Origin of the sequence: Hahella sp. HNIBRBA332 (assembly GCF_030719035.1) — a bacterium.
Taxonomy (GTDB): domain Bacteria; phylum Pseudomonadota; class Gammaproteobacteria; order Pseudomonadales; family Oleiphilaceae; genus Hahella.
On record NZ_CP132203.1, the window covers coordinates 1,957,142 to 2,879,887 of the forward strand.

Below are 922,746 nucleotides of genomic sequence, written 5' to 3' on the forward strand. Positions count from 1 at the left end.
CCTGAAAGCATCAATTTGTGCGCAGGCTCACTCCTTGCTGTGATCCAGGTTGTGAAAAGCGCGTAAATGAGATTGAATTGCATTCCGTGCGGGCTAAAATTTAAACAGTACTGACGCCCGCACGTGCATTCACGTGCTTCATACTCTGTCTTCATGAAATAAGGAATGTTTTATGAATGCTTATACAGCACCCACCCGGCGCCGACACTTGACGTTATGCGTCGCTCTACCAGGCCGCCTGCGTTGTTGCGGCTCACTCTTTAACCTCATTCATTGTTACTGCTCATTATTCTTCAAGAGAGATATCACCGGCGGGCCGTCGCCCTCATAGCGCGTCATCCGATGGGCGTCTCAAGCCATGTCATGCGCTTGCAACAGGAGACCACTAGGCTACTGCCGTTCCGCAATGCAGGCTGACCTGCTGATTCCACTCAATTGGACTATGCAGGAAAGGCAATTGTCGCGGCGCCGTTCGGGTTTTAGGATGAAAAGTCCTTATTCGACAATAAATTATATTGAAGTAACGCTATTGATGGTCACATTTAATTACGCATCTCCATAAGTCCATTCCTGGTAGCGGGCGGAGTGCATTAAACCGATAACAACAGAAACCACAATGATCTTTCCCGCTTCTCACTGGTTACGCGTTTTACTTCACCTCAGTGCGATGTCTCTGTTTACTGTCAGTCTGGCCAGCGGCATGCGTCTGGCGGCGGACGGCGACTGGCCATTGCAACAGTATTGGACGGCTATTGCGCCGCAAGGCGACATGATCTCCTGGCATCTTGGCTCCGCGCTTGGGTGGCTGGCCGTCAGTCTCACCGTTTTATTCGCCTGGATTAAAAAGCGCGCTGAGGTTGCTCAAACTCGTCCTAAAGAGTGGCTGATACGAGCGCTGTATCTCACTTTGCCGGTACAACTTCTCAGTGGCGCGGTGTTCTATTTGGGCATTGGCGTGGGCGTGCTGGACTGGGTTCTGGCGATCCATTACTGGGGCGCGCTGGCCCTGCTGATTCTGGTTGTCGCTCATTTGACCGAGCAACTGGCGTTGCGAGGCGGGCGGTTTTTGCCTGCGGTTTTTATCCCTCGCAAATTCACTCAGGGACTGGGGCTGTTGGCCCTTTCCTGCGCCGCGGGCGCTGCGCTTTGGTGGGGCGGCGGCGCGGACAGTCAGGAACTGGTGGTCGCGCCCTTGGCGGAAAAGGTGCGCATTCAGATTGACGGAGCGCCGGACGAGGCCGCCTGGGCGGATGCTGAGCCGGTGACGGTCACGACCTATCAAGGCAACGACTACCATACCGCCATCCCGGTTGAAGTCCGCGCCTTGGCGAACCCTTACACCGTGTATTTCTCTATCAGCTGGCCGGACGCCCATGCCGATTACAGTCATCTTCCCCTGCAAAAGACGGAGTCCGGTTGGAAGGCGCTGCATGCGGGCTTTGAGAAAGATGACGAGCGTGTCTATTACGAAGACAAACTGGCGGTGATGCTATCCCAAGGCGGCGGTTTTGGCGGCGATAACAGCATTCATTTAGGCGGACGTCCTTTGCAAGGCTATCCGGCCAGTCGTTCCGGGCGCGGTTATCACTACACGACGGACGGCTCCATTCGCGACGTCTGGCATTGGAAAGCGGTGCGTGGGGGCGACATGGCGGTGCTGGATGATGATCACTTCGGTAAACCGGAGGCGGCCTGCGCGTTTTGTCCCCGTTACAAGGCGGGTTATCAGCCTGATCCGGTAGAAGACGGCGGCGTGCGTCAGAACTGGGACTGGTTTCGCACCGGTGGCGTGACGCCTCTGCGCATCCCGCGAGAAGGGCCGGGCGTGACGGTGGCGGAGAACGCCATGACTTGGTATGGCTCGCGCACCTATCGGGCGGAGCGCGACGAGACGCCGGTGGGCGGCAGTCTGCCCTCGGTGCTGTGGATGAGCCATTACGAAGGCGATCGGGGAGATGTGCGCGGTCGCGCGCAATGGAAGGACGGACGCTGGTATCTGGAGCTGGCTCGCGCTCGCGAGACGGGGTCACCCTTTGATATTCCCATAGAGGACGGTGTGTTTATGTGGGTGGCGCCCTTTGACCACGCACAAACCCGCCATGCCTATCACCATCGCCCCATTCGTTTGAGGGTGCGGCCATGAGTCAACGACAGCGCACCCAGATCATTTCCGCCATTGGCGTCAGCATCCTGGCGCCAGTGGCGATGATTGCGGCCATGACTGTTAACGGCGGACAGGACGCCGGCGCTTCCAGCGAACATGCGCAACGCCGCATACAGGCCGAACTCGCGCGTTGGCGCAAGCTGGATGTAAACGGCGCGGAGGTTGCGCCCAAAGTGGGGCCTTGGGCATGTGTGGCGGACGCCCGCAATAACGTGATTTGGGAAGTGAAGAGCTGGCAGGAAAACATCCATCATTACAAGTCCAGCTTTTCCTGGCGATGGAACGACCGCGGCGAAGCGGGGCGGGGCAGTTGTATTCTCGGCGACCATATTCAGCCCTGTGACACCGATGATCTGATTGAGGCGCTGAATCGGGTTCGGTACTGCGGCGTCTCTTCCTGGCGTTTGCCCACCATTGAGGAATTGCGTTCTCTGATGGACCGCGAAACCTATCCTGGTCAACCCATGATCAACGCTTACCTGTTTCCCCGAACCGCCGTTGGGCCTTATTGGTCCTCCACGGTGCGGGAAGGAGACGGTGGCGATTTCAGCGTCATGACATTCAATTTTTATCAGGGAAGTGAACAGGCGGCGCCCCCGCGTACGGTTGCGTGGGCGAGGCTGGTGTCTTCCATGGAGCAGTAGCGGAGATGAGCAAGGGAGCGACGTGGGGATTATCCGGCTGCGGCAGGCCGGACGTCGCGATGTCTTAAACTACCTGGAGAAATCTACAACTGATGAATAACGATAAACCCATAATCGCCGTGATCGCCGGTTTAACCCTGGCGGCGACCGGGTCCACTGCGTTGGCCGCGCCGACGCAGATTCGCGTGGTCTGGGACCACGATCCCGCCCATGAAGCCATTGTCGCCTTTTCCGAAGGCTCCGGCGGTTCACCCTATCTTCTATGGGGAGACAGCACGGATGAGAACAGCTGGGAGAATACCGCTTACCAGAAGAACTATACCTTCGACGGGAGTCTGCGCAGTTATTTCGTGCGTCTGACGAACCTGCAACCCGGCTCTAATTACTATTTTCGCGCCTGCGACAGCAAAGGGTGCGGTGAGCGCTTCTGGTTTACCACGGCGTCGGATAACGCTACCGACCTGACGTTCATCGCCGGCGGCGACTCCCGCAGCAACCCGACGGCGCGCCGTCAGGGCAACCGGCTGGTCAGTAAAGTGCGTCCTCAGTTCGTGCTCTTTGGCGGCGATCTTACCGACGACAATCGCGCCAGCGAAGTGGATGAATGGCTGGATAACTGGGCCGAAACCTACTCTAACGATGTCATCGACGGGGTGGATTACAAACGGGTGTATCCGCTGGTCCCAACGGTGGGCAATCACGAGGATAACGACCAGACCTTTATCTGTAAGGTGTTCGGCGTGGACGCCAACAAAGACGGTTCCTGCTCCCTCGACGACACCTATTTCGCTTTCACTATCGGCGGCGGACAAGCTCGTTTCTACACGCTTAACACGGAGTTCCGGAACTCTGGATACGAAGCGGAATGGCGCGAGCAGATGGACTGGTTGAAGGCGGATCTGGCCTCTGACGGCTCCAGTGTGACCTGGCGCATGACCCAGTACCACAAGCCGATGTTTCCACGCACGACTTCGAAGCCGTCCAAATACGACAAAATGTACGAGTGGGCGCAACCCTTTTACGCCTACAAGATGAACCTGTCCTTCGAATCGGACAGCCACCTGGTGAAATACACCTGGCCGGTCGTGCCGGACAACGGCGGTTATGCGCAGGCGTCCGCCGGCACGTTGTATGTGGGCGAGGGCAGTTGGGGCGCGCCCACAAGGTCTGCGGATCGCTATGCGAACTGGATCATCGATCAGGACAGCTTCGCTCAGTTGAAAATCGTGCAGTTCTCCGGCGACGAGGTGCTGGTGCGCACTGCGCGTTTTTCCGGAGAAGGCGATGTGACGGCGCTTTCCAAGGCGCAACGAGACGCTGATCCTCTGGCGCTGCCTTCCGGCCTTAACCTCTGGAAGCCGCAAAGCGTGGGCGAGGTCATGACGTTGACGCGGTCCGGCGACGGCCTCACCCAGGTCAAGGGCGGTGGGGACGATCCTGGTCCGGGCGATCCAGGCGATGGCGACGCTGCAACCCTGGCGGCCACGCAGGATGTCACTGTAGGCAGTAACGGTTTCCACAACAATGGCGATGAAGTCTATGCAGACGGCTCCGATGGCGGTCAGGAACTGCGCGCGCTGCTGTCCTGGGATGTGAGCGCCATTCCTGCTGATTCCCGCGTAGATTCTGTGGAGCTGGCCTTGCAGGTCGTCAATAGCTCCGGCGGTGAATACGGCGTTTACGCCGGCTCTGCGTCCTGGTCGGAAAATGGCGCGGACTGGAATGACGCCTCTACCGGCGTCAAGGTAGGAAGCGTTACACCTTCCAGCAAAGGCGGCGTGAGCATTAGGCTGAACGAGGAAGGTCGTCGCTTGGTGGAAGGCTGGATCAACGGTCAGGAAACAAATAATGGCCTGATCATCGCCAGCATGGGAACGTCCGACGGCGTTGATTTTGTCTCCAGAGAAGGCGGTCAGGCCGCTAAACTTATCGTCGCCCATCAAGCTGGCGATGATTCGTCGGGACGGGGCGCCAAGTCGCTTTCCTCCGATCAGGACGTCTCGGTCGGATCGCAAGGACGTCGACGCAATACCAGTCGTTTGGAAGCAGACGGCAGCGATGGCGGCCAGGAATTACGCGTCCTGATGCATTGGAATCTGGTCGACATGCCGGCGCAGGCGAAAATCACCAGCGTGAAAGCCGAGCTTTCCATCATCGATCCCTCCAGCGGCTCATACTCTCTGTACACCGCCAAAGGTGACTGGAGTGAAAGCGCCGCTCAGTGGAGCGATGCGGAAACCTCCGGCGGCAAAGTCGCCACTTTCACCCCGTCAAACAACGGCTCATTGTCCGTTAATCTGGGCGCAGCCGGCATAGAACTGGTGCAAAGCTGGTTATCCGGCGCGCCGAACAACGGACTGGTATTGTCATCCGACGGCACCAGCAACGGCGTGGACATTGAAAGTAGAGAAAGCAGCCGCGCGCCCAAACTGATCGTGGAGTATGAGTTGTAAGGGGCGATACGGTTTGCGTTAACCGTTGAACCTTCTGTGAACGCAAAGGACGGCGCGGGCTGGGTCGCCGCGCCGTCCTTCGTTATAATTTCGTCCTTTACCTTACTTGAATAACCAAACGGGTATTCAACTTCTGGCATGGCGACTCAGTCTGAGTTGTTCGCCAGCTAGCGCACCGGGACGGAATGATGACAAACGCACTGAGTAAAATACTGAGCATACTGCTGCTGATTTTGGCGTTAAGTGGATGCGACATGGTAGAGGGGCTCCAAGAAGAGTCAGACCAGAAATTCGGCGACCAGCATTTTAAAACCGCCATCGCGTTGATCGAACTACACAAGGTTCGCACCGGCGCTTACCCTGAGAAGTTCTCTGATATTCAGTACACCGGCGACTGGGATATGATCGTGGCTCATAGCGTCAGCTACAAAAAGCTGGAGGAAGGCTATGAGCTGAATATTGTCCGGGGCTGGGTAGGAACCCCGGAGTTAAGTTATCCCGAAGATTTTTGGTCTGGACTGGGCGTCCGCAAGACCAATGTCAGTGGTCTCACGAATAATACGCCCTGATCCTGCCGCTGGCGGAGCCCACATGCTTCACCAAACGATCCCCTGTCTTCTTAGCTGTCGCCGTGGACCATAGCGTCAGCAACTGGTCGACGCTGCTCATATTGACGGAAATAGCGCGGTGGTGTTTGGCGACGCCGAAACGGGCCGTCATGTCGCTGAGGCAGCGTTTCAAATCCATCAAATCGCCCACGAACACTTCCGGCTGATAATTGGGCGGGACATCAAAAAACTGACTGATGGTGGGGTCGACAATCAGCTTGCTGGGTAAGCGCAAGTGATAATGCATGGCGTTCAATGCATACAGATCGCAACGCTGATCCGTATCCACAAAAATCTTTCCGGCCAGCGTCTCGCATTGCGCAAGGCAACTACCGTGCTTCGCCGAAGCGGTGTTTTGAAAACCTTTAACTTTCAATGATAAATCGTACATCTTAGCTACCTGTATTACGCCCCGTAGTGACTAAAACTGGTGTAAATAACGTATAAAAACGGGGCGGGGGATTATTGCGTGGATTGCGGCTGGGCTCAAGCCTTCTAGAAAGAGACTAAATATACTTAAACTTGTTCAAATTAAATGACACAATGTGGTGTTCTTATTGGCGATATAAAATAGGAAGGTGCAAACTGAGGTTGTGAATAATAAATAAACAAGTGGCTATGATTTTATTAATTTTAATGGAATGATTCGGTGAAAATTTTATCACGCTCTTTGATTTTGTTTACTTGGCTAATTGGTTCAGTATGTAGTCTGTCGGCATCAGCTAATGTTAGTGGTGATGTAAGAGGCGTCACGTTTTTCTATTTGGATGGCGTACATCAAGACTTTCCCTGGGTGTTAGATAATCAGCGCGATCCGGAAGTCAGGAAGAAAATCGACAGTCTCTTGAATGAATATCGTAATGCTGGAGTTAATTGGATACGAATTTTAGTTGACGCTGACCACTATGGTAAGGCAAATGAAAATCCAGTTCCAAGCCTGTCATTGATACAAAAAGTCAATGACTTTATGAGGATAACCCGGACTGGCGACCAAGCTGATTGGTTTACCATAGAGTTGGTTTTAGATCCTTATACGATCAAGAAGGAAGATGGTAATAAGGATAATGGCAAGATGCAGGATATACATCCTTATGACAGAGATAAGCTTTGGTATAAGACTTGGCTGGATAATTTAGACTATACAAACTTGGGAATGGTCGTGATTGGAGGCGACTTATCCCCATGCTCTATCCAGGGGTGTGATCAAACGGGAGAGATATCTGAAAGTCATGCCAGCTGGATTAAGGAAATGTGGTCATGGAAAGAGCAGTACTATCCAGAATTGAATGCAACTTATGAAGTCATCGGTAATGAAGAAGGGATTAATGACCCAAGGCTGATTAGTATATTGGCGACCTGGATTGAAAAAAATACCCCAACTGTTCCAGTTATTGCTGCTTCAATATACATAGACTTGCCAAGTGGCTCACACTGGGTCGATTATGCTGAGGCTACGAATAATACTCTTGAAGCATATCACTCCGTGACTAGCAAGCCTTTATGGATTGATGAGTTTGGTAAGAACATTCGTATGGGCTCAACGGTTGCTGATCAAAAAGCGGCTTATGAAGGTTTTCTGGGCGCTTCCATCTGCTGGCGTAAAAATAAGTATGCAAAGTTTGCCTGGGTCGGTGGGAATGATTATCCGTATAAAGATAAATACTGGTATGGGCTTGTTTCCGGGTTCAATAGTAACGACGAACCTGTAATGAGGCCGGCCTGGAGTGTGCTTTCTCAGTATTATAATCTTCAACAATGCCCGTAAATGAATGACTAATAGAAGCTATAGACTTTAATAGTCAGAGAAAATAAGGGCGTAGTGCTGAGAAACAATAACTTCCGCTATCCAAGGAGAGAAACGGAATGCTCGATAAGTTGGAGTTTATTCTCAACCGTATCAGGGAGCGGCTTTGGATCAAGCCGTTGATTGTCTGTTTGCTCTCGGTGGCGGCGGCGTTGGCGTCCAGGGGAGCGGATTCGTTTGGCGCCGAGATGGGGTGGGAGCAGTGGACGCCGGAGGTGTCGAAAGAGTCCTTGATCGAACTGCTGAAAATCTGCGCGGCCAGCATGTTAGTCATCGCCACTCTGGCGGTGGCCTCTATGGTGTCCGCCTATGCCTCCGCTGCGAGCACCGCGACCCCGCGCACATTCGCGCTGGTGATCGCCGACGATGTCTCTCAATACGCGCTGTCTACCTTTATCGGCGCATTTATTTTCAGCATTGTGGCGTTGGTCGCCCTGATGAACGGCTATTACGGCAACAACGGGCGATTCGTGCTGTGCTCCATCACGCTTGCGATACTGTCGGTGGTGATTGTCACATTCGTGCGCTGGGTGGATCGCATCGCCCGCTTGGGGCGTTTGGGTTCGGTGATCGAAAAAGTAGAGACCGCTACATCACAGTCGCTGAAGCGTCGGCGCGCGCAACCTACAATGCGCTGCGCGGGAATAGACGGCTCCTCCCGTGACGGGCGCCCGGTATTCACCCGGCAGGTCGGTTACGTACAGCATATCGAGTGCGACAAGCTGCAGGCCTGCGCCAAGAAATATGACGCGCATATCCGGGTGGCGGCGTTGCCGGGGGCTTTCGTCTCTCCCGGCGTTCCAATCGCTTTTGTCGTCGATGGCGGCGAGGAATTGGAGGCGGCGACGGTAGAAAACGCATTCGTGATCGGGCGCAACCGTATCTTTGAAGAAGATCCTTGCTTTGGTCTGACGGTATTGTCAGAGATAGCTATTCGCGGCTTGTCGCCAGCGGTGAATGACCCGGGCACGGCGCGGGACATTGTGGGCGCGATGGGGCGGCTATTCGTGCAGTGGATGGCTCCCGAGGATAAAACGGACGCCGCTGAGACCTGTGAGTTTGATCGTGTGCAGGTTCCCGAATTGTCTTTATGGGACATGTTCGATGACGCCTTCACCGCTATCGCCAGAGAAGGGGCAGGAGCTCCGGAAGTACATCGAAGGCTGCAGGAGACACTGTATGCGTTGGCGCATTTCGGCGACGGCGCTATGCGCGACATGGCGGTCAAGCATTCCCAACTGGCTTTGGCGAGGGCGGAGCAAACCTTGACGCTGAGAGAAGACCTGGAGGCTGTGCGTAATACCGGATTATGTTGTGAACTGTCGGCCGAGGACGGTCAAATGCGGTAGCCGCAAGAGGCGATTTGAATTGTCATAAAAAAGCGCTAAGTTCTTCAACGCAATGGAAATTCATTGTGCGCCACGGATAAGAGAACACAAGGAAATTGAAGGAATGAAACTCGCTAAATTACTGCCTTTTACGCTCGCCGCACTCTCTGCTCAGGTTCTTGCCGCTCCTCCCGAAATTGTCGCTCGTTTTGAGTCGGAAGCATTCTATGACGATGACGCCGGTAAGAACTCAGACGCGGATGATCCCGCCATTTGGGCGCACTCTGAAGATTCCGCAAAAAGCCTGGTCATCGCTACCTTGAAAGAGGGCGGCCTTGTTGTATTGAACATGCAGGGACAGACGCTGCAGCACATTGACGCACCGTTGCCTCCCAGCGCCGCCGATGCGCCTGGACGCTTCAATAATGTTGACCTGGTATACGGTTTAAAAAGCCGTAAATATGAAAACGATTTCGCTGTGGTCATTGATCGCGGCGCCGACAAGCTACGCTTCTTTCGCATCAACCCCGACTATAACGGCGCGGATATCGCTCCATTAACGGACGTGACTTCGCCAGACGCTCCCTGGATTTTCTCCGATGATCAGGACGAGGTGAACGAGCAGCGCACTGGCTATGGCTTAGCTGTATCCAAGCGGAAAAAGCACAAAGACGGCTATGCGGTGATCAGTCAGCGTAAAGATACGGATTTGGCGATTGCTGAGTTCAAGGTGACCAAAGAGGGCCTGATGACTTATGAGGTAGATGATTTGACGGACCTGCCCGATGAGTTTGAGTTATCTGATGATGTGGAATGGACTCCCTGCCAGGACGAGGACGGTCAGGACCCGCAAGTTGAAGGCATGGTGATCGATGAGCGCAACCAAGTGCTCTACGCGGCTCAGGAGCAAGTGGGTATCTGGCGTATCCCGATGGATGACCCGGACGAAGCCGATTTAGTGGATGTCGTGGCGTCCTTTGGCGTCCCCTACACGCGGGAGTGGGATGAACAGGAAGAGGAATACGTCTGCACGCTGTTGTGGGATCAAGATCCAGGGCATGGCGGTCAGCATCTGAAGGCGGACGTCGAAGGGCTGACGATCTATTACGGGCCAGGAAAATCCGGCTATCTGCTGGCCTCCAGTCAGGGAGACAATCGTTATGTCGTCTACGATCGGCAGGGGAGCAATGCCTATGTGGGAGAGTTCGCCATTGTCGATGGTCCTTATACGGATGGAACCCAGGAAACCGATGGCGGCGCTGTCATCAACGTCAATATGGGGCCAGACTTCCCCTATGGCCTGTTGGTTGTGCAGGATGGCGACAACACCCCGGATGAGCTGGATGACGAGGGCGAAAAAAGGGATAACACCAACTTTAAGTTCGTGCCCTGGCAAGACGTCGCCAACAGTCAGTTCCCGCCTTTGATGATTGAGACGGATAGCTGGCATCCTCGCCGGAAACACCGCTTCCCCCATTGATGAACTGAGCAAAGTCGTCGCGGCGGCCGCGCATGGCTTTGGCTGGCGTGGCGCAACTGGCGGTGGCCTATCGAAATAACCTTCGCAGTCGGGGAGAGTGGTGGAAAGCCACTGTCTCCGGCATGTCAGTCTTCCTGAAACAACCCTCACGACGCCACTTCAAAGGCGTCATTAGCAGCCTGCTGGCGCACAGAGAAGTGCGTTTGCAGTAAAACGATATGCTGGATTGGTAGTAAAACAACCAAGACCCCGCTCGCCCAGAGCCTGTCGAAGGGCTGGTAGTCTCCCGCGATACTAAACAGCGTTACTAATCCGGCGGGAAATAGTTTTCACTGGGGATTCTATTTGGGCTAACGCTCTGGAAGGCCCTTCGACAAGCTCAGGGCGAACGGAGGGTTAGCGTTGGCTCAGTATTTTCACTCCCTCATGCGGAAGGAATCGGAGTGGCTTCCAGATTATTATCGTAACAACCAATATCCCGTTCGCCCTGAGCCTGCCGAAGGGCTGGTAGTCTCCCGCGATACTAAACAGCGTTACTAATCCGGCGGGAAATAGTTTTCACTGGGGGATTCTATTTGGGCTAACGCTCTGGAAGGCCCTTCGACAAGCTCAGGGCGAACGGAGGGCTTAGGGTTGGTTCAGTATTTTCACTTCTTCATGCGGAAGGAATCGGAGTGGCTTCCAGATTAATATCGCAACAACCAATATCCCGTTCGCCCTGAGCCTGTCGAAGGGCTGGCAAGTGCCCCGCGATACCAAAAGTGTTACTTATCCAGCGGGAAAATAGATTCCACTGAGGGGAGTTCTATTTAGGCTAACGCTCTGGAAGGCCCTTCGACAAGCTCAGGGCGAACGGAGGGTTAGCGTTGGCTCAGTATTTTCACTCCCTCATGCGGAAGGAATCGGAGTGGCTTCCAGATTATTATCGTAACAACCAATATCCCGTTCGCCCTGAGCCAGTCGAAGGGCTGGTAGTCTCCCGCGATACTAAACAGCGTTACTAATCCGGCGGGAAATAGTTTTCACTGGGGATTCTATTTGGGCTATCGCTCTGGAAGGCCCTTCGACAGACTCAGGGCGAACGGAGGGTTAGCGTTGGCTCAGTATTTTCACTCCCTCATGCGGAAGGAATCGGAGTGGCTTCCAGATTATTATCGTAACAACCAATATCCCGTTCGCCCTGAGCCAGTCGAAGGGCTGGCAGTCTCCCGCGATACTAAACAGCGTTACTAATCTGGCGGGAAATAGTTTTCACTGGGGATTCTATTTGGGGTATCGCTCTGGAAGGCCCTTCGACAAGCTCAGTGCGAACGGGGGCTTAGCGTTAGTTCAGCGCGATTAACAGCATGCGGTTATCTATGACTTTCTCTAAAATTTTGCTCATCGTTGTCAGTGCCTCCCCAAGAAAAATAGTCCAGCAAAGGCTAATGGCCGAGGCCAGGAGGGCGCATTCTATAATTTGTATTTTGCAAACCGGGGTTAAGTTGAACTTGTGGCTGGTGCGTCATGGCCAAAGCTTTTCGTTGCAATAGCGCTGCGTCGTCCACAACTCGTCGCTCCAAAATTCCTCGACTTTGCGTCTGTCGTTAATCGCCCAGTGGTAATGTCGGGCGGGATAAACGCTGTCGTCATAGCCAATGCGAACACAGCGACCGGTAATATCCGCATCCTGCGCGGCGTCATAGAAATATTCAGCGTTATCCGGCGTTGCAGGAAGGATGCCGCTTTGCGTCAGTGAGTTGAACTCGTTGATGAATCGGTTGCAGGCGTCTTCAATTTCTTTGTCCACTTTCCATATGTAGTGGTATTGCTCCTGAGATTCGTCTGGAGCGCACAGAGCCGCAACCGCCCCATACAAGACGCAGCTTTCACGTAATGCGGCAATCAGTAAGGGCTCCTTGGATAAAGAGGCGATGCCGACTAATGAATAATCGTCTTTCTCCTGGGCGATGTTCGCCGCCAATTCCGTCAATGTCGCCAACGCCCACTCATCAGGGGGCAGCGCATTTAGTGCGTAGTAGAGGGGATCATGTCGTGAAGGCAAGAGTCCGCTATGGTTGGCTCCAGCGCCATAAATCGCCGCGTTACAGACTTTCAGCAACTGACGGAATTCAGGCATCACTTCCACCTTGTCTGCGGAACGCGCACCCTGTTGCTGTAAAGAGCGCATGAACTGAAAGTACTCTGTCAGTGCTTCTGTCTCTGCATAGTAACCCTCTACCGGCCCACTACATGGCTCTACATCCAATACCTTCGCCACCGCTTTGGCCGCTGGCAGGAGCGTATTCACTTCAAAAGACTGCATGCGCCGACGATACAACTCGTCCAGGGCCAGAATCAGGGTGCGGTTGTCTACGATGCATTCGATAGTGCGTATTTCGGACATAAATACCTTCGCTTGGCGGATGAATATACTTTGACCGGAGAAAGCAGTTTAAGTTAGCTTCGAACTTCGTTGGGGAGTTTGCCAGAGAGGAACAAAGGAGAGAACTCTAAATTGAGCAGGTGGCCTAAACGTTTATTCATGACTTGTATGAAAAACAATCTGAAGGCAACATCCAATGGCGCTATGAATGAGTGAAGCGCAAGAATGATGATTATGAAGAGAAGGACTTTATATGCCCAATCAAGTCAATGAAGCGATAGAGAGCCACTATACCCGCCCGGACGTGGGTAGCCTTATATTGGCGGCTTTGGCGCGCGCGGGGAAAGATTTGGATCAGCTCACTCCGGAAGACTTGACGCCGATTGATGCGTTCCATATTCGCGGTCGGGCGGCGACGCTTGAGTTGGCCCGGGTAGTTGAGCTGGACGAAAACAAGCATGTGCTTGATGTAGGCAGCGGTATTGGCGGGACCTCGCGTTGTCTCGCGCAGAAGTTTGGCTGTCGCGTCACTGGGGTCGATCTGACTGATGAATACTGCCGCGCCGCCGCCATGTTGTCCGCCAGAGTCGGCCTGCAAGCACTGACGGACTATCGCCAGGGCGACGCTGTTAATCTGCCGTTTGAGGATGAGATGTTTGATGTCGTGTGGAGTGAGCATGTCGCCATGAATATTCCAGACAAAGCCCGGCTTTATCAAGAGATGTATCGGGTGCTGAAGCCGGGGGGCGTGGCGGCGATCTATGACGTTCTGGCTGGTCCCTCTGGACCCGCGTTGTTTCCTGTTCCCTGGGCGCGCTCGCCGGCAACGAGCTTTCTTGTTGAGCCTGATGAGCTACGCAAATTATTGGAGGATGCAGGCTTTGTTATTTCAGATTGGACGGATTCAACAGAGGCGGCGCGAACATGGTTCGCCTCATTGGTTGAAAAGATCCAGAAAAAAGGCCTTCCGCCCTTGGGATTCCATGTGTTGATGGGGAATGACTTCCAGGTTATGGCGCAAAATCAGGGGCGAAACCTGCAGGAAGGTCGCATTGTGCTCGGGCAAATCGTCGTAAGGAAATAGTAACGCTGGATTGTTGAGAAGGCGCATCCTTGCGCCTGGTTATTAGCAGGCCAATCTCATGACTGCATCAATGATGGTTATTGCGTCGGCAACGATTTAGCTGCTCCCCTGGGTACCGTAATCACCCATAACTCTGTTGCATCGATAGAACCCGTGGAGCAGGCTTTGTGATAAACAGTTGAGTTGGAACTACCTGAATCCACATAAAGGCAGTTGGAATTGCTGCGACTCTTTAATTGTACTGCGCCAGTGGAAGTATAAATCGGCGTGAAACGTTGATGATCGGAGTTATCGCAGGCTTGCGTATAAACACCGGAATAATCACTGTCCACATGCAGACATACATCTGTGTAATAGGCATTTCTAAAACGCAACGAGCCGTCTGCAAGATATTCAGCCCGCCAGTTGATGCGTTCGAAATCGCTCCCCGTGTATTCATAGGCGGGATAAGTAAAAACATAGCCTGCGCCATTATGATAATTAACCAATAGCTGTCCGGTATAAACATTTTCCAGGGCGGCATTGACATAATCTTGGGCGTGGCTGGTTTGCGCGATTGCTGCGCTGAGAATAAGTGCAGGTAAAACTCGAGATAACATATTTAATAGTCCTGATTATTTAATTAATAACGTTGAAATCTGACAGGGGTATGGTCTGAAGAAAGTTGTCCGACCAGAGAGGCAATACCCAGTAACGCGCGCATTAAATTGGCGCCGCCCGTGATGGAGCCGGTGACGGCGTAATCGAGGTTGCCCCCGCTGCGCTGGGTGGCGGAGCCTTGATTGACGAGATTGATGTTGGCGTGAACCGCCGGGTGGTTGGACGCCAGTTGCGTATTAAGCGCCTGGGGACTGCGGTTCCAGTCGCCCATGATCATGAAAGGCGCGTTGTTGTTCGTGGTAGCGAAGTAGTGATGCACCGCGTTTACGATCAACGCGGCGTCCGTTCCCCCATTGGCGGAAGCGTGAATGGAGAAGTAAGTGTCTCCGGCGGCGCCCACTTCCACCCCCAGAATGGGGCGGGCGCTGGCGTAACTGGCCGGTGGAGGAAGGATAATCACCCGGTTGGCGCGTTCTTCCGTGACAATAGCGACGTTAACCCGATTAGCGCCGGCGTCGTTGCGCGAGAAATAGATCCAACGGTATTCAGGGCGGGAGCGCGTACCAATATTCCAACGGTACTCTTCAACGGGAACCTGAACAGAGTGCGGGTTATCCAGTCGCGGCGGGGTGAGTTGCGGCATCAGTTCAGCGGAATCAGGAACCGAGCCAGCTTCTTGAATGGCCAATACCTGCGCGCGATCTGAACCACGCAACAACTGGCGGATGCTTACATTCCATTTACTTTCCGATGCATGGCTGGAGCCTTGTAAGTTCCAGGTGACGGCGACACGGTCGAATAACGCGGCATGAGAAAGCGGAACAACCAGTAACGTTAATGTCCAAAAGGACAGTTGCTTAAATATCCATCGATAGACCTGAATAGGCATTAAAACATCCTCTATTGTGATATATCTTCTCGTTTTGAATACGAATGCCATCGCATTCGAATTAATTAAACAACGCCCGCTGATTTTTGTTCCCTGTTTTTAGTTAAAAGATTCTCATAAAAGGGATATTTGACCTGATTTAAATGAATGGTCAGGTAAGTGTTTTTATAGGGCCAATCCGGAGAGCGTCTGGTGAAATGTATATTTTTGTGATGGTATGTTGTGTATTGCCCCGGGGAGTATTCGAAAATTTTAAGTTGGCGGACTTTATGAACTTCATTTAACGACATTAATGTCTGGCGAAATTGGGGCGCATGAATTAAAGATGAACTCACAAATAGCTGGGCGTATCTCTGGCTGCTTTTTTGAGAATAAACTCAAAATATATGAAGGGTGCAGAACTAAATGCTCGCTAGTTTAAGTCTGGGAGAAGGTCTTTTCCCAAATATTGGAATGTTAATAGAGCGAGCTTGAAAAGCCTGCCGAGTTAATAAACAGGGAGAACTATTATGCCAGTAAGATCAAGAGAAGAAGCGGATAGCGGCGACGAGTTAAGACCCAGGTCACGTAGACGCGTGGGAGGGCACGGCATGGAGCTGGTAACCGTTACGCAGATGGCTTGCCATACATGGGCGTTGTCCGGTAATCCAGAGCGTGCTCGAGAAGTGCACCTGCAATACGAGGGGTTATCTAATAGACTGGGTATGCATTATGGGTACGGCTCAAACCTGCGTGGTCAAACGCTTATGCAGGTTCGCCAGTCAATTATGGAGAGTATTAGTGAATTATGCGACGAAAGAACGGAGCGTACGGGCAACCGGGTTTTCTTATGTGGGGGATTTAGAAACGGTCAAGTTTGTCCCGAGCATGTATGGTTGGAAGATCACACTGCTAGTAGAACCTATGACACCTTCATTGATCAGCCTGTGAGATATCGCCGTTCTGTTGGCGTTGAAAACCAGCCTTTTCGGCCTGGATGCGAGAGGGAAGCCTTTGCCGCGAATGAAATTGCCCGAGTGCTGATGCAGGGTTATACAAGTGGACAGGTACGGAGCCTTCCACGGGGTTAAAGACGTATTAATCAACGAGCGGCCAATCCATAGTAAGGGTTTGGCCGTTTTCTGAGTTTTTGCCTCTGCGCTTATAGGGGCAGGCTGCTGCAATTATTTCTATGAATAGCTGAGAGGCTCGCTCATTGCGGCTGAAATAAATCGTCGCCAAGTTGGTCGATGGCGGTTTTTACCTTCATCAAGGTAATTTCATTGCACTGTTCTTTGCTGGGGATCTGGTCGGCGCGGATGAACTGGTGTTCGCGAACTTCGCCGTCGATCTCCTTGCGGATAATCGCGCCGACGCCGTAATTTCCCCCCAGATTGCGTGGCTTCAGAATTATCTGGAAACCTTTGTGTTCGATAATGTCTTCCGGCTCAGGGGCCTTTTCGCCGCCGCCGAACATGGATTTAAAAAATGAGCCCAAGCCCATGCCTTTCTCCTGTTTATAACAAGGTAATGAGGACGCATGACGTCCCACTCAGTCGCTTATTGTGGCGTAAGCGCGGGATTTTTCAAATGGATGAGGTTCTTGTCCAACATCCGGCGCTTAAAAATATTCATCCGGCGGATCTATTTGTCCGACAAGTCTGGGGCTGCGGTTGGCCGAGTGGAAGAGGCCAATTGAGTGGGTAAAATCACAAAAGGATGATGACTTTTTGACCGATTGATACATTTATTAATAATCTTAAAGTAATCAATTAAGATCTCCGTGGTATTATAAACAAATGAATGTTTGTTCTGGACGACAAACAGGGTAATATAAATCGGCCTCAAATTGTCTTGATGCGCCGCCTCCACTATATTGAACGAAACCTGTCCTCCGTCGGATTTCGACCTCCCGGACAGTTTTTCAATTAACTCGATAGCTAAAAACGATTACTTATACATGCAGTTAAAGATTTTAAAAGATCTGAAAAAGCTCAGCCCACGGGAAGTCTCGCAACGCTTGTCAGAAGCGCTGCAGGAAATGGACTCAAGCATGAAAGATCGCAAACAGGAAGACTTCAAGCGGAAACTGGATCGGTTAATGGAGGAATACCACAAGGATATATCCGACGTGATCGATATTCTGTCTCTTAACGAAATTCATAAACCAGATTAAATAAAGTTCCCGCGCGTAACCGTCTCTTTCACGAGCAGTCTTTATAGTGAGCAGTAGAATGATGGCTGACGCCGAGTCGTCCGCCGTACGGTGTTACTTCGTCTTTAAGTTATTGCTATCATATGCGCCGGCTGAGCCGCCGCACTGCGTCTGCACGCCCGAATTATCCGCCGCCCGGGCCAACAAGTTTATTTGTCTGTTGCTGCCGTATCACAAGCCCGGCGCGTATTTGCGCTTCGAATGACGCGCACATGCATATTAATCGATCAGCAACGGAATCCAGCATCAACATAGCTAAGGATTAAGAGAGAAAATAATGAATCTGAATTTAACCGCAATGCCCACAACAATTGATCTGTTGCATTTGGGACTGGCTGTATTCGCAATTATATTTCTGGCGGCGTGGCTGAGCGCCAGAAAAAATGCGCAATCACAGAACGTCGCGGCGCAGCCAGCGCCGCAACCGGTTGAAAAGCCCGCCGAACCGGCGCCGGAAGTCAAACCGGAACCCGTTAACCCCTTCAAAGATTCAACTCCGGATTCAGCCCTGCAGTTATTGGCCCTGTTACAACAGAATGCTCGCTTTATCGATTTCCTGAAAGAAGATCTGGCTGGTTTCAGCGATGCGGACATTGGCGCGGCGGCGCGCGTCGTGCACGAAGGCGGTCAAAAGACCCTGAACGAATACTTCACGCTGGCGCCGCTGCGTCAGGAGGAAGAAGAAACCCGCGTCACCCTGCCGGAAGGATTCAATGCATCCGAAGTGCGCTTGACCGGCAATGTCGCAGGCAAAGCGCCGTTCACCGGCGTATTGGTGCATCGTGGTTGGAAGGCGGTGGACGTGAAGCTGCCGAAACTCGCTAAAGAACATGACGCCGCCATTATCGCGCCGGCGGAGGTCGAACTATGAGCGATATGAACGCCGATAGATCGCCCCGTTATAGTGTGGGGATCGACCTGGGCACCACCAACTGCGTGCTGTCCTACATTGAACTGACCGATGAAAGCGGCCAGGCGCCGGATGAAGACCAACTGCTGCAGGACGTGATGCCTGTGCCGCAATTGACCCGTCCAGGCAGTGTGGAGGAAAAGAAGCAACTGCCGTCTTTCTTATATCAGCCCCATGAATCCGAACTGGGAGAAGGGGAGTTGGCCCTGCCTTGGGCGGCCAGGGCGGACGCCCTGGTGGGCGGCGTCGCCCGCGAATTGGGATCGAAAACGCCAATTCGTCTGGTGGCGAGCGCCAAAAGCTGGCTGTGTCACGGTGGCGTTGATTGCCGTTCCGACTTTCTTCCACTGAACAGTCCGGAGGAAGTGGCGCGCATTTCTCCTTTGGCGGCGACGATTCGTTATCTGGAACACCTGCGCAACGCCTGGAATCATAAGCACCCGCACTATCCGCTGAATGAGCAGGACGTGGTGGTGACGGTGCCCGCTTCGTTCGACCCGGCTGCGCGCGATCTCACTGTAGAAGCGGTGAAAGCCGCCGGTCTTGGCAACCTGACGCTGTTGGAAGAGCCTCAAGCTGCGGTTTATAACTGGATCAAGGCCAGCGGCGGCGCCTGGCGCGATCAGGTGGGCGTTGGCGACATCCTGCTGGTGGTGGACATCGGCGGCGGCACTACGGATTTGTCCCTGATTGCGGTCACCGAACAGGACGGTGGGCTGGAACTGAATCGCGTCGCAGTGGGCGAACATATTCTGCTGGGCGGCGACAACATGGACCTGGCCCTGGCTTATCGGGTGAAGAGCAAACTGGCGCAAGAAGGCAAAGAGCTGCAGCCCTGGCAGATTCAGGCGATTGTACATGGTTGCCGCGACGCTAAAGAGGCATTGCTGTCGGATCAGGACGTCAACGCTGTGCCGATAGTCGTACCCAGCCGAGGCTCGAAATTGCTGGGCGGCTCCTTGCGCACGGAATTGACTCGGGACGAAGTGCAGCAGACTCTAGTGGAAGGCTTTTTCCCACAAGTCGGCGTCCATGAACATCCGAAGCAGCAAATGCGTCGCGCGTTGACCCAAATCAGCCTGCCTTACGCCCAGGATGCTGCAGTCACACGCCATCTGGCGGCGTTTTTGAGTCGTCAGCACGCCGCCGCCAACGAACTGTTGGCGCAAAACGAAAGCGAATTTATTAAACCCACGGCGGTATTGTTCAATGGCGGCGTGCTTAAAGCGCCCGCTCTGGCGGAACGTCTGATGAATATCATTAATGGCTGGCTGCGTGACGCCAATGCGCCTTCCGCCCGGTTGTTGCAGGACAGTGACCTCGACCTGGCGGTAGCCTGCGGGGCGGCTTATTACGGCTACGTGCGCCGTGGACGCGGAGTGCGCATTCGCGGCGGCATCGCCAGCGCCTACTATGTGGGAATCGAGAGCGCCATGCCGGCGGTGCCGGGTATGGAAGCGCCGATGGAAGCCTTGTGCGTGGCGCCTTTCGGTATGGAAGAAGGTTCGGAAGTGAAGGTGGAGAGCCAGGAACTGGGCTTGATTGTTGGCGAGCCGGTCCGTTTCAAATTTTTCGGCTCCACCCTGCGTCGCGATGACGAGCCGGGCATGGTGCTGGACGCCTGGGGCCCGGATGAACTGGAAGAGTTGCCGGAAATCCAGGCCTCGCTGCCAGCGGAAGGGCGTCGTCCGGGAGAAATCGTGCCGGTGCGTCTGTCGGCGCGGGTCACCGAAGTCGGCACCCTATGTCTGGAAGCCATTCCCAGAAACGGCGATGCGAGATGGCAGGTTGAGTTCGACGTGCGCGAGGGCTGAGAGTGAAATATCTGGTAGGGATAGATTTGGGCACCACTCACACGGTGGTGGCCTATACGGACATCTCGACAGGAGCGGAAAACGCCGTTCCCAAGTTGTTTGAAATCGAACAGTTGGTGGCGCCGGGCGAGCTGGCCAAGAAGCCTATGCTGCCGTCTTTCCGCTACCATCCGGCCCCCGGCGAGATTGCGGAGCATCATCTGCAACTGCCATGGCGTCCTCAGGCGCTGCCCGGCGAGATCGGTCAGGTCGTGATCGGCGAATGGGCGCGTGAGCTGGGCTCCAAGGTCGACGGCCGGCTGGTGGCCAGCGCCAAAAGCTGGCTGTCCCATCCCCAGGTGGAGCGCACGGCGGATATTCTGCCCTGGGCGGCGGCTGAGGATGTCGTCAAAGTTTCTCCGCTGCTCGCCAGCGCCAGCTATCTGCACCACGTCAGACAGGCCTGGAACCGGGAGCATCCGCAGGATCTGCTGGAGCAGCAGGAAGTGGTCATCACGGTGCCGGCGTCTTTTGATGAAGGCGCCCGCTCCCTCACTCTGGAGGCCGCACGCCTGGCGGGCTTGCCGGACGTGTTGTTATTGGAGGAGCCGCAGGCGGTTGTATACGACTGGTGCGCGCGCAACAAAGAGCAGGCGCAATCACTGCTGCAGGACGCCAGACTCTTGCTGGTGTGCGATGTTGGCGGCGGCACCACGGATTTAAGCTTGATCAGCGTGGCGGCCGGATCCGGCGATCAAGGCGAGCTATCCCTGAATCGCGTCGGGGTGGGCGATCACCTTATGCTGGGCGGAGACAATATCGATCTGGCGCTGGCGCACATAGCGGAGCAGCGCATCGCCAGCGCGCGTAAACTCAGCGCAGCGGCGCTCTCCCAGCTGATTCAGCAAACCCGAAAAGCCAAAGAATTGTTATTGTCGCCGGAGGCGCCTGAAACCGCTTCCGTGACGGTGCTGGGCGGCGGCGCCAAGTTGATTGGCGGCGCCAAGAGTTGCGAGCTGACCCGTGAAGAAGCGCACCAGATCGCTGTAGACGGCTTTTTTCCTCTCTGTGAATTCAGTGAGCGTCCCGCCAAGCGACGCAGCGCAGTCGTGGAGTTTGGCTTGCCCTATGCGCCGGACCCCGCCGTCAGCAAATACATTGCGGAATTCCTGGCCCGCCATGAGCAGGCCTGCCGACAGGCGTTGAAGACCAGCGAGACGGCGGCGGCAGTACCTGACGTGCTGTTGCTGAACGGCGGCGTATTCAACAGTCCGTTACTCAGTGAGCGGGCGCGCGCGTTGTTGAGTCAATGGAACGGCGCGCCGGTCAGGCTCCTGGATAATGTTCATCCCAATCTGGCGGTGGCTTTCGGCGGAGTGGCCTACGGGCTGGCGCGTAAGGGCGCGCAAATCAAAATTGGCGGCGGTTCGGCCCGCTCTTATTTTCTGCTTGTGGAGGCGTCCACTGACGTCGCTGCAGATAAGAAATTTGGCGTTTGCTTATTACCCAAGGCGACGGAAGAAGGCGAAGAAATTCGTCTGCATGGTCGTAAATTCGCGTTGCGCATCGGACGCCCGGTGCGTTTCCACTTGGCGTCATCGACGAGCGACAAGGCATTCAATGCGGGCGATCTGCAGGAAATGAACGATGATGACTTCATCTTCCTGCCGCCCATGGTGTCGGCGTTGAGCGCCGATGCGGAGGATAGCGGCGCAGAAGTTGAAGTGGAATTGAGCGCCGTGCTGACGGAGGCGGGCGCGTTACAAGTCGAGTGCGTGGAGATTGCTGGCGGCGACGCCAACCCGCAACGCTGGCGCCTGGATTTTCAGTTACGCAAACAGACTCCGATGGAAGACAGCGGCGCGCAACTGCCCGCCAGATTCGCCGAAGCGGCGAGCAAGATCGAAGCGGCCTACAGCCCCAACAAAAAAGGCGGCGACTCCATCAAAACGCTGCGCAATGATCTGGAAAAACTGCTCGGCAAGCGCGACCAGTGGGATATGCCCACGCTGCGCGCCATTTTTGACAAGTTTTTGGAAGGCGCCAAAAACCGCCGTCGTTCCGCGGCTCATGAACGTATCTGGCTCAATTTCGCCGGATACTGCCTGCGTCCCGGTTTCGGCGATCCCCTGGATGACTGGCGGGTGCAGCAAGTCTGGAAAATGTATCAGCAAGGCCTGCAATTCGATAAGGAAGGGCAGTTGTGGAGCGAATGGTGGACCTTCTGGCGTCGCGTCGCTGGTGGACTCAACAGCGAGCAGCAACAGCGTGTGTACAAAGATGCGGCGGTCTACATTAATCCGGCCGCATTGCGTAGCCGCAAGCTGGTGGCTACGCCGGCGTTCAAGTCCTACGAGGACATGGTGCGATTGGCGGCGGCGCTGGAGCGCTTGCCGGTGGAAACCAAAGTAGAAGTCGCCAAATGGCTGCTGCAGCGTCTGCAGAAACCCAGCGAACCTGTTGCAAGCTGGTGGGCGCTTGGACGGATCGCTTCGCGGCAGCCTTTCCATGGCAGCGCCCACAATGTCGTTCCTGCGGAAACGGTGTCCGGCTGGCTGCCGCAGTTGCTCAAACAAGACTGGAAAAAGAACCAGGAAGCGGCCTTCTCTACAGTGATGTTGTCGCGCATGAGCGGTGATCGCGTACGGGATTTGTCGGAAGCGGACCGTAGCGCGGTGGTCGCGGCGCTGAAAGCCGCCAAGGCTCCGGCGGTCTGGGTCGATATGGTGTCGCAGGTGGTGGAGCTGGATGAGGCGGAAACCAAGCGCGTATTCGGCGAGGCGTTGCCCTCCGGGCTTAAGTTGTTGGCTGAATAATCGGCGGCGCAACTCAGATAGCGTCGCCTGCATACGAAGGAGTAGAAAAAAACCGAGGCGCCCACCCTGGCTCATTAACGCCTCGGTCGCTGGGAGGCTCTCCTGCGATCGCAGACGCCAGGAGCAGCCGCCGTAAGCGGAAAGGGGGAGTCAGAAACGGGGTAATCGTTTCTGAAACCGCTGTCGGACAGGAATAGTATCCCCGGAGCGCCAGAATACTTCTGTGTAAAATTGCGCTTTTATTCCGCTGAATATCCCCATTACGTCTTTATCAGCTTTTGCTAACCCCGCATTTTTCCCAAATCCCGGTTTTTCTGCTTTAATTCATAGAAATACTCCTTCCAGAATCCATCGCAGTTCGTGTTTTACGACGGGTCCTCCGTGCGGAATACGATCGGGATACTGACCGAAGCTCCGTTTGACGGCGTAAGTCGTCTCCACTCACCAAAAGGAAGAGCTATGGCGCAGTACAGCACAGAAAACATCCGCAATATCGCGCTTTTGGGACACGTCGGTTGCGGCAAGACGACTTTATTGGAAGCGCTCCTGGTTAAGTCGGGAGAAATCCCCAGCGCCGGCAGTGTTGAGAAGGGCGCAACCCTCAGCGATTTCGACCCCCAGGAAAAAGAACTGGGGCATTCCCTCTACACCTCTGTATGCAGCCTGGATTACGACGCGGCGCATATTAACTTCATCGATACTCCCGGCTATCCCGATTTTCTCGGACGGGCATTGAGCATATTGCCCGCGGTGGACTCCGCCGCGCTGGTGATCAATGCGCAGGCGGGCGTGGAAATGGTGACGGAGCGCCTGATGGCGGCGGTAAAAAAGCGCGAGCTTTGCCGCATGATTATCATCAATAAGATAGACACGAACGACATCGACTTCGCCCAACTCATGGAAAGCATTTGCGAGGCGTTTGGTCCTGAATGTTTGCCGATCAACCTGCCGGCGGAATCCGGTCATGCGGTGGTGGATTGCTATTTCACGCCGGACGAAAGTCGCGCCACGGACTTTTCATCCGTGGAGAAAGCGCACAGCGCGCTGGTGGATCAAGTCGTGGAGGTGGATGAGAAGTTGATGGAAGTGTATCTGGAACAGGGGCAGGAACTCAGTCCGGAGCAGTTGCACGACCCCTTCGAACAAGCTTTACGGGAAGGGCATCTGATTCCCGTCTGTTTCGTATCGGCGCAAACCGGCGCGGGCGTGGAGGAGCTATTGAAGGTCATTTCCCATCTGATGCCGACGCCTCTGGAAGGCAATCCGCCGCAATTTTTGAAAGGCGAGGGCGCGGAGGCCAGGAAAGTGACAGTGGAGCCGGACCCGGGAAAGCACGCCATCGCACACGTGTTTAAAGTCGCCGTGGACCCTTACGTGGGCAAGTTGGGCGTGTTTCGGATTCACCAGGGACGCATCTCCCCGAACTCGCAAATGTATGTGGGCGACGCCCGTAAGCCTTTCAAAGTGGCCCATCTATTGAAGCTGCAGGGCAAGAAAACCCGGGAGACCGCCTATGGCGTGCCGGGAGATATTTGCGCCGTTGCGAAGGTGGATGATATTGAGTTCGACTCCGTGCTGCATGATTCGACGGATGAAGAGCAATACCACCTGAAGTCCATCGACTTTCCGCCACCGATCTGCGGCATCGCCATTGAACCGGTGCGCAGAGGGGATGAGCAAAAATTGTCTGATGCATTACAGAAGGTTTGCGCGGAAGATCCCAGCCTGAAACTGGAACACCGCGCCTCGCTGAATGAAACCGTGATGTATGGGGTCAGCGATCTCCATCTGCGCGTGGTGCTGCAGCGCATGAAACAGCAATTCAACGTGGAGGTGGTCACCCATCCGCCCTCCATTGCTTACAAAGAAACTATCTCCAAGCCTGCGGAAGGGCACTATCGGCACAAAAAACAAACCGGCGGGGCGGGGCAGTTTGGCGAGGTCTATCTGCGGGTGGAGCCTTTGGAGCGCGGGCAGGGCTTTGAATTCGAAAACAAAGTGGTGGGTGGCTCCATCCCGTCCCAATACATTCCCGGCGTGGAAAAAGGCGTGCGACAGGTGCTGGAAAGCGGCGCCATCGCCGGTTTTCCCTTGCAGGACCTGCGAGTGACGGTGTACGACGGCAAGCATCACTCGGTGGACTCCAAGGAGATCGCCTTCGTCACCGCCGGCAAGAAAGCCTTTCTGGATGCGGTGACCAAAGCACAACCCGTGGTGTTGGAGCCTATGGTGAGGCTCAAAGTGACCGCGCCGGCGGCCAGCGTTGGGGATATTACCGGAGATATTTCCGGCTCCCGGGGCATGGTGACGGGCAGCAATGCTCTTAGTCGTAATCGGGCCGCAGTGTCGGCGTTGATTCCGTTGGCGGAGCTGGATAACTATCAGTCGAAACTGAAATCCATGACCGGGGGCGAGGGCGCCTATACGCTGGAGTTCAGCCATTACGACTATGCGCCGCCTAAACTACAGCATGAGTTAATGGATCGCTACAAACAAAAACAAAGCGGCGGATGAGCCGCCTCACAGGCGTTTCGCCTGAGTTGGATGTGTCATTCCGGCGGCGACGCTGCAAGCGGCCTTGAAATCCATGGCCGCAGGGCTATCTTTTGGATAAGGGCTAACGGGAATCAGAGTCTCTTTCATGACGACTATCTTGCAAGCTGATGGATTCGAGGATTGCGCCACGATCGAGGATCTCTCTGAGTTCACGGTCTTAATTGTCGACGACTCACCTCTCAATCTGGATGTAGCGGTGGCTTGCCTGGAAAGCCGGGGCTACCGCACGCTGTCCGCCGAAAATGGCATGCAGGCGCTGCAAATCGCTGCGCAAAACCAGCCCTCCCTCATTCTTCTGGACGTAATGATGCCGGAAATGAATGGGTTCGAAACCTGCCGCAAGCTGAAGAAGCTGGCTGGGTGTGACGATATTCCAGTGATTTTCATGACTGCGCTCAGTGACGTTAAAAGCAAAAAGGCGGGCTTTGACGCCGGCGGCGTGGATTATGTCACCAAGCCGTTTCAAGTGGAGGAGCTGGCGGCGCGGGTGCACACTCATATCGCACTGAAAGTCGCCTATCAGCATTTGAAAGACAGTGAGCAACGCTACCGCAAGTTAGTGGAGACCACGCCCGACGCCATCCTTGTGGAGAGCGAAGAGGGGATCGTGTTTCTCAACTCCGCGGCGGTGAACATGCTCCGAGCGGATAACCCGGACAAACTGCTGGGCGGCGCGTTATTGGACTTCGTCACGGACGATCAGAAAGAATACGCGGCGATGCAGCTAAAACAGGCTTGTTCGGTGGACAGAAGCGCCGGCCCGCCGGAAGTCATGCTGCTACGGCAGCTTACCGGGGGGCGTGTGGAGGTGGAGGTTAACTGCATTCCCATTACCTATCATCGCTCGCCTTCCCATATGTATGTGCTGCGTGACATCACTGAACGTCGGCGTCAGGAGGCGGCGATTGAGTTTCAGGCTACTCACGACGCGTTAACCGGTCTGCCGAACCGTAGCCTGTTTCTGGATAGAGTGACGCAGTCGATCAATCACGCGCAACGTAATGAGTCCCGCTTGGCGCTGATTTTTATCGACCTGGATAAATTCAAACTGATTAATGACACACTGGGGCATAACGCCGGGGACGAGCTGCTAAGGATCATGTCGAAGCGCTTGCAGGAATGCACCCGCAACTGCGACACCCTGGCCAGGTTCGGCGGCGACGAGTTCGTTTTACTGGTGGATAACCTGGAAAGCGAAGGGGATTTGACCCACCTGGCCGCGCGTCTGATCAGCTCCGTCAGCGCGCCGGTATTACTGCTGGGGCAAAGCCATTCCATTACCTGCAGTCTGGGCATCAGCAGCTTTCCGGAAGACGGCGACAACGTGGAAGTACTATTGCGTCATGCGGATATCGCCATGTATCGGGCCAAGGAGTCCGGACGCAATGCCTATCAGTTCTTCACCCATCAGATGCAGGACCGCCTCAACGAGCGCCTGAAGCTGGAAAGCAGCTTGAAACAGGCCCTGGAAAATGACGAATTCGTATTACATTACCAGCCTCAGGTGGACCTGAGTACAGGCAAGATCATTGGACTCGAGGCCCTGATCCGCTGGCAGTCGCCCACCTTAGGTCTGGTGCCGCCGGGAGACTTTATCCCCGCTGCGGAAGAGGGGCGTTTGATCTCCGCCATTGGCGAGTGGGTCATCTTCGCCGTCTGTAAACGTCTGCAAAGCTGGCGACGGCAAGGGCTGAAGATCGTGCCGGTGGCGATCAATATCTCGGCTTTACAGTTTATGGAGCAAAAAACCGAGGAATTGGTGAAGCAGGCTTTGAATAAATACATGGTGGAGCCGAAGTATCTGGAGCTGGAGCTGACGGAGTCTCTCTCCATGCTGGATCCGGTTACCTCCATCTCCCTTATGCAGCGGCTCAAGGATATCGGCGTGTCCTTGTCCATTGACGACTTTGGCACCGGCTATTCCAATCTCAGTTATCTGAAGCGCTTTCCCGTCAACAAGCTGAAAATAGATAAGTCCTTTGTGTCAGGTCTGACTAATAACCCTGACGATTACTCCATCGTCAAAGCCATTATCCGCATGTCCCAGAGCCTGGGGTTGAAAACCATTGCGGAAGGCGCGGAGACGGCGGGCCAGATAGCGCTGTTGGCGGCGGAAAGCTGCGATGCGATTCAGGGCTTTTACTTCAGCCGTCCGCTGCCGGAGGCGGAGATTTACGCCATGCTGAAAGAGCGCCCGCGGCTGGACATCAGCGAATTCGGTCGCAACAGGGACAGGGGCGCGGTGCTGGTGGTGGACGATGACGCCAACATCTTGCGCAGCATCAAGCGCATTCTGCGTGATGAGGCCTACGAAGTGCTGGTGGCTAGCAATACGGAAGATGCCTATGAAGTGCTCGCACGGCGCGAAGTGGCGGTAATCGTTTCAGATTTGCAGATGCCAGGAGAAAGCGGCGTGCAGTTTTTCTCCAAAATCAAAACCATGCATCCGCGTTCACTGCGAATTCTGCTTACAGGACACGGCTCGTCGGAAAGTCTGGAGCGAGCGATCAACCAGGGGGAAATATACCGCTATATCTCCAAGCCCTGGGACAATACGCATTTGCTGGAAACTCTTGCCGCGGCGTTCAAACAATACGAAAAAGGCGCCGGATGACGCCTTGATCTTGTCCGTTTCCCTGCCTGACTCTGATCTTCGATCTACTTCCTGTTTTAACTTTTTCCGGCGCGATGTCTTTGCTGAGGCGCGTCTATTTCGCGCTGCGGTCGGCGATGCGTGCTTTGGCGGGGGGGAGCCAGCGCGCCAGCGAAGTATACAACTGCTGAATATTGAAGGGCTTGGCGAGGAAGTCATCCATCCCCGCATCCATGCAGCGTTGCTGGTCCGCAGGCAGCGCGTTAGCGGTCAACGCCACTATCGGCAAACGCTGGCTGCCCGGGTGGGACTGCTCTGCGGCGCGAATGGCCATGGTGGTTTCATAGCCATCCATGACCGGCATCTGACAATCCATCAGCACCATGTCGTAATGGTTCTTGGCCAAGCGCGTGAGGGCTTCGCGACCATTCTCCGCGATGTCTGCGGTGATGCCGATCATATTCAACAGCTCAACCGCATACTCTTGGTTGATGGGATGATCCTCCACCAGTAAAACGCGTCCGCTGAGCGGCGGATTCTGACTACGACCCGTGGCGCTGCCGCCAGATTTGGCGGTCAGGGTGGATACGCCACTGGCGGAAGGATCTTTTTCCAGCCACACGGAGAACCAGAAAGTGGAGCCTTCGCCGGGGCGGCTTTCCACGCCCAGCTCGCCGCCCATCAGTTCCACCAGACTCTTGGAGATGCTCAAGCCAAGCCCGGTGCCGCCATAGGTGCGGGTAGTGGAGCCGTCCGCTTGAGAGAAGGATTCGAAAATCTTTTCCTGTTTCTCCAGGGGGATGCCAATGCCGGTGTCGATGACCGATATTTTCAGCTTCATATTACGGGCGTCTTCATCGCTGATTTCCACAATGATCTGAATACTGCCCTGCTGGGTGAATTTGAGAGCGTTGCCCACCAGATTGGTCAGGATCTGCCGCAAGCGTCCGCTGTCGCCGATCAGGGTTTCCGGGATGCCGTCGCTGACCGCGCAGATCAGCTCAATGTCTTTACTGTGCGCCCGGGGCGAGAAGATATCTGTGAGGTAGGAGAGCAACTCCGGCAATTTGAAGGGGTGATTATCCAGATCCAGTTTACCGGCTTCGATCTTGGAGAAATCCAGGATGTCGTTGATGATATTCAGCAGGGACTCGCCGGAACTGACGATAGTGTCGAGATACTTGCGCTGTTTTTCCGACAGGGGCGTATCGGCGAGAATGCTCGCCATGCCCAGCACGCCATTCATCGGCGTACGGATTTCGTGGCTCATTCTCGCCAGGAATTCGCTTTTGGCCTGATTGGCCTGCTCCGCCGCTTCTTTCTCGCGGCAGGCTTCCTTGATGTTCTTTTTCAGCTCCACTTCCATGAAAATGAAGGACTCCGCCAGACGCCCCACCTCATCGCGGGAGCGCGCCGCCAGTGACTGAATCTTGCTGTTCGGCTGATCGTCCTTGAGGAAATCCTGAGAAGGTAATTGCTTGGCGTAGTTGGTGAGGAAGTCCAGCGGTCGGGAAATGCGCGATACCCAGATAAAGGCGACAAGAATGCTGCCAATGAAGAAAAAGCCGATGACCAGACTCTGGCTTTTCACCAGATTTTCCGCCGGCGCGGAAATTTCCTCCACTGGCACTACCACGGAAAGATACCAGTCGAATGGTTTGAAATAGCTGACATAAGCCACCGCCTGCCGCTCGTCATCGGTTCTGGCCCCGGCGACAAAGGGGTCGCTGTAGTGATAGACCACCTGGCCGATTTGCTCTTGCGCTGCAACCTGACCGATCAGCTCGGTCAGCAAGTCCTGCTGCTCGCCGTTCAGCGGCTTGGGCGCTTCGCCATCTTCGCCATTGCCGGGAGGCGGCACCAGCACTTCGCTCTGGCCGTCAAACAGGTAGGCGTAGCCGGTGTTGGCGACTTTGATGTCAGGGAAGGTCTTACGCAGACTGTCGATAATGGCGCTCATTTTCTTGCGGCTTTCTGCTTCCACGTACTCGAAGTCCACCATGGCGACAAGCGTCAACTTCCAGTCGGGCAGGGGAAGGAAGTAGCCGATATGACGGCTGTCGCGGTCGCTGCCGGGTTTGCGCCAGTTGAAGATGGCCTTGTCGCCGGCGGCGTCCAGATTGTCGTCCGCCATGGTCTGATAGATGACGCGACCTTTAAAATCCCGCAGCGAAGTAATGTAAGTCGCTTCCACGCTGGGGTCCGGGTGCGCCATGACGCCGCCCTGGCGGTTAAACACAAAGACTTCCACTTCGCCGAAACGTACGTCCCGCAGCCACTCGAAAGCCATGGACTCGGCCTCTTCCTGCGAGACCTTGCCCGACTTGTACAGATCCCCGTATACCTTGAAGGAGGACTGCGCGATTTCCGACACGCTCTGTAAATCGCTTTGCAGGTTGGAGAGAATTTCTATTTTGTCGCCGGTCAACTGATCGTAACCGGCTTTGATATTCAGCTCGACCAACTTCAATACGTTTTGCGCAGAGGATTCTTCAGCATGAAGCATCGCACGTCCCACATCGCGATGAGTGAAATAAAGAATCGCCAGCGCCGCTATGGTCATAATCAACAGGATGAGGGAAATTATCCTGGTTCTTAGCGAGTAAAAACGGTAGCGGCTGAAAAAACGGCTGTTAGCTCGAACCATGTTTAATCGGGAACCTGTATTTCTCGATAGATTTCGTCTGCAGCGGCAAGCCAGTCTGCACGCAGATAAATGCCAATGACTTCCGCCGTCTTAAGGTTAAGGGATATATTGGTCTTCTCCTCAAACAGTTGTTTCAGGGCTCTGGGGCTCGCCCCGTTTATAACCTGACCCAGGCAGGAAGCCAGGTAATCACCGACGGATTCAAAGTCCGGTCGCGACATACTCATTAAAACGCCATATTTTACTTCTTCCGAGCCCAGTTGGGAAAAAGTGGGCAGTTTATGCTTGTTGGCGATTTTAACTATCTTCGGAATGCTGTGCTCATTTACGCCGCCCTGCATCGTAATGTACAGCGCGTCCACTTCCGGCGCCAGTTTGTCGATGCATGAAAGTACGCTTTCCACCGCTTTGCTGTTGTCCGGAATATCGCTTAGGGTATAACAACTTACCACTTTGAAGCGATTCTCCTCGGCGACTTTTTCAATATTCTCCAGCGCCGCATAGGCGCGCCCGTCCACAGAGTTCTCGTAGGCCACGCCGAGGCGCTTGAAGCCTACCGCTTCGTGGAACACCCGTAGTTGCTTCTCATAGCGCTGGGGCGACACTCGGGCGAACACGTGATCATAGCCGGAATCCTCGGCGCTTTTGATGATGCCTGACTGAATCGGATCGCTGGCGGACAACACGAAGACGGGGGTGTGATGACGGTTGTTGGCCAGGTCCTGACCCGCCCAGGTGCCCATGGCGAAGACCAGGTCGATATCTTTTCGCCGGTTCATCCGCTCGATAATATCCGTGCGGATTTTCTCTCTGGACTGCTGTTCCCAGTCTGCGGAATAGTAGGCGTCGCTCAGAAACGTCAGGTATTGGCTTTTGGCGTTCTGCGCCAGCCAGTCCCAAAGGGTGCGGGCGTCGGCCTCGCTGGAAGGCAGTTCCGCCTGTTCGATCCAGCCCAACGCCATCAGCCCCTGGATGGTCGCTTCAAGATAGTCGTGATAGTTGCCATGAGGGCCGCCTTCGTAATAGGCCAGCCGCCATGGGGTATGAGCGGGCGGATTTTGCGCCTGTGGCGTATCGGACGGGTGCGAAGCGGCGGCAGGTGGCGTCAAGGCGAGCAGGAGGGTGGTTCCCAGCACGCCTGTGAAGAGGAAGACAATCCTGGTGATCGAATTGCGCATGAGATGCTCCATCTTGCTGGCGCCCGCTCTGAGAGCGGGCGGTTACGCTTATTGGGGCGTTTCGACCTCTCTGTAAATCTCGTCGCTGGCGCCGAGTAACAACAGGGAGGGATTAAACCCGATGATCTCTGCGGTCTTCAGGTTCAGCGCCATTCTCGCCGGTTCCTCGAACAATTGGGGCAACTCGTTGGGCTTGGCGCCATTAAATATTCTGGCCATGGTTTGGGCGTGAAACTCGCCAAAATACTTGAAGTTGAACTGCGACAGGCTGGCCAGCACGCCATAGCGGACTTCTTCGGAACCGGATTGGGAGAACGTAGGCACGTTGTACTTTTGAGCTGTCTTCACGATCACCGGCAAGGTCTTGCGGGTGACGCCGCCCTGTTCGGTAATGTAGATAGCGTCCACTTTCGGCGCCAGTTTCTGGAAGCAGTCGATGACGCTGTGTTCCGCCATACTGACGTCGGCGATATCGCTCTTGGTGTAGCAGGGCGTGATGGTGAATTTAAGCTCTTTGCTCAGCGCCTCGATGGTGTCCACTGCTGCGTAACTGCGGCCGTTCTGAGAGTTCTCATAAGCGATGCCGAGGCGTTTGAAGCCGGTAATGTCATGAAATACCCGGATATGGCGATCATAACGGAAGGGATCCATCGTCGCGTGCAAATGATCATAACCGGAGTCGTCGATACTTTTGATGATGCCGGCGGAGAGAGGGTCGCTCGCTGAAAACACCAGAGTCGGCGTACTGTGTTCGTTATTGGCCAGGTCCAGTCCCGCCCAGGTGCCCATGGCGATCATCAGGTCGATGTCTTTCTTCTCACTGAGCCGCTTGATGATGTCCTTTTTCATCTGGGCGCGCAGGTTGTCGTCCCAATTGGCGTTGTAGTGGGCGTCTTTGACGAATTCGATATAGTCGCTTTGGGCCGATTCAGAAAGCCAGCGCCATAGATCACTGGTCTGATCGCCCTTCTGAGGAGGGATATCCGCCTTTTTAATCCAGCCCATATCCATCAACGAACGCACTGTGACGATCAGCTCCCGTTGGTAATCCGCATACTCGCCGCCTTCGTAGTAGCCGATGCGCCAACGCTGACCTTGATTGGTCGTCGGCTCCATGTTGAACTTAGAGGCGGCTTCAGCCTTGGCGGATGTGGCCGCAGTGGCGACGCTGGTGAACAGCGCCAATGTCAGTGTTGTCAGAGCGACCAGATAAAGTTTTATCCTCATTCGCTGTTCTCCTTAATCTCCCCAGACTGGTTTCCGCAATTATAGTTCCCTAACACCTCACTCGCTTTGACTGCTTTACTGCGCTACTGCAACGTTGTCCATATAACCCTTTGTTTCTATTGCGCTCTTATGGCGCACTATCAGATCCTCCTAGGCCTCGATGGTTACGGGCGCGCCCGCCAGTCGACATCTGCATTCTCCCGCCAGGGTAGCGGCCCAGCCTGCCGGCATCGCCCCCTGGCCCGCCATCACGTCCGCCGTCGTCTCCAGCAATGAGGCGATATGCGCCTGTTCCACCGTCATGGCGCGAATACGCGCCACGGCGCTGGCGTCCAGTCCGCCGGCGGCGATGATTTCAATTGGACCCGCTGGCACATAGCCATCATCGCGTGTGCGGGTGACCACGGTTTGCATGCCTGACAGATAGAATCCTGTGAAGGCCTCTGCGATGGCTTGAAAGCGGGCGTCTTCGCCAAAATGGCGTTGTAGCGCGTTCAATACGCCGCGTTGCATCCGGGGCAAATAGGAAGCCTGATAGTAACCGCCGGCGCAGGTTACGCCGCGGGCCAGGGCGATGACAAGAAAATTCGTTAATAATGAAGGCAATAGACGCCCTGCTCGAAGTTCCTGCAATAACGGGCCGGCCGTCAAGGGAACTGCATAGTCGCTTTGTTGTCCGTCCACTGCACGCAATGTCGCCGCGCCTCCGTCTTCAGCCGTCAGGCCGAGTGATACTCTGCGCCCGGCGTCGTCAACGCCCCAGAACAGAAAGGTGCCGGAGCCGTTGACTCCCTTAAGTTCAGCGTCCAGAGCCTGCAACAAAGGCTGCTCGAAAAATAGAATGGAAGCGAGACTATCCGGGTTAGCCAAGTCATATTCCAGAAGCATAGTCGCTATTTTTTCCATTTCCAGATAGACCAGCGTCGGCGCGGATACGTCGGCGGCGAACAGACGGCTCCAGAGACGCTGGTTCAGCATGACCGCCTGGTCGGAATAGTGCGCAGCGGACATCACCGCTTCCGCCCCGTATTCACCCTGCAGCAGGCTGAGAGCGGCCTCGGCCAGGCGAGAATCGTCGCTACAGGCGGCGCGAACGCGCTTTTGGGCGTTCTGCAGCATATTGGCGTCGAGGGCGGGAGTGCGGGCGACGATGGTGCGCTTCAGACGGTCGGGAAACAAGGGTATTTTTAGCGGAAAAGCGCCGCTGGCGGCGCATTCGGCGAATTTCGCCTCGGGATACAGCAACATCCCACGAGGATAGGTGAGATTATTGAGGGGAATGTTGGCGCAGGCGAACACGGGCAGGGTGGCGGCGCCGGTGGAGAGCCCAAACAACAGCGTGCCCTGCACGGACTGGGCGAAATAGTCCACGCCGTGATGATTGGCGGTCAGAGCGACGGGATGACTGAGAATATCCGCGCTGACCGCGGCGGCTACTGCTTCGCCGAGCAGAGGCGAGACATAGCTTCGTAATACGTCCGCCAGATCATGGCGTGGTTGAAAACTGCTCTGGGAAAAGCGAAATCCGCTGCGGGTGTAGTCGCAGACCGGGATTCCAGCATGCGTTTGTAGTGCGCCATCGACGACGGGAAGGCGCGCGCGAATCTGGGTCAGCAGCGTATCGGTCAGGCTGCTTTCCGACAGGAGTGATGCCATGATAAAGAGATCCTTATGCGGTTTTGCTGCGGCTGGATAGAGCGCTCTGGCTTTGTCGAGGCGCGGTGCGCTGAGAATCAGGCTTCGCCTGCGCAACGCTTTCCTCGCTCTTGTCGCTGTCGCCGGCGGGCGTTTCCCGCGCGGCCAGTAATTGGAACAGAATGACTGTGATCAGATAAGCGCCCCCCAGCACCGCCACGCCGTGGCGGATGTCGGACAGCCCCACCAGTCCGGCGAACAACATGGGGCCAAGCATCTGGCCGATGCGGCTGGAGGCTCGGAACAGGCCGAGCGCTTTGCCTTCTCCCAGCTTTTTGCTGACATCCAGATGCAGGACGTAAGCGCTTTGCGAGGACAGCACGAAACAATTGGATAATCCCAACAGAATGACGGCGCAGGAGGTCGCTGCGACGCCCTGCAGGCCGATAAAAGACAGAAACGCCGCGCTGCCAAGCAATCCTCCGATGAAAATCGGGATCTTTTTACTCGGCATGCGGTCCGCCAGTCGTCCGGCGACGGGGCCGAGAAAGGTCATGCAAAGCCCGAACAGCATTAATATCTGTCCGATTTTGGCCTCAGGCGCGCCTATGCGGCTCAGGTAAACCGGGGTGAAATAGTGCATGAAACCTATGGCGGCGATGGCGGCGGGCAGACTGCTAAGCAGACTGACGGCGATCACATTGCGATCCCCCAGAAAACGCCAGATGCTGATCTCTCCGCCATGAGCGCCGGAGCTTGTTGCGGCGGCTTTGGGCGCGGCGGGGCCGGATGCGCCCCGACGCAAGTATATGACCGCATAGGCGACGACCGTGAACACCAGCAGAGCGCCGGTCAGGAACACGGCTTCGTAGCCAAAGCGCTCAGCGATCAGGGCGCCGGTGGCGGCGCCGCAGATACTGCCTGAATAAAGACCTGCGAACAGATGCGCCAGCCCTTGGGTCTTGGTGCGGGTGTCGGTGTGACGCACGACGAAGCCCTGCGCCGCCAGCAATGTCAGGCCGTAACCGAAGCCCAGAATGGCGCGGGACAACACAAACTGCAAAGCGTCAGGCGCCAGCCAGGAGTACAGACCTCCCGCCAGAGTCAGCAGCAGGCCCACAGCGAATGGTGGAACCCAGCCTTTGCGGTCGAGCCAGGCGCCGGAGACAAAGATGGCGACGCCAACACATAAAAACTCCACCGCAACAGGCAGCCCCAGCGCAAACTCTCTGGATACGCCAGGAATGATTTCATACAGCCTTTCCATATGCAGAGGCAGTATCGACATGGACAGATCCACACCGAACAGAAACAGGAAAATCGCCGGGCGCATAGCTTTGTACAGCTCAGACGCCGCCAGTGTGGAGGCGGAGGGCGCGTTTTCGGCAGTCTGTGACGGCTCAGTCGGCGTGCGCCCGGCGAACAAAACCACGGACATCTCGACCGCAATCAGCAGGGCGATCAGCATGATTGTGGCGTTATCCGCCACTAACGCAACGAACTCCGCACCGTTGTAGACTGCGCCGTCCTGCGCAGAGGACAGGTCAGCCTGTATGGCGAGCCAGGCGGTGACAAACAGCGCCCCGTGGGCGCTGGCGGCGGTGAGAATGCCGGCGCCGGCGCGCACGAGTCGGGCGAAGCGATGGGCTCCCTTGCTATCGCCTTCCTCGATTGAGGCGTTGGCCACCCGATTAAGCACAATCAGCAGTAGCGTCATACCCGCCAACACTGCGAATCCGGCTGTGAATCCCCACGCCAGACTTTCCCACATCTGGCGTACGCGTTGTTCGCCGTTGGCGGCGGTAACGGTTTTGTCCAGGGTAACCATGGCGGTGACACGGGACTCAGGCAGCGCCGGTGGAACAATGATTTGGAAGTGCTCCTGGATGGACGCGTACTTCAGCACGTCGTCAGGAAGCTTCTTTAAGCGGTAAGCATTGGGAAGCTCCGCGCCGATCTGAGTGGCGTCGGTGCTCAGGGTGACGACGCCGTCCCGGGCCAGAGCAAGCTCCAGCCCGAAAACAGAGGACGCGTCGCCGGGCTGTTGGCCCATACTTTGAGTGGCGACCTTGAACACAGCGGAGGCGCGCAGTTTTTCCGACAGCTCGGTTTGACGTTGGCTCAGATCCTCAAGATCTGTCACGTTCTGGATAGGGATCTCTTTGATTCCCGCGTCAAACAGCGACGCGGACAGAAAGTGCTGCTCGTGCAAACGCTCGAATACAACATAAGAAAGGAAAGCGCTGAGGGGCAGTGTGAGAATCAGCAATAACGTCATTCTTGCGGAAAACCGCATCGGGTTTAGCGCGTCCATTTAGTGACGGTCCTCATAGCTAAGTGTGGCGATCGTAACTCATTGAAATACCTCCAGACTAGTACAGAAAACTGATTACTGCTTGGTCATCAGACGTTTGCGGATGGAGGACGAATTCGCCGCCTCCAGGGTGAGTTGCTGCTTGTATAAACGCGCTTCGCTTTCCGCCATCAGGTATTCGTTGGCGGTTGGCGCCACTACATTGATCGGCTGCATACGGTATTGGCCTTCAAACAACAGGTAAGGTTTGGTGGTCAGCACCCAGCCGTTTTCGGTCTGCTGAATATTGATCACCGCATCGGGATCTTCTTCCCGGCAGCGGATGGGCAGCAAGTTGATATTGGTGATGGGCATGGAGAACAACTGTTGCACCACATAAGCCACCGCCAGAGCGCCGGTGCTGCAGGCCAGGGTCTCACGGTTGATGCCTCGTTCGAAGCAGCGGTTGGAGACGGAGTCCAGGTTGTGGATGCGGGCGAAGTTGACGCTGACGCCTTCAGGGAAAATGTGCCGGCAACGGCTATTGATAAAGGAGCCAATGCGATGCACCAACCAGGCGCCCAGGCCGCGGCGTCTGTCTTCCGGCGCATGGCCCTCGGGAGTGGCGCCGAAAATGAAGTTGGCCAGCTCAGGCACGGAGAAATCATAATCCGGGAAAATCACCAGATGGGGCTCTCCAGTGAATACCAGATAGCCTTTAATGCTCAGCGTGGAGTCATCCGTATAGGGCTTGAGATCGTCCCGGCGGAACTGAATGGTGAGTTCCTCAATGATGTCGATCGTCTCGTCCAGCGGATGCAGGCTGTCGCGGTTGACCAATTGCGTTGGCGTATGGCGGGGCATGCCCAGGTTGACCCAGCTGCCGTCATAACCGAGGCTGCCGATGGAAATAATGTTGGGAGAGGACAACGGGATTTCAGTGGCGATATTGGACACCGTTACGCCGTGCTTGCGGCGTAAAAAGTCAGCGATGCATATCAAGCCATTGCCGCAGCAGGCGGCTTCTTCGCCGTTGGGCTCAAACATTCTGAAAACATAGTCCGCAGCGGATAAATCCGGCTTTGCGTCCCAGTAGTTTCTGTCCTTAGCGATCGCGTCCAGCGTCCGTGCATTCGAGCGTTGCACTACCAGCAGATTGTCGCAACCAATGCCAAAAGTCGTGCTTGTGGCTTTGGGAGCGAAAGCCGACCATTCCATTTCCGCCAATACGCTATCCTCGGTGGCGTCAACAATAACGAAGTTATTGCCACAGGAAGTGTATTTGACGAAGGGAACAGTTTTCGCGGCTACGTCTGCTGTTTCGTTCTTATCTATGAACATCTGGAGTGACCTCACTTGGTGACAAACAGTACAAATCCGCCATAGAAAATAGCATGGACTAAATTCTTCGCCATTGCATAACGGCGATAATTGGAAATGATTAGTAAACTTAGATTATTAACTGTGATCGCGAAGGGCGCGAGGAAGTGATGGAAGTTTTGTGAGACATGTATTGTCAAATTCTGATACATAAGCCGCTCGGACTCTCTATCTGTGTATCCGGAAGAGGGCTGGCGATTGCAAATATCCACACAGGCTTACAGTCATTTCCCGCCGTTCTGCTATACCTAAGCGGCCTTGCTGACATTCTGCAGTTGTGAGCGGTATGCTTTAATTTCTCAATGATTATCGGCGACGCCCGCATAGCCGAAGGAGTCTGACATGCTGAGCTTGTACGCTAAAGATTCAATGGTGGATTTTTTAGTACAGAAATTGGACTACAAGATTCGTTGCGCGCTTTCCCCCTTTCCGGTGGCGAAGGAGTACAAAGCGCATCTGGACACATTGAACAGGGACGGTTGTGTAGTATTCGAGGAATACTTTTCACCGGAGCAGGTGGACGAATTCCTGGAAGATATAGAGGCCGCCAAGAAGCGTCAGGATCTTACCCGGGTCGCCAATGGCCACATCGACACGGGCATTTCGCGTGTTTACGATGTCGCCAATGTTGCGCCGATGACCCGCAGAATTTTTGAGGACCCGATGATCCTCAGTCTGATCAAAGGCTATTGTTCCAGTAAGTGTGAGCTGCTGAAAACTTTCTATGAAGAGAAAAGGGAAGTAGGGACATCCTCCCAGTCCAACCATCATCATTTTGACGACTGGCGTCATCGTATAAAGGTATGGGTGTATCTTACCGATGTAACAGAAAATCAGGCTCCGACTACGATTACCCTGGGCAGCCACAAAAACCATTTGTGGCGCTATTGGCCGGAATACAATTACTTTTTGCACTTCCGCACTGACGAAAACAACCGCTACACGGAAATGACCGATTATTCCGGCATGTTCTGGCCCCACGAAGCAGCGACGATTCGCAAGCTATGGAAGTATAAAGAGAAGACCATCACTGGTAAGAAAGGAACGATGTTTATCTTCGACTCCCGCGCCTTGCACCGCTCAACGGTACTGCAAGAAGGCGAACGCAAGATTGTTACCGGTTATTACACCTATAAAGGATTGGGCCTGTAGGCGAGGGGCTTCGCTTAAAAGATAAATACGGGATAAACAAAGCGACGCAATGTAATACAGGAATACGAAGCGGATAAATAAGATCAAGCGCTGAAAAAAAGCCGCTCCCGACAATGAGAAGTAGCAAACCGTAATGCGTCGGGAGCGGTCGATCGAAATCGATTAAGGGGGTGTTATTGCGCGGAGATAATTTCTCCTTTGCGGCGCTGAACTTTAAATTCGCCTCTAATATCGCCTCGCGCGTATCTGACCCAGCCGGTGTCGATGGCGTCGACAGTCGGCAGCTCCCGCACGAAAAGGTCCGCAAAGTCTTGTGCGCCAGCCAGTACGGCGAAATCGCCTTTTCCCACCACGTTCAGCCAGATCCCGCCATCGGGATTAACTTTCATCAGGTTGGGCGAGTTCTTTTGCGGCCTGATGTAATCATGAGAAGCGTCGCCATTGAGGTGGTAGGCCGTTCCGTCCACGGTCATCGCCATGCCTGGCAGCAGGTCGATACGCAAATCCAGCGGATACTGGTCCTGCGTCAGTTTGCTGACGGTCATGCGCAGCTTGCCCGAGAAGTTGAACGCCTTGCCGTCGATGCTGAGCGCCACATTGTCATAGGACGCGCTCACCTCATCGGTATTGGGCGCCAACAGGGTTTCCGACCACATTTCCAGGTCGCGGGCGCCGCTGACGAACTCAACCAGGCCATTCACTCCAACGTTCAACACACAGCCGTGAAAGCGTTGGCTGTAGCGCTTTCGCACTCTGCGACCGTCGTTGAGCTCGCCCTTGTAGGCGATGTTGTAATAGCCGCCGTTGGGACAGTTGGTGGTGACCTCGGTCTGAATTGCGTCAGGTAGATCCCCGTAGGCGTTCTGCATGGCTGAGAAGCTATACAGTCGGCTTTCGGCGATGGTCACATAGGATACGTGATACGCTTTGCGCGCCAGGGACGCCAGTTCGTTGCGTTGGTTGGCTTCAGAAGAGGCGGAGCCTCCTCCGCCGCCACAACCTGAGAGCATAACCATTCCCGCAACGAGACACAGTGTGCGAGGGATTATTCTCATGGCTCATTGCCTCAGTTTTGATTAGAAATCATTGAAGTGATCATTGAGACGGGAGACGGCAGTACTCCCGCCCAAGTCTTTATTAGTGATAAAGATCACTCTTCCTCTATCCATCTCGAACAGAGAGTCGCGCTCTACGCCAAAGGCGCCGCTCTCTCCCTCTTTAACGCCTGAGTAGACCACGGCTTGTTTCATCGAAAGGCTTTCCAGAATGATGCTGCCGCTGGTTTTGACTTTCATAAGCTTCGGCACAATAGCGTTTGGCTTGATGGTGAATTGAACGGGAGCAATGCTCTTATGCACTTCGTCCAATGTGAAAAACGCTTCAGCAAGGAGCGTGACGTTACCGCCAAGAGTAACTTCCATCTTGAATGGGTAGTCGCCTGCTTCATTGGTGCGAGACACTTTGGTCGTAATAGTGCCCGAGTACTCCAGCGGCAAACCATCGATAGTGACGTTGACGTCGTTGTTGACGGACTCTGTCGTCAGTTCAAGGGCGTCGCCCTCAGGCAGTATGAACGAAATGTCGCGGGAGCCGCTGACGTAAGTGATGGTGTCCATGAGGCCATAGTCCATCGAGCAGTTGTAAAACTTCTGTGTGAATGTGCTCGTTCTATCCTTAAGCGATTTGAATTCGGCCGTGTAATAACCGCCTTTGGGGCAGGTGATGGTTTTCACGCCATCTGTCAGACCAGGCAGGCTGTTATCCCTTAGCTCAACTGAGTGGAAGCTGTAGAGTCGCGCTTCCGCCAGCGGCACATAAGTGATGGCGTACGCCTGTCTGGCGAGTGAGAATTCATACGCGCTGATTGTGTTATTTTTTGTTGATCCATTCCCCGTTGAGGAGCCGCCGCCCCCACCGCCACATCCTGTGAGCAGAGCCAAAACCGATACCAAAGCAATGCTACGTGTTTTCATTCGTTATTAATTTCCAGAGAACCAAAATATATAGAGATGTATATCGCGCACTAACCGCGCGGCCCTTGTTAACAGGGAGTTGAACTTTAATTACGTTCCTGTAACACACCCATACGTAAAATTACTAAAACGTTTAAGTTCATTTGCGCTATGCTTATTGGAAGAAACGAGAGGTGGAAAGGCTGTCGTGATATGAAAGCGTTTCCTTTTTTATAAATTTACACTGTTAAGTTTTCCGCTAAAAATGTGATGCGCGTCACAAAAAGTGATGGACGGGATTCAACCAAAGGATTAATAATCTAATCATATGGAGTAACGCCGTTCGAAGATCTTGGAACAACCAGGAAGCGCTTTTGCGGTTTACAAGGAAAGGACACCATGAAAACAATATCGCTATGGCTCTTATTGTTATTGGCGTGGGACGCGCAAGCGGCTTATGTCACCTCTACGGACTCTGCGGAGTACGATCTGAAACGCCCCCTCGAAAGCATGAATATCAAGTATGGCTATGAAGAGCCACAGCTTGATCGCTTGCCTGCCGGCAAGTGCGGAATAGGCGGCGGACTCTACGTGAACACGGATTTCTGCAGGACCTCCGACCTTTCGTCCACAGGCTCCGCGATCACTGCGACGGAATCAGTGACAGGCGGCTCGGCGTCCGCCAACCCGACTGTGGCGGCGGTGTTCGGACTCAGCTTGATCGGCTTGGGATTATTGGGTTTGGGAGCGTTGCAAATACGGTCATAAGAGATAACAAACCGTTTCCCTAATTTACCAAATCCACGCTTACTATCGGGGGACTGGGGCCTAGACTTGAATCACATTCAGGCGAAAGAGGGTGATTCTATGAACGGCGCAGTCCTTTTGGTTGATGATGAACCCGGGGTGACTCAATCCCTGACCCGTCTACTTCATCGACGAGGTTACCGCACTCATTCCGCTCATGATGGCGTGGCTGCGCTGCGGCTGATGCAGCAGCACGATTTCGACGTGGTGATCACCGATTTCAACATGCCTTATATGAACGGCGTGGAGTTTCTGCAGAAAGTCGGTCACAAATATCCACGCATCGAGAGAGTGTTGATGAGCGGGTTAAGTGAGTTCTCCATGTTGCGGGACGCCGTCAACAGCGCCCGCGTCAGCACCTTTATAACCAAACCCTGGGACGATGAAGACCTGGTGCGGGTAGTGACCCAGTCTTTGCGTTCGGCGTCGGGACGTGAGGATGCGCAGGCGTTTCGCGACATCCTCGACAACGCCAGGGAGGGGGTGGTGGTGATCGATCGCACCGGTGTGGTGACCGATATCAATGAGAAGCTGTGCTTCTGGCTGGGGTATGAAGCCCACGAGTTGATAGGCGTAGCCTCCTCCGCCATGCGGTCGGACCAGCAGCCTCGCGAGGCCTATCAGGCGCTATATGCCGATGTCGTGGACCGGGGATGTTGGGAGGGTGAGCTGCATTTACGTCGCAAAGACGGCGGTTCCCTGAAAACCGAGACTCTGATTAAGCCTTTTCGCGACGGAGACGGCTGCATCGAGCGCATTGTCTTCTACGTCTTCCCGTCGGAATTTCAGTAAAAGCCACCTAGGACAATAACCAAAACCGGGACAGTAAGTCCCGGTTTTGTCCATAGCAGCCGGTAGGAGCGTCATTTTAGTATCTAGGCTCAGTTGCAAATAACGCCTGGTAACTTCTATGACGATACAAGCTCCGCGTAAGAAATTCATTTGGGTTTGGCTGTTATGGCTGGTTGGTTTTTATAGCGTATGGGCGTTCCTGGTGTTCGGCCTTGATCAATGGGGGGCGGTGACGGAACACTGGCCTATCGCTCTGGCGATGGCGCTGGGCAGCTACGCCGCCGGTTCTACGCCCATGGGGGGCGGCACGGTTGGGTTTCCTGTGCTGGTGCTATTGTTTGATATGCCGGCGACTTTGGGGCGGGACTTCAGTTTCGCCGTACAGGCGATCGGGATGACCAGCGCCAGCATTTTCATAATGGCTCGTCGCCAGCCTCTGGCCTGGTCCATGCTGTTTGGCGCGATGTTTGGCGCACTGATCGGCACGCCTTTGGGGATTTTCTTTGTCGCCCCTTACGTTCCGGGCTTGTTGATAAAGGTCGTGTTCGCAGTGATCTGGGCCAGTTTCGGCATTTTGCACCTGTACCGTATTCGTGAGATCGCCGGTCACAGCGGCATGACTGAGTTTGATGAGAACTGGGATTTCCGCGTCGGCGCCATGCTTGGCTTGTGCGCCGGCGCGTCGGTCGCTTCCGTCACTGGCGTCGGCATCGACATGGTGGTTTATAGCGCGTTGGTGTTGCTGTGTCGCGCGGATCTCAAGATTGCGATTCCGACCTCTGTCGTCATCATGGCGTTCACTTCCGTGCTGGGCGTCGCTGTCAAAAGCCTGTCCACCGGCATGCAGCCCGGCGTATATGAAAACTGGCTGGCGGCGGCGCCTATTGTCGCACTGGGAGCGCCGTTGGGGGCCTATATCGTTGATCTGATTGGGCGTAAGCCAACCCTGTTATTCGTGGCGGTGCTGTGCGTGGGGCAGTTTATCTGGACCTGCACTGTCGAGAGCGACACCCTGGGCGTGGCTGGCGTTTTGATGGCGGTAGGCGCGGTGGGCGTCTGTCTGTATGGCTTTGAACGTCTGCGCGCCTGGGGAGCGGTGCTGGTGGGTGAAGCTAAGGAAAAACAGGCGGCGAAGACTCGGCTGGCGTATTTGGCGAACATGTCCGGGCAATCCTTGTCTCAGAATCCCTATCCAACCCAGGGCCGCCCTGTGAAACAGGTGGAAGCGGCGGACGTCAGCTGAAGATGCTTTCCGTAGGCTGACAATATACGATCCAGAGCCATGTACTGGCGAAGCGGCCGGAATGCCTCCAGCCGCTTCGCCATCTTGCCATTTATGAAATAGCCGGCTTGTTGAGGCCCCTCATTTTTGACTTGGCGCTATTGCGCTCCTACCTTTAGTTTATCAGCTGCCATTGATTATGACTGTCATAGATTGATCTCTGGCTCCGTCTCAATTGTAAAAATCAGAATCGCCCGGGATTGGCGCATTACCCTGGTTAGGGGAACCTACGATGCGTTACAGGCTGTTGTTGTTGGTTTTTATGCTCGCTTCGATGACCTTTCCGTTACAGGCTGAGCCGCGTCTGATCGCCGGCGAAGCGCCATTATTTTGCTATATGCAAAGAGATAAAGTACGCGGCGTCGCCTGTGATCTGCTGCGTGAAATGGCGCAGCGAGTGGGGTATTCGGGTGAACTTGAATTGATGCCTTTTAAGCGGGCGTTGTATGAGACCAGACATACTCAGGATGCGCTGATGGTCCCCGTGACTCGGACAAGCGAACGAGATCCGGATTACCAATGGCTGGCGGAAATACTGCAGGAAGAGTTTCTGCTGGCGGCTCTGCGCGGAAGTCAGGTGGATATTTCCAATTTTGGCGCCGCCAGGAAGCTGAATATTGGCGTATTGATTGGCGGCGCTTCCGCTCAGATCATCAAAGATCAACGCTTGCTTCATGTGCAGGGAGTCTACACCGAAGAACTGAATGTGCGGAAACTGGCGGCGGGACGCATAGACGCCTGGCTGGGATCCTGGAATGTCATGCGTCAGGCGCAGCGGGATATTGGGTATCCTGACGATGCATTACGCCGCGGCGCCGTGGCTGCTCGGGTGCGCATTTATCTGGCTGGCTCGCCAGGGCTGGGGCCGTTGGAAGCGGCGAAATGGCTCACGGCCTTCAAATCCATGCAGGATGACGGCGTGTACGCCCGTATTCTGGAGCGCTATCGCTACCAACAGCCCCCGGAGCAGTAAGCTCGCGGCGGTCTCACATGTGAGACTGCAGGTAATTTTGCTCGCCTACTTTGTCCATCAAATCCAGCTGAGTTTCCAGCCAGTCGATGTGCTCTTCCTCATCCTCAAGAATGTCCTGGAACAGATCCCGACTCACATAATCCGCATGCTTTTCGCAGTATGCGATCGCGGCGCGCAGGTCTTTGGCGGCGTCCATTTCCAGGCTGAGGTCGCAGGACAGCATTTCGCGCACGTTTTCGCCGATGCGCAGCTTGCCGAGTTTTTGTAGATTGGGTAGTCCTTCCAGAAACAGAATGCGGTTGATCAGATTGTCCGCATGTTTCATCTCATCAATGGATTCTTTGTATTCATGCTCATTGAGTTCTTCCAGACCCCAATTCTTGTACATGCGGGCGTGTAGGAAATACTGATTGATGGCGATTAATTCGTTGCCCAAGACAGTGTTCAGATGAGTGATGACTTTCGGATCGCTTTTCATCGTCGTAACCTCCCTCCCAGTGACCCTCAGGAGAAAAGCCGACGCCCCTGAGGGATAAGTCTCTTTGATCACGGTTTGATCATTATAGGCTACTTGTTGTTATGCATAAAATGTAACCAATTGATATATAAACAAAAAAGATGGCATATTCGATTCTCATTCGTGTTAGGTTTCTCTTTTGGCCTGATGCGTCTTTGAGTAAACAGCGCGCCAAAAGAGAAACAAGGCAGCCTCGACGAATTCACCCGCGTGCTGAAGATGAAGGAATTACAATATGTTGGGGAGGGTGGGGCTTCTAAGGAATAGAGGGCTTATCCGTAGTTTAAAAATCAAAAAGACTATTATTACGAGATGAAATTAACAATGAGCGCCAGACACCACGGTTCCTGCCTATGCGGCGAAGTACGTTTTGAGATAGAGGGCGATTTTGAAAGCTTCTATCTCTGCCACTGTGAGCATTGCCGCAAAGACACCGGGTCGGCGCATGCCTCAAACTTATTCTCTACCTCGGCGCAATTGGTGTGGCTGAGCGGTGAAGTGCAGGTCAAAACGTTCATGCTGCCAGGAACCCAGCACTGCAAAAGCTTTTGTTCACACTGCGGCTCAGCGTTGCCGACTATTCAAATGAACGGCCAACTCCTGGCCGTCCCTGCCGGCAGCTTGGATAGCAAAGTCACGATAAAACCCAATGCGCATATTTTCGTTTCCAGCAGGGCGGAGTGGGATGCAGAGTTGGAGAAGGCGCCGATGGTGGAGAGGATGCCGAAGTGACGACATAAGCTTTAAAAATAGTTTGCGATTGCATTGTATATTTTGATTATTCAAAAACAGAAAAGTCTTCTGGTTGAACGCTTGTTGGCGCGACAACTGCGTCGCTTAAAGTAACTTTATTGTTTAGCAGAGTGTTAAGCTGTATGTCGAATGAACTTAAGTTTGGGTGAAGCGCCATAGGCAGGTAAACATAGACGTTCTTTTTTTGGCCAATTCTATATACGCGATCTGTTGCCTGGGCTTCCTTGGCGGGGTTCCAGTGACGCTCAAGATGGATTACATTGTTGGCGCCTACCACAGTCAGCCCAACGCCTGCTGCGATTGGTGACATAATTAAAACGCGGAATCCTTTCTCTGCTTGAAAGCGGTCAATGATAGCCTTTCTGGTCAGGTCATCTTTGGGCGTTGCTACGGCTTTGGTATCACCGTTGACGATTGGCGCTTGAATCTTGAATAGAGTTGTAATTAATGCACTGGTATAAGCCTGTACGGCTTTCGAAGTGGCGAAAACTAGCACCTTCTCTTGCCGCTTCTCTATGTCTTTTAGGATATCTAGCATTGCTCGTATTTTTATAGAGTTATCTGCATGTTTCAGAAACTCTTTAGGCGAATTTGATGGAGTGTAGCCTGAGCCAATATCATGATGAATACATGCTATTTTAAGTTTCAGTAAGCTAGGTAGAACTATCCTTCTTTTATCTTCAATTTTGCGGTCGTGTACGCTGGCTATTACCTCGTCGTAATACTTAAGTTGGGCGCCGCTCATCATGCCGCTTAATGTAGGGAGGTAGCTATCCGCGAGGTCGTTTGGATCTCCAGAGTAGATGGTTTTCTCTGGCATTCCAGGCAGCTTTTCTTCTTTTGTTCTACGCAACATAAAGTCGCCAACTCTATCTCGGAGCTCTTTGCCAATTCTCAATTTCTCAGTGTTGATGCTATCCGAATCTGCGGAAGTGATTGGACTTATATATTCTTCCCGAAAGGTCTGCCATGCCCCCAATAACCCGGGGACAGCGGTGTCCATCAGGCACCAAAAGTCCTTCAATGTATTTTCCACCGGAGTGCCAGTAGCTAATAGTTTAAAATCCGCCTTTAGTCCTTTTGCGGCCCTTGTCGCCAGAGCATTTGGGTTTTTTATATTTTGAGCTTCGTCAAAAACAATTGCGCTCCAGTCTACTCTGCTCAATGAAAACTGATAGTCACGCAGTGTTTGGTAAGTTGTAAGAACAAGGCGACGAGGCATGTCCAGACGGTCTGGTCCGTATAGTCCTCCAACTTTTAAGGAATAACGAATCTGTTCATAGTCTTCAATAATGTCTTTGTCTTCGAATACCTGCTGCGTCTCGCGACTAGATCCTTTTATCTTAAAACGCGATAACTCGCTTCCAGATTGAAGTATAACGATGTCGTTAAATGGTGATTTTATGAAGGTTTCATTTACCTCCGCCTGCCAGTTCTCCAGGAGGCTCAATGTCGCCACGATCAACACAGGCTTATCGTATTTCCCTTCTGGTTTTTTGCGTCGATGCCATTCTGAAATGGCAACTAGAGCCATATAAGTTTTTCCGAGGCCCATGTCATCAGCCAACAACGCCCCTTTAGGCGCATCATGCTCTATGGCAATATCCATATGAGCGAGCAGCCACTTAATACCCTCACTCTGATGTGGATAAGGAGAGCGCTTCAAGTTGTCGGTTGCAAAGCTTTGGATCGCTGAGTTTATGCCCTCAATAGGAATATTACTTACAAACTCTTCTTTCTCATCGTTGCTGTCAATTGATACAACGGCTTGCTCTTTTATCGCTGTATCTGGTGCGTTCTCATCTAGCAGTGTAGGAGGAACTTTATCCGAACCGCCGGTGGCTAGGGTTTCTTGTATGCGCTCAATTGTTTGACTGACATTTTCTGTATCCGATATATCAAATTTTTTATCGGCGTACTCAATGAGTTCTGCGCCACTATTTTTTGCGTTTAAGATGAGTTCATTAAGCTCCGCTAAACTCTCCTCAGAGACCACCAAGTCTTTTATCCTTTCAAATGGCTCTGGTATTGATTTATCTACGGCAAACCAGTCAATGCCTGATTTCTCAATATCACCGAAGTAACGATGAGAGAACTTCTCTGCACCATGCACGCGTAATGAAAAGCCAGTATCCAGGTCGATAAGGGCTGCATTAAGGTAAGCTGTAGGGGATTTGAGAAATGTGGCGACTTGCTCCTTTGGAATATGCCTGCTTGTTAGAATTTCGTGGGCGGCCTCTAGTCTTTCGTTATCCAATAACACAAATCTATTTTTGATTCGTAATAGGCAGTGATCGTCGTTCGTTGGTAATTGCCCCAGTCGCGCTTTGATATCATCTATGGCAATGTTTGCCCCAAAACTTGGCGTTAGGAATAGGTCGCCATTAGGAAGCACCTCGGCTGCAACACCGATGGATTCTGGATACGAGATCTCTAACTTATTGAAGTGCGCTAAATTAATCGGAACGCCAGCTTTTTTTGCCAGCTGAAGCTGAAATATGAGCCAGTTATTTTCGTATTCGTTTCTACTATCCGCAGGAAGTTCAGCATGTTTTTCTAGAGCGTTTAAGGCTTGCCATTCTGGCGGGGATAGCCGGTAGAGTTCATCATCAGTAAACTTCAAAAATGGGCCAAACAGTGCGATGTCGCTTATAACACCGCCATCAGGAAGCTCGGCATCCAGCGATACATGAAACGCGGCTTGTCCCGTATTTCCTTCTATTCTGCATCGATACAAGCCCGGGTAAGGTCGCGGCAATTGAAAGAGCTCACAGAAGTCATCATCAAGCTCGGCAACAAACTGTGTTGGGATCGTATAGCCGCTAGCATTTTTCTGAGCCACCCCTTCTTCATGCAATCCTTTTAGATAAGCGTACTGAATACCAAACATAGGGTTATTGACGGCTTGGTTTTCGATATCTGTGAGGGCTTGGTGACTTATTATGAAGTCCAGTCCTTCATCAAGATCCACTTTCCAGGTGATGTCGGCATTTTTACTAGAAGTTATAAGCTTGCTGATGAATTCCCGAATACTCATTTAATCGCTACCAAACTTTTCTTTATAAGCACGATAAGACTCTTGTCGTATTACTTTGGCTGCTCTAATTAAGACACCATTACTCTTCATAAATTGAAGTACACTGTTTTGCCAAATTAAGTCTCGATGTGTCTGACTTAGGCAACCGTTGAGTCCGTAAGCTCTGTGAAAGCGTTCCATTTCGCCATTTCGTAACTGTTCGTCAGTGACCTCATCAATATTATAGTTAGGCAAACGGCTTTCAGGAGCTAATTTGTTGAAAATCTTAATAGGAAAGCTGTGGCTACCTTCAACTAAATAGACTTTGTTTTTTATATTTAGGTAAATCATTGAAGTTCTAGAGGAACGAACTCTCGCATATGCTGGAAGGTCTTCCTTCTTATACCGCTGCTTTAAATATCGTGTAGCGTAAGTACTCAAAAATAAACGAGACTCGACTATAACGCCTTCTTCCAACAAGCCTTCCATGAACTTCTTGCGGGGCGCGAACATACGCTCCATATCCCTTTCTCCACTGTCTTTTGCGCTTTGTTCCAGGATGCTAAGAAACAGCTTGAGGTCGAAACGGCTCAGCCACCCCCGCATTAATGCAACTCTTTCTTCCCCCAGTAACGACCACCATCGTTGATAGTTTTCTGCGCTTTTCGGTACGCGTGGATCTCCGGCAATCGCTAATATGGCATTGCGCCAATCGGTATGAATTACACTTCCTTTGGAGCGGTCAATGATGATCTCCAAAACGCCATGTCCAACTAGCCGATTTTCGTCCAAGGGAGTCGTGAAGACTTCCTTTTTACAGATTTCAGACAGGATTGAATGGCTTTGGTTGATTGGTATGGTTTCCAGGGTTCGAAGATAGTATTGGCAGCGAGCCAGGGTGAGGTATCGACTTTCACCAAGTCCTGAGAGGGAGAGGCGCTTAAAAAGAACATCAAGGTCGATAGCTTCCCTTTGTGCTTTTTCCGCTAACATAGCCGGCCCTGTTTCGGAGAATAAAAGAGAGGAAGAGCATGCATAAGTGGATAGTCCTCCCTGTGCGCCTCTATCGAGAGTTCCGAGTTGGCCTTGTATTAGCGCAATCAGTGCTTGCAAATCGGGAGGGGAAGCCAGGTTATCGAAACGAAAAAAGAAAGCTCGGATTAATTGCATTAGGGAAAGCCGGCTCAGAGACTGTAATTTAATTTGTGTATCTGCCTATCACTAGTACCCTATAGCGGGGTTAAGGATAGGTAGACAATGAACCAGAAAGAATTAGAAGCATTTGCCCGTGAGGCAGCCAAATCTCTGAAAACAGAAAAGGATCTCAACGAGTTCCGTCAGATGCTCACCAAGGCGACCGTGGAAGCCGCGCTCAATGCAGAGCTGGATGTGCATCTGGGATACGAGAAACATCAATCTTCAAATTCAGACAATAGCCGTAACGGCTATTCCAGCAAGACCCTCCGTACCGAGGACGGTCAGTTTGAAGTTAATACTCCCAGAGATCGTCAGGGCAGCTTTGAGCCTCTACTGGTCAAGAAGCAGCAGACCCGCTTCACCACCATGGACGACAAGATTCTCAGCCTCTACGCCAAAGGCATGAGCACCCGAGAGATCGTGGCCACCTTTAAGGAAATGTATGGCGCGGATGTCTCTCCCACCTTAATCTCCAAAGTCACGGATGCCGTGATTGAGCGGGTGGTGGAATGGCAGTCTCGTCCTCTGGATGCGGTTTATCCCATCGTATACCTGGACTGTATTGTGGTGAAGATCCGCCAGGATAAGCAGGTGATCAACAAGGCGATCTATCTTGCCTTGGGAGTGAATCTGGAAGGTCACAAAGAACTGTTAGGGATGTGGATCTCTGAAACCGAAGGGGCGAAGTTCTGGCTTAATGTGCTGACCGAGTTACAGAACCGGGGCGTGAAGGACATTCTGATCGCCTGTGTGGATGGTCTGAAGGGTTTCCCCGAAGCGATCAATACCGTGTATCCCCAAACCCGGATACAGCTCTGTATCGTGCACATGGTGCGCAATGCGGTGAAGTATGTGCCATGGAAAGACTATAAGCCGGTCACAACAGATCTGAAGCGGATCTACCAATCGGCCACCGAAGAGGAAGCCCTCTCAGAGCTGGACAAATTTGCCGAACGATGGGATGAGAAATATCCCCAGATCAGCCGATCCTGGCGGCTTCACTGGGAGAATCTCAACACTCTGTTCCGCTACCCGGAAGACATTCGCAGGGCCATCTACACGACCAATGCCATTGAGTCCCTTAACAGCGTCATTAGGAAAGTGATCAAGAAACGGAAGCTGTTCCCCACGGATGATTCCGCGAGAAAGGTGGTGTATCTGGCGATCATGGATGCGTCGAAGAAATGGACGATGCCGATCAGGAATTGGAAGTCAGCGCTGAACCGATTTATGATCGAGTTCGAAGATCGCTTAACGGAGTATCTTTAATAACCAGGCAGATACACAGAATTATTTACAGGGTCCCGGCTCATTGGACTTTTTATTTCTCCCATGCGCTTAATTATTTTCTCTGTTAGCATAATTGCCGTATGTTTTTCAGCTGGGACCGAGAGAATATATGTCAGTGCTCGGATTTCGATGGGCTCATTTATATTGGCTAAGAGAGCTGACTCACCCTGGTTGGCGGCCCGTCCTAATCTGCTGCAAGTATCTTGGAATCTCGTCGAGCCTTTCCCCGCGCTGCCCGCTATATCCGTCAGCTTTTTCTCTGCTTCACGGATGCCATTAAAAGCCTTGTCTGACCAGTCGGGTAAAGTAAATTCAATAAATCTTAGTTTAAGCGTCACTTTAGAGCCTGCTTAACTGCTTGATAATCCTCAAGCGCAGGACGGCGGACAGTAAAACGAATGTCTATACGCCTGTTTTTCTGTTGGGACTCAGACTCTTCAAGTAATCCAGCAGGGCATAACTCTTTATTCATTACATTTGGGTCAACGTTAGTGCAAGGGACTGGTCGAGTATCTGCATAGCCGCTGACGGAGAAGAGTGTTTTTCCCATATGGTTTCTCAGTAGCTCAAGTCGTTCGTTTTCTTCCAGCATGGTATTCCAGTAGTTCCAGACAGATATGGCTCTGAAAGAGGACAACCCCCAGTTGCCTTTTATCGATGAGTTTCGGTAGGGAACTCTATCGGTGTGCCCTTCAACAAAAATAGTATCTAAATACAGCCAACGACTTTTTTTGTTGATTGTATGGAACAGGACTTTGCCAATTTCCAACGCAATATCTTGATGTAGTTGGTCCTTGGGGATATCGAAGCGGCCTTGGCGAAATGTCAGAACATCCTCAGGGATTCTTAGGACAGTATCGTTGTCGCTGATTTTGACGGGGATATTCTTTTCGTTTAGTTCTTGCTCAATCTCTTTGAGAATATCTTTTCTGACTTGCTCAGCCATAGCGATTTCTTTTATCGCATCGTCCCATTGTTCGCTCTTTTGTGTTAGCTCGAGAATCAAAGCAACCGCCGCCAGTACAAAGATCACTAATAAGCCAGCCATGATGTCAGAGAAGGAAATCCAGTAAGGGTTCTCTTCATCTACTTGTGTGCTGGGATAGCGCTTGCTAATTGTTCTCATCCGTGACTACCTGTGCGAATACTGACTTTACTATCTACCTCATCTACTACCTCACTGAGAGTGCGAACAGCATCTGTCATGACTCCCAGATAGCTGTTAGTTTGCTCATTCCAGACGCTTAAGCGCTCTGTGGTTTGAGCTTGTACACGGTCGGAATAATCAGCTAGCAATTCAGCAATCTGCTTTTCTAGATCTTCAATATGCGCTTTTAGTGAGGTCGCCAAGCGATCAAAGTGTGATCCAACAATGGACATGCCCTGGCTCGCTGTTTGCGCGGCCTTATCCAAGTTGGTTGCAGTGTCTTCCATCTGCATATTTGTAAGCTGAAGCTTGTCGGACAGTTCTTTATAAGCTTGAAGGAGAGCTTGCGACTGCTCAGAAATGGATGAGGTAAGTGATACTGCATTTTGTATTTTGTCGGTCATAGCGTCAGTAGCGCTTTTGATATTTACGGAAAGTAGCCCTAGTTGATTTGACGAGGCTTTCATATCGGCCCCGGCTTGGAGCATCCCCTGTGTGGATTCTCTATGACTTTTTGAGAGATCTTTGAAGTCCTCAAGTAAGGTCGATAATGCGCTTTGCAAAGACGAGTGTTGTTGCTCTTGGTGCGCCAATAGTTTCTCTACAGATTCAGTTAAAGCAGCTTGGCTGCTATTAAAGCTGCTGAGCTGGTCATGTAAGACTCTCTGTCTGGCGATTTCTCTCTTCTGTTGCCCTTCAACTTGTTGGCCTAAGGTTGTTTGAACGCCTTCGAGCATTTGCGCACTTTGATGTGAGAGATTTCGCATCTGTTCTTCCATTGAAATAAGAAAGCCACCGAACTCTTGTTGCAGTTGCTGTTGGCGAGAAGCATCAAGTTCTCTCTGTTGGGATAGTTGGTGTGTCAACTGCGCTTCTATATCAGCTGTTACTGTTGCGCTTTGAGTGATAAGGCTTTTGACTTGCTGCTCAAGATTATTAGTGAACTGGCTCAGACCTTGAGTCATGCCGCCAGAAGCGTTGGATATTTCTTGCGCAGCCTGCTCCATCATCGCTCTTTGGCTTTCTCCAGCGGAACCAATACCAGTAAGAAACCGCTCTAGCAGGGACTCAAGCGCCTTCTCCGACCCAGAGTGAGCGCTATCAACCAATTTAGAAATTGCTGGGGCAAGAATGCTGTTTAAGCTTTGTGCAACGCTTGCACTGATAGCCCCTGATGCTTCCCGCATCGCTTCTTGCATTTTATGGCCAATTTTTTCGTCTAGCTCAGCAAGCTTTTCTAGGCTTTGGCGAGAAGAGTCTTCGATATTAGAAAGACTCTGTTCTGCTGTAATGCGAGGGTATAAGTAATCAACCTCATTTTGAAATTGACTTATTCTTCCTCGAATGTTCCGCTCAAGGAGTTTTTCGTAAATGTTAAAAATCACGCTGGTCAATACGCCCCAGACAGATGTCATAAAGGCAATAGACGCCCCTCCAATAAGTCCGGCTATCCCTACTTTTAGCTCGTTGAAGTCTTCTGACGTAACATTAAGCTCAGCCAACCCCATTTGAAGACCGGCAAAGGTTCCAATTACACCAATGGCCGTTAGAAAACCTGGTACCGCTGCAATTAGCCGGTTTTCCGTTAAACCACTTGCCAGCGTATGAGTATTGAAAAAGTGAGCGGCGTCTAATGTATTACATAGACGCCTCTTCTGAGGTATGTGGACAAGAGACTCGTCAAACTCGCGCCAAAGCTTTCCGTACTTAGTACTTTTCAAAGCATGATTGAGAATATCGCGCTGCTTCTCAAGCAGCTCTTCGGGCGCTATGCCCGAAAGTAATCTCTTATAAAACCGGAGGCGCCGAATAGCTCTATCGTAATTTATTAGAGACCAAGCTCCGAGAGATAGGGCAATGATAATTAACGCTAAGACAACCAGTGCGCTTAAGCCTTCTGGTGAAGTTATATCCCATTGGAGAACACGGCCAAACTCTGGCCATAAGTTTCCCAAATTGTACTCAGCATTTTTCATACAGTCCCTCGCACGCGAGATACCTACACTGAGATAAAGTAAAGTCTGTGAATTGCTCTACGCCCACTGAATTTCACAGGATAAGTGTAAAACTTTGTGATAACCGAGAGCGGGGAAGGGAGGGACGCTGTGAGCAGGATAAAGGGGAAATCAATCAAAAGTTGGATCATTAAACCTACTAAACAGCTCCTTTAATTTCCCACTCTTCATCAAACGGTCCATCTCTCTATCCCATATCTCCGCAAACCTCCGTCCTTCGTCGTCGTATCTGAATCCGAGGTAGAATTTGGCGCCTGGGATGACGTCTTTCTGGATGACGACGCGTTGCGCCAGGCGGGTGTCGATGACGGCGTCGACGAGGCGTTCTTCGTAGTCGAGGATGAAGTCGATGCGTCTGAGGTCGAGCATTTTCAGGGCGGCGTCTATGTCGACGAATTCGTGGACCTGGACGGGAACAGTGAGGATGCCGTTATTGTCGAAACCGGAGTTGGGCTCCCAGGAGACGCGTTGTCCTTTTAGTTGTTCCTGGCTGATCCAGTGGTCTATTTTGCCCTTGAGGTGAGCGACGGAGAGGCTGCCCACATAGATGTGCCAGCGGGGCAGGTAAATATCCCGCATGCCTTTGTAGGCGCCAGGAAAGGCGTCGAAGTTCAACTTGGCGGTTTGCACGTTGGCCTGGCATCGTTTGGGAGGCATGTAGCTCACTTCTACTGAGACGCCGTTGTCCTCGTAAATAAGCTCCCATAATTCATGATATAGCCCTGTGCCATCCGGGTTGGTGTAGCCTTGCCAGATTGGGGTGCAGATGCGAATGATGGAGTCGGCCTTTAGAGGAAGGCTGACGCCAAGCATCAGTAGTAAGGCGATCCAAGAAAGACTCTGTGGGGATGACAACCGTCTATTTGGCATTGGGCTTCCAATTTGCTGCTACCAATACTTGTTGATGAAAAAGGTATTGGCTTGAAGTATAGCAGTGGCAAATTGACGGAACGTGGGAAAGACCGACAAGGGGGTAATTCCTAGTCAATTAAGAGCTATTGAGAATGTAGAAAAATAGCAGGCTTTTAAAATCTGTTTACAGGTACTGAGGGTGTTCAAAACTCTGTGTCAACCAATCCTAACTCCTCTAGCCTTATAGCCATCGCCGTCACTGATACGTTGAACTGGTCAGCTAATGAAATAAACTGAACTCTGTTATAACGCATAACTTTGGCTAAGTATTGGCTCAAGTCTCTACGGGTTTGCAGCTTCTGGGATATCTCCTCAAGACTTTGAGAAAGCGCGAATGCGCTTGTGTCATTCAACTTGAATTCTTGGGTTAAGAATCTATCCTCAAATGCTTTTCGAATTTGCTTCTCTGGCATTAAAAAGAATGTTGCAAAGGTATCTGCTTCATATTCCATTGGGACTCTGGACGCTCCGCCGCCGCTACCATCTAATGCTCGGTCGCGATGAAATCCGACACCCTCGTGAAGGATTGCGTGCCCCAGCTCATGCGCGGCAGTGAAGTTTCTAATATTTGGAAGAGGCTTCCGAGAGATAGCGACCTCTAATCTAATGGTATCGATTGAGCCGGCAACTTCGTATAACTCTGCGCCATCTGGCTTATATTGGCCGAGTGAATCTTGCATGTTCACCGAATAACCAAGATATTTGAATGCCACTATTGGATCTAAAATATCGATGGGGGAAGTAAGCGCTTGGTCTGGGAAGAGTTGAGACCTGTTGCGCCACATCTTGGCTTGCAGATTACGGGCAAACTTCTCTATATCAGCTCTGGAAAATCTTTGGCCTTTTCGTTTTCCATTTAAAATTATGTCGGATGACATAGAAAGATTAGGCTTCTTAACGGAGGAAATTGCGCTGAATCTCCCTTCATCATCAAGGTATGCGTAGGGATTTTTTAGAAGAAGGCGGCTCTCGCGTATCTGATCGGTAAGGGATTGATCCATATTCACTCCGAAAAGCTATCTGCTCAAAAAACGCTCAGGCCAATATATGGTAGATAGGAGTGTGAATCAACAATACATGTGGAATTAACCGTCATCTATACGGCGGCGCGCAAAAAAACGCCCCCGACAGGCGAGTGCGGAAGGGCCCGGTCGGGGACGAAGGGTTTAATCGGTCAGTGGCGTCGTCTCTCGGTCAAGCCGGCGAGGTAGTTCATGACGAAGTGGGCGGCGACTTCTGCGGTGTTGGAGGCGTCGTCCAGGGGCGGGCTGACTTCTACAATATCCAGGCCGATGGTTTTGGTTTTGCGGGCGATTTCATAGACCGCGTCGGCCACTTCGTACGCCATCAGGCCACAGCCGTTAGGGACGCTGGTGCCCTGGGCGAAGGCGCGGTCGAGACAGTCGATATCCACCGATACGTAAACGCCGTCGGTATCGCGAGAAGCGTGAGCGATGGCTTCCTCCAAAGTGTGGTGCCAGCCGTCGCGGCGGATCTCGTATGGGGTGCGCACCATGACGCCAGCCTGTTCCGCCCGTTCCATGTACTCTCGCGAATAGATCGGCGCATTGACGCCCAGCTGTACGCTATTGGCGTGGCTGTACACGTCTTGCACCGTATACATCCAATGCCCCGAATGCTCCTGACCTTTCACCGGCGGACGGGAGTCGAAATGGGCGTCAAACACGATCAGACCGAAACGCTGGCCGCCGGAACGTTTAAGGAGTCCGCGCAGTATCGGATCAGTGACCGAATGATCGCCTCCCAGAAAAACCGGCATCGTTGCAGGCGGCAGCGCCGTGACAGCTTCTTCGATGCGGGAATAGGTCTGATGAATGTCATTGCTGACAGGCACCGGCGCGCCGCGGCGAAAACGCAGAGAAGAAAGGTCTGCGCGTTTGTCCGTGCAATAAAGACTGAAACCGTTCAGCGCCTCCAGAATGGCGGCGGGCCCAAACCGGGTTCCGGGTCGATGACTCACGGCGAAATCGAAGGGAATCTCCACAAAGGTGATCAAGTCTGAACCGAAGTCTGCGCCGGCGGCGTCTTCCACATCCTTGACCCAGGCTTCGGACACCCATTTCAGGGACTGATCATTGACAACTCTCTCATACATGGCGGCTTCCTCATCACACCGGTTGCGTTGTTTGCGTTTTCACCATGGCGCCTTTGCGGGTCAACTCCACATGGTCAATGCCGACGGCCTGTTTGGCCCTTTCCACCACCGCGTCGTCGCCATGCTTGGCGCGCCAGCGTTCATATTCTTCGACCTTGCGGTTCATGGCGGACAGGTCGCGGCCTTGCCATTGGCGCTCCCGCACCAGACAGAAACCGTTCTGATCCGGCGTACGGATTTTCGCCGCATAGGCGGAGTTCCATACGTTCTCCAGCGTATCCTGGCGCAAATGGCCAATCAGGCGGGACAGGCCGTTGCAGTCGTACACTTCGCCAAACAGATTCACGAACAGGCCGCAGTTAACCTGCCGACAGCGATAGCCGCCGCCCATGGGACGGCTGGGGGAATAGATCAGCCCGTATTCCTCCTCGTCGATTTTGCGCATCATCTCTATCAGGCCATTGGCGCGCTCTTTCTCCAGTAGCAGGGACTTATGATCCGCCATGCCTTCCGGGATCAACGTCATGATGTAGCTGTGTACGTTGTTGTCTCGACACCAGCGGAATAGATCCGCGACATCGTCCAGATCGTGAAACTTGGGCGTCACCACGACATCGATAGCGAGTCGGGTGGGAATCGACTGGTTGAAGCCCCGATCCAGCAGCAGGCCCATGGCGCTGCGCGCTTTGTCTCCATAGCCGCGCACGCCCACCATGCGGTCCTGCACGGCGGTGTCGATATTGTTGTATTTGAGGAAAACGGACGCGCCCAGCTCATACAGGCGATCCGCTCCGGCGGCGTCCAGATGATAGCCGCTGGTGAACAGGACAGTGGTCATGCCCAGACTATGAATGTATTCGACGATCTCCCAGAAGCCGGGATCAATCATCGGTTCGCCGGCGCCGGGAAACTCCACCGTTGTGGCTCCGAGGCGGCGCGCCTGCAGAATGATGTCTTTACGCTCCTGCGTGCTCAGCTCTATCCGGTCCGGCACATCGCTGTAGCGGTCTGGCGTGCGGTCGCAATAGAAGCACTTCAGTTTGCATTCGCCGGTCATATCGATGTCCAGGTGCAACAGACGATTTTCCGCCTGAGCCCGGCGAATTGTCTCCTGGCAGTAATCCGTGCCCGCCGCCCACAGGTTCTCCAGCCGGCTCTGCGCAGCCTGGATATGGGGGAGGGATTTGCGGTCCACATCAGGGGAGAGACGCAGTCTCGGAAGATTGTCGGTCCGCTCTTCGGCGGCGTCGATCAGATGTACGTTCAACAGCGTTGCGTGATTCTTATCCATGACTAAATTCCTTTTTTGATCCATTTTGCGTGACAGCTATTCCATGAAGCGTATCCTTTTCGTCTTCACCGCCATGAGGCCAACGCGGGCTTGGCGGTTGTGGATTTAGTAGGCGTTCTGAGTAGGTTCTTGCAGTGTCCCAGTGGTCTCGTCCAACGCCTTTTTCGCCTTGTTTTTCTGAGACGAGGACTGGGCGTTTTTTTCTTTTATTGTGATGAGGCAGACGGCGACGATGATCACGCCGATACCGATCATGTTGACCAGGGTCAGGCGTTCGCCCACCAGCGCGTAAGCGACCAGTCCCGCCACAAGAGGATCGAACATGCCGATAATAGTGGCGGGTAGGGCGTCTACGTGACGCAATCCGTACATCAGCAGCCAGTAGGGAATAATGGTGGCGATAATCGCGATAAACGCGATGTAGAGAACGACTTCCCCGGAGTAATCAATGGTATGAACGGTGAGCGCCGGCAGCGCAGCCAGCCAGAGCAGGGAGCTGACCAGAAACGCATAGAGCGTCACTGTACTGGCGCCGACGCCGCGTTGCTTGCAGGCGTTGCCGAGCATATTGAAGATGGCGAACGCCAGGCCGCAGGCCAACCCCACCAGTACTCCCGCGTTGAGGGAAAACAGTTCCGCCTCGCCGCCGGTGAGCAGGAAGCAGCCCGCTACGCTCAAGGCGACGATGCCTGCGTCACGGAGGTCAACGCGGCGTGAGGCGAAGGCGACGCTGATCAACAGCACGAAAAATGGCGCGGTGTATTCCAGGGTGATGGCCGCCGCCACGCTGATCATGCTGATGGCGTAGTAAAAAGTAATGTTCACAGCGGTGAAAGCCAGACCGGTGGCGATCAACAGGGGAATCGCCGACTTGCTGACCCGAAAGGTGGCGGGCTGCGTCAGCAGCATGGCCAGCGAGAATACTGCGCAGGCGACCAGCGAACGCACCGCCGTTAGATCCAGGGGCGAGATATCCGCATGGAACAGCACTTTGGCGAGGGCGCCGGCGACGCCGAACAAAATCGCCGCGATGGCGATCGCGGTAATGCCGAGAGCAAAAGGATGATTTCGCCACATATCGAGTTCCTTCCGTTGCAATCCATGTTTATGGCAGCGATATACGGGCTCCGTATGCCGTCCCGCCTGTAACATAACGCGCGCCGACGCCTGACGACGAAGTGGCGTCGAATCTGTCAGGCGACGATATCGTTGCGAGACAGGACGAATGAAAAGGGGGACGAATTCATACTACGCCTGTTTCCGGCTCGCTGGCAACAGGCAAAGTTATCATTAAAAACAAACGCTTAGGCTCATAGTTAGAGCGTTTCTCAGAGCGCCATGGCTTCCTGCAGACACGCCTCTATCAGCGTCATCAGCCAGCGCAGAGCCGGGTCTTTATCGCGGGTGGCGCGCCACACCAGATCCACGCTGGTGTCCGCCAACGCCAGTGGCGGCGCCGTGGCGCGAAGTCCCGACGCAGCGCACATGCAACTGGCGACGACGCTGGGAACGGTGGCCAGAGCGGGAATCCGCTTGAGGATCGGGGGCAGGGTGGAGAAGCGAGGTAGTGCGAACTGCACGGTGCGTCGCAGGCCCATTTCCGCCAGAGCGACATCCACATTGCTTTCAAACGCGCCTTTGTAAGTCACCATCAGATGCGGATGACTGACATATTGCTCCAGCGTGAGGGGCTCTGTGATGGCGACCTGGGCGGGATCGTAAACACTGAGAAAGCCCATGGAGCACAGGCGTTTGCGCAGCATCCAGGCAGGCCCGCCGTCCATGAAGCAGGAAACGCCCAAGTCCATGCCATTCTGCTCCAGCATGGCGGGCCCCTGAAAAGGATCGACGGATTTAATGGCGAGTCGGATCGACGGCGCCAGCTGATGCAGCTTGGCGATCAGGCGGGGCCCCAGCCAGACCTCCACCCAGTCCGACATGCCTACGGTGAAGACGCCTTCGCTGGTGGCGGGATCGAACGTCGACGGCTCGAACAGGGCGGAATGGATTTTCCCCAACGCCGGCAGCAACTCCGCTTCCAGCTGTAAGGCTTTCACCGTAGGAGACATACCCTGCGCAGTGCGCACCAGGATCGGATCATCGAACAGCTCCCGCAACCGAGACAGCGCCCCGCTTACCGCAGGTTGTCCCAGGTGCAGTTTTTCCGCTGCGCGGGTGACGCTGCGCTCGCGCAATAGAACCAGCAGGGTGACCAGTAAATTAAGGTCGACGCCCCTAAAATCTCTTTCGGTGATATTCATTATCGTGATAATCGATTTGAGTGATGGTGGCGGATATTGAATCATTGCTCCCGGTCAAAGGCAATGGCGATGACGCTGAGCCGCAGTAAAAATCTTTTAAGGAATTACTATGTCTACCTCTTTTTTTCGCACCGCTTTCCATACTTCCCATAGCACTCAGAAAACACCCCTGGCGCGTAGTTTGTTTCTGGGCGCAGCGATACTGACCGCCGGAGTATCTATGATGGCGCCATCCGCTTACGCTGAATCCGCCGCGAACGCAAAATCCACCCACGTCGCTGTAGCGGCGCAAAGCAATCCTGGTTATTACGGCATGAAGCTGGGCGACTTCAAAATTACCGCGGTTTCCGACGGTTCTGTAATGGTCGACTTCACCAAACTGATGAACAACACCACGCCGGAAGAAGTGACGCGGCTGCTGGCGCGCCATTATCTGGGGCCACAGGTGGAAACCTCCATTAACACTTTCGTGATCGACACCGGCGACCATGTAGCCATCGTGGACACCGGCGCGGGGGATATCTTCGGCGACAAGGGCGGCCACCTGCTGGACAACCTGAAAGCGGCGGGATACCAGCCGGAGCAAATTGACGCCGTACTGCTGACCCACATTCACGGCGATCACTCTTCCGGGCTGATACGCAATGGCAAGATGGCGTTCCCCAATGCGACGGTCTATGTGGATCAGCATGATGTCGACTTCTGGCTGAATCCGGCCAACAAAACCAAGGTAAATGATACGTTGAAACGCGGCTTCGACTGGGCGGAACAATCCGTCAGGCCCTATCTGAACGCCAACAAAGTGAAAACCTTCAACAGCGATGGCGAGTTGTTCCCTGGCGTGAAAACGGTCGCCACTCATGGGCACACGCCAGGGCACACGGTGTACGAAGTGGAAAGCCAGGGACAGCGTATTCGTTTCCTGGGGGATCTGCTGCATATTAGGGACATCCAGTTCGCCAGACCGGAAATCACTATCGATTTCGACGTCGACTCGCCAGAAGCCGCCCGTCAACGACTCGCCGCCTTCAACGATGCGGTGGAAGACGGTTATCTGGTGGGCGCCGCGCACATTCCTTTCCCTGGCGTCGGTCATGTGCAACGGGACGGCGGCGCGTTTGAATGGATTCCGGTGAACTATAGCGCGCAAGTGAAGTAACGCCCGTCTTTGTCTGATAGCAACAGGGTCTGAGTGTTTCAGGCCCTGTCTTGCGCGCACTGTTTCCCGGTATGAGGGAATCACCCCTCACAGAACGACTTCTTCATCTATACTCAAACTAACGCCTTTTCTGGGCGCTGGTTGTATTGACGGCTGTAGGCGATGGACGCGAAGGGAATTTCAGCAGCCGATGCGGGATGAACCTTCGCCGATACGGAAGGCGGCTTCTGAGAACATGTCATGGCAGGGTCAGCTTGAAGGAGGTGCGCATGTTCATTTCCAAAGATCACATCATTCACTTGGCGGACGGGCGATTACAGCCCGCATCCTCTACCTCTGCGGCGGACGTGCGCCATATTGTGCGTCAGGCGCTGCAAAAGAACCCACCGGCGGGAATCGTCATTCACTTCCACGGTGGACTGGTCAGCGAAAGCAGCGCCCGGGAAACAGCCGAGCAGCGACTGTATCCCTTGTATGCCGATAAAGCCGGCGCTTATCCCATATTCTTTGTGTGGGAGTCCGGCTTTTTCGAGGCCCCCATGAATAACCTGAGGGAAATCGCCAACGAAAAAATCTTCAGGGAATTCGTGAAAAAAGCCTCCGAATGGGTGCTGAAAAAGCTTCCCGCAGGCGCCGGTATAAAAGGCGCGGGGGGAGTGGGGGTTAATGAAATCAAGTTGCGGCAGGAGTTCGACGACTGGTTCGCCGGGCGCAGAGATGCGCCCCCTGAGGCGCTGCATAAGTCCGCTCATCTGTCCAACGCCGTGATCGCCGCCAATACCCGCAGCGCTGCGCTGGATGTGGATGAACTGCTCGTTGATATTACCGATAGCATAGAGGGAGATCCGAATTTTCAGGAGGCGGTGACGGAAGTCTATAACGGCCTTCACCCGCGCAATGGGCTGCAATCGGCCTCCAAATCAGAAGGCGCAAGGGTTGCCTCCAATTCGCAGATCAGCAAGGAAGCGGCGGATCGGCTGTTCGAGCCTCAGCCTGCTGAAACCACCAAAGGGTTCGGCGCGATCGCCTGGGTGAAAGTCGCCAAAGTGGTCGCCGCCATTGTGGTGCGCGTTATTCGGCGTTTTCGCGCCGGGCGGGCGCACGGCGCATACGTCACCTTGGTGGAGGAGGCGTTGCGTGAACTGTATATCGACAAAATCGGGCGCTCGCTATGGTGGGACAGAATGAAGAAGGACACCGCCGACGCCTTTACTGAAGGGAATGAATTTGGCGGCCATGTTTTCCTGTCAGCGCTGAAGGAGGAACTGGAAGGCGTGCAGACGCCGCCCAGAATCACTCTGGTGGGGCACAGCACCGGCGCGATCTATATCTGTCATCTGCTGAGAAGCGCCGCCCGCCTGCTGCCCAATCAGCAGTTTGACGTCCTGTTCGAAGCGCCGGCCGCCACCCATGCGCTGATGGCCGCCACGGTCGCTGAGCTCGGCGGCAGGATCAGTCACTTCCGCCAGTTCGCCATGTCTGATGAGCGTGAGGCGGGAGATATTCTGGTTCCCATTCTGTATCGCAGCTCGTTGCTGTATTTCGTCTCAGGCATGCTGGAGAACGAACCGGACGAGCCCCTGGTCGGCATGCAGCGCTATCTGAGTGAGAGCGACGTCTACAACGCCGACGCTTTCCCCAATATCCAGGCCTGTCGCGAGTTTTACGGCAAATATCCCAACAGCCTGGTGTGGTCGCCCAGCGCCGCCGGGGATGGCCGCAATAGCGACGGTCGTAAACATGGGGACTTCGATGACGCCGACGATAGCACCATGGCGAGTGTGGCGTACATCCTTCAACATGGGTATTAAGCGTCATGGCCAGCAATGACTACGCTATTCTGGTGGGCATCAGCCGATACGCGGACCCTGACCGCCTGCCTGACCTGCAGGGCCCGGTTCGTGACGTTGAACTGATGCGTAGCTGGCTGACGTCGCCTTCCGGCGGCGATGTGCCAGCGACTCAGGTCATAGAAATCGTATCCGATGAAACCGGCATGACGCTGGCTGATCTGACAACGAGGAATGAGGGTGACGATAGCGCCATGCCGCCCCTGTTCCAGGATTTTTTCAAGAAGTTCCTCAAACTGGTCAGCAAGCCGGATCGCAGCGGCTATGTGTATCGCGACAGCCGGCTTTATCTGTATTTCTCCGGGCACGGATTTTGTGAGAAATACCGCCGCGAAGCCCACGCTGCGTTATTCGTAGGCAATAGCAGTCCGATAGAAAGCTGGAATATTTACGGCACCTATTTTGCGCAATGGACCAAGGATCAGGGGCTGTTTTCTGAAATTGTGCTCATCATGGACTGCTGCCGTGACGCCAAGTTGACGCAACGTCCTATGCCGCCCCCCCTGCCGCAACCCACCAATATTGGCGCCAGCGTCGCGCCAAGGCTGTTTGAACTGTACGGGGCTCCGCGAGGAGGCAAGGCCCAGGAGCGGGCCATCGCCGCCCGCAATGGCGAAGTGCACGGACTGCTGACTCACGCCTTTCTGGATGCGTTGGAGCATGCGGAGTGGGGAAAAACAGAGGTGCCTTCCCAGGCGGTGAAGAATTATCTGGAAAGTCAGTGGCGCATACTTTGCGAAGGGAGTCCGGCGGACCCGCCGGAGGTGGTGATTCCGTCCAATGGCGAAATCTACTTTCAGCGTAAGGCCGGTAAATTGAAGTCGCAACGCTTCAAGGTAAAGAACTGGACTCAAGGAGAGAGAGTCAGAATCGTTAACGGCCAGTTTGAAGTGATTGCCGAACTTACTCTGATGGGAGATCAGGTAAAAGTTAAGCGAGAGGCGCAGTCAGGAGGCGACGACAGCGAGGAATTAGTCATTCCTGTCGTCGATGGCGAGTTTGAGCTGCCGCTGCCGGTTTCTTTGTTGATGGCGACCGGCGGGGCGGGGATTCAACAGAAATTTGAAACCGGAGGTGACGATGTCGAACTCTAAAGCATCCGTTACCGTCAATATCGCCGACCGCCAGGGCGAGATCGAAGTGGTGAACAGCGCGTTTCAGGTGGTCGCCAACGGGTTTGGCGCATTGACAGTGGACCTGGCGCCGGGACTGTACAAGGCGCGCGCGCAGGCTGGCGGAGGACGCACGGAATCGCTGTTCCTGGTAGAGCCGGAGGCGGAGACGCTGACCGTGCCTCTGGACACCATCGACTTCGCCAACCCCGCGCCGGTGCAGGAGGGCGAAGATTGGATCAAGCGTCAACAGTTGGCGCTGTTTGATCTGGTTGAGAGTGAACCGGAGGAAGTAGGACTGGGGTGGGACGGCGGGCTATTGCTGAGCCTGCGTCAGGACGCGATTCACGATGGCGACGAAGGGCGGAGTGCGGACCGTTTGCGCGCCGCCATGGATCGACTGCAGCTACGGGACGCCATGGGCAATCAGCTCGCTGACTTTCGCCGCAAAGAAATCTATCTGCCGGAACTGGGACTGACCGCCGTTAACCTGAAGCTGAAAGCCGGCTACTACCTGCTGGGCTATCAGGATGAGAAAGACGAGACGGTTTTGACTCCTTTTTATGTTGTAACGGGCTGGCGCAGTCAGGCCTATTTTCACCTTCCTGACCAGGGCGCTTTTGGCTATCAGGACTTCAGCGAACGGGCCATGTTGATGACGCCTTCGGGAATGGGCTTGCCTCATTACGAGCTGCGACGGTATTTAAGGCTCACTGAGATTGCGCGCTATGCATTGCTGCAGGGACGGCAGGCCATCACCCGGGAGGAAATGAATGCGCTGTTGCAGGACAAGTTCTTTAATCCGCTCTTTGGTCTGTTCGCCGCCCACTTGTTGCTTTTGAGCCCGAGTCCCAATCAGGACTTGCTGGAGACGGTGATACACAACACCGCCGGGATGATTGGCGTTGATAATCCGGACATTCAGGCGTTGAGGCTGACACTGGCTGCGCTCAAAGGGGAATCGCCATCCGCTTCACTGCAAGGAGTGAGCTTTCCGCCTATGCTCAGCGCCAGCTGGAGAGCGTTGCTGGATTGCCCTGCCATGCTGGCCGGTAATCCCGTTCTGCGTGAAGTGGCGGCCAGACAGGTCGCCCAGGGCCCTTGGCTGGCCTGGAAGCTGGAAGAGGACGTTGGCGGCCGTATTGTGACGCGCCCTGGTGGCTCTGTGCTGTCGCCACGAATATTAGAGCTGACCTTAAATATATCTTCTAATGCATTGGAAAAATTGAATATTTTTACTAAAAGTTATAATTCTTCCACTCTGACCCACTCGTCCTGGGAGCCGCCAGAGACGACTCCAGCGTCAGAGGAAGACGCGTTGCAAGCCATCAAGGACCTCGCCTGCAATACCCCCTGGACCGAGATTATTCGGGAACACAAGAGAGCGATTCGCGAAGGGCGAGGAGGGCTCCATCTGACCAGTCTGCAAATCTCACTGCTGCCTATGTTGCAACTGATCAAGGAGCAGCTGGAAGAAGGGGACGACTTCACGTTGGAGGAATTCAGGCTAATGATGTCGGGGCTGCATGCGCCGCTTATTATCGCGGCGGAGGCGTTGCAGGATTTGACCAAAAAACTGGCGACGACCACTGCGCCGTCCGGCGGCTAGTTTTAAAAAGAAAGCTATCTACGGCTTGAAAAAAGGGGGCGGGAAGCCCCCGACTGAGTGGACATCTCAGGTGGAACCGTTGTGTGATGTCTAATCGCTCTTGATGCTAAGGATGTTAAAAAGAGTATTAAGACTGCGTGTCTTGGCTGGGGGCGTCGTCAAATAACCAGCGCTTGTGCTGCACCGCCGTGTGGCCCATTTGGCTGGCGGTGGAGTAGCCTGATTTGGCGGCGGCTTGCTCTTTCTGCTCTGCTTTCTTTTCCCACAGGTAACCGCCGCCTTCATTCTCGGCTGCATTCGCAGTCAGGGTGAAGCTGGACGCCATCAGGGTCGCTAAAATCATTGCTTTGGCTTTCATCGTTTCAATTCTCCAGTTACAGGGTGTGTATTTCGTTAAACCTTTACGGACAGTATTTTTCGCTACGGGCTTGGCCCGGCTTAATCCGAATCCTTTTGGTTTCCGCTGCCAGCAACTCCCTCGCAACAGGCCGGCTGCGCCGGTAATTCGAAAAGGATGGCGACACTATGTCGCGTCGGCGCTGACGGAGGCATGACGCATGGGTTACAGGGTCGTAATGCGGCCGTCATCTTTACGCACGGCGCCACGGGTTATCTTTGCGCCGCCGCGCCCGCACGCGCGGCTTGATTCCTCTCACATGTCCCTATGCGACAACCCTATGCAGCCCGGAGGCGCAACATGAAACTGCTGGTCGTGGAAGACGAAGCGAAAACCAGGGAATACCTGCGGAAAGGCCTGACGGAAGCGGGCTTTGTCGTCGATACCGCCGCCAATGGCCTGGATGGCCGGCATTTGGCCATGACTGAACAGTTTGATTTGATCGTGATGGATATCATGTTGCCGGATCTGGATGGCTGGCGTCTGCTCGCCTCCTTGCGGGAAGGGGGCAACGCCACCCCGGTGCTGTTTCTGACCGCCCGCGACAGCGTGTCGGACCGGGTGCAGGGACTTGAATCCGGCGCCGATGATTATCTGGTGAAGCCGTTCGCCTTCTCTGAACTGCTTGCGCGCGTGCGCAATATTCTGCGGCGAGGGCTCGCGCCTTTAAGCGGCAATCAACTGAGCGTGGGCGATCTGACCTTGGATATTTCCCGCCGCAGCGCCCGTCGCGGGGATGCGGATATTCAGCTGACCACGAAAGAATTCACCTTGCTGGAGCTGTTCGTGCGGCGTCAGGGGGAAGTGCTGCCACGTTCACTGATCGCCTCTCAGGTGTGGGATATGAATTTCGACAGCGACACCAATGTCATTGACGTGGCGGTGCGGCGCCTGCGTATGAAAGTGGACGACGGCCATGAAATTAAATTGATCCAGACCGTGCGGGGCATGGGCTATCGGCTGGATGTGCGCAATGAGCTCCACTAAACGGCCATTGCCTCTCGCGGTGCGCATCACTGCGCTGGTGGGGATAGCCATCCTGGCGGTGTTTCTGGTGTTCGGTTGGCTGATCGAACGCACCATCGACCAGCATTTCATGGAGCAGGACAGCGCCGTGCTGAAGGAAGCGGCGGCCGTGGTGGAGGATATCCTGTTTCAGCATTGGCCCGCCGAAGATATCGACATGTTGCAGCGCAAGCTGGATCGCGCCCTGCCTGACCGTCTTGGCGTAATCTGCAAACTCAGCAAGTCCTCCAGTGAAGTTTTATACGCGTCCCCTGAATTTCGGGGCAGAGGGTCGCCGGGGGATCTGGAAGTGTTCACGGTGATTACTGCGGACAACTTGCGCATGTGGCGGGACGGGCAGAATCTGTACCGTGGCGTCCGCTTGAAGTTGAGCGCGCCGGAAGCCGCGCCGTCCTCTTACTATCTGGTGACGTTGGCGCTTGAAATCAGCGCTCACCGGAAATTCATGAAAAGCTATCGCCATACCTTATGGGCGTCCACTTTATTGGCGGCGCTGGTGGGAATATGTGGCGTGTGGGTGGGGGTAGGCAGGGGGCTGGCGCCGCTGCGGCGAGTCAGCAACCGTATTCGCGGGGTCTCCTCGGACCGGCTGCACGTCCGATTGGAACTGGATGCCGCGCCGATCGAACTGGTGGAACTGGCCGCCTCTTTCAATGACATGATGCAACGCGTGGAAACGTCCTATCAGCGCCTGTCCAATTTCGCGGCGGATATCGCTCATGAATTGCGCACCCCCGTCACCAACCTGATGACGCAAACTCAGGTGGCTCTGAGCAAAGGGCGGGGCGTGGAGGAATATCGTGAGGTGCTTTATTCCGGTCTGGAGGAGTTCGAGCGCATCTCCAAAATGATCGACGACATGCTGTTGCTGGCGCGCACGGAGAGCGGTTTAGGTCGTTTGTCGCCGGAAAAAGTAAGCCTACGCCAGGAAGTGCAGGACCTGTTTGACTACTTCGAAGCCTGGGCGGAAGCCCAGGGCGTATCGCTGACTCTCAAGGGACGTTGCCGCAAAGTGCGGGGAGACCGCATGATGCTGCGTCGCGCCGTCAGCAATCTGCTATCCAACGCCATCCGCCACACTCCCGAAGGCGGGACCGTGTCCGTATCCCTGTGCGACACTCCCGGCTTCGCCGTGGTCAGCGTCGCCAACCCCGGCCCCGGCATACCGCCGGAACACTTGTCCCGTGTGTTCGACCGCTTCTACCGCGTCGACGACTCCCGCTGCCGCACCGACGAAGGCGCCGGTCTGGGACTGGCCATCGTCAAATCCATCGTAGAAGCCCACGGCGGCTGCATCGCCGCCAACTCAGAACAAAACCACACGCAATTTGTGATGAAAATGCCGGGTAAGTAGGACGCGCCGCCGGGGCGCAAGAGTCTTATCCTCCGTGCGCCGAGGCGAACTCCGGGTAGAGAATAAAGTTATGGATGAGTAATGGAATCAGCCCGCCAAACATAATGACAGTGCTGACAACCAAAACATAACAGAGACAGATTTGAAATCTTGAAGCGTGAGCGCGAAAGTTAATGGTCTTCCTGTAAACGCTTTTTTGGTAATTGAACCGTCCATCCACAAACCTTTTGGCAAGCCCTTTAAGAGGCCTGCCTTTGTAAGGCTGCAGCAAAATGCCTGATACATAGTTGAATAGTCGAATCAGGAAACTGACATAGAAGATGCCTTTCTCTAGCGTGAACTCCTGAATCTCAAACTTCTTATCGAAAGGCCTGACGATGGAGAAATAAGCCACAGGCAACTGAATAAGCAAAATTGAGAACATGACCAGCGCCCAGATAAGCAGCCCGTAATGCCAATAGACGTTGGGGCTTAACAAGAACTCTGGGGGCGACGTGGGCAATTTCTGTGACTCAATACGGTAAAAAGGTTAGCTATTTCGTGCTGCGGCGAAGTCAGGGTAGAGAATAAAGTCATGTATGAGCAAGGGGATTGTTCCTACAAACAATATGACTGTGCTGACCAGCATGAGATAGCACAGCGCGATTTGAAACCCGGAGGCATGGGCGCGAAAGTTAACGGTCTTCTTGTAGACACGTTCCTGATAGCTGAGACGTCCATTGACAAATCGTTGCGCGAGACCTTTCAAAGGCCTGTCTTTATAGGGCTGCACTAATATCCCCGCCACGTAATTGAAAAGCCGCATCAAAAAGCTGACATAGAAAATTCCTTTTTCCAGCGTGTAATGTTTAATCTCAAACTTTTTATCGAAGGGCCTGACGAGCGTGAAATAGGCGACAGGAAGCTGGACTAATAATATTGAAAATAAAACCAGCCCCCAAAATACCCAATAGTAGTGCCATATTGGGTTTGGGCTGAGAAGCAGCTCGGTCGGGGCGTCAGCCAATATGTGTACTCCTGTCAAAATGTGCGGCAGCTTTTGGCGTCTCACAACCAGCGTGGATTTATATTAATCAGGTAGACAAATAGTTCCCGTCTATTTGTCTGCAACGACAGGGCCTGCACAGGTCAGGCTCTGTCTCCCGAAGCCTGCCGCCGCATTCACGCGTCTGGATATTAAAATATCATTGCCATGTTAATTACTCATGCGAGACCTGTTAAACATAGAGTAACGAAGGAAGTCTTGAGGGTTGTGGAGCTTTATCCACCCCGCGCGGCCGCAAACTCCGGGTAGAGTATGAAATTATGGATGATCAGGGGAATCACGCCGACGATCATCACGATGGTGCTGGCGATCAGAATATAGCTCAGAGCTATTTGAAGGGAATTGGCGGAGGATCGCATATTAATTCTCTTTTCGTACAGCCTGTCCTGATATTCAAACTTGCCATCAATGAGCCTCTTGGCGATCGGGTTGGAAAGCTTGCCGCGATAAGGCTCAAATACAATCCCGTGAACGTAATTGGTCAGGCGGACAACAAAGCTGCCATAGAAAATGCCCCTCTCAAGAATGATGTTTTTCATTTCAAACTTCTTGTCGAAAGGCCTGACCACAGCGACGTAGGCCAGTGGCAGCTGAATGAGCAGCACGGAAAATAGCACCAACATCCAAAATACCCAATAGTAATGCCATAGTGGGTTTGGGCTGAGGAGCAGCTCATGTGAGGCGTCAGACAATATGTGTCCTCCTGTCATGCGCGGGTTGTCGCCGAATAGGCGAATATATCCGCCTTGTTATTAAACTACAAAAAGTTCTATATTGATATTAAAAGCCAGGTGCAATGTGCTGTAGCCTTGGTACGTTTCGGTAATTCTGAAACTGCATATCAACAAAGTCGTATGTGTTACCAGCTGCATATTTTGCCATATAGTCCAACGATACAGCAGCTGCCCCAATCACAATAATAGCTATAATCCAGCCTAGTGGGCCGAGGGCGAGGCTGAGGGCATATAAGCCGCCTATGTAACCAACATAAAATGAAGCGCCAAAACCGGCCGCCTCCATCATCGTTTGTCGATATCGGTTGTCTGCAAGATATATGTTTCTGGCTCGGAGTCCAAGGTCGAGAAAAACTAAACCTTTTCCAACATAGTTTAATGCTTTCAGGCCGGAGGTTATTTGTCTGCCTTGAGTTGAACCTGTAAGGGTCATATATCGGCCGCGGCTTGCCAATTTCATGGCGCGTCTCGAACTATACGCAGGATGGCGGGCATGGTTTGCAGAAGCTTTTCCAATGTACCGCTGCATGATATTGCCAAAACGTTGGTTAAGTTCCTTATACGCATTGTTGATCTGCGTCTTAAGCTTGGCTTTTTGTAAGTTGGGCGCTTTTCCGTATTGTTCTAATAACACTTCAATTTCGTTAAGTGCTTTGACGAAACCTTCTGTTCTGGTGGCTGTGGCGCCTAATCCGGCTCCGCCAAATGTATTAAGATCTCCTGCGTGGCTATACCAGTCTTGATCTTTCAAAAACTCCATAATGGCTTGGATTAGGATTATTGACTCATTACCACCTAACTCTGCTATGCCATTAAACGCAGCATCAGGCATGCACTGTAGTTGAGTTCTTAGAGACTGGTATTCGTTTCTTAGAATAGGGTTGCAGTGAACGTCCTGATTCAGAATCACTAAGTCGTTTCTAGGAAAGGTGGGCGTTTTAATTAAATCTTTGTTGAACTCCATAACATAGTCCATACGCTGCTGCATGGTCATAGAGTTGTTTGCGGGGAAATCATTTGCCATTGCCCTGATCGGGTCGCCTTGTTTAGCGATATAAACGTCTGCCATTTTCCTTATTCCCTAAAGATGAACCTAATTGGAGAAGATTGAGGGGCAAGATTTTTTCTTCCGGAAGGGGTTGTCGTCAATCAAGCAAAGAGGATAGGGGAAAACCCTTGGAGGACAAAAAAACCGTTAAATAACTTACGACTGAACACTAAAAGTCAAAAAAGGTAATGTAACAGGTTGTCAAATATGCAGGCTTGGCTCGCCTCTCTACGGCTACCGCATCGCCGCCAACTTCGAGCAAAATCACACGCAATTTGTGATAAAAATGCCGGGTCAGTGAGGGGCTCATTAAGGCCCCAATCGCCTAACTGTCTTTTCTATCAAGCCGCCCGCACGCCCGTGCATTTCGGAGAGGCGCTGCAGCTGAAGAATTCGCGGCCGGCGCTGGGGCCTTTTTTGATTCGGCGGCTGACCATCTGTGCGCCGCATTGGGGGCATATTCTGATTCTGTTTGCGGGCTTACGTTCGTTGGCGTCGGCGATGCGCATGACGGGTAGCGGAGTTGAGGCAGGCGTTTCCTCTTGCTGGGTTACGCGTTGTATGAGGTTACTGAACCAAGAAGTTTGCACCAGGGAGATAATGGCCGCCAACGGGGCTAAAAACCAGAATTCGAGCGCAAGGTCAAACGTGAATGAAGTGTTCATGATGCTTCCTGCTTTTATCTTTCCGGATTGTTCTTGTTTTGGGGAAGTATAGTCCATCGGCGCGGGGCCGGGCGGCGTTGGCCAGGCGAATCGTAGTTATTACGGTATGGATAGTGGGCTTGTACAAAATATGATCTTTTTATAAAGGTTTCGCCTGTTCATTCACGCCTATATTGATAATCGGCTCATGCTGTTTCGTTGACGCCGGTGGAGCAACCCATTTGACTGCAAGGAGTGTGTCCCATGGCTAAAACCCACAAGCAAATCATCGAAGCGATCACCCAGCGTATGTATAAGCGTCGTCTGCGGGAGGCGAACACCACTAAAAGCGGTTTCACTATGTGCTACGCGGTATCTGTGGTCACTGGCCGCTGCTATGTCGGCTACAACATGGATGAATTGAATAAAACAGACTGGGGAACTGGCGGTTGCGCGGAAAACCGCGCGGCCTATCTGGCGATGGCCTATGGTGAGGCGTTGGAAAATATGGTGTTTTTCGCCATGAACAACAACAGCGAGTATTTTAACGCCTGCAGCGATTGCCAGCGCTGGCTTTGCGGCGCCCATCAAGGGCGGGGATTTCTGAAGAACCAGAGTCAGGAGTGGATGATCTGTACGACTCGATTTCATTCCGCATCAAGCGCTTATGTAGAGGCGCCGTTGACGGAGCCAGAACAGGAAACGCTGTTTGCGGCGGGTGACGAAATTGATGAGGATTCCCGCGAGTTCTACAGGGATATCCGCTACAGACAGGGCTGATCCGCTAGGGAGCCACTGAAAAACTACCTGCGGCGTCAAAAGTCGGCTCAAAATGCTCATTTATTCACGATAAACTGCGCTTTTTCGCCGACTTTTTCCTTGCACTGGCGGCCTCGCCAACGTTTTTCAGAGGTTCCCTATTTTTTCGGATCATACTTCCCAGCCAGCAGATCCGCCATATAGCGGTCATAGAGTCCCTCTGCGCGGACCTGCTTGAGTCCCTCATTGAACATCAACATCAGGCGCATCGAATCCTTATGAATTCGGGGGAACAGCAAGCTCAGACGGGTGGTGACGAGCGGTTTGGGGTTGTATGTGATGGACTCTCTGATCGCTTTGGGAAACTTCAGGCGCAGCAATGTCATGCCTGCGACCGGACCCATCAAGCATAAGTCGATGCGGCCCAACGCCAGCATGTTGAAGTTCTGCTCATCTTCTGGAACGGTGCTTACCCGCAGCAGGCCTGAGTCCGCCGCAGCCCAAAACTCTTTCGTATAGGTATAACCTATTGTGGCGCCAATGCTGTACAAGCGGAGGTCGTCCAGGGAGTTCCAGTCGTCCAGCGGTGTGGTTTTCAAGTGAAAAAAGACGATGTCTTCCTGGGCCAGAGGGTCGCTGCAATAGAAGTCCTTCTGTCGTTCCTCGCTGCATACCCAATAGGAAGCGGCGTTGTGCAGACCCTGACGCGCCTGTTCGTAACTGCGCGCCCATAGATAATACTCAAACCTGACGTCAATGCCCTGGCGTTTAAAGGCCTCAGTAATGATATGCCCGATAAAGCCGTTATGGGGACCTTTCTGAGACACCCAGGGAACATATTCGCCAGTGGCGATGGAGATAGTTTCCTGAGCATGGATAACAGGGGGGAGAGCGCCTAGCGACATCGCGATGAAAAAGGCGCATAAAATACGTCGAGCACGCGGACTTGACGTCTGCTTTGGAAATACAAGGATGTCCATATGGCGCTTGCTGGCTTGGCGTGCGTGAGCGGGTCCAAATGATAGTTAGAACAAGTCTAGTTAATTTTAGTGCTGTCGTGGTCGCGCATAGGGTGTTTATCTCCTGAATCGCTGACTTGCACGAGATGTTGTAGGTAGTAGGCGCCCAATTCCGGGCTGAAGTGATTAGCGTCCTGCCATAACTTGGGTTCATTCAGAAACTCGCGGTCGTATATCTCCGAATAGGACACCAGGCTATTTTGCTCTCCTAGTTCACGTTCAATATCTGCAATCAACTGGTTGACCTCATCTGGGTTTAGAAGATCAGGATGCACCGGTGGAATAAAAAGAATCACATTAGTTTGGGCGGTGGCCTTGCTTTGTATGCGCTTGACCGCCAGCGCAATGTTGGTTGTATGTCGTGAAATGTTACGATATTGCCGGTATACCCTTTTGTCAAACGTGCTTACTTCCGTGAAGTAGGGGCCAGCGGCGCCAGGGTGGCTACAGTCAAACTTGGCCTGAGATTTCGGCTTGAACTGGCCCAACAAGGCCTCAGAAGAAATGAAAAATGTCCTCAGGCTGATCAGCTTGGCGATAAGGTCTTTCTGTGCAGATAGAATCTTTTCTGGTGGCGTGTATGGCAAGGCTTCCACAAAAATGGCGTCAAACTTGTTCAGGTTTACCGCATAATCGACAAGGTACTCAGTTTGGGTTGAGGTAATGCTGCTGACGCCGATATTAAGCACAGCGTTAAGAGCGCAGGTGTCGAAGCCTCTCATTACGCGGGACGATCCTATCAGCACTTTGGTGGCGGAGGTTTCCGCAAGCGCTGTTTTTATTTCTTCAAAAACAAGTCGCGTATTAATCTCATCGTAGACCGCGGGTTCATTCGCGACCTCGGTCACCCAGCCCAGACCCAGTGGGTCCATAAAAATATTTACTGGAAGAACCACGGCGTAACAGAGGACAAGGACACCGACGATACACTTGATATAACGGGTCACTGGTTATCCGCCATAGCTGAAGCTGGAGCCGTTATTGGCGAAGGATAGGGATACGCACAGCAATACGCCCGCGGCGATGGCGGTGCGCATACGATTGTTCCAACGCGTTTTTATAGCTTCCTCTTCGTTTTCCTCTAACAGGCCAAATATCTGCATGGAGTTTGGAAAATAAAACGTAATGAACGTGACGACCAGTATATGCAGCATGCTGAGGTCCGGCGATAGCATCGGTTGTGTTATTTCATAGCGATTGACCGTTGTGAGAGTTGGAAAAAAACTGTAGTACTCGATCCACGCGCCGTGGAGATAACCTGATAAGAAATCGAGTCTGTCTGACACGAAAAGGGTTGGGTTATGAGTAAGCATATTGGTGAAGGACTGCACGATCTCAAAGTCAGGATGGGTGAACTTCATGGCGCAGAGGCAGATAAAGATCAGCAAAATGGCTCTGGAGAGGAGGCTTGGCGTGCGAACTGAGGCGGGCTTGCGTCTTCTAAATAGAAGCGATGAGGACTCAACGCCCACAATAGTAATGGCGACGCACAGGCTGATGGCCACGGTTACGATATCCGGCGCATGCCAAACGCCCACCACGCCAAAAGAGCAAAATACGGCGCCGGCCCAGGCCGCCAGGTAGCGTGTATTGAGGTCCTTAATCGGCGCCCTTTTTAACAGTAGATAAACCGGCTGAAATACATACTGCCTGACAAACGCCATGAAACTCATGTGCCAGGACATGACATATTGCTGAGGCGTTTTGGCTTTGAGAGGCGAATTGAAATTGACGGGCAGGCGAACGCCGAATAGCAGAGCGATGCCAATGGCCATATCTGAATACGCCGAGAACACAAAATAAAAACTCAGCATGCCGCCCCAGAAAATGTATAAAAGTTCTGAGATGGAATAATAGGTTTCCGGGTTGATATTGCTAACCTGCAATAGCGCGCTGGTCATGCTCTCGATGGGGTCTGCGATCAGCGTTTTCTTCGCGAAGCCAAGAATGAACAGGCTGACGCCCAAATCAATGTTATAGGAAGAAATAGACGACGAACTGGTTTGCTGCAGCTGCCCCATCATGTCTTTGTAGGTGATGATAGGGCCAGAGGTAAGCGTGGCGAAGAAAAAAGAGAAGAACAGGTAATCGACAGTCTGGATTGGCTTTACCTGCCCGTTGGCGGAGTCGACAATTGCGGTGACCTGTTGCAGCGAATAGAACGCAAGGCCTAGTGGAAGCAGGAGAGACTGGGCCAGCTCTCCATCAAAGTAGACTGTTCCGCCAAGCAGTTTATAAAAGATGAGGGGGGTCAGGCTCAGCGCGACTCCGATCAGCTTGTACAGGCGTTTGCGATGAGGGGAGATTTCCATGCCTCGAATCAAGTGGTAGTTGATCAAAACCACAGCTAACAAAATGCCAAATGAAACCAGGTCTGCAATGGCGAGAAACAGCATTGAAGCAAAGGCGACGGATAGCCTGGCGTAGCCGGGCGCGACTCTTCTACACAGAGAGAAGAGGCAAAGGATCGCCGGAAACACCAGAAGGTAAAAGGTAAGGTAGGAGATTTTCATCTCTCCGCGTTACCTCTTTTTCTGAATGTAATGAGCGTCTAGAAGAATCGCATCCAGGCCTGTGGACATCAACACCGAAACGGCGTCGTGAGCCGAATGGATAATGGGTTTTCCCATCACGTTGAAACTGGTGTTCAAGAGGACCGGCGCGTTGGTTATTCCGCCAAAGGCGTGCAGCAGACTATGAAACCAGGGCGACACGCTGGCGGAGACGCTTTGCAGTCGCCCTGTCCCATCATTATGCACCACAGCGGGAACCTGTGAACGTTTATCTTCCTTCCACGGAAGCGCGAAAGACATATAGGGGGAGGGCTGGGCGTCATCAAACCAATCCTGAACCAGTTCTTCAGGTAAAGCGGGAGCGAAAGGACGATATGACTCTCTACCTTTAATGATTCCGTTAATTCTGTCTTTCATTTCCGGGTCCCTGGGGTCAGCCAATATAGACCGGTTTCCCAGCGCCCGTGGACCAAACTCCGCGCGACCCCGGGCTACGCCGATGACTTTTCCTGCGGCGAGTTCCTTGGCGATCAAATCCACGCTCCCCTCAGGAAGCGGCGTGACTGCAAGTCCTGAATGGCGCGCAATTGCGTCAATATCTGCGGCGGCGATTGATGAACCGAGATAAGGCGATAAATGGCCATGGGACAATCGCGTCGCTTTGTTATCCTCCGCCCAGGCAAGGATGGCGGCGCCTAGAGAATTGCCATCATCCGCTGGCGCTGACGGCGCATGGACCTGCTCGAAGCCATGCTGTCGCTTGATGCCGCCGTTGTAGAGGGAGTTCAGCGCACAGCCGCCGGAGAGCAGCAGGTTGGAGGTATCGGGGTATTGATCCTTTATATCGTATAGGATTTGGTCGACGAGCTCCTTATAGGCCTGTTGGGCGGACATCGCGAGACGGGTCTGGCTTAATATTGGGTCTTCAGGTTTTCTGGCGAGTCGCTGCAAAGAACATACGACAGTCTTGATCCGGTCTGTGTCGGATAGCAGCAGCCGGCCTGCCTCGACTTGCATGATTGACTTGATTTCGGCGACTAGCCTCTCATCCGCCTGACCGTAGGCCGCCAATCCCATTACCTTCCATTCTTCTCCGTGACGGGTGCTGAATCCGCACAGCTCCGTCAGCCAGCCATAAAGAGCGCCTAAACTGCCAGGCCCCCATGAGCGCCAAGCCCTTTTCAACGCGCCATCGTTCAATTCGAATAAGCTGGCGGCGCCGACTTCGCCTTCGCCATCCAATACCAGGCAAAGACCGTCTATGAATGGCGAGGAGTACAGCGCGTTGGCGGCGTGGCACATATGATGATCATAGTGACGCACCTCGCCCAACATACGTTCACCCAGCATCATTCGACAATGATTGCCCGCTTTGGCTTGCACGTAGCCCTGCTGACGCCTAATCCATTCACCGAGAGAGGCGGGCAACAGCGCATCGGATATTTCCACCGGTAACTCTTCCTTGATGGATTTCCAGCTGGTGGCGACCAGAAACTCTGCGTGGCGGTCTTTAGCTATTAAGGGTTTCAGGGCGCTCTCTATATGTCCGATATGATCCGGCATGACGCCCCAGGCTCTCTTGTCCTGTAGAAAGCGTTCGGTCGCCTCGGCGAAAATCACTTGCCCGTCGCTGTTTACAATGCTGAAGGAGGGGTCATGACCGGAGGTGGACAGCCCAATGTAGTAACGATTCATACAGGTTGCGCCATCTTCAACAGCGCGTCGGCGACCTCATTGGCAGTGCGGTATTCGAACATGACGATAGGCTCAATCTCGATTCCGAAATGATCTTCAAGGCGTCCGCAAATCAACACCGCATATAATGAATCCACACCGATCGAAGCCAGCGGCGTATCGCCAAAGAGCTGTTCCCGGGACGTTTTGGTCAGTTCTGATGCGCGATCAAGGATAAAACTCACGATGTATTCTTTTTCTAGTTTCATTGATCAGGGCTCACAGTTAATGAAGTTAATGCTCTGGCGATGTGATTACTCTCGTCGTACTGCTTGTTGAGCACTTGCAAGCGAGGGAACTGCTTTAAAAATCTTGGAATAAATTCATTGATGATGCGTTTGGACAGCGGTGCGCCAATGCAGAAGTGCGCGCCATGACCAAAGCTGTAGTGTCTCAAGCGCCCGCCTGGGACATCAATTTCTGTCAGGGCCGCTTTGGTGATATCAATCATGACGGTATCGCCTTGGCGGATAGTGATGCTTCCTAACTTGCGCGGTTGCGCCGCCACCCGATGAATAAATCGCGGCGCGGCGCACTGGTGAATAATGTACGGTAGACTTTCTAACATTTGCAGTGGTTCAGAAGAGGGAGGAGGGCCATCTCTGTACAGGACTTCAATTATATTACAAAGGGTTTGCGCCAGAGGCGCCACCGCTGCATAGAGAGTAATGACGAGAGCGACTTTCTCCTCATCGGATAGCGGCGTATCCTTATCCGCCATTAACTCCGCCAACATGCCGCCTGCAGGCGGCCCCATCTCAAGTTGCCGCTGGATCTGTTGGGTCAGCCATTCCAGTTCGTTATTTATACGCGCCAGATTATTCAAGGACAGCATTGGTTCTATCAGACGTTGCAGAACCATGGCCAAGCGATCGAATTTTTCGCTTTCAAGCGGCGCCAATCCCAGCAGCGGCTTGATAATCCGGGTGAATATGGGTTTCCCAACAAGGGCGATAACATCAAAGGACGTATTGGGCAGATTATCCAGAATAAGGCCGGTTTGAGTGACGATGACGTCATCCATCTCTTTCAACGCTTGCCCGCTGAGGTGGCGAAGACAAACATCCCGTAGCTGCTTATGCTTTGGCCCTTCCAGGAAAAACGGCGAGTTATCGACGTACAGTTTCAGAAAGCGCAAGTCTACAGGGGCGTGGGCTTCCAACTTGCGAAGAAAGCCGGGGAGATCAGGGACTCGGAAGGCTTTATCTGATAAGACGGTCGCGGCCTCGTGATAGTCATCGAGAATGAGGATGCCGTTCTTATCTTCAAATTTACTTCTGCGCGTTTGCGTCTCTTCTTCAGCAAACATAGGCCGGGATACTCGCTGGTCGTTTGGCGAAGGTGGACTGTTTGTACCGCACAGTCTCGGGATTTATTGCGATCCGTGTCAAAGTCGAATATATGACAGGGATCACTGCGCTAAGGTAAACCTTGGCCAGATTGGCTCCGGGGCAACGATGGCTACCGCCGCCAAAGGCGATGTGGCGACATTGACGACTACGTTCCAGCCCTGAAAAACAGCTGTCGGGATAATAGTTTGGGTCACGGTTTGCGGAAGGGACATGAATGAGAATCTGCTCCTCCGCTGCGATGGATAGCTCATCCATCTGGACCGGCTCTTTGGCGACGCGGGTCAAGTACTCTGTAGAAGCGCAAAGCCTCACCATTCCCTCAATATGTTCCTCAACCCACTGAGGATCGCTCAGCAACGCATGATGAAAGCCTGGCTCCTTGCTGTTTTCGAACAGAATCCCCGCCAGTGTTTCCGTTGTGGTGCGAGACGCTATCACTAACGTCGCCATTAATATCAGCAACTCCTCCTGATCCAGGTGATCGCCCTGCTGTTGCATCGCCAGAAGGATTCCGGGGCGGAGCGCCCGCCATTGACCGTTGATCATGTCCCGCAGGGATAAAAAGGCGTTTTGCAGCACTTTCAAGCGCCTTATTGGCAATAGTGGCTCAGTAATGGCCGCGGTTGCGTCGATCAGCGCCAGGAATTTTTCTCGATCAGGGATATCAAGACCAAACAGCTTGCTGATCATTGCAATAAAGAGCGGGTCACACAGGTCGCAGACCAAATCCACCTGCGACCTTTGCTTGAGTTGCAACAACAGCTCCCGCACGGCGACCAGCAGACTTTGCTTATCCATCGTCACAAGCCCTTGCTGCAGCGAGGACAGCGCGACTTTTTTCAACGCGAGATGCGCTGGGCCCTCCATGAATGACAGCATGGCGCGAACGACGCGGAGAAGATAAGAGAAGTCCTCTTCGCTTTCATGATTCAGCTTTTCCACATAGTCTGCGATGGAAAATGCGGCCATTTTCTTATGGTTTAAAAGCTTGAGGGCTAACTCCTGGTTTTGTATCGCCTCTGGCCTCATACAACCTGTTCCGCGTAGCTGCGACGAACCAGATCCGCCTGCACCTTGCCGCTTGACGTTCGGGGCATGGATCCTCTTGGAAGTATGGATACGTCAATAAGGCTGACTCCGAATTCGTCAAATACCTGACGCTTAATCAAGGCGACCTTCTCTTCATCGAACTCGGCTGTTTTGTTTTTGGTTTCAATCAACATGGTCAGACGATGGTCGGGCTCGCGCTTGTAAAGCACGCAGGCGTTGGGGTTCAGCGTGTGGATGATGTTGGCCGCATTCAGCGCCAGATCATTGGTGAATACGTTTTTGCCATGGACAACCACCATGTCTTTTTCGCGTCCGGTGATGAACAAGTAGTTGTCTTTGATGAAGCCAATATCGCCCGTGTCCAGCCAAGCTCTACCGCCTTCCTCAAAGACAGGTAATGGCGCGTTGACGTAACCGTCCGTCACGCTGTCGCTGCTGATAAAAATCTTGCCGGTTTCCCCCGGCTCCTTATCTTTACCACCCTCCGTCGATAGAATTCTTATGTGATCAAAGGTCTGTCCAAGATAGCACCCCTCGCAAGTGGTGAGTTCATTGCTGCGGTGGGCGAAAACCTCAGGTAAGTCCTCCCAGACCTTTTCTCCCCCCACATAGAGCGTGCTCTCGGCGAGGCCGTAACAGGCAAGCACGGAGCGAGGATGTAAGCCCGCTACGCTGAGCCGTTTTCTCACATTTTCAAGTAGCTGGTGGGGTACATAATCCGCGCCGCAGTAGGCGGCCTGCCAGCAGGACAGGTCTATCCCTTTGATAAAATCATCTGGCGCTATATCCAGACATAATTGATAGGCGAAGGCGGGTCCGCCGCTGATGGCTGCGCGGTATTTGCTGACGGCGAATAACCAGCGTAATGGTTGCTTAATAAAATCGACCGGGCTCATCAGGACGCATTGCATGCCTGACATAAGTGGATAAATGATGCTCCCGAACAATCCCATATCATGGTAATGAGGCAGCCAGGACAACATGTTCTTCTCGGCGGCGAAGCGCCACTTTTCCGCGGAAATACGCTGGTTTGCGAGAATGTTTTTCTCTGAAACTTTGACGCCTCTTGGCGCTTTGGTCGAGCCGGAGGTGTATTGAATGATAACGGGCTCATGCGGTGATGCGAACGGCGTAATCTTCGGTTCCGAAAGGAGGGAGGGGGGCTGGCTGTCGACTTCGTTCGCGCCCGTTGCAATATGGATTAACTGAAGCCCATCGGCGCCTGCGGCTTCCTGTTGGAAATACGCCAGCGTGTTTGAGTCGCAGATAACATGGCGAGTATGGCTGTCTCCCATAATCGCCTGCAACCGGCTCATCTCCTTGGTCGACCTGGGCGCCGGCACAGGAATGGCCGTTGTGCCGGAAAATAGGCATCCCAGCAATGCCACCACAAAATGGCAGCCCGGCTCCATAGAGAGCAACGCTGTCTGAGCGCCGTTCATGGCGCAGCGCAAGCGTTCTGCGTATTCGGCGCTTTCCGCGAGTAATTGAGCAGGAGTATACCGGGTTTCCCCAAGCTCTCCGCCTTTATTCAGATAGGTCAGGATGTATTGTTGCGGGCTGCTCTTCAGCGCCTCAACAAGTAACGTTGCAACGGATTTTTCTTGGTTGTTATGAAGCGTATTGTCGTCCATGAAGTTCCCTTGAAAAAGTTTATTGTTATACCTGACTGCGCTTTTATGACTTCTGTAAATAAATCCTAGCGCCCCTTCTTTGGTTCTTCCACTTGGAACGTGTAAAAAAAATGAGGCGAATTAGATACTAGGCGCAACTTATTGTTGTATGAAATTAGTTCAGATTGGCATTGGCGGAGGGGCAATCAGGCGCAGGCGGCGGGCTGAAACGACCTGCAGCGATGGGAGGGGGGGTGTCTTCGGAGTTAGCGTGACTTCTTTAACTTCGCGTAGTCTTTTTTCAGCTTCATTTCAATCAATTCGCTAATGGTCACGCCCTCGGCTTTGGCGAGGGCGCTGACGATTTGGTGGGCCATGACGTTCAAGTCCACGCCTCGGGTGGGGATGGCGGTTCCTCTTTGCTTTTCCCGGCGCAGGCGGGCGGCGCGGATGGCGTTTTTCATGGCGTTCCATTCTTTTGACGTCATCCACTTTTCGCACCAGGCGTTCAGGGAGCTGTGGCTGCCGGCGCGGGTCAACGCCCTGGCGGCGCGTTTGCGGCGTTCGGGGGCGGCGTCGGCTCCGCCGGGGAAGGCGGCGTCGCGGAATTTATTGTCGATCCAGCGTTTGGCGTATTCATAATCCAGCGCTTGAATGTCGTACTTCTTTCGCATCGTGGCAACCTGCATGAATTTTGCTCATTTTCTAATATGTTACCTGGTAACGCAATTGATTTATCTTAATACTTTAAACTACAACAATAATCCCCATTTATATCTCTGATATGCTTAGGGTATATTGCCGTTTCGATAGCAGCGGCGACGCCGAGACATTAATCAAGCTTAAGGACGCATCTCTTTAAACGATCCAGGTGGTAATCGCTCCCATGACAGAAGAACAATTCCGGATCGCCATCTCCGGCATGGAACTGGCCGAATCCAATCGTATTATCGCGCATGACTTATTGGTCAAACGCGTTCGCAGGAAGCTGATCGTGCGACGCACAGGGCTGTCCAACACCCGCATTGGCCAGATTGAAAAGAATGTGCTGGCCAATTACGCCAAGCGCCTGGAAGCGCTGGGGCTGGTGCGCGTAGAAGTATTGGTGAGTCCCGAAAACGTCGCGCAGGTGAGGGCGATGGAGGAGCTGGATCGGTTTCCGGCCTACTCGGATCAGGGCGCCGAGGATGAGGCGCTGGAAGCGGCGACCAGTTAACGCATCGCGGCGCTCAATTTTCTTGTCGACACGCAACTATTGACACACAGCCGGGTTGTGATGAAATGTGTTACGCCTGACGCCGCTTTCTGTGGCGCGGGCTAAGCCGTTTCGGCTTGTCTTTCTCGTTATCATCCATCTTCTTTATATCGCTGGTTGTCTATGTGGCCGACTATTTCTCCTGTCGTCGCGAGCGTGTTTCTGCTGCTCGCCAGTAATATCTTTATGACCTTCGCCTGGTATGCGCATCTGAAAGAGCTGAACAACAAGCCCTGGATTATCGCCGCGCTGGTGAGCTGGGGTATCGCCTTGTTCGAGTACCTGCTTCAGGTGCCCGCCAACCGTATTGGTTACGGCGAACTCAGTTTGGGGCAACTTAAGATATTGCAGGAAGTTATTACGCTAAGTGTGTTCATTCCATTCGCTTTTTTCTATATGAAGGAGCCGCTTAGACTGGATTTTTTGTGGGCGGGATTGTGTATTCTGGGCGCTGTATTTTTTATCTTCAGGCCCACCATTATGCAGGCGCTGCAAAGCTAAAAAGTTATACTGGATCAGCGCGCCGGCGTTCAGGGCGCGCTTGGAATCTTCGCTGACTCATCAATTGAAGGTCGCAGGGAGCCACGCCTTTTATGAAATTATTCACCTGTCCGACATGCGGTAATCTCGTCTATTTTGAAAACGTCGCCTGCATCCGTTGCGGCGCCACCCTGGGGTTTGTATCCGATGAGATGGTCATGGCGGCGTTTACCCCTGATGGAGAAGGGGGTTGGCGGCGCGAAGGGGGGACGTATGGGCGCTACAAGCAGTGCTCCAATTACGCCGTTCACGCCGCTTGCAACTGGATGCTGAACGCGGATGAGCCCGTGGACCTGTGCGCCGCCTGTCAGCTCAACCGGACCATACCGGACCTGAGCATTGCGGAAAATCTCCCGTTGTGGCGTACGTTGGAGACGGAGAAGCGTCGTCTGGCGTTCACCTTGCTGCGCCTGGGCCTTCCATTGACGCCCCGCAGTCAGGATGACGCCGGGCTGGCGTTTGATTTTCTGGCGGACCCCGATCCCAGTTTCAACGAGCGCGGCAGGGTGATGACCGGCCATGCCCTGGGTGTCATCACCCTGAATATTGCTGAAGCGGACCCGGCGGTGCGGGTGAGCATGCGGGAGCAGATGGGCGAACCGTATCGTACGATCCTGGGCCACTTTCGCCATGAGTCAGGACACTATTATTGGGACCGACTGATACGGAATAGCGACCGGTTACCGGCTTTTCGCCGCCAGTTCGGTGATGAAACCCAGAATTACAGCGAGGCGCTGGAGCGTCATTATCAGTCCGCGCCGCCGTCAAACTGGACGCAACGCTTCGTCAGCGCCTACGCCAGCAGTCACCCTTGGGAAGATTGGGCGGAAACCTGGGCGCATTACCTGCATATGATCGACACCCTGGAGACGGCGTATCAGTTCGGTCTGATGATTCAACCCCGCGCTGGCGATGGCGCTAATCTGGACGTGCGCCATGACTTCGACCCCTACAATCAGCCTGCGTTCTCCGTGCTGGTGGACCACTGGCTGCCCCTTACTTTCGCGCTCAACAGCCTGAACCGCAGTATGGGCCACGCCCATGCGTATCCCTTTGTGCTGGGACCGCAGGTGTTGCAGAAACTGGAGTTTGTGCACCTGACCGTGCGAGAGGCCAGCTTGACGAATCCGCAAGGGATAAGCTGACAGTTTGTTAACGGCGTCCCGCCAGTATGAGTGATAGACTGCTCGAAAGTATAATCTATTACTTTAAAAATATGGTTTAACTATATGTTATTGAATATAAATAGACTGCTTTTTCTGCTCGCACTTGGTCTGCCGTCAGCCGTCGTCGCAGCGCTGGAAGAGTGCTCCTCTGAGGTTACGCCTACCTCCCAATTCGTTCTGAAGGGCGAAGAAGCCTATGATACGAAAACCGGGCTGATCTGGAGCCGCTGCAGTATGGGGCTGATCTGGCGGGAAGGCGCGGGCTGCGTGGGGAAGGTGAAAATCTCCACTTTGGCGGGAGCGCGCCATTTTGCGGAACAGCAGGGGCAGGGCTGGCGCATTCCGACAATCGAAGAGCTATACAGCCTGGTGCGGCGAGGCTGTTCGGAACCGGCGATCAACGCCGAAGTTTTTCCGGATGTGCGGGACTTGGGAGAGGGCAGCCCATACTGGAGCCAGACTCAGGTCGAAGAGGTTCCTATCCTGTATTACTTCGTCGACTTTATGACCGGAGATATTGACGGGCACACGGAGCGGTTTCCGTTGGCGTTGCGACTGGTGCGAGACAAAGAGACGCTAGGAAATTAGTCTTTATATAGCATAAACAATAACTTAATCTTGTTTCTTCATGCATGGATAAGGAGCGTAAGATGAAAGCGCAAACGCTTATCGCCGTTCGCGATGTGGCCGCCAGCAGTCGTTGGTATCAGACATTGCTCGACTGCCGGAGCGGGCATGGCGGCCCGGAATATGAACAGCTGGTGCAGGGCGAGGAAATGTTTATGCAGCTGCACGCCTGGCATGCCCACGATCATCCTAACCTGGGCGACCCGGACGCCGCGCCACATGGTTACGGCGTGCTGTTATGGTTTCAGGTGGATAAGTTCGATGCGGCGGTGGCGCGGGCCAAAACGCTGCAGGCGGACATCCTGGAAGGGCCGAAACTGAACCCCCGCGCCCAGCATCGGGAAATCTGGCTACGCGATCCGGATGGCTACGTGGTGGTGCTGGCCAGCGCCTATGGCGATGTTGAATAGGGCGACGTTGAATGAGCGCAGACCAATAATCTGCGCGCTGGTATGAATGGGTAACCGTAACGGGAGAACTTTGTGAACACAACGCCTACAGAGGGATTGAATACGATCGACACGCCGTTTCTGGCGGTGGACAAGTCCCGCTTCAACGCCAACATTGCGCGCATGCGCGCCTATCTGCAGCCGTTTAACGTAAGACTGCGCCCTCACTTGAAGACAATTAAGTCTGTTCCCGCTGCGGCGCTGGTGATGGCGAGCAAGCAGGACCCAGCGACGGTGTCCACCCTGAAAGAGGCGGAAGCCTTTGCGGAGGCGGGGTATACGGATTTACTCTACGCCGTCGGCATTTCCCCGCAAAAGGCGCCCCGGGTGCTGGCGCTACAGCGTAAAGGCGTCAATATTTCCATTCTGTTGGACAGTCGCCAGCAGGCCGAAATGGTCGTCGCTTTTTGTCGGGAAAAGGAGGTCAATATTCCTGTTTATATCGAGGTGGACTGCGACGGGCATCGCGCCGGTTTGCCTGCGGATGATCCCGAACTGGTCACTATTGGACGCCTGATGCATGAAGCAGGAGTGGAGGTGCGCGGCGTAATGAGTCATTCCGGCGGAACCTACGGTTGCGATACGCCGGAACAGTTGGCCGCCGCCGCGGAACAGGAACGCAAGGCGGCGGTGGCCGCAGCGCAGGCGTTGCGCGATGCGGGCGTGGCCTGTCCTGAGGTGAGCGTCGGCTCGACGCCGGCGGCGTTGTCTTTCACTAATCTGGAAGGCGTGACGGAAGTACGGGCCGGAGTGTATACCTTCTTTGACCTGGTGATGGCGGGCGTCGGCGTATGCAAGCTGGATGACATCGCGTTGTCGGTGGTGACCACCGTCACTGGACACAATCAGGCCAAAGGCTGGATCTTTGTGGATGCGGGCTGGTCGGCCTTGTCCCGGGACCGCGGCACGGCGGGGCAGAAGGTGGACCAACTGTATGGCGTGGTGTGCGATGAACAGGGGCGGGTCATTGACGACCTGTTGGTGAGCGCCGTCAATCAGGAACACGGCATCCTGAGCATGCGTGAGGGCAGCGGCAAGGCGCTTCCGGATCTGCCCATTGGCGCGCGCCTGCGCATCCTTCCCAATCACGCCTGCGCCACGGCGGGACAGTTCCTGCAATATCACGTGCTGGACGACGCCAACCATCTGCTGGAAATCTGGCCCCGTATTCAGGGCTGGTGATTCTTCTTTCTTCGGCGCCGCTCACAAGCCACTCACAGGCGCTTCTCTAGGTACAACTCACTAAGTCGATCAGGACCGCAATTAATGGCGGTTCCTGACTTTCTTGACTACTCTGTGCTGTGACCCTCCAAGGATGTTCAGGAGAATCGAACAAAAATAAATCTATGTTGTATCTACTTACCGTATAACTGGTTTCAAGCCGTAAAAATCAGTCAACACGATGTAAGTATCCAACCATCGTAAGGAGACTTCAGAATGAAAGGAGTAGACGCCTATCTCGCCGCAGTAATCACCGCCGTTACGCTCACTGGCTGCGCTTCGCAGACCGCGCTCACTGAGCAGGCCGCCTACCAGCAATATCCCGCCCTGGAAGAACTGAGGGATCAGGTTGAGCAGGGGAAATCACAGAATCTCAACGTATTGTCGCCGCAGCGCTACAGCCAGGCCAGAAAGTCCTATCAGGACGCTCTGCAATGGGCTCAGGCCGATAACGCCAAAGCCACCGGCATCGCCAGACAGGGACTGGCCTCCATCAGCGAAGCCCGCACCAATGCGGATGTCGCCGCCTATAATCTTGAAGATGTGCTGAACGCCCGTCAGAAAGCCCTGTCGGCCAATGCCGACAAAATGATCCCCGCAGAGTTTATGAAAGCGGAGGATAACCTCATCAAACTTACCGGTATGATTGAAAAAGGCAATATTGAAGACGCCAAAGCCGGTCGTGCGGAAGTCGCGCGCCTGTATTCCCAGGCGGAATTAAACGCGCTCAAGGGCAATATCGTGGATCTGGCCCGGGACGCGCTGGAATCAGCCAGAAGTCGCGACATTGATGATCTGGCGCCGAAAACCATGGAAATGGCGCAGGAAGAGTATCAGTTGGCGCTGAAAATCCTGGATGCGGACAGAACCGATACTGAGCGGGCGCAGAGTCATGCGCAGAAAGCTTTGTGGAACGTCATGCGCGCTGAGTATATCGCCGACACCGTTAAATACTTCGATGAATCCGACTTCAACGAGGAAGACAAGGTGCTGTGGTATCAACAGCAACTGGCGACAGCCGCGAAACCCATCAATCAACAGTTGCCCTTTGATCAGCCCAACAAAGAAGTGATTCGTCAGTTGAGTTCGAATATCCAGGGCGTGATGACGGATCGCGATTCCGCGCTGCTGGCGCTGGAAAACGCCAAAACCCGCGAAATGCGGGCGGCGTCAGAGAAGGATGAGCTGATGGCGCAGCAGGAGCGGGAAGAGAGACGCAAGCAGGCGATCACCGCCAAGTTCGCCGTAGTGCAATCTCTGTTCACGGACAAAGAAGCGGATGTATACAGACAGAAAGACAACGTACTGATTCGCGCTCACGGGTTTAATTTCCCCTCTGGAAAAAGCGAGATTCAGGGAGAAAACTTTGCCCTGGTGAATAAAATCATCGAAGCGGTGAAAGAGTTCCCCAATGCGCAGGTTGTAGTGTCCGGCCATACCGATAATCGCGGCTCTACCGAGCTGAACCAGGGGCTGTCGCAAAAACGGGCGGAGGAAGTGGCCAGAATGTTGAAAGAAATCGGTCGCATACCTTCCGACAAAATTACTGCGATGGGCTACGGCGAGCAGCGCCCGGTGTCCAACAATGACACCACGGAAGGCCGCGCTGACAACCGTCGGGTGGAAGTACTGATCGTCAATGAAGGCGGCGTAGAACAGGTCTATTGATCTTGCCGCCAACGATGCGCGTCCTGTCAGGGCGCGCGTCGCCGAGACTCTGCATGAATGCGCCTGCGCGGCGGCGGGCCGCGGAAAGCGGGGCCTGACATGTGCAGGCCCTGTCGTTGTAGACAAACAGAAGGAAGCTATTTGTCTGCCTGATTAATAAACAGCGAATAGCACGCTTCGACGCCGTCGCAAGATAACGGGATATGTGCCGGGCGATGGGCGGAAAGAACGCGTCCGTTGATCTGGGTCAAGGCTGACCCGGGCTGCGCCTTAACACCCCTAATCACTTGATCCAAATCATAATTATTCGCCGGTAAAGGCATAGACTCCCGCCCCGTCATCAATTCTTAATTTTGCAGTTGAATGTGAAGAGTAGGGGTATGTTATGCATAAGCTAAGTAAATCTATGTTGGCTCTGGGACTGCTGGCCTGCGCGGGCTCCGCGATGGCGCACCAGCCGGGAGATATGGTGCTGCGCGTCGGCGCCGCGATGGTGGACCCCCAGGATGACAGCTCAACCCTGCGTTTAAATGGCGCTTCCTTGGACGGCTCCAGCGTATCAGTGGACAGCAATACCCAGTTGGGTTTGACCTTCACCTATATGTTGCGTGAGCATATCGGTCTGGAAGTACTGGCGGCGACGCCGTTTTCCCATGAAGTCAGCGCTCATGGCTCAGTCGCAGGCGACAATCTGAAAACGGCGGAGGTTAAACACCTTCCACCCACCGTCAGCGTACAGTACTACCCGATGGAAGCCGGCGACGCCTTCCAGCCCTACGTGGGCGTTGGCGTGAACTACACCCTGTTCTTTGATGAAGAGCTGACATCGGATTTCAAAGGCGCCATGGGCGACGGCAAGATCAAACTGGACAACTCCTTTGGCGCGGCGTTCCAGTTGGGCTTCGACTATCAATTGACCGATAACCTGGTGGTTAACGCGGCGGTCTGGAAGATCGGCATCGACACTACCGCCACGATCGACCTGGATTCCGGCGCGCAGATCAAAACCGACGTGGACATCGACCCGTTGGTGTACATGGTCGGCGTTGGTTACAAATTTTAATTCCATCAACTTGTAAACGGCTTCGTGGATAGATCTGCGGAGCCAACCGCCAATGAATTTTGCGGCCTGCGCTCAGGGATGAGAGCGGGCCAGTTTCACCTCGCTTCATCCCCGCATGCGGCCCGTCTTTGCCCATGCGGTTTTTTTGTTTATGCGCTGCTGCTTGCCGCTTAACTGAGGCGGGTAGATGCAGGTGGAAACCTGTAGAACCAGATAGCCGCCATGCCAGTTTGCCGCCCTGATCTATACTTATTGTTCAAATTTCACCATTCGTTGACTGGGTTTAACTGACATGGGGGACTGGCATGCAACGTTCTTTGATTTTCGCTGGTTTTGGGCTGTTTTGTGTGGTGTTCAGCGCGCTGACTCAAGCCGCCACCACGGTTCAGGTGTGGACCTACTATGATTCGCCGCCTTTTGCAGTGGATCCCAAAGGGGATGATCTCACCTCCACCTTGTGCCGGGTGCTGACAGAGAAAAGCGGCGGTGAATGGGTTTTCAAACCCCAGTATCTGCCCCGCAAACGCATTAATCACTATCTGGAGAGCGGCGCCGAGCAGGGGCTGGTGCTATGGGCGAATCCCTTGTGGTTTCAGGATAAGGAAGAGACCAAGTACGCCTGGACTCATCGTGTCATCTGGGGCGCTAATGAGATCGTCTCCTTGCGGCAAAGTCCGGTGGAGTATACCGGTCCGGAATCTTTGGAGGGCAAACGCTTCGGCGGCGTGGCGGGACATCATTATGTCGGTATCGACGATCTCGTGCAGGCTGGACGCATTAAGCGGGAAGACACTACCTCATTTTCCAAGAACCTCGACAAACTGCTGAGCAACCGTCTCGACGCCATGCTGATACCTCGTGGGGAACTGTTTCATATGGTTTCGCAAGGTAATCTTGGCGACAGATTGTTTATTTCCTCAAAACCCCATCAGCAATACGAACGTAAAATTCTGGCGACGCAAAAGCTGGCGGCGGTCCGGGACTTTATTAACGCTCAGCTTCCTGCGTTGAATGAGGATGCGCAATGGCGCGCGTTATTGGAAAAATACGGCTTGCAGCCGTAACCCTGATTAACACAGTGACCACCTGACCTCATCAAGGACTGATATTTGGGGGGATGAATCGCCAATGCCGAGACGTTTCGGGCTGACATTGATGATCTGGCTGTTGCTTGGCGCTTACAGCCGTGCGGAAACAGTTGTGCCGGTGTGGACCTACTACACCTCTCCGCCCTATGGTCTGCATAGCGATGGCTACGATCTGACCAGCATATTGTGTGTTGAGCTCACCAGGAACAGCCAGGGAAAATGGCGTTTTGAGCCGCAAAGTTTGCCCAGAAAGCGCATCGACAACTATCTGGAGCGGGGCGATCAGGCGGTGGTGGCCTGGGTGAGTCCATCCTGGTTCGGCGACCCTGACGAAGTCGGCTACGATTGGACCCGAGGCGTGGTGTGGGGGCGCAATGAAATCGTTTCTCTCAAACTGCAGCCGGTGGAATACGACGGGCCGGAATCGCTGATAGGCAAGAGTTTCGGCGGCGTCTTGGGGCATCGCTATGTCGGTATCGACGAACTGGTGGCGGAGGGGCGCATCAGGCGCGAAGACGCCTCTTCCTTCTCCAGCAACTTCGGCAAATTACTGTTGCGTCGCATTGAAGTGACCATGATTCCCCGGGAAGAGTTGTTCTATTTAATGGCGAATGAACAGGTGGGGGCGCAACTTTACGTGTCTAAAAAGCCGCACCAGAGCTATCAGCGCAAGATGTTGGTGACCAAAAATCTAAAGGGGGTGAGGGACTTCATGGAGGCGCAATGGGAGAAACTCAACGATCACCCTGATTGGCGTCATCTGCTGCAGCGCTATGGGCTCGACCAGTGAGGCGGGAATGAGAGCGACCATCGACCTCCGAATCGGAATCGTCCGCCTGATCCTGAAAATTCAACAGATTGCGCACAGTCATGCGTAGCCTGGCGTTGTCCGCCACGGCTTTGATTAGCGTGGCCTGGACCTTGGCCGTTAGTTGCGGCGGGGAAGGATAGGAGGAAAAAATCACCACAGGGGTTTCATCTGGGTTGATCTCATCCACCAGTTCGGCGCCGGGGCCATCCGGCAACTCCAGGTCCAGAATCACCAGATCGTACTTTTGCTCCTGCAGCATGCGTCGCGCCTGCTCCAAGGCGCCCGCCTGATGAATGTCGGCGATCTCTTCCAGTACTGAACGGGCGACTTGCACAAGGTCGTGGTCATCCTCCACGTGCAGGATGCAGGGTCGCTTTTGCTTTAACAGCACCTGATGAATGATGGCCCGGAACTGACTGAGTCCTGGGACGCTGCGACTCAACCAGGCCAGGGGAGTGACTGCGTCGCTTTCCAGCCTGGAGTCCGCTTCTGAAGCGTAATTGTCCTCCGCAATCGCCACCAAAGGCAGTTGAGCGGCGCTGGGCGCATGCTGCAGAGACCTTAAAAAGGTGAAACCGCCATCGTCGACCATCGTGCTGTCGACGACCAGCAGGCAATATTGCTTTTCCTCCAGGCAGCGCAAGGCGCTCGCTGCATCCGGCGCGACGTCGCAGCATAGGCCTTCAGCGCGCACGGCTTTCGCCAGTAGCTCGGACAAGTCTTTATCCTTCTCACAAACCAACGCGCAAGGATGCCGCGACGCTTTTGGCTGCATCGGCGTCAAGCGAACGGGAAGGTCAAAGTAGAATTCAGTGCCCTTGTCGACGTTGGAAACGAAGCCAATTTCTCCGCCGTGATGCTCTACGATAGCTTTGGCGATGCTAAGCCCCAGTCCGGTTCCCCCTTGCTCGCGGGTGTCGGAACTGTCCGCTTGCGAGAAGCGCTCGAACACGCGGGATTGAAAAGCCTCGGGAATGCCTTTGCCGTGATCTTTCACATGGACGCGCAGTTTGCTTTTAAGACAGGAAACGCCAACGTCGACATATCCGCCCCGTGGCGAGTATTTCACTGCATTCGAGATCAGGTTGGACATGACCTGATGAATGCGTCGTTCATCGACATGCACGCAGGATCTGGGCAAGGCGTTGGCAAAGCGAAGCTCAACCTGATACTTGCCGGCGAATTCCCTGTGATCTTCCAGGCTGCGCTGAACCAGCGTCGCCAGATCCAGGTCCTCCAGCTCAAACTTGAGCGCGCCGGACTCCAGTTTTTCAATTTCCAGGATGTCGTTGATCAGCATCGTCAGCCGGTCGCAGTTGCGATAGGCGACTTTAAGCATGTGATGAACGACCTCCGGCAGCTCGCCGCCGTGCTTGCCCAGCACCAGCCCCAATGCGCCGCCAATCGCGGTCAGGGGCGTGCGCAGCTCATGGCTGACGGTGGCGACGAACTCATCTTTTTGCCGCTCCATGCGCTTGCGTTCAGTGATGTCGCGCACCACGCCGGTGAACATGCGGCGGCCCTCTACAGTCATCTCGCTTACCGCCAACTCCATGGGAAACGTCGAGCCGTCGCGGCGACGACCGGTGACTTCCCGGCCAATGCCAATGACCTTCGCCTCACCGGTGTGCATGAACTTGGTGATATAGCCATCGTGTTCGCTGTGATACGGCTCCGGCATCAGGATCTTGACGTTGACGCCGATCACGTCGCGGGCGGCGTATCCAAAGATGCGTTCCGCGGCCGGGTTGAAGGTGTCGATCAATCCCGCTCCGTCGATAGTGATAATGCCGTCGACGACGGTGTCGACGATGGCGCGGACGCGGGCTTCCCGGTCCTGCAACGCCAATTCGGAGGCTTTGCGTTCGCTGATGTCGCGCACCACGCCGGTGAACATGCGGCGGCCATCCACCTGCATTTCCGTCACCGCCAGATCGAGAGGGAACAGACTGCCGTCCTTGCGCTGGCCGAGCACTTCACGGCCAATGCCGATGATTTGCGCCTTACCTGTTTGCAGATAATTGCTGAGATAGTCGTCGTGGTGTTCGCGAAAGGGGGAGGGCATCAGCATGTGCACGTTGCAGCCGATGACTTCTTCCGCGTCATAGCCGAAGATGCGCTCGGCGGCGGGATTGAAGGTTTCTATAACGCCCAGGCTGTCGATGGTGATGATGCCGTCCACCACCGCTTCGACAATGGCGCGCACCCGACTGTCCGACTCCGATGTAAAGCCGCTTCCCCCGGCCTTTTGATAGAGTTTCCTGCTCACATAAACTCCCTTACCTGAACGCCAAAACGCTCGTTTTATAAATATAGGCGGGGTCCGGGCTATTACAAATTCAAGGGACTATTAATCAGGCGGACAAATAGCTTCCTTTTATTTGTCTGCAACGACAGGTCCTGCACATGTCAGGCCCTGTCTCCCACGGCTGGCCGCCGCACAGACGCATTCATGCGCCTGATGATTAACATGCCAATATCACACCAACGCCATCACCTCTTCCACAGGGCGACGCACCTTCTGCGGCCAATTGCCTTCAGTCGGATAACCCGCCGTCACCAACATCACCGGCACCTCCCGCTCCGACAACCCAAACTCCTGCGCCAGCGCCTGTGGATCGAAACCACTCATGGCGCCAGTAGACAGCCCCATGCCTTGCGCCGCGAACATCAGCGTCATTGCGGCGAGGGAAGCGGAACGGAAAGCTTCGTCCCGTTGCAGCGTGGGGTTGTTCTCATGAGAAGAACTGGCCTGCGCAACCCAGCCGTCACTGAACGCCTGCGGCAGAAAACCCGCAGCGACGGAAGGCTGCAACGCACTGGCCAGACCTTCATGCGCCGCCAGCGTTCCGCAGATGATAAAGGTCACCGCGGCGTCCACCACCTGCTTCTGCCCATAAGAAACCGCCTGTAAACGGGCCTTCGCTTCGGGCGAGCGCACGGCGATGAACTTCCAGTTCTGAAAGTTGTAAGCGGAGGGGGCGCGGGTGGCCAGTCTCACCAACTCGGTGATCTGTTCTTCAGACAGGGATTTCTCTGCGTCGTAACGGCCAGTGGATACGCGGTTTTCGATAAGATCTTTTACAGTCTCGTACATATCAGGTTCCTTGATTTACGGCTAAGCAATGCATTTATCTTCAATTCAAGATAAAATCAGTTTTGCACAGATAAATCTTGATATCAAGATAAAATAAACGGAGCCAAACATGACTGAAAAACGCCCTCCCGACGCCGTAGACAAGATTCTGGAACAATGGAACGCCGAACGGCCCGACCTGGACGTCACCCCCATGGGCGCCATCGGGCGCCTGAAACGCTGCGCCGCCCTCATGCAACGTCGACTGGACGCTACCTTCAACCAGTTCGACATGACCGGCTGGGAATTCGACGTCCTCGCCACCCTGAGACGCTCAGGCAAACCCTACTGCCTGGCCCCCACAACCCTGTTCTCAACCCTCATGATCACCTCCGGCACCATGACCCACCGCCTGCAACGGCTGGAAGCCAGCGGCCTCATCGAACGCACCGCCAACAAAGACGACGCCCGCAGCAAACTCGTCCAACTCACCCCCAAAGGCCTCGAACTCATTGACCGCGCCGTCGACGCCCACGTACAAAACGAACACAACATCCTGCAACCCCTGAACCCAGAAGAACGCCAACAACTGGATGAGTGCATGAGGAGGCTACTAAGATTATTGGAGGGGGAAGGGTAGTCGAGCGTTTACCTGTCATTTGTATGACAATGGAATACATGGGCCCACAGAATCACTCATTGAAACGCTAGCAAAGACGTATGACTAAAAAACTACTATTCCCTGACCTTGAACGCTCTCCAGCTATTACCGGCACGGATAATTGCACCTGTTATGGGATGATTTGGGAGACTGGCAAACCCCTCAATCCCAATAATCATGATCTTTCTCGCCTGGAATTTATCTGTGAAAGGCGACACAAGGGAAAACTCACGGACTTCGCCGTTTCCGACGCCGGATGCCCGATTGTGTCTAAAACATTGAAAGACTTTCTGGACAACCTGGGCGTGGACAATATCGATTACTACCCCGCCACAGTACTGAAAAAAGCCGGCGCTGAACCCAATCACGATTACTTCGCCTGCAATATCAAGGGAATGGCCAACTGTATCGACTTTGAGAAAAGCGAACTTGAAATCGAAATGGAAGATGAAGAAGTCATGTTCATTCACGAGGTCGACACCCTTGTACTGAACTCGAAGAGCTACGGGACCATTTACAGGCTTTACTATTACGAACGAGTGATTGTCCTGGAAGACCCGTTAGCCGCCGCACTGGCGTCCAGTGGGTTTACCGGAATGAAAATAATAACCCCTGAAAACTGGGACGGCTTTGCGGGGGAAAAGTGATTTACGATCATCAAAGCCAGTGTTCTTCACTGGCGCAGACAACATCACATAATCCCGCACCAACACCAACACCAACACCAACACCAACACCAACACCAACACCTAACAACACCCGACACCCTCTCTACCATGTCCACCGTTCGCCCTGAGCCTGTCGAAGGGCCTTCCAGAGCGCATGAGCGAGAAGCGCTTGATTCGCACTGTCGTTGAATGAAGCAGACATTGGAGGGTGTGCTATCTTTTGCTCATAGCTAGGCATGTTATCGAAATTGATGGCGATTGAGCGCTGACGAGGGGCAGAAGCATGTTCAAACTATTTGATTTATTACAATTGCTTAGTCCCACATTGTCGCCTGCCGATTGCAAATTACATATGGCCGTCTGGAATGGAGTAGAGCATCCCCTTGATGTCTTTCTTGCAGGAGATTTTGAGGATTGGCAGCGATGGCAAACAAAACGTAATTTTGAACGCCGGTTTGTAGTCTCTCTTATTAACATTCACGGCACGGACAACTGGCTTTTTAGCGGTCTATACGAACAAACAGGGGTTGAGTTCAAGAACGAAGAAAACTGTTTCTATTATGACTTAGGGCAAGTGCGAGACTGTGCTGAGCTCTCCGGCCGCTTGGTTATTAAATTTAGCCGAAATTTTCGGGCGACATATTTGTTGGCTGAACGGTGGAGTGAAGATCTATTGGTATCGGAACTCAAATCAGAGCGACTCACCTTATCGGAGTTTCCAGGTTTTAAATCAGTGAATTTGTCTAAGCGGGAATTAGATTGTGTTATTCGTCAGAGCATCCCATCTTGGAAAGGCGCGCTCTCCTCAGTCTCAGGAGTTTATGTAATATCAGATACGATGTCGGGGAAACTCTATGTTGGTAGTGCATATGGAGAAGGGGGCATATGGAGCCGCTGGTCGCAGTACTCGTCTTCGGGGCATGGTAACAACGTAGAACTCCGAGCGCTCTTGAACGACCTTGGCGCTAAAAGTGCTGAAGCCTTTCGTTTTTCAATTCTTGAAGTGGCGGATGTGCACGCCAATAAAAATGAAGTTATTACGCGCGAAACTCATTGGAAGGAAGTCTTGTTGTCCCGCACACATGGCTACAACTCGAATTAGCCAGAGAGTTAGGAACGTTAGAGTCAACTGAGAGCGAGAAAGTAGAGTGGCTTAACGACGTTTCCTAGAAATAGGGATTTCTTCTCCACCCGTTCGCCCTGAGCCTGTCGAAGGGCCTTCCAGAGCTATGAGCATCGCTTTAGTCGCAAAGTTGCTATCGACAGATTCTGAACCAAACACTGCTCATAAAATGCTTGATATCGTCCGATACAGATATTTAAGGGTGTGCTATCTTTATGAAGTGATAAAGGCCACTTTTATCTACACTAGGAGCTTATTGAGCCTATCTAACTATTTGCCATCTTATTCTTGCTATCGCCGCTATAGAGGTTAGGACGTTGTATTGAGGAGGCTACGTTGAAGGTACTAGGAATTCGAGTTGATCCCCAAAGGACAAGGTATGCTCTGGTTGAGTATGACGGAAATAACTTCACTCTTCTTAATTCAAATTCTGAGTCACGACTAGTATACCCTGCAGATATATCTGAGCCTGAGGATAAAGTGGAATGGCTTTATCATGAGTTAGGTCGCGTTTTTCATAGTCACCAGGGTGTTGAGACAGTCTGTGTTAAGACAAATGAATATACGCAGAATGATAGTAAATCAAAACGCGAATCAGCTTATCTTGAAGGAGCGGTTCTTTTGTTTTGTAAAAGTAAAAATGTTCCAGTAACTGTTAAAATATATGGTTCTCTTGCAACACGTAGTGCAGATGTGAGAAAACATGCAGAGGAACGTGTTGGTCGCACGACTAAGTATTGGGATAATAAAATGGCGGACGCTGTGATTGCGGCATGGCAGGGAGCCCGAAACTTGTGACGGAACCGGCTACTGTTGTGCAGTTGCAAGCTGGAATGCAATTATATAAGTATCGGCTATGTCATCGTATTGGCGGTGGAAGCTTCGGTGAAGTGTGGTTAGCTGAAGATCGTGCTGTTGACCATGAATACGCTATTAAAATATTGAAACCAGGAACACCTGTCCACCACCGACTGCGTGAAGCTCAGATTGGACATGTTCTCGACCATAATAATGTAGTCCGTGTTCACCAGGCAGATGTAACTAGAATTGGACAACATGATTATGTCATTATTGCCATGGACTATATGCCTAATGGTCCAATTACCATGCTTGCTAACCCTTCTCACTATCTTAGGCTACCTGATGTAATCCGTCTCGGAAAAGATATTTTACGGGGCCTTGAGTATTTACATGGGCACGACTTCTTTCACAATGATGTAAAACCAGAAAATGTACTTATTGGTCTGCACGAACAGGGTATGTTAACTGACTATGGAATTGTCGGGGTTACACAGGATGGAGCACCAGTCCAGCCCCCCACTTTTTATAAAATTCATGCTGCCCCTGAAGTATTGAACGCAAATGAGATTACAGCGCAGACTGATGTTTTTCAGGCTGGACTAACACTTTTTAGAATGCTAGTGGGTCTCGACACGCTTAGACAAAAGTTTAATGAGCTAGGTGAACAAGCATATTACAGAGCATTATCAGATGCCGATCTGATTTCAGTCTCAGATTTCCCTGCATATATTCCCCCGCGCTTGAAGCGAATAATTCTAAAGGCCATTAACCCAAATCTTGCTGAAAGGTTTCAGTCTGCCCTAGAAATGCGTAGAGAGCTTGAAAAATTGAATTTTCCTGGTTTTTGGACAGTAGAAGAAACGGGAGAGTTCGTTGGTTATAATGCCGCTTATAGTTATAGGTATGAACAAACTAAAAAGGTAGGTAATAGATATGATATTCTTGCATTAAAGCGTAGCCTCTCAACAGGTAGAGAGACCCGTTTCGCAAAATTTTGCCATACCAATGTAACGAGTGGAGTTGCAAAGAGAGAAATTGCCAAGTTTGTAAAAGCTGTAGTGGAGGGGGTGTAGCTGCTTAAAGCATATAAATACGGGAGAAGTTTTGGAAAGCATGAATTGTCTATCTCTTAGTCACCTGAGATAGATTGGGAAAAACACTTTCTTAAACGACTACGGACTACTATTCGGCCTCTTTATCGTCATATATTGCATCACTGGCTAACTCATCAAGTGCTGTGAAGACTGCTTCCAAATCTTCGCTATAGCGTGCAATGTAATTGGGTGTGACTACGCGGCGATCCAATGCATACGGAACTTGCTCATAGATGAGTTGCTTATGTTGACTCCAATATAGCCCCATCTCTTTCGGATTGAGACCGCTAGGAAGCCCGTCTTTGGTTGCAGTGTAATTAATTGTGCCTCCACTTGGAAGTATAGTTCTACTCAAGTGTAATAGGCAGTAATCTAGAAAGTGAAAGGTGTTATTCTTGTTTAGATAAGGGTTAAAACAAATATTAAATATGTAGTTGTTCATCGCCTTTGCTATTCCCAACTTGTTTTCAGCTCCAGATTCATTGTAATATCCGCAGCCAACGCCACTCCCCTCTGGAGGAACTGAATTGCTAAGTTGATAAATTACAAACGATTTAACAACAGAGCGTGAGGAGGCAATTCGATTTTCAATAGAATTATTATCTTGTTCATTACGAAATTTATTTGAAATGTGTTGGCTAAGCTCAAATGAGGCTATGCCGAGAAATTCCTGAATAGGAGCCTCATTAACTTCTGTAAAAAAGTTCCGCCGCGGTTTAATATACGTTTTCTTGAATCGCGAGAAGATATTTTGAGAAATTTTTCTCATGCCTACTAATGCAAGATCGCTGACTAATCCCGTTGTTGTACCGTTTTTATCTTGATGAAATATCAGAGCAGAGTACAGGTTGAATAACTGTCCTTGACGGTCAGCAGAACAATGCAACCTGAACATCATAAGGTCGTTCCAGCCAAGAACTCCGCGGTTGCTGGCCACAAGTTGCTGAAGAAGGCCCTTCCCAGCATAAGAGCCTTCACCAAAAATTCGCCATGCGATTTCTATCACACCTGATTCAGTTGTTTTGTGACGATGTTGGTGTCGATGTTCTGATGTATCTCCCCAGCCAGCTCTATCTAAAAGTTGAAGCAAAGTATAGATCGATCTATTCCGCAAACCTCTATCGTGGTACTCAATAGATGGGTAGCGCGGCAGATATTTAATGAGGGTATTAATGGCGTCATCGGCGACATTACGAGTGAAGCTATAAGACTGATTGGCGAGGACTCTCCAGAATTGATCGTAAGCATGATCACTTTGCCCTAATCGAAAGTCGTCTGATGATAAAACTGACTCAATTTTAACTCCTTTCAGAACTTGATCTACGGCATTCTTGTAAAGTACAAAGGTTTTCTGTGGCTCCGGTGTGACGAACCGTACTATGAGCTTTAGGTAATCTTCTAAGTTTCTAAAGTCGGGCTGATTAAAGCAGGCGCGTGAAGATAATTCTGCTTCATCCAGACTGTTCCAGTTAAACTTCAAAGTGTTTAAGTCGAATAGCTCTTTCAATAAAAATGCTGCAATTTCTTGCTGTTTAGCCACAAAATCTGAGAAGCTAGAATCATTTTTATACTCTTGTTTTATGAGGTCTCGTTGCACTGAGAATATTCCGCAACGCCCTTGCGTCTCGTCGGCATAAATACGTCTGAACAGCCCAGGATAGTTTAGGTGTATGAGTATCAGGTTTATAAGATCATGCTTATTAAAGTCTGTTCTACCTAAGTCGCTTTTCTCAAGCTGCATGAGCAGCATAGCGTTGACAAAACGCTTCACTTTGCGCAAGTCTCCAACAAGGGGTAGGTACCAAGTGGCTTTGTCTCCGTCGAGAATATTGGCTAATTCATCCAGCACGGAGCCCAGTTTCAACATCGTATCAGACGGAATTGTGCTGAGTTGGTTAGCTTGAGATTTCCAGTCCCTGCGTAAAAAATCCCGAATATGTGAGCTATCAACAAAGAGGCTTAGCTTCACCGTTATAAATTTCTCTAGAAACTCTCTCGCCCTCGAACTCTCCTCTTGGCTCCCTGCAAGGACTTCTGTGTCGTAACAGAGAATATAGGTCGCCTGTGAAAGCTTGAATGTCCGGCGTATCGCAAACAGTACGTTGTTTGTGGTTCTAGTGTCTAAACGATCAAGATCATCAATGACGACTATTACTCGACGGTTGATGCGTTTCAGGACCTCGTCAATATCATTAAGCAACTCATCAGCGGTCTCTTGTGATGGTTCTAATGTGAGCTTGAAGCCAAAGAATGAAATGTCGGCTTTCCCCTTTATCAACCGGGAGTATCGTGACACAGCAGGGCGAAACTCAGGAACGAATACTTTTTGTTGAATTGCTGAGGAGAGGTCGCGAATCAAACGATCGGCAAGATCAGGCTCGGAGGCGTAACGAAGCGGCTCAAATCGGCAAACAATGACTCTATCGTCTGCTTCTTCCCAATAATGTTGAGCAAGGTTGATAAAGCTAGTTTTACCGACTCCCCATGGCCCATCAACCCCAAAGGTAAGCCCTGAAAGGGCTTCGCTTTCAAGGACAGTATCCGCGAATGATTTGACCTGCTCATCGCCAGCAAGCAGATCTTCCTTGTCGTTATCGACTTCCTCGTCTGAAAGGAAGCGAAGTTGTGGAGGGGAAGTATTGGGTCTCTGTCGGCGATGCTGAACGAGAGGTGTCAAGAGTATCGTGCAGAGCAAAAGCAATACCGTTGGACCTGAATAAGGATCTACATCTTTTAGTGCTTCGTGGACCTTGGATAGCAGGGGAGAGATCAAATAGTTTGTCCAGATGCCTACAATGATCATGATCAGCAAGTCGACGCGAAGACTTGAGCAAATCCGTGATGTAGCAATATGCGCTCCTCGTTCGATGGCGTAGATTAGACAGAGCAGAAATATGGCCAGTGATATAACTACTATCCCCGTGGCTCTGATACCGATGGAAACGCCTGACAACATCGTAGCGAAGCTGTTTCCGAGGTAGTACGCGGACCAGCCCACTTCAGCTCCCACAAAACCAATGACAAACAGCCTCGCGAACACCAGTAACTCTGGCATATTCATTGTTTGATCGTGTTTGGTGGCAGCCATTAATTTCTCTCCAAGAAACGGGCTAGATCACAAAATATCCCATCAGTTTCGGTCTTGCTCCATAGGAAAAACTAGTACAGGAGAGTTGTACGACCAAACATAGAGAATATAGACCAGTGGCCAGCACGAAGCGCCACCACCGCCGGCTAGGGCGTGTTGACGTTTCGTCATAGGTGATAGATAGGCGCAAACTCGTCATATTGCGGTTCCCACACCAACAACAAGACGAGTTTGCGATGCCCCGATTGATGCTCAGTGACGAGCTTTGGTCGAAGCTGAAAGAGATCATGCTGCAAGAGCGAATCTATAACAAGCCCACACTACGAATGATGGTGGAAGGCATGTTGTACCGAATGCGGACGGGGTGTCCCTGGCGAGACTTGCCAGGGCAGTTTGGCGACTGGAATTCGGTGTTCAAAAAATTCAATTCCTGGTCTGCCCAAGGCAAGTGGTTGAGGATCTTCCGGGGCTTGATCCGCGAGCCGGATTTGGAATGGGAGTTTATTGATGGCAGCTATGTGAAGGCCCATCAGCACAGCGCAGGAGCCTGCACGGAAGAGTCTCAGGCGATTGGTAAGAGTCGGGCGGGCAATACCACGAAAGTGCATCTGGCCGTGGATGCCTATGGTCTTCCTGTGGAATTTGAGATCACAGGAGGCGAAGTCAATGACTGTACGGCAGCGGCGGAGTTGATTGAAAAGCTTCCCTTGTCAGAAGCGGTTGTCGGAGACAAAGGCTACGACAGTGAACGAGTGCGGGCACAGATCGAAAGGAAGGGAGCCAGGGCCGTGATACCGAGAAAGCGAAACTCTGTCAAAGGCAATGACGATATGGATTGGGGTTTATACAAGTGTCGCCATTTGGTGGAGAACGCCTTCGCCCGACTCAAGCAGTACCGGGCCATCGCGACGAGGTATGACAAGTTGAAGAGGAACTATGAAAGTATGGTAGCCATGGCTTGTGGGTATTTATGGCTGCCGATGTGAAACGTCAACAGACCCTAGCATTCAGAGAGAAATCCCTATATGGTGATTAATCTGTTGCTACTTCACTGATTTATCTCGTTATTCGAAAACGAACCAGAAATCAGGCGAATACGGATTGGAGGAGGAATGATGGCGGTCGTATTGATGACGCTGATTGGCTTAACGGTGGCCGCATGGCTGTGGCTCGCGTTAATAGCCATCATGGCGGTGAAAAACGATGACACCCTGGAACGGGGTCAAAAAGCGCTACAGTTTTTTATCATACTCGTGGCGCCACTTTTCGGCTCCTTAATGGCGCTCTACTTGGTAAACCAGTACTCGCCTGAAGCCATACCGCACCGGCTGATTCCATGGCCCTTCAAAAGCTTCTTGAACAGCGCCCGTAATGCGCGTAACCCCAATCGCGATGATAATAACGACCAGGGATTCGACTTGGCCATTAGTTCGCGTCAGGATGGCGGTATGTTCGATGTGGGGTCTGATGGCGGCGGTGGAGGAGGGGGCGACTAGGTCCCGATAACCGCCGGCGCTCCCTCCCCATCAACCCCACGCTACGCCAATACGCACTCAGTTTCCTCCTGTAGCAAAAGCCAACCAAACATAACAACTTTCCGGGCCTGAAGCCCTTGCCAATTCCTCTTTCTAGCCTAGTTTTTAAACACGGTGGTAATACTGGCTGAGGGAGGTTTTATGCGTTTGTATAGCTACAAAATGACCCACGATTCAGGCTTTGCGCCCAATCCTTTTGGCGAGTGGTTAACGTTGGCGACTTGCAAACCCTATATACGAAGGAATGGTAACGTTAAGGTAGATGAAGAGGGCGGAACGTGGATTGCAGGCTTTTCGTCCGCTACCTTGAACGGCGATGCAGTTGGCAGTGAGCGACTTGTGTATTTGATGAAAGTGGAGAAGAAGCTATCAATCAGCGCCTATTTTAAAGACTCTAGTTTCAAGAATAAGATTCCAGATATGTCGTCTAAGAGCGCGATAGAGCGAGCCGGAGATAACATTTACGACTTATTGCCGTCAGGCGACCCAAAAGATTACACACACTATCGGCAGGTCAAGAATCCTAGCCACTGGGATATAAAACAGGATAAGCCTCATATGGGGTGTCAGAAGGAAGATATCTCTGGTGAGAATGTGTTGATTGCGAAAACGTTTTATTACTTCGGCCGCGAGCCGCTGGTGATTCCAGACCACCTTCGGCCTTCTGTCCCCAAAGGTTCATCAGTCTATGGCAACCTAACGGAAGGTCAAAAAGCAGGCGACTTTATTGCCTTTATTGAAAAACACAAAAAAGGCCTCATTCATCTTCCCCACACATTCGACGCCGACGAAGAAATATGCAGCAGCTGCGCTCCCAAACCTGCGCAAAAAGCGCCGAAAACGACGTGCGCACCCCCTAATCAAAATCCCTCTCGCCGGGCAGCCACGCAATCACATTAAAACGCGCCGCGATCTCCCGGTATGCCGGTTGCTGGCGGAATTGTTTGTAGGCGATAGCGAAGTCGTAAGCCAGTTTGGCGCCGCTTTGGCGGCTGAAGGCGATGTACATGGGTTCGGAGGGGAACAGGGCGCCTTGCAGCGGTTGTACGACGTCTTCCAGATTTTCGATGGCGGTTTTACTGCGCAGCATGGCGTTGGAGCCGCCCAGTATGGCGTCGTAGCGGTCGTTGACCAGCATGAGGAAGAGTTGCGCCATGGTGACGGTGCGTTGTTGCAGCGGATAGTTGTTGCGGATCAACGCCATCGCCTCGTCATTGATGTGATAGCCGGTGGGAACGGCGACGCGCCAGCGGCTGACGAAATGCTCCAGCGGCGGATCGTAGAGAATTTCCTTGGCGCGGGACTTTTTGATGTAGATGGTGCTCTGTGAAATGTGCAGAAGATTGTCAGGCAGATATAGGGCGAACTTTTCACGCTCAACGGACTTCGCCATATAGGTCACGGCGTTCACTTCGCCGCTTTCCAGCATCTTGATGACGCGGGTCCAGGGCAGGCGCACGAACTCCACTTTCCATTCCAAACTGGCCGTCACCTGCTTGACGACCTCCGTATGAAATCCGCTCAGCTCCCCGGATTCCGCCACATATTCAAAGGGTTTGTTGTTGGCGTCCTCCATGCCGATGATCAAGGTTTGCGCAAGCGCCCCCTGCGAAAACAGCGCAAACCAGAGCCACAGAGCATAACGCATGACTTTCCCTCCCAGGCAATAGTGACAGTATAGTTACGATCTCCCGGGCGCTCGATAAATCTGCATGAATCCGCTCGGACGGCCCCTCCGTTGTGACAAAGCGATGGCTTGATAGGGGCGGCTCTGATTAAGCTATTCCTGTTCACCCAACTGGCCTAGCTCAAAAATCCCTGCGACATTTTGCCGCATCCATCTCCCGTAAAGGCTTCATTAATATGCCCTTTTTCTAACATAAAGAGTAAGGGGACGTTATGCGCCTGAACCGCGCGATCGGGGCTGTAGCAAGCCTTGCGCTGCCATTGGGGGCGGCGGCGGAAGAGGTCACTGTGTTACAAGCGGTGGAAGTGGTGGGAGAACGGCCCGCGTTGGTGACGGAGCCGACGGCTTTACAAACGGAAGTCATGGCGGAGAAACTGGAGCACATCAACAGCCCAGAGGTATCCGATGCGCTTAAATACGAGCCCAACCTGATCGTGCGCAAACGCTATATCGGCGACCGTAACGCCACCTTATCCTTCCGTGAGACGCACACCACCCAGACCGCGCGCGCCGTGGTGATGGGAGATGGCCTTATGCTCAGCAACTTCCTGGGTTCCAGCTTCAACTTCGCGCCCCGATGGAGCCTGATGCAGCCGGAGGAAATCGAGTGGATCGAAGTGCTGTATGGACCTTACGCGGCGGAATACAGCGGCAACGCCATGGGCGGCGCGGTGATCATGCACGGCCGCATGCCGGAACAGCGCGAGGCGCAGGTAAGCGCCGGGGTGTTTCTACAGGATTTCAGCGCCTACGGAACTGACGACACTTATTTCGGCTACAAAACCCACGCCTCCTTTGGCGACAGAAAGGGCCCCTGGAGCTACTTCCTGGCGACGGACTGGCTGCAGAACGAAGGACATCCACAAAGTTTCGGCGTCGCCTCAGGCTCTGGCGGCGCGCCAGCAGGAAATCCTGTCGAGGGCGCCCATGACTATCCGGCGGGAGGCTATCTGTATAACTCCGCCGGTCGCAGCGACATCGGCGAAAGCGTCAGCAAAATCAAGCTGGGCTATGACATCAACGAGCGCCTGCAAGCCAGAGTGACGCTGGCCTATCTCGACCGTAACGAAGACAGCCTCAACCCGGAAACCTATCTGCGCGACGCCGCTGGCCAGCCCGTGTATAACGGCGACGTGGATATCGACGGCGCCAGCTACAACGTCAGCAGCCAGCGCCTGGGCGAGTCCGAAGCGAAAGACCTGATCTATGGCGCCGAACTGGAAGGCGCGCTGGGAGATGGATGGGAGATCAAATCCGCCGTGTCCCTGTATGACGTGCTGGAGCAAAAGCAACGCCGCTCTGGAACCAACTATGAAGAGGCGCAAGCCAACGGCGCGGGAACCCTGACGGAAGATCAGGGCACGGGCTGGGAGACCGCCGACGTCAAGTTCGGTCATCGTCACGACGGCGGCTGGTTGGGCGAGCGCGTTTTGTTTGGCTATCACTTTGATCGCTATCGACTGGATCAGGCCAACTACAACACCACTCACTGGCGCAGCGACGACATCGCCAGCTTGAGCGGCGACACGGAAGGAACCACTCGCACCCATGCGCTGTTCGTGGAAAACGAATGGACGCCGGCCCCGGCCTGGAGCATGACCCTGGGCGCCCGTCAGGAGTGGTGGCGCGCCTATAACGGCAGGCTGGCGCGGGACTTCGGCGCCGAGCGCGTGAGCGCGGCCTATCCGGAAAGAAGCGAATCCGACCTGTCCCCCAAAGCCAGTTTCAGCTATCGCCCCAATGCGGACTGGAGCGCCACTTTGTCTCTGGCGCTGGCCTATCGTTATCCCACCGTGGGCGAGTTATATCAGGGCTCTATCGACAATACCGGCGCTTTCAACGCCAGTTTTGATCCTGATTTGAAGAAAGAGAAAAGCTTCGCCAAGAACCTGACCGTCAAACGCAACTTCGACAGCGCCTCGGTGACCGTCAGCCTGTGGGAAAACGACGTGGACGACGCCATCTACCGGCAGACCAACGTGCTCACCGGCGTCACCAACTATCAGAATATCGACCGCGTGCGCTCCCGGGGCGTGGAGCTGGTGACCGGCTTGCAGAACGTGCTGACCCCAGGCCTGGACTTGGATTTCAATCTGTCCTTCACCGATGCGGAAATCCTCAAGAACAACGGCGCGCCGGAGTCGGAAGGCAAACAGTTTCCCCGCGTTCCCAAATGGCGCGCCAACGCGCTGGCGGGCTATCAGGCGACGGAGCAGTTACGCCTGGGCGGCGGCGTCCGTTACGCCAGCGATCCCTATGACAGCCTGGACAACAGCGACGGCGACCGCAGCGGCTTCGGCTACACCGACAGCTTTCTGGTGTTCGACGCCCGCGCCGTTTACGCACTGAATGAGCATTTCTCTGTCGCCGGCGGAGTGGATAACTTCACCGACGAACGTTACTACGTCTATCACCCATATCCGGGTCGAACCTACTATGCGGAGGTCAAATGGAAGTATTGAATCTGCGCCTGTTGCGCGTCGCTGTGATGGCGGCCGCGGCGGGCCTTGCAAGCGGCGGCGTCTACGCCCACGGCGACAAGCATGGCGCGCACAATGACAAGAGCGGCGGCCATCATGGCGCGGCGGCGCCCGCAGGCCCCTGCGCCGACCCTATGGCGCTGCCGTCCTTGAACTGCGCCAAGTCGCCCACGCCGGCGTTCGGCCGCGATGGGCGACTGTGGATCACCTGGTATTCCCGCGGCCATATCTACATCCAGCATTCCGACGATAACGGCGCCACGTTCAGCGCCCCCCAGGCGGTGAACCCGATCCCGGAGGCGGTGGACGACCAGGGCGAGGATCGGCCGCAAGTGGCGCTGGGGCCGCGTAATGAAATCTATCTGCTGTGGACCCGCAAACTGGATAAACCCTATACCGGGCATATTCGCTTCAGCCGCTCCCTGGATGGCGGCCGCACGTTCAGCGCGCCGATCAACGTAAATGACGACAAAGACGTCATCGCCCATCGCTTCCCCACCTTCCGCGTGAATGACCGCGGCGAGATCTTTGTGGTGTGGGTGGATAAGCGGGATCTGGAAGCGGCCAAGGCCGCCAACAAGGAATACGCCGGCGCTGCGCTCTATTACGGCGTCTCCACGGATAACGGCGCATCGTTTCAAACCAGCCGCAAACTGTCGGACAACTCCTGCGAATGCTGCCGCATCGCCATGGAGCTGGACGCGCAGGGGCTGCCGGTGATTCTGTATCGACAGGTGTTTGACGGCGGCGTGCGCGACCATGCACTGATCACATTCAGCGATCTGACCACGCATTCCGCGCCGCAACGGGTGAGCGACGATCAGTGGAAACTGGATGGCTGTCCTCATCACGGACCGGCGATAGCGGCGAGCGGCGACAGACAGCATCTGGCCTGGTTCACCGCGGGAGAAAACCGTCAGGGTCTGTTCTACGCCCATTCCACTAAAGACGGCTTCAGCAAGCCCGTGGCCTTTGGCGGTCCTGGTGCGGAGCGTCCCATGATCGAGGCGTTGGGCGAGCACGTCGTCCTCACCTGGAAAGCCTTCGCTGACGACCGCACCCGCACTTTCATGCAGGTGTCCGAGGACGGCGGCGATTCCTGGAGCGCCGCCACGGAAGTGGTTAATACCGAAGGCGCATCGGATCATCCGTTGCTGGTCAACAATGGCGATAAGATTTATCTGTCCTGGCAGACGGCGCAGGAGGGCTATCGTTTGACGCCGTTGCCGGGCTCCAGCGCGGAAGTGGCGGCTAACGCCGCAATCGAGAACGCCGAGGATCACCATCAACATAAGGAGTCGTTGTGATGGGACGGGTAATGCTGACGCTGGCGGCATGGCTGTTGGCCTCCGCCGCCAACGCGGAGGTCAAGCCATTCACCGCGGATAGCGTCAACGCGGTGCAGCAACAGTGGGACGGCGAACCTTACCTGGTGGTGCTGTGGTCCATTGACTGTCCGCCTTGTCACAAAGAGCTGGAGACGTTGGGCGGTCTGTTGCAGGACAACCCCAATCTGGCGGTGACCCTGGTGTCCACGGACCAGGACCTGCCTGAAGCGCAGGTCATGGAAACCCTGGCCCGTTACAAGATTGAGTCCGCCGATAACTGGCGTTTCGCCGATCCGGTTCCGGCGCGCCTGCGGCAGGCGATTGATCCCTCCTGGTATGGCGAGTTGCCGCGCAGCTACTTTGTTTCCGCCAACGGCGAGCGCAAAGGCCGCAGCGGCCTGTTATCCGAGGAAGCTATTCGCGGCTGGCTGCAGATCGATTAAGGCCTTCTGGGCGGGCGCCTGTCGCCGTTCCCGCGCCTCACCGCAACTTCTCCCTCCATCCGGTTACTGAATCTGGGTGGAGGGCGCTCCAAGATTCCGATCGCCTGAACGCCTCAAACTGATTGATTTCCGTCGGTCGGAATTGTCGCCCATCCCGCTTTTTGCAACCGCTAATCAAAATCAGTCAAAGAGGAAAGGCGATGGATATAAAAGAGTTTAATTCCTACCTGGATGACGTGAGCCAACGCAGTCCCGATTCGCAGGTGTCCGCGCTGGCGGAAATTTATCGCGATGAGTTCAACCGTCAGTACGACCAGCTGAAAAGCAACGGCGGCAACCTGGGAGCAATGCAGGATTTGCTGGATATGATCATGCAGCAACTGCGGATGATCCTGAAGATGGACGGCTCCCAGGATACTAACCCGTCCAAGCAAGATAAAACCGGCGGCATTGACGGCGTCTGTGGCGTCAGCGATCCGCCGGCGCTGAACCTGGGCGTGCATAAGTCCAATAAAATCGCTGATGTTGATCTGCAGGATACGCCGGTCAGCTTTGATTCCACCCTGAGCAAAGCCATGCCGAAAGGGCGACTGTCTGAGTCAGAAGGCAAGGATGTGGCGATGCAGGTCATGGATAACCTTATCAAGGACTTCGGCCTCACTCCGGAGCAGGCGGCGGGTGTGGTCGGCAACCTGTATATGGAAAGCGACGGCATGAACCCGCACATCAACCAATACTCCCAGTTCAGCCAGGGCGCTTCCGATCCTCGGGCGTTCGGAACGCCCACCAATGACCGGGTGCAGGACAGCACGGGGTATGGCTGGGCGCAGTGGGGCGAATCCCGCAAGGATGGGCTTATCTCCTTCGCGGAGAATAACGGCATGGATCCTGGCAGCGCCGCCGCCAACTACGGCTTTCTGAAGCACGAGTTGTCTTCCACTTCAGAAAGTGCGGTGATCGGCAAACTGAAGCAAACGGACTCGGTGGCTGACGCCATGGTGGTGTTCAGACAGGACTTTGAACGGGCGGCGGTAGGGTCGTCGGCGGATCAGGAGCGCCTCAACAAAGCTAACGAAATATACGAGCTGTACAAGAGCAGAACCGCTTAAACCTTAACGAAGACGGACGGGCGCCTGCTCGCCGTCTTTTTGCTTTAGTCGTGCGTTTACAATGTGTTACATTTCTGTCGCTTCCCGTTGGCCATCCTGGGGGCGCGACAGTTCTTCGTTGTCGCCTTCCCAAGTCAATGGCCATTTCACGCCGTCGGAACCGGGATTCCGATCATTTCCATAGTCATTGATGAGCAGAGAAGGGGCGACGATGCCGTTCATAGAAGGAATAAAACAAAGCCTGATTTATCCATTTGAAGACCGGGACTGGGTCAGCAAACTCTGGCCGTTGCCGCTGATCGCCGCCATTCCCGTGCTGGGCCTGATCAGTGTCATTCTGCTGAAAGGCTGGCGCTTCGAAATGGTGAAACGCATTGCGCAGGGCTCCCATGAACTTCCTCCGTTTCGCCCCATTCCCATGCTGAAAACCGGCGCTTTGCTGTGGGTGGTCATGATGGGACACATGTTCATTCCCGGCGTGCTGTGCTCAATTTTAGGGATCGGCGGTCCTTTAGGGAGCCTCTGAAAAACGTTGGTGAGGCCGTAAGTGCAAGGAAAAAGTCGGCGAAAAAGCGCAGTTTATCGTGAATAAATGAGCATTTTGAGCCGACTTTTGACGCTGCAATGGCGGCCGCAGGTAGTTTTTCAGAGGTTCCTTAGGTTTCGCGGCGGATATTTACGACATCGTTACCGACGGATTCGGCGCCTGGGCCAAATCGCAGCCGTCGGACTGGCTGTTGACCATACTGGTTTATCTCACCTGGGGCGTTATTTCCTTTCTGGTGTTTCAATCCGGCATGATCCGTTACGCTCTGAGCGGAGACTGGAAAACCTTGCTTAACGCGCCGGTGAATTTTCTGCTGTTCGTCCGGCATGCTCACTATTTTCTGAAGTTCTATATTTACTGGGTGCTGCTGTCATTGGGCATCTTTCTGGCGGATTCCGTTCTGGCCTTCACCGGGATTGGTCTGCTGCTGGTTCCTGCCTTCACCGTATGCGCCTATTACATCACTACCGCTCATGAACTGGGCTTGCTGGCGAGAAAGGTGAATAACGCCAAGGCGGCAAGCGAGATTGCGTCAACGGCGGCATGAAGGTCCCACCAGTAGTGGTTTCACACAAACGGAGCAAGGAATAATCCCACTCTGCGCCAGCGTATTAGTGCCTTTGCGGCGCTGGCGGCCACTGCTAGGGTCAATTGACGCCTGCTGAAAAAGCGTGGATGCCAGCCTGTTTGGCGACGCGATAAGCAGGCGCTGGCCGCCAGTCTGGCGATAACGGGGCAGGGGTTGCGTCCCGGAGGTTAATCGACCGGCTTGCGGCGTTCACCCTCTCAACACACTCAGAAGGAGTCTGCGTCATGTTGAAGAAACTCATCGCCTTCATGTCCCTGATCGCCATGTTCAGTATCGTGGCCCCGGTCAACGCCCAGTCCACCGCTGCGACGAATGCAGTCAGCGCCACCACGACTGCTGATGAAATTGGCGTCAGTCAAAGCCACTATTACATCATCTGCATCGCGTATACCTGCTATAAGATACCGATTCCTCATTGAAGGGATCAGCGCAAGGCGCGTGAAAGGTGTTTACATATGTAAGCGTAAGCTAATACACATTCGTGTTGATCGTTAAGGATGGGAAACCATCCTTAACTTTTGTATGGTGAGGACGCCTGATCCAACCTGCTGCGGAGAGCAAATGTCCAAGGTGATTCTCAAGGGATATATCATTGTCCCCCATGAAGATTTAAGCGCCGTAGAGCAGGCGTTACCCACTCATACGCAACTGACGGTTGAAGAGGAAGGCTGTCTGACATTTCAAGTAACGAAAAATGATGGCGACCCAAACCGGTTCGATGTCTATGAAGAATTCGTGGATAGAGCCGCCTTTAATGCGCACCAAATCAGAGCTAAAAACTCCCATTGGGGAAAAGTGACTCACAACGTTGAAAGGCATTACGAAATCTGCGAGTAACGAATCCATGCTGAAATGACGAGCATAAATCTTTTCTTTTTCCCCAAGACATTTAATCTTAGTGACGGTATAAGCGTAGTAGACAAGCAAACAAGGTAATCAATGGATATCGAAGATAAAGTAAAAAGAAAAGACGCCATCCGTAAATATATTGGCGTATTGGGCCCCGAACTGAGAAAGCGGCATGATAAGAAAAAATACTACAGCGGCTCTGAGGTAAAGCAGGCTTTGGCCGCCTTAAACCTGCCCGACAAATTCATGCTTTTCGCCTTGGCGCTTTACTGCAGCAAGGACGAATACGAAAAAGCCACCCCACAACCCGGCGGTAAAGTCATGAACTACGCCGAAGCCAAGACCATCGCGCTGAATATCGCCCTGGCGGGGAGTGCGTTGGGGGCGGGGGAAGGAGAGTAGTCGTTTGAAGCAATGCATCTTGTTTATTCTTATGACTTTGTGGGGAACAGCGATGGCGGCGGATATTGTCTACAAATCAGCGGACGGCAGAGTGCTGACCTTGCAGGAGTTGGAGAACTCAGAGGGTAAGGTGGCGTGGGAGGTTCAGAGCGGTCAAGGTATACCGGAGGCCGCCGTCGCCTTGCACAATCAGGGTAGAGAGTTTGGTCAGCAAGGGGAGAACGACAAGGCGATTGACGCCTTCACCCATGCCATCAAGCTGGCGCCGGATTGGCCGTATCCCTATTACGATCTGGCGTATACCTACCTGCTGGCGGGCGACCCAGAACAGGCCTTAGCTCAGTACAAGACAGTAAACCAGCTGTCCCCACGAGGATTCTTCACTGCGCAAACCGCTTATCATTATCTGCAACTCGAAAAAGAAGGCGCCTATCCGGCGGGATTGTATTTGTATTACCTCAGCCATGAATGGGGAAAGAGCCCAGAGCAACAGACGGAGATCTTCACGAACATCCTCAATCGCTTTCCCGATTACGCACCGGCCCTGCAAAAACTCGCGGGTCTATATGACGACGGGGAAAAGAAACTCGCGCTGATTGATAAAGGCCTGGCCGCCAACCCGGATAAGGAAACACGAGGCTTTCTCCTGCTGAATAAAGCCGTGACCTTGTATAACTCCGGCGACGGTCAAACGGCGATCACCATCTTGGGAGAGCTGGCTTTGGACCCTGAATCGCCTATGGATGTTGAGCTCATCGCCCAGCGTACCTTGGCGATGTTGGTGAAACAGCAGGGGCAGTGAAGTGATGGGTTCAGCAGATAAAGATGCGCCGTCGCAGCCTTGACGTCTCATTGTTTACCGCTTGGTTACCCGGAAGCCGATATATTCTCAAGTTAGATTCGCGACCAACTGATAGTTATGTGGAGGCGATATGATTTCATGGGTTGTAAACATAGGCGGATTATTTCTGTCTTTCTATTTCACAGAGCTGACGTCTCAGTCAGTGTTCGCAAGCGTTATTTGTCCCATCCTGGCCACGTTGTTTTTGATCACCACTGCGGTAAAAATCGCCTTATCCACCTCGGGTTATTCCGACGGCCGCTACTCCGGTGATGGCGGAGGCGGCTTCTATGGCGGCGATGGAGGATGCGGAGGCGACGGAGGCGGTGGCGGGGACTGCTAGGCTCTCTAGAAAACGCCTCTGGCTTATTTTTGTTTCGGCGAATAACCGAAATACTTGCGAAAGGCGGCGCTGAAGTTTTCCGGGTGTCGATAGCCCACTGTATAGGCGGTCCAGGCAACTTGCTTGCCGGCTTGCAACAGGGCTTTAGCGCGTTGCATTTTCAGCTCCAGAAACTTCCTCCCCGGTGAGACGCCGAAGTAGCGTCGAAAGCCGGTCTTAAACCGATACTCGCTCATTCCCACCTGTGCGCTCAGAAAGGCGATAGACAACGGCTGTTCCATTGCGCTTTGCATGAGGTCCAATGCGCGCTCCAGTTTGCGGATATCGTCGGCCTGCATGTCGCATGCATCATCGATCGGCGCTGTCTGATGCAGTGTTTCGGCTAACAGCGTCAGCGCCTGAATGCGCTGGCTGAGTGGATCGGCATGAGGCGCGCGTAAGGCCTGCAGGCCGGTATACTCCGCCTCGCTTATTCGACGATGCAGCAGGAGAGAGGTGTCGGTATTTCTGCACAGCGAATGAGCGATGCGCTGCATTCGCGGCGCTCCCAGATACTGCGTCAGACGATCCGCGGTGAAGGCGAGTCTGACTTGCTCCAGGTTTGCCGTCGCATTGAACTGACGACGCCCTTGGACATCCTGATAAGAAGCAAAAGTAACGCAGCCTGACTTGAATGGCGCCGATACCGATCCACAGCGACTGTGATAGGCGGACTCGCCGCTAAGGCCAAAGGTGATGACATACAGCCGGGCGCCGCCTTCCCGTCGCTGCGGTTCTGCATAAGGGGCAGGGAAGCGTTGTCGCAGATGAATCAGACTAAAGCCCTCGTCCAGGCAGACGATGCGCGCCTTCAGGTTGGGACCGACACGATCGCGCCAGTCAGGGCCTGGATGGGCCTCACCCTTTATCACAGTCATTGCTCCTAATAGCACAGGCATTTAAATGATAATAATTATCATTGGCTGGTAGGGTATGTCTACCTCTACGAACTATCTACCAGCTATCAGGAGACATGAGAATCATGACTTTCAATCCTCCCCATCCCATGCAGGCGTACTGGAATATTGCGGCGACGCCGGTACAGGGACAGTCGCTGAAACTGGCTATCGAAATGGATTTGTTCCGATTGCTGCAGCAACCCGCTACGGCGCCTGAACTGGCTCGGAAAACGTCCGTACGCCCGGAAAAACTGGCGCTATTGTTGGAAATGCTGTGGAGCATGGGATTGCTGCATCGTTGCGGCGGGGCGCTTGGAGGCCACTTCGAGTACAGCCCGACGAAGGTGGCGCATCAGTACTTTGCACCGGATAAAGACAGTCTCGCCTCTGCCTGGCGTTTTCGTTTTGACATGTTGCAAACCGCCGCCGATGCGATGACGCGTGACTTGATGAGCGTAGACGAGACGCTGGAAAATGCTTCCCACGCCACTGACGCCGGGTGGGCCGCAGCGGCGCAAGCGCAGATCGCCCATGAACAAGCCCGCGTCAGCGCGCCGGACTTGGCGGAACTGCTTAAGCAAATTCCGGCGCTTCCAGATAAGGGACGTCTCATCGATTTGGGAGGAGGCCCGGGGATTATGACGCAAACGCTCGCACGGGCTTTTCCTGATATGAAGGCTTACCTGTTTGAAGGTCCCATGACGGCGGCGGTCGCCAGAGATTCTATCGGCGCTGCAGGGATGGCGGACAGAATTGACGTGCTGGAAGGCGACTTGGAGACAGACGCGTTCGGTGACGGCTACGCTCTGATTTGGTGCTCATCCGTCCTACATTTCATTCATGATCGAGTCGCCTTTCTAAAGAGAGTGAAAGACGCTCTGGCGCCAGGAGGCGTGTTTATCTGCGCTCACGGTGAGCGCGCCAACGACCCTGAGCACAACGCCGTGGTGCTGCCTTTCTACCTGCCTATGCTGCTGCGCGGCTGTTTTGTCCCTCGGCAGGGTGAGATAGGGGACTTGTTGGTGGAAGCAGGCTTTTCAGCCCCTCAATCCGCTGGGCGTCGTCATTTCGCCCTGGCGCCGGTTCAGGTCATGGTGGCGCGCAAGGAGCCGAGGGCCTGACGGATTTTCCGGCCGCTACGAAGGCGGCCTCTTTCTTTTTTCTTTTTTCTATTTTCCTTTTCCTTTTCCTTATTCTTTTTCTTCATTTTTTTTCCTTGCCTTCGTTTTCCTGCTTTTACTCCCTGAACTCATCTCCGAATTTCTTTCCCGCTAAAGTGAAATTTAGTCATTTCATCATCGCCGCTTTCCTCTCTTTTCATTATCTGGATCAATTAATGACCGGATATTGATTGGGTTACATAATGAAACAAGTTATATATTGTTATGAAATGCTTTTCATAGAGAGGCAAACCGCTCAGTGTGATTGATAATATAAATTTTAATGTTTGCTTAATGGGGGCGTCTGATGAACAGAATCTGTCTATTTAGACAGGTTTTATTGAACGCCGGTTAATTAATTCTTATGAATATTCAATAAGTTAAATAATTTGAATTGTAATAGTTATCCCGATGGTAAATTAGATATGACTTAATTAGGTTTTATGAATGTCAATAGGCATTAGACTAAAGGCTAATTTTCTGATTATTTTTTGATTGATTAACTGAATTTGCGTTTATTTGTTTGGATGCAATGATTGCTGAAATAAACCATATGTATTAACCAACTAATCCGCAGGATAGGCCTAATGATAGATATGTAAAACTATTTTGGTTAATCGTTCTCTGAATGAGTAAAAGGACGATAAATAAATATAAGGACCTAATTATGCATTACCTGTCGAAATCTTTTGTTCCCTCAGCGCTCGCAGCCAGCATCATTTCTCTGCTAGCGCCCGTCTCGACCGCTCAGGCGAATGACGATATACCCAAGTATCAAGATAAAGTATACGCTGCCCAGGATATCGCCTCCCTGAAGGATACTATCGTTCGCGACCCGGACTTTTATGTTCCCCTGACTTATCTGGCGCACTACCTGGGCTACGGCTGGTGCGGTGGAACCGCTTCTCAGAATGTGGGTGAAGATTTCAGTATTACCCGCAATGGCGATCAACAATATACGTTACAGGCTAATTATAATAGCAGTGATCCTTACTCTGGAGGATACTGGGCGGATAAACGCTTAAAAATGTCGTTATCCGGACTTAAGTTTTATACCAACCCCGGCTCACTTAAATTGGGCGATCCCCAGGTCTATGACCGCGAGCCGTTAAAGACCATTACTGCGGTGGTATATAACCGTGGCAATACGGAAGATACCGCCGTCGCCACTTTACAATATGACGAAACGAAAAGTTGGTCGAAACAGGAAGATTATTCTTTCTCTGAAACAATAAGCATTAAAAATACATATGAATTTGATCTTAAGATATTCGGAGGAAGTACAGAAATTACAGCTGGCTTTACCGCCAATCAGGGATGGAGCGAATCCAACGGCAACAGTGAAACCGTCACCCAGTCCGCGCAGTATCGCGCACTGATGCCAGCGAATTCCAAGCGCATCATCACCCTTACGGTCTTCAAACAGAAAGCCGATATTCCTTATGAGTCGGAAATGGTGCTGGGGTACAATGTGGCGCTGGAGAACTTCCTGCGCTGGGGCGGCAACGCCAGAAACGACCACCCCACAGATCGCCCCTGGGAGAACTATACCTTTGGCGGTCGCAACAATCTGAACGGCGCGGAGGATATTCTGGATCAGTACGCGCATCGCAGTATCCAGAACTACGGACAATGGGATTGGAACTGGATGCTGAATCAGTACGGCGCCGACAGCGTGAAGTGGGCGGTGGGCAATATCAGTAAGCGTCGTTTCATCGCGCCGCTGACGGGCAAGTTCACCACAGTCGACGGCAGTCAGTTCAATATCGACGCCAGCGCGCCGATTGCTCTGGATGGCTCCGAAATGCAGATGGCGCAGCAGTCGGCTCGCAGCAAACGCAGCCTGGGCGGCAATCTGGAAATGGAAATCGTACGAGTGGATGACTACAGCTACGACGACACCGTCACCAACCTGACCTTCACTTTGGATGACGGCTTGAAGTCGATGTAATTCAATCGAGTTCGCACGCTGACTCTGATCAGCTCCCCTTCGGCGCGTCCCTGCTCGGTGACGCGCCGTTTTTGTTATACGGCTTATTTCTTCCGCTATTGAAATGATTCGCCCGATCCAAGTGAAAGCGTGCTATTTTGGAGGGATCAGGGCTTCCTAAGAGTCCATAAACTTAATGGACGCAAATTATGAAGTACTTTTCGATCTGGCGTAGCGCGGCATGCAGCCTTCTGTCGTTGCTCTGCCTAGTTGGCGGCGCCTATGCTAAAGACCCACATCCCGCCAACTCTCATCCTCTCCCGTATGGCGACAACTGGGAATGCGATCGCGGCTATCGTCAGAAGAATAAATCCTGCATCGCCGTTGAGGTTCCTGCGCATGCCTATCTGAGCGCTTACGGCCGTTCCTGGGATTGCGACAGAGGGTTTCGCAAGGAGAGCGAAAGCTGTGTGGCGATTACTGTTCCAGCCAATGGCTATCTGGACAGAAGCGCTTTCCAGGGCTGGCGTTGCGAGATCGGTTTTCGCAAGCAGGATGATCAATGCGCTGCGGTGTCAGTGCCGGCGAACGCTTATCCTACCTACGAGACCCATGGTAGAGGCTGGAAATGTGAGCGCGGCTTCAGGGAAATGGATAACGCCTGCCTGTCGGTGAAGACGCCGGCCAATGGCTATCCTGTCTATGAGCTTTATGGAAAGGGCTGGTCTTGTATGCGCGGTTTTAAGGAAGTCGGCGATCAATGCGTGGCGGTCAACATGCCTGCAAACGCCTTTCTGACGGAAAAAGGCGACGACTGGGAATGCGCTCGCGGCTTTCAAGCGGACAGAGACGCCTGTATACCGCTTAAACTGCCGCCACACTCGCACATCGACAATTCCGGCAACGGCTGGGAGTGCAACAGCGGCTATCGTGAGAAAAGCGGTCGTTGTGATCAGAGCTGGTAATTAGCGTTTTTTTATGACCGGAGACATTGAGATTTCTCTATTGAGTATTAGATTAGTAATTTAAGAGAAATAGTCTGATAGGAGCTCTGAATGCATGCCGAGACATTAAGAAACGTTCTGCACTGGACCAAGGAATACCATCAACGACTTTCAAAGTCCCTTTCTCAGTCCGCAGGGCTCCATGAGAATGAAGGATCCCGTTTGCTGCTGGACTACCTGGCTCGGCACGAAACCCTGCTCTCCGACGTGATCGATGGCTTTGAACAAACCGGCGAATTGAAAGCGCTTAATACCTGGTGTTACGAATACCTTGAGATGCAACCGACTCATGCTTTGGCGGATGGGAATATTCACTATGAGTCGCTGAACTCCCAACAGATCATTGAAACCGTTATGGAGAAACATCAGCACATTATCGAGCTGTATCGCTATCTGCACGCCAAGGCGGCGACGCCTTCGACTCAGGAGCTTCTGGAGAACCTGATGAAGCTGGAAGAGCACGAAGCGATGTTGATGTCGCAGAACGGTAATCGACTGGATGAAATGTGATTGAAGCAAAGAGCGGCTTAACCTGCGCCGCTCGTTTGTTGAATTAGCCCACCGCCAAACGCGTCCCCGAAGATTCCCCTCATTTGCTTGCGATAGGCGCAAGCTGCAACTAAAAAAACCGATCTAAGCGTTAGTTTAGCCATAATGTCCCGGGTGACAGGTCGGTTTTATGCGTCATAAACTGGCCACAACGAAAATAAACAACAAAGTTGTACATAGAACCCCCTGAGCTTTCGCCGCTTGCTTGAAACATCGGACAAGGAGTGAAGGAACTATGCGACATACAGGCTTGCTATTGGCGCTGATTGTCTCAACCGTCGCGTGGTCGACGGAGCCCTCCAAAGTGGAAGCCAATCGCGCTTATTCATTATCCGCGCCCGCCAATCTTCGTGATTCACCGCCCAGCACCTTTCTCTACATTCTCGGAGACAAAAAAGGCTCCGTGGCGGAAGACGACAGCGTCGTCGTGAAAGAAATCAAAAAGGTCAACACCCTGACGGGGACTCAGTATTGGATCAATGTCCAGCAGGCCGAACCGGGCTCAGCGAATGGTCAAAGCGGCTGGGTGTATATCGGCAAAGAGGGCGGCGAATCCATCTTGAAGGAGGAACGACAATGAATGAGTTGGCGCCATTTGTTTCTCAAATCTTTCTGATGGGAGTTGTGCCTTTCGCCGCTTATTTTCTGGGCGTCTATATCCGGAAAACGGTTTTTCCCTCTCCGCAAAGCCTGGTAATGAAGCATCAGTTCCTGGTGGCGATTCCTCTGAGCGTCATGGTGATTGCGCCATTGATCGTTACATTGGGGCAGGCCATCACCGACGCGGAGAATATGTCCGCCTACCTGATCACCATCGGCGTGATCATCGAGCACGGTCTGTTTATGAATGAAGCCGTCTGTGAACGCTTCAAGGCCAAACTGCAACCGGCATAAGACGACACGCAAAACCTGTAAGAAGACCCGGCGAAAAGGAGACAACAATGAACAAGGCATTGGCGACCCTCGTTTTGGCGCTGTTCTTAAGCGCATGCTCAGGACTTACCCTGGTCAGTGATTATGACGAGGTTATCGATAAGGGCAGTATGGAGTTTTCCGAACAATTAAATACCCACGTGAAGAACATGGCGGATCTGGCGGGCACGCCGGAAGGAACTTATGAGAAGAACAGGTTCGCCTATAACGCACTGGAGTCCAAGCTGGATGCGATGATCGCCCGCGCCTCCGCCGCATCGGAAGGCAAAGCCTGCAAACTGGAGAAAAAGCTCTACAAGCGGGTGACCACCATGATGCACGAGAAGATCCCCACGGAAATCGCCCAAAGCGGCATGGAAGCAGACGGCAACGCGGCTGGCTGTAATGAAAAGCTGTTGTCGCTAGTGAAAGACCAGTTGCAGTTTATTGAAGAAATTCATCGCGACGGCGATAGGTGCGGCCCCAAAAACCTTTCCTGCCTGAGACCCGCCACCTCCAAATCAGCGTTGGCTATCGCCAATCAGTCGATTAACGCTGTATCCGTCGTCGAAAACGCAAAGAAGAACTAAGCCTCTGAAGAAGTAAGCCTCGGAGCAGTTAACCTTGAAAGAAAAGGAGACAGCCATGGAGATCAATGCGAACGATATCTACGAAAAAATCATCCAGGCGGCGGAAGCCTCTTTCAAAGAGGGCTGGCTGGCGGTGAAGTCATACGCCCCCGCTGAGTTTAAGAAAATGTCCGTGCAACTGGCGGACGTGGCGCAAAACGTGGCGCTGTATCAGATCGATAAAAACCAGGGCTACTCGCCGAAGACCGGCAAGATACTGGTTAAAATGCAAAGAACTTCCTGTGAATCAGTGCTGGTCGCCATTACCCAACTCACCCTGATCACCGTCCAAAAAGCGCTGAACGCCATCATGAAAGTGCTGAAAGACGCTTTTGGCGGTGTGCTGGCGGCGGTGGTTTAACTCAAGCTGTTTCACGACTCTCTCTGTGCGCGTCAATATTAGCGGTAATATGACGCGCAAAACTTTCCTCTCAAAAACAGATAATAAGTCACAAAATCGCCTCCCAGTATTTAACTGCCCGCCAAACCGCCCATCCGTACACTCGTAATACATCCTGAATGAGACCACCGCCACGCAGGTATAGATTCACATTAGCAGGCGCGGCGTCGGCTCTGTGAGATGGAACTCGGCGGGACGGCTGACGACACTTTTCAGCGCGCTCGCCGAATAATATCGACCTCCATGGATATAGGGGTTCTTTATGAAAACAACACTCATTTCTCTCGCCATGGGCGCGGCGATTACCGTTGCATCGTCCGCCAGTTACGCAGACGTGGAAGGCTCCGCCTCCTACCTGAATCATGTGATCACCGCCAACGGGGCGGCGCACTACTTGCCGATTAACCTGTCGTTCTATGCGAGCACGACCGGTACGAGAGCGATCTTCTTCAATGGTGAATGTGCGGTGCAGTCCAACGACAACTTCACCTGGTATAACATCAACATCGAAGTCACCAGCCCCAGCGGCGTAGTGACCGTTATCGCGCCTTCCAACAGCGACAACGCCTTCTGCACCGGCAAAGGCAATGGCGTACTCGGCAACTGGTCCAGCAACGAAACCCACGGAACCTACTACGCCTCCACCGTGGGCTGGTATCGCGTGCGCGTGCAGGGACAACTGATCGGGTACGGCGCAGGGGAGAGCGTCGATATGGACGACATGTCTTTGATCGTGATGGATTGATCAGGGCGGTTGTACAGATAAATCTAAGCCCGCCGCCCACGCTCATAGCAGTGTGTGGGCGGTTTCCTGTTTATGAGCCGAAATAGTTTTACCGCCAGTTACCTGCAAGCAATCGCCTTCCAAAGACCCCAAATAACTTGTGCTGACATTCAAAGCCGTCGACAGTAGGCTGTCGCCGAGGATCTCATGCCGCAGAAGGGGAAATTAAGACGTTATGAACGTTAATAATGTGTTGAGCAACTTTGATAACTATTCTGGTCGAACATTAACGGTATCCGGTGTTTTCTTCGCGAACAAAACGTTAATGTTGCTGTGTGGTGCGGAGGAGAGTGCGGTAGATGACTGCATTACATTGGAGTCAGCTAAGGTATATGACGTTCTGTCTGAATACATTGAGCCCAGAACTGGCGGCGAATGGGAGTATGTCGATCATTGTGAAGTCAGCGGAACCCTTCTGATATGTGATGGGAAAGCGACGTTATCTGACATAAGACACATGACGCTGAAAACAAAGTGGATTAGCTATGATCTCTACTTTGATGGTCGCGAGAAAAATCCTGAAACTGATGTGTCTGATACGTTACGTAGCTTAGTCGTTGAAAAAGACGAAGGAAGGTGGATAAGCGGCTATCTTATTGACGTAAAGGAGGGTGTTTATCTGTCAGATAGAATTGACGCCAATATTAGTGATACTGACGTTATTAAAATCGTTCAACCTGATATTCACGAGGTGGTTGAGAATAACTTTAACCCGACGGTTGACTGGCCCGAAATTCGTGAGAAGGTGATGGTTCTGGCGGAGCTTGCTGAAAAAGATGGATCTGTTGAAGTCACTAATATTGAACGCTTTAAGGTTGATTACGGGGCGTTGGTCATATCCTTTGACGGGAAGGGCGAGTACACGTGGGGGGAGTAATTATTGTCATCTTTTGAAGACGCATACCAGGAAATGCTCACTGAAGGCATTATCTCTGGGGCGAACATTGGTTGCTCAAGCACTGAAATCGCTGCAATTGAACACAAGTACGGCATAACCTTGCCTCAGTCCTATAAAGAATTTCTGAGACGGTGTGGTCGCTCCTGTGAAGCGCTTGACGATAATGAGTTCAATTATCAGTATGAGCATGTCAAAGACATGACTGAACTCCTGATAAAAGGTCGCCAGAGATTACTTGTTGAAGAAGATGAACTGACGGACCCTTTTCCTGACAGCATCTTTTTCATAATGGAACGGTATGGGGATGAGTTTAATTACATTATCGCCAATAGCGAGGCTGACTCTCCTGTGTACTATTACAATTACCCATTGGATACTTTCAAAAAAGTCTTTGACTCCGTAGGCAACTGGTTTAAGGCCCACGCAGCAGATATGAATAGCTTTAAAGAGCAAGGTTTGTAGCCTCTGCGTTGATGGCTGGCCGAATGCTGTAGTGAATTAGGGGGAGACGTGAATGAGTGTTCAGACGAAAGATAAGACGAGGATTCAGGGCGTGTTGGCGGTTCTGGGCGCCAGGACTCTTCGGCCCTTTTTGATTGAGGGCGGCGATGATGTTATTGAGTATTCGGAATCTATATCTAGGGATTGTTAGCATGGCTAACATTGATGAAGTTGTTATCAAACTGAAGGAAAAAGAAAAATTCTGCGTCGAGTATTATCAGCCAGAATGGATGTTGGCTGATGCGGTAGTCGTTGAATTGAGTCAGTTTGATGTCACGGAATACAATATTTTTGATATTTTCTCCAGAGACGTGATTGAGAATTACATCCTTGCCCCAGCTGAACCATTTTTGAGTGTTAAAGAGGGTAGTGTTAAAGTTGAGAGCTTTATTAAAGTCAGTGGGGCGGAGCTTAAAAAAGTCGATCATTCAAGCTTGGCTCCCTTGTATCAAAAATTGATTCACGAGTGGGAGAAGGCTGGTTGGATAACGATCATTAAAGATGCGGATAGCAATAATTCTCTAACCATACGCATTAATGAAAAATAAGACGAATACACCTTTTATTTGAACTCTATGAACTGGTCAATCCAAAAATGGACAGATGGAAGTGGGTGAAGCGTTTGAAGTCGAGCCATACGAGGGATTTATGGCTTTTATAGGAGGTGATGAGCATGGTCATGACGATATAATCGGATAAAGCAGAATGTCAGTCTTAGCCTCAGAAATTGAAATTAATAAACTCCGTTACATTGACACGTTTCAAACCGTCAAAGGGTGCTTTTCAGGGCCGCCATTTAGTCTGGATAACACTGTAAAACTTAATGTCGAGAGTTTTGAAGACTCTTTTTTCGAGTTCTTGTCTGTTTTGGTCGGTGGAAGATCTCTCCTTAACTATGATGTTAAGCTGCACGGTAAGGTTGCAGAGGATAGGGATGGATTATATATAGACGAAGTTAGCTATATTAAATTCTGCGTGAGAATTGGAACTGCAGTTTTTATATATTCACCAGATAATATTCGCTCGCTTGAATCAGTTTTAACTGACTTTGAAAGTGATAGTGTGATTTGCGGTGATATAAGTCTGGATGGGGAAGATCTGTGCTTTCGTGCAGTAGATGGGGGTAACGTGAGCTTTGATGAAAACCCTCGTCGTTTTCTGGAAAAATTCCTTAAGCGTAGAGACTTTTTTGATAAGACAGTGACAGTCGTTGCGGAAGTAGAGTCAGAAGAACATGATGGCGTGCGCAACGTCACGGATATCCACAAAGCCAAAGCTGTTGTGGGAAATGCAGTGTTTGAATGGAATGAAGAAGCCATTCACGCCTGATTCAGGGCAGGCAGGCTCCTCGGTCTATTTCTATAAGTAGCATGTTTTATTGGGATTTTTTGATTGAGCCTCAAATTATAAAGGACTATCAATGATACATATTCGACTCGCTTCAATGGATGATTTCGACGCTATGTGGAATATCTTCCAGTCTGTCATCGAAACCGGTGATGCGCTTCCATTTGGCGAAAGCTTTGATCGGGAAGCATTTCATCAGAACTGGTTTGCTTCACAACCGGCATATGTCGCAACAAATGAGTCCGACGTTATCGGTATGTATAGTATGGGAGCGAACTATCCTGACCTGGGAGCTCATATTTCAAGCGCTACCTATCTGGTGCGCCCAGATGCTCAAGGAAAGGGTGTGGGGCGGGCGTTAGTTCGCCATAGCCTCGAAAGAGCGCGTTCAGAAGGCTTTTCCGCCATGCAGTTTAACTATGTGGTCAGCACCAATGTCGCCGCGGTTGAGCTGTATAAGTCGTTAGGTTTTTTCATTGCAGGCACTTTGCCAAAAGCGTTCAAGCACAAGCGACTTGGGCTTGTCGATGCTTATGTCATGTATTGCTTCTTGTAAGTCGAGTGGAATGGACAAGCCCGTATCCTGTCTGGGGTTGTGACGCTCAGTTTAGTGAGGGGCTTTCTTCTGATGAGTGAAACAGTTTGGCAGAGGGGAGCGAACTCCCCACTGAATTACAATTAGAACTCAACTCAAAACGACGCCGCGTCGTTCACTTGTATTTCCACTGACGCCAATACGTCGCGGAAGTGTTTGCAGCGTTCCAGTCGAAGGTTGTACACCACGCCTTCATCTGGGTAGTAGACTTTCCATTCGCCTTTTTCGATGGGAGTGAATGATACTTTGCTTCCTGACCTTCCCATGCTGACCGAGGTAGTAGACGCCAACACAGGCAGGCCGATGGCGTTGCCAACGTCGATGTAAAGTCCTTCTCGATTAGTATGCGCGCCGCGACACCCGGCCAGGAAGACAAAACCGAATTTTGAAGGGGTTAACTTGCGTGTGGTCACTAAATGGTTGACGACGTCAGCGCCGGTTTTGCGTTCGTTGGCGCTGGTTTTGAATCTTAGTTCGTTGGCGTGGCCGAGTAACACCAGAGGGAGTTTGCCGTCGCCGTTGCGTTCATTCAGGAGGGTGGAGCTTCGCCATGTCGTTCGGTCCAGAGCGCCTTCGAGCGCTGAGAAGATATCGCCGATCTGACTGTCTCCGCTAGTTACCAAAACACCTAATCCGCTCGCCATCTTTCTTCTCCTTTTGACAGATGCATAGAGGGCTCGCTCTCTGAGCCAGAGCGCTGCGGGAGCGAGGCTGTATAAGCAGAATAAAAGGCGTTTTTAGAGAGAGATTGCCGTCAACGCCGAAGAATATTTGTGGTGTATTCGCATCTTGCAGGCTCCTGCCATTTAGGGGCGGTTAACCCCCCTCAAATCGTCCCCCCGGGAGAAATCACGTAGCCCAAATCCATCACTGGTTCGAAGTCGGTTTGTCCCTCCAGACGGGCGAGGAGGGCTTCGGCGGCGAGGGCGCCCATTTCGTGACGAGGGGTGAGCACGCTGGCCAGTTGTGGAGTCATTACCTGGCCGACGTCGTGGCCATGGAAGCCGGCGATGGCCATTTCCTGGGGTACTTTGATGCCGCGTCGCAGGCATTCGAAGTAAGCGCCGATGGCCACGTCGTCATTGGTGCAGAAGATGGCGTCGGTTTCCGGCATTTCATCCAGAATACGGGTCATCAAATGCGCCCCCACGCTGAAAGAAGAGCGTGCGGCGTATTGCATGGTGCGCGGTTCCAGGCCGGCGTCGCGCATGGCTTGTTGATAACCCTCCTGACGCTGAAGCGTGCGCGTGTCCAGTCGTACGGAGAGATACGCCGTGCGACGATATCCCCTTTGAATCAACGTGCGGGTCATATCGTAGGCGGCCTGCACGTTATCGAAGCCAATAGCCTGATCCAGCGCGGGGCTGCGGGTGTCCATGATTTCCACCGTTGGCGCGCCGGCGGTTCTGATCATTTGCAGTGCGCGCTCAGTATGGCGACTCTCTGACATGATCAATCCGTCTACGTTATAGGCGAGCAGATTGGCGAGATTCTGCTCTTCCAGTTCCGGGCTATAGCCGTAATGAGTGAACATCAAATGATAACCGCGACTTTCCGTGACCTGCTCAATGCCCCGAATCACGTCGGAAAACACTTGGTTGGTCAGGGATGGAATCAACACGCCGATGGCGTGGCTGCGTGACTTGGACAGTATGTCCGGCGCCCGGTTGGGGATGTAACCCAATTCCCGCACCGCAGTCTGGATCTTGTGCCGCAGGGGCTCGGAAACCAGCTCCGGTTGACGCAGGCAACGACTTACCGTCATTTTGGTGGCGCCGACCTGATCGGCGATGTCCTGTAGCGTTGGTCTTCTTTTTTTCACTGCGGTCCCTTCCAATCTGATGCGGGGCGACTGCGCGATGCGTCACAACAATCCAGCGCCTGTAAACAAGCCATTAAAACCTCTTCCGCTGACTGACGAATATCAATAACGATGGCTTCGTCGGAATGAGGCTCCTCCAATGCGGCGAACTGACTCAGCAGCATGTCCGGCCCCTTGAAATAGTGGCCGCGGCGTTGCGCCAGGCGCTGCAGGATCGTATCAAAATCCCCCTGTAAATAAACATACTGCAAACCGGGAGCGCCTGCGCGAAGAAGGACGCGGTACTCCGCCTTCAAAGCGGAACAGGCCAACACCAGGCAGGGCTCATGCTGAATAAGGGTGGACAGGTCCGCCAACCATTGCGCCCGGTCAGTGTCAGTGAGCGGTTCGCCGCGGGACATTTTGTCCACATTGGCGCCGCTGTGAAAGTCGTCTGCGTCGTAGAACGGCAAACTCAGGCGCTGCGCCAGGGCGGCGCCGATGCGACTTTTGCCGCAACCGGATACGCCCATCACGATAATTTTCAATCCGTTTTCTCTGTTATTCGGGTTGTCTTTAGCTGTTTTTTCGTGGGTCGCCATCGTGTCGGGTTTCCTTTCCATCAGGCCCACCATAACGCCAGTTGCGGGAAGGCGATGAGCAGCGCCAGAGCGATCAACTGCAATCCGATAAAGGGCAGCAGGGAGATAAATATTTCGCCAAGAGAAATGTCTTTCGGCGCAACGGACTTTAGATAAAACGCGGCGGGTCCAAAAGGCGGCGACAGAAATGATACCTGCATGTTCATGCAGAACACCACGCCGAACCAGATAGGGTTGTAGCCCAGCTCCACCACGATGGGTACGAATATGGGCATGGTCAGCAACGCCACGCCCACCCAGTCCAGGAACATGCCCAGCACCAGCAGGATAGCCATCATCAGCAGAATCGTGGTGAGGCCGTCGCTACCGCTGAAGGACAGAATGGTCTCGCGCACAAAATCAATGCCGCCCATCAGGTTATAGACCCCCACCAGGGCGGTGGCGCCAATGCCAATCCAGATGATCATGCCGCAACTACGCAAGGTGGTGACACAGCTTTGTTTCAGCATGGTTTTGTTCAGCTCGCCGCGAATCAAGGCGCTGATGGCGATGCCGACCACGCCCAACGCGGACGCTTCGGTAATCGACGCAACACCCGTGTAGATACTGCCCAGCACCACGGCGACGGTGAGGATAGGAAACAGCAACGCTTTCGCCAGATTAGGCGTGGCCACCTGTGGCTCAAGATCCGGCGCGCCGTTGTCGTTATCCGAAGGCAATGGCGCCCAGTGAGGGTGTATTTTCGCGACGAAGAGCACATATGCAATGTACAGCGCCGCCAGGATCAACGCCGGCGCAAAGGCTCCTTTGAACAGGTCGCCGATGGACACATTTGCGGTCAATCCATAAATGATCAGGACGATACTGGGCGGCAACATGGTGCCCAACGCGCCGCCGGCGCAGGTGACGCCGATGGCCAGACGACGGTGGTAGCGCAGACGCAACATTTGCGGCAGCGCCAGCAGGCCCAGCAAGACGGTTTCGCCGCCGATAACGCCGGACATGGAGGCGAGAATGACCGCCACCAACAGCGTCTGCACCGCCACGCCGCCGCGCACCTTGCGGCCAAGTCGATTCATGGCGTCGAACAGGTCCCGGGCGATGCCCGAGTGATCGAGCAGGGCGGCCATTAACACGAACATGGGCACCGCCAGAAACACATAGCTGCCGACAAAGCTATACATACGGCTGCTGACCAAAGGCAGCGCCTGGGGGCCGAACCAGCCCAGGGCGAAGGTTAGCGCCACCAGCCCGGTGGCGAAGGCCAGTTGCATGCCGGTGAGCAGCAGAACAATCAACATAAACAGCATCAACAGACTGCCATAGGCGATGCCGATGGAAGATAAATCAAACATCCTCGGACGACTCCCTGGCGGACGAATTGTGAGTGGCGAACAGGCGTCTGATATCGCGAATCAGGTGCAGGACCATTTGCAGCGCCAGTATGCAGAATGCGACGAATATCAGACCTTTCAGGTAAGCGGGAAAATGCGGATTCCAGGCGGAGCCGGAGGACTCCAGACGCAGATCGCCCCAGGGTGCGAACCAGGCTTTTTGCGCCATGAACCAGGAGCCGTAAATCATCATGCCGCAGAAACTCAGTCCCAGCAGATGATGCAGCAGCTTCAGCCAGGCGCGAACCTTGGGACCGACGGCGTCATAGATCACCACCACCCGCACATGCTGGTCATTGGCGAAGGCGTATAGACCGCCGATGACGAACAAGGCGGCGCCGATAAAGGTGGCGGTTTCATGCACCCAGATGGTGGGGGAGTCGAACACATAGCGCATCGCCACTTCGTAAAAGGAAATCGCGACGACCAGAATGAACAGCAAGCTGAGTTGGCGGCCCACCCAGTTGATGCAGCGGTCGAGCAGGTTGGCGGGAGCGGGAGTTTTCGCATCCTCCAGCTCTTGCATCAGATCGGACATGACAGAGGCTCCTGAGTCAGGGCGAAGCGATACGACGTTCGCCCGGGCGTGGTTTAGGACAAATCAGAGCGGTTACAGCAGCCCTTGTTGCTGTAGGTAGGCGGTCACGGACTCGTAAACCTTCTTGGCGTTGGGAGATTGTTTGGCGAACTCCTCCCATTGGCTGCGGGCAATCTCGCGGAATTTCTTACGCTCTTCCGCCGGCCAGTCGTGAATGGTGATTTTGGGGTTGGCGCGGGCGGTTTTGACCGCTTCGATATCCGCCATTCTGAGCTGCGTGCTGATGTCGTGGGCGAAATCCCGCGCGGAAGTGGTGAGAATCTCCTGAATGTCCGCCGGCAGCTTGTTCCACTGTTTCATACCCATGGCGATCTCCAACAAGGGCAGGGAGTGGAAGCCGGGGTACACCGGGTGCGGCGCCACGTCATTCATACCGGCTTCCTGATTGGTGGAGAACACGGTGTAATCCGCCGCGTCGATGACCCCTTTGCTCAAGGCGGTGAACACCTCAGAGCCGGGCAGGTTAACCGGAGCCGCCCCCGCAGCGGCGAATACCGACTGCACCAAGCCCTCCGGCGCTCGCAACTTCAGACCCTTCAGGTCCGCCACGCCGTTCAATGGCTTCTTGGAAACGAAGGCCTCCAGCCCGGTGGCGCCGCCTCCGACGAATTTGACGCCGTAGGGTTTATACAGCTCATTCATGAGCTGATAGCCGCCGCCGTAGTTGATGTAGGTAATCAGTTGATCCGGCGACGACCAGGCGCCCACGGTGTTGCCGATAAGGCCGAATGCGGGATCTTTGCCGGAGAAGTAACCGGTGACGGAAATATGCCCGTCAAGAATGCCCATGCCCATGGCGTCCAGGGTTTCCGTGTGGCTCACCACGCTGCCGACAGGCAGCAATTCGATGTGCAATCGGCCGCCGCTCATACGCTCAACGCGCTCGGCCCATTCCTGTTGCACTTTGAAATTCTTCACCCCGGACGGGTCAGAGGACTGAAACTTGAAATTGAAATCCGCTGCGCCAGCGGTTCCGAAGGACAGAGCGGTCGCCAAAGCGCCCGCTGCGAGAGAGGTCGATAACTTCATATGATCGCTCCAATTCTTATTTTTAACGGAGTATCGCCGCCGCTGTTTGAGGGCGGCTTCAGGGTTAACGCAATTCATGCTAGGCGTGTTACCGGTAACATTCTAATAAATTTGTTACCGGTAACTTTTTTAAATCAATAAGTATTAACTATCGATATCGCCAGAGTGAAAACTCCCGCTTTTTTAGCCAAAAACAGGGTGAATAGTGATCAATATGCTAAAGTTAGGGTACTTATGGAACCAGTTTTTATGCGCTAATTCAGAGTTATAGCAGGAGCAGGGAATATAGGAATAATGATTAGGGAATGTCGACGATGGAAAGTTATTACAAGACGATACTGAACTTAATAGCGCAATCTCCTAACTCAGACTCTTTATTCCAGCCTTTCTTGAAGCTGCTTACTGAAATCGCCAGCTGCGACAGCGCGGTATTTCTGATCACCGATCTGAATAATCTGGGCGATTCCCACAGCGACTACATCTATAACGTTCCCTTGGAACATCAAAATGTCTATGAAAGCTATTACAACCAGATAGACACGACGAACGAGACCATCTCGAAAAGCCGGCAGGACCTGGTGTTTGTGCAGGATCTTCCTGAGGAACTGATCAGCAGGGAAGTGGAGTCGGACTTCATGACGCCCAATGGATACAAAGGACGCGCCGTCTTTGCATTCCCGCGCAACAATAATTACGTGACGAATCTCTATCTGTGCCGGGATGGCGTCTTTTCGGAAAACGACAAAGCGATGCTGGCCCGCTCTATGCCATCCATTCGCTTAACGGTGCAGGAAATACTGAATAATGAGCGTCGCCGGAATTTTGCACGCTCGCTCCTCAATGCGACGGGGAGCCTGGGCGGTCTGCTTGGCTATGTCATCGTGGATGACAAAATGAATCTGGTGGATATGGATTCCGACTTGGTTTTCCTGTTCGTCAAAAAGCAGATAAAAATCGAGAATCAAAAGGTTCATATCTATGAGCCGGGGCTGGCGAATATCCTCGATATGTCCATTCGCTTCGGCGCCGCGCTGACTTACCCTGCGATAGACTCAGACTTCACCTATGACATCGCCGTGGCGCCCACATCGCTGCTGCGTGGACTGCTTCCCTGGGAGATGCCGCCCCAAGGCGTGGTGATCGCCGTGTATGACTGCCACCGCAGCGTGATTCATTTAAAGAAGCTGATGGACTGCTATGGGCTCACCAGAACGGAAGCGGAAACCACGCTGCACTTCTCCCAAAAGCCCCATAACAAACTACTGGCCTCCGAGTTGTCGAAGGCGCCGGAAACTGTCAGAACTCATGTCAAAAGAGCCATGCATAAGATGGGCGTGCACTCGCAGTCGGAACTGGTGCGTCTGGTGCTGACCATCACCTTGCCATGATTTTGCGAAAGCCGTCTCCTGATCAGAAAGCGCCCCCAATTGGGGTATTTCCAGTTATTCGCATTCCTTTTAATCTTGCTATGACGACATCAGATGGCGGTATTGAAAACACAGCAAGAGGGATCTATTAGTGACCAATTGGGAAGTGAGGCCGTATTGGGCGGACGAGAGTTCAGTCCGCCCGGTTGCAAGGCATGAAGACGTGATGTCTTCACGAGCAGGTGGTGCAGACTCCACGCCAGCGCCCAAAAATAATTCGCAGACGTTGGAGCATTCGATAGAAAAATATAAGAAATTCCTGAGATCCGAAGCCGATAAACTGAACACGCATAAAAACGAAATGGGCAAAAAAGGAAAAGGCGAGCAAGCCTGAAGATGAGTAGGCAGTGACGTGACAACAGAATTCGGATGACTCATAGCGATACGCCGCGCTAACCGCCAATACCACTTATCAGCGCGGCTAATTTCACAAACTTCCCGGTCAAAATTCAGCGTAGCTTCGATGTGACTTTTAAGAGCCGTTGACGCATGGGCTGAAAAGGGTGAAACGTCAACGGAGCAGGATCAAATTGCGTCTGTGAAACTCAGATGCGTCGCGACAAATCTCAAAAACTCCGGCAGGGAGACATAGCGGTCATACCCTGTGACATGTTCTTCGCGGGTGGGGAAGGTCCATTCACCGCCGCCAACGTCTTCCATCCAACTCAGTATGTTGTAGTGAGAGGGCAGGGAGACGATGTAGCCGACCGTCTTGTCTTCCGGCTCGCCGCTGCGCCATTGCAGCCTATCTGGCGCGGCGGTGCGGATATCCTGCTGGCATTCGACGCCAGTGGCCCACTCAATCGCGCGCGTCAGATCCATGTAGCCCACCACCTTCGCCGCCACGCTCTCCAGACCGCGCCAGAAATAGTAATCCGGCGGATCAAAGATCCAGGGTAAAACGTCATACACTAAACCAGCAGGGTATTGGATGGCGACGAGGTAGTGGACGCTGTGGGCTTTTCCTGGGGAAGCGCCTTTGTTCCATAGGGGTAACGAGAGGGGTAACGAGGTCGTCATTGCAAATAATCACCGGATTAATAACAGGCCAATATTATTGCCATATTAATAATGGCTGGGCGCTTACAGGTATTCCGGTTGCGCTGACGGTTCTTTGTCTGCGTACTCGGTTGCTTCTGCCTGAGCAGGCATCAGGTCCCGCCACCAGTAGGTCTGTTGCGCGGGCTCTGAAAGCACCAGCGGCGCGCCGATCATAGGCGTGCGCAACGTTACCTGACGCTCCCGCGCCAGCGCTGCAATGCGTTCAAGGGGGTCATACCAGGCATGCATCGCCAGATCGAAAGTGCTGTTGTGAATCGGCATCATCTGCTTGCCTTGCAGGTCGATATGAGCCTGTATGCTTTCTTCCGGGTGCATATGCACGCCGGGCCAGTTCTGGTTGTAAGCGCCGGTTTCGATCATGGTTAGATCGAAGGGGCCGTACTTGTCGCCAATCTCTTTGAAGCCTGGGAAATAACCGCTGTCACCGCTGAAAAACAGCCGTTCTTTGCTTCCCAGCATCACCCAGGACGCCCACAGGGTCGTATTGCCGTCGAACAAGCCGCGACCGGAAAAGTGTTGCGCAGGCGTCGCCGCCAGGGTCACAGGCCCCACCTTTACTGACGACCACCAGTCCAGTTCAGTGATTTTCTCCGCAGGAACGCCCCAGGCCTTCAACTGTCGCCCCACGCCAAGCGGGGTATAGAAATGCTCGACGCGGGAATGCAGCGCCTTGATGGAGCCTTCGTCCAAATGATCGTAGTGATTGTGTGAGATCAGCACGCCCTTGATCGGCGGTAGTTGCTCCATCTCGATGGGGGCTGGGTGGAAACGCTTGGGACCGGCCCACTGCACTGGGGACGCCCGTTCTGAAAACACCGGATCGGTCAGCCAGAAGTCGCCTTCAAAGCGAATGAGCACGGTGGAATGGCCCAGGCGATAAACGGCGTTGCGGTCATCGCTAAGCAGTTGTTCAGATTGCATTGGCTGCAGTGGAATCGCTTTATCAGGACGTGCGGCGGCGTTTTTATCAAACAGGAAGCTTTTCAGTATCTTGCCCATGCCCGCGCTTGCCAGAGTCGGAATGGAATTATGGAATTTGCCTTCGTGGAAGTTGTCGCTGTAAGCGTCGGAGGAAGCGGCCGGCGATGTCAGCGCGTCTAAGCCGGTGAGGGTGGCGAGAGTATCGTTGTTGTGCATGGCTAAAGCTCCCAATGTGATAACAACCAAGCCGAATAGCAGGCGTTTTTTCATGATGTGTATCGAACCGCTCCATTCAACTATTTGTAAACTACACAGACATTTGTAAACTACACCGAGCAGTTTACCCATAAATTTTTAAAAGTAAACTGGGGAGTGTAAACTTGTTTGCATTGTTCACATCAACACGACCTGGATAAGGCAATGGAAAAGAAAAAAAGTCTGAGCGAGCGTAAACGTGAAGCGATTCTGAACGCTGCAGTCAGTGTGTTTCAGGAGTTCGGCTTTCAAGGCGCCAGCATGGACCGCATCGCCGAGCGGGCGGAGGTGTCCAAACGCACGGTGTACAACCATTTCACCAGCAAAGAAGCCTTATTTATTGAAATCACCGACCAGATGTGGCGCAAGGCGATGGACGCCACAAAGTTTCCTTATCAAAGCGACGCTCCCCTGGCTCCGCAACTCACCGCCATTGCGGAACAGGAACTGGAATTGTTGGGGTCGGAGGGGTATATCGGCATGGCGCGCATGGTGCTGGCGGAATATATGCTGTCTCCCGACCTGGCGCGGCAGGCGATGCGGAAAATGCAGGAAAACGAAGGCGGAACCAAACGCTGGTTAAAGGCCGCTATGGCGGATAAAAGAATAATCAAGGTCGACCCGGAATTCGCTGCCACGCAATTCATGAGTCTGATAAAAGCGTTCTCCTTCTGGCCGCAAGTCGTCGGCCACGCGCCCAACCCCACGCAGGCGGAGCGACGTGAGATCGTCGCCGCTGCGGTGGAGATGTTTTTGGGGCGTTATGTCATCAAGAAAGAATCATGAAGGGTTTCTTTAAGATTCGGGTTCGGGGTCGAGCTCTCTGAATGCGTCGTAATCGCCATATTCATCATCACACCAGCCTGTGCGCTCCCAGCGAATATCCGGCTCAAGAAAACACTTATAGGTGATATATGCGCCTGAGTCATAGGTGCGATCCAGGCGCGCAGTTTGTGAATAAATCATAATGTCCGCTGCAATGTCTGGCTTTTCCCTGCGGCAATCTATATAGGCGTTGCAATATATCGATATCGCCAGACTTCCTAGCATTGGAGTTGATGACTGCGCAGTAAAACGAACGACCTGCCCATCAACAGGCTTGTCGATATCGAAGTCCAGATTAACGCCAATATCGCGGCTGAGTGAGTTGACCAATGCAAGCGCCACCTCATCCACTGTATCATTGGCGCTGCTATCGCCTGCCGACAGCGATTGAAGAAAAGACTTAATAAGCAATGATTTGTTCTGCATACAGGTTAATCCCAATCAAATGGTTTTCCTCGCGCGTGCTCTCGGATATGTCGTTCTTCTTGATTGATTTCAGCGTAATACTCGCCTTCTTTCCAGCCAACCACTTGCTTTTTATCATCTACAATCCTCTCGTAGAGAGGGTCAGCCCATTGGTCGTCTTTGACTGGTTTCTTTTGCCTGGGGTCAATTTTTCCATATACAGTTATTATGCTTCTTTTGTTGCCTGCATCGGTGAATACCGCATTGCCATCCTTGAAATAGATATCGATATAATTTCCGTTCTTATTCTTTCCCGTGAAAATTCTTTCTGGGTCATTGAGTATATCAAGAACTTTGCGGTCCTTGATGTTTACACCATGTTTCGACTGACCGTGTCCAGATCTTCTGCCAGGCATGTCGAAATCATACACATCGTCCTTAGTTAATCTTTCAAAGAAGTGGTTGTTTGATTGTGGGAGCACCCCCCTGTATACCCCATTCTCATCAAAGCCGATTCTATTTTGACGTCGGTATTCATCCAGTTCTTTGCCTTTCTCGCAGGATAACCCGAATGGATCAATCCAGGTCAACGGGTCTGGCGTATAGGCGTAGAGATTTAGACCCCCTCGGAGTTTGATAGGGTCCTGCCGAATATACTGGCCCGAGTCCGGATCGTAATACCGGAACCGGTTGTAATATAAGCCGGTCTCTTCATCCTCGTATTGGCCTGGCCAGCGGAAAGGGCAGGCGCGCCTATCGCCTTTGAGATTACGCAGTTCGCCCCAAACGCTGATGTCCGCCGACCATACCTGCCGTCCCTCGCTGTCGTACATGGCGTTGGGCGTTCCCAGATAATCCGCGAGGATAGAGAAATAAGCGTCTCCCACCTGTTTAGCCATGGGGGTGAAGCTTTCCGGCTCAAACAGCCAGGTGATGAGTTTACTTTCTCCGCCGGCGGCAACGGGACGCGCTTGTGGTGAAATAGCAGCAGGAGGCGCCTGCGGCTGAATGGGGCTGCGGGCGATGGCTGGGCGTCCTGAGACGGTTTCGGTTGGAACGGAAGATAGATCGAATGCTGTGCGCGCTTCCTGAGCGTCTTGCATTTCCACCCATTCATGCAACGGATTATTGCCGTCCCAGACCCAACGTGTGATGCGACCGTTGAAAGTTTTTCTGAGGCGTCGGCCAAGCGCGTCATATTCGAATGTGACGATGCGGCCATCCGGTCGAATAACTTTTTTCAGTGTGCCGGAAACATTCCATTCATAGCGCCAGATTTTGCCCCCGGGTTCCGACTTGGTGATCAGATTTCCTTCCGCATCGTATTCAAAACGCACAAGACCATTAGGCCTGCGCATCGACAGCAGCTGACCCGCAGGGCCGTATTCGCGATCTTTACGGTTATAGGACTGGAATAGGGCGCCGATGGCGTCTGGCATACGCAAGTCCATGACGCCGTCGCCATAACGGGCGGAAACCAGATTGCCTAATTCGTCATGCTCGAAGACGGAAACGCCGTTAAGGGAGTCGTGCATTTTTTCCAGACGGCCGTTCACACCCCAGAAATAGGTCTTTGCGGACTGTGAGGCGTCGGCTTTGAGTACTTCATGCTGCGAGGGACGTCCCAGGCGATCCCGGCGCCACCGGCTTCGGACGCCTCCTGGCAAACTTCGTTCTAGTTCACGCCCTAACTCGTCTCGTTTGAACTGTGCGGAGAATAGGGCGTCGCCTGTTGTCACGCCCATAACGTCGCCAGCAGCATTGCGCTGAATTTGCTGGTCTGCGCCCAGAGAAGAGCGCATGCGTGAGCGTAAGCCCAGTGCGTCATACTCTGACGAAACCCAAAGATCGCCGCAGATTTCCTTTGTCACCTGGCCTAATGCATTGCGTTCGAAAGACAGCGTTGCGCTGCTATTGACGGCCAGCATCAGTTCGCCGTCGGGGCGGTATTGGAAACGTTCCTCTTCGCCATCACTGTGCAAGATTCGCATCACGCGGCCAAGCGTATCGTAGGCGTAGTCAGTATGGCGCCCGCCGGGCTTGAGGATGCGGCGCACTTGGCCGGCGGCATTGCGCTCATATCGACGCAATAGCCCATCGAATCCGGATTCAGACAGTGTTTCCCCTGTTGGACCCAGCTCAAAGCGATAGACATCGCCGTGTTCGTTAGTAATCGCCGTCAGCTGCTCTTCGGTATCGTATTCAAACTGAATCGTGGTTCCCGCTTGGGTGCGAGAGGCGATCCGTCCCATGCCCTGATAAGTGAAATGCACGTCAAACTGAGCGTCTGTGGCGCGAACAAGGTTGCCTTCAGGGTCATAGGAGAACGTTCTGAGATTGCCGTCAGGTTCGTTGACCTGGGTGACGCGTCCCAGCAGGTCATACTGTAAACGGCGTTGTACGCCTTGTGCGTCGATGGCGAGAGTAATGCGGCCATGGTTGTCATAGCGCCATTCAGGCGAGCCGCCATCCGGCGTAGCGAAGCCGATGGGGTTGTTGTACCCATCGTATTCGATATGGGTTTCTTGTCCGGCAGAACCTGCGACAGACGTCAGCATGGCTCCTTCGTAGCTGTAGCGGGTCCGGCGATCCAGTGGGTCCACCTTGGCGGTGAGGCGACAGTGCTCGTCATATTCCCATAACCAGGCGCCGCCATTGGCGTCCTGTGCTTTAACCGCGTTGTCCCGCTCATCATATTCCATCTGCAGCGTGGAGCCGTCCGCCTGTGTGATTTGGGTGAGGTTGCCGCGAGAATCGTATTCGTAGCGCGTCGACAGGCCCAGTTCGTTGGTTTCGCAGGTGACTTGGTAATACTCGTTGTATTCGTTGACGATCACGCCGCCGGAAGCGGTTTCGATTCTATGGGGCAGGGCTCCGTCGTGGTGGTAAACGGTCTGATAGCCGAGGGAGTTCTGTACGATAGTGAGGCTTTTCTCATCGTCGTAGACGAGCTGGTGGTTATAAATGCCGCCGTCGCCCCAGGTGTGAATACAGCGGGCGTTGTGGTCAGCGCCGTCATATTTGAAGTAGAAGCTCAGTCCGTTGTAGCCGGTTTCCTGACACAGCAGGTGATTCTGGTATTGATAGCTGAACTCGCTGCCTAAGGCGTCGCGGGTCGCCACCAGATCGCCGCCGTAGTAATCGTATTCTATGGCGCAGTAAAACTCGCCGGCGTTATCCGGGTGCGGCAGCAGGATGCGCCGGATGCGGTTGTCCGCATCGCTTTCAAACTGAATACGCCGTCCGCCGCTGTCGATGATCCGGCTCAGACAGCCGCCTGCGGTGTAGTGAAACTGAATGCAGGCGTTTTCCGTGGCGTCGGTGATAGCGCTCAGATAGTGCGTCACCGTCGCTTGCGGATACCCCGAGGCTGCCGCCGGGGTGAATCGCAACCAGTTACCGTCAACATGTTTGAGGCGATAGCCCTGATCGTCACGGTGCAGGGTCATGCGTTCCTGGCGGTTAAAGCTTTCTTCTCCCTCTTTCAGCGCAGGAAACGCCATATGCCGGCCGTCCTGCATCATCACCGCGACCGCGCCGTCTTCTTCGATCAGTTTCCAGTCATAGTTGTGATGCCAGCCGTGACCGAGGGAGCCCTGATAAGTCGACGAGCTGAACCAGGTGCGCTCCCAGGACAGAGGAATCGGACCGGGCAACTGGAAGTCGATCCAATCCGTAAAAACCTTGCCGGAGGCGACATCCACTGGATGCCCGGTAACCGCGCAGACACCCTTGTGAACGCGGTTGCGAACGCTGGGCGGCGCGCCCAGTTTATCCATGAGCTTGTCCGCTTTCTTGTGGATGGCGTCGGAGATCTTTTTAACGCGCTTACTGCTTTTCTGCATCTTGCGCATCTTTTTGAACGCCGCGCCCAAACCGGCCAGCCCGGCGGTGGTGGCCACGCCCATGGCGTCAATGGTGGGCGGCCCGCCGATCATGACCGGCGCTCCAATGGGAATGGGCAATACGGTGGTGGTGGGCAGCACCATGCCATAGGACTTTTTGGGTTTCTTGGCGCGAATGGGCGCCAGCATGCCCACGCTCTGACAGCTCAGCACTGGCAGCGCGGTGAAACTGAAGGGGGCTCCGTCCGCCACCACTGTGGCGCCGCCCATGAAAATTTCGTCTTCGTTCCCCGGCGGCATGACGAACGGGCCGCCCATGGGTATGTGAGGAATCGGTTTGCCTGCCGTGCCTGCCGTCGCGCGGGGCACGCCGTTGACTTTCACCGTGCCGCCAAAGATCGGCAGGTAATCCAGGACATCGAAAATAATGCCGATGTGCGGGTGAGGAATGGGAATAGGCGTTCCCGGCGGCAGCGCCAGCAAGTGAATATCAATCCCCAATATTGGGTCAAAATGTTTGGCGGCCAGCATCAGACTGTCTCCGTCCTGGCGGCGGGAGCTTCCCGCCAGCCTTCGCCCAGTAAGGCCGACATGGCTTCATGGACGTAGTCTTTATCTTCCCGGGACGGCGCCACGCGCAGCAGCGTTTCTCCCAGATAAGGCAGGGTCGTGTATTGGCGTTGCTCCGGTTCGATCAGCCCCGCCGCCTTGAGTCCCCGCAGGGCGCTTTCCCAGGCGTAACCTTTGAGTTTGAGGCGCTCCAGACAGTAACTCTGCAAGCGCCAGCTCTCCATACACATCATGGTGTCTTCATGCGCTTCGGCGATATCCGCACTGCGGCGAAAACTTTTGGCGGCCTCTTCATAGCGCTTTTCGCTCAAATAGGCGCTGGCTTCGCTCATGTGGGCCTGAAACAGTAATTTGTCGCAGCCGGGACGCTCTGCTTCCATGCCTTGCAATGCGCACTGCTGGGCCTGTTGATAATCCTGTAACGCTTGTTCCGGTTGCTTGGCGTTCAGATAACCGGAGGCGCGCAGCAGCAGCACGGAACACTGCATGTCGAACCATGCCTGCTCGCCGGCGATGACCAATGCGCGTTCAGAGCGGCGCTGTAAAGCGGGAATATCGTTGTTCTGTACGGCGTAGTTCATGTCCACGAAACACTGGCGAAACTCCGCGCCGGGCGAGCCGTCGTCGGCATCCTCCATGATCTTGTTCATGGCCTCCCGCAGATTCAGAGGCGGGGTCTGGCTGAAAATTTGCGCCGGATAATCCTGGGCCAGTTTGGCGAAAACAGGATGCTTGGCGTTGTCGACGATGATCCACTTCAGATTGCCGCCCCATAGCTTGTAATCGCGATGAATTTCGCAAGCCAGTTGCAGCCAGCGTCGCCACGCCTTGAGGTCTTTGACCTCGTGGGGCCAGATGGCGATCACCAGCGTGGAGAAGTAATCGGCGAACGCATCCAGAATCTGGTGACAGCTTTTGTACAGCGCGTCGTGGCCGCTCAGCGCTTTTTTCGGGTCGGGCGCGCGCCAGGTGAAAGTTTCCTCCTCGCTATCGTCGTCCTCGTCTTCCGCACTGGCGGCGACGCCCGCTGCGATTTCCCGGTTCAGCTCATCCGACAGGTCATAGCCGAAACGTTCCAGGGAGGAAAACTCCGAGTGCAGGGCGACAAAGAATTCACCTGAGGTTTCGTCGAATTGCTCCCGCATTTTCATAAACCCCGCCACCAGCTGGCTGGCGTCCGGGTCGATAGTCCAGCGCAGGATAGGGCGTCCGCTTTCCACGAATGTCTCCCACTGCGCGTCGAGCTTTTCCAGCTCTCTTTCGATTGGGTTTTTCTCTGTCATGACGCTCAGTTCAATTTGATCATCGGACCGGACACGGACACCCCGGCGCCATCGACTTTAATGGAGCTGCCGCCAATGGTGATAGTGACGCCGCCGTCATTGATCTGGATGCTGGTTCCACCTACCCGCAGGGAGATATTGCCTCCCGCCGCCAGATCGATTTCCGTGGCGGTAGTGGCGGTTTTGCCAGTGACAGTGACGGTCTGTGCATCCGCCTGCACGCTCTGTAGACCGCTTATGGTGAACTTCTGGCTGGAGGCATTGACCTCCTGCGCCGCGCCCAGATTGATTTTCTGGTTGGTGGCGCTGATGCTGTGGTCCGCTGACAGGTTCAACGTCTGGTTAGTGGCGCTTTGCGTGATATTGCCGGAAACGCTTTCGGTCTGATCCGCGCCCACGTTCAAGGTTTGCGCGCCAGTGACGGAGTGTGTCTGCGCGCCAGTGATCGACACATTCTGTTTGCCGGTCACACTAACGGAGTGATCGCCGCCGACGCTAAGGGAGCTGTTTCCTCCCACCGAATCCGACGCATTGCCGCCGACGCTGCTGGTGGAATGGCCTTTGGCGTTGGCGCCGATGTTGTTTTTCACCTCCATGTTGAAGTCTTTTTCAGCATGGATATTGAGAGACTCTTCGCCTTTTTTATCGTCGAAAGAGATCTCGTTGTAGTTGGAGGTTTGTCCGCCTTTGGTGGATTGCGATTTCACCCCGAAGCGGGCTTTGTTATCCGGTAGAGAGTAGGGAGGCATGTTGCCTTTGTTGTAGACGCCGCCAATCACCAGCGGGCGGTCCGGATCGCCTTCCAGAAAGGTGGTCACCACTTCCTGGCCAACCCGCGGCACGCCCATGCTGCCCCATTTTTTACCCGCCCAGGGCGTGGCCACCCGCACCCAGCAGGAACTGTTTTCATTCCTCTCGCCGTAGCGGTCCCAATGAAACTGGACTTTGATGCGGCCGTATTCGTCAGTGTAGATCTCGTCGCCGCTCTTACCGCAAACGATGGCGGTTTGCACGCCGTCTATGCGCGGTTTGGGCGTGCTCAGCGCGGGACGGAAGCTGACGTTATCCGGCAGGCATTCGAAGCGGTTGAAGTACACGCTGTTTTCTTTGTCCGCGCTGTCGGGATTGTCGGCGCTGGTGTAGCCGCCTTCATAGGCGTAATGACGCACCGCCGTGACGACGAAGTTTTTGCGATTGTCAGTGACGCACTCTTCCGATTCCAGCATGAATTTTCTGCCCACCAGCAGATGGGGCAGATTGCTTCTGCCGTTCACCCGGGTGAAACGGCTTTCCTCTTCCTCCATACGCAGTTTGGTCAGACGCCGGCCGCGATCCTGGTCGCCGAAAGCGCCGGGATAATCAAAGCGTTCGTAAGACGCGGCGCCGCGCAGCTCGGTTAGCGCGGAGCACTCCGCCAGCAGGGACTGATCGGACTTTTCAAAGTTGAAGTCGCTCAGGCTCCATTTGCCGGAGAAATACTGATAGCTGCGCCGCCATTCCTGGATATAGTCGCCACTGCGCGGCCGGGAGCTGTGTTCAAGCTTGCGCGGCTCCATAAAGGCGTTGGTGGATTTATCGTCCGCCAGAATCAGCATGTGCCGCTTCTGCGCCTGTTCGAAGTAGAAATAAATGCCTTCCTGCTCCATCAGACGCAGGGCGAAATTCAGGTCGGACTCCCGGTACTGTACGCAATACTCCAGTTCTGGATATTCGTTATACAAACCGGAAAAACGGAAGTCGGAAAAGCCCGCTTCCGTGAACACGGTTTCCAGGATTTTAGGGGCGGTCATGTTTTGAAATACCCGGCAGTCTGTGTTCTTGCCCAGAAACCATAGCCAGGGAACGAGAACGGCTTTGTAACCGTACAGCCCGCGTTTTTCCAGGCCGGTGGACTCGAAATAACTCACATGCCCGCTGAATACGCGAGGCGCGCCGCCATCGGCGCCAATGGTGACCTGCACCGCTTCGCCGATAATGTCTTCCGCGCGAATGTCCCGCTTGTGGGACAGCAAGTCCACGTCATATTGGAACAGCTGCGAATACCCTTCCTGACCCCGAAAGTGGCGCAACAGGAACACGTCTTTACCTAAAGGCGTGTCAATGCGGATGGGGCGGGTGTCTTGGGTGTAGCGTCCCTCTTCGATAAATAAAGCGTCCATAAGGAACTCCATGTTGGCGAGAGTGGCGTGAGAATTCCCCGCCATTCCTGCCGAAAATAGTGTTATCGCCAACGTCGCGAGCAGGAGGTCTGAGCGGTTTGCAAGGCGCCCGCGCGCGATTGCGCGACGGTAAAGCGAGACGCTCTCCTGACCTGACTGCAGCGGATACGCTGTGGTTTTCTTGCATTAATTAGATCATAAACCCCCATAACGACGCTACGGGGCAAAACGCTACAAGTTGTTGTTATTTAACGATAAAGTGAGTGGCGGGAAGGGCGCTTTCCTGGCGTGGCGGCGCTTGAGGGGCAGGTTTACAATACAGAGACGACGCCGCGAAGAGGGAATTACAAGGGCGTTGTGAGTCGCTGGTCGCCTCCCGGGCCGAACTTGCGTTTTACACCCTAAAATACAATACTGCGCCCGTAGCCCTTGAGATAAGCGGCTTACGCCAGATTTCACTGATGACGAAGGTTAACACTGTGCCCACATCCACCCGTTTCGCCGTAGCGATCCATATTCTCGCCGACCTGGCTTTGCACAAAGGCAAGGCGGTGCGTTCAGAGGATATCGCCTGTAGCGTGAACACCAATGCGGCGGTGGTGAGACGCCTTTTGGGAGTGCTGGCCGAGGCGGGCATGACCCGCTCGCAATTGGGCGTGGGCGGCGGCGCTTTGCTCGCCAAACCCGCTGATGAAATCACGCTGCTGGATGTGTATCAGGCGGTGGAAGAGCCCAATTACTTCGTCTTACATCGCTCCAAGCCCAACCCCAAATGCTATATCGGTTGCAACATCACCTCGGTGCTGGAAGAAGAGTTCCAACGTATTTCCGCCACCATGGACGCCTCTCTGGCGCAGACCACGATTGCGGATGTGGCGCGACAGGTCGCCGACAACGCGGGCGTGCATTATCAATGCGCCAAGCAGGAAATATCTGAAGACGTCGATTAGACGACAAAAAATTTCTTGTCATGTGTAACAGTGTTGGTTACATTGTTTCCCATTGTCGGGGCGGCGACCTGTTTCAGTCGGATGCCTCTCATTATTTTCATCGCTATCCAGGGAGACTGAATGATGGCTTCATTGTTTGACCCAATTCGTATTGGCGATTTTGAGCTTTCCAACCGTATCGTCATGGCTCCGCTTACTCGCAGTCGCGCAGGTGGAGAAGGGCGCGTTCCCAACGAACTCATGGCGCAGTATTACGCACAGCGCGCCTCTGCGGGGCTGATCGTCAGCGAGGCGACCGCAGTGATTCCACAAGGCGTGGGCTACGCCAATACCCCAGGCATCTGGTCTGCGGAGCAGGTGCAGGGCTGGAGGAAAGTCACCGACGCCGTGCATGCCGCCGGCGGCAAAATTATTCTGCAACTCTGGCACGTGGGCAGAATCTCCGATCCGATTTTCCTGAATGGGGAATTGCCTGTCGCTCCCAGCGCCATCGCGGCGGAAGGGCATGTCAGTCTGCTGCGTCCCATGCGCCCCTTTGTGACTCCCAGAGCGCTGGAGCGCGATGAGATTCCCGGCATCGTGGAAGGCTTCCGCAAAGGCGCCGAAAACGCCAAAGAGGCTGGATTTGACGGCGTTGAAATCCACGCGGCCAATGGTTACTTGCTGGACCAGTTTCTACAGGACGGCGTGAATAAACGGACGGACGACTACGGCGGTTCGGTGGAAAACCGCGCGCGTCTGCTGCTGGAAGTCGCCGACGCCTGTATCTCTGTCTGGGGCGCCGGGCGCGTCGGGGTGCATCTGGCGCCGCGCAGTCCTTCGCACTCCATGTCCGACTCCAATCCGGTCGCCACTTTCGGCTATGTCGCGCAGCAACTGGGTGAGCGCGGAATTGCTTTTATCTTCTCCCGCGACCCCATCGTCGATGACGAACTGGGTGGAACCCTGCGCAAAAACTTTGGCGGCGCGATTATCGCCAATGAAGAGATGACCAGGGAGCGCGCGGAGCAGTTGCTTGCGGACAACAAGGCGGAGGCGGTGGCGTTTGGGCGTCTGTTTATCGCCAATCCGGACTTGCCGGAGCGCTTTAAAGCCGGCGCTGATTTTAACGACCCGCATCCAGAGACGTTTATGCAGCTCGGCGCTGAAGGCTATGTGGATTATCCCAGCCTGAGCGAGGCGATGGCTTAACGCGATGCGCCCACAGGCATTCTCAGGATGTACTGTGGGCCGGCCTTGCCGCCCAGATACTGTTCGCCGGTGTCGATGAAGCCGCCGCCGATGTAGCAGCGATAGGCGGCCGGGTTCCGGCAGTTCACGGTGAGGGCGATAGAAGGTCTGTCGCCATACGCTTCTTCCAGATAGGGTTGCAACGCGCGAGCGGCGTTCTTGCCAATGCCTTGTCCCTGTCTGCCTGCGTCGATCAAAAAGGCGCGCAACCCCAACTCGTCTTGCAGTGTGAAGCTGTAGCTTTGGTGATAGGCGACGTCGATAATGAAAAAGCCGACGATTTCTTCGCTTAATGTCAGCACATGGCAGTGATGCTGAGGCCCCACCATTTGCAGAATCTCCCGCGTACGCCCGACATAGGGCAATTGTTCCTCGTGGACTTGCAGGGCCAGGACAGCAGGTCTGTCTTCGTCCCGCATTTTGCGGATCTGTAAATTCTTCATTGTAACGTCCATACAACGTCCATTTTTACGACTGAGCGATGAATCCAGCAGGCGCATTAGCGGACCCTGTCGTGAGTATGTCAGTTACTGGATTACGCGATAAAAGCTCAAATATAACAATAAAGTAGCTTATCATGTTAAATGCCTTCACCATTCTGTCTCGAACCGATTTTATTAAATAGGCGCTCACATGGATCAACCTGCCGCTACCTCCTATACCTCCTATTGTCACGCCAGATGTTACCTGTTTATTCCCGCCAATCGTCCCGAGTTTGTCGTTAAGGCGGGAGGACTGGATGCGGAGGTGATCATCATTGATCTGGAAGACAGCGTGCCTCGCAACGATAAAGATCAGGCCCGAAAGGCGCTGCCGCAGATCGTGACGGCGCTGCGAGAGAAAGACAAACGCGTGGCGGTGCGCATTAATGCTGATCTTGAGCACATGGCTGCGGACCTGCAGGCGCTGCCGCTGGCGGATCTGCATTCAGTGTTCCTGCCCAAAACCCAGGAAGCCGGCGTGATCCGTTTGATCTGTCAGTATCTGAGCGTCCTGGAAGCTCGCCAGTCACTGGAGCCGGGCGTCACGGCGCTGACGCCGCAGATCGAAAGCTGCAAAGGCGTGCTGGACTTACGTGATATTGCCGCGGCGTCGCCGCGGGTGAAAGCCCTGGCCATGGGCTCAGAAGACCTGGCGGCGGAGCTGGGAGCGCTGGCCTCGCCCGATAGCCTGCTGGCGGCTTGCCAACACATGGCGCTGGTGGCGGGAGAGCGGCGTATCGACGCTCTGGGACTGCCTGGCTCCATCGGCGAGTTCAAGGATCTGGACAGCTATTCCGCCAATCTCGCCAAGGCCAAAGCCTTAGGCTTCAGCGGCGCTTTGTGCGTCCATCCCAATCAGATTCCCTGCGTCAATCGCGCTTTCGCCTACACCGAGGAGCAAAAACAATGGGCGCAGCGGGTTATCGCCACCATGGCGCAGGCGGAGCAGCAAGGCCTGGGGGCGGCGAATCTGGATGGCCGTATGCTGGATGCGCCGGTGGTCGCCCTCGCCAAGCGAATTCTGGCGCGGGATTAGCGCAGGTTTAACTGACACTGAACACATCAAGGTTGCCGCAAGATGAAACGTTACGAGCAGTTGGCGAATGAAATCGCGGACCTGATCCGCTCTGGCGTACTGCCGGCGGGAAGCCGGGTTCCGTCGGTGCGTAACGCCAGTAAAACTTATGGCGTCAGCGCTTCCACTGTATTCGAAGCCTATTACCTGTTGGAAAACCGCGGCTTGATCCGCTCCAGGCCGCGCTCGGGGTATTTTGTCTGCAACCAGGCCAAGCAAGCGGCGCCGGCAACGCAAAAACGCCCGCGACAGACGTTGTCCTCCACCTCCGTGGACGTCAGCGAACTGGTGTTTTCCGTGCTGGGATCCGTGCGCGACCCCGCCATTACGCCACTGGGCTCCGCGTTCCCCAGTCCGACGTTGTTTCCCATGCAAAGACTGGCGCGTTCTATGGCCAAGGCCACGCGCCTGATGGACTTGCGCTCAGTGGTCGCCGATCTGCCGCCGGGAAACCGGGATCTGCGTCGTCAGATTGCATTGCGATATGTCATGGAGGGCGTCTCCACGCCGATGGAGGAGCTGGTTATCACCAGCGGGGCCATGGAGGCGCTGAATCTGTGTCTGCAGGCGGTGACGCAACCGGGCGATCTGGTGGCGATTGAATCGCCCGCTTTCTACGCCAGCCTGCAAGTGCTGGAGCGCCTGCAGCTCAAAGCGGTGGAGATTCCCGTGGACGCCGGAGCCGGCATGGATCTGGATGTATTGGAGCAGGCGCTGGGCAAGCATCCGATCAAGGCCTGCTGGCTGATGTCCAACTTCCAGAACCCGGTGGGCGTCACCCTGGCGGAGGAGAAGAAGCGTCGGCTGGTTGAGCTGTTGCGACGGCGCCAGGTTCCGCTGATCGAGGATGACGTCTATGGTGAGCTGTATTTCAGCGCTCATGCGCCCAAACCCGCTAAAGCCTTTGATGAGGATGGTTGGGTCATGCACTGCGGTTCGTTCTCGAAAAGTCTCGCTCCCGGTTATCGCGTCGGTTGGACCGCCGCCGGCCGTTTTGCGCAACAGGTGGAGCGTCTGCGTCTGATGACGACGATTTCCGCGTCCATTCCCGCCCAGGCGGCGATTGCGGATTACCTGCAATTCGGCGGCTATGACCGTCATTTGCGCAAGCTGCGCCATAATCTGGAAGTGCAGCAGAACCAGATGCTGGCGGCGATAGATCGCTACTTCCCGCCGCAAACCCGGGTGACGCGGCCTGACGGCGGCTACTTTTTGTGGCTGGAATTACCCGCCGCTGTGGATTCGCTGGCCCTGTTTAAACTGGCGTTGGAGCAGGGCGTCAGCATCGCTCCGGGACCGATATTCTCCGCCACGCGTCGTTTCCGCAATTTTATCCGCCTTAATTATGGTCATCCCTGGGGGCCGGAGTTTGAGCAGGCCATGGATGTGCTGGGACGCCTCGTCCGTTCCTTTTGAAAAACCAGTCATGCCTGTCAGCGATGGATCGCCATCTGATATGGTTTTTTAAATCTTTTCTGAAACTGTTTGTTTGCTGCGTAGGCCTGAATAATCCCGCCTGACTTTTGGATGTAAAAAGGAAGGTGGCGGCGAATGAGCGAGCATATCCCGGTTCACAATATTGAGGCGGTGACGGTTGATCTGTATGAGTCCCGCACCAAGGTTCATACCCGCAGTTTCAGTGGTCGCTTCAGGCGTTTGCGTCTGTTGGGCGGCTTTCTTCTGTTCGCCCTGTACTTCGGGGTGGCCTGGCTGAACTGGGAAGGTCGCCAGGCGGTGTTGTGGGATATTTCCTCCCGCAAGTTTCATATCTTTGGCGACACCTTTTGGCCGCAGGATTTTATCCTGCTTTCCGGCATTCTCATCATCGCCGCCTTTGGCCTGTTCTTCCTGACCGTGTTCGCTGGCCGCGCCTGGTGCGGTTACGCCTGTCCTCAGAGCATGTGGACCTGGGTATTCATGTGGGCGGAAAAGGTCACGGAAGGCGATCGCAATCAACGCATCAAACTGGATAAGGCGCCGGTGAGTCTTGAGAAGGCTGCGCGACGCGGACTCAAGCATGGGCTGTGGGTCTTGATCAGTCTGGCGACGGCGGTGACTTTCGTCGGTTATTTCACGCCCATCCGCGCTCTGGTCACGGATCTCGCCACCCTGGAGGTTGGCGGCTGGAGTTTGTTCTGGATCGGATTTTTCACCGTCGCCACCTATCTGAACGCCGGCTGGCTGCGCGAGCAGGTGTGTTTTCATATGTGTCCCTACGGACGGTTCCAGTCTTCCATGCTTGATGAGGACTCTTTGGTGGTTACCTATGACGCCGCCAGAGGCGAATCTCGCGGCCCGCGCAAGAAGAACGCCCCTTATCGCACACAAGGCCTGGGGGATTGCGTGGACTGCAGCCTGTGCGTGCAGGTGTGTCCCACCGGCATTGATATTCGCGACGGGCTGCAAATGGAGTGCATCGGATGCGCCGCCTGTATCGACGCCTGTGACGCGGTCATGGCGAAGATGAACTATGACGCGGGCCTGATTCGCTACACCGGCGAACGCGCATTGAAAGGCGGCGAGGCGCGCATACTCCGGCCGCGACTGTTGGGATACGGCGCGGTGTTGCTGTTGATGATCAGCGTGTTCGCCTGGGTGATGGCGTCTCGTCCGCTGCTATCCCTGGATGTGGCCAAAGACCGTGGACTGTTTCGATATAACTCGGAAAACCGTATAGAAAACGGCTACATACTGGATATTCTTAATAAAGAAAATGAACCGAAAACGTTTCTGATCAGCGCCTCTGGCCTGGAAGGGCTGGTGATGGGCGGCGAGCGCAGGATACAGGTTGGGCCGGAGAGCGCCGTCAGCGTTCCTGTGACCCTGTCAATGCGGCCAAGCCAGTTACTGCAACGCTCCAGCGATGTGTTCTTTGAGGTGAAAGACGCCTACCGGCCCGAGCGGCGAGTGGTCAAACCCAGCCGCTTCACTGGGCCATCCGTACATTTCACTGGGTCCTCCGTACAGTAAGAGGACTCGATGGAGAGGTCCAAGTGCGGTTGAAGGTCTATACTGGCAAGTAAGCACGGACGTTCATCACGGCGACGTTGCGCCCCCTCTGTCGCCGTTCTGGATGAAACCTGCTTGGGGTATATCGTCGTTGACACGCGGGGGATGCCTGTGCAGCTTTTAATTTTTCTTTTGGCCGTTTTGCTCTTTGGCGCGTCTGCTTCCTGGGCGAAAGGTCACTTTCATGAGCCCAACACCGATAAGCTGGTGCGGGTCGCCACGCTGACCAATAATCCGCCATTCACGTTCGACAGGCGCTTTGCTGAAAAGGTGCAACTGGAAACCATTCCGCCGGGCCTGGATTCAGAACGTCTGCAAGGTTATAGCTGGGATATCCTGAGGGAGAGTTACCATGAAATGGGCTACACCATTCAACTCTATATCTACCCCTGGATTCGCGCCTTTGATCAGGTAAAGGCCGGCAAGCTGGATATCCTGTTTCCCACCGGCTTCAATCAGGAGCGGGCCGGCTACTTCAATTACTCCAGGGAACCCATTAATCATGTGGATTTTCTGGTCTACGTAAAGCCGGACGCTAAACTGCGCTGGAATGGACTGGCGTCTTTGGAGGGCAAAACCATTGGCGTGCTGCGGGGCTGGAATTACGGTTTGGAATGGGAGCGACAGTCCCGCATCATCAAGTATGACGTAGGTGAGATTCTGCAGGGCTTCGCCATGCTGGACAAAGGCCATCTGGACGGCCTCGCCGGTTACGAGCTGAACTTTGACTACGCCTTGCAGCAGGCGAACTGGCGCAATCACTACAAAAAACTTCCGGTGTTCGACTCCACTGACGAATTCGCCGTCAGCGCCAAGAAAAATCCTGACGGACAGAAGCTGTTGGACCTATTCGACGAGGGCAGGCGACGTATCGTAGAGAAGGGGATTTTCTATAAAATCAATGCAAAGTGGCAGGGCGCCGGGGTGCAGGAAGCTGACGCAGAGCGCGAATAAGACTTGGAGCATTCAGAAGGAATTCGTTACGAACATGATGTAGCCATCTTTACTGCCGTCGCCGAGATTCGAAACGCCTCATTCAAGGTAATCCAGCGCATTATGCAAAACGACAGGCTGCAGTCGTGTATAGGCGGTCGATCAATGTATAAACATAATAAAAAGTATAGCTTTGTTCAGATACAGCTGGAGGGGACCATATATATGGTTCGGGCTGAGCTTGTGGATCGACGTTGGCTGATTAGACAGTACACGACAGTTAGCGGGCTATAGCGAGCCATCAAAGCTCCCTGTCTTCCCCGTGCTTTTTCAGAATCCGGGCCTCGGTTCCATCCTTGCGGATGATATCCAGGCCCAGATTGAAGTCCTGGATGATTTTCTGGTAATCGGGATTAACTTTCGACACGCAGTTGTGAAAGTAATTAGTGTGCAGGGGAGGATTCACAAACGACAGTTTATGGGCTTCGGAGGCGAAGTCGGTATCCAGCAGTTGTATGATCCGTTGCTTTTTTTCCACCACCAGATCAAGCCTTCCCGCCAGCAGTTTGCGGATATTGGTCTCGGCGTCGAAGGCGTACTCCATGTCCAGATATTCCGCTTCCGCCCTGTCGAATTCTGGGCTGACCTTGGAGTTGCTGATGTGGCCGATTCGGTACGGTTTCAGGTCCTCAATCGTTTGATAGGAGATGACGCTGTCTTTACGTTTCAGCAACATGACCTGCGCGACGCCGATGGGGTTGGAATACGCCAGTTTCTCCGCCCGCTCCTTTGTATAGTAAGCGGCCAGTAATACATCGTACTCGCCAGCAATGCTTCTTTTGAGCGCCCTGGACCAGGGAACGAATAAAAACTCAGTTTCATACCCGACCCTTTGGAACGCTTCCCTGGTGATCTCCACCAAATAGCCGCCCTGCTTTTCTTCATCGCCAGCGACAACAAGTGTTTTAGGGGCGGCGAAAGCCGACCCCGAAATGAAGATCATTCCGAGGATAAAGACGGTAGCGACTTTAATTCGCCAGGACTTGGGGGTCATAAATATTCACCATCTCAGGTAAGAACAGTAGGGTAAGCAAACGCCGTACTAACCCTGGCGAGATAAGTCCTAGTTTATTATTCGTTTTCATAAAAAGTATAGCGTACCCTGTTTACGACGTTATTATTTACTGGGTTATCAGGTCCCGTGACAGGGGGAATCCTATGGCGCATCGAGTTGTTAAATCAGGAGAGAAATGATGGAAATAGTGTCTGCCTGGCTAATCCACCACCGGGCTTCCATGGAGCCGACTTCGCCAATGAATTGTGATGGATCCGAATACGTTGTCGGCGTTGGCGTGGTTCCCGCTACGTCAATGAGAGAAGCACTGGATCTATTTGACCAATACCTGGCGAAAAACAAAATGGCGCTGATGGATCTCTGGAAGTGTGAACAGTATAGCGGCCCGATCAGGCTGTTCACTACGCCAACTCTGACGGAAAAGGAGGCTCAAGAGAGCTCGCAAAGGGCCCTGGAAAGAGACTGTATATACTACGCTGGCGGTATTTCTTCTGAAGTTATAAAGCATATGGAAGAGTGTGGCCATGAAGAGACATAGAGGCGCGCTGACCCTCGCCGAGGGGCGCTATGACTACAAAACGCGCGTCTCACTTGCATTGGATAATGACATACAGGAAAAAGACGCTGTGGTCAGAACCTGTTTGCACTCATTTGAGGAGTGGCGGGCGACGCATCATGACTATTGCTATGTGTTTCCGTTTATCGCCTGGATACGCGGAGAAAGGGTGCAGGCAGGTATCGTAGACAGCAGAGAAGTCTGGGTTTTCCAAGTAGATGCAATGCGAGCACAGGACATCGTTCAGGCGGTTCGTGTGGGGATGTTTTTTTTCAACCTGACGGCGGATGATCTGCTGTGCGATGTCTATGTCAAGAATCTGGATGTGGGAGATGAGCAGGGCGCCTCGTTGCAGGATCTGGTCAACGCCAATAAAACGTTATACGAAAAGACGGGCGTTGCTCTCCGAGAAGCTGCGGTCGCTTTGGCGTACGGCGGCGAACTCAATTTCTGGATATACAGCCATAACAATAATCCGAGAATTCCCCAAAAAGCCCTGCACGAAGCTGTTTCCAACGCAGGAGCGACCTCCGTCATGACCGATAGCGTCAAGACCCATTGGACGCGGGTCGGCAATAATCAGGGCGACCCCGGACAACTCTGCAAATCGGATTTACATCGGGCGATTTTTTAACGGCGCCAGCGAAGGTCGCATCCACGGACGATGCATCAATGGAGCCAGTCAGGCCGCGGCGGAATATCATAAAGACGAGAGAAACAATGCAGGATAAATGGAATGTCTACCCCCGGTTCACTGACGAGGGGCAAGCGTGGGTGTCGGTAAATCTGGGATATGAAGAGATTGCGCAAACGGACGCTCGTAACTCTCTATTGGCTGTCAGACTGAAATTGAAGCGCCCCAACGCGCAAGGGCTGCCAACTTCTGAGGAGTTTGCGGCGCTGGAGGAAATTGATGAGGCGCTCTTTGCAGGCTTGGAGGCGCATAACGCTGTTTATGCGGGACGCATAACCGTAAATCGCGAGCGCTTTTTCTTTTATTACATGAATTGCGATGAAAAGGCCGCCGCCGCAATTGTCCGCCATGTTGGTCGCCAATTCGGTTATATCCTGGAATTCGGCGTGAGCGCAGATCCGGAAAAGCAGTCTTATTGGCTGAATCTCTATCCGTCAGAAGATGACTGGCAGGTCATTCAGGACCTGGATGTGCTGCAAGCGCTGGCGAAAAGCGGCGATCAACCGGATCTTCAAAGGGAGGTTACACACTGGGCGTATTTCCCGACGCAGGCTCTCGCGCAGCAGTTTGCGGATTGGGCGGCCGCTGAACATTATGTGGTGACCCGCTGCGCCAGGGAAGAGGATGGAGACCGATTCCAGGTGATATTCAGCCATACCGGAAGCATGCGGTTGGACGACATTTCGTTTCGTACGCTGTACTCCAATCGTAAAGCGAAAGAGTTCGGCGGCGACTATGACGGTTGGGAAACCAGTGTGGAAAAGGGTGCGCCTTCCGCATCAGGTAATACACCGCTGTTTACCGGGCGACCCACCCATATTATCGGCAGCGTGGCCATCGCCAGTCTGACGGTGGGCGCTGTTGGCGGTGCGGCGTTGTTCGGCGTAGCGGGAATCGCTTCTCCTGTTACGTTTTCCCTGGGCGATTGGTTTCCCCAATTGGCGGAAGGCGCACTGATGGGCATATTTATCCTGTTTGGAATGGGGATATTCGTACTGACGCCCTTGCTGTTGATATTGCGATTTTTCGGCTATGCAGGGCCATTCTCTGTATATGCGATCAGCCTGCTTTTCAGCATTCTGTTTATGCTGGACGAGCCTGTGCTTGGCGTCGTCGGACTGACCTTATCCATACCCGCCGCCTATATATTCTGCCGCTACGCTTATGTTCGCGGTTAATACTACAGGTGACGCAATAGTTGGCCGCAAAAGTTACAGCCGGATTGCACAAGCTACAAACCCTCGTCGTCTATGCGCCCGTTGTGAATCAGCGGGACAGGCTGGTATTGCGGCCATGCTGCGCTTGGTTGGACTGCTGGCATAGACTTTGACTGGTGTCTCCTGAAGTGAATGAAGCCTGCGGTGAAGGCGGGCTTCTTCCGTTGCATTCGAACAGGAGGATACACAATGCATAAGCTGGCTATTACTATCGCTGCTGCGACTCTTGCACTGGGCAGTGCTTTGAGCGCCCAGGCGCAAAACGCCACACGGGTTTCCGTTAACAAAATCAGCGAAGAAGGCGTTGGCGACAAAATTGGCTCTATCATTCTGGAGCCGACCCCGCATGGCGTTTTAATCCGGCCTATTCTAGAGGGCTTGGAACCGGGAATGCATGGCTTTCACCTGCATGAAAAAGGCAGTTGCGACACCGGAGAGAAGAGCGGTGAAATGACTGCGGGCGCAGCGGCCGGCGGTCATTACGACCCAGACAAAGAAGGCGGACATACCGGGCCGTTTCGTCCCGGACACCAAGGCGATCTGCCGGCGCTATTTGTCGATGAAGATGGAAACGCCAACCAACAGGTGCTGGCGCCCAAACTCAACGTCGAGGACATGCGCGGACACGCCCTGATCATCCATGAAGGGGGCGACAACTACACCGACAAACCTGACCTCGGAGGCGGCGGCGCGCGCATCGCCTGTGGCGTTGTGATCGACGAGGACTTGCAATCGCAATCCGCCGTACAGCAGAAAAAGCAGCAGAAACTGCAACAGAAGGATGACAGCGCCAGTTAACGCGGAAGCGTTGATCACGTAAACCTCGAAACCGCCAGCCGTTTACCAGGAAGAAAAAGTACGTAAAAGGAAAGAAAGAGGAAAAGAAAAGGCCTGCATTACGCAGGCCCTGTTGTAGAAGAGTGACAGCTGGTTTGATTAGCCGGCTGCCGGCTGAGCGTGGCCGGATTCGATTTCGTCGCCGACGGGTTCATCCTTATGCTGCCGCGCCAGCAACACATACAGCGCTGGCGTCACAAACAGCGTGAACAGGGTGCCGATGGCCATGCCGCCCACCAGCACCAGGCCGATGGAGTTACGGGCTGCAGCGCCGGGGCCTTCCACTAAAGTCAGCGGGAAGTGGCCCGCCACGGTGGCGACGGAGGTCATGAGCACCGGTCGCAGCCGGGTCATGGCGGCCTGATGCACAGCGTTGAGCTTATCCATGCCCTGCATTTGCAGCTTGTTGGCGAATTCCACGATCAGGATGCCGTTTTTGGATATCAATCCCACCAGGGTCACCAGTCCCACTTGCGCGTAAATGTTCATCGTGGTGGTCCAGCCGTTGGTCCAATAGGGCATATTCGGGTCCGGCATCTTCAAAGTGGTGAAGATCAGGGCGCCGAACATGGCCAATGGCGCGGAGCCCAACAGAATCACGAACGGATCGCGGAAGGAGTTGAACTGCACTGAGAGCACCAGGAAGATCATCAGAATCGCCAGTCCCAACGCAGGCAGGAACTTGCCTCCCTCCGTGCGCAATTGGCGGGACTCGCCCGTGTAGTTGATGGTGTAGCCCGGCGGCAGGATTTCTTCCGCCGCTTTTTCCAGCACCTTCAAGCCTTCGTCTAACTGGGCGGTCATGCCGGACAGTTTCACTGCATTAAGCTGTTGAAAGCGGTTCAGTGAACGCGGCACGGTGCTGTCGCTGATCGTGGCCACAGCGCTGAGCGGCATCAACTGTCCCTCGGGGCCGGAAACGTAGATGTCCTTGAGCTGGTCCGGATTCAGGCGCTCCACTCGCGACACTTGGGGAATGACCTTGTAGGCGCGTCCGTCCATGTTGAGACGATTAACGTAGTTGCCGCCCAACGCCGCGCTCAGATCCGCGCCAATTTGCGCGTTATTGAGCCCCAGCGCCGCCACTTTACGGTGGTCGATCACCACTTCAGACTGTGGTTGGTCGTACTTCAGGTCGATATCCGGCGGAAAGTAGAACAGACCGCTTTCCATCGCTTTCATTTGCAGTTGTTGCGCAAATTGCAGCATCTGTTCCGGCTCTGCGGTGGAGGCGATCACGAACTCCACCGGAAAGTTGCTGCCGCCGGGCAGGGCGGGCGGTTGCGCCGCGAACACCTGCAGACCGGGAATCTGGTTCAGCTGATTCTGCATATCCATAACGATCTCGGCGATAGAGCGATCCCGCTGATCCCAGGGCTTGACCACCATACCACTGAAACCGCCGACGCCCAGCGCCGCTGCAAACGGGTCAGACGGCGACAGCAGGATCTGGAAAGTCAGATCGCGCTCTGGCGCATTCAGAAATATCTGCTCCGCGGCGTGACCGAAATGCACCTTCTGATCCGCAGAGGCGTTGGCGGCGTTGTTGATGATGCCGAACATAAAGCCCTGGTCTTCCAGCGGCGCCAGCTCTTTGGGAGAGAACATGTACATGGGGATCACCATCAAACTGAGCCCGGCCCAGATGGTGTACACCGCCGGACGCGCATGCAGCACCTTTTCCAGTACATTGCCGTACATATCGCGCAGACGGTCGAAGCGGTGGTTCACCCAACCGGTGAAGCCTTTTTCTTCACTTTCGGCGCTGCGTAACAGCTTGGCGCTCATCATCGGCGACAGCGTGAGAGCGACGATGCCTGAAATGGTGACCGCCCCCGCCAGAGTTAATGCGAACTCGCGGAACAAGGCGCCAGTCAAGCCGCCCTGCAGGCCAATGGGAGTGTATACCGCCGCCAGAGTGATGGTCATGGCGATGACGGGGCCGATCAATTCGCGCGCGCCGATTCGGGCGGCTTCAAACGGACTGCGGCCTTCCCGCAAATGCCGTTCGACGTTCTCCACCACGACGATGGCGTCGTCCACCACCAGTCCAACGGAAAGCACTATCGCCAGCAGCGTGAGCAGATTCAGAGTGAACCCGAACATCTGCATCAAAAAGATAGCGCCGATCAGGGACACGGGAATCGCCACAATCGGCACCAGCACGGAACGGAAGGAACCCAGGAACAGGAAGATCACCACCACCACGATTAACAGGGTGTCGGTGAGGGTTCCCACCACTTCGTGAATGGCGTTGTTAATGTACTCCGACGCGTCATAACCGATACCGCCCTGTAGACCGGGAGGCAAGTCTTCCGTAATTGCTTCCAGGTCCTTGCGCACCCGTTCCACCACCTCAATGGTGTTGGCGCTGGGGAGAGGGAAAATCCCCATGAACACGGCGGTCTGACCATTGAAGCTGACTTCGGTGTCGTACTCCTCCGCGCCCAGCTCCACGTCAGCGATGTCCTGCAGACGGATAATGGTGTCGTTCTCCTGGCGGATCACCAGTTCCTGAAACTGCTCAACGGTGTGCAGGTCAGTGTTGGCGGTCAGGTAGGTCTGCACGAAGCTGCCCTTGGTGCTGCCCACCGGCGCAAGATAATTATTGGCGGCGAGGGCGTCATTGACTTGCGCGGGACTGATGTTCAGCGCGGCCATGTGGTCCGGCTTTAGCCAGATGCGCATGGCGAAGGTGCGGGCGCCGAAAATGTCCGCCCGCTGCACGCCTGACAAAGCCGCCAGGCGCGGTTGCACCACTCGCACCAGATAGTCGGTGATCTCGCTTTGAGACAAGGAGTCTGACCAGAAACTGAGGTAGGCGGCGGCGAACTCCGAATCGGCGGACTGCACGCTGATGGCGGGCAGCTCCGAGCCAGCGGGCAATTCGTTGCGTACCTGATTCACCTTGGCGGTGATGTCCGCCAGCGCTTTGGTGGGGTCGTAGTTGAGCTTGAGCCGGGCGGTCACCAGAGACAGCCCCAGCATACTCTTGGACTCGATGTAGTCCACGCCGTCGGCGGAGGCGATAGCGCGTTCAATCGCCGTGGTGACAAAACCTCGCACCACGTCCGCACTGGCCCCCACGTATGTCGTGGCCACCGTGACGGAGGCGTTCTCGCTCTGCGGATACTGGCGCACGCTAAGTGAGTTCCAGGCCTGCACGCCGGCGATGATGATCACGATGTTGACCACCAGGGCCAGCACCGGACGCCGCACGAATATATCAGTAAAAGCTTTCATAATCGGCGGCCCTGTCAGGTGTTTTTGGGTTGCGGATCAAGTTTGAAATCCGGAGCCAGCTTGTTGTCGATGACCACGGACATGCCCGGCATCAGCTTGAATGAGCCGGTGGACACCACACGGTCACCGGGTTTCACACCTTCGACCACGATGACGAAGTCGCCCTGGGTTTCTCCCAGACGCACCAACTGTTGCCGTAATACCAGCGGCGCATCGCCGCCGTCTTTGGCTTCGCCTTCATCGACGATATAGACAGAAGAACCGTAAGGGCCGTGCAACACTGCCGTGGAAGGAATGAACAGCACGTCGCGCGCCTGCGCCAGAATCATCTCCAGCGCTACGAACATGCCCGGACGCAACTTGCCCTCGGGATTGTCCAGCGTCGCCTGCACCCGCACGTTACGGGTGTTGGGATCGACGTCCGGATTGAACGCGGTGATTTTGCCGACAAACGTCTGCTCTGGGTATGCATCGGTGACGACCTCCACTTTCAGACCTTCCGCCAGTTCGCCCAAACGACGTTGCGACAGCGAAAATTCCACATACACCGGATTCAGCGATTGCAGGGACACCACGGGCGTGCCTCTGTTCAGGAACTGACCGACACTGATCTGGCGAATACCCAACTTACCGTCGAAGGGCGCCCGCAATGTCTTCTTGGCGATCACTGCGCGGTTGTAATTCAGCCGCGCCTGCGCCTGCTTCACGTCGTTTTCCGCGTTGTCGAATTCAAGTTGGGAGATGTTGCGGGTCTTGCTCAGTTCTTTGGCGCGGGTCAGGCTTAGCTGTGCGCGGTCAGCGGCCACTTCCGCCTCCCGTAACTCGGCTTGTTCGATCTGATCGTCGAACAACACTAAAACGTCGCCGGCTTTCACGTCGGCGCCGGCGGAGAACTTGATCTCCTTCACCGTCCCATCGATTTCAGTGTTGATCACCGTTCCCTGCACCGGTTTGACGGAACCCACCAGGGAGACGCGCGGTCGCCATTGCGACTGTTCGACGGTATAGGTGTTGACCGGCGTCGGCGGCATGGTCATCTGCGCCGCAGCGGCCCCCATGGTGTCGAACTGCTGCATCTTGACCTGGATGATCCCCCCAACAATGAGCGCCACAACGACAAGGCCAGCGAACACCCATAGGAGCTTTTTAAGCATATGCACTTCCTCTGCAAAGTGAGTTAAAGCGTTGGATCACATTCGCCAAAATAGCAATTCAAGCGGCGCAAATATGATCATAAACCTGTCAAATCCCTGTGTCCCGGTCGCCATTGATGGACTCCGGCAGGCAAGTGGAAGCCTGGAATAGAGGGGGATTTACACCTTGTCGAACGGCGAACGCGATTTTCGACAAGGCGAAATGAAAAAATTTTAACTGAGAATAAGCTAAGGAAATCAAGTTATTGTGATAATTGCAAGAGAATGCTTCGTAGAATTTCATCCTGTTAAGTAACGGCTGCAGGGGAAAAGTTACTAGGTAGGGAGCGCCTAATGCGCTTTTACGTTTTCAACCGCCATGTGGCGCACAGGCGGCGGCTTATTCGGAACAGGTTTCAAAGGATTGAATCATGATTTTAATTCGCAAAAACGTGCGAGACGGGAACGGTCTCAAATCGTAGATCCCCCATAAGAAAGGCGTTACTCTGTGCGCTTTCAATATTAAACCTGCCGGAGTTATTAATATCGACACTAAATCATCACGCGCAATTGCGATCATCGAGACAGTTCTGATAGCCGTCCCGGTGTTATTTATCGCGTGGTCCTCCGGCGCTGCTATTTTAATCGGCGTCTTTGCATCGTTGCGGAAAGAGAGTCTCGGTTTGGAACATATCCTGGTCACCTTCATCACCCTGATATGTTTGCTGGCCATATCCAGCCTCTTTGTTTTGCTGTCACGTTATTTAATTCATGGCGCCAGCGGCTTGGTTTCCACCCATAAGTTCTGGTGGCTATCCGCTAGTACCGGAGGCTTGGTCGCTCTGGTCTCAGTCATCTGGGCGCTGATGGCCACAAAGCCCATATTTCCCCCATTCTGGATCGGCGCGCCAGCGCTTGTTCCGTTATTGCATTTGTGGGGTATACGTTTGTATTGCAAAACGTAGGCGCGATTTATATTGTTCAGTGGGTTGCGAAGTGTCGACTGCAACTGATTTTGAATAAGCGAGCAGACACACAAAAGAGACTTACACACTTAGTGTGCTGTAATACCAAACCTTGATGCCGCAACTGCGGTACTTTGATGTGGTGAATAGTGAAAAAATACTTAATTGGCGCACTGATTGGCTTTTTTTGTGAGCAGCATGGTTATTTTTCCGCTCGCAATGTACGAGCTGAAGAGAAAGGAACAGGTGGCAAGACATAATGGGTTTCTGGATGGGATGCAGCATACTGTGAAAGTATTGTCTAAGAAGTTTGGCAAGCCGCCAAAAGATGCTGACATAGAAGTTCTATATTCTCTCAAAACCACTGATATAGTAGTTTTTAAGATTGATGGAGTAAATACTGTCGGCATTGCACCTTGATTGATGTGAAGTATTATCATATATAAACTGTCAGTAGAATATATTTTCGACCATAATGCGAGGATGTGGTAATGGAGCCGTTGGATATGGCGCTATCGTTCACTTCTGAAATGAATGATTGGGAGAACAAAATGTATTTGGTCTCTAGGAATTATAGCGGTCAGGTTATAAATCACCAGTGTGACAGGGATATCCTCCCCGATTGCTCTTACGAAGAGTTTAAAGAAAAGTATTATGGTGTTTTCAATAAGTATTGCACAAAAAGAAAACGGTCTTATGGCGATATTCCTCGAAAAGCTTTATAAAGCGGTCCTGCCATATTGTTAGGGATGAAGAATGAAAGATGTCCATAAATCCGCCCTGTGGGCCTTAATCAGTATTCCAATCACTCTTTTCGCAGGCTATTTCAGCTATGCGATGGCGCATGGTTCTTTTGCCTTTCTTGTTATCTTCTTGGCGCCAGGAGGAGTGATTGTTTCGCTATTGGAAGACGTTATTCACTCTAGCTCGTCACTGATAGTTGTGGGACTACTCGCTCAGTATCTGGGATATTTTGCAATCATCCACGGAGTCAGAAAGCTGGCGAGCTGGCTTCGATTCCGGTCGCGCAGGGACGCGTCAGCCTGATAGACGCTCAGGATTTTTTATTGAATAGAAAGGGCCCACCATGGAACTGGACCATATTTTTATCTGCGTAACGAAAGACGCCCCGGAAGGGGATCTGTTAACGGCATTTGGTTTGACAGAAGGTTCCGCTAATACTCACCCTGGCCAGGGTACCGCCAACCGTCGCTTTTTCTTTCATAACGTATTTATCGAGTTGTTGTATTTAAACGACCCGAAAGAAGCCGACAGTGCTCTGACTCGGCCGACGATGCTGCTGGAAAGACTGACCCAACATGGCGCTGCCATTTTGCCATTTGGCGTTTGCTTTCGACCTGAGACAGGCAAAGAGCGAGGCCCTGCGCCGTTCAAAAGCTGGGACTACCGACCCAAATACCTGCCGGCAACCCTGCGCGTGGAAGTCGCGGAATCGCCATTAAGCGAACCCATGTGGTTTTACCTGGGGTTTGCCGGCAGACCAGACCAAGCCGCCCCAGAACGCGCACAGCCACTAATGCATGCCATCGGTTTCAGAGACGTCACGCGTGTTTGCGTAACATCCCCCAATAGAGAAACGCCCTCCGAAGCCGCCATTCAGGCGACCACTGTGAGCGGATTTGAGATGGCGGCGGGAGATGAGAGCCTATTGGAAATCGGTTTTGATCATGAAAAAGAGGGAAAGCATCATGACTTTCGGCCTCATTTGCCGTTGGTCTTCCGGTGGTGATGGAAGTGACGGCCGGGCTTAATCAAACAATATGATCCCCAGCTCGGCGTCTAGCTGATCGCACAGCTTTCGTTGTTCTTCTTCAGGGATGTTGTTGCTGTAAAGGTTTATTTCTTTCAGCTGTTTCAGGTTCAGAATTTCTGATGGCGCCTCAGTGAGTTGGTTGTCATTCAGGTGCAGGCGCTTTAGCTGAGTAACCTCGCCAATTTCTGGAGGTACTTTCTTGAGTTTGTTGAAGCTTAGGTCTAGTTCCTCAAGATTAGGAATATTCTTCAGTAGCCCAATCGCCGGCGGTAGTGTCTCCATATTATGGGTTTTCAGCGATAGAGATCTAACGCCAGCGAATTTTTCCAGGCATTTTAGCTGCTGGTCCATGTTATCCGTATCAAGACTGAGGCATAAATGAGAAACGTTGCGAGGTAAGTTTGTTGAGGTGGTGATACAACTAATATCAATAGACAAATAGGTCAGTTTATCAAGTTGCGAAAGCACTTCAGGAACAGATCCGAATTGGTTGCCAATCAGAGATAGAGAACTTAATGAGGATAGGTTTTCAATACTCTGAGGAAGATGCTCCAGTTTGTTGTTGTCCAGCTCCAGCGTGCTGAGTGAGTGCATGTTCCCTATAGTTTCGGGCAGCGCCACCAGACGGTTGTTATGTAAGTACAGCAGGCTCAATTTGGACAGCCCGCCTATTTCGTAGGGGAGCGCACTAAGGGCGTTCTGACTCAGGGAGAGAAGCTCAAGCTCCGCCAGATCACCCATCTCTCCTGGTAGGCTCTCCAGGCTATTATCCAAGAGCGTCAGGCTTTTTAGCCGAGATAGGTTTCCGATAGAAGATGGCAGGCTTGTTAGTTTGTTGTTCTCCAAATACAGATGATTGAGTCTGGATAACTTACCTATCGTTTCTGGCAGTTGTCGCAGTTGATTACCTGACAGGCTGAGTCGCTCTAACTTCTGGAAAACGCTGATAGCAGGGGACAACTCCTCTAACGAACGATCCGCCAGATAAAGCTCGGAAAGCTGTTTAAGCTCTCTAAGTGCATAGGGAAGGCGTGGCGGCTGATTATCTGGAACATAATCTCTTAAAAACTCGAATGCTCTCTGGTAATTCTCACTGCTATTGATCACGTCTAACCCCTGCGGCCGGCCTGCTAGTATAGAATGCGGGAAAAGCCTTTATCATTTCAAAACTAGCGTATTTGTGGCGGACTATATAGGAAAAAACGTCCAATTTGTTTATCTTTTCAATGACTTTTGATATGAGTGCGAGAGAAACCACGCACCAGAGGAACTGGTTGATGACCATAGAAACAGAGCAAGATTTACTTCACCTGAAACATATCGGCGGTATTGTCGCGACGATTTTGCAGGAGATGATAACCCGCACCGAACCGGGGATGACCACCGCCGAACTGGACGCCATCGGCAAGGCGTTGTTTGAAAAATACGAAGCTCAGTCGGCTCCGTTGGTGTCCTATAACTTCCCCGGTTATACCTGTATCAGCGTGAATGAAGAGGCGGCTCACGGCATTCCTGGCGATCGCGTTATTCATCCTGGAGATATCGTTAATATTGATGTTTCCGGTGAAAAGAACGGTTATTTCGCTGACACCGGCGGCACCTTTATTGTGCCGCCATCTACGCCTCAAAAAGACCGGTTGTTACACGCGACGAAGCTGGCGTTGCGCAACGCCGCGGCGAAAGCGCGGGCGGGGGAGAACCTGAATGTCATTGGCAAGGAAATCCAGAAAGTCGCCAAGGACAAAGGCTTCAAAATTATCAGAAATCTGTGTAGCCATGGCGTAGGGCGCAGCTTGCACGAAGAGCCGAAGGAGATTCTGGGCTATTACGATCCTCGTGAAGAACGGCGTTTGCACAAGGGATTGGTCATCACCATCGAACCTTTCCTGTCCACCAAAAGCAAACACGTAACGGAAGCACACGACGGTTGGACCCTGATTGGCGCCGCAGGGAATTTATCCGCTCAGTTTGAACATACGATGGTGATCACCAACGGACAGCCCATATTAGTGACCGTGCCTCAGAGCGCCTAGCAGCTTCATCGTCTCCTGCTATGATCTTCTGAAATTAACCGCATTAACCGTAGGTTGGATAAGCGAAGCGCCATCCAACTTTTTGCGTCACGATTAGCTCAGGGGAAGCGTGGCGAGTATTGGGGCCGCCCAATAGTTGCATACAGAAAGCGACGCCTGGGTTGCTAATTGGGCTTGTCGGAAGGCGCTGCGCATTTCCGACCTACCGAAGAACTTACGACAAGGGGAGTTTCAGATACTGTGAATTGGCCAGTTCATGACTGGCGCTTCCACCATTTCTGGCTAATTCTTATACATAGTCAGTCACAGGGATGAGCGGACAGGGATTCAGGACTTCCACCACCTAATTGAGAAGTTGAGCCCGTGTCGCTGGCGGCCGGAAGGAGGGTCCTTTGTATAAATCCTTGGATTTGAGTCGCCTGCCGGTGCTGGAGTCTCACGCTGACCTTGCGTTGTTTGACCTGCACCCTGACGCTATTTTCATTCTGGACCTGGATGTGCACGCTTTCTGGTGGGCCAATGCGGCGGGAGTGGCGTTTTGGGGTCTGGATAACGTCCAGCAGGTGATTGACAAAGACATGTCGGGGGATACCGCCAGCGCGCGTCGCCGCATGCAACAGACCTTCGAAAAAGCGGCGCTGGAAGGCATATCCGTCGATCCCTGGACCGCCTATCCCAATGAGCAACCCACACGCCTGCATATTCGTCACAAAGCGGTTCTGCTGGGGCCTGAGCGTCATCGCGGCACGATTGCTTTTATTTCCGATGGCGGGCCGCCAGGCGACAATCCAGAACAATGCCTGTTCGCGGAAGCGATACATTACACCTCGGTTGCGGTGACCAGTTTTTCTCTGGATGGACAGCCGTTGTTTGAAAATCCTGCCGCCACCGAACTCTACGGGTATGCGGTGAGAGATGACGCGCCAGCGGGCGTGTCCGTGTTCGAAAGCCGCTTCCATGACCTTGAGGAAGGGCGGGAAAGACTGCGGCAGGGGCAGGCGCTGCTGGACAGCTCGCAGGATCATTTGATGATCACCCGACGAGGCATTCGCAAACATACACTGGATATGCGCATCAGCCGTCATCCCATGACCGGCGAATATGTGATGCTGGTGTCCGAATACGATATCAGCGCCTTGCAGCATGCGCTGGATGAGTCGGAAAGAGCCCAGTCGGAGTTGAAAAAACTGGCTCATTACGATGCGCTGACTGGCGCGCCCACCGTGCGTTTGTGCAAGGACCGACTGGGACGCATGATCGCCGTCGCCAAACGCAATGAAGCGATAGCCGCGCTGCTGTTCATCGATCTGGATGGATTCAAGGCGGTGAATGACCAGCACGGCCATGACGCCGGCGATGGTCTGTTGAAGGAAGTCGCGTTGCGACTGCAATCTTGCGTGCGCGCTTCTGACACCGTGGGCAGAATCGGTGGCGATGAATTTATTGTGCTGATCCCGGATCTACAGCAGCGGGAACATGCCGGCGTGGTCGCGCATCAGATTATCAAGACGCTCTCCATGCCAGTGACGGTGACCTCAAACGACGGCAGTGAAGTGGAAGTGTATATCGGGGCGAGCATTGGCGTGGCGTCGTTTCCCCACAACGGCGACGATCCGGAAGCGCTGCTCCGCAATGCGGATGCGGCGATGTACCAGATCAAACGGCAGGGCAAGAATAATTACGGTTACGCTTAAAGCTTGTTGCAACCCAGGAGAGGATGGCGGCGCAGTCAAAAAAACGCGGCCGGTAAGGCGCGGCCGCGTGAAAAAGGCAGTCATTACACTTGCTTACGACTTAGCATCTGTCTCGAACACTCTATTCGTCTAGCGTCACAGCCTCTGTTGCGTCGACAGGTGTTATTGGCCGCACAAGAGGTTCACTTCTTTTCTCAGTTTCGGCAAAAAGATATCCGTAAAGAAGTTGTATAGCCCCATCTGATCGTGCTCATGGGTATAGATCGCCCAGGGATCCAGGATGACGGAGCGTATGCAGGGAATCGCATTTACTTGCTGGGGATTTTCGAACAGGCGCTCGCCCAGGGCGTTCATGAAGTCGTCGCCGTAATCATCCCGGTTAAAGGTGGTCATGGATACGAACACCTGATCCGGAGATACCGGCTGCCCCGGCGGCACGCTGAGTTTGTCGAACAAGTCATTGTTAAGCTGCAGCGTCCGCTCTAAAGAGCGATCGTTCTTGTCGACGAACACATAGTCCACAATATTCTGGTCGCCTGAGATCTTGCGCAGGAACGAACTGATTTCCCTGTGTTGCAACAGATCACGCTTGGAGACCTGGCGTTTCCACAACATTTCAGCGATGGCTTTGCGCTGCATCTCCTGGTCTTTGGGCATCGGATTCAGCAGCACCAGATCGAACTTGTCGTCAGGGAAGGCGATGTCCATGGTCGCCAGATACAGGTAGAACAACTTCGAGTTCAACATGCTCTGGTTGATGATATGGCCATAGCCGCGCTTGTCTGGACGGATAGTCTGATGGCTGAGGTAAACCGCCGTCGCCGCCGCGCCGGGCTTGGAGCCTTCCAGACCGGACTCGCCGATATTGCGGGTGTTGATGCTGTCGCTGTCGCCTTCGGAACTGATGTAAGGCGCGCTGAAGCTCAGCAGGTTGATGATTTTTTCGTTGCGGTAAGTCAGGCTGCCCGCCGGATAGGGGATATATCCCATTTTGTGCGGATCAATGGTGGCGCTGTCGCAACGATGGACATGAGCCATGCTGTCGTAGACGGACTGGCGGAACCAAGCGTCGCTGTTGTCGAACTGATCCGTTGGCAAATTGCCTTGTTGCGGCTCGGAACCCATCTCAAAGGGCTTGCGGATACAGGCCATGAAGTAGCCGCCCCAGGCGCCGTCAGTATGCACCGCATACTCGAATGGCTCCGCGTCGCGCCGGAAGTCTTCGCGGATCTGCAGAATTTTTTCCACCGGGTCCACGGCGCCTTCTTCGGTGGAGCCGAATACAGCGACGTTCAGCAGGATGGGCTTTTTGTTCTGCTTACAGGTGTTCAATACGGTCTGCAGCAGATCGGTTTTCACTCTGCCTTCTTCGTCTACATAAACATTCAACACGGCGTCGTCGCCAATCACGTTGATGTCCGCCATCTGCGCTTCGGTCAAGCCTTTCTGACCGCCGCCCAGGCCCAGCACGGCGGCTGACTTCACCCAGGAGTAATGCTTGGTGGAGGGCGCAATGATCGCCGGGGCCCTGATGTTTTCCGCCGCCAGATATTTGTTTTGGAAGAAAGTCATGCCTCTGGAATTGAGCGAGTAGCCTTCTCCCAGGGTTTTCCAGACGTCCGCTTCGTCCACGTTGAGCAAACCGGCCATTTTGCCTGGCAGATTCAATGCGTCGTCCTGCATCAGGTTGAGCAGACGCCAGGCGCTGGCGTCGGCGACCCGCTGGCCGTCAGGCAGGGTGAGGCTGTCGCGGATGGAGGCGTAGGGTTGCCCGTCCTCCAAAGAGTATTTAATGCCCAGCGGCATGTACTTGAGTTCACGGGCGGCCCACACGCTTTCGATGTTGGCGACCGTGCCGCCGCTGGTGATATGCGACCAGGAACGCGGCTCGGCGGACTCGCTGTCATTCTCCAGCGGACGCACGTTGAAGCCGGCCATTTGCGCGACGTCATTAGCGGCGACGATTTCCAGCAATGTCGTCGCCGGCGCGGCTTGCGGCGTGACGTTATTCTGGTTCTGCAGCATGCCGGACAGATAACCGATAATCGCCGGCAAAGTGATATCCCAGGTCATATGCCCCTGATAGCGCAGACTGGAGAAGGGGACGGAATACTGCGTCAACAGACTGAGAAGATCGTCACTGCGCTGCTCGATGTTCTGCAGCGCCTGAATGTACGCATCGGAAGATTTCACTTTATCCGTGATGTATCCGGGATCTTCCGGAAACAGATTGGTGCGCCCTTCTAGGGTTTTGTCGACAACGGCGCTCAACAACTTCTTCACTACTTCAAGATTTTCGCCTTTCGTGCCCATAAACCAGCCGGCGATGGAGGTGTCGTCCAATAAGGGCGCGCCAACCAGGCCTTGTTTTAAATGGGATTTAACTTGTTTTAGAACATCGCGTGAGACAAATTTCCTTCTTGGGGAAGTCATTTCCATTACGGGTCTCCGTTTTATTGTGCTTGACATGCAATGTTGGGGTAATCGCGATATTTAAGGCGGGTGTTTCCTAATCAGAAACAAGCTTGATCAGTACGGCGTGAAATCGTCCACTCAGAGACAGCGGTCGCGAGATGGCTATCTTAGTACAGTCAGGGGAATTAGCAACCGGATAAAACAGGGTGAATAACTGCGCTTAAGCGGCCCACTCGCCCGATTTTTGGAAGTGTCGAAATGGCGTGAGGGGAATGGCGCGAGATAGACGGCGGATCGATTAACGGATGACGATAGAAACCACATACCAGTTTATTTTCGGCAGCGCCTTGTTAGCGTTGCTGTGCGTGTTCACCAGCGTGCTGTCGCGTCGGCTTGGGGCGCCGTTGTTATTGGTGTTCCTGGTCCTGGGCATGCTGGCGGGTGAGGACGGTCCCGGAGGCATCAAGTTCGACGATTTCGGCCTGGCGTTTCTGGTGGGCAACCTGGCCTTGGCGGTGATTATTTTTGATGGTGGCCTGGGCGCGCGGCGGGATACCTTCCGCGTCAGTCTGCGTCCGGCGTTGTCGCTGGCCACGGTAGGCGTCCTGGTGACCGCGGGTTTGACTGGACTGGCCGCCCACTGGATTCTCGACCTGAGCTGGCGGGAAGGTCTGTTGATTGGCGCTATCGTCGGCTCCACGGACGCGGCGGCGGTGTTCGGCTTATTACGCAGCGCGGGGCTGGAGTTGAAAGAGCGCACCGGCGCCACCCTGGAAATCGAATCCGGCTCCAATGATCCGATGGCGATATTTCTGACCATCACCCTGGTGCAGTTAATCAGCGCCCCTACGGGCAATCCCGGCTGGTCCTTGTTGAGTGAGTTAGCGATTCAAATGGGCCTTGGGCTCGCGGCGGGAGGCGCTGGCGGTTATCTGTTGTCGTGGCTGCTCAGCCGTTTGCACCTGTCCGCTTCGCTGTACCCGTTGTTGGCGTTGACTGGCGCGCTGAGTCTGTTCGGCGTGACCAACTTAATGGGCGGCAGCGGTTTTCTTGCGATCTATATCGTGGGCGTGATGATCGGCTCCAAATCGCTGCCTTATGGCGGCGACATTCATCGCTTCCATGACGGGCTGGCCTGGCTGAGCCAGATCATCATGTTCTTGATGTTGGGACTGTTGATTACGCCCAGTCAAATGACGCCGATTATCGCGCCGGCGGTCGCCATCGCCTTCGTGCTGATCTTCTTCGCCCGCCCCCTGGCGGTGCTGCTGTCTCTGGCGCCTTTCCACTTTCCATGGCGGGAGCAGGCTTTTATCAGTTGGTGCGGCCTGCGCGGGGCGGTGCCGATCATACTCGCGCTGTTTCCTTCTCTGGCGGGACTGGAGCATACCCGCATCTACTTTGACCTGGTGTTCTTCGTCGTGCTGATTTCGCTGATTCTGCAAGGTTGGACCATAGCGCCCGTCGCCAAATGGCTGCGAGTGGAGCTGCCGCCGCCGGTGAGGGAACCGGAGCATCTGACGCTGAAAATTCCCGACTCTCAGGAGAAAGAAGTGTTGCTGTATCAAGTGACGCCGAGCTGTCGCGCATTGGGAATGCAAGGCAAGCAGTTGCCATTGTCTGAAGGCGCACAGTTGATCGGCCTGATTCGCCTGGGTGTCCTGCTGGAGGCGCCGGGGGAGCAAAAACTAGCAGTGGATGATTATGTGATGGCGCTGGCCACGGAGGGAAGCAGCGGCGCTCTGGGGCGGCTTTTCGCTCCTGAACAACCGCTCAACTTGGAGACCAGTCTGTTCTTCGGCGAGTTCGCCATCAATCCCGGAGCCAAACTGGCGGATCTGGCGCAACTGTATTGTTTTGACGTGCGGGATAAAGATAGCGCGCTAAGCGTCGCCGACTTTGTGCTCACGCAATTTCACGGCAAGCCGGTGGTGGGGGACCGGGTGCAACTCGGACCCGTGCAGTTCGTAGTGAAAGAGGTTAAAGACGGTGTTATCACTGCGATTGGGTTGAAACTGGGGCGGACTTGATCCGCCCGTATGAAGACAGCGTTCGTCTCAATTGTTTTAAGGCAGAGGGATTAGCCTGCTGCGATCCGCAGGGGGGAGGTCGTTTATGGAGACGATCTTGAGTCGCCTTTGTTCTCTATTGGCGATCAGTTCATCCAGGGTGACTTCTGATTTCTCCGGCAATTTCCACATGGCGCCAGTGATCGGGTCCACCACCAGCAAGCCGATCAGACCACCCAATAAAATATTGCCGAAATACCATCCATCCAGAGTCGTATTCACTTCGACCTCTTTCTCGTGAAAACCGGCTTTGCTGAAGCGAATTTTGTATTTCTCGCTGGAGAAATAGCCGCTGCCACTTTGCAACGTCACGGTTTCCGGCGTTGTGCCTGAGTGAATAGCGTCGCCGTTTTTGTTGGTGATGACAAACTGAGCCTGGGAAGGGTGGCTTTCAATAGCTAGAGGATAGGAGTTGTCACTCACAATGCTGGCGCATCCGGAGACCAGAATAATGGATGCAGCGCAAAGCATCAGGGATAATGCGGTTTTCATAATCGCCTCCGATGTCTCGACGAAGACTGTAATTGGAAGCGACGCTCCATGTCGGTTATGAGGTCCCATTCGCTATCCCGAAACGCAGGAACCGCGCCACTTCGTCGGCTCCCTTATACACCCATGATTTACTAGGGTTATTACTCTCCCAGGTAAGACGCGCTGCCAAAGAAAGGGCCGCCATTATCGTATGTAGCGGCGTCAGGCGCCGGCGTAGCCGACATTGAGTGTCGAAACAGGGCATGGGATGTCGTTGGGTTCCGTGGATTTGGTCTAACCTTTGATATAAGGGGAACCTGTTTCTGCAAGAAGGGATGTCGTGCTCATCATTGAGGTGGCCTGAATGACGCCATTGACGCTTCCTTCTCACGAACGGCGGCTGCTTGAAGGGCTGGCGCGCGCGATTCCGTTAAACCCTTTTGGCGCAGAACGCATACCGCAGTTGGCGGCGTTGGTCGGAGTTTCGCCTCCGGCCTCGGAAGATGCGCTCGTCGCCTGGCTGGATAAGCGCATCAATGCGTTAAGCGCTATAGGTGGAAATCGTATTAACGACTTTTCCCTGGCGGACCAGACGCTGGTGACCATGCTGTATCTCTATCGTCAGTATCATCGGGCGTTTCCAGCGCTGGACCGATTAATCTCCGATGAGTTGCATGGCGGAAAGTACGATGCCGCTTCCCTGGCGGAGATCCGGGATAACCTCGAAAAGCATGGGTTCACTGCCGCGCAGGCGGACCATTATTTGGCGCTGTTCTATCAGTTTCGGCGCACCTTTCACTTCATCCTTGACGCGTTGGTGGGCGAAGCTCCCTGCATTAATGAGCTGCGTGCGTCCTTGTGGAACAACATCTTCACCAGCGATCTGATTCTTTATGAACGCCACCTGTGCCAGCGTATGCGTGACTTCTCAACGCTGTTATTGGGCGAAACCGGAGTCGGGAAAGGGACTGCCGCGGCGGCGATCGGACGATCTGGATACATTCCCTACGACCGCTTTACCGGTAGATTCGTTGAACCCTTACAAGAGACCTTTGTGACGGTGAATCTCTCCCAATTTCCTGAAAGTCTGATTGAGTCCGCCTTGTTTGGGCATCGCAAAGGAGCCTTTACTGGCGCGATCGCCAACCATGATGGCGTATTCGGACGCTGTAGCGCATACGGCGTTTTGTTTCTAGATGAGATAGGCGAGCTGGGCGTATCCATTCAGATCAAGCTGCTGCAGGTGTTGCAGGAGCGGTGTTACACGCCGCTGGGCAGTCAGCAGGCGCAGCAATTCAGCGGCAGAGTCATCGCCGCCGCTAATCGACCGTTGCAGGAATTGCGAGCAGGAGGGTTGCGGGATGATTTCTATCATCGTCTGTGTTCGGATGTCATTATCCTTCCACCCTTGCGACAGCGTCTTCAGGAGCATCCTGGAGAAATGGCGCTGCTGGTTGACCTGACATTGCAACGGCTGCTTGGTGAACAGGATAGTAAGCTGAGCGCTTATGTACAGGATGCTCTCCATCGGGATGTTCCTGAGACGTACGGCTGGCCCGGTAATGTCCGCGAGTTGGAGCAGGCGGTCAGGCGAATTCTGTTGACGGGGCGCTATGTTAGCGTCAGCGGTAAAGCCGAGACAGAGTCCGCGGCGGCGACAGTCTCAAGCAGCATTCCCCGTCTACAAGAGGCATTCCGGCAGGGCTCCCTCACGGCCTCCGAGTTGCAGGCGGAGTATTGCGCGCATTTGTATCGACAGCTGGGAGGCTATCAAGAGGTGGCGCGCAGAACGGGTCTGGATTGGCGCACCGTAAAGCGCTACGTGCAGGAGGCAGAAGGTGGATGCTAGCCAGCGACGCTGATTGGTTTAATCTCTGCACTGGACGTCTGCCTTGCCGACACTGAATGTCTTTTCCCCTCATTCGTTTTGATCGTATTTCTAAACTCCACCGCTTTAAATTTTAAATAATTCAATAAAAACAATAAGCTAAACCTCAGTATCAAGACTGGCCCGACGCCTGCAACAGGCACCAGTGCGAACGGCGGAGCGATCCGCAGTATTCAATCTGGACGGGAGAAGGCCATGACATCCCTTATCGTGTTTAAAATTCTTTGCTGGTTAATCCTCAGCGTTTTTTTCTACTACGGCTACGACATGAGGCGACGCCCCAACTGGCGCGAGCTGGCTCCAAGTATCAGCACCCGAGTCATGAAAAGCGCAGCTTTGGCTTTGGGCGTCATACTTGTGACGGCAATCGCTTGTCTCAGTCAATTGAAGGCGACGGACTATGCCGCATTTCTGTGTTTTCTGATTGGCGCCTTGTTGGTTTGTCAGGCGAAAACAGAACTGGAGAAGAACCATGCTTTCACCTGGACCGGCTATGTCTTGTGCAAGCCGCACCTGGTTACCTCGGGCATCTACGCATGGTTGCGTCATCCTCTGTATGCAGGCGTATATCTGGTGGAGATCGGTGGGGCCCTGGTTGTTCTTCCTCACGCCTCAGAATGGTTTCCACACGCCCATTTCGCAGTAAGTCTTGGTCTGTCGCTGGCGCTGCTATACGCCATGTTTTTCAATTTGCTGCAGGCCACTCGTGAATCCCGGTTTTTGTCGCAGGTCTTTGGCGAGGAGTACCTGCGGTACGCCTCTCGGGTAAGAGCGTTTCTTCCCATTTCCAAAGGTCGTTAGAGGAGGGCTGGTTATGTTTGCATTATCGCTACGCCTTAATAACTTTCGTTTTAGAAAAGCAGCGACGGGCATTCCCAATAGCGCGGTTTATAAACAGGCCATGGCTCAATATTACTTGAGTAAACGAAGCCAAAACTCAGACCTCGGCGAGGCCTGTCAGGCCTTCGAACGGGCCTATCGGGATAGGTGTTGCGACGGGGATATGGTTAATGATCTGACTATTGTCGAGCAGGACGGCGTGCGCATTAAAGTTCGTAAACAGGATGGCGCCGAATTCGCGACGTTGAACCTGGCTACCAATTCATACCAGGATCTCGATCTGGAAGCGGCTCCCCGCCGACTGTTAGCGGAATATGCGCTGACCCATGCGCTTTCAAGCTGCCTGTCGAGAAAAATAGCAGGACAATTGCCCGTGCATGCTTTATTGGAAGCGGAAATTCGAGACTTTCTGGGCTATGAGTCCTGCCTGTTGGCCACGTGTGGCTACATTGCGCAACAGGCGGTTATGTTCGCCTTATTTCAGAAAGGCGACGTGATTTTCTCCGATGAGCACAACCACTCGTCATTGATCGACGGCATGCGCCTGACGGGTTCTGATGTCGTGGTATATCCTCACCTGGACTACGACAGGCTGCGCGTCCTCGTGAGAAAGCATCGGGCTCGCTATAACTGCGCGGGCATTGTGTCCGACGGTGTGTTCAGCGCCCACGGAACCATGGCGAATCTGGACGCCATCGCCGCCATTAAGCGCGATCATAATCTGCTTTCCATTATCGACGATACCCACGGCTTCGCCACCATTGGGCGGCAGGCTCGCGGCGTACTTGATTACTATGAGTCCCGCCCTGATGTGTTAACCGCCAGTCTGGCGAAGGGGTTGGCCGGATTTGGCGGGGTGGTGGCGGCGAGTCGGCCTGTGTTGAGAGTGATTGACTGCTTCGGTCGGCAGAACATCAATACTTCGCATCTGTCTCCTCTGGTGACGGCGCAATCCTATTTCAATCTCAAGCATCTACGCGCCAATCTGACCGCATTCACTGCCGATCTTAATCAGGCAGTGAGGTTCTTTAATCAGGAGCTGGAAAGGAAGGGGCTCAAGCAGTACCAGGACGCCAACAAGTATGCGCACCCCATATTTTCCTTTTATGGCGATTCAGAGGCGCAAGTTGTAGAGGCGTACCAGTTGTTACTGAAGAATGGCTTCACGGGGGCTTTTTTTCCTCCTCCAGTCGCGCCGGTTCCAACCATCCGTTTTTCGCTGCATCGCAAGGTGGACCTGGAGTCTTTGGCGCGTCTGGCTGTGTTGATTGAGCTTAGCGGTCTGCGGCCGCTAAGCCGCGAGTACTGGCCGCGTATGCAAACCGTTCGGCAAGCGCAGCCAGAATGCGCGACGCCAGCAGATCTGCTCGGTGATTCCAGTTTGGCGTCTCTGAAATAAGGAGCTTAATCATGAAAAAACGAAAGCTCCCGACGCAAATAGCAACGTCGATCAACTATGACCGGATTCAGAGAGAGTCGTTCTTGTCCTGTTGGTTTCTGAGCTACTGTCTGCTGGTGAGTTCCGCCGAGCGCTTTATTATTCGCAGCGCTGGCGACGCTGTACGGGACATTGGCGATCAGGAATTGAAGAGCAACCTAAAACTCTGCTTCTTTCAGGAAGCGCAACATGCCAGGAGTCATCACATATTTAGTGAACGTTTTTTCGAGTTCAGGCCAATGTTGCGCATGTTCGTAAAGATGAACGACTATCTGAACTACCGCATCGTTGAACCGCTGGCCCCAGGGAGATTAAAACTGTCCGTCGCTGCTGCGATGGAGCAACTAAACGCGGAAATCGCCTATTTTGGCTTGCAAAGGCTGAGGGAAATCAGCAACGAAGAGTCGTTCAAGCAGATTCTGAGCTGGCATTTTGTGGAGGAAATAGAACATCGCGAACATATCTATGACCTGATGCGGGAAAAAGACGTTAGACAGGGTGCGAAGGTGTTTGGAATGATGCTCGTCTGGTGGTCTTTTTCATTCTGGATCACGATGGGCGCTGTGCTGATTAGCTGGCCGCAATTTGGGGTATGGCGACTGTGCGGACGGGACTTGCGCAAACGAGGCATTCTCTCGCGGCTGTGGCGGTCGGCATGGCGATACTGCCGTAAGGAATATCATCCTTCCGTGGAGACGCTTCCGCCGGAGTTCTTTATTTATCAGCGGCGAGTAAAGGCATTTGAGTGATGATGGCTATTTCTGCTGACTGGATAAGGCGACCGGAAATAACAATGGCCTCCCGGGGTCCTATACAGGCTTGGGGAGGCCATTCATGCAAAGAGTCTATCTCTCTGCGAGACTCGCGGCTTATTGCCCCTGCGTCTCAACCTTGAGATAAGGTCCGGGCAGCAGGCCGTTGCCGGGTGAGTTGATGGTTCTGTAGTTGGCGTTGGCGGAGAGTTCCGGCGTTTTGTCGCTCACGGAGTTCACTACCTGCTCAACCACCGCGGCCACCAACATGCCCGCCAGGCCATTGCCGCCGCCGTCGCCGGAGGATTGCTGCGCGTAGGCGCGGCCTTGCCACAGGGTTTCGCCGGATCTGGCGTCAACCAGACGCCAGGACGAAGACACCACTGCTACGGAGGAGATGATCTGGTATTGCTGTCCCCAGTCGTCGATGGTGACGTACAACACCGCATCAGGACCGATGTGCTCGCGCAGTTTGTCCAGAGGGACGCTGTTCATTTCCGCAGGGGTGGGCAGGCCATTGTCTTTCATGAACTGATCAATCACCGCGACAGGGAAGACGTAGTAGCCTTTTTCCGCCAGCGGCGCGGAGATCGTGGACAGGAAGATGTAGGGCGCATTCACTTCCACCGTATTGTTTTGCGGAGGAATGACCAGAATCGAACGCGGTTTGCTCGCCAGTAATGCGGAGTAGTCATAGGGCTGCTGTGTAGCGCACCCTGTACTCAACAGCACAGTTAGCGACAACAGGCCGAGAAGCTTCCAAAGTTGCAAAGATCTCATTTAGCCGCCCCCTTTTTGGCTCTCTCCAGAATCCCGTCGATAAACTGTGCGGATTCAGGGTAGAGCGCTTTTTCCTGGTTGAACGCCTCCACCGCCATGCCCGGTTCTCCGGCGCTGGCGTAGATCATGCCCAGGTGGGCGTATAACCCGGGAGGAACTTGCTGGCCGTGGTTATTGGCCTGCTCAATGGTGACCGTCAACTTCTCGATCTGCGTATTGTTGTCCGCTTCGCCGGGCTTGGTGTACATGTCCAGCAAAACGTCCTGATAAGACCCCCAATAATAGAGGCCTCGCGGTTGGTTGGCGCACCCGGCCAATAAGGCGAGGGCCAGAGCCGGTGCAATAAGGCGCAAAGTATTCTTCATTCCAGCATTACCTGACAGCGAATGTAAGCGGTTATTTCAGTCTCAGCGAGCCTGAATCCAGGTCACGAACCAGGTTGTTGACCACCTCGGTAATGGCGAAGTTCAGCACTTTGCCGTTCAATGTGGCGTCATAGCCGGCAGTGCCGCCGAAGCCGACGATTTCGCGATTGCTCAGTTCATACTCGCCTGCGCCCTGGGTGGAATAAATGATAGCGGAGGTTTCTACGTCGACCACAGACAAGGCGACTTTCGCATAAGCTATTTGTTGCTTGCCGCGGCCCAGGATGCCGAATAACTGTCTGTCGCCCACTTCTTTGCGGCCGAATTCGGTAACGCTGCCCGAGATAACGTAGCGCGCCCCGGCGAGTTTTTGTTTAACGCCAGCGATCTGCGCTTCTTGTTGCAGCTCCTGCATGTTGTCGCGGTCCACCAGATTGAAACGCTGAGTCTGCTGCATGTGGGTTTTCAGAATAGATTTGGCCTGGCTGCCCAGACGGTCGGTATCCGATGAAAACAGCCCTTGCATATAGTTGGAGCGGTTCTGGAAATTGCCGACCACCATGGTGGTGCGCTCGCCGTTGTAGGACGTGCCATATGAGGCGACTTTCTGGGGTTCGATAGCGCGGTGACTTTCAGTGGCGCAAGCGGAAACCATAATGGTCAGCGCAACCAGCGCTGCATTTTTCAAGGCCTTCATGGAAAAGTTACTCCTTAAGGGGGGATAGACTCGAAGTGTAGTTGAGCGCGCTCAGACGCTCAAAAGGTGACTTATACTTTTTACAAATACCTTATGCAACCCCTATTCATGGCGCTAAGGGTTCTCCCTTATTCCGCGGTCGCCATGGACGTATTCGCACTGCCTGATAAATCGCCACGATCCGTCCGCCGCTTGGCCCAAAATGAGAACGGCGCGAACCTTTCCGGTCCAGCGTACGTCTGCGCCAGATACTTTAGATAACGCTCCGCCACACGCAGCATTTCCCCACGATAAGCCTCCCAGGCGCCAGCTTGAAAGGGAAATCCCTCTTTAATTGCATTGGCGGCGCTGACGGCGCTCGCCAAACAATGAAACAGTCCCTGGGACGAGATCGGATCGAATGAAATCAGGGCGTCGCCGATAGCCAGAAACCCCTGCTGCGCGAGCGCCTGGGTCTTGGAAGCAGTCAGATCTAATATAGCGGCGCCGGCGGGGTGATAACGCAGGGGCTCCGGTTCTGAATTTGCAATGATCTCCCGCAGAATGGCGTGGCGGCGAGCGAACGTCAGAAAAGCCCGTGGTTCCCGCCACTGATGTCGCAATGGATCATGGGCGTCAAAATGATAGGCGAGCACCCTTTTCCCGTGAGGAATGCGTGCGCTGTACCACCAGCCGTTTTTATCCGCACAGGTGCGCAGCGTCGCCTCCTGATCGTCAGGAAGACAAGGCAAAAAGGTGAAGGCGCAAAGCAGATCGTCGTCAGCCTGACGAGGCAGTCCCAAACGACGGGTAATGGTCCCAGAGCGGCCGGTGGCGTCCACCAACACTGGCGCAGTATGGATGAGGTTGTCTTGGGGCAGTTGTATGGACCAGGCGTCACTGTTTCGATCAATTTCGTACTGTCGACGGTCCTCCAGAATACAGGCGCCGGACTCGAGCGCGCCCTCATATAACATCCTGTCGAATCCGCGTCGATCCAACAGCCAACCGGGCCCGCAAGGGTCAAATAACGCCTCCCGCCACACCGGGAACTCCGCGTCCCACACCGATAATGCGGAACCCCGCTGTAAATGGGCGCTTTCCAGGAAACACTCCCACAGACCCAGCTTACGCAACAGTACGCTGGCGGCGCCGGGGAGCGACTCGCCAATGCGTGGACCCGTCTCTCCGGTTGCGCGCCGTTCAATCACCAGCACATCATGAGACGGGCGCAGCAGCCTGGCCAGCGCTGAACCGGCGGGGCCAGCGCCCAGAATGATGACGTCCCAGCGGCGCCTGTCCTGCGCGCTGGCTGTCGTTGTCGCCATGAGAGACTATCGCCGCGGCGCTTTCTGCCGCATGAGTTCGCGGCGCATGGCGTGGTCGGTGAGACGGCGCTCTTCTTTCGTCATGTCCGGACCGCCACGATCCTCGACCTGCATGACGGGCGGAAAGTCCGGGTCATTAGGCACGCCGGGACGGACTTCTACGATGCCCATTTCCGGGAAGCGGTCAATCATGTTGGCCAACTGGTTGTCGTAACCCACGCCAAGGGTGCGATCCCAGTCGGAGCGCGCTTGATAGGCGGCGATGCGCTCCTGCCGGGACAGGCCGCTATCCATCACCTTGCTGTAATTCTCCTCGCTCAACACCTGGTTCGGTACTCGCGCAGGCCAGAAAGTGGGCAAGTAAGGATCGTATTGAGAATCATAGCCGGAGCGGCAGCTTGCGGTGTCGGTTTGCCACGGAATCGCCATCCAGCGGGTGATGGAGCCGGGGAACTGAGCGTAGAGCGGTCCGTTATAGGACAAGGCTTCCACCGAGGTAAGCGTGCTGCCGTAGTTCGGCTCTGGATTGTTGGGCGTGCGATGACGCCAGCGATAGGGTTCGCTATACATGGTGGCGTGACGCACTGGCCAGGTCATTTCACAGCCGGGGTGAAAGGCGTCCGCCAGGCAGAATTCCAGCGCGGCTTGGTCCAGACATGCCGGTTGGTCGCTTACCGATACATCATCTATGGAGTGCGGCGGGCTGGCGTCCGGGTCATAATCCGACTCAAACTGTCCCTGCGCCCAGTAATCCAGCATGGCTAATTGGGTCTCCGTCAACGCATTCATGGCGTTGCTGACCGGCGGCATGGGGATATTCATGGCGTCGCCATACACCCAAGGCCAGAGATTCATTGATATGTCATTGCGGCCGGGATGACGAAATGCGTTAGCGACGGTGCGCCGCAGCTCGGCATAGTCGTCGCCGGGCATGGAAAGTTTGCGTAGATAGTCAGGATCGAGAAAGTGTTGCGGCATGCCGAACCCGAAACCTGCTGCAAATCCAGCGTTCATCCACTGCAAATCGCACATGGCTTTTAAGACGGGCAGGATGTCGTTCTGAAATGAAGGGCAGGTGGGGGCGGGCGCCATGCCGGCGTTGATCGCCAGATCCGTCATCAATGCGTACATGGTGCGCACGGACTTTTGCTGCGGCCCATAATTGGGAGGCGCGACCACCACCCAGGCCGGCGCCACATCCAGTTTTCTACCGTTGAAAACGACCGTGGCGGTGACTGGGCCGTCGCTGGTGTCGTCATACCAGCCGTCGTTATTGGCGAAGGTGGTGGGCGGCTTGCCATCGTATGAGGCGGACTTGCCATGACCGCCGAACACCAGCAGGCGACCGGTCGCGTCAGTGCGCAGTTCTCCCAGCGGCACATCTATCCCCATAAACTTGCCGCCTCGAAATTGATACTCCGGGCCGTAGCTGGAGGGGGTGTTGATAGAACGTGGGCCAGGAGTAATGGATAGCTCGCTACGGTCTTTGACGCTGGCGTTACGCAGGGTGCTGGGCGTAGCCGCAGCGGCCTCCGGGATATCCAGCGCCAGTTCAAAGTTGTACCAGGCCGCCTTGTGATTGGCCAGCTCCACCGTCCATTCGATCTGGGTGACATCGTCAATCGACAACTCCCGCACAACCTGACCGTTACCGTCATAACCGTAGATTCGGAACTCCGCTACTTCACGCTTCAAGGCGCCGGTAGCGTCACGATACTCGCCAGGTTCCTTGGGAGGCGGGTTCGACACCTGCGGCCCAATATAAAAACCGTCTTCTACGAGGGAATTACCAACACGAGCGATGCCGATGGAGGGATGAATCTTGGCGTAAACAATCTGGTCGTCGGATTTGCTGCTGTTCGTCATAACACACTCCCTTTGGTTAATCAGATACCCGCCATGCCATATCAGATGGCTGTTAAAGGAGTGTAGATGGTGGATGGGGATTAACAAGCAAGGGAAATAACCTTATTGGCGTCTGGCGAAATACGGATAGAATGCGAGACCACCCGAGTAATGTTTCTTCCTGTATCTAGGGCAATCCCTATCAGCCAAATAGCCCCCGCCGGTTTGCCGATTGAGACAAGTGCTTATCTATCGTTAGGATAAAAATACTTTTGTCTCATTCTTTCGGAACACAACATGCAAGAAGGCATTCAAACAATATCCCTCCCAGATTCATGCCTTTTATGTGCTTTAGATTCCAGAAGCAAACTCAACTTGGTAAGCCGGCTTGTTTATACGAATAGGTTATAGGCCGTTGTTCTATGAAGGATTATGCTGAAGCAATCATGAGTGATAACATCCATCACCTTTGGCGCTCGCGGAGAGAAGAACTCCGCCGATTATCTTCTCAATTTATATAAACACTGTTAAACAAGGCCTTTCTATGCTTCAGCGCACTCTAGCTCTAATGATATTCACTCTGCTTGCCGGATGCGGACAATCCGAACCTCAAAAAGCTGAACCTGAGGCTAATAATGCTCCTCAGTATTCTGAGGCTGAGATCCAACGATATGTGGACCAGTGTGACAAGCACGATGGGAAGTCCCCACTGGAGATTGTAAGGGCATGTGTAAAATTAATTAAAGCAACGCATTACCATACTCTTGATCTGAAGGGACTAAATATGGAGAGTCTTCCCGATGATGTTTTTAAGGGCTTGGAGCATGTCAAAATTCTATATCTTAGCGAAAATGCATTGTCTAGCTTGCCAAAGTCCATATCCGAAATGAAAAGCCTTAAGCGTGTCCACTTAGGTTGGAATGAGTTTGAGGAGTTTCCAGTTGAACTGTTTGATATAAGTGGATTGAAGGATGTATATATTTCCAAAAATAAAATAGCTCGCATTGGTGAAGGGTTAAAGAATATTAAATCTTTAAGAAGAGTGATTATTTCACACAATAATCTGAAGGAATTCCCGCATGTTTTTACTGAAATGTCGGGGTTAAAACTTCTTGATCTGGGAACGAACTCCATTAGTGAGGTGCCGAAATCCATAAATAAGATGTCTGCACTTATAGGGCTGTCTTTGTCTGATAATGATATTAAAGAGATTCCTGGGGAAATCGGCGATTTAAAAAATCTGACTATGTTAGATCTCAGCTCTAATAAGCTACATTCACTTCCTGTAGAGATTGCGCACCTTCCGAAGTTAATTGAACCAGTTAAAAATCATAGCGGATTTGTGAATAATTTGTTGGGTTTGGGGTTTGAAGAGGATGGCGAGGAAATTTATGGCGTTTCAATATTAAAAGGATATAAGACAACACCTCCGGTAAGCGAATACTCAGGTATAAATCTTCTATTCAATGACAAGCTGGTCCTTGACAAGGATTTTTGTAACGTATTTTTTATGAAATTAGATAGTGATGCTGTAATTGATTGTAAATGAAGGGGGTGCTGTGTGGCTTTAGATCCTGACTTAAGTGAAGGGTTAGTGAAAAACCAGTTTTTAAGGATTACTCAAGATATACTTTTAGCCTCCGAGAGATGGGAGGCATCGGTATGGGAGTTTATGTCAAGCTATGAAGTGGCATTGCTAAGGTTTAAAGCAACGATACAGTCACAGGAAGAGCTTGAGAAAAAAGCGGTCGACTACGCCTTTACTGCACTAGCTTTAGCTGGCGGTGGTATTATGGCCGCGTCTGTTGCGCGATCAATTGAAAAATATATTTATGACAAATCACTTTCTTTCGTTTGTAAGAATAACCTTGAAACGATTTTTAATCGCGTTTATGCAAATGAAAAAGTAAAAAGTATTGTCGGTGGTATTGTAAAGAAAGGAGAGGAAGCACTCGCTCAAAAAATTGTTGGAGCTATCAAGGAGGGAGTTGGAAAATACAGGTATTCTAAGTCTCCGACTAATAATAGCGAAATGACTGTTCTATCGGGTATGATGCATTATATTAAATATAATTCAACTCTTTTGAGCGATACTTTAAGGAATGCTGCGGAGTCATATCTTTCCTCTATTGGTACAAATTATGAGAGGCCTAGATTAGATAATTATAACAATACAGTTAGTGAGGTTATCGGTTGTAAGTATATGTTTCCGCCTTTTACTAACAAAACTGGAAATAAGGCTTCCTTCTCTCAACAAATGAAAGATGGGGTGCAAGAAAAAATAGAACTGTCAATGTATCTTGCTAGATTGCTGGACTGTGATGTTTTGGTTCAAAGATATGAAAGTAGTCCGCATGTTAAATCTACTAATGTGCGTACGCCCATCTACTATTCACCGTCCCAGGTTGGATATCCAAATACACTGCCAGAGCGTGCTCAAAGCTATAATAGTACCGGACTTATCGAGCAACGAGTTGTATACTCACCTTATGGCTCTAAGGTGGCTGAGCAACTTAATAAATTGGCGAGTAAGATATATAACAATGGAACGATTGTCGAGTTTTCTAACTGGAGAGGGTCAAGGCCAACGGCTGAGTCTTTAGTTAAAGCAGAGAACTTGGCGAATATACTTGGTCAACCCTATAATCAGCATCTGGTTGAGTCGGATAGACCTATATTACCGAGAGACGCAAAGTTATTGGGGCTCACTGAGCGTCAGAAAAAGGTAATAAAGCAAAATAGTCGATATTAACTACATGAATTATAAAGCCGCCTTAATCGCCGGCGGCTTTAGCTTTTAGCGTCATTCAATTAACTCTTTGTAAGTGATTTCAATAACAGTTTTTCAACTGGATTTTCCATTTTTTGTATCTCGATGTTAAAAGCCTCATAAAGCTAGTGTTGAAACTCAAGTGGCGCCAAAGTATACCGCGACAAGGTCGAAGAAAGTGTCAGCTCCTTTGGCGCCTATCCTCCATTGGAGCCAAGTGTTAGTGCATAACTATTGTTAGAGAGTTTAATATGTAAAAGACGTATTGGGCTGGATTGTAATGAGTTCGAAGCTTTTTTTGTCACATTGGTTAACAATTGCGAGATCTGGTCGATTATTCACCGCATGGCGCAATTAGCCTGGGTATCACCTATACCTATAAACACTGTTATCATGGCCTTTTTATGCTTAAGCGCACTATTGCTCTAATAATACTCATCTTGCTTGCCGGATGTGGGCAATCCGAACCTCAAAAATCTGAGCCCGAGACTAACAATGCCCCTCAGTATTCTGAGGCTGAGATTCAGAAACTTATCGATGTTTGTAAGAATCGGGGTGGAGAATTCCCGATGGATGAACTGAATGCTTGTATTAAACTAAATAAATATAGTCATTTTCATACGTTGGACTTGAGTAGAATAAAGATTGGGAAACTGCCAGAAAATACTTTTGAAGGAATGAGTCATATTCGGCAGTTGTTTCTTAATGAGAACTCAATTTCAGCACTTCCTGAATCAATAAAAGAGCTAGTTAATCTAAAAGTTGTTATGTTGGATTGGAATAAGTTTGACTCGGTTCCGGAGGAGTTGTTTGAAATAGATGGGATTAGAGATATATATATTTCTCATAATTCGATAACTAAAGTTGATCAAGGTTTGAAGAATTCTAAAAAACTTAGAAGAATTATTCTTTCATTTAACAAATTGGAAGAGTTTCCGGCTGTGTTTTCTGAAATGCCTAATCTTAAAATTCTCGATTTGGCGTCAAACTCTATTTCGCGTGTGCCTAAAGAAATAGGGGGCATGTCTAGCCTTATAGGATTATCTCTGGCTGATAACAAGGTAGAAGAGGTTCCCGAGGAGATTGGAGCGCTTTCTAACTTAACCATGCTGGATTTAAGCGCAAATAAACTAAAAACATTGCCTGTAACAATAGCCAGGCTTCCAAATTTGACTCAACATATAAAAGAGCATAGTGGCTTTGTAAATAATCTTACGGCGCTTGGTTTTGAGGAAGATGGAGAAGAGATATATGGGGTGTCTCTGCTAAAGGGATATCAAACAACACTGCCTGTCAGTAGATACTCAGGTATAAATCTTCTCTTTAATGAAGTTATAGTCCTTGATAAAGAATTCTGTAATGTCTTTTTTATGAAATTGGACAGTAAAGTATCTGTTAATTGCAGACAGACATTTTGGATGATACTTTAGCGGGAAAAATGGAATTAGAGTGGTTTATGGATGATGGTTTTATGAATTTATTAGTGCTAAGTATTGCTCGGAAATCACTGTCAATCCTACCTTGATTTTTTTAAATAATAAAAATTAAATCATATGGAACTGAGTTGTAATGAGTTAGAAGCTTTTCCTAATACATTGGTTAACAATTACGAGGTTAGGTCAATTATTCATTGCCCATCAGGATTTCCTGGATATCACCTATAGCTATATAAATACTGGTAGCATGGCTTTTCTATGCTTCAGCGTGCTCTAACTCTGACTATACTCATCTTGCTTGCAGGATGCGGGCAATCCGATCCCCAAAAAATAGGACCTTCGACAGCTCCTCAGTATTCTGAGGTTCAACTGGGGGAACTTTCTAAACTATGTGATGAGGATGAGCCTTCAGAAGCTAGTGTCGTTTCCTGCATCACGCTAAATAGAGTAAAGAAGAGTATAGTTCTAGACTTGGAAGGGATGAATATAAGAAGTCTCCCGGAAGACGCCTTTGAGGGGATGGGGCATATTCGAATATTACGACTGGGAAATAACTCTCTATCTGAATTGCCAAAGTCAACAACTAAGCTGAAGGAGTTGAGGCAGATATATATTGATGACAATAATTTTTCTGAATTTCCTACCGTTTTGCTCTCATTGACCAGTCTAAAAGGTATATTTGCGTCTAATAATCATATAGGTTCCATACCTAAAGAGATAGAAAGGTTGAAGTCTCTGCGGCGAATAATTATTTCCTTGAATGATTTTAGGGAGTTCCCTGTTCAGCTAAAAAATAATGAGGAGCTCAAGATATTGGATCTATCAATGAATAAAATTTCTGTTATTCCAAACGAGATTGGGAGTTTTGATGCTCTTGTAGGCCTTTCTTTGTCTGGTAATAAGGTGCGAGTGGTTCCTAGAGAAACTGGAAAGATGAAAAAATTAACCATGTTGGATCTGAGCGCGAATGAATTGAAAGAGTTGCCGGTGGAGATAGCTGCTTTACCTGAACTGAGAAGGTCTGTGGAAGGCCATCACGGCTTTGTTAGAGCCTTTGTGAGTATTAGCTTTAATGAGGATGTTGAAGATATATATGGAAGTGATGCCGCGAAAGCCCACGATATCTATGATAAACCTGAGAAATTTTCAGGGATTAATATTCTTTTTAACAAGATTGAAAGCCTTGAGCCGGAATTTTGTAATGTGTTTTTTGTTAAAAATGACTCAAACGTATATCTAAATTGTAATTGATGCTAGGCGTTAGTGTGTCTGAGTTTGGTATTTCGTAAACTAAGACAACTCCCCCACCAAAAAGTCAAAAACTGTTCTGACTCTTAGATTCATTTTCAGTTCGCGGTGAGATACGAGCCAGCTTTCGCCTTTGAATGCTTCATAATGAGGAAGGGCTCTTTCAACTGAGGGTTCCATATCGCCGATTTCAATTGGCATGGCGCCGATGCCCAGGCCTTGTTTGGTCATTTCCCAGTGGGCTAAGTGACCGTCAGTCTTTACTGGAAAGTTCTTGTCGTGTAGTTCAAATCCATGCTCTTTCAGCGCCTTGATGTAGCCGTCATTGTTGGTGCTGAAACCAAGAAAGTGGGCCTTGTTGAACTCCTTTGGAGTTTTAGGCCGGCCTATTCTGTCCAGGTAGCTTGGCGCAGCGTAAAGCGTCGCTTTTATATCGCTGAGCTTTCTTGCTATCAAATCCGGTTGAGTAGGGCGGAACGCGCGGATAGCGATATCCGCTTCTCGACGTTTTAAATCGCTGGCTATGTTGGATGCGATGATGTCGATATGGAGACCTGGATATGACTCTCTCAATTTCATGATGATTGACGGCAGAACAAAAGCGGCGGTCACTTCTGTGGCTGAGATAACTATCGTTCCCTCCACTGAGCGGGCATGACCCGAAGCGGCCATGGATAGACCGCCTGCCGCTTCTCCCATTGCGCGAACATAGCCTAATAACGCCAACCCATTTGGCGTAAGTTCAAGTCCCTTTGAGCCTCGCTCGAACAGTGCAACGCTCAGTTCTTTTTCGAGCGCGGCCACCTGCCTGCTTAGGGTTGGCTGGGAAATGCCTAATGCGCGTGCGGCGGCCGAGAGAGATCCTTCTTCAGCCGTAACCAGAAATGCCCGCGCTCGGTTCCAATCAAAATTTATTGGGCGCCATTCCATACAAATATGCATAACCTAAATTCATAATCAGGAATGTTAGCAATAACTGCGTATAGGTAAAATCTTAATCTTTAATCGCCAACTACCAAGAGGACTCAGATGGACTTCTCAATCAGATTTTGGGACAAAGCCGCCGAGCGTTACGCCAGAAGGCCGGTGGCCGATGTTGGCGCCTACGAGAAGAAGCTTGCTGTTACGCAACAATTTCTTGGAGCGGATATGCGAGTGCTGGAATTCGGCTGCGGGACTGGCTCGACCGCGATAGTTCTAGCGCCCCAAGTTGCTGAATACTTGGCGACAGATGCATCCTCGAAGATGATAGATATCGCCAGAGCGAAGCTAAGTGATAAACCCATCCCGGGATTGAAATTTGATGTGGCGACATTGGACGACTATCGCGGGCAGTCAGAAATCTATGATGCGATTCTTGGACTGAATATTCTGCACTTATTGCGCGACCCGGATCACGCGATACAACAGGTGTACGGGCTGTTGAAACCGGGGGGCGTTTTCATTAGCAACACGGCTTGTTTATCGGATACGCGGCCCTATCTGCGGCTTATTACACCCGTGGGCAAGCTGTTGCGACTCATGCCTTATGTGAAATTTCTGTCCCGTAAAGGCCTTGAAACGAGCATGGAAAGGGCGGGATTTGAGATTGATTACAAGTGGATTCCCGAGACGACGAAAGATGTATATTTCATGGTCGCGAGGAAAAGTCGGTAAGGGCGGATTAACCGTTCGCCAAAACCCGAAAAACCTGTTCTGCGCTCTGTTATTAATTCGACAGACAAATAGAAGGAAGCTATTTGTCTGCCTGATTAATAAACACCGAGCAAACAGAATAGATCGACCGACTGATACCTGCCTCATCCTGGCCTGACTACTTTGCCTCTATGGCTCCGCAGTTTTCTCCATCTGCGGAGCCATATCAGTCATTTTTAATGTTGAAAAGGCGAGGTATCTATTATGGCTAGAGTTGACGGCGGTGGCGCAGCGCCAATCACCCCGCAGAATCATGTTCAAGCTGGAGGCGGCGTTGCAAATCAGCCTGGAGTGGGCGCTCCTGCGTTGGCGCGTAACCAGAATCCTGTCGCGCGGCAGGATGAGGGCGGCCGCTCTATGTTTAATGCGTTTACGGAAAGGGCGGCCAATTTCAGGTCGGCGGTTTACAACAGCCTGCCCAATAATCCGCTCCGGGATATGTCTGTCAGAGAACAGACATACAGGGTTCCGCTTTCTCGTATGGAAGGCAACGCGACGACGCTTTTTAACGATATGGACCGGGCCAATCACCATGAACAGCTCAGAGAGCAAGCTTTGGCTTCTTTCAGGGGGACGCATCACGCTACTGGCGACGCGACCCAGGTGGTGGGTCAGTTTCAGGACTTTCTGGCGTTTGATGTTGATAATTTAAGCGCGAATGAAGTCCAGCAAGCTGAAGATAATGCACGGCAACGGACTGACAATTGGTCTGATGGCGTCCCTGTGAGCGCTCATGATTTCAATGTCAGATTGCAGCAGGAAAAAGAAATCATCGCACTGGAAAAACTGGCGCAGTTAGATCATCTTCCACCCCCGGATGAGTCCCAGGAGCACCATCGAATGTGGGGAGAGCTGAGCATTGGCGCGTCTCTGCAAAGAAACGTCACCATGCAGGAAACCCGTGATCAGCTCTCTTTCTTCGGGCGCCAGATTTCGGTCTTTATGAAGAAAGAAGGGTTGGGCTTTGATGGTTTGATAGACAGGAAGACAGCGCAGTTAGTGAGGGATGAGGGGCTGGACCCGGAGACAGGCTTCAACGACCTAAACAATGATCAACAGATCGACGTTTACAAGGCGGTATTGAAATCCGCGTCCACCGCCAATCCGAACCTTATGGATAAATTCCAGAAAACCATCAGCACCAACCTGCAAGCGGGTGCGGCGAACTTTATGTCGTTTTTAAACCGCATTAATATTTTCTCCAGTTAAGGGGCGGTGATTTGAGCGTCATCCTGGTTCGCCGGTGGTGAGACTTGATGGCGCTTGCTTCTTGCTTTCCTGCTTTGTTTCTATTCTTTATTCCCTCTCTTTCCTTTCTTTCTCTCGCCAATTAATACCGGCCGCTTTGCACAAATACATCGGTAGGCTGATATGGCCAAACCGGTCGTCCTTCTAATCTGGTTCCAGTTTGAATCCGCAAGGCTGCCAGCCTTCACTGACCAGAGGAATAGAGGATGAGGCCGCTACTGTCATTAATCGTATTGTTATTTTGCCTGTCGAGTGTGGCGGTGCGCGCCGAGGGATGGCCGTGGGCCAAACTTAGCTACGCCCATTATGCGGAAAACGAGCCCATTCAGGAGTTGTTGCAGCAATTCGCCGCCGCCATCAATACGCCGGTGGTGGTCAGCGATAAAGTACAGGGCATGGTCAATGGTCGCTTCGAAAAGGCGCCGGCCCGGGACTTTATCGATAGGCTGACCAAGCTGCACAGCCTGCTGTGGTACTACGACGGTCAGGTGCTATACGTTTATGGCGCCAGTGAAGTGGAGACAGGTCTGATTCATCTGCAGGACGTGTCCTCGCAACGCCTGATCAAAACCCTGACGAACCTTGGCGTGCTGGATCGCCGCTATACCCTGAAAGCCATCTTGGGCGAGGGCATTGTGATGGTGTCCGGGCCGCCCCGTTACACCCAACTGGTCAAGGAAGTGGCGGATATCCTGATGTCGGGCCAGCAGGGCAAGCCCAAAACCGGCGACGCCTTTGTCGTGCAGGTGTTCGAGCTCAAGCACGCCTGGGCGGATGACCGCAGTATGGTGATCAACGGCCAACGCTTACAGGTTCCCGGCGTCGCCTCCTCACTGCAGGCAGTGCTTGGACGTCGCATTGGGGAAACCACCGCCAACATCGAAGCGCCGCGGACCGTTCCCAAACTGAAAGGGCAGGGATTGGCGCAGGAGCGCTACGGAGCCAAAGAAATCCCTCCCTCTCAAGGCGCGAACCAGGATGATGCATCAATAAGAAGCGAGGAGAGCGGCCTCAACTCGGAAACGGCCGGATACATCATCGCCAACGAGCGCCTGAATGCAGTCATCGTACATGATCGTCAGTCGAAAATGCCCCTTTACCAGGAACTCATCGAGTCCCTGGATCAGCCTAGAAGCCAGGTGGAGATTGAAGTCTCGATTATCGACGTGAGTACGGATCGTCTGAATGAAATGGGATTTGAGTGGCAGGTCAACGGCCGCAACGGCAGCTTCACCAACGCGGATTTCTCTCAGGGCGCTTTGCCGCGCAGCCCTAACGAACTGTCATTCGTGGTGGGCGACGGCGCCAGTTTCTCCACCTTGCTGACCAATCCGCAGGATCTCTTTCTGTCGCGCATTCGGGCTTTATCGGAAGATGGCGACGCCAACGTGTTGTCCCAGCCGACTATTCTGACTCTGGACAATATTGAAGCGGTGCTGGATCACAGCACTACCTTCTTCGTGCGGCTGGTGGGCGACCGGGAAGTGGACCTGTTCCCGGTGTCCGTCGGCTCGGTGGTCAGAGTGACGCCGCACATCGTGAAGGGCGATCTCAGCGATAGAATTCATCTGAATATCAATATCGAAGATGGTCAGCAGACCGGACAGGCGGTGGACGACATACCCGCTGTCAGCAAAAGCATCATTACCACTGAAGCCCTGGTGAACGACAACGGCAGCCTGCTTGTCGGCGGTTATTACTTCAATCAGGACTCCACCACTAGCAGCAAGATTCCCGTGCTGGGCGATATCCCGCTATTGGGACGCCTGTTCCGCACCGACAGCAGTCAGCTGCAGAAACGAGCGAGACTGTTTCTGATCTCGCCCCGCATCGTCGGCTCCAACACGGCTGAAATTAAGTACAACCGCCGACTGGAATCCTTGATCAACCAGTATCTGAGCACGGCGCCGGAACTCAATACGCCGTAGGCGCCAATTAGGCCTGTGGATATATGGTTGCTGGCGCCTTTCTAAGGCACTGTTAATACAAGCTATGACACTGTTAACACAAGCGCGGCGATTTCTATTCAGTTTCGCCGCAACCCAAACGCTTCACTCACTTACCGGACACAAGTACAGCAATGACTAGCGCACAGTGGATGATCAAGTTGCTCTCCGGGCCTCACGCAGGCGCGGAAATGCGTCTCGAGAACCGCACCTACCGGGTCGGCTCCGCAGACGACTGCGATATCGTGTTGCACGACAAATTGCTGCCTGACCTGGCGTTTACGCTGTGCGTGGGAATGGACGGCGTGCGTCTGCAACGGGAAGGAGAAAATGAGACAAGCGTGACGCTGCTGTGCGAAGGGCGAGAGTCGGACGATCCGGACCTGCTGACCGACGCTTACTCGGTCTATTCGCTGGGGATGCTGCACTTTTGCTTCGGCCCGGCCCATCAGCGCTGGCCGGATATCTCGTTGCCGACGCCTTATCACGCGGGCGAAACAAACCCGTCGAATCTTCCTGCCGCAGCGGAATCGGAGCATTCGCAAGATGCCATGGGCAAACGCCAAGAAAGCGGCCGCAGCGGTCTGTCGCGACGCTCCAGACTCATGCTCAATCTGCCGGTGTTTATGTGTTTCATCATCGGTGGGGTGATCTTCAACAGCCGCTTTCTCGACGCAGGCGTTATCCCGCCGGAAGCGTCCCTGGATCTCGCTGGCATTGTCGCCCATGACTGGCGTTTTGAAGGACTCGCCGTCAATCCACAGACCCAGACCAACGGCGCGAACAAGTGGTTGATCAGTGGCTATGTCGACACCGCAGCGCAAGCGGCGGATCTGAAGCGACGTCTGCAAGCGCTGAATGCGCTATTTGAGCTGGATATCCGTGTCATGGAGAGCGTCAAACGCTCAACGGAAACGCTCCTCCAACAGTTTCAGTTATCACATCTCACGGTCAGTCTCGGAGATCAGCCCGGCGAGCTGGTGATCAGCGGGGTCGAAGCGAATCTGGACAACTGGTTACGGCAAAAAGAGTTACTGCTCGCCGACATTCCCGGCCTGACCCACATTCAAGACCGCGTAGAGAGGCCGGAAAGCCGACTGAATCAGCTTAAGCAGTGGCTGCAGGAGGAAGGGCTCGATAAGCAAGTGCTGGTCAATGCACAAGACGGACGTCTGTCTATCACCTCGGACATTCGCCTGGAAGAGTCTGAGGCCTGGCGGCGGGTGCAGCGTAAGTTTCAGGAACGCTTTGGCGGCGCCTTGGAAGCGGCGGTGATCGCCAACGCCAGGCCCGCGTTGGCCATCCGTAGCGTCAGCCTGGGCGCGGTTCCCCATCTTGTGCTGGCGAACGGACGCCGTTATGGCCTGGGAGCCCATGTCAGCGACGGCTACTTTCTGGAGCAGGTCGCCAAAGACGCTGTCGTGCTGCGACGGGGCGAGGAATTGATCAAATATCGCGTCGGTTCCGGCGCGGATGCATCCGGCGAATAACAACGGAACCACAGGAGAAGCAAATGGGAGACAACTTTAGCGAACGTACGCCTCAGGAGTGGCTGCAACTGCTGGTGGATTATCAGCGGCAGTTGCAAGCGCGCCTTAAGGTGGGATGTCAGCCATCAGAGTATTACCTGCTGGCGGATCTGGATGCAGCGGTGAATCTGGTGATCCGCCGGTTTAGCCGCCCTCAACTTAACAACGCGTTATTTAACGACGCTCTAATAAACAACCCTGACGATGGAGGAAGCCGATATGGCGTTCAATTTTGATGCAATCAACGATGCGATGGGTCGCCAGGCGACATTGAAGGAAGAGGAGTTACGCTCCTTCGCCAACAGCATGGACCCCAATAACTCCTCGGACCTGATCAAATTTCAGCAGAAGGTCCAGGAATGGGGACTGATCACCAACCTGCAAAGCACGACGATCAAGTCTCTCAAGGACACCATCGCCAGCATCGTGCAGAAAATGCAGTGAGCGTAAACATGGACGCCGGCATTGACGACCTGGTTCTGCGCAAACTGGCTGTAGAGGCCTTCGGGATGCTGCTCGAAGGTTCCGTTGACGACGCCCGCAAAGTGCTCGCGACAGTGAACAGGTTCAAACCGGACAACCCTGCGTCGACATTAGGGCTGGCGTTGGCCGAGCGACTGCAGGCGCCATGGCGCGACAACGGATATGGCGGCGGCCAGAACAGCGACCCGGTGTTGTGCTGTTTCCAAGGTTTGATCTGGTTGCAACAGGGGCGCGAAGAGGAAGCCAGGGCGCTATTGGCGAAGACGTCGCAGTCGCAGGATGTCATCGCCGCCGGATTAGCCCAAGACATCATCCAGTTTGAAATAGAAGGTAGGTAACAATGGACCCCATCAATATTCAATACAGCCTGAATTTTCTCAATTCAGAACAGCTCGCAGCCCTTGACCTGACGGCGGACCCGGCGGCGCTGGAGCGCTTTCAGCAAAGTCTTCAGCCGCAACCAGACACGTCTGCGCACGCAACGTCAGACAGCTCGCTTGTCACGTTGGGCGTTGAGCCGTCGGAAAACACGCTGGGAGATAAAGTGCTGCAGGGCATGCAGAACGTGAAGTCCGGCTATGACCAGCAAATGGAAGCGATGCAGCTCACCTTGAACAACGCCGACCCGCTCAATATGAGCGATATGCTCAAACTGCAAATGAACCTCGCTCAACTGACGCTACAGGGGGAGCTAATCAGCAAGACCGTCAGCAAGAGCACGCAGAACCTGGATACGTTGCTCAAGAGTCAGTAGCCATGAAAAAACCATTCATACCATACCGGTTCTCTTGTCGAGCGCGACTCCTGTTGGGATTTCTGCTTGTCTTCGCCTTGAGCGGCTGTAAAGAGACGCTGTACAGCGGTCTGACCGAGAAAGAAGGCGCGGAAATGCTGTCGATTCTGCTGGAGGAGGGCCTGGAGGCGGAAAAAGTCCCGGGCCAGAAGGGGCAGACCGTCGCTCTCAGCGTTGAGCGCACGCAGTTGTCTCAGGCGATCCGTCTGCTCAAAAGCCGGGGTTATCCCCGTGATGACTTCACCAGCGTTGGCGAGCTGTTCAAGAAAGACGGCCTGATCTCATCGCCCCTGGAAGAGCGGGCGCGCTACATATACGGCCTGTCTCAGGAGATCGCCGCGACCCTGTCGCAGCTGGACGGGGTGATTACCGCCCGCGTGCATGTGGTGATGCCGGAGGTGGAGAACAAAAAAGCGCCGTTGCAAGTGTCCTCCGCCTCGGTGTTTATCAAATATGAAAGCACCGTCAATCTGGACGATTTTGTGCCGCAGATTAAGTTGTTGGTGAACAACAGCATTGAAGGGCTCAGCTATGACAACATCGCCGTCGCGCTGTTTCCGACTCAGTCCGCGCCGGTCACTGGCGCCACCGCGATGGAGAGCGTGCTTTCCGTAAATGTCGCCGCCGGGTCGATCGATCGCCTGTATGGACTGCTCGCCATTGGCGCGCTGCTGTTGATCTGCGCTGTGGGAGGCAATCTGTTGCTTTACCGGCGCATGAAAAAACGCAGCTCTCACACGCTGGCCATAGAGCAGTAATGTCCACAGTGCCCCCAAGGTGAGATCGTCAATGCGTACAAAACTTCTCATTCAGGCGATCCGATTTAACGGCGCGCCCGCTATCTACGCTGACGCCAGCTGGTTCGCGCCCTGGCTGACTCCAGCGCGTTTAGCCGTTATGCGACGTCAGACTGACGCGGCAAGAACCCTGAACCGCTTTTTACTGGAGCAGCTCGAGCCTATAGAGCCCGTCGACCCGGAGGCGTTTTCCGATCCGCTGCTACAGTTGCTGACGCAAACCACTAATACATCTCAACTCACCATGTGGGCGGGGTTGGCGCTCCACCATCTGAGTTTGAAGCGGATCATCTGCGGGCGTCGCCAGCGTGAATTAAAAGTCGCGTTTGGGGAGAATGGCTATTGTTTCGCGCTGGAGCGGGCGCAATTTATGATGGGCGCCGCCTGTGACCCTATCCCTGCGCTGACCGATGAAGATACGCTGGCTGTCTACGAAAGGGTTCAAAGTGCGGGAGTAACTTTGCTGGCGACGGCGTCAGTGAATCTGCCGGAATCTGTGCAAAAACGCCTGCCGTTTTTCTTCCCCAAACAATACGCTCATTGCTTCACGGGTCTTCATACGAACGATGAAATACCCGGCATGACGTTGGACGTAAATCACCCTGACGCCGTGGAAAAGGCGAGGGGATTACTCTTTAAAATTGCCCAGGAGATAATACCGTCATGGAAGCCAGTTTCATTTTAATCAAAGATATACAAGATAAAGTTAAAGTTGGAAATAGTATCGTTAAGGCGTCTGATTATCAGTCCTGGCATGACGCGGACTCGCTTCTCTCCGCCGCCCGCGCCGAAGCGGACGCAATCCTGACTGACGCGAAAAGACAGGCGCAGGCGGCGCTGGAAAGCGGCTATCAGGACGGCTTGGCCAAGGCCAAAGAGGAAAGCGCCGAGCGCCTGATTACCGCCAGTATACGAGCCCATCAGATGTTGCAGATGGCGGAGTCGGATTTGATTGAGCTGGTGAAACTCAGCGTGGAGAAACTGTTTGGCGATATCGGCGATGAAGTGAAAATAGCAAGCCTGATTCAAACCGGTCTGGCGTCCCTGCGCGACGACTATCGCGTCACAGTCCATGTCGCCCCTGAAATGGAAGTTCAAGTAAAAGCGTCGCTACCGGATGTCCTGTCTCATTTTCCGGGCATCGAATACTTCGACATCACAGCGGACCCGCGACTGCCCCGCGACGCCTACGTACTGCAAGGAGACGCCGGCATTATCAAAGGGTCCATCTCCGACCGCTTCGCCAGGCTGAATGCGTTGGTGGAGCAAGCCCTGTCCGCTCCCCAGGACTAAACCCTTCCTTGAAGGGCATTTATCTACAGGACTGCCTCTACGGCATATGCCGAATGGTGGATTGGGGCGGCCGTAGGGCGAACGTACAATGTAGCGCGCCCGGTCGCCAATGCGGCCAGATTTTGTCGCTTTTCCAATTATCATTTGTCCGTCTCCGCCCCAGTGGCCTTTAACAAGGGATGTTTCCTGCATGCATTACCCCCGTCGCTTCCAAGTCAAACATCACTTGGATATCGTCGTCGATGAGTTGACGCGCATTGAGTCGCCCACCACCGCCATCGGTTATATCGAAAAATGTCTGAACGACGGGGACGGACGCGGTAAAGATTTCGACGCCTTTATCGCCTCGCTGCAGGGAAGTCATTTCCAGTCCACCTCAAACAAGTTTCCCGGCCGCAGCGCGGCGGCGTTCAATAGCTGGCGCAACACCCTGATTCGCGAAGCCCGCCATGGCAATGTGTTGCTGGTGGTGGATAGCGCGGAAAAACCTTTCCATCCGCTGATTATTGAGAAGGACAAGAAGCTGACGCCGGGGCAGTCCAACACCCACGCCGCCACCCAGTTGTTGAACCGTCTGAAGCCGGTGAAAACGCCCTCGCCAAAACGTCCGGCGGGGACCGCCGCAGGGGGCGCGGCCGCCTCTAATCCGCTGGCGGAAAGTCATCCGTCGTTCAACGGCAATGTGGGCTGGGCCAGCGTCCAGGGCGAAAAAACCAGCTACGGCGCGCCGCCGCCTCCGGCCCCATCAGCGTCCAATCCCGAAGAGACGTCCGTCAGCGACGCCAGCGGCCACAACGACAACGGCGAGACTCAAACCGCCAACGACGAAGCCTGCGTCAGCGGCGATCCTGTGAGCATGATCACCGGAGAAGAACTGCTGGATCTGGTGGACTTCACCTTGCCCGGTCCCATGCCTTTGGTGTGGAAGCGCACCTATAAAAGCTCCAACAATCATCAGCGCGGCCTGGGCGTCGGCTGGACGCACCTGTTGTGTCAAACCCTGGAAGAGGACAACGGGCGCATCACCTTCACCACCGACGAAGGCCGTTATATCGACTTCCCGCGTCCCCTGATCGAACAGTCCAGCCGCAACGCCGCGGAGCGCATGACTCTGCATCGGGTGGACGAGAACACCTACGCGCTGCAGCAGCTGGGACAGCCGGACAAAGTCTTCGTCGGCGGCAACGGCGCCTATCGTCTGGAAGCTCTGGTGGACGCCTTGGGCAATCGCATCGACATTGCTTACTGGCAGGACGTGGACGGCTATGCGCGTCCCATCACACTCCTGCAAGCCAACTGGGGACCACGTTTGCATATCCTGCACAACGCCCAGGGACTGATGTGCGAGATTCAGTCAATCCAGAGCAATGGCGCCGTCGTTACCTTGGCGACCTACGACTATGACGAACAGCAGGATCTGATCCGCGCCGCAGACCGGGCCGGCGCCAGCGAAACCTACGCCTACCGCCATCACGTCATCACCCGTCGCACCCTGAAAACCGGCTTCAGCTTCTATTTCGAGTGGAGTCAGTACAGCCCCAGCGGCAAGTGTCTGCGCCAGTGGGGCGATCGCGGCATTTACGATTACCGTTTTGAATGGGATACCGCCAATAAAGTCTCCCACGCTTTCGACAGCAATGGCGGCAAAACTACTTATTACTACGACCACCGCGGCAAGATCATCAAGGAAATCGATCCCGAAGGCGGGGTCACGCGCATGGCCTACAACAAAAACGGCCAGCTGATCCAGCATATCGACCCGGAAGGCGGCGTCACCCGCTACGTCTACGACGAGCAGGGGTTACTGACGCAACTGACAGACGCCGCCGGCGCGTCCTACAAAATCCGTTACAACCACCGCGGCCAGCCGGTGGAGATGATCAATCCTCTGGGTCATAGCTGGCGTCGCGAGTACGACGGCAAAGGGCTGCTGACCTGCGTCACCGATCCGCTGGGCAACCAGACCCGCTACGCCTACAACGAACGCGGCCTGCCGCAGAGCATCACCGACGCCGCCGGCAATGAAAAAACCTTCGTCTGGAACGCCCTCGCGCAGTTAGTCAGCGAGAGCGTCAACGGCCGCCGCACCGAGTACCTGCTGAACGAAGACGGCGATATCGGCGCGGTTGTGGATGCGGACCAGCGCACCACCGAGTACGAATATGACCTGCTCGGCAACGTCACCCGCGTACAGCATCCCGACGGCTCCGCCGTGCAGTTGCGCTACAACGCCAACAGCCAGCTGACCCACTTTATCGACGCCGCCGGCCGCTGCACGGAATACGTGTACGACGGCCTGTCCCAGGTGCGTAAAAAGATCGATCCCAACGGACAGGTGTTTGAATACCTGTACGACAAAGAACGCAACCTGATTGGCCTGATCAACGAGAAGGGCGAGCGCTATAAGCTGGGCTACGACCGCAATGAACGCCTGATCCGGGAGATCGGCTTCGATGGGCGCATTCAGGAGTACCAGTACAACCGCGCCGGGCATTTGATCTCTCATCTGGAAGGCGTCCATATCGACCTGCCGTCGGAACAGGCCAACACCACCCGCTTCAGCCGCGACCCACTGGGCCGCCTGCGAGAAAAACACAGCCCGGACGGCGAAGTGAGCCAGTTCCACTACGACGCAGCGGGACGGCTCACTGAGGCGAGCAATCCTCACCGACAGCTGCGCTTCGCCTACAACGCCCTGGGACAGCTAACCGAAGAACGTCAGGACCAGCATGTGCTGCGTCATGACTACAATCCCCTGGGCCTGCGCACGCAAACCCAGTTAGCGGACGGAACCCGGTTGAACTTCGCTTACGATCAGCACGGCCTGTTCAGCGAAGCCCGCTACAACGACAACCTGCTGACGCAGATCACCCGCGATGCGCAGGGACGGGAAGTCGCCCGCCAGCAGGGCGCGCTGCAATCCCAGTACGAATACGACCTGATGGGCCGCCTGAGCCGCCATCGCGTCGGCCATGAGGCCAACAAAACGCAACTGATCGACCGTCGCTACCAGTACGACCACCACGGCAATCTGGCGCTGATCGACGATCTGCAGAAAGGGACGACCCGCTACCATTACGACGCCCTGGACCGCCTCAAGCAGGTGGAAAGTTACTGCAACGAGCAGTTCGACTTCGACCCGGCGGGCAATATCCTGAGCGGAGAAAGCGTCAGCGCGGTGAGAAAAGGCAACCGCCTGCAGTTCCATGGCGACCGCCACTTTGACTATGACGACGCCGGCAACCTGATCCGCGAACGTCGCGGCAAAGGCGGCAAACTGGAAACCCGCTACCTCTACAACAAGCAGAACCAGCTGATTGCGGTGGAGAAAGACGGGCAGCGCACCGAGTACCGTTATGACGCGTTGGGCCGCCGCATCTCAAAACAGGACGCCTTCGGCCAGACCGAATTCCTGTGGAACGGCGACGTGCTGCTGTCCGAACAACGCCAGCACCTGCGCAAGCTCTACGTCTTCGAACCGGACTCCTTCCGGCCGCTGGCGTTCATTCAGGACGAAAAAGTCTACCACTACCACCTGGATCACCTGGGCACGCCCCAGGAAATGACCGACGCAGAAGGAACCCTGGTCTGGTCCGCCCGCTACAAAGCCTACGGCGCCCTGGCCCTGCAAGACGTGGAAAGCGTCCACAACCCGCTACGCTTCCAAGGTCAGTATTACGACGAAGAAACCGGCTTCCATTACAACCGCCACCGGTACTATGATCCCCAAAGCGGCCGCTTCATCAACCAAGACCCCATCGGCCTCCTGGGCGGCGCCAATGCCTACCAATATGCGCCAAATCCGGTGGGATGGGTCGACCCGTTTGGGTTGACTTGTAAAGAGGGAGTCGCAACCATTTATAAAATGGGGACCGGACGTGAGATGCACTTTGCGATTCAGATTGAAACCCAAGCTGGAACAAAACGGGCGACTCACCAACTAGGTACGGTTGGCTCTAAAACATTGATAGATACTTTTGATCCAGCGAAGAAGGAAGACTTGGAAGTAATAAAAATAAAGGTTCCAAACCCAAAGGCCGCCATTGATTACCAAGACCACTTAATAAGTCAGGCCGACCGTCAATTAAGTGAGGCCAACTATCAAGTAGAGAACTTGAAAACGCCAGATTATGACATTGTAAATCAAAGCTGTCTCACACATGTTTTTGATGTTTTAAGGGCTGCTGGTATTGATGGCGCACCTATGCACTCTGACCCGAAAGACAAGGGAACTAAGAGATTTATGATCGGCTTGAAACGACAATCTAAACAGGATTTTCCCGAGGAGAGTTAAAGTTGTGAACCGCGAAGACTTATTTCGTCGAGCATTTGAAAGAAAAGAGCTGGTTTGTTCTCACATATATAGCGCAAAGGAAATGTGCTCTTTGGATGGAAAAGAGGCTTTCCCCCTGTGTGTGCAAATCTATGAAGATGGTTTTAACTTGTTTTGGTATTGTGAAAAGTGTGTCGAAATGTATGGCTTATCCAGGCAGGGAACATACGTCTACGATGCCGAAGACGAGTTCTTTGAAAGGCTAGAGGATTTAGACGACTTCAAAGCAGGAGAAAATTTGGATTTAAATCCATTCTCCGACTATCTGGAGGAACAAAAAGGCTTTATGTTAAGTAAGGATGACTTCTCCAAGCTCAGCGTAACATTTGATGCAGAAAAGCCGATATCCGAGGCTAACATAATGCGAGTCCCTTTTGGCGCGCAGTTGAAGAGGTAATAGATATCTGGTCATTAAACCAAAACAGCTGATGCAGGCTTTCGGAATACGTCTCTTACCTGCAACCTCCTAACTCTCCAATCCAGCCACCCATTTCAACACATCCGCCACCGGCTCTATCAACTCTGAAGGGATGTAATTCTCCAGCTCGGCCTGAGCGTATAGGGCGCGGGCCAGGGGGATGTTTTCCATGATGGGGATGCCTTCTTTGGCGGCGATTTTCTTTACTCTTTGGGCGGTGGTGTTTTTTGCTTTGATGATGACGGTTGGCAGGCTGCGTTTATCGCCGTCGTAGTAGATGCCGATGGCGATGTGGGTGGGGTTGGTGACGATGACGGAGGCTTTTTTGATTTGGCTGATCATGCCGCCTTCCAGCATTTCACGGTGAATCTGTTTGCGTTGGCCGATGACTTCCGGGTTGCCTTCTGCGTCTTTGTACTCCCGTTTCACTTCATCTTTGGTCATGCGCAGTTGCTTTTGGTGTTCATGCTTCTGATAAAGAAAATCCAGCACCGCTACGATCACAAACGCGAACATGGACACCATCGCCAGCTGCAGCATCAGGTGGCCGATAAAGGGCATGACGCAGTCTGAGCCGCAGTGGGGGAGTTTGCTGATGTCGTTGAGATTGGCGGTGATCACCCAGTAGATCAGGATGGACAGGAACAGGATTTTTACGATGGACTTGAGCAACTCCACCAGGCTTCGTACTGAAAACAGCTTCTTGACGCCTTCCACCGGGTCAATTTTCTTCAGATCGAACTTGATCGACTCCATGGCGAACAACGGGCCGACATGCCCGACATTAGAGACCACCGCAGTGACGATCACCAACAGGATAAAAGGGAGCAGGATGTCCAGACTCTTCTCGAACACGCCATTCAGCACCGCCTGCAATGCTTCCCCAAAAGGCTGACCGTAGAAGCGCGGGGGCAGATCAATCAGGCTTTGCAGCGCTTCCACCAACCCATAACCGGAGGCGAACAGGAGTCCGTACATGGCGATCATCATGGCGGTGGACACCAGCTCCTTACTGTGCGCTACCTGACCCTTTTTACGGGCGTCGCGGAGCTTTTTCGGGGTGGGCTTTTCGGTCTTTTCACTCATCGCTTTGGCTTTCTTGCATTTGTCTGTATGGGGGGTTGTGAAGACTTACGCTAACTGACGGTTGTTCAAGACAAGAGGTTAAACAGCGGTTGCAGCAGACCGTCGATATTCTCCAGCAGCTCGCTGAAATAACGGATCACGAAGCCTGCGTAGACGCACAGCAGCGCCAGTCCCACCGCGCTTTTCAGCGGCATCGCCAGGATGAACACGTTCAGTTGCGGCGCGAAACGACTGATCAACGCCAGGCCAAACTCGGTCAGGAACATCACGATCACCACTGGCGCCCCCAGCAAAACAGTAAGGTGCATCAAGGTGTCCAGTTGAGCCAGGAAAAAGCCAGGCCCGCTTAAGGTAAGAGACGGGAAAAATTCAAACACAGGCCAGACCACGTAGCTCTTGTACAGCGCATAGAGCATCAGCAGAAAAGAACCGCTGATAAAAAACAGGGTGACCAAAGACTGCGTTAGCAGAATGCCCAAAGGAGACGTTTGCGATCCGGACAGCGGATTCAACGCGCTCGCCATGGTGGCGCCGCGCTGGTTATCAATAAAAAAGCCCACTGACTCAATCGCCCAGAACGGCATCACCAATACAAATCCCATCGCCAGACCAATGCCGACTTCTTTGACGATGATCAGCAGCAGATGCAGCCCGTCCAAAGTCTGGGCGTCCAGACCATGCTCGACAAGCGGATAGGTAATGAGGGAAAAACTGGCGACTACGCCGTTGCGGATCATCGCGTTGCCCAAAGACTGTTTAGACAGAAACGGCAGCATCATAAACATCGCCAGCATGCGTGCGGACGACATAAAGAACACAAACAACGTGTGGGAGATCAGTTCAATATTCATCAGTCGTTCTTCGCTTGCAACCGTTCTTCGTTTCCATCAACCGGCCACATCAGGAATGGCGTCGAACACCAGCACCGTGTACTGGTACATCTCGATGCCGAGCCAGCGCGCGGTCAGGTAAAGGGTGGCGACGATGGCCACCAGTTTCACGGCGAACCCCAGGGTTTGCTCCTGGATTTGGGTCACCGCCTGCAACAGGCTGACCAGCACGCCAGTAAAAGTCGCCACCAGAATCGGCGGCATGGAAAGGATCAGCACCAGCATCAGCGCTTCCGTGGTGTATTGAATAACGTCGGCTTCGGTCATAGCTTCACTCTCCGTCATCCGGTTTTATCGGTCTCTACTCAAATGCTTGTTCGTACTTGCGCCGGTTCTGCGCCGGTTCTGTGTATGGGATGAATGGCTGCCGGCTATTGATAGGCGAGCACCAGTCCATGGATTAGGCGCGTCCATCCGTCCATCAGCACGAATAACAACAGCTTGAAGGGCAGGGAGATGGTCATGGGGGAGACCATCATCATGCCCATGGCCAACAGGATGTTGGAGATGATCAGGTCAATCGCCAGGAAGGGCAGATAAATCAGAAACCCGATTTCAAAGGCGCTGGTGAGTTCGCTGGCGGTGAAGGCGGGAATCAGCACGCAAAAGCTGTCTTTTTCCAGGCCCTTCGCGACGTCTTCCGGCCAGATTTCCGCCGCCGTCTCATGAAAGAACGTCTGCTCATCCTCCGAGCCGTGCCGTTGCAGAAACGCCTTGTAAGGCTGCGAGGCGGTGTCCACGAGCGCTTTCAACTCCTGCGTATTCTCCAGGGAGATCGGCTGGCTGCTGAGTTCGTTGTAGGCGCTGATGCCCACCGGCGCCATGATGTAGGCGGTCAGGATGATGGACAGCCCGTAGAGCGCCATGTTCGGCGGGATCTGCTGAATGCCTAAAGCGTTACGCAGTAACCCTAAGACTACGGCGATCTTCACGAAGGACGTGGCCATCACCGCAAAGAAGGGAATCAGAGCGATGCCCGCCAAGCCGAGGGTCAGGTAAAAAGGATCAGGCAACGTCATGCTCGTTCTCCTGTTCTTTCTGCTGTTCGCTTTCCTGTATGACGCCAGTCTCAGCGGAGACGGCCGGCGTGAGCGACAAACGCGTGATGCGGGCGCCAATCTGATCGCCTACCCGCACCAGTTCGGCTTCCGCGATCGCCTGACCCTGAACCAGCAGTGTGACGGCGCCGGATAAAGGCTTGTCGAGGGCGAGCGTTTGTCCTGGCGCCAGAGACTGAATCTGGCTAAGGGTGGCGGTGCGTCGGGCGACCTCAAAGACCACCTCAACGGGAAGGTCATGCAACGGCTGCAACGGCGCGTCGTTGTTGGGAGTCGTTGTGTGTGTCATAGGTTGATCCGTGTTGATATGGGTGAGAGTGATGTCCTGACGCTGCAATGTCCCGTAGCCCAAACGCCTGCCGCAGACGCTGAGAGAGATTGAAAAAAAGCAAGCGGAGGGCGAATCGCCGGTCGGATTGATCGAAGCCGACGGCAGCAGAACGATGTCGTTCAACTGCAATTGACGGACTTCGTCATAGCTGAGTTTGGGACCGTCAATGCCTGCGCTGAGAGCCAGAGGCAGATGAGTGATGGCCAGCGTCGAATAAGGTTGCGACCAGTGGCGCGGCGCCTTGTCCTGCACCAGATCGAAAGCGCCCTGAACCAGATCAAGAGCCTCATGAGAAAGGGCGATCGTCGCCCAACCCGTTTGGCGACCATAAACGCACCGACAATACAGTTTGATGGAATCCTGCTCCTGAACAGGCGCGGGTAGCATCGCCTCGACCTCTATGTGCAAACCGCCGGCCGCGGATATCTGATCGATCAATGGCGCCAGCGCAGCCTGCAGCAACGCCAGTTGTAGCATTTCTGGGATTTTCTCAAACGGCAGCGACGCTAGCGCCCCGTCATCGGGCTGACCAGCACTCTCGTCTAACGTTGAGAGCAGGGCGTCCAGAAGGCGTTGGTCGAAGCGTAACGACGCCGAGGTTTGATCAAGTCGAATTCGCGCGCCGAAGGCGAAAGAATGAGCTTCTTTTGCGGCGGCAAACTGGACATCAAGAGGCGTCGCGCCCAGTTCAAATCGGGTTCCTGCGCCAATAGGAAATAGCGACTGCAGTCGCAGCGCTAACGGGTTTACCTGGGGAAGCGCCAACCGCTGCATAGCGACGGAGGCGGCATGTATACGCAAGGCGGTCACAGCAGCCTCCCGATAGATTCAGCAGACTGGGCGGAGGCGTTGGCCATCGAATCTGTATCGCGCCCATGCACAATGTCCACTTTGACCTTGACGCCGTCTTGTCCGTAACGACGTTGCAATGATTGCAGCAGGCTCGCCCGGCTCTGATGCAGTTGCTGATAACTGGCTGCCGCGGCGGTGGCGAACTGCACCGTCAAAACGCCATCCACTTTGGCGATGCTGAGCGTGGTATCCGGCAGTTGCGGGCTTTTCAGGTCCATCCTGACTTCTTGCAGCCCAGGCGTTTCGGAGCGCTTCACGTACATCTGATCAACCAGCTTCGCCACCAGATCCGCGAGCTCCTCCGTCGGCGAAGTCGGCATCGCCGCGTTCGTCATGCCGGGTTGATAGCGGGGTTCATGCAGTGGGGAGAGATAACCGCCTTGCAGTAAGTGAGCGGCTTCGTTTCCCTGATCGGAACTTTCCTGTTCCCCTTGTTCAAATTGTTCAAACTGCCGCTGAAAACGCGCTAACGCTTCTTCATCCACCGTTGGTTTTCTGTGCTCATTGCTGCGGAATTTGGCCGCATCATGTTGTTCTTTTGCGGCGGTCCTGATTTCTCCTTGCAGGCGCTGCGCATTCATATCGACGCCTCCATCTCCAAGCCGAAACCAGTCGTAGCCCGGGCGGGAAATCGAAGGTTGTCCGCCGCCATTTCCTCCGCCTGCTGTTCTTCAAGGCGAATGCGCTCCTGATGCAGCGCTCCCTGGAATTCGTCGGCCAGAATGGCGAACTTTTCCTGCGCTTTTTGCGCTACTTTCAGTTGGTCCAGTGCGGCTTGCAGTTTTTGTTCGGCGGCGGCTTCTTCCGTTTGAATCTGTTTGAGCTGGTTCGCCAGGTCGTTAGTTTGGACTTTGAAATACGCCACCCGACTGTTGTAGTCGTCCATCTCTTGCAGGCTGGCGGGTTTGCCGGCCAGTTCCGCGAACAGGCGGTCGCTTTCGCGGCGACGCCATTGCTGAAAATCGGTGAATGCGTGGGCGGACTGACTTCTGCGCTCGCGCAGGTCTGATAGTGCGATTTCGAGGTGTTTGACTTGTCTGGCCTGACGGTTGGTTCGGTGCTGTTTGATTTCGGCGATGCTGGCGATCATGGCTGAGTCTCCGTTAGTGTTGGGCCAGGGATTGCAGTTGAGCCAAGGTGTCCCCCATGGAGCAGGGGGCGTCGTCATGCTGTCTCAGGAACTGGTTAATGGGCTCGATGGCCTTGATCGCGGCGTCGGCGAGCGGGTCTGTCCCCGGCTGGTATTCCCCGATCCTGACCAGCAACTCGATTTCCCTGTAGCGGGCCAATAGCTGCCGCAGCCGCCGCGCATGTTGCCGTTGCTCCGGCGTGGCGATTTCGTTCATCAGGCGACTGCTGCTGGCGAGAATATCCACCGCGGGAAAGTGGCCGGATTCCGCCAAAGCGCGGGATAGCACAATGTGGCCATCCAGAATGGAGCGCACTTCGTCCGCCACTGGCTCGGTCATGTCGTCGCCTTCCACCAGCACGGTGTAGAGCGCGCTGATCGCGCCTTTGGCCCCAGGGCCGGCGCGTTCCAGCAATTTGGGCAAGGTGGCGAATACAGTGGGCGGAAAGCCTCTGCGCGCCGGCGGTTCTCCCGCCGCCAGGCCGATTTCCCGCAGCGCACGGGCGAAGCGGGTGACGGAGTCCATGAGCAGCAGCACCCGTTTGCCTTGATCGCGGAAATATTCGGCGATAGCAGTGGCCACGTAACCCGCCTTCACCCGCTCCATGGCGGGGCGGTCGGACGTGGCGGCCACCACCACGGCGCGCCGCATGCCTTCCGCGCCCAGATCCCGTTCGATAAATCCTCTGACTTCGCGGCCGCGTTCACCGATCAAGCCGATGACGACGATGTCGGCGTCTGTATGGCGGGTGATCATGGAGAGCAGGGTGCTTTTGCCGACCCCCGCCGCCGCGAACACGCCCATACGTTGCCCCTCGCCGCAGGTGAGCATGCCGTCAATCGCACGCACCCCGGTGGTTATGGGCGTTTCCACCAGCCTGCGGGTCAATGGGTTAGGGGAGGCGCTGATAATGGGGTAAGGGACGCCGCCCGTCAGAGGCTCGCCGTCATCAATGGGCGCGCCCAGGCCGTCCAGCACCCGCCCCAAAATACCCTCGCTGATCTGGATCTCATGACTGCGGCCCGTGGGAATCACTTCGGTATGAGCGGACAGACCTTCCATCTCACTCAACGGCGTCAACAACGCCTCCTGCCTGGAAAAACCGATCACCTCCGCAAGAATGGAACGCTGCGACTCCGGGTCCACCAACTCACAAATCTCACCAATCCGCACCCCATTCACAGACGCCTTAACAATCGTCCCCACCGCCTGCGTCACCCGCCCCCGCACCTGCGCAAAATCCGCCTGCTCCACCAACGACCGCAACAACTTGGTCCTGGACGCGGAAAACGCGCTATCACTGAAGACTGTCTGATCCATAGCATCCACACCCTGAAAAAACACCGCGAAAGCGGATTGATATTTGGTTTAGGGGCAGATTAAAGGGGGAGTGGGAGGGGCTGTATCAGCCGGGGGATCTAATTTTTGGGGGGAAGTAGAATAACTTGGAAGGGGAACGCATGGGACCATGCAAAGCTTTTAAAGGGAAACAAATGCAAACATTTAGGGCTATCCCTAAACTGATGAGAGTCCCGTTTACCCTAAGGGCTCATTTCTCCTATTTTCCATTCACGAAATTCGCCTATTTGTATCTTTTAAGGTAACGGAGGCAAATCACCCTTTTCCAAATACTCCATTACATCGGCATTGGCCAGAACCGCAGCATAAAAGACATGTCCCCAAGAATTTTTGGTTAGATCTTGCTCCGTAGCACAGAACGTTTCCAATGTATTGGTAACATTTTGTCCTGTCTCCCTCATGCGTGCAGCCAAGCGTATTAAACGCCTATGTTGATCACGAAAGAAATGAGCATAACGCTGCTCTATTCCTAGCTCCCTTACATGGCTCTCCACTAAAGCTGATTGTTCAGCTGTAAGTTGAGCACAAGCTGTTAAGTCAAACGTCGGCGTATCGAACGGTGGGCTGATGGAAAGCTCAATTACCTGTTCGGCAACAAAAACGTCAAAATATGGGTGAATAAAAAATCTAGGACTTATGTCATCACCTGTTTTGGCCCCCTTTTGGGCTTGGCAAGCATCACACATAGGAAACAGGTTTAGGGGGGTAATACAAAAATGGGGGAACGCAGCTTTGGGGAGATAGTGATCCAGAGTGTTAGGTCTCCCTGGCTCACCACATGCAGGACAAAGAGTTAGCCCATGATCCCTTAAACTATCAATTGCTAATTTTTGAACCGCACCTTCTTGTGGCGAGCTATATAAATTGAGAAAGACATTTTTTTGAGGAGTGATTTTAGGCCATAGCTGAATGTTCTTTGGAGATCCGCTCGCATCGATGTACTCCTGTACCTTGCTTTTCCACTCCGCAGCTATTTTATTGAAGAATTGAGCATTTTTGCCGTTCTGCCGCTCGGCAACTACATCATCGATGAGTTGCAAGCTACAAATATCCGGCAATGGTAAATGCATCACCATTGATCACGTCCCATAGCTTTGATTTGTACGATCAGCTCCTCATTGAGTTCATTGCCCATCGCCTCAATAAGTTCATCAGCAGAACCATAATCTTCGAGCTTATCACGTATCCAGGCTTCAAAGGGTTTTGAAATCGACTTGTCGCCGAATACATAAGAAGAAATACGCTGAACATCTCCTCCAAAAGTTTGAAATGGCGGATGTTTAATGAATAACCCTTCATCTGTTCTTTCAAATACGTGAACGCAATCAGAAGGCACCTCTCTAACCGTTACAGCGGAGTGCGTCGCTAAAAGAGCTTTGGAGTTAAAACGTGACAGAATCATTTTCAGCATATTTACGAACTGAATTTCCAGGGTCGGATGTAAAAAAAGCTCTGGTTCGTCAATTAGAATAAGGCTATTTTTTTGGATTGCACCTAAAATATTAATGACGATGTATGCAAATAATCGTTGCCCTGAACTCAACTCGATCGGATGGCCACTCATAAAAAAAGTCACCCCCTGATCTACTACAATATTCTTTTTTAGCTTGGGAATATTTAGGGAGTAGGCCGTTTCTGAAACGATAGGGATATATGCTTTTTTTCTGCCGTTATCTTCGTCAAAATGCACATGATCTTGTTTATGAAAAATAGTGTCACGGCTATTGTCTTTGTAATAATCTTTTACTCCGCTATATCCTTTTACCTCTATAGCAGCACAGTCAAAATTGAACGCTGTTCTCAGGACGCGTTCGACAGTCTTAACTTTATTTGCCCAACCTCGTACTGAATTGAAGCGCTCATCGTCGGTGAGACACTCAATAAGTGCTTCTGCGGCATTTCTCTTAGGAAATTGGTGAGAAAGCCTAATTTGTCCACTCGGTCGACTTTCAGTAGGAGCCGTTCTTCCGCGAAACCCAAAATACCTATACGCCTCAGTATCTTGTTGTTGATTTTTTGGAGGGGCGACAGGGAAACGCTCGAATGGGCTATAAGATATAACAACTATCTGACTAAGGTTGGGGGCTTCTGCAAATCCAGTTTCGGGTTCTTCATCAGGAGATATCCAGTCTGATACCATTTGATGTAGCACTTGAGATTTACCTGACCCGTTGGGCCCAATCAAAACATTAATGTCGTGAGGTAACAAGCTTTCAGAGTGATATTTAAGATTAAGGTTAGAAATGTCTCCGCATACATTTTTAAATTTGAATCCAAGGTCGAGTACGGCGATAGCTTGACGGGCCAAAATTTTCCAGCCATCCAAATATGCCTTTTTACTCCCACGCTCCCGCTGAAGAGAGCTTTCAAACCCTTCCGTTTCAACTAGTGTTTTTGCGTCATCATCTTCTGAAACATGTATGAGATAGCTTGCATCACGTAATTTATTTGCGACCTCGATGGATTTTTTAGAATCTATTAAACCATCTATTTGCTCATAAAAAATAATATTTGAAGGGGTTGATATGTAGTTGGTGTTAGGGATCGGAAACTCTCCACTCCAGCCTTCTTTAAGGAGCTTGTTGAGATAGTCGCTGGAATTTTTAGTGTCTGCAATAAGAATACGTATTAGCCCAAGAGTAATTCTTTCATCACTTATTCGACAAGTGACGGAAAAGCTTGTTTTGTATCCATAATCGTCCCAGTTATCTGAAAAAAGCTCAATAGCATCCCCTTCCAACGACGGAAGAGGGTTGTTGCGACAACTCACTTTTCCAAGATATACAATTCTCATCAGTTTTCCGGAATGTTTAAAATGTATATAAAATTAAATTCTTTTTTATACTTTTAATGTCTTGATCTGGAATTGCTAAAATTGATAGTAGCCATTCTCGTGAAAAAGTGTGTGTGTGATTTCTGGTGCCATAATTATAGTGTTTTAAATTATTAGTGTAATATGTTGTATCTTTTTATGGAGGTGCCTCGTTGTAGCAAAAGTAGTTTGTGATCGTTTTATATTCGACTAAAAGATAGCACATCTCTCAGAGTTTGCTTTGAGTGTCTGTGCGAGGGTAAGGCTGATTGGTGAACTGAGTAATAAAGCTGATAACCTTCAACGATCACTTTAAAACACCTTCAAAGAAGAGGTATCGGTGGCGAACTAAGGCGACCTGATGTCATAAACACGTGAAAACGTGACGACGGTGCGGGCGAGCCGCCCGCGCTCCCGGGGTGGGGATGTGTTGTGTCTTTGGGCGCGGATCGTGTTGGGAGGATTACGGGTTTTTGGTGTACTTTTATCGGATAGCTGAGTTTTATTTTTGAACAGCGTTTTGTTTATCCGACCTGTTTGATCATCAGGTCGTCGGTGGGATTCAACACAACAATACAAGTGAGAGCACATATGAATCTGGATAAAGATATTGTGACGGTGAGGCCGGAGGGGACGATTGATACGATTCAGAAGTTGCCTAATTATTTGGGAATTTCCGGGAAAACGGCGGGTTCTACCGGGATTTCGATGAATATTGTGGTGATTCCGCCTTCGGCGCGGGCGGAGCCTCACTTTCATGATGGGTTTGAGACGGCGATTTATTTGTTGAAGGGAAATGTTAAGACCCTGTATGGCGAGAATTTGTCGAAGTCGGTGGTGAACAAGGAAGGGGATTTTATTTTTATACCTGACGGGGTGCCGCATCAGCCGATCAATTTGAGTGATACGGAGGAGGCCATTGCGCTGGTGTCCCGTAATGATCCCAATGAGCAGGAGAGTGTTCAGGTGTATCGGCCGGATCAATCGGCGTGATGGGTAATGATTGATATGGCGACTGGGGATAAGAAACAGGGCCTGAGATAAGCAAACCCTGTCGTCGTCAGACCAAGTCAGACCAGCAGAAAGAAATTGCCTGTCCGTTGCCTTAATAGCTCAGCGCGATTCTTCCTAATGGTTGAATGGTGATTTCCGGCGTCAGGTCCTGGTAGGAGAGGATGGGCAGTTGGCGCATGTCTCTTTCCAGTAGTTTGCGCAGGTAGCGGCGCACGTCCATGGAGGTGATCACCACTACTTTTTGCGCGCCGGGATCGAGGTCGCCCACGGTGCGTTTGGCGATGTCCACGATTTTACGGGTGGTGTCCGGCTCCAGGGCCAGGTAGGCGCCGGAGGAGGTTTGGCGCACGCCGCTGCGGATGGCGTCTTCCAGGGATTGGTCCAGCATATACGCCGGCAGGATATTCTGGCCGTTGCTGTATTTGTAGCTGATATAACGACGCAGGCTGTTGCGCACGTACTCCGTCAGCAGCACGGTTTCCTTCTCTTTCTGCCCCCATTCCGCCAAGGCTTCCAGAATGCTGCGCAGGTTGCGGATGGAAATGTCTTCTGACACCAGACGCTGCAGTATTTCGGTGATTTTCTGTATCGGCAGCAGGCGCTGCACCTCCTTCACCAGCTCCCCGTAGCGCCCTTCCATTTTCTCCAGCAGAAAGCGAGTCTCCTGAATGCCGATGAACTCCTGCGCGTATTTTTTCAGGATGATGGACAAGTGATAGCTCAACACCTTGGGTGGGGTCAGATAGGCGACTTCCATCTTGTCCAGAGAAGTCTGATGACGTTGCTCCACCCAATAGGCGGGTGCGTCGGGCAGCAGCTCCACTTCGCAGTTATGCTTGATGGCCAGCAGATCCAATTGCTCTTTCTGATCGCGCACCAATAACTGCCTGGGCTTGATAAAGCCCTCCGCAATCGGCGTTTCCTGCAGATGAATCTTATAGCGGCCATCGCTCAAGCCATGATTGATGCGCAAATGAATCCCCGGAAACGGCACGCCTAGATCAAGGTACAGGGAGCGGCGGATTTTGAGAATTTCCTCGTTCAACGCATTCGGGTCCAGCGCGTCTTCCGCGTCGGCGGCGATGTCCACCAGCAGCGGCACGGTGAAGGTAAACTCCTCTGTCTCGTTGAGCTGGGCTTTGCTGGGAGGCTGTCCGGCGGCGGCCATCGCTGATAGCGGCGGATGCTTGTCGGCGGCGTGGGCTTTGTCCTGCCTTATGATATAGACGCCCGTGCCGGTCACCGCCAACGCCAGCATGATAAAAGTGAGGGTGGGGAAGCCGGGAATCAGCGCGAAAGTGAACAGCAGGCCGCCGCCGATCAGGATCGCCTGGGGTTTGCCGACGACCTGGTTGGCGATGTCCGCGCCCAGGTTTTCCGACTCGTCCGTCGTCACTCGGGTGACGATGACCCCAGCGGTGATGGCGATAAATAACGCGGGAATCTGCGCCACCAGCCCATCGCCGATGGTGAGAATAGCGTACAGTTCCAGGGCTTCGCCGGAGGTCATGCCGTTCTGTAGCGTGCCGATGGCGATGCCGCCGAGAATGTTCACCGCAATGATGATCAAACCGGCGATGGCGTCGCCTTTGACGAACTTCATGGCGCCGTCCATCGAGCCGTATAACTGGCTTTCCTTCTGCACCTGATTACGACGATGTCGCGCTTCGTCCACGTCAATCACCCCTGCGCGCATATCGCCATCGATGCTCATTTGTTTGCCGGGCATGGCGTCCAGAGAAAAACGGGCGCTGACTTCCGCCACCCGTTCCGAGCCTTTGGTGATCACCAGAAACTGCACCACGGTGATGATCAGAAAAATGACCAACCCCACCACCAGATTGCCGCCCACCACAAAACCGCCGAACGCTTCGATGATGGAGCCCGCGTCCGCCTGCAACAGAATCAAGCGGGTGGTGGTGATGGACAGGGACAATCGAAACAGGGTGGTGATCAGCAGTACGGAAGGAAAAGCGACGAACTCCAGCGGCGAGCGCAGATACACCGCCACCATCAGCAACACCACCGCCAGCCCCATATTGACGCCGATCAGGATATCCACCAGCGCGGTGGGCAGCGGCAAAATCATCATGAAGATAATCGCCACCAGCATGGCGGCGAAGAAAATGTCTTTACGCCCGGCGATCATGAGCAGGGTCTGGTTCAGGCGTGCGAGGGTCATGGCGCGCTCCTTGTTGATAGAAATTGCAGGTAGTGAGTCAGCGCGGGCTCTCTCTGTCCCAGCTTGAGATGGCAATGGCTGCGCAGCAGCGGTAAACGCGCTTCCGACGCGCCCGGTAACCGCTTCTCGCAGGCGCGGCAGTACTTTAGCGCCAGCTCATAGCGACCGAGCTGATAGCACAGATAGGCCATCTGCCGCAGCGGCGCAGGGTCGTCAGGAAGCAGCCGAATCAGCAGACGCAGTAGCGGTTGCGCCTTGGCGTACTGACGGCATTGCAGAAACACGGTGGTCACTTCCTGCAGCCAGGCCGCCTGCTGCGGTTGCAGCCTGTTCATGGCGCTGGCATGGGGAAGCGGGGCGACGGATTGAGTTGGTCTCATGGCTTTTCCAGGGCGCTTAGGTTGCTGCGCAGCCATTGCCGGTCTTCATACAGCGCGTTGAGAATGGCGACGGCGCTTTGCAGGGTTTGCCGGAACTCGGGATCGCTGCTGGCCTCCGCCTCTTGCTCCAGCGCCGCCAGCGTGGATTGGGTAGAGGCGGCCAGATCGTCAAAGTCCTGGGGATCAACCCCGGCGGCGCCGGATGATCCAATCAAAGCGCGCAGCATTTCCTGACTGGTCGCATGACGCAGAAACAGTTTTTCCGTGTGTTGGACGACGGATTCCCCTCGCGGCACAAACGACCGGGAAGGGGCGTTGGCGCCGGCGTCCTGTGCGGGGTTGTCGTGGGTGTCGTGGACGCGCACGCTTTGCACGCCTTCGGTGAAAGTCACCAGATCCATGGATCACCTGCCTATTGATTCAGTTGTTGATGAAGGTAATCGAGCAGGCCCAGCGCCTCATTGAGACCGGCGATGGACAACTGCGGGCGGGACAGCGCGACGATGAAGGCCAGTTGACTGGCGCCTTTCATTCCGGTGTGCGCCCGCAACGGTAAGGACTGGTCGTAATGCACCGCGCGCAACGCCTTGGGGATCAAATCCGCGCAGTCGTACTCGCTGATTTCCTGCAGTCGGACCAGCAACAAGCCCTGTTCGTGAGGCTCGATCATCAGCGTTCCCGAGCGCTCGAACGCCAGCGTCAGCGGCTCGCCGCGCCAGATAAAATCGGCAAACCCCAATTGTTGCAGGAACTCGGTAATCGTTAGGTGAACGGCGGAGTCCTGCATCATGAGCGCGACGCCTTGGCGAATGGGGAAATATCTCTCATTGGGGGCCTCGTTAAGGTTGTTCGGCTTCTTGCTCAATGCTGAGGTCCAGACGCTCCTGGATGACGGTCAGCAGCTTGTCCCGTTCAAACGGGTCGCGATACGCTTTCAGCGGAATGGCTCGCATCAGCTCCTTGAAACCGCGCCAGAAGTAGATAGTCATGGCGGACGGAATGTGTAACGCCTTCAGTACGCCGCCCAGTTGTTCCGCTCCGATCCATTTTTTTTCCAGCAGGGCGAGCAATTGCTCCATCAATGCGTATTTATTAAGCGGGGTCTGAGAGCGGTAGATTCTCTCCAGTTGCGCGAGAAAATCGCGACACTCCGCGTCCAGTCCTTCCAATGCCTGGAGCGCGTAGATATCCTCGATAATCATGCGCAGGCGCTCTTTGGGCAGTGAAGGACCTTCCGATCCCAGGTCAGCGCCCAAGGCGGAAATCAGGTAGGCGACGGATTCGGAAAAACGCGCTTCACCATACTGGGCCAGAATCTTGCGAAAAGTGTCGGTGAGGCTGCCGTAGTCCAGCACTGCATCACGGTAGAGCTTGCGCAGTTCATTCACTGCGCCAAGCTGACGGTCGCTGAACTGCGCGGCGACTTCCGCCACATTGACACCTGCGAGAATGGCGGCGCCGTTTTCCTCCAGCATGTCATCCACTGCGGCTTCAACTGACGCCAGCAACTCATCCACACTGGCGTCGCCCGCCTTACGTTTACGTCGTAACTGATCGCGGACGAACACCAGCGCCAGATACTGTTGGGTAATGTCCCCAAACTGTTGCGCAGCGCGCTGACGCATCTCCGCTTTAGCGGGATCGCTCTGGGTTAACAACTGATGCAGAAAGGGCTTGAGCTGCTTTTCCTTATCCAGCTCCCTGGCTTTCTCCACGTAGGCCAACGCCTTTTCCAGCGCCTGGGTTTTATACAGCGGCCGTTCGCCAATCTTGCGTTTGCTCAGGTCCTTGCTCTTTTTCTCCGAGCGCAGAAAAGACATCTCCTCCGCCGCAGACGCGAACAGCGACTTGTCGTGACTCGCCAGACGCACTCCCTCGCCACGCCAGCTTCCCGACGCAACTGAGGTACTCAACGCGTCCGTGCGATAGCTCCTGTCCGTCTGCAATGAAACGCCGCCTGTGAGGTTAGACATAGACAAAACCTGCTGTGTGATAGAGAAAACCCGTGTGCCAGAAAAACGAGTGCGATAGCGAAAAACCGGCTGGAAGCAGGGTCGCCGCCCAGCCTGTTTAAGTTGTTGCTAGTGTTGCGTTCAGAGGCAGGAAGAGAAATAGATCGGTGGATATAAACGGCTGGTGTATGTCTGGCGAATGACTGGCGATTAAAAAGAAAAAAGAAAAAAGAAAAAAGCCGGCGCAACAGGCCGCCGGCTAAGTCATGGCTAATCAACGTGGATCAACAAAAGGCGTGCGCGGTATCAGGCCATGATCTTGCTGTTGACCTGGGCGCGGGAGGCAATGAATTGATCCAGAAAGTCCTGGATGGCTTTGGCGCCTTCGCTGGCGGCGCGTACGAACTCCACTTCGCTTTCCACGTCCGCCTGCGCTTTGGTGGCTTGCGCGTCCTGCTGCTCTTTTTCCGCCCGGTCCAGTTCCGCGGAGTAGCTCAACGGCGCGGCGATGAGGCCGCCAAAGCCGGTGAAGAACTGGCCGACGACCATGCCGATGCTGCTGTAGTTTTGCGCGTCGGACATAAGCTCTTTGTGCCTCACTTCCGTGGATTTAGCTGACCCATCCGGTCCGTCGTTTTTGCCTTTTGACGCGTCCGCCTGGTCTTTAGCCTTGTTGGCGCTACTGGTGTCCGGCGCTTTTTCTGCATCGGCGTTCACGGGCTTAATCGGCGCTTCCGTTTCCACAGCAGGTTTGCTCTGGCCGTTTTGAGCGGACCCGTTGGCCGGCGTTTTGTTCACCGGAGCGGCGTTGGCGGCAGGAGGCGTTTGTCCAGCATTGCCTTTGCTGGCGGTTGTCGCGGTGGGGCCTGTATTGCCCGGAGTGGGAGGTTTAACCGCAGGCGTCGGCATCTCCAGTTCCAGCGTTTTGGGTGGCGCCGGGGCGTCAATCTTGGGCTTGGCGATGTCCAGTTTCATGGCCTTGTTGGTCTGGCTGATCGCTCTGGCGCCGCCATACATGCCAAGGGCGCCGCCGGCCATGGACATGGCTCCGTTCACTACCGACGCGGCGAGGTCTTTCCTGGCGGCGCTTTTGATTTCTTCCGCTTTCGCTTCCAGGGCGGTCCACTGGGACAGATAGGCGTCCTGTCTGGACTCGGCGGCCTGACGGCGCATTTCGATAAAAATCTTATGAATCGCCTCCATGATCTTGAAGGTGTCGGCGCCGTGGTTGGTCCCGTTCAACTTGAAGCTGAGGGCGCCGGCGTCAAACTCTGATTCGACGATGGACGGTTCGTCCAGCAGTCTTGCTGCGGGGGGGAAGGGCGTCTCCGCGCTTTGCTGTCTTGACGCCGTCAGGGCGGGCGTTTGCGCTGTGCGCGTAGCGGAAGTGGGCGCGCCATGCGCCGAATACAGGGGCGCCTGGGCGCTTGGCTCTATGCCGATATTTTGAATACTCATGGTTTTACCTTAAGGGTTGCTTGTAAGAAAACGTTGTCGGTCATAGGTAAATCAGGCTCAGGCCATATCCCTGATCAACGTCTGATTGGTCTGCTGTTCCTGATTGATGTAATTGACCATCTGACTCAGGGTGCTTTCGCTGTTTGAAGTCAGGCTCTTGATATGCTCGATGGCCTGCTCGATGCCGGCCTGATTCTGCATGATCACTTTGCGCACCAGGGCTTCCTCCGCTTTGGCGTCATTCGCCTCTTTAGTGTGTACGGCCGCATCGACGCCCGCCGCGCCGCCGCCCACCTGCGCGCCGCTGGAAACAAACAGGGACATATTGCGGGCCTGATGCAGCAGCGGCCATTCGCTGAGGGACTGCGCCAGCTTGCTGAGGCTGTTCGTCGCCGCCTGACTGGAAGACGAAGCAGTCGTACCCGCCTGGGTCGCCGTGCTTGCGGTCTTACCCGCGGTCGCCGCTGATGAGGCCGTCTTGCTGGAGTTGGAGGCGACCGAGGCGGCTTTCCCCGCAGAAGTGGTGGCGGAGGCGTACATACCCGCTCCCGCCGTGCCGATGATCAACACGGCGGCCACAATCACTGAAGCGACGATGGCGTTGGCCGGTTCGCCCATGACGTTGGCCAGCCCCTTGGCGATGGCGTTGGTCAGTTCCGACACCGCGCTTTTGCCGGTGGCCATGCCGACCATCTGGTCCACCGCCAACGCCATCATGACGCCGCCGGCGATGGCTCCGGCGCCGGTAGCGATAATCGCTGCGCCGGCGATCAGGGTGGCGGCCGCGGCGATCCAGCCGAACACTTTGGCGAACATGCCGGACTTCTTGGCCTTTTCCATCTCGTTGATGGATTTCTGCAGGGCTTCCATCACTTCTTTGTGGCGGGCCTCGTTTTCCTGGGCGAGGTACTTGGCGTCTTCCTTACCGCTTTTAATACCTTCTTCGTCCAGCTTCACTTGCAGGCTTTGCAGCGCCAGCAACAGATCGACGGTGGCTTTAGGCGGCGTCAGCGCCACCTGTGATGTCGCGCCGCTACGGTTATCTGCGTCAACTGGCGGCAACTGGGTGAACGAATCAGCCGCACGAGAGGTCCGCGTGGCGTTATGGGTTTCCTGACTGGCCAGAAACAGCTCCGCCAGATCGCCGTTCAGGACGTCTGTCGGTAAGGCTCCTATTGTATTCATAGCGTGTCTCCCTGGTTGGGTAGCGGGTTTGATAAAGGCTTGGATAAAGGGCCGGAAATAGGGTTGGTTTGAGAGCTGGGAAGAGAATGAGCTTTATTGTCAATCGCCCCCAGCAGTTCCTGCGCTTTGTTGTAAGTCGCCTGATGCTGGGGGCGACCCCGGGACCAATGCAACGCTGCGGTGAGGCCGTTGCGGGCCTGCTGCAGATCATTGAGGGCGAGGTAGCACTTGGCGGCCTGTAGCGGCGGCACGGGATTGTCGTGCTGGAGCAGGGCGGAGTAGGAGTAGGCTTCAATCGCCTGCGCATACTTGCCCAGAGACTCGCGGCAGGCGCCCAGTCCGGTCCAGAAGCGCACGTCCAGGTGACTGTAGAGACAGAGAAAGGCGAAGGTCTTTTCCGCCTGCTCGAACTTGCGTTGCTGATAGAGGTTGTAGCTGATGGTGTAGATCGCCTCGATCTCTGTCTGGGTGATACCGCGGGCGATCGCCAGAGCCCCGCCGCCTTGCAGAATCTGCTCTAGCAAGGCGGGAATCTCGGCGTGGGTGAGTGAGTCGGGTTGCGTCACAATGATTCTCCTTGTGATGTCAGATGCGGTTGATTAACCCCAGCTGGATGCGCGCCCGGTTCGGGCTGGATGGCTGTGGGTCGGGGGCGAGGGAGTGCTCGAAGCGATGACGCCAATCCTGCTCTTGGCGCGCCAGCTCCACGCGTTCGGCTTCGGATAATTGGCGCTTGCTGCGTTCGATCAGGGGCGCCAGGGTGTCCCGGTTCACGCCCCATTTCGCCATCAGCGCGTCGGTGTCGGCGAATGAGGCGGTCACCGACGCGTGCAGCCGCTCCATCTCATAGATAAGTTGATAAGAGAGATTTTCCGTCGCGTCAGACATAGTTCCTCCTGTCTTTAGACCTGAAATCCTCAATGGCCAGGCAAGCCCGATCCGGGATCGGGCCTGACGGGAACGCTGTCCCTAGATCTTGCCGAGGATGCCCTGATTGGTCTGGTGGATGTTGCTGTTGGTGTTGGAAGGCAGCGTCAGCGATTCGTCCCGCTTCTTCATTAATGAGCTGATGCGGATCATCTCCAGCTGGCTGCGGCTGTTCAGGCCATCGATAAAGGCTTTCAGATTCTCGATGGAGGTCTCCCACTCATCGCTGTTCTGACAGAAATCGTAACCGTCGCTGTCCAGATACAGGCCGCTGTGAGGTACGCCTTTGTGCTCCTTGTCGTACTTGCTGAGGCCTTGCTGGATATCGTGCTCTTCGAAGAAGTCGATCATTTCCGGCGGCATGGTGCTGTTGCCTTTGCCTTCCAGCTTGCCTTTCTCGGTGCGGGCGATGGACAGCATCGCATTCGCCTGCTTAAGCAGGTTGTTCAACGCGGCCATGCTTTGCAGCTCGTCCGCCAACTGTTGCTCCAGGTTATTGGCGCGCTCGATCTCCAGAAACATGATGAGTTCCGCCAGACTCATCACCTGATTGTTGATTTGAAATTTATCTCCGCCAAGGGAAGCAATTCCGCCGATGTTTTCCATTCTGTTTTCCTCTTTCAAAGTGAGTGACGGGGCGCGTCAACCATGGACGCGTCGTCGGTTCAGTTAGCTGTAAGGCAGACGGGGTTAGTCCGGGGCGCACATGACGACGCCATTGCAGCCTGACCCGCTGACAGGGCCAGTATTTGGAAACAGGGGGAAGGGAGACATATATCGACCGGCTGATTTTGGCGGCGAAATTTTTTCGCGATGTCCTGTAACTTTTTCGAGAGCGGCGGCGTAAATGGAGAAACAGGCGCTGATAAGCGGCTTGTTGCTCGCAAACAACAATGACTGAAAATAAAACGACATCGATAACGACACAGGTAAACGACATGGACACAGGGCAGTTTTTGAAGGGAAAGTTTTCCTTCCCTTTGGCATCACAGATCGTTATTTCCCGCCGCCGTTTGACGCGGAAGCTGGATGCGGCCAGACAGGCGCAGATTCATTGTGTGACCGCGCCCGCCGGGTTTGGTAAAACCACGCTGATGCAGGATTGGGCTGCGCCTCAGAAGAGCCGCGTTATCTGGTTTGCTATTGAGCGCAGCGACAATCGTCTTTTGCGCTTGGGCGGCGGACTGTTGGCCGCTTTCGCCAGCGCCGGTTATGGTTTTCCGGGCTGCAAAGACGAGCTGGGTCTGTTGAATGAGCGGAGTGGCGTCGCACGTTGGAGCAGCTTGTTTGTCGCCGAGCTGGAGGCCGCCGCCCGCCGAAATGATGCGTCTTTGACGCTGGTGCTGGACAATCTGCATTTACTGGATGCGCCGGAGGCCATCGGTTTGCTGGCTTGTCTGGTACGCGACCTGCCAGCCCCGCACCGTTTATGTCTGTTGTCCAGAAATCCGCTTCCCCCGGCGCTGTTCGCGTCCACATCCTGGAATCGGATTCATCACCTTAACGCCGACGAACTGGCGTTTACGCTGGAAGAAGGCAAACAGTATCTGCGTGCCTTGCAGGCGGAAGGGCTCCTGGGGCGTTATGCCACTCCTGGCTCTCCCGGCATGCAGACGCAGCTTAGCGAACTGTGGCGACAGACCGATGGCTGGCCGATCTTCTTTTGCGCCTTGGCGAACCGTATGGCCAACAGAAACGCGCCGTTCGCCGCCAGAGATGAACTCAACACGCTGCCTGATTTTCATCGCTATATGGAAGAGCAGGTGATGCAGCCGTTGCAGCTAGTGCAAAAAGACATGCAGTCGCGGTTGCGGGAGCTGGCGCCGATTAGCGAATTCAATCGGGATCTGCTGAGTCAGTGTCTGCTGCCTGGCGAATCGCCCGCTTTGATTCAGGCGATGATTCATCACACTGGCCTTATCGTCAAAGCGGGGCAATCAAACGGCGAGTATCGCCTGCGTCGCCCCTTGCGGGAGCATCTGCGCCAGGACGCCACGTCAAAAACGGTAGAAGCGCCTTCTCTTTTCGATAAAGCGTTTAGATGGCGTTTGGCCAACCATCAGGGCATGGCGGCGATCACTCTGTGTATTGATAATGGTTATTGGCGGGCCGCCGTGCATATGCTGGAAAAGTTGTATCCCTCTCTCATCAGCGCAGGATGTTGGACGCAGGTTGCTCATTGGCTGGCGGCTGTTCCGGCGCATATCGTCGAGCAACGTCCGCTTTTGCAGATGTTGTTGGGGCGGAAGGCGTTGTTCGAGTCGGCGCCTGCGTCAGCGCTCATGCACTGCAAACAGGCGCAGACGCTGTTGTCGTCTGCGCGGGAATTGGATCATCCCGAAGCGGTGTACGAGGCGTCATCCAGGGCCCGGTGGTTGCGGGAGGCGTCCGCACTGATTGCCTCCACTCAGGCGCTGTACGCCACTGGTCAGGCCCAGCCCGTTGCTGAGTCTGCTCCGTCCTGTCTGCTGACGCGCTATCACCAGGGGCTGCACGCCCTGCATCAGGGACGTTTGTATGAGGCCAGGCAGCGCCTTACTCAGGTGATGGAGGCGGCTTTGGCGGATGATCCGGGAACGTTGATCCAGGTGATCCAGGTGTTGGGCTGGCTGCATTATCTGATCGGAGAAACGGACCTGTGGCGCAGTGGACTGGCCTCGCTGCGAGAGCGCCTCGCGCCAAGTTGCGATCTGTCGCATTGGTTCGCCTGGACCAGCGCATCGACCTTGTTCGGTCTGCTGGAAAACGCCGACACGGACGAAGTAACGCAAGGATTGCAAGACGCTTCTGTGTTGCATGGCTTGTGCGCGCCGGCGGAGCTGCGCTTCAATCTGGCGGCGGCGCAGGCGTTGCTGGCGATTCGTGAGGCCCGTTGGGATGAGGCGGGAGAAGCGCTGATGGAAGCTGAAGTGCTGCATCACTCAATCCCCCATCCTGTGCGACAGACGCTGTTTTCAATGCCCGCGCTCAAGGCGCAAAGACTGCAGGCGCAAGGCGGCGAACGCGAGGCGCTGCACCTGTTGCAAGCCTGGGGCGGCCACTCTGACCAAGCCTGTTTCGCCAGTCAGCACGAGCAATTAATACTGAGCGAGATTCTGTTCGCGCTGAACCGTCCCGAAGCAAGCCTGGAACCGGCGCGTCAGGTGAAAGCCTGGGCGGAGCAACGCCGTTGTGGTTTGTTGTTGACGAGAGCACTGGCGGTCGAAGCGTTGGCGCTGCAAAAGCTGGGACGGGAGGAGAAAGCGCAGCAGGTGTTTCACGACGCCTTGCATGTGGGTCGCATGACCAGCAGCCTGCATTCGCTGGTGAGAAAAGACGCCCCTGAGATGAAATCCTTGTTGGCGGCGGCGAAACAACAGGGGCGTTATCCAGCCTATGTCGGCAAATTGATCCAGCATTACGGCCAAGATATCGAGCAGAATGACGCCGACAGCGCCAGTCTCGCCGCCTTGAGCAAACGCGAGAAACAAGTGCTGGATCTGCTGGTGACCGGCATGTCCAACCCTGAAATCGCCGACGCCCTGTGCCGCTCTCTGGGCACGGTCAAGATTCACGTCCACAACATTTACCGGAAGCTGGGCGCCGCCAATCGGGTGTCGGCGATCAACAAATACAACGTCGCCACCGCCTGACGCCTTCCGGGAAAACACAGAACCAAATCTGAACAACCTCCGACGCCTCAAGGCGTCTGGAGCAGGATACTTACGCCTATTTTCGGTGTTTTACAGGGTTAGCGGTTGATAACTGGTCACCGCCAATCGATAAACACAAGCAACACTTAAGGAAAGCCCATGCACACCTACAATCAGTTCGAAAGCCTGTTATTTCGTTTCTGCCAGCGCCACCAAATCCCCATGATCCGGCCGGACGCCAATCTGCACTACGTGATTTATATCGACAACCTGGCTGTGCGCTGCTTTTCCCAAAGCGGGCGCATCTATCTGCAAATTGATCTGGAAGAACTACCGGGAACAGGACCGGACCACACCCAAACCGGCAAACACCTGATGCAGCAGTCACTACTGGACAGCCTGCAAACCTCCAGCGTAATCGCACTTAACGAACAAAACCGCATCATCCTGTTCCAAACACTCCCCCTGGACGACTGCCAGCTACACGACCTCGAAACCGCCATAGAAACCCTCGCCAATCAGGCGGAAGCCTATGGGGGGATATTGGAGAGTTGAGAAGTTTGGGGGCGATGGAAGGGCGTAGTGGTCAATTACGGCTCCTTGACAGCCAAACAGCCTTCCAAACCATGTTCGGCGAGCCAGTGCGAAGAGACGCTCGATAACCTTGGTTTCAAACTAACAAAAAGTAGGTCGGAAAAGCGAAGCGCCTTCCGACGCCATGTCGAAATACGAATAAATATCAATAAATACAATTTATTATGGTTTATACTTAAACCAATTTATTGGATGCGCTGTGCTTATCCAACCTACGTTTTATCACTGTTGTTCGCTGACTTAGGGGTATGAAGATGGATAACTTCGATGCTTCCAAGGACATGCTGTATATCGGCTGGGATGTTGGCGGTTGGAATTGCGATAGCAACAGCAAAAGCCGTGATGCCTTGGTGGTGCTGGACGGTCGCCGGAGGCTGCTGGGCAAGCCCTGGCGGGGTAACTTGCGGAAGGTTATCAATCAGGCCGCCACCACAGCGGAGTGGATTCAGGCGCTGCTTGAATGCTGTGAGGTGACATCGCCGTCCTCAAAGCTTCCTGTTGTGACCTTGGCCATCGATACGCCTTTGGGCTTCTCCCTGGCGTTGCAGCAACTGATCACCGGCGGCGCCCCTGTCGACAGGCTGGATGAATCCGCCGCTAATCCTTATCTGTTCCGCTTCACTGAGCGCTTTTTATTCCAACAGGGTTTGGCGCCCTTATCTGCGGTCAAAGATATGATCGGTAGTCAGGCCACTAAAGGCATGCACGCGCTCGCCAAATTCGCGCCCCAACGAAAATCAGTGGGAGTTTGGGAAGGGGATGGTCAGCTCCAGGCAATCGAAGCCTATCCGTCGTCCTGCAGACACTCCGATCTTATGGCGACGCTGTTGGAGCCATTTTGTTCAGATCGGCGCAATGATGCGCAACCCTTGCGCCTTCACTGGCGTGACGCGGCCTTTGTGGAGAATATCGACCACGACGACAAACGGGACGCGCTGATCTGCGCCCTGATCGCCTGGCTGTTCGTGAACCAACCCGAACAACTACAACCGCCGGAACCGGATACCCCGTTATCGGAAGGCTGGATCTTCGTCCCCCAAGACGGCTTGGATACAGAGAAGAAAAGCGCTAATACCAAGTAGGTCGGAAAAGCGAAGCGCCTTCTGACGTCATGTGTTCATGTTAATAAATGCATTTAATTCAAAGGATTAAAATGGTTTATTAAACCTATTTGTTGGATGGCGCTGCGCTTATCCAACCTACTTTGATGTGTGAAAGATGTCGGGGAAGTGCGGGCGGGCCGCCCGCGCTTCCGGGTAGGGTTAGTTTTGCAGTTGTTTTTCTGCGTCGGTTTTCCAGGGTGAGGCCAAGCCTAGCCTCAGGGAGGATTTGAACAGGCTTTGGGCTTCCGCTACCTGGCCGCTTTTCTGTTTCACTTTGGCGTAGTGGTAGATGATCGTCGGGTTGCTGGCGGCCAGTTGGTAGGCTTTGCCGATGTTGGTTTCCGCTTCGGCGACTTTGCCCTGGCGGAATTGTATCCAGCCTAGCGTGTCCAGTACCGTGGGGTTGATGGGAGCGAGCTTAGCGGCTTGCAGCGCCAGTTTCTCCGCTTCGTTGAGTTTGTCCGTTTCACCCAGCAGATACGCCAGATTGTTCAGCGCGCCCAGGTGGGTATCGTTCAGACGCAGGACACGGCGATAGGCGTCTATCGCCTGGTCGGTTTTCTTGTCCTCTTCATACAGAGAGCCTAACAGGAACAAGCCTTCGTGGGACTCTGGATTATTTTTGACCAGAATCTCCATTTCCTGCTGCGCCTTGTCCAGTGTGCCCAGTTGTTTCAGCGCCACGGCTTTGGCCATACGCAGGGAGCTGGAGTCTGGGGACAGTTCCAGCCCTTTATCGAACAGATCCGAGGCGGCGGCGTAATCCCGGGTGAATGCGTGAAACGAGCCCGCGTACAGATAACTCTGTGGATTGTCCGGGTAGGTCTTTAACAGGTCTCTGTATACCGCCTTCGCCTTAGTCGGGTCATTCTGTAGCTGGTAGAGGCTGCCCAGACGCTGATAGTAGGGGAAAGGCGTATCGGAATGTTTCATCAGGTCTTTGTAGACTTGTTCCGCCAACGCATGTTTTCCGGATTGCGCGAAGTAATCGCCTGCCTGGACCGCCAGATTCTCCGGCAGCTCTTTGTCTTTCAATGCCTTTTGATAGTCGCCGACGGCTTTATCGTGTTCGTCTTTTTTCACGTAGGTCAGCGCGCGCTGAAAATACGCCAGCCCCCAGTCCGACTTTAATTTGAGCAATTGGTTGAAGCTGTCGAGGGAGTTATCCAGCTGGCCGGCGTCGCGCTGGGCGATGCCCAGGGCCAACAGGGGCGCAGGTTGCTTGGGTGAGAGTTTTAGCGCTTTCTGGAACAGGGGAATGGCCGCTTCCGGACTTTGATTGGCGACGTATGCGTTGGCGAGCAGCACCAGAGCAACGGCGTTGTCGCTGGTGGCGTCAATGATCGGGGAGAGCAGTTTGATGGCTTTCCCTGATTCGCCATTCCTGACGTATTGCTCCGCCAGATTGAGTTTGACCCCCACATAGTCCTCTGGCGTGTTGGCCAGGCCTTTCTCCAGATGCTCGATGGATTTGGCGACCTCGCCTTGCTCCTGGTAGATCAAGCCCAGCCGTTGATGCGCGCGGGAGTCGTTGTCGTTGTAACCGACGGCGGTTTTATAGGCGTTAAAGGCCTTCTTGGGTTCTTTTAAGGCGGTATGGACATCGCCTTGTTTGGTCCAGGCGGAACTTTGCGTGGGCGCTAATTGTGTGGCTTTTTGCAGTAGCTTGAGCCCATCCTTGAGTTTTCCCTGTAACGCCAGCACCGTTCCTTTCAACTCCAGCGCCAGTGAATTGTTAGGCTCTTTGGCGAGAATCTGATCCAGCAGTTTCTGGCTCTGCATAAACTTTTGGCGCCGGATCAGGTCCAGCGCGGTGGCGAGATCCTGGTTGGCGGGTTGTAACTCGCCGCCGGCGGGTGGCGCGTCAAGAAAGAAAAGGCTGGTGTCGGACTGGGCGGAGCTGGGTTGCGTTATCGCGGCTTGACTGCCGCCAACGGCGAAAAAGAGGGCCAGCGCTAAAGAGAGGCGTTTGTTCATCGATCGGGACCTTATAGTTCTCAGACATTGGAAGCATCATGCTGTCGTCAGAGTGTAATCCAATATGAGGGATAAAAAAAAAGGGCGTTAAACAACGCCCTTTTTGGTAGTGGACTACTTAGCTTTTTCTGCGACGAACCATCAGGCCAACCAGACCCAGACCCATCAACGCCAGGCTGGCGGGTTCTGGAACCGTTGCGCCGACAACGATGTGATCGCGCTCGGTAGCGACTCTGCCGCCGTCAACAGTAGCGTAGATGTCGAAGTCGTAGGTGCCGGGTGTAGTGCCGGTGAAGGTGACTTCGAAATCATAGGTCGCAGTGCTGTCGCGGGTGAAAGAGCCGTTATAGGACGCAGGAGAGACGGATACCATGCCGGGAGGCGCGCCAGAGATATCGAGCGCCACTTCAGTATAGGAAGAAATAGCGGTCGAAATGGCGTCATTGATAGTGTCTACCAATGTGCTGGTGTCGATGCCTGCGTGATAGGTGCCGCCAGTCGCATTGGTGATGCGGGTAGCTTGGCCGGTTCCATCAAGACAGAAGCCGAATGCGCAGTTGCCGACGTCAATCGCTTCCACCTGGATGCTGGCCGCCTGCAAAGCGGCGGTAGCACTGGCTTCAGTTGAGCCCAAAGAGGGATCATGGCCCGTTGCGTCGCCGAACCACAGTAGGATGCGCTCAGCGTCCGGACGCCAGGAAACGGTGCTGGCGACCTGTTCCAAAGCATAGATATTCGCTTCGGGGAAGTCGCCGCCGCCAGCGGCGGTCCAGCTGTTGATCGCTGCTTGAGTGACAGCAGTATCGCTGGTGATATCGGTCAGCGTGCGATAAGCGAACAAATCGCGGGCGTCACGATAACCGCCTACGCCGAAGTTAATGTCGCCAAAGCCCGCTGCAGTGCTCAATATGGAGCTGGCGGCGGCCTTAACGGCTGCGATCTCGCCACCCATACTTCCTGTTTCATCCATCAAGAAGAACACGTCGACTTTGGATGTAGTCGCTTCAGCGTCAACGGTGACTGTCTTGGTGATGGTCACGCTTTCGCCGACATCAAGCGTCGCAGAGAAAGTAGTGGGAGAGATGGAGTCCGCCATCGCCGTAAACGGCAGGAAAGCGGTAAGAGCGAGTGAGCACGCTAGTCTTTTCATTGTTACCTCCTGGTGTGGGTTGTAGTTAGTTTTAGTACTGCAATGAAAAATTCGTGAGATTGCTCAGGGAACCTATAAGGCACAAAACAGGCCAATCTCGTTAGAACCCCACCTATCGGGGTGTTTCTTAACTCTTTTAGAAAGTGGCTCTCCGAGAACTGTAAATTCGTTATATAAGTATTTCCACTAAAGGCCAAAAGGCTTATTCCATTAAGGATAATTTGGCAAAAATAGAGGGGTTTGTATACAAAGCTAAGCGTCTGTTTTGTATCGTTTTTGTGCGATCTAACGATAGGCCTAAACGCCCCTGGCGCAAGGGATAGACTGAAATTCAAACAACCTGGAATTTAAGAAGGTGTAAATTCTTTGAACGCTGTCAGGGCGCTTATTAAGAAACGCAGGTGAAGCGTTAGCTTGTTGTGTAAGGCGGGAAAACAGCGCTGATGGCGAGTTAGCCGTCAGCGCTCAAAAAAGGCTATTTAACCAGCAAAGGAAGAGGCATTGACCCTGTTATGGCTGAGCTGCGTACCACACGTTGCCTACGCCATGGCCAGTGGCGTCGCCTTGCTGACGGTCGCCCACCCACAGATACAGAGGCTGGTTCTTGTACGCCCACTGATAAGTCCCGTCTTTACGGCCGACGATGGTGAAGTCGCCCCATGTTTTGGCGTCTTTCTTGGCGAAAAACGGAGGCCAGCTGTCTGCGCAGGAGTCGTAGCAGACTGACGCGCCATTGCTGTCTTTGGTGAAGGTGTACAGCGTCATGCCTTGCGCGTTGGCGAAGACTTCACCGACGGAGGTAGTGACTTTAGTGACGACCTTAGAGGAGCTGGCGCTGGCTGAAGAAGTTTTCAGCAGGCCGCCGGCGTTGTCATAGGAGTTGTTATAGGAATTGCTATAGCCGTCAGCGCTGGCGTAGCTGTTGGCGCTGTAGCTCTTGCTGGAGCTGGAATACTTTTCATCGCAGTAACGATCCGCTTTGCCTTCAGCGAATACGGCGGAGGTGAAACCAGCGGTGGCGATCATCAGAGTGGTCAGTGCGGCGAACTTTTTCATCTTTCTATCCTTTATCTATCTAAGTGTGGCTAGCGGGTCTCGGACCCTGAATTTGAAACTCGTAGATAAAGACGACAGGGATGCGGCGTTTGGATGCAAAGAAATTAAAAAAATTTCTGATTTCTGAATTTCACTTAAAAAACAAATCTTAAGGTTCCGTTAAGAATGCGCCGTTAATCTGCGTACATGAAACAAGGAAATGGCGTTAACCCGCCGCGGAAGTACGGCGGCTCTCTCTAAAAATCATAAAACTACGAAACACCCTCAATAATGCATAAAAGGAATCTTAATCATGGCTAGTTACATCTATCTTCCCGTTGTCGGCCCGGAAATGATCGCGCTGTCCGCGCAACTCGCTGGTGTCTTGAACGCCACCGTGATTCAAAAACCGCGACTCAGATTACCCACATCGCCTGGCTGTCTGTCGCGTTTACACGCCACTGACACGCTGTACATTTTCACCCATGGCGCGGGCAGAGGCGATACGGCCACCATCGCCGCCAAGGAGAACGGCTGGTTGCCGAGAAACCGTCAGCACTACGATAGAGAAACGGAGCATTGGGTAGGCGGGGTGTTCAAAGCGTTCACCACGGAACAGATGGCGGACGATTTGCGTGCGGAAGGCCTGCCATTGAACTTCATCGATATGCACGTACTGGCCTGCGGCGGCGGATACGCCGGCGCGTTATCGCCCTGGGTGGGGCGCTTCTGCACCAAACTTTCCAGAACTCATGTCTTTGTCGAAGTCACCGGATATCAAGGGTTTGTGCATGTCTCCTCCGGCTCTATCCGCGTCGAAGACCGCAACGAACGCGGCGCCCGCAGCTTCTACAGCCTGGAGGAAAAAGCGGTGGTTTATCGCTCAGGCTATGCGGAAATGACCGCCGGCCGCGGCAGATCCTCGTTCGCTCGCCCCATCAATACGCGGGATCGGTCGCATCATAATACCTAAGGGCGGTTGCACCAAATACGTAAGGGAAGTTGCAAAGGGGAGAGCGTTTCCTCTCCCCAGGCGCAATAAACGGATAACCTGATCCTTGGACGCCTGTTTCCTCACAACACCCCAATAAGATGCGAAGCCTTACCCCAAAAAGACACGGTCCACTCATTGTTCGAATAGGTGATTTCGGAATAGGCGCAATTGAAGTGGGTGTACCGACTAGCGCTGGCTTGATCTTGCGCATGTATCCGCCAGATCAGCGCTTTTAAGAAGTTGCCATGGGTGACAGCCAGGATAGTGTCATCTTGATGATGCATGTTCGCAAGCAGATTCAGGAACCGACTTGCTCTTTGCGCGACTTCCGCCAGACTCTCGGAATTTTCGCCGGCTTTTTGGTGGGGGTGTTCTCCCCGGATAACGGCTCTGGCAGTAGGATCTATTCTGTCTATGTCATGCAGGGACAGACCTTCATAGGAACCAAAGTTCTGTTCCTGGAGCAGGTCGCATATTGCAAAGTCAGGCGCAATGACCTTGCATGTCTGCATACAGCGTAAAGCTGGCGATGAGTAGACCTTGGCGAAGCGATATGGCTTCATTTCCGTCGCCAGTCTGTCCGCTTGCGCTTTGCCCTGGTCCGTCAGGTCAGAGTTCAGGCTACCTTGCAGGAGGCCTTGTTGGTTCCAGATAGTCTGACCGTGTCGCGCCAGGATGATTCTCATGCTACCCATTCCATTACTTCACTGATTCTCTATTCTGAACAACTGAAAGAATGGCACTGTATGGCTAACCTGGATTATTGTCGAGGGTAGCGATTTCCTGTTTCTTTTTTGGGGGGGGGAGAAAGAAAATGAACTTCGACAAGTTTAAAGAAGAGACGTTAAAAGGCCTGCGCGCCTCGGCGGAATCTTATGCGGAGATGATTCTGTCCGAACCGGAAACTATGGCGGAATTAACCGACGCCAGCGATGAGGCCACACGGGAGGAACTCATTGACGAAATCGTCGACACCGCCTGGGAGCGCAACGGCGAAGCCTGGTTCGAGCGCTTTGTCATCGAACCGGGACTACCCGACGACATTGAGCCGGGCGATTTAATGAAGATGCTGAGGCCCAGCGCCAAATACCGGGAATGGGTGCAGGCGGTGATTGAGGAACGGGTCTCGGAGAGTTGAAAGACGGCGATTCGACTCGGTGGTGATATGTGTTAGAGTCCCGTCCCCAAATTTAGTAAGGCAATGTCAATCAGACAACACATGCTGGTAGCAATATTAAAAGGTGCTCTCTTTTAGGTATTTTCCTAAAGGAGAGAAGAGTGAAAAAACGAGAAGTTCGTCTTATCAAGGCGTTTGGGAGCAATGAAGCAGGGCTGGCGGATTTACCTAAGAAGGTGTCCGGCACAACGGTTTCGAGAGTAGTTCTGGGGGAAGAGTCCGGCTGCTCGCGCTGCTTTCCCCACGGTTTTGAAACCGTCAATGCCACAAGGCCTCAACGTAGTTGGAAGACAAATCGTAAAACCAGATGGAAGTAAACGGTGATAAGGGCGTCGAAGTGCATTTAACATCGCCGCTGCCAAAAGAGAACGGGGCTTTACGCCCCGTTTTTTAATTCAACGCCGCCTTCAGCACTTTGTGCTCATCTTCGCTGACGCCGAGTTTCCAGTAGCTGGAGATATACAGATCGCTTTTTTGCAGTCCTTCCTGGGCGCGGAAGTGGTCCCGCAATTGGCGCATGCTGTTGAGTTCGCAGGCGCACCAGACGGAGGGACGTCCTTGCAGCCAGGGCAGGTCGCGCACTTTGTTCAGCAGCAAATTGCTGTCGACGCCGGGATGGGGATTAATCAGCCAGTGCACGTCGAGGTTTGCGGGCGTCTTGAGGGGCTGGATATCCGCCTCGCTGATCACTTCAATCACCACATAGCCTCTTGCATTGGAAGGAAGCTGCTCCAGGTTGACGCTGATGGCGGGCAGGGCGGTCATGTCGCCGATCACCAGAAACCAGTCTGCATCCGCATCCACCAGCTTTTTCGGGCCTGGGCCGCCGATCAAAATCTGCGAGCCGATTTCCGCCTGGATCGCCCAGGTGGACGCCGGGCCGCCGTCTTCATGAATAACGAAATCAATGTCGATCTCATCTTCTCTTTGCGCGCGTACCGTGTAGGTGCGCATCAGCGGGCGCTGCTCGCCGTCGCGGGGAAACATCAGTTTGACGTAAGCGCTTTCCTGGTCGGCGGGAAAGTTGGCGATGCCGTCGCCGCCCAGGGTCACGCGCAGCATGTTGGGAGTTATCGATTGTCTGCGAACCAGTGTCAGTTCGCGGGGCGCAGGTCTGCTCATTTCATCCTCGTGAATTCAGTAAAAATAGGGCTCCCGTTGGCAGGAGCGGCTGTATTCAGTGTTTGAGGTTTTCCGCCATCGCATTCGCGAGTTTGACGAACTCCCGGATCTCATCAGCATTGAGGCCTTGCGCCATGCGGCTTCCCGCCAGCGCTTCCACCTCTTTTATTGTCTTGTACGCGTCCAGGCCTTTCTGGGTTAAATCCAGTAGTTGGCTGCGTCGATCTTCAGGGTTGTCTCGTTTTTCGATCAACCCTTCCTCCAGCAGATCTTTCACCACCCGCGTGATCTGCGCCTTATCCCGCTGCAGGCGTTCTGCAATCACCTGGGCGGTGCATATGACGTTCTTTTCACGGGCGTGGTTGATCACTTTCAGTGAGCGTATATGGGAAACCGCCAAGGTCAGGTTGACCTCCTGATAGGCCTGACGCATCGCGCGTTTATATGCATGAAGCAAGCGGTGCAGAGACTCGCCGACGCTGGTTTCCGGGACAGTGTTTTCTGGCATGATTCACAGTTCATGTTAGTTGACAGTGTCAACCATAATGATATTGGTTGATACTGTCAACTAAAAGTAAGCAATTGAGAAAGGAGTTCATGGGTGTTGATTTACAGGACGTGCTTTCAGGCGCCTGTATCGCGGCGTCGGCGCAGGAAATAACCGTATCATCGTTAGACGCTCGATTTTATGTCTATACTTCACTTCAAAGCGGCGCGAAAGTCAGTAGCCATCAGCGAGGCATGAAGTAATGGTTTGGCTGCGCGGGATGTTCTTGTCCTGCATCCTGATAAGCATCATGGCGGCGCCACATGTGCGCGCTGAGGGCAAAGTCTGGCTATCTATAGGCGAGTTTCCGCCGTTTTTCTCTTCGAAACTGAGCCACTATGGCGTTTTTCCTCATATCGTCGAAGAAGCTTTCGCCGCCGAAAATATCCAGGTCGAGTATGTCTTTCTGCCCTGGAACCGAGCGTTACGGATGGCCGCGGAAGGGGACTACGACGGCACTCCGGGCTGGGTTTACTCGAAGGAGCGGGCGCAGCAATTTTCCTATAGCGACCCTGTTCTGATCGAAACCAAAGTGTTCTTCCATCTGAAAACTCTGGACTTTGACTGGAGCAATATTGAGGACGTCAAACCCTACAAAATTGGACTGACGCTGGGGTATTTCTACGGCCCAACGCTCGCCAGGGCGGAGCTGAGCGATGGTTTCAAGTTTGAGAGAGTCACAACCGACCTGTTGAATATGAGAAAGCTGGCGGCAGGCAGAATCCAGCTGTTTGTCGTGAATCGGGAGGTCGGAATGCAGATCGCTAAAAGCGAATTTTCACAACAGGACGCCGCCAGTTTCACCTACCATCCCACTCCGGTGGCGGTGGATACGCAACACCTGCTGATTTCCAAAAATATTGACCCCATCCGAGCCGAATTTCTTGTGGATTCATTCAACCGGGGTTTGAGGAAGTTGAGGGAAAGCGGCAGGTACGAGCAACTATGGAAAGAAGATGTCGGCGTACCTGTCGCTTCGCCTCCGAGTCCATGAGACGTCCCGCCAAGCCGCGGCCAGTCATCCAGCCAATTATGGTTGGGTAAACTTGATAGATATCGCTATCTATCAATCCTTTCTGGCGCTCAGAGGGCAATGATGAAAAACCTGCTGATAAGCGTTATGTATTGCGCGTTACTCTGCCCATTACTGGCGTCAGCGGAAGATCTGAGTCTGACTAATGGCGAGTGGCCTCCTTTCACTTCTGAAAACTACCGGGATTACGGGTTTATTTCCCGTGTCGTCGCAGAGGCGTACAAGTTGGAGGGAATCAACGTCAAATACACCTTTCTGCCCTGGAAAAGAGCGCTTCAGGAAGCGCGGGAGGGGGACATCTGGGTGGGCTCTGTGGCCTGGTCCAAGGCTGACGGCAGACCTGATCACTTTCTGTTCTCCGAGCCGATCATTGTGCTGACGGATGTCTTCTTTCACCGCAAAGATCTCCCTTTCGACTGGAACTCCTTTGAGGACCTGAAGCCGTATCGAATTGGCGCGACCATCGGGTACTCCTATGGAAAAGATTTCAGCGAGGCGGAAGCAAAGGGTCTGATCACCGTCGAGCGAATCTCCACCGATGAAAGCAACTTCAAGAAGCTGGCGCAGGGGCGCATCAATCTGTTTCCCTGCGTGCTTGAGGTAGGCTACGAAATTCTCGCTCATAATCTGCCGTCGGGCGTCGCCAACAGCATTACCAATCATCCGAAAGCGCTGAGAAGCGTTGGCTATCACGTCATCATCACCAGGAAATATCCCCAGGCCGAGCGCTATATCGCCGCCTTCAATCGCGGTCTGCAAAAGTTAAAAGACTCAGGACGCTACGAGCAGTATCTGGAAGGCATCGTGGAAGGCCATTACCGCAGGGAATCAGATGAGGCGACGAAATAATACGACTGAATAAAACGATGAGAAGCTATAACGTCATTGCGCCGGGCTTTCGGCGGGGATGAGGCTGGGATCTACTTGCAGGCGATTCAGTCTGCCAGAATCAACTAATTGCTGCATGCCTTTATCAAACTGCGCTTTCAGCCATGCATGTCGCGGCGATTTCTTCGAAAACATCAGATACAGCTTCGCGGTGTACAATTGTTCCGGCAGGTACCTGATTTGCTGACGCTCCGCTGCGTTAAAATGTTTTCTTAAGACTTCCAGCCCTACCACCAGATCACTGGGAAACAGGTCAATATGGCCTTTGATCAGTTGTCTGAAGTTGGTCATTTCCGAGTCGCTGCGACGCACTGTAAATAATCCTGTCCGCACCGCCTCATCTATCTTATTCCCGTAGTTGTAGCCCAGTATGGCGCCGACACGCAGCTTGGTTGCGTCTTCTGGTGGCGTCCAGATTTCCTCCCATGACACAGCGCGATGCTTTGAGTAAAAGAACACCGTGCGCTCAATGATGATCGGCATCTCGCTGAATACGAAATCCTGCTCCCGCTCCGCTGTTTTTTCCCACGCAATGGTAGCGTCCAGTTCTCCCCGCTGACAGAGCAAGAAGCTGCGATTCCAGGGGTGGAAGCGGTACTCCACATCAATATTCACCAGTGCAAACGCTTCGGTGACAATCTGCGAGGAGGGACCAAAGTGGGGCGAATCCTCGGAAATATACGGCGGCCACTCGCCGCTGCCGATAAGGATCACCTCCTGCGCCGCCGTTGGAGCGCAGCAGAAAAGCGCCAGACTCAGCTGCAATAAGATCGAAAGATTTTGCAAACGCCAGCGCATCATTGTCACCCGAATAGTCGTGCATGACATCTAAAAGCGTAGCAGACCCCGTCAACAACGCAGGCCGGATAAGCAAAGCGCCATCCGACATATCGTCCAGAATCCTGCTATTGCATCGGGTTACTTGCAAAGACGCAGGTAAATCAGCAGGTTAAGCAGTGCGGAGGGGGTGGTTGCGGCGTTGTCCTCGCGCCAGTCAATCGCGCGGGACATGATTTGACTCAGCCGGTGCAGTCCTATGGTTTCGCACTGTTGCGTTATTTCCCGCCACCGGCATTGAGCATTGGGCGCCGCTTGTCTAATTCCCGTGATCAGCAGGTCGCAGAGTAATTGATCTAAATCCTCTAATAGCTGAGACAGGGCGGATCGCTCCAGAGCAAGGCGGTTTGCCGCAGGTAATGCGTGAGTGGCGGGTATCCCGGGCAGACTGGCGTCGATATAGGGTTGCAGCATCATGGCTTGTTGATTCACGGAATACACAATACTGATCGGCTCGATCATCAGCGCATGCGTGTGCTCTGTAACGGCGCCGGCGACATAGCTGATTTGGGCGCTTTGCATACGCAGCAGTTGCAATAACGCTTCCGCGCCCTCCGCCCCTCGCGTCGAGTAGGGGAAAGCAAGCGCCATGCTGGCGCCTTTGGCGTCCAGGAGGTCCGCTCTGACGCACTGGGACGCGCTATCGAAACGGGGATTGGCGACGCCAGCGACTTTGAGTACGTAAAAATTTTCATTGGCCTTGAGAGACCGAAACGGCCCCGCCAGCCGACTGGCCAGGCGCCGGAGGAGTTCATCGAAGTCCTCCATCAACAGGTTCTGGCGCAGCGTCGACCATTGATAGGACTGTGGATTAACCGCGGTCTGGCGACCAAAGGTCATACGGTTATCCAGGGATAGCTTGGCGCCTGAGGTGAGTACCTGGCCTTTGCCGTAATCATGGATAGGGTGTTGCAGCATATACATACGCTGGGCGATCTGGTGATTCGAGTGGGGCGCGGCTTCCTCCTTCGAGGTTTTCTGGCGTTTCTCCAGAATCACGAGCGCGCCGGTATCCACACTCTGTAAAAACACCTCCGCCAGGACGCCGTCACTGTCTTCTCGCATGCGACATCCCAGACCTATATACCGGGATTTACCGGTTCGTTCCTTCACCCTTTGGGGTCCACCGCCTCTAATCACGACTTCCGGCGCAGAGAGCGCCGGAGAGGCGAGGGCGCGGCGCCGGCAGAGCAGCTCGCCCATGTGGCGAATCGCCTGCGAAGGTGAAAAAGAACCGTCACGGCGATGATAGCGGTCTATCTGCTCTACCAGGCGCTCACAATGGCTGGCGGGCCAGAGCCAGTCATGCTCGTGCAGCGTTTTGGCGGCGCGCCTGAGTTTATCCCGCAGCCCTGGCTCCAACTGAGACAGTCCGCACTGCAGTAAATGCACAAACAGATCGCCGATAGACGGCAACCTGTCCGGCTCCACTGGCGGCCGCGGGCAAGTGCTGACATAGCCGGCGGTTTGACCTGGCGGTAGCCGCCTGAACGCGAGGATGGCGATAACCGCCGCCACCGCGGTCAGGTTGTCGTCGCCATCGGACTGCACATAACGCGGATCGCCCGGCGCCAGGAAGCGGACCGCCACGCCAATCGTCTCAATAATCGCCAGCGGCTTTTCACTGAGCGCCAACTCCACCAGTACGCCGTCCTGAAACCACTTCTTCGCTTTGCGAATTTGAGCGGGAGAGTATGTCTTCTCCATCTGCTCGTCGCTGATCTCTCCCGGATTCCAGATGACGGGTACAGCGCTTTCGGCATGCTCCTCCGCGCACATTTCCTGATAGGCCAGCACCAGCGTAATCAGGTGGCGACAGGTGGTGGTCGAGGGACATGTGCACCGACCATGCGGGAACGCCTGATCCGCCTCCAGCTGCGTGACCACGCCATCCGGCCAGTGCGCCGCCAGGTTGCCGGCGTCATCTTCTGACAATAGCGTCTGGTTCGCGCCCAGCTGTGCGCCCAGCTTCTCCAGTTCTTTCTGCGCTCTTTTAACGGTTCCCCGATTGGCGTAACCCTCCAGGTCCTGCAGCGTCATGCTGAGCAAATCATCCCGGCGCTTGGTCATTCGGCGTTACTCTCACTCACTAGCATTACTCAACATCACCGGTTGTCACTCGATTACTTCCGACACCCAGTTGGCGAGCTCGCCTGGCGTCATGCATCCCACTTTTGCGCCAATATTCGCCATCTGTTGCGCCAGGCGCTGGTCATAAACCGGGTTGGCTCGCTCATCCAGCGCTGCAAGGCCCAGCACCTGAACGCCGCTTTCAACCAGATCCTGGGTGACGCTCAGCAAACGACGAGGATCGCCGCCCTCATAAAAATCGGAAATCACCACGAGAATGGTCTTGGTCGGCTGAGACACCAGAGACGCGCCATACTGCATCGCGTGGGCGATGTCGGTGCCTCCGCCCATCTGCACTTTCATCAACGTCTCCACCGGGTCCTGACAATGATCGGTAAGGTCCACTATATTCGTGTCGAAAACCACCAAATGGGTGTCCAGAGCCTGGATGCCCCAGAAAATGGACGCGGTTACCGCGGAGTAAATAACACTGTCCATCATGCTGCCGGACTGATCCACCAGGATGATGAGTCGCCATTTATCACTTTGCCGTCGAATGCGCGAGTGGAAATAGGGCGTTTCAATGACCAGTCTTCCGCGTTTGCGGTCATAGTGCTTCAGGTTGCGACGAATGGTCTCCCTGGCGTCAAAGTTCTTCGCAATCTTGAGGTGACTGCGCTTTAAGCGATGAACTCGTCCCAGAAACGGATGACGCATCGGGCGGGCCAGTTTTTCCAGCAGCTCGGAGATCACCCGCTTAGCCATGGCTCTCGCCAGGGCGAGAACCTCCTGATTCATAAGATGTTTGGTGTGCAGGATGGCTTTGAGCAAAGTCAGGCTGGGTTGCGCCCTTTTCAATAGCTCAGGGTTGGTCACCATCTCCTGAATCTGATAGCGCTCCAGCGCGTCTTTCTCCAGACGTTCAATCGTTTCCCTGGGGAAAAGTTCATGAATGCCGTTAATCCACTCCGGAATGGTGAGCGACGAGGCGTCCAGCGTCCCGCCGCGAATATTGCGGTTGTCCCGTTGGTATTCCTTACCATAGAGATAATCCAGTAACTGATCCTGACGGCATTGCTGGGGCGTCATGGAGGGGGTCAGATGTTCGCTGTCCGTTTCGCCGAGAATCAGGCGCCACCTCAATAGCTGTTCAGCCTTCATCGGTGATCTCCAGCTCGATGCCATATTCGCGGGCCGTGGCGAGCAGGGCGCTTTCAAACTTCATGGCCGCTTCAATATCCTTCAGTTCAGGAGTAAATGCCTCGGCTTCTGTCCCGGCGTGCGCAGGCGCTGCGATTCCCGGCAGATGATCCGCCAGATACAGTTTTTCCCGCGGCGTGAAGTAAGTGAACGCCAGGCGCAGACTGGGCAGCGCCTGCAAAAACTCGTGCGCGTCATAACCCTGCACCACTTGGTGTATCACATTGATTAAATCAGGATGGCGCTGCACCGTCTCTCTGGCGATGCGAAACAGGCCGACAAGAAAATCCCCCAATTCCGATGTGGCGATCTGCCGGACAAAGGGGGTAATGCTTTCTCCAGGGGTAACGCCCAGCATAAAGCAGGCGCCCAAAGCCGCTCCCCGGATTTCCGGCGCCTGCTCTGGCTCCTTGCACTGGTTCTGCAAGCTGTCCGCGAAGGGCGCTTTGGACCAGCCCAACGCCTGCGACAGGGCAAAATGACAATGCAATAGCGTTCGAATCGCTTCGACAAACTCGAAGCCTTTGTCAGGACGCCCCAGAGAGTCGAGCAAGAACAGCCCGCGTTCATACAAGGCGTTCGTCAGTGGGGCAGTGGCGTCGATATTGTCCCACTCAAGAATATCGTCATACCTTTGCAGGTAAGTCATGTGGTTCAGGGCCGACGCCACTTCCACAAAATCGCTGCAAAGGCCTGCCTGTTGGGTCAGCTCCGTCATCAGGTTGCGGGCGTGGCGACCCAGTCCGCACAGTGCGGCGAGAATGAGCAGCTCCGCCGTGTCGCCCAGGCGACCTTTGCGCCGCATCTTCTCCAGTAACCGCTGATTGGCGGCTTCCTCCAACGAGGCTCCATACTTGGAGGCTTCGATTTTTCCGGCGTCGAATTCAGGCGTCCACTGCAGCTTCCATTGCGCCTGCGCCTCCATAAGATCATCTCGGGCGACGAAGTCCGGCGTGGACAATAGTTCAAATCCCGCCATGTTCAGAAGCTGCAGTTGTCGCAATACTCGGTTGCGCTGCAGATCGCCCGCTTCCAGCAGATTCAGGGAGACGATGCGAGGCGTCGTGGACGGCCATAAATCCAGTGATCGCAAGAGCGCGTCGATGTCCTTCGCCAAAGGCGGCAGGCTTGTCTCATCGTGCAAACGCCCCTGACGATCGCCTCGAAATACCTCATGAATCACTTCGTGCATGGGGTGATAGCCCCCATGAGCCAGTTCGTCTTTGATGATGGCGCTGCTCAGCCCGTCGAAAATGTCTTCGCGCCATGGCGTGGGATGACCGCGCAAGGACGCCAGCGCCCCGATGCTGCATTCCGCCGCAATACGGTCGGCGGTGCTGAACGTCAGTTTGCGATGACGCAAATTCAGGGCGATGGCGTCGATCAGCGGCTGCGTCTGAAATTCGCCGTCGCTTGAGCGCGCTGACCAGACCTGATGATAGAACTCCGGACCGGGCATGCCGGATTGATACCCGGTCAGCGCATCCAGACGGGCGTAGCTGTATGGGGTGAGGGCGGCGCCTTGTTCCCGCCAGGGCGTTTCTGATTGCGGTGGCGGAGTCGAATTGTCCGCGCACGTCAGCAGCTCAGACAACGCGCTGGTGTGGAAGCCCCCCGTCACCACCAGAATCGCGCCAGACACGCGCTTGCCGACTTCACGAATTCTGTCCGCCATGTGGCGCTCCCGCGCCTGATTGACCAGATCCGGCGGCAAGCCCTGGCGCTCTCGATCTTCGTCTTCAAAGGTGCGAATCGCCAGGCAAAAGGCGGCGACTTTCTGCTTCAGTGCGTCGGGGGACGCCGGATCGATTTCAAACAGCTCGTCCCAGGCGGCGTCAAAATCTTCCACTTTCAGCTTCTGACATAGCGCCTGGATATACCGGCTTCGCCTTAATTCGCCATCGGCGTAGCGATGCTCCTGATCCTGGATTTCCTGCTCGGCGTTGTGAAGCCGCAATGCGCAGATCTCGGGCCAGGGCAGGTCGATGAACGCCGCCTCGCACTTGAGCTGCTGCGCCGCCTGTAACGCGCGCCACTCAGGACTGTACTCACAGAAAGGGTGGTACGCCCCCGCCCGGTGGTCGTCGTTCGCAACGTAGGTATAAATCGCCAGCGGCAATTGATGGGAGAGGAACAGCTCTTCCAGTTGCGCATTATATTCACTGGGCCCTTCGATCAGGATAGCCTGCGGCTGCAGCGCCATCGCATAGTCATACACCGCAAGGGCGCAGGCGGGACTGTGATGCCGAACCGGGAAAAAATGAATACGGTCAGAGAGCATCAGTGGTCACTTAACGCCTGTTTCGCGCTGGCGAATTCGCTCCAGGCGGCCCCTTTGCGCTTGCCCGCCACATGATGAAAGTAGTGTCTGATTTTCTTGAGGTCTTCGCTGGAGTCCTTGGCGGCGGTGGAGCCCAGGGCCGAAACGAGATGTTCGGCGGTGATGGCGCCCGCGTTGTAGTAATATCCCTGCACGCAGGCGGCGAAGGCCACAGCGACGGACTCCGCCGTACTCATGACGGAATTGAGCGGCTCCAGAGCGCCGCCGCCGATAACCTTGCCGTTGCGCAACTCATGAAAAATCGTCACCAGCACTTCGGCCTTGTCGACCGGCAGCGTCATGGGGATTCCTGCTTGTTGCAGTAGGGCGTTAGTCTCTCTCGCGACTAATTCCATTTCTTCTTCGATGCTGGCGATAGGGTGCACCGTTTCAAAATTGAGGCGGCGCTTCAACGCCGCGCTCATTTCATTGACGCCTTTATCCAGGGTGTTGGCGGTCGCTATCAGGTTGAAGCCCTGGCGCGCGTAGACCGCGCTTGCGCTCTGCTCCAGCTCGGGAATATGCAGCACCCGGTCGCTCAGAATGGACAACAGGGTATCCTGAATCTCCAGAGGGCAACGGGTAATTTCTTCAAAGCGAACCAGTTTGCCCTGTTGCATGCCCTGATACACCGGCGCTGGAACCAGGGACTCGGGACCGGGCCCTTTTTCCAGCAGCAAGGCGTAGTTCCAGGTGTATTTGATCTGGTCCTCAGTCGTCCCCGCCGACCCCTGGATGGTTAATCCCGAGTCCCCTGAGATCGCGGCGGCGAGCAATTCGCTCAGATAACTTTTGGCGGAACCCGGCGGTCCGATCAACATCAGGCCGCGGTTGGTCGCCAGGGTGGCCACGCAGCGCTCTATGAAGCGCCGTTTCCCCACGAATTTGGGGCTGATGTTCTGGCGGGCGTCGCCCAAAATAAAGTCGATGACCGCCAAAGGGGAGAGATTCCAGCCTGGAGGCTTGACGCTTTCACGGTCCTTGGCGACCAACTGCGCAAGCTCTTCGGCGTAGCGCTGTTCCGCTGGCGGACGCTGCAGGGCTAAATCACTCATTGTTCGGCCTTCGCTGCAAGCTGGTTCAAATCTTTGATGACTTCACTGATCACCAATGGATCCACCTGTTTGAGGGGCAGGATCTTATCTTTTATATCCCAGCCATAGCCTGAGGGCTGTCGCATGCCTTCCACGAAAACAATCTCGGTGGTCTCCAGCGTCTCATCCGCTTCGATATACCCCATGCCGACCACGCCTTCGTAGTTGACGACAGCCGTGACATTGGCGGCGGCGAACTGTTTGGAGTGTTCGTCAAAACCGCCGGCGTCCATCGCTTCGCCTCGGGCCCAACCCTGTTTCTCAAGACCGAAAACCAGCGTGGGGGCGGGCAGCTTCAGCTTCTCAAAGCGGGACATGGATTGCTGCTCCAACTCCTGCTCACTCAGGGCGAACACCGGTCGGCTGAGCTGTTGAAATGGAGGCAGGAGTTCGTAGTCGCTGAACATCTCGCCCCAGGCGTTTTTATCTTCTTCCGACAGATGCAGGGGGTGGACGAGTCCGACTTCATCAAATGCGTCCAACGCCATCGGGTCGTCATTGACGTCAGCAAAATCCTGTTCGTCCGTTAAACGGAACGTCCCCGCTAACTGACCCTTTTGATAACCGCCCCAAAGCAGCAATCTCGCCAGGTGCGTCATTAATGGGTGACGGGCGATCAGACTGTTGAAGTCCTCAACCTGCCAGCGACGTCCTACAACCATGGCCAGCTCCAGCCGCTCCGCCTGAATCTTCGCCATATCGCGAATTTGCTTCTTGACCAGCTTCCATTCCTGCAGGGACGCGTTGGCCAGTTCCGCGTCATCCTTAGCGGAAGGTTTGGGCGGATTGTCGCGAAGCTTGCCACTGTCGTCTTTGAGTTTCGGCTTTAAGTCGGAGCCCAGCACGAAATGGAACTGTCGGGGACCATAATCAAACACCCGCCGACCGGTTGCGTCCAGTCCGCAGTCCGGGATCACCATGTCTTCAAGTTCCGCCTTGGTCAGCCCTTTTTCCTTGGCGATTTGCTCCATGTACTCCTGCGCCTTGGACTTAACGCCTTTGAACTTCACCTTCTGGGAAATGCCGCTGAGCTGCATCAAGGCGGTTTTGGAGCCGATCAACCGCAACACCTCCAGGCCGGACACCGCTCGCTGGTGCTGGGATTCCCCTGGCCATTTTCTGATCAGCGGGGTCAGTTTCATCACTGATTCGTCGCCCCCCAGGTATCCCATCGCCATCATCGCCCATTTCTCTTTCGAGGGCGCGCCCTCCGACAGCCAGGTTTCAAATAGGGTCCAGGCGAAGGCGTCAAGGCAATTACCGTCTGTTTCCTGTTTAAGCTGCTGGAAAAAGGGCGCCTGCTGGCTATCCGCCGATTTCAGAGCCAACAGTAGCGCCGTCACTTGCTGGGCGCTGAATGCTCTGCCTTGCATTATGATAGGGGGGAGGTCGTTAGCGTTGACCCAGTCGATGGGCTTCGTTTTCGACTTTGAGGTTAATCCCGCTCGCAGCCAGTCTGGCGTTTCCGCGTCCGTGAGTGGGTTATCAGCGGGGTCCTGGTAATTAAGCACCTCATCTATGGTGTCCGCGATGGCCGGTTGATGCGCCGCCGTCTGTCGCATCAGTTCTCCGTAGCCTTTGCGTTTCATCAGACGCAATGCCGCCAGGGCGTCCTGACGCAGCGCTCCCGAACGATGATTGGCGACGCAATCCGCCAGCCCTGTCACCGCAGCCTGGGGGTGTTCATCCAGCCAGTTTTTAGCCATTTTCGGCGCCTTTGACGACTTCGTCAGGGCCAGCATGACCGGAGCGACTTCCGGGGCATTGACTGCAATCAGCGCGGACAACTGGTTTTCCGCCTCATCCCGGTTGGACTCCTGTTTCAGGGACTCCTCAATGTAGTCCAGATGCTCAAGCCCGGTATGAGCCAGCCAGGCGCGGATGTAGTCGGGATTGGACAGGTGTAACTTCAAGCGCCGGAAATGGTGACTGACCCGCTCCGGGTCCTGAAGACCGAAAATGATTTCCTGGGGCTTATGGTAATGGTCGTGCCAGGCGTCTCCGCCATAACGTTTATCGTCCCAGGACTCTACTACACCCGTTAGCAGATCGGATAATCCCAATACAGCGGCCAGAACGAAGTAGTTGGTGGTCTGGTAAAAATCCGACGCCGGCCAGTTCGCTACACTGACATGCGCCTTCGCGGCCTCTTGCAGCCGCTGAATTGCAGGTGCGGACAATAAAGGAAGCACATATTGCAAACCACGAACACGCTCCCATTGAAGGTCGGAGCCGTGATAACGGGCGTCTTTTTCCGTAAGAACCAGGTCCAGAAACTCTTGCTCCGATAACAGATTGAACGCCGGGATCATTAACCAGGGCGTGCTGGGCGCTTCACTGTAAAGCATCTGCTTATAATCCACTGGCTTGGAGAAGTCCCATTCCTTTAGGTGTTTCTTACGCTCAGCAACCGTCCGGCGGTTGTTTGACATGGCGACGAGCCAGAACGCAGCTTCTTCTTTACTCATGCGCAATGGCATCTCCGCCGTCCGCCAATCAAAGTCGCCCCAGTAGCTGGACTTATCGATGCGAATATTGGAGAAGGTTTTCATCAACCGCGCTACGTCAAAGGGGCGCGGCGGAGGGATATCGGCGTTTTCCTGAGGTCGCCAGGTCGCCCAGCGCCAGTCAACAGGAAGGAGTCCCAGAGAGACAGGCTCATCTGAATAGGCGGCGAGAGGCTTGCTTTCCGAGGGGGGAGGCGATTCAGATGACTCTGAAAGCGCCGCGGCTTTCCTGGGCGCAGCTGTTGTTTTGGGGGAAGCCGTCACTGTCTGAGCGGGAAGGGAGCCCGCTGACGCGCCGTCCTCGACGTAGCCTTTTTTCAGTTTCGCGGCAATCTGCTTGTCATGCTCTGACTTGGCTTTTGCCTCAGAATCAAACTCTTTGGTTTTTATTTGTCCATCTGTCCCGGCTCTGCCGTAACGGACGGTGTACTGATTTCCCTGTAAGTCTATTTCCCAGAACTTATCCGAAGCGCCGTCCTTTAATGTCAACCTGCGCACGCGTCCCCCTGATACTTATAAGTGAACTATGAAATCAATAGATGAAAGCCGCACTCTAGCCGACTCAACGTCGAGATAAAACTAAAAATGCAACATTAGTTTCCGAAAGGCCAGACGCTAAATTGATCGGCCCATACTCACGGAAACTAATGGCCTGTGTGAGGCGGTTATAAGCGTAATACAAAACAAAAATAGACCGGTCGATAGATAACTTAACCGGCGATCACTCCATATCCTGACGTCTGAAACGACATGTTTTATACCCTTAAAATCAGTTTATGGAGCATCCTCATGAACGGAAGAGAAAAATTAACGCTTATCCTGGCGGATCTAGGCAGTTCCATTGGTCTGCCAGACTTTCATCTGAAAGATGAGCAGCCTGCCCAGCTTGTCTTTGACGACAACATCGTTGTCAATTTTGAACTCTGCCCGAGTGAGATGTTTTTGATTGTCTACAGCAGTCTCGGTGAGATTGTCGACGCTTCCAACCACACCCTTGAATTTATTAACGCCAGGTACAAGCTGCTATTGGCGGCCAATCTGTTCTGGCGGAACACGGGGGGCGCCACGGTGGGGCTGAGCGACGACGGCCTCGCCATCATGAGCTATCAGCATCCCATCGATACGTTGGATGCGCGTGCGCTGGAGTCGCTACTGGTCACTTTTGTGGACTGCGCAGAGTCGTTGAAGCGTTCTTTGCAGGACTCTGACGACCAGCCAGAGGCGCTGTCCATCAGTCACCCAATACCGTCCATCAACTCAACTGACCACTTGGTTAAAGTTTAAAACTCAGGAACCCATTTCATGGCCAATCCAATTACTCTATCAAGTTTTGTGACCGCCGCCCGCCAGAACGAAGGAAGACTGGTGGTCAATAACAATAACTCTGTGTCCGCCTCAGGAAATATGGGCGAACGCCATGTCATGTCCGCCAGTGCGGAGAAGAAAGTAAACAGTGATAACCAAAAAGCAAATAACGAATTTGCCAAAGTAATGCGGCAAGCCTTTGGAGAAAAAATCGCGGGTCAGGCGATAGGGACCGCTCTCCAAGACAGAACGCAAGCCTTAACAGGCAGAACGGTTTTAGACGTCTTTCAACACGCCAAAGAGTTGCAGGACGACAAGGGGCTCTTGGGGAATATGTACGCGTCTCTGATGGACAAGATCGGTCTGGCTCCCAGCAAAAGTCATATCAGAGAAACCTGGCATAACTTAAAACCCCATGTGAACGTTGAACAAAGGGGCCGCGGCGAGAGCGACGCCACGGTCGAAACGCTCGATTCTCTTGACCTGCATGACATACATTCTTTTGCGACCTTTGTCCCTAAAGGCGTATCGGAAGCGGAAGCCATGGAGTTTCTGATGACCCATGACGACGGCAAATTGCTGATGGAAAACATCGCACGCAATACCGCCGATTGGGATGATTCAACCGCCGAGAAGAAAGCAAGCAATACCCAGACCCGGCTTAACATCGCCCTGCAACAGGTCATGTCCGGGGAAAGGCTGCCCACGCGATTACAACTCAATGTGGGCGACGAGTTGGTCAAAATTACTAAACGCGGGGAGACGCCCAGCGCCTATTCGCCATACTTCACTACGCGGGCTGCGCTTGAACAGGCTATCCGTACTGTGGACAAGGCGGATCCGAACCGCTCCATCGCCGCCGTCTTCGGATTGCCGCTTGGAAGCATCGATTCTAAAGATGTGTATGACGTTCATGTGATAAGCGTGACTCAAGCGACGTCAGTTCTTACTTCCACCGTTGCGCCAACAGAGGAGCTGGGCGGTCATGTAAAAACCCCCGGTGGCGCCATGCAGATATTGATGAGCCGGGCGGATGCGGAGAGCGTCACCGGCGTGCTTAAAGAAAGGGCGGACACCAGTGGCGTAGGGGCGAGCGTCAAACGTACAGTTAACGACAACATGAGTGATTTGGCGAGCTTCGTCCGTAGCTGGACGACTGGCTAGAGCGCGGGTCCCTATCAGTATTGAAACCTGACCAATCACTCATACTATGGCTATTAACCCGGCAGGCAAATCGCGTTCTTCTATTCGTCTGCAACGGCAGGGCCTGCACATGTCAGGCCCTGTCTCCCGCAGCTAGCCGCCGCACAGGCGCATCCATGCGCCTGAGTATTAACATGCCAATATCATTGCCATGTTAATAATAATCGGATCATTGATGGTTAGGATCCTCGCGAAGAAAAGCCGTCAAAACTTCGCGTATTGTCCTGGCGGGCCGACCCAGAAGATTCTCCAGTGCAGGATGAGTGGCGGCGAAGTCGCCTCGACGGGAGGCTTGGAAACTGCCGAGAAGCAGTTCTGCGTAGATCTTTGGCATGCCTGCAGCCATTTTTGCGTCGAGCCACTCCTGATCCGACACTACCACATGACGTACCCGACGCCCGCTGATGTCGGAGGCAATCTCCGCAATTTCGGCCATTGTCCAGGCTTGCGGCGCCGTGAGGGGCAGGGTAACGCCATTCCAGTTTTCCGAGTCAATCAGAATCTCGGCGTCAGCCTGCGCCAGGTCTGAACGAGCAGTCCAGCTAACAGGACCATCTTCAGGCGTGCGCAATTCACCTCTTTTCAGACCGTCGCCGATCATGGCGAGGCAGCTCTCGGCGTAAAACCCGTGTCGCAACGATGTGTAGGCGGCGCCGCTTTTCGCAAGGTACGCTTCAGTACCGGCATGCTGATCAGCGGGCGCAAATAGAGATCCCACCCTGGCGCCCATGTGACTGGTGTACAAAATCCGGTTAACGCCGGCCAGCTTGGCGGCGTCTATTGCATTACGGTGAAGCCGCAGCGCCTCTTCACCCAGTGTGTTGGCTGAAACAATCAGCACTTGGCTGGCGCCTTCGAACGCTGTTTTCAGGTCGTCAATGCAATCGAAACTCCCCTTACGGACGCTAACGCCTTTTTCCTGATAGAAACTTGCCTTTTGTAAATCTCGAACACTTGCTATGAGGTGGTTAGGGCCACATTTTTTAATGAGGTTGTCTATAACGCCTTTTCCAAGGTTTCCTGTTGCGCCAGTAATTACAATCATCCTATTGTCCTCACAGTTTAATTTGATGCTTGCCATACAAGCTATCATTGATATCATATTATTGTTAACACTGATACCGGTAAAATTCTAGAGATGCAGAATCAAGATACTTCGGAGGACACGCTGTCCACGCAGGAACGAATAATCGCGGTCGCCACTGAGCTTGTCGCCAGTGGCGGGATTTCCGCTTTGACCACACGGGCAGTGGCGTCGGCGGCCTCAGTACAGGCTCCGACCATTTACAGGCTATTCGGTGATAAGAGGGGGTTGCTTGATGCTGTAGCTGAATTTGGCCTTACGCAATTCATCGCGCAAAAATTAGCGGCGGAGCCAAACCCTGATCCTGTTCAAGACCTCAGAGACGCTTGGGACGCCTACGTGGCCTTTGGCGTGAGCAATCCTGCTGTTTTTGCGATTATGAATGACATTGGCTCCACCCATTCACAATCAATGTCAGCAAAGACGGGGATTGGGGTATTGAAAACGCGCATTCAGCGTATCGCCCATGCCGGTCTGCTTTTAAAACCTGTTGAAAGCGCGGTGGCTCTGGTGCATGCGGCTGGTGTCGGAACCGTGACGACGCTACTTTCGACGCCTGAATGCGAGCGTAGAACAACCTTGTCGGATGACGCTCGTGAAGCTGTTTTTTCCTCTCTCATTGCAGGAACCAAACCACAGCGGAATGACAACCTGGCGACACTGGCGAATGGGCTGCGCGAACAGCTTGAGCAAGTGGACACGTTATCGCCTGGAGAGTTGCTGTTGCTTGGTGAACTGTTGGAAAAAATTGCAAGGTAACGACCGCCTTTTATTTTCAAGTTATTCTCCACTGGCGCATTACTGACGATGGTGATGACGCCGGTTTAGTATTTTAGGGTTCCTTAAACTCACATACTCTAATTCGGCAGATTTCAGAGGAGAAAACACATGGAACAATTCACCGGCGGTTGCCTTTGCGGCGCTGTGCGTTTGGTGGCGACAGGGCGTCCTTATCGAGTGGGGATTTGTCATTGTCTTGACTGCCGTAAGCATCATGGCGCGTTGTTTCATGCGTCCGCGGTTTTTCCTCAGAATGCGGTGACGATTGAGGGCAAGGTGGGCGACTACGCCGGGCGTTGTTTCTGTCCTCGTTGCGGCTCTTCTGTTTTTTCACGCACCGGCGACGAAATCGAGGTGAATCTGGGAGCTTTGGACGCCCCGGATCAACTCACGCCTACCTACGAACTCTGGATGCGCCGTCGCGAGTCCTGGTTGCCGCCGTTTCCAACCTCTCGACATTATGAGCGTGATCGCGACGACGCCAGTCGTGCTGAAGAATAGGGTTTGCACCGCTCCCTAACTTCGCTATAAGTGAAGTTAAATTTCAACTTATCTGTCATCTGATGCGCATAGAACACTCTGTTATTTCCTCCGTGACCATGAGAGCCCTGACGCGTTTTCTCATTTCGCTCATGGCGATTCTGGCTTTAGCCTCCTGCCACAAGCTGAAAGAAAGTCCGGAGTTCACGGCTTCCAGTCATCTTCCTCAGTATGACTACCAGTCAGACTTTGACGAGTACGTCGCTGAAACCAAGGCTTGGCTGCTGGAGAACAGGGCGTTTAAAACCAAAAACCGGCAACGAGAGCTGGAGGCTAATCTGCCTTTTGAGCTGACGCCGACGCATCCGAACAATAAAAGCGTTCTGCTGGTTCATGGCCTGGGGGATTCGCCGTTTTCGTTCACAGATGTCGCCAGCCACCTCGCCAGTAAAGGCTATTTTGTGAGGGCGATACTGTTACCGGGTCACGGCAGCAAAGTCGCTGACCTCAATCTGGCTACGTTGGACAGCTGGAAGGCCAACCTTCAGCATCACATTGAACTGTTGAAAGCCACATCGGAGGAAGTCTGGCTCGGCGGCTTCTCAACGGGCGCCAACCTGGTTACGGCGGCGGCCTACAATGATCAGGACATCGCCGGATTAATGCTGTTTTCACCTGCGTTTGAAGCCCGCTCGCGACTGCTGCTTTTCTCAAAATACGCCAAGTATTTCATTACCTGGGCGGACAGAGATGAGGAGTCCAACTATCTCCGCTATAACTCGCTTCCCATGCATGCGGCGGCGATGTTTTATGAAACGGTGCTGGAAGTGCGGGAAAAAATGAACGACGCCCGGTTTGCAAGACCGGTATTTATTCTGGCCAGTGCAACCGACAGCATCATCGACACCCAGTATTTACGCGACCGCTTCAGCCAGTCCTTTACTCATCCAGACAGCCGGCTGATCTGGCAAGGCGAAGATATCGGCAACCGTGACCCTCGCATCCTGGCGTATAGCATGAATCTGCCCGAACTCAGAATCGCCAACGGGTCACACATGGGCGTTCTATTTGCGCCGGATAACCCGGAGTACGGCGTCAATGGCAAGTTGAGAATCTGCGACAACGGACAATCGGAGGAAAATCAAAGCCTCTGTGAAAGCGGCGCGGAGACCTGGCGTACCGCCTATGGCGGCGACGGTTCTGACAACGCCACCTCCCGGCTCACCTTCAACCCATATTTTGCTGAGCATATGGAAGTGCTGGACAGGGTAATGACGTCGGTTTCGGATAGCGCAAGCGTGGTTGACGCAGACTAGCTGTCGCAGATCACAACCTGAGAACCCTCCTGCCTGCCGACATCAGCCTTTGCCGGATCTTATTATTCGCCAGCGCAGGAGCTTCAATTCAACACATTATTGAAAAAGCGTTTGATAGGATTACTCAGTTTTTCATATTGAGATTTCAGTGACTGTAATTCCTGATTATCCGGCTCAACATTGAGACCCGAGTCCACATATCTCAGCCCCTTCCCGTATTCTTTTCTGTTAAATGCGTCATTGGCCATGGCGATATACTCCGACACAACACGCTTCAGCCCGTCTTGTGCAAGCTGATTATCGCTATCCATGCCCAGCACTTTCCGATAATAGAAAACAGCATTATCTCCAGCCGGGATAGTCAAACGACGTTGCTCGAACCTTTCCGCCGCCAATGTCAGATAACGATCAACCAATCGCTCATCGATTTCCTTCAACCCGTTCAGCGCATCATCATTTCCCGGGTCTATGCTCAGTACTTGATTGTAAAAATACTGAGCGTTATCAAACTCCGGCTCGATCAGGCTATTTGCCGCAATCCGGCTTTCCGCCTGTTGCAGCAGGGCATTAATCTTTTTGTCGGTTTCACTTTCGTACAGACCAAAAAACAAAACGACCGCCAGCATTGCGCCCATCAGTCCGCCAGCTATCAATTTATTCTTTGTCAGATAATCAATAGGCCGTAGTGAACCTGCGGCCAACCCTGACGTCTGGGGCGCTGCGTTCCGCACCAATGTCGCGTCGTCATCCGTGAGCGCGCGACGCAAGTCAGCCAGCAGCGCGTCGGCGTTTGCATAACGATCTTCAGGATTTTTTGCCAACATCCTGGCAATGATTTCCCGACAGCTCTCTGGAACGTCTGACAGGTCCGGAGTCGGTTTCTCTGTGTGATTAACGATGGTTTCCGTGTAATTCGAGCCCTTAAAAGGGTTGCGTCCGACCAGTAGTTCCAGAAATACGACTCCCAGACTGTATATATCTGATCGCGCATCGAGGGGCTTACCATAAGCCTGCTCGGGGCTGCTATAAGAAGGGCTGCCCACCGAATACCCGGCTATCGTCATGTCTGTGTTGATGGCGGTATCTTTAGCGATACCAAAATCAGTCAGAACAATGGAGTCATCGGAGTGGAACAGGATGTTCGCAGGCTTGATATCACGGTGAATAACGCCTTTATCATGCACGATTTTCAGGGCCTCAGCGACCTGCCTGACAATATCCAGAACATACTCTGGCTTCTGTGGCCGCCCTTTCAGGAGGGTCAGATCGCCTCCACTCACATATTCCATGGTTATGTACGGCTTGCCGTCTTCCAGGCGCGCCACATCGTGAACAACAATGATATGTGGGTGGCGCAGGCCCGCCACGGTCCTGGCCTCTGAGAAAAAGCGCCGCTCGGCTGACTCGTCGCCAAATTCCGTTAATATTTTGATGGCCACCTTGCGATTCAGGGACTCCTGTGTCGCCAAATAAACCGCAGCCATACCTCCTTTGCCCAACAACTTGTGAATGGTATAGCCAGGGATGTCCGGAAACTCCATTACTTATTCATCTCCATCTCCATCAACTCCACCAACGCTATCGTTTCCTCCCACGGAAGAGCCTTGCTCGCCAGATAAGCGAGGCCGTTGTTGGCAGGCCGCCAACCGGTCAAATAGTCTGGTTCTATATGATTTGATGCAGTTTTCATGTTTGTTCTCATTGGACGATGGTTACTCAATACAAACTTTAATCCGGGCCTGTCCCTTCATGTTTATCACCAATATAGTGAAATAGTACAGCGTCTGAACCGTTTAGGGATCGAAGCATCGCATTCACCGAACTCACTGCAGAAAAAGAAACGGATTCTCCCGCAGCGTTTGCGTGGCCAGGTCGATGAAACAGCGGGTTTTGGCGTTGGCGCGGCGGCCTTCCATGTGAATGATGCTGACCGGCAATGGCTCTTCCTCAAACTCTGTCAGCACTCGTTGCAGGCGTTTGCTTTTCAGATCTTCCGCCGCCTGATAGGACATCAGAGTCGTAATTCCGTGACCCAGTAACGCCGCCTTCAGCGCGGCGCCATTGTGATTGCAGCGTAGCCTGGGATTCAACCGAATCAGCTCTTTCTTGCCTTCAATCTGGAAATGCCAGCCATTGGTGTACTCAAAGGGCGCTGGAAAAATAATGCTGTGATTGGCCAGATCCTGAGGGGTTGCAGGATAGCCGCGCTGCTTGAAGTACGCTGGCGCGCCGCACACGATCTTCTTAACGTGTCCCACTGTGGTGGCGTACAGACTGGAGTCCTTGAGGTGGCCGATGCGTATCGCCACATCAAAGTCTTCCTCCAAAAGATTGGTGACGCGATCCAGCAGAATGATCTTTACTGCCACGTTTGGGTGTTTCGCCAGATAGTCCGTCACAATCGGCATGACGTACTTCTCGCCAAACAATACCGGCGCAGTGATGGCGAGCGTCCCGGCAGGCGTCGCGTAGGTGCCCGCCGCCGCGGCTTCCGCCTCTTCCAGGTCCTCCAGGATGCGTTTTGCATCCTGCAAAAAGCGGGCGCCGGGTTCGGTTAGTCTCACCAATCGGGTAGTGCGATGAAACAACTTCACTCCCAGCCTTTCCTCCAACGCGGCGATGGCGCGACTGGCCGCCGGCGCGGAAAGCCCCAGGACCTCACTGGCGACACTGAAGCTCTGCTGTTTCGCCACCTCAATAAATACCTGCATGGTTTGTAGTTTATCCACGCCGCCACCTTGATATGCGCCACTTGATTATTGCGCTGAGTGTAAGAGTGAATTGTAAATTGCGTCAATTACTTCGGTATTTGCATGAATAATAATGCTTAACGACGACTCATTCGGCCCAACCCCGCGTCAGTACCAAGGCAGCGAGGGAACGGCCTGAGGAGCGAGTAAGACCAGGAAACATCGAAGCAGGGGATACCCCGATAACAGGAGAACACCGTGAACGCCCATTTTTCCAATACACAAGCGCCGATCAAACTCTATCGCAACCCGATGTCAGGACACTGCCACCGCGTTGAGCTCATGCTTTCTTTTCTGAACTTGCCTTACGAAACGATTGACCTGGATATGGCGAACGGCGCGCACAAAGCGCCTGACTATCTGAAAATCAACCCGCTTGGACAGGTTCCCACCATTGACGACAATGGTTTCGTGATGGCGGATTCTAACGCCATCATTACTTACCTGACGCAGAAATATAGCGATGGCTATGTATGGTGGCCCAAAGAACCGGAGCAGGCGGCGGAAGTGCAGCGCTGGCTCTCTGTCGCCGCGGGTGAAATAGCACAGGGTCCCTGCGCCGTGCGCCTGGTTAAGGTTTTTGGTATGAAGCTGGATTATGACAGAGCCAAAAGCATTACTGAGTCACTATTTGCCATATTGGAGCCCTTGCTGGAAAGCCGCCAATATCTTGCTGGCGATCACATCACCCTGGCGGATGTGGCGGGTTATAGTTACATCTCTCATGCACCGGAGGGCGGCGTCAGTTTGCAGCCGTATCCCGCCATTCGCGCCTGGCTGGAGAGAATTGAAGCCCACCCCGGATTTGTTGGAATGAAGCGCTCTCCCTTACCGACAGCGTAAATCCCTCGGGCTTAATTCCATAAAGGAGCTGGTTATGACTCAGCAAGAAAACTCTCCGTTTCACGCGGCGGAAATCGCGGTGCAAAAGCGGCTTGGCGTTGCGGATCAAGTGGCGCAATACTCAGGAGGAATCCGCAAGGCGATGCCGCTGCAGCATCGGGAGTTTTTCTGCGAGGCGCCTTTTGTCATCCTGGGCCTTCTCGATCAGCAAGGCTTTCCCTGGTGCATGCCATTGTTCCCGGGGGAGGCGCCGCCCTCCGGGGATTCCGGTTTTATCACCTCTCCCACCGATACACGTCTGGAGGTGCAGGCGTTGCCTGTCCTAAGGCGCCTCTTGGACCTGGATTTCGCCCCAGGCCGGAAAGTAGGGATGCTGGGCATTCAGCTGCATACCCGTCGACGCAACCGTATGAACGGGGTGATTGGCGAGGTGACTGCGACGGGGTTCAGCATTGATGTGGAGCTTAGCTTCGGCAATTGCCCTAAGTACATACAAACCCGTGAATTGCAGTGGGTAAAGGGCGAGCCTGCCGCCATGAGCGTTGATAACGCAGCGGTTGTCGCCGGTATTGCTGAGCATGCAAAGTCGCTGATAGCACAGTCAGATACCTTTTTTATCGCTTCCCGCACCAAGGTGCTGGACAGCGACCCTCGTCATGGCGTCGATGCATCCCATCGTGGCGGCAAGCCAGGCTTCGTGAAAGTGGAGGGCGATACCCTGTACTTTCCTGATTTCAGCGGTAACCGCTTTTTCAATACTCTGGGCAACATTGAATCCGACGGCAGAGTAGGTCTGTTTTTCCCCGACTTCTCGACAGGAAATGCTCTCTTGGCGGCGGGGCGCGCCGAAGTGCTGTGGGACCATCCCGCGGTGAATGAATTCGAGGGGGCGCAACGTATTGTTGCGGTCAAAGTGGAAAGATCCACCTTCCTCGAAAAGTTCATGCCGATGACGGGGGAACTGCAAGAGATTTCCCCGGTTCTCGATAGGACTGGCGTATGGAAAGATAGCAAGCCGCTCGCATGATTTTTATTAATACGGCGCAGAAGGTTTTATGGGACGTATCTATAGGGAAGTGTGGCCTATCAGAAAGCCACAAGCATTCTGGCGGAAACAGCTTTACCGCTTCGTTCCACCATTTCTAGCCTAAACTCAATAAGATATCCCATCCGTTTGTCTTACTCAAAGAGCCTGTCTTTATTGGTGTAAGCAAAAAAGGCGTGGATGTGGCAAGCTTGATCAAACTTTTCGAAGCCTATGAGTCCTTGTTGCTGGACGGAACTTTGACGAAAATCCGCAGCCAGTGGTTGCAGGAGGGATAAACCGCCCCATGTTAACGACAGCAGAAATATTAAACCTGATTCGCCTTACCGAACTGGAAATCAGACGGCTCCAAGAGCAAATTGACGGCGATGACGAGAACAAAAGCAATGAGGCCGGCGAAGTGATCCTGCAGTTTGACGCGATGGCGCTCAAGCTTGAGCAGATGTATCTTGAGTCGCAGCCGGACTACGACATTTTCCCGCGATATGATGACTATATAAAGCTTATAAACGAATAGAGCGGCGGGTGGGGGATTTGTCGGATGGCGCTTTGCTTATCCGTCCTACGTTCTTTGCTGTTTAGACATTGTTACTGCTGGGTGTCTTAATCATCAGGCAAAAAGTAGAGTTGATAAAGCTTTTCATACTCGCCAGAATCCTTTAGGCGATCAAGGGCTTCTTGCCACTTAGCAACGGTTTCGTCAGGAATGTTGTTGGAAAAAGCAATATATCCTTCTGACACTAACAATACCACTGGCGTTTGCTGGATTTGATCGGGTGAAATTTCTGCCTCTTTTAACTTGCTTAATACTGTACTTGAGGCTGAAACAGTTAAATCAACCCTTCCTTTCTTCAGCATACCGAAACAACCAACATAGCTTACGTTGGTATGAATATTATTAAAATTATAGCTGCTAAGGATTTTATGGTGTATTGCGCCATTAAGAACGCATATTGAAGAAACTTTTCTGGCGTCTTCTAATTTTGATATTCCTGTTGGAGCCGATTTCATTTCATAAAAGTAGTCTTCTTCTTTCTGAATAGGGCCAACCCATTTAACAATATTTTCCCTGTCTGGAGTCCGGCTGACATTAAACATGGCCAGGTCATTATTATTCGTGACCATCTGCATGCCTCTGGCAAAGGGTACCTCTAGAAATTCAGTGGGATGCTTCATTATAAGCATCAATTCTCTAACGACCTCGATATTGAAAGCCCTTTTGCCTGAGTGCTTTATTCCTCTTAGTTCACCATTCTGGTCAGTATAAACCTGTCCTTCCAAGTTATGTGTCAGAAAAGTAAGTTCATCCGCTGTGACATTAATGGTTATTAGAAGTGCGCCTAACAACGCTAGTCTTATTCGCTTCATGGGAGTCTCCAATGGGCGAGAAACACTTGGTCAGAGGTGTTTTGTTTCGCCCAACGGCCGAGCTTTGAGGTAGACCTCGCCTGATGCAGCCATGGTCGGCGACATACAGCACAGTGTTAAAGACGTGCAGGTTGGATATCTTCACCTTACCGTGAGGATTTGGCGGCAGATCCTTGATAATCTTGAATTGTTGCGCTGTAACGTCCATACGGAGATTATAAATGGTTACTGTGAACAGGCCCTGATGTGAATGAGCAGTCAATAAAAATGATTATAGCAGTGATTGATTTTATAGCCTCTCCCATGCGGCGTTCAGCAACATGCGCAATTATGAAAGTAACTCCAGCGTCTGTTGATAGGGGAGGCGCAGGGCGGAGATGGCGTCTTCTTTGGATTTGATATTGGTGTAGCCCATCACCAGTCCGTACTTCCTGTCTTGCTTCCAGGCGTACCACATTGAAAGCGGCAGCACCTGCAGATTATGCGACTGCCAGATGTTGCAAAGCTCTCTGTCTTTGGCGCCTTGCTTCAGGAAGGCGACAATATGCATCCCGCCGTTTTGAAGCGGCATATCGAAGTAGTCGCCATACATCTCTGTGAACGCTTCATGCACGATTCTTCTTCTGGATTCATACAGAGAACGCATACGCTTAAGATGCTTGTAGAAAGCGCCTGACGATATAAATGACTCCAGAATTTTTTGCGGAAGCAGAGGCAACCCTGTCTCAACCATCTCCGCCGTTTCGTAGAATTGCGGCAGCAATGCTTTGGGGATCACCACGTACGCTGTGCGCAGCGAGGGCATGATGGTTTTACTGAAGGTTCCAACGTAGATCACCCGGTCAAAGACATCCAGGCTTTTTAATGACGGGATATTCTTGCGGGAAAAGTGGAACTCCCCGTCGTAGTCATCTTCGATGATCCACGCCTGATTCTCTTGCGCCCAATTCAGTAACTGATGTCTTCTAGGTAGAGACAGGCTGACAGTAAGGGGGCTTTGATGGGAGGGAGTGGTGATGACAAACTTCGCATCGCTATGATGAGCCCCCAGAAAGTCGACGTTGACGCCATCCGAATCCACGGGCGCATAGCAGAGATTTGGCGTTCGTCTCTCTAACAGCTTTTGGCCAAAGAAGTATCCAGGCTCCTCAAATACGACTTTATCGCTGTTCGAAGCCATCGCCTCAAAGATGAGCCTAAGACTGGAATTATAACCATTGGTGATGAATATCTGGTCTGCTGAGCAGTCTATGCCGCGGGAAATATTCAGGTAATTTGCTATCGCTTGCCGAAGAGGAAGGTGTCCCATCACCGGCGGATGGTTCATGTCTTCATAGGTCATGGAACGGGCGACTTTCCCAGAAAGAAGCAGCCACTTTTTGTATGGAAATTCATCCAGAGACGGAATGCCGAGCTGAAAGAACCCTCGCGAATCGCGAAAATCCACGATCTTTCTTAAATCCGGGTCATCAAGTTGGTTGGGCGAGTGATTCCAGTAGGCGGCGTCAATGACCAAGTCCGGGTTAACGAGGGTTCCCTTGGGCCCTCGACTGACAAGGTAACCCTCGCCAATCAAAATATCATAAGCCGACTCGACGGTTTTTTTGGCGACGCCGAGTTCCTGCGCCAGATTGCGTATGGATGGCGCCCGCTCGCCGGGCTTAAGATCGCCTCTGCGTATGGCGTTTATAAAGCGATCATAGATATCTTTGTAACCCACTCTATGTCCTACCTAAAATTACCGTTTTTGTACCCTTAAACTACGTCATTTTTCACCATAATTCATCACCAGTCCGCCAGGTTGTTTGCGTCTGGGACGACCCGCCAACTGGCGTTCGCCCCGATGAGAGACGCCGTGTCGTTGTCTGGCCGCTAACTGGCATAGGTATTCTGATCCCGAAGGTGAGTAGTATGAATCTCTTGCACATCAAAGTGAGCCCAAACCTATATGGTTCAGCGTCGAGGGAAGTGTCCGACTATCTTGTCGACCGGCTGAAAAAGAAACACCCGGATATCAATGAAGTGGTGCTCGACCTGTCGCAAGACCCCTTGCCCCACCTGGATGGCTTTACGATCGAAGCGTTCTTTACGAAGCCGGAAGAACGGACCGAGCAGCAAAAAAACGCCGTCAAACTCTCGGACAAAATGATCGATATGTTGTTGGCCAGCGAACTGATCGTCCTGTCGTCACCGATGTGGAACCTGGGATTGCCCTCTGTACTAAAAGCCTGGTTTGACCATGTCACCAGAGCCGGTCGGACCTTCAAGTTTAAAGAGGCTGGGGGCAAGGAGGGGTTGGTTCCTGATCGAAAAGTGTATGTCGTCATGGCGAGCGGAAGCGTCTTTTCCAACGGCCCCTTTGTCAGTCATGACCAGTTTACGCCCTATGTAAAAGTCGCGTTTGAATATATTGGAATCACCGATGTGAATGTCATCCGGATTGATGGTACGCACGATCCGTTGACCCGCAAATTCGCCGTGCCCGACGCGATTTCCAGTGTTGATGAAATGAATATCTAGTTACCAAGATTCCGACCTCCAAACTTTTAATCATCAGGCGCATGGATGCGCCTGCGCGGCTAGCCGCGGGAGAAAGGGCCTGACATGTGCAGGCACTGTCGTTGCAGACAAGTAGAAGGAAGCTATTTGCCTGCCTGATTAATAAATATCAGGAAAATTGCCATGACAAGACAACTTAAGAGCTTGATAAAAATACCAGTGATTGCGTTATATCTGAGTGTATTTTCTCAAGCTGGCTATGCGGAAGACGCGGATTACGCCGCCGAAGGAGAGCGACGGGCTAAGATTGCAGGAAAATCTCTGCTGGGCGCGCCGGCGCCTAAAATCAAGATGATGGACATTGATGGTCGAACGATCGACCTTGCTCAAATTTACGGCGAAAAGCCCGTTTACCTTAAGTTCTGGGCGACCTGGTGCGGGCCCTGTCGTGAGCAGATGCAGGGGTTTGAAGAGATTTATAAAAAGTATGGCGATCAAGTTCAGGTAGTTGCGATCAATGTGGGGATCAGCGATGACTTGGAATCCGTTACTGAGTTTCGTAAAAAAATGGGACTGACCATGCCAATCACCATCGACAATGGGGAGTTGGCTCGCGCGTTTCGATTACGCGTTACGCCTCAGCACGTGTTAATTGATAAAAAAGGGGAGCTGGCCTATTTCGGCCATAAAGATGACCTGGCGTTACATCAGGCGCTGGAGAGCGTCGTAGCGGAAAAGCCTGCTGGAAAACCACTCAACAACCCTGACCTGGCGCTCAACGATGAAGGTTATAAAGTGGGAGATAGTGCGCAGGATGTGACTTTCTCAACCATCGATGAGCAATCGCTTAGTTTCAAGTTTAACGCGCCTGACAGCAAAAAAGTGGCTGTCGTGTTCTTCGCGCCGTGGTGCGAATGGTATTTAGAGGAAACGGAACCCAAGACCTCGAAAGCCTGCGCCCAGGTTCGTGAATTGCTGGAAAGCAAACCCAAATCGACCGATGTGCAGTGGGTGACCGTTTCAAGCAACTTATGGACGTCGCTTGCCGACCTGAAAGATTATCGCAAGAGTTACGCAAACACGCCGCCGATCGTATTCGATGACGACGGAGAACTGTTTAAGCAATTTGGCGTCAATCAAATACCCACCATCACGGTCATTGAGCCCAACGGGGTTATTAGCCTGAAATCCTCGATTCAAGACGAGGATTTCGATACCGCCTTACACACTATCTCATCCTTCAAATAAGCTGAATTAACCAGAAATAGCAGAATTAACGGGAAATAACTGAACTAACAGGAAATATTGCAAGCAGGCGCTGAATGAAACTTTTCATGCAAGTAGTGATGACGTGGTTGGTTGTCTTGCTATGTTCACAACAAGCCATGGCCAATAAACCAACAGAAAATCAGCGCCTGCTATCTATCGCTATTGCGCCGGAATCAGACTACCCCGCCGCTGGCGGTGCGCTAGAGCTGGCGTTAATAATGACGCCTAAACAAGGCTGGCATGGCTATTGGCTTAACCCTGGCGATGCAGGCTTTCCAACCCGGTTTAGCTGGGAGCTTCCTGCAGGCGTCACAGTAGGGGAGGTGCAATACCCGGCCCCGAGCCAGCTCGTAACCGCTGACATCATGAATTACATCTACCCTGGCGAATTTACTCTGCTGACAGAGATAACGATTGATAAAAGTGTCCCGGTGGGAAGTTCACTCCCCATCAAACTCGATGTCAGTTATCTGGTATGCAGCCCCTCTGTGTGCCTGCCTGAACAGCAACGGATTGAAACCACACTGATTGTCGGTGATGGTCGCGTTTCTAAAGATCGCACGGATAAATTCAATCAATGGAGACAAAAGTTAGCCAAACCATTGGACGCAAGGGGACAGTTTTCCGTTGAAAAAGGAAAGTTTGTTATCACCTTGCCGCTACCAAGCTCCATCAAGAGTGATAACGCGCATATCTATCCCGTCATTAATCATACGATTGTAAATAACGCCAAGCAGTCACTCATCCATGACGGTGATGTCCTTAGAATGCAAACCAAAGCGGGCGACGAGCTTGGCGACCGATTTCAGGGTGTCTTAGTGCTGGAAAACGGCATCGCTCTGAGTTTTGAGGCGAATAAATCTGACCATGTCGCATTGATAGCTGAAGCGAAAAATAACAGCAGCGGTTCCTCCATTAAAGATGCGTGGCTGCTGGGAGTAACGGCCTTTTTCGGCTCCATTCTGGGAGGTTTACTGCTCAACATCATGCCCTGCGTATTTCCTATATTAAGTTTAAAGATATTAAGTCTTACGCATCAGAAATCTGAAAAAGACGCCAGGCTAGGCGCGGTCGCTTACACGTTTGGCGCCGTCCTGGTATGTGTTTTATTGGGTGGCGTGATCCTGGGCCTGCGAGCGCTGGGGCATCAAATCGGCTGGGCGTTTCAACTTCAGAGCCCTGCGGTGATCGCGGTGTTGATTGTCTTAATGAGCGCCATTGGTTTCAATTTAGCCGGGCTCTTTGAATTCGGCACAATGACTTCAGGGTCTCGACTGCAAGATAAGAAGGGTCCGATTGGCGACTTCTGGACAGGGATTTTAGCAGCCTTTATCGCCACACCTTGCACAGGCCCTTTCATGGCGACCGCTTTGGGAGCCGCCTTGGTGTTGCCCGCCGGCATCGCATTTACGATTTTTGCGGGCCTGGGTTTTGGCATGGCTTTACCACTACTGTTGGTGAGTTTTATCCCTGCATTACGCGCTTACTTACCGAAGCCTGGCGCCTGGATGACGACAGCCAGACGCGTTCTTTCTCTGCCAATATTTGTGACTGTCATTGGCTTAATCTGGGTTTTGATGCGCCAATCAAACAACGATTATGTTTTATCTGTACTTGCAGCCGCGATGTTGTCGGCTTTTGGTTTATGGATGACCGGATTATGGCAACAGTCGCAACGCCGAGGCGAATGGTGGCCCGCTACCTCGTTAACCATATTGCCTTTATTGGCGGTAATCATCTGGATCCCCTCCACACATGCCTCCGCACAACTTGAGCAAAAAGATGTTTCAGAAGCGGTTGCGTTTAATCAGGACCAGCTGAGTACATTGCGGGAAAAACAAGACGTATTTTTGTATTTTACCGCCGATTGGTGCCTGACCTGCAAGGTCAATGAAAAGACGTCCATTGATCAGAAAGACGTAAAAGAAGCGTTTAAACAAAGCAATGTCGTCACAATGGTCGGCGACTGGACCAGCGGCGATAACAAGATAACCGAGTTCTTATCCCAGCATGGCCGATCAGGCGTGCCTCTCTATTTATGGTATGAAAAAGGGGCAAGCAGACCTTTGATCTTACCTCAGGTTTTGACGCCATCGGAGTTGATTAATCATGCTCTCAATTAGATCTCCAATGAATCCGCCACTGCAGCATTAGAGTAAAAAAATCGTGTAAGTACTGGCTACAGGGTGGGTGTTTCGCCCTCTACCACCTTAGGGATAGACGCCGGTCTAATCCCGATCACCTTGATATGTATCAATAAGCGACTAAGTAGACCCTTTTACCCTTGGGGCGGCATTGCTGTTACGCCGCTCGCCCAAGGAGTTATAACGTGGAATATTCGTTGGATAAAGGTTGCTTACGGTTGCTCTTGGTTGCCGTGCTTCTGCTGTTCACCTCAGCCTGGTGTAATGCCGGGGAGGGGATGACGGCGATTGAGAAGCAACGCATCAACGAGATATTCCCTCAAGCCGACGTCATCTCAGATCCCCTGGGCGAACCTCCGGTTCGCACGATTAGTCAGGGGGAGCACACGCTCGGTTACGCCTACCAAACCCGTGACGTTTTTCAGATTCCCGCCTACTCTGGCAAACCAATCAATCTTCATATCATTCTCGACGCTAAAGGAACCATTAAAGACGCCGTCGTTCTGGAACATCATGAGCCTATTCTGTTAGTCGGCATTCCTGAGCAAAAGCTGTTTGACTTTGTGGCGGGCTATCAAGAGGTTGGCGCCAACGACCGCGTAGTGGTGGGACATTCAGTCACCGCCGCCAAAAGCGTGGATGCAATTACTGGCGCCACGGTTACCGTTATGGTGGTGAATGAGTCAATCATGCGGTCGGTTCGTAAAGTGGCGACGTCTCTGGGCCTGATCAACGTCAACGCCGCGGCGCCGACCCGAGCGGAAGTGTTGGATGATCTGTTCAATGCCGCCGATTGGACTCAACTGACCGGAGTCGGAGCGATACGCCGGTTACATCTGAGTCGCGGGCAGGTGGATGACTCGTTTCGGGATACTGCAGCGGAAGGCGTCGACGACGCTCCGCCCGATTCAAGGGATGAAACCTTTATCAACCTGTACTACGCCTATCTGAATGCGCCCACGATAGGCCGCAACCTGCTTGGCGAAAGCCAGTACCGCTGGTTGATGGATGAGCTAAAGCCTGGCGAACACGCCATTGCCGTGATGGCGGAAGGACTTTATTCCTTCAAAGGATCGGGTTATGTGCGCGGCGGGATATTCGACAGAGTGCAGTTGCGCCAGCGCAGCGACATTATCAGTTTCCGCGATCTCGATTATTACCGCTTAAGCGATGTCTACGCTCAGGGCATGCCGGAGTTTCGGGAGATGGCGATTTTTGTGATTCGCTCTCACTATGACTTCGATCCTGGCGGCTCCTGGGACCTTGAGCTGTTGGTGCGGCGACAGACTGGTCCGGTGGAGGGCGTATTCTCAAGCTTCTCCGCGACATATCAGATACCCGACGCCTATGTGAGCAGACCTGCGCCGTTAGTGGTGGATGAACCTGACCCTGAGCCCATTTGGGTCAGCATTTGGCGTAATAAAAGCATGCAGATTGGCGTAGTGATCGTCAGTCTGGCGCTGCTGCTGATCATTCTGTTTCTGCAGGATTACTTCGTACGCTTTCCCCGTTTACTCCATAACCTGCGACGCATTTATCTTCTCTATACGGTGATATTTCTTGGCTGGTACGCGCTGGGGCAACTGTCTATCGTCAACGTTCTGACCTTTACCCACGCGGTCATGCAGGATTTTCACTGGGAATTATTCCTGATTGATCCTGTGATTTTTATTCTGTGGACATTTACTGCGGCGACCATTCTGTTATGGGGGCGCGGCGTATTCTGTGGCTGGCTGTGTCCTTTCGGCGCCTTGCAGGAGCTTATCAACGAAGCCGCGCGCAAGATAAAGATCCCCCAATTTGATCTGCCGTTCGGGCTCCATGAGCGATTGTGGGCGGTGAAATACATCATCTTGCTGGCCTTGTTTGGCGTGTCGCTGGAATCCATGGCGACCGCGGAGAAGTATGCGGAGGTGGAGCCGTTTAAAACTTCGATAACGCTGTTTTTCAACCGGGAGTGGTGGTTTGTCGCATACGCTGGCGTACTGCTCCTGATCAACGTTTTTACCCGCAAGTTTTACTGCCGCTACATCTGCCCATTAGGGGCGGCGTTGGCGATCCCCACTAAATTCCGCCTGTTCGATTGGCTAAAGCGTCGAAAAGAGTGCGGGAACCCCTGTCAACTTTGCGCCGTAGAGTGCGAAATTCAGGCGATACACCCCGATGGCCGCATCAACGCCAACGAATGCCATCACTGTCTTGACTGTCAGATGACCTATCACAACGAGCGTAAATGTCCGCCGCTGGTGCTGAAAAACAAACGTCAGCGCAAGAACGCCGCTGCGCCAAAGCCGGAGCAAATCCCGGCAACGCAACTGGACGGCTGATTCCATTGATGAACAGGAGCTTAACTATGAAAGATGCAGACAAATCGTCACCAACTACACCGGATACTCGGGATTCAGGAATCAGTCGTCGCGGTTTCCTGGGCGGGGCTGCGGTGACAGGCGTATCCGCTGTTACCGGAATGGCGGCGATGACAGGTTTGGGTTCTTCCATCATGAGCCCGGAGTCCTGGGCGGCGGCAGTAAAGACCGCACATCAGAAAGCCTCCGTGGAGCCTGGGGAGCTGGACGAATACTATGGTTTTTGGAGCGGGGGGCATTCAGGGGAAGTGAGGGTATTGGGCGTTCCGTCCATGCGCGAATTAATGCGCATCCCAGTATTCAATGTGGATTCCGCCACAGGATGGGGCCTGACCAATGAGAGCAAACAAGTGCTGGGAGAATCGGCGCGGTTTTCCAATGGCGACACTCACCATCCTCACGTGTCCATGACGGATGGGCGGTATGACGGCAAATACCTGTTTATCAACGACAAAGCCAATACCCGGGTGGCGCGTATCCGCCTGGACATCATGAAGTGCGATAAAATTACAACCATTCCTAATGTGCAGGCGATTCACGGCTTGCGGCTACAGAAAGTTCCCCGCACCAAGTACGTCTTCTGTAATGCTGAGTTTGTGATTCCACAGCCCAATGACGGCACGGACATGGAGAGCCTGGATAATCACTACACTATGTTCAACGCCATTGACGCAGACACGATGGAAGTCGCCTGGCAGGTGATTGTCGACGGTAATCTGGACAACACCGATGCAGACTACACCGGTAAGTATGTCGCCTCTACATGCTATAACTCTGAAAAAGGGCTGTTGTTGACGGATACCATGCGCAATGAGCGCGACTGGGTCGTCGTGTTCAACGTGCCGAGAATTGAGGCTGCAATTAAGGCGGGTAACTTCAAAACGATTGGCGACGCCAAAACGCCAGTGGTGGATGGTCGTCATGGTTCAGAGCTGACCCGCTATATCCCCGTTCCTAAAAACCCACACGGGCTGAATACGTCCCCCGACGGCAAATACTTCATGGCTAACGGCAAGCTGTCGCCCACGGTCTCCATCATCGCCATCGATAAACTGGATGCCTTGTTTGACGGGAAATTTAAAGACGAGCGCGATGTGATCGTAGCCGAACCGGAGCTGGGCTTGGGGCCGCTGCACACGACCTTCGACGGCCGCGGATTTGCTTACACGACGTTGTTTATAGACAGTCAGGTGGCGAAGTGGAATATCGCCGAAGCTATACGGGCCTATAACGGAGAGAAGGTTAACTATATTAAGCAGAAGCTGGACGTACAGTACCAGCCGGGTCACAACCACGCCAGTTTGACTGAGTCCCGGGATGCTGATGGGAAATGGCTGGTGGTGCTCTGCAAGTTCTCGAAAGACCGTTTCCTTCCAGTGGGGCCGCTACACCCTGAGAACGATCAGTTAATCGATATCTCAGGGGAGGAGATGGCCCTGGTCCACGATGGTCCAACCTACGCCGAACCTCATGACTGTATATTGCTGCGCCGGGATCAGATTCGTCCGTTGAAAATATGGCGCCGGGATGACCCATTCTTCGCCTCCGCCGTGGCGCAAGCCAAAAAGGACGGTATTACTTTAGAGACGGATAACAAGGTTATTCGCGACGGTAAAAAAGTGCGCGTGTACATGACCTCCGTGGCGCCGGCATACGGCCTCACTGAGTTTCGGGTGAAACAGGGAGATGAGGTCACCGTTTACATTACCAATATGGATATGGTGGAGGATGTCTCCCATGGTTTCTGTATGGTGAATCATGGGGTCAGTATGGAAATCAGTCCCCAGCAGACAGCGTCTGTCACTTTTGTGGCGTCTGAGCCGGGCGTGCATTGGTATTACTGTAATTGGTTCTGCCATGCCCTGCACATGGAAATGCGCGGCCGCATGATTGTGGAAAAGGCTTGATGCCCGGACACCGCATGCGCACATTCCTGGCTCGGCGACTTTCCGGCTTTCGCATAGTGCAGGCGTCACTCCTGTGCCTTGCGACGGGATATGCATCGGCAACGCTACAAGAGTTGCCGGTGATCCAGGCAGGCGATGGAGAGTGGGTGCTGTCGGAAGGAGTTTATGAAGGCAATTTCTCCGTTTCCCGCAGCCTCCATGTTCGTTGCCTGCCAGGCGCCGTCATCGACGCTGGCGGCCAGGGGCACGGGCTCCGTCTCATGGCGCCGGACATAACCGTCCGCGACTGTGAGGTTCGAAACTGGGGACGTAACCTGACAAACCTGGACGCCGGTATTTTTATTGAGCGTCAAGCCTCTGGCGCTGTGGTGGAGAATGTCCGTCTAAGCGGGCCGGGATTTGGCGTCTGGGTAGACGCCACTCCCAACGTCATCCTGCGCGGCGCCAAAATTCGAGGCGACGTCAGCGTGCGTTCACAAGATCGCGGTAATGGCATTCACCTGTTCGCGGTCACCGGCGCTCTCGTTGAAAATAATGAGGTGTCGCAAACGCGGGATGGCATCTACATCGACACCTCCAACAATAACACTCTGACCAACAACTTCCTGCACGATCTGCGTTACGGGGTGCATTACATGTACTCTCACCATAATGCCGTGCTGAATAACTGCACCTTGCGCACACGCACAGGCTATGCGCTCATGCAGAGTCGTAACCTGACCGTAGAGGGAAACTATTCCGAACAAGATCAGAACTACGGCATCTTGATGAATTACATCACCTATTCCACTTTGCGCAACAACCAAGTCGTTGGCGTGAAGCAAGGAGAAATGGCGGGCGTAGGGGTTGACGGCGCCGAAGGGAAGGCCTTATTCGTTTATAACTCGCCGTTTAACGTTTTTGAGCGCAACCGTTTTGAACAGAGCGATATTGGCATCCATCTGACGGCAGGTTCAGAAGATAACCAAGTGAGCGGCAATGCGTTTATTCATAATCGGCGACAAGTGAAGTATGTAGCGACCCGCCTGCAAGAGTGGTCAACGAATAGAGCAGGGAATTTCTGGAGCGACTATTTGGGATGGGATCGTAACGCCGATGGGATTGGCGATGTCCCCTATGAACCCAATGATAACGTGGACCGACTTTTGTGGACCTATCCACAAGCCCGATTGCTGCTGCACAGCCCATCTATCGACCTCTTGCGCTGGGCGCAACAGGCCTTTCCCGTAGTGAAATCCCCCGGCGTGAGGGACAGCGCGCCATTGATGCGGGATACCACGCAACACAGAACCCAGGCGGCGTGTCGTCAACAGAGCAGGGGGAAATAGCATGATTCACCTGGAGGGGGTTAGCCAGTATTACAGTCGTCATCAGGTTTTGCATGATCTCAGTCTGACATTGGGAGAAGGCGAGGTACTGGGGTTATTCGGACATAACGGCGCCGGCAAAACCACTACGATCAAACTGATTCTTGGGCTGCTGCGTCCGGATCACGGCAATGTGCTCACCTTGGGGCGCAGCCCGAATCAAGTAGATATGCGCCGCCACATCGGCTATCTACCGGAAAATGTCATGTTCTATCCGCAACTGAGCGGCTTGGAGACGTTGCGTTATTTCGCGCAGCTTAAACAGGCGCCGTTGACTCAGGTGAAGAGCCTGCTGGAGCAGGTGGGGCTGGCGGAAGCCGCGAGCCAGAAAGTTAAAACCTACTCAAAAGGCATGCGACAACGTCTCGGGCTTGCTCAGGCGCTATTGGGCGAGCCCAGGCTACTTCTGTTGGATGAGCCGACAGTGGGGCTCGACCCAATCGCTACCGCTGATTTGTATGAACTGGTGGATGGGCTGCGACGTCAGGGGGCAGGAGTCATTTTATGCTCTCATGTCTTACCTGGAGTGGAGCCTCATATTGATCGGGCGGCGATCCTCGCTCACGGGCGTCTGCGGGCGCAAGGCTCTCTGGGTGAATTGCGTCGCCTGGCGCAAGCCCCGATTCGGGTAAGGCTGTCGGGAGTCAAGCATCGGGACCAATGCCTGGAGCGTTGGAAAGATCAGATTCCCGATATGCGTCCGGTTAACGCCCATGGTTTGGAAATCGCCACCGACGCTCAACATAAACTGGAACTGCTGAAAGTATTGCTGACCAGCATCCAGGTAGAGGATGTAGACATCCACCAGCCCGGCCTGGAGGACTTATATCGGTATTTCATCGCCGATGACCCTGCGCAAATAAAGGAGACGCAGCAATGAGTCAGATCTGGCGCATCGCCCAAAAAGAAGTCAGCGACGGCTTACGCAACCGCTGGCTGCTCGCTATCACGATGACGTTTGCGATACTGGCGATTGGCATTGCCTGGTTTGGTTCAGCGGCGTCAGGTGAAATCGGGTTCTCCAATGTGGAGACTACTATCGCCAGTCTCACTAGTCTGGCCAGCTTTCTGATTCCCCTCATTGCACTGCTGGTAGCCTATGACGCGATTGTCGGAGAGGATGAAGGCGGAACCTTGTTGTTGCTGCTGACTTACCCGCTGAGTCGAATGCATTTGTTAATAGGGAAGTTTTGCGGTCATAGCATAATTCTTGGTTTGGCGGCGGTAGCGGGCTTCGGCTCCGCCGCTCTGGCGATTGTGGTCTTCGCCGAGGGGGTCGTTGTTAGCGAGGTTTTAGCGGCTTTTGGCCGCTTTATCCTGTCATCCACACTATTGGGATGGTCGTTTCTGGCGCTTGCCTATCTTGTCAGCGCGCTGGTGACGGAGAAAAAGCGCGCCGCCGGGCTGGCGTTGTCGATATGGTTTCTGTTTGTGCTGGTGTTTGATCTGGCTTTATTAGCGATTCTGACCTCCACCGAAGGCGGGATGAGTCCTGAGACGCTTCCCTGGCTACTGATGCTTAATCCGACGGATATTTATCGTCTCATTAATTTGGCGGCGATGAATGGGTTTGGCGGAGTCAGCGGCGCACTGGCGATCGGGGCGGATTTGCCTCTGACCCATGGGTTATGGCTCGGTTTGGCGGTATGGGTGGCCGCGCCTCTTCTGCTGGCGCATGTCGCCTTTATGCGGAGAGCCATTTAGTAGCCGGCCCGCCGGAAGACAAAGCGGGATGTAATCTTTAATGCTTGCTTTAAATGAGACAGGTGACGTTGTGTACGGAATACATGAATGGACATTGAAATACTCCTTGTGCGTATTGCTGATTATCGCTTTGCTTGGCCTGGCGGGTTGCCGCGAACCTGACAGGAAAGCAAACGCCCAGCTGGCGGCAGTAGACTTTGAGCCAAGCGACGAATGTCATATCTGCGGAATGGTCATCGCCAACTTGCCAGGCCCCAAAGGAGAGGCATTGCTTGCCGATGGTCGTGTATTTAAGTTTTGCTCAACCTATGAACTTTTTACTTGGTTGCTGCAACCAGAGAATCGGCATCTAGGCTCCGTCGTATTTGTGCATGACATGTCGCGCACAGATTGGAATACGCCAGGCAATGAATACCTTATAGACGCCAGAACGGCTTCATATGTGTTGGGTGCAAAGATTAAATCAGGTATGGGACCCTCCCTGGCGTCATTTAAAAGCGAAGAAGACGCGAAAGCATTCATGGCGGTCCACGGTGGTCATTTATTGGGGTATGAGCAGATTAATCTGGAGGTTCTCAATCGTGGCATGGAGCCAATGATGACCTCAGAAAATAGTCACGCTAATCAACAGTAAGCTAAATTGGCTGACGGTTGCCGCGTCTGCGAACATTCCGTCAGCCATGCCTCATATTGATCAATAGCGGTTACTATTTTGGCCGCGAGGCTTCGCAAATCACTGAGGTTCCTGGCACTGGTCGTTCACCCAGATTGTACAGCCTTGTCCTGGGCCCGGCGTGCCGGTTCCTCCGCCTACGGAACACCCCAAGGCGCCGTTTTGTGTGATGCTGCCGCCATCGCTCAAGGTCGCCATGAAGTAATAACGACCGTCTGAGGTATTAGAAGTGCAGCGCGCCACCATATAGCCGACGCCCTGATCTTCAATGACTGCGCCGTATTCCGCGCGCCACGTTTGAGACGTTAAATAGGCGCTGTTATCGGAAACAAAGGTATCGCAGGCAACGCGGCCCGAACCGAGGAACTCGCAGATGGTGTTGGTTCCTGCCGCCAGAGCGGCGTTTGTTCCCAGCAACAAAGCGGTAGCGGTCAGAAGTGTGTAGTTCATGATGTTTCGCTCCTATCCAGGTTGTTTTTCCTGCCGCTTTCTGCGGCGGAATCAGTATCCCGGTTCGCGTTCATAGGGACCATGACCGCTTGTTTTGTTGAATTGATCTTCTGTTTTGATTGTTGAGGAACTCCATATCAATAAGAGAGTCTGAATAACATTGGCAATTACCCATGACCCAAAGCAGGAGCAACAATTATATGGATAGAGTGGGGCGCACAGGGCTTGATGTACATGTATCTCCCCCAGAGCAGTTGTTACGTCAGGTGTTTTTCAATCTCAGGGTCGATGGGAGCTTATACTTTGATAGCCACTTACACGGCGATTGGGGGATGGCGATTGGAGCTTCTGCATACATACAGTTTCATTGTGTCGCTTCCGGGGTTTGCTGGTTAACGTCCGCAACGGAACAAGTTCGTTTGTCGCCTGGCGATATCGCCTTGTGCATGCGGGGGCAAGTTCACACACTTTCGCATGCTCCTGGTGTGGCGTTGGCGACGGATCAGGAGTATTTACAAAGTCTGCGGCAGGGCGCCCCACTGTTTCGCGAGGGCGCGTTGAATAATCGTCTGCTGTGCGGACACTTCGCCATCGCGGATCGAGATACGGTTCCTTTTCTTGCAGGATTGCCCGATTTGGTTGTTGTCCGTCAGCAACGTAAATCTGTGGAATGGGCAAGCGCGTTGCGCGGTCTCATGGAGAGCAAAAAACTTGAAAACGATGAGAATCCGGTCAGCAATCGTCTGGCGGAAGCACTAATGATCCGCTTCCTGGATGGATACTTTCAGCAGCAGTCAGAACAAGGAGAGCTGACGGGGGTGATTCAGGATAAGCGAATTGCCCGGGCGCTGAGTATTTTCCATCGTCGATACCACGAACCTCTTACTGTGGAGCAAGTCGCCGGCTCTGTGGGAATGTCTCGTTCTGCGTTTAGCATTCTTTTTAAGCGGAATTTGCAGCAGGGTCCGATGGCTTATCTCAATAGCTGGCGTTTTTATCAGGCGCGCCAGATTCTTCGGCAGAGTCAGCGTACTTTATTACAGGTTTCTCTTGAGGTGGGATACGCTTCCGAAGCGGCATTTAGCCGAGCCTTCAAGCGGCGCTACGATATCACTCCCGGCGAATATCGGCTTGCGGCGATTGAGGCGTAGTGTCTTGGAGATGGGTAAGGAAACACGAGCTACTTACATTTATTATCAAAAATATATGCCGGCTACCCTGAATGGCTCGGTTGTATCGGTGTTAAAACGGATGTTTCGTAAAGTTGTGTCGGCGTGATTGAGCGATTACAAAACAAAGTTGAGCGTTACCAATCCATTACCAGAAAACCTGACCAAGCGCCTTGCTGCTCTATCGTTCCGTGCTATACCTAAAGTGATCGCTTCCGTAGGGTATCAATCCAGGGAAGGGCGTGTGACGAGTTATGGATATTCATGTTGACTGAATAACATTCGGTAATCGCCATGGCTCAGAGTTCCGCCGTATTATTTGCCGATATTGCTGGCAGTTCCTGTCTATACAAGCAGATTGGAGATAACAGAGCGAAGGAGGCGGTCTTCTCCTGCTTTCATCTTATGCAGCAGCTTGCGGAGGAACACGGCGGGACGGTGGTTAAAACCATTGGCGACGAACTGATGGTGCGATTCCACTCTGCGGATGAGGCTTTCAAAGCTGCTTGCGCTATCCAGTGGGAACTGGAGTCAAACCTTAACAACGGACCCAGCCTGTCAGTAAAGATAGGTATTCATTTTGGGCCGGTTATTTTTGAGAAAAACGATATTTTCGGCGATACCGTCAATACCGCCGCCCGCATGGTTTCCATCGCCAACGCCAAACAGATCGTCGTGAGCGAGGACGCAGCAGCCGTCCTGTCCGCCGAATTCCAGGCCCAGATAACAACGTTTGACTGCGTAAAGATAAAGTCATTTCAGAAAGACTCAATTCTGTATCTCGTCGACTGGCGCCAAAGTGCAGGGGATTGCGGCAACTCAACCACGATCAGCTTTGACGACCAGGACCTGAAAATGCATAAGACCGCCAGGGGGATGCATCTGGTCTACCAGAGCAGGGATATTATGCTATCGCCACAGCTGGATAGCTTTAACGTAGGCCGAGACCAGGACGTATGTGATTTGGTGGTGCAGATGCAATACGCTTCCAGGAAACATTTCTGGATTGAATATCGCCGAGGAAAATTTGTCTTGGTAGATCACAGCACCAATGGCACCTGGGTCAAAATGGACGATGAGAAGGAAATTTACCTGAAACGCGAAGAGCTGCCTTTGTGGGGGCGCGGCCTTATCAGCGCCGGCCAGCCCCTTAAATGCAATCTGTCACATCGTATCGAGTTCTTTCACTGAAGAGGCCAATTAATCCTTCTGATAAAGGAGACGACTGACTGCTGAGGAGGTTCTATTACGGCAGAGGCGCCCGCTCTAATAATTCATTGGGACGCTGGGGATTTCTATAGCCTCCAAGGGACGGATCGTAAAGCTCATAAGGCATGTCATAGTGTCGCCCTGTTTGAGGATCATAGCTTCGTTCATATCCCATGGTCGCCTCATGTTGGTTTCGATAGATTCGGTCAAGACTCTTTTGACGAGCATCCCAGGAATTGTTGTAGTCTCCGTAGATATAGTCATGAGGAATCGGTCCAGGTAAGACAACCTGATCTTGACCCGCCACTTGCCTGGCATTCGTAATAACAACAGTTTCAGCCACCGCGGGCAGCCAGTAGCGAAACTTATCCCAGTGCTGCTCTGCGCTCTGGTAAGCCCGGATAAACGCGGAATATTGCCCCCAACCCTGCATGACCCCTACCGTGTAGTGCGCATGTACTGGCGTCCCCTTGAATTTATAGCGCAACTCGATTTCAGCAATATCCCACCGTAACCCCATCGGTCCCGGTTGAGAAGGAAGCGGACGATTGGCTATTACTTGGCTTGATTGGAAGTCTTGAGAGGAACTTAGCACCATATTGAGAAAATCAGCGGGAGAGGGGTGACCGAATCCCCCAAGCAATAGCGCAAAAGAAGCGATGGTTACGCCATCAGGCGACTGCATATCGACGCCATTGGTTGTCTCGGTGGCCTTCCAGTCGCTTGGCATGGAGTATCGGAAATACTGCCCTTGATGTACACGCAGTGGGGGACGCGCGTCCAGCTGGGCGCGTTCAGATGCATCCACGCTTACTTTTCCACCCAAGCAAAGCGCCAGACCAATTGCACAGCCTTGAATGAGTCGCTTCATACCTAACTCCAACGACTTCGCAAATAACCAAGGTATTAAGTAAGCGTACCTGGAAAAACAGCCCTGAACCTAGAGCGATAAAAAACGGGAACAGCACAAAGCTCCCGCCAGAATAGGTATCTTGCATTGGTATTCAACACACAAATAAGCATAGTTCATGACAGCTACGATGATCTTACGCTTTGTGTTTTTTTTATTTGCCGCGAGTACGAAAGGGGCTTCTTCGCTGCAGCATGGCCGGCAAAGGCAACGGTCATGACAACGCCTGTATGGAAAGTTTCTTTGTCGGACGCCCAACTAACTTCCTGGTTCGCTGGAGAAATAGCGCTCTTATGTCCACTAATGTCAATTAGTGGACATTGGGCGTGAAGCGATTATTGCAGTCTTTTATCGCTTTATAACTACGATCTGTCCGTTTTCATTTGCTATGCAGCAGCCTGATCTGTTTACTTACACCTACGTGATAGACAAATTACCGTTTACGATCAAAAGATATTAGGATCCTCCGACTTACTTATTATTTGCGCCCATGTCGTTTGTGGCAGATCTGCGCAATCAAAAGGAGAAATCTTTCATGTTTGATCATGTCGTATTTGGAGTCAGCGACTATACCGTCAGCAAGGCATTCTACCTCAAGGTCCTGAAACCACTCGGCGTCACCATCGTGCAGGAAGGTCCGCTTGGCATTGAACTCAGTACAGATGGCAAGTCGTCACTGTGTTTATTCGAAACCAAGGAAAAACCCGCGCATCTGCATCTGGCTTTCATCGCTAAGAATCGCCAGCAAGTCGCGGATTTCTATCAGGCGGCTATGGAAGCTGGCGGCAGAGACAATGGAGTCCCCGGACTGCGTCCTAAGTACCACGCGAATTACTACGCGGCTTTCATCATCGACCCAGACGGGCACAACATTGAAGCCGTTTGTCATCAGTCTGAGGAATAGTCTTTACAGCGTCGAAAAAGGAACGATAAAACGCGCTTTCTCCACAGGCCCTTCATCCCGACGGTTTATCCATGAGTGCGCATAATATATATTATGTTAAATTGAGTATTCAGATTAGAAAGCGCATGCCAAGGTCAAAGACGAATTGGCGGGTTACCGAGCTTCTCTTGGAAGGATTTTCAGGTTGGACGGTTTTGGCGGCAGACCCTCGATAATTTCGAGTTGTTGCGCTGTGATTTCGATGCGGCGATCATAAACGTTAACGTTGAGTATGAACTGCCCCTGGGAAGCAAACACAAATGAGCGAACCGGTCTTTATGTCCGTTGAACAACTCGGTGAAACTCTTGTTGAGTTGTGGTTTAAGTCTTTAAGTGATGAGTTATCCCCTGGAAAGACGTTGTCCCGACTTTTGGCTACCGGAGATGATGTTGAAATGTGCCTAAGTCATTTGGAGTGGACCTGCGAGGGCGACAGTCAGTAGGTATCTCAGCGAATCATGATGAGTTAACAGAATCTCCGTTAACTGATGATCTTATCTATATGCTCAAGCGCGCCATCGACTTTGAAATGCTGTTTGCGATCAATAAAGTAAAGAAGAAGCTGGAATTATCTGGCGTCACCTTTACTAGTGATGCAGATATCGGAATATACCGGCATGGCGATTACGGCTCGACCAAACTCGATGCTTTTATCGCAGATCCTGGCAGGCTGGAATTCAGTACAAAGAAAATTCCTGAACCCGATGTGTTAGATATGACAGCCAATGCCTTTTATCGAACAGACGCACGAAAACAATGGTTCAAGAAAGCACGCCTGCGAATTGTCGAGTGCGATTTGTGACCTGGCTAATCAATACAAAATCTGAGCGCCCTCCCCCAGACTGCGATACCAAAACAAGGCGGTTTCACCCTCGTTTTCGCTGTTCGCATAAAGCATCCGATCGAACCCTTCGAGGCTGTATCCTGCACGAGCATACAGCTTACACGCCGCCGGATTGGTCGATTGTGTTTCGAGGCGTATGAAACGGAAGCCCTGCTGGCGCGCCCAATCTTCTGCTGCGCTAAGAAGAGACATTCCCACACCTTGGCCGCGTGCGTTACGGTCGACGGCTATCTCCGCAATTTCCGCCATGCCATTCCAACTCTCAATGATCAATGCGAATCCCACTAGCCGTTTCTCTACGCGAGCGGCGAATAATGCGGTTCTTCCTGAGGATTCCTCGACAGCGCTGGCAGGATCAAAACCATACTCTTTGCGCCGCCTGCAAATAGGACGAGTGCTCTCTGCGTCATGGTATGGGAAAACAATTTCATGCGTTATTTCGAAGGAAAAATCACATGACTCCAACTCACTGGCTGGAATAGCGGTTACAAGCAATATATGGGGTTGAGGGTCTGATTTCATGGCTGCAACCCTATTCGGCGTCGCCAATGTTGTCCACCTTTAGATTCGGTCTGGTGATGAAAGAGCCAAAAGAAACGTTTTTCTCCGTTTATTCATGAGGGGCACTGGCTGTATCGAGTAAAAGGTAGTCAGTCAGATCACTTAGATCCTGATCAGACATCCGCCATCGCGGCATTAAATCATTCAGCGTGCTTCCGTCAGGAGCTTCTCCATGGGTAATAGCGTGACTAAGAGAATCTAGATCATAGGCTACGTGATCATGTTCATCTTCCATCCAGCCATCCTCATGAGTTTCTCCTTTTAGCGAGTCAACAGTCAGGGGTGGGGCGATCACCCAAAACCAAGGCCACATACGGATGCCCCCCTCCCTGTTTTCCCCGTGGCAAGTCGCGCAGCCGCCGCCATGCATGCCCATGTGATGATGGCCTCCAATAATAGGTATTGGGGAACCATCACTGCCCTTCCCGGTAAAATATATTCTCTCTCCGTTGCTTGAATAGGGGCGATTTTGCGGAGTCGCATCCCAGTGCATGGAATCGGAGCAGCCCTGTAGGAGCGTTGCAATGATTAAAGTAATTATTAACTCGCCCTTCATATCCAGTTACCTCTTTTCCTTTTTGTTTTGTTCCCCCTATAACCCTACTCTGATCATCCAGGAACGCCAAGTAATGTAAAAAATCTTGGATTTCGTTGCACTTAACGAGCGTTGTTAAGAACGCGACTCAATTTGCAAACTATCACATTTTCGTGTCTGCAAAAGACGATTTATCTACGATAATGAAATGCACCATGAAGTCATTGTCAAACGTGAAATCAAGATTACTCGCAATAGCAATATTGAATGTAAGGCAGATCAAAATATTAGATGAAATGGGATACTAATGACGGGCTGATCAGCGTATATGGAAAGTCGCCCCTTGATACAAAGAGCCCACCTGAACTGGGTGACATGGTGACCTTAACATCCCATGGAGGGATATGTTGGATTACCGTTAAAGTCGTCAAGATTGATTGTGATGAAACCACTGGACTAATCGTTGATACTTCTGGTCCACTTAGTTCTTATTGTGATGCTTCAATTACCCCAGGTTCCTATATTGGTTTCCAAGCGGAAAATGTCAAAATCCTTGTCAGGAAAAGTTAGACGCAATAACCTCAGAGAAACGGAACAAGGGTAATGATGTAAGCATATGATAAGACAGTAAATCCGTATTTTATTAAAACGCTCCTCTCCAAGATTCAGTCAGTTTACGGCTGTAGATTTGATCCAGGTCAGCATCCTTGCCGCCCAATAAGGTTAAAAAATATACAGCCCAATTCTCAAGGATTTCTATAGTCTTTGTGTGATTGGCGTCACCAAACTGGAGGCCTATCGCAGCATTCTAGGGTTTTGGCGCTGTGGACAATAGGCAGGGAAGTGATAGTGGCTGATACGAATCTAATCGATGAAGCCTTGGCAAAAGATCGGCGATCAGTGTGGTGCTCGTGAGGCGGTTATATGCATCACGACTGCAGAGTTATTAAAACTCGCAGAGATGCTAACCCCGCCCAACCATTGACCTTGTAACCCTTACGCATTACCAAGGGGGTCTTAATGTTGAGCTACTTGCGCCAAATTACTATTCGGCATCGCTTCTATCTAATTCTGTTCCTTTTCGTTATTGGCCTCCTCGCCGTCGTCGCAATGGCGTACTTTAACGCCAGCAAGAACCTCATGGATGGCAAAAAAGAAAGCGCTAGAAATGCGGTCGACGCAGCGATCAGTATTATCGCCACGTATCAGAAGAAAGCGACAGATGGAACGCTGGAAGACGCTAAAGCACGCGAGCAGGCGCTGCGCACAATTGAGAGCATACGTTATGCCGGCGCGGAGTACATTTGGATTAACGACCTGAATCATACCGTGCTCATGCACCCCATAAAGCCTGAGCTAAATGGAAAAAGGTTATATGACTTAAAAGACCCGAATGGAGTTTATCTATTTCGAGAGTTTGTTTCCGTGGTGAAACAAAATAAGGCTGGATTTGTGCCTTATTATTGGCCAAAACCCGGACATAAAGATCCTGTGGCCAAGGTCAGCTATGTGAAAGGTTTTGAGCCCTGGGGATGGGTAGTAGGATCAGGGGTTTACGTTGATGATGTCGAAGCTGTTTTATCCCAGCAAATGATTGAAATGCTTGTGACGGTGAGCATTATCATTGTCCTTTTACTTCTTATCCTCATGATAGTCGCCAATAGCGTTACAAGCCCACTGAATAGAACTTTAGAACGGATGGGCGATATCGCCTCTGGCGACGGAGACTTAACGGTCTATTTGCAAACTGACGGTCGGGATGAGCTTGCCGCTCTTTCCGTACAATTCAATACGTTCGTTGATAAAATTCGAAATCTAGTCAGCAATGTAACGTCATCTATAGATTTACTAACCCTCTCTGTCGATGAGTTATCCAACGCAGCAATGAAGAGCGTTGACAACGCCCAGAATCAACAGAAGGAAACGGATCAGGTCGCCAGCGCCATGAACCAAATGTCGGCTTCCGCGCAGGAAATTGCTCAAAATGCAAATAGGGCTGCGCAATGCGCTGCTGATGCGGACAATGACTCTGATCAAGGCCGGCTTATCATGAAAAACACATTGGTGACGGTGGATGAACTTGCCGCTGAAATGAACCAGACAACATTATCGATAGAGTCGCTTAGAGCCGAGACGGTCAACATCGGCAGTGTTTTGACGGTCATAGAAAGTATTGCCGAACAGACCAACCTGCTGGCGTTGAACGCGGCAATAGAAGCAGCGCGGGCGGGAGAGCTTGGAAGGGGCTTCGCGGTTGTTGCGGATGAAGTGAGAGCCTTGGCCAGTAAGACCCAACATTCCACTCAGGAAATTAATGAGATGATAGGAAAACTGCAAACTGGCGCTTCCTCAGCCGTGTCTGCAATGGAAAAAAGTCTCCATAAGGCGCGTGGCGCACAAGAACAGACTCAAAGTGTGGAGCATGCGCTGGACAAGGTCATAACGTCCATTACAGAAATCAACGATGTTAATAACCAAATCGCCACGGCTTCAGAACAACAAAGTCTGGTTTCAGAAGAAATAAACAAAAACGTTAGCAACATCGCAGTGATTGCAGAGGAAAACTCAGAGTCTATAAATCAGGTTAGATCGTCTTGCGAAAGCATTCGCCAAGTAAGTGAAATCCTTATCCAACAGGCCAAACAGTTTAAGGTGAGTTGAAGCAACCTTCGCCAGCTCAACAACTTGAATCATACAGGTAGCTGAATCGCCCCGGGTCTGTTGGAGGCTACCTTCTCTTTTTCAAGAAGATGCGGCAGATCAAATTGAAGCTATTCCAGCTAATGTCTCATGACGACATCGGGATCAAAAGTCAGGTCTTTCGTCTCTAGTTTTTTTACTCCGCGCACGGCTTTGGCGGCGCTCACAGCCGCTATTTGTTCGTCGGCGGTGTGCAGATGGCCGGTTAACGTCACTACGCTGTCTTTAGTGCACACTCCGATGCTGAGCCCTGGCGCCTTCTTGGCGCAAAACAACGAGGACTTAACCTTCATGGTTATCCAACTGTCTCTAAGGAAGGTGTTGGTTTCTTTTTTCGAGCTTTCTGAGTTCACGGCCGCCATTGGCGAAGCGTCTTCGGTCTCAACATTATTTTTGTCCATGATTGCACCTCCTGTTACCTGTTTCACATTGGAGTGATGAGCATACAATCGAGACTGACGGTAGTCGGTGCGCTACCGCACTGACCCGTAGCGTAAGAGACTGCAAGAGACGGGGCCTGACAAGTGCATGTCCTGTCGGCGCAGGCAAATGGATGGATGCTATTTGTCAGCCAGATTAATATACTGCGATTTCACCGCCCTTCGTCCGCAACGACGACCGGCGCCTGATTCTGACGGTCCCACCTCACCCCACAGGATGGCGCATTTCGGTATGAAGCGATACAAGATCGGGCATGAGACAACCTATTCCTTCTTCGGCTTGGTACAGCTTTACCCGCATACGCTGCGGCTGCGCCCCAGGGAAGGCCATGAATTGCGGATCGAGTCCTCAAGGTTGGATATCTCCCCTCCGGCGACTCTGCGCTGGCATCGTGATGTGGAAGGAAATTCCGTTTCCATCGCCAGTTTTATCGACAAAGCGAGACAGCTGAGGATATTCAGCGAAGTCTTCATACAGAAATACGATCTCGCTCCCCTTGATTTTCTGGTGGCGGACTACGCCGTCGACTATCCATTCAACTATTTGGATGAAGACAGAGCCGTGCTCGCGCCCTACATCAATGACATGTGCGGCGCTGATAACAACGGTTTATCTGACTGGATCAGCAAGCTGTGGCGGTATGGCGAAAAAGTTCAGACCATCAGTCTTCTACTTCGATTAAACCACCACATCTTCCAGACTATCGCCTACCGCAAACGCGAGGAGGAAGGCGTTCAGAGCGCGGAACGCACTCTATTTCTTGGCTCAGGATCCTGTCGGGACTCCGCCAACCTTTTTATGGCTTGCGCCCGACGGCTGGGCTTCGCCGCCAGATTCGTCAGCGGATATATCTATGTCAACGGTATGCCGATGCACGCGGGCTCCACGCATGCCTGGGCGGAGGTGTTCATTCCCGGAGCTGGTTGGAAAGGCTTTGACCCCACTAGAGGAACCATTGTCGGAGCTGAGCACATCGCAGTCGCTGTCGCCAGATTGCCAGAATCGATTCCCCCCATCGCGGGCGATTTTTTTGGCGTTCCCGGCTCCTCCATGGACGTAAATGTCTGGGTAACGGACATCACCTAAACCTCCTTCCAGGAGACCTCGCCAATGTGGTTAATAACAAGCTGTGAATTCCTATTCGCCATCGAAGTCCCCACGCCGTTTATCTTGATGTTGCGACCACGAAGCGGCGCGCAACAGTGGATCGCCTTCGAAGAGTATTTACTCTTCCCAAGCGTTCCGGTTTTCGAATTTACGGACGACTACGGCAATCTTTGCCAGAGACTGGTGGCGCCGCCCGGGACGTTTAAAATTCAAACTTCCGCCAGAATCATGACTTCCGATCATGTTGACGAGGAGCCTGGCGGCGCCTTTATAGACGTCCAGCACCTGCCTGACAGCGTCCTGAAATACCTGTTGCCCAGCCGCTACTGCGAGTCCGACTGTTTTAATGACATGGCGCGGGAAATCACCTTGAATCAGCCGCCCGGCTACGATCAGGTGGCGGAAATTGAAAACTGGCTACGTAAAACCATTAAATTCCAACCGGGAAGCAGCTTAACGCCGCTGTCAGCGATCGAAGTGAATCAAAAGCAGGTAGGCGTATGCAGGGATCTTGCTCACCTGGGCGTCGCCCTTTGTCGCAGCCTGAGCATTCCCGCCCGTATGGTGGTGGGATATTTGCACGCACTGCGCCCTATGGAGTTGCACGCCTGGTTTGAAGCCTTCGTCGCCGGGCGCTGGTATACCTTCGACGCAACCCAGATGTCTAAACGAGGCGGCTACGTCGCGATTGGCTATGGCAGGGACGCAGCCGATGTGGCGATCTACAACCAGTTTGGCCCAGCCGTATTCCCTATTGAGCAGAAGGTATGCGTCGCACTGGCGTAAAACAAAACCAGACTCTGTTCCGCACCGTACAGACAACTCGCGCCGCTTATCTTCAGACTGATGACAAGGCTGCCGGAGCCTATCCATTACCCTCTATGGCCCTTGCTCGTAAACTGAGGATCCTCCCATGTCCACAGCAACAGCCAACGCTCACAATCACTTGCTACAGCATCTGCCTGGCAGAGAGCGCAATAAGATAATCGAGCAAGGCGAACTTACCAAGTTCAACTTAGGCGCCGAACTTTGCGACCCAGGCCTGAATTACCGTTACGTATACTTTCCCTTTACCGGTTTGGTTTCCCTGATGGCCAGAGTAAAAGAGCAAAAGTCTCTGATCATAGGGTTGATAGGTAACGAAGGCATGTTTGGCGCGACGCTGGCGTTAGGGATCGCCACTGCGCCAACGCAGGCTATTGTCTGTAGCGCTGGCGTCGGATTGCGCTTGCGCGCCAGCAAGTTTCGCAGAATATTGCAGGACAGCCCCTGCCTGAGACGCACGCTGAACCATTATCTGTACATGCTGATCATACAGTTGTCTCAGGAGGCCGCCTGCGTTCACTTCCATAAAGTGGAAGCCCGTTTGGCGCGCTGGCTTCTGATCGCGCTTGACCATACCCAGGAAAACCATTTTCACCTCACTCATGAGTTTCTGGCGCTGATGCTGGGCGTGCGTCGAAGCAGCATCAGCATCGCCGCCAAAGCGTTGCAATGTAGTGAGTTGATTCGTTATACACGCGGTGAAATATACATACTGGACCGTCACAAACTGGAAGCCGCCGCCTGTAGTTGCTACCAGACTCTGGCGGCGGAGAACTCCGCGTACTGGAATAAAGGCCTTTGGTGCGCTAACGCACCGACTCCGGGTTGGAGCAATCTCTATTATGGCTGTCACACCGGCAATTCGCCGGAATAAATGGAGATTCATATGAACAAGGCAAGCGATCAAAATACCAATAAAGGCGCCGCCAGGGATGATGCCAGGAAAACACCTCCGCAAGGGGGTCAATCATCGCCCCAGGCACAATCTCAAAAACATGAGCCTGGAACACAACAACAACCCCAGCACGCGAGACCGATGACGCCGCAACAACAGACGCAATCCGCCAGTATTGACGTCATAAAAGGAAAGTGGAACCAACACGTCGGAGCCGCAAAAGTCGCCTGGGGCAAGTTGACTGAAGACGAGATATTGAAGTCGGAAGGGAACGAGCAGAAATTGGCGGGACTGGTGCAGGAACGCTATGCAATTACCCGCGACGAAGCTAACGAGCAGGTTAAAGGCTTTTTAGAGAAGTGCAAGTCTTAATCAACGCTTGATTTAACGTTTTGATATCACGTCAGCAAGGAGGGGTCTAAAGCTCCCCTCCTCTAACGCCGCCTTAAGCCAGCATCGAAATAAATATTGGAGACGTTCCAGCTCTGACGCAAAGAAAACAGGGCCTGTCTCTATGGGGCCGCGCCCGATAGGACTTTCAGAGTTCGCCTGATTATCCATGGAGCATTAATGGCTTAGCATTAAGGCTCACTTTTAATGAAAAGGCATTCGCCACGACCCAGACCATAACCTCAAAGGCTTTCGCATAATAATAAGCAACGAAGCGTATAATATAAGAATCGGTATTCACCGCCACTTATTCCGGTCAACGCCAATGGATGAAAATGGATGAGTATATGTCTCCCAGACTACAACAGAACCACCTCTTAGCCGCCCTGCCCTCACACGTTCTTAACCGACTTCGCCCCCATCTTGAATTGATTGATCTGCCGCTCGGCGCGGTGCTCTATGAATCCGGCGCCGCCATGCGTCACATCTATTTCCCAACCGACTCCATTGTCTCGCTGCTCTACGTCATGGAGAACGGCGCGTCAGCGGAGATCTCAGTGGTAGGCAATGAAGGGCTTATCGGCATCGCCGTCTTCATGGGCGGCGAAAGCACGCCCAGCCGCGCAATCGTACAAAGCGCCGGCTCCGCCTATCGCATGCCGGGCCCAAGGATAATGGAAGAATTCAATCGTCACAGCGAACTATTGCAACTGATGCTGCGCTATACGCAAGCGCTTATTACGCAAATGGCGCAGACCGCCGTCTGTAACCGCCATCATTCGATAGATCAGCAGCTGTGCCGCTGGTTGCTGCTGTCTCTGGACCGTTTATCAGACAACAAACTGACCATGACTCAGGAGCTTATCGCCAATATGCTTGGCGTGCGTCGCGAAGGTGTGACGGAGGCCGCCGGTAAGCTGCAAAAGCAGGGCATTATTGAATATCACCGCGGCCATATCACCGTTCTCAATCGGACGGAGCTTGAGAAACAATGCTGTGAATGTTACGCCGTGGTAAAAAAGGAAACTGATCGTCTACTCACCCATGCCCCTCTTGATAATGCAGTTGATTTAGGCGTCGCCTGAATTGCTAGCCTGCTGATATGTATCCAAACGCCAGATCTGTTTCAGCATAATATGCTTATGGCTATTCCAGCGGTATCTGGGGTCTGATAGCGCAAGGCGAAATTGATCTCAGTGAGTCGACCATGGTGATTATTTGAGTATAATTTTAGCCATCTGCATAGCGTTGAACGACAGTGTTCGACTTTCATACCGCCTCGCTCTGAAGCGCGCCTGGAGCAAGCCAATTCAACGCGCAGTCATAGGGTTAGCCAAACCTGGAGCACACAGGAGAGCGACATGTCTTTTCAAGTGCAGTCAGATTTACGCCAAGATGACTCAGCGCTACCGGAGCACAGCGCAGACATAAGGATAGGAAAGGAGCTGCTGATCGCCACGCAGCCCTTCGCTCGGGAAATCCGCTCGACAAGTTGGAAGCATGTCAGTACGACCTTTATCTTGTTGTTCGTGGTGTTGACCTGCGCAGGTCTGGCGCCCTGGTGGCCGTTGCAAGGGATCTTGTCGCTGCTGGGAGCATTGCTGATGGTCAGGACCTTCATCACGTACCACGATTATATGCACGGCGCCATACTACAGAATTCCCGTCTTGCCTGGCTCATCTTCCATGTCTACGGCATTCTCGCTCTTACCCCCACCCGCTCCTGGAAAAAAAGTCACAACTACCATCACGGTCATGTGGGCATGATAAATGCCTCAAGCGTAGGGGCATTTCCGCTTATGACGACGGAAATGTGGCGAAACGCATCAAAACTGGAGCGTCTGAAATACCGCATCGAACGACATCCATTGTCAATAATGGCGGGTTACCTCACTGTATTCGCTTTCAGTATCTGTTTGCTGCCGTTTCTTCGGCGCCCAATGCAGCACTGGGATTCATTGCTTTCGATATCAGTCCATACCGCTCTGATTGCCGCTCTGTGTTGGTTCGCCAGCTTCAACGTCGCTTTTTTCGTGGTCATACTCCCAATGGCGGTGGCCTGCGCGCTAGGCTCCTATCTTTTCTTCGCCCAGCACAGCTTCAAACGCATGCATATCATTTCACCCGAGGCATGGTCTTTTTATCGGGCCGCCATTGAGTCTTCCAGCTATATGAAACTCAATAAAGCGATGCAGTGGTTCACCGGCAACATTGGTTATCATCACATTCATCATCTTAACGTTAGAATTCCTTTCTACCGCCTGCCTGAGGCCATGGCAGCCATTCCAGAACTCCAATCGCCGGTGACGACTTCACTTGCTCCGAAAGACATCGCGGAGTGTTTCAAAGCGAGTCTTTGGGATGAAAACTTGCAGCGCATGGTGTCCTTTCAGGCGGCGAAGTCTACCTGACATTCGCCAGCCTGTTTCCGCCTCGCCCTCACTGCGCCCCCCCTCTTCTTTTTTAATAACGCCCAAATGTTCGCTAGCAAACCGATACGCAGACTGGTATCTGCCAGCATGGAGCAAGAGCCTGTAGTTATTGCGCTCAAGGTCGCCGCCCAAACCCAAGGATTTGGCGTGGCTCCATACAAGCCCACAGGACTATGTCCGTATAGGTAACAATATGAATCCCCAATCACAACAGCCGAAAAAGGATCAACCCCATCAACCCGAAGTGCAGCCGCAACAACCTCAGCAACCGGCGCACCCGCAGGAAAAGAAACCCGCCAAAGATGCGGACAAGCAACGCTGACTCATCACGGCTCAGAAGACGCAAGATCCAGTATGGTTGCTGGATCGAGGCCAGTTGATGGAGAGAAGGACGGTTAATCAGTTAGGCTGGTTACAGTCTCGCTATAAAGTCCGCATCATTGAGGGCGATATGAGCATCTGATGGCTGTCGCCAAAGGCTTCTTAAACGCCTTTTTTAAGCACACTGGGACACAACATATTTTCCTGGTGTGCTGCCCCCGCATTTATTTCGCCTCTCACCCAACAAGTCTGAATGGCTATGTACGGTAACGCACTGACCCCAGCGTCACTTTTTATTTAGTCTTGCGTTAACAGCCTTGCCAACCTGAAGAAGGCGCATTCTCATGACCAAGCCATACGCGAACGATGAGCCGGACCCGTGGGCTCAACCCAAGGGACTCAGCAGAGACGTGGAAAAACAATTCCTTCAAACCAAACGCCTCATCGGCGACATGATGCCGAAAGGCGGACTGGGCGGTTATCTCATCCCCATATTGCTGCTTCTAGCGATAGTTGGCGTCTGGACAGCTTACTACACCGTTCCCAGCGACTCCGTCGCCATTGTCCAGCGTTTTGGAAAATACCTCAAAGAAGTCCCTCCCGGGCTGCATTTTAAACTTCCATTTCAAGCGGATATCGCCACCATTGTGCCCGTGAAACGACAGTTAAAGCAGGAATTCGGATTTACCACGCCGGGCGCCACCGATCCGAACCAAAGCCCCCGCCTGCGAGACACAAAACGAGAGACTCAAATGGTCACTGGCGACCTCAACGCCGCCCTGGTCGAATGGGTGATTCAGTATAGGATTTCCGATCCTGTAAAGTTTTTGTTTGAGGTTCGCGAACCCAGTGAAACCCTGCGTTATGTTTCCGAGTCCGTCATGCGTGAAGTGGTGGGAGATCGCACCGTGGATGAGGTCATTACTATTGGGCGCCAGGAAATTGAAAGCCAGGCCCTTATCAAGATGCAGGAGCTGGCGACTCAATACGTCATGGGCCTTAGTATCGACCAAGTCCAACTGAAAAATATCAACCCGCCGCAACCTGTTCAGCAATCCTTCAATGAAGTTAATCAGGCGCAACAGGAAAAAGAAAAACTGATCAACGAAGCCCGTCGGGAATACAACAGAGTCATCCCTCTGGCGCAGGGTCAAAAAGACCAGCGCATTCGTGAAGCCGACGGCTACAGGCTTAAACGCATTAATGAGGCTGAAGGCGATGTCGCCCGCTTCAACGCCTTATTCAAGGAGTACAGCAAAGCGCCCGAAGTCACCCGACGACGTATTTATTTGGAAACTCTGCAGGAGGTGATGCCCGGCGTTCACAGCAAGATCATTATCGATGGGGAGAGCGGAGGCGTCCTTCCCTTCCTGAATCTCAACAATCCGTTACCGGTATCCAGCCATGAAAGGTAAATCCTATCTCGCCACCCTGACGCTATTGGCGATTGGGGGAAGCGCTCTGCTCAACTCGCTATACACTGTGAGTGAAATCGAGCAAGTGATCATCACACAATTCGGCAAACCGGTGGGAGCGCCGATTACTGAAGCAGGACTGAAAATCAAAGCGCCTTTTATTCAGGAGGTCAATCCTATCGATAAGCGGGTGCTGGAATGGAACGGAAGCCCCTCAGACATGCCCACCAAAGATAAGCTCTATATCTCTGTAGACCTTTACGCCCGCTGGCGGATTACCGATCCCCTGCAGTACTTCTTGCGACTGAGGGATGAGCGCAGCGCCCAATCCCGTCTCGACGACATACTGGGAAGTGAGACTCGTAACGCCGTCGCCAAGCATGAACTTATCGAAATTATCCGCACCACAAAGGACCGTACGCCACTGCGCGATACACTGCTCACAGGATCGAGCCAGGAGCTGAATATGGGAGCCTTGGCGCCGATCCAGAAAGGGCGAAAGCTGGTGGAGGCGGAAATCTTCCGGGCAGGCGCGGAAAAGGTCCGTGTGTTCGGTATTGAGCTGCTGGACATTCGCTTTAAACGCATCAATTACAACGAAAGTGTCCGCCCCAAAATCTATGATCGCATGATCAGCGAACGACGACAGATCGCAGAGCGCTTTCTCTCCGAAGGCAATGGCGAGGCGGCCCGCATCCGCGGCAACCGGGAGCGCGACCTTAATAAAATTCAATCGGAAGCCTATCGACAGGTTGAAGAAATTCGGGGCCTCGCCGACGCCAAGGCCACCGACATCTACTCCAGTGCTTACAACCAAAGTAAAGATGCGGTGGATTTTTATGAGTTTACCCGCACCATGCAGGCTTACCGTTCGATAATAGCGGAAAACTCTACGCTGGTGCTTTCCACTGACAGCGACCTTTTAAAATACCTGAAAGGTATGACCCCCAACGCCAGCGTTGATACCGATTACTTCGCAGATCGAACCAGGACCGATAAGACCGACGGAGCGACGCACTGAAACGTCTGCGTCACCCGCCGGCATGAAGACAAAACATGAAGACAAAAGCGGATGAAACATCCGCTTTTTCTTTGGTCAGTGAGCTTTAGGGGGATTGGTTTGGTCTGAGCTATGGGTGATCGCGTAGTAAACACCATGGCAGACCAGTAGCAAAATAACCGCTCCAGTCGCCGCCGCCAGAAGGCTATAAGTGGTGTACAAGGCTGCGCCGGTAATCGTAAAGGTGGAATAGGCTCCGCCTCCGATAGCCGCGCCGATTGCGCCGACTCCCATATCCGTCAAAATACCCTGATTAGCGCTGTGCGCTAACTTGCCTGCGCCGAAGCCCAGGACGATTCCAATTAGTATGCAAGATAGAATTAACATAGCGACTCTCCTGTGTACGCATAGTGAATAGTAAAGGTTTGGACTTTCTCAGCACCGGTATTGCTTACTGGGTGCTGACCAGCTACGTCATAGCGCAAAGAGTCCGCTTAGCGCCCACCTCCATTGTTGTTTCTACATCACCCTTCGGTCTGTACGGAGGCATACAGAAGGCTGCGAAAACACCCGACTTGCTACGTGGGCTGCCGTACCGACTGAATGTGCCTGCTACTTTTATAGTCCCATCTTACGCACCGCATCATTCATTGCAGTGCTGTATGCTCAGGAGGCTATATGAACAAATTAGTTGAGCAACGCGCTCCAGAGGTAAAATCCAAAAGCGTGAGCGCAATCTCTGACCGGATCAGTGAAACACGCCAGGAAACTCAAATCTGGACAACGTTCGCCTTAAGTCCCTATCTGCGCGCACTTGACCTGAAGGTTTCAGTTCACGAAGGGTGCGCACTGTTGAGCGGCAAGGTGGATCAAGGTGTCAGCAAAGAGTTAGCGAAGCAAATTGCTCTGGGGGTAAAGGGTATCCGCTCAGTAGAGGACCAGATTGTTGTCGTCGAGGACGCGGTTCCCTCCTCTCCCATGGAAGACCGCAGCTATGGGGATATTATTGATGATGTCACGATCAGCGCGGCGGTAAAGACAAAGTTGTTGTCCTGTCGCTACGCTGACAGTATTGCCGCAGAGGTAAATACTACCGCTGGCAAAGTGACGCTGACAGGAACCGCAGAGGACAAAGCCGCCAAAAAATTCGCCAGATCCGTGGCCATTCACACTCATGGCGTTATCAGCGTTGAAAACGCGCTGGTAATTACACCCGGAAAAGCCGGGCTATCCAAGCATTCGGATGAAGTCGTGAATATCAAAAGATACACGGATGAACTTGGCCATTATCTTTCCGACATCTGGATCACCGCCAAGGTAAAAGTGGTGCTACTGTATTCCAGTAGTGTGTCGGGCTCGAAAATCAGCGTGTTGACCCATAATGGCGTCGTGACGCTGAATGGCGACCTTGGCGGCGGCGCGGAGAAAGCACTGGCCATTGAAGTCGCGAAAAATGTGTATGGCGTTAAAAGAGTCAACGCTAAAGGCCTGACGTTTACCGCCAATCATCTTTTGGATAGCTAGGCTGCTCACTGAGAGACGCAGACGCGCGCCACAACGGCAATGGGCTTTCCTGGTAGGCGGCCTGTAACGGCCGCCGTCTGGCTCAACCATTTTGTCGTTGATAACGGTCTGCGTAGTAGCGGAACTGACCCGGCCCATTCTTTTTCGCCTCATACATGGCTTCATCCGCACAACAAATTAAGTCGTTCGCCTCAGTGGCGTTATCTGGATACACCGCTATTCCGATGCTGGGCGATGTTTTCACTAGCACATTTTCGAGAGCGTAAGGTTTGGACAAAGTGACGATAATGGTCTTGGCCAGGCGCGCGGAATCATTGCGGTTGTTATGGTCGAGCGCGATCACGGCGAATTCATCACCGCCTATACGGGCTACCAGATCAGACTCGCGCACGACGCCTTTTAGCCGGAGGGCGACTTCCTTCAGCAGCGCGTCGCCTACCCTGTGTCCGTGGGTGTCATTGACGTTTTTGAATTGGTCCAGATCCAGATATAACAGCGCCACCTTTTTACTGTTGCGATGCGCCAACGCAAACTCCTGGAACAGGAACGCCGTCAAAAAGCGCCTGTTCGCCAGGCCGGTCAGCATGTCATGAGTGGCGAGATATTCCGCTTCTCTTTGCGCCGTCATTTCGGAAATAAGCAGCGCTGCGCCAGCTGAGGCGTGATCACCTCTGCTGCGTAAGGGCAAACAGGTTGCGACAAAACTTCGCATGGCGCTCTTGTCATAGGCTTTGCAGAGTGACGCTTCGACATTATAAGCCGGCGCACCGCTGGCGATGGTCTGTTTTAATGTATCTTCATAGCCCGCCACCAGACCAGACTTAAGCTCACTGAGCTTTCGCCCGATAATTTCCTTCTTTGCAAGACCGCACCATTGCGCCAGCTTGCTGTTCATTCGCACGCAACTCAGATCTTGGTTGACCATGGCGATGCCAATTGGCGAACCTTCATAAAGCAAGTCAATTTCACTGAACTGTCTTTCAAGCGCCACTTCCCTGATTCTTATTCGCTCCACCAGATCCTCTATTGCGGCGGCCACCAGTTGAACTTCCCTGGGACCGGTGATTGTCACGCCATAGGCCGACTCAGCGCTCCCCAGCCTGAGGGCATTGGCGAAAATCGCCAGCTTCTTCAATGGCCTTGAAATTAACTCTGAGATAAACCAACCAAAAACAGCAAAGAAAACAGACACCACAATTCCCCAGCGCCAAATTGCTCCGCTGAGAATATGTAGCGGCCTCAACGCCGCGACGGATTCCTGTCTGGCGATCACCACCCAGCCGTTACCGGGATAATCAAGAAATCCTTTGGTTTCACTGTAGCCCACCAGGTATTGCTTCCCGTCCGGTAAAACTATCAATGCATTTTTGTGCTCTTTCAGTGAGTCAGGTATCGTCAGCCTCGTGCTCATAAGCGCAGCAGGCCCCATCAGCACTGCGCCGTCTCTGGCAAGCACCAGCAGCTCCAGCTGTTGGCTGTGGTGCTGTAACACGCTCTCGGCGAGTGAATTAACCCAGCTCCAACTTATGAAGGCGCCCATCACACCAATGGAAGCGCCTTCCGCATCCCGAATTGGAGCCGCCAGACTGATGTAGCGATGCATTGGGGAATTACTCTGACTTGAACCGTTGAACTCGGCGCTTTCTGTATTGTTTATATCACTCGCATAAGGGCCTTGTAAGCCCTGCTTCCACCAGGCTTGCTCTGAAACGTCCGCACCTTTCAACAGCGTCCCTGTGGCGCGCAACACTCTACCGTTTCTATCTGTCAGCCCTATCCAAATATAATACTCGTGCGTCCTCTTTAACGTTTCCAGAATATTGATTTGTTCGGCGTATCCTGATCCGTATAGATTACGCACTGTTGGCAATGCTGAGATATTAATCATATCCCGCAGATGCTCATACATGCCTCTATCCAGCCTGTCCGCCATTTGGAATGAGGCTCTGGAAATTTTACCGTATAGCTCCCGCCTGAGGCTTTGTGAAGATTCATAGTCAACAATACAATTCACCACTCCTATCGTAGCGATAACCACACCGGCCAGCGTTATAGATAAAAGAGTACTCAGCCGGAAATTCATTGCGTCCCCGCCTCATTAACATCCTGTACAATTAATACTCTTAGGCAACAAAATCGCAATTTGCAAATAATATAAATGCATTACCTATTTTCAATAGTTTATGGGGGAATACCCCATGCCATCACGTCCAATATCCTGATACCGCTTTTATTGATTTGGTAATAATATGCGTCAAAAAAGAGGGGGCTTTTCGCCTGCATCCAGAATAAAAACTTAACAAGGAGACTGGATATGCGTATTTATAATCCAGAAAAAATCATGAATGATTCAGATACAACGAGAGCTCATCCTAAAAGAAATAATCACTGGGCGATTGTTTTAGCGGGCGGCGATGGCAAATTCATGAAGCAAAACACCCTTCACTGGTTTGGACATGAGCGGCCAGAACAATTTTGCTGTTTCAACGGAAATAAAACATTATTGGATCAGACATGGGAAAGAGCGGAACGGCTTGTTTTCAGGAAAAATATTATCACCACCGCATTGGTCAGCCATAAAAAATACTTTGATGAATATCTTGAAGGGGACTCCCCGGGAAGCACTTTATATCAGCCGGTAAACTGCGGCACCGCCCCTTCTGTCATGATGTCATTAGCGCATATTCTGGCGCAGGATGAAAATGCATCCATTATCATCCTTCCTTCTGATCATTACATCCACCAGGAAAACACCTTCTCTTTGCTTGCCAGACGCACACTGGATTTAACTGAGAAATATGAGGACAAGGTGATTTTATTTGGCGCAGAAGCCACTTGGGGCAACCCGGATTATGGCTGGCTTGAAACATCCGGTCCATCTGATTATAACTCGCTTATGGATGGCGATATGCATGAACTGTCTCAGGTGCTCGCCATTCACACTCGTCCAACGTCTTCGCTGGTGCATCGGCTATACCGGCGCAATGCGCTCTGGAATACATCCATCATTGCCTGCAAAGCCAAGACATTGTGGCGATTATGTTCGAAATACCTGCCCGGTCTGTTTGAACGTTCTGAACATGTTCACAAAGTCGTTAGTCACTTCAGTAGATATAAAGAAGGCAGCGATTATATAACAACCGCCATTTCCCATGCTTATTATCATCTCACCAAAAGCGACATGTATCGAAGCTTTTTAAGATGCGCCGTCTCCGATTGTTTATCCGTACGCATGGCCAATCTTGATTGGGTTGACTGGGGGCGCCCTGAGCGCATCATAGAAACGATAAAAAAATACAGTCTGGCGCCAAGTTTTGATCTAAATATTGGGCTTTCTCAAGCATCCAAATCCTAACTCCAAAACGTGTTATTTAAATCATCAATAAAAACCAAATATTTTATTACTTTATATCCCGGCCAACTTCTAAACGCCCTGGACAATATAGGTTACTAAAGCTTCTATACGGCGCCTGCCTGGGCCTAAATAGTGCGGGCGTTCGCCATTATTCGTCCCGCCACACCAATCAACCGCTCATAGACTCCATATAATCATGATTTACTTATCTTATTACGCCAACTCTCGGTCAATAGACACGTCCTTCAGCCGCCCTAAAGCAGGTTGCGTTCTTACGCAGGATGCAAGAAAACAAACGCCGATGACAACCAGCGCCATCGTCGAATATCTGCTCGACCATGCTGAAACGCAGAGCTTTCCAACGCTGAAGAAAAGTCTAACGGACATCGCAATGTGGCACCAAAGAAACGGCTTTGCGGACCCAACACAAGCGTCTTCGGTGAAAACAGTCCTGGAGGGAATAAAAAAGAAGCTGCATTCCCAACGCAGCAGACAGGGGAACCTGATACAGATCGAACAATTGTCGCAGCTTGCAAAATGGTTGGATAAAACCATCATGGAAGCTAAAGAGCATGGCGACAACCGTCGTATATTACGACAAACCCGTGATAAAGCGCTTGTTCTACTGGGCTTCTGGTTTGGACTGCAGGATGAAGAGCTTAGCAAGCTGCATGTCGAAGATGTTGACTTAAATTCCCATGAACGCATCTCCGTGTTCATGGCCTACGATAAAGGAAACAGACGCAAGCGTCTGAAGTACTATGAGATCATAGAGCCGCGCCATTTATGCCCATTTCAAGCCTATAAAGACTGGCTGAACATCGCTGCGCTATCGTCGGGAGCGGTATTCAGAAGCGTCAATCGATGGGGGAGCATTGGAGAAGCTCCGCTGCATGCCGGCAGCATCAGACCTATTTTCCGACAGTTATTTCAAAATGTTGGCTTACCAAGGTACGGAGATATCGTCCTGGCGTAAATGCGCCGCGGGAGATATGTCACGCTATGTTAGCTGCCGTACCGATATCGATCGCCCCAGTAGTTAGAGTGAACATAACGCTCATCTTTTAAGCATAACGTAAGCCTTGTTGGATGATGGATGATGCGCCAACAGGGCCGTTGAAAGAGTCGCATTATGTATAAGACAAGCCAAGCCTGTAAAACAACCGCCTTACCAAAGGACTCTCTAATCATTCTTGGATCTCATGCCAAACCTCGCTTTATACAGACCGCGCAGACGAATATAGCGACGATGGCCTCTGCGCCCCAAAAACCCGCCGGCGTCAACTCAAAACGCAACGCCGGCGCGCGGACCAGCGCTTTGTTAAGGGCTGACGAAAATGAATCCTCCTACCCCCCCAGCAAACCTGTCACCGTGCTCCTAATAGAAAAATGCGCCACCGATGCACGTAGAATTCTGGATATTTTACACGCCAACACCAAATATCCTTTCTACATCATCTGGACACAAACTCCTCCCGCTTCACTTAAACGCGAATATGCAAATACGGATGTCATATTGCTGGACGCGTCTTTTTTAATTCATCACAGCGTTAAAGTGCTGGCGCAATTGCAGCGGATAGCGCCCCGCGTTCCTATCTTGATCATGTGCGCAACGGTACAAGAGGAACAGGAGGCGGAAACCTTGGTGAAGTCTGAAGTGCGCCAAAGGGTCGACTTTTTCGCCAAGAATCACGTCGACGCCTACTGGTTGCCGCGAGCGTTAATGCTATTGATTGCTCGCCAGGCCGCTGAAAACTTATTGGCGAAAGGGGAAAAACGCGCGCAACAGATCCTGAACTCCATAGGCGACGCGGTGTTGGCGACCGATCTGCAAGGTAAGGTGATTTATCTGAATAAGATGGCGGAAAATCTGACAGGCTGGTCTTACAAAGACGCTCTGGGTCAACCCTCTTCTGTGGTGCTCACATTAATCAACAATCAGCCTCAATCGAAGGGCGCCGACCCCATACAGCAGGCTATTGAGGAGAATCGCATATTAAGGATGACGGATGATTGCATCCTGGTTCGACGGGATGGCGTGGAGCTCTTTATTGATGACTCTATTGCGCCGATTCACGATGGCGAGGACAAAGTATCCGGGGCGGTTATCGTATTTCATGACGTTTCGGCGGAGCGGACAATGGCCAAGGAAATATCGCATATGGCCCAACACGACTCCCTGACCGGACTGCCCAACCGCGCGTTGCTGGAGGAACGATTTTCCTCCGCCGTCAATCTGGCCAAACGCAACGCCAAGCAAATAGCCTTACTGTTTATTGACCTCGACTTCTTCAAGCTGGTCAATGATTCCCTCGGCCATGGCGTGGGCGACCTGCTGCTTCGCTCTGTCGCGGAGAGACTGGAAGCCTGCGTACGTGCGACGGACACTGTCAGTCGTCATGGCGGAGACGAGTTTGTCATATTGCTAAGCGAGCTGGACAAACCGGAAGACGCCGCCCATGTAGCCGAGAAGCTGACGGCGGCTTTCTGCGTCCCTCATATCATCAACGACTATAAACTTCATGTCAGCTTGAGCATCGGCATCAGTGTTTATCCAGATGATGGAAGCGAGATGGCGTTCATTATGCAAAATGCGGACATCGCCATGTATCACGCCAAGAGCAGCGGCCGCAATAACTATCAGTTCTTCAGAGCCGACATGAATGCTCGCACCAGCAAGCGACTGCTTTTGGAGAGCAAACTCCGCCAGGCCTTGATAGAGCATGAGTTTATCTTGCACTACCAGCCCCAGATAGAGCTGGTTTCCGGGGAGATCACCGGCGCAGAAGCGCTGATCCGCTGGCGCGACCCTGCCGCAGGGATTATTCCACCGAGTCGATTTATACCCGTTGCAGAGGAATGCGGGCTCATTATTTCAATCGGACGCTGGGTGCTGCACGAGGCATGCCGTCAGATGAAAGCTTGGCGCGATCTGGGATATCGGCCGGCGCCGGTTTCGGTGAATATATCGGCGCTGGAGTTCAGAAATAAAGACTTTCTGGACAGCATCAATGACATATTGGAGCAGTACCAAGTGCCCCCGGGATTGCTGAAGCTGGAATTGACCGAAAGCATTCTTATGCATGACATCAACTCGTCCACAAGCGTGCTGGACAAGCTTAAATCCATTGGCGTGCTTCTGGCCATCGACGACTTCGGAACCGGCTATTCAAGCCTGAGCTATCTGAAACGATTGCCAATAGACACCCTAAAAATAGACCAGTCTTTCGTACGCGATCTGACAATGGAAAAAGACGACGCCACCATTGTCAGCGCGGTCATTGGCATGGGGAAAAACCTTGGCCAGAAGGTCATTGCTGAGGGTGTGGAAACACTTGAACAACTTAACATTCTGCGCAGCTACCACTGTGATGAAGGACAGGGTTTCCAATTCAGCCGGCCCCTGTCGGCGGATGACTTCGCCCTGTTCCTCGCAACCAATAACGGCGTTTTAACGCTGGATTAGAGGCTTATGCAGGAATGAAGCAAAGTATGATCACTCGCCCCTTGGTACACGCATGGGGGTTACCCCGATACCATTCCCGCCAGCGCCCTGATCTGATCCGGCGGAACGCCATACTATAATGTTCTCATTGCACTTAGCGCGCAATGGATGGACGAACAGGAAGGAAGCAATGAATAAATTAGCGACAAATGTCTTTGGAGCCCCTTCGGATACCTCGGTTGCAATGCGCCTGATTCGCAAACTTGCGGGCGAGGATGTCATTTCTCGGGAAGAATGGCGTCACCTTTACAGTCACACAGTTGGATCCGAATACTCGGCGCATCAGTATCTCATGAGGCATCTCACGGGGCGTCAGTACTCGGAAACAGACTCGATTAAGCTCTGGAATGGCATTCTGCATCATAAAGTCGAGCTGACCTGCGCGCTCGATCGAGATCCCGGCTTTTTTGTCGCGGCGCTCGATTACCTTTCCAATAAATCCCCCAAAAATGGCGCAGATTATATTCTGGTGGCTGAAGATGTCCTGATTCGATGCATGGAAATGTCTCTTGTTGATGGCTTAACCGGACTGTTCAATCGTAATGCGGCGATGAAGGTAATGGAGAAGACAATCGAAGGCGTCAGACGTAAAAACGGCTGTTTCGCGCTGCTGATGATGGATGTGGATGACTTCAGCGAGGTCAATAGCGAATTCGGGCATATCGGCGGCGACGAGGTCTTGGTTCAAATCGCCCAGATTATCAATCAAAGCGTGCGGGGTATGGATATTGTCGGCCGATACGGCGGCGATGAATTTGTAGCGCTCTTACCTGAGGCGGACTCCAATGTCGCCATTGAAGTGGCGGAACGGATAAGACGGGCCGTGGAGTCCAATATTTTCAAGGAAAAGCAAGTGACGATCAGCATTGGCGTCGCGGTGTTCGAAGCCAATGGAGCCTCCATGAAAGAATATATTCAGGCTGCTGACGAAATGCTTTACAAAGTGAAGCACAACGCAAAAAACAGCGTACTGATTTCATCCATATATAGAAATACACATCCTCTCGTTAAATAAGTATTTGCAGTTGATCTGCGTATATTCCTTTCTTGCGATATATGCCATGTCAAACACAAAGCGTCGCCGCACCGACCTCTTGTGCGGCGCGCTATCCAATTGAACTATAAGGCATAAAAAAATCATTCTTTCGTCAGTCTTTGCACTATAAAAGCGCATTCTCAGCACGTTTTACGCCGTTTAACGAGCGCCCTTGCAGGAATAAGAAATCTATTATAAACCTGGCTAATTTTATCGACTTATGGGCCATATCGGCACACAATGCCACTATATGCCGCACCTTGGCGCGCGTTATGAAACGTATTTGAGAAGAAATGAGCAATTAACAAGCGATTATGGCCTTTAATAAAGACTTATCATCCCCCGCAGGCGCGGAAATTAGTTCAAAACCGACCTTTTATGCAGCTGCGGTGGGCGCCTCCGCCGGAGGATTGGAAGCGCTTAAGCGTATGTTCAACGTCATGCCGGCAAAGACCGGAATCGTATTTATCATCATTACGCATCAAAAGGCCGGTCATGTCAGCATTTTACCGGAACTCCTGGGCAACCATACAGACCTGCCCATAGAAGTCGCCCAAAGCGGACAGGCGCTAGAACCGGACCATATCTACATCAACCCTTCCAATGGCATGCTGGGCGTGGAAAATGGCGTTTTTGTGGTGACGCCTTTCGATGAAGAAAAAAATGTCGAAAAGCATCACCCTATCGATTATTTCTTTCACTCAATCGCCAGAGAATTCGGCGACAACGCCATCGGCATCATTCTGTCGGGCACTGGAAGCGATGGGACGGTCGGACTGCAAAGCATCAAGGAAAAAGGGGGACTGGTTATCGCTGAAGATCCGGGCTCCGCTGAATTCGCTGGTATGCCGGCCAGCGCAATCGCAACCGGGTTGACGGACTATGTATTGTCTCCAGAAGACATGACCAGCGTGTTGGAAGAATACATGACCGCCATCGGCAAATCGTTGGTGTCCAACAGAGAGCTGAAGACGCAATTCCCTGACGAAGTCATGGCGCAAATATTCGCGATGCTGCTCGCGCGCACAGGACACGACTTTTCCCTTTACAAAACCAATACCCTGTACCGGCGCATTGAACGCCGTATGAATCGACATAGGCTGCATACTCCCCAAGGGTATGTAAACTATCTGAGAACAGAGCCTCAGGAGCTGGATCAGCTCTTTAAGGAATTCCTCATCCGGGTGACCAGCTTTTTCCGCGACGCCGACGTCTGGAGCAGTCTCTCCAAAGGCGCATTGGAAGAGTTGGTGATGAAAAGATCGGCGGAAGGCTTATTCCGCGTCTGGGTGCCGGGCTGCTCTACCGGCGAAGAGGCCTACACGGTGGCCTTTATTATCACGGAGTTATTGGAGAAACTGCAGTTCCCTCCCCGTATCCAGATCTTCGCTACAGATCTCGACGCCAGCGCTATCAATATCGCACGCAAAGGGGTATATGACAAAAGCATTCAAAGCGAGATTTCCAACGAAAGACTGCACAAATATTTCACTCAGGAAGGCGATTGCTACAAGGTGAATAAGGCCATCCGCGACATGATGGTATTCGCAGTCCACAATATTATTAAAGACCCTCCCTTTACCAAAATAGACCTGATTTCCTGCCGTAATCTCCTTATTTACATGCGGTCGGAAATGCAAAGAAAGTTATTTTCCCTGATGCACTACGCCTTGCGCCCGGAAGGACTGCTAGTACTGGGGCCATCCGAATCCATTGGCGACTCCTCCCTATTGTTTGAGGCGGTGGATAAGAAGCATAAGATATATAAGCACAAACTTTCTTCGGATATCGATTACCTGCCGAATATGGGGTCAAGATTGGAGCCAAATGGCAATATTGCTATAGACAGGCTGGGCATCGGCCAGCGCTATTCCCAGGAGACGCCGTCGTTTTCCAGTGCGGTTATGAAAATGCTGGTTAATCGGTTCGCTCCGGTTTGCGTCCTCATTAACTATCTCGGGGACATTTGCTACATACACGGAAAAACCGGCGCGTATCTCGAACCGAATGAGGGACGCCCCCGCAACAACATATTGGAAATGGCGCGTCCGGGACTGCGTATGGAACTGGTTTCCGCCATGCATCAGGCGGCGACAGAAGAATGTCCCGTTGTGCATCGCATCGCCAACATCACTCAGCCGCCTTCGTCAGTAAAACTGTCCGTTGAGCGCATTCAAGAGCCAGCGGCATTACACGGGCTTCTGCTGATTATGCTCGCCCCTCTCAGTGAGGCGATACCGGCTATCAGCGATATCGTTACAGACAGCAACGCCTGGGGCATTCCAGAAAAAAAGGAAGATGCCGAGAACGCTGAGACGGGCAATGAGGTCGTCTGGCTCCGAAAAGAGTTGGGCATGATGCAGTTGTTTTACCAAAATCTGGTTGAGCAACTGGAAACCTCCAACGAAGAGCTGCAAAGCGTAAACGAAGAGTTGCAAAGCGCCAATGAGGAACTGGAAACTTCGAAAGAAGAAATGCAGTCGCTGAATGAAGAGCTTTCTACCGTCAACAACGAGTTTCAGTCCAAACTGGAGTCCTTGTCACAAGCCAATGACGATATGCAAAATTTATTGAACAGCACTGATATCGCCACCATTTTCCTGGACGATAACCTTTGTATTAATCGCTTCACTGAGCAGGCGAATAAAATAGTCACGTTGCGAGAGGGAGATGTCGGACGTCCTATCAGTGAGCTGGCGCTGAATAATCTCGATTATCGGCTCCTTCTTAAAAACGGCAAGGAAGTATTGAAAACGCTGGTTCCAGTAGAGATAGAGTTCGCCACCGGTTCCGGTGAGTGGTATTCCATGAGAATCGCGCCGTATCGCACTACAGGCAACGCCATCAACGGTTTGGTCTGCACCTTTTTAGGCATCAACAGCCTAAAACGAACTGAAACGCAATTAAGCTGCCTCACCGCGGCGCTTAATGCGCTACCGGACCCAATTCTGACGCTTGAACCGAACCTGACAATTCGCTTCGCGAATAGCGCCTTTTATGAACTTTTTAAACTGGATAGGACAGATGTTGAACATATGTCTATTTATGACATCGTCCAGGCATTCCAGGAGCACACCGAGCTTAGATCCGCCCTGGAACAATTGAGAGAGACTGGCGTCCCTTTCAACAATCTGAAGGTGTCGCTTAACTCGGGGGATGCCGGCTCAATCAACTTGGGCCTGGCCGGCCGCCGGGTAACCCCTGAAGCGGGAGACATCTTAATTACCATCAGACCTAACTGATGGCGTAGCAAAAAATTTATTGAGGAATGGGAATGATGTCAGGGAGACAAACCAGCTATGAAACTCAAATCACCGCTCAGGTCAATTAATAAGAGCCTGAAAAACTACGCAGTGCACTTATTTCATCCAGAGACGCCCAAGTCTCTCACACCCGATGACGAGCCGAGCGGAGAGTCAACATTACAGCGCCTGGTGCATGAACTTCAGGTACATCAAATTGAGCTGGAAACTCAGAACGAAGAGCTGCGGCATACGCAACTGCAGCTCTCCGATGCGCGAGATCAGTACCTCCAGCTGTATGATATGGCTCCGGTCGCGTATGTGACGATTGATCAGAAGGGAAAGATTCTGGACGCCAACCTTAAAGCATCGGAATTGCTCAGCGCCGGTCGCAAAGCGTTACATGGCTCCGCCCTCGCCGATTTTATCTCACCCACCTCACAGGATGCTTACTATCTGCATCGACAAGCGGTTTTCTCCACTGGATTCAAGCAAGTAACTGAGCTGACGCTGAAAGGACCTCCCACTCGCATCGTGACCCGGGTAGAAAGCGTCACGAGCGTGGATAAAGACCGCTGCCTTATGGTCCTGGTCGATATTACCAGTCAAAAGCAGGCCGAAGCGGCGTTGCAAAAGCTCAATGAGGAACTGGAAACATTGGTGGAGGAAAGAATGCGCCAGATCCAGATGAGCTTTAACCGCCTGAACACCATTCTGAATACCGCCACCGACGCCATTATCACCATTAACAATCAGGGCAAGATTGAAAGCGTCAACCCCGCCTCAGCGGAAATGTTCGGTTATTCCGCCGAGGAGCTCATTGGCGGCAATATTTCTCTGGTTATCCCCACGCAGCAAGCGGAGGCGCTGCTCAAAAACATCAATCAATTGTTACAGCAGCAAGATAACCGCCCCATTGGATGTGTCATGGATATGTCGGCAAGACGCAAAGGGGGTTATCTATTTCCGATCAGCCTGAGCAGCAACAGAATTGATAAAGAAAATGCGTTTACCTGCATCATTCGGGATATGAGCGAGCGGGTCGAGCTTGAAAAAGTCCTGTTGCAGCGAACGGAAGAGGAACGCAATAGAATCGGTCGAGAGCTTCACGACACTATAGGACAAACCGTGGTGGGCATCGCTTTAAAAGCCATTTCTCTGTCGACTGAACTGGAGAAAATCGCCCCTCCCCTCGCGCAAGCGCTGGGTGACATGAGCGCGAAACTGGAAGCGACAGGACGCGAAATCCACACTATTGTGAGCGACTTGTCCCCACTGCGGATGGATGACAATGACTTCAAAGAAGCGTTTCAGTGGTTGGTGGACTCCTGTCAGATTTACAGTCAGGCAAAGATCACGCTTGAATGTCCGAATAACGTCGCTATCAAGGACTCCCGCGTGGCGACCCAACTGTATCGCATTGCGCAGGAAGCGCTGCATAACGCGATAAAGCACGCCAAAGCGACGCTGATCCGAGTAAAAATCGAACAAACTTCTGAATTTATCAGGCTTTCCGTCATCGACAACGGTTCCGGCATTGCGTCCGCCCCCCAAGCCTCCCGGCCTCCCTTCAGTTTGTCCGGCAAAGGCCTTGAAAATATGAAATATCGCGCTCATGTCATTGGCGCCGACGTGGTCGTGCTGAGCAACAGGGGCAAAGGCTCGCATGTTGAATGCACCTTACTGACGTAATTCGGTTAGTGTCGGTCAATACGCCCTTAAACGTTGTTACGGAAAACCAATAGAACGCCATTAAATAACCTGAGCAAGAAATACGTAATGATTCATAAAGTGCTGATTGTCGATGACCACCCCATATTTCGCGACGGGTTGACCAGCCTGATCAATAAAGAAGGAGATATGAGCGTATGCGCTGAAGCCAGTGATATTTACAGCGCATTGGAGCTATTTAATGCATATGAACCGGATGTCGTCATCGTAGACCTGAATTTAGTCGACAGTAACGGCCTGGAGTTAATCAAAAGACTCAGGCTGACCTCTCACTCCGTTAAGATCCTGGTTGCGTCGATGCACAGCGAAAGTTTCTTTGGCGAAAGAAGTTTAAGGGCTGGCGCCAACGGTTATATCTGCAAAGAGGAAACGCCAAGGAGTCTGATCAACGCTCTTCGGGAGCTTTTAAACAACGGGTTTTATATGAGTCCCAAGCTTTCCAATATCATCGCCAAGCGACACTTGGCGAACGCAGAAAACGGAGACTCAAGACCCGAATGCATTCTTTCTGAGCGAGAGCTGGAAGTTTTCACGATGGTTGGCAAAGGCTCTTCAACCAAAGAAATCGCTCACAAGCTAAATCTCAGCGTCAAAACCATCGACACCTATAAAGAACACATCAAGCGTAAACTTGGCATCAAAGATAATACGGCGCTGATTCAACAAGCCGTCGTGTGGATGGTGCGGGAGTCAATGCTATAAAAATGGCGTAACGCTGCTGGAAAGCCCTGAGTCGCACTGGGCCTGTCTCCAAATTGCCCTTCTTGGTCTATTGTTGGGCGTCCATCTATGGACGCCCAACTAAAATACTTAATACTGCGCCCTGACAAGCCAAATACTGGAATGTCACATGATCGTTTTTGCTGCGACTAGGCAAGCACTCTGGAGCTTATATCTCGTAAAGAAAGGTATTCAATGAATTCCCCTTCCGCTGAGACCGGAATTATCTTTACAGCGCAGGTTTTGTTGCCTTTTTCACTTGTCCCTCTTTCAAACTCCAGCTGACACCCGCTTTTTGCAATAGTTGTCATCTCAGAGTTCGTCGGGCGAGTCCCCCCAGAAAATCGGACATGTGATACATGGAAAAAGAGATCGCTCGTTTTTCCTGATTCATCCTTAACAGTTAAGAAACCAAAACCCTTGTCTTCTCTCCAGGAACCCGCCTTGATGGTGGCGATCTCACGAACAGGCTTTGTGGTCTTCTCTTTCTTTTCCGCCTTGGTTGGCTGTTTGAGGGCGGTTTGATTTTTTTTCAGAAAACCGTGGATCTTATGGCCATGTTCGCCATCTGGACGGTAAAAGGTATCCACGCCTTGACTCAGTTCAGTGGAAATATTGTCGAAAGCAAAGGCCTCCACCTTTTTGCCCTTGTGCTGTAATGCAGATACAACACGGCAAAAATCACCATCTCCACTGCCTAGTAGAACATAGTCAAGATTGTCGGTTTGCAGCAAGGCGTCTACGGCCAGTTCCAAGTCTACATTGCCTTTTGCATACACGGTTCCGTCTTCTTGCTGGTACTTTTTCAAGGGTTTCTCGAACACCCTGAATCCAGCATTACGGATATCACTGCGATGTTTTCGTTGCTCCTGCCGGTATTTGGCGTCTTTTTGTTCCCTGTCTTCATCAACCGCCATGTACGTATTGGCTCGAATGACAAGCATCCCCAGGTCTTCCACAAACTTTATGATGGCGCTGTAGTCCAGCCCCTCACGATCCTGTCCATAGATCAAATTGTCATTGTCGATGAATATTCCGGCTTTTAGCCCATCGTATTTCATGTGTCACTTCCGCTCAGAGTCGCTTATAACCTTTTTACTCATTATATCCGGCGGAATCTCGTCCGCCTCCCTAATTCGTAACATTTAGGTTGGTGGCCTTGGACTCTGTGAAAGTGACAGTCTGTTGCGCCCTCACCCGTTCTGGCGCTCATCCCCCCCTTTCTCTACTTCACTTCAACAAGTCCAGCAACGCTTTGGCTGCGCCTTCGGAGCTGGCGGGGTTTTGTCCGGTGACCAGGAGGCCGTCGGTGACAACGTGGGGCTGCCAGTCCGCGCCCTTCTCATAATGGCCTCCCAGACGTTGGAACTCGTCTTCAATTAAGAACGGTACGACAGAAGTTAATCCTACGGCGTCCTCTTCACTGTTAGAGAAACCTGTGACTTTAAGGCCGGCGATAAAAGGATTTCCTTTCTCGTCGCGTACTTTGATCAGCGCGCCAGGGGCATGACAAACCAGCCCGACAGGCTTGCCAGATTGAGCAAATGTTTCGATGAGAGAAATGGAGTTTGCATCATTAGCCAGATCCCACAGCGGGCCATGTCCGCCCGGATAGAAGACGGCGTCAAAGTCTGCGCTGTCGACAGACACTAGAGGAACGGTCGCCGCCAGCAGTTGTTGGGCTTCCTGGTCTTGATGAAAGCGTTCCGTTGCTGCGGTTTGGGCGCCTGGCTCATCGCTTTTGGGATCGATGGGCGGTTGACCGCCAGCCGGAGACGCCAGAGTTATCGTAGCGCCTGCATCCTTAAACGCATAATAAGGAGCCGCGAACTCCTCCAACCAGAATCCCGTCTTGTGACCTGTCTCTCCAAGCCGCTCGTGTGAGGTCAACACCAATAAGATTTTCATAATTATCTCTCTGTTTGGGTTCATGATGATTTCCAACCATCCTAGGTCAAACCCATCTGCTGCAGAATAGGTTGAATGCTGAAATGACTTTTGTCTTAATGACAATAATCACAGTATGAGAGCACGCGATGGACAAGCTAAGAGCCATGCAGTACCTGCTCAAAGTAGCGGATACCCTGAGTTTTTCACGGGCGGCGAAGTCATTCGGCGTACCGGCTTCTTCCATCTCCCGCCGCATCGCTGATCTGGAAGCGGACCTGGGCGTGGAATTGCTTCACCGCACAACCCGTACTGTGCGGCTCACTGAAATTGGCGTGATTTACGTTGAGCACGTGCGCAGCGGAGTGGCCCAGCTTGATGACGCCGAGGAAATGGTCAGTCTGCACAGCAGGACGCCAAGCGGCACATTACGCATTAGCGCCATGCCAAGTTTCAGCCAATTGCTGTTGCCAGCCGTCATCGCTTTCAATGAACGCTATCCAGATATCCTCCTGGACCTGCATTTTAGTGACGCTGTGGTGGAGATGGGGCGCGAGCGGATTGATATCGCCATTCGTAGCAGCCTTTTAACTCAGGAGCGGGTGGTGGCTCGCAAAATCCACAGCCACAATTACCTTCTCGCCGCTTCTCCTGAGTATTTAAAAAGAAATGGAACGCCTCGCACACTGGAGGATCTGCAGGATCATCCGGCCCTGCTCTATCGCGGACCGAGTTCAGTTCTGAAATGGTACGGCCAGGACGCTGACGGCTGGTATGAACTACCGATTTCGCCACTCATGATCAGTAATGATGGCGCCACGTTGGTGGCGATGGCCTGTCAGCATCGAGGTCTTGTATTGTTGCCTCAATGGGGACTTGAGGGCTACGTTAAACGAGGCGAACTCACTCCTATCGTTCTAAATCGCCCCATATCAGTACGTCGTGGAACCGAAGCAAGTCTCTACCTGATGTACTTGCATGCCAGATATCAGATACCCAAAGTTAAACTGGCGGCGGACTTTCTGTTTGAACATCTGACCCTGAATTCGACAGATCTGTGATTTCCTATTTATGTGGAACGCCATCCTGCAAAACTAACCATTATCCCGATCATACTCCCGCCGAGCGCTACGTATTTCTTCATGGTGTGTGTTGGCCCATGAAACCAGTTTCCAGAGTGACTTGGCCAGGCCTTCTCCCAGCGGAGTCAGTTCATACTCCACTTTTACCGGGACTTCTGGATAAACCGTGCGGTTAACGTATCCATCCCGCTCCAGATCTCTTAAGGTTTGCGTCAGCATGCGTTGAGAAATGCCTTCGATTCTGGTTTTCAGCGAATTGAAGCGATCAGGCCCTTCAACGAGGCTGAATAAGATCAGCATCGACCATTTATCCCCTACCTGACTGACCACATTTCGAATCGGACAGTCTTCATTTTGCAGAAAAACTCGCTTGCCGTTTTTGGTCTTGGTGCTCATTGATCTTCCCTCACAGGTTATCAAAAGGTAACTAGGGCAGATTTCAGTGCCTAATTGTTGCCCAAAATTCTTTTATGTATGTTAGTACACATTAGTAACCTACATGAAGACAATTTTATGACTCAATCTCTACTTAACCTGGCGCTAAATGAATATGCAACACGCCGCGCAGAATCTGGAATCGATTTTTTTACCCCCAAATACGTAGATGTCGGCAAGTTTAACGTTCGCTATGTTCGTCACGTTAAAGAGAATGCGCCCACTTTGGTGCTGCTTAACGGCTTGCCTCAAAGCATCCGCATCTGGGAGAGTTTTTGGGAAAGGCTCTCTCAGGACTTTGATCTGCTTGCCTTCGACATCCCTGGATTCGGGCTTACCAAAGCGGAAGAGAGCGATATGTCGCCGAGAAAACTGGGGCAAGCCGTCATCGACATAATGGACCACTTTGGCATTCAGAAAGCGCACCTGATTGGCCCCGATGTGGGCGTGCCGACAACGCTTGCGGCCGTTATTGGTCATCCTGAGCGCTTCGAGAGTATTAATATTTTTGACGGCCCTGGCAGTTATCCGCCAAAGATGTCACCCATTTTGACGGCGGTCATCAAATCAGGTTTCGTCAGATGGCTTGCGAAGGGGCTAAATAGAAAGGCGGTTATGAAGACTAACTTTATGGTCGCAGTGAAAGAGGGCTACACGCGTTATCGACCCACAAAAAATGCAATTCGAGAGTATTACCAGGTAACCCATGACCTGCAGAGTCATCGTTGCGCCATGAGTTTCTTTGGCGCCTACGCCCAGGATCTTCCCTGGATTCAGGAACGCCTGCGGAGCATTTCGGTTCCTACCTTAGTTACCTGGGGGAAACTCGACCCGTTCGTTGACGTTAGCAACGCCGACTATCTTGCATCGCACATCCCTTTGAGCAAACTCGTCATCTTTGAAAACGCCTCCCACTTTTCATCTGAAGATGCGGGAGAAGAGTATCTAAAGACGTTAACGAACTGGTGTCTGGGTGAATACAAGGGGATACGGGGGAAAGCTTGATCCCCCTACTCCTTTATTTCCCATTCCTTCTCTTTTATTTGTGTCGACTATTTGTGTCTGCATTGCCGAGACTCCGCCCTGCCTTTCCATCAGTTTGGCGGAGCCTTTGCGGGCGCTCAGGAGATATCCGCCACTGCCGCGTCGAGTGCGGCGATATCGATTTTCTTCATGGTCATCATCGCGTCGAAAGCGCGTTTCGCCTCGACCGGATTGGAGCTTGTCGTCAAATCAAGCAATCGTCTCGGCGTGATTTGCCATGAATACCCCCAACGGTCTTTGCACCAGCCGCAGGCGCTTTCCGCGCCGCCATTTTCGAGAATGGCATTCCAATAGCGATCCGTTTCTTCCTGGTTCTCCGTCACTATCATGAAGCTGACGGATTCATTGGGAGTGAACACCGGACCGCCGTTGAGACCGACAAACTGTCGCCCAAGCACTGTGAACTCGACGGTTAACTCTGTCCCTTCCTGACCGCCGGGAAAATCACCAGGGGCCATGTTGACTCGGCCGACATGGCTGTCGGGAAAAGTGGCGGCGTAGAACTCAGCCGCCTTGCTGGCTTCACCGTGGTCAAACCACAGACAGGTAACGAGGTTGGACATATCTGTTCTCCTTATTTGTTGGACGCAAACCCTTTGTTGCAATCACAGAGTAGTCGTTCAGCGACATCCCATTTCGACCGTCGTGCGTAAAAATTTATGCGGGTAACAATGCCGCCAAGTCACAACGCAAGTGGCGTCAGTATTATGTCTGTTGAGGATAATCAATCTACCCTCTCCCAACTCAACTTATTTTCTACAGCAAAATCACTAAATGTTTTTGGGGGGCGATCAGTCATGTCTTCGACTTCGCAAGTAAGGCGCTCTTCGGAGCCTCCCGCTATCGCAGTATCCAATGAGGATAGAAGGCTGGCGTATTCAGGCGCCATCCCCATGCGTTCAAATCTTTCCTTCAACTGCCGCTCCGTCAGCATCACATGTTTGACAGGACGACCAATCGTTGTGGAAATTATTCTCGCTACATCAGTGTAGGTAATGAGCTGGGGCCCCGTCAGGATTAAGTCTCTATTCAAGGGCTCCCGTTGAGTTAGCGCGGTAGCGGCTACTGCTGCGATATCTCCCGCATCGATAAAAGGGATAAGGCCATCTCCGGTTGCTGAATATATCGCCCCCTCGTCCATGATCGTCAGCAAATGTTGTTGCTCGGAAAAGTTCTGCATAAACCAGGAAGGACGTAATACGGTCCATTCCGGCGCGTTTTCCGCCAGATATTGATGAACAGCGCCAAGCAGTGGGCCGCCCTTAGGCAATGACGATGCGCTAAGTAACACGAAACGACGCACGCCGTTCTTAATAGCAAGGTCGATAAAGGGGCGCATCGCTTCCAAAGGCTCACTGACATTGGAGGGGGCGAGCAGGTAGACGGCGTCGACTTGGGAAAGCGCCGCCTCAAAAGTGCTGGCGTCGCTCCAATCAAACAAAACGCTATCGCAAGACTCAACAACGGTTAAAGAGCGCGCCACCAATCTCACTCTGATATCGGCGGAGGCCAGTCTGGAAGCGATGCGTCTACCGGTCTTTCCCGTACCGCCAGTCAAAAGCACTGTCCTCATAGCTTGTTCTCCGCTTCGCCTTGCAGAGGCGCGAGATTATCCAACGCTTCGAGCGCCACAAGAGGATTCCAGTAGTCAACATAGCGTTCAATCATTCCATCACGAACTGTAATCACGGATATATAGCGTTGATGGTAAGGACGCTGGGTCTTGAGTGCGCGTCCAGCGCATTCGAACTCCAGAATCACCACATTTGGGGTCAATGTGTGATGTATTTGGGGCTCGCTGAGTCTGTCGACGGCAAGAATGTCACCCAGCCTGGATAAGTATGAGGAAAGCGCTACACGCCCCTTTATTTCTCGCACGCTGCCAGGTGGCGCATAGGGGAACTCCATAACACCGTCAGGGGTCATCATCGCCACGAAATCCTCTGCGGTCTGATCCACAAGCGCACCGAGGGAATGTTTGAGCATATCTGAGAAACCAGCGAATCCTGAGGTGTGATCAACCATTATCTGTAACTCCTTGCTCATCGTTGGAACGGTATCGTATCATCGATAAAACCTTACTAGAGATGATCAATGGAACGCAACCGTATCGACGAAAATAAAAAACGCCGTCGCCCTTCCGGGGCGGCAGTGAAGCAGGAGGCGGTCACTCAGGCGATTGAGCGGGCTTTATTCCAAGTGTGGGCTAAAACAGGTTATGCGGCGCTAACCATGGAAGCGGTGGCGAAGCAAGCGGGAGTGGGCAAGGCTGCAATCTATCGGCGCTGGCCATCGAAACTGGCGATGGTGAATGATGTTCTTACCCGTGTAGGAACCAGCCTGGCGGTAGCGCCAGACACGGGTAACTTGCGCAGTGATATCCTGGCGCTTTTAAAGAGTTTACGGCGGCTCCTGAGACACCCTCTTGTCTCTCGCATACTTCCGGACCTTCACGCAGAGATGCCGCGAACGCCGGAACTCGCCGCCGCCATCCGATCGGAGTTGCAGGTGCAACGAAGAGCGCGAGCCAAAGAAATACTGAACCGCGCCAACGCTCGTAATGAGCTATCTGCGGATACTGATTTTGATATCGCGGCGGACATGTTTGGCGCACTTATTTACTGGCGCATGATCATTACTCGACAGAAGGCCGATAACGCCTATTTAGATCGTCTAACGGATGTAATTGTAAAAGCGTTGACCAGATCGAATTGAAAATGGCGGGCTCGCTTGAAAAAACCTTCTGAACAAGAGCACGCTCATGGCGTACAAAAAAACACACAAACCCATCTTGTAACCGAAATTATATTCGCTTATATTGCCGATCATGAAACCAAAAGATGAAAAAAAACTGAATGCCGTGATAGCCGCCACCTGCCGATTGGCGACGGAGCGCGGTTTGTTTGGCTTGACTCTGGCGCAAATCGCCAAAGAAGCCGGTATTGGAACCAGCACTTTGTACATTTACTTCAGCGACAAAGAGAGCTTGTTCAATGAGGTATATCGCCGAGCCAAGCGGGAAGCCCTGGACTTCTACAGTACGGGTATCGATCATAACCTTCCATTGAAAGGACGAGTGCGCAGCATATGGAATAAGATGCTTGATCATCGCCTGCGCCGCTTTGACCAGGTTACTTTCATGGAACAATTTGTCGGTTCGATTTTTATGACTGATGAAAGTCGCGCCTTTGTCGATAGACACAGCGAAGGGCTGTTGCAGATCGTTATTGAAGGACAGACAGAGGAGATTATTAAGATGGCGCCTATTCCGTTCATAAGCTCCTTTTTCTTTGGTTCGATCCGCGAGACTGCTCGCCTTATTCGGGCTGGCGTGGTCGCCGACTCGGAAGAAAATCGCGAGATTGCATTCCAACTTTGTTGGGACGGCATACGAATCTGATATTTTTTTGCCATTTAACCGAATATATATTCACTTATAAGAGAGATGCATTATGACCACTGAAACCTCCCCCGTCGTCCTTATCACTGGCGCTTCAAGCGGAATCGGCCAGGCAACGGCCGTTAAGTTCGCTGAACAAGGCTGGAATGTCGTGGCGACTATGCGCAACCCGACTGATGGCAAGGCGTTGCAAAATAGGCATCACAGCATAAAGGTGCAACCGCTTGACGTGACAGACCCCGTCACCGTTGAGGCGGCCGTCGCGGAAACTCTCCGTCAATTCGGGCGTATCGATGCTCTCATTAATAATGCAGGTTATGGCTTGTTTGGCCCTTTTGAAACAGCCGGCGATGACCAAATCCGCCGTCAGTTCGCAACCAATGTTGATGGGGTCTTCGCGCTAACTCGCGCAGTTTTGCCGACGATGAGAAATCAACGGAGTGGTTCGATTATCAATGTCGCCTCTTTAGGCGGAATCATTCCTCTGCCATTTTTCTCACTTTATAACGCCACCAAGTTTGCAGTGGTTGGCTTTACTGAGGCTTTGTCCTATGAACTGGCGCCCTTTGGCATTCGAGCAAAGACGATTGCGCCTGGTGGCGTGGCTACTGATTTTGCCGGTAGATCCATGGAGCGGACCTTTGAAAGCGGAGAGAGCCCTTATAGCGAGACACTTACCAAGGCGCTAACGGCTATGAGTCAACGTCGTGGAAATTACTCCACGCCTGAGTCAGTAGCAGAGGTAATTTACACAGCGGCTACTGATGGGACAGGCAAAGTCATGTATCTCGCGGGACCGGACGCGGAACAGGGATTTGAAATGAACCGGAGCCTCTCTGAGGCAAAGAGACTGGAGATGGTTCGGCAGCATGCCGGTCTATGATAAGACATACGGAGGAAGGAGCGCCTTTATATTTCAAGCGGTAAGAGAGGCTCCCACCAACAGCTCCTCCACCAGCGCGCTCCGAAACGATTCGCCGTCTTCATCGAGTTCCGAGTTGATCAGAACGAGCACGCCGTGGCTCAGGTCTTCGGTCAGAACCAGGATATTGGCGGCGCCCAGATCTCTGCCGCTGTGTCCTACGAATTGGCGTTCATTAACGCCTTCCGTGGTCCAGCCCAGGCCTTGATAGGGGTATACGGTGGATTTGACTTGTCGCCGCAGCATTTCCCTGGGGGCTGTTGGCGACAGGATTTCTCTACTGTTTTCGCCGCCGATCATGGCGCGGACGGCGTGACCAAGATCTTCCACCGAACAGCGAAGCATGCCGGCGGGAACATCCGGATAGCCTTGTTGCGGGAGTTCTACGAAGTCGCCGTTTTCATAGTCATAAGGTTTAGCGAGCACGTCAGGACCGAACTGTCGCAGGTACCAGTGGGCGTTCCAGATTCCGAGAGGTTCAAGCACATTTCTTTCCACATAAGAAGCAAAGGGCTGGCCGCTGACGCACTCGATCACATATCCCGCCAGCGCCATCGCCACATTGCAGTAATCCCACTTTTGTCCCGGCCGCGCCCGGCTATAAGATCCCTCAGGCGTGTAGGCGTCCCCTCCTTTCACCAGATAATTTTTTAGAAAACTGTCCAGACTCTGTCTAGGATCGCCCTCGTAGGAAGGGCTGCCATGCCCTTCATCGGAAATGCTGGAAGTGTGCGTGAGGAGTTGACGGGGCGTTATCACGTCTTGCGGACGATGTGGGTTTCTAACTGCAAAGTCGATGTGCTCGTTGACATCACCGTCCAGATCGAGCCTTTCACGCTCAAATAACTGCACCAGCGCGGTGGCGGTGAATAATTTGCTGATTGAGGCCAGATGCATGGGCGTGTCGACAGTGAGCTTGCGCCCCTTGCCGATATCGGCGAAACCAAAGGACGCGGAATAAACCGCGCCGCGGTCTTTGGACATGATCGCCACGGAAGCGCCCGCCACATGAGCGGCATGCATGCGCGGTTGAATGGTGGATTCAAATTGCTCCCGCCACGTATCGAAAGAACGCAAGGGGCCATGGGTGGAGTTCGCGAAGGTGAATTGAGGAGCGATCAGACCCGCTATTCCCATTTTGAGCAAAGAACGTCTAATTAAAATCATGGATAGTCCCCTTATATATGTTGTTGTGCGGAGGCCTCATTAGAAAGTTCATGCCCGCTAAAAACAAATATAATATCTCTCTTTATCTATACTTTTTTGCACTTATACAGACTGATACATTTTCTAATGAAGATGTCGAGTTTGGCTGTCGTCACAAAGTATTTCTCCATCTCTCGCACCGCCGGTGTAGAGACTTAAGCAACGCATAACTTTGTATATGTTAATCAATTAATTGCAACATGTTCTTTATAAATTAAGTGAAGTTTTAGAAATAGCTGGCGTTGATTGTTTCGCGAATTTATTAACAATATTCACCTACAAACAGATACAAAGATTGCCTATTAATCCTCATTAAGAAAAAAGGCCAGTATATTACTGACCTTTGCTGCATTTTATTTATTTAGAAATAAACAAAATAAGAACCAGTAAACACGCCTCAAGGGCCCTTAAAGCGAATTATCCAACTTCACCATTTTGGCTTCAGAAGGCACGCCGTTCTCGTTGAGCGCGAACAGCATGTAGTAGCCTGGAGGCGCGATATTGGAGTTCAATGGCGTGGTCAATCGGTAATAATTACCGCCCAGGGCGTTCAGGTCCAATTCGATGCGTCGTTGATCGGTATTGGATGAATGGGTGACCGCGGACAAACGGATCAGCGCAACAGAGCTAATGGCCTGTTCAGAGCTAATGTCGAAATCCTTGTTATAGCCGATTTTTCCGTTGTACCCGGTCGGTCCATTGGTGACAAGGCTGACTTCAGGGCGATCGCCCTTAAACAGGTATGGAGGGCTGTAGATTTCCGCCGTGGTGTAGTTGAATTCGCAACCTACGCCACAGGCGCCGCCGCCGGCGACCCAGATTCGTCCATCAGGAAGCAGCACTGCGGTCGAATGGTAGTTCCTGGGGTCTTTATGCGGAGCGACTTCCGTCCATGCGTCATTGACCGGATCGTATATTTCCGGCGTATACACCGCTTCGCTGGTATCGAACAGGTGGCTGTCCCGGGAACCGCCTACCGTAAAGACGCCGCCATCCGGCATCACTACGGAGTTGGCGTAATACCTGGGATGATGCATGTTTTCCTTGCGAATGGACTCACCGGTTTTCAGGTCAATTTCATAGACGGAATACAGTGACTCACTGACATTAATTTCCGCCTGATCATCTTTATAGTCTTCAACCCCGAACCTGGCGTTTCCACCCATTAGCAGCAGCTTATCCCCGCTGTACTGCACATTGGCAGCGCCCTGAATGTACTTCGGTCCATCCTCACGTCCCAGGCCGGTCAGCGTGGAGCTACCCTCGCCTTCGACAGTGTGACGAGTGAAGTTTTTATAAGGCGCATACTCCAGAATGCTACCGTCATGCATGACGGCGAGTTTACGGTAATACTGCCCACGGGCCAGGCCGTAATCACTGTTTTGTCTGCCGTCGATATCAATCACAGTGGATATCTTCTCGTAACCAATATCCCTGGTATTGCTCAAATACCTGAAACTGCGGGTGTCTGGATTCCAGATTTCTCCCTTCATATTTTCAAAGAAAGAATTTGGGTTGATAGAACCGTCCCCGTCGCCGCCGGTTGTAAAGACGGAGCCGTCGCCCAGAATAACGGCGCTGTTGTACCAACGCGCTTTCACCAGATCGTTTTCCCGGTTCCACTTGTTGGTGTCTGAGTTATAGGTCACCACATATTTGCGTTTGGACTGGTCGCCTCCGCCGCCCATAATCAGCAAGGAACCATCCCGGTCCATGACCGTGGCCGGACAGAACATCTCATAGGTATCTTTCACTACATATTGAGAAAGCGCGCCATCTTTGGGATTGAACGTGCCGGTATAGGTGACGTCATCGCCATGAAAACTGATCGGCGTGGACCCCGACCAGAACACCAACTGCCCGTTGGGTAGAATCGCCGACGCAATCGCCACCAGACCAAGATCGAAAGTATCGCTCCATTCGCCGACTACTGTTTTGGCGGCCGGTTTGAGGTCGAATTTTTCATTATCTCCTGTGCTACAGCCGAACTGCATCAGCTTCGCCCCAACCGTGAATCGGTTGCCTGCAATATTCAGGCAAAGATTCGTTCCCGCCTCGGTTATCCGATAACCGTCCCTTAAAGGCGCTATATTCAGCGGCCTGGAGGCTTGGCAATCGCCCAGTTTGACGTCGGTTCCGGCAGTACCGGGGACATTCAGGCAGTATTCCCGGTCCTCAACCGTGGTGGTCAGTCGATAGCTCCCGTCAGGGTTCTGGTGAGCATTCCACAACAGGGAATCCGCAGAGCAGGCCAACTGAACCAGTCCCATCGTTGCGTTGCTTTGAAAGCACAGCCCACTGTCCTTGCCGGCAAGGTTAAACAAGCCGGCCGGTATGTCAGCAAACGCCATCTGGGAGGTCACAGCTATGCCCGTACCTACAATAATTTCACGTATTCTCACGTGTACTTCTCCAAATAATTAACTTCTTAGGTTTCTCATGCAGCTTGTTGTTTTTATTGACTAACATGAGCTCCTGTTAGAAGAGCGTCTGGAGAATTGGTTCAATTATTTCGATTAAAATAATCGATTAACTTGAAAAGTTGGGTAAGCGAGTCGGCCCTGACTGCCCATGTTACGCCAAAGCGTAGAACGCCACTCACAGCCAGTGCGCGGGCCAACCTGCAGAATTGCGTTCTGAACCTAAGGCATGCTTAAGGCTTCCCGCAGACGCTCTGGAAGCGGGACGGGCCTTTTGCTTTCTGGCGATACGGCGACCTGGGTTAAGGTTGAGCGGAAGGTTACTTCGTTGGCATGGTTACGGGCTTCAACCAGAAAGCTGAATGAGGTGGTGGTTAACTCTTTGCAGCTGACGGCAATGTCTATGACGTCATCCCAGGCCATGGGCGCCAGAAACTCAATGGAAAGCGCTCGCGCTGGCGGCAGAATATCCATCGCCAATATCTCGCGGACTCCCGGCGCGCCGAGCTTATAGGTCAGGAAGTCGTGCACGGCTTCTATCACGAAGTACGAGATACGGGGCGTATAGACAATGCCGGCCGGGTCGCAGTCGCCAAACAGTATCCTGCGTTGGGTGGTAAAACTCATGGGGTTCACTCGCTCGTTATTTTTTCCGTTATCTTTTCGTCGCGCAGACGCCCTGCTCGCAATCTCCGCTTTCGCCCTCATATTATGCGCGAACAGCCACTTTTAAAGTACGAACAGCCACTTTTAAAGTACGAACGACCATTTTATTAACGTGGCAATGATATTGGCATGTTAACAAAGAGGCGCAAGGATGCGCCTGCGCGGCGGCCAGCCGCGGGAGGCAGGGCCTGACATGCGCAGGACCTGTCGTTGCAGACAAATAGAAGGAAGCTATTTGTCCGCCTGATGAATAAGTACGAATAACCCATAGTACGCGCTATCAATTAGATTTCAGGAGACGGCTCTGCATGTATATTGGCAAATTAGCGAAACTGACAGGAACCACGCCGAAGGCCATTCGCCACTATGAATCTCTGGGGCTGTTGCCGGAGCCGCAACGCAAAGAGAAATACCGCATTTACTCTGACGATGACGTGGAGGCGGTTACGCTGATCAAGCAGGCCCAGTCTCTCGGATTTAAGTTGTCCGAACTGAAAAAGCTGGTTGAAGGCATTAATGTGTCCGACGGTTTTCCCTTCGACGCGGCGATCGCCATGGTCAAATTGAAACGGGATGTTCTACACAAGGAAATGAAGGCGATTCAAAGTCTGGACAAGCGCCTCAGGCAACTTCAGGAAGACCTGCAAAACTCCTCTTGTCGTTGTTGACTCTGCCCCTAGGGACAGGGTTTAGCATCTGCGCCGTCAAACGGGTTTCTGATTAAGTGTTTGGAGGTTGTAGATGAAAAAAATACTGGTGCTCAACGGCAGTCCTAAAAACGACGGCTTCGCTTGCGCCTTGTCTCAGCACTACGCGACGGCGGCAAACGAGGCGGGTTTCCCCGTCACGCACGTGAATCTGCGGGATTTGGAGTTTGACCCCAATCTGGCGACGGGGTATGACGCCATCATGCCGCTGGAGCCGGATTTATTGCGACTGCAGGAGCAGGTTCTGGATGCCGATCATCTGGTATTCGCCTACCCGGTCTGGTGGGGATCGGTTCCGGCTTTAATGAAAGGCGTGTTGGACCGCATTCTATTGCCGGGCTTCGCATTCCGCTTTGAAGAAGGCGCGTCCTTTCCCCAACAACTACTGGCGGGCAAAACCGCGCGCCTGCTGGTCACCATGGATACGCCCCCCTGGTACTACAAGCTGGTTTATGGCGCGCCCAGCCATAAGATGATGAAGAAAACGGTGTTGGAATTCTGCGGCGTCAAACCGGTGAAAATCAGCGAATTCGGACCGATCGTCAAGTCCACTCATGACCTCCGCCGTCGCTGGTTGGAGCAGACATGGCAGTTGGCGACGGCGGGGAGATGAAACTTATGTCATCGCCTTATGTCAGCCTCATTGCTCAAAAAAAAGAATAACGGCTGGAGAGGAACGGGATCAGGCAATACCACCAATAGCATAATAACCAGGACGGCACTCGCCATTGCGACGACGCATGCCAGACTGATTCGGGACAGTTGGCGGGCGTCGCGGGGAATCAGCAGGGCTCCCAGAATCAGACCGGTAATGAGCCCTCCCCCATGGGCGGCGTTGTCGATGCCGTCCACCAGGAAACCGAAGACGATAGTGAACAGAGAAAAAATGACGGCGCCGAAGAAAACCCAGCGGAACTCAATCAAGGGCACGCGGGTTCTATTCAGCCAGAGATAACTGAGTAACGCGCCATACACACCGAATATGCCTCCCGAAGCGCCTGCGGAGACGACGCTGATAACATGGAAAGTGAGTGAAAACAGATTGCCGACGACCCCTGACGTTATAAAGATGAGTAAAAAACGCATCGGGCCATACATGCGCTCCACCCATTGTCCTCCATCCCACAACGCCCAGACGTTCAACGTCAGGTGGATGATGCCGAAGTGGAGGAAAACCGCCGTAGCGAGCCGCCACCATTGCCCGTTCTGAGTCGCCGGGCTGAAGTTGGCGCCCCACTGCAACATGACATGACTCGGGACATGCCAAAATTCACCGTTTTTTAACCATATAGAGACAAAAACGAGTATAATCCCGAGAATGATTATCATTGAAGTGTAAGTAACGGCGACTCTTTCTTTTAGCTGTTCATAGAAAGAAGGCATGGACGCGCTGGATTCCCTGCGAAAGTTTTTAACTTATTGAAATTAAAAGGACATATTGGCTCGGTATATATGGAAACTAACATACCCCGGGCGCAGACGCACGTTAACACGATGAATAGAAACAGGCATTCACTGCGGCGCCTGACGCCGCCTTTTTGGGGCCCGCGAACATTTGTTCCAAGCCCTCCCACCACCGGACCCTAGAGGAGACTGACGCTCTTTCAGTAAGACAAAGAACCAAGGAAGTAAAGGATTAGATGTACACAAGGATTAGAGGTACACATGGACAACCTGCAACGATCAATGAAGATCGGCTTTGGCCGGAAAAATCTGCATCAATTTTGCGAGGCGCTGTTGGATCCCCTCGCCCTGTTCATCAGCATATTACTGGTGAGTTATTTATTCGAAGACGCGATTGAAGCGCCGTCGATGATCTCCGCCTTATTTGCATTCTGCGTCGCCTTCCCTGGGCAATCGCGACTACACCAACCCTTGAGTCGTTGTCTCGTCGACATATTACTGGGCTGGTTCGTCATCGCCTTTCTGATTTTATCTTTAGGCTACGCCACGCGGTCAATAGACTTATTCTCCCTGTCCACCATCCTCCACTGGCTGTGGATCGGTCCCGCCATGCAAGTCAGCGCGCATTTGGCGTTCCGCTATTTCACAGTGTTGCTGCAACTGCGCGGCGATCGACAGAAAGTGGTCATCGTGGGCATGAACGAACAGGGACTGGAACTGGCCAAGCGCCTTTCCCGCAGCCCCTATTACAACGTCGAAATACTGGGCTTTTTCGACGACCGAACGGTGGATCGTCTGCCCAAAGGCGCCGACTGGCCGGTGCTGGGGGATTTTTCTGAGTTATACGGATACTGCAAGGCGCAGCGCGTGAACAGTATCTACCTGTCGCTGCCCATGACGACGCAGCCTCGCATTCTCGCGATTCTCGACAGCCTCGGCGACACTACCGCATCGGTTCTGTTTATTCCCGATATGTTCGTGACCAAGCTGATCCAGGGCAATGTCTACCAGGTCACTGGCATGCCGGTCGTGTCCGTCTGCGATACGCCGTTCCGCGGCGTCAACGGATTAATCAAGCGCTGGAGCGATATTGTTCTCTCCTCGCTGATCCTGGTGATGATCGCGCCGCTGTTGGCGGTAATCGCGGTGATGGTGAAAGTCAGTTCGCCCGGTCCCATCATATTCAGGCAGCGCCGTTACGGTTTGGATGGAGAGGAAATCATCGTCTACAAATTCCGCTCCATGACCGTCTGTGAAGACGGCGATGTCATAAAGCAAGCGCAAAACGGCGACAAAAGACTCACCCCGATCGGTGGTTTTCTGCGCAAAACCTCATTGGATGAACTTCCTCAATTCATCAATGTGCTGCAAGGCAGGATGAGTATTGTCGGCCCCCGTCCTCACGCGGTGGCGCACAACGAGCAATATCGCAAGCTCATCAAAGGCTATATGGTCCGCCACAAAGTTCGACCGGGCATCACCGGTTGGGCTCAGGTCAACGGTTTGCGGGGCGAAACACAAACCCTGGAGCGCATGCAGGCGCGGATCGAGTATGACCTCGACTACCTGCGCAACTGGTCGCTGGCGTTGGATCTGAAAATCATCCTGATGACTGTTGGCATGGTCTACAAGGATGAGTACGCATACTGAAACCGGAACCTGGAACATCACCCGGGCGCCGCGCAATGGATATTACCTCCCACTTAATTGAGAGATATTTGCAATGAAAGGCCTGTACATTAACGTTACCAACGCCAGAGCCGAGGTAGAGTTATTTTCTTCTTCGATTGGCGCACCAGCGGACATACATGAATTCGACTCCCCGCTTGGCGCCCGTATTTTAGTGGATGTGCATCGCGCCAATTGGCCGGAGGGCGTCGCTTACGCCGATGAGGCTTCACGCTCGCTGGCGGTGGGTTGCGGGCATTTCGTCTTCAACGGACGTTTGGGCAATATCGGTGAGTTCGCCCGCGCTTTTTTCCGGGCGGAGACGGAAGAGGAACGCACGGCGGTGTGTTCGCTGATCGAAGCCGGCAGTTACCTGTTCTATATCGAAACCGGCGGCGTGTACTATCTGGTGACGGACCCCTTCGCGCTGGTTCCGCACTTTCAGGATGTTCAGTCCGAGACACTGCGTGTCGCGCCGGCGCCTTGCTATATTGCTGACGGCAAGGACGTGGACCCTGTGCTGCAAAACATTCTGAATATCAAACGGCACCTGTTTGGCGGTTATACCTTGTTCAAAGGCATCGAGCGGCTGGAAGTGGGCGCGATTGTATCCCGGAGCCAGACGTCATTCTATTTCGACTACCTGAACGGTTCCGGCGACTTGCACAACGTCAATCAAAAGATGCGCAAAGGCATGGGGATCTTTGGCGACCGCAAAAAGATTCTGCCTTTGAGCGGCGGACTGGATTCCCGGTATTTGCTGTCTCTCGGCAAGACTCATTACGGTTACACCTACGGGCCGGCGAACACCGGCGATCGCCCTGTCGCTCGCAAGTTCGCCGGCTTCTTCGACGAGTACCGTGAGTTTTCCCTGCTGGATCTCAGTTATCCAAAGCTTTCACAACAGCTGGGCGAAAAGATGTTCAAAGGACTGGTGTCGCGCCCGCTTTCCGAGCTGCTGGTGGTGTATCGTCATTTTTACGAGAAATGGGGCGATGGCAATCTGTTCGTGGACGGCTACCTGGGCGGCACCTTGCAAAGGGGTTATTACTTTAACATTGAGTCCACCTGGGGGACCTTGTTCCGAATATTCCCTTCCCTGATGTTCCGCTTCATCACGCCGGAAGATCTGATTCGCTACCGTTACCGTCAGCTGGACTCCGCCGGCAAAGCCCTATTGCTGGAAAACTTCCATACCGCCACGGCCCGTTTCAACTGCGACGGCTGGAAGAAAATATTCCTGTATGAAGCGCTGTACGGGCGCAGCGGGCGCTGGATTACCCACGGCGGCTGCGTGATGGCCAGCCAGTTCTTCACGCCGGTGCAGCCCTTCGTCTTCTTCGACGTCTTCCGCACCTTCATGTCTCTGGACGTACGCAAGTTCAACAGCTTTTCCTTGCTCTCGCCCCTGTGGCGAACGCTGCCAAAAGGATTGAGCGACGTCGCCACCCTTGATCTATATCGGCCGCTCTGGCCCGCCATGCTGAATCGCTGCCTGCACGTAGCGTCAAGGACGACCGACAAACTTTCCCTCAGCAATCGCTTTGATAACTACAAGGAAGAATTGCCCAAGGTGCAGTGGGAGTGAGTTTAGTCGCGGCGGAAGTCAGGACCTAAGTGAAGCAGGCGAAATAAGTGAAGTAAGAAAAGTGAAGCAATATAGACGATACTGAATCGGTTCGCCGAGTCTGCCGAGGCCGGCTCGGCGAACCGTTAATGAATCCTTCCGTTAGTCCAACTCCAAACTGGGTCTTTTGGGAATCGCCATCCGGACTTTTTCCGGAATGGACGTATCGGGCTCGCAATCCGCAAGCGTATTGCAGCCAATCATTTTCATATCATCCCACTGAATCGTCAGCAGCCCACCGTTGGCGGTGACGTAATCAATCAACTCCGCAGAGGTATAGAGTTTCATGGGGCTGATAATGCTGATGCCATCCGGAGAGGGATCGAGAGGATGGCGGGTGTAGTTGTGAATGTCGAAAATGGTCTGGGGCGCTTGATTATCCAGCGCGGCGGTCATCTTGAAACGTCCGGTCTCCGCATCCCCCTCAATAAAGGTGTATTCAAGAGAAATCCACTGTCCCACGGGAACTTCAAAAGTCTGGTTTACTTCACGCCATAGCGCGTCGTCCCACTTCTGTGTGGTTTGATTATAGCTGCGCGCCCGCACAGCGAAGCGCAATTGGTTTTCGCCCTCCTTCACGCTAGGTTTATTGATATTCACGCTGACCACGAACGGATAAGGATCCCCGTCCCAGTGAGGATTATTCCACCAGGAAGACAGCGACAGCCAGTCAATGGTCTTCGGGTAGGTCCGCAGCATGCTGAAACTGTTGCTCAGATACATACGCACCAGCAGCTTTAATTCTTTAAAGCCGGTCTTGCCTGTGACATCCAGCTGCACTCTGCCTTTCTCGTTATTGACGTTGGGCTTTTTCAGTGCGAATGCGAGCACCTTATTGCTGGGGTTATCCAGCGCCGGCTGCACTTGCGCCCAACGTTCGGTGAGGTCGCCCCCTTCATAGTTGATGAACGCGCCGCCAAACCCCATGGTCGTTGTCTGTTCGCTGGTCCAGTTGCGCACGCAGGAAAACTGATTGGAGCTCAGTTTCGGTTCTGCGGTTTTACCTGGCTGGATTTCCTGAAAATACACACCTTCGTTAAAATCCGAGCTGAAAACGACTCTGTCTCCATCGTTACATGACCAGAACCAGTCCAGTTGCGGCGTTTCCGCTTGGACCGAATCAAGGGGCGGAAGCAAACACCCCAGAGTAGTAAGTAGAAGCGCCCGTCGTTTGAGAACGGTGGGCGGCATGATCAAAATGGCTGTCGGCCTGTCCATAGCGCTGTGACTCCTATTGGTTAGACTGACTATAAAGGGGGGCGCTGCTGTGCAGCGACCGAATACAACTTGGCAGTTAATTAACCAAAGGTTCATCCGCGACCACGGATATAAAAGGGCCCGATTGCAATGACGGGGACCTCCACAAATGCTGGGATAAGTCGAAGTCGTTCAGGCCCGATAATGCTTTTCCGGTTGGCCAGCCACTTCGCGGCGGACAACTGATGCTCTATACGGCGCTCGCCGGAAGACGCTTGCGCGGCTGCTCGATGAGCGGCGCTGCATCACGCCGGCGGGCGGATCTTGTTGAGGTGGCTGTAGGTTTCTCCTAGCGGAATGACTCCTGTTAGTTAGTCTGACCTTATTAATAGTAGTCGTCATTGCAAGGACTGAATGTAACGTGACAGCTTTTTAACCAAAGCGCCATCCGCCACTTCAGAGATCGCAGGGCCGGATTCCAGTTGCGCGCGTCGGTCCAGAATGCGCGGCAAATCCGCGGCCTCCCAGGCCACAATAATGCCTTTGCGGTTGGCCAGCCATTTCGCAGTAGCCAACTGATGCTCATTGCGATGCTCGCCCAGAGACGCTTTGCGCGGCATGATGATCACCGGCTTCCGCAAGTACATGGCGGTGATGATGGAGCCCATGCCCGCGTGAGAGACGATCAGCTCCGCCTCGCGCATGTAGTCGGTCACCTTTCCCGGAGCGAGAAAATCCGCGAACCCCATGTGTTGGGGCATGTATTCAGCCGGTCCAGTCTGCGCATAGACCACAACGTCCTGGTTGCGTCCCGCCCAGTCGTCCAGCGCGCTGATCATGCGATCAAACGCAAGTTGAGTGCCTACAGTTGCGAAAATCACAGCACGGCCCCCCAGTAGTGTGGCCCGCTGGGCTTGCTCAGATGCTCCCATTGGGTCAGCCAGACATGGGCCCACCTGCCGACTTTGGCGCCGGACTGGGACAAGGCTTCGCCATTGGCGATGCTGTCTATCCAGATGGTGCGCGCCCCTAAAAGCCGGCCATACAGGATAGCGGCGAATCCCGGCGCCGCGCCGGTGGTGACGACGATGTCCGGTCGGGTCTTGAGCATCACCAGCGCCACCTGCAGGAACATTTTCAGCAGCGCCAGTTTGTTCCACATGTTGGCGTCCTGCACGATAAAACAGGGCTCGTTCTGAGGCGAACTGTAGTCCTTTACGGTGGTCATCCATAACAGTTTGTGGTCCTCAAACGCGCCGCGCAGTCTTTGTAGTTGCACCCAGTGTCCCCCACCTGAGGCGACCAAAAGTATTTTTTTCATTTTTATTCTCCTGTCATTCCCTGAAAGTTCCTTTTTTGAGACAGATTTCCGGCCCTGGGCCGGTTGACGATGCTCAACCAAAGCTTCGCCAGTTTGGGGTACACCACATTTGCGGAAAAGGTATCCGCAAAGCTGGCGTGTCCCCTTGCCGCCAGGTCCGCGCGCGCGTCACCATCGCTGATCGCGTAACGCAAAGCCCGGCGCAATTCCTGAATATCCCCCGCAGGCGTCAACAGACCCCGGCCATCGCTTAATACATTGGCGATGCCTCCGACCGGCGTCGAAATCACACAACAATGGCGCGCCAGCGCCTCCAGAATAAACATCGGCATCGCCTCATCTCTGGAAGGCAGAACCGCTACGGCGGCGCGGTCCAGCAGATCCATCAGCGCCTGATGGGACAGCCCCCCTACGAATTCAGCGTTGCGCAACGCCTCTGGAACCACTCCCGCATCAATGACCGGGCCGGCGATGATCAGCTTCCAGGCGCCGACATTAAGCGTCGGATCGACCTCGCCCTCAGCCTGCAGTTCCTCCCAGGCCTGCACCAGCACATCCACGCCTTTGCGGTAGGTGACGCCGCCGCCAAATACCGCCAGATTCTCCTTATTCCCCGGCTTGCCGGTCGCCACCGCGTTGGGGATATACACGATGCGTTCCGGCTCCAGAGTCTGGGCCACGATAGCGCGGGTCTCTTCACTCAATACGTGAACATAGGTCGCCCGCGAAAGGACAAAACGCACCAGTTTCGGATAACGCCGACTGAACTCGGCGAAACGACTGCCGTGCAATTGCGCGACCACCCCAAATCCCAACCATTGCGCCAGGGTAAGCAAAGCGCCCTCACGCACGAAAGAACCGTCCTGGGACAGGTGCACGACCATGGCGTCTTTGTTTCTGCGTCCGCGCAAGCGCAGAATTTTCCAAACGGCGCTGAAAAACAGCCTCAGCGCCTTCACGCCTCTGGAGCCGTCCCGAGACGGGATCACTGCCACTTCGAGGTTCTCAAACGGCCAACTCAGATAGGCGTTGATCACCTGAGTCATTCCCCCCGCCACCTCGCCATGCCGCCCTACGTGCCACACCACAGGCGTCGCCCTGTTTACGCTCATGCTTCACGCCCCCGCACCGCCTCCACGAAAGACACCAGCTCTTTTCTGACCCCATCCAGGGACGCCCTGGCCTGCCCCAGCGTATTCAAATAGCTCTCCCGCTGTCGCAGCGTATCCTCCAGAAACTGACCGATGCGCTCCGGGGACCAGGTCGCGGCGCTTTGTCCCACGCCTTTCAGCCCGATAGCTTCGAAATGCCGGTCCACTTTACTGGAATTATCGGTGGTCAGGCCCGCCGGCGCGGCGCCTTCCGTATAGGCGGCGATGAGCACATGGAGACGGTCGCTCACCACCAGCGCTGCGCGTCGATAGACGTCCCGCAAACGCTGCTCCTGTTGCATATGGTCATGGCCGTCCCAGTCCAGCACCTGCCCGCCCAGGCTGCCGGCCAGTTCGCGGGAGCGCGCGGAGTCCATCAACACCTGGGTCACCGCCATGATTTCCAAGCGATGTTTCTCGGCGAAATCACGGACGGCCTTACGCCAGGCGTCGTTGGGCGCCGGTCGGTCGCCGCGCATGGAGACAATCAGATAGCGGCGGTTTTCCATGGAGGATATACGGCTGAGTTCGCCTCCCTCCGCGAACGCCAGATCCGGCATTACGCCGCCGTGTCCCAGGTATTGAAAGGAGCCTTGATCGCGCCAGTAAGTGAGATCGGAGACTTTCAACGAAGGCGTTATCAGACGGCGATAGAAACTGGAGAAATTACGCACTCCTGAGCCCAGACGAGCAACGCTGCCGCCTCGCGCCTTGAAGCGTTTCGCCATGGGCAGGACGCCGAGGTGCTCTTTCATGCCTTTCAAACTCAGTTGAATTTCCCCGGGCTTGAACAAATAGATGCTTTTCTGGCGCCGACTGGTTTCCATGCCGGCGCGATACCAGGACAGAAACGACGTATAGACGTGATCGTCCGGGCGCAACTGCAACGCCTCGGTATAGCCGGCGGGAGCGTCTCCGGTGAACACATGCAATCGCGAATCGCCCTGCAGCCATTTGGCCAACGGACGTCTCAGGATGATGTCGCCGATGTTCTGGTATTGACCGATGAGAGGTAAAAAAATCGGGGTCATGATTTCAACTTCCTTGCTTCAGAGCCTCGTGACAGGCTTTCTCATGGATGGCGAAGTAGGTCCCAGCCAATTTCCTTGCAATGACTGGATAGTCCCTGTGGGTTCTTAAATAGCGAATGGCGTTTTCCATTCGGCGGCGCCGCATTTCCGGCGTTTCTTTAAGCAACGTTTTCGCCGCTTCCGCAAACGCTTCGGCGGTGTACGGCGCGCATAGTCCTGCGCCGGATTGTTCAATCACCATTTGCTGGTCCGGGTTGTCGTTACAGACCACGGGCACGCCCAGCGCCATATATTCGATCAGTTTGGTCGGTGAAGAGCAGTCAAGCAGCTCGCCTCGGGGAATGGGCGACAAGCCCACTTCCGCCAGATGAATATAGCGCCAGGCTTCCTGAATCGGCAGCCAGCCGGTCCAGATCAGGATATCGTCGACGCCCAACTGGCGCGCCCGCTCCTGCAACCACGCCTTGTGCTGCTTATCGTTGGTGTCGCCGACGATAGCGACCACAATGTTGGGCAGGCGCCAGCGCAGCAGCGACGCCATTTCGAACAGGGTTTCGATGTTGCGAACGTAGTCCAGGCTGCCCAGATAGATCAGCGCGCGTCGCCCCTGCATGCGTTTATCGACAGAGACGTCGCCGACGGTGTCCGCATCGAATGCCGCGACAGAAGCCAGCATGCGCTCCAGATCCACGCCCATGGGAACCGCTGTCATGCGGTCCGTCGGCGCGCCCCGGCCCGTCATGTCCTGTTTCATTCGTTCCGACTGCACAAAGATATGGTCCGCCCGAGGCAGCACGAGGCGGTACAGAACAAAGCGTCCCAGCAGTCCGCGCAACAGCAAAGGCAGCGAAGCGAGCTTTTTCCAACCGCTGGCCCTGCGGGCCCGGTCTATCTGGCCTTCGGGATAGGGATAGGAGCACCAGTACAGGAACGGCATGCCTTTGAGCCGGGCGAAAATCAGCGCCATGAGCGCGATAAAGGGCATGTCCCGCACCTGTACGCCGTCATACCTGTCGCGCCCGGATTGCGCGAGAGCCTTGAACATATGCATGAACACAGCAAGATGTTTGAGTCGGCGCGGCGGGTCCGCCAGAATCGCCTCGCCGCCGCCCCAGACCTCCTCCTGCGCGCCCGGTTTGCGAAACGCGACAATGTCGGAATACACGCCGTAACGGGGTAAGCAGTCGCCAAACAGCAAGCCCACGTCCACCCGTCTGGCGGGAAACATTCCTGGCGTCAGATAAAGCAGTCTCATCGTTCTCATGCCGTGCGCGCGCCTCTCTTCACTAGCGATTTCAACAATCCTGTTTCCTCCGCCGTAAAAGGTCGGAGCAGCCACACCGACGCCACGAAGGCGCCGACGATCAACAATGAATAGCCCAGCATTGGAATAAGGCTGGAGCCGAGCACCGCGACGGAGACCGCCGGGCTGATCGCGCCGGGAATGATCGCCACCGCCATGGCCAGAATAAGTTTGGTCTGATTGAGCCAGTCGAAGACGTAATCGCAGCGCCGCCTGAGGCCCGCAATGATGAAGCTGTTGAACAGCACATGTCCGAGTCCGATAGCGATCACCGCCGCCCATACGCCAAAGCCCAGATGCAGTAGTCCCCAGAGACTGGGCAGCGTAATCAGTCCCAGCGCCGCGCCCCATTTACACAGGTTGGCCTGATCCAGCGTCACGGCGGCGGTTTCCAGTAAAAGCCGCTGACTGTAGGGAATCAGACACAACAGAAATCCGAAAAACAGGTAGCCGGAGTCGCTGAATTTGCCGCCGGAGATTAACTGAATGAGTTCGTCGCCGAATACCGCCGCCACGGACACCAAAGGCAACAGAATCACCAGACTGACTTTGCCGGCGGAATTGGTCAGGCGACTGAGTTCGGACGTGCCGCCGCCGTTGACGTAAACCGCCACCAGTTTGGGTCTGATCAAACTGAACAACAACGACGCCGGCAGATAGCGCGCAATCTGGTCATTCAAGGTGCGCAGGAATCCGAATATGGCGGAGGCTTCCGGTCCCAGGTATTTCTGCAACAGATTGACCAGCGCCTGGGGGCTGTACAGCAGAGTTAACAAGTGCGCGAAATACATGTGCAGGGAAAGCCACCATTGTTGGCGAATGGACGGCTCCGTCCACCCCGCCTCTCCCTGTAAACCGCGCATCGAACGGCAGAATCTGACCAGGCACGCCAGAGCGACGAGGGTTCCAAACGCGGACGCCGTCAGTTCAATCAGAACTACTGCGAAAAGCCCTGCTCCGGGTTGCGTCAACGCAGAGGAAGCCTCAGTTAAAAAACCTGGCATAAAACCGGATAAGAACGCTGCCGTCGACTGTGACGCATCGGAGGGGGCAAACCGCCATAGCGCCAGCAAGGCGATGAGATAGAGCATCTGTCGTCCCACCATGCTGGCGCGGATACCGCCCTGCAGCACCAATGGCCCGAGTACCGCCTCCCGCAGGAAACGGCCGACGCCTTCCACCAGAAAAACGCCCAGAAACACCAACGCGGCGGGACGGAACGCCTGTAGTCCCGCCCAGTTGAGATAAGCATCCATCAGCACCGCGAATAACAAGGCGCAGGCAATGAGCGCTGCGCTTTGCCATGCCACCACGCGGCGGCAGAACCGGATCAAACGTGGCCCGTCCGCCTTGAGACGATACTCGGGAAGCTGCCGCGCAGTGAGCCAGGCCAGCCCCAGTTGCGCCAGGGAGCGGCCGATTTCCGTCATGGCCAACAGGGTGACATAGGCGCCGTACTCCGTCACCGGCAGCAAACGCACCGTCACCAACAGAATGCCCAGGGTCAACAGGGCGGAGATGACTTTGCCGGACAAGAATTTTTTAGTGCCGGAAATCAGCGCCTGACGTGAATAAGGATGACTCATACCGCCTCCTCTGTACGTCGGGATTCGCGGTAAAGCCACGCCAGATACCCCAGCATGCCCCAGAACAGAATCTGAAAGGGCAAGCCCTCCAGCAAGGTGCTGCGATAGACCGGATAGATCATGAAAATACTTAGCGCCGCCTGAATGCCGGCGGCGTCCGCCATGATCCGGCGACCGAACCGCGCAGCGCGCAACCTGCCGGCGGTCAGCCAGGCCGACACTAATACGCCGTAGAACAGCAGGGAGCCTAGCAGTCCCTGTTCCCACAGCAAGGAAGACAATGCAGTGAGGCTGACGCCGAACCCTGGATAACGCAGCGCGATGGTCCCGCCGGTAGCGTCATGGGCGGAGCCGATGCCGCAGCCAAAAAAGAAAGAGATGGGATCATGCAGGCCTTGCTGATGAAACCAGAACAGCAGTCCGGTAAGGCGATTCAAATAGTAGCCGCCATAGCCCTTGTCGCCCATGTTGTAGGCCATGGTGTCGGACAGCATTTCCGACAGGCTCTGCGCCTTCACCAGTTGCAGATAGGCGTAGGCGGCGCCCAGTGTCAGCAGCGCGCCGACGATCAACGCCAACACCGCCAGATGGGGCTTTCTCAACAGCTCACGGCCATACAGAGTGACGAACATCAACGGCAGGAAAATCACCACGACCTTGGTTTCACCAAGGAACAGCGGCGTCAGCGCGAACAGTCCCAGGACGGCGAAGTGGCGCGGCGATATCAGTTTTTCACTGCGTCTGGCCAACAGGAAACCCAGGGCGATCACCAGAAAACTCGCCATTTCGGCGTTAGCGCCGCCGGCGTAGCGGGTTGCGCCGAAAGTGCCGGCCACCACGTCGATGGGGATCATGCCGGGATAGGCGTATTGCAGGCTTTCTCTGACAGGCACGAGCTTGAGCAGCTCATAGAGCGCGAACGGCAATTGCACGATCACCAGCGCGGCGAAAAGCCGCACCCAGCGATCCATGTCCTCACGGGAAAAACTCAACCAGGCCAGCGCGAAGCAGACGCCCATCACTTGAAAGTAGCGTTTGAATCCGCTGGCGAGTTCGAAGAGCGTCGATTGCGCCGCCCCGTTCAATAAGGCATAGCCAACAAACACCAGCGCCAGCCAGATGAACAGCGGCTGCTTCTCAGCGCTGGCGGGATTGAGCAGGCGTCGGGAGACGGCGCTGAGGAACAGGATCAGCCCCAGCACGGAAATGCCCCACACCGCTTTCTTGCTCAGGCCTTCCGCCCAGATGGGCGCCAATCCGGCTACGAACAACCCCAAAAACAGAATCAGCCACAGGGTGATGGCGGCGTTGGCGAACGCCAGCAGGCCGACAATCATGCCCGCCGCCAGCCCCGCCAGCAACAGGTTGCCGGTGGCGGCCACCATACCGAATACAACGGCGGCGGCCAGCGCTCCCAGAATGATCAGCGCCTCCACCCCATATCGCTCAAAAAATACAAACGCGCTGGCTGCGCCTGCTTGCAACTGCTGACTGAAAATCATCGAACATCCTTTCGATTAAATGTAAGAGTCCTTCCGGTTATTTACTGCGTCAACCTGTTATGTGAATCCTTACTGAGTCAAACCCGCCAGGCGTTGCCGCGACGCCGGCGATATTTCCGTTAAAAGCGCGTCCACCAGCTCCCGCTGTTTCTTGAACGCACGCATGGGATCTTTATCCACGGAGGACACGCGAAACAGCAGTCCGTCCGGAATGAAGCCACGAAAGCCGTAGCTGATTTCCTTTAATTTCTTGTCGACTTTGTTGGCGATGACCTTCTCGCCCACCGTCGCCCAATAGGTGACCGGTTCATGCCGTTGTCCCTGGGAAGTCAGCAGCCGGGTGATGCGAATCTGCCCGTAGTCGGTCTGCAACAGCCCGGAGGTCTTGTCCGCCAAAGTGAAGCCCTGGGCCGGATAGCAGACTTCCGGATAGTGCATTTGGATGGCGTCGCGCTGATCTTTCCCATAAGCAATGGAAACCATTACTCGGTAACCCGATTCGTCCACATAGGTGCGGGACAGCGTCTGGTTATAAATCCGATTGATAGCCTGTCGGGTTTGCGGATCGACAATCTGGTTGGTGGATTGCACGACTTCGCGCCACCCGCCGAACACTTCAGGAATCATGGCGTCCAGCTTCACCTTGGCGATGTGATCAGACAGCATTTCACTTGGCGTCAGAGCGTATGCCGACAACGCCGATATCACCATGGCCGCGCAGGCGATCAGACTGGTCTTGTGATTACGCATTGGCCTGTCTCCTCCTTGTCGCTGGTTTCAGCGCCAGCTGCAGAATCGAGTCGACGCCGATAATGAGCAACAACGCGCTGACAAACAGCACGATGCCGGCGAATCCGTGCAGAAACCCCTGCCCCGCTTCATCGCCGTAATGATAGGTGATCAAGGTCAGCGCCAGCACTCTGATGAAATTGGCGACGAATGAAATCGGAACAATAGCGATAGCAAGGGCGACGTTACGCAAAATCGACTCATGCCGCACGATATGCAGATAAAACAGCCCCATCGCCTCCAGGGTAAACAAAGTATGCAACCCCGCGCAGGCGTCGGCGATCAGCAGACGGTATTGGCCGACCTGTAAAATCACTCCTGATCGGGATACCGGATATCCCGCCCAATAAAGCACCTGATCCACGGACCAGGACACCGCCGTTTTCATGGGCAGCGTGAGCGCGCTCACCAGCGGTCCCGGCAAGGGCGCCATAAAGATCATGAACAGCAGCGGAAACCACATCATTTTCACTGCATCGCGGCCTCGCAACAGCAAAAGCAGTCCCGCGACCACCGGAATCTGCGAGCCCACTTCGAACAGCAGGATGTCCTGGGACCGCCCCAACACGTAGAGAATCAGGCCGCCGCCAAGAGCGACGCAGCCCTCCAGGGAAGCGGGCGCGCACTCAAGCTGGTGGATGTCCTGGCGTTTTTTCCAGAAAAACCACAGCACCAGAGTGAGGATAATCGGCTCATGCCCCTGCTCGCCCGACCTCCATATAGCACCGGCCAGATCGTAGTAGGTGGGCAGATAAAGCACGACAACGCCTAATAGTACGGGCGACCATTCGCTAATCGCCGGAATATGGGGTCGGGTGATTGTCTGCTGCATGATGTTTCAGTGCTTCGCGCGCGTGAGTGTCAGGTTTTGTTCAAAAGACTCCCGGCGATGGCGACGCCGTTTTGCTCCAGATTCGCCACCAGGGATTTGAGGCCTCTGACGGCGGTTTTGTGCTGGTTCGCCACCACCAGCGCCCCGCCCGCCTGTGCGGAAATCGGCTGCGCGTCGGAGACCGACGATGCCGGCGGAGTGTCGAAGATGACAATGTCGTAGTGCTCTTTCAGTTCCTCCACCAGGCTGGCGAAACGCGGCCGGCTGAGCAACTCCTGGGGATTGGGCGGAATCGCCCCGGCGGTCATCAAAAAGAGCCCCTGCAGGCCTTCTATCCGCCTCACCGCCTCCCGCCAGGGAATGCGGTCGGCCAGAACCGTGGAGAAACCAAACTTATTTGCGCGCTTGAACAGCTCATGCTGCCGCGGCGCGCGCAGGTCGGCGTCCACAATCAGCGTGCGTTCGCCCAGTTGCGAGAACACCACCGCCAGATTGGCGGCGACAAAGCTGCGCCCCTCGCCATGGTTGGCGCTGACCACCGACAAGGCTTTACGCCCGTTCTGCGCGTCGAACCAGCGCAGCAGTAATTGGCTGCGCAGCGCCCGCAGTTGTTCAACGATATGACTGAACGGATTGAACGCAGCGACTACTTCCTGACTGATGCGGTCATCGGACGCGTGCAAATAGGAGTAGACAAACTGCCGCGACAGAGCGAACTGAATGTCCTGCTCTTCCAGCAAACCCAGTTGCATGGCGGCGTCGCCGAAGCGCAGACCGGGTTTGCTTTGCTGCAAGCGCAGAATCTGTTCGGCGTCGGCGGGCTCCAGTCGCCCACTGTCGATCAATATGGCGCCAATGGATGGCGAATGGCTGCTGAGGCTTTGAGCTTCCATAGTCATCAGGCTTCTCCCGCCAAGGGATAAGAGCCGCCCGCCATCGCCCCGGTTTTCAGTCCTGACGGTCTGGCGGTATCGGTCTTCCCTTCTTTTTGCTTCATCATGGATACCGGCGCTTTACTCAATTGCGCCAATACAGGGACGCCAAGTGCGGATTGCAAGTCCTCAATGGAACGCACTACAGGGTTGCGTAATTCCAGAATCAGCGCCGCGCCGACAGACAACAGTCCCCCCAGCATCACCGCGATGACAAGATTGAGGAACAACATCGGCTTGCTGTGCTTGAGGGGCGGCGACGCCGGCGTCAGTATGGAAACATTGGTCTGCACGGTTTGCGCCTCCAGCTGACTTTGCGTGAGGCGCTGACTGATGGCGTCGAAATCCCGCTGCGCGGTTTCCACCTGATGGGACAGAATCTGAATCTGATCATGCTGGCTTTTCAGCTCAAGCATTTTCTTTTTCTGCGCTTCGATGGCTGCTTTCAATTCCGCCTGCTTGGCTTTGCTGACGCGTCCCACGGTGGAAATGGATTCCGCGATCTTGGCGGTTTCCATGCGCAGCCGCGACTTCATGCTGGCCAGCTCGGAAGCAGCGCTTTTGTATTGAGGATGGTTGACGCCATAGTCCTCGGACAACTCCTGCAGCCGCGAATCCATGCGCGCAATGTCGGTCTTGAGCTGAATTATCAGCGGGTTGCGCATGATTTCCGGCAGCGTATCACTGCCTTGATTGAAGCCCTGCTTGCTGGAGGAATCCGTGCCTTCCGCCAGGGCCAGACTCAGCTGCGCAGTCAACTCGCCCAACTTCTGGTTTTCGAAATCCAGGCGATCATTGGTCACCACGATACCGGTTTTCTGCTGAAAGTCGGACAAGGCTCTCTGCGCTTTTTGCAGCCGTTCGCGCTGGATGTCGTATTGTTGCTCAAACCAGGCGGCGTACTTTCTCGCCGGCTCCGCCCGCAGATCGATAGTGGTGTCGATATAGGCTTGTGCGAATGCGTTGGCGGCGGTGGCGGCGAAACGGGGATCCGTGGCGCTGAACTCCACACTGATGACATTGCTTTCCCGGGCGGGACTGACTTCCAGGCTCTTCTTCAGGCCCGGAGCCAGCCATACGGCGATGGTCCCCTGCCCGCCGGTTTCCTCCAGCCACTTTTCACGGGTCTCCGGGTTCTCGTCGAGCTTGAGCAGCCGCACCACGCCCTGGGCGACGCGGTCGCTGGTGATGATATCCATCTGCGTCGCCATATAACCTGGCGACATCATGCCTGGCAGCACCATGCCGACAATACGGTCGGGCGTCTGCACGTCCAGCACCACAGTGGTGGAGGCCGTATATTCTTTAGGGATGAGCAGGCTGACTACGGCGGTGGTCGTTATCGTGGCCAGCAAGACGCTCAGCACCACCCAGCGCCGCGCCCACAGAACCAGTAATACATGTTTCAAGGTCATTACTTATCTTTCCTGGAACAGATCTTTCCTAGAACAAACTTTCGCGAATGTAGATAACGTCATCGGCGCGCACGAGGTCGTACAGCTCCGACTCTTTCAACTCCACGTCGCCTTTGGCGTCCTTGCGATACACCTTGATGCCGCTATCAGTGCCCCGCAGGCTGATTCCCCCGCCCTGGGCCAGGGCCTGTTGTACGGTCATGTTGCGCTCGACCCGGTAGACGCCGGGACGTTGCACCTCGCCGTAGATGTAATACACCGGGGCCTTATCCACAAAGATCACGTCGCCGCCGGCCACCAGGATGTTATCGTTGCGCTCTCCCTGGGCGAAAATGGCGGGGAAATCCACTTCTCTGTGGAACGGCCTGCCCTCGCGAATCCCCGACACCACGACAATGTCGGAGCCTGACGGGGTGACGCCGCCAGCCATCGCCAGCACGTCGGAAAGCCGGGTCTTTTGCGTTTCCAAAGGAAAACGGCCGGGCCGGCTCACCTGCCCCAGCACCGAAACCTGGTTGCCGCGAATTTCCAGTAACGTAATGGTGACCTGGGGGTCTTTCACGTACTTGCCCTGACGCAAGCCGGCGGCGATTTGCTGCTCCGCCGCCGCCAGGGTTTCTCCGCCCAATTGCAGACTGCCGATCAGCGGGTAAGTAATACTTCCGTTTTCCGAAATACGGGTGTCCAGAGTCAGGTCCGGTTGTTGAAATACGTTGATGCGAATCGCGTCCCCGGGGGCCAGGCGGTAATTCAGGCCAGCGACCTCCGCCCCAGCCGGCGTGAACACAATCAGCGTCAACAGACACAGCACTATCTTTGTTCGCATTTGCGTCAATTGCATGACGTAAGAAAATAAAGCTTCCATTTTTTTCAGGCGCCGTTACGCATCATTTCCCAGTTGCATAGAAACGGCGTCGGCATTGCGGATATCCTCTCCGCCTTCGACGCCGCTGTTTTCAATTCCTTTCTCCCCGTCTGCCCCAGGGATGGCGAGCCGCTTGAAGTCGCCGACATACTCAATGGCGGCGCTGTTTTTTAAGCGCTCCACTTCTTCGGTAACGGTTTTTTGTACCTTCAGATTATGAAGAAACTGGGTAATACGGGATTTGGCGTCCTCTTCCGACACTGGCCTTTTCTGCGAAGCGGCCACCCTGACGACAAGGTAGTTGTTGGGCCCCTGGAACAGCGTCATCGCGCCGTCTTCAAGCTTGGCCACCTGGGTCAACAGATCCAGACCGATCTGCTCTGCGGAGCGGTTCGCCGCGTTGACGCGATATTGGACGCCCTCGGATTTTAACCAGGACACGATGTCTTCCAGCTGCCCGGCGCTACTAACTTTATCTTTAAGCGGCTCAAACAGATCATCCCGAGGCTCAATGGCGACTTCCTGCAGGCTGTAAAGCTTGCGCTCGGCGAATAACGCGGGATGGTCTTCGTAATACTGATGAATTTCTTCTGCGGACGGTTGTGAAAGCGCGCCGATCACCTGCTGCAGATACGCCCGGGCGATGATGCTTTTCTTCATGGATTCTATCGCCATGACCACGTCAGGGTTGCGGTCCAGCTTGAGTTCCAGCGCCTTGTCGTAGGCGACTTGCTGCTCCACCAGCTCATCCAATGCCTGCGCCCGCGCCGAGTCGGAGCTGTCGCCCTGGGAGGGCTGCTTGGCGAGTATGGCGTTAAGCTGATGAATAGAGATTTCCGAGCCGTTGACTTTGGCGACCACCTGGGTTGCGTCCGTCGCCTCGCCTGCGCCGCCGCACCCGGCCAAAGAACCCGTCAGGGCGGCCAGAAAGACTACCTTCGGAAAGGAAGTTCTATGGAGAAACATTGCTAAATCCTTTAGTTAATATGTGCGGCGCGATTGACCACACAGTTACACATTCCTACATGTGGGCTACATACTAAACCTAAAAATTTTTCAGTGATAGTGATTCTCACTAAAAAGTAAAGGTTAACGATAACGTCGCCATATCGCTGATGAAATCAGCATTCGGTTGACTCGAATTGCGCTTCTCCCGTTGCAGCGCGGCGCCTATCAGGACGCAGTTGGCGGGGGTCCAATCACCCCCTACAACCAGCGTTTGCAAGCGGTCTTTTCGCCCATCCAGGTCAGCCAGCAAACCTCCCTCATAGTCCCTTTCTTCATAGCGCCAGCGGGCATGCAGACTCACTTTGGCGGAGTAGCGCCACAACGGTCCGATGGAGATCAGGCGCCGCCGATAATAGCTGCTGTTATAGTAAGCTTGACTCGCTGTCACCTTACCGACGTCAGTAACCGGCGAACTTTGATAGGACACGAGACTTTGTTCAACCGCGGCGGTCACACTGGTTGATCCTGTCCATTGATAATCCAGGCTCAGCGCGCCAATGCCGCCCTGATAGTCTCTTTCACCGTAGTGGTCATGCTCGCGATCGACATATCCCAGGCTGCCGCGGATTTTTGATTTGCCGCTGAAGATCCACAGGAAGCGCATTTCCACCAGGCTCTGTTCGAAACCGGAATCCACACGATCCGCTGTGCTGATCACGCGATTGGCGTAATCGCCGTCCGTCTTGCGTAGAAACAAAGAAATAGTGCTGCCGGAAGGCGTCTCATAGCCCACGCCCAGTTCCAGAGAATCAGACTGATAGTCCCCTTCAACGCGGTACAACGAGCTGTTTTCCTGCTCGTAATGAGCGCCGCCGGCCAGCAGTCGCCAACGCCCGACGACACGCCAGTCAGCGTCCAGGTAATAGCGGCGCCGGGTGCGGATATTCTGTTCGGTTCCGGAGAAGTCGGCGAAGCTGTTGATGGATTCGTTGTAGTCGGCGCCGAGCACGCCCTGCAAGCGGCTGGTCGCCAGCCAGTCCCAGGCCGCTTCGGCTTCCCAGGCGGAGTAATCCAAGTAGTCGTAATGATGGTAGCGGTTGTCGGAAAACCGGGCGTCCAGTTTCAGGTTTTGACGCGAAAGCGACTGCTCGCCGCTGATCGCCGCGAAGGTGGACACAATCTGTTCATTTCTTGCGTTGTCGGAGGTTGACCGAAACAGGTTGTCTTCATGACGCAGATAGCTGCCTGTGCTGAATTCCCAGGCGTCTCCGACTTTACCCTGCGCCGCTGTGCAGTATAACAATGACAGGCCCGCAGTAATCCATGCGGTAAGTTTGATCGGACAGAACATTGCAATTCGTCACTCACATTAAGAACGCGATCCTGCGCTCTAAAGAATATTAAGGCGGACGCCGAACACAGTGCGCTGAAGTCGTGAATGACCTGAATGAAAAGAATCGAAGCCATGACGCACGCTTCAAGCGACGGAAAATCCAAGATCCATGGATGGCGTCTGTGTAGCACCAAGCGAGGGCCATTCTAGAGGAGATTCCGTTTCCTTACTATTACGAAATAGGATACTTACTATTACGAAATAGGATGCTCTTATTACATAAAGAGGATAACTCGGCGAAGCGGGTTGCAAGCCCGCAGCCTCTTCCCGGTGGGCCGCGTTGAAAATAGAGGTTTGCGCAACGACTCCACATCGAACCGAGATGAGCTAGACTGGTTAGGTTAAGCGGTTGAACAACAAAACAGGCCATAAGGGACCACAAAAAGCTGTGATTAGGGAGAACGAAAAGGATGACTCAATCTTTGATTGACGGCGACTGGCGCAAGCTGCTGATTGACGACAACGTGAGCGAAGAGCCCAAGCAACAGGTTATCGACGCCAAGCGCAGGCAACTGCAGGACCTCAAAGCAAGACCGGACGCTCCTGTCCAGGTCCGGCGTTTGATTATCTCCGCCTGCGATGCGCTGGAACGTTTGAAGGGACATCTCGGCGCGGAGGAGTTTTATGTCTACTACGGGCGTCTGACCGATTTGCTCAGAGTCATTGGCAAAGAGCTGGAGGTGTGCGGCATCGCCGTCGATTAGCTGGCGCCGCGCAGGCGCATATGAGAGCGGGAGTATTGGTCGCCCATGTCTCCCGCTTAGGTTTCAGACTATCTATTCATCAGACAAATAACATCCGTCTATTTGTCTGCCAATGACCATAGCAGAGCTTACGCTTTCTGGCTGCGCCGACGGGCCACGTATCCAACGATACCCAGACCAGCCATCCACATGGCGTAAGCGTCAGCTTCAGGAACCATGGTTACAGCGGCTGTGCCGAACTGATTGGATGCAAAGTAGACGTCGCCGATCAATATAGAGTCAGTGGCGCCATTCAAGTTGAGATCGATTTCACCAAGCTTGGTTTTCCATCCATCGAAAACACTGCTGTTGTAAGCGCCGATAATGCCTTCGTTCGTCGGGCCCGCATACCATTGAAAGCTGGTAATATTGCCGTCCACGATGGTCAATACGCCGCTGTCGCCGTCCTGCGTATCGTCTGGGGTCCAGGTGACGCCGTCCGGCGCCTCCTGACGGGTCCCTTCAATACCGCCAAGCATGCCGCTCACAATCGCCAGATTCAGGCCATTGGAGTTGAGGCTCACCTGGTGCGTACCTGTCAGGTAGTTATCGAAGTTGGGAAGAATAATCTGACCCAGGAAAGTCGCGTAGGATGCATCCTCCATGAATAGGTCAGTGTATTCGTCAATCGTTTGCTGGCTGTGATAGTTCGGGTCAAAAGTCAGGTCGACGCTTCCTGAAAAATCAAAAACCAGTGTACTGGCGCTAACGCCCATACTCACTGCTGAAAGCATTGTCGCCAGGACTGCCCCTCTAAAAGGATTCATGTTTAACTCCTTGTTTTATTGGGTTGAGGTCCATTTCCATAGGCGATACTAAGTTTCTAACTAATACGACTCATAATAGAAATACGACGTCGCCGACATGAATAATACTCATTCGTATAAAAAGAAAACAACTGTTGACACAATAAAAGTCAAATAACCGTTACATGGTTTTTCATTGGGTGGTCAAGATGTCGAGCGATGTGATAAAGCGTTCTGAATCAGGCCGGCATCCATTGAATCGCCTGTCTGAACAGGGTCTACCAATGGTTGAACGACGTCATCAGTACTTAATACCATATCCCCCCCCGAAGCCCTCTAATAATCCGTGCTGTATTTGGCTTTGAACGGGTCTACGCCCCCCTGCTCGCAGGGCTTCATTCCATTTTTTATCAGGACGCCGCCATCGCTTATATATATCGGGTTTTCTTTTTATCTTTTGAAAAAGATAAATCAGATATGTATCAATCAGGTTACGGTTACATAATTATTTTTTAACTTATTGCAGGTCTCTCTATATGCATGGCCATCATAATAACTGGTTATAAATTCGCCTTGTAAACGCACTCTTTATATAAATTATTAATAAAAATAACCTGTTGCAAATTACCTCGTCACATGGGCAATAACGACTCCCCTACCGGGTCCGTGGATTTGGACTAAGCTGATGGAGTCGGGTTGTTTTGTTCTATCACTGGAATAAGGAAATGGCTATGAGCAACTATGTGATTGGCGGCTGGACGCAAAACCCTGCAGACTCTTCCCCTCAAAGCTTCTCTTACACCATGTACGGCATGGTGACCAACCTTTCCGGACTCACCACCGGGACGCCTCAGTCCCCGGGGTGGAGTCCGGATACCACCCCAGCGCCCGGCAGGTCGGGCAAAGTGCTGTGGACCTACGGCGGCGGTGGCTGCACGCCGAACAACATGCCGCAGAACGCGGCGGAAGTGAGCGCCATCGTCAATGCGACCCAAACCAAGAACTGGGCCGGCGTGGATTTTGATGACGAGTGCTACATGAACGTGGACATGCTGGTTGAGACGATGAGCAAGCTGAAATCGCTCAATAAGGAGTGCAGCTACACCTTTCTCGCTGGCTGGGATTACAACAACCCCGGCGCCTCCAGCGAGGGAACCAAAATTAATCAGGCCGTGCAAACCATGGCGCAGTCAGGGGCGGTGAACCGCTTTTGCCTGATGTGCTACGCCGCGGCCATGTGGAGCATGAGCGATATTGAAGCCAATGTCGGACCGGCCATTAAACGCACCATGGCTAATGGCGTTCCCGCCAAACAGGTGATCTTGGCGCTGACGCCCGCCGGCCTGAATCAGCAGAATCTGAGCTACTTTCTCAATCAGGTGACGCAAAACGGCATTGGCGGTCTCTTCATCTGGGACTACCCTGCCATGCCCAGCAGCTACCTGCAGCAGATTGAGCAGACCCTGTTGTCTGCTTAGTTATCTGCTTAAAAGTCAGGTTAAACGACAGGACCAATACAGGGCCTGACATGTGCAGGCCCTGTCGTTGCAGCCAAATAGAAGGAAGCTATTTGTCTGCCTGATTAATCGCGTGAAAGTCAGTAAGAATAGAACCCTTTACCGGTCTTGCGACCAAGGTGACCTGCGTCAACCATGCTGCGCATCAAAGGACAGACCCGGTATTTCGAATCCTGAAATGTCTGATAAAGCACATCCAGTGAGTTCACTACTGTATCGACGCCAATTAGATCCGCGGTTTCCAGCGGTCCCATTTTATGACCGAAACACTCCTTGAAAATCGCATCCACATCCGCTGGTTTGGCTATTCCGTCCTGAATGGCGAACGCCGCTTCATTCATGAACAGGTGGGAAATACGGTTGGAGACGAAACCTGGGCCATCTTTCACCACCACCGCTTTTTTGCCCAGCATCGCCAGCATTTCCAGGCAACGGTCTTTGGTTTGCTCTGAGGTATTCAGGCCCAGTATCACTTCCACGGTATGTTTCAGGTAAACCGGGTTCATGAAGTGAACGCCGATGACCTGCGCCGACGTTTTATGAAAAGACCCCAGCTTGGTAATGGGAATACAGGAGGTGTTGGCCGCCAGAACGGCGTTGGGCGCAATAAACTCGGCCATGCGGGTATACAGCGCCTGTTTAAGCTCGATGTTTTCCGGGATATTCTCCACCACGAACGCGCAATCAGAAATCGCATTCAGCTCATTCGTCCAGCGAATGTTGTCCAGAATATCCTGTGGTTTCTTCCCTTTCGCCAGTGGGCTGAACAACGGCGCGTAACCCGCCGTCTCCAGCACGCGCGCCCGACTTTGCTCACAGGACGGCTCGTCTTTTTCAACGACGACGACGTTATGGCCGCGCAAAGCGCAATCAAACGCCAGACTGGACCCAATATTACCGCCGCCGATCACGGCAATGTTTAGTTTTGACATACAAACTTCTTCCTTGTTGTGCTTTAAAAATCTGTTTTCCGTTGTCTAATCAGGCAGCGGAATCCGGCGAGATCACTTCCCACCTGCCGAACCAGGTCAGCCCGACCGCCTTGGCCAGAGACGCCGACGCCTGATTATCGAACTGACAACGGTACTGGGGTTCGTACCCCTTCTCACTGGCGCGTCTGCAAATAGCGCGCACCACTTTACGGGCGTATCCCTGGCCTCTGAAGGGAGGCAACGTCAGCACGCCCAGATCCGCGATGCGCGCCTGATCGCCGGGATAACTGTCCCAGGGATACATGCTGGCGGCGCAAACCAGACGGTCGTCAACAACAGCGCCGACGACTTCCCAATGATCCAGCTCGACATAGGCGTCATCCAGGTCCTGCTCTGTCGCAGCCCCCTGAAACTGGTTGAAGATCGCTTCATCCTGAATGCTCAGAGGACGGATGCAATTCTCCGAAGCTTCCTGCATCAATGTGTTTTTATCCTCCGCAGAGAAATAGAAAATCTCATCGGCGCCATGCAGCGCCACTCCCGCTTCCTGCAGCTTTTGACGCAGGTCAGCCGCCGACAGGCCGTCAAGCTGGTAGAAACCCAGCTTATCCGCCATCGCCGGCGTCATGACCGTCATGACGCGCCCGTCCGCGGTTTCCAGCACCATCAGCCGTCTTTCCTCCGGTAACGCCGCATTGGCGACCACAGTCAAACTCCCGGACTGGAGCAGAACCTCTCCCCTTGCAAAAGGGGTCATCCAAAAGTCCATTATCGTTGATGAAAATACAGACATACTTCTCTCTCGACTTCGTTGTCATTAATTCGACGGACATATAACGTCCTTCTATTTGTCGGCAAACCACAGGATCTGCGTAGGTCAGATCCTGTCTCCCCAGTTCATCGCCGCGCTTTCCGGCAGCTCTCCCAGAGAAAGAGGTTGAGCCTGTAACTGCGCCAACTCCCCGACCTGGGCTTCAATCCATGGAACCACGTTTGTATCAGCGAACAGGTAAAAGTGGCCGCCGGTAAACACCCGCTGGGTCAGCGGCGCGGCGAACGCCCGCCCCCATCCCGCCAGACGGGGAACCGGCACGCGACTGTCGCAATCCCCTCCCGCAATATAGGCCTGAACGTCCAGCGGCGGCTTCGGCATGCCGGCCAACGCCGCCAGCAACGTCAGATCATTGCGCATCACCCCGATCACATAGGCGCGCAACTCCGGGTCCGCCAGCACTTCCGGCGGCGTGCCTTCGTACTGCTCCAGCAGACGCAGGATATCGTCATCAGACAGCGATTCCCGGGGTCTTCCGCGCAGGTCAATGGGATCGATATAGCCGCGCGCGGAGAGCATCACTCCCAGACGCATCTCCGGCGCTTCGCGCCTGAGTCGATGGGCAGTCTGGTAGGCAAGCTCAGCGCCCAGGCTGTGGCCGCATATCATCAAAGGCTTGTGACGCCCCAGCCCCAGTCGTTCGATGGCATTCATTATCTCGCCAAGAGTGACCTCGGCGTCCGCCGTCAGGGGATCCAGAAAGCGTGAGCCTCTCCCCGCCAATTCCAGGCAAAAGACTTCTATCGAATCGGACATTTTCTGCGCCAGTTGCATGTAGCTGTAACTGGAGCCTCCCGCATGATGCATAAACAGCAACTGCGCGGCGGCGTCCGGCCTGTTGTGCGCCGCAAACAAGACTGAATCAGACAAGGCTAACCTCCTCCTTGGCGTCAATCATGGAAGCGGAGGGTTTCTGATATACCCGTTGAAACGCCGGCGCCGCCGCAATAGGAGCGCCAGCGATCCACCCCGGACCGCGCGCGCTTTTGAATTTGAAATAGTCGTCATACTCCTGGCTGGTGACGAAGTTATAGGTCAGGGAAATGCTGGGCGACAGGGTGTGCACCTCATGGGTCAGGCCCTTGGGAATCAGCATGATTTCTCCCGGCTCCAGATCGAAGCGCCAAACCCTGTCCGCCTGCCCGCCAGGATCATTGCCGGCGGCGGGCGAATGGGGGAACGATCGTCCTTCCGCAAGGGTTCTGGCGGCGCCCTCCAGAGACGAAGAAAAGATCCAACCCGCCTTTTTGCCCACTACCTGACACAACACGGCGTTGGTGCGCATGCCGTCCACATGCAAACGGGTGCAGGCTCCCGGGGCGGAGAAATACAGCCCCCAGTCCTGACACATCCGCCTGTTCGGCTGCAACGAGCCCATCTGCACCCAGGGAATCCTGTAGCCGCTCCGGGGCAGAAAATAAGGTCGGCTCCAGTGCCGCTGAATGCGCTGAAACGCGAGAAAGCTGAACGACTGCGTCTTGACGCGATGCCCAAATCCCCAAGTGAACAGCAGGTGCTTGAGAAAAGAGTCATAGGTATAGCGCAGATAGTCCAGGTCATGGCGCATGCATCCCAGCTCAACCTCCGGCAGCGAAGCGATTTGCCGCAGGTAGGCGCGCAACTCGACATTGTCTTTCGGTTTGAACCCCGCATCCTGCAAGCGTACGGACAGGTCGCCGAATTCTTCGCAGAAGAAGTCGAAGCTCCAAAGCTGGTGCGCCGGCCAGTCCTGCAATCCATCTGCGACAATGACGGGTTCACTACGCATCAGGTAACGCTCACTGAACTCCGCCGAGTCAATATCCGACACTTTTTCCACCTGCCGGTAATCCGCCGCCTGCAGCCGCGACGCCGCATCGCTCTCACTGATCAACGGCTGCGCTTCCCGTTTGCGCCGATAAATGCTGGCTTCTTCATAAGCCCATAACGCCACATCGCCCAGCGCATTGCATACATCGCCAATAAAACTCATGACCGCCCTTCCCTAAAAATCAAACTCTAAGTCCACATCCCTTTCCGCCGATTGCGCGGCGTCAGATCGAACGGGTTGGTAATCGAGATTTTGCAGTAAGTCCTGCACTTGCGTTTCCGGATCCGCGAGAATGGACGCCACCAGTTCGAAGTAGTATTTGAACAGCGCCAGTATCGTCGCCTGTTCGAACATGCGCTCGCGATACTGAATAGTGCAGTCGAAGCCGTCCCGGGTTTCGGACACCTCCAGCACCAGATCAAACTTCGCGGTGTCCGAACTCACATCAAGTCGCGACAACCCGGCGCCCTGCCCCTCCTCAGCCGCGCCGTTCAGGCTTTGCGGCAAATAGCCGAAAACCACGTCGAACAGAGGATGCTTACCCTGACGATGCTGACAATAGGACTCTGCGCTCAAGTCCTGCAAAAGAGCGCTCATCGGATAAGTTTGATAGGGCGCGCATTCAGACCACTGTTCATTGAGGTCCAGCAGGTAGTCCGTCGCCGGGAAATCCGCTTCCGGCTCCAGCTTGAGCGCCAGCATGTTGACCAGATACCCGACCAGTTGCATTTCTTCCGGCTGGGTGCGTCCGGTGACCGGTACGCCAAGCAGGAAGGAATCCGCGCGCGCCATCTTGCTCATCAGCACGCCGAATGCGCCCAGGAAGAATGTAAAGGTCGGCAGCCCCAGTTCATCGCACAACTGTTTGACGTTGTCACTGACCTGCGGTGAAAGCGACCGGACCAGCGTCGCGCCCTGATTGCTGACGGACTCATCGCCATCGTCGCAATCCTCCATCCGGGGCAACGCCAGAGGCGCCGGCAACGGCAATAAGTTGGCGAGCCAGAACGCTTTGTCCTTGCGGATCTTTTCCTCATCTTCAGCCGCCTGTCGCACCTGACGGAACGCCGCGTAGCTGTATTCCAGAGGAGGCATGGGCCGACCGGCGAGCATGTTTTGCAGATCTTCAGCGAGAATGCCGAGAGACACGGCGTCGCAGACAATATGGTGGACGACGATCAACACTTGATGAGGCCTTGCGTCAGTGCTGGTTATCAGCATGGCGCGAATGGGCAGCGTGGCGTGCAGATCGAACGGCATGGCGGCGAACTGCTCCAATCGAGCGCGATTTTCCGCCTCAGTCGAAGCGGTTTCGAATACCGCCAGGCTGGCCTTGGCATGGATCTGGGGCAACATCATCAGATCCGCCCCCTGTCGCTTGAACAAGCACTTCAGCACCAGATGTCTGTCCGCCACCTGCTCGATCGCCGCCGCAATGGCGGTTGGGCTGTATGACGCGGGACACTCAAAGGCCACCGGCATGTTATAGCTGGCGTCCTGATAAGTGGTCTGATGTATGTACAGCAGCTCCTGATCCGCGCTCGCCAGTATAGGCGCGGCGGGATCGATCTCCAATGCGGTCACTGGCGCGCCCTCCTGCTCCAGCAGACATTGACGCTCAATTTCCCGAATGGTCGGTTGTGCGAAAAAGTCCTGAATAGCGATCCGCTTGCCCAGTTTTTTATATACTTTCTCCGCCATCACGATGGTTTTGAGACTGTCGCCGCCCAGCTCCATAAAGCGATCGTCGACGCCCACGCCTTCCACGCCAAGAATACCGCTCCAGATGGCCGCAATGTCCTGCTGCAATGCACTGTCTGGCGCGACGAACGCCGCCCCCACCGTGGCGGGCCTTGGCTTCAGCTTGATGTTGCTGATCGCGGAAACTGGATGGGCGCCACTCGCCGGGCGCCTGCCGCCCCAGGCATACAGGCGATCGGTGAACTGTCCGGCGGAGAAGATCTTTTGGTTCTCGCGGTCGAACTCGCGCAAACTGCGTTCGAACAAGGCGGGAAATTCCGCTCCCAGCAGGGCCGTTTCGTTGGCTCCCCAGGCGTTTGCATCTTTGCGGGACGCCTCCTCAAAGTGAACGGTCTCCCAGTTCACCGCCACCCAGCGGGGCGCATCGGGTTTGCTGTTTTGCCGTTGACACCAGCCGTCCAGAAACAGGTTCGCGGTCGCATAAGGCGCATGGGCGATTCCGCCAAAGAACGCGGACATGGAGGATGTGACAAAGCACATCTCGACAGGAACGTTTGCAAACACGCGCGCCAGCACCTGCGCGACCCGCGCTTTCGGCCCCAGTTGCGCCTGATAATGGTCTGCATTGAGCTGCGCAAGTGGCGCAAAGGAGTCGCCATCCGTCACCCCGGCGGCGTGAATCACCACACTGATTTCGCCCAGACGTTGGCGAATGGACTCAAACAACGCCAGAGCGTCGTCTTCCGCTTCCAGCGCATAGGGAAACATCTCTACTGCGCCTGCGCCGGCCGCTGTGAGTTGTTGCCGCAGGCTTTGCATGGCGGGCGAATCCGCCTGTTGACGGGTGATTAAAGCCAGGCGTCCCTGAAAACGCTCCGCGATGGTTTTCGCCATCGCTCTGGCCATTCTGCCCCCTGCGCCGGTGATCACGAAGGTCGCGCCCATGAAGCGCGATTCTTCCAGCACCTCATTTTCGTCTTCGTCAGGACAGCGAAAATCCTCCACGTAAAGTCCGTCTTCACTGAGTTTGAGGGGGCCATGCATGGGCGCCGCCAGCACCCTGGCGAGCGCCGCCGGCGTCCATTTCTCACTGGGATTACAAATCCCCAGACAGGCGCACGTAATACCGGGTATTTCCTGAGGCGCCACTAACGCCAGCGCTTTCAACGCAGCGGTCGTCAGCACTTGATCGGCCTCCTGCCGCAGATCAGCGTCTCCCGTCGAAAAGACAGGCGCCAGCAGATAGATGTGTACGGACGCGTAGCCTGAAAAGTCAGTATCCGCCAGGCCCCTTCCCAGTTCAGACAGGGCGCGCAGGGACTCCGCGGCCATTGCGACGCCATCCGCAGGGAAAGCCAGCGCCAACGTCAGAGATTGCCCGCTGCGCGCTCTAGCGGAAAGCTCCGTCAATGCGCTGCGCAGTTGGACAGGACACAAGGGGTTGCAGTCGAGAACTTCGATATTATGACGTGAAAGCCCCCCCGTCAGCGCGTCTGACGATGGCGGGGCGAGCGCCACCCGCCGGCCCTCCTGTTGTTCTTGCGCTCTGGGGAAGCGTATGGGTTTCCAGAAGGGCGTCAGCATACCCGCCGCGTTTTTGGAGAGGCTCCTGCCTTCCGGCGCGGACAGTACTTCTGCGATGCGTCCCCAGGTTTTATCCGAGACATGCCCCGCGCCATGATCGTCACGGGCGAAAGCATATCCCGGAACCTCTTTCAGAGGCTGCCCGGACAGGCCGCCGAATAAAGACGGCGGCAATTCCTTACTGGCGCCGGAGAGCCATTTTTCGATGCCGTCGTTATCAAGGGGAGCCTGCTCCCCATTCAGCGCTTCCGTCATCTGCGAGGCCAGAGTCGAATAAATCAACGCATGCCCATCATCTTCCTCCGCGAGCGCCAAATAACGTTCGATTTCCCGCATCAGGGCGAATTTGGAGTCCGCCGCCAGCAGAACTCGACAGGAGAAACTATGACGCTTGCCCAGGGTATGGGAAAGCGCGCGCAGATCAATGCCGTCCTGCGTCACCAGCCACTGGGATACGGACTCCAGGTGCTGCGTCAACGAGGCTTTATTGACGGCGGAAAAAGGAAAAAACAACCGCTCGGCGCCCGCTGCCTCAATAGGCGTCTTCGCCATCAGCGGCGCATACTCCTGCAGGACGATATGGGCGTTGGTTCCGCCTATGCCGAAGCTGCTGACGCCCCCGGTGCGCAGTTTACCTTCCTGCGCCAGCCAGGGTTCGGCGCACGTGTTGATATAGAAGGACGACTTTTCAAAATCCAGTTGCGGATTGGGACGTTGGAAATGCAATGTTGGCGGGATGAGACCGTGTCTGAGCGCCAACACCATTTTGATGAAACCGGCCACCCCGGCGGCGGAATCCAGATGTCCGATATTGCTTTTAACCGCGCCCAATGCGCACTGATTAGGTTCGCCTCTGTTGGCGTGCGCCTCGCCAAATACTTCCCGCAACGCCATGAACTCAATGCTGTCGCCCAGGCCGGTGGCGGTGCCATGGCACTCGATGTAATCCATATCGGAGGCGTCCACTTCCGCCAATTGCAGCGCGGCGCGAATCACCTCCGCCTGCCCTTTCACGCTGGGCGCGGTATAGCCGACTTTGCGGGCGCCGTCGTTGTTGATGGCGGAGCCCTTGAGAATCGCCCAAATAGGGTCGTTGTCGGCGATGGCGTCTCCCGCCCGCCGCAACACGACAGCGCCCACACCGCTGCCGAACACGCTGCCGCTGGCGTCGGCGTCGAATGCGCGGGTTTTGCCGTCCTTGGAAAACAGCATGCCATCCTGATAGAGGTGTCCATTCTGTTGCGGCAGCAGCAGGCTGACGCCGCCCGCCACCGCGAAGTCGCACTCGCCGTTCAACAGACTCTGCACCGCCTGATGGATGCTGACCAGACTCGTAGAGCAGGCGGTCTGCATGGTGAAACTCGGGCCTTCCAGTCCCAGTTTCCACGAAATCAGCGTGCTCATGGCGTCTTTATTGGACAACTGCGACGCCAGAAAACCGCCAACGTTATCCACCTGCTCGGACAACATCGCCTGCATGGTCCACTGCACCGTGCTGCGGGCGCCCAGGAATAAACCAATATTACGACCGCGCTTATCCGGGTCCACGCCGGCGTTCTCCAGGGCGTGCCAAACGCATTGCAGCATCAGGCGGGTTTGCGGGTCCATCAGCGCGGCTTCCGCCTGACTGTATCCGAAGAATTCCGCATCGAAATACTGTGCGCCGGCCAACACGCCATTGGCTGGCACAAAGTCCTTATTACGGATTTTATTTAGGTCGTGACCGGCTTCGAGCAACTCGTCTTCACTGAAATGAGAAATGCCGGCCACGCCCATGAGCAGATTTCGCCAAAACGTCTGACAGTCGTCAGAGCCGGGAAAACGGCCGGACAAACCAATGACGGCGATATCCAGATCTTCTCTAATTTCTACAACACTCATAATTCCATACCTTGTTAAGTTCTCAGACGCCGCGGGCGCCTGATGCAATCCCTGTGGTCCTCGCCATGTTCTGCGCCAGCGTTTCAGACTGGCTCGGACAGCGCCTCTAACCGGGCGTCCGCCTGGGATGAAGTCGCATCCAGAAAGTCAGCGACGCCAAGCGCTTTCATAAAGTCAAAATGTCCGCCCCTTACGCGGCGGATCGAGACATGCTTCGGCGCCGCCTGGATCAACGCCGCTGCGCTGTCTCCATCGGCGTCTTCGGACAAAAAGACGGATACGGGCGCGTAATTCAGCGGAGACGCCGACAAGCGCTCCGGGAACGTCGCGCCCCGGATTAACTGGTGCTGCAATTGGTAGTAACGCCAGTCCATAAACAACGCCGGGAAGGTGGCGCGCAATGACGCTTCATCCAACGCGTCGCTCACCGTCGCACCGGCTGCGTCGCCCGTCAGCGCAGCGACATCCCGGAAGAACGCCAGAAACTCCGCGTACAGTTCCGGGCCCTCAAACACCGTCGTCTGCAGATTGGGATCCAGAAACACCCACTTCGCCACCTGCCGGGTGAAGTCAGCAGACTGCGCCCGCAACGCCGCCAGCATCTCCGCTCCCAGGGAATACCCGCCCAGCCAGAGAGGACGTGCGGATTGCTCTGCGTGTGTCGTCGCCAGGGACGCCAATGTTCCCGTCAGCGCCGTTTCCAGATCGGCCGGCGTCATATCGATAACGACATCCGGCTCCAGGGTCAGCACGGAGACGGTCACTTTCCCCGCCAGCGCATCCGCCAGCGCCTGTAGCTCAACCAGGCCGCCCAGCGCGGGAGGCAGCAACAGCAGTCTGGGGGCGCTGGGGACGTCCTGATTCAACAGGCGTTCGGATATAACGCCGCTACCCTCAGGGCGCCGGCCGCGGCGATTCGCAATCAACGCCCACTGCGCCCCCAGAGTGGCGTTGCGGAACACGTCAACCGGACTGAACGGAACGTCAAAGCGCATCTCAACCTGACTGGCCAGTCGCACTGCGCTCAAGGAAGAGCCGGATACCTGGAAAAAGTCGGAATTCGCGGTCAAGGTTCCCTGATACCCCAGACACTCACGCCAGCAGTCAACCAAACGGGCCAGCGCTTTATCCTCCTGCGGGCTGATTTCATCCAACGCCGTCTGCGCGCAATCACGCCAAATCAGATACATGCTGACGATTTGCGCTCTATCCAGCTTGCCTGTCTCCGTCCTGGGTAAGCATGGGACCGGGAAAATCGCGGAAGGCAGGTGCGACCGGGGATAATGGCGCGCCAGATGCTCCTGCAGCCCTGACCAGCCTTTCTCCTCGCCTTCTATCGCCAGCACCAGACAGGCCTCCGGCGTACCCGCCTGCGCCACCGCCGCTCCCGCCGCGATGACCCCGGGATGCCGCCCCGCCCGGCCTTCCAGCTCTCCCAGGCCAATGAAGTTGCCGCGTACTTTGCAACTGTCGTCCATGCGTCCTTTGAGGAAAAACTGGCCACTGGCGTCCACCATGGCTATATCCCCGGTGCGGAAATACAGGCCCTGATCATCCTTTCCGAACTTCTGCGCGGTCTGCTCCGCTTCGTCCAGATAGCCATGCTGCGCAAAGTCACCGTAGATCAGCAGCTCGCCCCACTGCCCCGGGCGCAGACGACGGCCCTGCGCATCCACCACGGCGAAGGCGACGTGATCAAGGGGCGCGCCAATGGGCAGCATCGCTCCCGGCTCCATGTCCGCGCAGTTCGCCATGGATACCGCGATACAGGTTTCCGTCGGGCCATAGCTGTTCCAGATCTGCGTGCGCGCCAGCAGACGATTGATATCGCCAAAGGCGAGAAAGTCTCCTCCGCTGATGCACACGCTGGGAAGAGGCAGGTTGTCCATGCGGTTCCAGGCGGAGAACAGCGCGGGCGCGGCGGAAATGACATCAGGCTGGCGCAAAGTCAAAAAGGCCCGCGCCTTGCGTTCGTCCAACAGGCTGTAGCGATCGACCACCAGACTGGTTCCCTGCAGCGCCCAGGCCAGCAGGACTTCTTCCAGGTATCCGTCAAAGCTGGGGGAAAACTGCTGAACCACTTGCGCGCCTGGCCGCAACGCCAGGGTGCGGACCAGCGAGTCCACATACTGCGCGACTGACTGCGTCGCGACGCAAATGCCTTTGGGCCGGCCAGTGGTGCCGGAGCTGTACAGTATCCATGCGACAGGATTGGCGGCGAGAGGCTTCACGCTCTCAAAGGCGCGCCAGTCGAAGCCAGCGGCGGTGATCGCATCGTCCGCATTCACCCCGTCCTCCCCATTGATCACTATGTCCGGCTGCGCATGCCGTATCACTTCCTCTACACGCGCCTCCGGCGTCCCCTGTTCCAGGGCCAGATAGGTGGTTCGCGTCAGAAAACACGCCGCCAGGAACGCCTGCAGCCGGCGCCCGGGACGACCCAGGATCAGCCCGCGGCGAATCCCTGGGTGGTTCAGGCGCTCCGCGTAAGTCGCGGTCAGCGACGCGAATTCCTCCCAACTGAGCTCGCCTTCGTCGTCAATGACAGCGGGGCGATCAGCCAGGGTCAGAAAACCCTGCCGCAATATGGCTTCTATCGACGGATACTCTTCACGTCGTCGCACTGGACGGAACGCCCGGGCGGCGATGTCATCGGAAATGAGCAGCGCCTGCAATTGCGGCGTTGAATCGTCGCTCAGCGTTCGTCCCAGGATATCGCGATAGCTTGCGGCAAGTGCTGCGATCCGCCCCTCCGTCAATGCGGCGGGCTGATATTCCAACGTCAGTCGACACTGATCTCCGCTGTGGCTTACCGTGAGATTCAAGGGACCATGGGCTTCTCTCTCCGGGTTGTCGCCGGCTAGCGCGTCGCTTGCCTCTTCGGCTTCAGAACTCGCCTCTAACGAGTCAAAATAGGAATAGGCGACATTAAGCAACGGATTGGCGCCAAACACCCTCGGATCATGGCGCAATAACGCAAACACCTCCTCCACAGGGAAGAACAGCCGTTCCGTCGTTCGCCACTGCGCTTCCGTCAGAGACTTGAGATAAGCGGCGAAATTTTCGCCGTCGCGATCAAAGCGAAACGCGCAGGGAGACAGAGAAACGAACATGCCCACGGTGGTTTGCGCCGGAGACGGACGGAATGCATTCGCCACGGAAATGGAGAACGCATCGCTGCGACCTTCGCGCGCTACGGCCAGCCCCCATATCCCCAGAAAGAACACCGCCGGTGTCACACCGTGGTGGGCGCACTGGCGGTTCACCGCCTCCATCTCCGTCGCGGACAAGGTCCAGGAGGTATATTTCACGCCGTCTTCGTCGTCCACGGCCCCATGACCGAAAGGATCAAAGTCGAGTCCCTCCAGGTAATCTTTCCAGAACGCCTGCGCCTCCCGCCAGACTGGTTGCTCACGGGCTTCCGCCAACGCCTGCGCGTAACTGCGGTAATTCAGGCCGGACAATGGCGGCTGTTCGCCCCGCAGTAACTGCTCGAACTCAAGCTTGAGGATTTCCATGGACGGCTTGTCCACCAGAATGTGATGAATCTGCAGTTGTAGCCGCGCCCGCTCCGTTTGCAGATCCAGCAGACGCCCCCGCAGTAATGGCCCTTGCTCAAGGGCGAATCCCTGCGCCCAGGTCTCGTCCGTCGCCCTCAGTATCTGCTCGGCGCTGAGCGTGGCCAGCGCCTCGGCGAAGGGCCTTCCTCGCCCATCGAGAGGATAACGCGTGCGCAAAATAGCATGACGGTCAAGCAAGGCCTGAAGCGCTTGCGTCACGGCGTCGCCCGCAATTTCCTGCGGTATGGGCATGTCCAGTTCCAACACATAGGCCATGGATTCCGGATGCAGACGATACTGTGCGTACAGCCGGGCCTCCTGAGGGGATAGCTCGCCCCTGACCACATCGCCGGCCTCGGCAGCCTTTTCCAGCAGGCTGGAAAAAGCGTCCGCCGCGTCTGGCCGCCGTCCGGCGCAACGGGCGTCTATCAACGCCGCCAGGCTGGCGATGGCGTCGTGCTTAAAGAACTCCAGCAGGGACACCGCCTGGCCGAATTCCTGCTGTATTTCCGCCAGCACCCTGCCCGCCCGCAAGGAATGCCCGCCCAATGCGAAAAAGCTCTTATCCGCGCCAATAGCCGTGGCATCCAACTCAAGATGGCGGGCCCAGCACGCCGCCAGCCATTCCTGAGTCGGCCCGTGCGGACGAGGCCCCGCATCGACAGCGGCGTCATTGAGCGCTTGTTTCAGCTTCTGACGATCGAGCTTGCCGTTGCGGTTCATGGGCAGCGCCGGCGTCAGAATAATCTGGCTGGGAATCATGTAAGCGGGCATCCGCAGGAGCAGCGCCTCACGCAGATGTCGCTCAGATAGCGTCTTGTCCGCCGCCACGATGAACGCGCCCAGGCGCGCATGACCACGGCTGTCGGCCATGCCGATCACCGCCGCCTGAGATACTCCCGGCAGACCCAGCACGACTTTTTCTATGGCGTCCAGCTCCACGCGGAAGCCATTTACCTTCAGCTGACGGTCTTTGCGTCCCAGAATTTCCAGTTCGCCGTCCGTATTCCAGCAGCACAGATCGCCGCTGCGATAGTAGCGCCCTTGCAGGCGTCCGGTATTCAGCTGTAAGAACGCTTTTTCGCTCAGATCAGGCCGTTTCAGATAACCGAGCCCCACCCCCGCGCCGCCGATCAACAGCTCTCCCGGCGCGCCTATGGGACAGGGCTGCATCGTATCGGGAAACACCACCACGCATTGGTAACCATTGAATGGCTTGCCGATGGTTATCTTCTGGTCATTGTCCAGAATTGGCTGACAGGTGGTGAGTACGCCGGTCTCGCTCGGCCCATAGACATTAAACAGCGCATAGTTGTTTTTCTGAAAAGCGCGAAGACTCTCTCCGCCGAAATACAACTGTCGCAGGCCGGGAATATCGCCCAGCGCCATGATGTCTTCCGCCAGCACGGTTGTCGTAAACATCAGGTCGATGTGTTTTTCACGCAGGAATTCAGCGCACTTCGTCGCGTCGGCGCGCGCCTCCTCCGGAGCGATGACGATCACCACGTCTTCGGTCAACGCCAGCACGCACTCAAGGACAAAATAATCAAACGTATGATTGGCCAGAGAGGCGACCCGGGCGTTTTGGGTTGGGTAAAGCGCCCGCTTCTCCTGGCAGATATTGAGCAACGCCCTGTGCGTATTGACGCAGCCTTTGGGTTTGCCCTCGCTGCCGGAGGTAAACACCACGCACAGCGCATCGTCCAGCTGCGCTGCGAGCCCCTTGTCGAAGTACTCTTTTGAACCGGGGGATAAGTCTGAACCAGGGGATGAGCCTGAACCAGGGGATGAGTCTGGACCAAGGATTGAGGTGGACGTTATCGCATCGCCTTCGTAAGCAGGCAATATCACTGTCCGACACCCCAGTGCGCGGAGACCCGCCTGCAGATGTTCACAGCCAGCCTCCAGCAGTAGGGTCTGTATCTGGTGCGTCCTGGCGATATCGAGCAGCTGTTCGACAGGAGTGACATGGGACTGCAGACAAAACGGCTTGCCGACCTGCATGCACAGCATCGCCGCCAGCGTCGTTTCCACGTTTTTCGCGCCGATGATCAGCACGCAGTCTCCCAACGCCTCCCACTGAGGCCACTCGGGCCTTTGGAGCAATGTATCCGTATAGGCCCGCAGCTGGTGAAAGTTCACCGTCCGTTCGCCGCATTCCAGAAACACCTGCTCACCTCTATCGCGGGTCGCCGCCGCAATGGCCTCGGCGACATTGCGATAGCGCAGCGGCCTGGCCGGCGCGGGCGTAGACAACTCATCAATGCGCGCCTGCTCCGCAACGGGAATCCAGGGCATGGACGAGAGCAAGGCGCCGGGTTCGAAAGCCATGGCTTCCATCAGCGTCAACAGGCGCTGCTGCAGCAGGGAAATCAATGCTGAATCCACCCGCCCCGGATGAAAGCGCAGATGCAATTGCGTCAATTCAGGGCGCGCCTCGATCCAGAGGCAGAGCGTATAGGCGGAGGCGTCAATATCCGCAAAGGGCTCCAGGGTTTCCGAGTAGCCCGCCAACACCTGCGGTCGCGCCGGCGTTGCGTCCGCCACCGCCTGGGGAGACAGACCTGCGGTCAGCGCCGCGACGTGCTTCCACTGTTTCAGTTCAGCGCCGATCAGATGTTTGACTGGCTGCTGCAACTCCGCCTGCGCCACGCGCCACACAGAGGGAAGGAGATAGACGCCGGCGGTGTCCGCCGCCATGTCCTGCGCTCCTATGGCCCAGGCCAGAGCGCCTTGCGGTTCCCGGCCGTGCAGAAACGCCAGATATTTGAGGCAGGCGGAGAACAAGGATAGACGATGCAACGGTGACGCCGACGCCATTCCATAGATCCGCGTGTTGAGCGATTGCGGGAGTGCGCAAGAGAGCGTAGTCGTGGCGTCTGAAGCCTGCGCGGAGGATTTCGCCACAAAAAAAGGACACCCCTGATACGCCACGTCCAGTTGTTGACGGACATAATCTTTGAGGGCTTGTTTCCGTGCATTCAATGCAATGGGATCATTAGAGAGCATATTCACGACTTCCTGCTTCCGTTTTCCTTACGCTCAACGTTCAAAATGCGCTGAACTGTCGAATAAAACAACGCGCCCCAATCCTCTTCCCCGGCTTCAGCTGGATGCGACAGGGCTTCAAGCCTCACCTCAAAGCCACAGGCATGTTCAGCCACCTCACAGGTCAGGCTCCAGTGCCCCTGCCCGTCGGCGATAAAGGGAAGCTCCAGCTGCCGGCAGGCGACGCCGAGTATCTCGCCTGCAAAACCTTCTTTTTTGAAGTAACCGAAGAAGGCGGATGGGCGTAGCGCCTGTCGGGAGAGCGCTGGATTGCGCGTCTCCAGTTCTTCGGGGTCAAACAGGTAGTGTCGACAAGCGTCTCGCACCGCCACGGACACCTGCCGCAACAGGTTTTGCGACGCCTCCGTGGCGGTGACGGCCACCGGCAACACCGTCATCAAAGGCGCCACGACGGTTTGCTGCGCCAGGTTGTCGCGCCCGTGGAATATCATCGACGTGAGCTGCTTCGGCATCTGCTCAACGCGGCTCTTGAACAACGTGAAGGCCGCTATGAAGAATTCCGGGGCGCTGATTTTCAGTCCGGCGGTGAGCGCGTCGATCTGCGCTTTTTCGTCGGCGTCCAGGGCGATACGCCAGACGCCGGTCATGGCGTGAGAGCGCTCCTGCTCCGGCCCGGGCGGCCTGTCCCGCAACTGGGACAGCCAGTAATCCGCATGTTCACGCCGCAACGCGGAGAAGCCCTCGCCGTAATACATCCCGGAATACTGCGCCAAGCCGTCCCCGGCGGGGACCCTGTCGGCGCCCGCCGCCAGCTCGTCAAGAATCTGCGCCAGTGCCGATCCGTCGATACAGGCATGGGAGAAGTCCAGCAGGAGCAGAGGGCGTTGCGCGCCGGTCACCCAGCGGCCTCGGACATTCATGCCGTCCTCCAGGGTAAATGGACGGATAAAGTCGCGAACGTCCGCCTCCAGCGCTCCCAGACTCTGGCGTTTTTCCAGACGGAACAGGAAGCGTTTGCCCGGGCGCAGGAACAGCTCATCATTTTCCAGAACGAATTGCGCGCCAAGGGCTTCATGCCGCGAGAACACGGTTTGCAGCAGGTTGCGCAACTGTTTCAGGTCCGGCTCCGCCTCAAATTCCAGCGCCACAAAGCTGTTGGAGCCCAAATCGGCCGGATTCAGCTTCACAGCCTTGTAGATGGCTTTTTGCGCCGGCAGCGCGCGAATTGTCATCGGCGCGTTCGGTCGCGCTGAATCGGGCGCTGGCGCAGCCCCGTTCTGCGCTTGCGCCAATTCAGCTTCAAGCAGACGCGCCTGACTTTGCAGATCCAGATGCGCCACAAGGGCGCTCAGGGAAATGGACAGATTGAACTCTTGTTGAATGGCCGCCATTAACGCCACCGCCAACAGAGAGTGTCCGCCGGCTTCGAAAAAGTGAGTCTGGCGGCTGATGGCGTCGGTATTGAGCAGCCGCCGCCACAGGTGCGCGAGTCTGGCCTCCACGCCATCCCGGGGCGCCTCCTGCGCCGAAGTTAGCGCCGCCGGCGCGACAGAGGGCGCCGGCAGCGCCTTGCGGTCCAGTTTGCCATTGCTGGTGACAGGCAAGGTTTGCAGCCAAACGAAGTTGGAAGGAACCATGAACGCCGGCAGGCGCCCTTGCAGATGTTTTCGCAGCGCAAGATTCAATGCTTCCGCATGGGCATCCGCCCCGGCCTCCGCCAGCTCAGGCGCACGGATGACGTAGGCGACCAGCCGGGCGTCTCCCGGCGTATCTTCACGCACCAGCGCGACACATTCCTTGACGCTGGCGTGGGAGGATATCGCCGCTTCCACCTCCCCCAGTTCAATACGAAAGCCGCGCAGCTTGACCTGGAAATCATTACGTCCCAAATACTCGATGTCGCCATTGGGCAGGTAACGGGCCAGATCGCCAGTGCGATACATGGCGTTACCGGCTTCGGAATCGAAGGGATCGTTGACGAACTTTTCAGCGGTCAGCGCCGCCTGGTTCAGATATCCCCGCGCCACGCCCACTCCGGCGATATGAAGTTCTCCTGCGACGCCGACAGGACAGGGTTGCCCGTGAACATCGAGAATATACAGGCGGATGTTATCGATCGGCCGTCCAATAGGAATGACGGCAGTCGCCTCATTCTGACGGCAATCCCAAACCGATACGTCAATCGCCGCCTCAGTCGGCCCATACAGGTTATACAGACCGACGCCGTCAAAGCGCTCCCGAAACCGGCGCACGCTGTGAGCCGGCAACGCCTCGCCGCTGCACAGAACCCGGCGCAGGCAGTCGCTTACGCCGGCTGACGCCTGATCCAGAAACGGCGTCAGCATGGACGGCACGAAATGCAAAGTGGTGATGCGGCGGGCGCAGATCAGTTCACTCAAGTAAACCGGGTCTTTATGTCCCTCAGGTTTCGCCACCACCAGCCTGGCGCCGTACATCAACGGCCAGAAGAACTCCCACACCGAGACGTCAAAGCTGAAAGGCGTTTTTTGCAGCACTGCGTCCTGAGCGGTCAGCCCATAGAATCTCTGCATCCACACCAAACGGTTCACGACCCCGCGGTGTTCGTTCATGACGCCTTTCGGACGCCCGGTAGACCCGGATGTGTAGATCACATAAGCCAGATGAGAGGCGTTCACCGCCGTCTCTTCCCGGCTCAGATCGCCGCCCTCTTTGTCCCGCCAGGCGGACGCCTGATTGAGATCAAGTAACCGGGCGCCGCTCTCTTCCGCGTAGGCGTCCAATAACGCCTTCACATGCGCAGGGACGTCATCGTGGGACAGCACGGCTTTAGGCGCCGCGTCGTGCAACATGTATTCAAGGCGCTCCCGGGGATAATGGGGGTCCAGTGGCGTATAGGCGGCGCCGGCTTTCAGCACCGCCAACAGCGACACCACCATGTCCAGGCTGCGCTCCAAACAAACGCCAACGAGAGCATCCGGTCCAGCGCCCGCATCCTCGCGCAGATAGCGGGCCAGCTGGTTGGCGCGACGGTTCAGTTGCGCATAGGTCAACGCCTCGTCGGCGAACTCTACTGCAATTGCATCCGGCGTGCTGGCAGCCTGCGCTTCGATCATTTCATGCACACAGGTTTGCCTGGGGAAGTCCGCTGCGGTCTGGTTCCAGCGACGCACGATCAGGTCCATTTCCTGTTCAGGTAACGGGTTCAGGCGGCTGATGCGGGTTTCAGGCGCGGTTTCCAGCGCATGGGCGATGCGCTGCAACGCCGCTTCGATGAAGTCGCAAATCCGTTCAGGGTCATGGGCTTGCTCCACCTGAACATTGACGACGAAGTCGTCAGCGAAGTCATCCACGTTGACGGACAGCGGATAAGTCGTACGCTCCATGATCCCTGAGTAACTGACGCCTTCTACCTGCGAAGGGTTGGCGGCCTGAAACGGATCCGCGGAAGGAACGTTGCGCACTTCACTGTGGCGATAGTTAAGCAACGTCGTGAACAGCGGCGCCTCTCCCAGGTTCAACGCCGATTTCTGGGCTTGCGCCAGGGACGCCTGCTCATGCTTGACCAACTGCATCAGCATGTCCTGAACGTTCCAGAGGCGCTCCCGCAGCGGCGCGGCGCCCAGGCGCAGGCGAACAGGCAGGGTGTTGATAAACTGCCCCATCGCATTCTCCGTGTCTTCGCCTGAAAACATGCGTCCCAGCAATACGGTTCCGAACACCACATCGTCGCTTCCGCTCAGGCAGCCGATCACCTTGGCCCAGGCCAGATGAAAGATCGCCGCCACGCTGACGCCATGCGCTTTGGCCTGCTGACGTATTTGCTGCGATAACGCCGGCGGCAAGGAACGCCACGCCTCAGTCACCCTGTCCTCGCCGGTGAGATACGCCTCCGCGTCCAGGGGCGCCGGACCCGGTTCGAAGTCCTGCAACATGGCGTCAAAAAACGCTTTGCGCTCGACGGGGTCGGCGTTGGCGTCCAGGTTGCGTCTGACCTGCCGGAACGACACGGGGGACACAGGCGCCAGGGGTTGCGACAGCAACTGCGCTTCTATTTCCTGCTGCATTTTCTCCACCGTCGCATGGTCCACTGCGAGATGATGCAGCAGGTGCAGCAATACCCATTGATCATGGGCGCGGTCATACGCGTAATAGCAACGCTGCAACGGCGCTTTGGCGATATCGAACCGTTGCGCCCCTGTATCGCAGCGACGCTTCAGCGCAGCCATGATGTCTTCGCTTTCCGTCTCCTCGGTCAGCGCCTCCACAGTCAGTTCCGCGGTTTTGCACACCACCTGCAGGGGCTGCGTCAGGCCTTCGTAGACAATGCCGACGCGAAAGGCGGCGTGGCGCGTCAGGGTATTGCGCAGGGCGTCCAGGTACGCGTGCAGCAAAGCGGCGTCGCGGAAACGGGTCACCTGCCAGAGCACGTAGGGATCTCCCGCCGGGTTCGTGAGAGCGTGATAAAGCATGCCTTGCTGCAAGGGCCCCAGGGGACAGATGTCCTGGACGTTGTCGAGTCCCCCCGGTACGGCGGCGGCGACAATGGCGCGCTCCGACTCGCTCAGTCCCTCCCAGGGCGTCGTGGCCTGCTCCGCCAATGACGCCGGCGAATACCCTGCCGCGGACGGATCGAACTTCCGCAATTGCAGCGCCAGATCCGACAAAACCGGGTACTGATACAGGGTGTGCGCATCCACGATGAACCCGCGACGGCGCAAGGCCAGCATCATTTTTACGATCAGCAAAGAGTGCCCGCCGAGGTTGAAAAAGTGGGCGCTTCGGCCAACGTCCCCGACGTTCAGCAGTTCGCTCCAGACTTCCGCCAACAGTTGCTCCAGCTCCGTTTGCGGAGGCGTTGCGTCGCCTGCTTCACCCCATTCGGGAGAGATGTCGGGAAATCCTTTGCGATCAATCTTGCCGCTGGCGGATAAGGGAAAGCGCTCCATAATGGCCATGGCCGCAGGCCGCATATAATCCGGCGCCTTGTCCGTCATGTAGCGGCGAATGCTCTCCAGCACGCCGTCGCGGGTCTGCCGTTGCAACGCCGGCTCGGACACGATGACGAAAGCCGCCAGATATTTACTGTCAGGCGCGTCTCCGCGTGCGACCACGACTGCGTCACGGACTGCCGGATGCCCCATCAATAGAGCCTCCACTTCTCCCAGCTCTACTCTATAGCCGCGGATTTTGACCTGAAAGTCGATTCGTCCCAGGATGTCCAATAGCCCGTCCGATCGCCTCCGCGCCAGGTCTCCCGTGCGATAAAGGCGTTTGGGGCCACCGCCGTCCACATCAATGTCAACGAATCGGGCGACGGTTTCCTGCAGGCGCTGATGATACCCATAGGCGAGTTGAGGTCCGCCTATGCAAAGCTCTCCAGGCGTCTCATCGCTCACTACGCGATTGTTTTCGTCCAGCAGATAGATGTCGACATGATCGATCGCTCTCCCCACGGAAGGCAGCGCGGGCCACGCCTGCGCGCTCCCTTCCAGGGTATAGGCCGTCACCACATGGCTTTCCGATGGACCGTAGTGGTTATGCAGACGGCAGGTCGGCAGCGCAGTGAAAAACTGCCGGATAGCGCCGGTCACCACCAGTTGTTCGCCGGCGGTGACCACATCGATCAGACTGTGCGGGTAGCGGTCTTCCGCCACAGCGGCCAGCGCCAGACTGTTCAACGCCACGTAGGGCAAAAATATCCGCTGCACCTGTTGTGAGGCGATCAGCGACAGCAGCGCCACAGGGTCCAGACGCAGCTCGCTGGCCATCAGCACCAGCTCGCCGCCGCTGGCCAGGGTGGCGAATATTTCCTGGAAGGAAACATCGAAACTCAGCGGCGAAAACTGCAGGGTTTTCTTGCCTGCATAGTCGCCCTGCTCGCGAATTTGCCAGACCAGCAGGTTCACCAGCGCTTTATGCGGCATGCAGACGCCCTTGGGCGCGCCCGTGGAGCCCGAGGTGTAGATGAGATAGGCCAGATCATCCGGGGTACAGGTCCGGGACGGATTTTCCGCCTCGCTATCCGCAACGTCGTCGCCGGAAAAGTCTTCCGCGTCCATATCGATAAACGCAAAGGCGCCGGGAAGCGAACGAAGGATTTCCCCGCGGGATATCACCACTGAGACATTGGAGTCGTTCAGAATATAGGCCTGGCGCGCAACAGGATAACCCGTATCCACTGGCGCATAGGCGGCGCCGGCTTTCAACGCGGCGATAACGGCGACGATGGCGTCCACGCCGCGATCCAGACACACGCCCACCACCGCCAGCTCCTCGCCATAGCGGCGGCGCAGGGTGTGGGCCAGTCGGTTGGCTCTGCGATTTAGCGCCGCGTAGGTCAGGGTTTGCGCGCCAAAGCTGAGAGCAATAGCGTTCGGCGTCAGCGCCGCCTGACGCTCAAACAGGTCGTGAACGCAACAGTCCGGCATTGCGCCCGAGGACTGTGCGGTTGGGTCGAGATGGCCAGCATTACTTTCTAACAACGATTTAGTAAACATAACTATCTTCTTTAAACTCGATAAGTTGACCGTTTTTCATGGTGATCAGGGCGTCCGCTTCGGAAAAATATTCATCATCATGGGTCACCACAAAAACGATGCGTCCCTGGGCTTTCAACATTGGCAGCCATTCCTTGTAAAACCGCGCCTTGGAGCGCGGGTCCTGATCCGCCGCCCACTCATCCAGCACCACCACCGGGCTCGGGTCCGCCAGCAGCATGGCCAGCGACAGCCGTTTGCGTTGTCCGGTCGACAGCTTGATATTGTCGAAGGCGCCGTCGCTCAACAGAGTGGATTTATCCGCGAGACCGAGCAGCGCGATATTGCGATTGATCGCCTCCCGCACCGCAATCAGAGCGGGGTCATATACTCGCTTGAACAGCCAGTTGTCGCTGAAAATGGCGCGCGTCCGCTCCAGCAGCTGGCTTTGCGACACCTCCTCGCCATCGATCACGAGAGTTCCTTCCGCCGGTGCGTAAAGTCCCGCCAGGATCATCGCCAGGGTGCTCTTGCCGGAGCCATTGCCCCCAGTCAGAAAATAGGCTTTACCGCTTTCCGCTTTCAGGGATACCGGGCCCACCCCGAAGCATTCGCTCTCGCCGCCCACACTGGGGTAGTTAAAGCGAATGGCGTTCAGTTCCAGGGACTTGACCGGCTGCGAAGGCGCGGTGACCGCATCCCGCCCGCCGCTCTGAATAGACTGGCTGAACGTCACCATGTTGCGCATCAGGCTACGCAGACGCACCAGCTCGGGCATGGCCGCCATCACCGCATTCAGCGGGCCGATGAGGTACAACAGGATGATCAGGTATTCTTTCGACGCGTTTCCGTCGAAACGGGGAATGAGCAACGGAAACAACAAGGCCACCGCCACCAACAGCACCGTGAGCAATGACTCGCCAATGAAGAACGCGCTCAAAAATCCGCGGTCATATTGAATCCGCAAGGCCTTGAAACGGTCCGACACCGCCTGGGCGTGACGGTAGAAGCTGCGTTTCACTGCTTCACGACGCAGACCTTTGTAGCCCTTTTGCAGATCCTCAACGGCGTCCATGAACTCGCTGCGGGTCTCCAGCGCCTGCGGCATGATGCGATTGGCGCGCTCGGACACGTAGTAATACAGACCAATCATCGGGACCGCGCAGGCCAACAGAATGGAGGTCGCCAGCGCAGACTTGAACGCCATCAGGTACGCGAACAGGAATACGATCGTCAGCAGATTGGCGAAGAAAGGTACGAAGGCGAGAACGCTCTTGGCCAGTTCCTGGGAGTCTTCCCCGACTACGGACTGGATTTTGCCGGGCGACAGACGCTCGACGCTTTTATAATCCGACGCCAGTAATTTGCGGATGATCTCCATCCGCCATCCCTGCACGAAGGCGTGGCCGAAGCGCATGATCTGTTGTTCGGCGGCCTTGCGGGCGGAAATATAGAAGTAAATGCAATTGAACAGCAGCACCGCGCTGTAGGCCAGGTTCGCCGCAGGGCTGTCTATCGCCTGAATGATGCAAAGCACCAGCGCCGAATTAAGCAGGCCTGACACCACCGTCAGACCGACCACTTTGGCGATCATCAAGGACGAAAAGGTTTTGCTGTCGAACCGTTCGCTATGCCGCGCCGCCTGAAAGAAAAACAGGCTCAGCGCGTTAACGCAGACGATCAACCCCAGCGCCGCCACCGGCAGACTCACCGGGCCCCATACCAGCAAATTCGCCCAGCCCAGACCCAGCACCAGAGGCGGCGCAATCATCAGTACGGAGAGCAACGCCGCATTCTGCACCACCAGTCGTCCCAGCAACGCGCGCCAGCTCACCGCTTCGGCGGACTGCACAAAGCTCTCCTGCACAATCGCCGCATCGATCTGAGATTGGGATGCGGCGTCCCTGGCGTCGGTCGGCGGCTGAACGCCGCCTGCGGCGCGCAAGCGTTTCAGCAAGGGAAACAACAACAGGCTGCACAACCAGAATAGCGCTGCGGCGACTGTAGACACCCAATCGCCGGAGTCGGCGGCGAAGCTGTCCGGCAGAGGTTGCGGCGTCGCGCCGCGCAGATGCTCAAAGATCGCCCGTCCCAGTTGGATCACTTGAGGGCTGTTGCTGTTGCCCAGCAGAGACACGCCAACCCCCGCCTCCGGATCAAACGCTACATAGGCGCCGGCGTTGGGATTCTGGCCCGGGTGGCTCCAACTGGTGGCGGTCTTTTTTTCCACATCCCAGCCGTAGGCGTACCCGGTCTCGCCCTCTCCGCCATAAGGCCGTTTCGCCTGCTGCAACGCAAACAGTAAAACGTTCAGGCGCGCATCGGTCAGCTTCGGCGCAGGCTGCAGCAGAAACTGCAACCACCGCGCCATGTCCTCCGGCGTGCTGAGAATATAGCCCGCCGGGGTGTTTTGCAGGTAGCGCGGCGCCGCATAGGGTTGCGCGGCCGTGAAGCTGATTTTATAGCCCGGAATCCGCGATTGCGTCCCGGAGAACTCTGGATCTCCCTCTACATAGGTGTCCTTCATGCCCAGCGGCAGAAAGATTTTTTCTCTCAACAAGCTCGCATAGGATTTACCCGTCGCCCTGGCCGCCGCCAGCCCCAGCAAACTGTAGTTCAGCGTGGCGTATTCCTCTTGCGCGCCAACCGGATGAGCCAGAGGGATATCCTTCAGCAGCGACGGCAATTGCTCCAAGGCATTGGGATCGGCGTTGGGACGCAGCAGATCCAGGGTGTCGCCGGAAAGACCGCTGGTATGGAACAACAGATTGCTGAGCCGGATGGCGGAGTAGCCTAATTCCGGTCGCTCGTTGAGTTCGGGAATCCACTGGGTGACGGCGTCCTGTCGGCTAAGCACGCCCTCTTGCTCCAACAGGGCGATCAATAACCCGGTAAAGGCCTTGGAGCAGGAAGCCAGCTCAAAAGCGCCCGCCTCACCCTCGCCCAGGCGCAATGAGCGCACCTGGTCGCCGACGACGATGCTCAATCCCGCAGTGGGCGTCTGAGAGGCGTCCCAACGCTGACTCAGTTCGCTGACCACTTGCTCCAGATTGGGGCTGGACCTGACAGTGGGGGCGGCGTCTGCGAAGGCGCCCTCGGTCAGGACAAGCAGCAAAGACAGCAGAAAAACGCCTATACGGATAAAACCGACGTTACTCATTGACTTCACTCTCCTGACGGGACGCAGCGCCGCGTAATTTACGACGCGCCTGTAAAGCCCTTCGCTTGTCTCCCAGGTCCGCCTGCGCAGGAACGGACGCCTGCGTCGCATCGGACGGCTCAGGGGCCAGCTCCCTGCTCAACTCACGCAGCGACGCCGCTTTGAACAACAGGGCCACCGGGATTTCACGCTCCAGTCGTTGCTCCAGACGCTTGGCGAACTGAATCAAATCCAGCGACGTCGCCCCCAGGTTGAAGAAGCTGGCGTCCACATCCAGCCTGTCAACGCCCAAGAAACTTTCCAGCATGGCGCGCATCGCCTGCAACAACGTCTCTGCGTTCGCCCCTTTGAGAGACTCGGCGTCACTGCCGGGGTTGTCCTCCGGGCCTCCCTGAGCGCTATTGGCGCTGAACAGCATTTGCTGGGTGCTCAATTGCTTCTCCAGCACGACGCCGATAGGAAGTTTGGAAACGGCGACAAAAGACGACGAGGTCTGACGCGCCAGGGTCGCCATCGCCAGGGCGATTTGCGTTCCTTCCAGATTCGACAGCCCCTCTTCCCGCAACTTGGCGGTGAAGCCGCGCGCTTCAGCGCGCTCCGCCATGGCGATCACGATTTTGCCGGTATGCCGTCCCTGCGCCATAAACTGAAACGCGTCGGCAATGTCTTTGGCGGCGTACACCTTGGTCGGCAGCGGCTTCAGCGCCTCCCGCGCCATTAAATCCACCACTTCCGACCAGGCTTCCTGGTAAACAGGGTGCTCCGCCCCGGCCTGCACGGCATGGAAGCTGCCGCCCTCCGCAAAAATCGACAATCCCAGCTTCCAGTCCTGCAGAATGTCCCGCAGGCCAAGCTCCAGGAAGCGACCTTGCGGCGCCAGTAAAGACACGCTTTCTTCCAATAGTTCTCCCGCCAGCGCGTTGAGAATCACCTGGAACGGTCTGTCGCCAAGCTGATGCCGGAACGCTTCTCCGAACTCCCGCGTACGGGAATTGGCGGCGCCTTTGGCGCCCATGCTCATCAGCAGGTTGCGCTTTTCCTCGCTGCCGGCGGTCACCCATACTTCCGCGCCCAAATGCAGCGCTATCTGCATGGCGGCCATACCCACGCCCCCGGCGGCGGAGTGGATCAGTATGCGTTCGCCCCGTTTTAGATTGGCGGCATGGCGCAGCGCGATCCAGGCCGTCGTGAACGCCACGGGGACGCCGGCGGCCAGCTGATAACCGAGCACAGGGGGGATCGGAGCCACTACCCGCTCCGGCATGATGACGTGCTCCGCCAGACAGCTATGGCCTGCGCACATCACACGATCGCCGACGCGAACCCGGGTCACTTCCGCGCCCACGCGGGTGACGACGCCCGCCGCCTCCTGCCCAAAGGTCATGCTTGGATCCGTGGGCGCCGGCAACACGCCTAATGCGATCAATACATCCTTGAAGTTAAGCCCGGCGGCCTTCACCTGAATCTCCACATCCCGGGGACCTGGCTCCTTGCGAGGCTCCAACTGGGTGCTGAAGGCGAAGTTGCCGTCGCTGGCGTCGCCCTGCCGCAATCGCATGACCCCATGACGGGGCGTATCATTATCCTGCAAAGCATTACTCTGTAACGCTCTGGAGACATCCATCAACAACAGATCATCGATGGACACCAGTAATTGACGCGTCTCGGAATAGATCTTCACTTGCAGTAATTTACCGGTCCCCAGATCGCTCACCTGGACAAGGCTGCGGACTTTGTCGCACATGGGCGCGTGCTGCCTGAAGCCGCCGATGGAAACCGGGGCGAACTGAGTATCCTCATTCTCTGGAGAGGCTATCAGCGTGGCGGTGTCCAGCAGCGCCACATGCAAACCGGAAGCCGCCGCTTCACCTTGATACGCGGCCGGCAACGCAAGCTGCACTTCTACGCTATCCGGAGCGACCCGATGCACGGCGACGACATTTCGCCAACGGGGACCGAACGCCAGGGCGGCTTTGGGACTGACGCCGACGCCATCTCTGGCGACAAACAGACTTTCTGCGTATCGCGGAGGCGTCGCCATTAACGGCTCCGCATCGCCTTCCCGCACAGTGATTTTTCCGGAAGCATGCTTCAGCCAGGTCTCGGGAGAGAAATCGCCATGGCCGGAATAAACAGCAAAAGCGGTCTGGTCCTCTGCAAGGGTTATGACGATATCTGACGGCGTGGCGTCCTGCACGATCAGCGGTCTTTCAATGGCCACGCCATCCAGCGAAAACGCCTGCGCCCGGCCTTGCTCGGACACGGCGCGATGAGCCAGCGCCAGCATGCCCATGGCCGGCATGACAGCGGTCGATGCGTCCATACGATGTTCGTCAAGCCACCAGTCCTGCCTGGCGTTCAGGGGACGTCGCCACACTAAAGCGGGAGACGCCGCGGTCTGAGCAGGGTGCTTGAGCGCCTCATCCAGTTGTTGCGCAGAGCGCGTCGCCATGCCGGATTCCGCCCAGTCGTCCCAGGCGATGGCCAGCGCCCGTCCGCCACGGCGGCGCACTTGCTCGGCATAGGCTTCCAGACAGGCGTTGGCGGCCACGTAGGCGACCTGCCCGACTTTTTCCTTCGGCAACAGGTTGCCCAGGCTGGAGAACAGCAACAGGGTTGGGTTACCCAGCTTGGCGAGGTTATCGCACAGGAAGCGGGTCCCCGTTACTTTAGGCGCCAGGGTGGCCAGTGACTCCCCTTCCGAACGCATTTGCATCATGGCGCCTTCGCCGCGACCGGCGGTATGGAACACATAGTCTATGCCGACGCCCGTCGCCGCGAGCTGAAATACCGGCGCGAACGCGCGGTTCAACGCGGCCTCGTCGCCCAGATCCGTGTGCAGCGTCACCACTCGGGCGCCCTTGGCTTCGAGCCCAAGCACCCACTGCAAAAAGTCAGCATGAGCGCTCTGTCTGGCGATCTCCACAGGCCAGTCCCGTCTTGGCGGCAAGGACTTACGCACCAGCAACAGCAGGTTGCAGTGATAGACCTGCGCCAAATGCTCGGCAATCGCCGCCCCCATGCCGCCATTGGCGCCGGTAATCAGCACCCAGCTATTGCGACTGATATCCGCAAGCGAGCGTTTAAGGGGCTGCGCCTGAATACGGGCGCTTACCCGTCGCCGCCAGAACGCATCACGCCGGAAACAATAGAACTGCCCCCCGCGCCAACCTTGCTCAATCCAGGGCTTGAGCCCGCGGACGATTGTGTCTGCGTCATCCTTGTCCAGATCCACGCATAGCGTCGCCATCTCAGCGTATTCCTCAGGAGCGATCAGCAGCGGCCCCAGAAGCTGGCTTTTCTCCGCGCTTAACTTCTCCGTCCCATCCCAGGCGGCCATGCCAGTGGCGGGAAACACCAGCCTCAACCTCGGCGTAGACGGTTGCGCCGCGCTCCATTTCGCCAGCGTCAACGGCAACCAGAACGCCCAGAATTGCGCCTGCCTGTCATCCAGATCCTCCAGTAATCCCGTGACGATGACATCCATCGCCGCAGACGGGCGCAGCCCCTGTTGCGTCAGCCAGTCCTGCAACGCCTCAGTGATCGTGTTGACGTCGCCTTGCCACTCGCCGCACTCAATCAATCCGCAGCGTTCGCTGTTTCTCGCCAGCGCCTGCGCCAGATCCCGTTCTCGCTGGGTCTGGCGACGGCAGATAATCCATGTCTCCACGTCCGCCGCCGCGTCGGTTGCGGTGTCTACGGGCGGCCGCCCGCCGATGCTTTCCCATTCCTGTCCATAAAAGTGCGAACCAAAAAACAACGACGAAACCATTGCCGTGTCCTGCGTGGAGACGGGAGACGGGGCGCGCGCATTCGCCAGACGCGCGCAGACGCGACGTTCAAAGGCATGTCCGGGCAAATGCGTCCGCAGGTTGTCCTGTTCTGACGCCTCAAGCGTCCGCTCCCGCCGCCGTAGTCGCGGCCAGTCGATGCCGGCGCCATGCGTCCAGGCGTTGGCGATGAACTGCAGGACCGCCCCCACCTCTTGTTCAGCGCCGCCGGCGCCCAGGCTTGACGCCAGCCTCGCGGCATCCAGACGCAACCATTTGCGCGTATGCTGCAGCAAGTCCACGCCGGTTCCCAACTGTATATAGAGAGACTCGGGATGCGCCTTTTCCAGGCGCTTTAACGCTTCTCCCCATTGCACGGGCGACAGCATCTGGTTAACCCAGTATTGGGGGTCGCACATCTCGCTCTCGGCGATATTGCGTCCCAGCGCCGTGGAGTAAATCACACACTGCGCCGGGCGCAGCGTATAAGACTGCAGCAATTCGCCAAAGGCCCGCGCCACCGGTTCGATCAACGGCGTATGGAAGGCATGCGACACCGCCACGCGTTTATAGGTGACTCCCTGTTCCGACAGCCACTGTTCCACTGCGCTGGCGCGCTCTTCCGCAGTAGCCAGCGTCCAGACGCCGGGACTCAGTTCCGCCACGCGCCATAGGTCAGCGGGAAGTTCACCCTCAAAGCCGTTCTTGAAGTTAACGGCGAAGACCGCGCCCCTGGGTGTGGCGTCCATCAGCCTGGCGCGCGCGATAATCAGCTCCATGCCGTCTTCCGGGGTGAAAACGCCGGCGACCGCCGCCGCGGCGAATTCTCCCAGACTGAAGCCGCACAGCGCCGCCGGCTGGCAACCCAGTTGTCGCAGCCACACGCCCAAGGCCGTTTGCAACGCATAGATCAGTGGCTGCAGATAGAGCGTCGACAGGGACTCCGGCTGTTTGAGACGTTCGATCAGGTCTTCCCGCAACATCGACAGCCGCTGCGCCGCCTTGTCCAGTAACCGGTAATACATTTCGCCGAATTCGGGAAACTCCGCCGCCAGACGCAACCCCATCTGGGGCGATTGCGATCCCTGACCAGGAAACAGCCAGACATGCTCCGTCAGCGGCGAGACCGCGCCGTCCATCAGCTCCCAACTATCCAACTGGCGCTTCCAGTCATCGCTGCTGGCGGCGACCAAGGCGGCGCGGCAGGAATAGTCATTACGGTTATCCTGCAATTGCCGGGCGATCGCCTGCACATCAATCGGTTCCTCGCCGACAGCCCCCGCCAAATAGGCGGAATAGGTTTCCGTCAACCGCGCCAATGCCGCCGGCGACGCCGCGGAGAGAGGCAGAATTTGCGCAGGGCGGGCACTCGCATCCGCGCCCATTTCGGTTTGTGCGCCAGATATTGTGGCGTCGTCTGTAGTGATCTGCGGCGGCTGCTCCAGCAGTACATGTACGTTGGTGCCGCCAATGCCGAATGAACTGACGCCCGCACGCCGAATGGGCTGATCAACCGGCCACGCCTGCGCCTGGGTGGGCGCCCAGAACGGGGTTTTATCCAGCTCCAGATGGGGATTAGGCCTGTCGAAATGCAATGTAGGCGGAATTTTGCCATAGCGAACGCTGAGGGCGGCCTTGATCAGACCCGCCACGCCCGCGGCGGCGTCCAGATGCCCCATGTTGGATTTGACGCTGCCAATGGCGCAGCGAAACTGAGCCAGCCGCTCCGGCGGGGTCAACGCCGTCGCCACTTTGTTCAGCGCCTGGATTTCTATAGGGTCGCCAAGCACTGTGGCGGTGCCGTGCGCTTCGATCATGCCCAGGCTGGAGAAAGGAATATCCGCCAGTTGATACACCTGGGAAATAACATCCGCCTGCCCTTGAACGCTGGGCGCCTCGAAACTCACTTTGCGATCGCCGTCGTTATTCATCGCGGATTCAACGATCACCGCATGGATGGGATCGCCATCCGCCACGGCGTCCTCCAGCAGCTTCAGTAAGACGACGCCCACGCCATTGCCGTTCACCGTGCCCTGCCCCTGGTCAGAGAAGGTTTTACAGTGTCCGTCCGGCGACAGGATCATACCGTTCTGATACAGATAGCCCCCGGCCACCGGGTCCGTAATGCACGCGCCGCCGGCCAGCGCCATATCGCACTCTCCCGCCAGCAGCGCCTTGCAGGCCAGATGCACGGCGGATAACGAAGTGGAACAGGCGGTCTGCACATGCACCGCCGGCCCCTGTAACTTCATACGGTAGGCGATCTGCGTGGCGAAGGCGGCCGGGTCGTTGTAGTTGCCGACGTCGAACATTTCCGCGATGTCCTGACTGGCGCCGGCGAACTGCTCCAAGCGCTCCAGGTTCAGCGTCGAACCGATAAACACGCCGGCGTTCAGCGTCGACGCGCCGGGCGTGATCCCTGCATCGACAAAGGCGTTATAGCTGACTTCATGCAGAATCCGCAGTTGCGGGTCCATTTTCTGGGCTTCCCGCTGCGAATAGCCGAAAAAGCCGTAATCAAAGCACTCGGCGTCTTCCAGCGCGGCTTTCGCCGGGACATAGTTGGGTTGATCGATAAGATCGGATGGCGTCCCGGCGGCCAGGAGCTCGTCCCGGGAGAAAAACGACACCAGCTCCCGCCCCGCCAGAAGATTGCGCCAGAAGGCGCGCCAGTCGGGGCTTTGGGGGAATCGGCAGGAAATACCAATTATGGCGACTTCGTTACCGCTATATTCTCGCTTCATGATACTGAACTTCCTTTTACTTTACGCCGTCTGTCAGCCAGCCGGCTCTTGCCTGAACGGGCGGACGACAGGATGTGTTCTTGATGGGACGAAACGCCCTGCGGCGAGCCGGGATTGGAGGCGGTTGCGTCGGCGCCTGAATGCGCCGTTGTCGCGTCGCCGCGTTTGATCCAGGCTGCGAATGAGGCGATGGTCGGGTGCTCGAAAATGACCGCGACGCCAATCTCTCGATCAAACGCCTGCTGCAACTGGGATTGCAACGAAATAACTTTGATAGAATCGCCGCCGGCGTCGAAGAAATTGAGGTGGGTCGCCACCGCCGGGACCTCCAGGACGCGGCTCCAGACCGCTTGCACCTGAGCTTCCACCGGGTCGGTCAACGGCCCCTGCGCAGCGACGATTTGCGCTTCCTCCTGGGCTTTGCGGGCGGCGATATCCAGAAGCCCCCTGCGATCTATTTTTCCGGTCAGCGTGCGGGGAAAACCGTTGAGCGCGACTATTCGCGCCGGAATCCAGTTTTCCGGCAGATGACGGCGAATATGCTCCCGCATGCGCGGCTCCAACTGCGCCTGAGCGAGCTCGCTATCGATGAAGAGTCGCCATTGACGCTTGCCGCCAGGCTCCAGGGCGGGCAGCAGACAGCCGGCTCTGACCTCCGGCAGGGCTTCCGCCACCCGCTCCAGCTCACGAGGCTCTATACGAACGCCGTTTATCTTGACCTGATCGTCGATGCGCCCCAGGTATTTAAACCCTGTCGCCGGTGACAAAGTGACTGCGTCTCCGGTGCGGTAAAACGTCTGCCGCCTGTAGTTGACGAAACATCTGGCGGATTCAGCCGGGTTGCCGTCGTAGCCCTGCGCCACTGCCCGTCCCGCCACCCAGAGCTCGCCTCGCACGCCCGCCGGCAGCGGTTTACCAAAAATATCCGCGCAGTAGGCCGCCACGTTTTGAATCGGCCAGCCAATGGCGACCTCCTGCCCCAGGGATTGTTTCGCGCTGAGGCAGTCCACCGTCGTCTCACTGGGGCCATAGTGGTTGCTGACCGCGTATCCCTGCCGCAATAGCTGGTCGCGCAGGGGCTGCGGCAGCTCTTCCCCGCCGAAGATCCATCGCCGCATGGCGGGCAGCGGCGGCGCGTCCTCGATTAACCGGGCGATGGCGCCGGGAATGAAGTTAACCAGGGTCACCCCCTCCTCCTGCATCAGGCGAATAAACGCCTGACGTTCCTGCAGGACATGGGAAGGGGGGTAAATCAACACAGCGCCGACAAGGAGGCAACCGAACAGATCTTCGACGCTCGGATCAAAGTTCAGATCGGTCAGCCCCAGCACCCGGTCGGCCGCCGACAGGCCGGTTTCCTTGATGAACCAGTCCAGTAAGTTCGCGACGGATTCATTACGGATAGAAATGCCCTTGGGCGCGCCGGTGGTGCCGGAGGTGAAAATGAAATAGAACTCATCCTCGGGACGACGCGGTCTCCATAGTTCAGGCGCACAGGCGTCATCAGCGGACGCCTGCGCAAGCGCTGGCGCATCCAGCAACAGGCGACCGGCATCGCCGAACTCGGAAAACAACGCGGCGTCGCCCAGGACAATGTCGCACTTCGCCATGTCCAATAATGTCCGTCGACGCGGCAGCGGGTCTTTCGGGTTAATGTAGCAATAGCTCCCGCCGCTGAACAGCACCGCCAGAATCGCCAGCGTCGAAGCCTCTCCCTTGGCGAGATGCACCGCGACTCTGTCGCCGGGCACAAAGCCGGACCGGCGCAAGTGTTCCTGCAGCGCGCCGATCCGTTGCGCCAGCGCATGGTTGTGAATCCGCCTGTCGCCCTCTACAAGAACGACGCCTTGAGGCTGTTCGATCAGTCGTTGATACATTTGCAGCAACTGCGCATTGATATCCGCAGCCTCCGCCCGTTCTCCCGTCACCAGATAATGGTCTTCAGTCTGTTCCGGGCTGAACTTCAGCACGCAATCCGCCACCGGCGCCTGTGCAGGCAGGTCGATAAGATCGGCCGCCAGCGAGTCGAACGCCTGAAACGCCACCGTCACCGCCGCGGGATCGCCCGTATAGGTTTCTCCTGCGCTCAGCTCCACCCGCCAGTCCCGCTCTCCTGATACAGTGAGGGTCAGGCCGAAGTGGGTGGTTTCTTCACTGTGCAGGTCCGTGAGACAGGCATCGTAGGACCTATCCTGCAACGTGGCGTCGATGGGGTAATTGTCAAAGACCACCAGTGAGTCATACAGCTCCTCGCGCCGCCCTGCGATTTCCCGGATCAACAGAGGCGGCGTTTTTTCATGGGCCTGAGTCTGCTGCAAGGTCTGGAATACGGCGCGCAGCGCCTCCTGCAGGCTCCAGTCGCCGTCCAGAGTCAGCAACAGCGGCGCGGTGTTGGTGAACAATCCCAGCGGCTGCCGTTCCGCATTTTGCGCCAAGGCGGCTTCACGTCCGGAGAACGCGCAACCGAAAGCCACGCTTTTCTGGAAAGTGAACTTGCTCAGGGTTAACGCCCAGCACAGATAGACAAAACTGGCCGGCGTCACCCCTGCGCGCCGGCAAACGGCTTCAATCTGCGCTTTACGGGCTTGCGGCCACAGACCGCCCGCCCTGGCCTCCGCGTCGCCGGATGGCGCAGCGCGGCGGAACAGCGGCTCCGCCAGCAGTCTGGTTCCTGCGGAGGCGTCCGCGTCAGGCAGGCGTTGCAACGCCTCGCGCCAGAACTCGCGGCTGCTTTGCAGTGCGTCAGGCGTCAGTCCTTTCCAAAGCTGCTGCGAATACAGTCGCGAGTCCAGCGGCGGTATTGGCTCGCCTCGCAATCCCTGCACCCAAAGCGAGACCAGCAACGAACTGCTCCACCCATCCATCAAAATATGATGGAACGAGAAAGCGATGCTCAGGCGGCCTTCTTTTGCGTCATGAAAACAGGCGATGCGAAAGACCTCCGCGTCCAATTCAAACGGACGCGCCCTGGACCCGGCCAGCCAGTCAAGACAGCGCTGTTCGCAATCAGGGGCCGGGGCGGCGACGGACTCATAGGCCAGAGGGATGCGTGGACGCGCATAGACAACCTGATGCGGAACCCGTAATCCACGCCACACAAACACCGACCTCAACGCCGGTTGGGCGGCCTCAATAAGGCGCCAGACCTCATGAATCCGCGCCTCGTCAGCCGGGGTGCGCAGCGTGAAGGACACGCCGATGTGATACGCGCTGTTGCCGTCCTTTAACGCATGAAACAATAGACCGTTGGCTTGCGGCGTCGCCTGCAGCACTTCTTCGATATAGTTGGACGGGGTCGTCATACGCGCTGCTCCGCCGCCTCAAACAGGTTTTGCAGTCGGCGTCTGTCGATGGCGAGAGAGCGCGCGCCGGCGTCTTCAACAATGCTCAGCCATTGCTGCGTGCGCGCATGGATAACCGCGGTCTCCTTGCGCTCCGTTGACAGCGCCTCTTTTACCTCAGTACGGATGCGACGCAGTTGTTCCAGCGCCGCCGCGTCTTCAATGGGGGGAAGCTTCGCGCTATACAGGTGATAGCAGCAGCGTTGCAGAAACCGCTCATGTCTGCGCTCCGGCGCGCTCATCTCCTGCGCAAAGGAAAACAGATCATGAGGTTCGCACACCGGTTCGATGGGCAGATTCGCACGCTGGTTCAGATAGCTCAGGACGGCTTTGGGCGATATCTCCAGGTAGCGGGTGACGCCATTTTGCGCCACATACTGCAAGCTGCGCAGCCACTGCACCGGCGCAATCAGGTGATGCAATATCGATGTACGCAAATCCGCCGCCGGCGCTTCCGCCGCGCTGACGTTGCAAACCAGTCTGGAAATCGGCTGCGAAGAGGTCGCGCAATCGGGTAAAAAGTCCAGTTTGCTCTCCAGTTGCGCTCGCGCGTCCGCCATCAACGGCGAATGAAAAGGGCCGCCGATGCGCAACGGGTAAAGCAGGCCGCCCAATGCCTCCATACGCGGAGCAAAACGCCGGATCTGCGCCATTTCACCGGACACCGTCGCCTGATCGAAAGCATCGACGGCGGACAGGTATATCTCCACGCCCTCATCCCGTCGCGCCTTTTCGACTTCCTGGGCGACGACCTCCGCCGGCACATGCAGCACCCAGCACATTTCGCCCTGATCGAACTGACGGGCGCAGGCTTCCACTATCTCCGAACGCAGGCTGACCACTTTGGTGACAGTGGCCAGATCCAGATATCCGGCGGCGCATAATGCGGGATACTGGCCCAGGCTATGCCCCATCACGAAATCGGGAACCAGGCCGCAGTGCTTGCGTAAAATGTCGGCGATGGCGACCGTTGTCGCCGTCAACGCCAACTGGGCGATGCGCACCTGCTTCAGATCACTGCGACGCTCGCCATGAATCACCTCATGCAAATTGACCTGAGAAATCTCCGAGACTTCCTCCAGACACTCCCGGTATTCGGGATAAATCAGGAACTCGGCGAACATATTCGGTTGCTGAGCGCCGACGCCCGGAAAAAGAAACACGGTTTTGGCTGAATCCATAGCGGTTCTCATACTGCGGCTCCATTAATGATGAGATCCAGCTCTGCCTGAGAGAGCTGACAAAGAGGAAAATCCGAAGGTATCAGGACGGCGGGCGGCGCCCCCGTCTCATCGTCTCCACGCTGCAGCGCCTCGTTCCAGGCGGACAGTCTGGCGTTCAATTGCCCCAGGCGGTCGCGGGCGAGCGTTTCATCTGCGTTGGCCGCGCCCAGGCGCAGTTCGACATACACCGCGCCGGACTCCCGGTCGTCATGAATAAGCAGATCGAAATCGGCCACGCTGCGTTCGCCGGGATGACGAAAGCCGCCGGACAAATCATGCGCCAGGGTAAAATGACGCCACTGTTTCTGGCTCTCCAGGCCGAAACCTATGTCGTTGACGCACAGCAGCGGCCTGTGTCCCTGCGCCGGCAGCCCCAATTGACGGGTCCAGGTCTGGCCGCTTTCATGGCGCTGGGACTTGATGGCCCGCAGATAGGCGTGCTCGCCCGCCATGGGGATATCAATGCTGATCTGGTCGAAACCAGTGAACCATCCCACGGCGTTGGCCAGATGAGCGCCCCAGGCGCTGGGAGTCTCCGCCTCGGAAAAGAGGCGGCCATGATGCTCGAACAATAGGAAGGACTGCGCCGGCGTTGCATCGCTCTCATGCAAAACCGCCAGTAACGCGGCGGCGATCAGCTGCATGCGATCCGTTTTATGACGCTGCGCCATCTCCCGCAACGCCGCGCCGGACAGGCTCAGCGCTTCACGGACCGGCGCCGCGGCGGGACCTGGTTCCAGGTTTTCACCCACCTGAAGGTCCGCATCTTCACCGACCTGATCCCGCAGCCATTTCCCCCACAAAAACACGCCCTGCTCAGTTGGCGCGCCAATGGAGTCGGGGTCTTCCAGCGCACGCTCCAGCTCATCCAGCAAGTAAATCCAGGAGTGCACATCGCAGATGAGGTGATGGCATACCCAGATCAGGTGGTTCCGCTGCGAGTCCGGGTCGCAGACGATTTCATGAGCGCTGGGTTGACGCTGCATGTCGACCTCGCACTGCAAGCGCTGCAAGCGATCCGCCAGCGCTTCACCCGGTTGCAGAACATGGGACGACAGCGGTTCAACGGCGGGGCTTTCAAAGCGGCAGGCGCTGAAATCGGCGTTCGCTCTCAGCGCGAAGATTTTGTGTCGCGCTTTGACCGCCGTCACCGCCGCGTGAATGCGCACAGGCGTCAGGGCGGCCGGAAACGTCAATGTCACGCCCTGCTGCAAGCGTTCGCCATACTTGAAGTTTTGGCGCTGGAACCAGCGCACGCTGGGAAGATAGCGAATCCAGTTCGCATCGACGTCTTCAGTCGCCGCCGCATCCGCGGACGCCAGAATTTGCGCGCTATGCAGACAGGCCTTTTCCAGCACGGCGCCAAGCGCGGTCATGGACAACAGTTCACCGGCGCCGACGCGAACGCCCTCCTTCGCCAGCAGCGCCGCCAGCCGAATCGCCTTGATCGAATCGCCGCCCTGCTCCAGAAATGAGCCGTTTAAGTCCACGCCTTGCGGCCAGATGGGTTGTAGAAAGTCCTGATTCAGCCAGGATGGCAGCTGGAATGTCCGCGCAGACTGAGTGGACGACGCGCCGATCGGATGCGGCTGCGCCACAGCGTCTGCAAGCTGCGCCTGAGCCGCCGCGGTCAGCGCCGCCATATCCACTTTGCCGTTGGCGTTCACCGGCCAGGGCTTGACCGTACAGTACAAACCGGGCAGCCAGGCGTCGGGCAGCAGGGCCCGCAACTGTTGTTGAAATGCCGGGTTGGCGCAGGGCAAGGGTTCGCTGCTGCACAGCGCTACCATTTCGCGTTTTTCAAACCCCTCGCGCTCTTCGCCAGTGGGCTCAGCGGCGTGATCCTGAGTGGAAATCTTGAGCGCTTTCAGCTCCCAGCTGCGTTCGTCGCGCCCCAACTGCGCAAGCGCGCGCTCTACGGCGCTCTCGATTTCAGTAGGATGAATGCGATGCCCGCGTATTTTGAATTCCTCATCAATGCGTCCGAGGCAATGCAGTGCCCCCTGCTCGTCCTGAACGCCCAGATCGCCGGAGCGATACCAGAGGCCGCCGTCATCGCGGCTGCGCACGAACTTGGCCTCTGTTTGCAGCGGGTTGTTGAGGTAACCGTCGGCCAGCACCGGACCGCCAATCCATAGCTCGCCCTTGAAGCCTTGCGGCGCGCACTCGCCCCAGGCGTCTCTTACCGTCATTCGCGCAACGCCAAGGGCGGCGCCGATCGGCGTGACGGCGCTCGGCGCCAGGTCTCCCGCCATCGGCTCGCTCACGACATGAATGCAGCATCCGACTGTCGCTTCAGTGGGTCCGTACTCGTTCACCACCCTGCCGCCCTGCGGGAAAAACGCCAACGCCTGATTCACCAGTGCGGTGGATAGATGCTCTCCGCCGACGACAAAGGTAAGCGGGGTCCGCCGGGGCGGGCTGTGCTCCGTCAACAGAGACAGATGAGACGGCGTACATTTAACGCCAGTGAGCGCTTCATCCGCGAGCAACCTGCGCAGCAACTCAGGATTGTCGCGAATATCAGATTCATGGGGCTGGATGAAACCGCCGGACAGCACCGGAACCAGAATACTGGTTTGCGTCAGATCGAATCCAAACGAGGTGAACAATGGCGCGTTGAAAGGCCGTTCATCCGCATAGGCGCGGGTCGCCGCCAGGGCGTAATGAGCCAGGGCGAGCGGAGAAATCGCCACCCCCTTGGGCTCTCCCGTGGAGCCGGACGTATACAGGATGTACGCCGGCCGATCGTGGGGCGCTGCTTCCCCAGTCGTAGTTGGCTCCCCGGCCTCCTCTCCCGCCGCCAGCGTCACGTCAGTGGCCGGCAGGCCTAAACTCTCCGCCAGCGCTTTGTCCGCCCCTGCGTGTAGACATCGAGCCACGCCGGAACTGCGGACAATAGTGAGCAACCTGGCCGCCGGCGTGGTTGGGCATACGGGAACCACCGTCAGGTTTTCCATCAGACAGGCCAGGTAGGCCAGCACGATGTCAGGCGTGCGTCGTCCGAGCATCATCACAGGTCGCCCGGCGCCGTCTTGCCCGCGCCATTTACGCAGCCGCTCGCGCAACGCAGAAAGCCGCCCCCAGCCTTCGCGATAACTCATCGACGCGCCCGTCTCGCACTTGAACAGGCAGTGGTCGGCGTAGCGCGCAAAAGCCTCCGTCAGGTAATAGCCGATGGGCGATACAGACTTCCTCGCGTCTATGGCGGCGACAGGCGGATTCACCCCCGTCACATCCGCCGCCGCTTCCATGGCGTAGTCAATAACCTTGTTCAGAAACGCCTTACATTGAGAGGATGACCACTGCTGGCGAAAATCCGCTTCGATCTGGATACTCCCGTCTTCGAAACGGTCATGGATGTGAACCGTAGCGAACAGCGCTTCCACCGCCTGCAAATGGTCAATTTCCACCTGGGCGCCGGAGACGTTTTTCTGGAAGGCGCCCGTCTGGTATGACACGCCAAACGCGGGAACAATGCGTTTCCATTGCGCTGAAGCGAACTCGCCCCAACGGGCGCCCGGCGCGTAACGGGAATGCGCCAGGGCTTTTTGCAGAGGCTTTCTGAGCCCGCGGTAACAATCCGCCACGGTTTCCCCGGCGGCGCGGGAGACAGGAACCATCACGGGCGCCACCGCCATGGCGATGGTGCGCTTCTCATCGTCACTCCAACGGTTCAGCATGGGCGCCTGTAATAGAACCGCGTCAGCGTCCTCCACCACCATTTGCGCATAAGCCACTGCGGCGAAAAACAGCCTGAACACAGACCCACCCTGAGCTTTGAAGGCGCGCAGCCGATCATTGTGTTCCCTGGGCAACGGAACGCGGATGCGCATGGAGCGGGCTTCCCCACCCCGATAATCGCCGATGGGCCAGCGGCTGTTGATTGGCGCCGCCGGTTCCTGACCGAAAACCTCAGCCCAATAGTCAGAATCCCTGCGCCAGCGTTGCGAATTTTCATAGTCCTGTTCGCGCTCCGCAATGACAGAGAAAACCGGAGACTCGCCCTGCGCCGACTCCGCGCCGTCCAGCGCGTTCGCCAGTTGTTCCATCAACAGCGCCAGGGCGGCGCCGTCCGCAGCGGCGTGATGGGCTTTGACAAACCAGCCGGAAAGATTCTCGCGGTACTGAACGGCGAACACGCTGATCGCCGCTCGCGCCAGATCTTCGTCCAGCAGCAGACGCCGCTCGGCCCAGCTTGCGAAGGCCTGCTCAGGATCGGGGCGATGACTGAAGTCCACCGTCTCCACCACCGTCAGCGGTTTGTCATGGCGCACGCCGCGCCATTCCGCGCCGGAGGGGGCAGGGATGAAGCCAATACGGAATACATCCTGCGCCGCCATGACCCTCTCGGCCGCCAGCGTCAACCTCTCCAGAGACACCTCGCCATGCAGGCGCGCCACGCCGCCCAAATAGAAGCGGCGTCCGGACAAATGAAACGCTTCCATCTTGAAAACGGCCTGCTGCGACCGGGACAGCTCAAATGTCAGCTTATTCATAAGTTACGCCACCGCCTCGGCGAAGAAGTGGTCACGCAGGGTGTCCGCAATGGATTTACGGTTGAGTTTGCCGGAGCTGGATCTGGGCAATTTACCGGCTTGCCAGAATCGGGTCGGCAACATGTAAGCAGGCATCTGCGCTGCGAGGAATTGGCGCAGCGCCTGGGCTTCCAAGGTTTCTCCCATTGTGACGATGGCGGCGACCAGCCATTGCTCGCCTTCGTCATCGTCCACCACACAGGCGACCGCTTCCGTAATCGCCGGATGATTAAGCAGGTGATGCTCTATCTCGCCTAATTCGATGCGCAGCCCGCGTAACTTCACCTGGGTGTCCTTGCGTCCCTGACAGAAAAAGACGTCTCCCTCTTCCCGCCATCCCAGGTCGCCGGTCAGATAGATGCGCTTTTGCAGCTCGGGATGAAAAACAAAGGCTTTGTCCGTCAAGTCCTGGCGGTTGTAATAACCGTCAGCAAGACAAACGCCGCCAATGGCGATTTCTCCCTGCTCCAGATCGCCTTTCAAGGCCAATGTTTCCGGGTCGACAATGTATAACTCGCAACCGGTGAGCGCCTCCCCGATGGGCACGTTTTTGGGCGCGGGAGCGACGCAGTCGTAGTAACTGACGTCGATAGCCGCTTCCGTCGGGCCATACAGGTTGGTCAGCAGACAGCGAGAGCCGAACAGGGTCTGAAACTGGCTGACCAGACTGGGCTGTAACGACTCACCGCTGACATAAACCTGGCGCAGCGTCGTCGCGGCATGCTGCAACTCCTGCAGCACCGGTTTGAGCAGGCTGGGCACAAAGTGCGCCACGCTGATATTTTCACTTTGCAGCGCCGCCACGATGCCTCTGGGAAATGACTCCAGCCCGGCACGCAGCAGATAGTGCGCGCCGCCATTCAACGCCGGCAGAAACAGCTCCCATAGAGACACATCAAACGTCAGAGCGGTGCGCTGCAGAATGACGTCCGCCGCGGTCATCGCACTGTGGTTTTGGTGCCATTGCAGTCGATTGATGAACGCGCCATGGTTGACCAGCACGCCTTTCGGGGCGCCCGTGGTGCCGGACGTAAAGATCAGATAAGCAGGGTCCGACGCCTGCAGACGGGGCGCATTCTGCATGGTCTTTATTGCTGGTTGGGAAACGCAAATATCCTCCAGACGCTCCGCCAGAATCAGCGCGAGCTCCGGTCCCGCCTGGGAAAGCTGGCCGGCCTGGGCGGCGCTGCAAAAAGCAACGCGACACTGCGCCGTCTGCAGCATGGAAGCCATGCGCGCGACCGGCGTTTTCGCATCCAGAGGGAAATAAACGCCGCCTGCGAGCAGCACGGCGTAGGCCGCCACCACAAACGCCGGACTTCGCTCCAGGCCAATGGCGACGCACTCGCCCTGGCGCAGGTCGCGCTCATCAATCAGATATTGAGCCAGTAGCAGCGCGCGTTGATGCAGTTCGCGCCAGGATAGCGCCTCCCCATTGCCCCAGCGGATGGCCGGATTGGGGTTGTCTCGCGCCGTGTCCTCGAAAAAATCAGTAATAAGTCGACCAGTGTCCATAGAGCCGGAGTCCTTTGATTGCTGGCTGTATCGCCCCCAAAACCACGGGACGCCGGGGCTCACAGGCGAACCCCAGGCAATAGCGCCCCATTAGACGAGGCCTGCGCCTCGCGCTTTCAAGATGACGATGGTGAGAAGCGGATTATGAAATAGTCTGTACAGCGCTATAGCTGTAGCGATTACATACTTCCTTGCCGATCAGCATTTTTTGCAGTTCGTTGCTGCCTTCGACAACCTGAAGTATTTTCGCATCCCGATAGAGACGGCTGACGCCGTTGCTCTCATCGCAACCATGACCGCCATGAATCTGGACGGCCTTGGCCGCCGCGGAACCGGCTTCATGTGACGCAAAAAGCTTGGCCTGAAGAATCTGCTCCAGGGCGTCTTCATCCCTGGCTTCCTTCGCTTTTGTCGCTGACAGGCAAATGAGTTGAGAAGCAAGCAAGCTACTGGACATTTCCGCCAGATAGCCGCGAATGATGCCTTGGTCCGCAAGCAACGAACCAAAGGTGGAGCGCGTGTTGGCTCTGTGCGCGGAGGCCGCCAACGCCGCTTGTTGAACGCCAAGAGCCGCCCAGGCCACGCTGATTCTGCCGTAGTCCAGAGCGCTGTTGGAGATGAGGTTCTGGCCAAAGCCCGGTTTGCCGATAATGTGGTTTTTGGGAATCCGCACGTCGGCGAAGTCGAGCACCGCCAGATAGGCGCTCTTGAAGCCAAGCATGTTTTTCTTGGCGGTGACAGTGAAGCCTGGGGCGTCTCTGGGTATCAGCACAGCAGTATCCAGCCCCTGGTATTTGCCGAACACCAGAAACAGGTCCGCGATCTGAGCGAAAGTGATCCAGGTTTTCTGCCCGTTTACGATCAGAGCGTCGCCATCGTCAACAAACTGGGTCGACAGATTTTTGGAGTCGCCTCCGGCCGCCACTTCAGTTTGCGCGAAAGCGCCAATGATTTCGCCTTTCACCAGCGGCGCCAGATACCGTTGCTTCTGTTCCTGCGACCCCCAATCTTCAATGGTTTTCAAAACCATGGAATGAACGTTCAACAGGCCCGTCAACGAACCGCTACCCGCACCGATAGCCATATTCAAAAGACCGAAAGTGGTGGCGTCGAATCCAAGACCGCCACTTTCCTCTTTCGCTAAGCCGCCAAGCCAGCCGTTAAGAGCCAGCTTTGTTACTACGGATGAAGGCGTGGCTTCTTGCAGGTCCCATTCGTCCGCATAAGGCGCCACTTCCGCGGCGGAAAATGCTTCAAAGGCCTGCAGCCACTGGTTTTGAGAAGGTGATAGAAAACGGTTAAGCATTTACCACCGCCTTTCTCTCCAAGAAATTACAGACGGCCTGAATACTACAAAAATTGGCGTTATCAAGGTCGTCAATCTCAACCTTGATTCTGAAGTTTTTTTCGAGAAAGGAGATTAATTGGATAGCGGCCAGGGAGTTAACCAGACCTGTTTCGAAGATGTCGATTGACTCGTCCAAATCCTGTTTTCCAGCGAGTTTGCTCAGGTATTCAGACACTAATTTTTTACGCGCAGATACGTCCATTACTACTTTCCTTTGCGAGCTAAAATTCCATTAGTCTTTCCATTGAACAATCGGCTTGGCTTTTTATGAAAGGGCTTTCTTTTTCAGGCCCCATCTTGGGGCGCCAAACCGATCTCCAGTCATCATATATCAACCTCAGCGACAGGCGCAATCTTCCAATCAGCTGTTTTTATTGACAAATATTAATCATGCATGGCATCGCTGATATCAAGGAAAAATACGCCTGAATGCAGACTCTTAAAGATTGAGCGACACGACAGCAAACGACTGTATTGATCTTTTTCCGCCATAACACGCTCCGGGTGCAAACGCTTGCAGAACAAAATTGGGACGAGATTGGGAATGGGTTGATCCGGCTTTTGTAGCGAATGTCGCAGCGACGACCGACGCAGAAGGATACGCGGGACTCTCCCCGAGTAAGCACTGGGCAATCAGCACAAACGTTAATGAGAATGCTTCTTATTGATATTATATTTTCCCCCGGCTAGACTGCGCGTTTCCTTTCGTACGATAGAAACGCATACCGATGTTACCCAAATTCCGGCTCAGCCTATGGCCTTTCAAGGCCTCCCAATCGCGCCGCGGCCTCATCGCGCTCACTGCATGTCTGATCAGCCTTGGCGACCTTCTGGCTGGATTTAGCGCCAGCTACGCCCATGCGGAATCCCCGCGTCGCATTGAGCACTCGATGGGGGTGACGGAGGTATCCGGTACGCCAATCAGAGTCGTCACCCTGTTTCAGGGCGCGACGGACACCGCCATCGCCTTGGGCGTTATTCCGGTGGGCGTGGTGGACTCCTGGGCGCAGAAGCCCACCTACAAATACCTGCGTTCTCATCTTCAGGGCGTTCCTCATGTGGGGCTGGAGACGCAGCCCAACCTGGAAATGGTCGCCGGGCTCAGGCCGGATCTGATCATCGCCTCGAAAAGAAGGCATGAGAAAATCTACGGCCACCTCACCCAGATCGCCCCGACCATTGCACTGGAAACCGTGTTTGATTTCAAAGACACCCTGGCCATGATGGGATCGGCGATGAACCGACAGGAACAGGCGGAGACGTTGCTGCGACACTGGAGCGACCGCGTGGCGGATTTTCAGCGGCGTATTCAGCTCAAGCTCGGCGACACGTGGCCGCAGGAAGTGTCCGCCATTAACTTCCGCGCCGATCACGCCCGTCTGTATCTTCAAGGCAGCTATACCGGTTCTATTCTGAATGAGCTGGGCTTTGTCAGCCCTCCCGGTCATCCGCAGGACCACTGGATGCAGAAGCTGGCCACCAAGGAAAGCATTCCCGCGATGAACGCCGATGTCTTTTTTGTGTTTATGAACACCGAAGACCCTGCTGTGCTGCAGGGGTATGCGGACTGGACCCGGCACCCGCTGTGGAAGAACCTGGACGCCGTGCGTAAGAATCAGGTTTATCAGGTCGACCAGATAGCCTGGCATTTATCCGGCAGCATCCTTGGGGCCAATCTGATGCTGGATCAGATCTACGACCATTTTGACCTCACCGGTCCGACGCAGTAGATGTTCCTCAGGTATTTACGGGCCGGGCGGAATTCCGGTCGCGCCCTGCATCTCTTCCTCGCGCTGCTGGTATTGGCGGCGGCCTTCAGCGCCAGCGTCGCCCTGGGCCAGATATCCATGCCGCTGAGCATCGTGCTGGACGCTTTCACTGCTTTCGATCCGGCCTCCACGGAGCACATCATCGTCACCACTACCCGCCTGTCCCGGGCGTTGACGGCGTTGTGCGTCGGCTCCGCGCTGGCGGTGGCGGGCGCGCTGATGCAGGCGCTGACCCGTAATCCCCTGGCCTCGCCGGGAATCTTCGGCGTCAACGCCGGCGCCTTGTTCGCCATTGCGCTGTCGACCACGCTTTTCTCCGTCCCGTCGCTGCAACACTATATCTGGATCGCTTTCGCCGGCGCCGCCGTCGCTGGAACGCTGGTCTACTGCCTGAGCGCCCTCGGTCGCGATGGCCTGACGCCGGTCAGAACCGTGTTGGCGGGCGCCGCCATCACTGCTTTGTTCGTTTCTTTCACCCAGGGGCTGCTGGTGATCAATCAGGAAGGGCTGGACAGTATTCTGTTCTGGCTGGCGGGATCGGTGGCGGGGCGCAGTCTGGAACTGGTGGCGCCGGTAGCGCCTTTCATTCTGTTCGCCATTGTCGCCAGCATGGCTCTGGGCCGTCATATCAATGTCCTGATGTCCGGCGATGAGGTCGCAAAAGGCTTGGGACAACGCACGGCTATGCTGCGACTGCTGATGGGGGTTTTGATCATCGGTCTGGCCGGCGCCGCAGTGGCGATCGCCGGCAATATCGTCTTTGTCGGGCTGATCGTTCCTCACATGGTGCGCGCCTGGCTCGGCGCGGATTACCGTTGGGTGCTGCCGGGTTGCGCGGTGCTGGGCGCCGTTCTGCTGCTGAGCGCCGACGTGGCCGCGCGGTTTTTGATACCGCCCCAGGAAGTCCCCATCGGGGTGATGACCGCATTGCTGGGAACGCCCTTTTTCATCTATCTGGCCAGGCGGAGCGCGCAGCATGGATAGACTCATCACCCTGCGCTTTAACAGGTGGTCGGTGCAGATCAATGCCCGCTCAGCGACCCTCACTCTGCTGGTGCTGGCGGCGTCCTTGACGCTGGCGCTCCTCTCGATAGCGACGGGTAGTCTCTGGATTTCCCCGCTGGAAGTGATCAAGGAGCTGATGGCCAGTGAGCCGGGCGACCACGCCTTTATTATCGAAACCCTGCGGCTGCCCAGAGTGCTGATGGCGTTTCTGGCGGGCGCCGCCCTCGCGCTGTCCGGCCTGATCCTACAGAGTATTATCAGGAATCCCCTGGCCTCTCCCGACATAATCGGCATCACCAGCGGCGCCTCTGCGGCGGCGGTGTTCTTTCTGTCGTTTCTGGCGGGCGCCGTCAGCATTCGCTGGCTGCCGGTAGCGGCCATACTGGGCGCGGCCTGCACTTCCCTGTTGATCTATACGCTGGCGTGGCGACAGGGAGTTTCCCCCATTCGTCTGGTGTTGATCGGCATCGGACTGTCCGCCGGGCTCAGCGCGCTGACGACGCTGATGATCGTCATCAGCCCTATCGCCACCAGCATGACCGCCTATGTGTGGCTGACCGGCAGCGTTTACGGCTCGGAGTGGAGCGACGTCCAGGCTTTGGCGCCCTGGCTGCTGACCCTGGGCCCGCTGTCGCTGCTACTGGCGCGAACCATTGATATTCAGGAGATGGGCGACGCTATCGCCATCAACCTTGGCGTTCCGGTGCAGCGTAACCGTTTCATCCTGCTATTGATCAGCGTCGCCCTAGCCGGCTCCGCCGTCGCCTATACCGGCGCTATTGGTTTTGTCGGCCTGATTGCGCCGCATATGGCGCGGCGTCTGGTGGATCGTTCTTTCGCCAGTCTGGCGCCGGTGGCGGCCATGATCGGCGGCGGCATGGTGGCGCTGGCCGACACCATTGGCCGCACCGCCTTTCTGCCGCTGGATATTCCCGCCGGGGTGTTTGTCTCCGGCGTGGGAGCGCCGTTTTTTATCTACCTGCTGTATCGGCAGCGTCATTATTAGCATGTCAATCACATGGCGATGATATTGGCATGTTAATAATCAGGCGCATGAATGCGCCTGTGCGGCGGCTAGCCGCGGGAGACAGGGCCTGACATGCGCAGGCCCTGTCGTTGCAGACAAATAATTGGAAGCTATTTGTCTGCCTGATTAATAGTGAGATCGTCATGAGCATTACGACAACGACTGAACATCCGCTTGAAAGCCGCGCTCTGACTCTGGGGTATGAGCAGAAGGTCATTATTGAAGCGCTGAGCCTGAAGATTCCCCGGGCCAAGGTGACCGTGTTCGTCGGCAGCAACGGCTGCGGCAAGTCCACACTGCTGAAGTCCTTCGCCAGAGTGCTTAAACCGCAGCAGGGGTGCGTGTTGCTGGACGGTCAGGAAATACAGCGAAGCCCTACCCGGCAGGTGGCGCAGAAACTGTCCATGCTGCCCCAGGGGCCCTTGGCGCCGGAGGGGCTGACCGTACATCAGCTGGTCAGACAGGGGCGCTATCCGCATCAGGGCTTGCTGCGGCAATGGTCGCAGGAAGACGAACGGCTGGTTGAAAAAGCGCTGCACGATACCGGCCTCTCTGCGCTGCAACACCAGCCTGTGGACTCGCTCTCCGGAGGCCAGCGTCAGCGCGCCTGGATCGCCATGACGCTGGCCCAGAACACGAAGATTCTGCTGCTGGACGAGCCTACCACCTACCTGGATCTCACCCATCAGATTGAAATCCTCGACTTGTTGCGCGACTTGAACGACCGCGAGCAAAAGACCATTGTCATGGTCCTGCACGATCTCAATCTGGCCTGTCGTTACGCGGACCACATCGTGGCGATACAGCATCGCAACGTCTACGCCCAGGGCAGTCCGGAGGAAATCATCACCGAGGCAACCGTCAGCGCGGTGTTCGACCTGGGCTGCCGCATTATCCGCGATCCCCTGTTCGGCTCGCCGTTATGCATCCCTTTCGGCAAAACGACCCGGATGCCCAGGCAAAATCAAGATCAAGCGTGCGCCATACGAGGCGAAGCATGCGTCTAGTCGCGGCCACGCCAAAATTCTGCGCCCAGTACAGTCAAAGCGCTGGCGAGCCTTTGCCGGGAACGGGCTTTCACCCGCAAAGCAATCTATTGCTGAGCTGGCCTATCGCCGGTTGGACGCGCACTTACCATCAGGCCAAGGACATGAGCGAGACCGAATCCATGCTTATCGCGGGATTAGTCGAGCAAGGCCGCCGGGTGAACCTGATGCATCGGGCGGACCAGTCCAAGTCCCTGCGTCGCGCCTATTTGATGCCCGAACGGGAGGCGTACGACATTCCCCGCGAAGAGCTGGCGGCGTTTCTGCTGGCGTTGCAGCAGGGGCGCTCGTTGGCGGCCTGGCATAGCGGCCCGGCGCCCACCAAGGTCGTGCTCTGTTGCACCCATGGCGTCAAGGACAAGTGTTGCGCCAAGTTCGGCGTCGCGGGCTTCAAGGCGCTGGAGCGAGCCGCGCAGAGCTTCCCGGGAGTTGAAGTCTGGCAAAGCTCTCACTTGGGAGGCTGTCGTTTCGCGGCGACCGCCCTGGTGTTTCCCGACCTGCGCAAATACGGGCGTATCGAACCTGAGCGCGCCCGCCCCCTGCTGGAAAGCGAGATGAGCGACCTGCCTTATCTACCCTGCTTCCGCGGGAACAGCGCTCTGACGCCAATCCAGCAGATTGCCGAGGTCGAGGCGCGCAAGCGCCTTGGCGCGGAGGGACATCAGCCGACCCAATTAGAAATAGTCACTGAACAGAGCCACGGAGAGGAGCGGGCGGAAATCGCGTTTTCCTGGCGATCCGATACGGCGCACGGACGTCTGGTTATCCATCTGGAGACCGCGTCTTTCCTGCGCTACGACATGTGCTCGGATATTGATGCGGGCGCTGGCCCCACAGAGCGCCGCACATGGCGAGGCAGCGCAGCGCTTGAGTCTTAACTGAAGCAAAAGTTAATTTGTTATCCGCCGCTTAATACGATTGATAATAATTATCATTTTTATTACATTGCAATCTTGGCTATTACTCCTGGCTATTTTTCTCCTTCATTCATGTCCCACGACAATCATTAAGGAATTGTCCATGCTGTCAAAACCTTCCCTTCACGCTCTGGCGCTAACGCCGCTGGCGGCGTTTTTCCTCTCCGCACAGGCTCAGGCCGCGCAGCCGACTACGGTGCTGGATGAGGTCGTGATTACGTCCACTCGGTCCGCCACGGGGGAGAAGGACTCCCCTCAAGTCGTCACTATAATCACCAGGGAAGAGATTGAAGAGCAGTTGGCGTTGACGTCCGATTCGTCGCAAATTCTGAGTAACCTGCTGCCGGCCTACTCGCCTAATCGACAAAAGTTGACCAGCAGCGGCGAAACTTTCCGCGGCCGCGCGGTGTTGTTCATGATCGACGGCGTGCCTCAGTCCAATCCCCTCAGAAACGCATCCCGTTCGGGTCATACCATTGATCTGTCCATGGTGGAGCGTATCGAGGTGATTCACGGCGCCAACGCCATTCACGGCCTGGGCGCCACCGGCGGCATCATTAACTTCATCACGCGCCGTCCCAGCGGGGTGGAACTCAAGCAGCATGCAGGGGTTCAGGTCGCCACTCCCGCCCGCAAGCTGGACTCCGACACACTGGGCTATAAGTTGGACTACCGGGTGGAAGGCGCGCAACAGGATTTTGAGTATCTGGCCGGCCTCAGCTACGAAACGCAAGGGTTGTATCTGGACGCCGACGGCTCCCCGGTAGGGGTCGACAACACTCAGGGCGACCTGATGGACTCACAAGCCTATGACCTGTTCCTCAAACTTGGCTACTGGCTGGACGACGACCAGAATATCGAGCTTGAAGTCAACCACTACCAAGCCAAAGGCGACATGAATTACGTGAGCGTCACCGGCGACCGCAGCGAGGGCGTCCCCACCACTTCTGAGAAAGGCGAGCCTGAAGGCGAAGCGCCCCGCAACAGAGTGCTCACCGCCAGCCTGAAGTACGAGCATCACGATCTCAACGGCATGGTCTTTACCGCGCAGGGGTACAGCCAGCAGTTTGAAGGCCGCTTCGGCGCCACCCTCACCTCCACATTCCAGGACGAGGACATTGCGCCGGTCGGCACGCTGTATGACCAGTCGCAGAATGAGTCCGACAAACTCGGCGCCAAGTTTACCCTGAGCAAACAGGATCTGTTCGACAAAAAGCTGAAACTGACCGGCGGACTGGACCTGTTGCGGGACACCACCCAGCAAAGACTGGTGCTGACCAACCGCAGTTGGGTGCCGGAGACGTCCTACAACAACTACGCCCCGTTCCTGCAAGCGCAAGTGCAGCCCATGGACAGTTTAGTGTTGCACGCGGGAGTGCGTTACGAGTACGCGGAACTGGATGTGGACTCTTTCCAGACCCTGGCGTCCGCCAATGGCGTTACCGTGGAAGGCGGCAATCCCGACTTCAGCGAAACCTTGTATAACGCCGGCGTCGTGGTCACGCCCCTCACCTGGCTGAGCGTCTTCGCCAATTATTCGGAAGGCTTCGGCATGCCTGACGTGGGCCGCGTGCTGCGGGGCATCAACAAGCCGGATCAGGACGTGGACGACTTCCTCAATCTGCAACCGATCTTGACCGACAACCGTGAAATCGGAGTGCGGGTCAATCTCAAACCGGTGGACTTCGAGCTGAGTTATTACCAGTCCGATTCTGACCTGGGCTCGCGACTGGAGAATATCGACGGCGTTTATTTTGTGAAACGGGAAAGAACGGAAATTGATGGATGGGAAGCGACACTGGGCCTTCAGGTTCACGAAAGGCACCGGGTGAGGCTGGCCTACTCGCGCATCAACGGCGAATACGACAGCGACGCTGACGGCGTGCTGGACAGCAAACTGGACGGGCTCAACATCCCGCCGAACAGACTGACGGCGGGCTGGAATGCGCACTGGACGGATGAGCTCAGCACCGCCCTGCAAGCCAGCCACGCCTTTGATCGCAGTTTCGATGATCCGGCCAAGGAGTTTGACGGCTACACCCTGGTGGACGCCACCCTCGACTACCGGCTCTCCGCCGGTAAGGTCTCTCTGGCCGTCGCCAACCTGTTCAATGAAGACTACTTCACCTACTACTCACAAAGCGCCCAAGTAAACGACGACCGCTACTTCAAAGGCCGCGGCCGCACCTACACCCTGGGCTATAGCGTCGACTTCTAATTTGCCTCGCTAACTGCACGCCTCAAGAAGACCAGCGTTTGACTGGTCTTCTTGTTTAGCTGCATACCGTCGCGCTGTCAGAATCCAGCTTTTAATATACCGGCTCACTTAATCTGTATGACCTTAACGTAATTATCATAATCCTTAATCTCGCCGGAGAAGCCCGGCAGCAGCAGGATTGCAGGCCTGTGGGTCTGGTTCGTATTCTAGATGATTTCAACAGTATGGTTCCCCTGACTTTCAGGATTCCATCCAGCTTGAATGCTGGCGCGAATAATCTCTGAAACGAGTTTGGGCTTAATGCTCACCAACTGGTCTATACCCAGAAAACCATCTACCACCAAACCAAAATAATTGACTGAAATAACCGAGGCCGGGTTGTTTCTGAGCTCGACCGTTATTTTAAACACCACATCAGCAACCTGGCCCAATCCATACCTCTCCGCCGCCTTTAAATATCTTTCATCCAATACCTCCGTCTCTTTCCGCCAGTCAGAAATAATTCTGTACCTGGAAACCCTCCATCTGTAATCGATACCGTCGACAGATATTTCTCTTGAGCCTTTTTTAGGCATCGCCATGGTATAAACCTGTTTGTAAGTGAGAGTGTTGGATGGCGCTGCGCTTATCCAACCTACCGGGTTATAGAGTGTTCGTTATTTGTAGGTTGGAAAAGCGCAGCGCCTTCCAACAACTGAGGTTATTTCAGGCTACAGATGAAAGTCTCCGTGATGCAGCTTGATCGACAATGGCCTGTAAGCGGCGCCCTCACACCAGCCTGCCTTGAGGCAGCTAGCGAAGGCGCGCGTTTCCAAGACTCTCACGCCCCAAACCGGGCCGTCAGCGCGCTCAACTCGTCCGCGAGCGCAGAGAGGTTTTCCGCTCTCTTGGCGACTTGCACCGCCCTTTCGGAAGACTGCCCCGTCACTTCGTTGATGGAAACGATATTTCTGTTGATTTCCTCCGCCACGGAATGTTGCTCTCGGGCGGCGGCGGCGATCTGCGCGCTCATTTCGCTGGCGACTTTTATCGCCTCCGACACCTGATTGATGGTTTCGGAGGTTCGTTGCGCATACTCCACCGACTGCGCGGTTTTACCGGACGCCTGCTCAATCACCGACACCATAGCCTGAGCGCCGGAATGTAGCCGCTCGATCATATGATGGATCTCTTCCGTCGACGCCTGAGTCTTCTGAGCCAGACTCCTTACTTCGTCGGCGACCACCGCGAATCCGCGCCCCTGTTCGCCGGCTCTGGCCGCTTCAATGGCGGCGTTCAGCGCCAACAGATTGGTCTGCTCGGCGATGCCCCGTATGACATCAAGTACAGCGCCGATACTTTTACTGTCCTCGTTCAGTTTATCCACGACCTCTTTGGCGTCCTGCATGCTTTCCGACACTTGCGCGATCGCTGCGGAGGCCGCCTGAGTCACCTGTAAGCCCTGCTTGGCCGCTTCATCCGCACTGGCGGACGCCGATGACGACTGCGCGGCGTTCTCCGCCACATGATTCACCGTGCTGGCCATTTGATTGACCGCCGCCGCAGCCGTCTCAGTCTGCCGTTGTTGGTGGTGGATATCGTCGTTGCTCTGGTCGGTGATGTCCGACAGCTCTTTGGCGGACGCCGCCACATCGCGGGTTAAGGCGACAATCTTGGTGAAGGTCTGCGACAGCTCGTTAACGAAGTTGTTGAACGCGGTGGCGATACGGCTGATTTCATCATTACCATCCGCATCCAGCCTGCGCGTGAGATCGCTGCCGCCGCCGGAAATTTCCTCCATCGCCACGGCGATGTTATTGATGCGACGATGGGCCAGCATTCTGTACAGGAAGGCGGTAAGCCCCAATACTGCAAGCAGGGCCAACGCCAACAAAATCGCTATTTTAGAGCCCAGCGCCTGTCCATTGGCCAGCGGTCCGTCAATGTTGATATCCACTTCCAAAACCCCTCTGACGTCCCCCAGTTTCCAGTCATTTTTGGGCGTGTCCGCCCTGGTGTTGTGACAGGAGACACAGGCTTGCGCGACCATCTTATCCGCCACTGCGACGCGCACCATGGACCCCAGCTTGGCGTCTTTGTCCACCTGTGAAAATGTGGTGTCCGGATCTTTGGTCAGGCTGTCCCAGGCGGCCTGACCAAAGCTATCCAGCCGCCGCTCGGACCGGTTGGGAAACGGAAAGGCGCTGTACAGCTTCAGCGTCATGCCCTTTTGTGAAAACTCTTTGCTCAAGTCGTGAATCATCGTCGCCGGCAACGGGATCGCGTCCTTCTCCTTACCATGGTCAAAAGACGCCTTCATGCTCGAGTTTCCCAGCACCTTCTGCACCACATTCTTGGTGTAATAACCACGCAACGTCTTGAACTGCTGCACAACCTGCTCCGCCGACGCGGTGGCTTCACTGATGGCGTTGGCTTCAACCGCTTTGGGGATATAAATGTAGATTGCGATGACGGATAAAGTAAAAACAACAATAACGGGAAGTGTGATTTTCCAGATGAGAGAGAGTCTATTCATAACACTGCTCCTCTCCACAGTCGGGCCGGAAAGCCCCGAGGGCTTCCGGTAAGGATTAAGGGACGAACGCGGGCTTATATAACAAGTGTAGACCTATAAACGGTTAGATTTGGCGTTTTGTGGGTAAAAGTTGGGAAGCTTGGCTGTGTGCTGGGAGCGGCTTTATCTGAGCTTGCGAACCGGTGACATTACGCAAAACTCCTTAACTCACAACTCAGTCGGCGTTCCCCAGTGAAACAACCTCGACCAGCCCTTGCGAGGCAAAATATTTAAGCGGCCATTCACGATGTTTCCCACGTGTCTGCAACACCCGACATGCATATCAATGAAATCGAGGGAGCACGAAAGTGCCAGTGTTGGATGGCGCTACGCTTATCCAACCTACCGGATTATGGACTGTTCCCTATTTGTAGGCTGGAAAAGCGCAGCGCCTTCCAACCACTGAGCTGAACAGGTCATCAGAACCGGCCGTGAACTGGGGCCCCTGATGGCTCTATGGACAAGGTTTGCAGGAAGGAAAATAAGTCGAGCTTTTCCTCTCTACACCACCCGACAGTTTCTACCCTATCGGGTGCGGTGGTTTTTGGAGTTGTTGGGGGAGCGGTTGGAGTTGGGTTAGGAGTAAAATTGCCACATTCAGCCCAGTGCAAACTTGATGGGATACCCTTATCCAACCACTACACTAATTCTCGAAATTAAGTGTAATGCTTTATGGAATTTATTTTCTGTGCCAACAAGAGTTATCCATTTGCATCTTCGTCTCGAACGTTCAATCCCACTGAAGCAAGTGGATGCGTCTCTGAGTTGAAGAAATATAGCTCCTTCCCTTTGAATTCAACAGTTAGACGCGATTTTAAAGCAACAATATCCTCGTTCTCTTGATGAGGCCAAATACCAATAGCTACTTTACTCGAGTAGCTCTCTAAGATTGCATCGATAATATGCTGATCGTAATTTTTGTCTAAAGAATGGCCAATTATAACTAATCCATTTTCGCTTCTTGCTAAGTTTTCATAGCAAAAACGGAGATAGTCATTTCGTTTAATCCGCGATAACTTACCTTTAGAGCTGCCTTCCGTAATAAAAAGAGGAAACTGTTCAGGATGGTCTAAGTTGAAAAGTTCTGATAGTGAATTCAGTCTATTAGCAACTAGTTTTTTTGTCTTTCCGTTCGGTAGTTCCACCAAATGGATGGCCCCATGCAGATAATGAAGCTTGGTTCTGTCAGCGGGAGCAGAGGTATTAGAAGAGTCAAAGCTTCCCTCTTCACCCCAAAAGTAATCTTTAAACCTCCATGTGTCAGACTCCATAATGGCCCAATATGGTATTAAGTCATAGTTCGTTGTGAAGACATTATTGTAGTGTCTAAGACCAGTATTAATTTCACTAACGTCAGCAAGCTCTCGTGGTATGTGTGCAAAGTTAACTGCTGAGCCCAAGGCATTGTTGACACTTTCATATAACGCCGTAATCTCGACTTCTTGAGGATTTCCAAGCTGTTGATCCACGATCTTGGCATGATAAAGAACCCTCAAAACTTCCTCAAAATTAGTGCTACCAATATGCTCAAATAGAGCAAGGCTCTGGGCATTTAGCGGATGATTTATATCTTCCCTTCTCGCAAGCTCAAATAGTGTTCCGTAACCAAAGCGACGCCAGATATTAATACTAAAACCATTACCAAGAAGCAGATTTCTCCATTCAAGCTCGGAAAGCTCATCCCAATCAACCAAATTTTGATCAATTTTAAGATCCGGCATATATACTCCACGCAGACAAATCAAGGAATGTATGCCAATAATATTAGTTGCTTTTTGGATTAGTATTCCCGGTTATTTCTTCGCCTTTGCCCCTAAAAAGTGATGTCCAGTCAAAAAGACCTATTCCTCCGTGTCCCACTCTGGCCATTCGCCGCGAAAACGGGCGACTATTTCTGTAGTCGAGATGAATACAAACTACCGATACCGCCCCCATATCCCCTCAATCTCCCCACTATCAATCAACTCCTTAATCGCCGCATTCAACCGATCCAGCGCGGCGGCTTTGTTGGGGTGGATGCGTAGCATGACGTCTACGCCGCCGACTTCGAAGCCGGGTTCGAGGCCTCGGTAGACGGGGTTTTCGCGCATGCGGTAGAGGGCGAGGTCTTTGTTGATGATGACCTGGTCCAGGCGGCCGGCGACGAGCATGGTGAGGAGTTGGGATTCGCCGTTGACGTCGTAGCGTTCGATGTCGCCGTTTTGGAAGAGTTTGGTGAAACTCGGGTATTGGTAGCCGCGCACGACGCCGATGCGTTTGCCGATTAAGTCCGAGGGCGCTTCGACGGGCAGGCTTTTATTGCGGCCGAATAGCAGGATGTCGACGGATTGCGCGTAGGGAATCGTAAACAGCCCGAGGGTTTTCTCCCCTGTCCGCCATGCGAGGTTCACGCCCGATTCGATATCCACCAGGTTTTCATTGAACATCATCAAGCCGCGGGCCAAGGGGTGAGCTTGATTGATAAAGGTGTCGCCCGTGATGCGGCTGATGGCGTCGAAAAAGTCTTTGTAGAAGCCGGTGGGGACTCCGTCCTGGTAGAAATAATAGGGTGGAAATTCCGTATTATGGGCAAGCACTCTGAACTCTTCCGCGTGCGCCCCGCCCTTCGGCGGCCATATCCCGACAAGGAGAACGACGAGGCTTCTCAAAAAGATACCCGCCAACAGCTTTCGTAGGGTCATTCTTGCTCTAACTTCTATGACAAAGGCATGTGAAAAGCGTGGCTCTCCCTGCGTCCGTTTGACGCCGCCTCAGCGTAACGCGCTTGCTGCCGGTAGACGCCTCGTACGTTACGGTGGCTACCGGTTAAAGCAGTCTGCTCTGATCATCTCCTTTTTGGCATGACACATTTGTAAATCAATGCAAATTCAACCGCCAGACAGTCCCACCTGTTCGCACGAAACTGACTTGTCTGGCGGCCGATATGAAAGTGCGGGTTATTTGACCCCGTAATCCGCCAGGATCTTGTCGTAGGTTCCGTCCGCTTTGATGGCGGCGAGACCCCGGTTGTAGGCCTCAATAAGTTTCTGGCCCTGAGCGTTGGCCTTGCCTGTGGCCACATGCAGGTCGTTCACTGACAGAGCGTTATTGGTGAATTCCACCGAGCCCAGGTCGATGCCCGCCTCCTTCATGACAGACTTGGCGACGATCTCATCTTCCAGGGTCAGGTCCACGCGGTCGCTCAACAGCTTTTTGACGTTAGCTTCAATCGTCCCCGCTTCCGGTCTGGAGAAATTAGTCGCGTGGGTGAACTCATCACCATAGCCGTAGCCGCTGACGATGCCGACCTTCTTCCCAGTGAGACTATCCAGACCATTGAACTCAAACGGGTCGCCTTTACGCTTGATAAACTTGATGCTGTTCTGCGCGTAATAGTTGCTGTAGTTCAGCACCTTGGCGCGCTCCTCCGTGAACCAGGCGCCGGGCAATATGTCGATATTGCCGTTGATCACATCATTCAACGCCCGTTTCCATGGCAGGATTTTAAAATCCACCGTGTACCCCTCTTTCTCCATCGCCGCTTTCAGCAGCGCAATGGATATTCCGGGATCACTCCCCTCCTGTATAAATGGCGGCCAAGGGTCCTGCGCAGCCGTGACGGTCTCCGCCTGCGCGGAAAACGCAACGAACATGGTCAGAATCAAGGTGGAAAGAGCCTTCATGCTTATACCTCTCTGTTTGAGATAGATCATTGGCGTAGGCCGATAAACTTTGGGGGAAAGTTCACCGAGCGAGGGTCGAATGGCGTTGTTTATAAATCCCCATGGTGCGTGGCGAAACGGCCAGTAACCGTATTAAGGTTAGTTTATAAACAGATCTCCAACAAATTAGAGCGCCGCTGGGAGTGGGTTTTTTTGGGGGTGGCGGTAGTTTTGAACGTGGGAGTAGTCTTGAACGTGGGAGTAGTCTTGAACGTTCGAATGTTGGAAGGCGCTGCGCTTTTCCAACCTACCGTTGTGAGGCGGCGTTAATTGTAGGTTGGATAAGCAAAGCGCCATCCAACAATTTTCGTGGAATGAGCGCCGGAGTCCAGCCCGACTCCGGCGCATAAGAAAGACTAGCGGTCGCTAATCAGATAGACGTTGTTGGCGGAGCCTTTGGGCAGTTCGGTGGCGCTTTGGAACAGGAAGTTCTGGAAGTTGTTAGCGCCGTTGAGCACATGAATTTCCGTACTGTTCACGCCATTGCGTTTGAAACCGATCAGGTCCGGCGCGCCGTCGCCATTGAAATCCGCGACGCGGAAGCTCCAGTTGTCATCGGTGACATGCAGCGCCGTGGCGGTGTGGACGATGAAGTTATCGTAGCCGCTTTGCGCGCTCAGGATGTGTACTTCCGTTCTGTTGGAGCCGCCTCGTTTGGCGATGTACCAGAGGTCGGGCCGGCCGTCGCGGTCATAATCGCTGACCAGGAACTCGTCGGAAGAGTTCGGGCGCAATCCCAGCCCTGTGGCGTCATGCAACAGAAAGTTCTGCGGATTTCTCCCGTCCAGCACATGCACTTCCGTGCGACCGCTGCCTGTTGTGTTATGCATGATGGCCCAGATGTCCGGCTGGCCGTCGCCGTTGTAATCCCGTATCGCCATGTGATCGTTGACGTTCATGTAACCCAACGCCGTGCCCGACTGGAAGATAAAGCGCTGCAACCCGCTCTTGCCGTCCATGATGTGCACTTCCGTCGTTCCCGTGCCGGTGTTGCGCTTTTTGAAGCCGGCGATGTCCATGTAGCCGTCGCGATCCCAATCCGTCATATCGAACTGCCAGGCCTCATTGGTGGCCTCCAATGCGCTGTTCTGGGCGGCGGTGGAGATAAAGCTCTTGCTGCGCAACAACTTCTGGAACGAGGTTCTGGCGCCGCCTTGTTTGTTCAGCACATAGACATTGGGCGCCAGTGGACGATTGGCGCCCGGCGCGCATCCTGGATTCAAGCACACGAAGATAGAGCCCAGTTCGCCGGGATTTCTGAAATCCGCGCCAGCGGGCGCTTTGAAGCGTACAAACAAGCTGCCGTTTTCATAAGCCCAGGCGTTGCCGTCAAACGCGCGCAACGCCGCCCAGGCGCCGACCGAACCCAACTGAATCAGCGGACCGGAGAAGCCGTACTGCCCCGCCGGCGTTCCCAGATAGACATACACGTTGGGCGCCACGCCCGGCAGCTCCAAAGTCACGTACTCGCCGCTGCTCATGCTGTGATAATCGAAACGTGTGATGCTGGGAATCTGGTCGTGATAGATGTAGGCGTAGTTATAGGCGCCGTCGACCATGGGCAACAGACTGACGCCTTCGATTTCCTTGCGGGATTCGGTATAGCGCGCGCCGTCACTGCGGAAAAAGGTGCTGTCCTGACGTCTGCGGCTGACCAGCGGCGCCGGCGGCAGCCAGATTTCATCGGAGGGACGCACCTCCACGTAGGCGAAACGGCGGCGACTTTCCATGCCGCTAAGCCCATCTCTGATCCGGCTGCTGTTACCGTCCACCAGCATGGGATGGTCCTGAGTGATGGCGGTCATAGGCTGACCGGTCAAGGTTCCATCCACATCGTAAATCGCGCCGTTGAACCAGACCGGACCAATGTAATCGTTGCGATAACGCACTTGGTAACTGCCCGGCGAGACGGTGGTGTTGTGCAGGGAGTGCCCGGAGTATTTGATGTTGGCGCCCCATTGGTCGAACAGGGTGAAATTATCCCGCTCGAAACCCGTGAAATGGGAATCGCGGATACGCACCGGACCGTCATACAGAATATGCCCGATCGCCATGCCGATTACGCCACTGGACGCGGATAGACCCAACGGCGCCACCGGCTCGTAGTTTTCCGAAGCGCCCACCCACAACACGCGGTTGTAGTCCGTCACCCAGGTGCTGGCTTCGCCTTCATAGTTGTCCGCCACGATCAGGTCGTTGTAGGTGCTTTTACCGCGATTGCCGCCCACTCGGGAATACATTCCCAGATAGTTTTTGTACACCGTCAGCCCATTGATGACCGGCTCCTGTTGGGGCATGTAGTCGTTGTTCAGATTAGGCGTTTGCGAAGCGTCATTAGGGGTGGGCGCCATGCCCAGCAACCAGCCGTGGAAACTGGAGTGCGCGGTGTTATTGTCAATGGCGCCGGCGGGCAGGTTCTGCACATTGGGATTCAGTCCCTGCTGAAAAACCGGACTGTTCGGATTCTGATGAAAGGCGAACCAGAAACCGGAGCCGTCGGAACCGGCGGCATGGTTATTCTGTACGATATTGTTGGGGTTGGTGATCCAGAAGGTGGACGGGCCGCTGGCGTTTCTCAATCTGCCATTGGTGAAATCGCTGGGCAGCAGCGCGTATTCCGGCGCGGGCTTGCGGGTCACCATGCCCAGATTGCCGACGATACGGTTGCCGGTTTCGTTGCCGTCTTCCATGAAAACCGCGTGTCCCAGGTTGTCGTAGCAGACGTTGTTTTCCACTGACGCGTTGTTCGTACCGTGAATGGTAATGGCGCGATTGTAGGTGTGGTGGATACTGGAACTGCGAATGTATTGCCCGGCGGCGTTACCGGCCAGATGCCAATGAAAGGGATAACGTCCCAGCTTGCGGCGCTGCCCCATACGGGTCAACTCCACATTGGAAAGACGGCCGAAGGCTCCGCGCATCACCATGATGTTGCCGCCATAGGCGGTGCGGTCGCTGTCTTCGTCCCCCTGAATCCGGAGATTACGGGACAACAGCCCCACTTCCGCACGCTCGTCCAGCGTCCAGCTTTGTCCGTTGTCGCTGTATTGCTGCAGTTTGCCGAAGTGGTTGTAGGCAAGGCGGTCATTGAGAGTCAGCGTCTTTCTGTCGCCGCTCACGCTGACGATGGTGAATTCTTCCGCGTGATTCATGTCGAAATCGCTGGAGGCGATCACAATGCGATCCCCTGCCCGCCAGTTCACCGACTCTTTCAACGTGATGCTGTTGTCGCCAATTGCGGCGGAAGCGCCCAACTGGGTCCAGGATCGCTGAGGCTGGCCATGCATTTCGATACGTCCGCCGTTCATGGCGTGAATCAGCTTGGATTCCGCCGCCGGATTGTCTCCCAGCAAGGTAATGACGCCCTGGCCATTGAACGGGGCCTCTTCCCGACCCAGCTCCAATACGCCGCCCGCCATGACGTGGATTTCCGCCACATCCAGTGTAAAGTCGCGGTTAACCGGCGCGGTGAGAATCCCCTCGTTGATGATCACATTCGCCGCGTTCAGATTATCCAGCACCATGGTGGCGCCGGCGGGAATGTAGACTTCTTCGCCAGGCCCGGGAACCGAGTTCTCCAGCCAGGACGACGCCTCCGACCACACCGGCAGCTTCTCCAACTGCACGTCGTCGACAAAGGCGGTGTTATCGCCGCTTGCGCTCAAGCCGCTCAATAATAATTGGTATTTGCCGGGCTCCAGCCACATCGCGGTGGAATGATATAGGCGATAGTTAGTGTCCTGCGGACGGATTCGGCCAATCTGACTGCCGGCGAGGGATACGCGCAGGGTTTGTCCTTGAGGAGAGTTGATACATCCGCGCTGTGCGCCTTGCAGATTAACGCGGTAAACGCCTGCGTTGGGGATAGTAATGGTTTTCTGCACCTGCCCCGTCTGCTGAATAAACAGCGCCTGCTGGCCCTGGGGCGTGGCGGGATTGCATGAGGTAAACGCAGAGCCGTTTTCGGTAATGCCCGCGCCATCGGCGAAGGCCCATTCGCCGCCTCTGGGAAGATATTGATAGCCTCCCGAGGGAACATCCGGCGTCTCAAAACCGGAATCGCCTATTGGCGTCATGACGCCCTCGCTGACCGCCGTCACCGCCATCGCGCTCTGACAAAAAGTCAGCGCAGCGACGGTCGTCAGTACGGAGAGCGCCCCCTTGCGTTTTAAGACAGAGCCGCGCGCAGGCCCGTCTGTATGAATATTCGTTTCACCCAAGTTCATTTTATAGTCTTCCACAGTGCATTGATTCTTAGCTCTGGCTCGCCTGAACAGGCATAAAAGCGATTCCGGGTCGGCGCTTAAAACAGACGCAGAAATCCCACATCCAAAATCACCCTTAAACGTTTCAGATCCGGCATAGATAAATTAAGTAAAAAGCTCGGCATTGCTATCTTGTCGCCGAAACCAGAACCTCATCCTTTAAGGCGAATAACCGAAATGCATCAAGCCAATAACCGCCGGCGCAGCCATCAAATTAACGCGGTGTTTCCGTTATCCGTATCCCAGGCGAACATTAACATAAGTTCACAGTCAATCCTCTAGGGCAATATTAATAACCCATACGGGATAACGATTAATAGAGAATTATCGGGGTTAATATACAACTCAATCTGCATCTCCAATGACAGATTTTCATATTTTAATTATGCGCGGTTGGAGCCTGTTTTGTATGATCAAAAAGCCCTGCTGACAGGCCCTGCAAGCCTGATTTAGACTACTCGGCGACATAGCGCGACATATAGAAAGGGAGAGCTTTTCGTGTCAGAACTCATTAGTGAAAAGAAGAAATTTGAAGAAACCTGGGAAAAGGAGGCGCTCAAAGCTTTTTCTCGTCTGTTTTCATCACAGCAAATAACGGAGTTTGATCAGGCTTTGTTCGGCGATCAGTTTGATCACTTTCGCCAAGGAATGGGCGTCAAGTTTCCTGATTCGGATGATATAAACTTCAAAAGAATAAGGTCCAACAGATTAAAGCGTCTCGGTTATAGCTGGCAGGCGGATATAAAGACATGGATCAAAGTGTCGGATTAATTACATCATGATCCATAAGCCGCCTGCTTTTCGTTTAAACAACCCGACAATCAGGCGGCGAGATTCAAACGCTGACCGTTAACAGGACAACGTTGTTTATTTTGCTAATCCGCGTATTTCACCTGCCGCGCCAGACTCAATTGCTCTTTACAGCAAACCAGAATCGCCAGGCAGACGCAAAGCAGTGCGGACAGGATAGGAGCGCTGACGCTGATGTTCGCCACAAAGCCAAAGGCGAAGCCAGAGAAGCCTGCGCTGAAGGCGGCGATGGCGGCGGCCATTCCCATGATGGAGCCCTGCCGACTGGCGTCGACGCTCATGGATAATTGCGCCATCAGACCGCTGTAAGACAGGCCGAACCCCACGGCTCCCAGGGCCGCCAGCAGATACAGCGCGTAGACATTGGCGCTGATCAGGGTTCCGCCGATGCAGAGCGCCATCAGCGCCAACGCCAGCCCAACCATGCCAAGCGGCTTCAGCATTTTCATGGCGGCGCCCACCAGAAACAGGAACGCCGCCGCCAGACCAAAGCCGACCCAGGAGACGAAACTACTCACTTCCTGCTGCCCCAGGCCCAGCTCCCCTGTCAGATACAGACCGATAAACTGGAAGAAGGTATTCCAGCCCACCAGCATCAACAGCAGGAGCAAGGCGTAGGTGCGGATGTCCTTGATTCGCACTGCGTCGAGCAGGTTCGCAATGGGGTTGGGAAGGGTCATCCCGCGACTGTCGGCGTCCGCTTGCTGATCCTGAAACACCAGCAGCAGGATCAGCAAATTCACCACAGACAACGCCGCCACAAAGACAAACGGCGTCTGCAGATTGAACCAGGGAACTAACGTCGGATCGCTCAGGTAGCCGCCGATCAATGGACCGACGACATAGCCCAGGGAAACAAAGAACATGATGTAGCCGATGTACTTGGCCCGCTGCTTCTCCTCAGTAACGTCAATAATGGACGCCTGCGCGACAGGCAGACTGCCAGAGAAAAAGCCGCCGATAAGACGCCCGACCATGAACAGCCACAGGCTTTTGAACGCCAGGGCGAGCGCCAGAAAGACATAGCTCATCGCCAGACCGCCCAGACACAGCAACAGCGTCTTCTTTCGGCCCAGGCCATCGGACAAGGCCCCCAGCAACGGCGCGCCGAAAAACATGGCGATGGAAAACGCGCCCAACGCCACGCCATAGACGCCATTGCGGAAACTCTCCGATCCCTCGCTGATCAGTCCTGCCGCCGGATCGTGGGCGATGGGCGTCAGCATGGGAATAATCAGGCTGGCGCCCAGGTTATCAATGAAGATAACCAGATAAATGCCGATTAAACTCAACATCCTTATGTTTGTCATAAAACCTCTCGTACTGGAGCGCCCTACAAGGACGCCCTTTATTTTTTCCATTATTTGCTATTGGATTGGCGCTTTATTGGCCTCTTAATCCTGGCCGCTTCGCCGCAGCTTCTTCGTCTTAACCGATGCCCTCCCCATTGAGAAAGCGCAGTAACTGCGTATTAAAAAAACGGCTCGCGGTCAGGGGGATAAAGTGACCGTGCCCCTTCACGACCAGTTCGGCGGCTTGAGGAATGCGGCGTAACTGATCGAATGTGGCTTCATCGATAACGCAGTCGTTTTGTCCGTGCGTCAACAACACCGGCATGGCGATCCCACCAAGGCGCGCATTGACGTCAAAGCACATCAGCGCGTCGTAGTAATAACGCAGCACGCTCATCGGCGCGCCGGCGCCCAGACTGGCGACGATATCTTCCGCGCCGTCAAATACGATCTCCAGCATGTCGCGATGCGCTTTCAGTTCGTCATGCAGGTCCAGCGTATTGCCGAACACGTCTTCGCTGAAACTTGGCGCGGTGCTGATCAAGGTCAACGAACGCACCAGATCCGGGTGATGGATGGCGATCAGGCAGGACAGGCAGCCGCCCAGAGACCAGCCCACCAGATCGACGGCGTTGCTGCTTAACTCTTGTCTGATAAAAATCGACATGTCTTCCGCCAGCGCTTCCAGGGAAAACGCAGCAGCGTCGAAAGGGCAGTCTTTGTGGCCGGGATAGATTGGAATTAACACCCGTCGACCGGACTGGGTCAGCGCATTGATTTGCTGCGTCCAGGCTTCCGCGCTGGTGTTCAGGGGCGGCGCCAGAATAATGGGCCGCCCTTCCCCATAGCTTAACCATTGCGCCATGGGGCCAGATGCGGTCGCAGATGCGCTTTCTCTCGGCGCTTCCGCTATCGCCTTCTCTTCCGCTATTCCCCTCTCTTCCGCTATCACCTTCTGCTCCACTATCCCCTTATCCTCCGTGACAGTCGCGCTCTCAGCGCCTGCCGCGGCTATAGCGGCGGCGAGATCCGCCAGCGTGCGATATCGGAACAAGTCATGAGCCTGCAGGCCTGGGCCGCGCTGTTGATAAGGCGCCAGCAGTTTCAGGGCGGACAGGGAATCCAGCCCGAGATCTTCGATTAACGCGTCCCGAGGCAGTTCATCCGGCGCAAACCCCAGCAGGTCTGACACCGCGGCGCGCAGCTCTTCTACAATGGCTTCGGTGGAAAGGGTCGAATCAGCCTGGGTGGACGGAGAAGCGTCAGCAACTTGCTCGTCTTCCCGGTCATCAATCCAATAACGCTTGCCGTCAAACGGATATGCCGGCGCATTGACGTCTGGATTCAGTGACGCGACCGCGTCCAATCGGCGCCGCACTTCCCCCTGCTCGCCCGCCCGCCACAGCGTCATCAGGGCCAGTTTATCCGTCGACAGGGTAAGTTCTCGCACGGCCAAAGGCGCATTTCGCAATGCGTCTCCGGCGTCCAACTCGTGCGCCAGTTGCTCCAATGCGGATAGCAAATCTGACTTATTCGCGGCGATAACGACGCAGTGCTGTCCATAGCGGGGGCGACGCAGTAACAACTGGCTGAGATCATAAAGCGCGTCCTCGTCCAGCTTCCCGACTAATTGCCGCACCCGTCCGACACTGGCGATCAGGCTGTTGCGGCTTTGCGCCGAGAGACAGAACGGCAGCGCCTCGCCCTTCCTGCGGGCGGCCAGGTTCTGCGTTGTCGAAGGCATTTTCTGCAGTAGCGCGTGCCCATTGGAGCCCGTGAACCCGAAGGCGCTGACGGCGCACAGGGGTTTATCCTGGGGCCATGGCAAGGGCTCAAAATTCATGCGAAAGCCAGCGAAGTCGATCAGCGCATTGGTTTTTCGCAGAGCCGGAAATGGCGGAATCGTCTCATGCTTGAAACTCAGCAGCACTTTGATGATGCCGGCGAGCCCGGAGCACACCAGGGAGTGGCCGATAATCGGCTTGACCGCGCCCAACAGACAGGCGTAATCCTCGCCATGGTCTTTGAACGCTTCGGTCAATCCGCGCATCTCAATGGGATCGCCCAAATGCGTGCCAGTGCCGTGGGTCTCCACATAGGCCAGCTGCGCGACATCCACCTCGTGACGACGGTACAGGTTGCGGATCAGCCTGCTTTGTGACTGCGCGTTGGGCGCCATCAACCCATTGCTTCTGCCGTCATGATTCAAGCCCGTTGCGACAATCGCGCCGTAGACGCGCAGCCCCCGCGCTTTGGCTTCTCCGTAGCGCATCAGGATAACCGACGCGCATCCCTCCGCTGGCGTGAAACCGTCCGCATCGTCGCTGAACGCGGCGCAGCGGCCGCTTGGCGATGACATATTGGAGCGTTGCGCAAACTCAAACAGCTCCGGCGTGCTGAACACCGACGCCGCCGCCACGATCGCCGCGCCGCAATGGCCCGCCTGAATATTGAGGCAGGCTTCATGCAGGGCGCTCAACGAGGAGGAACAGGCGGTGTCCAGAGTCAGCGACGGCCCATTAAAATCATAGAAATAAGAGATCCTGCCGGACAAGGTCGAGGTGGCGTTGCCAAGAAAACTGTGCGTACTGAACGCCTGCTCAGGATGTCCCGCCACCACAAATTTATAATCGCCGGGAAGACTGACTGCGAACACTCCGCACTGTAGCTCCCGTAATTCGTCCAGTCCCAGGTAGCTGTCGTCAATGGCGTGCTGCGCGGACTGCATCAGCAGGCGCTGCTGCGGGTCCATGCATTTGGCTTCGTTGGGGGAAATTTTGAAAAAGCCGGCGTCAAAATGATCGTAGTCAGGCAGAAAGCCGCCCACGAACTCCCTCGTCCCCTGCCTACGCCAGCGATCTGTCGTCGTCAGTTGGGAAGTCCCTTGCATGATGGCGTCCCAATAGGCGTCCACGCCATCGCAGCCGGCGAACTGCGCCGCCATGCCCACGACGACGATGGCGTCATCCTGGATTAGGTCGTCTTGTGGATCTTCGCCTCGGGAAGCCTGCGTGGGCTCACTCGATTGCTCCGCCGCCCCGGTTTGCGGCGTGTCCGCCAGAACCTTACTTATGTGGACAGTAAGCCCGTCGATGCTGATGCATTCGTAGATATCCGTCGGCGTGATTCCACAGTCGAAATGGCGATTGATGAGCTTGCTCAATTGCGCCGCCAGAATGGAATCCACACCGAGGGTCGCGACTTCCGCGCCCGTTTCAATATCGCCGGGGTCCGCCAATAGCGCCTCAGCAAACAGCGCGACAAGGCGCTCTTTAACTTCCATGATTCACCTCTTTCATCGCGGCGCTGTCCGCCGCCTGTTCAAACCAATAAGGCTTGGTGTCGAAGACATATCCCGGTAAGTGCAGACGACGATAAGCGCCCTCTGCAAACACGGGCGTCCAATCAATCAGGGCGCCTTGCTGATATTGCGCCTGGGCCGCCTGCATTAGGGCAGTCCAATCGCTTTGCGACAGGTCCGGCGTCCAATGCGACGTTTTACCGGCGCACTTTTCCTGGCCGGTCGCATCGGTGGCGCGAATCTGTGCGGTCAGGTCGGCGACGGAGGTGGCGATCCAGCTCAGACGATATGCAAAGGCCTCACGTCCGGTGTTCAGGGTGAACGCAATATCCGCCAACTCATGATCGGTAGTTTGCAGGCGCTCCAATAAATGCGCCTTCATGGCCGCCAGCGAATAAGGCGTCTTGGCGCTGAGCGTCACCAGCCAGCAGGGCTTTGGCGCCCTTTCGACAACGGCTGATTGCCGCCCCTCGGACAGGACGACATGAGCGTTGGAGCCGCCAAACCCAAATGAACTGATACCGGCCACTCTCGGACCCGTCGCCTCCCAGTCGCGATTCTCGGTCAGCAGCCAGAAGGGACCATCGCTGAGATGAATCATGGGATTCAGCCGGTGGAAATGGATATTCGCCGGTAACCGCCGATGTTGCAGGCACAGCAGCACCTTCAGCAGCGACGCGATGCCCGCGGCGGGCTCCAGATGGCCGACATTGGACTTCACTGCGCCCAGCGCGATACTGCCCTTGCTCTTGTGCGGCGCCAGTGCGTGGAACGCCTGATGCAGGGCGTCGATTTCAATGGGGTCGCCCAATTGCGTGCCGGTGCCGTGGGTTTCGATATAGCTGACCCGCTCCGCCAGTTCCGGCGTGTAGGCCTTTTGCAGCAACGCTGACTGCGCCTGTGGGTTCGGCGCGGTTAACGAGTTTGCGCGCCCGCCATGGTTTTCCGCAGAGGCTTCGATGACGCCATAAATGCTGTCGCCATCCCGTTGCGCATCCGCCAGCCGCTTGATCACCACGCACCCGACGCCTTCCGCGCGCACATAGCCGTTGGCGTCGGCATCGAAGGTCGCGCAGCGGTAATCGGGCGAGAGCACCCCCATGCTTTGCGCCGCATCGCTGATAGCCGGGTCGATCAGCAGACTCACCGCGCCCACCAGCGCCATATCACACTCGTTGCGCTGTAAAGACATCACCCCGCGATTGACCGCCACCAACGCGCTGGAGCACGCGGTGTCGATGGTTTGACTGGGGCCATTGAAGTTGAGCAGATACGACACCCGGTTAGCCAACATGGCGTGGGCGTTGCCGGTGGCGGCGTAGGGGTGCGAGCTTTGCCCCCAGGACTGCAGCAAGGTCTGATAATCGTTGAACTGCACCCCGGCGAACACCCCTACGCTACTCAGTAACGCCGGCGCATAGCCCGCGTCGGTCAGGGCGTTGTAGCTGGTCTGCAGAAACAGACGGTGTTGCGGGTCCATCAACATCGCTTCGCGGGCGGAGAGACCGAAAAAGCGCGCGTCGAAACGCTCGATATCGTCAATGGTTCCCGCGTAATAGGATTTATCCCCCCAACGCGCCACACGGCGAATGGCGCTGCGGTTTTCCGTCAGCAACGTCCAGAATGCCTCTAGATCCGCCGCCCCCGGCATGACGCCGCTCATGCCGATAATGGCGAAGCGTTGCTCTGAGAATTCCTCGGAGCGTTTCTCCGCCAACGGCTGCTCTACTGACGCGACGCTGGCCAGGGAAGACGCGGCGGATGCCGTCTCGCCGGTCTGCGAAACCGCATCGTCAGCACTGGCTGCGCCCGCCAGGGTGGCGCCCTGTTGCTGCAGATATTCCGCCAGTCGCTGGATATTGTTGTAACTGAACAAAGCATTAGGCGGGACCTGGGCGCCGAAGGTCTTGCCGATATCCTGCGCCAGGGTCTGCATCATCACCGAGTTCAGGCCGAGGTCGCCCCAACTCTTGTCCGTGCTGATGTCCTCTTCCGTGAGCTTGGTCAGCGCCTCCACCAAGCGGGTCAGCCCCGCCCGGATCTGCGCTTCAGAGGCGGTGACCTGAGAGGCGTTTTGATTGCCGTTTTTAGCCTGTTGTTGCGAGTTTTGGACTGTAGACGACGTGAAGCGCGCGCGGATTTTCTCCAGATCGCCCACCAGCCCCATGACCTGGTCATATTGATCGGCGACGCCGTTGATCCAGGTGATGAAAAGCGCGGCGCCCTGCCCCAAGGTCAGCGGGACAAACCCGTAATGACGTTTCAGGTAGTCCGCCAGAGAGCGGTACTGATCCATCAGATTTTCGCTATCCTGATCGTCAATCCACAGAGGCCAGTTGATGGACAGCGTATGCCCTTTGCGCGCCCCTTGCCTGACCTGTCCATTGCGCTCTGCGGCAAACTCATCCAGAAAACGATTGGCGGCGACATAGTCGCACTGCCCCACATTGCCCATGATGCTGGACATGGAAGAGAACAGGCAGAAGAAATCCAGTTCCAGATGGGCGGTGCAGCGATCCAATTGCCGGGTTCCCGCCACCTTCGCCGCCATGACCGCAGAAAAGTCCGCCAGCGACTTGTTCTGCACCTGGGCGTCTCTTAATACGCCGGCGGACTGAATGACCCCATGCAAACGGCCATGCTTTTGCAGCACATCGGCGATCAGGCGCTCCGCCTGAACCGGGTCGGCGATATCCGCCCGCAGGTAACTGATTTCACCCTGCGGCCACTGCTGCAACCAGGCTTCCCGCTCTGGCGACAAGGCGGAGCGTCCGACCAGAATCACTTTGGCGTTGTAGTCCGCGTGCAGACGTCGGGCGATTTCTCTGCCGATCATGCCCATGCCGCCGCTGATCAGATACACGCCGCCCTCGCGCAGGCGCGCGCCCGGAGCCGGTTCAATGCTGGTCAGGCTGCGCTCCCAGCGCTCTTCTTGCCGGCGTTCGACCTCCTTAAATTCGTCCGTTGTATCGGCCTGTTCCGCCAACAGCCAGCGCCAGTCCTCCAATTCCCAGGACCCAGCGGGCTTGGCGATCTGCGCCTGTCTGTAATGAACGTCCGTATTTTCCAGCGCCAGCACTCTGAAAACTCCCCCCATGGCGATTTGTTCAGGGGGCTGACGGCTGTCACTGACATTCAATAGTACACAAGGGCGCGCACAGGCCTGCATCGCCTTCGCCAGGTTCAACGCCATCGCGTCGCTCCAGGGGACGTTGCAGTTGATCCAGCGGATCTCTTCCTGCTGCAGTTCATGGGCGATGTAATCCAGCGCCTGGGTGAAATCATCCAGGTGATCGGGCCGCAGGGTCAGGGCGTCATGTTGGAAACTCAATGCCGTTCCTGGACTGACGCGCAGAACCCGCGCACCGTCGATCATCGGCGGCAACACTTGCTCCGGCGGCGCCATTACCGCCACTAAAGGGATGGGGTTTGACAGCGCAGGCGCATCAGTGCGTCGCCATACTGGCGTCAACAATACGGCGGGCGTCAAGTCCGGCGTCGGCGCTGAACTTGGCGCGACAGGTTGAACAGAATTAGTCGCCGCCGAAACGACTTCCGCCTGTAGCGTCGGCGCCCAGTAAACATCGCGTGCGAACGGATACTTTGGAGCCCCTCGCAGCAGGGATTTCACTGGAAAGCTGCCGGCGAAGTCCACGCTGTCCCCTTGCAGGTAGGCGCGCATTAACGACGCGAAGGGCTGGTTCGCCGGCCTGTTCGTTTCGGACGTATCTGCGCCTTCCAGTCTGTCGATCAATGCGTGGACTGACGCCACGACATAACACTCCCGCTCGGCGTGATGTTGGCGGGCGCAACACAGGGTGTAGCTCAGACTGTATAAGCTGACTTGCGGTTGATCGCGCAAATACGCCGCCAGTTGTTGCCGCACCCGCCGCAGGCCGCTGCGATTGGGCGCCGACAAGGCGATAAGATACTCCGATTGCGCCGGCATGGTTCCGGCGGACTCACTTGCAAGATATTGCTGCAGAATAACGTGACCGTTGGCGCCCCCCGCGCCAAAAGAGCTGAGCCCGGCGAAGCGGGTGGCCGCTCCCGCCAGGGGCCAGGGCTGCGTTTCCCGCACCAGTTGAAAGCGGGTTTGCTCAATATTTAGATAAGGGTTCTCAATGGCGCAATGCAGCGTGGGAGCAAGCTGTTCGTGGGCGAACTGCTGGATCACCTTGAAGAGTCCCGCCATCGCGGCGGCGGATTCCAGGTGGCCGATATTGCTTTTCACCGAGCCGAGGTAACAAGGCGCGTCCGCACCCTCCAGATTAGCGCCGTATGCGCTTTGCAACGCCTGCAGTTCGATGGGATCGCCCAGCCCGGTGCCGGTGCCATGGGCCTCCACATAATTGACCTGGGCGGGATTTACGCCGGATTTGCGCAAGGCGTCCTGAATCACCCGCTGTTGCGCCCGCGCTGAGGGAACCGTAAAGCTGCTGGTTTTGCCGCCGGAATTAATCGCCGTGGCGCGTACGATGGCGTATATCACGTCCTGATCGCGCAGGGCGTCGGCGACGGACTTCAACACCACCACCGCCGCGCCTTCGCCGGGGACATAGCCGTCCGCCTCCACGCCAAAAGCGTGGCAATGTCCGCTGGCGCTGAGGAACTTGCCTTGGGATAACAGCCGGTATTTACCCGGATGCGCCATGATATTCACGCCGCCGGCCAGAGCCATGCGGCACTCGCCCAGACGCAGGCTGTTGCACGCCATATGCAACGCGGTCAGAGAGCCCGAGCACATGGTGTCTACAGTCAGGCTGGGGCCTTGCAGATCAAATGCATAAGACACGCGGTTGGCGATGGCGGCGAAGGAACTGCTCACCACCCTGGAAGCATCCAGGTCCTGATAATGGCCGAACATGGCGGCGGCGAACACGCCGACGTCCCGGCTCGGGGCGCTAAAATACCCCGCGTCCTCCAAGGCATGGTAGCTGACCTGCAGAAAACGTCTTTCCTGAGGATCCAGCAGCGTCGCATCCACGGGCGCAATATTGAAAAAAGCCGGATCGAACTCGGCAACGCCTTCCATAAAGCCGCCGTGACGGCCGTAGGTCGCCTCCCCCTGCGCGGTTGAGGCGGAGTAATCCCGCCGCCAATCCCAACGGGACTGCGGAATGACCCGCACCGCGTCTTCACCGGCGGCGAGCGAGCGCCAGAACGCTTCCGGCGTCGCGCCATTAGGGAACTCTCCCGCCAAGCCGATGATCGCAATGTCGTCGTCCCGATAAGCGTCCGTCGAGAGTTTGGGTTCGTTGGTCAACGTTGGTGTAGCGCCGCCGCCATGAGGTTTGACATGCTCGGAGTTAGCTTCTTTGACGTCAGGCGTATTGTCTGTGGCGTCAATTTGCGCTTGTTCGGCAGGTGCTGTTTCCACTTGCCGGGACGCCGCAGCGCCGTCCGTGTCCGCCAGACAGGCGCATAGCAGCGGCTGCGCCCGCTCCATCAAATGCTCCGCCAGTTGCCTGATGGTGGAGCACTCAAACAAGATAGCGCGACTGAGTTTGAAGTCGCCTTGAGGCGATAACTGCGCCGCAATGTCCGTGCTGATCTGAATGCTGGCGACGCTGTCGAGACCTTTGTCCAGCAGGTTGTCGTCGTCTTTCACCGCTTTCAGACCGCTATGCCGGCGCACGATGTCCCGCAGCCAGCGTCGCGTTTGCGCTTCCAGCTCAACGCTATCCCCCTGCGCCAGCGGCGATTGGTCGACCACTTCGGGCTCACTTGCCGATTGCGGCGCGTCCATGTCGCCTCGTAACGCAGTCATTCCCGCCGCCGCGCCCTCATAGATCACCAAATGGCGCTCCCCCGCCGCCAGGGCGGCTAACATGCGTTCACAGGCCGGCTGCGGCTCCATCGGGCGCAGACCAGAGTCATCCTGAGCCATTTGCATGCCTTGGGAACGCCATAGCCCCCAGGCGAAGCTGTACCAGTTTGGAAGCAGCTCCGAGGCCAGCTCGACGAACTCGTTGGCGGCTCCGTAAGCGCTCTGCCCCACATTGCCGAGGGTCGCCGTCAGCGAGCTGAAGTTGACCACATACTGAGGCTGATAATCCTGTTGCAACGCCGCCAGATTCAAGACCACGCCGACTTTGGCGCGCAGCGTTCGGTGCAGACGTTCCGCAGTCAGGTTATGAAACAGACAGTCGTCCAGGGTTCCCGCCAGATTAAACACCGCTTTGATGGCGCCGAATCCCTGCTCGATATGGGTGAAAGCCGCCTTGAGCACGCCGTAGTCCGTGGCGTCGACGCGCAGATAGCTTTTTACGCCATAGGCCTTCAGCGTTTGCGTCAACCCGGCGTCGGGCGCCTTGCGGCCCAGCACGAACAGATTCAGCCGCCGCGTGGACTGCAACACGCGAATCAGCTCCTGGCCAACGCCTCCCGCGCCGCCGATCAACACGATATTGTCGCCGTCACGAAACGGCGTCGGCGTCGCCGCGCCCTGCCCGGCGGCGACCCAGGATTCGACGCACAGGCCCGTCCCGTCAAAGCGCAGACGACGCCCCGGCCAGGCCAGGCCGGCGGCGATATAAGCCGGCAATGCGGCGCTAATGGGACCGGCGGGAATGCGCGCGGACGTGAACTGGCAGCGGGACGTCTCCAGGCTGGCGGAGCGCGCCAAGCCGTCGAACAAGGCGGCAAGCGCGTCTTGCTGCGAATGCAAAGATAGCAGATGGATCTGACGCTTCTGCGCGAATAGCCAGCGCAGCAGCTCAAGGCTGCGACGACTGCAGGACATCCAGCTCGCTTCGGTCAGCGACGCCAGAGGCCGGTCGCGACCGGCGATCACCGCCACCACATCGCGGCCGCCGCCAATCTCGGTCAACCTCGCCTGCATACCCGCCTCGTCCCGAACCTGATCCAGACGCAACACCGCTGCGCCCATGTGGCGCGCCGCGGTCGCCGCCTCGGCGCAGTCCGTCGCCACCAGCACTCGCTCCGCTTGAATTTCGCCGTGGGGAGGCGCGGCGACCTCCGTCAATTGCCGTCTTAATATTTCCATTCAAACACCACTGTAAATATGCTTTGAGTCTTCCGTCACCGACGAGCCAGGTATCTTTTCTGTGAAGGGACGCGATGCTCCGGGAGGGATTGCGCCTGCGCTCAGACAGGGTCAGCGAATGTAACGCCCATCCAGATATTTCATCGCCAGATCCAGATAATTGGGGTACTCGGAATGTCGGATCAGCTCGAAAAAGAACATTTCCCGGGTGATCAGCTGCACGCCGTTCTGCTCAAGGCGCCGCAACGCCGCCTCATGATCGGTGCGCGAGCGCGCGGAGCAGGTGTCCGCCAGCAGAAACACCTCTTTCCCCTGAGCTTTTAAACGCAACGCGGATTGCAGCAGGCAGACGTGGGTTTCCGCCCCCGCCAGCACGTAGTGGTCGCGTCTGGTGGCTTCCACAGAATGGGCGACGGCCTGTTCCTGCATGAAATCAAAGTGGGTTTTCTCCAGAAATTCCGCGTCCCTGGCCACCTCGGTCAGCGATTGCGACAACTTGCCGAGCTTTTTGTGCTCGATGATCTGGGTGGGAACCTGCAGATCGCAACACATGTCCGCCAGCCAGCGGCAGTCGTTCAATAATTGAGTGCCGTTTTGCAGCAGCGGAATCAACTCCAACTGCATGTTGAAAATAACCACAGACGCTTTTTCTTTTTGTAGCAACATTGTTCGACTCCTTTAAACCATTAAGTCCTTGATGAATTTGTGCGATTGCTCTTTATGCAGGGATAGCGCCTTGGCCACCCGGAAGATAGCGTCGCCGATCCAGGAGGCGACTTTTTCGCCGGGCTTGTTCACCCCCATAATGTCCTTGATGACTTTGAACTGCACATAAGCAAGGGTGTTGTCCCGGTAGGGATAGGCGGCGCCCAGTCGATCTGCGATCACCATAGCGGAGACAATGGCGCCTTCGTGTCCGGTCAGGCTGGTGTCTGTACCGCAGAACCAAAGGTTATTAACGCCCTGTATCTCTTTGATGCGAGTCTTGCGATAGAAATCCACCGGTCTGAGTTTGGGCAGTTTCCATGATCTTTCGCAGGCGATGCGCTCCGGCCTGATACTGTCTTTCGGGTCGAAAGTGACCAGCAACGGCTTGTCCAGGTTCCGATACGGCGGCAGCACGTTATTGACCCGGGTCAGGGTCCCGAACTGCGCCTCCGGCGCTGCGATATTGAAGCTGTCCGGCATTTTGAACTGACAATAGTGCCCCTCTCCCTGGGGACTGATCCAGCGCTCGTCATGATGCAGAAAACTCTTCACCGGCACATGCTCGAAGCCGCCCAGAATGTCCTGGTACAGGCTTTCCGTCGTCGCCAGTATGGACAGCGTTACGTCAGCGTGGGTGGCGAATATCACTTGGTCGAAGCGCTGGCTCTTCCCGTTGAACTCCACGGTGACGCCCGAGGCGGACGGGGTGACGCGCTGCACCGGCGTATTCAGTTGCACCCGCTCGCCCAACTCCTCGGCGATGCGCTTCAGATAGCCATTCACCCCGCCTTTGGCCTTGCGCCAGTAGCCCGGCGAAAAGAACGACAGCAGATTCATGTTAAAGGAGATGGCGACGTACATGAGCGTGTAATCCAGGGACGGCGCGTTGCAGCCGGAATACACCGTCATCAGCGGCGACAGCGCCTGGTGCTTGAAGGCGTCCGAATAACCTTGTTCATCCAGATACTGGCCGATGCTCATTTTCTTGTAGCGCTCGTCCCCGGAGCTCAGCACGGTGGCCATGTCCAGATGAAAACGATCGAATTCCTCGCGCAGTTCTTCCCCCAATTCGCCCTTACCGGTGAGGTTGTTCCAGAAGCGCCCTTCCCCGGGAAAATCCACGTGCATGGTCAGCGGCGCCACATAGCTGTCGACGCCGAAATGCGTCAGCAACGCGCACAAGTTGGGCGACAGGCGTTCGTTGAAATACTCCACCCCCATATCGATATACTGCGTTCCCGTCTCGGTTTCGACAGGATGACTGTAGGCGTGACCGCCGAGATAGTCGCTGGCTTCGAACAGCGTGACCTGGTTGTTTTTACTGAGCAGCCACGCGGCCATTGCGCCGGCGCCGCCCCCGCCGATGACGGCGATGTTGCTTCCTTTCATTTTGATTACCTCTATGGGTTAAGCCTGTGCGTGCGTTGCGACCGCATGCTGAATTTTTCCCTGCAGGTTGGTAAGCACCCGACCCGGTCCCAGTTCGACAAAACGCGCCTGCGGATAACGCCGCAACAGACTCTGAATGGTCAGCGACCAGCGCACGGGTTTTACCAGCTGAAAAGCCATTTCTTCGATAAGGTGTTCACCGCTGATAGCGTCGCCACTGGCGCTGGAAATCACCATCTTCTGCGGCGCATGGAGATCGAGCCCCAGCAGAAATTCAGCGAACTCCACCCGGCAGGGCTCCATGTAGCGGGAATGAAACGCGCCGCTGACCGGCAACGACACACAGCGAAGCCCGTCCTTTTCCAGTCGCGGAGATAACTGCCGCATGCGCGCTTCCTGGCCGCTCAACACCACTTGGCCCGGAGCGTTATCGTTGGCCACATCCACATCAAAACAGTCGAGCTGGATCAGCTTTTCCCGCAACCTGTCGGCGCTGACGCCCAGCACCGCCAACATGCCGCCGCCATGAATCGCCTGCATCATTTCCCCGCGTTTGGCGACGATGCGCAGCCCGGTCAGCAGGTCGAAGCCCCCCGCCGCGAACAGCGCCGGAAACAGCCCCAGGCTGTGCCCGAGCAGGCGCCCGTCAAATGAGTCATGAAAACGGCGGCCGACCTGCCGCAGGTAGTCCAGGTAGGTCAGGCAGCACACAAAGTACAGCGCCGGCTGCGTATAGGCGGTCTGATTCAAACGCCCTTCCCGGTCTTGCAGACACAGATCCACCAGGTCGTAACCCAGGATCTCTTCCGCGTCGCGACACTGCGTCGGGTAGCGCTCGAACAGGTCTTTCCCCATGCCCGGATGTTGCGATCCCTGACCGGGAAACATCAGTATTTCCATTGTTTCAACACTTCCATCGTTGTGGTTTTTCAGGCTGCTTCAAAGCAGGTTGAACTCCGGCGTCAGCTGAGATCAAAGACCTCAAAGCGGGGCTCCGGCCGCACCTGTCGGGGGCGCGTATCGACGTCGTCTTCGGCGTCTGGCCGCACCACCACGGACACCATGTCTTCCAGTAGGATCAGCACCTCTCCCTGTCTGTCCGTGAAGTAGAAATCAAAGCGTCTGGCCTTGCTGGCCTGACCGGAAGTTCTCTCCAGGCAATAGCCGTATACCGCCTCGTTGTCCGGCAGGCGTTTCACCACTAACCGACCCAGGTGGTATGGCATAAAGACCGTCCCCTCGCCGCTGCTCTCAGCGCCGGAACCCGCCGCCAGAATCGCCAGTTGCAGACCTGAATCCAGCAGCGCCGGAGACACCAGCCGCCCCCAGTCGTGGTCGACCTGCAGCAGCGCCCTCACCAGGCCCGGTTTGACTTGCGCCCAGCGTATCCCCTGCAGGGGGGCGCCATAGTCATAACCCCGTTGTTTGAAGTCCGCATAGATCTGCGCCTGGGACCGACGCGGGATGGCGCCCATCTCCTGCAGCGGATTTGGCGGGTTTTCCATGCCCAGTCGCGCCAGCACGGCGGCGATATTCGCTGGCGCGCTGGCGTCAGGGGTCCGCTCCGCGCTGCAATACTGGGTATAACCGCCGCGCCCTACGAAAAGCGTACGCTCGCCCTCTTCAATCACGTCCACCCACTGCGGGTCGGTGATCTTGTCTTTCCACATAATGTTGGCGAAACCGCCGTCATCGGCGCTTTCACACAGGGTCGACAGGGTCCAGGCGGCGGGCGCCATGGCGCGGCTGTTGATGCGATGGGCCTGGGTCAGAGAAGTGAAGCCCTTGAAGTTGGATTCAACCGAGTCGATCCAGTGACGATGACGGATGAATACATATGGCGGGACCGCCGCCAGACGCCGCTGCGGATAGAAATCGCGCCAGGGCAAATCGCCCCCGGCCTCGTACAGGGCGGCGACGCGCTCGGCGTTGTCGCGGGTCAACCGCTGCGGCGGCTGTTCCTGTAATGGTCCCGACGCCTCTTTGCGGGACGCAGCGGTAACGACTTGCAAGTCCTGACCCAGTTGCTCAATCAGGTCAGCCTGATCGCGACACACCAGCGCCCGGCGGAAGCAATCGTGATCCCGCGCGCACGCCAGCGTATACGCCAATGCGTCCATATCCACCTGCCGCCCCAGCAACCACTCCCGTAAGCTGTCCATAGTCTGCTGCAATCCTGCGTTACAGTGATGGGACAGCGGAATCACATAGCTATCCCGCGCCGCACGGGGCGCCGCATCGACAGACGCCTGGGCCACGCCCTGAATCACTACATGGGCGTTGCCGCCGCCGGCGCCGAACGAACTAACGGCGGAAACCCTGGGCGCCGTTGCGTCCCATACCCGCCGCTCCCGGTTCAGCAGGAACGGAGTCTGAGTGAAGTCCAGATGGGGATTGAGTTGCTCCGCGTGCAAAGAAGGAACCCACTCGCCGTGATGCATCTGCAGAACCGCTTTTAGCACGCCGCAAAGTCCCGCCGCCGATTCCAGATGGCCCAGATTCGACTTGACCGACCCCAGACGAATACTCTGGGGCGCCGCGTCCCCGTAGCTTTTGCTTAATGCGCGCAGCTCGATAGGATCGCCCAGCTCCGTGCCGGTGCCGTGCGCTTCCACATAGCCCACCTCCCGCGCGGATACGCCGGCGGCTCGCAGCGCTTTGCCGATCAACGCCGCCTGAGCGTCCGGGTTGGGCGCGGTGTAGCCGTTGGAGCGGCCGCCGGCGTTGATCGCGGAGCCTTTGATAAAGGCGTAAACGCGATCCTTGTCGCGAATGGCGTCCTCCGCCCGCTTCACCACCAGACAGACCACGCCTTCGCCGTCGACAAAGCCGTCCGCATTGGCGCCGAAAGGTTTGCACTGCTCGCTTCTGGACAGCATGTGCAGGCCGCATAGCAGCTCATAATGACGGGGATGGGTAATCAGGTTCACCCCGCCCACCACCGCCTGTTCGCAGTCGCCGTTTTTCAGCGCCTGGCAGGCCAGATGCAAGGCGGTCAGCGAGGCGGAGCACGCCGTGTCCACCGCCATACTGGGGCCGCGCCAGTCAAAGAAATAAGACGCACGGTTGGCCATGGACCAGAACAGGGAGGTCGCCGGCGCTGTCGTCGTTTGCGCCGGGGTGTGCCAGGCGTAATCGCCGTTCATCACGCCTACGAACACCGCGGTGTCGCTACCCGCCCACTGCTTGCGGGTGTAGCCCGCGTCCAGCATGGAACGGTAGGTCTGCTCCAGCATTATCCGCTCTTGCGGATCCATTCTGGCGGCTTCGTTGGGCGTCAGATTGAAGAACACATGGTCGAAGGCGTCCACGTCGTCAATGAACGCGCCGCGATTGGTGTAGCTGCCGCGGCCGTTAAGAGGAGCGTCCGTAAGGAAGCCTTCCTGCTTCCAGCGCTCCGCCGGAATCACATCGGTGCAGTCGCGGCCATTGCGCAGATTTTCCCAAAAACGCGCCACGTCCTGCGCCTTCGGTAGCCGCGCCGCCATACCGACAATGGCGATATCGCCGGGGCGCCACAGCGATTTTTCTGGCGCATCAGAGGATGGCTGCGCATCCCAATCACGTTCATCTGTACCACTATTGCCTGCATATTCCCCTGTCTCAGAAACCTGGGCAGGCGTGTTTTCAGGCGTGGTCTCGCCTGAAGGTGAAGTCGCCACCGTGGTCGCTAGATAGGCCGACAGCTGGCGCAGGCTGGGATATTCAAACAGCACCGTCGCAGGCAGGTAGCCGAATATCTCCTTCAACGGACGAATCAGTTCCAGGGAAATAATGGAATCGACGCCGTACTCCTGAAACGGCGTATCCGCCTCGACATCTTCGGGCTCCATCATCATGGTGTCTGCAATCACGGCGCGGACTTGGTTCATGATTTCCGTCAGGCTATCCCGGCCGGGCGGCGTGACCGCCGTTTCTTCGACAGTCAGAGCCGCAGCCGGCGCTTGGTTCGTGGCCCCTTCATTCCAGGCCAATCCAGAGGCCACTATATACTCCGCCAACTGGCGGATAGTGGGATACTCAAACAGGATGGTCGCGGGCAGATATCCCGTTTTCTCTTTGATCGGCTTCAATAGTTCCATGGAGATCAACGAGTCCACGCCCATTTCACTGAAGGGCATATCGCGCTCGATTTCACTGGGGTCGAATTGCAGCACCTCGGCGATCGCCTGCTGCAAGAACGCTTCAGTGGACGCCTGACTGGCGACTCCGGCCTGAGATGCACTTTGCTCCGCCGCGCTGTCAGGCGACGGCTCGATGGAAGCTGCTTCCGCCTGGGGCCCAGTGTTTTGCGACACAGCGCCTTGCTGCGCATCGGTTCCGGCGAAGCCGACCATCACCTGCTGATCTTCGCCACCGTGGGCGTCCACGCCCTGGAATCCCGCCTGCAACATCAGACGTCGCCAACTGTCGCCGGACAGCAGTGGGCTGTTGGGGATGCGATAAGGGTCCTGGCTCAGCCACCAGCCGTCCGTCAGGCCGAAGGTCAACGTGGCGTAATCCTGACAGGAAGTGATTTCATTAAGCACGAACACGCCGTCGTCCGCCAACAACCGACGCACCTGACGCAGGGTTTCCGGCAGGTCCGAGGTGGCGTGGATGACGTTGGTGGCGATCACCACGTCGAAGGGCTGTTCAAACGCAGGGGGCTTCTCAATATTGCAGATTTTGTATTCCACAAAGGGATAGTCAGCGAAGCGGCGTCTGGCTTTGTTCAAAAACGCGAAAGACAGGTCGGTGAAGGTGTAACTGACGTTGTCCGGCGTCAGTTCAGGCAGCACAAACTGAGTGGTGCTGCCGGTGCCGGCGCCGATTTCGATAATGCGCAGAGGACGTCCCGCCCGCGCCTTTTGCAAGTTGGCGACGATCCTGGCGACTACCTGATTGAAGTAATCCGCAATGGGATTGTCCCGGTACACCGGCTCCACCAGCTCAAAGCCGCCATCGGGGAAAATCACGCTCAATGGATTGGTTTCCCCCCGCAGAATGGCGGGCAGATTGTCGATGCACTGGTCCAGCAGCCGAATATGACCTTTCAGTTCTGGATAGAGGCCTATGACTTGCTCGCGGCCGGGTGAATGACCCGCGTGAATACTTCTGAGCGCCGCCGCCAGCTTGCCAAACTTGGGCGCAATGGTTTCCGGCATGCTCACTTGACTCAAACGCCAGCGCGCGTATTCCTGCAAGGCGGCGGACATGGCCTCATTGCGGGCGACCAACGGGTCCTGCGTGCGATACGCAGGGATCAGCTCAGCGCTGGTTGCAGACGCGGCGGGTTCCTGGGCCTTGAGTTGGGGAGAGGTTTGAGCCATCACGTTTTGAGGCATTAGGTTTTGAACTGCGGTATGAGGAGCGATATGCAGGCGTTTTAACGCCAGATCAGACGCTTTCACCACGGTGATTTGCCGGCGCTCCGTCACCAGAAAACGTTCAATGACGGCGAGTCCTTCGTCCACTTCAATAGAGCCGATTTGCAGCTTCTTCATGCGCTCTCGGTAGGTCTCGGAGGCCACCACGCCCACCGAGCCCCAATAGCCCCAGTTGATGACCTTGCTGTTGATCATCAGTCCGTTGTGCAGCAAATCCGCGAAGGCGTCTTTCGCCACGCAGGCGGCGGTGTAATTGCCCTGCCCGGGGTTGGCGATATAAGACTGAATGGAAGAGAAAAACAGGCAGAAATCCAGGGTCCGCCCTTTCAACGCCCGCGCCAGATTGTAGGCGCCATGCACCTTCGGCCGCAGCACATTGAACAGCGTCTGCTCGGACATCGCCGCCAGCGACGCATCCTCCAGCACCAGAGCAGAATGCACTACGCCATGAATCACGGCGTATTGGTCCAGCACCGTCTGCAATGCGGCGCGGTCGCTGAGATCGACGGAGTGATAATGCGCCTCGGCGGCGCCCAGATCGCGCAGTCGCATCAGCAGGTCGTGCGCCTCAGATCGACGTCCGAGAATCACCAGCCGCGCCTGATAGCGAGCGGCCAGATATTCCGCCAGCTTGCCGCCCAACCCGCCGGCGCCGCCGAGAATCACATAGGTTCCCTGCTGGCGAAAAGCGGATTGCGCCGGCCATGGGCTCAAGGTCGTCGGCTGCATGTCGGCGACGCCATAGCGCCCGTCCGCGATACAGACCGGCCTGCCCGGCAACGTGGGAAGCGGCGCACGCAACGCCTCCCGCAACGTATCTGGAGTCAGCTTGTGCAGCGAGAAGCTGCGCACGGTCCATTCCGGCCGCTCTTTGGCCAGGGTCTGCGCCAGCCCCACATAGACGCCGTCCACAGGATGGGTGACGCTCTCGAACAGCGGGCTGGCGACAGCTTTGTCCGTGAACACGTCCAGTTTGACCGCAGGTTTGTCACGCAGCGCTTTGAGCAGACTAAAAAAGGCGCTGACGTCCTCGTCCGGCACGGCGGCGCGCCAGGGAGTACGGGTGACGAAACACAGGCGCAGCGCGGGGTTTTTATCCACCGCCCGCGCCAGATCGTCAATGGTTTGAGGGTCCAGCAGGCGCACTTCCGCCTGGGGCGTATAATCGGCGATTTCCTCCCGTAGCGCTGCCTGCGATGGCGGAACAATAATGACCCAGGGCTCGTCCGCCCCGGACGCCGCCGCTAAAGGCAGGATTTTCCATTCGGGAGAAAACACCAGCGAATCGATAGCCGTTTGAGAAATTCCGGCAAACTCCATATCCCTCATACTCCTTTATTGTAAATGTGATGGTTTGACGCCCAGGTCAAAAACAGACAGCAAGGGGGTGTAGGCTTCGTCAAAAACAGTGAGGTTGGTGCGAAACGGAGACAGTTTCTCCGTCAGCACGAAGGCGCTGCCCAAAGCCTGTTCAGGCAGCGCTTGATGTAAGGTCAGCCGGCCCAGGGAATATGGCATCAGACTCTCTCTGCGCTCGCCGATGGAAATCGCCATACCAGCCTGAAACGCGCAGTCCAGCAGGCCGGCCCATCCCAGAAAAACGCCGTCGTAATTGCTCAGCCAGGACAGCGCCTTGTTGGACAGGCGCTGCACGTAGCTGATGCGTTGAAAGTAAGGACCGTAGACGATCCCCATATCGGCGAAGGCGGCGTAGACCTCGCTTCGCGGAAAGTGGTCCCGGGTCTCCGCGCCGACCTGACTGCGTACGCACAACGGCGTCGCCAGAGGATCAGCGCGCCCGGATACGGTTTGTGCGTTCAGGACGCCGCCGCCGCACACCTCGCCGCCGTGTGCAATGCGAAACTCAATGCGCGTCGGGCTGATCGGCGCCAGTTGCACGTCGATCTCCGTCTCCGGCGTATTGGCGAGAACCGGGCGCAGCCAGACCACTTCATCGACAAAACGGGTATTAAAATCCGGCCGCGCCCTGGCGACAGCGCTCAAAGCCAGCTCCAGATACACCACGCCAGGCAGGACCTTCCAGCCGCGCACGCGATGGTGTGAAAAATACGGATGATCGTCTCGCAGGGCGACGCGATAGCCATCGCCGGCAGGCAGCCTGCGCCAACGTCCTTGCGTGTCGAAAAATGAATCTCCGGCTCTAACGCTTATGCTCATCATCGGTCTCGCCATCCTTAGCTGTGGTTTTCGTTTGCGCCAATCCTGTCAGGTTCTTGGCGTACCCCCCTGTCAGGCTCTTGGTATACCAATAGTCGCGTTCGTCGAATTGATAAGTCGGCAGTCGCATTTTGACTGCGCCGGCGCCCTCATACAGACGCGTCCAGTCAACCTGAAGCCTCTTCAGATATCGCGCTCGCGCATGGGCCAATATTGCCGGATCGTTCAGCCCGCCGGGATCCATCGTCTCGTGCAGGGCCTGACCTTCCGGAGTTTGTTCATTTGCGGACGGACTGTGTCGTGGCGCGTGCACGCCGGCGTGGCCGGAACGCAGTTGCGTCAATAACTCATCCACCCCGCTTACCAGCCAGGCGTGTCGATACTCGAAATGTTCGCGCCCGCAGCTCAACGTGAAGGCCAGATCAAGCAAGCCGCTCTCCTCTAGTTCTGCGCGACGTTCGGCCACGAAGTGCGCCAGCGCCGCCATACTTTTCTGCAACGCGCTTTCGGTACGGGCGGAAACGGGAATCAGGTATTGGTCATGGTGATTGACCGAACGCCGCTCCCGCCGCGGAGGCTCGGACAAGACCACGTGGGCGTTGGCGCCGCCAAAACCAAAGGAGCTGACTCCCGCCGTCAGCGGTTGCTCGCTGCGCCAGGGAATACTGTCCGCCAACACCTGAAACGGCGACGAGGACAGGTCGATCTCCGGGTTCAGTTGCTGGAAGTGCACATTGGCGGGCAGCCGTTGGTGCTCGAAAGCTTTGATGACTTTCACCACTGACGCCACGCCTGCCGCCGGCTCCAGATGGCCGATGTTGGATTTCACCGCGCCGAGCCAGACCGTTTGTGCGGCATTGCCGCCGGTCAACTCCTGTAAGGCCCGCTTCAGCGCCGCCACTTCAATGGGATCGCCCAGGCGAGTGCCGGTGCCGTGGGTTTCGATATAGCTGAGCCGCTGCGCCAGTTCCGGCGTATAAGCGTCCAGCAACAGCCGATACTGGGCGTTGGGATTCGGCGCCGTCAGGGAATTGGCCTTGCCGCCATGGTTTTCCGCCACGCTTTCAATCACCGCGTGAATAAGGTCCCCGTTCGCCTGCGCGTCCTGCAAGCGTTTCACCAGAAAGCAGCCAACCCCTTCCCCTCTTACGTAGCCATTAGCGCTGGCGTCGAAAGTGGCGCAACGGCTATCCGGGGACATAAAACGCCCCGCTTCCAGTCCTTCGTTGATCTGCGCATCCAGGATCAGATTGACGCCTCCCACCATGGCGGCGTCGCAGACCTGGGCTTGCAGATCCCGACAGGCCTTCACCAGTGCGGTCAGCGCCCCGGAGCAGGCCGTGTCCAAAGTAAACGAAGGACCGTTCCAATCAAAAAAACTGGAAATCCGGTTGGCCAGTATGCTCAGGGAATGTCCCGACAGAGAGTACGGCGTCTGTTTTTCGCCGTCGCGGGCCTGCAGTAACGCATAGTCGCTGCCCGTGGCCGCCATATAACATCCGATGCGGCCGCCGGATAGGTGGGATGGCGCATAGCCCGCATCCTCCAGCGCTTTCCAGGCGGCCTGCAGCAACAGGCGCTGACGCGGGTCCATCCTGGTGGCCTCAAGGGGGGAAATGGAGAAGAAGCGCGCGTCGAACCCTCTGACCGAGGAAATAAATCCCGCGCGATAGCCCGATAAAGACCGGTCCGCAGGCGCGGGGGCGATACAGTCCTTGCGGTCCAGCAACGCGCGCCAAAAGGTTTCCGCGTCGTCCCCGCCCGGTAAGGTGGCCGCCATGCCGACGATAGCCAGTCTGTCATCCCCGTTGCGCTCCTGGCGACGATCCATCCCGGACGTTTGCGATCTGGCGCCCTGCTGCGGCGACTGACGCTGACGGATTGCCCCAGCCACCTCGTTGATGGTGTTGAACTGATAAAACTCATAGCTGCGAAACGCAATATTGAAACGTTGTTGTATCGCCGCCGCCAGCAGGTTGTAACTGATGGAATTCAGCCCCAGCCATCCCAGGGGTTGATCAAGGTCAGGCGCGGCGACATCCAGTTTTTCCAGCAGTATGTTCTGTATCGCCTGCTGAATCCCCTGCTCTTGCGCAGCCGTTGGTCGCGGCGTCGGGACGACGGACGAGGGCTGCGTCATAAGCGGCAGCTCCGTCATCAGCGCTTCGCTCAGGAATTTGACGTCCGCTTTGCCGTTGGCGGTCAGAGGAATACGGCTCAGACGATGTAGCGCTTTCGGCGTCATGTAATAAGGCAAGGTGCGTCGACACCAATGCAGCGCCACGTCGACATCGAACCCACTATTCTCCGGAGCCCAGACAAAGCAACACAGGTGAGCTTCCGGCTTATGTCTGACCACGGTGAAAAAGGCCGCGTCCGGGGCGAACTCTTTAAGGCGGTGACTCACTTCGCCAGTGTCGACCCGATAGCCATTCACTTTGTACTGACTATCCCGACGACCGACGTATTCGATGTCCTGATGGGACAGGTAATGCACGATATCACCGGTTTTATAGGCGCGGACGCCATTAGGCAGAGTGATAAAAGCCTGCTCTGAGGGCGCGTTCAAATAGCCTTTGCCGACACACTCCCCCGCAATCGTCAATTCGCCCTGCATCCCTGGCGCCACGGAATCGCCCTTGGCATCCAGAATATAGTATTCGCTGTTGAGCACCGGACGCCCCAAAGGAATCCGCCCCGCCTCCGTCACCCTGCGGCAACTGGCCCAGATCGTCGCCTCGGTGGGGCCATACATGTTGTAGAGCCGCCCGGTCTGTTGCAGCAGGTATTGCGCCAGTTCTTTATCCAAGGCTTCGCCGCCGCACAGAATGGTTAACTCCCCAGTCGCGCGCCAACCCGCTTGCTGCAGCATACGCCAGGTCGACGGCGTCGCCTGGGCCACATCTACCTTGTGCTGATTCAGCGCCTCTCCCAGCAATTCGGCGCTCAGCCGGGTTTGGTCGGACACAATATGCACTTCGCCGCCGCACATGAGCGGCAATAGCAACTCCAGAATAGAGATATCGAAGCTGATGGGGGTTAGCGCCAGCATACGTTCACCGGGCTGAAAGCCAGGAACGCCCTGCATCGCCACGAGAAAATTGGCCAGATTGCGCGCGCTGATCGCCACGCCCTTGGGTCGACCCGTGGACCCCGAGGTGAACATCACATAGGCGGTCGCATCCGGGTGCGCGTCCGCCGCCAGAGCGTGCTCCAGCTCCTCTTCCGCGCCCACCGACGCTGTCGTCGCCATATGGATAGACGTCTCGACATCGATAAGCGGCGCGCCGGGAAACAGCGCCGCCGCTCTGGCGCGCGTGCCGCCGTCCACCAATATGACGCCGACATTGGACACGTCCATCATGTAGCCGAGCCGTTCATCCGGCAGCAACGGGTCCATGGGCGTAAACGCGCGTTGGGACGCCAAGGCGCCGAGATAAGCCACCGGAGCCGCCACTGTACGCTCCACAAATACGCCTATGGCGGAGGACGCGGCAGCGCTAGCTGAACTATCTGAATGCGCCGCGATGTCGCGATACAAGCGTCCGATGGCGGCATAGGTTTGACGGTAGGTCAGACTTGTCCGCTCATCACTGACAGCAGGCGCATTGGCCTGTAGTCTGGCGGCGTTCGCCACCCTTTCCAGAATACGTACTTGGGGCGCCGCCTCGTTGCGTTCGCCGCAGATAACCGGCGTCAAAGGCTGGCTGAGGCTGCATTCATGCAGCGGTCGCTCTGGCGATGCGGCGATATAGGCCGCGACTTTGACAAAGTTATCCGCCAGCGACGTCAAGGTTTCCCTGGACACAAAGCGGGATGACGAATCGAAGGACAGCAACAATTGCTCGCCATCGCAACTGTAGTTGATGGCGAGATCATTCGGACCTCCGGTATGCGGGGGCTCGGTCAGCTCCACTTTGCACCCCGCCATTTCCGGCGCCGCATAAGGCACGAGTCCGTCAGAGGCGTTCACCACCAGATTAAACAAACGGCCAGCGTGATTGGCGCGCGGGTCCGCCCACTCAATCAATTGCTGCGTAGGCGTGTGTTGATGCTCACGCACAGCTTCGCGCGCCTGTTTGACGCCGGCAAGCAGTCCGGCCCCTGATTGGGCGGGATCAGCCTTGATGAATAGCGGAATCAGATTGGTGTAACAGCCGTAGGCCTGGCGCTCGCCGCGGCAATTGACCGTATGGGCGATAGTGACAGCTTCTTCGTCATGTTCTTGGGTCGCTGAGTACAACCTGATGACTGCGGCGGTAACCGCGACGACATACTGGAACAAAGTAACGCCGCATCCTTCCAGCATAGCGCTAATGGAAGCGAAGCGCTCTCCATCCAGAGCAGGTTCGACGGCCTGCGTTCGCTTATTTATCCCCAGCGTTCGTTTAATAGCCAACGTTCGTTTAACAGACAGATACGCGCCTTTTTCCTTCGGCGTTTTGTAGCAAAACGGCAGCGGTTGAAACAAACGCGCGCCATGCAAAGCTTCCTTCCAAAAGTCGACAGACGACGGTGCAACCGGAGCGTCGCCGATGGGGAGAAACGATATGCCCCCCTCATCCCTGGCTTCGCCATGCCCGCCTTCGCGACGATGCCAATAGTCCGCAAATGTATTTAAAAATGGCTGATAACACTCACCGTCAAACACAAGGTGACTGAACTCAAATTTCAAGCCTGTGATACTTTCATTTTCAATAAAACAAGCAAACCTGAACAGTTTGTCGCCCGCTGGATCAATCGGCTCTAAGTTACTCCATTCGGCTTTATCGGTAATGATATCCACCACTTTATCCGGCAATGGATTACATCCGACCAAAAGGCTGCCGCCTCTATCTAAAAAATAACTTAACAGGCCATTAAATCCATTTAAAAGCACGGCTTTCAAAGCTCTGTTTAATGCCTGGAATTCAATGTTTCCAGTGATTTTAAATTGGTAGCTTAATGTCAGACCTGGGTCGTCAGGGTTACGTCGATAGCGCAGCCACTGAAACTGTTCATAATGGGTTGCTTTACGTAATTTCATGAAACTTTCTCAAGCATTAAAATCCCTAATTTCACTTGATACGATGCCTACGCAAAGTTGCAGGGAACAACTAGCGACAAAACAACAGCCGAAGGAAACAGCACGCAATCGCCGTTCCTCTCAGAAGCGTTGGAAATGTTTGAATGGCCTACGCCATCCGCGTAAAACAAGCCTACCAGCGCCAAGATAGATTCTAAGCACCTGTTTTTATTGGCTTATTTCACTGAGACTAAATTGCAGGCGGACGAGTGCGCCTTGGCGAAAATGGGAAGCGTACATCCATCACTTACTCTACTCCTCGCGGGGGAACCCCAGCTTGATACCCTTCAAGTCACAATATTGATATGAGACTGTGTGCAAAAAAAGAAAGTATACTTTCCTTTAAGTACATAACACCTGAAAACATCCTAACTCTGCTATGTTTTCAGTGAAAATTTTATGAATTTAACATTACAAAATATTAGGAACTGGATGCATCAATGCACTCTCTTAGCGCGACAACCACCGTGTGTAATGCATGTCACATCAGTCAATATACAGCCAACTTCTACAGACCATTTTTAGCCAATTGTTCACAAATGGCCAGCTCACGTTAGCGCATTATTTAAAACAGTTCAACCGGTAAAGAACAAGGTTATTAATACTTGGGAACGTTTACTTAAATTGATCTGATATTAATTTGATTTCACGCACTCTTTTAAATTTTATATTTGTCAACCGTAAAAAATAACGTTGCGCAGCATGAATTGGCTACCAATAGCGGATTATCTATAAACATAGTAGCTCTATTTATAATCAATATTAAAAATTAGTTAACAAATACACGCCATTCAAGTCACAACATCACCTCAACTTTTCAACGCTCCAGCGCCACGGCGCCCACTCTCTAACAGAGACGCAACCTCACCGGCCCGTACACGCAGGATCGCCAGCAAGCCCAACCAGGCGAAGTACGAAAGAAACGGCAAAGCGCCGTAAGCATGCCGTTGTGAAGTATTGGCGGCCGCAGTCGTGTTAATTGGCCCGGGTTCTGGCGGGCTTTCGAGACAGCCCCAGGCTTACGCTTTTTTTGCTAGCTCCGAATTACGAAGACGTCTGGTATGATCCGAAGGTGTTAAACGCCTCTTAGGCGAGCATCCTAACAACAAAAATCACGGAGTCAGGCGAGATGCATATCGGGCCGAAGTTTTTACTTGCCGCCATCAGAAGAAGAATCAAAGACGAGGGGCTGAGTTACGGTTATTTGTCAGAGAAGACCGGCATCCCGCTCTCCAGTATCAAACGTCACCTGCATAATCCGTCCCTGGGGCTGGACAAGATTCTCATGTACGTCAGCTTTCTCAATACCGATCTGGTGGAGCTGACCAAGCTCGCCAACAAGCTGCAGCACGAGAACGAGCTGTTTATATCCGACAAACAGAGCGAGCTGTTTCTGGAGCACCCCTACCTCCTCGACTTCATCAATATGGTGACCTCCCATAATATGACGCCGGATGCAGTGGCGGAGAAATACGGCCTCAGCGAGACCAGTCTGCGCTTCTATCTGCGCATCGCTGAAATCCTTGGCTATATCGATGACTTTGGCGACGGCTCTTTTTATCAGTCCGGACGCCGCTATCTACTGGAAGAAGGCTCCGCCTTGGACAGCCTGTTTCGTCGCCGCTTTCAGGAAGAATCCCTCTCCCACCCCATCCACCCCGGCGTCTGCGTTGGCCGCATCAGAATGACGGAAGCGCAGAGAATCCAGCTCGAAGACGACCTTTACGACAAACTGATCGAACTCAACGCAGTCAACTCCTCCAACGACGAAGGCGAACCCACCAACGTACTCATGCGCTGCACCCCAGGCAAACTGACCCAGTTTTCCGATGGCCTGCCGGATATCGACGGGCAACTGCTGAAGTATGTGTCGGAGTTGTTTGCTAAGGCTTAGTGGGGATGATTTGGCGTGATCGTGCAGGGAGGGCGTGGTATAGATCTATTTTCCCCTGACTGACCGTATCAATGCCAGGAATTCTATATAGCGTTTATAGCCACAAATTTATAATGGCGCTGATAAGCAGCCCAAAAACTAACACTGCAAATGTTTGCCATCCATAATCCCATATGCTTTTTTGGCGCCTCTTTGAAATCAGCTGACATTTTATCAGGCAGGTATCTTTCGGAATATCCAACTCAAAAGATATAGGATATGGCGAGTACGCCAAGAACTCTTCAGCCCAAGTAGAGCCTTTATCCACGCCAAGAAAGTTATCGTCTTTATCGTAGTATGAAAACGAGGCATGAAAGTCGTCTCCTTCAAGAAGGCTTGGAGCCTCTATTCTCGCCTGAAAGCACATTTTAGGCACTCTTTCCTGATCGTCCATGAACGACTGGTCTCGTATTACGTATTCAAGAATTTTGATTTCAGCATCGACTTTTTCTAGCTCAATTTTCATGGCGCCACATTAAGTAAAAACTATTTAGAATAACAAAAAAACACTGAGGAAAAATTCATCGCGGATTAGTTTTTACGTACTACCATTTCACCTTCACTATATTTATGTCTTGGTTTTGATAGAGTTTATCTTTAAGCCTTTTTAACAGCCCAGTAAAAATCTCAAGTGTTTCTTTACTCCTTCCTCCAATGGGCTCTTCCATCTCTAGAAAACAACTCCATGTAATCCCTTGTTCTTCTTCATTAAAATACTCTTTGGAAAACTCTGCTCCTCGCTCACCAGTGCAGCCTATCCACACGTACTGCGGATGCAGCATCAAGTTTACTCGCCAAGCATCGTCTTTTTGCGCAACATTTTTTCCAGGAAATTCATCCGTTTGAAAGAGAGGACCCAAAAATCTAGCTAAATACTCACCAAGGTCATCCTGAGGCGATTGGACATTGATCAAATCTGAAACAAAATAAATGGTTTCACTTTTCATTTTTGTCCACCAACCAGTTTTAAGTTCTAATGCGGCAGTGATTTGTTTACAGTATTGATGCTAATAACTGCTGACTATCGTAATCCAATAAACCTAAAGGCGTTATCAGATTCAGTGTAGTCGCCAATTGATTGAGCGGCATGAATTCGACTTCCTACGGATATAAAGTTATAGCCGAGTGCTTCGGACGCTCTCCAATCCCAAGGCCCATCGCCAAAGTATGTTTTAGAGTCGTAACTCCCTGTGCTTGCGCGCATTTCAGCCACCCTCATGATCTCCGTCCTGCTATAGTGGTCTGAGGATGAAGCCATCGCTATCCCTGGAAGGCTGATGCCGACCGCGTCCAGCTTCATCCTGGCGGTTTCGGCCCAACCACCTGTCGCAAAAGCGATCGCCACATCCTGACGTTTTACGAGCCGTGACAAAAATTCAACCGCCCCACAAATTGGAGACAGTTCATGGCGCGAAATATATTCTTCTACACGTCTAACGAATTGTGCTTTTACATCGAAAAAAATACGCTCCCGTTCCCTCTGAAGACCGACTTCTTCAATTATCTCTGAGAGAATTCCAGCGTCCGTTACATGCCGAAACCGACCCCAGTCAGGGCCAACCGAAATACCAACCACATCTTTGACGGCAGCCTGAAAACACTCCGTGTCGAAGTCGTAGGATTCGACCAACGTTCCGTCTATGTCAAACATGACTAGATGCACGTCCTCTCCCCTAACTATCAAATTGCAGTCTGATCACCTGCCACTGCTCCCATGCCTTCTCGGGATCGATATCTGAGTACCCCCTCGATTCCTCAAGCGCTCTTACCTGATGAATCGTACCCATCTGGCATGTGGCGCTATCTCTTATTTCGATAACTTCATCTTCTGTAAGAGGTTCGCCTTTTTCACGCTCTTTATTGAGGAGCACCGCCACCAATGCCGGAATCGGTATTGGAATTAGATCATCCGCCATCTGTCACCTACCATTTTTAGCTATTTAGCCCTATAAACCCGATCATCCACTCGCTGGCCTCCGAAACACTTTATGTCCCTGGCCGCTACCTCCCCCGAGTTGGGGATGACGGCCATTTGAAACCGAGTAGTTGGAGGAGGAGCTACCCAGTTCCGACCTATACTCGTTATCGGTTCTGCTACCAACTGGTTTTATTTTCAAGTATTAATATCTTCCGGTGTACGCCTTCGAAAATAGGAGAATCATAAATTAATCAAAGAGTGCATATCTTAAGTCGCTATGCTTCTGGACTTGCTTCGTCACTGTCAGAGAACCATCCCATTGGCCTAAAATCAGTAAAAGTGCGGACCTGAATTTCATCAGCCATGATAGAAAAAACATACTTTTCAAACTCGATAAAATCAGGTTTTGGTGCAGCATCATAGGTAAGCCGCCCCATTTTATTCCATTCCGCCAACACAGTAGGATTCTCGTAGGGACATGGCTCCCTACCCTTTTCCAGACCAAATATTCTAATTTTAGTGTAATCTTCTTTGTCGCATATCACATATGAAAAATGAAGCTCATTGGGCGATATAGCTTTTGGCATTATTATCCCCATACAAATCACATTCTTCGCTACACGCTTTACGAGCTCAAGTCCATCATCAGGCATCCGGTCGCTTGGCGGAAGTTTTTCTCCTATGTTATTCCATACATTACGTAACTTCTGTTGTCCATCTTCAAGTAAAAAGTTTGAAATAAAAGGTTCTGGATGACCTAGAACCATCATTGGAAGAGTGAACTTACCGAACTCATAGTGGTGTTTTCTAGGCTTTTCCTGTTCATTCGCTTGACCTTCTTTATTAATATTAGAAGTGTCATCCTTGTCTGGGCCTTTACTTTTCTTTCCAAATAATTTCTTAAACATTAACAACTTCCTCTAAGAAGTATTGATAGGATACATACGATTAACCAAGGGGCTATGTTTCTTGGCTTTATTATTAGGAGACAAAACCCCCACTTTCAACCAAAGCATCCACTTTACAACTTGGGCATTTTTTCAGGTCGTCTTCAAAATGGAATTGAATTGCCCCCTCAGCGCCGCAGTCCATACATTGCGTGGATTCCAAGTCAAGGCGACCCTGCTCTCCCGATTTGCAGGAATATGGCGCTTCATGCACCTCAATATCAGCGTCCTGCATACCTACATATAGAAGCGAATCAAACTTCTCCAAGATATCCCTTGCTTTGGGTTTTCCGAAATAAGGATTCTTAACCCTGGACAACATAACTAATCTCGCCTCAATTCCTTCCGCTAGCAGGCTCGAAGCTATACGATCAGGGTCGCCATACTTATCGACGAATATAAATGGCATATCATTAAGCTTATTCTTTGCTTCGTGAAGACTTAACTCATACCATTGCCTAACATGCTTCAGTAGTTTTATCTTAGACTCTTGGGCATAACCAACTATCTCAACCCCCTTCTCTTCAAAGTACTCAGGGCCGCGATATTCATTTCCATAAAATATTGAATACTGGACGCCACATCCCATGCAAACTGCGCATACGCCACCATCGTAATCCTCGTATGGAGTAATACCATGGTAGCCGCCAACCTTAAATGTCAGGTTGCAAGATTGGCAATCGTATTGTACTGGCATATGTTGACTCTAATAGCTTTTTGAGCTCCCTTTGCTCGGCTTGGTTAAGCCTTCACCCTAAGGGTTACCGAAGCCTTTACTCTTTGTAACATCAAATTATTGGGTAAATGTAATAGCACTGCACTTTTCCGCAATATCTCGCTGCTTGATTTCTGAACCGAGAGCAACCAGTTGTACTATTATTGATCGAGATTCAGTGCTTTTCGCAAATTCAAGCTGAATCCCATCAAAGTAGCCTTGCTGATTATGAAGCACCCAAGACCATAGCAGCGGGCTTCCAATTGCTAATGACCAAGGCCGTCTTTTCATAAACGATATGGATTTCCATTTAGGGTCACCGCACCAATCGTTTGGATACAGCACAAAACTGTCATCCTCTTGGACCACAATGTAAAATTTTGACTTCTCGAAAATGAATTCCATCGCGCATAAAACACACTCGAGACTGCTCTCTTCACAATTCTCAAAATACCCAACAACATCTACTAACTTTTGCTCAGAATTTGCGCAGCTTGATAATATTTGTTGATTTACGCTCATGCCTAATATTTCCGACCTTTCATTCCCGCCTGCATGATAATCTTGAGAGTAGTCTCCGCGTAAAGCTTCCATATGCTTCCTGCCAATTTTGTTGACATGCTGCGGCACTACCTGGGTGATATGGATCTGCTTTTAAAGCCTGGGAACAACCGCTAAGTGTCTTCGTCTTTGTAACATCAAAATTGGTCTATATACGCAAAAACTCCCTCGTGATGAAAAGCCCATACCGATTTGTTTTTTAGACTTACTATTGCAACATCACCATTAAAGAAACACTCACCATACTGGCTCAGGTGGTTCTTCACAAAGGCTTCCAATTCTTCGGCTTTCAGTTGAAATGGGCCGTTATTATCATCATTCGAAGCTTCCGTAATCACAAAAACCTCACCATCAATAACATGCAGCTTTAACATTTCATGCAATATATCCAGATCTTCAAGATCTTCCCAATTTGACAAGCTATGCCAGTATATTTTTATGTTGGCTGATTCAAGTGCAGCGACAATATCCTCTAACGATCTATAATCGAATCCAAAACAGCTTTTGAAGAGAGCATGAAAGCTCTCCCAAAGGACAACATTATTCTCAACATTTGTCATCGAAATTTCTCCGGAAGTGAGAGCTATAAGAATATGGAGAGCGATAAGTTACAAGCTAATGCCGCTAGCTGAATCGGGTTACTTTGCCTTTTTAGCACTCAGATCATAGGCGAAACCGAGGGCTAATGCTTAGCCTCATCATCTAAATCCAGTTCTAACGCCGCGAAGATGAGCCCAAAGTAAGGGCGCGCTAGTCCGTGGCCTTGGCGCCCAATTCTCCAAGCCATATTTTCTCTATATATCCGGGCTCCCTAATCTCTTTGAGCTGCTGAACTAAACCTGAAACACCAAGACTTGAAAGTGATTCTGGCAGGTCGCTTACAAGAAAATCGAAGACCTTTGACCAATCGCCTTCGGTATCAATTCTTGAGTGCTCGAAGTGCAAAAGCTGTGACTGGTATTTTAACTTTTCGCCAAAGCTATTCAGCGTTAACTTAAATGGATACTCCATAGGGTCGCAGTGGAACTTCCCCTTCGGCCTTTCCATATAGTCAAAGCTGATTGGTCTTGCGCAAATTACAAAAGCCTTTGTCCCTGCTTGCTGAAACCGTCCACTTAGCCCTATGAGCCCTATCACCCACTCACCAGCGTTCCCAAAAGCACTTGCTGTCCCTAGCTGTTCAAATCCCGACTTTTCGAGCTTTTCTATTAATTCGGCATGATTCATATCTGAGTGTGAAAGTCTCCAACACTGTACAAGTAGTCATTGATGCAGCGAAAGTTGACCCGCGCGATTTCGTAATTTACGTGGACTCACTGGTCTGCCCAAAATACCAGCCTGACTTCGCTGTCTGGCAAGGCGCTTGGGAATAGTGTTAAGTCAATAGCAGGGCAACGGCCATTTGCGTCTTCTTGTAAATGCTTTAGTTCCGACATTAGCAACCACGACGGCCGGTTTGCATCTTGCCAGTACTCTTTTATGAAGCTCAACATCTCAGCGCTGAGGTCAGCAGGGAACCCCCTTTCTCCAGATAATTCGTAAATGTCTGCGTATGCGCTCTTGCCCCACCAATACGGAGCGACGTTCTTCGGAACTGGTTTACCTTCATAGTCCTCATCTTCAACAAGATCATCCGCGATGATCCACTCATCGTTGTGATTAATTTCAATGAAGGCGAATACGCATGCGCCCATAAATCCCCGTATATCCAACGTTTACTGAACTGAAGCTAACCCCGAAATTTAACGCCAGCTGCAGACAGCATGAAAAACAAAAGTTCACTTTAAAGGCCTTGTCATACGCCCAGGCCTGTAAACAGCAAAATACCAAAACACAACGGCTGACACGCCGCCAACAAAACTACAGAAAAGCGCCTGGATCAATAAGGAAGGCTCAGCATCCTGACCGAAAGGCTTTAGCCAGTATACAAACACAAAACCAGGAAGAAGCGCGGGCGCGATATACCAAATCAGCTTATCTTTCTTCAGTTTGTTTAGAAGTAAATGGCCAGGAATCGCCCAGATAACCAGAACCACTAGCGCCACCAATGTGGCCACGCCAGCGATTACGGCGGAAATTCGGAAATCAAAGTTATTATTAATGGAGTCAATCACTGCTGTGAGAAATACCAGCATAAATACCGTGAGCAGCATGGCTAAGCTGGCTATTAGTGTGTTCTTCATAATATGTACGCTGATACTTACAACTGTAACCCTAACGAGCTATTCAACCACAGCCAATCCCAACTCCCCAACCGGTTTTTCACCCGACTTCAACACCCTGCAACGACACAAAATCCAGAATGAGTCGATGACCGGGCGCTGTTTCTTTAGACGCAACTCAAGCTTCTAATGTTTCAAAAATCGACTCGTCATCCACCCACCAGTCTCACTTTCTGAGACCGCCAAGCTCTGATTCTGATCCTTCATATTGACGTCTTCAAAGGGTGTTGAGAACGAATTGTATACAATATACATTTCGTCGTTGCATAACGAAAATAATACGACGAGGTAGTCATGAAGATAAGCAAACTACTGATGCTGGGCGCTATTTCTCTGATAAGCAGCGTGTTTACGGTAAGCGCAGTGGCGAAGCCCTACCCTCCAGGAACTCAACTCGCAGCCCGACAGGAAATCACATTGAACAACGGTGGCGAGGTCACGTCTGTCGATCCCGCCAAGTATGCGGCGGAGCCCGCTTTTAATTTGGGTCGCGATCTGTTCGAAGGGCTCGCCATTCAGGACAAGACCGGTAAAACCATTCCCGGGGTGGCGGAGAGCTGGTCGGTCAATGACGACAACACCGTCTATACCTTCAAGTTGCGTCGCTCCCAATGGTCAAACGGCGATCCGGTGACCGCTCATGACTTTGTTTATAGCTGGCGTCGCCTGCTCGATCCTAAAACCGCCTCGCCCTACGCTTGGTTCGCCGCCATGCCGAAAATCAGGAATTCCGCGAAGATCATGAAAGGTGAAGCGGACCCTGCCACCCTCGGCGTGCGCGCAGTGGATGATTACACCTTTGAAGTCACCCTGGAGCAATCCGTTCCTTTCTTCCTCAAGCTCATCAGCCATCCGGTATTGGTCCCTTTGCATGAGGCCACCGTGGAAAAACACGGCGCCGCATGGACGCAGCCGGCGAACATCGTCACCAATGGCGCCTTTATTGTGTCCGAGTGGAAAGTGAATGAAAAAATGGTGCTGAAGAAGAATCCTCATTACTGGGATGCGGATAATGTCGTGCTGGAAAAAATCACCTGGCTGCCCATCGGCGACGCCAATGTGGCCTTGAACCGCTATCTGGCCGGAGAGATCGATCAGGCGCTGTCCATTCCTTCCGCGCAGAAGAAGCAACTGCTCAAGAAATTCCCTGAAGAAGTGGCCAACACCAGCGCCTCCCTGGGCTCCGTCTATTACTACATGAACACCGTCGCCGGGCCCACCCAGGATGTGCGCGTGCGCACCGCGCTGTCCTACGCCGTTGATCGCGACATCATGACCAAGGCGATTCTGAACAATGGCGGCGTGCCCATGTATACCCTGGTGCCGCCGCAAACCGACGGCTACAAACCTTACACGCCAGAGTACGCCACCTGGACGCAGAAGCAACGTAACGAAAAGGCCAAACAACTGCTGACGGAAGCGGGCTATAGCAAGGACAAGCCGCTGAAACTGACCTTCACCGTGCCCACCTTTTCCACCGACGTGAAGATCGCCACCGCCATGGCGGGCATGTGGAAGAGCGTGCTGGGCGTGCAGGTGGAGATCAAACAGCTGGAGCCGAAGGTGTTCTACGCCCTGAAAGAGACCGGCGATATTCACCGAGGCGGCTGGGTCGCCGACTACAACGAAGCCTCCTCCTGGCTGGACGTTTTCGTGTCCTCCGGCGAATTCAACGACTCCAAGTACAGCAACCCGCGCTACGACCAACTCATGCAAGCCTCCAAAGTGCTGAGCGATCCCTCCAAGGAATACCGTGAGGCGGAGACCCTGTTGATCAACGACATGGCGATCATCCCGGTGTATCGCTACGGCAATGATCAATACCTGATCAAACCCTACATCGGCGGCTATGAACGCACCAATCCGGAAGCCTCCTACTACCGCAAGAACGTGTATGTGAAAGCCCATTAAGTGGGCGATCTCTTGGCCTGGATGTCGGAAGTACAGAGCCGGCGCGTCCAGGCCTTTTTTAACGGATTCCTGAGAGCGTCATTATGTTGCTATACATTTTGCGTCGCCTGTTGATCGCCATTCCGACGCTGCTGTTCATCGCCCTGGTGTCGTTCTGGCTGATGCACATCGCTCCCGGCGGCCCATTCGATATGGAGCGTCCCATGCCGGAAATCGTGCGCGCCAATATCGAAGCCAAATACCATCTGAACGAGCCGTTTTTCACCCAGTTTTTCATCTATATTCGCGACTTCGTACAAGGCGATCTCGGACCGAGTTTCGTGTACCAGGATTTCACCGTGACGCAGCTGGTGGGGCAATCCTGGCCCGTGTCGGCGACCCTGGGCGTGTTGTCCTTCTGCATCTCCGTGCCGGTGGGCATGCTGCTGGGAACCCTGGCGGCGTTCAATCGCAACAGCAAGCTCGACTACTTTCTGATGTCATTGTCCATGACCGGGGTGGTGATTCCCGCCTTTGTGCTGGCGCCGGTGCTGGTCGCGATCTTCGCCATACGTCTGGATTGGTTGCCCGCCGGCGGCTGGGAGGGCGGCAAAGCGGCCTTTCTGATTCTGCCCGTCCTGAGTCTCGCCATCGGCTCCGTGGCCAGCATCGCCCGGGTCATGCGCGGCGCCATGATCGAGACGTTGAACCAGCCTTATATCCGCACCGCCATCGCCAAAGGTCTCTCCACGCCCTATCTGCTGTTTCATCATGCCCTGCGGCCGTCGTTGATCCCTGTGGTGGCGATGTTAGGCCCGGCGTTTGTCGCGGTGGTCACCGGATCAGTGATTATCGATATTTTCTTCGGCACCGGCGGCATGGGGCAGCACTTCGTCTCCGGCGCGCTGAACCGGGACTATGGCCTGGTGATGGGCATCACCCTGATCGTGGCTTCGCTGACCATCTTTTTCAATCTGGTGGTGGACCTGCTGTACACCGTCATCGACCCGCGCATTCGCATTTAGGAGGCCGTCGTGCTGACAACCAGAAAACTCGACCCGCAGTGGCTTACCGCTCAAGTGACGGATCATGTCGAAGCCGTGGCGGGACGCAGCCTGTGGCAGGACGCCTGGATGCGCTTCCGCAAAAACCGCGCCGCCATGGCCTCGGTTTACGTCTTGCTGTTTATTGTGGTCTGCATTGTGGTTGGGCCGCATGTCGCCCCTTTCAGCCACGATGAAATCGACTGGAGCGTCGTGGCGGATCCCTACGAACTGGGCAAGCCCTCCCTGGAAACCGGGCATTATTTCGGTACTGACGACCTGGGCCAGGACCTGTTCGCCCGCACCATGCAAGGCGGTCGCCTGTCCATCATGGTGGGTTTTATGGGCGCCCTGGTGGCGGTGCTGATCGGCACGGTCTGGGGCGCCATTTCCGGCTATGTGGGCGGGCTGGTGGACAGCGTCATGATGCGGGTCATCGAAGTGCTGGACTCCGTGCCCTTCATGTTCATGGTGATCCTGTTCGTCACCCTGTTCGGCAACAATATCTATCTCATATTTATCGTCATCGGCATGGTGTCCTGGCTCAACATCGCCCGCGTGGTGCGCGGCGTCACGTTTAGCATCAAGCGGCGCGAGTTTATTGAAGCGGCGCACTCCATCGGCGTGTCCAAGCTGACCATCGTGCGTCGTCATGTATTGCCCAACGTACTGGGCATTGTGATGGTGTATTCCTCGCTGATGGTGCCGGGCTTCATCATGTTCGAATCCTTCCTCAGTTTTCTGGGCCTGGGCGTGCAGCCGCCGGACACCAGTTGGGGAATTCTCATCGCCGAAGGGGCGAAAACCATTGATGTGGCGCTCTGGCTGCTGATGTTTCCGTCTCTGTTTTTGGTCGCCACTCTGTTCTGTTTCAACTTCATCGGCGACGGCCTGCGCGACGCCCTTGATCCGAAGGACCGTTAACTCTCATGCGCCCCGGACCTCTCATGCATCTAATAAAAAAGCAATCATCCAGTAAGCGCCAGGAGCTCTCATGACCATATTGTCCATCGAAAACATGAATGTTCGCTTCGAAACGCCGGACGGACTGGTGCAGGCGGTCAGCGATCTTTCCTTCACCGTGCGCGCCGGCGAAACCCTCGGCATTGTCGGCGAGTCCGGCTCCGGCAAAAGCCAGTCGGTGTTCGCCTTGATGGGACTCACCGCCGATAACGGCCGGGTGTCTGGCGTCGCTAATTTTCACGGCGAAAACCTGCTGGCCATGAGCAAGCGGCAACTGAACCGCATTCGCGCAGAGAAAATCGGCATGATCTTTCAGGATCCGATGACCTCTCTGCATCCCTTCCTGAAGATCGACAAGCAACTCACCGAAGTGCTGATGATTCATAAAGGCATGAGCAAAGCGGCGGCGCGGGCGGAATCCATCCGCATGCTGGACGCGGTGCGCATTCCCTCGCCGCAGGCGCGCATGGGGCAGTATCCTCACGAGCTGTCCGGCGGCATGCGCCAGCGCATCATGATCGCCATGGCGCTGCTGTGTCGCCCGGAGTTATTGATCGCCGACGAACCCACCACCGCTCTGGACGTCACGGTGCAGGCGCAGATTCTGTCGTTGTTGTGGGAGCTGCAGGGGGAATTCAATACCGCCATTCTGCTGATCACCCACGATATGGGCGTGGTTGCGGAAATGTGCGACCGGGTGCTGGTGATGTACGGCGGGCGCAAGATGGAAGAAGCGGATACGGAAACCCTGTTCGAGCGTCCGGCCCACCCTTACACCCAGGGCCTGCTGAAGGCGATCCCGTCGATTTCTGAAGATATGCCGCGCTTGCCGACCATCCCCGGCAATCCGCCCAACGCGTTGATCAACAATAAAGGCTGCCCGTTCCGGGAGCGCTGCAGCCTGCAGCAGCCCTCCTGCGAAGCCGCCATTCCGCCGCTGACGCGACTCGGCGCCACGCAACTGGCCGCCTGCCACGGCCTGGCGCAGAACAAAACCACGCCGCTGGCGCGCACCGCCTGACGCCATCGACACAGGATCTACAGGATGAATGCTAAAGAAGTCTTACTCTCCGCCCGCAACCTGGAAGTGCACTTCCCTATCGGCAAGCACATTCTGCCCAGCCGACGCCCGCGCCTGAAGGCGGTCAACGGCATTGACGTGGATGTGTATCGCGGTGAAACCCTGGGCATTGTGGGCGAATCCGGCTGCGGCAAGTCCACTTTGGCGCGCGCCCTGTTGCGGCTGATCGAGCCCACCCGGGGCGAATTGCGCTGGAAAGGCGAAGACCTGCGCGGGTTCGACAAAACCACCCTGGTGCGTCGTCGCCGGGAGTTCCAGATGGTGTTTCAGGACCCCACCGCCAGCCTCAATCCCCGGTTGACGGTCTCGGAATGCATCGCCGAGCCTCTGTTGACTCATGAGCCGGGTCTCAAGCGCAAAGACATCGAGCGCCGGGTGATCGCCATGATGGACAAGGTCGGCCTGTCGGCGAGTCAGCGCAATCGCTATCCCCATGAATTTTCCGGCGGCCAGTGTCAGCGCGTCGGCATCGCCCGCGCCCTGATTCTCAACCCGGATCTGGTGGTGTGCGACGAACCGGTCAGCGCCCTGGACGTCTCCATTCAGGCGCAGGTGATCAATCTGCTGGATGACCTCAAACAGGAGATGGGGCTGACGCTGGTGATGATCGCACACGACCTGAGCGTGGTGCGTCATATCAGCGATAGAGTCATGGTGATGTACCTGGGCAAGCCCATGGAAGTGGGCCTGTATGACCGGGTTTTCGATCAGGCGCAGCACCCTTACACCAAAGCGCTGTTGTCCGCGGTCCCTATCGCCAATCCCAAACTGGCGCGGCAACGGGAGGTGCAGCTTTTGCCCGGCGATCTGCCCTCGCCGCTCAACCCGCCCAGCGGCTGCGTCTTTCGCACCCGATGCCCGGAGGCCACGGATCTCTGTGGGAGCCAGCCTCCCACTCAGAGCGGCTCCGACGAGCATCGTATTTTTTGCTCCAACACCTTGTTATTGGCGGGTCAATGAGAATGCCCGTCCACACACCAGCGCCGGGATGCGCTTATCGTGGGAGACAGGACCAGGCATCCGCAAGGTCTGTCGTTTTCAGTTTGTCTGTCGATTTAATCGTCTGTCATTAGGAAGTTTTAAACTATGAACACGCCCCCAGTCACGCAACGACTCGAACACCTTCGCAAAGCGATGGACAATCAGGCGTTCGCCGCTTACATCGTCACCAACAACGACCCGCATTCCAGTGAGTATTCCGCTGATCATTGGCTGGCGCGGGCATGGATTTCCGGTTTCAACGGTTCGGCGGGCAATGTGGTCGTCACCGGCGATGGCGGCGGCCTGTGGACGGACGGTCGTTACTTTATTCAGGCGGAGGAGCAACTGGCGGGGTCCGGCCTCAAACTGTTCAAGGCCAGGCTGCCGGAGACGCCGACCATTCCTCAATGGCTGGCCGCCACCCTGCCAGAAAACGCCCGCGTCGGTGTGGACGGCCGCTCGATCAGTCGCGCATTTTATCAGGAGCTGTTGGACGCCTTCGCGCCCAAGTCGATTCAGCTGATTCTGGACCAGGATCTGATCACGCCGCTCTGGTATGACCGTCCTGCTCGTCCCAAAGCGCCGGTGTTCAACCATGAGTTACGTTACGCCGGCGTGGACGCGCAGGAGAAAATGCAGCGCATCCGCGACTGGATGACGGAGCAGCAGGTGGACGGTCTGCTGGTCTCCACGCTGGATGATGTGATGTGGGCGCTGAATATTCGCGGCGGCGATACGCCCTATTGCCCGATTTCCGAGTCCTATCTGCTGGTCACCGCGCAGCAAAGTCAGGTCTTCATGGATCGCGACAAGTTGCCGGAAGCGGTGGAGTGCACTCTGGCGGAATATGGCGTGACGGCCCATGGCTATGAGCTTGTCGTCGAGGCCGTGAATCAGCTGCCGGAAGGCTGCAGGCTGGCTATCAATCCCGCCAGCGCCAACAGCTTGTTGGTCAACCAGATCAAGCCGGAGATCACGCTGGTGGAAACGCCCTGCCCGGTCACCGACATGAAGGCGCAGAAGAACCCCACGGAAATGGAGAACTTCGAACAGGCGCTGCGTCTGGACGGCGTGGCCATGGTGAATTTCATGTACTGGCTGCAAACCCAGGTTCCCGGCGGCAAGGTGACGGAGTTGTCCGCAGAGGCGCAGCTACGCGCTTATCGCCGCGCCACGTCCAGCTATATCAGCGACAGTTTCCGCACCATCGCCGGGTTTGGCCCTCACGCCGCGAAGATGCATTATTCCGCCAGCACTGACAGCAACGCCACTGTGGATGAAAGCAACTTCTTCCTGGTGGATTCCGGCGGCCAGTACCCAGGCGGCACCACCGACATAACCCGCACCTTTCATTTTGGAACGCCCACCGCGCAGCAGCGCAAGGACTACACCCTGGTGCTCAAGGCGGTGATACGGCTGACGCAGACCGTGTTTCTGAAAGGGGCCACCGGCGCCAATCTGGATATCATGGCTCGGGGCATGTTGTGGCGTCATCGCATCGATTACAAATGCGGCACCGGCCATGGCGTCGGTCTGTGTCTGAACGTGCATGAAGGCCCGCAGAATTTCTCGCAGAACCCTAAAGAAGTCGCTCTCAAGCCCGGCATGGTCATCACCAATGAACCCGGCGTCTACCGCGAAGGCGAGTACGGCGTGCGCATCGAGAACATCATGAAAGTGGTGGAGCTGGAAGAAAACGAGTTTGGCGTCTTCTATGGCTTCGAAACCATCACCCTGGCGCCCATCGCCATCAACGCTCTGGACCTGTCCATGCTCAGCACTGAAGAAACTGATTGGCTCAACGCTTATCACTGGCGCGTTTACGAAGCGCTCAGCCCTTATCTGGAAGCCTCACAGACCGCGTGGTTGAGAAACGCCACCAAACCGGTTTAACGGCCTCACTCCACAGATACCAAGACCCGGCGGACAAGTCGCTTTTCCGGCTATTTGTCCGCCATCGGCTGGGCCTGTTTCATGTTCGGGCCCAGTCACCCGCGGCTTGACGCCGCCCAGACGCATTCATGCGTCCGGTTACCAGCATGGCGCCTTCTCGTCATGTTGGTAAACAAGTAGTACAGGTAGTAGAAGTACAAGAAGGTCCATCCATGTATTGCCCGGCGTTCGCCGGGCTTTTTTTGCGCATTTGCCCCCATTCCTGACCGTCCCTCACCGTCTCTGTTCACCCCGAAAGCGCAAACTGTCAGCGAACAATATCGGGCGCTTACTGCCCGCGCACAAATTCGGTCCGCCAGTTTTGGATATGGGTGAGATAACGCTCACAGGCGATATCCAGTTCCGCATCCATCAGGTAGTCGGCCTGATACACCACAAACGGATCGCCCCAGGGCAGACGGCAGCGATTGGCGGTCGCCTGCAGCGGCGTCAGCAGGGTTTCCATGGTGAAACGATTCCGCCCGCGAGGCTGATAAGCCGCCTCTGTATTGCCGGCGGTGGCGGCGACCATGATAGGCGCGCCTTCGAAGCGGCGCCCAGTGTTTTCGTAATCCAGGTAATACATGTGGGTCAGCACGAGATCCTGCCAGCGCTGCAACAAGGGCGGCGTGGAGTACCACTGAATAGGAAATTGCAGAATCAGGCGCTCGCTTTGCAGCAGTCGTTCAATCTCCGTGGCGACGTCTATACGCTCATCCGGATACAGCCGATTCATATCCACTACATCCAGGTTATCGAGGGTTTGCGCCGCCGCCATCAGTGCAGCGTTGATGCGTGAAGGTCGATAACGGGAGTGGAACATCAGCAGAGTGGTTTTCATGTTGGGCGGTCCTTTTCAGTTCGGTTTTCAGTGCGTTGTAGCGCGTTGTTTCAATAGGACCTAGCTTGCGTTACCGGCTTATATTAATCTAATCGATAGTTTATATATTTGATTATTCGTTTTATGAATTTACGTGGCGTCGATTTAAATCTGTTGGTGATTCTTGATGCGTTAATGGACGAGCGTCATGTCACACGCGCAGCGAAGCGCCTGCACTTGTCGCAACCGGCCACTTCCAGCGCCCTGGAACGCTGTCGCCACCTGTTTGGCGACCCTCTGCTGATTCGCGGTCGCGGTGAGATGCGCCTCAGCGCCAAAGCGGAATCTCTGCGCGAGCCGATCAAGGCGTTGTTGGCCCAGGCGGAGCGTGTGATTAATCAGGCGGATACGCCCCTGGCGGAGCTGCGCCAGACCCTACGCATCCTGATGGCGGACTTTCCCGTTTCCGCGCTGTTGGGGCCGCTACATCAACGCCTGCTGACCAGCGCCCCCAACCTGGATTTGATCATACAGACCTGGCATGGCGCCAAGTCCGCCCTGGAGCAGCTCGCCAAAGGAGAAGCCGACCTGGCCGTGTCGGTGTTCCCCAATGTCGGCGCCTCATTCCGCTGCGTTGAATTGTTGTATGAAGACTATTGCGTGCTGATGCGCAAAGACCATCCCGCCGCCCAGGACTTTAACCTGCAACAATGGCTCGCCTATCCCCATGTCCTGGTCTCCGGCCGCGGCGACGCCGACAGCCCCGTCGACCAAACCCTGCAAGCCCACGGACTACGCCGCCGCGTCGGTCTCGTCGTCCCCTACTTCCAAATGGCCCCCGACCTCGTCGTCCAATCCGACTACATCGCCCTCCTCCCCACCCACTGCGTCCCCCAAGACACCACAAAATTCACCGTCCTCCCACCCCCCATACCAGTAGAAGGCTTCCCACTGCACTTGGCGTGGCACGTGAGACGCCAGGGGGATCAGGCGGTGAGCCATGTGGTTGAGGTGATTCGGGAGGTTACTGGGGGGTAGTTGTGTAATTATCCCCCCATACACCTAGTTCCACAGAGCCTAACTCGTTATGTTTATTAAAAATATAAATATACCCATTAAATGTAGAAGCAAGAAAAATTAAAACTTCTATACTTTAATGAGCTCAACCATAGACATGATACGTTTGGCATCTTCGTACATACGTTGGTATCTCAATTTCTTATCACCGACTTCTGACGTCATCCGAAAGTTAAATGTCAGATAATAGTTATTGGTTAATGGGTAAGCCCAATAATAAGTAATACCAGTTCCTGGAATTCCTTCTCCGTCAATGCAATATTTCAACCACTGCACTCCATTGAGAGACAATTTCTCATATGTTTCAGGCAATTTTACAAGCAAAGGAGATAGTCCATATCCATGAGGGTTTTCTTTGCGCTTGTTACGTTTTTCCCAGTTGACTCCTACTTTGCCATCATTGTTGCTCTCCGTTTCGTAGTACTCCCAATAGTCCCTTTTTAAATATGATTCAAGGCTATCAAGGCAACCCTCTTGAAGTGGGGTATGGTGTTCTACACAGTTTACGTCAATGTATAAGCACACACGGCTAAGTTGACCGAAATAGCCTTGTAGGAACGCGCCCTTATAGGCCCACCATTCAAACTCCATCCGTACGAATGTGCGATTGTATTCTTTTTCGCAACCATAAGAATTGAATATGTCGCTCCCCAGATTGACTTGTGCGGGTCTTGGCTTCTTGGGTCTGCCGATTTCAATAGTGTTTCCCGGCAACTTATACCCTAATCTGTAGTCACCTATACCGCACTCCTTTGCGGTTAGATTTGAAAAATTCGGCCCTTTACCGGTTATAAGCGGCCTCACCAGTTGCTTGATCATGATATGCCAAATTCCTTCATAGTAAGCTTCGCCAACTTTTCCGCTCTCTTGTGATAACCGTTCATCTGTAAGTGGCGAATGGCTGACTCTCTACTGAGATAGGGTAATGTATGTGGGCTGGCTTCAACAGGGCGCTTATCACCAAATACTAAATCTATATTACTTAAACTACGCCAAAACGCGCGAGGCGATAGGTCATTGAATCCCGCAAGGTTAGGCACAAGGTCGTTGGGATGATCCCGTTTAATCTCATCTATGGTCATACCCGCTTTCATAAAGGCATTCTCTGCACGTGTCTTTTCATTTCCACCCGCATGTATAGATACCCTTTGCCCTTTCAGGCTAATGCCACGCATATTTACTAGTTCTACGGCGCGAGTCAGAATAATGCCTCCCTGACTGTGAGCGGTCCACTTCCGCGTTATGCCTTTCTGCTGAGTCTCTATCATCGTAACCGCCAAGAATTCAGCCACTTTTGTGGTTGAAACTTTGTCCTGAATACACTCGAAAAAGTCGAAAACCGCGCCTCGGGTTGGGTTATACACTAACGTATAAGATTTCGCGTAGTCTTCCCAATAAGCTGTGTCCACATGAACACCCATTAACCATCTGGCTTTGCCTAGGTCATTTGACATTCCGTTAACGGCGACATGTTCTGTATTAATTGTTCTAACTAGCTGAGGCTCACCCCATGCTCTTTCTAGTTCAGGGATGCTATCGGGGCCTATCTCTTCATGCCAGCGAACACCAGAAGTACGCTGTACCTCAAACAACCCCATTTGCTGCATTTTCTTTGGCGTCTCAAGATTTGTAGCGCCTCGCTCCAACCTCATCCGGTTAATAACTATCATTTCTGGGTTCACGTTGTACATGAAGCTGATTCCACCCGGACACATCTTTTCACGCATGAACATAGGCTCTTTCTTGAACCCCTTACTATTCCATCCATAGCCACCGTCACTGGTCAGTTTGAGCGCCTCATTGTAAACCTTCGTTCTATCATACATGTTCAGAGTGCGCATGAAGGTATCGGCTTCTTTGGTGATCATCAATTTCTTGCCAGCCTTCTTTTGCTTTAGATTCCATGAAGGCAGAGGGTTTTCCAAGTCGATAAGCTGGTGTTGGGCGGGGAGATTGCTTTCTTGCATGGAGCTTTCCTTAGTTGAGTAGAAAAGCAAGAATGCTAGCAATATTCACCACCATGCCAATTACCCGCTTGACCGAGGCCTATTGACTGATAGGGCAAACCCTAAGTTAGTTCAGTAGGAGGGCTTCGCCAATTGAGTATCAGAATCCGTGGCGCCATGCTCCCAATCTCTCAACGCAGTTTTGGGCATCCATGCAGAAAGCGGGTATTCACATTAAAGACATTCAATCTAAATTCAATAAAGTCAAACAGATAAACACTAAGAACTTATAATGATTGATACCTGCGGCGCGTTTAGATGCGGTTATTAACCCGAACAACACTTCCCGCTATATTTGGCGTGGCGCGAACTTTCTTTGAGTTTGTACAACATCACAAATCATTACGTTCAATATCCTCAAGAAAGTCACTGACATCATAATTCACGCTGAAGCCCTTTTTGGCCAGTAAGCCGTGAAATTCGAACTCGGAAATCCCCGCGATTTTTCCAGCGAAAGCGCCGTGAATGCCACGGTCTTTGTACAAGGCGATCGCCAGTAGTTCCAGCGCTTCTTTCTCTGTGAGCTGTAGTTTTTCGGCTAATTCATCATCTATTTCGATTTTCAATTCTCGCCCTCATTCGATAAGTACTCTTTTCGGATATCAGGTCGTACCTTAGCTCATGACGCCCCCTCAGTCCCCCCTCTCCTTCAAATAACCCGAGTTAATCATCTGATGTTTAATCAGCGCCTGGGATTTTTTCAGGGCGTCGTCGATGGTCATTTTGTTTTCCAGGATATTGGCGAAGTGGAGGCTGATTTGTGCGCCGAATGAGGAGAATTCGTTGATGCTGACGTATTGCGCGCCGGTGTACGGAACCGGGAGTGCGGTGACTTTGCTGACGTCCGAGCGTTCGATGGCGTTCAGGACCTGATGGGAAAACGGCGCGGCTTGGTGGTAGGCGGGGTTTTCGTAGGTGGATCTGCGGGTTCCGGGGGGGACCGCCACCCAGCCCTTGGTTTTCGCCACGAGGTCGATGTATTCCTTGGAGGTGGCCCAGGTAATGAACTTCTTCGCCGCCGCTTTGTGTTTGGACGCCGCAGGAATCGCCAGCGACCATGCCCACAGCCAGCTTTGATTCACCTCACCCCTCGGCGCAGGCGCAAAACCTGTCTTATCGCTCACCTGGGAGAATTCAGGATTATAAAGAAAGCTCGCCGCCACCGTGGCGTCGATCCAGACGGCGCAATGGCCTTGCGCGAACAGATTCAGGCTTTCCCGATATCCCAGACTGGTGGGGTGCGGCGGGCCTTTAGTGGTAATCAGATCAACATAATAAGCCAGGGTCTGACGCCACTCTTTTGAATCCAGTTGCGGCGTCCAGTTCATATCAAACCAGCGCGCGCCAAAGGCATGCGCCAGGGAGGACAACAGCGCCACGTTCTCTCCCCATCCAGGCTTCCCTCTCAGGCATATCCCGTAAACCTGATTTTCAGGGTCATGCAGGGTTCGCGCGATCAGCTCAATATTCGCGAAGGTTGGGTGTTCGGGCATCTCCAGACCGGCTTTTTTCAGCAGATCTTTGCGGTAATAGGTCATGACGCTCTCGCCATAGAACGGCAGCGCATAGAGCTGTTCTTTGTAGGCAAGCGACTGCCTGACCGTTGGCAAGATGTCATCGATACGATAGGCCGTCGGCAGCGGATCAAGAGGAGATATCCACCCGTTGCCCGCCCATAAGGGGACTTCATAGATGCCGATGGTCATCACATCGAACTGGCCGCCGGAAATGGCGAGGTCGCCCAGCAGACGCCGCCGCAAAGTGCTTTCATTGATGATTCGCCAATCCAGTTCGATATCCGGGTTCTGCTCTTCAAACACCTTCGCCAGTCCCTGCATGATCACCATGTCAAGATTGTTCACCGTGCCGATAACCAGCCTGATTTTGCCATCGCCGCCGTCCACTTTGGGGAGCAGGCCATACTCAAAACGCAGCCGGTCCAGCGTCCCGTCCTCGCGCATTTGTCTGAGGCCCTGATTGAACGCCGTCACCCACTTGTCAGCGGATGCAAGACGGATTGAAAAGGCGATATGGAATTGCTTGTTGGCGAGGGGCGGATAGACAAAGTCCAGCTTCCCGATGTAGTGCGGTCGGTAACCGACGATCAGGTCCGCCGCCGTGAACTTATCGATCAACACAAACTGGATGCGGTTTATCGCCAGCTTGTCGATGTTTTGCAGTTCGCTGGTGACTTCCTCGATTTGAATGCCGGGAATGTTGCGCAGCTCCTGCAACGTGGATTCGCCCCGGACCTGCCCGATGACGCCGCCGGACAGGCCGCTTAGCGCTTGCATTAAATTTACGGAGGGAGGAACGGAATACTGAAAGTAATTGTCCTTGCGCTTCAGAATCCCGATGGAGTCTCCCGGGAAAGGATCGCTCAGCCGGAACTCCTGCTCCGGGAAGACGCCCGCATAAACCGGCACAACGCCGTCAACCTTGCCGCGCTGCGCCATTGCGTTGGCTCTCGCCCAGGGATGAAACGAGATATGGACGGTAACGCCGGAGCGCTTGAACGCCTCCGTCACTACCTCATGGGCATAGCCGTTCTTCCATAGATTCACGCCGATGTAGGGCTCTTTCTCCCCGCTTACCAGCTCGACGACCGGTTCCGCTCCCACCGCCGACATCCACCCGCAAAGAAACAGGCATAGACAGCGCTTTATTACCGTATGCAAGGCCATTTGCTCACCTGATGAGAAAGAGCTTTTAGCAAGTCTTATCAACCAGGGCCGGTTTTTCAAGGCCATAGGCTATTTCCTCCAGCGTCGCCTCTAACGACATTCCCTATCAATCCTTATTATTAATATGGCAATGATATTGGCATGTTAATACTCAGGCGTATGGATGCGCCTGCGCGGCGATTAGCCGCTGGAGACAGGGCCTGACATGTGCAGGCTCTGTCGTTGCAGACAAATAGAAGGAAGCTATTTGTCTGCCTGATTAGTAGCAACTACGCCATTTTTCCTCAATACGCGTCAACGCCTTTCTGGCGCAACCTTTCCGCAATGTTGTGCGACGCCTGCACGAACTCGGACATATGGGACAATTCCTGATCCAGATTGATCGGCTTGCCGGTGAGCTTTCGCTCCAGCAGGACGGACAGCTTTTTACCAATAAAGTCGCCAATCTGCTGGAACTCCTCCACCTGGATGAACTGAATGCCCCGGTATGGAACCGGCTGAATGCTGGGGTTTTCGAAATCGGCGCTTTTGATGGCTTTCAGCGTGATATCCGCGAAACTGGCGTACTCGCGATACGAAGGGTTTTCATACAAAGCGTGGCGGGCGCCCGGCGGCGTCTGCGAGATGCCGAAATTGCTTTCCACCAGCCGATGATATTCATCAGAAGTCGCCCAGCTCACGAAACGCCAGGCCGCGTCTTTATGGAGAGACCCCCGCGGCACGGCGAAGCCCCATGACCACAGCCAGTTGGTTCCCCTGTCGGTGACCTGCGAAGGCGCTGCGGCGTATCCCACCTGAGAATAAAAGGACGCCTGGGCGATGGCGCCGCCGGCGGCGGTGGAGTCCACCCAGATATCACACTGGCCTGCGACAAACGCCTGAAGATTTTCGGAATAGCCGTTGTTCCAGGAAGACGCCAGACCGTACTCCGCCATCATGGATAAATAGTATTCGATAGTCTGATTCCAGGCGGGCTCCGCCAGCGCCGAACGCCAGTTTTCATCGAACCAGCGGCCGCCAAAACCGTTCAACATAGTCGCCAGGATAACGATGTTTTCACCCCACCCCGGTTTGCCGCGCAGACACAATCGCCCATGCTCGCCTTGCGACGCCTGCTTCAACTGCGCCAGTGTCGATTCGACGTCGCGCCAAGTCGGCTGCGGCGGCATCTGCAGGCCATAGCGACTCAGCACATCCTTGCGGTAATAGGTAATGGAACTTTCGCCATAGTAGGGCAAGGCGTAATACTCGCCGTCGTAGCGAAACCCGTCGATGATCTCCGGAATCCACTTCTTCATCTCGTCATCGGATTGATAGGCCGCCGGCAACGGCGACAAACGCCCTTTACTTCCCCATATCGGCGCTTCAAACAGGCCCAGGGTATAGACATCGTATTGGGCGCGCTTTTGCTTACTGTCGCTGGCCTGCATACGTCGCAACACGCTCTCATCCACGATCTTCCAGCTAATTTGAATGTCCTGATTCTGTTCTTCGAAATGGCGCGACAGTTTCTGCATATTCAACATATCCGCATTGTCGACGGTGGCGACGACAATCTCGACCGCCTGGCTTGGAACGCTTGCGAACAGCGTCGCCAGACTCAACATCAAATGCCTTACAAACGGATATTTATTGCGGTGCTTCATGGCGTTTCTCTCTGTTTAAGGAAACTTCCCGCCGCGGCGATCCATGCCTGCAACGGCGAGATATTTTTGCAGGCGACAAGCGGTCCTGGCCCAAAAACGCGACGGCTTCGGGCGGATTAACTTGTCAGATTGAAGGTTTGGATATCAGGAAAACAGGCAGCGTCGTCAGTTCGGTTTTTGACGTCGCAAAGTTAGCTCCGCCGACGGAACAACAAAAGGAAACGGACTTATCCGCGATGACAGAAGGGACTGAATGCCAAGGTGATAGCTGAAGACAAAGAAAACGTCTGTATCTACTTTCATGACGGCGCCTTTGTTGTATTTATTCTGATAACAACCTGTCTCACTCCCCCGCCAAACCGCTTAAACCAGCGCTCGCAGGAGAGCTTGGGAGTGCAGTCATTAGACAACGGGCGCATGACAAGCACAAATACTAACCAAGGGAATTACCTGTACATTTTTGTGCATTGTCGTTATCTGTTGCTTCCGGGGTGGCCCGCCGAAAAACCAAACCGGTTAATCCACGCTACACTATCTGTGCAGGTCAGTTTCCCTTATCCACCCGATAAACAAATCGGCATGTCAGCGGTCCCCCTATGAAAGCACTCGGCATCATCAGCATCCTACTGGCGCTCCTCTACGTCGCCTACCTGTCCGTCGAACACAGCGAAGAAGCGGAGCGCCAGAAAGAGAAAGCCGAACAGCAGATCGATCAGGCGCAGAAGCAGATTGAAGAGGCCATGGAGAAGAATCGGGAACGGTTGGAGCAAGGGGCTCAATAAGCTGACTAATCCTGGTCTTGCATCCTGTTCCCCGAACTGCTCCAAAATCTGTTATACCAGCCGGCGATTGAACTGGTGATATCCCTCATCGCTCAGCCACACAATCCATGAGTTTAAACAACCATTTCATCTTAAGACGGCCTTAATGCCCTGTGGCGTTTAATACCGTTTCCTGAACCAGGAATCGACAACCTCACCCACACTCAGCAACAAAAGAACAATCGGGGCATGACGTTGAAAAAGTTCTCTCTGCTAACCAGTGTTTTCATGTTTTTAACGGCATGCGCTGACTCGCTTGGCTGGATATCCAGGCCACAAGATCCTAAAGACAGGAATTATCGTATTGAGCAGGTGCGATTTCAGGGCGGCGACGCGAATGTCACGCTGGCCGGGGAGTTAACCCTGCCCCTGGGGCAAGGGCCGTTCCCGGCGATTATATTGATTACAGGCTCAGGCCCTCAGGATCGCAATGAGACCATCGCCAGCCATAAGCCTTTTCTGGTTTTGTCGGATTTCCTTACCCGCAATGGATTCGCGGTGCTTCGTTATGATGACAGAGGCGTTGGCGAAAGCACCGGTACGTTCTCAAGTGAGAACAGGTGGAAGCCCACCCTATCAGATTTTACGCAAGACGCCGCCGCTGCCTACCGGTTCATGCAGAACATCCCTGCAATCAACCAGGAAAAGATCGGTTTTCTTGGTCATTCGGAAGGCGGCTATATCGCTTCCGCGGCGTCGGAGTTTGTTCCCGCCGCATTCATGATTTTTCTCGCCGCGCCCGCCCTTCCCTTACTTCCTGATGTGATGGCCACGCAAGTGGCGGATATCGCGCGCTCGCAGGGTAAATCTCAGCAGGACATAGAACGGGAGAAAGCGTTATGCAGGGACCTTACGGAGATTCTGAGAACAAGCCCTTCCGTAGCGGATGCAAGAAGCCAAATAGAGAAACGCTTGCAGTCCCATGGCCTCACGCAAGCGGAAATAAAAGCCAACATGGAAGTATGGGGTTCGGATTGGGGACGTCATTACGCAAGTTACGATCCACTTCCTGTATTCAGGCGCTTTAAAAACCCCGTTCTGGCTCTGTTTGGCGGCAGCGACTTGCAAGTGTCGGCGGCTGAGAATGCGCCTGTCATGAAGCCTGTCCTGACTAACCCAGAATCCGAGGTGCTTGTATTAGACAACCTCAATCACCTGTTTCAACCTTCGGAAACAGGACGGATAGAAGACTACATATTGATCGATACAACGATTGATACCAGAGCGTTGAATGCGATCAGCGAATGGCTTTCTGGAATCTTGTAAGCGTGAATTTTAGAGGGCTTATTCATGTCACTAACTAATCGACCATACTCGTCACATTAACTAAATACAGGCCCACACCACGAACCTGACCTGTTCCGGCTGATAGCGGCCGGCGTCGATCAGCGCTTCAATCAACTTAATAACAGGTCCCCACTGAGTCCCGGCAAGGCGCCCGTATTCCTCAGCGAATGCTGGTCTCAGTAGTTCCGAGTAATACAAATGTGTGTAGCCAAAGTGCTCGTTAGCGCAACCTTTCTCTTCACTCTCAAACGCTTTGATATCCTGAATATCCCTGAGGGTTTGATAGCTGGGGTTAGCGGGCAGCCCTCTTTCCATTGCGATAGGACAGACGTCTTTCCAGCCATTTCCGATGCCGAAAAGTAAAACAGAGCCTATGTCGCACACGTCGACTAACGGTGAGATGTTCAGGAGCCCAAACCAGTGCTCACTGTCATCTGCGCTATGGCTATAGTAACTTCCACCCAACCATCGATATCAATGCCCATATCAGTCCCCCAGGCCGTTATCAGACTTGCTCTCCATACCCTCCCCACGCAACACCTCCTCCAACTCCTTCCGCACAGGCATGGGCGTGAACGCGTTGACGTTGGCGCCGCCGGTGTTGCCGATGGGGAGGCGGCCGGTCAGGTGGCCGAGTGGGGTCAGGAACAGGCGCCAGAGTTGCCCGAGGATTTCGCGTTGGTCCCGTTTCGCCCACCCTACCCGCAGCATCCAGAGGTGGACGTGAAAGTGCCAGCCCAGGCGGCGTTGTCCCAGGACATGGGCGTTTTCCAGATGCGTAAAAGCAGCGTCGAGGCGGCCCTGGCGCCAGTTATCCTGCGCGGCGTCCAATTCTGCGGCGAACGCTTGTTGCAAAGCCGTAGTCATCATTCATCTGTTCCCATATAGGCGCTTAAAGCGGAAGGACATTACGTTTATTGAGGTTAAAGGTTCTCGTCTTCAGTAGATCACTCACGAAAGCGGACGCCAAGCCCTTCTTCATTGTAGCGCCGCCTCCGCTCCCGGCAATCTGGCGCCCCTCTCGCATCCTGCTAGACTTTATCGTTACACGGCGGTTTCTTCCGTCCTACTCTCCAGATTAATTTATTGATCGAAGTAGAGAGCACAGCGACTAATGATCAAGCCTCGAAAGGAGTTGTCACAGACAAATACGTCAGAGCGTCTGCGCCATTCCGCCCGCGTCGACCTGTGTTTGAGCATCGCGATTGTCACCGGATTGACCGCCCTGACCAGCTTATTTCAGATTGATCTGCTTGAAGGACTTTACGAGTATTCCCGGGCTCACGAAAGCTGGGAACTGGATGAGATCATCATAGCCCTTGGCTGGATCGGAATCGTCGCTGTGGCTTATGGCGTGCGCCGCCTGCAGGATATCAGAACCCTGAACCTGGAAATCGCTTCTCACGCCTATTACGACATTGTGACGGGCTTGCCCAACCGCGTGCTCGCCATCGACAGACTCCATCAAATGCTCGCCAGCGCGCAGCGCCGTGATTCACAGGTGGCGGTGCTGTTTCTGGATTTTGATAATTTCAAAGCCATCAACGATAACCACGGTCACGCCAAAGGCGATATGTTGATCAAAAGCGTTGGCGAACGCCTGTCGCAACAGATTCGCCAGGGCGATACCGTCGCGCGACTGGGCGGCGATGAGTTCCTGATCCTGATTGATCTCGGTACCTCAGAGCGAGACATCCTTCCCACCGTATCGCGCATTGTCAAAACGCAGAAGCAGCCTCACCTACTGGGAGGCATTGAGGTCACCGTCGGTTTCAGCGTCGGCGTTGCGCTGTTTCCCAAGGACGCCAATACGCCGGAGAGTCTGTTGAAAGCGGCGGATATGGCCATGTACCAATCCAAAAGCGATGGCAAGGGACAAGTGCAGTTCTATTGCGACGACATCGGCGCCCGACTCACCGAGCGGTATAAGCTGGAAAGAGGCCTGAAGCAGGCCATCCAGAACAAGGAGCTCTATCTCGTCTATCAGCCGCAAATCGATCTGCGGCAGCGTCGGGTGATCGGTTATGAAGCCCTCTGTCGCTGGCGTCATCAGGGCGATCATGTTCCCCCGGATATCTTCATCAAAATCGCAGAAGAAACTGGCGTCATTCATGAACTGGGACGCTGGGTCATGCAAACCGCGTTGGCGCAAAGCAAAGCCTGGACCAATAAAAAAGAGGCGGTCATCGCCGTCAACGTTTCCGCCCGCCAATTACAGCGGGACGACTTTGTCGACGAAGTGCGGCGAATATTGGAGGAAGCGCGAGTACCGCCACATCGCCTGGAACTGGAAATCACCGAAACCATCGCCGCCTCTGAACACGCTTCTAACCGCAGAAAACTGCAGGAGCTGCATTTGTTGGGCGTCAAAATTTCTCTGGATGACTTCGGCACGGGCTACTCGTCGCTAGTGAGGTTACGCGAACTGCAAGTCAATCAGCTCAAGATCGACAGAAGCTTTGTGTCCGGCACGGAAGACCTGGAGGTCAACAGGCAGATCATCAAGGCGATTATTTCTCTGGCGGAAAGCCTGGATCTAACCGTCATCGCAGAAGGCGTCGAAACAGCCGAACAAATGGAAATGCTGCGGCAGTTCGGCTGCGACTATGTGCAAGGCTATTTCTTCAGCCGACCGGTGCGCGCCACCGAGGTAAGCGAGACTACACGCACCATCGAACACACATCCGTGAACAGCGTCAACGCGGACAAATAGCGCCGACAACTCCGTAACGCTACGTAGCTTCCAGCATAAAATTCCGTAGCGCTCCTCATCTCCCCAAATCCAAATGCAGGCATATAATTATTAATCAGGCAGACAAATAGCTTCCTTCTATTTATCTGCAACGACAGGACCTGCACATGTCAGACCCTGTCTCCCGCGGCTAGCCGCCGCGCAGGCGCACCCATGCGCCTGAGTATTAACATGCCAATGTCATTGCCATGTTAACAATTGTCGCGCCCAACTCACGCCGAACGAGGAAGATGAATATGCGGGTCAATCAGCCTGTCACCGGCCGCAATCTGGAACTGCCGCCGGACGCCAATATCCTGTCCACCACTACGCCGGACAGCCACATCACCTACGTTAACCCGGACTTCATCAAAATCAGCGGGTTCTCAAAGGAAGAATTGGTAGGCCAGCCCCATAACATCGTACGCCACCCCGATATGCCGCCCATGGCGTTTCAGCACATGTGGCAGACGCTGAAAAGCGGCCGCTCCTGGATGGGGCTGGTGAAAAACCGCTGCAAGAACGGCGATCACTATTGGGTCAGCGCCTACGCCACGCCCATCACCAAAGACGGGCGCACCGTGGAATACCAATCCGTTCGCACCAAACCCACCAAGAAACAAGTGGACGCAGCGGAGGACCTGTACGCCCGCATCCGCGCCGGCCAAACTCCGTTGGCGTGGCGGCTGCCGCGGTTGGACGTGCGTCTGAAAATCTCCCTGCTCTCCACGCTCAGTCTGATTCCGGTTCTGCTATTCCTCTCGTACATGTTGCCGATCAGCGTTTCCGACACTCTTATCATGGGTGTCTCATTAGGCCTGTTGAACGTGTTGTTTATCTATCTGTGGCTATCTCCGTTGCACAAGCTGGTGCTGAAAGCCCGCACGATTTCCGATAACCCCCTAAGTCAGGTGCTTTACACGGGGCGTCACGACGAATTTGGCGAGATCGAGTTCGCCATGGCCATGGCGCAGGCGGAGACCACCGCCGTCATCGGGCGCATGGCCAACGCGGCGGATCAGCTGGAATCCCTGACGGAAGAACTGGTGTCGGAAATCGAGGACTGCAATAACAAATCCAACGGCCAGCAATCGGAAACCGATCAGGTGGCCGCCGCCATCAATCAAATGACGGCGACTATTCAGCAAGTGGCCGCCACCACACAGGAAGCCGCCAGCGCAGCGGATCATGCCGATCAGGAAACGTCCCAGGGGCAGGAACTGGTCACCAGCACCAAACGCATCATCAGCTCACTGGCGGATGAGATTCATCAGGCGGCGGAAGTGATTCATCAACTGGACAGACACAGCAAAGAAATTTCCACCATTCTTAACGCTATCCAGGATATCGCTGAGCAAACCAACCTGCTGGCCCTAAACGCCGCCATTGAAGCCGCCCGCGCGGGAGAAATGGGACGCGGCTTCGCCGTAGTGGCGGATGAAGTACGCCAGCTCGCCTCGCGCACGCAGCAATCCACCACTGACACCCAGCAGATGATCAATTCCCTGCAGGATGGCGCCCGCTCTGCAGTGGCCGCCATGGAGAAAAGCCGCGAGAAGGCCAACCACAGCGTGGACCACGCCCATCAGGCGGCGGAAAAATTGACCACCATCGGTCGCCGCGTCAATCAGATTTCAGATATCAGCACCCAGATCGCCAGCGCAGTGGAAGAGCAAGGCGCGGTCAGCGAAGGCATCAACAATAGCATCGTCGCCATCCGGGATACCGCCAGCGCCAACGCCACCGTAGGCCAATACAATCGCAAGCGGGCGGAGGACGTGGCGCAACTCACCACCGCATTGCAGGAACTCGCCAAACAGTTTTGGAGCAAGCGACGCCAATCATAGCCAACCATAATCTTTGCATGTGCGCTGTCCGCGTCTGCCCTGGATCAAGGAGCGTTCAGCCAGTGTGTGGAGGCGCAGGCTTATCTGTCGCGTTCAGTGAGTTTACCCAGTTTGCCGAGCGCACCCTCGATAGACTCTCTGACCACCGATGAGGCTTCTCAGCAGCCACGATGGCTTCATCAGGCCAGCGTCCCACAACGTCGCAGCGTACTGTTTATTTGCGTTACTCAGTAGTGAAATAAAGGCGGCGCGGATTCTTTAAGGAGTCTGGCCTTGCCGGACAGAGCGCGTCAACCAACACGTCGGTGACTCGAGGGTAAGAAATCCAGGCGTGAGTTGTTCTAAACGTCCTCCTGACGATCAATTCTGTGAGTGTCGAAACGACGGAGCCTCAGGCTGAGTCGATTTTCTTCACCACATGGATCAAACGCTCCACCTCCGTATAGCCCAGAGCCGTATGCGCTTGCAGACTGACTTCATTATTGACCAGCATATCGCTGCCGATTTCCCGCAGACCGCGATCCAGGGCCCATTCTTCGGCGGCGTCCATCAGGCGGCGGCCGACGCCCTGGCGACGATGGGAAGGGAGCACATACCAGCCTTCCACATAGGCGACAGGATGACTGGCGCAGCCTTCTCCGTATGAGCGCAGACCGGCTTCCAAAAAGCCCAGCATGTCGCTGTTATCGTCGATGGCGACAAAGGTGGCGAGGTCCGGCATGCTGAAGTAGGCGAGAATTTCCGCTTCGTGTTCCTGCGGCGGGGTTTCCGGCCAGAGTTCCTGACGTAAGGCCAGCCACTTGGCTTTGTCGGCCTCCATGACATATCGGATTTTCAAAGGTTTATCTCCCGTTTTCCGCATGCGTACAGGCAGAGTCTTTCAGGAGCGGCTTTGTTTTGTCAAAGTAATTTTCACCATTTGTTCCCAGGCCAACGCGCATCAGCCTGGGAACGCTTGCACGGGGGCGCTTCAAGCGCATCCCCCGGCCGTCAGTCATCGCAACTGCATTCTCCGTCCACGTCCACATCTTTGCAGGAGATGGTAGCGCCGTCTTTGCAGTGCAGTTTTCTCAACTTCACCGTGCAGACATCGGCGTATTTGCAGTTCAGATCAATTTCGCCGCCATGCACCGAGATGTCCTTGTAGGTGACGTTTTCAATGCTGGAGCGGGCGTTTTTATCGCACTTGCTGCTGCCCGGGTCGTCACAATGATCATTGTGGTAGTCCGTTTTGATCTGGATCGGCCTGCTGGAAATACGCTTCACCAAACTGTCTTTGAATTTGATGTTTTCCACCTTGCCGTTGGCGTACTTCTGCATTTTGATGCGCAAGCCGAAGCGCGAGTCCATCACCGTTACATTCTCGACTTCCACATCTTTGACCACGCCGTTCATCGCGATCGAGCCGATTGAAAGGCCATGGCCGTTGTGACAGGTCACGTTGGAAATGCGCACATTGGACGAGTTGGCCTTAACGGCGATGCAGTCGTCGCGACTGCGGATCTCCGAGTCCTTGATGCTGATATCGTTCCCGCTGATATCCATGCCGTCCAGACTGCAGGAGCTTTTTGACCCGGTATGGTGAGTGTTGATGGTGACGTCTTCAATTTCGATGCCGCCGCGGGAGTGTTCGACATGCAGGTTAAAGCCAGGCCCGTGGGATAAGGTAATGGACTTCACCAACAGGTTTTTGGAGCCTTGCAGATCCATCATGATAGGCCTGACTTTGCCGGAATAGTCGCCACAGTCTTTGTCTCCCATCCAGGTATTGTTGCGACCATCGATCTCGCCATCCCCGGCAATCACCACATTTTCCAGGTTTTCTCCTTTAAACAGAGGCGGAAACCGCTTCTCGCCTTTGGGTATCGGCGGCCAGTCATCTTTGGAGGGCGCTTTCAGCTTGTGCAGAATATACAGATTCAGGTTGCTGCAAAGCTGGATTGGCACGTCCTGGCCATCCACTTTGGAATCCTGATTGTCCATAAAGACAAACTTCTTCACCGAATCTCCCACCGCGCAGCAATTAGCGATGGCGGAAGGCAGATTGTAGTTATAGTCCGACGCGTAACAACACATGTTTCCCGGCTCTGAGCAGACTGGATTTTCATCCGCCTGCGCGAGACTGCTCCACAAGAAAACAACAACAGCGAGTAATTTTATCCATATCACCCTGTTCATGATGATTCCTCTTCCTGCCATTGAGTGTTTGAGGTTGTATCCTTGGAAATGGCGAGTCGCCATCTGCGATGCGCTCTGTCTTACCTCCTTTCATAGAGTGATGAACAAGACTCTATTATCTCCTCCCCACCTTCGCCACGTCACACATCGATTAGACATATTGCGCATAAAACGCCCAAGGCTAACGCGTGATTTTTCTATGGGGTCAATCGGGATTCTCTTCGCCGCCTTGAGGAAAGACAAAGACTTCATCTCGGCGATGAGATCGACAGGCGAGTGGGTATAAAAATAAAACAAGAAAACACTGCGGCCAAGCTGGCTTGCCAAACCGCAGTGTTTAAGAAGAGGCTTTCCCTCTCCTAAAGCGTCGCTACAGAGAATTCAGGAACTGTTTTAGCGCGTTCCGATCAGCCGGACTCAGCGCTTCGTAATTCTGACGGCTGCCGCTGGCTTCGCCGTCGTGCCAGAGAATCGCTTCGTCCAGGGTTCTGGCGCGACCGTCATGCAGGTAACGCACGTTTTCCTGGCCGCCTTGCACAAACTTGAGGCTGCCCAGTCCCCACAACGGCGGCGTGCGCCACATGGACGCCGCCGCGTCGCCTTGCGGCAAGGTGTCGGCCAGACCAGCGCCCATGTCGTGCAACAACAGGTCCGTATAGGGGTGGATCGTCTGGTTGCGCAGTTCCGCCATGGGATGCGTGTTTCCGGTCTTCAGGGTCGCGGTGTGACAGGCGACGCAGCCCGTTTGCGCAAACAGGTCCTTGCCCTGACTGATCCGCTCTGGATTGACGTCATGCTCCGGGGAAACCCGAATCCCGTCAGGATAGCCGCTGCGCAGACTGCGCTGCGCCGGCACGCCCAACAACGCCAAATACTGGCCGACGCGATCCATTTCTTCGTTATCGACATGGGTGTCGGCGGCATTGTCACGACAGTCCGCCTCGCTCTTCTGACAGGAGCGTGAAGGATAAGTTGGCGTGGTGACGCCCATGTCCTGCAGGAACGCGGTTCCCACCTGATGACGCAGGCTCAGTTTGGAAGCCTTCCAGCCAAAGCGTCCCAACTGCACCGCGCCGGTTTCGGGATTCTTGATCCAGTTGGGCTGACCGCGCACGCCATCGCCGTCCGCGTCATTTTCGTCCACGCCCGCAAGAATCGTCGCTTCCGAAACGGCTTCCAACAGTCCCATACCGATTACCTGAGGCGCCTGCCGCACGGAATACAGTTCTGGCGTCGGCCCTTGGAAGGCGTAGTAAGGTTTACGCAACTCAACCACTTCGCCGCCGTTCAGTTCCTTTGTGGTCACTTCATAATGGCTGAGATTGACGGCGTAATTCTCCTGTCCGGCGTCTTTGGATTTTTGCAGTACATTGAAGCCATAGAAAGGATCAGGCGCAGCGCCATCCTGAGAGCCAAACGCCGCCGTCAACACTGAATAACCTTCCAAAGCCTGTCCCGCCTGAATGGGTTGACTGCGGCCATTGCTCTGGTGACAGCCGATGCAGCTCTCGTTGTTGTAGCGGGGCCCTAACTGGCCGACATGGGCGCTGAACACCGGGTTGGTGTTAGAGAACTCAGAGTGCTCGCCAGAGGCGAATGAGGTATGGAACAGGCGTCGCCCTTCCACGAAGCGTTGGCTGTTCTTGATACCGATGTTGTTCGCCATCTGCTGGAACATCCGGTGGGGCTCTTCCGAGTAGTTGTAGGACACGCTCGCCTGCCCGCCCAGCAGGGTTTCCGGCGGCAGCGGTTCGGAATCCAGGTTGGGAGCGATTCCATACCAGGGACGCATGCCCTTGCCCACCACATAAAGTTGTTCGAAAGAGTAATAGCGCTCTCCCCCGCCGTCGATCACCGGGGTCAGCAAGCGCGGCGCCGGCGCCAGTTCGATTTTGTCGCCAACCTTCAATGGGCTATGGGGTGAGGTGCGCCAGTTGGAATTGAAGTCCATCATGCATTCGCGCTTACCCGCGTGGCAGATGGGCTGGCCGCCTTCATTGGGATTATTGAAGCCGTAGTTCAGGGACCAGCCGAAGTCTCTCACGTTCGGGTTTTCGATGTTGCGAAACAAACTGAAGGTCGTGCCCCGGAAGGTATTGGCGTTCACATGCAGCCAGACTTCGATCTTATCGCCGCCGGCGGGAACCGAGTCGCGAATTTCCAGTCCGAAGGTGCGGTTCTGGAAGTAGAACGGCGGAAACGTGAGATAACGCCCCGGCCCCTGATCCGGCGCATCCCAGGGCTCGCCCCGTTCACGGGCGTGACGTTCGGTAGGCCGGGCGCCCATCAGGGTGACCAGCGTGCCGTCCGTATCCACATACTGAATCCGCTCCAGCACCTCCGTACCTTTGGGATACAGCGGCGCGAAGGCGGCGGGCAGGTTATCCGGCAAATCCGGTTCATTCGGCTCGTCGGGACCATTTGGATCACCGGGGCCGCCAGGTTCATCCGGGTCGTCCGGCCCTGACAGCGGCGTTCCGTAGACCTCCAGGTCGAAAATAGAGTACCCCCAGGCATTGCCGCGACTGCGCTGCGTGGCGAATATGCGCACGTAGCGATAGTCCCCGCTGACATCCACCGTGTCAGTGCGATCGCCGAACACGCCGCCGCTCTGGGCGGAAAGCGTGGTCCAGGTTTCGTTGTCGTTGGAGCCTTGGATTTCATAGGTTTCCGGGTTCGCCGCCTCCCAGTCGATGACCACCTGCTCCAGGCTGGTCGCCTGCCCCAGATCCACGGTCAGCCAACTGGGCGACACGCCATGGTTGGATTCCCAGCGGGAACGGCTGTCCGCATCCACGGCCAGCCTCGCCTGGCGCATTTCCGTGCTGGCGAATGTGTTTTTTCCCGTCGCCAGATTGACGGCCGCCTGCGCGGCGGGAAATGACGCCGCCGCCGCGGCGACGCCGATAAGTGTTCTGGCGAGCTTGCGCCGAAGCGCATTGTGGTACGAATCATTCGTACGCATTTTGACCTCCTTTTAACGCTCCCGTTATTTGTTTTTTTCAGGTTGTCTGAATCTGGTCATGAAAATTCACAGCGGTGATTAAGTGATGATCGAATAATGACAACGCTTTCATTTAGATCTCAAAAGCTACAAAAAACAAATACAATACCGGCTTAAATTAATATATTTTTGGCATGTCTTGCTTAAGTGACGCGTATCCATGCATCATCATAATGAAAACGCTTGCACTGAGTTAAAAACTAACAATCCGCCGTATCCCAAACAATCGCCCGAACGGATGAGAAGCTGAAAGCCAAAGGACTATAAGCCGCTGATATAACGTGACTAGTTGACGTCTTTTAGACTGCCGCAGGCTAACCGCGCCCTAACAAAACGTAATGTGAATAAATGACCGGCGAACGACTTATAAATCGCATTATTTAAAGCCTGGAATTAACCGCCATTAGAAATTAACTAGACTCAACCAAACAGGACAAAGTGTTTCGTTGATAGATACAAGGAAAAGAAAGGAGAAGTTATGTGGAGTGAACTGGAAAGAGTGATGGGCTCACTGAGAAATGCAACGCCTTTGTATACCACGCCCTACTTTGTTGACATCCCCGGCGCCACGCCGAAGGGTCAACGCGCCATCAAAATTGTGGCCTCGGAATCACCGCTTCGTTTCAATTTTGTGCTGGGCGATGGCGCCAATTCCAGAACGGTACAGTGGTTGCCTTGGGAGGAAGGCGGCGTCACCAAATTGAAGCTGAACCGGGAGGGCGCCGACTATTGGTTCGTCACCGCCGCGTTATCCGGCTGCTCCGTCGGCTTTGATCGCAACCGGGGCGAAGTCTTTCACCTCAATGGCGGCTACAGCGATATACCCGCCGACTTACGCCAGACCAGCGATTTCCTATGCCCTCTACAAAGCTCCACCGGGCTGACCCTGGACGCCTGGGCGCAAGGCGCCGGCGTGCGCTCCAATGCAAACAGCAATATCACCCAATACGGCTCCATAAGGCGCAAAGACGCCGTCCCCGCCCGCCCGGCGCGAACCACCGGCCCCGCCTTCATGCGCAGAGCCCGCCCAGCGGAACCCGCTAAATATATGACCGACATCGCCCGCGCCACCGTCATCGGCCGGATCAGCGGCGGAACCATCACCCTCGCCTACCAGGACATCTCCGAACAGGGCAAACAACTTTACCCCTGGTATGAAATTACAACGGCTGTGTTGGCTTAACGGAGAGAACGGCAGAAGCATTTGAGCAAGCCGGATAAGCAAAGCGCTATCCGGCTTCTTGCTCTCCCATAACGCTGATGTCGGAAGGCGCTGCGCTTTTCCAACCTACAACCCTTCAATATGTACCTCCTATCTGGCTCGATGCACAACACCTCGGATCGCCCAGGCTTTTGCTTTTAAGGGGATGGTTCCATCTGGTTGTATGGGGAGTGTTTTTCTTAGTGTATCTGCGATGGCGTTTCTTAGGTCGGCCGAGAGGGAGTCGATGTAGGTGGGTGCGGGGCCGGTTGCGCCGAGGAAAGGAAGCCAGTAGTCGTCGAAGTGGGTGAAGAGGGTTGGTATTTCCACGGGCTCGCACTGGATGCCATGAAATCCGGTTTGGGAGAACAATTGGGTTAGCTTGTCCGGGTGGCAAAGGGGAAAGCGGGGGCTTTCGTCCAGTTCCTTTGCGGCGGGGTCTTGCGCTGTCGCGGCATCCCAGAAGTAGCGTAGAAATTCCATTCCTTGCGCGTAGTCCCATACGCAGGCGGAGACGATGGCGCCTGGAGCGGCGGCGGTTTGCATTTCGTGGAGGGCGGCTTCCGCATTGGGGAAGAAGTTCAGTGCAAACATGGAGGTGACGCAGTCAAACCCGCCGGGATGACGTGGTAGACTCCCCACTCCCGCTGCGATAAATGACGCCGGCAAGTCCAAAGCTTGTTCGCGGGCGAAGGCTATAAAGGGCTCTGCGGGATCGCAGCCGATCACACTGGCGGGCTGAGCGACATCGCAAATCGCCCTGGTCAGCGCTCCCGTGCCGCAGCCCACATCCAGCCAGTGCAATCCGGGCGGCGCATTCAGCCATGACAGGTATTCCACGGCGATGCGTCGGCTCCAACGCCCCATGAATGCTTCATAGCTCGCCGCCGCGTCCCACTTGTCGCCTGCGTTCGTCATGGCTTTCTGCGTCTCATGTTTCCCACTCGCACCGAACTCGCATAGGCCTCGGCCCTCTCGGGAACAGACCTTGCGGTTTCACGTTAAGACTCGCTGGAGTTATCCACCAAGTCGCCCACCACATGGGAGACGTATTCCGCGCCTTTGAAGATCTCGTCGATGATTCTGGAGGCTTCCGCGATCAGGTCGGCGTTTTTCTCTGCTTGTTTGGTGACTTTGGCCATGCTGTCGCCGGCTTGCTGGACCAGTTGATTGTTACGATCGACCATCTGGTTAATTTCTTCAGTGGATTTGGTGGTTCTGCCCGCCAGAGTTCGAACCTCATCCGCCACCACGGCGAATCCCCTGCCATGTTCGCCGGCTCGTGCGGCTTCGATAGCGGCGTTCAGAGCCAGCAGATTAGTCTGGTCCGCAATGGATTTGATCGTGGTGACAATGTTGGAGATTTCATTGGACTGATCGTTCAACTCTTCGACGAGCTTGGCGGAGTGTCCAATATCGGAAGATATTTTTTCGGAGTTGGTCAGGTTTTCTTTGAGAATGCGCGCGCCTTTTTCGGAAACCTGCGCCGTCTCAACGGATGTACTGTGGGCGACCTCCGCCGCCTTCTGAATCGCCAGCTGACGCTCGACTCTTTCCGTCACGTCACTGGCGACCTTGGTGATCTTGACCACCCGGCCCTGGTGATCAAACACCGGGTTGTAGGTCGCCTCTATCCAGATGGAGCCGCCCTGCTTACTGATGCGGCGAAACAGGCCATTTTTGATTTCGCCGTTCGCCAGTTCGCGCCAAAAATTGGGGTTTTCTCTGTAAAACTCGTCTGGACAGAATATCTCGTGATGCTTGCCTTTGATTTCCTTCAAATCACTGTAGCCTAAGGCTCTGACAAAGTTTTTGTTGGCGTTCAACACCGTCCCGTCGGGTTTGAATTCAATGACCGCGTTGGAGCGATCAATGGCTTTGATCAAGGCCTGATTATCCACGGACTGTTCATGGACTTTGGTGACGTCGTTGGCGACTTTCATCACCCGCACCACTTGCCCGTCCTGGACAATGGGTATGTAGGTGGCTTCCAACCATACATCCGAGCCGTTCTTGTGCTTGCGCCTGAACGTCCCCCGCTTGGGGACGCCCTTGGCCAGATCGGCCCAGAACTGACGATATTCAGCATCGACCACATCATCGGCGCAAAAGATACGATGATGCCGTCCGATAATTTCATCCAATTTATATCCCACGCTCGCCAGAAACAGCTCGCTGGCGTCCATAATCTCCCCCGTGGGAGTGAAATAAATAGTGGCGCAGGATTTGGCGATACTACTTAGCTCAGCCTGCAACGCTTTGGCTAAATTGTGGGCGTCGTGTTGTTGTTTGTTTTTCTTGGTGGAGAACATATAACGCCATACCTCAGATAATTGACCTATGGATTAGTCAGAATGCGAAGGGGACACTTCAATCATAGAACAAACCAGCGTCTTTGGTAGATCGCCCATTCGCGCAAACCGGATGAGCTGGACCGTCTGCAAAACGATTCCCTTAAACCCTACAGTATTTATACGGGCCGCTGCGGCGAACGGACCTTCTTTGTAGGTTGGATAAGCGCAGCGCCATCCAACAAACCGCCGTCCAGCCATGTCGCGCATTCGCAATTGCTGGCGGGTTCGGCGTACACTCCCTGTCATATTGTCCGTAGCCGATCAATGGCTTGCAGCCGGAAACCGAGGAGAATCAGGTATGTACGTAGGTGTGGATTGCGGGACTCAGGGAACCAAGGTGGTGGTGTTGGACCCGGAGCGGGAAGTCATCCTGGGAGAGGGATACGCGCCTCATGCGCTGATCAGCGACGCCAATGGACGTCGTGAGCAGCATCCTGAGTGGTGGACGCAGGCCTTCGTCGCCAGTTACCGGCAGGCGCTTGAACGCGCCGGCATAGACAGCCGAGGCATTCGCGCCATCGGCGTATCCGGACAGCAGCACGGACTGGTGGCGTTGGACCGCCATGGCGAGGTGATTCGGCCAGCAAAGCTGTGGTGCGATACGGAAACCGCGCCGCAAAACGCCGCGCTGCTGGAGCAAATGGGCGGCGAGCAAGGCTCTCTTGAGCTGCTGGGGCTGACGCTCGCCACCGGCTACACCCTCTCCAAGCTGCTCTGGCTGCGTCAGCATGAAGCAGACGCTTTTAACCGCATCGCCCATATTCTGCTGCCTCATGACTACCTCAACTACTGGCTGACCGGTGAGATCGCCGCCGAATACGGCGACAGCTCGGGCACGGGCTATTTCGATATTCGCTCCCGCCGTTGGGTTCCAGACGCATTGGCGTTGATCGCCCCGGATGGACATCTGGCAAGGGCCCTGCCGCCGTTACTGCAGGCGCAGCAGCCTGTAGGCAAAGTCAGCCCCGCTATCGCCCGCTTATTGGGTCTGTCGGAAAACGTGTTAGTGGCCAGCGGGGGTGGAGACAACATGATGGGCGCCATTGGCACGGGCAATATAGATGAAGGCGTAGTGACCATGAGCCTGGGCACCTCCGGCGCCCTGTACGCCCATTCAAACCGACCACCAATGCAAGGACACCCATCACTTGCGGCGTTCTGCTCCTCCAGCGACGGCTGGCTGCCCCTGATATGCACCATGAATCTGACGGCGGTGGTCAACAAGGTGCGGGAGTTGTTCGGTTACGACCTGGACCGTTTCAATCAGGAAGCGGCGCAAGCGCCCATCGGCGCTCAGGGCGTCACCCTGCTGCCGTTTCTCAATGGCGAGCGCGTGCCGCCGCTTCCCGATGCGACAGGCAGCTTATTGGGTCTGAATATGCAGAACCTGCAACCCGCCAATGTTTGCCGCGCAGCGCTGGAAGGGGTCACCTTTGGCCTGCGCTACGGCCTGGACCTTTTGCGGACGTCCGGCATCCATTGCCAGGAAATCAGGTTGATCGGCGGCGGCTCCAAAAGCCTGTTATGGCGGCAGATGGTGGCGGATATGATGAACGCCCGCGTGGTCTGCCCTCAGGTTGGCGAAAGCGCGGCATTGGGCGGGGCGATTCAGGCGGCCTGGTGCGACGCCCACGCCCAGGGCGACGCTACCCGTCTGCACGACCTGTGCCGGCGCTTTGTGAAACTGGATGAAGACGGAGCCATGTCGCCGACGCAGGAAGCCGTCGAGGCATACGAAAACGCCTATAAGTTGTACAGAGAAAAGCTGACGACTACGCACCCAATCGCCTAACCGTCACTTCATTCATACTTTAAATATACTTCCTATCTATCTGTTTATAAAGCAGTTACACTCCATTTTCCGATTGTCGCCGTTTGATCATTTCGCTATGCTTGCTGTTTCCTTTTTACGAAGGCAAGCATAGCCACCATGGGCGTTAAAGCCCGCTCAATCACTGTTCCCACGCATGGATAAGGAGTATTTATGCCATTTGATGAAGATCTGTTCTTAAAGACATACACACCGAAAAACGGCTTCAGTAGCCTGTCCGACGAGCAAAAAGGCCTGTTGCGCGAGGAGCTCAACCGCCAAATGTCGTTGGCGGCGCGCAGTTTTCAGAGTGCGGAGCAGGAAGCCGCGGAGAATGACGGCTTCGTCACCGTCCAAAAAAAGAGTACTAAATCCACCTCTAAAGCCATGTCGAAGGGCGCGCAAAGAAACCCCAATAAAACCGGCGCGGTGATGGTGGGCATCCTCCCGAAGTCCAAAAAGCTGGTCAGTGTTTATCGACTTTCTGGCTCTGAATACAGTGACTTAGTGAACAAACTTAGAACTTTTCTAGATATAAACCCTGAAAAAGCCACCTATTGCGCGGAAGAGAATATCATCGCCGCCAATCCCGGCGTTCGCTTCCTGGCCGCCTCCGCTTTTCGTCTGGACGACAATGGCGCGACCTATAAGATTCCCGCCTGTGGTTATGGCGGCAAGCCGTCCACCAAGTGCAAGCTTACTCTGGGAACCCTAGATATTCAGGAAGTGGAGTGGCAGGTGATGAAAGAATAACGCCAATCTTGCGGCGCTATTCCCTCGCCAACAAGTCACAATCAACATTAAATATAACTTTTATATTATTGTTTTTATTGAACATAAATCAGCTTAGTTGTCAGCCAAACGTATGTCCGCTCCCGATTTTCCAGCTTTCCCCCTCTTTGACGCCCACCGCGAGTTCGTCAAGCTCCCTCTTGGCCTCGCCATGCTGGACGACTATCCAGACAGCAGGCAGTTTCTGTCGCGACTGAAAGAGAGCATTCCCGGCGTTGCCGAAGACTTCATCAGCGCTCAGCGTTTTCTGAAGAGCTATTCCCGCAAAAGCGAGAAGACCTTCACTAGCTTCCGCAATGAGGTTGAGCGTTATCTGCTGTGGGCCTGGACGGTGGAAGGCAAAGCGGTGTCCCAGCTGCGTCGTTCTCATATCGAGAATTACTTCGACTTTCTGCACGCCCCGCCAACCGGCTGGATAGGAAGCGGAAGCGTGCGCCGTTTTGAATATATCGGCGGACAGGGCCTGTATCGCAGCAACCCGCTGTGGCGCCCATTCGTGATACGGGAGGCGGCGGCGCGGTCGACAAACGACCTCAAGCCGGACAGCCAGGACGCAGGCGCGTCGCCCAAGAGCAGCAAGAAAGACATTCTGCAGCCAGAAAAGAAAGGTTACCGCCTGAGCAACAGCGCCACCGCCCTGGCTTATTCCGCCATCAGCGTGTTCTATGATCATCTGGTGCAGGAGGACATTGTTCTCGGCAACCCTATCCCTGGTATCCGCAAAGCCTCGCCCTACCTGATCAAGGACGCGCAAGTGAAACAGATCAAGCGCCTGTCTGAACTGCAATGGGAATATGTGCTGGAGACCCTGAAGGAAAAAGCCGAGGAGCAGCCGAGCTATGAGCGCACTATCTTCATTATCGCCTGCCTGAAATCTCTGTACCTGCGTATCTCCGAGCTGTCCGACCGCCCTAAATGGACACCCATGTGGGAGCATGTGTGGAAGGACCATGACGGTAACTGGTGGTTCAAAGCCTTCGGCAAGGGCCTGAAGATTCGCGATGTGTCCGTCTCCAGCGCCATGTGGGAATACATCCGTCGCTACCGGGAGCATCGCGGCCTCACTGCGTCGCCCTCACCCGGCGACAAAGAGCCGTTGTTGCAGAAAATGCGTGGCGGCGGCGGACTCACCAGCAGACAGATCGCCCGTTTGGTGCGGGAGGCCTTTGAGCTGGCTTATCACCGAATGATGAAAGACGGCTTCGAGAATGACGCCAAGGAACTGCGCAAAGCCACGACCCACTGGCTACGCCACACGGGCGCGTCCCAGGACATCGCCAACCGGCCGCTCAAGCACATGGCGGACGACCTCGGCCACGCCAGCATGGGCACCACCGACCGGGTGTATATTCAGTCCGACATGAAAGAGCGAGCCGCCACCGGCCGCTCGCGCAAGGTTTAGAGGCCTTTATTTCAAGGCCTCAGGACATAACAGGCTTAATTGCTCTTGCTGACCTTGAACCAGTTGATGTTCCAGCCCCCAGACAGCGCTTTGACGCCAAAGTGCAGCGGTCCGGCGGGCAGGTTCACTTTGTGCTGCACCGTGCGCCAGTTCTGCCAGGCTCCGGTAGCGGGAATCGACACGCTGCCATAGACCGGGCTGCCTCCCGCTTTCTCCAGTTGCAATCGGCCGCCGCCGTTCAGACTCGCCACCCGGTATTCCACGGTGTAAGTCCCCGCCTGGGGAATGTTCACCGCCGCGTAGGACATCCAGTCGTTGGCGTCGATATAACCGACATTCTGGCCGCCGCCCGCGTCAGTGGTGGGCTCCACCTGCACGCCGCTCATGTAGGTGTAGTTCTCCGCCTGCACGGTGATGCCGCCTGGGGTCGGGGGGTTACCGCCGTCGACTGTCTCCCAGATGGTTTTCATCAATGACGTGTCGTCGCGGGTATCCTGGGAGATTTCCCAGAACATGACGCCGCCCGCTTCCGACAGCGCCAGCTCGGTCTTCGCCCGGATAGTGGGCTGCCCGTTATAGTCGAGGCCGCCGGCGTCGTCCCGTTGCGCCGCACCAGCGCCGTAACGGGCGATCACGTCTTTATAGGCCACCCAGTCTTTATGGGAATAAAACGGCACGCCCAGCACCGCTTTGTGCTGAGGCAGTCCCTCATTGTATTTCCAGTGAGTCAACGCGTTCTGCGCATGTTGGTAGGTGGAGTGTGGGTATCCCAGGTCGTACACCATCAGGTTGAGGAAATCCACGCTGTTGATGACGTCCGCGTCCACGCTGCCAGGAAAGTCCGTTGCAGTGACCGCCGCAGTCAGAATCTTGTTACGACTGTGCAGCGCCGCGCCCAGCTCCCGCATCAAAATTTTGAAGTTATTGGCTTCGGCGCCGGCTTCCGGGTATTCCCAGTCCAGATCCACGCCATCGAGCCCGTATGCATCCACCATGTTCATCAGGTTGCGGATAAAGTTCGCTCGACTACTGCTGTTGGCGGAAAGCGCGGCGAAAGCGGAGTCGTCGCCATTATTCCATCCGCCCACGGCGATCTGCACTTTCACCCCGGCGCCATGGGCGCGCTGCACCAGCGTGCGCAAGCGCTGCTCCCCGCCTTCCAGGGGCTGCAATCCGCCATTAGCGGTGGGCAACACAAATGAGTAGTTAATGTGAGTGACTTTATCGTAGGAAATGCTATTCACGTCTCCCTGCCAAGTTGGAAAGTATCCCACGACTTTGAATTCAGCCATCGCCGGTGCGGCGATCATGGCGGAGGTCAGCGCGACTGCCGATGCAATGTGTTTGAGCTTGATAGCCATAATTATCACCTGTCCTTTTAAGGTCATGTTTGTCGTGCTGGTCGGATGGAAGGCGCTTGCGGCGTATTTTTTAGTTTATTTTCGGCTTCATATTTTTGCTGATCGCCCGCGTTTATTGAGAGAGCGACAATGCAAGCGCTTTCATAACATACTCAATCATCATGGATAAGGTAATCACTCAAAAAGCCTATAACCGGCGCAAGTCAGGCTCGCCTCACCGGCATTTGCAGATCCCCTTCTGACAAATAAAAGACGCTTAAAGCATCAAAAGATTCCGCGGGAAAAATACGTAATTCTTTCAACAGTTTTTGCAAGGCTTACGCTCGGACCTTTTGTAACCGGTTCTTTTTACTGACAAAAAAACACCCTATGCGGCCCTCGCCCCTGTGAATTCAAGGTTTGTAAGAGGTTGGCCCAGCGATTGCTCAAGCCTTATTGACAGTATGAGTAGTAAACCTTCAAACAGGATATTGATTAGAGGAAATGACCATGAGCGACGTAATTACAGGTATGTTTAAAGTTCCCACTAACGCCAGCGCGGCGATTCATATGTTGGAATACAAAGGGATCAAGTCAGATGACATCTCACTGGTGACCAACAGCAACTTCACCAAAGACAGCTTCGCCCTGACCGAGCACAGCAAACTGCCGGAAGGCGTGGCGGTTGGCGCAACCACCGGCGGCGTACTGGCGGCGGTGGCAGGCGGCCTGACCGCAGTGGGCGCAGTCGCTACAGCGGGCGCAGGCCTGTTGGCGGCAGGCCCCTTCGTCGCAGCCCTGGCGGCGGGCGGAGCCGGCGGCGCTGTAGGCGGTCTGATCGGCGGAGCCATCGGCCTGGCGATCCCTGAGCACGAGATCAAATACTATGAAGACGCCATCAAAAAAGGCGCTGTTCTGGTCGGCGTCCGCTACACCAGCGACACCAAGGACATGATCAAAGACGTGTTCAAACAATTTGATGCGGACAAAATAGCCACCGCATAAGCGCACGGCACACAGGCTTTTGGGAATTTCTTGAGGTCTGTGTGCGCTTTTTTCTCAGAGACTTATCCAGAATTGCTACTTGGACTAACCTGCGTTAGACGCTCTGTCCCTCTTTCGACAATGATGTATCCATCATCATTCATTAATCCAAAAGACCAGTCTAGAACACCCCTCCCCGAGCTCCGCATCGATATTTTCCATTATATTTATTAAAAATTTATATGTGACGCCACAGTTATCAAGCAACTTGTCTTCGATTGATTTCAACTCACTAAGCGAGCACCACGTAGGATAATAATCAGGGAAAATTACAATTAAAGGCTTTCCTTCTTTGTCGCTAAAGACCATCTCAGAAGATCCCTCATCAAGCCATCCCTCAGCCTCATCAGGAAAAGCAGCTAAAAAGCCTCCATCACTTAATACACCAGCATTTTCACTGACAATGCAGTTTAGCTTTCGAATAAGTTCCTCGCTCGCATTACTTGGAATACCTCTCTCCATGAAGTCTGCGTTGTTAAAGGCACTCCTCAGACCGGATGTAGGAAATGGGAAAACTTCTGCTAATAAATGGAACTCCCCATATTGACCTTCAAACTCAACGTACCCATAAAAATCCGGCATCATATTAACCTCCATCGAGGAGTTGCTCGGCCATTGACCGACTCAGATGGCATAGAGCTATGCGGTAGAGTTATCTTTATTGTATTTCAAGATAGATTTCTCCCTGCTCGCCCGGCATTGGTATAGACAGTAGAAAGTCGCGCCATGAAGTAAGAATATGTCTAAATACCTCAATGGGTATTATTTCGAAATAATTCTCATCGTAAAAAGAATGAATTTTTGCGCCATCTGAAGTTAGCAGGGCTCCCCAATCCTCTCGCCCCCAAGTTGATGAAGCCGTTTCGCCATTTAAGACAGAGTCTGCTCTAACGACCCCCTCCTCTATCCAACCTACAGTCTCAGCGTAACGTATACCTCCATTATCCGTCAGGAGACAGCAAAGAGGGCTGATTCCATCATGGTTAGTCACACCTGATTTACAACAGGGAGATAGCGTTCCTGCAACATCCTCCCACGAAAAAGTAACTTTCATACTGCACTCCAAGTATTCTGGAAATATCGCAAGTCTTGAGAGTCAACCATTCCTCAATAGTAGCACTTCTGAACGCTCTTACTTTTCATCGCCATACACGCCAATCACTGAGCAAAATACGGCTGCAACCGTTCCATTAAAAAGCCTGGCCCATTGCTGATACCAGGCTAAACGCCTTCTCCCCGTATGTTTATCCGTCGTTCCTGTCCCAATAACGCAAGGCTCTGGCGCTGGTCAGGAAGTTTTCTATATCCGCTTTTTTTGACAGGCTGAACATGGCCTGGTCGCATTCGCGGCCGTTTAGCAATTGTTCGACGGTCTCTTGCAGATTGCTGGAAAACGCGATGTATTTGCTGTGCCGGTACGCATCTTCGATAAAATGTCTGGCTGCTGGCGTCGTGGTGAACAGGCCCCGTTGTTCGTCGCTGACAATCACTACGACGACGTCGTACAAAGCTGAGGGGCCGCCTTCGTAAGTTTCGTCGCCGGTGATGACTTCACCATCGCTTAATGTCGTTCCCTGAATGGTGGGGGTGATCAAGTCATAATCCGCCCCCTCTTTTTTAAGCAGACGTTTTAAGTTTTTCAGCAGCTTGTTATCCGCGCCGTTTGAAAGAAAAACACCGAACGTGCGCCCAGCCAGCGTCGGCTGTGAGCTTTTATTGATGCTCAACGCATCTGAAACAGGTAAGTCCATAATGGGTTTCCTGGCCGCCGGGGCCGGTTTAGGCATAGTACTGATCCCTAATTTTCTGGCGACGTTTTTCGCCAGTCCTCGGTCAATATTAAGCAAGTGTGAGACCATTCTTTCCCGAATGTCGCGACGCTCCACCTTGCTTAATTCAAACACCAGGGCGTCAGCGATATGGGCCTGCTCCACGTCGGTTTGACTGCGGTAAAACTGGTTGGCCTGGCTGTAGTGGTCACTGAAGGTTTCGCTGCGCTGTCGGACTTTCTCCCCCGTCATCGGTTCCGGGTAGCTGACGTAGCCGGTTTCGCTATCCTCTCTCGGACCGCCCTCTTCGCCTCCCCAGCTATTCGGCTCGTAATTGGCGCGCCCCGCGCGGTTGTGCATGGCCATATGTCCATCCTGCATGAAGTTGTGCACCGGACACTTGGGCGCATTGATGGGGATGTGAGTGAAGTTGGGCCCGCCAAGGCGTTTAAGTTGGGTGTCCAGATAAGAGAAGTTGCGTCCCTGCAGCAGCGGATCATTGCTTTGATCAATGCCGGGAACCAGATTCTGGGTGCAAAAGGCGACCTGTTCCGTTTCCGCAAAGAAGTTGTCGACCGCTTTATTGAGGACCATTCTTCCGACAATTTTCACCGGAACCTGTTCTTCAGGAATCAGTTTGGTGGCGTCCAGCACGTCAAACTCGAATTGTTCGGCGAACGTCTCACCAAACAGCTGAACACCCAGTTCCCAGGTCGGATAGTCGCCTGACTGAATCGCATTCCACATATCGCGGCGATGGTAATCCGGGTCGGCGCCGTTGATGCGCAGCGCTTCGTCCCAGGTCACGGACTGCATCCCCTGCGCAGGTTTCCAGTGAAACTTAACGAAGGTGGATTTGCCTTCGGCGTTAATAAAACGGAAGGTATGCACGCCAAAGCCTTCCATAAAACGCAGAGATCGGGGAATGGCGCGGTCGGACATGATCCACATCACCATATGCATGCTTTCCGGGGTCAGGGAAATAAAGTCCCAGAAATTGTCATGCGCCGTCTGCGCTTGCGGAAAGCCCCGGTCCGGCTCCGCCTTCGCCGCGTGGATGAGGTCGGGGAATTTCATCGCATCCTGAATGAAAAACACGGGAATATTGTTCCCCACCAGATCCCAGTTGCCTTCCTGGGTATAGAATTTTACGGCGAAGCCGCGCACATCGCGGGCCAGATCGGCGGAGCCTTTGTTGCCCGCCACCGTGGAGAAACGGGCGAAAACCGGGGTCTTGATCCCTTTGCGTTTGAACAGGCTGGCGCAGGTCACGCCTTCCAGGGTGTCCAGCGTCTCAAAGTAGCCATGCGCGCCAAAACCCCGCGCATGGACGACACGCTCAGGAATGCGTTCATGATCGAAATGAAACAGCTTTTCCCGCAGCTGCCGGTCTTCCAGCAAGCCCGGTCCACGCGCGCCGGCGCGCAGAGAGTTTTGGTTGTCGGCAATGGGAGTCCCTTGTGTTGTCGTGAGCACAGGCGCGCTCCGGGACGCTTGATGGATTTCTCCGCCCTTCCCTACATTTTCTTTGTAACTTTTACCTGGTTTAACGGACGTGGATTTTTTTGTCGCCATAATCAATTTCCTGAAGTCTGTCCCTAAGTACGTGAGTCGTAATAAGTACGGGGGTTGCAAGAACTTGGCGGTAACCTGATGGAATGGTTAAACAAAACCGCCTTTAACTCACCATAAACAGGGGCAAGAACCACACCAGGTCAGAAAATGCCTGGGCGGCGCAGGGCAATTGGCGCGGGAAATCTGATAAAAAAGCGCCGCTAACACAGCGGCGCAATAAAGTGAATTTCAATTCAACGCAGGATCAGACTGGCACTCCAGCGCTGGCCACCCAGCCGGGGATGGAGGTGTGGTCAATGAGTCGTTTCACCTCGCGGTTCTTGGTGGCGAAAGCGAATACGTCGATGGTGTCGCGGCTGACGCAAGCCAGTACGGCGCCGGTCTGGTAACTCATCAGTTCGTCCTGCGTCAACTTGCCCAGACTGTCCCATTTATACAGCAGCTTACCGCCTCGGGCCTTGAAGTATTCGGTGGGGTCCGCCAGCCTGCCGCCGCCCCGGTAGGCGTGCACCGCGTGCAGGTATCCCAGCGGTCCCCGGAACAGATAGAACACACAGCCGGAGAAGCTGTCGGAATAGATATAACCGGGAGCCTCCAGGTCAGCGAAGGTCGCCTGGCGGTCGCGATATTTGATGTTCACCGCATCCGCCCCTTCCGGCCCTGGCACGGACTTCAGAAGCACTTCATTATCGCCAAACTCCACTTTGGCGTGCGTGTAGTTGTCCATCATGCCGTCCCGTTGCGGGGCCTGAATGATTTGCTTGGACACCAGTTTTTCGTTGGCTGCGTTGTACCAGACCAGTCCGCCATTACGGATCACCTGACCCACTCGCTCTGCATTAACAGTCATGCGTTATTTCCTTGAAAATTAAAACGTTCCACTTGGAGTTACCGCGTCTTGGGAACGACGCCGAGACTTCCGACAGGCGTCAGCGCCGCAAGTTCCCTTCCACCCTCTGTTCGCGCTTTTCCGGTTGCGACGGTAGCCCTAGGTTTCTGCTAAGCTTCGCAAACAAAGTCAAAAAGCGACGGAAACGCTGAATTCGGAAAAGAGCGACGTCGACTCACCGGTTAGCGCCGTTGACCTTCGGCGGACCGTCATAGAATCGTCATATAGCTTCAATAGCCTTGTCGTATTTTTGGAATAGACCAGAAGAATCTTTGATGGAAAAGCAGATCGACAACCATTACCGCTACCTGCAACAGCACTTCAGTTATCTGATTCGCCAGCAGGCGCTCCTGCCGGGAGAAAAGCTGCCCTCTGAGCGGGATATCGGCGAACGCTTCAATCTCACTCGCATGACCGTACGCCAGGGATTGCAGACACTGGAGGCCGAAGGATTGATCTATCGCCAGAATCGCCGCGGCTGGTTCGTCTCGCCCCCAGCGGTGGTGTATAACCCGGCGCGACGACAGAGTTTTATTGAGTACGTGTCCAGTCAGGGCTTTGCACCCAACACCGACCTGATCAGCGTTACCCTCAATCCCGCCGATGCACGCATGGCGGAATTAATGAAAATCGACAAAGGCGCGCGCCTGCTGTTCTTGCAGCGCCGCCGCTCTATCGATGGTCGCCCGGTATTAATCGAACACATCTATATCAACACGGCGCTGCTACCCGGCATCGAAAAAGAAGACATGTCGCAGTCCTTGACCCACCTGCTGCGCAGCAAGTATGGGCAGGCCTATCACAGCATGAACCTGATTTTTAAATCCACCGCGCTGCAGGAAGACGCCGCACGCGAACTGGGCGCGGCGGCGGGTTTGCCAGGCCTGTTTATCGAACGCACGAACTATGACGCCTCTGGCCGGGTATTAGAACTGGACTACGAATATTGGCGCCACGACGCCGTGACCATCCAAATCGACGTTAAAGACTAGCCATCCGGCAGACAAATAATAAAGTTCTTCAAATCGTCACCTTTCTGCAATATTCAGTCGCTACCGTTGTTTCTGGTATAGACCAGAAGCAACCTCCAACCCTCACCAAGGAGACTGAAAATGACGTTGAAGTATCTGTTGAAGCGTGTGAGCGTCCTGGCCGGCGCGGCTCTGTGTTCCCTTGCGGCCCAGGCGGCGACCACTGAACTGACCGTATATACCGCTATCGAAGCGGAAGACCTGAAGAAATACGCAGCGCGCTTCAATGAAGAGCATCCAGACATCAAAATCAACTGGGTGAGGGATTCCACCGGCATCATCACCGCCAAACTGCTGGCGGAAAAAGAAAACCCGCAGGCGGACGTCGTCTGGGGCCTGGCCGCCACCAGCCTGATGCTGCTCAACGACGAAGGCATGCTGCAACCCTACAAACCCAAAGGATATGACGCCCTCTCCCCAAAGTTCCGCGATAACAATGCGGAGCCGGTATGGACCGGCATGGACGCCTGGATGGCGGCGGTGTGTTTCAACACGGTAGAGGCGGAGAAACTCAATCTGCCCAAGCCCACCTCCTGGAAAGATTTGACCAAACCGGAATATCAGGGCCACATCATCATGCCTAACCCCAGCTCCTCCGGCACCGGCTTCCTCGACGTAAGCAGCTGGCTGCAAATGTTCGGCGAAGAAAGAGGCTGGCAATATATGAGCGACCTGCACCAGAACATCAGCCGCTACACCCACTCCGGCTCCAAGCCCTGCAAAATGGCCGCCGCCGGCGAAACGCCCATCGGTATCTCTTTCGCCTTCCGCGCCGCAAAATCCAAGAAAGACGGCGCACCGCTGGACATCATCTTCCCACAGGAAGGCCTGGGTTGGGACATGGAAGCCACCGCCATCGTGAAAGGCTCCAAAAAAATGGACGCCGCCCAAACCCTGGTGGACTGGACCGTCTCCCGCAAAGCCAATGAAACCTACAACGAAGGCTACGCCGTCGTCGCCATGCCCGGCGTCGCCAAACCGGTGCAGTACTTCCCGGAAAACGCCGAAGCCCTGATGATCGACAACAACTTCACCTGGGCCGCCGCCAACCGCGAACGCATCCTGGCGGAATGGCAGAAACGCTTCGACGGCAAAAGCGAAGCAAAGTAGCCAGCGCTAACAGGACACCCACTTTTAACCCTCCGTTCGTCCTGAGCCTGTCGAAGGACGGCCGACAAACCCGGCTTAAAGTGGGTGTCCACTTAATGCTGATGATGGCCGGAAGTTATCAGGACACCCATAAGAGCGCTTCGACAGGCTCAGCGCGAACGGATGGGTTTGGGATTGAGATTTAGGGATAGATGGCTGTTTCGAAAGCGTGTTCTTAACAGGACACCCACTTTAAACGACCCTCCCCCGTTCGTCCTGAGCCTGTCGAAGGGCGGCCGACAACCCCGGCCTAAAGTGGGTGTCCACTTAATGCTGATGATGGCCGGAAGTTATCAGGACACCCATAAGAGCGCTTCGACAGGCTCAGCGCGAACGGATGGGTTTGGGAATAAAAGGGTGTCCATTTAACACCGCCGTTCGTCCTGAGCCTGTCGAAGGACAGGCCGGCAAACCCGGCTTAAAGTGGGTGTCCACTTAATGCTGATGATGACCGGAAGTTATCAGGACACCCATAAGAGCGCTTCGACAGGCTCAGCGCGAACGGGTGGGTTTGGGATTAAAAGTGGGTGTCCATTTAACACCGCCGCTCGTCCTGAGCCTGTCGAAGGACGGCCGGCAACCCCGGCATAAAGTGGGTGTCCGTTTAGTGACTTTGATGGTGACCGGAAGTTATCAGGACATCCATAAGAGCGCTTCGACAGGCTCAGCGCGAACGGGGACTCCGGGATTAAAAGTGGGTGTCCATTTAACACCACCGTTCGTCCTGAGCCCGTCGAAGGACGGCCGACAATAAAGGCCTGATGTGGGTGTCCACGTAAAGATCTCCAGTGATTACAGGAAGTTATCAGGACACCTATAAGAGCGCTTCGACAGGCTCAGCGCGAACGGGAAGTTTGGGATTAAAAGTGGGTGTCCATTTAGCTTCAGCGGGCGCCGGTTAAATTTTGATAGACAGAACAAGAGTAATTAAAGATGTCCAAGTCCCCCACACCTTATCTGCAGCTGACCGATATCGATCAATACTTCGGCAATTTTCAGGCGTTGAAATCCGTTTCGCTGTCCGTGAATGAAGGCGAATTCGTCTGCTTTCTAGGCCCCTCGGGCTGTGGCAAGACCAGTTTGCTGCGCATCATCGCTGGACTGGATGTCCTCAGTGCGGGACAAGTGACGCAGGGCGGACGGGACATCACTCACGCGCCGGTGAAAGCGCGTGATTTCGGCATCGTGTTTCAGTCCTATGCGTTGTTCCCCAATCTGTCGGTGGCGGATAACGTCGGCTATGGCTTGAAGTCTCAAGGTGTGAAAGCGGATGAGCGACGTCAGCGGGTGCGCGAGCTGCTGAGCGTAGTAGGCTTGGACGGCAGTGAGGACAAATACCCTTCGCAATTGTCCGGCGGACAACAGCAACGGGTCGCGCTGGCGCGGGCGTTGGCCACCTCCCCGGGTTTGTTGCTGCTTGACGAGCCTCTGTCCGCTCTGGACGCCCGCGTGCGTGCGCATTTGCGGCAGGAGATCAAACAGCTGCAGGCGCGGCTCGGCGTCACTACCATTATGGTCACCCATGATCAGGAGGAAGCGTTGACCATGGCGGATCGAATTGTGGTGATGAACCACGGCCGCATTGAGCAGGTCGGCTCCCCTCAGGATATCTATACCCATCCCCGCACGCCCTTTGTGGCGGAGTTTGTGGGAGAAATGAACTTTTTGCCGGGCCGCGTCGGCCCGAATCATTCGTTGCAGGCGGGGCCGGTGACCTTGCAGTGCGCCCGCGCCTCAGATATGTCGGAGTCCGCGCCGGTAAAGATCGCCGTGCGTCCCGAGGATATTCGTCTGCGCCTGAACGGCGACCGTCACAACGTACTCAGCGGCAGCGTGCTGGATATCCAGTTTCTCGGCTCGCGGGTGCGCTCTCGTCTCGCCCTGGACAGCCAGAACGCCGTATTGGTGGCGGATATTTCCATGAATGAGATGGCGGAGCTGGGGTTGCGTCAGGGACAATCCGTGGAGTTCCAATTACCTCGTGATCGTCTGCGCCTGTTTGCGGAGGCGTCATGAGTAGAGCGACCATGAGCCTGCCTGCCCGTCCACGCGTCGCCCTGCCGTCGCTGAGTCTGCGCCGTAGTAGAGACGAATGGGCGCTTGGCGGCGCCATGCTGATCGGTCTGCTGTCGTTGCTAACCGCGGTGGCCGCGCCCCTGTACGCCCTGCTGTCCAAGAGCCTGCAAAACCGGGCGGGTGATTTTGTCGGCCTGGAAAACTTCATCGCTTACTCAAACACGCCTTCGTTGGTGGCGTCCATCGGCAACTCGCTGACGATCGCCTTACTGAGCACCGTCATCGTGATTACCCTGGCGTTCCTGGCCGCCTACTCGCTGACTCGCACCCGCTTGCCCGGCAAAGGCGCGTTCCGTGTGGCGCTGGCGGCGCCGATCCTGGCGCCTTCGTTATTGCCCGCCATCAGTCTGGTATATCTGTTCGGCAACCAGGGCGTCATCAAAGCGTGGCTGCTGGGGGAAAGCATCTATGGTCCGATCGGCATTGTCATCGGCTCCTGTTTCTGGACCTTTCCCCATGCCCTGATGATTCTGGCGACGGCGCTGTCCAATACCGACGGACGCCTGTACGAGTCCGCCTCCGCGCTGGGCGCGTCGCCCATCCGCACATTCTTCACCGTCACCCTGCCCAGCGCCAAATACGGCCTGATCAGCGCCTCGTTCGTGGTGTTCACCCTGGTCATCACCGATTTTGGCGTGCCCAAAGTCATCGGCGGCCAATACAACATGCTCGCCACGGACATCTATAAGCAGGTGATCGGTCAGCAGAACTTTCAGATGGGCGCGGTGGTGAGCGTGATTCTATTGCTGCCGGCGATTCTTACTTTCCTGGCGGACCGTTGGGCGCAGCGTCGCCAGTCTGCGGCGCTGACCGCCAAGGCCGCCCCCTGGACGCCGCCCCGTCGTCCTTGGGCGGATAAGGGCTGTACGCTTTTCATGCTGCTTCTGACGGCGACGATCCTGGGCGTTATCGCCATGGCGATCTACGCCTCCCTCGTGACCTTCTGGCCCTATAACCTGGGCCTGTCATTGAAGAACTACCAGTTCGATCTCATGGACGGCGGCGGTTGGGAGGCGTACTGGAATTCCATACGCATGGCGACCTATACCGCATTTTTCGGCGCCGTTTTCATCTTTTTCAATGCCTATCTGGTGGAAAAGCTACAAGGTTTTCGACCTTTGCGGGCCCTGTTCCACTTTATCGCCATCCTGCCTCTGGCGGCGCCCGGCATGGCGCTGGGGCTGGCGTACATCTTTTTCTTCAACGCGCCGTCCAATCCTTTGAATGGTCTGTACGCCACCATGGCGATTCTGGTGATCTGCACCATCGCGCACTTTTACACCGTTTGTCATCTCACTGCGGTAACCGCCCTGAAGCAGATCGATCCAGAGTTCGAGGCCGTGTCGGCTTCCTTGAAGGCGCCGCAGTTGTTGACCTTCTGGCGCGTGTCTTTGCCGGTATGCCTGCCGGCGGTATTGGAGATTGGCGGCTATTTGTTCGTCAACGCCATGACCACCGTGTCCGCCATCATCTTTCTGTATTCCCACAACACCATGCTGGCGTCCGTATCCGTGTTGAACATGGACGACGCCGGGGACATTGCTCCTGCGGCGGCGATGGCGGTCATGATCATGCTGACCTGTCTGGTCGCCAAGCTCCTGCAATGGCTGCTGGGCGGCCTGTTACTGCGACGTACCCAGAAATGGCGCTGCGTCTGAAGACCGCCATGGCGTCCCCAGGATTTTCTCTTTCGTTTTTGAGGGCTCATTTATGAACCAACCCAATTATTACCTGCTCACCCCTGGGCCGATCACCACCTCCCTCACGGTAAAAGAAGCCATGCTGACGGACTGGGGCTCCTGGGATCAGGACTTTAATCAGGTCACCCAGACGGTACGGGATAAGTTGCTGGCCGTCGCCAATTCCCAGGACACCCATGTTTGCGTTCCCTTGCAGGGCAGCGGCACCTTCGCGGTGGAGGCGACGTTGGGCACGTTGCTTGGTCCCCAGGACAAGCTGCTGGTGTTGATGAATGGCGCCTATGGCCAACGCATCGCCAAAATCTGCGACTACCTTAAGCGTCCCTATGTCTGTATCGACACCGGCGATTATCTGCCTCCCGACCCCAACGCCGTGGCGGAATTGCTGCGACAGGACGCCAGCATCACCACCGTGGCGGTGGTGCACTGCGAGACCAGCTCCGGAATTTTGAATCCCGTTGAGGCCATCGCGGAAGTGGTTAACGCCGCCGGTCGCAAGTTGATTATCGACTCCATGAGCGCCTTTGGCGCCCTGCCCGCCGATGCCAGGCGACTGGGCTACGCCGCGTTGATCTCCTCGGCCAACAAGTGTTTCGAAGGCGTCCCTGGTTTTGGCTTTGCGCTGATTCGCCAGGACCTGCTGGAGCAGGCGAAAGGCAATGCTCACTCTCTGAGCATGGACCTTTATGACCAGTGGGCTTATATGGAGAAAACCGGCCAATGGCGCTACACCCCGCCGACCCATACGGTGGCGGCATTCGCCCAGGCGCTGCGGGAATACGAAGACGAAGGCGGCCCCCCCGGACGTCTGGCCCGCTATACCCGCAACCGCGACCAACTCGTCGCCGGCATGCGCCAACTGGGTTTCCAGACCCTGCTGGAGGAACGCTGGCTGTCGCCCATCATCGTCACCTTTTTATCGCCTGACGATTCCAACTTTGATTTCAAACGCTTCTATCAAGAGCTGAAGCAGCGAGGCTTTGTGATCTATCCGGGCAAACTGACCCAGACCGAAAGCTTCCGCATCGGCTGCATCGGCAAAATTGATACGCCGGAAGTGGCGCGCCTGCTGCAAGCCGTCAAAGACACCCTTATCGCTATGGAGATCTCACTGTCATGAGTTACGCCTATCAACGTTTTTACCGTGGCCCCATTGAAGCCGTCATTTTCGACTGGGCCGGCACCACCTACGATTTCGGCTCGATGGCGCCGATTCGCGCCTTTCAGAATCTGTTCGCCGAGCAAGAGATTCCCATTACCCTGGCTGAAGCCCGTGAGCCCATGGGGACAGAGAAGCGCGAGCACATCACGCGAATCCTGACCATGCCGCGAGTGCGCGAAGCCTGGAGAGAAAAATACGGCGCGCTGGCGAGCGAGGCGAACATTGACCGCCTGTATCACGCCTTCGTGCCGATGCAGATTGAGGCCATTCGCGAATGCGCCCGCCCTATCCCCGGCCTGATGGAAACCGTCGCCTGGCTAGAGCGACGCACTATCAAAATCGGCGCGAATACCGGCTATAACCGCGACATGCTGGACGTTCTGGCGGATATCGCCGCGGCTCAGGGCTATCGCCCCGCCAGCAACGTGTGCGCTACCGACGTCCCCAGAGGACGCCCTTACCCACACATGAGCCTCAAGAACGCGTTGGAGCTGGGCGTCGGCGACGTGCGCGCCTGCATCAAGGTCGACGACACCCTGCCCGGCATCGAAGAAGGTCTGGCCGCAGGCATGTGGACCGTCGGCGTCACCACCTCCGGCAATGAAGTCGGCCTCAGCCAGGAAGACTGGACCGCCTTGGACAGCGCCAGCAAAACCGTCTTGCGGGAACAGGCGCAAGAGCGTTTTCGTCGCGGCGGCGCTCACGTGATTATCGGCAGCGTGGCGGATCTGCCTGCCGCAGTCGAATATATCGAACGCTGGCTGGCGCAAGGCCACGGCCCGGACACCACCGGTCTGGCGGGCGTCACCTTAACCGCAGCGGGAGTTTCCCTAAGGTGACATGGACGGCTTTGGTTTTGGTGCTGATTTCCGCTGTCGCCCATGCGGGCTGGAACTTCTACGGTAAGAAGTCCAGCCCCACCATCGCCTTTTTCTTTCTGGTGACCTTATTCGGCTTTCTGCTGTTCGCGCCGATTCTGTTTGCGCATACGCAGCTGATCGCCGCCTTTGACGCCCGGATTCTGCTGCTATTGCTGGCGACTGGCTTGTTTCAGGCCGTGTACTTGAGCGCCCTGGCGGCGGCTTATCAAGCCGGGGATATGTCCATTGCGTACCCCATTGCGCGCTCGTCGCCGCTAATCATCGTCTGCCTGACTGCCTTCGCCCTTGGGCAGCGCGATAGCATCAGCGCGCAGGCGGTGGTCGGCGTGGCGTTGATTGTAGGTGGGTGTCTGTTTATCCCCATGACCCGTTTCAGCGACCTGCGCTGGTCCAACTACGGCAACCGCACCACCGCCTTCGCCCTGCTGGCGGCTCTGGCCACCGCCGGATACTCCATCGTCGACGACGCCGCCACCAGTCAGATGCGAGGACTGCTCGATCCCATCAGCGGACGGCCCTGGGCGGACCCGCTCCAGGTGTCTCTGGTCTACGTCACCTTGCAGTGCCTGAGCGCGGCGTTATGGATGTCCTTGTTAATCGTAGTAGTCGCCAAAGAACGAAAGCGGCTGAAACCGTTACTGCGTCACTCCTTGGCGCGTTGCGCGGGAACCGCCGCCTTTATGACCGGCGCTTACGCGTTGGTGATTCTGGCCATGGCGTTCGCCAGCAACGTCAGCTACGTGGTGGCGTTTCGTCAGGTCAGCATTCCCTTGGGCGTGCTAATGGCGGTAGTGGGGTTCAAGGAAAAACTCTATCCCCCCAAAGCCGCTGGGGTCTTCACCACCGTATGCGGGCTGGTCGCCGTGGCGCTTGGCTAGGGTCTGTTAACGTGATTGATGAAAGATGATGAGTACAACAAATCGACATTTTGACGTCATTGTCATCGGCGCCGGCATCCTCGGATGCGCCAGCGCCGACTATTTAAGCGCGCAAGGACAGAGAGTCTTGTTGCTGGATCGACGCCCGCCCGCCAGCGCCACCACCAGTCAGGCCGCCGCACTGCTGGGACGCGCCCGCGGCGACGCCACCGGGCTGGATATGGTCGATGAAACCTGGCGTGCGATTGAACGCCTGCAAACCAACCTGAAGGAAGACCTGGACCTGCGCGCCTGTGGAAGTCTGCACGCAGGCGTCAGCGCTGCCGCCAGCGCCAGAATCCACGCCCTGGCGGACGAAACGACCAAACGTCACCGCTCCGCCCGTTATCTGGACACCCATGATTTGCAGGCGCGCCTGCCCTGGTTGCAAACGCCTAAGGGCGCCGTGGCGGTATTCGTCGCCGAGGACGGCTATATCGACCCTTATCAGTTGGCCAGCGCCTACCTGCGCCATGCTCGCCGTTGCGGCGCCAGGTTACAGCTCAATGCCGAGGTCGCGGAAGTTCTGACGGACAGTCAAGGCGTCTGCGGCGTACGGTGCGCTGATGGCGTCAGCTATTATTCTCGACAGATTGTGGTGACGGGCGGTCCCTGGAGCGCGCTGCTATTGCGCCCCTTAGGACTGGCGCCCGCCATGGCGCCGGTGCGCAGCCAATATTGGATCTCCGCCCCGGACGCACGCATCCAGCCGGATACGCCGGTCCTGGTTCTACCGGACGCCAACGCCTATGCGCGCCCAGAAGTTGGCGGACTGTTATTCGGACTACGCGATCGCCAGCGTGTGCATTGTTCGCCAGAGCAACTGCCGCAGGACATCCATCGTTTCAGTTTTGATCAGGACAGCGATGGCCTCGCGTCCCTGGAAGACGGCTATGAAAGCCTCCAGCGCTGGTTGCTCATGCTGGACGAATTAAGGATCGCCGCCTATGTCAGCGGCATATCCAGCTACACCCCGGACGGACATTTTCTGATCGGCGCGCTGGAAGTCCCTGGCCTATGGTTGGCGTCTGGATGCTGCGGCGGCGGTGTTGGCGCATCCGGCGGCTTTGGACGTCTGATCGCCGAACTCATCAGCGGCGCCAAGCCCTTTACCAACGCCAGCCTGTATGACCCTAATCGTTTTGACGCCCAAGACGTCAATCCATTCGATCCCGCCTTTCGCCTGCGCTGCGCTTTAGCCCGAGAAGGCAAAGTCTCAGGCTAATATTTGCTCTTTTTTGACTCACGATTTTAGGTTTTTCTATGCCCTTAGCGCTTTTTGATCTTGATAACACCCTGCTCGCCGGCGACAGCGCGCAAGCCTTTTCCGAATTTCTCGCCACCCGGGACGACATCGCCACGCCGCCCAACTTCCTGGAGCGCAATCAGGCTTTTATGGACGACTACGAAGCCGGGGCCCTAGATTTCAACGCCTACATGTCCTACACCCTGGCGCCTCTGGTGGGAATGCCGCCGACAACACTGCAAACGCTGATCCACGCTTATCTGGACACCCACATTAACGCCATGATTCCTTCACGCGCCCGCGCCCTGCTGGAAGAGCACCGCCGCGCCGGCGACCCCATGGCCATCGTTTCCGCCACCGGCGCGCATCTGGTGGAGCCTATCGCCACGCGCCTTGGCGTGCCTCATGTGCTGGCGGTGGACATTGAAACTCAGGACGGGGTGATCACCGGCGCGCTTACGGGGACACCCACTTTTAGGGAAGGCAAAGTCACCCGGGTACAGGCATGGGCGGCGCAGCAGGGTTGGGACTATCACAGCGCCACCTTTTACAGTGACTCCCATAACGACCTGCCGCTGCTGGAAGCAGTGCGTCGTCCGGTGGCGGTTGATCCTGATCCGGTATTACGGCGTATCGCCGTCGAACGAAATTGGGAAATTCTATCGCTAAGAGATGACAAGGCGCATTCATGATAAGCCATCAATTTCTGACTGAACTGGAACGCCTGTTCAGGCTCTATGGAAACAGAAGCTACGGCGAACACTGCACACAATACGAACACATGGCGCAATGCGGCTGGTGGGCGCAGCAACAAGGCGGCTCAAACGCGCTCATCGGAGCCGCCTTTCTACACGATGTCGGACACCTGCTGGCGGAAGATCGCGACCTGCCCGGCCGGGATCAATGGGGCTATATCCATCACGATAGTCTCGCTGAATCCTGGCTGCGGGAGCACGGGCTGCCGGAGAGCCTTGTCAGGCCTATCGGCATGCATGTGCAGGCGAAACGTTATCTGGTGGCGACCCGGCCTGAGTACGCCAAAGGACTATCCGTCGCCAGCAAAGCTACTCTGTCGCAACAGGGCGGCCCGTTCACCGAAGAACAATGCCGCGAGTTTGAGGCTGATCCGGCCTTTCATGACGCCATTCGCCTGCGGGAACTGGATGAGTTGGGCAAGGCGGAAGAGTTTGAACTGCCGCCACTGAAAAAGTGGGTGTCCTGGTTAGAGCGGCATTTTAGCTACCAGGCTCAATGAACTATATTGGACAGTTCAAATCATTTATATTCAATAGTTTAACTATATAACTTAAACCTATTTATGACTATAGATAAGACCACTTTTCCGGGTTAATCGCTAGTATGCCTCGACTCATTTCGTCACCTAAAGATGGGTGTCCTGTTAATTCCTCTGAAAAACTACCACCACCTTAAGATGGGTGTCCTGATAAGCTGGGGTTACAGGTTGAGGTTCGCCAGCGTTCGGTTTTTGAACAAATCGTCCTCAACCAGTTTGCAGATCTTGCCCGACTGGACATTGAAATTGACGTAACCAACAGACTCTGGCGGCATTTTGATCCACCAGGCGATAACGAAAGTGGCCGCGTAAGCGTGGGTGGAGATGATGGTTTTGTCCCCCAGGGTCAGGCCGTCGAGAAAGTCATAGATGCGGGAGACGAAGTCTCGTTTGGTTTCGCCGCCCTCAATGACGGCATGATCCAAGCGATTGTCTCCCGCCACAGGAACGATTCGCTCATCCAGCCACTGTTGCGGTCGCCCTTCAGCCACGCCGTAGGACATTTCTCTCAGCTGTGGGGTCAGCACAACGGTTGAGTCGATCGCTGCGGCGATACGATCTGCGGTTTGCGCCGCTCGTTTCAGGTCCGATGAATAGATATCCGCCTTGTGCGCGTCCATTATTTGCAGGCGCTGTCCTAGCTCGTCTGCATCCTTGCGGCCCTTTTCTGTCAGCTCAGAGTCGTACCAGCCTCCCACCCGTTTATCGACATGATGTTGGGATTCAGTGTGGGTGACGACATACAATTCTTTCATATGAAGTCCATATATATCATAGAGTTAGAATGAAAAGTAAAAACCAGACTACGATAGTCCCTTGCTCTTTGGTAGTGCTTAAATATGGAAAAATATGAATTATGGTCGCTAACAGGCTTTCTTAAGCCCAGACTTGGTTAGCTGAATCAAGGAGAGTCAGTGGATTGCGGAGTGGCCATGGGATTGAACTGTGCGGTCAGGCCTTCTTCCCGCATTGCAGTCAGCGTCGTCTCCAGGGCGGGCGCCAGGTCCTGATTGCGCTTGTGCACATACAAATAGGTCGGGACGCTCTCCAGCACACCGGCTTTGTGTATGCCGGCGTGAGAAAACTCCTCCGCGTGCAACAGCGGGTCGACCACAAAGTCGAGATCGATATACAGATCCGTCCGCCCCGCCTGCAGACGCCGCAAGCCTAAATTGGCGTTAGCGACAAATTCCACTGCTCCCAACTGCTTGATTTTAGGAATTTCTTCCTCACAGTTCCTGACGCCTAAGCGGCAGTCCACTCGCAACCCTTGTCCACCGAGGCTACGCCAGCCGTTCACCCGCGCACCAGGGGACAACGCATAGGCGGTGAAGCTCACCTCCCATAAGGGCGCGTTGATTCGGATCAGGTTTGGATGCGCGGCTTCATACCCCGCCACGCGGCTAGGCAAGCCATCCACCACGCCAGAATTAGCCAGCGCGCCACAACGCTTGGAGGGGAAGGTTTTCATCTCAAAACCCAGATCAAGACGACGAAACACTTCGGTATAGAACAACTTATACTGGCGGCCTTGCTCGGTTTCCGCCACTTGGGAGGACACCACCAACACTATCTTGCGGGCGGCGTGAACAGGCGCTGCGCCAAGAACGAGAACACAAGCTAACAACATCAAACGCATCGCCAGCAGACAGGGTGAGCGGCTTGCAGGTATAAGCATAAGACAGAACGGTATTAGACGGCGGACAGACATACTTCGAGCATAGTTGGAAAATGCCAAGTCGCCATGCTGACGCTAGCGTCAAGCGATATCCTGTAGAAAGCGGGTCATGGGAAAATGCGAGCCGGGACATTGCGTCGACTCTCCCGGCGTCGCGCCATGGCCGGTGACATTGCCGACAGGGATGGCGTAGCGAACCATCAGTCCGCGAGTAAGCCTCACTAATGCCTGATACTGAGGCTCCGGCACGTCGCGCTTTTCAAAGTCGCCAATCAGACATATCCCAATGCCGAGAAAATTGCGCGTCAGATTATGCAGCGTCAGATGCCCGCCCCATATGTCATACTCCTGCCGCCAATCGCTGGCGACTTCTCCCATGGCGAGTCCATGGCCGTTGCCGATGACATAGTGATAAGGAATGGCGTGGATGGGGTCATGAGGCTGACGCTCCCTGTGCACTCCTTGCAGAAAGGCGATGTCCCCCGAAGCGCCGCCACTGTGGTGAATCACAATATAGCGCCAGCGACGGGGCCAGCTCCAGACTCCCAACCCCGCCGCCGCAAGCAGCGACGTGGCGAGAATAAACTTGCGGCGGTTCATAGCTTACGAGGACACCCACTTTAGTAGAGCGTTCAGTTCTAACTTCTCCGCGTCTGCCGCGCAAGTGAAACGTCATTCAGAAACCGCTGTCAGGCCGCATTCAAATTGCAACTCTCTTCCGGGGCCTCGAATACGTGATAGGCCTCTGGTCCAAACGGGTCGAGCGCGGTGTCCAGATAACAGTACTCCTCCGGCACCGGCTCACCGGACATCACCACGTAAAACAGTCGGGGTTGCGAGGGTATTTCCACCGCCAAAGGCTCCTCTACCCAAATAAACACGGCTTTCTCCGTCACCAAGTACTCAGATCGGACAATACTTGCGCCCTCCTTCAACTTGATTCGATTGGCGGTTTGCGGTCCTTCCAGTCGGTATTTGTGGATAGCTTTCATCGTAGCGTCTCCCTGTTGCTTGCTTCAGTTTCAGTCTGACAAAGCCGCAAGATCGATAAAAGCAGTTTTAAACGTCGCTTTGATACGATTTTTTCGATCTTAATGCTTTAACGGTGTTTCAGGACGCTGAACGGCGCAGGCAAATCGCCTCTACCGCCGGATTACCGGAGCGAGCGCTGCGCGTGACGGCGTACAGCCGCTCAGTCACAGCTTCAATGCTGCCCACCAGCTCCACTTGATACTGCCGCAATACTTCCTCGCGAATAACCGTCGGGGCGGCGAATACGCCCAAACCGCGAGCGCCGAACACTTTGACCAACGCACTATCGTCGATTTCCGCCTTGATGACCGGTTTGACCCCATGATCGCCCAACCATCGCATCAAATGCTGAAAATACGGCGATTCCAGAGTGGACGCTAGTAATGGCTGTCCATCTAGACTAAGGGGGAAGTTTTTGCGCAAAGTACGCGCCAGGTCAGGCTTGGCGAACAGGCTGATGCTGGAGCTTTCCAGCTCGCGCCAGTGGGTCTGGCTGTCTCGCTGCAGCGGCGGCAGGCGGTCCGCCAGCACAATATCCAGGCGATAACTCAACAACTCCTGCACCAGATGCTCAACGGTCCCCGAGCGACACGAGAGCTTTACCTCCCGATCCAGATGCAGGGCCGGTTCCAACATGCGATAGGCGAACAGTTTATGGATCGAAGCGGAAATGCCCACCGCCAGACTGATGGAGCGACCGCTGGTCACCAGCAGCGCGACCTGTTGCAGCTCGCCAGCCACCCGAAACATATCGTCAGCGTAACTGAGCACCAATCGTCCAAGCTGGGTCAACGTCATACGCCGCCCCTTACGATTGAACAACAAGCCTCCCAGTGACTCCTCAAGGGAAGACAACTGCCCACTGAGAGTCTGCGGCGCCAGATTGAGTTCCTTGCTGGCGGCGACCAGCGAACCCTCCCGCGCGATCACCCAGAAGTAATAAAGATGTTTAAAGTTCAGCGATTTCAGCATCAATGCGGCTCTCCCTACCTGTCTGCTACCTCTCTGTTTAGCAGAAGCAAGGGGGTTGTTGAAACCCGAAGAGCATTATTGCGCACGAAAGGTGGGTGTCCGTTTAAGGATTTTGACGATGACCGGAAGTTAGTAGGACACCCAGTAAGAACGCTTCGACAAGCTCAGCGCGAACGGGTGGGTTTGGGATTGAGTTTTTAGGGATAGACAATTGGCTGGCTTGGCGGCAGCCTTGGGGGAAACAGGATCGGACGGGGTCTACGATGGGTGTCTTGCTAACGTTGCACTATTAGCGTTGGGACCGTAACCCCGTCGAAGACCTGGGGGCCAGTCACACTCAAAATGTGGGTGTCCTGTTAAGAACACCATGGCTGAGCCCCCACAAACATGGGGGCCCGTCGCACCTTAGTGGTGGGTGTCCGATTAGTGCTATTAGTGTAAAAGTGGGTGTCCTGTTAACCCCCGGTTAACCCGGCGGCTAGAAACTGACCGCCGCTTCCAGGGCGATTTCCACCATGTCGTTGAAGCTGGTGCGTCTCTCTTCCGGGCTCAATCTTTCACCGCTTAACAGATGGTCGCTGACGGTGCAAAGGGCCAGGGCTTTGCCGCCGCACGCCGCCGCCACGCCGTAGAGTCCGGCGGCTTCCATCTCCACCGCCTTGACGCCATGTGCGGATAGACGCTCTGTTAAGCCGGGGTCGGCGGCGTAGAATAAATCCGTGGTGAACAAAGCGCCAACATGATATCGCGTCTCCCGACGACGGGCGGCGTTTACCACTGGCTCCAGCAAGTCGTAGTCGGCAATGGCGGCGAAATCGTAATGATTAAGACGCACTCGATTCACCAAAGAGTCCGTTCCCGCGCCCATTCCGATAACGATATCGCGTACTTTCACCTCATCGCGAATAGAGCCGCAGGAGCCGATGCGAACGATATTTTTTACATTGAACTGGGTAAACAACTCATGGGCGTAGATAGAAATGGAAGGCACGCCCATGCCTGACCCCATAACCGAAAGCCTGCGTCCACGGTATTCGCCGGTATAGCCCAGCATGCCGCGCACGTCGTTCACCAACACGGGGTTCGCCAGGTAAGTCTCCGCGATGTGTTTGGCGCGGAGCGGATCACCCGGCATCAAAACGGTATCTGCAAAGTCGCCGGAGTTAGCGGCAATATGAGGAGTGGCCATAATCGTCTTCCTTATGTGATGAGGTGAAACAGTTGGGCGCGCATCCCGGCGCCCAGGGATAAATTTAATGGGCCGCTGGCGCGAGAAAGGATTCGCCGAAGTCCAGTCGCTCCAGATGAAAGTATTCCGCCAGCGTCTGACCAATATCGGCGAAAGTCTTTCTGGCTCCGATAAAGCCATGTGGCGCGCGCTTGCCGTACATCAGAATGGGAATATGCTCCCGTGTATGATCGCTGCCAGGCCAGGTAGGATCGCAGCCATGGTCCGCCGTCAGAATCAGCAGATCGTCATCGGTCATAACACCCAGGATATCCGGCAACATGGTGTCGAAATCTTCCAGCGCCCGCGAATAGCCAGCGACATCGCGACGGTGGCCGTAAAGCATGTCAAAGTCCACCAGATTGGTGAAAATCAAAGTGTCTTGTTCATTCGTCGCGCTGTCGGTCTCGTTCATCACAGTCAGCGTCGCTTCCACCAGCGCGCATAAACCGTCCGCCTTGACCGAACGACTGACGCCTTTGCCGGCATAGATATCGGAGATCTTGCCAATGGCGACCACCTGCGCTCCGGCAAGGCTCAGCTTATCCAGCAGCGTCGGTTTGTGCGGGGGCGTGGCGAAATCGCGACGGGCGCCGGTGCGGCGAAAATCCTCCGGCGATGCGCCGACAAAGGGACGCGCGATAACGCGGGCGATATTATAAGGGTCGATGTGTTTGCGGGTGATTTGGCAAAGCTCATACAGACGCTGCAGGCCAAACGAATCTTCATGGCAGGCGATCTGAACGACGCTATCCGCGCTGGTATAGAAAATCGGCTTCCCCGTGGCCATATGCTCCATGCCCAATTCCGCAATAATCTGGGTGCCGGATGCATGAACGTTACCAAGCACACCGGGCAGACCGGCTTCTTCGACAATAGCGTCAAGCAACTCCCGCGGGAAACTTTGCTGCTTATCGGTGAAATAGCCCCAATCAAAAAGCACGGGAACGCCAGCGATTTCCCAATGCCCGGAAGGCGTATCTTTGCCAGAGCTTAGCTCTTCCGCAAAGCCATAAGCGCCAATAATGGCGGGCGCCGATTCCAAGCCTGGCGCCGCGACGCCGCAACTGGCTTCTCCAACCTTGCCCAAACCCAGCCGATTCATGTTGGGAAGCCGTAATGGCCCTGCTCTGCCTTGGCTATCGCAAACGCCAGCGGCGCAGGCTTCGGCGATATGTAACAAGGTGTTGGCGCCGGCGTCGCCGAAACGCTCCGCATCAGCCGTGGAGCCAATGCCAAAGCTGTCCAGTACGATCAAAATTGCCCTGCTCACACTCTCTCCTTAAAAGTATCTGTCTCCATGACGGTTCGTTGTTATTGTGTTATCAGCGCTTGTAGGCGCGATCTGCGTCTTGCAGTGTAGATCAATATTCCAAAGTGGCGTGGTCGGAGCCATGTCCCAACAACACCAGCAGGTTATGCAGCAAACTGCTGGCGCCAAAACGGAAGTTGTCTGGAGACACCCAGTCGTCGCCCATGATATTCATCGCCAGACTGAGATAGAGCCGCGCCTGTTCCGGCGTACTGACTCCGCCTGCGGCTTTGAACCCCACTGGCGCGCGGGACTCACGAATGCAATTGAGCATGACCTCCGCCGCATCCAGCGTTGCGTTGACCTTCACTTTTCCGGTGGATGTCTTCAGAAAATCAGCGCCGGCGGCGATCGCCAAGTCGCTGGCGCGTCGCACATAGTCCGGGGTTTGCAGCTCGCCGGATTCAATGATCACCTTCAATGGCACGGCTTCGCCACAGGCAGCTTTCACCGCAGCCACCAATTTACGCCCCGTGTTTTCATCTCCCGCCAGCAAGGCTTTATAGGGAAACACAAGGTCAATCTCATCTGCACCGGCGCGGATCGCCTCGGTGGTTTCCCCAATCACCGCGTCGGCCGATGATTCGCCGTGAGGAAAGTTCACAACGGTCGCCACTTTCACGGGGGAATCACTCAGATTCTGCTTCGCCAGCGCGACAAAACGGGGGTATACGCATACCGCCGCCACCCAGCCCTCCGGGGTGTGCGCTTTCTGACAAAGCGCGGTAATGCTGGCGTCCGTATCCGCTTCATTCAGCGAAGTCAGGTCCAACAATGGGATGGATAATCGGGCGGCTTCTTGTAGTGTCAAACGTCTCATTCCTGGTTCCTTGGTCACATATAAAAATCCTAAAAGCGCATTATTATGCGCAGATACCAACGCTTCAAAACGGATATAAATCAAATTTCATCGTCATACCGCAATTCTCCGTCTCTATTGCAAAGGCGATCTACAACCAACCTTTGCGCTTGAAATACAGGAAAGGCGTCACCGCAGACACAATCATCAGACCGATCGCCCAAGGATATCCCAACGGCCATTTCAGCTCAGGAATATAGTCGAAGTTCATACCATAGATACTGGCGATCAAGGTGGGTGGTAACAAAACCACTGGCGAGCGGCGTCTGGGTGATTGCGTCGATTAACGACTGTCGCGCCAGCCAGCTCTTATCTGGACACCCATAATTAGCGCTTAATTTAAACATCGACTTAATAGGACACCCACTTTTGCCGGCAGCGAAGCATTTTCCGTCGAGCAGACTCTCATATCAGTGAGCGCATCGCCGCCGTACAAATTACTGGGACACCCACAATTAGCCAGTTAAACAGATGTAATAAATCCCTGCATCTGGGCAGGAGGTTGCACGCCTTTGGACTAGATCCCTTTTAGCCCCTTTGGGCAATCGTTTGGGAACGGTTCCCAACCTAGACTCGAAAACGTATCACGTTAATAACAGGCGTCGCCAAGCCTGACCGCCAATGAACCCAATTAAAGCAATAAGGAAGGACACCCATGATTTCATCCTACTGGCGCAGACATGCGCTCGCCCTCTCTATCGCAGCGGGAGCTGGCTTCGGCCATTGCGCTTTCGCAGCGGAGAATCTGGCGCACATGCGACCTGTCTCCACGTCTTCTGTCGAATCCAGTGATCTCAGCGGCTACATGGCGGTCGACGGCGACGCCAGCACACGCTGGGGTAGCGCCTACGGCAGTTCAGCCTGGATCTATGTGGACCTGGGAGAAAAGCGATCCATATCCCACGTCAGGCTTACATGGGAGGCGGCTTATGCTAAAGCCTATGACGTACAGGTCTCCAATGATGCTTCAACCTGGACGACAGTCCGCTCCGTCACTAACGCAGACGGAGGCGTTGATGATCTGACCAACTTGAACGCCTCAGGCAGATATATCCGCATAAAAGGCAAAAAGCGCGGAACCGAATACGGCTATTCGTTGTGGGAAATAGAAATATACGGCGCTGACTCAAACAGTGGCGGAGAAAAATTCGTCACGCTCTACGAGGACACCCACTTTAAGGGCTATGCAGTAGAACTGCCTGTTGGCGACTACAGCTTAACCAGCCTGATTTCCCGCGGCGCGCTGAATGACGACCTGTCTTCCGCGCGAGTTCCCAATGGCCTTAAGCTGGAAGTGTTTCAGCACAACAATTTCAAAGGCGTACGAGACCTCTATACTTCCGACGCGGCGGAGTTAAACCGTGACGACGACGCATCCTCAGTTCGCGTATCCAGAACGGAGACAACGGACGGAGGTTCCGATGATTTCCCGGATTGGCAGTCGGGACATAACTACGTGGAAGGAGACATCGTCCGCTACAAAGGGAAACTATATATCGCCGTTCACGCTAACCCTGGCTATGATCCGGTCATCAGCCACTGGTTCTGGGATGAGTATCAAGGTGGCGATGACGGTGGTGACTCAGACAATGGCAATGATGATGGAGACAACGGAGACGACTCCGGCGCTAGCTGCGCCGCAGGTAATAACTGGAACGAAGCCAATCTGACTAACTACGAATCTTACCCTGATCCCAACAGTGAAGAGTGCATCAAGTACAACGGCTGTGAATGGGCCGGCCAGTTCGCGGGCCTGGATGGCGTACAACCGGAAAGCTGGGTCAAGGCGCACAATATCGCAGCGGTTCACTCCAAGGATTTCAATTGGCTAAACGGTAAGACGCTACGATTACGCCAGGGCGGCAAGGAAATCGATGTCGTCGTATACGACATGTGCGCCGACTCGGACTGCGATGGCTGCTGTACCCAGAACCTGGGCCGCACGGGGTATCTCATCGACATTGAGAAATACACCATGCAGCGTTTCGGGACGGGGTCAGGCACAGTTCAGTGGCAGGTGTGCGACTGAACATTCCTGGCTCGATGACCTAAATCCGGTGGACAGCCACCGGATTTACTGTCCGCTGCTTTCCCTTCGCTAAATAGCTGCTATCTTTTTACTCGCATATAAAAACCAATGAGCCGTCCTTCAACCGCCTCCCGACTAGAAAAAAGGATTTTTACGTGGTTGCCTACGTTATTTTCGATTTTGATGGGACTATCGCCGACACCTACTCCTGGTTTCTCAAGAACATCCAAGACATGTCAAAGACCTTCAACTTCCGCTATGTCACCGAGGAAGAAGGCGAAATGCTGAGGGATAAAACCTACGGCGAAATCATGGAGTTTTTGGGCATCAGCGCCTGGCGCACCCCCCAATTGGCCAGGGAATTCAGAAAGCGCGCCGCAGGCAAGATGACCAGCGTTAAACCCTTTCCTCATATCAAAGAGACGCTTCAGCGCTTAACCGATCACGACTACAAACTGGGCATCGGTTCGTCCAACTCAGAGAGCAATATCCGTATTTTTCTCAAACATAATGATCTCGAAATGTTCGACTATTTCAGTTGCGGCATGTCTTTGTCCGGCAAGGCGCATAAACTGCGAGCACTCCTTAAAAACGAGAAGATACAGGCCCACGAAGCGATATACATCGGCGATGAGTTGAGAGACATCGAGGCCGCACGTAAAGCCGGCCTGAAATGCGGTTCCGTCGCCTGGGGTTACAACACCTTCACACGCCTGAAAGAAGAACAGCCGGATTATTGCTTTGAGACTCCGCTGGAAATTGTAGAAAAGCTGGTGGAGAGACTTTGATCCACGCTCTTATTGTGGGTGTCCTGTTAACAGGATTGACTCGTTTAACCTGCTCGACTCCGCGTGGCCCGCATTCCTTCATACTGAAAGCAATCTAGCGGCTGCGCGGCCTGGAATCCGCTTGTAACCCAGCTTGGCGCAAACTGACTTCAGCCGATAAAAAGCGCCGACCCAACCTCTGAAGCGACTCTCAAATTTCAGACTGGCCGTCAGCCAGTGGTTAGGATCGAAGTTCAAGCGTTGCAATATTGGCGGATAGCTTTGATGGATATAGCCAGGTTTATCATCCCTTTGTGCTCTGCCCGTCCAATCAACAAGCGCCAAATAGTCATCCAGAGCGAATGGAATACCCTGAGAGGCGTTATTTTGATGAGGGCCCACAAACGGCAAGAGTTTCGCGGGTTGCTGCGGTTGTTCACTTTTTAAAGCATTGATGCGTCTTTGGATGGAGGTGTACGCGCTTTCTTCCGGCGTCCTCGCCAAATTGGCGCGCACGGGATTCAAATCGACATAGGCCAGACATGCCAACAATGCTTTTTCGTCCAACAGCGCTTGAGACTTGAAGCGACCTTCCCAAAACCGGCCAGTACAGCCGTCCTCCCGGTTCGCCATTCTTGCAATGGGCTCATTCAGGCAACGCATAAACCAACTGATGCATGCAAGCCGCTGCCGCCAAACTGCTATCTGCTTTTTCAGCAACCGGAAGTGAGCGTCTTCTATCGGCTCACCTCGCAAATAACGCCAACTCAGTTCGGTCCCGGTAAAAAGTTTATTCCAGCGCTGAACCACGTCTCTATCGCTCCATGATGCCGCGTGACTTGCATTGACATGAAGCACAACATGGAAATGATTACTCATCACCGCGTAGGCGCACACATCAATGGCGAATACAGACGAGAGAAATAAGATTCGGGACTCCACCCATTTACGGCGGTGAGAATAATCCCGACCATCAGTATCCTGACCGCATAAATACGCTTGCCGCACACAGCGAGAGATACAGTGGTAGTAAGGCGTGGCTTCGACGGAAATCTGGGCATTCCGTGGCTTTGGCATGGCTTTCATCCTTGAATTAACGTCACAAAGTGCTGGCTATATAACCAGTATTATTAGTGACCGTCAAGTCTGGGAGCTGCGCAATTAGACCACAGCAAAATGGACACCCACCCTAATAAAGTGGGTGTCCTGATAGGCTCATGCGTTTATTCGCACCGCTTTTTCAACCGTTTCAATGCACTACAGCTCTTCAGCAATCGCCAGCAGATAGGCCGCCACTTCCTTCGGTTGAGTCAGGTTTGGGCAATGCCCGGTGGCCATCGAATAAGTGCGACGAACGCCTCCTTGTGCGGCCATTTGCCTTTGCGCCGCAAGCGGCACCGCGTTGTCCTCTGTTGTTTCAATGTAATACTTCGGAATGGCGCCGCAACGTTCATCAGTGACGCTTAGCTTTTCAAACAACGGAGCCGCTGGTTCCGCCACCATGTATTTGGCGGCTTCGCTAAAGGCTTCCGCAGACGCATCCTGAGCAAAGGCGGCATGCACTTTGTCGGCGACGATATACGCCTCAGTCTTATCGTCAGATAAATAGAAGTTATCCACCGCCAAAGAACCGGTTACTCCGGCCACGGCATCACCAAATGAAGCGCCATTGGGCAACAAGAACGCCGTGAGATAAACCAGACCACGAATTTTCTCTGGTCGCGCCTCAGCAACCTGGCTGATGGTCACTCCCGCAAAGCTGTGGCCGACCAGGATGACAGGTTGCTCTGCGCGCTCCACCGCTTCAAGCACTGTCGCAACATAATTCTGCAATTGGATGAATTTAGCTGGCGTTTGATCCCCTCCGTGACCCGGTAAGTCGGGAGCGATGACAGTATGCCCCTTGGCCGTCAAGTGATCCGCCACATGCTTCCATGCCCAAGCGCCCAGCCATGCAGCGTGTACAAGAATATATGTGCTTTTCATAGCTACCTCTGCGTTAAGTGACAAACGTTGAAATGGGTGTCCGGTTACAAAAGTGGGTGTCCTGATAAGCTCAGGCGCTTTGCTGTGGGTTCAGGCTCAAAACGCTGAAGTCATCCTGCGCCAGCTTCCATTCTCCGCTGTCCTGCTTGACCCACAGCTCTTTGCTGATAAAGCCGCTGGCGATATTCATGCGCCAGTTAGCGGAAAGAACGGCGCTTTTGGCGTCGATAACTTTGACGTTTACGTCCAGATACTCAAGCTGCGAGGGGTTGAGGTTGGCGAAGTCGCGCCAGAATAAAGCGATTGCGCCAGCGCCTTTGAACTCTCCAACCGGGTCCACACGCATGACGGCGTCAGGCAGGTAGCCAGAGAGGCAACCTTCAACATCGCCACGGTTAAAGCAGGCAATCCATTCTCTGCTGGCGTTCAGAACTTCTTCGATAACGATTGGGGACATTTCACTTTCCTCTCTTGCTGTTTTGGGAGTGGGAGGAATAATATTCGAATCCAATTACGCAATAATTAGCTCACTTTAAAACTCAATGTTTAGAAATAATGAACAAAAGGCGCTTCCATATCGTATGTTGGTGTTTAACGAAGTAGTAAAGTGCGGCTCCTTCACTGGAGCGGCGGAAAACCTCGGCCACACCCGTTCGGCCATCAGCACCTATATCAGTCAACTGGAAACGTTGGTGGGAACAAAGCTACTGAGTCGTAGCACCCGAAGGCTGCATCTGACGCCTGCGGGACGCCAATTCGCATTGCGCTGCGAACAAATGGCGGAAACACTGCAGCTGGCGGTGGATGAGTTGCAGGATTTTGAGCAGGAGCCTCAGGGAAGAATCGCAATTACGGCTCCGCACGCCTTTGAGTCACTGCTGGTGGAGTCAGTGATCGCCGACTTGTGCCGGCAATATCCAAAGCTGATCGCAGATGTCACCTTTTCAGATCAGAAACTCGATCTGCTTGAGCATAAATTAGACATGGCGATCACAGTCGGCCCCCAGAAAGACAGCGACTACCACGCGCTCAAACTGGGTGTCCTGCGTTCGTTCCTGGTTGCTTCGCAAGCTTATCAGGACACCCATGGCAAGCCTGATCCTAAACAGTTGCAAAACCACACGTTGATCCTGCTGCCCTGGCAGCACAAAGCTTCTGTGTTCAACAACGATGAACAGATTGCTCTACAGGCGGGTAAGACGATGCAGGTCAATACGCTGCCAGCGGCGATCAGTTACGCCCGGCACGGTTTAGGCTTGCTGTTGGCGCCTTCCATATTCGTGGCGGACGCCATCGGGCGTGGAGAGCTGGAAAGGGTAGCCTCGGATTGGCAGGCGGAGGACAGAGACGTGTACGCCCTGCATACCTTCGGCAAGCGGCTTCCCTTCATTCTCAGGCAGGCGACGGAACGGCTGAAATGGAAATTGGAGTCATTGGGGTAACGCTTGGTTTTCTATTTGGGTGTTTAAATGGACACCCACTTTTTGCAGTTGAGACTGATTACGCTGTCATTCTGTTTTCGCTGCTTATCAGTGCTTATCAGGACACCCATGATTACTTATCAAGACACCCATAATTAGCCCGCCTCTCATGACGTCGTTAAACTGAGCGCTACGCCTCATTTTTCTGCAGCAAACACAACCAAAGTTTCAAGTTTCACCCATTACGCTTACGCCGCTTACACTAAACGGTATAGCGTATAACCCTTTACGGATAACCCCAACCCTGACCGGACGAGTCGAATTTCTGCCGTTTTACTGATTCCACCAGACCCATCCTTCATACAGACTGCGCAAGATAATTCTAATACTTACAACTCAATCCCAAAGAGAAACCTCATGAATAGGATGATCAAGTCTATCCTGACCTGCGCGCTGACTGCTCTGCCATTTGTCGCACAGGCCTACGATAGCGATGCAATTCCCGACGACCAATTCATATATTCCTACGACGAGATGCTGAACTTCGACGTGGCGGCGTACCTTGAAGAACATGCGCCTCACCTGAAAGATCAAGCGGACGTTATTACACACTGGGCCGGTTACAGCACCGTCAGCCCCAAGGTCCTGATGACCCTGATTGAAATGCAAAGCGGCTTGCTCAGCCATGGCGGACGCCAGTTCGCGGCCATGCAGCAGCCGATGGGCGAATTGTCTTCCGAATCCGGCTTCAATGCGCAGGTGCAGGATATCGCCACACGCCTCGCCACCAACTACTACAAAACTGTAGGACGAGAGCAACAGAATCTGTCTTTCGTGGGCCAGGGCATTGCGACGCAGTCCCTATCCGACGAATTGCGCAACAGCTCTGAAGGCGATGTCGAGGAGTTCCAGGAGGTCTATCATCGACTGTTCCCGGAAACAGCCCGGTCCGCAACGCCTTCGGCCGCTCCGTCTCTGAATCGTTTCGCCGCCTACACCCGTAACGCTGTTCCGCCGGATAACCTGCTGCAGTTGCCCTTCCCTGTGGGCGAACAGTGGTATTTCGGTGGGGCGCACACATACACCGGCAGCGGCAGCTACCCGCTTTCTTCTCTGGACTTGAACAACGGCGGCTACTGGGGTTCCAACACCTCCAACAAGTGGGCGGCGGCGTCGGCGGGAGGCACGGCAATTCGTCACTCTTCCTGTTTCGTTGAGGTTTTGCACGAAGGCGGCTGGTCCACCACTTACTATCACCTGGACAACATCCAGTTCCAGAATCGCGCCACGGTTTCCCGCAATCAGAAACTGGCGAACTACGCCAACAACCGCTCTCAAGCGCTCTGCGACGGCGGCAGCTCCACCGGTCCGCACCAGCATTTCAGCTTGAAGTACAACGGCGGCTACTTCCACCTTGAGGGCGTCGCCCTATCCGGTTACAAAGTAAAAACCGGTCGCTGGAGCTACGATGGCGACTGTAATTACTTCTGGCTGAGCAAAAACAACTATCGTTACTGCGCCAATCGCTCAATTAGCAACCCGGGTGTTCCCAACGGCGGCGATCCCACTGACGGAGGCGACGACAATGGGAGCGACGATGGCGGTGATGATAGCAACACTGAAACCACCCTGCGCAACGGCCAGACCGTGCAGAACATGTCGGCCAATAAAGAAGATCTGACTTACTACGTGTTGGATGTCCCTGCCGGCTCCCGCAATCTGTACTTCAAAATCAGCGGCGGACGCGGCGACGTGGATATGTACGTTAAACGTGGCGATCGCCCCGGCTTTAACAACTACAACTGTCGTCCTTACACCACCACTCAGGACGAGCTGTGCTATTACCGCACGCCTCAGGCCGGCAAGTACTACATCATGCTGCATGCGTTCTCCAACTACTCAGGGATCTCTCTGCAAGTCGGCTATGAGAACGACAACGATCAGGGCAATAACCGCGAAATGTCCAATGGGCAGGTGTACCGTAACCTGTCCGGCGCACAGGGTGAGAAGTCTTATTTCCGCCTGAACGTGCCCGCCGGCGCAACGAACTTGCGTATTGAGATGTCCGGCGGAACCGGCGACGCGGATATGCACGTCATGCACCAATCCCAGCCGACGCTGAGCAAATACCACTGCCGCCCTTATTCGACCACCCAGGTGGAATGGTGCTCATGGCGCTACCCCAATGCCGGAACCTTCCACATCATGCTGCACGCGTTTAAGCCATATTCTGGCATCCAGCTGGTAGCCACCTATAAAACAGGCTCTGGAGCCAGAGCCTCGATGAATTTGACGGAGCATATGGAGGAATAACATTTTCCGTCATCCGAAGCCCCCAAGATGCCCTGGGGGCTTTTTTTCAGGGCTAATTGCTTTCTACTTCTGGCCTTCGTCGACAATTTTCTTCTCAAGGTCCCTCCTGCGAACCAAGCCTCCGCCGTCCTCCTTCTCAAGAATCCAAAACCGTTCGCTCACGATAGCGACTGCGCCAGAGATTTCCATGCAGCGTTCGCGTTCTGCATCATCCATCAATGAAATATCCAGCGAAAAGGAATCGCCATATTCAGTCGCCAACGCCTCCACGGCCTTGTTTAAGTCCAGCGTCATCAGCATTTTTAGAGAGTGGTATTTCAGGCAGGCGTTTTTTGTCATTTTATCCATATTTTCATCAGTTTAGGTGGTAACCCCAGGTATGACTCGCAGGGGGATGCGATCTTCAGTAAGGCTATAGAGGCGACTCTGACCTTTAGCGCCTCAGCTAATATACATTCATGGTCCCAATCTCTATATCTCTGGAGGCATTTATGAATGCGGATGAACTCAAAGCCTTGCAGTCTCCCTTGAAGCAGCAATACAAAGAAAAGCCGGAAACGGCGTTGATTACGCTGAAAGCGCAAGGACATATCGGCGAAGGAATCACTTGTAAGGTGGAAACCGGTAGAGCGATGGCGGAGGCGGGGTTGCATCCTGCGACGGGGGGTGATGGTTTATCGCTGTGTTCCGGCGACATGTTGCTGGAAGCTCTGGTGGCCTGCGCCGGCGTCACCTTGCGGGCCGTCGCCACGGCGACCGGGGTGGATCTGCAGGATGCCGTGATTCGCGCGGAGGGGGACCTGGATTTCAGAGGCACACTGTCCGTTGCGAAAGAGGCCCCGGTCGGCTTCAAGGCCATCCGCCTGCATTTTGACCTCAAAAGCCAGGCGGACACGGAGCAACTCCGCTCCCTGATGAAACTGACGGAGCGCTACTGCGTGGTTTACCAGACTTTGGCTCAGTCGCCGGACATCCATGTGGAGTATGCCACGGCATCCTAGGATGAGGAATTCATATAGTTCCGCGAAGGTTTCTACGCGCATATCGCCAATGCGCCGGAAAATCAGTTCCGGGAAGATCTGGCTCAGGCTGTCGACGCCCATGGCGTTCACCTACCATACACGCGGGCGGCACGCCACCATGCCCGGCTTGGCGCCTTTGTTCAGGGCCTTGATCGCCGCTGGCGACAGCGCACCGTTACTCATGGCGCAGATGTTTATTCAGCGAAGAATGGTCAAGGCAGGCGGTTTTATCCGTTTTCGCGTACTTGTTCAATTTCTATCTGAATCAATTCAAGCAAACGATTTGTGAAGATGTATTGAGGATAATAATCGTTGGTGGCAATACTTCTCATCAGAACGGCAAACTGGTCTTTACAGTCGTCCAGATTACTCAGCACGTTATCAGACAAATCCTCGGCGCTCCTTATCTCGTCAAGCTGTCTCAACTTGCAAGTGATGTACGCAGTCGCCTGCTCAGGACGACAGCCAGGTTGGCCCAGTTTATGCCAACCTTCGTCAACCAATGTCGCGTTGTTCATGATCTGTCATTTATTGGCGCCCTAACCCGGAGATTTTTGTTTTCCGCCCAGCCAGCCACAGCCTGACTAAGTATATGCCCTCGTGCTTCCAAGGGAAAAGTCAGGGAACTCAATTGTAAGCTTTACAAGACGGTTGGAAAAAGTACCGTCAGAACACAAATGCGACGCCCTTTTCCAAGCGCTCCCAAGCCCACAGCCCCTTCATTCTGTCTGAATTCAGCCATGGCAAGGAAATTGCCGCGACTATCAGGACACCCATCGTAGCCCGGGTTCCACAACTTGGAGCTGCGCCGCCAACACGGACATCAGCAAACGGAAGCATTCACTATGAATATCAACGAAGCCAAGGTTCTCATCATCGCCACTCACGGATTCGAACAATCCGAGCTGGAGGTTCCCCGGGACCGTCTGCGCGACGCAGGCGTCACCGTTCATGTCGCCTCCCTGCAGACAGGACGTATTCGCGGTTGGAGCGGGAAAGATTGGGGCGAAGAAGTCCCGGTAGACAAGACCGTACAGGAGGTGGATGTAGAAGACTACCACGCGCTGGTATTGCCCGGAGGGCAGATAAACCCCGACTTACTGCGGGTGGAAAAGACAGTGGTAGACCTGATCCATAAATTCAACATCGCGGAAAAGCCCATCGCCGCCATCTGCCACGGCCCCTGGCTATTGATCGAGGCGCAGATCGTCCGCGGCATTCGCGCCACTTCCTACCAGTCCATTATCACCGACATGAAAAACGCCGGCGCGGAATGGGTGGATGAAGCCACTGTACGAGACCGCAATATCATTACCGCCCGCCATCCAGGCGATCTCGACGCCTTCGTGAGCGCCATCAAGGACGCCATCGCCTCGCTGTAACCATTTCACATTCGCCTGTGAACACATAAAAGGGAGTCCGCTATGCAGGAACAGATGATCCGGTCATTATCGCCATTCTCGCGCTCCATCGAACATCGCGACCAATACCGGGCCCTGCATAGCCGCAACCTGTGGGCCCACTTCATAAATATGGCCCTGGCGCTCTGGCTCATCTGTTCGCCGGCGCTACGGGACTATAGCGAGCCAGGCATGATATACAGCGATGTGGTCGCAGGGCTCGTTTTGCTGGCCTTCGCCGGACTATCCCTGTCCTGGCGCTTCAGTTGGGCGCGCTGGGTTTGCGCCACAGTGGGGGTGTGGCTAATGTCAGCGCCACTGCTATTCTGGACACCCAACGCAGCCGCCTACCTAAACGACACCCTGACCGGCATTCTGGTTATCGGCTTCGCTATCGCGCTACCGCCCTGTCCAGGCGTTTCATCGCAGGCGGAGCTGGATGAAACCAACATTCCGGCGGGATGGGATTTCAACCCTTCCAGCTGGTTTCAACGCCTGCCGATCATCGCCCTGGCTATGGTTGGCCTGCTGATCTCGACTTATCTGTGCGCATACCAGTTACAACATATTCCCGAGGTGTGGGACCCGTTCTTCACCGGCTCACGCATAGATCCCCAGAACGGCGCGGAAGAAATCATCACCTCGTATGTGTCCGAGGCCTGGCCGGTTCCCGACGCCGGAGTGGGCGCGTTAACCTATGCGCTGGAAATCCTGTCCGGGCTGGTGGGATCTCACAAACGCTGGCGCACCATGCCCTGGCTGGTGGCGTTGTTCGGATTCATGATTGTGCCTCTCGGCATTGTCTCCATCACCTTCATCATTATTCAGCCTATTTTGCTGGAGACCTGGTGCACCCTCTGTCTGATTGCGGCTACCGCCATGCTGTTGCAAATCCCCTATTCGCTGGACGAATTAGTAGCTACCGGTCAATTCTTATATCGGCGTAAACAGGCGGGGCGCTCGCTGTGGAAAGTATTCTTCCTTGGTGATGAAGACAGCGGCGGACGCGTCGCGCCAGAGCCCAGCTTCGAGCAACGCCCGGCCGCCATCATGAAAGATATCGTTGGCGGCGGTGTAGGACTGCCTTGGAACCTCGCTGTGAGCATCCTCATCGGCGTGGGTTTGATGTTCACACGCTTGTTGTTCGGAACCGAGGGCGCGATGGCGGACTGGGATCATCTGATTGGGTCATTAACCATTACCGTGGCGGTGATCGCATTGACGGAAGTCGCGAGACCCGTGCGCTTTCTGCTGATCCCACTTGGCGTTTGCCTATTGCTGACGCCCTTCGCCTATGGCCCAAGCCTGAACGCCTCTGTCGCCAGCCTGATCGCCGGTTTGGCGCTGATCCTGTTGAGCCTGCCGCGAGGCGAGATCAGCAGGCGTTACGGTAACTGGAATCGCTGGATGTTCTAGCTGTTACCGGCGCTATTTACGACGCCAGCCATATGCGGACGTTGCCGAGGGTGACGGCGCAAAACGTCCGTATCTTAAAAGCATCAAAGTTCACGCCAGCATCCCTCCCAACGCACAAACCAGCCTTGTACTCATATCAGGACACCCACCTCACGCCCTCACGTCATATCAGGACATCCACCTCAAGCCGCCCACCAGGGCCTTACCAGCGTCTTACCAGGACACCCACTTTAGACTGGCACGACCCTTGTATCAGCTAACTGACAAGGAGGTCGTTTTCCCGTGGCGTTGGTCAGTTCGCAACCACCGTGCCTCACCAACGCAGTGTGCAGCAGGAAGCGGCCGCATCACTCATCAGATAAAGGAAAGTTGGAAAGAGTCATGTCGGAAACTACAAACATCTCAACACGACCGTTGGTCATCGTCACCGGTTCCGCTGGCGATATCGGGTCCAGTCTCATTCTTACCCTGACGGGAAAGTATCAGGTTATCGGTATGGATCGTGAAGAAACGCCTCTCGCGGATCACAGCTACACCCTGGACCTGACTTCCCCAAATGACGTCAAGAAAACCTTCGACGCCTTCCGGGAGAAATTTGGCCGTCACATCGCCGCCGTCTTTCATTTGGCCGCGTATTTCGATTTCACCGGGGAAGACTCCCCGCTCTACGAAGAAGTCAACGTGAATGGCGCACGCAATCTCATGGCGGCGTTGCAGGATTTCTACGTGGAGCGCTTCATCTACTCCAGCACCATGCTGGTCCATCGCGCCAGCGAGCCTGACGGCGCCCCCATCACCGAGGAAACGCCCCTGGACCCGGATTGGGTGTATCCTGAGTACAAGATCAAAGCGGAGATCATCATCAAGGAGAATGCTGGCGCTATGCCCTACAGCATCCTGCGTCTCGCCGGCCTGTATGACGACAAACAAGCCGCCCCCGTCTTGTCGCAGCAGATCGCGCGCATCTATGAGAGAGATCTGGAAAGCCATTTGTATCCCGGCGACACCGACGCCGGCCAAGCCTATGTGCATCGTCAGGACTTGATGCAGGCATTTTTGAAAACCTTGCAGCGCCGCCGCGATCTGCCTAAAGAAAACATCATGTTGATTGGCGAAGAACGCGTCGTAAGTTATGGCGAACTGCAGGATCGCATTGGCGAGTTGATTCACGGCAAGGAACGCTGGCGCACCCTGCGAGTTCCTAAGTCAGTGGCCAAGGCCGGCGCTTGGGTGGAGGAAAAGGCTGAGCCGATTATTCCCGACAGCATCGATAAGGGCGAGAAGCCTTTCATCAAGCCATTTATGGTGGACATGTCATCCGATCATTATGAGCTGGATGTCAGTCGCGCCGCCGACCTTCTCGACTGGAAACCGCGGCACGCCCTGTTCGATGACCTGGAGAAGTTGATCGCCAACCTGAAGAAAGATCCTCAAGGCTGGTATAAAGCCAATGACGTCACCCCGCCGAAATCCCTCAAGGCATCTTAATCGTTTAGGCTAAGCGCTTGATTATGCGCTAAAAATCACTCCTTCGCCGGCAAGTCCGGCGGAGATTCCACTTGTCTCGGCGCTCACATGATATACAATTTTGCTTTCAATACAGGTTCTCACTTATCCGCCTTTTGGCTGCCTACCCTTGAAATACAAGCCAATTACACTTGACATAGCCACTGTCATGCTTTTAAATTCGACTTGCTTATACTTGCATTTCAGCCCAGGTGTTGCATATGGATACGCAGTCTCAAAAGTCTCCCCGCCAACTCGCCGAAGAAGCGATTCAGCGTTATCGCACTGAATATTTGACCGACCTCGAAAAGTGGTCCGAAGAGGAGCCAGTGATGTTAGGCGCTCCCCCTTCATCCAAAGAGCAAAGACGCTACAAGCAGCTGTCCCTGAAAGAGATCAGCCGCCTGATGGATCAATCGTCCATGGAGTATCAGCTCAAACGCATGAAGTCTCGGGGTTGGTGAAGGCGCCGGGGCGCTCGATCACACGCCAGCGCCTCCCTCTCCAGTTTTCATCCCGTATTTTTCGGGATGGTGATGACGATTTCCTTGCCTTTGTTGTTGATGGTCATCCCTGATTCAATCACCGGGTCGGTCAGCGTCATGGATTGAGAAAACTGACTGGCGGATACGGTTTTTCCCGCCAACCCGCCAGAGTTACTCTCGCTCTCGCTTCTTACCTTGCCGGAAATTTTCAACGTATCTCCATCCAGGTCCGCGTTCAGCTCCACCTTTTCACCTTCTGGAACCGTGACAGTGACCCTGTACTCCTTGGCGTTCTCGTCCACTTCAATGTTGGGTCCTGGCGATGACAATCCAAAACCCTGCATACTGAAGGTCGAGTTGCCTGGAGCCATATGTTTCATCATCTCATCCATACGCTTCTGCATTTCCGCAAACTGCCCGCTCGGGTCCCAATTGTCCGACCAGGGGTCCCAGTTTTTGGGCCAGGGGTCGGGCGCCGCGCTCAAGGGGAGATTGATGTTGGGCGTATTCCGCGCCTCCAGGGCTTCAACTTTCTGATTCAATTCCCAGGTGTAATAGCCCAGGCCCGCCACCGCCGCCAATCCCACGCCAGCGGCGACGCCAAGTAATGTCTTTTTGGTTTGGCTTTGCATGTTAATGACCTCCCTAGCGGAACCGAGGCCCATACGTCTGGAGCGTCATGACGACTTCATGGCGGCGAACAGAGAGGCCGGGCCTCGTCGCCGGAGGCGGACCTCACAAAGATCCGCCCCGGAATAGTTACAAATGAGTAGTTAGGTTATAAATGAATGCTCAGGTTACGAATGAATAGCGATGCGTTTCACCTCCTTGGCGTCCGGTTCGCGCCGGGAAATACCAGCTTGAGCACGCCGTGTTTGAGTTGTGTAAGAATGTCCTCCACATTGGCGTCGACGCGATGCGCCTTGCGTCATCAGGCCGCCTGATTGGCGGCGTCAGAACGCTCTTCCGAACCTGCGTCGCCTTCATGCTCCAGCAAATGGCCGTCTTCATTAATCGCAATCTGCTTGGGCTTCATCGACTCAGGAATGTTCTGCTTCAACGTAATCGTCAGCAGGCCGTTACTGAGCGAGGCGTCTTTCACTTCCACGTACTGGGCCAGATTGAATGTGCGCTCGAAAGCGCGTCCCGGAATACCCTGATACAGGTAGTTGCGGGAAGCATCTTGTTCCTTGCGGCCGCGTACGGTCAGTACGTTTTTTTCCACCGTGATTGCAAGCTCGCTGCGTGCGAAGCCCGCCACCGCCAAGGTGATGGCGTATTGGTTCTCTTCCAGAGCTTCGATGTTGTAAGGCGGATAGGTGGGCGCGTCAGTCTCGCCGGTGAGCGCGCGATCAATCAGCGACGCCAGTCGTTCAAAGCCGACGCTGTTGCGATAAAGTGGGGTTAAGTCGATTGAGTTCATTGTATATCCTCCGCTTTGAAGCAATATAAACAAAGTCAAAAGACCAAGGGGCAATCCCTGGCGATTACCAATTTATGGTCGGACCGCGACTTTTCAAGTGTGAATTTTGTGACAATTCAGACAGGATTTAAGCAGCGTCGGAAATGAATGCGAGCAGCAAAGCGGAGCTATTTCGCCAGCTTCAGATAGTTGTCAGCGATGACGTCATAGCGCCCATTGTCCTTCAACTCCTGCAGCCGCTGATTGAATAAATCTCGCAGCTGGGCGGACTTGAAAATGGCGTAACGAGGAGCGCTGTTGAATAAAGGATGAACAATGTAGGGAGACTCATAAATCGGGCTGGTCGACTGCAGTTGGTTCAGATAGTAATGGAAAATGCGCTTATCCAGAATGATCGCGTCCGTGCGTTTCAAAAACAGCATCTGCACCTGCGCCCGTTGATCCACTACTTCCTCAATCTGCTGATTCTGCGCCGCCATCTTGGCGTACTCTGGAGTCAGATAAAGGTGGGCATTCTGGAACACCACCAGGCGTTTATCCTTCAGGTCATCCACTTTGAGAATCCCTTCCGCCTGATTGTTCAGCGTCACCACTACGTTCTGGTAGTAAACCACAGGATCGGAAAGGTAATAGCCGCCCTCGGAGTAACTGCCCGGAGGCAGGTTAAACGCGCCATCCACGCGCTGGTTTCGTAACTCCGCAAACAGGCGCCGGTTCGTGGTGTATATGAAGTTAACCGCATAGCCCTGCTCAGATAACGCTTCGCGAATAATATCCACCACCAGTCCGCGGTTTGCCTCGGCAATCACATAAGGAGCGATAGATGAAGACGTGATCAGTTCCAGTTGGCGCGAAAGCGTTTGCTCAGCAGCGACACCCTGACCGGCAAGTTGCAACAGAAAGCAAAACACACCGGATAAGACACCGCGAATCATGAGCAACGCCACCTAATCAAATGATCACCGACAACGTTAAATCAATGGACGCCAAGCTCTTTCTCCCGTGAATCCTCCCTTATCAATCATAGACGCCCGCCGGGTTAGCGCAAGTAGTCGCTGCTAGCTGTAGCAACACATCTCATATTACTAGCCTAAACTGCCCATTAATGATTTGCGCCTTACGACAGTTTGTTTTTCGCAGCCTTTCTGCAAAAGGCCAAACCTATAATATATTTAAATGGACATCCATTAACCACACAGTTTATAAACACACATAACCACACTATAATCTATTAAACATTTCCATCTATAAACTGATCTAACACTCCACCGTCCTCATCAACCAGAGATAGTAAATTCTCAAGTACATAACTAGGGTTGTATTTATTCTTATTTATCTTCTTAACAATAGGATAAAATTCTGGCAATACATCAGACCTCTTTTTATATATCTCAGGTAAGATAGAAAAGAACGCTAAAGCATGGCGTTGTCTTGACCTGATTGCACTATTTATCTTTCCCCATGAAAACGGAGATGTCAGAAATTTATCTGAGTCTTTGGAAGACTCTCCCCATGACTTTACCCAATCTGAACTTCTTGGAAAGCCCGCCGATGCAAAGTAAGCGGGCCCTTGTGATAACAGCTTTCGTCGCGAAGGGACTGCAAGAGCTGAGTCCACTTTTTCGCGTTTTATTTCTCCTACTTCTTTACCTCTAATAAGCAAACGCGTTGTTTCTGCATAGATCTCTCTTCCTAAGCTGTCAAAGTCCCGCTGGTGTCCGCCCCAGCGCCAATAGTCTGAAAGTAAAAAGCCACATACTTTGTCATCTACTACAATCTGATCATCATCACTAGCGAACCAGCGCTCAATCTCGGAGTCCGTATTACGACACAGCTTGTCAAACTCTCTAAACTTATCTACAAAATCCTTCCCCGTCACGGCCGCTCCCTCTATTAAAAGGCCGCTACCGACAAAGGAATACTGCATGTTCTCTATATACCCTGGCTGATAAATAGTATCCGCGTCAGCCTGAAGTACTAAGGCAGGTTCATCTAAGCTCCGATGTTTACGTAAATGCTCAGTAATAGCTAAAACACCGGCATTTCGCGCATATACATAACCTTTCCTATATTCTCTGATGATTGAAACATGTTGAGCTCCCACACATTCTCGAACCCGCGTCATTATAGAGAGAGTATGGTCAGTCGAACCATTATCAACCAGAACCAATATTGTATTAGTCTTTTTTAGCATTCCAAAGTCAAGTGACTTACAGGTGTCCCACAAATTTTCTTGTTCATTTAGGCAAGGTATAACAATAAAAATTTTCATACCTTGTCCACCTAATCCTTTGCACCTGTGCAGGTCCTAACTCTTTTCATAATCAGTTGGCTATAACCCGGAGGCGAAGCATCAAAGAAGCCAGCAGCTTCTGCAGCCCGCCTTGATGCTATATTAGACTTTCTCATGTGGGCATATATAACGTCGTGCTGGCTTTTTAGGCAGGCATAGTAGTACCCAATACGACCAATTCCTCGTCCTTGACTTTTTTTATTTAGATAGATCTGAATTGATGCGTGTAAACCGATAGGTGGCTCGTCAATAACGTTAATGTAAACTTCACCAGCGCGAACTCCACAAAACTCTATACGCCACTTCTCACCACCAGGTCCCTTACCCTTTCCAGGTGTCCCTGAAAGTGGGACTAGTGTTACGTCAGATGCTTCAACTTTTGGTATATCAAGCCGGGGCTTAACTACTTTTGGCTTAGGTGTAGGACGCCGTGTTCTTTTACTTGACTTAGCCCTCTCTACACGCAAAGAACTTTCTCCAAGCCAACTTGTAAACGTTGATAAGCATCTCTCCAGTATTCAGCTGGGAAAAAGCCAGGCGAAAACGCAATGGTGACATCTTCTATTTTCAGCTTAATACTGCTCAGTGTTTCAATTAACTCATCAATTTTTCCATTCATAACCCTCGTATCTGGGTCCAAACGAGAAGGCCTTACTCTCCACTCTGAATCTCCGTCATACCGATTATTGAAATAGTCCATATCAATATGAACCAGCACAGTTTTATCAGAAATATCATTTATCCACATGGATGGGTCAGAAGTTGCTAAATAATTCCACTTATGATCATCATTAACAAGCTCAAGTGACATTCTACTAGCACCATAATGCAGCAATTTATCCAACTCCCTGTCACTAGAATTCATTTGTATTTTACTATTCCCACTTAGTTTTGGAGGCTGACAAAGATGGCGAACTTGAGTAGAAGGTATCTCACATATGAAAGGAGTCATAAAGCTTCCCATTCCTATAGCTCCACTTTCAATGGCCTTCTGCACTGTATGAGGATCATAAATATTTATACTCTCCCCTGTAATTGCATCTAGCAAAACTCCATCTTTAGTTACTATTCTTGGTGAACCTAAGTCACGATGATCATCTGCATGTAGTATTACAATATTTTTATGTTTATTTGAAGGTGTTCGTGATAACCATTCACTCCAACTTAGCAATGTCCAAGTGTCATACAGCACAGTAAAAATCCTGCCATTTCTTTTTCGAAATGACCACATTGAAGATAATGTCAGCTCTTTCCCCAACCATTGAAGATTTTCTTGAAGGTTTGGATCAACATGCCTATCTACGTCCGATGGCCACTCTAATCTGAGTCTAACTTTGTCATTTTCTATTGTCGGTATTGCATCCTTATCACAAAAGTAGTCGCGCAAAAAGCTATGCCAGTCTTTTTCGTCAATAGGAAACAAATCTTTTGACACTAACATTACCGCTACTCCTTGGCGCTTTTTAAGAGCACTTCACCTAAACGAAGACCAGTCTTAGTAAGTCGGCAATTAGCTAAAGTATTAAATGCTATCTCCAAATTTTTGTTGGTATCAGACAGTTGATTTTCGGCTCGGATCTGCATATGGGGAATATTTTTAGACCTAATATAAGTCCAGAATCGACGCAACTCTACGAATACAAATATCGCATGAAACAAGCCTGATGGAGGTCGCATATCTTCCCTCCATGGCGATGGGACCTTATTATCTGAATTTTCAACAATCTGATATTGCTTCTCAAGGAGATATAGCTTCTGATGACGATATTCATGAATAATAGAATCAGCCAAGTCATAGGCATCAATAAGTTTTCCTCCTTGAACTACAGAAACATATAATGCCCCAGGGACGCTATTATCACTAAAGGAGACAATTTTATTAGGATCCGCACTAGGATCTCGCACAAATTGCACTGATTTACAAATTGAATTTATCTCATTAAGTAATGCAGGACGCCACTTCTCTATAATTTCAATTGCATTATAAAAAACCAGCTCTGCGTCAAGTGCAGTCTCAGTTCTTTCAAAAATTATAGAGTTTCCAAATGGCACCCGAAGCCATGAATCATTTAAGTGTAGTAATAGTGTTCCTCGCTTAAACTTTTCCACATTATCTAAAAGCCATCGCGGATAGGTTTTATCAATATTTAGTCTTGTCCCATCCACTCTGCATACTGTCAAGCCATTTTCTATGGAGTTCATGGTACGACTCCATGCTATAGCTCCAGGCTGTTGTGAAATAACACCTGTATATTCTATCAGCTTATCTGCCACCTCACGCTTAAATTTAGTATCTTTTTCACTAAGAGACATCAGTGCTGATTCCACTCCCAACTTTTGTTCAGATACCGAGCTCTCCCATAAACTTGAAATTATATCGTTACTCATCTCTGCCCTCTCAAACCTTTTCAATTTTCTAATACTCATATCCCCATCAACTAAGCGAGACATAGAAGTTTCAGAGAGGGCTATTTTGACTCGGTTTTGGGCGTGTTTTACAAGCGCTGTTATTTCTTTGCAATATATTGTTGGATTCTTAAAACCTCCATGATTAAACCTATGCGGCACAGCCCCTCCGCCACATATATCAACAATTTCACATTCTTGACATTTTTCACATAAACCATCTTTTTTCAGCAAACTACGATGTGACTTTAGAACCTCAGACCTAGCGATTTTTGAAATTGAGGTTGTTTGAACATTTCCTATAATCTTCGTCACCCCATCACCTACGACTTTCATTACATCGAGGTCGTGGTAACTCCCATCAGTTTCAATAGTGACGAGACTAACATCTCCAAAACCGAATGCGTCCGTTTCTGATGGCAACCCTACAATTCCATCAAGTAATGCTTCAAAAGTTCTGATTTTGAGATGGGGAAACTCATCGAACCATAGATCAAAGGCTTCAAGAAGCCAATCTTGATAGAGGTCTGTTTTCTCTGAACGCCCTGGCGGAGGCCTCAAGTAATGAGCATCAGGCAATAAAAAGTCAAGTTTTGGAACTTGATGGGCGTTGAAAAATTCAAATAGTTTGCGAGGTTCTATTGATGGATCAATAACTGAAATAACTCCCGAAAATACTTCTGGAGTCTTTTTGAGTAACTCAAGTGCACTGAGAGCCTTTGCAAAACTGGAGCGACCTCGCCTAGTTGTTCGATGTAGATCGTTTGCTTCTTTGGGACCGTCTAGACTTAAGGACACACCTATATTTGCTTTTTTAAGCTTATCAAGAGCCAATTCTGTTAGAAGTATCCCATTAGTTTGTAAACTAATATCAACCTGTATAGTCTCGCTAAGACTATCTCTGATTAGCTGTGCAAATTCAACCAACTCAGGAACGCCCATTAAGAGGGGCTCACCTCCATGAAATATAACTACACATTGACGTAATTCTTTTTCTTTTACATAGGTGTAAAGTTGCCCTACAAAAGCCAATCTGTCCTCCATACTTAGTATTCGAGGCATTGAGCGCCAGCTCTGATCGGCATGATGGTACACATAGCAGTAGTCGCAATCTAAGTTGCACCTAGATGCGACTTTCAACAAGAAGGAGGTAAGCCTAACCTCGCTCTCCACGGCGATAGCAACTATGACCGGTTGTGGCGGTGATGCATACGATCATAACTTGTTATCACTTCACTAGCGTTTGTGGTCTTTAATACCCTACTTTGTAGCCGCTGCAATGCTAAATTGGATGAAGTGTTACGTAGCAAGGCATCCCTTACCGGATTTCTAACAGAAGCTTCAGCTCCGTGGTTTTCGTTCTCTTTACTCATGATTTGCCCTCCATTAGCTGGTCAAAAAAAATACTAGCCCTCGAAGTGGAAACGCGCAACTTGATCAGTTAATTTTTTAGCTTCATACGGAAGTTCATCGAGCATAGACGACTTAGGAAACTCGCCAATCCATCGAATGAACACGGCACGCAATATTTTTTAGTCCACATGTAAAGAGGAACTCTTTCTTACATTATTGAGGTCAAAAGCTATGCCATCGTTGAATAACGACTAGATTACCAAGTACTTCCTTTACAATTAACGCCTTATACCAGATGATCTCGCTCGTAGCTGAACCGATCACTTAAGGTTGGTTTACGGTGGAGCCAAACTAATTTCGACATGGAGACACAGGCATGAGCGCCGCACTTTTGATTATCGATATGCAAGTTGGATTATGCACAGGTGACGAAGCCGCGTTCGCTGTCGACAACCTGATTGCGCGCATCAATGACCTTGCTGCAAAGGCGCGAAAGGCCAAGGCGCCGGTCATCTTTATGCTGCATGAAGAGTCTGCGGGGACGTTGGTGTATGAAACGGAGGGCTGGCGCTTGAGTCCAGACCTTACTTCCGCACCTGAAGATATCCACTTGCGTAAAAAGACACCCAACTCTTTCCACCAAACCGATTTACACGCCCTGCTCCAACAACATGGCGTGACGCGCCTGGTCGTTTGCGGTCAGCAGACCGAACTTTGCCTCGACACCACTGTGCGTCAGGCGCTTCCTTTGGGTTACCAGGTCACCCTGGTGAAAGACGGCCACTCCACCTGCGACAACGGCATACTTACCGCCCAACAGATCATTGCGCATCACAATCAATTGCTGCAGTACATGGGTGGATTCGGCGTGGGAGTTGAGGTGGTTGAAGCCTCATCAGTGACGTTCCAGTAAATATTCCGCCTTGAAGTGAGAGCCATTCGCCGGTCGCTCTCACTCCTCACAGGCGCTCTCCCCTATCTCCATCAATTGAAAATCATACCCGCCGTAGCCTTTGTGGAAAGGACGGAGGTAGTCGATGGGAAACTGGTGCAGCACGCCCTTCATGCACACGGAAATCTGGCTGTCTGAGAGCAAATTCGCCAGGCGTGTAGCGACTTCGTCTTGCGCTTCCGAATCGCTGTAGGGATAAATCAGTTTATTGACGTACTGCTGATATTTTTCTGCGCCAACGGACTCGACATCAAACGCGATGCAGTTTCCTCTCGCGCAGTTGTAGGTGACGGGAATGGCTTTGAGAGCGACGGTTTCATCGCTTTTAATTTGCCGCAAATAGGGTCCCAGCACACGAAAAACAAGGAGAACCAAAATAGCTATTACAACCAGAGATATTGCCGTTTTCTTAATCATATCTACTACTAAAAATCTGTATTTCGCCGGGTTAACGCATTCCCTGCCATGACTCAGTTCCAATAACGCCATCATGCAAGAGAGGCTTTTCAGGCTCTCGGCTACAGGCGAAATAGAGTCAGTTTGTTATGTATGTTCAAGGGGAGTTAACTAAGTAAACTCGGTGGCAAGACAGTAACAGATGCGATCTCTTTCACAATATCGCAAACGGACTACGCCCCGACCAGGAGGCGCAATATTGGCTGAATTTTGTGCGAGTTATGGATGATAACGGCGAGCTAAAGGTCCTGATGCTTTCGCCATTCCCCCGGTGAGTATCCGACACAGGCCTTGAACGCGCGCGACAACGCCGCCTCGCTCCCATAGCCCACCTCCCCCGCAATCAACTTGAGCGGCTCCCCCTGCATCAGGGCCCGTTGCGCAAGGCTTATACGCCAGCGTTGCAGGTAGACGCCCGCCGTGCATCCGACGCGATCGCGAAACAGGTTGGCGAATACACTGCGCGACATACCCGCGTGATCAGCCAGTTTTTCCAGTGACCAGTCCTCCCCGGGCTGTTCATGAATGGCGACTAACGCCATCCGTAATCGCGGGTGCGCCATTCCCGCCAACATACCGACCTGAGTGCGTCCCTCTTCCATTAAATACCTCAGCACCTGTATCAGGACGACTTCAAAAAGGCGGTCCAACACCGCCTGTCGCCCACAATAACCGGCAAAAGCTTCCTGAAATAATAAATCCAATACTGGCGCAGCGCCCGGCAATGCGGAAAGAGGCAGGCAAACGAATTCCGGCAGCGCCGCGACGACAGGGTTGTTCGCCCCGCCCTCAAAACTCAGGTTGGCGCAGGCGAAATCAGCGCCGACCACCGGATCCGTGATAAAGCGGTGAGGTAAAGGCCGCGGATAAAACAACAGACTCGGCTCCGCCACTTCAGCGACTACCTTCCTGCCATGCCGTACTTCCACAGCGCCCTGGCGCACCAAATGAAGCTGACCGAATTCATCTTTGCCGAACAAGTCCGTGACGCCATACAAAGGACCGGTATTGAACACTCGCGCATTAATAGAAAAGTGCTCCAGCAGCGCCGCCAACCGATCTACCATAAAAATACCCTAAGTTAATTTTCAGATACCATTTATGATAAATCGTATCCGGCATAGGGGTAAAGTTGCTCCTGCTTGTTGGCCAAGACCACTAGCGCCATAAACATCAAAGCACTAAGGAGACATCATGAAACCACTTACCCGCCCTCTCAGCGCACTGACCCTGGCGTTTTTCACACTGACTGGCGCTGCGCAGGCGTCCGCCGCCGAGACGTCCGCAACCAGGCATTCCGCCCCAGTGATAGCCCAGACCGCGAACTACATCACCACCCGTGACGGCGTACAGATCTACTACAAAGACTGGGGTCCCAGAGACGCCCCCGTGGTCGTCTTCAGCCATGGCTGGCCTCTGAGTTCGGATAGCTGGGAGTCGCAGATGCTGTTCCTGGCTGACAAGGGGTATCGCGTTGTGGCGCATGACCGCCGCGGCCACGGCCGCTCCAGTCAGCCCTGGGAAGGCAATGATATGGATCATTATGCGGATGATCTCGCCGCAGTGATCGAAACACTGGACCTGCAAGATGTCACTCTGGTGGGATTCTCCACAGGCGGCGGAGAAGTGGCGCGCTACATCGGTCGACATGGAACGCAGCGGGTCAAAAAGGCGGCTTTGATCTCGGCGGTAACGCCCCTGATGCTGAAGACGGACAACAACCCCATCGGCTTGCCGCTGAAAGTGTTTGACGATATCCGTAATGCATCTCTCAAAGACCGCTCCCAGCTCTATCTAGATATCGCTTCGGGCCCCTTCTTCGGCTTCAACCGTCCCGGCGTCCAAAAGTCTCAAGGGATGATCCAGTCATTCTGGGCTCAGGGTATGCAAGGCGGGCACACAAATACCTACGACTCAATCGCCGCCTTCTCCGCCACAGACTTCCGCGATGATCTGAAGAAGTTCGACATTCCTACGCTCATCGTACACGGCGACGACGACCAGCTCGTCCCCATCGACGCCTCCGCCCGCGCCGCTGTGACACTGATCAAAAACGCCAAACTCATCGAATACCCAGGAGCGCCCCACGGCCTCACGGACACTCATAAAGATCGGCTGAATCAGGATTTGCTGGCCTTTGTGAAGCAGTAAACAGGGACCTTCGCCCTATACTACTATTGCAAAAGCGCCATAAAAGTTTCACCAAATATTCCACAAACACAGCGCAGCCGACTTCTAGAATTAGCAGGGTTAGCGGTAGACCTTTTGTGTAAGTAATACCTCGGAATCAGGAGGCGTCTTTCGCCGCCTTGCTAAAAGGGAAGTCCAGGATTGACAGGGTTCAAGCTAACCTGGAATCACCTCCGCATAAATGCTGAAGACTGAACAAACACCTCTTGGGGGCGGCCCAGCCCCCGTTTTTAATCTCGGCAATATCGTATAACAACTGAGGGAAGCCTCACGCGCAGAGGCTGGTTTAAGCCTCCTTGATCACCCTGCCTGCCACTTCAACGCTGAACTTTCGAGACAATCCCGCGCTTTCGATTCAGCTTTCTGTAACTATCCAAACGCTATGGGTTCGCCTCACGATAGGCATCCAGCGGCGTCAACATGGCCCCGTCACGCTTCAATGCGCTATCGATAACTTCAACAATGCGTCTGTTCGGCCAGGGCTTACAGGTGATCTTGAGCAACTCATTAAAGGCGTCTTCTTCCCGACCCTGTCCATGAATTAACGCCAAGGCGCCATACCCTATGGCCGTGGAGCGGCTTACGCCTGCGTGACAATGGATGATCAGGCGGTTTTCGGAGCGCTCAAGAATCGCCTGCAGGGTGTTCAGGGCGTTGCTGATCACCGCATCAAAATGGTAAGTGGCTTCCGCTCTTTCCTGGTCAAATAGTCTGATGATGTGATGCGCTTCCACACGGTATAAACATGAAATTTGCAACGGCAAGGCAGAGACGGTAGAGGTCACAACAATATCCTTATTGGTCATAGGGCTTGATTGCGCCAAAGCCTATCAGCCGTAGCAGAAGATTGACAACCTCAGCGTCCAGCCGGACCGACCGGACGCAGACTTGTTTTTATACTGACAGCAACACAGCTCCGACAGTCTGCCCACTTTGCAGCAAGGCATGGGCTTGCGCGGCCTGCTCCAACGGAATTGTATCCGCGATATCCACGGCTAACCCATTCGCCAGTTGCTCCATGACCGCATCGCCGCTGATCCGGTAGTGGCGTAAATCCATCATATGCAGCAACACGCTGGGGCGGGTGAATTGGACCGCACGCGACATGGCTTCCATAGGCAGGCTCTGCAACATGCCGGAGGGTTGCCCAATGCTGGCGACGGCGCCAAAGGCCCCGGCGCTCGCCAGGCTTTGCACTAGCGTGTCCGCGCCAACGCCATCGATGACGTAGTCCACGCCAGCGCCGTCAGTGAGCTTTTTTACGGCTTCAGCAAAGTCCTGCTCGCGATACAGAATCACATCGTCGTAGCCTTTGCGGCGGGCGATCTCCGCTTTTTCCGCATTGCCTACGGTCCCGATTAATCTCACGCCCAGCTTGCTCGCCCACTGTCCCAATACCTGCCCCAGTCCGCCGGCAGCAGCGTGAACCAGCATCGATTCCCCAGCCCCAACAGATCGGACCCGATGCAATAGCATGTGGGCGGTCATTCCCCGCAACAACGCCGACGCCGCTGCTTCATCGGAAACCGAGTCAGGAACGGGCAATAATCTCTCCGCCGCCACATTTCGATGACTGGCGTAGCTTCCTAACGGAAAGCCGGCATAGGCGACGCGCTGACCAAGACTCAAGCCCGTGACGCCATCTCCCAACGCTTCAACCACGCCCACAGCTTCAACGCCCAATACGCGGGGCTCATCAGTCATGGGATAAAGACCGCAACGGAAGTAGATATCCACGAAGTTCACTCCCACCATACGGTGGCGAAGGCGGACTTCTCCTGGGGCCGGGGGCGATAGTTGAAAGGTCGCCGGCTGCAATACGGACGGCTCGCCAATTTGGGACATTTCTATACGGATAGGCGTACTCATTCTGAACTCCTTAATGCTCATACTGTGGTGGGTGTCCTGTTAAGCTCCGCAAACTTTAACTGCCACATGCTTTGTAGAAAATTCCCCAAATCCACACAGTGTTTGTGCATAATTGCACAATGAAATCGATTAACTGGGATGACATCCGCTATTTCCTGGCGCTTGCCGAGGCGGGCGGCCTTTCCGCCGCCGCGCGCACGCTTTCGGTCGAGCACAGCACCGTTGCGCGTCGGGTGGATATGTTGGAGCGGGAGTTGGAAGTGAAGTTGTTTGATCGTCTGCCGCGACGTTGGCGTCTCACTGAAGACGGTCAAAACTTATTGGAGCCTGCGCGTCAAATGGCGTCCCAGGCGCAAAGCTTTACCCGGATCGCTGACGGCATTTCCGGTCTGACAGGCAGCGTACGCATTTCAACACCGCCATTGCTGGCCAGTCTGATTCTCGCGCCGCGCTTGAACGAATTGCGAAAACAATTGCCGCACATTGAACTGGAACTGGTGGGCGATCTGCAAAACGCCGACCTTCATGAGCGCGAGGCGGATATCGCCCTGCGTATGCGCCGCCCGGAGCAGCCGGACCTGGCGGCGCGTCCGTTGACCAAGCTGGAGTACGGTCTTTATGCCAGCCGTGACTATCTGGCGATGCATTCCAACGAACAATGGGAGTACGTCGGCTACGAACGCAGTATGCAATCCGCTCCACAACAGCAGTGGCTGGACACGCTGTCCCGCACGTCGTTGGTTTTCCGCTCCAATGATCTGAACGTGCTCGCCAGCGCGATTGCCGGCGGCGTAGGCGTTGGCGTCTTACCCTGTTTCATGGAGCGCTTTTATCCTCAGTTACAGCACATCCGTGAACCAGCCTGTCCGATTGTGCGGGAACTGTGGCTGGTCATCCACCCGGACCTGAGAAAATCGCCGCGAGTCCGCATGGTTGCGGACGCCCTGATCGCCTTATTTGAGACCGGCGTCATATAAGGCTCTCCTGCTTGTCGCCGTGCTTTATCTTTGCCGTCGGCCGTTCTATATTCGCTATCAGGACGTTGAGCTGTTGTTGATGCAGTTATTTCATGCCGCAGCGAACCACTCACACGCCACAAGGAGGCTCACAAATGGTAACCCAAGCCGACATCACCGCTCCGGAAAAGGTGATCAATTCCTCTACTTCCACGATTCAACAAGGCGACGCCAAAGCCGACGGCAAGTTGTGGATGACCGCCGAGACCCTGCACTTCGCGCCCTATAACGAAGACCTTGGACCCGGCACCTACAACATTCCACTCACCGATATCGCAAAAGTAGAAAAACACAGCCATCCGCCATTATCGCCCGAGGGCTTTCAGGTGACACTGATGAACGATCACACCTACCAGTTCATTGTGGCCAATTCAGAAACCTGGATCGAGTTAATCGAGAAATATCGCGACGCGCTCGGCGTTAACGTGATCGAGTAAGCAGACAAGGCTGGCTTGAATTCGTCTGGGAAGAGTCAGCCTATCAGTGCACAAACAAGCTGAGAAATCAGGCTGTGGAATAAGGTCCCCTCAGACCTATGAGATTCCCAAACGGGTCCGTCACCTGACACATGCCCAACCCGTTTTCAATCTGCATAGGCCCACGATAAACAGTCGATCCCAAGACCAAAAACCTCTCAACCTCATCCGCCAGATTCGCGACAGACCAATACAACACCGCGCCCGCTTTTCCAGCTGGCACTTTTGCATCCGCCCAAACAATCTCAATATGAAAACCCTCAACATCAAGATAACGAAACCCATCCACACACCGCTCCTGCGCCGCGGGAAAAGCCTTCTTGTACCAGGACAAACCTGCTTCGATATCGTTGACGTGTATGAGAATGGCGGTGGGGGTGATCATGGTATTGTCAGGGGGCTCCGTGGTTTTCAATTCCAGCCATATGACCACCTCGAATAACTACTAATGGCTCTACAGACCAAAAATCCGCGCGTTATAGAGGCAAAGTAGTTAGGCTTAGTAACTATCTCATAACCTCATTGACTCCCCTGTAGCCGCCACATCCGCCGAAACCATAACAGACCACATGCCAATTGCAGCAATCCCAGATAGTTGCTGTCCTTTTTGTCATAGCGAATCAGTAACGCACGGCACTTAGACAGCCAACCAAACGTGCGCTCCACTACCCAACGCCGGGGCTTTCCACTTGGATGACGGTCCGCTGGCTGCGTCTCCTCGCCAATTCGGCAGATATGCGGTATGTAGTCATGCCGGGCTGCCACGTCTTCGCTCGCCACATTGTCATACCCCTTATCCAGGCATAAATGCTGCCGCGCCTCCACCGTTGGAGCCGGACGCTCTACCACAATCGACTCCAGCGTCGCTTCCAGCAGCTTATGGTCGTTGACATTGGCTCCGGCGATGACGAGTCCCAAGGGGCCTCCCTCGGCTTCCACCAGCAGGCTTTTCTTGGTTCCCTTCTTGCCTCGGTCTGTCGGGTTCGGCCCCACATTCTCCCCCCCCAAAGCGGGCTTTCCCCAGCCAGCCGTCCGCACTTTGCCATTCCCAGTCCACCCCTTCCAGTTCCTGGCAGTCTCGCAATAGACTCGCCCAGATCTTCTCCATCACGCCGTTTTTACTCCAGCGCTGAAACCAGCGATGGACCGTGGCGTCATCCCCAAATCGGCGGGGCAACTGATTCCACTGGCAGCCTGAACGCATCCGAAAAATAATCCCGTCCAAATAGCCCCTCCAGTTGCCGATGGGGCGACCACCCTTGGCGCTGGGTTGCCAGTCTTCTTTTAAAATGGGTTCGATTCGTAGCCATAGCTCGTCCGGTACTTCCCATAGAGTGTCCAGGGGTTTCGATTTACTGGATGGGGCGCTTGAGTCCTTTTGTGACATGACGTTTCCTTATCAGAGAAGTGGCGCCTCAGTGAACCGGCAAAGGTGAAAAAATTCAAGTGGGGGTTATGAGATAGTTACTTAGTAGAGATAGGCATCGGTTAGTAAATATATTTTGGCCAAAAGCAAACCAATATTTTCCATACCTCCTAAGCTAACGACAACTATACTGTATGACAAGTTAGAGCTGGGTAAAACCTTAGTGACTCAGGAGCGCAGTGATTAGATTACCTAAAAAGGTAGAAAAACTACCACTGCAATAAATTAGATAAGAGATATGCAATGACGAGAAGTGTCAAGTTAGGAACAGTTGAAGAAAACTTAAAGTTTATTCAAAACACAAATCACTTACGCAAAGCGAACAATCTGATAACTCAGAGCATGGCACAACAGAAAATACAAGCTCTGATCAAGGAAGATAACCTCTCCATTGTTTGCAATGCAGTAATTGATCTTGCACTTAGAAGCGATAAGAACAATGAGGAAAACCGATTGATCGCCGCAGCTATACTGGGTCGCCTCTCTGCCGTTGCCAGGGGGAGAGAGTCAGTTGTTTTTCACCGAGCTAATGAGCTGTTTAGTGAACGGCCACTACCAATCGATACATTGGAGGATGGGGATGAAAAGTACTATGCTGCGCTTACACTTGCGCAGTGTAAAAGTTTGTGGCTAATAGAATATTGTAATGAACAGGCATTCACTACAGATACAGCAGAGAAAGCACGGAGAGTGTTGCTCTACACCGCATTGAAAGAAGCTGGCAGCTTATCTGAATTTTGGCAAAAAAGTTTCACTGCCTTCGATAAACTGAAAAGCATTGATAGTGACGATACTCGCTACAAGCGCATTCGCAGAGTTTCCTCAGCTGTGTGCGAAACAATTCGAAACTGGGAAGGTGAGGTTGGCATGGATGCAGGACTTGCCCTCGCAGACTGGCTTGCAGCACTCTTTCGCACCAGCAAAAGGAATGCTGAAGAGGCGGTATTAGCAGACATCTTGGATGATACTTTAGCTATGCTGCTCCGTGTAATTGAGCTTAGATTTTCAAACGCCTTACTTGCCCCCACCTATGCCATGCTTGATAGAGCACGATCAGCCTTGGGACGGGAGTTGTGGGGAGAAGTTATCCGTCACACTAGAAATCTAGAGAAAGTACGTATTTGTCTCAAAGAAACAGCCTTAGTATTAGCCCGCCAAGGGCGTACCGACAAAGCAGTAATGGATGTGCTTTGTTCTGCCTACTATTCCCGCGCTCAAGTGATGCCCGCCATTACCGCACATTTTTCAACAGCACAAGAGCTTGATCCAAATATCAAAGATTGGTGGGAAAAAGCTGGAAGTATCGTAGAGAGCCAACGTAAAGCAGAACACAAGATGGGGAATTCAGAGGATCAACAAATTGGATCGCTATTGATCAATGTCGAAGAAAGCAAAACCGTAATGGAGAAATTGAGACGTGCAGTCGTGCCATTTCTTGAAATATCAGATCCGCCTTTAGCTGAAACTGTCAAAAAGGCCGCTGGCAGCTATAGTGAAATTGCGTTAGCTGCACGCCAATTGGCCGCGATGCGAAAATTAAAGCATATGGACTTGAAAGGGGCGGAGCTGGAATACAATCCTTTGCAACATGAGATGCTTGGTGGGCACCGGCTAGGAATTAGAACCGTAAAGGTGGAACGCGATGGAATCCAAAAAGATTTTGGTGGAAAAGTAAAAGTGCTGGTAAAGCCCAGAGTAACGCCAAAGGAATAGTTTCAGCTATGGGAGTATGTAACCTAAGCGCATAAAGGGGGGTAAAATGGAAACCTTCGAAGCAAAAATTTTAGTGAAGAATTTATTGAAGCGCATCCGCAAGGTAGATAATGACACATACGAGTTAAATAGCACTCTGACAGATGATGAAGTACTTGCATTAGAGTTTGCACTGGCATCTCTAGATAAAACCATTTCAAATCTATCGCCTCCTACTCAGGACTTCGATACTACTAACTCAATAGCAGAGGAAAAATCAAAAGAAGCCAGTTCAGATCCTCCTTTAGAGCTTGAAGCCGTCCATATAGAAATAAACTTAGTCACCAACACACTGCATTTACCTCCCCCACCCGAAGATAGGCGGCTATGTTTAGACTTTGGCACTGCAATGTCTAAAGTAACGTTGGTTCGAGATAACACTAAAGAGCGAAATTATGAGGACATTGAGGTGCTAAAGCTGGGGATTCCCGGTGATCAAGAAGAAGTTAGCCAAACTATGCTCGTATCATCAGTGTTTATAGACAGTGACGGCATATTACGGTTTGGGCATAAAGCAGTGCAATATTCTCAGTTAGAAGGGCAAAATGGAGATCGACAAAGATTGGATAACATTAAGCGTTATTTATCAGAAGAAGGTCTAAATAGCCCAGTGTCAAAAATATTCAATCCTACTGATATTGAAATTACTTATGGCGATATGGTATTGGCCTACCTAATGTTCCTCACTTGGGCTGTAAACTATTGTCTGAAAGACATTAATGAGCCTCGCAATTTAAACCGTCGTTATGCAATGCCTTGTCTTGATGAAAGGAAGGCTCGACATGCATCTCACGATCTAAGTAGGATGCTCGGTGAAGCACAGATATTAGCTGATACTTTTTTTACTGAGCTACAAAATGGTATTTCCCTTGCCAGCTTCATCGAAGCGGCTAGCCAACTAAAAACGCAGAAGAATAAATATATTTTCGTAAAAGAAAATGTAGCTGAGCCTTTGGGGGTTGCAGGTGCAATTATCAGTTGGAAGCAACAGGTAAATTCCTTAATTATGGTTGTTGATGTGGGAGCAGGTACTAGCGATTTTAGTATGTACCGTATGTCGTACGACACTAGCAAAGATAAAAGTATGGCATTTGAGGTAGAGAACTCTTCAGAAGGCATTACCGAAGCTGGCAATTATTTGGATAAGCTGCTTAAGGGACTTATTCTCAGAGAAGCTGGCATTGATTCAACACACTCACACTGGATCAACATTCAAGGTAATCTAGAACTCGATTTACGTGATTACAAAGAGCGATTATTTCTAGACAGTGAAATAGTAGTTCGTCTATTTAACGAGCAAATAATATCCATAACACTTGATCAGTTTCTATCCTTGGATCAAGTTGTCCAGTTCGGCAAATCACTGAAGGAGTGTCGTGATAGGATATTAAGCCGAGTAGACAGGAGCTTCATTCATGGCGCACCACACGATGCAGTTGCCCTTGCTCTTACGGGGGGTGGGGCATCTCTTCCTATGGTTAAAGCCTTGGCTGAGGGTACAGTTACAGTTCAGGGTAAAGAACTCAAATTAGTTCAAGCAACCAATTTTCCTCAATGGCTAAAAGAAGAATATCCTGAATTAGAATCAGACTACCCTAGAATTTCTGTATCTCTCGGCGGTGCAAGAAAAAAATTAATAAGTCGAGGTACTGCAAGCGTTACAGCTGGCGATATTAAATCCCCCCCGATACTGGATGGCTACTACTCAAAGGGATAAATGTAACAGGGTTTTACAAGCTTACTTATGAGCAACCTCAAGGCCTCTGAAAAGCCTCTCGTGAACGCTCCACTTCCGCTCTGACGGCGCATTCTTCCGTGTGATCGTTGATCAGTCCCATGGCCTGCATGAATGCGAATACGGTGGTTGGGCCGACGAACTTCCAGCCCATTTTCTTGAGGGCTTTCGACAGGGCGACGGATTCTGGGGAGGTTGAGGCGGTCTGTGGTTTTTGGCGTTGGTCGTGGGCGGGTTCGAAGCGCCAGATGAAAGTCGCCAACGAGCCTTCTTTCTCCACCAGCGCCTGGGCGCATTTGGCGTTGTTGATGACGGCTTCGATTTTGCCTCGGTGGCGCACGATGCCTTCATCTTTGAGTAATCGATTAACGTCTTCCTCAGTGAACGCGGCTATTTTGTTGAAGTCAAAATGATGGAAGGCGGCGCGAAAATTTTCCCGTTTGGCGAGAATCAATCTCCAACTGAGACCGGACTGAAAACTCTCCAAGCAGAGCTTCTCGAATAGACGAAAATCGTCTCTCACCGGGAAGCCCCATTCATTGTCGTGATAGGCATGAAAATCCGGCGCATGGCTCCAGCTGCAACGGGGTTTACTCTCTGCATTCTCTACCGTGACGGACATAAATATTTATCCTTGTGCAGGTTCAAAAAATAGGGACACGTTTTTCAATTCATCAAAAACTGCAGACGCGCATCGGCGTTAGAAGGCGCCACTTCAATGATTTCCGCCGCGACGATATCCTCAACTACAAATGGGTCCGCATTGACTCTCTCTTGCAGCTCCGCCAGTGAAGTATTATGCGCCAGTATTCCTCCCCCGGAGCTGGTCTGAAGGCTTCCAACCAGAAGAAAGACGCCGTCGTCGAAGCCTTGATTGATCCAGTCTTTGTGACCTGACATGAACTGACCGGCCTGACTTTTATTGTTTGAAAATTTCAGCAGCACGATAAACATGGGTTATTTTTCTCCTGTTGGCTCCAGCGCGGAAGCAGGCTCTGAGGAAGTAATGTTTTCCTCGCATAGCTTCAACCAGTCGAGCATCTGATTTACTTCGTTTTTAATGAACTTTTCGTCTTTGAACGCATTCGCCAGAGTGGCGACGCCCTGGCTGAAGGCCAGCACATGCAGGGCCAATTGATCCGCGTCCGCCTCTCGCCCCAGCAACACGAACTGCTTGCGCAACCATGTTCGAAAGAGCGTGAGTAAAGCGTTGGCGTCCACCAGAGAGCCATGGTTCAGCTTCGCCAGCTCAGAGCACAGCGTGCCAACTGGGCAACCGTAGCGCTTTATGTCCGTCTTATTCATGATCAAAATCTGAATAAAGCTTTTGATTCGCTCCTGCGGGTGTTTTCCCTCCCGCTCCCATCGGTCCAACATTTTTTGCGTCTTGGCCAGACGCAGCTGAATCACGGCGTCCAGGATTTCATCCTTGGTTTTGAAGTGGTGGTAAAAATTGCCCCGCGAAATACTGATGGCGCCGGCGATGTGTGAGAAAGAAGTGTGCTCAAAACCTTGCTGATAGAACAGTTGATCAGCTGTTTCCACTATCAGCTCGCGTGTAGAGAGATTGCTCATTGTCTTAGTAATCGTCTTGCAAATTATGGTTATCGGCGACCTGCCTGGTCCAATCTTGAGCGCATCTAAACTCGAACCAAGTACTGTTGATCGCCACCATTTAGGACATGCGTCCTAGCCTCTTCAAAAATAGGACGATCATCCTAATAAGTCAACCAAAAAGCTCGCCTATCCACTCATGTTTAGTAGACGAGGAAATAAAGGGACGTTGTGAGAAAAAGGAAAGAATCTGTATGAGAGAGGATTTAACGCCGCTTAGACAGGCGATGACGAGAAGATTGCCCTATGCGCCTTAAATATTTCGACCCCAGCTTTTAAGCGTTTGCAGCGTCTCATCGCTGATTGAGATATTCCCCAGGTAGGCGCATTGCCGGTGGAAGTTCCATTCGCCAAAAGCGACTAACCTCGCCCCTTCACCGACTTCCTTGATCAACATCCAGTGACTGAGGTCGCCTTGGTCCCCACCCGAGAAATACATCCAGTCATTCAGACGCTCAAGATCAAAAGCTTCAAACTGGTATGTGTTGTTGACGATAGGCAGCCCCTCTTCCGTTTGCGGCATCTTATTCAAGACCTCCGCAAAGGTTATGGTTTCAAGCACTTTCACTTTGAGCCAGGCTTGCTGTTCCGTATTCGCAAGAACGCTTTCTATCTGACATTTCACAAATGCCGATGCGTCAATTTCTTCCGGATGCTCGTCCCAGCCATTAACACTGGAGCACGCGGGCATGTACAGCGTCCAAAAAGCAGTATCTGTGTTTTCATTAAAAGGATGACCGACATTAATCATCTGACTTTCGCCAGGCATGGGCGTTTTTTCAGATCGCATCCACCATTTATTGTCATTTAACGGAGGGATTTCATCGGTGTAATCACTCCAATCAATGACCCCGTCATAAGCGGCAATCGCGAAGCCATCGACCTCTCTGAACTCGTTTTCGCCACCTCCGCCACAGGTCTGGCATTTAAATGCAATATTCATTTTTCTTAGACGTCTCGAAATAGATTTGATGAAGACAGGTTCGCCCAGCACTAGGCTCTGAGATAGGGGAAACTGCCTGCAGGCTCCCTACTTTCTTCCCCCCGATTCGCTAACGCCAACAGCTCGCCTTCAACATGACTGATTGTCTCGCCAAAGTTCCGCAGGACATTACCTAGAGAGTGTGCGTCAAGCCCTTTGATTGGGACACGGAAACATAACAGAACACGGGAGTGGCGGCTATCCATGGCGAAAGTTGAGCCAGCCAGGGTGTGGTCGCTGAAGTTCATAACCAAAAGCTCCGTCAGCCGTTCTGCATTCCCCAGGAATGGCTCGGCGGACGCCACCGGCGACCATAGCGACAGCTCCTGCTCGTCATTGCTGAGGGCGAAAGACAGTTCATGATTATCCAACAGCAGGTGACATTGGTTGCTTGCGTCCAACGCCAGACAATCCTGCCCCCACTGGTTGTTAAGCTCCATTAACCACTGCGAGAAAGTATCTTTTTGCGCGCTCATTCGAACACTCCTTTCTATCCATCGTTATTACAGACTTAAGAAATCATTGCTGACAGATTAGCGATGACGCGCGCGGTCACATATTGGCCGACAGGTCTATTTCTATACCCGGCGACACCTTTGTATCTATCCCTAGCTCGAAGCTAAACACAGGCCGGAAAGACGTAAAAATAACGGCGTCTAAAAATTTTTTTTAACTTTTTGCATCCAAATCCCAAAGCGGCGTCGTCTTTATCTACGAGATCGAAATTCAGGGTCTTCAGGCCCGACCACATACAAACAATCTTAAAAGGACAGACCCATGAAAAACTTCGCCGCACTGACCGCTCTTCTGATCGCCGCTGGTTTCACTTCTATCGCCAATGCTGAAGGGCAGGCGGATCGGGGGGATTACTGCGATAACGACAAACCAGCTTACAACGTTAAAACCTACGCCAGCGCGGGTTCCTATAACTATGGCGCTTCTAATGGTTATGGCGATGGATACGGGAATACTGGCGGCTTCGTTAAGACCTCCACCGTCTCCAGCGCCCCCGCTACCGTCGTCACCAAGGTTTCCACATCGGTTGGTGAAGTATTCGCGAACGCTCAGGGCATGACGCTGTACACCTTCACTAAAGACAGCAACGGCGTTTCCGCCTGCTACGACGGCTGCGCGGACAGCTGGCCTCCATTTTTGGCGAAGCAGGACGCGAAAACCTGGGGTGAGTTCAGCGTAGTCGCTCGCAAAGACGGCGCGTATCAGTGGGCGTACAAAAACCAGCCGCTGTACCTGTGGGTAGGCGATCGTCAACAGGGCGACGCGACTGGCCATGGCGTTGGCGATGTGTGGTTCGCCGCTAAGCCATAGAGATAGACCGCAAGCAACAGAGACAGGACGCAAGCTGCGCCCTTCTCTCCTCGCTAGCGCTGGCGTATGAAGTAGCCGCCAGTGCTGAGGATTGACGCACCCAACGGACGCCGCACGGGACCAATACGGAGTCCCGCGTCCCAGAAAAGATTTTCCAGCTGTAACTTTTTTTCCGTGGGTGTCGTAACGGTGATGACGGCCGTCACCACCTGACATCAATCGATGACCTTGATTTAAACAATACGACTTAAACAACACGTAAAGGGTAAATGTATGAACCTGTCGAAAACCTGGATGGCGACCGCCGTTTCCCTCGCTCTTTTTGGAGGCGCGTCTTTGGCGCAAGCGGAAATCGTCATTGGCAATGATCTGAATTCAACCGAAGGCGCAAACGCCGCCATCAACCAACTCTACTCCGCTAATCGCGGCTCCAATGGCGGCGGCGATCAAAGCCTGCAGTTTGGAGATCAGATATACGGTACTGAGGAAAACGATATTCTGATCGGCGGCCTGGGGATTGATGTCCTGTTCGGCTATAACGGCGACGACATCCTCATCGGCGGCACTGAGGACTTCAATAGTTTTAACCGCGACCGCGCCTTCGGCGGCAAGGGTAATGACATTTTCGTCTGGACGCCGGGCGACGGTAACGACTTCTTCGACGGCGGCGAAGGCCAGGACATTCTGGTCATCGGCCTGATTGGCGAGTCCCAGGATAATGACGGCAATACGGACCTGGCCCCTTTTTTTAACGTTAGTCCTCCCGGTACGCCAGGAAGTCAGGATTTCGACGGCATTTTTATCAACCCCAGCGTAGGTCTTCCAGAACTTAGGATTGAACAAACTCCCGGCTTTTGCCGAATTCTGGACAAGTCCACTGAGGGCATGAGTGAACTGAACCTCGATCATCTGGTTCAGTTTATCCTGACAGGCCCCGCCAATAACTTCGACGAGGCCATCGCAGCCGACCCCAATATCGATCCAGATACCTTGGATACAGGCTTGAGAATCTCGGTTCATTTGAAAAATACAGAGTTTGTTGTGTGCCCTTCGCGGTCCGGCGACGAAATAGAAGTCTATGACATATCCCAGTCTCCTCCCGTCAGAGTCACGCTGGACGACTTGCCGCCCACGGCCGCCACAGCTCCAGCCAGCTTACGTTAAACGCGTTACTTCCACTGAACCGAGAATCGACCAAGGAATACAGTATGAACCACTCAAAGCATGCGCTGAGCAGCGCGATCATTTTGTCTATCATGATGGCAGCGGCCGGCTGTTCCAGCTCTGGCGACGGCGGCAAAGGGCCTGACAATAACGACGGCCAGAACGGCGGCGATATCAATCAGAAGAACTTCACCGTCATCCAGGGGACGGATCTGAACACCAAGAGTTCCGCACTGTTGTCGTTCAATCCCGGCGGGCCAGGAGGCTCCTCTAATCAGAGCCAGCGCGCAGGGGATGTCCTGCAGGCGGAAGACGGCGTTGACTCTATTCTGATAGGCGGATTGGGCGTCGACGTCATGCTCGGCGCCTCAGGCGACGACATTCTTGTCGGCGGCACCGAAGATTTCAATTCCAGCGTCGACGGCGACGACAAAGGCGCCGACAACCGCGACAGAGCCTTCGGCAATGGCGGCGACGACCTCTTCATCTGGACGCCAGGGGACGGCAGCGACTTCTTCGATGGCGGCGAAGGTGTGGATGTCCTGGTATTGGGCGTCATTGGCGAGCAACGGGACAACAACGGCGCCACAGAAGACGCCCCTTTCTTCAACGTGAGCCCGCCCGGACGCGAAGGCAGTCAGGATTTCGACGGTATCTTTCTGGACCAGACCAATAAGCCCGTGGTCAAAGTATCCACCTCACCGGGATTCTGCACCGTCGTCGATAAAGGCGAACATGCAGAGGAGCTGGAACTGTTGAATCTCGACCACATTGTGCGATTCACCTTGCGCGGCGTCGCGGAAGACTTTGAAGTCGGCGTACGCACCGACGACGATGGGCTGCGTATCGCCATTAGCGCGAAGAACGTGGAGTATCTGGTGTGCGCCCCCAAAGTGACCACCGACGGCGCAACGACCGACAATATCGAGGTATTGGACCTGACCACCACGCCGCCCAGACTCGCGTTGTTGTCTGAGTTGCCTGAGCACATCGCGCAGATGATTCAATAATCTCTCAACGGTGATTCGGCGCCCGCCCTGCTTTCCTTGGAAGGCGGGGCGAACCCGTTCTACGCCTTGGCTTAATTCTGAGCGTCTATGGCGACGCATCGTCAAACACACTCTCTTCACACTCCCCACCCCCAAAAAAAAATTCGAAAAATAAAAAAGATTTTGCATCCAAACACCGCGCCGGCGTCGTCTTAATCAATGAGATCACAACAACGCCGTTCAATTGACAGATTAAAAGGACATTCTCATGAAAAACTTCGCCGCACTGACCGCTTTGATGGTTGCTTTCACTGGCTTCACCTCCGCCGCGCACGCAGAAGGACAGGCGGATCGTTATTGCGATGACGACTACGCCAAGAAAACCTATAGCAGCGCCACTTACGCAAGCGCCAGCAACCAGGGCGGCTATGTCAAAACGGCCGCTAACGACAGCGCCAATCGCGTCGTCACCAAAGTCTCCACTTCCGTCGGCCAAGTATTCGCCAACGCCCAGGGCATGACGCTGTACACCTTCACGAAAGACAGCAATGGAACTTCCGCTTGTTATGACTCCTGCGTAGACAGCTGGCCTCCGTTCCTGGCGCAACAGAACGCCAAAACCTGGGGCGAGTTCACCGTGATCGCCCGCAACGACGGGACCTTTCAGTGGGCTTACAAGAATCAGCCGCTGTACCTGTGGGTGGGCGACCGTCAACAGGGCGACGCCACTGGCCACGGCGTCGGCAATGTGTGGTACGCCGCGCAGCCGTAACCCGCCGTTAAGCGCCCTCTTCTCCTCTCTGCGCCAGCGCGATACGAGCGCCCCAGTAGAGTTGCAGAATAAAAAAGCAGCCCCCGGAAAGACACTGGCGAAAAAGTTTCGTCGTCGCTGTAACTTTTCCTCTCCGGGTGTCGTAAATGGATGAGGGCCGTGCGTTTTTCAAATGGAGATGGCGACACGTTTTTATCTGAGCGCACTTCAAGTTGCGCTGCATTCAGACTCACCTGAACACGTCGTCCAAGTGACTCAACAATAAGGACGCCCCGCATTCCGCAAGGGTCGGGGCGAAGTTTTTTAGTGCCATGGAAAACACTTTCGACCCGGACGAACTGGAAAATCTGCTGGCGCGTATCGCGCTTAAAGATCAAAAGGCGCTGGAGCAGCTTTATAAACGCGTTGCGCCGAAGCTCAATGGAGTAGCCATGATAATTTTACGAGACACGGATTTGGCAAATGATGTTCTGCAGGAATCTTTTTTGCAGATCTGGCATAAGGCGGACGAATATCGCCGCAGCCTCAGTGAACCCATGACCTGGATGACGTCGCTGGTGCGCTATCGCGCTCTGGATAAGTTAAAAGCTGAAAGTCGGGAGCAGACGCGCCGGGAACGCCATGATGAGATCGAGCAACTGCTTGAGCAAAACCTCGTCGACTCTCCCCTGCGTGACGCGCTGAACTCAAACGAGCAATGCCGCATACACCGCTGCCTGAGATCGCTGGATGTGTTGAACCGCAACGCCATCCTCATGGCTTACTACTACGGCTACAGCCGCGAAGACATCGCCGTGCACATTGAGAAGCCCGTTAATACCGTCAAAGTCTGGCTGAAGCGGGGTCTTGGGAGGTTAGCGCAATGCCTCGGCCATTGAGATACAAAAATCCAGAGCTTCTGGACCGCCTGGCGTCCAACTACGTCATCGGCGCGCTGCGGGGCAAGGCGCGCAGACGCTTCGAAGCCATCATGCGCGAAGACGAGACCGTCGCCAAACGGGTGCGTCAGTGGGAAGAAAAGTTTCAGCCGCTGCATGAGAAAACAGCGCCAGTGGCGCCCAAAACGGCGACCTGGAAAGCCATCTCCGCCAGTATCAACGATGCGCCCAGTCAGTTGATGGAGAAGTTATTACGCAAGCTGAGCTTCTACAAATACCTCTCCGCCGCCGCCCTGTCGTTGGCGCTGTGTATCGCGCTCTACCCTGTTCTGTCAGGAACGGAGTCGATCAGTCCCGACCAAGCGTCGTTCGCGCCCAGCATTAACTATGTCGCGGTGATGGAGAATGCGGACAAACAGGCGGTCATGGTGGTGACCGTCGACAAGGCGGCTCGTCTGTTGTCCTTGAATATTGTGGAAAAACCCGCAATCTCCCAGAACGCGACGTTGCAACTGTGGGCCGTTTCGCGGGATGACAATAGCGTCAGCAGTTTGGGAACCATCGAACTGAAAGGGCAAACGCAAAGAAGTCTGTCACTGCAGGAATGGGGGTTGATTCAGGGCGCAGAACATTTGCTCGTTTCCATCGAAAAGCCCGGCGGCTCAGCGACTGGCGCCCCCAGCGCACAACTACTGGCCAAAGGGTTATGCGTGAAAGTGGCGGGGTGGCGAAGTTAACTGCTCCCGCCGTTTTTGGTCGGCTCTTACTTAGCACTTTTTAAACAAGAGAACTCAACGATCTACTTTAGCGCCACAGACCACACAACAGTGATTCGCCAGGGAACAGGCCTCACACATCTTCCACACATTATTTCGATAATGACGGCTACCTTCCGGCTGCTGCGCATCCCATATCTGCTTGCAAACAGGACAGGCGCTGAACGACCTCACCCGTATTTTGTGCTTGCACGCCTCACTGCAGTACAGCGGTTCTGACGCTTTCGACATAACTTTTAATCCTCAGTGGACGCCATTTAATAAAGGGAAACTTAGCCTTATACAAGTGACTTATGCTGGCTCGCCATTACCGCCGGGCGCCTCTTAACTGATAAATGAACCCAGTTCCCAGAATCGAACAAAGTACACATTACGTTAACCCCACTGTCACCAACCGCAGCTATTCTTTTTAGTCTGGTATATACCAGATAAACCCAAAAACTAGGAGAGATTATGCTTAACTGGAAGAGTTGCGCGGCGGGCGTTGGCCTGTTGGCGATGACGTCTTTGGCTGTGGCGGATAATAAAGTTCTCTTGATCGGTATTGACGGTCTGCAACTGGAGCAGGTTCAACGCTTGAACACGCCCAACTTTGACCGGCTCAACATCACCAAGGCCTACACTGGCGGTATTGAAGGTTCGGCTTCGGAACAGTCGACTATCAGCGGACCGGGTTGGGCGACCATACTGACCGGGGTGTGGCTGTCCAAGCACGGGGTCAATTCCAATGACGCGGGCCTGGCCAATCCTGAGTTCCCAGGTTTGTTTAAACGGGTCAAAGACGCCAAGCCTGACGCTTATGTGGCCAGCATCGCCAACTGGGCGCCCATCAACACCCACTTCTTCGCCAATGAGGTCGCCAATATTGATGAGGTGGTCAGCGGCGTTAATGATGATGAAGTGGTCAATCGCGCGCTGCAAACCCTCTCCCAGACACCCGCTGATTTTGTGTTCCTGCATCTGGACGATCCCGATCATGCAGGACACGCCAGTTGCTTTGGCGGCGCCTACGATAAAGCCGTGCAGGACTCTGACCGCCGCCTGGGACAGCTTCTGGATAAAGTGGCCAGCCTGCAAAATCAGAACGCCGATAACTGGCTGGTGCTGGTGACCACGGATCACGGTCGCACGCCGATTGTGGGTTGCGGCCATGGCAATCAGACCGAGCCGGAAAAAACCATCTTTATCGGGTCTAATCAACCGATGAACGCTGAGTTCTCGCAGCAGGTGACGGACATTCCCAACACACAGTTCAATTCGCTCTACGGCTATCCGTCGCAAGCCTCTATTGCTCCCACCGTGTTACGTCATCTTGGCGTGACTATCGACGCTTCCTGGCGCCTGGACGGCTTGCCGTTGATCGGCGATCTGGGGGTGCGCAAATTAATGGAAGACGGCTCCACCGCCCAGCGTTTCACCTGGTATACCGATGAGCAGAAACCGGCGAATATCTACCGTAACGGCGAGTTAGTGGATCAGGTTTATTCCATGGATCGCGGCTGGTCTGATCCAGATATGACCGCCGCCGGCGTCACGGACTATGTGGTGGAGATCAATAACACTCCATTGGCGCTACGCATCAATAATTTCCAGATCGACGCTGCATTAAGCAAAGACGCCTTCAAGGCCTATTTCTTCCGTAATGATCAACAGTATGTGCGTTACGACAAGGTGCTGGACAAGTCAGACGGCGGCTATCCCAAAGCCATTAATAACCAGACCTGGCCGGGCATGGAAGCATATCGGGATTTGATCACCGCCAGCTTTCAGAAAGACGCAGGAACCAGCTACTACTTCCTCAAAAACGGTCAATACATCAATTACGACAACATCGGCGACAAGGTAAGAAGCGGTTACCCCAAGCCCATCAACAACGCCACCTGGCCAGGCCTGGAGCCCTACAAAGATCAAATAGAAGCCGCCCTGCGCTGGCACAATCAGAAAGTGTACTTCTTCCTGAGCAACGGCGATTACATTCGTTACGACATCAACAGCGACGCTGTAGACAGCGGCTACCCAAAACCAATCAACGAAAGCACCTGGCCGGGACTGGGCAGCTACGCCAAGGAAATCACCGCCGCCGTAAAATGGAGCGACAGCCGCGGCTACATCTTCCTGACCGGCCAACGCTACCTGCGCTACAACATCAGCCAGGATAAAGTGGACGACGGCTATCCCAAGCCAGTGAATAACTCCACCTGGCCTGGGTTGTTGAATCCGTAATTAGGCGTTATTTCGTCGGGGGCATGCAGGAAGAGCAGTACCTGCCGCCCCCGATGATTATTCATCCAGAAGCTATCCATTCAGAAGCCATCTATTCAGAAACTACCCACCCTGGCGCTGCATTTGTTGCAGAGCGGCCTTGTTTAGGTCAATACAGACGGAGCGTCAGCGAGGTTCAGCCCATGCGCTTTTCGCACGGGCAATTGCCCTTGGCTTTGCTATATATATTCGTATTTTCTGCCTATAAATGATTCAGTATCTGACCAAGCCATGTATTCTTGATTTAGATTTGAAAATTCTCGAAAGAGCTTGCCGAGCCTATTTATAGCTGCTGGTTCTGCTTCGATACAGAATTCGACTATTTCTCGGTATGGTAAATCTCTGTTGTTGCTAAATCGAATTTGAAGCGCCGAGCTACCACGTGAATCAGTAGTAAAAGCTCTAAGCCTGAAATAGTACGCAAAATTATCTTCGGGCTTCTCAGAGCCAATTTCATATAAGAAAACGTCACTGCTGTGCCGGGGAAAGTTTTCTAACCCGCCAGCAATTTCTTTTAATGAATCCGCTTTGTCATAATATTCGAAGCACGTTGAAACACTACTATTGGATACGTTCCAAACAAGCTGCACATGGTAAGGTTCTTCATACGGGATTCGTTCAATTCTTATGTAATTGCTCATAACTCTCAAGGTGTATAACGCCGAGCACAGTGGTCACTTGCTGCTGACTGTCAGAGGCGAATTAGCCAACCAACTCAGCTCCAGGATTACTTCTTACAATTTCTTCGCCATGCCGAGGTATATCATGCCCCGCCAGCCATTGGTAATGCTCAATACCGAGAAGGTCAGCAAATTTATAAGCAGGCATCTCGCTCCCGATGTGTTTTTTGCACTGGGTGATTGAGCTTGCCTTAGTTAGGCATAGTTCCAGGCTTTCTTTTGACAAAAATCGGACCAAGGATCTTCACCATTGAAGGCGCCGACGTAGAGCACCTTATTACCTCGAACAACCCATTCCATACCATGCTCTGGCTCCCACTCACAATTTAGCTCCATGTGAATTACTGGCTCGCGCTCATTTCCTGGACTTGGAACCAACAATACGCTCGGATAAATCAAGCTAAGAACTTCTGTAGGTTTTTCAAAGGTCTTTATCGGCTCACCAATTGCCTCAAGAAAGCCATTGCAATACCTGATAGAGGCCTCGCATAAAGAACTTATGACTTCATCGGTTAGCTCATTTAGGTATTCCGCACACATTTGCGCAAATTCGATATCTTCGCCTTCTACGGATAGCGCAATATATTTATCGAAGCAGCGAAAGTAGACTTCGCCTTCTATACCAAATTCACCCGGCTCAATATCCTTGATTATTTCCACTTACGATCCTTGATGCCTAACATTTGTATAACCCGCATCCGTGTTTTACCTATTCTGACTCCTGAAGATACATCCACCAGCCCCATGGTTCCATTGGAAAATCACTGCGGGGACTTTCTCCCGCAATGCATCAACCACCCGCTAGCTGACCACCTCTTCGCCAGCTTCCTTCCGTGCCTCTTCCTCACGCACTTTTTCGAGGTGGCGTTGTAGCATGGCGTGAAGGTCTTCTAACGCCTTGGCCTTGTTTGTCCACCAGTCGGTGGACCAGACTCTGAACAGTGTCCACCCTAGCCCTTCAAGGACTGCCTGGCGGATTTTGTCTCTCTCGCGGGCGTAGGCTGAGCTATGGTACATCGCTCCGTCGCACTCGACGCCCGCCAGATACAGACCCGGCGCGTCAGGATGCACGATCCCCAAATCGATGCGGTAGGCGGAAACGCCAATCTGGGGATGAATGATCCAGCCTTTTTCCTGTAAGGCTCTTGCTACCGCAATTTCAAAGGGCGATTCGAAATCGCCAATTGAACCGTGAACCGCAGCGCCTAAGGCGGAAGCGCCCCGCTCTGCGTACTCAAGAAAATGCTTGAGATCAGCCACCGCCCTGGCCTGCGTTCTCGAAAGATCAATACGCTCCGGCGTCATCGTCGAAAAGACGATCATTTCAGAGCGCGCCCGGGTCATGGCTACGTTCAAACGTCGCTCCCCGCCATTGCGGTTCAGCGGCCCGAAGTTCATCGTCACATGATCGCTTTCATCCGGGCCATAAGTAATGCTGAACAGTATGACGTCCCTCTCATCCCCCTGAACCGTCTCCAGGTTCTTGACGAAAACGGGCTCCAGGGTCGACTCTTCAGAAAACGCCCATTCAATGGAAGGATCATCGGAACGGGCCTTATCCAGCAGGTCCTCAATCAGTGTCTGCTGTTCTGTGTTGAACGTGACCACACCAATGGATTGAGCGCGCACTTTCGCATCGGAAGAAGTGACTCTGCGTACAATCTCCGCCACGATCGCCTTCGCTTCGCCTTGATTGTGGCGGGCTTTGCCTCGGGCGTAGAAGCCTTCCGGGCGAACCAATGAAACGCCTTTGTCCGGATGCACCGGCGCAGGAAAGGTGATCAGGGAGCTGTCGTAGTAGCGGCTGTTAGAGAAGGCGATCAAGCTCTCCCGGCGCGAGCGATAATGCAGGTTCAGCACCCGTTGAGGGATACTGGCGCCGATCAGCTCATCAAGGATACTTTCAAGATCGCCTTCAGCGTCGATATCCCCATCAGGATCATCGTCGGAGCGAGCGAAAAAGTTAGTGGGGGGCATCTGTTTCGGGTCGCCCGCGACAATGACTTGCTTGCCCCGCGCCAGAGAACCTACCGCATCCCAAACTGTAATCTGCGAGGCTTCGTCAAAAATCACCACATCAAACAGCGCTTGCTCCGCCGACAGAAACTGGGCGATGGATAGCGGCGACATCATCAGACAAGGCGCCAGTGAGGTCACCACATCGGGAATTTCCTCCATCATCTCCCGAACCGGCTTATGCCGTGTTTTCTTCTGCAGCTCATGACGTAAAACGCCCCAGGATGAACTGCGTTTGATGTCGTCCGGGTCTGGAATATCCCCCGCCAGTTTCGCCGCAATATACTGCGCCGTGAGTTCACTGAATTGGGTGTCCAGGTCTCTGAAATGGATAATGGCCGACTCATGTTCCGGCGATGAGAACGTTCTGAGGACTTCATCCTCGCCGATCACCGCTGAAGACCACCAGGCGCAATAGGCGGCTTCGAAAATATCGATAACGTCCTCGGGGCTTACATCGCCTTTTTCAACCGCTTCCACCAACGGCCCCATCTGGTGATCCAGGGCTTCGGAGCGTCTGCGCACCCAGCCGCACCAGTCTTTCATGGAGTGATGATGTTCAATTATTCCCTGACAAAGCGCGTCTATCGCCTCTAACGCCGGCGTATTGCTCGGTAGATACCCATTCAGCGTATTGCCAATCAAACCCTCAAATGACTGGCTGATCGCCTTGAGTCGCTCCAGTGACGACAGTAAATCTGCAATAGCTCTTCCAACGGTCGCCTCAGGCGCCAGAAGGTCGTTGGCGTCGTATAGCAGGCCTCTGATTTTTGACCGCAGGAAGATCAACCCATCAGCGTCATCGGCGAGCTTACTCACCGCAATACGGGCGCGAGACCCCAGCAGTTTGAGAGACGCGATCACATCCGGATCTGAGTCGTGCGCATTCCAGTCGCGCAATCCTTTCAGCATTCCATCCAGACGATCAATGTATTCGCCGGTGGTTCGCAACTGCTTCAGGACAGGGATATCGTTGTTGGGATCTGGATCACCCAGAGCGCCATGCTGGCGCATCTGTTTCAGCACTTTTCGCTTGGCGAAAAAACTTTTTGGCCACCATGTCTGATTAGCGTCTCGCCACTGGACGTCGAGACTGTCAGCATCAAGCTTCTTCCACGCCAGAGCGTCATACTTACAACTCAGCCTGGATTGCGCGTCGATATAGACTTTTAGCTGTCCAACCGCCTCTTCCAGCGCCTCCAGACGGTCGGGACCGTCCGGCTCCAAGGCGAACGACGCCTGTGTCCTGTAGGAATCCAGCAATACTTGCCCCAGTTCAGCCACCGCGTCGAGCTTAGATAAGTCGGCGCCGCCAAAGCTAACTCCCAGGGCGCCCTCAAATACAGTCAGGTCTTTCGCCGCTTGTTTGGCGCCGACCTGTAATTGTCTGGCGGCGTTGACCACCTCTTCCTGCCATTGGGGACGCCAATCGAAATGAGCGATAACTTGCAGTGGGTGATCAACCATTTCACCCACGGCCTTTGCCTGAATACCCAGCAACTCCGCGGCTTCCCGCAGCTTTTTCAACTGCGACTCATCATGATAGTCCGCATTAGGCCAGCTTAGCTTCGCCTTCGCTGCAAGCTCGCTATCGCGGACTTTGACTCCGATGGCGTAGTGAGCAGTCAAGCCATTTCGGCGGCGTTTGTGGAGCGCGTTGACGACTTGGTTTAGTCGATCACGCAGCGCCTTCAGCCGTTCCGCCTCCGCTTGCCATTCATTGACTTTCGATTGCGAAAAGCTCTCCCAGGAGGTGCGCAGCTGATTCAGGACGTCGGCTTTTTTCGCCTTGTTGGAATGCAACTCCAAACAGAAATGGCCCAGGCCGATGTCTTTCAGTCGCCGGTGAACCACTTCCAGTGCGGCGGTCTTTTCTGACACAAACAGCACTTTCTTACCTTTGCCCATCATGTGGGCGATAAGGTTGCCGATGGTCTGGCTTTTCCCCGTTCCCGGCGGCCCGATGATGACAAAATTTTTGCCCCGATCCGCCGTGGCGATAGCGGACATCTGAGACGAGTCCGCCGGCAAAGGCGTCAGCAAATCCGCTGGCGTGTACTCTTTATCAATATCCCCAGGGTCAACAAAGCGGATATCGCTCTCGTAAGGCTCTCTTGGCGTTTCCAGAAGATGCTTCACCACCGCGCTTTGTTTCAGGGACTCGGAGCGATCCACCAGATCTTTCCACATCAAGTACTTGGCGAAAGAGAAATGGCCAAGGACGACCTCCTCCACCACTTCGAATCCCGGCACGTCCTTGATCGCATGCCTGATTTTGTTCCAGACGCCTTCCACGTCAATGCCGCTATGATCCTGCGGCAACGGCCCATGCAGGCCGCTAATTTCAATACCGAAGTCTTTCTTCAGCATTTCCAGTAAGGTCGTATTAAATCTGGGGTCGTCTTCGCTGGCGGTCATCTTGACGCCACTGCGGACGGATTTCCGCTCCAGAGAAACGGGCAACAAGATCAACGGCGCGCGGTAGCGACGGTCGTCCTTGTCCTTCTGTTTCCAGAGCAGAAAGCCAATCGCCAGAAACAGGGTGTTAGAACCGCCTTCTTTGAGAGAGGTCTGCGCTTTGCGATATATTTCAACCGCGCGCTTATCCAGTTCCTCTTGTGGAATTTCAACCAGCAGCTGTTTTTTCGACAACGCGTCCCGGGCATATTCTTTCTTCAAATCGTCCCCGGTGCGCTGAAGATAGATATCCTGATCTTGTTCCTGGACATGAAACTTGGGGAACGGCGCGATAGAAATTCGCGCCCCTGTGGCCAAAACATCTTCCAATGCGCCGGGATCGCTGCAGACAAAAGCCAGACTGGTTTTGCCGGGCCTGTGATTAAGCAGCGGGTTACGCGCGGATAAATCCAGTAACTTGCGCTGCCAGCGTTCTAGACGACCGCTTGGGCTGCTATCGGAAAGATCTTCCTCGTCGGGAACGGAATAGGAGGGCAACGACGGCGCCTCTTCTAACCCGGGCTCTATGTTCTCGTCCTCACTGCCTGATTCATCGAACTGGGATCGCGGAGTCTGCAGACTGACTGGATTTATGCGATGCGCCCGCGCCCGGCGGATATCAATGGCCGCGACGAACTCGCTGTCTTTTTCCAACGACACCGCCTGACTCCCGGCCTGCACCGCTTTGGAGAATGGCGCGGCAGGATGCGACGTCACCAGCGTGGTTTCGATTAAAACAAGCTCTTTCAAAGGGATTCGCTGGCGAAAAACCTCTGCTTCATACACCAGAACACTTGCCAGATCCTCAGGCTGCAGCCACAGCCCCACCAACGCATGCCCTTTTGTTAACACCACGATGGGATTAAGCCCGGCCTGTTCCAACGCTGCAGCGAACAGCATCGTTGTGTCCAGACAGGTGGCCACCTTGTTGGCTTCTATCTGATTCGGTAGCCGAATTTTTTGACCGTTGCGCTCAAAGCTGGCGGGAGGCAGCGCATACCCTATTTGTTGTTTGACAATGGCGGAGTAAATCGCGGAGGCGATCAGCCATACCCGCTCCCGGCTTTTAGCGTGATAGCCGTCAATGGCGTCCGGTTTGCCCGCCGCCCTCAGCACTTTGCCGGCCTGTCCCAACAAACGATCAACAGCGGGGTCATTAGGCGTACAAAAAGCGGCTAAAAGCTCCGGCATAAAGCCCGCCCCGCCCCATTCATTGCTGGCCAGCAACTCAACGTCAACCGCCTGCTCAGCAAGCGGCTCATCCCCGCTATTGACGCGAATCGTCACGCTCCCGCGCAGTGATTCAGTCAAACCAAACAGAAAACCGCCGTCCAACTCCAAGTCACGATCCTTGATCACAACTTGTCCGTCCGCCGCAAGACTGTCTACCGTCCATGTTTTCTTTTTAAGAAACGCCGGCGCGGCGTCCAGTGTGACCACCAGATGGTGGAGATCATCCGCGCCCGAATTCTCGATTTTCAACTCGCGCAGCACCGCATAGGCGCTCTGATGGCAAGCAAAATTGATCTTTTCGACTAAGGTTGCGTGGATCTTGAGCGGTGACGCGTCCTGACCAGACATGGGCTTGTCCCTCATATCGACAATACATCTATAAAACGGCGGCGATCAGCCCCTGACGGCTCTATGAGCGAATAACATTTTCACAGGCCTGGAGCTGTTGAATACAGTATAGGGATTTGAATTCTCTACGCAGAATTTTATTACCTGCGCGCCTGTTCTATGTCATGGCGGCGGCGTAAACAGGTTTCAAAACAGTCATTTATATTTGTCCAAATGCTCACGACCTCATAATGAAAAGCTCCCCAACCTTCCCCGCTGCAACCAATTCTCCGGCGCATACTCGCAAGCCCCATCGACCACGTGAAATGTCAGGGCGATGCGGGATTTGTCGGAGCGATTGGGAGCGCTGTAGTGCGGTAGATGGCCGTGGAAGACCAGCAGGCTGCCGGCTTTGACGGGCATAGGGGTTCCGCTGGCGGTTGGCCAAGGCTGGTCACTCAGAGGTCGCATGCTTAGATCGCCCTGCTCGCACAAATAGCGTTCGCGCAAGGGGCCTTGATGGCCGCCAGGCTCCAGCCAGAGGCAGCCGTTTTGCAAGGTGGCGTCTTCCAGGGCGAACCAGTAAGTGATGACGCTGCTGGGTTCGGTATAGAAGAACGTGGCGTCCTGGTGCCAAGTGACTTCGCCGCCGATTCGCGGCTGCTTGAATATCACCATGGTCTGATACAGCGAGGGTTGTGACAGCCCGAGATCGCGGGCGATGTCGCCGAATTCAGGGCGTTGCGCGAAGCGTTTGAAGACTGGGTCCAGGTCATGTAATGCATGACCGATTTTATTGATGGACTGCGCCCGCGGCTGCAACAGCTCACCTTCAGGACTGAAGGCTTCCTCTTCGAAAAAGCAGCGAATCGTTTCCGCGGAACCGAGAAAATACGCGTTATTGATCTGGGCGCGATCAATGGTGGAGAAACGGGCGGCCTGTTCCAGATTATCTTCTTCGATGATCTCGTAGGCGCGTGCGATTAACGCCTCACGCTCCGGCTGCGTCACCAAATCCGGCAACATTAGATAACCATCCTTTGCATACTGGGCTTTTTGTTGTTCTGTCAGCATCTCGTAGGTCCTTGTCTGATATCCCGGCGCAGCCCAAACCTTTGGCCATTAAACGCAGTGCGGGAATAGAGGGAGATAATTTCAAACCAGTGTAACGGATGCGTTAAATTCCAGACAACTTTAAATTTATCAGCTGGTTATGCATGAAACTAAAAGCGGTTGTGAGGAGATGACGGACTGCGGAGGAAGGCGAACCAAGGCGTATCAAATTGAAAAACGCCGGCTAGACACCTGCGTCCAGGGAGCGAGGAATGCTCCCCGGACAGCAGTCTTGCCGGCGATCGATTTCTTATCTGAGTTTTAGCTGGAAATTTTTCATGTCCAGCTTTCCAACGGCTTTTTTCGGCTCACCGCCGTATATGCCGCCATACATGCCCTGAGCTTCTCTTTTAAAGTCCGATGCGATGCCTTTCAGGTCGTCGCGGCAGGCGAGCCAATGCACATGACAGACAGCGCCGTTGGGCCTGATGGAATTCAGGATATCTTTAAGGTGTACGTACCAGTGGGTGACGCGATCTTTAACGGCGCAGTTCAACTGATCACGCAAGTTAGCGCCGATATAATGTGGGGGAATCAGGGGATGCAGAGAGTCGTAGCCGACTTTCGATTTGATGCCGCCAGGATGCGCCAAGCGGTAATTGCGACAACGCTGAGGGCCTCTTTCATGGCTGAAGTCCTGATGAGCGACAGCCTGCCCGGCTCTGACCGCATTCTCCCAACTGCTGTCGAACTTTTTGGTGTGAGGACAGTAAAAATGGAGCACCACATTTCTCGGCATGTCGAAATAACCATCTTCTTCCAGCCAGCCGCCATGTCCAATCAAATAGACTTCCATATTGTTTTCCTTTTTCTTGCTGTTGATGTGTTTGATAAGAAGTATCAAAACAAGTAGCGAGCTTTCTAAAGGACTCCCCTTCATAGAGAATACAAATTGTTACGTTTTTATCTGGGGCAAGCTTATCGACAGGCGAAGACAGACAGGGCTTTGATGCGCCCTGGCTCCGTCGTTTATCGGAAAATAGAAAAAGCTGCGTACTTCTCCTTACCAGAATTCCTTGTTTTTCACATTTACTTAGCTTGCTAAGCATATTATCTTGTTTAGCATGCTAACTAAATTGAGCGTCACGCCATGAAGCAACCCTCCAATACCTTTAAAGACCTTTCCCTTGCGGAGCAGCTTGGCCGCGTCTCCCGTCTTTGGAAGATGACCGCAGACCGTGAGCTGTCCCCGCTGGGTCTGACCTACCCGCGCTGGACTGCGTTATTGAAGCTGCAGCGTCTGGGCGACAACATCAGCCAGAAGCAGTTGGCGGAGGCGCTGGAAATTGAGTTGGCGTCGCTGATGCGCACGTTAAAGCAGCTGGAGGATCAATCTCTCATCCAGCGACGTTGCTGCGCTCACGACAAACGGGCGCGCATTGTGAGCCTGACGGATGCAGGCAAAGCACTGATCACGCAAATGGAAGCCCACATACTCAAAGTGCGTCGCCGCTTGCTGAACCAGATAGATGAAGCCGATCAGAAAAAGCTCGGCGCCATGTTGGAGCAAATCGCCTTGAATGCCCTTGAGTTTCAGAATCCGTAGTCTCTTTATTGAAAGAAGTAGAGTTTATGACCCCCGATCAAAAATTCGCGCAGTGGATAAAGTACTCCTGCATCGCTTTCATTCTTGTTTTCGCCTACTTTCTTATTGCTGACATCGCTATGCCGCTGACGCCGCAGGCTATGGCGACGCGTATCGTCACCAAAGTGGCGCCCCGCATCAGCGGTCCTATCACAGCGGTTTATGTCGAGAACAATCAGCCAGTTCATAAAGGCGATATTCTCTTCGACATTGATCCCGAACCTTTCAAAATCGCCGTTGAACAGGCAGAGCTGAACCTGGAAAAGGTCAAACAGAACAATGCTCAATTGGATGCGTCCATCGCCGCTGCAAAAGCGGATGTAGATGCAGCCGCGGCGACGGTGAGTCAGAAAAACCGGGAAGCGCTGCGTCTGAAAACCTTGTTTCAACGCAATGTCGTGTCTCAGCAACAGCTTGATAAGGCGGAAAGCGACGCAACCACCGCCCAGGCGAAGTTAGCGTCGGTAAAGGCCCACCTGAAAGAACTGGAAGTCAGCCGGGGCGACCTGAGCGACGCCAATCTGACCATTCGCACCGCAGAGACCCAATTGAAGCAGGCGCAATTGAATCTCTCCTACACCCGGATCAAGGCGGAGGAAGACGGCGTCATCACCAACCTGCAACTTGAGGCGGGCGCTTATGCCGTCGCAGGCGCGCCTCTGGTGGCGCTGGTTTCCGAGAATCTGGATGTCATCGCCGACTTCCGCGAAAAAAGTCTGCGTAACTTTGACTTGAATAATGCAGCGCTGGTCGCCTTCGACGGCAAACCCGGACAAGTATTCCAGGCCCGCGTCAGCAGCCTTGACGCTGGCGTCAGCGCCGGCCAGTTCGATGCGGACGGCCGTCTGGCTACGCCCACGCAATCCAACCGCTGGGTGCGGGATGCACAACGTATGCGCCTGCACCTGCAACTGGACGCAGCCGACACGCAACATCTGCCGTCCGGCGCACGTGCTACGGTGCAACTGCTGCCGGAGGGGGCGATTTTCTCAACCTTCGCCAAGGCGCAAATTCGTTTTCTCAGTTTGTTGCACTACATCTATTAGACAGGCGCCCTTATGCGATTATGGGATCACCCACTTTCAGAGAATGACTTGCGCCAGAGCCTGCGCATCGCCACCGGCGCGGTGTTGGGTTTCACCATCAGCAAACTGTTTGGCTGGAACTACGGCGTCTTCTTCACCGTCACACCAGTATTGCTACTGGGTTTAGCGCCAGTCATGAACGCGCATTTGGCGCGCCAACTGTTGGCCTCATCGGTGATCTGCGGCTTGGAAGTCGCTCTGTTGGGAGGTCTATTCGGCGCACACCCCGGAATAATGACCCTTCTCGCTTTCGGGCTGTTTCTGTATAAGTTCGCCTGCATGTCGAAAGGCCCATTGTTTCTGTTCGGGGCCAACAGCGTGCTCAGTTTGAGCATTATGCTGCACTTCGCCAGCTATCCTGGCGTGGACCTGAATGATCTGGTCGTCAGCAACATCCTGGCGGGACTGCTGTCCGTACTGATCGCTTACTTGGCCACTTTTTTAATACCGGACGCCTCCCCTCGCCTGCCTCCACCTCAACCGGCGGAACCGAAAGGATCTCATCGCATGCGCCATGAAGCGCTGATGGGCGCGACCTTGGCGACCCTGTCATTTCTGGTGTTTCAGATATTCGATCTGAATGACTCCATGTCCGCTCAAGCCACCACCTTACTGCTGCTGTTTCCCATGCACTGGAACGGCGCGCTGGGCTACGCCCGCAAACGCGCCATGGGAACCCTGTTGGGCGTCGCCTTTGGCTTGCTGTGTCAGGTGATTCTGTATGATTGGACTGGCGTGTTGCTGCTGGTGATCCCACTACTGTGGATCGGGGCATTGTTCTTCAGCTATCTGCATGTCAAAGAATCCAGCGGCTCCGGGGCGGGATTCGGCGGGCTGACCACACTGGGCATCCTGTTCGGCCAATATCTATCCCCCACCAATGACCTGGTTTTCAGCGGGCTCTACCGTATCAGCAGTATTTTCTTCGCCATCGTAGTGACCTTACTCGTCACTTATCTGGTGCATCGCATATTGAACCAGTTTGCGGCGACGCGGTTTAGTCATTGAGTTGGTTATCTGTTCAGCCATGTCTAGTCCTGAAATAGGTGTCAACCTATTTCAGGACGGGTCACCATAACAAAAAAGGGAGCAACGAATGCTCCCTTTTTCTTAAGCCTGTTCGGCGGACGTCACTTACGACTTACACAAGCAACGTAGCTCCGAAAGTCGCTTAGCCGTCGATCAGCGCGTTCAGTGTGTCGCTTGGACGCATGGCTCTACTGACCAGTTTTGGATCTGCGTGGTAGTAACCACCCATTTCCACTGGAGTGCCTTCTTTGGCCAACAGTTCGCTGACGATTTTGTCTTCGTTCGCCGCCAGCTCTTTGGCCAACGGTGCGAACTGAGCCGCCAGTTCAGCGTCGTCGGTTTGCGCAGCAACGGCTTCCGCCCAGTACATCGCGAGATAGTAATGGCTACCGCGGTTGTCCAGCTCACCCACCTTACGAGAAGGCGATTTGTCGTTCATCAGCAGTTTTTCTGTCGCTTTGTCCAGCGTCTTGGCCAGAATCTCGGCTTTCTTGTTGCCGGTCTTGACCGCGATGTCTTCGAAAGAAACCGCCAGCGCCAGGAATTCACCCAGGGAGTCCCAACGCAGGTGATTCTCTTCCGCGAATTGCTGTACGTGCTTAGGCGCAGAACCGCCAGCGCCAGTCTCGAACAGGCCGCCGCCCGCCATCAATGGAACCACAGACAGCATTTTGGCGCTGGTGCCCAGTTCCAGAATGGGGAACAAGTCGGTCAGGTAGTCGCGCAGAACGTTGCCCGTTACGGAGATAGTGTCTTTACCACGACGCAGACGCTCCAGTGTGGTGCGCATAGCGACGTCATAGCCCATGATATGGATGTCCAGACCTTCAGTGTCGTGCTCTTTCAAGTACTCGACAACTTTGGCTTTCACGTTCATATCGTGGGGACGGTCTTCGTCCAGCCAGAAAATAGCCGGCATGCCGGACAGACGAGCGCGGGTTACGGCCAGTTTCACCCAGTCGCGAACAGGCAGGTCTTTGGTTTGACATGCGCGCCAGATATCGCCCTTCTCCACTTCGTGCTGCATCAGCACATTGCCCTGGTCGTCGACGATGCGCATCACGCCGTCTGCATCCAGTTCATAAGTTTTATCGTGAGAGCCGTATTCTTCCGCTTTCTGCGCCATCAGACCCACGTTAGGCACAGTGCCCATTGTGGTAGGATCGAAGGCGTCGTGGTGCTTACAGAAGTTGATGACTTCCTGATAGATCGTAGCGTAGTTGGAGTCAGGGATAACCGCTTTAGTGTCCTTCAGCTTGCCATCCGCGCCCCACATTTTACCGCCTTCGCGGATCATCGCAGGCATGGAGGCGTCAACGATAACGTCAGAAGGCACGTGCAGGTTGGAGATGCCCTTGTCAGAGTTCACCATCGCCAGTTCGGGACGGTGCTCAAAGCAGTTAAGGATGTCTTTTTCGATTTCCTCGCGCTTGGACATCGGCAGCTGTTGAATTTTCTCGTACACGTTGCCCATACCGTTGTTGGGTTCAACGCCGAGTTCTTTGAAGGTTTCCGCGTGCTTCTTGAAAACGTCCTTGAAGTAAACCTTGACCGCATGACCGAACACGATAGGGTGAGACACCTTCATCATGGTCGCTTTAACATGCAGAGACAGCAGGATGCCGACACGGCGTGCGCCTTCCATTTCCTGCTCCAGGAACTGGCACAGTTCTCTGACGCTCAGGCGCATGCTGTCCAGGATTTCGTCTTTCTGCAGCTTCAGTTCGCGCTTCAATTGAACCGCGCCGTCTTTGCCGACGAACTCAATTCTGGCGACCATGGGACGATCGATGATCACGGACTTCTCAGTCGCGTGGAAATCGCCTTCACGCATGTGCGCAACGTGAGTCCGGGAAGCCTGGCTCCATTTGCCCATTTTGTGGGGGTGCTTACGGGCGTATTGTTTAACCGCCGCAGGCGCGCGACGATCGGAGTTGCCTTCACGCAGAACCGGGTTTACCGCGCTGCCCAGCACTTTCGCGTAGGCCTGCTCGATTTTTTTCTCTTCTTCAGTCACCGCCTCTTCTGGATAGTTCGGCACGTTGAAGCCCTGCTGCTGCAGTTCTTTGATCGTCGCTTTCAACTGCGGAATGGAGGCGCTGATGTTTGGCAGCTTGATGACGTTGGCGTCGGCTTGTTTTACCAACTCACCCAACTCCGCCAGCGCGTCAGGCACTTTCTGTTCTTCAGAGAGACATTCAGGGAAATTAGCGAGAACTCGCGCCGCCAAAGAAATATCGCTGGTTTCTACGTCTACGCCCGCAGCTGAGGCGAATTTCTTAATGATCGGCAATAAAGAATAGGTTGCTAGTAGAGGCGCTTCGTCAGTAAGTGTATAGACGATTTTGGTATTACTAGGCATTAAGTCCCCCTAGGTTTGTGGCAAGGTCACCCAGTGTGGAAAAACGAACAGCTTTTGGCCGCCGCTTTTTTATACACAAAAGGCAGTGTAAATTTTTGGCGCCGCATTATACCTGAAAACCACACTTATTTTATATAAGTTGTATTAAAGGCGAGAACAACTTACCGCTGTTCACGACGACGCCAAAGGTCAAAAAACTCTTCATCTACAGGGAGGGTTTGAACGATAAGAGTAGGCTATGCAGCGCAACTCTGTTTAGGCCGGTTAGCTATAAGAGTATTCCGCCCATAGGTCGACACGTAATACAAACGCGCAACTTGCAAAATGGATAAAACAAACAAGCCTACCGTCATAGATAAAAACAGATCGAACACGATCCCCTCACCTTGGACGTTACCCCACACCAATACCATGGGAATACAAATCACGAAATAAGATATAAGTAGTGATACGAATGAGAAAAATGTGTCTTTGAATGCCGTCAGAACAATCCCGGCGGATGCTTGCACCCCGTCGAACAAACAGGCCAGCAGCATAAGAGGAACGATCTCAAGCGCCAATTCCGCGACACGACTATCAGGTGTATAAAAATAGACCAACTTGTCGCTAATTAAATAAACAACGGCGATTAAAGACGACATCACAACGACGCCGTTAAACAGAAAAGCAATAAACCAGCGCCGCGGTTCCGCTTGCACGTCTATGACTGCCCCTACGCGGGACATTTGCGCTTGCCCGTAGGCGATGGCGAAAATGAACGCTATAGAAGCGATACTGTTGAGAATACCGAAGGCCGCGGCGGAATCTGCTCCAGAATAGGCCGCGATCATCGCGAGAACCGACATGGCTGCAAACTTGGCTATCACCGAGGCGGAAATCGGCGCGCCGATTAGGATGATGCGCCTCAGCATTTTCCTCTCCACCCGCAACGCGTCTTTTCCCGCCTGAAAGTTAAACAATCCAGCGCCGCACAAGCGATAGCCAAACGCCAGTGCAAAGACATACCCGATAACCGTTCCTATCGCCGCTCCCTGCTCCCCCATCGGCGCAAATCCCAGCCAGCCGTATACCAGCACCACCGTGCTCAGGGCGTTCACCGCAAAAGATAAAGCGCTTATTTTTAACAGAGGCTTGGTGTTCTTGGTCACCACAAACAAATTGGTCACCAGCATGCTGAGTGAAAGGGGAACCAGTCCCAAGGCCAGAACATCCAGATAGCGACTGGCGGCGAAGGCAATGTCCGCAGGCAGATTTAAAAACGTCAACGCCACCCCGTGCAATTGCAGCAGCAGACATCCCACTACCCCGGAAAACAACGCCAGTTGCGCGCCACTGCGTATCACCCGATGCTTACCCGCAGCATCTTCAGATTGAAAATACAGCGGGACCATTCCCCTGATTAAACCGTTGATCGCCGTCGCAAAGATAATAAAGACGCTGTTGCCGACGACAGCGGCGGAAAGTGAAACCGTTGAAAATCGCCCCAAAACGATCATATCCGTCAGCCCCGCTATCATGCTGAGACTGAGAGAAATCAATATTGGGTAGGCGATGGTGAGAGAAGCGATAAGTTCTTTAAAGCAGTACTCAACTTCCGCTTTGACGACGGCCATTTTCATAAATAACGTCCTGTTTCCACAATCTCCGACACATAGATCAGAGCCGCATTTCCTTGGCTTGTTTACTTGTAACGCGATGGATATCAACGGCTGCGTAGAGTACCACAACATCGTTGCATGGAGGGCGGCGATTTATAGCGTAAGACAGGGAATTAAAGCAGTTATTCGCCTATATCTGGCGGCGGGAAGTCGACGCCAATAACAACGCTATGCAAATCGATGGACAGGTCTTTCTTTAAAACAGAAAATGCAACTTCAAAACCGCTATTGGGCGCAGTGGAAATAAGTGTGACGGAAAAACTGTCAGGCAGTTCTGCAATGGTGATTTTATATTCGCCTGATAACTCATTCAGCGGTCTGGAGAAGTCACCGTAACTTCCCCAATCGCCATGGCGCATTAGCGCCTGTTCAACGGAAGCGATGGCGCTTTTTCTATCTTTTGTGCGCCCGGTATATTCAATACTGTCTGTCATCAATAAATTCCGGTCGCCAACTCATCACCCAAGCTACAAATTTGAGGGGCCCCGATACAACATTTACAGTCATATCAGGACCACAATACAGCAAACTCAGTCTACTCGCCTACGACAGTGACCGTCGCAAAAGTCGACCGCCCCACTCCATCGCTCAGCTCCACTGAAAACTGGTCCTGCCCCGGGAAGTCTGGATCAGCGATATATATGAAATCAGCGCCCTGCAGCATCACGTTTCCATACTGTGGCGGCGTGGCCACCGCGTAGGCGATTGCGTCGGTTTCCGGGTCGTATCCCGCCAGCGTCCCATTGAGCGTTCCAGATGACGGATAAACAAATGCCTGTTCCCACGAGACCGGCGGCTGATTTTCGTGTGCGCCAATATCCGAAGCGGGTCCGCCTGGACGCGGATAGTCGGCGTAATCCGATGATGCGATCAGAGGCGGCGTCGCGTTGTCCACGATGGCGGAATTAGTCGCCGCCACACGATAATCGTCCTGAGCGGCGTTCACGAACTGCGCTTGCATCGGATCAGCGTAGAACTGGTTGCCTTCCACCAGAATGCTGGCATTGCCAATATCGCGGATGGGACTGATCAGATCCTGAATATCCGCCAGCAAGTTGTTGGCGATATGCGCGCTGTCCAGGTCACTGTAATAACTAATACCGTACTCACGCGCTCCGACGATGGTGTTGTTAAAGAGGTTGGCGCTGTGGCCTGCGGAGATCAATATGCCGTGCCCTTTGCCGTTATTGGCGCGACCAGAGTCGATAATCAGATTATTGAAAACGTCGAAATGGGAGTCGCTGGTCTCCCCATACTCTTTGATATAGACGCCGGCGCGATCCGATCCTTTTATCAGGTTGTTGTAGATGCTCACCTGATGTACGTCATAGCCATAGATCCCATGCATGTCGTTGGGTCCGCCGTCATGAGACCAACCCGTGTTGATCACTTCATTATGGTGGATGCGATTATTGGGGCCACGCAGGCCGCGTATCTGAATGCCTTCATAGCCAATGTCGCGCAGCCGGTTGTAGGCGACCGTCAGGTCGTGAGTGGTGGAGTAGGCGCCGCCGCCCTGGTCCGCAGCCTTACCCAAATAAAAAGCCTCCTCGGAGATATCGTGAATATTATTGTGGTGAATGTGGATGCCGTCAGTGGGCGGCGCGGCGCCCAGGGGATATTTGCTGCCAAAGCTGATCGCCATGACGGTATGATCAATCTCCAGATAGGCCAGCTCAATGTGCTGCGTATAAGCCTCGCCCATGCGGATGCCCTTGGTGGCCCCGCCATGAATATGAATGCCTGTATCCAGATCATCATCGCCCACGCCCATGATCTGCACATATTTGCAGGCGTCCAGCTCAATGGTGTGGCCCCCCTTGCCCAGTTCAACCGCGCCCTTATTGATGATCACGATGGGGCGCTCAGGCGTTCCCTGCAGTCCCCATATGCGCAGCGTTTTGCTGCGGGTTCCCGATGAGATTTCGATACGATCTCCGGGCTGAATAAAGGGGAAGTTAATCGGCTTGCCGGCGCCATACACCGCGTCCTCCGCATAGGGGCCGTACATATGCGAGACGCCGTTGTAGCCGTTGCTGGGAGAAAAAACATAGCGGTTGATCTGTCCATCTTCCGTGGAAATCGTCACCCGCGCCTGCGCCCTCTCCCCTTGTTGATCCAAGATGTAGAACTCAAACACATCGACGCCGACAAAATCCGTCTGCGGGGTATACCGCCATCTGGCGCCGTCCGCCGACTGTCCCGGCAGAGGACTGAGCACGCCGTGAGAGGGCGCCGCAGCAATACCAAACCTAACCCCATCCTGACTGGCGCTCAGACTATCCAGACTGATATCCAGAGACGTATTTATTGCTGTGACATAGCTGATATTTGAGGCTTGGGGAGCGGCCTGCAGCGACGTACTGGCCAGTACCCATAGCAATGGCCATAGAAGGGTTGAAATCAAAGCGCGTGAGTAATTCGACATGAGCATTATTCCTCCTGAAATATTTAGGTGTCCTGTACGTTAAAGCGGCGATTACTCCCAAGGCTTCGTTTTTGGTTTTATTCGAGAGTCTAACGACGGACGTTCGCCAGATGCAGACAATTATAGATGCATTCCGGACGTCGCTTAGGTAGACGTTGATGATGTTTTTTTACATTCTGTGAAGTATTTGGAACAGTCTTGTCGGCAGTGCGCAAAACGAACCAAAATAGATTATTTGCCTCCCACAGGTTACTGTCCGTTCACAGAACGTTAAGGCGGAGATTGAAGTATTAACATGAAAGAAAATGACAAAGCGCTTCAGCGCCAGGTGGCGAATTGCCTCGCCGTCACCGACAATCCTTTCTCCCAGTCCGCCAGATCATCCCAGGAGGAAACCATAAAGGCGATGACAGCGCTGCTGCAGCACACCGACAGCGACCGTGTTTTGGCGGCGTTAAACGCAGAAAAAGAGCGCCTGGAGTTACTCCTTGAGCATAAGCCAGGGAGCATGACTGCCGCGGAGATCGCAATGCAGGACAAGGAGCGGCTTTGGAATTGCCGCGCCGCCATTGCATGGATCGAAAAGCGCATCACCTAAAGAAGCAGATTTTCCAGCTTAACGAAAAACGCCCGCCCAAAATCGGGCAGGCGTTTAATCCGCGTTTGCAAGCAAATGGCTCGCTGGTTACGCCAAGTCGAAGCGATCCAGGTCCATGACTTTGCTCCAGGCGGCGACAAAGTCTTTCAGGAAGCGCTCCTGCGCATCGGAGCTGGCGTACACTTCAGCCAAGGCTCTGAGCTGGGAATTGGAGCCGAAAACCAGATCCACTCGCGTACCGCTCCATTTCACTTCTCCCGTTACTCGGTCACGCCCTTCAAACACATCCTCCTCTTTGGAGGTCGCTTTCCACACTGTGCCCATATCAAGCAGGTTGACGAAGAAGTCGTTGGTCAGCGATTCCGGACGTTGGGTAAAGACGCCGTGTTTGCTCTGTCCGACATTGGTGTTGAGAACGCGCATGCCGCCAATCAGCGCCATCATTTCCGGCGCGGTGAGCGTCAACAGTTGCGCCCTGTCCACCAGTAACTCTTCCGCCGACACGGCGTATTTGCCCTTCGTGTAGTTACGGAATCCATCTGCAATTGGCTCCAGCACATCAAACGCTTCAATGTCGGTTTGATCTTGCGATGCATCCATACGCCCCGGCGTGAATGGGACCTTGATACTATGTCCAGCGTTCTGCGCGGCTTTCTCAACACCGGCGCACCCCGCCAGCACAATCATATCCGCCAGTGAGACTTTCTTGCCGCCGGACTGCGCGCTGTTGAACTCACCCTGGATGCCTTCGAGGGTCTTCAACACGTGCGCCAACTGGTCAGGCTGATTGACCTCCCACGCCTTCTGCGGAGCCAGCCGAATACGCGCGCCATTGGCGCCGCCGCGCATGTCAGAGCCGCGATAGGTGGAGGCGGACGCCCAGGCGGTGGACACCAGTTGCCCCACGGATAGACCTGATGCAAGAATTTTACCCTTCAATGCGCTGACATCCTGGTCGTTGATCAAAGGGTGATCTACAGCAGGAATCGGGTCTTGCCAGATTAACTCTTCTGTGGGCACTTCTGGTCCGAGGTAACGCACGCGTGGCCCCATATCCCGATGGGTCAGCTTAAACCAGGCGCGAGCGAAGGCGTCCGCGAATTGGTCCGGATTCTCATAAAACCGTCTGGAGATCTTCTCGTACGCGGGATCAAATCTCAGGGAAAGATCCGTGGTCAACATAGTCGGAACGTGACGCTTCGAGGGGTCATGGGCGTCGGGAATTTTGTCCGCGCCAGCGCCGCCTTTGGGAACCCATTGATGAGCGCCGGCGGGGCTCTTGGTCAGCTCCCATTCATAGCCAAACAGGTTTTCGAAGAAGTTGTTGCTCCATTGGGTCGGCGTTTCCGTCCAGGTCACTTCCAGGCCACTGGTGATAGCGTCGCCGGCTTTACCGGAACCGTAGCTGCTTCTCCACCCCAGGCCCTGCTCTTCCAGGCCCGCCGCTTCCGGTTCCGGCCCCACATTCGCCGCATCGCCGGCGCCGTGGGTTTTACCGAAAGTATGTCCGCCGGCGATCAGCGCCACGGTTTCTTCATCATCCATCGCCATGCGTACGAAGGTTTCGCGAATGTCTTTGGCCGCAGCGATGGGGTCAGGGTTGCCGTTAGGGCCTTCCGGGTTCACGTAGATCAGGCCCATCTGCACTGCAGCCAGTGGATTCTCAAGGTCTCTATCGCCGGAATAACGTTTATCGTCCAGCCAGGTTTTCTCGGCGCCCCAGTAAATATCCTGCTCCGGTTCCCAGATATCCGCACGTCCGCCGCCAAAACCAAAGGTTTTAAAGCCCATCGACTCCAGCGCCACGTTACCGGCGAGAATCATCAGGTCAGCCCAGGAAATCTTCTGTCCATATTTCTGTTTGATCGGCCACAGCAAACGTCTCGCTTTGTCCAGATTTACGTTATCCGGCCAGCTATTCAGGGGGGCGAAGCGTTGATTGCCGGTACCGCCGCCGCCACGACCGTCGCCGGTGCGGTAGGTGCCGGCGCTGTGCCACGCCATACGGATAAACAAAGGACCATAATGACCAAAGTCCGCCGGCCACCAATCTTGAGAGTCAGTCATCAATGCAGTCAGATCCTGCTTTACCGCCGCCAGATCCAGGCTTTTAAAAGCTTCCGCGTAGTTGAATTCCTCACCCAGTGGATTGGATAAAGAGGAGCGTTGGTGGAGGATTTCGAGCCGCAACTGGTTGGGCCACCAATCCCGGTTCGATGTTCCCTCCGCTGGCGCGTGATGAAAGGGACATTTGCTATCAGACATTGCGTTCTCTCCATTTGTATTCAAGCTAGTAACAGGTTTCGTCCAGTGATTCAGTTATAGTACGTGCGCAGTTGCATTGACCAATTTAGGTTCTTGATCATAACGATAGCTATTATCAGTCACAGGATAGCAGAGTCAGCGTTTTAGGCTGCTTGAGGCGCGTGTGAGCGTATCCACCCTGCCTGGATGAATACGCTGTCAGCGGCGATAGGGATTTGTGCTGGGCTGTTACTCGCCTTTATGGCAACGGCAGACAGAAAGTGATCGCCAGTTCCGAATGCTTGTCTACGTGACGGGTGAACATAGGCAGACCAGGATTTTTAGCCGCACGATACGCATCGATGATTTGTTGCTTGGTCCATACATAAGTGGGGTTGTCAGTCAGAATTTTATGAGCGGGCCGCACATTCCCGTCGGGAAATACCCACAGCCAGGACAAACGCCGCCCCTCAACGGTTCGACGTCCTTTATCCACGCAAAAGTGAGCGCACCCGCGAGACTTGGGAATATTGCAGTAGGTGCCGAATTTTGCGCGGTTATCGATAAATTTGATCAAGTCGTCAAGGTTGATGAGGTCCATGCTGGCCTCATAACCCAAGGTCTGGTGAACATCGCCCAAAGCTACGAAACCGCCGCCCAGTGAGCAGTCCCGTTGGTGCGTGGCGCGAATATCTGTGGAAGAAGCGATTCTGGTGCAGGGATAGGTGACATCGCACAGGCCGCTATGCACCGCGCCTTGCTTCTCATTCTTGCATGTCATGTCGAGTAATCCTCCGTGGCGCAACATACTGTCGGAAGTAACCCCGCCATGATCATGCGCAGTAAACTTCCTGATTAACTCACACTCATCAATGGATAAGCTGCGCTTCCATTTACGCACGGTCGGGACAATCGATAACCCAGACCTGCGGCTGGAGCGCGCAGCCCCCAAAATATATAGTTCGATTAGTGAGAACGCGCAAACCTCCCAGCCCCCACATATACACGCCGTCACCGCCGCCTCATAATCGCCAAACACCGCGCCCGAAGCTGCTGGCCGACCAACAGTCGCAACCAAAGACACTAGGTGACCCACTCAACAATCAATACAATAAATCCACAGAAGCAACAGAAAGAAACAATTGCGAAAGCTACAAGGGGAGCACGAACATTACTCAGACTTCGTCGGCTCCCCTGATGACGAGGCGGATATCATCATCGCCTCGATTTGATGGGGTTAGGCTGGAATAAAACCTCTCGGAAACACTCAATCAGGATTCGTTATCGCCTAACGCCTTTCAAACACTCCTCTCAACAATATGCGTCTCTTTGCCATCCAGACTGACCTCGTTCTTCTGCTTCCAGTAGTCTTTGATGCCTTCGTCGCCTTTCTTGGCGGCCCAGTTTTTCAGCAGTTCACGGTCTTCGACGTAGTCGTAGAAGGGAACCGCCATGCCGCAGGAGGATTGCACCAAGTCGACATTCAGGTCGAAGATTTGTCTGGCGCCGGGAATGGGATCAAAGTGGGCGAACAGTTCTTCCCACTCAGCATCATTTCTATGGATCACTTTGGCCTCGCCGTAGAGGCGTAGTATCAAAGGATTTCCTTCGAATGCGGCGAACATGACGGTCATTCTGGGACATTCCTGAATATGCGCCGAGGTCTCGTTGCCGCTGCCCGTGACGTTCAGCCAGATCACGCGATTGGGGCTAAGCACCCGCAGAGAGTCCATGCCTTTGGGAGAGATGTTTACCCTGCCCTCACGGGCGGCCGTGCCCACGAAAAATAGCTTTTGTTCCTGAATAAACTGAGTCAACTTGTCTGAAATTTCTGAAAACTGCTGCCCCATTCTGCCTGTTCCTTTTTTGTCCTGATAAACAAAAGCTGGAAGCAAGCCTGCAGGCTGCTCCCAGTTTTTCATCACACTATACTTGAAGTTCGCATGGATGCTTACTTGAAAGTCAAAAGCAACTCGTCCAGTCGCTCCAATGTGGATGTCAGTCCTTCTTTCATACCCATCTGGATCACCGTTTCCAGGTCTTTCAGGGAGTTATAGGCGATGACGGTGTGAACCAGCGAGCGCTCGGCTTTATCTTCAAACGTTACATCCCACTTGGAGCGCGGCATGGCGGGGTTAACTTCGCCGGTGGCGTCGCTGAAGCCATCCAGCGCGGTGTAGTTTTCAATAGGAAGAATGGTTTGATAGTCCAACCTACCCCAATATTCGGTCCCCTCTGGATCGATCATGGCGTAGTGCCAGCATCCGCCTTCGCGAAAATCCATGGTTTTGGTTTTCGTGGTGAACGGCTTGGGCGCAAACCACTGATCAAGCAGTTCGCTTTTGGTGTAACAATCCCAGACCAGTTGACGCTTCGCTTGAAACTCTCTTTTGACGGTAATGGTGTTGTTTTCCTTATCTACGAGGAAGTCGAACTGAAGATTCGCGTTCATGGCTCTTTATCTCCTGATTTGAGGGTGTTTAACAGCGCGTCGAGCTGACTGAACCGGTCCTCCCACAGCTTACGGAACTGCTCCAGCCAAACGTCAATTTCCTGCATTTTTTCCAGCTTGAGTTGGTAAAAGATTTCCCGCCCCTGCTTCTGCTGCGTCACCAGACCGCACTCATTCAGGATTTGAATGTGCTTGGAGGTCGCCTGGCGGGTCATTTCGAAATGATCGGCGATGGCGTTGGGCGTCATACCCTGCGCGGCGATCAACACCATAATGGCTCTACGTGTCGGATCGGCGATCGCCTGAAAAATATCTCGTTTCATGATATCGCAACATTTATGCAACTATTCGGTTGCAAGTATATGCGCAACTTTTTGGTTGCGCAACGCGCATGATGAAAATTTATGCCGTTTCACGGAGAAAGACTGGTCGATGGGCGGCGCCCCACTGGGTTGCCGCCCATCTGTTTTTTATACGAAGGGTATTCTCTTCCTGACGGAAAGCGCCATGCCCATATGGTCAGTGAACGCCACGGCGGAGTTAGCGGAAGACGCCGCCTGGGAGATATAGTCGAACTTTTTGAAATCTATCGAGCGTGTATTGTAAACCGCGACATCGTAGACATCCTTACCGTTGCTGTTCGTGCCGTGAAAGAGGTTGTCGTGAGTGTCGGCGGTGGTGAACTCCTGTAATCCGCCTGCATTGGTAAACGGGACTCCCAGAGCCTCGGAGATTGCCGTGGAGGTAAAGTCCTTGCTGCTTTGGTTCGTGTCGCCCATCACTACATCCAACCACCCTTTTCCTTTTGACATGAAAGCCTGGTTGATGTCCCTATAAAATTGCTGGACGCGTCCTTTGTCCTTGGCGATAGAGTTGGGAACATGCACAAACGCAATGTTGATCCAGTCCTTCTTAACCGCTATCCAACCATCCCCCGACCCGATTATTTCGGCTTTGAGCTTTGCGCAGTCATAGACGCTAAAACTATTGCAGGCTTTTCCCGTTGAAACGGCGTGTTGCAGGTCTCCAAAGTGGTCCTTCAGGAAATTCCAGTCGGAATGGTTGCCGTCGATTTCTCCAAATACCCCCAGATCTATAGGAGCCCCGATGGACCTGATCACATCCTGATGGATTTCACGCGCCTTGCCCTGCACCAGTGATTGAAACTGCACCACCGTCAGAGAGCCTTTGTTCATAGCCCCTGCCGGCTCCATAAACAAACGCATGGGCGGACCGAAAACAGGAATTGTCGGCGACGCGCCATTAGCAGTGGGCGCGGCCAGCTTCGCCACTTTCTTGGGCGGACCGGAAGCATCTCCGTCGTCTGGCGCCGGTCTTTTGCGGGCGGTCAAGATTTCTCCAGAAGCCATTTTGTCATGCGTGCTGCGCGCGTGCGACTGCGACAGGGCGGCGATGGCGTCTCTGGTCTTACTTGAGTTTGAGTTAAATGATTGGTAATAAAACACTGTCATTCGCGATTATCCTTAACACTATAAACAGCTTGATTTGAAGAAGTAGTTTTTACTGATGAAGCTGGATTCTATGCGAATATCGTCCTGTTCTTATATCCGCCAAAAGCGCTAGAACAGATTATAAAACCGCCGCCCCAGGATTCCTCCTGAAAATTCTATTGCCGGCTTTCTCTTGATCATTGGGGGCGATCAGCCAAGCGGAATATAATGGGCAGCTCATCACAACAGCGACGCTTTGATCCTAAGAGCATTCCCTCAAGCCAGTTCAAGGCGTCGCGGCTTACCTATTACTTACCTCATGAATTCCCCCGACTACTGGCCTATCTCGCCATCGCCGTCAGCACGGTTTTGGCGGCCGGGCGCTGTCTCATACGCCCAACATACGCATTAAGGCTTGAGCCCGGCGCTATCAATTCGGCGGCGTGCGGCAGGTTGGAGAGATAGTCCAGCATGGGTGTGGCCAGTGCGTCGGCGATAGTGTATTGCTCGCCGCAAATAAACACCGCGTCGCCCAATTGAGCCTCCAATATCTGCAACATCTTGATGACGTTAGGCTGCGCCTCAGACACTTTATTCCAACGCACTTCGCCGTTTTCGCCTTTAGGAAAAGCCAGCTCCAGCAGATATTCCCGTACGATCGCCTGATCCACATAAAGGGATATCGCCGCCGACCATTGATCCACCAACGCCCGTTGATACACGTCTTCCGGTTGCAGTGTGGGACCATCGAACTGCGCGTCCAGATAGCGACAAATGGAAGCGGTCTCGTACAGCTTACGGTCGCCGTGAATCAGCACCGGCACTTTACCGAAGGGGTTGAGTTTGAGGTGTTGTGCGCCTTTGTGCTCCACCTCCTCGCCATTGATGCTGAAGCCATGGCTATAGGAAACGCCTTTTTCCTCACAGCACAGCATGACTGTACGGACAAAGGTGCTGAACTGGGGCCCCAAAATATGTACTTGTGCGCTCATTATCGAATTTCCTGTCTTTGTTAGTGTCCGACAACATGCTAGCCTTCAGCACAATATGATCAAGAACATATTTTTCGATTGATTTACGCTGTGATTTCCTACTGAACATACCCTGGAGCGAGTGCGACATGCCCTGGAGCCCCGAACACAAGCAACAAACCCGAGAACGCATCCTGGACAGCGCTGCGCGACTCTTCGCGCTCAATGGCTTTGACAAAGTGGGCATCAATGACGTCATGGCCGACGCCGGCCTGACCCGCGGGGCCTTCTACGCTCACTTCTCATCCAAGACCCAACTATACGCAGAAGCCATTGTCACCTCCGCCCTGCAGGGCCGGGCGATGCTGCACCCTGATGAGAATCAGCCGCCACAGTTGGAGGCATTGATCAATGGCTATCTGAGTCTGGAACATCGCCAGGGAGACCAGGTCCGCTGCCCGCTGGCCTTCCTCACCACCGACATCGCGCAACGAGAAGAACAAGTACGCGACACCTACACCCGAGTATTCAAAGGCTTCGTCAACGCACTACGGCAACACCTGGATACAGAAGACACCGCCTCGGAACAACAAGCCCTGCGCACAGCCGTCGTCATGATCGGCGGCATGGCCATCGCCCGGGCGATTAATGATGAAGAACTGGCGGGATCGTTATTGGAAGTGTGTCGGGAAGCGGCGTTGGTGGAGAGCACATCGTAAAATCACCATGCTACAACCCTGCCCCTGCAAGGGGATTTTGTCTGAGAATATTGCAAAAAAGAAATGGAGATGGTGAGAAATAAAGTGTGAAGCCAACATTCATATTGAAAGCGCAGTGACACACGCGCCAGCATGCCTGACTTTGACTTTCTTGCTGCTTAAAAAAACGTCAACTAATCTTCCCTGTACGCATTTCCTTAAATGCAGACCATTCCGGCTGTTTAGTACTCTCGATTTAGTACTCTCGATACCAACCCGCTGGCTGACGTCCTGTCGGCGCAACGGGGCTGTACAAGGATCAAACAAGGAGACGCCTCAATGACTCCGTTTATCGGACAAATAAGCATGATGGGATTTGGCTTTCCGCCTGAAGACTGGGCGAAGTGCGACGGCCAGATCCAACAAATCACTCAGAACCAGGCATTGTATTCTCTCATTGGTATTCGCTTCGGCGGCAACGGCACATCAACGTATGCGTTACCGGATCTTCGTGGACGAACGCCGGTTCACCTCGGCGCGTCTTATTCCCCCCAGGTAGGCGTCGCCGGCGGTTTGGAACAGGTCACTATCACGGAGTCCACTATGGGGGCTCACACCCATCCCGTTTACGCCTCATCGTCTCCCGCAGATAAAGGCGGCCCGAAAAACGACCGCATACTGGCTGAAACGCCAGATATTTACTGCTCTCCAGCCAATCTGACCACAATGAACTCGCAAGCGATTGGCTTAAACGGCGGAAGCAACGGCAGCGTAACGCCTCACGCAAACATGCAGCCATCACTGACAATTAACTTCTGTATCGCGTTATCCGGCGCATACCCTCAACGCAACTAGTTACAGCAAAGGAGATGCATCATGTCAGATTCTTTTCTTGGTGAAATCAGAATATTTGCGGGAGCTTATGTTCCGCCGAACTGGAGCTTTTGTAACGGACAAGTCCTTACCATTGCGCAGCAGTCCGCCCTGTACAGCTTGTTAGGAACTGCCTACGGCGGGGACGGAACGGTAAATTTTGCGCTACCGGACATGCGCGGGCGCGCGCCCATTCACACAGGAACCGGGCCGGGCCTGACCGCTCGATCATTGGGTAGCGCCACAGGTACGGAAACGGTGACGCTAACCATGGCGAATATCCCCCCTCACACGCACGCCCTGCAGGCGTCCAACAACGCAGTGACGACGAATGTCAGTCCATCGGACCAAGTGACAGGGGTCACTGACGTCAGTTTTTATACAACAACGACAAACCCGGCAAGCATTACGACCCTATCGCCGCAAGCGATCGGAAACAACAGCGGTGATGGAGCCCACTCCAACATGATGCCCTATCTCGCACTGGCTTTTATTATTTCCATGTCCGGGACATACCCGACCCGCAACTAACTATAGGAGCAAGGAGCCATGTCTGAACCGTTTTACGGCGAAATCCGCATGTTCACATATCAATTCGCACCTGCCGGCTGGGCGTACTGTAACGGACAAATATATCCGATTAACCAAAACCCGGCTTTATTTGCCGTCATTGGCACTCTCTACGGAGGAAACGGCAGTACTAACTTCGGACTTCCAAACTTGGAGGGGCGCACCCCAATCGCTTGGGGAACAGGTACCGGACTGAGTGGATACCAACCTGGACAAAGCGGCGGTAGCTCTACAATCCAGCTGACACCCAGCCAAATTCCCTCTCATAATCATACGCTAAGCGCAGTTACAAGCGCAGGAACCACGCCTGAGCCCGGAAACCAGTTATTTGCATATCAGGGAGGCGACGCCCAACCTGACTATAAGCAACCTCCTCTGGGTACGCTGGTCACCATGTCGGACCAAATGCTTGCAATCACAGGCGCATCGGCAGGACATGAAAATAAACAACCTTTTCTGTCCATACCATTTTGCATTGCATTAGAAGGAGTGTATCCACCGCGTAATTAGCTAATATTAAGTCGTATAAAAGGGCGTTCTGCGCCCTTTCCCCTATCGCCCACAGAACAAAGCCATAGATTTGGGGACAACAAGGAGCATGAGCTTTGTTTAAACATAACTAACGTGATTTACCTGTTCACTCCACGCAACAGTGAATTGACGATTCCCCGGTTTTTCCTCTCTTTTGTGCAATTTAAACTCCCTCCCCTGATTTGAATTCATACCGATTAACCGAGAATGCAGGCGGAGGATTTATGACCAATCTCGATATCATCAAAAGCACTTACGAAGGCGCGAATTCGGAGGAAAATGGCCGTAATTTGTTGAAGCATCTGGCGGCGGATGTCAGGTGGACGGAGGCTGCCGGGTTTCCCTATGCCGGCACGTACATCGGCGCCGAAGCGATTGTCGAGAATGTATTTAAACGTCTGGCGGCGGATTGGGATAACTATCAATTCAGCGTGGAAGGCTATGTCGCACAGGATGACAAAGTCGCGGCTTATGGCAGTTATTCGGGAACCCATAAACAGAGCGGTAAACACTTTACCGCCCGGGTCATGCATTTGTGGATGTTGCAGCAGGGAAAAATCGTCCGTTTTGAGCAGTTCGTCGACAGTCTTCCTGTTGTGGAGGCGACACGCTGACGAGCCATACGTCTGATCGAAATCTCTATATTTGTTAATAAGTTAGCTATAGCAACTAAAACCGGTTTGAGCTACTCTACTTCCGGTTTTTCCCACGCGCCGCCCAACGCCATTGTCGCCCCGCATTCATCAGCGAACTATTCCTGGCGTTATTCCAAGGCGCGTCTCTTTCCGCCATTTACAGGAGGTTTTATGGCCAGCATCAGCGTGCAAAACTTAACTTATCGCTTCGATAACGGCGACACCCTGTTTTCCGATCTGACGTTTACACTGGACGATAAAATCACCGGGCTGGTAGGTCGCAACGGAGCGGGCAAGTCGATTCTGGCGGCGTTGCTGACAGGGGAAAGAACGCCTTATTCCGGTTCGGTCACCACTTTCTGTCGAGTGGGCTGGCTGCGACAGATTGGCGCGGAGGAAAAGCTGGTCCAGTATGAAACTGTCAGCGATTTTTTGGGCGTTCACGATAAGCTGGAAGCTCTCTCCCGAGTCGCTGAAGGCGGATGTGATCCTCATGACTTTGAGCTGATCGGCGACAACTGGCTGCTGCGGGAAGAGCTGGAGCAACAATTATTAGCGTTAGGGCTGCCTGTAGACCCCTTTTTACCCTGTCAGGCTCTGAGTGGCGGGCAGCTAACCCGGCTCGCACTGCATCAACTTTTCCAATCCGATTACGGCTATCTCATTCTCGACGAACCAGGCAACCACCTGGACGAACAGGGCAAACACTGGCTGATCGAACAAATGCGGCGCTTCCCTGGCGGGGTTCTGATCATCAGTCATGATCGCGATATACTGCGTTGCGTGGACGACATTCTGGAGCTGAATAGCCTCGGCGTGCGTCACTACGGCGGCGCCTATGACGTTTACGCCGAACAGCGCGCCAATGAGCTGGCCAGCCAGGAACGACGCATCGACCATGCAAAGACGCAGATCAAGCAGATGCGCCAAACTATGCAAAAGAATCGGGAAAAGGCGCAACAACGGGCCGGCCAGGGCAAGCAGGTCGCGCGATCGGGCAGTCAGGCGAAGGTTCTGCTGAACAGCAAAAAGCAGGACGCGGAACGCGCCGGCGGCGCCCGGGAAAGCAACCAGAATCGCCAAATGGCGCAGGTGCAGGACCAGCTCAGCAAGCTGAACAAGCAGCATGAAATGCTCAAACAGCAGAGCCTGTCCCTGGGCAAAACAGAGAAACGCGTCTCCCGCATTCTGGATATCACCGAAGTGCGCCTGCCCTATATCCAACAGGAAAACGGCATCACATTCTCTGTCGATTTCGGAGAAAAAATCCGCTTGTCCGGCGCCAACGGCAGCGGCAAATCCACCTTGCTGAAAGCCATCGCCGGACGCCTGTCGCCCCTTCAAGGAGATATTCAGGTCCGCGCTGGTTTGTGCTATCTGGATCAGCACTTCACCTTACTGGATACCGCCAAATCCGCACAGGAAAACCTGGCGCTTTTCTGCCCTCATCTGACGGAAACGGACCGGCGCACGCTATTGGCGGGGATTGGGCTAAGACGAGAGCGAGCGGATCAGGCGGTGGCCACCTTGAGCGGCGGTGAAAAAATGAAAGTCGCCATGCTGGCTATCAGTCATCAACCGGGCGATACCTTGTTGTTGTTGGATGAACCCGACAACCACCTGGACCTGGACTCTCGACTGATGCTGGCTCAGGCCCTGCGGGATTTTACCGGCAGCTTGTTAGTGGTCAGTCATGATCAGGATTTCATCGCCGATATAGGCGTGAGCGCCGAGATAAGCTTGGACAGCTGAGCGAAACTTGCAAATTGGACGCGGTTTGAGGTCATGATTCAGGGCGTCACGCTCAAATGTGATCGCCCTGGATTATTATCGCGAGAAGCGTCTATCCAGTTACTCAGGAACCGGCACGCTGCTGTTAAAAATGTCCCGATGCAGCTTCCATTTCCCGGCTTCCTTTTTCCAGATAACGACATATTTGCCTTGGTCGAGGACTTGTCCCCCCTCGCCTTCAAGCGCAAATTTGCCGACTTCAGACGCAGCGTCGCCATACCCCTCTACTTCGAGGGTTTCCAGTTTCATTTCCTTAACGCCCATGTCCATGAAGGCTTGAAATGCGCCCTGAATCGCTGGCAGTCCTTCCAAGAAGTCGGAGTGCGGAGGCATCAGTTGCGCGTCATGTGTATAGCAGGCGGCGATACCGGCGGCGTCGCCTCGGCTGAATGTGCTCATGAATACCTTTTCCGCCGCCAGAATATCGGCCTGGACTTCTGTTGAACCGTTCATACCAACCTCCCGCTTCATCAGTTAGGGTTTGTTTTTGCGCTCAGTCTATCGATTAAAAAGTAGACGCAAGCAGACCTTGAGGCAAATACCCAATAACGCGCTGTTTGAGTTGCATAGTTATAAGCACGCGTCTTTAATTCTATCGAAGCATCCCTTCTTCGATGAGTGACAAGCTCGCCACCACCATTGTTCATTAATGGTCGCCGCGTTGCTTTTTTAGAGTCTGCTGTAAACGATCACCGTGCGGTCAAGATAGGCTTCATCCGTCACCACATTCACCGTGCGCACCAGTTTATCGTCCACGCGATAAATCTGATCGCTGATGGTGGTGTCGCCATCGTCGTAGCGGAGAATGACTGAATATCGATTGGTTGGAGCCGCCCACGAGGGAATGTCGTCCGCCTGCAGAAACACGCCGGACTTGTGTGATTTCACCACGCCGCTGAACGGAACCACCTGCGGCGTCAAAACGCCGTCTGTGTCGAACCATTTAACCTGGGGCTCGCCCTCTTTTTCTTCCGTAAAGAAACCGCTTTCATCTATGGTTAAAGTCAACCCGCTCGCCGGAACGACTCTATCAACCAACTCTTCGCCAGAGCCGCGCAGCCCTGATTTGATTCTGTCGTCATGCTCGCCGCCCGGCTCCTGTGCAATGTCGCTACTGACGGAAATGCTTCCGTCCAGCAACCATGTGCCGACAAGGGATTCTATGCTCATAGGGATACTCTTATAGGTAATATTCTATCTTGTTTCCTGCGCCTGATTTTTATTGGCGTCGCCGCCAATCCTACCTAATTTGCAAAGGGATTTGTTTTAAGAATTTCTAACGTTTTCGACAAGTTACACATTGACGCTTAACGCTGACATTCATATTAATTTTAACAGCCTCAGGAACTTGATTGTCTGGAAGTGATAGAATCCCTTAAATCCTACTGGAACGTAGCGATATGGATCGGGAAATGATGAAAGAACTCGCAGACCAAGGCGCCAATAAACGCATTCGCAATCAGGCGAAACAGTATTCCGCATCAACGAAGCGCTGGTTATAAATCAGAAACTGCTTTCCTAGCCAAAGCCTGTCAGGGTCTCGCACAACCATGAAAATCACCTTATACGATTCTGTCGGAACCGCCATCATTATCGGTTGTAAATCCGGGGTGATTTACAGCAATCAAACCGGCGGGACCGCCTGCTTGCAGTCCGAATACGAAGGCGTATTGATCCCGATTGCGAACACAATTGGTATACCGGACTTGAATCTTGTCAGCCCTGAAAATGAACTGGAAAATTACTTCACCGGCCACCCTTGGTTCGGCGTAGGAGCGACACTCGGCCTCTCCGAAGAGGACGCCCGGGCGATAGATGCGATCTTGAAAGAGTATGCGCTTGATGACCAAATCAGCGTCGACCGAAGTATGCTTCGTCAATCCCATGAAGCATGGATACATATCAATATTGTCGAAGTGGAAGGCCGCTCACTTTTCAACGGCTTCGGCCCTTATCCCAGGAAAGGCGTGCTGACCTGGCAGAACAGCGATTGACGCCCCGTTTGCATTAAACCTACCGAAGGGCCTCCCAGCAAGATTATCCGACTCAGCCCCCTCACCACTCCGTTCGCCCTGAGCCTGTCGAAGGGCTTTCCAGAGCGCCTCCAACCCAGTCGGCTCAAGTGGACGTTATTTCCCATTGGGTCAGTTTTGCTCAAGGTCACTGCGAGACGCCGCCCTTCGACAAGCTCAGGGCGAACGGTTCCTTGGTAGTTGTTATTATCCAGACAGCCAGATCGCTGCCGCCTTTCCGACAAAGGAAAGGACACGTAAGCAAACCACAAACGCCCCCCCTTTCGTCCGGAGCCCGTCGAAGGCCATCCTGAAGACTACTCGACTAGGCGCCCCCGTTCCTGAGCCTGTCGAAGGCAATCCTGAAAGACTACTCGACTAGGTAGCCCCGTTCGCCCTGAGCCCGTCGAAGGCCATCCTGAAGACTACTCGACTAGGCGCCCCCGTTCGCCCTGAGCCTGTCGAAGGGCCTCCCAGAGCAACACACTTATCCCGCTTCCGCCCACTTTCGAATTTGATCAATCGTCGCTGTCGCCCCGCCGCAGACAATCACCAAAATCCTGTCGAACGTCGCCAGAACAGGATGGTTTTCATACACAACCGCCAGACTGGCCCCGCACGCCGGCTCGACCAAAATACGGTGATCCGTCAGAAAGCGCTCACAAGCGGATAAAGCGCTGGCGTCAGAGACGACGACGCTGTGAATACTATGCTGCTTCGCACACTCCAGGGCTCTTGCCGATACCCGTTTGGCGCCCAAGGACGTGGCGATGCTGTCGATACGCTCCAGCTCCACACTATGACCGGCCTCCAACGCCGCGTGAAAGGAAGCCGCGCCTTGAGTTTCAACAGCGATAACGGGAACATCCGCCCACTGATTGCGATGCAAGCCCTCGACCACGCCAGAAAGCATACCGCCGCCGCCAACACAGAGCAGCACGGCGTCCGGCTTCATTCCCGCCTTGGCGACTTCATCTATCATGGTCGCATGTCCCCGCCACAGCAGAGGATCATCAAAGGGATGAATAAAGGCGTCCGTGGCGCCAACCAGCGCCAGCGCATGCTCATTCGCCTCCTGCCAGCTTCCGCCGTGAACGATCACTTCCGCTTGCTCCAACTGCAGCAGCTCTTTGGCTCTTTCTGTCGTGGTTTCCGGCACGACCACGAGTGCGGGAACGCCCAGACGACGTCCCGCATAAGCCACCGCCAACCCGGCATTGCCGCCGGATGAAGAGATAAAACGTTGCGCGCCCTGCGCTTTATGATGCTCACAGGCGGCTCCCACGCCCCGAATCTTGAAAGACCCCGGCGGCTGCAACGCCTCCAGCTTCAACCAGATTGAACGTTGCGACTCCATGCTCAATGGTAGCGATTCCAGCAAAGGCGTTTCGATATGCAGATTCATTACGCTCCCCTCATCTCCCCGTGATTTTGTATGGAAAGTAATCCTGTCAGGCTGCTAGTGAGATCGTGACAGCCTGGTCAGAACCTACGATAGCTCAGAAAGATTCGCCCGCCTTGTAAAATATTGACGCTGGCCCCGGACTTTCCGCTGGTAGTTAGGCTTGCTATAGTCCTTTTGCTCCGTAGGTTTCACGTCTGACTTCAACTTTTCCAATCGCCCATGAATGACAGTATTCAATATCAACGCAGCGCCGACATCCCCGGACTGGTGCTCGGCGCAGGTCGCTTCGCTCAGTTTGATTTCGGCCGTCATTATCATCTGGATTTTCACATCGGCATCGTCACGGAAGGCGTGCAGCGTCAGCATTACAAGGGAGAGACTCAGGTTCTGGGCCCGGGTTTTATTTCCCTGATGCCTCCCGGTGAGATTCATGACGGCGCCTGCGATAGCGACGCCTATACCCTAAGAACCTTTCGCGCGCCTTACGATCTGATGCAGGAGACCAGCGCGGAACTGAGCGATACGCACCCGGGCCCGGAACTGTTTGGCTATGTCTTTGAGGATTCAGCGACGGCGACGCGTCTTTTCCATCTGCACAACGCCATGTGCTCAGAAACAGTTTCTACGTTGGCGATTCAGTCGGAATGGCTGTCCACGCTGGATACATTATTCACGCAAACACGCGCCATCAAACCCAGACGCGACACCAATGCCCTCTCCCATGCCCAGTGGCGACGCATGCAGGATTACTGTCTGGCGAATCTGTCCGAGAAGATCACGCTGGACGATTTAGCCACCCTATGTGGCCTGGGTCGTTTCCTCTTTCTCCGCCAATTCAAACGCACGGTAGGCATGACGCCCCACGCCTGGCTACTGCGACTCCGCCTGGAACAAGCCTGCGCCCTACTGACCCAAGGCTCCCTATCCATCGCACACATCGCCCAACGCGTCGGCTTCTACGACCAAAGCCACTTTAACCGGAGTTTCAGGCAGGCGTTTGGGGTGGCGCCGTCGGGGTATTGATCGACAGATCAGCTCACGACTTCATATTTCCAGCCATGATAGCTGTATAAAAACTCCCCACCGCCTTCTCTGTCGGTTAACTTTGCTTGTAACTTAAACTTCGTACCAACAGGATAATTACGGCTTAGCTTTTTCGAGCACTCTACGTTCAACGTTACTGGATACTTGCCGCCTGAAACTGGTCGGATATGCACTTTCCCATGCTTTCCTGATAAATCATGGGGAATGTAGCTTTCCACTAAAACAGTCTCATAATGGTTATCTTTCGCCATGACTATGGCCCTCTAACTCCGAATCAACTCAACGCACGCGTACGGGGATTTCCGGCCTTACTTTTCATCGTGTAGATAAAAAAGTAGCCTTGGCGCGCTCAATGAGCAAACCTGACTTGGATATTTATCAACCCACCGTCACGTGCAAAATCAGCGCGATTAGCAACGCCAACGATACCCCCTGCCAAAACATCACCGGGTTACGTTCCAGAATGGGTGGCCGGGTCTGGTTGAGGTAGGCGGGGTTGGGGTGGCGGAGGTCGTGGAGGAATTCCGAGATTTCGGTGTAGCGTTTGTGAGGATTGGGGTGAACGGCTTTCTTGAGAGTGGCGTCGATCCAGGCGGGGATGTCTCTGTCTTCGCTGAGGACGGATTTGTAGGTCAGACGTTTCTGCGCGCCGGCGGTGCGGGTTTTGGCGACGTCGGCGCCATAGGGAAAGTCGCCGGACAGCAGATAATAGGTCAGCACGCCCAATGAGTAGAGATCAGAGCCAGAGGAGCCGACTTCACCCAGGAAATATTCCGGCGCGGCGTACAAGGCTGTGCCGAGCAAGTTAGGCTGACGCAGGCCTTGGTCGTTTTCCGCGACGCCGCCTACCCGGGTTGAGCCGAAATCTATGATTTTCACTATGCCAGACGCATCGATCATCAGGTTGTCCGGCTTTAAGTCTTGATGCAGCATGTCCATACGGTGAAAAGCCATCAAGCCCCTCGCCGCTTGCTCCACTATCCCCCTCACCGTTTCCAGATCCGGTTGTGGGTGATCTCGCAACCACTGGCTTAGCGTTCGGCCTTCGATGTATTCACTCACCGTGTAGAGATAGCGCCGCGGTCGCTCGAATTGCGCGGCCTTCGCCACATGCAGGCTATTGATGCGGCGGGCGATCCATTCCTCCATGAGCAGGCGCTCGAGATAGGCGGGATCGCCCTGCTGATCCGTCGCTGGCGTCTTTATTATCACCTTGGTGTTCGAAGCGATATCCACCGCCAGATAAACATGACTGCGACTGCTGGTTTGCAGGCAGCGCAGTATTTGATAACCATCGAAGTCCGCTCCGGCCTGCAAAATGAGGGGAAGCGGCAGGGTTTCCACCTGTTGCTGAAACAAAGAGTCCACTTCACAGGGCAACGCCTCAATACGAATGATCTGCAGCGTCAGGTTGTCCTTACTGCCCTGCTCCAACGCATAATCGACCATGCGTTTGGCGATGGCGTCCAGGTCATCGGGTTCCTGTAGCGCCTCAATCAGAGTATGGGCGTCGCAGTATTCATACACGCCGTCTGTGGCCATGATGAAAATATCGCCCAGCCTGAGCCGCACCGGCTGGTAGTCGATTTCAATATGTTCTCTGAATCCTAGCGCCCGGCTCAAATAGCTCTGACTTTGCGACACCCATAAACGGTGATCGTGGGTCAACTGTTCCAACGCGCCGTCCCGCAGGCGGTACACGCGAGTGTCGCCGACATGAAGGATATGCGCAATGTCGGATTTGAACACCACGGCGCTAAACGTACAGACGTAGCCTTTTTCCTTGTCATAACGATACACGCTACGCTGGCCTTCGGCGTACAGCCAGGAGTTGGTCGCCCTCAACACCCGCTGAGCCGCATGCTGTACAGTCCAGGCGTCGGAGGTGCAAAAGTAATCCTCCAGAAAGCTTTTCACCGCCGTCTCACTGGCGACCTGGCTGACCGAACTGCTGCTGACCCCATCCGCCATCGCAAACGCAGCGCCTTTCATCGTCAGCTGCGCGCCCTTTGGGACGTAACCGCCATGAAAGTCCTGATTGATCTCTTTACGGCCTTTATCGGTCCATTGACCGAAGGAAAGCGTCAGCTCATTGCGCATAAATATAGTGAGCCCCGACGTCCGCTCTCAGACGCCGGGGCCGATAACCGTCCTCACGTGTTGTGTAATCAGACGCTCCGATCAAGCCATCGCTTCTTTAGCGGACGCCGCCAGTTTGCGCTTTGGCGCTGTTTTGTAGTGAGTGCTGTACAGGGTCAGCCCGGTGAAAGCCAGCCCACCTACCAGATTACCCAGCGCAGTCGGAATTTCATTCCAGATGAAATAATCCATGATAGAGAAATCGCCGCCCATAATCATGGCTGAGGGAAACAGGAACATATTCACGACAGAATGTTCGAATCCCATGAAGAAAAACAGCATGATGGGCATCCACATCGCCAGGACTTTACCAGAAACCGTCGTGGAAATCATCGCGCCGACCACGCCCATGGACACCATCCAGTTACACAGCATGCCGCGTAGAAAAATGGTCAACCAGCCGGCCAGGCCGTATTCCGCATAGCCGAGAGTGCGGGCCTCTCCCACACTGGCTATCTTGGTTCCCACTGGACCGGGGTCCGTATTAAAACCGTAGGTGAACACGAAAGCCATCATAAAAGCGACCGTCAGCGCGCCGGCGAAATTACCCAGAAACACCAGTCCCCAGTTCCTCAAAACGCCATTGACCGTCACGCCCGGCCGTTTGTCCAGCAACGCCAGAGGCGTCAGCACAAACACGCCGGTCAGCAGATCAAAGCCCATCAGATAAAGCATGCAGAAACCAACGGGAAACAACATGGCGCCGACGAGAAACACGCCCGTCTGCACCGCGACGGTGACGGCGAAAACCGCCGCCAGCGCCAATATGGCGCCCGCCATATACGCCCGGATCAAAGTGTCTCGCGTAGACATGAAAATTTTGGATTCGCCAGCATCGACCATCTTGGTCACAAACTCTGAGGGGATTAAGTAAGCCATTGCAACTCTCACATCATGTTATAAGTTTGGTGATGGCATTTGGCGCCAGGGTCCGGTAGTGAGCAGGCTTCCTCCCTGGAACGGCGATCTCTCCAATCACCTCACGCGTGAATCCATAACGACCTGGCAGCGACGCTCGTCGGCGCAAATGCTAGAGGCGATAACGCAAATTCAAGGCCAACGAGTACAATAATCCATTTAAATTCATAGAGTTAAAAACTCGCATGCCTCCATATGACGCATAACTGTCAATGTGGAAATCTGACAACTGCTCCCATATGAGGCGCCAAGGCCACATACAATGCCCGTATCAGTGCATGGACGAGCTATTACCAACGCGAATCTTGTTTTCAGGCGCAACCTGAACGAAGAAGAGTGGGAAAGAGTCATCGAGCGCTTATTCAGATCTGCTGACCTAATACTTTGCTGACAGTTACCAAACGCCCTTCAAACAAAAGTGTATAAAGCAGTTCGTTTCAGTGTAACAACATCTTTACACTGGAAAACCCTAGGTTTTTTCTTTCATATATCCTCAAGAGACTATCCCTTAATGGAGAGCTATTTAGAGAGACTCCAACTTATTAACTATAGGGTTTAGATTAGTTTTGCTTAACACCGTTTATTTCTGGCCATTTTATAATCCATCCGCCCTTAAATGTAACTTATCATCACATTTAAATATGCGTCGCCAGCGCTTTATACTTTGTCAAACTAATTGACATTAAAAACTTGTTATATAGCTAAAACCATTGATATATATGCGTGGCATAGGAATTGCTGAGGTCGATTTGCTTTGTTAAGTAAATCTACAATGGAGAGAAGTATTCATATGCTAAAAACATTAACCAAGGGATTGTTATTATCAGCGCTGACGGCGTCTTCCGCCTATGCAAGCCAAATCACCTGGGATCTGACTGAAGGCGTTCGTTACGGCTCATACAATAACTCTCTTTCCTATTCGAAAGACGGTTTGAATCTGACCGTAACCGGCTGGAGCGACACAAAAGGTCCTGCAGACGATAAAATAGAAGGCGCCCGTCTGGGCCGCTGGAATGGTCTCGGGGTCTGTAACGACGACGAATACCGCAAGACTCGTTGCGCTTCCCCGGAGCATTCCACCGACAATGATCCGGGGCGCGGCGGCGATTTTGACATGATCATGCTGTCCTTCTCTGAGGCGGTCAGCCTGAGCTCATTTCAAAACGGCTGGTACGCCTACGATTCAGATGTCTCCCTGCTCGCCTACACCGGCGGCGCTTCTTCCTACAATCTGAACGATAAAGATTGGGAAGGACTGCTCAGCGACGGCTGGAGCGTGGCTGGCAACTACTCCAACACCATGACCAAAGAAACCGCGACCAGCACGGATCTGGTTTCCAAGTTCTGGTTGATTGGCGCTTACAATCCCGCCTTCGGTGAGTTGGGCGAGCTGTGCAACGAACTGAACGATCACTTCAAATTGAGGATGCTGACCATCGACACCGTTGAGTGTCCTGAGCCAACCGCACTGGGCCTGTTCGGCCTGAGCCTGGCGGGCCTTTTTGCGGCGCGTCGCCGCAAGGCCTCTTGATCTAGCATCCAAGTAGCGCCCGATTACAAGCCGGCCTTGCGCCGGCTTTTTTCGAATCATATATCCGACTAATTATCAGGATGATTCTTTTACGTTATAACAGGTCGCCAATACTTCCAGCTGGCCCATATCATTAAAATTAAGTTTGTAATGCCGGTGACTTTTCTCATCTATTAAACCCTGATGACAATACCGTTTCATCCAGTCGGAATCACAGATTTCATAGCACAAATCATCCCGCTCTCCGTCCAGTAGTTTCATCGCTTCACTCCACTTAAATGCAACAACGTCGTTGAAACGTATTTCGACGCTTTGTTCCCGCCAGTCCTGATAGCAGAGCGTCAACTCTCCTTTTTCACTGTGTATCTTTATGGCTTCGGCATCAGCAGTAGAAAAAGGGACGTTCAAGTCTTTTACATATCCCATAAAAAACACTCTTCTTGAATCAGTTAATAGTAGTTTCACCCAAATCCAAAAAGCGTGGATGAGAGCCTCCTGCGTTGATTGAATAGCCTCTATCTGAGGTTGGTTGAGCGCCAAATCCACCTAGTCAACCATCTGATTTTAAATGATAAATATAAATTTGAGAGAAATTTGAGAGAAAGCGGAGACCCGCGAGATTCATGAAAATCGTCGCCTCTCGATAATCGATCGCATTGACATTTGATCGATGCGTGAGGTGAAAAATGGATCAGTCGCTGTATTATCATTGGAACAACTTATGTCTGTATATGGGTCGCTTTGATGGGACCTACCATTGGCAACATATTGCGGATAGTTTCATTGTCAGTCTGGATAATGAATTTGACGTTAAACTGGCGAGTGGCGAGGTTATTTCCACGCGCTGTTTGATGATTCCCGCTAATACCCGTTGCGATTTTATTTTAAACCACCAGCGCATTGCATTTGTGTCTTCTCATTTCTGGCGCAATATTAAAACCACACTGACCTATAACTATTATTGCTGCGAGCAGGACGGGTTTCTTTTTGACTTTCTGGATGCCTGCGATATTGCACGCGCTTTCCGTGATTTATATCAGAGGCGTCCGTCCACCAATGACGCCAGGGAAATATTGGATCAGATTGTTAACCCTAAACAATATCCCATTGCTCCGCCCTTAATGGATCGCAGAGTTCGCAAGCTGATCGAATTCTTGTTGAAGAATCCGGACCTTTCCCAATCCATCGATGATTATGCGGAACTTATGCCGATTTCAGCCGCGCATCTCAGTCGATTGTTCAAACAGGAAACCAATATTTCGTTCTCGCGCTTTCGCCTGGGGGTTCGCGTGTTGTATTTCATCAAACAGTTCTCCCGCAGCCGTAATTTGACCACCGCCGCGCATGACTCCGGTTTTGCGGATCTGGCGCACTTAAATAAATGCCACAGATTATTATTCGGCATCTGCCCTTCGCAGTTATGGCTGAGTGAATCTGAGCTTAAGATCTGCGTGGCCTGAACAGCCAGAGGCGAGCCCAGTGAATTGATAATAACTCTGAAGGAACCTCTGAAAAACGTTGGCGAGGCCGCCAGTGCAAGGAAAAAGTCGGCGAAAAAGCGCAGTTTATCGTGAATAAATGAGCATTTTGAGCCGACTTTTGACGCCGCAATGGCGCCGCAGGTAGTTTTTCAGAGGTTCCTTAACTCCTGTGCTGATATCCGGTAAAGGATTTGTATAATGCAGTCCAACCGTTTTCAGCGCAGGAGCGCCCCATGTCCGACCGAGATTATGAAGAAATGCAAATTGGCGAGTGGCGCATCAATGTGGAAACGAACCGGCTCTATCGTGAAGCGGCGGAACATCAACTAAGCGATAAAGTCTGCAAAGTCCTTCTGGCGCTGGCGGAAAATCCCGGTCGTACGGTGAGCCGGGAAACATTGATTCAGAAAGTCTGGAATGAAAACGAATATGTCGGCGAGCAGGCGCTGAATACCGCCATCTGGCAGTTGCGCAAAGCTTTCAACGACAGCAGCGAAGCCCCTGAGTACATCGAGACCATTCCTAAAAAAGGCTACCGCCTGCTCAAGGAAGTCTCCATCATTCCATATGCTCCCAAACCGGATCTTGCCTCCCCGTCTCCCACTGAGCCCATGCAAACGCCAGCTTCTGAGCCGGAAGCCAAGACGCCGGATAACGCCATGGAGCCGCCTCCTGTTGAACCACCGACGCAAGCGACTCCCTACACGACGACGCCCAGTCACCCACCGCAGCGCAAAAGGTCCCTGATAGTGGGCGGCTCGTTACTCCTGCTGGCGGGAGTCGCGCTTATCGTCAAACTGATTTACGGTCGCGAGGATGCGCCACCGGCGCTGGTTTACTGGTGCGGCGTCGATGCGGGACGCATGGAGCGTCTGGGCATCGACCCCGCCAGCGCCTGCATGCTGGAGACGGATCAGGGCCAGTTTGGCCTGGCCATCGGCGAGCGCATGGCGCAGATCAGCTCCTCTTATTATCAATCGGCGGACACAGGCGATATCGCCGGCGACATTTTCTTCTGCGAAAGCAACCATAAGAGACAGGGGCATAAAAACAATACTCTGCTGAATTTTGTCACCCTGAAAAACCACTGCATGACGCAAAAGGACGGCGAAGTCGACATCGCCGAACGAAGCGGCGCTCGCGCGTCGTTGGTTTGTGTGGACTACCTGCCGCAATCCATTCACTTGCAGACGCCGACAGCGGAAAAGCACTGCGCCCTGCCTTCCGCCTTAACCATGAATCACCCCAACGCAATCAAAGATCCGGATTACTGGTACGGAGTTCGCCGTGACGAACTCGCTGATCTCGGTATCGATGAGGGCGCCAGCTGCCTTCTCAACGCAGAGGACCCCACCTGGATCGACACCATTGAATTCGGCTGGATATGGGGCGCGCGACGCTGTACGGACAGCAGCTCCAACCCGGTTGGATGCGGCGTCGTCAGTCATAACGCGCAACGCACCGGGGCGACGGTGAGCGACTTCTTCACCCAGGAACAACTGCAAAGCCGCTGCGCCGCCGGCGCGGGCAAAATCGCCTTGACGCCGGCGGGCTGGTGGCGTCCTGAGCACAAGGACAAAACCTCGCTGGACGCCTATCTGCTATGCGAACAACAACTGCCCAAGGCGATTCAGTTGTCGTTCAAGCCCGTTCTGGGCGACGTCGTTGAGAAGACCTGCGCGCTATATTTTTAATCAGGCGGACAAATAGCTTCCTTCTGTTTGTCTACAACGACAGGGCCTGCGCATGTCAGGCCCTGTCTCCCGCGGCTGGCCGCCGCGCAGGCGCATCCATAGCCTGATCATTAACATGGCAATGATATTGCCATGTTAATGATCCGATAAATGAATGTTCAATTGGGATCTTAAAGGTACTGACCATGAATACTAAAACCTGGCTGCTTGGAGTCTTGATCACCCTTATGTCGACGACGGCGCTCGCCGCCGAGCCCAAACTGGTGATCAAGGAGAACGATTCTCTGCAAGACGTGTTGCGCGGACAGGCGGACAAAAAGGTCGGCGTGCTGCTGAATTCCGGCGTCGAATTACACGGGGTCTTGAAGGAAGTCGGCGCTAAAGTGATTCGCCTGCAGGAGCTACGCAACCGGGAAACCTTCGATGCAGTGATCCCTCTCAGCGAAGTCTCCGCCGTATTGATCGACAACCATTTGTTCGAATGAACAGCCTGGGCTCACGCTCGCAAACGTCCATCAATCCATTGATTTATAAGCAATAATATAAATTTGAGATAAATTAGAGCGCAATTGGATAGCCGCGAGATTCAGCGGCGCATGGGGTCGCCCTAACATCCGTTTCATCAACAACGCAAACGGAGAAACCCCATGAACATCGCGCTAATTATTATCCTTATTCTGACCACAGCAGCCATCGGCGAATTGAGACACCGCTACAACAAATCGCAACGCAGCAACAAGAATAAAGAGAACGGGACTCACTGAGCCCGTTCTTCGACGGTCAGGATTTATGAACAGGCTTATCCTTCAGCAATGCCTCTGGTATGGGACACTGCTTTTCCTGAATTTCCCCAACCAGGGGTTTAATCGCCAGCTTGATACCCGTCGGCGCGCCTTTGGCGCACTGGATATAGCCTTTTACATAGGACAGGCTTTCATCATGGTTATCGAGACGCCGAAAGGGCTTGGTGACCTCCACTTCGCCGTCCTTGGTCTTCTGGCACAGTTTGGCCAGTATCGGCTGGGCGTAAAAATTGGACATCTTCGACCCCCGCATGCCGTTATCGTTAGCGAACCAGCCGCAGGCATGCTTGTTTTTGTAATAGTTGGTCAGATGACAGGCGACATCGCCCCAAACAAACGCAATGGTGAGATCTTCCGGATACGTCGGGTCCGTCACCGCCAGCGAACACAGCTCCTCATCTGGAGCGATGCCCCGTCGCGTGACGTCCGCGCTATCGAGACCATACTTGGCGGATTCAATTTTGAAGTGCGGCGTCACCACCTTCAGAACCTCCGGCACGCCACAGTCCTTCTCGCCAGCTTCCGTTTGGATTTTAATATTCGTGGCCTGATAGTGTTGGCACTCCACTGTCGCCTGAACGCCATCGGAGGTCAGTAGTTCATGCGCGCCGTCCTTTTTCAGGCTGCAGATTTTCTGCAACTTGGCGGTGGTCAGCATGGTGTCGCCGGATAAAGTCGCCGCCTTGCCCCCTTCGCACTTGCGCAACATAGCGCCAGGATGACGTCCCTTCACCGGCGTAAACCAGGTATTACTGGATACATTGAAGTGCTTTTCGGCCTCGATCAGCACCAACTCACCCGTTCCTGTCGGCAAGCGGCATTCGCTGGCCTTGTTGACCCGCCAGTCGCGGATATTGTCGTCACTGTAGCCGCACCAATATTCCGCGTTCACATGAGCCGTGGCGAATAAAAAGCAGAGGGGAGCCAGTACATATTTGAGAGTAGCCATGATGGGTTTTGTCAGTCTGCTTGCAGATGGTCAGGGGAAATCCGTTTTGTTGAATGATTATAGGCGTTTATCTGTGGTTTTAAACCAAACCGCCCGAGTCTGACGCAGCCGGTTATTGCAAGCTGTGATCACGCGCATTTGCTAACATAACTCTCTATCATCTCTTTTGTTTTTTATTCTCTTTCATGCAGCCAAAGCTTTACGAATGGGGCGATAAATCCCTGCTTTTTTACAACGGTCGGCGTCAGCCGCATCATTCAATGGGTATTACGCCCACGCTCTTAATGGGTAATCAGCCGTTCGTCATTGAATTCATGGGAGATCGGTATTGTTCCAATACCTTTCTACTGTCGCCCAACAAGCCACTTATAGTGAGTTCGGAGGCCCCGCGAATGGCGTTGCTTCCACTCAATCCCGCCGCAGAGGATCATGCCTTTTTGCTACGCAATTACGCCTGGGACCTCTGCGTAGAGGGCGTTTTTCATAAGCTGGATAATGATCTGCTGCAGCAAACCTTATTCTATCTCGACGAAAGCGACATCCCCCATCCCATCGCCACCTGGTGTCTGTTCAACGCCATCTATGGAGAGGATAGCCTCATTACGTTGAAGAAATATGATAAGCGTATCGCCAAGGCGGTCGCTCATATCATCCGCAACCCAACCTGCGATCTGTCCGTCGACGAGATCGCCGCGCAGGCGCATCTGAGCCCGACCCGCTTCATGACCTTGTTCAGCGCCTTAAACGGCCTGAGCTACAACAAATACAAGATCGTCAGCCGCCTGCAATATTTCTTCGAGCGCTACAGTACGGCCCATAACCTGACGCACGCCGCAGCGGAAGCGGGATTCTACGATCTGTCGCACCTGCACAAATCCGTGAAGATGTACTACGGCATGAGTCCAAGAGAGTTTCTGGCGGTTGGGCAGGATCTCATTACCATCAGCAGCCCTTCTCATAACCGCGCCTGGTACGCCGACTGGGTCCAATATGGTTATTTCGAGCTGACGCAGGCTTATTCCGAAATCAGCGTGCCGGAATTACTGGCGCGTCTGCGCGACTACGTCAGGGAGGAATGATCTGGGCCAATCCCAGTGGCGGGGATCGCCGCCTTAAACTTCATTACGGGCGTTTTCAGAGATAAAACATCCGATTTCAATCTCGTTGTTCAACTTGGCGTCGGCATAGCTTTGGGGTAATTCAAATTCGTCCACGGCGTCCCAGTGGCCGTTTTCATATAACACGGCGGACTGCACTTCCTCGACCAGAATGCCGTCGTCCGCAAGATAGCGCGTCAGATTCTCGATTGCTTCTTCCCTGGACTGCGCAGGAACCAAGCTGCGGCCGTAGTAATAGGCGCTGCCGTCCTGAGGCAGAGTGCTTTCAGGCGTGACTTTGCATTTCGTATCCACCACCCAGAACAATGACATAAACACCTCGGTTTCTCTCGTTATTGTTATTAATCAGGCAGACAAATAGCTTCCTTCTATTTGTCTGCAACGACAGGACCTGCACATGTCAGGCCCTGTCTCCCGCGGCTAGCCGCCCGCCTGCTCGATCAGCAAGTCATGAATGGCCTGACCGGCTTCCAGAATATGTTTTTTCAGCAACGCCGACGCTGCTTTCTTGTCTCGCTGACGACAGTATCGCAATAAGTCTGCATGCTCTCTTTCAGCTTTTTCTATGCCGGTGGTGAACAGCAGTTGCAAACGGATATAGCGATCGGATTTGATGTTAAGGCTACGCACGACTTCCATGGCCTGAGGCAGGTTGGCGGGATGATAAAGAGCCGCATGCAGCTCGTAATTCAACTCGCTCCAACTCTCAACCTGGTCTCCGCTCTCCACCGCTTCTTCGAAGGCCTTGAGTATTTTCTCCGCCGCGGCCAGATCTTGATCAGTCATGTTGTCGATCGCCCGCTCCAGCACATGACATTCAATCAACGCCCGCAACTCAAACAGCTCGCGAATTTCCGAAGGACGCAACTCTGTCGCGGTGGCGCCTTTGTGCGGCTCAAAACAAACCAGTCCCTGCGCTTCCAGTTGCAACAGCGCCTCCCGCACCGGGATGCGACTGACATTGAACTCTTTGGCGATGGCGTCCTGTCGCAAAGGTTCCCCCGCCACGATTTCTCCAGAGAGAATCTTCTTGCGCAGAATGTCTGCGACCATCTGCGTACGGGTTTTATAAACGGCTGCGGTGCTCATAACGGACAATAAATGATCCCGGGTGTCAAAGAAGGAGGCGATAGTAACATTTTAGGCGCTCGCCGCAGTAGTCAAGAAAATTTCCTCCCGGCGAGCGAAGGTTTGTAGCTGCGCGCTTAGTTATTACACTTCAAATCCGTGGGCGTAGGGGTCTTCGCTGTCCACCCAGATGGTGTTGTGGCCGTAGACTCTGGCCCAGCCTTGCACGCTGGGGCGTATCCCCTGGTGCGCGCCCACTGTCGCCACATCCTCCACCCGGCCTTCGAACAGACTGCCGATGATGCTCTCATGCACAAAGGTATCACCAACTTTCAGTTTACCTTTGGCGAACCATTGCGCCATCCGCGCGCTGGTGCCGGTGCCACAGGGGGAGCGATCGATGGCGCGGTCGCCGTAGAACACGGCGTTGCGAGCGTCCACGCCGGATTGCGTAGGTTTGCCGGTCCAGAGCACGTGGGACACGCCCCGCACCGTGGGATCGTCCGGATGCACGCACTCCACCACTTCATCGACGATGCGACGCACCAGCGGGCTGAAGCGCAGAATCTGATCGACGCTGAAATGCTCCAAACCGGGGAAGTTCTTTTGCGGATCGATGATGGCGTAATAGTTGCCGCCATAGGCGACATCCACCACCAGCTCGCCGATTTCCGGAACCTGCACGGCGACCTCGCTGTGCGCCAGATAAGCCGGCACGTTATAGATTTTGACGCTTTCGACTTTAGCGCCCTGTTGCTCGTATTCAATGGCGATTTTACCTGCCGGCACGTCCAGAATCAGTTTGCCGGGAACGCGCGGACGAATAATGGCGTTTTCGATAGCGGCAGTGACGGTTCCAATCGTCCCATGTCCACACATGGGCAGACAGCCGCTGGTTTCAATGAACAGAATCGAAGCGTCGGCGTCCTCGGAACAGGGGGGATAGACAATGGACCCTGACATCATGGAATGACCGCGGGGCTCGAACATCAGCGCCTGGCGAATCCAATCGTAATGCTCCATGAAGTATTGCCGTTTCTGGCTCATGGTGTTTCCCGGCAAAGCCGGATAGCCTCCCGCCACCAGTCGCACCGGATTGCCGCAGGTATGCGCGTCGATACAGAAAAACGTGCCTTCTCTCATATCCATATCCTTTCTTGTCTTATTTTTGAGTGATGCCTGGCGTCATTAGACCGAATCCACTGATCAGCCGCCATCGTGTCTGGTGGTGGATTGTCCGCCCTCAGATAAATGTATATTTTATACAATATTCAATTTCACAAATGAAGAGGACTTTCAATGCAAGAGCTGGACACGGACATCACAGTATTGGGAGGCGGTATAGTCGGCGTCTGTTGCGCCCTGTCGCTGCAGCAGGCGGGCATGAAGGTCAGTCTCATAGAAGGCCGTGGCGTCGGTGAAGGCTGTTCCCGGGGCAATGCGGGACACTTCGCCACGGAGCAGATACTGCCTCTGGCGACGCCAGGCCTATTGTGGAAGATTCCCGGCATGCTGATGGACCCGCTAGGACCAGTAGCCATCCGCTGGGCCTATCTGCCTCATATCGCGCCCTGGCTGGTTCGCTTCATGCTCAATACTCGGGAAGCCTCCTACAACCGCAGCGGTAAAGCGTTACAAGCCTTGAACGCCGCCTCCCTCCCCGCTTGGCGTCGCCTGCTGGCGGGCACAGGCGAGGAAAGCCAGATCCGGGTCAATGGTTCATTGCTGACCTTCGAACACAACGCCAGTTTCCAAAGTTATCAAGCCACACTGGACACGCTGCGCACTCGCGGCGTCAAAACCCAGGTTTTGAATGGCGCCCAGGCGCGGGAACTGGAGCCCGGATTGGGTGCGACCGTCAAACATGGCGTCTTTTTCCCGGACACCGGCCATACCGCCAACCCCTATCACCTCACTCGCACCCTGGGAGCGCTATTCCAAAGCCGGGGCGGAACAGTGCTAAACAAGATGGTGAGTAGCGCAACGCCAACGACAGACGGTGTACAACTGCATTGTGACGGCGGCCAGATTCGGGTTCCCAAACTGGTGCTGGCGACGGGCGCCTGGTCGAAATCTTTGGTGAAGCAACTGACCGGCAAGTCGATCCCTTTGGATACCGAGCGCGGTTATCACCTGATGCTGCGCAACGCCGGCGCGTCTCTGTCGATTCCCGTCACCTCCGCTGAGCGGCGTTTCATTATGACGCCCATGAGCGAAGGGTTGCGTCTTGCCGGCACAGTCGAGTTCGGCGGCTTAGAACAGCCCGCCAACATGCGCAGGGCGACCATGCTCGCCACCCACGCCCGAGCGCTATTACCCGGGCTGGATGACGCCCAAGGCGAGACCTGGATGGGGTTCCGCCCTTCTCTGCCCGACTCGCTTCCGGTCATTGACCGTGTGGGCGAACGACGCCAGATCATACTCGCCTTTGGGCATCAACACCTGGGACTGACCCAAGCTGCGCTAACCGGTGAGCTAGTGCGTCAGTTGGCGACAGATCAGACGCCAACCGTGGATATACAGTCTTTACGCCTCAGCCGCTTTTAAGATTCGAAAAGTCAGGCGTTCACGCCACGCCTGACTTCTCTGACGGAAATATCCTAATAAGTATTACTCGAAGGCGCGTCCAGACTATAAATAGACACTCGTATTATAAATACCTGTTCCATGGAATTTTAATTGAATGCCATTTAATTAATACAGTTAACTCAGCAGAAGCAGATAATTTATTAAAAAATCATTTTCACCTGGCAACACAAAGGCATTCACAAATAATAACCCATTAGACATAACCCATTAAATATAAGCCTTAAATATATAATTATAAAAACAAAGTTAAGTTATCTTTTCCCGTGAGAAGCCTCACAAAAACAGCTGTATTTCATACACCGCCCACCACCCTCAATATATATTTAATTCACCCTTCCGGTTTCTCATATATATAAATTAAGTCATTCCAGGATAAAAGATGAACATAAAAACACACAGGATAGGCTTTTGCGCTGGCGGCCTGTTATTGCTCACCGGCGCCTTATTGTCCCCTGCTTACGCTGAAGCGGCCAACTGTGAAGCGACGCCAGTAAGTGGAAAAATCTATAACATTGTAAACAGAGAAACCGGTCTGGTGCTGGACATCAAAGGGTACAGCAAAGTAGACGGAGCAGAGGTGATTCAGTGGCGCTCAAAGGGGGCCGACAATCAACAATTCAGAGTCACGGATGTCGGCGGCGGCAACTGGAAAATTGAAACCATGCACTCGAATCTGGCGTTGGATGTACTCTACCTGGCTCAGCATGACAACGCCAATCTCATCCAATGGCCTTATTGGGGAGGCGATAACCAGCAATGGTTCTTGGTGAAATCAAGCACCGGCGGATACAGCATTCGGGCTCGCCACTCCGAGAAAGCGCTCACCGCGCAAACACCGGATATGGGCGCTCGCATCGTGCAGTCGGCAGACATTGGCGGGGGTTTGCAACGCTGGTATTTCAACCCCATTGACGGCGAATGCAGCCAAGCCAATGGATTCGCCGGTCAGCCCGGATCTGACGGTCTCGCCACCACTACCGGCGGGGCCGGCGGCGCGACGGTTATCGTCACCAACTGTCAGACGCTGACTTCCGCGTTGACTTCCGAGGGCTCGAAAACAGTAATCATTCCCGACAACACAACGATTGATTGCCGTACGCCAATGCGTAAAGTCAGCGCCTGCGCCATGACCTGCCCTTCTTATCAAGACAAGAATAAAACCTTCTATAGAGTCCCGGTCGGCAGCCAGACCTGTACGGAGCTTGGCGGCGCATCCAATAACACCGTATCTGTAAACCGCGATGAAAGTCGGATTAATATTAAATCCAATAAAACGCTGATTGGCCAAGGCGCAAACAGTCGCGTTATTGGCGCCACATTCAATATCTACGGCGTAAAAAATATTATCGTCAAAAACATTACGATCGAGGGCGTCAACCCGCATCTGGTCGAAGCCGGCGACGGTATCACCATTGAAAATTCAAGTCACATATGGGTGGATCATATTCGAGCCAGAATGATCAGTGACGGCCATATAGACATCAAGAACAGCCGTAACCTAACGCTGAGCTGGAACCATTTCGACGGCTACAATCCGTATGTTTGCGGCAATCAGCATCATTACACCATGTTGGCGCAAGACTCCCAGGTCACGATAGATCACAACTTCTGGGATCGCGCGTCCGGCCGCAATCCAAAGCTATATGGCTGGGACACCCGCGCGCATATTTATAACAATTACTGGAATAACATTACCTACTTCTCCATCAGCACATCCAATGGCGCGCAGGGGCTGATTCAGAATAACCATTTTGAAAACGCTCGCTCCCCGCACTGGAACGAATCCGGTTACATGAAAGCCTCCAATAACGTTTATACCGGCTCATCGGCGACCGACCCTAAACGGGACAGCGGCGACGCCGTTCTCTATGACATCGACATGTATCCCTATAAATTGGATAACGCGTCTAATTTGCCGGGAATTCTGAGATCACAGACCGGTCCCCGGTAATACACGCAAAGCCTCGTTTTCGTCTGTTTTTATAAGGACATTTCCCCCATGGCAAGGACGCCGCCTCCCAATCATTAGCAGCCCATTTTTCAATCTCCCGCTCCCACCTCATAGGTCTCACTTTCAAGGACTATCGTGGTCTTAACGCTCTATAGCTCCGGTTTTACGGTTTATCGCAATCAATAATTTGCCTCAGAGAGGCTTTAGCGATCTAAATTTTGCGCACATGTATATTGTATACAATATACCGTTTGCATAAGATGAAGAGCGACGCCCCATCCACTCCCTTTACCGAACCAAGGGGACGGAACGGGAAAACAAAAATGACCGATCGCAAAGGAAATAAGGATGAACATAGATGGCGTACTGGTTCCTGTCGTCACCCCCTTCGATGACCGCAATCAGATTGATTATCCGGCGCTGAGCCGATTACTTGACCACCTCATAGAATCCGGCGTACGAGGGATTGTCGCCTGCGGCACTACAGGCGAATACTACACGCTCAGCGTGGAGGAACGACGCGACCTGATGGCTTATATCGCCCGGCATGTGGGCAGTCGCGCGTTATTGATCGCTGGCGTGAACGATACGCACACCGCCGGCTCCATCGCCAAAGCGAAGGAAGCCAGAGAGATGGGTTATCAAGTCCTCATGCTGGCCCCACCCATTTACTGCCTGCCTCAGCAACATGAAATCATTCAGCATTATCAAAGCGTCAGCGCAACCGTGGACATGCCGATCATCATGTACAACTTCCCCGCCCGTTCCGGCGTGGAGATTGGCATAGAAGCCGTCATGGAGCTCGCCGGAGACCCAAACATTATCGGCATCAAAGAAAGCAGCGGCGATTTCAGTCGCGCACTGACCCTGATCAACGCGGATTTGCCGAACTTCCAGGTAGTATGCGGCTCGGATGATCAGGCGGCGGATTATTTCTTCTGGGGCGTCCGCTCCTGGATTGGCGGCGCCGCCAACTACCTGCCCAAGGAACATGTGGCGTTGATCAAGGCGGCGCAAGCTGGCGACTATCCGCGCTTGCGGGACAGCATGCGCAAGATACTTCCCGCCCTCAAGAATCAGGAGAAAGCGGACTACAACCAGAAAGCCAAAGTCGGCTGCGCCTACATAGGTTATCCCGTCGGCGACACCCGTCCGCCATTGGCGCCGATCAGTGAAGAAGACAAAGCGGAGTTTCTGGAAGCCCTGGCGGCAGCCATCGTAAATCAATAATGACAAGGACGAAAAACAGTCATGCCAATAACAAAAGAAGATGTTTTTCAGTTAGCCAGAGACGCTCAACTTTACGCAGGCGCGCTGGTTCCCGGCCTGGACAATAGCCATGAGCTTCACTTCGACACGCTGAACCCGTTCAACCAGCAGGTTATCGGACGGGTGCAGCGGTGTAACGGTCGTCATGTGGATGCGGCGGTGAAAGCTGGTCGCGCCGCGTTCGAATCTGGAGTCTGGTCAAAACTGCCGCCAGGGGAACGCAAACGCATCATGCTGCGCTGGTCGGCTCTGCTGCAGGAGCACCATGAAGAGCTGGCGGCGCTGGACTGCCTGGACGCAGGCAAACCTATCAGCGAATGTCTAAATACGGACATACCCGACACCATTCACACCATCGCGTGGTATGCCGAAGCCGTCGACAAACTGTTTGGAAAAATTTCTCCCACCGCCAGCGACAACCTGGGCTTGATCGTGAAGGAGCCCATTGGGGTGGTCGGCGCTGTGCTGCCCTGGAACTTCCCCGCCCTGATGCTGGCCTGGAAAGCCGCGCCCGCTCTCGCCGCCGGCAATTCACTGGTGATCAAACCCGCAGAGCTGACCTCTTTAAGCGCCTACCGCATCGTGCAACTGGCCCATGAGGCGGGAATACCCCAGGACGTACTGACGCTGATCACGGGCTTGGGTGAAGAAACCGGAAAACCACTGGGATTGCATCCTGACGTGGACATGGTGTCTTTCACGGGCTCAACCGAGGTGGGCCGCCTATTCCTCACCTATTCCGCGCAAAGCAACCTCAAGGAAATCGTACTCGAGTGCGGCGGCAAGAGCCCGCAGATTATCTTCGAGGACAGCTACGCCCTGGAGGAAATAGCGGACAACATCCTCTCCGCCGCGTTCTGGAATATGGGGGAAAACTGCAGCTGCGGCTCTCGTTTGATCGTTCACAAAAACGTGAAAGACGACCTGCTCAAAATACTGCAAAAACGCTTGGTGGACGGCTGGAAAGTCGGCGATCCTCAGGACCCGGAAACCGCCATCGGCCCCATGATCGAACCCGCTCACTTCGAGAAGGTCTGCGGTTATATCAAGTCAGCCAAAGGCGAAGGCGCCACATTAGTACGGGGCGGCGAAGCTTTGAAACTGGGTGCGGGAATGAGCGTTGAGCCCACCATTTTCGAGGGTGTCACAGAGGAAATGACGTTGTTTCAGGAGGAAGTATTCGGGCCCGTTCTCGCCGTCTCCACATTCGAAACGGAAGCCGAAGCGATCCACTTGGCGAACGCCACCAGTTACGGTCTGGCCGCGTCTCTCTACACCTCCGATTTACGTCGCGCGCAACGAGTTTCCCGCGCCATCAAGGCCGGGACCGTCTCCATCAACTGCTTCTCTGAAGGCGACATCGCGACCCCCTTCGGCGGCTATAAAACCTCCGGTTTCGGCGGCAGGGACAAAGGCCTGGAAGCATTGGAGCAATATGTGCAGACCAAGACAGTGTGGTATGGGGGATAAATTCTAATTGCGCCAATAACGCTGCGCATCACTGCGCAGCGTTGGCAAGAATCCGTCAGGTCCTAGCCTGCAGAACGCTTAAACAGATTATAGGCGTCAACGCCTGGATCAAATCCCGTTTGCGCAAACTCCGGTCCTTCACTGGCGGGGTCGATGCAATTCCAAAACGAAGCCGCCGTATTCAACACAACGCCTCTCAAATACCAGTTAGGGTCCAATGAACTGACCGCGTTTTTCAGTTGCATGTCCTGCGGTTTGCGCCATTCCCTTAGCCAGTGCCAGGCTTCCCGCCTGTGCCCCGTGCTGGAAAAAATTTGGCCTTTATCCGCTCTTCTGGCGTTCGCTATCACAAAGTTGGCGCTTTGATCGCTCAAAGGCACTTTGTTCTCCGCAAGAAACTTGTTCGTTCCGTACACCAACTGACCAAACCAGCTCGTGCTGGACTTGGTCGCCTCGGAAATACGCTCTCTCGCATCTGGCATTTCTGTTCTCCTTACTCGCCAAATTTTTAGTCTCTTCCGAAGGAAATAAACCCCCTTCGGATACATCATTCTGTTCATACATCATGATTAATAACGCCAAAAAATAATCAGCGCATTGCCCTCTCAGCTCAAACACAGCCAAGATGCTTCGATAGTAAATTAACTGCCGTATAAACAGTAAGTTAAGATGAGATTAAATGTTCTACATCACTTTCTTGAAGGGATTTGAGAGAATCAGAGAGAACCTGCTTGACGAGTCAATAACAGCGCATGGCGAGAGTCAGTAACACTGCCATTCCAACGTCCATTCATTTTTCTTACCAGAGGCGGTCCCGCGACCAAAATAGCCGACGCCATGATCTCACCACATCCAGCCGCCCTTTCTAGTGGTATCGATTTGAAAGACATAATCCGGAACGGCGTCATGCTTATTCCAAGGAGACCAGAAGATCTCAGATTGAATCAAGCTTGGCCAAACCTCCCCTTTTCCACCAGAAGTCACTTTGCCGAACCAGGAACTTAACGGGTCATTTGGAGGCCGAAACCCACCAATATCGAAGACAATCGCTTTACGAACAATCTGGCTCTTAAATGTTTCGATTGTTGTTTTCATTCGCCCGTTAACTTCCGATGTTCACTGCCGTAATTTCTTTAAGATTCTTCAACAAAGCTACTCATACTCCTCATACACTGGCAGTTCTTTGTTGATGTCATACCAGCTTGCTTTGTCGGAGACCCAGATGTGGCTTCTTTCCTGGGATTGTGGATCGTCGTCTAATGACCCCAGTCGCAGAATGATGAATGGGGTGTTTTCTCTTTTCGCGTAGACCTGCGTGCCGCAACATGAGCAGAAGAAGCGGGATTTTCCTGGGGAGGATTCGAAGGAGTTCAGGTGCTCTGCGCCTTGCAGGTTGAAGTCATTGTCGTCCACTCGCGCCACGCTGGAAAAAGCGGCGCCGTGGGCTTTTCTGCAGGTTCGGCAATGGCAGTGGATGATGTCGCCCACTTTTCCCGTAATGTCGTATTTCACTTTTCCGCACAGGCAGCTACCTGAAATCATTGTTCAGCTCTCCTTAACTATTTGCGGGGCGTCAGACCCCGAGTCAGCGCATCAGTGTATCCGAAATTAAGGAGCCTCTGAAAAACTACCTGCGGAGCCATTGCGGCGTCAAAGTTTTTCGGCGGTTCGTTAAGTTACCAGAACTTCAGGCTGAATTTCTTCGGCTCGCCATTCGAGTAATTAAGACTCATCACTTTCCCTTGATGGCCCAATTTGGACTTCTTATAAACCACTTTAATTCTTTCATTTTCATCTTCGCCCACGGTGTCGCCGTTTTTGATTACCGGGCCATTCTGGAGCAGGTAATCCGTCAAGCCTGTCAGCCGATCTTTAAGGTTCTCCATGCTCTCGGGCGTATCGATCGCCTCGATTTCCATCATTCCAAACGCGGCTAACCCTGTTGTAAACCCGGTGGAGGCGCCTTGTTCGCCAGGCCCCACTCGGATGTCCACCCAGATAGGTACTGGCGGCCCTTCCGGCAAGACATTGACAGCGAACTCGATAAATACATCGCGGGGGATAAGCAACGACGCATGAGACCAGAACACCCCAATCGCTCCTTGAACCACCGCCATTAGGGCGGCGTTGACTTGAGTAAGCAGAATAGCGATTTCAACACTGGTCAGCGCCTCACTACTTACTGCGACCACCAGATGATATTGATGGCCGCTGACTTCCTCTTTGGCGTTAGCCCACAAACAGCTGGTGGCGCAGGGACCTTCGAGATCGCTCCAGGGGATTGGCGCAGGCATGATTCCAATCGCCACAATGGCGTCTCCTACGGTAAAAGATAAGGCGCCTTCTTCCTCCGTGGCGTCCTTGAATGCGTCTACATCCGTCCAGTTTTTAAGGACGAACGCCTCTATGTCCGCAAGCGAAATTCGCGGCTCTTCCGCGAACATGGGCATGGATATCAATAATGTCATTGAGTTTCTCTTCGCGCTTATCGGGCGGCTATTTGCTTTGACTATTGTTGCTTGAGCGCCAATGCAGGGAGGGCTACGGAAGTCTGTTATCCCAACAACGCGCCTGGCAAGAATATAAATGGCATAGCCGGAAAAGCATAATACATCCGCACTTATGAGAGGAGCTAATTGCCGCCGCCCAAATGGCGCTTGAGATTATCCGTCCAGTTTTTGCTGATTGTGATTTGTCGCAATATATCTTCCGGCGGAGATTCGTCGCTTTCCAGCGCAGAGAGCCGCTGCCTTGTCCCTTATATGCAAAGTTAACGCTTCATGTTTCCAGCAGGTGAAACCCATCTTGCTCCACGTCATCTATCAAAGGGCCGTTGAACATAGAGGGCCTCAGCGCATAACGACTACAGGCTCTTTTGGAGCCGCCATTATTAAGTGTTCAGGATAACAAAGGAAAAAAAGAGTCTGGCGCAAAACAGGTAACGATGGCGCGCCAGACTTGTCCAGGGTTGAGTATCTTCGAGACCTTACTTTAGGTGATTACGGACGCGGGAGTAATGCGGGAGGCTACGGAACTTGCTTAGGCATATCTCAGTAACACTACCGAGCGATCGGCAGAAATAACGGAGCCTGCCGCCCAGGCTCCGCTTTGGTGAAAATCAGGGACGAGGTAAAATTTTTCTAATATGGAATAGCCTTAAAACTCTTCCCAGTCACTCTCTCCTGCGCTGGAGGAACTTGTGGCGCGGGCGGGTTTGGGCTTTTTGGAGGCCTTGGTCGACTTCGCGGCGTTGTTTGTTGAGCCTTTGTCTGGTTCAGGCCGCTCCTGGGATTGCATGTCTTGCCTTATGGTCGCCTCTGTTCCCGCCTCCAGCTGATTCGACTTGAAGAAGCTCATCAGGCTGAGCATCGCCGCCGCCTGATCGCTCATGGCTTCGCTGGCGGCCGACGCTTCCTCCACCAGTGCGGCGTTTTGTTGCGTCATCTGATCCATTTGCGCCACCGCCAGATTGACCTGCTCAATGCCTTGCGACTGTTCCGTTGCGGAAGTGGCGATCTCTTCGATGACCATGACCACGTCTTTGACGGAGTCCACGATTTTGCGCAAGGTTTCACCTGAGTGGTTCACCTGTGTCGAACCATCCTCCACTCTTTTAGTCGAGTCGACGATCAGCGTTTTGATTTCTTTCGCCGCCGAGGCGGATCGCCTCGCCAGATCCCGTACTTCGCCAGCCACAACAGCGAACCCTCTGCCCTGCTCGCCAGCGCGGGCCGCCTCGACCGCCGCGTTCAACGCCAATAAATTGGTCTGGAAGGCCATGTCGTCAATGACGCCGATAATGTCGGCGATTTTATCGCTGGCTTCCGTAATGCCACCCATGGCTTGAATGGCCTCGTCCACCACATTACCGCCACGAAGCGCCGCCTGCTGCGCGTTCTTGGCCAGATCGGCGGCTTTCTGCGCCTTATCCGCATTCAAGCCCACCGCTTGTGACAGTTCTTCCATACTCGATGCAGTTTCTTCCAGGGAAGCCGCTTGTTTTTCCGTCCTGGCGCTCAGGTCGGAGTTGCCCATCGCGATCTCTTTACTGCCGGTTTTGACCTGACTGGCGGCTTCGTTGATTTTGCCAACGACCTCTGTCAGTTTGTCGATAGTATTGTTGGCGTCGTCTTTTAACTTGGCGAATACGCCCTGATATTCAGCCGTGATTTTCTGATTAAGATTTCCTTGCGACAAGGCGCTCATCACCCTGGACACATCATTGAGCACCTGGGCGTTCACATTCACCAACTCATTGATGCTGGAACTCAGGTCTTTGAAAAAGCCTTGCTTGTCTTTCAGTTCAATTCGATCCGCTAAATCACCATGGCGCGCTTTGTTCACCAGCCCCTGAATATCCCTTTCAATGACTTGCGTGAGCTTATTCACGGTGAGGTTGGCGTCTTTTTTCAGCTTCTCAAACGAACCTGAATACTCAGTCTGTATGTGGTGACTAAGGTCCCCCTTGGCCATGGCGCCAAACATATTCAAGGTGTCCGTCACCACCTGCTCATTGACGTCCAGCAGCTCATTAATGCTGTTGCTGAGCCTGCCATAGAAACCATCCTTGTCGCTCAGGTTAATGCGTTCAGACAAATCGCCTTTCTTGGCCCTGTCGATAATGGACTGTAGCTCCTGTTCGATAACCTGGGTCAGCTTTTCCTTCATTTTGGCCATAGAACGCTGCACGCCCACCGTATTGCCGCTGGACAGGCTCATGCTCAGGTCTCCGGCGGCAATCCGTTCCGCCACCGCGTTCAATTGCACCGGATCAGCGCCCAGTTGTTTCAGAATGACGCGGGTCAGGTAATAGGTGATGAGTGAAGCGATAATCAAGGCGAGCAAGGCGCCCACAATAGTAACGGAGTTGGTGAAACTGGCGGTGGACTGCTGGTCTTCATTACGGACTTCGATCAATGCGCTTTCCGCGCCGCTGTAGTCACTGCGGACTGACCGCATCTGGTCCATGAGCCCCTTGCCGACGCCTTTTTCAATGTAGTTGGTGATATCTTTCAACGTGCGGGTGACTTTATTCATGTCCCGGCGCGCCTCGATCTCCGGCTCCGCCGCCGCCACTCGCCATTCGTTCGCCAGTTTGACGGCGTTATTCAACTGCTCTCTCACGAATGCGGGGTCATATGCCCGGTTCACCAGCTCGTATAAAGACGTCGAGGTGGCGGCGAACTGCTCCTGCCCCACTCTGAACGGCTCCAGAGAGGACTCCAAGCCAGTCAACAGATAACCGCGATAACCGGTCTCCATATCCACCATATTCTTAGCCAGCTCCATCAGCTTCTCGACGGCGATAAGATCTCCCGCCCTGGTGAAGGCTTGATTAAGCGCCTCGATATGCTGTCGCGACTGGTCAAAAATACGTTTACCGCTCCCTTGGCTCACAAAGGCGATGACGTCGCTGTTGGTGGACTGCCTCTTTAACCTCAAACCGACGCTGGCGACCTCTTCCCGCCACTGTTTCATGTAGTTCTCTATCGCCTTGAGATGTTCTCTGGCTTCCTCGCGGTCATACGCATTATCGATAAGCGCATTCAACGCCTGGCTGTTCTCCTGAAATGACGCTATTCCCTGATTGTAGGGCTCTAATGACGCTTCGACGCCAGACAGTAGAAACCCTCTCTGCCCGGTTTCCTGATTAACCATATCCAGCAACAACGACTTGGTAAGACTTTCCCCACGGAAGTCGTCAGACTGCGCAAACGCGTCGTTGACGTTGCTCAAGGCCGCTCTGAAACCGTCAAATTTTTCCTTACCCAGTGTTCTTGCTGACAGTTCTTCAAAGCGACGAGTCGCGGCTTCGCCTGCGGAAACCTCGCGGCGGTACCCCATCACCACGTCCACATGCCGGCTCTGCCACTCGTTCTGTAATCGTTGTATCTCATCCAGCCGCTGAACTTGCTGAGGATTGTCCGCCACCTTGTTCCTGGCTTCTCCGATCACTTCTTTAAAGTCGGCCTTGCCTTTCTCAAAAGGCTCCAAAAACTCTTCCTTACCTGCGATCAGGTAGCCGCGCAGCCCGGTTTCCATATTCACCAGGGAGGCGGATATACGATGCCCCAGATCAATAGCCTGATAGGTGTGGTTGACCCATTGGCTGGTTTTGAGTAGTTGTTGCAGGCTGATATAGACTGTGGTGGCGATGATAAGAATCAACGCAATCGGAATAGCAAATCCAAGAATAAGTTTCCATCTGAGTTCCAGCTTCTCAAACCAGTTCATGTAGCTCCCCCCCCCTCTCTGTTCCATGACATTGAGAACATTCACGACGGCAATGAAAATCATTTCAAGTATAGAAGGCTCACAGGATCTCAGTAGCACTACGGACATATTCGTTCAATATTGCGTAGCGGTACGAATATTCCGGCGGGCGTTAGGCGTATATTGTAGATAGCATTAAAGCTTGGCTCACATTATGAGACGCCGTCGTAGGAGGAGAACATCCCTTGTACATCAACTATTCGACCCTGACTGCTGGTATACAAGAATCCAGCGCCGACATGATTCATACCCAACAGAACGCCAGTCGATTGGGCGCTATTCTTGATATTTCCATAGGTCGCATCGTGGAGGACTCAGGAAAACGTCATGAATTTTCCATCGCCAAAAAAGCGGTTGAAGTAAGACGCTGGTATGACGTCGCGTCCCGTAATTCCGACGTGACGCAAATGCAACGCTTTGTCGAGCAGCGCCTGCAGGAAGATAACTCCCCCAAAGACAGCTTATTCAAGAAGTGGGCGACACAATATTTTCAGTTAAACCAGGCCCTATGATCGCGCCCCACGCCCTTCAACATTGGCCCGGCTTACGCAGCCGGCTATCCAATTGTCTTCAATAGATCGTCGCATCTTCCAGGCCGGCGGTAAATTCGAGTTGGGATGCGCGCCTGTATCCAATCTTTCAACCAGCTTCACCACGCAACAGACTTAAACTCTTGTGCCGCGGGCGGTTTGCGCGCGCTCTTCGGCTTAACTAATCTTTTACTATCCTCCCTAAGGAACTCCCAACTAGGACTGGTTAATGAAGCTCAAGTATTTGTTGATAGTCGCGTTTACATTAGTCGCGTCACTGCCGCTTATGTTCACGCTACAGTATCTGAACAGATTCACCACCGAGCAATATCACGCCAAAATAGAGTCCCGTTTGTCTGAGATTTCTCTAGCCCATAAAAGCCGACTGCTTAGCTCCGTAGAAAGGCTGGTGGAAAGCGCTGCTCTTATTTCCAGCCGAACGCAAATGCGCGTTAGCCTCAACAATTGGAATAAGATGGAGAATCAGAACGAGGCTCGCACCATAAAAAGCATCATTGAGGACGCCAAGGCCAGTCGGGAAGACATCAGAAGCATCACGATCTACGATAAACGGCTCCATCCTGTCTCCAGTACGGCGAGCACAATGAAACCTCTTAATGCGCCCCCGTCAGCAAACGGCCATATCTTCATTTATTTCAATCAAGAGGATAGCGTCACGCAGATATCCGTCATCATGCGTCTGATCTTCAAGGAAACAGCCATCGGCGCCATTAAAGTCGATTACGAACTTGGCAGCATCCTGCATGAGCAAAGCAAAGGTTTGGGCAACAGCGAAAAATGGATGTTCGCTTTGCGCGACCATGAGAAATTCCTGCTGGTAGAATCGCTTGACCGTAAAAAAGCGCGCGTATCCTATCGCGTCATCCCCTCAGGCCCCAAAAACACGCCAATCATTGAAGCGCTACAAGGCAATGAAGTCATCATGCGCAAAGCCACAGACCTCTCTGGTACACCGGTGATCGCTTCCACCCGGTATTTGCCCAACCTGGGCTGGGGGCTGGTTTCCGAGCTGGACGAGTCTGAAGCCGCCGCCATCGTCGCAGAGGAAAAGCGGCGCCTGTTCTTTATTGAGGCGATGATCGTCATCTTCTCAATCGGACTGGGCGCCGCCGTCAGTCTGTATGTCGCCAGACCGATTGAAAGCCTGATCAAACAGGTTGAGAACGCCGCCGACGGTCGCCCCTATGAAAGTACACTGCCGGCGAGCTTATTCGAGGTGAAGCGTCTCTCCGGCACATTTAACAGTATGTCCAAATCTATTAACGAACTCAGGAACAATATTGAAAGTCAGGTCTTCGAGAGAACCAAAGAGCTGGATAAGGAGAACGTCGCATTACGCGAAATCGCCGCCCGGGATTCTCTGACCGGTCTCTACAACAGACGCTTCTTTCAAAACCGCTTGAACTACGAGTTCAGTCGAGCAAAGCGATACGGTTCGGGGTTGACGCTGGTCCTGCTGGATATTGATCACTTTAAAAAAATTAACGACACCAAAGGCCATGCGGCGGGGGATGAAGTGCTTATCAGGCTGTCTTCGTTTCTAAGGCAGTCACTTAGAAGCTCCGACCTGATCGCCAGAATAGGTGGCGAGGAATTTTGCATTATTCTTCCTGAACATCTGGATGAGGGTGTGAAAACCTTTATTGACCGGCTCCGCACCGATATATCGCTACAGGAGTTTCAATTTGAAGGCGAAAGTTTCCCCGTCACCTGCAGTTTTGGCGTGGCTGAATATCGCAATGATGTATCTCAACCCAAAGACATTCTCAAAAAAGCGGATGAGGCGCTTTATCAGGCCAAACGCACTGGACGGAATAAAATCGTGTATGAGTCCGGCGTCAACGTGATTGTCGACATTAAAAGCAGAAAAAAATAACCCTTACACATTATCTTTCTGTCAGCCCATCCGCTTACGGCTCGCCTGCAATTGATATCTCTCTTGTATTTTACTGGCGCCTTCAGTCGGCAAACTTATCCCTATTATTCATTGATTAATAATGAAAACCTGAAAAAATGACCGAACTCAAGCCTTGGGAGCGTCACCGCGCCGTCCCCAGAGAGGCTACTCATCGTCACAGGATTGAATATGAACCGAACCCTATTTGTCGCCGCCCTGCTCGCCGCTTTCACCGCCGCCATCCATATTTTTATCGGGACGCCGGAAATTCAAGATCCGCTACTGCAATCCGGCCTGCCCAAAGAAATATCTCTATTGCTGTACGCATGCTGGCATCTGGTCTCCATAACCCTGGCCCTGTCCGCCGTCGCTTTCTTTATCGCTTCAAGAGCCATGACAAGCAACGCATCATTGTTGCTTCTGCCGAAGTTTATCTCTTACCTGTGGCTGGGCTTTGGGTTGATTTTCATCGCCGTCGCACTGCTGTTTTCCGGAAGCGACATGCTGATGTCCCTGCCGCAATGGACTTTGCTTTTGCCAGTGGGCGCGCTCGGCTTGTGGGGCTGTAGCAAACCGTCTGCGCGCCGCATAGAAGCTTGACCCTCTTACAAATCAGGACGCAGATTGGCCGGAATTGCGAGCAATCAAAACAGGATGCCGAGCCGCTACAAGGGGTCGATATCCGACTCAATGAGGAATGACTTTTCAAACTTTGCTATTTCAAAAATCTTCCTGATCTCCTTGGGGCAATTGATAATCCTTATCTTCGCGCTATCGCCCCCTAAATACCGCCGCATATTCAGCAACATTCCCAGCGCCGAGCTGTCTATGCGGACCGTTTGCCGCATGTCGACGCAAAAGCTTCTTGCTTGCGGATGCGCTTCATATGCTTTTCTGAATTGGTTAACCAGTCCGAAGTCAAACTGACCGCGAATGGTGATGGTGACAGCGCCGTCGCTGGAGGATTTAGTCTCTACGGTCATAACCCGCTTTTCCCTGCATAGTGTTCGATTTCAGAGTCTCAGATCAGCCTGACGACACCATCTAGCGCGCCATTAAGAATGCGGATACAGGCATCCCACAAAGATACATAGCGAGTGTAGTAACTATAGCTCAACAAAACGATTACAACAGACGCTGTTTGACGGCCAGCGTCGGCAAGATGAAGGCCTTGCCCCCATACGAACCGACTGCGTTCACAAAACCGGAAAGCGGCGCCTTCTGCAAATTGTGAAAGGCGCTATGCCCATGTATAACTTCTCTTTTTAATCATAGAAAGCAGGTTTCTTTGTCCTCATTTTGACGATCTGCTACCTACCCGCAACGGTGGAGTACGCCCTTGAAATTTTTCAGCACATTGACGCAATCCCCCTCTCCCAATTTTGTCCGGCCCGCCAGTCAGGATTTCCGGTTTTTGCTGCTGGCGTCGATTTTGGCCACGCTTACGGCCTGCAGCAGTGGATCAGGCTCCACAGACCCGGATCAAACTGGCCAGGACAGCGGCAGCCAGGACGATGGCTCAACACAAGGCGATACCAATGATTCGGGCGATGGCGATGGCGATGGCGATGGCGATGGCGATGGCGATGGCGACCAGGATGACACATCCGGCTCAGTGAAGCGCCTGGACCTGAGAGACTATGCCTTCGCCAGCTACGGCGCGGAGGACACAACCGGCAACCTTGAAATCAGCGCCACCGGCGATCAATTGTCCATGACTGGCAACCGCTGGAGAATGTTCAAGCAGAAAATCGTCATCAAGCCCGACACGGTGCTGGAATTCGACTTCGAGAGCAATGCGGAGGGAGATATCCATGGCATCGGTTTCGATACCGATGACACGCCCAGCCCCACTACGAGTTTCCGGATATTCGGCACAGAGAACTGGGGCATCGCCAGCGCCTACCGGTATTCCGGCTTGCAGAAGGAGCACGTGGTTATTCCCGTTGGGGAGCACTTTACCGGCGAGTTCACTCGCATGGTCTTTATTAACGATCACGATGTCGACAACCCTGCCGCCAATAGCCAGTTCAGCAATATCACCCTCAAGAACGCAGAATTGACGCCACTGTCGACCGTGCTGGCGCACGAAGATTTTAACGACCTGCAACAACCGTCCGGCTGGACCATTGGAACTCAGCAAGGCGGACAATTGGATTTTTCAAACGGGTACGCCAGCGGACACTATCCCGCCCCCACTGGTGAGAGTTATATCTGGTTTAACAAGACATTGCTGGATGAACAGATCAGTGAAGTCTACGTGCAATTCAAAGCGCGCATGCCTGACGCCAAGCACGGCCTGAAATTCCTGAAGATCTTCGGGGAAAAATCCGGTGGCGGCTACGCCAATGTCACTTATGGGTTGGACTACACAGGCATTGATAACGGCGCCTTTTACTCCATCGGCTTCGGCGACGGCTCAACCATCACCAATGATACGCAGAATATTATTGTCCTTTCAGGCGAATTGCCCAGGCTGATTGGGCGCAGCTACGGAACCGCCACGGTGCAGACGCCCCAGAACAAAATCTTCGCCTCCGCCGACTGGGGCGACGCTTGGCACGAGTTCAAGATGCACTTCAAATACAACAGCGGAACCACCGCCGCCAACGAAAAAGCGGATGGAGAGATCTACCTGGAGATTGACGGCAAGGTCTACGTAGACGCCAAAGGCGTATTCAACCGCCACTACAGCAATAGTCCCTATATTCAAAAGCTGGGCGTCTTTGGCTGGTCCCAGGCGGGAGCAGAGTCGTTCACAATTGATTATGACGACCTGATTATTTCGAAGGATGGATTTGCGACGCCTTAGGCGCATACGTGATAAACGGGATAGCCCCTGCCCAGCTTTTCAGCCGGGCGGGCGTCAGTTTCGAGAGCTAAGTCAAGCCAAAAACCAGACTATGACGCCGCCACAGGCGTCATGTTTTTGCGATACACGCCAGCAGCGGGCAGGACGAAGGGGTTTTCAGCAATGCTTTCCCCGCCCTCGCTGGCGTTAATGAACTTAACTCCGGCCTGACGGGCAAATGTTCCGGTAACCTTACGTTCCACACCAACCCGATATTCATCAGCCGGTTTAACACCCACCAGCCGGGATCAGACTGCCCCTTATAAATCCCCAACATGGCCGAGCCGGGAAAGGCATGATGATTGTTATGCCAGGACTCTCCCATGGTCAGCAGACCCGCAAAGCGAACGTTATGGCCCTGAACCGCCGCACCATTGACATGCCAGTCCCGCTCGCCGCTGTTATGCGCAAAGTATCCGATAAGCCAGTGCCCTGTCACAGAAACAGCGACACGCGCAGAAATACCCCAGACCACCCAGCTAATGTCCCCCAGCCAATACAGTAAAACCGCCCAGGGCAATTGCTGCCACATCCAGGTTCTTTCCATAAATCGATAGACCGGATCCTCTTTGATGGCGCTCTCTGGACAAAACTCGGGGGGACGCTCCAGTCGCAAATCACAATTCAGCTGCCGCCACCCGTCCGTCAAAAAATCTGTTCCATGGCGAAGGTACGAATGACACCTGGTTTTCCTCTGCGCCCAGTCCCGCAGGTCATGCTGATACACCATTCCCAACGGACCCGCCATCCCCACCAGCACTCCGAGATGCACGAAGAAATACTCCATCCACTTCGGACACTCATAACTCCCATGAATCAACCGCCGATGCATCCCCAAGGAATGCCCCAGACACAACGTCACCGCCGTAAACACAACAAACACCAGCAACGCATCCAGCGAAAACGTCAAATACCCGCCCACCAACGCAATCAACAAATGCCCCAAATACCAAAAGGACTTCAAAGGCGCCCACACCACCTCACCCGTGTCCGGGCAGCAATTAGCCGTTTCTTGAATTCTGGGTACGCCGTGGTTTGTTTGCATATTTGGCTCGTTTTTGGGGTACAAAAATCTACTGGGATTGATAGTGTAACCCGCCTCTAACGAAAATGATCCTGCCCACAAAGATTAGACACGTCATTAAGCGACTTTCGATGCTTCATAACTCTCTGGGCTGAGATAGCCATTTGCGCTATGAAGGCGGGTCCGATTGTAATCCACTTCGATATACTCAAACACGGCTTCACGCATTTCTTGTCGGGTTGCGTACCGCTCTCCGTGAATCGCTTCCACTTTCAGGGAGTGAAAGAAGCTTTCCACACAGGCATTGTCATAGCAATTGCCTTTGCCGCTCATGCTGCAACGAAGCCCATGCGCCTGAATCAACGTCTGATAGGCTTCTGAGCAATATTGGGAACCTCGATCTGAATGGACGATCACCCCTTTGGGTTGACGTCGACGCCACAACGCCATGCGCAAGGCGTCACAGACCAGCTCCGATTTCATTCGCTCGCTCATCGCCCAGCCTATGACTTTACGGCTGAACAGGTCCAGCACGACGGCTAGATACAGCCAACCTTCTTGCGTCCACAAATAGGGGTGAGTAGGCCGGCGGACTCTCACCGCCAGCCCCTCGCAGAACCGTACATGACACTCTCGCGTCATACGGCTCCCATCATTCGGCCTTTTGCTTGGTTACTCCAGTGCACGAAGGCATGCGGGTAACGTTGTTTCAGTGTATCTAGGTATCGCCATGCTCTGGTTTTGCGCCTTGCGAAGGATTTGAACTTGCGCATTAGCCACCGAACCAGATATCCATCGAAGCCCTTACCAACAGCCTCCAGCTTTGAACGATAGAACCGTCCATAGTATTGCCACCACCCTCTCAGTACAGGGTTAAACATACGCGATAAATCCATCAGCGACTTGTCGTTCTTTAACTGCAAGCGCCAACTACGGATTTTCCGCCGCATGTCTTTCAAGGCTGCTGGACTGACTGCCGGTAAGAAGTTGACGTAAACGCGCCCGTATTTGTCCACTGCTTTTCGAGGACGAAAACTGTAACCCAGAAAGCTGAACTCAATGCTCTCGTGATTGGTCGTACGATTGACATCCTTACAATACACAATGCGCGTTTTCCCCGGATGGATCTGCAAGCCACAGTCAACCAATCGTCGACTGACTTGGGCAAGCACCCATTCAGCTTGACGCTGGCTTTTGCAGTGGATCACACCATCATCCGCATAGCGACACAATCGCACGCTTCGACAGCGCTCTTTGATCCAACGATCCAGTGCGTAGTGCAGAAACAGGTTGGCTAGCACCGGACTGATCACACCCCCTTGAGGGGTACCCCGATCGCGTTGCTGTTCTTGCCCATCTGGACCTACCATCGGCGCTTTTAACCAGCGCTCAATGTAGAGCGCCACCCAAGGTATCTGACAGTGGCGTCTCACCGCACGCATCAGCAGGTCATGGTCGATATTATCGAACAACCCTTTGATATCAAACTCAATCACCCAATCATACTCCCAGCATCGCCGCCGCACCGTCGTCAGCGCATCATGCGCTGAACGATTGGGCCTATAGCCGTAGGAGTTTTCATGGAAGATCGGCTCTACCAGGGGTTCAAAAATCTTCTTCGCCACTGTCTGCGCGATACGATCCGATACCGTCGGGATACCCAGAACACGCTCGCCGCCGCTCTTCTTTGGGATCGCGACACCCCTGACCGCCGGAGGAAAATAGCTCCCCGACGACAGGCGATTCCAGATCCGATAAAGGTTCGGCCCCAAACGCTGCTCAAACTGCTGCAGCGACTGTCCATCGACTCCCGCTACTCCTCGGTTCGCTCTAACATCTTTGAACGCCTCCCAAACTAGAGACTTCTCAATCACAAATGGCTTTGCCTTACTCATCAGTTCATCCTGCTCGCGCAGTTGACCAACAAGCTCGGCTGAATGACGCCGCCCCTTCGCTCCACGGCCATTACAGCCCCTTCAATGCTACTACGAGCGGCTCCGCCCCTTGATGACACATCGGTACTATCGGCCTCGCCTTGTGAGCTTGTGCTTTTCCCTTGGCATTGCCATCGAAGGTTCCCGCAGTTCCATGAGAGAGCCCAAAACAGGATCACGCCGCCTCTCTGCCGGATACCATGCGGCCCATCAACAGGCACTGTCCGCACTGATCCCGGAGCAACATCACTCCCCGGTTTTGGTATCATCTGAGTGGTTTCGACAATTGAACGGCGGTTCACGGTTGTTCGTCTTCCTGTTTCACACCTGACGCCTTATTGGCGCCTTTTCCTTATCGCTCACGACCACGGCTTTTGGCCATCGCCGCATAAGGTGGTTTGTCATCAGCACCTGTATGCCGATGACGAGGGGTCACAATCCCTCATCTCTCCCGCAGCTTGCTGCGGCACACTGATGTCACCCGCCCATTTTTGATTTATCTCCGTTGCATTAAAGTCCTGCTGAAGAAGGTTTTCCGCCACAGGCTGGCTATGCCTGGAGTGAGTGGTGGCCTTAAACTTTCTGGCGGCTTTCGCTCTCAAGCCCAAGCGTTGCATGCTTCTGGCCACCGTTTTACGGTTAGCATGGACTCCCTGTTGCGCCAAGTCTTTGGTCAGCCGAGGCGCCCCATTACGCTTTTTAGCTTTATCAAAAGCGGCCCCAACCTGGATGTCCAGGGATTGCTGACGCTGTCGTCGCAGAGAAGGGGCTTTCTGTCGATGGAGCCAAACATAGTAGCCGCTTCTTGAGACCTGAAGCGCTCTCGCCATGCAAGTGACGCGGAAAAGGCTCGTGTGAGAGTGCATAAAGGCGTACCTCACTTCACGCTTTTGGCGAAGTACGCCGCCGCTTTTTTTAACACGGCAAGCTCTTCCGCCTGTTCAGCCAACTGACGCTTCAGGCGGGCGTTTTCCTGGGCCAGTTGCTGTTCCGTTTCGCCACGATCCTGCGCCAGTCGGGCTTTACTGCGCCAATTGTAAAGTTGTGACTCGTGCAGACCCAATTGCCTTACGGCGGCGCTCACACCGATACGTTGAGCTAGCGTCAGGGCTTCCGCCTTGTACTCGTCGGAATAACGTTGGCGAGATTTGGAGTTTGTTGTTTTCTGTTTGGTCATAGTTCACCTCTGTAGCGTAGTTTACTCGCTTAACAGGGTGTCTATCATTGGTGGGTAGGATCAAGTGACTTATGACCACTATTGCACTCCAGAGAAAATGGCATAGCCCAAGATTCGCTCATCAATCCCAAAATAAGGGTATACAATGAACGACTTATGGTTAACCCATAGCCACTTGTGAGTTATCCAGCCTAAGGATTGAAATAACAACAAAGTGAGGAAGACGATGCAAATAGGCATACCCAAAGAGAGTAGACCTCATGAAAAGCGTGTGGCGGCGACGCCCAAATCAGTTGAGGAGTTGATCAAACTGGGGTTTTCGGTGGCGGTTGAGGCCGACGCCGGCTGGCTGTCCAGTTTCGGCGACGGCTTGTATGAAGAGGTCGGCGCCAAGATCGTTTCAAAAGAAGAAGCCTGGGGAGCGGATATTGTCCTCCGGGTAAACGAACCCAATGACGATGAAGTCGAACTGCTGAAACCCGGGGCAACGCTCATCGGGTTTATCTGGCCCTCCCAGCACGAAGAATTACTGCAGAAACTGGCGCAACGGAGCGTCACCGTACTGGCGATGGATTCAGTCCCTCGCATCTCCCGCGCCCAGTCCATGGACGCGTTAAGTTCAATGGCCAACATCGCCGGTTATCGGGCGGTGGTGGAAGCCTCTCACCACTTCGGTCGCTTTTTCACCGGACAAATCACCGCCGCAGGCAAAGTGCAACCCGCCAAGATTCTGGTCATCGGCGCCGGCGTCGCGGGGTTGGCGGCGATTGGCACGGCGGGCAGCCTCGGCGCCATCGTGCGCGCCTTTGATACCCGTCCCGAGGTGAAAGAGCAGATCCAGAGCATGGGCGCGGAGTTCCTTGAGGTGGATATTGAAGAGGAAAGCTCCAGCGGCGACGGCTACGCCAAAGTGATGAGCAAGGCCTTTATCGAAGCGGAAATGAAGCTGTTCCTGGAACAGGCGAAAGACGTGGACATCATTATCACCACCGCCATGATTCCCGGCAAACCAGCCCCAAAACTGATCACCGAGGAGATGGTGAAAGCCATGCGCCCAGGCAGCGTCATTGTTGACCTGGCGGCGCCCAATGGCGGCAACTGCGAGCTCACCCAGCCTGGCGAGATGGCGGAGATTCATGAAGTCAAAATCGTCGGCTATGTCGATCTCCCCTCACGCTTGCCCACCCAGGCCAGTCTGTTGTACAGCAACAATCTGGTCAATTTGATGAAGCTGCTGTGCAAAAACAAAGACGGAGCCGTCGACATCAACTTTGATGACGAAGTCATTCGCGGCGTCACTGTTGTGAAAGACGGTGAGATAACCTGGCCGCCGCCTCCGATCAAAGTCAGCGCAGCGCCGCCACAGCCGAAAGCGGCCGCCGCCCCGCCTCCACCCAAGTCAAAGCCGATGTCGAACTCCCTGAAACATAGCTTGCAGGCTGCCGGAGCCCTGGCGTTGTTGTGGCTAGCCAGCGCGGCGCCCTCGGAGTTTCTATCTCACTTTACGGTTTTCGTTCTCGCCTGCATCGTAGGTTACCACGTCGTCTGGAGCGTCACTCATGCGTTGCACACGCCATTGATGAGCGTCACCAACGCCATCAGCGGCATTATCGTCGTCGGCGCGTTACTGCAAATCAGCAGCGACAGCTTGTTGGTGACCTTTATGGCCACTGCAGCGACACTGATTGCGACCATCAATATCGTCGGGGGATTTGTCGTCACCCAACGCATGCTGAAAATGTTTCGGAAATAGGAGGAGCGACTCATGTCATACAGTGTAATCACCGCCTCCTATATCATTTCCGCTGTGCTGTTCATTCTCAGTCTGGCGGGCCTCAGCAAGCAGGAGACCGCAAAAACCGGCAACCTCTACGGTATCATTGGCATGGCGCTGGCGTTGCTGGCCACGATCGCCAGTCCACAGGTGTCCACCGTCTGGTTGATTATTCTCGCCATGGCCGTCGGCGCCGTGATTGGCGTTAAAGTCGCCTTAAAGGTGGAAATGACGCAAATGCCTGAACTGGTGGCGATCCTGCACAGCTTCGTCGGGCTCGCCGCAGTTCTGGTCGGCTACAATAGTTATCTGGAGCATGGTCCCCTAAGCGGTGCGCTGTTGAGCATTCATCTGACCGAAATATTCCTCGGCGTCTTTATCGGCGCAGTCACCTTTACCGGCTCAATTGTCGCTTTTGGAAAGCTACGGGGATCGATCAGCTCCAAAGCCCTCATGCTGCCCCATCGTCATAAGATCAACCTGGGCGCGGGCGTCGTTTCCTTCTTGCTCATGCTGTATTTCGTCAAAGCCGGCGGCAGCGGTTTCAGCTTGATTCTGATGACATTGATCGCCTTGTTCATCGGCTGGCATTTGGTGTCATCTATCGGCGGCGCGGACATGCCCGTGGTCATTTCGATGCTCAACTCCTATTCAGGATGGGCTGCTGCGGCGGCGGGTTTCATGCTGTCCAACGATCTGCTGATCATCACCGGCGCCCTGGTAGGCTCTTCAGGGGCGATTCTTTCCTACATCATGTGCAAGGCGATGAACCGCTCTTTTATCAGCGTCATCGCCGGCGGTTTCGGTAATGATCCCGCCCCTGAAGACGCGGATGCGGAGTACGGCGAGCCGCAGGAGATTAATGCGGAAGGCGTTGCGGACATGCTGAAAGGCTCGCACTCCGTGATCATCACTCCCGGATACGGTATGGCGGTAGCGCAGGCGCAGCATCCGATTTATGAAATCACGCAAAAGTTGCGTGAGCATGGCGTGGCAGTCCGTTTCGGCATTCATCCCGTGGCGGGACGCCTTCCCGGGCATATGAACGTACTGCTGGCGGAGGCGAAAGTCCCTTATGACATCGTCCTGGGGATGGACGAAATCAATCAGGATTTTCCGGAAACAGATACGGTCTTGGTGATCGGCGCCAATGACACGGTGAATCCCGCCGCTGCGGAAAATCCAGGGAGTCCGCTGGCGGGCATGCCGGTGTTGGAAGTATGGAAAGCGAAGAACGTTATCGTATTCAAACGCAGTATGAACGCAGGCTACGCCGGTGTTCAGAATCCGCTGTTTTTCCGCGAAAACGCCTTTATGTTGTTCGGCGACGCCAAAGCCAGCGTCGACGCCATTCTGAAGGCAATTTGATAGCGTATTCAGCTCAACAGGTTCGCCCTAAAGCGCCTGTTGAGCTGAGTCAACATTACGAACGCATCACGTTATTCACGCGATAGTCAGATAGATATCTACTTGAGAATCCGGGCTGTCGGGCCCCATGAATCGTCTGTCGTAAAGCTCAAAGTCGGGGCCTTCGATTCTTTCCAGATTGCTTTCCGGCAAATCTCGGGAGCAGGCTTTGCGGAAGGTGGTGTTGAGCCCTGCAACCGGTCCGGTATGAGTCAAAACGGCGTAACGCGCCGCCGCCACCTCAACAGACACCATGCCCTGGGGAACCGGACTCCCCGCCTCTACTTCCACGCCGGCGATATAACGAAACTCGCCATCTTCCAGCGGCAGACACAGCCCGTAAGACACCTCATGATTAACCCTGCCGCGGATTTCATCCTCTCTGGGTAAATAACGTCCCCACAGCATGGGAATAGAATCCCTGGCGTCGCAGCTACGATACTCCATGCCAATAAGGGTGAATGCGGGAAGCTCTTTGACTTGCGGCTTGACCGCTGCGCCTTGTGTCGAATTCATACTATTGTTCTCCATAATGGGTTGCCTCAGGTAAATCAGCAATTCATTGAGAAGCTTGCGCTTATCTTCGATTTCACGCTCCAGCCCGGTGGCGTGCCCGCACAGCTTGCTGCGCAATACATGCTCATCGCTCAACGCCCCCTGCTCCTTGAGACTGCGAATGCTTTCCAACGGCACCCCCATATCGCGTAGCCATAAAATGCGTTGCAGCTCGTCGATTTGCGACGGCGCATAATAGCGATATCCGTTTTCACGACCATATACCGCAGGATGAAACACGCCAGCGCTCTCGTAATGGCGCAAGGTTTTGGTGGATACATCGAATAGACGGGCCATCTGCCCTATCGTCAGCATGTAATGTCTCAACTCCGTCAATGAATGCTCGCCTGCAGCTTGAAGCTTCCCCCAAGGGTAAGGTCAAGCCTGGCCCAGAAAGAACAAATCCATCCTCAACTTTTATATACCAAAAAGGACTCATCCCAAAGCACTAATAAAACACCCTATTTGGCTTAATGATCGCTTTAAGTAGATGTTTTATTTTATTGATTCATAGAGCAAGGACCGCCGTATCTCCGTCCGTTAAAGCAAAAGTATTATGTCGAGAGGAGTCTTGAATGCAATTTAACAACATCGCCCCTATCCTGCTGCTGACTGGAGCCCTTTCCCTTGCAGGCTGCGGCGGCTCTGGAGGAACTGGCGGCGATAGTGTTGCGGACGACGGAAGCGACGACGCTTCCCCCACGGCATGCCAAATGACGGAATTAGACAAGCAGTTGCTCAAGGCGCACAACCAGGCTCGCGCACAGGCGCGTTCTTGCGGAGATAAAAATTATGACAGAGCGCCTGCGCTGACATGGAATTGCAAACTCGCCACTGCCGCCAACGCCCATAGCAGCGACATGGCGGACAACAATTTCTTCGACCACACCGGCTCCAATGGCCTCAGCGTCGGCGCGCGGGTGAAGTATCAAGGGTATTTCTATCAAGTTGTCGGAGAAAATATCGCGGCGGGTTACGGCTCGGTCTCGCAAGTCATGCAAGGCTGGCTGGACAGCCCCGGGCACTGCGCCAATATCATGAGCAAGAACTACACGGAAATGGGCGCCGCCAGAATAGATGCATCCGGCGCAGACTACCCCAACTACTGGACCACGGTTTTCGGGCGTAGATAACACCTATTACGCCAACGCCGTCACAATTAATTTATAACGAAATCACTTTTCGACTAAATACAACATTAATTAGGCCAAAAGAACTAATTTAATTTAATGTTTTTGGCTGACTGATCCTCCAATGGATATGTTTTATCCTCTTTAACTCTTTATTTATATCTCTCTAATTATCTGTTTTTAAATGCGATATTTTAAATATCGCATCAATACCATGCGTTTACAGACCGTTTGTTAAGTTTGGTTCAAAAACAGTAATTTAATAAAACATAAATACACAAATAATTACATATAAATTGGCGCGCCTTCACATTTTATAATTGTTGTCACGCCACTTATGGCCCGCGTTTCTACGCCAACGTAATATTGCGGGTTTTTTGATCAACGCCAATGTAGAAAACGAGGATATAAGATGTTGCGGTTTCATCCTTTAGCCGGATCGATACTCCTGTTAAGCGCCATCGCCTTGACCGGCTGCGGATCTGACGACAACGCCAAGACCGGCGGCAATAACGGCAGCGGCGACAATGGAGCAGAAGTTGACGGCGGAAATAATTCCGACGACACAGGGTCCGACAGCGGCGACGGCAGCTCCGATACGGACGACAATCAGGCCCCAACTATTTCCGGAACTCCAAGCCCGGCCGCCAAAGAAGGCGAGCCCTTCAGCTTCACCCCAACCGTCAGCGACGCGGAAGGCGATACGCTCTCTTTTCAGTTAATGAACGGTCCCGCCTGGATGACAATCGACGCCGCTACAGGCAAGGTTTCAGGCTCCCCTGACGCAGATGACTTGGGCATGGCTAAAGGCATAGTCATTCGCGTATCCGACGGAAAAAAAAGCGCCGACTTGAAGTTTGACCTGGAAGTCGCCTTCAACCCAGTAGAGCAAGCTATTCGCACGGGCAATGCAATGGTCGTCGAAAACAGCCGCGATCTGGCGTCCGCCGCGTTAAGGACCATAGAGAATAACCGCACCCGCTTTGCTCAGGCCCGCATCGATCTATTTCAACTGAATACCGATGGAACCGCTACAAGCGATAGCCTCACCGCCATTGATTGGGATCCAACTCACGATGCGGCGCAATTAAGCGCCATGTTCGGCGAGAACGAAGCCATTTTAATATCCAATGCCGCCAATGAAGGAAAAACCGTTTATAACCGCGGTTTTGGCGTCATCGGCGAAGACGATGCGCGTTACATGGTCCTCGGCGGCAATCCCATGCGTGATCGCGGCAGCGCCAATGAGCAAATGCATCAGTTCATGAAGAACGCCATCGTGTGGCTGACCGGTAGAAATAACTTCGACACCCAGCCTCTGAAGCTGGTCATGGCGCAAATGGATGAAAGCTACTGGTTTCATGACGCCAGCGGCGTGCGCAAGTGGCTGGATCAGCGCTATGGCGAAAGCGTCAGCTACAACGCACAGGGAGATTGTGATGGCGCCAAGCTGGCGAACTGCCTCAATGAAAATCCTGACCTGCTGATTATTTCCCAAAAAAGCGAAGAAGCGGATGTTGACGCCGTCACTGCGACGGTTGCCGCCGCCATGGCCAAGGGAACGCCTGTACTGTATTTACACTGGGACGGTAATTTAACCAGCTTGGGCGGCAAACTCTTCACACTGTTTAACGTGTCTTACCAAGAGGACAACTACTGGAAAAGACTGTATCTGAGCGGTTATGACTCCATCGACGATATGGGCGTAATCCCAGAGAGCGTTGCGAAAGTAAAGACCATGCTGACCCACTTTGAAAGCGAAGACTACGCCTTCGATTGGTCCGCCTGCGATGGCGAAAACTGCTCCGCCGTCAGCGGCCTGAAGGCCGGTTTCTTTGAAGGCGCAGACGAAGTACGCAGTATCATGTCCAACCTGGACAAGAGTAAAACGGATATCTTCGCCAACGAAGGTAAACGCTATCAGAAGTTGCTGGCGTTATTGGGCGACCACTACCGCGCCAGCGCCACCTATCCTATGGACAAGATTACGACGGAAGATAATGCGTTCCTGAAATCACTGTACGCGGACTACTCAGTCTACAACTATCGCGCACTGAATCCGGCACAGAAAGACATGGGCAACTTCAGCCGCAGCAACTTCGACCATGTCTCTCCAGTCACTAAAACCATAGAGATGGAAAGCAAACGTTACTTCCGCGCCGCCGGCGTCTACGCCCTGCCCGGTCATACGGTCAAAGTGACACGCCTGGACAACGCCGACGTCGCCACGTCCATCTTTGTCAACACACAGCGTTCCGGCGCCACCCATCAGTTTGAGAAGAACGGATATACCCGTCCGAAATTCCTGCAGACGCCGAAGTTCTGTATCAAGTCCGGCGAGAGCATTACCTTTACCTCCACTTACGGAGGCCCTGTGCAAATTGAGTTTGGGAGCAACGGTAAAAATGTTTCTTTCCGTTTCGAGAACGTGGGCGAACATCCCTTTTGGAACGGCGAAGAAGATAACGCCAGCTTCGAGCAGGCCCTGGCTCAGGGCGACTATGACTGGGCGGAACTCGTAACGCCGGGCTTCGAAGTGCACTCCAAGCTAGACAAAATGCGTAAGTCCATGCAGGACGAAAACTGGAAAACCGGCGCAGCTTTAGCGGCGGGAACCATGCGTTACATTCATAACTTCCCTCATGTTCTCGCCGGCTTCAAAGGCCCGGGCATTGACGTAGTGGCGGAGATACACGATTTCGCGGCGGCGCATAGCCTGGAGATAGAGCATATCGATATCGTGAAGCACATGAATGCGGATCAGGCCACCTGCGGTTACGGTTGCTCCGGCAATCCCTATGACGCTTACTGGGAGTTCAGCCCAATCGGGCACGGCGACATCCACGAATTAGGACATGGCCTAGAGCGCGGGCGTTTCCGCTTCAATGGTTGGGAAGGACATGCAAGCACCAATCCATATTCCTATTACTCGAAGTCGCATTACTACCTTGATACCGGCAAAAATCCGAGCTGTCAGTCACTGCCCTTTGAGAGCATGTTCAACGTGCTGCGTGATTCCGTCAGTAAATCCGACCCTCAAGCCTATGTGCAAAGCCAGAAGTTAACCGGCTGGTCCAACGGCGCGGGCATTACCATACAGATGATGATGACCGCTCAGGGCGAGGGCAAACTGAATGACGGCTGGAACCTGCTGCCCAGACTGCACATCCTCGACCGCAACTTCAATGCGGCATTAGCTAGCGAAGAGACTTGGTCGGCGGCGAGAAGCAATCTTGGCTTCTCTCAATACAGCTTGGCGGAAGCAAAAAGCATCAACAGCAACGACTGGATGACCGTCGCGGCGTCCTACGCCACGGGCCTGGATTTCCGGGATTACCTGTCCATGTGGGCGCTGCCGTTCAGCGCCAAGGCGTCAGCCCAGGTCGCTTCCTTCAGCCTGCCTGTGGCGCCCCGCAAGTACTATGCGTCTGGCGGCGACCAGTTCTGTTATGGCCTGGATAAGTCGAGCATTTTAGTGGACGGCGTGCAAACCTGGCCCAGCCTGTAAAACCTTTCTCCGTCATCCTGACAAGTACCAGATGGTTATTTAAGCGGCGCTAAGCGCCGCTTTTCTCTTCGACCACGCCAGCGCAGATGTCCGATATAACGAACAGTTGTCAGCTATTTTATAGTTCCACCCTCTAAAAACCGGGTTAGCCTGTCCGATCTCACTGACATGTAAAAGCGCCCCGCCATTTTATGAACATCGTTTAATTCTCTATTTTTCATATAGTTATAGAAGCATCATAAAGCGTCTTGATATGTCTGTTTTCCCAGACTCCCCCCTTTGTATGTCAGTAAATTTTACGGATTAGGTAATACGGACTATTCGATGACTATCTGTCACATTGAAAAATAAGGTTAATTTATTTTTGGCACAGCCAATGCGTGAGAAAGCGGTGATGTACTCAGACCTAACTAAACAAATTAAAAGAAAAGGAGTTGGTTATGACCTCAAAAATAAAGCACGCCCTTACCGCGCTGTCTTTGAGCGTAGCCGCAGTCAGCGCACACGCAGTCACTATTAACGATGGCTACAACGGGGCAGGCCTTTCATACAACGGCGACGTTTTTGGCGATCCCAATGTTTATCAAGTTGATCGGATGGAAGTCACCTACGACAGCGACAACCTCTATGTATCCGTATTCACCAACTTCTTCGAAGGCGCGGATTCGTACGGACACAAGTATGGTGACTTATTCATTAGCGTCGATGGCTGGAGTCCCTTCGGCAACGCAGCGGATCGTTACAAAGACGATGACATCACCAATGGTGAAAAATGGGAGTTTGCTCTAGACACTTCTACCGGCGATCTCTACAGCCTGTCCATGGTTGATTACATGGATCAGCTAGTCAGTTCCGGCACTAGCAGCAGCGTTAGAAAAAATCAGGAAGTCGCCGTTAACACCAGCAAAGCCACTTTGGTAGCCGGCGAAACTTCCAGTGTAGATTTAAGTGGCGTCAGCAACACCGTCGGAACTATGGGCGTCCTGTCTTATACATTGACTCTTGCGGATTTGGGCATCACTGACCTGAGCTCTTCCACCTCACTGGGACTCCGTTGGGCCGCCACTTGCGCTAACGATGTGATTGAAGGCGGTTTAAGCGTTCCGGAACCTGGCACGTTGGCAATGTTAGGATTAGGCTTGGTGAGCCTGGGCCTCCGTCGTAAAAAAGCCTGATTTCTGCAGATTCGTATAAGTAAGTCGATAAGAACAGGGTGACAGGTGTAGGGCGCAGCGAAGAGTGTAGAGTTTTTTTACACTCTTATTACACCACTCCCAACTACAACCGAACAGGGACGTTTTTACTTACTCCGTGACAAACTCCGACACCAGCGCCAGCGTGTCGCTTTCTCTGGCGATGAAGACAGTCGCTCGCCACTGCATACGCCCGGTAATACACACAGGCAGATAGCCCTCGCCTTGATAAACGCCATTAGCAGTTTGCGTTAGTTTGACCTGATTCAACCCCATGTACATATCAGCCCCCTCAAAGTCGACTCGGATTCGCTCCGCGTTTATACCCTGTAACTGGAGACGAATCGGAAACGCCCGCGAAGGATGAATTGGCTCATCACCGAATGAGAAACGTACATCGCCTTCGTTTACGGATACCTGACATTCGCCCTGTCCAGGCGCACATTCAGTGGCTTGCATATAATGAATATTCTTGAATTGATCGATATCGAGAGAAGCCGTGCTGGGGAACCATTGTCGCAACAGGCTTAACGACGCCAAAAACAACACCAAGGCGAGCAATGCTGCGCCCCGCACCCAATAACGCTTGAACTGCAACGTCAAAACCTCATTCGCGTTGATGATGGGAAGGATATGGCCGCGCAGTGTGCCTTTCGGATCAGAAATTGTCCAGCGACAATTTGACGCATAACTCCGCGTTAACGCTACATTTTCTCAGTGAGCGCCCTGTGTTAGGCTTGAACTCCGATTGAATACCCAGATCATTAGCCGCCTCAATACTGTGACCGTACTTGATATCTCTCAATGATGATGAAAAAAAGCCTGATCCAAGCTCTTCTCGCCACCACCCTGATATCCTCGCCAGTTCTTGTCTCCGCGCAAAATGAAGGGGAAAAGACGATTGAGACCAGCGACGCCTGGATTCGTTTTACGCCGGGAACCATTCCCATGGCGGGCTACTTCACCCTCAATAATTCATCTGACCAGACTATCACTATAACAGGCGCTGAAAGCGCGGATTTTGGTCATGTCATGATGCATCAGACTGTCAACGACAGCGGTCAGATGAGCATGCAGCATATGGGAGAAGGTCTTGATGTGGCGGCGGCAAGCCATGTCACTTTCGCCCCCGGCGGCATGCATCTGATGCTGATGCAACGTCAACGACCGCTGACTCCCGGCGACCATGTCAACGTCACCCTGAACCTTGCCGATGGCGGCGCGATTTCCGTGGAGTTTGAAGTCAAACCTATTTCTTACGAGGGTCCCTGACACGACTCCGTTTTCTACCCTTACTCTCATTCAGGCGTAATAGCGCGTCCTTGTCTACACTGAAAAGGAATGCGAACAAGGGAGTTGGTCATGCTGCGCACCGCCATATGGGTCTTCGTCCTCGCCCTGCCCGGCTGTGCGGGACAGGGATATACCAATGCACACAACGCCTATATTAATCTGGCGGTGCATCCCGCCTGGTACGACGGCGAGCGCGTCTACTACATCACCACGGACGTCTCCGATCAAGATATGGCGGAGAAAATGCAGGCTAATTACGCTCCCCGCTTGAAAGACGCGATCCCAGATTACCCCAAACCGCCTCAGGTCCGTACCGTTCTGGAAAGGGTCTATCGGATCCGAAACTTCGAGCAGCCCAGCATATTTCCCTCCGCGCCAGAGCCTTTGGATTCGCAAAGCGTCAATATGCAATACAGCCTCTTATGGCTAATGTATGAGGTCGTCTGGAAAGCCGGCGTTACTCCCGTGGAACTGAAATCTGAGGAGCAGGTTTTCGTGGCGGAGAGTCAGGGAAAGCTGGAAATTCATCGTACAGACATTGTGGTGAATTGCCCCGTGGCGCCATACCAGGGCGAACGCATTGACCGCTACGAATGGTGATTGCGCTATTCCAGCATGCCTGCCTGTGACTTCAGCTCATCCATATCCAGGATCTGGATTTCACCATAGGACGTGGCGATAAGCCCTTTCTGCTCCAGTTCTTTCAATATCTGGTTAACCGTCTGTCTGGACACCCCCAGCATCATCCCCAATTGTTCCTGCTGAATGTGTATCACGCGTCGCGCCTGTCCGCTGAAGTCGCCATAGCCCTCCGCCATCACCACCAGTCGGCGCGCTAATCGCAAAGGCGCCGGCAGCAGCGTGGCGTCTTCCACCGCGCGAAACGCCAGGCGCAATTTGAAACAAAGCAGCACACCGAAGTCCCGCCAGAAATGCGGCTTCGCCGCCAGCAGTGTTTCCAGACCTTTTTGCGGCATATGCAACAAGGTCGTCGGGGTCTCCGCCAGGGCGCTGTGAGTGCGGTCCAGTCTGTCAAACAGGGCGATTTCTCCAAACCAGTTGGGGGGCTCCACAAAGGCCAGAATCGCCTCTTTGCCACTTTCGTTGACGCCAGTGACTCTTAACGAACCTTTCACCACAGCGTAAATACCGGCAGGCTTGTCGCCGCGTCGAAACAGAAACTCCCCCGTTCGAAGCGCTTTCATTTGCGACAGATTCAGCAGGTCTGACTTTAAGTCTTCAGGAATAGCGCGAAACCAGGCTCCGCGGTTTAGCAGGTCGTAATACTCGTGGGTGGACAGCTTGTCAGGCATGGCGCAGCGCTTATTATTTTGGGTTGATGGCAATGAAATTTTGCGCGATTCAGGCTCTGATCTTACAAAAATTCGTTGTCAATTGCGCGTTTATCGTTGGAGTGACCGTCGCAAAGGGCGGGTATTCAGAAAGGGAGTAAGAACAAGTGAAAAAGACCGCGCCGCCGGAAAATCCAGGCGGCGCGGTGTGAAGGCTGGACTTATTCTCCGCCGAACACGGAGGTCCAGTAATGCGGATAACTGGCCGAGGACGTGCTCACTTTCTTCGCGCCCATTTCGGTGTACTCCGCTCCCATGATATTGGAACAATGACCCGGGCTCTTCAGCCACCCTGCCATAACCTGCTGTGTAGACTCATAACCCGCTGCGATGTTCTCGCCTACGCGCCAGGAGTTATAGCCTTCCGCACGGGTGCGGTCGCCTACCTGAGAACCGTCAGAACCGGTGTGACTGAAGAAGTTGTTGTTCACCATATCTTCAGTGTGCTTGGTCGCCGCTGCGCCCAGCTTACAGTTCCACACCAACGGCTCCGCAGCCGGGAAGTAGGCTGAACCACAGTTACGGCCCTCGCTACGCGCCTGGTTATGCGCTTCCAACAGGGCTTTTTGCGATTCGGTCAGCTCACAATCGTCTGGATTAGCGGGATCGGTCGGGTCCGTTGGATCTGTCGGATCAGTTGGGTCCGTCGGATCGGTTGGTTCACCTGGCTCGTTAGGATCATTAGGGTCATTTGGATCTGTCGGAAATCCAGGATCGTCCGGATCGACTGGATCAGTTGGGTCGGTTGGATCAGTCGGATCGGTTGGATCAGTCGGATCAGTCGGATCAGTCGGATCGGTTGGATCAGTCGGATCGGTTGGATCGGTTGGATCGGTTGGATCGGTTGGATCGGTTGGATCGGTTGGATCAGTTGGATCAGTTGGGTCGGTCGGATCAGTTGGATCAGTTGGATCAGTTGGATCAGTTGGATCGGTTGGATCAGTCGGATCGGTTGGATCAGTCGGATCGGTTGGATCGGTTGGATCAGTTGGATCAGTTGGATCAGTTGGATCAGTTGGATCGGTTGGATCGGTTGGATCTGTTGGATCTGTTGGATCTGTTGGATCTGTTGGATCTGTTGGATCAGTCGAGTCATCGTCATAAGAGGCGGTCAACGTCACGCCGCTATAACGCAAGTAACCGTGCAACATAATATGATACACGCCAGGTCTCACCACCAGATCGTCACAAACCTCTTCATTGCCATTCTTGTAGGGACGGCAATCATATTCTGTTAACGTCGGTTCTTCTTCCGCTCTGACGTACAGGTCGACATCCCCGCGGCCGCCTTCAATCTTGACGGAAAGCTGCTTGGCGCCTTCAGGCACTTCGACGGAGTAATAAACCTTGCTGTCGGATACGCCGCTCAAATCCTCAATCGGCTTACCGTTGCCCAGTACGTTATCGTCGTCGCCATCGCCGTCATCGGGTCCGTCTGGATCATCCGGATCGCCGGGGTCAGGCGTGTCGCCGCCGACATAGGAGGCCACCCACTCCTTGAAGCTGGGCACAGCGGTGTATACACCGTATTTTCCTGGTCTTGCGCAACCATCGCCCCAGCTAACGATACCCAGCTGACGGAATTCGCCGGCCTGATTAACAAACAAAGGACCGCCTGAGTCGCCCTGACAGGAGTCTTTTCCGCCCTGCTCCAGCCCCGCGCAAAGGTTATAGTCATAGATAGCGCCGTCGCCGTAGGCCATGCGACACTCATCGATAGACACCACCGGCACATCCACTTTCTGCAGGATGTCCGGGGAGCCACCGCCTTCGCGCAATGCGCCCCAGCCGATTACTGTTACGTCGCTGCCGGGCATAATGTCATTGGGGTCGCCCAGAGTAATACGGGTGTACTTCTCGTCCACTTTTTCCGACAGCTTCAACAAGGCGATATCGTTTTCCAGAGTCTGTTCATTAAACTCCGGGTGATTGATCACCTCCACTACCTGGATTTTCTGCGCGTCACGCATGTCGTTCTGATCGTGCAGACCGATGACGGCTTTGAAGCTTTCGGCGGAAATGCCGGCGGTACAGTGCGCAGCTGTGAGCACATAATAATCATCTATCACCGACGCGCCGCACCATTGGCCGCCGTTGTATTGCAGATACACCATAAAGGGAAATTCGCCCTCGACGGCGTCTTCACCGCCGACGATCTTGGGCGTCAAATTGCGATATACGCTTAGATCTTCCGGCGCGCCTGGGTTCGCGTAGCTCGCGCCGCTAAAGGTGAGGCCGGCAATCATCCCTGCCAGCAGGTTCTTTTGAAACGGTTTCATAGTTCTATCAGTTCATTGGCGATTGGTGTTAATAACATCAGGCAGCTTCTTCTAGATTATTCTGACAACGGCTCCCTGCTTGATTCTGAACGCCTATTTCGGGACACAACGACGCTCCCGCAACTGCAAACCAAATCGGCGCCCAGCCTGACCAAGCTAACACGCTCACAAAGTGGCCTACAATTCGGACAGATATGCTAGGAACCAGGGCCTACCCGCGGCGCCTGCAAGGCTTCCGCCAAGGCCAGAAACGACAAGGGATTCAGCCAGGGTCGATACAAATGAGACTAGACTCTAATGCATCATTTAAGCGGCGAAATCCGATAAGAAAAAGGGATATGCAACTATGTGATTGTGTCTCGGGTTTGAGGCGATATGTGCTTGACGGAAAAGAGAAAATTGCTCGTTGCGAACAATTATCAGAACAATGTTTATAAAGACGCCGCATTGATCGCGGCGTCGGGTATGGAAAGCAGGTTATCCCTGTACTGGGTCCAGACTGTTCAGCACGGATTGCGGGGCTTTCCCCATCCGGGAGCGTTGCGGGAACTCGCCGACGGGGATGCGGGCGGCTTCCTGGGTAGTGTCGTAGTCAAACGCACCGACCGTGCCCTCCACGCTATTAGAGACGAAGCAATATGAGCCATCGGAGCTGGTGGTAGCCCAGTATGGAAGATCATAGCCATCCATAATGCGATCTGTGGTCAGGGTTTGCGTGGAAACAATTGCGACATAATTATCGATGGTTCCCGCCAGACAGAGCTTCTTACCGTCGCCGGACAGCGCCAGGCCATGATGCGCCGAGTTTTTCGGGAAATCGTCGTAATTGGGATAGTTGGCTTTGCCGAATTCGCTGGCTGGCAATTCCACCGTATGAGTAATAGCGCCCTGCTCCAGATCCACCTTCACGAATCCGCGCAAATAGGAAAGCTGGGCGTAAAGGGTTTTCTCATCCGGCGTAAACACGTTGGGACGAACGCCCTGGGGAAATTTGATAGTACGCAGCAATTGCAGCGACTCCGCATCGACAATGCGCAATGACCGTTCCCCTTTCATAAAGTTCAAAGCGTGAGGCAGCAATACGTTGCCAATACTGGTGTTGTAGATGCGCTTACCGTCAGGGGAAAAATCGTTTTGATGGGGAAAATCCCCCGTGGCGAATTCACCAGTGCGCCTACCTGTAACAGCGTCAATCAGGAAGGCTTTCTTTGACGTGGAGTCGGAAACAACCAGCGTCCCGCCATCAGGGGATAGCGCCGCATGGTCCGCATGAAATCCCGGCACAGGATGCCGCCACAGCATGCGATGTCCCGGCGCGGTAAGATCAAACGCGGCCACGTCTCCCAGATAGCCCCGGGAGACATACAACACCGTCCCTTCCGGCGACAGAAAAACGTCGTCAACATTGCGTTCGCCGCCGTTTTCATTAATAAACGCATCGTACAGCAGCTTCAGAATGCCCATTTCGCTGATGCGCTCTTCTTTATCCTCCGTGACGTTCACCGAGCCCAAATTGAGAAAGGTGTGCGGATCAATAAAGCTCACGGTCCCGCTTTGCGCGTTCCCCACCAATAACACATCCCGCATTTCCGGAGCGGCGGTTGACGTCTCCGCACCCGCCAAGCCGGAAGCGGCCAAAGCCAGCGCAATGGCAGTCACACTTAACGCCAGTTTTTTGAATCGCTTCTTCAGGCCCAAGCCGCGAATGTTCCCCTTGGCGTTTACCGCCTTAACCAGACCCGTTTTATTCTTGCGCATTGTTTCAGCTCCTTGATCTTGCATGCTTTATTAGGTCTTTCTGGTACGGCTCACTTCTCCAGCAATGATGTGAAAGAGCTCATTCACAGACAGCGAAAACAACTACCGCCTGATATGAACAGAGTTCAAATAAGCTCAACCCGATTAACACTAACTGCACTCAGCAGAGCGATACTGTCGCCTTTCCGACTTTTCCGTTGAGGGTATGGTTCAGGAGTTGAGCGGCGAGATGAGAACGAGAGATTGATGCAAGAACAGTTCAAGCATGAGAGCAACGTTTACGGCTGGCGAATCACAATAATCGATAAATCATCCGCCAGAGCCCCGCTTTGATTACGCGCCAAATCGGCGAACTGAGGCGCCGTCGCGTCATTGGAGTACGCCAACGGTTTGATTTGCGCTAAAGGGGCGTAATTGAAAAACCCATCGCTGGCGACAATCAATACTCCCAAGAAGGCCATCGGACCAAAACCGATAGGAACTGCTTCGCCACTCCCCAACAACGGCTTGCGGCCTTGCAGCTGGGTCAGCTCATACACAAATTCAGGGTGAAACAACCAACATTGAGAGTCGCCGACACTGGCGCCAATCACCTCACCATTGACGACTTTACCAATCACCGCCGTCGTCTCGCCTGTCAGAGACATCGCTGCGATATCCCGGTCCCAACGCCGTAAATGACGCTCAAAGTCATCTGGCGAATGCAGTTCTTCTTCGTCAAGCAACCGAGAGAATGCATCAACCACATAGCGTGAAGCCTCCCTTCCACCGGCCAGACCGCCGGCTCCATCAGCGATGCAGAACCAGATGCAACCGTCTTTTTCACAGACAAACAGAGCGTCTTCACCGTTTGCGGACGGCGCTTCTAAATGGTGGGTAATGTTCGGGCGGGTGAATACATCCATGATGGCGTTATACACGGGAATATGATTGAATTTTATGGGCTTTTCTTTGCAAAAGTATAATCGCCCTCTAACCGTCGTTTCTGTTAAAGCTTGGCAATCTCACGAAGGGAAAAGCTCGCTCCACTGTTTTTTGTTGACGGTTTTTTAACTATCGAACGGAAAGTAAGCGGCAGTGACGCTACATATTAGGATGGACTAACTTGTGAAACTGGATATTCAAGAATACGCCAATAAAAGCGTACTTTGCTGGCTGGCTACATCAAGTCGAGAGGGTGAACCCAATGTCTCGCCAAAAGAGATTTTCCTCGCCTTAAATCCCGCAACACTATTGATCGCCAACATCGCCTCTCCCACCAGCGAGCGCAATATTCGCGATAATCCCAGAGTTTGCGTCAGCTATATCGATGTCTTTGAGCAAAGAGGCTGCAAGATAAAGGGGAAAGCCAAGGTAATTGAACCGGCGGATCCGGAATGGGAAGACTATCTGGCCAAACTGAAAACATTGGCGGGAGAGAGCTTCCCTATCAAAAATATCTTTGAAGTCAGCGTCTTCAAGTCCGCTAACCTCCTCGCCCCAAGCTACCTGCTTTTTCCTGAGAGAAACGTCGAACAGCAGATTGAAAGCGCGATGAAGGCCTATGGCGTGAAAGTGGAGACAGGTTAATTAATAGCTACTGCTTGAGGGGCTGTCGAATCTTCAGGCCTGATCACACACCGAATCCCACTCCTGATCAAAGCCCAATGTGTTCAAATAACCACTGATGATCGTCATCAGCCTTTCCACCCAGAACGGAGCATTTACATCGTAGAGTTTTCCATCCTCGCTATCTGCGATGGATTGGTCCAGCATCCACCAGAAGAACTCCGCCAGTTCAGTTGCTTGCGCCGGCGTCGCGACCGATGCGGAGCTTTGTGAAAGGCTTACGATAAAGGGGTTGCCGTATCGCTGAGCATAATGCTCCATGACTTCCCTAGCGTGTTCATCCCGGCCACTGAAATCTATCATTTCTTCAGGGTTTCTCCCCACTTAGAACCTGCAAAGGCTTCGGCGACTCAATGGCGAAACGGTCTTTCGCAATAAAGCCTCTGGCGCCGCAGTAATAGGTGCGACAGGCGCCGTCGATATCCTCAAACACCAGAGATTCCTCTTCCAGATAGATGCGGAACAGGCATTGGCCCACATCCAGGTCATGGTATTCATATACGCCGCTTTTCGCCTGCAGTGCTTCGCCTTCAACACTACAACTGTGGCCATTCGCATGATTAGACTCATAGGCGAATTGCAGCACGCCGCCGTTATCGCTGTTGACTTCCAGATAGTCGGAAACCTCCGGCGCATCCACCTCGCCCACCAGTTGGCGCTCATATCTGGCGCGGAATAAGCCCGGCATGCCCTTTAACTTGCCCAGCAGCTGAATGCGTCGCTCATAGGCGTTGCGCAGACACTCCACGTCAGCACAAGCGTTGCGTGTTTCTTTCAACCATAGTGTCTGGCTGAACTTTATCTCTTTTCCGAACTGTAACTCTCTGGCCTGTTTATATGCAGCGGCCAGCTGTTCATCCAGACTGGACAGGTTTTCGTCTTCGCATATCAGCGTTTCAACGCTGGACGCCGCTTGAGCGCAATCAAAACTGGCTGCGGCGCATATCGCGCCGTCAAAAAACAGGAATGCCGCGCCGATGGACACAAATCCATATCTGCACAGCTTAGAAATCAATTTCATGTAAGCTGAATTTACCTTTATCCAAATCTTCGAAAAAACGCATCAATGCGTATTTTACGGTATAGAAGCCGACCTCTTCCCAAGGCAGATCATCTTTATTAAACAGCTGCGCCTCCGAGGTCTCCGGACCATGAGGCCCCGTATCCTTCAGCTCCGCCAGATAAAGCATATATACCTGATTGGCGTGCGGCAGATTCGCCACCAGAAACAAATCCTGCATCGCCACGATGGCGCCGGATTCCTCCATGGTCTCCCGCTTTGCGGCGTCCCGGGTGCTCTCGCCATTCTCCATAAATCCCGCCGGCACGGTCCACATCCCCAACCGCGGCTCAATGGCCCGCTTGCATAACAGCACTTTGTCGCCCTGATACACCAGACAGCCAGTCACGACTTTGGGATTCAGATAATGAACGAATCCGCACTGATCGCAGATATGACGGGAATGACTATCGCCGGAGGGAGTGGCCAGACTGACCGAACCTCCGCATTGACTGCAGTACTTAATATCCACTGGACTACACCTCTTGTAATGATTATTAAGTCACTTGAGACTGATCAATCCGCATCCAAAAATCAATCATCAGGACAACGTCCTCGTCGATTTATCCAGGCGGACGGCATTGTAGCGAGTGAAAGTCTGGCAAGCCCGTAGTTTAAATAAATGAGTTTTGGGGATTTGATTACGTAGTTTGATTGCTTAATGGGGCGCCTAATTTGGGGGAAATCACCGCAGTAGATTCATACGGCGTCTGCACACTCAACGTCAACGAGCTTAGATAACGTTCCCCCTCATACGCAACCGGCAGAGCCCATAAACGCCATAAACGCATGCAACGCCTATCAATGGTACAAGGAACACTTTCGTATTTGAAAAATCTGTGTGAACCCATTTACTGACGCTGGGGATTGCGAGAACAGAAAATACTGAAATGCCTAGGGCCTGTTGACGTTTCACATCGGCAGCCATAAATACCCACAAGCCATGGCTACCATACTTTCATAATTTCTCTTCAGCTTGTCATACCTTGTCGCGACAGCACGGTAGTGCTTGAGTCGGGCAAAGGCATTCTCCACCAGATGGCGATACTTATATACCCCCCAATCCATATCGCCATTGCCTTTGACTGAGTTTCACTTTCTCGGTATCACGGCCCTGGGCCCCTTCCTTTCGATCTGTTCCCGCACTCGTTCACTGTCGTAGCCTTTGTCTCCGACAATCGCTTCTGACGAGGGAAGCTTGTCAATCAACTCCGCCGCCGTATAGTCATTGACCTCGCCTCCGGTGATCTCAAATTCCACTGGAAGACCATATGCATCCACGGCCAGATGCACTTTCTTGGTATTCCTGCCCGACTCTTACCAATCGCCTGAGGCTCTTCCGTACAAGCTCCAGCGCTGTGCTGATGAGCCTTCACATAGCTGCTATAATGAACTCCCATTCCAAATCCGGCTCGCGGATCAAGGCCCGGAAGATCTTCAACCACTTGCCCTGGGTAGACCAGGCATTGAACTTTTTGAACACCGAATTCCAGTCCCCAAACTGCACTGGCAAGTCTCGCCAGGGGCAGCCAGTTCGTATTCGATACAACATGCCTTCCACCATCATTCGTAGGGTGGGCTTGTGATATATTCGCTCTATCCAAACTCGGAGTTTTTATCCTAAAGTTACCAAAATACTATTCAGTATTCCTTCCCCCCTCGCTTCAGTCTCTTCTATCAATACTTTTCATACCGAAAAGTCCACGTACACACGAAACTCATCAAAAACATCTTTATTTACAGACTTCAGGTGGCATAACATCCACCCCTCTTTTTTTCAGCATGGTTACTTGATTACAGTTGACACTATCACTTCCCGTTAAGGCAACTGATTTAAGATTTTTTGCTTCTAGCAGGGGCATTATATCTTGAATTTCATTATTATTAGTCAGAACCAATTTTTCCAAAGAGCTCACTTTAGAAATTGGTCTTAAGTCAGATATCTCCGTATTCTTAATCAACAATGATTTCAATCCATAAAATCGTTCAAGCGCCTGAATGTTCGAAAGTGGCGCGCCATCTATCCACAAGACCTCCAGAGTAGCTCCTATCTCCGAGAGATCATCCATACTTTCAAGATTCACATTGATCATTTGCAGGCTTTTTATATGGCGACATTTATTCAATGGCGTAAAATCTGAAATCCTTCTGCCACTGAAATTAAGGTTCTTTATTTTACTCTCTGAAGAGCATACGCCTCTCAAGCTCAAAATAGGATTGTTGAGAACATAAAGATCCGTAAGATTCGTCAACCCATTCAAAGGAGATATATCTTCTATTTCATTATCTTCAAGCATGAGTATTTTTAGTGATTTCAACTCACCCAAAGGAGAGATATCTGATATTTTATTATTTTTTAAATCAATAAACCGAAAAAGCTCCAAGCCTTTGTCATAGTAAATCTCTTCCAATCCCATATACGAACAATTAATGATACCTTTTGCACCATCATAAATTTGCGAAGCTCTTACCGAATTTATTTTTTTTAAGCACAGTAAGAAATCATCATCTCCACCCACTTCATCAGGAAAAAATATAAAACCAAGAAAAGCGAGCCCAAAGATAAAAGAGATAATAACAGCCACTCTAACTTTCATTCGACCACCTTTGAATACCTATAGACACTCAAGGATATAAAACAAGGCCGTGAGAGCCACACTCCCACGCCTTGTTAAATAGAAGGCTAACTCACAGGTTAGCCATAAAGAGGCAATCGAAATGTCAATTTTCTCTCTCAATTTCTGAAAGAACAATATCGCCTTCTAGAGGAGCATCAATAGTCAACATAGCATCCACTAACTTTTTCACAGCATTACAAGAGATCATAGAATCACCTGCATGTATCTATTCTATTTTATTTCGATCGCCACCATACCAATTATGGATTCTAATTTTATCGTTCAAATTACCAAGTAGGAAAACTTCTAAATCAAGTCCATTTTGGATAAACCACAGGTCCTCTGGAGATATATCCTCCCCAAACACTATCCGGTCTATGGTCGATGCATTCGCCCAATTCCTATCTACGATAAGATCTTGACCACTCGAGAGACTGAAGGAGTCAGTCACCGATGCCCTGTCAAAGTTTGGACAGGACTATAAGATTAATTTTATTTAGGTACTTTTGCCCAATACACTGATAACAACAAAAAATACCGCTAAATACATGCACTACCGATCCACTTTCCCTAATCACCGTCATCAAGTTCAGCAGGAGCGTTTGCAGTTCATTACCTCATCGCACCATGCTGCGCTTGTTTTGCGGGCGGCATTGTAGCGGGTAGCGTCTTCGTAATCTCGTTGTTTATAGGAATTGCAGCGATTTAATTGCGTTCGTCGATTTCTCGCCATTGCTGGTAGATATCGTCCGGCCACAGGCTTTGGAAATAGGCGACCAACGCCAGTTTCTGTTCCTGATTGAACTTGTCGCCGAAGGCCGGCATCACGCCCCCCACCGGTGCGCCGCCGTTTTCGATCGTCGCCAGCAGGGTTTCCATGGGATGGTGCCACGCATGCGCCGTTCCGTTTAACGGCGGAGGCGGATAATGTCCACTCGCGTCCGGCTTTTTCCAATTCTCCGCCAGTCCTTGCGCGCGTCGCCCATGACACATGCCGCAATTGGCTTCAAACAACATTTTGCCTGCTTCCGCCTGGGCTTTGGTGTACCAACGACCGGTGTCTGTTTGGGGTTCTGTGCACGCGGCCAGTAGCGCAAAGGCGATGATGCTGACGGCCTGTATTGCTTTTTTCATAGCTCTTCCCGTGTCACGATTGATGGTCTCGTGCTCTTTCTAAATAAACGGTCCATTCGCGACCTCAACGCATCGAATAAACCCGCAAGGCGGAGATATAAACCGTCTTGTCGAAATAGAAAGGGCCGGTTCTTTTCATCCAGTCATTCTGGCTAAAGCCTTGTCCCCAGTCCGATTCCCAGCCAATGTCGCTCCATTTTATGCGGTCACCCAGATCTTCAACCTTTACCATTACTGCGCCGCAGCCCAAGTCCGCGCAACAGCCGCACACATAGAGGGGAACTCGTCCTGACGCCAGACATGAAGGCATTCTAAGCAGTAGCTGCTTCGCATAATCAGGGTCAACTTCAATAGCGCTGAAATCGTTATTTATCCCGAGATGTTTGGCCAATCTGATATTGCCGATCTTGTAGTCAGCAAAGGATCTGGCTTTGTCTCTAGAATTGGGGGCGCTATATATTTCCAGTGTGTGCATGATATGTATGACGCTATAGCTTAATAAAAAAACAACGTCTTTCAGCTTATCACTTTTCGCCGCGGCAGACTCGACAGCAAGCCGTTACATCGCGCATCCCTGCGCGGTTATGTTGCTTTTTTGCGGCAGCGTTATTCCACCATCACATCGCCACGCATTCCCGCTTCATAGTGCCCGGGTAAGTTGCAGGCCATTTCGAAGGTTCCGGCGCTGGCGAAGGCCCATACGATTTCGCGGCTTTCGCCTGGCTCAAGAGAGATGGAAGCGCCGTCGTCGTGTTTCATATCCGGCATGGCGCGCATCATTTCGCCGTGGGCTCGGTGCTCATCTTCAGTGCCGACAGAGAACTCGTGGCGCACCTGCCCCACATTAGTAATAACCAGTTTCACGGTTTCTCCCGCCTTGACCTCGATGTCGCCCGGCTCAAACTTCATTGTGTCGGAGGCTTTTATTGCGATAGTACGGCTTACCTTGGCGGCGTCGCCGGGCGCGCCGGCCGGCGACGCTTTCGCTTTATGGTGGTGAGAGTGATCATGGCTGCCCGATGCAGCGACAGTTACGCTGGCGCTCATCATTAGAGCGCCGATCATCCAGTTTTTTACTAACATCATTTTCTCTTCTGTCTTGGTTTTGCTTAAGAAATTGTTCAATTGACCGCACGGTTTAATCACCGTAGAGATCATTACTTTACGAGTAGAAAGACTCATACGGACTTCCCGGTCTGCAATCCAGCTCGCTTCCATAAAAAATACAAGGCGGGTATCACCAGCAGCGCCAACACCAGTGTGCTCAACATACCGCCAATCATGGGGCCTGCGATGCGCTGCATCACTTCCGAACCGGTTCCCTCGCCAAGCATGATGGGAACCAGCCCCACTACAATCGCCGCAACGGTCATCATAATCGGCCTGACGCGCATTCCTGCCCCCTGCATCACTGCGCTCAGCAGATCCTCGCGGTTCAACGCCCGCCCCTCTTCCACCGCTTTTTCCCGCGTCGCCGTGAAAGATTGGTTCAGATACACCAGCATCAACACGCCGATCTCCACCGCCACGCCGGCCAGAGCGATAAAGCCAACGCCGACGGCCACGGACAGGTTGTAATTGAGCAGGTACAACAGCCATACACCGCCCACCAGAGCAAACGGCAGTGTGCCCATAATGATCAATACTTCAATGAAGTTGCGGAAGTTCATGTACAGCAACACCACGATGATCATCAAGGTCAGCGGCACCACCAAGGTCAGCTTTTCCTTAGCCCGCAGCATGTACTCATACTGGCCTGACCAAGCGATGGAATAGCCCGGGGGGACTTCCACCTGCTCCGCGACGACTTTCTGCGCCTCCGCCACGTAGGAACCCAGGTCGCGGCCTTCGATATCCACCAGGGTCCAGCCGTTAAGACGGGCGTTTTCGCTTTTGATTGCCGGAGGACCGTCATCAATGTATATGTCCGCCACATCCGCAAGAGCGATGCGTTGTCCTGATGCGGTGACGACCGGCAGCAGTTTTAACTGCTCCACGGAATCCCGATAGGCCTGCGGATAACGAATATTTACGGGAAAACGCTCCAGCCCTTCCACCGTTTCCGTCACATTCATGCCACCCACCGCCGCGCTGGTGACATCCTGAATATCCGATACCGATAAGCCATAGCGCGCAGCGTCGGCGCGACGAATATCCACTTTGACATAGCGCCCGCCCGCCACTCTTTCTGAGTACACCGAGGCGGTTCCCGCCACCTTCGGCAACACCTGCTCCAGGCGCTTGCCGATCTTCTCGATTTCCTTCAGATCCGGACCGGAGACTTTCACGCCCACCGGAGTCTTAATGCCTGTGGACAGCATGTCGATACGCGTCTTGATCGGCATAACCCAGGCGTTAGTGAGGCCGGGCAGCTTCACCAGTCCATCCAGCTCTTTGCGCAGACTTTCCGGCGTCATGCCGGCGCGCCATTCCTCACGCGGTTTCAGTTGAATAAAAGTCTCGATCATAGTGAGCGGCGCGGGGTCTGTGGCGGTGTCGGCGCGACCTATCTTGCCAAACACGGAGACCACTTCCGGCACGGTGCGAATCAGCTTGTCCGTACGCTGCAGCACTTCCCTCGCCTCTTCGATGGACACGCCAGCGTAGGTGGTGGGCATGTACATCAGATCGCCTTCATCCAGCGGCGGCATGAACTCCGCGCCCAGCTTGTTTACTGGCCACAACCCCACCGCCAGAATCACGATGCTGAACAAAATCACCAGCAAGGGATGCTTCAGTACGCCTTTAATGACGGGGCGATACATCGCCGTCAGTAGACGGTTAAGTGGGTTTTTGTGCTCCGGCGTCACTTTGCCGCGGATAAAATAGCCCATCAACACAGGAACAAGAGTGATCGCCAGTCCGGCCGCCGCCGCCATGGCGTACGTTTTAGTGAACGCCAGCGGGGCGAACAACTTGCCTTCCTGCGCCTCCAGCGTGAACACCGGCAGAAAGCTCATGGTGATAATCAACAGGGAAAAGAACAACGGCGGCCCCACTTCCGACGCCGCGTCGGCGATTACTCGCCAGCGGTTTTCAGCGGTCAGAGGCGTGCGCTCCATATGTTTGTGCACGTTCTCCACCATAACAATAGCGCCGTCCACCATCGCGCCAATAGCGATGGCGATACCGCCCAGGGACATAATGTTGGCGTTGATGCCCTGATGCTGCATGACAATAAAGGCCACCAATATGCCGATAGGCAGACTGACGATGATCACCAGAGAAGAGCGCAGGTGGAACAGGAACACTGCGCAGATCAGCGTCACCACGATAAACTCTTCCAGCAGTTTCTCGTACAGGTTGTGCACCGCTCTTTCGATCAGGTGGGAGCGATCATAGGTGGGAATGACTTCCACGCCCTCAGGCAGCCCCTTCTTGAGCTCTTCCAGCCGTTCCTTCACGCCTTCTATGGTCTTTTGCGCATTCTCGCCGAAACGCATAACGATAACGCCGCCGACCACTTCGCCTTCGCCGTTCAATTCAGCAATACCGCGGCGCATCTGCGGGCCGATGACGATATCCGCCACGTCTTCCAGCAGCAACGCCGTGCCGTTGACATTCAGCCCCAGGGGAATCTTTTTCAACTCGTCAATGCCCTGGATATAGCCGGTTACCCGCACCATATATTCCGCTTCCGCCATCTCAATGACCGAGGCCCCGCTCTCCCGGTTGCCCTTCTGGATCGCCGACTTGATGTGCGCCAGGGGAACGCCGTAAGCGCGCAGGCGATTCGGATCCACCTGCACCTGATACTGCTTCACCATGCCGCCCACAGTCGCCACTTCCGACACGCCAGGAACCGTCTGCAGCTCGAACTTCAAAAACCAGTCCTGAATCGCGCGTAATTGCCCAATATCGTGGCCGCCGCTGCGGTCCGCCAACGCATAGGCATATACCCAGCCCACACCAGTGGCGTCCGGACCCAGCTGTGGTTTGGCGGCGGCGGGCAGTTGTCCGGACACCTGGCTCAGATATTCCAGCACCCGTGAACGCGCCCAGTACAAATCGGTTCCGTCTTCAAATATCACATAGACATAGGAGTCGCCGAAAAACGAAAAGCCCCTCACTGTCTGCGCTCCCGGCACCGACAGCATGGCGGTGGTCAGCGGATAGGTCACTTGATCCTGCACCACCTGGGGCGCCTGCCCCGGATAGGAGGTCTTGATAATGACCTGCACGTCGGACAGATCAGGGATGGCGTCGATGGGGGTATTGCGCAGGGAATGCCATCCCCACCCCACCAGAATAAAGGTCGCCAGCATCACGAAAAATCGGTTGGCGACCGACCAGCGTATGACGGCCGCGATCATTGCCCGCCCTCCGTTTGCATCGCGTCAGACGCTGGCATGTCATGCATGGAGTGATCCATCTGCATATCCGCTTCCATCTCAGCTTCCATCGCGGCGTCTTTCGCGCTCATGGTCTGAGCGGCCGGGGCGGCGGCGATGATATCCAGCGCGGTCACCTGGAAGTCGGAGGGGCTGCTGCGGGTAATTTCGAAACGCACGCGCTGACCGGGTTCGACATCCTCCAACGGCAATCCTTCGACCGCCGTGAAGTCCATGTCCATAGAGGGCCAATTCCAGGCCTTCACCGGGTCGTGGGAGATGTTCAGCATGCCATGGCCCGCCATCACGCTGTTGATGGTTCCTGTCGCCCACACCGCACTTGGCGCCGCATCTTGTTGAGCGTTTTGACTGGATGATTCCAGCGCCGCCAACGCCACATCGACTTTGGACTCCGAGTCGATCAGGAACTGTCCCGAAACCACGACTTGATCTCCCGCCTTAAGTCCTTCCAGCACTTGCACGCGATCGTCCGCTTCCACCCCCAGTTTCACGAACGCGGGACGATAACGGCCGTCGCCTTCCGCCAACACCACACGATCATGGCTACCCGTGCGTATCACCGCCTCACGGGGAATGGAGAGAGCCTGATCATCCACTTTCGCCTGCAAGGTCAGGTCCGCAAACATATTGGGTTTCAGGGTCAGGTCAGGATTCGGGAAACGCAGGCGCACACGCAGAGTCCGTGTCTTGGCGTCCAGCACCGGGTACAGGTAGTCCACCTTGCCTTCCCAGGTGCGTCCCGGCGCCGCCGCCACTTGCATGACCACCGGCTGTCCGGCTTTCACCCAGCCTGCCTGCCGTTCAAACACCTCCGCAATCACCCACACCTGCTCCAGACCGCCAATTGACATGATTTCCGTCGCCGGTTTGATGAACATGCCTTCCCGCACCATCAATGCATCCACCACGCCGCTTTGCTCCGCGTACACGCTGATGCGCTGCTCCACCGAGCGACGTTTTTCCAGACGACTGACCTGCGCATTATTCAAGCCCAGCGATAACAAGCGCTCCCGCGATGCTTTGAGCAGAATATTGTTGGTGCTGCGCAGCGCCGCCAGATACTCTTCCTGGGCATTCACCAGCGCCGGGGAATAGATTTCATAGAGCTTTTGTCCCTTGCTGACCGGGTCGCCGCTGGACTTTACATTCAGCGCCTCAATCCAGCCTTCCACCCGGCTGTGCACATGCGTTAGCCGGTCTTCATCAAATGCCACATAGCCCACCGTATGAATCGGCAACGTTAATTGCCCCTGTTCCACCTTGGCGACACGCACGCCCAGGTTGTGCTCCATGGTCGGGTTGATGGTGACGCCGCCGTCATCGTTCTGACCCTGGGCGTCTTCTTCATAGACTGGCACCAGATCCATGCCCATGGGAGACTTGCCGGGCTTGTCGCGGCGGTAGTTGGGGTCCATGGGGGCCACCCAATACAGCGGTTTCTTCTCCCCTCCCGACTCGGCGGCGGCCATGTCCATCTCCCCCACCAGCGCAGTCAGAGCCGGATGCCGACTGGCGAACCATCCAGCGACAAAAGCGACGACGATAAAAATTAAACTGATCACTAAACGCATGGGTCACTCCTTGAAGGACAGGCTATCGATGGGGGATTCCGCGGCGAAGAAGTAATCGAGTCTGGCCAACGCCGCGCGGCCATCGATATCTATACGTAGCTGTTCCAGCCTGAGCTTCTGTACGGTCAGATAAGCGCGCATTACTTCCGCAAAGTCAGCCGTATCCGACTGATAGGAAGATAACGCCGAACCAGCCTGGCTTAGCGCCTGAGGCGTGATCTGCCGCACGTACAAACGACTGCGTTCCTGGGCCTGCCGCCAGCGGCTGAACGCCACTTGCGCCTCCGCATCCATCATGCGCAACATTTCCAGACGTCGACTGCGGCTCGCTTCCTGATTGCGTGCGGCCGCTGCGACGCGGCGATCCTGTCGTTGTCCGGTGAATAAAGGGAGCTGCACGCTTACCGCGGCGGAGAAAAAGTCCGCGCGCGCGGAGCCGTCCATGTTCTCGCCGTCGCGCCAGGCGTAGCCGACGTCCACGCCCCAGGAAGGCTTGTAGGACTGCTGCGCCAACGCCGCATTAGTAGTGGACATATCCACTTCCGCATCCAGGGCTTTCACCGCCGGATGCGCCAGCAACGCGCTTTCAAGCGCGCCGACATGGGGCGCATTCAGATCCGGCAGCGCTGTGTTCAGCTCTCGGCTCATCGCTTCCGGACCAACCCAGCGAGCCAGTCGCGCCCGCGCCTCATCTTCTTTCTGGCGGGCATTGATCAGGCGGTCGTTGAGCTGACTCATTTCCAGATCCGCCCGTAATACGTCCTGCTGTTTGCTGCGACCGACGCTATACAGGGATTGCGTGACTTCCTGCAGTTGCTGGAACAGACCTTCGTCCTGGCGATAGACCTCCTGGGCCCGCTTCCAATACAACGACTCCAACCAGGCCAGACGCACCTCGCGGCGCACCTGATGGGCGCGGTCCTGGGCCATCCAGCGTTGGGCGACGGCATTCTGCTCACCGCGACGGCGGGATAATGCCAACGTGTCCCCCGCCGGGAATTTCTGCCCCAGCCCTACGCGGAACTGCGTCATGGGTTCCTGGTCGGTGGCGAAGGTGTCTGTAGGCAGGTTCAAGGCGCCCAGGGACAGGCTTGGGTCCGGCAATTGTCCGTCCGCCACCGCCATGTCTTCACTGGCCAGAGATAACTGTTGCAGACGCGCGATATCCGCGTCTCTTTGCACCGCCAGGGTTTCCGCCTGCGACAGAGTCAGGCTCTGCGCGGACGCGGCGATGCTCCAACCCAACAGCAGGCTGGATAGAAACAGGTTGTGCAACGGCTTCATGGGAAGCTCCAATCTCAATGATCATGCCGTGCGACGCAGCGACAGCCGGTCGCAGTTCCAGAGCCGGCGCGCGCGTATGCGCGGAACGACGCCGACTACGAGCTCAATTGAGTATTAGCGCTATTTCAAATAAGTACAGTGGATGTGCTGCAGGGAGGGAGGTTTGGTATCGAGCTTGTGTTCGCGGTAGCGGGCGCGACATACCCGCACCACGCGGGCGATTAACACCAGCCAGAAAATGAAAATGGCCGCCGCCAGAATCAGCTTCAATATCTGAGATGGCTGTGCGCCAGTAGTGGAATCATGTTCATCGCAGCAATCCATGGAGGGCGCACCGCTTGATGCCTGGGCGACCTGCTTGCCAGCAATGTCTTTGCCAGTTATGTCTTGTCCGGACACCGGCATGGCGCCGCCATGATGCTCATGCCCGCTTTGCAGCTGAGGCGCTCCCTGAGACGATCCGGCAATCGCCGTCGACACGCCAGCGCAGGCGGCGAAGCTGGAGCAAAGCAGCCACAGGGCCAGCAATGGCTTTATCAACCAGCGATATCGTTGCGGAAAACGGCTCAACATTGGGTATGGATGGATCTCTTTTTAACTTCTACTAACGGTAACTAGCTTCGTTCAGAGAGTCACATGGACAAACTGGGGCTAATGTTACCCTTTACATGCGCTCTTATGTCAACTTAAAAACTTGATATATGGAGCAAAATTAATGGTGATGTCATCAAGCTGAACGCAGTTCTCAATTTCCCGCAAGGGATATGGACAGGCATAGATGATGAACGGCCTCAGCCGGGTAGCGTACGAAGAGGTATGGGGACGGCGGCGAACCAAAAAGTGACCGCGGAGAAACAGCTTCCGCGGTCAGACGGCATAGAGCCGTCGCTGGGGTCAGGTTACTTCAAAGGAGTATAGGTCACTTTCAGGTTATAGTTAGACGTTGCGCTGCTGTATCCGCGCACCATCACATAGGCTTCCTCCTGCCCCGCCGGAACCTTGAGGTCGCAGGTTTCGTCAGAGCCGCCTTTATAGGGGCGACAGTCGTAGTTTCGGGTGGTCGGCGCCGCGCCGAAACGCACATACAGGTCAGCATCGTTAGTGCCGGTCATCACTGCGCTGAAGTCCGTGCCCGGCTCCACTTTGAACGGTCCTTGATTATCAGTCTGGCTACGGCCAACGCTGCCGCTGAACTCTTCAGTCACTGGATCTTCAGGATCTGGATCAGGGTCAGGTCCGGGATCGTCGCTGAAATTCCCCTTGGCCAGCTCCGCCACATAAGCCGCCGCCAGTTTCCCGAAGTTCACTGCGTGATTAGCGTTGCCGCCGCTTTTGTCCAGAGTATCCTGCGCGGTGTGTATATGGGGGTTGGAGCCGTTGAAAGTGGACTCAAACGGAAACGACGCTGCGTAGCCTTGGTTGGTCCAGGAAGCATGGTCCGAACACCCATAACCGCACTCGCTGTAGCCTACGGTGACTGTCGGCTGATAAGTGGTCACCAGATCCGCCAGGAAGTCGTTCTGACCGGAGTTGGTGTAGTCCTGCATGATATAAATATCGCCGCTGGAGCCTTTGTAGTTGGTCATGTCCAACTGCAGCACGCCTACCACATTCTTGCCCTGGCTGCTGTAGGACTGAGCGATGGCCTGCGAGCCGCGCAGACCCACTTCTTCCGCCGCATAGGCCATGAAGGACACGGTGCGGTCCGGCTTGTAACCGGATTCCATCGCCGCCTTGATGACAGAAGTCAGCGTCGCGATGCCGGAGGCGTCGTCGTCCGCGCCAGGAGCGCGCGTGCCCTCGCCAGTGCCGAAGCCCGCGGTGGAGTCCTGATGTCCGCCAAGCACTACGATTTCATTGGGTTTGGTTTTGCCCTGAATGGTCAAAATAACGGAAGGCTGACGCCAGCTATGATTGAAAAACTCCACCGTCACATCGCCGCGAGAGCCAGCCAGAGTCTGCCACTTGTCTTTGATCCACTGGGCGCCCTGCAGGCCGGTCTGGGTGGTGTAATAACGGTTGGTGAAGTTGGCCAGGCTCTGAATGGTGGAGCGGATATCCGACTCCTTCACCCTGCCCTGCATGGCCGCCACCACTTCCGCGTTATCAATGCTGTAATCCACTATCTGTGGCGCGATGGCGGACGCCATTAACGAATCATACAACGCCGCACTCTGCGCGGATTCCTGAGAAGTATGCGCGATGAAACCGCCACAACGATTCAATTCGTGGTGCATCATCTGTGAAATTTCAGGAATCCGATCTTCGCTGACCAGAAACGCGGACACGCCATTAGCGGTAAAAGTTCTCGCCCGATTCGCCTCGATCACCTCCGGAAAATGCCGCTTAATGGCCGCAAAGCCATCGGCGTCAGTGGTGATCCATACATCATCTGCAAGAGCGAGTTGCGACGCCGCCAGCAAAGCCGGTACGGTCAGTCGTAGGTACTTGTTCATTAAGTATCTCCATTACTTAGAAGCCATTCCTACCACTACAGCCGGTCAACCACGGTCAGCGGCGCCGCCGCAAGGAAAAGCAAACGTTTTATTAGGCCTATTTAGTAGTTATAGAGCCCGGGTTGTGCCCGGTCGCTCACGCCAGTGACCTGCCGGCCGATAAGCCCGCGATCACTGATCAAAAAAAACTCTAGTAACGGATCGTCAGTTTCACAATAGTCCCTACAACCTAAATTCAAAATTTGAGGTAAGAAACATGGATTAAGCTGATAACGATGGGCTTGCAAGGGTGTGACAAAATGTCGCACAAGGCTAAGGAGAAAATATAGGAGGCATGGTGGGTATTGGGAAAAGTAAGTGATACAGACTTGTGAATGGAGCAATTCCAATCATGCGAAACACTGCTTCAGCCTTTTGAAATATGGGGGCTATAGGCCCATCTCAAAACGCCCAAAATTATCGGCCAATAATATTCCTTGTACAGAGTCTGCCGATTCCCCCGTTCGCCCTGAGCCTGTCGAAAGGCTCTTAAAAAAGCCACTGACTCAACACAGGTGAACACAGAAATTAACTGACCACTAACCACTAAAGTGAATGCCAGATGTTTTCCGCGTGGACTGATTAGAAATTAGAATAGCGCCCTGGGAGGCCCTTCGACAGGCTCAGGGCGAACGGGTGGTTTAGAAAGGCCCTCGACGTTCGCTAATCACAGGCTGAATAGTGCAAGCGATGGGGGCGACAAGTCGTAACACCTGGCGTGGGGAAAGGTAGATTAGAGTGGAGTATCGATGAAGATTTTCTGGGTCATAGACACCAAGGTTACAGCGCTGAAAGGATGCGGTCTCAGTGATGATGGTTCGGCGTATAAATTCGGCCGCACTGTTGTTCCCGCCAGTACTGAAGAGGAGGCTGTTTCTGCACTGAAAAAGCATTTCGATCAAGGCCGGATTCAGCTGGAAGAAGTCATTTCTGTTGTCGCCTACGATGAAGGTGACTGGAGTAGTGATCGTCACCTACTCAGCAAAGCCTATAAGCTAGCCAAAGTAACCAACGAAATCAGGAACGCCGCCTTTATTTCTGAAAGGTCGCGCGATTACACTGAGCGGCAGGGGCTGTTGGATGACTAGGAAGTCGTATGTATCCCCTATATAGCGCGCCTTCCCTAGTTGAATGCCTGCCAACTTGATCATGTTGGAAGGCGCTGCGCTTTTCCAACCTACTGGAGATAGCGCTTTGCGAGCAGATATTAGAATTTGGCCACGACTCTCTATAAAGTTCTCACTGACATTTTTTCGGCGCATAATGCGCCTGAATCTGCGCTTGTCCCCATCCATATTTTGGGTTGCTCGTGTTGTTTTCACATGAGCGCCCAACGAAATCGTTAACGTACAAGGTGAAGTAAGTATGCCGCATTTGACTTTGGAATATACCTCTAACTTGCGTGGCGCTGCTGATTTTCAGCGGTTGTTCAGCGCCATTCATACGGGAATGATGAGCACGGGCGAGTTTTCGTTGAATGACATTAAGTCGCGGGCGCATGAGACCACGGAGTATGTTATCGGGGACGGTGATATCGGGAGATCTTTCGTTCATCTCAAGGTTGCGCTGCTTGCCGGCAGAAGTCAGGAGTTGAAGCAGTTAGTCGGTGATTTGTGTCTGCAGGCCCTTCGCGAGGCGTATCAAAAAGAACTGGCAGGCGGCGAATGTCAGTTGTGCGTTGAGCTGTTGGATATCCATCGGGAAAACTACTTTAAGGCGCTGGCGTAATATCGACGGGGCGGCCAGTTACTTATGAACTCCCGCCCCGTTCGCCCTGAGCCTGTCGAAGGGTGGATCTATACGCCCGCGATTCATTTTTCAATTGCACCCTCTTTCCCCTGTACCAAATCCCCCATGCTTCGCCTGGCCTACGAATCTCGCCTAAACTATGGGACTCCGTTCAAGTCGTCGTTATTTTTAGAGAACAATAATTAATGAGAATATCACTCGTCCTGTCGACTCTGGCTTTATTGGGCGTCGCGTTCGTCCTGTTTCTTTATCAGTATCTGTTTGGCGCAGAAACAACCTTGTTGAATGTCAGCTATGCCAGTATGACCAAGTCCCGCGTCCATATGCTTATTGAGGGCAAGCGCATATGGTATGCCTTTGGGGATTCCAGAACGATAGAACGGCCTGCGTTCCTTTTGGATTATGACTTGGACTCAAAATCGCTCAGCCTATTCGAGCTGAAGCCTGATGATTATTTCTTTGACCACGCCAAAATCATGGATGATTACAGGCTGATTGCTCACTTCAACCTCACGAAAGTTCCGCACAGCCCGCTCTTCGGCGTGTGCATATTCCGCACAGTGCAACTGGATTCCGCCTCTTATACTTGGTCGCAACAGCAACGCTGCAAAGAGCAGACAGAGGCTGCGTCGGCAACGGATAGTGATCATAGCGTTGAAGCAAAAACGGACGAAGCGCCCGATATGCCTTTGCCAAGCCTATTGAGCAACACCAAAACGGACCGTATTTCTCCCTCTCTGTTCTTTAAAAAGCCAGAAACTGCGGGTGATGCTTATCAGATCATCGACGCCAATGGACAGGTCATCGCAGAGCGCAAGAGTCTGAGCAATGAGGACAAAGAACGGATAATGCCTGTCGGTCAAGTGTTCAACTTCGACCCGAGTGATCCCCTCTCACAGATGCCTGTCAATTACGTTAGTCGTGCGTTAGGCCTGCTGCCTAGTGGTGAGGCGTTGCTTGCGTTTGAATTTACCTGGGCGGCTGAAAGTTCTATCGTCCTGATCGCCTGGGACTTGCAAGCCAACACCACGCGTCTGGAAAAGCGTATTTATTATAAGTCGCTGTTCTCGCCGTCACAGTTCCAGGCGCGCCAGTTAGATTGGTGGTCGCAAGTTAAATACTTTGTGTCGCCTGAGCGGCGGCCTATCGTACCGTTGATTGCTATACCCACTGCAAAGCGATAACCCAAACATTTACAGCGCAATCCGCTTCACACCGATGTATCCTAGGCGGAACTGGTCTGCGCGCAGCAGGCCCGCCCCTTGGGCGTTAGCATTCCGTTGATTAATTGAGAAAGTGCATGAATCAAGATCAGATTGAGCAAATACTGCAACTAGCCTGCGATGAAAGATACGACTATTCACTGATGAACATGGTGGATAGCAAGGAGGTCTGGATTCTTATCAATGACGACAACCAGTTTTTGAAGCTGTTTTCGGAAGAAGAGGATTTTGAATATTTGCCGATCTGGCCCGCTGAGGAGTTCGCCAGAGAGTACGCTAATGACCTGGGTGAGAAGTTGACGCCCAAAAGCATCGCGCTCCCCCACTTCCTGAACAAATGGATTCCCGGGCTGCAACAGGATGGCCTGCACGTTAATGTCTTCCCCGCCCTGATGGATGATTCAAGCTGGATCATGCCGCCGGACGAATTAAGGGACGAGTTGAAGAACGAACTGTCCAATCAGATCTAGGACCTGCTTCGCGATCTTCCTGAGCCCCTCCAAGGGGCTCCGCCTTTAAGTCCAATCCCTGCCGCAAAGCCAGATACAGCAAGCATTTCACGTCCTCGATCCTGTTTTAGGTCTCGCCATACGTTCTTCTCGCGCTTAATAAAGGCTTCTTGAATGAACGAGACCCAATCATGCACAGACCCGTATTTTTTAGCCTCCTTTTAGCCCTGCTCGCCAGCGCAAATCTCTTCGCCGAGCCTATTGGTTTTCGTGAAACGCAGGTGGCGGACGCCTCTGCACATCGACCTTTGCATGTCAGCATTTGGTACCCAATGCAGGAGGAACAGACCTCAAACGCCACCCGCGCCTCAACAATATCCATAGGAGAAAATCAGGCATTCTTCGGCGTGCAGGCGCGCCCCAATGCAGAGCCGGCGCAAGACGCGCACCCGCTGGTGGTGCTGTCGCACGGTTACGGCGGCAATTGGCGCAATCTGAACTGGCTGGCGGCGGAGCTGGCCGCTCAGGGCTATGTGGTCGCCGCGCCGGATCACCCAGGCACGACAACTTTCGACAGGCGCCCTGTAGAGGCGGCGAAGCTGTGGGAGCGACCTCATGATCTCAGTCGGGTGATTGATTTCATATTGGACAACCCGAAGCTGGCGGGAGAGATCAATGCAGACAACATCGCCGCCATCGGCCACTCTCTTGGCGGATGGACCGTTATGGCGCTGGCGGGCGCGCGTTTCGATCAGACGCATTTCGCCGCCGAATGTCTGGCGCATCCCAATCCTCGCGTTTGCGGGTTAAGCGATGAGTTGGGCTTGAGCACTGAGGGCGCGGCCAAAGCCTCACTTGAGGCCAGCTTGGCGGATCATCGGGTGCGGGCGGTGGTCTCACTGGACCTCGGTCTTGCCCGCGGTTTTACCCCAGCCAGTCTGGCGGCAGTGCGAATACCCGTGCTGATATTCGGGGCGGGCGTGGATATTGGCGACCTACCCGCCAGGATGGAGTCCGGCTACCTTTCCGTCCACCTGCCTTCAGCGCGCAGCCAGTACTTGGAAATTCCCGACGCCGCCCACTTCAGCTTTATGCAGCGCTGCAAACCCAGCGCAATTGCACTATTGGAAGAAGAGGTTCCAGGCGATGGCGTTATCTGCAAGGACGGAGAGGATCGCAGCAGAGAGGAGATTCATCAGCAGGTGGCAGGCCTGGTTATCGCCTTTCTGAAACAGGCTTTCACAACAAAAGGCGCAGCGCAGTAGAACGTGAAAATGCGTATTTATTCGCCAGATGAAACCGAGCGGCGATAGTCGCTCGGCGTCATATTGGCGACCCGCTGGAACTCGCGATTAAAGTTCGATTTGGTCTGAAAACCGGCTTCGAGAAAAATACTAGTGACCGGTAGATCCGTCTCCTGCAACAACCGTTTGGCCTCTTCGATGCGATATTCATTGACGACCTGAGAAACATTGCGCCCATAAACCCGATTAATCGCCCCGGAAATTTGCCGTGAGGGAATCCCCGCTCTTCGAGCCAGACGATTCAGGTTCAGGTCCGGATCGCGAAATAGTTGCTGCTGACGCATGATCTGGTCAATGCGCTGAATGATCTGCTGGTCATCTGCGCTTTGCTCAGAACTGGCCTCTGGGGATGTTACAAGCTCAATTGCTGGCTCAGGCACGTTCTCATTAAGGTTATCTGCGACTGGCCCCGGCATAACGGGAACACTCTCGCTCTCACCAGTAAGGCTAATAGCGCCGCCCTCACCTGCAGGAATACTTCTGCCGAACGCCACCACACCGTAAACAATCACCGGCAAAAGCAACAACTGTGCGGTGGCGACTATCGTCGCGGCATGCGCCCCCTGATATAAATCGAAATCCCCTGCGATCAACAGATCGCTGATGGCGGAGATGATCAACGTGCAACCGGCAATCCGCGTGGCTTTCAACGCATGGGAGGCGTCACTGAAACGAGTGGTTGGCAACACGTCCGGGCCGCGGGAAGCCATACGAATCAAGGCCGCGCCATAACCGAAATATAACCCCGCCAACAGCAGATCAATAGGCGGTCGCCATAACGACCAAGTCGCAGAGAAAGCCGCTATCACCACAACCGGCGCCAAGTGGAGCCCATGTTTGGCGCGCATAGACGACGGCGCGCCGACAAAACAAAACCAGGCAATGACAGGCAACGTTGACGCCATGATAGGTTGGATAAACCGAATAAAACGGACATCAAACGTCCAGCGCAGCCCGCCAATAATCACCAACACAATACAGGCTGCGGCGAAAATCATAGCCGGACGCAGCGCTGATTCGTTCTGCCTGATCAACCGAAAAAGCAGGATCGTCAGCAACAAAGCAATGACAAAAGGAAGTGGAATAGCGGGCATCATGGCGCTGGAAATCCGACATCAACAAGAAACGAAAAAGTGAGACGCAAAGGCCCCAACAACCGAGGCCTATGCTAGGGGGTGAGACGGGATTTCACAACAACCAAGAGCCCAACTGTCCCCTCTCCGGGAGTGTGTGCGGCCCCGCCCGCAGTTCACTTTTTGCCATTATCGTTTTGGCCCACTCAAATCAGCTGTGTTTTACTTTCTTTGCCTTGCAATGAATTGTCGGCAATTTCTACCAGCCCATTCCACGTTGAAGTTTTACAAGACTCTAAGAAGTCTCTGGTTTCTTCTTGAGGCCAAAGATAAGCGACTGCTGCGATATAACAGCGAGGTGTTATTACTGCACCTTCGTTCATCGTATATGGTTGTATTCCGCGAAGGATTCTTCGGATATCCTCGCTGCCTGGGACTACCTTTTTCTTCAGCACCACAGCGCAGGCTCCACATATTTGATGCACATTGCCTTTACGAATTGACATGAGCAGGAACTCAAGACTCTCTCGCTCTGTACTTTGAAGAATGAAAATAGCGAGCCCTAACTCTTTATAAAGGATAGTGCTTTCAAACTTCTCGTCGAGCAACTGATTCAGTATTTGAAGGGCTTCTGTGCAACCAGAGCCAGCTATAGCCTTGATCAGTTGGCATTGTGTTCGCCATGCCTTTTCCTTCTCAATTTCTTTTGTTAACGCTTGGATTAAGTAAGGGCAATAACCTTGCAGTTTATTCTTATAGATGGCTTCAGCAGCTTTTCTTACTTTCGGAGAAGAGCCTGATTCTAAATCCTTTATATATTCCATTTCTCACCTGGGCGTTGATTCAAATGGGAGACTACGTCGCTTTAAATGCTTCTGCAAACCTATTCTTGGCAGTGAACAACCCACTGCCCCTCAGGAACATCGAAGCATTGCTCCCCCCAGGCTAATATGTGCTCAAAATCAGAGAACGCCTGCTCATAATACTTGCTTCCCTTCTCGTCATAGAAGAAGGCGTGAACTTTGACTCCGGGAATTTTCACCGCCTTCAAAACATGAGGTGGTTTCAAGGGCAAGTTTGGGTAGTCGACACTGGTATATCTCAACATCCGCTTGAAATCGAAGTAACGCTGATCCTGCGTCAAAGTTGCTTCTCCGAGCAACTGTATTTCCAGTTTTCGATGTGCGTCCAGACACTCAAAAAACACAGGAATCTGATATTCGCAGTTTACTACTTGCTCTTTAATGATAGTCGCCCAGGAAAACGGATAATCCTCTGGTAGCGAATACTTCTCCATTAAAAAACGCCTGAACTCGCCAGCAAAGTCGTACCAGCCGAACTCCTCTCTGGCCATACTGTAACCCACCAAAATACCGTTCAGCGTATCTATATCATTGGCGAACATTTGGTATCGATGACGGATCAGGTCCAGAAGTTCAAGCGCTGTTTTAGCACCGTGAAACGCGATTAGTTTACCCGGTTGATCATCGTACATAAGCGCCATAATTCCTCGCTGATTAGGGCCGCCAATTATACCAAAATAACCCACCGTTCTTTGCTTTAGGAGACGATTCTGTAAACCTCCCCTCACCCGAATTTATGCCTTATAGTGACGCCCTATATCGAAATCGTTACATTCGCTCCGTTAAGGTTGCTTCATGGTAAACGATTAATTCGATGCAGCAGATTGAAACAAATAAAAAGGGTGAAAATATGCAGTTTGATAAGGTGAACTGGTTGTTCCTGGCAGGGATAGGCAATTCCGGCGAGCAGCACTGGCAAAGGATGTGGGCGCATAAACTGCCTAACTCTATCTGGCTGGAGCATTCAGAATGGGAAGCGCCTCAGCGCGACCTGTGGGTTCAAGAGATGAGCGAGGCGGTCGCTCAGCTCACCCAGCCCACTGTAGTGGTATCGCATAGTCTGGGCTGTTTGCTACTGCTTGAATGGGCCAGTATGCATCGCTGTGAGCACTTGGTGGGCGGTTTTCTTGTTGCGATTCCCGACCCGATGAGCGACGTTTTTCCCGCCGAAGCGAAAGGTTTTCGTAGCGGCTTTGAACATTCCGTCTCCATACCTTTAACCGTCATCTCCAGCCAGGACGACCCTTACGGCTCTATCGACTATGCGCAGCGCTGCGCGCAGCAGTGGGGAGCCAGCTTTACCAATATCGGTCCCAAAGGTCACATTAACGGCAGCTCCAATCTGGGAGACTGGCGTGAGGGATTTGAGCTGCTGACAGGGTTTGTGGACGGCATTGAATATTAAGCGCGGTCTGTTAACATTTAAGCGCGCTCGACTCGCGCCTCCCCCCTTCAACGGGAAAGCACTTAAGTGCAGAGTTGTTCATCATCGCCTCTAACCTTTAATTGGGTTTGGAACAGAAGAAGGGAATGTTTAGCAACCCGCGATTAAAGGTTCAATATGAAACTGACCGCTCCCGTACATGTTCTAAAAGGCAAAGCTAAAGCCCTGAAACGCTCTCAGTCCCTCACCATGACCGAAGCCTTGGATCAAATAGCCAGGGCTGAGGGCTTTAGATCCTGGAGTCTCCTGCAATCCAAGGTGAAAGCTTTCACTCCCAAAACAACAGAAGAACTTTTAGATTACCTGCATCCCGGCGATTTGCTATTAATCGGCGCCAGACCGGGTCTGGGTAAGACAACCTCGGCTCTGCAGCTTTTATTGCAAGCCATTAAAGAGGGGCGACAATGCTTCTTTTTTTCATTGGAATATTCGAAAACTGCGCTCATTGAAAAACTCTCAGCGCTTGATCAACAGTTCGAGCCTGATCATCCTTTACTAAAACTGGATATGTCTGACGAGATATCTTCGGATTACATAGTAAAGCAAACAAAGGATAGGGTTACCGAAGGCTCGCTAATTGCCGTAGATTATCTGCAACTGCTTGATCAAAATCGTAACAAGCCGCCTCTCCAGCAGCAGGTCGAAGACCTGAAACGCTACGCCAAAGCCAAAAAGTGCATCCTGGTTTTCATCTCGCAAATAGACAGACGCTTTGATGAAGATGAGCGAGCGATACCGACAATCAAGGATGTCAGGCTGCCCAACCCTTTGGATATGGGGTTATTCAATAAATCCGTGTTTGTGAAAAACGGTCGGATATATACCTAACTGACGTATTTAAGAGAACAAGTCGCCCGAATGCGGGCGGCTTGTTATTGGGTTCAATCAACAAGTGCAGCAGGATCGTGGCTATACAGAAACGAAACTCCCGGCTCCTCAAGACGCCCCCTCTGACAACGCCGCACGAATACAAGCCTTGATCATTTTTGGCGTAACAGGCTCTGCGGGTCTCTCAAGCCAATTATCGCATCTGGGAAACGGAAAGCTAATCGCCAATACCGCGCCAGGATTATCCGCCAGCTGAACCTCGGCCAGTGCATCGGTAACAAATGCAGCCTGGGAATAGGTTGGTTTATGTCTGATAATTCAGCGGTATTCCACCGAATCTACGACAATCTTTCTAGAACCTTTCTTGGGTATCGCCATTAGCGTCTCGCCTTTCCAAATGCCGTAAACTGCTGTGATTTATCAAGGTTGCTACCTGAGGATTAGTATCTCTTCAATGCCTGGTGACAAATAGATTTCCCTTTTGGCGCTGATCATACTCAATGCCTGATGGCTCGTTATGCCCTGTTTCATCATGAAGTAACGCGCAACAATGCAGACAGACCTGGAACGCCCGGCATGGCAATGCACCAATATCCTGTCTCCGCTGGAAACAACGTCATGGATGAAATCCACTGCATCATTGAAAAGCCGCTTATCATTGCCACGGCCATCAATTAACGGCAGACAAAGCACATCAACGTCGGTGTTATCTTCGTCGCAGCACTCCTCTTTCAGGCAGAGTACAGCATCTACGTCCGATACGTCTTTCGCGTCCAAGAAATTTCCTATCGCTATTTGATCCGTTATCCAGTCCATAACAATCTGTGCCCGGAAGTTTGAAAAGTATGATGATGGGCCCTATAGAATCTTCATAGGGAGTTCTTAAGAGTTCGACTGGCTCTTCGCCTATCTGCAACCCTAAACAGAAATCCTCTTGAAATACGCTTCGCCCTTCCCTTCCACCTGCGTGATTTCAAAACCGGTACGCTCCAAATGAGTGCGTAATTTCAGGTTGGGGTTGGCGCAGTGGATGGCATGTACGACGCATTCTATGTGTGCGGCGTTTTTTATTTGCGCCGCTTTTTTCGCGATACGGGTAATGGCGGGCAAGACGCCCTCGCCTCCGCCGTCAATTTGCGCCAGTTCGACAGTCAGAGTTTTGTCTGAATATGAGAACTGTCCCAGTACGGATGCGGAACCAATATTAACCACCAGCGGTTTATCGGTGAGGACCAGGGCGTCAAATTCCGTCTCTGTCCAGCTGAGGATTTCCGCCAGTGATACGCCTTCTATCTGAATATCAGCCATTCGCTGCCTCCTCTTCGCTCAAGTCAACTCACAGATCAAACTACGTTACTCGTCTTGGCTTGCTGCTCAAGCCATTTTTTACGGCGCATGAATCGTGTCGCCTGCGCCTCTCTGAAGCGCTGCAGCTCGCGTTTTTTCCTGAATAGCACTTTCGCCAGTAAGCAATACGATAGCGCCACAGCGGCTGTCACGCCGTAACGGGTTAGATCCGTGACCGTAATCATCCAGACTGAAGCCAGCAACATCATGGAAAGCGTAATTAGCAGCGCGCCGATTCTTTCTCCAAAATACTGCTCGCCCCACTCTTTTTGAGTTTGAAACTCATCTTTGCGGGTAAAACGCCTTTCTGCGTTTCTCGAATCGATCTGGCCCGCCGCCAAATCGCTGTATGCGCTATCGCTCATTTACCACCTCGATAATCCGTGCGCGTGTTGGGGCGGCGATTGTACCCTATATTGGCGCTGACGCCCCCCAAAAAAGGCGCGATAAGCCCCGGCCAAACTACAAATAATCAAAGTATCGCGTCCACCAGGTTATTGGCGAGATATCCCCAGCATTAACGCCATCGTAGGGGTAATCCAGTTCGCTCACCGGTATGTAGACATATCCCTGAGACTCAAGATAGGCGATACAGCCTTGCAATTGTCGCTGCTCGGCGCTGTCGCATGTATTTTCATTGAGAAGCGTGAATAGCCCGCCGTAGTTGGAAAAACGAAAAGCAAAGTGATAAACCACGACCTGCAGTGCTCCGCTGGCGGCGTACGGCGTTTCCAGCTGGTAGATATCCGCAAAAAATGAGGCGTCCTGAACATTTGCGTCTAGCTCCAGCTCCGCAGACATGATCTTTTCCAACGATCCCTTATGTCTCTCAAGCTCGCTGACAGATAACTCCCAGTTAAAATCAGGAGGATACTCCCAACTCCCCCTGACATCGGCGGATATAAGCAGCGTATGAATCCTGCTATTCATGTTTTTGCCCTGCGGAACGTTCTATGGAAATGCGTTGCTCAACCACATTTTCCACCTGCAATGCCTCGGAAAACCAGACTCACTCAAAATCGCCATAAGCATCTATCGTTAAATTTTTGGCTTGCCGGTACGCGTGAGGCGTCTCTCCAATCAGTTTCTTGAAGTAGCGAATCAGATGAGGCTGATCGGTAAAGCCAAATATGGCGGCCACATCCGCCCAGCTCATGGATTCGGTATTTTGCTGGTATAGATACAACAGTAGCTCATCCAGTCGCACCATGATCTGATATTGTTTCGGCGTCAGTCCGGTCACCCGCACAAAAGCGCGCTGCACCGCCCGCAAAGAACGATACAACCCTGTATCAAGCTCGGACGCTTTCGTGTTTGCAAGCAGTGTCAGAGCATCTCGCGCCAGCCGGCTATGCCGATCTTCCCGGATGCAGTGCGAATGCGCCTTGAACCATGCGTCCAGGTTCCAGCCTACGGTTACAGCGTCGTCGGCGGCGTTATTGAGAACATCCTCTCTCAGCAGATCAGGCATTTCAGCCAGAAAACCCGGCGGAGAGATGACGTCATCAATAGCGGCGAGACCATTGGCGATTGAATAGAGCGCGCCCGGCTTGAATTTAACCCCCAGGATGGCGAACGGCTCCGCCTGATGTAAAGTCATACTGCTGGTATTGGGAAGCTTCAGGTGCGTCCCTTTTCCGGAAAGCTGCCGCTCGCAAAGGCTATATGTATAGGACTGCTCCGGCGGGGCAATAATTAAATGGGCTTCTGGACAGGGATTCAGTTTGGGGCTGTCATGAGCGATATCGTCCTGGTCTTTGCGGAGAAACCAATAACACTCGATGTAGCGGGATACGAAGGCATCCTCTGGCTGGCGTTTCCAAGTTATCATCGTTATCCCACAACGCAATTTAGAGGGGCTTATGAAAGCTCGCTGCGCTATACCCCACTGTAAAACCAGCGATAAGCCATAACAAAAAACAACAGCGTTGCGGCAATGCTCGCCCTGAAAATCTTATCGCCGTTCTCTTTCCCCAGAATCTTCAACTGCCCCGCATAGATCACCAGACCACCGAGAAAAACCTGAAAGAGAGACATGAAGTAGATGGATTCATCGCTAAGACCGGCATTCTCGCCGCTGAAGATTTTGATCAACAGGAGCGCCACTGCGATCACCGCCATTGCTGCGCCGGCAAACTGCGCGAGTCTGACCATGCCAGTTATCTCCCTGTGAAAAATTGAGATGTGAAGCGCTACGCTCGCCCACGGTGGCCGTAGATAAGGATTTTGAGCGAGTGCAATTTTCAGGGCGGTAATTTAACACTCCCCATGGGCTTTCTGCAGCCGTTATTAGGTAAACTAGGCAGCCGATTTATCTCTTTTTCATCTACGGAATAGAAGAATGCCCCCAGAATTACAGCTATTTCCCGGCGCAGGACTGCTGACAGAACGTCTTTCTCTTCGCTTGGCCTCCCCTATTTACGCCCAAGGCGTGCTCGACTACTACACGCACAACAAAGCCCATTTGACGCCCTGGGAGCCCGCTCGGGAGGACGATTTTTATACTTTCTCCGGACAAATGCAGCGACTGACGGACATGGCTCGCGTCATGGAACAAGGCTACGCAGTGAGTTTACTGATGTTCCCCCGACAATCTGACGACGTTATCGGCATCTGCAACTTCTCCAACATCGTACGCGGCGCCTTCCAGGCCTGCCATCTGGGCTTCGCCATCGCAGGCCAGGAGCAAGGCAAGGGATTGATGCAGGAGGCCTTGTCAGCGGGAATTTATTTCATGTTTCACCACTACGGACTCCACCGCATCATGGCCAACTACCGCCCGGAAAATCACCGCAGCGGCAAACTATTAGCGTCCCTGGGTTTTGAGGTGGAAGGAAAGGCCCGATCCTATCTGAAGATAAACGGCGAGTGGACGGATCATGTTTTGACTTCGTTGATTAATGAGGCGATGACGTAGTACTTCTATCAAAGACCAACTCGTTATGCCTGCATTCCAACTGCTTCAATTATCGATCAGCCCGGATAAAAAAAGATCAATACCCTGATTCATCAATTTATGCTCATCTGGGGATGCTTCATTACCCCGAATAATGATTAAACTGCGTTGTTTTGAAGGCTGAGAGGCGCAATGGACACGAATATTAACCTGCCTGTTAATTGGCAAGAAGACACTGAAATTCCTGGAGAGGGATTGTATTTAGTGGCGGTGCGTTACCCTTATGGTATGGGAACTTACGATATCGTTTACTGGAACGGCCAGGAGTGGGAACTTGGCTATACTGCCGAGGTTGTAGGCTGGGTGACGGTAGACAACCTGATTGGCGTAATGAAAGCCGGTTGGCCGGCAGGCGATACCTTTGTTCTGGATAACGAATAGACTTCTGGGTTAGCCTTCAGGCCTGTTCAGTAAACCTTTTTACGACTAGATCCAGGAAACGCCCTATGCACGAACTCGTCAAAGACTACTACGGCAAACAATTGCAAAGTTCTTCTGACTTGAAAACCTCCGCCTGTTGCGATGTCAGCAGTGTTCCCGCCTGGTTGAAGCCTTTATTGGCGCGGATTCATCCGGACGTGTCCGCCCGCTATTACGGTTGCGGCCTGGTGTGCCCTCCGTTATTGGAAGGTTGCCGAGTGCTGGACCTGGGCTGCGGCTCCGGCCGCGATGTGTATGCCCTGGCTCAGTTGGTGGGTCCGCATGGACAGGTGGTCGGCGTGGATATGACGGATGAACAGTTGCAGGTCGCCCGATCTCATCAGGCCTGGCATGCGGAGCAGTTTGGATTTGATAACGTGCGCTTTTTGCAGGGTTATATTGAGAAACTGGACGAACTGGATCTTGAGCCAGGGTCTTTCGATGTTATTGTCTCCAACTGCGTCATTAATCTGTCGCCGGATAAAGCATCCGTATTGCGTGGATTGCATCGCCTGCTGAAGCCCGGCGGAGAGTTTTACTTCTCGGATGTGTACGCCGACAGACGGGTTCCCGACGCCCTGCGTGAAGACCCCACCCTCTATGGCGAGTGTCTGGGCGGCGCGCTGTACTGGAACGACTTCCTGCGACTGGCGCATCAGACCGGCTTCGCCGACCCGCGTTTAGTGGAAGACAGACCATTGGCGATAACCGACGCGGACTTGGCGGCGCGCATTGGCGCGATTGAGTTTTACTCCGCCACCTACAGGCTGTTCAAAATAGACGAACTGGAAACCGCTTGTGAAGACTACGGGCAGGCGGTCATTTATCAAGGAAGCATTCCAGATCATCCCCATCAGTTCGTGCTCGACAAACACCATGCGATAGAAACCGGTCGCGTATTCCCGGTCTGCGGCAATACCTGGCGTATGCTGAGCGACACGCGATTCGCCGATCACTTTCTGTTTATCGGCGACTTTAGCCGACACTATGGCATCTTCGAGGGATGCGGAACCGCTGCTCCATTTGACAGCGCATCGCCCTCAACCAGCGCAGACGCTCCCTGTTGCTAGTCTCGCCGGTGCGCGCCCACCCTGACGCGCACCCGCCTTTCAGATTCTGACTACAGGTTCTCAATCTCGTATTGCAGGCTCGCCATGTAATCGCTCAAGCGATAGGTTGAGCCACTGACATTGCTGAACTGGGACGCCACATAGCGCGCCAGAGTCTGCTTGTTCTTCTCACCGAATTGCAGATAGATCGTATTCAGGAATGAGCTGTTGGGAAATTCGCGCAACGCCTCATTGAGAGTCGGAATGAAAGCTTTGTTTTCCCGCCCCAGGCCAACCACATAACTGTTGGCGAATTTCTCCTTCTTGAGAATTTTCCAGCCATATTCGTCCACTTCTTTCAGGGCATCGCTCTTGCCCGCATTGGCGTATAAGAAACCAAGCAAATCGTAATACAGGGGCTCTTGGGGAAACTGCGCCGCGTAGCTTTTCAGCTGCGCTCCGTACCTGTCGAAAAGCTGGTTGGGCGTCGCCGCCTTCAACGTGGTCAGTTGAGCAAAAATCTTCCAGATCAGCGTCGCAGAAACGGGCAATTGGTTATCTGGCGGAGAAATCTTCAGCGCCTGCAACCTTTGCAGCAGCTCCTCTTTCGAAAGTCGGTCGATGTCCTGACACAAACGCAACTGCGCAGCTTGCGGCGAGTTGACGTCCGTCACCGTCCTGGCGATCAATGTTCTATCGAACGCCAGATAATCCTCTTTCGGACGCTGATTCCACCAGTCTATTTCCCAGTTCGAATCCAGCGCCCACAAGTCACACAGTTTCTCCGTAGCCCCCGCCTCAATATCGCGAATAAACGCTTCCCGGCGCGCCTCCTGACGGCTATTGGAAAACAGCGTATACATGCCTTTTTCTATGGCGACATGATGCTCGCTGAAGTCAGATTTGCGCCAGGCGTTGAATGCTTTATCCACGTCCCCCTGCATCAGGTAAGCATGGGTGATATACGCCCAGGCGATGGGATTCAAACCCTGCGGTCTGGCCCTGAGCAGTCTTTCATAGTAGCGCAACGCACTTTGGAATTGGCTGTTGCGATGTTCATGCATGCCTCGCTCATAGAGGATCATGGGATTGTCCGGCTCCAGGCGCTCGGCGCGAAGCATATAGCTATAGCTGACGTTCGGATCGAGCTGGTAAAGCATGTTGCCGAGAATGAAATAGTCATAGACGGACTTGGCGTCGTCAGGAGTCAGGCGCTGCAGGCGATGAATCGCCTCACTGGCCTTCCCCTCAACAAAAAGCCGATGAAATTCTTCTCCGTCAGAATAAGCGACATACACCGCCCCGGCCTTCTCCGCTTCCTGCTTGAACGTATCAAAATCAACCGCCTGCAGGTCCGTGATCCATAGGACGTTGATAAGAAGAGAAAACAACCATGGACAGACAGTGGGTAAATACTTGGGTTCTTTTCTGGTATCTCTCATAGACAGCACCCGTCGATAAAATCGACCTCGTTGATGATCCATGCAGAGACGTTTTGCAGTGGGTCCGGAACGTCGCCTCACGCGCAGTAAAACTAACTCCAGGCTTTCCCGGCTATACCTTAATTATAGTGGAGTGGAAAAAGCCTGCCGCACGCGGATTAACAAAATTTACACCGAAAACATCCGACGGTTATTTACCACAATTTTTCAATCACTTAACATCGACGTCTGACTCACTCAGGGGCGTTTTCGCTCAGGCGGTCGCCATCTCATGCGCCCTGCGCCGCTGCCTGGACGCTCAGCGTCTATCACACCAAGAGAACAGGACTTCATCCCATGATCAAACTGCACCACCTCAACAAATCCCGCTCCCGTCGCATCATCTGGCTGCTGGAGGAAATCGGTCAGCCTTACAGCGTGATCCCCTATCAACGGGATAAAACCACTTCGCTGGCGCCGCCGGAATTGACTCAAATTCACCCTCTGGGCAAATCGCCTGTGATTGAAGTGGATGACATCGTGCTGCCGGAATCCGGCGCCATTACGGAGTTTCTGATTGAGCGCTACGCCGCGGAAAAACTGGCTCCGACGCGGGACAGCAAGTCATTCGCGGAGTACCTGTACTGGATTCATTTCGCGGAAAGTTCGGCGATTCTGCCGCTATTGCTGAAGCTGTTTCTGGATATGGACGGGACTGAAACCCGTTTTTTACATGGCTACGCACAGACGGAAATCAGCAAGGTGATCGGACATTTGGAGCGGTCTCTGGAAGGCAAGGACTATCTGGTTGATAACCGGCTCACCGGCGCGGATATCATGATGTCTTTTATTCTGGACTTTGTGCAGCGCAGCGGCGCAGTGGCCAAGTATCCCAATATTCAGCGCTATCAGGGCGTGTTGGAGAAGCATGCCGGCTATCAGGCGGCGCTGGAGATTGAGGCTAAGTACGACGCCGCTTAGCTCGTATAAGCCAGCGCACACTATCGTAAGCATGCGCTGGCGCAACCAGGAAGAGAGCCGGCTTACTGCAAACGCAGCTCGCAAGCGATCGGGTAATGATCGGAAGGCGGATAGTCGCCTTCACGATATTTTTCTAAAGCACAGCCCACCGCACTGACGCCGGAACCCACGACATGATCAAGTTGAGGACCGGGCTGCACATTCCAGCCGTTGAACGTGCCGCCAGTGAAGAAGCTGGACAATGGAGTCTGATTCACCAAGGTATTCACCGGCCCACTGCCGGGAGTTGCGTTAAGATCACCCAATAGCACCGTCGGCATGCCCCAGTTCTGATTCACCTCGCCCAGGCGATCTCTCAGGATATTAGCGGAGCCCTGCTGGGAATTGCCGTCCACGCCCCAGTGGGTATTGATGAACACCAGCTCACGGCCGTCGGCGTTGCGGCGCATTTTCGCCCACTCCGCACTGCGGGGACCCCATACGTCCGCCACCAGCTCGATCAGACCGCCGTCCACATAGGTGTATAGATCGGAGCGATAGAGAATCTGACGGTAGCTGGTGGCGCCCCAATTGGCGCCCAGGGTGTTTTTGATGAAGTCGTACTGCCCGCCAGTGGGCTCCTGCAGGCCCAGCAAATCCGGGTTCTGGCGCTGAATCGTACGCACCACCTCGCCCTTACGCTGGCTCCAGTTACGCTCTCCGGGGTCATTAGCCTGTTCCGTGCGCACATTAAACGTCATCACGCGAACGCTGTCTCCCTGTCCGCCGACAGGACATCCGCTGGCGTCGACCTGAGTTCCTGCTGGGGTATTGGGGCATTGATCCAGATTATCGGCGACGCCGTCATTGTCGCTGTCCGCATCGCTATGGGTGAGAATATTCAGCCAGTTCAGATTGAATTCCCCTGCGCTCGCCTCCACCCGCACGCGATGCTCGCCCTGATCCACAGAGAAGGTCCCGATGGGTAGCGTGCGGTAGGACTGCCAGCCCCCCGTGTTAGAGACAGAGCCCTGTCCCACCTCCGTTCCATCCACCAGTACGCGAAAGCGACCGCCGCCCACGGCGGAGGCGACGCGCGCCGTCAGGTCATACTCGCCGGCGCCCAGCGTCACGTTATACTCCAGCCATTCGGAGCCGGCGATCCAGCCCACATTGTGGCCGCCGTCGATATCGCCGCTGACTTCGATGTCCACGTCGTCATTACGGTGAGCGCCGCCCTGATTGCCTGGCGTGGTGTCGAAGTAGGCGTCATAGTCTTCCGCCTGCACGGTGACGTTTTCAGTTCGCACCACCGTACAGCCGTTCTCGTCCACCTCATCGCCAGCGGGCGTGCCAGGACACTGATCCCGCTCGTCCTTGACCCCGTCGCCATCGCTGTCGATGACATCCATGGAGCGAATCTCCATCCAGTTAAGATTCAGCTCGCCGCCATACAGCTCAACCCGCACTGTGTGCTGCCCGCGCTCGACGCTGAAGCTGCCTACCTCTTGCGTCACGAACTGCTGCCAGCCGCCAGTGGCGTCAACGGTTTTCGAACCAACCAAGTCACCGTCGATGAATACTGCGTATTTGCCATTGCCCACCAGGGAGGCGACGCGCGCGTCGAGACTGTACTGTCCCTGGCCCAGAGTGACGCTGTACTCCAGCCATTCGTTGGCGTCGGTCCAGCCGATGTTGTAACCGCCGTCCACATCAGAGGTCGCTTCAATATCGACATCGTCTTCACGATAAGCGCCGCCGTTGTTGCCCGGGGTGCTGTCATAGAAAGCGCTGTAATCTTCCGCCTGCACCTTGATCTTATCGGTTACGATGATCTGACAGCCGACCTCATCCACTTCAGCGCCCGCCGGGGTATTGGGGCACTGGTCGATGCTGTCCTCCACGCCATCGCCGTCCGCGTCCTGCTCCAGAGGACAACCGTCCGCGCCGACTGGCGTATCCGCCGGCGTGCCGGGACACATGTCTTCATTGTCGTTGACGCCGTCGTTATCGCTGTCCACCACCACAGGGCCGCCACCGCCCGTCCAGAGAATATCGTCAATGGCGAAAGCGAAGTCCGCTCCCGGCAACTGGCCGTCTTTACTCAGGATGGCGAAGGGATACTGAATCGAACGCAAGTCGATCAGTTCACCGCGCAGCTCCGAAACGGGAATGCTGACTTCGCCCCACTCGCCGTTGCGAGTCAGGCCGTATTTGTCTTCAAAAGCGGGGAAATCCAGCCAGTTCTGGTTGGTATGGGTGTCTGTCACGCCGATGCGGAAAGAGACGTCAGCGGGAATCTTGATGCGGAATTTCAGCTCGCCTTCGTCAAACTTGCTCAAATTGACCGGTTGCCGCGCCTGAATCCCACCGCCAAACCAGGTGTTGGCCTTGGCTTTCCAGGAGATGACTTTGTCGCCTTCATAAGGCGCTTCCGAGCCGCCAGACGTGGTTTGGTCCCACACATAGATATCGGATGAAGAGCCCGCTTCCAGCTTGTTGGTGGTGGCGCTTTCATCGGTATACACGCCGAAGGTTCCGGTTTCCGGGCCAGGACGGCCGAGTTTGACTTCACCCTGTCCATCCAGCTCATACACGCGGATGTAATCCACCAGCATTTTGCCCGGCAGCGGCGCTGAGACCTGGCCGTTGTCGTGAGCGTCGGTGAAATTCCCGCCCACCGCTAGGTTCAGCAGGAAGTAGAACGGAGCCTGAAACTCTTCCGCCTCGCCGCCAATGGGAATCGGGTTGTCGTACAGATCATGCTCCTGTCCGTTATCCACGATGGCGAAGCGGATCTGGGAATCGGTCCAATACAAACGATAAGTGACGAAGCGATTGCTCAACGGCGTCGGCGCCACATAGGCGTTGTCAGTGTTCCAGGCGGTGCTGGCGGCGCAGGAGGGATTTTCCGGCACGCAGGCTGAGTCCGCATAGAAAATCAGGTTGGAGCCAACGTAATTGTTGATGGGCGCGCCGTCATGCCCGGCGTTCTTGCGTCCCGCCGCGCTGTGGCCCATTTCCATGATATCGATTTCGCCTTTGGCCGGCCAATTGGCGGTGCTTGTGCCTAGCATCCAGGCCGCAGGCCACAGGCCAACGCCGACTTCCGGCGCCTGCATGCGGATTTCGATCATACCGTAACGAACGGAGACCGCATCCTTGGTGGTGATTTTGCCTGACGTAAAAGCTTTACCGCCCATGTCCTGGCGGCGGGCTTCAATCACCAGCGCATGATTGCCCGGCTCTGCGGGAATCTCTTCGATGGACAGATTGTCCTTTGCGTACCACTGCAATTCCTGGTTGCCCCAACCGCACAGGCTAGGACAGCCATCGCCCTCGTCGACATTCCAGACGGAGGGATTCAACGAATCAAAGTTTTCTTCCCACAACAATGCGCCGACATCCGCCTGCGCCATGGCTGCGGACAGCGCTGACAACATAAACAGCCCGGCCCTGGCGGCGAAACGCCGTGGTGATTCCTTGTTGTCCTGTACAAACGCCATGATTACCCCCTTTGTAATTCTATGATTTCCGTTAATGAAAACGCTTTCATAAATTGCCTAAAAAAAAGCCCAGGGGCAATGGGCTTTTTGGGTTAATCCTTCACCAATTACAAATCTGTGAGAGGGATATCAGTTTTTTGCTCAATTGGCGACCAGATCAAGATTCATGCAAACGCTTGCTGTTGGTATCCGTCGCGTTCATGTCTCGCATCAGCGTAGGGCCGACTTTTTCTTCGATGGCGAGCAGAATTTCCCGCCGCAAGCCAAAGTAGAAACAGGCTTCCGCCGCCACGAACAAAGGACCGATGATCAAGCCGCTCAGGTCGTCCACAAACGCGGGCTTGCGCCCTTCATAGTAATGGCCGACGAACTGAAACGCCCAGCCCACCACAAACAACCCGATACCCGCGCTCAACCACACCATCTGCGATTGCGCCGCCAGCGCAGCGGCGCCCCACAATGTCAGGGCATACAAAACCGCCATCAACAACGCAAAAGCGAAATCCAACATCAAATAAAAAATCAGCGAGGCGATCACCACAATCATCGCTGGCGTCGCCGTTATACCGAACAGCTCGAAGCTCGTCCGCGACAGCAGCGTAGCGATGGACAGCACAATCATGGGAATGCCGATAAAATGGGTGGCGATATTGCGGCGATCCCGATGATAAGCCGCATACTGAGTCAAATGCTCGGACAGTGCTTTCATCCCGTTGCTCCCGTTATCAGACGCCCACGATAATACTCAGGCGTCCATGGTTTATTTTTATGGGTTTAACGAGGAGTATAGGTGAACGATATGCCCTACTCTGTCGTGTAGATGACACGGGGCTTTGTATTGATTCAGCTCATCGGCAATTCTTCAAGAAACCCCTGCGCCGCCGCTAACACCTCGCTGGTTTTTTCTCGATGTGGGACGTGGCCGCAGTGCTGCAGGATGTTCACTTGGGTGGGGCCGCCAGCCAGCAGAGCGAGGCGTCGCGGGTGAATGGTTGAGCCATACTCGTCTCTATCGCCGTGGATGGCTAAAAGCGGGCATCGTAATTGCGGCAGGATATCGTCGAGATTCCAGGGTTGGAAGTCGTCGGAGAGCCAGGAGTTCGCCCAGGAGTCCAGCACCCAGGCCGCCTTGTCGCCGTGATAGTTGCTCAGCCGTTCCAGGCCGTCTGCTTGCGAAAAGCTCAGGTTGGCGGCGCGGATGCCTTCCAACGTACGGTCTTCGACAAACGACTGCGCCGCCTCGGTAATCAACGCCACGCACTGATCAGGAAACGCCGTCGCGCAGCACACCGCCATGGCGCCGCCAACGCTGTGGCCAAAGGCGATAAAACAATCCAGGCGCAGACTTTCCCGCAAAACGCTGAAGGCCCCATGGGCTTCTTCGCTGATAAAACTGAGATCCAAGTGGCTTGGATGCGGATCGGAACGGCCAAAGCCTAGGCGGTCATAGGCGATGACTTCCCGCCCCGTTGCTGCCGCCAATTCCATTGGGAAATCACGCCACAGCTCAACACTCCCCAGAGAATCGTGAAACAGCACAATCGGAGCAGCCTGCGCCGCGTCTGCGCCGGTTGGTCGCCAGCGCTTGACAAACAATCCGCCCAACGGCGTGGAAACTATCTGCTCTGACGTTGTCATCATGTCCATTGTTTTGAGACTCCTGGCGAAAAACGGGGTGACTTATCAGAGACTACCGCATCATCCTGTGAACGCAAGCCAGGAATACTTTGTTTAAACCGATAAAAAGCCGCCCGATTAAGGCGGCTTGGCGATCACTGCGACAGTTCCATCAGTTGGTCGCGATGTAAAGTCTGATTGCGCCATGGCGCAGCAACGCCTTGTCGTCCAGGCCAATACGCGCCACCTGAATTTTCCAGGGGCCGGCAGCCTCTTCGTCATGGAAATCCGTGATGAAATGATCCGCCAGTTGCAGGTCGTAGTCATTGAAGCTGCCGTTTTTATCGTGCAGCACATACTCCGTGCCCGCCGGGGACAGCAGAGTGACTTTATAGCCGCCCAGCCAGGCGCCGCTGATCGCCAGATCCACCGCAACGCCTTTGATTTTGCCCACCGCATGCTGAGGCAGCACGATTTCCGTCGTCTCGCCTTTGGGCAGAGTGATGTCCGCGGTCTGCAACGTGCGCTCGCTCAACTCCGCTGCGGCCAACGGACGCCCACGCAGACGCATTTCCCAATGATTGAGCACGCCCTCCTGAAACGGCGAAGCGTCGATCACTTGCAGGAACCACAGTCCTTGCGAAGGAATATTGCGCATCTGTGGCAGCCGATACGAGCGCACCAGATCATCCTCCGTCAGACCACCCCGCTCCCGCAAACGAAAGCTCCGCCCGTCCGGTGACAGCAGGTTGACCTGCAAGTCGCCGCGCCAGGGGTGAGAGATATTCAGACTCACCGAAGCGTCCCACAGCTCCAGATTCTCGGACACCCGCATCGGGCTCCACAACCCACGGGAGCTATGGTCAGGAATGGGCGTCGCTTCGCCGTTGGCGTAATCAAAGTCCCGCGTTCCTTGCGGCAACACATTGACGGTGATGCGCTTGGCGCTTTTGAAGGGCTGGCTCGCCTTATCGCTTTCCACGCCTTTAAGCTCCACGAAATAGCGTCCCACCGGCGTCTCGGCGCCAACGCTAAAGGTCAGATCGCCGCTTTCATTCGCTTGCAAAGCGCGAGGGAGCTGCACATAGACGCCCGCCTGTGGCTGCGAGACAGACAGATCCGCCATTCCACGCCAGGCGAACAAAGGCTGCAGCCGCGCGGTCAATGAACGCATCTCGCCCTGGGGAATATCCACCACGTCCGTTTCCGGCGCAATGCGAAAGCCTGGACGATCATCCGCCGCCAACAGGGCTTTTTCCAGATTCAGACGGCGCCCGTCGGGAATCTTGCCCTCCAACGCCGCCACCTTGTCGGCCCCGTCCAGCAACGCCTGTTTCAGCGATTGCGCGTCCAACTCCGGGTTGTGCGCCGCCATCAGCCCCAAAGTCCCGGTGATCATCGGCGCGGCCATGGAGGTGCCGCTGAGGGAGCCGTAGGCGTGATTGGGCAAGGTGGAATAGATATCCGAGCCCGGCGCCGCGATATGCACTTTTTCCAGACCGTAATTGGAGAAGCCGGACAACTCCCCTTCCCGATCCGTGCTGGCGACAGAGACGATGGCGGGGTTGTCGTAGTTAGAGGGGAAGTGGCCGTAATGATCATTATTGCGGCCATCGTTCCCAGCGGAGAACACCATCAGCACGCCAGCAGCCTCCACCCGGCGTATGGCTTCCTCCATCGCCTGTCCCGGCGCGCCGCCGCCCCAGCTGTTGTTGATCGCCGCCAGCGCTTCGCCGCGACGCTTGAGATCCACCATGTAGTCCATGCAAGCGATCGCATCAGAGGTGTAACCGAAGCCATCCTCGTCGATAAAGGCGCAGGTGACCAGCGCGCCGCGCCAGTTGACGCCAACGCCGCCCAGCCCGTTATCGCCCACCGCCGCCATGATGCCAGCGACATGGGTGCCATGTTTGTTGGCGTCCATCGGATCGCCGCTGCGATTCACCACGTTGACGCCGTAGATATCGTCCACGTAACCATTGCCGTCGTCATCGCGGCCGTTATTGGGAATCTCGCCAGGATTGATCCACAGGTTGTCCTGCAAATCCTCATGTCGATAGTCCACGCCGCTGTCGATCATGCCCAGCAGCACATGCGTGTCGCCGGTTTGCAGGTTCCAGGCGTCCAGCGCGTGAATGTCGTTGTTGCGATCGTCGACATTGAACAAAGCCCATTGCTCAGTCAGCGCGGGGTCATCCGGCGTTGCGTCCATACGCAACGGATAATCCGGCTCGGCGTAGGCCACTGCGGGGTCCGCAGCGAAGTGGGCCACCGCCGCCTCCGGCGTCATGCCATTCAGATTGTAACGCACCAGAGCGCCATCCCGGGTAACCGGATCAGCGGCATTGACGCCCGCCAGCGGCGCAGCGCGCCGAACTCCGTGAGCCAGGGCGTCGCTTTTATACTTCACCAGCACCGCCTTCACCGGCGGCGGTTCCGACGCCGCCCAGGCCCCGGATGACAGCGACAATAAACAAGGGAACAGCGCCACCCCGGCGCTGCAAAGATATTTACGCATATTGGATCTCCGACCAATCAATTAAATCCGATATTCCTTTCAGATCCGATTGCAGACGTCGCTATGCCTCCATGAAAGTTCACAGCGCCATCGCGTCGATATTGTTAAATACCTTCTCATCAGCGTTTTCAGGCTTGGTGGGCGAATTATTTTTAAAGGAGTGAGCGCCCAGAGCCAGGCAGTCTATCTGAGGGAGAAAATACTGTCTTGGGTAGAAAAGCAGGTGGCGCAGGGAGAGGATTGCCTGATCCCGCCGCTATGACGGCGTCAGCAGAGATTATGTCTTCAGACTGGAACGCTCGTCCGCCCACACAATGCTGTCGCGGTATAGCTTACTGATGGCAGGTCCGCTCAAGCCCAGCTCTTCCAGCTGCGCCCAGGGAATATTCTGCATATCGCAACGTTCATACAAACGCACAGTTGTTAAAGCCAGCCCGGCCCGGCCCTCGCCTCTGAGCAAAGCGTCGATCACCATGCTGGAGAGCGGAAGCTTGCTGAGGATTTCCTCGATAGTGCGGTCAAAAAATGCATCCAGGGTGGAAAACAGGCCAATGGTGAAATAGGTGTCGCACTTATCCGGTTCGATGGTCGCCGCTATCTGTTCACACATACGGGCGCGAATCAGCGCAATGACAATCAGCGCTTTCGGTTTGTCTTCAATGCCGGACAGCGCCAGCAACATCACCCAGGCGCGCAGCTGCTCCAACCCCAGCAACACCGCCGCCTTGTGAATGGAGTCAATCGGTTGCGGGCGCCGAAACGAAATGGAGTTGATCAGTTGCAGCAGTTTGACGCTCAGGGGTGGATCGCTGGCGATGGTTTTCACGATTTGGTCGAAAGAGGCGTCCGGATTCTGCACCATGGCGATCAAACGCAACACCGCCAGCTTGCTCTGGGGCATTTTACGGCCGGTGACGATCTCCGGCTTGCTGAAGAAATACCCCTGAAACAGGTCACAGCCGTTATTGAGGCAAAATTCGAAGTCGTCATGGGTTTCAATTTTTTCCGCCAGCAAACGCACTTTCTTGCGTCTACGGATCTTGTCCACCAGGCCTTTGAACGCGCTCCTCTCAATCGCCGGAAACTCCAGTTTTACGATGGAAGCATACTCCAGCAGCACTTCCTGATTGCTATGCAGGTCATAGTCGTCCAAGGCGATGGTGTAGCCGCGCTTGGCCAGTCGCGCCACGGCTTCACAGATTTCCTTGGTGGGCTCAACTGACTCCAGAATCTCAATCACCAACAGGTCTTTCGGAAACGGCGGCGGCTCCATCAGCAATTGTTCGGTAAAGTTGACGAACGCCAGAAGGCCGGAGGTCACTTCCTGAATGCTTTTCTCGGTAAATGCATTCAGCAGCACCACAGAAGTGGCCTTATCACCATCCAGAACCGGACCGGCAGCGGGGTCATTGGAGCGAAACAGCAACTCGTACCCCACCACTTCCAGCGATGCATCGACAATAGGTTGGCGGGCGAGCAGTATCTGTTCCATGAGCGGTCGCGATATGTCCTCGGGGGGGTATGTTTGGAATGTAGAAGTGGACGCAGGTTACGTCAAGGCTGGGGTCCGATCAGTTTTGTCTATCGAAACGCCTGCTTAAAACCCCTCCCGACGCCACCGTCATTGCAGCCTTGCGCTCTGTATATCCAGGTATCGCACTTGCTCGCCGGAGGCCATATAGATCAGAATTTCGCGCATACGCTCAGGGTTCAAACGCCTACCGTCCACTGAGCGTAACTGGTCCAGAGAAAAGCAGTGTTGCGACCAGGCGGCGTCGATATCCTGCTCAAATGTCGCACTGCTCTTGTAGTTGACCGAGTCCACATCGCCAATACGGACAACCAGTCTACCTTTCCCTGTTGCAGTGTGAGCTCTCACGGCCAGACAGAGTTGCGAATACCCGTTCCAGGAGCGATCCGGATTGACGAACTCAAACCCAAACCAGCGCCCTGCTCCTGACCGCGCCCGGATAAACGCCTGTTTCCCGTTTTCCTCTTTCCCATTTCTCTCATTCGCTTCCTGCAACAACAAAATCTTCGGCGTTCCCAATCCGCGCCAGGAAGCCTGTGTCGTCAACGGCGACTCCATCGCCAATAGTTCAGGAAACGCCAGGCTCTGCCGCATCACCCACCAGAGACCAGCGCCCCGCCAACAGATCGCGCCAATCATCAGGATGACAGCCAGTACACGCAGCGGCGCCGCACACCCTGAGCGCCCGCCATAACCCAGGCCAGCCCAGAGCCATCCCGCCATCAGGCCCGCCACGCCCATCAACGCATCCTCCAGGCTGCGGCTTCTTCCCACCAAAGGCTGGACCAGCTCCATCATGATCAGCAGCGCAGTCAACGCCAGGATGCGCGCAAGCGGACGTCTCGCCAGCCAAGGGGCCAGCATGGGCGTAATCAGGTAGAGAACGAATCCCGCCGGAAGGTGCGCAAGATTCATTAGCTCTCCCATAAAACGCGGCCAGGGCCAGGACTTCACCGGCCAGAACGCGCCAGCCGCCAATGCCGTCATGACCAGCAATGCGCCGATGGTCGGCCAGAAGCGGGTCTGCTTTTCCGTCATGCTTGCATTTCCTATTGAGTTTCACCTGCCACAGCAGGTTTTATGCCCAAATCGCAGGCCCCGTCAGGACTGTATTCATCCGCCTTTAGCGATTTTGCATTGGCGGATTGCAATGCAAATCGGGAGCGGCTTTGTCGGAACGCCATCTATTCAACCCAACTCCTCCAGCCTCAAATCTGCGTCAGCTCCCCAAAATCCTTTTAAAAACAGCCCCAAGTATCACAACTGAGGCTTCTGGCTTGAATCTTGAGTGAGCCTATATAACTACGTACCAGAAGGTGACGCCAATGCAACCGTTGCACGTAAGTCCACGCAGCACAATGACGCCGAAAACCGTACTGTTAACCCTGGACAGCCGCGGCTACGGCGGTATAGAAACGCATATCTCACACCTCGCCGCGGGACTGCAGGCCCATGGCGTCAATGTGACGTTAGCGTTGCTGGCGGATTACGGCGCGCATCCTCTGGAAAAGCAGCTCTCCGCCAGTGGCGTCCCGACTGTGAAATTACGCCGAGGCTTGCGGGAGCTCATTCAATTGCTGAAATCGACCTCTGCCGATGTCCTGCATACCCACGGTTACAAGGCGGGGGTTATGGGTCGTCTGGCCGGCGCCGCCACAGGAGCGCCTTGCGTCTCGACGTTCCACAACGGCGATCGCGGCGCAGGCAAACTCTGGCTCTATACGTTGATTGATAAAGTGAGTGCAGGCCTCTCCACCAACATTTGCGTGAGTCGCGATATCCAACAGCGGCTGCGTCCCTGGGCCAGCGAACTGGTCAACAATTTTATCGACGCGCCGAAACTGGACCTGCCTCCGGAAAGCGAGCAAAACCGAGTCCTGTTTGTAGGCAGACTGGAGCAGGAGAAAGGGCCTTCCCTCTTTCTCGATATCGCCGCCCGTCTGCCGGAGACGGAATTCCATATGTACGGCTCTGGCTCACTGGAGTCATCGCTCCGAGCGCAGGCGCCGGACAACCTGACACTGCACGGCTGCGAGCCTGACCAGCAGAAAATCTGGCGTGACGCCGATGCGCTGCTGATCACCTCCAATACAGAAGGCCTGCCCTATGCGGCGCTGGAAGCCATGTCCCGCGGCGTCGCGGTTTTTTCCACCGCCGTCGGCGACCTGCCCCAGTTGATAGATCATGGCGAAAACGGGTTTATTTGCGCTGGCGCTGCGGACGCCTTCGCTAACGCGATTGAGAGGTGGCGCCTACAAACGCCGAATGAACGCCGTTGCCTGCGCATCGCCGCAGCCAATCGCGTCGCACACCAGTACAGCGCCGCCGCCTGCATTCCCAAACTGCTTACTATTTACGAAAAAGCCTGCGCTGTTTAAGGCGCCGCGGATGTGAATACAACCACTCTTTTGAGGGCGTTTTTATGAAGTCGCCAACCCTGTCGAAGAAAGAGATTGAGACCACAGGTCAACAAACCGGAATGCAAGTGCTGCTCGTGGACGACGACTTCTTCTTCCGCGAGTATATTTCCCTGCTGCTGGAAGACGCCGGCCATAAAGTGCTGAAAGCCGCCAGCGCCGAGGAAGGGCTGCACATCCTGAAAACCCATCCCTGTTCAATCATCCTCACCGACTGGATGATGCCCGCGTTCTCAGGCCTGGATTTTTGCATGCAGGTGCGCCGCTGGGAGCAAGGTTACCACTACATCATCCTGCTGACCGGCAAGGAAACCTCTGCGGAAGTGGTGGAAGGACTCAGCGCCGGGGCCGACGACTTCATCAAGAAATCCGCTTCCCCCAGCGAAGTGATGGCGCGAGTGAAATGCGGCGCGCGCATCATCCAGCAACATCGCAAACTGGAAGAGCAAAAAGAGAAAATCGCGCAACTGGCGGAGCGCGACCCCCTAACTAACGCCTATAACCGGCACTTTCTGTACACCAGATTGCCTGGGGAGATAAAACGCTCCAAACGCTATCACATCGAGCTATCGGTGATTATGACCGACATCGACCACTTCAAACGCATCAACGACGGCTACGGCCACCTGATCGGCGATCGCGCCCTCAAATTCTTCGCCCGCACCCTATCTGAAAACCTGCGCCAGAACGTCGACTGGGTATGCCGCTATGGCGGCGAAGAATTCGTCATCGTGCTACCCAATACAGAACTGGATAAAGGCGTGCACACAGCGGAAAAACTACGCGGCATTCTGGAACGTTCCGTACTGACCACCGAAAACGGCGAACTCAACTTCACCGCCAGCTTCGGCGTCGCCGCCCTCAGCTCCCTGAAAGGCGTCTACGAAATGGAATCCCTGCTACGACTGGCGGACGAACGACTTTATGAGAGCAAAAACAAAGGGCGTAATTGTGTTTCTTATTGAGTTTAAGAGTGGGCAGGAAATCGTGGGGGTGAGGCTTTTTACAGGAAGATTGGACCGATTAACCCTGGGGAAACAGCTGGCTCGGTATGTCGGAAAAGCGCAGCGCCTTCCGACACTATGCGACTCACAACCAGGACAAGAAAAAGCACAAATTTATTGCAATTCCGCTACTCGGCGCAGTTATATCAGGAGCCTATTTCGAACGCCACTGTCGGAAGGCGCTGCGCTTTTCCGACCTACCCATACTTCTGCATGCGTCTTTATGACGGAATAAACATGCGACCTGTTTTGAGATTAGCGCGCCAATGCTTAATCAAACGAACGGGATAAATCTTCTTGCAACTCACTGCCTATCAATCTGGCAGTCAAATCGCCACCAACCCTCTGAAAGACGAAAGATTCGGAGTAAACCATACCCCGTTCGCCCTGAGCCTGTCGAAGGGCTTTCCAGAGCGTTCATCCCAGTCCATTCCGCGCAAGTGGAAGTTTTTCCTGTTGGGTTAGTCATCTGTTCAATATCATTGCGAGACTGCGGCCCTTCGACAGGCTCAGGGCGAACGGTGCTTTTGCTGCTAACAATCCAAATTGTCAAATCGCTCCCTTCCCATGAGGGAGAGAACATGTGAAAAACCACAAGCCATCCCCCCACCCCCGTTCGCCCTGAGCTTGTCGAAGGGCCTTCCAGAGCGTTCCCCCAGTCCATTCCGCTCAAGCGGAAAGTTTTTCCCGTTGGGTTAGTAATCTGTTCAATATCACTGCGGGACTGCAGCCCTTCGACAGGCTCAGGGCGAACGGTGCTTTTGCTGCTAACAATCCAAATTGTCAAATCGCTCCCTTCCCATGAGGGAGAGAACATGTGAAAAACCACAAGCCATCCCCCCACCCCCGTTCGCCCTGAGCTTGTCGAAGGGCTTTCCAGAGCGTTTACCCCAATCCAATCCGCTCAAGCGGAAAGTTTTTCCCGTTGGGTTAGTCATCTGTTCAATATCACTGCGAGACTGCGGCCCTTCGACAGACTCAGGGCGAACGGTTCTATTGTTGCTAACAATCCAAATTGTCAAATCGCTCCCTTCCCATGAGGGAGAGAACATGTGAAAAACCACAAGCCATCCCCCCACCCCCGTTCGCCCTGAGCTTGTCGAAGGGCTTTCCAGAGCGTTTACCCCAATCCAATCTGCTCAAGCGGAAAGTTTCTTCCGTTGGGTTAGTAATCTGTTCCATATCATTGCGAGACTGCGGCCCTTCGACAGGCTCAGGGCGAACGGTTCTATTGTTGCTAACAATCCAAATTGTCAAATCGCTCCCTTCCCATGAGGGAGAGAACATGTGAAAAACCACAAGCCATCCCCCCCACCCCCGTTCGCCCCTGAGCTTGTCGAAGGGCCTTCCAGAGCGTTCCCCCCAGTCCATTCCGCACAAGCGGAAGTTTTTCCTGTTGGGTTAGTAATCTGTTCAATATCACTGCGAGACTGCGGCCCTTCGACAGGCTCAGGGCGAACGGTGCTTTTGCTGCTAACAATCCAAATTGTCAAATCGCTCCCTTCCCATGAGGGAGAGAACATGTGAAAAACCACAAGCCATCCCCCCACCCGTTCGCCCTGAGCCTGTCGAAGGGCCTTCCAGAGCGTTTACCCCAATCCAATCCGCTCAAGCGGAAAGTTTTTCCCGTTGGGTTAGTAATCTGTTCAATATCACTGCGAGACTGCGGCCCTTCGACAGGCTCAGGGCGAACGGTGCTTTTGCTGCTAACAATCCAAATTGTCAAATCGCTCCCTTCCCATGAGGGAGAGAACATGTGAAAAACCACAAGCCATCCCCCCCACCCCCGTTCGCCCTGAGCTTGTCGAAGGGCCTTCCAGAGCGTTTACCCCAATCCAATCCGCACAAACGGAAAGTTTTTCCCGTTGGGTTAGTCATCTGTTCAATATCATTGCGAGACTGCGGCCCTTCGACAGGCTCAGGGCGAACGGTTCTATTGTTGCTAACAATCCAAATTGTCAAATCGCTCCCTTCCCATGAGGGAGAGAACATGTGAAAAACCACAAGCCATCCCCCCACCCCCGTTCGCCCTGAGCTTGTCGAAGGGCTTTCCAGAGCGTTCCCCCAGTCCATTCCGCACAAACGGAAAGTTTCTTCCGTTGGGTTAGTAATCTGTTCAATATCATTGCGAGACTGCGGCCCTTCGACAGGCTCAGGGCGAACGGGGTCTTGGTTGTCTGTATTCCAATCCAGCAAGTCGTTTTACTGCAAACGCACTTCCCGGTGCGCCAGCAAGCTGTTGATGACGCCTTTGAAGTGGCGTCGCGAGGGTTGTTTCAGAAAGGCGGACATGCCGGAGGTGGTTGCTTTCCACCATTCTCCCCGGCTGCGGTGGTAATCACGGTAGGCCGCCGCCAATTGCGCCTGGGCCAGTCTTAGGGATTGAGGGTCCTGCGCTGTGGCGGCGTCCAGGTGTCGCGACAGGATTATTCCCACCGCCGCCAGACGTTTGCCCATGCTGCGGGAAATGGCGCCGCGGCGAATGAGGTAGCGCATGTCCTGGGCCAGAGTGAATCCTACCTCGCCTACGGTGGATAGTTTCAGCCACAGGTCCCAGTCGCTGGCGGACAATAGGCTGACGTCGAAGCCGCCCACTGCGAAGAAAGCGTCTCGCGACACCATCACGCTCGATGTGCCGACGACATTTTCCACATACAACGTCGATGTCGCGCGCTCCAGTGTGCAATAAGCGTGATCGCGCTTTTCCCCTGCCTTCAGACCGCCCAAGGCGACTTCCTGAAAATGCGGCCAGAATTCGAAGCAGCCGCATATCACCGCGCTGTTGTTTTCGTGAACATGCACATAGTCAGTAAAACTCAACACCGCCTCCGGGTTCTGTTGATGATACGCCACCTGACGTTCCAGTTTACCTGGCTCCCACAGGTCATCGGCGTCCAGAAACGCCACCAGTTCGCCTTTGGCGTAGCCCACCCCTAAATTGCGCGCCCCGCCCGCCCCTAGCCCTTTGTCATACAGCGCGGTGACTGCGCCCTCGCAGTCCAGCGTGAAATTACGCAGCCACTCTCTGGAACCATCCGTTGAGCCGTCATCAATAATGATCAACTCCAGGTTCGGATAATCCTGCTCCAATACGGAATTAACCGCATGCGGGAGATATTTCAGGCAGTTGAAAGACGGAATGACGACGGATACCAAAGGTAAAGGGGTGCTCATATTGCTACCTCAATAACGTTACGCTTCGCAGATTGCAAAAAAGCCAGATCAAACAACCTGTCTGGCTGTATATAAGCAGGTATTTGCAGCATGCGTACCAATACCGCCAAGCGCCCATGATTATCCCTGCGCGTCACTGGACTGCGCTCGCTCAGCGGCGCGCCCCGCCGCCACGGTCAAAGCCAGAAGAATATACAGAGGCCAGATAAACCCCTGAGTCAGGAAGGTTCCGGACACACAGAAACCGGTCAGACCGGATAGCAGCGCATTCGCTATCATGAGCTGAGTTCGATCAGGCGTCGGTGAGTAACTCAAGCGCCGCAGCAGGCTGAAAATCTTGCGAAACATCCCCACCAGCAACACGACGAAAAAGCCGAGGCCAACGAACCCCGTTTCCGCCAACACCTGAAACCAGGTCGAATGCACCGCATGATTTTTGCCGTCCCAATGCGGGCTGTAGAAGTAATAATTGGAGTAGAAATTATCGATGCCGACGCCGGTGAAGGGATGCGCCAGCGCCATATTGAACGCGGCCTGCCAGGCATATATCCGCCCCATGGCGGACTCGTCAATGCCCTCCTCCGCGGCGCCGCCGGAAGCACGATCGGAAATACCCGCGGCGGCGACCAGAACCATCAACGCTATGCCTCCAAGCATCATCACCAGCATTTTGTTGCGCACCCGACGCCACACTAACACGCCGGCCACCGCAGTGATGCCCAATAGACCGCCTCGACTTTGGGTGCATAAAATCGCCCATACGATCACACCGTAAGCCAGAAGCCCCAACAGCATTCGCCAGCGGGTTTGGCCCTGGGTCAGCACCATGCTGGCGGCGAAGCTGAGCGGAAAGGTCAGCACCAGCGCCAGATCGTTGGGATCGCCGATCATGGAGCCGATATCACGACCGATTGTGACCCGCGCCCCTTCCACCAGTCCGATGCCGTTCAGCTTGTTGGAAATGGCGACTAATGCGATCGCCACGCCCGCGCCGATAAACGCCCAGGCGGCGACGGAAAAATCTCGTGGCGTGCGCGTCAACCAGGCGATGGCCAGCACCATGATGGCGATTTTGACGTAAGTGCCAGTAAAGGCGCCCATGGCCGCGCCTCGATTGGTGGCCAGCATCACGCCACAGGCCGTCAGCCCAAAGAAGAAGGCGAACAGCGTCAACTCACGACTCCAGTACACCTCGATGGCCCTGGAAACGAATAAGCGCCAGCTCAGCACCGCCAGAGAAGCCAGCGCCAGCAGTTGCGGAATGCGAAACGGCCCCAGCGCGGGAAACGCTTCATGCAGGCGGAAGAAGGAAAACAGAATAAAGCCCAGACAGACCAGAAACGGCGCCCTGAACACGCCGACCGCCGCCAATATTCCCAGCGGCGCCAGCCCCGCCAGCAAGGGGTGGGGAGAAAAGTAGAATCCCAAAGACAACAACGCCGCGCCGCCGGCGCCCAGCGTCAACTGATTGTGTCGGCTCAGGGCTTGCACAGTTCCGCCTCAGCAGACGCGGCCACCATACGCCGTTTGCGCAAGAGGGTCGCCCCGGCGCGCGCCACCCCTACCGCGCCCACGCATATCGCCGCCACCGATTGATCCATCTGCATCAGCATCGGGGTGAACACGGCGGCGCTCATTACGATGCTGAGATCGCGCCAGGGATAATCCAGCCGCAAGCGACGCTGACTGGCGCAGACAAACACTGCGAAGCGCAAGGCGTATATCAACACGGCGGCGTACACCACGCCGAAGACGCCGCTGTGCGCCGCCGCAAGAGCGTATGCGGGAACGGCGACAGCGGCGACCAGCACATTCAACCCCGTGGGCAGACGGGTGTTCGTCTCCACATAGCAGCCGAGATTCATCAGATGAGAGCACTGTTTCAGGCCCATGGCCAAAGCGAGCCAGGGCAACAATTGGGCCGCCATATCGTATTCTGGCGGCAGCAACCAGCGCAGCGCCCAAGGCCCCACACAGGCCGCGCCAATGGCCACGGACAACGCCATCATGGCGCCCGCCGCCGCGTAATGTGCGTTCAGGGCGACGCCATCCGCGCGACCCAACACGATGAAGCGACGGGGAAACCACCAGAGCGTGTAGGGCTCGATCGCCAGCGCCACCACCAGCGCGAACTGAGCCGCCACGCCGTATACCGCCAAGTCTTCCGCACCGCCCAGTCCCGCCAGCAGCCAACGCTCAGCCCCCTGAGTCAGGAAAATGCACAGACCGCCGCCTACCAGAGGCAAGCCGTATTTCAGTAAAGGTCTGGCCAGCGCCGCCGCAGCGGAAGGCGCGACATGACGACTCTGCACCGCCAGCGCCGCCAGAGCGAGCGCCGCGTTGGACACAAGCGCGCCCCACAGCACAGCTTCCAGTCCCAGACCGGTGCGTAATAGAAGATATACCAGAGCCGCGTGCAGACAGGCTTTACCCACGCTGAAACAAAAGAACCATTCCGCCCGATCCTGCATGCGCATCCAGGCCAGGGGCACAGAAATAAATCCGCTTAGCGCCAACGCCGCCAGGCACAATGACAACTCCTGATCGCTGTAGCTGGCCGGCAACCATTGATTCAACCAGGACGTTGCTGGACGCAGCGCCGCAAACACAACCACGCCCGCCAGACAGCTCAGGAAATAGGCGCTGCCGATCACTTTGCGTCGCTGCTGCTCACTGGAGGCCATCCCCGCAAAGCGATACATGGCGTCCACCACCCCCAGGCCGATCACCAGCCCGAGCAGATTCATCAGCGTTAACAGGACATCAAGGCGGCCATATTCATGGGGCGACAGGTAATGGGTGATCACCGGCAGCATCACGAAGCTGACGCCCTTCATCAGCACCAGCCCCAGCCCGTAATACACTGCCTGTCTGAACAGCGACGACATGATTACAACTCTTGAATCGCCAGTGACAACAGGCGCGCCTGTCGCACGGAGGAATATTCCGCCACCACCCTTCTACGTGCGTTCAGCACCATCTTCTGCAGCGCCCGATCCGACGTATCTAGCAAGTGCTGGATCGCACAGGCCAGACTCTGACTGTCTCCCGGCGCCGCCAGAAAACCGCAATCGGGCTGCACGATCTCCGCCGCGCCCATAAATCGGGTCGTGACCACTGGCAACCCGACCGCCATAGCCTCTTTCAATACCAGCGGTCCAGTGTCCCGGTCGCCATTAGGCGCTTCGCAAAATGGCGCGACTAAAGCGTGATAGCGGGTCATGGCGGCGCTGATCCATTCCGCCTCGCGACCGCCGAGAAAGGACACCTGCTCCTGCAACCCCAGGCTGGCGACCTGCCCCCGCAACGCGGAAGACAGTGGTCCATCACCGACAATATCCAGACTGAGACGTTCCGCGGAAGGCATCGCCGCCAACGCTTCCAGTAAATGTTTGAGCCCCTTTTTCTCCGTCAGCCGCCCCACAAACAGAAGCCGACCTCTCGCCCCCAGACCATGTTGATAAGGCAAACGATCCAGCTCCACGCCGCAGGGAATGTTAATAATCCCGGCTCCGCCACCGGCCAGGGAGCGAAACAGTCGTTCCATATCGCCGCAAACCGCCACGCTGAAGTCCGCGCAGGACAGCTTGAGACGAAGGTCCGCCGGACTGACGTAGACATCAAAGCCATGACCGACAAATGAGCAGGAAGCGCCTATCAACCGCGCCGCGGCGATCGCCACCGCAGCGGAGTGCAAAGCGAAATGCGCATGCAGATGCTGGCATCCCCTGCGCTGGGCCAGCGCCGCCACCTGAGCGGCCTGCAGCAATAACGAACGCGCGCGAATACCGTCCTGCCCCAGCGCAAAGCGGGAACTGGGCCCCCACCCTCTTAGATTCTTCAGCCAGGTATACCAGCCTTGTCCACGGCTGCAATCGCCCACATACAAGGCGGCCGCGGCCAGCTCCTCATCCCGGGATTGTCCATTCTGCTGCGGATAGGATAACGAGATAGGCGTTACTTGATGACCCAGGCGCTGCATCGCCCGCATTTCCACACCGACGAAAGTTTCCGTAAGCACGGGAAATTGCGGCAGCACATAGCCCACTGACTTCAGCGGGGCGGGCGTTGACGCCTCTTGAGGGCCTCGGCATATCGCGTTCATAACCCGCCCCCCACCGACCGGCGGCCTGAGTTCAAGTAACCCAGCACCATGTTCAGACCGCGCACATGCAACGCTGACGCATCCGTCAGCAAGGCGTCGACGCCGCGTTTGAAATCCCCTTCGCTGAGACCTTCCTGCAACAATGACGCGCGCATGGGCTCCACGTTATCCAGGTCCAGCCAGGCGGTGTAATCGAACACGCCGCTGGACGCTTTACCCCAACAAGGCTGACGCCCCAAGCGGGCGGCCAGCCCCGGATAGCGCTCCCGCCAGCGCAGTCCCGCGCGCAATGGCCTCCCGGTTTTATCCCAGTCAACGCTCGCCAGCGATGGACTCAATTTGGCGATGGCTTTGCGGTGAAACAGGCTTCCCAGGCGCAGACGCACCGGCAGCGCGCCCAGGGTCTCAAGCACGTTGGGATGCAAAAAGGGATGGCAGCGCTCGTAATCGTTGTCCAACAGTTGTTGGCCGGACACCACCATACGCCCGACCCGCTCCGCCAGATAGACGTTGTCCATCAGATCCGCAGCGTCGGTCTCACAATCGTGATAGCGGTCCAGCATCATCTGAAAGCGCGCTTCCAAGCGTCCTCCCAACTCAGGGAAGGCGCGGATAACCGGGTTGGCGAGCTTGCCGAATTCTTCCCGAATATATCGCCGCGCATAGGGCAACAGGCGCGAGGCCAGCCTTTCCACCGCCATCAGCGAATAACCCGGGGCGCCGCGATCGTAGTAAAAGGCCCGGAACGTCTCCGCGCCCGTCCCCGTGATGACGGTAAAGCCCCGGGTCTGATCCAGCAGCGTTTCATCCGCCAAGGCGTGGCCGTGTTGCACCGGCACCTCACAGCCGCCCCGCAACGCAATGCGTTTCATGGAAGCCCAGCGATCCGAGCCGCGCATATCGCCGGCGAAAAAGGGCAGTCCGTGAGACTCGGCGATATCCCTGGCGATGCGCATGTCCGACGAGTCGGGACAGCCATAGCTGAACGCCACCGGTTTATGCCCCAGCTTCAACGCCGCCGCCAGAATCAAGCGCGAGTCGAGGCCGCCGGACAGAGAAACCGCCACTCGTGAGCTGGACTGAAAACATTTGTCCACCGCGCCGACAAAAGCGTCGACCGCTTCGTTGAGCGTGGCGCAACGCACTTTCTGCAGCCGATAGGGAGAAAAATCCCGCAACTGCAGTTGGCCATCGCTGGAAAAATGAAAGCAGCGGGACGCACGCAGTTGCGTGACGCCCCGCATAATTGATTGCTCATCCATGACCTGCCCGAAAGCCAGCAAGTCCAGCATCGCCTGAGGATTGATCTGCGCCTCGTCGCCCAGTAACTCCAGCATGACGCCCCGATCCGAGGTGACCGTCAACTGGTTTGAATGATGGCGATAAAGAATCGGAAACAGGCCCAGACGGTCGGTGCACCCGGCGACTTCATTGCGCTCCCGGTCGACATAGATCCAGGAGCGCCCCCAATAAGTCTTGAACAGGCCGCGGCGACAGTTGGCTCTGACCTCCGCATCCTGGTCGCAGTGCGCGGGATCTCCCCACGCCACCAGATGAAAACCGGGTCCTGAAAAGTGCGTCAACGCGCTCTGGGAGTTGCGCTTGAACATAATGAAAGCGTCACGCTCCGAAGAGAGGACTGGACGCCCCTCCTGCAAGGGAATGCGAAAGCTGCAAATGGTCATACTCGATCCTCATGGTTTTGCTACGAGTCGTTTCAACATCTGCGCCAGTTAATTAAATTTCCCCGAATGTCCTTTTAAAGCAGCTAGTTAGAAAAATTCTCAGGCCAGTTGCAGTTGGCGAACAGATCGCCCTGTTTGTAATTTGCAAACCAAAACGCCATACCAATGAGATCAAGTCGAGCTCATTTTCGCCCCTGTCACAGGCTAATACTCTGATCCCTCAGAGATAATTCGCTTTGGCCCATAAACTGCGTAGCACCTCCCAAACTATCCGAGGAGGTCAACGATGAGCACATTCTCCGGGGCGGCATTAAGAGCCCGCATCAAACACAGCGACTCCATGGCGGCGAGCGCACTGCGCGCCGTCTATTTCGGCATTCGCCGTTTTCAATTTCCATGCATTCGCGTTCTGCACAAACCGATGTACCTGATTCATCGCAGTTTGAGCAGCATGCTGGAAAACCTGTCGCGCATTGTTTACTGGACGCCCCTGTTTCAATCCCGTCTGGAGTCCCCCGCGCGCGGTCTTTATTTATATTCAGGCATGCCCCTGGTCACCGGGGCGCTGAGCGTACAGATGGGCGCCGACTGTCGTGTCTCAGGACTCGCAACGTTCTCGGGCAGGACCTCTTCTACCAGCACGCCCCGGCTGATTGTCGGCGACAACGTGGATATCGGCTGGCAAACCACTATCGCCGTGGGCTCTGAAGTCATTCTGGGGGACAACGTGCGCATCGCCGGACGCGCTTTCCTGGCGGGCTATCCCGGTCATCCTCTGGACGCGTCGGCGCGCGCCGCCGGCAAGCCGGAAACCGACGACCAGGTCGGCTCGATCATATTGGAGGACAACGTCTGGCTCGCCACTGGCGTCAGCGTTATGGCGGGGGTCCGCATCGGCCGCAACACCATTGTGGCCGCCGGCAGCGTGGTCACCCGCGATCTGCCTGCCAACGTGCTGGCGGGGGGCGTCCCAGCTCGGGTGCTGAGAACCCTGACGGAGGAGGAATGAGCCATGATGAACGCCACGCAAAAGCCGCAACTGATTGTTTTCGGCGAAGACTGGGGCGCGCACCCCAGCAGCACTCAGCATCTGATCCGCCATATCAGCGACGACTACGAGATTATCTGGGTTAACTCCATCGGACTGCGCCGCCCGCGCCTGACCATGCATGATCTGCTGCGCCTGTATCGCAAGCTGATCTCCCGTTTCAGCGCCGGCGCGCCGCGTACAGTCCAGAAGATCGCCCAGGACGCCGCCCCTTGTCGTCTGATCAATCCGTTGGTGATTCCTCTGTTCGGATCGCGATTGATCAGAAAGCTCAACGCAGCGCTACTCAAACGCCAGATAACGCCTTATATCCGCAAAGACGGTGCGCCGATTTTATGGTCTTCTCTGCCGTCAATGGCGGATCTGGCAGGACGTCTCGGCGAACGTGGCGTGGTTTACTATTGCGGCGACGATTTCCGTAGTCTGGCGGGAGTGGATCACGCTCCTATCGCGGCCATGGAGTCCGAGTTGGCGGGCAAGGCGGACAAAATCTTCGTCGCCAGTGAAGCCCTGGGGAGTCGCTTCGCCCCCGGCAAAACCGAGTGGCTGCCTCACGGCGTGGACTACCGTCTGTTCAGCTCACCCCAGCCTCGACCGCGGGATCTGCCGGCGGAAGGCCCGGTGGCGGGGTTCTACGGTTCGGTGTCGGAGTGGTTCGATGTGGAGTTGATAAGCCATTGCGCCCGCGCCCTGCCCCACTGGACTTTTGTAGTCATCGGCCCCGTTCAGACTGACGTGGCGCCGTTGCGCCGTCTCGACAATGTACGCCTGTTGGGACCACGCCCGCATCACGAATTACCCGCCTATGCGCAACACTGGCGGGCCTCTTTGCTGCCGTTCCGACGCAACGGCCAGATCATGGCCTGCAACCCGCTCAAGCTGCGGGAATATATGGCGGCGGGCGCCAGCATCGTCTCCACCCGCTTTCCAGCGGTGGAAAGTTACGGTCATCTGGTGCGTATCGCCGATTGCACCGAAGACTTTGTCGACGCGTTGCGACAAATCGAAGCCTGCCCTTTCCACGCCAGCGCCAATCAACTCAGACAAACCGCCGCGCAGGAATCCTGGTCGCGCCGGGCGCAAACCGTCAAACACTGCCTGAAGCAATTTGCGCATAGCGCCGCACAGCTCGACGCAAAATGCGAACAGCCAGACAAGGCGCTTCATAGCCCGTTGATTTAACGAGAAAAAATAGTTGGAACACTTTTTGGTTCTATCAATCACAAGCCAGATTTTCAGGCACGCGAACTCACTCATCAACGCAGGCGGACATCGATATGAACACATGGGTCAAAACCTTACCGATCATCGCGGTTCTATTACAGACCGGGTGCGCCATGCAAAGCGAGCGGATGGACATAGAACGCGTCAACCAAACCCTGTTCGCAATGACGCAGACGCCCGTTCAAGAAACCACGGCGTCCTATCTGACGCTGAATATCAACGCCATCGACGCGCCCCTGCAAAGTCCTGGTTGGCTGGAGTTGGAGGCGCGCGCCATGGCGTTCGTCAGCCATTGCGCCGCCTGTATGGACAAAGGGCTGCTGCTGCAAGTGGCGGCCACTGACGCCGTCCAACCGTTCCAGGCGCTCAATGAAAGCCTGCGCTGGGGCGGCAAGCTGCGCGCTTTATTGGCCATGCGGGGTCTGCCGGTGGATATCCGCTTCGATCCCAGCCTGCCAGCCTCTAGCGCGCGCCTGAGCGCGAAGGGATAAGCTCATGCGCGTTGGCGTCTTCCTGAACTTACACTACATGGCGGCGGCGGCCTGGCGACGCCGCTACGCCATCGTAACCCCATTGCTGGCGGCGCCGTTTCTGGCTTTGCTCATCGGCGCCGTCACGCCGAAAAAATATCAGAGCTACACCACGCTGCTGATTCAGGAAACGTCAAAGCTGAATCCGTTTCTGGCGGATTTCTCCGTATCCACGCAGCTCAAAGAACGTATGGCTGCCCTGCAAGCGCTGCTGCATTCGCGCCACATGCTGGGCGAAGTCGCCTTGGAAATGGGCCTGGCCGACCAGGACAGCGGCCGCATCGGCGACCCCGTGCTGAATCGCCTTTCCCACTCCCTGAAGGTAGAACTGATCGGGTCCGATATCATCAAAATCAGCCTCACTGATTCCTCGCCTCATGAAATGGCGCGCACGCTGGAGGTCACCTCCAAACATTTTCTGAATGTGCTGCTCGCTCCGGAACGCTCATCCATCGATGCATCGGAGAATTTCCTGGAAGAACAGTTGCTGGCGCAGCAACAAGCGCTGCTGGCGTCGGAGAACACACTGGCTGCGTTCAAGTCCCAATACAGCGGCAATCTGCCTGGCCAGATGCATTTCGATATCGAGCAATTACGGGAAACGGAAAAACAACTGCAGATCAAACAGGTGGAACTGGCGGGCGCTGACGCCGCCATTGAAGCGCTGAACACACAGCTGCTAAAAGCCAATCCGCTGCTGGCGTCCATTGAAGCGGACATCATTCGCGCCAGCGCCGACCTGAATCAACTGCAGGCACGCTACACCGATAAACACAGTCTGGTGGTGGCCGCCAGACACAGCCTGCAACGTCTGCGTCAGGAGCGGGATACGCTGGTGGCGCAAACCCGCCGCATGAGCCCGCAAAACCTCGACGAGCTCTGGCGTCTGGCGGCGGACTTCGCCGACGCCGGCGACGACCGCAGTGCAACCGGCAACCGGGTCAGCCCGTTACTGGTGTCGCAGCTTGAGTCCATCCAGCAGGCGCAGTCCCGTCAGCAGCAGTTGACGCAGGAAACCGCCAGTCTGAAGCAAACGCTGACGCGCCTGCAGACCAAGCTCGACAGCTTCGCCCAGGTGGAGCAGCGCCTGCGGGAGCTGGAGCGGGACATCGTCACCAAACAGCATATCTACGACGATCTGCTCAAGCGCTATGAAATGGCCAAAGTCACCGGCGCGCTGGGACGCTTTGAAGAGCACGACCGGGTCAAGATTATTGATCGCCCGTTCACGCCCCACGCCCCCATTAACCTGCCCCTGGTGGTGTATTTCATCAGCGGCGCGCTGGGCGGCCTGTTCCTCGGCGCAGCCATCGCCGTGATTCTGGAAATTATCGACACCAGCATCATCCGCCGCGACGTGGCGGAAAAAATTATCGGCGCGCCGGTTATCTCGCGCCTGCCGGACTTCAGGCAAGTCGCCATCGGATTTCAATCCGCCCGCGACCTGACGCCGGTCGAGTCCTAAACCTGATCGCAATTCATTTAACGAGGTATATCCATGACATCGACATCTTCTCAGCGCAAAGTCGTCGTCCAGGTCGTGCAGCATTTGTCGCCGGGCGGTATTGAAAGCATTTGTTTAGAGTTGCAAAGGTTCGCTGGAGAAAACGCCGACGTGCATCTGGTCAGTCTGGAAGGCCGGGAGCCGCAAATGGTCTCTCTGTGGCCACGCCTGCGCCAGTATGCAGGCGTCATGCATTTTCTCGACAAGGCCCCCGGCTTGCAGCCGCGTCTGTTGCTGAAGCTGGCGGCGTTGTTCAGAAGCCTCAAGGCGGATGTGGTCCATACCCATCATATCGGCCCGCTGCTTTACGGCGGCGCAGCGGCGCGTCTGGCGCGCATCCCCGTTCTGATCCATACCGAACACGACGCCTGGCATCTGGGCCTGGACAACCATCAGAGTCTGGCTTCCAAATGCCTGAAATTGATTCGCCCACAACTGGTGGCGGACGCCGAAATCGTCGCCGATCACATCAGGAGCCGCATCCCTCACGCGCAACCCCGGGTGATTCCCAACGGTATAGATACGCGTCGCTTCAAACCCGGAGACAAAACCGCCGCTCGGCGCGCATTCGGACTGCCGGAAGACCTGCCTATCATCGGTTGCGCCGCGCGCATGCATGAGGTGAAGGGACACGACACTTTATTGGACGCCATGTTTCGCCTGCCCCCCAACGTACATCTCGCTCTCGCCGGCAAAGGCCCGCAGGAAGCGCAACTGCAACGTCAGGTCCGCGACCTCAATCTCAACGATCGCGTGCATTTTCTGGGCCTGGTGGATGATATGCCGCGCTTTTATCAGGCGCTGGACGTGTTCTGTCTGGCGTCGAAAGCGGAAGGAATGCCCCTGTCGCCCCTGGAAGCGCAGGCCTGCGACGCGCGCGCCGTCATCACCGATGTAGGCGGCAGTCGCGAAGCGTTGTGTCCGACCACCGGCATTCTGGTTCCAGCGGATAACTCCGCGGCCTTGGCGAAGGCGTTGCGCTACAGCCTGCGCACGACTTTGAGCGCCAACCCCAGGGATTTTGTCATGCGACATCGGGATATCCGCGGCATGGTCGCCGCTTACGACCAGTTGCACAGCGTCGCTTGCTGAGCGCGGACGACGCCTAACCACAAGAATCGCCACCCAAAAGGTAAATCATCATGACCGACTTGTTACTTTGGAGCTGCACGCTGATCCTGGGGCTGATCATCGTCTACCATCACATCGGCTATCCCGTGCTACTGCGTTATTGGGCCAACCGCAAGCGCCAGCAGTCTTTACCCCGCCACCAGGAAGATGCGCATAGCGATTATCCTGAACTCAGCATCATCATTCCCGTATATAACGAAGCGGAGGTGATTGCGGAAAAGCTGCGCAATCTGGCGTTTCTCGACTATCCCGCCCATCGTTTTGAAGTGCGAATTTATGACGACGGATCCCAGGACGACACCTTGTCGATTATTCATCGCACGTTGCAGGAAGCCGATGTCAGAAAATTGCGTGTGCAGGTCATCGCCAATGAGACGAACCAGGGCAAGGTCGCCGTCATTAATCAGGCCATGGGGGAAACTTCCACGGAATTGGTATTGCTGTCCGACGCCTCGGCGCTGATTTCCATCGACGCTCTGAAGATCATCGCCCGTCATATGCGCGACGCCAGCGTCGGCGTCGTAGCGGCGTCTTATCAGATACTCACTCCCGGCTCGGAAGGCGAAGAAACTTACTGGCGTTATCAGACCAAAATCAAGGAGATGGAAAGCGTCGTCGGCTCCACCATCGGGGCTCATGGCGCTCTGTACTGTTTTCGTCGCAGTCTGTTTGAGACGCTGCCGGAAAACGCCATCAATGATGATTTTATTCTTCCCATGCGCATTGTCGCGCAAGGCCGTCGCTGCATTTATGACCGGGATATCGTCGCCGTGGAACTGGAGCAGGCCAGCCTGACGATGGATCATCAGCGCCGCAAACGCATCGCCGCCGGCAATGTGCAACAGGCGTTGATGCTCATGCCGTTGCTGAATCCAAAACACGGCGCGACCGCATTCAATTATATTTCCGGCAAGTTTCTGCGAGTGTGCATGCCTCTGATCTTAATGGCCTTTCTGCTATGTACGCTGCTGCTGTCGCTGCACTCCTGGCTGGCGATGGCGCTGCTGGTGGGACAGATCCTGGTTTACGGTCTCGCCAGCATTCGCGCGCTGACTCCCGGCGTTCCCTGGCCCAAACCGGTGAATCTGGTGCATTACCTGGTCAGCGGACACTTCGCCAACGCCCTGGGAGCGTTACGTTATCTGTCAGGACAGGAAAACGGCCGCTGGCAGCGTGTGAAACTGGAGGTCCATCATGATTGATTTTGTTATCGCCAAAACGACGAAAAACGCCTCGGAGGCGACCATGACGCCATCACACTCAGCCGCCATTGATTCATCGACGAACTATATTCCCGCCACCACCCTGGCGGCCAAACGCTGTTTCGATATTGCAATAAGCCTGCTGGGGCTGGCTCTCAGCGCGCCCTTGTGGCCATTGCTGATTCTGGCTATTCGTATGGACTCCAAAGGCCCCGCGCTGTTCCGACAACTGCGCGTCGGTCGCGCCACGCCGACCTGCACGGAGCTGTTCTACATGATCAAGTTCCGCACTATGCGCGTCGACGCGGAAAAAGAAACCGGCGCCGTCTGGGCCACCCGCAACGACCCGAGAGTCACACGAGTCGGCCGCTTCCTGCGCAAAACGCGCCTGGACGAACTGCCGCAGCTGTTGAATGTGTTGCGCGGTGAAATGTCCATCGTCGGTCCACGCCCGGAACGCCCCGGCATCAGCAACAACCTGGACCGGGCCATCCCCTACTACATCGAACGCACCTACTTCGTGACGCCTGGAATCACTGGTATGGCCCAGGTCAGACAAGGCTACGACGCCTGTCTGGAAGACGTGAAAAACAAAATCGGCTACGACCACGCCTATTCACTCTGCCTGTCCAACTTCAGCTCATGGCTGAAAACCGACATCGAAATAATCCTGCGAACCTTCTGGGTAATGATACGCGGCCGGGGGCAATAGTCCCTGGTGAGGAAAAGTTATGTGGGGGTATCTGATATGATCGCCGCGCTATTTCTTGCTTTCCCAAGGAGAAGGCAGCGCGCTTACTGCATCTTCCAAGCGCATATACGCGACAATCGTTTCACTTGGATTCTTTTGAGCCCAACCCAACACCGGAGAGTAGCGATAACAGGCAATCGTGCTCCCTTCTTGGCTCTCAATTGCAACGAGATATTGCCCAAGCTCCTTCGGCGCATATCCCTTGACCCACTCGGGGCTTTGGGAATGACGGGCCGACCTTAGACGCAGCGCAGCCTCCTTAATGGTCTCCAGCTCATCAGCAGTGAATCCATCCAAAGGGGTGGACTCATGCTTATCAAGCGCCCGCTTCTGAAGCGGGCTCACTTCTTTACCAGTCGAAGTTTTTTCTCCTCTGGTCTGTATTCTTCCAGTTCACTCGGGAAAAGCTCCGAATCGGGTGTAAAAACCAAATCTAAAGAGCCCAACTGAACCTGTGGTTCATCTTCCATGACCGCTCCGAAGCCATCTTTTATCTCCTCACGTAATTGACGCAGGAACTCCTCATAATCGGAGTCTCGCTTTTTATCTTCAGTCATCTCAACACCTTGAAGCAAAAGTTACCGCGGCTGTTATATTCGTAGCCCTTGGAACAATAGAAGTCAATTACATTGGCGTTTACTGGTTTCATAAGTCTGATTTCATGGGCGTCAATATGCTTAGCATATATTCTGGCCGCAATCTCGATTAAGTTGAAAGTGCTTCCTTTTAGAGGATTATCGCCAGGGGCAGACTCAATAAAATCAAGTCTTAGACGACTGCCAGACCATGTAGGTTGTCCTAAAGAGAGTGCGCACAGCTTCATTTCACGCCACCAAATAGCTAATTCAAAGCGCTTGGGTTCCTGATACAAAAAGTGATAGTAACCATAGTCATCTCTTTCCCAGTCCCACTCCACTCGACGACCGAAAGTATTATGCCAGGAGCGCTGCTCTATAATGGCCTTTTGGGTGATGAGGGAGTATGAAACGACTGATTTAAGTTGGACAGGAAGAATGGCATTGGCGTCTTCGATAACTTCACGGCGAATTTCCGAATACTTTGTTTCCGTCGCAATATGTGTTCGGCTTCTGGAATATGACATGCTTAAAAATCCATATTAAGTGTAGAAATCAGGGCTAACATTCCCCGGGGACGTTGATACTACCTGGGTCGCCACAGTCTAAATACCGGCTATTAACCCTACCCCTAGCGGCCTATTGTTGGTAAAGGAATGTGTTGGCGAAAGATCGATGCAGTGATCATGCAAGACATCGATGAGCGCCTTCTTGGTTTCTCTTAGGTATTGGTGAAAGTTCAGGACTTGTTGGATCTGGAGCGTACATGTCGGATGGCGCTTCGCTTATCCAACCTACGGTTTTCCCTATGTCTATGGTTTAGTTTGGCATGGGAGCGGCGTTTACGCTTTGCTGAGCAGCCAGCCTTTCAGCACGCTGGCGTTATGGCTGATCGCTTTGCCTTTGAGGGTGATGAGGTAATAGTTGCAACAGGACGGCGCCGCAGGAAGCGGTGCGATGAGACGACCGCAGGCCAGCGCTTCTTTTACCTGGGAAGCGTTGAAATGTCCCCTTGTTCGCCCGTAGTTTGAGGTTTTACGCGGTTGAGGCGATCAGCTCTGAACGTTACCGCCATTTGTGTCTATTGGGCCATTCTTGCGCTCACAAAGAATACAAACATGGGATCAGACTGAAGCCTCCCCTAAAAATAACGGTCAAATTTACTGAGGGGCATTTCAGATTTATTTAGTATGATGACGACGACAACAAATTCAGCGAGTTATGAAAGGCGTTCAGGAAGATTATGGGAGATCCTACTGGCGCTGTTCTCAGAAAAAATTCGGTGAAAGACTTTATTAAATCGACAAAAGGAAGGAGTTCTTATGTCTGGAGAGTTAGAGGCGAAAAATCACGCGGATGCGGTACTCAACGCCTATAAGTTAAATTATCTGCCTTTAAACAAGAAAGGGTTAACGATTGACGGAATCGGGCTTATGTTGCCTGACCCTGGCATGCCGCTAGGGGTTATTCTAAAGAAGGACAGCAGCTTCATCGTCCTGCTTGGTGAACAGCATAGTACAGAGACGTTATCGCCGCTTTTACCCGGTGATCAGACTTTGATGATTGCCGGCGCCAAAGCCGTGGTCGCCGCCATCGGCAAATTAGGGAGCAAGCATACGACCATTGCGGCGGTCGAACTCCCTATCAAAAATGGCTCCATCGTTGGATCAGGCGCCGGACTGACCAAGATGGAGAAGCTCACCATTGCCGATCCCACCGATAAAAACCTCGGATCAATCAATCACTCTCTGTTTTATTACAGGGCGACGCTTTTGAAAGACGTGTTGTTCGCCGAGGGAGAAAATACCGTCGAAGTCGTCGAACAGGGACTGGCGGCCAAATCAGACGAACGCAATCCGGGGATCGCCGCTCATTTGATCAACGCAGCCGCAAGCGTCAAAGGACCCAGCGTAACCGTGCTGCCCGTCGGACTCTCGCACTTAGGCGGAAACAACATACAGACACAACTGACCATGAAAGGATGGTCCATCACGACAAAGATTGTCTAAGCCGGCGATATAGCCTCGTGTGAGTTTGTTCGTTATTTATGGAGCCTCATTGTGATGATGAGGCTCGACTATGCAGGACATTAACAGGCAGACCAAAGAAAAAAACATCACTCATCGTATAAAAAATAGCATGCATATCCCCTGACCGACGGGGGTCTCCTATACTCCTCATGACAAGTACTAGTGCTATCTCACAAAAGCGGCAAAAGTGTCTACTTGAAAAAGCGCTACAGAAAAGAGATTTTTTCTGATGGAACTCATAGCTTCCATCGTCAGCACAATAATAGCGCCCACTCTTGTGACATAAGATATGTTCTAGTGTTTTGGAACCAGCCAGTTTTCTACATTCCCTTTTCCATATTTTTCCTTCCAAGAATCAAGGGCTTTGTCATTGCCCCCATGAACTTTCATTTCTTCACCAGTCTTAGGGTTTCGATAAACTTTTAGTAAACGAGTAGAGCGGAAGTTTGGGCCAGCCGGAATTAAACTCCAGCTGAGAATCATATGTATTAGTTTTCCGGGTGTAATATTATATTCGGCCATCAATGCATCGGTTTTCTTTTTAAACTCAAGAGCGTTCCTAATTTCTTCATCTTGCTCTAACACAGCTATTTTTTTTTCCAGCGACTTAAGCTCCATTAAGGCATTTTCGTACACATATAAGAGGTTAGGGTTTATTCCAAAAACTTTTGCAAGAAACAGCGTCTTTTTAGCATTCCCAGGTACTTTGTGCGGAACATTCGATTCCTTAATAGCAAGTGAAGCTATTTCCGGACCCAATCCTGTAGAGACTGTTATGTTCCTGACACTCGATTGTTCAACTATGTTGCGGTATCCCTGTTTGTTTTCTACCTCAAGAAGCGCTCTTTGAATATCTATGGGAGCACTAGGATTATTACCTACAAAACCAAAACTCACCCCTGCCGGATATGACGACGCCAGCATCATGCGTATGGTTTCAATCGCTTTCATCTCTTCACGTTGCTTTGCTTTCTCTGCTAGGGGCAAGAGATCGCTTAGTAAAAAGTTCGCCTCAGCAAATAAAGGAATACCTTTCTGTAGCATATTCGCAAGCGTTGAGCTGGCAAGGTCCGCAGCCTCATTAAAAGTCATACCACGTGCAATTCGGCTCGATGCATTAATTAGACCTGCATCAGGAATCCATGCAAACCTTTCTGCTAAAGTATCTAACCACTCTGCAGGAAGACGCTCCCAGTCACGCTTTCTTAGAAGGTAGTATGCGGCAGCGGTCGCTGCCACTGGGTCCGAAAACTTATCCTGAAGTAGCTTATGCGCAAAGTTACTTCTTGGTTCTAGCATCGACTCGATAGATTCAAGTGCGTTGGCTCTGAGAAACTCCAATATAGTTTCGGCATCAGGACTATATCCCCCTATTAGTACTTGTGGCGCATCAATACCTGACGGGTCTCGCAACCCTATAATTAATACGCTTGCATTATTGTATGGCAATGCAACAACTTGTGGCATATCACTATCAAGACGTAATACCAACGCTCTGGCGCAGCTAGCACCGTTCATCTCAAGTTGAATTGCATTTTGGGAGTGAGGCACCTCTCTCAGATATCGCTCTATAGAAACTTGGCACCAATCTTTTGAGTATTCGCTTTTCTCCCATAATTGAAACCATGCATCCCACATTCCTGGTTGCTCTAGTATAGGACCTCCTTGCTTCCTGGAATCTAGCCGTACTATAGACCACTGCATCCATTCAAAGGTGTTGGGGCAACCTCCAACAATAAATGTAATCTCGTCATGCCATGTATGATTATCATCTCGCAATGCTTTAGTTTGCGTGATGCCATTAGGCAAAACCAAGCGTACGAAGAGAGGTTCCGTACGACGTTTATACCAAAGCTCTGCTGGGTCATGAACACTTACTGGCCCCGAGGTCAACACATGGCCTGTTGCGTCAACGACAGATGCTGGTAAAGTCGGGTAGTAATCTTGTTTGCCTTGCACTCTGAGATGAATCTGAAGATGACTGTATCTCATATATCAACTACTACGGGTAAGAGGTAATTCGGCGGTTCAAGATGTTGAGCACCACTGTCATAAAGCTGATGATCCAGCGAAGAAATAAGCACCGAATAAATGCCTCTAGATACTTCTCTTTGCCACACTCCAGCTGTAAGCCCGCCAGTTAATATAGGCGCGCCACTAGGGCCGAGATCAACAATCGAATAACTGCTCCTGATCTGGAGCGCCTCAGGCGTAAGCGCAATCTCTAATTTGACCTTAGGCACCTGAGCCGTAATGTGCAGAGGCAAATCTTCTCCTCCAGATATAAAGCATGTGCAAGCCTGAGCGCCCCCGCCTCGTTCTTTGTTTATATCATTAAGCAGCTTAGGTATAGCTTGTGTAAGTGCGAAGCCATTAATCTGCCACCTATTCATGCCAGGAGGAAGAACTACGCCACAGAAACCATTGAAAGCTCTTAGAAATGCATCAGTAAAACGTGAAATACCATTGCTGTCGCCATAGGCTGGTTGTCCATCAGTAGAAGATACAACCTTAGTCATTCCTCTATTGACAACCATAGTTGACTCACTTTCTTCCAATAATGCTCCTGCAGGAGTTCCGCCAATTCTATTAGCAAGCTCTCTGCTGAATGTACTACAGGCATCAATGAATATATAAAGCTGGGATTTAACCTGCCTTTGAAGTGCTCGTATTGTACTTGATATATTGAAGCTGCCAGTTTCAAAAGGGCGATTTATTATGGCACCATGATCATCCAACAATAAAAGAAGATCAGAGCCTCCCCCCTTTATTCCATGGCCACAAAAATAAATTACTCCAACACTATCATCATTTCGCTTTATTTCTTCAAGCCAGCGGTCGAATCCAACGCGAACGTTGGGTAAAGAGGCATTTTCAATAATATGAGTATTACCATCTACAATAATCTCTTCACGTTGCACGGAAGTAACCAATATTTCGACTGTGGTTAAAGGCGCACGTGGATTACTCAGTCCAGTATAGACATCCCCCTCTTTTTTCAATATCCAGTGAGCTATTTCCATCGCCGAAATAGGAGGAGACCTCAAGACACTGAGCCCCATATGAACTGCAGAGTCATATTCCTCGGGACCACCACGCAGATATTTATAGTTGCCTACCCCAATTATTAGAGCGTGCGTACCAGGAGCTTCACTTATCTCACGAAGTCTTACTTGCGTCATTGCCTATCATGCCTTCAACAATGCGTTTTTCCAGTCGCCTATAGAAACTGGGCCAATTAAAGTAACCGGAATGCGCTCCAAATACGGTGAAACCAGTTTCATACTCATAGTCTTTTACCGTGCCTGGCACGGATGCTGTAAATACTGGTAAGACCTTGAATCCCAACACGTCATTCGTATCGAAGATATTTAGCCAGTGTTTCACCCGTGTTGGTGATGGAATGGCCTCACGCGGGGTAGCTGAAACATCAGTCCGGCCAGGACTACTTAATAGCAATGACATTTCCTCAAATAGGCCAACTTGAGATCCCACGGTTACCCATACATCAATCTCAAGTTCCATGTTTTCCGCATAGTGTGTGAGAATGTCGTAGACTATTTCCCCACCGAAACTATGACTAATTACTATCAGCGGCTCCTGCTTATTTTTAGCTACAGACGCAGCTTGATTAAACGCGTCAATGACAACTGAAGCTATTGGCCCCAGCTTGCTTCCATCGCCACGTTCATCTAAGTACCGAAAAGCATCTCCTACAAACGTAGCAAGCGCCCGAGTTAAAGGGAGCCGGGAAGGTTGTACAACTGCCCTGGAAATTTGGGCCAGGCCTAATAATGCCGAGCGCCTAAAGCCTTCGCTCAACATATCCCAAAATCTCTGCCCACCTAAAGCTTCAATAGAAGCTTTAGGTGTCCTTGGCTCCACTAAATCAAAAACCTTATTTAATAATGCATCGCCATCAGAAATCTGTGATAACCATTGATTATGTTGCTCAGCTAGGCGGTCTTGGGCTAAGCAGTACGCCTGCGCTACCGCTTGAATGTCTTCTTCGGATTGGGCCTCCAAAATGACTGCATCAAACAGCAGATCTACGAGCAGTTCAGGTTCACGCTCAGCAAGGTTTTTTATTTGGTCACCGTCTCTGAGCTGACCGCTCTCAAGAGCAATCCCCAATGCTGGCGACAGTACATTTACATCAGCTCCCAACCTCTCGTCTTCGTTCCCCCTGGGCACGACCTCAAGATTTCGCCAAAAGCGAACGCCATTACCACCCCAATAAGGAGAGTAGATCTGGTGAGTAGGATCAATACCAACGGCAGGGGCGACTAATCTTCTGAGAAATGCTGCTCGTAGCTCTACATCACGGTTATAGCTATCGTCCAGTCGGTTATTGACGCCATGAACAAACACGAATGGCATGGAAGTCCTCTCCTCATGCTGCTACACCAAAAGCATAGCCCAAATCTGTTAGTGCGAAACAATAATTAAATCCGAAGACAAACTCCCAGAGCTAGAGAAATTCTTCCCTCAATTTTCCAGCCGAAGCCCCCCCCAAAATCTTCGCAATCCGCAACTGCAAAAAGCGAATTAGCCCGTTTCCGGTTCTGACACCACCCATTAACCAATTGTTTTTATTTAAAAAATAATCTGGCACAGGGGTTGCTCCTAGTCTTGTGAGTTTTATCACTACGACCTGGGGACGTTATGAACATCACTGAATATTCTTGCAACGATTATCTCGTCATCGCGCTGGATGGGACTTTTGACGCTAATGCGGTGCAGCATTGCCGGCAGCAGTTGGAGGAGTCGGCGTTGAATCATGTTGGCGGGGTCGCTTTTGATTTGAGCGATGTGTCTTTTATGGATTCTTCCGGCATCGGCGCCTTGGTTTTTATCTATAAGCAGTTGCACGCCAATCGTCGGCAGATGGCGCTGGTGGGGTTGCAGGGGCAGCCGCAGCGTTTAGCCACGTTGTTGCGTATCGACCGCACCATTCTGTCCTTTGACACCATGAAAAGCTTTATCGCTCTGCAGCACCCAGTACAGGAGCAGCGGGCATGAGACGCGTACGTCTGCTGATAGCGGGCGCGGGTCTGTGCGCCCTCGCCGGCTGCCAGAGCTGGCCGGAGGCCGGTAAAGGCGGCGCGGCGGAGATCCGCAGCGGCGAGGTGCAGCGCTATCATCAGATCAGTTTCACGCCGGATCAGGACAGCCTCGCCAAACAGGCCCAGTTAGAAAAGCTGGAGTTGGATGCGCTGAGCTTGCTGGGCGGCGATTATTGTATTCCCGCCCAATTAAGAACGCTGCGACAGCGCTTGCATCGCGCATTCAGAGAACTGGACGCGGGGCTGTTTCCAGACGCTTATAACAGTCTGGCGATTCTGCACAAAGAGACGAAAAGCGCCAACGCCCAGCTGGCTTACCTCAACGAACACACCACCTGCGCGGTCGCCGGCGACCGTAACGGCGTCGACTCAGCCATAGGCGGCTTTCCCCTGGCGGTGCATTTCGATGTGAACCAGTCTGAGTTGTCAGAGGGCTATCGGGGATATCTCACTCGCTTGTCCACTTATCTGTTGGGCGACGCCTCGGTAACCATCGAATTGATCGGACACACGGACCAACGTGGCGAAAACGACGCCAACCAGCATCTGGCCCAGGCCCGCGCCAAGGCGGTTGCGGCGTTTCTGGCGCAACAAGGGGTGGCGCAGACGCGCATCCTGATCCGTGCCGAGGGCGAAGAACAGACGTTGTTGCAGGACGCGGACAGCCACTCCCATGGCTTCAATCGTCGGGTGGAAATCTACCTCAATCGCCAGCAACAACGCGGCGCAGTATCAACGCCCATTCCCCAGCGCGATTGGGAGTCCCATTTACAGGGACGCTACCTCTAAAACAGGACCCGGATTACTATGGCAAGTCAAACGCACCCTATCATCCCTCATTCGATCAGAACGCCAGAGCGAGGCGCTCGCCTGACGCTGTTGACTATTTGGCTGACGGCGCTGATCGGAATACTACTGACTTGCCGCCATGTAAGCGCTGAAGAGACGACAGCGCCATTACAACCGGGCGATCAACTCTATCTGGGTCTGACGGGAGAGCAGGCGTTCAATCGTAACTTTTCCGTGGATCGTGAGGGACGCATTCTGTTGCCGGAAGCCGGCCCGGTGAAAATCGCCGGACAACCGCTGAGTTCAGCGACGCAAATGATCCAGCTGGCGCTGGGGCAGGTTTATCGGGATGTGGAGCGCCTGCAGGTGACTCTGGCGGAACGCAATCTCATCATTGACGTTTCCGGTTATGTGGAGAACCCCGGCAGCGTATTGACGCCCATCGCCGGCGACGTGCAAACCGCGATCACTCTGGCGGGCGGGTTGCTGCCCGGCGCGCAACTGGACCGCATGCAAATTCAACGGGGTGACGACATCATCTACTTCAGCTACAAGGCGTACCTGGACTCCGGCGACCGTTCCAGCCTGCCGCCGCTGCGTTCTCTGGATCGACTGTTTATTCCCGCTTCGCCGCTGATTGGCAATGTGCAGATCGACTTTGACGCGCAAACCCTGGCGGCCAGCGGCGACGCCAGCGACGACCGTCAGGCGGTGCGCATCTTCGGCGAAGTGAAAAGTCCGGGACGCTTCAATTATGAACCGGATTACAGCGTCATCGACGCCATCATGCGCGCTGGCGGCGTGACTCGCTACGCCGCCGTCGAGCAGATCAAAATCATTTCGGACAGCGCCCCTTACAATTTCAATCTCAAGCGCTATCTGGAAAGCGGCGACGCGTCGCTGCTGCCTCAGCTGAAGCCCAACTCCACCATTTTCGTGCCCATCCAGCAGGACGAAATCAAAGCCGGCGCTAATGTGGTCTACGTGATGGGCGAGGTGTTCAAACCCGGCGCTTTTGAAGGCAAGCCCGGCGCCACGCTGCTCGATATCATGGCCAACGCCGGCGGCCCCACTCGCTTCGCTGAATCGCGGCAGATTCGCATCCTCAAGGCGGATGGCTCAGTGATCCCCTTCGACCTGCAAGCCTATACGGAGGGCGTCAGTCGCGTCGCCTTGCCGGAAGTCGCGCCGGGAGATGCGGTCTTCGTGCCGGAGAAAACCGACGTCAACGAAGCGTCCTGGTTGAAAACGCCGCCGGATCGCGCCGTGGAAATCATCGGTCAGGTCTACAATCCCGGCCGCTTTGAATGGTCCGATGAAATGACCCTGATGGACCTGCTGGGCCATGCTCAAGGCCCCACCGCCCGCGCCGACATCGCCAACATAAAGATCATGCGCCGTAGCGGCGGCAAAGTCCTGTCCAGCACCTTCAACCTGGACCGCTTCATCAAGTACGGCGGCGATTTGAGCGAGATCCCCCAACTCGATTCAGGAACATCCGTGATTATTCCGGAACTGCCGCAAGACCCTTCGGACAACAAGGCGCAATGGGTGCGTCAGGCGAAAGAGAATTCCATCTACATCATGGGTCAGGTGGGCGCTCCCGGCCGCTACATGTTCAATGAAGAGATGACCTTTCTCGATATCCTCTCCGCGGCGGACGGTCCCAACGGCTCGGCGGACATCCATAACATTCGCATCGTGCATCGGAACGGCGCCCAGGCGCGCATTTCCAAGCTCAATCTGGCGCTTTACTTTGAAACCGGCGATCAGACATTACTTCCCGTGGTCAAACCCGGCGACTCCATCTTCGTGCCGGAAAAAGACCGTAACTGGCTGGAGGAAACTAAAGAAAACACCGTCAGAGTGCTGGGCTCCGTCAACAAGCCCGGACGTTACCGCTTCAGCGACGACATGACCGTACTGGATCTGCTCGCCCAGGCGGGCGGCGCCACCGCCAGCGCCTACATTGAACGTATTGTGGTGGTGAATACATCCTGCTGCGCGGACAGCGCCAGCAGCTTCGATCTGGAGAGCTTTGTGAAAACGCCGGACATGAGCAAGCTGCCGGTGTTGCGTCCCGGCGACACGCTGTATATCCCGAACAAGTCCGATAGCCACTGGGCCACGCTCAGCAGTGGTCTGGAAGGCGTGTTCAAGATCATTTCCGTGGTTGGAATCATAGGAGCGCTGTGATGCCTGCTATCGAAAACTTTGTCGAGATCGAACATGTTTACGCGCAAACCCTGGGCAAAGGACTGCGCACCCTGGCGGTGGCCGCCGTCAACTCCGGCGACGGCTGCTCCACCCTCGCCTACGCCCTGGCCCGACGCCATAGCGCCTCAGGACGGCAAACCCTGCTGGTGGACATGAACCTGTTCCGCCCCTCCGCCGATATCCGCTTCCAATTGCCGCGGGCAGCCTGGTCATTGGACAACGGCTCCAGCCGCAGCGCCATCGCCCAGGCCGGGCAAAACATGCAGGTTTTAACTGCTACACTGAATTCATCAATCGGCTTCAGGGACACAGGACTCATCAGGAAAGTCATTCAGGACTGGGAAAGCCACGTGGACGCCATTGTTTTCGATACCTCACCGTTGAAGGCGGTGAACCATCAGAATATCCCAGCGGAGCTGATTTGCGCCGCCAGTCAGGCCTGCGTCCTGATTGTGAAATCCGGCGTCACCACGGAAGCGGACCTGGAACACGCCTGCCACAAACTGAAATCCCATGATGCGCGCATTCTCGGCGCGGTGATGAACGACATCGAAAACCCCGGTCTCGCTGCGGAGCTGAAACGGGAAATCAGCCGTCTGGCGCGGCGCTTTCCTCATTTCGCCGCCCGACTGCGCCGCTGGGTTCAGTCCAGCCGTTTTCTGAATCTGCCGTTATAGGGAGACACGCATGCGGATACTCATCACCTTCCTCTGCCTGATCTACGCCGCTCTCGTCAGCGCCAACCTGAGCGCCACAGAGGCCCAGGCGTACGAATTCGGCATCGTGCCGCAACAAAGCGCCGAAAAGCTGGCTCGGGCCTGGGGTCCCGTGCTCAGTTACATCGAACAGGACAGCGGCGTGCGCCTGCTGTTCAAGACCGCGCCAGATATTCCAGAGTTCGAGTCGCGACTGGGACGCGGCCAATACCATTTCGCCTACATGAATCCCTACCATTTTGTCGTCTACAACAAGTATCCCGGCTATCAGGCGATGGCTCGGGAGAAAGACAAAATGATCAAAGGCATTATCGTCGTCGCCGCAGACAGTTCCATTCAGGATTTGCAGAGTCTGCAAGGCGCCGACCTCGCCTTTCCCGCTCCCGCGGCATTCGCCGCCAGCGTGCTGCCTCAGGCGATTCTGGCGCGTCAGGGTATCCGCATTCAGCCGCAATACGTGCTGACCCACGATTCTGTGTATCTCAATGTGATGCAGAAGCGCTTTATCGCCGGCGGCGGCGTAATGCGCACCTTTAACGCCATGCCGGATGAGGTCACCCGTAACCTGCGCATTTTGTGGACCACGCCGGCGTACACGCCTCACGCCATCGCCAGCGCTCCCGGCGTGCCGCCGCAAGTGGTGAAGGCGGTGACGCAGGCAATGACCCGGATGGGCGACAGCGAACAGGGACGCGCCCTGTTGCAGCCCCTGAGCATGCGCGGTTTCATTCCCGCCGCCAATGCCGATTGGGATGACATTCGGGCTCTACAGATTGATTTGCTGTAGCGGCGATAGAGGTTAAAAAGAGTGCTGAGACTATGTCCTTTCGTCTAAAAACCATATTGGGCGTCGCACTGATCGAAGCCGTCTTCATGACGGTGCTGATCTTCAACTTCCTGCAGATCATGAACAAGTCCCACTTGAAACAGGCGCAGGAAGAAGCCTCCCGTTTTGGCGTGCTGTTCAGCGCCGCCGCCACCAATGCGTTGCTGTCTTCAGATATCGCCACGCTGAACAGTATGGTGGCTGAACTTCTCACCAGCCCTCATGTCACCTATGTGTCCATCCATGACAACAGCGGCGTCCTCAGCAGCGGCGGCGAGCGCCCTTCCCCTGACGACAGTCTCGGCGCGACCCTGCAGCGGATTCCCATCAAGGTGGGCGACGCGGTCTTCGGCGCCGTTGAACTGGGAATTGACGCCAGCGCCATGGATGAGGCCTGGAGACAGGCTCGGGATCAGAGCATCCGCATTGCGATTATCGGCGTGGTGCTGGTGGCGCTGGTTTCCATGATGTTCGGCTCCTATCTGACCCGCCAACTGCAATTGATGCGCAGCGCCCTGCGCCGCCTGCAGGAAGGCGACTTCAGTCTGATTGAGGCCAACCCCGGTCGGGATGAACTTGGCGCAACCATCAGCGCCTTCAATTTGATGAGCCGGGAACTGGAAAGCGTGCACCGGGACATGCGGGCAAGCCTGGAGCAAGCCAGGGCGCTGGCGCAGAAGCTGCATTTCAGTGAAGCGCAATTGCGCGCCATTACTGACAACATGCTGGATGGCCTGATTACCTTGGACGCCGGGGGCAAAATACGCTACATGAATCATGCCTCGGAAACCATGTTCGGCTACGCCATGAAAGAGTTGGAGGGGCATCGTTACGATCTCATTATCGTCGACCAATTGCAGCGGGACCGCATCGAGAGCTTTATCCTCAAACTCTCTCATCATCACGCGCCGGCCCATGTCACGCGGCAGACCGACGAATGGGGCTATCGCCGCGACGGCAGCCGCTTCCCCATCGACCTGATCATCAACGCCGCCGAAATAGACGGGGCCCAGGTTGCGATTCTGACCTTTCGGGATTTATCCAAGATCAAAGAACTTAAGGAAATGGCGGACATCAACCTGGCGGTGAAAGAGGCCATGCTGGAGTGTTCCCTCAACGCCATTGTTTCTGTCAATGACGGCGGCAAAATCGTCGAGTTCAACCCTGCGGCGGAGGAGATGTTCGGCTACTCCCGAGACGACGTCATGTTCCAAGCCGCCGCGAATTATCTGGTGCCAAGCGCCTTTCGAGCGGCCTTTCAGGAGCAGTTGGATCAGTTCAAGTCGACAGGGCGCTCGCCCTTTCTCAATAAACGCCTGCAGGGGCAAGCAGAACGTCGGGACGGCGCTGGTTTTCCCATCGAGATTTCCGTCACCGTGTCCAGACTGGCGGGTTGCTACGTTTTCACCGCCATGCTGGAAGATATTTCCGAGCGCCGTCAGGAGCAGGAATCCCTGCGCAACGCCATTGAGGAAGCAGATCGGGCCAATCACGCCAAGTCGGATTTCCTCGCCTCCATGAGCCATGAGATCCGCACGCCTCTCAACGTAGTGCTGGGCACCGTCGAGCTGTTGAAAGACACGCCCCTCACCCGTCATCAGCGTCACTATCTGCAATCCGCGGAAAGCGCCGGGAAAAACCTGCTGGAAATCATCAATGACGTACTCGATCTGGCCAAAATCGAAGCCGGTAAACTGGAGCCCAACCTGGGTCCCTGCAACCTGCCCGCGAAAGTCGAGTACGTCACTCGCCTGCTGTCGCAAAGAGCTCATCAGAAAGGCCTGTTTATTCAGAGCGTGATCGACGCCAACACCCCCGCCAGCCTCATCACCGACAGCAGTTTCGTGCGCCAGATTCTGGTCAACCTGATCGGCAACGCCATCAAATTCACCCAGCGTGGCGGCGTCAATATCATGGTTTACGTCACTCATGTGTATGGAGCCCAACATCTTTGCATTGATGTCAGCGACACAGGACCAGGGATCAGCGCGGAAGCGAAAAAGCAGATATTCTCCGAGTTCTTTCAGGAACACCGCCACAGAGAAGGCACAGGATTGGGGCTAATGATTTCACGTCATATGGCGAACATCATTCATGGCGACATTACCCTGGCCAGCACAGTCGGCTCCGGATCCACATTCAGTCTGCAGCTACCGCTCACTAACGCCGCGCCAACCACCGTCAATCGCGCCAACCTGGAGTCCCTGGTTGCGCCGCTACAGGGCCATCGCATTATCATCGTCAGCGACAGCAGAGAGTGGCGGCGGGCCTTCCAATGGCAACTGCATCTATGGACGCTGGACAGCGTCTGCTGCCTGCAAGAGGAAGAGCTGCGCAATCACCTCGACAGCGGTCTCAAGCTCATCGTATTGCTGGACATGGAGAACCCGCCGATCTGGATCGACGCGGCGTTCCACGAGCCTGCTCTGACCCGTATCGCCGTATATCGCCACGCCAACCATCCCAGGACGGAAGCGGAAGGTTGCTACGGCGTCCTGCATACGCCTGCGACCCGTAGACAGACCTTGCAGGCTCTGCTCGCCTGCGCCCTGGGACGGCCCATTGAGACGCCTGTCAGCGTTGAGGAAGCAGTGCTGCATCGCGACGGCCTTTACGCGCTTTCGAGCGCTCACTCTTTGGAGGCGGATCAGGCAGAAATTCTGGTGGTGGACGATAGCGACGCCAATCTGCTGATCGCCCGCTCGTTTCTGGAGTACGCCGGCTTCCACGTCGACACCGCTCTCAGCGGCGAAGAGGCCATTGAGAAAACCGGAAGCAGCGCTTATGACCTGATCTTCATGGACATGCGCATGCCCGGCCTGAGCGGCCGCGAAACCGTGGAAGTCATGCGCCGGCGCGGACTGACCACGCCCATCGTGGCGCTCACCGCACACGCTATGACCTCAGAAAGGGAGAGTTGTCTGGCCGGCGGCATGCAGGATTTCCTCACCAAACCGGTGGACCGCGCTCGCCTGATTGAAATGGCCAGTCACTGGATCAAGAAAAACGGCAAGAAGTCCTCTCCGCCAGCGCCGCTGTGCAATGCGGCGCCCACAGCCGCGCAAGCGCCCGCCGAGCCTGGCGCCAGCAATGCGTTGATCAATCCCAAAGCCTTGGAGCAACTGCTCAATGACACCTCGGCGGACACGCTGAAACGCATGCTGGCGATATTCTCCACGGAACTCACCAAGCGGGTGGACGCCATGCAGGAACACCTCGGCGAGCAGGACTACGAGCAGTTTGAAATCTGCGCCCATGCGCTGAAAAGCAGTTCGCAGACCTTCGGCGCGCAGCGCATTCATCTGCACGCCAAAGCCATTGAAGAAGCCTGCAGAGCGCATAACTACACGGAGGCGGAGAACGAATATCTTTCCATGCGCCAACTAACCGACTCGACATTAGAGGCGTTGAATGAACTCCACCCTTTTAACTAGCCATCCCGGCTACGACCGACTGTTCTATCAATCCCGCCCGGACCTCGCCGCGGTGGGCGCGGCGCGGGAATGCGCGGCCCGCTTCCTGGTGGGCAAAGGCGTCGACAATCAGCGCTGCGAGGACATGCAGCTGCTGGTGGCGGAGTACTTCACCAACGTGGTGAAACATGACGCCCAGGCCGACTTTATCGCGCTGGACAAACGCAGCGGGGATGGTTTTGTCGACCTGCTGCTACTCGATAATGGCGCGGATCTGTCCTCCCTGTTCGACGCTGAACGCAATATCGAGGATTTGTTATCGGAGAGCCCTTTGCATGAAAACGGCATGGGCCTGACGCTGATTCGCAGTCTGGCGCCCCACGCGCGCTACCAGCGCATCGTCGGCAAAGACGGCGACTTCAACAGCTATTGCGTGCGCATAAAACTGACCCGCGCCCAACCGCGCATCGCCGTGATCGACGACGATCTGACTCAGCTGCATCTGCTGCAGGCGTATTTGTCCGACGCGTATGAAGTCATCTCTCTGGAAGATCCCCGCGAAGCGGAAAAGGCGATCATCGAGCAGCCGCCGCAGTTGATTCTCTGCGACATCAATATGCCCCATCTCAACGGACTGGAGCTGCGCAAACGACTGGCGGAGCGCGCCGCCACCCGCATGATTCCGTTCATTTTTATGAGCGGATGCGCGCCCCAGCAGGTGCAAAGCAGCGCCGCGCACCTGTCCATCGACGGATTTATCGAAAAGCCCATGAGCAAACAACGGTTGCAGCAAACCGTGGCGCAGGTCATCAAACGCTCCCAGGATGTGAGAAGCACCCTCAACGCCGAGCTGGACAATCGCGTGTCGTCCCTGCTGTGGTCGCCGATCCCGGAGCGCTTCAGCCAGATTCGAATATCCTCGGGGTACCGGGTCGCCGCCAGAGGCGGCGGCGACTTCATCTTCCATCGCGACAGCGGCGACGCTTTTACGTTGATCCTCGGGGACATCATGGGGCATGGGGAGCAAGCCAAGTTCTTCGCTCATGCGGCGGCGGGCTATCTGCATGGCCTCTGCCACGCCACGCCCCATGCCGCGTCCCCGGGAAAACTGTTGAATCAGCTGTCCCATTTCGTCGCCTCCTCGCCGCTACTCGCGCGCACCGGGCTCACCTGTCTGGTCATACAACTGCGTCCGGACAGTCGCCGCCTCACCATCGCGTCCGCCGGGCACCCTGAGCCCTGGCTGTTATCCCAGGGCGAACTCAGCCCCATCGCCTGCGGCGGCATGATGCTGGGGCTGGCGCATAACTACGCTTATGAAGAATGTGAGCTGGACCTACCGGAAGATTCCGTATTCATTGGCTACACTGATGGCTTAACAGAGCATGGAGAAGGTGCTGTGGAAGATCGGGAGAGTGCGGTTCGCACGCTGCTCGCCGCCAACCTGAAGCAATACCCCCAGGCCCCGGCGCAGACCCAATTGGACGAAGCCTTGCGCGCGACTGGCTCCACGCTTGAAGACGATGCGACTTTGTTGCTACTCAGAGCCAGCCCTTGAACGTTCACTCGTGGCGATGAGATGGATTCACCCATGACCCAATGGAACCTGATGTGAAGAAACGGATATTGTTGATCGAAGACAGCCTGTCCCTGGCGTCCCTGTATCAAAACTACCTGGAAGCGGAAGGCTACATGATCGTCACGGTGGAAACCGGCCGCGACGCCATCGTGCAAATACTGCGGGAGCCGCCTGACGTAGTGCTGCTGGACCTCAAGCTGCCGGACATGGACGGCATGGATATCCTCAAGCGTATTCAGCAGGATGACCTGCCCTCAACAGTGATCGTCATGACCGCGCACGGCTCCATCGACATCGCCGTCAACGCCATGCAATACGGGGCCTTCGATTTTCTGGTGAAGCCTTTCGACGCCCGTCGCCTGCAGGTCACCGTGAAGAACGCGCTGGCCAACAATAATCTGGTGAAAGAGGTGCAAGGTTATCGGGAGCAGTTCGCACGCCGGCACTATGAAGGCTTCATTGGCGAGTCCCTGCCCATGCAAGGGGTATATCGCATCATCGACTGCGCCGCCCCCAGCAACGCCACGGTGTTCATCACTGGCGAAAGCGGCGTCGGTAAAGAGGTATGCGCCGAAGCGATTCATAACCGCAGTCCGCGCAAACAAGGTCCTTTCGTCCCCTTGAACTGCGGAGCCATTCCTAAAGACCTGATGGAAAGTGAGATATTCGGCCACGTCAAAGGCGCCTACACCGGCGCTCTGAATAACCGCGACGGCGCCGCCACACAGGCCCACCGCGGCACCCTGTTTCTGGATGAAATCTGCGAGATGGACCTGGAGCTGCAAACCAAACTGCTGCGCTTTATTCAAACCGGCACGTTTCAACGGGTCGGCGGCTCGCAGCAGGAAACCGTGGACGTCAGATTCGTATGCGCCACCAACCGCGATCCCCTACAGGAGGTGCAGGCGGGACGTTTCCGGGAAGACCTGTACTACCGACTTCACGTCATACCCATCTACCTGCCGCCGCTCAGGGAGCGGGAAACCGACATCAAGCTGCTGATGGAAAGCTTTCTGCGGGAATACGCCAGGCAGGAAAACAAACGCTTCACCCGTTTCACGCCGGAGGCAGTCAATATCATGATGGCCCACCACTGGCCCGGCAATGTGAGAGAGTTGCAGAACGTCATCCGCAACATCGTGGTGCTCAACAACGACGACGCAGTGACGCCGGACATGATTCCGTTTCATTCCCGAGCCACGACGAGCCCCTGGCCCCAGCGCCCCTCAGCGCCGCAACTCGAAACCGTCCTGTCCCCCGAAACCGGCCAGGAAGACTCCCCCATCAAACCCCTATGGCTCATCGAAAAAGAAGCCATCGAACAAGCCATCGCCCACTGCGGCGGCAACATCCCCAAAGCCGCAGCGATGCTCGACGTCAGCGCCTCCACGATCTATCGCAAAAAGGAGAAGTGGGAGCAGGATTAAGCGCCAGCATGCGCTGTAACAGGAAGAGCATGACAGTCCCCCCCCGGATACTCTGACTGTTTACAGACTCAGCCCGCCTCTTCCCCATCGATCCCGGTAGGAATCGGGGTTATATGAAAGTGGTCTGGGTAAGCCAAAGTCTCGGGACGTTAGAATCGCAACGAGCGGACGATAGGGAAAGCCTTCCACTCGGCATCGTTTTCCCGCATGCGCCTTGAACAGCAGAAGCTCACGAATATCTTTATTAAGATCCAGCAGCTTAATTGGTAATTCACATAGTTCGAAACTTCCCCCCACTTCAGACTGGGTGACCCAAAACAAAAAGTCTTCTTCGCCTTCAGGGGTAACGGCTTTGAATATGTACCCTTCGACGCACTTAACCACCGCGATAAGATCAAGCACTCGCGTGGGTGGGCAATAGCGCGCAAGTTCCAGAATGGGAGTTTCCCCCAGGGCATGACGAATAATGGTCTTCGCCAACACTATTTGCCCTTTATCAAAGGGCTCCAAGCGAACGGAGCTGCACATCTCAAAGGCCTTGAGGATTTCCTGCTGACTATTGCCTTCCCCTTGAAGGAAACGTATCCAGCCATACAGGTGGGAATAGGGAGACCGGTGAATATGGCTATCCATTTCTGTGAACCAGATGGTTATATTCTTTATCGGTTCTATCGATTCTCAGCATTCGCGCAAATCCTTATGTGTGTTTTAGTCATGCTAGGCTTACCCGGTTTTCGCTCCATAATCAGCCAGCAATTCATCCAGCCTCTCCAGCTCAATTTCAACATAGCGATGGAAATTCACGTAGTCGTCACGCCCAATCAGAGAGGGCAGCAAACGAATAGCCCATTCACACTTTTTTGCCTGGAAGGCTAAGTTTCCCTGGTGGCAAGCCACTTCCTGCAGCATTTTTAAACTTAGTAGCTTATTAGCGACGCAGTCCAGGATAGCGTTATACGACGCATCTTTATTTCCGATTCTGGTCCAATCTTCATCAACGAAGCGTTGCGGCATGTATTCACCTTGTTGTGGGCTCATCCCTCTCCCTTAGACCCCTTAATATCCCCCTCCTCGTCTCTTAATTTGAGGGTCCAATCAGCGTCAACCAATCTCTCGGCCATTTAAATTTCCCCTTCCATGCGCCCGGTGATTAACAGGTCAGCATCATCGCCAAGTTAATAACATTCCGGATCATTTCCTTGTTCAGACTCCCCGGTTTCAAGCAATCCATCCAACTTTTCCAACTCCACGTCCGCCAAATAGAAATAGTGGGTAAAGTCAGCCTCTCCTATGTGGCTTTTGAGATTATGCAGGCAACTCTGGCAAGTCAGTATCTGGCGCATGATGTCGGGCATTTCCTCCGCCGCGACGGAGAGCTCACATAACTGGATCAACTTGCTGACGATAGTGTTGACCACTTGCTCCTGGGGAGTGTCGGCGCTTCCTGCTATGGCCCAGTTAAAATCGACATACGGCTTTGTCATTATCGATGTTCTTCAAGCGGAATTAAGCCAACAATAATAAATTTAGTTGATCTTATTGACCCAGCGAGCCCCGGTTTATATTGATATGGCATAACAAAGGCCGACTTTGGGTTAAGAACGGGCTTTCACTTATCACTTTTTTTTGGGGGGGGTGGGTGGAATACTGGTTTTCTCTGGAGTGCGCGGACTTCCCACTTAAATCTTCTATACTTTGGCTACATGGACCAGTAAAAAATATCGGGCTTGACGCCGGTCCCCTTTCTTAACGATCCAGATCTGTATTCCCATGCATCCAACTAACCTATGGGAGCTGCCGCTTCCTCATCTACTTGCGGAGACTGATCACGAAGGCGCCTGGATTGAGTGCAATGATTTATGGCGCGAGTATTCCGGGCTGTCTGCGTCCGACTCCCTTGGCATGAGGTGGATCGAAGTCATTCACCAGGACGATATTTCTACCGTTCAAAGAGGATGGCGGTCCGGTATCGCAGCCGAAGTCCCTTTCGAGCTGAAGATGCGCCTTCAGCGTTCTTCTGACTCATCTTATCGATGGCATGTCTGTCATGTGGTCCCACTCAACAATGAGCAGGGCGACATTCCAAACTGGCTCGCGTCTTTCACAGATATTCAAGGTGACAAAGCGCAACAAGAGAATGGTCACTCCTCCGTCGCCAAGTTACAGAGTGAGAGAGAAATGCTGGCGACCTCCAATGACTATCTGCTCGAAGTATTGCGGGAGTATCGTGAAACCGAAATCCGGCTGGAAAAAACGACTGAGAAGCTCAACCAGATTGTTGAAACCCAGTCTCACTTGTCGCAGGCAGAAATAGACATGACGGCCTTTATGCAGCTGGTGACAGAAAAAATGCTGACTGTCACTCCCGCCACAGGCGCTGTCATAGAACTCATGGAAGGCGACGAGATGGTTTATCAGGCCGCCAGCGGCTCCGTTCATCAGTTCGAGGGGCTGAGGCTAAATTTATACGACAGCCTGTCCGGCCTCTGCGTCACTGACCGCAAAGCCCTTATCTCTGAAGACACCGCCAATGATCCAAGGGTTAATCATGAAGCGTGCAAAAAAGTCGGAGCGGCCTCCATAGTGGTTACTCCCCTCTATGAGGAAGGCAATATCATAGGCGTGCTGAAAATCCTGTCCGACACGCCACATGCATTTGATCATGATGACTTGAAAACGCTGGAGATGATGGCCGGCCTCATCGGCTCAGCCATTGGCCGCAAGATCAGGTTACAGGAAAAAGAAGATTTATTGATGGCGAAGTCTCTGACGCTTATGCAGATGAAGCAGGAGGAGGCGCAGCGAAAGAATATAGAAGCGCAGTTAAAAGCCAGCGAAATGCGCATCAGGCGTATCATAGAAAGTTCTCATGAAGCATTCATCGCGATGAACGCATGCGGCGTCATCACAGACTGGAACCCTAAAGCCGAAGAAACATTTGGCTGGACCGCCACAGAGGCGATCGGGAGCAAACTATCAGATTTAATCATTCCGACAGGGCTCCGTGAAAGACATGAAATTGGCATGCGCAAATTCATTGCAACCGGTCAGGGGATCGTTTTAGGAAAGCGCCTTGAACTGCTCGCACTCAATAATAAAGGCGAAAAAATCCCCGTAGAAATCACCATTTCCGCCATTTCAGCACAGGAACAATGGCAGTTCTGCGCCTTTCTCCATGATATTTCTGAAAGGAAACAGATTGAGCAAAAACTGCGTCATTTAGCCCAGTACGACAGCCTCACCAGCCTGCCCAACCGCGCTTTATTCTATGACCGTCTCAATCAGGCTTTCGCACGCTCCCATCGTAATAATGCGCTCTTCGCCCTCATGTATCTGGATATCGACCACTTCAAGGCTATCAACGACACCCACGGCCATGGGATTGGCGACAAACTGCTGTCCGCGTTCAGCCACCGCATTCAACTTATTATCAGAGAATCTGACACCCTAGCCCGCCTGGGTGGAGATGAATTTATCATCATTGCAGAGAGCATTGGCGACCAAAGCGACGCAGAGCACATTGCCCAGAAAATACTTTGGGCGATGAAAAAAGAGTTTCAATTAAATGAAGTGAACATCCAAGTTGGAACAAGTATTGGCGTCGCGCTACTACCCACTCACGCCATTACGGCTGACGGCCTGGTCAAGATGGCGGACAAGGCGTTGTATTCGGCCAAAAAGGCAGGCAGGAACACCTACAGGGTATATGAAGAAACCAGTCCGGCGACGGGAAAACCTGACCGTTAAATCACTTGCAGGCGCCGTTAATGCCAAAGGCTGGAAACAGGTCAGAGGCGGATACTGAGCTTTTACAATTTAAGATGGTCAAAGTGTGGTGCTATTCGAAAATCACGCCTTGCCCGAACCGTCCGGCCATTCGTGTTTGATAACCATATCAAGCTCGCGCCAAAGTTCCTGCAGCAGTTCCAGTTGCTCTTCGCGTATTCTTTTATCTTGAGCACTGGTGGGCGGTTGTGAATCCAGGGCGAGGGTCAAGCGGTAGATATCGTCAATGATTGAGGATTGTTCCGACTTCATAGCCTTCTCCAGATCCAGGTAATAATGACTCTCGGCAAGTCTTTCACGATCAGAGCGGCATTTCAACGGCTATGCAAAACTGTGGGCGACTTGCGCTTTCACCCATCGATTTCGCTTACGCCTTCTATAATGAAATAAATCAAGTGATTTTAAACAAGCCTCACCGCAAGGCATTCAATTTTTTGGCAGAGCATTATGACCAGACACCTTGCGCTCACCCTTGCGTTTTTGCTGTTTACTGCCGATAGCTCAGCAGAGGCCATGCTGATTGCGGTAATAGGGAAAACCAAGAACGACAGTTTTTATATCTCGTCCTATAACGGGTGTCAGCGCTTTGCAAAAGCCTATCCTGAAGTGGCCTGCATTTATGATGGTCCCGCTGACTTCCAGGATCCCCGATCGCAAGCCATGGTGGTGCAAAAAATTCTCAAGCAAGGCGTCGATGGGCTGCTGATTTCCACAACAGATTCAGAACATCTGGTGAAAAGAGCCCTTGATATCGCCAAGTCAAAATCGATCCCAACGATTATGTTTGACTCGGATTTGCTGCCGGAGCACAGAAGTTACCGGATGGCTTACGTCGGCACTGACAACGTGGACTTCGGCAAAGCGCTTGGCGACTACGCAAAGAAGTATAGGCGCCCAACAGGGATTACAGAATTCTGTATCCAAAGCGGCCACCCCACCACGCCAAATCTGAATGAACGTATCGCGGGTATTCGCCTGGCGCTGAGCGAAGCTGGATCCGCAAGCTTTTCAAATAACACCCTGGGATGGCGGGAAAACAGTCGCTGCCCCCTTTATTCAGAGGGCAAGAGAGATACCGCCTTCTTTCAACTGGAGCAAATGATTACAGCCTACAAACCGCCGCCCATCATTATCGCCGTTGCGGGCTTTGCCCAGTTCTCCCAGGATTACATTCCCCGCATCAAAAAATATGCGCCCAAAATAGCCAGCAATGAAGTGGTCATCATTTCCGCCGACACCGAGCCGTTACAACTCAAAGCGCTATCTGAAGGATTGTCTACGGCTAATATTGGGCAACGGCCATTTGAAATGGGCAGGCTGGGCGCCGAGCTTCTGTACCGCTATATCAAGCATGGAGAGACGCCCGAAAAAGAGTTTTACCACCTGGACTACCATTACTGCACGCCGGAGAATATTGATTCCTGTATTGTTGAGTAGATCGCTACGCCACTTTAAACCGGCATCCGCCCTGCGGCCTCCCCTCCGGCGATTGCCGCGAATGCGCAAAGGGCTTAAGCGAATCAATGGGACGACACGACAGGACTTGGGTAAGTCATTGCTGGTCAGGTCCCCTTTTCGTCATCACCGTCATCACCGTCATCAATGCGTCTCCGCACCATCAAAACTTATAAGACAACGCCGTGGTGAGATCCGCCTGCTTCTTATCCACGCCGAACTTGGGCTGGTTGTCGTAACTCACGTTATAGCTGACGCTGACCGAGAGTCCATATGCCATGGGAACGGCGGCGCTGATCATGGAGCGGTAGCGGTAGTCGTCGCTGTCGTCTTTATTCTGCGAGTAAATCACACTCTGGGACAGACTCAGCACCCCGCCCATCAACGCGCAGTCAAAAGCCTCATAGGCGCCGTAGCGCCAGCTTTCCTCGTGCGCATCTTCGCCCGCCAGGATGGCGGTTTCCGAGTAGTCCTGGGACAGATAGAGCGCACCCGCCGCCGTACTCAGCCGACAGGTTTGAGAGCGATAAGGATAGAATCCCGGCGCCAGAAACACTTCGTGTTCTTTGTCCACCAGTTGTATTTCATCAGTGGAATAACGATAGCCCGACAGCAGGTAATAGCGCTGGGAGAAATTGTATTGCCAGAAGTTGTCGCTGCTTTTCTTGTCCGATAACACCTGAGGGCCGGTTTCGCTGCGCTGGATCTGGTTATAGGTCGATATGATGTTCTTGGTCGTGGTCCAACTGGCCTCCACCACATAGGTGCGACTGTCGTAATCGGTCTGCCCTTTACTGGAGGTGATGCTGGCGGAGGCGCCGATGGTCAGGGCGTCCGGCATGTTCAACATCTTCCGCAGTGGCGATTTGGTTTTATCCTGGGCGGACTGGGCGGATGCAGCCGCCGTGGACGTAGAGGCTGACTCTTCAGCGGCGGCGACAGGCGAAAACATCAGGGCGAAGACAGGGAAAAAGACAGACAGAAAGGCGACGCCGGAGGATCTTTCCATTGTTTTTCTTTGCTCCAGAGAATATCAGGGAGGCCTGCGCGCCGGACGCACGCAGGCATGTCCGCAGCGCGCGAGTGCGCGCCGGGATACTATGCGGTCAGAGTGAACGCGTCTGTTCGGCTAAACGGTCAGCGTCTGGCTTACGCCTTGGCGCCGGCTGGTTTGGCGGTCTTGTCGTCCTTGCCGAGATTTTCCGCGTAGGCTTTGCCCTTCTCCAGTTCTTCCGCGTAGAACGCGCGAACGGCTTCAGGGTCGAAGTTCAGGAAGTTGCCGCCGGACTCAAAGTGTTGGATGAACACTCGCGCCAGCGCATAGGTGGAAGCGCCCGCGATAATCGCTACGCTGGTGGCGCCTAACACTGTGCCGATGACCGGAATTACCTTGGTCAGGCTGGCCAGGCTTATGCCAAGAGGAACGGGAGCCGCGGAACCGACCAGAGAAGCGATCAGGGACTTGCCGATATCCTGGGAGAACCTGATACCATAGATTTTTGACATGCTGTGCAGCATTTTCAACTGCAACGCCGTCAGTCCTGCGAAATCCACGACGGGAATCGGCACCAGCCCTACACCCATCGATCCCAGCACATACTTTCTGGTCATCGCACGCACGTCCGCCAAACGCTCTTCTACATTCACTTCCGTTTCTGTTGTGTCTTCTTTAGTTGCTGTTGCAGCCATACTGATGTTCCCATATTGATGATTATTAGACTTACGCAGGGTATATACGTCCGTAAAACATCAAGTACAAATTCACGGGCGGTTATATATATCGTTAATATTTTATTTCCGCCACTTATAGCGAGAGCAATAAAACAAACAACATATACAAAAAGAAGTCCTGGACCTCCGAAGTGTCCGTACTGAGACTAGTTCAATACCTATAGACCCGCAAGTACTTTTTTTGTGCACTCACGCCCTGTTTCAGCGCCGCCATCGCCATATTTCAATTCTGCAAAACCCCTGTCATATAAGGCTTTCACACCGACCTTCCGTTTTTTCGGATAACGCCCGCCAAACCTGCTGGCAATAGGGTCGCCAGGCCCATGGCCAAGCCCGCCGCATTATTTTTAATTGCTTAATTGATATCGTCATAATTTGGGTCTACCATTTGACTGCAGCTGGAGTTAGCCCTACATGCTATAGCCGTTACTTAGGATTGAATCGTCTCTCCACCGGGGAGAGGGGAAGGCATGAAAAAGGATCAGAATAATTATGCTTCACGTCCTGTTATATCTGCTTGTATGCTTATTTGTGGCGTTCCTTGGTAAAAATAAGAAGTTCGGCTTTACCTTAAACTTTTTTATTTCCTTTATATTCTCCCCCATCGTCGGCCTGATCGTCGTCTTCGCCCAGGCGGACAAACACCTCGTCAAGACCTCGCCGTGATTCCCTCAATGGGCTTCATGGTCGTGTTTTCCAATATTTTTTCACCCGGATAACATTAACGCGCCAAGCATACACGCCGCCGTTACTGAAGAAATATTAGAAGGCTTTACCGGAAGTAGCCTGAAGTCGTCCCGTGGCGTTATGGCCGTGGGCCTCTATGCGGTAGGGAGGCGTGCGCCATGCGTCGTTTAAAAATAATAAATTACGACATCGAAACATGGTTACAGATACTACTCGCCGCGTTACAGACGCCGCTCGCCGTCCCTTTTACGCCGACATCAGTCGCGCGTTGCAGTCTCATGCGATTACCCAGGGAGACGCCGACGCTTTCGTTTTTCTGACGGAGGATCGCGACGCCCGTTTCCCGCTCACCTACGCCGCGCTGGATCGACAGGCGCGTCGCGTGGCGGCCTTGTTGCGACGCCACGCCCAGCCTGGAGAGCGAGTCCTGCTGCTGTTTCACCCCGGACTGGAATTTCTGGCCGCCTTCTTCGGCTGCCTGTACGCCGGCGTTACGGCGATCCCCATGCACCCACCGAAAAAGAACCGCAGCGCAGAGCGTCTCGACAGCATTCTCGACGACGCCGACACCCGCGTCATCCTCGCCAATGATTCCGTCGTGGCCGCCATCGCGGATTCGGACGCCGGCGACAAACGCTTGCAGGAAGCTGTCTGGCTCACGGTGGACGCAGGTCTGTTAAACCCGGCGACAGACGACAGTGAAAACAGTGAGGACAGCGAACCGGCGTCGCTACACGCGGACGATCTTGCGTTTCTGCAATACACCTCCGGCTCCACCTCCGCTCCCAAAGGCGTCATGGTGAGTCATCGCAACCTGATTCTGAATCTGGACGAACTGCATCGCTGCTACGACCATGACGCCGATTCCATTGTGGTGAGCTGGCTGCCGCACTTTCACGATCTGGGGTTGATCTACGCCATTCTGACGCCCTTATACGCAGGCTCAATCTGTTACTTGATGGCGCCGGCGACCTTCATCCGCAACCCGGCGCGCTGGCTGCAGGCGATTTCTGATTGTCGCGCCACACACAGCGCCGCGCCTAATTTCGCGTATCAGCTCTGTATTGATAAAATCAGCGCCGAACAAAAGCAGGATCTGGACTTATCCTGCTGGAAAGCCGCCTGCAACGCGGCGGAACCTGTGCGTTATGAAACCCTGCGGGACTTCGCCGCCACCTTCAGCGACTGCGGCTTCGACTATCAGGCGCTATCCCCCAGCTACGGGCTGGCGGAAGCCACCGTCAAAGTTTCCATCACCCCCTTGTCCGAGCCGCCCACCGTCCTGCATGTGGAGCGGGAGGCGCTGTCCCAGGGCGAAGTGAAAATCGTCGCCGCGGGCGCGCCAGGCTCCACGCCGCTGGTCGGGTCCGGACGGGTCGACATGGACACTAAAAGCCTGATTGTCGATACGGCGACGCGGACGCCCTGTCTGCCGGACAGAATCGGCGAAATCTGGGTGCGCGGTCCTTCCGTGGCCAGCGGTTACTGGGCGCGACCGGAAGCCACCTCAGACATCTTTGACGTTCATTTGGCCGACCCGCAGGGCAGATATTCCGGCCCTTACCTGCGCACGGGCGACCTGGGATTCATCCATGGCGCGCAGCTATTCATCACCGGCCGCCGCAAAGACCTGCTTATCATCGATGGCGTCAACTATTACCCGCAGGATATCGAAAAGACCGTTTTCGCCAGCCATCCAGACCTGACCACCGACAACGGCGCCGCCTTCTCCGTGGATATCGACGGCGAGGAGCGCCTGGTGATCGTACAGGAAGTGAAACGCACCGCCGTACGTCAGCTGGACGGCGACGCCGTGGCTCGCGCCATTCGTCAGGCGGTATTTCTGGAGCATGAGCTGCCGGTGCACGCCATCGCCCTGCTAAAGCCTTTGCAGGCTTACAAGACCACCAGCGGCAAAATCCAGCGTCAGGCCAATCGCAAAGCCTGGCTGGACGATTCACTGCAACCGATTTATCAATGGCGCGCCGGCGCCCGGGACGATGTAACAGCGCAAGCTGCGACGCATACTCAAACACAAAAAATCTCTCAAACCGCCACGCCCTCTGTAGCGACGGAACGCCTGAAACGAGGCGCGCCACTCGACGCCAAAGACCTTGTCGATTGGCTAACGCAGCAATTGGCGGCGATCACCGCCCTGCCCGCCGAAGATATCGACGCTAACGCGGATTTCGCCAGCTTCGGGTTGGCCTCCCGCCACGTGGTCGCACTCAGCGGTGAGCTGGAGCGCTATGTGGGCGTCGCCACCCCGCCCACCCTGTTTTATCAGCATCCCAATATCGCCCGGCTGGCGGCGTCAATCGCCGCGTTGACCAGCGGCGCGCCAAGCGCCCAAAAGCACGGTGGCGCGGCACAAGTGAAACGCAAAGCCGCGCGTTTGGTGGATGTGGAAGCCACGCCATTTGAGAGCAACGATCCCATCGCCATTGTCGGCATGGGTTGCCGTTTCCCCGGCGCGGACAATCCGCAGGCGCTGTGGCGCCTATTGAACGAGGGCGTTGACGCGATTCGTGAGACGCCGCCGGAGCGCTGGAGCAATGACGCCTATTACCATCAGGATGCCGGCGTCGATGGCCGCATGAACACGCGCTGGGGCGGCTTCCTGGACAACATCGATCAGTTCGATCCGCAGTTCTTCGGCATCGCGCCGCGGGAAGCGGAAACCATGGACCCACAGCAACGCCTGCTGCTGGAAGTCTGTTGGGAGGCGCTGGAAGACGCGGGCATTGCCGTCAGCTCTCTGGCCGGCAGCGACGCCAGCGTATTCATGGGCGTCTGCAATACTGAGTTTCAACGCATCAGCTACGCGGACCGCAACGCTATTCGCATGCACACCGGCACCGGCGCCGCCGCCAGCGTGGCGTCCGGACGCATTTCCTACTTGTGGGACTTGCGCGGTCCCGCCATGACTATCGACACCGCCTGCTCGTCCTCCCTGGTGGCGGTTCATCAGGCCTGCGAATCCCTGCGCCGCAACGAATCCAGCCTGGCGCTGGCGGGAGGCGTCAATCTGATCCTGCTGCCTGGAGGCACTATTTCCCTGTCCCAGGGACGCATGATGTCGCCGACCGGCCGTTGCAAAACCTTTGACGCTGAAGCGGACGGCTATGTGCGCGGCGAAGGTTGCGGAGTCGTCATTCTGAAGCGTCTGGCGGACGCGCGCCGGGACGGCGATGAAATCTACGCGCTAATCCGCGGCTCCAGCGTGAACCAGGACGGCCATAGCAACGGCCTCACCGCACCCAATGGACAGGCGCAGCAGGACGTCATCCGCTCCGCGCTGTTCAAAGCGGAAGTGCAACCCTGTCGCATCCGCTACGTGGAAGCCCACGGCACCGGCACGGCCCTGGGCGACCCCATCGAGGTGAACAGCCTGCGGGACGTTCTGGAAGAGAGTCGCGACGCGGACCACCCATGCAGCATCGGCTCCATCAAAACCAATATCGGCCATCTGGAAGCGGCGGCGGGCGTGGCCGGGCTGATCAAGACCGCCCTGGCGCTCAAACACCGGGTGATTCCCGGCAGCCTGCATCTGCGTCAACGCAATCCCCTGATCGATATCGACGAGCGCCTGTTCCACTTGCCCCAGCGTAGCGAGCCCTGGGACGGCGAATTACTGGCCGGCGTCAGCTCTTTTGGTTTCAGCGGCTCCAACGCCCACGTCGTGCTGCAAGGGATAGTGGAAGCGCCAGCCGAATCCGCTTCCGACGCGATCGCCACAGCAACCGTCCCGCCTGCGGATGACGCGCCTTATCGCCTGTTAACGCTATCCGCCGCTGACGCCCAGGCGCTAAAGGCGCTGGCGCGCGGTCACGGCGAGCGTCTGACGACCTTGCACGCCAACGCCCAACTGGCTAACGGCGCGGGCTGGGCGGACTATTGTCATACTCTGAACAGCGCCCGGGAGGCGTTGCCTTATCGCCTGGCTCTGAGCGCACAAAACTCTCAGGACGCCGCCGAGACCCTCAAGGCGTTTCAGGGCCAGGAAGCGCCGAACCTGAGTCTTGGCGTGGCCAGACACGCCCCGGTGGTGGTGTTTCTGTTTTCCGGCCAGGGCGCCCAGTATCCCGGTATGATGCGGCGCCTGTATGAGACCGAGCCGGTGGTGCGGGACACCCTGGAGCGTTGCGAAGCGGTAGCCGCGCCATTACTGGGGCAATCGCTGCTGACGCTGATGTTCAATCCCGACCCGGACTCCGGCATCCATCAGACCCGCTACACTCAACCCGCCCTGTTCGCCTGCGAAGCGGCGCTGGCGCGGCTATGGATGTCCTGGGGCGTACAGCCGCAATTGGCGTTGGGACACAGCGTAGGTGAATACGCCGCCGCTCACGCCGCCGGTCTGTTCAGCCTGGAACAGGGCATGAAACTGGTGTTGCGACGGGGCGAACTGATGCAGTCCCTGCCCGCCGGAGAAATGCTGGCCCTGTTCGCACCCCGGGACAAAGTCGAGGCGCTGCTGCAGGACTCTGGCGTCGCCCTCGCTGTGGCGGCGGACAATGGACCCGACCTCACCGTCATCAGCGGTCGCGGCGAAGCCATGGCGCAGATACGCCCTCTGTTGTCCCGTCAGGAGATTCGCTTCCAGTCCGTACAGGTTTCCCACGCCTTTCACTCACCGATGATGGCCCCCATTCTGCCGGATCTGCGCAAGGTGACGGAGTCGACGCCTTTGGGCCATCTGCAATTCCCCCTGCTGTCCAACGTCACCGGCGACTTTATCGAAGCGGAGGATTTCGAACACGATTACTGGTTGCGGCACACCATGAATCCGGTGGAGTTCCGCAAGTGCATGCTCACCGCCGCCGATCGCCATGTGGATCTGTTTCTGGAAATCGGCCCCGGCGCCAGTTTGTGCGGCATGGGCAAGCGTTGCCTGCCGGACAGCAAAGCCGCCTGGGTTCACAGTATTCGCTATGGCGAAGACGAGCAGGCGTCGGCGCTCAACGCATTGGGTCGCGTGTATTGCCATGGCGGCGCGCCGGACTGGCGCACGCTGCCTGGACGCCGCCGTCTACGGGACGCCGCGTTGCCCAGCTATCCCTTCCAGCGTCATCGTTACTGGCCGCAAAACTATCAGGAACCCCACGCTAACGCTGATCGGGTCGCTGACGGCCACCCGCTACTGGGTCGCGCCACCCCGCTGGCGGACCCGACGGGCGACCTGTACGACCAGCATCTCGACGCCAGCGCGCACGCTTATCTGGCGGGACACAAAGTCAGCGGCGCCGTCGTGTTTCCTGGCGCGGCCTACATCGACATGGCCCTGTCCGCCGCAGGGCGACACTGGCCTGACGCTGGCGCGCTCTGCCGCAACATGCAATTCCACGCGCCGCTAGTCGTCGACGACCTGGACCACTGGCGGCTGCAGACTCAGTTTATTCAAACAGACGCTGACGCCGCGCAGATCAAGATCTTCGCCCGCCGCGACAGTCGTAACAATCATGACCGGCGCGACGACAGTGGAGCGCCCTGGCGACTCCACGCCAGTTGCGAAGTCCGTCGTCAGGACATGGCGGAGGATCAGGGACCACACCCCCGGCTCCCCAGCGAAGCCGCCCTGGCGCAATATGAAAACAGCCTGTCTGGAGAACAGTTCTACGCGCAATGGCGCCAACGGGGCAATGACTGGTCCGGCCAGTTTCAAGGCATTCAACGCCTCTGGTCATCACGGCAGGAAGCCTGGGCGTTGATTCAAGCTCCTGCCGAGACCACTGCACAGCTCGACGCCTACCGCACGCACCCCGCTGTGTTGGACGCCTGCGCGCAGACCCTGGCGGCGCTGGGAGGCGACGAAAAAGGCGCATTTTTCGGACATTCCGTACAAAATCTGCGACTTTTGCGCAACTTCAGCGAATATAGCTACTGGGTGCGCGCCCGCCTGACGCCGCAGAATGCGTCGTCGGAGCATCTGCTGAGCGGATCGCTGGCCATTTTCGACACCCACGGCGACCTGCTGGCGGAAGTGGAAGGCTTACGCTTCAGCTTCCTCAACGCCGCGGCGGGACACCGCCCCGAGGCCGAACAGGGATTCTCCTTCAAGCTGACCTGGGAACGGACCGAGATCGCCGCAACGCCAGAGACAACGCTCACGGAGGATCGTCAAACAGATTCTGACGCCGACGCGGTTTTCGCCAACGAGTCATCTCACTTGGCGCTGCGTCGCTACGGCTCCGTCCTGCTCTGCATCGCGCCGGAGGTTCCCGAGGACTCCGCCGAACCGGACGAGCTGCTGGACAACCTGGTGGAACAGCTTGAGGCCATCCTTGAAGCCCTGGACGCCTCACAAGAGGACGACGAAGACACGCCCCGGCTATGGCTGCTGACCCGTCGCGCCTTTTCTGTGACGGAGACGGACGCCGCTGTCTGTCCCTACGCCGCGGCGCTATGGGGCTTGGGGCGGGCATTGGCGGTGGAGAAAGCCAATCATTGGGGCGGCATGGTGGATCTGGACCCAGAGGCGTCCGCTAGAGATCAGCAATCGCTGCTGGACGCCATATTGGGTCAAGATGGCGGCGCAGACGCTCAGTTCGCTATTCGCCACGGCGCAATTTATCGCGCAACATTAGGCCGCACCGCCCTTACCACGTCCGAAAACCGGACCTTTCCCCTGCGCGCCGACGCCAGTTACCTGATCACCGGCGGTCTGGGAGATTTGGGGCTGCGCTGGGCGCGCTGGCTGGCTGAGCAAGGGGCCAGACGGCTGGTGCTGATGGGGCGTAACGGTCTGCCGCCGCGCTCCGACTGGACGCAATTGTCGCCAGACTCCCGCGACGGACGACGCGTCGCCGCGCTTCACGATATCGAAGCCCTGGGCGCGCAAGTCACCATCGCAGCGGTTAATCTCAGCGATGACGCAGCCTGCGCCTCCTGGCTGCAACAGTATCAACAACAGCAGCCCGCCATTCGCGGCGTATTGCACGCCGCCGGCGTCGCTCACGCCATGGCCGTCGAAACCCTGGATAGGGAGACGCTGCGCAAGGAAATCGCCGCTAAAGTCTGCGGCGGCGAAACCTTGCGTCGCTGTTTCCCTGTCGGCTCCCTGGACTTCCTGCTGCTGTTCTCCTCCACCTCCGCTGCATTGCCCTCTCCTCGTCTGGCGGCCTACGCCGCCGCCAATGCCTGGCTGGACGGGCTGGCCGCGCAACGTCGCGCACAGGGAGAGCGGGCGGTATCCGTACAATGGGGCGCATTCCGCGATATCGGCTTGATGGCGCGAGCGCAGCGGGACAGCGACACCTCTAACGTGGGTCTGACGCCAGCCACCGGCGCGGGCCTGGCGCCGGACGCCTGCGTGGCGCTGACGCCTGCGCTGCTGACGGCGAACCACGCGGTCATTGGCGTCACTCAGGAAGACGCCAGTTTGGCGGCTTACGCCGACGGCAGCCTGTACTTACAGGGACTCAAGCCGGTTCAGACTGACGCGCCCGCCAGCGCCAACGGGGCGACAGAGGAAAATCCAGCGTCCCTGGACTGGCTCGATCAGCCCCAGGAACAACGCCAGGCGGCGCTGCTGCGCTGGATGACCGCCCAGGCCGCCGCCGTGTTGCGTCTGAACCCGGACAACCTCGACCCTGCCGCGCCTTTAACGCAATACGGGCTGGATTCGCTGATGGCGGTGGAGCTGCGCAATCGCATCGAGAAAGCCCTGAGCGCCAACGTCAGCATCGTCGATATCCTGAAAAGCAACGGTCTGGACGATCTCACACGGAGCGTCGCTGACAAGCTTGCCCGGCAAGGCGCGGAATCCGGCGCCTCCGCGGCGACGGAAAACCTGCCCGCGCCTCTGGACTGCAGCGCCCCTTGGGAGCTGTCCTACAACCAGCAGGCGCAATGGTTCCTGCATCAACTGGACCCAACCAGCCCGGCCTATCATGTCTCTTTCGCCACACGTCTGCGCGCCGGCTTTGCGGGAGAACAGGATCAGGCCTTCCTGCAGGCCGCCCTGAATCAGATCGCACGCCGCCATCCGGCGCTGCGCACGGCGATTCAGGTGGACAGCAAACCACGCCAGCAGGCTCGGGACGATATCGCGATCCCCTTACAAGTGGTGAACGCCCATGACCTTGACGCTTCCACGTTGTATCAGGAAGTGCGGCGCGCTTATCAGACGCCGTTCGAATTGTCCCGCGCGCCCCTGCTGCGCGCCTGCGCGTTCGTCACCGCTCAGGACAACGTGCTGCTGCTGACCGCCCATCACGCGGTCTGCGACGGCTGGTCGCTGTGGGTGATTCTGGATGAGCTCAAAGCGCTGTACGAGGCGCGCCGCGCAGGCGTCGCCCCGGAACAGGCCGCGTTGCCGCCGTTGACTCACTCCCAGGTGGATTTCGTGCGCTGGCAAAACGCCATGCTGGACACGGAACGCGGCGAGCAGCTCTGGCATTACTGGCGCGACGCTCTGGCGGACGCCGACTTCGAACTGAATCTGCCGGCGGACCTTCCCCGCCAGGGCGCGGCGCGGAAAGCGGTGGGCGAATCCATCCACTTTCAGCTCGCCCCGCAACTGGACACAGCGCTGCGCACCCTGGCGAAACAGCGGGGAGCCACGCTGTTCAGCCTGATGCTGGCGGCGTACCAGTTGCTGCTGCATCGCCTGTGCGGACAGCAGCGCGTCATCGTGGCCACGCCAGTGCACGGACGCAGCCGTCCGGAATTCCAGCCGCTGGTGGGAGACTTTGTGAATCTCGCGCCAGTAAACAGCCGCTTCGACCCTGAGCAGTCACTGGACGACTATCTGCGCAGTCAGCAGGAAACCCTGCTCGACGCGCTCGCTCACGGCGACTATCCCCTGCCATTGCTGGTGGAGCGACTCGGCCTGCAGCGCAACGGCATGGGGCAGTCTCTGGTGAAAACCACCTTCATCATGCAGAAGCCGCAAACCGACAACGCCACTCTGGATCTGTTCCTGACTACTGACGATAACCTGCGCGTGACCTGGGGGGATCTGCAATTGTCGCCCTATCCCATGCCGCAGCAGGAAGGCCAGTTTGAGCTGTCCCTGGAAATCGCCGATAGCGCCAATGGCCTGCAAGGCTTCCTGAAATATGACGCCAATCGCTGGAGCCGCACCAGCATCGCCCGCTTGGTCCGACGCTACCGCCACATTCTGTCCTCGCTCAGTGCGGCCGGCCAACTCTCCCGGCCGTTGACCGACTTGCCCTGGTACGATCAGGAAGAGCGCCGTCAGCTGGAGCAAAACGCCAGCGAGGCTGCGCCCGCAGACGCCAGACTCACAGCGCCGGATCTGGTCAGCGGCTTTCTCGACATGGTGCGGGCGTATCCCGAGCGCATCGCCGTCGCGGATAACGCCAGTCGGCTCAGTTACGCTGAACTCAATCAGCGCGCCAACGGCGTCGCCGCCTGCCTGCGCGAACAAGGGACGCCCGCCGGCGCCGCCGTTGGACTTTGCGTGTCCCGCAGCGTGGATCTTATTGTCGGCCTGTTGGGGATTCTCAAAAGCGGCTGCGGTTACCTGCCCCTGGACCCCGCGCATCCACCCGCCCGCTTGAGCGCGCAACTTGCGGACGCCGGCGTCGCCGCCCTGGTCACCGATCGCGCCATCATGCCGACCCTGGCCGCACTGGAAGGCCTCGGCACCGCACAATGGCTGTGCGTAGAGGACGTCACCGCAAGCGAGGAGGAGCCCGAGGTCGCCATTAGTCTGGACAGCCTCGCCTATCTGATTTACACCTCCGGCTCCACCGGTGCGCCCAAGGGGACGCTGGTGGAGCATCACAGCGTCATCAATCTGGTCAACGCCCTATGGGATCAGGTCTATCATCGTTATGACCAGCCCATCGCCGTCGCCCTGTGCGCCAACACGGTATTCGACGCCTCCGTGCAGCAGATTTTCGCCGCTTTACTGCTGGGGCACCGGTTGGTGATCGTGGACGCCGACAGTCGGCGCGATCCCGCCCGCCTTGTGGATTTACTGAGCGCCGAACAGGTGCGCTGCGCGGATTGCACCCCCAGTTTGCTGGGCATGCTCACCGGCGCGGATCAGGCCGGCCGCCTGACGCCGGACAGCCTGCTGGTGGGCGGCGAAGCCCTGCCGATGGAGCTGGTGCGCGCTTTCTATAACGCCAACCACCACACCACACTCATCAATGTGTACGGACCGACGGAGTGCTGCGTTGACGTCAGCGCCTGCGCGCTGGAGCGCGACGCCCTGCCGCAGACCGCCATCGCGCCGCTGGGGCGTCCTCTGCGCGGCGCGCATCTGTTTGTGCTTGATCCCTGGGGGCAGCCTGCGCCGACAGGGGCCATCGGAGAAATCGTGATCGCCGGCGCCGGCGTCAGCCGCGGCTATCTCAAGCGACCGGAGTTGCAGACGGAAAAGTTCGTCGCCCTGCCCGAATTTAATGCCGCCCGCGCCTATCGCACCGGCGACCTGGGCCGCTGGCTCGACGACGGCCGGTTGCACTATCTGGGGCGTCGGGACGCCCAGGTGAAAATTCGCGGCCACCGAGTGGAGCTGGGCGATATCGAAAGTCAGCTGGCCGCCCATGACGCCATCGCGGAATGCGCCGTCGCGCTGTTCCCGCAACGCCAGCAACTGGCGGCCTATGTGGTGTATCGCCAGGACGCCAACCCGCCGCCCAGCGCTCAGGATCTGCAGATCTATTTACGCGATCGGCTTCCTGAATACATGATTCCCGCCTATCTCCTGGCGTTGCCGCGTCTGCCCATGAACGCCAGCGGCAAACTGGATCGCCGCGCGCTGCCGGAGCCGGAAGGCGTCGCCGCCATGGACGGCGGCGCGCCGGTGTCGGAAGTAGAGCGGCGGGTGGCGGATATCTGGCGACACTGCCTCAATCTGTCCCGCGTGGGCCGTGACGACAATTTCTTCGATCTCGGCGGCCACTCCTTGCTGCTGGCCCAGGTGCAGCGTCAATTGAGCGACGCCTTCGGACGGCCGGTAGCGATGGTGGACCTGTTCGCCAATCCCACCGTCGCCGCCACCGCGCGCCTGCTCAGCGCCGCGCCGGAGGAAGACGCGCTGTCCCAGGCGCCCCGTCGCAAAACCAACCGACTGGCGGGCCGTCGCAACGCCAAAGAAGCGCAAAGGAGTCTGCGTTCCAATGAACAGCTTTGAAGACAATCTCGAAGCCGGCGCCGATAGCGCTATCGCCATCGTCGGCATGGCCTGCCGCTTCCCCGGCGCGGACACGCCGGAGGCTTTCTGGCGCAATCTGGTCGCCGGCGTGGAAAGCGTCGCCGAACTGAAAGACGCGGAGCTGGACGCCGCCGGTATTCCAAAAAGCGAATATCAGCGCCCGGACTATGTGCGTCGGGTGGCGGCGTTGGGAGATGTGAGCGGATTCGACGCCGCCCTGTTCGACATGAATCCCAAAGAGTCGCAATTGCTCGACCCACAGCACCGGTTGCTGCTGGAATGCGCCTGGGAAGCCCTGGAGCGGGCCTGCTGCAATCCGGATGAGTTCGCCGGTCCCATTGGCGTCTTCGCCGGCTGCGGCATGCCTAACTATTTTTATCGTCATGTGTTGCCGAACACGGACGCCCGCAGAGTGTCGGATCTGTATCAGGCCATGTTGCTCAACGACAAGGATTTTCTCAGCACCCGCATCGCCTATAAATTAGGCCTCACCGGTCCCGCCGTAGGCGTGCAGACCGCCTGCTCCACCTCCCTGATGGCGGTGCATCTGGCCTGCCAGAGTCTGCTGGCGGGAGACTGCGATCTGGCCCTGGCCGGCGGCGCCTCGGTGCAACTGCCGCAACATGGCGGCTTTCGCAGCCAGAGCGGCATGATTCTGTCGCCACGGGGACAATGCCGGGCGTTCGACGCCGAGGCGGACGGAACCGCCGTCGGCAGCGGCGCGGGACTGGTGGCGCTGAAACGCCTTGACGACGCCCTGGAGAACGGCGACCGCGTGCTGGCGGTCATTCGCGCCACCGCCGCCAATAACGACGGCCGTCGGAAAGTGGGTTTCACCGCCCCCAGCGTGCAGGGACAGGCGGAAGTCATCCGGGAGGCGCAGCTCACCGCCAACATCGACCCTCGGTCGATCCAGTACGTGGAGGCCCACGGCACCGGCACGCATTTGGGCGACCCTATTGAGATCGAGGCGCTGGCGCGGGCCTTTGACATCGCCCCAAGCGAGGGTCGCCGTTGCGCCATCGGCTCGGTGAAAACCAATATCGGACACCTGGACGCCGCCGCCGGCGTCGCCGGCCTGATCAAAACCGTGCTGTGCCTGCATTACGAAACCCTGCCTCCCAGTCTGCATTGCCAGCAACCCAATCCGCAGATTGACTGGCTGCGCACGCCCTTCCGGGTCTGCAGCGAAACCGAATCCTGGCCCCGGGGAGACGCGCCGCGACTGGCGGCGGTCAGCGCCTTCGGCATGGGCGGCTCCAACGTGCACGCTATCTTGGAGGAAGCCCCTCTCGCAACCCGCGCCCCCCGCAGCGCGTCACGTCAGGAAGACGAGTCGGCGCCCAGCCAGTTGCTGTTGCTGTCCGCCGCCGGCGAACAGTCGGCGGATCAGGTAGCGGAGCGTCTGGCGCAGCATCTGGACGAGCGGCCCCATACACGCCTCGACGACCTCGCCTACACCCTGGCCCTGAGCAAGAAAGCCCTGCCTTATCGCGCTGCGCTGGCGGTGGCGACGCCCACGGAAGCCATCGCGCAACTGCGCTTTCCCAACGACCTGCGCTGGCGTCGCGTGCAGGACAGCGCGCCGTCGGCGGCCTTCATGTTTCCCGGGCAAGGCGCGCAATACGCAGGCATGGGCGCGAAGTTGTATCAAACAGAACCGGTTTACCGCCAAACGGTGGAGCAATGCCTGCAGGCGGCGCCTCCCCTTATCGCGCAAAAGCTGCGTCCGTTACTCACTCGCTTCCGCGGCGCGGAGGCGGATCAGGGCGATAAAGACCTGAAACAAACCGCGCTGGCGCAACCGGCGCTGTTTATCGTCGATTACGCCATGGCCATGCTGTTGCAAAGCTGGGGGCTGATCCCGCAGGCGTTGATCGGACACAGCCTGGGGGAATACGTCGCCGCCTGCGTGGCCGGCGTGTTCAGCCCGGAAGACGGCGTGCGGCTGGTGGCGGAAAGAGGCCGTCTGATGCAAAGCATGCCCGCCGGGACCATGATCGCCGTGCGTATCCCCCGCCAGCAGGCGGAAACCTACGCCGGCGAGGGAGTCTCTCTGGCGGTGGCCAACGGCCCGCAAGCCAATGTATTCGCCGGTCCGCCCGGGCCCATGGAGAATTTCGCCGCCGCGCTGGAGGAAGCCCGGATCGGCTATCGTCGACTGCAGGCTTCTCATGCGTTTCACACGCCGATGATGGAGCCCATGCTGGACGCCTTCGCCGAGCTGCTTGACGCCATGACGCTGCAGGCGCCGCGACTGCCGGTTTACTCCAACCTGAGCGGCGCGCGTCTCAGCGCCGAGCAGGCGGTCAGTGCGGATTACTGGCGCCAGCATTTACGACGCCCGGTGCAGTTCTATCAGGGCTTGCAGGCCCTTTGCGCAGATACTCACATTGATACGCTGCTGGAAGTGGGCCCGGGACGCGCCTTGACGGGATTCGCCAGCGCCCTGCCGCAAAACGGGGAGATGTGTCGGGAAGCCATCGCCACCTTCGCCGCCGGCCCCGGCCAGGACTCGCGCCAAAGCGCCCTGGAGTGCGTCGGCCGTCTGTGGAGCAAAGGTTTCGCCATTAACCGTCCAGGCCTGTTCGGCGCCCGGGATAGCCAGTTCATCGCCACGCCCACTTATCCTTTTGACCGCCGTCGCTACTGGATCGATCCTCCCAAGCGCGTCGGCGCAGCCCTGTCGGCAGAACGCCAGGCTCTGGAGGACTGGTTCTACACCCGCTCCTGGAGCCGTTTGAGCGGGATGGCGAACGTCAACGCCAGCAGCGGCAAATGGCTGCTGCTGACCGACACTAACGCTGACGCCCTCACTGATGCACTCATTCAGGGGCTGTCTGATCATCGACCGCACACACTGGTCACCGTCACGGACATCGCCGTCACCGCGCTGACGCCCCACGCCGAGCATCCCGACCAGCGCCAGGCCATCGCCCTGCCTGCCGACACCGCCACAGACCCCGCTGCGCTGTTCGCCTTGCTGGCGGAGAATGACCTGTTGCCGGACCATGTGCTGTTCGCCCGCAACCTGAATACACAGGCCGCAAACAACGTCGAGTTTGCAACCACTTCTCAGGATCTGTCTCTGCTTAGCGCCTTATTACACCAGTTGGGGGCATTGCGGTCCGATGTGTTCGTCGCCGTGGCGACCACCGGAACCCAGTCGGTGCTGGGCTCGGAATCCTTGCGTCCCGACCGGGGCGCGCTGTTGGGTCCGCTGTTGAGCGCAAGGCAGGAGTTCCCCGCGCTGCGCACGCTGTTGATTGATGTGGAAGACGCCTCCGCCGTCGCCGCGCTGGCGCGACAGGCCCCGGCGTTACTGGCTTTGGCCAATCCCGGTCAAGAGGCGGACTTCAGCGCCGGACCGCCCATTGTCGCGCTGCGCGGACGTCACGCCTGGCGTTGCGAATGGCGTCCCTGCCGAATAGATAGCGCGTCGGCCTCGGAAGCGGCTATGTCTGACTCCGATGCGTCCGCCGGCGGCGGCGTTTATCTGATCACCGGCGGCCTCGGCCAGATCGGGCTCGCTCTGGCCAACGGTCTGGCGCAGCGTGGCGCGCGACATATCGCCCTGGTGTCGCGCACGCCCTTGCCGCCCCGAGAGCTCTGGCCGCAACGCCTGGATGACCCGTCCATTACCGATAAACAACGTCACGCCCTCGCCGCCCTGCTGAGGATGCAGGAAGCCGGCGCGTCGGTCAGCGTCACGGCGGCGGACGTCACCGACGCCAACGCCATGGGCGCGCTGCTGGATGAATTGTGCCACCGCTACGGCGCTATTGATGCGGTTATTCACGCCGCCGCCGACATGTCCCGGGCCCAGGAGCAACCCATTAACGCCGATCTGGCGCAGACCTGGGAAACTATGATCCAGGCCAAGGTCGAGGGCGTGCGCGCGCTGGCCAGGCAGGTGGCGCAGCGTCCGGTGCGTCGGGTGATCTGCATGTCCTCTCTGGCGGCGCTGTTGGGGGGCTATCAGATGGGCGCTTACGCCGCCGCTAATCTGGTCATGGATCTGGAGGTCGCACAGTGCGCCGCTCTCAATGACGCCAATCATGCTCCCAAATGGCTGTCGCTTAACTGGGATGCTTGGCGTCTGAACAGCGCCAGCGGCTTGGGCATGGGCGCGAACGCAAAAATTGCGCAGGAATTTTTTGACAAATCCGCATTGGCCGCCAATGCTATAGACTCAAAGGAAGGGTTTTTGGCGCTTGAGCATGCATTGCGGTTATCTGACGCTATGCTGCAGATGGACGATGAGCACCAAGTTGCGATATCCACACTATCGCTGAAGTCTCGGTTCCACCGACTTTACCATCCCCGGAGAAACGTTCCCGGCCATGACGCTGGGGCATGTTCTCGGCCACATTCAGTACCTCCCGGCAGTAGCGGTGACCATGCGCCCGGCGATCACGCGGAGCTTATGCTGTGCGACATTCTGGGCGAACTTCTGGCTGTACCGATCATTAATGTAAAGGACAATTTTTTTGACCTCGGCGGCGATTCCCTGATCGCAACGCAAGCGATTTCCCGTATTCGCGAACGTTGCGGCGCGGACCTGTCTCTGGCGGATTTTTTCCAATATCCGTCGGTGCGGGAGCTGGCCGCGCTGACCCGTGACAAAACTGACGGAGACAGCGCCGAAAGCGGTCAGGCGCCTGCAGCGGATGCGCCGACGAGGGTTGAAATAGAACTATAAAGACAACGACAGACAAAGGGAGTGTTGGGTGACTATGGAGTCAGGCATTAGTAATTTTCTCGCCCAACTGGCGGCAAGCGATGTGCGCTTGCGACTGGATCAGGGCGCGTTGAAGCTGAACGCGCCCGCTGAGCTGCTGCAGGATCCAGTCGTCGCCGGACTGATTGACGAACTGAAGTCCCGCAAGGACGAAGTCATCCGCTTTTTGCAACGACAGAGCGGCGCCGAACACGACGCCGTAGCGCCCGCCGGGCGCGAGCAGCCGCCGCCGTTGTCATTCGGACAACAGCGCCTGTGGTTCCTCGACCAGCTTGAGGGCGGCGGTCACGGCTACAACATGCCCACCGCCATGGGCTTGCAGGGTCCGCTGGACGTGGATGCGCTGCGCAAGAGCCTGCGCGCCCTCATGGTGCGTCACGAAGTGCTGCGCACGCGCTACCCGGACAGCGAAGCGGTATTTGTAGAGCCGCTGCCTTACGTGGAACTGACGGAGCTGGACTTGTCCGCCCTGCCCGCGGCGGAACAGGACCGACGCATCCAGGAACTGGCGGCGTCAGCGGCGTACGAACCCTTTAACCTGAGGCAGGGGCCGATGCTGCGCATGCAGTTGCTGCGTAAAGGCGCGCAGGACCATGTGCTGCTCATCACCCTGCATCATATCGTCACCGACGGCTGGTCCATTGGCGTGATGGTGGAGGAAATCTCCGCCCTGTATAACGCCATTTCCCAGAACCGGCCGCCCGCCTTACCGGCGCTTCCCATTCAATACGGCGACTATGCGGCGTGGCAACAGCGACGCTACGCCCGCGACGCCAGCCCGCCGGAACTGGACTGGTGGCTGCCGCGACTGCTGGGCGCGCCTCTGCGTCTGGAGTTGCCTCTGGATTATCCGCGCCCGCCGGTGCAGAACTTTCATGGCGACGTGGAGCATTTCACGATTCCCGCCACCTTGCTGCAACCGCTGAAAGACCTGTGCCGCCGCCACAACCTGACGCTGTATATGGCCACGCTGGCGGCGTTTGGCGTGCTGGCGGCGCGTCACAGCGGACAGGACGATCTGCTGATCGGCTCCCCGGTGGCCAATCGCAATCGCCGCGAAGTAGAAGGGCTGCTCGGCTACTTCGCCAACACCCTGCCCCTGCGGCTGCGTCCCGGCGCTTGCGCCACCACCTCTGCATATCTGGATCAGGTGCGGGATTTCTGCGCGGGCGCCATGGAGCGCCAGGAGCTTCCCTTTGAAAAACTGGTGGAAGCGCTGCGGCCGGAGCGGGATCTTTCCCATAATCCGCTGGTGCAGGTGATCTTCGCCCTGCAGAACTCGCCGCGCCACACGCCGCACCCGGAGCTGAGCCTGCGCGGCCTGTTGATCGAGCCCCTGGCGCTGAAACGCCGCAACGTCAGCGTGGACCTGGAAGTGCATCTGTGGGAAGTGGACGGCGAACTGCAAGGACAGTTCGTCTACAACAGCAGCCTGTTCGAGGCCGCCACCATCCGACGCATGATCGGACACTATCGCAAGCTGCTGGCGGAGCTGCCGAAAGGCCTGAACACGCCGCCGCTGCGTCTGCCCATGTTAAGCGCGGCGGAAACCCAACAATGGAACGACGCCGCCGCGACGGCAAAAGCGTTGCCCAGCGACCGGCGCATGACCGATCTGTTGCGGGAAGCGACGCTGGCGCATCCTCACAAAACCGCGGTGGTCTGCGGCGACCAGCGCATCAGCTATCTGGAGCTGGACCGCCGCGCCACTCTGCTGGCGTTGCAGTTACAGCATCTTGGCGTCGCCCCGGACACCCTGGTGGCGGTCTACATGGGGCGCAGCGTGGATATGATCGCGGCGCTGGCGGGCGTGCTGAAATCCGGCGCCGCCTACCTGCCTATCGATCCGGCCAACCCCCGCGACCGCATCGCCGATATGCTCGCCAGCGCCGGCGCTGCGCTGGTGGTCACCCATTCGGATCTGGCGCTGGATCTGCCTGAAGGCTGCACCCTGGTGCGCATGGACCGCCTGTTGCGCAGCTATCCCGAATGCAGCGATCCGCTGCGCCACCTCGACGCGGACGACTCTTCAAGCCGCCAACCCTGTCGTTGCGGCGCGCCATCGCCGGTCAACCCGGCGCGGCCGGACAGTCTGGCTTACGCCATTTTCACCTCCGGCTCCACCGGCGCCCCCAAAGCCACGCCTATCGAACACCGTAACGTGCTCAACATGCTGGCGGCGCTGCAGCCCATCGTGGAATTTTCAGCGGACGACGTATGGACCTTGTTCCATTCCTACGCTTTCGACTTTTCCGTGTGGGAAATCTGGGGCTGTCTGCTGTACGGCGGCACGCTACTGGTGACCACGGAAGAAGAGCGTCATAACCCCCACGCTCTGGCCCGCCTGCTGCGCAGGGAGAACGCTACCGTGCTGAACCTGACCCCCAGCAACATGGAGAAACTGCTGGCGGCCACCCGGGACGATGACGCCTTTCCTTACCAGTTGCGCGCCTTCTGCTGCGGCGGTGAAGCATTCCCCGGCCGCTTGGTTGCGCCGATATTAAAATCTGGTCTGCCAGTGTGGAATTTTTACGGCCCGACGGAGGCCACCGTGTGGTCCTCCATCCACCGGGTCACCGGCGCGGACGCGGAACTGGCGACGCTTCCCATCGGCGCCCCCCTGGCCAACTACCAACTGTACGTCATCGACGCCTTTGGCGAGCCTGCGCCGGCGGGAGTCGCCGGCGAACTCTGCATCGGCGGCGCCGGGATCACCCGGGGTTATCTGGGACGGCCAGAGCTGAATGCGGAGCGCTTCGTCCACATGAGCCACCCGCTGTGCCGCGGCCGCGTCTACAAAACCGGCGATCTGGTGAGACGCCGCGCAGACGGCGCCATCGACTACCTGGGGCGCAGCGACTTTCAGATCAAATTGCGCGGGTTCCGCATCGAGCCGGGAGAAATCGAATCCCTGCTCACCGAACACGCGCAGGTGAATCAGGCGGTGGTATGCAAGCAATACGCGGAGGACGGCGGCGAGTATCTGGCGGCGTTTCTGGTGGTGCGCCGTACGCCGGAAGATCCCGCCCGCCTGTTCGAAGAACTGCGCAAGCTGGCCCGCAGCAAGCTGCCGGAGTACATGGCGCCCACCAGTTATATGATCCTGGATGAGCTGCCCCTCAACAGCAACGGCAAGATTGACCGTAAACGTCTGCCCCAGGCTACGCCCAACCGGGTTTCCTCCGCCCTGTTCCAGGCGCCCCGCAATCGACTTGAACAGGAAATCGCCGCCATCTGGCGCGAGGTGCTGGGGCAGGAACGCATCAGCATCTACGACAACTTTTTCGACATCGGCGGCTACTCCCTGCTGCTGACGCGAGTTTATGAACGCCTGCTGCGCCTGGAGTTCCGGACGCCGCTGACCGCCTTGTTCAATTATCCCACCATCGCCCAGCTTGCCGCCCACCTGGCGGACCAGGAAGGCGGCGGTGAGGAGAACGAACGCGCCGCATTGCGTGACAGCGTCGCCCAGCGCGTGGACCGGCAGCGACAGGCGCGCCGCCGACAGGCCAACGCCCGCGCTTTGAGTCAATCGCTGCCAATCAAGTAAACGCAAGAACAATAAACGGAAGAAAAAGAATACAACCATGAAGGACTCCCTATCCCAAGATATTCCAGCGGACGCTATCGCCATTGTCGGCATGGCGTGCCGCTTTCCCGGCGCGGACGACATCGAGGGGTTCTGGCGCAACCTGCTAGACGGCGCCGTCTCCACCACCCGCTTCACCCGTGAGCAACTACTGCAGGCGGGGGTTCCCGCCGCACTGATCGACCACCCGGACTACGTTCCCGTGAAGGGCGTGGTCAAGGATTACGACAAATTCGACGCCGCTTTCTTCGGTTACACGCCCAGGGAAGCGGAGATGATGGACCCGCAGCATCGCCTGTTTCTGGAAAGTTGCTGGCGCGCGCTGGAAGACGCCGGCCACACCGGCCAGGGCGAGGAAAACCGCATCGGCGTCTTCGCCGGCGTGGGCATGCCCACCTATATCCTGCGCAATATCATTCCGCACCCGCAATACACCGGGCCGGACATGGACTATCAACTGCTGATCGGCAACGACAAGGATTTCGCCGCCACCCGGGTCAGCTACAAAATGGATTTGAAGGGCCCCAGCTTCAACGTCAACACCGCCTGCTCCACCTCGCTGGTGGCGGTGCATCTGGCTTGCCAAAGCCTGTTGTCCTGCCAGTGCGATATGGCCCTGGCCGGCGCCTCCACCCTGCGCGTACCGCAAGAAGAAGGCTACCTGTATCAGGAAGGCGGCATCCCCTCCCCCGACGGCCAATGCCGGGCCTTTGACGCCGACGCCCAGGGCGTGGTGGGCGGCAGCGGCGTGGGCGTGGTGTTGCTGCGCCGCCTGGAGGACGCCCTGGAGGATGGCGACGACATTTATGCGGTGATTCGCGGCAGCGCCATCAACAACGACGGCGCCGATAAAATCGGCTACACCGCCCCCAGTGTGGACGGCGAGGCGGCGGTAATCGCAGAGGCGCAAGCGCTGGCGGACATCTCCGCGGACACCATCAGTTACGTGGAGGCCCACGGCACCGGCACGCCCCTGGGCGACCCCATCGAAGTGGCGGCGCTGACCAAAGCCTTCCGGCTGACCACGGCGCGCAAAGGCTTCTGCGCCCTGGGATCGGTGAAAACCAACTTTGGCCATCTGGACACCGCCGCCGGCATGGCCGGTCTGATCAAGGCCGCCCTGGCGATCAAGCATGGCAAGATTCCCTCCACCCGCCATTTTCAGCGCCCCAATCCCAAGCTGGATTTGGACAACAGCCCGTTTTTCGTCAACGCCGACGCCATCGACTGGCCCGCCGATCTCCCCCGGCGCGCTGGCGTCAGCTCGTTCGGCGTCGGCGGCACCAACTCCCATGTAGTATTGGAACAGGCCCCGGACGCCCGCGTCGACGCCGCTCAAGATTCAGAAGCGGCCCTGCCGCAACTGCTGCTGGTCTCAGCCCGCACGGAGACGGCCCTGAAAAGCGCGCAGGCGCAATTAAGCGACCATCTGCAAACGCTGCCGGCGCAAGCGCTGCCGGACGTCGCCTTCACCCTGGCCTGCGGGCGTCGACGCCTGGAGCGACGCGCCTATGCGGTATGCGACGGGGATGCGCTGGCCTTTAACGAAGGCGGAAATCAGGAAGCGCGCCCTATCCACAAGCTGGCGTTTCTGCTCACCGGCCAGGGCTCTCAATATGCCGGGATGGCCACATCCCTGTATCGCCGCTACGGCTCATTTCGCCGGGATCTGGACCAATGCGCCGCCCTGTTGCAACCTTTACTGAACATAGATATCCGCTCGCTGCTTTGTGACGACAAGGAAAAAGGCCGCGCCCTGACCCCCACCGCTCTGGCGCAACCGCTGAACTTCGCGCTGGAATACGCCCTGGCGCGCCTGCTGCAAAGCTGGGGCCTGCAACCTGATGCGTTACTGGGTCACAGTCTGGGCGAATATGTCGCCGCCTGTCTCGCCGGCGTGTTCACCCTGCCGGACGCCTTGCGTCTGCTCACTGAGCGCGGCCGCCTGATGCAGAACACCGCCGCCGGCGCCATGCTGGTGGTTTCCCTTGGCGAAGAGGGCGTCATTCCCTATCTGCGCGCCCACGCCGGCGACAAAGGCCAGGGCGAGCGTCTGTCCCTGGCGGCGGTCAACAGCCCGGAGTGCTGCACTCTGTCCGGTCCGCCGGCGGCGATCGAACAACTGCAGGCGCGCCTGACCGCCGAAGGCGTCACCTGCCAGCGCCTCAACACCAGCGGCGCTTTCCACTCTCCGGCCATGGAGCCGGTAGCCGAACCACTGCGGGAACTGTTGCGCGGCATGCGCCTGCAGGCGCCGCAGATTCCCATTGTCAGCAACCTGAGCGGCGACCTGCTGCGCCCGGAACAAGCCATGGACCCGGACTACTGGGTGCGCCATATGCTGGAGCCGGTGCGCTTCTCCGCCGGCCTGCAGACACTGCGGCGGGAAGGCGTGGACGTGTGCGTGGAAGTGGGCGCGGGACGCGCGCTCACCGCGCTGGCTCATCAACAGGGCTGGCGTCATGACGCTCTGTCGCTGATTCCGCCTGCGTCACGCCGGGAGCATCCCGAGCGGCTGCTGCTGGAAACTCTGGGCGAACTCTGGCGTCGCGGTTGCGACCTGGATTGGCGCGCCTACTACGCCGGCGTCATTCATTGCGCCGCGCCAGACGCCAGTCGTCGTTATCAACGTCTGCATTTACCGGGCTACCCCTTCGCCCGCCAGCGCTACTGGATAGATCCCCCCACTGGTCAGGGGGCCGCGCCGAGCGTCCGCGTCAACCAGGCGGAGCCGCCGTTACAGGACTGGTTCTATGCCCCGTCCTGGCGTCGTCTGCCTCTGTCCGTCGAACTCTCTGGCCAGACCTCGCCAGCGCAGTCAGGCGCAGACGCCAGACCCCGTCACTGGCTGGTGATGGTGGACGACGCCCCGCTCGCGCAGGGCTTGCGGGCGGAGATTGAGCGTCGCGGCGACAGTATGACTCAGGTGCGCTCAACCTATGCGCCGCAAGATCGACACATACCAGACGCGCTACAGATAGATCCCGCTCAGGAAGAAGATTTTCAGGCCCTGTTCGCGCACTTGCAGGCGGACGAACAAGCGCCGGATTTCGTATTGCACGCCTGGGCCTACGCCCCGCACATCGACGCCGTCGACGAACAGGAACGCAGCGAGAAACTGCTGAACCTGGGTTACAGCAGTCTGATCCGGCTGATACAGCAATTCGATAGGCTGACCTCCCCCATACCCATGCTGTGCGCCGTCACCGCCACCGCGCAGTCGGTGCTCGGGGACGAAGCGATCACGCCGGAACTGGCGGCGGTCATGGGTCCGATCAAGGTGGCGCCGTTGGAGTACGCCGACCTGCGCAGTCTGTGCATTGACGTCGTCCCGCCGCAATCGCAAGCCCAGCAGGACGCGCTGTGTCGCGATCTGATCGACCTCGCCCAGCGTCCCGGCGATGAACCCTTGCTGGCGTTACGCGGCCTGGATCTGACGCAACCGCCCCGCCATCATCGCTGGGTCTGCGAATTCACGCCCACGCCCACCCCGGCGGTCAGCGACCCGCAGCAATTACCTTTGCGGGATGACGGCGTGTACCTGATCACCGGCGGCTTGGGCGGCATCGGCCTGCAACTGGCGGAATGCGTAGCGCAGCAATGCCGGGCCAAGCTGATTCTGGCCGGTCGTCAGCCTGCTCCCGCCTGGAGCGAGGACGCCGACGCCAACCAAGGCGGCCTCATAACGCAATTGCCTGAGCCCACACGCATCGCCGCCATGGAAAGCGAGCTGAAGAACGAACTGGGGATTCAGACCGTCGACGCCCACCCGGGCCTGCGCGACGACCTGCACGGCCTGTGCTCCGCCTACCTGGGCCGGTTTATCAGCGCCTTGTGGCGGGACCACCTGGGCGAGAAAGACGCCGTCAGTGTGGACGCGTTCATCAATGTCTGCGGTCTGGACGTCCGTTTCGACAAGTTTTTCCGCTGGATGTTCGCCATTCTGGCGCAAGACGGGTTGATCCAGCTGGAAAACGAGCAACTGCGCCTTTTACCCGCTCTGGAGCGACTGCCGGACTCCGCCGCCTTGCGCGAGGAAGTCAGCCAGCGGCATCCCGGCTTCGCTCCCATGCTGGCGTTCCTGGATCACTGCGTCAGTCACTATCGCCCCGCTCTCACCGGTGAAGTCGACGCCATCAGCGTGCTATACCCCTCCGGTCAGGGAGACAGGCTGCAGAAAGCCGCAGCGGAGACCGTGGAGCATACGCATCACCGTCTGTACGGTCTGTTGCTGCAACGCTTGCTGCGTGAACTGCATCAAGCCCGGGCGGCGCAGCCTGACGCCAGACCGTTGCGCATTCTGGAAATCGGCGCCGGGGCCGGCATTCTTACCGACTGGATCGCTCCCGCTCTGCGTGAAGCGAACGTGGAGTACTGGTTTACTGATATCGGCCGCAGCTTCGTGATAGCGGCGGAAGAACGCTTTCAGCAAGACCCCGATCTGGCGGGCAAAATGCATTTCGCCAAATTCGACGCCTCACTGCCGCCGGAGAAACAAGGACTCGATCCGCACAGTTTCGATCTGGTGATAGAGCTGGACGCCGTGCACGCCACCGCGGATCTGCCCGCCACCCTGCGTCAGACCCATCGCCTGCTGGCGCCTGGGGGCCTGTTGTGCCTGCTGGAGTCCACCCAAACAGAACGCTGGACCAATATGGCCTACGGACTGGCGGCGGGATGGTGGTATTTCGCCGACGGACTGCGGGAAAACTGTCCGCTCCTGTCCCTGCCGCAATGGCGCGCGTTGCTGGAAGACCTGGGCTATCGGGACGTGCGCGTCTTCCCTGGCGAGGACATGAGGCCGGAGGAAGTCGACTGCGGCCTGATATTGGCCGCCGCCGGCGACGCCGACGTGGCGGCGCCGTTCGCCGTGGTCAGCCCTGACGCGGAACGCGGCGACCGCGACCGCAGCGCCAAACTGCGCCGCCTGCGCAGTCTCGGCGCCCAGGTCATGACCTTACAGACCGACATTGCCGATCTGGCGGCGCTACAGGAGCAACTGACGCAGGCGCAACAGCGTTTCGGGCCTGTTAACGGTCTGATTCACTGCGCGGCGGCGGAAAATCGCGGCCCCATTCAGCTCAAGCAACCCGATACCGCCAAGGGCGAATTCGCCGCCAAGACTCACGGCGTGCGCAACCTGCTGGCGACCTTACCGGTCAAGGACCTGGATTTCGTAGCGCTGTCCTCCTCCACCAGCGCCGTGGCGCCCGGGGTCGGCGACGCGGAATACTGCGCCTCCAACTCCTGCGTGGACGCCTTCGCCCATCAACTCCGCAGCCAGGGCGTACCTGCCTTGTCCATCAACTGGGAGCGCTGGCGACAGGTGGGCATGGCCTGCGCCTATGAGGCCCTGTATCGCCAGAAAACCGGACAGGACCCGGAAGGCGGCATGGACCCGGCCACTGGCGCCGACGCCTTCCTGCGTATGCTGTCCCAACGCGGCCTCAGTCAGGTGCTGATGTCCCGCCGTCGCATCGACGATCTGTTGCGGGACGCCCGCGGCGTCAACCTGCAGCGCATCGTCGAACAGAGCCGCCTCGCCCATGCGGCGCAGGACGATCAGGCCGCGGCCGATGCGCCCGCCACCAATCTGGAGCGGGATATCGCCGCCATCTGGCGCGAGGTGCTGGGGGTTAAAAGAGTGGGACGCCACGACAATTTCCATGACCTGGGCGGCGACAGTCTCATCGCCATCAAAATGGCGTCGCGACTGAAAAGCCGATTCTCTCCCGATATCAGCATGCAGGCCCTGTTCGACTATCCCAGCGTGGCCGCCTTCGCCGAATGGCTGCAGCGCGCCTGCCCGGAAGCGGTGGACACGGACCTGTCGGAAGAAATGGATGAAGGGGTGCTGTAATGGAAGTGTACGCCTTTCTGCGGGAAGTCGAACAAAGCGGCGTGCAGCTTTGGAATGATAACGGGCAACTGCGCTACCGGGCCCCGAAAAACGCCATGACGCCGGAGCTGGTCGCCCGCCTCAAGACCATGAAGGAAACCATTCTGCCCCTGCTGCCCAAGCAGCCGGCGCCGCCGCGTCTGCAGGCGGTGGCCCCGCGCCGGGGCATTCCTCCGCGAGCGCCGGCTTACGCCAAAACCGCGCCCTTGTCCCTGAATCAAATGGGGCTCTGGTTCGTGATGGCCATGGCGGAGCCGCAGACCGGTCCGGGAGGCGACGCCGCCTGCAATATTCCTGGTGACGCCGCCTGCAATATACTTGGCGATGCCGCCTACGATATACCTGGCGATGCCGCCTACAATATTCCCGAAGCATTGCGCCTGGACGGCGTCATCGACGTCAGTCTGCTGCGTCGCTGCCTGCAACGAATTGCGGACCGCCACGAAGCCCTGCGCGTCAGCTTCATCGACGGACCGGACGGGCCCCGCCAGCACATTGCGGAACAGGCGACCCTATCGATGACCCTGGAGGATCTGAGCAGTCTGGAGCCGGGCGCGGCGGAGCGCGCCGCCGCCAAGCTCGCGGATGCGGAGGCCGTGGCTCCCTTTGACCTGAGCCGCGCCCCCCTGGCCCGGGCGCGTCTGCTGAAACTGGGACCGCAGCGCCACGTCCTGCTGTTCACCCTGCATCACATCATCGCCGACGGCTGGTCCAAGGGCATTCTCACCCGTGAGCTGATGACGTTTTACGCCGGCGTCGGCGAGCTGCCGCCATTGTCCACCCAATACCCGGATTACGCCTGCTGGCAACAGCAAAGTTTTTTGCCGGCGGAGCTGCCCCGCTTGCGGGAATACTGGCTGCCGCGCCTGCAGAATCCGCCGCCGCCCCCCGATCTGCCGTATGATCACCCGCGTCCCCGTCAGCGCAGTTATCGCGGCGCCAGCTATTTCATCACCCTGTCCGCGGACCGGGGCGACGCCCTGCAGACCCTCGCCAGGCAACAGGGGTGCAGCCTGTTTATGGCGCTGCTGGCGATCTTCAATATGCTGCTGCAGCGCTACAGCGGCGCCAGCGACATAGTGGTGGGCACCCAGGTGGCCAACCGGGAGCGTCCCGAGCTGGAAAACGTGGTGGGCTTCTTCGTCAACACCCTGGCGCTGCGGGTCGATCTCAGCGGCGTCGCCAATTACGTCGAATTGCTGCAACAGGTGCGGGAAACCACCCTGGGCGCGTTCGCACATCAGGAAATGCCCTTCGACAAGCTGGTGGAGGCGTTGCAGCCGGAGCGCCGGCCCGGCTACGAGCCCATCGCCCAGGTCATGTTCCTGCTGCAAAGCGCCCCCATGGAGAGCCTGCGGCTACCGCGCCTCGCCATCGAATCCCTGCCGGTCAACCGGGGCAGCGCCAAGTTCGACCTGTCGCTGATCGTCACGGAGACCGATGGCGCCCTGCAATGCGAGTTTGAATACAGCCTCGACCTGTTCGAGTCCGGAACCATCGAGCGCATGGCCCGACACTTCGCCACCCTGGTGGACAGCGTGATCGCCGCGCCGCAAGCCGAGCTGGATCAGCTGACCATGATCGACGCCGAAGACCTGCGCCAGTTACGCGTCTTCAATGAATACTGGCATGGCTCTCCATCCACTATCGTGCGACCGGTGGAAGAGCCCATTCTCGGAGACGACATCGTCAGTTGCTTCCGTCAGCAGGCGGCCCGCAACCCGCAGCTGACCGCCGTCATCGCCGACGATGGCGAGTTAAGTTACGCCGAACTGGACCAACGCAGCGACGCGCTGGCGGCGCGTCTGCGTCATCAGGGAGCCTTGCCGGACCAGCCGGTGGGGCTGTGCGTACGACCCAGTCTCAACCTGATCATCGGCATACTGGGCATATTGAAAAGCGGCGCAGGCTATATGCCCATGGACATCGCCCATCCCCGCGCCCGCCTGCAACACCAGATCCGCGACGCCAGACTGAGCCTGATCGTGGTCGACCAGGCCACGCTGAACGCCGCCCGCTCGACGGTGGCGCCCTATCCCGCCGAACTGATTTGCATCGAGCAGGCCCTGGCCAAACCAGTGGCCGCTCCGACCAACGCCATCGCCATACAACGCAGCCAACTGGCGTATATCATTTACACCTCCGGCTCCACCGGGGCGCCCAAAGGCAGTCAGGTGGAGCATCACAATGTGCTGAATCTGGTGGAAGGGCTGCGGGAACTGGTCTATCAGAGCTATCAGGAACCGGTGTGCGTGGCGTTGCTGGCCAACCCCGTGTTCGACGCCTCGGTGCAGCAGATTTTCGCCGCTCTGCTGCTCGGACATAAGCTGCTGATCGTAGCGCCGGAAAAGCGCCTGGAACCGGCGCGCCTGGCCCAGTGTTTTCTTGATCATAACGTGGCGGTGGCGGACTGCACTCCCAGCCTACTGTCGATGATGGTGGCGGACAGGCTGCCGGCGACCTTCGGCTTGCGCCTGGACGCCCTGCTCACCGGCGGCGAACCATTGACCCGTGAACTCGCGCAGTCGTTCTATCAGCAAAACGCCAGAGCCACGCTTTTCAACGTCTATGGTCCAACTGAATGCACCGTTGACGTCACTGCGTTGCGGGTTCCCCGGGAGAATCCGTATCACTTTCCCATCGTTCCCATCGGAACGCCCCTGCCCAACGCGCAGGCGTTCATTCTGGATAAGTTCAGTCAGCCGGTTCCCGTAGGCGCCCCCGGCCAGATATTCATCGGCGGCGACCCGGTGGGTCGCGGCTATCTGAATCAACCCGCCCTGACCCGGGAAAAGTTCGCCTATTACCCCGAGATTTCCGAGCGCCGCCTGTACGCCACCGGCGACTGCGGACGCTGGCTGCAAGACGGCGCCATCCAGTATCTCGGCCGCATGGATCAGCAGATCAAAATCCGCGGACACCGGGTGGAGCCGGGAGAAGTCGAGGCGCACCTGCGTCAGCATCCCGCGGTGGCGGAGTCTGCTGCGATCGCTCTGGAAACCGAACCGGGACGCCATGAGCTGTCCGCCTATCTCACTCTGCGGGAAGAGGCCCAAGCTCCCGCGGTGGAGGCGCTGCGCGGCTTTCTGCAGGATCGCGTGCCCGACTACATGATTCCGACGCGCTGGTCGTTTCTGGCGCAGATGCCGCTCACCGCCAGCAACAAGATCGACCGACGCGCCTTGCCGCAATGCGACGCCACCGCCCCCGGCCAGGAAAAGCGTCTGCGCCGCGCGCCGGACGGCGCCCGAGAAACCGCATTGGCGCAGGTCTGGAGCCGTGTCCTGAATGTCGCCGATATCAGCGCCCAGGACGACTACTTCGCTCTCGGCGGCGACTCTATCAAGGCGCTGCAGATCTCCGCGCGTCTGCGTCAGATCGGCTGGCGCATGGAAGTCAGACAGATTTTCGAATACCGCAGCATCGCTGAACTGGCGCCGCAATTACAGGCCATCGTAGAGACCGTCTCCCCCAACGCCGCGCCGGCGGAAGCGCCGCTGACGGCGATCCAGCGCTGGTTCTTCAGTCATTTTGAAGGCCGTCGCGACCATTACAACCAGGCGATTTTGCTGCGCCCCGCCCGCGAGTTGCAGACAGAGCCACTGCAGCGCAGTCTGGCCGCACTGCAGCGTCACCATGGCGCGCTGCAACTGGCTTTCCAGGGCGAGCCTGATCAGGTGCGTCAAGTGCGTGTGGAGGTGGATCCCGACAGCTTATTGAGCGACATCGACCTGCGCGCCGCCGCAGACCCGAAAGCGGCGATGGAAGCCCATATGGCGGATCTGCAAACCCGCTTCAACCTGCGTAAAGGCGGCCTCTTCAAAGCGGCGCTGTATCGCCTGCGCGATGGCGGACAACGCCTGTTTCTGGCGGCCCATCATCTGGTCATGGACGCCGTGTCCTGGCGCATTCTGCTGGAAGACCTTACCCAGGCCTACGAGCAAACCCTGGAGGGAGCCAAGATCACACTGGCTCCGGTGACGGATTTCGTTCAGTGGGCGCAGGCCGTCAACAGCGGCGCGCCGGCCTTTTCCCAAAAAGAGCTGGAGTACTGGCGACGCCAGGAAGCCCTGCGCGCCGGTCAGTCTATCCCTGCGCGCATGCAAAACCGCGAGGCCGCCCACCATTACGTGGAAAGTCAGCTTGACGGCGCCGCCACCGCGCAATGGTTGCGCGACGCCAATCAAGGCTATCGCACCCGGGGGGACGAGCTGCTCATCACCGCCCTGCTGCGTACGTTGGTGCGGCAGGAGCTGGCGCCGCCAAGCCTGCTACTGGAAGGGCATGGCCGGGAAGACCTGGGCGTCGGCCTCGATGTCTCCCGCACCCTGGGCTGGTTCACCAGTCTGTACCCCCTCGCCTTCGCGGTGCACGCCGATGACGAGATCGACCGCCAGATCAAAGTGGTGAAAGAGACCTTGCGCAACGCGCCGCAACAAGGCGCAGGCTACGGCATTCTTCGCTACGTGCGCGACCAGGAAGATATCGACGGCGACGACGCCATCGCCTTCGCGCCCTTACCTGTGGTGGCGTTCAACTATCTCGGCCAGTTCGACCGCACTTTCACTGGCGACCTGTTCCAGCTCGCGGAGGAAAACGCAGGGCCGACGCGGGACCCGCAGGCGGCGAACCTGCAGGCGCTGGAAGTGGTGGCGCTGGTGCTGGACGGTTGCCTGCAATTGCGCCTGACCGGCTGCGCCGGCTGTTTCAGCGCCGGCGATCTGGTGATGTTCGCGGAAGCCCTGATGGACGATCTGCGTCGCATCATCCGCCACGCCGCCGGCAAAACCGAAGCGGAGCTGACCCCGGCGGACATTGATTATGACGGCTTCAACCTGGAGGAACTGGATGAGTTCATAGACCGGTTGAGTTAACCCGTTCCGCTCGTATGGGAAGACGTGCGGGAAACGTCTTCAGCGGTCGCAAAGACCAGGCCGCTGAAGGCGTCAGATCCAGAAGTCCCTGAACAACAAGAATCGGACAAGGACCATGACAGTTACCAAGAAGGACATCAAGAACATCTATCCTCTCACGCCAGTGCAGGAAGGCATGCTGTTTCACGCGCTGCTGGAGCCCGAATCCAGCGCCTATTTCCAGCAGACCGCCTGGCGGCTGCGGGGCGAGCTGGACGCGGACGCCTTTGAGCAGGCCTGGCGTCTGCTGGCGCAACGCCATGATCTGCTGCGCACCCTGTTTTCCCACCAGCAAAGCGACCAGCCCCTGCAAATCGTGCTGCATCAGCTGCCTCCCCACATCGAGCGCCAGGACCTGCGCCACATCGACTCTCTGCGCTCTGACGCCTATTGCCGCCACTTTCGCGATAACGAACGTCGCCTGGGCTTCGACCTGAGCCAGGGACCGTTGTGGCGCATCAGCCTGCTGCGCCTGGAGGACGATCTTTGGGAAGTGGTGTGGAGCCATCATCACATCCTGCTGGACGGATGGTCCTATGGCCTGCTGTTGAGCGAACTGCTCGCGACCTATCGCAGTCTGCGTCAGGGCGAAGACGCGGAAACCCAGCTCAACCTCACGCCGACGCCCCCTTTCAGTCGCTATACGCGCTGGCTGGCGGCCCAGGATCAAGCCGCCTCGGCGGAATACTGGCGGACCTATATGGACGGCTTCTCGGAACCGACAGAGCCGCCTTTTCGCACATACCGACCGGACGCCCAGCCGGAAAGCGCCGAACTGAGCTTTCAGTTGAGCCGGGGCCAGACCGAGCGTCTGCAAAGCCTGTGCGCGCAACATGGCGTTACCCTCAACGCCTTGTTGCAGGCGACGGTGGCGACTCTGCTGGCGCGCTGCTGCGATCAGGAAGATGTGACGTTCGGAACCGTGGTGTCCGGCCGGCCGGCGGATCTGCAGGGCGTAGAGCACATGGTGGGGCCCTTTATCAACACCGTCCCCTGCCGGATTCGCGTCGATCCCGAGCGCAACCTGCTGCAACTGGCGCAAACGCTGCAGCAACGCCATCTGGCGTCCGCGCCCCATCACTACTATCCCCTGGCTAAAATTCAGTCCGCCGCCGGTTTCGCTGGTCAGGACCAGGGCATGTTCAATCTGGTGATGGCGGTGGAAAATTATCCGGTGGATGCGCTGGTGAAACGGGCCGCCGATCAGTCCGACCTGGGCTTCGCCGTGGAGGACGTGTTCAGCTTCGAAAAAACCCATTACGACTTCGACCTGCAGTTCATGCCCGGGGAGCGTCTGCAAGGCAAACTGATTTACAACCGCGGCCGTTATGAACCTGCTTACGTGGAATCAATTCCACTTATATTTCAAACTATTATCGAATCTTTCTGCAGTAATATCGAGGTTAAGGTCGCCGCCATCCCCCTGCTTTCCGAAGCCAGCCTGGAGCTGCTGCGGGACGTCAGCGAGGGACTGTCCTGGCGGCCCGACAGCGACACCTTGATTGATCGCTTCCTGCGTCAGGCCCAGGCCTCCCCTCAGCGCATCGCGGTCAGCGACGGCGACGCGCAACTGAGTTATGAAGCCCTGCGCGAAGCCGCCAATCGACTCGCGCGCCGACTGGCGGAGCTGGACGTCGCCGACGACGAACCCGTAGGCCTGTGCACCGGCCGCTCCGTCAATCTGGCGGTGGGGGCGCTGGGAATACTGAGCGCTGGCGGGGCTTATCTGCCTCTGGATATCGCGCAACCGGAAGCGCGCCTGCGCCAGCAAATCGTCGACAGCGGCCTGCGCATCATCGTGGCTGACAACGGGACGCTGGCGGCGTTGCGGGATATCGACGCCGGCGCGCCCGTACACATCCTTGCGCTGCCGGATGCGGCCCAGCACCTGGAAGCCGCGCCGGAACTGGAGCTGCAACGGATGCTGCGTCCGGACCAGCTTGCCTACGTGATCTACACGTCCGGCTCCACCGGCGTCCCCAAAGGCGTCGCCGTCGAGCATCGCAACGTGGTCAACCTGAACGACGCGCTCTGGGATATCGCCTACCGCCGCTACAGCCGCCCCATCAACGTGGCGCTGCTGGCCAGCGCCGTGTTCGACGCCAGCGTGCAGCAGTTGTTTCCCGCCTTGCTGCATGGACATCGCCTGCTGGTGGTGGACCAGGATACACGCCAGGACGCCGCCCGCCTCACCGACCTGTTCATTCAGCAACGTATTACTCTCAGCGACTGCACGCCCACCCTGCTGGCCTTGTGGCTGCCGGAGCTGGCGCGGCGCAGCGACGAACTGGCGCTGGACACCCTGTTGGTGGGCGGAGAAGCGCTGCCCAGCGCGTTGGCGCAGGCTTTTGGCGAGGCGCTGCCCGCCGTGCGCCTGATCAACGTGTATGGGCCGACCGAATGCTGCGTGGACGCCACCGCCTACGTGATCGACAGCAAGCGCCTGCCTTCGTCGCCTTACGTTCCCATCGGCCAGCCCCTGCGCAATACCCGCGCCTGGGTGCTGGACCGCCATGGCGCGCCGGTCCCGGCGGGGGTGACGGGTGAAATCGTTCTGGCAGGCGCGGGGGTCAGCCGAGGTTATTTGAACCGGCCGGAGCTGAACGGAGAGAAGTTCGTCTTCCTCACTTCTCCCTGTTCCGCTTCCGGTGCGGTTCGCTTTTACAAAAGCGGCGACCGCGGTCGCTGGACCATGGATGGCGCGTTGGAGTTCCTGGGACGCATGGACGATCAGGTGAAAGTGCGCGGCCATCGTATCGAACTGGGAGAGGTGGAGTCCCATCTGCGCGCCCATCCCGATGTGGAGCAGGCGGCGGCGTTGCTCGTCGCCCCCGACTCCGAGAATGAATCCATCAGCGCAGAACTGGTCGCCTACGTTATTTTAAAACAAGAGGTTGGCGCAGATACCTTAAGAAGATACTTACAGGAACGTTTGCCGGAGTACATGCTTCCCAGCAGCTATGTCGCACTGCACGAGCTGCCTTTGAACGCCAGCGGCAAGCTGGATCGTAAGGCGCTGGCGGCGCTGCGGCAAAGCGGGCGCCTCGGCGTGACCACCGCCTTCGCCGCGCCGCAAAGCCCTCTGGAAATACTGCTGGCGCGGCTGTGGAGCGAGATCCTGGGACGGGATCAGGTCGGCGTGAACGACAACTACTTCGCCCTGGGAGGCGACTCCATCAAAGCCATACAACTGGCCTCCCGGCTGCATCGGGAAGGTTGGAAAATGGCCATCAAAGACCTGTTCGCCAATCCAACCATCGCGGCGCTGGCGCCCTGGGTCGCGCCTGCGACGCAACCTCAGGATCAGGATTTGACCACCGACCCGCAAGGTCCGGTTCCCCTCACGCCGGCGCAGAGTCGCTTTTTCCGGGACCATGGCGGGAATCCGCGCCGTTTCAATCACGCACTCCTGCTACGCAGCGATGAAACGATGCGCGCCCCGGCGTTACAGGCGGCGCTGGATGGGATTTACGCCTCTCATGAATCGCTGCGACTGCGCTTCCTGCGGGATGACGGCAATCACTGGATGCAGGAAGCCATGCCCCTGGACGCTGCGCCGGGAGTACGCCTGCAGGAAATCGACCTCAGGAGCTGCAAGGATCTCCCCTCTGCATTAATCCACCAGGGCGAACAGCTGCACGCCGCGATGGACCCGGAAAACGGACGCTTGTTCGCCGCCGCGCTATTGCGCTGCCCGGATGGCGATCGCTTGCTGCTGGCGGCGCACCATCTGGCGGTGGACGGCGTGTCCTGGCGCATTCTGCTGGAAGACCTGCTGCAAGGGTACGCCCAGGCCTGCGACGATCAGCCCGTCCACTTGCCGGAAGCGCCCGGGTTTACCCGCTGGGCGGCGCAACTGGCCCATTTTGGCGGCAGCCGCGAACTGCAGGCGGACATCCCCTACTGGGCGGCGCAGGAGGAAACCCAAAACCTCGACGCCGCCGACGCCGGGCCCTGCCGCTACGGCGACGCCCTGCCCCTGACCCGGGAGTTAGACCCGGCGCTGACCCAGACGTTACTGACCGCCGCGAATCAGGCGTACAACACCACGCCGGAGGATCTGTTGCTCACCGCCCTGGCCCGCGCCATGGCCCAGCCCGACAGCGCGGCGGTCAACCTGTGCCTGCTGATGGAGAGCCACGGCCGCGACCAGCTGGAGACGGATCTGGACCTGTCCCGCTGCGCCGGCTGGTTCACCAGTCTGTGGCCCCTGTCCCTGACCCTGCCCGGCGACCGCGAGCTGGCCTATCAGATCAAATCGGTGAAAGAGAGCCTGCGTCGCGTTCCCCGCAAAGGCGCCGGCTACTCCCTGTTGCAGGAATTCGGCGGCGACGCCGCCACCGCGGCGCTGCGCTTCAACCTGCAGCCGCAGATCAGCTTCAACTACCTGGGACAACTCGACGCGCCTCTCGCTAACGCCAGCCTGCGCTTCAGCGATGAACCCAGCGGCGACTGCGTTCCACCCGAAGCGCCGCGTCCCTGCGCCCTGGAGATCAGCGCCATGGCCCTGGGCGGACATCTGCGTCTGCAACTCTGCATCGATCGCGTGCGCCCCTTGCTGGACGCCGACGCGCTGCTGACCCGCTGGAGCGAGCAATTGGCGGATTTGGCCGCACACTGCCTGGCGCGCCCGGATACGACCGTCACGCCTTCGGACTTGACCTATTCTGATATCAGCCTGGATGAGCTGGAAGGAATCATTTCATGATAAAAAAGGAAAACCTCAAGGACCTGTATCCCTTGTCCCCCATGCAGGAAGGCATGCTCTATCAAAGCCTCCTGCATCCCGACGCTCCGGTGTACCACGAGCAGGCGCTGTACCGGCTGCGCGGCGAACTGCGGGTGGATCTGTTGGAGCAGGCCTGGGAACGGTTATTCCAGCGTCACGACATCCTGCGCGTCCAGTTCATCGCCGAGAAAGTGTCCCGTCCCCTGCAGGCGGTGCTGCACCAACGGGTCGGCGAGTTCCATTACAGTGACTTGCGCAAGGCGTCGCCGGAGTTTCAGGAAGAACTGATTCGTCAGGCCCAGGTGGAAGACCGCCAGCGCAGCTTCGACCTGCAGCGGGAACCGCTGATGCGCATGCAGCTGCTGCAACTGGCGGACGACCGTTTCGCCCTGCTGTGGAGCCTGCACCATATCCTCATGGACGGCTGGTGCCTGAGCCTGCTGTTGCGGGACTTCACGCTGATCTACGACGCTCTGCGCGAAGCGCGCCCGCTGGAGTTGCCCGCACCGCCGCCCTATAGCCGTTATATTCAATGGCTGCAGCGCCAGGACGCGACGCAGGCCCGGAACTACTGGCGCGAACAATTGGAAGATTACCATCAGGCCGCCCAGGTCCCACGGCAGCAGACACTGGCGCCCGCCAGCGTAAGCAAACGCACATTCACCCACGCGCTTCCCCAGACGCTCAGCGAGCGCGTGCGGCAGGCCGCAGCGGACTGGGGAATGACGCCGGGGGCCATCCTGCAAGCCGCCTGGGGCGCATTACTGGCCCGCTACAACGACTGCGACGACGTGGTGTTCGGAACCCTGGTGTCCGGTCGTCCGGCGGAGCTTCCCGGAGCGGTGGAAATGGTGGGGGTTTTCATCAACACCTTGCCCCTGCGTTTGCGCATCGGTCCTGACGCCACCCTGCGCGAACTGGCCCAGGCCACGCAAATGCGTTTGCTGGAGGCGGCGTCGCGCCAGTACCTGCCGTTAAGCGAGGTGCAACAGTTCAGCCCTCTCGGCAAGGACCTGATCACCCACCTGTTCGCCTTTGAGAACTATCCCGCGCCGGCGCACCCGGAAGGGGCTTTCCGCGACGCCATTCAGGTGGAAAGCATCAGCAAACATGAGGATATTCCCTACGATTTCGGCGTCACCGCCACGCCAGAGCCTGGCCCGCAAGGGACGACGCTGGTTATGCGTTACCTGTACAACCCGGCGCAGTTCGAACCGGCTTTCGTCGAGCGCCTGAGCGGACACTATGAACGTCTGCTACGACAAGGGCTGGGTACGCCTGGAGATAGGACGACCCCACCGTTGCGGCAACTAGACCTGCTGGATGCAGCCGAGTACGACCGCCTGCGCGCCTTGCAAGGCGAGATTTCCCCATTGCCCTCCTGCGACAGCTATCTGGATCTGTTCGAGCAGGCTGTCGCCGCCGCGCCGGACAGCATTGCAGTGGAAGACGGCGAGCGCCGCATCAGCTATCGCGAGCTGGACGAACGCGCCAACGCCTTGGCCGCATGGCTGCAGGAACGCTATGACGTGGGCGTGGAGGACCGCATCGGCGTCGCCCTGCCCCGCGGCGCCGCCCTGCTGATCGCCGAACTGGCGGCGGGCAAAGCCGGGGCGGCCTTTGTTCCTGTGGACCCGGACTATCCGCCGGAGCGCCGCCTGCGCATCTTCCAGCAGGCGCAGTGCAAGCTGGTGATCGGCGACGCCGGGGAAGCGGCGCAATGGCGCGAGCATAGCCAGATTCCATTTATCAACCTGGACGCCATTGAGCCTGACAGTCGCCGCCCCCAAGCTCCGGTCCGCGCCTGTGGACTGCGCAGTCTGGCTTATGTGATCTTCACCTCCGGCTCCACGGGGGAGCCCAAAGGCGTCATGCTGGAGCATCTCGGCCTGATCAACCTGATCCAATGGAGCCGCCGTCAATTCGGCATCCAGGCGGGCAAACGCACCACGCTGCTGGCGTCGCCGGCGTTCGACGCTTCCGTATGGGAGTCGCTGCCGTCGCTGTGCGCGGGGGCGACGATTGTAATCACGCCGGAGGCGCTGCGGCGGGATGTGGGTCCCCTGTGCGAATTTCTGCATGAACAGCGCATTGATATTTCATTTCTGCCTCCCGCCTTGTGCGAGGAAGCCTGCGTCAGCTATCCGCACCTGTTGCAGAACATCGTGCTGCAATCCGGCGGCGACACCTTGCAGGGCATCCGCAACGGCGGCGCCAGCGATCGCATCAAAGTCTCGAATAACTACGGGCCGTCCGAGTTCAGCGTGTGCGCCACCTCCTGCTATCTGGCGCCCCAGGAGCCCAATCCCTATCCCATCGGCAAACCCATCGCCAACACCGAGGTATTGATTCTCGACCGCCAGCAGCGCCTGACGCCTTTGGGCGCGGCGGGAGAAATCGCCCTGGCCGGCCCTTCCCTGGCGCGAGGTTACTGGGGACGCGCCGACCTCACCGCTGCGCGCTTTGTGGCGCATCCCCGCCAACCCGGCGAGCGGGTGTACCTGACCGGGGACAAGGGCCGCTGGCGCGAAGACGGCAATCTGGATTTCCTCGGCCGCATCGACGATCAGTTATCCGTACGCGGCCATCGCGTGGAGCCGGCGGAAATCGAGCATCTGCTGTCCCGCCACGAACGCGTGCGCGCAGCGGCGGTGGCGGCGACCCGGGGCGCGGACGGGCACACCTTGCTGGCGGCCTTCGTCACCCCCCGCAACGCGGAGGATTCGCCGCTGGACCTGGACGGCATCCGTCAATGGCTGGCGCAGCGCGCCCCGTCCTACATGACACCCGCCATTCTGCGGGAGCGGGACAGCCTGCCGTTGAACGCCAATGGCAAACTGGATCGCAAGGCGATCCGTCGCGAAGCGGAACAATTGCATGCGGAAGCGCCTTACGAGGCCCCGCAGACGGCGACGGAAAAGCGGGTGGCGGAAATCTGGAGTCAGGTGCTGGATCGTCGCCCCATTGGCCGCAGCGATCATTTCCTGGAGCTGGGCGGGCATTCTTTGAGCGCCACCCGCGTCCTGTCGCAGCTGCGCGGACAGCTGCGATGCGATCTGCCGCTGGCGCTGCTGTTCGATAAGCCCGTGCTCAAGGATCTGGCCGCCGCCATCGATGCGCCGACAACCGCCGCAGCGCCGGCGCCTGAGAGCGGCATTCGTCGCGTCGACCGCTCCCGCTACGCCGTCGGCGCGTCAAAACCGGAGGCCAGGAACCCGGAGACCCAGGACCCCGCCGCCGCGGAGTCATCCTGAAGACGGAAGAAAACAGAAAACAGACAACAACCATAACGACAACCCAAAGAACATAATAACGAGCAAGTACGCCGCTATGACCGAAGCTTCCACCGCCGTACAGATTTATCAATTCCCCCTGTCCTTCGCCCAGGAACGTCTGTGGTTCCTGCACCAATTCGAGGGGGACAACGTCGCCTACAACATCAGCGCCGCCCTGCAACTGGAGGGCCCCCTGGACCCCGCCGCGCTGCAGCGGGCGCTGGATACGCTGGTCGCCCGCCACGAGATTCTGCGCACGCTGTTCGTCAGCGACGGCGGCCTGCCGACGCAGCGGGTGACGCCATCCCTGCACATCGCCATAGAGCGGGTGTGGTTCGCCGACAGCGACCTGGAAGCCCGAAAAGCCCGCGCTCAGGCGTACTTCGTGGAAAGAAACCGCCGCCCTTTCGACCTCAGCCAGGGGCCGCTGCTGCGCGTCACCCTGGTGGAGCTGGACCACAGCCGCTCTCACGCCCTGAGCTGGCTGAACCTGTGCATTCATCACATCATCGCCGACGCCTGGTCCGTGGGCGTCATCGTACGCGAGCTGGCGGCATTGTACCGCGCCGCCCTGCGCCATCGTCCCTGCGAACTGCCGCCGCCGGCGCTGCAGTATGCGGATTTCGCCGTGTGGCAGCGGGAGCGTCTGCAAGGCGAGACGCTGCGGCAGGAGCTGGATTTCTGGCGGAGCCAGCTACAGGGCGCGCCAGCGCTGGTGAATCTGCCTCTGGACTATCCGCGCACCCAACAGCCCTCGCCGGATGCGGACTGCGTGCGCATAGACCTGCCCGCGCGTCTGGCGCATCAGGCCCGGCATTTCGCCGGCGCGTCAGGCGCCAGCCTGTATATGGTGCTGCTGGCGGCTTTCAACGTGTTGATCGGTCGTCTCAGCGGACAGCAGGATGTAGTGGTGGGCAGTCTGATCGCCAACCGCAATCAGGCGGATGTGGAAGCCCTGGTGGGCTTCTTCGTCAACACCCTGCCGCTGCGTTGCGATCTATCCGACGATCCCAACTTCCGCGAACTGGTGCGCCGGGTCAAACACACCGCCCTCAACGCCTACAATCACCAGGATCTGCCCTTCGAGCGCATGGTGGAAGCGTTGCAGCCGGAGCGCGATCTCAGCTTCCCGCCGTTGATCCAGCTGCTGTTCGTGCTGCAAAACGCGCCCATGGACGCGTTCGAACTGGAAGGGGTGCAGGTGACGCCGTTGCGCCTGCCGCAGCCCGGCCAGATCCGCTTTGACCTGGAGGTATACGGCGAAGAAGACGCTGACGGCTTCCATCTGGATTTCTGGTTCCGCTCCCAGTTGCTGCACAAGGACTCCGTGCAACGGATGGCGCGCCAGTATCTGACGCTGCTGGAGGCGGCGCTGAACCAGCCGCAGCGCCCCGTGATGGGACTGCCCATGCTGGACCGCGACCAGTACGGCGAACTCAGCCGCGGCTTGTTTCTGGAGGCGCAGCCCTATCCCGACACCCTGTGCATTCACCAGTTGTTCGAGCGCCGCGCCGAACGGCATCCCGAACTGACGGCGGTCATGCGGGACGGTCGCTCCCTCAGCTATGGCGAGCTGAACCGCCGCGCCAACCGCCTTGCCCATCTGCTGATCGGGCGCGGGATTAAGCTGGAGGACCGCATCGGCATCTGCCTGGACCGCTCGCTGGACATGGTGGTCGCCCTGCTCGCCGTCTTCAAAGCCGGGGCCAGCTACGCCCCTCTCGACCCGGCGTATCCCACGGAACGCATCGCCTACATGCTGGAGGACAGCGGCGCGCGCCTGACTCTGACGCAGCAGACCGCCAGCGGGCGTCTGCCGGAGAACGTCGCCACGCTGATGCTGGACGACCTGGAAACCCTGACCTCCGCCTGCGAGGACAGCAATCCGCAGCATCCTGTGGCCGCGGACAATCTGGCCTATGTGATCTACACCTCCGGCTCCACCGGTCTGCCTAAAGGCGTGGCGATTGAGCATCGCTCCGTCGGCGCGCTGATTCACTGGGCGCAGACCCAATATCATCTGGAAGAGCTGGAGGAGGTGCTGGCCACCACGTCCATTTGCTTCGACCTCTCGGTATTCGAGATTTTCGTTACCCTGTGCAGCGGCGGCCGCGTCCATTTGGCGGACAATATGACCGCGCTGGCGGAGCGCGCTGGCGATCTGGATGCCTATTCCAAAGTCAGTCTGATCAATACCGTGCCATCCGCCATTCAGGCGTTGTTGCGCGCTAACGCCGTGCCGCCCCAGGTGCGCACGGTGAATCTGGCGGGCGAGCCCCTGAAGCAGGAACTGGTGGAGCAGCTCTACGCATTGCCGCATATCCGTCGCGTTTATGATCTCTACGGTCCCTCCGAGGACACCACCTACTCCACCTGCGCCCTGCGTCGCCCCGGCGGCAAGGCCAACATTGGGCGTCCCATCAGCAATACCCTGATTCATATTATCGACGAAAACCTGCAACTGGTTCCCCGCGGCGTGGCGGGTGAATTATTGATCGGCGGCCGCGGTCTGGCGCGGGGCTACCTGGGCAAGCCGGAGCTGACCGCCCAGCGCTTCATCGCCAATCCGTTTTCCGGCGATCTCAGCGAGCGTCTGTACCGCACCGGAGATCTGGTGCGGGTGAACAGCGACGACCAACTGGAATATCTGGGGCGTATCGACCAGCAGGTGAAAGTGCGGGGATTTCGCATCGAGCTGGGCGAAATTGAATCCTGTATCAATAACTTACGAGATAATAGTGAGAAAATAGTTAAAGACGGCGTGGTCTCCGTCATCAAGGACGACAACCTTGGCCCCTACCTGGCCGCCTATGTGGTCGGCGCCCCCGGGCGCAGCATCGACGCCGATGACCTGAAACGACGGCTGGCGCGCCGCCTGCCCGGCTACATGGTTCCTGAGGCGATCATTACGCTGGACGCCATCCCCTTGACCGCCAATGGCAAGACCGACCGCAAGGCGCTGCCCATTCCCCAGCGCAGCGCCCGCGAAACCGAGTATGTAGCGCCCGGCAATGGGTTTGAGCAGGCGGTGGCGGACGTATGGGGAGAAGTGCTGCAGCAGGAGGTCATCGGCGTACGTGACAACTTCTTCCAACTGGGCGGTCACTCCCTGCTGGCGACCCAGATTATCGCCCGCCTCAACCAGCGCTTCGGCGCTAGCCTCACCGTGCGCAATCTGTTCGAATGTCCCAATGTAGCGGAACTCGCCGCCCTGGTGCGCGAACGCAGCATCGCCGCCATGGAGACCTCTGCGGAGAAAGCCATCCGTCGCACGCCCACCGGCGGCGCCCGGCGCGCCTCCCTGGCGCCGGCGCAGATGCGTCTATGGTTCCTCAGCAAGATCGACGGAGGCAGCAGCGCCTACAACCTGCACATGACTGTGCGCATCAATGGCGAGCTGCACGCGGACCGCCTGCAGGAGGCGTTCGCCTGCGCCTCAGCGCGGCATGAGATTCTGCGCACCACCTTCCATGAAGACGACGCCCTGGGGGCGGATGGCGCGCCCTATCAACGCATTCACCCAGAACTTCCCTGCGAGTTTCTCCAGGCCAGCGTGGAATCCCACCCGTCTGAGCGGCGCGAGGCGGAGGCGGAACGGCTGGCCGTGGAAGCAGCGCAGACGCCTTTCGACCTGAGCCGCGGGCCTTTAGTGCGGGTGCTGCTGGTGCGACTGGCGCCGCGTCGCCATGTCATGTTGCTGGCGATGCACCACATCATTTCCGACGGCTGGTCCATTGGCGTCCTGTTTAACGAAGTGAAGGCGTTCTATCAGGCCATCAACCCGGAAACCTTCGCCCTGGACGCCGCCGCGACGCTCAATCTGCCGCCTCTGTCCCTGCAATACGCCGACTACGCCGCCGAGCAGATTTTGCGCCTGGAGCGGCCGGAAGCGCAGCGGCAGCTGGAATACTGGCGCACGCAACTGGCGGACGCGCCGCCTCTGCTGGAACTGCCCCATGACCGTCCACGCCCGGCGCAGGCGGATTTCGCCGGCGACACCTTGCCCTTTCATATCGACAGCGGCCTCACCGCAGCGTTGCGCCGCTTCGCCGACGCCGCCGGAGCCAGCCTGTTCATGGTGAGTTGCGCCGCCTTCGCCGCCTTGATGAAGGTGTACAGCCGTCAACGGGACATTGTCATCGGCGCGCCGGTAGCGAACCGCACCCGCCCCGAGCTGGAGCCGCTGATCGGCTTCTTCGTGAACACGCTGGCGCTACGCATTCGCAGCAAAGAAGATTTTAGTTTCAATGAGTTACTGAAAGAAGTTAAAACCGTTTCTCTTGACGCTTATGAACATCAGGACCCGCCTTTCAACAAAGTGGTGGAGTCGCTGGAGCTGGATCGCGCCCTTAACCACAACCCGTTGTTCCAGGTGATGTTCGTGTTGCAGAACGCGCCCACCGTGACGCGGGAAACACCGGACCTGGAGATCACGCCATTCCCAATCCGTCAGCAGCGCGCCGCGTTTGACCTGCTGTTCTCCCTGACCGAATCTCAGGGGCGGATGCACGGCGAGGCGGTCTATAACCGCACTTTGTTCGATCGCGCCAGCATCGAACGCATGCTGGAGGTGTATCTGAGCCTGCTGGAGCTGTGCGTCAACCGTCCGGATGAACCGGTGCTGAGCCTGCCTCTGGCGGCGCCGGCGGAAATTCCCGCCCAACCTGCCCAGACGCCTGTCCCTTTGCCCGCCCTGATTCAGGATCAATGCGAGCGCACTCCGGATCTGGAGGCCCTGAGCTGGACTCCTCAAGCCACGGCGCTGACGGAATGGTCACGGCTCAACTCCCACGTCAGCTACGGGGAATTCGCCCGCCTCGCCAATCAGGCGGCGGACTGGCTGCGGGAGCAAGGCGTGGCGAGCGGCGATGTGATGGCGCTCTGGTTGCCCCGCAGCCCGGAGCTGTTCGTACTCAAGTATGCGGCGCTGAAAATGGGCGTCGCCTATGCGCCGATCGATCCGGAACTCCCTCTGCCCCGGGTGCGGCAAATGGTGGAAAGCGCCGCGCCGCGCCTGCTGGTGGCGGTGAATGCGCAGCATGGTTGGGAAGACGCGCCCTGCGCCATCGCGCCGCTGCCGCAACTGTGGGCGCAACTGTCCCGTCGCCGCGCGGAACCACCGCCGCTGCCGGACCCGAACTGCATCGCCTATATTTTGTACACCTCCGGCAGCACCGGCGCGCCCAAAGGCGTCGCCATGCCCCAGCGCGCGCTGAGCAATCTGGTGGTATGGCATCGTCAACATCCCCGCCTGAGCGCGCCGTCGCGCACCCTGCAGTTCGCCGCCATCGGCTTCGACGTCTGCTTTCAGGAATTCGCCGCCACGCTGGCCTGCGGCGGCTCTCTGGTGCTGTGTCCGCCGCGCTTGCGGCAGGACCCGCGCGCCTTGATGACGTTTATCCGGGAGCAAGGGGTGGAACGCTTGTTCTTGCCTTTCGTCGCCTTGCAGCAACTGGCGGAGACCCTGACTGGGAACGAGTCGGGCCAGAACCCCGTCGCCAGCGACAGCCTGCGCGATGTGGTCACCGCCGGCGAGCAGTTGCAGATCACCGCGCCGGTGCGCCGCTTCTTCCGGGAACGCCCGCACTGCCGTCTGCATAATCATTACGGCCCCACGGAAGCCCATGTGGTGAGCGCTCTGCAACTGGATGATCAGCCTGAACGCTGGCCCGTCCTGCCCGGCATCGGCGCGCCCCTGTGCGGCGTGCAACTGCATATCTTCAACCAGTTGGGACAGCCTGCGCCCGCCGGCGCCCCCGGCGAGCTGTATATCGGCGGCGTGTGTCTCGCCCAGGGCTATGTCGGTCGCGACGACCTCACCGCCGAACGTTTTATCACCACCACCCTCATGAGCTCCCACGGCGAGATCAGTCAGCGCCTGTATCGCACCGGCGATCTGGCGCGCCGCACCGCCCAGGGGGAGTTCCTGTATCTGGGGCGCATTGATGAACAGGTGAAAATCCGCGGCTTCCGGGTGGAGCCCGGCGAAGTGGAGGCAGTGCTGAACAGCCATGACGACATCAAGGCGGCCGCAGTGATCGCCCGGGACGACGGCGCCGGCATGCGCTTGCTGGCCTATGTGGAGCCCCGCCAGACCGCCGGATTCGACATCGCCGATCTGCGCGCCTGGTTGCGCAAGCGTCTGCCCGACTACATGGCGCCGGCCCGCATCCTGACTCTGGAAAAAATGCCGGTCACCGTAAGCGGCAAGATCAACCGCCGCGCCCTGCCCGCGCCGGACGCGCTGCGCGAGGCGCCGGAACTGCTGGCGGAGCCGCGTAGCGCTCTGGAGCGCAGTCTGCATGACATGTGGAGCGAACTGCTGGGGCTGCCGCATATCGATATTCTCGCCAACTTCTTTGAACTGGGCGGCCACAGCCTGCTGGTCACCCGTCTGCTCAACCGCATCCGCGCGCGCCTGAGCGTGGACGCCACGGTCAGAGACGTCTTCGAAAACCCCAGCATCGCCGAGCTGGCGGAGAGACTGGCGGCGCTCGCTCCCGCCGCATCGGACGACGACGAGCGGCTATGCGCGCAGACCCGGCCCGCCGCGCCGCCGCTGTCCTTCGCCCAGGAGCGGTTGTGGTTTCTGCATCAACTGGAAGGCGCCGCGGCGGGGTACAACATGCCCATCGCCATGGAGCTGAAAGGCCCCCTGGACGACCAGGCGCTGCACGACAGTTTCCGCGACATCATCGCCCGCCATGAAGTGCTGCGCACCCGTTTTCATATGGCGGGGGACGCGCCGGTGCAGGAGATCCACAGCGACACGGCGCCGGACTGGCGCTTCTTTGATCTGTCCGCCCTGCCGGAGCCGGAGCGCGTCGAGCAAGTCCGGGAACTGGCGCGCCTGGAGGCCAACTACGCGTTCGACCTGGAGAGCGACCGCCTGTTGCGCATTCGTCTGGTGCAATTGGAAGAACAGCGTCATGTGCTGCTGGCGACCATGCATCACATCATCTTCGACGGCTGGTCCAATAGCGTGTTCGTGCGGGAATTGCAGGCTTTCTATCACAGCCGGCGCACCGGCTCCGCCGCCGGACTGCCGCCCATGCAGCTGCAATATGCGGACTTCGCCTGCTGGCAGCGCCGTCTGCTCACGCCGCAACGGGTGCAGCAGCATCTGGACTACTGGCGCCAGGAACTGCAGGACGCCCCGGAGGCCATCCGTCTGCCCCGTCGCCCCCACAGTGAGGCCGCAGGTTTGTGCGCCCTGGCGGTGCAGGATCTGCCGGCGCCGACAGTGACGGCGTTGCAGGAATTCAATCGCCAGCAGGGCAGCTCCCTCTACATGACCATGCTCGCCGCCTTCGCCGCCCTGTTGCAGCGACTCAGCGGGCAATCGGACATTGTGGTGGGGACCACCGTCGCCAACCGCAATCGCCAGGAGCTGGAAAGCCTGATCGGCTTCTTCGTCAACTCGCTGCCGATCCGACTGCGTCTGGACGCCAGCGCCAGCTTTCTGGAACTGCTGACCCAGGCGCGCGATAAAACCCTGCAGGCGCAGGCGCATCAGGAACTGCCTTTCGACCTGTTGGTGCGTTCGCTGCAAACTCCCAGAGTGGCGGGCCGGCAGCCCATCTTCCAGGTGGTGTTCGACTTCCAGAACGGCGATGCGCCGGCGTCCGCCGCACCGCCCAAAGCCGTCTTCCTGGACGATCTGGAGGTGTCCTATCTGCCGGGGCAGCGGGGCTCCGCCAAATACGATCTGGTGTTGTCCGTCAGCGCCCAGCCGGAGCAGGTGCGCATTGTCTTCGAATATGACCGTGAGCGCTTCACGGCGGAAGAAATCGCCGCGCTGCAGGAACACTACCTGCATCTGTTGGACGCCGCCGCGCAACGTCCCGGAGACAGCCTGTTGTCCCTGGCCGGCGCCGATGGCAAACCCGCCACCGGCGAAGCGGACGCGGCGGAGGAGTTTGATTTTTAAGGCTATGCACGATTTCTAAGCGACCTGAACAGGTCTCAGCGACTGAGTAAAAGCTGTCCAGCGCGAGCCAATAACAATAAAGACCCGCCGCTTGCCAACAGCCGTGACGCGGCGGGCTAACAAGGAAGGAATGCGGATATGATCGATTGCCTGATTGTCGGAACCAATATGCCGCCCACTCCCGAGCACGTGGAGATGGTGCGTTCCGTCGATAATCACGGCGGAGCCTGGCGCGACCTGCGGCTGGCGTTTGTGGAGCACCAGGGGCAGCCCTACACGGCGCTGGATTTGATTAACCATATTTATGACGAAGCCGGCCAGTCCCACCGGCAGTTCAACAATCTCGACTTTCTCTGGCCGGCGGTGACCTACCTGGCCTCATTCCTGCGCCGGCGCGGCTTCACCGTGGACTGGATCAACCTGTTTCAACAGGAAAAAGACGAGATGCGCCGCATCCTGCGCAGCGGTCAGGTGCGCACAGTGGCGGTCACCACCACGCTGTATGTGTCGCCCCAGCCCATGATCGAAGTGATCAAGTTCGTGCGCGAACACAGCGACGCCCATATCATCGTCGGCGGGCCGTACATCTCCGGTCAGGCGGAGGTGCGCAATGCAGACGAGCTGGCCAGTCTGTTCGAGTATCTGGGAGCGGACACGTACGTCATCAGCTCCGAGGGCGAGCAGGCGCTGGCGCACATCATCAGCGCGCTGCAAAAAGGAGAGCCGCTGGACGGCGTCGCCAATCTGGCGATCCGCGATCCCAAAAGCCTGCTGCGGCCTTTTTCCCGCACGCTGGTGGAAACGGAGTACAACCCTCTGGAGGAAAACCCTGTCGACTATGGCCTGTTTCCACCAGACCAGCTTTCCCAGTTTATTTCTCTGCGCACCGCCAAGTCCTGTCCCTACAGCTGCGCGTTCTGCGGCTTTCCACAACGGGCGGGCGCTTACAAGACCCTGGCGCCGGATCTGGTGGAGCAGGAGCTGGACCGCATCGCCGCGCTGGGCAACGTGGACACCCTCACCTTTCTCGATGACACCTTCAACGTGCCGAAAAAGCGCTTCAAGGAAATCCTGCGCCTGATGATCCGCAAGCAATACGGTTTTCGCTGGAATTCGTTTTACCGCAGCGATCAGGGGGATTACGAAACCATCCAGTTGATGCGCGAAGCAGGCTGCGAAGGCGTGTTCCTGGGCATTGAGTCCGGCAGCGACACCATGCTCAAGAACATGAACAAGACCGCGCGCCGGCGCAATTTCGCCGAGGCCATACCGCAATTACAGGAAGCCGGCATTTCCGCCCACGCCAGTTTGATCGTCGGCTTCCCCGGCGAAACTGAAGACACCATTAGGGAGACGCAAACGCTGATCGAGCAAAGCAAACCGGACTTCTATCGCGCCCAGTTGTGGTATTGCGATCCGCTGACGCCGATCTGGAAAAACCGCCAGGAATACGACCTGGAAGGCAATGGTTTCTCCTGGCGGCATCGCACCATGAACAGCGAAACCGCCTGTGACTGGGTGGAGCGTTTGTTCTTCGATATTCGCAATTCCACCTGGTTGCCCCAGCACGGATTCGAACAATGGTCTACTTTCTATCTGCAGCGTCGCGGCTATACCCGCCAACAGGTGATCGACTACGTGGCCTTGTTCAATTCCACTATCAAGGCGCAGATGGCCGATCCCACGTTGAAGGCGATTCCCGCGCCGATACTGCAGCGCATGCGTACTCTATTGTTGGAAAAAACCACGGATGACGCCTTTATGGCGAATATCCATCATAGAAGTAACGAGACAGTCAGCCAGGACGCGCTGGAAAGCTTTGCTTTCTAGGGCGGTTGCGCGGTCGGCGACCATAACAATAACGACACTCATGAACGGAACAAGGAAAATAAGGAAAGACCATGGCGCAACAAGAAAGCGGTTTTCTGCTTGACGCAAACTCACTCGCGGCAAGGGACTACTGGCGCAAATCCCTGACCAAGGCCATCGGCCCCAGCAACCTGCCCCGCGATTACGACCTCCCCCATAAAGGTCCCAAGTCTTACCAGATATACGACCTGGCGCTGGACGGCCATCTTTACGACCTCATCATGAAGGTCAGCAAGGGCGGACACTTTCTTATTTACACGATCGTCACCGCTGGCGTGCAATTGTGCCTGCAACGCTACAACCAGGCCTTCTGCGCCGACAGCGACGCCGGCGGCGTGGAAACCCTGGTCACCGGCTCACCGGCGCGACGGGAGGAAAACGGCGCCGAGCCGGGCTTTATCAACGCCCTGCCCATCATCAACAGCATTGATCCCGAGGCGTCATTCAAGACCCTGTTGCTGCAAACCCGCTCGCAGCTTCTGGACGCTTATCAGCACCAGCATTACCAGTGGCGGGAAATGGCGGAGGACTTCGGTCTGTCCTGGCGTCACCACTGCCCGCTGTTTGACGTGGCGGCCCATTACGACGCCTTGCACGGCGAGCTGCCCGCCAATCTCAACAACGACGTCACGGTGAGTCTGCTGCAGCGGGCCGGCACGCTCAGTTTCTCTATCGCCTACAACGAATCGCGCTTTCATCTGCATCGCATCGAGCTGTTCGCCGAGCATCTGCAGCAAGTGTTGACCATGGCCTTGGAGCAGCCGGATTTACCGGTGAAACAACTGGACATGCTCACCACCCGCGACTGGAGTCTGCTGGCCAGTTTCAACCTGACCGAACAAGCGACGCTCGCCAACGCCAATGTGTTGAGCCAGTTCCGCGACGTGGTGTCGCGCTATGGCGGGCATATTGCGCTGCAGACGCCGGGGCTGCAGTTGTGCTACCGCATGCTGGACGAACAATCCAATCAACTGGCGCGGGAGCTGCAGGTCTCCGGCCTGGAAAAAGGCGGACTGGTGGGCGTCTGCTGCCGCCCCGGCTGCGACATGGTGATCTCGCTGCTGGCGGCGTTGAAGGCCGGCGGCGCGTTTCTACCTCTCGACCCGGATTACCCGGCGGAGCGTCTGCGCTATATGGCGGAGGACTCCGGCTGTCGTCTGTTCCTGGTGGAAAGCCCGGAGGTGGATGCGCCCTTCATTGAGGTGCTGGAGGATCGCGGCGGCTCTGTTATTTACCTGGACGACATCACCTCCTGGCGCCAACAGTCGCCGCGACCTCTGGACTATGCCCCCGCCCCTGACGCCGCCGCTTACATGATCTATACCTCCGGCTCCACCGGCGCGCCCAAGGGCGTCTTGTTGCATCACAGCGGCTTGATCAACATGCTGGAAGCGCAGATCAAGGCGTTCAGATTGCGCAGCGACAGCCGGGTGCTGCAGGTGGCGTCATTCAGTTTCGACGCCGCGGTGTCGGAGATTTTCACCGCCCTGTGCGCCGGCGCCCGTCTGGTGCTGGCGCCCCGCGACCGCATCATGCCCGGACCGGATCTGGCGCAGGCGCTGCAGGAGTTTGAAATCACCCACATTACACTGACGCCGTCGTCCCTCGCGCTGTTGCCGGAAGACGCCGCCACGGGCCTGCAAACCCTGGTGGTGGCGGGGGAGCCTTGCCCGGCGAATCTGGTCCCGAAATGGAGCAAGGGTCGTCTGATGATCAATGCGTACGGCCCCACGGAATCCACGGTCTGCGCCACCCTCGGCGAAGTGGTGTACAGCGGTCTGCCACCGGATGTGGGGCAACCGATTCAGAATACGCAGTGCCACGTGGTCGACGCTCTGGACCGTCCCTGTCCGGTGGGCGTTCCCGGCGAGCTGTTGATCTCCGGCGTTGGCCTGGCCCTGGGCTACCATAACCGACCAGAGCTGAACGACGCCCGTTTCGTGGAGCTGGCGCTGCCCGGGTTATCCGCGCCACGGCGCTATTACCGCAGCGGCGACCGCGCCCGCTGGCGACCGGACGGCGCATTGGATTTGCTCGGCAGAACGGATCGCCAGTTTAAAGTGCGCGGTTTCCGGATCGAAGCCGGCGAACTGGAGACCCAATTGCTAAGTCGGGAGGATATTCAGCAAGCCGCCGTCGTCGCCCAGGGCGAAGAGGCGGATCGCCGTCTGTTGGCCTACGTGGCGCTGGCGCGCACGGCGAGTAAAGGCGAGTTGCAGACGGAAGCCATTCTGGACTATCTGCGTGAGCGTCTGCCGCCTTACATGCTGCCGGATCTGCTGGTTCCGCTGGACGCGCTGCCGCTGACGCCTTCCGGCAAGACGGATTACGCCGCACTGGAAGGCATGCACGCCGCCGCGTCGCAAAATGAATTCGTCGCGCCTCGCGATGACGTGGAGTTAGGCGTGGCGCGCATCTGGGAACGTTTGCTGGAGCGCAGCCCGGTGGGCGTGACGGACAACTTTTTCGCCCTGGGCGGCTTCTCCCTGTTGGCGGTGCGCTTGATGAGCGCCATTCAGCAGGAGTTTCATGTCGCCCTGCCCCTGACCACCCTGTTCCAGCATCCGACCGTGGAGAAACTGGCGGAACAGGTGCGCAGCGCCCGCAAAGCCCATCCTGAAGACTGGTCGCCCCTGGTGACGCTGACCGCCCGCGGCGAACATCCGCCGCTGTTCTGCGTACACCCCACCGGCGCCACGGTGCTTTGTTATTACCATCTGGCCGCTTGTCTGGGGGAGGCGCGCCCCTTTATCGGCGTACAGGCGCGAGGCATCGAGCCGGAGCAGCTCCCCTTCGACAACATCCCGGAGATGGCGGCGTACTATGCCGACGCACTGTGTAAGCGTCAGCCCACCGGGCCGTTTTATCTGGCGGGATGGTCCTTCGGCGGCGTGGCGGTGTTCGAGGTCGCCCGCGTGTTGCAGGCGCGAGGCCGGGAAATCGCCTTCCTGGGCCTGCTGGATTCTTACGCGCCGGATGTATTCGACGGCGGCTTCGAAGCCCACGACGATGCGGAAATCATCAGTTCGCTGCTTGGCGGCATCGCGGATGTGGATCCAGAGTCCCTGCGCGGTCTGTCCACGGAAAACCAGCTGCAGGCGGCCATTCAAGCCACCCAGCAAGCCCAGGCCCTGCCGCAGGGGTTCAGCCTGGAGCAGGCGCGCCGCATTCTGCAGGTAAGCAAGTTGAATTACCATGCGGTGGAGTCTTATCAACCACAGCCTTACAACGGCAAGATCACCCTGTTCCGCCCTCTTGGGGAGGAGCAGTTGGCGAAGTCCGTATGCCCGGACGATCCCAGTCTGGGCTGGTCCAAGTGGGCGCAACGGGGCGTGGAGGTGGAGTACGTTCCCGGTCGGCACCAGACCATGGTGCAGCCGCCCAATGTTGAAACCTTAGCCACGCGTCTGCTGGTGCATCTGCAGCAGGCGGAATCCTTTACTCCCATGACGACGGAACGAAAGGAGCAGACAGCATGACCACAACCTCACCCATCACTCATCGTATTCCCACCGCCCGGTGCAATAAGCAGGAAAGCCGTCCCCTCGCCTTTGCCGGGCATCTGGTGCGGGCGCAGGAGGGCGACACGCTCGACAGCGTCAGCGCCGATGACTTTCATTTCGCCATGGAACAGAAAGGCGTGGCGTTGTTTCGCGGTTTTGAAGCGACGCCGGAGTGTTTCGGCGACTTTGTGGAGAAATTCAGCTCGCGCCTGATACTTGATCCCACCCGGCAATCCTATGACCGCCGCGTGCAGCGGGTGCTGTCAGGAACCCCGGGCATCGAGCTGCACAGCGAGCACAGCAACAGCCCGTTCACCCCGGATTACATCTGGTTCTACTGCCGGCGCGCCGCCGGCGAACGCGGCCAGACCACCTACTGCGACGGCCTGGAACTCTGGCGCTCTCTGAGCGAGACCAGCCGCACCTTCATCGAGAACGTGCGCTTTATCTATCATCGCCGGTTCCCGGAAATGTTCTGGAAAGTGTTCGTGGCCTTCATGATCGACGAAGACATCCCCGTGGAGGAGATCAACCGCGATCATCTGGAGAACTTATTCAGCGGCCTTGCAGGAGTGCGAATAGAGCTGACCGCGGACAATCAACTCGATTTCAGCTACTCCACCTACGTCTACAACGAACTGCCCGGCGGCCGCCGCGCCCTGGCCAACAGCCTCACCGGCCCCTATCCCGGCCAGACCGTCACCATGGAAGACGGCTCCCCCATCCCCCACTGGCTGATGGGAGAACTCAAATCCCTGCACGACCTCCACACCCGCGACATCCCCTGGCGCGACGGCGACATCGCCGTCCTCAACAACAAACGCATGATGCACGGCCGCCGCCCATCGGAAGACATGGGAAGGGAACTGTTTTCTGCGTTGAGTTATGGGTGACGGGGGAGTTTATTTTTGTGCCTCATCCCCAGCGTTTTGGGGGTGAGGCGCTGTGCTTTCGCATTCTGAAATCGCTTTATACGCGTACTTCAACGTACCGTCTTTTGATGAAGATTCCGGCTCTGCGCTACGCCATTCATCAATAAACTTCATAGCCGCGACCAAACCTTCCAAATAGAGACTGCGATGGAACAATGTCATCAGATTGATTTTGAGGGTGATCAGCACCGGTCTGCTCCCCCTATTCTCCACCCTGTCCTTATCAAAGAAATCTACGGTTTCTTCCAGCGGTGAGACAGGGTTCCGCGGCAATGACAATAAAACCTTTCATCATCGGAGAGAAGAATTGGCTCTTCGCTAACACCAAAGGCGCAGCTCACACTATCCTCTGCCGTCTGATCGAGACGGCCAAGACCAATAGTCTGGTACCTTTCCATTACCTGACGCATCTACTGATGCGAGCTGTCGAAACAACTCAGCGATAAGGTTTGCGAAAATCAAATCACCGCAATCACCGTCACCGGAAGCTGCCTGATCATCGTCAGGCCATATGCGCGATATTCCAGTTCTGGAATTCCACTCGGCGGAACATGACGCGTAGCAGCATGAAATTTGTATGCATAGGAGTTGCATGCAGGAGTTAGTGCGCTGCCGCACCGACGCAATACTAACGCCAACAGCATAATTTCTGTACCGGCGGATCGTTGGATCAAATGGAGGTATGTATGAGAAAGTCTGACGCACAAAACACAAAAAAAGAACGATTACGCAACGCCCCCACAGACCTAACAACAATGAGAATCCCAACCGAGTCGCCAAGGTCAGCAACCTGCTTCATAACAACAGCGAGCACAGGCTATGCCCAGCATGGATGAGAATAAGGGACAGTGGAAGCGCTATATTGCCGTTGAAAGACGTATGGCTGTCCGTCGGAGGATTGGACTCAGGCGCGTCTTGACCGGGAGATTTGTTCAAAGTGGCTCAATACGCATCAGCTCATCGGCAACGCTATGCAAGCGACGACTGCCGGGCCGCCATGAGCCGGGCCAGACGCATAAATTATATTGAGATCGTATTGCGTAATGGCCCGATTCAAATGCACTTATATTGGTTGAATACAAGGATGATCGACCCTGTATTTGCGAACATAACGAGTAATAAGGATTTAGATCAAATCACATTGCGCAGTAAAGCCAAAGCAATGGCTCAATGGCTCAATGGCTCAATGGCTAATGTACTGAATGGTACGCAATATAGAGAAGACGTGGCGGTTTGGGTAAAGCAGCTTTATAGGCTGAATTGAAAATTCACCAAGTCTATGGAAGCTGTTCTGTATATTTTTACCGTGCGGGTTTTCATTGATTCTAAATTTGTAATTTTCTACAGCTTGGTTAGGCGACGACACCCGACAACATTTGCGTAACGCGGTCCGAAGCGAGTTGACGACGGGTCCACGAAACGAAAGGAGAAAGTCATGAGGAAAGAAACCTATCGCCCAGATCTGAAAGCACACGTGCTGACAGATGAAGCCAACCGCGTGCGCGCCATCCGGCACACCCAAGAGTACTGGGAGAGCCCGACGGGCGGCGGGTTACCGACCGCCATTGCGTACCTGCGGCAATTTGCCGGCGTGTACGAGATCCCAACGAAGAAGCTCGACCATCTCGAAACAAAGGTGAACTTCCTGGAGCCTCGGGAGCAGGACGAAGAGTACCGGCTGTGGGAGGAGAGGCGTCAGTTCGACTCGGAGACCTTCGGCTTCTACCAGACTTGGTTGAACGTTCCAGTGTGGCTCGCTGGCGTTAAAGTGACCGTGAAGCAGGGTCCGAACCGGGTCATCGCTTCGGAAGACACGACCCAGCTCGGCATTGACGCGAAGATGCCCCCAGCGGAAGCCATTGCGCGCTACCGCGACCTGTTCACCAGCGCCAACGCCGCCACGATCCAGCGCCGCGCGATGCGCGCCCATCCCGACCTCCGGGCGGTCAGACAGCCTAAGGCGGCCGAAGGCGGAGCCGAGCGTGCGGGCGAAGCCTTAGTGCGCGGACTGCTCGCCTTCAAGAAGGACGCCGAGGAGAAGCGCGCAACCGTGCATTTCATTCGTGGGCTCTTCTGGATCTACCGTTACGACGCCGCTGCGCGGCTACCGGAAGACGAGCCGGAGGCGGTTCCGGTCATCAAGGAACAAGCCGAGGCTGAGGCCGGTCGCCGAGCCAGGAAGGGCGGGAAGGAAGCGCCCGGCCCAGCCGTCCCGCGCCCCTTCGACCTCCCTGACGTCGACCGCAAGGTCAAGGACGGCGCCTACTACATGGTCGCAGAGATCACCTTTGAGGTCGCCGTAGGGCGCGAGCGGCACGTGTGGCGGGTCCTCGTCGACCTCGCCACCAACTCGGTCCTCTACCTGCGGCCGCTCTCGGCGTTCGTGAACGGCTACGTCTACGAAGACGATCCGATCACGAGTACCGGCACGACGACGCCGACCGCCTCCTCGAACAACGCCACCCTGAATCCGCACCACGACGACGTCACCCTGCAAAACCTCGACGGGCCCAATGGAGGGACGCAGCATCTCACCGGCTCTTTCGCGGAGGTCACGCAGATCGAAGGCCCGGACATCGCGCCCCCGACTGAGGCAGCCGGCGCCGACTTCGACTACGACGTGCGCACGAACAACTTCGCCTCGGTCAGCGGTTACTTCCACGTCGACCGGATCTTCCGCACGATGCAGGACCTGGGTTTCAACGTGGCCACCTACATGGCGAACACGGTGTTCCCAGTCCCAGTTGACGTCCGCTGCTTCGACATCGTCAACGCTCACTGCGTCGGCGACGGCATGGGCGGAATCGGCCACGCGGGCTACGGCATCATGGACGCCAGCATTGCCGGCGACCCGCTCGGCCGGGCCTGCGACCCACGTGTGCACCTCCACGAGGTGCTCGGACACGGGATTCTGTACGAGGCTGTAGGCGGCCCCAACATGGGCTTCACCCACAGCGCAGGTGATTCGTTATCTCTGATCTATTTCGACCCGGACTCCAACTGCAATGGCGTCGACGGCACGCCAGTCGGCAAGCCCGGCGATCTGCGCTTCACCTACGTCCCCTGGCACCCGAGCCTCAATCGGCGCTGTGACCGCGACATCGCGGCCGGCTGGGCCTGGAACGGTTCACGTGATGACGGAGGCTACGGTTCGGAGGAGATCCTTGCGACGACGCTCTTCAATTTCTACCGCTCAATCGGCGGGGATCACCCAAACCTCGGGCGGCGGCAGTTTGCCTCGCGCATGGCGATGTACTTGATCATGCGCGCCATCGGGAACCTGACTCCGGCGACTAATCCGCAGTACGCGCGGGAGTTCGCCGCGGCGCTCATGGCGACCGACGCCCTCAATTGGACGAGCGAAGGCGTTTTCGGAGGCGCCTACCACAAGGTAATCCGCTGGGCATTCGAAAAACAGGGAGAGTACCAGACGCCGCTAGTGACCAACGGCAGCGCCGCGGACGGAACCATCGTCGCGCCGGGGAACCCGCCGGACGTCGACGTTTACATCGACGATGGGCGTGCCGGCGAATACCCATTCCAGCACGTGCACTGGCATACCACGACCATCTGGAACCGCCGCGCCGCCGATGGCGTCGACGCGCACCAGGAGCCGGAGCTGGGATCGACCAACTACGCGTACGTCAAGATCAAGAATCGCGGCGCGCAGCAGGCCCAGAATGTGATCGTGTTCGGCTACCACACCAAGCCCGGCGCGGGACTGAACTGGCCGGCCGACTTCGAAGCGTTCGCCACGGCATTCATCAACGTCGGCGCCGTGAACGCCAACAACAGCGAGGAGAAGATCATCGGGCCGTTCGAATGGACCCCCAACATCAACGCCTACGGCCACGACTGCATGCTGATGGTCGTCAAGGCCGACGGGGACGCTGCGAACATCGACAATTTCACCGCCGGCGAAACAATTCCCGAGTGGCGGCTGGTCCCGAACGACAACAACGTCGGGCAGCGCAATGTGAGCCCGGTTCCCGGCGGCGGTGGCGAGCGGGGACTGATGGCGGGACTCAACGGAGTGAGCTTCCTCGCCGGCAACCCAAACCCCCGACGGGGCAAGATGACTTTCAACGTCACCCTGCCCTCGCTGTTGACCCGGCTCGGCTGGCGCTTGGAGCTCGTCGGCGTGGGCGACGGCTTCGTTCTCGCCTCAGGCGCCAAGCGGGAGGTGTTCATCAGGCTGCATTCGGGCAAGTCCTTCACGCGCGACGCTGTAGAAGCCACCAAGGACCGCGACATCCGAATCGACCTCCTGGCCAACGACAACCTGGTCGGCGGAATGACCTACCGTCTCGACCCTGATCTCTCGCTGCCCTGGAACGCCGACCGCCCGAAAGACAAGGGCTGCCTTAACGACGCCCAGCGTCTGGCCGAGTGCCTCGGTATCAAGCAGGAAATCGGAGCGGTCTGCGTGGAGAAGATCGTGCTGAGTCTGAAGGTCAAGAAGGACGACTGCTGCGACTGACCTGAACTGTACTTTTGACACGAGGGCTCAATATGGCGACCAACTTTCATCTAGCGCCTCCGCCGAAGACCGTTGACGGTCTGGCGGCGGCGCCGATCGACATCCAAACCGTCGACGCGGCGCTGGTCTTCGACGCCGCGACGTTTACCGCCACCGGCGACGCAACGATGACCTACACGGTCGGGCCCTCATCGGGCAACCCCATCTTCGACCTGCGCCAGGACATCACGAGCGCCTGGCTTGATGGCGATCCGTTGCCTGCGGCGCAGCTTGCTCATCACGCCTTCGGCGCCAGCAGCTTCACCGATCTGCGCGTGATCGAATCGGTACAGGCCGCCGGTTCGGTGCACACCTTGCGCGTCCAGTATGTTCTCAGCATACCTGATGCGCAGCTGGGCGGCAGCTACCTGCCCGCGCTCGACTGGTCCGCAGGCCCGCGCCTGCGGTTTGTCTTCGGCCTCTCCGATCTGAACAAGGCGCGCTACGCTGAGGCCTGGCTTCCGTGCAACCTGATCTTCGACCAGTTCGCCATCACGCTGGAGGTCCAGATTGTCAACACGCTGGTGGCGCACTCAGTCATCACGAACGGCGCCGTCACTCCGCTGGGAGCCAACCACTGGCGCATCGAATTCCCCGCGCGCTTCACGGCGCTGTCACCCCTGCTCGAGGTACGCGCGAGCGACTCTCTGGAGCTGCAGACCGACACCACGACCCTGCCGATCTCCGGCAAAACCATCACGCTGGAAGCGTGGAAGCCAGTGGGCAGCGGCGTCGGCCTCGCCGGGCAGTTAAACACGCTTAAGATCCATTTGGCTGACAACGAGAACGACTACGGCCCTTACCTGCACGGCAACCGCTTCACCGCCTTCTTTAACGGCGGCGGTGGCATGGAGTACGAGGGGGCCACCACCACCTCGACCAGTGCGCTGCGCCACGAAACGTTCCACAGTTGGTACGCACGCGGCATCAAGCCCGCCTCGCAGGCGGACGGTTGGTGGGACGAAGGTTTCACTACGTTTCATGACGATGGCGCCGACGACTCACAGCCCTTCGACTTCGCCGTGGCGCCGGCCCTGTTGTGCTCGCGCGATCCTTGGCAGCGCAACACGCCCGGAAACTCTTACTCCGATGGCGCGCGCTTCTGGAAGGGCATGGCGGCGCTGTTAGGCGTTGGCCAGCTCAACGCACTGATGAAAGAACTCTATGTCGCTCACCAGGGCAACCCGGTGTCCACTGCGATGATCGAAGAGTTCCTGCTCTGCAAGTCAGGCAACGTACAGGTGGTGGATGCCTTCCACCGCTTTGTCTATGGGCTGGCTAACCCGTCGCCGGAGCCCGACCTGTGGTTGCGAGACGCCCCCGCTGATCCAGGCGCTGACACGTGGGACGGAAAGTTTTGGAACTCCCCCGACCTGTGGATCCGCAACGCCGACGACGGAGGCACAACGCACCAGTCGCCAGAATACGGCCAAGACAACTGGTTCCACGCCCGGGTACGTAACAAGGCTGGCGCCGGCGCGGCGCGGCACTTCGTCGTCACATTCCACTCTAAAGGTTTCGCCGGTACGCAGTTCCAGTATCCCGCCGACTTCTTGCCTTGTATCGCCGCGAGGGCGGCTTTCGACTTAGCGCCCGGCGCTTCGTGCGTCGTGAAAGCACGCTGGCCGCGCGCGTTAACGCCGCCGGCCGGCACGCACACCTGTCTCTTGGCGTCAGTCATCACGCGCTCCGACCATCCTGTCGCGAGCCGCCACGTGTGGGAACACAACAATCTGGTGCAGAAGAATCTCACCGTGGTAGACCTGCTGCCCAACACCTTCATGATCCTGCCCATCGTGGTGGCGAACTGGCAGCTCCACCTGAAATCAGCGTTCGCGCTTGAGTTGATCCGGCTGCGCGAGTCCGCCGGGTTCGAAGCCAGTGTAATCCACAAAGCGCCAGAGATGTTCCACGCCGCGAGCATCCCGTCGAAGCCGTTCTTCCCTTTCGACGGCCGTCCAGAACCGCCGCCAGAGCCGGTGGTCCTCGAATGCGGCGCCCACCTAGCCGGCTCCCGGGAGACGCAACGTGGGAGCATACTCACTTCTGCGACGCCGGACCTGATCCGGCAGCGCTTCCCACAGAGCTTTGAGGCGAGTTTCCCGAACGAGGGCGGGGAGCGGCTCGCGTTAGACCTGCCGCCATTCAACCAGATCGTGGTCGGGCTTAAGATCGCAGTGCCGCGCGAAGCGCAGCCAGGCCAGACGATCCGGCTGCACTTCCTCCAGCGGAGCCTCGTCACCGAGCAGATCGTCGGCGGCGTCTCGGTCCAGATCAATGTGGCGAAACCGGGCGAGCTGCGGCAGAAACCGATGGAGAAGACGCTCTGAAGTGTCCGGCATGAACGAAGAATAGACACGGGACCTGTGCTTGTCGGGCTTTGTCTTCTCGCAGCGTAGTCGCTTTCCTGTCGGGATGATAGATGGTGACTCCGCTGCCTTTAACAATACAAGGTCTTCCGATTTTGTTCTTCTATGTACCGTCAGCCACCGGGCAGCGAGCTAACTGCGCACTTTCACCAGCTTCACCAATCTGGCGCTAAAAAGTTTGCCCCAGACTTTTTTGTATAGCAAAGCGGGGATCACGAGAATCAGGTGAATGATGATAGAGAGTAGCGCATACAGGACAAAGGGGATCATCTTCAACGCGATCCAGCCGTCGCTGCAGCGGCAGTTAACAAACTCATTGCGCAGTTGCGCGATGTCGTTCAGCTCGCCGTTATCAATGCGGCGACGCACTTTAGGACAGTACAAATTGCGGCTTTTACAGCCCAGCAGATACGCCTTGAATACCCGTCGCGGGCTGACCGCCAAGGCGGTGGAAATGGCGATCAGGTTCATGAACATCAGAATGGGATGCAGCATGCTGCCCGTCCCTAACTCCCAGGCGCTGACCTCGCCTTCGCCGACTTGCGAAGCGCCATAGCCGGTGATCACATGATGCAGATCGTGGTACTTGATGTACTTGCGGCGCGTCTCTACGTTCGGCAAGGGAACCAGCAGACAGCCTACGAAGACTTCAACGAAAGCCGGCCGCTTACCGGTTTCGAGTTCAAAACCGCTTTCTTTATAGAAGGCGTTCAAGGCTTGGTCGATATTCATAGAATCCACAGACAGAGGTCACTGCAAAACAGAAGTTGAACGACACACCCATTCACTCCCAACCTGGCGACAAAGAGGAAGCCAATCCAGGCTGGGGAAGATGCGCAAAATCCAGTTCAGCAGTATAGCCGGAGCCGAGGGGAAATAACGATGAATTTTATGGCTCCATCATCCTTTGTTCATCCCCAACGCCGCTGGAATTCCGTCTTTGTCAGTTCAAAGTATTTGCAGGCCACGCCTTCAAACTCGCTGTCGTGGATATACTTAAAGCCCAGTTTCTCAATCACGTTGATGGAGGCTAGGTTTTCGATATGGGCGATGGCCGTCAGCATGTCCAGTTCGGGGTCTTCGAAGGCGTACTGGGCGAGTCGGATCGCCGCTTCGGTCGCGTAGCCTTTGCCCCAGGCTCTGCGCACCAGACGCCAGCCCATTTCCAGTTCGGGGCCGACAGCGTCGATAGGTATATAGGAAACCCAGCCCAACAGTTCATCCGGGTTATCTTTCGCGAAGATTGACCAGTAGCCGCGGCGCTCGCCAAAGTCGCCATTGATACGCGAGAGAAGGAAATTGACGTGCGCCTCCGATCCGTCATAAACGCCTGGGATGTAGCGGGTCACTTCCGGGTCTTTATCCATGGCGATACAGGCCTCAACGTCCTGCAGGCCGCGGGGTCTGAGAATCAGCCTTTCCGTTTCAAATATCTGCGCCATGAACTATTACTCCTTGCACTCTTCCACTAACTATAGACGTCAGTTCAATAATACAAATATTTGCGCTTTACTCTATTGAATTGTTGGGAGATTTTGTGAAATTCAACATTGGCCGCACATCGCTAAATTAGTAATGAGCACCCTTCTGGCGCGGGTCATCCTTATCGGAGTATCAACAGGTGACCATCAAACAGGCGACACCAACGTTCAATCACCTCATCATCCGTCCAGCTCTTGACCCGATCAGCATCCACACTCAGGACTACATGATAATGATTGCTCATCACCGCATAGGCAGCCACATCAATTGCAAAGACCTCTGATAAAAAGAAGAGCCTGTCCACAATCCATTGGCGACGATGTTCATAGCATTGCCCCGAGAATTCATCCTGACCACAAAGGAAAGCACGGCGAACACAACGGGCAACACAATGATAATAACGGGTATCGGAGAGGGAAATGAGTTCCTTTCTGGCGCGGGTCATCCTTGAACCTTAATACTGGATATTTAAACAGACAAAAGACTACAAGTTGACTGCAACTTAGTCAATTGGTTTGTGGGTGTCCTTTTTCCGCTCGTCAGATAAAAAGAAGAGCCTGTCGACTATCCATTGGCGACGATGTTCATAGCATTGCCCCGAGAATTCATCCTGACCACAAAGGAAAGCACGACGAACACAACGGGCAACACAATGATAATAACGGGTATCGGAGAGAGAAATGAGTTCCTTTCTGGCACGAGTCATCCTTGAACCTTAACACTGGATATTTAAACAGACAAAAGACTACAAGTTGACTACTGCTTAGTCAATTGGTTTGTGGATGTCCTTTTTATTCTCTCTGAGTAAGTTTTGTTTGTAGCAATAGTTTTTGTGTCTGGAACAACAAATTATTAATCAATCAAAGCATCCTTCGCAGCTTGAATCATATGTTCAAGCATTAGATCAGGATAGCGCCTTTCAAGAGACTCTATACATAAAATAAAATCTTTACTTTGTAAGTTTCTTGATACATCGTCAAAGACCGAACTCAAGTCTTCCACTATGTCACTGTCATCCAAATCGTTGAACAGTGACAAAGTAGAACTCTCGTCCTTAGACAAGAGTTCGGTGAGCTTTTCCCAGTACTCATAGACTTTGGGGTCTTCAGGATGCAATTTATTCACTTCTACCACTAAAGATTTAACTTCAGCTAATAAACTCATATCTAACCCCTATTTACTTAAAATAACTTCCCAAAAGTCGTTGGTTGTTACCGATGGTTGTTTAGAGCCGTCAGGAAAGACAGTTGCAGGCTGACCATTTGTCTTAATCACACCAACTCTTACATTGTTATAGATTCCATAAACAGGAACACCGTCTGCAACACTATCGAAGTTTTTAGTTGTATTTACGACATGTTCACCCGCAGCTTTTATATCAGTCTCAGTCCATTTTTCAGGGAACCACGACTGCCCTAATCCTCTTTTCTTTATCTTATGTTTATGCTGTGGAACATTTCCAACTCGCACTCCATTATCAAAAGTGTGCTCAATATTATACTTCATACCGATTTGTTCTAGGTATTCGATATTTGCTTGGCCATGCCCCCCACCAGACATAGAAGATGGATTAGGGTTTTTCTTCGGATTGCCGGGTGCGGGGAAGTCTCCTACATTAGAGTGCTTAACAGCGCCTTGGTTAAAGGTTATGTTGTTTGGAACTACTACCTGACCAATAATATCTGTTCTTGGCTGAACTATCACTGGAGATCTAACGGAAATAGTTTGCGGAAGTATTTCAACCCTTGTCCCTGGTGTAGCCACATTCAGGATCTTATTCATCACAGCGCCTTGCGCTCTGGCAGACACAATCTCACCAAGTAAACCAAGAGCTCTAGCCAACTCCATATTCCCTTCGTGGTCATTTGGATTCACTAAAGCTCCAATCGAATATACACTCGAAGAAACTACGTTAGTACGAAGCGAGTCAATTTCAGCCTGGAATCTAGGGTCTAGTAATTTAGCTATCGGCTCAGGATGTAACATTCTCACACGAATCTCTTCATATGGAGTACATGTATCAGAAATCTCGGGCCCCGGAACAATAACTGTTTCGTATACTTCCTCCCAGTTCACTCTTATGTACTGTGTTTGGCTAATTCTCTCCATAGAGAAAAGGCCTCTTTCATCCTTTTCAATTCCTGATGAAGCTAAAAAACCATCTGAACCACTACTAGTCTTAATCAGTTGGTATCCCGCTGCCTCATACACGTTTGAGGTACCAATGACACGATCTTCTCCTACCATTGGCACAGGACTTCCCACTTCTTCCTGCTCAACAGTCCGAGCATTACTCCTCCCACTCCCCCCAGCAATCCCCGCCAAGGCCAGCGACCCAATCGAACTACCCAACACCCCAGCCATCATCCCCACATAATCCGGACGATAGTCTTTACTATCAAACACCGCCGTCCGAACGCCTTCGCTCACCGCACCAGAAAAAACACCATGAATCGCAGTACTGGCGATACTACCGCTGCCCAACGATGAGTTCGCCGCATTAAGCGCGCCTTTCAGGCCGTTATCAGCCAGAGCATTACCGGTAACTCTCCGTCCCAATCCTTCATAAAGCGTGCTGGAAACCAAGGAAGTAGCCACATCCCGCCAACGGAACGTCTTCGCCGTATCAGTAATACTGCCAGCAGCATAATCAGCACCGGCAGCTATAGCTGCACTTCCAATATTAGTGGCTAACTGAGGTAATTTATTAATCAAGGCGTAGGCGCCGAAACCAGCTGTCGCACCCGCAGTGATCCCACTACGCACAACGTTTCTCAACGAGAAGTGATCTTGTATTCCTACTCCCTTGGCTGCCACTTGCGACACTGCACTACCGACCATTGCACTTGCCGCATAACCTGCGGCGGTCGCAAAAGTGCTCCCCGCTGCTGACAGCACCGTCGTGGAAGTGGCCATAGCCCCAAGACCGAATCCTCCCGCTGTGGTCCCTGCGGTCCCTAAGGCAGTCATTACATTACCGATAGCAGTAACTGCATATGGCGCTAAAATTGCCGTCACCGCAACAGCAATGACGGTCACAATAATCCCAGCCCCACCACACTTACCACCTTTAGGCGGCGGTGGCGGTTCTGGCAATGTCGGCGTGGTATCCCCTATCGCCAGTCCCGGATCATAAGGCCGGAAAGTCCCCGCATTGTTGTGAACGTTAGTCACCACATTCGGGATTACCAGGTTCAAACCTGCAGTCAGCGCTTCGCTGCCGGATAATGCATTGGCGTCGGCCAGCAGATACCACAGGCTGCTGTCTCCCCACTGGCTGGCGGCAATCGCCTGAAGCGTGTCGCCCTCTGCGGTGGTGTAATAACCGGAGGCTTTGCCAGGGTACTCGGGGCTGATGGGCTGAAAGTTCTGATCGAAGTCCGCCGAGGTGACCGGCACGACCCGCTTCAATTTGGAATAGCCGATTCTCTTGGTGATGTCGACTTCATAGCTGTTGATACGCGGCTTATCGCCATTACCGCCTCTCCAGTAACGGGTCTCTGTCCGCAGGACTTGGTCTTTATTTCCTGTATTGGCCAGATGCTGAACATAGTCAGTCCGGGAGGCAACGTCATCGTTACCGATATCTCCCCGTACAATCCCATCCAGATAGAAGAACTTACGACGGATAGGCTTCTCTTCCCCTCGTGCTTCCCAGTCGATTTCATTCCGCTGGATGGTCTGACCGCGGTGGTTGTTGATATAAGTCAGAGAGCGGTCTTCGACATGATCATAGACAAACAGATTATGGCCGTTGGCGTTATAAGCGTAATAAGAAACCCCTTTCCCCACATTATCGCCTATTGCGTCAATTTCCACGCGACTTTCTTTGTAGCGGTCAAAGCGATCCTGGGCGTTATAGAAGTAATTGGTTTTAACATCCAGTTCTGCTCCTGCCCCCTCATAGAAGGTGCTCTTCACCGTCGAACCATCATTCAGATAACTGTAGGCCAGTGTCCTGGTTTTATCGTCACCTTTCTTCGAGCGGGTATAGTCATAGATCACACGATTATCGGCATTGTAGTCATATTCGTTATGACTCCAAGTTTGCTGATGAATCACTTCATTATCATCGGTGTAATGAATATATTGGTAGTGATTTACCGTACGTCCCAACGCATCGTTATCACGGTAGGCGATCTGGCGGAAGCCATTCCCCATATCAACTTCGCCATTATAGCGAATGCCGGTACCGGCTTTGTTCTCATAGTCCGTATCATGAAGCCAGACGGACTCAACTCGGCTGTTGTCGTCATAGACATACTTCTCATTGACCACAACCGCCTGTCCCTCTCTGTTCTTCAAAGCGCTGTAGCTGCTGGTTCGACGCCCCATGGCGTCATAGGTCAGCTGGTAACCGGTATTGCCAGCCCGAATCTTGCCACTACTGTTGAGGGCTCCCATTGTGACCGTAAAGCGGTTTTCTTTATCGTAAAGATAAAAGAAATCCTGGGTCTGGATCTTCTCGCCCACACTATTCTCGGACACGATATAGTTGTCGTAGACGGTTTTCACTCTGCGCCGGTTACCCACCGCATCATAGAAGTATTCCAGGTCGTACTGATCGGAATCGACAATGGTCTTCACCCGCCCCAACGCATCATAGGCGGCATGGACATTCTGATAAGGGACAGAATGATCTAGGCTAGTAAAAGAGCCGTCTCGGTAGGTCTCATCAATCACGTTACCATTGGCGTCGTACCGGAAGTCAGCAAAGCTGCCGATACCATAGTCATTGATACGACGCACCCGACCATTGGCATAGTATTCGTATTCAATATGTTGATTTTCACGGCTGCGGAGTTCTTCCCGGAATCCCGTGCTGTCCGGAATTACGGAAGCATCGTAGTTAGAACTGGTATCGCCGGTCTGGGACGACAGCCACCCCGCCTGATTGTAATTGTAAGTGAACTGATTACCGCCCAGATCCCGGTGTTCACGAATCCTGCCAAAGTAATCCAATTTATCCAACAGAGTGTGAGCTGCCTTAAAGTTGGCGTCACTCTCAGAATTCAGGCCGTTGACGGTTTCCTTGGTAAAGCCGCCCAAGCCGTTGCCGATGGTGGCGTCATAGCCATATATATAGCGGGTCTTGCGAGCCTCCCAGCGCGCAGCATTGTTACTGACATCGCCATCATCAAAGCTCGTGTGCTGTATAACGCGACCTTCACCGTCGTAGCGGTATGTCTCAACATAATTAAGGGCATTCGTATGGGTAATCCGGTTGCCCTGCTCATCATATCCGTAGGCATCGAAGGAGTAGGCCGCCCCTCCGGCGCCATTGCGATATGAGGACAAGGACGCAAATTGCCGGGTTTCAGTTAACCGGTTTGCCTTATCGAAGCTGTACTGATGGTACTGACCGAGTTCATCGATCATCACCCGGCGATTCCCCAACGCATCGTATTGATAGGTTTTGCTGCCGCCGAAAGCATCCCGCTCAGAGATCACTCTGCCGCCGCTGAAGCTTTGAGTACGGTAGTAAGCGCCCTGATCCTGCTCCACGGAATAGCCTTCATCTCTGGCATTCAGGTAGCTGTTGGCATCGTCAGTCGCGACCATCTGGCCCTGGGCATTGTAGTAATAGCGGGTGACCGGATGAGCTTCCAGGGTTTTCAGTTCGCCATTGACGGCATGATCCTGGGCCACTTCCACTTTGGGATCGATTTTGTGGGTCAAGCGACCCTGGGCGTCATAGAAGGAATGTGTTTGGTTACCATTACCATCGACTTCTGCAATCACCTCACCAAAGGCGTTATATCGCTGACGTTTGTGGATCTGGTAACTGCTGTGATCCCCCAAAATCCAACTGGCGCGATAGTTCTGGGTCACACTCTTCTGCTGATTGTTTTCAACAGACCAGTTACCACTGAGGCTTTCCTGAGTGCCTTCGGTACTGCTGGCCCCAGCCACAACTTGGCGATAAACCCGATGGACGTCCTGAACTTCAAATTTATAGTTAGAGGTACTGGCTGAACCTGTACCAACTGACGCCGTTGCTGTAGCTTTATTTAGTACCTCTCCACTAGTGTTTTTGGTTGTGAAATTAACCGCATGAGTTCCAGAGCCGACAGCAAGATAATAGCGGTTGCCGTATTTGCTGGAATTACTGAGATTAACGCCACCGACAGTGCCGCTAGGCTTAGCCGCAGGATTGGAATTAGGCTCATAAATTACAACATAGCCATTACTTGTTGTTCCTTGATAGGTCGTTAATTGATTGTAGCCGTTATTAGAACTGTTATAGCTGAATTTTTGGCTATAAAGAACTTTGTTATCTAATTCAGCTGGAGCAACAATTTTGAACCGGTAATACAAATCGCTTGGATAAATAACGCCGGCTGCCGCACTGCTATCTCTTTGGTAGGCATGAGTAATAGTCCTCGTGACTGAAGTTGCACTTTTGGCCACAACTTGGCTGAATGTATTGGTGGCGCCTGTTCTAGTATTGATCACATCAATACTAAAATGTAATTCAACTCCTAATTTTTGTAATTGTGATGGTATTGCTAATGTAAATGATCGAGTAATATTACGCTGAATAGGGTCGTCATCTCCTCCCCGTTTTTTAACCGATTGGTGAGATAAATTATGAACTTGAGATGTAATTTTTACTGAATCAAGACCAACGGCACTGACACTTCCGACCTGCGCTCCACCCACTTTCGTAAACGTCCGTGTAGTTAACTCTCTAACAAAAGCCCGCTTCATGTCATGGCTGACGGTCCGGTATCCCGTGACATCAATCTGGCCGTCTCGGTCCAGTGTCAGATTCACCGCATAGTCCTGATCATTCCCAAAGGTCGCTTCGCTCAACTCATCCGAACTGACCTCAAAACTGCTTTCCAACTGGTAATTCTGGGTTTCTACATCGCGGTAGATATAACTCTTATCCCCCTCGACTGATCGCCATACCCGGACAATGGTCTTGGTAAACTGGTTCGTCCCGGTATTGACGACCTTTTCCCGTTGCCAGGCCGTATCATAACTATCATGCGCAGAGGTTAAAGCGATCTCGCCATAGCTGGAGCCGACTGCTGTCAGAGCACTGTCCAGCGTTAATGCACCTTGCACCTCAGTTAAGGCAAAATCACCGTAACCTTGCTGGGTATAGACCCCCGCCGGGTTACTCGGCACGCTGGAACGGTAGGCATAATCTGTACTGGCAGAGATTTTCTGACTGGAATATTGGGTATTGGAGCCATTGAACACCGGATTGCCGGATTCATCAAAACTCATCGATCCCACATCAGTGGTGCTCAACTGCCAGTTGTCGTAATCAATGTCCGAGGTCCAGCCGCTGTCGACAATGTCTTCATGCAGTTGTGTTGTCAGCTCCTGATATTCGTGCGGCGCTTCAAAGGTGTCCGTCAGGCGATTACGTTCATCAAACACACTCACCATCATCTGGGTCTGCAGCACTGACAGGGCCTGCAGTTGCGCGGGGGTATCGATCTCCGCCAGGCTCAGCGGGTCACCCGCTTCGTTGGTCAGGTTGTCATCCACCAGAATAAATTCCGCCGTGGCATTGCCGTTCTGGTCATACAGATACAGTTGAGGGGCCCCGGTTTCCTTGTTGGTGCTGAACAGGCGACCGACCTTGTCGTATTTGTACTGTTCCTGGTACTGGCCATTGACCCCTTTGGCTTCGATATCCCCATAACCGTTGTAACGGGTTTCGTGGCTCAGCCCCGTGGTATCCACATGTTTGATTTCCCGGTTCTGGGCGTCATACCAGTACTGGTAGTGATAGGATTTTGTGGTGTTGTCCGCCTGGGTCTGGGTCCACTGTTTCTGTACGCTGTTACCGAAGATGTCGGTCTTGTAGTGGGTCACCGCACCGGTGGCGTCTTCTTCGGACTGCACATAGCCCAGCAGGTTATACACCACTTTCTGGGTCTGGTCTTCGGCATCCACCGATCCGTGGCGAGTGGTACTGACCGCCCGCCCCAGGGCATCGTAGCCGTAGGTGGTCATGGCCCGGACACTGACGCCGCGGTAATCGGTGAACTGCTGGCCCAGCTCCGTTGACGCTCGGCCCAGTTCGTCATAGTGGATTTCGGTAGTACGCCCCATTACTCCGCCATCCCCCGGGGCAATGGTGGAGCGCAGACGGTCCAGATCATCGTAAGTGTATTCAGTAGTCCGGGTGGACGCACTGGTCTTCACCGGAGCATTGCCGCTCAGGCTGTAGTCTGTCACGTTATAGACGATGTCCCGAATCTTACGACCCAGTTGATCATAATCCGCCACACTGCGACGATCCGCCTGTACCTGGCTGGCCAGGACATCTTCGTTGGCCAGATCCGCCAGGTCCTGACCCGCCAGGGCTGCCGCTTTGGCTTCTGCCGACGAACGTTGGCTGGCAATATTGGATTTCAGTTCATCCAAAGTGGCGTACATCGCCGGATCTTTCGCCTCATAGGCATAACGGTATTCTTCGGTGATCTGCCCAAAACCATTCACCTTCCAGGTGGTGAGCGCATGATGGCGACTGACATTTAACGAACCCGCCGAGTCTTTGTCATAATGGATGACCCCGGCCTCCAGCTGAGCGGTTTTCTCGCCCCTTGAGTCGTAGAAGTAACGGGTGGTATTGCCACGGCCATCGGTCTGGGCAATCAATTGGCCATTCCGGTCATACAGGTTGAAGGTCCGGATGGCACCGGCACTGTAGCCGTCATCATACAGACCGCCCGCACTGCCACCCTGGGCCAGGGCGGAGATATCTTCCGCCTTGAGGGCCAGATCAAAATGGGTCTCAGAGCGGGTGCGGGTTTCCACCACCCGGTTATTCAGGTCATAGACCGAGGTCAATTCCCGATAGTCGTCGGTCTCCTGACTTAAGAAGTCGGCCAACAAATTGGTGCTGACGCTGGCGAGTTCTTCCCCGTACTGACGTTCCAGGATACGGTTGCCCTGATCGTCGTAGGCATAGGTGGTGACCCCACCGGTGGTATTCACCTGAGCCGTTAATCGGTTCAGGGCATCGTAGCTGAAGAGCTGTTTCTGTTTCGGTTCCAGCGCCGTGGTCGGGGTACCATTCTCATCGACCTCATAAGCCCTGACCACTTCCACCAGACGGTTGCCGAACAGGTCAAACTCCCGCGAGGTCACCTGACGCACATTGCTGTAGCTTCTCAGGCTGCCGGTGCTGCTGTAGTAGTCCATGCTGGTCACGGCGGACCATACTGCCACTTCCCGGTTCAGTTTGTCGTGCTGGAACAGCGTTGTCCGGGTTTGCCCCGTGATGGTCTTGAAGCTCTGGCTGGCGGCATCCCAGTAGCTGCCCTCGGTAACCGCCACTTTGTTGCCAAAGGCATCGTAGCGCACCTGTTCGGCCAGTTGCCGTTCGGCCGTGTTGTTGATGTCTGAATTGAACACCACCGTGGTGCTCGGCTGAATGGTCGCCGTGCGACGGCCCAGGGCATCGTACTGGTACTGGGTCACCTGGTTTTCCCGGTTGGTCCAGCTCAAGCGGTTACCGGCCGCATCATAGGTATACTGATCACTGACCACGATGCTGCTGGTTTTCCGAGCCTGTTCCTCCACCACCCGGCCCAGGGTGTCGAACACGCTGGCCGTTTGACGGTCATGGCTGGCATCACTGACCAGCAGGCTTTGCACCTGGGCCAGGGTCTTGCCGCTCAGATTGGTGCTGATCGGGGTATTCCAGGCGGTTTTCGACACCACCTGGCCACTGGCATTGTAGGCATAGCCCTGCACATAGCCTGCCGGGTCCACCTGCAGGGTCAGGCGATTGAGGGCATCGTAGAAGAAGTGGCCGGTATGGCCTTCGGCATCCGTCGACTGAATCAGGTTACCGAACGCATCGTAGTCACTCGATGTAGTGTAGCCTTCGCCATCAGTCTCGCTGATCTTGAGGCCACGGCGATCAAAATCCTGGGTGTGGCTGAAGATATCCTTCAACACTTCCACATGGGAGCCGCTGGGCAGGTAATCCGGATTCAAAAAGCTCAGCGTGGTGGCGTATTTGGACAGCCAGCTCGCCTGCTGACTTGCCCACAGGCTGCTGTCGTCGGCCAGGTATTTCTGCGCCAGGATCTTCAGGCGGCTTAATTCGCCTTGGGTCCACTCCGACAGGTTCGTGGTCAGCTCGTAATAGCGCGGATCAATCACCCGGGTGATCTGACCGAAGCCGTTGTATTCATAGCCGGTGGTGCTGGCTTCGGCAGTGCCCGCCGCTTTGGTTTCCAGAACCACCCGGTTCAGTTCGTCGAATTCGAACGTGCTGATCTGGGCATTGCTCAGCCCTTCCCCGCTGACCAGTTGCACCACGTTGCCGAAGCGATCGTAGTCCTTGCGGGTCACCAGGGTCTGGCCGTTCACCTCCGGCGCATGAATGCGTACCTGACGGTTCAGGGGATCGTATTCGTAACGGGTGGTGCGATCTCCGCCCTGGGCATCGTTGTTCAGGGTGACGCCACTGCTGACATAGTCCGCCGCGGTTTTCTCATAGACAGACACCGCCGTCGTGTAATGGGTTTCGCTCAGCAGGTTATCGAAAGCGTCATAGCTGTAGCGGATCACATAGCCTTGGCGATCCGCAGCCGCCACCTGACCATCATCCACCGAATCCCTCGGGGTCAGTTTGGTGATCAGGCGGTTGTTATCATCATAGGCAAAGGTCGTGGTATTGCCCCGGGCATCGGTCACCGCAATGCGGTTGCCCTGGTAATCATAGTCATAGGTTTCCGTGACCCAGGTTTCGGAATTGCCCACCATCAGACGCTGGGATTGGCGAATGGTCTGGCCCCGGGCATCGTACTGATAGCGGGTCACCCGTGTCTGGCTGTCCGTGCTCAGGGCATCCAGCGCCGCATAGGTAACAGCTCCGGCATAGACCTGGGCGTACTGGCGTTCTTCCACCACCTGGTTGAAACCGTTGTAGAGGGTTTCACTGACATAGCCTTCGGCATTGACACTGAAACGCAGACGATCCAGGTCATCATAGACAAACTGAGTGACCTGATCCTGACTGCTGGCCAAGCTGGCCACCGCCGCGTCCATGGCGGCTTCCGTCGGTGCCATCCCCACCCCGGAGGCGGCTTCGGCATACCGGGTGGTGCGGATCACATTGCCCTGGGCATCATACTCATGACGGGTCACATAACCGGCCGTATCCAGGCTATACACCAGTTGGCCACGGGCATCGTAGACGGATTGGCTGCTGCGGACCGTGCTGGCGGACATCGCCAGATTGTGGCCGAGGACAGTACTTTCCATCTTCGCGCCCGGATCCAGGAGAGAGCTGTCCACAAAATAGCCTGCGGCGCTGTCATAGGTATTCGTGGAAGTATACTTGAGGACAAAGTCCGCATCGGTGGGCGACTTCAGGTAGTATTTGACCTGATTGCCTTCCGCCACGATCCGCACCCGGGTTTGAGGGTCATGTTTTCCCAGGTTGGCGATTTCTGCCCCTTCTTCAAAAATCTTTAAATGATTTTCCCAGTTTCTGTAAACGGCAAAATCGAGATCCGAGTAATCATCTGAACTGTTGGTTTTATTCAGTCCTGCCATGACGCGTTTGCCGTCACCGGGCAGAGTGAACTCGAGATAGCCATCACCACGCAGGATCTCTGCGGACCGGGCTGACTGGTTCCAGGTGCCGGTCGCCAGGGTCCGCTCAGAGGTGCCCAGGTAACCTTCCATGCCGCTCGACTGATACTCCCAGGTCACCAGCTGAGGTAACCAGGCCTCGATTCCGGCTTCGCTATACTCAACCCCGGTGTCAGGTAACGCACCACTGTACTGATAGGTACCAATGACCTGCCCCTGGGCATTGTAGGTGTAGGCGGTGACATAACCGCCGGCATCCACGGCATAGCGGACCTGGCCGCGATCGTCATAAATCTTGTGAGTCGATTGAGTGCCTTCGGTCTGGGTTGCCGCAAAGGCTGCCAGCGCCGACTCGGTCATCTCCGTACCGGTATAGGTCCCGGCATAACGCAGGGTTTCAGTAACCCGACCGGCATGGTCGTAGCGGGATTCACTGACCTGACCTAACGCATTGATGGTAAAGCGGGTCTGGCCACGGTCATCATAGATCTGATGACTGATGGTTTTGTTTGTCTGGCCTGCCCCGAAACTCTCCAGAGTGGCCAGGGTGTAATCACTTCCCGTATAGGCCGCTTCGTAGCCGATGACCTTCGTGATCTGACCTCGGGCATCATAGAGGGTCTCGGTGACATAGCCCAGGTTATCGAGACTGAAGCGTACCTGACCACGGGCATCATAAACGTGATGGCCATCGACTGGCGTGGCCTGTGCACCGGCAAAGCTTTCCAATGCCGACAGGGTAAAGTCCTGTCCGCTGTACACCGCATCATAACGGGTGGAGCGCACCGCCTGACCGCGGGCGTCATAGGTGGTTTCGGTCACGTAGCCTGAGCTATCAATACTGAAACGGGCCTGACCGCGACTGTCGTAGACGACCCGGGAGAGCTGAACGTTTCCACCGATATGAGACAGGCTCTGCCCCATCACCACATCACCGATGATCGCCCCGTCTTCCAGGAAAGAGGTATCCACCACATAAGCCTTGGTGACATCCGCCGCCACGCTGGAGGTGTAGGCCAGCGCAAAGGCGTCCTCTGGCGAAGACTGGAGGTAGTATTTGACGGCCGTGCCGTCCATCTCGATACGGAAGCGGGCATCCGCCCCATAGACGCCCACATCCTGCTTGAATTCGCCGCCTTCATAAATACGGATATGCCCGTCCCAACGACGATAAAAGGCATAGTTCAAGTCAGTGTAGCTGTCCGTATTATTGGACTTGCTCAGGCCCACCATTGCCCGTTTGCCATCGGTCGGAATGGTAAATTCGATAAAGCCTTCACCGGTCAGGCTGTTGCTGGAACGCAAGGCCTCATTCCAGCCATAGGCGCCGGCGACCCGTTCACCTTGCCCGGCATAGCCGGTGAGGTTGTCCGATGACCGGTACGTCCAGGCCACCAGTTCCGGTAGCCGGGCGTCAATGCCTTCGACGGTATAGGATACGCCACTCTCGGGTAACGCGGCAGAATATTGGCGGGTTTCAATCACCCGCCCAGCCGTATCGTAGGTGTAGCCGGTCACATAGCCTTCGGCATCGATGCTGTATTTGACCCGGCCTTTGGCATCATACACTTGATGGCTTTCCACCGGCGTGGGTTGAGCCGCTGTAAACGCCTCCAGCGCCGACAGGGTGAATGCCTGACCGGTATACGCCACCTCATAGCGGGCCGAGCGTACTGCACGGCCCTGCGCATCGTAATCATGGGTCGTGACATAACCGGCCGCATCAATGCTGTATTTGATCTGCCCTCGGGCGTCATAGACGATATGAGCATCTACAGAGCTGGATTGAGCATCGGTGAATAGTTTCAATGCCGACAGCGTGAACTCCTGCTCGCTATACACGGCATTATACTGGTACGTGGCCACTTCCCGGCCCTGGGCATCATACTCATGCTCAACCACATAGCCTTCGGCATCAATGCTGTATTTGACCTGGCCGTTGGCATCATAAACGTTGCGGGTCGTTGCGCCCTCAATCTGCTGATTCAAATCCGCTTCAATGGCATTGTGCAGGGTCACCTCTGCCGGACTGTAACCAGCCAGCTTGGTAAATGCCCGCAGTTCCATGTCGAACCAGTCTGTCCCCGCCAGGGTATCACTCCAACCCTGTGCCCGATTCTGGCCTTTCTCGTAAACCCACAGCACCGTGCCGGTTGCCGTGGTTTCCAATTCCACCACATAGGTGGTGTTGTCCTTGATCGCCCCGATTTCGTCCTTCTGGGTCGTACCGTCAAAACGTTGATAGCGGTACGCTTTATCGCCCAGGAACTGGACGCCATGGCGTCTGTGTCCCGGATCACTGAAGCCATTGCTGGCCTGCAGCATTAACTGCAGATAGCGTCCGTCACTCTGGCTGCCCGTCTGTACTTCGGCCCGGTAGAACATGCCTTCCTGGAAAGCAATCCGACGGTCACTGACCAGCCCCGGATAGAGGGTTGACTCACTACTGCCGGAGGTAAAGCTGACAGAGCCATCGGCCAGCACCACCGCATTGGCGCCATAGTTCTTGAGGCTGTAGCCGGAGAGATCCGTCCTGAAGTCCTGAGACTGCACACTGTACAGTGCTGCTTTCACCGCGCTTTCTGACGACGCAAACTCGGCACTGATCGGGGTGTCATAAGAGGTGCTGGCGATCTGCCGACCCTGGGCATCGTAGTCATAGCCGGTCACGTAGCCTTCGGCATCAATGCTGTATTTGAGCTGGCCTTTGGCGTCGTACACTGTATGGCTCTGCGCCGGTGTCGACTGTGTTGCCGCAAAGCCTTCCAGGGCAGACAAGGTCATTTCCTGGCCGGGATAGGCCGCCTCAAACCGTTGGGTAACCACTTCCCGGCCCAGTGTGTCGTACACATGGCCGATCACATAACCGTCGGCATCAATCTCAAAGCGTACCCGGTCCTGGGCGTCGTACACATAGTGCGTGCTGTTGCCCAGGGTGTCCGTCGATTTGATCAAGCGACCCAGGTCATCGTATTCCTTGTGCGTGCGGGACAGTTCTGTCAGCGTGCTGCTGACATCGTTTTCCACCACATGGGTCAATTGTCCGGCGCTGTTGAAGTGACTGACGCTCTGATGGCCCACCGCATCGGTGGTCACCACCTGGTTGCCCTGGTATTCCGTGCTTGAACGAATCACCCCCAGGGCATCTTTGGTCGACAACAGACGCCCCAGGCCGTCATACACATACAGGGTCTCGCCGTTATTGGCCTGGTGGCCCATGGCACTGGGCAGGTCATTGGCGGTTTCCACCGGTACCTGGTGACCGGCACTGACTTCTTTCAGCAACCAGCCGTTATGGTCGTAGACGTAGAAGGCTGTGGCCGCTGTGGCGGTGATGCCCGCGCCATTGGCATCGGTCTCACTGTAGGTGGTTTTCTGGCTCAGCTGGCCACGGAAGTCGTAGGCATAATCCACCCGGCTCACCCCGGCCTGCAGGGCTCCAGCGGACCAGGTTTGCAAGGTGCTTAATGTGGGCACCGCGTCCACCGCCAGACCACTGAGGTCATAGCGCTGGGTATGACCGAGGGTGGTTTGCAGTTGATGTTGCGCGTTGTACTGGTATTCGACCACGCCGCCCAGGGCATCGATTTCAAACCGCAGCAGGCCGTTGTCATCGTAGATCCGGCGACTGGTCTGTCCGTCACTGGCGCTCTGGGGCCCTTCGATCCCGTCCGGATCCGCCGCCTGGTAGCGGGTCTGGGTTTCGATCTGGTTACGGTCGTTGTAGGTGTAGGTGGTCACAAAGCCCAGGGCATCGTGCTGTTCCAGCAGGTTGCCCTGTTCATCGTAACGGGAGGTGAGTCGGGCACCACTGGCGTCAATCACTTCCACCAGATTGCCGTCACTGTCATAACGGTACTGCTGCAGGGCACTGGCCGTGGCATTCTGGGGGCGTTCGATCTCGGTGATCTGACCTTCCGCATCATAGCGCAGGAGGGTCTGGTAACCGGTTTCGGTGGTGGGGTCGGTGACCCGGGTGATCACCGTTTCCCGGTTCGCCAGATCATAGGCATAGGTGGTCAGAAGCGCATCGTCTCCTTCCCCCTGCATCACCCGACTGACCCGGTATTCCCCGTCCACCAGCTCATAACCGAAACTCAGTACCGTGCCATCGCTCTGCACAATGCGCGAGACCCGTTTACTGGCGCCTTCATAGGCGTAGGTGGTCATGTATCGCTGACCATCGGCAATGCTGCTGTCTTCCGGGGTGATGTCGACTTTGACCCGGTACAGGCGATCCTGGCTGTCATAGTGGTAGGAGGTCGTCGCCTGCAGGTGTCCGTTGGCCAGCCGGGTTTTGACGCTTTCCGGACGGCCTTTACTGTCGTAGTAGACCTCGACTTTCTCGCCGGCGGCGTTGGCAATGGTGACCTTGGACGCGGTCTTGCTGATGCTTAACCGGGTCGGATCGTCTTCATGTTTGAGTCCGAACAGCACGCCCTGGTCATCATAGATTTCCTGCTGCCGGGTCGATCCTTCCGTCCACAGGAAACGGTACACGCTGTTAGGGTTGTAGCTGATGGTGTCATGGGCGCCGCTACCGACTGTGGAGACATATTGGCCCGAGGCTTCATCGAAGATGTATACCACGCGGCTGCCGTCTCCGGCCACCCGGGTGATGGTGCTGCCGGCCTGCCCTAGGGTCGCATTGTCAAACTCCAGGGTCTGGTTGAAGTTAAAGTAGAAGTTGTCCCCGTTATCATCGGTGAACTGGCCCTGGCTGTTGTAGGTCCGGACCAAGCTGGTATCTTTTCCTGCCCCGATCAACAGTTCGTCCCTGGTTTGCAATATAAGGTTACCGGTGGACGCGTTAACATAGGATGTCTCGCCAATCTGGCCCTGCCGAAGATGGGAAAAGCCTGCGCCTCCTGCCAATTCCTTACCAAACAGACCTAACCCGCCCCCTGTAACTACCGCAACCATTGCGCCACCTTATATTTTGAATTCAATAAAAAAGCCGCGCTTCTATGTCTTCACACTGAAGTCGCGGCTATCTATATATTGTATATTGATGCCATTAACACTGAATTAAACGAATGCAACAAATGCTGAAAATATTTTTTCATCCCTAGAAAGGTTTCCTGCTTCGTTAAATCATTAGCCTTGGTTTTCTTCAGCTTTAAGGTGAGATTTAATAGTTTTTCATATAGGAAATCAAGTAACTAACGCCCATAAAAGCGGCCAATTTTTACTCAAAAACACTCAAAACGCCAAGCATCTTGAATTTATAAAATCCTTACTGAAACAAGCGATCTTGTCTTTATATATTGCTAAAACAATTAGAAACCTTGGGCTTGCTAGTATCAAATAACCTCCAGCCAACAAAGACAAGCATTCCTCCTTACTTAATAAAATACCGTCACCCTTGCATCAATAAATGGCTAAAACGGATTTAAGCTTAGATGTCAACGGAGATCCGTAAATTAGCGAACACATCGGATAGATGAAGATTTGATGACGTTCATTTTGCCATTATCGCAGCGGCGGCCGCATCAGTCAGCGATATACGCCGACTTAGTACTAGGGCGTCTCTGGATGGTCGCCAGAATCAGTCATAATACGGCAGGAAAACTCAACGCGCCCCCTCTCTACGTTCGCAAAGGAACCCACAGACAGCGATGACTGCAAAATAGGTGTTGAACGAAGCACCCACTCACTCCCTACTTGCAGACTAAAGAAGCAAACAATCCAGGCTTGGGAAGATGGACAATATCCAGTTCAGCAGTATAGCCGGAGCCATGGGGAAATAACGACGGACTTCATGGCGCCGTTATCCTCTGCTCACCTACTCATTCAGAGCGGCGGGGACATTAACCCCACATCCGTCAGCCAGCCCCGCGCAGCACGCATTCCAGCTTCTCTGAACTTGATAACGCGAGCGTCGACAGGATGTATCAGAGTTTGCACCAGCTCAACACGGTATCCTCCGTTGATTTGCGCTGCCCTGAACATTTCTCTGGCTCCGTCAAATACGGCTTCCACATAAGCCTTCGGGGTTTGTTCACCGGAAAATAGACCTAGCGCCTCTGAGTCGTCCAACTTAGGCTCCGTCACAGCTTTATATTCGAGAGTAAGCGAATCTATTGAGCAGATCCTCACTAAAATCGCAGCTATGCCGCTGCAGTTTGTCTGCACCCCGGCAGAGGCGTAGAGCAGCCCCTCATCCAGCTGTTTAAAGCGCTGATTTGCATCAAAAGTAAGTCTGCTCATCCCCAACGCCGCTGGAATTCCGCCTTTGTCAGTTCAAAGTATTTGCAGGCCACGCCTTCAAACTCGCTGTCGTGGATATACTTAAAGCCCAGTTTCTCAATCACGTTGATGGAGGCTAGGTTTTCGATATGGGCAACCGCTGTCAGCATGTCCAGTTCGGGGTCTTCGAAGGCGTACTGGGCGAGTCTGATCGCCGCTTCGGTTGCGTAGCCTTTGCCCCAGGCTCTGCGCACCAGACGCCAGCCCATTTCCAGTTCGGGGCCGACAGCGTCGATAGGTATATAGGAAACCCAGCCCAACAGTTCATCCGGGTTATCTTTCGCGAAGATTGACCAGTAGCCGCGGCGCTCGCCAAAGTCGCCATTGATACGCGAGAGAAGGAAATTGACGTGCGCCTCCGATCCGTCATAAACGCCTGGGATGTAGCGGGTCACTTCCGGGTCCTTATCCATGGCGATACAGGCCTCAACATCCTGCAGGCCTCGGGGTCTGAGAATCAGCCTTTCTGTTTCAAATATCTGCGCCATGAGCCTTTACTCCTTTCTCTCTTCAATTAACTACTATAGACGTCAGCTCAATAATACAGATTTTTTCGCTTTACTCTATTGAATTATAGAGAGATTTCGCGAGTTTCGGCGCTGGCCGCCGCATCAATCGGCAATACGCGGCGGCCTATTCTCAGCGCTCACGTTTTAACGGTCATTGAGTCCTTTACCGTCCATAATCTGCTGCATGTGCCTGGCCACCCGCGAGGCGCGGGTTTTGGATTGTTTGGGCGCGGAGAAATGCAGGAGGTAGCCTCGCTGCCGTCCTGGCGTCAGGGCATTAAAAGCGTCTCTAAAGGCAGGGATTTCATCCAGTTTTTCCTGCAGTTCTTCGGGAATGTTAAACGCTTCGGTGGTCTTGAAATCCACTTTCAGGCCAGCGTTTTCCACTTCCACTGCTTCGTGGATATAGGCCTTGATGACGGCTTCCATATCGGCGATATCCTGGGCATTGGCAAACGGAATCCGGCGTGCGCTTTGAGTGTTTTCTCCCGGTTTTTCCAGCACGGACTGGGGGTCTTTCAGTAAGGCCCCTTTGGGGAACAGCAAGGCGCAGAAATCCTTGAATCCCTGCAGAATAACGATGTTGTTTTGCTGAGAGGTATAACAGGGTTTCCCCCATTTCAACTCTTCCACCAGCTCGCAGTCGAGGGCCATGCGCCGCAGCAAAGTCAACTCTTCGCTCCAGCGCCCGGCGCTATCCAGAAAACCATCAACCTTGGGATTACTGCTTTGCTTAACGTTAAAGCTCATGGGAACTCCTTGTTATTTTTGAGGGAGAATACACTACGCTGACTGCGCCTCACCAGGGAGGTTCTATTACTTCCTTCGCGTCAACGCTGCCGGTCACATAGATCGCGCTGTTATTTTTCGTAGACTAATACATCCGCCGCCCCGGGATAACCCCTTTCGCACCCCCAAACTTCCACCTTGGCGGCAAAGCAGTTCAATTCTCGCTTCGCCTCTTCCAGCGCGTCGCAGAGAGACTGGCGGGAAACCTTGTAACTGAGGGGCGCGGGCATTTCGAAGGGTTCCCAATCTTCAATGCATTGAATTTCCACCTCGACAGAATCTGAAATCGCTTGAGGACAGGGATGCCCCTCCAGACAAAAGGATTCCGAAAACACTTCGGGTCTCGTCAGCGCTTCCCAAGAGGCTATATCGGCAAGCATGCCACAGCACTGAGGGATCAGTATCGGCATAGCGCCTTCGACCAAAACCAGCCCGCCGAATAACCCACAGGATTCCTGCAACGGAGTATCTCCGAGGTGCAGATCAATCGCCAAAGCGACATCCGTCTGCGTCAGATCCGCAACAGGAAACCTTCATGAACCAAGGGGAAATGAGCGCAAATCGCTAAAGCCCATACGCCGATTGATCCGTCTTAAATAAGCATCCCAAGCTTCCGGCTCCGCTTGCCAGGAACCATTCGGCGCCGCCCCCTCCGCCTCATTGACTTCCGCTGGATACAGTATTTCGATAACGGGAATGAGGGCGATTTTAGTCATGATGTGTGTCGATAAAGATGATTATGCTCAATACTGAGCTTGCCTTACGTGATTTGCTAATCAGATACGCCGCCAACAAGCAGTTTCCATTGTAAAGCCATATCAACCTCATTCAGTGAGGCGCGGCCCCATCTTGCTACTCAGTTAACCCGTTAAAGCGACATGTTTAAGACAGCTTCGCTGTCCCGCCTTGATTGAAGGTTCTCATCACCAAGGCGGAGATGCAGAACAGAAACGGCAGAAAAGAGGTCGCCACGCGTATGGCGTTGGCATCATTCCAACTGTTTCTGGTTTCCATCCAGTCGTCAGGCAAACGGGTGGGAACCCAGGATTCGGTGTAGTAATTCAGGGGCAGATTGACTTGCTTGGTGAATATGATGACGCCCCCGATATAGGTGGCCGCCGCCAGCATAATAAACCAGAACGACAGTGTTTTGCGTTGTCGCAGATTCGCCAATAACGCAATGATCGAAAACAGTCCGCCGCCAAAAAAGAAAGCAAAAAACATGGGATGCCGGACATTTTGATTAAACAAAGACTGCATTCTCGCGTAGGTCTCGCCATCGACCTGCATCATCGCCAGATTCACATTGAAAGTATAAGTCCAGAAGAACCCCGCCATCACGCCAAACACCAGCGTAGCCAGACCCAGGGTTCCGTTTTCCAGGAGGGTTAAGGGATATTTGTTCTGCATTTGACGCTCTCCCTCAATCTTTCGTTCGGTACAGAGAATCTCTCATCATAGCCAGCCAATAGCACTGGCTCATAAGAGTCACTGTCGAATTGTATTCGGCTAAAGTGACGACTCTGAGTTGGAAGATAACCTTCTAATTCCATTCAGAAATCAGAAGCCTAACTCCAATGACTGCCTGTGCAATATTTCATGAATGAAGAACAGAGTAAAGACGTTCACTTTGCCTTATACGACATGGTGGAAGATGCTTTAGACCGCACGCAAGAGATCAAAGCCTGATAGTCAACGTCTTGAAATGGTTACGTAATGCTCGTCTGTGTTTCCCTCCTCGCCATTCCAGCTCACACAAAGACTAAAGTCCTTTTTTACCGCATAGAGATACCATCGGTTCCAACAATCACACCTATTGATATACGAAATATATTCCTTAAGACTGCTCTCAAATAACTGGGATCGCTTGCCAAACTCAGAGTAGATATAGCACTCATCAAATAACGTATCGTCAAATTCGCTGACTTCAATCCAGTTAGTCTGATTCTTCAAATTGAGCCAGACTGGACCATGAGTACTCGGCTTTTTTCTTTCAAACTTAACCCTGAATATATCAGTAAATTCTTGATAGAAATTCCTGCACTTTTCATCGGAAAGCGGCTCTCCGAATGTAAATGGTATATCCATGTCTACTCAATCTCGATGACTAACAACAAATCCAGCCTAATCAGAGACTAGGCGGCGCCCGTCGCAGTTTCAGCTAAAGCGTTATTAGCGAATCCACAGCACAAAACTCAAATTTCGAACGCCAATAGCTGGTATTTTGGCGTCAGCAAGTGCGGATGATATTGGAATCGTCCAAATGTTGCATCCATGACCAGTACAGACGCTCTTTCACTTTGTGCGTGAGCCGAATGACCGGCGCAGACCGTGAGGAGGCGGCCAACATAATCAGCGGAGAATGATGAAGAAACCCATAACATATATAGCCAGCGCTAAGGCAGGGACTAATTTCCATTACCTCATCGTTTATCCAGCTTTGACACTCTCAATTAAGCTAGCATGGCCGTCTCTATTCAGCGCCTAAGATAGCGACAATTAACTGATAACGTCAGAGGCCCGGAAATGACAACGACGTTACAAGGTCACTTTCCCGACCAGTATTCCAAAGCCGCTATCCCCAGTGCCGTTTCGCTCCAGCCATCTCTTGTTCATCCAAAGGATAAAACTCAAAATCATGCAGGAACATAATGGCTTCGAAGATAGCCTTTCGCTGCACATCATCAAATAATTCAAAGCCATCCTGCCTATACTCCCCCGGGTTAACCAGACAGGAAATCAGGCTTTGAAAAATATCTCCGTTCAGCCTCTGTCGAATAGCAAGGCTGAGATAGGCGGGAATATGGAACTTAAAACCTTTCGGATCAAAGAAATGTATGCCGCCGATCCAACATAGTTCTTGAATGACTGTAGAGTCCAGAAGCTTCCGCCAATCATTCACTTCATCTTGATCTCTCGCTTTTGAACTCTTAGGTACCGTTCTGTAATGATCAATCTCTACGGTTTCACGCAGACTAATCCCGTCCTCAAGCGTTATGTTAGAAAAGGCTGAATTGATTCGTCTAAGCGCGTTCTTTTTCCTTAATCTTTTTGACATCACGAAATAATTTCTGGACGACTCTGAATATCAAATACCTAGCCTCAGTCTTACCCTTTGCCGGCTCAAGGCTGCTTTGGGAACAGAAGCAACCCTCCTAACGCCGACAGCGCCACCAAAGGACTCCAAAACCAAAAGAATCTATTAGGGGAATAACTCTGAACCAGGATTAGAATAGCGACAGGGATTAATATGTGCAGCAACAAAAGAATTTTCTGAGTAAAAGCTGTAGCGCCCGCTCTCCTTACACTAACGGAGAGCAAGACGGAAACTATTACCATAAACAGAGCAATAGAAGACGGCAAAAGCTCGGGTATAGCCACCGCAAAAATTACAATACTGACACCCAACATTAGTCCTGCGGAAAGAAAAGCACATATTTGATAGCCACTGTTAGGTTTCACATCCATCCTCGTTTTCTCGCCGACAAATCCACGATACAAGACTCAAATTTCGAACACCAATAGCGGGTGTTTTGGTCCCAGCTGGCGCGGATGATATTGGAATTGTCCAAATGTTGCATCCATGACCAGTACAGACGCTCTTTCACTTTGTGCGTGAGCCGAATGACGGGCGCAAAACGATAGCGTTACGAAGTTACTTTGCCTGACCTTTATTTCTACTCCGTTCGCCCTGAGCCTGTCGAAGGGCTTTCCAGAGCTTTTGCAAGGGGCATATCCCCTTCCCCATCAACACTATCCAAAGTCTGCAAGAATTTTATCTCGCTTCCAGTATTGTTGATTAAGGGCTGGTGTCTTTGAGTTAACTCTCTGGGAGGCCCTTCGACAGGCTCAGGGCGAACGGTGGACAAGGTCAGGTCAGGTCAGGTCAGGTCAGGTCAGGTCAGGTCATAGATTATCTATCGCCCCAAGTTATCCAGCCGCCACTTCCCCCTTTACGCCACCGATTTTTCGCCATATCATCCATACCATACCTCACGGTATGTTTTGCTAATTCAGGAGGACGCTATGTCAGGTTTTAAGCTTTTTCGCGTTTCCGCTGTATCGATTCCCATCGATGACTATCTCGGCAAGCGCGCCGCTCACCCCTACTTTCGCGACGCGCTTGCTGCGCCTGTCGCGAACAAGTCGTTAACGCCCGGACAATTGCAGAACGCTATTTTCACGGTCATGCCTTTATGGGTGCAGGCGTTGATGGCGCTGCGCAATAGAATTGTCGGCGTCTTGGGGTTTGACGTTGGGCGGACATTTACGGATGATCGCAGCGACGCCACTCCCCGCGACCTCCAGGTCGGAGACGCCGTGGCGTTTATGCATGTCATTCACGCTGACGCTCACGAAGTCGTGAGTTTTGCGGAAGATAAACATATGCAGTTTTACCTGTCCGTATCCAAACAGGAGAAACAGGTGGTGGTTTCCACGATGGTGAACTTGAAGACGCTCACGGGCCGCCTGTATATGGCGATGATCAAGCCCTTTCACTGGCTGATCGCCCGGGTAGTCATTAATAACGCTGTAAAAGACGGACGCATCTAGTCATGGTCAAAAAGAAAGTCAGCCCCCCGCTTCCCGCAAAATCCAAACAGTTGTCGAAAACGGATTGGCTGGAGTTTGCGCTTAAACAGTTGGTGAACAAAGGCCCGGACAGCCTGAAGATCATGCCGTTGTGTGAAGCCTTGAAGGTCACCAAGGGCTCTTTCTATCACCACTTCGAGAGTCGCCAGGACTTCAACGACGCCTTGATGAGTCACTGGTACGAGCGCATGACCGTGGAGTTCATCAAACAGGCGGACGCCGCCGGCGCGCCCTTGGAGCGCCTGAAGAAGCTCGATCAGGTTATCGCCGCACACAATATCGAAGCGGAAATGCATATTCGCGCCTGGGCGTTGAAAGACGTCCAGATCGCCGCGCATTTGGAGAAAATCGACAACCAGCGACAACAGTATCTAAAACAGTGCTATCTGGATTTGGGCGCCGAAGACAGCCTCGCCGGGGAACTCGCTCAAATCGCCTACGGCCTGTTCCTCGGCCTGCAACAAATTCATCCAAAACCCGGGACTGAAACCGCATTACGCCTGGCGGCGATGGTGAGCGGGAAGTTTGTCTCCACAATCGGATCGCAGGAAAGCTAAACATCCATGGCAAACAAAAGCCTTGAAGCCAGACTTCGCGATATCGATTGGCGTCAATACTCCGGCCCTGAACTCTATGCGCCGGATAAAGTGATTGCGTCATTGCTTGCTCTCATCGATCTACATGATCAAAACGCCACAAATGCAGTCGGCGAGGCTGTACTGAACGCCCTCGGGAATAATCATCAGGGCGTATATTATCCTGCTGTGATTGCAGCGCTGGATATTCTAATCAGTATGGCGGAAGCCGCTGATCAGCCTGCCAGAACACGCTGCGCACGTTCCATATTGAATGACCTGTATTATTTTGAGCCGGAACTGGGGTATTACGACGGTAGCTCCAAAGAGGAACTGAAACGCTTCGTATGCTCAAAACTACAGCCCTATTCCGACGAAGAGTTTTCCCTCTAATCGTTCTTATCCCCGCCGTACATACTGATAAGGCGTCTGGCCGGTGTGTTGGCGGAAGAAGCTGATGAAGGCGCTGTCGCTGGAGAATTCCAGGGCGTAGGCGACGTCGTTGACGCTCAGGCCTTCCGACAGTTTTTCGATAGATTTTAGCAAGCGCCACTGCTGACGCCAGGACTGATAGGACATGCCCGTCTCCTTGTTGAAGAGACGAGTGATGGTTTTGCTGCTGGCGCCGACACGATTCGCTAGCTGATTCAAAGGATCAGGCAATGCATCCGGATGATTCAAACTCGTCAGCCAGCCGGACAACCGTTTATCCCGCGGCAATGGCAGTTGCAGCGCTTCCGTTTTCGCCTGGGCGAGTTCCTCACAGAATAACGCGCGCGTATTGCGCTGCGGTTCTTCCGGCATATCCCATGACCAGAACGCCATGCGCTCAATCAGCTCACGCATAAGTCCGCTGACGCAGAATATGCTGATACGGCCGGGCAAGGGGCCGTTGCGGGATAAATCGAAATACAGCGAGCGATAAGCAACCACGTTGGTCATTCTGACGCAATGGGGGGTGTTGGCGGGAATCCACGCGGCGCGGGTCGGCGGCAACACGCAGTGCATATTATCCAGAGTAATGTTCATGCAGCCTTTAGGCGCATACAGCAACTGCGCTTTTTTATGGCGATGCATGCCCGAATCATGACTGCCCACCTCCGCCGCCACACCGATGACAGCATTATGCAGCTGATCCGCGTCGAACTTGGCTTCCCCGTCTATTAGCGCCATCTGTCTTTATCTTGTGGTTTTATGATCCAGTTATGTTATTTGACCACAACTTCCGTCCCTAAAATAGCCGCCTTTAATGAGCTCATTGGAGGAAGTATGGCATCGCATAAACCGGCGACAGGACTGCTGTTCACCTTGTTGATGTTCCCACAGATTGCGGAAACCATTTATAGCCCGGCGCTGACGGATATCGCTCACCACTTCGCCACGCCCGAACAAGCCGCGGCGCAGACGCTTTCCATTTACTTTATCGCCTTCGCCCTGGGGGTAGGATTCTGGGGCGGCATGGCTGATCGTATCGGTCGACGCTCCGCCATGCTATGGGGGCTGGGTCTGTACAGCCTCAGCGCCGCAGCGGCGTTGATCGTGGATCAGTTCGAAACGCTGTTGCTGGTGCGCGCCTTGAGCGCCTTTGGCGCGGCGGTCGGATCGGTGGTGACGCAAACCATGCTGCGCGATATTTATAGCGGCAGCGACTTGGCGAAGATATTCGCCGTCATGGGACTGGGTATGGCGATCAGCCCTGTGCTGGGCTTTTTCGCCGGTGGACTGTTAACCGCATTGGGCGGCTACCTCGGCGTGTTTATCGGCTTGCTCGTCATGTCGACAGCGCTGCTCGGACTGTGCGCCAAACAGTTGCCGGAAACCCGTCCGCCTAAGTTGAACGCGGTTGCATTCAAAACCCTGGCGTCGCAATTAGCGCGGGATGGGTGCGTCTTGCGGCATATGGCGCTGGTCGCCCTGTTCAACCTCATGCTGTTTTCGTATTACTCCCTGGCCCCGTTTCTATTCGAATCATTGGGATATAGCTCTGTCGAATTCGGCTACAGCGGCGTCATTCTGGCCATGGGTTCGCTGACGGGCAGTCTGCTGAATCAGGCGGGATTAAAGCGCGGGATACCCCCATCGCACATGATCCGCGCCGGTATAGGCATGGCGACGCTGGGAGGCCTGGGCGTCCTGCTCACTCAAAAGACCCTCTGGTTCCTGGCGCCGATGTCGCTAGCGCTGATGAGTTACAGCATCGCCATTCCCAATATTCTCAGTCTGGCGTTGGTGCGGTATCGAGCGAACGCCGGGGCCGCGGGAGCGCTATTTGGATTGGTCTACTATCTGTTACTGGGTATCGGATTAGTCGCTTCTGGATGGCTGCAGAATCTTGGAGCCATACTCCTGAGCGCCGCCTCAGGCTGTCTGCTTTTATACGCAAGGACACCGACAGGCAAGCATGAAAGGGTCGAAAACAGCGCCTAGAGGCGCAAGTTGAATGCACGCTTCCACACAGCCTGACAAAACAACGGCGGCTTTAATTCACGGGCTTACCAGGAATAATCATATTGGAGGAGTTCGCCGGTTTCCGGATCGACATATCTAAGAAAGCTGATATTGCGGTCCGCCATTCTCTCGCTTTTCAAGCCGAGTTCCTTGGCGCTGGTTTTGAACTCTTCCACCAGGTACGCTTGCTCACCCCGCGTGACATTCCAGACGCTGTTCCCCTCTCTGATTTCATTATCGAGCAATTGGTTCAACTTGGCTGACCTGAATCTGAAGTCGCTATGCATTCTGTTTCCTCTTCACTTGTTTGGGGTTGGCGGGGTTAAGGAGCCTATAAATAACCCATAGTTATCGTAATGTCGCTCTCCAATATGGGCTTAACCTAACCATATACTGATTTTTTCCGACGACTATCGCCCTTCTCCGGGCGGAAGCAGGGCCTATCGCCCTATATCAGCCGCTCTTTCCTTATCATAAGTGAAGGCCGCCAGTAGATATAATCGATTCCTGTTCTTCGCCAGGCCTAGATAGCGGACTTTGTCATAGCCAAACACTTGTTAGATGTAGCGGAATGGATGCTCCACTTTGGCCCGGATGCTGGCTTTAAGCGCCTCCATTCTTTGATGATCTTTACTCAATGTGCGGCGCATGCCTGGACGTTTCGCGATAGATCAGGCGACAGTCATCTTCATCGCCCACTGGGCTGTAACCTTAAAAGCTGAGGGTTATTAACTCAAAGGACAATATAGCGATGACGAGACGCAACATTCTGTCCGCTACCGCACATAAGGCGAATGGGACTTAAGCACTTGGCGAGCCCAAAAACAGCGGGCGCCAATAGATAATCATGTGCAACCTGCTGATGAAGGTCGTCAGAAATGGATTTGCTGCAGTCCTTTCACTCCCAGCGTATCGCGCAGGCTCCGCAGAACTGGGTTATGGTCATCGCCGTGCTCATCCCAAACTTTCAGTAGCGCCTCTTTCCAGTGTTTGCCGTTTTTCAATTGCATCGCGATTAGGGCGTCCATTTGAATGAACGATAGTTGGGCTTGCATATAACCTCCTGGATAACTCGTATCTCAAGCGACTGGAACCGTCCCAGTCACCAGTTATTTAATTTCAGCTTTCATCTTGGGCTCATCCTGCGCCGCAGTCGGTACGATAGCGTACAACCGAAAACAGCCCATGTTCGTCGGCGCACAGACAGGCGCATACATTGGCGTAGGATCAATGAGGAAATGACGGGGTTGGGAGAATCGCCATAGGCGGTTGAACGGCGCAATGCAGACGTGGCCAAACAGCCGCAGACAGGAACGCCCCAGTGACAGGCTGGGTCTGAGTGTAACTAACCATCTCTTTGGCCGCTGGCTTAAACAATGTCAGCCCTATTTATCAGGAGCTTCGAAACATGACATCAAACAAGCGCTTTACAATCTATTTATTGGCTATGTCTTTAGCCTTTTGGGTGGGGTGTTCCACAACCTCAAGCCAGGAAAGCACTGGCGAATATATCGACGACAGCGTGTTGACCGCGAAGGTAATTATGGCGGTATTTAATGAGCCGTCGTTGAAGACCTCGGAAATCAATGTTGAAACCTACAAAGGCGTAGTGCAACTCAGCGGTTTTGTTAACTCCCAAGCCGACATCGACAAGGCCGTCAAAATTACGGGGAATGTGGACGGCGTTAAATCTGTCAGTGCAGCGATGAAACTGAAGTGATCAAACAGGAGCGATGAGCGATTGTCTCCAGCTGGCGCTACAGACGATGCAAATACTTACGGGTATCGAAAGCTGGAGCCTCGCGTAATGCTTGCCGTGTTAGATTGACCGTCACCGTCACAGAGTCCCAATCGACGGACTTAATCCATTTCGGCGCGATTAATACCTGATGCCCTTGCCACCAATTGCTGGTATTCACGACCAGATAACGAATCGCCCAGGTTTGCACGTTAAGCAGCATATTTTCGACATGTCCAATAAAACCGTCGCTGGCCTCAATATGGTAGCGCATGACGGCGTTGGCGCTGCGCAAGTGAATATCTTCCGCTTGTTGTCCATCTTCCGAGGCGGCGCGACCAATGGATGTCTCTTTATCGCCGTCATTGGCATCCGATGTCAGCGCGCCAGGGTACGCGCCACCTCCCCAAAGCCCATCGCCGCGCCAGTAGTAGGGATAGTCGTAATAGCCCATGTAGTGCATTTCATGCTGTCGTGATACCGGCTTGTCCGTGTCGATGCCTGGACTATCTTTAATCTGTTGCTGGCTGATCAGCACCGGTAATGTGCGCTTACCCCAATCCGGGACGCCTATCGAAATGGGTGAGATCAACACTTTGCGACTGGCTAGCCAGCTTCCAGTCTCGACAACGAGATAGCGTACCGCCCATGACTCGTCATCAAAGTAAAAATCCTTGACTTGACCAATCCCGCCGTCACTGGCCCCGATCGCATAGCCCTCCAAATCTTTGATGGTGCGTAGCATTGTCTGTCTCCTGGGTGATAACGGAATACCTCAAACGCCGCCGCTGACACTACGCCGAAGTGTAGGTACATACTGGCTCAGACTAACGCTGACGTCGGTTCGCCAGCGCACACAAGCCACCGCGTCAGGACTTACGTCATTTCCGGCGCAGGCTTTTATATCTATCGCCCCAGCACTTCAAAATTAGCCCGTCTACCAGCACAGACTCTCCTTCCTTATTCCCACATGATGGCGGCATCTGAGTCCACCGCCGCCTTCAGAAGTTCAATGAGCGGCAAAGCCCGATTTCTCAAATTCACCGCCGGCTCCTCGTCATCGTCATCATTTGCGGCCTCCACTGTTGGCGTCGAAAACTGCTCACCTTCAATCGCCCTGGAGAGCCGGTTTAGGGCTGCGGGCGCCTCGGCGGCGGAAATTGATCCAGGTACGGCGCCGCTATGCCCCATGATCTTGAGGAATGTCTGTGCGATATCCCCAAACAAAGTAATGTTGGAATAAGCGTCTGTTTTAAAAGTTACCAGCATAGAGGCGTTCTCCCTTTTATGTCGCCTGGCTCTATTGCACCGCCCTTGCTATTTCAACAAAGTGGCCTTTAGGGGATGTACGCCACCATACAGACAGTTGGTCTGGTTACCACCAATATGAAATAGCGGCCAAAGAACGTCTGAACAGACGTCGACTTGAGGAATCAGGTTATTACTCAAAGTCTTCGGGGTTCACAATCAGCACTTCCACCCGGCGATTGCTGGCTCTGCCCTGAGCGGTTTCATTGCTGGCGACAGGCTGCTGCTCACCATATCCTTGCACCGAAATTTTCTGGGCGGGTATGCGGCCGATTTCCGCCAGAATGCGCGCAACGACTTCCGCACGTTGGCCGGACAACAGCTGATTCATATTCTTACTGCCTCGATCATCGGTATGCCCCGTCACCACAATAGCGGCTCCCGGAAATTCATGGATCGCTTCGATGATTTTATTCACCAGAATATAGTTTTCCCCCTGTATTTCACTCTCTCCAGAAGGGAAATTAAAGCCGTAAGCCCGTATTAACACGTTATCCAATTGCCTATAAACCTCGGCCTCTTTTTGACTGAAAAGCGACTGAATGGCGATGAACTTTTCCTTAATCGCCTGATCCCGTTGCGCTGCATTTTTTTGCTCAGTGAGGATATCCGCTTTTTCGGAGGCCATGTTCAGCGCTCTATCATTTGCTCTCTCCAATGCAACCATCGATGAGGCGTTTTTATTTAAAATACTCACTAATTGCGCGTTTAAATCTTTTACCAACTCTTTATTAGGCAGATTAAATGAGGCATCGCTCACCACAGGAGCGACAATATTTGCTACCTGTTGCTGATACCAAAGCACTTTGTCTTCTTCATTGAAATCCGATTCATCAAAGTGTGTGATCATATCCGCGATATGCTCTGCGCGCAGCGTGTTCCAAAGCGCCTTTTGCGCGTGAGTTTGCGCTCTCTGCGTATCGGTTCTATCCGCGTCCAGGGTCTTTAATGCCAGTTGAAATTCCTCTTGCGCCAACGCCATGGTCCTGGGCGCCAGATCATCAACGTCTCTGCGCTTGGCGGCGGCGATGGCGTCACGGGCCTGATCCACGATATTTCCTTTCAACGCGGCCAGCTCCGCTTTCGAATAAAGCTTGGCGATATCCGAGCGCCCGGCTTTGGCTTCTTCCAGTTTACCTTTCTCGATCAGCCCGGTGAGATTAACCATACCGCTTTCAGCTTGGCGAAAGACATCCGGGGTCACTTTATCCGCATTAGCCGCTAAGGCTTTCTTCCGGGCGGCGAACACCTCATCGAGATGATAGGCTGCAAGTTGAGCGTTTTCTCTGGCTTCACCCAGTGTCGCCAGCCCCTGCTTGGCGAGACTGTCCGCTTTGGAGTCGCCCGCTTTTCCCCGATTAAGAGCGTCCTGATAAGACTTGGAAGCCATACTAAAACGCTGCGGAGAAAATACGTTCAAATCATCAGCTTGCCCTTGCGTTAGCTGGGCATGTAGCTCAGGTAGAACGGGATATTGTTGATAGGCGGCTTGATCGCTAAGCAAGGTGCGACTTGCGCAGCTCGCCAATCCCAAGGTTAATGTGGTCACAGTGAGAAATGCAGTTACTCTTTTCATATCAGAGTCTCCATTTTAAGGGTGGGGGCGACTGCCTCGCGCCACGTATTCAATCGCTATTCGATAAACATGCTTCTTGCGTCGTCGTCAGGCTTGGTTTGCCGTCAGCGTCTTTTCCAATCTGAGGCGAAAAAGCGCTGGTTCTTACAGAGCGCCGCCAGAGATCAGTGCTGAGTGATAATCGTCTGCGCTCTGGACAGCGCTCCTTGAACAGGGAGGGAGGAGCCGAGTTTTCCTGGCATCTAATGTTTCATGACGACATCGGGATCAAAGGTCAGGTCTTTCGTCTCTACTTTTTTTACTCCACGGACGCTCTTGGCGGCTCTCACAGCCGCTATCTGCTCGCCAGCGCTGTGCAGGTGGCCGGTCAATGTCGCCACACTGTCATTCGTGCAAACTCCGATGCTGAGCCCAGGCGCCTTCTTGGCGCAAAACAAAGATAGTTTGACCTTCATGGTTATCCAGCTGTCTTTAATGAAGCTGTTGTCGCCTTTATTCGGGCTTGCCGAATTTGTGGCCGCCATTGGCGAAGCTTCTTCGGCCTCAACATTATTTTTGTCCATGATTGCGTCTCCTGTTACCTGATTCACATTGGAGTGATGAGCATACAATCGAGAACGACGGTGGTCGGTGCGTTATCGCACTTACCCATAGGCTCCGAACTTTGCGGCCCAAGCCAGAAAGTTATCTGACTCGGGTTGTTTGACGACGGGAAAGCGCCAAGCTTAAGAAACCAAGCATAAAGATAGCGAAGACTCCTGGCTCAGGGACGCTCACCCCTCCTTCGATTACATCATTGGCGCAGGTGGTCGTCCAACGCAGCCCCAAAGCCGTGGACACGCTAAGGTCCATGATCCCCAAGTCCGCCAGAGTCAATGTGTAAGAGATAACCCCTGGCGCGCCTACCGTAGAGCTCACTCCACTTAAGTCAGCGTTTGACGTTTCACCTGCCACCATGGTCGCTTTAGATGTGTTAACACTGACCTCCTGATTGTGACGAAAGTTTGTTCCTGGGCCTGATAGTACTAACTGATCCATATAATCGACTTCAGATATGCTGTACAAATCGCTGGTATCCGTATCGAGCGCGTATTCCCAGTGCTCGCCATTGCTAACGTCATCAGCGCCGTAGCGATTTGCCGCTGTGCCGTGGGGGCGCCAACCATTAGTGCTGATAAATAAATCACCATACTTATAATCAAGGGAATCAGCCCCTTCGAAAAAATTCGTAAATACAGAGACATATAAATTAGCGCTGTCGTAAGTTACTTCCATATGAGTGATCTGGTAAACGTCTGGGTTGCCAAGTACATCGCCATTGTACGAAAGACCCGCACCGTTATAACCATCATCAATACTTACAGCCTGTGCGCTGATTGTAGCCATACATAGAGCCAATACAGTTAGTGCCTGTTTTATTATAGCGTTCATAACAATTCCTTTTAAATTTCAAAAAAGATTAGTACAGCGACCATTCCAAATGGCGTCGATCATGCCATTAACATTTACTCATTTATTATCAACACGGAATAAGATCAGCCATAACCTGCAACCTTATATTTAACAAATTTACTGACACAAAACTGTTAAGCTTAGAAAAACAGATCAAAAATACAACAAAAAAGCCTCAAAATAATACATTAAATCGCAGATCTATAATTATATTTCAAATACACATCTAATATTTAAGGATAACAACACCCCATTTTCGATTAAATATTTTGCAACACGCCACGAGCAGAGCTCCTAAGTTCTCTGCTTGAAAGCCCGAATAATGAAAGCAGCCCAATACCCAATAGAGTTAGTCCTCCAGGTTCCGGCACAATCATTTCTTTTGTGACTTCACCGGTAATCTCCAAACCTGTGCTAAACCGATATTGTTCACCAATTGTGAACGTAGCCGCTAACATCGGCATTGATGAGTCAAGTACATCATACTCAAATGACGTTAGTGGGCTGACTGAGTCTAGAAAAAAATCGCCAAGTGTTATTTCATCAAATGTGACAGGATCTAACCCGATAACGTCCTCTGAAAACCATCTTGTGCTGTAGTCAATTGCTCCGCCCTGCGGTATCTGGTCCCCTGGAAGACCCACTGTTGCGTTAAAGCCAGTTGAGTCAATTAAGCTCGCGGTAACAGTGCTACTAGAAAACAACCCCTCCCAGTCACCCGTAGTCGTAATCTCAAATGTTGCCAATCCTTGGTCGATAGTACCCGACATCGCCTGCAAGCCAGCGAGATTGGTATCGTATGTAATTTTCCCTTTTTTATCTTTGAAATCAGCTAGCGTTAGTGAGCATTCGACAGCCCCTTTACATGCTATTGTGACTTCTCCGCCGCCTTTTTTGGGAAGCTTTATGCTTTCGCCTCCCCGAAGCGTAACAGTTGCTTTGGATTTGTCCTTTGAAGTCCAGTCCTGAGTAATTAACGCGCCATAGGAGGTTAACGGATGTCCAAGAAAAAGAAAGGCGCCTGTATACAAAAGCCATGAGTTTTTTCGAGACGCCATTCTATTCCTACCTAGCATAGGCAATGCAGTATTATCTCTCCCATTAACATGGTGATTTTTTTGTTCTTCCATCGAGACAGACTCCATTCATTGATAATGATTAAATGTTAAAAGGATAATCTCCCCCTCTTAAAAACCCATTCTTAAAGAAGGAAGTTTAGTTGCTAAAGCATATAAAATGGATCAGGCAATTACGGGATTATTTATCAGGTTTCTCCCCATAAGATATAAGGAAATCCCTTGCCCTGAATTCAACCATTAAATGCGCAACCATACATTAGGCCTGACGCATTTCTGGATCGCGTTAAACGCTCTTGTTTTTGGTGGAACTCGGGGCGGAAATAATCGCAGCGACCACGATGCCGCCTTCCGGCATCATCAGCCCTTGCTTCTGCAGTTGTTTGTTCACTTCTTTGAAAAGCGCTTTGCTCAAACCGTGACGCTCCAGCAGGTGACGAAAATGGAGTATCGCGGTTTCATCCGGCAATCGATCTGACAGGCGCAGGCCAGCAAAGCGGATACGGCGGCCGGCCATTCTCACCCTTGGGATAATAGGGGGCGACGTTCTTCTCCAGCCGTTCCCAGGGAATCAGCTTATCCATCCGCTCCAGAAAGATTTCCCGGCGGGTCTTAGCTTCTTAATTCTGCTATTCGGCTTCGGAGAAAGTCATCTACTCCATGGAAAGTCTTCCTGCAGAGTTAGGCAGCCGTATTATGACTGACTCTGAGAGTTATTCAGAGGTTCCTTAAGCTATTGAATATCCGGCGGCACCGTCAGATCGTACTTGGCGACAATGGCGTCGAACTCGCCGCTCTCCTTCAGTCTTAGCAGTTCCTTATCAAAACGATCGCGTAAAGCCGTCAGACCCCGCGCCTTGGAAAAAGCGATAAAACTGGGCAAGCGCTCCACTTCCAAGGGCAACCGGGAGATATGTTTGTTGAAGCCGGTTTTATTCAGCTCCCAGTCCGCAACGTAAATATTGCTGATCAGGACATCAATTCGCCCCAACATCAGCTTCTTGAAATTCTGCTCAATATCTTCGACGCGCTGCACTCTCAATTGATTACGCATCTGGTCAAACACCGCGCCGTAGCTGATCGTGGATACCACGCCGAATTGCTTATCCTGCAGGGCGAGCAAATCGCCATTGAAATTAATGGGGGAGTCTTTCCTGGCGTACAGCGCAATAACCTGGGGAATCAGCACCACGTTGGAGTAGTCCAGAAACTGCTCCCGCTCCGGGGTTTTGTAAGCGGTGAATATGGCGTCCGCATCCCCTTTGCGCACCCGATCCAGAGAGCGGCTCCAGGGATGCACGTCAATGCTGACCCGCAACCCCAAGGCGGCCATAATGCGATGCACCACCTCTACAGCGACGCCAGTGGGCTCGCCATTCTCCCCGGTAAACTCCAGCGGAGGAAACTCCAACGTGACAAAACGATACTCCCTCTCTTCGGCCCGGATGCTTTGACAAGCGATCCCCCAGGCAAACAAAAACAACAATATCGTTTTAAACATGCAGCCGACATTCTCTAGAATTTTATTCGTTGATTAAGAGTAGCTTAGGGCGATAGCGCACTCAACCAATGGCGAATCATAACGCGCCGGAACATGGCCCGCAGCAAACAAAGTCACGACAGATTGCTTGATTTTTTTGGCTATCGAAACACCAATAGCGATTACGACCCCATCAGTAACTGGATATAACTTACTCCATCCTTCGTTCCAACTATTTCGAAGTCTTCCAGATAGACATGGTGGTGGTCGCCGGTAGTGTGAATCATCTGGTTCGCTGTTTTGGCCAGGTCCAACCAGGTTGGGTTTTGCAGCAGCTTACTCTGGTAGCTCGTTCCCTCCCCCCAGAACACGTCATGAGGTTGCACCACAATAACGGGTCCCTCTACAGCGATTTCGTGCAGGTTATTAACCGGCATCCCTTTGGCGTCCTCCCCGTAGGCGCTATAAATCACCACGCACTCCTGCGGTATGTCGACGCAGACCTGATTGGCGATGGCGTCCATTTTCGCCTCCCATTCATCATCCTGAGCATTTGCGTGGGCGATATCGCCCCATAACAACAACGCCAGACAGACTATCCCTTTCTTCATGTTTTAAACGCCTCTATTTAGGTGGTAATTCGGAAGTCGGGGCCGTTTTGGGCTGGGCTCCAACCTTGATCCAATGCAGTTTTGATGAGTTTCGCCACGTAAGCAGGGGTGATGCTGAAGTCGCTCAGATCAGAGCCATAGAGAATCTGCTCATACAGCAACTGACCAGGAGCTTCCGCCAGTTCGACATAAACGTCCAGCCAGCCATCATTACCGCTGCTTCTCCAGCGGTACTCTACATTATCCACGGTGATTATCCGGCTCTTCTTCTTTGGCATCGTCATGGTGTGGCCCTATCAGCGCGCCCCTGTTACCCTACTTCGCGTTATTATTAATATGGCAATGATATTGACATGTTAATAGTCAGGCGGCTAGCCGCGGGAGACAGGGCCTGACATGTGCAGGCCCTGTCGTTGCAGACAAATCTATTTGTCTGCCTGATTAATAAACAACAGATTGACGAACACCCCAACAGATTTATAACCCTGGCGCCCATTTCGCCAACCCTCCACATGGCGAGCCGCTGCGTTCTATTTCAGGACTAGACACAGTCCTTTGCAATCCTCTGCTATATAATTATTCGAGAATACGTTTATCTTGGGCAACTCTATACTTTGCAGTGAATCCGCAAACACGGACATCCATGCGCTATTTGTTACCGGCTATTGTCTTTCTGCTGACGACCTGCTGCGTTCAGGCGGAAAATCATGCCGCCGACGCCCCTACTGTGGTGTGGCGCGGTCCAGTCGCCGGACCGGCGGCGCAGCGAAACAAAAACATTGTGTTCGTGTCTCAGGACTCCAATAACGGCGGCATATCCAGTCTATATCGACATTTTCAGCTTGCCGCGCAGCAGCTCGGCTGGAAGTTGGAATATATCGACAGCAAAAACAATTTGCAGAGCGCCAAGTCCGCCGTCTTGCAGGCGGGCCGCGCCAAGGCGGACGCCATTGTGCTGGGCGGGGTTTCTCTCTCCAGCCTTCGGGACGAAGCGCGCAGCGTTAAACGCCAGGGCGTCATACTGGTGGGCTGGCACGCGGCGGCGGAGCCAGGACCGACCGAAGAGCTGTTCAACAATATCGCCACCCCGTCCTTCGCTGTCGCGCAGATAGCGGCGCAATACGTGGTGCAGAACAGCGAGGGCAAAGTGGGCGTGGTGATATTCAACGACGCCCGCTTTGAGGTAGCCAACGCCAAAACTGAAAGCATGCGTAAAATCATCTCGCAATGCGATCGCTGCCGTGTGCTGTCCATTGAAAACATCAGCCTCGGACAAACTGTGACGGAAATTCCCAAAGCCGTGGACAGGCTGGTGACGGAGTTCGGCGACGCCTGGACTCACAGTCTGGCTATCAACGACCTGTATTTCGACTCAATCAGCTTCCCGCTGCGTAAACACAATCGCACAGACATTCGTAATATTTCCGCCGGGGACGGCTCCTTTCAGGCGTTGAACCGCATTCGCAGCGGCCTGTCCACACAGGTGGCGACGGTGGCGGAACCCGCCGGCGTGCAGGGCTGGCAACTGGCGGACGAATTAAACCGCGCCTTCGCCGGAGCGCCTCCCAGCGGCTATGTCACTGAACCGCTGCTGATCACCTATGAGAGCGTACATAAGACTGATATCTATAACCTCGGCGGCGACATTCCCTACCGGGAGTGGTATGAGAAAATCTGGTTTGGCGCGCCGCTTCCGTCCACGCAGTAGACGGTTACTAATCATCCACATCCGTTAAGTTGCAGGGAGACATCGCGATGATGGACGCACGCGCACAGTTTGACGGCTATGGCTATGTCCATATTCCCGCTTTCCTGACGCCTGAATTGATCCTCCGTTACAACAAAAATCTGACTCAAGTAATGCAGGACTGCCTACACGCCCCCGCACAGCATGTGGCGTTTTGCGGCGCTCAAGCCTTGTTTCGCGTTAATGAACTGCTACGCTACTTCGGCGCGCACACGCTGTATATCTTGGGCTTGCCAGCGCTGCGGCGGTTGACGGAATCTCTGTGCGAAGGCGAAGCGGTTTGCACTTACGAATCGCTGTTGGTGCGTTCAGCCGCCAACGCCAGTCGGGTTGATTGGCATCGCGATATGAATCATCAACAGGATGGACGGATCTTTACCTTGGGGATCTATCTCGACGCAGCGCTGGTCGAAGAAGACGCGCTGCAGATATTACCGGGTCATCATTTATCCGGAGCCGCCATTTCCACATTAACGCCAATGTTAGCTGGCGGAGAGATTACGCCTGCACGGCTTCCCACTCAACCGGGAGACCTGTTGCTCCATGACGTCAGGCTACCCCACGCGTCTCCGCCAATCGTCAGCGATCGTGTGCGCAGGACCCTGTACTTTGAGTTCCGTCCGCTACGGTTGCTGCAAAACGCCGACCCGCATTGGCTGACAGAGCGCCGACGCCTGAACGCCGTCGCTAAAACCCTGTATGCGCGCGTGCATGGCAGGGTGGATGCAGAGTGGTCGTTGACACGGGAGGAAACGGACTGGTTGCAGGTTTTATATCAACAGAGACAAGTATTGGAAGGAGCGGAATATGCGTCCAGTGCGGGAACGCAGGCTAACTTTAAAACGCCACCAATGAGGACAGAAAGAAAACAATCACTCCCAGAAGCAGCAACTCCGCCAAGCCAATAATAACGCCATACAGAATGCGCAGAGAGCCAGGCAGTTTACTGACGAATTTTCTGTCGTACGCCCAGTGGCTCATCTCGATGGCCCCCAACAGAGGCAACCCCATCAATACAGCGCCGATCCAGAAAGTCATCGAGGGATATTCAACAGGCCCTTTCACTAACCAGAGGCCCAAGCCACTCAGGAAACTCAATACGAGGCATACGACGAGGGTAAATGTGCTGACGCCCTTTTTTCCATAAGGGTTAACGTCTTTCAGACTCCAAGAGTCCTCTTTGTTCATTTTTCTAATTTTCCATAACGCAGATTCGATGTAGCAGGCCATATCATAGGAGCTAACGTCCTTGTTGAGAACCTAAAGATAACAAATTATCTTATTTTTCATTTAAAGTTCATAAAAATCAGCCATTTGCATCGCCATTTCAACCTAATCCCAGTGCGCTCTTCGTCGTAAGTACATATGTGGACTTAAACGTTTTAGATTGTTTGCGTATATTGCCCGCCCTGATTAAATACAACTACTTGTGTGCTTTTAATACAATGATTCAATTAAGAAAAACACTGGCTATCGCTATCGGCGCCTGTATATCGCAGTTTACTTGGGCGGCTACCCCACACAGCGTGGACGTTATGGTGGTTTACAGCGCTCAAGCGCAAGATCAGTACGCCAGCATCGGCGAAGAAATCCAGCAAAAGATCGCCGACTACGTGGCTTTCACCAATCAGGCTTTCATTAACAGCAAGGTGGATATTCAGCTGAATCTGGTCCACAGCGAGGCAATCCCCAACGCCACACTCAGCGTGGACAACCAGGGCATCAGCGATTCTCTGGCATCCTTGCAGCAAAGCCGTTACGTCCGTGAACTACGCGGTCGCTATCAGGCTGACCTGGTAATGATGTTGTACGATCAAAATGATCCTGCGTCAGCCACCTGCGGCGTTACTGCTCCAGGCGTACTATTGGCCAATAAAGGCATTTTCTCCATCAACAATATCGATAACGCTTACGGGCTAGTGGACGTGAACCCTAATTGCGCGATTAGCTTGTCAGGAGAAAACATCACTGAATATCACTTTGCGCATGAGCTAGGCCATCTGTTTGGCTTGGGCCACGGCCTGCCCACAGAGCAAAAAGAGTTCGTCACGAATCAAGCGATGCTGGACGCGTTATTCCAAATGCTGGGTAGCGCAGGTTTCTATAGCAGTCGTCCAGCCTTACCATTCGCCACGATTTCCACACTTGAGGAAGCCGTCGAAGCGCAGGTATATCCTCTACAATATGCTTTCGCTCTTGGCTATGGCGGCGCTGCCACCCGCGACGTCTCCACCATCATGGCCTACCCTCAGGATCATCGTTACGCGCCTTGGGTTCCCTACTTTTCCACTCCAGACGTAAAAGCCTGCGAGTATGGCATCACTCCTTGCCAGGAATCCGAAAAAGTGGCGATCGGCGGTAATCTTGGCAACGGCCTGCAAGCCAACAACGCGCTTGCATTAAATCTGGCGGCGGAGCAGGTCGCCAATTTCTGTCAAAACGACCAGCAGCTCGCCGGGGCCAAGGGAACTCCCATGCAGTTTGCCGTGGGCGCGCCCAAAGCAGGCTGGCACCTGGATAATCTTGAAATAGATTTCTCCGATAAAAAGCCAGGCGCAGTTTATTCCTGGATTGAAGGCGAGGATGAACTCTCTGTCGTCGAGGTGGATATCAATGGCGAGCTGACCAATGTGCTGCAAGTGGAGAACGCCGCCAACCTTCCTACGGCCGGCGTTAACCTGACCTGCGACCTGAAACCTGGCGACGTTTACCGTCTGCAGGCGAAAGTCAAAGGCCTGGAAGACGGCGCAGCGACCCTGTGGCTCTACTACGAAACCCTGAGCGGCGCGAAAGAATGGTTTGAGGTAAGCAGACAAACCGTCACCGCCAGCGACTGGACCACCCTGGAAGCTGCGGTGCAAATGCCGGACGACCTGACCCATGTCCAGGCGGTGATTTACGGCGTGGATCAAGCCAAAGGCTTTATGCTGGAATCACTGGAAGTGTCTGAGGATCGGGCTCTTTAATGTCATACGCCCATTGGAAGTCCTTTCTAATGGGCGTTTCTCTTGTTTCAGGATCCAGTAGTGGGAGGATTTGATCCAGCAGATGTCGTGTGCGTTCTAATTCAGTCTGAATATAGGACACGGCGTTCTGCTCAGGCGTCGACTCTTTGTCTGACCGTAATCCATTCTCCATCGAGCCCGCCGCCTGCAAGTTGTGTTACTCCGGCTCCACAAGTACTGTTCACAAGTATTGTCCATACGCGCTATCGCGCGAGGCTGGCCTGTGCCGCATCAGGTATGACCGTTCTCCTGCATCAGTTCGTCCAGCTCCTCCAGAACCTCATCAAACTGAAGATTGGCCACTTTCTCACGGATGGACTCAAACCTTCCGCCGCCGCACATGACTTCCAATGGCGAGCGAATACGGTCGAAGTAATCCAGCGCTTGCATGTTGCGGCCCTCCAGCAGTTCACGCCAATGCTGCAGCATCTCCAAGTCCAGCTCCTCAGTATTCGCGCAGCCCGTTGAGGGCGGATATTGCTGCGACCACGCTACCAGTTCTCTCAGCATTGCGTCCATCTGACGCTCCAGCGCATTCAGCAAGCGGCTTTTGTCTGTATTTGAGTCGGCCCGTATGCTTTCCTCCAGCTCGCCGGCGCATTCCGCCACTTTATCCGCGCCCAATGTGCCCATAGAGCCCCGCAGTGTATGCGCGAGACGCAACGCCTCCGATAAACGCCCTTCAGTGATGGCGCTGCGAATATTCGCCATCGGTTGCTTACCGCGCCCCAGCACCTGACACACCAGTTCACGCACATGATTTCCCAGTGAACTTTCCTGTTGGCCCGCCAGCAGTAACTTGGAGTAATCCAGCGTGCTTTGTTTCGGCTTTATCTCATCCTTCACTTTTGCGCCTTACCTCGCCAGTTTATCCTGTTTTTCTCGTATCCCCGTCTAGACCGTAGTTTGCTCCTCTACGTCCTCTCCAGCGCAATGGACGCGCCCTCTTCCCGCCTGCTTCGCCGCGTATAACTGCTGGTCCGCCTCTTTGATCAAATCCACGATTTCGGTATGTCGGATCGGATATATCTCCGCCACGCCGATGCTGACGGTCACTACATCGGCGATTTCCGAATCCTGGTGTTCGATGCCTAACGCCCTGATGGAGGCCTCCAGTTCGCGTCCCAGCTGACATGCGCCCGCCGCTTTGGTTTCCGGCAAAATGCAGGCGAATTCCTCGCCCCCGTATCGGGCGGGAAGATCGTCAGGACGCTGCAATATCTGCTTCATGCATCCAGCCACCATCTTCAGACATTCGTCGCCGGCGATATGGCCGTAGCGGTCATTGAACTTTTTAAAGTAATCCACATCCAGCATCATCAGGCTTAATGGGTGACCGTTGCGTTTACAGCGACGCCACTCTCGCTCCAGACGCTCATCAAAAAAACGTCGATTAGCGACCCCGGTCAGTCCATCCAAAAACACTAGCTGTCGCAACAGATCCGCTTGAAACTTCAGCGTCAGATGAGCACGCACCCGGTTGCGCACGGTGGAGGGGTTGATCGGTTTGGTGATGAAGTCAACGCCGCCGGCGTCCCAACAGGCATCCTGCTCTTCCGGCGTGTTATGGGCAGTGACGAAAATAATGGGGATGTCCCGGGTTTCCGCCGAGAGCTTCAATTGCCGGCATACTTCCAGACCGTTGGTATCCGGCATAATGACGTCCAACAGGATCAGGTCGGGAATGTCTTTCTTGCAGAACTCCAACGCCTGCGTACCGCTGGTGGCCATAAAGACGTCATACTCACCAGCGAACAATCGATAGATCGCCTGAATGTTGATAGGTTGATCATCCACCACCAGGATGCGCGCCCGTTTTTTTTCAATCTGCATTGGCATGTCAGTTTCCGATATAGTCCGAGGACTCCAGCTGTTTCAACATGTCATAACACAAAGCCAGCGCCGAGCTGAAATCGAGTTGGTTAATACTCTCCTCCAACTCGTCAACGGCTTCCGGCAACTCCGCCGCGTATTTCCTCTTGAGGTTTTCAAAAAAAGAAATCGCCTCCATGTTGGAGGCGCGCACCAGCGCCGCCAGTTCCTTGAACTCACAACGCAGGTCTCGCTCCTGCCGCGGATCGGCCTCGGGAAGTAATTGCGCTGCTTGTTTGGGGGCCAGGATGTTATCGATCGCCACTACTATTTGTGGTGTTCGCTCCATCTCGCGCCGTAACGCCGCCAACAGTTTGTCGTCCAGCTCATGACTACGCAGCGCCTGCTCGACATCCTGAATGATGTTCATCTGCCCGGCGGCGCCAATGGAGCCCGCCAGTCCTTTTAGTGTATGCAGGCCATTCGCCATCTGTTCCGGATCGTCCTGCGTAATGAAATAAGCGTCCCATCTGTCCAGCAACGCCAAGACTTCTTTTCGATAACCGGACAACGCCGTTCGGTAGGTGGTCAGACTGCCGCCGAAACGCGCCAAAGCAGCGGCCACATCAATTTGCAGGCTATTGGCGAGTTGCAGTTCATCATGAGTAAACAGCGACTCAGAGGTATGCAGTGGCGTGACCTGTTGCAGACGACATTCCAGCCCGGTCTGCTTGAGAATCACTTCCACCAACTGTCCCAGCTCGAACGGCTTGCCGACATGATCGTTCATGCCAACGCTGAGGCAGGCTTCACGGTCTGAAGACATGGCGTTGGCGGTCATGGCGATGATCGGCAGCTCCGTCAGTCCCAAACGGTTGCGTATCTCCCGCGTGGCGCAATAGCCGTCCATGACGGGCATTTGAATATCCATCAGCACCAGGTCGTAAGGCGGCTGCCCTCTCTTGACCATTTCCACGCACTCGGCGCCATTGCTGGCGACTTCAACTTGCGCGCCTTCGCTACCCAATAGCTCCAGGGCTACCTGCTGATTGGTGGGATTGTCCTCCACCACCAGCAGCTTCAGTCCCTTGAGCATCTGTCCCGAACTGCGCCAGTGGTATGAGATGGAACCATGGCGACCCGCCGCCCGTGCGTCCGCCACCGAGTCCAGCAATATGGAAGCCGTAATGGGTTTGACGATAAAGCTATCGAGCATGGTCTCGTCGCCGCTCTGGCTGTGACGTTCGAGTATTTCTCTTCCCTGGGCGGACATCATGACCAGGATTGGACGCACATCGCCGAAGTCCATGGCGCGAATTTTACGGCAGACATCCAGGCCGCTGTCAGTAGGCATGAGATAGTCCACAAAGACGACATCGTAGGGACGGCCGCTGTCTCGACTGGCCTCCATATAGGCGATCGCCTCCGCCCCTGACGCCGCCAGATCCGTACGCCAGCCGAACCCTTGCGCCATGCCGGCGACAATTTCCCTGGCGGTTTCATTGTCATCCACAACCAGCACATTGAGTTTATGTAAGTTCGGGATAGAGCGGCGCGGCCCCTGTACGCCGTCCACCACGCCCATTTTGACGGTGAACTTAAAGGTGCTGCCAGAGCCTGGCGTGCTGTCCACACTCATTTGCCCCTTCATCAGGTTCACCAGTCTGCGACAGATCGCCAACCCAAGCCCGGTACCGCCAAAACGACGAGAAGTGGAGGCCTCCGCCTGAGAAAAGCCATCGAAAATGTTTTGCAGATTCTCTGGCGAAATGCCGATACCGGTGTCCCGCACACTGAAGAAAAGCTCCAGCTCCCGGTCTTTGCGCTGCAACAGTTTGGCTGACAGCACAATCTCACCAGCATCCGTGAACTTGACGGCGTTCCCCACCAGATTGATAAGGACCTGCTTCAGCCGCAGCCCATCGCCCAGCATGTCATAGGGGATCTCAGGGTCGATATCGAACAGCAGCTCCACCGGTTTACCGCCCAGATTGGCGGACATGATGACGCCAACCTCGCGAAATACCTGATCAATATTGAACGGGTGCAGATCCAGACTGAGTTTGCCCGCCTCCACTTTGGAGAAGTCGAGAATATCGTTGAGGATACTCAGCAAGGTGCGGGCGGCAGCCTCCAGCTTATCCGCATAGTCATGCTGACGATTGGTCAGCACTGTACGCTGCAGCAGTTGCAGCATCCCCAGAATCGCATTCATCGGGGTGCGGATTTCATGGCTCATATTGGCGACAAACTCGGATTTCGCCATGCTCGCCGCTTCCGCCACGTCTTTGGCTTTCTTGAGTTCTTCCGTACGTTGCCGCACCTGTTGCTCCAGGTTGGCGTTGAGTTCATTCACCTGCTTTTCAATCGCCTTTTGCGCAGTGATGTCGCGAATGGTCGTGGCCGCGCCCAACACCGCTCCGTTGGCGCCGCGCACCGGGGATACGGTGACGGAGACGTCAAACTCACTGCCGTCGCGCCGCTTGCGCGTGGTATCGAAATGGCTCACCGGATCGCCCCGGCGCAACCGCTGTAAAATGTACTCCTCTTCAGCCAGGCGCGACTCCGGCATAATCAAGGAGACCATGGTGCGCCCCACCGCTTCCTCCGAGGTGTAGCCAAACATTTTTTCCGCCGCCTGATTCCAGCTTATCACGACCCCTTCCAGCGATTTGCTGATGATGGCGTCCGTAGAACCGTCGACGATAGCCGCGAGACGGGCTTGTTCCCTGTTTATCTGAATGCGTCGGCGCAGGTTCAACATAAACAGATAAAGCACCACTCCCAATACCGCCACCGCCACCAGCACCGCCGCAATCACTACTTTGCCGGTTTGCGCCGCGCGCTCGGCGAGGAAGTCGTCAGAGACCGCCTTCACCAATGTCAAACGCCGACTGGGGTCACGCTGATCCAAAGGGATATTGGACATGACCGCATGAATCAGTCCGTGGGGCCCTTGAAAGGCTTTCATGCGCTCATAGGAGTCATATGCCTCCGACAACCTGAACAAGTCACTCCAGCGATAGCGTTCGCCAATATCAAATCCAAATACCTTGTTACGGTCAGGATGAACCAGAAAATCACCATCGCTGTTGAGCAGGTATGTGGAATATTCCGACGCCACGTCCGCGGCCAATTCGTTGAGTATTTCCGCAAACTCGACATTAATCACTACCATGCCGAACAGGACGCCGCCTTCCTCGTAGATTGGCACGGACACTCGGATCACGGGTCGATGAGGGGTTTCCAGTTGGTTATTTTGCTCACGATTCAGGGTGATGTCGGAGACATACACCTCGCCAGCCGCCTGTTTGAGAGTTGCCTGAAAATAATCCCGCCCTTCTTTAATTTGCAGTTGCTGCTCCTGCGCCGTCACCACCCCTTCCTGGGTTCGGTCCACTCGTACTATCTCTCTCCCTGCGTTCGCCACGCCGATATAGCGTACTTGGGCAAATCGCGGATTTTCTTTCATGAATTCGGAGAAAATCACCTGCAGTCGCTTTTTCCACACCCACAGGGTGTTGCCTTCCTGGGGGTCAAAATCGTTGTTTCTGATGGCGCGAACGATACCTTGAATGGGTGGCGTGTTGGACAGGAACCGCACGTCCCGACGAAACAAATCGAGCTTGCCGAGAACGGCTTCCGCCCTTAAATCCGTCTGCTCCGCCAGTCGGAGGTCGTAATTACGGTACTCTTGATCAAGCTGATAGGAATAGGCCAGGTAATAGAATGGAATCGCCAGTGCGCCAAACGCCAATACGACCGCCAGCAAGGTCCGCATATGTAACGCAGATGTGTCTGAAAGCCTGGCGCCCGCCATGGATGCCCCTCCCTAAAAAGAAACCAATGGTTTCTTAGATCTCCTTACGAACTATTAGCCTGGAGCCAGAGTCCGCTTGTTCATGTCTCCACTTTTACAGCTTAGACCGTAATCAGATACATGCGAGAAATGCGTAATAAGCAGCCTGAACGGGAGATTCAGGCGCGTCAGGCCGCCAATTGCTATTGCTGGAAGAATAGTTGAGCCGCGCGATGTATGAGCGCGGCCCCAGTCAGATTAGTGTCGCCTTAGACCACTTCCCATTTGAAACGCCGTGCCCACTCCCAGGAATAAAAACAGGACATCCAATAAACCGAAATCCTCTCGCATGAGCTGAAAAGTGGAGTATCCCTCGAACTCCTGACTGAATGTGGCTTTCACCCACTGCTCAAATGAAGGGTTCTCTGACGCCACTTTGCGCAGTTCCGGTTCAAAGTCCCGCTTGAAGTCGTCTATCTCGAATTGGACCACTTCACTGGGTTCGCTCGCTTCGGTGTAACCGTACTCGATCATGAAATTGCGCAGCGAGTCGTCATCGGTCACATCGGTCTGATAGCTATGAGCGGCTTGAATGACCGAGTCGTAGACCGGGCGAAAATCCTGCACATCTATTTCCCCCGAATCAGTCAGGATTTCAAACCAGTTTTCCTGAATGCTCTGAATGGCCATATACTTGCCGCCCATGATGGCGAGAAAGGCCAGGACGCCGCACGCTATTCCAGTGGCGATGCCTCGACCTCCCATCGCCAGCGCGGCGAACCCGACTGCGCCCCCAATCCCCCAGGCGATCAGACTGAACTCATACCCTGTGGACATGACGATTACCTTCCACAGCAAAGCGCCAAGCAACGCAGCGCCTGCTGCAGCGCCGATGGCTTTGGGATTGAGCGCTTCGACATCGTCCGTCGCGTAGGTGACTTCATCTTCCTTGCCGGGTTTGGCGCTGGAGTTACGGATATTGCCGCCAGGGCGCGACGGGGACGGTGTCGTTTGCGCCGCCTCAGAGGGTTCCTGCGCAGGGGTTACCTTGTGCATGTAGACGCCACAGCCCGCGCACTGATCCGCTTTAGGTTGCTCCAGATTGCATTTCGGGCAGGTGACACGGTCTTCAGCAGGTTTTGCAGCCGCCTCTTCTTTCGCCCGGAGTTCTTCCTCCGTCGGCTCCAAAGACAGCGTATGCGCTTTTATAGTGGGCTCCGGTTTCACCTCCTGCACCGTCGCCGCCATGCCAATACTTTCCAACTTGCGTACGTAAGCGCGCGCCGTTTCCAGGTCCAGCCCTTTCTTTAAAACGAGTTTCTTACTTAGCAGAGCCTGGGCTTTTTCTGGTGTTGTCTTGAATAATTTTGCACAACTATTCGCCACCTGCTGAGCGTCAAAGCCCGCATTGATTTCCCCGTTGCTTACAACGTTATAAGTTGGGGCCCGCCCCATAAGCTACTCCTCGACATTAACGACTGTTAATGAAGGATAGCCTGATAATTACTGAACTCCAAGTTATTAGATTACTTGAAGTTTCCAGGCGCAAAGCAAGAAACTCAATGCCCTCCGGCGTGCTCCTCCACCAGTGGCGTCACGCTGGGCTTGAGATTGGATTCTATATCGGATTGATAACAGCGATGCTTGGGGTCCCACCTCAGGCACAAGCCTACGGCGGACTTACGCATCTGCTGGGCCTGATAATCATTGATGACAAAGTAAAGGCTGCTGAGTTTTTGGAGTCGTATTGAGCCTGCGGGTTTGGCGAATATCGCCATCTCGTAGGGCCCTGACTTGAACTCGAATTCAGGTCCTTCCGTTTCGGTCAGGAAGTGATGCTCAAGAATGACGCCCTCTTTGGGGGCCAGCAAACCGCCGCTTTCACGCAGGCATTGCTTGTTGAGGTAAGCCCAGATGCTGAAGTTGGCTTCTTCGTCACCCCGGCGCAACCACAAGGTCAGGTAGTCGATCACCACTCCGCGCTTGGACGTACTGAACAGCGCCGTCCGCAAACGCACTTCACTGATGCGTTTGCCCTGGGACGTAGAGTCCTGATCAAGCAAGACATAGCTGGGCTGGGCGAGCTTAACGTCACCGCGATAGGTTCGAAAAGCCCAAAGAGCGATGGAAAATCCAATCAGCGCAGCGCCGAGCGCAGCGAAAATTTCCGGTGACGGCACGATTCCCTCCTTCCTTCACGTCCATGCAAGCAGCGAGGCTGCCTTGATTCATTTATAGCTCAATTGGATTATTTTTGCACAGATCAAAAGCCCGTTTCGCAGGCGGACTTCTTGCAGACTGATACGCAGGCAGAGCGGAGTGAGTTTTCAATAAACGAGCGGTATGGCGAAAAAGGATGAAAGCCACTTCCACCCTTTTTTCAGTCAAATATAGAGAGCGTCGCCGTTAACGGCAGGTGATAGTTCTATACAGCGGATAGCACTGATTTTTGCCGCCAGTGCTCTTTGACACCCACTGCTGCTGAAGCCAATCAAATGCGATGTGGGAACTCTCGTCCTCGCCGCAGAGGATAGAGCCGCCAATTGAGTTGTTGTAACCCTCTTCAGTTTCTTTCTTCAATTAAATTGGTGAGCGATCGACCCAAGATAGTATCCAACAGCAATTGCAGGGGGAAAGCATACTAAGAGAACTATCGCCATATTTCCTATCGCCTTCCATGCGCTATAACCCTGCACCTGCGCTAGCGCTTTGGTAAACGCCATGAAGCCCCATATACCAATAATTCCGTGCGCCACTGAAAATGCTGCACGTACTTTAAGATCCACCAAGTTATAGTCCCTGGCTTCGGCCCCAAGGAACATTTCTCTCCCATAAAGCATCATTTCGAGCATTATAAGCAGCGCGCCCCATAGAGCCGGGATACAACTCCAGGCTATTGCCGCACGGATTTCATCCTGAGAGCCGCGCCCGCCAAACCATTTACCAACCCATTGAATAAACGGAGCGCCGATATATAGCCAAATCACACCTAAGACGCAGCCCACTACTATGCATACACCAAGCAGAGAAATAAGCCCCATATATTCGCCCATATGGTACATGCTGGCGCCTCTTATCCTGGCTAATACCGAGGCCATGCAGGTAAGCCCTATCACAAGGTGAACCGGGTCATCGTCAATAATTTGTTGGATAGTCGCCCTAGGCTGCAGCCACATGGAAAACCAAGGATTTAAATACTTATTTGGTGGATTTCGGTTTTCCTCAATGAGGGGCGTGTTAGGAGAGGAATAAGGATTTACGTCTTTCATTACCTGGAGCTTTCTGAACAAAATACAAGCAGGCGCAAATAATACACCTTCAAATCAATTTTTCTGTAAAAATCCCTAAAATATCCCGTTATTTTTTGTAAGATCCGCGACTTTTGTCTTTCGCATCGTTAAAATCGCCGCGCTGGTCGACTTTCCAGGCGGTATTTTCCCCTTCTGACGGATTTACGATGACTAATAACTCCCTTACCCTACAATCGCACTCACTACCTGAAGATCTGTTTGCGCTGATCAGCGGCACGGCGTTTGTGGCCTTCGGCGTATTTCTGTTCAACGGAGCTGGCTTGCTGACAGGTGGTACGGCGGGGTTGGCGTTGTTATTGACGCATGTGCTGCATATCAGCTTCGGTAAGATTTTCTTCCTGCTTAACCTGCCCTTCTATTGGCTGGCTTTCAAGCAGATGGGATGGCGTTTCTGCCTCAATACGTTTATCTCCGTCGCCATCGTTTCACTGGTTGTGGATCACACTGGAGATGTCGTCTCCATTGAGTCGATAGAACCCTGGTTCGCAGCGGTTTTCGGCGGCTTTCTGATAGGCATGGGCATGCTGATTCTGTTCCGCCATAAGTCCAGCCTTGGCGGCGTCGGCATCCTCGCGCTATACCTGCAAAAGCGCAATATCATGCGCGCCGGAAAATTTCAGATGATGATTGATTGCATTATCGTGCTGGCGTCCTGTTTCATCGTCACTCCCATGATTCTGATTTACTCAGTGCTCGGCGCCGTGGCGCTGAACCTGTTGCTGACGGTCAACCATAAACCTGGACGCTATCAGGTAGGCTAATTCATACCTGTGGCGTCTTGAGCAACAGACGCCACGCCCCTCATGACTTCTCACGCACACAACAGAATCCCCGCTGAGTAGTCCAAGCGTTCACCCGCTGCCTCAACCTATGCCTGGTTCTTTGTCTGAACTGCTTATTCTGCGACGCGGCGAATAGCATCTCCGCCTCCGCGAGCGGTGGTTCGATATCCCACAACCAATCCGATGCGTCATCAGCCCAATTGCACATATGATGTTGAAAAGGAAATAAAACTGGGACTTTGAAGGGAAAAGTTTCGGCATACGCGGCATCCAAACCACATTCTCTTAGGCCTTTTTTAAGAAGATCAATTTGATGCGGATAGCATTCGCCATACCCTTTCTCAAGAATAGGCAGTAACATCAAACCCGATCTCCCCTTACCGATCTCTAACGGACCATCATGCTTGAGATACCACTTTCCTTCCGAAAAAGAGACATAGGCTTTCCAACCTGCCGCGTTGGTGAAGAGAGGACCAATCCATTGCATTTCTTGTGCGCCTTTTTACGTTTTCGATACAATTCCTCGCGCTAAACACGCAAGCTCAAAAAAGTACTAAAAAAAACGGTTATTGTAGTGCCTGTTATATTCGATCTAAAAGACCAGCCCCCGACATGGGCTAACGACATCAACACTGAACTCGCCCTTTTCGCGCCCGACTACTTAGAAAAATATGGAAAGGTCGGCTCCCAAGTGTGGTGGAACGCATATTTCAATAACGAGATTCCCAGGTCTTCGATCACTGGGACCGTTACTTTCATTGGGTTACGTAAAGACGACTGTGAAGAGCTATGGGACATTGTGGAGATTTCCACTTCAGACACACAAGTTGAATATGAACGTATCGCCTATTGGCTAAACGAAGCAGTCACCTTAAACGCTGAAGTGAAAGTTGAGCAATTCTCAATATATATTCAGCATAAATATGGGCCGATGACATCTACATTTGATTGTATAGTCGAAGTTATTGGTAGAGAGATGAATCAATGCACCTAAACACTGTCACCTCTAGACAAACAAAAACCGTACATATAGAGCACCGCCTCTAGCCTTCGCACTCGGGACCAATACAGTCTCTACATTCTAACCAGCGTATAAGCCCTACTCATCACATCGCCACTCAAAATAGCGACCAACCCTTTTGCATCACTGTTGTTGTAGCCAGTCAGCATAATACTTTTACCCAGCTTAATTTGAAGATGCGCCTTACTTATAATAGTTCCATCCAAGGTCACGTAACCAAAGCCGCCAACGTTATCATTTATCTTCTTCCCTGACTTTGCATAGGCCTCATCCGTGACGGTGATTGATACGGCAATATCGTCTCCGCGGGGGGAAACCGCCTTTGATTCGGCAATATCCTGATTGGTGTACCAGATGTCTTCTGGCGTTTCCCCTCGCATCACAAAATTACCTGGGTGTTGACTGACAAACTCGACAAGGTTGGGATTTGCCGCTCCTCTTGTCAGAACAATGAACGCCTTCCCGTCATCTTGCATGAAGTCAGCGCTGGAAAATAAACCAGGACCAAGGCGGCTGATTCTGCTCGTCAGGATTTCCATATCTTCAGGGCCATTGTCATCATTTTGATAGCCTTTCACCTCGTATACCACTTTAGGCGCAAAGAAATATCTAAATTCTTCACTATTCTTTATCGGAAAATAAGCCAATATGGCCGGTATTAGCAACAAGCTTAATTTGATAATTTTCACTACTAGAGACGTGGAAGTTTTTGCAGGCATCGTCACTCCAAGTATTTCTGTATTTTAATATGCAGTGAGTTATTCAATAGAGAGTTCGATTACTGGAGAAAACTAACGTAGTTTTTACTGTGAGGCTACCCGGTGATAACCCTAGCATGGGCCTGTAAAAACCGTTATTGCACACTGATTATCAGAGGATGAAACAGGCGAGAAGGGTTAACTTAGAAGGAATATACAGAAAGAACAGGGAGGGCCAGTTTTTATACTGGTTGGCAGGAAAAATAGACCGCCGTAGCAGTCTATTCCAGGCCGCAAACTATTTATAGTTTGACCAGCTCATACCCACTACTCATCCTGCCGCTGGCAAGCATAACGGCCAGGGCTTGCGCTTCCATGTCGCTGGCGCTGGTCATGAGGATTTTTTTACCCAGCTCTGTTTGCACCATGGCTTTGTGGAGTATTTCATCATCCAGCATGGTGTAAGCGTAACGTCCGATGCTTTGTTTGATTCTTGGTGAGGCTTTCCCGTAGGACTCATCCGAGAACACGACTTCGACGGAGAGTCTGTCCCCAGCGAGGACGGAGGCGGATTCCACGATATCTTTATCGCTATACCAGATATCGTCCGGCTCTGTTCCCCTGAATACGAGCTCACCGGGATGCCGGCTTAGAAATGCGACCAGTTCAGCGTCAGGAGCGCCCCGTGAAAATTCAACCACGCCTTTGCCTTCCACTTCCTTGAACTGGACCGATGACAGTTTGCTCGGGAGAACAGCGTTCAAGCGTTTCACCAAGATGTCCATATCCTCTTTCGAGCGTTTGTCCGCCTGGTAATCCTGCACCTGGTAAGTGACTTTCTCAGCTCTCAGATACTCCAGTTCCTTGCAGCCCGCCACGGTAAACAGGGACAGTATGAGCAGGATCAAGGTCAGGCTGCGCTTGTAGATTTTTGTCAAAATGGATTTGGAGCTATTCAAGGAGTGTCCCTGCAGATGTATAAATGTTTGTCTGGCGTCTCGCGTTCTAAAAAAAAATAATCGTATTAAGGCTCAAAGTAGTGTTTCAGAATGCGTTCGCCACTTTCGATTTGCTTAAACAGTTCCGCAACCGTAGCGCTGCCAACGACGCACTCTTCCATTGTTTTTACACTGGCGGCGTCCGTCACGTACTGCTCAGCTTTTTGTTGATAGTACCCTGGCAACAAGTCATGCAAAGCAATCATCGCATAGAGCTGGGCCGGCTTGCTGCCTTCCGTTTGCAACCTGATAAGCTGTTCCTGCGCATCCACTTGACTTAGCAGGCACCGATACGCATTAACATGGTCCGGGACATCCCCTGCGTAACCGGTACACGCACTAGTGAACTCCTCCGCATTCTTCAACACTTCATAGTCATTCTCGGAGCACTGCCATTCCGCCAGAGACTGGCTGGAAAACAGGCAAAACAAGATCGATGCGGCAATTCTGGAACGGGGTGTATACATGAGTGGAAACTTCAGTAAATCCTTTAAAAAAAGCGCCAGAGCCAGCGCGCGGCTATTTAACCACAGAGCCGGTGCGCGGGGAATAACAGTCTGTTGAGGACTGAGAACTTTACACATTCAGAGACGTAGCCAAATTGGGTGCGACAAACTGCCGCATTGCCCCTGCCCGCCCCTCCGCATATAAAAATAAGCGGTGTTGGACCTTACAGAAAACATTAGAAATTAACGGCATGGATCGCGCTTCAGCTGTTGTTCGTCACGCATCAATGTCGGCGACCGCTTTGAGGGAATTTCTTTTTCTCTCCGCCTTCCTTCCGTCGATGACGGTCCTCGCAGCCTGATCCGGCTGCATCTGGAGATATAACCGAACTAATAATTAGAAATCGCATCAATCGATAGAGGGACATATGTCGATGAAGCTCCCCCCCCTCGTAGAACCCGCTGCGGAGTTGTCCTCGGCGGAAATCGCCCGCTATAGCCGTCATCTGCTGCTGCCGGATGTAGGACTGAATGGGCAAAAACGCTTGAAGAACGCCAAAGTGCTGGCGGTTGGCGCCGGCGGTCTAGGCTCTCCTGTCTTACTGTATCTGGCGGCCGCCGGGGTCGGAACCCTGGGCGTTGTGGAGTTTGATCGGGTTGACGAGTCTAATCTGCAACGTCAGATCATCCACGGCGTGTCCGATATCGGACGTCCCAAAGGCGAGAGCGCCAGAGACGCCATTCACGAGATCAATCCGCACATCGCGGTGCGGCTGCATAGTGAGCGTCTGGACTCGTCCAACGCCCTTGATCTCATCGCCCAATACGATCTGATCGTGGATGGAACCGACAATTTCGCTACTCGCTATCTGGTTAATGACGCCTGCGTGCTCGCAGGAAAACCCTACGTCTGGGGTTCGATCTATCGCTTTGAAGGACAAGCGTCGGTCTTTTGGGAAAACGCTCCCGAAGGCGCAGGCCTGAATTATCGCGACCTCTATCCAGAACCCCCGCCGCCCCATCTGGCGCCCTCCTGCTCGGAAGGCGGGGTGTTGGGTGTCCTGTGCGCGTCCATCGGCTCCATGATGGCCACGGAGGCGATCAAGTTAATTACTGGATTAGGTGAATCCTTGTTAGGCAGATTGGCCGTGTACGACGCACTGGACATGAGTTTCCGCTTTATCAAACTGCGTCGTGATCCGCAAAGGCGCGCCATCACCGAACTGACGGATTACCAGGCATTCTGTGGGCTGGCGACAACCGTTCAAGACAATGACAACAGCGTTCCCAGCATTGATGTTCATGAACTCAAGCGGTGGCGGGACAGCGCCAAAGACTTCCAATTGATCGATGTGCGCGGAGCTTTGGAGCGGGACATCGTGCATATCCAGGGATCGCAACATATTCCTGCGCACAAGCTTCTGGACAGCGACATGCTGAACGCTCTCAGCAACAACGCGCCCATCGTGCTGCACTGCAAATCCGGCGTGCGCTCGCAAAGGGCGTTGCAGTCCCTGCGCGAATGCGGTTTCGATAACGTCCACCATCTCGACGGCGGCATTCTCGCCTGGATTCGGCATATCGACCCGACATTGCCCAGCTACTGATCAGGGAGGAAACCAAACATGCTGACGATTCTTTCGGAACTTGTAGACGCCATGATCCAACAGGCGCAGACAGACCATCCCATGGAAACCTGCGGCGTTATCGCCGGCCGGGAGGGCGCCGAGCGCCCCATGCGCCTCATTCCCATGCGCAATGTAGCGGCATCAGAGGATATGTTCATGTTCGACGCCCGCGAACAACTGCAGGTGTGGCGGGAAATGGAGGCCAACGGCGAAGAGCCGGTGGTCATCTATCACTCACACACCCACTCGCGCGCCTATCCCAGCCAGGATGACATTCTTTGCGCCGCGGAGCCGCACGCCCATTACGTCATTATTCCCACTGATCCAGCCTACGGCAGCGGCATTCGCAGCTTCCGCATCGTCAACGGAGCCGTAGTGGAAGAAACCATTCGCATCGTCGAGCAATACGCCGGCGAACAATCATTTCCCCTTGCTGAAAACAGGAGTTCCCATGTCAATCACCATCCATATTCCCACCGTTCTGCGTCCGCTGACCAACGAACAGAAGCGCATTGACGGCGGCGGCGCGAATGTGCGGGAAGTGATCGAGAACATGGAAATACAGTACCCGGGCGTCAAAGAGCGACTGATGGCGGACGGCAAGGTGCATCGCTTTTTGAATATTTACGTGAATGACGACGATATTCGTTTCGCCGAGAATCTGGATACGTCCGTGCAAGCCGGCGACGCCATCACCATCCTGCCGGCGGTGGCGGGCGGCTGCGGCGACAGGTTGGGATAATCGCCATGACTGTGTTACTGGAAGGCTGTTATCTCAGCGGATCGTTACGCAACCCGACGCCGGCCCTGGCGCCGCTGTATGCATCGTTGCGATATCAGGCCAATGCTCTCGGCGCCGCCTGGGAGAATGTCGATACGGAATCCGGCGCCGCTTTCGCGTTGCATGTGGCGGATCATGTCGCTGTCGATTGCGTACTGGAAGGCTGGTCGGACGCCGTGGAGCGTCCCATATCAGAAACCCTGGCCCAGGCGGCGACGGGACTGATGTCGGTACATGGTCGCGCCAGCGGCGGCGCGCAGCCCTTGGGAGTGGATTATGTCTCCATCCTCACCGCCGTACTTTCCCTGCAGGGCGCGATGGCCGCCGCCATCGGTGGTCTCCGGGGCGCCTCGACGCACACAACCACCGCCAGCCTGACCTCCAGCGCCTTGCTCAGCGTCGCGCAATATCTGGCCGGCGCCACCGCCCCGGAAACGCCGGAGCGCTTACGGCCCGGCACAGCCAGCGTGCAGGAGCGCCCGCCCTTCATGTCCGCCGATGGCGTGGTATTTGAGCTGGAAACCCTGGACGCCGTCCCCTGGCGCGATTTCTGGACTCAGGCGGGCGTCGACGCCGCCAGCGCCGGCAAAGGCTGGAGCGGCTTCCTGCTACGTTACGCCAAAGCCATCGCCCCGGTTCCCGTCGCCCTCTGCGAGGCGCTCGCCACGCTGCCGTTTGCCCAGATCGAACATATCGCCCAACAAACCGGCGTCGCCATTTGCCGAGTGCGCACGCTCCAGGAGCGTGCGCAGGACGAGGACACAATGGACATGTGGCGCAATGGCCCCTGGCGCTTTCAATGTGATGGCGGCCTCGCCCAGGCCAGGCCGCTGAAGCCCTGTGATCCGTCCTCTCATCTGCCTTTAGCGGGATTAACCGTGGTTGAGTCCTGCCGCCGCATTCAGGGCCCCTTGGCGGGACGCTTGCTGTCTCTGCTCGGAGCCACAGTCATTCGCATCGAACCACCCGGCGGCGATCCTTTACGCGGTATACCGCCCATGGCGGAAGACGTTTCCGCCCGTTTTGACGCCCTGAATCGAGACAAAAACGTACGAGAAATCGACATCAAATCCGCCACCGGCAAAGCGGAAGTGATGGCGTTGATCCAGCAGGCGGATGTGTTTCTGCACAACTGGGCGCCCGGCAAAGCAGCGGAGATGGGACTGGAATACGACGATATGAAACAGGTGAACCCCGACCTCGTTTACACCTATGCGGGAGGTTGGGGAGCGCGCGCGGAGCACGGTCTGCCCGGCACCGATTTCATGGCGCAGGCTTACTCCGGCGTCGCCGCCAAAATCGCCGCCGCTTCGGGGCTGCCGGGGGGCGCAGTGTTTACTGTTTTAGACGTATTAGGCGGCGCTGTCGCCGCTCAGGGCGTCACCGCCGCGCTGCTGGCCCGCGGACTGGGTCGCGCCCGCTCCATCAGAGTGGATACCTCCCTGCTGGGGGCCGCCACCTTGTTGTGCGCAGACGAACTTGGCGCGCTGTTGCAACAGGCGGGGTATCAAAGTCATGTCCTGGACGGTGAACCGCCCTCACCTGCATGGACTTCATTGAGTGGCGTCTACGCCACCGCACAGGGGCTGATTGCCCTGGACTGTCTGGATGAACGCGCTTTTTCCAGGCTCACCCACGCCATCGTCGACGCCGCGTCTGAACACCGGTTAAACCGCGCAAACGACAACCTGAATCGAGAGCATTTGCAGCGTGTTCTTCAACATCGCAAGGCGCAGGAGTGGGCGGCGTTGTTCGAAATGAACGGCGTTCCCGCCGCCGTAGTGGTCGAAGATTTGACTGAGCTTAGCCGCGACCCGCGTTTGGCCCCCGCTCTCGACAAGGACATCTATGTTCGAGTGAATTCACCATGGAGGTTTCAATGAACCGCTCAGGCATCATCGATCTGGTTCCAGCGGCGCTGCGCAAGCAATGGGCGACGCAAGGCCTGTACCCTGACCGCAGCGTGTTCCAGATGTTTCAGATGTATGCGGAACAGTCGCCGGACAAGACGGCGGTGCTTTCGCCAGATTCCGTCATGACCTATGGCGACCTGCTGGAGAAGGCGTTGCGGTTGGCGACGGCTTTTCGTGAGATGGGCATCGTCGCCGGCGATGTGATCGCCTATCAGTTGCCTAACAGTTGGCGTTGCTGCGCCGTCGATCTCGCCGCCGCCGCCATTGGCGCGATTGTGGCGCCGTTCCCCCCGGGTCGCGGACGTCTGGACATCCAGTCTTTACTGAAACGCTGCGACGCCCGCGCCATTGTGGCGACGCCGGAATACGGCGGTGTGGACATGTGCGAGCTGATCGATTCTTTGCGTCCCACCACCTTGTCGTTGCGCTGGTTGATTGCAGACAGCGCTCAAGCGCCGGAAGGGTGGACCAGTCTGGAGCAATGTTTTCAGGCAGAGCCGATAGCGCTGCAGCAGCTGCCTCATGTCGATCCAGATTCACCGGTGCGCCTGCTGGTGTCTTCCGGCACCGAGTCCGAGCCCAAACTGGTGGCTTACTCTCACAACGCGCTGCTGGGCGGACGCGGTCGCTTTCTGCAGCGTTTACACCCCGATGGCGCGAACTTTCGCGGCATGTATCTGGTGCCTCTGGGGTCATCCTTCGGCTCCACCGCCACCTTTGGGGTGCTGTCCTGGCTGGGCGGCTCCCTGGCGGTGCTGCCGCGATTCGATGCGGAAGACGCCATTCGCGCCATCGAATCCCTGCGTCCCACCCACCTGCTCGGCGTGCCCACCATGATTCAGCGCATGGCCGCCGAGCCTCTCTTGGCGGACATCGACAAATCCAGCCTGGTCGCCATTGTCAGCGGCGGCTCGGTCATTGACCCCGCCAGCATCCAACGATGCGTGGACGCCTTTGGCTGCCGCTTTATCAGTCTGTACGGCTCAGCGGATGGGGTGAACTGTCATAACACGCTGGATGAAGCGCTGGACGTGGTGTTCCGCAGCGTTGGCCGCCCCAACCCGGACGTCTGTGAGATTCGCATTGTCGACGACGCCGGCAAGGAAGTCCGCCGCGGCGAGGTCGGCGAAATTCTCGCCCGCGGCCCGATCAGCCCCATGCAGTACGTCAACGCCCCAGAGCTGGACGCCCGTTATCGGGACCCGGAAGGCTGGGTGTACACCGGCGACCTGGGCTTGCTGGATCAGGACGGCTATTTGCGCCTTTCCGGCCGCAAGAAAGACGTGATCGTGCGCGGCGGCGCCAACATCAGCACGGTGCAGATCGAGAATCTGGTCACCTGTTTTCCAGACGTGATCAGCGCCGCCTGCGTGCCGGTTCCAGACCCGGACCTGGGGCAACGGGTATGCCTGTGTATAAGCATGCGCAGCGGCGCGGAGCGTCCCTCTTTGGCGGAAATCGCCAGCTTTCTGCGCGACCAGGGACTGGAGGTGAACAAACTGCCGGAGTACCTGCGCTTCATCCGGCATTTTCCACTCACACCGGCGGGCAAGGTCGATAAAAAGCGGCTCACGGCTGAAGTCGCTTTTTTGGAGCGCAGCGCATGCGCAGTGTAGACACAGGAAAGGCCGCAAACCTGCCTATGGATAACGGCGGCGCCAACAAGACATCCGGCGAGCTGGCGCAGCGCATACGCGCCTTCATCAATGAGCAGGTGATTCCCAACGAGCCCTTGCTCGCCAAAGACGACGACGCGGCGCTGACGCTGCAGTCCGCCCTGGCCGCAGAGGCCCGCGCCCAGGGCCTGTGGGGTCTGTATTATCCCGCCGCCCTGGGTGGCGAAGTCGCCACGTTAAGCGACTATCTGCCCCTGGCGGAACAGGAGGGACGCTCCGAGTTCGGCCCTGAAATCTTCGGCGGGCGCGCCGCTCTGGATGTGCGCATGCTGTCTCTGCACGGCGGCGACACAATCGTGGAACGCTTTCTGCAACCACTGGCGGCGGGAAAGGCCGTGTCCGCCTATGGCATGTCTGAACCGGACAGTATCGGCTCGATTCCCGCCACCATCCAGCTGCGGGCGCAGCGCGAGGGAGACGGCTGGCGCCTTGACGGCCGCAAGTGGTTTATCTCCCGCGCCCGTCGTGCGGATTTTATCACCGTGGTGGCGCGCACCCAGACGGAGGCGCCGCCACAATACACCCTGTCCATGCTGGTGGTTCCCACCGACGCCCTCGGATTCAGCATCCTGCAGGATCTGGACATCCTGGGCCGCCGTAACGGCCAGCATGAGCTGCAGTTCGATCATGTGCGGATTCCCCAGGATTATCTGCTGGGCGAATTGCACGAAGGCATGGCCCTGATGAAGCAACGGCTGGGATTGGGACGCACCATCAACGCCGCTCATTGGGTGGGGCTGGCGCAACGTTGCCTGGACCTGCTTGGCGAGCGTGTATGCAGCGAGCGCGGCCAGTTGGCGCGACTGCCGGACAAGCAACTGATCCGCCGCCTGGCGTTTCTCAGTCAACAAAGCATCGTCAGCGCACGGGCGCAATTACAACTGGCCGCAGCAAAACTGGATGCGGGCGAGGATAGCGATATTGAAGTGAATATGGCGAAGATCGCCGCCTCTCACGCGCTCAATCAAGCCGCCGACAGCGCCATTCAGGTCTTCGGCGCAGAAGGTCTGTGCGACGCGACGCCGCTCTCCACTATTTTTCGCTACGCCCGCGCCACGCGCATTCTGGACGGCGCTGATGAGGTGCTGATCAATACCGTGGGGCGACGGATTCTGGAGGGTTATCTTCCCCGTGAAGAACAAAACAGCTCGCCCGTCGCCCAGACGGAGCGGGAGACGGCGCAAGTATGAACGCCATCGCGCCGCCGCTGCGCCAATCGCCTTTGCGCGCCATCAGCCTGCATGTCGTGCTGCTGTTATCCATGACCTTGCCGATGCTGATTCTATACACCATCGGCGCCTTGGGCCCCTTGCTGATCGCCGATCTGGGCATTGAACCCGGCTGGCTCGGTTATGTCACCATGAGCGCTTTCGGCGTGGCGGCGGTGCTGTCCCTCGCCGCCGGTCCGCTGGTCGAGCGGCTGGGATCGCGACGTGGCCTGTGGATGCTGTTTTTCAGCGTGGCGCTGGCCTATGGTCTGTTGATCACCCTCCCCGGGTTTGCAGGCATTATCGCCGCCGTGGCGGTATGCGGCGTGGCGCAGGCGCTGTCGAACCCGGTTACGAACCAGTTGATCGCACAACGGATTCCCCCTGCGCGCAAGGCGTTCGCCGTGGGACTGAAACAATCCGGCGTACAGCTCGGCGCTCTGATTGCCGGCGGATTGCTGCCGCTGATCGCCGTCTCGTTCGGGTGGCGCGCCGCCATGGCGACGGTTATCCCGGTCGCGCTGTTATTAGCCTGTCTTGCGCCGTCTCTGGCTCCGCCGCCATCGCCCGCCGGACCTCGGCGCTCCTGGCTACCCTCGCGCCCAGGCAAACTGCTGCTCAACCTGATGGCGGTGCAAGGCTGCGCCGGCGTCACCCTGTCCGCCTTCGTGACCTTTCTGCCCGTCTTCGCCACCCAGCAAGGCGTCAGTCAGCATGACGCCGGTTTGATGGTGGCCGTCTTCGGCGTCATGGGCTTTACCTCGCGCCTCACGCTGACGTCCCTTTCCAGCAAACTCAAGGATGAATCCTGGCTGCTGCTGGGATTAATGGCGCTCACCGCACTGGCGCTCTGGGTCACCCAACAGGCCTCACCGGAAAGCCACTGGCGCTTATGGTTCGGTGTGCTGGTAGTGGGCCTCACCGCCGTGGCGACCAATGCGGTGGCGATGGGCATGCTGCTTAGATACAGCGTCTTTGGCGCGCCGGCGACCGCGTCCGGCTTGCTGTCCGCCGCGTTTTTTGGCGGCTTCGCGATGGGCGCGCCGCTCTTTGGCGCTCTCGCCACTACTTTTTCAGGATTCAGTGTGGCCTGGAGCGCTCTCGCTATCGTCGCGCTGGCGGGAGCTGTAGCGGCCTTGGGTCTGGCTCTGTTGCGACGCAGGAGCGCCTCATGAACAACATGCGCCTGCCGCCCTGGGACATCACAGCGCTGTCGCCATGGGAAATCAGTCAGGCCATGACGCTGCTGCTACGCCGCCTCGACACCATAGAAGCCCATTGCGACGGCGGCTTTCCCCTGTTCTCCCGCGACGGCCAATACTGGAAGACCTCCACCGGCGGTTCCTGGATGGGAGGCTTTTGGGCGGGCTGTTGGGGTTTGCGGGCGTTGATTTCCAAGTCCACCGCTGATCGCGATAAAGCACTCGCTCTCTGCGCCACGCTGGCGGATAAGCTGGATATCGACACCCTCAATCGCAGCATGATTTTCTGGTATGGACCTGCATTATGCGGACGCTGGCTGGTGGATCACACGGCTCAGGAGTTGGCCAATCAGGCCGCCGCCGTCATCGCATCCGGTTTTGATCAACGCCTCGGATATATTCCTCTGGGTTGCGCTATGGGCGGCGGCGCGGACGGGGGACAACGTCTGTCTGTAGACTCGTTGGCGGCCACGGTACAACTCCTCGGCGGCGCCGGCCATGAGCCTTTGAATACGATCGCCCGCGCTCACGCCGACGCCCTGATCGACGCCTGCTTCACCGCCAATGGCGCATGCGGCGCAGAGGCCAAATCCGAGCTGCAGCACACGTCTAACCAGTACGTTCTGCAACGCGTGGACCGCCCCGGCGGCTGGTCCCGTGGCCAGGCCTGGGCGATGCTGGGGTTGTGCCATGCGGCCAGACGCTGGGGCTCGCCCTATCTCGATTACGCCAGAGCCGCCTGCGTGTATTGGCGTCGCTCTCGCCGCACGCCGTATCCCGCCGACAGACCGGAACGCAGCGACAGTTTATCCGACCCATCCGCCACACTGATCGCCGCCATCGCCATACTGTCGCTCTCTGAGTTACTGGACGACGGCGACAGTTGGCGTGCCTACGCCGCCCAGCAAATCGCCGCGCTTATACGCAGCTCATACTTCGTGCGCCGCGATGGAGCCGCGCACGCCGGCGCTTTCATTGGCGCCTGTTACCGCACCAGCGCCGCCGGCTGCGAACTGGTGGAATCGCCCTGGAGCAGCTTTTTCCTGCTGGAAGCATTGTGCATGCTCGCCGGCCTGATTGATGGAGAGGAACAAGGTACTCAGTCTCACTCGATGAACCCAGCAGATGACTAGCCACGTTCTCTCTGTCTGCAACGACAGAGCCGGCCCGTGTCTGGTCCTGTCTCTCGCGGCTAATCACCGCGCAGGCGCGTCATACGCCTGATTAATTACATGTTTAAAACACCGCCAAACTCTTCTGAGGAATAACATGAAAAATCGTCATAACAACAGGATGTCTTCACCGCCTATCCCTTTCCGCAGCCTGCTGGCCGCCCTGACGTTAAGTTCGGCGCTGGTCGCGCCCGCATTCGCCAACGACGGCTTGACGCAAGAACAGCAGCAAGTGATCAAACTGATCTCCGCCACCTATGACCAGCCCCATCACAAGGTGGAGACGGCGCCGGTCATCGTGGTGAACGACTACGCCATCGCCGACTGGATTCAGGGCGAACGAGGCGGACGCGCGCTGCTGCGCCGGGACGGCGACAAGTGGATGGTGCTCGCCTGCGGCGGCGACGAGTTCAAGAAAGTCGACCTGCTGCACAAAGCCGGCATCCCTCAGGACACCGCCTCCCAGCTCATTTCTGAACTGACTGAAGCGGAACAGTCCATCGCGCCGCAAAAACTGGCGCAGTTCGGGCTGTTTGGCGCGCCGAACGATCCGGGTATGTCCGCGCATCATCAAAATCATCCACAAAACGGATCCTTTCAGGCCGATTAAGCAGTCAATCAAGTCAGTATTATGAAATTTTCACCGAAGAAACTTACCGTGGCGGTCGCCCTGACCGCCGCGGGCGGCGCGCATGCGCAAACCACCGTTCTGGAGCCAATGATAGTGACCGCCAAGCCGGTCATTGAAGAGGTGGAAGTGGATATGTTCTCCAGCACATCCGCCGTGGTCACCGAAGATCAAATTCGCGATCAAAACGCGGTGGACCTCACCGCCGCCCTGCGTCGGACGCCCGGCGTGCAGATTTCCCGTTACAACCCGGTCGGCGCGTTCGGCGGCGATCAGGGCGGCGCGGTGTTTATCCGCGGCATGGGCGTCACCCGTCCCGGCAGTGAGATAAAGACCTACATCGACGGCCTGCCCCTGTACATGGGCTTATGGGGACACCCACTGTTGGATCTGCTGCCGGTCAACGCTATGCAATCCATGACCGTGTATAAAAGCCCGCAACCGCAGATCAACGGCAATAACTTCGCCTCCATCGATCTGCATACCAAACGGGCGACTGAAGAAGGGACTCACGGCGCCGCGCGTATCTCCGCCGGCTCTTACCATACCTTGGTGCAGCAGGCGGAACTGACCAGCCACAATGGCGATTTGGACTTTGTTCTGGCCCAGGGTTACGCCACTTCCGACGGCCATCGGGACAACGCTGACGGTGAATTGAAAAACCTCTTCAGCCGAGTCGGCGCGCAATTGAATGAACACTGGGCCGCGTCGTTCAGCGGACTCTATGTGGACAACGAAAGCACGGATCCAGGCCAAGAAGGAGACCCAAAGCCGGATGTCGCGCCGGAGTACAATACCCAGGCCTTCATGCTGGCGACCACGTTGTCCCATGAACATGGCGACTGGACCGGCGAGTTCAGCCTGCATCACAGCTCCGGCGAGGGTAACTGGTATCACCAGAGCGGCGGCGATGGCGATACGCTTTCGGACTTCACCATGAGCGGCCTGCGCTGGCGCGAGAATTTCTCGCCCTGGATGGATGGAACCCTGGTCGCCGGTCTGGATTACGATCGCGTCTCCGGCGAAGCGCACTTTAATCGCGACGATTCCGCCAGACGCGCGCACCTGGACGCGCCGACGTTCAAGTTGTGGTCGCCCTATGTGGGTCTCAGTCACTTGCTGATGCTCAACGACGACTGGATGCTGTCGCCGTCCATCGGCGTGCGTTATTACGATCACAGTGAGTTTGACGCCCAGGCCGCGCCTTACGCCGGTCTGTCACTGATGTCAGACGCCCTGACCCTGTTCGTCAACGCCTCCCAAGGCGTCAACTATCCCGGTCTGGAAGCGCCAACCCTGGCGACGGCAATACCGCCCCTGGCCGACAGTTGGAAGCAGTTGGAGGCCGAAGAGCTGAATCACCTGGAAGTCGGCGCCAAGTTCGCGTTAACGACCACCACCCAGATCGACCTCAGCGTGTTCAAGGACAAGGTGAAAAACCGCTACGTCTTCGCTTTTCCTCCGCAAGTCTCCAGCCCACAGTTCATTAACTTCGGCGACTACAGGATGCGTGGCGTCGAGCTGTCGGTCAGTCAGATGTTGCCGGCGGGCTGGTCCCTGTTTGGCGGGCTAACCCTGCTCGATCCGGATATCGACAACCTTCCCTACACACCAGAACGGGCAGTTACCGCGGGTCTGAACGGCCAGCTTGGTCCCTTCCGCCTCGCCCTGGACGCCCAGCATCAGTCCGAAGTCTGGGCGCTAACGCGCAAGCGGGCGTCAGGCGACGTTAATGGAGAGAAAGTCAGTGGTTTCACCGTGGCCAATATGCGCCTTTCCTATCCTCTGGCGCCATTGGGTCAGGATGGCGAAGTCTTTGTCGCCGTGGAGAATTTATTCGACCGTGAATACGCCTATCGCCCAGGCTACCCCATGCCGGGCCGCTGGGCGCAGATCGGATTGTCCGCGAGCTTTTAGAATGGGAAACAGAGACAGGGATGTCCCGAAAGACGAATAATGACGAGTGCTGAAACGCGCTTTTACTCTTGCGCCGCCTGCGTGCAGGCGGCTTCCGACTTGGCGAAAACGATATACTGGTATCGCAACCCGGAATAGGAAGCGTCCTCGCAATCGCTATACCCCTGGTTTTTCAGGTACGCCGACAAGGGAAAGTAAATCAGCACAGGCAGCAGAAAAATCGCCACCACCCCTCCCAAAAGGACAGGCTGCAGTATTTTGAAAATGCGGTTTTCCGTGGTCTTCCGTAAGGGCTTTTTTAGTCTCGCCAGTAACTCCAATAGCGCCATTACACACAAAGAAAGCAGGCTCAAGCCAATCCCCAGCATGCCGTATAACGCCGGCTCAAGATACAAACTGGGCGGAAGCGCCGTCACCTGATTAACCGTTGACGCCACCGCAAAGCCAAACCACACCAAAGCGCCCAAAGAAAGCGATGTGAGTACAATCAAAATAGCGACTTGCTTTGCGATAGACGGAGTGCCTTTTTGAGACAAAACAGGGTTCCTTGTGAGTATCGGATTGATGTGAGCGTGCAGGTTACCAAGTGGGTATCTAATCAGACTGTGGGGCAAAAGACGATGTTGCTACTTTTGGTTTACTCAACCTTTGTGACCCTAACACTCTTGTACTCGGGTGAAAAACGAGCGCCTGTGCGTTTTGAGTCCAATGCCCGGAACGGGCCGCGCGCTACAATTTGCTAGATAGTTGCCGCCCCTTAACAAATAACTATGCGTTTCAGGCATTATCTTGGTAGTAAGACTCGATAGAAGATAGCGTCATTTCCCTCAGTGGTTCTCCAGTATCGTACTCACGCGCGAAGAATAAGAACTCACGTGAAGACGATTCAAACTGGAGAATAGCGCAACCTAGATCCATGAAGTAGAGCGATCCGCCCTGAGCTTGCCCATAATCGGCGCTCAGGTTAGCCAGATGAAGTGCGGCCGAGAGCTTATCCATTTTCTGAACATCTTCGCCAACGATAATTAGGTGTTCAACATCGGCTGGATAGATCGAAAATGCGCTAAGTTTGCCGTCTTGATAATCGCAATCTCCAATGCCACTAACCTCTGCCTGCAGAGATTCTACCTCCGACTTTGACATACCAAATTTTAGTGGCCCTAAGCCAACGAAGGGCTCAAAAATGAGATCCATATTGCAGTTCCTCTTATTAATCCGGCATCGATATAGGCATTCTATGCCGCATATTTGATGCTTGGGTGGTTAAAGTATTTTTTCACCCTCGAAGGCTTCTTTTGCAACATACACATATGGGATCGAACTTTCTTTTTGAGATCCCCTTTCTTTCGTGCCGGCTTACCACTGTGAACTCCCGCTTTTAAATCACAATTCAAGTATTCGTCCGGGTTCAATTCCGGGGAATAGGCGGGTAAATAGAACACTTCTATACGATCCTCATTCTCCTCAAGCCAGGCCTTCACAACCTTGGCGTGATGGACTCTCAAATTGTCCAGTATCAGGAAGACCTTCCGTTGGGCGTCTTGGATCAGCCGCTTCATGAACCCTATCAACCGGTCTGCGTCCATTGAGCCGTCATAGATTTGAAACCGCACTTTGCCCTGGTTGCTGATCGCCGAGATCATGTTGACCGACTCACGCTTGGCGTTCAGGCGAATCACCGGCGTTTTCCCTTTCGGCGCATAGCCCCGCCCATGTTGAGCGTCGCTTCGAAGCCCTGTCTCATCGCCCCAATAGATCTCCGCCCCTTCCGCCTTCGCTCGTCCACTGATGACCGGATATTCCTCCTTCAGCCACTTCTCGACTTGAGACGGGTTTTGCTCATACGCTTTCTTCACCGGCTTCTGCGGCGTGAAACCCCAGGCGGTCAGATAACTGCCAACCGTTCGGATCGCCAAGTGCTCTCCCGTCTCCTGCGCAATAAGCTGTTGCACCGCCTTACGGGTCCAGAGCGCATACTCCAGCTTGAGCTGGTCCGGGCTTTTATCGACAATCAAACATCTGATTCGGTTCTCCTGGCTTGGCGTCAATCGCTGTCCCGAGCCGGGCTCTCGTCCGCGGGGCTTGGATTTAATCCCGCTAACCCCTTGCGCTTCATAAGCTCTGATCCACTTTCCCACCGTCAGGTTATGGACACCGACCTTATCGGCTATTTCCTGATAGCTATACCCCTGCTTGCGCAGTCGCACGGCCTGTTTTCTTTTTTCTTCCTGCGCTGCGGCAGGTAATGAGCGAGCGTCTTCTATAATCATATGGGCATTGTATCATATCTATATCGATGCCAGGTTAATAACTCTTCGATCTATCTGCTCAGTATAGTGTTTCAGGCCTTCTAACCCTGGCAGACTGGGCCAGTTTGGTGCGCCCGAGGAAGCCCAAAGCACCAACCAATTATTGTTGGTATCGAATAGATTCTGATGGACCGGTTAGAAGCAATAGATATCGACCAATCCGGACCTACTGATATTGATCGAGTTGAATCGTGAGATATTGGAATATGCATAATTCTACTCTAGCTAACGCCGCTATAACTGAACTGAGCATTGCGCAGTAAAGTGAGCGAAGCGATCCACGCAATTAGCTGATGCGCACCTTCTTTGCGTCACCAGCCTAAAATTTTTAACTGCGAGTTACGCGTCTTTGTCATTTAAGACATCAATGATGGAATCGTGAAAGTTCCTAAAATTCTCTTGCTGATCATCCCAAACTGGATGTAGAGCAACTAATTTTTTTGCATCACTAAGAGAAATTGATTTAGTTTCTTTCACAAGCTTAATTGACTCAATTATACCCGCCCCTTCCGCACGTAGTAATTGCAATGCACCATCAATATCATCGATCTCTATGAGCTTCTTAGCTTTCACTTGCAGTTCTGTATTCATTACCCGCCTCGACTGTGGTTAACGCCGCAACTTACGCATGAGCGGAGCGAGTCCGCAAGATTGCTTTGTTATAACTCTACTTCTCAGTGCGGTGCTCATGGATTAACCCTGAGACATCTATGTTTTTTGATTTACCACCTAACTCGATTATTGACTTAGAAACAAATGGATTTTTCGTTTTTCCCCATATATCAATGAGCGCTGCAACACAATAATAGTGAGCGTCAGTGTCCTCAGGATTTTTTAGCATACTGTTAATCTCCGGGGCTATATCAATCGAATTGATTTCCATCGCCCACTGGGAAGCCCAGTAGCGCACCCCATAGTGCTTACTTGCCAAAGCGTTTTTTAAGTGAGGTAAAACCGCCTCTGGTTTAAATGGCCTAAATATATCATCGCAGACCTGATAGACGCCAAAACCACCTCCATCACCGAATGCATTAAGAACAAGTGGAATAGCGCGTTCATCGGGATTTGAAATCAGGAGCTCCCTTACTTGATTTAACATATCAATATCGGCTTCCGATACATCTTCATCCGCTGGCAACGGCTGATGCTTTCTAAGAAACTCTAGCGCTTTATCAATATTCATTATTAATTACATAATCTTCCAAAATAGACAAAGTAAAACGCCATCCTTCCCACGTCTTTTTGTCGACCATTCGCAATGGCTTTGTTAAGCATTTTCTTGCACCCAAGTTAGACCAACTTCTTCATCTACAGTAGAACAACAAAATAGAAGGGAACTTCCGTGCGTGCTTTTCTGTAGAATATGTTCTTCCTTATTTTGTATGGCTTTCACCATATCGAGATAGAAGTTACTATCGGGAGTTATACCCGCCACTTCTTTTTCAGAGAGGTTTACCGCTGCAAAATCACCTAATGATAGATTACGCCCAATATTTGCTTGCCAGAGCATGGCCTCTTCAATACTACCTTCCTCAATAATTCGGCGAAAATGCTTCATGCTGTATTTGTTCGATTCAAGTAACTGATTTTCTGAGTTTTGTTTTGTATCTATACAGATGCTAACAAATCCCGACTCATGGTCGTGATATATAGCAAAGGTGAAAATATCTAAATCCTTAGCCTTTGCTAAAGCTTCATCTATTAGGTTTTCAAATATTTCAATCATATTCATAGATGCTTAACATTTGCATACGCACATGCGCGTTTTTAAATTTCCAAGCTTCGAAGATATCCCCTCCAGCCCACCGATTCCAGTGTAAAAGCCCCGGAAATCCAAGCTGGCTTACTTACGAAAAACCGTGTGTACGCATATACGCTTTCTTCGGGGCCCGTTATCACCACAAGCTAGGGAACCTCTGAAAAACTACCTGCGTTGCCATTGCGGCGTCACCTACTCTTTTCAGAGGCTCCCTAGCATTTTGCGCGCCCTTCCTTGAGCGCCTTTAGCTATTAGTTGTTTCTTATCGGCCAGATAACTTCATTACCAGACTCATCATATTCAGGGTTAATGGAAACTGCGTAAATTTTTCCATATTGAGCCCAGAAAGAAAGCGAAAACTCTTCGTTACGGTATTCATCTATCGCCAATTCAAACTCATCATCAAGCTTTGTGCCTGGAAGCCTTAGAATCAACTCTTTTGGTGTAATCCCCACTACACTTAAGCCCTGAAAAGTTGCTGATTTTGATTCGCAATTAATGCTGGCTAATAAGAAATTATCGTCGGAGTCAAAATTTAGCTCAATGCCGTTAGAGTAGTTCCATTCGATAATTCGGTCCTCTGGCTTTTCTTCCAAAGGGATAAAGGTGCTTATATCTTCTGGGTCACCCCACAAAGACCTAACCTCTGCCATAGTCATTCCAAGATATATGTTATCAATCCCGATTTTCGGTTTAATTTCCATAGAAAACTAATACTTTTTCAAAAGGTGTGATGCCAGAAGCGTTCATTTGACAAACTTATTACATAATGATGACATAGCCATCCGTCTTAACCCTTATATAATACCAAGCTCGATAGCTTTTCCATGCCCGATACTGTTTTTTATCAAGCTATGGTAGACATCTTCACTTTCTCTTTCCTCAAAAATACCAATCACAAAATTTTTAGTCGTACTCCATTTCTTAAATGGCATTAGATCATTATTAAGTTTTTGGCACAAATTACAATAAAACTCAAATTGAAAATCAAGTAGCGTATCCCATTCTTTCTCGCTGCAATTTTCCATCAAAGCCGTTATTTTCTCATATAAAGGAGCCAGTGCCTGATCCATTATGTCATCAATATCGACTGTCCAATCTGGCGGACTCCATCTTGTTTGTTCATCCGTATTCTCAGAATTGTAGGAGAAGCATGGTCGGCTTAGCACTGTGTAATCGCAGTAAAACAGCCAGAATCCAGCTACATATATTTCACCAATATTTGGCTCTATATCTTCTATTGTTTCAACTATTTTTCGATCTATCTCTTCGAAGATCTGATCAATATGTAGCTTCATGATTTGCTCATAAGTTCGGACATTCAGCTAACGCCTGGATCTCCGAGCAAATTTCTGATGGAGTTTTTTTACCACGCCCCAAAGGTGAGAGCGGAAATTTGTCTGGACAGCCGTTTGTTAAGCACATTGCTTCAGCACTCGAATGACACGCCTTGCCTGTTTTTCCACAAACTTCCACTCCCAGAGGGATGGATCTTTAAACTCTGGGTAGGTCTTAAACCATAATGTGTAGTGTTTAGCTTTTCACTTGAGCAAGCTACTGAGATCCGAGTAAGCGTTTTCGTTTTTATGTTGGAAAGCTTTAACTCTATGAATAAATTTCCTTTTTTAGAGTCAATTTTCCATGTTTCCCATTGGTCCATGGAGGACTCTGCATACCTTCTGATCAGTTCCAGCATTAAGGTAAACTCTTCTTTGGTGAGTTCTTTATTTTCTTCCATAGATTTAGGAATTCCGTTCTACGCACAACACCGCAAGCAAAGGCGCGCGATAGCGCGTCCAGCGCACAGGGCGGCGTTGCCTTGCTTTGTCAAAAGTTTAGTACCAATCTTCATTGGGGTTTTGTTCTTTGTATTTTTCTGCAATTTTATTAGCTTCGGAGTGCTCACTATACTCCAACTGAGAGTGAGCCCAAAAGCGTATGTCTCGATTTGGACTTGTAAGTTCAGCAGCAAGAATTGGAACTACGTTTCTATTAGTAGCGTCGCCAAGAAGCTCGATAAACTTACCTCTCATTACCGGATCAGCCTCAGATTGCATCAGCGAAACAAGCTTATCGAAGTGTGCATCGACATTGCCTAGCAGCCAATGATATCCCTCTTCATACGTCATGGAGTCCTTACTCCTTAACATTTCAACATTCGGCATGCGGAGCTGATCCAGGCCATTGAAAGAGGGTAGCGAACGGGAGCCTGTGGTGGGAACGGGGGCTTCCATCAATACAAAATAAGGCGACAAGCGGCTGAACAGAACTTCCAGCCCCATTTGTTCAGGGGCGTCTTGTCCCTGCGCCGCCTTACCCTGGTAAAAACAGACGTCGACAAATGACGCGTAGCCGGAGCCGTAGTGTTTCCATTCGGCATGAAACTGGGCCATCGTCAATTGCGAAACCCTTGCGCAGGCGTACTTATAGAAACTATCGACAGCTCGTTCGTCTCCGTCGCGCCAGGGCGGCGCGTCTGAAATCGGCTGCTGATTAAGTAACCGGGTAATATGCTCGTCGGTGAACAAAGAATCCTCCCTGGCGACTACGAATTACCTTAACAAGCCAGCGCGCCGATGGTTATGGCGTCGCCGGAGAACAGTTGAAAGTTCATGTTCTGACCGGGACACACTTGCTCGCCGGAGTGGCGGTGAATATGAATATCGACGATAGCTTCGCCATGCACGGAGTTTTTGTCCAGATAATAAAAGTACTTGGACTCTCCTTCCGGCAGCGGAATGTTGTCGTCGCCGTCATAGGGCCGAATGCTGGCGCTGAAAGCGTTGGCGTATTGCGTCAAGGCCTCGCCCAAGGTGGCGGCGGAGGTTTCAAATGGAGCGTTCTCAACCAGGACGTATTTGTCCTGAACGGGACATTTTTCAAAACGATATCTGGGACTTGCCGGACCAATAATTCTGACCATGAATACTTCTGTCTGATTATGAGGAATTGGCGTCGCTACGGGGCTTAGCCGAGTTGCTGAGGCATACTGGAACACCCTAATGCGACAGTCCGCCACGAAACCCGGAGCTGGTTAGCGTTAACGGCCGTATTAAGGTATAACACCCGTGGAGCGGACGGTGAATCGGCCATTTGTCCGTGTATTTACAGAGAGATCCAAGAGGATAATCCGTCGTGAAAGAACTGGAGCAACTTTTAACCGCCTCCGCCATTCAAGACGCCAACTGGGCGTCTGATTTGCTCGCTCACATGTCGACCAATGACGATGATGCTGTCGAAGCGGCGAATGAGGCCTGCGACGCCATACTCGCCCATCCCGACGCCGTCGCTCATCCACGCTGGCCCGAACTGGTGGAGGCGGCGATCAACGCCTCCCGCGACTTCGAGGACGTGGCGGAGGAAGTCTATGGCGAACGCATTTCTTTCGAAGATGACGAAGGTGGACTATGTCAGGGATTTGATGCATACAGCACCACCTACAGCGTTGCGGAGCTGCTTGGTCAACAGACCACCCGCGACCACTCCCAATGGTTTAGTCTGGTTCTCAAGCTGGTGGAAAAAAGCGACTGTTCCGAGCATGAAGCACCAATCGGCAAAGAAACTATTTTACCGGCGGTTATAGGCAACCATCCAGAGTGGGAGAAGCTGATACCCTACTTATTGGAGCTGGATCCTCACTCATTTATTGGAGACCTGTTGCCCCTGCCCCAAGTCCTGTCGCACCCGGATTTAATACAGTGGGTGGAACCGCTCACAAGCTACAGAATGATGGTGGATGCTGTTGCTCGCCCAGACGTGGCGTCCCACGAGCGCTGGCGGGAACTAGCCTTATTAGTTAAAGACGCCCCCAGCATTCGTAGTTACAGTGAATACCCCGCTCTGCAAAAACTCTTGCAGGAAAGGGGCTTGGAATAAGTTTTACATTATCGACACAGTCGCATGAGTTAATGAAAGACCTAAACCTGCTTTTACATCCCTCCGCCATTCAAAGTGACACCTGGGCGGTGGAGTTATTGGCGCATCTGACGCAAGAAAATAAAGCTGCTGTGGAAGCCGCACGCCAAGCCTGTAAACGTATACTCGGCCATAAAGACGCCGTCGCCCATCCTGACTGGGAGCGTTTGGTGATGGCGGCGTTGGACGCTTCGCGGGATTTTGAGGACATTGCGGAAGAGGTTTATGGCGAGCGCGTATCGTTTCTGGATGACGAGGGCTGGCTGTGTCAGGGGTTCAGCGAGTACAACACCACTGGACAAGTAGCGGGTCTGCTCGCCCGAAAAGTGACCCGAAAGCACCCGCAATGGCTCGAATTGGTAAAAGCGCTGGCGGAGAAATGCGCCAAACCGGAACATGACGCGCCGCTGTCGGATGTTTTATTCAAGCCTTGCATCCAGGCCAGATGCGCGGGCTGGGAAACACTGCCGCCGCTGGCCGCCAAGGAAAATCTGCTGTGTTTTTTCGATGTTATGACGATACCGCATGTGCTTGAACATGAAAGGCTGTTGTCATGGTTGGAGCCTTATAAAAACTACCTTATGTTTGTCGACTATCTACTGGAGCCCGCCGTTATTGCATCGTCACGCTGGCCAGAGATAGTCAGCCTGATCAAAGATCAGCCAAATATTCGTGCGAGTTCCGAATTTCCTCGTATCCAGCAATTGATGAAAGAACGAGGCCTTGAGCCTTAGAATAGAGGCCTGCTTTGTCATCAAAGCGCCATATAACCGACTTAGCATTTGCTCCTTTTGATTCACAAACGCCGCTATGAACGACCTCACTGACGCTCCCGCTCAAACCTCCACGACCGGCGATATCTTTCGCGCGTTTTTAAAACTGGGACTGACGTCTTTTGGCGGGCCGGTGGCGCATCTGGGGTATTTTCGGGATGAATTCGTCACCCGGCGGCGCTGGCTGAGTGACGAGAGTTACGCCGATCTGGTGGCGTTGTGTCAGTTCCTGCCGGGACCGGCAAGCAGTCAGGTGGGATTTGCATTGGGGATGCGTCGTGGCGGCATGAAAGGCGCGTTGGCGGCATGGACCGCCTTTACCTTGCCATCCGCTTTGTTTCTGTTGCTCTTTGCGCTTAGCGCCGACATCTTTAGCGGGAAATTCGGTCAAAGTCTCATTCACGGATTAAAACTGGTTGCGGTGGCTGTCGTGGCGCAAGCGGTATGGGGCATGGCGCGCAATCTGTGTCCGGATCGACAGCGCGCCGGCATCGCAGTGGGCGCGGTGATTCTGACCACCGCCCTGCCCTCGGCCTTCGGGCAAATAGGCGTCATTGCGCTTGGGGCTGGCGCAGGTTTGCTTCTTTGCGGCCATACGCAACGCAAAACGGAAGAGCACCGGCCGGTGGAGTTTCCTCACGGCAAATCCTACGTCGCGCTGGCGACCTTTTTCCTTTTGCTGCTGATCCTGCCGGCGCTTACCCTCTCCACCGGCTCCCATGCGCTGGCGCTGTTCGAAGCATTTTATCGGGCCGGAGCCCTGGTATTCGGAGGCGGCCATGTGGTGCTGCCGTTGCTGGAAACCAGCGTGGTCGATACGGGCTGGGTCAGTGCAAACAGTTTCATCGCGGGATATGGCGCAGCGCAGGCTGTTCCAGGGCCATTGTTCACCTTCGCCGCCTATTTAGGCGCCTCGGTCACGCTTGCGCCAAACCCGCTGCTCGGCGCCGCCATCAGTCTTGTCGCCATTTTTCTGCCAGGCATGTTGCTGGTGATCGCCGTACTGCCGCACTGGGACCGTTTCCGCCAGCAATCCCGCGCCCAGGCCGCCATGGCGGGCGCCAACGCCGCGGTGGTCGGGTTGTTGGGTTCTGCGCTCTATCACCCTGTGTGGACCAGCTCCGTACTGTCCCCGCAGGACTTCGCCATCGCCCTGACCGCCTTCAGCTTATTGACCATCTGGAAACTGGCGCCGTGGAAAGTCGTTGTCGTCACCACCCTCGCCGGCGCATGGATTTATTACCTGTAAACCTGATTCTTTCCCGCTTCGTACTAGACTGAGTAGTGTCGCCGGCCAACCCAGCGCCGGCGCGCCTCACAATAAAAACTAATACGGAGACCGGTTATGAGAAAGCCACTACTCACCCTGCTAAGCCTTGTCGTTTCCTGCAGCGCCCTCGCCGCAGGCAAAACCGTCACCTATCAGGTCGATGGAGACGCCTACGAAGGGTATTACGTCAGCCCCGGCAAAGACGCCCCGCTGGTACTGCTGGTGCATGACTGGGACGGACTGACCGACTACGAAGTCAAACGCGCGGAAATGTTGTCGGGCATGGGCTACTCAGTATTCGCCGTCGACCTGTTCGGCGCGGGCGTGCGGCCCACCAAAGACGAAGACAAGCGCCAGCATACCGGCGAACTTTATAAAGACCGCAATAAGATGCGCAAGCTGTTGCAGGCGGGTATGGACATAGCAAAAGCCCAAGGCGGCAATGTCAGCAACGCCGTGGCCATGGGGTACTGTTTCGGTGGCGCGGCGGTACTGGAAATGGCTCGCTCCGGCGCCGACCTGAAAGGTTTCGCCACCTTTCATGGCGGACTGCAAACGCCAGACGGACAGGACTATAGTAAAGCTCACGGCCACCTCCTGATCATGCATGGAACCGCCGACTCAGCCATCACCATGGACCAGTTCGCAGCCTTGGCCAACGAACTTGAAAAAAGCGGCGTAAGCCACGAAATGATTACTTATAGCGGCGCGCCTCATGCTTTCACTGTGTTTGGGTCAGACCGGTACAGGGAAGATGCGGACAAAAAATCATGGAGCCGTTTCGGCGAGTTTCTCGCCAGCGTGACGCAATAAATCCGTTCAATGAAGAACAGGCTTTTTAGGGAGAGGATTCATGGGATTTGCTTTATCCGAGATGCAGCTTACCAGCGCGGCGTTCAGCAATGATGGCCGCATTCCCAGCAAACATACCGGCGAAGGCGAAGATATCTCGCCAGCGTTATCCTGGTCGGGAGAACCAGCGGGAACGCAGAGCTTCGCCGTCGTCTGCCACGATCCGGATGCGCCATTGATCGGCGCAGAGGGAACCTACGGGTTTGTGCATTGGGCGTTGTATAACATTCCCGCCAACGTGCACAGTCTGCCGGAAGGCGTCGACGCCTACGTCAGCGGCAGAACGGACTTCGGTAAAACCGGTTATGGCGGCCCCATGCCCCCACCGGGACACGGGACTCATCGCTATTATTTCTGGATTCTGGCGCTCAATGCCCAGTTGGATCTGCCGGAAGGGCTCACTCTCTGGCAACTGCTGGAGAAAGTGGAGCCCCATGTCATCGGCATGAATCGACTGGTTGGCGTGTACAGCCGCGGCTAGCCCCCGTGGCGGCCGGCGAGGATAAATACATCCATCGTCACCGGGCGGGTTTCTCCCCCGCCCCAGGCTTCCTTCATTCGAGCGTAGCTCTCCGCGAAGAAACTATCGCCGCGATCTTCCATGCAGCGCCGTGTCGCCGACCAGCTATGCAAATAGGAGAAAAATTCGTCCAGAGTCCAGGGCATGATTAATTCAAACCGCGGCGTGCGGATGGGCTCGAAAGGAAAAGGAACCTCTTTGTATTCGTTCCACAACAACAGGTTTTGCGGCGCCCAATAAGGCTCGATCACCTGCAACAGACTCTGCTCCAGCACGCCATCCAGCTCCATGCCAAGATGCGGCCAGCTATAGCCCCAGGCTGCAAACAGCCCGCCCGGACGCAACACCCGCTTCACCTCCGGCCAAAACTTTTCATAATCGAACCAGTGCAAGGCCAAAGCGACGCAGACGGCGTCGAAATAATCATCGGGATAACCGGTTTGTTCACAGGGCTGCACGGAGTAGTGAACGCCATGATACGTCGGCGCGTTTTCAATCTGCGCCGCACTGACGTCACTGGCTTCCACGACGGAAAAGTACTCCCGCAAATTAGCCGCCGCCTGCCCATTCCCACAAGCAGCATCCCACACCCGCTCATGCCCATCACACGCATCCGCCAACCACTGATACAACGCCTTGGGATAATGCGGTCGCGCTTTCGCGTAGATCTCCGCCTTATCATCGAAGAGCTTCTGAATATCCATGTCCCCCCCATCCTTAACAGTTTGAAAAGCATCAAAGATTCATTAGTGACTATTACTTGTTTGAGGGGAAATCGCAAATGCGCGAGGCAGGATAATGGTTGGCTAAAGCGGCTTTAAATAACGCTAGAGCTCGTAGTCTTCCGCACAGTAAATATGGCTACCGGATAAGGATATTTTTTCAATGAACGACCACTGACGGGAATAAAGGGTCGGGCATTTTATGAGGCGAGGCCGTTTATGCCTAGCGAACACACAGACAGTGTTTCCGTTTGATGGTACCCCTCAGCAAGGCCACCAAAACTCATCTGGGCTAAACTGGCCAAGTTGATCCTCAATCTAAGCCTTCAAGCAGGAAGCGATACGATACCTAAAACGACACCCGCATTAACGCACAGTTTCAATCCCAGCCTCCGCGTGGGAGGCGACGGTCTGACGGGTGGTTACTGGGCTGGTTGGTTGGGTTTCAATCCACGCCTCCGCGTGGGAGGCGACTCCATTCCTTGCGCGCCTGCGTTGATTTGATCTTGTTTCAATCCACGCCTCCGCGTGGGAGGCGACTTATGGGGCTTGAGTATCAAGGCCGATATGCAGTGTTTCAATCCACGCCTCCGCGTGGGAGGCGACCGCAGACTGTAGCTGTGGGGTAGACGCATTCGCAGTTTCAATCCACGCCTCCGCGTGGGAGGCGACAGGAATGTGAGCCGCTACGAGCGCAAATTGACGCTGTTTCAATCCACGCCTCCGCGTGGGAGGCGACCTGCGGTCGGAGGGGGTAAAGGCCAACCGCGTTGGTTTCAATCCACGCCTCCGCGTGGGAGGCGACAACACCAAGCAATAAGCCCGACATAATAACCAAGTTTCAATCCACGCCTCCGCGTGGGAGGCGACAGAGTTGGCGCTTGTCACGGTAAGCGACACGATGTTTCAATCCACGCCTCCGCGTGGGAGGCGACGTTACCGTGTGGTCGGCGTTGTTGCTGCCATCGGTGTTTCAATCCACGCCTCCGCGTGGGAGGCGACTCGAATAGGCTTTCAGCAGATTGCGTTGCCGGGTGTTTCAATCCACGCCTCCGCGTGGGAGGCGACTTGATGATTGATGATATTGGACAAGGCCTAGGGGCGTTTCAATCCACGCCTCCGCGTGGGAGGCGACCCCGAGCATTTGCGCATCCCGCTGTGGGATGACGAGTTTCAATCCACGCCTCCGCGTGGGAGGCGACCCCGAGCATTTGCGCATCCCGCTGTGGGATGACGAGTTTCAATCCACGCCTCCGCGTGGGAGGCGACCGTGAGGTTATCAGAGTTGTAAAAGACCTCACCAGTTTCAATCCACGCCTCCGCGTGGGAGGCGACCGTGAGGTTATCAGAGTTGTAAAAGACCTCACCAGTTTCAATCCACGCCTCCGCGTGGGAGGCGACGTCGAAACGTTTGTCCTGATCCCCCTTGATGCGCTGTTTCAATCCACGCCTCCGCGTGGGAGGCGACCTGGTGCATGCAATATTGGCGTCAAGTGTCACCGTTTCAATCCACGCCTCCGCGTGGGAGGCGACGCAGGTCCAGACAATCCCCTCGCCAAACTCTCCTGTTTCAATCCACGCCTCCGCGTGGGAGGCGACAAGCTTGTCGTCATCCGTCGTGTTTATGTCGTAGGTTTCAATCCACGCCTCCGCGTGGGAGGCGACCTTGACAGGTCACGTTTGTACAAGTCGCAGGATAAGTTTCAATCCACGCCTCCGCGTGGGAGGCGACCCCTAGTAGAGCCTGATATGGTGGACATATACACCGTTTCAATCCACGCCTCCGCGTGGGAGGCGACCGATCCAGGCGGGCACGCTAAAAAATTGGCCGGAGTTTCAATCCACGCCTCCGCGTGGGAGGCGACGCCCTGCGCTACACGGATTATCTGATCTGGGGTGTTTCAATCCACGCCTCCGCGTGGGAGGCGACTTCTAGGCTCAGTTTTCATGATTTTCCCTTTACGGTTTCAATCCACGCCTCCGCGTGGGAGGCGACTCTAGGCTCAGTTTTCATGATTTTCCCTTTACGGTTTCAATCCACGCCTCCGCGTGGGAGGCGACTGCCTTACTATAACTCGATGTTTTCAGGCGTGTTAATAGCGCTTTTGCGCTAACCTTCATGATTCCAGCTTGTTAAAGAGCGTTGTTTCTTACCCTTGAAATTAAACTGTTTATTTTTCAAATAACTATAAGCGCGCTAACCTCCCTGGGATTTTATGGGAGCCAGTGGTTAGCGCTAGATGATCAGGGAGTCTCTGAAAATATCCGGTGTGGGTTTGGCGCCGTAGTGTTCGACTTTCTGGCGGCCTTTTTTGCCAAGGAAGTAAAAACGCAGGCTATCTTCGTCGGGGTGATAGATATCCAGCAGTTTTTGTTTGAGAAAGGTGAATTGCGCCGGGTCGACTTCGCATTCGAATACGGAGTTTTGCACTCTCATGCCGTAATCCACGCAGACCTTGGCGATATGGCGTAGCCGGCGCTGGCCTTCTGAGGTTATCACACTGACGTCATAGGTAATCAACACCAACATGGCTTTACCTCACAGAGAACGGAGGGTAGTGCTGGAGATCGCCGCGTAAATGGCGCGCCAGAATCAGCGCCTGGCAGTGCGGCAGTAATCCAACCTGCACCTTTTCGTTCAAAAACGGATGGGAAATTTCTTCCTGCTTTTTCTCCTGATATGCGACCAGCACCTTACGTCGGGCGTCCTCTTTTAAACGCACAGCGCCGCTGGCCTCAATATCAAAGTCACTGGTTTTGACTTCCTTTCGGTTAATCAACGTCAGCGCCAAACGATCGCACCACCATGCCCGAAACTCCTCCAGAATATCCAGCGCCAGTCCAACCCTGCCCGGACGGTCGACATGTAAGTAGCCCACATAGGGGTCTAAACCGACGCCCTGCAGCGCAGAGGATATTTCCTGGGTCACCAGGGTATACAGAAATGAAAGCAACGCGTTTACCGGATCTGTTGGCGGCCGTCTCACTCTGCCCTTGAACTCAAATCCATCCTGTTTGAGCAGCTGGTTGAAAACGCCAAAGTAGATGGCGGCCGCCTCGCCTTCAAGTCCGCGAAGTACGTCTAGACTATCTGGGCGCTCGCATCTGCGCAGACAGTTGGCCAATCTGGCGATAGCTTCGTCCAAAGCTGGATGAGCCCCCTTATTGCGCACTTCCCTTTGCAACACTCGGCGACTGTTGGCGATTTTCGCCAGCACAATGCTGCGGGCGATATCCAGACACAGCGCGTCCTTGTCGCTAACGCGGTATTGCTCACGGCGCAGCAAGACATTGCCACTTTGCCGGCCTTGGATGCGCGCCAGAAACTTTCCATATTCCGTGAAGAACACCAAGCCAATGCCCTGCTCGCCACAATAGCCCATTAAAAATGGCGAGACCGAGATTTGCCCAAAGCAGAAAATATTCGCCACCGCATGCGCGGGAAACTGAGCCAGTTTATCCTTACCCTGCTTGATGACGATTGTTTCACGTTCTTTATGCAGGTAACTTTCCTGCCGGGTGACATAAAGGCTGTTCTGCAATTTTTTCATGGTTCCAGCATGCCCCGCAGATATTGGTCCGCCGTATCCTCCTGCATAGCTTTGGGCTGACATTCGTCCTTCAGCGAGCAGGCAAGACAGTATTTCCCATACACAGCACGCGGCGTTCGCTGACTTGAAAACAACGCCTGAACCTGACTTATAACATCCAGCGTCTCTGCGCGCAGCGCGGGGTCTAATTCCACCCACTCGCGTTGGCGCACCTCCCAATACCAAATCGCCGCGCTGTCTATTCTGACGCCTCGCATCTCCTCCAGGCAGAGCGCCTGCGCGCATAATTGCACTCGGTCGCAGTTGGTGACTTTAGGCTTGCCGCGCTTGTACTCCACCGGGGTGTAAGTCATGTCTTGCAGGTTGATCTCCAATACATCCAACACACCCTGGACGCCAAGCTCATGGCTGATTACCTCCACACTGCGCTCTATGCGGGTATGTGCGCGCTGCTCCGGCTTACCTTCATCCGTACGCTGATGCAGCACCCTACCCTGTGCGGTCCAATAATTTTCCGCCCAAAACCGCTCAATATGAATGAGCGCGCATTGACGCGGGCAGTAGATGTAGTGCTGGAGGGCCGATAATGGGATCAGCCGTTCTTCTTCCATAGCGCTCTACATCACAATAACTCCTGCACACTGACGCCAACCGGAACCGCCTCGCTGTCCACGGTGACCCGATAGTCGCTATAACTGCGAGCTGGCGTATCCGCATCGCCTTCCACCCGCTCAACCTTGACCTTATCGAACAATACATGAGAGGGCGCATCCCCCATGGGATGCTCATGCTTGAATACGATTAATTTGCGTGCGGCCATCTCTCCTCTGGCCGCTGAGCGGTCATGTTCGAACATATTGATCAGCGCTCGCCACAGCAGTTGCAGATCCTCTTCGGAAAAACCCGTGCGCTCCGCCAGCTTCGCGGATATAAAGCCATGGGCGCGATATAAACCATAGGGAACTATGTGCTTGCGCCCCATGGTGCGCTCACTTTCCAAGTCTCTTTCATTTGTTACCGCCATACGCGTGATAGAGATTTCAAGCGGGGTCACTGGGTCAACCGAGGTTGCAAACGCAAATTGAACCGGTCCGCGCACTTGACCACAATTGACTTCCATTGTCATAACAGCGCCAAAAGCTCTGATGTCAAAGAAGTTATTACACATCCACGCTGTTAGCTCTCGCGCTTTCGCTTCATCTTTAGGAAGCTTTTTATATTTTTCTTTTGCATCTGGCGGAATACCTAAAGCTTCCCATGCCTGCTTATGTTGGTTATTTAAGACTGACTTTTCTTGTACATAGATGTTAAATCCCAGCGCACTGCCGTTAACATCGCTCTTCTCAAACGCCACAAAGTTACGCACCTTGCGTTTAAGACACACGTCAGTAACTAGCCCATGATTAGTTTCTGGATCAAGTCTTGGCAGGTTTCCGGCGTCAGGATCGCCATTCGGGTTGCCATTGGTTACATCAAACAGAAATACAAACTCATATCGATTGGTGATCGCTGTCATGCTCTCTCTCCTTCGTCGTGACTGGCTTCAGTCTCACTTGATTCTTTTTGATTAAGGCGGGAGTAACTTTGATGGTAGTATCCGATTGCGAAACACCCTTGATCATCCAGACGCAAGCTACGAGGGAAACTACTACCCAGGCCCTCAATGATCTCACTCACGTCACGCTCCAAGGCCTTCGCTAGTCCAACTTTTTCCTTACGAATTTTACTTAGGTGATGCTGAGCGTTACGGAGTAACAGTGGGAAAATACTACCTGGCGCCGATGAAGCCGCTCCGAAGTATCTATCACGAATCGTAGCGTTTAATTTTTCTCCCAATGCGCTACGCTGGATTTTTTCCAATACAGCAAAGAGTCTTCCCAGGCGATAACCTGGATTGCTGTTTTCTGTATCTAAACTCACAGGAACCTCCTCCGTTTGAGATCGGTTTGCGTTCAATCGATATTCGCGTGATATGACCGCTTTACATAACGCCACACGCAGGCCTGAGACATCGCCATCGGCACGCATGCGCATTAGAGCGCTAGTCAACAGGCTCCGTGGATAGCGTGATCCGTTCAAAATAGCTCGAGTCATTTCTCCGGCTAATTTCGAGGGGATATTTTCAGTTTTACCCAATACAGCCAATGCTTTTAGCAAGCGCCACATAGCGGGTTCGGTTTTCCAGGGTCGCGGGTGGATGTCTAAATCCTGGTAGTGCTCAGCCATACGCCGCGCAAATACACCAAGCGTTCCGGTATGCCAAAACCGGATGGAAAGCCGTGAAGCATTAGGCGCAAGGCCCAACACATAAAATCGGGTGCTCTCGTCCAATTCTGGATTTACGTCTGACAAGGGGCGGCCTTGAGCGATTTTTTCCAGAATGCTTTGTAGCTTCGCTGTTTCCTGACTATCGTCTGAGGGTGGAGACAGCAGTAATGCAAAGGCGTTTTCCGCCGCCACCGCAGCGCAAGCATTTTCCGACAGCGCCCAAAAGACAACGCTTGCGTCGCCTATCTGAAGTCGTTGACGATTCTTTTCATCTCTACGTAATAGGTGGTTGAGTACAGTTGTATATGAAAAAGCTGCAGAGATAGAAATACGAGCGTTTACGCCTGTATCATTCTCAGTCTTATTGCTTTTAAGTTTTTGTAGAGTTCCGCAGTATGATAAATACGCATCACCATTGAAGGAGGCTATTGACGCACCAGAGCTCTGCGCGCCGTTGACACCTTTGATTGCCGGATGTAGACGCGCCAGCAGTCCGTATTCACCCGTTACCTGACAGTGACCTTCTGTTCCGCCACTTGTGTTATATGCATGTACCCATATTGAGTGAGCCCCCAAACTTTCATGCACATATTGGCGCACACCATCTACCTGGAACACAAAATTGGCGTCTAACATTTCCTCCTTGAAGTACGGAGGTAAGAACTGGTCAGACGACCAGCTTTTCAGAAAATTTAAAACTGCCTTCAGCCCAATATCATCAGAGCCAGCTAGGAGACGTCGATGCAACTCTTTAAAAGCGTCATGCTCCTTTGTAGTTCGCTCACTTTTTTTTGCACTTACACCCAATACATAACTGGATTTATCCCACAAGAAACATGGCTCTATGTTTGCAGCCCGCTTAGGCGGTAACGGAACGTCTATATACTCTGGCGTAGCTTTCTTTCCAGAAGTCCTGCGAATGTCTGCAACATCCTTAATGTCACCTTCTTCATTCAAGACAATGACATAGGATATCTTCTCCCGGCTGAAGCCATACTGCGGCACTTCATCACGCTCCGCTAGCCTCTGATAGTACTCATTCAGTGCAGAGAGAATCATGCTATCGCCTCCGCAAAATTTGGCGCCTCAATGACGCCGTTCACCATACGCGCGCGGAAAAATTTCGGCGTCATGCCGTTCACAAAATCAATATCGTGCAACATCCAACCGAGATCGACTTCCCCCTCTAATGATTTATGGGACTGAGGTGGAGACTCATCGGCATCAAGCAATCGGAAATAAGCCGGGAATTCTCTAACGCCCAGACAAGGCGCATGGAAATACTGCCCTTTACGCGCGCGCCGATTGAAAATATCAAGGTGCTTTCCTTCGGAGTCGTCGGAGCCCGCTTTTTCTGTGAGCTCAAAGTGCGCGTCTATGATATAAGCCACATCCCGCAACACGGTCGCCGCCCGTTGCTGCCGGTCTTCTTCGACGAAAGTTGCGACACCATCGACGCGACCTGCTTTCATCGCTTTGGCCACATTCGCAGCGGATAGTTTTCCGCCCACTTCGTTTCGACGAATTGATTCAAAGCGGATGGGATTCAAGACATGTATACGATCGATAACCCAACGAATGGCGGGCTTCCAATGAATGGCTTCTATTATGCCCCGGGCGGCGGAGGGAGTGATGACGTCATACGAGACCCGCTCCACTTTCATTTCCGGGCGGGTAAAGCAGGCACGCTCTCCCCAGACTAACAAACGTATTCCATAACTCATTATCTATCTCCTCAATGCCTATGAGGTGGCGATAGCACCTACCAAACCAATTTCTCCGCACGGATGAATGTTGGATTGTCCCAACTCAGTCCGCACTCTTCGTCGTATAAATCCATATTCGCCAAGTAAACGAACTGCTGCTCAAAGCGCTCTTCCGCCTTGACCACGATGGCTCCCGCATCAAAAAGCGCTTGATACGCGGTTTGGGGGATTTGCACGATATATGGCTGTAAACACCGGGATATACCCACGCAGCCTTCGGCATAATCCAAGGCGCCCAGCGCTTTCCGAGCAATATCATCAAAGGGGATAATCACTGGCATTTGCCGGCTTTCAATCAAGCGAAACTTACTGGACAGAGTTTCAAAAGGCAGTCCTGTTATCCTTGCCGACGCAATCAGTCCAAGCAAGTCATAAGCATCCAGTTCCTTCTCCTTGCGCCAATACAAGTGTTGAAAATATTCTTCAATGGCGGCCAAGCTGAGGGGGTCTGGGTGGTGGCGCATAACGCCTCGACTAACACTGGCGAATTGCTCAAGCTCTACCGGAGGAGCCCAGTCTTCATTAGCAGGATTAAACACCAGAACTTCACATTCATCCGCTGGCAGCATACCTTCCCTATTACATCGCCCCGCCGCCTGCGCGATGGAGTCCAGCCCTGCTTCCGCCCTCAATACTGTTGGGAAGTCGATATCTACGCCAGCTTCGATCAGTGAGGTAGACACCAGGCGACAAGGCCTTCCCTGCTTTAAATCCTCACGAATTTGCGCCAGCATCTGGCTACGGTGCTTCGCGCACATCAAGGTGGATAGATGCCTGGCTCCGGGTTCACTGCGGATACTTTCGAAAACAGCTTTGGCGTGTCGCCGATTATTGACGATGCATAAAACTTGCGCCCGCTCCAGCAGAATGTCTGTCAACGTCTCATCATCCAGCACGCCAATATGACGAACCGAGACGCGCTTGAATTCCCGGTAAAGTTGCTCAGGATTCGGCGCAAGCTCTCTCACATTACGAAAACCGCCAACAAATGAGTCCTCGACGTTATCGCGCTCATGTAAGGCAGGCTGGGTCGCGGTACAGAGCACGATGCTGGTCCGATAGTTCAGAGCCAGCTCGTCCAGCGCAGCCACACAAGGTTTAAGCAGCTTGAGCGGCAACGTTTGCGCTTCATCCAGAATGACAACGCTATTAGCGATATTGTGCAGTTTCCGGCAGCGGGACGGCCGGTCGGCAAAAAGGCTTTCAAAGAACTGTACCGCGGTGGTCACAATGATGGGCGCTTCCCAGTTTTCCATCGCTAACTTTAGTTTCTCACGGGCTTCCGGGTCCTTACTTCTATCCTCAATAAACGCGCTATGGTGTTCCAATACGGCGTATTCGCCTCGTTCTCCAAACGCCTGCCGAAATACTGCCGCATTCTGTTCAACGATACTGGTGAACGGAATGACATAGATAACCCGTTCCAGCTTGTGCATCAGGGCGTGATCCAGCGCGAAAGCGAGTGACGCCAAGGTTTTACCACCGCCAGTGGGTGCAGTCAGTGAGAATAATCCTGGGTCGAGTTCCGCATTGCGGCGAACCGTTTGTAGAATCTCTCTCCGCCTCCAATTGACGGGCTTGCCCTTATCGTTAAGTCCACGGAGAAAGCTATCCAATGCAGGCTTTAGGTCGGCGAGAGAAGGATATTCTCCCCGAGGGCTTTCCCCTCCTTCTGCTTGAAGATAAAAGGCTTCCGTATCAAGAAAGTCGGCATCCACCAGACAGGAAAACAACATACGGGTCAGAAACGCCATCTGGAAAAAGTTACGGTCATGTCTCGCGTGAAAACGGGAAGGTAATGACAGTTGCTTCGGAATATTCAACTCGGAACGCCAAGCCTCTGACAGTCTATATGTCTCTGACTTTAAACGATCTTCCAATGACGTTCGATTCACGCCATTAACGCCGTTAGCCAGGCCGGCATGATGCCCTGCAATAGCGTAAGCGAGTAGATATCCCAGACTCTGGTATCTTTCGACAACCAGCTTGGCCCCGGCTGTCGCGTGATCGACACGCAAAGAGTCACCAGTTAAGCGGCGCTGAAATTCATCCGTGTATTTGCCCAGGTCATGCAACAGTCCGGATACTTCCGCCAGATTCTCAACATCACACCCAAAAACGGAGGCGAACTTTTTCGCCAGACGTCCAACCTCGGAAAGGTGCTCCGATAGCATTTGCCAGTCTTGTTTACTCGTATCTGGGGTGGAGTGCGCATAGAACATTTTCATGCGCCTTTGAGAAAAGCATTAACGCCGCGAAGCATCCCGATGCGCATTGCAGTGGCGTATGTCATTTGCTGAAGAGTCGGCTTTATCATCCTGATTCCTTCGCAACGATAATTGCCCAATCAAGCGACATCTCGCCCAACGGACAACAGCAATGACTAAAAAGTATAGGAGAGCATGCAGACAATGCCTTTACAGCGTGTAATGAGTTTTTGAAATCTGTCTGCTTCCTGTAGAAAAAAATTAACCGCTTACGCTTCGTTTCCTGATGATCTACATCAATCCAGACGAGAGAATTCTATTTGAATAAACCATCAACGCATTGAGCAATCAAAACTGCGACACAATGCTCCCTGGAGCGCCGCCCAGCACAACTTTCCGGCCGTGAGTTAGAACGAAGGTTTTGTCCCAGCCGCTCAATAACACATGCGCCTTTCGTAACTGCCCTTCAAGCGTCTGAGGAACCTCTCTGAATGGCTTACGCGAAAACAACACGAAGGTTTTAAAATACCGATGCCCATAGGGAGTTCCATCTGCAATCTCGACTTTGGCGCCAGCGGAAAGCTCGTAAGGAATGTCGTCAAAAAAGCGTTCGTAGCGATCCCCGTTTTCATCAAGCTCCATCCACAACTCAATCCAACGACAGATCTCCCCTGGCCGCTGAATCCTGATCCGCGGATAGCGCCCCAACGCGCGGCGGTCAACATACTCATACCCGGCAACTTCACAGAACCGGTTCACACAAGGCATCACCCGCTTCAGATGCTCATTCAGCTCTTCAAACTGACGCTCGTTCATTTGTTTCCCTGGTAAAGTGTTGCCGTTTTCCTTTAAAGCATAAGAGGCCCATGCCTCCGCGTGGGAGGCGACGAGCGGGCGCGCATAGCTAGGCTAGTCGAGGCGGCGTTTCAATCCACGCCTCCGCATGGGAGGCGACGCGTCATGACGGTTGAAACGCAACAAACTGAGCGGTTTCAATCCACGCCTCCGCATGGGAGGCGACGATCCGCGGGGCGGACGCCATCATCACCAACTGGTTTCAATCCACGCCTCCGCATGGGAGGCGACTTGACGCGGCATTTTTGTACCCTTTTCTACATTGTTTCAATCCACGCCTCCGCATGGGAGGCGACAAATTATGAGCTATTATGTGTGCGCGATCATATGTTTCAATCCACGCCTCCGCATGGGAGGCGACTATCTTTGTTGCCATCCATCTCGCGGATAATACTGGTTTCAATCCACGCCTCCGCATGGGAGGCGACGCCGCTACCCTGGTTAGATGGGCGTTTGATGTTGTTTCAATCCACGCCTCCGCATGGGAGGCGACTATGAGATTCCGCTACCGATTTTTTCCTGCTTAACGTTTCAATCCACGCCTCCGCATGGGAGGCGACAGGGGCTGGAATGGTACGCGTGCCGTGCGGTTCAGTTTCAATCCACGCCTCCGCATGGGAGGCGACTTTTGGCTATTTGACTTCCCCGCTGCGAAATAAAGTTTCAATCCACGCCTCCGCATGGGAGGCGACCCGCCAAAAGACTCAGTGTAGATATGATGTTGAGGTTTCAATCCACGCCTCCGCATGGGAGGCGACTAAGCCGATGCCTGCGGCCTGCGGATGACCGACGTTTCAATCCACGCCTCCGCATGGGAGGCGACCTCGGCGAAGCCGCCTGCATTCTTCAGCATGGTTGTTTCAATCCACGCCTCCGCATGGGAGGCGACGCCTACCAATGACATGTAGCCGCCGGTCGCCCATGTTTCAATCCACGCCTCCGCATGGGAGGCGACTTTTCATACAATAGCGCGCTCATGGGTTGGCGGGTGTTTCAATCCACGCCTCCGCATGGGAGGCGACCCTTGACACTGCGTATTACGTACGTATCGACTCGGTTTCAATCCACGCCTCCGCATGGGAGGCGACGTTTGAGCGCGTAGAAATAGTCCACGTATTGCTTGTTTCAATCCACGCCTCCGCATGGGAGGCGACCAGGATTAAAGCGCGTCGGCATATAGGGGATATGTTTCAATCCACGCCTCCGCATGGGAGGCGACTGCCTAACTATAATCCAATGATTCCAAAGGTGTTAATGGCGTGTTTGCGCTAACCTGGGGAGTTTTGTGTTGTTAAAGAGCGGCTTTTTTCTGTCTGCGATGAAAAGCTTTTGTCTTTCAGTGTCTTGCATGATCGCTAACCTCCCAGGGATTTTATGGGAGCCTGGGGTTAGCGCTGAGTGGTTTAAGTATAGGAAAGAAATGAATCGGCGATTGGGATGGATAGCTTAGTTCAAGCGAGTCTGCAGAGGTAGCCATCCCCCGCTCGCACGGGGGATTTTTACTGTGGATCACAAGCAGTTTATTGGATCAAATACCCACGTTTTCCGGGTACAGGCTGCCCAGGCTTTTTTCCCATTCTTTCTTCTCATCCACTTTGCTGGGTTCTTGGGCGACGGCGGCTTTTTCGATCAGGCAGCCGTCGATGACCAGTGCGTCCAGGGCGCATTCCATGAAGAAGTCGAGGGCTTCTTTGGGGGTTTCTACGATGGGCATGCCTTTCTTGTTGAACGAGGTGTTGAGCAGGACAGAGACGCCGGTCAGTTCGCCAAACTTGTTTAGCAGTCGATAGTAGTTGGGCGACACGGACTCTGTCACCGTCTGCACTCTGGCGGAGCCGTCCGCGTGGACGACGGCGGGGATTTCTTTTCTCCACTCTTCCCGGGTCGGCGCCACCAGAATCATGTAGGGGCTGGGATAGTCGCAGTCGAAATAAACGCGGGCTTTTTCCAGCGGTACGGAAGGCGCGAACGGCCGGAAGTCTTCGCGAAACTTCACATTGCGATTGATGTGTTCGCGTACATCCGGGTTACGAGGGTCCGCCAGGATGCTGCGATGTCCCAGAGCACGGGGGCCAAATTCGGAGCCTTTTTCAAACCAGGCGACCACTTTACCCTCGGCCAGCAATTCCGCAGTACGATTGATCGCTTCGTCTTCCGGCAGGCGTCGGTAACTGATTTTTCCGGCGTACGTCTGCATAGCGGGATACAGTTCTTCCGCTTCATAGGACTTACCGAAATAAGGCGAGGCATCGTGCTTGACCCGCTCCTGTCCCAACACTTCCAACCAACCGTAATAGGCGCAGCCAATGGCCAGGCCGTTATCCGCCGCCGCCGGTTGAAAGTAGAAGTCTTCGAAGCCGGTCTGCTTCAACAGCTTGGCGTTAGCCACCGCATTCAACGCCACGCCGCCGGCGTATCCCAGGTTCTTGTGGGGCTGATGTTGGAAACGGTGATTCACCAGATACAGCAACGCGCGCTCAATTTCCCGCTGCATCCAATAGGCGATATCCGCGTAATAGTCGAAGTTCTCCGCCAGATCTTCATAGCGCACCCGCGGCCGGTCAAAGTGCTTCATCCAGTCATAGTTGACGAACACGCGTCCGTCGCGACATTCGAACGCCTGAAAATCATACACGCCTGGACGTCCATAAGGCGCCAGCCCCATCAGTTTGCCGGGGTCCTCCATGCCCTGAAACACATACTGACTCACACCCGAATACAACCCGCCGATGGAGTGTTTGGTGGTCGGCGGGCACATAGAGTATCCCTTGAGAAAATAGCCGAAAGGAGAAAAGTCTTTGTAAACCGGACGCAACTTCCCTTTCTCGTAGAGGTAATAACTGTCTTTTTCGAAGAACAGATGATTAAAGTCTGCGCCGGGTTGAGCTTCCGGCACATGGGCTCCTTCTAGATCCAGACAGTCATCCCAACTGCTGCCGCAGCCGTCGATCACCAGCACCGCCATGTCGTCAAACGGACTGGTTCCCACCACACTGTAGGCGTGCGCCAGGTGGTGAGAAATGGTGACGGTTTTGACATGATCAGGAATGATCCGTGGTTGGCCATGAAAGATCTTGTTGCCGCGATCAAAGTTACTGAAATTGGCGTTCTGCACCACCACCGCCACATCATCAAAGCCAATGCCCTCCGCATCCAGACAATATTGCATCGCCTCGCTGTCGCAAAAACCGTCATGCTTGATGCGGGTGATCCGCTCTTTCTCGATGGCCACGCACACTTCGCCATCTTTCAACAGGCACGCTGAACCGTCATGGGACAATCCGGTTCCCAGCACATAAATGGGTTTAGACATAAGCATTCCTTTATTCGGTTTTTGTCAGTCGTTTGGGTGCGAACAGCAAGTCATAAAGCAGCTTGCCGGTAGGAGGCGTACTGAATAATCGCTGGTTGTAGGCGCGACCTAAAACGCCGTGCCAGAGGAAGTCGCGCAGGATGCGAAACCATAAATGCCGCCCCGCCAGATTGACGCCGCGCGCCTGCTCGGCGATGGTGAGCGGCGAACCATACCAGCACGACAACGAAATCGATGGCCCGGCGGACGAAAAGTGATGCCACCAGCCGCGCGGGAAAAACAAAATGTCCCCGGGTTGCAGGCGGGCAGTCAGAGTCTGCGCCCTGGCGAAGCGGGGATAACGCATCAGGTCGGGACGCTCCGGGTCCACCCGACTCTTGGAAATGCAGTCGCCAAAGGGATATAGATTACGCGCTTCCTGCGGGGCCAGCAGAATCGCTTTTTTCTCCCCGTAAACCTGCACGAACAGGTTGTCCATATTGTCGTAATGCAGACCCGAGCGGGTCTTGGAGCCGATCCACAGACTGGTGAAGTTCAACCCCGGCGGGATGAACTGCTGATAGCGATAATCCTCCTCCAGACCGGTGAAAGAATGTACGTCGGTCTGGTCGACATAGCAGGCGTCGCCCGCTTCCAGGATGTCGATGAACTCGCTCAGATACATCTCTCTGCGGTGATGCTTTTCGGTGCTGAAATAGGGAGCGCCATAAGCGGGCAACTGTAGGGACGGACGTACTCGTTGCGAGGCGAAACGGCGTCGGAAGTAGTCCGGCGTCCATTTCTCCAGCGCCGGCCACTTTAGCGCCCCTCCCGTTAGAATCACCGGTTTCGATGATTCCTGACATAATGCGGCGAACCTTTCGCTGTCCTCCGCATCCAGACGTTCAATCTCGGACTGTAAGCCGCAACTCTTTTCCTTGTTCATGACAGGCATCTCCTTGGGAAGAGATTTTATTGGGGACGTGGCGGAAGATACGACGGAGCGACGACGGAACCTCAGGCGATCATCCTGATAACCCCGTCGCGTTCTAACCCCTAAACCACATCAGCCGGTCTGCGCAAACCGTCGATAACGCCATTGACGGTCATCAGACCCAGTTGGGACAGGTATAGCGCCAATCCCAGTTTATTGCTGGTCAGACGGGAGAACGGCTTGACCCGCCAGAAGCGATTGACCGAGCAGGTATAGAAATCCTTGCCGATGCTGGACAGTTCATGCCACCAATACACGGGGATGAACAGCACCTCGCCTTTGCGCAGCACCAGCTCGATTTTGTGTTTCATGGCTTCCCGCAGCTTCGGGTAGGCGTCGTAATCCGGCTTCGCCACATAGACTTTGCTGAACCAGGGCGCCGCGGGACTGCCATACAGCGAAAAGGGATACAGGTTTTCACTTTGCTCCGGTGGAAACAGCACCACTTTCTTGGCGCCGTGCAGCATCAGCACCGTGCCCTCCCCGCAATCCCAATGCAATGGTTCGGTGTGGCCGCTGGGTCCCAGCCAGAGGAACATGTCCGTGGCTTTCTGCATATCGCAACGTTCGGAAATATTGCCCAGCGCGCCTCGCAATACATTGGCCAGGGGCGTGTCGCCGATGGCGACCTGTCCCATGTAATGATTGTTCTTGCGCGCGTAGTCGCTGGTCAGTTGCAACGCATAATCAGAGAGTTTCATCTCCTGATAATCGCAGTACTTGCTCCATTCCGATTTAGGCTTGTTGAAGTGTCCGGGACCGTAGCAACGCACGGGAAATTTACGATCGCCGACTTCGCGACACATAAACTCCAGGGACCAGTTTTTGGCGTCGCTCAGGGCGCCGGTGATGATAAGGGGGCGGCTTTTGCGCCGGTATTCCGAGTGAAACAGTTGGGGGGTGATTTGAGAGATATCCAGACGATCAACGGGACACGCCTCGACGTCAGCAAGTTTTTCCATGTCGCTTATCAACTTTTATCTTGTTGTTATATGAGGTTACCTCCGCACGTTTTTGGCGCCCTGACGTGCAGCTGCGACAGCCCTTTTTAAACTCCCTGACAGGCTGCTTCCTGCTCTGGACGGGCTCCCTGAAGAAGAAAATTTCTCCTTGTAAATCAATCCTTTCTATAACTTTTGGACCAGACGGGACGCCCCCTGCGCGAGCAAGGTAGCGATAAGTATAGTTAAGCAGGAAAAAATCGGTAGCGGAATCTCATAAAATATTTTTCCGCGCGCGCAAGTGCAGGAAATATTAGAAATATCGGCGCAAAGCTCCTAGAATGATTCCGCACACTATGGAAGGGTGATCGAAAAACAGGAAAATGCTGTATTTACAGGGCTTTGTCCGCTCTCTATCTATTCTTCCCCCAGCACCCGCCTGACAGAAATACAAAAAGAATCCCTTATCACCCGGACATGGGCGGTCGCTGCGTTATATGGAATTTCTGAACTTTATTAAACGGGAACACGCGGACTTCAATTATTATGCGCTGGCGATGGTGGTGGTCAGCGGTATGCTCAACGGCGTCATCGCCGTCATTGTTATTCACGCCGCGCAACACGCCGCCCCGCATGAACTGAACTTCCGCTATCTGTTGATGTTCGCCGTCGCCCTCGCGGCATTCTGGCTCAGCAAACGCTATACCCTCAATTACAACACCACCCAGGTTGAGCATGTGCTTGAACGTATTCGCACGCGCATCGCCGATAAAATTCGTAAAACGGATCTGCGCGCATTCGAAAAAGTGGGTCGCGGCCGTATGTATTCGGTGTTGAATACGGAAACGCTGACGCTGTCGCAATATACGCCTTTCATCATCAACGCCATTGGCTCTTTTGTGATGGTGATATTCGCGTTGATGTTCATTGCTTATGTGTCCACCACCGCCCTGCTCCTTACTGTGCTGACTACCTCGCTCTGTCTGTTTTATTTCTTCGCCCGTCAGCGCGTATTAAATCGTAAGCTGCATATGGCGTCGGAAAAGCAGAATGAATATTTCGACGCTCTCGGCGAGCTGTTGGACGGCTTCAAGGAATTGAAGATCAACCCGTCCAAAAGCAACTGTTTCTACCAGGAGCGCCTGCTGCCGCTCTCCAATAGCATGGAGACGCTGAAGATAGAAACCGGTCTGGCGTACAACAACCTCAACGTATTCACCCAAAGCTTCACCTTTATTCTGATGGCGTCCATCATCTTCCTGATTCCGATGATCAGCGCCTCTTCCACAGAGAGCATTCCCAAACTGGCCGCCATCATGTTGTTCGTCATCGGCCCCTTGAGCGAAATCGTCGGCGTGGCGCCGCTGATCGCCAAAAGCAACGTGGCCATCGTCAATATTCAACGTCTGGAAACAGAGCTGGACGGTTTACGCAGCATCGAGTCGGATCAACTGGAGCACTTTTCCGATGAGGAGTCGATCGCACAAAACCAGGAAGCGCCGTTCCAGGAAATCCGCTGCGATCACCTCAAGTTCAGCTACCACGAAAACGGACAGCCGGGGCCGGGACAGGCCAAAGGTTTTACCGTCGGACCTATTGATCTCACGATCAAACGCGGCGAAATCATCTTCATGATCGGCGGCAACGGCAGCGGCAAGTCCACCTTTCTCAAACTGCTGACAGCGCTATACAAGCCCGATACGGGCAGTATTATGCTGGACGGAACCCCTCTGCACGCCAACAACATGCTGCAATACCGCAGCCTGTATTCCGTCATTTTTTCTGACTTCCATTTGTTCAAGCAGCTGTATGGCGTGGATGTCAAAGACCGCAGCAAAGTGACGCGTCTGCTGGAGCTGATGAAACTGTCGGAGCGCTGCCAGATCAAGGGCAACGAAATCAGCGACATCAAGCTGTCCACCGGCCAGAAAAAGCGTATGGCGCTGATCGTGTCTTTGCTGGAGGACAAACAAATCTACGTGTTCGATGAATGGGCGGCGGATCAGGACCCGGATTTCCGCCGCTATTTCTATGAGACCATTCTTCCTGAAATGAAGGCGCAGGGTAAAACCATTATCGCGGCCACCCACGACGATCATTATTTCGATATCGCCGACCGGGTGATCAAACTCGACGCAGGCAAAATAATCACAAATCCTAGTCTGCATATTTAACTCTCCAGCGTCAGGAGAGAGCGGACGTTTGGTTCAAGAAGGGACTTTTGGGTATGAATGCGACGGCATCCATGAGCAGTAAGGGAAATAAACGCTGGAGAGAGAGATTTATGGCGCGCTGGCGGCCATTCTGGCGACGCGCCAAAGTCCCCCTCATCGTGTTGTTTTTTATTATCCTGTTTCTTGTCGCCTATTTATTTCACCGCATCTTCATCAATATTTATCCCGGTGAAGCCGGCGTGCTCTGGAAACGCTTCGACGACGGCGTGGAGCAACGGGTCTACGGCGGCGGCCTGCACATCGTTAACCCTTTCAACATCATGTACAAATACGAAGTGCGGGTGCAGCAGCGGGAAACCATCTTCACCGTGCTCAGCAAGAACGGCCTGCTAATTCGGGTGCGCGCGTCCGTGCGTTTCTCCCCCAACCGCAAGACGCTGTATCTGCTGCATGAATATGTAGGGCCGGAGTACATCGACCGCGTGGTGATACCGGAAACCCAGGCCATTATCCGGCGGGTGCTGGGCGAGTATGAACCGGACGACATTTACGCCACCCAGGGCAACATCATTCAGAACATCGTGCTGATGGCGCTGACCGAACTGCAACAACGGCATATCGTGCTGGACGATCTGCTGATCAAGGAAATTCATCTGCCGGACACCGTCGCCTCCGCCATAGAAACCAAACTGGAAGAAGAGCAGAAGGCGCTGGCGTACACCTATATCCTGGAACGGGAACAGTTGGAGATTCAGCGCAAGCAGTATGAGTCGCAAGGGATTCAGCAATTCCAGAAAAACGTCAACGAAGGTCTGACGCAGGAATATCTGCGCTATCAGGGTATTCGCGCCACCTTGGAACTGGCCAAATCCAACAACGCCAAGCTGGTGGTGATAGGCGGCAGCGGCACCGACGGCCTGCCATTGATTCTAAACACCGCCGGAGAAACCTCCACTGCGGCGGCGACAAACTCACCCGTAGGCATTTCGGATCTATCGTCCGTATTCGCCTCCAGCGTGAAATCGGTAGGGGCTGGCGTCGATCAGTCAGACATCTCAACACCTGTTACAACCTCTGCGCCCAAAACCAGAACCAGCGATCCATCCGCGCCAACCAATGCGATCACACCCTCTACGTCATCCGCCAAACCCAGCGCCAAGAATCTCGGGGAAGGCATAGAACAGCGTCAGGAAGCCGTCGGGGTGATCGTCGATTGACGATCCCCTGCCGCTTCAGAATTTCCAGAGTTGATGCTGACTGCGTTCGGTTTTGTAGTAATTCTGTTTGCGCAGGTGCTCGAAGTAAAAGCGCGTGACGTCGCGCCATACCGTGTCGTAGATTTTTTCATCATCGCCCAAATACTGCCGGATAAACACCGGGCCACTGGAGGTAGGCAGAAAGTAGGCCGGGCCATTGACGATCTCGGTCTTCACGTAAGGCTCCGCCTGCTGATTGACGGTGGCGAAGTATGAATGATTGGTGACGTCCGCCGACATAAAAGGATCAAGCAGACAGTTGATGTATTTCAGCGCCAGTTCCTGCTTGGTGGAGGTCTTGGGAATCGCCAGCGCATCGAAATACACCAGGGCGCCTTCGTCCGGTAGAGAGAAGCGTACGATCTTAGCCGCCAGGTTATTAATACCGCTCACGTCAGGGTCTTCATTGAGCGCTTCCGCAATCTCACCGCTCCACGCCATGGTCAGCAACAAGTCCTGACTGGCCAGCATATCGCCCATGCCCGAGTTCATCATGCGAATGTCGTACTTGGCGATAGCTGTTTTCAGATATTCCCCCGCCTGCTCCACTTCGTCCTGATTCCGGGAGTTGGGCGACTTGCCCATGGCCAGCAAGGCGATGCCCAAACTAATGCGCGCGTCCGGCGAAATCGAAATCAGCCCTTTCAGGGAGGTATTCGACTGCGGTTCGAACAACATTTTCCAGTTAAAAACGATATTGCCAATTTCCCAGTAGTTATAGCCAATGCCCAGGCTGCCGTAGATATAGGGCACCGAGTAATCAAACAGGCTTCTGGCGAAGTCCTGACGACGCAGGTTCATCGCGATATTGCGGTAGTTGGGAATCTTGTCGTAATTGATTTTCTCGATCAGCCCTTTCTCCGCCAGACTCAACACCATGTAGTCGGTGGGCATGATGATATCGAAGGGAATTTCCGGATCGTTGGGGTTCTTGTCGTCGTTGCCGTGGAGATTCAGATGCTTCTTGAACTCCGCATCGGAATCGAACGTGGTGACCTCTATGTTGATATTCAGATCCTGCTGAATTTTCTTGTGCACGGAGTCGGGAATATAGCCCTTCCACAGCAGCACCTTCAGGGTTTCCCTGTATTTCATCTTGGTGCCGCCCAGGGCGAGCGTATCTTTGGCGTCGACGCTGCGTTCGATTTCCTGCCAGTACACGCCGACCAGCAAGGCCATAAGGGCGGTGAAGACGACTAAGAAAAAAAGCGTTCCATGTTTTTTCATATTTCCTGTCCGGGATATCCTTTTTTGTCCGCCATATTGTCGCGGATGACGAGAGAATTATAGCGGATTTTACTCGCTCCCCGCCCCCTCACTTTTGGAACATGTTGCGCATAAAACGCCAGCGTCGATAAGCGCGGCGAAGAAGTCGTCAAATTCGCATCACCGCCCGATTCAAAATGCCGGAAATATACAATATTTCGTCACGATATCTGTGTTAAAAATAGATCCGCGCGCGCTCCTCTTGGACTAGAGCTGGATTGGAGCGCCGCAAAGCACAGAAAGGCGTCTGGATACGCCCCTGCGCGGTCGTTAATAAGCCAATCAATAGGACTAGGCGAACATAAAAAGGAGAAAAAATGACTTATTTAAAACAAGGCATGATGCTGACAAGCGCGCTGTTGTTGAGCGCAGCGATACAGGCTCAGGAATTCGCCACGGTAGAGGGAATTCAAGTGGTCGACGAGCAATACAATGCCGCCGTGATGGCGGGAGAGGAAACCAAGTGCGCGGGCTTATGGACTTTGTCCTGTATCTGGCCCGAGGACTGCCGCTACGTGAAAAGCTCCACGGGGTTTGTCGACAACGGCGGCTGCGACGTGCACTGGAACCTGAACCAGCCCGACCCAGACCGGGGCTGCGGCTACACGAAGACGACGGACGGCTCATTGCATGCGAAATGGTATAAATTTGACGCCAGGGGCTGCCCGGGTCGCGCTTTCGTGTTCGAAACCGGCCAGGAATTTGAAGTACTGGTCCCTTCATCGGAGTAACTTCAGACGTCATCTCAGGATTGACTCCTGAAACGACAGACTCCGCGCATCTGCGCGGAGTCGCCGGAACGCCGCCTTAGTTCTGCTCGGCCTTCTCTAACTGATCCAGATAAAACTCGTGCAGTACTTTATCCGAGCCAGGACGGGTGTAAGGCTCCAGACCGTAGCGGCTGAGAATGTACTTGTACTCGTCTGACTTCACAAAAGTCTGAATCGCAGTGTTGAGCACCTCCCGGTCCTGAGGCGTGGTGGATTTTTTGCTGAGCAGAAAGTGCACAAAATCCTGATTCAACAGATGATCATGGATGGCCACCTTCTCCGCGATGCCCAGCGCTCGCGCCATCACACTCAAGCTGACGCGGTCGCCAGCGATTGCGTCCAGACGGTTCAACACCAGTAAATCCAGTAGTCTTTCATTGTCTTTCATCAGAATCAGACGGTTGTTCTTCGCCAGCGAGGCGTGATCCAGCAGCTCGTACTCCGCCCCATAATAGGCGCCGATTACCGCGCCGAAGATCAGCTGATGATTATTCAGCAACTCATTAAGGGTGGAGGCGGGAAAGTAATTCTGCTGTTCCTTGCGGATGAAGATCACCATGGTTTCATCCCGATAACTGACGGTAAAACGTCCGTACATCTCCCTTTCCGGCGTAATGGAGGCGCCCGCCACCATGTCCACGCGCCCTTTCTCCAGCTCCAGCAGCGCCCGCTTGGAGGGAATGCGCACGAACGTATACTCGCAGCCGGCGAGATCCAATATGGCTTTGACCAGTTCATAGTCCAAACCGGCAAGTTCTCCGTTTTCCTTCACGTACATATAAGGCTTCCAGTTCGCCTGATTAATGACCAGGGATTTAGAGCAAGCGGAATAAGCAGGCGCAACCAAAAACAACAGGCTAAACATTAGCGCCGCAACGAGCTTGGAAACTTTCACAGGGGACATTGTTGAAGCTCCGACATAGCCAAGGAGAGAAGGTGGGCTGAATTGCAGAAGAGGCGATCCTCTCATAACGCCAGTTCTGCTGTTAATTATAAAACACCCGAACAAAATTTGACCGACATTCTTGTTTCGCTTTGTGTGTTTTATCTTTGTTGACAAATTAGCCTTTTTGTTATGTTATAACATTTACAAAATACATTAATCACCTCCCCAGGAGTCATACCATGCGTAAATTGCCTGTGACCGTGCTGTCGGGATTTCTCGGCGCAGGAAAAACCACCCTGCTCAACCATATTCTGCAAAACCGGGACGGCCTCAAAGTCGCGGTCATTGTTAACGACATGAGCGAAATCAACATCGACGCCAACCAAATCAATCGCGAGGTAAACCTGAATCGCGCGGAAGAAAAGCTGGTGGAAATGAGCAATGGCTGTATCTGTTGCACCCTGCGTGAAGATCTACTGCAGGAGGTTTCCCGCCTGGCGCGGGAGGACCGCTTCGATTATCTGGTCATTGAATCCACTGGCGTATCCGAGCCTCTGCCGGTGGCCGAGACGTTCACGTTCCGGGATGAGCATGGCGTAAGCCTGGCGGATATCGCCCGTCTGGATACGTTGGTCACGGTAGTGGATGGCGTTAATTTCATGCGCGACTATGAAAACGCCGCCACGTTGCAGGAGGTCGGAGAGTCGTTGGGCGTGGAGGACGAACGCAATGTCGCCGAACTGCTGGTGGAGCAAATCGAGTTCAGCGACGTGCTGGTGGTGAGCAAGCTCGATCTGATCAGTCAGGCGGAACGGGAAGAGTTGTTCTCCGTACTGCGCAAGCTCAATCCGGATGCGGATATCGTTGCAGCCTTGATGGGACAGGCGCCGCTGTCTAAAGTTTTAAACACCGGAAGATTCGATTTTGAGAAAGCCGCCCGCGCGCCGGGCTGGCTGCAGGAATTGCGCGGCGAACACAAGCCGGAGACCGAGGAGTACGGCATTGGCAGCATCAGTTTCCGGGCGCGTCGCCCTTTCCATCCCGAACGCTTCCAGCAATTTCTGGATAGAGATTGGAATAATGGTCGCCTGCTACGCTCCAAAGGGTATTTCTGGCTCGCCAGTCGTCCTTATGAAGCGGGAGGCTGGTCACAGGCCGGCGGCGTGATGCGTTACAGTTACGCAGGCCTGTTCTGGGCAGGCGCGCCACAGGAATACTGGCCCCAGGATGAAGAATCCCTGCGCCTGATTCGCGGCAACTGGCTGGAGCCTTATGGCGACCGCCGTCAGGAGCTGGTGTTTATCGGACAGGGAATCGATTGGGAGCGGCTGCGAAGCGAACTCAACGCCTGTCTGTTGACGGATGCGGAACTGGCTCAGGGCGAAAAGGTCTGGGTGACCTACCCTGACCCGCTGCCGGCATGGCGTTCGTTTCAAGATGAAAGGGAATCAGCGTAGTTGCAGGATCAGCCTGTTGGCGTCCGCGACTGCGTCTGACCGGCAGGACGCCTTAAAGCCCCACGCGCCCATCCGCGCGGGGCTTTTTTAAGCAATGACGCTAGCAGCGTCTGTCTTTCAAGCGCCGACGGCGATAAAGGCTTTCACCACCGCGTCGATGTCGCTTTCTTTCAGCCCCGCCACATTCAGGCGACCGCCGCCAACCAGGTACACGCCATGCTCCTGGCGCAGCGTCGCGATTTGCTCGTCGCTCAGACTGGTGACGGAGAACATCCCTTTATGGCGTTTGAAGTAGTCAAAACGATCACTGCCGGTCGCAGCCTGGAACGCTGTCGCCAGCTGTTCACGCAGACGCTTGATGCGGGCGTTCATGTCTTGCAGTTCGGTTAACCAGGTTTCCTTCAACTGCGGATTGTTCAAAATCATGGCGACAATCGCCGCGCCGTGGTCCGGCGGCATGGTGTAAGTGGAGCGCGCCATTTCCAGAATACGGCCCCGCGCCTTCATGGTCTCTTCCGTGGTTTTGCCGATAACGATGGCCGCGCCGGTGCGCTCGCGATAGAGGCCAAAGTTTTTCGAGCAGGACGTGGCGATGATCATCTCTTCCACGCTGTCCGCAAGAATGCGCAAACCCGCGGCGTCTTCCATCAAGCCATCGCCGAAGCCTTGATAGGCGATATCGACGAACGGCAAAAACCCTTTCGAGTTGGTCAGTTCAGCAATGCGTTTCCAGGCGTCCAGAGAAATATCCGCGCCGGTGGGGTTGTGGCAGCAACCGTGCAGCAACAATACATCGCTCTCGCCCAATTGCTCGACCTGAGCCAGCATGGCGGCTTCGTCCACCGCTTTGGTTTCGGCGATAAAGTATGGGTACTCTTTCACGGTCAGGCCCGCCGCTTCCATCACCGGGCGGTGATTCACGTAACTGGGCGAGCTGATCCAGACGGTGGCGTCCGGGCGCGCCTGTTTCAGCAGATCCGCCAGCATACGCAACGCGCCGCTGGCGCCAGGCGTCTGCACGCCCGCAGCGCGGCTGTGCAGTTTAGTTCCCTGCAACAACAAATCGACCATCGCCTTGTTGAAGACTTCGTCACCCGCCAGACCGACGTAGCTCTTCGATTGCTGAGTATTCGCCAGCACCAGTTGCGCCTCGCGCACGGCGGCCATGATCGGCGTTTGCCCCTCGCTGTTGCGGTATACGCCGATGCCCAGGTCGATCTTATTGGGTCGGGGGTCTTCCTTGAATGCAACGCTGATAGACAGGATCGGATCCTGCTTGGGGGCGCTTAAACGCTCGAACATGTTTCTTACTCCATCTGATAGAGTGATTGACGTTGGAAATTTAGTGACTTTCGGCGCCGCCGCTTAACCTGCTCAGGCTTTCTCCCGGTTCAGCAGGCCGCTGGCGCAAATGACGCCTGAGGTTACCAAGCCCAGTCCCAACAGGGAAGCAAATTCGACGCTTTCCTGTAACAAAACCGCCGCCAGCAAAGTGGCGCAAACAGGGGTCATAGAGCCAATGGCGGAGGTAATTTCGGCGCCCAGTCGCGAGATCGCAAAGCTATACAGAAAGCCCGCTCCCAGCCCTACTCCAATGCCTTGCACCAGCATCTGCGCCGTTAACTCCATCATAGGCAAGCTGCTCCAGGCCAATTCCGGTTGTCGCCACAACGCCCAGACCAGCAGCAACGCCGCATTCGGCACAGTCACCACCGCCGCGGCCTCCAAGGGCTTCAAACCGCTTTGACGGACGGAAATCGTAAACACCGCCCACATAGCGCTACAGAATAAGAACAGCACATGGCCGCGCCACAGATCGCCGGACGGATTGGACAAAGAGGAATAGAGAAAACAGGAGGCGCCCACCGCCACCGCCAGCAACCCATATCGGCGCCATACTGACAGCGGCTCCTTGAAGATCAGCACTGCCATACCGGTGACGAACAAGGGCGCAGCTCCGGGAATCAATGTGCTGCCGTCCGCCACCGGGGCCCAGCCCATGGCGGCGGCGCTCAGCAGAAAGAACGGCAACCCTGCTCCCAGCATTACGCCCAGCAGGTACAGTTTGGGCGCTGCGAGAATGCGATGTCGGCGTTTAATTAACAAGGGCGTCAGAATAAGACCGGGAATACAGAAGCGAAACAAGGCGAGATCGAAAATCCCCAGGGGCGACAGCGCGCCAAACTTAAGGGAGAGAAAATAGCTGGACCAGATCAACACAGTGAGACAAGCAGCGCCGTAACCCAGCATTTTTTGCTTCGAGTCTGACAGGATGGGAGTGACTCGGGTCAGGGACGCCTCAGAGTGAGCGTTAATGGACGCACTGGCGGACATAGGGATGCCTCGTTAGTTGTTTTTCCCATTATCATGGAAATTAAGAGGCGAAAACGGGCAACTTTCACGATCAAATAGCGCATAATTAGCTCATTAAGCCAAAAATTTATTTATTTGTAGTGATTGGAGCTAATCGCATGCAGAGAGCAAATCTTGACCGGATAGACCGACAGTTATTGGATCTGTTGCAACAGGACGCCCGACTCACTACGGCGCAACTGGCGGATAAAGTCGGCCTTTCCGCCTCGCCTTGCGCCCGACGCGTCAGACACCTGGAGGAAAGCGGACTGATTCAGACCTACCGGGCGCAATTGGACAGAACCAAGCTGGGACTGGGCGTCACCATCTTCGTACATGTCCGTTTAAGCCGGCACACAGAGTCCGTGGTCGCCGACTTCGAAGAAAAGGTGCGCAATATGGACGAGGTCGTGAATTGCCACACCGTATCAGGTCCGTTCGACTACCTGTTGCAAGTGGTCAGCGCGGATCTGCCGGGTTACGAACGCTGGGTGCGCCGGCTGCAAAGCCTGCCCGCCGTCAATAACATCGACAGCAGCTTCGCCATCCGCTCCGTGAAAGAGCATGGCCCGCTCCCCATCTACTGAGCGCGGGTCAACGCCGTCCCGCCAACTTGCATTTGGGAACACTTTGGGAGATGACAATAGCCTTCCCACTCCTATCAAAATACATTAATAAACATCACAACTAATTGTTTTAAAATAAATTAAACAGATAATTACGGCTTATTCCAAACGAAATATCACCTACTCCTTAGTCCATCCTGGGTATTGGAGCAGCCGTCATCTTTTTACACTCTTGTTGTTTCGCTGCAGTGCGCCATGATTTTCATTGATGGCGGAAATCATCCGTACTGTCGCCCAAACCGCCCGGATATAAGAACAGCAGGAAGGAACTACAAATGAACACCTCAAACATTCCCCCTATCCCGACGCCGCCCTGCGCCGTCGTTCGCAAACCGTGGCGCTCATCCGCCTCCGCCCTGGCGGCTACCTTCGCACTGACCGCTCTGGCCAGCGCCGTATCCATCGCCGAAGCCTCCGTCACGGTATCCGCCAACGGTCCCGGCGACACTTATGAACTCTTCTCCGAGCAACTTGGCGTCGATCCTGAAACCCCAGACTGCGGCCATGCCGGCAGACATATTGCGGAAGAATGGAATGCTGAGCTGAACACGCATGTATTCGCCTTTCTGGCTCATGTAGACGAAGACGATGACCGCTGCATCAATAGCGACCGCCAGCGCACGGAGGTGAAAACAGCGTCTTCTTCACCCGACAATCTGAAAGGAACCCTAGGCGAAACACACACTTACAGATGGAAGTTCAAGTTGGACTCAGGCTTCCAACCGTCCTCCAGCTTCACTCACGTCCACCAAATCAAAGGGGACGGCGGCGGCATGCCGTTGATAACCTTGACGCCCCGCGCTGGCAGCCCCAACAAAATGGAGCTCATTCATAACTCGGACAGCGTCAATCTCGGTAAGGTCAACATCGTGGACCTGGAGCCCTTTATGGGGGAATGGGTGGAAGTCGTCGAAACCTCCCGCTTTGACGACCACGGAACCTACAGTATCCGCATCAAGCGTCTGCGCGATGGCCAGGAGTTGATGTCCTGGAGTTCCAATGACATTGATATGTGGCTCAACGACAAGCCTTTCGTCCGCCCCAAGTGGGGCATTTATCGCAGTCTCAACAACAAATCCTCTCTGCGGGACGAAAAGGTGCTGTTTAACGATTTCTGCATCGCCGAGGGCGACGACCAATGTCCTGTAAATGGACCCGGCGACGGCGAACCCGACGTCACCACCATAGAAGCAGAGACCGCCAACCTGCACGGTCAGACCAAAGTCCTGTCGAAATCCTTTATGTCCGGCGGAAAAGGCCTGGGCTACATAGGTAACGGCGATAACTGGGCGGAGTTCAGAGTCAACGCCAAAAGCGCCGATTACTATCCCATGACGCTGCACTTCACCTCAGGCAAAACCCGCACCCTGTACTGGAGCGTCAATGGAACAGGAGAGGATTCCGCCGCGTTGAATTCCGGCGGCTGGAGTCAGGTTAAGGCATACGAGGACAGCCTGTTCCTCGACGCCGGGGACAACGTCATACGCTTCTACAACGCCAGCGCCTGGGCGCCGGATCTGGATAAAATCGAATTCGGCGCGCCCGCCGGAGGCGAACCGCCCAGCGACGGCGGCGCAACGACAGTAACCAATCTCGCCCAGGGCAAACCGGTTTCCTGCACCGATGCAGAGAACGGCAACGGCTGTAGCCGCGCCGTGGACGGCGATGTGGAGACGCGCTGGTCGGCGAAGTATTTTCCACAAGCGCTAACCGTGGATCTGGGCGCAAAGGCCCGAATCAGCGCGGTTGAATTAGTCGCCTACAAAGATCGCGCTTATCACTATGTGGTGGAAGTCAGCGACGCCGCGACGGGCCCCTGGACGCAAATTGTGGATCGCAACGATAACGCTACACCGGGAACCATTGATGCGCCCACTCGCGATGACGTCGACGCAGAGGGGCGCTACGTGCGCATCCGCGTCAACGACGCCAATGTCTATGAGGGCGACTGGACCAGCTTGCTGGAGTTCCGCGTATTGGGCCTCCCTAAGTAGCCTGAAGACAAGACGTCAAACTGATGGGACGGCGTGAGCCGTCTCATCCCCTTACTACTCTGCAAGCGCAGTCTCATGAGCAGATTCACTTCCAGAAACATCCACAGAGTTGGCGACTGCCAACGCCTCCCTCACTATCGCAACGACATCCTCCCGCGACGCCAGCAACTGCTCGCCGCCGCGTCGACGCACCACGACGGAGTCGTCCGCCATTTCCTGCACGCCAGCGATCAAAACCACCGGCGTTTTGTAACGCCTCAGCACTTTCATTTTTTTCCCCAGAGAAACATCGTCCAGGTCCATTTCAACGGGTAGGCCGTGACGCCTCAACAGTGCGACAATCCCCTCGCAATAGGCCGCGGCGTCCCGTCCTACTGACGCCGCCACCACCGGTTGCGGATGCACCCAGGCGGGCAGCGCCGCCTGATAAGACTCCAACAGCACGCCGATCCAACGCTCAATAGAGCCATACACAGCCTGATGCAGAATCACCGGCCGGCGCCGTTCGCCTGCTGCGTCGATATAGTGCAGATCAAAGCGTTCCGGCATGTTGAAGTCCAACTGGATAGTGCCCATCTGCCATTGGCGGCCCTGCCCGTCCTTGAGCGCCAGTTCAATCTTGGGACCGTAAAAAGCGCCCTCGCCCTCCTGCCGAACAAACTCCGCGCCAGCCGCCGCACAGGCTTCCGCCAGCATGAGTTCAGCGCGCTCCCAATCTTCCGGCGCGCCAAAGTAGTCCCGCTGCGGGCGAGTGGATATGAATACCTGAGGGCGTCCGTATCCGTAATCTGCATACACACGCTCCGCTCTGCGCAAAAACGCCTGAATCTCTTCGCTGACCTGATCCCAGCGGCAGAAAACGTGGGCGTCGTCCTGAGTAAACTGACGCAGACGCATCAGTCCATTCAAGGCGCCGGAGCGTTCATTGCGATGCACCGAGCCAAATTCGAACAAACGCAATGGCAGAGACCTGTAACTGCGCACGCCGCGCTTATAGAGCAGAATATGCGTCGGACAGGACATGGGCTTCAGCGCGTATTCCGGCTCATCGCCAAACCCGGCGCCGACAAACATGTCGTCAGCGTATTTTTCCCAATGCCCCGACGTCTCCCACAATTCCCGTTTCAAAAGCTGCGGTGTGGCCACTTCCTGAAAGCCTTCGGCTTCATAGGCGGCGCGAATATGGCTCTTTACCGTCCGGAACATCCGCCAGCCGCGCGGATGCCAGAACGCCATGCCGGGTCCCTGCGGTTCGGAATGAAATAAGTCGAGTTCTTCTGCAATATCGCGATGATTTTTCATGGTTCGCCTCCTACGGCTTCATTGTCAGTACCAATGCAGGACCCTAAACGAAAACAAGAAGGCGAAAAAAAACCCTCCGGCTTTCGCTCGGAGGGCCCTTTTTCTTTAGACGCGCACTACCCTCCAAGCCAGTTGGTGGTGGTGCGGGTGGTCGAAGAATGATTGATGTGTCTCATGAGGGCAAACATAGCATCGAAATCAGTGCAGCAGCAATCCTGATGAGGAATAATTTTTAACGCACGATGGACGCCCTGCGGCGAAAAACTAAACTTTACTATGCAGTCGTTAGAAATGGAGGTCCGATATGTCACGCACATTCGAGCGTCAAGACGCCCCTTTCACTTCCGATCGTTCTACTCCCGATAATTCCGATATTCCCGCTCCCCCCTTATATACGCCGTTTATGCGCCGTCACATTCGCGCTGCGGCGGATCACTTGCGCAATGATTCCGAACAATTGCGGCAATGCTCTCCCGAACAACAGCTGTATCACCGCTATCTCGACGCCGGCGAGCCTCATGGCCCGCCGCTATACGCGGTAAAAGGCGAGCACTGGAACGGGGTCTGCCCAGGCTTTCTGGATTTCATCAACCAGTTCACTTTCCGGCCTGAAGATATGGGGTATGCAGAGTGTGGTTACGGCATTCAGCGTCATCGCGACTTCCTGCACCGCCTGATTCTGGTCGAGCATGATCTGCATTCGTTGCAGCGAGGCTTCGCCGGCCGAATTGACGTCGGCTGTCTGGCGATGACGACGCGCATGGCCATGTACGATCTGGCGAAAGTCGCTTTCCGGCAGTTCAAGACCCGTTGGCCCGAAGCCACCCCGGTGGCGCTGGTTCCCACTCCCAGCTGGGACTATCGGGGGATTTTCAAAGACGTGGGTTTTGATGTGGTCTATCTACCCATCCGGCCACAACACGGCTGGCGGCCCAATCTGTCGGAATGGAAGGACATTATCGGCGACCTGCGCGGACTGCAAAGCCGGCGCATAGCGCTCGTCGTCAGTAATCCGCAGCATAATCCCACCGGCATGCAGTGGCCGACGGAAGTCACGCTGCACCTGTTGCAGGTTTGCGCCGAGGAGTCGGCTTATTTACTTCTGGATGACGCCTACTTCAACGTACACGACCCCAGAACGCCGATAGTGAACCATCTGAAAGCGCTCCTGCAGGCTTTTGATCAAAACGGCGGAGACAATGCGCTGGTTCGCTCCGGCATGTTTGAGCGCTGGGTCTCCACACGTCCTTTCGGCAAGCAATTCAGTTGCAACACCATGGGCGTGGCGGCGATAACGACGTCCCCTCTGCTGTTACGGCAGTTGGCTCGCGAATCCTGGATCAACCGCTATCACTGCAATACCCACAACGCGGAAGTTATGTGCGCCTGGCTGGCCACACCGGACGCCGCCGATTGGACGGTAGAAACCGGGTTGCAGTACGCACGACAGAAAGAACATGTGAAGCAGTTCCTGGTGACGCAATTGGGCTGGCCGCAAGATGAGGTCTGCATCGGTCCCTCCACGTCTTATATGATATTCGCCGTGCCCGAGGTCTACCAAAAAGAGCCCGCCGGCATCGATCGCTTCCGCGACGACCTGTTCTACGCTACCGGCACAATGCTGTGCGCATCGCTATTCAATCAACAGGCCCCGGCCCCGTATGTGCGGCTTCACCTGGGAAGTCATCCCGATATCATTGATGAGATTTTGAGGCGCTGGAACGCAGGTGGATTGCACTACCGACAGAAGAGCCTATTTGCGGGACAGGACGCGCTCCAAACCCCGCTGCCTCCACAGCGCTTTCGAACTCAGGCTGAAAACTGAGCGTTAATCTTCCCGTTGCGGCAGGCCTTTAAGCGCCGCCGCAGGAAGAAATCGCTGCGACGCCGGAATAGCCTGATCCACCGGGATACCGGCGCCGCGGCATTCAAAATCCGGCGCATAGGCGTAATAGTGAGTGGTCAAATGCAGCCGGCTGCCGTCGTTCAGCATGAATTCCTGCTGGGACCAGCATTTGCCATAGGAAGGCGCCCCCGCAATGGGAACGTCCATATGCGTCTTCAGCGCGCCCGCCATGACTTCGCATGCGCTGGCGGTCAATTCGCTTTGCAGAATGACGCCGGGGGCTGGCGGGTGATTATCGGTTTTCTGGCTGTAATACTCATACTTTTCCCCATTGGCGGCAACCAACTCCGCGACTTTCTTGTCTTCGGGCAGCCAATCGGAAAGTATGTCGATGGTTTCGTATAAGTCGCCGCCCTGACAGTAACGCAGGTCCAACGTATACCCTTCCTTTAGCCTGACGCTAAGGCGATTGAGCGTCGCCCGTGAGGAGCGGGCGTCGATACGGAATAAAGTCAGTGTCTGTTGCGTCGCGTCGACGATCATATCCGGCGCATTGAAGGGCTCTAATCGCACCTGTCGGGACCATGTTTCTGACTCGTCTGGCCAGCGGCCTTCAACCAGGACGATTTCGCTATCAGGACTGATTTTACCGGGGTTAAGCCAAATGAAAGGACGTTTGACTCCCGCTTGCTCCAAGCCGCCGTCCGGCAGTGGATAGATCAAACGCTGACGGCCAAGCGCGAATTCCACGCCGCCCAGTCCACGCCGCGCCCGTTCGGGGGGAATCACTAAACCATAGGGGTCCATTAATGGAAGCAGTCGCGCCAAATCCTTGCGCTCCTGCAATAGCAGCGCCTTGGCGGCATCGCTCGCATACCAGTTATCGTTGACGATAGTGTCGAGAGAAGCGGCCGCCGCAGAAGCGCAGGCAGCCGCCAATAACAGGCATGGAAGCGCAGAGCGTCTTCCCGGGATCATTGCAATTGAAGGTCCGCGCGTTCCTGCAACAACTGATATTCATCCAGCAGACTGTCGCGCTGATTTTCCAGCGAGGCCATGTCCGCCGCCGACATGACTTCACTGCCGACTTCGGCGCGCCCAAGCTTAACCTTCAGGTTATTCATGGCGTACTCCAGTTCCGCGACTTTGTCCTGCAGCTCCTGCTTGCTGGATTCCTGTGCGCCCACCTTTTGCTTGAGCGCGGACAGGTTGTTAGACGCCTTGTCCAATTGCTTTCTCAGCTTGTTCAACTCTGCGCGCTGAATCCTGAGCGCCGCCGTACGCTCGGCTTTGGTCATTTCCAACTCGCGGTTGCCGGCTTCGACTTCCGCAGTCTCTGCATTCACCTCGCCCAGCTCACGCTCTTTGCCGACCTTACGCGCTTCATAGTCGCCGCCGTACACCCCATACAGGCCTTCAAAGAAGCCGCCTTTGCGGGGGTTGTTGTCCGTATTCGGCTGATGCGCGCATCCTCCCAGCAGGAAAGATGCGGCGACCAGGCCGGCTGACAGAGTTCGCAGAGTCATACGCGCTTCTCCTTGTCCGGCCTGAGATTAGATCAGGTTCTGCTGGATGGCCGCCAACTGCTCTTCCTGCACGCGCATGGAGCGGATAGCGTCAGTCAGTGCGACGATTTCTTTCTGCAGCGCGTCTTTTTCAGGCGTCGGCGCCGGGTTTTCAGCCAGCATGGCGTCGAACTTGGTCACCAGGTGCTGATGGTAGTCTTCCAACACTTCGATCTGGCCGGCGTTTTCTGCGGAAACCTTTTGCAGACGCTCATTCTGCTTGGCGTACACCAGCTTTTTGTTCTGGTTGGACACTTTGGTCTTTTGGACTTGAGCGATTTCTTTTTCGATGGACTCGATTTCTTTCTGCAGGTTGTTTCTGGTGTCCAGCGCGTATTCACGCTGCGCCGTGGACTTGGCGATCATCACGTCCAGAGTATCTTCCTGGGAGATGGCTTCTTCACGCTGGTCCTGCACGTGGCTACCCAGCAGACCGCCCAATAGACCACCCGCCGCTGCGCCGACCAGTGCGCCGCGTCCGCGTTTGTCCTTATCCACCAGAGCGCCAGTCACTGCGCCTAATGCCGCGCCGGTCACCGCGCCTTCAGTCACGGTTTGGGTGCGCTGGTCGCTGGTGGATTGTGCGGTTTGCTGATCTGCGTTCTGGTCCGCATTCTGCGGCTTGGCGTTTTGCTGCTGACAACCGGTAGTGGCCAGTGCGCCTGCGAGGATAAGGAGGCTTAATTTCTTCATCTTACTAATCCTTATAGCTAGTCGTTTAATTCAAGATTGCGTTTAATTGATCTTTCAGCTCGTCGTCTCCAGCCTCCGCAGCAGAAATGCATTGGCCGAGATGATCCAGCAGCAGGCGGGTAACAGGCTGATCGGATAGATTTGCGGTTGTCACTCCGTTGTCCTTTAAATGACGGGTAAACTTCTCTGCGCTCAGATTCTGATCGCACGCGTTCGCCAAAGCTGTTTTGTATTCCCCTAAACTCTGCGCCGCCTGATTCTGCGCAACATCGAGCTGCGCACGCGTCTTCTGAACATCCTGCTCGTAACGGCTACCAAAACGCTCCCGTAAATCTTCGTTCACTTTAAGGCGTTTTTGCAGAGTGAATGTATTGCTTTCGGCCTTCACCCAACTACTGTAATGCTGGTAAAGGAACAGACTGAGGCTGGGACTGAGGTCCTGCGTCACTGTTCCGTTGGCGGGCGCCGGGCCGCCAAGGCCGGTTATTGTAGCGATTGGAGAAGGAATTAGCACTATTACGGCTAAAATTCCTCCAGCCGAACCTAACCCGGCCACTCTCGCCAGACGTTGTCCGAAGCGTCCGTCCGGCGCTTTGGCGAACACCTGGCGAATGCCGATGCCCGCCACGAAGCCGCCCAACGCCAAGGTAATAAGATACTGCATGGGTCCGGCAAGATTTGTCCCCAAACGCTTAATGGAGGACAACATATCTCCCACCGACGAGAGATCCACGGGGGATCCTTCGACTAACGCCAGCCCGCACACCAGGGCGCTCAAACTCAGCCCGTGCAGCAACAAGTATTTCGGGCGAAAAGGGATGCAGCCCAGCAATACGCTGAACATCAGGCCGAACACCAGCCCTTTTTCCGCATGCAGATAGGAGGCGTGATTGCGTAAGGTGAACAGGATGAAGCCGGTGGACATGGCGGCCCACAGTGAGCCGAAAATAATACGTTCAACCAATGCGCGCTTGTAGCGACGCTTCTCTTCCCGCTCGTCCGCCAGTTGCGCTTCCGCCATCGGCAGCAGATCAAGGATAAATCTGGCTTCGGCGATGCTGGTCGGCTCCGCACGATAGATACGTCCGAACCACTTGACCTGAGCGGCCTCCCGGAAACGTTCGATGGGAACCTGCGCCATCAGTTCGGCGGGAGACTGGTGTTTGAGTATCGCCTCCAATACATGCGCCATAAAGGCCATGCCGGGCATTTTTTCGAACGCGCCGGGTTGGGTGAACGATCCCATTTCGGCGAACTTAAGCGGAATATTCAGCAGCGGATTGGCTTCCACTCTTGGCATTAGCGTTTCAGTTCCGCTTTGCTGACGCAGTCCCTTCAAAGACGTCAGATACGCGATGACTTCCCGTTGCCAATTGTGGGCGTATTGGCGCAGGGTGACGTCTCGTTGCGTCTTGCCCGCCTGCTCCAATAGATTGTGGCGATAGACCCCGGTCAGGGTTTCCAGGTTGCTGCGGGTCAGGTTCTTGGCGCCTTGCCCGAGAAACGCCTGCAGCCCTTCCCGGGTCAGCTCCAGTTCTTTAAATTTGGCCTTGAGATTAGGATTCAGATAACTGATGAACTTGAACAGGCGCAGGTTGGGGTCGCTGCTTTCCTGGGCGAAGTGGCGCACCCGTTGCGCCGCCTCCAGGTTATCCTGCGAGGAAAACCAGTTCTCCAGCTGCTTGGCCAGCACCTTGTCCACCAGTGGATTAACGTCCCACTCCGATTGCAGCGCCTTGCCAACTTCCTCCAACGTCATGCAGTCGTGCAGACCGATACGGAAAGCCCCTTCCGGCACCTTGCCGCGCGCAGACACCCGTCGCGCTTTCACCGGCTCCAGGTCCCGATAGACAGGAATATCGTTGTCGCCGGCCAGCCAGCGGCCTATTTGCTCCGATCCCCAGCGCAGCTCATTGTTGCGGGTCAGCAGGCCTGCGCATAACAAGCGCCAACGCACGTCGGCGACGCCGCTCACATCGATGTCATGGAGGATTTTATGGTCCACCACGGTTTCGTGGTCAATCTGTTCAAAGACGCCCTTGCCGCGCAGACACTCCATGATGATCATGCCTACCGACCACCAGTCCAAAGCAGCGGATTTGAGACCCGTGCTGGCCTCCGGCGCCGCATAGCGCTCAGTGCGGGAGATCGTGGTGCGGTTGCTTTCGGTATTCATCATGGAGGAAATACCAAAGTCCACCAGACAGATATCCAAAGGCGAGGTGGTGCGTAGCAGGATGTTGTCAGGTTTTAAATCCCGGTGCACGATAGAGTGTTCATGCAGACGGGTCAGTGCGTCATGCAATTGCGCCAGCAGCTTGTGCACCATGGTCAGCGACATGGGGCCGCTGAGAGATTTCAGGTAGGTTTTTAAGGTTCCAGCCTGTACAAACTCCATCACTTCGAAGAAGCGATGGGTGCTCATACAAAACTGAGCTTCTATCAGGTTAACAATATGGTGCTTGCCCTGATTCCCCAACAGATAACGCACCACTTCGTCCTTGGGGCGCATATTCGGGTTGTACAGTTTAAGAATGCAGTCTTCGCCGGTATCGTGCCGGGTGACAATGCCGACGGTGGCTTCCGCGCCGATGGTGGTCAGCCATTCCACCAGATCATAATTCTGCAGAATCGCCGGAGGGATCACCCCCCAGGTCGAGGCTTTACCGGTGGCGGTATTGTCTGTGCGTCGAGAGGTGTTTGACGACACCGCCGTCGCGGGCTGCGGCACCACCTTGGTTTCCGGGGCCGCTTCTGGTTGCGGTTCGGTCCGCTCCTGGGGCTCCGTGCGTAATTGCGGCTCGGTGGGCTCATCTCCCTGCGCGGCGTCTTCCTCGGCGGGTCGCGCCTGCGCCAGTTGCGTCGGCTCCATCCCCGGCGCTACTACCGTCGGTTCACAGTCCTGTTGTGGTTGAGTGGGATCCACCACTTCGTCCAAGCTATCCTGTGAAGGGCGAGAATCCTCAGTCACTGCACCACTCCGTCAGACCTCTGAGTCAATCGTACATCAACGGCCGCCGCCAAAAGCGGAGCCGCGTGAACTTCAAAAATAGAACCCCGGGCGTGACGTTGCAACGTCACCCGGGATGCGTCATACACGCCGGATTCAATCATCCAGTCTTTCTATAAGAATAAACGAAAAATTGTCATGCGCTCCGCCGGCTTTGATACGAGCGCTCAGCCATTCGCCAACCTGCTCTGTATCGCCGGACATCATGTTGGCCTCAAATTCAGAGGCGGAGACGATGTCCGTCACCCCATCGGTGCAGATCAGCAATCTGTCGGTGACGCCGAACCGAATCGGGCGGTAATGGGCATAGGGAGCATTATTGACCGGCTCCACTCCCAGGGCGGCGATCAGTTTGTGACCGTCCAGCCCGGTTAATTCAGGTGGGTCATCATCGTCGTATCCGAACACATCGTCAATACTGACCTGACGTAAGTACCCGAATTGCCAGTGATAAATGCGCGAATCCCCAATGTTGAATGCATGCAGCGCGCCCTCTTGCTCATAGACGCCAGCGAGAGTGGCGCCCAGCCCATGAGTCTCCGGACGATTGTGCATCAGCTCCGCCAGACGGGACTGACAACGGTCCAGTACGCTTTGCAAATCCGGCGCAACGCTGAGATTACACGTAGCCAAAGTGGAGCACAGCGTATAACTGGCCAATGCGCCGCAGGCATGGCCGCCAAGACCGTCCGACACGGCCCAGCTTTCCGCCCCTGCGGTTTCAAAATACCGGGTGACGGGCTCCGGCATGGATTGATTGATAACCTGGCCGCAGATCAACACAGTGTCTTCATTGTGCTCTCGTTGCAGTCCGGTATTGGTTTGAAATGTTACCTTTAATTTCACTCTTTGCGATCCCTGACTTTACTATCGAACCCTTATGCGCCCTGTCGTATTATCGTTTGACTTCACCGACGCGCCGGCTATCATTTTGTAGCGGGCCGCTGCGCGCCCTATTTGTTACAAACTCTCGTTTTCACAACGAGTTGCGCGGCCACCCCGTTATTCTTCAGAAGCCCCTCCACATTGGCAAGCAACTTATTACTATGGAAGTATCAAACGCCCTCTCGGCAGTGCGCCAAGCCGTAAAAGAAGCCACCCAAGGGCTGGTTGAGCGCGAAACGATCGTTGACCTCATTCTTCTTTCCGCCGTGGCGCGGGAGCACCTGTTGATAATCGGTCCTCCCGGCACGGCGAAGAGCGCCGCCGTGCGCCGGATTTCCCAAGCGCTGGGAGGAAAGTACTTTGAATATCTGCTGGGGCGCTTCACTGAACCCAGTGAAATCTTCGGGCCTGTGGATATCCGCAAACTGTCCGAAGGCGTCGTGGAAACCGCCACTGACGGCATGCTGCCAGAAGCGGAAATTGCGTTCCTGGATGAGGTCTTCCTCGGATCGACGGCAATTCTAAACACCTTGCTTGGGGTTCTCAACGAAAGACGCTTCAAGCGTGGGCACACGCAAATCGATTGTCCGCTGCGTATCTGCGTGGCCGCCTCCAACCATTTACCGGAAGATGAAACACTCGCTGCTTTCGCCGACCGCTTCCTGGTGCATTGTTTTGTGGAGCCCGTGGCGGATGCGCAGCTGGAAGAGTTGCTACGCCAGGGCTGGTGGGCGGCGACCCATCCTCCGGTCAAGAGCTGTGAGATAAAGCTGCTGGATACCCTGGCGGAGCAGGCGCGACAAGCGGACATGTCGCTGGTCCAACCCTTGTTGGCGAAGTGCGTGCGCCTGTTGCGCAAGGAAGGTATTCAATTGTCTGACCGCCGAGTGGTGAAAGCGCAAGGCCTGATCAGCGCCGCCGCCACGCTGGCGGGTCGAAGCCAGCCCACTGAAGCGGACCTGTGGCCGTTGCTGTACGCCGTCCCTACCCGGGAGAATCAGGAAAGCGCCCGCGAGATTCTTAGCGACGCCTTGCGCCATTGTGAAAATGACGCCCTGTCCGCCGCCGCAGAGGCCGCCGCCAACAGCCCCGCCGCTCGCGCCGCCCGACTGGCGGAAAAAGCGGAGGCGTTGTTACAGGAAGAGGCTTCCCATGAACGCCGCAATCGCCTGGAAGCCCTGGGTCGGGAAATCGACGCAGGCTTTGCGCCGGACGCCCTGCCCGACCGACTCATCGCTCTACGCCAGCGCCTGCAGGAAGCGTTGACTCAGCATGAGGCGCCGCAAGGGGAATGATTGAGATCGAGTGGCGACGAAGCGAGCAGCCAATGCAGCCTGGCGGATTGCTCGCACGCAAGGAATACAGAGTCGACTGTCTGCGCGCGCTCCTGCAACTGGAGACGGAGCGCCAGGCGACGCTAATGGGCGTAGCCGCCGCGTCCTGCATCGTTATTCTCGGCAGTGAGACGGACCTCCCCTGGATTCCAGGCGTTATATATCTAGGGCGCGCGCCATCCAGCCCTCACCTGTGGTGGCCGACTTACTTACAGCCGATGACGCCGCCAGACCTGTTGCAGCAGGCCGTGCGCCGTCACGCAGGCTCTGGCGATTTCGCCATTGATCCGGAACACAAAACCTTGATTCCCCTGCGGGAAGCCTTACCTCTGGACCCGCACACCATTCAGGACGTACTGAAACGCCATGCGACTTAATAAAGGCGCCGAAAAATGGTCCGTTCTGCTGCAGTTGTTTCAGGACGACCTGGGAGACTATCTGAACACAACGCAGCAAAAGCTGGCCACGCTGTTTGGTCCGGCGCGACTGAGCGCGCTGTCGGGCGAGCGTGAACCGGACGGCTACGCAGGCGTGTCCCGAGAAGCGGATTATCAACGCCTGCTGCTTAGTGAGTGGACAGTCGCCAAACGTTACCCCCATGAGTTCATGCGCAGAGCGGCGATGGGCGAACATTTGTTTTTGGCGCAAGCGCAAAAAACATCCCGTAACGATCAAAGCACCATCCTGCTTTTTGACGGCGGCCCCATGCAATTGGGCGCGCCGCGACTTGCGCACCTGGCGTTGTTTATCCTTTTCCTGCGCCGGACGGCCCAGCAAAAGCGCATTCTGCGCTGGGGGATGCTGCAGGACGACAAAGTGCATTTGAGCGAACAGGCGGACGAAAGCGCTGTCAGGAAAATGCTGCATTCACGCTACCCACAGCCAGTAACGATGGAGCACATTTCCGCCTGGAAGCAGCGCTTGCAGGAACTGGAGTATTCAGAGTTGTGGCTGGTTGGCGGCCACACGCCAGCCTCCCTACCCCATTCACGGTCTATCCTGATTGAGGAAAATGTCACAATTGGCGCTGCGGCGACACTGCAAGTCAGCCTGCAATCTTCATCCGCTCTTGCGGGCAAACCGCACAGCGACTCACTAGCCCCCGCCAGAACGCTCACCCTCGCTCTGCCGGAACAAGATATCGGCCTGCGCCTTTTGCGTAACCCATTCAACCGTGACAGAGCCGCGCCCACAACGCCCCAACAAGGAGGCATCAGCGGGTTTGCGGGCTTCAGTCAAAACGGCCGCAAACTGGCATTCTTCCAAGGCGCCAATAAGATTGTCGCCATGTCCATTCCCGGCTCTTCCCGCGAAAATCCAGGAGGAGTGAAAACGCTGGCTTGGCCAAAGAGCCAGCAGTTACTGGCGTTGTCTCTCAGCAAAAAGCGTCTCAGCGCTATTCTCGTGTCGGGACAAAAATCCTATCTTCACCGTTTTCCAGGCAGCCAGGAGACCTTAGCGCGTCCCGGCCCCAGGAATATTTCTCCCCAGCCGCCAGAAGCGCAGCCAAACCCCTTGTTTTTCACGCCAACCGCCAAGGAGCAGCGCCAACTTTGGATGAAAGACGCCAGAGGACAGTTGCTGTATATGAACTGGGACGCCGACGACTCGGAGTTTGAACGTAAAGACGAAAGCGTTATCCATCTTGGCGCTTATGGCAAACGTTTGTTCCTGGCGGCTTGGCGAGCGCCGAATCTGGTGGTCTATGGTGCTATGAGTGGAGATAGCGCGCCCCGGAAGGAGAAGCAATTTCCCTCTGAGATGCAAACGGAACCCAGTGTTTTCTTTCATACAGGATCTCATGGACCTGTACAGGGCGTTCCCGCCATGGCCTATCAATATGCTGAGAATACCTGGAAGATCAGTTCCGCCTCAGTGAATGAAACCATTAAAGTCGCCGAGACGGATGGAACTGTGGTCGGCATGGTCTCATTCGCGCCGTCAGCGGAAGAGTCGGGCGGATATGTGCGTCAGGCCAGACCCAGCCTGATTGTGCTGGAGCCATGCGGAACCAAAGTCACCGCACGCCAGGACGCCCATGCTTTTTTAGTCATGAAGAATACGCGCAAAATGTCGCATATGATGATCAATCCGCACCTGCCCTATCTGCACTACATTGAAGACAGCGGAGACTATGTCGTCTACGCCATCCTGAAGCAGGAAGAACTCCTGCGCCTGCCCGTCGACGCCGCCTCAGAGGCTTCTTCCGCTCCAGGCGGTGAACGCTGATGAAAGCGAAAAAGCTGCTGCACCAAGGCGTTCTGGATTGCCAAGGCCTCTTGCTGGAACTGGGAAGCAATAACGCGAATCTCGACCAATTGAAGCGCCAGATTCTGAAAAACTGGATGCCAGGCTCCTTTCTTTATGAACTTGACGAATGTTGGGCGCTGGTTTGGCCACGGCCACGAGAACTGGACTGCCAACAGATAAGCGGTTACGCGCTGGTGCGTTATGGCGACACTCTGTCAACCACTCCCTTGCATGACGGCCAGTTTGCGCCAGACGGGTCTTTACAGTGGCTACTGCAGCAACATGCCGGCGACCTGGCCCGTCACGCATTACACAAGGAGAAGCTGCGTGATCCGTCCGAGTTTGTCGCCATCAACCGCTACCAGGTTCTGACGGTAGAGCCGCTGGGGGAAATCAGCCCGCCTGAAGCCGCCATCCAACATGTCGACAGCAATGTCCGCCAGGTATTCAAAGAAGCCGGCTTAGAAGCGTCGCAAGCTCAGCAAGAGACGATTAACGCACTAAAGCAGACTCAATCAGGCGCAAGCGCTGGCCCGACGCTTTCCGGTCTGATTCGCGCTGCGCTATCCGGACTATTCAGACCGTCGGAAGAGAACGGGTCCGGGGCGGCGTCAGGCCCGGCGCGCAAGCCCAGTACGCCATGGTCGCGAATGCGCGATGCGGTGTCCATGTATCTCATGACCACCCGCATGGGCGCTCTCCTTGGCAGGAAGCAGGCCCAGCATCTGCAGAAGATGATGGAGCTGTTTGAGCAAGGGTTACTGGAAGAGGCGCTGAAAAATGCGATTCCACTGGAGGACGTGAGGGATGCGTTTGAACGTAGCCCCGGACGCCCCGCTTTTGGCTCACCCGACGCCCGTCAGAGCCTTTCGCTGAGCACCCACAGGCAAAGCAGCGGCGGCTCCATTTACGTACAAGATGAGTCCATGAGCCTGCTGGAGCGGACCTACGAGCAGGCGTTCAAACGGTTGGACGCCGCCGGCAAAGTCGAAGAAGCCGCTTTCGTACTGGCGGATCTATTGCGCAAATACGAGAGAGCGGTGGACTATCTGGAAAAGCATGGCAGATTCAAACTGGCGGCTGAACTGGCGGAAGGACAACAACTTTTCCCCGCCCGAGTCGTGCGGCAATGGCTCCTGGCCGGGGATACAGCCCGCGCCATCGCCATCGTCAGACAGACTGAATGCTACAAAGCCGTCCTCGACCTGCTACATCGACACGCGCCGGAAGAAGCCGCCAGAATGCGCTGGGAATTCGCCAGCCAACAAGCCGCGGAAGGCGCCTTCCATGCGGCGGTGACGCTTGCCTGGCCTCTGGAGGACAAGCGCGACGAGGTGATTGAATGGATCAACCAGGCTGTTTCCGAAGGTGGCGATAACGCCGCGAAACTATTGATCTATTACCTGAAAACAGGGCATCAAACGAACGCTCAAGCTTATCTGATGGAAGCACAGCGAATACTGTCTGACGATCGAGCCGACTACGCCAGTATCCGCCACGCCCTCATTCAGGAGTTGAGCGCAAGCAGCGGCGCGGACGCTAAACAGGAAGGAGTGCGACTGGCGGCGAAAACAGCGGTTCGCGCCCTGCTCAAGGAGTTGAACGCAGGGCATGCGACATACGATAAGCGTTCGCTGCAGCGGCTTCTCGGCGTGGCGGCCGACCCATTACTGAGTCACGAGGTGACGGCGCTCGCTCTGGGAGCGGCTAACCACGGAGCCGGAGAAGCGTTGCATGTTCGCGCGTCGCCCCTGGAATACAGCCTTGCAAAAGGCGCCGGCGCAGCCATCCTGGACATATGCCCACTGCATAATGGCGGCCTTCTTGTCGCACGCGGCGACGCAGGCTTGTTTATGTATGACGCACGGGGTCATTGCGTTCATAGCTGGTCCGTCGGCGCCCGCGCGCTGGTGGGCTCAGATCACGGCAATCGCGCCCTGGTGCTGGACCGCAACGAGAGCTTTATCAAAGCGCAATATTTTGATCTCGCCGGCCGCAGCGTACGCCGCTGGCTGGAACTTAAAGCCGACCGCATCGCCACCAGTTTTGATGGCGGACAATGGATCGCCGCAGAAGGGACCAGTCTGTGGTCACTGGATGTGTTAAGTTCCCAGAGAAGCGCGATATGGAGCATCTCCGACTTGCCAGGCCAGGTCGTTGCGCTCAATCGGACGCCCCAGGCGCTGACATTACTGGTGCAAAGCTCCGAGGACGCCTTAGAGTTATGGCGCTATCGATTACCGCACTTCTTCCTGCGCGCACGCGATCCGATCAGCAAAACGATCATTCGTCAATGCCGCCCCCTGGCGATGGGACCGGATGGCGTCATCGCCGGCCTGTTCACTGATCAGGGCGATAACGGAGCGGAGTATTTATCTCTCCTTGAGGGCGATCATCGTGGAGAACCATTAGCGCTGCCGCCAACGGATAAAGTAGCGCAAGTCTTGTTGCAGGATGACTGGCTGGCGGTGGAAACCCGGAGCCCCGGCGGCGGCCGCAAGTTTCGCCTGTATGCAAGACAGGGCCGACGTATCCGTCAGCTCTGCCTGTCCATCAATGTAGAAGGCTTTGCGCCGGTGAACATGAAGTTCTTCTCCAAGCAACTGGCTTTGTATAGCGATGACGGCAAAGTAATGATGATAGAGCTTGCAGAGGGTCGTCTGGTCTCGGATTGGAGCCTTTAAGGTCCAGATACCCGGATTAACCGCTGCAAAATATATTTGCGTCCGCCATCGCTTCCCCTCTTGCAGTATTGGGTCCGCTCATCTACACCTAAAGAACTCCCCTTTGTGGCCAGGACGTCCGCAATGAGCTTAAGGTTAAGGACCCTGCTTTCTCTCAGCTTCGCCGGAGTGGTCATCGCGACGACAGCCGTAGTGAGCGCTATTGTCGACTATGAAGCTTCCCACCGCCTCCAAAAAGAGCTGGATCGTCAGTTTATCGGCGCCGCCTCACAATTGGCCGAAGACCTTGACCGGGGCATTTACGCAAGACTGCGGGATATCATCAATGTCTCCAGCCTTCCCACCATCCGCCATTTGCGGGAAGGCCAGGAGGATGAGCGCCGCAATATTCTGGAAGCGCTGAAGAAAACCCAGGAATATTACGCCTGGATCGGCTTTACCGACGCGAACGGCGTTGTACTGCAAGCCACCAACAGCCTGATGGAAGGGCTGAACGTCGCGGATCAGACCTGGTGGCTTGGCGGAAAAGCCGGCCCTTATGTGGGCGACATTCGTGGCCTGCACCAGGACGCCACCAGTAATCCCGGCTTCACGACAAAGCTTTCCAATTTCATTGAGATGGCCGCCCCAATCCGCAACTCGCAAGGGCTGGTCATCGGTGTGTTGGGCGCTTATGTGAGTTGGGATTGGGCATCGGAACTGACGGCGAATGTCCTGCGTCACCAAAGTCAAAAGTTCGAGTTATTAGTCGTTTCCCAGCAAGACCGCGTCATTCTTGGGCCTGAGGCCTTGCTCGCCATGAACATCCATTTGCCGGATTCGCTCAAGGCCAACGCGATAGGGTTAACTCAATGGCCAGACGGCGAGCGCTATCTCACTGGATTCGCCGACACCAAGGGCTTTCGCAGCTTCAAAGGCCTGGGATGGACCGTGGTGGCGCGCCAGCAGGCGGAAACCGCTCTGGCGCCAATCCGTCAGCTACGCACGGTCATTTGGCGCTGGGGGGCGATCATCGCCGCGGCATTCGCCTTGGTCGGCTGGGTCATCGCTGAACAAATATCCCGCCCTTTGAAGTCGCTCGCGGCTTCCGCCCGCCAGATAAAAGACGGCGCCCGTCTGATCGCCTTTCGCATGCAACAATCCGCGCCACAGGAAATCCATCTTCTGAGCGATGCGCTGAGCGAGATGATGCAGCAGTTGAAGTCCAGAGAAACGGCATTGCAACGCCAATATGCGGAATTGGACATGCTCTATGAAGGCGCGCCCATCGGGATCGTCATTGTCGACCAGAGCATGCATTGTCTGCGCATGAATGTGAAACTCGCTGAGTGGAGCGGGCTACAAAACACGCTTGTGCATGGACGCACGGTCACTGATCTTGCGTCTGAACTTCTAGGACAATTTGAAACGCAGCTTTCACAAACGCTACTATCAGGAACGCCTTCCTACAACGCCGAAGCCGTTATTGAAGGCAAGGCGAGCGAGGTAGAGAGGCACTTTCTCGCCGCCTGCCTGCCCCTCTTCGAAAATGAACAAAGTGGCCCCGTCGGTGCGGCGCTGCTTATCTCAGAGATGACCGCGCAGCGCCAGGCGGAATACTTCGCCACTCATGACTCGCTGACCGGGCTGGCCAATCGACGCTTTCTGACCGCCTACTTATTTCAGGAACTCGCCATGGCCCGCCGCCGCAAACGCAAGCTGGCGCTGCTCTATCTGGATCTGGACCGTTTCAAAGCCGTCAACGATACCTATGGCCATGACGCCGGAGATGCCCTGTTAAAAGAAGTCGCATTTCGCCTGAAAAGCATCTGTCGTGAATCTGACCTGATTTCACGCCTGGGCGGAGACGAATTCGTCATCGTCGCCCTTGACCACAAAAACCTCAACAACTCCGCCCGCCTCGCCAAAAGCGTCATCGTTAGCCTGTCGCGCCCGTATATCCTGAGCGGCGTCCACATCCATACCTCCCCCAGCATCGGCATCGCCGTCTATCCAGACAACGCTGACGACGAAACCACCCTACTCCGCTACGCCGACGACGCCATGTACGAAGCCAAAAAGTCCGGCCCCGGCCAATACCGCTACTACTCGCTTATCAAACCGGGATTACTGGAGGCGAAGGGTGGATCGGATTCTGTGGCTTGAGGTGGGAGAGCAAAACATCAAAGGCATGGGTTCAACAGTGGGGATTTAACGAAAAAAGCCGGCTATTGCTAGCCGGCTTTATGTCCTGCATTAGCGATCAGCTATCGCCACTTTGCGTTAATGCCGGCTTTGATGGTCTCCCAGTCGGTATCCGACACGGTAAGCTGACCGGAGTTGGGAGCGGAGTAGCCTGACATCAGGTCCGCCAATGCGGTGATGTCCTCTTCGTTAAGGGTCGCCTGATCAAGTTTGATCTCACGAACAGGTCTAACCGCCGCGTCGTACCATCCCTCTACGACTATCCTGTCCCGTTTGCCATACCCCAAAATTTCCACCACCAATGTGGAGCCCGACCGACGGAGCCATACCTGTTCCGCCGTCACGCCGCCAACGATAACGATGCGGTTCCGCCCCTCATCGTTTACATCATTGATAGTGTCTGATCCATCATTGGGACCAAATACATAAACGTCTTCATCAGGGCCGCCTTCCAGGTAATCGTCGTCTTCACCGCCTTGAAGGATGTCCTCGCCCTCGTCTCCATAAAGTCTGTCATTACCCCTTCCGCCGATCAGAGTGTCGGCTCCCGCGCCACCATGGAGCTGGTCCTCTCTCAGCCCGCCATCAATGTAGTCGCCCGCTCTGGAACCTATCACGACATCCGCTCCGTTCCGGGTTTCAATGCGTGACACGCCAATCAACTCCACGGCACTAAAATCGAGAGCATCGTTCCCGTTGTATCCGTCGGCGCCAATCAGGAGATTAACCCCTTTACCCAAATCGATTTTTTCCACATCCAGCACAGACTTGGAGTCACCATCTTTGGGGGCGGGAATACGAATCATGTCATCGCCGTCAGTTCCGAGAATGACATCAACGCCCTCTCCGCCAATAAAGACATCAACGCCTTCATCTCCGCCATTCAGCACAAAGGTGTCATTTCCAGGGCCGCCGTACATCACATCATTGCCAACGCCGCCATTCAGATAGTCGTCACCTTCATCGCCATATAGCTCATCATTGGCTGAGCCGCCATTCAGATGATCATTTCCACCACGCCCATGCAACGTATCATTGCCTGAATCGCCGTTGATAACATCTGCGCCCGACGAGCCTATAACAATGTCATCACCGCTATATAGATCTATTGACGTAATGCCAACCAACTCTATTTGACTCAGATCCAGGTAATCAGTCGTGCCATAGCCCTTGGTTCCTGTAATCAGGTTACGACCGCCACCGCCGTCGATACGCTCAATTGAGACCAGTTGACTCTCAGGGTCACCTGATTTGACCAGTGCAAACTTAAACTCATCGTCTCCAGCGCCGCCTTCCAGAACGTCAAAGCCTTCGCCGCCATCAAATCGGTCTCCCGCCTGACTGGCGCCGCGAACAATAAATCGATCATTGCCGCCACCGCCATATAGACGATCATCTCCGGCTTCGCCGATTAAGACATCCACGCCAGCGGTTCCGTATACCACGTCATCACCAGAACCCGCATTGATTTCAGTGATACCCAGCAGGGTCGCGCCCCGGAAATCGAGCAGGTCGTTCTGATATGTGCCGATGATTTTGTCCTGCCCACCACGGCCGTCGACCACCTCAATGTTAGCGACGGAACTCAGTCGGATCAGGTCATTTTCCGGTGTACCCAGAATCTGGTCATTGCCTTCTCCACCGTCAATCGCATCTGCATCCGCATCACCGGCAGTGATCATAAAGCTATCGTCGCCCTTGCCGCCTTTCAATATGTCAGCGCCCGGCCCGCCTACAATCAGGTCAGCGCCTGCGCTGCCTTCAATCAGGTCGTCGCCGCCCAAACCATCGATTCTGGCGATATTCTTCAACAGCGTATGCGTCAGCACGATACGATCCGCGCCTTGCGTTCCTTCTATCAGGTTATAGCCGGCGCCGCCGTCGATTTCCTCCACGGAGGCTTCATCGCCATACTCAGGCGCAAAGACGCCATAAGTGGACAGCCTCACCACATCGTCGCCGGAACCGCCAAGAATACGGTCGTATCCCTCACCGCCGATGAACAGGTCAGCGTAAATGTCTCGACCTTCGATCAAGAAGCGGTCGTCGCCTTTGCCGCCCAACATGATATCCGCGCCAACGCCGCCAATAATCGTATCTGCGCCATCGCCGCCTGCAATCAAGTCATTGCCGCCGCGCCCCTGCAATTCGTCATCGCCATCGGTGCCTTGCAGGTCGTTGTCGCCATCGTCACCATCTGTCTGCGTGTAGGGCTTTCCTGGCGTCAGCGACCATTGCAGGGCGCTGTAATCAACCAGACCATTGGCGCTGGCGGGAGCATCCACCAACACGCCCTGGTTACTTTGCGCCTTCAGTCCCTGGTAAATCACCGGGAACGTGACTGACGCCGCATCCAGGATACTCAGGTCAGCGCCCGCTTTGACTGACGCGGTCGCCGTGACGTCTTGCACCGCTGCGCCGTAATTAATTACGACCGGCCAGACCCGCGCCTGTATTCTGCCTCCATTGACGACCTGATCAGTCACCTCAACAGAGCAGACCACCAGCTTCTGTCCAGGTTGTTCATCGTCCAGGTTGTAGAGGGTCACGTCGTCCACGTCATAACCGCTGTACACTGGGTCGTCACTGACCGCTGGAGCCAAGATCAATTTGTAGGCGATCTCACCGTCCGGTTCACAGTCGTCCACGCCTCTGACACTGACGGTCTGCGGCAAGTTCCAGCTGGACTCGGTGAATTGCAGATAGTTCTCTGTTAATAACAGGCCTTCGCTGGCGTCGGACAGGCTGAGATTGATCAGCACGCTTTTACCCGCTTCCGGCTTCCGCCCCAGAGAAATCTGGATATCGACGGTTTTCGCGCTGCCTTCTTCCGTTTCCAGCGAAGGCGGCAGTGAGACGATAACCGGCGCAGAGTTGGACTGCTTGGTCACCGTACAACAGGCGGCTACGGAGATCTGATTCGCCTCGTCTTTAATCAACGCGCTGAGCGTATAAACCCCGTCCGCCAAGCCATCCAGACTCCAGGTGTATTTATCACCGTCCCCATCCAGATCTTCCTCTATGTTGTCGGCAATGACGACGCCATTCGCAAGCAAAGTAATCTTCGCCGCGCTGTCCGGGTCCGCGTCGGTCCATTGAATCGCGACCGCGCCGCCGGACAGAACCTGGTTTTCCTTCGGCAAAACGAAAGCGAAAGTCGGCTCGTCATTGACGCCATCCACATTCACAAAGAAGCTTTGCGCTGCGCTCCATGGACCCGCCATGTCTTTAGCGTCAATCGCCTGCGCCCGCCACCAGTATGTTGCGTTATCAGACAGATCAACATCCGGCGTCCAGATAGCTGCGGCGCTCTGACGCTCCATGATTCTGTTCTTCAGTTCAGCATCGGCGTACAGCTCGAAACGATAGGTCACCGCATCGCCGTCCGGATCATTAACCGGATGCACAGACAGGGCTGGTCTGGCGACTTCAACCCAGACGCCATCCGCCGGATTGTTCAAAGTTGGCGCGGGTGGCGCGAGATTCTCCGCGTCAACGGTGAAAGAAGCGCTGATCCAGGGGCTGAATGACAGCCCGTCATAGGCTTTCACACGCCAGTAATAGACCTTGTCCTCCACCAGACCTTCTACCCGCCAGGACGTGGTTTGCTGCGTTTCCGTTACCGCGCCGGAGGCTTTCTTCTCCGCGCTGTCGAATGTCTCAACCGTATCCAGTTCAAAGAAGTAGCTCAGGTCGTTACGCTCAGGATCAACCGCGTTGTGCACTTGCAAGTCCAGGACGACATCCGCCGTCACCGCGCCGTTCTCTGGCGCTGCGATACGCGGGGCCGCCGGCGCTTCATTCAAGGTGCTGACGATAAAGCTGGCGGCTTCGCTGGTGGCGACAGCGCCATGCTCGTCAGTGACCTTGGCGATCCACAGATAGACGCCATTCTCTTCCAGCAATTCAGAGACCTGCCAGGAAGTCTTGCCGCCGATGCCGGGATTCAGCCCTGTCACCTGCGCCACCGGACTGGAGAAGCTGGCGTCAGACTCCGCATACACATAAAAGCTGTAGCTCAACGCATCCCGGTCCACGTCAACGCTGTTGTTAACGACCAATGTAGGCCTTACGGAGGCGACCACAGACTCACTGCCGGGAAAAGCAATGGCGAATTCGCCCGGCGCATCATTCGCGGAGTTCAGGAAGAAGCGTCCATTCACCCAGTCGCTGTTGGCTTCAGCGCCTTCCAGGCGGGCGCGCCAGTAGTATTCCGCGTTGTCGCTGAGCGTGACGCCCGGCTCAAGTTTGTCATCGGCGATAACCGCCTCAGTGGTTGCGCCGCCCTCAGCTACGCCAGCCATCGTCGCTACTTTTTGCTTCAGGGCCTTATCGCGGTATACCTCGAATCGATAGCTATAGGCACCATCCTGATGCGCGCCGTTTTTGACTTTTAATACGGGAGCGGCGGTAGCCACTTCCGCGTCATAGGCGGGGGTGTCCAGCTCTGGAGGCTGCGGTCCCGTAGGAGGATTCTTGGGATCGCCGCCATTCAGAAACTCCGCCAGATCCAATATGCCGTCGTGGTCATAATCATCGGTTCCATCACGGGAAAGGTCACCAAAATGCTCTATCTCCCAGGCGTCGTCCATGCCGTCGCCATCGCGATCATTTTCAGGGTTCACCACAATTTTCACGGACTTGGTCGCTTTCAAGGCGCCATCAGTGGCTTCAAAATTAACTACGTAGGTACCAGCTTGCCCACGCTGTGGGAACCAGTTGAATGTCCCCGTACCGTCGCCTTTGGCATTAAAGGTGGCGCCGCTGGGAGGATTCAGAACGGTTAACGTCGGTGTGGTTTTATTGGGGTCGCTGGATTGCACCAGAAAGCCGACCTGACCGGTTTCATAGGTCGTGCGATCGCTGATATGTTGAATAACCGGTGGCAGATTTACCTGCGCGGCGCCGCCAAATTCCAGCGTATATTTGGTGTCGCTGGACGAGGACAGGCTATCAAACAGGTTCAAGTAATAGTCGTAGTTGATCTTGTCTTCTTGCAGGGTTTTGGACAGCCAGAAGTTATTCGCTGGCAGCGCTTTGCCATCGCCGCGCACTACTCGCGTCAAGGCCTTGTCGCCCAGGTAGGGATCACTGATCTTGATGTACGCCAGCCCTTCCATCGCGCCAACGGTCAACACGCGTCTGACGGAACCGCCACCGCTCTGCTCGCCGCCAAGAGCGCCACTCAAAGTCTTGACGTCTGTGCAGTCGTTACACACCGGATTCTCGACGCCCAATGACTCAGATTCATACACTTTGTAGCCAGCGCCTTCATGCGCAAGAAAATCCGTAATATTGTCGCGCCCAGGCAAATCAACTTTAACGTCGTGCACCAATAGATGTGTGACCGGGGCCTGCAATAAAGACGTCAGGGCGCCGCCCAGTTCGTCGGCATGGGTCATCTTGGCGGTCAGTTCCGTGAAAGTGCCCGTCAGGGAAGACTCCATGATCCAGCGCCCGACACGATTGCTCTTGGCGGGAATATCGCCAAAGTCGATCAGCAGGGTTTTATCCGCTGGCTCGTCATCCAGATAGCTGCCAGTGATTTTGAAGTCCACCAGCAACTGATGCTGGTTGTCGATAATTTTGGGCTGCGCCGATTCGATTTTGACTTTATGCGCCGCGCCGCCGCCTCGGTTGGAGATGCGTACGCCCAAGGTGTATGGCTCCGCCGGTTCAATTGGCGTCGTGAATGGGTTGTCGCCATTCACTTCCCGTGTCAGGAAGTAGTCGAGCAGTATGTCGGGCTGTGGTTTGACAACAATCGTATCCGGCGCCACCTGCAGGGTCTCGGATTTACCGCCGTATGTCAGATTGAGGGTTGCGCCGACATAATAGAGCTTGCCCTGCCCGTCAGCGCCGCCGGAGCTTTTGGTGGGGATGATCAGCCAGCGCAGCTCGCCGACTTGAGCGGGGTCGATCTTACCATCGGTAATGGCGCCGTTCGCCCCTGTCAAGACGGAGTTGATCCCCTGATGCTGATCCAGCTTGATGAAAAACTTCGCCGAGCTGTGATTCGGATCAGAGGAAGCGATGACCGAATTACCCGCATCATCGCTGAACTGAATCGCAATCTTGATATTCTCCAAAGCGAACGCATCCAAGCTATTGGTCACCCGCATCGTCGCCTCAAAGGCCTGCCGCTCCACCGTCAATTCCTGGGAGAGCTCCATCTTCACCACCGCACACAGCGATTCCTCCGCTCGCGCAACGCCACCCAGCAGCCCCGCCACGAACAAAACCAACCCCGCCGTCACGATCCACGACTTACTTCGAATCGCTGTCATCTTCCACCCTGTAATACTAGCGCTATTTCTCAACTATGAGTTTCTCAATATCTAAATTAAACTCACAAAACCATCAAAAGAGAAGGTACTTACAAGCCGCTAATTGTTTATCAATACGCCTTTTTCACCAAGCTTCTTAATAGTTACCGGAATCAACTTTTCTTCCCCCAACCATTGCTGCCCAGAAGACAGCTCCGCCCAACAGCAAAGGTTACAAAAATAAACAAGCTCATCATCCAGCTCATTAATTAGAATACATAAAACATCATCACCGCATCTGGGACACATACGCTCAGACTGAAAAGTTACGATACTCCATAATACATCACGAACAATAACTGCAATGCCACTCATAGATGAAGGCTGCATACTTTTCCATCTAACCGACTCTTTGCTCTCCCTGCAATCACAACATTCAACAACATACTCACCAATATCAATATTCAAATAAAATTCAAAACCATATAAATCCCACAAATATCTATCAAAAAGAAACTTGCTTTTTTTCAACCAATTGCATATGTGAACATAAAACTCACTCGCACTTAATCTCTCTACCTCTATAGAAAAAATATGCTCGCAAAAAGACTCCCAGGCTCTTATATGACGTGACATCTTACCTCCTATATTATCGAACAGGATAGGCAGTAATTAGATTTCCTGCTTTATCTGTAATCACTTTCATTCGGCTAGTAGCCCCTCCACCATGGTTGAGAGATGCATTTCCAATTGTACGGCCAGTATCGACAACCCGGACAAACTGCCCTCCTCCTATATCCGTAACAGGCGAGTTCACAACGTTCTTACTTTGAAGTACATTTTTAAGCTCTGATGGTGTTATAGAAAATATTGATCTATTATTTTCTAGTGACCTATTAAAATGCTGGTCCACAACATGATCAAATCCAGCTGAAACCGGATGCCCACTTCTTCTTTTTGGAGTTGTTCGTGTATGTCCTTTTGCAAGATTTATTCTAGTTTGCACCCGACCAGGACTGCTAGTTAAATCACAGACGACGGAGTTGTGAACCCAAATTCCGCCATTTCCAACAAAGTAATTATGATTACCCTCAACTGTAATGTTAAAGGTTGGCTGCCTTTCCAATAGATAACTTAGAGAAATAACTTCAAAAGAATGGCCATCAAAAGTTGTTAGCTTGTCACCTTCTTCCAGCTTATCAGCCCTAGACCAGGATTCACCTTCAACCCAAATAGGATGTTCTGGAGTCGTATTTATCTCTTCCTGATGTCCTTCGGAATCCCTTACTGTAATAGTTACAATCTGCTTGTCTTGATTCTGGATAGTATTCAGAACCATTCTAAGCTGCGTTTCTCCTGTTATCTCATCCCTGGCATATACTTGGTCGCCGACTTCAATCTCTTCAATGGCGACCTTCCCTTCAGCTGTCTCAACCAGAGTGCCAGCGACAAAACACTGACAGGCCGGACCGGTATTGTTTTTGGTGCCAGAAGTTTTATTGCCTTTGCTGAGATTAGACGTCTTTCTTGAGCGCGTAAGCCTGCTGATACCTTTGGCCGGACCGCCCCAAGGGATAAAGCCTGCTGCGAAGTCTACAAAGCGGTACATGCCGGAGCACATATTGACGCCACCGTCAATGCCCAGCCAGTTTCTGATTTCCTGCCCAGAGACGAGGCCACCACTCACTGTGGAAATAGCATTATCACCAATGGCAGCAGCGCCATCCACAAAACCTTGAGGTAAGGGTATTGGGTAGCCGTCCTCATCTTTTGGTGAAATTAAATCGAAAAACTTATCAGTTATCTCATAATAGTCAGTTCCATAAGGATCGAAAGCCATTAGCGGACTTAACCGGGAGTACGCGTACCTGTTCAAGCCTCCGCCAATACCGAGGGGATCAGCCTGGATATAGCGGCCTATATCGGGATCGTAATCCCGCATAAAGTTATGGTGGAAACCGGTTTCTTTATCGAAATACTGGCCGGGTAAACGCAGATTGTTTTCTACTTTGGCGGTTACAACTTCCGCTTCGCCAAACGCGTCGTAACGACCTTCCCAGACCGTCTCGCCATTGGGTTTGATCAAACGGGTAGGCGTGCCCAGATGGTCCACTTGATAGTAATAAATCTCCCCTTTTTCGCGCATGAACAGGGGATCGCTCATCCAGGTACTGGTAGGCAGGTAGTGATACTCTTTGAGCAGATTACCTGAGGCGTCGTATTCCGCCATCAACCCTGAGAAGTTGTACAGGAAATAAGTGCGCTCGCCAGCTACCTCCTTCCATAAGCGGCGTCCGAATGGATCATAGCCGTATTCGGCAATCACCGTCCCGGCGCCAGATTCGACGCGCACCAAACGTTCGTCGGCGCTGTAGATGTAACGATATTCTGGATTCTCTCCGGTAGCGTCCGCGCCTTTGCTGATTAAATGGCCGTTGGCGTCGTAGTGATAATAAACTTCACCCTGACGCACCAGTTGGTTGGCGTCGTTATACTCCAGTTCCTCAGTGACAACCTCAGTGTCACTAGAGCCGCTCTTACGACTCAAGCGGTTGCCTGCTGCGTCGTAGGTATAAGCCTGATCAGTCAGTTCCGGGGTGGATTGGGGATAATCGACTGACTCCAGACGGTTCAGGTTGTCATAGCCGTATGTGTAATCGCCGTGGTCAGTCGAAAGGTTGGTGATATTGCCGGAGCCATCGTAGCCATAGACCGCACGCATAATGACATTGCTGGCGGGGTCAAGCAGCTTGTTTTCCGTAAAGGCCATCAGACCGTTGTAGTTGCGCTCAATGCTCGCGCCGCCCGGGAAGGTGATGGAAGTCGGCTGTCCCCAGTTGTAGCTATTGAATGTAATAACGCCCGCGCCCGGTACCGTCACCGTAGATATTTTACCCACCCCGTTGTAGCCATACTCATAGGTCAGGCTTTCAGGGTTGGTATAGCTGTCCACTACCCCGTTTTCGTCGTAGGTATAGGCGATGGTTTTGCTGAATGGACCATAATTGACCGTCGCCTCAGCGAGATGACCCAATTCGTCGCGACGGTAAACAGCAGAAGTCTCGCCATCGCTGTAGCTCTTCAGCAGGCCCAGCTCGTCATAGGCGAAATTAACGACCTTGCGCGCCAGGGCGGCGTCTTTATTGACAAAGTACTCCAGCCGTTTTAGCTGATCCGCCTCGTCGTAGGTGTATACCAGCTTCTCTCCGATGGGAGTGATAACCTGCGCAAGGTTGCCATTAGGGTCATAGCTGTAAGTGCGTCGATGTTCAACGCCCTCGACCACAAAGACTTCGGCTTTGATAAAACCGTTAGTATCATATTCCAGTCGCGCTTCCCGATTTTCCGGGTCAATGACTTTAATCAGGTTGCTGCGATGGTCATAGAAAAACTGAGTCAATCCCCCGTCCGCGTCTTTCAAAACGCTTACCCGGCCCAGTTCATCGTACTCATAGGAAACAGAACGGCCGCCTGCGACGATTTTTTTGGTCAACTGCCCCAGCACGTCATATTCAAAGCTGGTGACGGAGCTTTGCCCATCGTACTCCGTAGTGACCTGCTCAATCAGACGCTGATTATTGTAGGAAAACTTCTGCGTTAAGGTGGGATACCGAACTTCTTTCAGAAGCTGGTTATCATAAACATACTCAACCCTGTTCCCCTCGCCATCCACAAACTCCAGCGGCTCGCCAAACATTCCATTGCGAATATAACCAACGGATTTCCCGGCAGAAGCAATGCGGGTCGTATTGGTTTTGGGATCAGTTTTGTGTTCCGCCTTCTGATTTAACTGGTCTTTGACTTCTTCCCACTGATTAAGCGCATTATATGTAAAAGAAGTTTTGCTTTTATTAGGCGCAGTTTCGGTAATGACATTGCCCACTTTATCGTAGATGTAACTGGTCGTCCGGGAGAGCGGATCGGTTACGGATAACAGGTTGCCGGCATCGTCATATTCAAAGGTATAGGTATAGCCCCGCGGGGTGGTCATGGTCTTAACATTGCCCATGACGTCGTAGGTATATAAAGTCTCATAGCCTTCGCTATCGACTTGTTTGATATTGTTGCCGCGGTCGTCGAAGTATGAATATCTGCTGAATGCTTCACCTACTTTCCCACTGTAGGTGGCTTTTGTCATATCATCCGTATGCGCAAATGTAACGCTACTGGCCACATCCGTGCCCACTGCCAGATTTGCGGACGCCATTCTGCCCGCGGAATCATAACTGTATGTTGAGCGAATACCGGCCTTATTGGTATGCGAGGTTACATAGTCAAATCTTGCATCATAAGTACTGCTGACTTCCTCACCATCTGGATAGACCTTCTTAATGGGATTGCCCCAATGGTCCTCAAGAATGGCGGTCCGTTTTCCATATACATCCGTTAAAGTGCGAATGCCGGTTTCATAAGAATAGTGAACAGTTGAGAACTGCTTCCCATTTATTTTTTCAGAATATATTTCCCTTCCATAACTCTTTTTGGGGTCCTTTGCGACACTGTCAAAAAGAGCTTTTACCTTTAAGACAGAGGTGGATTTAGGCTTTGGTGAAGAACCGCTTCCACCCTGTGAGACAAAGTAGACTTTCTGCTCTTGCTCAGGATCATTATCCAGAATTTTCTGATCAATAACCGTTCCGTCCACACCGCGAGTAGTGAACAGATACATCTTGTACTTTTTATCATATCCGTATTCATAGGCTATACTGCTGCCATCGGCATATACAATCTGATCGACTCGACGATCTTCATAGCCGTATGTCGTTACATTACTCTCAGGATCAATTCGCCGATTCAGGTCACCATCATCATTATATTCATATCGCCACTCATACCCCCTTACATCAATAACCGAAGTAAGATGACCATTAGTGTAGTGATAACTGACTGTTCGCCCTGTATAGTCGGTGGCGGACTTTACCAGACCACTTTTTTCATCAACATAGCTAAGGGAGTATAAGGTGCGATCAAGAGTATCTTTAACCTCAGCGACTCTTCCCGCTTCATCACGCTTAAAATATATTTCATTGCCTTCGGCATCTCCATATTTAAGCATGACCCCTTCGGAGTCATAGGTAATCCACTCTCCTTCCCTGTTATGCCAAATGTAGCCAGTCGGAGTGGCCTCTATATAATTGCCGCCATAGCCAAATCGCTTTTGTCCCTTGACGTGTTCATACTTTGTGTCGCCGCGTTTAATATAGTCCCAACGTAAATAGTGCTCTTCTGGCTTAAGCGGCGTTTCAACGACCTTATCCAGCTTTAGACTGTTCGTACCATTACTGCCATATCCTCCATTGGCGACATCAAGCACCAGCTTTACTTCATTTTTTTTGAGCTTAAGTCTGTCCCAACGCTCATTCCAGGTCCACCCACGACCATCTTTGTAAACGCGGGAGAGTCGTACAGGGCTCCCCTTAGACTGGACCCAGAAATCCATTTCCCGCAGATTGAATCCACCAGTGTGATACGCCTGCTCTTCAAGCAGCACAATGCCAGGAGCCGCATAAGCGCCATTAGAGCTCACCAGCAGCAAAAGGGCTAGAACCACTTGAGTCAGTCTGGCGCAATAACTTTTAAACAATGAGTCGAACACGTGTTTTCTCTTTACTTCAATCTGATTTACTACTTTTCCCATTACACTCATTACCCTGTCATGAACCTGACTCGGTACCGCTGCCGCCGCCACAGTTACCGTCCCCATCGCCACAAAATCCACTGCCGACACCTTGCGATGTGGCGGGCTCTGGCGAAACAGAGGTTCCAGAACCAAAGTCGCCATAATCTCCCGACCATATTCCCCCGCCTAACGTAAACGGGCTATCGCCACCTTCACCACAGGATGAACCTCCCGCCGCATTATGGTTTATGCCAGCATTTCCTTTGGCGACATTCCCGTTGGCGCAAGGGGAAGAGAAACTTATATCCGAGTTGTAGTTATGGTTCGCACATCCGGCGCCGCTGGCGTCGCCGTCTGCGCTGGGATCAAAGTCCTGAAGCGCGATAATGCGATAAGGCACAACCACTACTTGTCCGGGGAATAAGGTGTCAGGAATCTCTCCGAAGTATTCGAAACGCGCGAAGTTATCGCCCTTGGTCAGATTTGACTTCACATCTTCCGCCGCGACCAAGCCATAGTTCGTCAAACTGAACTCGCCCTGGAACACCTCGCCTTTCTTCATCATTGGCAGGTTGACCGACATGGGTTCGAACAGGACAACCGGGGCTGGGACGTTGGTTTCGTAGGTGGCGTTCAACACCACTTCGTAACGGTCTTCCAGGGTGATTTCACGCACGGAGAATTCCACCGAGATCAGTTTGTTCATCAGGAACACTTCTTCACTGGTCACCGCGCCCGAGCGCACCCAGATACGTCCGCTTACGCTGTCATGATCAAACGCGCTGGCCCGATAGGTATAAGAGCCAGTGGAGAGGTTCTCCAGGAAACCATCGCCGAACTCATCGGTGTAGATTTCATAGGTTTCGCTGAGCACGTCTTCGTTCTGCAGCGAGATGCGCACTTTCGCCAGCCCCGGAATCAAGCCGCCGTTTTCAGCCTTGGTGGCGGTGTATATATCCGAAGTATGGAAATGCACGCCGCCGAAGGTGGAGTCCGTCACCGCCACATCTACAATGTAAGGCTGGGTCGGCAAATTATCGCCCTGGATCAACACCTTAAAGCGGTAGTCGCCTTTAGGCACAGTCGCATCGGGACGGAACGCCAACTGGATAGTGCGCGACTCATTCACCGCAATATTCCCCAGACTGCGATCGCCAACGATACGCACCCACTCAGGAGCTGGCGCATCGTATTGATCCACCAGAGACAGGCGTGCATTGGTCAATGTTTCCAGGCCGCCGTTGGTTACCTTAAAGGTTTCCCCTTGCTCATCTCCCAGCTTGACGCCAGTGGTGATGTAGCTTGGCGATACCTTCGCCAACGGCGCCGCCGCTGACAGATAATATTGCACCGTCAGCAACGCCAAAGGCTGCTCCTGGTTGTCCGTCATAACCTTGAAGTAAAGACGTCCATTTTCTGGAGCCAGATTATCACCCGTCAGCTTCAGCTTGAGATAACCCGTAGTATTCGGCGCGATAGCCTCCAGCGTGGAGCTGCTGACTTGCAGTCCATCCGCCATTGGTTTTGGCTGTCCGTCTTCATCCAGCTCCGCCGCCCACTCCAGACGCACATTGGTCAACTGCGTACTGAAACCGGCTTTGACGCGCACGTCCATGCCATATTCATAGTTTCTGGGCACAGACACCTTGTATATGGCAGGGGCCACAGATGCGCCCTCTACAATAAAACGGCCGTGTTCCGGACGATCCAACTTGTCAGGATGGACAATAGAAACCACATACTCTCCGGTATCATTGATAGTTGGCGTGTAGGTGAACTCGAACTGGCCTTGCACATCCGTAAAGGCAGCGTATTGGCGCTCAAACCCGCGCACCTTCATCGCCACCGTCAATATGGCGTTGGCCATCGGTTCATTGCTGGCGCGATCAATCGCACGTCCCTTGATTGTCACGGTTTCACCAGCGAACGCTTTGGCGGGCTCTACAGACGTCAGCTCACCGTAATAAGGCGTCTCCTGTAACGTCACTACTTGAGACGCGCGTGTACCAGCGATCGCAACATGCGTATCGCGGCCAACCTGGTAGTGCAGCTTGTCAATCTCCAGACGCAGCAACGCTGACTCCGGGACAGAAGACGACACAGGCACGTCGAAGTATTCCGTGACGTACTCGCCGCCCGCTGGAATACGCGCCACTGTGGAGCGGTCCGTGGTGGTGACGACATCTCCAGTCACTTGCTTGATAGAGGTCGCGCCATACACGTTGCCAGCGAAGTCCTCAAGGATAAAGCGAATGTCCGGTGAGGCGTTCTTGCCGCTGTTCGCCGCCATGAGAATCTCAGACTCCACATCGCTGACATTTTCCAGTCTGAAACGTGCTTTTCCAGTTGCGCCGCGAACGAAGTTCAGTGTCTCCAGTGTGGCCACCAGCGCAGACTGGCCAACGGCTACCTGGCGCCACTGACGAATCTCTACGTTCTCACCCGCCTGCGGCGACCACAGAATGCTGATATCGAGATCCGCAAACGCATCCAGAGACTGATATCCGCCGATGACAACACCCACGTCGGAGAAGCTTCCCGGTTCAACAGCGAAGTAGTCCGAGTAGTGAGACTTGGCGGCTCCCGCGACGTTCACCGTCACTTTCAAGCGCGCGCGTTCAATCTTGGTCACGCCGCTATTAGCGACGCGGAACAACACTCGGTTCATGACGCCACGCTTGATCGGCTCAACGCTATTTTCAGACTCGTCAGCAGGCTTCAAATCAACGCTCAGCGCGGGCAGCAAAAGACTGTGGCCAATGCTTTCCTTGCCTTGGTTGTCTTTCGCCACGACAGTGTAGAAGCGCTCTTCCACCGAGCCGGAGCTGAACTCACCCGCGTTGTAACCCAGATCTTCATAATCCGCGTTAGTCAGCAGATCAGCATTGAGCTTGACGCGATCTGCGTCATCGCCAACGTAAATATCGTATCCAGCGATACTGGCGCCATTGTGGCTCCAGTTGACCACCGGGCGGCTGTCGTTTTCCAGCAACACGCTCAATTGATTAACAGGCAGCAAATCTGCATTTACATACTGGGTGTTGGAAGGCGCAGACTCATTACCTGCGCTATCCACCGCCGTCACCACATACAGGTGTTCAGTTTCTGACGGTTTGCTATCCAGCGCGATCTCTTTCGGGAGATTTTCCTGAAGCGCTGCAACGTCAGAGAGATCAATATCCTCCGCCGTTTCCGGCAGGTTCAGTCGATAGACGTTGTAACGCAGACCATCCCCTGCAGGCGCTTGCCATTGCAGATATACGCCGGAACCGCTCAGCCTGGCTTGCAGGCTGGCTGGCGCTGTTGGCGCCGTCGCATCCGCGTTAATCGTCACTGGGA

At 54.6% G+C, this 922,746-nt stretch carries 739 protein-coding genes, 6 pseudogenes and 2 CRISPR repeat arrays (1 of these 747 running past the window's edge); of the genes and pseudogenes, 343 read left to right on the plus strand and 402 right to left on the minus strand.

Going from position 1 to position 922,746, the window contains the following annotated elements:
- Positions 1-616: 616 nt before the first annotated feature.
- From O5O45_RS09095 to O5O45_RS09110, 4 genes are all read left to right on the plus strand, one after another.
- On the plus strand, positions 617-2,143 hold the full coding sequence (locus O5O45_RS09095) for an ethylbenzene dehydrogenase-related protein (protein ID WP_305904897.1): 1,527 nt from the start codon (positions 617-619) through the stop codon (positions 2,141-2,143).
- A complete protein-coding gene (locus O5O45_RS09100; RefSeq protein WP_305904898.1) occupies positions 2,140-2,808 on the plus strand; it encodes an Lcl C-terminal domain-containing protein in 669 nt (222 codons plus the stop codon). The genes O5O45_RS09095 and O5O45_RS09100 overlap by 4 nt, the downstream gene beginning before the upstream one ends.
- 92 nt (positions 2,809-2,900) lie before the next feature.
- Entirely contained in the window at positions 2,901-5,261 is a 2,361-nt protein-coding gene (locus tag O5O45_RS09105; protein ID WP_305904899.1) for a DNRLRE domain-containing protein, read from the plus strand.
- 185 nt (positions 5,262-5,446) lie between these two features.
- The gene (locus O5O45_RS09110; RefSeq protein WP_305904900.1) at positions 5,447-5,830 is read left to right on the plus strand and encodes a hypothetical protein; all 384 of its coding nucleotides are present in this window, start codon (positions 5,447-5,449) and stop codon (positions 5,828-5,830) included.
- Here the strand turns inward: O5O45_RS09110 and O5O45_RS09115 are convergent.
- On the minus strand, positions 5,811-6,260 hold the full coding sequence (locus O5O45_RS09115) for a hypothetical protein (RefSeq protein ID WP_305904901.1): 450 nt from the start codon (positions 6,258-6,260) through the stop codon (positions 5,811-5,813). The genes O5O45_RS09110 and O5O45_RS09115 overlap by 20 nt on opposite strands.
- Positions 6,261-6,518: 258 nt before the next feature.
- On the opposite strand from O5O45_RS09115, the gene O5O45_RS09120 reads away from it, so the two are divergent.
- The 4 genes from O5O45_RS09120 to O5O45_RS09135 all read left to right on the plus strand — a co-directional run bounded on the left by O5O45_RS09120 (position 6,519) and on the right by O5O45_RS09135 (position 10,693).
- On the plus strand, positions 6,519-7,634 hold the full coding sequence (locus O5O45_RS09120; protein WP_305904902.1) for a hypothetical protein: 1,116 nt from the start codon (positions 6,519-6,521) through the stop codon (positions 7,632-7,634).
- A 98-nt stretch (positions 7,635-7,732) separates the two neighbouring features.
- On the plus strand, positions 7,733-9,022 hold the full coding sequence (locus O5O45_RS09125) for a DUF2254 domain-containing protein (RefSeq protein WP_305904903.1): 1,290 nt from the start codon (positions 7,733-7,735) through the stop codon (positions 9,020-9,022).
- A gap of 103 nt (positions 9,023-9,125) precedes the next feature.
- On the plus strand, positions 9,126-10,481 hold the full coding sequence (locus O5O45_RS09130; protein WP_305904904.1) for a phytase: 1,356 nt from the start codon (positions 9,126-9,128) through the stop codon (positions 10,479-10,481).
- 32 nt (positions 10,482-10,513) lie between these two features.
- Positions 10,514-10,693: a hypothetical protein gene (locus O5O45_RS09135; protein WP_305904905.1), complete on the plus strand. Its 180-nt coding sequence runs from the start codon at positions 10,514-10,516 to the stop codon at positions 10,691-10,693.
- 1,292 nt (positions 10,694-11,985) lie between these two features.
- Here O5O45_RS09135 and O5O45_RS09140 read toward each other — a convergent pair.
- On the minus strand, positions 11,986-12,867 hold the full coding sequence (locus O5O45_RS09140; protein WP_305904906.1) for a hypothetical protein: 882 nt from the start codon (positions 12,865-12,867) through the stop codon (positions 11,986-11,988).
- A 232-nt stretch (positions 12,868-13,099) separates the two neighbouring features.
- On the opposite strand from O5O45_RS09140, the gene O5O45_RS09145 reads away from it, so the two are divergent.
- Complete coding sequence (locus O5O45_RS09145; protein WP_305904907.1) at positions 13,100-13,930, plus strand: class I SAM-dependent methyltransferase; 831 nt, start codon at positions 13,100-13,102, stop codon at positions 13,928-13,930.
- A 77-nt stretch (positions 13,931-14,007) separates the two neighbouring features.
- Here the strand turns inward: O5O45_RS09145 and O5O45_RS09150 are convergent, their stop codons facing one another.
- The 3 genes from O5O45_RS09150 to O5O45_RS09160 all read right to left on the minus strand — a co-directional run bounded on the left by O5O45_RS09150 (position 14,008) and on the right by O5O45_RS09160 (position 16,902).
- Positions 14,008-14,529, minus strand: coding sequence for a ricin-type beta-trefoil lectin domain protein (locus O5O45_RS09150; RefSeq protein ID WP_305904908.1), 522 nt, complete (start codon positions 14,527-14,529; stop codon positions 14,008-14,010).
- A gap of 23 nt (positions 14,530-14,552) precedes the next feature.
- A complete protein-coding gene (locus tag O5O45_RS09155; protein WP_305904909.1) occupies positions 14,553-15,419 on the minus strand; it encodes a cytolethal distending toxin subunit B family protein in 867 nt (288 codons plus the stop codon).
- 1,192 nt (positions 15,420-16,611) lie between these two features.
- On the minus strand, positions 16,612-16,902 hold the full coding sequence (locus O5O45_RS09160) for an HlyU family transcriptional regulator (protein WP_305904910.1): 291 nt from the start codon (positions 16,900-16,902) through the stop codon (positions 16,612-16,614).
- Between the two features lie 456 nt (positions 16,903-17,358).
- On the opposite strand from O5O45_RS09160, the gene O5O45_RS09165 reads away from it, so the two are divergent.
- The 6 genes from O5O45_RS09165 (at position 17,359) to O5O45_RS09190 (ending at position 28,302) form a co-directional block, all read left to right on the plus strand.
- Positions 17,359-17,574 (plus strand): hypothetical protein, encoded by a 216-nt coding sequence (locus O5O45_RS09165; RefSeq protein ID WP_305904911.1) that lies wholly within the window; start codon positions 17,359-17,361, stop codon positions 17,572-17,574.
- A 316-nt stretch (positions 17,575-17,890) separates the two neighbouring features.
- Positions 17,891-18,484, plus strand: coding sequence for a DUF2760 domain-containing protein (locus O5O45_RS09170; protein WP_305904912.1), 594 nt, complete (start codon positions 17,891-17,893; stop codon positions 18,482-18,484).
- A complete protein-coding gene (locus tag O5O45_RS09175) occupies positions 18,481-20,337 on the plus strand; it encodes an Hsp70 family protein (protein ID WP_305904913.1) in 1,857 nt (618 codons plus the stop codon). The genes O5O45_RS09170 and O5O45_RS09175 overlap by 4 nt, the downstream gene beginning before the upstream one ends.
- 2 nt (positions 20,338-20,339) lie before the next feature.
- Entirely contained in the window at positions 20,340-23,132 is a 2,793-nt protein-coding gene (locus tag O5O45_RS09180) for an Hsp70 family protein (protein WP_305904914.1), read from the plus strand.
- A 459-nt stretch (positions 23,133-23,591) separates the two neighbouring features.
- On the plus strand, positions 23,592-25,646 hold the full coding sequence (fusA, locus tag O5O45_RS09185) for an elongation factor G (protein WP_305904915.1): 2,055 nt from the start codon (positions 23,592-23,594) through the stop codon (positions 25,644-25,646).
- Between the two features lie 127 nt (positions 25,647-25,773).
- Positions 25,774-28,302, plus strand: a complete 2,529-nt coding sequence (locus O5O45_RS09190) for an EAL domain-containing protein (RefSeq protein WP_305904916.1) — start codon at positions 25,774-25,776, stop codon at positions 28,300-28,302.
- Between the two features lie 94 nt (positions 28,303-28,396).
- On the opposite strand, the gene O5O45_RS09195 is transcribed toward O5O45_RS09190, so the two are convergent.
- The 6 genes from O5O45_RS09195 to O5O45_RS09220 all read right to left on the minus strand — a co-directional run bounded on the left by O5O45_RS09195 (position 28,397) and on the right by O5O45_RS09220 (position 38,602).
- The gene (locus tag O5O45_RS09195) at positions 28,397-30,928 is read right to left on the minus strand and encodes a cache domain-containing protein (protein WP_305904917.1); all 2,532 of its coding nucleotides are present in this window, start codon (positions 30,926-30,928) and stop codon (positions 28,397-28,399) included.
- Positions 30,929-30,930: 2 nt separating this feature from the next.
- Positions 30,931-32,106 (minus strand): ABC transporter substrate binding protein, encoded by a 1,176-nt coding sequence (locus O5O45_RS09200; RefSeq protein WP_305904918.1) that lies wholly within the window; start codon positions 32,104-32,106, stop codon positions 30,931-30,933.
- Positions 32,107-32,154: 48 nt separating this feature from the next.
- Complete coding sequence (locus tag O5O45_RS09205; protein ID WP_305904919.1) at positions 32,155-33,333, minus strand: ABC transporter substrate-binding protein; 1,179 nt, start codon at positions 33,331-33,333, stop codon at positions 32,155-32,157.
- A 150-nt stretch (positions 33,334-33,483) separates the two neighbouring features.
- Positions 33,484-34,989 (minus strand): hypothetical protein, encoded by a 1,506-nt coding sequence (locus O5O45_RS09210; protein WP_305904920.1) that lies wholly within the window; start codon positions 34,987-34,989, stop codon positions 33,484-33,486.
- Between the two features lie 13 nt (positions 34,990-35,002).
- Complete coding sequence (locus O5O45_RS09215) at positions 35,003-37,282, minus strand: MFS transporter (protein WP_305904921.1); 2,280 nt, start codon at positions 37,280-37,282, stop codon at positions 35,003-35,005.
- Positions 37,283-37,357: 75 nt separating this feature from the next.
- A complete protein-coding gene (locus O5O45_RS09220; RefSeq protein WP_305904922.1) occupies positions 37,358-38,602 on the minus strand; it encodes a diaminopimelate epimerase in 1,245 nt (414 codons plus the stop codon).
- Between the two features lie 381 nt (positions 38,603-38,983).
- On the opposite strand from O5O45_RS09220, the gene O5O45_RS09225 reads away from it, so the two are divergent.
- Positions 38,984-39,793 (plus strand): phytanoyl-CoA dioxygenase family protein, encoded by an 810-nt coding sequence (locus O5O45_RS09225; RefSeq protein WP_305904923.1) that lies wholly within the window; start codon positions 38,984-38,986, stop codon positions 39,791-39,793.
- Positions 39,794-39,966: 173 nt separating this feature from the next.
- On the opposite strand, the gene O5O45_RS09230 is transcribed toward O5O45_RS09225, so the two are convergent.
- Both O5O45_RS09230 and O5O45_RS09235 read right to left on the minus strand, forming a co-directional pair.
- On the minus strand, positions 39,967-40,803 hold the full coding sequence (locus tag O5O45_RS09230) for a hypothetical protein (RefSeq protein WP_305904924.1): 837 nt from the start codon (positions 40,801-40,803) through the stop codon (positions 39,967-39,969).
- Positions 40,804-40,869: 66 nt separating this feature from the next.
- Positions 40,870-41,766, minus strand: coding sequence for a hypothetical protein (locus O5O45_RS09235; RefSeq protein ID WP_305904925.1), 897 nt, complete (start codon positions 41,764-41,766; stop codon positions 40,870-40,872).
- Between the two features lie 378 nt (positions 41,767-42,144).
- Between O5O45_RS09235 and O5O45_RS09240 the strand changes: the two genes are divergently transcribed.
- From O5O45_RS09240 to O5O45_RS09255, 4 genes are all read left to right on the plus strand, one after another.
- Positions 42,145-42,513: a hypothetical protein gene (locus O5O45_RS09240; RefSeq protein ID WP_305904926.1), complete on the plus strand. Its 369-nt coding sequence runs from the start codon at positions 42,145-42,147 to the stop codon at positions 42,511-42,513.
- Positions 42,514-42,612: 99 nt separating this feature from the next.
- The gene (locus tag O5O45_RS09245; RefSeq protein ID WP_305904927.1) at positions 42,613-43,344 is read left to right on the plus strand and encodes a response regulator; all 732 of its coding nucleotides are present in this window, start codon (positions 42,613-42,615) and stop codon (positions 43,342-43,344) included.
- Between the two features lie 118 nt (positions 43,345-43,462).
- Entirely contained in the window at positions 43,463-44,587 is a 1,125-nt protein-coding gene (locus tag O5O45_RS09250) for a sulfite exporter TauE/SafE family protein (RefSeq protein ID WP_305904928.1), read from the plus strand.
- 271 nt (positions 44,588-44,858) lie between these two features.
- Complete coding sequence (locus O5O45_RS09255; RefSeq protein WP_305904929.1) at positions 44,859-45,599, plus strand: substrate-binding periplasmic protein; 741 nt, start codon at positions 44,859-44,861, stop codon at positions 45,597-45,599.
- 13 nt (positions 45,600-45,612) lie between these two features.
- Here the strand turns inward: O5O45_RS09255 and bfr are convergent, their stop codons facing one another.
- Positions 45,613-46,077: a bacterioferritin gene (gene bfr, locus O5O45_RS09260; protein ID WP_305904930.1), complete on the minus strand. Its 465-nt coding sequence runs from the start codon at positions 46,075-46,077 to the stop codon at positions 45,613-45,615.
- Between the two features lie 363 nt (positions 46,078-46,440).
- On the opposite strand from bfr, the gene O5O45_RS09265 reads away from it, so the two are divergent.
- Positions 46,441-46,848 (plus strand): GFA family protein, encoded by a 408-nt coding sequence (locus O5O45_RS09265; protein ID WP_305904931.1) that lies wholly within the window; start codon positions 46,441-46,443, stop codon positions 46,846-46,848.
- Between the two features lie 46 nt (positions 46,849-46,894).
- On the opposite strand, the gene O5O45_RS09270 is transcribed toward O5O45_RS09265, so the two are convergent.
- On the minus strand, positions 46,895-49,906 hold the full coding sequence (locus O5O45_RS09270) for a DEAD/DEAH box helicase (protein WP_305904932.1): 3,012 nt from the start codon (positions 49,904-49,906) through the stop codon (positions 46,895-46,897).
- On the minus strand, positions 49,907-51,088 hold the full coding sequence (locus O5O45_RS09275) for an EH signature domain-containing protein (protein WP_371748003.1): 1,182 nt from the start codon (positions 51,086-51,088) through the stop codon (positions 49,907-49,909). It abuts the gene before it with no gap.
- Positions 51,089-51,142: 54 nt separating this feature from the next.
- On the opposite strand from O5O45_RS09275, the gene O5O45_RS09280 reads away from it, so the two are divergent.
- Positions 51,143-52,351 (plus strand): IS256 family transposase, encoded by a 1,209-nt coding sequence (locus O5O45_RS09280; RefSeq protein ID WP_305900391.1) that lies wholly within the window; start codon positions 51,143-51,145, stop codon positions 52,349-52,351.
- Here the strand turns inward: O5O45_RS09280 and O5O45_RS09285 are convergent.
- From O5O45_RS09285 to O5O45_RS09325, 9 genes are all read right to left on the minus strand, one after another.
- Positions 52,348-52,710, minus strand: coding sequence for a hypothetical protein (locus O5O45_RS09285; protein WP_305904933.1), 363 nt, complete (start codon positions 52,708-52,710; stop codon positions 52,348-52,350). The genes O5O45_RS09280 and O5O45_RS09285 overlap by 4 nt on opposite strands.
- The gene (locus O5O45_RS09290; RefSeq protein WP_305904934.1) at positions 52,707-53,498 is read right to left on the minus strand and encodes an OmpA/MotB family protein; all 792 of its coding nucleotides are present in this window, start codon (positions 53,496-53,498) and stop codon (positions 52,707-52,709) included. Before O5O45_RS09290 ends, O5O45_RS09285 begins: the two co-directional genes overlap by 4 nt.
- Complete coding sequence (gene zorA, locus O5O45_RS09295; RefSeq protein ID WP_305904935.1) at positions 53,495-55,495, minus strand: anti-phage ZorAB system protein ZorA; 2,001 nt, start codon at positions 55,493-55,495, stop codon at positions 53,495-53,497. Before zorA ends, O5O45_RS09290 begins: the two co-directional genes overlap by 4 nt.
- Positions 55,496-55,645: 150 nt before the next feature.
- Entirely contained in the window at positions 55,646-56,404 is a 759-nt protein-coding gene (locus O5O45_RS09300) for a substrate-binding periplasmic protein (protein WP_305904936.1), read from the minus strand.
- 185 nt (positions 56,405-56,589) lie between these two features.
- Positions 56,590-57,447, minus strand: a complete 858-nt coding sequence (locus O5O45_RS09305; protein ID WP_305904937.1) for an ImmA/IrrE family metallo-endopeptidase — start codon at positions 57,445-57,447, stop codon at positions 56,590-56,592.
- 173 nt (positions 57,448-57,620) lie between these two features.
- Complete coding sequence (locus tag O5O45_RS09310; RefSeq protein WP_305904938.1) at positions 57,621-58,562, minus strand: agmatinase family protein; 942 nt, start codon at positions 58,560-58,562, stop codon at positions 57,621-57,623.
- A 13-nt stretch (positions 58,563-58,575) separates the two neighbouring features.
- A complete protein-coding gene (locus tag O5O45_RS09315; protein ID WP_305904939.1) occupies positions 58,576-59,853 on the minus strand; it encodes a radical SAM/SPASM domain-containing protein in 1,278 nt (425 codons plus the stop codon).
- A 105-nt stretch (positions 59,854-59,958) separates the two neighbouring features.
- Positions 59,959-60,930: an EamA family transporter gene (locus O5O45_RS09320; protein ID WP_305904940.1), complete on the minus strand. Its 972-nt coding sequence runs from the start codon at positions 60,928-60,930 to the stop codon at positions 59,959-59,961.
- Between the two features lie 251 nt (positions 60,931-61,181).
- Entirely contained in the window at positions 61,182-62,114 is a 933-nt protein-coding gene (locus tag O5O45_RS09325; RefSeq protein WP_305904941.1) for a LysR family transcriptional regulator, read from the minus strand.
- Between the two features lie 109 nt (positions 62,115-62,223).
- Here O5O45_RS09325 and O5O45_RS09330 point away from each other — a divergent pair, with 109 nt between their 5' ends.
- From O5O45_RS09330 to O5O45_RS09345, 4 genes are all read left to right on the plus strand, one after another.
- Positions 62,224-63,273: an MBL fold metallo-hydrolase gene (locus O5O45_RS09330; protein ID WP_305904942.1), complete on the plus strand. Its 1,050-nt coding sequence runs from the start codon at positions 62,224-62,226 to the stop codon at positions 63,271-63,273.
- 269 nt (positions 63,274-63,542) lie between these two features.
- A complete protein-coding gene (locus O5O45_RS09335) occupies positions 63,543-65,084 on the plus strand; it encodes an alpha/beta hydrolase family protein (RefSeq protein WP_305904943.1) in 1,542 nt (513 codons plus the stop codon).
- Positions 65,085-65,089: 5 nt separating this feature from the next.
- Positions 65,090-66,217 (plus strand): caspase family protein, encoded by a 1,128-nt coding sequence (locus tag O5O45_RS09340; protein ID WP_305904944.1) that lies wholly within the window; start codon positions 65,090-65,092, stop codon positions 66,215-66,217.
- Entirely contained in the window at positions 66,204-67,844 is a 1,641-nt protein-coding gene (locus O5O45_RS09345) for a hypothetical protein (protein WP_305904945.1), read from the plus strand. Before O5O45_RS09340 ends, O5O45_RS09345 begins: the two co-directional genes overlap by 14 nt.
- Positions 67,845-67,971: 127 nt before the next feature.
- Here O5O45_RS09345 and O5O45_RS09350 read toward each other — a convergent pair whose 3' ends face one another.
- A complete protein-coding gene (locus tag O5O45_RS09350) occupies positions 67,972-68,202 on the minus strand; it encodes a hypothetical protein (RefSeq protein ID WP_305904946.1) in 231 nt (76 codons plus the stop codon).
- Between the two features lie 339 nt (positions 68,203-68,541).
- On the opposite strand from O5O45_RS09350, the gene O5O45_RS09355 reads away from it, so the two are divergent.
- Positions 68,542-69,228, plus strand: coding sequence for a heavy metal response regulator transcription factor (locus O5O45_RS09355; protein WP_305904947.1), 687 nt, complete (start codon positions 68,542-68,544; stop codon positions 69,226-69,228).
- The gene (locus O5O45_RS09360) at positions 69,215-70,621 is read left to right on the plus strand and encodes a heavy metal sensor histidine kinase (RefSeq protein WP_305904948.1); all 1,407 of its coding nucleotides are present in this window, start codon (positions 69,215-69,217) and stop codon (positions 70,619-70,621) included. Before O5O45_RS09355 ends, O5O45_RS09360 begins: the two co-directional genes overlap by 14 nt.
- 25 nt (positions 70,622-70,646) lie before the next feature.
- On the opposite strand, the gene O5O45_RS09365 is transcribed toward O5O45_RS09360, so the two are convergent.
- From O5O45_RS09365 to O5O45_RS09385, 5 genes are all read right to left on the minus strand, one after another.
- Positions 70,647-71,045, minus strand: coding sequence for a hypothetical protein (locus O5O45_RS09365; protein ID WP_305904949.1), 399 nt, complete (start codon positions 71,043-71,045; stop codon positions 70,647-70,649).
- Between the two features lie 105 nt (positions 71,046-71,150).
- On the minus strand, positions 71,151-71,627 hold the full coding sequence (locus O5O45_RS09370) for a hypothetical protein (RefSeq protein WP_305904950.1): 477 nt from the start codon (positions 71,625-71,627) through the stop codon (positions 71,151-71,153).
- 254 nt (positions 71,628-71,881) lie between these two features.
- A complete protein-coding gene (locus O5O45_RS09375) occupies positions 71,882-72,358 on the minus strand; it encodes a hypothetical protein (RefSeq protein ID WP_305904951.1) in 477 nt (158 codons plus the stop codon).
- A gap of 88 nt (positions 72,359-72,446) precedes the next feature.
- A complete protein-coding gene (locus O5O45_RS09380) occupies positions 72,447-73,469 on the minus strand; it encodes a hypothetical protein (protein ID WP_305904952.1) in 1,023 nt (340 codons plus the stop codon).
- Positions 73,470-73,789: 320 nt separating this feature from the next.
- Entirely contained in the window at positions 73,790-74,113 is a 324-nt protein-coding gene (locus O5O45_RS09385) for a topoisomerase DNA-binding C4 zinc finger domain-containing protein (protein WP_305904953.1), read from the minus strand.
- Between the two features lie 243 nt (positions 74,114-74,356).
- Here O5O45_RS09385 and O5O45_RS09390 point away from each other — a divergent pair, with 243 nt between their 5' ends.
- A complete protein-coding gene (locus O5O45_RS09390) occupies positions 74,357-74,872 on the plus strand; it encodes a hypothetical protein (protein WP_305904954.1) in 516 nt (171 codons plus the stop codon).
- A gap of 137 nt (positions 74,873-75,009) precedes the next feature.
- On the opposite strand, the gene O5O45_RS09395 is transcribed toward O5O45_RS09390, so the two are convergent.
- The 9 genes from O5O45_RS09395 to O5O45_RS09435 all read right to left on the minus strand — a co-directional run bounded on the left by O5O45_RS09395 (position 75,010) and on the right by O5O45_RS09435 (position 84,806).
- Positions 75,010-75,831: a substrate-binding periplasmic protein gene (locus O5O45_RS09395; RefSeq protein ID WP_305904955.1), complete on the minus strand. Its 822-nt coding sequence runs from the start codon at positions 75,829-75,831 to the stop codon at positions 75,010-75,012.
- Between the two features lie 56 nt (positions 75,832-75,887).
- Positions 75,888-76,742 carry a hypothetical protein gene (locus tag O5O45_RS09400; protein WP_305904956.1) on the minus strand — a complete coding sequence of 285 codons (855 nt, stop codon included), beginning with the start codon at positions 76,740-76,742 and terminating at the stop codon, positions 75,888-75,890.
- Between the two features lie 78 nt (positions 76,743-76,820).
- Positions 76,821-78,383 (minus strand): MBOAT family O-acyltransferase, encoded by a 1,563-nt coding sequence (locus tag O5O45_RS09405; RefSeq protein WP_305904957.1) that lies wholly within the window; start codon positions 78,381-78,383, stop codon positions 76,821-76,823.
- A 9-nt stretch (positions 78,384-78,392) separates the two neighbouring features.
- A complete protein-coding gene (locus tag O5O45_RS09410; RefSeq protein WP_305904958.1) occupies positions 78,393-80,078 on the minus strand; it encodes a carbamoyltransferase family protein in 1,686 nt (561 codons plus the stop codon).
- Complete coding sequence (locus tag O5O45_RS09415; RefSeq protein ID WP_216736267.1) at positions 80,075-80,326, minus strand: acyl carrier protein; 252 nt, start codon at positions 80,324-80,326, stop codon at positions 80,075-80,077. The genes O5O45_RS09410 and O5O45_RS09415 overlap by 4 nt, the downstream gene beginning before the upstream one ends.
- Positions 80,323-81,426, minus strand: coding sequence for a cytochrome P450 (locus O5O45_RS09420; RefSeq protein ID WP_305904959.1), 1,104 nt, complete (start codon positions 81,424-81,426; stop codon positions 80,323-80,325). Before O5O45_RS09420 ends, O5O45_RS09415 begins: the two co-directional genes overlap by 4 nt.
- Entirely contained in the window at positions 81,416-82,438 is a 1,023-nt protein-coding gene (locus O5O45_RS09425; RefSeq protein ID WP_305904960.1) for a cytochrome P450, read from the minus strand. Before O5O45_RS09425 ends, O5O45_RS09420 begins: the two co-directional genes overlap by 11 nt.
- Positions 82,439-82,494: 56 nt before the next feature.
- Entirely contained in the window at positions 82,495-84,153 is a 1,659-nt protein-coding gene (locus O5O45_RS09430) for an AMP-binding protein (protein WP_305904961.1), read from the minus strand.
- 245 nt (positions 84,154-84,398) lie between these two features.
- The gene (locus tag O5O45_RS09435) at positions 84,399-84,806 is read right to left on the minus strand and encodes a hypothetical protein (protein WP_305904962.1); all 408 of its coding nucleotides are present in this window, start codon (positions 84,804-84,806) and stop codon (positions 84,399-84,401) included.
- A 212-nt stretch (positions 84,807-85,018) separates the two neighbouring features.
- Here O5O45_RS09435 and O5O45_RS09440 point away from each other — a divergent pair, with 212 nt between their 5' ends.
- The 10 genes from O5O45_RS09440 (at position 85,019) to O5O45_RS09485 (ending at position 93,999) form a co-directional block, all read left to right on the plus strand.
- A complete protein-coding gene (locus tag O5O45_RS09440; protein WP_305904963.1) occupies positions 85,019-85,348 on the plus strand; it encodes a transcriptional regulator KorA in 330 nt (109 codons plus the stop codon).
- Between the two features lie 162 nt (positions 85,349-85,510).
- The gene (locus O5O45_RS09445) at positions 85,511-85,888 is read left to right on the plus strand and encodes a DMT family protein (protein WP_371747984.1); all 378 of its coding nucleotides are present in this window, start codon (positions 85,511-85,513) and stop codon (positions 85,886-85,888) included.
- Positions 85,889-85,980: 92 nt separating this feature from the next.
- Positions 85,981-87,072 (plus strand): zinc-binding metallopeptidase family protein, encoded by a 1,092-nt coding sequence (locus O5O45_RS09450; protein WP_305904964.1) that lies wholly within the window; start codon positions 85,981-85,983, stop codon positions 87,070-87,072.
- Positions 87,073-87,156: 84 nt separating this feature from the next.
- Positions 87,157-87,681, plus strand: a complete 525-nt coding sequence (locus O5O45_RS09455) for an Lcl C-terminal domain-containing protein (protein WP_305904965.1) — start codon at positions 87,157-87,159, stop codon at positions 87,679-87,681.
- Between the two features lie 62 nt (positions 87,682-87,743).
- A complete protein-coding gene (locus O5O45_RS09460; protein ID WP_305904966.1) occupies positions 87,744-88,130 on the plus strand; it encodes a VOC family protein in 387 nt (128 codons plus the stop codon).
- Positions 88,131-88,202: 72 nt separating this feature from the next.
- The gene (locus O5O45_RS09465) at positions 88,203-89,351 is read left to right on the plus strand and encodes a DSD1 family PLP-dependent enzyme (protein WP_305904967.1); all 1,149 of its coding nucleotides are present in this window, start codon (positions 88,203-88,205) and stop codon (positions 89,349-89,351) included.
- A gap of 255 nt (positions 89,352-89,606) precedes the next feature.
- On the plus strand, positions 89,607-91,058 hold the full coding sequence (locus O5O45_RS09470; RefSeq protein WP_305904968.1) for an OmpA family protein: 1,452 nt from the start codon (positions 89,607-89,609) through the stop codon (positions 91,056-91,058).
- Between the two features lie 385 nt (positions 91,059-91,443).
- On the plus strand, positions 91,444-92,121 hold the full coding sequence (locus O5O45_RS09475) for an OmpW/AlkL family protein (protein WP_305904969.1): 678 nt from the start codon (positions 91,444-91,446) through the stop codon (positions 92,119-92,121).
- A gap of 305 nt (positions 92,122-92,426) precedes the next feature.
- A complete protein-coding gene (locus tag O5O45_RS09480) occupies positions 92,427-93,185 on the plus strand; it encodes a substrate-binding periplasmic protein (protein ID WP_305904970.1) in 759 nt (252 codons plus the stop codon).
- A gap of 64 nt (positions 93,186-93,249) precedes the next feature.
- Positions 93,250-93,999: an amino acid ABC transporter substrate-binding protein gene (locus O5O45_RS09485; RefSeq protein WP_305904971.1), complete on the plus strand. Its 750-nt coding sequence runs from the start codon at positions 93,250-93,252 to the stop codon at positions 93,997-93,999.
- Here the strand turns inward: O5O45_RS09485 and O5O45_RS09490 are convergent.
- Together O5O45_RS09490 and O5O45_RS09495 are read right to left on the minus strand one after the other, a co-directional pair.
- Complete coding sequence (locus O5O45_RS09490) at positions 93,944-96,289, minus strand: PAS domain S-box protein (RefSeq protein ID WP_305904972.1); 2,346 nt, start codon at positions 96,287-96,289, stop codon at positions 93,944-93,946. The genes O5O45_RS09485 and O5O45_RS09490 overlap by 56 nt on opposite strands.
- Positions 96,290-96,499: 210 nt before the next feature.
- Entirely contained in the window at positions 96,500-97,117 is a 618-nt protein-coding gene (locus O5O45_RS09495) for a nitroreductase family protein (RefSeq protein WP_305904973.1), read from the minus strand.
- 109 nt (positions 97,118-97,226) lie between these two features.
- On the opposite strand from O5O45_RS09495, the gene O5O45_RS09500 reads away from it, so the two are divergent.
- The 5 genes from O5O45_RS09500 to O5O45_RS09520 all read left to right on the plus strand — a co-directional run bounded on the left by O5O45_RS09500 (position 97,227) and on the right by O5O45_RS09520 (position 101,422).
- Complete coding sequence (locus O5O45_RS09500; RefSeq protein ID WP_305904974.1) at positions 97,227-97,736, plus strand: MarR family winged helix-turn-helix transcriptional regulator; 510 nt, start codon at positions 97,227-97,229, stop codon at positions 97,734-97,736.
- 80 nt (positions 97,737-97,816) lie between these two features.
- A complete protein-coding gene (locus O5O45_RS09505; RefSeq protein ID WP_305904975.1) occupies positions 97,817-98,404 on the plus strand; it encodes an imm11 family protein in 588 nt (195 codons plus the stop codon).
- Positions 98,405-98,708: 304 nt separating this feature from the next.
- Positions 98,709-99,527: a GIY-YIG nuclease family protein gene (locus tag O5O45_RS09510; RefSeq protein WP_305904976.1), complete on the plus strand. Its 819-nt coding sequence runs from the start codon at positions 98,709-98,711 to the stop codon at positions 99,525-99,527.
- A 357-nt stretch (positions 99,528-99,884) separates the two neighbouring features.
- Positions 99,885-100,346, plus strand: coding sequence for a hypothetical protein (locus tag O5O45_RS09515; protein ID WP_305904977.1), 462 nt, complete (start codon positions 99,885-99,887; stop codon positions 100,344-100,346).
- Entirely contained in the window at positions 100,343-101,422 is a 1,080-nt protein-coding gene (locus O5O45_RS09520) for a serine/threonine-protein kinase (RefSeq protein WP_305904978.1), read from the plus strand. Before O5O45_RS09515 ends, O5O45_RS09520 begins: the two co-directional genes overlap by 4 nt.
- Before the next feature lie 109 nt (positions 101,423-101,531).
- On the opposite strand, the gene O5O45_RS09525 is transcribed toward O5O45_RS09520, so the two are convergent.
- Complete coding sequence (locus tag O5O45_RS09525) at positions 101,532-104,531, minus strand: KAP family NTPase (protein WP_305904979.1); 3,000 nt, start codon at positions 104,529-104,531, stop codon at positions 101,532-101,534.
- Positions 104,532-104,767: 236 nt separating this feature from the next.
- Between O5O45_RS09525 and O5O45_RS09530 the strand changes: the two genes are divergently transcribed.
- From O5O45_RS09530 to O5O45_RS09540, 3 genes are all read left to right on the plus strand, one after another.
- Complete coding sequence (locus O5O45_RS09530) at positions 104,768-105,517, plus strand: IS5 family transposase (protein WP_305902294.1); 750 nt, start codon at positions 104,768-104,770, stop codon at positions 105,515-105,517.
- A 126-nt stretch (positions 105,518-105,643) separates the two neighbouring features.
- On the plus strand, positions 105,644-106,027 hold the full coding sequence (locus tag O5O45_RS09535) for a hypothetical protein (protein ID WP_305904980.1): 384 nt from the start codon (positions 105,644-105,646) through the stop codon (positions 106,025-106,027).
- Between the two features lie 180 nt (positions 106,028-106,207).
- Complete coding sequence (locus O5O45_RS09540) at positions 106,208-106,966, plus strand: Nmad2 family putative nucleotide modification protein (protein WP_305904981.1); 759 nt, start codon at positions 106,208-106,210, stop codon at positions 106,964-106,966.
- Here O5O45_RS09540 and O5O45_RS09545 read toward each other — a convergent pair.
- Positions 106,923-107,714 (minus strand): substrate-binding periplasmic protein, encoded by a 792-nt coding sequence (locus O5O45_RS09545; protein WP_305904982.1) that lies wholly within the window; start codon positions 107,712-107,714, stop codon positions 106,923-106,925. The two genes, O5O45_RS09540 and O5O45_RS09545, sit on opposite strands and share 44 nt — an antisense overlap.
- Before the next feature lie 251 nt (positions 107,715-107,965).
- On the opposite strand from O5O45_RS09545, the gene O5O45_RS09550 reads away from it, so the two are divergent.
- From O5O45_RS09550 to O5O45_RS09565, 4 genes are all read left to right on the plus strand, one after another.
- Entirely contained in the window at positions 107,966-110,215 is a 2,250-nt protein-coding gene (locus O5O45_RS09550; protein WP_305904983.1) for a TonB-dependent receptor, read from the plus strand.
- Positions 110,203-111,540: a sialidase family protein gene (locus O5O45_RS09555; RefSeq protein WP_305904984.1), complete on the plus strand. Its 1,338-nt coding sequence runs from the start codon at positions 110,203-110,205 to the stop codon at positions 111,538-111,540. The genes O5O45_RS09550 and O5O45_RS09555 overlap by 13 nt, the downstream gene beginning before the upstream one ends.
- Positions 111,537-112,004 carry a TlpA family protein disulfide reductase gene (locus O5O45_RS09560; protein WP_305904985.1) on the plus strand — a complete coding sequence of 156 codons (468 nt, stop codon included), beginning with the start codon at positions 111,537-111,539 and terminating at the stop codon, positions 112,002-112,004. The genes O5O45_RS09555 and O5O45_RS09560 overlap by 4 nt, the downstream gene beginning before the upstream one ends.
- Positions 112,005-112,204: 200 nt before the next feature.
- The gene (locus tag O5O45_RS09565) at positions 112,205-113,113 is read left to right on the plus strand and encodes a phage tail tip lysozyme (protein WP_305904986.1); all 909 of its coding nucleotides are present in this window, start codon (positions 112,205-112,207) and stop codon (positions 113,111-113,113) included.
- A 66-nt stretch (positions 113,114-113,179) separates the two neighbouring features.
- Here the strand turns inward: O5O45_RS09565 and O5O45_RS09570 are convergent, their stop codons facing one another.
- On the minus strand, positions 113,180-113,335 hold the full coding sequence (locus O5O45_RS09570; protein WP_305904987.1) for a hypothetical protein: 156 nt from the start codon (positions 113,333-113,335) through the stop codon (positions 113,180-113,182).
- On the opposite strand from O5O45_RS09570, the gene O5O45_RS09575 reads away from it, so the two are divergent.
- From O5O45_RS09575 to O5O45_RS09605, 7 genes are all read left to right on the plus strand, one after another.
- Positions 113,325-113,639 carry a DUF4013 domain-containing protein gene (locus O5O45_RS09575; RefSeq protein ID WP_305904988.1) on the plus strand — a complete coding sequence of 105 codons (315 nt, stop codon included), beginning with the start codon at positions 113,325-113,327 and terminating at the stop codon, positions 113,637-113,639. The two genes, O5O45_RS09570 and O5O45_RS09575, sit on opposite strands and share 11 nt — an antisense overlap.
- 211 nt (positions 113,640-113,850) lie before the next feature.
- Entirely contained in the window at positions 113,851-114,207 is a 357-nt protein-coding gene (locus tag O5O45_RS09580; RefSeq protein WP_305904989.1) for a hypothetical protein, read from the plus strand.
- 266 nt (positions 114,208-114,473) lie between these two features.
- On the plus strand, positions 114,474-114,668 hold the full coding sequence (locus O5O45_RS09585) for a hypothetical protein (RefSeq protein ID WP_305904990.1): 195 nt from the start codon (positions 114,474-114,476) through the stop codon (positions 114,666-114,668).
- A gap of 142 nt (positions 114,669-114,810) precedes the next feature.
- Positions 114,811-115,086 carry a putative quinol monooxygenase gene (locus O5O45_RS09590; RefSeq protein ID WP_305904991.1) on the plus strand — a complete coding sequence of 92 codons (276 nt, stop codon included), beginning with the start codon at positions 114,811-114,813 and terminating at the stop codon, positions 115,084-115,086.
- A gap of 102 nt (positions 115,087-115,188) precedes the next feature.
- Positions 115,189-115,500, plus strand: coding sequence for a DUF6559 family protein (locus tag O5O45_RS09595; RefSeq protein ID WP_305904992.1), 312 nt, complete (start codon positions 115,189-115,191; stop codon positions 115,498-115,500).
- 4 nt (positions 115,501-115,504) lie between these two features.
- Positions 115,505-116,302: a tetratricopeptide repeat protein gene (locus O5O45_RS09600; RefSeq protein ID WP_305904993.1), complete on the plus strand. Its 798-nt coding sequence runs from the start codon at positions 115,505-115,507 to the stop codon at positions 116,300-116,302.
- A gap of 130 nt (positions 116,303-116,432) precedes the next feature.
- Positions 116,433-116,684 carry a hypothetical protein gene (locus O5O45_RS09605; RefSeq protein WP_305904994.1) on the plus strand — a complete coding sequence of 84 codons (252 nt, stop codon included), beginning with the start codon at positions 116,433-116,435 and terminating at the stop codon, positions 116,682-116,684.
- A gap of 23 nt (positions 116,685-116,707) precedes the next feature.
- On the opposite strand, the gene O5O45_RS09610 is transcribed toward O5O45_RS09605, so the two are convergent.
- Positions 116,708-117,595, minus strand: a complete 888-nt coding sequence (locus O5O45_RS09610) for a helix-turn-helix transcriptional regulator (protein WP_305904995.1) — start codon at positions 117,593-117,595, stop codon at positions 116,708-116,710.
- Positions 117,596-117,705: 110 nt separating this feature from the next.
- Here O5O45_RS09610 and O5O45_RS09615 point away from each other — a divergent pair, with 110 nt between their 5' ends.
- A complete protein-coding gene (locus tag O5O45_RS09615) occupies positions 117,706-118,743 on the plus strand; it encodes a methyltransferase (protein ID WP_305904996.1) in 1,038 nt (345 codons plus the stop codon).
- Here the strand turns inward: O5O45_RS09615 and O5O45_RS09620 are convergent.
- The gene (locus O5O45_RS09620) at positions 118,707-118,829 is read right to left on the minus strand and encodes a hypothetical protein (RefSeq protein WP_305904997.1); all 123 of its coding nucleotides are present in this window, start codon (positions 118,827-118,829) and stop codon (positions 118,707-118,709) included. The genes O5O45_RS09615 and O5O45_RS09620 overlap by 37 nt on opposite strands.
- A 620-nt stretch (positions 118,830-119,449) precedes the next feature.
- Between O5O45_RS09620 and O5O45_RS09625 the strand changes: the two genes are divergently transcribed.
- The 13 genes from O5O45_RS09625 to O5O45_RS09685 all read left to right on the plus strand — a co-directional run bounded on the left by O5O45_RS09625 (position 119,450) and on the right by O5O45_RS09685 (position 128,292).
- On the plus strand, positions 119,450-120,733 hold the full coding sequence (locus tag O5O45_RS09625; protein ID WP_305904998.1) for an aerolysin family beta-barrel pore-forming toxin: 1,284 nt from the start codon (positions 119,450-119,452) through the stop codon (positions 120,731-120,733).
- Between the two features lie 188 nt (positions 120,734-120,921).
- Complete coding sequence (locus tag O5O45_RS09630; RefSeq protein WP_305904999.1) at positions 120,922-121,677, plus strand: hypothetical protein; 756 nt, start codon at positions 120,922-120,924, stop codon at positions 121,675-121,677.
- A 90-nt stretch (positions 121,678-121,767) separates the two neighbouring features.
- On the plus strand, positions 121,768-122,226 hold the full coding sequence (locus tag O5O45_RS09635; RefSeq protein ID WP_305905000.1) for an ATPase: 459 nt from the start codon (positions 121,768-121,770) through the stop codon (positions 122,224-122,226).
- A 274-nt stretch (positions 122,227-122,500) separates the two neighbouring features.
- Positions 122,501-122,845 (plus strand): hypothetical protein, encoded by a 345-nt coding sequence (locus O5O45_RS09640; RefSeq protein ID WP_305905001.1) that lies wholly within the window; start codon positions 122,501-122,503, stop codon positions 122,843-122,845.
- A complete protein-coding gene (locus tag O5O45_RS09645; RefSeq protein WP_305905002.1) occupies positions 122,842-123,159 on the plus strand; it encodes a hypothetical protein in 318 nt (105 codons plus the stop codon). Before O5O45_RS09640 ends, O5O45_RS09645 begins: the two co-directional genes overlap by 4 nt.
- A gap of 47 nt (positions 123,160-123,206) precedes the next feature.
- Positions 123,207-123,767: a hypothetical protein gene (locus O5O45_RS09650; RefSeq protein ID WP_305905003.1), complete on the plus strand. Its 561-nt coding sequence runs from the start codon at positions 123,207-123,209 to the stop codon at positions 123,765-123,767.
- A gap of 55 nt (positions 123,768-123,822) precedes the next feature.
- The gene (locus O5O45_RS09655) at positions 123,823-124,167 is read left to right on the plus strand and encodes a hypothetical protein (RefSeq protein ID WP_305905004.1); all 345 of its coding nucleotides are present in this window, start codon (positions 123,823-123,825) and stop codon (positions 124,165-124,167) included.
- Between the two features lie 301 nt (positions 124,168-124,468).
- Positions 124,469-124,951 (plus strand): hypothetical protein, encoded by a 483-nt coding sequence (locus O5O45_RS09660; RefSeq protein WP_305905005.1) that lies wholly within the window; start codon positions 124,469-124,471, stop codon positions 124,949-124,951.
- Between the two features lie 214 nt (positions 124,952-125,165).
- Entirely contained in the window at positions 125,166-125,867 is a 702-nt protein-coding gene (locus O5O45_RS09665; RefSeq protein ID WP_305905006.1) for a hypothetical protein, read from the plus strand.
- 3 nt (positions 125,868-125,870) lie between these two features.
- Positions 125,871-126,350 (plus strand): SMI1/KNR4 family protein, encoded by a 480-nt coding sequence (locus O5O45_RS09670; protein ID WP_305905007.1) that lies wholly within the window; start codon positions 125,871-125,873, stop codon positions 126,348-126,350.
- 191 nt (positions 126,351-126,541) lie between these two features.
- Positions 126,542-126,937: a hypothetical protein gene (locus O5O45_RS09675; RefSeq protein WP_305905008.1), complete on the plus strand. Its 396-nt coding sequence runs from the start codon at positions 126,542-126,544 to the stop codon at positions 126,935-126,937.
- A gap of 157 nt (positions 126,938-127,094) precedes the next feature.
- Positions 127,095-127,718 (plus strand): hypothetical protein, encoded by a 624-nt coding sequence (locus tag O5O45_RS09680; protein WP_305905009.1) that lies wholly within the window; start codon positions 127,095-127,097, stop codon positions 127,716-127,718.
- Between the two features lie 115 nt (positions 127,719-127,833).
- On the plus strand, positions 127,834-128,292 hold the full coding sequence (locus O5O45_RS09685; RefSeq protein ID WP_305905010.1) for a GNAT family N-acetyltransferase: 459 nt from the start codon (positions 127,834-127,836) through the stop codon (positions 128,290-128,292).
- Between the two features lie 134 nt (positions 128,293-128,426).
- Here the strand turns inward: O5O45_RS09685 and O5O45_RS09690 are convergent, their stop codons facing one another.
- The 6 genes from O5O45_RS09690 to O5O45_RS09715 form a co-directional block, all read right to left on the minus strand.
- Positions 128,427-128,975, minus strand: a complete 549-nt coding sequence (locus tag O5O45_RS09690; protein WP_305905011.1) for a hypothetical protein — start codon at positions 128,973-128,975, stop codon at positions 128,427-128,429.
- Positions 128,976-129,157: 182 nt separating this feature from the next.
- Entirely contained in the window at positions 129,158-130,153 is a 996-nt protein-coding gene (gntR, locus tag O5O45_RS09695) for a gluconate operon transcriptional repressor GntR (protein WP_305905012.1), read from the minus strand.
- Entirely contained in the window at positions 130,150-130,755 is a 606-nt protein-coding gene (locus tag O5O45_RS09700) for a gluconokinase (protein ID WP_371747985.1), read from the minus strand. The genes gntR and O5O45_RS09700 overlap by 4 nt, the downstream gene beginning before the upstream one ends.
- Positions 130,755-132,089, minus strand: a complete 1,335-nt coding sequence (locus O5O45_RS09705) for a TRAP transporter large permease (protein ID WP_305905013.1) — start codon at positions 132,087-132,089, stop codon at positions 130,755-130,757. The genes O5O45_RS09700 and O5O45_RS09705 overlap by 1 nt, the downstream gene beginning before the upstream one ends.
- Positions 132,082-132,666: a TRAP transporter small permease subunit gene (locus O5O45_RS09710; protein WP_305905014.1), complete on the minus strand. Its 585-nt coding sequence runs from the start codon at positions 132,664-132,666 to the stop codon at positions 132,082-132,084. The genes O5O45_RS09705 and O5O45_RS09710 overlap by 8 nt, the downstream gene beginning before the upstream one ends.
- Before the next feature lie 72 nt (positions 132,667-132,738).
- On the minus strand, positions 132,739-133,755 hold the full coding sequence (locus O5O45_RS09715) for a TRAP transporter substrate-binding protein (RefSeq protein ID WP_305905015.1): 1,017 nt from the start codon (positions 133,753-133,755) through the stop codon (positions 132,739-132,741).
- A gap of 314 nt (positions 133,756-134,069) precedes the next feature.
- Here O5O45_RS09715 and O5O45_RS09720 point away from each other — a divergent pair, with 314 nt between their 5' ends.
- Both O5O45_RS09720 and O5O45_RS09725 read left to right on the plus strand, forming a co-directional pair.
- Positions 134,070-135,143: a helix-turn-helix transcriptional regulator gene (locus tag O5O45_RS09720; RefSeq protein ID WP_305905016.1), complete on the plus strand. Its 1,074-nt coding sequence runs from the start codon at positions 134,070-134,072 to the stop codon at positions 135,141-135,143.
- Positions 135,144-135,273: 130 nt separating this feature from the next.
- Positions 135,274-135,516, plus strand: coding sequence for a hypothetical protein (locus O5O45_RS09725; RefSeq protein WP_305905017.1), 243 nt, complete (start codon positions 135,274-135,276; stop codon positions 135,514-135,516).
- A gap of 191 nt (positions 135,517-135,707) precedes the next feature.
- Here O5O45_RS09725 and O5O45_RS09730 read toward each other — a convergent pair whose 3' ends face one another.
- Together O5O45_RS09730 and O5O45_RS09735 are read right to left on the minus strand one after the other, a co-directional pair.
- A complete protein-coding gene (locus tag O5O45_RS09730; RefSeq protein ID WP_305905018.1) occupies positions 135,708-136,202 on the minus strand; it encodes a hypothetical protein in 495 nt (164 codons plus the stop codon).
- A 63-nt stretch (positions 136,203-136,265) separates the two neighbouring features.
- Positions 136,266-137,435: an MBL fold metallo-hydrolase gene (locus O5O45_RS09735; RefSeq protein ID WP_305905019.1), complete on the minus strand. Its 1,170-nt coding sequence runs from the start codon at positions 137,433-137,435 to the stop codon at positions 136,266-136,268.
- A 150-nt stretch (positions 137,436-137,585) separates the two neighbouring features.
- Between O5O45_RS09735 and O5O45_RS09740 the strand changes: the two genes are divergently transcribed.
- Positions 137,586-138,206, plus strand: a complete 621-nt coding sequence (locus tag O5O45_RS09740; protein ID WP_305905020.1) for a TetR/AcrR family transcriptional regulator — start codon at positions 137,586-137,588, stop codon at positions 138,204-138,206.
- A 9-nt stretch (positions 138,207-138,215) separates the two neighbouring features.
- Here the strand turns inward: O5O45_RS09740 and O5O45_RS09745 are convergent, their stop codons facing one another.
- From O5O45_RS09745 to O5O45_RS09760, 4 genes are read right to left on the minus strand one after another with little or no spacing between them, the layout of a single operon-like run.
- Positions 138,216-138,671: a hypothetical protein gene (locus O5O45_RS09745; protein WP_305905021.1), complete on the minus strand. Its 456-nt coding sequence runs from the start codon at positions 138,669-138,671 to the stop codon at positions 138,216-138,218.
- A gap of 5 nt (positions 138,672-138,676) precedes the next feature.
- Positions 138,677-143,026 carry a DUF6531 domain-containing protein gene (locus tag O5O45_RS09750; RefSeq protein ID WP_305905022.1) on the minus strand — a complete coding sequence of 1,450 codons (4,350 nt, stop codon included), beginning with the start codon at positions 143,024-143,026 and terminating at the stop codon, positions 138,677-138,679.
- Positions 143,026-144,348, minus strand: coding sequence for a tetratricopeptide repeat protein (locus O5O45_RS09755; protein WP_305905023.1), 1,323 nt, complete (start codon positions 144,346-144,348; stop codon positions 143,026-143,028). Before O5O45_RS09755 ends, O5O45_RS09750 begins: the two co-directional genes overlap by 1 nt.
- A 5-nt stretch (positions 144,349-144,353) precedes the next feature.
- Positions 144,354-146,507 (minus strand): type VI secretion system Vgr family protein, encoded by a 2,154-nt coding sequence (locus O5O45_RS09760; protein WP_305905024.1) that lies wholly within the window; start codon positions 146,505-146,507, stop codon positions 144,354-144,356.
- Between the two features lie 461 nt (positions 146,508-146,968).
- Here O5O45_RS09760 and O5O45_RS09765 point away from each other — a divergent pair, with 461 nt between their 5' ends.
- Positions 146,969-147,457: an Rrf2 family transcriptional regulator gene (locus tag O5O45_RS09765; protein WP_305905025.1), complete on the plus strand. Its 489-nt coding sequence runs from the start codon at positions 146,969-146,971 to the stop codon at positions 147,455-147,457.
- A 120-nt stretch (positions 147,458-147,577) separates the two neighbouring features.
- Positions 147,578-148,648, plus strand: a complete 1,071-nt coding sequence (locus tag O5O45_RS09770) for an alkene reductase (RefSeq protein WP_305905026.1) — start codon at positions 147,578-147,580, stop codon at positions 148,646-148,648.
- On the opposite strand, the gene O5O45_RS09775 is transcribed toward O5O45_RS09770, so the two are convergent.
- Positions 148,645-149,130: a GNAT family N-acetyltransferase gene (locus O5O45_RS09775; protein WP_305905027.1), complete on the minus strand. Its 486-nt coding sequence runs from the start codon at positions 149,128-149,130 to the stop codon at positions 148,645-148,647. The two genes, O5O45_RS09770 and O5O45_RS09775, sit on opposite strands and share 4 nt — an antisense overlap.
- A 190-nt stretch (positions 149,131-149,320) precedes the next feature.
- On the opposite strand from O5O45_RS09775, the gene O5O45_RS09780 reads away from it, so the two are divergent.
- The 4 genes from O5O45_RS09780 to O5O45_RS09795 all read left to right on the plus strand — a co-directional run bounded on the left by O5O45_RS09780 (position 149,321) and on the right by O5O45_RS09795 (position 154,207).
- Positions 149,321-150,205, plus strand: coding sequence for an HpcH/HpaI aldolase/citrate lyase family protein (locus tag O5O45_RS09780; protein ID WP_305905028.1), 885 nt, complete (start codon positions 149,321-149,323; stop codon positions 150,203-150,205).
- A gap of 42 nt (positions 150,206-150,247) precedes the next feature.
- Positions 150,248-151,660: a GntR family transcriptional regulator MpaR gene (gene mapR, locus O5O45_RS09785; protein ID WP_305905029.1), complete on the plus strand. Its 1,413-nt coding sequence runs from the start codon at positions 150,248-150,250 to the stop codon at positions 151,658-151,660.
- A 135-nt stretch (positions 151,661-151,795) separates the two neighbouring features.
- A complete protein-coding gene (gene ccoG, locus O5O45_RS09790; protein WP_305905030.1) occupies positions 151,796-153,214 on the plus strand; it encodes a cytochrome c oxidase accessory protein CcoG in 1,419 nt (472 codons plus the stop codon).
- Positions 153,215-153,364: 150 nt separating this feature from the next.
- The gene (locus tag O5O45_RS09795; protein ID WP_305905031.1) at positions 153,365-154,207 is read left to right on the plus strand and encodes a substrate-binding periplasmic protein; all 843 of its coding nucleotides are present in this window, start codon (positions 153,365-153,367) and stop codon (positions 154,205-154,207) included.
- A 280-nt stretch (positions 154,208-154,487) separates the two neighbouring features.
- Here O5O45_RS09795 and O5O45_RS09800 read toward each other — a convergent pair whose 3' ends face one another.
- On the minus strand, positions 154,488-155,240 hold the full coding sequence (locus tag O5O45_RS09800) for a substrate-binding periplasmic protein (RefSeq protein WP_305905032.1): 753 nt from the start codon (positions 155,238-155,240) through the stop codon (positions 154,488-154,490).
- Between the two features lie 196 nt (positions 155,241-155,436).
- Between O5O45_RS09800 and O5O45_RS09805 the strand changes: the two genes are divergently transcribed.
- From O5O45_RS09805 to O5O45_RS09820, 4 genes are all read left to right on the plus strand, one after another.
- The gene (locus tag O5O45_RS09805; protein WP_305905033.1) at positions 155,437-155,799 is read left to right on the plus strand and encodes a hypothetical protein; all 363 of its coding nucleotides are present in this window, start codon (positions 155,437-155,439) and stop codon (positions 155,797-155,799) included.
- The gene (locus tag O5O45_RS09810) at positions 155,786-156,451 is read left to right on the plus strand and encodes a hypothetical protein (RefSeq protein ID WP_305905034.1); all 666 of its coding nucleotides are present in this window, start codon (positions 155,786-155,788) and stop codon (positions 156,449-156,451) included. Before O5O45_RS09805 ends, O5O45_RS09810 begins: the two co-directional genes overlap by 14 nt.
- Positions 156,452-156,537: 86 nt before the next feature.
- The gene (locus tag O5O45_RS09815; RefSeq protein WP_305905035.1) at positions 156,538-157,689 is read left to right on the plus strand and encodes a DUF695 domain-containing protein; all 1,152 of its coding nucleotides are present in this window, start codon (positions 156,538-156,540) and stop codon (positions 157,687-157,689) included.
- A gap of 228 nt (positions 157,690-157,917) precedes the next feature.
- Positions 157,918-158,526, plus strand: coding sequence for a superoxide dismutase family protein (locus O5O45_RS09820; protein WP_305905036.1), 609 nt, complete (start codon positions 157,918-157,920; stop codon positions 158,524-158,526).
- Between the two features lie 138 nt (positions 158,527-158,664).
- Here the strand turns inward: O5O45_RS09820 and O5O45_RS09825 are convergent, their stop codons facing one another.
- From O5O45_RS09825 to O5O45_RS09835, 3 genes are all read right to left on the minus strand, one after another.
- Positions 158,665-161,808 carry an efflux RND transporter permease subunit gene (locus O5O45_RS09825; RefSeq protein ID WP_305905037.1) on the minus strand — a complete coding sequence of 1,048 codons (3,144 nt, stop codon included), beginning with the start codon at positions 161,806-161,808 and terminating at the stop codon, positions 158,665-158,667.
- A 14-nt stretch (positions 161,809-161,822) separates the two neighbouring features.
- On the minus strand, positions 161,823-162,962 hold the full coding sequence (locus O5O45_RS09830; RefSeq protein ID WP_305905038.1) for an efflux RND transporter periplasmic adaptor subunit: 1,140 nt from the start codon (positions 162,960-162,962) through the stop codon (positions 161,823-161,825).
- A gap of 379 nt (positions 162,963-163,341) precedes the next feature.
- Complete coding sequence (locus tag O5O45_RS09835) at positions 163,342-163,674, minus strand: hypothetical protein (protein ID WP_305905039.1); 333 nt, start codon at positions 163,672-163,674, stop codon at positions 163,342-163,344.
- A gap of 421 nt (positions 163,675-164,095) precedes the next feature.
- Between O5O45_RS09835 and O5O45_RS09840 the strand changes: the two genes are divergently transcribed.
- From O5O45_RS09840 to O5O45_RS09850, 3 genes are all read left to right on the plus strand, one after another.
- Positions 164,096-164,326, plus strand: a complete 231-nt coding sequence (locus O5O45_RS09840; protein WP_305905040.1) for a hypothetical protein — start codon at positions 164,096-164,098, stop codon at positions 164,324-164,326.
- A gap of 336 nt (positions 164,327-164,662) precedes the next feature.
- Complete coding sequence (locus tag O5O45_RS09845; RefSeq protein WP_305905041.1) at positions 164,663-164,953, plus strand: hypothetical protein; 291 nt, start codon at positions 164,663-164,665, stop codon at positions 164,951-164,953.
- A 40-nt stretch (positions 164,954-164,993) separates the two neighbouring features.
- Entirely contained in the window at positions 164,994-165,656 is a 663-nt protein-coding gene (locus tag O5O45_RS09850; RefSeq protein ID WP_305905042.1) for a VOC family protein, read from the plus strand.
- Between the two features lie 18 nt (positions 165,657-165,674).
- On the opposite strand, the gene O5O45_RS09855 is transcribed toward O5O45_RS09850, so the two are convergent.
- On the minus strand, positions 165,675-166,787 hold the full coding sequence (locus tag O5O45_RS09855; RefSeq protein WP_305905043.1) for a leucine-rich repeat domain-containing protein: 1,113 nt from the start codon (positions 166,785-166,787) through the stop codon (positions 165,675-165,677).
- A 170-nt stretch (positions 166,788-166,957) separates the two neighbouring features.
- Here O5O45_RS09855 and map point away from each other — a divergent pair, with 170 nt between their 5' ends.
- Together map and O5O45_RS09865 are read left to right on the plus strand one after the other, a co-directional pair.
- The gene (map, locus tag O5O45_RS09860; RefSeq protein WP_305905044.1) at positions 166,958-167,713 is read left to right on the plus strand and encodes a type I methionyl aminopeptidase; all 756 of its coding nucleotides are present in this window, start codon (positions 166,958-166,960) and stop codon (positions 167,711-167,713) included.
- Positions 167,714-168,105: 392 nt separating this feature from the next.
- Complete coding sequence (locus tag O5O45_RS09865; protein WP_305905045.1) at positions 168,106-169,407, plus strand: sensor domain-containing diguanylate cyclase; 1,302 nt, start codon at positions 168,106-168,108, stop codon at positions 169,405-169,407.
- A gap of 162 nt (positions 169,408-169,569) precedes the next feature.
- Here O5O45_RS09865 and O5O45_RS09870 read toward each other — a convergent pair whose 3' ends face one another.
- Entirely contained in the window at positions 169,570-171,846 is a 2,277-nt protein-coding gene (locus O5O45_RS09870) for a pyridoxal-dependent decarboxylase (RefSeq protein WP_305905046.1), read from the minus strand.
- A gap of 281 nt (positions 171,847-172,127) precedes the next feature.
- Here O5O45_RS09870 and O5O45_RS09875 point away from each other — a divergent pair, with 281 nt between their 5' ends.
- Positions 172,128-173,852 carry a potassium/proton antiporter gene (locus O5O45_RS09875; protein ID WP_305905047.1) on the plus strand — a complete coding sequence of 575 codons (1,725 nt, stop codon included), beginning with the start codon at positions 172,128-172,130 and terminating at the stop codon, positions 173,850-173,852.
- A 36-nt stretch (positions 173,853-173,888) separates the two neighbouring features.
- Here the strand turns inward: O5O45_RS09875 and O5O45_RS09880 are convergent, their stop codons facing one another.
- Positions 173,889-174,383, minus strand: coding sequence for a hypothetical protein (locus tag O5O45_RS09880; RefSeq protein WP_305905048.1), 495 nt, complete (start codon positions 174,381-174,383; stop codon positions 173,889-173,891).
- A gap of 343 nt (positions 174,384-174,726) precedes the next feature.
- Between O5O45_RS09880 and O5O45_RS09885 the strand changes: the two genes are divergently transcribed.
- The 4 genes from O5O45_RS09885 to O5O45_RS09900 all read left to right on the plus strand — a co-directional run bounded on the left by O5O45_RS09885 (position 174,727) and on the right by O5O45_RS09900 (position 179,277).
- Positions 174,727-176,211, plus strand: coding sequence for a sigma 54-interacting transcriptional regulator (locus O5O45_RS09885; RefSeq protein WP_305905049.1), 1,485 nt, complete (start codon positions 174,727-174,729; stop codon positions 176,209-176,211).
- A 234-nt stretch (positions 176,212-176,445) separates the two neighbouring features.
- A complete protein-coding gene (locus O5O45_RS09890) occupies positions 176,446-177,051 on the plus strand; it encodes a methyltransferase family protein (protein ID WP_305905050.1) in 606 nt (201 codons plus the stop codon).
- Between the two features lie 13 nt (positions 177,052-177,064).
- Positions 177,065-178,489: an aminotransferase class I/II-fold pyridoxal phosphate-dependent enzyme gene (locus O5O45_RS09895; RefSeq protein WP_305905051.1), complete on the plus strand. Its 1,425-nt coding sequence runs from the start codon at positions 177,065-177,067 to the stop codon at positions 178,487-178,489.
- An 11-nt stretch (positions 178,490-178,500) separates the two neighbouring features.
- Entirely contained in the window at positions 178,501-179,277 is a 777-nt protein-coding gene (locus O5O45_RS09900) for a metal-dependent hydrolase (protein WP_305905052.1), read from the plus strand.
- Between the two features lie 120 nt (positions 179,278-179,397).
- Here the strand turns inward: O5O45_RS09900 and O5O45_RS09905 are convergent, their stop codons facing one another.
- The 5 genes from O5O45_RS09905 to O5O45_RS09925 form a co-directional block, all read right to left on the minus strand.
- On the minus strand, positions 179,398-180,060 hold the full coding sequence (locus O5O45_RS09905) for a DUF799 domain-containing protein (protein ID WP_305905053.1): 663 nt from the start codon (positions 180,058-180,060) through the stop codon (positions 179,398-179,400).
- A complete protein-coding gene (locus tag O5O45_RS09910; RefSeq protein ID WP_305905054.1) occupies positions 180,057-180,425 on the minus strand; it encodes a DUF4810 domain-containing protein in 369 nt (122 codons plus the stop codon). Before O5O45_RS09910 ends, O5O45_RS09905 begins: the two co-directional genes overlap by 4 nt.
- A 31-nt stretch (positions 180,426-180,456) precedes the next feature.
- Positions 180,457-181,122 (minus strand): CsgG/HfaB family protein, encoded by a 666-nt coding sequence (locus tag O5O45_RS09915; protein WP_305905055.1) that lies wholly within the window; start codon positions 181,120-181,122, stop codon positions 180,457-180,459.
- Positions 181,123-181,250: 128 nt separating this feature from the next.
- Positions 181,251-182,429 carry an NAD(P)/FAD-dependent oxidoreductase gene (locus O5O45_RS09920; RefSeq protein ID WP_305905056.1) on the minus strand — a complete coding sequence of 393 codons (1,179 nt, stop codon included), beginning with the start codon at positions 182,427-182,429 and terminating at the stop codon, positions 181,251-181,253.
- A gap of 6 nt (positions 182,430-182,435) precedes the next feature.
- Positions 182,436-184,295 (minus strand): LodA/GoxA family CTQ-dependent oxidase, encoded by a 1,860-nt coding sequence (locus O5O45_RS09925; protein ID WP_305905057.1) that lies wholly within the window; start codon positions 184,293-184,295, stop codon positions 182,436-182,438.
- Positions 184,296-184,818: 523 nt separating this feature from the next.
- Between O5O45_RS09925 and O5O45_RS09930 the strand changes: the two genes are divergently transcribed.
- From O5O45_RS09930 to O5O45_RS09945, 4 genes are all read left to right on the plus strand, one after another.
- The gene (locus O5O45_RS09930) at positions 184,819-185,823 is read left to right on the plus strand and encodes a leucine-rich repeat domain-containing protein (protein ID WP_305905058.1); all 1,005 of its coding nucleotides are present in this window, start codon (positions 184,819-184,821) and stop codon (positions 185,821-185,823) included.
- Between the two features lie 12 nt (positions 185,824-185,835).
- Complete coding sequence (locus O5O45_RS09935; protein ID WP_305905059.1) at positions 185,836-187,026, plus strand: hypothetical protein; 1,191 nt, start codon at positions 185,836-185,838, stop codon at positions 187,024-187,026.
- A 587-nt stretch (positions 187,027-187,613) separates the two neighbouring features.
- A complete protein-coding gene (locus tag O5O45_RS09940; RefSeq protein ID WP_305905060.1) occupies positions 187,614-188,474 on the plus strand; it encodes a leucine-rich repeat domain-containing protein in 861 nt (286 codons plus the stop codon).
- Positions 188,475-188,738: 264 nt separating this feature from the next.
- Positions 188,739-189,731: a leucine-rich repeat domain-containing protein gene (locus tag O5O45_RS09945; RefSeq protein WP_305905061.1), complete on the plus strand. Its 993-nt coding sequence runs from the start codon at positions 188,739-188,741 to the stop codon at positions 189,729-189,731.
- Positions 189,732-189,770: 39 nt separating this feature from the next.
- On the opposite strand, the gene O5O45_RS09950 is transcribed toward O5O45_RS09945, so the two are convergent.
- Positions 189,771-190,658 carry a LysR family transcriptional regulator gene (locus O5O45_RS09950; RefSeq protein ID WP_305905062.1) on the minus strand — a complete coding sequence of 296 codons (888 nt, stop codon included), beginning with the start codon at positions 190,656-190,658 and terminating at the stop codon, positions 189,771-189,773.
- A 99-nt stretch (positions 190,659-190,757) separates the two neighbouring features.
- On the opposite strand from O5O45_RS09950, the gene O5O45_RS09955 reads away from it, so the two are divergent.
- The 13 genes from O5O45_RS09955 (at position 190,758) to O5O45_RS10015 (ending at position 204,242) form a co-directional block, all read left to right on the plus strand.
- Positions 190,758-191,384, plus strand: a complete 627-nt coding sequence (locus tag O5O45_RS09955) for a class I SAM-dependent methyltransferase (protein ID WP_305905063.1) — start codon at positions 190,758-190,760, stop codon at positions 191,382-191,384.
- Between the two features lie 243 nt (positions 191,385-191,627).
- Complete coding sequence (locus tag O5O45_RS09960; protein WP_305905064.1) at positions 191,628-192,632, plus strand: hypothetical protein; 1,005 nt, start codon at positions 191,628-191,630, stop codon at positions 192,630-192,632.
- Positions 192,633-192,877: 245 nt separating this feature from the next.
- Positions 192,878-194,599 (plus strand): type III secretion system outer membrane ring subunit SctC, encoded by a 1,722-nt coding sequence (gene sctC / locus O5O45_RS09965; RefSeq protein WP_305905065.1) that lies wholly within the window; start codon positions 192,878-192,880, stop codon positions 194,597-194,599.
- 152 nt (positions 194,600-194,751) lie between these two features.
- Positions 194,752-196,107 carry a type III secretion system inner membrane ring subunit SctD gene (sctD, locus tag O5O45_RS09970; protein ID WP_305905066.1) on the plus strand — a complete coding sequence of 452 codons (1,356 nt, stop codon included), beginning with the start codon at positions 194,752-194,754 and terminating at the stop codon, positions 196,105-196,107.
- 23 nt (positions 196,108-196,130) lie between these two features.
- Positions 196,131-196,382, plus strand: coding sequence for a hypothetical protein (locus O5O45_RS09975; protein ID WP_305905067.1), 252 nt, complete (start codon positions 196,131-196,133; stop codon positions 196,380-196,382).
- The gene (locus O5O45_RS09980; RefSeq protein ID WP_011397073.1) at positions 196,366-196,590 is read left to right on the plus strand and encodes an EscF/YscF/HrpA family type III secretion system needle major subunit; all 225 of its coding nucleotides are present in this window, start codon (positions 196,366-196,368) and stop codon (positions 196,588-196,590) included. The genes O5O45_RS09975 and O5O45_RS09980 overlap by 17 nt, the downstream gene beginning before the upstream one ends.
- Entirely contained in the window at positions 196,587-196,967 is a 381-nt protein-coding gene (locus O5O45_RS09985) for a hypothetical protein (protein WP_305905068.1), read from the plus strand. Before O5O45_RS09980 ends, O5O45_RS09985 begins: the two co-directional genes overlap by 4 nt.
- Positions 196,968-196,969: 2 nt before the next feature.
- Entirely contained in the window at positions 196,970-197,383 is a 414-nt protein-coding gene (gene sctI / locus O5O45_RS09990; protein WP_305905069.1) for a type III secretion system inner rod subunit SctI, read from the plus strand.
- A gap of 2 nt (positions 197,384-197,385) precedes the next feature.
- A complete protein-coding gene (gene sctJ / locus O5O45_RS09995) occupies positions 197,386-198,180 on the plus strand; it encodes a type III secretion system inner membrane ring lipoprotein SctJ (protein WP_305905070.1) in 795 nt (264 codons plus the stop codon).
- A gap of 31 nt (positions 198,181-198,211) precedes the next feature.
- A complete protein-coding gene (locus O5O45_RS10000) occupies positions 198,212-198,904 on the plus strand; it encodes a SctK family type III secretion system sorting platform protein (protein WP_305905071.1) in 693 nt (230 codons plus the stop codon).
- Positions 198,883-199,512 carry a type III secretion system stator protein SctL gene (gene sctL / locus O5O45_RS10005; RefSeq protein WP_305905072.1) on the plus strand — a complete coding sequence of 210 codons (630 nt, stop codon included), beginning with the start codon at positions 198,883-198,885 and terminating at the stop codon, positions 199,510-199,512. The genes O5O45_RS10000 and sctL overlap by 22 nt, the downstream gene beginning before the upstream one ends.
- 190 nt (positions 199,513-199,702) lie before the next feature.
- Complete coding sequence (locus O5O45_RS10010) at positions 199,703-203,806, plus strand: RHS repeat-associated core domain-containing protein (protein WP_305905073.1); 4,104 nt, start codon at positions 199,703-199,705, stop codon at positions 203,804-203,806.
- A gap of 4 nt (positions 203,807-203,810) precedes the next feature.
- On the plus strand, positions 203,811-204,242 hold the full coding sequence (locus tag O5O45_RS10015) for a hypothetical protein (RefSeq protein ID WP_305905074.1): 432 nt from the start codon (positions 203,811-203,813) through the stop codon (positions 204,240-204,242).
- 69 nt (positions 204,243-204,311) lie between these two features.
- Here O5O45_RS10015 and sctU read toward each other — a convergent pair whose 3' ends face one another.
- From sctU to O5O45_RS10065, 10 genes are all read right to left on the minus strand, one after another.
- Positions 204,312-205,349, minus strand: a complete 1,038-nt coding sequence (sctU, locus tag O5O45_RS10020) for a type III secretion system export apparatus subunit SctU (RefSeq protein ID WP_305905075.1) — start codon at positions 205,347-205,349, stop codon at positions 204,312-204,314.
- Between the two features lie 65 nt (positions 205,350-205,414).
- A complete protein-coding gene (sctT, locus tag O5O45_RS10025) occupies positions 205,415-206,200 on the minus strand; it encodes a type III secretion system export apparatus subunit SctT (protein ID WP_305905076.1) in 786 nt (261 codons plus the stop codon).
- A gap of 36 nt (positions 206,201-206,236) precedes the next feature.
- Positions 206,237-206,506: a type III secretion system export apparatus subunit SctS gene (gene sctS, locus O5O45_RS10030; RefSeq protein ID WP_127970483.1), complete on the minus strand. Its 270-nt coding sequence runs from the start codon at positions 206,504-206,506 to the stop codon at positions 206,237-206,239.
- Positions 206,507-206,610: 104 nt separating this feature from the next.
- Entirely contained in the window at positions 206,611-207,258 is a 648-nt protein-coding gene (gene sctR / locus O5O45_RS10035) for a type III secretion system export apparatus subunit SctR (RefSeq protein ID WP_305905077.1), read from the minus strand.
- Positions 207,245-208,438, minus strand: coding sequence for a type III secretion system cytoplasmic ring protein SctQ (gene sctQ / locus O5O45_RS10040; protein WP_305905078.1), 1,194 nt, complete (start codon positions 208,436-208,438; stop codon positions 207,245-207,247). Before sctQ ends, sctR begins: the two co-directional genes overlap by 14 nt.
- Complete coding sequence (locus O5O45_RS10045; protein WP_305905079.1) at positions 208,435-209,061, minus strand: type III secretion HpaP family protein; 627 nt, start codon at positions 209,059-209,061, stop codon at positions 208,435-208,437. The genes sctQ and O5O45_RS10045 overlap by 4 nt, the downstream gene beginning before the upstream one ends.
- Entirely contained in the window at positions 209,058-209,570 is a 513-nt protein-coding gene (locus O5O45_RS10050; protein ID WP_305905080.1) for a type III secretion protein, read from the minus strand. Before O5O45_RS10050 ends, O5O45_RS10045 begins: the two co-directional genes overlap by 4 nt.
- 13 nt (positions 209,571-209,583) lie before the next feature.
- A complete protein-coding gene (sctN, locus tag O5O45_RS10055) occupies positions 209,584-210,930 on the minus strand; it encodes a type III secretion system ATPase SctN (protein WP_305905081.1) in 1,347 nt (448 codons plus the stop codon).
- A 275-nt stretch (positions 210,931-211,205) separates the two neighbouring features.
- Positions 211,206-212,045: a hypothetical protein gene (locus O5O45_RS10060; protein WP_305905082.1), complete on the minus strand. Its 840-nt coding sequence runs from the start codon at positions 212,043-212,045 to the stop codon at positions 211,206-211,208.
- The gene (locus O5O45_RS10065; protein ID WP_305905083.1) at positions 212,039-213,763 is read right to left on the minus strand and encodes an ATP-binding protein; all 1,725 of its coding nucleotides are present in this window, start codon (positions 213,761-213,763) and stop codon (positions 212,039-212,041) included. The genes O5O45_RS10060 and O5O45_RS10065 overlap by 7 nt, the downstream gene beginning before the upstream one ends.
- A 609-nt stretch (positions 213,764-214,372) precedes the next feature.
- On the opposite strand from O5O45_RS10065, the gene O5O45_RS10070 reads away from it, so the two are divergent.
- A complete protein-coding gene (locus O5O45_RS10070; protein WP_127970494.1) occupies positions 214,373-214,774 on the plus strand; it encodes a cupin domain-containing protein in 402 nt (133 codons plus the stop codon).
- Positions 214,775-214,886: 112 nt separating this feature from the next.
- Here O5O45_RS10070 and sctV read toward each other — a convergent pair whose 3' ends face one another.
- From sctV to O5O45_RS10120, 10 genes are all read right to left on the minus strand, one after another.
- Positions 214,887-216,977 (minus strand): type III secretion system export apparatus subunit SctV, encoded by a 2,091-nt coding sequence (sctV, locus tag O5O45_RS10075; RefSeq protein ID WP_305905084.1) that lies wholly within the window; start codon positions 216,975-216,977, stop codon positions 214,887-214,889.
- Entirely contained in the window at positions 216,974-217,357 is a 384-nt protein-coding gene (locus O5O45_RS10080; protein WP_305905085.1) for a hypothetical protein, read from the minus strand. The genes sctV and O5O45_RS10080 overlap by 4 nt, the downstream gene beginning before the upstream one ends.
- Complete coding sequence (locus tag O5O45_RS10085; protein WP_305905086.1) at positions 217,354-217,758, minus strand: hypothetical protein; 405 nt, start codon at positions 217,756-217,758, stop codon at positions 217,354-217,356. The genes O5O45_RS10080 and O5O45_RS10085 overlap by 4 nt, the downstream gene beginning before the upstream one ends.
- An 11-nt stretch (positions 217,759-217,769) precedes the next feature.
- Positions 217,770-218,222, minus strand: coding sequence for a type III secretion system chaperone family protein (locus O5O45_RS10090; RefSeq protein ID WP_305905087.1), 453 nt, complete (start codon positions 218,220-218,222; stop codon positions 217,770-217,772).
- A complete protein-coding gene (sctW, locus tag O5O45_RS10095; RefSeq protein ID WP_305905088.1) occupies positions 218,197-219,330 on the minus strand; it encodes a type III secretion system gatekeeper subunit SctW in 1,134 nt (377 codons plus the stop codon). Before sctW ends, O5O45_RS10090 begins: the two co-directional genes overlap by 26 nt.
- Positions 219,331-219,615: 285 nt before the next feature.
- Positions 219,616-220,767, minus strand: a complete 1,152-nt coding sequence (sctB, locus tag O5O45_RS10100; RefSeq protein WP_305905089.1) for a type III secretion system translocon subunit SctB — start codon at positions 220,765-220,767, stop codon at positions 219,616-219,618.
- A 57-nt stretch (positions 220,768-220,824) separates the two neighbouring features.
- Complete coding sequence (gene sctE / locus O5O45_RS10105) at positions 220,825-221,952, minus strand: type III secretion system translocon subunit SctE (protein WP_305905090.1); 1,128 nt, start codon at positions 221,950-221,952, stop codon at positions 220,825-220,827.
- The gene (locus O5O45_RS10110) at positions 221,949-222,518 is read right to left on the minus strand and encodes a SycD/LcrH family type III secretion system chaperone (RefSeq protein WP_305905091.1); all 570 of its coding nucleotides are present in this window, start codon (positions 222,516-222,518) and stop codon (positions 221,949-221,951) included. Before O5O45_RS10110 ends, sctE begins: the two co-directional genes overlap by 4 nt.
- A 19-nt stretch (positions 222,519-222,537) precedes the next feature.
- Entirely contained in the window at positions 222,538-222,840 is a 303-nt protein-coding gene (locus O5O45_RS10115) for a hypothetical protein (RefSeq protein WP_305905092.1), read from the minus strand.
- Between the two features lie 81 nt (positions 222,841-222,921).
- Positions 222,922-223,485: a hypothetical protein gene (locus O5O45_RS10120; RefSeq protein WP_305905093.1), complete on the minus strand. Its 564-nt coding sequence runs from the start codon at positions 223,483-223,485 to the stop codon at positions 222,922-222,924.
- 374 nt (positions 223,486-223,859) lie between these two features.
- Here O5O45_RS10120 and O5O45_RS10125 point away from each other — a divergent pair, with 374 nt between their 5' ends.
- The 3 genes from O5O45_RS10125 (at position 223,860) to O5O45_RS10135 (ending at position 228,187) form a co-directional block, all read left to right on the plus strand.
- Complete coding sequence (locus tag O5O45_RS10125; protein WP_305905094.1) at positions 223,860-226,511, plus strand: LuxR C-terminal-related transcriptional regulator; 2,652 nt, start codon at positions 223,860-223,862, stop codon at positions 226,509-226,511.
- Positions 226,512-226,670: 159 nt separating this feature from the next.
- Complete coding sequence (locus O5O45_RS10130) at positions 226,671-227,066, plus strand: CesT family type III secretion system chaperone (RefSeq protein ID WP_305905095.1); 396 nt, start codon at positions 226,671-226,673, stop codon at positions 227,064-227,066.
- 293 nt (positions 227,067-227,359) lie between these two features.
- Positions 227,360-228,187 carry a DUF429 domain-containing protein gene (locus O5O45_RS10135; RefSeq protein WP_305905096.1) on the plus strand — a complete coding sequence of 276 codons (828 nt, stop codon included), beginning with the start codon at positions 227,360-227,362 and terminating at the stop codon, positions 228,185-228,187.
- Between the two features lie 180 nt (positions 228,188-228,367).
- On the opposite strand, the gene O5O45_RS10140 is transcribed toward O5O45_RS10135, so the two are convergent.
- From O5O45_RS10140 to O5O45_RS10150, 3 genes are all read right to left on the minus strand, one after another.
- The gene (locus tag O5O45_RS10140) at positions 228,368-230,185 is read right to left on the minus strand and encodes a tetratricopeptide repeat protein (RefSeq protein WP_305905097.1); all 1,818 of its coding nucleotides are present in this window, start codon (positions 230,183-230,185) and stop codon (positions 228,368-228,370) included.
- A 118-nt stretch (positions 230,186-230,303) separates the two neighbouring features.
- Positions 230,304-231,335 carry a PEP-CTERM sorting domain-containing protein gene (locus tag O5O45_RS10145; protein ID WP_305905098.1) on the minus strand — a complete coding sequence of 344 codons (1,032 nt, stop codon included), beginning with the start codon at positions 231,333-231,335 and terminating at the stop codon, positions 230,304-230,306.
- A 510-nt stretch (positions 231,336-231,845) separates the two neighbouring features.
- Positions 231,846-232,391, minus strand: a complete 546-nt coding sequence (locus O5O45_RS10150) for a COG4315 family predicted lipoprotein (RefSeq protein ID WP_305905099.1) — start codon at positions 232,389-232,391, stop codon at positions 231,846-231,848.
- Positions 232,392-232,683: 292 nt separating this feature from the next.
- Between O5O45_RS10150 and O5O45_RS10155 the strand changes: the two genes are divergently transcribed.
- Positions 232,684-233,343: a hypothetical protein gene (locus O5O45_RS10155; protein ID WP_305905100.1), complete on the plus strand. Its 660-nt coding sequence runs from the start codon at positions 232,684-232,686 to the stop codon at positions 233,341-233,343.
- 101 nt (positions 233,344-233,444) lie between these two features.
- Here the strand turns inward: O5O45_RS10155 and O5O45_RS10160 are convergent, their stop codons facing one another.
- Positions 233,445-234,050: a histidine phosphatase family protein gene (locus O5O45_RS10160; protein WP_305905101.1), complete on the minus strand. Its 606-nt coding sequence runs from the start codon at positions 234,048-234,050 to the stop codon at positions 233,445-233,447.
- Between the two features lie 128 nt (positions 234,051-234,178).
- Here O5O45_RS10160 and O5O45_RS10165 point away from each other — a divergent pair, with 128 nt between their 5' ends.
- A complete protein-coding gene (locus O5O45_RS10165; RefSeq protein ID WP_305905102.1) occupies positions 234,179-234,502 on the plus strand; it encodes a hypothetical protein in 324 nt (107 codons plus the stop codon).
- A gap of 140 nt (positions 234,503-234,642) precedes the next feature.
- Complete coding sequence (locus O5O45_RS10170; RefSeq protein WP_305905103.1) at positions 234,643-234,858, plus strand: hypothetical protein; 216 nt, start codon at positions 234,643-234,645, stop codon at positions 234,856-234,858.
- A 73-nt stretch (positions 234,859-234,931) separates the two neighbouring features.
- On the opposite strand, the gene O5O45_RS10175 is transcribed toward O5O45_RS10170, so the two are convergent.
- Both O5O45_RS10175 and O5O45_RS10180 read right to left on the minus strand, forming a co-directional pair.
- Positions 234,932-235,663, minus strand: a complete 732-nt coding sequence (locus O5O45_RS10175; protein ID WP_305905104.1) for a siderophore-interacting protein — start codon at positions 235,661-235,663, stop codon at positions 234,932-234,934.
- Between the two features lie 55 nt (positions 235,664-235,718).
- On the minus strand, positions 235,719-236,171 hold the full coding sequence (locus O5O45_RS10180) for a MarR family winged helix-turn-helix transcriptional regulator (protein ID WP_305905105.1): 453 nt from the start codon (positions 236,169-236,171) through the stop codon (positions 235,719-235,721).
- A gap of 241 nt (positions 236,172-236,412) precedes the next feature.
- On the opposite strand from O5O45_RS10180, the gene O5O45_RS10185 reads away from it, so the two are divergent.
- Both O5O45_RS10185 and O5O45_RS10190 read left to right on the plus strand, forming a co-directional pair.
- Complete coding sequence (locus O5O45_RS10185) at positions 236,413-237,204, plus strand: substrate-binding periplasmic protein (protein WP_305905106.1); 792 nt, start codon at positions 236,413-236,415, stop codon at positions 237,202-237,204.
- Positions 237,205-237,303: 99 nt separating this feature from the next.
- On the plus strand, positions 237,304-238,092 hold the full coding sequence (locus O5O45_RS10190) for a substrate-binding periplasmic protein (protein ID WP_305905107.1): 789 nt from the start codon (positions 237,304-237,306) through the stop codon (positions 238,090-238,092).
- 33 nt (positions 238,093-238,125) lie between these two features.
- On the opposite strand, the gene O5O45_RS10195 is transcribed toward O5O45_RS10190, so the two are convergent.
- From O5O45_RS10195 to O5O45_RS10220, 6 genes are all read right to left on the minus strand, one after another.
- Complete coding sequence (locus O5O45_RS10195; protein ID WP_305905108.1) at positions 238,126-238,959, minus strand: substrate-binding periplasmic protein; 834 nt, start codon at positions 238,957-238,959, stop codon at positions 238,126-238,128.
- A gap of 90 nt (positions 238,960-239,049) precedes the next feature.
- The gene (locus tag O5O45_RS10200; RefSeq protein ID WP_305905109.1) at positions 239,050-241,038 is read right to left on the minus strand and encodes a hypothetical protein; all 1,989 of its coding nucleotides are present in this window, start codon (positions 241,036-241,038) and stop codon (positions 239,050-239,052) included.
- 45 nt (positions 241,039-241,083) lie between these two features.
- Entirely contained in the window at positions 241,084-242,199 is a 1,116-nt protein-coding gene (locus O5O45_RS10205) for a VWA domain-containing protein (protein WP_305905110.1), read from the minus strand.
- A complete protein-coding gene (locus O5O45_RS10210; RefSeq protein ID WP_305905111.1) occupies positions 242,189-244,519 on the minus strand; it encodes a DUF5682 family protein in 2,331 nt (776 codons plus the stop codon). The genes O5O45_RS10205 and O5O45_RS10210 overlap by 11 nt, the downstream gene beginning before the upstream one ends.
- Positions 244,519-245,613: an AAA family ATPase gene (locus O5O45_RS10215; RefSeq protein ID WP_305905112.1), complete on the minus strand. Its 1,095-nt coding sequence runs from the start codon at positions 245,611-245,613 to the stop codon at positions 244,519-244,521. Before O5O45_RS10215 ends, O5O45_RS10210 begins: the two co-directional genes overlap by 1 nt.
- A complete protein-coding gene (locus tag O5O45_RS10220) occupies positions 245,610-248,657 on the minus strand; it encodes a WGR and DUF4132 domain-containing protein (RefSeq protein WP_305905113.1) in 3,048 nt (1,015 codons plus the stop codon). Before O5O45_RS10220 ends, O5O45_RS10215 begins: the two co-directional genes overlap by 4 nt.
- Positions 248,658-248,948: 291 nt before the next feature.
- On the opposite strand from O5O45_RS10220, the gene O5O45_RS10225 reads away from it, so the two are divergent.
- A complete protein-coding gene (locus O5O45_RS10225; protein ID WP_305905114.1) occupies positions 248,949-249,443 on the plus strand; it encodes a type III secretion system chaperone in 495 nt (164 codons plus the stop codon).
- Between the two features lie 18 nt (positions 249,444-249,461).
- Positions 249,462-250,628, plus strand: coding sequence for a hypothetical protein (locus tag O5O45_RS10230; RefSeq protein ID WP_305905115.1), 1,167 nt, complete (start codon positions 249,462-249,464; stop codon positions 250,626-250,628).
- Between the two features lie 208 nt (positions 250,629-250,836).
- Here O5O45_RS10230 and O5O45_RS10235 read toward each other — a convergent pair whose 3' ends face one another.
- Positions 250,837-251,712, minus strand: a complete 876-nt coding sequence (locus O5O45_RS10235) for an SDR family oxidoreductase (RefSeq protein ID WP_305905116.1) — start codon at positions 251,710-251,712, stop codon at positions 250,837-250,839.
- A gap of 93 nt (positions 251,713-251,805) precedes the next feature.
- Here O5O45_RS10235 and O5O45_RS10240 point away from each other — a divergent pair, with 93 nt between their 5' ends.
- From O5O45_RS10240 to O5O45_RS10250, 3 genes are all read left to right on the plus strand, one after another.
- A complete protein-coding gene (locus tag O5O45_RS10240) occupies positions 251,806-252,510 on the plus strand; it encodes a TetR/AcrR family transcriptional regulator (RefSeq protein WP_305905117.1) in 705 nt (234 codons plus the stop codon).
- A 129-nt stretch (positions 252,511-252,639) separates the two neighbouring features.
- Positions 252,640-253,032 carry a GFA family protein gene (locus O5O45_RS10245; protein ID WP_305905118.1) on the plus strand — a complete coding sequence of 131 codons (393 nt, stop codon included), beginning with the start codon at positions 252,640-252,642 and terminating at the stop codon, positions 253,030-253,032.
- Between the two features lie 62 nt (positions 253,033-253,094).
- Complete coding sequence (locus O5O45_RS10250) at positions 253,095-254,327, plus strand: alpha/beta hydrolase (RefSeq protein WP_305905119.1); 1,233 nt, start codon at positions 253,095-253,097, stop codon at positions 254,325-254,327.
- An 83-nt stretch (positions 254,328-254,410) separates the two neighbouring features.
- On the opposite strand, the gene O5O45_RS10255 is transcribed toward O5O45_RS10250, so the two are convergent.
- The 3 genes from O5O45_RS10255 to O5O45_RS10265 form a co-directional block, all read right to left on the minus strand.
- Positions 254,411-255,868, minus strand: coding sequence for a serine/threonine protein kinase (locus O5O45_RS10255; RefSeq protein ID WP_305905120.1), 1,458 nt, complete (start codon positions 255,866-255,868; stop codon positions 254,411-254,413).
- Complete coding sequence (locus O5O45_RS10260) at positions 255,868-256,017, minus strand: hypothetical protein (protein ID WP_305905121.1); 150 nt, start codon at positions 256,015-256,017, stop codon at positions 255,868-255,870. The genes O5O45_RS10255 and O5O45_RS10260 overlap by 1 nt, the downstream gene beginning before the upstream one ends.
- Before the next feature lie 133 nt (positions 256,018-256,150).
- Positions 256,151-257,056 (minus strand): LysR substrate-binding domain-containing protein, encoded by a 906-nt coding sequence (locus O5O45_RS10265; RefSeq protein ID WP_305905122.1) that lies wholly within the window; start codon positions 257,054-257,056, stop codon positions 256,151-256,153.
- Positions 257,057-257,275: 219 nt separating this feature from the next.
- Between O5O45_RS10265 and O5O45_RS10270 the strand changes: the two genes are divergently transcribed.
- From O5O45_RS10270 to O5O45_RS10280, 3 genes are all read left to right on the plus strand, one after another.
- Positions 257,276-257,920 carry a glutathione S-transferase family protein gene (locus O5O45_RS10270; RefSeq protein WP_305905123.1) on the plus strand — a complete coding sequence of 215 codons (645 nt, stop codon included), beginning with the start codon at positions 257,276-257,278 and terminating at the stop codon, positions 257,918-257,920.
- Between the two features lie 34 nt (positions 257,921-257,954).
- Positions 257,955-258,947, plus strand: coding sequence for a pyridoxamine 5'-phosphate oxidase family protein (locus O5O45_RS10275; protein WP_305905124.1), 993 nt, complete (start codon positions 257,955-257,957; stop codon positions 258,945-258,947).
- 304 nt (positions 258,948-259,251) lie between these two features.
- Entirely contained in the window at positions 259,252-259,482 is a 231-nt protein-coding gene (locus tag O5O45_RS10280) for a hypothetical protein (RefSeq protein WP_305905125.1), read from the plus strand.
- Between the two features lie 86 nt (positions 259,483-259,568).
- Here the strand turns inward: O5O45_RS10280 and O5O45_RS10285 are convergent, their stop codons facing one another.
- Together O5O45_RS10285 and pdxR are read right to left on the minus strand one after the other, a co-directional pair.
- Positions 259,569-260,333 (minus strand): substrate-binding periplasmic protein, encoded by a 765-nt coding sequence (locus O5O45_RS10285; RefSeq protein ID WP_305905126.1) that lies wholly within the window; start codon positions 260,331-260,333, stop codon positions 259,569-259,571.
- A 328-nt stretch (positions 260,334-260,661) separates the two neighbouring features.
- Positions 260,662-262,053: a MocR-like pyridoxine biosynthesis transcription factor PdxR gene (gene pdxR / locus O5O45_RS10290; protein WP_305905127.1), complete on the minus strand. Its 1,392-nt coding sequence runs from the start codon at positions 262,051-262,053 to the stop codon at positions 260,662-260,664.
- Between the two features lie 191 nt (positions 262,054-262,244).
- On the opposite strand from pdxR, the gene O5O45_RS10295 reads away from it, so the two are divergent.
- The 9 genes from O5O45_RS10295 to O5O45_RS10335 all read left to right on the plus strand — a co-directional run bounded on the left by O5O45_RS10295 (position 262,245) and on the right by O5O45_RS10335 (position 274,223).
- Positions 262,245-262,853 carry an FMN-dependent NADH-azoreductase gene (locus O5O45_RS10295; protein ID WP_305905128.1) on the plus strand — a complete coding sequence of 203 codons (609 nt, stop codon included), beginning with the start codon at positions 262,245-262,247 and terminating at the stop codon, positions 262,851-262,853.
- Between the two features lie 162 nt (positions 262,854-263,015).
- Positions 263,016-264,080, plus strand: a complete 1,065-nt coding sequence (locus O5O45_RS10300; protein WP_305905129.1) for a TlpA family protein disulfide reductase — start codon at positions 263,016-263,018, stop codon at positions 264,078-264,080.
- 74 nt (positions 264,081-264,154) lie between these two features.
- Positions 264,155-266,224 (plus strand): protein-disulfide reductase DsbD family protein, encoded by a 2,070-nt coding sequence (locus O5O45_RS10305; protein WP_305905130.1) that lies wholly within the window; start codon positions 264,155-264,157, stop codon positions 266,222-266,224.
- A 206-nt stretch (positions 266,225-266,430) separates the two neighbouring features.
- Complete coding sequence (gene nosR, locus O5O45_RS10310; RefSeq protein WP_305905131.1) at positions 266,431-268,572, plus strand: transcriptional regulator NosR; 2,142 nt, start codon at positions 266,431-266,433, stop codon at positions 268,570-268,572.
- 26 nt (positions 268,573-268,598) lie between these two features.
- Entirely contained in the window at positions 268,599-270,518 is a 1,920-nt protein-coding gene (nosZ, locus tag O5O45_RS10315) for a TAT-dependent nitrous-oxide reductase (protein ID WP_305905132.1), read from the plus strand.
- A complete protein-coding gene (locus tag O5O45_RS10320) occupies positions 270,518-271,846 on the plus strand; it encodes a nitrous oxide reductase family maturation protein NosD (protein ID WP_305905133.1) in 1,329 nt (442 codons plus the stop codon). The genes nosZ and O5O45_RS10320 overlap by 1 nt, the downstream gene beginning before the upstream one ends.
- Before the next feature lies 1 nt (position 271,847).
- Positions 271,848-272,765 carry an ABC transporter ATP-binding protein gene (locus O5O45_RS10325; RefSeq protein WP_305905134.1) on the plus strand — a complete coding sequence of 306 codons (918 nt, stop codon included), beginning with the start codon at positions 271,848-271,850 and terminating at the stop codon, positions 272,763-272,765.
- Positions 272,762-273,589, plus strand: a complete 828-nt coding sequence (locus O5O45_RS10330; RefSeq protein ID WP_305905135.1) for an ABC transporter permease — start codon at positions 272,762-272,764, stop codon at positions 273,587-273,589. Before O5O45_RS10325 ends, O5O45_RS10330 begins: the two co-directional genes overlap by 4 nt.
- A gap of 40 nt (positions 273,590-273,629) precedes the next feature.
- Positions 273,630-274,223 carry a nitrous oxide reductase accessory protein NosL gene (locus tag O5O45_RS10335; protein WP_305905136.1) on the plus strand — a complete coding sequence of 198 codons (594 nt, stop codon included), beginning with the start codon at positions 273,630-273,632 and terminating at the stop codon, positions 274,221-274,223.
- A 99-nt stretch (positions 274,224-274,322) separates the two neighbouring features.
- Here O5O45_RS10335 and O5O45_RS10340 read toward each other — a convergent pair whose 3' ends face one another.
- Positions 274,323-274,712 (minus strand): hypothetical protein, encoded by a 390-nt coding sequence (locus O5O45_RS10340; RefSeq protein ID WP_305905137.1) that lies wholly within the window; start codon positions 274,710-274,712, stop codon positions 274,323-274,325.
- Between the two features lie 200 nt (positions 274,713-274,912).
- Between O5O45_RS10340 and O5O45_RS10345 the strand changes: the two genes are divergently transcribed.
- Together O5O45_RS10345 and O5O45_RS10350 are read left to right on the plus strand one after the other, a co-directional pair.
- A complete protein-coding gene (locus tag O5O45_RS10345; RefSeq protein WP_305905138.1) occupies positions 274,913-275,863 on the plus strand; it encodes an AraC family transcriptional regulator in 951 nt (316 codons plus the stop codon).
- 312 nt (positions 275,864-276,175) lie between these two features.
- Positions 276,176-277,072 carry an adenylate/guanylate cyclase domain-containing protein gene (locus O5O45_RS10350; protein WP_305905139.1) on the plus strand — a complete coding sequence of 299 codons (897 nt, stop codon included), beginning with the start codon at positions 276,176-276,178 and terminating at the stop codon, positions 277,070-277,072.
- Positions 277,073-277,127: 55 nt separating this feature from the next.
- On the opposite strand, the gene O5O45_RS10355 is transcribed toward O5O45_RS10350, so the two are convergent.
- Positions 277,128-277,961, minus strand: coding sequence for a hypothetical protein (locus O5O45_RS10355; protein ID WP_305905140.1), 834 nt, complete (start codon positions 277,959-277,961; stop codon positions 277,128-277,130).
- 574 nt (positions 277,962-278,535) lie between these two features.
- Between O5O45_RS10355 and O5O45_RS10360 the strand changes: the two genes are divergently transcribed.
- Together O5O45_RS10360 and O5O45_RS10365 are read left to right on the plus strand one after the other, a co-directional pair.
- The gene (locus tag O5O45_RS10360; protein ID WP_305905141.1) at positions 278,536-278,904 is read left to right on the plus strand and encodes a VOC family protein; all 369 of its coding nucleotides are present in this window, start codon (positions 278,536-278,538) and stop codon (positions 278,902-278,904) included.
- Positions 278,905-279,340: 436 nt separating this feature from the next.
- A complete protein-coding gene (locus O5O45_RS10365; RefSeq protein ID WP_305905142.1) occupies positions 279,341-279,745 on the plus strand; it encodes a hypothetical protein in 405 nt (134 codons plus the stop codon).
- Between the two features lie 9 nt (positions 279,746-279,754).
- Here O5O45_RS10365 and O5O45_RS10370 read toward each other — a convergent pair whose 3' ends face one another.
- Both O5O45_RS10370 and O5O45_RS10375 read right to left on the minus strand, forming a co-directional pair.
- Positions 279,755-280,336, minus strand: a complete 582-nt coding sequence (locus O5O45_RS10370) for a GNAT family N-acetyltransferase (RefSeq protein WP_305905143.1) — start codon at positions 280,334-280,336, stop codon at positions 279,755-279,757.
- A gap of 61 nt (positions 280,337-280,397) precedes the next feature.
- Complete coding sequence (locus O5O45_RS10375) at positions 280,398-280,904, minus strand: c-type cytochrome (protein ID WP_305905144.1); 507 nt, start codon at positions 280,902-280,904, stop codon at positions 280,398-280,400.
- Positions 280,905-281,903: 999 nt separating this feature from the next.
- On the opposite strand from O5O45_RS10375, the gene O5O45_RS10380 reads away from it, so the two are divergent.
- Positions 281,904-283,544, plus strand: coding sequence for a methyl-accepting chemotaxis protein (locus O5O45_RS10380; RefSeq protein WP_305905145.1), 1,641 nt, complete (start codon positions 281,904-281,906; stop codon positions 283,542-283,544).
- A 119-nt stretch (positions 283,545-283,663) separates the two neighbouring features.
- Here O5O45_RS10380 and O5O45_RS10385 read toward each other — a convergent pair whose 3' ends face one another.
- The gene (locus O5O45_RS10385) at positions 283,664-283,984 is read right to left on the minus strand and encodes a BON domain-containing protein (RefSeq protein ID WP_305905146.1); all 321 of its coding nucleotides are present in this window, start codon (positions 283,982-283,984) and stop codon (positions 283,664-283,666) included.
- Positions 283,985-284,255: 271 nt separating this feature from the next.
- Here O5O45_RS10385 and O5O45_RS10390 point away from each other — a divergent pair, with 271 nt between their 5' ends.
- From O5O45_RS10390 to hflC, 9 genes are all read left to right on the plus strand, one after another.
- Positions 284,256-285,110, plus strand: a complete 855-nt coding sequence (locus O5O45_RS10390) for a transglutaminase family protein (RefSeq protein WP_305905147.1) — start codon at positions 284,256-284,258, stop codon at positions 285,108-285,110.
- Positions 285,111-285,134: 24 nt separating this feature from the next.
- A complete protein-coding gene (locus O5O45_RS10395; RefSeq protein ID WP_305905148.1) occupies positions 285,135-285,917 on the plus strand; it encodes a transglutaminase-like domain-containing protein in 783 nt (260 codons plus the stop codon).
- Between the two features lie 127 nt (positions 285,918-286,044).
- Complete coding sequence (locus O5O45_RS10400) at positions 286,045-286,830, plus strand: Crp/Fnr family transcriptional regulator (protein WP_305905149.1); 786 nt, start codon at positions 286,045-286,047, stop codon at positions 286,828-286,830.
- A 12-nt stretch (positions 286,831-286,842) separates the two neighbouring features.
- Entirely contained in the window at positions 286,843-287,223 is a 381-nt protein-coding gene (locus O5O45_RS10405; protein ID WP_305905150.1) for a CsbD family protein, read from the plus strand.
- Positions 287,224-287,588: 365 nt separating this feature from the next.
- Positions 287,589-288,326 carry a Crp/Fnr family transcriptional regulator gene (locus O5O45_RS10410; protein WP_305905151.1) on the plus strand — a complete coding sequence of 246 codons (738 nt, stop codon included), beginning with the start codon at positions 287,589-287,591 and terminating at the stop codon, positions 288,324-288,326.
- A gap of 276 nt (positions 288,327-288,602) precedes the next feature.
- Positions 288,603-289,652, plus strand: a complete 1,050-nt coding sequence (locus tag O5O45_RS10415) for a fatty acid desaturase family protein (RefSeq protein WP_305905152.1) — start codon at positions 288,603-288,605, stop codon at positions 289,650-289,652.
- Between the two features lie 214 nt (positions 289,653-289,866).
- The gene (locus tag O5O45_RS10420; RefSeq protein WP_305905153.1) at positions 289,867-289,995 is read left to right on the plus strand and encodes a hypothetical protein; all 129 of its coding nucleotides are present in this window, start codon (positions 289,867-289,869) and stop codon (positions 289,993-289,995) included.
- Between the two features lie 343 nt (positions 289,996-290,338).
- Positions 290,339-291,409, plus strand: coding sequence for an FtsH protease activity modulator HflK (hflK, locus tag O5O45_RS10425; protein WP_305905154.1), 1,071 nt, complete (start codon positions 290,339-290,341; stop codon positions 291,407-291,409).
- Positions 291,399-292,430 carry a protease modulator HflC gene (gene hflC, locus O5O45_RS10430; protein WP_305905155.1) on the plus strand — a complete coding sequence of 344 codons (1,032 nt, stop codon included), beginning with the start codon at positions 291,399-291,401 and terminating at the stop codon, positions 292,428-292,430. Before hflK ends, hflC begins: the two co-directional genes overlap by 11 nt.
- A gap of 75 nt (positions 292,431-292,505) precedes the next feature.
- On the opposite strand, the gene O5O45_RS10435 is transcribed toward hflC, so the two are convergent.
- The gene (locus O5O45_RS10435) at positions 292,506-292,796 is read right to left on the minus strand and encodes a hypothetical protein (protein ID WP_305905156.1); all 291 of its coding nucleotides are present in this window, start codon (positions 292,794-292,796) and stop codon (positions 292,506-292,508) included.
- A 291-nt stretch (positions 292,797-293,087) separates the two neighbouring features.
- Between O5O45_RS10435 and O5O45_RS10440 the strand changes: the two genes are divergently transcribed.
- Positions 293,088-293,933 (plus strand): BON domain-containing protein, encoded by an 846-nt coding sequence (locus O5O45_RS10440; RefSeq protein WP_305905157.1) that lies wholly within the window; start codon positions 293,088-293,090, stop codon positions 293,931-293,933.
- An 82-nt stretch (positions 293,934-294,015) separates the two neighbouring features.
- Here O5O45_RS10440 and O5O45_RS10445 read toward each other — a convergent pair whose 3' ends face one another.
- On the minus strand, positions 294,016-296,016 hold the full coding sequence (locus O5O45_RS10445) for a diguanylate cyclase domain-containing protein (RefSeq protein ID WP_305905158.1): 2,001 nt from the start codon (positions 296,014-296,016) through the stop codon (positions 294,016-294,018).
- A 231-nt stretch (positions 296,017-296,247) separates the two neighbouring features.
- On the opposite strand from O5O45_RS10445, the gene O5O45_RS10450 reads away from it, so the two are divergent.
- From O5O45_RS10450 to O5O45_RS10480, 7 genes are all read left to right on the plus strand, one after another.
- The gene (locus O5O45_RS10450; protein WP_305905159.1) at positions 296,248-297,288 is read left to right on the plus strand and encodes a sugar phosphate nucleotidyltransferase; all 1,041 of its coding nucleotides are present in this window, start codon (positions 296,248-296,250) and stop codon (positions 297,286-297,288) included.
- Positions 297,289-297,484: 196 nt separating this feature from the next.
- On the plus strand, positions 297,485-298,264 hold the full coding sequence (locus O5O45_RS10455; protein WP_305905160.1) for a site-specific integrase: 780 nt from the start codon (positions 297,485-297,487) through the stop codon (positions 298,262-298,264).
- Positions 298,265-298,420: 156 nt separating this feature from the next.
- Positions 298,421-300,754, plus strand: a complete 2,334-nt coding sequence (locus O5O45_RS10460) for a putative bifunctional diguanylate cyclase/phosphodiesterase (RefSeq protein WP_305905161.1) — start codon at positions 298,421-298,423, stop codon at positions 300,752-300,754.
- A 169-nt stretch (positions 300,755-300,923) separates the two neighbouring features.
- Entirely contained in the window at positions 300,924-301,808 is an 885-nt protein-coding gene (locus tag O5O45_RS10465; RefSeq protein WP_305905162.1) for a GGDEF domain-containing protein, read from the plus strand.
- A 335-nt stretch (positions 301,809-302,143) separates the two neighbouring features.
- Complete coding sequence (locus O5O45_RS10470) at positions 302,144-305,071, plus strand: chemotaxis protein CheB (protein WP_305905163.1); 2,928 nt, start codon at positions 302,144-302,146, stop codon at positions 305,069-305,071.
- A gap of 57 nt (positions 305,072-305,128) precedes the next feature.
- Positions 305,129-306,763, plus strand: coding sequence for a PAS domain-containing sensor histidine kinase (locus O5O45_RS10475; RefSeq protein ID WP_305905164.1), 1,635 nt, complete (start codon positions 305,129-305,131; stop codon positions 306,761-306,763).
- Between the two features lie 87 nt (positions 306,764-306,850).
- Entirely contained in the window at positions 306,851-307,504 is a 654-nt protein-coding gene (locus tag O5O45_RS10480; protein ID WP_305905165.1) for a response regulator transcription factor, read from the plus strand.
- Positions 307,505-307,671: 167 nt separating this feature from the next.
- Here the strand turns inward: O5O45_RS10480 and O5O45_RS10485 are convergent, their stop codons facing one another.
- A complete protein-coding gene (locus tag O5O45_RS10485; RefSeq protein ID WP_305905166.1) occupies positions 307,672-308,583 on the minus strand; it encodes a LabA-like NYN domain-containing protein in 912 nt (303 codons plus the stop codon).
- A gap of 169 nt (positions 308,584-308,752) precedes the next feature.
- Positions 308,753-309,430 (minus strand): type 1 glutamine amidotransferase domain-containing protein, encoded by a 678-nt coding sequence (locus O5O45_RS10490; protein ID WP_305905167.1) that lies wholly within the window; start codon positions 309,428-309,430, stop codon positions 308,753-308,755.
- A gap of 128 nt (positions 309,431-309,558) precedes the next feature.
- Between O5O45_RS10490 and O5O45_RS10495 the strand changes: the two genes are divergently transcribed.
- Positions 309,559-310,470 (plus strand): LysR family transcriptional regulator, encoded by a 912-nt coding sequence (locus O5O45_RS10495; RefSeq protein ID WP_305905168.1) that lies wholly within the window; start codon positions 309,559-309,561, stop codon positions 310,468-310,470.
- A 33-nt stretch (positions 310,471-310,503) separates the two neighbouring features.
- Here the strand turns inward: O5O45_RS10495 and O5O45_RS10500 are convergent, their stop codons facing one another.
- Positions 310,504-310,887: a winged helix-turn-helix transcriptional regulator gene (locus O5O45_RS10500; RefSeq protein WP_305905169.1), complete on the minus strand. Its 384-nt coding sequence runs from the start codon at positions 310,885-310,887 to the stop codon at positions 310,504-310,506.
- Between the two features lie 117 nt (positions 310,888-311,004).
- Between O5O45_RS10500 and O5O45_RS10505 the strand changes: the two genes are divergently transcribed.
- Entirely contained in the window at positions 311,005-311,931 is a 927-nt protein-coding gene (locus O5O45_RS10505; protein ID WP_305905170.1) for an alpha/beta fold hydrolase, read from the plus strand.
- A 116-nt stretch (positions 311,932-312,047) separates the two neighbouring features.
- On the opposite strand, the gene O5O45_RS10510 is transcribed toward O5O45_RS10505, so the two are convergent.
- From O5O45_RS10510 to O5O45_RS10520, 3 genes are all read right to left on the minus strand, one after another.
- Positions 312,048-312,533: a VOC family protein gene (locus tag O5O45_RS10510; protein ID WP_305905171.1), complete on the minus strand. Its 486-nt coding sequence runs from the start codon at positions 312,531-312,533 to the stop codon at positions 312,048-312,050.
- A gap of 161 nt (positions 312,534-312,694) precedes the next feature.
- Positions 312,695-313,543: an ergot alkaloid biosynthesis protein gene (locus O5O45_RS10515; protein ID WP_305905172.1), complete on the minus strand. Its 849-nt coding sequence runs from the start codon at positions 313,541-313,543 to the stop codon at positions 312,695-312,697.
- Positions 313,540-313,995, minus strand: coding sequence for a nuclear transport factor 2 family protein (locus O5O45_RS10520; protein WP_305905173.1), 456 nt, complete (start codon positions 313,993-313,995; stop codon positions 313,540-313,542). Before O5O45_RS10520 ends, O5O45_RS10515 begins: the two co-directional genes overlap by 4 nt.
- Positions 313,996-314,064: 69 nt before the next feature.
- Here O5O45_RS10520 and O5O45_RS10525 point away from each other — a divergent pair, with 69 nt between their 5' ends.
- From O5O45_RS10525 to O5O45_RS10535, 3 genes are all read left to right on the plus strand, one after another.
- Positions 314,065-314,685 carry a TetR/AcrR family transcriptional regulator gene (locus O5O45_RS10525; protein WP_305905174.1) on the plus strand — a complete coding sequence of 207 codons (621 nt, stop codon included), beginning with the start codon at positions 314,065-314,067 and terminating at the stop codon, positions 314,683-314,685.
- 112 nt (positions 314,686-314,797) lie between these two features.
- Positions 314,798-315,370: a TetR/AcrR family transcriptional regulator gene (locus tag O5O45_RS10530; RefSeq protein WP_305905175.1), complete on the plus strand. Its 573-nt coding sequence runs from the start codon at positions 314,798-314,800 to the stop codon at positions 315,368-315,370.
- 52 nt (positions 315,371-315,422) lie between these two features.
- Positions 315,423-316,253, plus strand: coding sequence for an SDR family oxidoreductase (locus O5O45_RS10535; RefSeq protein ID WP_305905176.1), 831 nt, complete (start codon positions 315,423-315,425; stop codon positions 316,251-316,253).
- A gap of 33 nt (positions 316,254-316,286) precedes the next feature.
- Here O5O45_RS10535 and O5O45_RS10540 read toward each other — a convergent pair whose 3' ends face one another.
- The 3 genes from O5O45_RS10540 to O5O45_RS10550 form a co-directional block, all read right to left on the minus strand.
- Entirely contained in the window at positions 316,287-317,459 is a 1,173-nt protein-coding gene (locus O5O45_RS10540; RefSeq protein ID WP_305905177.1) for a serine hydrolase domain-containing protein, read from the minus strand.
- A 446-nt stretch (positions 317,460-317,905) separates the two neighbouring features.
- The gene (locus O5O45_RS10545; RefSeq protein ID WP_305905178.1) at positions 317,906-319,900 is read right to left on the minus strand and encodes a galactose oxidase-like domain-containing protein; all 1,995 of its coding nucleotides are present in this window, start codon (positions 319,898-319,900) and stop codon (positions 317,906-317,908) included.
- A 240-nt stretch (positions 319,901-320,140) separates the two neighbouring features.
- Complete coding sequence (locus O5O45_RS10550) at positions 320,141-320,545, minus strand: acyl-CoA thioesterase (RefSeq protein WP_305905179.1); 405 nt, start codon at positions 320,543-320,545, stop codon at positions 320,141-320,143.
- Between the two features lie 347 nt (positions 320,546-320,892).
- On the opposite strand from O5O45_RS10550, the gene O5O45_RS10555 reads away from it, so the two are divergent.
- Both O5O45_RS10555 and O5O45_RS10560 read left to right on the plus strand, forming a co-directional pair.
- The gene (locus tag O5O45_RS10555) at positions 320,893-321,252 is read left to right on the plus strand and encodes a MerR family transcriptional regulator (protein ID WP_305905180.1); all 360 of its coding nucleotides are present in this window, start codon (positions 320,893-320,895) and stop codon (positions 321,250-321,252) included.
- 73 nt (positions 321,253-321,325) lie between these two features.
- Positions 321,326-321,904, plus strand: a complete 579-nt coding sequence (locus tag O5O45_RS10560) for an NAD(P)H-dependent oxidoreductase (RefSeq protein WP_305905181.1) — start codon at positions 321,326-321,328, stop codon at positions 321,902-321,904.
- Between the two features lie 8 nt (positions 321,905-321,912).
- Here the strand turns inward: O5O45_RS10560 and O5O45_RS10565 are convergent, their stop codons facing one another.
- The gene (locus O5O45_RS10565) at positions 321,913-322,536 is read right to left on the minus strand and encodes a rhomboid family intramembrane serine protease (RefSeq protein ID WP_305905182.1); all 624 of its coding nucleotides are present in this window, start codon (positions 322,534-322,536) and stop codon (positions 321,913-321,915) included.
- A 420-nt stretch (positions 322,537-322,956) separates the two neighbouring features.
- On the opposite strand from O5O45_RS10565, the gene O5O45_RS10570 reads away from it, so the two are divergent.
- Positions 322,957-324,345, plus strand: a complete 1,389-nt coding sequence (locus O5O45_RS10570) for an undecaprenyl-phosphate glucose phosphotransferase (protein ID WP_305905183.1) — start codon at positions 322,957-322,959, stop codon at positions 324,343-324,345.
- Between the two features lie 73 nt (positions 324,346-324,418).
- The gene (locus O5O45_RS10575; protein ID WP_305905184.1) at positions 324,419-325,951 is read left to right on the plus strand and encodes a hypothetical protein; all 1,533 of its coding nucleotides are present in this window, start codon (positions 324,419-324,421) and stop codon (positions 325,949-325,951) included.
- A 141-nt stretch (positions 325,952-326,092) separates the two neighbouring features.
- Here O5O45_RS10575 and O5O45_RS10580 read toward each other — a convergent pair whose 3' ends face one another.
- The 15 genes from O5O45_RS10580 to epsL all read right to left on the minus strand — a co-directional run bounded on the left by O5O45_RS10580 (position 326,093) and on the right by epsL (position 342,213).
- Positions 326,093-327,208 (minus strand): hypothetical protein, encoded by a 1,116-nt coding sequence (locus O5O45_RS10580; protein WP_305905185.1) that lies wholly within the window; start codon positions 327,206-327,208, stop codon positions 326,093-326,095.
- A 377-nt stretch (positions 327,209-327,585) separates the two neighbouring features.
- A complete protein-coding gene (locus O5O45_RS10585; protein ID WP_305905186.1) occupies positions 327,586-328,068 on the minus strand; it encodes a glycosyltransferase in 483 nt (160 codons plus the stop codon).
- Positions 328,065-328,508: a glycosyltransferase family 28 protein gene (locus tag O5O45_RS10590; RefSeq protein WP_305905187.1), complete on the minus strand. Its 444-nt coding sequence runs from the start codon at positions 328,506-328,508 to the stop codon at positions 328,065-328,067. The genes O5O45_RS10585 and O5O45_RS10590 overlap by 4 nt, the downstream gene beginning before the upstream one ends.
- 2 nt (positions 328,509-328,510) lie before the next feature.
- Positions 328,511-329,620 carry a glycosyltransferase family 4 protein gene (locus O5O45_RS10595; protein WP_305905188.1) on the minus strand — a complete coding sequence of 370 codons (1,110 nt, stop codon included), beginning with the start codon at positions 329,618-329,620 and terminating at the stop codon, positions 328,511-328,513.
- Complete coding sequence (locus O5O45_RS10600) at positions 329,617-330,690, minus strand: polysaccharide pyruvyl transferase family protein (protein WP_305905189.1); 1,074 nt, start codon at positions 330,688-330,690, stop codon at positions 329,617-329,619. The genes O5O45_RS10595 and O5O45_RS10600 overlap by 4 nt, the downstream gene beginning before the upstream one ends.
- A 4-nt stretch (positions 330,691-330,694) precedes the next feature.
- Positions 330,695-331,954 (minus strand): glycosyltransferase family 4 protein, encoded by a 1,260-nt coding sequence (locus O5O45_RS10605; protein WP_305905190.1) that lies wholly within the window; start codon positions 331,952-331,954, stop codon positions 330,695-330,697.
- The gene (locus tag O5O45_RS10610) at positions 331,951-333,579 is read right to left on the minus strand and encodes a lipopolysaccharide biosynthesis protein (protein WP_305905191.1); all 1,629 of its coding nucleotides are present in this window, start codon (positions 333,577-333,579) and stop codon (positions 331,951-331,953) included. The genes O5O45_RS10605 and O5O45_RS10610 overlap by 4 nt, the downstream gene beginning before the upstream one ends.
- Positions 333,576-335,081, minus strand: a complete 1,506-nt coding sequence (locus O5O45_RS10615; RefSeq protein ID WP_305905192.1) for a hypothetical protein — start codon at positions 335,079-335,081, stop codon at positions 333,576-333,578. The genes O5O45_RS10610 and O5O45_RS10615 overlap by 4 nt, the downstream gene beginning before the upstream one ends.
- A gap of 69 nt (positions 335,082-335,150) precedes the next feature.
- Positions 335,151-335,831, minus strand: a complete 681-nt coding sequence (gene epsI / locus O5O45_RS10620) for an exosortase-associated protein EpsI, B-type (protein ID WP_305905193.1) — start codon at positions 335,829-335,831, stop codon at positions 335,151-335,153.
- Positions 335,824-336,702 carry an exosortase B gene (xrtB, locus tag O5O45_RS10625; protein ID WP_305905194.1) on the minus strand — a complete coding sequence of 293 codons (879 nt, stop codon included), beginning with the start codon at positions 336,700-336,702 and terminating at the stop codon, positions 335,824-335,826. The genes epsI and xrtB overlap by 8 nt, the downstream gene beginning before the upstream one ends.
- Positions 336,703-336,731: 29 nt before the next feature.
- The gene (gene epsG / locus O5O45_RS10630; protein ID WP_305905195.1) at positions 336,732-337,601 is read right to left on the minus strand and encodes a chain length determinant protein tyrosine kinase EpsG; all 870 of its coding nucleotides are present in this window, start codon (positions 337,599-337,601) and stop codon (positions 336,732-336,734) included.
- Positions 337,601-339,049, minus strand: coding sequence for a chain length determinant protein EpsF (gene epsF / locus O5O45_RS10635; protein WP_305905196.1), 1,449 nt, complete (start codon positions 339,047-339,049; stop codon positions 337,601-337,603). The genes epsG and epsF overlap by 1 nt, the downstream gene beginning before the upstream one ends.
- A gap of 28 nt (positions 339,050-339,077) precedes the next feature.
- Positions 339,078-339,914 (minus strand): polysaccharide export protein EpsE, encoded by an 837-nt coding sequence (gene epsE, locus O5O45_RS10640; protein ID WP_305905197.1) that lies wholly within the window; start codon positions 339,912-339,914, stop codon positions 339,078-339,080.
- A 15-nt stretch (positions 339,915-339,929) separates the two neighbouring features.
- Entirely contained in the window at positions 339,930-340,880 is a 951-nt protein-coding gene (locus O5O45_RS10645; RefSeq protein ID WP_305905198.1) for an EpsD family peptidyl-prolyl cis-trans isomerase, read from the minus strand.
- Positions 340,881-340,989: 109 nt separating this feature from the next.
- Positions 340,990-342,213, minus strand: a complete 1,224-nt coding sequence (gene epsL, locus O5O45_RS10650) for an XrtB/PEP-CTERM-associated polysaccharide biosynthesis outer membrane protein EpsL (protein ID WP_305905199.1) — start codon at positions 342,211-342,213, stop codon at positions 340,990-340,992.
- 452 nt (positions 342,214-342,665) lie between these two features.
- Between epsL and O5O45_RS10655 the strand changes: the two genes are divergently transcribed.
- The gene (locus O5O45_RS10655) at positions 342,666-342,959 is read left to right on the plus strand and encodes a hypothetical protein (RefSeq protein WP_305905200.1); all 294 of its coding nucleotides are present in this window, start codon (positions 342,666-342,668) and stop codon (positions 342,957-342,959) included.
- Between the two features lie 128 nt (positions 342,960-343,087).
- Here O5O45_RS10655 and O5O45_RS10660 read toward each other — a convergent pair whose 3' ends face one another.
- A complete protein-coding gene (locus O5O45_RS10660) occupies positions 343,088-343,765 on the minus strand; it encodes a PEP-CTERM sorting domain-containing protein (RefSeq protein WP_305905201.1) in 678 nt (225 codons plus the stop codon).
- 710 nt (positions 343,766-344,475) lie between these two features.
- Here O5O45_RS10660 and O5O45_RS10665 point away from each other — a divergent pair.
- Positions 344,476-345,222, plus strand: a complete 747-nt coding sequence (locus tag O5O45_RS10665; RefSeq protein ID WP_305905202.1) for a hypothetical protein — start codon at positions 344,476-344,478, stop codon at positions 345,220-345,222.
- A 119-nt stretch (positions 345,223-345,341) separates the two neighbouring features.
- Here the strand turns inward: O5O45_RS10665 and O5O45_RS10670 are convergent, their stop codons facing one another.
- The 15 genes from O5O45_RS10670 to O5O45_RS10740 form a co-directional block, all read right to left on the minus strand.
- Positions 345,342-346,193 carry a 3-hydroxyacyl-CoA dehydrogenase family protein gene (locus O5O45_RS10670; protein WP_305905203.1) on the minus strand — a complete coding sequence of 284 codons (852 nt, stop codon included), beginning with the start codon at positions 346,191-346,193 and terminating at the stop codon, positions 345,342-345,344.
- A 49-nt stretch (positions 346,194-346,242) separates the two neighbouring features.
- A complete protein-coding gene (locus O5O45_RS10675) occupies positions 346,243-346,950 on the minus strand; it encodes a GNAT family N-acetyltransferase (RefSeq protein ID WP_305905204.1) in 708 nt (235 codons plus the stop codon).
- A gap of 120 nt (positions 346,951-347,070) precedes the next feature.
- The gene (locus O5O45_RS10680; protein WP_305905205.1) at positions 347,071-347,895 is read right to left on the minus strand and encodes a thioesterase II family protein; all 825 of its coding nucleotides are present in this window, start codon (positions 347,893-347,895) and stop codon (positions 347,071-347,073) included.
- A complete protein-coding gene (locus O5O45_RS10685) occupies positions 347,888-348,997 on the minus strand; it encodes a cupin-like domain-containing protein (protein WP_305905206.1) in 1,110 nt (369 codons plus the stop codon). The genes O5O45_RS10680 and O5O45_RS10685 overlap by 8 nt, the downstream gene beginning before the upstream one ends.
- Positions 348,998-349,009: 12 nt before the next feature.
- The gene (locus tag O5O45_RS10690) at positions 349,010-354,001 is read right to left on the minus strand and encodes an SDR family NAD(P)-dependent oxidoreductase (RefSeq protein ID WP_305905207.1); all 4,992 of its coding nucleotides are present in this window, start codon (positions 353,999-354,001) and stop codon (positions 349,010-349,012) included.
- A gap of 83 nt (positions 354,002-354,084) precedes the next feature.
- Positions 354,085-360,570, minus strand: coding sequence for an AMP-binding protein (locus O5O45_RS10695; RefSeq protein WP_305905208.1), 6,486 nt, complete (start codon positions 360,568-360,570; stop codon positions 354,085-354,087).
- 2 nt (positions 360,571-360,572) lie between these two features.
- On the minus strand, positions 360,573-367,049 hold the full coding sequence (locus tag O5O45_RS10700; RefSeq protein ID WP_305905209.1) for a non-ribosomal peptide synthetase: 6,477 nt from the start codon (positions 367,047-367,049) through the stop codon (positions 360,573-360,575).
- Positions 367,039-370,188, minus strand: coding sequence for a serine hydrolase (locus tag O5O45_RS10705; protein WP_305905210.1), 3,150 nt, complete (start codon positions 370,186-370,188; stop codon positions 367,039-367,041). Before O5O45_RS10705 ends, O5O45_RS10700 begins: the two co-directional genes overlap by 11 nt.
- Complete coding sequence (locus O5O45_RS10710) at positions 370,181-376,702, minus strand: type I polyketide synthase (protein WP_305905211.1); 6,522 nt, start codon at positions 376,700-376,702, stop codon at positions 370,181-370,183. The genes O5O45_RS10705 and O5O45_RS10710 overlap by 8 nt, the downstream gene beginning before the upstream one ends.
- A complete protein-coding gene (locus tag O5O45_RS10715; protein ID WP_305905212.1) occupies positions 376,699-380,004 on the minus strand; it encodes an AMP-binding protein in 3,306 nt (1,101 codons plus the stop codon). The genes O5O45_RS10710 and O5O45_RS10715 overlap by 4 nt, the downstream gene beginning before the upstream one ends.
- The gene (locus tag O5O45_RS10720) at positions 380,001-381,236 is read right to left on the minus strand and encodes an ACP S-malonyltransferase (RefSeq protein ID WP_305905213.1); all 1,236 of its coding nucleotides are present in this window, start codon (positions 381,234-381,236) and stop codon (positions 380,001-380,003) included. Before O5O45_RS10720 ends, O5O45_RS10715 begins: the two co-directional genes overlap by 4 nt.
- Positions 381,233-385,765, minus strand: coding sequence for an AMP-binding protein (locus O5O45_RS10725; RefSeq protein ID WP_305905214.1), 4,533 nt, complete (start codon positions 385,763-385,765; stop codon positions 381,233-381,235). Before O5O45_RS10725 ends, O5O45_RS10720 begins: the two co-directional genes overlap by 4 nt.
- 3 nt (positions 385,766-385,768) lie before the next feature.
- The gene (locus O5O45_RS10730) at positions 385,769-387,319 is read right to left on the minus strand and encodes an amino acid adenylation domain-containing protein (RefSeq protein ID WP_305905215.1); all 1,551 of its coding nucleotides are present in this window, start codon (positions 387,317-387,319) and stop codon (positions 385,769-385,771) included.
- 142 nt (positions 387,320-387,461) lie between these two features.
- A complete protein-coding gene (locus O5O45_RS10735; protein WP_305905216.1) occupies positions 387,462-388,625 on the minus strand; it encodes an acyl-CoA dehydrogenase family protein in 1,164 nt (387 codons plus the stop codon).
- Positions 388,618-388,869: an acyl carrier protein gene (locus O5O45_RS10740; RefSeq protein ID WP_305905217.1), complete on the minus strand. Its 252-nt coding sequence runs from the start codon at positions 388,867-388,869 to the stop codon at positions 388,618-388,620. Before O5O45_RS10740 ends, O5O45_RS10735 begins: the two co-directional genes overlap by 8 nt.
- 526 nt (positions 388,870-389,395) lie before the next feature.
- Between O5O45_RS10740 and O5O45_RS10745 the strand changes: the two genes are divergently transcribed.
- The 6 genes from O5O45_RS10745 to O5O45_RS10770 all read left to right on the plus strand — a co-directional run bounded on the left by O5O45_RS10745 (position 389,396) and on the right by O5O45_RS10770 (position 396,649).
- Complete coding sequence (locus tag O5O45_RS10745) at positions 389,396-390,397, plus strand: ABC transporter substrate-binding protein (protein WP_305905218.1); 1,002 nt, start codon at positions 389,396-389,398, stop codon at positions 390,395-390,397.
- Positions 390,398-391,420: a FecCD family ABC transporter permease gene (locus tag O5O45_RS10750; protein ID WP_305905219.1), complete on the plus strand. Its 1,023-nt coding sequence runs from the start codon at positions 390,398-390,400 to the stop codon at positions 391,418-391,420.
- The gene (locus O5O45_RS10755; protein ID WP_305905220.1) at positions 391,413-392,447 is read left to right on the plus strand and encodes a FecCD family ABC transporter permease; all 1,035 of its coding nucleotides are present in this window, start codon (positions 391,413-391,415) and stop codon (positions 392,445-392,447) included. Before O5O45_RS10750 ends, O5O45_RS10755 begins: the two co-directional genes overlap by 8 nt.
- 164 nt (positions 392,448-392,611) lie before the next feature.
- On the plus strand, positions 392,612-393,475 hold the full coding sequence (locus tag O5O45_RS10760; protein ID WP_305905221.1) for an ABC transporter ATP-binding protein: 864 nt from the start codon (positions 392,612-392,614) through the stop codon (positions 393,473-393,475).
- Positions 393,466-394,392: a sucrase ferredoxin gene (locus tag O5O45_RS10765; RefSeq protein ID WP_305905222.1), complete on the plus strand. Its 927-nt coding sequence runs from the start codon at positions 393,466-393,468 to the stop codon at positions 394,390-394,392. The genes O5O45_RS10760 and O5O45_RS10765 overlap by 10 nt, the downstream gene beginning before the upstream one ends.
- A gap of 142 nt (positions 394,393-394,534) precedes the next feature.
- Complete coding sequence (locus O5O45_RS10770) at positions 394,535-396,649, plus strand: TonB-dependent receptor (protein ID WP_305905223.1); 2,115 nt, start codon at positions 394,535-394,537, stop codon at positions 396,647-396,649.
- A gap of 206 nt (positions 396,650-396,855) precedes the next feature.
- Here the strand turns inward: O5O45_RS10770 and O5O45_RS10775 are convergent, their stop codons facing one another.
- The 6 genes from O5O45_RS10775 to O5O45_RS10800 form a co-directional block, all read right to left on the minus strand.
- Positions 396,856-397,230, minus strand: a complete 375-nt coding sequence (locus O5O45_RS10775) for a hypothetical protein (protein ID WP_305905224.1) — start codon at positions 397,228-397,230, stop codon at positions 396,856-396,858.
- Between the two features lie 239 nt (positions 397,231-397,469).
- Positions 397,470-399,164: a methyl-accepting chemotaxis protein gene (locus tag O5O45_RS10780; RefSeq protein ID WP_305905225.1), complete on the minus strand. Its 1,695-nt coding sequence runs from the start codon at positions 399,162-399,164 to the stop codon at positions 397,470-397,472.
- Positions 399,165-399,904: 740 nt separating this feature from the next.
- Complete coding sequence (locus tag O5O45_RS10785) at positions 399,905-400,924, minus strand: DUF4917 family protein (protein ID WP_305905226.1); 1,020 nt, start codon at positions 400,922-400,924, stop codon at positions 399,905-399,907.
- 195 nt (positions 400,925-401,119) lie between these two features.
- Positions 401,120-401,884 (minus strand): substrate-binding periplasmic protein, encoded by a 765-nt coding sequence (locus O5O45_RS10790; protein ID WP_305905227.1) that lies wholly within the window; start codon positions 401,882-401,884, stop codon positions 401,120-401,122.
- 255 nt (positions 401,885-402,139) lie between these two features.
- A complete protein-coding gene (locus tag O5O45_RS10795) occupies positions 402,140-402,865 on the minus strand; it encodes a transporter substrate-binding domain-containing protein (protein ID WP_305905228.1) in 726 nt (241 codons plus the stop codon).
- Between the two features lie 395 nt (positions 402,866-403,260).
- A complete protein-coding gene (locus tag O5O45_RS10800; protein ID WP_305905229.1) occupies positions 403,261-407,130 on the minus strand; it encodes a G8 domain-containing protein in 3,870 nt (1,289 codons plus the stop codon).
- A 537-nt stretch (positions 407,131-407,667) separates the two neighbouring features.
- Between O5O45_RS10800 and O5O45_RS10805 the strand changes: the two genes are divergently transcribed.
- On the plus strand, positions 407,668-407,940 hold the full coding sequence (locus O5O45_RS10805; protein ID WP_305905230.1) for a hypothetical protein: 273 nt from the start codon (positions 407,668-407,670) through the stop codon (positions 407,938-407,940).
- A 104-nt stretch (positions 407,941-408,044) separates the two neighbouring features.
- Here O5O45_RS10805 and O5O45_RS10810 read toward each other — a convergent pair whose 3' ends face one another.
- From O5O45_RS10810 to O5O45_RS10850, 9 genes are all read right to left on the minus strand, one after another.
- Complete coding sequence (locus O5O45_RS10810; protein WP_305905231.1) at positions 408,045-409,289, minus strand: MFS transporter; 1,245 nt, start codon at positions 409,287-409,289, stop codon at positions 408,045-408,047.
- 118 nt (positions 409,290-409,407) lie between these two features.
- A complete protein-coding gene (locus O5O45_RS10815) occupies positions 409,408-412,554 on the minus strand; it encodes an alpha/beta fold hydrolase (RefSeq protein ID WP_305905232.1) in 3,147 nt (1,048 codons plus the stop codon).
- On the minus strand, positions 412,544-419,581 hold the full coding sequence (locus O5O45_RS10820) for an SDR family NAD(P)-dependent oxidoreductase (protein ID WP_305905233.1): 7,038 nt from the start codon (positions 419,579-419,581) through the stop codon (positions 412,544-412,546). The genes O5O45_RS10815 and O5O45_RS10820 overlap by 11 nt, the downstream gene beginning before the upstream one ends.
- A 111-nt stretch (positions 419,582-419,692) precedes the next feature.
- Positions 419,693-420,247, minus strand: a complete 555-nt coding sequence (locus O5O45_RS10825; protein WP_305905234.1) for an isochorismatase family protein — start codon at positions 420,245-420,247, stop codon at positions 419,693-419,695.
- A 12-nt stretch (positions 420,248-420,259) separates the two neighbouring features.
- Entirely contained in the window at positions 420,260-421,678 is a 1,419-nt protein-coding gene (locus O5O45_RS10830) for an FAD-dependent oxidoreductase (RefSeq protein WP_305905235.1), read from the minus strand.
- An 18-nt stretch (positions 421,679-421,696) separates the two neighbouring features.
- The gene (locus tag O5O45_RS10835) at positions 421,697-422,578 is read right to left on the minus strand and encodes an ACP S-malonyltransferase (protein WP_305905236.1); all 882 of its coding nucleotides are present in this window, start codon (positions 422,576-422,578) and stop codon (positions 421,697-421,699) included.
- 62 nt (positions 422,579-422,640) lie between these two features.
- Entirely contained in the window at positions 422,641-428,367 is a 5,727-nt protein-coding gene (locus tag O5O45_RS10840) for an SDR family NAD(P)-dependent oxidoreductase (protein ID WP_305905237.1), read from the minus strand.
- A gap of 15 nt (positions 428,368-428,382) precedes the next feature.
- Entirely contained in the window at positions 428,383-429,228 is an 846-nt protein-coding gene (locus O5O45_RS10845; RefSeq protein ID WP_305905238.1) for a polyketide synthase dehydratase domain-containing protein, read from the minus strand.
- Positions 429,209-434,251, minus strand: a complete 5,043-nt coding sequence (locus O5O45_RS10850) for a non-ribosomal peptide synthetase (RefSeq protein WP_305905239.1) — start codon at positions 434,249-434,251, stop codon at positions 429,209-429,211. Before O5O45_RS10850 ends, O5O45_RS10845 begins: the two co-directional genes overlap by 20 nt.
- 1,168 nt (positions 434,252-435,419) lie before the next feature.
- Between O5O45_RS10850 and O5O45_RS10855 the strand changes: the two genes are divergently transcribed.
- A complete protein-coding gene (locus O5O45_RS10855) occupies positions 435,420-436,184 on the plus strand; it encodes a transcriptional regulator (RefSeq protein ID WP_305905240.1) in 765 nt (254 codons plus the stop codon).
- Positions 436,185-436,278: 94 nt separating this feature from the next.
- On the opposite strand, the gene O5O45_RS10860 is transcribed toward O5O45_RS10855, so the two are convergent.
- The 11 genes from O5O45_RS10860 to O5O45_RS10910 all read right to left on the minus strand — a co-directional run bounded on the left by O5O45_RS10860 (position 436,279) and on the right by O5O45_RS10910 (position 442,547).
- Complete coding sequence (locus tag O5O45_RS10860) at positions 436,279-436,689, minus strand: hypothetical protein (RefSeq protein WP_305905241.1); 411 nt, start codon at positions 436,687-436,689, stop codon at positions 436,279-436,281.
- Positions 436,690-436,768: 79 nt separating this feature from the next.
- A complete protein-coding gene (locus O5O45_RS10865; protein WP_305905242.1) occupies positions 436,769-437,170 on the minus strand; it encodes a hypothetical protein in 402 nt (133 codons plus the stop codon).
- Between the two features lie 74 nt (positions 437,171-437,244).
- Positions 437,245-437,874: an HAD hydrolase-like protein gene (locus tag O5O45_RS10870; protein ID WP_305905243.1), complete on the minus strand. Its 630-nt coding sequence runs from the start codon at positions 437,872-437,874 to the stop codon at positions 437,245-437,247.
- Positions 437,875-437,896: 22 nt separating this feature from the next.
- Positions 437,897-438,139, minus strand: a complete 243-nt coding sequence (locus O5O45_RS10875) for a hypothetical protein (RefSeq protein ID WP_305905244.1) — start codon at positions 438,137-438,139, stop codon at positions 437,897-437,899.
- 277 nt (positions 438,140-438,416) lie between these two features.
- The gene (locus O5O45_RS10880) at positions 438,417-439,049 is read right to left on the minus strand and encodes a hypothetical protein (RefSeq protein ID WP_305905245.1); all 633 of its coding nucleotides are present in this window, start codon (positions 439,047-439,049) and stop codon (positions 438,417-438,419) included.
- A 73-nt stretch (positions 439,050-439,122) separates the two neighbouring features.
- Positions 439,123-439,785, minus strand: a complete 663-nt coding sequence (locus O5O45_RS10885) for a hypothetical protein (RefSeq protein ID WP_305905246.1) — start codon at positions 439,783-439,785, stop codon at positions 439,123-439,125.
- 96 nt (positions 439,786-439,881) lie between these two features.
- Positions 439,882-440,397 carry a DUF6334 family protein gene (locus O5O45_RS10890; RefSeq protein ID WP_305905247.1) on the minus strand — a complete coding sequence of 172 codons (516 nt, stop codon included), beginning with the start codon at positions 440,395-440,397 and terminating at the stop codon, positions 439,882-439,884.
- 104 nt (positions 440,398-440,501) lie between these two features.
- Positions 440,502-440,924, minus strand: coding sequence for a hypothetical protein (locus tag O5O45_RS10895; protein WP_305905248.1), 423 nt, complete (start codon positions 440,922-440,924; stop codon positions 440,502-440,504).
- Between the two features lie 190 nt (positions 440,925-441,114).
- Positions 441,115-441,591 (minus strand): hypothetical protein, encoded by a 477-nt coding sequence (locus tag O5O45_RS10900; RefSeq protein WP_305905249.1) that lies wholly within the window; start codon positions 441,589-441,591, stop codon positions 441,115-441,117.
- A gap of 86 nt (positions 441,592-441,677) precedes the next feature.
- Positions 441,678-442,058: a hypothetical protein gene (locus O5O45_RS10905; RefSeq protein WP_305905250.1), complete on the minus strand. Its 381-nt coding sequence runs from the start codon at positions 442,056-442,058 to the stop codon at positions 441,678-441,680.
- Between the two features lie 84 nt (positions 442,059-442,142).
- Positions 442,143-442,547 (minus strand): hypothetical protein, encoded by a 405-nt coding sequence (locus tag O5O45_RS10910; protein WP_305905251.1) that lies wholly within the window; start codon positions 442,545-442,547, stop codon positions 442,143-442,145.
- Between the two features lie 333 nt (positions 442,548-442,880).
- Here O5O45_RS10910 and O5O45_RS10915 point away from each other — a divergent pair, with 333 nt between their 5' ends.
- From O5O45_RS10915 to O5O45_RS10940, 6 genes are all read left to right on the plus strand, one after another.
- Positions 442,881-444,497 (plus strand): peptide ABC transporter substrate-binding protein, encoded by a 1,617-nt coding sequence (locus O5O45_RS10915; protein ID WP_305905252.1) that lies wholly within the window; start codon positions 442,881-442,883, stop codon positions 444,495-444,497.
- An 83-nt stretch (positions 444,498-444,580) separates the two neighbouring features.
- The gene (gene oppB / locus O5O45_RS10920; protein WP_305905253.1) at positions 444,581-445,501 is read left to right on the plus strand and encodes an oligopeptide ABC transporter permease OppB; all 921 of its coding nucleotides are present in this window, start codon (positions 444,581-444,583) and stop codon (positions 445,499-445,501) included.
- A gap of 9 nt (positions 445,502-445,510) precedes the next feature.
- Positions 445,511-446,443: an ABC transporter permease subunit gene (locus O5O45_RS10925; RefSeq protein WP_305905254.1), complete on the plus strand. Its 933-nt coding sequence runs from the start codon at positions 445,511-445,513 to the stop codon at positions 446,441-446,443.
- A gap of 70 nt (positions 446,444-446,513) precedes the next feature.
- The gene (locus tag O5O45_RS10930; RefSeq protein WP_305905255.1) at positions 446,514-447,503 is read left to right on the plus strand and encodes an ABC transporter ATP-binding protein; all 990 of its coding nucleotides are present in this window, start codon (positions 446,514-446,516) and stop codon (positions 447,501-447,503) included.
- Between the two features lie 24 nt (positions 447,504-447,527).
- Entirely contained in the window at positions 447,528-448,523 is a 996-nt protein-coding gene (locus tag O5O45_RS10935) for an ABC transporter ATP-binding protein (protein ID WP_305905256.1), read from the plus strand.
- Between the two features lie 126 nt (positions 448,524-448,649).
- Positions 448,650-450,437: an aminopeptidase P family protein gene (locus tag O5O45_RS10940; RefSeq protein WP_305905257.1), complete on the plus strand. Its 1,788-nt coding sequence runs from the start codon at positions 448,650-448,652 to the stop codon at positions 450,435-450,437.
- Positions 450,438-450,765: 328 nt separating this feature from the next.
- Here the strand turns inward: O5O45_RS10940 and O5O45_RS10945 are convergent, their stop codons facing one another.
- Positions 450,766-451,317, minus strand: coding sequence for an NAD(P)H-dependent oxidoreductase (locus O5O45_RS10945; RefSeq protein WP_305905258.1), 552 nt, complete (start codon positions 451,315-451,317; stop codon positions 450,766-450,768).
- A 123-nt stretch (positions 451,318-451,440) separates the two neighbouring features.
- Here O5O45_RS10945 and O5O45_RS10950 point away from each other — a divergent pair, with 123 nt between their 5' ends.
- Positions 451,441-452,334: a LysR family transcriptional regulator gene (locus O5O45_RS10950; protein ID WP_305905259.1), complete on the plus strand. Its 894-nt coding sequence runs from the start codon at positions 451,441-451,443 to the stop codon at positions 452,332-452,334.
- Positions 452,335-452,442: 108 nt separating this feature from the next.
- On the opposite strand, the gene O5O45_RS10955 is transcribed toward O5O45_RS10950, so the two are convergent.
- The 5 genes from O5O45_RS10955 to O5O45_RS10975 form a co-directional block, all read right to left on the minus strand.
- Positions 452,443-453,192 carry a hypothetical protein gene (locus O5O45_RS10955; RefSeq protein ID WP_305905260.1) on the minus strand — a complete coding sequence of 250 codons (750 nt, stop codon included), beginning with the start codon at positions 453,190-453,192 and terminating at the stop codon, positions 452,443-452,445.
- A complete protein-coding gene (locus O5O45_RS10960) occupies positions 453,189-454,340 on the minus strand; it encodes a hypothetical protein (protein ID WP_305905261.1) in 1,152 nt (383 codons plus the stop codon). Before O5O45_RS10960 ends, O5O45_RS10955 begins: the two co-directional genes overlap by 4 nt.
- Positions 454,341-454,711: 371 nt before the next feature.
- A complete protein-coding gene (locus O5O45_RS10965) occupies positions 454,712-454,945 on the minus strand; it encodes a UPF0175 family protein (RefSeq protein ID WP_305905262.1) in 234 nt (77 codons plus the stop codon).
- A gap of 66 nt (positions 454,946-455,011) precedes the next feature.
- Entirely contained in the window at positions 455,012-457,129 is a 2,118-nt protein-coding gene (locus O5O45_RS10970) for an extracellular solute-binding protein (RefSeq protein ID WP_305905263.1), read from the minus strand.
- 218 nt (positions 457,130-457,347) lie between these two features.
- Complete coding sequence (locus tag O5O45_RS10975; RefSeq protein WP_305905264.1) at positions 457,348-458,709, minus strand: ABC transporter substrate-binding protein; 1,362 nt, start codon at positions 458,707-458,709, stop codon at positions 457,348-457,350.
- 596 nt (positions 458,710-459,305) lie between these two features.
- Between O5O45_RS10975 and O5O45_RS10980 the strand changes: the two genes are divergently transcribed.
- Complete coding sequence (locus tag O5O45_RS10980; protein WP_305905265.1) at positions 459,306-459,491, plus strand: hypothetical protein; 186 nt, start codon at positions 459,306-459,308, stop codon at positions 459,489-459,491.
- A gap of 228 nt (positions 459,492-459,719) precedes the next feature.
- The gene (locus O5O45_RS10985; RefSeq protein ID WP_305905266.1) at positions 459,720-460,796 is read left to right on the plus strand and encodes an alpha/beta hydrolase family protein; all 1,077 of its coding nucleotides are present in this window, start codon (positions 459,720-459,722) and stop codon (positions 460,794-460,796) included.
- A 60-nt stretch (positions 460,797-460,856) separates the two neighbouring features.
- On the opposite strand, the gene O5O45_RS10990 is transcribed toward O5O45_RS10985, so the two are convergent.
- Positions 460,857-461,132, minus strand: a complete 276-nt coding sequence (locus tag O5O45_RS10990; protein WP_305905267.1) for a nucleoside monophosphate kinase — start codon at positions 461,130-461,132, stop codon at positions 460,857-460,859.
- A gap of 171 nt (positions 461,133-461,303) precedes the next feature.
- On the minus strand, positions 461,304-461,687 hold the full coding sequence (locus tag O5O45_RS10995; protein WP_305905268.1) for a DUF3703 domain-containing protein: 384 nt from the start codon (positions 461,685-461,687) through the stop codon (positions 461,304-461,306).
- 244 nt (positions 461,688-461,931) lie between these two features.
- Between O5O45_RS10995 and O5O45_RS11000 the strand changes: the two genes are divergently transcribed.
- Both O5O45_RS11000 and O5O45_RS11005 read left to right on the plus strand, forming a co-directional pair.
- Positions 461,932-463,530 (plus strand): putative bifunctional diguanylate cyclase/phosphodiesterase, encoded by a 1,599-nt coding sequence (locus tag O5O45_RS11000; protein ID WP_305905269.1) that lies wholly within the window; start codon positions 461,932-461,934, stop codon positions 463,528-463,530.
- Positions 463,531-463,805: 275 nt separating this feature from the next.
- Positions 463,806-465,395, plus strand: a complete 1,590-nt coding sequence (locus O5O45_RS11005; protein WP_305905270.1) for a methyl-accepting chemotaxis protein — start codon at positions 463,806-463,808, stop codon at positions 465,393-465,395.
- A gap of 391 nt (positions 465,396-465,786) precedes the next feature.
- Here the strand turns inward: O5O45_RS11005 and O5O45_RS11010 are convergent, their stop codons facing one another.
- From O5O45_RS11010 to O5O45_RS11020, 3 genes are all read right to left on the minus strand, one after another.
- Positions 465,787-466,233 carry a GNAT family N-acetyltransferase gene (locus tag O5O45_RS11010; RefSeq protein WP_305905271.1) on the minus strand — a complete coding sequence of 149 codons (447 nt, stop codon included), beginning with the start codon at positions 466,231-466,233 and terminating at the stop codon, positions 465,787-465,789.
- Positions 466,234-466,385: 152 nt separating this feature from the next.
- Entirely contained in the window at positions 466,386-467,573 is a 1,188-nt protein-coding gene (locus O5O45_RS11015; RefSeq protein WP_305905272.1) for a glycosyl hydrolase family 28 protein, read from the minus strand.
- 370 nt (positions 467,574-467,943) lie between these two features.
- Positions 467,944-470,538 carry a di-heme oxidoredictase family protein gene (locus tag O5O45_RS11020; RefSeq protein WP_305905273.1) on the minus strand — a complete coding sequence of 865 codons (2,595 nt, stop codon included), beginning with the start codon at positions 470,536-470,538 and terminating at the stop codon, positions 467,944-467,946.
- A gap of 517 nt (positions 470,539-471,055) precedes the next feature.
- On the opposite strand from O5O45_RS11020, the gene O5O45_RS11025 reads away from it, so the two are divergent.
- Positions 471,056-471,760 (plus strand): hypothetical protein, encoded by a 705-nt coding sequence (locus O5O45_RS11025; protein WP_305905274.1) that lies wholly within the window; start codon positions 471,056-471,058, stop codon positions 471,758-471,760.
- A gap of 129 nt (positions 471,761-471,889) precedes the next feature.
- Here O5O45_RS11025 and O5O45_RS11030 read toward each other — a convergent pair whose 3' ends face one another.
- On the minus strand, positions 471,890-472,696 hold the full coding sequence (locus tag O5O45_RS11030; protein WP_305905275.1) for a class I SAM-dependent methyltransferase: 807 nt from the start codon (positions 472,694-472,696) through the stop codon (positions 471,890-471,892).
- A gap of 83 nt (positions 472,697-472,779) precedes the next feature.
- Entirely contained in the window at positions 472,780-474,090 is a 1,311-nt protein-coding gene (locus O5O45_RS11035; RefSeq protein WP_305905276.1) for a methyl-accepting chemotaxis protein, read from the minus strand.
- 340 nt (positions 474,091-474,430) lie between these two features.
- Here O5O45_RS11035 and xylB point away from each other — a divergent pair, with 340 nt between their 5' ends.
- The 3 genes from xylB (at position 474,431) to O5O45_RS11050 (ending at position 478,136) form a co-directional block, all read left to right on the plus strand.
- Positions 474,431-475,924, plus strand: coding sequence for a xylulokinase (gene xylB, locus O5O45_RS11040; RefSeq protein ID WP_305905277.1), 1,494 nt, complete (start codon positions 474,431-474,433; stop codon positions 475,922-475,924).
- Between the two features lie 192 nt (positions 475,925-476,116).
- Positions 476,117-476,695, plus strand: coding sequence for a hypothetical protein (locus O5O45_RS11045; RefSeq protein ID WP_305905278.1), 579 nt, complete (start codon positions 476,117-476,119; stop codon positions 476,693-476,695).
- A gap of 112 nt (positions 476,696-476,807) precedes the next feature.
- Entirely contained in the window at positions 476,808-478,136 is a 1,329-nt protein-coding gene (locus tag O5O45_RS11050; protein ID WP_305905279.1) for a tyrosine-type recombinase/integrase, read from the plus strand.
- A gap of 35 nt (positions 478,137-478,171) precedes the next feature.
- Here O5O45_RS11050 and O5O45_RS11055 read toward each other — a convergent pair whose 3' ends face one another.
- The gene (locus tag O5O45_RS11055; RefSeq protein ID WP_305905280.1) at positions 478,172-479,497 is read right to left on the minus strand and encodes a glycosyl hydrolase family 18 protein; all 1,326 of its coding nucleotides are present in this window, start codon (positions 479,495-479,497) and stop codon (positions 478,172-478,174) included.
- 489 nt (positions 479,498-479,986) lie between these two features.
- Here O5O45_RS11055 and O5O45_RS11060 point away from each other — a divergent pair, with 489 nt between their 5' ends.
- Entirely contained in the window at positions 479,987-480,481 is a 495-nt protein-coding gene (locus O5O45_RS11060) for a hypothetical protein (protein WP_216738110.1), read from the plus strand.
- A gap of 135 nt (positions 480,482-480,616) precedes the next feature.
- Here O5O45_RS11060 and O5O45_RS11065 read toward each other — a convergent pair whose 3' ends face one another.
- The 4 genes from O5O45_RS11065 to O5O45_RS11080 form a co-directional block, all read right to left on the minus strand.
- A complete protein-coding gene (locus O5O45_RS11065) occupies positions 480,617-481,105 on the minus strand; it encodes a hypothetical protein (protein ID WP_305905281.1) in 489 nt (162 codons plus the stop codon).
- A gap of 73 nt (positions 481,106-481,178) precedes the next feature.
- Entirely contained in the window at positions 481,179-481,574 is a 396-nt protein-coding gene (locus O5O45_RS11070; RefSeq protein WP_305905282.1) for a hypothetical protein, read from the minus strand.
- 190 nt (positions 481,575-481,764) lie between these two features.
- On the minus strand, positions 481,765-483,864 hold the full coding sequence (locus O5O45_RS11075) for a catalase (protein WP_305905283.1): 2,100 nt from the start codon (positions 483,862-483,864) through the stop codon (positions 481,765-481,767).
- 244 nt (positions 483,865-484,108) lie between these two features.
- Positions 484,109-484,714: a hypothetical protein gene (locus O5O45_RS11080; RefSeq protein WP_305905284.1), complete on the minus strand. Its 606-nt coding sequence runs from the start codon at positions 484,712-484,714 to the stop codon at positions 484,109-484,111.
- 314 nt (positions 484,715-485,028) lie between these two features.
- Here O5O45_RS11080 and phnR point away from each other — a divergent pair, with 314 nt between their 5' ends.
- The 10 genes from phnR (at position 485,029) to O5O45_RS11130 (ending at position 496,170) form a co-directional block, all read left to right on the plus strand.
- On the plus strand, positions 485,029-485,745 hold the full coding sequence (gene phnR, locus O5O45_RS11085; RefSeq protein WP_305905285.1) for a phosphonate utilization transcriptional regulator PhnR: 717 nt from the start codon (positions 485,029-485,031) through the stop codon (positions 485,743-485,745).
- 120 nt (positions 485,746-485,865) lie between these two features.
- A complete protein-coding gene (locus O5O45_RS11090) occupies positions 485,866-486,894 on the plus strand; it encodes a putative 2-aminoethylphosphonate ABC transporter substrate-binding protein (RefSeq protein ID WP_305905286.1) in 1,029 nt (342 codons plus the stop codon).
- Between the two features lie 972 nt (positions 486,895-487,866).
- Positions 487,867-488,949 carry a putative 2-aminoethylphosphonate ABC transporter ATP-binding protein gene (locus O5O45_RS11095; protein WP_305905287.1) on the plus strand — a complete coding sequence of 361 codons (1,083 nt, stop codon included), beginning with the start codon at positions 487,867-487,869 and terminating at the stop codon, positions 488,947-488,949.
- Positions 488,946-490,667 (plus strand): putative 2-aminoethylphosphonate ABC transporter permease subunit, encoded by a 1,722-nt coding sequence (locus O5O45_RS11100; protein WP_305905288.1) that lies wholly within the window; start codon positions 488,946-488,948, stop codon positions 490,665-490,667. Before O5O45_RS11095 ends, O5O45_RS11100 begins: the two co-directional genes overlap by 4 nt.
- 52 nt (positions 490,668-490,719) lie before the next feature.
- The gene (locus O5O45_RS11105; RefSeq protein WP_305905289.1) at positions 490,720-491,829 is read left to right on the plus strand and encodes a 2-aminoethylphosphonate--pyruvate transaminase; all 1,110 of its coding nucleotides are present in this window, start codon (positions 490,720-490,722) and stop codon (positions 491,827-491,829) included.
- Positions 491,826-492,710 (plus strand): phosphonoacetaldehyde hydrolase, encoded by an 885-nt coding sequence (gene phnX, locus O5O45_RS11110; protein WP_305905290.1) that lies wholly within the window; start codon positions 491,826-491,828, stop codon positions 492,708-492,710. The genes O5O45_RS11105 and phnX overlap by 4 nt, the downstream gene beginning before the upstream one ends.
- Entirely contained in the window at positions 492,707-493,630 is a 924-nt protein-coding gene (locus O5O45_RS11115) for an EamA family transporter (protein ID WP_305905291.1), read from the plus strand. The genes phnX and O5O45_RS11115 overlap by 4 nt, the downstream gene beginning before the upstream one ends.
- Before the next feature lie 28 nt (positions 493,631-493,658).
- On the plus strand, positions 493,659-494,894 hold the full coding sequence (locus O5O45_RS11120; protein ID WP_305905292.1) for an NAD(P)/FAD-dependent oxidoreductase: 1,236 nt from the start codon (positions 493,659-493,661) through the stop codon (positions 494,892-494,894).
- A gap of 38 nt (positions 494,895-494,932) precedes the next feature.
- On the plus strand, positions 494,933-495,607 hold the full coding sequence (locus O5O45_RS11125) for an HAD family hydrolase (protein ID WP_305905293.1): 675 nt from the start codon (positions 494,933-494,935) through the stop codon (positions 495,605-495,607).
- Entirely contained in the window at positions 495,604-496,170 is a 567-nt protein-coding gene (locus tag O5O45_RS11130) for a phosphonate degradation HD-domain oxygenase (RefSeq protein ID WP_305905294.1), read from the plus strand. Before O5O45_RS11125 ends, O5O45_RS11130 begins: the two co-directional genes overlap by 4 nt.
- Before the next feature lie 200 nt (positions 496,171-496,370).
- On the opposite strand, the gene O5O45_RS11135 is transcribed toward O5O45_RS11130, so the two are convergent.
- The 9 genes and pseudogenes from O5O45_RS11135 to O5O45_RS11175 form a co-directional block, all read right to left on the minus strand.
- The gene (locus O5O45_RS11135; RefSeq protein ID WP_305905295.1) at positions 496,371-496,964 is read right to left on the minus strand and encodes a histidine phosphatase family protein; all 594 of its coding nucleotides are present in this window, start codon (positions 496,962-496,964) and stop codon (positions 496,371-496,373) included.
- A gap of 146 nt (positions 496,965-497,110) precedes the next feature.
- Positions 497,111-497,839, minus strand: coding sequence for a type 2 periplasmic-binding domain-containing protein (locus tag O5O45_RS11140; protein WP_305905296.1), 729 nt, complete (start codon positions 497,837-497,839; stop codon positions 497,111-497,113).
- A 129-nt stretch (positions 497,840-497,968) separates the two neighbouring features.
- Positions 497,969-498,487 (minus strand): peptidoglycan recognition protein family protein, encoded by a 519-nt coding sequence (locus tag O5O45_RS11145; RefSeq protein ID WP_305905297.1) that lies wholly within the window; start codon positions 498,485-498,487, stop codon positions 497,969-497,971.
- Positions 498,488-498,576: 89 nt separating this feature from the next.
- On the minus strand, positions 498,577-498,879 hold the full coding sequence (locus O5O45_RS11150) for a DUF7352 domain-containing protein (protein WP_305905298.1): 303 nt from the start codon (positions 498,877-498,879) through the stop codon (positions 498,577-498,579).
- Positions 498,880-498,997: 118 nt separating this feature from the next.
- A complete protein-coding gene (locus O5O45_RS11155; RefSeq protein ID WP_305905299.1) occupies positions 498,998-499,891 on the minus strand; it encodes a LysR family transcriptional regulator in 894 nt (297 codons plus the stop codon).
- A gap of 478 nt (positions 499,892-500,369) precedes the next feature.
- Positions 500,370-501,080, minus strand: a complete 711-nt coding sequence (gene deoD, locus O5O45_RS11160) for a purine-nucleoside phosphorylase (RefSeq protein ID WP_305905300.1) — start codon at positions 501,078-501,080, stop codon at positions 500,370-500,372.
- A 64-nt stretch (positions 501,081-501,144) separates the two neighbouring features.
- The gene (locus tag O5O45_RS11165; RefSeq protein ID WP_305905301.1) at positions 501,145-502,392 is read right to left on the minus strand and encodes a phosphopentomutase; all 1,248 of its coding nucleotides are present in this window, start codon (positions 502,390-502,392) and stop codon (positions 501,145-501,147) included.
- Positions 502,393-502,483: 91 nt separating this feature from the next.
- On the minus strand, positions 502,484-503,251 hold the full coding sequence (gene deoC / locus O5O45_RS11170; RefSeq protein WP_305905302.1) for a deoxyribose-phosphate aldolase: 768 nt from the start codon (positions 503,249-503,251) through the stop codon (positions 502,484-502,486).
- A gap of 130 nt (positions 503,252-503,381) precedes the next feature.
- Positions 503,382-503,543: pseudogene (locus O5O45_RS11175) on the minus strand (CorA family divalent cation transporter); the annotation flags it as partial.
- A 402-nt stretch (positions 503,544-503,945) separates the two neighbouring features.
- On the opposite strand from O5O45_RS11175, the gene O5O45_RS11180 reads away from it, so the two are divergent.
- Positions 503,946-505,319, plus strand: a complete 1,374-nt coding sequence (locus O5O45_RS11180; RefSeq protein ID WP_305905303.1) for a discoidin domain-containing protein — start codon at positions 503,946-503,948, stop codon at positions 505,317-505,319.
- A 155-nt stretch (positions 505,320-505,474) separates the two neighbouring features.
- Complete coding sequence (locus O5O45_RS11185) at positions 505,475-506,107, plus strand: HAD-IA family hydrolase (protein WP_305905304.1); 633 nt, start codon at positions 505,475-505,477, stop codon at positions 506,105-506,107.
- A gap of 78 nt (positions 506,108-506,185) precedes the next feature.
- Here O5O45_RS11185 and O5O45_RS11190 read toward each other — a convergent pair whose 3' ends face one another.
- The 3 genes from O5O45_RS11190 to O5O45_RS11200 all read right to left on the minus strand — a co-directional run bounded on the left by O5O45_RS11190 (position 506,186) and on the right by O5O45_RS11200 (position 508,529).
- Complete coding sequence (locus tag O5O45_RS11190; RefSeq protein WP_305905305.1) at positions 506,186-507,163, minus strand: transposase; 978 nt, start codon at positions 507,161-507,163, stop codon at positions 506,186-506,188.
- A 180-nt stretch (positions 507,164-507,343) separates the two neighbouring features.
- Complete coding sequence (locus O5O45_RS11195) at positions 507,344-508,072, minus strand: alpha/beta fold hydrolase (protein WP_305905306.1); 729 nt, start codon at positions 508,070-508,072, stop codon at positions 507,344-507,346.
- Between the two features lie 70 nt (positions 508,073-508,142).
- Complete coding sequence (locus O5O45_RS11200) at positions 508,143-508,529, minus strand: YybH family protein (RefSeq protein ID WP_305905307.1); 387 nt, start codon at positions 508,527-508,529, stop codon at positions 508,143-508,145.
- Positions 508,530-508,653: 124 nt separating this feature from the next.
- Here O5O45_RS11200 and O5O45_RS11205 point away from each other — a divergent pair, with 124 nt between their 5' ends.
- Both O5O45_RS11205 and O5O45_RS11210 read left to right on the plus strand, forming a co-directional pair.
- A complete protein-coding gene (locus tag O5O45_RS11205) occupies positions 508,654-509,514 on the plus strand; it encodes a LysR family transcriptional regulator (RefSeq protein WP_305905308.1) in 861 nt (286 codons plus the stop codon).
- Positions 509,515-509,910: 396 nt separating this feature from the next.
- Positions 509,911-511,806, plus strand: coding sequence for a pre-peptidase C-terminal domain-containing protein (locus tag O5O45_RS11210; protein WP_305905309.1), 1,896 nt, complete (start codon positions 509,911-509,913; stop codon positions 511,804-511,806).
- 63 nt (positions 511,807-511,869) lie between these two features.
- Here O5O45_RS11210 and O5O45_RS11215 read toward each other — a convergent pair whose 3' ends face one another.
- Positions 511,870-512,154: a hypothetical protein gene (locus O5O45_RS11215; RefSeq protein WP_305905310.1), complete on the minus strand. Its 285-nt coding sequence runs from the start codon at positions 512,152-512,154 to the stop codon at positions 511,870-511,872.
- Between the two features lie 143 nt (positions 512,155-512,297).
- On the opposite strand from O5O45_RS11215, the gene O5O45_RS11220 reads away from it, so the two are divergent.
- Positions 512,298-512,807 carry an OsmC family protein gene (locus O5O45_RS11220; RefSeq protein ID WP_305905311.1) on the plus strand — a complete coding sequence of 170 codons (510 nt, stop codon included), beginning with the start codon at positions 512,298-512,300 and terminating at the stop codon, positions 512,805-512,807.
- 248 nt (positions 512,808-513,055) lie between these two features.
- Here the strand turns inward: O5O45_RS11220 and O5O45_RS11225 are convergent, their stop codons facing one another.
- Positions 513,056-513,346 carry a hypothetical protein gene (locus O5O45_RS11225; RefSeq protein ID WP_305905312.1) on the minus strand — a complete coding sequence of 97 codons (291 nt, stop codon included), beginning with the start codon at positions 513,344-513,346 and terminating at the stop codon, positions 513,056-513,058.
- A gap of 327 nt (positions 513,347-513,673) precedes the next feature.
- Here O5O45_RS11225 and O5O45_RS11230 point away from each other — a divergent pair, with 327 nt between their 5' ends.
- The 4 genes from O5O45_RS11230 (at position 513,674) to O5O45_RS11245 (ending at position 517,614) form a co-directional block, all read left to right on the plus strand.
- A complete protein-coding gene (locus O5O45_RS11230; RefSeq protein WP_305905313.1) occupies positions 513,674-514,210 on the plus strand; it encodes a type 1 glutamine amidotransferase domain-containing protein in 537 nt (178 codons plus the stop codon).
- A gap of 42 nt (positions 514,211-514,252) precedes the next feature.
- The gene (locus O5O45_RS11235; RefSeq protein ID WP_305905314.1) at positions 514,253-515,644 is read left to right on the plus strand and encodes a vitamin K epoxide reductase family protein; all 1,392 of its coding nucleotides are present in this window, start codon (positions 514,253-514,255) and stop codon (positions 515,642-515,644) included.
- Positions 515,645-516,025: 381 nt separating this feature from the next.
- Positions 516,026-517,132: an NAD-dependent epimerase/dehydratase family protein gene (locus O5O45_RS11240; RefSeq protein WP_305905315.1), complete on the plus strand. Its 1,107-nt coding sequence runs from the start codon at positions 516,026-516,028 to the stop codon at positions 517,130-517,132.
- Positions 517,133-517,371: 239 nt separating this feature from the next.
- On the plus strand, positions 517,372-517,614 hold the full coding sequence (locus O5O45_RS11245) for a hypothetical protein (RefSeq protein ID WP_305905316.1): 243 nt from the start codon (positions 517,372-517,374) through the stop codon (positions 517,612-517,614).
- A gap of 47 nt (positions 517,615-517,661) precedes the next feature.
- Here the strand turns inward: O5O45_RS11245 and O5O45_RS11250 are convergent, their stop codons facing one another.
- The 8 genes from O5O45_RS11250 to yhhA all read right to left on the minus strand — a co-directional run bounded on the left by O5O45_RS11250 (position 517,662) and on the right by yhhA (position 525,130).
- Positions 517,662-518,267: an Hsp20/alpha crystallin family protein gene (locus O5O45_RS11250; protein WP_305905317.1), complete on the minus strand. Its 606-nt coding sequence runs from the start codon at positions 518,265-518,267 to the stop codon at positions 517,662-517,664.
- 299 nt (positions 518,268-518,566) lie between these two features.
- Positions 518,567-519,058, minus strand: coding sequence for an Hsp20 family protein (locus O5O45_RS11255; protein ID WP_305905318.1), 492 nt, complete (start codon positions 519,056-519,058; stop codon positions 518,567-518,569).
- A 167-nt stretch (positions 519,059-519,225) separates the two neighbouring features.
- Positions 519,226-519,993: a substrate-binding periplasmic protein gene (locus O5O45_RS11260; protein WP_305905319.1), complete on the minus strand. Its 768-nt coding sequence runs from the start codon at positions 519,991-519,993 to the stop codon at positions 519,226-519,228.
- Positions 519,994-520,289: 296 nt separating this feature from the next.
- Positions 520,290-521,330, minus strand: coding sequence for a glycosyltransferase family 2 protein (locus tag O5O45_RS11265; protein WP_305905320.1), 1,041 nt, complete (start codon positions 521,328-521,330; stop codon positions 520,290-520,292).
- Positions 521,331-521,341: 11 nt separating this feature from the next.
- Positions 521,342-521,818 carry a GNAT family N-acetyltransferase gene (locus O5O45_RS11270; RefSeq protein WP_305905321.1) on the minus strand — a complete coding sequence of 159 codons (477 nt, stop codon included), beginning with the start codon at positions 521,816-521,818 and terminating at the stop codon, positions 521,342-521,344.
- Positions 521,809-522,792: a hypothetical protein gene (locus O5O45_RS11275; protein ID WP_305905322.1), complete on the minus strand. Its 984-nt coding sequence runs from the start codon at positions 522,790-522,792 to the stop codon at positions 521,809-521,811. Before O5O45_RS11275 ends, O5O45_RS11270 begins: the two co-directional genes overlap by 10 nt.
- Positions 522,793-522,797: 5 nt before the next feature.
- A complete protein-coding gene (gene yhhB / locus O5O45_RS11280; protein ID WP_305905323.1) occupies positions 522,798-524,930 on the minus strand; it encodes a cyclophane-forming radical SAM/SPASM peptide maturase YhhB in 2,133 nt (710 codons plus the stop codon).
- 11 nt (positions 524,931-524,941) lie between these two features.
- Complete coding sequence (gene yhhA, locus O5O45_RS31965; protein ID WP_371747986.1) at positions 524,942-525,130, minus strand: YhhA family cyclophane-containing RiPP; 189 nt, start codon at positions 525,128-525,130, stop codon at positions 524,942-524,944.
- Positions 525,131-525,486: 356 nt separating this feature from the next.
- Between yhhA and O5O45_RS11285 the strand changes: the two genes are divergently transcribed.
- Positions 525,487-526,023 carry a cysteine hydrolase family protein gene (locus tag O5O45_RS11285; RefSeq protein WP_305905324.1) on the plus strand — a complete coding sequence of 179 codons (537 nt, stop codon included), beginning with the start codon at positions 525,487-525,489 and terminating at the stop codon, positions 526,021-526,023.
- A gap of 39 nt (positions 526,024-526,062) precedes the next feature.
- Here the strand turns inward: O5O45_RS11285 and O5O45_RS11290 are convergent, their stop codons facing one another.
- Together O5O45_RS11290 and O5O45_RS11295 are read right to left on the minus strand one after the other, a co-directional pair.
- On the minus strand, positions 526,063-526,401 hold the full coding sequence (locus O5O45_RS11290) for a hypothetical protein (RefSeq protein ID WP_305905325.1): 339 nt from the start codon (positions 526,399-526,401) through the stop codon (positions 526,063-526,065).
- Between the two features lie 356 nt (positions 526,402-526,757).
- Positions 526,758-527,585, minus strand: coding sequence for an AraC family transcriptional regulator (locus O5O45_RS11295; protein ID WP_305905326.1), 828 nt, complete (start codon positions 527,583-527,585; stop codon positions 526,758-526,760).
- Between the two features lie 127 nt (positions 527,586-527,712).
- Between O5O45_RS11295 and O5O45_RS11300 the strand changes: the two genes are divergently transcribed.
- Positions 527,713-528,669 (plus strand): alpha/beta fold hydrolase, encoded by a 957-nt coding sequence (locus O5O45_RS11300; RefSeq protein ID WP_305905327.1) that lies wholly within the window; start codon positions 527,713-527,715, stop codon positions 528,667-528,669.
- Positions 528,670-529,088: 419 nt separating this feature from the next.
- Here the strand turns inward: O5O45_RS11300 and O5O45_RS11305 are convergent, their stop codons facing one another.
- Together O5O45_RS11305 and O5O45_RS11310 are read right to left on the minus strand one after the other, a co-directional pair.
- Positions 529,089-529,493 carry a protein tyrosine phosphatase gene (locus tag O5O45_RS11305; RefSeq protein ID WP_305905328.1) on the minus strand — a complete coding sequence of 135 codons (405 nt, stop codon included), beginning with the start codon at positions 529,491-529,493 and terminating at the stop codon, positions 529,089-529,091.
- A gap of 109 nt (positions 529,494-529,602) precedes the next feature.
- On the minus strand, positions 529,603-530,577 hold the full coding sequence (locus O5O45_RS11310) for a quinone oxidoreductase family protein (RefSeq protein ID WP_305905329.1): 975 nt from the start codon (positions 530,575-530,577) through the stop codon (positions 529,603-529,605).
- A gap of 119 nt (positions 530,578-530,696) precedes the next feature.
- Here O5O45_RS11310 and O5O45_RS11315 point away from each other — a divergent pair, with 119 nt between their 5' ends.
- Positions 530,697-531,554 carry a LysR family transcriptional regulator gene (locus O5O45_RS11315; protein WP_305905330.1) on the plus strand — a complete coding sequence of 286 codons (858 nt, stop codon included), beginning with the start codon at positions 530,697-530,699 and terminating at the stop codon, positions 531,552-531,554.
- Positions 531,555-531,688: 134 nt separating this feature from the next.
- Positions 531,689-532,030, plus strand: a complete 342-nt coding sequence (locus O5O45_RS11320; protein ID WP_305905331.1) for a PH domain-containing protein — start codon at positions 531,689-531,691, stop codon at positions 532,028-532,030.
- Between the two features lie 67 nt (positions 532,031-532,097).
- Here O5O45_RS11320 and O5O45_RS11325 read toward each other — a convergent pair whose 3' ends face one another.
- The gene (locus O5O45_RS11325) at positions 532,098-532,502 is read right to left on the minus strand and encodes a VOC family protein (RefSeq protein ID WP_305905332.1); all 405 of its coding nucleotides are present in this window, start codon (positions 532,500-532,502) and stop codon (positions 532,098-532,100) included.
- 86 nt (positions 532,503-532,588) lie between these two features.
- A protein-coding gene (locus tag O5O45_RS11330; protein ID WP_305906201.1) for an IS5-like element ISHch3 family transposase occupies positions 532,589-533,411 on the minus strand; the annotation gives its coding sequence in 2 pieces (ribosomal slippage) (positions 532,589-533,087 and positions 533,086-533,411; 825 coding nt in all).
- 327 nt (positions 533,412-533,738) lie between these two features.
- On the opposite strand from O5O45_RS11330, the gene O5O45_RS11335 reads away from it, so the two are divergent.
- Together O5O45_RS11335 and O5O45_RS11340 are read left to right on the plus strand one after the other, a co-directional pair.
- Complete coding sequence (locus O5O45_RS11335) at positions 533,739-535,208, plus strand: hypothetical protein (RefSeq protein WP_305905333.1); 1,470 nt, start codon at positions 533,739-533,741, stop codon at positions 535,206-535,208.
- A 46-nt stretch (positions 535,209-535,254) separates the two neighbouring features.
- Entirely contained in the window at positions 535,255-536,964 is a 1,710-nt protein-coding gene (locus O5O45_RS11340; protein ID WP_305905334.1) for an acetate and sugar kinases/Hsc70/actin family protein, read from the plus strand.
- A 37-nt stretch (positions 536,965-537,001) separates the two neighbouring features.
- Here O5O45_RS11340 and O5O45_RS11345 read toward each other — a convergent pair whose 3' ends face one another.
- The 5 genes from O5O45_RS11345 to O5O45_RS11365 all read right to left on the minus strand — a co-directional run bounded on the left by O5O45_RS11345 (position 537,002) and on the right by O5O45_RS11365 (position 540,054).
- Positions 537,002-537,604, minus strand: coding sequence for a DNA-3-methyladenine glycosylase I (locus O5O45_RS11345; protein WP_305905335.1), 603 nt, complete (start codon positions 537,602-537,604; stop codon positions 537,002-537,004).
- A 44-nt stretch (positions 537,605-537,648) separates the two neighbouring features.
- Positions 537,649-537,936 carry a YciI family protein gene (locus O5O45_RS11350; protein WP_305905336.1) on the minus strand — a complete coding sequence of 96 codons (288 nt, stop codon included), beginning with the start codon at positions 537,934-537,936 and terminating at the stop codon, positions 537,649-537,651.
- A gap of 3 nt (positions 537,937-537,939) precedes the next feature.
- Positions 537,940-538,557, minus strand: coding sequence for a TetR/AcrR family transcriptional regulator (locus tag O5O45_RS11355; protein ID WP_305905337.1), 618 nt, complete (start codon positions 538,555-538,557; stop codon positions 537,940-537,942).
- A 292-nt stretch (positions 538,558-538,849) separates the two neighbouring features.
- Positions 538,850-539,590, minus strand: a complete 741-nt coding sequence (locus O5O45_RS11360) for a hypothetical protein (protein WP_305905338.1) — start codon at positions 539,588-539,590, stop codon at positions 538,850-538,852.
- Positions 539,590-540,054 carry a CesT family type III secretion system chaperone gene (locus tag O5O45_RS11365; protein ID WP_305905339.1) on the minus strand — a complete coding sequence of 155 codons (465 nt, stop codon included), beginning with the start codon at positions 540,052-540,054 and terminating at the stop codon, positions 539,590-539,592. The genes O5O45_RS11360 and O5O45_RS11365 overlap by 1 nt, the downstream gene beginning before the upstream one ends.
- A 301-nt stretch (positions 540,055-540,355) precedes the next feature.
- Here O5O45_RS11365 and O5O45_RS11370 point away from each other — a divergent pair, with 301 nt between their 5' ends.
- The 6 genes from O5O45_RS11370 (at position 540,356) to O5O45_RS11395 (ending at position 545,444) form a co-directional block, all read left to right on the plus strand.
- Positions 540,356-540,904, plus strand: coding sequence for a COG4315 family predicted lipoprotein (locus O5O45_RS11370; RefSeq protein WP_305905340.1), 549 nt, complete (start codon positions 540,356-540,358; stop codon positions 540,902-540,904).
- 273 nt (positions 540,905-541,177) lie between these two features.
- Positions 541,178-542,068 carry a calcium-binding protein gene (locus O5O45_RS11375; protein ID WP_305905341.1) on the plus strand — a complete coding sequence of 297 codons (891 nt, stop codon included), beginning with the start codon at positions 541,178-541,180 and terminating at the stop codon, positions 542,066-542,068.
- Positions 542,069-542,112: 44 nt separating this feature from the next.
- The gene (locus O5O45_RS11380; protein WP_305905342.1) at positions 542,113-543,078 is read left to right on the plus strand and encodes a hypothetical protein; all 966 of its coding nucleotides are present in this window, start codon (positions 542,113-542,115) and stop codon (positions 543,076-543,078) included.
- Between the two features lie 247 nt (positions 543,079-543,325).
- Positions 543,326-543,829: a COG4315 family predicted lipoprotein gene (locus O5O45_RS11385; RefSeq protein WP_305905343.1), complete on the plus strand. Its 504-nt coding sequence runs from the start codon at positions 543,326-543,328 to the stop codon at positions 543,827-543,829.
- Positions 543,830-544,140: 311 nt separating this feature from the next.
- Positions 544,141-544,707: a sigma-70 family RNA polymerase sigma factor gene (locus O5O45_RS11390; protein WP_305905344.1), complete on the plus strand. Its 567-nt coding sequence runs from the start codon at positions 544,141-544,143 to the stop codon at positions 544,705-544,707.
- The gene (locus O5O45_RS11395) at positions 544,692-545,444 is read left to right on the plus strand and encodes an anti-sigma factor (protein WP_305905345.1); all 753 of its coding nucleotides are present in this window, start codon (positions 544,692-544,694) and stop codon (positions 545,442-545,444) included. Before O5O45_RS11390 ends, O5O45_RS11395 begins: the two co-directional genes overlap by 16 nt.
- Before the next feature lie 54 nt (positions 545,445-545,498).
- On the opposite strand, the gene O5O45_RS11400 is transcribed toward O5O45_RS11395, so the two are convergent.
- Positions 545,499-545,714: a hypothetical protein gene (locus tag O5O45_RS11400; protein WP_305905346.1), complete on the minus strand. Its 216-nt coding sequence runs from the start codon at positions 545,712-545,714 to the stop codon at positions 545,499-545,501.
- Between the two features lie 222 nt (positions 545,715-545,936).
- On the opposite strand from O5O45_RS11400, the gene O5O45_RS11405 reads away from it, so the two are divergent.
- Positions 545,937-547,706, plus strand: a complete 1,770-nt coding sequence (locus O5O45_RS11405) for a hemopexin repeat-containing protein (protein WP_305905347.1) — start codon at positions 545,937-545,939, stop codon at positions 547,704-547,706.
- 218 nt (positions 547,707-547,924) lie between these two features.
- Here the strand turns inward: O5O45_RS11405 and O5O45_RS11410 are convergent, their stop codons facing one another.
- The 5 genes from O5O45_RS11410 to O5O45_RS11430 form a co-directional block, all read right to left on the minus strand.
- Positions 547,925-548,386 carry a hypothetical protein gene (locus O5O45_RS11410; RefSeq protein ID WP_305905348.1) on the minus strand — a complete coding sequence of 154 codons (462 nt, stop codon included), beginning with the start codon at positions 548,384-548,386 and terminating at the stop codon, positions 547,925-547,927.
- 234 nt (positions 548,387-548,620) lie between these two features.
- On the minus strand, positions 548,621-549,085 hold the full coding sequence (locus tag O5O45_RS11415) for a DUF6985 domain-containing protein (protein ID WP_305905349.1): 465 nt from the start codon (positions 549,083-549,085) through the stop codon (positions 548,621-548,623).
- 141 nt (positions 549,086-549,226) lie between these two features.
- Positions 549,227-554,479 (minus strand): DUF4011 domain-containing protein, encoded by a 5,253-nt coding sequence (locus tag O5O45_RS11420; protein WP_305905350.1) that lies wholly within the window; start codon positions 554,477-554,479, stop codon positions 549,227-549,229.
- A gap of 225 nt (positions 554,480-554,704) precedes the next feature.
- Positions 554,705-555,532 carry a phytanoyl-CoA dioxygenase family protein gene (locus tag O5O45_RS11425; protein ID WP_305905351.1) on the minus strand — a complete coding sequence of 276 codons (828 nt, stop codon included), beginning with the start codon at positions 555,530-555,532 and terminating at the stop codon, positions 554,705-554,707.
- Between the two features lie 289 nt (positions 555,533-555,821).
- Positions 555,822-556,367 (minus strand): putative adhesin, encoded by a 546-nt coding sequence (locus O5O45_RS11430; RefSeq protein WP_305905352.1) that lies wholly within the window; start codon positions 556,365-556,367, stop codon positions 555,822-555,824.
- A gap of 294 nt (positions 556,368-556,661) precedes the next feature.
- On the opposite strand from O5O45_RS11430, the gene O5O45_RS11435 reads away from it, so the two are divergent.
- From O5O45_RS11435 to O5O45_RS11445, 3 genes are read left to right on the plus strand one after another with little or no spacing between them, the layout of a single operon-like run.
- Positions 556,662-557,117: a MarR family transcriptional regulator gene (locus O5O45_RS11435; protein ID WP_305905353.1), complete on the plus strand. Its 456-nt coding sequence runs from the start codon at positions 556,662-556,664 to the stop codon at positions 557,115-557,117.
- Between the two features lie 26 nt (positions 557,118-557,143).
- Positions 557,144-558,202: an HlyD family secretion protein gene (locus O5O45_RS11440; RefSeq protein ID WP_305905354.1), complete on the plus strand. Its 1,059-nt coding sequence runs from the start codon at positions 557,144-557,146 to the stop codon at positions 558,200-558,202.
- A 12-nt stretch (positions 558,203-558,214) separates the two neighbouring features.
- On the plus strand, positions 558,215-559,249 hold the full coding sequence (locus tag O5O45_RS11445; protein ID WP_305905355.1) for a DUF2955 domain-containing protein: 1,035 nt from the start codon (positions 558,215-558,217) through the stop codon (positions 559,247-559,249).
- Between the two features lie 163 nt (positions 559,250-559,412).
- Here the strand turns inward: O5O45_RS11445 and O5O45_RS11450 are convergent, their stop codons facing one another.
- The 4 genes from O5O45_RS11450 to O5O45_RS11465 form a co-directional block, all read right to left on the minus strand.
- Positions 559,413-561,632 (minus strand): NADP-dependent isocitrate dehydrogenase, encoded by a 2,220-nt coding sequence (locus O5O45_RS11450; RefSeq protein WP_305905356.1) that lies wholly within the window; start codon positions 561,630-561,632, stop codon positions 559,413-559,415.
- A 236-nt stretch (positions 561,633-561,868) separates the two neighbouring features.
- Positions 561,869-563,251: an MATE family efflux transporter gene (locus O5O45_RS11455; RefSeq protein ID WP_305905357.1), complete on the minus strand. Its 1,383-nt coding sequence runs from the start codon at positions 563,249-563,251 to the stop codon at positions 561,869-561,871.
- Between the two features lie 161 nt (positions 563,252-563,412).
- Entirely contained in the window at positions 563,413-563,724 is a 312-nt protein-coding gene (locus tag O5O45_RS11460; RefSeq protein WP_305905358.1) for a hypothetical protein, read from the minus strand.
- A gap of 101 nt (positions 563,725-563,825) precedes the next feature.
- Complete coding sequence (locus O5O45_RS11465) at positions 563,826-565,718, minus strand: Ig-like domain-containing protein (RefSeq protein ID WP_305905359.1); 1,893 nt, start codon at positions 565,716-565,718, stop codon at positions 563,826-563,828.
- Between the two features lie 295 nt (positions 565,719-566,013).
- Here O5O45_RS11465 and O5O45_RS11470 point away from each other — a divergent pair, with 295 nt between their 5' ends.
- Positions 566,014-566,316, plus strand: a complete 303-nt coding sequence (locus tag O5O45_RS11470; protein WP_305905360.1) for a hypothetical protein — start codon at positions 566,014-566,016, stop codon at positions 566,314-566,316.
- 87 nt (positions 566,317-566,403) lie between these two features.
- Here the strand turns inward: O5O45_RS11470 and katG are convergent, their stop codons facing one another.
- From katG to O5O45_RS11505, 7 genes are all read right to left on the minus strand, one after another.
- Positions 566,404-568,581, minus strand: a complete 2,178-nt coding sequence (gene katG, locus O5O45_RS11475) for a catalase/peroxidase HPI (RefSeq protein WP_305905361.1) — start codon at positions 568,579-568,581, stop codon at positions 566,404-566,406.
- Positions 568,582-568,819: 238 nt separating this feature from the next.
- A complete protein-coding gene (locus O5O45_RS11480; RefSeq protein ID WP_305905362.1) occupies positions 568,820-569,341 on the minus strand; it encodes a hypothetical protein in 522 nt (173 codons plus the stop codon).
- 517 nt (positions 569,342-569,858) lie between these two features.
- A complete protein-coding gene (locus O5O45_RS11485) occupies positions 569,859-570,410 on the minus strand; it encodes a pyridoxamine 5'-phosphate oxidase family protein (protein ID WP_305905363.1) in 552 nt (183 codons plus the stop codon).
- Between the two features lie 101 nt (positions 570,411-570,511).
- Positions 570,512-571,012, minus strand: a complete 501-nt coding sequence (locus tag O5O45_RS11490; RefSeq protein WP_305905364.1) for an SRPBCC family protein — start codon at positions 571,010-571,012, stop codon at positions 570,512-570,514.
- Complete coding sequence (locus tag O5O45_RS11495; protein ID WP_305905365.1) at positions 571,009-571,335, minus strand: ArsR/SmtB family transcription factor; 327 nt, start codon at positions 571,333-571,335, stop codon at positions 571,009-571,011. The genes O5O45_RS11490 and O5O45_RS11495 overlap by 4 nt, the downstream gene beginning before the upstream one ends.
- 147 nt (positions 571,336-571,482) lie before the next feature.
- Entirely contained in the window at positions 571,483-572,484 is a 1,002-nt protein-coding gene (locus O5O45_RS11500) for a hypothetical protein (protein WP_305905366.1), read from the minus strand.
- A gap of 320 nt (positions 572,485-572,804) precedes the next feature.
- On the minus strand, positions 572,805-573,455 hold the full coding sequence (locus tag O5O45_RS11505; RefSeq protein WP_305905367.1) for a glutathione S-transferase family protein: 651 nt from the start codon (positions 573,453-573,455) through the stop codon (positions 572,805-572,807).
- Positions 573,456-573,583: 128 nt separating this feature from the next.
- Between O5O45_RS11505 and O5O45_RS11510 the strand changes: the two genes are divergently transcribed.
- The 6 genes from O5O45_RS11510 to O5O45_RS11535 all read left to right on the plus strand — a co-directional run bounded on the left by O5O45_RS11510 (position 573,584) and on the right by O5O45_RS11535 (position 578,493).
- Complete coding sequence (locus tag O5O45_RS11510) at positions 573,584-574,153, plus strand: TetR/AcrR family transcriptional regulator (RefSeq protein WP_305905368.1); 570 nt, start codon at positions 573,584-573,586, stop codon at positions 574,151-574,153.
- 318 nt (positions 574,154-574,471) lie between these two features.
- Complete coding sequence (locus O5O45_RS11515) at positions 574,472-574,987, plus strand: phage tail protein (protein WP_305905369.1); 516 nt, start codon at positions 574,472-574,474, stop codon at positions 574,985-574,987.
- Positions 574,988-575,008: 21 nt separating this feature from the next.
- Complete coding sequence (locus tag O5O45_RS11520; RefSeq protein WP_305905370.1) at positions 575,009-575,536, plus strand: phage tail protein; 528 nt, start codon at positions 575,009-575,011, stop codon at positions 575,534-575,536.
- Between the two features lie 18 nt (positions 575,537-575,554).
- The gene (locus tag O5O45_RS11525; RefSeq protein ID WP_305905371.1) at positions 575,555-576,085 is read left to right on the plus strand and encodes a phage tail protein; all 531 of its coding nucleotides are present in this window, start codon (positions 575,555-575,557) and stop codon (positions 576,083-576,085) included.
- Positions 576,086-576,330: 245 nt separating this feature from the next.
- Complete coding sequence (locus tag O5O45_RS11530; RefSeq protein WP_305905372.1) at positions 576,331-576,720, plus strand: nuclear transport factor 2 family protein; 390 nt, start codon at positions 576,331-576,333, stop codon at positions 576,718-576,720.
- A gap of 192 nt (positions 576,721-576,912) precedes the next feature.
- Entirely contained in the window at positions 576,913-578,493 is a 1,581-nt protein-coding gene (locus O5O45_RS11535) for an ABC-F family ATP-binding cassette domain-containing protein (RefSeq protein WP_305905373.1), read from the plus strand.
- 99 nt (positions 578,494-578,592) lie between these two features.
- On the opposite strand, the gene O5O45_RS11540 is transcribed toward O5O45_RS11535, so the two are convergent.
- Complete coding sequence (locus tag O5O45_RS11540) at positions 578,593-578,985, minus strand: YybH family protein (protein WP_305905374.1); 393 nt, start codon at positions 578,983-578,985, stop codon at positions 578,593-578,595.
- 216 nt (positions 578,986-579,201) lie between these two features.
- Entirely contained in the window at positions 579,202-579,702 is a 501-nt protein-coding gene (locus O5O45_RS11545) for a hypothetical protein (RefSeq protein ID WP_305905375.1), read from the minus strand.
- Positions 579,703-580,082: 380 nt separating this feature from the next.
- On the opposite strand from O5O45_RS11545, the gene O5O45_RS11550 reads away from it, so the two are divergent.
- A complete protein-coding gene (locus O5O45_RS11550) occupies positions 580,083-580,526 on the plus strand; it encodes a DUF6210 family protein (RefSeq protein WP_305905376.1) in 444 nt (147 codons plus the stop codon).
- Between the two features lie 505 nt (positions 580,527-581,031).
- Here the strand turns inward: O5O45_RS11550 and O5O45_RS11555 are convergent.
- Positions 581,032-581,949, minus strand: a complete 918-nt coding sequence (locus O5O45_RS11555; protein WP_305905377.1) for a serine/threonine dehydratase family protein — start codon at positions 581,947-581,949, stop codon at positions 581,032-581,034.
- Between the two features lie 219 nt (positions 581,950-582,168).
- Here O5O45_RS11555 and O5O45_RS11560 point away from each other — a divergent pair, with 219 nt between their 5' ends.
- A complete protein-coding gene (locus O5O45_RS11560) occupies positions 582,169-582,972 on the plus strand; it encodes an AraC family transcriptional regulator (RefSeq protein WP_305905378.1) in 804 nt (267 codons plus the stop codon).
- 8 nt (positions 582,973-582,980) lie between these two features.
- Here O5O45_RS11560 and O5O45_RS11565 read toward each other — a convergent pair whose 3' ends face one another.
- The 3 genes from O5O45_RS11565 to O5O45_RS11575 form a co-directional block, all read right to left on the minus strand.
- Positions 582,981-583,244 carry a hypothetical protein gene (locus O5O45_RS11565; RefSeq protein ID WP_305905379.1) on the minus strand — a complete coding sequence of 88 codons (264 nt, stop codon included), beginning with the start codon at positions 583,242-583,244 and terminating at the stop codon, positions 582,981-582,983.
- A 127-nt stretch (positions 583,245-583,371) separates the two neighbouring features.
- Positions 583,372-585,093, minus strand: a complete 1,722-nt coding sequence (locus tag O5O45_RS11570; protein WP_305905380.1) for a bifunctional protein-serine/threonine kinase/phosphatase — start codon at positions 585,091-585,093, stop codon at positions 583,372-583,374.
- A gap of 81 nt (positions 585,094-585,174) precedes the next feature.
- Positions 585,175-586,011, minus strand: coding sequence for a formate/nitrite transporter family protein (locus O5O45_RS11575; protein WP_305905381.1), 837 nt, complete (start codon positions 586,009-586,011; stop codon positions 585,175-585,177).
- An 829-nt stretch (positions 586,012-586,840) separates the two neighbouring features.
- On the opposite strand from O5O45_RS11575, the gene xdp1 reads away from it, so the two are divergent.
- Positions 586,841-587,581 (plus strand): exosortase-dependent surface protein XDP1, encoded by a 741-nt coding sequence (gene xdp1 / locus O5O45_RS11580; RefSeq protein ID WP_305905382.1) that lies wholly within the window; start codon positions 586,841-586,843, stop codon positions 587,579-587,581.
- A gap of 75 nt (positions 587,582-587,656) precedes the next feature.
- Here xdp1 and O5O45_RS11585 read toward each other — a convergent pair whose 3' ends face one another.
- On the minus strand, positions 587,657-588,127 hold the full coding sequence (locus tag O5O45_RS11585) for a hypothetical protein (protein WP_305905383.1): 471 nt from the start codon (positions 588,125-588,127) through the stop codon (positions 587,657-587,659).
- Positions 588,128-588,267: 140 nt separating this feature from the next.
- On the opposite strand from O5O45_RS11585, the gene O5O45_RS11590 reads away from it, so the two are divergent.
- The 3 genes from O5O45_RS11590 to O5O45_RS11600 all read left to right on the plus strand — a co-directional run bounded on the left by O5O45_RS11590 (position 588,268) and on the right by O5O45_RS11600 (position 591,241).
- Positions 588,268-589,041, plus strand: a complete 774-nt coding sequence (locus tag O5O45_RS11590) for an AraC family transcriptional regulator (protein WP_305905384.1) — start codon at positions 588,268-588,270, stop codon at positions 589,039-589,041.
- 254 nt (positions 589,042-589,295) lie between these two features.
- Positions 589,296-590,756 carry a winged helix-turn-helix domain-containing protein gene (locus O5O45_RS11595; RefSeq protein ID WP_305905385.1) on the plus strand — a complete coding sequence of 487 codons (1,461 nt, stop codon included), beginning with the start codon at positions 589,296-589,298 and terminating at the stop codon, positions 590,754-590,756.
- A gap of 185 nt (positions 590,757-590,941) precedes the next feature.
- Positions 590,942-591,241 (plus strand): hypothetical protein, encoded by a 300-nt coding sequence (locus tag O5O45_RS11600; RefSeq protein WP_305905386.1) that lies wholly within the window; start codon positions 590,942-590,944, stop codon positions 591,239-591,241.
- 295 nt (positions 591,242-591,536) lie between these two features.
- On the opposite strand, the gene O5O45_RS11605 is transcribed toward O5O45_RS11600, so the two are convergent.
- Positions 591,537-592,508: a hypothetical protein gene (locus O5O45_RS11605; protein ID WP_305905387.1), complete on the minus strand. Its 972-nt coding sequence runs from the start codon at positions 592,506-592,508 to the stop codon at positions 591,537-591,539.
- Between the two features lie 392 nt (positions 592,509-592,900).
- Here O5O45_RS11605 and O5O45_RS11610 point away from each other — a divergent pair, with 392 nt between their 5' ends.
- The gene (locus O5O45_RS11610) at positions 592,901-593,587 is read left to right on the plus strand and encodes a helix-turn-helix transcriptional regulator (protein ID WP_305905388.1); all 687 of its coding nucleotides are present in this window, start codon (positions 592,901-592,903) and stop codon (positions 593,585-593,587) included.
- A 33-nt stretch (positions 593,588-593,620) separates the two neighbouring features.
- Here O5O45_RS11610 and O5O45_RS11615 read toward each other — a convergent pair whose 3' ends face one another.
- From O5O45_RS11615 to O5O45_RS11625, 3 genes are all read right to left on the minus strand, one after another.
- A complete protein-coding gene (locus O5O45_RS11615) occupies positions 593,621-593,938 on the minus strand; it encodes a hypothetical protein (protein WP_305905389.1) in 318 nt (105 codons plus the stop codon).
- 108 nt (positions 593,939-594,046) lie between these two features.
- Positions 594,047-594,715 (minus strand): GntR family transcriptional regulator, encoded by a 669-nt coding sequence (locus tag O5O45_RS11620; protein WP_305905390.1) that lies wholly within the window; start codon positions 594,713-594,715, stop codon positions 594,047-594,049.
- A gap of 123 nt (positions 594,716-594,838) precedes the next feature.
- On the minus strand, positions 594,839-595,843 hold the full coding sequence (locus O5O45_RS11625; RefSeq protein ID WP_305905391.1) for a 4-hydroxyproline epimerase: 1,005 nt from the start codon (positions 595,841-595,843) through the stop codon (positions 594,839-594,841).
- Between the two features lie 150 nt (positions 595,844-595,993).
- Between O5O45_RS11625 and O5O45_RS11630 the strand changes: the two genes are divergently transcribed.
- The 4 genes from O5O45_RS11630 to O5O45_RS11645 all read left to right on the plus strand — a co-directional run bounded on the left by O5O45_RS11630 (position 595,994) and on the right by O5O45_RS11645 (position 601,973).
- Positions 595,994-597,241, plus strand: a complete 1,248-nt coding sequence (locus O5O45_RS11630; RefSeq protein ID WP_305905392.1) for an NAD(P)/FAD-dependent oxidoreductase — start codon at positions 595,994-595,996, stop codon at positions 597,239-597,241.
- A 421-nt stretch (positions 597,242-597,662) separates the two neighbouring features.
- Positions 597,663-599,234 carry an RICIN domain-containing protein gene (locus O5O45_RS11635; RefSeq protein ID WP_305905393.1) on the plus strand — a complete coding sequence of 524 codons (1,572 nt, stop codon included), beginning with the start codon at positions 597,663-597,665 and terminating at the stop codon, positions 599,232-599,234.
- Positions 599,235-599,582: 348 nt separating this feature from the next.
- Positions 599,583-600,464, plus strand: a complete 882-nt coding sequence (gene dapA, locus O5O45_RS11640) for a 4-hydroxy-tetrahydrodipicolinate synthase (RefSeq protein ID WP_305905394.1) — start codon at positions 599,583-599,585, stop codon at positions 600,462-600,464.
- A gap of 21 nt (positions 600,465-600,485) precedes the next feature.
- The gene (locus O5O45_RS11645) at positions 600,486-601,973 is read left to right on the plus strand and encodes an aldehyde dehydrogenase (RefSeq protein WP_305905395.1); all 1,488 of its coding nucleotides are present in this window, start codon (positions 600,486-600,488) and stop codon (positions 601,971-601,973) included.
- Between the two features lie 62 nt (positions 601,974-602,035).
- Here O5O45_RS11645 and O5O45_RS11650 read toward each other — a convergent pair whose 3' ends face one another.
- The 5 genes from O5O45_RS11650 to O5O45_RS11670 all read right to left on the minus strand — a co-directional run bounded on the left by O5O45_RS11650 (position 602,036) and on the right by O5O45_RS11670 (position 608,207).
- Positions 602,036-602,455 (minus strand): hypothetical protein, encoded by a 420-nt coding sequence (locus O5O45_RS11650; protein WP_305905396.1) that lies wholly within the window; start codon positions 602,453-602,455, stop codon positions 602,036-602,038.
- A 361-nt stretch (positions 602,456-602,816) separates the two neighbouring features.
- Complete coding sequence (locus tag O5O45_RS11655; RefSeq protein WP_305905397.1) at positions 602,817-603,068, minus strand: hypothetical protein; 252 nt, start codon at positions 603,066-603,068, stop codon at positions 602,817-602,819.
- A gap of 57 nt (positions 603,069-603,125) precedes the next feature.
- Positions 603,126-603,515, minus strand: a complete 390-nt coding sequence (locus O5O45_RS11660; protein ID WP_305905398.1) for a GFA family protein — start codon at positions 603,513-603,515, stop codon at positions 603,126-603,128.
- Between the two features lie 134 nt (positions 603,516-603,649).
- Positions 603,650-604,441 carry a DUF4261 domain-containing protein gene (locus O5O45_RS11665; RefSeq protein WP_305905399.1) on the minus strand — a complete coding sequence of 264 codons (792 nt, stop codon included), beginning with the start codon at positions 604,439-604,441 and terminating at the stop codon, positions 603,650-603,652.
- 688 nt (positions 604,442-605,129) lie between these two features.
- Positions 605,130-608,207: a CHASE3 domain-containing protein gene (locus O5O45_RS11670; protein ID WP_305905400.1), complete on the minus strand. Its 3,078-nt coding sequence runs from the start codon at positions 608,205-608,207 to the stop codon at positions 605,130-605,132.
- 224 nt (positions 608,208-608,431) lie between these two features.
- On the opposite strand from O5O45_RS11670, the gene O5O45_RS11675 reads away from it, so the two are divergent.
- The 3 genes from O5O45_RS11675 to O5O45_RS11685 all read left to right on the plus strand — a co-directional run bounded on the left by O5O45_RS11675 (position 608,432) and on the right by O5O45_RS11685 (position 611,294).
- Positions 608,432-608,758, plus strand: a complete 327-nt coding sequence (locus O5O45_RS11675; protein ID WP_305905401.1) for a hypothetical protein — start codon at positions 608,432-608,434, stop codon at positions 608,756-608,758.
- A gap of 247 nt (positions 608,759-609,005) precedes the next feature.
- Positions 609,006-610,673: a diguanylate cyclase gene (locus tag O5O45_RS11680; RefSeq protein ID WP_305905402.1), complete on the plus strand. Its 1,668-nt coding sequence runs from the start codon at positions 609,006-609,008 to the stop codon at positions 610,671-610,673.
- Positions 610,674-610,883: 210 nt separating this feature from the next.
- On the plus strand, positions 610,884-611,294 hold the full coding sequence (locus O5O45_RS11685) for a hypothetical protein (protein WP_305905403.1): 411 nt from the start codon (positions 610,884-610,886) through the stop codon (positions 611,292-611,294).
- Between the two features lie 65 nt (positions 611,295-611,359).
- Here O5O45_RS11685 and O5O45_RS11690 read toward each other — a convergent pair whose 3' ends face one another.
- Entirely contained in the window at positions 611,360-611,677 is a 318-nt protein-coding gene (locus O5O45_RS11690; protein WP_305905404.1) for an STAS domain-containing protein, read from the minus strand.
- A gap of 356 nt (positions 611,678-612,033) precedes the next feature.
- On the opposite strand from O5O45_RS11690, the gene O5O45_RS11695 reads away from it, so the two are divergent.
- The gene (locus O5O45_RS11695; RefSeq protein ID WP_305905405.1) at positions 612,034-613,506 is read left to right on the plus strand and encodes a hypothetical protein; all 1,473 of its coding nucleotides are present in this window, start codon (positions 612,034-612,036) and stop codon (positions 613,504-613,506) included.
- Between the two features lie 109 nt (positions 613,507-613,615).
- Here O5O45_RS11695 and O5O45_RS11700 read toward each other — a convergent pair whose 3' ends face one another.
- The 5 genes and pseudogenes from O5O45_RS11700 to O5O45_RS11720 all read right to left on the minus strand — a co-directional run bounded on the left by O5O45_RS11700 (position 613,616) and on the right by O5O45_RS11720 (position 617,680).
- On the minus strand, positions 613,616-614,590 hold the full coding sequence (locus tag O5O45_RS11700; RefSeq protein ID WP_305905406.1) for an acyl-CoA desaturase: 975 nt from the start codon (positions 614,588-614,590) through the stop codon (positions 613,616-613,618).
- A gap of 96 nt (positions 614,591-614,686) precedes the next feature.
- Positions 614,687-615,142: pseudogene (locus tag O5O45_RS11705) on the minus strand (IS3 family transposase); the annotation flags it as partial.
- 65 nt (positions 615,143-615,207) lie between these two features.
- On the minus strand, positions 615,208-616,464 hold the full coding sequence (gene ltrA / locus O5O45_RS11710) for a group II intron reverse transcriptase/maturase (RefSeq protein ID WP_305902285.1): 1,257 nt from the start codon (positions 616,462-616,464) through the stop codon (positions 615,208-615,210).
- Positions 616,465-616,973: 509 nt separating this feature from the next.
- Positions 616,974-617,291, minus strand: a pseudogene (locus O5O45_RS11715) (IS3 family transposase); the annotation flags it as partial.
- Between the two features lie 89 nt (positions 617,292-617,380).
- The gene (locus O5O45_RS11720) at positions 617,381-617,680 is read right to left on the minus strand and encodes a transposase (protein WP_305905408.1); all 300 of its coding nucleotides are present in this window, start codon (positions 617,678-617,680) and stop codon (positions 617,381-617,383) included.
- A gap of 226 nt (positions 617,681-617,906) precedes the next feature.
- Here O5O45_RS11720 and O5O45_RS11725 point away from each other — a divergent pair, with 226 nt between their 5' ends.
- Entirely contained in the window at positions 617,907-619,433 is a 1,527-nt protein-coding gene (locus O5O45_RS11725; RefSeq protein WP_305905409.1) for a Re/Si-specific NAD(P)(+) transhydrogenase subunit alpha, read from the plus strand.
- A gap of 12 nt (positions 619,434-619,445) precedes the next feature.
- On the plus strand, positions 619,446-620,822 hold the full coding sequence (pntB, locus tag O5O45_RS11730) for a Re/Si-specific NAD(P)(+) transhydrogenase subunit beta (protein ID WP_305905410.1): 1,377 nt from the start codon (positions 619,446-619,448) through the stop codon (positions 620,820-620,822).
- Between the two features lie 75 nt (positions 620,823-620,897).
- On the opposite strand, the gene O5O45_RS11735 is transcribed toward pntB, so the two are convergent.
- Positions 620,898-621,752 carry a MerR family transcriptional regulator gene (locus O5O45_RS11735; RefSeq protein WP_305905411.1) on the minus strand — a complete coding sequence of 285 codons (855 nt, stop codon included), beginning with the start codon at positions 621,750-621,752 and terminating at the stop codon, positions 620,898-620,900.
- A 239-nt stretch (positions 621,753-621,991) separates the two neighbouring features.
- Here O5O45_RS11735 and O5O45_RS11740 point away from each other — a divergent pair, with 239 nt between their 5' ends.
- From O5O45_RS11740 to O5O45_RS11750, 3 genes are all read left to right on the plus strand, one after another.
- Positions 621,992-622,549, plus strand: a complete 558-nt coding sequence (locus O5O45_RS11740; RefSeq protein WP_305905412.1) for a CAP domain-containing protein — start codon at positions 621,992-621,994, stop codon at positions 622,547-622,549.
- A 409-nt stretch (positions 622,550-622,958) separates the two neighbouring features.
- Positions 622,959-626,054, plus strand: a complete 3,096-nt coding sequence (locus O5O45_RS11745) for an ImpA family metalloprotease (RefSeq protein WP_305905413.1) — start codon at positions 622,959-622,961, stop codon at positions 626,052-626,054.
- A gap of 440 nt (positions 626,055-626,494) precedes the next feature.
- Positions 626,495-627,229 carry a PEP-CTERM sorting domain-containing protein gene (locus tag O5O45_RS11750; protein ID WP_305905414.1) on the plus strand — a complete coding sequence of 245 codons (735 nt, stop codon included), beginning with the start codon at positions 626,495-626,497 and terminating at the stop codon, positions 627,227-627,229.
- Positions 627,230-627,358: 129 nt separating this feature from the next.
- On the opposite strand, the gene O5O45_RS11755 is transcribed toward O5O45_RS11750, so the two are convergent.
- Complete coding sequence (locus tag O5O45_RS11755; protein WP_305905415.1) at positions 627,359-627,844, minus strand: hypothetical protein; 486 nt, start codon at positions 627,842-627,844, stop codon at positions 627,359-627,361.
- Positions 627,845-628,051: 207 nt separating this feature from the next.
- Here O5O45_RS11755 and O5O45_RS11760 point away from each other — a divergent pair, with 207 nt between their 5' ends.
- Positions 628,052-628,519: a copper chaperone PCu(A)C gene (locus O5O45_RS11760; RefSeq protein ID WP_305905416.1), complete on the plus strand. Its 468-nt coding sequence runs from the start codon at positions 628,052-628,054 to the stop codon at positions 628,517-628,519.
- A gap of 90 nt (positions 628,520-628,609) precedes the next feature.
- Positions 628,610-629,140, plus strand: coding sequence for a DUF7482 domain-containing protein (locus O5O45_RS11765; RefSeq protein WP_305905417.1), 531 nt, complete (start codon positions 628,610-628,612; stop codon positions 629,138-629,140).
- Between the two features lie 5 nt (positions 629,141-629,145).
- Here O5O45_RS11765 and O5O45_RS11770 read toward each other — a convergent pair whose 3' ends face one another.
- From O5O45_RS11770 to O5O45_RS11785, 4 genes are all read right to left on the minus strand, one after another.
- Entirely contained in the window at positions 629,146-629,853 is a 708-nt protein-coding gene (locus tag O5O45_RS11770) for a Crp/Fnr family transcriptional regulator (protein ID WP_305905418.1), read from the minus strand.
- A gap of 200 nt (positions 629,854-630,053) precedes the next feature.
- Positions 630,054-632,171 carry a trypsin-like serine protease gene (locus O5O45_RS11775; protein ID WP_305905419.1) on the minus strand — a complete coding sequence of 706 codons (2,118 nt, stop codon included), beginning with the start codon at positions 632,169-632,171 and terminating at the stop codon, positions 630,054-630,056.
- A 477-nt stretch (positions 632,172-632,648) separates the two neighbouring features.
- A complete protein-coding gene (locus O5O45_RS11780) occupies positions 632,649-633,929 on the minus strand; it encodes a YncE family protein (protein ID WP_305905420.1) in 1,281 nt (426 codons plus the stop codon).
- Positions 633,930-634,207: 278 nt separating this feature from the next.
- Positions 634,208-634,849: a protein phosphatase 2C domain-containing protein gene (locus tag O5O45_RS11785; RefSeq protein WP_305905421.1), complete on the minus strand. Its 642-nt coding sequence runs from the start codon at positions 634,847-634,849 to the stop codon at positions 634,208-634,210.
- Between the two features lie 187 nt (positions 634,850-635,036).
- Between O5O45_RS11785 and O5O45_RS11790 the strand changes: the two genes are divergently transcribed.
- Positions 635,037-635,498: a pyridoxamine 5'-phosphate oxidase family protein gene (locus tag O5O45_RS11790; RefSeq protein ID WP_305905422.1), complete on the plus strand. Its 462-nt coding sequence runs from the start codon at positions 635,037-635,039 to the stop codon at positions 635,496-635,498.
- Positions 635,499-635,531: 33 nt separating this feature from the next.
- On the opposite strand, the gene O5O45_RS11795 is transcribed toward O5O45_RS11790, so the two are convergent.
- The 13 genes and pseudogenes from O5O45_RS11795 to O5O45_RS11855 form a co-directional block, all read right to left on the minus strand.
- Positions 635,532-635,840: a hypothetical protein gene (locus O5O45_RS11795; RefSeq protein WP_305905423.1), complete on the minus strand. Its 309-nt coding sequence runs from the start codon at positions 635,838-635,840 to the stop codon at positions 635,532-635,534.
- A 4-nt stretch (positions 635,841-635,844) separates the two neighbouring features.
- Positions 635,845-636,558, minus strand: coding sequence for a lysozyme inhibitor LprI family protein (locus O5O45_RS11800; protein WP_305905424.1), 714 nt, complete (start codon positions 636,556-636,558; stop codon positions 635,845-635,847).
- Entirely contained in the window at positions 636,542-637,063 is a 522-nt protein-coding gene (locus O5O45_RS11805; protein ID WP_305906202.1) for an NUDIX hydrolase, read from the minus strand. Before O5O45_RS11805 ends, O5O45_RS11800 begins: the two co-directional genes overlap by 17 nt.
- Before the next feature lie 446 nt (positions 637,064-637,509).
- Positions 637,510-638,197 (minus strand): annotated as a pseudogene (locus O5O45_RS11810) (IS5 family transposase).
- 133 nt (positions 638,198-638,330) lie between these two features.
- A complete protein-coding gene (locus O5O45_RS11815) occupies positions 638,331-639,194 on the minus strand; it encodes a leucine-rich repeat domain-containing protein (protein ID WP_305905425.1) in 864 nt (287 codons plus the stop codon).
- A gap of 726 nt (positions 639,195-639,920) precedes the next feature.
- The gene (locus tag O5O45_RS11820) at positions 639,921-640,349 is read right to left on the minus strand and encodes a c-type cytochrome (protein WP_305905426.1); all 429 of its coding nucleotides are present in this window, start codon (positions 640,347-640,349) and stop codon (positions 639,921-639,923) included.
- Between the two features lie 64 nt (positions 640,350-640,413).
- The gene (locus O5O45_RS11825; protein ID WP_305905427.1) at positions 640,414-640,581 is read right to left on the minus strand and encodes a hypothetical protein; all 168 of its coding nucleotides are present in this window, start codon (positions 640,579-640,581) and stop codon (positions 640,414-640,416) included.
- Positions 640,582-640,955: 374 nt separating this feature from the next.
- Entirely contained in the window at positions 640,956-641,435 is a 480-nt protein-coding gene (locus O5O45_RS11830; protein ID WP_305905428.1) for a cupredoxin domain-containing protein, read from the minus strand.
- A gap of 92 nt (positions 641,436-641,527) precedes the next feature.
- The gene (locus tag O5O45_RS11835) at positions 641,528-644,662 is read right to left on the minus strand and encodes an efflux RND transporter permease subunit (protein ID WP_305905429.1); all 3,135 of its coding nucleotides are present in this window, start codon (positions 644,660-644,662) and stop codon (positions 641,528-641,530) included.
- A complete protein-coding gene (locus tag O5O45_RS11840) occupies positions 644,659-646,272 on the minus strand; it encodes an efflux RND transporter periplasmic adaptor subunit (protein ID WP_305905430.1) in 1,614 nt (537 codons plus the stop codon). The genes O5O45_RS11835 and O5O45_RS11840 overlap by 4 nt, the downstream gene beginning before the upstream one ends.
- Before the next feature lie 3 nt (positions 646,273-646,275).
- Positions 646,276-647,556: a TolC family protein gene (locus O5O45_RS11845; protein ID WP_305905431.1), complete on the minus strand. Its 1,281-nt coding sequence runs from the start codon at positions 647,554-647,556 to the stop codon at positions 646,276-646,278.
- Between the two features lie 120 nt (positions 647,557-647,676).
- Positions 647,677-648,129 carry a hypothetical protein gene (locus O5O45_RS11850; RefSeq protein WP_305905432.1) on the minus strand — a complete coding sequence of 151 codons (453 nt, stop codon included), beginning with the start codon at positions 648,127-648,129 and terminating at the stop codon, positions 647,677-647,679.
- A 326-nt stretch (positions 648,130-648,455) separates the two neighbouring features.
- Positions 648,456-650,012, minus strand: coding sequence for a M28 family metallopeptidase (locus tag O5O45_RS11855; protein ID WP_305905433.1), 1,557 nt, complete (start codon positions 650,010-650,012; stop codon positions 648,456-648,458).
- Positions 650,013-650,800: 788 nt separating this feature from the next.
- On the opposite strand from O5O45_RS11855, the gene O5O45_RS11860 reads away from it, so the two are divergent.
- The 5 genes from O5O45_RS11860 (at position 650,801) to O5O45_RS11880 (ending at position 654,737) form a co-directional block, all read left to right on the plus strand.
- Complete coding sequence (locus O5O45_RS11860) at positions 650,801-651,139, plus strand: hypothetical protein (RefSeq protein WP_305905434.1); 339 nt, start codon at positions 650,801-650,803, stop codon at positions 651,137-651,139.
- A gap of 277 nt (positions 651,140-651,416) precedes the next feature.
- Positions 651,417-651,779 (plus strand): 5-carboxymethyl-2-hydroxymuconate Delta-isomerase, encoded by a 363-nt coding sequence (locus O5O45_RS11865; RefSeq protein WP_305905435.1) that lies wholly within the window; start codon positions 651,417-651,419, stop codon positions 651,777-651,779.
- A 299-nt stretch (positions 651,780-652,078) separates the two neighbouring features.
- Positions 652,079-652,984 (plus strand): hypothetical protein, encoded by a 906-nt coding sequence (locus tag O5O45_RS11870; RefSeq protein ID WP_305905436.1) that lies wholly within the window; start codon positions 652,079-652,081, stop codon positions 652,982-652,984.
- 116 nt (positions 652,985-653,100) lie between these two features.
- A complete protein-coding gene (locus O5O45_RS11875; RefSeq protein ID WP_305905437.1) occupies positions 653,101-653,493 on the plus strand; it encodes a DUF2750 domain-containing protein in 393 nt (130 codons plus the stop codon).
- Positions 653,494-653,663: 170 nt separating this feature from the next.
- Positions 653,664-654,737, plus strand: coding sequence for an alpha/beta hydrolase family protein (locus O5O45_RS11880; protein WP_305905438.1), 1,074 nt, complete (start codon positions 653,664-653,666; stop codon positions 654,735-654,737).
- A 17-nt stretch (positions 654,738-654,754) separates the two neighbouring features.
- On the opposite strand, the gene O5O45_RS11885 is transcribed toward O5O45_RS11880, so the two are convergent.
- The 3 genes from O5O45_RS11885 to O5O45_RS11895 all read right to left on the minus strand — a co-directional run bounded on the left by O5O45_RS11885 (position 654,755) and on the right by O5O45_RS11895 (position 657,344).
- Complete coding sequence (locus O5O45_RS11885; RefSeq protein WP_305905439.1) at positions 654,755-655,873, minus strand: helix-turn-helix domain-containing protein; 1,119 nt, start codon at positions 655,871-655,873, stop codon at positions 654,755-654,757.
- A 182-nt stretch (positions 655,874-656,055) separates the two neighbouring features.
- Complete coding sequence (locus O5O45_RS11890) at positions 656,056-656,673, minus strand: hypothetical protein (protein ID WP_305905440.1); 618 nt, start codon at positions 656,671-656,673, stop codon at positions 656,056-656,058.
- Between the two features lie 59 nt (positions 656,674-656,732).
- Positions 656,733-657,344 (minus strand): hypothetical protein, encoded by a 612-nt coding sequence (locus tag O5O45_RS11895; RefSeq protein ID WP_305905441.1) that lies wholly within the window; start codon positions 657,342-657,344, stop codon positions 656,733-656,735.
- 218 nt (positions 657,345-657,562) lie between these two features.
- On the opposite strand from O5O45_RS11895, the gene O5O45_RS11900 reads away from it, so the two are divergent.
- Both O5O45_RS11900 and O5O45_RS11905 read left to right on the plus strand, forming a co-directional pair.
- Positions 657,563-658,117: an RBBP9/YdeN family alpha/beta hydrolase gene (locus O5O45_RS11900; RefSeq protein WP_305905442.1), complete on the plus strand. Its 555-nt coding sequence runs from the start codon at positions 657,563-657,565 to the stop codon at positions 658,115-658,117.
- A gap of 156 nt (positions 658,118-658,273) precedes the next feature.
- Positions 658,274-658,984 (plus strand): DNA helicase, encoded by a 711-nt coding sequence (locus tag O5O45_RS11905; protein WP_305905443.1) that lies wholly within the window; start codon positions 658,274-658,276, stop codon positions 658,982-658,984.
- Positions 658,985-659,413: 429 nt separating this feature from the next.
- On the opposite strand, the gene O5O45_RS11910 is transcribed toward O5O45_RS11905, so the two are convergent.
- The 6 genes from O5O45_RS11910 to O5O45_RS11935 all read right to left on the minus strand — a co-directional run bounded on the left by O5O45_RS11910 (position 659,414) and on the right by O5O45_RS11935 (position 662,485).
- Positions 659,414-659,761, minus strand: a complete 348-nt coding sequence (locus O5O45_RS11910) for a dual specificity protein phosphatase family protein (protein ID WP_305905444.1) — start codon at positions 659,759-659,761, stop codon at positions 659,414-659,416.
- Between the two features lie 141 nt (positions 659,762-659,902).
- Complete coding sequence (locus tag O5O45_RS11915) at positions 659,903-660,292, minus strand: hypothetical protein (protein ID WP_305905445.1); 390 nt, start codon at positions 660,290-660,292, stop codon at positions 659,903-659,905.
- A 35-nt stretch (positions 660,293-660,327) separates the two neighbouring features.
- Positions 660,328-660,696, minus strand: a complete 369-nt coding sequence (locus O5O45_RS11920) for a hypothetical protein (protein WP_305905446.1) — start codon at positions 660,694-660,696, stop codon at positions 660,328-660,330.
- Positions 660,697-660,793: 97 nt separating this feature from the next.
- Entirely contained in the window at positions 660,794-661,261 is a 468-nt protein-coding gene (locus O5O45_RS11925) for a hypothetical protein (protein ID WP_305905447.1), read from the minus strand.
- A 79-nt stretch (positions 661,262-661,340) separates the two neighbouring features.
- Positions 661,341-662,162 (minus strand): helix-turn-helix domain-containing protein, encoded by an 822-nt coding sequence (locus O5O45_RS11930; protein WP_305905448.1) that lies wholly within the window; start codon positions 662,160-662,162, stop codon positions 661,341-661,343.
- Positions 662,163-662,209: 47 nt separating this feature from the next.
- The gene (locus O5O45_RS11935) at positions 662,210-662,485 is read right to left on the minus strand and encodes a hypothetical protein (protein WP_305905449.1); all 276 of its coding nucleotides are present in this window, start codon (positions 662,483-662,485) and stop codon (positions 662,210-662,212) included.
- 187 nt (positions 662,486-662,672) lie between these two features.
- On the opposite strand from O5O45_RS11935, the gene rimJ reads away from it, so the two are divergent.
- From rimJ to O5O45_RS11950, 3 genes are all read left to right on the plus strand, one after another.
- The gene (gene rimJ, locus O5O45_RS11940) at positions 662,673-663,248 is read left to right on the plus strand and encodes a ribosomal protein S5-alanine N-acetyltransferase (protein ID WP_305905450.1); all 576 of its coding nucleotides are present in this window, start codon (positions 662,673-662,675) and stop codon (positions 663,246-663,248) included.
- Positions 663,249-663,419: 171 nt separating this feature from the next.
- Positions 663,420-663,668: a hypothetical protein gene (locus tag O5O45_RS11945; protein WP_305905451.1), complete on the plus strand. Its 249-nt coding sequence runs from the start codon at positions 663,420-663,422 to the stop codon at positions 663,666-663,668.
- Positions 663,669-663,733: 65 nt separating this feature from the next.
- Positions 663,734-664,777 carry a methyltransferase domain-containing protein gene (locus O5O45_RS11950; RefSeq protein ID WP_305905452.1) on the plus strand — a complete coding sequence of 348 codons (1,044 nt, stop codon included), beginning with the start codon at positions 663,734-663,736 and terminating at the stop codon, positions 664,775-664,777.
- A gap of 50 nt (positions 664,778-664,827) precedes the next feature.
- Here the strand turns inward: O5O45_RS11950 and O5O45_RS11955 are convergent, their stop codons facing one another.
- Positions 664,828-666,198 carry a hypothetical protein gene (locus O5O45_RS11955; protein ID WP_305905453.1) on the minus strand — a complete coding sequence of 457 codons (1,371 nt, stop codon included), beginning with the start codon at positions 666,196-666,198 and terminating at the stop codon, positions 664,828-664,830.
- Positions 666,199-666,534: 336 nt separating this feature from the next.
- On the opposite strand from O5O45_RS11955, the gene O5O45_RS11960 reads away from it, so the two are divergent.
- Entirely contained in the window at positions 666,535-667,158 is a 624-nt protein-coding gene (locus O5O45_RS11960) for a glutathione S-transferase family protein (protein ID WP_305905454.1), read from the plus strand.
- Positions 667,159-667,220: 62 nt separating this feature from the next.
- Here the strand turns inward: O5O45_RS11960 and O5O45_RS11965 are convergent, their stop codons facing one another.
- From O5O45_RS11965 to O5O45_RS11990, 6 genes are all read right to left on the minus strand, one after another.
- Positions 667,221-670,643, minus strand: coding sequence for a carbohydrate-binding domain-containing protein (locus O5O45_RS11965; protein ID WP_305905455.1), 3,423 nt, complete (start codon positions 670,641-670,643; stop codon positions 667,221-667,223).
- A gap of 157 nt (positions 670,644-670,800) precedes the next feature.
- Complete coding sequence (locus O5O45_RS11970; protein WP_305905456.1) at positions 670,801-671,352, minus strand: Mpo1 family 2-hydroxy fatty acid dioxygenase; 552 nt, start codon at positions 671,350-671,352, stop codon at positions 670,801-670,803.
- Positions 671,353-671,486: 134 nt separating this feature from the next.
- Positions 671,487-672,290, minus strand: coding sequence for an alpha/beta fold hydrolase (locus tag O5O45_RS11975; RefSeq protein WP_305905457.1), 804 nt, complete (start codon positions 672,288-672,290; stop codon positions 671,487-671,489).
- 142 nt (positions 672,291-672,432) lie between these two features.
- Positions 672,433-674,778, minus strand: a complete 2,346-nt coding sequence (locus O5O45_RS11980; protein WP_305905458.1) for a S8 family serine peptidase — start codon at positions 674,776-674,778, stop codon at positions 672,433-672,435.
- A 277-nt stretch (positions 674,779-675,055) separates the two neighbouring features.
- Positions 675,056-676,270 carry an EAL and HDOD domain-containing protein gene (locus O5O45_RS11985; protein ID WP_305905459.1) on the minus strand — a complete coding sequence of 405 codons (1,215 nt, stop codon included), beginning with the start codon at positions 676,268-676,270 and terminating at the stop codon, positions 675,056-675,058.
- A 129-nt stretch (positions 676,271-676,399) separates the two neighbouring features.
- Positions 676,400-677,347: a hypothetical protein gene (locus O5O45_RS11990; RefSeq protein ID WP_305905460.1), complete on the minus strand. Its 948-nt coding sequence runs from the start codon at positions 677,345-677,347 to the stop codon at positions 676,400-676,402.
- A 287-nt stretch (positions 677,348-677,634) separates the two neighbouring features.
- Here O5O45_RS11990 and O5O45_RS11995 point away from each other — a divergent pair, with 287 nt between their 5' ends.
- Together O5O45_RS11995 and O5O45_RS12000 are read left to right on the plus strand one after the other, a co-directional pair.
- Positions 677,635-678,687, plus strand: a complete 1,053-nt coding sequence (locus O5O45_RS11995; RefSeq protein WP_305905461.1) for a glycosyltransferase family 4 protein — start codon at positions 677,635-677,637, stop codon at positions 678,685-678,687.
- A gap of 44 nt (positions 678,688-678,731) precedes the next feature.
- Positions 678,732-679,691 (plus strand): diguanylate cyclase, encoded by a 960-nt coding sequence (locus O5O45_RS12000; RefSeq protein ID WP_305905462.1) that lies wholly within the window; start codon positions 678,732-678,734, stop codon positions 679,689-679,691.
- A gap of 2,241 nt (positions 679,692-681,932) precedes the next feature.
- On the opposite strand, the gene O5O45_RS12005 is transcribed toward O5O45_RS12000, so the two are convergent.
- The 5 genes from O5O45_RS12005 to O5O45_RS12025 form a co-directional block, all read right to left on the minus strand.
- Positions 681,933-682,904 carry a glycosyltransferase family A protein gene (locus O5O45_RS12005; protein ID WP_305905463.1) on the minus strand — a complete coding sequence of 324 codons (972 nt, stop codon included), beginning with the start codon at positions 682,902-682,904 and terminating at the stop codon, positions 681,933-681,935.
- Between the two features lie 120 nt (positions 682,905-683,024).
- Positions 683,025-684,395: an O-antigen ligase family protein gene (locus tag O5O45_RS12010; protein ID WP_305905464.1), complete on the minus strand. Its 1,371-nt coding sequence runs from the start codon at positions 684,393-684,395 to the stop codon at positions 683,025-683,027.
- Positions 684,383-685,792, minus strand: a complete 1,410-nt coding sequence (locus O5O45_RS12015; RefSeq protein ID WP_305905465.1) for a lipopolysaccharide biosynthesis protein — start codon at positions 685,790-685,792, stop codon at positions 684,383-684,385. The genes O5O45_RS12010 and O5O45_RS12015 overlap by 13 nt, the downstream gene beginning before the upstream one ends.
- Before the next feature lie 2 nt (positions 685,793-685,794).
- On the minus strand, positions 685,795-687,009 hold the full coding sequence (locus tag O5O45_RS12020) for a glycosyltransferase (protein ID WP_305905466.1): 1,215 nt from the start codon (positions 687,007-687,009) through the stop codon (positions 685,795-685,797).
- Positions 687,006-688,694, minus strand: coding sequence for an asparagine synthase-related protein (locus O5O45_RS12025; protein ID WP_305905467.1), 1,689 nt, complete (start codon positions 688,692-688,694; stop codon positions 687,006-687,008). Before O5O45_RS12025 ends, O5O45_RS12020 begins: the two co-directional genes overlap by 4 nt.
- Positions 688,695-688,980: 286 nt before the next feature.
- Here O5O45_RS12025 and O5O45_RS12030 point away from each other — a divergent pair, with 286 nt between their 5' ends.
- From O5O45_RS12030 to O5O45_RS12060, 7 genes are all read left to right on the plus strand, one after another.
- Positions 688,981-689,703 carry an acyltransferase gene (locus O5O45_RS12030; RefSeq protein WP_305905468.1) on the plus strand — a complete coding sequence of 241 codons (723 nt, stop codon included), beginning with the start codon at positions 688,981-688,983 and terminating at the stop codon, positions 689,701-689,703.
- 3 nt (positions 689,704-689,706) lie between these two features.
- The gene (locus O5O45_RS12035) at positions 689,707-690,924 is read left to right on the plus strand and encodes a glycosyltransferase (protein WP_305905469.1); all 1,218 of its coding nucleotides are present in this window, start codon (positions 689,707-689,709) and stop codon (positions 690,922-690,924) included.
- A gap of 95 nt (positions 690,925-691,019) precedes the next feature.
- The gene (locus tag O5O45_RS12040; protein WP_305905470.1) at positions 691,020-691,457 is read left to right on the plus strand and encodes a hypothetical protein; all 438 of its coding nucleotides are present in this window, start codon (positions 691,020-691,022) and stop codon (positions 691,455-691,457) included.
- A 4-nt stretch (positions 691,458-691,461) separates the two neighbouring features.
- Entirely contained in the window at positions 691,462-692,961 is a 1,500-nt protein-coding gene (locus tag O5O45_RS12045; protein WP_305905471.1) for a GumC family protein, read from the plus strand.
- A gap of 33 nt (positions 692,962-692,994) precedes the next feature.
- Positions 692,995-694,092, plus strand: coding sequence for a glycosyltransferase (locus O5O45_RS12050; protein ID WP_305905472.1), 1,098 nt, complete (start codon positions 692,995-692,997; stop codon positions 694,090-694,092).
- Between the two features lie 50 nt (positions 694,093-694,142).
- Positions 694,143-695,333 carry a glycosyltransferase family 2 protein gene (locus tag O5O45_RS12055; protein WP_305905473.1) on the plus strand — a complete coding sequence of 397 codons (1,191 nt, stop codon included), beginning with the start codon at positions 694,143-694,145 and terminating at the stop codon, positions 695,331-695,333.
- Positions 695,326-696,045: a sugar transferase gene (locus O5O45_RS12060; protein ID WP_305905474.1), complete on the plus strand. Its 720-nt coding sequence runs from the start codon at positions 695,326-695,328 to the stop codon at positions 696,043-696,045. Before O5O45_RS12055 ends, O5O45_RS12060 begins: the two co-directional genes overlap by 8 nt.
- Before the next feature lie 48 nt (positions 696,046-696,093).
- Here O5O45_RS12060 and O5O45_RS12065 read toward each other — a convergent pair whose 3' ends face one another.
- The 3 genes from O5O45_RS12065 to O5O45_RS12075 are packed head-to-tail and all read right to left on the minus strand — an operon-like array spanning position 696,094 to position 697,186.
- Positions 696,094-696,429 carry a hypothetical protein gene (locus O5O45_RS12065; RefSeq protein WP_305905475.1) on the minus strand — a complete coding sequence of 112 codons (336 nt, stop codon included), beginning with the start codon at positions 696,427-696,429 and terminating at the stop codon, positions 696,094-696,096.
- Entirely contained in the window at positions 696,426-696,641 is a 216-nt protein-coding gene (locus O5O45_RS12070) for a hypothetical protein (RefSeq protein ID WP_127971152.1), read from the minus strand. Before O5O45_RS12070 ends, O5O45_RS12065 begins: the two co-directional genes overlap by 4 nt.
- Positions 696,638-697,186, minus strand: a complete 549-nt coding sequence (locus O5O45_RS12075) for a hypothetical protein (protein ID WP_305905476.1) — start codon at positions 697,184-697,186, stop codon at positions 696,638-696,640. Before O5O45_RS12075 ends, O5O45_RS12070 begins: the two co-directional genes overlap by 4 nt.
- A 795-nt stretch (positions 697,187-697,981) precedes the next feature.
- On the opposite strand from O5O45_RS12075, the gene O5O45_RS12080 reads away from it, so the two are divergent.
- Positions 697,982-698,668 (plus strand): hypothetical protein, encoded by a 687-nt coding sequence (locus O5O45_RS12080; protein WP_305905477.1) that lies wholly within the window; start codon positions 697,982-697,984, stop codon positions 698,666-698,668.
- Between the two features lie 315 nt (positions 698,669-698,983).
- Here the strand turns inward: O5O45_RS12080 and O5O45_RS12085 are convergent, their stop codons facing one another.
- Genes O5O45_RS12085 through O5O45_RS12095 form a run of 3 tightly spaced genes read right to left on the minus strand, consistent with a single transcriptional unit; the run spans position 698,984 to position 703,069 of the window.
- Positions 698,984-700,681, minus strand: coding sequence for a histone-like nucleoid-structuring protein, MvaT/MvaU family (locus O5O45_RS12085; protein ID WP_305905478.1), 1,698 nt, complete (start codon positions 700,679-700,681; stop codon positions 698,984-698,986).
- Positions 700,678-701,871, minus strand: a complete 1,194-nt coding sequence (locus O5O45_RS12090; RefSeq protein ID WP_305905479.1) for a caspase family protein — start codon at positions 701,869-701,871, stop codon at positions 700,678-700,680. Before O5O45_RS12090 ends, O5O45_RS12085 begins: the two co-directional genes overlap by 4 nt.
- Positions 701,849-703,069 (minus strand): hypothetical protein, encoded by a 1,221-nt coding sequence (locus O5O45_RS12095; protein WP_305905480.1) that lies wholly within the window; start codon positions 703,067-703,069, stop codon positions 701,849-701,851. Before O5O45_RS12095 ends, O5O45_RS12090 begins: the two co-directional genes overlap by 23 nt.
- A 285-nt stretch (positions 703,070-703,354) precedes the next feature.
- Between O5O45_RS12095 and O5O45_RS12100 the strand changes: the two genes are divergently transcribed.
- From O5O45_RS12100 to O5O45_RS12135, 8 genes are read left to right on the plus strand one after another with little or no spacing between them, the layout of a single operon-like run.
- On the plus strand, positions 703,355-703,711 hold the full coding sequence (locus O5O45_RS12100; RefSeq protein WP_305905481.1) for an STAS domain-containing protein: 357 nt from the start codon (positions 703,355-703,357) through the stop codon (positions 703,709-703,711).
- Positions 703,708-704,544: an OmpA family protein gene (locus tag O5O45_RS12105; RefSeq protein ID WP_305905482.1), complete on the plus strand. Its 837-nt coding sequence runs from the start codon at positions 703,708-703,710 to the stop codon at positions 704,542-704,544. The genes O5O45_RS12100 and O5O45_RS12105 overlap by 4 nt, the downstream gene beginning before the upstream one ends.
- An 18-nt stretch (positions 704,545-704,562) precedes the next feature.
- A complete protein-coding gene (locus tag O5O45_RS12110) occupies positions 704,563-706,740 on the plus strand; it encodes an SLBB domain-containing protein (RefSeq protein WP_305905483.1) in 2,178 nt (725 codons plus the stop codon).
- Complete coding sequence (locus O5O45_RS12115; RefSeq protein ID WP_305905484.1) at positions 706,740-707,438, plus strand: tyrosine-protein kinase family protein; 699 nt, start codon at positions 706,740-706,742, stop codon at positions 707,436-707,438. The genes O5O45_RS12110 and O5O45_RS12115 overlap by 1 nt, the downstream gene beginning before the upstream one ends.
- Before the next feature lie 10 nt (positions 707,439-707,448).
- Positions 707,449-708,264: a phosphate/phosphite/phosphonate ABC transporter substrate-binding protein gene (locus tag O5O45_RS12120; RefSeq protein WP_305905485.1), complete on the plus strand. Its 816-nt coding sequence runs from the start codon at positions 707,449-707,451 to the stop codon at positions 708,262-708,264.
- Between the two features lie 32 nt (positions 708,265-708,296).
- Positions 708,297-711,737 carry a PAS domain S-box protein gene (locus tag O5O45_RS12125; RefSeq protein WP_305905486.1) on the plus strand — a complete coding sequence of 1,147 codons (3,441 nt, stop codon included), beginning with the start codon at positions 708,297-708,299 and terminating at the stop codon, positions 711,735-711,737.
- Complete coding sequence (locus O5O45_RS12130) at positions 711,715-713,274, plus strand: SpoIIE family protein phosphatase (protein ID WP_305905487.1); 1,560 nt, start codon at positions 711,715-711,717, stop codon at positions 713,272-713,274. Before O5O45_RS12125 ends, O5O45_RS12130 begins: the two co-directional genes overlap by 23 nt.
- A gap of 53 nt (positions 713,275-713,327) precedes the next feature.
- Positions 713,328-714,722, plus strand: coding sequence for a sigma-54-dependent transcriptional regulator (locus O5O45_RS12135; RefSeq protein ID WP_305905488.1), 1,395 nt, complete (start codon positions 713,328-713,330; stop codon positions 714,720-714,722).
- A gap of 60 nt (positions 714,723-714,782) precedes the next feature.
- Here O5O45_RS12135 and O5O45_RS12140 read toward each other — a convergent pair whose 3' ends face one another.
- The 3 genes from O5O45_RS12140 to O5O45_RS12150 form a co-directional block, all read right to left on the minus strand.
- Positions 714,783-715,355 carry a hypothetical protein gene (locus O5O45_RS12140; protein ID WP_305905489.1) on the minus strand — a complete coding sequence of 191 codons (573 nt, stop codon included), beginning with the start codon at positions 715,353-715,355 and terminating at the stop codon, positions 714,783-714,785.
- A 90-nt stretch (positions 715,356-715,445) separates the two neighbouring features.
- Positions 715,446-715,760 (minus strand): hypothetical protein, encoded by a 315-nt coding sequence (locus O5O45_RS12145; protein WP_305905490.1) that lies wholly within the window; start codon positions 715,758-715,760, stop codon positions 715,446-715,448.
- Positions 715,761-715,897: 137 nt separating this feature from the next.
- The gene (locus tag O5O45_RS12150) at positions 715,898-716,206 is read right to left on the minus strand and encodes a hypothetical protein (protein ID WP_305905491.1); all 309 of its coding nucleotides are present in this window, start codon (positions 716,204-716,206) and stop codon (positions 715,898-715,900) included.
- Positions 716,207-716,492: 286 nt separating this feature from the next.
- Here O5O45_RS12150 and O5O45_RS12155 point away from each other — a divergent pair, with 286 nt between their 5' ends.
- Positions 716,493-718,469: a diguanylate cyclase domain-containing protein gene (locus O5O45_RS12155; protein ID WP_305905492.1), complete on the plus strand. Its 1,977-nt coding sequence runs from the start codon at positions 716,493-716,495 to the stop codon at positions 718,467-718,469.
- 102 nt (positions 718,470-718,571) lie between these two features.
- Here the strand turns inward: O5O45_RS12155 and O5O45_RS12160 are convergent, their stop codons facing one another.
- Positions 718,572-718,760: a hypothetical protein gene (locus O5O45_RS12160; protein WP_305905493.1), complete on the minus strand. Its 189-nt coding sequence runs from the start codon at positions 718,758-718,760 to the stop codon at positions 718,572-718,574.
- A gap of 195 nt (positions 718,761-718,955) precedes the next feature.
- Here O5O45_RS12160 and O5O45_RS12165 point away from each other — a divergent pair, with 195 nt between their 5' ends.
- Entirely contained in the window at positions 718,956-719,945 is a 990-nt protein-coding gene (locus tag O5O45_RS12165) for a substrate-binding domain-containing protein (protein WP_305905494.1), read from the plus strand.
- A gap of 181 nt (positions 719,946-720,126) precedes the next feature.
- On the opposite strand, the gene O5O45_RS12170 is transcribed toward O5O45_RS12165, so the two are convergent.
- Both O5O45_RS12170 and O5O45_RS12175 read right to left on the minus strand, forming a co-directional pair.
- The gene (locus O5O45_RS12170) at positions 720,127-720,972 is read right to left on the minus strand and encodes a DUF481 domain-containing protein (RefSeq protein ID WP_305905495.1); all 846 of its coding nucleotides are present in this window, start codon (positions 720,970-720,972) and stop codon (positions 720,127-720,129) included.
- 140 nt (positions 720,973-721,112) lie between these two features.
- Positions 721,113-721,652, minus strand: a complete 540-nt coding sequence (locus tag O5O45_RS12175; RefSeq protein ID WP_305905496.1) for a YcjF family protein — start codon at positions 721,650-721,652, stop codon at positions 721,113-721,115.
- A gap of 534 nt (positions 721,653-722,186) precedes the next feature.
- Here O5O45_RS12175 and O5O45_RS12180 point away from each other — a divergent pair.
- The 12 genes from O5O45_RS12180 (at position 722,187) to O5O45_RS12235 (ending at position 774,856) form a co-directional block, all read left to right on the plus strand.
- Positions 722,187-722,360: a hypothetical protein gene (locus O5O45_RS12180; RefSeq protein WP_011396807.1), complete on the plus strand. Its 174-nt coding sequence runs from the start codon at positions 722,187-722,189 to the stop codon at positions 722,358-722,360.
- 217 nt (positions 722,361-722,577) lie between these two features.
- Entirely contained in the window at positions 722,578-733,494 is a 10,917-nt protein-coding gene (locus tag O5O45_RS12185; RefSeq protein ID WP_305905497.1) for a non-ribosomal peptide synthetase/type I polyketide synthase, read from the plus strand.
- Complete coding sequence (locus O5O45_RS12190) at positions 733,481-738,217, plus strand: SDR family NAD(P)-dependent oxidoreductase (protein WP_305905498.1); 4,737 nt, start codon at positions 733,481-733,483, stop codon at positions 738,215-738,217. The genes O5O45_RS12185 and O5O45_RS12190 overlap by 14 nt, the downstream gene beginning before the upstream one ends.
- Before the next feature lie 34 nt (positions 738,218-738,251).
- Complete coding sequence (locus O5O45_RS12195) at positions 738,252-741,806, plus strand: non-ribosomal peptide synthetase (RefSeq protein WP_305905499.1); 3,555 nt, start codon at positions 738,252-738,254, stop codon at positions 741,804-741,806.
- Positions 741,807-741,843: 37 nt separating this feature from the next.
- Positions 741,844-747,705, plus strand: coding sequence for an SDR family NAD(P)-dependent oxidoreductase (locus O5O45_RS12200; protein WP_305905500.1), 5,862 nt, complete (start codon positions 741,844-741,846; stop codon positions 747,703-747,705).
- Positions 747,705-752,618 (plus strand): non-ribosomal peptide synthetase, encoded by a 4,914-nt coding sequence (locus tag O5O45_RS12205; RefSeq protein WP_305905501.1) that lies wholly within the window; start codon positions 747,705-747,707, stop codon positions 752,616-752,618. Before O5O45_RS12200 ends, O5O45_RS12205 begins: the two co-directional genes overlap by 1 nt.
- 115 nt (positions 752,619-752,733) lie before the next feature.
- On the plus strand, positions 752,734-757,365 hold the full coding sequence (locus O5O45_RS12210; RefSeq protein WP_305905502.1) for a non-ribosomal peptide synthetase: 4,632 nt from the start codon (positions 752,734-752,736) through the stop codon (positions 757,363-757,365).
- On the plus strand, positions 757,362-760,640 hold the full coding sequence (locus tag O5O45_RS12215; RefSeq protein ID WP_305905503.1) for a non-ribosomal peptide synthetase: 3,279 nt from the start codon (positions 757,362-757,364) through the stop codon (positions 760,638-760,640). Before O5O45_RS12210 ends, O5O45_RS12215 begins: the two co-directional genes overlap by 4 nt.
- Before the next feature lie 76 nt (positions 760,641-760,716).
- Positions 760,717-768,591 carry an amino acid adenylation domain-containing protein gene (locus O5O45_RS12220; RefSeq protein WP_305905504.1) on the plus strand — a complete coding sequence of 2,625 codons (7,875 nt, stop codon included), beginning with the start codon at positions 760,717-760,719 and terminating at the stop codon, positions 768,589-768,591.
- A gap of 138 nt (positions 768,592-768,729) precedes the next feature.
- Positions 768,730-770,421: a PhpK family radical SAM P-methyltransferase gene (locus O5O45_RS12225; RefSeq protein ID WP_305905505.1), complete on the plus strand. Its 1,692-nt coding sequence runs from the start codon at positions 768,730-768,732 to the stop codon at positions 770,419-770,421.
- A 71-nt stretch (positions 770,422-770,492) separates the two neighbouring features.
- Positions 770,493-773,939 (plus strand): non-ribosomal peptide synthetase, encoded by a 3,447-nt coding sequence (locus tag O5O45_RS12230; protein WP_305905506.1) that lies wholly within the window; start codon positions 770,493-770,495, stop codon positions 773,937-773,939.
- The gene (locus O5O45_RS12235; RefSeq protein ID WP_305905507.1) at positions 773,936-774,856 is read left to right on the plus strand and encodes a TauD/TfdA family dioxygenase; all 921 of its coding nucleotides are present in this window, start codon (positions 773,936-773,938) and stop codon (positions 774,854-774,856) included. Before O5O45_RS12230 ends, O5O45_RS12235 begins: the two co-directional genes overlap by 4 nt.
- A 9-nt stretch (positions 774,857-774,865) precedes the next feature.
- Here O5O45_RS12235 and O5O45_RS12240 read toward each other — a convergent pair whose 3' ends face one another.
- On the minus strand, positions 774,866-775,084 hold the full coding sequence (locus O5O45_RS12240) for a hypothetical protein (protein WP_305905508.1): 219 nt from the start codon (positions 775,082-775,084) through the stop codon (positions 774,866-774,868).
- Positions 775,085-775,832: 748 nt separating this feature from the next.
- Here O5O45_RS12240 and O5O45_RS32080 point away from each other — a divergent pair.
- The 3 genes from O5O45_RS32080 to O5O45_RS12260 all read left to right on the plus strand — a co-directional run bounded on the left by O5O45_RS32080 (position 775,833) and on the right by O5O45_RS12260 (position 781,744).
- The gene (locus O5O45_RS32080; RefSeq protein WP_305905509.1) at positions 775,833-776,159 is read left to right on the plus strand and encodes a hypothetical protein; all 327 of its coding nucleotides are present in this window, start codon (positions 775,833-775,835) and stop codon (positions 776,157-776,159) included.
- 171 nt (positions 776,160-776,330) lie between these two features.
- A complete protein-coding gene (locus tag O5O45_RS12255; RefSeq protein WP_305905510.1) occupies positions 776,331-779,375 on the plus strand; it encodes a hypothetical protein in 3,045 nt (1,014 codons plus the stop codon).
- Between the two features lie 32 nt (positions 779,376-779,407).
- Positions 779,408-781,744: a M1 aminopeptidase family protein gene (locus O5O45_RS12260; protein ID WP_305905511.1), complete on the plus strand. Its 2,337-nt coding sequence runs from the start codon at positions 779,408-779,410 to the stop codon at positions 781,742-781,744.
- A 171-nt stretch (positions 781,745-781,915) separates the two neighbouring features.
- Here the strand turns inward: O5O45_RS12260 and O5O45_RS12265 are convergent, their stop codons facing one another.
- From O5O45_RS12265 to O5O45_RS12325, 13 genes and pseudogenes are all read right to left on the minus strand, one after another.
- Positions 781,916-782,515 (minus strand): hypothetical protein, encoded by a 600-nt coding sequence (locus O5O45_RS12265; protein WP_305905512.1) that lies wholly within the window; start codon positions 782,513-782,515, stop codon positions 781,916-781,918.
- Positions 782,516-782,694: 179 nt separating this feature from the next.
- Complete coding sequence (locus O5O45_RS12270; RefSeq protein WP_305905513.1) at positions 782,695-783,225, minus strand: GNAT family N-acetyltransferase; 531 nt, start codon at positions 783,223-783,225, stop codon at positions 782,695-782,697.
- A gap of 164 nt (positions 783,226-783,389) precedes the next feature.
- Positions 783,390-783,710 (minus strand): annotated as a pseudogene (locus O5O45_RS12275) (transposase); the annotation flags it as partial.
- Between the two features lie 93 nt (positions 783,711-783,803).
- Positions 783,804-783,971, minus strand: a pseudogene (locus O5O45_RS32085) (alpha-amylase family glycosyl hydrolase); the annotation flags it as partial.
- Between the two features lie 146 nt (positions 783,972-784,117).
- The gene (locus O5O45_RS12285) at positions 784,118-784,429 is read right to left on the minus strand and encodes a hypothetical protein (protein WP_305905514.1); all 312 of its coding nucleotides are present in this window, start codon (positions 784,427-784,429) and stop codon (positions 784,118-784,120) included.
- Positions 784,430-784,438: 9 nt separating this feature from the next.
- Positions 784,439-799,768 carry an EndoU domain-containing protein gene (locus O5O45_RS12290; protein WP_305905515.1) on the minus strand — a complete coding sequence of 5,110 codons (15,330 nt, stop codon included), beginning with the start codon at positions 799,766-799,768 and terminating at the stop codon, positions 784,439-784,441.
- Between the two features lie 870 nt (positions 799,769-800,638).
- Positions 800,639-801,055, minus strand: a complete 417-nt coding sequence (locus O5O45_RS12295; protein ID WP_305905516.1) for a hypothetical protein — start codon at positions 801,053-801,055, stop codon at positions 800,639-800,641.
- Positions 801,052-801,582 carry a GNAT family N-acetyltransferase gene (locus O5O45_RS12300; RefSeq protein WP_305905517.1) on the minus strand — a complete coding sequence of 177 codons (531 nt, stop codon included), beginning with the start codon at positions 801,580-801,582 and terminating at the stop codon, positions 801,052-801,054. The genes O5O45_RS12295 and O5O45_RS12300 overlap by 4 nt, the downstream gene beginning before the upstream one ends.
- 165 nt (positions 801,583-801,747) lie before the next feature.
- Positions 801,748-802,353: a YdeI/OmpD-associated family protein gene (locus O5O45_RS12305; protein WP_305905518.1), complete on the minus strand. Its 606-nt coding sequence runs from the start codon at positions 802,351-802,353 to the stop codon at positions 801,748-801,750.
- Between the two features lie 110 nt (positions 802,354-802,463).
- The gene (locus O5O45_RS12310) at positions 802,464-802,886 is read right to left on the minus strand and encodes a hypothetical protein (RefSeq protein WP_305905519.1); all 423 of its coding nucleotides are present in this window, start codon (positions 802,884-802,886) and stop codon (positions 802,464-802,466) included.
- 39 nt (positions 802,887-802,925) lie between these two features.
- Positions 802,926-803,108: a hypothetical protein gene (locus O5O45_RS12315; protein WP_305905520.1), complete on the minus strand. Its 183-nt coding sequence runs from the start codon at positions 803,106-803,108 to the stop codon at positions 802,926-802,928.
- A 166-nt stretch (positions 803,109-803,274) separates the two neighbouring features.
- The gene (locus O5O45_RS12320) at positions 803,275-803,802 is read right to left on the minus strand and encodes a DUF1772 domain-containing protein (protein WP_305905521.1); all 528 of its coding nucleotides are present in this window, start codon (positions 803,800-803,802) and stop codon (positions 803,275-803,277) included.
- Positions 803,803-804,967: 1,165 nt separating this feature from the next.
- The gene (locus tag O5O45_RS12325; RefSeq protein WP_371748004.1) at positions 804,968-805,450 is read right to left on the minus strand and encodes a DUF6714 family protein; all 483 of its coding nucleotides are present in this window, start codon (positions 805,448-805,450) and stop codon (positions 804,968-804,970) included.
- A gap of 968 nt (positions 805,451-806,418) precedes the next feature.
- Here O5O45_RS12325 and O5O45_RS12330 point away from each other — a divergent pair.
- From O5O45_RS12330 to O5O45_RS12340, 3 genes are read left to right on the plus strand one after another with little or no spacing between them, the layout of a single operon-like run.
- Positions 806,419-806,946, plus strand: a complete 528-nt coding sequence (locus O5O45_RS12330) for a DUF2867 domain-containing protein (protein ID WP_305905523.1) — start codon at positions 806,419-806,421, stop codon at positions 806,944-806,946.
- 2 nt (positions 806,947-806,948) lie between these two features.
- The gene (locus O5O45_RS12335) at positions 806,949-807,542 is read left to right on the plus strand and encodes a TetR/AcrR family transcriptional regulator (RefSeq protein ID WP_305905524.1); all 594 of its coding nucleotides are present in this window, start codon (positions 806,949-806,951) and stop codon (positions 807,540-807,542) included.
- Positions 807,543-807,548: 6 nt separating this feature from the next.
- Entirely contained in the window at positions 807,549-807,953 is a 405-nt protein-coding gene (locus O5O45_RS12340) for a hypothetical protein (RefSeq protein ID WP_305905525.1), read from the plus strand.
- Positions 807,954-807,959: 6 nt separating this feature from the next.
- Here the strand turns inward: O5O45_RS12340 and O5O45_RS12345 are convergent, their stop codons facing one another.
- A complete protein-coding gene (locus tag O5O45_RS12345; protein ID WP_305905526.1) occupies positions 807,960-808,733 on the minus strand; it encodes an AraC family transcriptional regulator in 774 nt (257 codons plus the stop codon).
- Between the two features lie 96 nt (positions 808,734-808,829).
- Here O5O45_RS12345 and O5O45_RS12350 point away from each other — a divergent pair, with 96 nt between their 5' ends.
- Positions 808,830-809,987: a multidrug effflux MFS transporter gene (locus O5O45_RS12350; RefSeq protein WP_305905527.1), complete on the plus strand. Its 1,158-nt coding sequence runs from the start codon at positions 808,830-808,832 to the stop codon at positions 809,985-809,987.
- Positions 809,988-810,052: 65 nt separating this feature from the next.
- On the opposite strand, the gene O5O45_RS12355 is transcribed toward O5O45_RS12350, so the two are convergent.
- Positions 810,053-810,295, minus strand: coding sequence for a hypothetical protein (locus tag O5O45_RS12355; protein WP_305905528.1), 243 nt, complete (start codon positions 810,293-810,295; stop codon positions 810,053-810,055).
- 585 nt (positions 810,296-810,880) lie between these two features.
- Positions 810,881-811,063 (minus strand): hypothetical protein, encoded by a 183-nt coding sequence (locus O5O45_RS12365; protein WP_305905529.1) that lies wholly within the window; start codon positions 811,061-811,063, stop codon positions 810,881-810,883.
- Positions 811,064-811,416: 353 nt separating this feature from the next.
- Here O5O45_RS12365 and O5O45_RS12370 point away from each other — a divergent pair, with 353 nt between their 5' ends.
- Positions 811,417-811,728, plus strand: a complete 312-nt coding sequence (locus tag O5O45_RS12370) for a BON domain-containing protein (RefSeq protein WP_305905530.1) — start codon at positions 811,417-811,419, stop codon at positions 811,726-811,728.
- 37 nt (positions 811,729-811,765) lie between these two features.
- On the opposite strand, the gene O5O45_RS12375 is transcribed toward O5O45_RS12370, so the two are convergent.
- The 10 genes from O5O45_RS12375 to O5O45_RS12420 all read right to left on the minus strand — a co-directional run bounded on the left by O5O45_RS12375 (position 811,766) and on the right by O5O45_RS12420 (position 819,533).
- A complete protein-coding gene (locus tag O5O45_RS12375; protein ID WP_305905531.1) occupies positions 811,766-812,491 on the minus strand; it encodes a PRC-barrel domain-containing protein in 726 nt (241 codons plus the stop codon).
- Between the two features lie 215 nt (positions 812,492-812,706).
- Positions 812,707-813,015 (minus strand): DUF1840 domain-containing protein, encoded by a 309-nt coding sequence (locus O5O45_RS12380; protein WP_305905532.1) that lies wholly within the window; start codon positions 813,013-813,015, stop codon positions 812,707-812,709.
- Between the two features lie 172 nt (positions 813,016-813,187).
- Entirely contained in the window at positions 813,188-814,630 is a 1,443-nt protein-coding gene (locus O5O45_RS12385) for an OmpA family protein (RefSeq protein ID WP_305905533.1), read from the minus strand.
- A 242-nt stretch (positions 814,631-814,872) separates the two neighbouring features.
- A complete protein-coding gene (locus tag O5O45_RS12390; protein WP_305905534.1) occupies positions 814,873-815,193 on the minus strand; it encodes a BON domain-containing protein in 321 nt (106 codons plus the stop codon).
- 121 nt (positions 815,194-815,314) lie between these two features.
- The gene (locus O5O45_RS12395; protein WP_305905535.1) at positions 815,315-816,061 is read right to left on the minus strand and encodes a PEP-CTERM sorting domain-containing protein; all 747 of its coding nucleotides are present in this window, start codon (positions 816,059-816,061) and stop codon (positions 815,315-815,317) included.
- 281 nt (positions 816,062-816,342) lie between these two features.
- On the minus strand, positions 816,343-817,212 hold the full coding sequence (locus O5O45_RS12400; protein ID WP_305905536.1) for a hypothetical protein: 870 nt from the start codon (positions 817,210-817,212) through the stop codon (positions 816,343-816,345).
- Positions 817,213-817,444: 232 nt separating this feature from the next.
- The gene (locus O5O45_RS12405) at positions 817,445-817,675 is read right to left on the minus strand and encodes a transposase (RefSeq protein WP_305905537.1); all 231 of its coding nucleotides are present in this window, start codon (positions 817,673-817,675) and stop codon (positions 817,445-817,447) included.
- Between the two features lie 216 nt (positions 817,676-817,891).
- Positions 817,892-818,659 (minus strand): substrate-binding periplasmic protein, encoded by a 768-nt coding sequence (locus tag O5O45_RS12410; protein WP_305905538.1) that lies wholly within the window; start codon positions 818,657-818,659, stop codon positions 817,892-817,894.
- Positions 818,660-818,820: 161 nt separating this feature from the next.
- The gene (locus tag O5O45_RS12415; RefSeq protein WP_305905539.1) at positions 818,821-819,249 is read right to left on the minus strand and encodes a hypothetical protein; all 429 of its coding nucleotides are present in this window, start codon (positions 819,247-819,249) and stop codon (positions 818,821-818,823) included.
- A 17-nt stretch (positions 819,250-819,266) separates the two neighbouring features.
- Complete coding sequence (locus O5O45_RS12420; protein ID WP_305905540.1) at positions 819,267-819,533, minus strand: hypothetical protein; 267 nt, start codon at positions 819,531-819,533, stop codon at positions 819,267-819,269.
- A gap of 359 nt (positions 819,534-819,892) precedes the next feature.
- Here O5O45_RS12420 and O5O45_RS12425 point away from each other — a divergent pair, with 359 nt between their 5' ends.
- Together O5O45_RS12425 and O5O45_RS12430 are read left to right on the plus strand one after the other, a co-directional pair.
- Positions 819,893-820,957 (plus strand): substrate-binding domain-containing protein, encoded by a 1,065-nt coding sequence (locus O5O45_RS12425; RefSeq protein WP_305905541.1) that lies wholly within the window; start codon positions 819,893-819,895, stop codon positions 820,955-820,957.
- A gap of 47 nt (positions 820,958-821,004) precedes the next feature.
- Entirely contained in the window at positions 821,005-821,904 is a 900-nt protein-coding gene (locus O5O45_RS12430; RefSeq protein WP_305905542.1) for a phytanoyl-CoA dioxygenase family protein, read from the plus strand.
- Here O5O45_RS12430 and O5O45_RS12435 read toward each other — a convergent pair.
- Positions 821,834-822,184, minus strand: a complete 351-nt coding sequence (locus O5O45_RS12435; protein ID WP_305905543.1) for a hypothetical protein — start codon at positions 822,182-822,184, stop codon at positions 821,834-821,836. The two genes, O5O45_RS12430 and O5O45_RS12435, sit on opposite strands and share 71 nt — an antisense overlap.
- Before the next feature lie 257 nt (positions 822,185-822,441).
- Here O5O45_RS12435 and O5O45_RS12440 point away from each other — a divergent pair, with 257 nt between their 5' ends.
- Complete coding sequence (locus O5O45_RS12440; RefSeq protein ID WP_305905544.1) at positions 822,442-823,962, plus strand: zinc-dependent metalloprotease family protein; 1,521 nt, start codon at positions 822,442-822,444, stop codon at positions 823,960-823,962.
- Between the two features lie 270 nt (positions 823,963-824,232).
- Here O5O45_RS12440 and O5O45_RS12445 read toward each other — a convergent pair whose 3' ends face one another.
- From O5O45_RS12445 to O5O45_RS12470, 6 genes are all read right to left on the minus strand, one after another.
- Positions 824,233-824,847 carry an Hpt domain-containing protein gene (locus tag O5O45_RS12445; protein WP_305905545.1) on the minus strand — a complete coding sequence of 205 codons (615 nt, stop codon included), beginning with the start codon at positions 824,845-824,847 and terminating at the stop codon, positions 824,233-824,235.
- A gap of 48 nt (positions 824,848-824,895) precedes the next feature.
- Positions 824,896-825,840, minus strand: a complete 945-nt coding sequence (locus tag O5O45_RS12450) for a GGDEF domain-containing response regulator (RefSeq protein ID WP_305905546.1) — start codon at positions 825,838-825,840, stop codon at positions 824,896-824,898.
- A gap of 1 nt (position 825,841) precedes the next feature.
- On the minus strand, positions 825,842-829,633 hold the full coding sequence (locus tag O5O45_RS12455) for a response regulator (protein ID WP_305905547.1): 3,792 nt from the start codon (positions 829,631-829,633) through the stop codon (positions 825,842-825,844).
- A gap of 237 nt (positions 829,634-829,870) precedes the next feature.
- Positions 829,871-831,067, minus strand: coding sequence for a hypothetical protein (locus tag O5O45_RS12460; RefSeq protein WP_305905548.1), 1,197 nt, complete (start codon positions 831,065-831,067; stop codon positions 829,871-829,873).
- A gap of 104 nt (positions 831,068-831,171) precedes the next feature.
- Positions 831,172-831,792: a hypothetical protein gene (locus tag O5O45_RS12465; RefSeq protein ID WP_305905549.1), complete on the minus strand. Its 621-nt coding sequence runs from the start codon at positions 831,790-831,792 to the stop codon at positions 831,172-831,174.
- Positions 831,793-832,188: 396 nt separating this feature from the next.
- Complete coding sequence (locus O5O45_RS12470) at positions 832,189-832,881, minus strand: Yip1 family protein (protein WP_305905550.1); 693 nt, start codon at positions 832,879-832,881, stop codon at positions 832,189-832,191.
- Positions 832,882-833,069: 188 nt separating this feature from the next.
- Between O5O45_RS12470 and O5O45_RS12475 the strand changes: the two genes are divergently transcribed.
- Positions 833,070-833,684: a YitT family protein gene (locus tag O5O45_RS12475; protein WP_305905551.1), complete on the plus strand. Its 615-nt coding sequence runs from the start codon at positions 833,070-833,072 to the stop codon at positions 833,682-833,684.
- Positions 833,685-833,724: 40 nt separating this feature from the next.
- Here the strand turns inward: O5O45_RS12475 and O5O45_RS12480 are convergent, their stop codons facing one another.
- Positions 833,725-834,192, minus strand: coding sequence for a hypothetical protein (locus O5O45_RS12480; RefSeq protein WP_305905552.1), 468 nt, complete (start codon positions 834,190-834,192; stop codon positions 833,725-833,727).
- 87 nt (positions 834,193-834,279) lie between these two features.
- Between O5O45_RS12480 and O5O45_RS12485 the strand changes: the two genes are divergently transcribed.
- Positions 834,280-834,699 carry a hypothetical protein gene (locus tag O5O45_RS12485; RefSeq protein WP_305905553.1) on the plus strand — a complete coding sequence of 140 codons (420 nt, stop codon included), beginning with the start codon at positions 834,280-834,282 and terminating at the stop codon, positions 834,697-834,699.
- Between the two features lie 80 nt (positions 834,700-834,779).
- Here O5O45_RS12485 and O5O45_RS12490 read toward each other — a convergent pair whose 3' ends face one another.
- From O5O45_RS12490 to O5O45_RS12500, 3 genes are all read right to left on the minus strand, one after another.
- Positions 834,780-835,445: a preprotein translocase subunit SecD family protein gene (locus tag O5O45_RS12490; protein ID WP_305905554.1), complete on the minus strand. Its 666-nt coding sequence runs from the start codon at positions 835,443-835,445 to the stop codon at positions 834,780-834,782.
- A gap of 281 nt (positions 835,446-835,726) precedes the next feature.
- Entirely contained in the window at positions 835,727-836,383 is a 657-nt protein-coding gene (locus tag O5O45_RS12495) for a hypothetical protein (RefSeq protein WP_305905555.1), read from the minus strand.
- A 65-nt stretch (positions 836,384-836,448) separates the two neighbouring features.
- On the minus strand, positions 836,449-836,889 hold the full coding sequence (locus O5O45_RS12500) for a hypothetical protein (protein WP_305905556.1): 441 nt from the start codon (positions 836,887-836,889) through the stop codon (positions 836,449-836,451).
- Between the two features lie 413 nt (positions 836,890-837,302).
- Between O5O45_RS12500 and moeB the strand changes: the two genes are divergently transcribed.
- From moeB to O5O45_RS12550, 10 genes are all read left to right on the plus strand, one after another.
- Positions 837,303-838,475, plus strand: coding sequence for a molybdopterin-synthase adenylyltransferase MoeB (gene moeB / locus O5O45_RS12505; RefSeq protein WP_371748005.1), 1,173 nt, complete (start codon positions 837,303-837,305; stop codon positions 838,473-838,475).
- Positions 838,476-838,493: 18 nt separating this feature from the next.
- A complete protein-coding gene (locus tag O5O45_RS12510; RefSeq protein WP_305905558.1) occupies positions 838,494-839,012 on the plus strand; it encodes a M67 family metallopeptidase in 519 nt (172 codons plus the stop codon).
- Positions 838,948-839,238: a MoaD/ThiS family protein gene (locus O5O45_RS12515; protein WP_305905559.1), complete on the plus strand. Its 291-nt coding sequence runs from the start codon at positions 838,948-838,950 to the stop codon at positions 839,236-839,238. The genes O5O45_RS12510 and O5O45_RS12515 overlap by 65 nt, the downstream gene beginning before the upstream one ends.
- A 5-nt stretch (positions 839,239-839,243) precedes the next feature.
- Positions 839,244-841,160 carry a CoA transferase gene (locus tag O5O45_RS12520; RefSeq protein WP_305905560.1) on the plus strand — a complete coding sequence of 639 codons (1,917 nt, stop codon included), beginning with the start codon at positions 839,244-839,246 and terminating at the stop codon, positions 841,158-841,160.
- A complete protein-coding gene (locus tag O5O45_RS12525) occupies positions 841,157-842,806 on the plus strand; it encodes a class I adenylate-forming enzyme family protein (RefSeq protein ID WP_305905561.1) in 1,650 nt (549 codons plus the stop codon). The genes O5O45_RS12520 and O5O45_RS12525 overlap by 4 nt, the downstream gene beginning before the upstream one ends.
- Complete coding sequence (locus tag O5O45_RS12530) at positions 842,794-844,056, plus strand: acyl-CoA dehydrogenase family protein (protein WP_305905562.1); 1,263 nt, start codon at positions 842,794-842,796, stop codon at positions 844,054-844,056. The genes O5O45_RS12525 and O5O45_RS12530 overlap by 13 nt, the downstream gene beginning before the upstream one ends.
- On the plus strand, positions 844,053-845,249 hold the full coding sequence (locus O5O45_RS12535) for an MFS transporter (protein WP_305905563.1): 1,197 nt from the start codon (positions 844,053-844,055) through the stop codon (positions 845,247-845,249). The genes O5O45_RS12530 and O5O45_RS12535 overlap by 4 nt, the downstream gene beginning before the upstream one ends.
- On the plus strand, positions 845,246-846,409 hold the full coding sequence (locus O5O45_RS12540; RefSeq protein WP_305905564.1) for a hypothetical protein: 1,164 nt from the start codon (positions 845,246-845,248) through the stop codon (positions 846,407-846,409). Before O5O45_RS12535 ends, O5O45_RS12540 begins: the two co-directional genes overlap by 4 nt.
- Before the next feature lie 136 nt (positions 846,410-846,545).
- Positions 846,546-847,058 carry a copper uptake system-associated protein gene (locus O5O45_RS12545; protein ID WP_305905565.1) on the plus strand — a complete coding sequence of 171 codons (513 nt, stop codon included), beginning with the start codon at positions 846,546-846,548 and terminating at the stop codon, positions 847,056-847,058.
- A gap of 21 nt (positions 847,059-847,079) precedes the next feature.
- Positions 847,080-848,993, plus strand: coding sequence for a TonB-dependent receptor (locus tag O5O45_RS12550; protein ID WP_305905566.1), 1,914 nt, complete (start codon positions 847,080-847,082; stop codon positions 848,991-848,993).
- Positions 848,994-849,055: 62 nt separating this feature from the next.
- Here O5O45_RS12550 and O5O45_RS12555 read toward each other — a convergent pair whose 3' ends face one another.
- The 11 genes from O5O45_RS12555 to O5O45_RS12605 all read right to left on the minus strand — a co-directional run bounded on the left by O5O45_RS12555 (position 849,056) and on the right by O5O45_RS12605 (position 855,984).
- On the minus strand, positions 849,056-849,529 hold the full coding sequence (locus O5O45_RS12555) for a hypothetical protein (protein WP_305905567.1): 474 nt from the start codon (positions 849,527-849,529) through the stop codon (positions 849,056-849,058).
- Between the two features lie 241 nt (positions 849,530-849,770).
- The gene (locus tag O5O45_RS12560; protein ID WP_305905568.1) at positions 849,771-850,187 is read right to left on the minus strand and encodes a hypothetical protein; all 417 of its coding nucleotides are present in this window, start codon (positions 850,185-850,187) and stop codon (positions 849,771-849,773) included.
- 41 nt (positions 850,188-850,228) lie between these two features.
- Positions 850,229-851,263: an IS630 family transposase gene (locus O5O45_RS12565; protein ID WP_305902337.1), complete on the minus strand. Its 1,035-nt coding sequence runs from the start codon at positions 851,261-851,263 to the stop codon at positions 850,229-850,231.
- 378 nt (positions 851,264-851,641) lie between these two features.
- Positions 851,642-851,893 carry a hypothetical protein gene (locus O5O45_RS12570; protein ID WP_305905569.1) on the minus strand — a complete coding sequence of 84 codons (252 nt, stop codon included), beginning with the start codon at positions 851,891-851,893 and terminating at the stop codon, positions 851,642-851,644.
- 76 nt (positions 851,894-851,969) lie between these two features.
- Positions 851,970-852,485: a hypothetical protein gene (locus tag O5O45_RS12575; RefSeq protein WP_305905570.1), complete on the minus strand. Its 516-nt coding sequence runs from the start codon at positions 852,483-852,485 to the stop codon at positions 851,970-851,972.
- An 84-nt stretch (positions 852,486-852,569) separates the two neighbouring features.
- Complete coding sequence (locus O5O45_RS12580) at positions 852,570-853,034, minus strand: hypothetical protein (RefSeq protein ID WP_305905571.1); 465 nt, start codon at positions 853,032-853,034, stop codon at positions 852,570-852,572.
- Positions 853,035-853,312: 278 nt separating this feature from the next.
- Positions 853,313-853,765: a hypothetical protein gene (locus O5O45_RS12585; protein WP_305905572.1), complete on the minus strand. Its 453-nt coding sequence runs from the start codon at positions 853,763-853,765 to the stop codon at positions 853,313-853,315.
- A gap of 93 nt (positions 853,766-853,858) precedes the next feature.
- Entirely contained in the window at positions 853,859-854,359 is a 501-nt protein-coding gene (locus tag O5O45_RS12590; RefSeq protein WP_305905573.1) for a hypothetical protein, read from the minus strand.
- 131 nt (positions 854,360-854,490) lie between these two features.
- The gene (locus tag O5O45_RS12595; protein WP_305905574.1) at positions 854,491-854,799 is read right to left on the minus strand and encodes a hypothetical protein; all 309 of its coding nucleotides are present in this window, start codon (positions 854,797-854,799) and stop codon (positions 854,491-854,493) included.
- A gap of 97 nt (positions 854,800-854,896) precedes the next feature.
- On the minus strand, positions 854,897-855,589 hold the full coding sequence (locus tag O5O45_RS12600; RefSeq protein ID WP_305905575.1) for a HEAT repeat domain-containing protein: 693 nt from the start codon (positions 855,587-855,589) through the stop codon (positions 854,897-854,899).
- Positions 855,590-855,618: 29 nt separating this feature from the next.
- The gene (locus O5O45_RS12605) at positions 855,619-855,984 is read right to left on the minus strand and encodes a hypothetical protein (RefSeq protein ID WP_305905576.1); all 366 of its coding nucleotides are present in this window, start codon (positions 855,982-855,984) and stop codon (positions 855,619-855,621) included.
- Positions 855,985-856,196: 212 nt separating this feature from the next.
- On the opposite strand from O5O45_RS12605, the gene O5O45_RS12610 reads away from it, so the two are divergent.
- The 5 genes from O5O45_RS12610 to O5O45_RS12630 all read left to right on the plus strand — a co-directional run bounded on the left by O5O45_RS12610 (position 856,197) and on the right by O5O45_RS12630 (position 860,352).
- A complete protein-coding gene (locus O5O45_RS12610; RefSeq protein ID WP_305905577.1) occupies positions 856,197-856,937 on the plus strand; it encodes a hypothetical protein in 741 nt (246 codons plus the stop codon).
- Positions 856,938-856,969: 32 nt separating this feature from the next.
- Entirely contained in the window at positions 856,970-857,710 is a 741-nt protein-coding gene (locus O5O45_RS12615; RefSeq protein WP_305905578.1) for a hypothetical protein, read from the plus strand.
- 76 nt (positions 857,711-857,786) lie between these two features.
- Complete coding sequence (gene chrA, locus O5O45_RS12620) at positions 857,787-858,998, plus strand: chromate efflux transporter (RefSeq protein ID WP_305905579.1); 1,212 nt, start codon at positions 857,787-857,789, stop codon at positions 858,996-858,998.
- Positions 858,999-859,094: 96 nt separating this feature from the next.
- Complete coding sequence (locus tag O5O45_RS12625) at positions 859,095-859,832, plus strand: dienelactone hydrolase family protein (RefSeq protein ID WP_305905580.1); 738 nt, start codon at positions 859,095-859,097, stop codon at positions 859,830-859,832.
- 40 nt (positions 859,833-859,872) lie between these two features.
- Positions 859,873-860,352 carry a YbhB/YbcL family Raf kinase inhibitor-like protein gene (locus O5O45_RS12630; protein WP_305905581.1) on the plus strand — a complete coding sequence of 160 codons (480 nt, stop codon included), beginning with the start codon at positions 859,873-859,875 and terminating at the stop codon, positions 860,350-860,352.
- On the opposite strand, the gene O5O45_RS12635 is transcribed toward O5O45_RS12630, so the two are convergent.
- The 12 genes from O5O45_RS12635 to O5O45_RS12690 form a co-directional block, all read right to left on the minus strand.
- Positions 860,349-861,095, minus strand: a complete 747-nt coding sequence (locus tag O5O45_RS12635; protein WP_305905582.1) for a class I SAM-dependent methyltransferase — start codon at positions 861,093-861,095, stop codon at positions 860,349-860,351. The genes O5O45_RS12630 and O5O45_RS12635 overlap by 4 nt on opposite strands.
- 394 nt (positions 861,096-861,489) lie before the next feature.
- Positions 861,490-863,174: direct repeats of the CRISPR family, unit length 32 nt; unit sequence GTTTCAATCCACGCCTCCGCGTGGGAGGCGAC.
- 175 nt (positions 863,175-863,349) lie between these two features.
- Entirely contained in the window at positions 863,350-863,643 is a 294-nt protein-coding gene (gene cas2, locus O5O45_RS12640; protein WP_011396666.1) for a CRISPR-associated endonuclease Cas2, read from the minus strand.
- Between the two features lie 4 nt (positions 863,644-863,647).
- Positions 863,648-864,664, minus strand: coding sequence for a type I-C CRISPR-associated endonuclease Cas1c (gene cas1c, locus O5O45_RS12645; RefSeq protein WP_305905583.1), 1,017 nt, complete (start codon positions 864,662-864,664; stop codon positions 863,648-863,650).
- Positions 864,661-865,275 (minus strand): CRISPR-associated protein Cas4, encoded by a 615-nt coding sequence (gene cas4, locus O5O45_RS12650; protein ID WP_305905584.1) that lies wholly within the window; start codon positions 865,273-865,275, stop codon positions 864,661-864,663. The genes cas1c and cas4 overlap by 4 nt, the downstream gene beginning before the upstream one ends.
- 11 nt (positions 865,276-865,286) lie before the next feature.
- A complete protein-coding gene (cas7c, locus tag O5O45_RS12655) occupies positions 865,287-866,180 on the minus strand; it encodes a type I-C CRISPR-associated protein Cas7/Csd2 (RefSeq protein ID WP_305905585.1) in 894 nt (297 codons plus the stop codon).
- The gene (cas8c, locus tag O5O45_RS12660) at positions 866,177-867,991 is read right to left on the minus strand and encodes a type I-C CRISPR-associated protein Cas8c/Csd1 (RefSeq protein ID WP_305905586.1); all 1,815 of its coding nucleotides are present in this window, start codon (positions 867,989-867,991) and stop codon (positions 866,177-866,179) included. Before cas8c ends, cas7c begins: the two co-directional genes overlap by 4 nt.
- On the minus strand, positions 867,988-868,656 hold the full coding sequence (cas5c, locus tag O5O45_RS12665) for a type I-C CRISPR-associated protein Cas5c (protein ID WP_305905587.1): 669 nt from the start codon (positions 868,654-868,656) through the stop codon (positions 867,988-867,990). The genes cas8c and cas5c overlap by 4 nt, the downstream gene beginning before the upstream one ends.
- A gap of 38 nt (positions 868,657-868,694) precedes the next feature.
- Positions 868,695-870,872: a CRISPR-associated endonuclease Cas3'' gene (locus tag O5O45_RS12670; RefSeq protein ID WP_305905588.1), complete on the minus strand. Its 2,178-nt coding sequence runs from the start codon at positions 870,870-870,872 to the stop codon at positions 868,695-868,697.
- 381 nt (positions 870,873-871,253) lie between these two features.
- Positions 871,254-871,721: a hypothetical protein gene (locus O5O45_RS12675; RefSeq protein ID WP_305905589.1), complete on the minus strand. Its 468-nt coding sequence runs from the start codon at positions 871,719-871,721 to the stop codon at positions 871,254-871,256.
- Between the two features lie 107 nt (positions 871,722-871,828).
- Positions 871,829-872,979: direct repeats of the CRISPR family, unit length 32 nt; unit sequence GTTTCAATCCACGCCTCCGCATGGGAGGCGAC.
- Between the two features lie 309 nt (positions 872,980-873,288).
- Positions 873,289-875,073 (minus strand): carbamoyltransferase family protein, encoded by a 1,785-nt coding sequence (locus tag O5O45_RS12680; RefSeq protein ID WP_305905590.1) that lies wholly within the window; start codon positions 875,071-875,073, stop codon positions 873,289-873,291.
- A gap of 10 nt (positions 875,074-875,083) precedes the next feature.
- Complete coding sequence (locus tag O5O45_RS12685) at positions 875,084-875,998, minus strand: cupin-like domain-containing protein (RefSeq protein ID WP_305905591.1); 915 nt, start codon at positions 875,996-875,998, stop codon at positions 875,084-875,086.
- A 110-nt stretch (positions 875,999-876,108) separates the two neighbouring features.
- A complete protein-coding gene (locus O5O45_RS12690) occupies positions 876,109-877,008 on the minus strand; it encodes a cupin-like domain-containing protein (RefSeq protein ID WP_011396653.1) in 900 nt (299 codons plus the stop codon).
- 476 nt (positions 877,009-877,484) lie between these two features.
- On the opposite strand from O5O45_RS12690, the gene O5O45_RS12695 reads away from it, so the two are divergent.
- Complete coding sequence (locus O5O45_RS12695; protein WP_305905592.1) at positions 877,485-879,161, plus strand: cyclic peptide export ABC transporter; 1,677 nt, start codon at positions 877,485-877,487, stop codon at positions 879,159-879,161.
- Positions 879,162-879,214: 53 nt separating this feature from the next.
- Positions 879,215-880,378, plus strand: a complete 1,164-nt coding sequence (locus O5O45_RS12700) for an SPFH domain-containing protein (RefSeq protein ID WP_305905593.1) — start codon at positions 879,215-879,217, stop codon at positions 880,376-880,378.
- Positions 880,379-880,393: 15 nt separating this feature from the next.
- On the opposite strand, the gene O5O45_RS12705 is transcribed toward O5O45_RS12700, so the two are convergent.
- Positions 880,394-881,644, minus strand: coding sequence for a polyamine ABC transporter substrate-binding protein (locus O5O45_RS12705; RefSeq protein ID WP_305905594.1), 1,251 nt, complete (start codon positions 881,642-881,644; stop codon positions 880,394-880,396).
- Between the two features lie 356 nt (positions 881,645-882,000).
- Here O5O45_RS12705 and O5O45_RS12710 point away from each other — a divergent pair, with 356 nt between their 5' ends.
- Positions 882,001-882,414 carry a hypothetical protein gene (locus O5O45_RS12710; protein WP_305905595.1) on the plus strand — a complete coding sequence of 138 codons (414 nt, stop codon included), beginning with the start codon at positions 882,001-882,003 and terminating at the stop codon, positions 882,412-882,414.
- 76 nt (positions 882,415-882,490) lie between these two features.
- Here O5O45_RS12710 and O5O45_RS12715 read toward each other — a convergent pair whose 3' ends face one another.
- Positions 882,491-883,357, minus strand: a complete 867-nt coding sequence (locus O5O45_RS12715) for a substrate-binding periplasmic protein (RefSeq protein ID WP_305905596.1) — start codon at positions 883,355-883,357, stop codon at positions 882,491-882,493.
- A 221-nt stretch (positions 883,358-883,578) separates the two neighbouring features.
- On the opposite strand from O5O45_RS12715, the gene zigA reads away from it, so the two are divergent.
- Positions 883,579-884,796 carry a zinc metallochaperone GTPase ZigA gene (gene zigA / locus O5O45_RS12720; RefSeq protein WP_305905597.1) on the plus strand — a complete coding sequence of 406 codons (1,218 nt, stop codon included), beginning with the start codon at positions 883,579-883,581 and terminating at the stop codon, positions 884,794-884,796.
- Positions 884,797-884,913: 117 nt separating this feature from the next.
- On the opposite strand, the gene O5O45_RS12725 is transcribed toward zigA, so the two are convergent.
- Positions 884,914-886,098, minus strand: a complete 1,185-nt coding sequence (locus O5O45_RS12725; protein WP_305905598.1) for an amino acid aminotransferase — start codon at positions 886,096-886,098, stop codon at positions 884,914-884,916.
- 72 nt (positions 886,099-886,170) lie between these two features.
- On the minus strand, positions 886,171-887,130 hold the full coding sequence (locus O5O45_RS12730; protein ID WP_305905599.1) for a DMT family transporter: 960 nt from the start codon (positions 887,128-887,130) through the stop codon (positions 886,171-886,173).
- A 137-nt stretch (positions 887,131-887,267) separates the two neighbouring features.
- Here O5O45_RS12730 and O5O45_RS12735 point away from each other — a divergent pair, with 137 nt between their 5' ends.
- Together O5O45_RS12735 and O5O45_RS12740 are read left to right on the plus strand one after the other, a co-directional pair.
- Positions 887,268-887,735 (plus strand): Lrp/AsnC family transcriptional regulator, encoded by a 468-nt coding sequence (locus O5O45_RS12735; RefSeq protein ID WP_279502636.1) that lies wholly within the window; start codon positions 887,268-887,270, stop codon positions 887,733-887,735.
- Positions 887,736-888,049: 314 nt separating this feature from the next.
- Entirely contained in the window at positions 888,050-889,768 is a 1,719-nt protein-coding gene (locus tag O5O45_RS12740; RefSeq protein ID WP_305905600.1) for a discoidin domain-containing protein, read from the plus strand.
- A 54-nt stretch (positions 889,769-889,822) separates the two neighbouring features.
- Here O5O45_RS12740 and thrS read toward each other — a convergent pair whose 3' ends face one another.
- Entirely contained in the window at positions 889,823-891,070 is a 1,248-nt protein-coding gene (gene thrS, locus O5O45_RS12745; protein ID WP_305905601.1) for a threonine--tRNA ligase, read from the minus strand.
- A 304-nt stretch (positions 891,071-891,374) separates the two neighbouring features.
- Between thrS and O5O45_RS12750 the strand changes: the two genes are divergently transcribed.
- On the plus strand, positions 891,375-892,895 hold the full coding sequence (locus O5O45_RS12750; protein ID WP_305905602.1) for an aminotransferase class I/II-fold pyridoxal phosphate-dependent enzyme: 1,521 nt from the start codon (positions 891,375-891,377) through the stop codon (positions 892,893-892,895).
- Positions 892,896-892,898: 3 nt separating this feature from the next.
- Here O5O45_RS12750 and O5O45_RS12755 read toward each other — a convergent pair whose 3' ends face one another.
- From O5O45_RS12755 to O5O45_RS12775, 5 genes are all read right to left on the minus strand, one after another.
- Entirely contained in the window at positions 892,899-893,894 is a 996-nt protein-coding gene (locus O5O45_RS12755) for a S41 family peptidase (protein WP_305905603.1), read from the minus strand.
- Entirely contained in the window at positions 893,891-894,442 is a 552-nt protein-coding gene (locus tag O5O45_RS12760) for a hypothetical protein (protein ID WP_305905604.1), read from the minus strand. The genes O5O45_RS12755 and O5O45_RS12760 overlap by 4 nt, the downstream gene beginning before the upstream one ends.
- Before the next feature lie 27 nt (positions 894,443-894,469).
- A complete protein-coding gene (locus O5O45_RS12765) occupies positions 894,470-895,174 on the minus strand; it encodes a glycine zipper domain-containing protein (protein WP_305905605.1) in 705 nt (234 codons plus the stop codon).
- 25 nt (positions 895,175-895,199) lie between these two features.
- Complete coding sequence (locus O5O45_RS12770; RefSeq protein ID WP_305905606.1) at positions 895,200-898,145, minus strand: protein kinase domain-containing protein; 2,946 nt, start codon at positions 898,143-898,145, stop codon at positions 895,200-895,202.
- Positions 898,146-898,280: 135 nt separating this feature from the next.
- On the minus strand, positions 898,281-899,030 hold the full coding sequence (locus tag O5O45_RS12775) for a PP2C family protein-serine/threonine phosphatase (RefSeq protein ID WP_305905607.1): 750 nt from the start codon (positions 899,028-899,030) through the stop codon (positions 898,281-898,283).
- A 200-nt stretch (positions 899,031-899,230) separates the two neighbouring features.
- Between O5O45_RS12775 and O5O45_RS12780 the strand changes: the two genes are divergently transcribed.
- The 5 genes from O5O45_RS12780 (at position 899,231) to O5O45_RS12800 (ending at position 907,482) form a co-directional block, all read left to right on the plus strand.
- Complete coding sequence (locus O5O45_RS12780) at positions 899,231-900,364, plus strand: AAA family ATPase (RefSeq protein ID WP_305905608.1); 1,134 nt, start codon at positions 899,231-899,233, stop codon at positions 900,362-900,364.
- Positions 900,361-900,780, plus strand: a complete 420-nt coding sequence (locus tag O5O45_RS12785; protein ID WP_305905609.1) for a bpX5 domain-containing protein — start codon at positions 900,361-900,363, stop codon at positions 900,778-900,780. Before O5O45_RS12780 ends, O5O45_RS12785 begins: the two co-directional genes overlap by 4 nt.
- Positions 900,770-902,632 carry a hypothetical protein gene (locus O5O45_RS12790; RefSeq protein ID WP_305905610.1) on the plus strand — a complete coding sequence of 621 codons (1,863 nt, stop codon included), beginning with the start codon at positions 900,770-900,772 and terminating at the stop codon, positions 902,630-902,632. The genes O5O45_RS12785 and O5O45_RS12790 overlap by 11 nt, the downstream gene beginning before the upstream one ends.
- Positions 902,632-905,337: a bpX6 domain-containing protein gene (locus tag O5O45_RS12795; RefSeq protein ID WP_305905611.1), complete on the plus strand. Its 2,706-nt coding sequence runs from the start codon at positions 902,632-902,634 to the stop codon at positions 905,335-905,337. Before O5O45_RS12790 ends, O5O45_RS12795 begins: the two co-directional genes overlap by 1 nt.
- A gap of 123 nt (positions 905,338-905,460) precedes the next feature.
- On the plus strand, positions 905,461-907,482 hold the full coding sequence (locus O5O45_RS12800; protein WP_305905612.1) for a diguanylate cyclase domain-containing protein: 2,022 nt from the start codon (positions 905,461-905,463) through the stop codon (positions 907,480-907,482).
- A gap of 101 nt (positions 907,483-907,583) precedes the next feature.
- Here the strand turns inward: O5O45_RS12800 and O5O45_RS12805 are convergent, their stop codons facing one another.
- The 4 genes from O5O45_RS12805 to O5O45_RS12820 all read right to left on the minus strand — a co-directional run.
- A complete protein-coding gene (locus O5O45_RS12805) occupies positions 907,584-913,808 on the minus strand; it encodes a putative Ig domain-containing protein (protein WP_305905613.1) in 6,225 nt (2,074 codons plus the stop codon).
- Between the two features lie 99 nt (positions 913,809-913,907).
- The gene (locus O5O45_RS12810; RefSeq protein ID WP_305905614.1) at positions 913,908-914,423 is read right to left on the minus strand and encodes a hypothetical protein; all 516 of its coding nucleotides are present in this window, start codon (positions 914,421-914,423) and stop codon (positions 913,908-913,910) included.
- A 13-nt stretch (positions 914,424-914,436) separates the two neighbouring features.
- On the minus strand, positions 914,437-919,560 hold the full coding sequence (locus O5O45_RS12815) for a polymorphic toxin-type HINT domain-containing protein (RefSeq protein WP_305906203.1): 5,124 nt from the start codon (positions 919,558-919,560) through the stop codon (positions 914,437-914,439).
- A protein-coding gene (locus O5O45_RS12820) for a hypothetical protein (protein ID WP_305905615.1) crosses the window boundary here: on the minus strand, positions 919,442-922,746 show its final stretch. 9,085 nt of this gene lie beyond the right edge of the window; the window shows 3,305 of its 12,390 coding nt (coding positions 9,086-12,390); its start codon lies off the right edge, out of view; the stop codon is at positions 919,442-919,444. Before O5O45_RS12820 ends, O5O45_RS12815 begins: the two co-directional genes overlap by 119 nt.

What these genes read in the sequence shown, in the direction of transcription:
- O5O45_RS09095 (WP_305904897.1), top strand. Translation starts at nt 617, where the DNA reads ATGATCTTTCCCGCTTCTCACTGGTTACGCGTTTTACTTCACCTCAGT.
- O5O45_RS09100 (WP_305904898.1), top strand. Translation starts at nt 2,140, where the DNA reads ATGAGTCAACGACAGCGCACCCAGATCATTTCCGCCATTGGCGTCAGC.
- O5O45_RS09105 (WP_305904899.1), top strand. Translation starts at nt 2,901, where the DNA reads ATGAATAACGATAAACCCATAATCGCCGTGATCGCCGGTTTAACCCTG.
- O5O45_RS09110 (WP_305904900.1), top strand. Translation starts at nt 5,447, where the DNA reads ATGATGACAAACGCACTGAGTAAAATACTGAGCATACTGCTGCTGATT.
- O5O45_RS09115 (WP_305904901.1), bottom strand. Translation starts at nt 6,260, where the DNA reads ATGTACGATTTATCATTGAAAGTTAAAGGTTTTCAAAACACCGCTTCG.
- O5O45_RS09125 (WP_305904903.1), top strand. Translation starts at nt 7,733, where the DNA reads ATGCTCGATAAGTTGGAGTTTATTCTCAACCGTATCAGGGAGCGGCTT.
- O5O45_RS09130 (WP_305904904.1), top strand. Translation starts at nt 9,126, where the DNA reads ATGAAACTCGCTAAATTACTGCCTTTTACGCTCGCCGCACTCTCTGCT.
- O5O45_RS09135 (WP_305904905.1), top strand. Translation starts at nt 10,514, where the DNA reads ATGGCTTTGGCTGGCGTGGCGCAACTGGCGGTGGCCTATCGAAATAAC.
- O5O45_RS09140 (WP_305904906.1), bottom strand. Translation starts at nt 12,867, where the DNA reads ATGTCCGAAATACGCACTATCGAATGCATCGTAGACAACCGCACCCTG.
- O5O45_RS09145 (WP_305904907.1), top strand. Translation starts at nt 13,100, where the DNA reads ATGCCCAATCAAGTCAATGAAGCGATAGAGAGCCACTATACCCGCCCG.
- O5O45_RS09150 (WP_305904908.1), bottom strand. Translation starts at nt 14,529, where the DNA reads ATGTTATCTCGAGTTTTACCTGCACTTATTCTCAGCGCAGCAATCGCG.
- O5O45_RS09155 (WP_305904909.1), bottom strand. Translation starts at nt 15,419, where the DNA reads ATGCCTATTCAGGTCTATCGATGGATATTTAAGCAACTGTCCTTTTGG.
- O5O45_RS09160 (WP_305904910.1), bottom strand. Translation starts at nt 16,902, where the DNA reads ATGGGCTTGGGCTCATTTTTTAAATCCATGTTCGGCGGCGGCGAAAAG.
- O5O45_RS09165 (WP_305904911.1), top strand. Translation starts at nt 17,359, where the DNA reads ATGCAGTTAAAGATTTTAAAAGATCTGAAAAAGCTCAGCCCACGGGAA.
- O5O45_RS09170 (WP_305904912.1), top strand. Translation starts at nt 17,891, where the DNA reads ATGAATCTGAATTTAACCGCAATGCCCACAACAATTGATCTGTTGCAT.
- O5O45_RS09175 (WP_305904913.1), top strand. Translation starts at nt 18,481, where the DNA reads ATGAGCGATATGAACGCCGATAGATCGCCCCGTTATAGTGTGGGGATC.
- fusA (WP_305904915.1), top strand. Translation starts at nt 23,592, where the DNA reads ATGGCGCAGTACAGCACAGAAAACATCCGCAATATCGCGCTTTTGGGA.
- O5O45_RS09190 (WP_305904916.1), top strand. Translation starts at nt 25,774, where the DNA reads ATGACGACTATCTTGCAAGCTGATGGATTCGAGGATTGCGCCACGATC.
- O5O45_RS09195 (WP_305904917.1), bottom strand. Translation starts at nt 30,928, where the DNA reads ATGGTTCGAGCTAACAGCCGTTTTTTCAGCCGCTACCGTTTTTACTCG.
- O5O45_RS09200 (WP_305904918.1), bottom strand. Translation starts at nt 32,106, where the DNA reads ATGCGCAATTCGATCACCAGGATTGTCTTCCTCTTCACAGGCGTGCTG.
- O5O45_RS09205 (WP_305904919.1), bottom strand. Translation starts at nt 33,333, where the DNA reads ATGAGGATAAAACTTTATCTGGTCGCTCTGACAACACTGACATTGGCG.
- O5O45_RS09210 (WP_305904920.1), bottom strand. Translation starts at nt 34,989, where the DNA reads ATGGCATCACTCCTGTCGGAAAGCAGCCTGACCGATACGCTGCTGACC.
- O5O45_RS09215 (WP_305904921.1), bottom strand. Translation starts at nt 37,282, where the DNA reads ATGGACGCGCTAAACCCGATGCGGTTTTCCGCAAGAATGACGTTATTG.
- O5O45_RS09220 (WP_305904922.1), bottom strand. Translation starts at nt 38,602, where the DNA reads ATGTTCATAGATAAGAACGAAACAGCAGACGTAGCCGCGAAAACTGTT.
- O5O45_RS09225 (WP_305904923.1), top strand. Translation starts at nt 38,984, where the DNA reads ATGCTGAGCTTGTACGCTAAAGATTCAATGGTGGATTTTTTAGTACAG.
- O5O45_RS09230 (WP_305904924.1), bottom strand. Translation starts at nt 40,803, where the DNA reads ATGCTCTCAGGTTGTGGCGGCGGAGGAGGCTCCGCCTCTTCTGAAGCC.
- O5O45_RS09235 (WP_305904925.1), bottom strand. Translation starts at nt 41,766, where the DNA reads ATGAAAACACGTAGCATTGCTTTGGTATCGGTTTTGGCTCTGCTCACA.
- O5O45_RS09240 (WP_305904926.1), top strand. Translation starts at nt 42,145, where the DNA reads ATGAAAACAATATCGCTATGGCTCTTATTGTTATTGGCGTGGGACGCG.
- O5O45_RS09245 (WP_305904927.1), top strand. Translation starts at nt 42,613, where the DNA reads ATGAACGGCGCAGTCCTTTTGGTTGATGATGAACCCGGGGTGACTCAA.
- O5O45_RS09250 (WP_305904928.1), top strand. Translation starts at nt 43,463, where the DNA reads ATGACGATACAAGCTCCGCGTAAGAAATTCATTTGGGTTTGGCTGTTA.
- O5O45_RS09255 (WP_305904929.1), top strand. Translation starts at nt 44,859, where the DNA reads ATGCGTTACAGGCTGTTGTTGTTGGTTTTTATGCTCGCTTCGATGACC.
- bfr (WP_305904930.1), bottom strand. Translation starts at nt 46,077, where the DNA reads ATGAAAAGCGATCCGAAAGTCATCACTCATCTGAACACTGTCTTGGGC.
- O5O45_RS09265 (WP_305904931.1), top strand. Translation starts at nt 46,441, where the DNA reads ATGAGCGCCAGACACCACGGTTCCTGCCTATGCGGCGAAGTACGTTTT.
- O5O45_RS09270 (WP_305904932.1), bottom strand. Translation starts at nt 49,906, where the DNA reads ATGAGTATTCGGGAATTCATCAGCAAGCTTATAACTTCTAGTAAAAAT.
- O5O45_RS09280 (WP_305900391.1), top strand. Translation starts at nt 51,143, where the DNA reads ATGAACCAGAAAGAATTAGAAGCATTTGCCCGTGAGGCAGCCAAATCT.
- O5O45_RS09290 (WP_305904934.1), bottom strand. Translation starts at nt 53,498, where the DNA reads ATGAGAACAATTAGCAAGCGCTATCCCAGCACACAAGTAGATGAAGAG.
- zorA (WP_305904935.1), bottom strand. Translation starts at nt 55,495, where the DNA reads ATGAAAAATGCTGAGTACAATTTGGGAAACTTATGGCCAGAGTTTGGC.
- O5O45_RS09300 (WP_305904936.1), bottom strand. Translation starts at nt 56,404, where the DNA reads ATGCCAAATAGACGGTTGTCATCCCCACAGAGTCTTTCTTGGATCGCC.
- O5O45_RS09305 (WP_305904937.1), bottom strand. Translation starts at nt 57,447, where the DNA reads ATGGATCAATCCCTTACCGATCAGATACGCGAGAGCCGCCTTCTTCTA.
- O5O45_RS09310 (WP_305904938.1), bottom strand. Translation starts at nt 58,562, where the DNA reads ATGTATGAGAGAGTTGTCAATGATCAGTCCCTGAAATGGGTGTCCGAA.
- O5O45_RS09315 (WP_305904939.1), bottom strand. Translation starts at nt 59,853, where the DNA reads ATGGATAAGAATCACGCAACGCTGTTGAACGTACATCTGATCGACGCC.
- O5O45_RS09320 (WP_305904940.1), bottom strand. Translation starts at nt 60,930, where the DNA reads ATGTGGCGAAATCATCCTTTTGCTCTCGGCATTACCGCGATCGCCATC.
- O5O45_RS09325 (WP_305904941.1), bottom strand. Translation starts at nt 62,114, where the DNA reads ATGAATATCACCGAAAGAGATTTTAGGGGCGTCGACCTTAATTTACTG.
- O5O45_RS09330 (WP_305904942.1), top strand. Translation starts at nt 62,224, where the DNA reads ATGTCTACCTCTTTTTTTCGCACCGCTTTCCATACTTCCCATAGCACT.
- O5O45_RS09335 (WP_305904943.1), top strand. Translation starts at nt 63,543, where the DNA reads ATGTTCATTTCCAAAGATCACATCATTCACTTGGCGGACGGGCGATTA.
- O5O45_RS09340 (WP_305904944.1), top strand. Translation starts at nt 65,090, where the DNA reads ATGGCCAGCAATGACTACGCTATTCTGGTGGGCATCAGCCGATACGCG.
- O5O45_RS09345 (WP_305904945.1), top strand. Translation starts at nt 66,204, where the DNA reads ATGTCGAACTCTAAAGCATCCGTTACCGTCAATATCGCCGACCGCCAG.
- O5O45_RS09350 (WP_305904946.1), bottom strand. Translation starts at nt 68,202, where the DNA reads ATGAAAGCCAAAGCAATGATTTTAGCGACCCTGATGGCGTCCAGCTTC.
- O5O45_RS09355 (WP_305904947.1), top strand. Translation starts at nt 68,542, where the DNA reads ATGAAACTGCTGGTCGTGGAAGACGAAGCGAAAACCAGGGAATACCTG.
- O5O45_RS09360 (WP_305904948.1), top strand. Translation starts at nt 69,215, where the DNA reads ATGAGCTCCACTAAACGGCCATTGCCTCTCGCGGTGCGCATCACTGCG.
- O5O45_RS09365 (WP_305904949.1), bottom strand. Translation starts at nt 71,045, where the DNA reads ATGTTCTCAATTTTGCTTATTCAGTTGCCTGTGGCTTATTTCTCCATC.
- O5O45_RS09380 (WP_305904952.1), bottom strand. Translation starts at nt 73,469, where the DNA reads ATGGCAGACGTTTATATCGCTAAACAAGGCGACCCGATCAGGGCAATG.
- O5O45_RS09385 (WP_305904953.1), bottom strand. Translation starts at nt 74,113, where the DNA reads ATGAACACTTCATTCACGTTTGACCTTGCGCTCGAATTCTGGTTTTTA.
- O5O45_RS09390 (WP_305904954.1), top strand. Translation starts at nt 74,357, where the DNA reads ATGGCTAAAACCCACAAGCAAATCATCGAAGCGATCACCCAGCGTATG.
- O5O45_RS09395 (WP_305904955.1), bottom strand. Translation starts at nt 75,831, where the DNA reads ATGGACATCCTTGTATTTCCAAAGCAGACGTCAAGTCCGCGTGCTCGA.
- O5O45_RS09400 (WP_305904956.1), bottom strand. Translation starts at nt 76,742, where the DNA reads ATGGACCCACTGGGTCTGGGCTGGGTGACCGAGGTCGCGAATGAACCC.
- O5O45_RS09405 (WP_305904957.1), bottom strand. Translation starts at nt 78,383, where the DNA reads ATGAAAATCTCCTACCTTACCTTTTACCTTCTGGTGTTTCCGGCGATC.
- O5O45_RS09410 (WP_305904958.1), bottom strand. Translation starts at nt 80,078, where the DNA reads ATGAATCGTTACTACATTGGGCTGTCCACCTCCGGTCATGACCCCTCC.
- O5O45_RS09415 (WP_216736267.1), bottom strand. Translation starts at nt 80,326, where the DNA reads ATGAAACTAGAAAAAGAATACATCGTGAGTTTTATCCTTGATCGCGCA.
- O5O45_RS09420 (WP_305904959.1), bottom strand. Translation starts at nt 81,426, where the DNA reads ATGTTTGCTGAAGAAGAGACGCAAACGCGCAGAAGTAAATTTGAAGAT.
- O5O45_RS09425 (WP_305904960.1), bottom strand. Translation starts at nt 82,438, where the DNA reads ATGGCCGCATTTTCCATCGCAGACTATGTGGAAAAGCTGAATCATGAA.
- O5O45_RS09430 (WP_305904961.1), bottom strand. Translation starts at nt 84,153, where the DNA reads ATGGACGACAATACGCTTCATAACAACCAAGAAAAATCCGTTGCAACG.
- O5O45_RS09435 (WP_305904962.1), bottom strand. Translation starts at nt 84,806, where the DNA reads ATGCGAAAGAAGTACGACATTCAAGCGCTGGATTATGAATACGCCAAA.
- O5O45_RS09440 (WP_305904963.1), top strand. Translation starts at nt 85,019, where the DNA reads ATGACAGAAGAACAATTCCGGATCGCCATCTCCGGCATGGAACTGGCC.
- O5O45_RS09445 (WP_371747984.1), top strand. Translation starts at nt 85,511, where the DNA reads ATGTGGCCGACTATTTCTCCTGTCGTCGCGAGCGTGTTTCTGCTGCTC.
- O5O45_RS09450 (WP_305904964.1), top strand. Translation starts at nt 85,981, where the DNA reads ATGAAATTATTCACCTGTCCGACATGCGGTAATCTCGTCTATTTTGAA.
- O5O45_RS09455 (WP_305904965.1), top strand. Translation starts at nt 87,157, where the DNA reads ATGTTATTGAATATAAATAGACTGCTTTTTCTGCTCGCACTTGGTCTG.
- O5O45_RS09460 (WP_305904966.1), top strand. Translation starts at nt 87,744, where the DNA reads ATGAAAGCGCAAACGCTTATCGCCGTTCGCGATGTGGCCGCCAGCAGT.
- O5O45_RS09470 (WP_305904968.1), top strand. Translation starts at nt 89,607, where the DNA reads ATGAAAGGAGTAGACGCCTATCTCGCCGCAGTAATCACCGCCGTTACG.
- O5O45_RS09475 (WP_305904969.1), top strand. Translation starts at nt 91,444, where the DNA reads ATGCATAAGCTAAGTAAATCTATGTTGGCTCTGGGACTGCTGGCCTGC.
- O5O45_RS09480 (WP_305904970.1), top strand. Translation starts at nt 92,427, where the DNA reads ATGCAACGTTCTTTGATTTTCGCTGGTTTTGGGCTGTTTTGTGTGGTG.
- O5O45_RS09485 (WP_305904971.1), top strand. Translation starts at nt 93,250, where the DNA reads ATGCCGAGACGTTTCGGGCTGACATTGATGATCTGGCTGTTGCTTGGC.
- O5O45_RS09495 (WP_305904973.1), bottom strand. Translation starts at nt 97,117, where the DNA reads ATGTACGAGACTGTAAAAGATCTTATCGAAAACCGCGTATCCACTGGC.
- O5O45_RS09500 (WP_305904974.1), top strand. Translation starts at nt 97,227, where the DNA reads ATGACTGAAAAACGCCCTCCCGACGCCGTAGACAAGATTCTGGAACAA.
- O5O45_RS09505 (WP_305904975.1), top strand. Translation starts at nt 97,817, where the DNA reads ATGACTAAAAAACTACTATTCCCTGACCTTGAACGCTCTCCAGCTATT.
- O5O45_RS09510 (WP_305904976.1), top strand. Translation starts at nt 98,709, where the DNA reads ATGTTCAAACTATTTGATTTATTACAATTGCTTAGTCCCACATTGTCG.
- O5O45_RS09525 (WP_305904979.1), bottom strand. Translation starts at nt 104,531, where the DNA reads ATGGCTGCCACCAAACACGATCAAACAATGAATATGCCAGAGTTACTG.
- O5O45_RS09530 (WP_305902294.1), top strand. Translation starts at nt 104,768, where the DNA reads ATGCCCCGATTGATGCTCAGTGACGAGCTTTGGTCGAAGCTGAAAGAG.
- O5O45_RS09535 (WP_305904980.1), top strand. Translation starts at nt 105,644, where the DNA reads ATGATGGCGGTCGTATTGATGACGCTGATTGGCTTAACGGTGGCCGCA.
- O5O45_RS09540 (WP_305904981.1), top strand. Translation starts at nt 106,208, where the DNA reads ATGCGTTTGTATAGCTACAAAATGACCCACGATTCAGGCTTTGCGCCC.
- O5O45_RS09545 (WP_305904982.1), bottom strand. Translation starts at nt 107,714, where the DNA reads ATGCGTTATGCTCTGTGGCTCTGGTTTGCGCTGTTTTCGCAGGGGGCG.
- O5O45_RS09550 (WP_305904983.1), top strand. Translation starts at nt 107,966, where the DNA reads ATGCGCCTGAACCGCGCGATCGGGGCTGTAGCAAGCCTTGCGCTGCCA.
- O5O45_RS09555 (WP_305904984.1), top strand. Translation starts at nt 110,203, where the DNA reads ATGGAAGTATTGAATCTGCGCCTGTTGCGCGTCGCTGTGATGGCGGCC.
- O5O45_RS09565 (WP_305904986.1), top strand. Translation starts at nt 112,205, where the DNA reads ATGGATATAAAAGAGTTTAATTCCTACCTGGATGACGTGAGCCAACGC.
- O5O45_RS09575 (WP_305904988.1), top strand. Translation starts at nt 113,325, where the DNA reads ATGCCGTTCATAGAAGGAATAAAACAAAGCCTGATTTATCCATTTGAA.
- O5O45_RS09570 (WP_305904987.1), bottom strand. Translation starts at nt 113,335, where the DNA reads ATGAACGGCATCGTCGCCCCTTCTCTGCTCATCAATGACTATGGAAAT.
- O5O45_RS09585 (WP_305904990.1), top strand. Translation starts at nt 114,474, where the DNA reads ATGTTGAAGAAACTCATCGCCTTCATGTCCCTGATCGCCATGTTCAGT.
- O5O45_RS09590 (WP_305904991.1), top strand. Translation starts at nt 114,811, where the DNA reads ATGTCCAAGGTGATTCTCAAGGGATATATCATTGTCCCCCATGAAGAT.
- O5O45_RS09595 (WP_305904992.1), top strand. Translation starts at nt 115,189, where the DNA reads ATGGATATCGAAGATAAAGTAAAAAGAAAAGACGCCATCCGTAAATAT.
- O5O45_RS09605 (WP_305904994.1), top strand. Translation starts at nt 116,433, where the DNA reads ATGATTTCATGGGTTGTAAACATAGGCGGATTATTTCTGTCTTTCTAT.
- O5O45_RS09615 (WP_305904996.1), top strand. Translation starts at nt 117,706, where the DNA reads ATGACTTTCAATCCTCCCCATCCCATGCAGGCGTACTGGAATATTGCG.
- O5O45_RS09620 (WP_305904997.1), bottom strand. Translation starts at nt 118,829, where the DNA reads ATGAAGAAAAAGAATAAGGAAAAGGAAAAGGAAAATAGAAAAAAGAAA.
- O5O45_RS09625 (WP_305904998.1), top strand. Translation starts at nt 119,450, where the DNA reads ATGCATTACCTGTCGAAATCTTTTGTTCCCTCAGCGCTCGCAGCCAGC.
- O5O45_RS09630 (WP_305904999.1), top strand. Translation starts at nt 120,922, where the DNA reads ATGAAGTACTTTTCGATCTGGCGTAGCGCGGCATGCAGCCTTCTGTCG.
- O5O45_RS09635 (WP_305905000.1), top strand. Translation starts at nt 121,768, where the DNA reads ATGCATGCCGAGACATTAAGAAACGTTCTGCACTGGACCAAGGAATAC.
- O5O45_RS09640 (WP_305905001.1), top strand. Translation starts at nt 122,501, where the DNA reads ATGCGACATACAGGCTTGCTATTGGCGCTGATTGTCTCAACCGTCGCG.
- O5O45_RS09645 (WP_305905002.1), top strand. Translation starts at nt 122,842, where the DNA reads ATGAATGAGTTGGCGCCATTTGTTTCTCAAATCTTTCTGATGGGAGTT.
- O5O45_RS09650 (WP_305905003.1), top strand. Translation starts at nt 123,207, where the DNA reads ATGAACAAGGCATTGGCGACCCTCGTTTTGGCGCTGTTCTTAAGCGCA.
- O5O45_RS09655 (WP_305905004.1), top strand. Translation starts at nt 123,823, where the DNA reads ATGGAGATCAATGCGAACGATATCTACGAAAAAATCATCCAGGCGGCG.
- O5O45_RS09660 (WP_305905005.1), top strand. Translation starts at nt 124,469, where the DNA reads ATGAAAACAACACTCATTTCTCTCGCCATGGGCGCGGCGATTACCGTT.
- O5O45_RS09665 (WP_305905006.1), top strand. Translation starts at nt 125,166, where the DNA reads ATGAACGTTAATAATGTGTTGAGCAACTTTGATAACTATTCTGGTCGA.
- O5O45_RS09675 (WP_305905008.1), top strand. Translation starts at nt 126,542, where the DNA reads ATGGCTAACATTGATGAAGTTGTTATCAAACTGAAGGAAAAAGAAAAA.
- O5O45_RS09680 (WP_305905009.1), top strand. Translation starts at nt 127,095, where the DNA reads ATGTCAGTCTTAGCCTCAGAAATTGAAATTAATAAACTCCGTTACATT.
- O5O45_RS09685 (WP_305905010.1), top strand. Translation starts at nt 127,834, where the DNA reads ATGGATGATTTCGACGCTATGTGGAATATCTTCCAGTCTGTCATCGAA.
- O5O45_RS09690 (WP_305905011.1), bottom strand. Translation starts at nt 128,975, where the DNA reads ATGGCGAGCGGATTAGGTGTTTTGGTAACTAGCGGAGACAGTCAGATC.
- O5O45_RS09700 (WP_371747985.1), bottom strand. Translation starts at nt 130,755, where the DNA reads ATGGAAAGGAAACCCGACACGATGGCGACCCACGAAAAAACAGCTAAA.
- O5O45_RS09705 (WP_305905013.1), bottom strand. Translation starts at nt 132,089, where the DNA reads ATGTTTGATTTATCTTCCATCGGCATCGCCTATGGCAGTCTGTTGATG.
- O5O45_RS09710 (WP_305905014.1), bottom strand. Translation starts at nt 132,666, where the DNA reads ATGTCCGATCTGATGCAAGAGCTGGAGGATGCGAAAACTCCCGCTCCC.
- O5O45_RS09715 (WP_305905015.1), bottom strand. Translation starts at nt 133,755, where the DNA reads ATGAAGTTATCGACCTCTCTCGCAGCGGGCGCTTTGGCGACCGCTCTG.
- O5O45_RS09720 (WP_305905016.1), top strand. Translation starts at nt 134,070, where the DNA reads ATGGAAAGTTATTACAAGACGATACTGAACTTAATAGCGCAATCTCCT.
- O5O45_RS09730 (WP_305905018.1), bottom strand. Translation starts at nt 136,202, where the DNA reads ATGACGACCTCGTTACCCCTCTCGTTACCCCTATGGAACAAAGGCGCT.
- O5O45_RS09735 (WP_305905019.1), bottom strand. Translation starts at nt 137,435, where the DNA reads ATGAAAAAACGCCTGCTATTCGGCTTGGTTGTTATCACATTGGGAGCT.
- O5O45_RS09740 (WP_305905020.1), top strand. Translation starts at nt 137,586, where the DNA reads ATGGAAAAGAAAAAAAGTCTGAGCGAGCGTAAACGTGAAGCGATTCTG.
- O5O45_RS09745 (WP_305905021.1), bottom strand. Translation starts at nt 138,671, where the DNA reads ATGCAGAACAAATCATTGCTTATTAAGTCTTTTCTTCAATCGCTGTCG.
- O5O45_RS09750 (WP_305905022.1), bottom strand. Translation starts at nt 143,026, where the DNA reads ATGCTGGCCGCCAAACATTTTGACCCAATATTGGGGATTGATATTCAC.
- O5O45_RS09755 (WP_305905023.1), bottom strand. Translation starts at nt 144,348, where the DNA reads ATGACAGAGAAAAACCCAATCGAAAGAGAGCTGGAAAAGCTCGACGCG.
- O5O45_RS09760 (WP_305905024.1), bottom strand. Translation starts at nt 146,507, where the DNA reads ATGGACGCTTTATTTATCGAAGAGGGACGCTACACCCAAGACACCCGC.
- O5O45_RS09765 (WP_305905025.1), top strand. Translation starts at nt 146,969, where the DNA reads ATGACGAAGGTTAACACTGTGCCCACATCCACCCGTTTCGCCGTAGCG.
- O5O45_RS09770 (WP_305905026.1), top strand. Translation starts at nt 147,578, where the DNA reads ATGATGGCTTCATTGTTTGACCCAATTCGTATTGGCGATTTTGAGCTT.
- O5O45_RS09775 (WP_305905027.1), bottom strand. Translation starts at nt 149,130, where the DNA reads ATGAAGAATTTACAGATCCGCAAAATGCGGGACGAAGACAGACCTGCT.
- O5O45_RS09780 (WP_305905028.1), top strand. Translation starts at nt 149,321, where the DNA reads ATGGATCAACCTGCCGCTACCTCCTATACCTCCTATTGTCACGCCAGA.
- mapR (WP_305905029.1), top strand. Translation starts at nt 150,248, where the DNA reads ATGAAACGTTACGAGCAGTTGGCGAATGAAATCGCGGACCTGATCCGC.
- ccoG (WP_305905030.1), top strand. Translation starts at nt 151,796, where the DNA reads ATGAGCGAGCATATCCCGGTTCACAATATTGAGGCGGTGACGGTTGAT.
- O5O45_RS09800 (WP_305905032.1), bottom strand. Translation starts at nt 155,240, where the DNA reads ATGACCCCCAAGTCCTGGCGAATTAAAGTCGCTACCGTCTTTATCCTC.
- O5O45_RS09805 (WP_305905033.1), top strand. Translation starts at nt 155,437, where the DNA reads ATGATGGAAATAGTGTCTGCCTGGCTAATCCACCACCGGGCTTCCATG.
- O5O45_RS09810 (WP_305905034.1), top strand. Translation starts at nt 155,786, where the DNA reads ATGAAGAGACATAGAGGCGCGCTGACCCTCGCCGAGGGGCGCTATGAC.
- O5O45_RS09815 (WP_305905035.1), top strand. Translation starts at nt 156,538, where the DNA reads ATGCAGGATAAATGGAATGTCTACCCCCGGTTCACTGACGAGGGGCAA.
- O5O45_RS09820 (WP_305905036.1), top strand. Translation starts at nt 157,918, where the DNA reads ATGCATAAGCTGGCTATTACTATCGCTGCTGCGACTCTTGCACTGGGC.
- O5O45_RS09825 (WP_305905037.1), bottom strand. Translation starts at nt 161,808, where the DNA reads ATGAAAGCTTTTACTGATATATTCGTGCGGCGTCCGGTGCTGGCCCTG.
- O5O45_RS09830 (WP_305905038.1), bottom strand. Translation starts at nt 162,962, where the DNA reads ATGCTTAAAAAGCTCCTATGGGTGTTCGCTGGCCTTGTCGTTGTGGCG.
- O5O45_RS09835 (WP_305905039.1), bottom strand. Translation starts at nt 163,674, where the DNA reads ATGGCCAGCAAACATATCAGGGTGATGAAGGTGACCAGGATATGTTCC.
- O5O45_RS09845 (WP_305905041.1), top strand. Translation starts at nt 164,663, where the DNA reads ATGAAAGATGTCCATAAATCCGCCCTGTGGGCCTTAATCAGTATTCCA.
- O5O45_RS09850 (WP_305905042.1), top strand. Translation starts at nt 164,994, where the DNA reads ATGGAACTGGACCATATTTTTATCTGCGTAACGAAAGACGCCCCGGAA.
- map (WP_305905044.1), top strand. Translation starts at nt 166,958, where the DNA reads ATGACCATAGAAACAGAGCAAGATTTACTTCACCTGAAACATATCGGC.
- O5O45_RS09870 (WP_305905046.1), bottom strand. Translation starts at nt 171,846, where the DNA reads ATGGAAATGACTTCCCCAAGAAGGAAATTTGTCTCACGCGATGTTCTA.
- O5O45_RS09875 (WP_305905047.1), top strand. Translation starts at nt 172,128, where the DNA reads ATGACGATAGAAACCACATACCAGTTTATTTTCGGCAGCGCCTTGTTA.
- O5O45_RS09880 (WP_305905048.1), bottom strand. Translation starts at nt 174,383, where the DNA reads ATGAAAACCGCATTATCCCTGATGCTTTGCGCTGCATCCATTATTCTG.
- O5O45_RS09885 (WP_305905049.1), top strand. Translation starts at nt 174,727, where the DNA reads ATGACGCCATTGACGCTTCCTTCTCACGAACGGCGGCTGCTTGAAGGG.
- O5O45_RS09890 (WP_305905050.1), top strand. Translation starts at nt 176,446, where the DNA reads ATGACATCCCTTATCGTGTTTAAAATTCTTTGCTGGTTAATCCTCAGC.
- O5O45_RS09895 (WP_305905051.1), top strand. Translation starts at nt 177,065, where the DNA reads ATGTTTGCATTATCGCTACGCCTTAATAACTTTCGTTTTAGAAAAGCA.
- O5O45_RS09900 (WP_305905052.1), top strand. Translation starts at nt 178,501, where the DNA reads ATGAAAAAACGAAAGCTCCCGACGCAAATAGCAACGTCGATCAACTAT.
- O5O45_RS09905 (WP_305905053.1), bottom strand. Translation starts at nt 180,060, where the DNA reads ATGAGATCTTTGCAACTTTGGAAGCTTCTCGGCCTGTTGTCGCTAACT.
- O5O45_RS09910 (WP_305905054.1), bottom strand. Translation starts at nt 180,425, where the DNA reads ATGAAGAATACTTTGCGCCTTATTGCACCGGCTCTGGCCCTCGCCTTA.
- O5O45_RS09915 (WP_305905055.1), bottom strand. Translation starts at nt 181,122, where the DNA reads ATGAAGGCCTTGAAAAATGCAGCGCTGGTTGCGCTGACCATTATGGTT.
- O5O45_RS09920 (WP_305905056.1), bottom strand. Translation starts at nt 182,429, where the DNA reads ATGGCGACAACGACAGCCAGCGCGCAGGACAGGCGCCGCTGGGACGTC.
- O5O45_RS09925 (WP_305905057.1), bottom strand. Translation starts at nt 184,295, where the DNA reads ATGACGAACAGCAGCAAATCCGACGACCAGATTGTTTACGCCAAGATT.
- O5O45_RS09930 (WP_305905058.1), top strand. Translation starts at nt 184,819, where the DNA reads ATGCTTCAGCGCACTCTAGCTCTAATGATATTCACTCTGCTTGCCGGA.
- O5O45_RS09940 (WP_305905060.1), top strand. Translation starts at nt 187,614, where the DNA reads ATGGATGAACTGAATGCTTGTATTAAACTAAATAAATATAGTCATTTT.
- O5O45_RS09945 (WP_305905061.1), top strand. Translation starts at nt 188,739, where the DNA reads ATGCTTCAGCGTGCTCTAACTCTGACTATACTCATCTTGCTTGCAGGA.
- O5O45_RS09950 (WP_305905062.1), bottom strand. Translation starts at nt 190,658, where the DNA reads ATGGAATGGCGCCCAATAAATTTTGATTGGAACCGAGCGCGGGCATTT.
- O5O45_RS09955 (WP_305905063.1), top strand. Translation starts at nt 190,758, where the DNA reads ATGGACTTCTCAATCAGATTTTGGGACAAAGCCGCCGAGCGTTACGCC.
- O5O45_RS09960 (WP_305905064.1), top strand. Translation starts at nt 191,628, where the DNA reads ATGGCTAGAGTTGACGGCGGTGGCGCAGCGCCAATCACCCCGCAGAAT.
- sctC (WP_305905065.1), top strand. Translation starts at nt 192,878, where the DNA reads ATGAGGCCGCTACTGTCATTAATCGTATTGTTATTTTGCCTGTCGAGT.
- sctD (WP_305905066.1), top strand. Translation starts at nt 194,752, where the DNA reads ATGACTAGCGCACAGTGGATGATCAAGTTGCTCTCCGGGCCTCACGCA.
- O5O45_RS09975 (WP_305905067.1), top strand. Translation starts at nt 196,131, where the DNA reads ATGGGAGACAACTTTAGCGAACGTACGCCTCAGGAGTGGCTGCAACTG.
- O5O45_RS09980 (WP_011397073.1), top strand. Translation starts at nt 196,366, where the DNA reads ATGGCGTTCAATTTTGATGCAATCAACGATGCGATGGGTCGCCAGGCG.
- sctI (WP_305905069.1), top strand. Translation starts at nt 196,970, where the DNA reads ATGGACCCCATCAATATTCAATACAGCCTGAATTTTCTCAATTCAGAA.
- sctJ (WP_305905070.1), top strand. Translation starts at nt 197,386, where the DNA reads ATGAAAAAACCATTCATACCATACCGGTTCTCTTGTCGAGCGCGACTC.
- O5O45_RS10000 (WP_305905071.1), top strand. Translation starts at nt 198,212, where the DNA reads ATGCGTACAAAACTTCTCATTCAGGCGATCCGATTTAACGGCGCGCCC.
- sctL (WP_305905072.1), top strand. Translation starts at nt 198,883, where the DNA reads ATGGAAGCCAGTTTCATTTTAATCAAAGATATACAAGATAAAGTTAAA.
- O5O45_RS10010 (WP_305905073.1), top strand. Translation starts at nt 199,703, where the DNA reads ATGCATTACCCCCGTCGCTTCCAAGTCAAACATCACTTGGATATCGTC.
- sctU (WP_305905075.1), bottom strand. Translation starts at nt 205,349, where the DNA reads ATGAGTGAAAAGACCGAAAAGCCCACCCCGAAAAAGCTCCGCGACGCC.
- sctT (WP_305905076.1), bottom strand. Translation starts at nt 206,200, where the DNA reads ATGAATATTGAACTGATCTCCCACACGTTGTTTGTGTTCTTTATGTCG.
- sctS (WP_127970483.1), bottom strand. Translation starts at nt 206,506, where the DNA reads ATGACCGAAGCCGACGTTATTCAATACACCACGGAAGCGCTGATGCTG.
- sctR (WP_305905077.1), bottom strand. Translation starts at nt 207,258, where the DNA reads ATGACGTTGCCTGATCCTTTTTACCTGACCCTCGGCTTGGCGGGCATC.
- O5O45_RS10045 (WP_305905079.1), bottom strand. Translation starts at nt 209,061, where the DNA reads ATGAATGCGCAGCGCCTGCAAGGAGAAATCAGGACCGCCGCAAAAGAA.
- O5O45_RS10050 (WP_305905080.1), bottom strand. Translation starts at nt 209,570, where the DNA reads ATGATCGCCAGCATCGCCGAAATCAAACAGCACCGAACCAACCGTCAG.
- sctN (WP_305905081.1), bottom strand. Translation starts at nt 210,930, where the DNA reads ATGGATCAGACAGTCTTCAGTGATAGCGCGTTTTCCGCGTCCAGGACC.
- O5O45_RS10060 (WP_305905082.1), bottom strand. Translation starts at nt 212,045, where the DNA reads ATGGTGATGCATTTACCATTGCCGGATATTTGTAGCTTGCAACTCATC.
- O5O45_RS10065 (WP_305905083.1), bottom strand. Translation starts at nt 213,763, where the DNA reads ATGAGAATTGTATATCTTGGAAAAGTGAGTTGTCGCAACAACCCTCTT.
- O5O45_RS10070 (WP_127970494.1), top strand. Translation starts at nt 214,373, where the DNA reads ATGAATCTGGATAAAGATATTGTGACGGTGAGGCCGGAGGGGACGATT.
- sctV (WP_305905084.1), bottom strand. Translation starts at nt 216,977, where the DNA reads ATGACCCTCGCACGCCTGAACCAGACCCTGCTCATGATCGCCGGGCGT.
- O5O45_RS10080 (WP_305905085.1), bottom strand. Translation starts at nt 217,357, where the DNA reads ATGAGACCAACTCAATCCGTCGCCCCGCTTCCCCATGCCAGCGCCATG.
- O5O45_RS10085 (WP_305905086.1), bottom strand. Translation starts at nt 217,758, where the DNA reads ATGGATCTGGTGACTTTCACCGAAGGCGTGCAAAGCGTGCGCGTCCAC.
- sctW (WP_305905088.1), bottom strand. Translation starts at nt 219,330, where the DNA reads ATGTCTAACCTCACAGGCGGCGTTTCATTGCAGACGGACAGGAGCTAT.
- sctB (WP_305905089.1), bottom strand. Translation starts at nt 220,767, where the DNA reads ATGAGTATTCAAAATATCGGCATAGAGCCAAGCGCCCAGGCGCCCCTG.
- sctE (WP_305905090.1), bottom strand. Translation starts at nt 221,952, where the DNA reads ATGAATACAATAGGAGCCTTACCGACAGACGTCCTGAACGGCGATCTG.
- O5O45_RS10115 (WP_305905092.1), bottom strand. Translation starts at nt 222,840, where the DNA reads ATGTCTGACGCGACGGAAAATCTCTCTTATCAACTTATCTATGAGATG.
- O5O45_RS10120 (WP_305905093.1), bottom strand. Translation starts at nt 223,485, where the DNA reads ATGGAAAACATCGGCGGAATTGCTTCCCTTGGCGGAGATAAATTTCAA.
- O5O45_RS10130 (WP_305905095.1), top strand. Translation starts at nt 226,671, where the DNA reads ATGCACACCTACAATCAGTTCGAAAGCCTGTTATTTCGTTTCTGCCAG.
- O5O45_RS10135 (WP_305905096.1), top strand. Translation starts at nt 227,360, where the DNA reads ATGGATAACTTCGATGCTTCCAAGGACATGCTGTATATCGGCTGGGAT.
- O5O45_RS10140 (WP_305905097.1), bottom strand. Translation starts at nt 230,185, where the DNA reads ATGAACAAACGCCTCTCTTTAGCGCTGGCCCTCTTTTTCGCCGTTGGC.
- O5O45_RS10145 (WP_305905098.1), bottom strand. Translation starts at nt 231,335, where the DNA reads ATGAAAAGACTAGCGTGCTCACTCGCTCTTACCGCTTTCCTGCCGTTT.
- O5O45_RS10150 (WP_305905099.1), bottom strand. Translation starts at nt 232,391, where the DNA reads ATGAAAAAGTTCGCCGCACTGACCACTCTGATGATCGCCACCGCTGGT.
- O5O45_RS10155 (WP_305905100.1), top strand. Translation starts at nt 232,684, where the DNA reads ATGGCTAGTTACATCTATCTTCCCGTTGTCGGCCCGGAAATGATCGCG.
- O5O45_RS10160 (WP_305905101.1), bottom strand. Translation starts at nt 234,050, where the DNA reads ATGAGAATCATCCTGGCGCGACACGGTCAGACTATCTGGAACCAACAA.
- O5O45_RS10165 (WP_305905102.1), top strand. Translation starts at nt 234,179, where the DNA reads ATGAACTTCGACAAGTTTAAAGAAGAGACGTTAAAAGGCCTGCGCGCC.
- O5O45_RS10175 (WP_305905104.1), bottom strand. Translation starts at nt 235,663, where the DNA reads ATGAGCAGACCTGCGCCCCGCGAACTGACACTGGTTCGCAGACAATCG.
- O5O45_RS10180 (WP_305905105.1), bottom strand. Translation starts at nt 236,171, where the DNA reads ATGCCAGAAAACACTGTCCCGGAAACCAGCGTCGGCGAGTCTCTGCAC.
- O5O45_RS10185 (WP_305905106.1), top strand. Translation starts at nt 236,413, where the DNA reads ATGGTTTGGCTGCGCGGGATGTTCTTGTCCTGCATCCTGATAAGCATC.
- O5O45_RS10190 (WP_305905107.1), top strand. Translation starts at nt 237,304, where the DNA reads ATGATGAAAAACCTGCTGATAAGCGTTATGTATTGCGCGTTACTCTGC.
- O5O45_RS10195 (WP_305905108.1), bottom strand. Translation starts at nt 238,959, where the DNA reads ATGTCATGCACGACTATTCGGGTGACAATGATGCGCTGGCGTTTGCAA.
- O5O45_RS10200 (WP_305905109.1), bottom strand. Translation starts at nt 241,038, where the DNA reads ATGACCAAGCGCCGGGATGATTTGCTCAGCATGACGCTGCAGGACCTG.
- O5O45_RS10205 (WP_305905110.1), bottom strand. Translation starts at nt 242,199, where the DNA reads ATGAAGGCTGAACAGCTATTGAGGTGGCGCCTGATTCTCGGCGAAACG.
- O5O45_RS10210 (WP_305905111.1), bottom strand. Translation starts at nt 244,519, where the DNA reads ATGCTCTCTGACCGTATTCATTTTTTCCCGGTTCGGCATCACAGTCCC.
- O5O45_RS10215 (WP_305905112.1), bottom strand. Translation starts at nt 245,613, where the DNA reads ATGAGTGATTTAGCCCTGCAGCGTCCGCCAGCGGAACAGCGCTACGCC.
- O5O45_RS10225 (WP_305905114.1), top strand. Translation starts at nt 248,949, where the DNA reads ATGAACGGAAGAGAAAAATTAACGCTTATCCTGGCGGATCTAGGCAGT.
- O5O45_RS10230 (WP_305905115.1), top strand. Translation starts at nt 249,462, where the DNA reads ATGGCCAATCCAATTACTCTATCAAGTTTTGTGACCGCCGCCCGCCAG.
- O5O45_RS10235 (WP_305905116.1), bottom strand. Translation starts at nt 251,712, where the DNA reads ATGATTGTAATTACTGGCGCAACAGGAAACCTTGGAAAAGGCGTTATA.
- O5O45_RS10240 (WP_305905117.1), top strand. Translation starts at nt 251,806, where the DNA reads ATGCAGAATCAAGATACTTCGGAGGACACGCTGTCCACGCAGGAACGA.
- O5O45_RS10245 (WP_305905118.1), top strand. Translation starts at nt 252,640, where the DNA reads ATGGAACAATTCACCGGCGGTTGCCTTTGCGGCGCTGTGCGTTTGGTG.
- O5O45_RS10250 (WP_305905119.1), top strand. Translation starts at nt 253,095, where the DNA reads ATGCGCATAGAACACTCTGTTATTTCCTCCGTGACCATGAGAGCCCTG.
- O5O45_RS10255 (WP_305905120.1), bottom strand. Translation starts at nt 255,868, where the DNA reads ATGGAGTTTCCGGACATCCCTGGCTATACCATTCACAAGTTGTTGGGC.
- O5O45_RS10260 (WP_305905121.1), bottom strand. Translation starts at nt 256,017, where the DNA reads ATGAAAACTGCATCAAATCATATAGAACCAGACTATTTGACCGGTTGG.
- O5O45_RS10275 (WP_305905124.1), top strand. Translation starts at nt 257,955, where the DNA reads ATGACTCAGCAAGAAAACTCTCCGTTTCACGCGGCGGAAATCGCGGTG.
- O5O45_RS10280 (WP_305905125.1), top strand. Translation starts at nt 259,252, where the DNA reads ATGTTAACGACAGCAGAAATATTAAACCTGATTCGCCTTACCGAACTG.
- O5O45_RS10285 (WP_305905126.1), bottom strand. Translation starts at nt 260,333, where the DNA reads ATGAAGCGAATAAGACTAGCGTTGTTAGGCGCACTTCTAATAACCATT.
- O5O45_RS10295 (WP_305905128.1), top strand. Translation starts at nt 262,245, where the DNA reads ATGAATCTCTTGCACATCAAAGTGAGCCCAAACCTATATGGTTCAGCG.
- O5O45_RS10300 (WP_305905129.1), top strand. Translation starts at nt 263,016, where the DNA reads ATGACAAGACAACTTAAGAGCTTGATAAAAATACCAGTGATTGCGTTA.
- O5O45_RS10305 (WP_305905130.1), top strand. Translation starts at nt 264,155, where the DNA reads ATGAAACTTTTCATGCAAGTAGTGATGACGTGGTTGGTTGTCTTGCTA.
- nosZ (WP_305905132.1), top strand. Translation starts at nt 268,599, where the DNA reads ATGAAAGATGCAGACAAATCGTCACCAACTACACCGGATACTCGGGAT.
- O5O45_RS10320 (WP_305905133.1), top strand. Translation starts at nt 270,518, where the DNA reads ATGCCCGGACACCGCATGCGCACATTCCTGGCTCGGCGACTTTCCGGC.
- O5O45_RS10325 (WP_305905134.1), top strand. Translation starts at nt 271,848, where the DNA reads ATGATTCACCTGGAGGGGGTTAGCCAGTATTACAGTCGTCATCAGGTT.
- O5O45_RS10330 (WP_305905135.1), top strand. Translation starts at nt 272,762, where the DNA reads ATGAGTCAGATCTGGCGCATCGCCCAAAAAGAAGTCAGCGACGGCTTA.
- O5O45_RS10335 (WP_305905136.1), top strand. Translation starts at nt 273,630, where the DNA reads ATGCTTGCTTTAAATGAGACAGGTGACGTTGTGTACGGAATACATGAA.
- O5O45_RS10340 (WP_305905137.1), bottom strand. Translation starts at nt 274,712, where the DNA reads ATGAACTACACACTTCTGACCGCTACCGCTTTGTTGCTGGGAACAAAC.
- O5O45_RS10345 (WP_305905138.1), top strand. Translation starts at nt 274,913, where the DNA reads ATGGATAGAGTGGGGCGCACAGGGCTTGATGTACATGTATCTCCCCCA.
- O5O45_RS10350 (WP_305905139.1), top strand. Translation starts at nt 276,176, where the DNA reads ATGGCTCAGAGTTCCGCCGTATTATTTGCCGATATTGCTGGCAGTTCC.
- O5O45_RS10355 (WP_305905140.1), bottom strand. Translation starts at nt 277,961, where the DNA reads ATGAAGCGACTCATTCAAGGCTGTGCAATTGGTCTGGCGCTTTGCTTG.
- O5O45_RS10360 (WP_305905141.1), top strand. Translation starts at nt 278,536, where the DNA reads ATGTTTGATCATGTCGTATTTGGAGTCAGCGACTATACCGTCAGCAAG.
- O5O45_RS10375 (WP_305905144.1), bottom strand. Translation starts at nt 280,904, where the DNA reads ATGAAGGGCGAGTTAATAATTACTTTAATCATTGCAACGCTCCTACAG.
- O5O45_RS10380 (WP_305905145.1), top strand. Translation starts at nt 281,904, where the DNA reads ATGTTGAGCTACTTGCGCCAAATTACTATTCGGCATCGCTTCTATCTA.
- O5O45_RS10385 (WP_305905146.1), bottom strand. Translation starts at nt 283,984, where the DNA reads ATGGACAAAAATAATGTTGAGACCGAAGACGCTTCGCCAATGGCGGCC.
- O5O45_RS10390 (WP_305905147.1), top strand. Translation starts at nt 284,256, where the DNA reads ATGAAGCGATACAAGATCGGGCATGAGACAACCTATTCCTTCTTCGGC.
- O5O45_RS10395 (WP_305905148.1), top strand. Translation starts at nt 285,135, where the DNA reads ATGTGGTTAATAACAAGCTGTGAATTCCTATTCGCCATCGAAGTCCCC.
- O5O45_RS10400 (WP_305905149.1), top strand. Translation starts at nt 286,045, where the DNA reads ATGTCCACAGCAACAGCCAACGCTCACAATCACTTGCTACAGCATCTG.
- O5O45_RS10405 (WP_305905150.1), top strand. Translation starts at nt 286,843, where the DNA reads ATGAACAAGGCAAGCGATCAAAATACCAATAAAGGCGCCGCCAGGGAT.
- O5O45_RS10410 (WP_305905151.1), top strand. Translation starts at nt 287,589, where the DNA reads ATGTCTCCCAGACTACAACAGAACCACCTCTTAGCCGCCCTGCCCTCA.
- O5O45_RS10415 (WP_305905152.1), top strand. Translation starts at nt 288,603, where the DNA reads ATGTCTTTTCAAGTGCAGTCAGATTTACGCCAAGATGACTCAGCGCTA.
- O5O45_RS10420 (WP_305905153.1), top strand. Translation starts at nt 289,867, where the DNA reads ATGAATCCCCAATCACAACAGCCGAAAAAGGATCAACCCCATCAACCC.
- hflK (WP_305905154.1), top strand. Translation starts at nt 290,339, where the DNA reads ATGACCAAGCCATACGCGAACGATGAGCCGGACCCGTGGGCTCAACCC.
- hflC (WP_305905155.1), top strand. Translation starts at nt 291,399, where the DNA reads ATGAAAGGTAAATCCTATCTCGCCACCCTGACGCTATTGGCGATTGGG.
- O5O45_RS10435 (WP_305905156.1), bottom strand. Translation starts at nt 292,796, where the DNA reads ATGTTAATTCTATCTTGCATACTAATTGGAATCGTCCTGGGCTTCGGC.
- O5O45_RS10440 (WP_305905157.1), top strand. Translation starts at nt 293,088, where the DNA reads ATGAACAAATTAGTTGAGCAACGCGCTCCAGAGGTAAAATCCAAAAGC.
- O5O45_RS10445 (WP_305905158.1), bottom strand. Translation starts at nt 296,016, where the DNA reads ATGAATTTCCGGCTGAGTACTCTTTTATCTATAACGCTGGCCGGTGTG.
- O5O45_RS10450 (WP_305905159.1), top strand. Translation starts at nt 296,248, where the DNA reads ATGCGTATTTATAATCCAGAAAAAATCATGAATGATTCAGATACAACG.
- O5O45_RS10455 (WP_305905160.1), top strand. Translation starts at nt 297,485, where the DNA reads ATGATTTACTTATCTTATTACGCCAACTCTCGGTCAATAGACACGTCC.
- O5O45_RS10460 (WP_305905161.1), top strand. Translation starts at nt 298,421, where the DNA reads ATGTATAAGACAAGCCAAGCCTGTAAAACAACCGCCTTACCAAAGGAC.
- O5O45_RS10465 (WP_305905162.1), top strand. Translation starts at nt 300,924, where the DNA reads ATGAATAAATTAGCGACAAATGTCTTTGGAGCCCCTTCGGATACCTCG.
- O5O45_RS10470 (WP_305905163.1), top strand. Translation starts at nt 302,144, where the DNA reads ATGGCCTTTAATAAAGACTTATCATCCCCCGCAGGCGCGGAAATTAGT.
- O5O45_RS10475 (WP_305905164.1), top strand. Translation starts at nt 305,129, where the DNA reads ATGAAACTCAAATCACCGCTCAGGTCAATTAATAAGAGCCTGAAAAAC.
- O5O45_RS10480 (WP_305905165.1), top strand. Translation starts at nt 306,851, where the DNA reads ATGATTCATAAAGTGCTGATTGTCGATGACCACCCCATATTTCGCGAC.
- O5O45_RS10485 (WP_305905166.1), bottom strand. Translation starts at nt 308,583, where the DNA reads ATGAAATACGATGGGCTAAAAGCCGGAATATTCATCGACAATGACAAT.
- O5O45_RS10490 (WP_305905167.1), bottom strand. Translation starts at nt 309,430, where the DNA reads ATGAAAATCTTATTGGTGTTGACCTCACACGAGCGGCTTGGAGAGACA.
- O5O45_RS10495 (WP_305905168.1), top strand. Translation starts at nt 309,559, where the DNA reads ATGGACAAGCTAAGAGCCATGCAGTACCTGCTCAAAGTAGCGGATACC.
- O5O45_RS10500 (WP_305905169.1), bottom strand. Translation starts at nt 310,887, where the DNA reads ATGAGCACCAAGACCAAAAACGGCAAGCGAGTTTTTCTGCAAAATGAA.
- O5O45_RS10505 (WP_305905170.1), top strand. Translation starts at nt 311,005, where the DNA reads ATGACTCAATCTCTACTTAACCTGGCGCTAAATGAATATGCAACACGC.
- O5O45_RS10510 (WP_305905171.1), bottom strand. Translation starts at nt 312,533, where the DNA reads ATGTCCAACCTCGTTACCTGTCTGTGGTTTGACCACGGTGAAGCCAGC.
- O5O45_RS10515 (WP_305905172.1), bottom strand. Translation starts at nt 313,543, where the DNA reads ATGAGGACAGTGCTTTTGACTGGCGGTACGGGAAAGACCGGTAGACGC.
- O5O45_RS10520 (WP_305905173.1), bottom strand. Translation starts at nt 313,995, where the DNA reads ATGGTTGATCACACCTCAGGATTCGCTGGTTTCTCAGATATGCTCAAA.
- O5O45_RS10525 (WP_305905174.1), top strand. Translation starts at nt 314,065, where the DNA reads ATGGAACGCAACCGTATCGACGAAAATAAAAAACGCCGTCGCCCTTCC.
- O5O45_RS10530 (WP_305905175.1), top strand. Translation starts at nt 314,798, where the DNA reads ATGAAACCAAAAGATGAAAAAAAACTGAATGCCGTGATAGCCGCCACC.
- O5O45_RS10535 (WP_305905176.1), top strand. Translation starts at nt 315,423, where the DNA reads ATGACCACTGAAACCTCCCCCGTCGTCCTTATCACTGGCGCTTCAAGC.
- O5O45_RS10540 (WP_305905177.1), bottom strand. Translation starts at nt 317,459, where the DNA reads ATGATTTTAATTAGACGTTCTTTGCTCAAAATGGGAATAGCGGGTCTG.
- O5O45_RS10550 (WP_305905179.1), bottom strand. Translation starts at nt 320,545, where the DNA reads ATGAGTTTTACCACCCAACGCAGGATACTGTTTGGCGACTGCGACCCG.
- O5O45_RS10555 (WP_305905180.1), top strand. Translation starts at nt 320,893, where the DNA reads ATGTATATTGGCAAATTAGCGAAACTGACAGGAACCACGCCGAAGGCC.
- O5O45_RS10560 (WP_305905181.1), top strand. Translation starts at nt 321,326, where the DNA reads ATGAAAAAAATACTGGTGCTCAACGGCAGTCCTAAAAACGACGGCTTC.
- O5O45_RS10565 (WP_305905182.1), bottom strand. Translation starts at nt 322,536, where the DNA reads ATGTTGCAGTGGGGCGCCAACTTCAGCCCGGCGACTCAGAACGGGCAA.
- O5O45_RS10570 (WP_305905183.1), top strand. Translation starts at nt 322,957, where the DNA reads ATGGACAACCTGCAACGATCAATGAAGATCGGCTTTGGCCGGAAAAAT.
- O5O45_RS10575 (WP_305905184.1), top strand. Translation starts at nt 324,419, where the DNA reads ATGAAAGGCCTGTACATTAACGTTACCAACGCCAGAGCCGAGGTAGAG.
- O5O45_RS10580 (WP_305905185.1), bottom strand. Translation starts at nt 327,208, where the DNA reads ATGGACAGGCCGACAGCCATTTTGATCATGCCGCCCACCGTTCTCAAA.
- O5O45_RS10590 (WP_305905187.1), bottom strand. Translation starts at nt 328,508, where the DNA reads ATGAAAAAAATACTTTTGGTCGCCTCAGGTGGGGGACACTGGGTGCAA.
- O5O45_RS10595 (WP_305905188.1), bottom strand. Translation starts at nt 329,620, where the DNA reads ATGAGCGTAAACAGGGCGACGCCTGTGGTGTGGCACGTAGGGCGGCAT.
- O5O45_RS10600 (WP_305905189.1), bottom strand. Translation starts at nt 330,690, where the DNA reads ATGACCCCGATTTTTTTACCTCTCATCGGTCAATACCAGAACATCGGC.
- O5O45_RS10605 (WP_305905190.1), bottom strand. Translation starts at nt 331,954, where the DNA reads ATGAGAACGATGAGACTGCTTTATCTGACGCCAGGAATGTTTCCCGCC.
- O5O45_RS10610 (WP_305905191.1), bottom strand. Translation starts at nt 333,579, where the DNA reads ATGAGTCATCCTTATTCACGTCAGGCGCTGATTTCCGGCACTAAAAAA.
- O5O45_RS10615 (WP_305905192.1), bottom strand. Translation starts at nt 335,081, where the DNA reads ATGATTTTCAGTCAGCAGTTGCAAGCAGGCGCAGCCAGCGCGTTTGTA.
- epsI (WP_305905193.1), bottom strand. Translation starts at nt 335,831, where the DNA reads ATGCGTAATCACAAGACCAGTCTGATCGCCTGCGCGGCCATGGTGATA.
- xrtB (WP_305905194.1), bottom strand. Translation starts at nt 336,702, where the DNA reads ATGCAGCAGACAATCACCCGACCCCATATTCCGGCGATTAGCGAATGG.
- epsG (WP_305905195.1), bottom strand. Translation starts at nt 337,601, where the DNA reads ATGACTATGGAAGCTCAAAGCCTCAGCAGCCATTCGCCATCCATTGGC.
- epsF (WP_305905196.1), bottom strand. Translation starts at nt 339,049, where the DNA reads ATGACCTTGAAACATGTATTACTGGTTCTGTGGGCGCGGCGCTGGGTG.
- epsE (WP_305905197.1), bottom strand. Translation starts at nt 339,914, where the DNA reads ATGGAAGCTTTATTTTCTTACGTCATGCAATTGACGCAAATGCGAACA.
- O5O45_RS10645 (WP_305905198.1), bottom strand. Translation starts at nt 340,880, where the DNA reads ATGTTTCTCCATAGAACTTCCTTTCCGAAGGTAGTCTTTCTGGCCGCC.
- epsL (WP_305905199.1), bottom strand. Translation starts at nt 342,213, where the DNA reads ATGTTCTGTCCGATCAAACTTACCGCATGGATTACTGCGGGCCTGTCA.
- O5O45_RS10655 (WP_305905200.1), top strand. Translation starts at nt 342,666, where the DNA reads ATGACTCAATCTTTGATTGACGGCGACTGGCGCAAGCTGCTGATTGAC.
- O5O45_RS10660 (WP_305905201.1), bottom strand. Translation starts at nt 343,765, where the DNA reads ATGAATCCTTTTAGAGGGGCAGTCCTGGCGACAATGCTTTCAGCAGTG.
- O5O45_RS10665 (WP_305905202.1), top strand. Translation starts at nt 344,476, where the DNA reads ATGAGCAACTATGTGATTGGCGGCTGGACGCAAAACCCTGCAGACTCT.
- O5O45_RS10670 (WP_305905203.1), bottom strand. Translation starts at nt 346,193, where the DNA reads ATGTCAAAACTAAACATTGCCGTGATCGGCGGCGGTAATATTGGGTCC.
- O5O45_RS10675 (WP_305905204.1), bottom strand. Translation starts at nt 346,950, where the DNA reads ATGACCCCTTTTGCAAGGGGAGAGGTTCTGCTCCAGTCCGGGAGTTTG.
- O5O45_RS10685 (WP_305905206.1), bottom strand. Translation starts at nt 348,997, where the DNA reads ATGAGTTTTATTGGCGATGTATGCAATGCGCTGGGCGATGTGGCGTTA.
- O5O45_RS10690 (WP_305905207.1), bottom strand. Translation starts at nt 354,001, where the DNA reads ATGAGTGTTGTAGAAATTAGAGAAGATCTGGATATCGCCGTCATTGGT.
- O5O45_RS10695 (WP_305905208.1), bottom strand. Translation starts at nt 360,570, where the DNA reads ATGCTCTCTAATGATCCCATTGCATTGAATGCACGGAAACAAGCCCTC.
- O5O45_RS10700 (WP_305905209.1), bottom strand. Translation starts at nt 367,049, where the DNA reads ATGTTTACTAAATCGTTGTTAGAAAGTAATGCTGGCCATCTCGACCCA.
- O5O45_RS10705 (WP_305905210.1), bottom strand. Translation starts at nt 370,188, where the DNA reads ATGAGTAACGTCGGTTTTATCCGTATAGGCGTTTTTCTGCTGTCTTTG.
- O5O45_RS10710 (WP_305905211.1), bottom strand. Translation starts at nt 376,702, where the DNA reads ATGAAGCGAGAATATAGCGGTAACGAAGTCGCCATAATTGGTATTTCC.
- O5O45_RS10715 (WP_305905212.1), bottom strand. Translation starts at nt 380,004, where the DNA reads ATGACGACCCCGTCCAACTATATCGAAGAAGTGCTGCAGGCGACGCCG.
- O5O45_RS10720 (WP_305905213.1), bottom strand. Translation starts at nt 381,236, where the DNA reads ATGAGAACCGCTATGGATTCAGCCAAAACCGTGTTTCTTTTTCCGGGC.
- O5O45_RS10725 (WP_305905214.1), bottom strand. Translation starts at nt 385,765, where the DNA reads ATGAATAAGCTGACATTTGAGCTGTCCCGGTCGCAGCAGGCCGTTTTC.
- O5O45_RS10730 (WP_305905215.1), bottom strand. Translation starts at nt 387,319, where the DNA reads ATGGACACTGGTCGACTTATTACTGATTTTTTCGAGGACACGGCGCGA.
- O5O45_RS10735 (WP_305905216.1), bottom strand. Translation starts at nt 388,625, where the DNA reads ATGCTTAACCGTTTTCTATCACCTTCTCAAAACCAGTGGCTGCAGGCC.
- O5O45_RS10740 (WP_305905217.1), bottom strand. Translation starts at nt 388,869, where the DNA reads ATGGACGTATCTGCGCGTAAAAAATTAGTGTCTGAATACCTGAGCAAA.
- O5O45_RS10745 (WP_305905218.1), top strand. Translation starts at nt 389,396, where the DNA reads ATGTTACCCAAATTCCGGCTCAGCCTATGGCCTTTCAAGGCCTCCCAA.
- O5O45_RS10750 (WP_305905219.1), top strand. Translation starts at nt 390,398, where the DNA reads ATGTTCCTCAGGTATTTACGGGCCGGGCGGAATTCCGGTCGCGCCCTG.
- O5O45_RS10755 (WP_305905220.1), top strand. Translation starts at nt 391,413, where the DNA reads ATGGATAGACTCATCACCCTGCGCTTTAACAGGTGGTCGGTGCAGATC.
- O5O45_RS10760 (WP_305905221.1), top strand. Translation starts at nt 392,612, where the DNA reads ATGAGCATTACGACAACGACTGAACATCCGCTTGAAAGCCGCGCTCTG.
- O5O45_RS10765 (WP_305905222.1), top strand. Translation starts at nt 393,466, where the DNA reads ATGCGTCTAGTCGCGGCCACGCCAAAATTCTGCGCCCAGTACAGTCAA.
- O5O45_RS10770 (WP_305905223.1), top strand. Translation starts at nt 394,535, where the DNA reads ATGCTGTCAAAACCTTCCCTTCACGCTCTGGCGCTAACGCCGCTGGCG.
- O5O45_RS10775 (WP_305905224.1), bottom strand. Translation starts at nt 397,230, where the DNA reads ATGGCGATGCCTAAAAAAGGCTCAAGAGAAATATCTGTCGACGGTATC.
- O5O45_RS10780 (WP_305905225.1), bottom strand. Translation starts at nt 399,164, where the DNA reads ATGAATAGACTCTCTCTCATCTGGAAAATCACACTTCCCGTTATTGTT.
- O5O45_RS10785 (WP_305905226.1), bottom strand. Translation starts at nt 400,924, where the DNA reads ATGCCGGATCTTAAAATTGATCAAAATTTGGTTGATTGGGATGAGCTT.
- O5O45_RS10790 (WP_305905227.1), bottom strand. Translation starts at nt 401,884, where the DNA reads ATGACCCTACGAAAGCTGTTGGCGGGTATCTTTTTGAGAAGCCTCGTC.
- O5O45_RS10795 (WP_305905228.1), bottom strand. Translation starts at nt 402,865, where the DNA reads ATGAAGGCTCTTTCCACCTTGATTCTGACCATGTTCGTTGCGTTTTCC.
- O5O45_RS10800 (WP_305905229.1), bottom strand. Translation starts at nt 407,130, where the DNA reads ATGAACTTGGGTGAAACGAATATTCATACAGACGGGCCTGCGCGCGGC.
- O5O45_RS10810 (WP_305905231.1), bottom strand. Translation starts at nt 409,289, where the DNA reads ATGACAAACATAAGGATGTTGAGTTTAATCGGCATTTATCTGGTTATC.
- O5O45_RS10815 (WP_305905232.1), bottom strand. Translation starts at nt 412,554, where the DNA reads ATGGAAGTTAAAGAGCGCCTTGTCGCGCTGTTTGCTGAGGCGCTATTG.
- O5O45_RS10820 (WP_305905233.1), bottom strand. Translation starts at nt 419,581, where the DNA reads ATGGAAATATTAAGACGGCAATTGACGGAGGTCGCCGCGCCTCCCCAC.
- O5O45_RS10825 (WP_305905234.1), bottom strand. Translation starts at nt 420,247, where the DNA reads ATGTTGCTACAAAAAGAAAAAGCGTCTGTGGTTATTTTCAACATGCAG.
- O5O45_RS10830 (WP_305905235.1), bottom strand. Translation starts at nt 421,678, where the DNA reads ATGAAAGGAAGCAACATCGCCGTCATCGGCGGGGGCGGCGCCGGCGCA.
- O5O45_RS10835 (WP_305905236.1), bottom strand. Translation starts at nt 422,578, where the DNA reads ATGGAAATACTGATGTTTCCCGGTCAGGGATCGCAACATCCGGGCATG.
- O5O45_RS10840 (WP_305905237.1), bottom strand. Translation starts at nt 428,367, where the DNA reads ATGGAGTTTGCCGGAATTTCTCAAACGGCTATCGATTCGCTGGTGTTT.
- O5O45_RS10845 (WP_305905238.1), bottom strand. Translation starts at nt 429,228, where the DNA reads ATGATGAGCATAAGCGTTAGAGCCGGAGATTCATTTTTCGACACGCAA.
- O5O45_RS10850 (WP_305905239.1), bottom strand. Translation starts at nt 434,251, where the DNA reads ATGAAATTACGTAAAGCAACCCATTATGAACAGTTTCAGTGGCTGCGC.
- O5O45_RS10855 (WP_305905240.1), top strand. Translation starts at nt 435,420, where the DNA reads ATGCATATCGGGCCGAAGTTTTTACTTGCCGCCATCAGAAGAAGAATC.
- O5O45_RS10860 (WP_305905241.1), bottom strand. Translation starts at nt 436,689, where the DNA reads ATGAAAATTGAGCTAGAAAAAGTCGATGCTGAAATCAAAATTCTTGAA.
- O5O45_RS10865 (WP_305905242.1), bottom strand. Translation starts at nt 437,170, where the DNA reads ATGAAAAGTGAAACCATTTATTTTGTTTCAGATTTGATCAATGTCCAA.
- O5O45_RS10870 (WP_305905243.1), bottom strand. Translation starts at nt 437,874, where the DNA reads ATGTTTGACATAGACGGAACGTTGGTCGAATCCTACGACTTCGACACG.
- O5O45_RS10875 (WP_305905244.1), bottom strand. Translation starts at nt 438,139, where the DNA reads ATGGCGGATGATCTAATTCCAATACCGATTCCGGCATTGGTGGCGGTG.
- O5O45_RS10880 (WP_305905245.1), bottom strand. Translation starts at nt 439,049, where the DNA reads ATGTTTAAGAAATTATTTGGAAAGAAAAGTAAAGGCCCAGACAAGGAT.
- O5O45_RS10885 (WP_305905246.1), bottom strand. Translation starts at nt 439,785, where the DNA reads ATGCCAGTACAATACGATTGCCAATCTTGCAACCTGACATTTAAGGTT.
- O5O45_RS10890 (WP_305905247.1), bottom strand. Translation starts at nt 440,397, where the DNA reads ATGGAAGCTTTACGCGGAGACTACTCTCAAGATTATCATGCAGGCGGG.
- O5O45_RS10895 (WP_305905248.1), bottom strand. Translation starts at nt 440,924, where the DNA reads ATGACAAATGTTGAGAATAATGTTGTCCTTTGGGAGAGCTTTCATGCT.
- O5O45_RS10900 (WP_305905249.1), bottom strand. Translation starts at nt 441,591, where the DNA reads ATGAATCATGCCGAATTAATAGAAAAGCTCGAAAAGTCGGGATTTGAA.
- O5O45_RS10905 (WP_305905250.1), bottom strand. Translation starts at nt 442,058, where the DNA reads ATGGGCGCATGCGTATTCGCCTTCATTGAAATTAATCACAACGATGAG.
- O5O45_RS10910 (WP_305905251.1), bottom strand. Translation starts at nt 442,547, where the DNA reads ATGAAGAACACACTAATAGCCAGCTTAGCCATGCTGCTCACGGTATTT.
- O5O45_RS10915 (WP_305905252.1), top strand. Translation starts at nt 442,881, where the DNA reads ATGAAGATAAGCAAACTACTGATGCTGGGCGCTATTTCTCTGATAAGC.
- oppB (WP_305905253.1), top strand. Translation starts at nt 444,581, where the DNA reads ATGTTGCTATACATTTTGCGTCGCCTGTTGATCGCCATTCCGACGCTG.
- O5O45_RS10930 (WP_305905255.1), top strand. Translation starts at nt 446,514, where the DNA reads ATGACCATATTGTCCATCGAAAACATGAATGTTCGCTTCGAAACGCCG.
- O5O45_RS10935 (WP_305905256.1), top strand. Translation starts at nt 447,528, where the DNA reads ATGAATGCTAAAGAAGTCTTACTCTCCGCCCGCAACCTGGAAGTGCAC.
- O5O45_RS10940 (WP_305905257.1), top strand. Translation starts at nt 448,650, where the DNA reads ATGAACACGCCCCCAGTCACGCAACGACTCGAACACCTTCGCAAAGCG.
- O5O45_RS10945 (WP_305905258.1), bottom strand. Translation starts at nt 451,317, where the DNA reads ATGAAAACCACTCTGCTGATGTTCCACTCCCGTTATCGACCTTCACGC.
- O5O45_RS10950 (WP_305905259.1), top strand. Translation starts at nt 451,441, where the DNA reads ATGAATTTACGTGGCGTCGATTTAAATCTGTTGGTGATTCTTGATGCG.
- O5O45_RS10955 (WP_305905260.1), bottom strand. Translation starts at nt 453,192, where the DNA reads ATGATCAAGCAACTGGTGAGGCCGCTTATAACCGGTAAAGGGCCGAAT.
- O5O45_RS10960 (WP_305905261.1), bottom strand. Translation starts at nt 454,340, where the DNA reads ATGCAAGAAAGCAATCTCCCCGCCCAACACCAGCTTATCGACTTGGAA.
- O5O45_RS10970 (WP_305905263.1), bottom strand. Translation starts at nt 457,129, where the DNA reads ATGGCCTTGAAAAACCGGCCCTGGTTGATAAGACTTGCTAAAAGCTCT.
- O5O45_RS10975 (WP_305905264.1), bottom strand. Translation starts at nt 458,709, where the DNA reads ATGAAGCACCGCAATAAATATCCGTTTGTAAGGCATTTGATGTTGAGT.
- O5O45_RS10980 (WP_305905265.1), top strand. Translation starts at nt 459,306, where the DNA reads ATGAAAGCACTCGGCATCATCAGCATCCTACTGGCGCTCCTCTACGTC.
- O5O45_RS10985 (WP_305905266.1), top strand. Translation starts at nt 459,720, where the DNA reads ATGACGTTGAAAAAGTTCTCTCTGCTAACCAGTGTTTTCATGTTTTTA.
- O5O45_RS10990 (WP_305905267.1), bottom strand. Translation starts at nt 461,132, where the DNA reads ATGGAAAGAGGGCTGCCCGCTAACCCCAGCTATCAAACCCTCAGGGAT.
- O5O45_RS10995 (WP_305905268.1), bottom strand. Translation starts at nt 461,687, where the DNA reads ATGATGACTACGGCTTTGCAACAAGCGTTCGCCGCAGAATTGGACGCC.
- O5O45_RS11000 (WP_305905269.1), top strand. Translation starts at nt 461,932, where the DNA reads ATGATCAAGCCTCGAAAGGAGTTGTCACAGACAAATACGTCAGAGCGT.
- O5O45_RS11005 (WP_305905270.1), top strand. Translation starts at nt 463,806, where the DNA reads ATGCGGGTCAATCAGCCTGTCACCGGCCGCAATCTGGAACTGCCGCCG.
- O5O45_RS11015 (WP_305905272.1), bottom strand. Translation starts at nt 467,573, where the DNA reads ATGAACAGGGTGATATGGATAAAATTACTCGCTGTTGTTGTTTTCTTG.
- O5O45_RS11020 (WP_305905273.1), bottom strand. Translation starts at nt 470,538, where the DNA reads ATGCGTACGAATGATTCGTACCACAATGCGCTTCGGCGCAAGCTCGCC.
- O5O45_RS11025 (WP_305905274.1), top strand. Translation starts at nt 471,056, where the DNA reads ATGTGGAGTGAACTGGAAAGAGTGATGGGCTCACTGAGAAATGCAACG.
- O5O45_RS11030 (WP_305905275.1), bottom strand. Translation starts at nt 472,696, where the DNA reads ATGACGAACGCAGGCGACAAGTGGGACGCGGCGGCGAGCTATGAAGCA.
- O5O45_RS11035 (WP_305905276.1), bottom strand. Translation starts at nt 474,090, where the DNA reads ATGTTCTCCACCAAGAAAAACAAACAACAACACGACGCCCACAATTTA.
- xylB (WP_305905277.1), top strand. Translation starts at nt 474,431, where the DNA reads ATGTACGTAGGTGTGGATTGCGGGACTCAGGGAACCAAGGTGGTGGTG.
- O5O45_RS11045 (WP_305905278.1), top strand. Translation starts at nt 476,117, where the DNA reads ATGCCATTTGATGAAGATCTGTTCTTAAAGACATACACACCGAAAAAC.
- O5O45_RS11050 (WP_305905279.1), top strand. Translation starts at nt 476,808, where the DNA reads ATGTCCGCTCCCGATTTTCCAGCTTTCCCCCTCTTTGACGCCCACCGC.
- O5O45_RS11055 (WP_305905280.1), bottom strand. Translation starts at nt 479,497, where the DNA reads ATGGCTATCAAGCTCAAACACATTGCATCGGCAGTCGCGCTGACCTCC.
- O5O45_RS11060 (WP_216738110.1), top strand. Translation starts at nt 479,987, where the DNA reads ATGAGCGACGTAATTACAGGTATGTTTAAAGTTCCCACTAACGCCAGC.
- O5O45_RS11065 (WP_305905281.1), bottom strand. Translation starts at nt 481,105, where the DNA reads ATGATGCCGGATTTTTATGGGTACGTTGAGTTTGAAGGTCAATATGGG.
- O5O45_RS11070 (WP_305905282.1), bottom strand. Translation starts at nt 481,574, where the DNA reads ATGAAAGTTACTTTTTCGTGGGAGGATGTTGCAGGAACGCTATCTCCC.
- O5O45_RS11075 (WP_305905283.1), bottom strand. Translation starts at nt 483,864, where the DNA reads ATGGCGACAAAAAAATCCACGTCCGTTAAACCAGGTAAAAGTTACAAA.
- O5O45_RS11080 (WP_305905284.1), bottom strand. Translation starts at nt 484,714, where the DNA reads ATGACTGTTAATGCAGAGCGAGTGGGTCAGGTGATCCGTAATGGCGGA.
- phnR (WP_305905285.1), top strand. Translation starts at nt 485,029, where the DNA reads ATGGAAAAGCAGATCGACAACCATTACCGCTACCTGCAACAGCACTTC.
- O5O45_RS11090 (WP_305905286.1), top strand. Translation starts at nt 485,866, where the DNA reads ATGACGTTGAAGTATCTGTTGAAGCGTGTGAGCGTCCTGGCCGGCGCG.
- O5O45_RS11095 (WP_305905287.1), top strand. Translation starts at nt 487,867, where the DNA reads ATGTCCAAGTCCCCCACACCTTATCTGCAGCTGACCGATATCGATCAA.
- O5O45_RS11100 (WP_305905288.1), top strand. Translation starts at nt 488,946, where the DNA reads ATGAGTAGAGCGACCATGAGCCTGCCTGCCCGTCCACGCGTCGCCCTG.
- O5O45_RS11105 (WP_305905289.1), top strand. Translation starts at nt 490,720, where the DNA reads ATGAACCAACCCAATTATTACCTGCTCACCCCTGGGCCGATCACCACC.
- phnX (WP_305905290.1), top strand. Translation starts at nt 491,826, where the DNA reads ATGAGTTACGCCTATCAACGTTTTTACCGTGGCCCCATTGAAGCCGTC.
- O5O45_RS11120 (WP_305905292.1), top strand. Translation starts at nt 493,659, where the DNA reads ATGAGTACAACAAATCGACATTTTGACGTCATTGTCATCGGCGCCGGC.
- O5O45_RS11125 (WP_305905293.1), top strand. Translation starts at nt 494,933, where the DNA reads ATGCCCTTAGCGCTTTTTGATCTTGATAACACCCTGCTCGCCGGCGAC.
- O5O45_RS11130 (WP_305905294.1), top strand. Translation starts at nt 495,604, where the DNA reads ATGATAAGCCATCAATTTCTGACTGAACTGGAACGCCTGTTCAGGCTC.
- O5O45_RS11135 (WP_305905295.1), bottom strand. Translation starts at nt 496,964, where the DNA reads ATGAAAGAATTGTATGTCGTCACCCACACTGAATCCCAACATCATGTC.
- O5O45_RS11140 (WP_305905296.1), bottom strand. Translation starts at nt 497,839, where the DNA reads ATGTTGTTAGCTTGTGTTCTCGTTCTTGGCGCAGCGCCTGTTCACGCC.
- O5O45_RS11145 (WP_305905297.1), bottom strand. Translation starts at nt 498,487, where the DNA reads ATGAACCGCCGCAAGTTTATTCTCGCCACGTCGCTGCTTGCGGCGGCG.
- O5O45_RS11150 (WP_305905298.1), bottom strand. Translation starts at nt 498,879, where the DNA reads ATGAAAGCTATCCACAAATACCGACTGGAAGGACCGCAAACCGCCAAT.
- O5O45_RS11155 (WP_305905299.1), bottom strand. Translation starts at nt 499,891, where the DNA reads ATGCTGAAATCGCTGAACTTTAAACATCTTTATTACTTCTGGGTGATC.
- deoD (WP_305905300.1), bottom strand. Translation starts at nt 501,080, where the DNA reads ATGGCCACTCCTCATATTGCCGCTAACTCCGGCGACTTTGCAGATACC.
- deoC (WP_305905302.1), bottom strand. Translation starts at nt 503,251, where the DNA reads ATGAGACGTTTGACACTACAAGAAGCCGCCCGATTATCCATCCCATTG.
- O5O45_RS11180 (WP_305905303.1), top strand. Translation starts at nt 503,946, where the DNA reads ATGATTTCATCCTACTGGCGCAGACATGCGCTCGCCCTCTCTATCGCA.
- O5O45_RS11190 (WP_305905305.1), bottom strand. Translation starts at nt 507,163, where the DNA reads ATGCCAAAGCCACGGAATGCCCAGATTTCCGTCGAAGCCACGCCTTAC.
- O5O45_RS11195 (WP_305905306.1), bottom strand. Translation starts at nt 508,072, where the DNA reads ATGAAAAGCACATATATTCTTGTACACGCTGCATGGCTGGGCGCTTGG.
- O5O45_RS11200 (WP_305905307.1), bottom strand. Translation starts at nt 508,529, where the DNA reads ATGTCCCCAATCGTTATCGAAGAAGTTCTGAACGCCAGCAGAGAATGG.
- O5O45_RS11205 (WP_305905308.1), top strand. Translation starts at nt 508,654, where the DNA reads ATGTTGGTGTTTAACGAAGTAGTAAAGTGCGGCTCCTTCACTGGAGCG.
- O5O45_RS11210 (WP_305905309.1), top strand. Translation starts at nt 509,911, where the DNA reads ATGAATAGGATGATCAAGTCTATCCTGACCTGCGCGCTGACTGCTCTG.
- O5O45_RS11215 (WP_305905310.1), bottom strand. Translation starts at nt 512,154, where the DNA reads ATGGATAAAATGACAAAAAACGCCTGCCTGAAATACCACTCTCTAAAA.
- O5O45_RS11220 (WP_305905311.1), top strand. Translation starts at nt 512,298, where the DNA reads ATGAATGCGGATGAACTCAAAGCCTTGCAGTCTCCCTTGAAGCAGCAA.
- O5O45_RS11225 (WP_305905312.1), bottom strand. Translation starts at nt 513,346, where the DNA reads ATGAACAACGCGACATTGGTTGACGAAGGTTGGCATAAACTGGGCCAA.
- O5O45_RS11230 (WP_305905313.1), top strand. Translation starts at nt 513,674, where the DNA reads ATGAATATCAACGAAGCCAAGGTTCTCATCATCGCCACTCACGGATTC.
- O5O45_RS11235 (WP_305905314.1), top strand. Translation starts at nt 514,253, where the DNA reads ATGCAGGAACAGATGATCCGGTCATTATCGCCATTCTCGCGCTCCATC.
- O5O45_RS11240 (WP_305905315.1), top strand. Translation starts at nt 516,026, where the DNA reads ATGTCGGAAACTACAAACATCTCAACACGACCGTTGGTCATCGTCACC.
- O5O45_RS11245 (WP_305905316.1), top strand. Translation starts at nt 517,372, where the DNA reads ATGGATACGCAGTCTCAAAAGTCTCCCCGCCAACTCGCCGAAGAAGCG.
- O5O45_RS11250 (WP_305905317.1), bottom strand. Translation starts at nt 518,267, where the DNA reads ATGCAAAGCCAAACCAAAAAGACATTACTTGGCGTCGCCGCTGGCGTG.
- O5O45_RS11255 (WP_305905318.1), bottom strand. Translation starts at nt 519,058, where the DNA reads ATGAACTCAATCGACTTAACCCCACTTTATCGCAACAGCGTCGGCTTT.
- O5O45_RS11260 (WP_305905319.1), bottom strand. Translation starts at nt 519,993, where the DNA reads ATGATTCGCGGTGTCTTATCCGGTGTGTTTTGCTTTCTGTTGCAACTT.
- O5O45_RS11265 (WP_305905320.1), bottom strand. Translation starts at nt 521,330, where the DNA reads ATGAAAATTTTTATTGTTATACCTTGCCTAAATGAACAAGAAAATTTG.
- O5O45_RS11275 (WP_305905322.1), bottom strand. Translation starts at nt 522,792, where the DNA reads ATGTTAGTGTCAAAAGATTTGTTTCCTATTGACGAAAAAGACTGGCAT.
- yhhA (WP_371747986.1), bottom strand. Translation starts at nt 525,130, where the DNA reads ATGAGTAAAGAGAACGAAAACCACGGAGCTGAAGCTTCTGTTAGAAAT.
- O5O45_RS11285 (WP_305905324.1), top strand. Translation starts at nt 525,487, where the DNA reads ATGAGCGCCGCACTTTTGATTATCGATATGCAAGTTGGATTATGCACA.
- O5O45_RS11295 (WP_305905326.1), bottom strand. Translation starts at nt 527,585, where the DNA reads ATGGTAGATCGGTTGGCGGCGCTGCTGGAGCACTTTTCTATTAATGCG.
- O5O45_RS11300 (WP_305905327.1), top strand. Translation starts at nt 527,713, where the DNA reads ATGAAACCACTTACCCGCCCTCTCAGCGCACTGACCCTGGCGTTTTTC.
- O5O45_RS11310 (WP_305905329.1), bottom strand. Translation starts at nt 530,577, where the DNA reads ATGAGTACGCCTATCCGTATAGAAATGTCCCAAATTGGCGAGCCGTCC.
- O5O45_RS11315 (WP_305905330.1), top strand. Translation starts at nt 530,697, where the DNA reads ATGAAATCGATTAACTGGGATGACATCCGCTATTTCCTGGCGCTTGCC.
- O5O45_RS11320 (WP_305905331.1), top strand. Translation starts at nt 531,689, where the DNA reads ATGGTAACCCAAGCCGACATCACCGCTCCGGAAAAGGTGATCAATTCC.
- O5O45_RS11335 (WP_305905333.1), top strand. Translation starts at nt 533,739, where the DNA reads ATGACGAGAAGTGTCAAGTTAGGAACAGTTGAAGAAAACTTAAAGTTT.
- O5O45_RS11340 (WP_305905334.1), top strand. Translation starts at nt 535,255, where the DNA reads ATGGAAACCTTCGAAGCAAAAATTTTAGTGAAGAATTTATTGAAGCGC.
- O5O45_RS11345 (WP_305905335.1), bottom strand. Translation starts at nt 537,604, where the DNA reads ATGTCCGTCACGGTAGAGAATGCAGAGAGTAAACCCCGTTGCAGCTGG.
- O5O45_RS11350 (WP_305905336.1), bottom strand. Translation starts at nt 537,936, where the DNA reads ATGTTTATCGTGCTGCTGAAATTTTCAAACAATAAAAGTCAGGCCGGT.
- O5O45_RS11355 (WP_305905337.1), bottom strand. Translation starts at nt 538,557, where the DNA reads ATGAGCAATCTCTCTACACGCGAGCTGATAGTGGAAACAGCTGATCAA.
- O5O45_RS11365 (WP_305905339.1), bottom strand. Translation starts at nt 540,054, where the DNA reads ATGAGCGCGCAAAAAGATACTTTCTCGCAGTGGTTAATGGAGCTTAAC.
- O5O45_RS11370 (WP_305905340.1), top strand. Translation starts at nt 540,356, where the DNA reads ATGAAAAACTTCGCCGCACTGACCGCTCTTCTGATCGCCGCTGGTTTC.
- O5O45_RS11375 (WP_305905341.1), top strand. Translation starts at nt 541,178, where the DNA reads ATGAACCTGTCGAAAACCTGGATGGCGACCGCCGTTTCCCTCGCTCTT.
- O5O45_RS11380 (WP_305905342.1), top strand. Translation starts at nt 542,113, where the DNA reads ATGAACCACTCAAAGCATGCGCTGAGCAGCGCGATCATTTTGTCTATC.
- O5O45_RS11385 (WP_305905343.1), top strand. Translation starts at nt 543,326, where the DNA reads ATGAAAAACTTCGCCGCACTGACCGCTTTGATGGTTGCTTTCACTGGC.
- O5O45_RS11390 (WP_305905344.1), top strand. Translation starts at nt 544,141, where the DNA reads ATGGAAAACACTTTCGACCCGGACGAACTGGAAAATCTGCTGGCGCGT.
- O5O45_RS11395 (WP_305905345.1), top strand. Translation starts at nt 544,692, where the DNA reads ATGCCTCGGCCATTGAGATACAAAAATCCAGAGCTTCTGGACCGCCTG.
- O5O45_RS11400 (WP_305905346.1), bottom strand. Translation starts at nt 545,714, where the DNA reads ATGTCGAAAGCGTCAGAACCGCTGTACTGCAGTGAGGCGTGCAAGCAC.
- O5O45_RS11405 (WP_305905347.1), top strand. Translation starts at nt 545,937, where the DNA reads ATGCTTAACTGGAAGAGTTGCGCGGCGGGCGTTGGCCTGTTGGCGATG.
- O5O45_RS11410 (WP_305905348.1), bottom strand. Translation starts at nt 548,386, where the DNA reads ATGAGCAATTACATAAGAATTGAACGAATCCCGTATGAAGAACCTTAC.
- O5O45_RS11420 (WP_305905350.1), bottom strand. Translation starts at nt 554,479, where the DNA reads ATGTCTGGTCAGGACGCGTCACCGCTCAAGATCCACGCAACCTTAGTC.
- O5O45_RS11425 (WP_305905351.1), bottom strand. Translation starts at nt 555,532, where the DNA reads ATGCTGACAGAACAACAAAAAGCCCAGTATGCAAAGGATGGTTATCTA.
- O5O45_RS11430 (WP_305905352.1), bottom strand. Translation starts at nt 556,367, where the DNA reads ATGGAAGTCTATTTGATTGGACATGGCGGCTGGCTGGAAGAAGATGGT.
- O5O45_RS11435 (WP_305905353.1), top strand. Translation starts at nt 556,662, where the DNA reads ATGAAGCAACCCTCCAATACCTTTAAAGACCTTTCCCTTGCGGAGCAG.
- O5O45_RS11440 (WP_305905354.1), top strand. Translation starts at nt 557,144, where the DNA reads ATGACCCCCGATCAAAAATTCGCGCAGTGGATAAAGTACTCCTGCATC.
- O5O45_RS11445 (WP_305905355.1), top strand. Translation starts at nt 558,215, where the DNA reads ATGCGATTATGGGATCACCCACTTTCAGAGAATGACTTGCGCCAGAGC.
- O5O45_RS11450 (WP_305905356.1), bottom strand. Translation starts at nt 561,632, where the DNA reads ATGCCTAGTAATACCAAAATCGTCTATACACTTACTGACGAAGCGCCT.
- O5O45_RS11455 (WP_305905357.1), bottom strand. Translation starts at nt 563,251, where the DNA reads ATGAAAATGGCCGTCGTCAAAGCGGAAGTTGAGTACTGCTTTAAAGAA.
- O5O45_RS11460 (WP_305905358.1), bottom strand. Translation starts at nt 563,724, where the DNA reads ATGACAGACAGTATTGAATATACCGGGCGCACAAAAGATAGAAAAAGC.
- O5O45_RS11465 (WP_305905359.1), bottom strand. Translation starts at nt 565,718, where the DNA reads ATGTCGAATTACTCACGCGCTTTGATTTCAACCCTTCTATGGCCATTG.
- O5O45_RS11470 (WP_305905360.1), top strand. Translation starts at nt 566,014, where the DNA reads ATGAAAGAAAATGACAAAGCGCTTCAGCGCCAGGTGGCGAATTGCCTC.
- katG (WP_305905361.1), bottom strand. Translation starts at nt 568,581, where the DNA reads ATGTCTGATAGCAAATGTCCCTTTCATCACGCGCCAGCGGAGGGAACA.
- O5O45_RS11480 (WP_305905362.1), bottom strand. Translation starts at nt 569,341, where the DNA reads ATGACATGCAAGAATGAGAAGCAAGGCGCGGTGCATAGCGGCCTGTGC.
- O5O45_RS11485 (WP_305905363.1), bottom strand. Translation starts at nt 570,410, where the DNA reads ATGGGGCAGCAGTTTTCAGAAATTTCAGACAAGTTGACTCAGTTTATT.
- O5O45_RS11490 (WP_305905364.1), bottom strand. Translation starts at nt 571,012, where the DNA reads ATGAACGCGAATCTTCAGTTCGACTTCCTCGTAGATAAGGAAAACAAC.
- O5O45_RS11495 (WP_305905365.1), bottom strand. Translation starts at nt 571,335, where the DNA reads ATGAAACGAGATATTTTTCAGGCGATCGCCGATCCGACACGTAGAGCC.
- O5O45_RS11500 (WP_305905366.1), bottom strand. Translation starts at nt 572,484, where the DNA reads ATGACAGTGTTTTATTACCAATCATTTAACTCAAACTCAAGTAAGACC.
- O5O45_RS11505 (WP_305905367.1), bottom strand. Translation starts at nt 573,455, where the DNA reads ATGAGCGCACAAGTACATATTTTGGGGCCCCAGTTCAGCACCTTTGTC.
- O5O45_RS11510 (WP_305905368.1), top strand. Translation starts at nt 573,584, where the DNA reads ATGCCCTGGAGCCCCGAACACAAGCAACAAACCCGAGAACGCATCCTG.
- O5O45_RS11515 (WP_305905369.1), top strand. Translation starts at nt 574,472, where the DNA reads ATGACTCCGTTTATCGGACAAATAAGCATGATGGGATTTGGCTTTCCG.
- O5O45_RS11520 (WP_305905370.1), top strand. Translation starts at nt 575,009, where the DNA reads ATGTCAGATTCTTTTCTTGGTGAAATCAGAATATTTGCGGGAGCTTAT.
- O5O45_RS11525 (WP_305905371.1), top strand. Translation starts at nt 575,555, where the DNA reads ATGTCTGAACCGTTTTACGGCGAAATCCGCATGTTCACATATCAATTC.
- O5O45_RS11530 (WP_305905372.1), top strand. Translation starts at nt 576,331, where the DNA reads ATGACCAATCTCGATATCATCAAAAGCACTTACGAAGGCGCGAATTCG.
- O5O45_RS11535 (WP_305905373.1), top strand. Translation starts at nt 576,913, where the DNA reads ATGGCCAGCATCAGCGTGCAAAACTTAACTTATCGCTTCGATAACGGC.
- O5O45_RS11540 (WP_305905374.1), bottom strand. Translation starts at nt 578,985, where the DNA reads ATGAACGGTTCAACAGAAGTCCAGGCCGATATTCTGGCGGCGGAAAAG.
- O5O45_RS11545 (WP_305905375.1), bottom strand. Translation starts at nt 579,702, where the DNA reads ATGAGCATAGAATCCCTTGTCGGCACATGGTTGCTGGACGGAAGCATT.
- O5O45_RS11550 (WP_305905376.1), top strand. Translation starts at nt 580,083, where the DNA reads ATGAAAATCACCTTATACGATTCTGTCGGAACCGCCATCATTATCGGT.
- O5O45_RS11555 (WP_305905377.1), bottom strand. Translation starts at nt 581,949, where the DNA reads ATGAATCTGCATATCGAAACGCCTTTGCTGGAATCGCTACCATTGAGC.
- O5O45_RS11560 (WP_305905378.1), top strand. Translation starts at nt 582,169, where the DNA reads ATGAATGACAGTATTCAATATCAACGCAGCGCCGACATCCCCGGACTG.
- O5O45_RS11565 (WP_305905379.1), bottom strand. Translation starts at nt 583,244, where the DNA reads ATGGCGAAAGATAACCATTATGAGACTGTTTTAGTGGAAAGCTACATT.
- O5O45_RS11570 (WP_305905380.1), bottom strand. Translation starts at nt 585,093, where the DNA reads ATGCGCAATGAGCTGACGCTTTCCTTCGGTCAATGGACCGATAAAGGC.
- O5O45_RS11575 (WP_305905381.1), bottom strand. Translation starts at nt 586,011, where the DNA reads ATGGCTTACTTAATCCCCTCAGAGTTTGTGACCAAGATGGTCGATGCT.
- xdp1 (WP_305905382.1), top strand. Translation starts at nt 586,841, where the DNA reads ATGCTAAAAACATTAACCAAGGGATTGTTATTATCAGCGCTGACGGCG.
- O5O45_RS11590 (WP_305905384.1), top strand. Translation starts at nt 588,268, where the DNA reads ATGGATCAGTCGCTGTATTATCATTGGAACAACTTATGTCTGTATATG.
- O5O45_RS11595 (WP_305905385.1), top strand. Translation starts at nt 589,296, where the DNA reads ATGTCCGACCGAGATTATGAAGAAATGCAAATTGGCGAGTGGCGCATC.
- O5O45_RS11600 (WP_305905386.1), top strand. Translation starts at nt 590,942, where the DNA reads ATGAATACTAAAACCTGGCTGCTTGGAGTCTTGATCACCCTTATGTCG.
- O5O45_RS11605 (WP_305905387.1), bottom strand. Translation starts at nt 592,508, where the DNA reads ATGGCTACTCTCAAATATGTACTGGCTCCCCTCTGCTTTTTATTCGCC.
- O5O45_RS11610 (WP_305905388.1), top strand. Translation starts at nt 592,901, where the DNA reads ATGGCGTTGCTTCCACTCAATCCCGCCGCAGAGGATCATGCCTTTTTG.
- O5O45_RS11615 (WP_305905389.1), bottom strand. Translation starts at nt 593,938, where the DNA reads ATGTCATTGTTCTGGGTGGTGGATACGAAATGCAAAGTCACGCCTGAA.
- O5O45_RS11620 (WP_305905390.1), bottom strand. Translation starts at nt 594,715, where the DNA reads ATGAGCACCGCAGCCGTTTATAAAACCCGTACGCAGATGGTCGCAGAC.
- O5O45_RS11625 (WP_305905391.1), bottom strand. Translation starts at nt 595,843, where the DNA reads ATGGATATGAGAGAAGGCACGTTTTTCTGTATCGACGCGCATACCTGC.
- O5O45_RS11630 (WP_305905392.1), top strand. Translation starts at nt 595,994, where the DNA reads ATGCAAGAGCTGGACACGGACATCACAGTATTGGGAGGCGGTATAGTC.
- O5O45_RS11635 (WP_305905393.1), top strand. Translation starts at nt 597,663, where the DNA reads ATGAACATAAAAACACACAGGATAGGCTTTTGCGCTGGCGGCCTGTTA.
- dapA (WP_305905394.1), top strand. Translation starts at nt 599,583, where the DNA reads ATGAACATAGATGGCGTACTGGTTCCTGTCGTCACCCCCTTCGATGAC.
- O5O45_RS11645 (WP_305905395.1), top strand. Translation starts at nt 600,486, where the DNA reads ATGCCAATAACAAAAGAAGATGTTTTTCAGTTAGCCAGAGACGCTCAA.
- O5O45_RS11650 (WP_305905396.1), bottom strand. Translation starts at nt 602,455, where the DNA reads ATGCCAGATGCGAGAGAGCGTATTTCCGAGGCGACCAAGTCCAGCACG.
- O5O45_RS11655 (WP_305905397.1), bottom strand. Translation starts at nt 603,068, where the DNA reads ATGAAAACAACAATCGAAACATTTAAGAGCCAGATTGTTCGTAAAGCG.
- O5O45_RS11660 (WP_305905398.1), bottom strand. Translation starts at nt 603,515, where the DNA reads ATGATTTCAGGTAGCTGCCTGTGCGGAAAAGTGAAATACGACATTACG.
- O5O45_RS11665 (WP_305905399.1), bottom strand. Translation starts at nt 604,441, where the DNA reads ATGACATTATTGATATCCATGCCCATGTTCGCGGAAGAGCCGCGAATT.
- O5O45_RS11670 (WP_305905400.1), bottom strand. Translation starts at nt 608,207, where the DNA reads ATGAACTGGTTTGAGAAGCTGGAACTCAGATGGAAACTTATTCTTGGA.
- O5O45_RS11680 (WP_305905402.1), top strand. Translation starts at nt 609,006, where the DNA reads ATGAAGCTCAAGTATTTGTTGATAGTCGCGTTTACATTAGTCGCGTCA.
- O5O45_RS11685 (WP_305905403.1), top strand. Translation starts at nt 610,884, where the DNA reads ATGAACCGAACCCTATTTGTCGCCGCCCTGCTCGCCGCTTTCACCGCC.
- O5O45_RS11690 (WP_305905404.1), bottom strand. Translation starts at nt 611,677, where the DNA reads ATGACCGTAGAGACTAAATCCTCCAGCGACGGCGCTGTCACCATCACC.
- O5O45_RS11700 (WP_305905406.1), bottom strand. Translation starts at nt 614,590, where the DNA reads ATGCAAACAAACCACGGCGTACCCAGAATTCAAGAAACGGCTAATTGC.
- ltrA (WP_305902285.1), bottom strand. Translation starts at nt 616,464, where the DNA reads ATGAGTAAGGCAAAGCCATTTGTGATTGAGAAGTCTCTAGTTTGGGAG.
- O5O45_RS11720 (WP_305905408.1), bottom strand. Translation starts at nt 617,680, where the DNA reads ATGACCAAACAGAAAACAACAAACTCCAAATCTCGCCAACGTTATTCC.
- O5O45_RS11725 (WP_305905409.1), top strand. Translation starts at nt 617,907, where the DNA reads ATGCAAATAGGCATACCCAAAGAGAGTAGACCTCATGAAAAGCGTGTG.
- pntB (WP_305905410.1), top strand. Translation starts at nt 619,446, where the DNA reads ATGTCATACAGTGTAATCACCGCCTCCTATATCATTTCCGCTGTGCTG.
- O5O45_RS11740 (WP_305905412.1), top strand. Translation starts at nt 621,992, where the DNA reads ATGCAATTTAACAACATCGCCCCTATCCTGCTGCTGACTGGAGCCCTT.
- O5O45_RS11745 (WP_305905413.1), top strand. Translation starts at nt 622,959, where the DNA reads ATGTTGCGGTTTCATCCTTTAGCCGGATCGATACTCCTGTTAAGCGCC.
- O5O45_RS11750 (WP_305905414.1), top strand. Translation starts at nt 626,495, where the DNA reads ATGACCTCAAAAATAAAGCACGCCCTTACCGCGCTGTCTTTGAGCGTA.
- O5O45_RS11760 (WP_305905416.1), top strand. Translation starts at nt 628,052, where the DNA reads ATGATGATGAAAAAAAGCCTGATCCAAGCTCTTCTCGCCACCACCCTG.
- O5O45_RS11765 (WP_305905417.1), top strand. Translation starts at nt 628,610, where the DNA reads ATGCTGCGCACCGCCATATGGGTCTTCGTCCTCGCCCTGCCCGGCTGT.
- O5O45_RS11770 (WP_305905418.1), bottom strand. Translation starts at nt 629,853, where the DNA reads ATGCCTGACAAGCTGTCCACCCACGAGTATTACGACCTGCTAAACCGC.
- O5O45_RS11775 (WP_305905419.1), bottom strand. Translation starts at nt 632,171, where the DNA reads ATGAAACCGTTTCAAAAGAACCTGCTGGCAGGGATGATTGCCGGCCTC.
- O5O45_RS11780 (WP_305905420.1), bottom strand. Translation starts at nt 633,929, where the DNA reads ATGCGCAAGAATAAAACGGGTCTGGTTAAGGCGGTAAACGCCAAGGGG.
- O5O45_RS11795 (WP_305905423.1), bottom strand. Translation starts at nt 635,840, where the DNA reads ATGATAGATTTCAGTGGCCGGGATGAACACGCTAGGGAAGTCATGGAG.
- O5O45_RS11800 (WP_305905424.1), bottom strand. Translation starts at nt 636,558, where the DNA reads ATGAAATTGATTTCTAAGCTGTGCAGATATGGATTTGTGTCCATCGGC.
- O5O45_RS11815 (WP_305905425.1), bottom strand. Translation starts at nt 639,194, where the DNA reads ATGAAAGTTAGAGTGGCTGTTATTATCTCTTTTATCTTTGGGCTCGCT.
- O5O45_RS11820 (WP_305905426.1), bottom strand. Translation starts at nt 640,349, where the DNA reads ATGAAAAAAGCAATACAGGCCGTCAGCATCATCGCCTTTGCGCTACTG.
- O5O45_RS11825 (WP_305905427.1), bottom strand. Translation starts at nt 640,581, where the DNA reads ATGGTAAAGGTTGAAGATCTGGGTGACCGCATAAAATGGAGCGACATT.
- O5O45_RS11830 (WP_305905428.1), bottom strand. Translation starts at nt 641,435, where the DNA reads ATGATGTTAGTAAAAAACTGGATGATCGGCGCTCTAATGATGAGCGCC.
- O5O45_RS11835 (WP_305905429.1), bottom strand. Translation starts at nt 644,662, where the DNA reads ATGATCGCGGCCGTCATACGCTGGTCGGTCGCCAACCGATTTTTCGTG.
- O5O45_RS11840 (WP_305905430.1), bottom strand. Translation starts at nt 646,272, where the DNA reads ATGCGTTTAGTGATCAGTTTAATTTTTATCGTCGTCGCTTTTGTCGCT.
- O5O45_RS11845 (WP_305905431.1), bottom strand. Translation starts at nt 647,556, where the DNA reads ATGAAGCCGTTGCACAACCTGTTTCTATCCAGCCTGCTGTTGGGTTGG.
- O5O45_RS11850 (WP_305905432.1), bottom strand. Translation starts at nt 648,129, where the DNA reads ATGTTGAGCCGTTTTCCGCAACGATATCGCTGGTTGATAAAGCCATTG.
- O5O45_RS11855 (WP_305905433.1), bottom strand. Translation starts at nt 650,012, where the DNA reads ATGAACAAGTACCTACGACTGACCGTACCGGCTTTGCTGGCGGCGTCG.
- O5O45_RS11860 (WP_305905434.1), top strand. Translation starts at nt 650,801, where the DNA reads ATGAAGATTTTCTGGGTCATAGACACCAAGGTTACAGCGCTGAAAGGA.
- O5O45_RS11865 (WP_305905435.1), top strand. Translation starts at nt 651,417, where the DNA reads ATGCCGCATTTGACTTTGGAATATACCTCTAACTTGCGTGGCGCTGCT.
- O5O45_RS11875 (WP_305905437.1), top strand. Translation starts at nt 653,101, where the DNA reads ATGAATCAAGATCAGATTGAGCAAATACTGCAACTAGCCTGCGATGAA.
- O5O45_RS11880 (WP_305905438.1), top strand. Translation starts at nt 653,664, where the DNA reads ATGCACAGACCCGTATTTTTTAGCCTCCTTTTAGCCCTGCTCGCCAGC.
- O5O45_RS11885 (WP_305905439.1), bottom strand. Translation starts at nt 655,873, where the DNA reads ATGATGCCCGCTATTCCACTTCCTTTTGTCATTGCTTTGTTGCTGACG.
- O5O45_RS11890 (WP_305905440.1), bottom strand. Translation starts at nt 656,673, where the DNA reads ATGGAATATATAAAGGATTTAGAATCAGGCTCTTCTCCGAAAGTAAGA.
- O5O45_RS11895 (WP_305905441.1), bottom strand. Translation starts at nt 657,344, where the DNA reads ATGTACGATGATCAACCGGGTAAACTAATCGCGTTTCACGGTGCTAAA.
- O5O45_RS11900 (WP_305905442.1), top strand. Translation starts at nt 657,563, where the DNA reads ATGCAGTTTGATAAGGTGAACTGGTTGTTCCTGGCAGGGATAGGCAAT.
- O5O45_RS11905 (WP_305905443.1), top strand. Translation starts at nt 658,274, where the DNA reads ATGAAACTGACCGCTCCCGTACATGTTCTAAAAGGCAAAGCTAAAGCC.
- O5O45_RS11915 (WP_305905445.1), bottom strand. Translation starts at nt 660,292, where the DNA reads ATGGCTGATATTCAGATAGAAGGCGTATCACTGGCGGAAATCCTCAGC.
- O5O45_RS11920 (WP_305905446.1), bottom strand. Translation starts at nt 660,696, where the DNA reads ATGAGCGATAGCGCATACAGCGATTTGGCGGCGGGCCAGATCGATTCG.
- O5O45_RS11925 (WP_305905447.1), bottom strand. Translation starts at nt 661,261, where the DNA reads ATGAATAGCAGGATTCATACGCTGCTTATATCCGCCGATGTCAGGGGG.
- O5O45_RS11930 (WP_305905448.1), bottom strand. Translation starts at nt 662,162, where the DNA reads ATGATAACTTGGAAACGCCAGCCAGAGGATGCCTTCGTATCCCGCTAC.
- O5O45_RS11935 (WP_305905449.1), bottom strand. Translation starts at nt 662,485, where the DNA reads ATGGTCAGACTCGCGCAGTTTGCCGGCGCAGCAATGGCGGTGATCGCA.
- rimJ (WP_305905450.1), top strand. Translation starts at nt 662,673, where the DNA reads ATGCCCCCAGAATTACAGCTATTTCCCGGCGCAGGACTGCTGACAGAA.
- O5O45_RS11945 (WP_305905451.1), top strand. Translation starts at nt 663,420, where the DNA reads ATGGACACGAATATTAACCTGCCTGTTAATTGGCAAGAAGACACTGAA.
- O5O45_RS11950 (WP_305905452.1), top strand. Translation starts at nt 663,734, where the DNA reads ATGCACGAACTCGTCAAAGACTACTACGGCAAACAATTGCAAAGTTCT.
- O5O45_RS11955 (WP_305905453.1), bottom strand. Translation starts at nt 666,198, where the DNA reads ATGAGAGATACCAGAAAAGAACCCAAGTATTTACCCACTGTCTGTCCA.
- O5O45_RS11960 (WP_305905454.1), top strand. Translation starts at nt 666,535, where the DNA reads ATGATCAAACTGCACCACCTCAACAAATCCCGCTCCCGTCGCATCATC.
- O5O45_RS11965 (WP_305905455.1), bottom strand. Translation starts at nt 670,643, where the DNA reads ATGGCGTTTGTACAGGACAACAAGGAATCACCACGGCGTTTCGCCGCC.
- O5O45_RS11970 (WP_305905456.1), bottom strand. Translation starts at nt 671,352, where the DNA reads ATGAAAGCACTGTCCGAGCATTTGACTCAGTATGCGGCTTATCATCGG.
- O5O45_RS11975 (WP_305905457.1), bottom strand. Translation starts at nt 672,290, where the DNA reads ATGGACATGATGACAACGTCAGAGCAGATAGTTTCCACGCCGTTGGGC.
- O5O45_RS11980 (WP_305905458.1), bottom strand. Translation starts at nt 674,778, where the DNA reads ATGCGTAAATATCTTTGCAGCGCCGGGGTGGCGCTGTTCCCTTGTTTA.
- O5O45_RS11985 (WP_305905459.1), bottom strand. Translation starts at nt 676,270, where the DNA reads ATGGAACAGATACTGCTCGCCCGCCAACCTATTGTCGATGCATCGCTG.
- O5O45_RS11990 (WP_305905460.1), bottom strand. Translation starts at nt 677,347, where the DNA reads ATGACGGAAAAGCAGACCCGCTTCTGGCCGACCATCGGCGCATTGCTG.
- O5O45_RS11995 (WP_305905461.1), top strand. Translation starts at nt 677,635, where the DNA reads ATGCAACCGTTGCACGTAAGTCCACGCAGCACAATGACGCCGAAAACC.
- O5O45_RS12000 (WP_305905462.1), top strand. Translation starts at nt 678,732, where the DNA reads ATGAAGTCGCCAACCCTGTCGAAGAAAGAGATTGAGACCACAGGTCAA.
- O5O45_RS12005 (WP_305905463.1), bottom strand. Translation starts at nt 682,904, where the DNA reads ATGAGCACCCCTTTACCTTTGGTATCCGTCGTCATTCCGTCTTTCAAC.
- O5O45_RS12015 (WP_305905465.1), bottom strand. Translation starts at nt 685,792, where the DNA reads ATGTCGTCGCTGTTCAGACAGGCAGTGTATTACGGGCTGGGGCTGGTG.
- O5O45_RS12020 (WP_305905466.1), bottom strand. Translation starts at nt 687,009, where the DNA reads ATGAACGCGATATGCCGAGGCCCTCAAGAGGCGTCAACGCCCGCCCCG.
- O5O45_RS12025 (WP_305905467.1), bottom strand. Translation starts at nt 688,694, where the DNA reads ATGACCATTTGCAGCTTTCGCATTCCCTTGCAGGAGGGGCGTCCAGTC.
- O5O45_RS12030 (WP_305905468.1), top strand. Translation starts at nt 688,981, where the DNA reads ATGAGCACATTCTCCGGGGCGGCATTAAGAGCCCGCATCAAACACAGC.
- O5O45_RS12035 (WP_305905469.1), top strand. Translation starts at nt 689,707, where the DNA reads ATGATGAACGCCACGCAAAAGCCGCAACTGATTGTTTTCGGCGAAGAC.
- O5O45_RS12040 (WP_305905470.1), top strand. Translation starts at nt 691,020, where the DNA reads ATGAACACATGGGTCAAAACCTTACCGATCATCGCGGTTCTATTACAG.
- O5O45_RS12045 (WP_305905471.1), top strand. Translation starts at nt 691,462, where the DNA reads ATGCGCGTTGGCGTCTTCCTGAACTTACACTACATGGCGGCGGCGGCC.
- O5O45_RS12050 (WP_305905472.1), top strand. Translation starts at nt 692,995, where the DNA reads ATGACATCGACATCTTCTCAGCGCAAAGTCGTCGTCCAGGTCGTGCAG.
- O5O45_RS12055 (WP_305905473.1), top strand. Translation starts at nt 694,143, where the DNA reads ATGACCGACTTGTTACTTTGGAGCTGCACGCTGATCCTGGGGCTGATC.
- O5O45_RS12060 (WP_305905474.1), top strand. Translation starts at nt 695,326, where the DNA reads ATGATTGATTTTGTTATCGCCAAAACGACGAAAAACGCCTCGGAGGCG.
- O5O45_RS12070 (WP_127971152.1), bottom strand. Translation starts at nt 696,641, where the DNA reads ATGACTGAAGATAAAAAGCGAGACTCCGATTATGAGGAGTTCCTGCGT.
- O5O45_RS12075 (WP_305905476.1), bottom strand. Translation starts at nt 697,186, where the DNA reads ATGTCATATTCCAGAAGCCGAACACATATTGCGACGGAAACAAAGTAT.
- O5O45_RS12080 (WP_305905477.1), top strand. Translation starts at nt 697,982, where the DNA reads ATGTCTGGAGAGTTAGAGGCGAAAAATCACGCGGATGCGGTACTCAAC.
- O5O45_RS12085 (WP_305905478.1), bottom strand. Translation starts at nt 700,681, where the DNA reads ATGAGATACAGTCATCTTCAGATTCATCTCAGAGTGCAAGGCAAACAA.
- O5O45_RS12090 (WP_305905479.1), bottom strand. Translation starts at nt 701,871, where the DNA reads ATGACGCAAGTAAGACTTCGTGAGATAAGTGAAGCTCCTGGTACGCAC.
- O5O45_RS12095 (WP_305905480.1), bottom strand. Translation starts at nt 703,069, where the DNA reads ATGCCATTCGTGTTTGTTCATGGCGTCAATAACCGACTGGACGATAGC.
- O5O45_RS12100 (WP_305905481.1), top strand. Translation starts at nt 703,355, where the DNA reads ATGAACATCACTGAATATTCTTGCAACGATTATCTCGTCATCGCGCTG.
- O5O45_RS12105 (WP_305905482.1), top strand. Translation starts at nt 703,708, where the DNA reads ATGAGACGCGTACGTCTGCTGATAGCGGGCGCGGGTCTGTGCGCCCTC.
- O5O45_RS12110 (WP_305905483.1), top strand. Translation starts at nt 704,563, where the DNA reads ATGGCAAGTCAAACGCACCCTATCATCCCTCATTCGATCAGAACGCCA.
- O5O45_RS12115 (WP_305905484.1), top strand. Translation starts at nt 706,740, where the DNA reads ATGCCTGCTATCGAAAACTTTGTCGAGATCGAACATGTTTACGCGCAA.
- O5O45_RS12120 (WP_305905485.1), top strand. Translation starts at nt 707,449, where the DNA reads ATGCGGATACTCATCACCTTCCTCTGCCTGATCTACGCCGCTCTCGTC.
- O5O45_RS12125 (WP_305905486.1), top strand. Translation starts at nt 708,297, where the DNA reads ATGTCCTTTCGTCTAAAAACCATATTGGGCGTCGCACTGATCGAAGCC.
- O5O45_RS12130 (WP_305905487.1), top strand. Translation starts at nt 711,715, where the DNA reads ATGAACTCCACCCTTTTAACTAGCCATCCCGGCTACGACCGACTGTTC.
- O5O45_RS12140 (WP_305905489.1), bottom strand. Translation starts at nt 715,355, where the DNA reads ATGGATAGCCATATTCACCGGTCTCCCTATTCCCACCTGTATGGCTGG.
- O5O45_RS12145 (WP_305905490.1), bottom strand. Translation starts at nt 715,760, where the DNA reads ATGAGCCCACAACAAGGTGAATACATGCCGCAACGCTTCGTTGATGAA.
- O5O45_RS12150 (WP_305905491.1), bottom strand. Translation starts at nt 716,206, where the DNA reads ATGACAAAGCCGTATGTCGATTTTAACTGGGCCATAGCAGGAAGCGCC.
- O5O45_RS12155 (WP_305905492.1), top strand. Translation starts at nt 716,493, where the DNA reads ATGCATCCAACTAACCTATGGGAGCTGCCGCTTCCTCATCTACTTGCG.
- O5O45_RS12160 (WP_305905493.1), bottom strand. Translation starts at nt 718,760, where the DNA reads ATGAAGTCGGAACAATCCTCAATCATTGACGATATCTACCGCTTGACC.
- O5O45_RS12165 (WP_305905494.1), top strand. Translation starts at nt 718,956, where the DNA reads ATGACCAGACACCTTGCGCTCACCCTTGCGTTTTTGCTGTTTACTGCC.
- O5O45_RS12170 (WP_305905495.1), bottom strand. Translation starts at nt 720,972, where the DNA reads ATGGAAAGATCCTCCGGCGTCGCCTTTCTGTCTGTCTTTTTCCCTGTC.
- O5O45_RS12175 (WP_305905496.1), bottom strand. Translation starts at nt 721,652, where the DNA reads ATGGCTGCAACAGCAACTAAAGAAGACACAACAGAAACGGAAGTGAAT.
- O5O45_RS12180 (WP_011396807.1), top strand. Translation starts at nt 722,187, where the DNA reads ATGCTTCACGTCCTGTTATATCTGCTTGTATGCTTATTTGTGGCGTTC.
- O5O45_RS12185 (WP_305905497.1), top strand. Translation starts at nt 722,578, where the DNA reads ATGGTTACAGATACTACTCGCCGCGTTACAGACGCCGCTCGCCGTCCC.
- O5O45_RS12190 (WP_305905498.1), top strand. Translation starts at nt 733,481, where the DNA reads ATGAACAGCTTTGAAGACAATCTCGAAGCCGGCGCCGATAGCGCTATC.
- O5O45_RS12195 (WP_305905499.1), top strand. Translation starts at nt 738,252, where the DNA reads ATGGAGTCAGGCATTAGTAATTTTCTCGCCCAACTGGCGGCAAGCGAT.
- O5O45_RS12200 (WP_305905500.1), top strand. Translation starts at nt 741,844, where the DNA reads ATGAAGGACTCCCTATCCCAAGATATTCCAGCGGACGCTATCGCCATT.
- O5O45_RS12205 (WP_305905501.1), top strand. Translation starts at nt 747,705, where the DNA reads ATGGAAGTGTACGCCTTTCTGCGGGAAGTCGAACAAAGCGGCGTGCAG.
- O5O45_RS12210 (WP_305905502.1), top strand. Translation starts at nt 752,734, where the DNA reads ATGACAGTTACCAAGAAGGACATCAAGAACATCTATCCTCTCACGCCA.
- O5O45_RS12215 (WP_305905503.1), top strand. Translation starts at nt 757,362, where the DNA reads ATGATAAAAAAGGAAAACCTCAAGGACCTGTATCCCTTGTCCCCCATG.
- O5O45_RS12220 (WP_305905504.1), top strand. Translation starts at nt 760,717, where the DNA reads ATGACCGAAGCTTCCACCGCCGTACAGATTTATCAATTCCCCCTGTCC.
- O5O45_RS12225 (WP_305905505.1), top strand. Translation starts at nt 768,730, where the DNA reads ATGATCGATTGCCTGATTGTCGGAACCAATATGCCGCCCACTCCCGAG.
- O5O45_RS12230 (WP_305905506.1), top strand. Translation starts at nt 770,493, where the DNA reads ATGGCGCAACAAGAAAGCGGTTTTCTGCTTGACGCAAACTCACTCGCG.
- O5O45_RS12235 (WP_305905507.1), top strand. Translation starts at nt 773,936, where the DNA reads ATGACCACAACCTCACCCATCACTCATCGTATTCCCACCGCCCGGTGC.
- O5O45_RS12255 (WP_305905510.1), top strand. Translation starts at nt 776,331, where the DNA reads ATGAGGAAAGAAACCTATCGCCCAGATCTGAAAGCACACGTGCTGACA.
- O5O45_RS12260 (WP_305905511.1), top strand. Translation starts at nt 779,408, where the DNA reads ATGGCGACCAACTTTCATCTAGCGCCTCCGCCGAAGACCGTTGACGGT.
- O5O45_RS12265 (WP_305905512.1), bottom strand. Translation starts at nt 782,515, where the DNA reads ATGAATATCGACCAAGCCTTGAACGCCTTCTATAAAGAAAGCGGTTTT.
- O5O45_RS12270 (WP_305905513.1), bottom strand. Translation starts at nt 783,225, where the DNA reads ATGGCGCAGATATTTGAAACGGAAAGGCTGATTCTCAGACCCCGCGGC.
- O5O45_RS12285 (WP_305905514.1), bottom strand. Translation starts at nt 784,429, where the DNA reads ATGAGTTTATTAGCTGAAGTTAAATCTTTAGTGGTAGAAGTGAATAAA.
- O5O45_RS12290 (WP_305905515.1), bottom strand. Translation starts at nt 799,768, where the DNA reads ATGGTTGCGGTAGTTACAGGGGGCGGGTTAGGTCTGTTTGGTAAGGAA.
- O5O45_RS12295 (WP_305905516.1), bottom strand. Translation starts at nt 801,055, where the DNA reads ATGAGCAGACTTACTTTTGATGCAAATCAGCGCTTTAAACAGCTGGAT.
- O5O45_RS12300 (WP_305905517.1), bottom strand. Translation starts at nt 801,582, where the DNA reads ATGGCGCAGATATTTGAAACAGAAAGGCTGATTCTCAGACCCCGAGGC.
- O5O45_RS12305 (WP_305905518.1), bottom strand. Translation starts at nt 802,353, where the DNA reads ATGAGCTTTAACGTTAAGCAAAGCAGTAATCCCAAGGTTGATGGTTTT.
- O5O45_RS12315 (WP_305905520.1), bottom strand. Translation starts at nt 803,108, where the DNA reads ATGACTAAAATCGCCCTCATTCCCGTTATCGAAATACTGTATCCAGCG.
- O5O45_RS12320 (WP_305905521.1), bottom strand. Translation starts at nt 803,802, where the DNA reads ATGCAGAACAAATATCCCTTAACCCTCCTGGAAAACGGAACCCTGGGT.
- O5O45_RS12325 (WP_371748004.1), bottom strand. Translation starts at nt 805,450, where the DNA reads ATGTCAAAAAGATTAAGGAAAAAGAACGCGCTTAGACGAATCAATTCA.
- O5O45_RS12330 (WP_305905523.1), top strand. Translation starts at nt 806,419, where the DNA reads ATGTCAGGTTTTAAGCTTTTTCGCGTTTCCGCTGTATCGATTCCCATC.
- O5O45_RS12335 (WP_305905524.1), top strand. Translation starts at nt 806,949, where the DNA reads ATGGTCAAAAAGAAAGTCAGCCCCCCGCTTCCCGCAAAATCCAAACAG.
- O5O45_RS12340 (WP_305905525.1), top strand. Translation starts at nt 807,549, where the DNA reads ATGGCAAACAAAAGCCTTGAAGCCAGACTTCGCGATATCGATTGGCGT.
- O5O45_RS12345 (WP_305905526.1), bottom strand. Translation starts at nt 808,733, where the DNA reads ATGGCGCTAATAGACGGGGAAGCCAAGTTCGACGCGGATCAGCTGCAT.
- O5O45_RS12350 (WP_305905527.1), top strand. Translation starts at nt 808,830, where the DNA reads ATGGCATCGCATAAACCGGCGACAGGACTGCTGTTCACCTTGTTGATG.
- O5O45_RS12355 (WP_305905528.1), bottom strand. Translation starts at nt 810,295, where the DNA reads ATGCATAGCGACTTCAGATTCAGGTCAGCCAAGTTGAACCAATTGCTC.
- O5O45_RS12365 (WP_305905529.1), bottom strand. Translation starts at nt 811,063, where the DNA reads ATGCAAGCCCAACTATCGTTCATTCAAATGGACGCCCTAATCGCGATG.
- O5O45_RS12370 (WP_305905530.1), top strand. Translation starts at nt 811,417, where the DNA reads ATGACATCAAACAAGCGCTTTACAATCTATTTATTGGCTATGTCTTTA.
- O5O45_RS12375 (WP_305905531.1), bottom strand. Translation starts at nt 812,491, where the DNA reads ATGCTACGCACCATCAAAGATTTGGAGGGCTATGCGATCGGGGCCAGT.
- O5O45_RS12380 (WP_305905532.1), bottom strand. Translation starts at nt 813,015, where the DNA reads ATGCTGGTAACTTTTAAAACAGACGCTTATTCCAACATTACTTTGTTT.
- O5O45_RS12385 (WP_305905533.1), bottom strand. Translation starts at nt 814,630, where the DNA reads ATGAAAAGAGTAACTGCATTTCTCACTGTGACCACATTAACCTTGGGA.
- O5O45_RS12390 (WP_305905534.1), bottom strand. Translation starts at nt 815,193, where the DNA reads ATGGACAAAAATAATGTTGAGGCCGAAGAAGCTTCGCCAATGGCGGCC.
- O5O45_RS12395 (WP_305905535.1), bottom strand. Translation starts at nt 816,061, where the DNA reads ATGAACGCTATAATAAAACAGGCACTAACTGTATTGGCTCTATGTATG.
- O5O45_RS12400 (WP_305905536.1), bottom strand. Translation starts at nt 817,212, where the DNA reads ATGGAAGAACAAAAAAATCACCATGTTAATGGGAGAGATAATACTGCA.
- O5O45_RS12405 (WP_305905537.1), bottom strand. Translation starts at nt 817,675, where the DNA reads ATGGCCGGCCGCCGTATCCGCTTTGCTGGCCTGCGCCTGTCAGATCGA.
- O5O45_RS12410 (WP_305905538.1), bottom strand. Translation starts at nt 818,659, where the DNA reads ATGTTTAAAACGATATTGTTGTTTTTGTTTGCCTGGGGGATCGCTTGT.
- O5O45_RS12415 (WP_305905539.1), bottom strand. Translation starts at nt 819,249, where the DNA reads ATGAAGAAAGGGATAGTCTGTCTGGCGTTGTTGTTATGGGGCGATATC.
- O5O45_RS12420 (WP_305905540.1), bottom strand. Translation starts at nt 819,533, where the DNA reads ATGACGATGCCAAAGAAGAAGAGCCGGATAATCACCGTGGATAATGTA.
- O5O45_RS12425 (WP_305905541.1), top strand. Translation starts at nt 819,893, where the DNA reads ATGCGCTATTTGTTACCGGCTATTGTCTTTCTGCTGACGACCTGCTGC.
- O5O45_RS12430 (WP_305905542.1), top strand. Translation starts at nt 821,005, where the DNA reads ATGATGGACGCACGCGCACAGTTTGACGGCTATGGCTATGTCCATATT.
- O5O45_RS12435 (WP_305905543.1), bottom strand. Translation starts at nt 822,184, where the DNA reads ATGAACAAAGAGGACTCTTGGAGTCTGAAAGACGTTAACCCTTATGGA.
- O5O45_RS12440 (WP_305905544.1), top strand. Translation starts at nt 822,442, where the DNA reads ATGATTCAATTAAGAAAAACACTGGCTATCGCTATCGGCGCCTGTATA.
- O5O45_RS12450 (WP_305905546.1), bottom strand. Translation starts at nt 825,840, where the DNA reads ATGCCAATGCAGATTGAAAAAAAACGGGCGCGCATCCTGGTGGTGGAT.
- O5O45_RS12455 (WP_305905547.1), bottom strand. Translation starts at nt 829,633, where the DNA reads ATGGCGGGCGCCAGGCTTTCAGACACATCTGCGTTACATATGCGGACC.
- O5O45_RS12460 (WP_305905548.1), bottom strand. Translation starts at nt 831,067, where the DNA reads ATGGGGCGGGCCCCAACTTATAACGTTGTAAGCAACGGGGAAATCAAT.
- O5O45_RS12470 (WP_305905550.1), bottom strand. Translation starts at nt 832,881, where the DNA reads ATGAAAGACGTAAATCCTTATTCCTCTCCTAACACGCCCCTCATTGAG.
- O5O45_RS12475 (WP_305905551.1), top strand. Translation starts at nt 833,070, where the DNA reads ATGACTAATAACTCCCTTACCCTACAATCGCACTCACTACCTGAAGAT.
- O5O45_RS12480 (WP_305905552.1), bottom strand. Translation starts at nt 834,192, where the DNA reads ATGCAATGGATTGGTCCTCTCTTCACCAACGCGGCAGGTTGGAAAGCC.
- O5O45_RS12490 (WP_305905554.1), bottom strand. Translation starts at nt 835,445, where the DNA reads ATGCCTGCAAAAACTTCCACGTCTCTAGTAGTGAAAATTATCAAATTA.
- O5O45_RS12500 (WP_305905556.1), bottom strand. Translation starts at nt 836,889, where the DNA reads ATGTATACACCCCGTTCCAGAATTGCCGCATCGATCTTGTTTTGCCTG.
- moeB (WP_371748005.1), top strand. Translation starts at nt 837,303, where the DNA reads ATGAAGCTCCCCCCCCTCGTAGAACCCGCTGCGGAGTTGTCCTCGGCG.
- O5O45_RS12510 (WP_305905558.1), top strand. Translation starts at nt 838,494, where the DNA reads ATGCTGACGATTCTTTCGGAACTTGTAGACGCCATGATCCAACAGGCG.
- O5O45_RS12515 (WP_305905559.1), top strand. Translation starts at nt 838,948, where the DNA reads ATGTCAATCACCATCCATATTCCCACCGTTCTGCGTCCGCTGACCAAC.
- O5O45_RS12520 (WP_305905560.1), top strand. Translation starts at nt 839,244, where the DNA reads ATGACTGTGTTACTGGAAGGCTGTTATCTCAGCGGATCGTTACGCAAC.
- O5O45_RS12525 (WP_305905561.1), top strand. Translation starts at nt 841,157, where the DNA reads ATGAACCGCTCAGGCATCATCGATCTGGTTCCAGCGGCGCTGCGCAAG.
- O5O45_RS12530 (WP_305905562.1), top strand. Translation starts at nt 842,794, where the DNA reads ATGCGCAGTGTAGACACAGGAAAGGCCGCAAACCTGCCTATGGATAAC.
- O5O45_RS12535 (WP_305905563.1), top strand. Translation starts at nt 844,053, where the DNA reads ATGAACGCCATCGCGCCGCCGCTGCGCCAATCGCCTTTGCGCGCCATC.
- O5O45_RS12540 (WP_305905564.1), top strand. Translation starts at nt 845,246, where the DNA reads ATGAACAACATGCGCCTGCCGCCCTGGGACATCACAGCGCTGTCGCCA.
- O5O45_RS12545 (WP_305905565.1), top strand. Translation starts at nt 846,546, where the DNA reads ATGAAAAATCGTCATAACAACAGGATGTCTTCACCGCCTATCCCTTTC.
- O5O45_RS12550 (WP_305905566.1), top strand. Translation starts at nt 847,080, where the DNA reads ATGAAATTTTCACCGAAGAAACTTACCGTGGCGGTCGCCCTGACCGCC.
- O5O45_RS12560 (WP_305905568.1), bottom strand. Translation starts at nt 850,187, where the DNA reads ATGGATCTCATTTTTGAGCCCTTCGTTGGCTTAGGGCCACTAAAATTT.
- O5O45_RS12565 (WP_305902337.1), bottom strand. Translation starts at nt 851,263, where the DNA reads ATGATTATAGAAGACGCTCGCTCATTACCTGCCGCAGCGCAGGAAGAA.
- O5O45_RS12570 (WP_305905569.1), bottom strand. Translation starts at nt 851,893, where the DNA reads ATGAATACAGAACTGCAAGTGAAAGCTAAGAAGCTCATAGAGATCGAT.
- O5O45_RS12575 (WP_305905570.1), bottom strand. Translation starts at nt 852,485, where the DNA reads ATGAATATTGATAAAGCGCTAGAGTTTCTTAGAAAGCATCAGCCGTTG.
- O5O45_RS12580 (WP_305905571.1), bottom strand. Translation starts at nt 853,034, where the DNA reads ATGAATATGATTGAAATATTTGAAAACCTAATAGATGAAGCTTTAGCA.
- O5O45_RS12585 (WP_305905572.1), bottom strand. Translation starts at nt 853,765, where the DNA reads ATGGAAATTAAACCGAAAATCGGGATTGATAACATATATCTTGGAATG.
- O5O45_RS12590 (WP_305905573.1), bottom strand. Translation starts at nt 854,359, where the DNA reads ATGAAGCTACATATTGATCAGATCTTCGAAGAGATAGATCGAAAAATA.
- O5O45_RS12595 (WP_305905574.1), bottom strand. Translation starts at nt 854,799, where the DNA reads ATGGAAGAAAATAAAGAACTCACCAAAGAAGAGTTTACCTTAATGCTG.
- O5O45_RS12605 (WP_305905576.1), bottom strand. Translation starts at nt 855,984, where the DNA reads ATGGTCAGAATTATTGGTCCGGCAAGTCCCAGATATCGTTTTGAAAAA.
- O5O45_RS12615 (WP_305905578.1), top strand. Translation starts at nt 856,970, where the DNA reads ATGAAAGACCTAAACCTGCTTTTACATCCCTCCGCCATTCAAAGTGAC.
- chrA (WP_305905579.1), top strand. Translation starts at nt 857,787, where the DNA reads ATGAACGACCTCACTGACGCTCCCGCTCAAACCTCCACGACCGGCGAT.
- O5O45_RS12625 (WP_305905580.1), top strand. Translation starts at nt 859,095, where the DNA reads ATGAGAAAGCCACTACTCACCCTGCTAAGCCTTGTCGTTTCCTGCAGC.
- O5O45_RS12630 (WP_305905581.1), top strand. Translation starts at nt 859,873, where the DNA reads ATGGGATTTGCTTTATCCGAGATGCAGCTTACCAGCGCGGCGTTCAGC.
- O5O45_RS12635 (WP_305905582.1), bottom strand. Translation starts at nt 861,095, where the DNA reads ATGGATATTCAGAAGCTCTTCGATGATAAGGCGGAGATCTACGCGAAA.
- cas2 (WP_011396666.1), bottom strand. Translation starts at nt 863,643, where the DNA reads ATGTTGGTGTTGATTACCTATGACGTCAGTGTGATAACCTCAGAAGGC.
- cas1c (WP_305905583.1), bottom strand. Translation starts at nt 864,664, where the DNA reads ATGAAAAAATTGCAGAACAGCCTTTATGTCACCCGGCAGGAAAGTTAC.
- cas4 (WP_305905584.1), bottom strand. Translation starts at nt 865,275, where the DNA reads ATGGAAGAAGAACGGCTGATCCCATTATCGGCCCTCCAGCACTACATC.
- cas7c (WP_305905585.1), bottom strand. Translation starts at nt 866,180, where the DNA reads ATGACAGCGATCACCAATCGATATGAGTTTGTATTTCTGTTTGATGTA.
- cas8c (WP_305905586.1), bottom strand. Translation starts at nt 867,991, where the DNA reads ATGATTCTCTCTGCACTGAATGAGTACTATCAGAGGCTAGCGGAGCGT.
- cas5c (WP_305905587.1), bottom strand. Translation starts at nt 868,656, where the DNA reads ATGAGTTATGGAATACGTTTGTTAGTCTGGGGAGAGCGTGCCTGCTTT.
- O5O45_RS12670 (WP_305905588.1), bottom strand. Translation starts at nt 870,872, where the DNA reads ATGCTATCGGAGCACCTTTCCGAGGTTGGACGTCTGGCGAAAAAGTTC.
- O5O45_RS12675 (WP_305905589.1), bottom strand. Translation starts at nt 871,721, where the DNA reads ATGAACGAGCGTCAGTTTGAAGAGCTGAATGAGCATCTGAAGCGGGTG.
- O5O45_RS12680 (WP_305905590.1), bottom strand. Translation starts at nt 875,073, where the DNA reads ATGTCTAAACCCATTTATGTGCTGGGAACCGGATTGTCCCATGACGGT.
- O5O45_RS12685 (WP_305905591.1), bottom strand. Translation starts at nt 875,998, where the DNA reads ATGAACAAGGAAAAGAGTTGCGGCTTACAGTCCGAGATTGAACGTCTG.
- O5O45_RS12690 (WP_011396653.1), bottom strand. Translation starts at nt 877,008, where the DNA reads ATGGAAAAACTTGCTGACGTCGAGGCGTGTCCCGTTGATCGTCTGGAT.
- O5O45_RS12695 (WP_305905592.1), top strand. Translation starts at nt 877,485, where the DNA reads ATGGAATTTCTGAACTTTATTAAACGGGAACACGCGGACTTCAATTAT.
- O5O45_RS12700 (WP_305905593.1), top strand. Translation starts at nt 879,215, where the DNA reads ATGAATGCGACGGCATCCATGAGCAGTAAGGGAAATAAACGCTGGAGA.
- O5O45_RS12705 (WP_305905594.1), bottom strand. Translation starts at nt 881,644, where the DNA reads ATGAAAAAACATGGAACGCTTTTTTTCTTAGTCGTCTTCACCGCCCTT.
- O5O45_RS12710 (WP_305905595.1), top strand. Translation starts at nt 882,001, where the DNA reads ATGACTTATTTAAAACAAGGCATGATGCTGACAAGCGCGCTGTTGTTG.
- O5O45_RS12715 (WP_305905596.1), bottom strand. Translation starts at nt 883,357, where the DNA reads ATGTCCCCTGTGAAAGTTTCCAAGCTCGTTGCGGCGCTAATGTTTAGC.
- zigA (WP_305905597.1), top strand. Translation starts at nt 883,579, where the DNA reads ATGCGTAAATTGCCTGTGACCGTGCTGTCGGGATTTCTCGGCGCAGGA.
- O5O45_RS12725 (WP_305905598.1), bottom strand. Translation starts at nt 886,098, where the DNA reads ATGTTCGAGCGTTTAAGCGCCCCCAAGCAGGATCCGATCCTGTCTATC.
- O5O45_RS12730 (WP_305905599.1), bottom strand. Translation starts at nt 887,130, where the DNA reads ATGTCCGCCAGTGCGTCCATTAACGCTCACTCTGAGGCGTCCCTGACC.
- O5O45_RS12735 (WP_279502636.1), top strand. Translation starts at nt 887,268, where the DNA reads ATGCAGAGAGCAAATCTTGACCGGATAGACCGACAGTTATTGGATCTG.
- O5O45_RS12740 (WP_305905600.1), top strand. Translation starts at nt 888,050, where the DNA reads ATGAACACCTCAAACATTCCCCCTATCCCGACGCCGCCCTGCGCCGTC.
- thrS (WP_305905601.1), bottom strand. Translation starts at nt 891,070, where the DNA reads ATGAAAAATCATCGCGATATTGCAGAAGAACTCGACTTATTTCATTCC.
- O5O45_RS12750 (WP_305905602.1), top strand. Translation starts at nt 891,375, where the DNA reads ATGTCACGCACATTCGAGCGTCAAGACGCCCCTTTCACTTCCGATCGT.
- O5O45_RS12755 (WP_305905603.1), bottom strand. Translation starts at nt 893,894, where the DNA reads ATGATCCCGGGAAGACGCTCTGCGCTTCCATGCCTGTTATTGGCGGCT.
- O5O45_RS12760 (WP_305905604.1), bottom strand. Translation starts at nt 894,442, where the DNA reads ATGACTCTGCGAACTCTGTCAGCCGGCCTGGTCGCCGCATCTTTCCTG.
- O5O45_RS12765 (WP_305905605.1), bottom strand. Translation starts at nt 895,174, where the DNA reads ATGAAGAAATTAAGCCTCCTTATCCTCGCAGGCGCACTGGCCACTACC.
- O5O45_RS12780 (WP_305905608.1), top strand. Translation starts at nt 899,231, where the DNA reads ATGGAAGTATCAAACGCCCTCTCGGCAGTGCGCCAAGCCGTAAAAGAA.
- O5O45_RS12785 (WP_305905609.1), top strand. Translation starts at nt 900,361, where the DNA reads ATGATTGAGATCGAGTGGCGACGAAGCGAGCAGCCAATGCAGCCTGGC.
- O5O45_RS12790 (WP_305905610.1), top strand. Translation starts at nt 900,770, where the DNA reads ATGCGACTTAATAAAGGCGCCGAAAAATGGTCCGTTCTGCTGCAGTTG.
- O5O45_RS12795 (WP_305905611.1), top strand. Translation starts at nt 902,632, where the DNA reads ATGAAAGCGAAAAAGCTGCTGCACCAAGGCGTTCTGGATTGCCAAGGC.
- O5O45_RS12800 (WP_305905612.1), top strand. Translation starts at nt 905,461, where the DNA reads ATGAGCTTAAGGTTAAGGACCCTGCTTTCTCTCAGCTTCGCCGGAGTG.
- O5O45_RS12805 (WP_305905613.1), bottom strand. Translation starts at nt 913,808, where the DNA reads ATGACAGCGATTCGAAGTAAGTCGTGGATCGTGACGGCGGGGTTGGTT.
- O5O45_RS12810 (WP_305905614.1), bottom strand. Translation starts at nt 914,423, where the DNA reads ATGTCACGTCATATAAGAGCCTGGGAGTCTTTTTGCGAGCATATTTTT.